General features: G+C 55.4%; 874 protein-coding genes, 16 tRNA genes, 7 rRNA genes, 3 other RNA genes, 8 pseudogenes, 1 CRISPR repeat array, 1 riboswitch and 1 other annotated feature (2 of these 911 running past the window's edge). Of the genes and pseudogenes, 388 read left to right on the top strand and 520 right to left on the bottom strand.

Annotated features, from left to right (window positions below; all coding sequences use genetic code 11):
* Positions 1-3,759 carry the 5' portion of an alpha-2-macroglobulin family protein gene (locus ABLV78_RS06385; RefSeq protein WP_047043425.1) on the bottom strand. Its footprint begins 1,185 nt before the window's first position, so 3,759 of the gene's 4,944 nt are visible here — the first part of the coding sequence; the start codon lies at positions 3,757-3,759; the stop codon falls past the left edge of the window.
* A gap of 204 nt (positions 3,760-3,963) precedes the next feature.
* Between ABLV78_RS06385 and sseA the strand changes: the two genes are divergently transcribed.
* From sseA to ABLV78_RS06370, 3 genes are all read left to right on the top strand, one after another.
* Positions 3,964-4,821 (top strand): 3-mercaptopyruvate sulfurtransferase, encoded by an 858-nt coding sequence (gene sseA / locus ABLV78_RS06380; RefSeq protein WP_045392728.1) that lies wholly within the window; start codon positions 3,964-3,966, stop codon positions 4,819-4,821.
* Positions 4,822-4,985: 164 nt separating this feature from the next.
* Complete coding sequence (locus ABLV78_RS06375; protein ID WP_047043423.1) at positions 4,986-5,636, top strand: DUF5066 family protein; 651 nt, start codon at positions 4,986-4,988, stop codon at positions 5,634-5,636.
* 99 nt (positions 5,637-5,735) lie between these two features.
* Positions 5,736-6,578, top strand: a complete 843-nt coding sequence (locus ABLV78_RS06370) for a hypothetical protein (protein WP_348865197.1) — start codon at positions 5,736-5,738, stop codon at positions 6,576-6,578.
* 72 nt (positions 6,579-6,650) lie between these two features.
* Here ABLV78_RS06370 and sseB read toward each other — a convergent pair whose 3' ends face one another.
* The 11 genes from sseB to trmJ all read right to left on the bottom strand — a co-directional run bounded on the left by sseB (position 6,651) and on the right by trmJ (position 15,498).
* Positions 6,651-7,427: an enhanced serine sensitivity protein SseB gene (gene sseB, locus ABLV78_RS06365; RefSeq protein WP_047043418.1), complete on the bottom strand. Its 777-nt coding sequence runs from the start codon at positions 7,425-7,427 to the stop codon at positions 6,651-6,653.
* A gap of 91 nt (positions 7,428-7,518) precedes the next feature.
* Positions 7,519-8,805 carry an aminopeptidase PepB gene (pepB, locus tag ABLV78_RS06360; RefSeq protein WP_045392740.1) on the bottom strand — a complete coding sequence of 429 codons (1,287 nt, stop codon included), beginning with the start codon at positions 8,803-8,805 and terminating at the stop codon, positions 7,519-7,521.
* 71 nt (positions 8,806-8,876) lie between these two features.
* Positions 8,877-9,077, bottom strand: coding sequence for a Fe-S cluster assembly protein IscX (iscX, locus tag ABLV78_RS06355; RefSeq protein ID WP_002913954.1), 201 nt, complete (start codon positions 9,075-9,077; stop codon positions 8,877-8,879).
* Between the two features lies 1 nt (position 9,078).
* The gene (gene fdx, locus ABLV78_RS06350; protein ID WP_012540871.1) at positions 9,079-9,414 is read right to left on the bottom strand and encodes an ISC system 2Fe-2S type ferredoxin; all 336 of its coding nucleotides are present in this window, start codon (positions 9,412-9,414) and stop codon (positions 9,079-9,081) included.
* 1 nt (position 9,415) lies between these two features.
* On the bottom strand, positions 9,416-11,266 hold the full coding sequence (gene hscA / locus ABLV78_RS06345; protein ID WP_047043413.1) for a Fe-S protein assembly chaperone HscA: 1,851 nt from the start codon (positions 11,264-11,266) through the stop codon (positions 9,416-9,418).
* Positions 11,267-11,281: 15 nt separating this feature from the next.
* A complete protein-coding gene (hscB, locus tag ABLV78_RS06340; protein ID WP_047043410.1) occupies positions 11,282-11,797 on the bottom strand; it encodes a co-chaperone HscB in 516 nt (171 codons plus the stop codon).
* A gap of 74 nt (positions 11,798-11,871) precedes the next feature.
* Positions 11,872-12,195, bottom strand: a complete 324-nt coding sequence (gene iscA, locus ABLV78_RS06335; protein ID WP_012540868.1) for an iron-sulfur cluster assembly protein IscA — start codon at positions 12,193-12,195, stop codon at positions 11,872-11,874.
* Between the two features lie 19 nt (positions 12,196-12,214).
* Positions 12,215-12,601, bottom strand: coding sequence for a Fe-S cluster assembly scaffold IscU (gene iscU, locus ABLV78_RS06330; RefSeq protein ID WP_004866383.1), 387 nt, complete (start codon positions 12,599-12,601; stop codon positions 12,215-12,217).
* Positions 12,602-12,627: 26 nt separating this feature from the next.
* Positions 12,628-13,842 (bottom strand): cysteine desulfurase, encoded by a 1,215-nt coding sequence (gene iscS, locus ABLV78_RS06325; protein WP_015703173.1) that lies wholly within the window; start codon positions 13,840-13,842, stop codon positions 12,628-12,630.
* Between the two features lie 177 nt (positions 13,843-14,019).
* Positions 14,020-14,511, bottom strand: a complete 492-nt coding sequence (iscR, locus tag ABLV78_RS06320) for a Fe-S cluster assembly transcriptional regulator IscR (RefSeq protein ID WP_015370314.1) — start codon at positions 14,509-14,511, stop codon at positions 14,020-14,022.
* Between the two features lie 252 nt (positions 14,512-14,763).
* Positions 14,764-15,498, bottom strand: a complete 735-nt coding sequence (gene trmJ / locus ABLV78_RS06315) for a tRNA (cytosine(32)/uridine(32)-2'-O)-methyltransferase TrmJ (RefSeq protein WP_015370313.1) — start codon at positions 15,496-15,498, stop codon at positions 14,764-14,766.
* A gap of 120 nt (positions 15,499-15,618) precedes the next feature.
* Between trmJ and suhB the strand changes: the two genes are divergently transcribed.
* Entirely contained in the window at positions 15,619-16,422 is an 804-nt protein-coding gene (gene suhB / locus ABLV78_RS06310; RefSeq protein WP_015370312.1) for an inositol-1-monophosphatase, read from the top strand.
* 48 nt (positions 16,423-16,470) lie between these two features.
* Here the strand turns inward: suhB and ABLV78_RS06305 are convergent, their stop codons facing one another.
* Together ABLV78_RS06305 and ABLV78_RS06300 are read right to left on the bottom strand one after the other, a co-directional pair.
* Entirely contained in the window at positions 16,471-17,451 is a 981-nt protein-coding gene (locus tag ABLV78_RS06305) for a nickel/cobalt transporter (protein WP_045367515.1), read from the bottom strand.
* Positions 17,442-18,080 carry a DUF1007 family protein gene (locus tag ABLV78_RS06300; RefSeq protein WP_047043405.1) on the bottom strand — a complete coding sequence of 213 codons (639 nt, stop codon included), beginning with the start codon at positions 18,078-18,080 and terminating at the stop codon, positions 17,442-17,444. Before ABLV78_RS06300 ends, ABLV78_RS06305 begins: the two co-directional genes overlap by 10 nt.
* A gap of 124 nt (positions 18,081-18,204) precedes the next feature.
* Between ABLV78_RS06300 and csiE the strand changes: the two genes are divergently transcribed.
* The gene (gene csiE, locus ABLV78_RS06295) at positions 18,205-19,482 is read left to right on the top strand and encodes a stationary phase inducible protein CsiE (protein ID WP_047043402.1); all 1,278 of its coding nucleotides are present in this window, start codon (positions 18,205-18,207) and stop codon (positions 19,480-19,482) included.
* Here the strand turns inward: csiE and ABLV78_RS06290 are convergent.
* Positions 19,479-20,615 (bottom strand): 3-phenylpropionate MFS transporter, encoded by a 1,137-nt coding sequence (locus ABLV78_RS06290; protein WP_047043398.1) that lies wholly within the window; start codon positions 20,613-20,615, stop codon positions 19,479-19,481. The two genes, csiE and ABLV78_RS06290, sit on opposite strands and share 4 nt — an antisense overlap.
* 299 nt (positions 20,616-20,914) lie before the next feature.
* Here ABLV78_RS06290 and ABLV78_RS06285 point away from each other — a divergent pair, with 299 nt between their 5' ends.
* Positions 20,915-21,337 (top strand): DoxX family protein, encoded by a 423-nt coding sequence (locus tag ABLV78_RS06285; protein ID WP_045392754.1) that lies wholly within the window; start codon positions 20,915-20,917, stop codon positions 21,335-21,337.
* Between the two features lie 56 nt (positions 21,338-21,393).
* Here the strand turns inward: ABLV78_RS06285 and glyA are convergent, their stop codons facing one another.
* Entirely contained in the window at positions 21,394-22,647 is a 1,254-nt protein-coding gene (glyA, locus tag ABLV78_RS06280; RefSeq protein ID WP_015370305.1) for a serine hydroxymethyltransferase, read from the bottom strand.
* Between the two features lie 325 nt (positions 22,648-22,972).
* On the opposite strand from glyA, the gene hmpA reads away from it, so the two are divergent.
* Positions 22,973-24,163: an NO-inducible flavohemoprotein gene (gene hmpA, locus ABLV78_RS06275; RefSeq protein ID WP_047043395.1), complete on the top strand. Its 1,191-nt coding sequence runs from the start codon at positions 22,973-22,975 to the stop codon at positions 24,161-24,163.
* A gap of 142 nt (positions 24,164-24,305) precedes the next feature.
* On the opposite strand, the gene glnB is transcribed toward hmpA, so the two are convergent.
* The 5 genes from glnB to purL all read right to left on the bottom strand — a co-directional run bounded on the left by glnB (position 24,306) and on the right by purL (position 32,637).
* Complete coding sequence (glnB, locus tag ABLV78_RS06270) at positions 24,306-24,644, bottom strand: nitrogen regulatory protein P-II (RefSeq protein WP_002914032.1); 339 nt, start codon at positions 24,642-24,644, stop codon at positions 24,306-24,308.
* Between the two features lie 65 nt (positions 24,645-24,709).
* Positions 24,710-26,047, bottom strand: a complete 1,338-nt coding sequence (glrR, locus tag ABLV78_RS06265) for a two-component system response regulator GlrR (RefSeq protein ID WP_045377589.1) — start codon at positions 26,045-26,047, stop codon at positions 24,710-24,712.
* Positions 26,034-26,726, bottom strand: coding sequence for a two-component system QseEF-associated lipoprotein QseG (qseG, locus tag ABLV78_RS06260; protein WP_047043539.1), 693 nt, complete (start codon positions 26,724-26,726; stop codon positions 26,034-26,036). Before qseG ends, glrR begins: the two co-directional genes overlap by 14 nt.
* A gap of 17 nt (positions 26,727-26,743) precedes the next feature.
* Positions 26,744-28,180: a sensor histidine kinase gene (locus tag ABLV78_RS06255; protein ID WP_072251588.1), complete on the bottom strand. Its 1,437-nt coding sequence runs from the start codon at positions 28,178-28,180 to the stop codon at positions 26,744-26,746.
* Between the two features lie 569 nt (positions 28,181-28,749).
* Complete coding sequence (gene purL, locus ABLV78_RS06250; RefSeq protein ID WP_047043389.1) at positions 28,750-32,637, bottom strand: phosphoribosylformylglycinamidine synthase; 3,888 nt, start codon at positions 32,635-32,637, stop codon at positions 28,750-28,752.
* Positions 32,638-32,810: 173 nt separating this feature from the next.
* Here purL and mltF point away from each other — a divergent pair, with 173 nt between their 5' ends.
* Positions 32,811-34,430, top strand: coding sequence for a membrane-bound lytic murein transglycosylase MltF (gene mltF / locus ABLV78_RS06245; RefSeq protein WP_047043386.1), 1,620 nt, complete (start codon positions 32,811-32,813; stop codon positions 34,428-34,430).
* On the opposite strand, the gene tadA is transcribed toward mltF, so the two are convergent.
* Positions 34,427-34,930 (bottom strand): tRNA adenosine(34) deaminase TadA, encoded by a 504-nt coding sequence (gene tadA / locus ABLV78_RS06240; protein WP_045392764.1) that lies wholly within the window; start codon positions 34,928-34,930, stop codon positions 34,427-34,429. The two genes, mltF and tadA, sit on opposite strands and share 4 nt — an antisense overlap.
* A gap of 79 nt (positions 34,931-35,009) precedes the next feature.
* Positions 35,010-35,621, bottom strand: coding sequence for a phosphatidylglycerophosphatase C (gene yfhb / locus ABLV78_RS06235; RefSeq protein WP_213293137.1), 612 nt, complete (start codon positions 35,619-35,621; stop codon positions 35,010-35,012).
* A 238-nt stretch (positions 35,622-35,859) separates the two neighbouring features.
* Between yfhb and ABLV78_RS06230 the strand changes: the two genes are divergently transcribed.
* The gene (locus ABLV78_RS06230) at positions 35,860-36,708 is read left to right on the top strand and encodes a MurR/RpiR family transcriptional regulator (RefSeq protein WP_047043382.1); all 849 of its coding nucleotides are present in this window, start codon (positions 35,860-35,862) and stop codon (positions 36,706-36,708) included.
* 34 nt (positions 36,709-36,742) lie between these two features.
* Here ABLV78_RS06230 and nadS read toward each other — a convergent pair whose 3' ends face one another.
* A complete protein-coding gene (gene nadS, locus ABLV78_RS06225; protein WP_045392770.1) occupies positions 36,743-37,039 on the bottom strand; it encodes a NadS family protein in 297 nt (98 codons plus the stop codon).
* Positions 37,040-37,105: 66 nt separating this feature from the next.
* Positions 37,106-37,423 (bottom strand): type II toxin-antitoxin system RelE/ParE family toxin, encoded by a 318-nt coding sequence (locus ABLV78_RS06220; RefSeq protein WP_045392772.1) that lies wholly within the window; start codon positions 37,421-37,423, stop codon positions 37,106-37,108.
* 203 nt (positions 37,424-37,626) lie between these two features.
* Between ABLV78_RS06220 and ABLV78_RS06215 the strand changes: the two genes are divergently transcribed.
* Positions 37,627-37,887 carry a YfhL family 4Fe-4S dicluster ferredoxin gene (locus tag ABLV78_RS06215; protein WP_047043379.1) on the top strand — a complete coding sequence of 87 codons (261 nt, stop codon included), beginning with the start codon at positions 37,627-37,629 and terminating at the stop codon, positions 37,885-37,887.
* An 8-nt stretch (positions 37,888-37,895) separates the two neighbouring features.
* Here ABLV78_RS06215 and acpS read toward each other — a convergent pair whose 3' ends face one another.
* The 12 genes from acpS to rseD all read right to left on the bottom strand — a co-directional run bounded on the left by acpS (position 37,896) and on the right by rseD (position 47,326).
* Entirely contained in the window at positions 37,896-38,276 is a 381-nt protein-coding gene (gene acpS, locus ABLV78_RS06210; RefSeq protein ID WP_045392774.1) for a holo-ACP synthase, read from the bottom strand.
* A complete protein-coding gene (gene pdxJ / locus ABLV78_RS06205; protein WP_032715172.1) occupies positions 38,276-39,007 on the bottom strand; it encodes a pyridoxine 5'-phosphate synthase in 732 nt (243 codons plus the stop codon). Before pdxJ ends, acpS begins: the two co-directional genes overlap by 1 nt.
* A gap of 11 nt (positions 39,008-39,018) precedes the next feature.
* A complete protein-coding gene (gene recO, locus ABLV78_RS06200) occupies positions 39,019-39,756 on the bottom strand; it encodes a DNA repair protein RecO (RefSeq protein ID WP_015370291.1) in 738 nt (245 codons plus the stop codon).
* Positions 39,757-39,767: 11 nt separating this feature from the next.
* The gene (gene era / locus ABLV78_RS06195; RefSeq protein WP_015370290.1) at positions 39,768-40,673 is read right to left on the bottom strand and encodes a GTPase Era; all 906 of its coding nucleotides are present in this window, start codon (positions 40,671-40,673) and stop codon (positions 39,768-39,770) included.
* On the bottom strand, positions 40,670-41,350 hold the full coding sequence (gene rnc / locus ABLV78_RS06190; RefSeq protein ID WP_020078171.1) for a ribonuclease III: 681 nt from the start codon (positions 41,348-41,350) through the stop codon (positions 40,670-40,672). Before rnc ends, era begins: the two co-directional genes overlap by 4 nt.
* A 253-nt stretch (positions 41,351-41,603) precedes the next feature.
* Positions 41,604-42,578 carry a signal peptidase I gene (gene lepB, locus ABLV78_RS06185; RefSeq protein WP_045392778.1) on the bottom strand — a complete coding sequence of 325 codons (975 nt, stop codon included), beginning with the start codon at positions 42,576-42,578 and terminating at the stop codon, positions 41,604-41,606.
* A 14-nt stretch (positions 42,579-42,592) separates the two neighbouring features.
* Positions 42,593-44,392, bottom strand: coding sequence for a translation elongation factor 4 (lepA, locus tag ABLV78_RS06180; protein WP_008803765.1), 1,800 nt, complete (start codon positions 44,390-44,392; stop codon positions 42,593-42,595).
* Between the two features lie 184 nt (positions 44,393-44,576).
* The gene (gene rseC / locus ABLV78_RS06175) at positions 44,577-45,056 is read right to left on the bottom strand and encodes a SoxR-reducing system protein RseC (protein WP_045392781.1); all 480 of its coding nucleotides are present in this window, start codon (positions 45,054-45,056) and stop codon (positions 44,577-44,579) included.
* Complete coding sequence (gene rseB, locus ABLV78_RS06170; protein WP_045392783.1) at positions 45,053-46,009, bottom strand: sigma-E factor regulatory protein RseB; 957 nt, start codon at positions 46,007-46,009, stop codon at positions 45,053-45,055. The genes rseC and rseB overlap by 4 nt, the downstream gene beginning before the upstream one ends.
* A complete protein-coding gene (gene rseA, locus ABLV78_RS06165; protein ID WP_015370285.1) occupies positions 46,009-46,659 on the bottom strand; it encodes an anti-sigma-E factor RseA in 651 nt (216 codons plus the stop codon). The genes rseB and rseA overlap by 1 nt, the downstream gene beginning before the upstream one ends.
* A gap of 32 nt (positions 46,660-46,691) precedes the next feature.
* Positions 46,692-47,267, bottom strand: coding sequence for an RNA polymerase sigma factor RpoE (gene rpoE / locus ABLV78_RS06160; protein ID WP_002914074.1), 576 nt, complete (start codon positions 47,265-47,267; stop codon positions 46,692-46,694).
* Positions 47,264-47,326 (bottom strand): rpoE leader peptide RseD, encoded by a 63-nt coding sequence (gene rseD / locus ABLV78_RS06155; protein WP_350425049.1) that lies wholly within the window; start codon positions 47,324-47,326, stop codon positions 47,264-47,266. The genes rpoE and rseD overlap by 4 nt, the downstream gene beginning before the upstream one ends.
* 363 nt (positions 47,327-47,689) lie before the next feature.
* On the opposite strand from rseD, the gene nadB reads away from it, so the two are divergent.
* Positions 47,690-49,309 carry an L-aspartate oxidase gene (nadB, locus tag ABLV78_RS06150; RefSeq protein ID WP_047043373.1) on the top strand — a complete coding sequence of 540 codons (1,620 nt, stop codon included), beginning with the start codon at positions 47,690-47,692 and terminating at the stop codon, positions 49,307-49,309.
* On the opposite strand, the gene trmN is transcribed toward nadB, so the two are convergent.
* Complete coding sequence (trmN, locus tag ABLV78_RS06145) at positions 49,294-50,031, bottom strand: tRNA(1)(Val) (adenine(37)-N(6))-methyltransferase TrmN (RefSeq protein ID WP_045392787.1); 738 nt, start codon at positions 50,029-50,031, stop codon at positions 49,294-49,296. The genes nadB and trmN overlap by 16 nt on opposite strands.
* A 131-nt stretch (positions 50,032-50,162) precedes the next feature.
* On the opposite strand from trmN, the gene srmB reads away from it, so the two are divergent.
* Positions 50,163-51,494, top strand: coding sequence for an ATP-dependent RNA helicase SrmB (srmB, locus tag ABLV78_RS06140; RefSeq protein ID WP_045392789.1), 1,332 nt, complete (start codon positions 50,163-50,165; stop codon positions 51,492-51,494).
* Positions 51,495-51,539: 45 nt separating this feature from the next.
* Here the strand turns inward: srmB and grcA are convergent, their stop codons facing one another.
* Entirely contained in the window at positions 51,540-51,923 is a 384-nt protein-coding gene (gene grcA / locus ABLV78_RS06135; RefSeq protein WP_002914084.1) for an autonomous glycyl radical cofactor GrcA, read from the bottom strand.
* A gap of 312 nt (positions 51,924-52,235) precedes the next feature.
* Here grcA and ung point away from each other — a divergent pair, with 312 nt between their 5' ends.
* Positions 52,236-52,925, top strand: coding sequence for a uracil-DNA glycosylase (ung, locus tag ABLV78_RS06130; RefSeq protein ID WP_047043370.1), 690 nt, complete (start codon positions 52,236-52,238; stop codon positions 52,923-52,925).
* Between the two features lie 55 nt (positions 52,926-52,980).
* Here ung and ABLV78_RS06125 read toward each other — a convergent pair whose 3' ends face one another.
* Positions 52,981-54,051 (bottom strand): tRNA/rRNA methyltransferase, encoded by a 1,071-nt coding sequence (locus ABLV78_RS06125; RefSeq protein ID WP_015703188.1) that lies wholly within the window; start codon positions 54,049-54,051, stop codon positions 52,981-52,983.
* Between the two features lie 204 nt (positions 54,052-54,255).
* Here ABLV78_RS06125 and trxC point away from each other — a divergent pair, with 204 nt between their 5' ends.
* The 5 genes from trxC (at position 54,256) to ABLV78_RS06100 (ending at position 59,976) form a co-directional block, all read left to right on the top strand.
* Positions 54,256-54,681 carry a thioredoxin TrxC gene (gene trxC, locus ABLV78_RS06120; RefSeq protein ID WP_015370277.1) on the top strand — a complete coding sequence of 142 codons (426 nt, stop codon included), beginning with the start codon at positions 54,256-54,258 and terminating at the stop codon, positions 54,679-54,681.
* Between the two features lie 69 nt (positions 54,682-54,750).
* Positions 54,751-55,449, top strand: coding sequence for a tRNA-uridine aminocarboxypropyltransferase (tapT, locus tag ABLV78_RS06115; RefSeq protein ID WP_047043367.1), 699 nt, complete (start codon positions 54,751-54,753; stop codon positions 55,447-55,449).
* Positions 55,450-55,484: 35 nt separating this feature from the next.
* Positions 55,485-58,160, top strand: a complete 2,676-nt coding sequence (locus ABLV78_RS06110) for a bifunctional acetate--CoA ligase family protein/GNAT family N-acetyltransferase (RefSeq protein ID WP_047043363.1) — start codon at positions 55,485-55,487, stop codon at positions 58,158-58,160.
* Positions 58,161-58,256: 96 nt separating this feature from the next.
* On the top strand, positions 58,257-59,612 hold the full coding sequence (gene pssA / locus ABLV78_RS06105) for a CDP-diacylglycerol--serine O-phosphatidyltransferase (protein WP_045392797.1): 1,356 nt from the start codon (positions 58,257-58,259) through the stop codon (positions 59,610-59,612).
* A gap of 40 nt (positions 59,613-59,652) precedes the next feature.
* On the top strand, positions 59,653-59,976 hold the full coding sequence (locus ABLV78_RS06100; RefSeq protein ID WP_045392800.1) for a YfiM family lipoprotein: 324 nt from the start codon (positions 59,653-59,655) through the stop codon (positions 59,974-59,976).
* Between the two features lie 2 nt (positions 59,977-59,978).
* Here the strand turns inward: ABLV78_RS06100 and ABLV78_RS06095 are convergent, their stop codons facing one another.
* From ABLV78_RS06095 to rluD, 8 genes are all read right to left on the bottom strand, one after another.
* On the bottom strand, positions 59,979-61,277 hold the full coding sequence (locus tag ABLV78_RS06095; protein WP_047043360.1) for an MFS transporter: 1,299 nt from the start codon (positions 61,275-61,277) through the stop codon (positions 59,979-59,981).
* Positions 61,278-61,983: 706 nt separating this feature from the next.
* A 5S ribosomal RNA gene (gene rrf / locus ABLV78_RS06090) occupies positions 61,984-62,099 on the bottom strand.
* A 97-nt stretch (positions 62,100-62,196) separates the two neighbouring features.
* Positions 62,197-65,101, bottom strand: a 23S ribosomal RNA gene (locus ABLV78_RS06085).
* A gap of 182 nt (positions 65,102-65,283) precedes the next feature.
* Positions 65,284-65,359 (bottom strand) — tRNA-Glu (locus tag ABLV78_RS06080).
* Between the two features lie 85 nt (positions 65,360-65,444).
* Positions 65,445-66,984, bottom strand: a 16S ribosomal RNA gene (locus tag ABLV78_RS06075).
* The 16S, 23S and 5S rRNA genes sit together here with 1 tRNA gene alongside, the layout of an rRNA operon.
* Before the next feature lie 468 nt (positions 66,985-67,452).
* Entirely contained in the window at positions 67,453-70,026 is a 2,574-nt protein-coding gene (gene clpB / locus ABLV78_RS06070; protein WP_015703191.1) for an ATP-dependent chaperone ClpB, read from the bottom strand.
* Between the two features lie 129 nt (positions 70,027-70,155).
* Positions 70,156-70,887 carry a purine nucleoside phosphorylase YfiH gene (yfiH, locus tag ABLV78_RS06065; RefSeq protein ID WP_047044442.1) on the bottom strand — a complete coding sequence of 244 codons (732 nt, stop codon included), beginning with the start codon at positions 70,885-70,887 and terminating at the stop codon, positions 70,156-70,158.
* Positions 70,884-71,864 (bottom strand): 23S rRNA pseudouridine(1911/1915/1917) synthase RluD, encoded by a 981-nt coding sequence (rluD, locus tag ABLV78_RS06060; RefSeq protein WP_047044438.1) that lies wholly within the window; start codon positions 71,862-71,864, stop codon positions 70,884-70,886. The genes yfiH and rluD overlap by 4 nt, the downstream gene beginning before the upstream one ends.
* Before the next feature lie 131 nt (positions 71,865-71,995).
* Between rluD and bamD the strand changes: the two genes are divergently transcribed.
* The 4 genes from bamD (at position 71,996) to pheA (ending at position 74,764) form a co-directional block, all read left to right on the top strand.
* The gene (bamD, locus tag ABLV78_RS06055) at positions 71,996-72,733 is read left to right on the top strand and encodes an outer membrane protein assembly factor BamD (RefSeq protein ID WP_015370268.1); all 738 of its coding nucleotides are present in this window, start codon (positions 71,996-71,998) and stop codon (positions 72,731-72,733) included.
* A 272-nt stretch (positions 72,734-73,005) separates the two neighbouring features.
* The gene (raiA, locus tag ABLV78_RS06050; RefSeq protein WP_002914111.1) at positions 73,006-73,341 is read left to right on the top strand and encodes a ribosome-associated translation inhibitor RaiA; all 336 of its coding nucleotides are present in this window, start codon (positions 73,006-73,008) and stop codon (positions 73,339-73,341) included.
* A 112-nt stretch (positions 73,342-73,453) separates the two neighbouring features.
* Positions 73,454-73,578: a sequence feature (Phe leader region), on the top strand.
* On the top strand, positions 73,455-73,502 hold the full coding sequence (gene pheL, locus ABLV78_RS06045) for a pheA operon leader peptide PheL (protein WP_100279143.1): 48 nt from the start codon (positions 73,455-73,457) through the stop codon (positions 73,500-73,502). (Overlaps the previous feature by 48 nt.)
* Before the next feature lie 25 nt (positions 73,579-73,603).
* Complete coding sequence (gene pheA, locus ABLV78_RS06040; protein ID WP_015370267.1) at positions 73,604-74,764, top strand: bifunctional chorismate mutase/prephenate dehydratase; 1,161 nt, start codon at positions 73,604-73,606, stop codon at positions 74,762-74,764.
* Here pheA and ABLV78_RS06035 read toward each other — a convergent pair.
* The 3 genes from ABLV78_RS06035 to aroF all read right to left on the bottom strand — a co-directional run bounded on the left by ABLV78_RS06035 (position 74,761) and on the right by aroF (position 77,903).
* The gene (locus ABLV78_RS06035; protein WP_020078163.1) at positions 74,761-75,633 is read right to left on the bottom strand and encodes an SMP-30/gluconolactonase/LRE family protein; all 873 of its coding nucleotides are present in this window, start codon (positions 75,631-75,633) and stop codon (positions 74,761-74,763) included. The genes pheA and ABLV78_RS06035 overlap by 4 nt on opposite strands.
* 68 nt (positions 75,634-75,701) lie before the next feature.
* The gene (tyrA, locus tag ABLV78_RS06030) at positions 75,702-76,823 is read right to left on the bottom strand and encodes a bifunctional chorismate mutase/prephenate dehydrogenase (RefSeq protein ID WP_015703194.1); all 1,122 of its coding nucleotides are present in this window, start codon (positions 76,821-76,823) and stop codon (positions 75,702-75,704) included.
* Between the two features lie 9 nt (positions 76,824-76,832).
* Positions 76,833-77,903, bottom strand: a complete 1,071-nt coding sequence (gene aroF, locus ABLV78_RS06025; RefSeq protein WP_015370264.1) for a 3-deoxy-7-phosphoheptulonate synthase AroF — start codon at positions 77,901-77,903, stop codon at positions 76,833-76,835.
* A 343-nt stretch (positions 77,904-78,246) separates the two neighbouring features.
* Between aroF and yfiR the strand changes: the two genes are divergently transcribed.
* The 3 genes from yfiR to ABLV78_RS06010 are packed head-to-tail and all read left to right on the top strand — an operon-like array spanning position 78,247 to position 80,464.
* Entirely contained in the window at positions 78,247-78,756 is a 510-nt protein-coding gene (yfiR, locus tag ABLV78_RS06020) for a regulatory sequestration protein YfiR (protein WP_026612240.1), read from the top strand.
* On the top strand, positions 78,749-79,972 hold the full coding sequence (gene dgcN, locus ABLV78_RS06015) for a diguanylate cyclase DgcN/YfiN (RefSeq protein WP_047044434.1): 1,224 nt from the start codon (positions 78,749-78,751) through the stop codon (positions 79,970-79,972). The genes yfiR and dgcN overlap by 8 nt, the downstream gene beginning before the upstream one ends.
* 12 nt (positions 79,973-79,984) lie before the next feature.
* Positions 79,985-80,464, top strand: coding sequence for an OmpA family protein (locus ABLV78_RS06010; RefSeq protein ID WP_045395099.1), 480 nt, complete (start codon positions 79,985-79,987; stop codon positions 80,462-80,464).
* Between the two features lie 5 nt (positions 80,465-80,469).
* Here ABLV78_RS06010 and ABLV78_RS06005 read toward each other — a convergent pair whose 3' ends face one another.
* Together ABLV78_RS06005 and ABLV78_RS06000 are read right to left on the bottom strand one after the other, a co-directional pair.
* Entirely contained in the window at positions 80,470-81,840 is a 1,371-nt protein-coding gene (locus tag ABLV78_RS06005) for a PepSY-associated TM helix domain-containing protein (RefSeq protein ID WP_047044432.1), read from the bottom strand.
* A 56-nt stretch (positions 81,841-81,896) separates the two neighbouring features.
* A complete protein-coding gene (locus ABLV78_RS06000; protein WP_047044429.1) occupies positions 81,897-82,346 on the bottom strand; it encodes a DUF2946 domain-containing protein in 450 nt (149 codons plus the stop codon).
* A 439-nt stretch (positions 82,347-82,785) separates the two neighbouring features.
* Between ABLV78_RS06000 and ABLV78_RS05995 the strand changes: the two genes are divergently transcribed.
* Both ABLV78_RS05995 and ABLV78_RS05990 read left to right on the top strand, forming a co-directional pair.
* Entirely contained in the window at positions 82,786-83,466 is a 681-nt protein-coding gene (locus ABLV78_RS05995; protein ID WP_226473493.1) for a hypothetical protein, read from the top strand.
* Between the two features lie 10 nt (positions 83,467-83,476).
* Positions 83,477-83,905, top strand: coding sequence for a WapI family immunity protein (locus ABLV78_RS05990; protein WP_223683760.1), 429 nt, complete (start codon positions 83,477-83,479; stop codon positions 83,903-83,905).
* On the opposite strand, the gene ABLV78_RS05985 is transcribed toward ABLV78_RS05990, so the two are convergent.
* The 7 genes and pseudogenes from ABLV78_RS05985 to ffh form a co-directional block, all read right to left on the bottom strand.
* On the bottom strand, positions 83,886-84,074 hold the full coding sequence (locus ABLV78_RS05985; RefSeq protein ID WP_047044424.1) for a hypothetical protein: 189 nt from the start codon (positions 84,072-84,074) through the stop codon (positions 83,886-83,888). The two genes, ABLV78_RS05990 and ABLV78_RS05985, sit on opposite strands and share 20 nt — an antisense overlap.
* A 62-nt stretch (positions 84,075-84,136) precedes the next feature.
* A pseudogene (locus ABLV78_RS05980) lies at positions 84,137-84,342 on the bottom strand (baseplate assembly protein); the annotation flags it as partial.
* Positions 84,343-84,521: 179 nt separating this feature from the next.
* Positions 84,522-84,869, bottom strand: a complete 348-nt coding sequence (gene rplS, locus ABLV78_RS05975) for a 50S ribosomal protein L19 (RefSeq protein WP_002914145.1) — start codon at positions 84,867-84,869, stop codon at positions 84,522-84,524.
* Between the two features lie 39 nt (positions 84,870-84,908).
* Positions 84,909-85,676 carry a tRNA (guanosine(37)-N1)-methyltransferase TrmD gene (trmD, locus tag ABLV78_RS05970; protein ID WP_008806092.1) on the bottom strand — a complete coding sequence of 256 codons (768 nt, stop codon included), beginning with the start codon at positions 85,674-85,676 and terminating at the stop codon, positions 84,909-84,911.
* Positions 85,677-85,707: 31 nt separating this feature from the next.
* Positions 85,708-86,256: a ribosome maturation factor RimM gene (gene rimM, locus ABLV78_RS05965; protein WP_015703198.1), complete on the bottom strand. Its 549-nt coding sequence runs from the start codon at positions 86,254-86,256 to the stop codon at positions 85,708-85,710.
* Positions 86,257-86,274: 18 nt separating this feature from the next.
* Positions 86,275-86,523, bottom strand: a complete 249-nt coding sequence (rpsP, locus tag ABLV78_RS05960) for a 30S ribosomal protein S16 (RefSeq protein WP_015370257.1) — start codon at positions 86,521-86,523, stop codon at positions 86,275-86,277.
* 238 nt (positions 86,524-86,761) lie between these two features.
* Positions 86,762-88,126 (bottom strand): signal recognition particle protein, encoded by a 1,365-nt coding sequence (gene ffh / locus ABLV78_RS05955; protein WP_020078159.1) that lies wholly within the window; start codon positions 88,124-88,126, stop codon positions 86,762-86,764.
* Between the two features lie 166 nt (positions 88,127-88,292).
* Between ffh and ABLV78_RS05950 the strand changes: the two genes are divergently transcribed.
* Positions 88,293-89,084 carry a cytochrome C assembly family protein gene (locus ABLV78_RS05950; RefSeq protein ID WP_015703199.1) on the top strand — a complete coding sequence of 264 codons (792 nt, stop codon included), beginning with the start codon at positions 88,293-88,295 and terminating at the stop codon, positions 89,082-89,084.
* A 17-nt stretch (positions 89,085-89,101) separates the two neighbouring features.
* The gene (locus ABLV78_RS05945; protein ID WP_026612238.1) at positions 89,102-90,388 is read left to right on the top strand and encodes an HlyC/CorC family transporter; all 1,287 of its coding nucleotides are present in this window, start codon (positions 89,102-89,104) and stop codon (positions 90,386-90,388) included.
* A gap of 103 nt (positions 90,389-90,491) precedes the next feature.
* Here ABLV78_RS05945 and grpE read toward each other — a convergent pair whose 3' ends face one another.
* A complete protein-coding gene (grpE, locus tag ABLV78_RS05940) occupies positions 90,492-91,082 on the bottom strand; it encodes a nucleotide exchange factor GrpE (protein ID WP_015370253.1) in 591 nt (196 codons plus the stop codon).
* 123 nt (positions 91,083-91,205) lie between these two features.
* Between grpE and nadK the strand changes: the two genes are divergently transcribed.
* The 3 genes from nadK (at position 91,206) to bamE (ending at position 94,318) form a co-directional block, all read left to right on the top strand.
* Positions 91,206-92,084, top strand: coding sequence for an NAD(+) kinase (nadK, locus tag ABLV78_RS05935; RefSeq protein WP_015370252.1), 879 nt, complete (start codon positions 91,206-91,208; stop codon positions 92,082-92,084).
* Positions 92,085-92,170: 86 nt separating this feature from the next.
* Positions 92,171-93,832, top strand: coding sequence for a DNA repair protein RecN (gene recN / locus ABLV78_RS05930; protein WP_047044422.1), 1,662 nt, complete (start codon positions 92,171-92,173; stop codon positions 93,830-93,832).
* A gap of 147 nt (positions 93,833-93,979) precedes the next feature.
* Positions 93,980-94,318, top strand: a complete 339-nt coding sequence (gene bamE, locus ABLV78_RS05925) for an outer membrane protein assembly factor BamE (protein WP_047044418.1) — start codon at positions 93,980-93,982, stop codon at positions 94,316-94,318.
* A gap of 62 nt (positions 94,319-94,380) precedes the next feature.
* Here the strand turns inward: bamE and ABLV78_RS05920 are convergent, their stop codons facing one another.
* Positions 94,381-94,671, bottom strand: a complete 291-nt coding sequence (locus ABLV78_RS05920) for an RnfH family protein (protein ID WP_015370249.1) — start codon at positions 94,669-94,671, stop codon at positions 94,381-94,383.
* Positions 94,661-95,098 carry a type II toxin-antitoxin system RatA family toxin gene (locus tag ABLV78_RS05915; protein ID WP_015370248.1) on the bottom strand — a complete coding sequence of 146 codons (438 nt, stop codon included), beginning with the start codon at positions 95,096-95,098 and terminating at the stop codon, positions 94,661-94,663. The genes ABLV78_RS05920 and ABLV78_RS05915 overlap by 11 nt, the downstream gene beginning before the upstream one ends.
* Before the next feature lie 153 nt (positions 95,099-95,251).
* Between ABLV78_RS05915 and smpB the strand changes: the two genes are divergently transcribed.
* From smpB to ABLV78_RS05890, 5 genes are all read left to right on the top strand, one after another.
* Positions 95,252-95,734, top strand: a complete 483-nt coding sequence (smpB, locus tag ABLV78_RS05910; protein ID WP_015370247.1) for an SsrA-binding protein SmpB — start codon at positions 95,252-95,254, stop codon at positions 95,732-95,734.
* Between the two features lie 143 nt (positions 95,735-95,877).
* Positions 95,878-96,240: a transfer-messenger RNA gene (gene ssrA, locus ABLV78_RS05905) on the top strand.
* 528 nt (positions 96,241-96,768) lie between these two features.
* The gene (locus ABLV78_RS05900) at positions 96,769-97,593 is read left to right on the top strand and encodes an RNase A-like domain-containing protein (protein WP_047044416.1); all 825 of its coding nucleotides are present in this window, start codon (positions 96,769-96,771) and stop codon (positions 97,591-97,593) included.
* A complete protein-coding gene (locus tag ABLV78_RS05895; RefSeq protein WP_047044412.1) occupies positions 97,562-97,885 on the top strand; it encodes a contact-dependent growth inhibition system immunity protein in 324 nt (107 codons plus the stop codon). Before ABLV78_RS05900 ends, ABLV78_RS05895 begins: the two co-directional genes overlap by 32 nt.
* A 211-nt stretch (positions 97,886-98,096) precedes the next feature.
* The gene (locus tag ABLV78_RS05890; RefSeq protein ID WP_047044410.1) at positions 98,097-98,483 is read left to right on the top strand and encodes a DUF7079 family protein; all 387 of its coding nucleotides are present in this window, start codon (positions 98,097-98,099) and stop codon (positions 98,481-98,483) included.
* Positions 98,484-98,661: 178 nt separating this feature from the next.
* On the opposite strand, the gene torA is transcribed toward ABLV78_RS05890, so the two are convergent.
* From torA to ABLV78_RS05815, 15 genes are all read right to left on the bottom strand, one after another.
* Positions 98,662-101,181 (bottom strand): trimethylamine-N-oxide reductase TorA, encoded by a 2,520-nt coding sequence (gene torA, locus ABLV78_RS05885; protein ID WP_020078142.1) that lies wholly within the window; start codon positions 101,179-101,181, stop codon positions 98,662-98,664.
* Positions 101,182-101,190: 9 nt separating this feature from the next.
* A complete protein-coding gene (locus ABLV78_RS05880) occupies positions 101,191-102,354 on the bottom strand; it encodes a NapC/NirT family cytochrome c (protein WP_006798114.1) in 1,164 nt (387 codons plus the stop codon).
* A gap of 225 nt (positions 102,355-102,579) precedes the next feature.
* Complete coding sequence (ccmI, locus tag ABLV78_RS05875; RefSeq protein ID WP_045395133.1) at positions 102,580-103,446, bottom strand: c-type cytochrome biogenesis protein CcmI; 867 nt, start codon at positions 103,444-103,446, stop codon at positions 102,580-102,582.
* Complete coding sequence (locus tag ABLV78_RS05870; protein ID WP_047044404.1) at positions 103,443-103,910, bottom strand: cytochrome c-type biogenesis protein; 468 nt, start codon at positions 103,908-103,910, stop codon at positions 103,443-103,445. Before ABLV78_RS05870 ends, ccmI begins: the two co-directional genes overlap by 4 nt.
* A complete protein-coding gene (locus tag ABLV78_RS05865; protein WP_015370115.1) occupies positions 103,907-104,464 on the bottom strand; it encodes a DsbE family thiol:disulfide interchange protein in 558 nt (185 codons plus the stop codon). Before ABLV78_RS05865 ends, ABLV78_RS05870 begins: the two co-directional genes overlap by 4 nt.
* Positions 104,461-106,416: a heme lyase CcmF/NrfE family subunit gene (locus tag ABLV78_RS05860; protein ID WP_047044403.1), complete on the bottom strand. Its 1,956-nt coding sequence runs from the start codon at positions 106,414-106,416 to the stop codon at positions 104,461-104,463. The genes ABLV78_RS05865 and ABLV78_RS05860 overlap by 4 nt, the downstream gene beginning before the upstream one ends.
* Complete coding sequence (ccmE, locus tag ABLV78_RS05855; RefSeq protein WP_015703212.1) at positions 106,413-106,889, bottom strand: cytochrome c maturation protein CcmE; 477 nt, start codon at positions 106,887-106,889, stop codon at positions 106,413-106,415. Before ccmE ends, ABLV78_RS05860 begins: the two co-directional genes overlap by 4 nt.
* A complete protein-coding gene (ccmD, locus tag ABLV78_RS05850) occupies positions 106,886-107,110 on the bottom strand; it encodes a heme exporter protein CcmD (protein ID WP_045395139.1) in 225 nt (74 codons plus the stop codon). The genes ccmE and ccmD overlap by 4 nt, the downstream gene beginning before the upstream one ends.
* A complete protein-coding gene (locus tag ABLV78_RS05845) occupies positions 107,107-107,853 on the bottom strand; it encodes a heme ABC transporter permease (RefSeq protein WP_045378274.1) in 747 nt (248 codons plus the stop codon). The genes ccmD and ABLV78_RS05845 overlap by 4 nt, the downstream gene beginning before the upstream one ends.
* A 33-nt stretch (positions 107,854-107,886) precedes the next feature.
* Positions 107,887-108,546 (bottom strand): heme exporter protein CcmB, encoded by a 660-nt coding sequence (gene ccmB, locus ABLV78_RS05840; protein WP_045378271.1) that lies wholly within the window; start codon positions 108,544-108,546, stop codon positions 107,887-107,889.
* Entirely contained in the window at positions 108,543-109,166 is a 624-nt protein-coding gene (ccmA, locus tag ABLV78_RS05835; RefSeq protein WP_045395142.1) for a cytochrome c biogenesis heme-transporting ATPase CcmA, read from the bottom strand. The genes ccmB and ccmA overlap by 4 nt, the downstream gene beginning before the upstream one ends.
* Positions 109,167-109,350: 184 nt before the next feature.
* Entirely contained in the window at positions 109,351-110,733 is a 1,383-nt protein-coding gene (locus ABLV78_RS05830; RefSeq protein WP_047044400.1) for an MFS transporter, read from the bottom strand.
* 27 nt (positions 110,734-110,760) lie between these two features.
* Positions 110,761-111,741 (bottom strand): aminoglycoside phosphotransferase family protein, encoded by a 981-nt coding sequence (locus ABLV78_RS05825; RefSeq protein WP_047044398.1) that lies wholly within the window; start codon positions 111,739-111,741, stop codon positions 110,761-110,763.
* On the bottom strand, positions 111,738-112,880 hold the full coding sequence (locus ABLV78_RS05820) for a hypothetical protein (RefSeq protein ID WP_045395149.1): 1,143 nt from the start codon (positions 112,878-112,880) through the stop codon (positions 111,738-111,740). The genes ABLV78_RS05825 and ABLV78_RS05820 overlap by 4 nt, the downstream gene beginning before the upstream one ends.
* A 49-nt stretch (positions 112,881-112,929) precedes the next feature.
* Complete coding sequence (locus ABLV78_RS05815; RefSeq protein ID WP_047044395.1) at positions 112,930-114,357, bottom strand: bifunctional 2-methylcitrate dehydratase/aconitate hydratase; 1,428 nt, start codon at positions 114,355-114,357, stop codon at positions 112,930-112,932.
* 411 nt (positions 114,358-114,768) lie between these two features.
* Between ABLV78_RS05815 and ABLV78_RS05810 the strand changes: the two genes are divergently transcribed.
* A complete protein-coding gene (locus tag ABLV78_RS05810) occupies positions 114,769-115,656 on the top strand; it encodes a LysR family transcriptional regulator (protein WP_047044392.1) in 888 nt (295 codons plus the stop codon).
* 218 nt (positions 115,657-115,874) lie between these two features.
* On the opposite strand, the gene ABLV78_RS05805 is transcribed toward ABLV78_RS05810, so the two are convergent.
* The 5 genes from ABLV78_RS05805 to ABLV78_RS05785 all read right to left on the bottom strand — a co-directional run bounded on the left by ABLV78_RS05805 (position 115,875) and on the right by ABLV78_RS05785 (position 119,859).
* Positions 115,875-117,089, bottom strand: a complete 1,215-nt coding sequence (locus tag ABLV78_RS05805) for an acyltransferase family protein (RefSeq protein WP_047044390.1) — start codon at positions 117,087-117,089, stop codon at positions 115,875-115,877.
* Between the two features lie 114 nt (positions 117,090-117,203).
* The gene (locus ABLV78_RS05800; RefSeq protein WP_047044388.1) at positions 117,204-118,040 is read right to left on the bottom strand and encodes an MBL fold metallo-hydrolase; all 837 of its coding nucleotides are present in this window, start codon (positions 118,038-118,040) and stop codon (positions 117,204-117,206) included.
* A 10-nt stretch (positions 118,041-118,050) separates the two neighbouring features.
* Complete coding sequence (locus ABLV78_RS05795; protein WP_045395158.1) at positions 118,051-118,377, bottom strand: hypothetical protein; 327 nt, start codon at positions 118,375-118,377, stop codon at positions 118,051-118,053.
* A gap of 41 nt (positions 118,378-118,418) precedes the next feature.
* Entirely contained in the window at positions 118,419-118,982 is a 564-nt protein-coding gene (locus ABLV78_RS05790; protein ID WP_047044385.1) for a peptidylprolyl isomerase, read from the bottom strand.
* Positions 118,983-119,076: 94 nt separating this feature from the next.
* Positions 119,077-119,859, bottom strand: a complete 783-nt coding sequence (locus ABLV78_RS05785; RefSeq protein ID WP_047044382.1) for an alpha/beta fold hydrolase — start codon at positions 119,857-119,859, stop codon at positions 119,077-119,079.
* A gap of 325 nt (positions 119,860-120,184) precedes the next feature.
* Between ABLV78_RS05785 and ABLV78_RS05780 the strand changes: the two genes are divergently transcribed.
* Together ABLV78_RS05780 and ABLV78_RS05775 are read left to right on the top strand one after the other, a co-directional pair.
* On the top strand, positions 120,185-120,979 hold the full coding sequence (locus ABLV78_RS05780) for an SDR family NAD(P)-dependent oxidoreductase (protein WP_045395163.1): 795 nt from the start codon (positions 120,185-120,187) through the stop codon (positions 120,977-120,979).
* Positions 120,980-121,308: 329 nt separating this feature from the next.
* The gene (locus tag ABLV78_RS05775) at positions 121,309-121,917 is read left to right on the top strand and encodes a hypothetical protein (RefSeq protein ID WP_047044380.1); all 609 of its coding nucleotides are present in this window, start codon (positions 121,309-121,311) and stop codon (positions 121,915-121,917) included.
* Between the two features lie 50 nt (positions 121,918-121,967).
* On the opposite strand, the gene ABLV78_RS05770 is transcribed toward ABLV78_RS05775, so the two are convergent.
* On the bottom strand, positions 121,968-122,729 hold the full coding sequence (locus ABLV78_RS05770; RefSeq protein ID WP_047044377.1) for a transporter substrate-binding domain-containing protein: 762 nt from the start codon (positions 122,727-122,729) through the stop codon (positions 121,968-121,970).
* A 321-nt stretch (positions 122,730-123,050) separates the two neighbouring features.
* Here ABLV78_RS05770 and ABLV78_RS05765 point away from each other — a divergent pair, with 321 nt between their 5' ends.
* The 7 genes from ABLV78_RS05765 to ABLV78_RS05735 are packed head-to-tail and all read left to right on the top strand — an operon-like array spanning position 123,051 to position 129,969.
* On the top strand, positions 123,051-123,917 hold the full coding sequence (locus tag ABLV78_RS05765; protein WP_045395168.1) for a MurR/RpiR family transcriptional regulator: 867 nt from the start codon (positions 123,051-123,053) through the stop codon (positions 123,915-123,917).
* An 11-nt stretch (positions 123,918-123,928) separates the two neighbouring features.
* Entirely contained in the window at positions 123,929-124,510 is a 582-nt protein-coding gene (gene ddpX, locus ABLV78_RS05760) for a D-alanyl-D-alanine dipeptidase (RefSeq protein WP_045378241.1), read from the top strand.
* Complete coding sequence (locus ABLV78_RS05755) at positions 124,507-126,069, top strand: ABC transporter substrate-binding protein (RefSeq protein WP_045395172.1); 1,563 nt, start codon at positions 124,507-124,509, stop codon at positions 126,067-126,069. The genes ddpX and ABLV78_RS05755 overlap by 4 nt, the downstream gene beginning before the upstream one ends.
* A 60-nt stretch (positions 126,070-126,129) precedes the next feature.
* Positions 126,130-127,149 carry an ABC transporter permease gene (locus tag ABLV78_RS05750; RefSeq protein ID WP_047044374.1) on the top strand — a complete coding sequence of 340 codons (1,020 nt, stop codon included), beginning with the start codon at positions 126,130-126,132 and terminating at the stop codon, positions 127,147-127,149.
* Positions 127,150-128,043, top strand: a complete 894-nt coding sequence (ddpC, locus tag ABLV78_RS05745) for a D,D-dipeptide ABC transporter permease (protein WP_047044371.1) — start codon at positions 127,150-127,152, stop codon at positions 128,041-128,043.
* Positions 128,043-129,032, top strand: coding sequence for an ABC transporter ATP-binding protein (locus ABLV78_RS05740; RefSeq protein WP_047044369.1), 990 nt, complete (start codon positions 128,043-128,045; stop codon positions 129,030-129,032). Before ddpC ends, ABLV78_RS05740 begins: the two co-directional genes overlap by 1 nt.
* Complete coding sequence (locus tag ABLV78_RS05735; protein WP_015370095.1) at positions 129,025-129,969, top strand: oligopeptide/dipeptide ABC transporter ATP-binding protein; 945 nt, start codon at positions 129,025-129,027, stop codon at positions 129,967-129,969. The genes ABLV78_RS05740 and ABLV78_RS05735 overlap by 8 nt, the downstream gene beginning before the upstream one ends.
* 537 nt (positions 129,970-130,506) lie before the next feature.
* Here the strand turns inward: ABLV78_RS05735 and exaC are convergent.
* A complete protein-coding gene (exaC, locus tag ABLV78_RS05730) occupies positions 130,507-132,027 on the bottom strand; it encodes an acetaldehyde dehydrogenase ExaC (protein ID WP_045395180.1) in 1,521 nt (506 codons plus the stop codon).
* Between the two features lie 265 nt (positions 132,028-132,292).
* Here exaC and ABLV78_RS05725 point away from each other — a divergent pair, with 265 nt between their 5' ends.
* Entirely contained in the window at positions 132,293-134,074 is a 1,782-nt protein-coding gene (locus ABLV78_RS05725) for a sigma-54-dependent Fis family transcriptional regulator (RefSeq protein ID WP_047044364.1), read from the top strand.
* On the opposite strand, the gene ABLV78_RS05720 is transcribed toward ABLV78_RS05725, so the two are convergent.
* The gene (locus ABLV78_RS05720; RefSeq protein WP_047044363.1) at positions 134,075-134,671 is read right to left on the bottom strand and encodes an undecaprenyl-diphosphatase; all 597 of its coding nucleotides are present in this window, start codon (positions 134,669-134,671) and stop codon (positions 134,075-134,077) included. It abuts the gene before it with no gap.
* A 59-nt stretch (positions 134,672-134,730) separates the two neighbouring features.
* The gene (locus ABLV78_RS05715) at positions 134,731-135,669 is read right to left on the bottom strand and encodes a LysR family transcriptional regulator (RefSeq protein ID WP_047044361.1); all 939 of its coding nucleotides are present in this window, start codon (positions 135,667-135,669) and stop codon (positions 134,731-134,733) included.
* 102 nt (positions 135,670-135,771) lie between these two features.
* Between ABLV78_RS05715 and ABLV78_RS05710 the strand changes: the two genes are divergently transcribed.
* The 3 genes from ABLV78_RS05710 to ABLV78_RS05700 all read left to right on the top strand — a co-directional run bounded on the left by ABLV78_RS05710 (position 135,772) and on the right by ABLV78_RS05700 (position 137,286).
* The gene (locus ABLV78_RS05710; protein WP_047044358.1) at positions 135,772-136,377 is read left to right on the top strand and encodes an FMN-dependent NADH-azoreductase; all 606 of its coding nucleotides are present in this window, start codon (positions 135,772-135,774) and stop codon (positions 136,375-136,377) included.
* Positions 136,378-136,455: 78 nt separating this feature from the next.
* Positions 136,456-136,755, top strand: a complete 300-nt coding sequence (locus tag ABLV78_RS05705) for an ArsR/SmtB family transcription factor (protein ID WP_047044355.1) — start codon at positions 136,456-136,458, stop codon at positions 136,753-136,755.
* Between the two features lie 9 nt (positions 136,756-136,764).
* Positions 136,765-137,286, top strand: coding sequence for a rhodanese family protein (locus ABLV78_RS05700; RefSeq protein ID WP_047044352.1), 522 nt, complete (start codon positions 136,765-136,767; stop codon positions 137,284-137,286).
* Here ABLV78_RS05700 and lpxO read toward each other — a convergent pair.
* Complete coding sequence (lpxO, locus tag ABLV78_RS05695; protein WP_047044349.1) at positions 137,283-138,185, bottom strand: lipid A hydroxylase LpxO; 903 nt, start codon at positions 138,183-138,185, stop codon at positions 137,283-137,285. The two genes, ABLV78_RS05700 and lpxO, sit on opposite strands and share 4 nt — an antisense overlap.
* 208 nt (positions 138,186-138,393) lie before the next feature.
* On the opposite strand from lpxO, the gene ABLV78_RS05690 reads away from it, so the two are divergent.
* The gene (locus ABLV78_RS05690) at positions 138,394-138,573 is read left to right on the top strand and encodes a GDFGVC terminal motif YodC-like protein (RefSeq protein WP_045395194.1); all 180 of its coding nucleotides are present in this window, start codon (positions 138,394-138,396) and stop codon (positions 138,571-138,573) included.
* A 40-nt stretch (positions 138,574-138,613) separates the two neighbouring features.
* Here the strand turns inward: ABLV78_RS05690 and stpA are convergent, their stop codons facing one another.
* Positions 138,614-139,015, bottom strand: a complete 402-nt coding sequence (stpA, locus tag ABLV78_RS05685; protein WP_045395232.1) for a DNA-binding protein StpA — start codon at positions 139,013-139,015, stop codon at positions 138,614-138,616.
* 717 nt (positions 139,016-139,732) lie between these two features.
* Between stpA and alaE the strand changes: the two genes are divergently transcribed.
* Complete coding sequence (gene alaE / locus ABLV78_RS05680; RefSeq protein WP_015370082.1) at positions 139,733-140,182, top strand: L-alanine exporter AlaE; 450 nt, start codon at positions 139,733-139,735, stop codon at positions 140,180-140,182.
* 64 nt (positions 140,183-140,246) lie between these two features.
* Here the strand turns inward: alaE and ABLV78_RS05675 are convergent, their stop codons facing one another.
* Positions 140,247-140,609: a DUF2002 family protein gene (locus ABLV78_RS05675; RefSeq protein WP_015370081.1), complete on the bottom strand. Its 363-nt coding sequence runs from the start codon at positions 140,607-140,609 to the stop codon at positions 140,247-140,249.
* Positions 140,610-140,758: 149 nt separating this feature from the next.
* Between ABLV78_RS05675 and ABLV78_RS05670 the strand changes: the two genes are divergently transcribed.
* Positions 140,759-141,106 (top strand): DUF883 family protein, encoded by a 348-nt coding sequence (locus ABLV78_RS05670; RefSeq protein ID WP_015370080.1) that lies wholly within the window; start codon positions 140,759-140,761, stop codon positions 141,104-141,106.
* A 76-nt stretch (positions 141,107-141,182) separates the two neighbouring features.
* Here the strand turns inward: ABLV78_RS05670 and pdxR are convergent, their stop codons facing one another.
* Positions 141,183-142,541, bottom strand: coding sequence for a MocR-like pyridoxine biosynthesis transcription factor PdxR (gene pdxR / locus ABLV78_RS05665; RefSeq protein ID WP_047044346.1), 1,359 nt, complete (start codon positions 142,539-142,541; stop codon positions 141,183-141,185).
* A 90-nt stretch (positions 142,542-142,631) separates the two neighbouring features.
* Between pdxR and ABLV78_RS05660 the strand changes: the two genes are divergently transcribed.
* The 13 genes and pseudogenes from ABLV78_RS05660 (at position 142,632) to leuA (ending at position 156,236) form a co-directional block, all read left to right on the top strand.
* Positions 142,632-143,063 carry a carboxymuconolactone decarboxylase family protein gene (locus ABLV78_RS05660; protein WP_047044343.1) on the top strand — a complete coding sequence of 144 codons (432 nt, stop codon included), beginning with the start codon at positions 142,632-142,634 and terminating at the stop codon, positions 143,061-143,063.
* Positions 143,064-143,246: 183 nt separating this feature from the next.
* Entirely contained in the window at positions 143,247-143,492 is a 246-nt protein-coding gene (nrdH, locus tag ABLV78_RS05655; RefSeq protein ID WP_047044340.1) for a glutaredoxin-like protein NrdH, read from the top strand.
* On the top strand, positions 143,489-143,899 hold the full coding sequence (nrdI, locus tag ABLV78_RS05650; RefSeq protein WP_045395202.1) for a class Ib ribonucleoside-diphosphate reductase assembly flavoprotein NrdI: 411 nt from the start codon (positions 143,489-143,491) through the stop codon (positions 143,897-143,899). The genes nrdH and nrdI overlap by 4 nt, the downstream gene beginning before the upstream one ends.
* Positions 143,872-146,016 (top strand): class 1b ribonucleoside-diphosphate reductase subunit alpha, encoded by a 2,145-nt coding sequence (nrdE, locus tag ABLV78_RS05645; protein ID WP_047044337.1) that lies wholly within the window; start codon positions 143,872-143,874, stop codon positions 146,014-146,016. The genes nrdI and nrdE overlap by 28 nt, the downstream gene beginning before the upstream one ends.
* A 10-nt stretch (positions 146,017-146,026) precedes the next feature.
* Positions 146,027-146,989 (top strand): class 1b ribonucleoside-diphosphate reductase subunit beta, encoded by a 963-nt coding sequence (gene nrdF / locus ABLV78_RS05640; RefSeq protein WP_015370074.1) that lies wholly within the window; start codon positions 146,027-146,029, stop codon positions 146,987-146,989.
* A gap of 345 nt (positions 146,990-147,334) precedes the next feature.
* Positions 147,335-148,537, top strand: coding sequence for a glycine betaine/L-proline ABC transporter ATP-binding protein ProV (gene proV, locus ABLV78_RS05635; protein ID WP_045395207.1), 1,203 nt, complete (start codon positions 147,335-147,337; stop codon positions 148,535-148,537).
* Positions 148,530-149,594 (top strand): glycine betaine/L-proline ABC transporter permease ProW, encoded by a 1,065-nt coding sequence (proW, locus tag ABLV78_RS05630; protein WP_045395210.1) that lies wholly within the window; start codon positions 148,530-148,532, stop codon positions 149,592-149,594. Before proV ends, proW begins: the two co-directional genes overlap by 8 nt.
* 14 nt (positions 149,595-149,608) lie before the next feature.
* Entirely contained in the window at positions 149,609-150,604 is a 996-nt protein-coding gene (gene proX, locus ABLV78_RS05625) for a glycine betaine/L-proline ABC transporter substrate-binding protein ProX (RefSeq protein WP_045395213.1), read from the top strand.
* A 228-nt stretch (positions 150,605-150,832) separates the two neighbouring features.
* Positions 150,833-150,988: pseudogene (locus tag ABLV78_RS05620) on the top strand (hypothetical protein); the annotation flags it as partial.
* Positions 150,989-151,051: 63 nt separating this feature from the next.
* On the top strand, positions 151,052-151,582 hold the full coding sequence (mprA, locus tag ABLV78_RS05615) for a transcriptional repressor MprA (protein ID WP_015370069.1): 531 nt from the start codon (positions 151,052-151,054) through the stop codon (positions 151,580-151,582).
* Between the two features lie 131 nt (positions 151,583-151,713).
* Complete coding sequence (gene emrA, locus ABLV78_RS05610) at positions 151,714-152,886, top strand: multidrug efflux MFS transporter periplasmic adaptor subunit EmrA (RefSeq protein ID WP_015370068.1); 1,173 nt, start codon at positions 151,714-151,716, stop codon at positions 152,884-152,886.
* Positions 152,887-152,901: 15 nt separating this feature from the next.
* On the top strand, positions 152,902-154,440 hold the full coding sequence (gene emrB / locus ABLV78_RS05605; protein ID WP_045395214.1) for a multidrug efflux MFS transporter permease subunit EmrB: 1,539 nt from the start codon (positions 152,902-152,904) through the stop codon (positions 154,438-154,440).
* 137 nt (positions 154,441-154,577) lie between these two features.
* Complete coding sequence (gene leuA / locus ABLV78_RS05600) at positions 154,578-156,236, top strand: 2-isopropylmalate synthase (protein ID WP_047044334.1); 1,659 nt, start codon at positions 154,578-154,580, stop codon at positions 156,234-156,236.
* On the opposite strand, the gene ABLV78_RS05595 is transcribed toward leuA, so the two are convergent.
* From ABLV78_RS05595 to mltB, 20 genes are all read right to left on the bottom strand, one after another.
* Positions 156,233-157,000, bottom strand: coding sequence for an AraC family transcriptional regulator (locus tag ABLV78_RS05595; protein WP_047044332.1), 768 nt, complete (start codon positions 156,998-157,000; stop codon positions 156,233-156,235). The two genes, leuA and ABLV78_RS05595, sit on opposite strands and share 4 nt — an antisense overlap.
* Positions 157,001-157,048: 48 nt before the next feature.
* Positions 157,049-157,564: an S-ribosylhomocysteine lyase gene (luxS, locus tag ABLV78_RS05590; protein WP_015370064.1), complete on the bottom strand. Its 516-nt coding sequence runs from the start codon at positions 157,562-157,564 to the stop codon at positions 157,049-157,051.
* Positions 157,565-157,728: 164 nt separating this feature from the next.
* Positions 157,729-159,285: a glutamate--cysteine ligase gene (gshA, locus tag ABLV78_RS05585; RefSeq protein WP_047044330.1), complete on the bottom strand. Its 1,557-nt coding sequence runs from the start codon at positions 159,283-159,285 to the stop codon at positions 157,729-157,731.
* Between the two features lie 66 nt (positions 159,286-159,351).
* Positions 159,352-159,780, bottom strand: coding sequence for a YqaA family protein (locus ABLV78_RS05580; RefSeq protein WP_047044328.1), 429 nt, complete (start codon positions 159,778-159,780; stop codon positions 159,352-159,354).
* On the bottom strand, positions 159,777-160,343 hold the full coding sequence (gene yqaB / locus ABLV78_RS05575; RefSeq protein WP_045395223.1) for a fructose-1-phosphate/6-phosphogluconate phosphatase: 567 nt from the start codon (positions 160,341-160,343) through the stop codon (positions 159,777-159,779). The genes ABLV78_RS05580 and yqaB overlap by 4 nt, the downstream gene beginning before the upstream one ends.
* 125 nt (positions 160,344-160,468) lie before the next feature.
* Complete coding sequence (locus ABLV78_RS05570; RefSeq protein WP_015370060.1) at positions 160,469-160,783, bottom strand: BON domain-containing protein; 315 nt, start codon at positions 160,781-160,783, stop codon at positions 160,469-160,471.
* 295 nt (positions 160,784-161,078) lie between these two features.
* Positions 161,079-161,155: transfer RNA gene (locus tag ABLV78_RS05565), tRNA-Arg, on the bottom strand.
* Positions 161,156-161,343: 188 nt separating this feature from the next.
* Positions 161,344-161,420: transfer RNA gene (locus ABLV78_RS05560), tRNA-Arg, on the bottom strand.
* A 189-nt stretch (positions 161,421-161,609) separates the two neighbouring features.
* Positions 161,610-161,686 (bottom strand) — tRNA-Arg (locus ABLV78_RS05555).
* A gap of 150 nt (positions 161,687-161,836) precedes the next feature.
* Positions 161,837-161,913, bottom strand: a tRNA-Arg gene (locus ABLV78_RS05550).
* Positions 161,914-161,917: 4 nt separating this feature from the next.
* A tRNA-Ser gene (locus tag ABLV78_RS05545) sits at positions 161,918-162,010 on the bottom strand.
* A 337-nt stretch (positions 162,011-162,347) separates the two neighbouring features.
* Positions 162,348-162,533 (bottom strand): carbon storage regulator CsrA, encoded by a 186-nt coding sequence (gene csrA / locus ABLV78_RS05540; RefSeq protein WP_000906486.1) that lies wholly within the window; start codon positions 162,531-162,533, stop codon positions 162,348-162,350.
* Between the two features lie 363 nt (positions 162,534-162,896).
* Positions 162,897-165,524 carry an alanine--tRNA ligase gene (gene alaS, locus ABLV78_RS05535; protein ID WP_045395419.1) on the bottom strand — a complete coding sequence of 876 codons (2,628 nt, stop codon included), beginning with the start codon at positions 165,522-165,524 and terminating at the stop codon, positions 162,897-162,899.
* A gap of 251 nt (positions 165,525-165,775) precedes the next feature.
* Positions 165,776-166,276: a recombination regulator RecX gene (recX, locus tag ABLV78_RS05530; protein ID WP_047044138.1), complete on the bottom strand. Its 501-nt coding sequence runs from the start codon at positions 166,274-166,276 to the stop codon at positions 165,776-165,778.
* Positions 166,277-166,346: 70 nt separating this feature from the next.
* Positions 166,347-167,405 carry a recombinase RecA gene (recA, locus tag ABLV78_RS05525; RefSeq protein WP_015370055.1) on the bottom strand — a complete coding sequence of 353 codons (1,059 nt, stop codon included), beginning with the start codon at positions 167,403-167,405 and terminating at the stop codon, positions 166,347-166,349.
* A gap of 89 nt (positions 167,406-167,494) precedes the next feature.
* Entirely contained in the window at positions 167,495-167,992 is a 498-nt protein-coding gene (pncC, locus tag ABLV78_RS05520; RefSeq protein ID WP_020078118.1) for a nicotinamide-nucleotide amidase, read from the bottom strand.
* 137 nt (positions 167,993-168,129) lie between these two features.
* Entirely contained in the window at positions 168,130-169,008 is an 879-nt protein-coding gene (locus ABLV78_RS05515) for a metal ABC transporter substrate-binding protein (protein WP_047044137.1), read from the bottom strand.
* Positions 169,009-169,015: 7 nt separating this feature from the next.
* On the bottom strand, positions 169,016-169,879 hold the full coding sequence (locus ABLV78_RS05510) for a metal ABC transporter permease (protein WP_015370052.1): 864 nt from the start codon (positions 169,877-169,879) through the stop codon (positions 169,016-169,018).
* Positions 169,876-170,586, bottom strand: a complete 711-nt coding sequence (locus tag ABLV78_RS05505; RefSeq protein WP_165430580.1) for a metal ABC transporter ATP-binding protein — start codon at positions 170,584-170,586, stop codon at positions 169,876-169,878. The genes ABLV78_RS05510 and ABLV78_RS05505 overlap by 4 nt, the downstream gene beginning before the upstream one ends.
* 337 nt (positions 170,587-170,923) lie before the next feature.
* On the bottom strand, positions 170,924-172,003 hold the full coding sequence (mltB, locus tag ABLV78_RS05500) for a lytic murein transglycosylase B (RefSeq protein WP_045395411.1): 1,080 nt from the start codon (positions 172,001-172,003) through the stop codon (positions 170,924-170,926).
* Positions 172,004-172,279: 276 nt separating this feature from the next.
* Between mltB and srlA the strand changes: the two genes are divergently transcribed.
* The 7 genes from srlA to gutQ all read left to right on the top strand — a co-directional run bounded on the left by srlA (position 172,280) and on the right by gutQ (position 177,756).
* Positions 172,280-172,843 (top strand): PTS glucitol/sorbitol transporter subunit IIC, encoded by a 564-nt coding sequence (gene srlA / locus ABLV78_RS05495; RefSeq protein ID WP_015370048.1) that lies wholly within the window; start codon positions 172,280-172,282, stop codon positions 172,841-172,843.
* Positions 172,840-173,811 carry a PTS glucitol/sorbitol transporter subunit IIB gene (srlE, locus tag ABLV78_RS05490; RefSeq protein WP_047044135.1) on the top strand — a complete coding sequence of 324 codons (972 nt, stop codon included), beginning with the start codon at positions 172,840-172,842 and terminating at the stop codon, positions 173,809-173,811. The genes srlA and srlE overlap by 4 nt, the downstream gene beginning before the upstream one ends.
* Positions 173,812-173,824: 13 nt before the next feature.
* Complete coding sequence (srlB, locus tag ABLV78_RS05485) at positions 173,825-174,187, top strand: PTS glucitol/sorbitol transporter subunit IIA (protein ID WP_015703247.1); 363 nt, start codon at positions 173,825-173,827, stop codon at positions 174,185-174,187.
* Positions 174,188-174,199: 12 nt separating this feature from the next.
* Positions 174,200-174,979, top strand: coding sequence for a sorbitol-6-phosphate dehydrogenase (gene srlD / locus ABLV78_RS05480; RefSeq protein WP_008806161.1), 780 nt, complete (start codon positions 174,200-174,202; stop codon positions 174,977-174,979).
* 618 nt (positions 174,980-175,597) lie between these two features.
* Positions 175,598-175,957, top strand: coding sequence for a transcriptional regulator GutM (gutM, locus tag ABLV78_RS05475; protein ID WP_047044134.1), 360 nt, complete (start codon positions 175,598-175,600; stop codon positions 175,955-175,957).
* A 67-nt stretch (positions 175,958-176,024) separates the two neighbouring features.
* Entirely contained in the window at positions 176,025-176,798 is a 774-nt protein-coding gene (srlR, locus tag ABLV78_RS05470) for a glucitol operon DNA-binding transcriptional repressor SrlR (protein WP_020078110.1), read from the top strand.
* Positions 176,791-177,756: an arabinose-5-phosphate isomerase GutQ gene (gene gutQ / locus ABLV78_RS05465; RefSeq protein WP_348865292.1), complete on the top strand. Its 966-nt coding sequence runs from the start codon at positions 176,791-176,793 to the stop codon at positions 177,754-177,756. The genes srlR and gutQ overlap by 8 nt, the downstream gene beginning before the upstream one ends.
* Here gutQ and norR read toward each other — a convergent pair.
* Complete coding sequence (gene norR, locus ABLV78_RS05460) at positions 177,719-179,269, bottom strand: nitric oxide reductase transcriptional regulator NorR (protein ID WP_047044132.1); 1,551 nt, start codon at positions 179,267-179,269, stop codon at positions 177,719-177,721. The genes gutQ and norR overlap by 38 nt on opposite strands.
* A gap of 187 nt (positions 179,270-179,456) precedes the next feature.
* Here norR and norV point away from each other — a divergent pair, with 187 nt between their 5' ends.
* A complete protein-coding gene (gene norV, locus ABLV78_RS05455; RefSeq protein ID WP_047044131.1) occupies positions 179,457-180,905 on the top strand; it encodes an anaerobic nitric oxide reductase flavorubredoxin in 1,449 nt (482 codons plus the stop codon).
* The gene (gene norW, locus ABLV78_RS05450) at positions 180,902-182,035 is read left to right on the top strand and encodes an NADH:flavorubredoxin reductase NorW (protein ID WP_047044130.1); all 1,134 of its coding nucleotides are present in this window, start codon (positions 180,902-180,904) and stop codon (positions 182,033-182,035) included. Before norV ends, norW begins: the two co-directional genes overlap by 4 nt.
* Positions 182,036-182,591: 556 nt before the next feature.
* Here norW and ABLV78_RS05445 read toward each other — a convergent pair.
* The 4 genes from ABLV78_RS05445 to ABLV78_RS05430 form a co-directional block, all read right to left on the bottom strand.
* The gene (locus ABLV78_RS05445) at positions 182,592-183,605 is read right to left on the bottom strand and encodes a HoxN/HupN/NixA family nickel/cobalt transporter (RefSeq protein WP_047044127.1); all 1,014 of its coding nucleotides are present in this window, start codon (positions 183,603-183,605) and stop codon (positions 182,592-182,594) included.
* Position 183,606: 1 nt separating this feature from the next.
* The gene (gene hypF / locus ABLV78_RS05440) at positions 183,607-185,835 is read right to left on the bottom strand and encodes a carbamoyltransferase HypF (RefSeq protein ID WP_047044124.1); all 2,229 of its coding nucleotides are present in this window, start codon (positions 185,833-185,835) and stop codon (positions 183,607-183,609) included.
* Between the two features lie 8 nt (positions 185,836-185,843).
* Positions 185,844-186,371 (bottom strand): electron transport protein HydN, encoded by a 528-nt coding sequence (gene hydN / locus ABLV78_RS05435; RefSeq protein WP_015370036.1) that lies wholly within the window; start codon positions 186,369-186,371, stop codon positions 185,844-185,846.
* Between the two features lie 134 nt (positions 186,372-186,505).
* A complete protein-coding gene (locus tag ABLV78_RS05430) occupies positions 186,506-187,519 on the bottom strand; it encodes a LacI family DNA-binding transcriptional regulator (RefSeq protein WP_047044122.1) in 1,014 nt (337 codons plus the stop codon).
* A 267-nt stretch (positions 187,520-187,786) separates the two neighbouring features.
* On the opposite strand from ABLV78_RS05430, the gene ascF reads away from it, so the two are divergent.
* Both ascF and ABLV78_RS05420 read left to right on the top strand, forming a co-directional pair.
* Entirely contained in the window at positions 187,787-189,223 is a 1,437-nt protein-coding gene (gene ascF / locus ABLV78_RS05425; RefSeq protein WP_047044120.1) for a PTS cellobiose/arbutin/salicin transporter subunit IIBC, read from the top strand.
* A gap of 26 nt (positions 189,224-189,249) precedes the next feature.
* Complete coding sequence (locus ABLV78_RS05420) at positions 189,250-190,674, top strand: 6-phospho-beta-glucosidase (protein ID WP_047044118.1); 1,425 nt, start codon at positions 189,250-189,252, stop codon at positions 190,672-190,674.
* Between the two features lie 104 nt (positions 190,675-190,778).
* On the opposite strand, the gene hycI is transcribed toward ABLV78_RS05420, so the two are convergent.
* The 9 genes from hycI to hycA all read right to left on the bottom strand — a co-directional run bounded on the left by hycI (position 190,779) and on the right by hycA (position 198,817).
* Positions 190,779-191,288, bottom strand: a complete 510-nt coding sequence (gene hycI, locus ABLV78_RS05415) for a hydrogenase maturation peptidase HycI (protein WP_047044116.1) — start codon at positions 191,286-191,288, stop codon at positions 190,779-190,781.
* Positions 191,281-191,691, bottom strand: coding sequence for a formate hydrogenlyase maturation HycH family protein (locus ABLV78_RS05410; protein ID WP_045395386.1), 411 nt, complete (start codon positions 191,689-191,691; stop codon positions 191,281-191,283). The genes hycI and ABLV78_RS05410 overlap by 8 nt, the downstream gene beginning before the upstream one ends.
* Positions 191,688-192,455 (bottom strand): NADH-quinone oxidoreductase subunit B family protein, encoded by a 768-nt coding sequence (locus tag ABLV78_RS05405; RefSeq protein ID WP_045395384.1) that lies wholly within the window; start codon positions 192,453-192,455, stop codon positions 191,688-191,690. Before ABLV78_RS05405 ends, ABLV78_RS05410 begins: the two co-directional genes overlap by 4 nt.
* Complete coding sequence (locus ABLV78_RS05400; RefSeq protein ID WP_047044114.1) at positions 192,455-192,997, bottom strand: formate hydrogenlyase complex iron-sulfur subunit; 543 nt, start codon at positions 192,995-192,997, stop codon at positions 192,455-192,457. The genes ABLV78_RS05405 and ABLV78_RS05400 overlap by 1 nt, the downstream gene beginning before the upstream one ends.
* 204 nt (positions 192,998-193,201) lie before the next feature.
* Positions 193,202-194,911, bottom strand: a complete 1,710-nt coding sequence (gene hycE / locus ABLV78_RS05395) for a formate hydrogenlyase subunit HycE (RefSeq protein ID WP_015370028.1) — start codon at positions 194,909-194,911, stop codon at positions 193,202-193,204.
* Between the two features lie 16 nt (positions 194,912-194,927).
* Positions 194,928-195,851 (bottom strand): respiratory chain complex I subunit 1 family protein, encoded by a 924-nt coding sequence (locus tag ABLV78_RS05390; protein WP_045395381.1) that lies wholly within the window; start codon positions 195,849-195,851, stop codon positions 194,928-194,930.
* A gap of 2 nt (positions 195,852-195,853) precedes the next feature.
* Positions 195,854-197,680, bottom strand: a complete 1,827-nt coding sequence (gene hycC / locus ABLV78_RS05385) for a formate hydrogenlyase subunit 3 (RefSeq protein ID WP_047044112.1) — start codon at positions 197,678-197,680, stop codon at positions 195,854-195,856.
* Positions 197,677-198,285 (bottom strand): 4Fe-4S dicluster domain-containing protein, encoded by a 609-nt coding sequence (locus tag ABLV78_RS05380; RefSeq protein ID WP_047044110.1) that lies wholly within the window; start codon positions 198,283-198,285, stop codon positions 197,677-197,679. The genes hycC and ABLV78_RS05380 overlap by 4 nt, the downstream gene beginning before the upstream one ends.
* Before the next feature lie 82 nt (positions 198,286-198,367).
* Complete coding sequence (gene hycA, locus ABLV78_RS05375; protein ID WP_015703262.1) at positions 198,368-198,817, bottom strand: formate hydrogenlyase regulator HycA; 450 nt, start codon at positions 198,815-198,817, stop codon at positions 198,368-198,370.
* 212 nt (positions 198,818-199,029) lie between these two features.
* Between hycA and hypA the strand changes: the two genes are divergently transcribed.
* From hypA to ABLV78_RS05325, 10 genes are all read left to right on the top strand, one after another.
* Positions 199,030-199,374 carry a hydrogenase maturation nickel metallochaperone HypA gene (gene hypA / locus ABLV78_RS05370; RefSeq protein ID WP_015370023.1) on the top strand — a complete coding sequence of 115 codons (345 nt, stop codon included), beginning with the start codon at positions 199,030-199,032 and terminating at the stop codon, positions 199,372-199,374.
* Positions 199,375-199,380: 6 nt separating this feature from the next.
* Entirely contained in the window at positions 199,381-200,253 is an 873-nt protein-coding gene (gene hypB / locus ABLV78_RS05365; RefSeq protein WP_047044108.1) for a hydrogenase nickel incorporation protein HypB, read from the top strand.
* A complete protein-coding gene (locus ABLV78_RS05360; protein ID WP_015370021.1) occupies positions 200,244-200,516 on the top strand; it encodes a HypC/HybG/HupF family hydrogenase formation chaperone in 273 nt (90 codons plus the stop codon). Before hypB ends, ABLV78_RS05360 begins: the two co-directional genes overlap by 10 nt.
* The gene (gene hypD / locus ABLV78_RS05355) at positions 200,516-201,637 is read left to right on the top strand and encodes a hydrogenase formation protein HypD (protein ID WP_047044106.1); all 1,122 of its coding nucleotides are present in this window, start codon (positions 200,516-200,518) and stop codon (positions 201,635-201,637) included. The genes ABLV78_RS05360 and hypD overlap by 1 nt, the downstream gene beginning before the upstream one ends.
* A complete protein-coding gene (hypE, locus tag ABLV78_RS05350; RefSeq protein WP_047044105.1) occupies positions 201,634-202,644 on the top strand; it encodes a hydrogenase expression/formation protein HypE in 1,011 nt (336 codons plus the stop codon). The genes hypD and hypE overlap by 4 nt, the downstream gene beginning before the upstream one ends.
* Positions 202,645-202,779: 135 nt before the next feature.
* Positions 202,780-204,852, top strand: a complete 2,073-nt coding sequence (flhA, locus tag ABLV78_RS05345; protein WP_045377386.1) for a formate hydrogenlyase transcriptional activator FlhA — start codon at positions 202,780-202,782, stop codon at positions 204,850-204,852.
* A gap of 410 nt (positions 204,853-205,262) precedes the next feature.
* A complete protein-coding gene (locus tag ABLV78_RS05340; RefSeq protein WP_045395373.1) occupies positions 205,263-206,180 on the top strand; it encodes a metal ABC transporter substrate-binding protein in 918 nt (305 codons plus the stop codon).
* The gene (locus tag ABLV78_RS05335; protein WP_047044102.1) at positions 206,177-206,998 is read left to right on the top strand and encodes a manganese/iron ABC transporter ATP-binding protein; all 822 of its coding nucleotides are present in this window, start codon (positions 206,177-206,179) and stop codon (positions 206,996-206,998) included. Before ABLV78_RS05340 ends, ABLV78_RS05335 begins: the two co-directional genes overlap by 4 nt.
* Positions 206,995-207,843: an iron/manganese ABC transporter permease subunit SitC gene (sitC, locus tag ABLV78_RS05330; protein WP_015370015.1), complete on the top strand. Its 849-nt coding sequence runs from the start codon at positions 206,995-206,997 to the stop codon at positions 207,841-207,843. Before ABLV78_RS05335 ends, sitC begins: the two co-directional genes overlap by 4 nt.
* A complete protein-coding gene (locus tag ABLV78_RS05325; RefSeq protein WP_045395370.1) occupies positions 207,837-208,691 on the top strand; it encodes a metal ABC transporter permease in 855 nt (284 codons plus the stop codon). The genes sitC and ABLV78_RS05325 overlap by 7 nt, the downstream gene beginning before the upstream one ends.
* A 341-nt stretch (positions 208,692-209,032) precedes the next feature.
* Here the strand turns inward: ABLV78_RS05325 and ABLV78_RS05320 are convergent, their stop codons facing one another.
* Positions 209,033-209,374, bottom strand: a complete 342-nt coding sequence (locus ABLV78_RS05320; protein ID WP_047044316.1) for a nitrous oxide-stimulated promoter family protein — start codon at positions 209,372-209,374, stop codon at positions 209,033-209,035.
* A gap of 60 nt (positions 209,375-209,434) precedes the next feature.
* Positions 209,435-210,322 (bottom strand): LysR family transcriptional regulator, encoded by an 888-nt coding sequence (locus tag ABLV78_RS05315; RefSeq protein WP_047044314.1) that lies wholly within the window; start codon positions 210,320-210,322, stop codon positions 209,435-209,437.
* 182 nt (positions 210,323-210,504) lie between these two features.
* Here ABLV78_RS05315 and ABLV78_RS05310 point away from each other — a divergent pair, with 182 nt between their 5' ends.
* Positions 210,505-211,446 (top strand): AEC family transporter, encoded by a 942-nt coding sequence (locus ABLV78_RS05310; RefSeq protein ID WP_045395364.1) that lies wholly within the window; start codon positions 210,505-210,507, stop codon positions 211,444-211,446.
* Between the two features lie 35 nt (positions 211,447-211,481).
* A complete protein-coding gene (locus ABLV78_RS05305; RefSeq protein ID WP_047044311.1) occupies positions 211,482-213,191 on the top strand; it encodes a thiamine pyrophosphate-requiring protein in 1,710 nt (569 codons plus the stop codon).
* Positions 213,192-213,206: 15 nt separating this feature from the next.
* Here ABLV78_RS05305 and ABLV78_RS05300 read toward each other — a convergent pair whose 3' ends face one another.
* On the bottom strand, positions 213,207-213,500 hold the full coding sequence (locus tag ABLV78_RS05300) for an Rdx family protein (RefSeq protein ID WP_047044309.1): 294 nt from the start codon (positions 213,498-213,500) through the stop codon (positions 213,207-213,209).
* Between the two features lie 199 nt (positions 213,501-213,699).
* Between ABLV78_RS05300 and ABLV78_RS05295 the strand changes: the two genes are divergently transcribed.
* From ABLV78_RS05295 to mutS, 10 genes and pseudogenes are all read left to right on the top strand, one after another.
* Positions 213,700-216,051, top strand: a complete 2,352-nt coding sequence (locus ABLV78_RS05295) for a TonB-dependent receptor domain-containing protein (RefSeq protein WP_348865291.1) — start codon at positions 213,700-213,702, stop codon at positions 216,049-216,051.
* A 73-nt stretch (positions 216,052-216,124) separates the two neighbouring features.
* A complete protein-coding gene (locus tag ABLV78_RS05290) occupies positions 216,125-217,156 on the top strand; it encodes a hemin-degrading factor (protein ID WP_047044304.1) in 1,032 nt (343 codons plus the stop codon).
* The gene (locus ABLV78_RS05285; RefSeq protein ID WP_047044303.1) at positions 217,153-217,971 is read left to right on the top strand and encodes a heme/hemin ABC transporter substrate-binding protein; all 819 of its coding nucleotides are present in this window, start codon (positions 217,153-217,155) and stop codon (positions 217,969-217,971) included. The genes ABLV78_RS05290 and ABLV78_RS05285 overlap by 4 nt, the downstream gene beginning before the upstream one ends.
* The gene (locus ABLV78_RS05280; protein WP_047044300.1) at positions 217,971-218,966 is read left to right on the top strand and encodes a FecCD family ABC transporter permease; all 996 of its coding nucleotides are present in this window, start codon (positions 217,971-217,973) and stop codon (positions 218,964-218,966) included. The genes ABLV78_RS05285 and ABLV78_RS05280 overlap by 1 nt, the downstream gene beginning before the upstream one ends.
* Complete coding sequence (locus tag ABLV78_RS05275) at positions 218,959-219,738, top strand: heme ABC transporter ATP-binding protein (protein WP_047044298.1); 780 nt, start codon at positions 218,959-218,961, stop codon at positions 219,736-219,738. Before ABLV78_RS05280 ends, ABLV78_RS05275 begins: the two co-directional genes overlap by 8 nt.
* 355 nt (positions 219,739-220,093) lie before the next feature.
* Entirely contained in the window at positions 220,094-220,576 is a 483-nt protein-coding gene (locus tag ABLV78_RS05270) for an Hcp family type VI secretion system effector (protein ID WP_047044296.1), read from the top strand.
* 11 nt (positions 220,577-220,587) lie between these two features.
* A complete protein-coding gene (locus tag ABLV78_RS05265; protein WP_072056492.1) occupies positions 220,588-221,037 on the top strand; it encodes an STM2901 family protein in 450 nt (149 codons plus the stop codon).
* Positions 221,022-221,369: a DUF1493 family protein gene (locus tag ABLV78_RS05260; RefSeq protein WP_088389772.1), complete on the top strand. Its 348-nt coding sequence runs from the start codon at positions 221,022-221,024 to the stop codon at positions 221,367-221,369. Before ABLV78_RS05265 ends, ABLV78_RS05260 begins: the two co-directional genes overlap by 16 nt.
* Before the next feature lie 105 nt (positions 221,370-221,474).
* A pseudogene (hmuV, locus tag ABLV78_RS05255) lies at positions 221,475-221,582 on the top strand (heme ABC transporter ATP-binding protein); the annotation flags it as partial.
* A 180-nt stretch (positions 221,583-221,762) separates the two neighbouring features.
* Positions 221,763-224,324, top strand: coding sequence for a DNA mismatch repair protein MutS (mutS, locus tag ABLV78_RS05250; protein ID WP_042895300.1), 2,562 nt, complete (start codon positions 221,763-221,765; stop codon positions 224,322-224,324).
* 81 nt (positions 224,325-224,405) lie between these two features.
* Here the strand turns inward: mutS and ABLV78_RS05245 are convergent, their stop codons facing one another.
* From ABLV78_RS05245 to ABLV78_RS05235, 3 genes are read right to left on the bottom strand one after another with little or no spacing between them, the layout of a single operon-like run.
* Positions 224,406-224,642, bottom strand: a complete 237-nt coding sequence (locus tag ABLV78_RS05245) for a non-oxidative hydroxyarylic acid decarboxylases subunit D (RefSeq protein WP_047039048.1) — start codon at positions 224,640-224,642, stop codon at positions 224,406-224,408.
* Positions 224,643-224,652: 10 nt separating this feature from the next.
* On the bottom strand, positions 224,653-226,080 hold the full coding sequence (locus ABLV78_RS05240) for a non-oxidative hydroxyarylic acid decarboxylases subunit C (protein ID WP_045361374.1): 1,428 nt from the start codon (positions 226,078-226,080) through the stop codon (positions 224,653-224,655).
* Positions 226,081-226,082: 2 nt separating this feature from the next.
* The gene (locus ABLV78_RS05235) at positions 226,083-226,673 is read right to left on the bottom strand and encodes a non-oxidative hydroxyarylic acid decarboxylases subunit B (protein WP_047041933.1); all 591 of its coding nucleotides are present in this window, start codon (positions 226,671-226,673) and stop codon (positions 226,083-226,085) included.
* A 173-nt stretch (positions 226,674-226,846) separates the two neighbouring features.
* On the opposite strand from ABLV78_RS05235, the gene ABLV78_RS05230 reads away from it, so the two are divergent.
* Positions 226,847-227,266 (top strand): MarR family winged helix-turn-helix transcriptional regulator, encoded by a 420-nt coding sequence (locus ABLV78_RS05230; RefSeq protein WP_047044293.1) that lies wholly within the window; start codon positions 226,847-226,849, stop codon positions 227,264-227,266.
* On the opposite strand, the gene ABLV78_RS05225 is transcribed toward ABLV78_RS05230, so the two are convergent.
* The gene (locus ABLV78_RS05225; RefSeq protein WP_047044291.1) at positions 227,263-228,150 is read right to left on the bottom strand and encodes a LysR family transcriptional regulator; all 888 of its coding nucleotides are present in this window, start codon (positions 228,148-228,150) and stop codon (positions 227,263-227,265) included. The two genes, ABLV78_RS05230 and ABLV78_RS05225, sit on opposite strands and share 4 nt — an antisense overlap.
* Before the next feature lie 123 nt (positions 228,151-228,273).
* Here ABLV78_RS05225 and ABLV78_RS05220 point away from each other — a divergent pair, with 123 nt between their 5' ends.
* Positions 228,274-228,651, top strand: a complete 378-nt coding sequence (locus tag ABLV78_RS05220; protein ID WP_047044290.1) for a DUF4440 domain-containing protein — start codon at positions 228,274-228,276, stop codon at positions 228,649-228,651.
* 52 nt (positions 228,652-228,703) lie between these two features.
* On the opposite strand, the gene rpoS is transcribed toward ABLV78_RS05220, so the two are convergent.
* From rpoS to cysG (ABLV78_RS05155), 13 genes are all read right to left on the bottom strand, one after another.
* The gene (rpoS, locus tag ABLV78_RS05215; RefSeq protein WP_015369990.1) at positions 228,704-229,696 is read right to left on the bottom strand and encodes an RNA polymerase sigma factor RpoS; all 993 of its coding nucleotides are present in this window, start codon (positions 229,694-229,696) and stop codon (positions 228,704-228,706) included.
* A gap of 157 nt (positions 229,697-229,853) precedes the next feature.
* Entirely contained in the window at positions 229,854-230,996 is a 1,143-nt protein-coding gene (gene nlpD / locus ABLV78_RS05210; RefSeq protein ID WP_047044288.1) for a murein hydrolase activator NlpD, read from the bottom strand.
* A gap of 124 nt (positions 230,997-231,120) precedes the next feature.
* Positions 231,121-231,747 (bottom strand): protein-L-isoaspartate(D-aspartate) O-methyltransferase, encoded by a 627-nt coding sequence (locus ABLV78_RS05205; protein ID WP_015369988.1) that lies wholly within the window; start codon positions 231,745-231,747, stop codon positions 231,121-231,123.
* The gene (gene surE / locus ABLV78_RS05200; protein ID WP_015369987.1) at positions 231,741-232,502 is read right to left on the bottom strand and encodes a 5'/3'-nucleotidase SurE; all 762 of its coding nucleotides are present in this window, start codon (positions 232,500-232,502) and stop codon (positions 231,741-231,743) included. The genes ABLV78_RS05205 and surE overlap by 7 nt, the downstream gene beginning before the upstream one ends.
* The gene (gene truD / locus ABLV78_RS05195) at positions 232,483-233,532 is read right to left on the bottom strand and encodes a tRNA pseudouridine(13) synthase TruD (protein ID WP_047044285.1); all 1,050 of its coding nucleotides are present in this window, start codon (positions 233,530-233,532) and stop codon (positions 232,483-232,485) included. Before truD ends, surE begins: the two co-directional genes overlap by 20 nt.
* A complete protein-coding gene (ispF, locus tag ABLV78_RS05190; protein ID WP_047044283.1) occupies positions 233,529-234,008 on the bottom strand; it encodes a 2-C-methyl-D-erythritol 2,4-cyclodiphosphate synthase in 480 nt (159 codons plus the stop codon). Before ispF ends, truD begins: the two co-directional genes overlap by 4 nt.
* Positions 234,008-234,718: a 2-C-methyl-D-erythritol 4-phosphate cytidylyltransferase gene (ispD, locus tag ABLV78_RS05185; protein ID WP_047039060.1), complete on the bottom strand. Its 711-nt coding sequence runs from the start codon at positions 234,716-234,718 to the stop codon at positions 234,008-234,010. The genes ispF and ispD overlap by 1 nt, the downstream gene beginning before the upstream one ends.
* Before the next feature lie 19 nt (positions 234,719-234,737).
* The gene (ftsB, locus tag ABLV78_RS05180; RefSeq protein ID WP_015369983.1) at positions 234,738-235,049 is read right to left on the bottom strand and encodes a cell division protein FtsB; all 312 of its coding nucleotides are present in this window, start codon (positions 235,047-235,049) and stop codon (positions 234,738-234,740) included.
* Positions 235,050-235,187: 138 nt separating this feature from the next.
* Positions 235,188-235,514, bottom strand: coding sequence for a DUF3561 family protein (locus ABLV78_RS05175; RefSeq protein WP_047044281.1), 327 nt, complete (start codon positions 235,512-235,514; stop codon positions 235,188-235,190).
* A gap of 50 nt (positions 235,515-235,564) precedes the next feature.
* Complete coding sequence (cysC, locus tag ABLV78_RS05170; RefSeq protein ID WP_047044279.1) at positions 235,565-236,170, bottom strand: adenylyl-sulfate kinase; 606 nt, start codon at positions 236,168-236,170, stop codon at positions 235,565-235,567.
* Positions 236,170-237,597 carry a sulfate adenylyltransferase subunit CysN gene (gene cysN, locus ABLV78_RS05165; RefSeq protein ID WP_047044277.1) on the bottom strand — a complete coding sequence of 476 codons (1,428 nt, stop codon included), beginning with the start codon at positions 237,595-237,597 and terminating at the stop codon, positions 236,170-236,172. The genes cysC and cysN overlap by 1 nt, the downstream gene beginning before the upstream one ends.
* A gap of 9 nt (positions 237,598-237,606) precedes the next feature.
* Positions 237,607-238,515, bottom strand: a complete 909-nt coding sequence (gene cysD / locus ABLV78_RS05160) for a sulfate adenylyltransferase subunit CysD (RefSeq protein WP_015369979.1) — start codon at positions 238,513-238,515, stop codon at positions 237,607-237,609.
* 9 nt (positions 238,516-238,524) lie between these two features.
* Positions 238,525-239,940: a siroheme synthase CysG gene (gene cysG, locus ABLV78_RS05155; protein WP_047044275.1), complete on the bottom strand. Its 1,416-nt coding sequence runs from the start codon at positions 239,938-239,940 to the stop codon at positions 238,525-238,527.
* Positions 239,941-240,177: 237 nt separating this feature from the next.
* On the opposite strand from cysG (ABLV78_RS05155), the gene ABLV78_RS05150 reads away from it, so the two are divergent.
* Together ABLV78_RS05150 and ABLV78_RS05145 are read left to right on the top strand one after the other, a co-directional pair.
* Entirely contained in the window at positions 240,178-241,233 is a 1,056-nt protein-coding gene (locus tag ABLV78_RS05150; RefSeq protein ID WP_047044273.1) for an aminopeptidase, read from the top strand.
* A 134-nt stretch (positions 241,234-241,367) separates the two neighbouring features.
* A complete protein-coding gene (locus tag ABLV78_RS05145) occupies positions 241,368-243,410 on the top strand; it encodes a hypothetical protein (protein ID WP_047044271.1) in 2,043 nt (680 codons plus the stop codon).
* A 56-nt stretch (positions 243,411-243,466) separates the two neighbouring features.
* A CRISPR array of direct repeats spans positions 243,467-245,390; the repeat unit is 29 nt; unit sequence CGGTTTATCCCCGCTGGCGCGGGGAACAC.
* 96 nt (positions 245,391-245,486) lie between these two features.
* Here the strand turns inward: ABLV78_RS05145 and cas2e are convergent.
* The 8 genes from cas2e to ABLV78_RS05105 are packed head-to-tail and all read right to left on the bottom strand — an operon-like array spanning position 245,487 to position 253,930.
* Entirely contained in the window at positions 245,487-245,780 is a 294-nt protein-coding gene (cas2e, locus tag ABLV78_RS05140) for a type I-E CRISPR-associated endoribonuclease Cas2e (RefSeq protein WP_047044269.1), read from the bottom strand.
* Complete coding sequence (gene cas1e / locus ABLV78_RS05135; protein WP_047044267.1) at positions 245,780-246,700, bottom strand: type I-E CRISPR-associated endonuclease Cas1e; 921 nt, start codon at positions 246,698-246,700, stop codon at positions 245,780-245,782. Before cas1e ends, cas2e begins: the two co-directional genes overlap by 1 nt.
* Positions 246,697-247,347 (bottom strand): type I-E CRISPR-associated protein Cas6/Cse3/CasE, encoded by a 651-nt coding sequence (cas6e, locus tag ABLV78_RS05130; protein ID WP_047044264.1) that lies wholly within the window; start codon positions 247,345-247,347, stop codon positions 246,697-246,699. Before cas6e ends, cas1e begins: the two co-directional genes overlap by 4 nt.
* On the bottom strand, positions 247,329-248,075 hold the full coding sequence (gene cas5e / locus ABLV78_RS05125) for a type I-E CRISPR-associated protein Cas5/CasD (protein ID WP_047044262.1): 747 nt from the start codon (positions 248,073-248,075) through the stop codon (positions 247,329-247,331). The genes cas6e and cas5e overlap by 19 nt, the downstream gene beginning before the upstream one ends.
* A gap of 10 nt (positions 248,076-248,085) precedes the next feature.
* On the bottom strand, positions 248,086-249,141 hold the full coding sequence (gene cas7e / locus ABLV78_RS05120; RefSeq protein ID WP_047044260.1) for a type I-E CRISPR-associated protein Cas7/Cse4/CasC: 1,056 nt from the start codon (positions 249,139-249,141) through the stop codon (positions 248,086-248,088).
* A gap of 18 nt (positions 249,142-249,159) precedes the next feature.
* Positions 249,160-249,702, bottom strand: a complete 543-nt coding sequence (gene casB, locus ABLV78_RS05115; protein WP_047044258.1) for a type I-E CRISPR-associated protein Cse2/CasB — start codon at positions 249,700-249,702, stop codon at positions 249,160-249,162.
* Complete coding sequence (casA, locus tag ABLV78_RS05110; RefSeq protein WP_047044256.1) at positions 249,699-251,255, bottom strand: type I-E CRISPR-associated protein Cse1/CasA; 1,557 nt, start codon at positions 251,253-251,255, stop codon at positions 249,699-249,701. The genes casB and casA overlap by 4 nt, the downstream gene beginning before the upstream one ends.
* 11 nt (positions 251,256-251,266) lie before the next feature.
* Positions 251,267-253,930 (bottom strand): CRISPR-associated helicase/endonuclease Cas3, encoded by a 2,664-nt coding sequence (locus tag ABLV78_RS05105; protein ID WP_047044254.1) that lies wholly within the window; start codon positions 253,928-253,930, stop codon positions 251,267-251,269.
* Positions 253,931-254,984: 1,054 nt separating this feature from the next.
* Between ABLV78_RS05105 and ecpA the strand changes: the two genes are divergently transcribed.
* The 5 genes from ecpA to ABLV78_RS05080 are packed head-to-tail and all read left to right on the top strand — an operon-like array spanning position 254,985 to position 261,275.
* Positions 254,985-255,575, top strand: coding sequence for a common pilus major fimbrillin subunit EcpA (gene ecpA / locus ABLV78_RS05100; protein WP_047044252.1), 591 nt, complete (start codon positions 254,985-254,987; stop codon positions 255,573-255,575).
* 56 nt (positions 255,576-255,631) lie between these two features.
* Positions 255,632-256,300 carry an EcpB family pilus assembly chaperone gene (locus ABLV78_RS05095; RefSeq protein WP_047044250.1) on the top strand — a complete coding sequence of 223 codons (669 nt, stop codon included), beginning with the start codon at positions 255,632-255,634 and terminating at the stop codon, positions 256,298-256,300.
* A 23-nt stretch (positions 256,301-256,323) separates the two neighbouring features.
* Positions 256,324-258,861 (top strand): fimbrial biogenesis outer membrane usher protein, encoded by a 2,538-nt coding sequence (locus tag ABLV78_RS05090; RefSeq protein ID WP_088389774.1) that lies wholly within the window; start codon positions 256,324-256,326, stop codon positions 258,859-258,861.
* The gene (locus tag ABLV78_RS05085) at positions 258,851-259,540 is read left to right on the top strand and encodes a fimbrial biogenesis chaperone (RefSeq protein ID WP_047044248.1); all 690 of its coding nucleotides are present in this window, start codon (positions 258,851-258,853) and stop codon (positions 259,538-259,540) included. The genes ABLV78_RS05090 and ABLV78_RS05085 overlap by 11 nt, the downstream gene beginning before the upstream one ends.
* Before the next feature lie 40 nt (positions 259,541-259,580).
* Positions 259,581-261,275 (top strand): fimbrial adhesin EcpD family protein, encoded by a 1,695-nt coding sequence (locus ABLV78_RS05080; RefSeq protein WP_047044246.1) that lies wholly within the window; start codon positions 259,581-259,583, stop codon positions 261,273-261,275.
* A gap of 51 nt (positions 261,276-261,326) precedes the next feature.
* Here the strand turns inward: ABLV78_RS05080 and cysH are convergent, their stop codons facing one another.
* From cysH to cysJ, 3 genes are all read right to left on the bottom strand, one after another.
* Complete coding sequence (gene cysH / locus ABLV78_RS05075) at positions 261,327-262,061, bottom strand: phosphoadenosine phosphosulfate reductase (RefSeq protein WP_015369976.1); 735 nt, start codon at positions 262,059-262,061, stop codon at positions 261,327-261,329.
* 101 nt (positions 262,062-262,162) lie between these two features.
* Entirely contained in the window at positions 262,163-263,875 is a 1,713-nt protein-coding gene (gene cysI, locus ABLV78_RS05070; RefSeq protein WP_015369975.1) for an assimilatory sulfite reductase (NADPH) hemoprotein subunit, read from the bottom strand.
* Positions 263,875-265,674 (bottom strand): NADPH-dependent assimilatory sulfite reductase flavoprotein subunit, encoded by a 1,800-nt coding sequence (cysJ, locus tag ABLV78_RS05065; RefSeq protein ID WP_047044245.1) that lies wholly within the window; start codon positions 265,672-265,674, stop codon positions 263,875-263,877. Before cysJ ends, cysI begins: the two co-directional genes overlap by 1 nt.
* Positions 265,675-265,991: 317 nt before the next feature.
* Between cysJ and queD the strand changes: the two genes are divergently transcribed.
* Positions 265,992-266,357 (top strand): 6-carboxytetrahydropterin synthase QueD, encoded by a 366-nt coding sequence (gene queD, locus ABLV78_RS05060; protein WP_015369973.1) that lies wholly within the window; start codon positions 265,992-265,994, stop codon positions 266,355-266,357.
* Positions 266,358-266,423: 66 nt separating this feature from the next.
* Here the strand turns inward: queD and ABLV78_RS05055 are convergent, their stop codons facing one another.
* The gene (locus ABLV78_RS05055) at positions 266,424-267,212 is read right to left on the bottom strand and encodes an SDR family oxidoreductase (protein WP_072251457.1); all 789 of its coding nucleotides are present in this window, start codon (positions 267,210-267,212) and stop codon (positions 266,424-266,426) included.
* Between the two features lie 190 nt (positions 267,213-267,402).
* Positions 267,403-268,074, bottom strand: a complete 672-nt coding sequence (gene queE, locus ABLV78_RS05050) for a 7-carboxy-7-deazaguanine synthase QueE (RefSeq protein ID WP_047044321.1) — start codon at positions 268,072-268,074, stop codon at positions 267,403-267,405.
* A gap of 512 nt (positions 268,075-268,586) precedes the next feature.
* On the opposite strand from queE, the gene ABLV78_RS05045 reads away from it, so the two are divergent.
* Positions 268,587-269,696 carry an SDR family oxidoreductase gene (locus ABLV78_RS05045; protein WP_045395337.1) on the top strand — a complete coding sequence of 370 codons (1,110 nt, stop codon included), beginning with the start codon at positions 268,587-268,589 and terminating at the stop codon, positions 269,694-269,696.
* Between the two features lie 66 nt (positions 269,697-269,762).
* Here the strand turns inward: ABLV78_RS05045 and eno are convergent, their stop codons facing one another.
* From eno to rlmD, 5 genes are all read right to left on the bottom strand, one after another.
* Entirely contained in the window at positions 269,763-271,061 is a 1,299-nt protein-coding gene (gene eno, locus ABLV78_RS05040) for a phosphopyruvate hydratase (protein WP_015369968.1), read from the bottom strand.
* Positions 271,062-271,141: 80 nt separating this feature from the next.
* On the bottom strand, positions 271,142-272,779 hold the full coding sequence (gene pyrG / locus ABLV78_RS05035; protein ID WP_015703305.1) for a glutamine hydrolyzing CTP synthase: 1,638 nt from the start codon (positions 272,777-272,779) through the stop codon (positions 271,142-271,144).
* A 279-nt stretch (positions 272,780-273,058) separates the two neighbouring features.
* Positions 273,059-273,850, bottom strand: coding sequence for a nucleoside triphosphate pyrophosphohydrolase (gene mazG, locus ABLV78_RS05030; RefSeq protein ID WP_015703306.1), 792 nt, complete (start codon positions 273,848-273,850; stop codon positions 273,059-273,061).
* A 507-nt stretch (positions 273,851-274,357) separates the two neighbouring features.
* Complete coding sequence (gene relA / locus ABLV78_RS05025; protein WP_045397579.1) at positions 274,358-276,595, bottom strand: GTP diphosphokinase; 2,238 nt, start codon at positions 276,593-276,595, stop codon at positions 274,358-274,360.
* A gap of 182 nt (positions 276,596-276,777) precedes the next feature.
* On the bottom strand, positions 276,778-278,082 hold the full coding sequence (gene rlmD / locus ABLV78_RS05020) for a 23S rRNA (uracil(1939)-C(5))-methyltransferase RlmD (protein ID WP_047044242.1): 1,305 nt from the start codon (positions 278,080-278,082) through the stop codon (positions 276,778-276,780).
* A 110-nt stretch (positions 278,083-278,192) separates the two neighbouring features.
* Here rlmD and barA point away from each other — a divergent pair, with 110 nt between their 5' ends.
* Entirely contained in the window at positions 278,193-280,943 is a 2,751-nt protein-coding gene (gene barA / locus ABLV78_RS05015; protein ID WP_047044241.1) for a two-component sensor histidine kinase BarA, read from the top strand.
* Between the two features lie 157 nt (positions 280,944-281,100).
* On the opposite strand, the gene ABLV78_RS05010 is transcribed toward barA, so the two are convergent.
* From ABLV78_RS05010 to syd, 8 genes are all read right to left on the bottom strand, one after another.
* Positions 281,101-282,240: a glycerate kinase gene (locus ABLV78_RS05010; RefSeq protein ID WP_045397589.1), complete on the bottom strand. Its 1,140-nt coding sequence runs from the start codon at positions 282,238-282,240 to the stop codon at positions 281,101-281,103.
* 66 nt (positions 282,241-282,306) lie between these two features.
* Positions 282,307-283,647, bottom strand: a complete 1,341-nt coding sequence (gene gudD / locus ABLV78_RS05005; RefSeq protein ID WP_047044238.1) for a glucarate dehydratase — start codon at positions 283,645-283,647, stop codon at positions 282,307-282,309.
* A 17-nt stretch (positions 283,648-283,664) separates the two neighbouring features.
* Positions 283,665-285,005: an enolase C-terminal domain-like protein gene (locus ABLV78_RS05000; RefSeq protein WP_047044236.1), complete on the bottom strand. Its 1,341-nt coding sequence runs from the start codon at positions 285,003-285,005 to the stop codon at positions 283,665-283,667.
* 2 nt (positions 285,006-285,007) lie between these two features.
* Positions 285,008-286,360, bottom strand: coding sequence for an MFS transporter (locus ABLV78_RS04995; RefSeq protein WP_045397599.1), 1,353 nt, complete (start codon positions 286,358-286,360; stop codon positions 285,008-285,010).
* A 473-nt stretch (positions 286,361-286,833) separates the two neighbouring features.
* Entirely contained in the window at positions 286,834-287,277 is a 444-nt protein-coding gene (locus tag ABLV78_RS04990) for a flavodoxin (RefSeq protein ID WP_015369957.1), read from the bottom strand.
* A 5-nt stretch (positions 287,278-287,282) separates the two neighbouring features.
* A complete protein-coding gene (gene truC, locus ABLV78_RS04985) occupies positions 287,283-288,077 on the bottom strand; it encodes a tRNA pseudouridine(65) synthase TruC (RefSeq protein WP_045397602.1) in 795 nt (264 codons plus the stop codon).
* Entirely contained in the window at positions 288,077-288,406 is a 330-nt protein-coding gene (locus tag ABLV78_RS04980; RefSeq protein WP_045397605.1) for a YqcC family protein, read from the bottom strand. The genes truC and ABLV78_RS04980 overlap by 1 nt, the downstream gene beginning before the upstream one ends.
* A 631-nt stretch (positions 288,407-289,037) precedes the next feature.
* Positions 289,038-289,583, bottom strand: a complete 546-nt coding sequence (gene syd / locus ABLV78_RS04975) for a SecY-interacting protein (RefSeq protein ID WP_047044234.1) — start codon at positions 289,581-289,583, stop codon at positions 289,038-289,040.
* 68 nt (positions 289,584-289,651) lie between these two features.
* Between syd and queF the strand changes: the two genes are divergently transcribed.
* The 5 genes from queF to xni all read left to right on the top strand — a co-directional run bounded on the left by queF (position 289,652) and on the right by xni (position 296,105).
* On the top strand, positions 289,652-290,497 hold the full coding sequence (gene queF / locus ABLV78_RS04970; protein ID WP_047044232.1) for an NADPH-dependent 7-cyano-7-deazaguanine reductase QueF: 846 nt from the start codon (positions 289,652-289,654) through the stop codon (positions 290,495-290,497).
* Between the two features lie 112 nt (positions 290,498-290,609).
* The gene (ppnN, locus tag ABLV78_RS04965; RefSeq protein ID WP_047044229.1) at positions 290,610-291,977 is read left to right on the top strand and encodes a nucleotide 5'-monophosphate nucleosidase PpnN; all 1,368 of its coding nucleotides are present in this window, start codon (positions 290,610-290,612) and stop codon (positions 291,975-291,977) included.
* Between the two features lie 493 nt (positions 291,978-292,470).
* Positions 292,471-293,760, top strand: a complete 1,290-nt coding sequence (locus ABLV78_RS04960) for an HAAAP family serine/threonine permease (protein WP_045377485.1) — start codon at positions 292,471-292,473, stop codon at positions 293,758-293,760.
* Between the two features lie 66 nt (positions 293,761-293,826).
* Complete coding sequence (locus ABLV78_RS04955) at positions 293,827-295,194, top strand: L-serine ammonia-lyase (protein WP_015369949.1); 1,368 nt, start codon at positions 293,827-293,829, stop codon at positions 295,192-295,194.
* A gap of 152 nt (positions 295,195-295,346) precedes the next feature.
* A complete protein-coding gene (gene xni, locus ABLV78_RS04950) occupies positions 295,347-296,105 on the top strand; it encodes a flap endonuclease Xni (RefSeq protein WP_047044226.1) in 759 nt (252 codons plus the stop codon).
* 43 nt (positions 296,106-296,148) lie between these two features.
* Here xni and rlmM read toward each other — a convergent pair whose 3' ends face one another.
* Genes rlmM through gcvA form a run of 3 tightly spaced genes read right to left on the bottom strand, consistent with a single transcriptional unit; the run spans position 296,149 to position 298,598 of the window.
* Positions 296,149-297,249: a 23S rRNA (cytidine(2498)-2'-O)-methyltransferase RlmM gene (gene rlmM / locus ABLV78_RS04945; protein ID WP_015369947.1), complete on the bottom strand. Its 1,101-nt coding sequence runs from the start codon at positions 297,247-297,249 to the stop codon at positions 296,149-296,151.
* Entirely contained in the window at positions 297,242-297,637 is a 396-nt protein-coding gene (locus tag ABLV78_RS04940; RefSeq protein ID WP_015369946.1) for a DUF423 domain-containing protein, read from the bottom strand. Before ABLV78_RS04940 ends, rlmM begins: the two co-directional genes overlap by 8 nt.
* 43 nt (positions 297,638-297,680) lie before the next feature.
* Positions 297,681-298,598, bottom strand: coding sequence for a glycine cleavage system transcriptional regulator GcvA (gene gcvA / locus ABLV78_RS04935; protein WP_213197754.1), 918 nt, complete (start codon positions 298,596-298,598; stop codon positions 297,681-297,683).
* A 432-nt stretch (positions 298,599-299,030) separates the two neighbouring features.
* Here gcvA and csdA point away from each other — a divergent pair, with 432 nt between their 5' ends.
* Together csdA and csdE are read left to right on the top strand one after the other, a co-directional pair.
* Positions 299,031-300,236, top strand: coding sequence for a cysteine desulfurase CsdA (gene csdA / locus ABLV78_RS04930; RefSeq protein ID WP_047044224.1), 1,206 nt, complete (start codon positions 299,031-299,033; stop codon positions 300,234-300,236).
* Complete coding sequence (gene csdE / locus ABLV78_RS04925) at positions 300,236-300,667, top strand: cysteine desulfurase sulfur acceptor subunit CsdE (protein ID WP_047044222.1); 432 nt, start codon at positions 300,236-300,238, stop codon at positions 300,665-300,667. Before csdA ends, csdE begins: the two co-directional genes overlap by 1 nt.
* A gap of 77 nt (positions 300,668-300,744) precedes the next feature.
* Here the strand turns inward: csdE and tcdA are convergent, their stop codons facing one another.
* Positions 300,745-301,554, bottom strand: a complete 810-nt coding sequence (tcdA, locus tag ABLV78_RS04920) for a tRNA cyclic N6-threonylcarbamoyladenosine(37) synthase TcdA (RefSeq protein WP_047044220.1) — start codon at positions 301,552-301,554, stop codon at positions 300,745-300,747.
* Positions 301,555-301,633: 79 nt separating this feature from the next.
* A complete protein-coding gene (mltA, locus tag ABLV78_RS04915) occupies positions 301,634-302,731 on the bottom strand; it encodes a murein transglycosylase A (protein WP_045377497.1) in 1,098 nt (365 codons plus the stop codon).
* A 212-nt stretch (positions 302,732-302,943) separates the two neighbouring features.
* On the opposite strand from mltA, the gene ABLV78_RS04910 reads away from it, so the two are divergent.
* The 3 genes from ABLV78_RS04910 (at position 302,944) to ABLV78_RS04900 (ending at position 303,264) form a co-directional block, all read left to right on the top strand.
* A tRNA-Met gene (locus ABLV78_RS04910) sits at positions 302,944-303,020 on the top strand.
* 45 nt (positions 303,021-303,065) lie between these two features.
* Positions 303,066-303,142 (top strand) — tRNA-Met (locus ABLV78_RS04905).
* Between the two features lie 45 nt (positions 303,143-303,187).
* Positions 303,188-303,264: transfer RNA gene (locus ABLV78_RS04900), tRNA-Met, on the top strand.
* Positions 303,265-303,350: 86 nt separating this feature from the next.
* On the opposite strand, the gene amiC is transcribed toward ABLV78_RS04900, so the two are convergent.
* Complete coding sequence (gene amiC, locus ABLV78_RS04895; protein WP_015703319.1) at positions 303,351-304,604, bottom strand: N-acetylmuramoyl-L-alanine amidase AmiC; 1,254 nt, start codon at positions 304,602-304,604, stop codon at positions 303,351-303,353.
* Positions 304,605-304,830: 226 nt separating this feature from the next.
* Here amiC and argA point away from each other — a divergent pair, with 226 nt between their 5' ends.
* The 3 genes from argA to ABLV78_RS04880 all read left to right on the top strand — a co-directional run bounded on the left by argA (position 304,831) and on the right by ABLV78_RS04880 (position 307,889).
* On the top strand, positions 304,831-306,162 hold the full coding sequence (gene argA / locus ABLV78_RS04890) for an amino-acid N-acetyltransferase (protein ID WP_015369939.1): 1,332 nt from the start codon (positions 304,831-304,833) through the stop codon (positions 306,160-306,162).
* Between the two features lie 829 nt (positions 306,163-306,991).
* Entirely contained in the window at positions 306,992-307,297 is a 306-nt protein-coding gene (locus tag ABLV78_RS04885; RefSeq protein WP_047044218.1) for a hypothetical protein, read from the top strand.
* Between the two features lie 283 nt (positions 307,298-307,580).
* The gene (locus tag ABLV78_RS04880) at positions 307,581-307,889 is read left to right on the top strand and encodes a hypothetical protein (protein WP_047044216.1); all 309 of its coding nucleotides are present in this window, start codon (positions 307,581-307,583) and stop codon (positions 307,887-307,889) included.
* A gap of 131 nt (positions 307,890-308,020) precedes the next feature.
* On the opposite strand, the gene recD is transcribed toward ABLV78_RS04880, so the two are convergent.
* From recD to rppH, 12 genes are all read right to left on the bottom strand, one after another.
* Positions 308,021-309,856, bottom strand: a complete 1,836-nt coding sequence (gene recD / locus ABLV78_RS04875) for an exodeoxyribonuclease V subunit alpha (protein WP_047044214.1) — start codon at positions 309,854-309,856, stop codon at positions 308,021-308,023.
* Entirely contained in the window at positions 309,853-313,398 is a 3,546-nt protein-coding gene (recB, locus tag ABLV78_RS04870) for an exodeoxyribonuclease V subunit beta (protein WP_047044212.1), read from the bottom strand. The genes recD and recB overlap by 4 nt, the downstream gene beginning before the upstream one ends.
* The gene (gene ptrA, locus ABLV78_RS04865; protein WP_047044210.1) at positions 313,395-316,280 is read right to left on the bottom strand and encodes a pitrilysin; all 2,886 of its coding nucleotides are present in this window, start codon (positions 316,278-316,280) and stop codon (positions 313,395-313,397) included. The genes recB and ptrA overlap by 4 nt, the downstream gene beginning before the upstream one ends.
* Positions 316,281-316,444: 164 nt before the next feature.
* Complete coding sequence (gene recC / locus ABLV78_RS04860) at positions 316,445-319,816, bottom strand: exodeoxyribonuclease V subunit gamma (protein WP_047044208.1); 3,372 nt, start codon at positions 319,814-319,816, stop codon at positions 316,445-316,447.
* 12 nt (positions 319,817-319,828) lie between these two features.
* On the bottom strand, positions 319,829-320,152 hold the full coding sequence (locus tag ABLV78_RS04855) for a prepilin-type N-terminal cleavage/methylation domain-containing protein (RefSeq protein WP_045398118.1): 324 nt from the start codon (positions 320,150-320,152) through the stop codon (positions 319,829-319,831).
* Entirely contained in the window at positions 320,137-320,544 is a 408-nt protein-coding gene (locus tag ABLV78_RS04850) for a DUF2509 family protein (RefSeq protein ID WP_047044205.1), read from the bottom strand. The genes ABLV78_RS04855 and ABLV78_RS04850 overlap by 16 nt, the downstream gene beginning before the upstream one ends.
* Positions 320,541-321,104: a prepilin peptidase-dependent protein gene (locus ABLV78_RS04845; RefSeq protein ID WP_045398125.1), complete on the bottom strand. Its 564-nt coding sequence runs from the start codon at positions 321,102-321,104 to the stop codon at positions 320,541-320,543. Before ABLV78_RS04845 ends, ABLV78_RS04850 begins: the two co-directional genes overlap by 4 nt.
* Positions 321,095-321,559 (bottom strand): prepilin peptidase-dependent protein, encoded by a 465-nt coding sequence (locus ABLV78_RS04840; RefSeq protein ID WP_047044203.1) that lies wholly within the window; start codon positions 321,557-321,559, stop codon positions 321,095-321,097. Before ABLV78_RS04840 ends, ABLV78_RS04845 begins: the two co-directional genes overlap by 10 nt.
* A 185-nt stretch (positions 321,560-321,744) precedes the next feature.
* Positions 321,745-322,539: a thymidylate synthase gene (gene thyA, locus ABLV78_RS04835; protein WP_045398131.1), complete on the bottom strand. Its 795-nt coding sequence runs from the start codon at positions 322,537-322,539 to the stop codon at positions 321,745-321,747.
* Positions 322,540-322,545: 6 nt separating this feature from the next.
* Entirely contained in the window at positions 322,546-323,421 is an 876-nt protein-coding gene (gene lgt, locus ABLV78_RS04830) for a prolipoprotein diacylglyceryl transferase (protein WP_015369928.1), read from the bottom strand.
* Positions 323,422-323,881: 460 nt separating this feature from the next.
* Positions 323,882-326,128 (bottom strand): phosphoenolpyruvate--protein phosphotransferase, encoded by a 2,247-nt coding sequence (gene ptsP, locus ABLV78_RS04825; RefSeq protein WP_015369927.1) that lies wholly within the window; start codon positions 326,126-326,128, stop codon positions 323,882-323,884.
* A 12-nt stretch (positions 326,129-326,140) separates the two neighbouring features.
* Positions 326,141-326,671, bottom strand: coding sequence for an RNA pyrophosphohydrolase (gene rppH / locus ABLV78_RS04820; protein WP_015703328.1), 531 nt, complete (start codon positions 326,669-326,671; stop codon positions 326,141-326,143).
* Positions 326,672-327,124: 453 nt separating this feature from the next.
* Here rppH and ABLV78_RS04815 point away from each other — a divergent pair, with 453 nt between their 5' ends.
* The 5 genes from ABLV78_RS04815 to ABLV78_RS04795 all read left to right on the top strand — a co-directional run bounded on the left by ABLV78_RS04815 (position 327,125) and on the right by ABLV78_RS04795 (position 330,462).
* Entirely contained in the window at positions 327,125-327,289 is a 165-nt protein-coding gene (locus ABLV78_RS04815) for a hypothetical protein (protein WP_223683768.1), read from the top strand.
* Between the two features lie 64 nt (positions 327,290-327,353).
* Entirely contained in the window at positions 327,354-328,049 is a 696-nt protein-coding gene (mutH, locus tag ABLV78_RS04810) for a DNA mismatch repair endonuclease MutH (RefSeq protein WP_047044200.1), read from the top strand.
* Positions 328,050-328,112: 63 nt separating this feature from the next.
* Positions 328,113-328,826 carry a TerC family protein gene (locus ABLV78_RS04805; RefSeq protein WP_045396707.1) on the top strand — a complete coding sequence of 238 codons (714 nt, stop codon included), beginning with the start codon at positions 328,113-328,115 and terminating at the stop codon, positions 328,824-328,826.
* A 123-nt stretch (positions 328,827-328,949) separates the two neighbouring features.
* A complete protein-coding gene (locus tag ABLV78_RS04800; protein WP_004867116.1) occupies positions 328,950-329,168 on the top strand; it encodes a YgdI/YgdR family lipoprotein in 219 nt (72 codons plus the stop codon).
* 253 nt (positions 329,169-329,421) lie between these two features.
* A complete protein-coding gene (locus ABLV78_RS04795) occupies positions 329,422-330,462 on the top strand; it encodes an NADP(H)-dependent aldo-keto reductase (protein ID WP_047044198.1) in 1,041 nt (346 codons plus the stop codon).
* A 195-nt stretch (positions 330,463-330,657) separates the two neighbouring features.
* Here ABLV78_RS04795 and lplT read toward each other — a convergent pair whose 3' ends face one another.
* Together lplT and aas are read right to left on the bottom strand one after the other, a co-directional pair.
* Entirely contained in the window at positions 330,658-331,851 is a 1,194-nt protein-coding gene (gene lplT, locus ABLV78_RS04790; protein ID WP_045359511.1) for a lysophospholipid transporter LplT, read from the bottom strand.
* On the bottom strand, positions 331,844-334,003 hold the full coding sequence (gene aas / locus ABLV78_RS04785) for a bifunctional acyl-ACP--phospholipid O-acyltransferase/long-chain-fatty-acid--ACP ligase (RefSeq protein ID WP_047044196.1): 2,160 nt from the start codon (positions 334,001-334,003) through the stop codon (positions 331,844-331,846). Before aas ends, lplT begins: the two co-directional genes overlap by 8 nt.
* A 621-nt stretch (positions 334,004-334,624) precedes the next feature.
* Between aas and galR the strand changes: the two genes are divergently transcribed.
* The gene (gene galR, locus ABLV78_RS04780; protein ID WP_045396693.1) at positions 334,625-335,641 is read left to right on the top strand and encodes an HTH-type transcriptional regulator GalR; all 1,017 of its coding nucleotides are present in this window, start codon (positions 334,625-334,627) and stop codon (positions 335,639-335,641) included.
* Here galR and ABLV78_RS04775 read toward each other — a convergent pair.
* Positions 335,602-336,081, bottom strand: coding sequence for a GNAT family N-acetyltransferase (locus tag ABLV78_RS04775; RefSeq protein ID WP_047044194.1), 480 nt, complete (start codon positions 336,079-336,081; stop codon positions 335,602-335,604). The two genes, galR and ABLV78_RS04775, sit on opposite strands and share 40 nt — an antisense overlap.
* 196 nt (positions 336,082-336,277) lie before the next feature.
* Here ABLV78_RS04775 and ABLV78_RS04770 point away from each other — a divergent pair, with 196 nt between their 5' ends.
* The gene (locus ABLV78_RS04770) at positions 336,278-337,279 is read left to right on the top strand and encodes a LacI family DNA-binding transcriptional regulator (protein ID WP_161801907.1); all 1,002 of its coding nucleotides are present in this window, start codon (positions 336,278-336,280) and stop codon (positions 337,277-337,279) included.
* Here ABLV78_RS04770 and lysA read toward each other — a convergent pair.
* Entirely contained in the window at positions 337,272-338,534 is a 1,263-nt protein-coding gene (gene lysA, locus ABLV78_RS04765) for a diaminopimelate decarboxylase (protein ID WP_047044190.1), read from the bottom strand. The two genes, ABLV78_RS04770 and lysA, sit on opposite strands and share 8 nt — an antisense overlap.
* 136 nt (positions 338,535-338,670) lie before the next feature.
* Between lysA and ABLV78_RS04760 the strand changes: the two genes are divergently transcribed.
* Positions 338,671-339,597, top strand: a complete 927-nt coding sequence (locus tag ABLV78_RS04760; protein WP_045396671.1) for a LysR family transcriptional regulator — start codon at positions 338,671-338,673, stop codon at positions 339,595-339,597.
* Here the strand turns inward: ABLV78_RS04760 and ABLV78_RS04755 are convergent.
* From ABLV78_RS04755 to ABLV78_RS04740, 4 genes are all read right to left on the bottom strand, one after another.
* Positions 339,584-340,276: an aspartate/glutamate racemase gene (locus tag ABLV78_RS04755; RefSeq protein ID WP_047044188.1), complete on the bottom strand. Its 693-nt coding sequence runs from the start codon at positions 340,274-340,276 to the stop codon at positions 339,584-339,586. The genes ABLV78_RS04760 and ABLV78_RS04755 overlap by 14 nt on opposite strands.
* A gap of 79 nt (positions 340,277-340,355) precedes the next feature.
* Positions 340,356-341,711 carry a carbohydrate porin gene (locus ABLV78_RS04750; protein WP_047044186.1) on the bottom strand — a complete coding sequence of 452 codons (1,356 nt, stop codon included), beginning with the start codon at positions 341,709-341,711 and terminating at the stop codon, positions 340,356-340,358.
* Between the two features lie 108 nt (positions 341,712-341,819).
* Entirely contained in the window at positions 341,820-343,250 is a 1,431-nt protein-coding gene (locus tag ABLV78_RS04745; RefSeq protein ID WP_047044319.1) for a glycoside hydrolase family 32 protein, read from the bottom strand.
* An 18-nt stretch (positions 343,251-343,268) separates the two neighbouring features.
* Complete coding sequence (locus ABLV78_RS04740; protein WP_045373827.1) at positions 343,269-344,510, bottom strand: MFS transporter; 1,242 nt, start codon at positions 344,508-344,510, stop codon at positions 343,269-343,271.
* A 223-nt stretch (positions 344,511-344,733) separates the two neighbouring features.
* Between ABLV78_RS04740 and ABLV78_RS04735 the strand changes: the two genes are divergently transcribed.
* Complete coding sequence (locus ABLV78_RS04735; RefSeq protein WP_047044184.1) at positions 344,734-345,729, top strand: LacI family DNA-binding transcriptional regulator; 996 nt, start codon at positions 344,734-344,736, stop codon at positions 345,727-345,729.
* Here ABLV78_RS04735 and araE read toward each other — a convergent pair whose 3' ends face one another.
* The 4 genes from araE to ABLV78_RS04715 all read right to left on the bottom strand — a co-directional run bounded on the left by araE (position 345,730) and on the right by ABLV78_RS04715 (position 350,737).
* Complete coding sequence (gene araE, locus ABLV78_RS04730) at positions 345,730-347,148, bottom strand: arabinose-proton symporter AraE (protein ID WP_015369908.1); 1,419 nt, start codon at positions 347,146-347,148, stop codon at positions 345,730-345,732. It lies immediately after the preceding gene.
* Positions 347,149-347,443: 295 nt separating this feature from the next.
* The gene (gene kduD / locus ABLV78_RS04725) at positions 347,444-348,205 is read right to left on the bottom strand and encodes a 2-dehydro-3-deoxy-D-gluconate 5-dehydrogenase KduD (protein WP_047044182.1); all 762 of its coding nucleotides are present in this window, start codon (positions 348,203-348,205) and stop codon (positions 347,444-347,446) included.
* Between the two features lie 366 nt (positions 348,206-348,571).
* Complete coding sequence (locus ABLV78_RS04720) at positions 348,572-349,750, bottom strand: acetyl-CoA C-acetyltransferase (RefSeq protein WP_045396653.1); 1,179 nt, start codon at positions 349,748-349,750, stop codon at positions 348,572-348,574.
* 111 nt (positions 349,751-349,861) lie between these two features.
* Positions 349,862-350,737: a LysR family transcriptional regulator gene (locus tag ABLV78_RS04715; RefSeq protein WP_045396649.1), complete on the bottom strand. Its 876-nt coding sequence runs from the start codon at positions 350,735-350,737 to the stop codon at positions 349,862-349,864.
* Between the two features lie 102 nt (positions 350,738-350,839).
* Here ABLV78_RS04715 and ABLV78_RS04710 point away from each other — a divergent pair, with 102 nt between their 5' ends.
* From ABLV78_RS04710 to ABLV78_RS04690, 5 genes are all read left to right on the top strand, one after another.
* Positions 350,840-351,301: a multidrug/biocide efflux PACE transporter gene (locus ABLV78_RS04710; protein WP_045396647.1), complete on the top strand. Its 462-nt coding sequence runs from the start codon at positions 350,840-350,842 to the stop codon at positions 351,299-351,301.
* A gap of 139 nt (positions 351,302-351,440) precedes the next feature.
* Positions 351,441-352,670 carry an amino acid permease gene (locus ABLV78_RS04705; RefSeq protein ID WP_047044181.1) on the top strand — a complete coding sequence of 410 codons (1,230 nt, stop codon included), beginning with the start codon at positions 351,441-351,443 and terminating at the stop codon, positions 352,668-352,670.
* Positions 352,671-352,785: 115 nt separating this feature from the next.
* Complete coding sequence (locus ABLV78_RS04700) at positions 352,786-353,652, top strand: aldo/keto reductase family oxidoreductase (RefSeq protein WP_165430583.1); 867 nt, start codon at positions 352,786-352,788, stop codon at positions 353,650-353,652.
* Between the two features lie 400 nt (positions 353,653-354,052).
* Positions 354,053-354,757 (top strand): flagellar brake protein, encoded by a 705-nt coding sequence (locus ABLV78_RS04695; protein WP_045396640.1) that lies wholly within the window; start codon positions 354,053-354,055, stop codon positions 354,755-354,757.
* A 5-nt stretch (positions 354,758-354,762) separates the two neighbouring features.
* On the top strand, positions 354,763-355,347 hold the full coding sequence (locus ABLV78_RS04690) for a helix-turn-helix transcriptional regulator (protein ID WP_045396712.1): 585 nt from the start codon (positions 354,763-354,765) through the stop codon (positions 355,345-355,347).
* A 21-nt stretch (positions 355,348-355,368) separates the two neighbouring features.
* On the opposite strand, the gene ABLV78_RS04685 is transcribed toward ABLV78_RS04690, so the two are convergent.
* On the bottom strand, positions 355,369-356,070 hold the full coding sequence (locus ABLV78_RS04685) for an ArsR/SmtB family transcription factor (RefSeq protein ID WP_047044179.1): 702 nt from the start codon (positions 356,068-356,070) through the stop codon (positions 355,369-355,371).
* A 21-nt stretch (positions 356,071-356,091) separates the two neighbouring features.
* The gene (locus tag ABLV78_RS04680) at positions 356,092-356,409 is read right to left on the bottom strand and encodes an antibiotic biosynthesis monooxygenase family protein (protein WP_032709056.1); all 318 of its coding nucleotides are present in this window, start codon (positions 356,407-356,409) and stop codon (positions 356,092-356,094) included.
* 369 nt (positions 356,410-356,778) lie between these two features.
* Between ABLV78_RS04680 and ABLV78_RS04675 the strand changes: the two genes are divergently transcribed.
* Positions 356,779-356,991, top strand: coding sequence for a YdgH/BhsA/McbA-like domain containing protein (locus ABLV78_RS04675; protein WP_015369896.1), 213 nt, complete (start codon positions 356,779-356,781; stop codon positions 356,989-356,991).
* Positions 356,992-357,103: 112 nt separating this feature from the next.
* Here the strand turns inward: ABLV78_RS04675 and ABLV78_RS04670 are convergent, their stop codons facing one another.
* Positions 357,104-357,970 (bottom strand): EamA family transporter, encoded by an 867-nt coding sequence (locus tag ABLV78_RS04670; protein ID WP_047044178.1) that lies wholly within the window; start codon positions 357,968-357,970, stop codon positions 357,104-357,106.
* 80 nt (positions 357,971-358,050) lie between these two features.
* On the opposite strand from ABLV78_RS04670, the gene ABLV78_RS04665 reads away from it, so the two are divergent.
* The 11 genes from ABLV78_RS04665 to ABLV78_RS04615 all read left to right on the top strand — a co-directional run bounded on the left by ABLV78_RS04665 (position 358,051) and on the right by ABLV78_RS04615 (position 367,883).
* On the top strand, positions 358,051-358,560 hold the full coding sequence (locus tag ABLV78_RS04665; RefSeq protein ID WP_047044177.1) for a MarR family winged helix-turn-helix transcriptional regulator: 510 nt from the start codon (positions 358,051-358,053) through the stop codon (positions 358,558-358,560).
* A gap of 152 nt (positions 358,561-358,712) precedes the next feature.
* Positions 358,713-359,189: a MarR family winged helix-turn-helix transcriptional regulator gene (locus ABLV78_RS04660; protein WP_045373865.1), complete on the top strand. Its 477-nt coding sequence runs from the start codon at positions 358,713-358,715 to the stop codon at positions 359,187-359,189.
* Between the two features lie 346 nt (positions 359,190-359,535).
* Positions 359,536-360,681: an amidase gene (locus tag ABLV78_RS04655; RefSeq protein ID WP_047044176.1), complete on the top strand. Its 1,146-nt coding sequence runs from the start codon at positions 359,536-359,538 to the stop codon at positions 360,679-360,681.
* Positions 360,682-360,720: 39 nt separating this feature from the next.
* Entirely contained in the window at positions 360,721-361,887 is a 1,167-nt protein-coding gene (locus ABLV78_RS04650) for an acyl-CoA dehydrogenase family protein (RefSeq protein ID WP_045396622.1), read from the top strand.
* 18 nt (positions 361,888-361,905) lie between these two features.
* Positions 361,906-362,418: a nuclear transport factor 2 family protein gene (locus ABLV78_RS04645; RefSeq protein ID WP_047044174.1), complete on the top strand. Its 513-nt coding sequence runs from the start codon at positions 361,906-361,908 to the stop codon at positions 362,416-362,418.
* 22 nt (positions 362,419-362,440) lie between these two features.
* Complete coding sequence (locus ABLV78_RS04640; protein ID WP_047044172.1) at positions 362,441-363,745, top strand: aromatic ring-hydroxylating oxygenase subunit alpha; 1,305 nt, start codon at positions 362,441-362,443, stop codon at positions 363,743-363,745.
* Entirely contained in the window at positions 363,745-364,224 is a 480-nt protein-coding gene (locus tag ABLV78_RS04635) for an aromatic-ring-hydroxylating dioxygenase subunit beta (protein ID WP_045396614.1), read from the top strand. The genes ABLV78_RS04640 and ABLV78_RS04635 overlap by 1 nt, the downstream gene beginning before the upstream one ends.
* Positions 364,225-364,231: 7 nt before the next feature.
* The gene (locus ABLV78_RS04630; RefSeq protein ID WP_047044170.1) at positions 364,232-364,972 is read left to right on the top strand and encodes an SDR family NAD(P)-dependent oxidoreductase; all 741 of its coding nucleotides are present in this window, start codon (positions 364,232-364,234) and stop codon (positions 364,970-364,972) included.
* Between the two features lie 24 nt (positions 364,973-364,996).
* The gene (locus ABLV78_RS04625; RefSeq protein ID WP_045396606.1) at positions 364,997-365,965 is read left to right on the top strand and encodes a PDR/VanB family oxidoreductase; all 969 of its coding nucleotides are present in this window, start codon (positions 364,997-364,999) and stop codon (positions 365,963-365,965) included.
* An 11-nt stretch (positions 365,966-365,976) separates the two neighbouring features.
* Positions 365,977-366,471: a flavin reductase gene (locus ABLV78_RS04620; RefSeq protein WP_015703350.1), complete on the top strand. Its 495-nt coding sequence runs from the start codon at positions 365,977-365,979 to the stop codon at positions 366,469-366,471.
* A 131-nt stretch (positions 366,472-366,602) separates the two neighbouring features.
* The gene (locus tag ABLV78_RS04615; RefSeq protein WP_047044168.1) at positions 366,603-367,883 is read left to right on the top strand and encodes an MFS transporter; all 1,281 of its coding nucleotides are present in this window, start codon (positions 366,603-366,605) and stop codon (positions 367,881-367,883) included.
* 43 nt (positions 367,884-367,926) lie between these two features.
* On the opposite strand, the gene ABLV78_RS04610 is transcribed toward ABLV78_RS04615, so the two are convergent.
* From ABLV78_RS04610 to ABLV78_RS04595, 4 genes are read right to left on the bottom strand one after another with little or no spacing between them, the layout of a single operon-like run.
* Positions 367,927-368,925, bottom strand: coding sequence for a fimbrial protein (locus tag ABLV78_RS04610; protein WP_348865252.1), 999 nt, complete (start codon positions 368,923-368,925; stop codon positions 367,927-367,929).
* Positions 368,926-368,938: 13 nt separating this feature from the next.
* Complete coding sequence (locus tag ABLV78_RS04605; RefSeq protein ID WP_047044163.1) at positions 368,939-371,422, bottom strand: fimbrial biogenesis outer membrane usher protein; 2,484 nt, start codon at positions 371,420-371,422, stop codon at positions 368,939-368,941.
* A gap of 18 nt (positions 371,423-371,440) precedes the next feature.
* Positions 371,441-372,124 (bottom strand): fimbria/pilus periplasmic chaperone, encoded by a 684-nt coding sequence (locus tag ABLV78_RS04600; protein ID WP_047044161.1) that lies wholly within the window; start codon positions 372,122-372,124, stop codon positions 371,441-371,443.
* Positions 372,125-372,175: 51 nt separating this feature from the next.
* A complete protein-coding gene (locus tag ABLV78_RS04595; protein WP_047044159.1) occupies positions 372,176-372,742 on the bottom strand; it encodes a fimbrial protein in 567 nt (188 codons plus the stop codon).
* Positions 372,743-373,092: 350 nt separating this feature from the next.
* Here ABLV78_RS04595 and ABLV78_RS04590 point away from each other — a divergent pair, with 350 nt between their 5' ends.
* Entirely contained in the window at positions 373,093-373,338 is a 246-nt protein-coding gene (locus tag ABLV78_RS04590) for a hypothetical protein (protein WP_045396584.1), read from the top strand.
* Positions 373,339-373,374: 36 nt separating this feature from the next.
* On the opposite strand, the gene ABLV78_RS04585 is transcribed toward ABLV78_RS04590, so the two are convergent.
* On the bottom strand, positions 373,375-373,848 hold the full coding sequence (locus ABLV78_RS04585; protein ID WP_032706451.1) for an Lrp/AsnC family transcriptional regulator: 474 nt from the start codon (positions 373,846-373,848) through the stop codon (positions 373,375-373,377).
* Positions 373,849-373,986: 138 nt separating this feature from the next.
* Between ABLV78_RS04585 and ABLV78_RS04580 the strand changes: the two genes are divergently transcribed.
* The 11 genes from ABLV78_RS04580 (at position 373,987) to ABLV78_RS04530 (ending at position 385,792) form a co-directional block, all read left to right on the top strand.
* Entirely contained in the window at positions 373,987-374,598 is a 612-nt protein-coding gene (locus tag ABLV78_RS04580; RefSeq protein WP_045396582.1) for a LysE family translocator, read from the top strand.
* Between the two features lie 833 nt (positions 374,599-375,431).
* The gene (locus ABLV78_RS04575) at positions 375,432-376,037 is read left to right on the top strand and encodes a tyrosine-type DNA invertase (protein WP_045396578.1); all 606 of its coding nucleotides are present in this window, start codon (positions 375,432-375,434) and stop codon (positions 376,035-376,037) included.
* Between the two features lie 583 nt (positions 376,038-376,620).
* The gene (fimE, locus tag ABLV78_RS04570) at positions 376,621-377,217 is read left to right on the top strand and encodes a type 1 fimbria switch DNA invertase FimE (RefSeq protein ID WP_045373908.1); all 597 of its coding nucleotides are present in this window, start codon (positions 376,621-376,623) and stop codon (positions 377,215-377,217) included.
* Positions 377,218-377,711: 494 nt separating this feature from the next.
* Positions 377,712-378,260: a type 1 fimbrial major subunit FimA gene (gene fimA / locus ABLV78_RS04565; protein WP_045373910.1), complete on the top strand. Its 549-nt coding sequence runs from the start codon at positions 377,712-377,714 to the stop codon at positions 378,258-378,260.
* Between the two features lie 72 nt (positions 378,261-378,332).
* Positions 378,333-378,872 (top strand): type 1 fimbrial minor subunit FimI, encoded by a 540-nt coding sequence (gene fimI, locus ABLV78_RS04560; protein WP_045396575.1) that lies wholly within the window; start codon positions 378,333-378,335, stop codon positions 378,870-378,872.
* Between the two features lie 73 nt (positions 378,873-378,945).
* Complete coding sequence (locus ABLV78_RS04555) at positions 378,946-379,632, top strand: fimbria/pilus periplasmic chaperone (protein ID WP_045396572.1); 687 nt, start codon at positions 378,946-378,948, stop codon at positions 379,630-379,632.
* Positions 379,633-379,713: 81 nt separating this feature from the next.
* On the top strand, positions 379,714-382,347 hold the full coding sequence (locus ABLV78_RS04550) for a fimbrial biogenesis usher protein (RefSeq protein WP_047044156.1): 2,634 nt from the start codon (positions 379,714-379,716) through the stop codon (positions 382,345-382,347).
* A gap of 10 nt (positions 382,348-382,357) precedes the next feature.
* Positions 382,358-382,888 (top strand): type 1 fimbrial adaptor subunit FimF, encoded by a 531-nt coding sequence (fimF, locus tag ABLV78_RS04545; protein WP_045396567.1) that lies wholly within the window; start codon positions 382,358-382,360, stop codon positions 382,886-382,888.
* A gap of 12 nt (positions 382,889-382,900) precedes the next feature.
* On the top strand, positions 382,901-383,404 hold the full coding sequence (gene fimG, locus ABLV78_RS04540) for a type 1 fimbrial minor subunit FimG (protein ID WP_045396563.1): 504 nt from the start codon (positions 382,901-382,903) through the stop codon (positions 383,402-383,404).
* Between the two features lie 17 nt (positions 383,405-383,421).
* Entirely contained in the window at positions 383,422-384,327 is a 906-nt protein-coding gene (locus ABLV78_RS04535) for a fimbrial protein (RefSeq protein WP_047044154.1), read from the top strand.
* Positions 384,314-385,792, top strand: a complete 1,479-nt coding sequence (locus tag ABLV78_RS04530) for an EAL domain-containing protein (RefSeq protein ID WP_047044153.1) — start codon at positions 384,314-384,316, stop codon at positions 385,790-385,792. The genes ABLV78_RS04535 and ABLV78_RS04530 overlap by 14 nt, the downstream gene beginning before the upstream one ends.
* Positions 385,793-385,829: 37 nt before the next feature.
* Here the strand turns inward: ABLV78_RS04530 and ABLV78_RS04525 are convergent, their stop codons facing one another.
* Positions 385,830-386,102 carry a GNAT family N-acetyltransferase gene (locus ABLV78_RS04525; RefSeq protein ID WP_015369862.1) on the bottom strand — a complete coding sequence of 91 codons (273 nt, stop codon included), beginning with the start codon at positions 386,100-386,102 and terminating at the stop codon, positions 385,830-385,832.
* An 11-nt stretch (positions 386,103-386,113) separates the two neighbouring features.
* Positions 386,114-386,344 carry a 4Fe-4S mono-cluster protein YjdI gene (gene yjdI, locus ABLV78_RS04520; RefSeq protein WP_015369861.1) on the bottom strand — a complete coding sequence of 77 codons (231 nt, stop codon included), beginning with the start codon at positions 386,342-386,344 and terminating at the stop codon, positions 386,114-386,116.
* Positions 386,345-386,619: 275 nt separating this feature from the next.
* Between yjdI and ABLV78_RS04515 the strand changes: the two genes are divergently transcribed.
* The 4 genes from ABLV78_RS04515 to ABLV78_RS04500 are packed head-to-tail and all read left to right on the top strand — an operon-like array spanning position 386,620 to position 391,337.
* Positions 386,620-386,892, top strand: coding sequence for a YtcA family lipoprotein (locus ABLV78_RS04515; RefSeq protein ID WP_015369860.1), 273 nt, complete (start codon positions 386,620-386,622; stop codon positions 386,890-386,892).
* A 6-nt stretch (positions 386,893-386,898) separates the two neighbouring features.
* A complete protein-coding gene (mdtN, locus tag ABLV78_RS04510) occupies positions 386,899-387,927 on the top strand; it encodes a multidrug transporter subunit MdtN (RefSeq protein ID WP_047044152.1) in 1,029 nt (342 codons plus the stop codon).
* Between the two features lie 9 nt (positions 387,928-387,936).
* Positions 387,937-389,868 carry an FUSC family protein gene (locus ABLV78_RS04505; RefSeq protein WP_047044150.1) on the top strand — a complete coding sequence of 644 codons (1,932 nt, stop codon included), beginning with the start codon at positions 387,937-387,939 and terminating at the stop codon, positions 389,866-389,868.
* Between the two features lie 5 nt (positions 389,869-389,873).
* The gene (locus tag ABLV78_RS04500) at positions 389,874-391,337 is read left to right on the top strand and encodes an MdtP family multidrug efflux transporter outer membrane subunit (protein ID WP_413466802.1); all 1,464 of its coding nucleotides are present in this window, start codon (positions 389,874-389,876) and stop codon (positions 391,335-391,337) included.
* Positions 391,338-391,986: 649 nt separating this feature from the next.
* Here ABLV78_RS04500 and ABLV78_RS04495 read toward each other — a convergent pair.
* Positions 391,987-393,537: a peptide MFS transporter gene (locus ABLV78_RS04495; protein WP_045391925.1), complete on the bottom strand. Its 1,551-nt coding sequence runs from the start codon at positions 393,535-393,537 to the stop codon at positions 391,987-391,989.
* Positions 393,538-394,085: 548 nt separating this feature from the next.
* Here ABLV78_RS04495 and speFL point away from each other — a divergent pair.
* From speFL to potE, 3 genes are all read left to right on the top strand, one after another.
* A complete protein-coding gene (gene speFL, locus ABLV78_RS04490) occupies positions 394,086-394,190 on the top strand; it encodes a leader peptide SpeFL (protein WP_006819052.1) in 105 nt (34 codons plus the stop codon).
* Positions 394,191-394,453: 263 nt separating this feature from the next.
* Positions 394,454-396,652, top strand: coding sequence for an ornithine decarboxylase SpeF (gene speF, locus ABLV78_RS04485; RefSeq protein ID WP_015369855.1), 2,199 nt, complete (start codon positions 394,454-394,456; stop codon positions 396,650-396,652).
* Complete coding sequence (gene potE, locus ABLV78_RS04480) at positions 396,649-397,965, top strand: putrescine-ornithine antiporter (protein ID WP_045391927.1); 1,317 nt, start codon at positions 396,649-396,651, stop codon at positions 397,963-397,965. Before speF ends, potE begins: the two co-directional genes overlap by 4 nt.
* 48 nt (positions 397,966-398,013) lie before the next feature.
* Here potE and rcnR read toward each other — a convergent pair whose 3' ends face one another.
* From rcnR to ABLV78_RS04460, 4 genes are all read right to left on the bottom strand, one after another.
* Positions 398,014-398,286: a Ni(II)/Co(II)-binding transcriptional repressor RcnR gene (gene rcnR / locus ABLV78_RS04475; RefSeq protein ID WP_015369853.1), complete on the bottom strand. Its 273-nt coding sequence runs from the start codon at positions 398,284-398,286 to the stop codon at positions 398,014-398,016.
* Positions 398,287-398,619: 333 nt separating this feature from the next.
* On the bottom strand, positions 398,620-400,086 hold the full coding sequence (locus ABLV78_RS04470) for a C69 family dipeptidase (RefSeq protein WP_047044144.1): 1,467 nt from the start codon (positions 400,084-400,086) through the stop codon (positions 398,620-398,622).
* 443 nt (positions 400,087-400,529) lie between these two features.
* Positions 400,530-401,096 (bottom strand): disulfide bond formation protein B, encoded by a 567-nt coding sequence (locus ABLV78_RS04465; RefSeq protein WP_047044142.1) that lies wholly within the window; start codon positions 401,094-401,096, stop codon positions 400,530-400,532.
* 17 nt (positions 401,097-401,113) lie between these two features.
* On the bottom strand, positions 401,114-401,233 hold the full coding sequence (locus tag ABLV78_RS04460) for a DUF5993 family protein (RefSeq protein WP_242436977.1): 120 nt from the start codon (positions 401,231-401,233) through the stop codon (positions 401,114-401,116).
* A gap of 359 nt (positions 401,234-401,592) precedes the next feature.
* On the opposite strand from ABLV78_RS04460, the gene ABLV78_RS04455 reads away from it, so the two are divergent.
* Positions 401,593-402,003 carry a protease inhibitor I42 family protein gene (locus ABLV78_RS04455; RefSeq protein ID WP_072058204.1) on the top strand — a complete coding sequence of 137 codons (411 nt, stop codon included), beginning with the start codon at positions 401,593-401,595 and terminating at the stop codon, positions 402,001-402,003.
* A 39-nt stretch (positions 402,004-402,042) separates the two neighbouring features.
* Entirely contained in the window at positions 402,043-402,555 is a 513-nt protein-coding gene (locus ABLV78_RS04450; RefSeq protein ID WP_196796337.1) for an NlpC/P60 family protein, read from the top strand.
* A gap of 296 nt (positions 402,556-402,851) precedes the next feature.
* Here the strand turns inward: ABLV78_RS04450 and ABLV78_RS04445 are convergent.
* The 5 genes and pseudogenes from ABLV78_RS04445 to ABLV78_RS04425 form a co-directional block, all read right to left on the bottom strand.
* Positions 402,852-403,109: pseudogene (locus ABLV78_RS04445) on the bottom strand (IS3 family transposase); the annotation flags it as partial.
* A 1-nt stretch (position 403,110) separates the two neighbouring features.
* Positions 403,111-404,376 (bottom strand): histidine phosphatase family protein, encoded by a 1,266-nt coding sequence (locus ABLV78_RS04440; protein WP_047044140.1) that lies wholly within the window; start codon positions 404,374-404,376, stop codon positions 403,111-403,113.
* Between the two features lie 25 nt (positions 404,377-404,401).
* Positions 404,402-405,760: an MFS transporter gene (locus tag ABLV78_RS04435; protein WP_049056553.1), complete on the bottom strand. Its 1,359-nt coding sequence runs from the start codon at positions 405,758-405,760 to the stop codon at positions 404,402-404,404.
* 110 nt (positions 405,761-405,870) lie between these two features.
* Positions 405,871-406,680: an inositol monophosphatase family protein gene (locus ABLV78_RS04430; RefSeq protein ID WP_047043988.1), complete on the bottom strand. Its 810-nt coding sequence runs from the start codon at positions 406,678-406,680 to the stop codon at positions 405,871-405,873.
* Positions 406,681-406,796: 116 nt separating this feature from the next.
* On the bottom strand, positions 406,797-407,753 hold the full coding sequence (locus ABLV78_RS04425) for a LacI family DNA-binding transcriptional regulator (RefSeq protein ID WP_161801926.1): 957 nt from the start codon (positions 407,751-407,753) through the stop codon (positions 406,797-406,799).
* A gap of 503 nt (positions 407,754-408,256) precedes the next feature.
* Between ABLV78_RS04425 and ABLV78_RS04420 the strand changes: the two genes are divergently transcribed.
* From ABLV78_RS04420 to ABLV78_RS04395, 6 genes are all read left to right on the top strand, one after another.
* Positions 408,257-409,330, top strand: a complete 1,074-nt coding sequence (locus ABLV78_RS04420; protein ID WP_047043992.1) for a catalase family peroxidase — start codon at positions 408,257-408,259, stop codon at positions 409,328-409,330.
* Positions 409,327-409,911 (top strand): cytochrome b, encoded by a 585-nt coding sequence (locus tag ABLV78_RS04415; RefSeq protein ID WP_047043995.1) that lies wholly within the window; start codon positions 409,327-409,329, stop codon positions 409,909-409,911. The genes ABLV78_RS04420 and ABLV78_RS04415 overlap by 4 nt, the downstream gene beginning before the upstream one ends.
* A gap of 331 nt (positions 409,912-410,242) precedes the next feature.
* Complete coding sequence (gene hdcC, locus ABLV78_RS04410; RefSeq protein ID WP_045373958.1) at positions 410,243-411,589, top strand: histidine-histamine antiporter; 1,347 nt, start codon at positions 410,243-410,245, stop codon at positions 411,587-411,589.
* A gap of 34 nt (positions 411,590-411,623) precedes the next feature.
* On the top strand, positions 411,624-412,760 hold the full coding sequence (locus ABLV78_RS04405; protein ID WP_015369839.1) for a histidine decarboxylase: 1,137 nt from the start codon (positions 411,624-411,626) through the stop codon (positions 412,758-412,760).
* A gap of 116 nt (positions 412,761-412,876) precedes the next feature.
* Positions 412,877-414,145, top strand: a complete 1,269-nt coding sequence (hisS, locus tag ABLV78_RS04400) for a histidine--tRNA ligase (protein WP_045373961.1) — start codon at positions 412,877-412,879, stop codon at positions 414,143-414,145.
* A gap of 112 nt (positions 414,146-414,257) precedes the next feature.
* Positions 414,258-416,081, top strand: a complete 1,824-nt coding sequence (locus ABLV78_RS04395) for an ATP phosphoribosyltransferase regulatory subunit (protein ID WP_047043997.1) — start codon at positions 414,258-414,260, stop codon at positions 416,079-416,081.
* A 32-nt stretch (positions 416,082-416,113) separates the two neighbouring features.
* Here the strand turns inward: ABLV78_RS04395 and ABLV78_RS04390 are convergent, their stop codons facing one another.
* From ABLV78_RS04390 to ABLV78_RS04355, 8 genes are all read right to left on the bottom strand, one after another.
* Positions 416,114-417,781 carry an O-antigen ligase family protein gene (locus ABLV78_RS04390; protein ID WP_047043998.1) on the bottom strand — a complete coding sequence of 556 codons (1,668 nt, stop codon included), beginning with the start codon at positions 417,779-417,781 and terminating at the stop codon, positions 416,114-416,116.
* 1 nt (position 417,782) lies between these two features.
* Positions 417,783-418,322, bottom strand: a complete 540-nt coding sequence (locus ABLV78_RS04385) for a fimbrial protein (protein ID WP_047044000.1) — start codon at positions 418,320-418,322, stop codon at positions 417,783-417,785.
* A gap of 9 nt (positions 418,323-418,331) precedes the next feature.
* Positions 418,332-419,396, bottom strand: coding sequence for a fimbrial protein (locus tag ABLV78_RS04380; protein WP_045391956.1), 1,065 nt, complete (start codon positions 419,394-419,396; stop codon positions 418,332-418,334).
* Complete coding sequence (locus tag ABLV78_RS04375; protein ID WP_045391958.1) at positions 419,393-419,998, bottom strand: fimbrial protein; 606 nt, start codon at positions 419,996-419,998, stop codon at positions 419,393-419,395. Before ABLV78_RS04375 ends, ABLV78_RS04380 begins: the two co-directional genes overlap by 4 nt.
* A gap of 11 nt (positions 419,999-420,009) precedes the next feature.
* A complete protein-coding gene (locus ABLV78_RS04370; RefSeq protein ID WP_047044003.1) occupies positions 420,010-420,786 on the bottom strand; it encodes a fimbrial biogenesis chaperone in 777 nt (258 codons plus the stop codon).
* 26 nt (positions 420,787-420,812) lie between these two features.
* Entirely contained in the window at positions 420,813-423,284 is a 2,472-nt protein-coding gene (locus tag ABLV78_RS04365; protein ID WP_047044005.1) for a fimbria/pilus outer membrane usher protein, read from the bottom strand.
* A gap of 40 nt (positions 423,285-423,324) precedes the next feature.
* A complete protein-coding gene (locus ABLV78_RS04360) occupies positions 423,325-423,873 on the bottom strand; it encodes a fimbrial protein (protein ID WP_047044007.1) in 549 nt (182 codons plus the stop codon).
* Between the two features lie 69 nt (positions 423,874-423,942).
* Positions 423,943-424,491 carry a fimbrial protein gene (locus ABLV78_RS04355; RefSeq protein ID WP_015369827.1) on the bottom strand — a complete coding sequence of 183 codons (549 nt, stop codon included), beginning with the start codon at positions 424,489-424,491 and terminating at the stop codon, positions 423,943-423,945.
* Between the two features lie 645 nt (positions 424,492-425,136).
* Between ABLV78_RS04355 and ABLV78_RS04350 the strand changes: the two genes are divergently transcribed.
* Complete coding sequence (locus ABLV78_RS04350; RefSeq protein ID WP_047044009.1) at positions 425,137-425,925, top strand: winged helix-turn-helix domain-containing protein; 789 nt, start codon at positions 425,137-425,139, stop codon at positions 425,923-425,925.
* A 1-nt stretch (position 425,926) separates the two neighbouring features.
* A complete protein-coding gene (locus ABLV78_RS04345) occupies positions 425,927-426,445 on the top strand; it encodes a FidL-like protein (RefSeq protein ID WP_045391971.1) in 519 nt (172 codons plus the stop codon).
* Here ABLV78_RS04345 and ABLV78_RS04340 read toward each other — a convergent pair.
* Positions 426,387-426,770 (bottom strand): hypothetical protein, encoded by a 384-nt coding sequence (locus ABLV78_RS04340; RefSeq protein WP_141097045.1) that lies wholly within the window; start codon positions 426,768-426,770, stop codon positions 426,387-426,389. The genes ABLV78_RS04345 and ABLV78_RS04340 overlap by 59 nt on opposite strands.
* Before the next feature lie 293 nt (positions 426,771-427,063).
* On the opposite strand from ABLV78_RS04340, the gene ABLV78_RS04335 reads away from it, so the two are divergent.
* A complete protein-coding gene (locus ABLV78_RS04335) occupies positions 427,064-427,870 on the top strand; it encodes a DUF4225 domain-containing protein (RefSeq protein ID WP_047044010.1) in 807 nt (268 codons plus the stop codon).
* On the opposite strand, the gene ABLV78_RS04330 is transcribed toward ABLV78_RS04335, so the two are convergent.
* The 4 genes from ABLV78_RS04330 to ABLV78_RS04315 all read right to left on the bottom strand — a co-directional run bounded on the left by ABLV78_RS04330 (position 427,867) and on the right by ABLV78_RS04315 (position 430,639).
* The gene (locus tag ABLV78_RS04330) at positions 427,867-428,181 is read right to left on the bottom strand and encodes a hypothetical protein (RefSeq protein ID WP_047039252.1); all 315 of its coding nucleotides are present in this window, start codon (positions 428,179-428,181) and stop codon (positions 427,867-427,869) included. The two genes, ABLV78_RS04335 and ABLV78_RS04330, sit on opposite strands and share 4 nt — an antisense overlap.
* A gap of 582 nt (positions 428,182-428,763) precedes the next feature.
* Positions 428,764-428,837, bottom strand: a tRNA-Gly gene (locus tag ABLV78_RS04325).
* Positions 428,838-428,917: 80 nt separating this feature from the next.
* Positions 428,918-429,637 (bottom strand): amidase activator ActS, encoded by a 720-nt coding sequence (gene actS, locus ABLV78_RS04320; protein ID WP_045391979.1) that lies wholly within the window; start codon positions 429,635-429,637, stop codon positions 428,918-428,920.
* Between the two features lie 81 nt (positions 429,638-429,718).
* The gene (locus tag ABLV78_RS04315; protein ID WP_047044013.1) at positions 429,719-430,639 is read right to left on the bottom strand and encodes a LysR family transcriptional regulator; all 921 of its coding nucleotides are present in this window, start codon (positions 430,637-430,639) and stop codon (positions 429,719-429,721) included.
* A 212-nt stretch (positions 430,640-430,851) separates the two neighbouring features.
* Between ABLV78_RS04315 and ABLV78_RS04310 the strand changes: the two genes are divergently transcribed.
* The 4 genes from ABLV78_RS04310 to idi are packed head-to-tail and all read left to right on the top strand — an operon-like array spanning position 430,852 to position 434,271.
* Positions 430,852-432,345, top strand: a complete 1,494-nt coding sequence (locus tag ABLV78_RS04310) for a UbiD family decarboxylase (protein ID WP_047044015.1) — start codon at positions 430,852-430,854, stop codon at positions 432,343-432,345.
* A gap of 11 nt (positions 432,346-432,356) precedes the next feature.
* The gene (locus tag ABLV78_RS04305) at positions 432,357-432,935 is read left to right on the top strand and encodes a UbiX family flavin prenyltransferase (protein WP_047044017.1); all 579 of its coding nucleotides are present in this window, start codon (positions 432,357-432,359) and stop codon (positions 432,933-432,935) included.
* A 12-nt stretch (positions 432,936-432,947) separates the two neighbouring features.
* Positions 432,948-433,664 carry a DUF554 domain-containing protein gene (locus ABLV78_RS04300; RefSeq protein WP_004144724.1) on the top strand — a complete coding sequence of 239 codons (717 nt, stop codon included), beginning with the start codon at positions 432,948-432,950 and terminating at the stop codon, positions 433,662-433,664.
* A 52-nt stretch (positions 433,665-433,716) separates the two neighbouring features.
* Entirely contained in the window at positions 433,717-434,271 is a 555-nt protein-coding gene (gene idi, locus ABLV78_RS04295; protein ID WP_047044019.1) for an isopentenyl-diphosphate Delta-isomerase, read from the top strand.
* 106 nt (positions 434,272-434,377) lie between these two features.
* Here the strand turns inward: idi and lysS are convergent, their stop codons facing one another.
* From lysS to xerD, 5 genes are all read right to left on the bottom strand, one after another.
* The gene (gene lysS, locus ABLV78_RS04290) at positions 434,378-435,895 is read right to left on the bottom strand and encodes a lysine--tRNA ligase (RefSeq protein ID WP_015369798.1); all 1,518 of its coding nucleotides are present in this window, start codon (positions 435,893-435,895) and stop codon (positions 434,378-434,380) included.
* 9 nt (positions 435,896-435,904) lie between these two features.
* Positions 435,905-437,003, bottom strand: a protein-coding gene (gene prfB / locus ABLV78_RS04285) for a peptide chain release factor 2 (RefSeq protein ID WP_108418699.1) whose coding sequence is annotated in 2 segments (ribosomal slippage) — positions 435,905-436,927 and positions 436,929-437,003 — 1,098 coding nt in all. Because the reading frame shifts where the segments join, the coding sequence is not laid out codon by codon here.
* 85 nt (positions 437,004-437,088) lie between these two features.
* On the bottom strand, positions 437,089-438,822 hold the full coding sequence (gene recJ / locus ABLV78_RS04280; RefSeq protein ID WP_047044021.1) for a single-stranded-DNA-specific exonuclease RecJ: 1,734 nt from the start codon (positions 438,820-438,822) through the stop codon (positions 437,089-437,091).
* A 5-nt stretch (positions 438,823-438,827) separates the two neighbouring features.
* On the bottom strand, positions 438,828-439,541 hold the full coding sequence (gene dsbC, locus ABLV78_RS04275; protein WP_045374003.1) for a bifunctional protein-disulfide isomerase/oxidoreductase DsbC: 714 nt from the start codon (positions 439,539-439,541) through the stop codon (positions 438,828-438,830).
* Between the two features lie 22 nt (positions 439,542-439,563).
* Positions 439,564-440,460 (bottom strand): site-specific tyrosine recombinase XerD, encoded by an 897-nt coding sequence (gene xerD / locus ABLV78_RS04270; protein ID WP_032715787.1) that lies wholly within the window; start codon positions 440,458-440,460, stop codon positions 439,564-439,566.
* A 100-nt stretch (positions 440,461-440,560) separates the two neighbouring features.
* On the opposite strand from xerD, the gene fldB reads away from it, so the two are divergent.
* Positions 440,561-441,082, top strand: a complete 522-nt coding sequence (gene fldB, locus ABLV78_RS04265; protein WP_015369793.1) for a flavodoxin FldB — start codon at positions 440,561-440,563, stop codon at positions 441,080-441,082.
* Between the two features lie 7 nt (positions 441,083-441,089).
* Here the strand turns inward: fldB and ABLV78_RS04260 are convergent, their stop codons facing one another.
* The gene (locus ABLV78_RS04260; protein ID WP_015369792.1) at positions 441,090-441,500 is read right to left on the bottom strand and encodes a protein YgfX; all 411 of its coding nucleotides are present in this window, start codon (positions 441,498-441,500) and stop codon (positions 441,090-441,092) included.
* Positions 441,481-441,747: an FAD assembly factor SdhE gene (sdhE, locus tag ABLV78_RS04255; RefSeq protein WP_015369791.1), complete on the bottom strand. Its 267-nt coding sequence runs from the start codon at positions 441,745-441,747 to the stop codon at positions 441,481-441,483. Before sdhE ends, ABLV78_RS04260 begins: the two co-directional genes overlap by 20 nt.
* A 223-nt stretch (positions 441,748-441,970) precedes the next feature.
* On the opposite strand from sdhE, the gene ygfZ reads away from it, so the two are divergent.
* Complete coding sequence (ygfZ, locus tag ABLV78_RS04250) at positions 441,971-442,954, top strand: tRNA-modifying protein YgfZ (RefSeq protein WP_047044023.1); 984 nt, start codon at positions 441,971-441,973, stop codon at positions 442,952-442,954.
* Here the strand turns inward: ygfZ and ABLV78_RS04245 are convergent.
* From ABLV78_RS04245 to yqfB, 3 genes are all read right to left on the bottom strand, one after another.
* Entirely contained in the window at positions 442,951-443,229 is a 279-nt protein-coding gene (locus tag ABLV78_RS04245; protein ID WP_141097046.1) for a hypothetical protein, read from the bottom strand. The two genes, ygfZ and ABLV78_RS04245, sit on opposite strands and share 4 nt — an antisense overlap.
* 30 nt (positions 443,230-443,259) lie before the next feature.
* Entirely contained in the window at positions 443,260-443,919 is a 660-nt protein-coding gene (gene trhA / locus ABLV78_RS04240) for a PAQR family membrane homeostasis protein TrhA (protein WP_008806429.1), read from the bottom strand.
* A 164-nt stretch (positions 443,920-444,083) separates the two neighbouring features.
* Positions 444,084-444,395, bottom strand: a complete 312-nt coding sequence (yqfB, locus tag ABLV78_RS04235; RefSeq protein WP_047044027.1) for a N(4)-acetylcytidine aminohydrolase — start codon at positions 444,393-444,395, stop codon at positions 444,084-444,086.
* A gap of 50 nt (positions 444,396-444,445) precedes the next feature.
* Here yqfB and ABLV78_RS04230 point away from each other — a divergent pair, with 50 nt between their 5' ends.
* The 6 genes from ABLV78_RS04230 (at position 444,446) to ABLV78_RS04205 (ending at position 450,376) form a co-directional block, all read left to right on the top strand.
* Entirely contained in the window at positions 444,446-445,174 is a 729-nt protein-coding gene (locus ABLV78_RS04230; protein WP_045391997.1) for a MurR/RpiR family transcriptional regulator, read from the top strand.
* Positions 445,175-445,293: 119 nt separating this feature from the next.
* Positions 445,294-446,727, top strand: a complete 1,434-nt coding sequence (gene bglA, locus ABLV78_RS04225) for a 6-phospho-beta-glucosidase BglA (protein WP_032712496.1) — start codon at positions 445,294-445,296, stop codon at positions 446,725-446,727.
* A 124-nt stretch (positions 446,728-446,851) separates the two neighbouring features.
* Positions 446,852-447,211 carry a copper resistance protein gene (locus ABLV78_RS04220; protein WP_015369786.1) on the top strand — a complete coding sequence of 120 codons (360 nt, stop codon included), beginning with the start codon at positions 446,852-446,854 and terminating at the stop codon, positions 447,209-447,211.
* 49 nt (positions 447,212-447,260) lie between these two features.
* The gene (locus tag ABLV78_RS04215; protein ID WP_047044029.1) at positions 447,261-449,270 is read left to right on the top strand and encodes a protein-disulfide reductase DsbD family protein; all 2,010 of its coding nucleotides are present in this window, start codon (positions 447,261-447,263) and stop codon (positions 449,268-449,270) included.
* Between the two features lies 1 nt (position 449,271).
* Positions 449,272-449,883 carry a DsbA family protein gene (locus ABLV78_RS04210; RefSeq protein WP_045392001.1) on the top strand — a complete coding sequence of 204 codons (612 nt, stop codon included), beginning with the start codon at positions 449,272-449,274 and terminating at the stop codon, positions 449,881-449,883.
* A complete protein-coding gene (locus ABLV78_RS04205) occupies positions 449,873-450,376 on the top strand; it encodes a protein disulfide oxidoreductase (protein ID WP_045392003.1) in 504 nt (167 codons plus the stop codon). The genes ABLV78_RS04210 and ABLV78_RS04205 overlap by 11 nt, the downstream gene beginning before the upstream one ends.
* Before the next feature lie 381 nt (positions 450,377-450,757).
* On the opposite strand, the gene ABLV78_RS04200 is transcribed toward ABLV78_RS04205, so the two are convergent.
* The 9 genes from ABLV78_RS04200 to ABLV78_RS04160 form a co-directional block, all read right to left on the bottom strand.
* Complete coding sequence (locus tag ABLV78_RS04200; RefSeq protein ID WP_141097047.1) at positions 450,758-451,060, bottom strand: hypothetical protein; 303 nt, start codon at positions 451,058-451,060, stop codon at positions 450,758-450,760.
* Positions 451,061-451,114: 54 nt separating this feature from the next.
* Complete coding sequence (locus ABLV78_RS04195) at positions 451,115-451,858, bottom strand: SDR family oxidoreductase (protein ID WP_045392005.1); 744 nt, start codon at positions 451,856-451,858, stop codon at positions 451,115-451,117.
* A gap of 60 nt (positions 451,859-451,918) precedes the next feature.
* Complete coding sequence (gene gcvP / locus ABLV78_RS04190) at positions 451,919-454,792, bottom strand: aminomethyl-transferring glycine dehydrogenase (protein ID WP_047044031.1); 2,874 nt, start codon at positions 454,790-454,792, stop codon at positions 451,919-451,921.
* Positions 454,793-454,917: 125 nt separating this feature from the next.
* Positions 454,918-455,307, bottom strand: a complete 390-nt coding sequence (gene gcvH / locus ABLV78_RS04185) for a glycine cleavage system protein GcvH (RefSeq protein ID WP_023290979.1) — start codon at positions 455,305-455,307, stop codon at positions 454,918-454,920.
* Positions 455,308-455,331: 24 nt separating this feature from the next.
* Complete coding sequence (gcvT, locus tag ABLV78_RS04180) at positions 455,332-456,426, bottom strand: glycine cleavage system aminomethyltransferase GcvT (RefSeq protein WP_002916480.1); 1,095 nt, start codon at positions 456,424-456,426, stop codon at positions 455,332-455,334.
* A 422-nt stretch (positions 456,427-456,848) separates the two neighbouring features.
* Entirely contained in the window at positions 456,849-458,051 is a 1,203-nt protein-coding gene (gene ubiI / locus ABLV78_RS04175) for an FAD-dependent 2-octaprenylphenol hydroxylase (protein WP_047044035.1), read from the bottom strand.
* 10 nt (positions 458,052-458,061) lie between these two features.
* Positions 458,062-459,240 (bottom strand): 2-octaprenyl-6-methoxyphenyl hydroxylase, encoded by a 1,179-nt coding sequence (gene ubiH, locus ABLV78_RS04170; protein WP_047044036.1) that lies wholly within the window; start codon positions 459,238-459,240, stop codon positions 458,062-458,064.
* Positions 459,237-460,553, bottom strand: a complete 1,317-nt coding sequence (gene pepP / locus ABLV78_RS04165; RefSeq protein WP_032709116.1) for a Xaa-Pro aminopeptidase — start codon at positions 460,551-460,553, stop codon at positions 459,237-459,239. Before pepP ends, ubiH begins: the two co-directional genes overlap by 4 nt.
* A 25-nt stretch (positions 460,554-460,578) precedes the next feature.
* Positions 460,579-461,157, bottom strand: a complete 579-nt coding sequence (locus tag ABLV78_RS04160) for a YecA/YgfB family protein (RefSeq protein WP_015703432.1) — start codon at positions 461,155-461,157, stop codon at positions 460,579-460,581.
* Positions 461,158-461,323: 166 nt separating this feature from the next.
* Here ABLV78_RS04160 and zapA point away from each other — a divergent pair, with 166 nt between their 5' ends.
* From zapA to ABLV78_RS04145, 3 genes are all read left to right on the top strand, one after another.
* Positions 461,324-461,653, top strand: a complete 330-nt coding sequence (gene zapA, locus ABLV78_RS04155) for a cell division protein ZapA (RefSeq protein ID WP_004205298.1) — start codon at positions 461,324-461,326, stop codon at positions 461,651-461,653.
* A gap of 41 nt (positions 461,654-461,694) precedes the next feature.
* Positions 461,695-461,878: non-coding RNA, 6S RNA (gene ssrS, locus ABLV78_RS04150), on the top strand.
* Between the two features lie 99 nt (positions 461,879-461,977).
* Positions 461,978-462,574 carry a 5-formyltetrahydrofolate cyclo-ligase gene (locus ABLV78_RS04145; protein WP_045392020.1) on the top strand — a complete coding sequence of 199 codons (597 nt, stop codon included), beginning with the start codon at positions 461,978-461,980 and terminating at the stop codon, positions 462,572-462,574.
* 86 nt (positions 462,575-462,660) lie between these two features.
* On the opposite strand, the gene serA is transcribed toward ABLV78_RS04145, so the two are convergent.
* Together serA and rpiA are read right to left on the bottom strand one after the other, a co-directional pair.
* Positions 462,661-463,893 (bottom strand): phosphoglycerate dehydrogenase, encoded by a 1,233-nt coding sequence (gene serA, locus ABLV78_RS04140; RefSeq protein WP_015369774.1) that lies wholly within the window; start codon positions 463,891-463,893, stop codon positions 462,661-462,663.
* A 268-nt stretch (positions 463,894-464,161) separates the two neighbouring features.
* Positions 464,162-464,824 (bottom strand): ribose-5-phosphate isomerase RpiA, encoded by a 663-nt coding sequence (gene rpiA, locus ABLV78_RS04135; RefSeq protein WP_045392023.1) that lies wholly within the window; start codon positions 464,822-464,824, stop codon positions 464,162-464,164.
* 167 nt (positions 464,825-464,991) lie between these two features.
* Between rpiA and argP the strand changes: the two genes are divergently transcribed.
* Complete coding sequence (gene argP / locus ABLV78_RS04130) at positions 464,992-465,885, top strand: DNA-binding transcriptional regulator ArgP (protein WP_008806448.1); 894 nt, start codon at positions 464,992-464,994, stop codon at positions 465,883-465,885.
* 54 nt (positions 465,886-465,939) lie between these two features.
* Here the strand turns inward: argP and ABLV78_RS04125 are convergent, their stop codons facing one another.
* The 8 genes from ABLV78_RS04125 to ABLV78_RS04090 all read right to left on the bottom strand — a co-directional run bounded on the left by ABLV78_RS04125 (position 465,940) and on the right by ABLV78_RS04090 (position 474,516).
* Complete coding sequence (locus tag ABLV78_RS04125) at positions 465,940-466,707, bottom strand: oxidative stress defense protein (RefSeq protein ID WP_015369771.1); 768 nt, start codon at positions 466,705-466,707, stop codon at positions 465,940-465,942.
* Between the two features lie 85 nt (positions 466,708-466,792).
* Positions 466,793-467,434 (bottom strand): arginine exporter ArgO, encoded by a 642-nt coding sequence (gene argO, locus ABLV78_RS04120; protein WP_015703435.1) that lies wholly within the window; start codon positions 467,432-467,434, stop codon positions 466,793-466,795.
* A 154-nt stretch (positions 467,435-467,588) separates the two neighbouring features.
* Positions 467,589-468,446 (bottom strand): small-conductance mechanosensitive channel MscS, encoded by an 858-nt coding sequence (locus tag ABLV78_RS04115; RefSeq protein WP_047044039.1) that lies wholly within the window; start codon positions 468,444-468,446, stop codon positions 467,589-467,591.
* Positions 468,447-468,575: 129 nt separating this feature from the next.
* Entirely contained in the window at positions 468,576-469,508 is a 933-nt protein-coding gene (gene allS / locus ABLV78_RS04110; protein ID WP_046883085.1) for an HTH-type transcriptional activator AllS, read from the bottom strand.
* Complete coding sequence (locus ABLV78_RS04105) at positions 469,408-470,298, bottom strand: oxamate carbamoyltransferase subunit AllH family protein (RefSeq protein WP_047044041.1); 891 nt, start codon at positions 470,296-470,298, stop codon at positions 469,408-469,410. The genes allS and ABLV78_RS04105 overlap by 101 nt, the downstream gene beginning before the upstream one ends.
* Positions 470,299-470,338: 40 nt before the next feature.
* Positions 470,339-471,601 (bottom strand): YlbE family protein, encoded by a 1,263-nt coding sequence (locus tag ABLV78_RS04100; RefSeq protein ID WP_047044043.1) that lies wholly within the window; start codon positions 471,599-471,601, stop codon positions 470,339-470,341.
* Between the two features lie 16 nt (positions 471,602-471,617).
* Positions 471,618-473,279: an acyl-CoA synthetase FdrA gene (locus ABLV78_RS04095; RefSeq protein WP_047044045.1), complete on the bottom strand. Its 1,662-nt coding sequence runs from the start codon at positions 473,277-473,279 to the stop codon at positions 471,618-471,620.
* A gap of 13 nt (positions 473,280-473,292) precedes the next feature.
* The gene (locus ABLV78_RS04090; protein WP_047044047.1) at positions 473,293-474,516 is read right to left on the bottom strand and encodes an MFS transporter; all 1,224 of its coding nucleotides are present in this window, start codon (positions 474,514-474,516) and stop codon (positions 473,293-473,295) included.
* Positions 474,517-474,843: 327 nt separating this feature from the next.
* Between ABLV78_RS04090 and ABLV78_RS04085 the strand changes: the two genes are divergently transcribed.
* Positions 474,844-475,746, top strand: a complete 903-nt coding sequence (locus ABLV78_RS04085; RefSeq protein WP_047044048.1) for a carbamate kinase — start codon at positions 474,844-474,846, stop codon at positions 475,744-475,746.
* Positions 475,747-475,832: 86 nt separating this feature from the next.
* Here the strand turns inward: ABLV78_RS04085 and fbaA are convergent, their stop codons facing one another.
* The 4 genes from fbaA to tkt form a co-directional block, all read right to left on the bottom strand.
* Positions 475,833-476,912 (bottom strand): class II fructose-bisphosphate aldolase, encoded by a 1,080-nt coding sequence (gene fbaA, locus ABLV78_RS04080; RefSeq protein WP_004144748.1) that lies wholly within the window; start codon positions 476,910-476,912, stop codon positions 475,833-475,835.
* Positions 476,913-477,022: 110 nt separating this feature from the next.
* Complete coding sequence (pgk, locus tag ABLV78_RS04075; protein ID WP_015369762.1) at positions 477,023-478,186, bottom strand: phosphoglycerate kinase; 1,164 nt, start codon at positions 478,184-478,186, stop codon at positions 477,023-477,025.
* Positions 478,187-478,237: 51 nt separating this feature from the next.
* Positions 478,238-479,257: an erythrose-4-phosphate dehydrogenase gene (gene epd, locus ABLV78_RS04070; RefSeq protein WP_015369761.1), complete on the bottom strand. Its 1,020-nt coding sequence runs from the start codon at positions 479,255-479,257 to the stop codon at positions 478,238-478,240.
* A gap of 385 nt (positions 479,258-479,642) precedes the next feature.
* The gene (gene tkt, locus ABLV78_RS04065) at positions 479,643-481,634 is read right to left on the bottom strand and encodes a transketolase (RefSeq protein ID WP_045392025.1); all 1,992 of its coding nucleotides are present in this window, start codon (positions 481,632-481,634) and stop codon (positions 479,643-479,645) included.
* A gap of 279 nt (positions 481,635-481,913) precedes the next feature.
* Here tkt and loiP point away from each other — a divergent pair, with 279 nt between their 5' ends.
* Both loiP and ABLV78_RS04055 read left to right on the top strand, forming a co-directional pair.
* Positions 481,914-482,672: a metalloprotease LoiP gene (gene loiP, locus ABLV78_RS04060; protein WP_015703437.1), complete on the top strand. Its 759-nt coding sequence runs from the start codon at positions 481,914-481,916 to the stop codon at positions 482,670-482,672.
* A 377-nt stretch (positions 482,673-483,049) separates the two neighbouring features.
* Positions 483,050-484,318, top strand: coding sequence for an OprD family outer membrane porin (locus ABLV78_RS04055; RefSeq protein ID WP_015958965.1), 1,269 nt, complete (start codon positions 483,050-483,052; stop codon positions 484,316-484,318).
* Positions 484,319-484,454: 136 nt separating this feature from the next.
* Here the strand turns inward: ABLV78_RS04055 and ABLV78_RS04050 are convergent, their stop codons facing one another.
* From ABLV78_RS04050 to ABLV78_RS03985, 14 genes are all read right to left on the bottom strand, one after another.
* On the bottom strand, positions 484,455-486,095 hold the full coding sequence (locus tag ABLV78_RS04050; protein ID WP_088389780.1) for a thiamine pyrophosphate-binding protein: 1,641 nt from the start codon (positions 486,093-486,095) through the stop codon (positions 484,455-484,457).
* A gap of 13 nt (positions 486,096-486,108) precedes the next feature.
* Positions 486,109-487,578: an aldehyde dehydrogenase gene (locus ABLV78_RS04045; RefSeq protein WP_047044054.1), complete on the bottom strand. Its 1,470-nt coding sequence runs from the start codon at positions 487,576-487,578 to the stop codon at positions 486,109-486,111.
* Positions 487,579-487,593: 15 nt separating this feature from the next.
* Positions 487,594-488,358 (bottom strand): aspartate dehydrogenase, encoded by a 765-nt coding sequence (locus ABLV78_RS04040; protein ID WP_047044059.1) that lies wholly within the window; start codon positions 488,356-488,358, stop codon positions 487,594-487,596.
* A gap of 9 nt (positions 488,359-488,367) precedes the next feature.
* A complete protein-coding gene (locus tag ABLV78_RS04035) occupies positions 488,368-489,162 on the bottom strand; it encodes an SDR family oxidoreductase (protein WP_047044061.1) in 795 nt (264 codons plus the stop codon).
* Positions 489,146-489,916, bottom strand: coding sequence for an alpha/beta fold hydrolase (locus tag ABLV78_RS04030; protein ID WP_047044063.1), 771 nt, complete (start codon positions 489,914-489,916; stop codon positions 489,146-489,148). The genes ABLV78_RS04035 and ABLV78_RS04030 overlap by 17 nt, the downstream gene beginning before the upstream one ends.
* Positions 489,917-489,925: 9 nt before the next feature.
* The gene (locus tag ABLV78_RS04025) at positions 489,926-490,456 is read right to left on the bottom strand and encodes a cupin domain-containing protein (protein WP_045392044.1); all 531 of its coding nucleotides are present in this window, start codon (positions 490,454-490,456) and stop codon (positions 489,926-489,928) included.
* Between the two features lie 10 nt (positions 490,457-490,466).
* The gene (locus ABLV78_RS04020) at positions 490,467-491,723 is read right to left on the bottom strand and encodes an MFS transporter (RefSeq protein WP_015703444.1); all 1,257 of its coding nucleotides are present in this window, start codon (positions 491,721-491,723) and stop codon (positions 490,467-490,469) included.
* A 26-nt stretch (positions 491,724-491,749) separates the two neighbouring features.
* On the bottom strand, positions 491,750-492,946 hold the full coding sequence (locus ABLV78_RS04015; protein WP_047044065.1) for an NAD(P)/FAD-dependent oxidoreductase: 1,197 nt from the start codon (positions 492,944-492,946) through the stop codon (positions 491,750-491,752).
* The gene (locus ABLV78_RS04010) at positions 492,943-493,869 is read right to left on the bottom strand and encodes a VOC family protein (protein WP_047044067.1); all 927 of its coding nucleotides are present in this window, start codon (positions 493,867-493,869) and stop codon (positions 492,943-492,945) included. Before ABLV78_RS04010 ends, ABLV78_RS04015 begins: the two co-directional genes overlap by 4 nt.
* An 88-nt stretch (positions 493,870-493,957) precedes the next feature.
* Entirely contained in the window at positions 493,958-494,746 is a 789-nt protein-coding gene (locus tag ABLV78_RS04005) for an IclR family transcriptional regulator (RefSeq protein WP_045392053.1), read from the bottom strand.
* Between the two features lie 13 nt (positions 494,747-494,759).
* Positions 494,760-495,509, bottom strand: a complete 750-nt coding sequence (locus tag ABLV78_RS04000; protein ID WP_047044069.1) for an SDR family oxidoreductase — start codon at positions 495,507-495,509, stop codon at positions 494,760-494,762.
* The gene (locus ABLV78_RS03995) at positions 495,509-496,531 is read right to left on the bottom strand and encodes a Rieske 2Fe-2S domain-containing protein (protein ID WP_047044073.1); all 1,023 of its coding nucleotides are present in this window, start codon (positions 496,529-496,531) and stop codon (positions 495,509-495,511) included. The genes ABLV78_RS04000 and ABLV78_RS03995 overlap by 1 nt, the downstream gene beginning before the upstream one ends.
* A 10-nt stretch (positions 496,532-496,541) precedes the next feature.
* A complete protein-coding gene (locus tag ABLV78_RS03990) occupies positions 496,542-496,850 on the bottom strand; it encodes a recombinase-like helix-turn-helix domain-containing protein (protein ID WP_004144765.1) in 309 nt (102 codons plus the stop codon).
* Entirely contained in the window at positions 496,847-497,170 is a 324-nt protein-coding gene (locus tag ABLV78_RS03985) for a Rieske (2Fe-2S) protein (RefSeq protein ID WP_004151769.1), read from the bottom strand. The genes ABLV78_RS03990 and ABLV78_RS03985 overlap by 4 nt, the downstream gene beginning before the upstream one ends.
* A 427-nt stretch (positions 497,171-497,597) precedes the next feature.
* Between ABLV78_RS03985 and ABLV78_RS03980 the strand changes: the two genes are divergently transcribed.
* Positions 497,598-498,818 (top strand): MFS transporter, encoded by a 1,221-nt coding sequence (locus ABLV78_RS03980; protein ID WP_047044075.1) that lies wholly within the window; start codon positions 497,598-497,600, stop codon positions 498,816-498,818.
* A gap of 3 nt (positions 498,819-498,821) precedes the next feature.
* Here ABLV78_RS03980 and speB read toward each other — a convergent pair whose 3' ends face one another.
* The 6 genes from speB to ABLV78_RS03950 all read right to left on the bottom strand — a co-directional run bounded on the left by speB (position 498,822) and on the right by ABLV78_RS03950 (position 503,374).
* Positions 498,822-499,742 carry an agmatinase gene (gene speB, locus ABLV78_RS03975; protein WP_015369744.1) on the bottom strand — a complete coding sequence of 307 codons (921 nt, stop codon included), beginning with the start codon at positions 499,740-499,742 and terminating at the stop codon, positions 498,822-498,824.
* A 153-nt stretch (positions 499,743-499,895) separates the two neighbouring features.
* Positions 499,896-500,570, bottom strand: coding sequence for a hypothetical protein (locus ABLV78_RS03970; RefSeq protein ID WP_047044077.1), 675 nt, complete (start codon positions 500,568-500,570; stop codon positions 499,896-499,898).
* Between the two features lie 150 nt (positions 500,571-500,720).
* Positions 500,721-502,697, bottom strand: a complete 1,977-nt coding sequence (gene speA / locus ABLV78_RS03965) for a biosynthetic arginine decarboxylase (RefSeq protein WP_020077953.1) — start codon at positions 502,695-502,697, stop codon at positions 500,721-500,723.
* Positions 502,698-502,705: 8 nt separating this feature from the next.
* A complete protein-coding gene (yqgB, locus tag ABLV78_RS03960; RefSeq protein WP_015369741.1) occupies positions 502,706-502,822 on the bottom strand; it encodes an acid stress response protein YqgB in 117 nt (38 codons plus the stop codon).
* Between the two features lie 84 nt (positions 502,823-502,906).
* Positions 502,907-503,056, bottom strand: coding sequence for a small protein YqgG (gene yqgG, locus ABLV78_RS03955; protein ID WP_418269008.1), 150 nt, complete (start codon positions 503,054-503,056; stop codon positions 502,907-502,909).
* Positions 503,057-503,065: 9 nt separating this feature from the next.
* Positions 503,066-503,374: a hypothetical protein gene (locus ABLV78_RS03950; protein WP_141097048.1), complete on the bottom strand. Its 309-nt coding sequence runs from the start codon at positions 503,372-503,374 to the stop codon at positions 503,066-503,068.
* Between the two features lie 136 nt (positions 503,375-503,510).
* Here ABLV78_RS03950 and metK point away from each other — a divergent pair, with 136 nt between their 5' ends.
* The 8 genes from metK to ruvX all read left to right on the top strand — a co-directional run bounded on the left by metK (position 503,511) and on the right by ruvX (position 510,761).
* Complete coding sequence (gene metK / locus ABLV78_RS03945; RefSeq protein WP_004149807.1) at positions 503,511-504,665, top strand: methionine adenosyltransferase; 1,155 nt, start codon at positions 503,511-503,513, stop codon at positions 504,663-504,665.
* Positions 504,666-505,056: 391 nt separating this feature from the next.
* On the top strand, positions 505,057-506,451 hold the full coding sequence (locus tag ABLV78_RS03940) for a sugar porter family MFS transporter (protein WP_045379571.1): 1,395 nt from the start codon (positions 505,057-505,059) through the stop codon (positions 506,449-506,451).
* A gap of 78 nt (positions 506,452-506,529) precedes the next feature.
* Entirely contained in the window at positions 506,530-507,030 is a 501-nt protein-coding gene (locus ABLV78_RS03935) for a SprT family zinc-dependent metalloprotease (RefSeq protein ID WP_047044079.1), read from the top strand.
* A gap of 94 nt (positions 507,031-507,124) precedes the next feature.
* Complete coding sequence (endA, locus tag ABLV78_RS03930) at positions 507,125-507,832, top strand: deoxyribonuclease I (RefSeq protein WP_045392065.1); 708 nt, start codon at positions 507,125-507,127, stop codon at positions 507,830-507,832.
* Between the two features lie 88 nt (positions 507,833-507,920).
* A complete protein-coding gene (gene rsmE / locus ABLV78_RS03925) occupies positions 507,921-508,652 on the top strand; it encodes a 16S rRNA (uracil(1498)-N(3))-methyltransferase (RefSeq protein ID WP_015369736.1) in 732 nt (243 codons plus the stop codon).
* A 48-nt stretch (positions 508,653-508,700) separates the two neighbouring features.
* Positions 508,701-509,651 (top strand): glutathione synthase, encoded by a 951-nt coding sequence (gshB, locus tag ABLV78_RS03920; protein WP_045392071.1) that lies wholly within the window; start codon positions 508,701-508,703, stop codon positions 509,649-509,651.
* 130 nt (positions 509,652-509,781) lie between these two features.
* Positions 509,782-510,345: a YqgE/AlgH family protein gene (locus ABLV78_RS03915; RefSeq protein ID WP_045392076.1), complete on the top strand. Its 564-nt coding sequence runs from the start codon at positions 509,782-509,784 to the stop codon at positions 510,343-510,345.
* Positions 510,345-510,761 carry a Holliday junction resolvase RuvX gene (ruvX, locus tag ABLV78_RS03910; protein ID WP_015369733.1) on the top strand — a complete coding sequence of 139 codons (417 nt, stop codon included), beginning with the start codon at positions 510,345-510,347 and terminating at the stop codon, positions 510,759-510,761. The genes ABLV78_RS03915 and ruvX overlap by 1 nt, the downstream gene beginning before the upstream one ends.
* Before the next feature lie 246 nt (positions 510,762-511,007).
* Here the strand turns inward: ruvX and ABLV78_RS03905 are convergent, their stop codons facing one another.
* Positions 511,008-511,661, bottom strand: a complete 654-nt coding sequence (locus ABLV78_RS03905) for a LuxR C-terminal-related transcriptional regulator (protein WP_047044084.1) — start codon at positions 511,659-511,661, stop codon at positions 511,008-511,010.
* Positions 511,662-512,002: 341 nt separating this feature from the next.
* A complete protein-coding gene (locus ABLV78_RS03900) occupies positions 512,003-512,992 on the bottom strand; it encodes a type IV pilus twitching motility protein PilT (protein ID WP_047044086.1) in 990 nt (329 codons plus the stop codon).
* Positions 512,993-513,008: 16 nt separating this feature from the next.
* Here ABLV78_RS03900 and ABLV78_RS03895 point away from each other — a divergent pair, with 16 nt between their 5' ends.
* The 8 genes from ABLV78_RS03895 to ABLV78_RS03860 all read left to right on the top strand — a co-directional run bounded on the left by ABLV78_RS03895 (position 513,009) and on the right by ABLV78_RS03860 (position 519,781).
* Positions 513,009-513,713 (top strand): YggS family pyridoxal phosphate-dependent enzyme, encoded by a 705-nt coding sequence (locus ABLV78_RS03895; RefSeq protein ID WP_047044088.1) that lies wholly within the window; start codon positions 513,009-513,011, stop codon positions 513,711-513,713.
* A gap of 17 nt (positions 513,714-513,730) precedes the next feature.
* Positions 513,731-514,297: a YggT family protein gene (locus ABLV78_RS03890; RefSeq protein WP_015369729.1), complete on the top strand. Its 567-nt coding sequence runs from the start codon at positions 513,731-513,733 to the stop codon at positions 514,295-514,297.
* A complete protein-coding gene (yggU, locus tag ABLV78_RS03885) occupies positions 514,294-514,584 on the top strand; it encodes a DUF167 family protein YggU (RefSeq protein WP_015369728.1) in 291 nt (96 codons plus the stop codon). Before ABLV78_RS03890 ends, yggU begins: the two co-directional genes overlap by 4 nt.
* Before the next feature lie 12 nt (positions 514,585-514,596).
* Positions 514,597-515,190: an XTP/dITP diphosphatase gene (locus ABLV78_RS03880; RefSeq protein ID WP_047044090.1), complete on the top strand. Its 594-nt coding sequence runs from the start codon at positions 514,597-514,599 to the stop codon at positions 515,188-515,190.
* On the top strand, positions 515,183-516,322 hold the full coding sequence (gene hemW / locus ABLV78_RS03875; protein ID WP_047044092.1) for a radical SAM family heme chaperone HemW: 1,140 nt from the start codon (positions 515,183-515,185) through the stop codon (positions 516,320-516,322). The genes ABLV78_RS03880 and hemW overlap by 8 nt, the downstream gene beginning before the upstream one ends.
* 291 nt (positions 516,323-516,613) lie before the next feature.
* The gene (locus ABLV78_RS03870) at positions 516,614-517,660 is read left to right on the top strand and encodes an ABC transporter substrate-binding protein (RefSeq protein WP_088389781.1); all 1,047 of its coding nucleotides are present in this window, start codon (positions 516,614-516,616) and stop codon (positions 517,658-517,660) included.
* A gap of 59 nt (positions 517,661-517,719) precedes the next feature.
* Positions 517,720-518,529: an ATP-binding cassette domain-containing protein gene (locus ABLV78_RS03865; protein WP_004181271.1), complete on the top strand. Its 810-nt coding sequence runs from the start codon at positions 517,720-517,722 to the stop codon at positions 518,527-518,529.
* Positions 518,530-518,533: 4 nt separating this feature from the next.
* Positions 518,534-519,781 (top strand): sugar ABC transporter permease, encoded by a 1,248-nt coding sequence (locus ABLV78_RS03860; protein WP_047044097.1) that lies wholly within the window; start codon positions 518,534-518,536, stop codon positions 519,779-519,781.
* Between the two features lie 46 nt (positions 519,782-519,827).
* Here ABLV78_RS03860 and ABLV78_RS03855 read toward each other — a convergent pair whose 3' ends face one another.
* From ABLV78_RS03855 to trmB, 3 genes are read right to left on the bottom strand one after another with little or no spacing between them, the layout of a single operon-like run.
* On the bottom strand, positions 519,828-520,544 hold the full coding sequence (locus tag ABLV78_RS03855; RefSeq protein ID WP_015369723.1) for a YggN family protein: 717 nt from the start codon (positions 520,542-520,544) through the stop codon (positions 519,828-519,830).
* 53 nt (positions 520,545-520,597) lie between these two features.
* The gene (locus tag ABLV78_RS03850; RefSeq protein WP_015369722.1) at positions 520,598-520,924 is read right to left on the bottom strand and encodes a YggL family protein; all 327 of its coding nucleotides are present in this window, start codon (positions 520,922-520,924) and stop codon (positions 520,598-520,600) included.
* Positions 520,924-521,643, bottom strand: a complete 720-nt coding sequence (gene trmB / locus ABLV78_RS03845) for a tRNA (guanosine(46)-N7)-methyltransferase TrmB (RefSeq protein ID WP_045392086.1) — start codon at positions 521,641-521,643, stop codon at positions 520,924-520,926. Before trmB ends, ABLV78_RS03850 begins: the two co-directional genes overlap by 1 nt.
* Positions 521,644-521,779: 136 nt before the next feature.
* On the opposite strand from trmB, the gene mutY reads away from it, so the two are divergent.
* The 4 genes from mutY to ABLV78_RS03825 all read left to right on the top strand — a co-directional run bounded on the left by mutY (position 521,780) and on the right by ABLV78_RS03825 (position 525,716).
* Positions 521,780-522,838, top strand: a complete 1,059-nt coding sequence (mutY, locus tag ABLV78_RS03840) for an A/G-specific adenine glycosylase (RefSeq protein WP_045392088.1) — start codon at positions 521,780-521,782, stop codon at positions 522,836-522,838.
* Positions 522,839-522,866: 28 nt separating this feature from the next.
* Positions 522,867-523,142, top strand: a complete 276-nt coding sequence (locus ABLV78_RS03835) for an oxidative damage protection protein (RefSeq protein ID WP_045392090.1) — start codon at positions 522,867-522,869, stop codon at positions 523,140-523,142.
* A 48-nt stretch (positions 523,143-523,190) separates the two neighbouring features.
* On the top strand, positions 523,191-524,273 hold the full coding sequence (gene mltC / locus ABLV78_RS03830) for a membrane-bound lytic murein transglycosylase MltC (protein ID WP_045392092.1): 1,083 nt from the start codon (positions 523,191-523,193) through the stop codon (positions 524,271-524,273).
* A 189-nt stretch (positions 524,274-524,462) separates the two neighbouring features.
* A complete protein-coding gene (locus ABLV78_RS03825) occupies positions 524,463-525,716 on the top strand; it encodes a nucleoside permease (protein ID WP_045387267.1) in 1,254 nt (417 codons plus the stop codon).
* 223 nt (positions 525,717-525,939) lie between these two features.
* On the opposite strand, the gene ABLV78_RS03820 is transcribed toward ABLV78_RS03825, so the two are convergent.
* On the bottom strand, positions 525,940-528,078 hold the full coding sequence (locus ABLV78_RS03820; RefSeq protein ID WP_047042940.1) for an ornithine decarboxylase: 2,139 nt from the start codon (positions 528,076-528,078) through the stop codon (positions 525,940-525,942).
* Between the two features lie 419 nt (positions 528,079-528,497).
* On the opposite strand from ABLV78_RS03820, the gene ABLV78_RS03815 reads away from it, so the two are divergent.
* Positions 528,498-529,211 (top strand): DUF554 domain-containing protein, encoded by a 714-nt coding sequence (locus ABLV78_RS03815; RefSeq protein WP_047042944.1) that lies wholly within the window; start codon positions 528,498-528,500, stop codon positions 529,209-529,211.
* Positions 529,212-529,316: 105 nt separating this feature from the next.
* A tRNA-Phe gene (locus ABLV78_RS03810) sits at positions 529,317-529,392 on the top strand.
* A 281-nt stretch (positions 529,393-529,673) separates the two neighbouring features.
* Here the strand turns inward: ABLV78_RS03810 and ABLV78_RS03805 are convergent.
* Entirely contained in the window at positions 529,674-530,237 is a 564-nt protein-coding gene (locus ABLV78_RS03805) for a hypothetical protein (RefSeq protein ID WP_047042948.1), read from the bottom strand.
* Positions 530,238-530,488: 251 nt separating this feature from the next.
* Between ABLV78_RS03805 and ABLV78_RS03800 the strand changes: the two genes are divergently transcribed.
* Both ABLV78_RS03800 and ABLV78_RS03795 read left to right on the top strand, forming a co-directional pair.
* The gene (locus ABLV78_RS03800; protein WP_165430586.1) at positions 530,489-531,298 is read left to right on the top strand and encodes a winged helix-turn-helix domain-containing protein; all 810 of its coding nucleotides are present in this window, start codon (positions 530,489-530,491) and stop codon (positions 531,296-531,298) included.
* 82 nt (positions 531,299-531,380) lie between these two features.
* On the top strand, positions 531,381-531,851 hold the full coding sequence (locus ABLV78_RS03795; RefSeq protein WP_080957272.1) for a YqeJ family protein: 471 nt from the start codon (positions 531,381-531,383) through the stop codon (positions 531,849-531,851).
* A 239-nt stretch (positions 531,852-532,090) separates the two neighbouring features.
* On the opposite strand, the gene ABLV78_RS03790 is transcribed toward ABLV78_RS03795, so the two are convergent.
* The 5 genes from ABLV78_RS03790 to ABLV78_RS03770 form a co-directional block, all read right to left on the bottom strand.
* Positions 532,091-533,371 carry a beta-barrel domain-containing protein gene (locus tag ABLV78_RS03790; protein WP_047042957.1) on the bottom strand — a complete coding sequence of 427 codons (1,281 nt, stop codon included), beginning with the start codon at positions 533,369-533,371 and terminating at the stop codon, positions 532,091-532,093.
* Positions 533,372-533,434: 63 nt separating this feature from the next.
* Positions 533,435-535,570: a type I secretion system permease/ATPase gene (locus tag ABLV78_RS03785; RefSeq protein WP_052766958.1), complete on the bottom strand. Its 2,136-nt coding sequence runs from the start codon at positions 535,568-535,570 to the stop codon at positions 533,435-533,437.
* A gap of 13 nt (positions 535,571-535,583) precedes the next feature.
* Complete coding sequence (locus tag ABLV78_RS03780) at positions 535,584-537,029, bottom strand: TolC family protein (RefSeq protein ID WP_165430587.1); 1,446 nt, start codon at positions 537,027-537,029, stop codon at positions 535,584-535,586.
* Between the two features lie 234 nt (positions 537,030-537,263).
* Positions 537,264-541,736 (bottom strand): BapA/Bap/LapF family prefix-like domain-containing protein, encoded by a 4,473-nt coding sequence (locus ABLV78_RS03775; RefSeq protein WP_512171714.1) that lies wholly within the window; start codon positions 541,734-541,736, stop codon positions 537,264-537,266.
* A gap of 137 nt (positions 541,737-541,873) precedes the next feature.
* Positions 541,874-542,332, bottom strand: coding sequence for a phage tail assembly chaperone (locus ABLV78_RS03770; RefSeq protein ID WP_047042966.1), 459 nt, complete (start codon positions 542,330-542,332; stop codon positions 541,874-541,876).
* Positions 542,333-543,626: 1,294 nt separating this feature from the next.
* Between ABLV78_RS03770 and ABLV78_RS03765 the strand changes: the two genes are divergently transcribed.
* Complete coding sequence (locus tag ABLV78_RS03765) at positions 543,627-544,559, top strand: alpha/beta hydrolase (protein WP_047042971.1); 933 nt, start codon at positions 543,627-543,629, stop codon at positions 544,557-544,559.
* A 56-nt stretch (positions 544,560-544,615) separates the two neighbouring features.
* Here the strand turns inward: ABLV78_RS03765 and ABLV78_RS03760 are convergent, their stop codons facing one another.
* From ABLV78_RS03760 to ABLV78_RS03745, 4 genes are read right to left on the bottom strand one after another with little or no spacing between them, the layout of a single operon-like run.
* Positions 544,616-545,176 (bottom strand): DJ-1/PfpI family protein, encoded by a 561-nt coding sequence (locus ABLV78_RS03760; protein WP_047042974.1) that lies wholly within the window; start codon positions 545,174-545,176, stop codon positions 544,616-544,618.
* A 22-nt stretch (positions 545,177-545,198) separates the two neighbouring features.
* A complete protein-coding gene (locus ABLV78_RS03755; RefSeq protein ID WP_047042977.1) occupies positions 545,199-546,389 on the bottom strand; it encodes a glycoside hydrolase family 88 protein in 1,191 nt (396 codons plus the stop codon).
* Between the two features lie 13 nt (positions 546,390-546,402).
* Positions 546,403-547,683 carry an oligosaccharide MFS transporter gene (locus ABLV78_RS03750; protein WP_015369698.1) on the bottom strand — a complete coding sequence of 427 codons (1,281 nt, stop codon included), beginning with the start codon at positions 547,681-547,683 and terminating at the stop codon, positions 546,403-546,405.
* Positions 547,680-549,518 carry a DUF2264 domain-containing protein gene (locus ABLV78_RS03745; protein WP_047042979.1) on the bottom strand — a complete coding sequence of 613 codons (1,839 nt, stop codon included), beginning with the start codon at positions 549,516-549,518 and terminating at the stop codon, positions 547,680-547,682. The genes ABLV78_RS03750 and ABLV78_RS03745 overlap by 4 nt, the downstream gene beginning before the upstream one ends.
* A gap of 229 nt (positions 549,519-549,747) precedes the next feature.
* Here ABLV78_RS03745 and ABLV78_RS03740 point away from each other — a divergent pair, with 229 nt between their 5' ends.
* A complete protein-coding gene (locus tag ABLV78_RS03740) occupies positions 549,748-550,602 on the top strand; it encodes an AraC family transcriptional regulator (RefSeq protein ID WP_015369696.1) in 855 nt (284 codons plus the stop codon).
* Position 550,603: 1 nt separating this feature from the next.
* On the opposite strand, the gene ABLV78_RS03735 is transcribed toward ABLV78_RS03740, so the two are convergent.
* The 4 genes from ABLV78_RS03735 to ABLV78_RS03720 form a co-directional block, all read right to left on the bottom strand.
* A complete protein-coding gene (locus tag ABLV78_RS03735; RefSeq protein ID WP_047042982.1) occupies positions 550,604-552,013 on the bottom strand; it encodes a purine-cytosine permease family protein in 1,410 nt (469 codons plus the stop codon).
* Between the two features lie 344 nt (positions 552,014-552,357).
* Entirely contained in the window at positions 552,358-552,753 is a 396-nt protein-coding gene (locus ABLV78_RS03730) for a YidB family protein (protein WP_047042985.1), read from the bottom strand.
* A gap of 44 nt (positions 552,754-552,797) precedes the next feature.
* Entirely contained in the window at positions 552,798-553,247 is a 450-nt protein-coding gene (gene lysM, locus ABLV78_RS03725; RefSeq protein ID WP_015369692.1) for a peptidoglycan-binding protein LysM, read from the bottom strand.
* A 54-nt stretch (positions 553,248-553,301) separates the two neighbouring features.
* Positions 553,302-554,198, bottom strand: a complete 897-nt coding sequence (locus tag ABLV78_RS03720; protein WP_032712524.1) for a LysR substrate-binding domain-containing protein — start codon at positions 554,196-554,198, stop codon at positions 553,302-553,304.
* Positions 554,199-554,296: 98 nt separating this feature from the next.
* Here ABLV78_RS03720 and ABLV78_RS03715 point away from each other — a divergent pair, with 98 nt between their 5' ends.
* Entirely contained in the window at positions 554,297-554,899 is a 603-nt protein-coding gene (locus ABLV78_RS03715; protein WP_047042988.1) for a short chain dehydrogenase, read from the top strand.
* Positions 554,900-555,448: 549 nt separating this feature from the next.
* Complete coding sequence (locus ABLV78_RS03710; protein WP_047042991.1) at positions 555,449-556,852, top strand: purine-cytosine permease family protein; 1,404 nt, start codon at positions 555,449-555,451, stop codon at positions 556,850-556,852.
* Between the two features lie 41 nt (positions 556,853-556,893).
* On the opposite strand, the gene argE is transcribed toward ABLV78_RS03710, so the two are convergent.
* From argE to ABLV78_RS03685, 5 genes are all read right to left on the bottom strand, one after another.
* Entirely contained in the window at positions 556,894-558,042 is a 1,149-nt protein-coding gene (gene argE / locus ABLV78_RS03705) for an acetylornithine deacetylase (protein WP_047042993.1), read from the bottom strand.
* Positions 558,035-558,709: a DUF1028 domain-containing protein gene (locus ABLV78_RS03700; protein ID WP_047042996.1), complete on the bottom strand. Its 675-nt coding sequence runs from the start codon at positions 558,707-558,709 to the stop codon at positions 558,035-558,037. The genes argE and ABLV78_RS03700 overlap by 8 nt, the downstream gene beginning before the upstream one ends.
* 9 nt (positions 558,710-558,718) lie before the next feature.
* A complete protein-coding gene (locus ABLV78_RS03695; RefSeq protein ID WP_047042999.1) occupies positions 558,719-559,141 on the bottom strand; it encodes a RidA family protein in 423 nt (140 codons plus the stop codon).
* Positions 559,142-559,169: 28 nt separating this feature from the next.
* A complete protein-coding gene (locus ABLV78_RS03690; protein WP_047043002.1) occupies positions 559,170-560,435 on the bottom strand; it encodes a flavin-containing monooxygenase in 1,266 nt (421 codons plus the stop codon).
* A gap of 310 nt (positions 560,436-560,745) precedes the next feature.
* A complete protein-coding gene (locus ABLV78_RS03685; RefSeq protein ID WP_015703484.1) occupies positions 560,746-561,675 on the bottom strand; it encodes a LysR substrate-binding domain-containing protein in 930 nt (309 codons plus the stop codon).
* Positions 561,676-562,306: 631 nt separating this feature from the next.
* Between ABLV78_RS03685 and ABLV78_RS03680 the strand changes: the two genes are divergently transcribed.
* The 3 genes from ABLV78_RS03680 (at position 562,307) to ABLV78_RS03670 (ending at position 565,615) form a co-directional block, all read left to right on the top strand.
* The gene (locus tag ABLV78_RS03680; protein ID WP_047043007.1) at positions 562,307-563,800 is read left to right on the top strand and encodes an aldehyde dehydrogenase; all 1,494 of its coding nucleotides are present in this window, start codon (positions 562,307-562,309) and stop codon (positions 563,798-563,800) included.
* Between the two features lie 48 nt (positions 563,801-563,848).
* Complete coding sequence (locus ABLV78_RS03675; protein WP_047043010.1) at positions 563,849-565,231, top strand: aspartate aminotransferase family protein; 1,383 nt, start codon at positions 563,849-563,851, stop codon at positions 565,229-565,231.
* A 195-nt stretch (positions 565,232-565,426) separates the two neighbouring features.
* Complete coding sequence (locus tag ABLV78_RS03670; RefSeq protein WP_015703495.1) at positions 565,427-565,615, top strand: hypothetical protein; 189 nt, start codon at positions 565,427-565,429, stop codon at positions 565,613-565,615.
* 166 nt (positions 565,616-565,781) lie between these two features.
* On the opposite strand, the gene ABLV78_RS03665 is transcribed toward ABLV78_RS03670, so the two are convergent.
* From ABLV78_RS03665 to ABLV78_RS03655, 3 genes are all read right to left on the bottom strand, one after another.
* Positions 565,782-566,963 carry an aminotransferase-like domain-containing protein gene (locus ABLV78_RS03665; RefSeq protein WP_047043013.1) on the bottom strand — a complete coding sequence of 394 codons (1,182 nt, stop codon included), beginning with the start codon at positions 566,961-566,963 and terminating at the stop codon, positions 565,782-565,784.
* 96 nt (positions 566,964-567,059) lie between these two features.
* A complete protein-coding gene (gss, locus tag ABLV78_RS03660; RefSeq protein ID WP_032712528.1) occupies positions 567,060-568,925 on the bottom strand; it encodes a bifunctional glutathionylspermidine amidase/synthase in 1,866 nt (621 codons plus the stop codon).
* A gap of 76 nt (positions 568,926-569,001) precedes the next feature.
* Positions 569,002-569,124 carry a hypothetical protein gene (locus ABLV78_RS03655; protein ID WP_306463112.1) on the bottom strand — a complete coding sequence of 41 codons (123 nt, stop codon included), beginning with the start codon at positions 569,122-569,124 and terminating at the stop codon, positions 569,002-569,004.
* A gap of 20 nt (positions 569,125-569,144) precedes the next feature.
* On the opposite strand from ABLV78_RS03655, the gene ABLV78_RS03650 reads away from it, so the two are divergent.
* Positions 569,145-569,705, top strand: coding sequence for a DsbA family protein (locus ABLV78_RS03650; protein WP_015703498.1), 561 nt, complete (start codon positions 569,145-569,147; stop codon positions 569,703-569,705).
* Between the two features lie 49 nt (positions 569,706-569,754).
* The gene (gene yghU, locus ABLV78_RS03645; protein WP_047043015.1) at positions 569,755-570,621 is read left to right on the top strand and encodes a glutathione-dependent disulfide-bond oxidoreductase; all 867 of its coding nucleotides are present in this window, start codon (positions 569,755-569,757) and stop codon (positions 570,619-570,621) included.
* A 43-nt stretch (positions 570,622-570,664) separates the two neighbouring features.
* Here the strand turns inward: yghU and ABLV78_RS03640 are convergent, their stop codons facing one another.
* The 3 genes from ABLV78_RS03640 to exbB all read right to left on the bottom strand — a co-directional run bounded on the left by ABLV78_RS03640 (position 570,665) and on the right by exbB (position 572,454).
* Positions 570,665-571,159 carry a TIGR00645 family protein gene (locus tag ABLV78_RS03640; RefSeq protein WP_032712529.1) on the bottom strand — a complete coding sequence of 165 codons (495 nt, stop codon included), beginning with the start codon at positions 571,157-571,159 and terminating at the stop codon, positions 570,665-570,667.
* A gap of 131 nt (positions 571,160-571,290) precedes the next feature.
* Complete coding sequence (gene exbD / locus ABLV78_RS03635) at positions 571,291-571,716, bottom strand: TonB system transport protein ExbD (protein ID WP_015369671.1); 426 nt, start codon at positions 571,714-571,716, stop codon at positions 571,291-571,293.
* 6 nt (positions 571,717-571,722) lie between these two features.
* On the bottom strand, positions 571,723-572,454 hold the full coding sequence (gene exbB / locus ABLV78_RS03630) for a tol-pal system-associated acyl-CoA thioesterase (protein WP_015369670.1): 732 nt from the start codon (positions 572,452-572,454) through the stop codon (positions 571,723-571,725).
* Between the two features lie 251 nt (positions 572,455-572,705).
* Here exbB and metC point away from each other — a divergent pair, with 251 nt between their 5' ends.
* Entirely contained in the window at positions 572,706-573,893 is a 1,188-nt protein-coding gene (metC, locus tag ABLV78_RS03625; RefSeq protein WP_047043019.1) for a cystathionine beta-lyase, read from the top strand.
* Positions 573,894-574,022: 129 nt separating this feature from the next.
* Complete coding sequence (gene yghB, locus ABLV78_RS03620; RefSeq protein ID WP_047043022.1) at positions 574,023-574,682, top strand: DedA family general envelope maintenance protein YghB; 660 nt, start codon at positions 574,023-574,025, stop codon at positions 574,680-574,682.
* 74 nt (positions 574,683-574,756) lie between these two features.
* On the opposite strand, the gene ABLV78_RS03615 is transcribed toward yghB, so the two are convergent.
* Positions 574,757-575,656 (bottom strand): AraC family transcriptional regulator, encoded by a 900-nt coding sequence (locus ABLV78_RS03615; protein ID WP_045392143.1) that lies wholly within the window; start codon positions 575,654-575,656, stop codon positions 574,757-574,759.
* A gap of 198 nt (positions 575,657-575,854) precedes the next feature.
* Here ABLV78_RS03615 and yqhD point away from each other — a divergent pair, with 198 nt between their 5' ends.
* Together yqhD and dkgA are read left to right on the top strand one after the other, a co-directional pair.
* Positions 575,855-577,018: an alcohol dehydrogenase gene (gene yqhD / locus ABLV78_RS03610; RefSeq protein ID WP_047043028.1), complete on the top strand. Its 1,164-nt coding sequence runs from the start codon at positions 575,855-575,857 to the stop codon at positions 577,016-577,018.
* Between the two features lie 144 nt (positions 577,019-577,162).
* Entirely contained in the window at positions 577,163-577,990 is an 828-nt protein-coding gene (gene dkgA, locus ABLV78_RS03605) for a 2,5-didehydrogluconate reductase DkgA (RefSeq protein WP_015369664.1), read from the top strand.
* A gap of 34 nt (positions 577,991-578,024) precedes the next feature.
* Here dkgA and ABLV78_RS03600 read toward each other — a convergent pair whose 3' ends face one another.
* From ABLV78_RS03600 to ABLV78_RS03570, 7 genes are all read right to left on the bottom strand, one after another.
* Positions 578,025-578,552 carry a GNAT family N-acetyltransferase gene (locus ABLV78_RS03600; RefSeq protein WP_047043031.1) on the bottom strand — a complete coding sequence of 176 codons (528 nt, stop codon included), beginning with the start codon at positions 578,550-578,552 and terminating at the stop codon, positions 578,025-578,027.
* A 63-nt stretch (positions 578,553-578,615) separates the two neighbouring features.
* Positions 578,616-580,799, bottom strand: coding sequence for a YgiQ family radical SAM protein (locus ABLV78_RS03595; protein WP_047043034.1), 2,184 nt, complete (start codon positions 580,797-580,799; stop codon positions 578,616-578,618).
* Between the two features lie 123 nt (positions 580,800-580,922).
* Positions 580,923-582,335 (bottom strand): cell division protein FtsP, encoded by a 1,413-nt coding sequence (gene ftsP, locus ABLV78_RS03590; RefSeq protein ID WP_045392156.1) that lies wholly within the window; start codon positions 582,333-582,335, stop codon positions 580,923-580,925.
* A gap of 83 nt (positions 582,336-582,418) precedes the next feature.
* A complete protein-coding gene (plsC, locus tag ABLV78_RS03585) occupies positions 582,419-583,156 on the bottom strand; it encodes a 1-acylglycerol-3-phosphate O-acyltransferase (RefSeq protein ID WP_045377717.1) in 738 nt (245 codons plus the stop codon).
* Positions 583,157-583,342: 186 nt separating this feature from the next.
* Entirely contained in the window at positions 583,343-585,601 is a 2,259-nt protein-coding gene (parC, locus tag ABLV78_RS03580) for a DNA topoisomerase IV subunit A (protein ID WP_045392162.1), read from the bottom strand.
* Positions 585,602-585,722: 121 nt separating this feature from the next.
* Entirely contained in the window at positions 585,723-586,592 is an 870-nt protein-coding gene (locus ABLV78_RS03575) for an AraC family transcriptional regulator (RefSeq protein WP_047043037.1), read from the bottom strand.
* 77 nt (positions 586,593-586,669) lie between these two features.
* The gene (locus ABLV78_RS03570; protein WP_015369658.1) at positions 586,670-587,065 is read right to left on the bottom strand and encodes a YgiW/YdeI family stress tolerance OB fold protein; all 396 of its coding nucleotides are present in this window, start codon (positions 587,063-587,065) and stop codon (positions 586,670-586,672) included.
* 150 nt (positions 587,066-587,215) lie between these two features.
* Between ABLV78_RS03570 and qseB the strand changes: the two genes are divergently transcribed.
* The 4 genes from qseB (at position 587,216) to ABLV78_RS03550 (ending at position 590,305) form a co-directional block, all read left to right on the top strand.
* Positions 587,216-587,875 (top strand): quorum sensing response regulator transcription factor QseB, encoded by a 660-nt coding sequence (gene qseB, locus ABLV78_RS03565; protein ID WP_032712534.1) that lies wholly within the window; start codon positions 587,216-587,218, stop codon positions 587,873-587,875.
* Positions 587,872-589,221, top strand: coding sequence for a quorum sensing histidine kinase QseC (qseC, locus tag ABLV78_RS03560; RefSeq protein WP_047043041.1), 1,350 nt, complete (start codon positions 587,872-587,874; stop codon positions 589,219-589,221). The genes qseB and qseC overlap by 4 nt, the downstream gene beginning before the upstream one ends.
* Positions 589,222-589,327: 106 nt before the next feature.
* Positions 589,328-589,909: an NAD(P)H-dependent oxidoreductase gene (locus tag ABLV78_RS03555; protein WP_020077910.1), complete on the top strand. Its 582-nt coding sequence runs from the start codon at positions 589,328-589,330 to the stop codon at positions 589,907-589,909.
* A gap of 81 nt (positions 589,910-589,990) precedes the next feature.
* Entirely contained in the window at positions 589,991-590,305 is a 315-nt protein-coding gene (locus tag ABLV78_RS03550) for a putative quinol monooxygenase (RefSeq protein WP_015369654.1), read from the top strand.
* Positions 590,306-590,369: 64 nt separating this feature from the next.
* On the opposite strand, the gene parE is transcribed toward ABLV78_RS03550, so the two are convergent.
* From parE to nudF, 5 genes are read right to left on the bottom strand one after another with little or no spacing between them, the layout of a single operon-like run.
* Entirely contained in the window at positions 590,370-592,265 is a 1,896-nt protein-coding gene (gene parE, locus ABLV78_RS03545) for a DNA topoisomerase IV subunit B (protein WP_015369653.1), read from the bottom strand.
* A gap of 30 nt (positions 592,266-592,295) precedes the next feature.
* Positions 592,296-592,871, bottom strand: a complete 576-nt coding sequence (gene yqiA, locus ABLV78_RS03540; protein ID WP_045392174.1) for an esterase YqiA — start codon at positions 592,869-592,871, stop codon at positions 592,296-592,298.
* Complete coding sequence (cpdA, locus tag ABLV78_RS03535; protein ID WP_045392177.1) at positions 592,871-593,698, bottom strand: 3',5'-cyclic-AMP phosphodiesterase; 828 nt, start codon at positions 593,696-593,698, stop codon at positions 592,871-592,873. The genes yqiA and cpdA overlap by 1 nt, the downstream gene beginning before the upstream one ends.
* Before the next feature lie 24 nt (positions 593,699-593,722).
* Entirely contained in the window at positions 593,723-594,145 is a 423-nt protein-coding gene (locus ABLV78_RS03530) for a DUF1249 family protein (protein ID WP_045392180.1), read from the bottom strand.
* Position 594,146: 1 nt separating this feature from the next.
* Complete coding sequence (gene nudF / locus ABLV78_RS03525; protein WP_015369649.1) at positions 594,147-594,776, bottom strand: ADP-ribose diphosphatase; 630 nt, start codon at positions 594,774-594,776, stop codon at positions 594,147-594,149.
* A 195-nt stretch (positions 594,777-594,971) separates the two neighbouring features.
* Between nudF and tolC the strand changes: the two genes are divergently transcribed.
* The 3 genes from tolC to ABLV78_RS03510 all read left to right on the top strand — a co-directional run bounded on the left by tolC (position 594,972) and on the right by ABLV78_RS03510 (position 598,429).
* Positions 594,972-596,426, top strand: a complete 1,455-nt coding sequence (gene tolC, locus ABLV78_RS03520) for an outer membrane channel protein TolC (RefSeq protein WP_047043046.1) — start codon at positions 594,972-594,974, stop codon at positions 596,424-596,426.
* Between the two features lie 165 nt (positions 596,427-596,591).
* A complete protein-coding gene (locus ABLV78_RS03515) occupies positions 596,592-597,263 on the top strand; it encodes a DUF1190 family protein (protein ID WP_047043048.1) in 672 nt (223 codons plus the stop codon).
* A gap of 5 nt (positions 597,264-597,268) precedes the next feature.
* Positions 597,269-598,429: a glutathionylspermidine synthase family protein gene (locus ABLV78_RS03510; RefSeq protein WP_045392189.1), complete on the top strand. Its 1,161-nt coding sequence runs from the start codon at positions 597,269-597,271 to the stop codon at positions 598,427-598,429.
* A gap of 56 nt (positions 598,430-598,485) precedes the next feature.
* Here the strand turns inward: ABLV78_RS03510 and ygiD are convergent, their stop codons facing one another.
* Together ygiD and ribB are read right to left on the bottom strand one after the other, a co-directional pair.
* On the bottom strand, positions 598,486-599,280 hold the full coding sequence (ygiD, locus tag ABLV78_RS03505) for a 4,5-DOPA-extradiol-dioxygenase (protein ID WP_045392192.1): 795 nt from the start codon (positions 599,278-599,280) through the stop codon (positions 598,486-598,488).
* 206 nt (positions 599,281-599,486) lie between these two features.
* The gene (gene ribB, locus ABLV78_RS03500; RefSeq protein ID WP_015703517.1) at positions 599,487-600,140 is read right to left on the bottom strand and encodes a 3,4-dihydroxy-2-butanone-4-phosphate synthase; all 654 of its coding nucleotides are present in this window, start codon (positions 600,138-600,140) and stop codon (positions 599,487-599,489) included.
* Positions 600,141-600,245: 105 nt separating this feature from the next.
* Positions 600,246-600,397, bottom strand: a riboswitch (FMN riboswitch).
* 127 nt (positions 600,398-600,524) lie between these two features.
* Between ribB and ubiK the strand changes: the two genes are divergently transcribed.
* A complete protein-coding gene (ubiK, locus tag ABLV78_RS03495; RefSeq protein WP_045392195.1) occupies positions 600,525-600,794 on the top strand; it encodes a ubiquinone biosynthesis accessory factor UbiK in 270 nt (89 codons plus the stop codon).
* 195 nt (positions 600,795-600,989) lie between these two features.
* Here the strand turns inward: ubiK and glgS are convergent, their stop codons facing one another.
* Positions 600,990-601,187: a cell surface composition regulator GlgS gene (gene glgS, locus ABLV78_RS03490; RefSeq protein ID WP_045392198.1), complete on the bottom strand. Its 198-nt coding sequence runs from the start codon at positions 601,185-601,187 to the stop codon at positions 600,990-600,992.
* Here glgS and ABLV78_RS03485 point away from each other — a divergent pair.
* Positions 601,179-601,328, top strand: coding sequence for a hypothetical protein (locus ABLV78_RS03485; protein WP_165430588.1), 150 nt, complete (start codon positions 601,179-601,181; stop codon positions 601,326-601,328). The genes glgS and ABLV78_RS03485 overlap by 9 nt on opposite strands.
* Before the next feature lie 77 nt (positions 601,329-601,405).
* Here the strand turns inward: ABLV78_RS03485 and hldE are convergent, their stop codons facing one another.
* Genes hldE through ABLV78_RS03470 form a run of 3 tightly spaced genes read right to left on the bottom strand, consistent with a single transcriptional unit; the run spans position 601,406 to position 607,052 of the window.
* Positions 601,406-602,839 (bottom strand): bifunctional D-glycero-beta-D-manno-heptose-7-phosphate kinase/D-glycero-beta-D-manno-heptose 1-phosphate adenylyltransferase HldE, encoded by a 1,434-nt coding sequence (gene hldE / locus ABLV78_RS03480; protein ID WP_047043052.1) that lies wholly within the window; start codon positions 602,837-602,839, stop codon positions 601,406-601,408.
* 58 nt (positions 602,840-602,897) lie between these two features.
* Positions 602,898-605,735 (bottom strand): bifunctional [glutamate--ammonia ligase]-adenylyl-L-tyrosine phosphorylase/[glutamate--ammonia-ligase] adenylyltransferase, encoded by a 2,838-nt coding sequence (gene glnE / locus ABLV78_RS03475; RefSeq protein ID WP_165430687.1) that lies wholly within the window; start codon positions 605,733-605,735, stop codon positions 602,898-602,900.
* Positions 605,736-605,756: 21 nt separating this feature from the next.
* The gene (locus ABLV78_RS03470; protein ID WP_047043056.1) at positions 605,757-607,052 is read right to left on the bottom strand and encodes a CYTH domain-containing protein; all 1,296 of its coding nucleotides are present in this window, start codon (positions 607,050-607,052) and stop codon (positions 605,757-605,759) included.
* 212 nt (positions 607,053-607,264) lie between these two features.
* Between ABLV78_RS03470 and ABLV78_RS03465 the strand changes: the two genes are divergently transcribed.
* Together ABLV78_RS03465 and ABLV78_RS03460 are read left to right on the top strand one after the other, a co-directional pair.
* Positions 607,265-607,885 carry a TIGR04211 family SH3 domain-containing protein gene (locus ABLV78_RS03465; protein ID WP_015369636.1) on the top strand — a complete coding sequence of 207 codons (621 nt, stop codon included), beginning with the start codon at positions 607,265-607,267 and terminating at the stop codon, positions 607,883-607,885.
* A gap of 61 nt (positions 607,886-607,946) precedes the next feature.
* Entirely contained in the window at positions 607,947-609,188 is a 1,242-nt protein-coding gene (locus tag ABLV78_RS03460; RefSeq protein WP_047043059.1) for a multifunctional CCA addition/repair protein, read from the top strand.
* Between the two features lie 11 nt (positions 609,189-609,199).
* Here the strand turns inward: ABLV78_RS03460 and bacA are convergent, their stop codons facing one another.
* Positions 609,200-610,021 carry an undecaprenyl-diphosphate phosphatase gene (gene bacA / locus ABLV78_RS03455; protein ID WP_045392213.1) on the bottom strand — a complete coding sequence of 274 codons (822 nt, stop codon included), beginning with the start codon at positions 610,019-610,021 and terminating at the stop codon, positions 609,200-609,202.
* Positions 610,022-610,090: 69 nt separating this feature from the next.
* Entirely contained in the window at positions 610,091-610,474 is a 384-nt protein-coding gene (folB, locus tag ABLV78_RS03450) for a bifunctional dihydroneopterin aldolase/7,8-dihydroneopterin epimerase (protein ID WP_047043062.1), read from the bottom strand.
* A gap of 233 nt (positions 610,475-610,707) precedes the next feature.
* Here folB and plsY point away from each other — a divergent pair, with 233 nt between their 5' ends.
* Both plsY and ABLV78_RS03440 read left to right on the top strand, forming a co-directional pair.
* Positions 610,708-611,328, top strand: a complete 621-nt coding sequence (plsY, locus tag ABLV78_RS03445; RefSeq protein WP_015703522.1) for a glycerol-3-phosphate 1-O-acyltransferase PlsY — start codon at positions 610,708-610,710, stop codon at positions 611,326-611,328.
* Between the two features lie 213 nt (positions 611,329-611,541).
* On the top strand, positions 611,542-613,011 hold the full coding sequence (locus ABLV78_RS03440; RefSeq protein WP_047043064.1) for an MFS transporter: 1,470 nt from the start codon (positions 611,542-611,544) through the stop codon (positions 613,009-613,011).
* 86 nt (positions 613,012-613,097) lie between these two features.
* Here ABLV78_RS03440 and tsaD read toward each other — a convergent pair whose 3' ends face one another.
* A complete protein-coding gene (tsaD, locus tag ABLV78_RS03435; protein ID WP_032712539.1) occupies positions 613,098-614,111 on the bottom strand; it encodes a tRNA (adenosine(37)-N6)-threonylcarbamoyltransferase complex transferase subunit TsaD in 1,014 nt (337 codons plus the stop codon).
* Between the two features lie 238 nt (positions 614,112-614,349).
* Here tsaD and rpsU point away from each other — a divergent pair, with 238 nt between their 5' ends.
* From rpsU to rpoD, 3 genes are all read left to right on the top strand, one after another.
* Positions 614,350-614,565 carry a 30S ribosomal protein S21 gene (rpsU, locus tag ABLV78_RS03430; protein WP_001144069.1) on the top strand — a complete coding sequence of 72 codons (216 nt, stop codon included), beginning with the start codon at positions 614,350-614,352 and terminating at the stop codon, positions 614,563-614,565.
* Positions 614,566-614,742: 177 nt separating this feature from the next.
* Complete coding sequence (gene dnaG / locus ABLV78_RS03425) at positions 614,743-616,488, top strand: DNA primase (RefSeq protein ID WP_045392225.1); 1,746 nt, start codon at positions 614,743-614,745, stop codon at positions 616,486-616,488.
* A gap of 150 nt (positions 616,489-616,638) precedes the next feature.
* Positions 616,639-618,483, top strand: a complete 1,845-nt coding sequence (gene rpoD / locus ABLV78_RS03420) for an RNA polymerase sigma factor RpoD (RefSeq protein ID WP_015369628.1) — start codon at positions 616,639-616,641, stop codon at positions 618,481-618,483.
* Between the two features lie 70 nt (positions 618,484-618,553).
* Here rpoD and mug read toward each other — a convergent pair whose 3' ends face one another.
* Positions 618,554-619,060, bottom strand: a complete 507-nt coding sequence (gene mug / locus ABLV78_RS03415; protein WP_047043068.1) for a G/U mismatch-specific DNA glycosylase — start codon at positions 619,058-619,060, stop codon at positions 618,554-618,556.
* A gap of 125 nt (positions 619,061-619,185) precedes the next feature.
* Between mug and ABLV78_RS03410 the strand changes: the two genes are divergently transcribed.
* The 3 genes and pseudogenes from ABLV78_RS03410 (at position 619,186) to ABLV78_RS03400 (ending at position 621,305) form a co-directional block, all read left to right on the top strand.
* Positions 619,186-619,261: transfer RNA gene (locus ABLV78_RS03410), tRNA-Ile, on the top strand.
* A gap of 128 nt (positions 619,262-619,389) precedes the next feature.
* A pseudogene (locus ABLV78_RS03405) lies at positions 619,390-620,295 on the top strand (phage terminase large subunit family protein); the annotation flags it as partial.
* Positions 620,295-621,305: a phage portal protein gene (locus ABLV78_RS03400; protein ID WP_047043070.1), complete on the top strand. Its 1,011-nt coding sequence runs from the start codon at positions 620,295-620,297 to the stop codon at positions 621,303-621,305. The pseudogene ABLV78_RS03405 and the gene ABLV78_RS03400, both read left to right, overlap by 1 nt.
* A 441-nt stretch (positions 621,306-621,746) precedes the next feature.
* Here the strand turns inward: ABLV78_RS03400 and ptuB are convergent, their stop codons facing one another.
* The 5 genes and pseudogenes from ptuB to ABLV78_RS03375 form a co-directional block, all read right to left on the bottom strand.
* Complete coding sequence (ptuB, locus tag ABLV78_RS03395) at positions 621,747-622,385, bottom strand: retron Ec78 anti-phage system effector HNH endonuclease PtuB (protein WP_047043073.1); 639 nt, start codon at positions 622,383-622,385, stop codon at positions 621,747-621,749.
* A 4-nt stretch (positions 622,386-622,389) separates the two neighbouring features.
* Entirely contained in the window at positions 622,390-624,111 is a 1,722-nt protein-coding gene (locus ABLV78_RS03390; RefSeq protein ID WP_052766957.1) for an AAA family ATPase, read from the bottom strand.
* On the bottom strand, positions 624,112-625,149 hold the full coding sequence (locus ABLV78_RS03385; protein ID WP_226473703.1) for a retron St85 family RNA-directed DNA polymerase: 1,038 nt from the start codon (positions 625,147-625,149) through the stop codon (positions 624,112-624,114).
* 191 nt (positions 625,150-625,340) lie between these two features.
* Positions 625,341-625,523 (bottom strand): annotated as a pseudogene (locus ABLV78_RS03380) (DinI family protein); the annotation flags it as partial.
* A 115-nt stretch (positions 625,524-625,638) separates the two neighbouring features.
* Positions 625,639-627,708 carry a replication endonuclease gene (locus tag ABLV78_RS03375; RefSeq protein WP_196796335.1) on the bottom strand — a complete coding sequence of 690 codons (2,070 nt, stop codon included), beginning with the start codon at positions 627,706-627,708 and terminating at the stop codon, positions 625,639-625,641.
* A 175-nt stretch (positions 627,709-627,883) separates the two neighbouring features.
* Here ABLV78_RS03375 and ABLV78_RS03370 point away from each other — a divergent pair, with 175 nt between their 5' ends.
* A complete protein-coding gene (locus ABLV78_RS03370) occupies positions 627,884-628,477 on the top strand; it encodes a hypothetical protein (RefSeq protein ID WP_155958864.1) in 594 nt (197 codons plus the stop codon).
* A gap of 66 nt (positions 628,478-628,543) precedes the next feature.
* Positions 628,544-630,286, top strand: a complete 1,743-nt coding sequence (locus tag ABLV78_RS03365; protein WP_047043082.1) for an ATP-dependent nuclease — start codon at positions 628,544-628,546, stop codon at positions 630,284-630,286.
* Positions 630,287-630,574: 288 nt separating this feature from the next.
* On the opposite strand, the gene ABLV78_RS03360 is transcribed toward ABLV78_RS03365, so the two are convergent.
* The 4 genes from ABLV78_RS03360 to ABLV78_RS03345 all read right to left on the bottom strand — a co-directional run bounded on the left by ABLV78_RS03360 (position 630,575) and on the right by ABLV78_RS03345 (position 634,922).
* Entirely contained in the window at positions 630,575-630,874 is a 300-nt protein-coding gene (locus ABLV78_RS03360) for a DUF1889 family protein (RefSeq protein ID WP_015369626.1), read from the bottom strand.
* Between the two features lie 361 nt (positions 630,875-631,235).
* Positions 631,236-632,525, bottom strand: a complete 1,290-nt coding sequence (locus tag ABLV78_RS03355) for an anaerobic C4-dicarboxylate transporter family protein (RefSeq protein WP_047043085.1) — start codon at positions 632,523-632,525, stop codon at positions 631,236-631,238.
* Positions 632,526-632,710: 185 nt separating this feature from the next.
* On the bottom strand, positions 632,711-633,640 hold the full coding sequence (locus ABLV78_RS03350) for a dihydrodipicolinate synthase family protein (RefSeq protein WP_032709182.1): 930 nt from the start codon (positions 633,638-633,640) through the stop codon (positions 632,711-632,713).
* A gap of 250 nt (positions 633,641-633,890) precedes the next feature.
* Positions 633,891-634,922, bottom strand: a complete 1,032-nt coding sequence (locus ABLV78_RS03345) for a LacI family DNA-binding transcriptional regulator (RefSeq protein WP_047043090.1) — start codon at positions 634,920-634,922, stop codon at positions 633,891-633,893.
* A gap of 437 nt (positions 634,923-635,359) precedes the next feature.
* Here ABLV78_RS03345 and ABLV78_RS03340 point away from each other — a divergent pair, with 437 nt between their 5' ends.
* From ABLV78_RS03340 to ABLV78_RS03315, 6 genes are all read left to right on the top strand, one after another.
* Entirely contained in the window at positions 635,360-636,757 is a 1,398-nt protein-coding gene (locus tag ABLV78_RS03340; protein ID WP_047043094.1) for an MFS transporter, read from the top strand.
* 122 nt (positions 636,758-636,879) lie between these two features.
* The gene (locus tag ABLV78_RS03335; protein ID WP_047043095.1) at positions 636,880-638,220 is read left to right on the top strand and encodes a carbohydrate porin; all 1,341 of its coding nucleotides are present in this window, start codon (positions 636,880-636,882) and stop codon (positions 638,218-638,220) included.
* A 51-nt stretch (positions 638,221-638,271) separates the two neighbouring features.
* Positions 638,272-638,580 (top strand): hypothetical protein, encoded by a 309-nt coding sequence (locus ABLV78_RS03330; protein WP_141097052.1) that lies wholly within the window; start codon positions 638,272-638,274, stop codon positions 638,578-638,580.
* Between the two features lie 9 nt (positions 638,581-638,589).
* Positions 638,590-639,672, top strand: coding sequence for a beta-galactosidase BglB (bglB, locus tag ABLV78_RS03325; protein ID WP_047043098.1), 1,083 nt, complete (start codon positions 638,590-638,592; stop codon positions 639,670-639,672).
* 32 nt (positions 639,673-639,704) lie between these two features.
* Positions 639,705-642,188 (top strand): PA14 domain-containing protein, encoded by a 2,484-nt coding sequence (locus tag ABLV78_RS03320; RefSeq protein ID WP_047043101.1) that lies wholly within the window; start codon positions 639,705-639,707, stop codon positions 642,186-642,188.
* Positions 642,189-642,224: 36 nt separating this feature from the next.
* Positions 642,225-643,571, top strand: coding sequence for an MFS transporter (locus ABLV78_RS03315; RefSeq protein ID WP_080941171.1), 1,347 nt, complete (start codon positions 642,225-642,227; stop codon positions 643,569-643,571).
* A 26-nt stretch (positions 643,572-643,597) separates the two neighbouring features.
* Here the strand turns inward: ABLV78_RS03315 and ABLV78_RS03310 are convergent, their stop codons facing one another.
* On the bottom strand, positions 643,598-644,638 hold the full coding sequence (locus tag ABLV78_RS03310) for a LacI family DNA-binding transcriptional regulator (RefSeq protein ID WP_045392243.1): 1,041 nt from the start codon (positions 644,636-644,638) through the stop codon (positions 643,598-643,600).
* Between the two features lie 680 nt (positions 644,639-645,318).
* On the opposite strand from ABLV78_RS03310, the gene ABLV78_RS03305 reads away from it, so the two are divergent.
* The gene (locus ABLV78_RS03305) at positions 645,319-645,591 is read left to right on the top strand and encodes a hypothetical protein (protein ID WP_072047975.1); all 273 of its coding nucleotides are present in this window, start codon (positions 645,319-645,321) and stop codon (positions 645,589-645,591) included.
* A gap of 154 nt (positions 645,592-645,745) precedes the next feature.
* Here the strand turns inward: ABLV78_RS03305 and ABLV78_RS03300 are convergent, their stop codons facing one another.
* Positions 645,746-646,042 carry a hypothetical protein gene (locus ABLV78_RS03300; RefSeq protein WP_045392246.1) on the bottom strand — a complete coding sequence of 99 codons (297 nt, stop codon included), beginning with the start codon at positions 646,040-646,042 and terminating at the stop codon, positions 645,746-645,748.
* 228 nt (positions 646,043-646,270) lie between these two features.
* Entirely contained in the window at positions 646,271-646,426 is a 156-nt protein-coding gene (locus ABLV78_RS03295) for a hypothetical protein (protein ID WP_223683739.1), read from the bottom strand.
* A gap of 51 nt (positions 646,427-646,477) precedes the next feature.
* On the opposite strand from ABLV78_RS03295, the gene ABLV78_RS03290 reads away from it, so the two are divergent.
* Positions 646,478-646,714 (top strand): hypothetical protein, encoded by a 237-nt coding sequence (locus tag ABLV78_RS03290; RefSeq protein WP_226473705.1) that lies wholly within the window; start codon positions 646,478-646,480, stop codon positions 646,712-646,714.
* A gap of 259 nt (positions 646,715-646,973) precedes the next feature.
* Here the strand turns inward: ABLV78_RS03290 and ABLV78_RS03285 are convergent, their stop codons facing one another.
* Positions 646,974-647,666 (bottom strand): helix-turn-helix domain-containing protein, encoded by a 693-nt coding sequence (locus tag ABLV78_RS03285; RefSeq protein ID WP_047043108.1) that lies wholly within the window; start codon positions 647,664-647,666, stop codon positions 646,974-646,976.
* 320 nt (positions 647,667-647,986) lie between these two features.
* On the opposite strand from ABLV78_RS03285, the gene ABLV78_RS03280 reads away from it, so the two are divergent.
* The 8 genes from ABLV78_RS03280 to ABLV78_RS03245 all read left to right on the top strand — a co-directional run bounded on the left by ABLV78_RS03280 (position 647,987) and on the right by ABLV78_RS03245 (position 656,762).
* Positions 647,987-649,561, top strand: coding sequence for an arylsulfatase (locus tag ABLV78_RS03280; protein WP_045377786.1), 1,575 nt, complete (start codon positions 647,987-647,989; stop codon positions 649,559-649,561).
* 82 nt (positions 649,562-649,643) lie between these two features.
* Positions 649,644-650,939: an anaerobic sulfatase maturase gene (locus ABLV78_RS03275; RefSeq protein ID WP_047043111.1), complete on the top strand. Its 1,296-nt coding sequence runs from the start codon at positions 649,644-649,646 to the stop codon at positions 650,937-650,939.
* Positions 650,936-651,934, top strand: coding sequence for an AAA family ATPase (locus tag ABLV78_RS03270; protein ID WP_047043114.1), 999 nt, complete (start codon positions 650,936-650,938; stop codon positions 651,932-651,934). The genes ABLV78_RS03275 and ABLV78_RS03270 overlap by 4 nt, the downstream gene beginning before the upstream one ends.
* Positions 651,934-652,836 carry a DUF58 domain-containing protein gene (locus tag ABLV78_RS03265; protein ID WP_047043117.1) on the top strand — a complete coding sequence of 301 codons (903 nt, stop codon included), beginning with the start codon at positions 651,934-651,936 and terminating at the stop codon, positions 652,834-652,836. Before ABLV78_RS03270 ends, ABLV78_RS03265 begins: the two co-directional genes overlap by 1 nt.
* Positions 652,837-653,277 (top strand): DUF4381 family protein, encoded by a 441-nt coding sequence (locus tag ABLV78_RS03260; protein ID WP_047043120.1) that lies wholly within the window; start codon positions 652,837-652,839, stop codon positions 653,275-653,277. It begins immediately after the preceding gene.
* Positions 653,270-654,247, top strand: coding sequence for a VWA domain-containing protein (locus ABLV78_RS03255; RefSeq protein ID WP_047043123.1), 978 nt, complete (start codon positions 653,270-653,272; stop codon positions 654,245-654,247). The genes ABLV78_RS03260 and ABLV78_RS03255 overlap by 8 nt, the downstream gene beginning before the upstream one ends.
* The gene (locus ABLV78_RS03250) at positions 654,244-655,767 is read left to right on the top strand and encodes a VWA domain-containing protein (protein ID WP_047043126.1); all 1,524 of its coding nucleotides are present in this window, start codon (positions 654,244-654,246) and stop codon (positions 655,765-655,767) included. The genes ABLV78_RS03255 and ABLV78_RS03250 overlap by 4 nt, the downstream gene beginning before the upstream one ends.
* Positions 655,764-656,762, top strand: coding sequence for a BatD family protein (locus ABLV78_RS03245; RefSeq protein WP_047043129.1), 999 nt, complete (start codon positions 655,764-655,766; stop codon positions 656,760-656,762). Before ABLV78_RS03250 ends, ABLV78_RS03245 begins: the two co-directional genes overlap by 4 nt.
* 271 nt (positions 656,763-657,033) lie before the next feature.
* Here ABLV78_RS03245 and ABLV78_RS03240 read toward each other — a convergent pair whose 3' ends face one another.
* From ABLV78_RS03240 to ABLV78_RS03230, 3 genes are all read right to left on the bottom strand, one after another.
* Entirely contained in the window at positions 657,034-658,029 is a 996-nt protein-coding gene (locus tag ABLV78_RS03240; RefSeq protein ID WP_047043132.1) for an HAD family hydrolase, read from the bottom strand.
* A 36-nt stretch (positions 658,030-658,065) separates the two neighbouring features.
* Entirely contained in the window at positions 658,066-659,328 is a 1,263-nt protein-coding gene (locus ABLV78_RS03235) for an anaerobic sulfatase maturase (RefSeq protein ID WP_047043135.1), read from the bottom strand.
* 72 nt (positions 659,329-659,400) lie between these two features.
* On the bottom strand, positions 659,401-661,089 hold the full coding sequence (locus tag ABLV78_RS03230; RefSeq protein ID WP_047043139.1) for an arylsulfatase: 1,689 nt from the start codon (positions 661,087-661,089) through the stop codon (positions 659,401-659,403).
* A 515-nt stretch (positions 661,090-661,604) separates the two neighbouring features.
* Between ABLV78_RS03230 and ABLV78_RS03225 the strand changes: the two genes are divergently transcribed.
* The gene (locus tag ABLV78_RS03225; RefSeq protein ID WP_047043142.1) at positions 661,605-662,300 is read left to right on the top strand and encodes a helix-turn-helix domain-containing protein; all 696 of its coding nucleotides are present in this window, start codon (positions 661,605-661,607) and stop codon (positions 662,298-662,300) included.
* 10 nt (positions 662,301-662,310) lie between these two features.
* Here the strand turns inward: ABLV78_RS03225 and dhaR are convergent, their stop codons facing one another.
* Together dhaR and ABLV78_RS03215 are read right to left on the bottom strand one after the other, a co-directional pair.
* Positions 662,311-664,242: a dihydroxyacetone kinase operon transcriptional regulator DhaR gene (gene dhaR, locus ABLV78_RS03220; RefSeq protein ID WP_047043144.1), complete on the bottom strand. Its 1,932-nt coding sequence runs from the start codon at positions 664,240-664,242 to the stop codon at positions 662,311-662,313.
* A gap of 116 nt (positions 664,243-664,358) precedes the next feature.
* A complete protein-coding gene (locus ABLV78_RS03215) occupies positions 664,359-665,456 on the bottom strand; it encodes a glycerol dehydrogenase (RefSeq protein ID WP_007372182.1) in 1,098 nt (365 codons plus the stop codon).
* A gap of 555 nt (positions 665,457-666,011) precedes the next feature.
* On the opposite strand from ABLV78_RS03215, the gene dhaK reads away from it, so the two are divergent.
* From dhaK to ABLV78_RS03195, 4 genes are all read left to right on the top strand, one after another.
* The gene (gene dhaK, locus ABLV78_RS03210; RefSeq protein ID WP_020077889.1) at positions 666,012-667,082 is read left to right on the top strand and encodes a dihydroxyacetone kinase subunit DhaK; all 1,071 of its coding nucleotides are present in this window, start codon (positions 666,012-666,014) and stop codon (positions 667,080-667,082) included.
* Between the two features lie 10 nt (positions 667,083-667,092).
* A complete protein-coding gene (gene dhaL / locus ABLV78_RS03205) occupies positions 667,093-667,725 on the top strand; it encodes a dihydroxyacetone kinase subunit DhaL (RefSeq protein ID WP_007372179.1) in 633 nt (210 codons plus the stop codon).
* Positions 667,726-667,735: 10 nt separating this feature from the next.
* A complete protein-coding gene (gene dhaM, locus ABLV78_RS03200) occupies positions 667,736-669,154 on the top strand; it encodes a dihydroxyacetone kinase phosphoryl donor subunit DhaM (RefSeq protein WP_047043150.1) in 1,419 nt (472 codons plus the stop codon).
* Between the two features lie 74 nt (positions 669,155-669,228).
* Positions 669,229-670,878 (top strand): glycerone kinase, encoded by a 1,650-nt coding sequence (locus tag ABLV78_RS03195; RefSeq protein ID WP_047043153.1) that lies wholly within the window; start codon positions 669,229-669,231, stop codon positions 670,876-670,878.
* A 103-nt stretch (positions 670,879-670,981) separates the two neighbouring features.
* Here ABLV78_RS03195 and ABLV78_RS03190 read toward each other — a convergent pair whose 3' ends face one another.
* Positions 670,982-671,755 (bottom strand): siderophore-interacting protein, encoded by a 774-nt coding sequence (locus ABLV78_RS03190; RefSeq protein ID WP_047043162.1) that lies wholly within the window; start codon positions 671,753-671,755, stop codon positions 670,982-670,984.
* 228 nt (positions 671,756-671,983) lie between these two features.
* Here ABLV78_RS03190 and ABLV78_RS03185 point away from each other — a divergent pair, with 228 nt between their 5' ends.
* Entirely contained in the window at positions 671,984-672,502 is a 519-nt protein-coding gene (locus ABLV78_RS03185) for a PadR family transcriptional regulator (RefSeq protein WP_047043172.1), read from the top strand.
* A 263-nt stretch (positions 672,503-672,765) separates the two neighbouring features.
* Positions 672,766-674,145 (top strand): putrescine aminotransferase, encoded by a 1,380-nt coding sequence (gene ygjG / locus ABLV78_RS03180; RefSeq protein ID WP_047043175.1) that lies wholly within the window; start codon positions 672,766-672,768, stop codon positions 674,143-674,145.
* 42 nt (positions 674,146-674,187) lie between these two features.
* Here ygjG and ABLV78_RS03175 read toward each other — a convergent pair whose 3' ends face one another.
* Positions 674,188-674,520 (bottom strand): tRNA-binding protein, encoded by a 333-nt coding sequence (locus ABLV78_RS03175; protein WP_047043178.1) that lies wholly within the window; start codon positions 674,518-674,520, stop codon positions 674,188-674,190.
* A gap of 207 nt (positions 674,521-674,727) precedes the next feature.
* Between ABLV78_RS03175 and ebgR the strand changes: the two genes are divergently transcribed.
* Positions 674,728-675,711, top strand: a complete 984-nt coding sequence (gene ebgR, locus ABLV78_RS03170; RefSeq protein ID WP_009485173.1) for a transcriptional regulator EbgR — start codon at positions 674,728-674,730, stop codon at positions 675,709-675,711.
* Here ebgR and ABLV78_RS03165 read toward each other — a convergent pair.
* Positions 675,662-676,456, bottom strand: a complete 795-nt coding sequence (locus ABLV78_RS03165) for a hypothetical protein (protein WP_512171670.1) — start codon at positions 676,454-676,456, stop codon at positions 675,662-675,664. The two genes, ebgR and ABLV78_RS03165, sit on opposite strands and share 50 nt — an antisense overlap.
* Positions 676,457-676,603: 147 nt before the next feature.
* On the opposite strand from ABLV78_RS03165, the gene ebgA reads away from it, so the two are divergent.
* The 6 genes from ebgA to ygjK all read left to right on the top strand — a co-directional run bounded on the left by ebgA (position 676,604) and on the right by ygjK (position 686,779).
* Complete coding sequence (ebgA, locus tag ABLV78_RS03160; protein WP_047043181.1) at positions 676,604-679,702, top strand: beta-galactosidase subunit alpha; 3,099 nt, start codon at positions 676,604-676,606, stop codon at positions 679,700-679,702.
* Positions 679,699-680,148 (top strand): beta-galactosidase subunit beta, encoded by a 450-nt coding sequence (locus ABLV78_RS03155; protein WP_004900777.1) that lies wholly within the window; start codon positions 679,699-679,701, stop codon positions 680,146-680,148. The genes ebgA and ABLV78_RS03155 overlap by 4 nt, the downstream gene beginning before the upstream one ends.
* A 94-nt stretch (positions 680,149-680,242) precedes the next feature.
* Positions 680,243-681,676 carry an amino acid permease gene (locus tag ABLV78_RS03150; protein WP_047043183.1) on the top strand — a complete coding sequence of 478 codons (1,434 nt, stop codon included), beginning with the start codon at positions 680,243-680,245 and terminating at the stop codon, positions 681,674-681,676.
* A 228-nt stretch (positions 681,677-681,904) separates the two neighbouring features.
* Positions 681,905-683,338, top strand: coding sequence for an amino acid permease (locus ABLV78_RS03145; protein WP_015369594.1), 1,434 nt, complete (start codon positions 681,905-681,907; stop codon positions 683,336-683,338).
* Positions 683,339-683,351: 13 nt separating this feature from the next.
* Positions 683,352-684,410, top strand: coding sequence for a protein YgjJ (gene ygjJ, locus ABLV78_RS03140; protein ID WP_045392273.1), 1,059 nt, complete (start codon positions 683,352-683,354; stop codon positions 684,408-684,410).
* A 17-nt stretch (positions 684,411-684,427) separates the two neighbouring features.
* Positions 684,428-686,779, top strand: a complete 2,352-nt coding sequence (ygjK, locus tag ABLV78_RS03135; RefSeq protein WP_047043187.1) for an alpha-glucosidase — start codon at positions 684,428-684,430, stop codon at positions 686,777-686,779.
* A 502-nt stretch (positions 686,780-687,281) separates the two neighbouring features.
* Here the strand turns inward: ygjK and lsrG are convergent.
* From lsrG to lsrA, 6 genes are read right to left on the bottom strand one after another with little or no spacing between them, the layout of a single operon-like run.
* Positions 687,282-687,578 (bottom strand): (4S)-4-hydroxy-5-phosphonooxypentane-2,3-dione isomerase, encoded by a 297-nt coding sequence (lsrG, locus tag ABLV78_RS03130; protein ID WP_045392277.1) that lies wholly within the window; start codon positions 687,576-687,578, stop codon positions 687,282-687,284.
* On the bottom strand, positions 687,575-688,462 hold the full coding sequence (gene lsrF, locus ABLV78_RS03125; RefSeq protein WP_032733837.1) for a 3-hydroxy-5-phosphonooxypentane-2,4-dione thiolase: 888 nt from the start codon (positions 688,460-688,462) through the stop codon (positions 687,575-687,577). The genes lsrG and lsrF overlap by 4 nt, the downstream gene beginning before the upstream one ends.
* An 11-nt stretch (positions 688,463-688,473) precedes the next feature.
* Positions 688,474-689,475, bottom strand: coding sequence for an autoinducer 2 ABC transporter substrate-binding protein LsrB (gene lsrB, locus ABLV78_RS03120; RefSeq protein ID WP_047044820.1), 1,002 nt, complete (start codon positions 689,473-689,475; stop codon positions 688,474-688,476).
* Between the two features lies 1 nt (position 689,476).
* Positions 689,477-690,475 (bottom strand): autoinducer 2 ABC transporter permease LsrD, encoded by a 999-nt coding sequence (gene lsrD / locus ABLV78_RS03115; RefSeq protein WP_042946686.1) that lies wholly within the window; start codon positions 690,473-690,475, stop codon positions 689,477-689,479.
* Positions 690,476-691,510 (bottom strand): autoinducer 2 ABC transporter permease LsrC, encoded by a 1,035-nt coding sequence (gene lsrC / locus ABLV78_RS03110; RefSeq protein WP_004174225.1) that lies wholly within the window; start codon positions 691,508-691,510, stop codon positions 690,476-690,478.
* The gene (gene lsrA, locus ABLV78_RS03105; protein ID WP_047044829.1) at positions 691,507-692,994 is read right to left on the bottom strand and encodes an autoinducer 2 ABC transporter ATP-binding protein LsrA; all 1,488 of its coding nucleotides are present in this window, start codon (positions 692,992-692,994) and stop codon (positions 691,507-691,509) included. The genes lsrC and lsrA overlap by 4 nt, the downstream gene beginning before the upstream one ends.
* Positions 692,995-693,212: 218 nt before the next feature.
* On the opposite strand from lsrA, the gene lsrR reads away from it, so the two are divergent.
* The 3 genes from lsrR to ABLV78_RS03090 all read left to right on the top strand — a co-directional run bounded on the left by lsrR (position 693,213) and on the right by ABLV78_RS03090 (position 698,523).
* The gene (lsrR, locus tag ABLV78_RS03100; RefSeq protein ID WP_045392282.1) at positions 693,213-694,184 is read left to right on the top strand and encodes a transcriptional regulator LsrR; all 972 of its coding nucleotides are present in this window, start codon (positions 693,213-693,215) and stop codon (positions 694,182-694,184) included.
* Between the two features lie 37 nt (positions 694,185-694,221).
* Positions 694,222-695,814: an autoinducer-2 kinase gene (gene lsrK / locus ABLV78_RS03095; protein ID WP_047044815.1), complete on the top strand. Its 1,593-nt coding sequence runs from the start codon at positions 694,222-694,224 to the stop codon at positions 695,812-695,814.
* A 687-nt stretch (positions 695,815-696,501) separates the two neighbouring features.
* Positions 696,502-698,523 (top strand): NADPH-dependent 2,4-dienoyl-CoA reductase, encoded by a 2,022-nt coding sequence (locus ABLV78_RS03090; protein WP_047044811.1) that lies wholly within the window; start codon positions 696,502-696,504, stop codon positions 698,521-698,523.
* Between the two features lie 146 nt (positions 698,524-698,669).
* Here ABLV78_RS03090 and rlmG read toward each other — a convergent pair whose 3' ends face one another.
* Positions 698,670-699,800 carry a 23S rRNA (guanine(1835)-N(2))-methyltransferase RlmG gene (rlmG, locus tag ABLV78_RS03085; protein WP_047044810.1) on the bottom strand — a complete coding sequence of 377 codons (1,131 nt, stop codon included), beginning with the start codon at positions 699,798-699,800 and terminating at the stop codon, positions 698,670-698,672.
* A gap of 70 nt (positions 699,801-699,870) precedes the next feature.
* Between rlmG and ABLV78_RS03080 the strand changes: the two genes are divergently transcribed.
* From ABLV78_RS03080 to sstT, 4 genes are all read left to right on the top strand, one after another.
* Positions 699,871-700,371: a M48 metallopeptidase family protein gene (locus ABLV78_RS03080; protein WP_047044807.1), complete on the top strand. Its 501-nt coding sequence runs from the start codon at positions 699,871-699,873 to the stop codon at positions 700,369-700,371.
* 73 nt (positions 700,372-700,444) lie between these two features.
* Entirely contained in the window at positions 700,445-701,434 is a 990-nt protein-coding gene (locus ABLV78_RS03075) for a Gfo/Idh/MocA family protein (RefSeq protein WP_047044803.1), read from the top strand.
* A 268-nt stretch (positions 701,435-701,702) separates the two neighbouring features.
* Positions 701,703-702,671 carry a TerC family protein gene (locus tag ABLV78_RS03070; protein ID WP_045394902.1) on the top strand — a complete coding sequence of 323 codons (969 nt, stop codon included), beginning with the start codon at positions 701,703-701,705 and terminating at the stop codon, positions 702,669-702,671.
* Positions 702,672-702,938: 267 nt separating this feature from the next.
* Positions 702,939-704,186, top strand: coding sequence for a serine/threonine transporter SstT (gene sstT / locus ABLV78_RS03065; protein ID WP_015369581.1), 1,248 nt, complete (start codon positions 702,939-702,941; stop codon positions 704,184-704,186).
* Positions 704,187-705,181: 995 nt separating this feature from the next.
* Here sstT and ABLV78_RS03060 read toward each other — a convergent pair.
* Both ABLV78_RS03060 and uxaC read right to left on the bottom strand, forming a co-directional pair.
* Entirely contained in the window at positions 705,182-706,669 is a 1,488-nt protein-coding gene (locus tag ABLV78_RS03060) for a UxaA family hydrolase (RefSeq protein ID WP_047044799.1), read from the bottom strand.
* Between the two features lie 18 nt (positions 706,670-706,687).
* Entirely contained in the window at positions 706,688-708,100 is a 1,413-nt protein-coding gene (gene uxaC / locus ABLV78_RS03055; RefSeq protein WP_045394905.1) for a glucuronate isomerase, read from the bottom strand.
* Between the two features lie 467 nt (positions 708,101-708,567).
* Here uxaC and ABLV78_RS03050 point away from each other — a divergent pair, with 467 nt between their 5' ends.
* The 8 genes from ABLV78_RS03050 (at position 708,568) to ABLV78_RS03015 (ending at position 713,715) form a co-directional block, all read left to right on the top strand.
* Entirely contained in the window at positions 708,568-709,869 is a 1,302-nt protein-coding gene (locus ABLV78_RS03050) for an MFS transporter (protein ID WP_045394906.1), read from the top strand.
* A gap of 128 nt (positions 709,870-709,997) precedes the next feature.
* Positions 709,998-710,774: a transcriptional regulator ExuR gene (exuR, locus tag ABLV78_RS03045; RefSeq protein WP_015369577.1), complete on the top strand. Its 777-nt coding sequence runs from the start codon at positions 709,998-710,000 to the stop codon at positions 710,772-710,774.
* A 350-nt stretch (positions 710,775-711,124) separates the two neighbouring features.
* Positions 711,125-711,787 (top strand): DedA family general envelope maintenance protein YqjA, encoded by a 663-nt coding sequence (gene yqjA, locus ABLV78_RS03040; protein ID WP_015369576.1) that lies wholly within the window; start codon positions 711,125-711,127, stop codon positions 711,785-711,787.
* Positions 711,788-711,795: 8 nt separating this feature from the next.
* Entirely contained in the window at positions 711,796-712,173 is a 378-nt protein-coding gene (mzrA, locus tag ABLV78_RS03035) for an EnvZ/OmpR regulon moderator MzrA (RefSeq protein ID WP_162184075.1), read from the top strand.
* A gap of 148 nt (positions 712,174-712,321) precedes the next feature.
* Complete coding sequence (locus ABLV78_RS03030) at positions 712,322-712,690, top strand: DUF1090 domain-containing protein (RefSeq protein ID WP_047044796.1); 369 nt, start codon at positions 712,322-712,324, stop codon at positions 712,688-712,690.
* 25 nt (positions 712,691-712,715) lie between these two features.
* Positions 712,716-713,021: an ElaB/YgaM/YqjD family protein gene (locus ABLV78_RS03025; protein ID WP_015369573.1), complete on the top strand. Its 306-nt coding sequence runs from the start codon at positions 712,716-712,718 to the stop codon at positions 713,019-713,021.
* Positions 713,022-713,023: 2 nt separating this feature from the next.
* Positions 713,024-713,422 (top strand): phage holin family protein, encoded by a 399-nt coding sequence (locus ABLV78_RS03020; protein ID WP_015369572.1) that lies wholly within the window; start codon positions 713,024-713,026, stop codon positions 713,420-713,422.
* Positions 713,419-713,715, top strand: coding sequence for a YqjK-like family protein (locus ABLV78_RS03015; RefSeq protein ID WP_015703570.1), 297 nt, complete (start codon positions 713,419-713,421; stop codon positions 713,713-713,715). Before ABLV78_RS03020 ends, ABLV78_RS03015 begins: the two co-directional genes overlap by 4 nt.
* On the opposite strand, the gene ABLV78_RS03010 is transcribed toward ABLV78_RS03015, so the two are convergent.
* Entirely contained in the window at positions 713,716-713,919 is a 204-nt protein-coding gene (locus ABLV78_RS03010; RefSeq protein ID WP_047044794.1) for an Rpn/YhgA-type helix-turn-helix domain-containing protein, read from the bottom strand.
* Between the two features lie 324 nt (positions 713,920-714,243).
* Here ABLV78_RS03010 and ABLV78_RS03005 point away from each other — a divergent pair, with 324 nt between their 5' ends.
* The 3 genes from ABLV78_RS03005 (at position 714,244) to ABLV78_RS02995 (ending at position 716,191) form a co-directional block, all read left to right on the top strand.
* Positions 714,244-714,636: a DoxX family protein gene (locus ABLV78_RS03005; protein ID WP_015703571.1), complete on the top strand. Its 393-nt coding sequence runs from the start codon at positions 714,244-714,246 to the stop codon at positions 714,634-714,636.
* A gap of 74 nt (positions 714,637-714,710) precedes the next feature.
* Positions 714,711-715,697, top strand: a complete 987-nt coding sequence (locus ABLV78_RS03000; protein ID WP_045394910.1) for a glutathione S-transferase family protein — start codon at positions 714,711-714,713, stop codon at positions 715,695-715,697.
* A 125-nt stretch (positions 715,698-715,822) separates the two neighbouring features.
* A complete protein-coding gene (locus ABLV78_RS02995; RefSeq protein ID WP_015369567.1) occupies positions 715,823-716,191 on the top strand; it encodes a DUF805 domain-containing protein in 369 nt (122 codons plus the stop codon).
* Between the two features lie 37 nt (positions 716,192-716,228).
* Here ABLV78_RS02995 and ABLV78_RS02990 read toward each other — a convergent pair whose 3' ends face one another.
* Positions 716,229-717,125: a LysR family transcriptional regulator gene (locus tag ABLV78_RS02990; RefSeq protein WP_045377888.1), complete on the bottom strand. Its 897-nt coding sequence runs from the start codon at positions 717,123-717,125 to the stop codon at positions 716,229-716,231.
* 104 nt (positions 717,126-717,229) lie between these two features.
* Between ABLV78_RS02990 and ABLV78_RS02985 the strand changes: the two genes are divergently transcribed.
* Positions 717,230-717,931: a pirin family protein gene (locus tag ABLV78_RS02985; protein ID WP_032715877.1), complete on the top strand. Its 702-nt coding sequence runs from the start codon at positions 717,230-717,232 to the stop codon at positions 717,929-717,931.
* Between the two features lie 22 nt (positions 717,932-717,953).
* A complete protein-coding gene (locus ABLV78_RS02980; RefSeq protein WP_072251530.1) occupies positions 717,954-718,115 on the top strand; it encodes a protein YhaL in 162 nt (53 codons plus the stop codon).
* 31 nt (positions 718,116-718,146) lie between these two features.
* On the opposite strand, the gene ABLV78_RS02975 is transcribed toward ABLV78_RS02980, so the two are convergent.
* The 5 genes and pseudogenes from ABLV78_RS02975 to garL form a co-directional block, all read right to left on the bottom strand.
* Positions 718,147-718,557, bottom strand: coding sequence for a Spy/CpxP family protein refolding chaperone (locus tag ABLV78_RS02975; protein WP_045394911.1), 411 nt, complete (start codon positions 718,555-718,557; stop codon positions 718,147-718,149).
* 152 nt (positions 718,558-718,709) lie between these two features.
* A complete protein-coding gene (locus ABLV78_RS02970; RefSeq protein ID WP_047044790.1) occupies positions 718,710-719,567 on the bottom strand; it encodes a mechanosensitive ion channel domain-containing protein in 858 nt (285 codons plus the stop codon).
* A gap of 389 nt (positions 719,568-719,956) precedes the next feature.
* Positions 719,957-720,337, bottom strand: an RNA gene (gene rnpB, locus ABLV78_RS02965) — RNase P RNA component class A.
* Positions 720,338-720,547: 210 nt separating this feature from the next.
* The gene (gene garR, locus ABLV78_RS02960) at positions 720,548-721,438 is read right to left on the bottom strand and encodes a 2-hydroxy-3-oxopropionate reductase (protein WP_045394913.1); all 891 of its coding nucleotides are present in this window, start codon (positions 721,436-721,438) and stop codon (positions 720,548-720,550) included.
* Positions 721,338-722,233: pseudogene (gene garL, locus ABLV78_RS02955) on the bottom strand (2-dehydro-3-deoxyglucarate aldolase). Before garL ends, garR begins: the two are co-directional and overlap by 101 nt.
* Positions 722,234-722,718: 485 nt before the next feature.
* On the opposite strand from garL, the gene garD reads away from it, so the two are divergent.
* Positions 722,719-724,290, top strand: a complete 1,572-nt coding sequence (gene garD, locus ABLV78_RS02950) for a galactarate dehydratase (RefSeq protein WP_047044783.1) — start codon at positions 722,719-722,721, stop codon at positions 724,288-724,290.
* Between the two features lie 201 nt (positions 724,291-724,491).
* Here garD and ABLV78_RS02945 read toward each other — a convergent pair whose 3' ends face one another.
* Positions 724,492-725,442, bottom strand: a complete 951-nt coding sequence (locus tag ABLV78_RS02945) for a sugar kinase (RefSeq protein WP_047044779.1) — start codon at positions 725,440-725,442, stop codon at positions 724,492-724,494.
* On the bottom strand, positions 725,442-726,245 hold the full coding sequence (locus ABLV78_RS02940; RefSeq protein ID WP_162750129.1) for a DeoR/GlpR family DNA-binding transcription regulator: 804 nt from the start codon (positions 726,243-726,245) through the stop codon (positions 725,442-725,444). The genes ABLV78_RS02945 and ABLV78_RS02940 overlap by 1 nt, the downstream gene beginning before the upstream one ends.
* Before the next feature lie 351 nt (positions 726,246-726,596).
* Between ABLV78_RS02940 and ABLV78_RS02935 the strand changes: the two genes are divergently transcribed.
* From ABLV78_RS02935 to ABLV78_RS02890, 10 genes are all read left to right on the top strand, one after another.
* Positions 726,597-727,451 carry a tagatose bisphosphate family class II aldolase gene (locus tag ABLV78_RS02935; protein ID WP_047044773.1) on the top strand — a complete coding sequence of 285 codons (855 nt, stop codon included), beginning with the start codon at positions 726,597-726,599 and terminating at the stop codon, positions 727,449-727,451.
* A 24-nt stretch (positions 727,452-727,475) separates the two neighbouring features.
* Entirely contained in the window at positions 727,476-728,390 is a 915-nt protein-coding gene (gene tagK / locus ABLV78_RS02930) for a D-tagatose-1-phosphate kinase (RefSeq protein WP_047044770.1), read from the top strand.
* 10 nt (positions 728,391-728,400) lie between these two features.
* Entirely contained in the window at positions 728,401-729,813 is a 1,413-nt protein-coding gene (locus ABLV78_RS02925; protein WP_047044766.1) for a PTS fructose transporter subunit IIC, read from the top strand.
* A 10-nt stretch (positions 729,814-729,823) separates the two neighbouring features.
* Positions 729,824-730,639: an HPr family phosphocarrier protein gene (locus tag ABLV78_RS02920; protein WP_047044763.1), complete on the top strand. Its 816-nt coding sequence runs from the start codon at positions 729,824-729,826 to the stop codon at positions 730,637-730,639.
* A gap of 176 nt (positions 730,640-730,815) precedes the next feature.
* The gene (gene gatZ / locus ABLV78_RS02915; RefSeq protein ID WP_047044761.1) at positions 730,816-732,087 is read left to right on the top strand and encodes a tagatose-bisphosphate aldolase subunit GatZ; all 1,272 of its coding nucleotides are present in this window, start codon (positions 730,816-730,818) and stop codon (positions 732,085-732,087) included.
* A gap of 13 nt (positions 732,088-732,100) precedes the next feature.
* Positions 732,101-732,568, top strand: a complete 468-nt coding sequence (gatA, locus tag ABLV78_RS02910) for a PTS galactitol transporter subunit IIA (RefSeq protein WP_047044757.1) — start codon at positions 732,101-732,103, stop codon at positions 732,566-732,568.
* Positions 732,569-732,594: 26 nt separating this feature from the next.
* Positions 732,595-732,879, top strand: coding sequence for a PTS galactitol transporter subunit IIB (gatB, locus tag ABLV78_RS02905; protein WP_020077852.1), 285 nt, complete (start codon positions 732,595-732,597; stop codon positions 732,877-732,879).
* Positions 732,880-732,884: 5 nt separating this feature from the next.
* Entirely contained in the window at positions 732,885-734,267 is a 1,383-nt protein-coding gene (locus tag ABLV78_RS02900) for a galactitol-specific PTS transporter subunit IIC (RefSeq protein WP_047044753.1), read from the top strand.
* Positions 734,268-734,311: 44 nt separating this feature from the next.
* The gene (gene gatD / locus ABLV78_RS02895) at positions 734,312-735,355 is read left to right on the top strand and encodes a galactitol-1-phosphate 5-dehydrogenase (RefSeq protein WP_047044751.1); all 1,044 of its coding nucleotides are present in this window, start codon (positions 734,312-734,314) and stop codon (positions 735,353-735,355) included.
* Positions 735,356-735,465: 110 nt separating this feature from the next.
* Positions 735,466-736,239 carry a DeoR/GlpR family DNA-binding transcription regulator gene (locus tag ABLV78_RS02890; protein WP_047044748.1) on the top strand — a complete coding sequence of 258 codons (774 nt, stop codon included), beginning with the start codon at positions 735,466-735,468 and terminating at the stop codon, positions 736,237-736,239.
* A gap of 44 nt (positions 736,240-736,283) precedes the next feature.
* Here the strand turns inward: ABLV78_RS02890 and ABLV78_RS02885 are convergent, their stop codons facing one another.
* Complete coding sequence (locus ABLV78_RS02885; RefSeq protein ID WP_165430689.1) at positions 736,284-737,174, bottom strand: Fic family protein; 891 nt, start codon at positions 737,172-737,174, stop codon at positions 736,284-736,286.
* 114 nt (positions 737,175-737,288) lie between these two features.
* Positions 737,289-738,152 carry a 16S rRNA (cytidine(1402)-2'-O)-methyltransferase gene (gene rsmI / locus ABLV78_RS02880; protein WP_047044743.1) on the bottom strand — a complete coding sequence of 288 codons (864 nt, stop codon included), beginning with the start codon at positions 738,150-738,152 and terminating at the stop codon, positions 737,289-737,291.
* A gap of 63 nt (positions 738,153-738,215) precedes the next feature.
* On the opposite strand from rsmI, the gene ABLV78_RS02875 reads away from it, so the two are divergent.
* Genes ABLV78_RS02875 through dolP form a run of 4 tightly spaced genes read left to right on the top strand, consistent with a single transcriptional unit; the run spans position 738,216 to position 741,866 of the window.
* The gene (locus tag ABLV78_RS02875) at positions 738,216-740,321 is read left to right on the top strand and encodes a penicillin-binding protein activator (protein WP_165430611.1); all 2,106 of its coding nucleotides are present in this window, start codon (positions 738,216-738,218) and stop codon (positions 740,319-740,321) included.
* Positions 740,279-740,665: a YraN family protein gene (locus ABLV78_RS02870; protein ID WP_045394928.1), complete on the top strand. Its 387-nt coding sequence runs from the start codon at positions 740,279-740,281 to the stop codon at positions 740,663-740,665. The genes ABLV78_RS02875 and ABLV78_RS02870 overlap by 43 nt, the downstream gene beginning before the upstream one ends.
* A 25-nt stretch (positions 740,666-740,690) precedes the next feature.
* Complete coding sequence (gene diaA / locus ABLV78_RS02865) at positions 740,691-741,281, top strand: DnaA initiator-associating protein DiaA (RefSeq protein WP_015369544.1); 591 nt, start codon at positions 740,691-740,693, stop codon at positions 741,279-741,281.
* Positions 741,282-741,290: 9 nt separating this feature from the next.
* Entirely contained in the window at positions 741,291-741,866 is a 576-nt protein-coding gene (gene dolP / locus ABLV78_RS02860; protein ID WP_045394929.1) for a division/outer membrane stress-associated lipid-binding lipoprotein, read from the top strand.
* 166 nt (positions 741,867-742,032) lie between these two features.
* Here the strand turns inward: dolP and ABLV78_RS02855 are convergent, their stop codons facing one another.
* Both ABLV78_RS02855 and ABLV78_RS02850 read right to left on the bottom strand, forming a co-directional pair.
* Positions 742,033-743,076, bottom strand: a complete 1,044-nt coding sequence (locus ABLV78_RS02855; RefSeq protein ID WP_047044737.1) for a permease — start codon at positions 743,074-743,076, stop codon at positions 742,033-742,035.
* 72 nt (positions 743,077-743,148) lie between these two features.
* The gene (locus ABLV78_RS02850; protein ID WP_045394931.1) at positions 743,149-743,796 is read right to left on the bottom strand and encodes an NAD(P)H-binding protein; all 648 of its coding nucleotides are present in this window, start codon (positions 743,794-743,796) and stop codon (positions 743,149-743,151) included.
* Between the two features lie 128 nt (positions 743,797-743,924).
* Here ABLV78_RS02850 and ABLV78_RS02845 point away from each other — a divergent pair, with 128 nt between their 5' ends.
* The gene (locus ABLV78_RS02845; RefSeq protein ID WP_015703592.1) at positions 743,925-744,443 is read left to right on the top strand and encodes a type 1 glutamine amidotransferase domain-containing protein; all 519 of its coding nucleotides are present in this window, start codon (positions 743,925-743,927) and stop codon (positions 744,441-744,443) included.
* Here ABLV78_RS02845 and ABLV78_RS02840 read toward each other — a convergent pair.
* Entirely contained in the window at positions 744,423-744,866 is a 444-nt protein-coding gene (locus tag ABLV78_RS02840; protein ID WP_047044733.1) for a YhbP family protein, read from the bottom strand. The two genes, ABLV78_RS02845 and ABLV78_RS02840, sit on opposite strands and share 21 nt — an antisense overlap.
* 49 nt (positions 744,867-744,915) lie before the next feature.
* Between ABLV78_RS02840 and ABLV78_RS02835 the strand changes: the two genes are divergently transcribed.
* A complete protein-coding gene (locus tag ABLV78_RS02835; RefSeq protein WP_026612209.1) occupies positions 744,916-745,206 on the top strand; it encodes a GIY-YIG nuclease family protein in 291 nt (96 codons plus the stop codon).
* On the opposite strand, the gene ABLV78_RS02830 is transcribed toward ABLV78_RS02835, so the two are convergent.
* Together ABLV78_RS02830 and ubiT are read right to left on the bottom strand one after the other, a co-directional pair.
* A complete protein-coding gene (locus tag ABLV78_RS02830; RefSeq protein WP_047044731.1) occupies positions 745,193-745,696 on the bottom strand; it encodes a GNAT family N-acetyltransferase in 504 nt (167 codons plus the stop codon). The genes ABLV78_RS02835 and ABLV78_RS02830 overlap by 14 nt on opposite strands.
* Complete coding sequence (gene ubiT, locus ABLV78_RS02825) at positions 745,690-746,214, bottom strand: ubiquinone anaerobic biosynthesis accessory factor UbiT (RefSeq protein ID WP_015369536.1); 525 nt, start codon at positions 746,212-746,214, stop codon at positions 745,690-745,692. Before ubiT ends, ABLV78_RS02830 begins: the two co-directional genes overlap by 7 nt.
* Positions 746,215-746,435: 221 nt before the next feature.
* Here ubiT and ubiU point away from each other — a divergent pair, with 221 nt between their 5' ends.
* The 3 genes from ubiU to ABLV78_RS02810 all read left to right on the top strand — a co-directional run bounded on the left by ubiU (position 746,436) and on the right by ABLV78_RS02810 (position 749,411).
* A complete protein-coding gene (gene ubiU / locus ABLV78_RS02820) occupies positions 746,436-747,431 on the top strand; it encodes a ubiquinone anaerobic biosynthesis protein UbiU (RefSeq protein ID WP_045377933.1) in 996 nt (331 codons plus the stop codon).
* 5 nt (positions 747,432-747,436) lie between these two features.
* A complete protein-coding gene (locus tag ABLV78_RS02815) occupies positions 747,437-748,315 on the top strand; it encodes a U32 family peptidase (RefSeq protein ID WP_047044826.1) in 879 nt (292 codons plus the stop codon).
* 88 nt (positions 748,316-748,403) lie between these two features.
* On the top strand, positions 748,404-749,411 hold the full coding sequence (locus tag ABLV78_RS02810) for a luciferase-like monooxygenase (RefSeq protein ID WP_047044728.1): 1,008 nt from the start codon (positions 748,404-748,406) through the stop codon (positions 749,409-749,411).
* Positions 749,412-749,455: 44 nt separating this feature from the next.
* Here ABLV78_RS02810 and mtr read toward each other — a convergent pair whose 3' ends face one another.
* The 12 genes from mtr to ABLV78_RS02750 form a co-directional block, all read right to left on the bottom strand.
* Positions 749,456-750,700: a tryptophan permease gene (gene mtr / locus ABLV78_RS02805; RefSeq protein ID WP_045394937.1), complete on the bottom strand. Its 1,245-nt coding sequence runs from the start codon at positions 750,698-750,700 to the stop codon at positions 749,456-749,458.
* Positions 750,701-750,844: 144 nt separating this feature from the next.
* Positions 750,845-752,779 carry a DEAD/DEAH family ATP-dependent RNA helicase gene (locus ABLV78_RS02800; protein ID WP_015369531.1) on the bottom strand — a complete coding sequence of 645 codons (1,935 nt, stop codon included), beginning with the start codon at positions 752,777-752,779 and terminating at the stop codon, positions 750,845-750,847.
* Positions 752,772-752,852 (bottom strand): protein YrbN, encoded by an 81-nt coding sequence (gene yrbN, locus ABLV78_RS02795; RefSeq protein WP_086538083.1) that lies wholly within the window; start codon positions 752,850-752,852, stop codon positions 752,772-752,774. The genes ABLV78_RS02800 and yrbN overlap by 8 nt, the downstream gene beginning before the upstream one ends.
* A gap of 103 nt (positions 752,853-752,955) precedes the next feature.
* Positions 752,956-753,840: a lipoprotein NlpI gene (nlpI, locus tag ABLV78_RS02790; protein WP_020077841.1), complete on the bottom strand. Its 885-nt coding sequence runs from the start codon at positions 753,838-753,840 to the stop codon at positions 752,956-752,958.
* A 107-nt stretch (positions 753,841-753,947) separates the two neighbouring features.
* Positions 753,948-756,083: a polyribonucleotide nucleotidyltransferase gene (gene pnp / locus ABLV78_RS02785; RefSeq protein ID WP_045394938.1), complete on the bottom strand. Its 2,136-nt coding sequence runs from the start codon at positions 756,081-756,083 to the stop codon at positions 753,948-753,950.
* Between the two features lie 241 nt (positions 756,084-756,324).
* Complete coding sequence (gene rpsO, locus ABLV78_RS02780; RefSeq protein WP_045394940.1) at positions 756,325-756,594, bottom strand: 30S ribosomal protein S15; 270 nt, start codon at positions 756,592-756,594, stop codon at positions 756,325-756,327.
* 148 nt (positions 756,595-756,742) lie between these two features.
* A complete protein-coding gene (gene truB, locus ABLV78_RS02775) occupies positions 756,743-757,687 on the bottom strand; it encodes a tRNA pseudouridine(55) synthase TruB (protein ID WP_045394942.1) in 945 nt (314 codons plus the stop codon).
* A complete protein-coding gene (gene rbfA, locus ABLV78_RS02770; RefSeq protein WP_002918248.1) occupies positions 757,687-758,088 on the bottom strand; it encodes a 30S ribosome-binding factor RbfA in 402 nt (133 codons plus the stop codon). Before rbfA ends, truB begins: the two co-directional genes overlap by 1 nt.
* Positions 758,089-758,193: 105 nt before the next feature.
* Complete coding sequence (infB, locus tag ABLV78_RS02765) at positions 758,194-760,884, bottom strand: translation initiation factor IF-2 (protein ID WP_015703597.1); 2,691 nt, start codon at positions 760,882-760,884, stop codon at positions 758,194-758,196.
* 24 nt (positions 760,885-760,908) lie between these two features.
* Complete coding sequence (nusA, locus tag ABLV78_RS02760; RefSeq protein WP_015369524.1) at positions 760,909-762,396, bottom strand: transcription termination factor NusA; 1,488 nt, start codon at positions 762,394-762,396, stop codon at positions 760,909-760,911.
* A gap of 27 nt (positions 762,397-762,423) precedes the next feature.
* Complete coding sequence (rimP, locus tag ABLV78_RS02755; protein ID WP_015703598.1) at positions 762,424-762,876, bottom strand: ribosome maturation factor RimP; 453 nt, start codon at positions 762,874-762,876, stop codon at positions 762,424-762,426.
* A 206-nt stretch (positions 762,877-763,082) separates the two neighbouring features.
* Positions 763,083-763,159 (bottom strand) — tRNA-Met (locus ABLV78_RS02750).
* 306 nt (positions 763,160-763,465) lie between these two features.
* Between ABLV78_RS02750 and argG the strand changes: the two genes are divergently transcribed.
* The 3 genes from argG to ABLV78_RS02735 all read left to right on the top strand — a co-directional run bounded on the left by argG (position 763,466) and on the right by ABLV78_RS02735 (position 766,332).
* On the top strand, positions 763,466-764,809 hold the full coding sequence (gene argG, locus ABLV78_RS02745; RefSeq protein ID WP_015369521.1) for an argininosuccinate synthase: 1,344 nt from the start codon (positions 763,466-763,468) through the stop codon (positions 764,807-764,809).
* Between the two features lie 170 nt (positions 764,810-764,979).
* Entirely contained in the window at positions 764,980-765,609 is a 630-nt protein-coding gene (locus ABLV78_RS02740; RefSeq protein ID WP_047044720.1) for a winged helix-turn-helix transcriptional regulator, read from the top strand.
* 171 nt (positions 765,610-765,780) lie between these two features.
* Complete coding sequence (locus tag ABLV78_RS02735; protein ID WP_045394946.1) at positions 765,781-766,332, top strand: YfaZ family outer membrane protein; 552 nt, start codon at positions 765,781-765,783, stop codon at positions 766,330-766,332.
* A 38-nt stretch (positions 766,333-766,370) separates the two neighbouring features.
* Here the strand turns inward: ABLV78_RS02735 and ABLV78_RS02730 are convergent, their stop codons facing one another.
* The 7 genes from ABLV78_RS02730 to rlmE all read right to left on the bottom strand — a co-directional run bounded on the left by ABLV78_RS02730 (position 766,371) and on the right by rlmE (position 772,753).
* A complete protein-coding gene (locus ABLV78_RS02730; protein ID WP_047044717.1) occupies positions 766,371-766,766 on the bottom strand; it encodes a KPN_03583 family lipoprotein in 396 nt (131 codons plus the stop codon).
* 150 nt (positions 766,767-766,916) lie between these two features.
* Positions 766,917-767,003 (bottom strand) — tRNA-Leu (locus ABLV78_RS02725).
* Between the two features lie 9 nt (positions 767,004-767,012).
* Positions 767,013-767,342 (bottom strand): preprotein translocase subunit SecG, encoded by a 330-nt coding sequence (secG, locus tag ABLV78_RS02720; protein ID WP_015369517.1) that lies wholly within the window; start codon positions 767,340-767,342, stop codon positions 767,013-767,015.
* Between the two features lie 227 nt (positions 767,343-767,569).
* Positions 767,570-768,907, bottom strand: coding sequence for a phosphoglucosamine mutase (gene glmM, locus ABLV78_RS02715; protein ID WP_015369516.1), 1,338 nt, complete (start codon positions 768,905-768,907; stop codon positions 767,570-767,572).
* Positions 768,900-769,748: a dihydropteroate synthase gene (gene folP / locus ABLV78_RS02710; RefSeq protein WP_047044714.1), complete on the bottom strand. Its 849-nt coding sequence runs from the start codon at positions 769,746-769,748 to the stop codon at positions 768,900-768,902. Before folP ends, glmM begins: the two co-directional genes overlap by 8 nt.
* Positions 769,749-770,089: 341 nt before the next feature.
* A complete protein-coding gene (gene ftsH / locus ABLV78_RS02705) occupies positions 770,090-772,024 on the bottom strand; it encodes an ATP-dependent zinc metalloprotease FtsH (RefSeq protein ID WP_015369514.1) in 1,935 nt (644 codons plus the stop codon).
* Between the two features lie 99 nt (positions 772,025-772,123).
* Positions 772,124-772,753, bottom strand: a complete 630-nt coding sequence (rlmE, locus tag ABLV78_RS02700; RefSeq protein ID WP_008806638.1) for a 23S rRNA (uridine(2552)-2'-O)-methyltransferase RlmE — start codon at positions 772,751-772,753, stop codon at positions 772,124-772,126.
* Positions 772,754-772,876: 123 nt separating this feature from the next.
* On the opposite strand from rlmE, the gene yhbY reads away from it, so the two are divergent.
* Positions 772,877-773,170: a ribosome assembly RNA-binding protein YhbY gene (gene yhbY, locus ABLV78_RS02695; RefSeq protein ID WP_002918374.1), complete on the top strand. Its 294-nt coding sequence runs from the start codon at positions 772,877-772,879 to the stop codon at positions 773,168-773,170.
* Between the two features lie 152 nt (positions 773,171-773,322).
* On the opposite strand, the gene greA is transcribed toward yhbY, so the two are convergent.
* A complete protein-coding gene (gene greA, locus ABLV78_RS02690; protein ID WP_045394952.1) occupies positions 773,323-773,799 on the bottom strand; it encodes a transcription elongation factor GreA in 477 nt (158 codons plus the stop codon).
* A gap of 235 nt (positions 773,800-774,034) precedes the next feature.
* Here greA and dacB point away from each other — a divergent pair, with 235 nt between their 5' ends.
* Entirely contained in the window at positions 774,035-775,468 is a 1,434-nt protein-coding gene (gene dacB, locus ABLV78_RS02685) for a serine-type D-Ala-D-Ala carboxypeptidase (RefSeq protein ID WP_047044712.1), read from the top strand.
* A gap of 44 nt (positions 775,469-775,512) precedes the next feature.
* On the opposite strand, the gene cgtA is transcribed toward dacB, so the two are convergent.
* From cgtA to rplU, 4 genes are all read right to left on the bottom strand, one after another.
* Entirely contained in the window at positions 775,513-776,688 is a 1,176-nt protein-coding gene (gene cgtA / locus ABLV78_RS02680) for an Obg family GTPase CgtA (protein WP_045377966.1), read from the bottom strand.
* A gap of 15 nt (positions 776,689-776,703) precedes the next feature.
* A complete protein-coding gene (locus ABLV78_RS02675) occupies positions 776,704-777,669 on the bottom strand; it encodes a DMT family transporter (protein WP_015369509.1) in 966 nt (321 codons plus the stop codon).
* Between the two features lie 98 nt (positions 777,670-777,767).
* Positions 777,768-778,025: a 50S ribosomal protein L27 gene (gene rpmA, locus ABLV78_RS02670; RefSeq protein WP_002434222.1), complete on the bottom strand. Its 258-nt coding sequence runs from the start codon at positions 778,023-778,025 to the stop codon at positions 777,768-777,770.
* Positions 778,026-778,046: 21 nt separating this feature from the next.
* The gene (gene rplU, locus ABLV78_RS02665) at positions 778,047-778,358 is read right to left on the bottom strand and encodes a 50S ribosomal protein L21 (protein WP_015703604.1); all 312 of its coding nucleotides are present in this window, start codon (positions 778,356-778,358) and stop codon (positions 778,047-778,049) included.
* Positions 778,359-778,618: 260 nt separating this feature from the next.
* Here rplU and ispB point away from each other — a divergent pair, with 260 nt between their 5' ends.
* Together ispB and sfsB are read left to right on the top strand one after the other, a co-directional pair.
* Positions 778,619-779,590 (top strand): octaprenyl diphosphate synthase, encoded by a 972-nt coding sequence (gene ispB, locus ABLV78_RS02660; protein ID WP_045394958.1) that lies wholly within the window; start codon positions 778,619-778,621, stop codon positions 779,588-779,590.
* Positions 779,591-779,785: 195 nt separating this feature from the next.
* Positions 779,786-780,058, top strand: a complete 273-nt coding sequence (gene sfsB / locus ABLV78_RS02655) for a DNA-binding transcriptional regulator SfsB (RefSeq protein WP_015369506.1) — start codon at positions 779,786-779,788, stop codon at positions 780,056-780,058.
* A 62-nt stretch (positions 780,059-780,120) separates the two neighbouring features.
* Here the strand turns inward: sfsB and murA are convergent, their stop codons facing one another.
* The 7 genes from murA to mlaF form a co-directional block, all read right to left on the bottom strand.
* Positions 780,121-781,380 carry a UDP-N-acetylglucosamine 1-carboxyvinyltransferase gene (gene murA / locus ABLV78_RS02650; RefSeq protein ID WP_045394960.1) on the bottom strand — a complete coding sequence of 420 codons (1,260 nt, stop codon included), beginning with the start codon at positions 781,378-781,380 and terminating at the stop codon, positions 780,121-780,123.
* Between the two features lie 54 nt (positions 781,381-781,434).
* Positions 781,435-781,689, bottom strand: coding sequence for a BolA family iron metabolism protein IbaG (gene ibaG / locus ABLV78_RS02645; protein ID WP_015369504.1), 255 nt, complete (start codon positions 781,687-781,689; stop codon positions 781,435-781,437).
* A 136-nt stretch (positions 781,690-781,825) separates the two neighbouring features.
* Positions 781,826-782,116: a lipid asymmetry maintenance protein MlaB gene (gene mlaB, locus ABLV78_RS02640; RefSeq protein WP_015369503.1), complete on the bottom strand. Its 291-nt coding sequence runs from the start codon at positions 782,114-782,116 to the stop codon at positions 781,826-781,828.
* Complete coding sequence (gene mlaC, locus ABLV78_RS02635) at positions 782,116-782,751, bottom strand: phospholipid-binding protein MlaC (RefSeq protein WP_045394964.1); 636 nt, start codon at positions 782,749-782,751, stop codon at positions 782,116-782,118. Before mlaC ends, mlaB begins: the two co-directional genes overlap by 1 nt.
* Positions 782,752-782,769: 18 nt before the next feature.
* The gene (gene mlaD / locus ABLV78_RS02630) at positions 782,770-783,321 is read right to left on the bottom strand and encodes an outer membrane lipid asymmetry maintenance protein MlaD (protein ID WP_045394997.1); all 552 of its coding nucleotides are present in this window, start codon (positions 783,319-783,321) and stop codon (positions 782,770-782,772) included.
* Positions 783,322-783,325: 4 nt separating this feature from the next.
* On the bottom strand, positions 783,326-784,108 hold the full coding sequence (gene mlaE / locus ABLV78_RS02625) for a lipid asymmetry maintenance ABC transporter permease subunit MlaE (RefSeq protein ID WP_015369500.1): 783 nt from the start codon (positions 784,106-784,108) through the stop codon (positions 783,326-783,328).
* A gap of 7 nt (positions 784,109-784,115) precedes the next feature.
* A complete protein-coding gene (gene mlaF, locus ABLV78_RS02620) occupies positions 784,116-784,928 on the bottom strand; it encodes a phospholipid ABC transporter ATP-binding protein MlaF (RefSeq protein WP_015369499.1) in 813 nt (270 codons plus the stop codon).
* A gap of 206 nt (positions 784,929-785,134) precedes the next feature.
* On the opposite strand from mlaF, the gene ABLV78_RS02615 reads away from it, so the two are divergent.
* The 11 genes from ABLV78_RS02615 to npr are packed head-to-tail and all read left to right on the top strand — an operon-like array spanning position 785,135 to position 793,019.
* On the top strand, positions 785,135-786,112 hold the full coding sequence (locus ABLV78_RS02615) for a calcium/sodium antiporter (RefSeq protein ID WP_047044703.1): 978 nt from the start codon (positions 785,135-785,137) through the stop codon (positions 786,110-786,112).
* A gap of 14 nt (positions 786,113-786,126) precedes the next feature.
* Positions 786,127-787,113 (top strand): arabinose-5-phosphate isomerase KdsD, encoded by a 987-nt coding sequence (gene kdsD, locus ABLV78_RS02610; RefSeq protein WP_015369497.1) that lies wholly within the window; start codon positions 786,127-786,129, stop codon positions 787,111-787,113.
* 14 nt (positions 787,114-787,127) lie between these two features.
* The gene (gene kdsC / locus ABLV78_RS02605; protein ID WP_015369496.1) at positions 787,128-787,694 is read left to right on the top strand and encodes a 3-deoxy-manno-octulosonate-8-phosphatase KdsC; all 567 of its coding nucleotides are present in this window, start codon (positions 787,128-787,130) and stop codon (positions 787,692-787,694) included.
* Positions 787,691-788,266 carry an LPS export ABC transporter periplasmic protein LptC gene (lptC, locus tag ABLV78_RS02600; protein ID WP_047044700.1) on the top strand — a complete coding sequence of 192 codons (576 nt, stop codon included), beginning with the start codon at positions 787,691-787,693 and terminating at the stop codon, positions 788,264-788,266. Before kdsC ends, lptC begins: the two co-directional genes overlap by 4 nt.
* Positions 788,235-788,780 (top strand): lipopolysaccharide ABC transporter substrate-binding protein LptA, encoded by a 546-nt coding sequence (lptA, locus tag ABLV78_RS02595; RefSeq protein ID WP_015369494.1) that lies wholly within the window; start codon positions 788,235-788,237, stop codon positions 788,778-788,780. The genes lptC and lptA overlap by 32 nt, the downstream gene beginning before the upstream one ends.
* A gap of 6 nt (positions 788,781-788,786) precedes the next feature.
* A complete protein-coding gene (gene lptB / locus ABLV78_RS02590) occupies positions 788,787-789,512 on the top strand; it encodes an LPS export ABC transporter ATP-binding protein (RefSeq protein WP_004206203.1) in 726 nt (241 codons plus the stop codon).
* 47 nt (positions 789,513-789,559) lie between these two features.
* On the top strand, positions 789,560-790,993 hold the full coding sequence (gene rpoN / locus ABLV78_RS02585) for an RNA polymerase factor sigma-54 (protein WP_047044697.1): 1,434 nt from the start codon (positions 789,560-789,562) through the stop codon (positions 790,991-790,993).
* 22 nt (positions 790,994-791,015) lie between these two features.
* The gene (gene hpf / locus ABLV78_RS02580) at positions 791,016-791,303 is read left to right on the top strand and encodes a ribosome hibernation promoting factor (protein ID WP_004125711.1); all 288 of its coding nucleotides are present in this window, start codon (positions 791,016-791,018) and stop codon (positions 791,301-791,303) included.
* A gap of 58 nt (positions 791,304-791,361) precedes the next feature.
* A complete protein-coding gene (ptsN, locus tag ABLV78_RS02575; protein ID WP_015369492.1) occupies positions 791,362-791,850 on the top strand; it encodes a PTS IIA-like nitrogen regulatory protein PtsN in 489 nt (162 codons plus the stop codon).
* Between the two features lie 45 nt (positions 791,851-791,895).
* Complete coding sequence (rapZ, locus tag ABLV78_RS02570; protein ID WP_015369491.1) at positions 791,896-792,750, top strand: RNase adapter RapZ; 855 nt, start codon at positions 791,896-791,898, stop codon at positions 792,748-792,750.
* Positions 792,747-793,019: a PTS phosphocarrier protein NPr gene (gene npr, locus ABLV78_RS02565; RefSeq protein WP_002918431.1), complete on the top strand. Its 273-nt coding sequence runs from the start codon at positions 792,747-792,749 to the stop codon at positions 793,017-793,019. The genes rapZ and npr overlap by 4 nt, the downstream gene beginning before the upstream one ends.
* 22 nt (positions 793,020-793,041) lie before the next feature.
* Here the strand turns inward: npr and mtgA are convergent, their stop codons facing one another.
* The 4 genes from mtgA to mnmL all read right to left on the bottom strand — a co-directional run bounded on the left by mtgA (position 793,042) and on the right by mnmL (position 798,022).
* Positions 793,042-793,767 (bottom strand): monofunctional biosynthetic peptidoglycan transglycosylase, encoded by a 726-nt coding sequence (mtgA, locus tag ABLV78_RS02560; RefSeq protein ID WP_045394973.1) that lies wholly within the window; start codon positions 793,765-793,767, stop codon positions 793,042-793,044.
* Positions 793,764-794,417, bottom strand: coding sequence for an isoprenoid biosynthesis glyoxalase ElbB (gene elbB, locus ABLV78_RS02555; RefSeq protein WP_045394975.1), 654 nt, complete (start codon positions 794,415-794,417; stop codon positions 793,764-793,766). Before elbB ends, mtgA begins: the two co-directional genes overlap by 4 nt.
* 234 nt (positions 794,418-794,651) lie before the next feature.
* Positions 794,652-796,988: an aerobic respiration two-component sensor histidine kinase ArcB gene (gene arcB, locus ABLV78_RS02550; protein WP_045394977.1), complete on the bottom strand. Its 2,337-nt coding sequence runs from the start codon at positions 796,986-796,988 to the stop codon at positions 794,652-794,654.
* Positions 796,989-797,095: 107 nt separating this feature from the next.
* Complete coding sequence (gene mnmL, locus ABLV78_RS02545; RefSeq protein WP_045394979.1) at positions 797,096-798,022, bottom strand: tRNA modification radical SAM protein MnmL/YtqA; 927 nt, start codon at positions 798,020-798,022, stop codon at positions 797,096-797,098.
* Between the two features lie 685 nt (positions 798,023-798,707).
* On the opposite strand from mnmL, the gene gltB reads away from it, so the two are divergent.
* Both gltB and gltD read left to right on the top strand, forming a co-directional pair.
* Positions 798,708-803,168, top strand: coding sequence for a glutamate synthase large subunit (gene gltB, locus ABLV78_RS02540; protein ID WP_072058234.1), 4,461 nt, complete (start codon positions 798,708-798,710; stop codon positions 803,166-803,168).
* A 9-nt stretch (positions 803,169-803,177) separates the two neighbouring features.
* Positions 803,178-804,596: a glutamate synthase subunit GltD gene (gene gltD, locus ABLV78_RS02535; RefSeq protein ID WP_047047534.1), complete on the top strand. Its 1,419-nt coding sequence runs from the start codon at positions 803,178-803,180 to the stop codon at positions 804,594-804,596.
* A gap of 55 nt (positions 804,597-804,651) precedes the next feature.
* Here the strand turns inward: gltD and ABLV78_RS02530 are convergent.
* The 6 genes and pseudogenes from ABLV78_RS02530 to zapE form a co-directional block, all read right to left on the bottom strand.
* Positions 804,652-805,354 (bottom strand): annotated as a pseudogene (locus ABLV78_RS02530) (N-acetylmannosamine-6-phosphate 2-epimerase).
* Between the two features lie 119 nt (positions 805,355-805,473).
* Positions 805,474-805,971 (bottom strand): ClpXP protease specificity-enhancing factor, encoded by a 498-nt coding sequence (sspB, locus tag ABLV78_RS02525; protein ID WP_045394985.1) that lies wholly within the window; start codon positions 805,969-805,971, stop codon positions 805,474-805,476.
* A 3-nt stretch (positions 805,972-805,974) separates the two neighbouring features.
* Complete coding sequence (gene sspA, locus ABLV78_RS02520) at positions 805,975-806,613, bottom strand: stringent starvation protein SspA (RefSeq protein ID WP_015369483.1); 639 nt, start codon at positions 806,611-806,613, stop codon at positions 805,975-805,977.
* Between the two features lie 309 nt (positions 806,614-806,922).
* The gene (gene rpsI / locus ABLV78_RS02515) at positions 806,923-807,315 is read right to left on the bottom strand and encodes a 30S ribosomal protein S9 (protein ID WP_000829818.1); all 393 of its coding nucleotides are present in this window, start codon (positions 807,313-807,315) and stop codon (positions 806,923-806,925) included.
* Between the two features lie 15 nt (positions 807,316-807,330).
* Positions 807,331-807,759, bottom strand: a complete 429-nt coding sequence (gene rplM / locus ABLV78_RS02510) for a 50S ribosomal protein L13 (protein WP_002918559.1) — start codon at positions 807,757-807,759, stop codon at positions 807,331-807,333.
* 247 nt (positions 807,760-808,006) lie between these two features.
* Positions 808,007-809,137 (bottom strand): cell division protein ZapE, encoded by a 1,131-nt coding sequence (zapE, locus tag ABLV78_RS02505; protein WP_047047540.1) that lies wholly within the window; start codon positions 809,135-809,137, stop codon positions 808,007-808,009.
* A 190-nt stretch (positions 809,138-809,327) separates the two neighbouring features.
* On the opposite strand from zapE, the gene zapG reads away from it, so the two are divergent.
* From zapG to degS, 3 genes are all read left to right on the top strand, one after another.
* Positions 809,328-809,726, top strand: a complete 399-nt coding sequence (zapG, locus tag ABLV78_RS02500) for a Z-ring associated protein ZapG (RefSeq protein WP_015369480.1) — start codon at positions 809,328-809,330, stop codon at positions 809,724-809,726.
* Between the two features lie 173 nt (positions 809,727-809,899).
* The gene (gene degQ / locus ABLV78_RS02495) at positions 809,900-811,267 is read left to right on the top strand and encodes a serine endoprotease DegQ (RefSeq protein WP_045394989.1); all 1,368 of its coding nucleotides are present in this window, start codon (positions 809,900-809,902) and stop codon (positions 811,265-811,267) included.
* Positions 811,268-811,354: 87 nt separating this feature from the next.
* Positions 811,355-812,413 carry an outer membrane-stress sensor serine endopeptidase DegS gene (gene degS, locus ABLV78_RS02490; protein WP_015703614.1) on the top strand — a complete coding sequence of 353 codons (1,059 nt, stop codon included), beginning with the start codon at positions 811,355-811,357 and terminating at the stop codon, positions 812,411-812,413.
* Positions 812,414-812,442: 29 nt separating this feature from the next.
* Here degS and ABLV78_RS02485 read toward each other — a convergent pair whose 3' ends face one another.
* The 10 genes from ABLV78_RS02485 to mdh all read right to left on the bottom strand — a co-directional run bounded on the left by ABLV78_RS02485 (position 812,443) and on the right by mdh (position 822,800).
* Complete coding sequence (locus tag ABLV78_RS02485; RefSeq protein ID WP_047047543.1) at positions 812,443-813,141, bottom strand: membrane protein associated with oxaloacetate decarboxylase; 699 nt, start codon at positions 813,139-813,141, stop codon at positions 812,443-812,445.
* A gap of 795 nt (positions 813,142-813,936) precedes the next feature.
* On the bottom strand, positions 813,937-815,238 hold the full coding sequence (locus tag ABLV78_RS02480) for an oxaloacetate decarboxylase subunit beta (protein ID WP_045398370.1): 1,302 nt from the start codon (positions 815,236-815,238) through the stop codon (positions 813,937-813,939).
* A gap of 15 nt (positions 815,239-815,253) precedes the next feature.
* Positions 815,254-817,026 carry a sodium-extruding oxaloacetate decarboxylase subunit alpha gene (gene oadA, locus ABLV78_RS02475; protein WP_165430612.1) on the bottom strand — a complete coding sequence of 591 codons (1,773 nt, stop codon included), beginning with the start codon at positions 817,024-817,026 and terminating at the stop codon, positions 815,254-815,256.
* 15 nt (positions 817,027-817,041) lie between these two features.
* Positions 817,042-817,290 carry an oxaloacetate decarboxylase subunit gamma gene (locus ABLV78_RS02470; RefSeq protein ID WP_045398376.1) on the bottom strand — a complete coding sequence of 83 codons (249 nt, stop codon included), beginning with the start codon at positions 817,288-817,290 and terminating at the stop codon, positions 817,042-817,044.
* 140 nt (positions 817,291-817,430) lie between these two features.
* Positions 817,431-818,048, bottom strand: coding sequence for a L(+)-tartrate dehydratase subunit beta (ttdB, locus tag ABLV78_RS02465; protein WP_015703618.1), 618 nt, complete (start codon positions 818,046-818,048; stop codon positions 817,431-817,433).
* Positions 818,048-818,947 carry a L(+)-tartrate dehydratase subunit alpha gene (gene ttdA / locus ABLV78_RS02460; RefSeq protein ID WP_045397212.1) on the bottom strand — a complete coding sequence of 300 codons (900 nt, stop codon included), beginning with the start codon at positions 818,945-818,947 and terminating at the stop codon, positions 818,048-818,050. The genes ttdB and ttdA overlap by 1 nt, the downstream gene beginning before the upstream one ends.
* Positions 818,948-818,979: 32 nt before the next feature.
* A complete protein-coding gene (locus ABLV78_RS02455) occupies positions 818,980-820,248 on the bottom strand; it encodes an SLC13 family permease (RefSeq protein WP_047047149.1) in 1,269 nt (422 codons plus the stop codon).
* A 200-nt stretch (positions 820,249-820,448) separates the two neighbouring features.
* Positions 820,449-821,114, bottom strand: coding sequence for a GntR family transcriptional regulator (locus ABLV78_RS02450; protein WP_045397216.1), 666 nt, complete (start codon positions 821,112-821,114; stop codon positions 820,449-820,451).
* On the bottom strand, positions 821,101-821,730 hold the full coding sequence (locus ABLV78_RS02445; RefSeq protein WP_047047146.1) for a GntR family transcriptional regulator: 630 nt from the start codon (positions 821,728-821,730) through the stop codon (positions 821,101-821,103). The genes ABLV78_RS02450 and ABLV78_RS02445 overlap by 14 nt, the downstream gene beginning before the upstream one ends.
* 131 nt (positions 821,731-821,861) lie before the next feature.
* Positions 821,862-822,800, bottom strand: coding sequence for a malate dehydrogenase (gene mdh / locus ABLV78_RS02440; protein ID WP_045397222.1), 939 nt, complete (start codon positions 822,798-822,800; stop codon positions 821,862-821,864).
* Positions 822,801-823,340: 540 nt separating this feature from the next.
* Between mdh and argR the strand changes: the two genes are divergently transcribed.
* From argR to yhcN-B, 3 genes are all read left to right on the top strand, one after another.
* Positions 823,341-823,811, top strand: a complete 471-nt coding sequence (gene argR / locus ABLV78_RS02435) for a transcriptional regulator ArgR (protein ID WP_015369474.1) — start codon at positions 823,341-823,343, stop codon at positions 823,809-823,811.
* Positions 823,812-824,191: 380 nt separating this feature from the next.
* Positions 824,192-824,455 carry a peroxide/acid stress response protein YhcN gene (gene yhcN, locus ABLV78_RS02430; RefSeq protein ID WP_015369473.1) on the top strand — a complete coding sequence of 88 codons (264 nt, stop codon included), beginning with the start codon at positions 824,192-824,194 and terminating at the stop codon, positions 824,453-824,455.
* A gap of 100 nt (positions 824,456-824,555) precedes the next feature.
* Positions 824,556-824,822, top strand: coding sequence for a DUF1471 family stress response protein YhcN-B (yhcN-B, locus tag ABLV78_RS02425; RefSeq protein WP_015369472.1), 267 nt, complete (start codon positions 824,556-824,558; stop codon positions 824,820-824,822).
* 50 nt (positions 824,823-824,872) lie between these two features.
* On the opposite strand, the gene ABLV78_RS02420 is transcribed toward yhcN-B, so the two are convergent.
* From ABLV78_RS02420 to aaeX, 4 genes are all read right to left on the bottom strand, one after another.
* Positions 824,873-825,148 (bottom strand): barstar family protein, encoded by a 276-nt coding sequence (locus tag ABLV78_RS02420; protein ID WP_045380213.1) that lies wholly within the window; start codon positions 825,146-825,148, stop codon positions 824,873-824,875.
* A gap of 84 nt (positions 825,149-825,232) precedes the next feature.
* Positions 825,233-827,200, bottom strand: coding sequence for a p-hydroxybenzoic acid efflux pump subunit AaeB (aaeB, locus tag ABLV78_RS02415; protein WP_047047143.1), 1,968 nt, complete (start codon positions 827,198-827,200; stop codon positions 825,233-825,235).
* Positions 827,201-827,205: 5 nt separating this feature from the next.
* The gene (gene aaeA / locus ABLV78_RS02410) at positions 827,206-828,138 is read right to left on the bottom strand and encodes a p-hydroxybenzoic acid efflux pump subunit AaeA (protein ID WP_045397228.1); all 933 of its coding nucleotides are present in this window, start codon (positions 828,136-828,138) and stop codon (positions 827,206-827,208) included.
* A gap of 7 nt (positions 828,139-828,145) precedes the next feature.
* Entirely contained in the window at positions 828,146-828,349 is a 204-nt protein-coding gene (gene aaeX, locus ABLV78_RS02405; protein WP_002918640.1) for a p-hydroxybenzoic acid efflux pump operon protein AaeX, read from the bottom strand.
* 130 nt (positions 828,350-828,479) lie between these two features.
* On the opposite strand from aaeX, the gene aaeR reads away from it, so the two are divergent.
* Entirely contained in the window at positions 828,480-829,409 is a 930-nt protein-coding gene (aaeR, locus tag ABLV78_RS02400) for an HTH-type transcriptional activator AaeR (RefSeq protein ID WP_015703623.1), read from the top strand.
* A gap of 44 nt (positions 829,410-829,453) precedes the next feature.
* Here aaeR and tldD read toward each other — a convergent pair whose 3' ends face one another.
* From tldD to csrD, 8 genes are all read right to left on the bottom strand, one after another.
* On the bottom strand, positions 829,454-830,899 hold the full coding sequence (tldD, locus tag ABLV78_RS02395; RefSeq protein ID WP_015369467.1) for a metalloprotease TldD: 1,446 nt from the start codon (positions 830,897-830,899) through the stop codon (positions 829,454-829,456).
* Positions 830,900-831,013: 114 nt separating this feature from the next.
* Complete coding sequence (gene yhdP / locus ABLV78_RS02390) at positions 831,014-834,811, bottom strand: AsmA2 domain-containing protein YhdP (RefSeq protein ID WP_047047140.1); 3,798 nt, start codon at positions 834,809-834,811, stop codon at positions 831,014-831,016.
* An 89-nt stretch (positions 834,812-834,900) separates the two neighbouring features.
* The gene (gene rng, locus ABLV78_RS02385; protein ID WP_015369465.1) at positions 834,901-836,370 is read right to left on the bottom strand and encodes a ribonuclease G; all 1,470 of its coding nucleotides are present in this window, start codon (positions 836,368-836,370) and stop codon (positions 834,901-834,903) included.
* A 2-nt stretch (positions 836,371-836,372) separates the two neighbouring features.
* Positions 836,373-836,954 (bottom strand): Maf family protein, encoded by a 582-nt coding sequence (locus ABLV78_RS02380; RefSeq protein ID WP_015369464.1) that lies wholly within the window; start codon positions 836,952-836,954, stop codon positions 836,373-836,375.
* 8 nt (positions 836,955-836,962) lie between these two features.
* A complete protein-coding gene (gene mreD, locus ABLV78_RS02375; RefSeq protein ID WP_015369463.1) occupies positions 836,963-837,451 on the bottom strand; it encodes a rod shape-determining protein MreD in 489 nt (162 codons plus the stop codon).
* Positions 837,451-838,449, bottom strand: coding sequence for a rod shape-determining protein MreC (mreC, locus tag ABLV78_RS02370; protein WP_015369462.1), 999 nt, complete (start codon positions 838,447-838,449; stop codon positions 837,451-837,453). The genes mreD and mreC overlap by 1 nt, the downstream gene beginning before the upstream one ends.
* Positions 838,450-838,519: 70 nt before the next feature.
* Positions 838,520-839,563: a rod shape-determining protein MreB gene (gene mreB, locus ABLV78_RS02365; protein ID WP_002918653.1), complete on the bottom strand. Its 1,044-nt coding sequence runs from the start codon at positions 839,561-839,563 to the stop codon at positions 838,520-838,522.
* A 300-nt stretch (positions 839,564-839,863) separates the two neighbouring features.
* Complete coding sequence (gene csrD / locus ABLV78_RS02360; RefSeq protein WP_015369461.1) at positions 839,864-841,804, bottom strand: RNase E specificity factor CsrD; 1,941 nt, start codon at positions 841,802-841,804, stop codon at positions 839,864-839,866.
* 214 nt (positions 841,805-842,018) lie between these two features.
* On the opposite strand from csrD, the gene acuI reads away from it, so the two are divergent.
* The 11 genes from acuI (at position 842,019) to fis (ending at position 851,533) form a co-directional block, all read left to right on the top strand.
* Positions 842,019-842,993 carry an acrylyl-CoA reductase (NADPH) gene (gene acuI / locus ABLV78_RS02355; protein ID WP_047047136.1) on the top strand — a complete coding sequence of 325 codons (975 nt, stop codon included), beginning with the start codon at positions 842,019-842,021 and terminating at the stop codon, positions 842,991-842,993.
* 77 nt (positions 842,994-843,070) lie between these two features.
* Positions 843,071-844,072 (top strand): protein-methionine-sulfoxide reductase catalytic subunit MsrP, encoded by a 1,002-nt coding sequence (gene msrP / locus ABLV78_RS02350; protein WP_045397237.1) that lies wholly within the window; start codon positions 843,071-843,073, stop codon positions 844,070-844,072.
* A complete protein-coding gene (msrQ, locus tag ABLV78_RS02345; RefSeq protein WP_047047133.1) occupies positions 844,072-844,671 on the top strand; it encodes a protein-methionine-sulfoxide reductase heme-binding subunit MsrQ in 600 nt (199 codons plus the stop codon). Before msrP ends, msrQ begins: the two co-directional genes overlap by 1 nt.
* A gap of 233 nt (positions 844,672-844,904) precedes the next feature.
* A complete protein-coding gene (gene aroQ / locus ABLV78_RS02340) occupies positions 844,905-845,357 on the top strand; it encodes a type II 3-dehydroquinate dehydratase (protein WP_015369457.1) in 453 nt (150 codons plus the stop codon).
* 22 nt (positions 845,358-845,379) lie between these two features.
* Positions 845,380-845,841, top strand: a complete 462-nt coding sequence (gene accB, locus ABLV78_RS02335) for an acetyl-CoA carboxylase biotin carboxyl carrier protein (protein WP_015369456.1) — start codon at positions 845,380-845,382, stop codon at positions 845,839-845,841.
* Positions 845,842-845,851: 10 nt separating this feature from the next.
* A complete protein-coding gene (gene accC, locus ABLV78_RS02330) occupies positions 845,852-847,201 on the top strand; it encodes an acetyl-CoA carboxylase biotin carboxylase subunit (RefSeq protein WP_015369455.1) in 1,350 nt (449 codons plus the stop codon).
* 110 nt (positions 847,202-847,311) lie between these two features.
* A complete protein-coding gene (locus tag ABLV78_RS02325; protein WP_047047129.1) occupies positions 847,312-847,554 on the top strand; it encodes a YhdT family protein in 243 nt (80 codons plus the stop codon).
* Complete coding sequence (panF, locus tag ABLV78_RS02320) at positions 847,544-848,995, top strand: sodium/pantothenate symporter (RefSeq protein ID WP_045397242.1); 1,452 nt, start codon at positions 847,544-847,546, stop codon at positions 848,993-848,995. Before ABLV78_RS02325 ends, panF begins: the two co-directional genes overlap by 11 nt.
* An 11-nt stretch (positions 848,996-849,006) precedes the next feature.
* The gene (gene prmA, locus ABLV78_RS02315; protein WP_015703628.1) at positions 849,007-849,888 is read left to right on the top strand and encodes a 50S ribosomal protein L11 methyltransferase; all 882 of its coding nucleotides are present in this window, start codon (positions 849,007-849,009) and stop codon (positions 849,886-849,888) included.
* Between the two features lie 358 nt (positions 849,889-850,246).
* Positions 850,247-851,212, top strand: a complete 966-nt coding sequence (gene dusB, locus ABLV78_RS02310; RefSeq protein WP_047047126.1) for a tRNA dihydrouridine synthase DusB — start codon at positions 850,247-850,249, stop codon at positions 851,210-851,212.
* A gap of 24 nt (positions 851,213-851,236) precedes the next feature.
* Positions 851,237-851,533, top strand: coding sequence for a DNA-binding transcriptional regulator Fis (fis, locus tag ABLV78_RS02305; RefSeq protein WP_000462905.1), 297 nt, complete (start codon positions 851,237-851,239; stop codon positions 851,531-851,533).
* Positions 851,534-851,618: 85 nt separating this feature from the next.
* Here fis and envR read toward each other — a convergent pair whose 3' ends face one another.
* A complete protein-coding gene (gene envR, locus ABLV78_RS02300) occupies positions 851,619-852,275 on the bottom strand; it encodes an acrEF/envCD operon transcriptional regulator (RefSeq protein WP_047047122.1) in 657 nt (218 codons plus the stop codon).
* Positions 852,276-852,630: 355 nt separating this feature from the next.
* On the opposite strand from envR, the gene ABLV78_RS02295 reads away from it, so the two are divergent.
* From ABLV78_RS02295 to ABLV78_RS02285, 3 genes are all read left to right on the top strand, one after another.
* Positions 852,631-853,770: an efflux RND transporter periplasmic adaptor subunit gene (locus ABLV78_RS02295; RefSeq protein ID WP_047047118.1), complete on the top strand. Its 1,140-nt coding sequence runs from the start codon at positions 852,631-852,633 to the stop codon at positions 853,768-853,770.
* Between the two features lie 13 nt (positions 853,771-853,783).
* Positions 853,784-856,894, top strand: a complete 3,111-nt coding sequence (locus ABLV78_RS02290) for an efflux RND transporter permease subunit (protein WP_047047116.1) — start codon at positions 853,784-853,786, stop codon at positions 856,892-856,894.
* Positions 856,895-857,171: 277 nt separating this feature from the next.
* The gene (locus tag ABLV78_RS02285) at positions 857,172-857,393 is read left to right on the top strand and encodes a hypothetical protein (protein WP_015369447.1); all 222 of its coding nucleotides are present in this window, start codon (positions 857,172-857,174) and stop codon (positions 857,391-857,393) included.
* A 758-nt stretch (positions 857,394-858,151) separates the two neighbouring features.
* Here the strand turns inward: ABLV78_RS02285 and rrf (ABLV78_RS02280) are convergent.
* The 6 genes from rrf (ABLV78_RS02280) to ABLV78_RS02255 form a co-directional block, all read right to left on the bottom strand.
* Positions 858,152-858,267: ribosomal RNA gene (gene rrf, locus ABLV78_RS02280) — 5S ribosomal RNA — on the bottom strand.
* Positions 858,268-858,304: 37 nt separating this feature from the next.
* A tRNA-Thr gene (locus tag ABLV78_RS02275) sits at positions 858,305-858,380 on the bottom strand.
* A gap of 14 nt (positions 858,381-858,394) precedes the next feature.
* Positions 858,395-858,510: ribosomal RNA gene (rrf, locus tag ABLV78_RS02270) — 5S ribosomal RNA — on the bottom strand.
* A 96-nt stretch (positions 858,511-858,606) separates the two neighbouring features.
* A 23S ribosomal RNA gene (locus ABLV78_RS02265) occupies positions 858,607-861,510 on the bottom strand.
* A 182-nt stretch (positions 861,511-861,692) separates the two neighbouring features.
* A tRNA-Glu gene (locus tag ABLV78_RS02260) sits at positions 861,693-861,768 on the bottom strand.
* Positions 861,769-861,853: 85 nt separating this feature from the next.
* Positions 861,854-863,393: ribosomal RNA gene (locus ABLV78_RS02255) — 16S ribosomal RNA — on the bottom strand.
* 471 nt (positions 863,394-863,864) lie between these two features.
* Here ABLV78_RS02255 and ABLV78_RS02250 point away from each other — a divergent pair.
* Complete coding sequence (locus tag ABLV78_RS02250) at positions 863,865-864,419, top strand: gamma carbonic anhydrase family protein (protein ID WP_047047084.1); 555 nt, start codon at positions 863,865-863,867, stop codon at positions 864,417-864,419.
* Here the strand turns inward: ABLV78_RS02250 and ABLV78_RS02245 are convergent.
* From ABLV78_RS02245 to dprA, 6 genes are read right to left on the bottom strand one after another with little or no spacing between them, the layout of a single operon-like run.
* A complete protein-coding gene (locus tag ABLV78_RS02245; RefSeq protein ID WP_045397955.1) occupies positions 864,395-864,652 on the bottom strand; it encodes a DUF1488 family protein in 258 nt (85 codons plus the stop codon). The genes ABLV78_RS02250 and ABLV78_RS02245 overlap by 25 nt on opposite strands.
* Positions 864,649-865,467, bottom strand: coding sequence for a shikimate dehydrogenase (gene aroE / locus ABLV78_RS02240; RefSeq protein WP_047047081.1), 819 nt, complete (start codon positions 865,465-865,467; stop codon positions 864,649-864,651). Before aroE ends, ABLV78_RS02245 begins: the two co-directional genes overlap by 4 nt.
* Positions 865,468-865,470: 3 nt before the next feature.
* Positions 865,471-866,043 (bottom strand): L-threonylcarbamoyladenylate synthase type 1 TsaC, encoded by a 573-nt coding sequence (gene tsaC, locus ABLV78_RS02235; RefSeq protein WP_015703634.1) that lies wholly within the window; start codon positions 866,041-866,043, stop codon positions 865,471-865,473.
* Positions 866,036-866,590 carry a DNA topoisomerase family protein gene (locus ABLV78_RS02230; protein ID WP_015369441.1) on the bottom strand — a complete coding sequence of 185 codons (555 nt, stop codon included), beginning with the start codon at positions 866,588-866,590 and terminating at the stop codon, positions 866,036-866,038. The genes tsaC and ABLV78_RS02230 overlap by 8 nt, the downstream gene beginning before the upstream one ends.
* A gap of 26 nt (positions 866,591-866,616) precedes the next feature.
* A complete protein-coding gene (gene smg, locus ABLV78_RS02225) occupies positions 866,617-867,090 on the bottom strand; it encodes a DUF494 family protein Smg (RefSeq protein WP_015369440.1) in 474 nt (157 codons plus the stop codon).
* Positions 867,062-868,186: a DNA-protecting protein DprA gene (gene dprA / locus ABLV78_RS02220; RefSeq protein ID WP_047047078.1), complete on the bottom strand. Its 1,125-nt coding sequence runs from the start codon at positions 868,184-868,186 to the stop codon at positions 867,062-867,064. The genes smg and dprA overlap by 29 nt, the downstream gene beginning before the upstream one ends.
* A gap of 128 nt (positions 868,187-868,314) precedes the next feature.
* On the opposite strand from dprA, the gene def reads away from it, so the two are divergent.
* The 5 genes from def (at position 868,315) to mscL (ending at position 873,077) form a co-directional block, all read left to right on the top strand.
* The gene (def, locus tag ABLV78_RS02215) at positions 868,315-868,824 is read left to right on the top strand and encodes a peptide deformylase (RefSeq protein WP_045397945.1); all 510 of its coding nucleotides are present in this window, start codon (positions 868,315-868,317) and stop codon (positions 868,822-868,824) included.
* Positions 868,825-868,838: 14 nt separating this feature from the next.
* Entirely contained in the window at positions 868,839-869,786 is a 948-nt protein-coding gene (fmt, locus tag ABLV78_RS02210; RefSeq protein WP_047047075.1) for a methionyl-tRNA formyltransferase, read from the top strand.
* A 52-nt stretch (positions 869,787-869,838) separates the two neighbouring features.
* Positions 869,839-871,134 (top strand): 16S rRNA (cytosine(967)-C(5))-methyltransferase RsmB, encoded by a 1,296-nt coding sequence (rsmB, locus tag ABLV78_RS02205; protein WP_047047073.1) that lies wholly within the window; start codon positions 869,839-869,841, stop codon positions 871,132-871,134.
* 13 nt (positions 871,135-871,147) lie between these two features.
* Positions 871,148-872,524 carry a Trk system potassium transporter TrkA gene (trkA, locus tag ABLV78_RS02200; protein ID WP_015369435.1) on the top strand — a complete coding sequence of 459 codons (1,377 nt, stop codon included), beginning with the start codon at positions 871,148-871,150 and terminating at the stop codon, positions 872,522-872,524.
* 142 nt (positions 872,525-872,666) lie between these two features.
* Positions 872,667-873,077 (top strand): large-conductance mechanosensitive channel protein MscL, encoded by a 411-nt coding sequence (gene mscL, locus ABLV78_RS02195; protein WP_015369434.1) that lies wholly within the window; start codon positions 872,667-872,669, stop codon positions 873,075-873,077.
* Here mscL and ABLV78_RS02190 read toward each other — a convergent pair whose 3' ends face one another.
* From ABLV78_RS02190 to rpsJ, 31 genes are all read right to left on the bottom strand, one after another.
* Entirely contained in the window at positions 873,078-873,293 is a 216-nt protein-coding gene (locus ABLV78_RS02190; RefSeq protein WP_045397936.1) for an alternative ribosome-rescue factor A, read from the bottom strand.
* Between the two features lie 57 nt (positions 873,294-873,350).
* A complete protein-coding gene (zntR, locus tag ABLV78_RS02185) occupies positions 873,351-873,776 on the bottom strand; it encodes a Zn(2+)-responsive transcriptional regulator (RefSeq protein WP_015369432.1) in 426 nt (141 codons plus the stop codon).
* Positions 873,777-873,778: 2 nt separating this feature from the next.
* Complete coding sequence (locus tag ABLV78_RS02180) at positions 873,779-874,147, bottom strand: DnaJ family domain-containing protein (protein ID WP_047047070.1); 369 nt, start codon at positions 874,145-874,147, stop codon at positions 873,779-873,781.
* A 108-nt stretch (positions 874,148-874,255) separates the two neighbouring features.
* The gene (gene rplQ, locus ABLV78_RS02175; protein ID WP_004868344.1) at positions 874,256-874,642 is read right to left on the bottom strand and encodes a 50S ribosomal protein L17; all 387 of its coding nucleotides are present in this window, start codon (positions 874,640-874,642) and stop codon (positions 874,256-874,258) included.
* Positions 874,643-874,682: 40 nt separating this feature from the next.
* Entirely contained in the window at positions 874,683-875,672 is a 990-nt protein-coding gene (locus tag ABLV78_RS02170) for a DNA-directed RNA polymerase subunit alpha (protein WP_002438685.1), read from the bottom strand.
* Positions 875,673-875,697: 25 nt separating this feature from the next.
* Complete coding sequence (rpsD, locus tag ABLV78_RS02165; RefSeq protein WP_002919224.1) at positions 875,698-876,318, bottom strand: 30S ribosomal protein S4; 621 nt, start codon at positions 876,316-876,318, stop codon at positions 875,698-875,700.
* A 32-nt stretch (positions 876,319-876,350) separates the two neighbouring features.
* Positions 876,351-876,740, bottom strand: coding sequence for a 30S ribosomal protein S11 (gene rpsK, locus ABLV78_RS02160; protein WP_004388621.1), 390 nt, complete (start codon positions 876,738-876,740; stop codon positions 876,351-876,353).
* Between the two features lie 16 nt (positions 876,741-876,756).
* Positions 876,757-877,113, bottom strand: a complete 357-nt coding sequence (rpsM, locus tag ABLV78_RS02155) for a 30S ribosomal protein S13 (RefSeq protein WP_015369429.1) — start codon at positions 877,111-877,113, stop codon at positions 876,757-876,759.
* Between the two features lie 146 nt (positions 877,114-877,259).
* On the bottom strand, positions 877,260-877,376 hold the full coding sequence (gene rpmJ / locus ABLV78_RS02150; RefSeq protein ID WP_000868187.1) for a 50S ribosomal protein L36: 117 nt from the start codon (positions 877,374-877,376) through the stop codon (positions 877,260-877,262).
* Between the two features lie 31 nt (positions 877,377-877,407).
* Entirely contained in the window at positions 877,408-878,739 is a 1,332-nt protein-coding gene (gene secY, locus ABLV78_RS02145) for a preprotein translocase subunit SecY (RefSeq protein WP_015703640.1), read from the bottom strand.
* 7 nt (positions 878,740-878,746) lie between these two features.
* Positions 878,747-879,181 carry a 50S ribosomal protein L15 gene (rplO, locus tag ABLV78_RS02140; RefSeq protein ID WP_015369426.1) on the bottom strand — a complete coding sequence of 145 codons (435 nt, stop codon included), beginning with the start codon at positions 879,179-879,181 and terminating at the stop codon, positions 878,747-878,749.
* 3 nt (positions 879,182-879,184) lie between these two features.
* Entirely contained in the window at positions 879,185-879,364 is a 180-nt protein-coding gene (gene rpmD / locus ABLV78_RS02135) for a 50S ribosomal protein L30 (protein ID WP_001140434.1), read from the bottom strand.
* 3 nt (positions 879,365-879,367) lie between these two features.
* Positions 879,368-879,871, bottom strand: coding sequence for a 30S ribosomal protein S5 (rpsE, locus tag ABLV78_RS02130; protein ID WP_015703641.1), 504 nt, complete (start codon positions 879,869-879,871; stop codon positions 879,368-879,370).
* Between the two features lie 14 nt (positions 879,872-879,885).
* The gene (rplR, locus tag ABLV78_RS02125; RefSeq protein WP_006817270.1) at positions 879,886-880,239 is read right to left on the bottom strand and encodes a 50S ribosomal protein L18; all 354 of its coding nucleotides are present in this window, start codon (positions 880,237-880,239) and stop codon (positions 879,886-879,888) included.
* 9 nt (positions 880,240-880,248) lie between these two features.
* Positions 880,249-880,782, bottom strand: coding sequence for a 50S ribosomal protein L6 (gene rplF, locus ABLV78_RS02120; protein ID WP_008807049.1), 534 nt, complete (start codon positions 880,780-880,782; stop codon positions 880,249-880,251).
* Between the two features lie 12 nt (positions 880,783-880,794).
* The gene (gene rpsH, locus ABLV78_RS02115; protein WP_008807048.1) at positions 880,795-881,187 is read right to left on the bottom strand and encodes a 30S ribosomal protein S8; all 393 of its coding nucleotides are present in this window, start codon (positions 881,185-881,187) and stop codon (positions 880,795-880,797) included.
* Positions 881,188-881,220: 33 nt separating this feature from the next.
* Positions 881,221-881,526, bottom strand: coding sequence for a 30S ribosomal protein S14 (gene rpsN / locus ABLV78_RS02110; protein WP_002919667.1), 306 nt, complete (start codon positions 881,524-881,526; stop codon positions 881,221-881,223).
* A 14-nt stretch (positions 881,527-881,540) separates the two neighbouring features.
* The gene (gene rplE, locus ABLV78_RS02105; protein ID WP_003031123.1) at positions 881,541-882,080 is read right to left on the bottom strand and encodes a 50S ribosomal protein L5; all 540 of its coding nucleotides are present in this window, start codon (positions 882,078-882,080) and stop codon (positions 881,541-881,543) included.
* A 14-nt stretch (positions 882,081-882,094) separates the two neighbouring features.
* Positions 882,095-882,409, bottom strand: coding sequence for a 50S ribosomal protein L24 (gene rplX / locus ABLV78_RS02100; RefSeq protein WP_015369424.1), 315 nt, complete (start codon positions 882,407-882,409; stop codon positions 882,095-882,097).
* Between the two features lie 10 nt (positions 882,410-882,419).
* Positions 882,420-882,791: a 50S ribosomal protein L14 gene (rplN, locus tag ABLV78_RS02095; protein ID WP_000613954.1), complete on the bottom strand. Its 372-nt coding sequence runs from the start codon at positions 882,789-882,791 to the stop codon at positions 882,420-882,422.
* Between the two features lie 164 nt (positions 882,792-882,955).
* Positions 882,956-883,210 (bottom strand): 30S ribosomal protein S17, encoded by a 255-nt coding sequence (gene rpsQ, locus ABLV78_RS02090; RefSeq protein ID WP_002438707.1) that lies wholly within the window; start codon positions 883,208-883,210, stop codon positions 882,956-882,958.
* On the bottom strand, positions 883,210-883,401 hold the full coding sequence (gene rpmC / locus ABLV78_RS02085) for a 50S ribosomal protein L29 (protein ID WP_002919754.1): 192 nt from the start codon (positions 883,399-883,401) through the stop codon (positions 883,210-883,212). Before rpmC ends, rpsQ begins: the two co-directional genes overlap by 1 nt.
* Entirely contained in the window at positions 883,401-883,811 is a 411-nt protein-coding gene (gene rplP / locus ABLV78_RS02080) for a 50S ribosomal protein L16 (RefSeq protein ID WP_002919759.1), read from the bottom strand. The genes rpmC and rplP overlap by 1 nt, the downstream gene beginning before the upstream one ends.
* A 12-nt stretch (positions 883,812-883,823) precedes the next feature.
* Complete coding sequence (gene rpsC / locus ABLV78_RS02075; protein WP_002919766.1) at positions 883,824-884,522, bottom strand: 30S ribosomal protein S3; 699 nt, start codon at positions 884,520-884,522, stop codon at positions 883,824-883,826.
* A gap of 17 nt (positions 884,523-884,539) precedes the next feature.
* Positions 884,540-884,872 (bottom strand): 50S ribosomal protein L22, encoded by a 333-nt coding sequence (gene rplV / locus ABLV78_RS02070; protein WP_002919773.1) that lies wholly within the window; start codon positions 884,870-884,872, stop codon positions 884,540-884,542.
* Between the two features lie 14 nt (positions 884,873-884,886).
* Complete coding sequence (gene rpsS / locus ABLV78_RS02065) at positions 884,887-885,165, bottom strand: 30S ribosomal protein S19 (protein WP_001138115.1); 279 nt, start codon at positions 885,163-885,165, stop codon at positions 884,887-884,889.
* Between the two features lie 16 nt (positions 885,166-885,181).
* On the bottom strand, positions 885,182-886,003 hold the full coding sequence (gene rplB / locus ABLV78_RS02060) for a 50S ribosomal protein L2 (RefSeq protein WP_015369423.1): 822 nt from the start codon (positions 886,001-886,003) through the stop codon (positions 885,182-885,184).
* A 17-nt stretch (positions 886,004-886,020) separates the two neighbouring features.
* Positions 886,021-886,323 carry a 50S ribosomal protein L23 gene (rplW, locus tag ABLV78_RS02055; RefSeq protein ID WP_000617546.1) on the bottom strand — a complete coding sequence of 101 codons (303 nt, stop codon included), beginning with the start codon at positions 886,321-886,323 and terminating at the stop codon, positions 886,021-886,023.
* On the bottom strand, positions 886,320-886,925 hold the full coding sequence (gene rplD, locus ABLV78_RS02050) for a 50S ribosomal protein L4 (RefSeq protein WP_000424395.1): 606 nt from the start codon (positions 886,923-886,925) through the stop codon (positions 886,320-886,322). The genes rplW and rplD overlap by 4 nt, the downstream gene beginning before the upstream one ends.
* 10 nt (positions 886,926-886,935) lie before the next feature.
* Positions 886,936-887,565, bottom strand: a complete 630-nt coding sequence (rplC, locus tag ABLV78_RS02045) for a 50S ribosomal protein L3 (RefSeq protein WP_015369422.1) — start codon at positions 887,563-887,565, stop codon at positions 886,936-886,938.
* Between the two features lie 32 nt (positions 887,566-887,597).
* A complete protein-coding gene (gene rpsJ, locus ABLV78_RS02040; RefSeq protein WP_001181005.1) occupies positions 887,598-887,909 on the bottom strand; it encodes a 30S ribosomal protein S10 in 312 nt (103 codons plus the stop codon).
* Between the two features lie 376 nt (positions 887,910-888,285).
* Between rpsJ and ABLV78_RS02035 the strand changes: the two genes are divergently transcribed.
* On the top strand, positions 888,286-888,768 hold the full coding sequence (locus ABLV78_RS02035) for a prepilin peptidase (RefSeq protein WP_047047067.1): 483 nt from the start codon (positions 888,286-888,288) through the stop codon (positions 888,766-888,768).
* On the opposite strand, the gene bfr is transcribed toward ABLV78_RS02035, so the two are convergent.
* From bfr to fkpA, 11 genes are all read right to left on the bottom strand, one after another.
* On the bottom strand, positions 888,752-889,228 hold the full coding sequence (gene bfr, locus ABLV78_RS02030) for a bacterioferritin (protein ID WP_015369420.1): 477 nt from the start codon (positions 889,226-889,228) through the stop codon (positions 888,752-888,754). The genes ABLV78_RS02035 and bfr overlap by 17 nt on opposite strands.
* A 74-nt stretch (positions 889,229-889,302) precedes the next feature.
* Entirely contained in the window at positions 889,303-889,497 is a 195-nt protein-coding gene (bfd, locus tag ABLV78_RS02025; protein ID WP_015369419.1) for a bacterioferritin-associated ferredoxin, read from the bottom strand.
* A 180-nt stretch (positions 889,498-889,677) separates the two neighbouring features.
* Positions 889,678-890,862, bottom strand: coding sequence for an elongation factor Tu (gene tuf, locus ABLV78_RS02020; protein ID WP_015369418.1), 1,185 nt, complete (start codon positions 890,860-890,862; stop codon positions 889,678-889,680).
* 69 nt (positions 890,863-890,931) lie between these two features.
* Positions 890,932-893,046: an elongation factor G gene (fusA, locus tag ABLV78_RS02015; protein WP_045375915.1), complete on the bottom strand. Its 2,115-nt coding sequence runs from the start codon at positions 893,044-893,046 to the stop codon at positions 890,932-890,934.
* 96 nt (positions 893,047-893,142) lie between these two features.
* Positions 893,143-893,613 carry a 30S ribosomal protein S7 gene (gene rpsG, locus ABLV78_RS02010; RefSeq protein ID WP_015369416.1) on the bottom strand — a complete coding sequence of 157 codons (471 nt, stop codon included), beginning with the start codon at positions 893,611-893,613 and terminating at the stop codon, positions 893,143-893,145.
* 95 nt (positions 893,614-893,708) lie between these two features.
* On the bottom strand, positions 893,709-894,083 hold the full coding sequence (rpsL, locus tag ABLV78_RS02005) for a 30S ribosomal protein S12 (protein WP_000246815.1): 375 nt from the start codon (positions 894,081-894,083) through the stop codon (positions 893,709-893,711).
* 124 nt (positions 894,084-894,207) lie between these two features.
* Positions 894,208-894,495, bottom strand: a complete 288-nt coding sequence (tusB, locus tag ABLV78_RS02000; protein WP_047047273.1) for a sulfurtransferase complex subunit TusB — start codon at positions 894,493-894,495, stop codon at positions 894,208-894,210.
* 7 nt (positions 894,496-894,502) lie between these two features.
* Entirely contained in the window at positions 894,503-894,862 is a 360-nt protein-coding gene (gene tusC / locus ABLV78_RS01995; protein WP_045394885.1) for a sulfurtransferase complex subunit TusC, read from the bottom strand.
* On the bottom strand, positions 894,862-895,248 hold the full coding sequence (tusD, locus tag ABLV78_RS01990; RefSeq protein ID WP_045394884.1) for a sulfurtransferase complex subunit TusD: 387 nt from the start codon (positions 895,246-895,248) through the stop codon (positions 894,862-894,864). Before tusD ends, tusC begins: the two co-directional genes overlap by 1 nt.
* On the bottom strand, positions 895,248-895,970 hold the full coding sequence (locus ABLV78_RS01985; RefSeq protein ID WP_004868391.1) for a helix-turn-helix transcriptional regulator: 723 nt from the start codon (positions 895,968-895,970) through the stop codon (positions 895,248-895,250). Before ABLV78_RS01985 ends, tusD begins: the two co-directional genes overlap by 1 nt.
* A 166-nt stretch (positions 895,971-896,136) precedes the next feature.
* A complete protein-coding gene (gene fkpA, locus ABLV78_RS01980) occupies positions 896,137-896,955 on the bottom strand; it encodes an FKBP-type peptidyl-prolyl cis-trans isomerase (RefSeq protein ID WP_015369412.1) in 819 nt (272 codons plus the stop codon).
* A 221-nt stretch (positions 896,956-897,176) separates the two neighbouring features.
* Here fkpA and ABLV78_RS01975 point away from each other — a divergent pair, with 221 nt between their 5' ends.
* On the top strand, positions 897,177-897,395 hold the full coding sequence (locus tag ABLV78_RS01975; RefSeq protein WP_015369411.1) for a protein SlyX: 219 nt from the start codon (positions 897,177-897,179) through the stop codon (positions 897,393-897,395).
* A gap of 58 nt (positions 897,396-897,453) precedes the next feature.
* Here ABLV78_RS01975 and slyD read toward each other — a convergent pair whose 3' ends face one another.
* The 4 genes from slyD to kefG all read right to left on the bottom strand — a co-directional run bounded on the left by slyD (position 897,454) and on the right by kefG (position 900,708).
* A complete protein-coding gene (gene slyD, locus ABLV78_RS01970; RefSeq protein ID WP_015369410.1) occupies positions 897,454-898,044 on the bottom strand; it encodes a peptidylprolyl isomerase in 591 nt (196 codons plus the stop codon).
* 94 nt (positions 898,045-898,138) lie between these two features.
* Positions 898,139-898,339 (bottom strand): YheV family putative zinc ribbon protein, encoded by a 201-nt coding sequence (locus ABLV78_RS01965; protein WP_004106389.1) that lies wholly within the window; start codon positions 898,337-898,339, stop codon positions 898,139-898,141.
* A gap of 13 nt (positions 898,340-898,352) precedes the next feature.
* Complete coding sequence (kefB, locus tag ABLV78_RS01960; RefSeq protein WP_047065852.1) at positions 898,353-900,158, bottom strand: glutathione-regulated potassium-efflux system protein KefB; 1,806 nt, start codon at positions 900,156-900,158, stop codon at positions 898,353-898,355.
* Entirely contained in the window at positions 900,145-900,708 is a 564-nt protein-coding gene (gene kefG / locus ABLV78_RS01955) for a glutathione-regulated potassium-efflux system ancillary protein KefG (RefSeq protein ID WP_047048039.1), read from the bottom strand. Before kefG ends, kefB begins: the two co-directional genes overlap by 14 nt.
* A 173-nt stretch (positions 900,709-900,881) precedes the next feature.
* On the opposite strand from kefG, the gene ABLV78_RS01950 reads away from it, so the two are divergent.
* The 4 genes from ABLV78_RS01950 to ABLV78_RS01935 all read left to right on the top strand — a co-directional run bounded on the left by ABLV78_RS01950 (position 900,882) and on the right by ABLV78_RS01935 (position 905,175).
* On the top strand, positions 900,882-902,786 hold the full coding sequence (locus ABLV78_RS01950) for an ABC transporter ATP-binding protein (protein ID WP_348865239.1): 1,905 nt from the start codon (positions 900,882-900,884) through the stop codon (positions 902,784-902,786).
* A 272-nt stretch (positions 902,787-903,058) separates the two neighbouring features.
* Positions 903,059-904,018, top strand: a complete 960-nt coding sequence (locus tag ABLV78_RS01945) for a hydrolase (RefSeq protein WP_241483450.1) — start codon at positions 903,059-903,061, stop codon at positions 904,016-904,018.
* Positions 904,015-904,233, top strand: a complete 219-nt coding sequence (locus ABLV78_RS01940) for a YheU family protein (protein WP_015369405.1) — start codon at positions 904,015-904,017, stop codon at positions 904,231-904,233. Before ABLV78_RS01945 ends, ABLV78_RS01940 begins: the two co-directional genes overlap by 4 nt.
* 72 nt (positions 904,234-904,305) lie before the next feature.
* Positions 904,306-905,175: a phosphoribulokinase gene (locus ABLV78_RS01935; RefSeq protein ID WP_015369404.1), complete on the top strand. Its 870-nt coding sequence runs from the start codon at positions 904,306-904,308 to the stop codon at positions 905,173-905,175.
* Positions 905,176-905,237: 62 nt separating this feature from the next.
* Here the strand turns inward: ABLV78_RS01935 and ABLV78_RS01930 are convergent, their stop codons facing one another.
* The gene (locus ABLV78_RS01930) at positions 905,238-905,642 is read right to left on the bottom strand and encodes an OsmC family protein (protein ID WP_015703648.1); all 405 of its coding nucleotides are present in this window, start codon (positions 905,640-905,642) and stop codon (positions 905,238-905,240) included.
* A gap of 304 nt (positions 905,643-905,946) precedes the next feature.
* On the opposite strand from ABLV78_RS01930, the gene crp reads away from it, so the two are divergent.
* A complete protein-coding gene (gene crp / locus ABLV78_RS01925) occupies positions 905,947-906,579 on the top strand; it encodes a cAMP-activated global transcriptional regulator CRP (RefSeq protein WP_000242758.1) in 633 nt (210 codons plus the stop codon).
* A gap of 50 nt (positions 906,580-906,629) precedes the next feature.
* Positions 906,630-908,708: a YccS/YhfK family putative transporter gene (locus tag ABLV78_RS01920; RefSeq protein ID WP_047048030.1), complete on the top strand. Its 2,079-nt coding sequence runs from the start codon at positions 906,630-906,632 to the stop codon at positions 908,706-908,708.
* On the opposite strand, the gene argD is transcribed toward ABLV78_RS01920, so the two are convergent.
* The 5 genes from argD to ppiA form a co-directional block, all read right to left on the bottom strand.
* A complete protein-coding gene (argD, locus tag ABLV78_RS01915; RefSeq protein WP_047048027.1) occupies positions 908,698-909,918 on the bottom strand; it encodes a bifunctional acetylornithine/succinyldiaminopimelate transaminase in 1,221 nt (406 codons plus the stop codon). The two genes, ABLV78_RS01920 and argD, sit on opposite strands and share 11 nt — an antisense overlap.
* 89 nt (positions 909,919-910,007) lie before the next feature.
* The gene (gene pabA, locus ABLV78_RS01910) at positions 910,008-910,571 is read right to left on the bottom strand and encodes an aminodeoxychorismate synthase component 2 (protein WP_047048025.1); all 564 of its coding nucleotides are present in this window, start codon (positions 910,569-910,571) and stop codon (positions 910,008-910,010) included.
* Positions 910,572-910,603: 32 nt separating this feature from the next.
* A complete protein-coding gene (locus ABLV78_RS01905) occupies positions 910,604-911,206 on the bottom strand; it encodes a putative adenosine monophosphate-protein transferase Fic (protein ID WP_047048022.1) in 603 nt (200 codons plus the stop codon).
* Positions 911,196-911,363 carry a FicA/YhfG family antitoxin gene (gene ficA / locus ABLV78_RS01900; protein ID WP_064571555.1) on the bottom strand — a complete coding sequence of 56 codons (168 nt, stop codon included), beginning with the start codon at positions 911,361-911,363 and terminating at the stop codon, positions 911,196-911,198. Before ficA ends, ABLV78_RS01905 begins: the two co-directional genes overlap by 11 nt.
* Before the next feature lie 106 nt (positions 911,364-911,469).
* The gene (ppiA, locus tag ABLV78_RS01895; protein WP_015369397.1) at positions 911,470-912,039 is read right to left on the bottom strand and encodes a peptidylprolyl isomerase A; all 570 of its coding nucleotides are present in this window, start codon (positions 912,037-912,039) and stop codon (positions 911,470-911,472) included.
* Between the two features lie 277 nt (positions 912,040-912,316).
* Between ppiA and tsgA the strand changes: the two genes are divergently transcribed.
* A complete protein-coding gene (tsgA, locus tag ABLV78_RS01890; RefSeq protein ID WP_015369396.1) occupies positions 912,317-913,495 on the top strand; it encodes an MFS transporter TsgA in 1,179 nt (392 codons plus the stop codon).
* On the opposite strand, the gene ABLV78_RS01885 is transcribed toward tsgA, so the two are convergent.
* Positions 913,492-914,814 (bottom strand): cytosine deaminase, encoded by a 1,323-nt coding sequence (locus ABLV78_RS01885; RefSeq protein ID WP_047048019.1) that lies wholly within the window; start codon positions 914,812-914,814, stop codon positions 913,492-913,494. The genes tsgA and ABLV78_RS01885 overlap by 4 nt on opposite strands.
* A gap of 215 nt (positions 914,815-915,029) precedes the next feature.
* Between ABLV78_RS01885 and nirB the strand changes: the two genes are divergently transcribed.
* The 3 genes from nirB to cysG (ABLV78_RS01870) all read left to right on the top strand — a co-directional run bounded on the left by nirB (position 915,030) and on the right by cysG (ABLV78_RS01870) (position 919,422).
* Positions 915,030-917,573, top strand: coding sequence for a nitrite reductase large subunit NirB (gene nirB, locus ABLV78_RS01880; RefSeq protein WP_015369394.1), 2,544 nt, complete (start codon positions 915,030-915,032; stop codon positions 917,571-917,573).
* Complete coding sequence (gene nirD, locus ABLV78_RS01875) at positions 917,570-917,896, top strand: nitrite reductase small subunit NirD (RefSeq protein ID WP_015369393.1); 327 nt, start codon at positions 917,570-917,572, stop codon at positions 917,894-917,896. Before nirB ends, nirD begins: the two co-directional genes overlap by 4 nt.
* Positions 917,897-918,048: 152 nt before the next feature.
* Positions 918,049-919,422 (top strand): siroheme synthase CysG, encoded by a 1,374-nt coding sequence (gene cysG / locus ABLV78_RS01870; RefSeq protein ID WP_047048016.1) that lies wholly within the window; start codon positions 918,049-918,051, stop codon positions 919,420-919,422.
* Positions 919,423-919,490: 68 nt separating this feature from the next.
* On the opposite strand, the gene trpS is transcribed toward cysG (ABLV78_RS01870), so the two are convergent.
* The 4 genes in view from trpS to dam are tightly spaced (at most 17 nt apart) and all read right to left on the bottom strand, a layout consistent with a single transcriptional unit that may run on beyond the window.
* Positions 919,491-920,495 (bottom strand): tryptophan--tRNA ligase, encoded by a 1,005-nt coding sequence (gene trpS / locus ABLV78_RS01865; RefSeq protein ID WP_015369391.1) that lies wholly within the window; start codon positions 920,493-920,495, stop codon positions 919,491-919,493.
* Positions 920,488-921,249 (bottom strand): phosphoglycolate phosphatase, encoded by a 762-nt coding sequence (gene gph, locus ABLV78_RS01860; RefSeq protein ID WP_047048014.1) that lies wholly within the window; start codon positions 921,247-921,249, stop codon positions 920,488-920,490. Before gph ends, trpS begins: the two co-directional genes overlap by 8 nt.
* Positions 921,242-921,919 carry a ribulose-phosphate 3-epimerase gene (gene rpe / locus ABLV78_RS01855; protein ID WP_015369389.1) on the bottom strand — a complete coding sequence of 226 codons (678 nt, stop codon included), beginning with the start codon at positions 921,917-921,919 and terminating at the stop codon, positions 921,242-921,244. Before rpe ends, gph begins: the two co-directional genes overlap by 8 nt.
* Before the next feature lie 17 nt (positions 921,920-921,936).
* On the bottom strand, positions 921,937-922,746 hold the 3' portion of the coding sequence (gene dam / locus ABLV78_RS01850) for an adenine-specific DNA-methyltransferase (RefSeq protein ID WP_045394863.1). 18 nt of this gene lie beyond the right edge of the window; 810 of the gene's 828 nt are visible here — the last part of the coding sequence; its start codon lies beyond the right edge, outside the window; the stop codon is at positions 921,937-921,939.

Below are 922,746 nucleotides of genomic sequence, written 5' to 3'. Positions count from 1 at the left end.
CATGGCGTAGGCGGTTAACCAGTACTCTTCCGGGCCCTCTTTATCCCATAGCGCAAAGCCGCCGTTTTCCAGCTGCATCTGCAGCAGGCGCGAGATACCAACATCGACCGCCGCGCGGCGTTTCTCATCGCTATCGCCGCTGATCCCCAGCGCTTTTAGCTGCGCCGCGCTGGTGTACAGAGAAGGGAACAGGCCGCTGGCGGTCTGCTCAAGGCAGCCGTAAGGATAGGCTTTCAGCTCGCGAATATAGCGGGCGAGATTCAACGGCGGTTTACCGCTGAGCAGCAGTTGGCCCTGCAGCGTTTGCGGGGCGAACCCCTGACTCTGCGCCGCCGGCGCCTGCCAGCTTTCACCAGGTTGTAGCACCGCGCCGCTATTGACGGTCTGGGCCGGGAATGCCGGACGCACGCCGATTTTCCACTGCTTTTGCAGCGGCGCGAAGGTTTCGCCCGGCAGATTCAGGCCGCTGATGGTGGCATTGACCTGACCATCGCCGAATCCCGCTAACGCGGTCACCGGTATAAACAGCGTGCTGCGGGCGCCCGGCGCCAGTTGTACTGGCGGCAGTTGGCCATCGGTCAACGTGACCAACCCGCTGGCGGTAAGATGCACCTGCAGGGTTTGCGGTTTGTCGGTCAGATTACTGAGATCCAGCGCCAGACGCGTGGCGTCGCCGCTGGCAAGGAAGCGCGGGGTATTCAGTTCCGCGATAACCGGGGCGGCAACCACCACTTTATCTTCGCTGCTGCCGAAGTCATCTGCCGTCCACGCCTGAGCCATCACCCGCAGCTCGCCGTTAAAATCACCGATGGGCAACGTCACCGTGCCTTCGCCCTGGTCATTCAACACCACCGGCTGCGCCTGCTGGGCGACGATCGTCACGTGATTAACCGGCGGTTTACCGCCGCGTTTCAACTCGTCGCCATCGCCGCCGAAGCGCAGGCTGGCTAAACGCCCCTGCCCTTCGATTACCTGACCATAGATGTCATAAATATCCGCGCCGTAGCGCTTCTGGCCGAAGAAGGCGTTCCACGGATCCGGCGTGGCGTAATCGGTAATATTCAGCACCCCGCTATCCACCGCCGAGAGCAGAACGTTAACCTGTTTCGGCACCTCGCCCTCCTTGACGCTGGCCTTCACTTTCACCGTCAGCGGCTGATTCGGGCGCATTTTGTCCGGTGCCTCCAGCGCCAGCGTCAGACGGCGGTTTTCATCGCCCAGCGGCAGATGCAGCAAGCCGACCGCGCGTTTCGGCGTCGCCGAGCGCGATTTATCGCCGGGGCGAACCACCAGCGTGCTGAGGTAGAGGTCGTGGCGATTCCAGGCTTTATCGACCGGAATCGACAGTTCCATGCCCTCCGCCGGGACGTCAATCTCCTGCCACCACAGCGGCCCTTCGCTGGATTCCACCATCGCGTAGCCTTTACCCGCCGCCGGAGCGGCAATATGCAGCTTGATGGTGTCGCCCGGTTTGTAGCCTGGTTTGTCGAGCTTCATCGTCACGCGGTCAGGACGCGCCGCGCCGGCGCCTTCGCTGTTATCCTGCCAGCTATAGCCTGCCCAGAAGCGCACGCTGCTGACGACGTCGTCCGGCCCCTTCACCTCAAGACGATACGAGCCCCACTCCACCGGGAAACTTACTTTGCCGGTCTGCCCGGCCTGCAGATCCAGCGACGTTTCGCCCTCCTGCAGATCTTTTTGATCAAACTGCGACTGCCAGCCCTCACTATCGGACCAGTTCCAGTAGTAGTCGCGCCGCTCGCGGATCAGCCGCACCTGCAGACCGGAGACCGCTTTTTTCTCGCCTTTCGCGTCGGCATAGACGATGTCAAAAGCGGCGTTACTGTTTTCATCCACCACCGGCTGTTTCACCGTGGTATCGGTGCGGTAGTCGTAAACGTCCTTCAGCGTAAATTGCGGGCGGATCCCCGGCAGCGCCTCGGCAGGCCAGATCGGCTGCTGTACGGTGCGGGTCACCGGACGGCCGCCTGATTCCAGCAGGCTGGCCTGCAACACCACCTGCAGCGGCGAGTGGCTATCCTGCCACTGGCTCGAAGTCGTCACTTCCCCATGGCCTTTTTCATCCAGCGTCAGCTGAACTTCGTCCAGGCTGCGGGAGAGGTTTTCTTCCGCGATATCGCCGAACTGGAAGCCCGGCAGCGCCGCGACGGCGTCGCGCAGCGGGCGCAGGAACAGTTTGCCCTGCAGTTGGTTGCCGCTGGCCGGCGCGCCGTAGAGATAGGCGCCGCTGACGCTAAAGGCGACGTCGGCATCCGGGGCTATAGGCGCGGACTGCGGTGTCAGATTCAGCGCCATGCGTTCGGGCATAAAGTCTTCGACGTGGAAATCCCACTCGCGGGGTTGATTATCGCCGGAGCTGGCGCGAATGTGCCACATACCGGTGGCCGCGCCGCTGTCGAGCGGATAAGTAAACTGATACAGGCCATTGACCGGTTTGCTCATCACAGAGCGAATCACCTGGCCATCCGGCTGCACCACTTCCAGCTTCACCGGCTGCTCCGCCAGCGGTTTACCATCGCCGTCGCGCAACAGCGCGTTAAGAATAACCGTTTCCCCCGGGCGATAGAGATCGCGCGGGCCAAACATAAAGAACTGTTTACTGAAGCCAGGAGCGCCAGCGATGGAGAATTCCGCCAGATCCAGCGCCGGCAGTTTAAGGTCAAGCAGCGTAGTCTGCCCGTCTTTACGCGCCAGCAGCAGCGCCGCTTCTTTGTCGGTTTGCAGAGTAACATGGCCCTGGCTATCGCTTTTCGCCTGCGCCAGCGTCTGCCCTTTGGCGTTTAGCAGTTGCACTTCAATTCCCGACTGCGCGGCGCCATTTTCGAGGCTCTGGGTGAAGACATCGAGCCGGTTGTGATAGCGATGCGCCGAGACGCCAATATCGCTGAGGGTGAACAGCGTTGCCGCGTTACTGTAGCTATAATGACCCGCCGGGTTCATCACCGCCACATAGACGCCCGGCTGCTGGAGCGGCTTGATGTCGGTAAGCGGCAGCAGCAGCTTTTCACGGGTATTCCGCGCCGGGTTGAGATCGAAGCGTCCGCTATAAACCAGATCGGCCATCTTCAACAGTTCGTCAGATTCCCAATTGCTTAACGAGTTACGGTATTCCCACTGACTGACGAAGGCTGAGAGTGATTCCGGCTTAATACGGAAGAAATTGACGTCGACGTTGTCGACGTTCAGCGCCATCACCGGCAGCCCGGCGACCACTTTCCCCGGCAGCAGCGAGCCGCGACTGGCGAAACCGACGCTCGGCGCGATATCGCGGGTGGCGATGTTTTTTTCAAAAGGGCTGCCGAGGGTGGCGTCATTGAGGGCAATGAGCGTTGGATCAACGGTAAGGATCAATTCACGCTTTGGCTCGAGATGGCGCAGACGCAGCTCTTTGAGATTCGGCGCCAGCTCCCATGCGCCGTCAACCTTGCCGCTTTTCTTATCGACCAGATGGACGCTGCGGGAAAAATCCTGATCCGGCTTGAGCGGAATGGAGAAGGTCAGCACCAACGTCGCCGCGCCATCGAGCTGCACTTCAGAAGCGTCGAGCACCGTCAGCGCCTTGCCCTGGCTTTTTTCTTTTAACGTCGCCAGCTGGGCGCTATCCGGTTTTTTCGCGCTATCGGCAGCGCCTTTGTCGGCCGCCGATACGGCCTGCGGTTCACCGCTGTTATCGCAGCCGCTTAATGGTAGTGCGGTAAGGAGCGCCAACGATAGCGCCGCTAAACGAAATGGTTTCATCCTTCTAACCCCTAGGCCCAGAGCCTGATGCAATCAATAACGTTCTATTATGCGTCATCGCGGCGATTCTCAACAGCTACCAGCATAGAAACCGCCTATGAATCGGGAAACTCCGTGACCGCCTCCCCACTCCCGCGTCCTTAACTTGTCAGCCCTTTATAAAACGCCGACAATTCATTGATCGATAATAAAACGGAGGCACTCATGTCCACCTCATTCTTTGTCGCCGCCGACTGGCTGGCGGAACATATTGATGACCCGCAGATTCAAATTCTGGATGCGCGGATGGCGCCGGCAGGTCAGGAAGCGCTGCGCGATATGGCGGCGGAATACCGCGACGGGCATATCCCCGGCGCGGTTTTTTTTGATATCGAAGCGCTGTCTGACCACACCAGCCCGCTGCCGCATATGATGCCGCGGGCGGAAACTTTCGCCGTAGCGATGCGCGAGCTTGGCGTCAGCAGCGATAAGCATCTGGTGGTGTATGACGAAGGCAATCTCTTCTCAGCGCCGCGCGCCTGGTGGATGTTACGCACCTTCGGAGTCGAAAAGGTATCGATTGTCGCCGGCGGCCTCGAAGGCTGGCGTCGCGACGAATTGCCGCTGGAAAAAGGCGAACCGGACCTGCCGGAAGGCGAATTTGAGGTGAACTTCGATCCTGAGGTGATCAAACGCTTAACCGATGTGCTGCTGGTCAGCCATGAAGGATCGGCGCAGATCGTAGACGCCCGCCCGGCGGCGCGTTTTAACGGCCTGGCGGATGAACCGCGTCCAGGCTTACGCCGCGGGCATATCCCCGGCGCGCTTAACGTCCCGTGGACCGAGCTGGTGATTAATGGCGAACTGAAAACCGTCGATGAGATGAACGATATTTTTGCGCGTCAGGGCGTTGATTTTGCGCGACCGATTATCGCCAGCTGCGGTTCCGGGGTTACGGCGGCAGTGGTGGTACTGGCGTTGACCACCCTCGGCGTCAACGGCGTGTGCCTGTACGATGGTTCATGGAGCGAATGGGGCGCGAGAACGGATTTGCCGATCGAGCCGACCCCTGCCGCTGAGTAAACGCGTCGTGACTGCGGGTCCCCCCTCCCGCAGTCCCTAAATAATTTCTGATTTTCCCCGCCCCTTTCTTCTGCTTCTCGATAAACCGGTTACTCTACCCTGCCGCAGGATTTGTACCTGCCGAATTTGCTCTACCGCCACCCAATTTATAAGGAAATTGAATAATGGCCTTTTCATTACAGAACCTCATGGATGTCGTAAAAAAGCACAATCGCAATCCCTCTCCTAAACCGATGCTGGAAGATGAGGTGGAGCGCCTGCGGGTCAGGAAATACCGCGATCCGCAAAATAGCGAAACCGTGGCGCTTCCGGACAGTTTGAAAGCGCTGTTGGCCTACGATTGTCAACTGAAAAGCCCCCACGGTCAGTTGGTGCTGGAATCGGTTGTGGACTCAATTGATGAACATGGCGTCCTGCTTTCCGACTCGCTGGATGAAGATGCTTATTACATGAATGGTCTTGATATGGCCGGGCTGGACTTTGAAGAGCTGACGCCAATCTGGAACGACGATCCGCGTCTTCCTGCCCTGATTCGCATCAGCCATTCCGGCGATCAGCAGGTATTTATCTATGTCACCGAGCGTGATGAACAGGGTGAATATCCTGTCGTCCGCTTCGAAGGTAAAGAGAATGACCTCTGGCTGGCGGAATCGTCACTGATTGAATATCTGCAAGGGGTCTTTACCGATGAGGAAGAGAGCCATGACGAATGGCAGCGCCAGCAAGCCCTCAACGAGGCACGCGATGGCACCTTGCTGGAGCTGGAATACATTCATGAGGATCTTTACGCCAGGCTTGAAGGCTGCCCTGACTAATTCACGGTCTCGCCTCGGATGGCGAGGTTAACGCGCGCCGCCGGGGCTGCTCCAGGAGAGCGCCTTTTCCGTAACCTGATGTCACCACAAGGAGTGAAAATGGCATTAGTCTCCACCCCACATTCTGCTGATTCATCTCGCCTGCCCTGGCTGGGAGGCATAACCGGCCTGCTGGCGGGCGGCATCATTCTTTATTTTTGGCCGGAATGGAACCGGGCATGGTTAAGCCTGGTTCCTGCGCCGGTTTCCGTTTATACCCGCTTTCTCGGAGTCACTCTGGAACAAGTTCCGTTGATAACCTATTTCCATCAGGCGCTGCTGGGTTTTCTGATGGTGCTGCTTGCTCCCGGATACGATAAATCGACCCTTGCCGCATGGATGCTGCATAGCCCATCGCCATACCGCCGCTGGCCGGGCGAGATATTACGCGCCTGGAGCATGAAATTTGGCCTGCTGGTCATTGTCTTTTGCAATCTTTTCTTTTTGTCCAGGGTCGGCTCCGGGACTCTGGCGTTATATATCTTTTTTCTCCAGCACGTTAGCGTTGCCGCTGCGGTGGCGTCAGGCGTACTGCTGCTACGTGATGCCCGACGCCTGACCCACACGTCTCATGCTCAGCTGGCGGACCTGCACCTTCTCATGATACTCACGCTGGGGTGCCAGACGATTTTGCCTGCACAGATCGCGCTAATGAGCGCCCGCGGCGTGAACACACCGTTAGGCTGGTACATTGTTATCGCGCAGATGGCAGGCGTGTTACTGGCGTTAATACTGGTCGGCGGGCTGGTGGCAGCGATACGTTCTCTGTTGGGCGAAAAGAGGTGTCGGGCCTGGCGCGGTGATATGGCGCTCTTCAACGGCATTGTTACGCTGTGCGTGACGGGATTCCTTATCTATAACATGGTGTCAGCCTATCCGCGGATCTTTGCCGCCCTGCATTGACCTTTGCAAACCCGATTTTCGGCCTCGCGCAGAAGACATAAAAAAACACAGCGGGGGCTAACGCCCCCGCTTTCAGATAATCCGGTTCTGCTTGAAATCGCGCAGGAAGCTGCCCCAGCGCTTTTCATAGAACGGCGTGATATGGGCAATCATAAAGTGGCTGATGCCCTTCTCACCTTCTACCACCTGACAAATATCGATAGGTTCATCGCCAGGCAGGGTATCGGTAGCCACGCTGCCGGTAGTCTGGATAACGGATTCAATATCCCCTTCCGCTTCAATACCGATCAACAAGTTGGCCGGCGCGTCGGCGCTCTCTTTAATCGAGCACAGAAACGCCCGCTTGACGGTCTTCAGCGTTTTGAACAGCGTGGTCAGCGAATCCACCATCTGCGCCGGTGGTTCGGCGACCTCAGACAGCAGCAGCGCTTCGCCGCCTTCCAGCACCGTCTGGGTACTGAGCGGGCTGCCCTCTTCGCCCAGCAAATGGCTGATTTCTCGCGGGGTGAACTCTTTGCCGCTCGGCAACTTCGGGTTGAGGAACAGCGATTCGCCCAGCGTCATCGCCATCAGCGTGCGCGCTGGCATCATCACGAAGGCCTGTTCCTCTTCTACCGCCTGCTGTAGCGCCTCCAGCGAGGTGAAGAACGGAATGACCGAGGTGCCGTCATCTTTTTCCCAATGCTGGAGATCGAGGGCGCTATCTTCGACAACCTGCTCACCGTCCGCCGCGCTACCCGGCACCCACACGGTTGCCTCAAGCAGTGCGGTGAAAAATGCCGGACGATGAGCAGGCTCGGTCGCCGCCTTCTCCAGCAATGTTTCTAATTCATTTTTAGTATCAGACATAGATTCGCTACTTCAAAATCGCCCGGCGGCGCTACGTCCGCGCGGGCCTACGGTTTTCCAGGCCGGGTAAGCGTAACGCCCGGCAAGGCCATCACTCAGCCGTCAGCAGATTAGCGATAGTACGCACGCCAAGACCCGTCGCGCCCGCCGACCACTGCTCTACCGCGGCTTTGCGGTACGTCGCGGAGCAGTCGATGTGCAGCCAGCCCTGGTGGTAGTTTTCCACGAAGTGGGACAGGAAGCCCGCCGCAGTGCTGGCGCCGGCCGGATACGCCGCGCTACCGGTGTTGTTCAGTTCCGCGAAGTTAGACGGCAGCTGGTTGCGGTGAAATTCGGCCAGCGGCAGACGCCAGAAGGCTTCATTTTCCGCCTGCGCGCTCGCCAGCAGGCGATTCGCCAACGCGTCGTCAAAACTGAACAGCGCGTGGTAGTCGTTACCCAACGCGGTTTTCGCCGCGCCGGTCAGGGTGGCGGCATCGATGATCAGCTGCGGCTTCTGCGCCGAGGCATCGATCAGGCCATCTGCCAGCACCAGGCGGCCTTCGGCGTCGGTATTCATGATTTCAACGGTTTTACCGTTGCGGTAATGAATGATATCGCCAAGCTTGAAGGCGTTGCCGCTAATCAGGTTATCCGCGCAGCACAGATACAGCTTCACACGTTTGTTCAGACCGCGGGTAATAGCGAAAGCCAGCGCGCCGGTCACGGTGGCCGCGCCGCCCATGTCGGATTTCATCGAGTCCATAAAGGCGCTTTGCTTGATGCTGTAGCCGCCGGAGTCGAAGGTGATGCCCTTGCCAACCAGACAGGCGTATACCGGCGCGTCTTTATCGCCGGTCGGGTTATAGTCCAGCGCCAGCAGGACCGGCGGGCGCTCGGAGCCGCGGCCAACGGTATGCAGGCCAAGATAGTTCTGCTCACGCAGATCTTCGCCTTTGGTGATGCGATAGCTGACCTTTTCGCCCGCCACGCCGCACAGCAGATCGACGGCGCGCTGGGCCAGCTGTTCTGGCCCCAGCTCTTCTGCCGGCGCGTTGATGGTGTCGCGAACCCAATCGATAATCGTCAGGCGGTTATCCAGCTCGCTGCGCTGCGCATCGTCAAGGGTTGGCCATTCGACCTGGCGCTGACCTTTCGGCCCTTTATAGCCGGCCCAAAAGGCCCAGGCGCGATCGGTATTCCAGCCTTCGCCGCTCAGGGCGACGTGCTTGATACCCATGCCGTCAATTTTGCGCGCCGCGCGCTGGATTAACCCCAGGTCGTCTTTACCATTGAGATGTAAGGCGATACCGTCGTTATTGATACTCCAGGTCGCTTTTTCTCCCCAGCGCGCATCGGCAGGCAGAGTAGAAAGCGTAATCTTCATGGCTTCGGTCATTATCTTTATCCTTATTAACAAACGGGCCACCCTATGGCAGCCCGTTAAAATTTTTCCGCTTGAGGCGAAAATTATTCTGCTTCGTCTAACCAGACTAGCAGAATCGCCTCCAGAATTTTTTCATTGGATGCGTTTGGGTCGTCATCGAACTCTTCCAGATCGCAAATCCACTGATGCATATCGGTAAAGCGAACGGTTTTCGGGTCGAGATCCGGGTAAGCGTCATACAAGGCTTCGCCGATTTCGCGACTGTCGGTCCATTTCAGTGCCATATTAGTGCTCGCGTGCGTGGTTGATGGTATAACGCGGGATCTCAACGACCAGATCTTCGTCGGTGACGCGCGCCTGGCAGCTCAGACGGCTGTCAGGTTCCAGCCCCCAGGCTTTGTCCAGCATGTCGTCTTCATCTTCGCTACTTTCCGCCAGCGAGTCAAAACCTTCACGCACGATGCAGTGGCAGGTGGTGCAGGCACAGGATTTTTCACAGGCGTGTTCAATCTCGATACCGCTACGCAGCGCCGCATCCAGAATGGTTTCACCGCTCTCAGCTTCCACAACTACGCCATCCGGACACAGGTCCTGGTGGGGCAGAAAAACAATTTTTGGCATTTTAAACCTCGTCCACGGATTGGCCTTTCAGCGCAGCGCGGACCGACTGGTCCATGCGGCGTGCGGCGAATTCCTGGGTTTGTGTGTCGATATTTTTAATGGCTTCTTTAATCGCGTCTGCATCTTCGCCTGCCGCGGCGGCGCGAACTTGCTCCGCGGCGGCATCGATAGCCTGACGCTCTGCGGCGCTTAACAGCGCGGCGTCGGCGGCCAGCGCGCTTTCCAGGCTCTCCAGTACGCGAGCGGCTTCGACTTTCTGTTCAGCCAGCATACGCGCCTGGATATCCTGTTCGGCGTAGCTCATCGAATCTTTAATCATGTTGGCGATTTCGCCGTCCGTCAGGCCATAAGACGGTTTCACCTGGATTGAGGCTTCCACGCCGGTCGATTTTTCCATCGCCGTGACGCTCAGCAGACCGTCGGCATCAACCTGGAAGGTCACGCGAATATGCGCCCCGCCCGCCGGCAGCGCCGGGATACCGCGCAGCGCAAAACGCGCCAGCGAGCGGCAATCCTGCACCAGCTCACGCTCACCCTGCATCACGTGAATAGACATCGCCGTTTGACCATCTTTGAAAGTGGTAAACTCCTGCGCGCGGGCCACCGGAATGGTGGTATTACGCGGGATCACTTTCTCTACCAGACCGCCCATGGTTTCCAGCCCAAGCGACAGCGGGATAACATCAAGCAGCAGCAGTTCGCTGTCCGGTTTGTTGCCGACCAGAATATCCGCCTGAATCGCCGCGCCAATGGCGACGACTTTGTCCGGGTCAATAGAGGTCAGCGGGGTACGGCCAAAAAATTCGCCAACGCGCTCACGCACCAGCGGCACGCGGGTGGAGCCGCCGACCATTACCACTTCCAGCACCTCTTGCGCTTCAACGCCGGCGTCTTTCAGCGCGCGACGGCAGGCCATCAGGGTACGTTTTACCAGTGGGGCAATCAGATCGTTAAACTGGCTACGGCTGATATCGCCCTGCCAGCCGCCTACCTCAACGTGCGCCACATCGGCATCGCTCAGGGCGATTTTCGCCGCAATGGCGGCATCCAGCAGCTCACGCTGCAGACGGTTATCGCTACGGTCGCTAAGGCCCGCCTGCTCACGCAGATAGTCGGCCAACAGATGGTCGAAATCATCGCCGCCGAGAGCGGAATCACCGCCGGTCGCCAGCACTTCAAACACCCCGCGGCTTAAGCGCAGAATGGAGATATCAAAGGTGCCGCCGCCGAGATCGTAGACCGCAATCACCCCTTCCTGACCGGAATCGAGGCCGTAGGCGATAGCCGCCGCGGTCGGCTCATTGAGCAAACGCAGCACGTGCAGGCCCGCCAGACGCGCCGCGTCTTTGGTTCCCTGACGCTGAGCGTCATCGAAATAGGCCGGAACGGTAATGACCACGCCGTCGAGATCGCCTGCCAGCGCTTCAGTGGCGCGGGCGGCAAGGGCTTTCAGGATATCGGCGGAGACCCGTACCGGGTTCAGCAGGCCGCCGGCGGTTTGAATCATCGGCAGTCCATTTTCACTGGCCTGCAGCTGGTACGGTAGATGCGGATAGCGGGTTTGAATATCGGCGAGGGAACGCCCCATCATCCGCTTCACCGAGCTGATGGTGTTCACCGGATCCTGAGCGGCATTGAGCCGGGCTTCATAGCCGACGGTCAGCCCCGAGGCGTGATAGTTCACGACCGACGGCAGCAGGTAGCGCCCTTGATGGTCGGGCAGAGTTTCGGCCTGGCCGCTACGCACGGTAGCAACCAGAGAATTGGTGGTGCCAAGGTCGATACCTGCCGCCAATCGACGCTGATGCGGCGCGGCGCTCAGACCAGGCTCACTAATTTGTAATAGGGCCATAATTGCTTCCGAAAATTAAAAGTCGAGCAGTTTTTCTTCGAGTTCTTCAGCACTGCTGCGCAGTTTATCGAGAAAACGGAGCTTGCGTACAGTATCAGCCGCCGCATCCCAGGTCTCGTTTTGCAATTGTTCAACCATCAGTTGATGGCGGGTATCAAACAGCGCTTTTACCCGTTTGATAAAGGTTTCCAGCCGCGCTTCGTCTTTCGCCTGGCCGATATCATCGAGCTCTTCGCGCAGTTCCAGCTGTTCCATCAGGAACGCGGTGTCGCGTACGGTGTGCTGCTCGCTGGCGAGGTCAAAGCCGTGTAGCGAGAGGAGATATTCCGCACGGGTCAGCGGATGGCGCAGAGTCTGCCATGCCTGGTTAATGGTGGCGGAGTGCTGAACCGCAGCCAGCTGTTCCGCAGCGGGCGCGCTGGCGAATTTATCCGGATGGTACTGGCGCTGCAGATCCTGATACCGGACAGCCAGTTGTTCGAGCGAGAGGGTATAGCTGGCTGGTAACCCGAAGAGGGTGAAATAGTCCATAGTAACCTCAGGGTCATGCATCTAAACTAAAACCCCACGCGCGGCGTGACCGCGGTGGGGTTGGGGATTACCGATTATACGTTAAAGCTTTCGCCGCAACCGCACTCATCTTTCACGTTCGGGTTGGTAAATTTGAACCCTTCGTTGAGACCTTCTTTGACGAAGTCCAGTTGAGTGCCGTCGAGGAATTGCAGGCTCTTGCCGTCGATCACGACTTTCACGCCTTTGTCTTCAAACACGGTGTCTTCTGCCGCCGGCTCGTCAACAAATTCCAGTACATAAGCCATGCCTGAACAGCCGGAGGTTCTTACCCCCAGACGCAGGCCAAAGCCTTTACCGCGGTTCGCCAGGAAGGAATTGACTCGCGCTGCTGCACTGTCGCTTAAGGTAATCGACATAACAAACCTCAACTCTTAATTATTTTGCTTCACGTTTGCTTTTGTAATCCGCAATCGCGGCTTTAATCGCGTCTTCCGCCAGGATAGAGCAGTGAATTTTCACCGGCGGCAGTTCCAGTTCATCGGCGATATCGGTGTTCTTGATAGCCTGCGCTTCGTCCAGCGATTTACCTTTCACCCACTCGGTGACCAGGGAGCTGGAAGCGATAGCGGAACCGCAGCCATAGGTCTTGAAGCGCGCGTCTTCAATGATACCTTCATTGTTGACTTTAATCTGCAACTTCATGACGTCGCCGCACGCCGGCGCGCCAACCATACCGCTACCGACGCTGTCGTCGCTGTTGTCGAAAGAGCCGACGTTGCGCGGGTTTTCGTAATGATCGATGACTTTTTCGCTGTATGCCATGATGAATTCTCCTTATCGGTGCCGAATTAGTGATGTGACCATTCAATGCTGTTCAGATCCACGCCCTGCTTGAACATTTCCCACAGCGGAGAAAGGTCGCGCAGACGGCCGATGGAGTTACGAACCAGCTTGATGGTGTAGTCAATCTCTTCTTCGGTAGTGAAACGACCTAAAGAGAAACGAATAGAACTGTGCGCCAGTTCATCAGTCATGCCTAATGCGCGCAGCACGTAGGATGGCTCAAGGCTCGCGGAAGTACAGGCTGAACCGGAGGAAACCGCCAGGTCTTTCAGCGCCATTATCAGCGACTCGCCTTCAACATAGTTGAAGCTGACGTTGAGAATGTTCGGCGCGCCCTGCTCGAGGTCGCCATTCAAATAGACTTCTTCCATATCTTTCACGCCGTTCCACAGACGGTCACGCAGGCCGCGCAGGCGCGCCATTTCGCTTTCCATCTCTTCTTTGGCGATACGGTAAGCTTCGCCCATACCGACGATCTGGTGGACAGGCAGGGTACCAGAACGCATGCCGCGCTCGTGACCGCCGCCGTGCATCTGCGCTTCGATGCGAATACGCGGCTTACGGCGTACATACAGCGCGCCGATACCTTTCGGGCCGTAAATTTTGTGACCGGAGAAGGACATCAGGTCAACTTTCAGCTGGCTCAGATCGATAGGCAGCTTGCCCACGCTCTGGGTGGCGTCAACGTGGTAAATGATACCGCGGGCGCGGCACATCTCGCCGATGGTAGCGATATCCTGCACCACGCCGATTTCGTTGTTTACGTGCATGATGGAAACCAGGATGGTGTCGTCACGCATCGCCGCTTCCAGTTCTTTCAGATCGATAATACCGTTGCTCTGCGGAGCAAGGTAGGTCACTTCAAAACCTTCGCGTTCGAGCTGACGGCAGGTATCCAGTACCGCTTTATGCTCGGTTTTGCTGGTGATGATGTGCTTGCCTTTTTTCTGATAAAAGTTGGCTGCACCTTTAATCGCCAGGTTATCGGATTCCGTTGCGCCGGAGGTAAAGACGATTTCGCGCGGATCGGCGCCGACCAGTTCGGCAATCTGATTACGGGCGATATCTACCGCCTCTTCAGCCTGCCAACCGAAACGGTGAGAACGTGAGGCCGGGTTACCAAAGGTCCCGTCCAGGGTCAGGAACTGCATCATTTTCTCGGCAACACGCGGGTCCACCGGCGTTGTTGCGGAGTAATCGAGGTAAATCGGTAATTTCATTGCTCTTAAACTCCGTACATCACTCAATGCAAGGAACCAGGCAACCGGCTTGATGTACGACCGAGTACACGAGATGTCTTAACATCCCGGCCTGATTCTGAAAATCTTTATTATTGCTATCTACCCTGCCGTTTCACCTTGCAGCCCGTAAGCCGCAAGCTGAAACTAAGCCTCGTGCTAGGCGCGCAGTTTTACGTCAATGGCGTCCTGAGAACGCGTAGTACGCTGAGATTCATGATTGTGCTGACGACCGGAAACATCGAGGATTTCCTGGTTATTCACCAGTTCGCCCAGGGTGATGTTGTTCAGGAAACCGGTCAAACGTTCGCTCAGATCGCGCCACAGCGCGTGAGTCAGACACTTATCGCCACCCTGGCAGCCGCCTTTACCCTGACAACGGGTGGCGTCAACGGATTCGTCTACGGCGCTGATCACTTCGCCTACGGCGATGCTGCCAGCTTCTTTACCTAACAGGTAACCGCCGCCTGGTCCACGAACGCTGGATACCAGACCATTTTTACGCAGGCGAGAGAACAGCTGTTCCAGATAGGAAAGCGAAATTCCCTGACGCTCTGAAATATCTGCCAACGGAACCGGACCCGTTTCAGAGTTGAGCGCAACGTCAAGCATTGCGGTCACGGCATAACGCCCTTTAGATGTCAGTCTCATGTCTTACTTAACCTCAAACTCGCCCCTGCCCGGGCTTTTTATTAATATGGGTATTGCATAGCAGGGCCAAGTCTGACATTCCCGAGTAAATTGGTCAACTATTTACTTGACTGTTTTAGTCAGGTATTTGGCTTTCCGTGCCGTTATTGATTTCGAGCCGCTCCCGGGGTCGGCCAAAGGCCTCGCCCGGGCTACAACAGAGATGTAGCTTCGTAGGCCGGATAAGCGAAGCGCCATCCGGCGGGAACGCGGTTACTTACCTTTATTCTGCTGCTCAATAGACGCCAGCATCCCGCGCAGAATGTTCAGCTCCTGGCTTTCCGGACGCGCGCGGGTGAACAGACGACGCAGCTTGTTCATCACCTGCCCCGGATGATTCGGACGGATAAAACCGGTCGCCAGCAGCGTCTGCTCAAGGTGGCCGTAAAAACGTTCTAAATCATCGACCAGCGGATACGGCGTCTCTTCATGTTCAACCGCCGGCTGCGCCTGCTCCTGCGTCGCCAGCCAGGCCATTCGCACTTCATAGGCGATAACCTGCACCGCCATTGCCAGGTTCAGCGAGCTGTACTCCGGGTTGGCGGCGATCGCCACGTGATAGTGGCACTTCTGCAGTTCGTCGTTGGTCAGGCCAACGCGCTCGCGGCCAAAGACCAGCGCGACCGGCGCATGCTGTCCTTCGGCGACGCTTTTCAGACCGCATTCGCGCGGATCCAGCATCGGCCACGGCAGCGTGCGGGAGCGCGCGCTGGTGCCAACCACCAGGCTACAGCCCGCCAGCGCTTCATCAAGGGTATCGACGATCTGCGCGTTGCCAATCACATCGCTGGCGCCAGCGGCCAGCGCGATGGCCTGGGAATCAGGTTTCACCAGCGGGTTGACCAGCCACAGGTTAGTTAAGCCCATGGTTTTCATCGCGCGGGCAACGGAGCCCATATTGCCGGTGTGTGAGGTTTCTACCAGTACGATTCGAATATTTTGCAGCATTATGGTTCTTCGGCTAAAGATTATTCGTGCATGCTAACATAAAACGAAGACATAAGCAGAATTCGCTGTTACTATATGCGCCGTTTTTTCCCGTTCTTTAACATCCAGTGAGAGATACCGATGCATCCGATGCTGAACATTGCCGTGCGCGCAGCGCGCAAGGCGGGTAATTTAATTGCCAAGCACTACGAAACGCCAGATTCCGTAGAAACCAGCCAGAAAGGCAGCAATGACTTTGTGACTAACGTCGATAAAGCCGCAGAAGCGATTATTATCGAAACCATTCGCAAGTCTTACCCACAGCACACCATCATCACCGAAGAAAGCGGCGAGCACGCTGGTGAAGATCAGGATATTCAATGGGTTATCGATCCACTGGATGGCACCACCAACTTCGTTAAACGTCTGCCACACTTCTCTGTTTCCATCGCCGTACGCATTAAAGGCCGTACTGAAGTCGCGGTGGTTTACGATCCGATGCGTAATGAACTGTTCACCGCCACCCGCGGTCAGGGCGCGCAGCTGAACGGCTACCGTCTGCGCGGCAGCAACGCTCGCGATCTCGACGGCACCATCATCGCCACCGGTTTCCCGTTCAAAGCGAAACAGCACGCTACCGCTTACATGAACATCCTCGGCAACATGTTCACCGAGTGCGCTGACTTCCGTCGCACCGGTTCCGCCGCGCTGGATCTGGCCTACGTTGCCGCTGGCCGCGTTGACGGTTACTTTGAAATCGCCCTCAAACCGTGGGATTTCGCCGCAGGCGAGCTGATCGCTCGTGAAGCAGGCGCCATCGTTTGCGACTTCACCGGTGGTCATAACTATATGCTGACCGGCAACATCGTAGCCGGTAACCCGCGCGTCGTGAAAGCGATGCTGGCGAACATGCGCGAGCAGCTGAGCGAAGCGCTGAAGCGTTAATTTCTCACTGAATGTAAAAAGGAAGCCGCGGCTTCCTTTTTTTATCCCCTAAAACGGCCGCAAGCCGCCGCCCGGCGGGATCGCGCTACTCCACATCACGACGGCCGCCGTCAACAGCGCCACGCCGCCGGCCAGCGCCAGCGTCGCCCAGCCAACCTGTTTCCACATCGCTGGTGCCTGATGGCGACTCAGGCGGATAGCCAACTGGCGGAATCCATGCACCAACAGCGCCAGCCCGCTTATGGTCAGCGACGTTCCCGCCGCCATCACCAGCGCGGCTGCCATGCCCCAGCCAAAGACGCCGATCACCTTACTGAACAGCAGCACCATAATCGCTCCCGAGCAGGGACGCATGCCCATCGACAGCACAATCGCCAGCCTGGCGCGCCAGTCGTCGCCACTCTGTAGTTGATCCGGCGCCGGAAGGTGCTGATGGCCGCAGCCGCAATGTTCATCATGGACGTGCTGCAGGGTAAAAGCGGTAAACGTTGGCCGCCGTAGCAAGACTCGCAGTTTTTTCAATGCCCGCCAGCACAGTAAAAGCCCCAATGCGCCGACCAGCAGATAACTGCCCTTCTCCAGCCAGAAGCTGCTGAGATGCAATTGACGCGCCGGGAGCTGCAGCAGCGTCAATACCACCACCACCAGCGCTATCGCCACCATTCCCTGCAACAGCGATGCTGCCAGCGTCAGCGTAATACTCGATTTCAGCTTTGAGGGATGGGTGGCAAGCCAGGTGGTAATCACGATTTTACCGTGGCCAGGGCCTAAGGCATGTAGCACACCGTAGACAAAGCTGAACCCGAGCAGCGATAGCCCCGCCGCTGAAGGGTTATCCGCCACCGCCTGCAGCAGTTGGCTGAGCTCAAGATTCAGTGAACGCTGCCAGACCGCGCTTTGCAACAGTACCTGCGGCCAGGCGAGCCACAACCAGATACCGCCCACGACGGTCAGCGTCAGAAACAGCGCCAGCGGCCAGAGTGATTTCCAGCGCGGCGCCCGCGCTCGCGGCGTAAAGACTACTGACATGTCAAGGTCACCTTCTGGGCGAAGTAGTTACCCAGTTCCATGTCTTCCGGCGGCGCGTCCTCTTTATCGAGCGACTGCGCATAAGACAGCATTTTGTCGTTGGGTTTCGGCGTCATTACCGTGGTCTTACAGGAGGCCCGCAGCGCGGTAGGCAGTGAAAAATCGCTATCCTGCTCATAAAACATATCGACATAGTAGGTCGGATCGAAGGTGGATAAAGTGAAGGTTTGTCCGGCAATGGGCTGCGGCGTCACCAGCGGCAAGGTGAAGGTAAGTACCGCCTGCATCCCGCTACGCGCAAGGCCGTAACCATCCGGGCGGTTAGCAAACTTCACCCGCTGGCCGTTATGCCACAGCTCGCTGAAGTAGTGCTGGCCGAGCACATTGGCCATCACCTCCGCTGCCAGTTTTTTCCATACTTCGCTGCCCGGCTTGGCATTTCCGGCATCATAGAGCAGATCCGCTGAGGTTATTTCGTCCATCGTCCAGCGCATATTGAAACCGGTCAACTGACCGTCTTTCACCACGGCCTCACTCTGCAAATTAATGAAGCTGTGCGGATGCGCAACGGCTGACAATGATAAAACCATGAAAAATGCCGCACTGACGCAGTGTTTCACTCTCTTCATCTGTTCCTCGCGTGAAAAATTCTGTGAACCTCGCCAGCAATCCTGATCTAAAGGCCGCGGCCCGTCCTGCTCAACCCGCATCCTTTGGCTATTCTTAGCTGAAACCCTAACTGGAACTTACCAGATGATGACAGTGATTGAACCACCATCTGCGCTTTCCAGTCCACAGCGCCGTAGCCAGGTGCTCCTGATGTTCTATCTTCCGGGACAATCCGTCACGCCGCAACAGCTGGTCAGGCTCAACCAGGTGGATGAGGCGACGGCCCAACAGGATATCGCGGAGACGGGGCGCGAAATTCAGCGTTATCATCGACTGACTCTCGCGTCGCAGATGGACGGCAGCTATCGGATTGAAGGCGCCGCGCTCGATCAACGCCTGTGCCTGCTGCACGCTCTCCGGCGCGGGCTGCGCCTGTGCCCGCATTTCGTTCACCACCATTTTACCCCGGCGTTAAAAACGCAGCTTAAACAGCAGGGTATCGCGCGAACCTTATATGATGATACCAATCTTCAGGCGCTGGTGAATCGCTGCGGGCGCGCGCTAAATCGGCAGTTTGACTGTCGGGACGGGCAGTTCCTGCGCCTGTATCTTCAGTACTGCCTGCTACAACATCATCTGGGCCAGTCGCCGGATTTCACCCACCAGCAGCGCAGCTGGGCCCAGGCGGCGGCGGAATTTGACCTCGCCGCCGAAATCGTTCGCCACTGGCAGCGTCGGGTCAGCGCCACGCCCCACGCCGGCGAACAACATTTCCTGACCCTGCTTTTTATGTTGCTGAAAACGCCGGATCCGATTCATGACGGCCATCAACAGGACAGACGCCTGCATCTGGCGATCTCCCGCTTGATCCATCGTTTCCAGGATCTGGCGGGACGGCCGTTTAGCGATGAACAGGGGTTAAGCGACCAGCTCTATATTCATCTTTCGCAGGCGTTGAACCGCAGCGTATTCGCTATCGGTATCGATAACGCCTTACCTGAGGAGATCGGACGCCTGTATCCGCGCCTGATGCGTACCACTCAGGACGCATTGCGCGATTTCGAAACGGCCTATCATATTCAATTTAATCAGGAAGAGGTCAGTTTAATTGCGGTGATTTTCGGCGCATGGTTAATGCAAAAAGCCGACCTGCATGAAAAGCAGGTGGTGTTGCTGACGCGGGAAAATAGCGAGCTGGAACAGGCGCTGGAAATGCAATTGCGGGAATTGACGCTGCTGCCGCTGAATATTAAATACTTAAGCGTGACGCAGTTTCAGCAACAAGGCGCGCCGAAAGATGTGACCTTAGTAGTCACGCCTTACACGACCGCGCTACCGCTGTTTTCGCCGCCGCTGTTTCATGCTGAAGAGAATTTCAGCGATCACCAGCGGCAGCAGATTTGCAAAATGCTTGAGAGCTAGGCGGTTACCACCTTCGGCCGCACGATCAGCGCCGGAAGCGCTACCAGCGCCATCACCCAGAAGACGCCCTGATGCAGGTGCTGATAGAGGAAGCCGGCAAATACCGTCATCACCGCAATGCTGCCGCCCATCGCCACCGCCGAGTAAACGGCCTGCAGGCGGATGACCTCACTTCCCTGCCGCGCGGCGATATAGCGCATGGCCGCCAGATGGCAGACGGTAAACGTTCCACAATGCAAGATCTGCGCGACCAGTAACCATGGCAACGCGGTCGTCCAGCCCATAATCGTCCAGCGCGCCACGCCGCACACCGCCGAAAGCAGCAGCAGGTCGCGGGCGCTAAAGCGGCGGAAGACCTTTTTACTCAGGGCGAAAATCACCACTTCGGCGACGACGCCAAGCGACCACAAATAGCCGACGGCGGAAGCTGAATAACCGGCCTGCTGCCAGTACAGCGCGCTGAAACCGTAGTAGGCGGCGTGCGCCCCCTGCAACAGACAGACGCAGGCAAGAAAACGCCAGCTTTGCCGCACCAGGCTAAGCCACGCCGATAGTCCGGCCGCCTCCTGATGTCGGCTCTCCCCCTGCGGCATCACTGAAGGTTTCAGTAACATGCCCAACAGCATCGAAGCGGTGCCCAGGCTTAACAACAGCAGGATCGCCCGGTAATCATACAAACTCACCAGTTTGCCGGTCAGCGCAGAACCGATGACGAAAGCAATCGATCCCCACAATCGCACCCGGCCGTAATCCATGGTGATCTGCTTTTGCCAGGTGTTGGCCAGCGCATCGGTTAGCGGCACCAGCGGGGAGAAAAAGAGGTTGAATCCGACGATGACTACCATCAGCCAGGCCACCTGCCCGCCGACCCAGAAGGCGAGAGCAAACAGCAGCGTCAGCAACGCGAGGATTCGCAAGGCGCTAATCAAACGAGAAGGATCGCTAACCCGCGGCGCAATCAGCAGACTGCCCAGAAAACGCGCCACCAGCCCGGCGCCGAGCAGCACGCCGATGGTTTCCGGCGTCAGGCCAACGCCTGCCAGCCAGACGCTCCAGAATGGTAGAAAAATACCGTAGCTAAAAAAATAGGTGAAGTAACTTAGCGCCAGCCAGCGCGTGGAGTGCAAGACCATGATTCCCTCCCGAATGGAAGCTCTAGTCTGGCGATAAAGCGCATACTGAGCAAACCCATGTCTCACTATCTGCATGGTCATTAACTACATTTCTCTTAAAATCGTGAGCATCGTCACGCAAAGGTTTTACGAAATGGCGGGCAGTATGAAAAAAAATCCGATAACCGGGCATCAAAGCGCTTTCTGCATATCGACTCAATCGCCGCTAAACGAAGCGCAACAATATTAGTTTCCCAGCGTGGCGGGGAGTAAAAATGTGTATTACGTTTAGATCACACGCCTGTGATAAAGGACTGATTATGAACACGCTACGCTATTTTGACTTTGGCTCTTCCCGCCCTGTTCTGCTGTTAATCGCACGTATTGCGATCGTGCTGCTGTTCATTATTTTTGGCTATCCGAAACTGATGGGATTTAGCGGAACGGTACAATATATGGCTTCTTCCGGCGCGCCGCTGCCGACGCTGGCGGCGATTATCGCGGTCATCATGGAGGTTCCCGCCGCTATTCTGATTATTTTAGGTTTCTTTACCCGCCCGCTGGCGGTGATCTTTATTTTTTACACCCTGGGTACCGCGGTTATCGGCCACCATTACTGGGATATGACCGGCGATGCGGTATTGCCGAATATGATTAACTTCTATAAGAACGTCAGTATCGCCGGGGCCTTCCTGCTGCTGGCAATAACCGGACCGGGTTCAATTTCGCTGGACCGCCGCTAATCATCAGACACAAAAAAGGCCGCAATCGCGGCCTTTTTTATCTTAACGCGGCAAGATTATGCGTAAACCGGGAAACGTGCGCAGATATCCAGCACTTTACCTTTGACGCGCTCAATAACAGCTTCGTCGTTGATATTGTCGAGAACGTCGCACATCCAGCCAGCCAGCTCCTTCACTTCCGCTTCTTTAAAGCCGCGGCGAGTCACAGCCGGAGAACCGATACGGATACCGGAAGTCACGAACGGGCTCTTCGGATCGTTCGGCACGCTGTTTTTGTTAACGGTGATGTTGGCGCGGCCCAGGGCGGCGTCAGCTTCTTTACCGGTCAGGTTTTTATCAACCAGATCCAGCAGGAACAGGTGGTTTTCAGTACCGCCAGAAACCACTTTGTAACCGCGGTTCAGGAACACTTCCACCATCGCTTTGGCGTTTTTAGCAACCTGCTGCTGGTAAACTTTGAACTCTGGCTCCATCGCTTCTTTCAGCGCCACCGCTTTCGCGGCGATAACGTGCATCAGCGGGCCGCCCTGCGCGCTTGGGAACACGGCGGAGTTCAGTTTCTTGTACAGCTCTTCGCTACCGCCTTTCGCCAGGATCAGGCCGCCGCGCGGACCCGCCAGGGTTTTGTGGGTGGTAGTAGTAACAACGTGGGCGTGCGGAACCGGGTTCGGATAAACGCCGGCGGCAATCAGGCCCGCTACGTGCGCCATATCGACGAACAGGTATGCGCCGATGCTGTCAGCGATTTCACGCATTTTCGCCCAGTCAACGATACCGGAGTAAGCGGAGAAGCCACCGATGATCATCTTCGGTTTGTGCTCCTGGGCCTGCTTCGCCATGTCTTCGTAGTCAATTTTACCGGACTCATCGATGCCGTAAGGAATGATGTTGTACAGTTTACCGGAGAAGTTAACCGGGGAGCCGTGGGTCAGGTGGCCGCCTTGCGCCAGGTTCATACCCAGCACGGTATCGCCTGGCTGCAGCAGCGCGGTGTAGACGGCAAAGTTAGCCTGCGAGCCGGAGTGCGGCTGCACGTTAGCGTAGTCGGCGCCGAACAGTTCTTTCGCGCGGTCGATAGCCAGTTGCTCAACGATATCCACGTACTCGCAGCCACCGTAGTAGCGCTTGCCCGGATAACCTTCGGCATATTTGTTAGTCAGCTGGGAACCCTGAGCCTGCATCACGCGCGGACTGGTGTAGTTCTCGGAGGCGATCAGTTCGATGTGCTCTTCCTGACGTACTTTTTCCTGCTCCATAGCCTGCCACAGTTCGGCATCATAATCGGCAATGTTCATTTCACGCTTTAACATCCGCATCTCCTGACTCAGCTAACGATAAAATTTTTGGCCTAAAAAGGCGGTCCTGATGGACAACGGCCCACAGTATAACCGAATCATTCTGTGATAACAGGTCTTGACAAAGGATTTTACGCAAACGATTGGCTCCACAGCACACAAGGCTTTGAGCAATAACACATCAAACATTATCAACGGATTTCTTTTCAGGTTTGTGATGCAAATTCTTCATGTTGTAACGGCTTTGCGGCAAAGTGATAAAGAACCATTTACATAGCAGGGTTATTTATATAAGATGCATTTGAAATGCATCAATAGGATAATATTTAAGGAAGCTGCTATGCTCGACGCTCAAACCATCGCCACGGTCAAAGCCACCATTCCCCTGCTTGTAGAGACCGGCCCAAAGTTAACCGCGCATTTTTATGATCGTATGTTTACTCATAATCCGGAGCTCAAAGAGATCTTCAATATGAGTAACCAGCGTAACGGCGATCAGCGCGAAGCGCTGTTCAACGCTATCGCCGCCTACGCCAGCAATATCGACAACCTGCCGGCCCTGCTGCCGGCGGTCGAAAAAATCGCCCAGAAACATACCAGCTTCCAGATTAAACCGGAGCAGTACAATATTGTCGGCAGCCATCTGCTGGCGACCCTCGACGAAATGTTTAGCCCGAGCCAGGAAGTACTCGACGCCTGGGGCAAAGCCTATGGCGTGCTGGCGAACGTCTTCATCAATCGCGAAGCGGAAATCTATCAGGATAACGCCAGTAAAAATGGCGGTTGGGAAGGTACCCGTGCGTTTCGCATTGTTAAGAAGACCCCGCGCAGCCAGCTTATTACCAGCTTTGAACTGGAGCCTGTCGACGGTCAGCCGGTCGCCGATTACCAGCCGGGACAGTATCTGGCTATCTGGCTGAAGCCGGAAGCCTTCGAATATCAGGAAATTCGTCAATACTCTCTGACCCGCAAAGCGGACGGTAAGGGCTATCGCATCGCGGTGAAACGCGAGAATGGCGGCCAGGTGTCTAACTGGCTGCATAACCACGCCAGCGAAGGCGACGTGGTCTATTTAGCCGCACCGGCAGGCGACTTCTTCCTTAACGTGGAAGCGCAGACGCCGGTGACCCTGCTCTCCGGCGGCGTCGGCCAAACGCCAATGCTGGCGATGCTGGATACGCTGGCGAAAAGCCATCATCAGGGCCAGGTGAACTGGTTCCACGCGGCGGAAAACGGTGACGTTCACGCTTTTGCGGACGAAGTGAAGGCGCTTGGCGCGACGCTACCGAAATTTACCTCACACGTCTGGTACCGCAGCCCGAGCGAAGCCGACCGTCAGGCAGGACGTTTTGATAGCGAAGGTTTGATGGATTTAGCGCCGCTGGCGGAAAATATTCGCGACCCGCAGATGCAATTCTATCTCTGCGGCCCGGTAGCGTTTATGCAATTTGCAGCGAAGCAGCTGGTAGAATTAGGGGTCAATAAAGACAACATTCATTACGAATGTTTCGGCCCGCATAAGGTTCTGTAAGCCCAACGACGCGGGGATTTGTAGAAGGCCACCAACACCGGCAGTTTCAGCAAGCGTGGTGAATAAATTAACGGCAGGCCGCACGGACCGTAGGCCGGGTAAGCGCAGCGCCACCCGGCAATACTGCAGCGAGCGGCGAGGATTAAATCGCCGCATCGTCTTCTTCACCGGTACGGATACGAATCACCCGCGCCACGTCGAAGACAAAGATTTTACCGTCACCGATTTTACCGGTCTGGGCGGTACGAATGATGGTATCGACGCAGGTATCAACGATATCGTCAGTCACCACGATTTCAATTTTCACCTTCGGCAGAAAATCCACCATATATTCCGCGCCGCGGTACAGCTCGGTATGCCCTTTCTGACGACCAAACCCTTTGACTTCCGTCACCGTCATGCCGGTGATACCGACTTCCGCCAGCGCTTCACGCACGTCATCCAATTTGAACGGTTTAATAATCGCATCAATCTTTTTCATGGTTTTCCTGTCTTTGTCGCGTAACCGGTTGCTTACCGTATCATAGCTTGCGCTATGCCGCGGGGCTACTCTTTAAAGTCGTTGGCGTCGAGCTCGTGGCGCGACAGCAGTTTGTAAAATTCGGTGCGGTTGCGCCCGGCCATCCGCGCGGCATGCGTCACGTTACCTTTGGTTATCTGTAAAAGCTTACGCAGGTAGTTGAGCTCAAACTGATTACGCGCCTCAACGAAGGTCGGCAACGCGGTATTCTCCCCCTCCAGCGCCTGCTCCACCAGCGCATCGCTGATCACCGGCGATGAGGTCAGCGCCACGCACTGTTCAATCACGTTAACCAGCTGGCGCACGTTGCCCGGCCATTTGGCGGCCATCAGCCGCTTCATCGCATCGGTGGAGAAGGCGCGCACGAAGGGTTTGTGACGGTCGGCGGACTGGCGCAATAGATGATTAGCCAGTAGCGGAATATCCTCCGCGCGCTCGGAAAGCGGTGGGATCTTCAGGTTAACCACATTGAGCCGATAGAACAGATCTTCACGAAACTCACCGCGCGCCATCGCCTTCGGCAGATCGCGGTGGGTCGCCGAGATAATGCGCACGTCGATGTCGATATCGCGGTTGCTGCCCAGCGGGCGCACCTTACGCTCCTGTAGGACGCGCAGTAGCTTTACCTGCAGCGCGACGGGCATATCGCCGATTTCATCAAGGAACAGCGTACCGCCCTCGGCGGCCTGAAAAAGCCCTTCGCGGTTGCTGACCGCGCCGGTAAAGGCGCCGCGCGCGTGGCCGAACAGTTCGGACTCCAGCAATTGCTCCGGCAACGCGCCGCAGTTAATCGCAATAAACGGTTTTTCGTGGCGCGGACTGGCGTTGTGGATCGCCTGGGCGACAATCTCTTTCCCGGTACCGCTCTGGCCGATAATCAGCACGCTAACGTCCGACTGCGCCACCATACCGGCCTGCTCCAGCAGCCGCAGCATCTGTGGGCTACGGGTGACGATCGCCTGTCGCCAGCGCTCGTCGGTGGCCGGCGAGCTCTGCTCGAGAGCATCATCAATCGCTTTATACAGCGCGTCTTTATCGACCGGTTTAGTCAGAAAACTAAAGACCCCTTGTTGGGTAGCGGCAACGGCGTCTGGAATGGAGCCGTGGGCAGTCAGGATGATGACCGGCATGCCGGGCTGCGCCTTCTGGATTTCAGCAAACAGCTGCAGGCCGTCCATTTCATCCATGCGTAAATCGCTCACCACCAGGTCCACCCGTTCGCGCGTCAGCACGCGCAGCGCCTCGGGCCCGCTTTCCGCCGTGACCACGCTGTACCCTTCGCTGACCAGACGCATCCCCAGCAGCTTTAACAGCCCCGGATCGTCGTCCACCAGCAGCAGGTGGGCGGGTTTACGGATCGTCATGGATCACCTCCGGTACCTTATCGCTACCGCTATTAAAATTGCCGCCGGGCTTACGGCTGGAGAGCTGGCGCTCAATATCGGTAAGGTTTTCCAGCTTGCGGGTGGTCAGCTCCAGTTGGCTACGCAGCTGCTGCTCCTGCTGGCGCAAGGTTTCCAGTTCAGCATCGCTTGATTGCTGGAGTTTGCCGTAGCGGGAGCGCTCCTCGAATAACTGCAGCTGCCGGGCTTGACCGTCGCGCCACAGCCGGTATAGCGGGCGAACCTGCGCGGCGATTTGCGGGCTAAAGCTGTCGATGCGGGCAACCATTTCGCGACGCTCGTCGGGGGTGATTTTGGCGTCGGCCAGCAGAATGCCGCGTTTGAAAGCATCCTGCCAGTTATCATCATTATGCAATTTGGCTTCGGCACGGGCCTGTACCGGCGCCAGGCGATCCGCGCAGTCAATTCCGCGCAGCCAGTACAGCGGGTTTTTATCACTGGCATCGTTTTCCAGCGACCAGATATTGGCGCAATCTACGGAGAGAAAATCCGCCACCTGATGTTCCGGCAGCTCGGGCGGCGCATTGCCGTCAGCGGCGCGCGGCGACATAGCGGCGGAACAGCCCGCCAGCGTCAGGCAGCATAGGCCCGACAGCAGCCATCCCCGTAAAGGACGGCGCAATGCGAAAAAGTGGGACATATTCACCCAATGTTGATTCATGTGTTGGTTTTTCCCGGCTCAGCGGCGGGGAGCGAGATGCGAAAACAGATGAACCCGGGATTGTCATCGACCAGGCTCAGCTCTCCCTGCATTTGCCGTACGCAGTCGCGGGCGATACTCAACCCCAGACCGCTGCCTTTTACTGCCCCTTTACGCAGGTGGCTTCCCTGATAAAAAGGCTCGAAAATCATGTTTCTTTCGGCGGCGGGGATCGGCTCGCCGCTATTGGCGACATCGATACGAACCTGCTCGCCGTGGCGGTAACTATGAATACGAATGTTACCGGATTCAGCGCCATAGTGCACCGCATTGGAGTACAGATTATCAAGCACGCTGGTCAGCAACGTCGGCTCCGCCAGGCAGAAGCGTTCATCCAGCGCTAGCTCGGTAGACATCATCTTGGCCCTTGCCGGTAAACTATGCGCGGAAACGACGGTCTGCGCCAGTTCGGCAATATCCACCTTCTGCCGCTCGACCGGGCCATCGGCCAGTTTACGGTTATAGTCGAGCAGTTGTTCGATTAGCTTTTGCAGATTACGGCTGCTGTTATCGAGGATCTCAACGATTTCTTGCTGCTCCGTCGTCAGCGGCCCCGCTACCCGGTCCGCCAGCAGTTCCGTTCCTTCACGCATGCTGGCGAGCGGTGTTTTCAGTTCATGTGACAGATGACGAAGAAACTGGTGGCGTTGGGACTCCAGCCACGCCAGACGTTCGCTCAACCAGATAATCCGTTTACCGACCGATCGCAGTTCGCGCGGGCCGGTGAACAGCGCCGCATCATCCAGCGACTTCCCCTCCCCCAGGCGGTTAATCATCTTCTCGATGCCCTTCACCGGGCCGATGATCATGCGGGTAAACAGCAAAACCAGCGTCAGGCTCAGCAGAAACAGAACCAGCGCCTGCCATCCGAAAAACTGCCCGCGCTCGGCAATCTCCTGCTGTAGCTGCTGGCCGCGGGAGAAGATTACCGTTCGGGTCGCCTGTACCATTTCATTGTTAGCATCGGCAAAGGCTTCGAGGCTCGCCGCAGCTTTGGCGTCCGGCGCGCTATTATGGCAACGTAGTTGGGCCAGATCGGCGAGGTTTTGCCGCAGGGTCTGCCAGATGTCAGCATCCGGCAACACGTCAGAGAGCGCCTCAAGCATTTCGCTATAACGCTTACGTTGATTTTGATAGACCCGCTCAAGGGTAGGATCGTCCAGCACGCAATACTGGAGATAGCTACGCTCCATTTCCAGCGAGGCGTTGACCATCGCTTCGCTACGCCGCGCATCCGTCAAGGTGGTGCGGTTAATATGCGCGGCCTGGGCGCTGAGCGCGTTCAGGCTTTGCCAGGCCTGCCATGCCAGGACAAGCAGCGGCAACATGATCAGCACAAAGGAAAGCGTCACCAGTTGGCGCAAGGAACGGGGGAAAAGAGAGAATCGCTTCAAAGATATAGCCTCAACCATTAGCTCCTGAAGATGCTAACTGAGGATGGCGGAAACATCCACGGCAGAAACAATAAAGGCAGGCTCTAAAGCCTGCCTTTATTAAGGAATGAGGCGGTGCCTTACTCGACGTTTCGCCCGATGACTGATAAAGCAGAGCTGTTATCAGGAGTTGGACGGCAGGCACCTGTTTGTGCGTCATTCGAAGTTTATGTAGCGCTTCCCGAAGGGGCTGACATAAGAAGGTGAATGAGCCACTGCCAATTATTATGCATGAAGTGTGCCACCTTTCAAAACAAATTATTAACAGCATGATATATAAAGAATTACATGTAATTCCGCTTCAAAAGCCTATCGCACAACATTCGGCCTTTGTGTCGCTAATTAGCAACACCAAATAAGCATATATATAGAATCTTTTAAAATCAGTGTGTTAAGTGTCGCCTTTTGGAGACACCCCAAAACCGCGTTTGTCGGTAATTCCCGACACCGTCACGCGGCCCCGATCACAAATAAAAAAGCCCCCTGATGACCAGGGGGCTCATTATCAACAACGCGTTACGTAAACGGTATTAACCCAGTTGCTTACGCGCGTTGCGGAAGATGCGCATCCATGGGCTGTCTTCACCCCAGTTTTCCGGGTGCCAGGAGTTGCTGACGGTACGGAATACGCGTTCTGGGTGCGGCATCATGATCGTCGCGCGACCGCTTTCGCTGGTCACTGCGGTAATGCCGTTCACCGAGCCGTTCGGGTTCGCCGGATAGGTTTGCGTCACTTTGCCGAAGTTATCGACGAAGCGCAGCGCCACCAGGCCTTTGCTTTCAAGCTGAGCCAGATGCGCGCTATCACGAACTTCCACCTGCCCTTCGCCGTGCGAAACGGCAATCGGCATCATCGAACCGGCCATCCCCTGCAACAGCAGCGATGGGCTTTGGGTAACTTCAACCAGGCTGAAACGCGCTTCAAAGCGGTCAGAGTGGTTGCGTACGAAGCGCGGCCACAGGTCGCTGCCAGGGATCAGTTCACGCAGATTGGACATCATCTGACAACCGTTACACACGCCCAGCGCCAGCGTCTGCGGGCGGTGGAAGAAAGTGGCGAACTCATCGCGTACGCGTTCGTTGAACAGAATCGATTTCGCCCAACCTTCGCCTGCCCCCAGTACGTCACCGTAGGAGAAGCCGCCGCAGGCCACCAGCGCATGGAAGTCGCCAAGACCGGTACGACCCGCCAGCAGATCGCTCATATGCACATCGATGGCGTCGAAGCCGGCGCGATGGAAAGCGGCGGCCATTTCAACATGGGAGTTAACCCCCTGCTCGCGCAGCACGGCCACTTTCGGGCGCGCGCCGGTCGCAATAAACGGTGCGGCAACATCTTCATTGATATCAAACGACAGCTTAACGTTAAGACCCGGGTCGCTATCGTTAGACTTCGCCTGGTGCTCCTGATCGGCGCACTCCGGATTATCGCGCAGACGCTGCATCTGCCAGGTGGTTTCCGCCCACCACATACGCAGCGTGGTGCGGCTTTCGCTGAACAGCGGCTGACCGTCGGCGGTGATAACAAAACGATCCCCCGCCGTCGCCTGGCCTAAGTAGTGCACGCAATCTGCCAGACCATTCATCGCCAGCAGCGCTTCTACCGCTTCGCAATCCGCGGCGCGAACCTGAATCACCGCGCCCAATTCTTCGTTGAACAACGCAGCCAGACGGTCGTCGCCCAGCGCGGCGATATCGGCAGTTACGCCGCAGTGACCGGCAAAAGCCATTTCCGCCAGCGTCACTAACAAGCCGCCATCGGAGCGGTCGTGGTAAGCCAGCAGCTTACGCTGCGCCACCAGCGCCTGCATCGCGTCCCAGAAGCCTTTCAGCTGCGCGACATCACGCACGTCGGCCGGCTGGTCGCCTAGCTGACGATAGACCTGCGCCAGCGCGGTGGCGCCCAGCGCGTTACGCCCTTTGCCGAGATCGATCAGCAGCAGGGCGTTGTCTTCCGTAGAGAGCTGCGGGGTCACGGTGCCGCGCACGTCTTCAACGCGGGCAAACGCGGAGATAACCAGCGACAGCGGCGAGGTCATTTCGCGCTGCTCGCTGCCTTCCTGCCAGCGGGTTTTCATCGACATTGAGTCTTTGCCCACCGGGATAGTCAGGCCCAGCGCCGGACAGAGTTCTTCACCGACCGCTTTTACTGCTTCATACAGACCGGCGTCTTCACCCGGGTGACCGGCTGCCGCCATCCAGTTTGCCGACAGTTTGACGCGGTTGAGTTCGCCAATCTGCGTAGCGGCGATGTTTGTCAACGCCTCGCCGACCGCCAGACGGGCTGAGGCGGCAAAGTCGAGCAGCGCAACCGGCGCGCGTTCGCCCATCGCCATCGCTTCGCCGTAGTAGCTATCGAGGCTGGCAGTGGTCACCGCGCAGTTAGCGACCGGGATCTGCCACGGTCCTACCATCTGATCGCGCGCTACCATACCGGTCACGGTGCGGTCGCCGATGGTCACGAGGAAGGTTTTCTCGGCCACCGTCGGCAGATGCAGCACGCGGTTAACCGCATCGGCAATCGTCATTGGTTGACGATCCAGCTCACTGCCCTGCGCTTTCAGCGTTTGCACGTCACGCGTCATTTTCGGCGTTTTGCCGAGCAGGACGTCCAGCGGCAGGTCGATCGGCCGATCGTTAAAGTGGCTGTCGCTCAGGCTAAGGTGTTGCTCCGCCGTGGCTTCGCCGATCACCGCGTAAGGCGCGCGCTCGCGGCGGCACAGCTCTTCAAACAGCGGCAGCTGTTCCGGCGCGACCGCCAGAACATAACGTTCCTGGGATTCGTTACACCAGATCTCCAGCGGACTCATTCCCGGCTCATCGCTGAGGATATCGCGCAGCTGGAAATTCCCGCCGCGGCCGCCATCGCTCACCAGCTCCGGCATGGCGTTAGAGAGACCGCCCGCGCCAACGTCGTGGATAAACAGAATCGGGTTCGCATCGCCCAGCTGCCAGCAGCGGTCGATCACTTCCTGACAGCGGCGCTCCATTTCCGGGTTGTCGCGCTGTACGGAGGCAAAATCCAGATCGGCATCAGACTGGCCGGAAGCCATGGATGACGCCGCGCCGCCGCCGAGACCGATGTTCATCGCCGGGCCACCCAGCACGATAAGCTTGGCGCCAACGGTGATTTCGCCCTTCTGGACGTGCTCGCCGCGGATGTTGCCAATACCGCCCGCCAGCATGATCGGTTTGTGATAGCCGCGCAGCTCTTCGCCATTGTGGCTGGTCACTTTCTCTTCATAGGTACGGAAATAGCCATTCAGCGCCGGACGACCAAATTCGTTGTTAAACGCCGCGCCGCCCAGCGGGCCTTCGGTCATGATATCCAGCGCGGTCACGATACGCTCAGGTTTACCGAAATCCTCTTCCCACGGCTGCTCAAAGCCCGGAATACGCAGGTTAGAAACCGAGAAGCCGACCAGGCCCGCTTTCGGCTTCGCGCCGCGTCCGGTTGCGCCTTCGTCGCGGATCTCGCCGCCGGAACCGGTCGCGGCCCCTGGCCACGGCGAAATTGCCGTCGGGTGGTTGTGGGTTTCAACTTTCATCAGAATGTGCGCCGGCTCCTGATGGAAGTCATAGCGCCCGGTCTGATAGTCGGCGAAATAGCGGCCGACTTCGGAACCTTCCATTACCGCGGCGTTGTCTTTATAGGCAGACAGCACATATTCCGGGTTTTTCTCGAAGGTGTTTTTGATCATTTTAAACAGCGACTTCGGCTGTTTTTGGCCGTCGATAATCCAGTCGGCGTTAAAAATTTTGTGGCGGCAATGTTCCGAGTTGGCCTGCGCGAACATATACAGCTCGATGTCGTTCGGATTGCGGCCAAGTTTAACGAATGCGTCCTGCAGGTAGTCGATTTCGTCATCGGCCAGCGCCAGCCCCAGACGGAGGTTGGCGTCAATCAGCGCCTGACGTCCCTGGCCCAGCAGGTCTACGCTGGTCACTGGCGTCGGCTGATGGTGAACAAACAGCTTCTCTCCCTCTTCCAGCTCAGTGAAAACGCTCTCCATCATGCGATCGTGCAGTTCCGCCGCAACGGCGTCCCACTGCGCATCGCTCAGACCCTGTGCTTCAACGTAGTACGCCACGCCGCGCTCCAGCCGCACGACCTGCGATAAACCGCAGTTATGGGCGATGTCGGTAGCTTTGGAGGACCAGGGAGAGATAGTGCCGGGGCGAGGGGTGACGAGCAGTAATTTACCGGTTGGCGTATGGCTGCTGAGGCTTGGGCCATATTTGAGCAGTCTGACCAGTCTTTCGCGCTCCTCATCGCTTAGCGGGGCGCTCAGGTCGGCAAAGTGAACATACTCCGCGTATAAGGTGCTAACCGGCAGGTTGGCCGCCTGAAAACGTGCCAGCAGTTTGTTGATACGGAATGCCGACAGTGCAGGTGAACCACGCAAAATATCCATCATAAGTCTCTCGTCTTCGAAGCTTTCAAGGTGAGCCAGGGGGAAACGGCGGCCATTATAGAGAATCCTGAGCCCCGACGAAACCGTTTGCGTAGAAATAAAATGATTCATCAGTTTTATCAATAAATGTGACATGAATCGCGAATAAGTTGCCAACTGGCGCATTCTTAAGCAAAATGCCGCTCAACTTACGGCAACCTTTTACTTTTTCCGGATATACCCAGCTGAGGAACTCCACGCTGCAGAAAATTAACTATTTGAAAAAATTAAAGATTAATTATCTGCTGATCGGCGTCGTCACCCTTTTGTTGGCGGCGGCGCTGTGGCCGTCTTTGCCGTGGATGGGAAAACCGGAGAACCGCGTGGCCGGGATCATTGCCCGCGGCGAACTGCGCGTGAGTACCATTAACTCGCCGCTGACCTATGCCGCCATCAACAACAAAGACTACGGTCTCGATTACGAGCTGGCGAAACGCTTCGCCGATTACCTTGGGGTGAAGCTGAAAGTCACCGTGCGGCAGAATATCAGCCAGTTGTTCGACGATCTCGATGCCGGTAAAACCGATATGCTGGCCGCCGGGCTGGTCTATAACACCGAGCGGGTGAAGAACTATCAGGCAGGCCCTACCTATTATTCCGTTTCGCAGCAGTTGGTCTATCGCGTTGGCGGTAATCGCCCGCGCACGCTGGCCGGGATTAACGCCGAACAGCTCGCCATCGCCCCAGGCCACGTCGCCCTTAACGACCTGCAGGCGCTGAAGGAGAGCAAATATCCGGACCTCAACTGGCGCGTCGATGAAAAACGCGGCACCACCGCCCTGATGCAGGCGGTCATCGACGGTACGCTGGAATATACCGTCGCCGATTCCGTCGCCGTCAGCCTGTTCCAGCGCGTGCATCCGGAGCTGGCTGTGGCGCTCGATATCAGCGATGAACAGCCGGTCACCTGGTTTAGCGAAAAAAGCGAAGACAATTCATTATCGGCAGCCATGCTCGATTTCTTTAATAGTATGAACGAAGACGGCACTCTCGCCCGCCTGGAAGAGAAGTATCTCGGCCACGGCAACGACTTCGACTATGTTGATACCCGCACCTTCCTGCGCGCGGTGCAAAATACGCTGCCGGATCTGAAGCCGCTGTTTGAGAAATACGCCCGGCAGATCGACTGGCGACTGCTGGCGGCGATTGCCTGGCAGGAGTCGCACTGGGACCCGCAGGCCACCTCGCCGACCGGGGTGCGCGGCATGATGATGCTAACCCGCAATACCGCCCAAAGTTTAGGTTTGACCGACCGTACCGATGCCGAACAGAGCCTAGACGGCGGTATGCGCTATCTGCAGGATATGATGGCCAAAGTGCCGGACTCGATCCCGAAAGAGGAGCGGATCTGGTTTGCGCTGGCGGCTTATAACATGGGCTACGCGCATATGCTTGACGCGATGGCGCTGACTAAAAAACAAAAAGGCAACCCGAACAGCTGGTCCGACGTTAAGCAGCGTCTGCCATTGCTGAGCCAGAAGCCCTACTACAGCCGCTTAAAATATGGCTACGCCCGCGGCCATGAGGCCTACGCCTACGTGGAAAATATTCGTAAGTACCATATCAGCCTGGTTGGATATTTGTCTGAACAGGAAAGGAAAGCGGCGCAGGAGATGGCGATTGCTGAAGATTATCCAGCCGTCACGCCGGAAGAACTCGATGGCGAGCATAAAGAGTATGCGATGCCCTTCTTTAGATTCCGCGGCGAAAAGCTTGTCGACAACGTTAAACTAAAGTTGCCGACAGCAGGACGTTAGCCCTCGTCCTGCCGCGCTCTTTTCAACGCTTTTTTCTCTTCCCGCCGCCAGCGGAAGAAATCGCTCAGCATCGTGGAGCAAGACTCAGCCAGAATTCCCTCGGTAATTTCAACGCGGTGGTTCATCCCCGGATGATGCAGCACATCGATTAACGACCCGGCCGCGCCGGTTTTAGCATCGCGGGCGCCGAACACCAGCCGCGAGATGCGACTATGCACCATCGCCCCGGCGCACATCACACAGGGCTCCAGCGTGACGTACAGCGTGGCATCAATTAAACGATAGTTCTGCAGAACCAGTCCACCCTGACGCAGCGCCATTATTTCGGCATGGGCTGTGGGGTCGTGACGGCCAATCGGCCGGTTCCATCCCTCGCCGATGACCTGATTGTTATGCACCAGCACAGCGCCCACCGGCACCTCGCCCTCTTCCCAGGCGCGTTTCGCCAACGTCAGCGCATGGCGCATCCAGTATTCATCGTTAAATTCGTGGTCAGACACAGCGGCACTCCTGCAGAAAAAGCGGGGCGCATTATACATGGGCGCTATATATCACCCAAATAATTCGCCAGCAGCGGAATTATTCGAGCTGCTGGAGATCGCCCTGCGGCGTGACCCGCCAGCGGTGCTGGCAAAAACAGAGTAGCGGGTTATCCTGCTCGCTATCGCTATAGCCGCTGTATAAACGTAGCGGCGCGCCGATCCGCTGTTCCAGCTGCGCTACTTTCTCATGGCCCAGGCAACGCAGCGTCAGCACCCAGCCGCCGCGACGACGGCTCATGCGGCTGGCGATAAGTTTTACGCGCGGCAGCCAAAGCGTATCGGCATAGACCTGTTCCACCAGCGACTGCGGTGAGCCGGTAATCAGCCAGACGTCGGCATCAGTACTGGTTAAATAGTCGTTTAGCCGGCCCTGCACCACCGGAAAGGCGGTCACGTGCTGGCGAAACCAGCTAACGAACGCCGCCTCCAGACGCTTAAGATGGCTTTCACGCCGCCCGCAGGTAGCAGCCCACAGCAGCAGGCTCATCGGCCAGCGCGCCGCGCGACCGTTAACCAACAGCCCCAGCAGTACTACTGGCGACAAGGCCGCCACTGCCAGCACGTTGAGCGGCTGACGACGTAAAAGATAACGAATAAAGCTGCCGAACATATCCTGCTGGTGCAATGTGCCATCAAGATCGAAAAACACGACTCGTCGCGCGTTACTGTTCAAACCGAACTCCTTTCTGGTACGGATTTTCCTGGCGATGTCGATAGCTTAACAGGCTTGCCGCGACGAGCGCGAAATTGTCTGCCGTGGTTGAGGTAAGATTCAGAATCTGACCCGTTCGCATAATTCTTCACAGCAGAATTTTTAATTCGTATTATTCCACTTATAATCGAATACAAAATTCTTTTCGCCGCTAACGCCCTCCTTCGGAGAAGCCATGAACTGTTTAATCCGCATCCGCCAACGTTACCCGTCGCTGGCGGCGAGCGACAAAAAACTTGCTGACTTTATTCTGGCTCAGCCGGATCAAACCCGCCATCTCAGCTCGCAGCAGCTGGCGGGCGAAGCGGGAGTCAGCCAGTCCAGCGTGGTGAAGTTCGCGCAGAAAATGGGATTCAAAGGCTTTCCGGCATTAAAACTGGCGCTCAGCGAAGCGCTGGCCAGCAGTCCGGACCCGCACTCGGTGCCGGTACACAACCAAATCCGCGGCGACGATCCGCTGCGTCTGGTGGGCGAAAAGTTGATCAAAGATAACATCGCGGCGATGCACGCCTCGCTGGACGTCAACAGCGAAGAGAAACTCCTGGAGGCGGTGACTCTGCTGCGCGATGCTCGCCGGGTAATCATTACCGGTATCGGCGCCTCCGGGCTGGTGGCGCGCAATTTTAGCTGGAAGTTAATGAAAATTGGCATCAACGCCGTCGCCGAGCAGGATATGCATGCGCTGCTGGCAACGGTGCAGGCGATGTCGGCGGACGATCTGCTGCTGGCTATCTCCTATTCCGGCGAACGCCGCGAGATCAATATGGCGGCTGCTGAAGCGCTACGCGTTGGCAGCAAGATCCTCGCGATCACCGGGTTTACTCCCAACGCCTTGCAGCAGCAGGCTTCGCAGTGTCTCTACACTATTGCTGAAGAGCAGGCGACGCGCAGCGCGGCGATCTCCTCCACCAGCGCGCAAATGATGCTCACCGATCTCCTCTTTATGGCGCTGGTGCAGCAAGATCTCGAACACGCGCCGGAACGGATACGCCATAGCGAAGCGCTGGTGAAAAAGCTGGTCTGAGTAGAAAATGGGCATCTGGCGATGCCCACAAACATTAGATTGTTTTGAGCTGATTGATAATAAAAGGATTGAGCTGTAATAAAAGCAGCAATTTTCGCGGCGCCCCGGTTGGCTGACGCCGTTTAGTTTCCCAGCTTTTAACTAAGTCATAGCTAACGCCTACGGCGAGAGCAAAATCCTGCTGTTTTAACCCCGTCGCTTCGCGAATAGCTTTCACATCGATCGGGCTAAAAGTGTGAACATGCTGCGGCTCAGGGGTTTGCTCACCTTTTTCAATTCTCACCATTTCTTCTGCACTGGCCAGCAGATCGGCAAATAATTCGTCTTTCATCTGTACCTCATCGCCCTCGTGGGCACCACTGACAACGTGGTCCCGTGGAGTGATAGAAACTCAGCGTTATTCCAGCATAGCGGATAACTGTTTCAGCATCTTCTTTTGTTCTTCCGTTAAATCATCCAGCTCATTTTTGGGATAGACCAATGCCAGGTAAATTCGCCCTTTACGCGTCACATTGTAATAAATAATTCTCACCCCGCCACGCTTGCCCATCCCCGGTCGGCTCCAGCGAATTTTTCGAAATCCCCCTGTCCCTGCGATGGTATCGCCAGCCTCAGGATCCTCAATCAACACCTCCTGAAAAACGCGAAACTCGTCATCCGGTAGAAGCGCCTGACGCCGTTTACTGAAACCCTGCAGCTCAATAAAAGTGTACATACCGCATCCTGCGTATCATGATTATAAAATCATCATAAGTGTACGGGGTACAACAAGCAAGTTAATAAATGTACCAGGTACATATTCAGGCTCAACGGGGTTATAAATATAGACGCTAGCGAAGCGCTGGTGAAAAAGCTGGTCTGAGTAGAAAATGGGCGTATAATGCCCGCCCTGTTTGTGTTGTTTCTGAGATTTTCCTGATGGCGCTGTTAATCACCAAAAAATGCATCAATTGCGATATGTGCGAGCCGGAGTGCCCGAATGAGGCCATTTCGATGGGCGATAGCATTTATGAGATTAACAGCGACCGCTGCACCGAGTGTGTGGGTCACTACGACACGCCAACCTGCCAGAAAGTGTGCCCGATCCCGAATACTATTCTCAAAGATCCGGCGCACGTCGAGAATGAAGAACAGTTGTGGGATAAATTCGTGCTCATGCATCACGCGGATAAGCTTTAACCGCGGGTTTAGCTTTCGACGATCACCGTGGCGCAGGCATAGTGGCGTTCATCGGCGAGAGTGACGTGAATAACGCTTACCCCCATCCGTTCAGCCAATAGCTTTGCTTCGCCCCATAGCCGCAGTTTCGGCTTGCCTAATTCATCGTTGAAAACTTCGAACTGATTAAACGCCAGGCCGTTGCGAATACCGGTTCCGAGCGCTTTCGCCGCCGCTTCTTTGACCGCAAAGCGTTTTGCCAGAAAACGCACCGGCTGCTGATGCTGCTCCCAAATGCTCCATTCGTGATCGCTCAGCACCCGGCGAGCCAGGCGATCGCCGCTACGGGCGATCACCGCTTCGATGCGGGCGATTTCGACGATGTCGGTACCCAGCCCGAGAATCGCCATTAGCCGCGCGCTTCCAGCATCAGGCGTTTCATTTCCGCGACAGCCTCTTTCAGACCGCTCATCACTGCGCGACCAATAATGGCATGGCCGATATTCAGTTCGTGCATTTCCGGCAAGGCGGCAATGGCTTTCACGTTGTGATAGGTCAGACCGTGACCGGCGTTCACCTTCAGTCCAAGGCTGGCGGCATAGGTCGCCGCTTTGGCGATACGCTCAAGCTCTTTAGCCTGTTCGGCATCGGTTTTGGCATCGGCGTAGCAGCCGGTGTGGATTTCAATATACGGCGCGCCCACGTCGGCAGCCGCTTTGATCTGCTCATCATCGGCGTCAATAAACAGGGAGACCAGAATACCGGCATCCGCCAGGCGCTTACAGGCGTCGCGCATCTTATCGCGCTGCCCGGCAACATCCAGTCCACCCTCGGTGGTCACTTCCTGACGCTTCTCCGGCACCAGACAGCAGAAGTGCGGTTTTGTCTCGCAGGCAATCGCCAGCATCTCTTCGGTAACCGCCATTTCGAGATTCATTCGGGTATGCAACGTCTGGCGCAGGATGCGCACGTCACGATCGGTGATATGGCGGCGGTCTTCGCGCAGGTGCACGGTAATACCATCGGCGCCGGCCTGTTCTGCAATAAAAGCCGCCTGCACCGGATCCGGATAAGCGGTACCGCGCGCGTTACGCAATGTCGCAATGTGGTCAATATTGACCCCTAACAGTAATTCAGCCATGACAATCCTCGTTAATCATTATTCGTATTATCGGCTCGCGCCTTTCGCGCGGGCATAAACTGGCGAAACAATTCCCGGCTCTTGAGCGGTTTCCCTCCAAGATACGGCTTCAGGGCGATGCGGGTAAAGCGCTTCGCGGCGCGCAGCGTATCTACATCCGGAAACTCGCGGCTAGCCAACGCTTTCAAATGGTGCCCGGTAAACGTGCTGTTATCAATCACCAGGCTGGCGATAAAGCCTTTTTCTTCGCGATAGCGGTAGGTCATGGTGTCATCCACCGGGTCGCCGCTGCCGGCACAGTGGAGGAAATCCACGCCATAGCCCAGGTGCCCGAGCAGCGCCAGCTCAAAGCGCCGCAGCGCGGGCTCCGGCGAACCGCTGGCCCCGGCAAGCGCCTGGATGCAGTGCAGGTAGTCGAAAAAGAGTTCGGAGAAGCGCGTTTCGTGCTCAAGCACGCGGGAGATGAGCTCGTTTACGTAAAGACCGCTGTAGAGCGTGATGCCGCTAAGCGGCAGCGCCAGCGAGACGGCTTCCGCGCTGCGAAGGGTTTTGACTTCGCCGCGGCCGCCGAAACGAACCAGTAAGGGGGTGAAGGGCTGTAAAGCGCCCTTGAGATTAGAGCGTTTGGAGCGTGCGCCTTTGGCAACCAGGCGCACGCGACCGGACTCTTCCGTGAAGACGTCCAGCATCAGACTGGTTTCGCTCCACGGTCGGCTATGCAGGACAAAGGCGCGCTGCCATCCATCCACGTTGCGTTAACTCAGAGGTCGTCAACGTAACCGAGACTGCGCAGCGCGCGCTCGTCATCGGCCCAGCCGGATTTCACTTTGACCCACAGTTCGAGGTGCACAGGCGCTTCAAACATCTCTTGCATGTCTTTACGCGCTTCGATGCCGATGGTTTTGATTTTGGCGCCTTTGTTGCCAATTACCATCTTCTTCTGCCCTTCACGCTCGACGAGGATCAGGCCGTTGATGTCGTAGCCGCCGCGTTCATTGCTCACGAAACGTTCAATTTCGACGGTCACGGAGTACGGCAGTTCAGCGCCCAGGAAACGCATCAGCTTTTCGCGGATGATCTCGGAAGCCATGAAACGCTGGGAACGGTCGGTAATGTAATCTTCCGGGAAGTGATGAATCGCTTCCGGCAGATGTTTACGTACGATCGACGCGATAGTATCAACGTTGGTGCCGGTTTCCGCAGAAATCGGCACGATGTCGAGGAAGTTCATCTGGCTGGCAAGGAACTGCAAATGCGGCAGCAGATCCGCTTTTTCCTGCACGTTATCAACTTTGTTGACGGCCAGAATCACCGGCGCGCGCGCATCGCGCAGCTTGTTCAGCACCATCTCGTCATCTTGCGTCCAGCGGGTACCTTCAACGACAAAGATAACCAGTTCCACGTCGCCAATCGAGCTGCTGGCCGCTTTGTTCATTAAGCGGTTAATCGCGCGCTTCTCTTCCATATGCAGGCCCGGGGTATCAACATAAATCGCCTGATACGGCCCTTCGGTATGGATACCGACGATGCGGTGACGGGTAGTCTGCGCTTTACGGGAAGTGATCGAAATCTTCTGCCCAAGCAGCTTGTTCAACAGCGTGGATTTGCCAACGTTTGGACGACCAACGATGGCGACAAATCCGCAATAACTTTTTTCTTCGCTCATTCCAGCTCCAGTTTTTTCAGCGCCTGTTCGGCGGCAGCCTGCTCCGCCTTACGACGGCTGGAACCTGTGCCAACCACCGGTTCACTCAGGCCACTGACCTGGCAGTGGATAGTAAATTCCTGATCGTGCGCTTCGCCGCGAACCTGGACGACCAGGTAGGACGGCAGCGGCAGATGACGCCCCTGCAGATACTCCTGCAGACGAGTCTTCGGATCCTTTTGCTTATCGCCCGGGCTGATTTCATCCAGACGAGTCTGGTACCAGGAGAGGATTAAGCGTTCAACATTTTGAATATCGCTGTCGAGGAAAACCCCGCCGATTAAGGCTTCTACGGTGTCAGCCAGAATCGATTCGCGACGAAAACCGCCGCTCTTCAGCTCGCCAGGCCCAAGGCGCAGGCACTCGCCCAGTTCAAATTCGCGGGCGATTTCCGCCAGCGTATTGCCTCGCACCAGCGTCGCGCGCATACGGCTCATATCCCCTTCGTCTACCCGCGGGAAACGATGATAGAGCGCATTGGCGATCACGAAACTTAAAATAGAGTCGCCTAAAAACTCGAGACGCTCGTTGTGTTTGCTGCTGGCACTGCGGTGAGTTAATGCCTGTTGCAACAGCTCCTGATGAACAAAAGTGTAGCCCAGCTTTCGTTGAAGCCGATTAATTACGATGGGGTTCATGCGTTACCAATAAATGAATGCGTCAAAGATGCAGCACACGAAACCGACCTGAGCATACATACCCTTGATATATAAGGGCAGAAACTAACCAACGCGGTTTCGTGTGCAGTGTCACTCTTTCGAGAGACAACCAAAAACTTCGGGGGGATATTCTATACGCAACGACAAGGGATGTCGTTAGTTTGGATGGATTTAAATACTAAATAATTCGCGCTGCCATTATTGCACCGGCAGCGCGAATTAAGACGAGGAATTAGTGGATGCCGCCGATGCGCGATAAACGTACGCCGGTTGGCCACTCACCTTCCTGTTTTTCGAAGCTCATCCAGATGGCGGTGGCTTTACCCACCAGGTTCGCTTCCGGCACGAAGCCCCAGTAACGGCTGTCGGCGCTGTTGTCGCGGTTGTCACCCATCATGAAGTATTCACCCGGCGGAACGACCCATGTCGCCAGCGGCTGACCGGACTGACGATAGTACATCCCCACCTGATCCTGAGCGATAGGTACCGTCAGAATACGGTGGGTCACTTCGCCCAGCGTCTCTTTGCGCTCGGTCAGACGAATACCGTCGGCTTTGGTTTCGCCTTTTGGCAGCTGCCAGAAACCGCTGGTGGCTTCACCGCCGTTGCGACGGGAGAAGGTCTGAACGAAATCGCTCGGCTCAACGTTTGAGTAGGTGATCGGCAAGGCGCTCCCGCATGCCTGGCCCGACGCGCAGCCAGGCTCAATCGTCACCTGCTTAGCCACCGGATCGTAAGTGACTTTATCCCCCGGCAGACCAACCGCACGCTTGATGTAGTCAAGGCGCGGATCTTCCGGATATTTAAACACCACGATGTCGCCACGCTTCGGATGGCCGGTTTCGATCAGCGTTTTCTGGTAGATCGGATCTTTAATGCCGTAGGCGAATTTCTCCACCAGGATAAAATCGCCAATCAGCAGAGTCGGCATCATCGAACCTGACGGGATCTGGAACGGCTCATAGATAAACGAACGCACAATCAGCACAATCGCCAGCACCGGGAAGATCGAGGCGCCGGTTTCCAGCCAGCCCGGTTTTGGGCCAACCTTCTTCAGCGTTTTCTTGTCCAGCTGATCGCCAGTCGCTGCCTGAGCAGCGGCCTGACGTTCACGACGTTTTGGTGCGAATATGAACTTATCCAGACACCACAACAGCCCTGTCACAAGGGTCGCAATGACCAGAATCAGGGCAAACATGTTCGCCATGCCAACTCCTTAGATTATTTGCCGTCTTTACCAACGTGCAGAATGGCGAGGAACGCTTCCTGCGGCAGTTCAACGTTACCAACCTGTTTCATACGCTTCTTACCTTCTTTCTGCTTCTGCAGCAGCTTTTTCTTACGGCTGACGTCGCCGCCGTAGCATTTCGCCAGGACGTTTTTACGCAGCTGTTTCACGGTAGAGCGCGCGATAATGTGGTTACCAATAGCCGCCTGAATCGCGATATCGAACTGCTGACGCGGGATCAGCTCTTTCATCTTCTCGACCAGCTCGCGGCCACGATACGGCGCGTTGTCGTTGTGCGTAATTAACGCCAGCGCATCGACGCGCTCACCGTTGATCAGCACGTCGACACGCACCATGTTGGAAGCCTGGAAGCGCTTGAAGTTGTAATCCAGCGACGCATAGCCGCGGGAGGTCGACTTCAGACGGTCGAAGAAATCGAGGACCACTTCCGCCATCGGGATTTCATAGGTCAGCGCAACCTGTTTGCCGTGGTAAACCATGTTGGTTTGCACGCCGCGTTTCTCGATACACAAGGTAATCACGTTGCCGAGGAACTCCTGCGGCAGCAGCATGTGACATTCAGCGATCGGCTCACGCAGTTCCTGAATATTATTCAGCGGCGGCAGCTTCGATGGACTATCGACGTAGATAACCTCTTTAGAGGTGGTTTCTACTTCATAGACTACCGTCGGCGCGGTGGTAATCAGATCCAGATCGTATTCACGCTCCAGACGCTCCTGAATGATTTCCATGTGCAGCAGACCGAGGAAGCCGCAGCGGAAGCCAAAGCCCAGCGCCGTTGAGCTTTCCGGCTCGTAGAACAAGGAAGCATCGTTCAGACTCAGTTTACCCAGCGCATCGCGGAAGTTCTCATAGTCATCAGAGCTCACCGGGAACAGACCGGCGTAGACCTGCGGCTTCACTTTTTTGAAGCCCGGCAGCGCTTTATCCGCTGGATTACGCGCCGCGGTCAGGGTATCGCCCACCGGCGCGCCGAGGATGTCTTTAATGGCGCAAACCAGCCAGCCTACCTCGCCGCATTTCAGTTCGGTACGGTCAACCTGTTTCGGGGTGAAGATGCCCAGACGGTCGGCGTTATAGACCTGACCGGTGCTCATCACCTTAATTTTGTCGCCTTTGCGCATGGTGCCGTTTTTAATACGCACCAGCGACACGACGCCTAAATAGTTATCGAACCAGGAGTCGATAATCAGCGCCTGCAGCGGCGCGTCCGGATCGCCTTCCGGCGGCGGAATATCGCGTACCAGACGTTCCAGCACATCCGGCACGCCAACACCAGTTTTCGCCGAGCAGCGAACCGCGTCGTGAGCGTCGATACCGACGATATCTTCAATCTCGTCCGCTACGCGCTCAGGGTCGGCTGCAGGCAGGTCGATCTTGTTAAGAACCGGGACGACTTCGAGGTCCATTTCCATCGCGGTATAGCAGTTCGCCAGAGTCTGGGCTTCTACGCCCTGCCCGGCGTCAACCACCAGCAGCGCGCCTTCGCACGCCGCCAGGGAGCGCGATACTTCATAGGAGAAGTCAACGTGGCCCGGGGTGTCGATAAAGTTGAGCTGATAGGTTTCGCCATCGCTGGCTTTGTAATCCAGGGTGACGCTCTGCGCCTTGATGGTAATGCCACGCTCACGTTCAAGGTCCATGGAGTCCAGAACCTGGGCCGCCATTTCGCGATCAGAAAGGCCACCGCAAATCTGGATGATACGGTCAGACAGCGTCGACTTACCGTGGTCGATGTGAGCGATGATCGAAAAGTTACGTATATTCTTCATATTTAGAGTTAATTATGCCTTACGAGTCTCATGAGGCCGCTGTTCTGTGCCTGACGTTTTTTAATCCGAAAACGCCGCATTCTACACTACATCCGCGAAACCAGGAAATGCTGTTAGATCCAGCATAACGGCAGAATTGTGGCGTTGTATCAGGAAGCGTAAATAAAGATGAGGGACAGTGAAATCACTGCCCCATTTCAGAGGAAGGCGTATCAACGCGCAGCAGATCCGGCGGTAAACCGACGCTTAAAATCACTGGCTGCCACGACTGGCGAGCAGCCAGCTTCGGCGACAGCCCGCGCGCCACCAGGAACCCGCCGACGCCGCCAAGCAACGCGCCGCACAGCGAAGCAATGTCGCTGGCAAACAGCACCTGGAAAATCGACGCCATCACGAACAGCCCGAACAGCGGCGCCATGTATACCAGCAGCGCCGAACCCAGCAGGCTGCTTTCAGCAATGCCCAGTTCCACTTTTTGCCCGGCCGTCAGCGGCTGGTCGCAGGGAACGCTTATGGTATGGCTGGTTTGCGGCCCCAGTTTATTGAGCACCCGGCTACCGCAGCCGGCGCGCGAGGCGCAGCTGCTGCAAGAGGCTTTAACATCGCAGTGAACCTGCGCCACGCCGTTGTGCCAGGAGACGACAGTCGCCCACTCTTTGATCATTGCGCGGCCCTGAACTTAATGCTGTCTGAGATACGTTTTGCCGTTTGCGGCGGTAATTCGCCAACCACCGAGATTTCGGCGTTATCGCGTACCGAAGTGCTGACGGTACGGCGACCGGTGCGCAGCAGCTGATCGCTGCTGTTAGCCGTCGCGCGATTAACGTTAACGGAGAAGCTAAACAGACCGTCGGAATAGAGACGAGACTCGACCGGACCGTCGAAGGTCGGTAAACGACGCTGGCTGCTGGAAACTTCCGTCACGCCCTGCGGCAGCCAGGTTGGCGCCCAGTTAAAGTTGGCTTTATTGCCGCTTTCCGGAACCGACAGCTGCGGCGGCAGGCTGGCTTTCGACAGCGCTTCCATACTCGAGCTTACGTTATCACCGATATTGAATGAGACCACCCGGAACTGCTCCAGGGTTTCACCGTCGCGGTCGAGCAAGTCGACGCGCAGCGGCAGCTTGGTCTCGGCATCCAGCCACGCAATGTAGCTGTAGCGCGTGCCGTCGCGGGCCACCACGCGCACTACATCGCACAGGCGATCGGCGATACGCGTCCGGCCAACGGAGATGAAATCATAATACGAGGCCAGCTTTTTGAAATCGGTGTACACCAGAGACGGCAAGGAATCGACGATATAGTCGCCGTTCAGGGTGAAGGGATCGAGACCGGGTTCAAAATAGCTGATTTCAGTACCGCGCAGCACCACTTCCCGACGCGGACCGTCGAGCTGCAGCAACTGAGCAAGGGGCTGATTGTTCAACCGCACGTGACGATAGCGCAGCGACTCAACGCCCTGTTTGTTGATACTGACAAAAGACAGCTCGTAATTTAGGGACTGGCTGGCCAGGTTCATCTGCTGCAACAACGCCCCGGACGATGTATCAGCCGAGGCGTTGGTGGAGAAGAACAGGCTGCCTGCCATGAGCGACATGGCACACCAAAGTTGCTTCATTACTGCGATTGCGTTCCTAAAGTTTGATAACCCGGCACCTGAACAGCGGCTTGCTGAGTCTGGGCCTGGCCAAACTGAAGCTGCTCAGCGTGCAGGCGACGCTGCAATTCATAGTCCTGCAGCATAGCATTAATACGACGACGTTGCTCCTGAACCTGCGCCTGCTGACCGCTACCGGCGGAGGCATCGGCCGGAACGCCCAGGCTAACCGGGCTGGCTTTGCCCATCATCGGCATGGTGTTGAAGACTGGCGCTTCCGGCTGCTGGGAGGCATCGGAGTGTCCGTTATACTGCTGGACACCGACGATCACAGCCAGAGACACGCACGCTGCCACGCCCATTTGGGTAAGCGAGCTGGCCCACGGGCGCACTTTCTGCCAGAAAGGCATCTGACGCCACTGGTGTGGAGCGGGTTGAGATTCAGGAATAAGCGGCGCAACCTGACGAGCAGGTTCGTTCTCGATGGCGGCCATTACGCGAGCTGAGATATCGAATTGGAGCATCTCGGCGGTATCGCCTCGCAGCGTGTCGCGGATGAGATGGTAGCTCTCCCAGGTTTTTTGCATTTCAGAAGAACGACTCAGCTCATTGAGCAGCTCGTTATCCAGCGTTTCACCATCCATTAAGGCCGAAAGTTTTTCTTTCTGCATGCCTGATACCCTTTTCCAGTATTCCGCTATCGTCAACGCCTGATTAGCGGTTGAACTTTATTATCAATAGCTTCACGTGCCCGGAAGATACGCGAACGTACCGTGCCAACCGGACAATCCATGATGGCGGCTATTTCTTCATAGCTCAGGCCATCCAGCTCCCGTAACGTAATTGCCATGCGTAAATCTTCCGGGAGCGATTCAATGGTACGAAAAACTATTTGTCTCAGCTCTTCTGACAACATTAAGTTCTCAGGGTTCGAAATTTCTTTCAATGCCCCGCCGCTTTCGAAGTTTTCCGCCTCGTTGGCGTCTACATCGCTTGATGGCGGACGGCGTCCCTGAGCAACCAGATAATTCTTTGCCGTGTTTACGGCGATACGATACAACCAGGTATAAAAAGCGCTATCCCCCCGGAAAGAATCCAGCGCACGCCACGCCTTCACGAACGATTCCTGAACAACGTCAGCGATATCGCCCGGCGGTACATAGCGGGAGACCAGGCTTGCCACCTTGTGCTGATAGCGTACTACCAGTAGGTTAAAGGCTTTCTGATCTCCTTTCTGGACCCGTTCAACGAGGACCTGATCCGTTAACTGCTCGCTCATCCGAGGTAATGTCTCCCCAAACCCAATTCCCATGCGTATTCAGAACACCACCCAAGCACTGCATTATGAGCAAGCAGTCGTTTGGAGTGTCTGAACACAATAAAGTTCCGTTACGCTTTTGATTTTTGTCTGACAACGGTGGACTGATTGTTATCTCTCATTATAAGTCCCGTTGTTCAACGCCAGGTAAGCTAATGAAGAAAAAGCGCAAGGCCCGCCTGAAGGGTAACGTAACCCAACTTATTTTTCACTATAAAATCTGAAGGTAACGGCCTGCTTCGCAAATATTTTCTTTCGTTTACATATTTTCTTTTCCGCCAGCTTTGTTTAGCCCGCACAACTATTCACGAAAATAATTGTACGATTTGGCCCCATCAGGTGCTATGGTGACGCCATTGTGTTTAGTAAATTAAACAGAAGCTATGAAGACGACTCCTGACTTTTCCTGTGATGTGTTGATTATCGGCAGCGGCGCTGCCGGATTGTCTCTGGCGCTGCGCCTGGCGGAACGCCACGCGGTCACCATACTAAGCAAAGGGCCGGTTAGCGAAGGCTCGACGTTCTACGCCCAGGGTGGGATTGCCGCCGTTTTCGATGAAACCGATAGCATTGAATCCCACGTCGAAGATACGCTCATCGCCGGGGCCGGTCTTTGTGACCGCCATGCCGTCTCCTTTGTCGCCAGCAACGCCAAACCCTGCGTACAGTGGCTTATCGATCAAGGGGTACTGTTTGATACCCAGGTTCAGGCCAACGGTGAAGAGAGCTACCATCTGACGCGTGAAGGCGGCCATAGCCATCGGCGGATCCTGCATGCCGCCGATGCCACCGGTAAAGAGGTAGAGACGACGCTGGTCGGCAAAGCGCTGGCGCATCCGAATATCACCATTCTGGAGCGTAGCAACGCGGTTGACCTGATTATCTCCGATAAGATTGGTCTGCCGGGTACCCGGCGGGTCGTCGGCGCATGGATCTGGAATCGTAATAAGGAAAAGGTAGAAACCTGCAGCGCAAAAGCCGTGGTGCTGGCGACCGGCGGCGCCGCGAAAGTCTATCAATACACCACCAACCCTGATGTCTCCTCCGGCGACGGCATCGCCATGGCCTGGCGCGCGGGGTGCCGTGTGGCCAATCTCGAATTTAACCAGTTCCACCCTACCGCGCTGTTTCATCCACAGGCGCGAAACTTCCTCTTAACGGAAGCCCTACGCGGTGAAGGCGCGCTGCTAAAACGGCCCGACGGTAGCCGCTTTATGCCGGACTTCGACGAGCGTGGCGAACTGGCTCCGCGCGATATCGTCGCCCGCGCCATCGACCATGAGATGAAACGCCTCGGCGTCGACTGCATGTATCTGGATATTAGCCATAAGCCCGAAGCGTTTATTCGCCAGCATTTCCCGATGATTTATGAAAAGCTACTCGGCCTTGGCATCGATTTAACCAAAGAGCCGGTACCGATCGTGCCTGCCGCCCACTACACCTGCGGCGGCGTGATGGTGGATGATAACGGACGTACCGACGTTGACGGCCTGTACGCCATCGGCGAGGTGAGCTACACCGGGCTGCACGGCGCCAACCGCATGGCCTCGAACTCATTACTGGAGTGTCTGGTGTACGGCTGGTCGGCCGCCGAGGATATTGCGAAACGCCTGCCGCTGGCGCAAGCGGCGGAACAGCTGCCGCCGTGGGATGAAAGCCAGGTTGAGATCCCGGATGAACTGGTGGTGATTCAACATAACTGGCACGAACTGCGCCTGCTGATGTGGGATTATGTCGGAATCGTGCGTACCACCCGCCGGCTGGAAAGGGCCCTGCGGCGCATTACTATGCTGCAGCAGGAGCTGGATGAGTATTACGCGCGTTTTCGCGTCTCCAATAATTTACTGGAGCTGCGCAATCTGGTGCAGGTGGCCGAGCTTATCGTGCGTTGCGCCATGCAGCGTAAAGAGAGCCGCGGCCTGCACTATACGCTCGACTACCCGGACACGCTGGCCGAGAGCGGCCCGTCAATCCTCTCGCCGCTCACTCACATAAAAAGATAGAAGTCGCGGGTCAGCGCGGTAAAGCCTTCAGAGTACTGCTGCTCTGGCCCACGAACCACCAGCCGATCGCTGAAACACTCGCCGGAGCTGGGAGAGAATGCCAGCAGGACGCGATGCGGCGGACGCATTTCTGTTTCCGCCACGTCGGTGCGTAAGCGCAAATGCCATCCCATCGCTTTTGCCCGTTCGACAAACGCATTACCAATATCCACCGGCAGCACTACGCAGAAAAAGCCCTCCTCGGTAATCAGATCCGCAGCGCAGGCGAGCAGCGTCGTATGATCGAGCGAGGTGGTGTAACGCGCCTGTTCGCGCTGCGACGTCGCGCAAGGGACGCCTTCGGCAAAAAACGGCGGATTGCTGACAATGAGCTCATAGCGCCGCGGCGGCTGCGGCTGCCACTGCTGAATCGGCGCCTGAAATACCGCGATACGTCCAGACCAGCTGCTGGCCGCCACGTTATCCCGCGCCTGCGCCGCGGCCTCTTCATCCAACTCCACCGCATCCAGTTGTACCGGCTCCGCGGTACGCTGGGCTAACATTAATGCCAGTAAACCGCTACCGGCGCCGATATCCAGCACGTGCTTCACCTGAGCAATCGGCGCCCAGGCGCCCAGCAGAATACCGTCGGTACCGACTTTCATGGCGCAGCGATCGTGGGCGACGAAAAATTGTTTAAAGGTAAAACCATTGCGCGGCAGCGCAAACTTCGACTGAGACATCCTCAAAAACCTTGCTGGCGAAAACGGCTGTGCTTAAGGCTATGCACAATACCGGAGAACAGATAGCCTTACAAACAGATGAACATTACGTCAGTAACGTCTATAATCGGCGGCCCACTCAGAGGTAGAACATGACTGTAACGACTTTTTCCGAACTTGAACTCGACGAAAACCTGCTGGAAGCGCTCCAGGATAAAGGTTTCACACGCCCGACAGCCATTCAGGCCGCCGCTATTCCGCCTGCGCTTGATGGCCGTGATATTCTCGGTTCTGCGCCGACAGGCACCGGTAAAACTGCGGCATATTTGCTGCCAGCGTTGCAGCATCTGCTTGATTTCCCGCGTAAGAAATCGGGGCCGCCGCGGATCCTTATCCTGACGCCGACCCGCGAGCTGGCGATGCAGGTTGCCGATCACGCCCGCGAACTGGCGAAGCATACCCATCTGGATATTGCCACCATTACCGGCGGCGTTGCGTACATGAACCACGCGGAAGTGTTCAGCGAAAACCAGGATATCGTGGTCGCCACCACCGGTCGCCTGCTGCAGTATATTAAAGAAGAGAACTTCGACTGCCGCGCGGTAGAAACGCTGATCCTAGATGAAGCGGACCGCATGCTGGACATGGGCTTTGCCCAGGATATCGAAACCATCGCCGGTGAAACCCGCTGGCGCAAGCAGACCATGCTGTTTTCCGCCACGCTGGAAGGCGATGCGATTAAAGACTTTGCCGAACGCCTGCTGGAAGAGCCGGTTGAGGTTTCCGCAAATCCGTCGACCCGCGAACGTAAAAAAATCCACCAGTGGTACTATCGCGCCGATGATATCGAGCATAAAACCGCGCTGCTGGTTAATCTGCTGAAGCAGCCGGAAGCAACCCGCTCTATCGTGTTCGTGCGTAAACGCGAGCGCGTTCATGAACTGGCGGCCAAGCTGCACGAAGCAGGCATCACCACCTGCTGGCTGGAAGGCGAAATGGTGCAGATCAAACGTAACGAAGCGATTAAACGCCTGACCGATGGTCGCGTGAACGTGCTGATTGCCACCGACGTCGCCGCGCGCGGTATTGATATTCCGGATGTCAGCCACGTGTTTAACTTCGATATGCCGCGTACCGCCGATATCTATCTGCACCGTATTGGCCGTACCGGCCGTGCTGGTAAGAAAGGCACCGCTATTTCGCTGGTTGAAGCGCACGATCATCTGCTGCTGGGCAAAATCGGCCGCTACGTTGAAGAACCGCTGAAAGCTCGCGTGATTGATGAATTGCGACCGAAAACCCGCGCGCCGAGCGAGAAGTTAACCGGTAAGCCATCGAAGAAAGTGCTGGCGAAACGCGCCGAGAAAAAAGAGAAAGAAAAAGAGAAGCCGCGGGTCAAGAAACGCCACCGCGATACCAAAAACATCGGTAAGCGCCGTAAGCCAAGCGCTGCCGGGACGCCGTCAACGTCCAACGAAGAGTAAAAAAAACGCCGGGATATCCCGGCGTTTTCACATCTGGCTTTAGCCTTACAGGCTTTCGGTAAAGGTACGAGCGATAACGTCGCGCTGCTGTTCCGGAGTCAGAGAGTTAAAACGTACCGCGTAGCCGGAAACACGAATGGTCAGCTGCGGGTATTTTTCCGGGTGCTCAACGGCATCCAGCAGGGTTTCGCGACGCAGCACGTTCACGTTCAGGTGCTGACCGCCTTCCACACGGACTTCCGGTTTCACGTCTACCGGGATTTCACGGTATTCGATTTCACCCAGTTTGCTCACCGCAACCACGTCATCTTCCGCAAAACCACCTTTGGCGCACAGGCAGCGCGCTTCGCCTTTTTCGCTATCCAGCAGCCAGAAAGAGTTCAGCAGGTCGTCGTTTGCCGCTTTAGTAATTTGGATACCAGTAATCATTTGATGCCTCCCAGGCAGTGTTTATTCGATTTTGGCCTCTTTGCGGCCAATTGGTAAAACCATTGTTGTATGAGTGTATATATATCAGCCACACACCCGGCATTCATTGATTTAAATCAACAAAAACCACTCACTCAAAGTGGGTATATGAGGATAGTATTGTTTTACATCAAGTTACGCCAGTAGGTGCCATAAAAAATTTTGTAAATTTTCAATTTTTTTTATGTACAACCAGTCAGGAATGACGTCGCGATTTTGTTATGCAGAAAGAAGCAGTTAAGCTATGGGCATGACACTTTGCAGGAGAGCGAGATGACCACCCCATTAACCTGGCACGACGTGCTGGCGGAAGAGAAGCAGCAGCCCTATTTTCTCAACACCCTCAAGACCGTCGCCGAAGAGCGTCAGTCCGGCATGACTATCTATCCGCCGCAGAAAGATGTCTTTAACGCCTTTCGCTATACCGAACTGAGCGAGGTCAAAGTGGTCATCTTAGGTCAGGATCCCTATCACGGCCCGGGACAGGCGCACGGTCTGGCCTTTTCTGTTTTACCGGGAGTACAGATACCGCCGTCGCTGCTGAACATGTATAAAGAGCTGGAAGGCACCATCCCCGGCTTTCAGCGCCCGGCGCATGGTTATCTGGAAAGCTGGGCGCGCCAGGGCGTGCTCCTGCTTAATACCGTGTTAACGGTGCGCGCCGGTCAGGCGCACTCACACGCCAGTCTCGGCTGGGAAACCTTTACCGATAAAGTGATAGCGCTGATTAACCAGCATTGTGAAGGAGTGGTATTTCTGCTGTGGGGCGCGCACGCGCAGAAGAAAGGCGCCATTATCGATCGCCAGCGCCATTGCGTCCTGAAGGCGCCGCACCCGTCACCGCTGTCGGCGCACCGCGGTTTCTTCGGCTGCAATCACTTTGTGCAAACCAACCAGTGGCTGGCAGAACGCGGCGAGGCGCCCATTGACTGGATGCCGGTGCTGCCCGCTGAAAGCGAGTGAGCGACGACAATAAAAAAGCCAGCATCAGCTGGCTTTTTGCATTCAGAGACCGATATCAGGCCTTATTCTGACGCCACCATTCCGCCAGCAGCACGCCGGTCGCCACGGAGACGTTAAGACTTTCGACATTGCCGGTGCCGTCGATGGCGACGTTGAGGTCAGAGCTGGAGATCGCCGCATCGGACAGACCGTCACGCTCCTGGCCTAATACCAGCACCATTTTTTTCGGCAGCTCGGCCTTAAACAGCGGCGTACCGTTATGGCTGGAGGTCGAGACGATGGCGTAGCCAGCCTGACGGAACTGCGTCAGGGTATCGATAAAGCTGTCGCCGGTGATCGGCTCAACATGTTCCGCGCCGCCTTCTGCAGTGCGGATCGCCGCGCCAGACTCCAGCACGCCGGCATCCTGTACTACCACGCCTTTCACGCCAAAGTGCGCGCAGCTACGCATAATCGCGCCGAGGTTGTGCGGGTTGCCAACATCTTCCAGCGCCAGTACGCAATCTTCGGCTTCTGCTTTCGCCACCCACTGGGCCACGGAAGTACCATGACGTTTTTTGATCAGGAAGCAGACGCCGCCGTGGTGTTCGGTACCAGACGCTTTCGCCAGCTCGGCTTCGTCCACTACGTGGTAGGCCTTACGGTTGGCTGCCATCCAGCGCAGCGCCTCTTTAAAGCGCGGGGTAACGCTCTGGATAAACCAGGCGCGTACGATGGCTTCCGGACGGCTCTGGAACAGCGCCTGACAGGCGTTCTCGCCGTAGACGCGGGTCTCTTCCGCGCGCTGACGACGCAGCACTTCCGGATCGATAAAGCTCTTACCGCTGATGCCGCCGTGATCTTCTTTTACCGGCGTCTCATCGCCCGGAGCGCGGGAAACGGTGCGCCACGGGGACGCATCATCGCGATTAAAATCATTACGCTTGCGATCGTCGCGTTTGCGATCGTCGCCGCGGCTGTTACGTTCATCGCGCGCAGGGCGGCTGCGGCCGTCAACACGTGATTTTCCTGGACGCCCTCCCCCTTTCCCGGTACGCGGGTTATGGGTACGTTTGTCAGAATCATCATCACTGCGGACATACATCACTTTGACCTTGCCGCTTTTATTTTTCAGTTCGTCGCTCATCTATTTTCTCCACCTGCGCTGCGCGAAGCGCGAAGATTACCCGATGTATCTTCACTTAGCCATTATTTCATTTAAAAGCCTTGGTCTATTGTAACCATCGAACAAAAGACATTGTCCTTTATTCGCGCCTAATCGATAATATGTAACATTACAGAAACAAATCGGCCACGTGCCGCGCTGCAACCCCATAACCAGAGGTTAGTTATGAATACCGTTTGTGCCAGTTGTCAGGCTCTTAACCGCATCCCCGAAGACCGTAGCGCCGATGGCGCCAAGTGCGGACGCTGCGGCCACGATCTCTTTGACGGCGATGTCATCAACGCGACCGGGGCAACGCTGGATAAACTATTAAAGGACGATCTGCCAGTCGTGATTGATTTCTGGGCCCCGTGGTGCGGTCCATGCCGTAGCTTCGCGCCGATCTTTGAAGATGTGGCTGAAGAGCGCAGCGGCGAAATGCGTTTTGTGAAAGTGAACACCGAAGCCGAACGCGAACTGAGCGCTCGCTTCCGCATCCGTAGCATTCCAACCATTATGATGTTCAAAAATGGTGAAATGGTCGACATGCTGAATGGCGCCGTCCCCAAAGCGCCGTTCGATAGCTGGTTGAACGAAGCCAACCAACAGTAAAGCCGCCGGGGCACCGCTTGTGCCCCGTTTTCTCCTCTGCGACAATAGCGTTTTTCATTAGCGACTCCCATGATTGATAACGCTGTCCTTCGCCTGCGCGCCGAACGCCTCGCGCGCGCAACCCGGCCTTTTCTTGCTCGCGGCAACCGCATCCGCCGCTGTCAGCGCTGCCTGCTCCCCCTAAAACAGTGTCTGTGCGCAACGCTGGCGCCAGTGCCCGCCGACAGCCGCTTTTGCCTGGTAATGTTCGACACCGAGCCGATGAAGCCCAGCAATACCGGACGTCTTATCGCCGATATTCTGCCCAATACCGAAGCGTTTCAGTGGTCGCGTACCGAGCCGCCGCAGGCGTTGCTCGATCTGGTCGCCAACCCTGATTATCAGCCCATGGTCGTCTTTCCGGCCTCTTATGCCGGAGCGGATCGTCAGGTACTGAGCGCCCCGCCGGAGGGTAAGCCGCCGCTGTTCATTATGCTCGACGGCACCTGGACGGAAGCACGGAAAATGTTTCGCAAAAGCCCGTATCTCGATGCGCTGCCGGTAATCTCAGTCGACCTGTCGCGCATCTCAGCCTATCACCTGCGCGAGGCCCACGCCGACGGTCAGTACTGTACGGCGGAAGTCGCCATTGCTCTGCTGGATTTAGCCGGCGACGCGCAGGCGGCTGCCGCGCTTGGCGATCACTTTAGTCTGTTCAGAAGCCGCTATCTGGCGGGAAAAACGCAGCATAAGGGCAGTATCACAGCACAACAGGCTGAAAGCGTTTAAAATCATTCGGTCACTGGGGATTAAAGGAGACCGGAATGAGCCAACGAGGCCTGGAAGCACTGCTGCGGCCAAAATCGATCGCCGTCATTGGCGCATCGATGAAACCGCAGCGCGCTGGCTATTTAATGATGCGCAACCTGTTGGCCGGCGGTTTTAATGGCCCGGTCCTGCCGGTGACGCCCGCCTGGAAAGCGGTGCTTGGCGTACTGGCGTGGCCGACTATCGACAGCCTGCCTTTTACTCCGGATCTGGCGGTGCTCTGTACTAATGCCCGGCGCAACCTCGAGTTGCTCGAGGCCTTAGGGCGGAAAGGGTGTAAAACCTGCATTATCCTCTCTTCACAGCCGGACCAGTACCCGGCGCTGCTCGAATGCGCCGCCCGTTATCAAATGCGTCTACTCGGCCCCAACAGCCTGGGGCTCCTGGCGCCGTGGCAGGGCCTCAACGCCAGCTTCTCGCCGGTGCCTATCCAGCGCGGCAAGCTGGCGTTTATCTCGCAATCCGCCGCCGTCTCCAACACCATTCTGGACTGGGCGCAGCAGCGTGAAATGGGCTTCTCGTACTTTATTGCGCTGGGCGATAGTCTTGATATCGACGTCGACGACCTGCTCGATTTTCTCGCCCGTGATAGCAAGACCAGCGCCATTCTGCTCTATCTGGAGCATCTCAGCGATGCGCGGCGTTTTGTCTCCGCCGCCCGTAGCGCCTCGCGTAATAAACCCATTCTGGTCATCAAAAGCGGCCGCAGCCCGGCGGCGCAGAAATTGCTGCATGTAAACTCAGGAATGGATCCCGCCTGGGACGCCGCTATTCAGCGGGCGGGGCTACTGCGCGTGCAGGACACCCACGAGCTCTTTTCCGCCGTTGAAACCCTGAGCCATATGCGCCCATTGCGCGGCGAAAAACTGATGATCATCAGTAATGGCGCGGCGCCGGCGGCGCTGGCGTTGGACGAACTGTGGCTGCGTAACGGTAAGCTCGCCACGCTTAGCGAGGCAACCAGCAACCAGCTCAAACAGACGTTACCGACAGGCGTCGAGGTTGCTAATCCTCTGGATCTGCGCGATGACGCCAGCAGCGAGCATTATCTCAAGGCGCTGAATGTGTTGCTGGATAGCCAGGATTATGATGCGCTGCTGGTGATCCACTCCCCCAGCGCCGCGGCGCCGGGTACCGAAAGCGCGCTGGCGTTGATTGATGCCCTTAAGCGTCATCCGCGCGGGAAATACGTTACGGTGCTGACGAACTGGTGCGGAGAGTTCTCCTCCCAGGAGGCGCGACGGCTATTTAGCGAAGCCGGCATTCCAACCTATCGCACGCCTGAGGGTACCATTACCGCCTTTATGCATATGGTGGAATACCGTCGCAACCAGAAACAGTTACGGGAAACGCCGGTATTGTCCGATACGTTGACCGCCAATACCGCCGAGGCCCACACGCTATTGCAGCGCGCGCTGAGCGAAGGCGCGACCTCACTGGACACCCATGAAGTCAGCCCGGTGCTGCGCGCCTACGGCATCCATACTCTGCCCACCTGGATTGCCGCCGACAGCGCCGAAGCGGTACATATCGCCGAGCAGATTGGCTACCCGGTGGCGTTGAAGTTACGTTCGCCGGATATTCCACATAAATCTGAAGTTCAGGGCGTTATGCTCTATTTACGAACCCCTGCTGAAGTCCAGCAGGCGGCGGACGCGATTATCGACAGGGTAAAAATGGCCTGGCCGCAGGCGCGTATTCATGGCCTGCTAGTCCAAAGCATGGCCAACCGCGCCGGGGCGCAGGAACTTCGGGTCGTCGTCGAGCATGACCCGCTTTTTGGCCCGTTGATTATGCTTGGCGAGGGCGGCGTCGAATGGCGAGCGGAAAATCAGGCCGCGGTCGCCCTGCCGCCGCTGAATATGAACCTGGCGCGTTATCTGGTGATCCAGGCCATCAAGAGCAAAAAGATCCGCGGACGCAGCGCGCTGCGCCCGTTGGATATTCCCGGCCTCAGCCAACTGCTGGTGCAGGTCTCTAATCTGATCGTCGATTGCCCCGAGATCCAGCGGTTGGATATTCACCCCTTGCTTGCTTCCGGCAACGAGTTTACCGCCCTCGACGTCACCCTCAGTCTGGCGCCATTTAGCGGCGACAGCGAAAGCCGGCTGGCAGTCAGACCCTATCCGCAACAGTTAGAAGAATGGGTGGTGATGAAAAACGGTGAACGCTGCCTGTTCCGGCCGATCCTGCCTGAGGATGAACCTCTGCTATTGGCTTTTATCGAACAGGTCACTAAAGAAGATCTCTATTACCGCTACTTCAGCGAGATCAACGAATTCACCCATGACGACTTAGCCAATATGACCCAGATCGACTACGATCGTGAAATGGCCTTTGTTGCGGTACGCGCTACGGAGCAAGGAAGCGAGATCCTTGGCGTGACCAGAGCGATTTCCGATCCTGATAACATTGATGCCGAGTTCGCCGTGCTGGTACGCTCGGATCTGAAAGGTTTAGGTCTGGGGCGACAGCTCCTTGAAAAGCTTATCGCCTATACGCAAGGACACGGATTACAGCGCTTAAATGGCATCACCATGCCAAATAACCGCGGCATGATAAGCCTTGCCAGAAAACTTGGCTTTGCCGTAGATATCCAGCTAGAAGACGGAATTGTGAGCCTGTCTCTTGCGCTGAATACGTTACATTCGGTGACAAGCGACAGCAATTAATGACCACATTCGCGGGTAGTGATGTTATTATTGCCCGCTTACGTCGTCTGCATGGTACAGAAGACCCTTCAATAAACAGAGAAGAAACGCACTGTGATGTTGTCAAAATTTAAGCGTAATAAACATCAACAACACCTTGCCCAACTCCCTAAGCTCTCTCAGTCAGTTGATGATATCGAGTTCTTTTACGCGCCGGCTGATTTCCGCCAGGCGCTACTGGCAAAGATAGCCCACGCCACCCAGCGTATTTGCATTATTGCGCTCTACCTTGAGCAAGATGATGGCGGAAAAGGAATACTGCAAGCCCTGTACGACGCCAAACGTCAACGTCCGGAACTGGACGTGCGCGTGCTGGTTGACTGGCATCGCGCCCAGCGCGGCCGCATCGGCGCTGCAGCCTCCAATACCAATGCCGACTGGTACTGTCGTATGGCCCAGGAAAATCCTGGGATTGATATCCCGGTCTATGGCGTCCCGGTCAATACCCGTGAAGCGCTCGGCGTGCTCCATTTTAAAGGCTTCATCATCGACGATAGCGTCATCTATAGCGGCGCCAGCCTGAACGATGTGTACCTGCATCAGCATGATAAATATCGCTACGATCGCTATCAGTGCATCCGCAACGGCAAGATGGCCGATGTCATGTTCGACTGGGTCGAGCACAACCTGGTAGAGGGTCGCGGCGTGAATCGTCTCGATCGCCCGGATCGGCCGAAAAGCCCGGAAATCAAAAATGATATTCGCCTGTATCGCCAGGATCTGCGCGAAAGCGGCTATCACTTCACCGGCAATGCCGATGAAGATCAACTGTCAGTCACACCGCTGGTCGGGCTCGGTAAATCGAGCTTACTCAACAAGACTATCTTCCACCTGATGCCGTGTGCGGAACATAAGCTGACAATCTGCACCCCGTATTTCAACCTGCCCGCCGTACTGGTCAGAAATATTATTTCTCTGCTACGCAGCGGCAAAAAAGTGGAAATCATCGTCGGCGATAAGACCGCGAACGACTTCTATATCCCGGAAGATCAGCCGTTTAAAATCATCGGCGCACTGCCTTATTTGTACGAAATTAACCTGCGACGCTTCCTGAGCCGCCTGCAGTATTATGTGAATACCGATCAGCTCATCGTGCGTTTATGGAAAGATGACGATAACAGCTACCATCTAAAGGGTATGTGGGTTGATAACGAATGGATGCTGTTAACCGGCAATAACCTCAATCCGCGCGCCTGGCGGCTGGACTTGGAAAATGCCGTGCTTATCCACGATCCTAAACATCAACTGCGCGAAATGCGGGAAAAGGAGCTTCAGCTCATCCGTACGCATACGACGGTGGTGAAGCATTATCGCGATCTGCAAAGCATCGCCGACTATCCGGTGAAGGTGAAAAAGCTCATTCGCCGTCTGCGACGTATCCGCATCGACCGTCTTATTAGCCGCATTCTTTAAATCAATGCCCCGTTTACGGGGCTTTTTTTCAGGAAGCACTATGCGTCATCTTGTTATTTTTGCCCCTTTACTGCTTGGCGGCTGTAGCCATATGGCCAATGATGCCTGGAGTGGTCAGGACAAAGCCCAACACTTTCTCGCGTCGGCAATGCTCTCCGCGGCCGGCAATGAATATGCGCAGCATCAGGGATACAGCCGCGATCGCAGCGCCGCCATCGGTCTGATGTTTTCCGTTAGTCTGGGGGCATCAAAAGAGTTATGGGACAGCCGCCCGGCAGGGAGCGGCTGGAGCTGGAAAGATTTCGCCTGGGATGTCGCCGGCGCCACTACCGGCTATGCGGTGTGGCAACTGGCACATCAATAAGGTTACAAACGCAGACCCTTCCCTTTACCGTGCAGCATCAGAGACACCAGGAAGGCAATCGCCGCCATCGCCGTCACGTACCAGTAGAAGGCATTCTCCATTCCCGCAGATTTAAGCGACAGCGCGACGTATTCCGCTGAACCGCCGAACAACGCGTTTGCTACCGCATAGGACAAGCCCACGCCCAGCGCGCGAACCTGTGCCGGAAACATTTCCGCCTTCAGGATCCCGCTGATGGAAGTGTAGAAGCTGACAATCAGCAACGCACAAATCACCAGGGCAAATGCGGCATATGGAGAGCTGACATTTTGCAGCGCGCTAAGGATAGGCACGGTAAACAGCGTCGCCAGCACGCCGAAACACAGCATTGAAGTGCGGCGACCCACCTTATCCGAGAATGCGCCAAACAGCGGCTGTACCAGCATATACACGAAAAGCGCCGCCGTCATAATCATGCTGGCGGTGCTGGCCGACATGCCGGCGGTATTCACCAGATATTTTTGCATGTAGGTGGTGAAGGTGTAAAAAGTCAGCGAGCCGGCGGCGGTAAAGCCCAGCACCATGACAAAAGCCCGGCGATTACGCCACAAACCCTTAAAGGAACCGGCCTCTTTCAGCGCTCGGGTTTCCTGTTTCGAGGTTTCATCCAACTGACGGCGCAGCCACAGCGCGACGATGGCCAGTACGGCGCCCAGAGCAAAAGGTATACGCCATCCCCAGGCATGCAAGTCTTCATCACTGAGGATTTGTTGTAGCGCGACAACGACCAGTACCGCCAGCAGTTGACCGCCAATTAACGTAACGTACTGGAAGGAGGCGTAGAATCCTTTCTTTCCTTCTACTGCCACTTCACTCATGTAGGTCGCGCTGGTGCCATATTCCCCGCCAACGGACAGGCCCTGGAACAGACGTGCCAGCAGGAGCAAAGCCGGTGCCCAGGTGCCGATAGTGGCGTATCCCGGTAGACAAGCAATTACCAGCGAGCCGAAGCACATCATGCATACCGAAATAAGCATTGAGGCTTTACGTCCGCGACGGTCAGCAATGCGGCCAAACAGCCAGCCGCCGATGGGGCGCATCAGGAAGCCAGCGGCAAAAACTCCGGCGGTTTGTAACAATTGAGTAGTGGTATTTCCTGAAGGGAAAAAGATGTGCGCAAAATAGAGTGAGCAAAATGAATAGACATAAAAATCAAACCATTCCACCAGGTTCCCTGAAGATGCGCCCACAATTGCCCATACACGGCGCCGGGTATCTCCCTGTTCCAGGGTCCCCTGCTCGTTAATACTGCTTTCTGTCATTGTAATTTTGCTCCAGCAAAGACCGTAATCTGTCTCATCGGGCGTGACACGTCACTTCGACAAATTAATTAGTGAACCAAATGTTATATAATTGTTATTTATTTATATGTGATTGTATTCACATTTTTTTTCGTAACACCGCTTTTCGCGATTAACGTCAGTACATGCGCAATGAAAAAGAGAATTATGGCGAAGTGGGTACAACGACGGGGTTTTATATGGCTTTGAATGAAGGTGAGCGTGTGGATTTGGCGCGATCTTCCCCGCAGGAGGTGCGGATCTGTAGCCCCGGTAAGCGCAGCGCCACCGGGGAAGATAGCGGCGCGTCTGGCCGCAAAACACCAAAACAAAAGGCCCAGTCTTCCGACGGAGCCTTTCGTTTACGTTGCTATGGCAGCGGCTTTTCCCGGAGGCGGTGCTGCGCACCTTTTCCGGGCTACGGGTTGGTAGCCCCGGTAAGCGCAGCGCCACCGGGGGAGCTATACGCCACACAGCAAAAAACCCCGCACCTTACGGTACGGGGTTCTTCTTGTTTGATGCCTGGCAGTTTATGGCGGGCGTCCTGCCCGCCACCCTCCGGGCCGTTGCTGCGCAACGTTCAAATCCGCTCCCGGCGGATTTGTCCTACTCCGGAGAGCGCTCACCGACAAACAACAGATAAAACAAAAGGCCCAGTCTTCCGACTGAGCCTTTCGTTCTATTTGATGCCTGGCAGTTCCCTACTCTCACATGGGGAGACCCCACACTACCATCGGCGCTACGGCGTTTCACTTCTGAGTTCGGCATGGGGTCAGGTGGGACCACCGCGCTATCGCCGCCAGGCAAATTCTGTTTTACCAGCCCGTCATTACGACGCACTGATTAATCTGTATCAGAGCTGAAAATCATCTCAAATCCGCCAAAACAGCTTCGGCGTTGTAAGGTTAAGCCTCACGGTTCATTAGTATCGGTTAGCTCAACGTATCGCTACGCTTACACACCCGACCTATCAACGTCATCGTCTTTAACGTTCCTTCAGGAGACTTAAAGTCTCAGGGAGAACTCATCTCGGGGCAAGTTTCGTGCTTAGATGCTTTCAGCACTTATCTCTTCCGCATTTAGCTACCGGGCAATGCCATTGGCATGACAACCCGAACACCAGTGATGCGTCCACTCCGGTCCTCTCGTACTAGGAGCAGCCCCCCTCAATTCTCCAGCGCCCACGGCAGATAGGGACCGAACTGTCTCACGACGTTCTAAACCCAGCTCGCGTACCACTTTAAATGGCGAACAGCCATACCCTTGGGACCTACTTCAGCCCCAGGATGTGATGAGCCGACATCGAGGTGCCAAACACCGCCGTCGATATGAACTCTTGGGCGGTATCAGCCTGTTATCCCCGGAGTACCTTTTATCCGTTGAGCGATGGCCCTTCCATTCAGAACCACCGGATCACTATGACCTGCTTTCGCACCTGCTCGCGCCGTCACGCTCGCAGTCAAGCTAGCTTATGCCATTGCACTAACCTCCTGATGTCCGACCAGGATTAGCTAACCTTCGTGCTCCTCCGTTACTCTTTGGGAGGAGACCGCCCCAGTCAAACTACCCACCAGACACTGTCCGCAACCCCGATTAGGGGCCAACGTTAGAACATCAAACATTAAAGGGTGGTATTTCAAGGTTGGCTCCACGCAGACTGGCGTCCACGCTTCAAAGCCTCCCACCTATCCTACACATCAAGGCTCAATGTTCAGTGTCAAGCTATAGTAAAGGTTCACGGGGTCTTTCCGTCTTGCCGCGGGTACACTGCATCTTCACAGCGAGTTCAATTTCACTGAGTCTCGGGTGGAGACAGCCTGGCCATCATTACGCCATTCGTGCAGGTCGGAACTTACCCGACAAGGAATTTCGCTACCTTAGGACCGTTATAGTTACGGCCGCCGTTTACCGGGGCTTCGATCAAGAGCTTCTCCTTACGGATAACCCCATCAATTAACCTTCCGGCACCGGGCAGGCGTCACACCGTATACGTCCACTTTCGTGTTTGCACAGTGCTGTGTTTTTAATAAACAGTTGCAGCCAGCTGGTATCTTCGACTGATTTCAGCTCCACCCGCAGGGGCTTCACCTACATATCAGCGTGCCTTCTCCCGAAGTTACGGCACCATTTTGCCTAGTTCCTTCACCCGAGTTCTCTCAAGCGCCTTGGTATTCTCTACCTGACCACCTGTGTCGGTTTGGGGTACGATTTGATGTTACCTGATGCTTAGAGGCTTTTCCTGGAAGCAGGGCATTTGTTACTTCAGCACCGTAGTGCCTCGTCATCACACCTCAGCGTTAATAAGGTACCGGATTTACCTGGAACCTCCGCCTACATGCTTAAACCGGGACAACCGTCGCCCGGCTAACATAGCCTTCTCCGTCCCCCCTTCGCAGTAACACCAAGTACAGGAATATTAACCTGTTTCCCATCGACTACGCCTTTCGGCCTCGCCTTAGGGGTCGACTCACCCTGCCCCGATTAACGTTGGACAGGAACCCTTGGTCTTCCGGCGTGCGGGCTTTTCACCCGCATTATCGTTACTTATGTCAGCATTCGCACTTCTGATACCTCCAGCAACCCTCACAGGCCACCTTCGCAGGCTTACAGAACGCTCCCCTACCCAACAACACATAGTGTCGCTGCCGCAGCTTCGGTGCACAGTTTAGCCCCGTTACATCTTCCGCGCAGGCCGACTCGACCAGTGAGCTATTACGCTTTCTTTAAATGATGGCTGCTTCTAAGCCAACATCCTGGCTGTCTGTGCCTTCCCACATCGTTTCCCACTTAACTGTGACTTTGGGACCTTAGCTGGCGGTCTGGGTTGTTTCCCTCTTCACGACGGACGTTAGCACCCGCCGTGTGTCTCCCGTGATAACATTCTTCGGTATTCGTAGTTTGCATCGGGTTGGTAAGTCGGGATGACCCCCTAGCCGAAACAGTGCTCTACCCCCGAAGATGAGTTCACGAGGCGCTACCTAAATAGCTTTCGGGGAGAACCAGCTATCTCCCGGTTTGATTGGCCTTTCACCCCCAGCCACAAGTCATCCGCTAATTTTTCAACATTAGTCGGTTCGGTCCTCCAGTTAGTGTTACCCAACCTTCAACCTGCCCATGGCTAGATCACCGGGTTTCGGGTCTATACCCTGCAACTTAACGCCCAGTTAAGACTCGGTTTCCCTGCGGCTCCCCTATACGGTTAACCTTGCTACAGAATATAAGTCGCTGACCCATTATACAAAAGGTACGCAGTCACACCCGAAGGTGCTCCCACTGCTTGTACGTACACGGTTTCAGGTTCTTTTTCACTCCCCTCGCCGGGGTTCTTTTCGCCTTTCCCTCACGGTACTGGTTCACTATCGGTCAGTCAGGAGTATTTAGCCTTGGAGGATGGTCCCCCCATATTCAGACAGGATACCACGTGTCCCGCCCTACTCTTCGAGTTCACAGCCTGTGCATTTTGGTGTACGGGACTATCACCCTGTACCGTCGGACTTTCCAGACCGTTCCACTAACACACAAGCTGATTCAGACTCTGGGCTGCTCCCCGTTCGCTCGCCGCTACTGGGGGAATCTCGGTTGATTTCTTTTCCTCGGGGTACTTAGATGTTTCAGTTCCCCCGGTTCGCCTCGTTAACCTATGTATTCAGTTAACGATAGTGTGACGAATCACACTGGGTTTCCCCATTCGGACATCGCCGGCTATAACGGTTCATATCACCTTACCGACGCTTTTCGCAGATTAGCACGTCCTTCATCGCCTCTGACTGCCAGGGCATCCACCGTGTACGCTTAGTCGCTTAACCTCACAACCCGAAGATGTTTCACTTCTGATTGCGAAAATTTGAGAGACTCGAACACACATTAACTGTGTGTCGTTTCAATTTTCAGCTTGATCCAGATTTTTAAAGAGCAAATATCTCAAACGTCACCCGAAGATGAGTTTTGAGATATGTCGGCGCGCGTCTTTCACTCACGAACCAGCAAGTGGCGTCCCCTAGGGGATTCGAACCCCTGTTACCGCCGTGAAAGGGCGGTGTCCTGGGCCTCTAGACGAAGGGGACACTGAAGTCTCAATCGCAAGACGCCTTGCTTCTCTACTTTCATCAGACAATCTGTGTGGACACTACAAAGGCAGGTTCTTTAAGGTAAGGAGGTGATCCAACCGCAGGTTCCCCTACGGTTACCTTGTTACGACTTCACCCCAGTCATGAATCACAAAGTGGTAAGCGCCCTCCCGAAGGTTAAGCTACCTACTTCTTTTGCAACCCACTCCCATGGTGTGACGGGCGGTGTGTACAAGGCCCGGGAACGTATTCACCGTAGCATTCTGATCTACGATTACTAGCGATTCCGACTTCATGGAGTCGAGTTGCAGACTCCAATCCGGACTACGACATACTTTATGAGGTCCGCTTGCTCTCGCGAGGTCGCTTCTCTTTGTATATGCCATTGTAGCACGTGTGTAGCCCTACTCGTAAGGGCCATGATGACTTGACGTCATCCCCACCTTCCTCCAGTTTATCACTGGCAGTCTCCTTTGAGTTCCCGGCCGAACCGCTGGCAACAAAGGATAAGGGTTGCGCTCGTTGCGGGACTTAACCCAACATTTCACAACACGAGCTGACGACAGCCATGCAGCACCTGTCTCAGAGTTCCCGAAGGCACCAAAGCATCTCTGCTAAGTTCTCTGGATGTCAAGAGTAGGTAAGGTTCTTCGCGTTGCATCGAATTAAACCACATGCTCCACCGCTTGTGCGGGCCCCCGTCAATTCATTTGAGTTTTAACCTTGCGGCCGTACTCCCCAGGCGGTCGACTTAACGCGTTAGCTCCGGAAGCCACGCCTCAAGGGCACAACCTCCAAGTCGACATCGTTTACGGCGTGGACTACCAGGGTATCTAATCCTGTTTGCTCCCCACGCTTTCGCACCTGAGCGTCAGTCTTTGTCCAGGGGGCCGCCTTCGCCACCGGTATTCCTCCAGATCTCTACGCATTTCACCGCTACACCTGGAATTCTACCCCCCTCTACAAGACTCTAGCCTGCCAGTTTCGAATGCAGTTCCCAGGTTGAGCCCGGGGATTTCACATCCGACTTGACAGACCGCCTGCGTGCGCTTTACGCCCAGTAATTCCGATTAACGCTTGCACCCTCCGTATTACCGCGGCTGCTGGCACGGAGTTAGCCGGTGCTTCTTCTGCGAGTAACGTCAATCACCAAGGTTATTAACCTTAATGCCTTCCTCCTCGCTGAAAGTACTTTACAACCCGAAGGCCTTCTTCATACACGCGGCATGGCTGCATCAGGCTTGCGCCCATTGTGCAATATTCCCCACTGCTGCCTCCCGTAGGAGTCTGGACCGTGTCTCAGTTCCAGTGTGGCTGGTCATCCTCTCAGACCAGCTAGGGATCGTCGCCTAGGTGAGCCATTACCCCACCTACTAGCTAATCCCATCTGGGCACATCTGATGGCATGAGGCCCGAAGGTCCCCCACTTTGGTCTTGCGACGTTATGCGGTATTAGCTACCGTTTCCAGTAGTTATCCCCCTCCATCAGGCAGTTTCCCAGACATTACTCACCCGTCCGCCGCTCGTCACCCGAGAGCAAGCTCTCTGTGCTACCGCTCGACTTGCATGTGTTAGGCCTGCCGCCAGCGTTCAATCTGAGCCATGATCAAACTCTTCAATTTAAGTTTGATGCTCGTGAATTAAACTTCGTAATGAATTACGCATGTTCACTCAGAGACTTGGTATTCATTTATTGTCCGAAGACATTAAGAATCCATGTCACTTTGAGTGCCCACACAGATTGTCTGATAAATTGTTAAAGAGCAGTTGCAACGCGGCTTTCAGCTCACCGTTGCGAGGTCCCGTATATTACGTTTTCCTCATTCAGAGTCAAGCGCTTATTTCGCTTTTCTCTGTCGGCTTTCAGCGTCGTATTTCACTGCTGAAACCCTGCTGACTCGGCGGCTTGTTTGCCGTTGTTCCGTGTCAGTGGAGGCGCATTATAGGGAGTAATTCTGAAGTGACAAGCATAAATTCAAAAAAACAATCCAAGCGCTCACTTTTCAACCAAATCATCGTTTGGACTTTAATTCTTGCCTGGTTTTTAAACAAAAACGAGCCCAGAGGGCCCGTTTTTGTCGTTTTGTGACTTACTGCACTGCCACGATACGGTCGTCTTTCACCACCAGCTCGACGGTTTTACCCGGAACCAGCTCGCCAGACAGGATTTGCTGGGCTAACGGGTTCTCTATCTGTTGCTGGATGGCACGTTTCAATGGACGCGCACCGTATACCGGGTCGTAGCCATTTTCGCTCAGCAGCTTCAGCGCCTCATCGGACATATGCACTTCATAGCCGCGCTCTTCCAGACGTTTATACAAACGCTGCAGTTGGATCTGCGCAATAGAAGCAATGTGTTTTTCACCCAACGGATGGAAGACCACCACTTCATCAATACGGTTGATAAACTCCGGACGGAAGCGCTGACTAACCACGCCAAGCACCAGATCCTTCATATGACCGTAGTCCAGCTCGCCGAAACGTTCCTGAATCAGATCGGAACCGAGGTTAGAGGTCATGATGACAACCGTATTACGGAAGTCGACCGTTCTCCCCTGCCCGTCGGTCAGGCGACCATCGTCAAGCACCTGCAGCAGAATGTTAAATACATCCGGATGCGCTTTTTCCACTTCATCCAGCAGGATGACGGAATAAGGACGACGACGAACCGCTTCGGTCAGATACCCGCCCTCTTCGTAACCCACATATCCCGGAGGCGCACCGACCAGACGCGAGACGGAGTGTTTCTCCATAAATTCGGACATATCGATACGCACCATCGCGTCGTCGCTGTCGAACATGAAGTTAGCCAACGTTTTGCAAAGCTCGGTTTTACCCACCCCGGTCGGGCCGAGGAACAGGAACGAACCAATAGGCCGGTTCGGGTCAGACAGCCCGGCGCGGCTACGGCGAATGGCGTTGGATACCGCTTCAACCGCTTCATCCTGGCCAATGACGCGGTGATGCAGATCCTGCTCCATACGCAGCAGTTTTTCGCGCTCGCTTTCCATCATGCGCGCCACCGGAATACCGGTCCAGCGCGCCAGCACTTCGGCGATCTCGGCATCTGTAACTTTGTTACGTAACAGGCGCATCGTTTTGCCTTCAGACTGGGTGGCTGCCGCCAGCTGTTTTTCCAGCTCCGGAATTTTACCGTATTGCAGCTCGGACATCCGCGCGAGGTCGCCAAGACGTCGTGCTTGTTCGATGGCAATTTTGGCTTGTTCCAGCTCGGCTTTAATAGTCTGCGTACCGGAGAGTGATGCTTTTTCCGCTTTCCACTCTTCTTCCAGCACCGAATACTGGCTTTCTTTGTCCGCCAGCTCTTCATTAAGCATATCGAGACGTTTCAGGCTCGCTTCATCGGCCTCTTTCTTCAGCGCCTGCTGTTCCAGCTTCAACTGGATGATACGGCGATCGAGACGGTCCAGCTCTTCCGGCTTCGAGTCGATCTGCATACGGATGCTGGATGCCGCTTCATCGATAAGGTCGATAGCTTTATCCGGCAACTGACGGTCGGCAATATAGCGATGCGACAGGGTCGCCGCCGCCACGATGGCCGGGTCAGTGATCTGCACGTGGTGGTGCAGTTCATAACGTTCTTTCAGACCGCGCAAAATCGCGATGGTATCTTCTACCGTCGGCTCGGCAACAAACACTTTCTGGAAACGACGTTCCAGCGCAGCGTCTTTTTCAATGTACTGGCGGTATTCATCAAGGGTGGTGGCGCCGACGCAGTGCAGTTCACCGCGTGCCAGGGCCGGTTTCAGCATGTTGCCGGCATCCATCGCGCCGTCGGCTTTACCCGCGCCGACCATGGTGTGCAGCTCATCGATAAACAGGATAACGTTGCCTTCCTGTTTCGCCAGATCGTTCAGCACGCCTTTCAGACGTTCTTCGAACTCGCCGCGATATTTCGCCCCGGCCACCAGCGCGCCCATATCCAGCGCTAATACCCGACGGCCTTTCAGCCCTTCTGGTACTTCGCCGTTGACGATACGCTGCGCCAGTCCTTCGACGATTGCCGTTTTACCCACCCCGGGCTCACCAATCAGTACCGGGTTGTTTTTAGTACGGCGCTGAAGTACCTGGATGGTACGACGGATCTCTTCATCACGGCCGATCACCGGGTCCAGCTTGCCTTGTTCGGCCCGTTCGGTCAGATCGACGGTAAATTTTTTCAATGCCTGACGTTGGTCTTCGGCACCCTGATCGTTCACGCTTTCACCTCCGCGCATTTGTTCAATCGCCTGAGTCACATTGGCGGTTGTTGCTCCGGCAGATTTCAGCAGGTCGGTCAGCGTACCGCGTGATTCAAGCGCCGCCAGAACGAACAGTTCTGACGAAATAAAGTTATCCTTTCTCTTTTGCGCCAGCTTGTCGCAAAGATTGAGAATACGCACCAGATCCTGAGACGGCTGCACGTCGCCGCCGGTACCTTCTACCTGCGGTAAACGGCTCAGCGCCTGTTCGATTTGGCTGCGTAACGCCACGGCGTTAACACCCGCCGAGGTTAATAAAGGATGTACCGATCCCCCTTCCTGATTCAGCAAGGCGCTCATTAGATGAAGTGGTTCGATGAATTGGTTGTCGTGCCCGAGTGCTAGCGACTGGGCATCGGCAAGAGCAAGCTGGAATTTATTAGTAAGACGATCCAGACGCATAACTCCTCCCATAAACAGGTCAAATTTGCTACTGGAGATTAAATGAGGTCATCCCTCAATTATTCAAGGTTAAAGACCTGAACTATGTGAAAAATAAGTTTGCCTTCTGGATCGTCTTGATTCTCTAGGTTATATCAGCCAAATGAAACTTGCCATACGACCTGTGGTCTTGTCGCGACGATAAGAGAAAAAATCATCCTTTTCACTTAGAGTGCAACGATCGCCGCCGAAAATCTGCTCCACGCCGACGTTTGCCAGGCGCTGACGAGCCAATTGATAGATATTAGCAAAATATTTTTCACCGGCAGGACGGAAGGCGCTCTCCGCCTGGGCATCTTTGGCGATGAAAGCCTCGCGCACTTCCGCACCGACTTCAAACGCCTCAGGGCCAATTGCCGGACCAAGCCAGGCCAGGATATTTTCCGGTTTATCATTAAAGCAGGCGACCGTTTCTTCCAGTACGCCTTCACATAAGCCGCGCCATCCGGCGTGCGCTGCCGCCACCTCGGTTCCGTCGCGGTTACAGAACAGCACCGGCAGGCAGTCCGCGGTCATCACCGCACAAACGGTACCCGGCGTATTACAGTATGACGCATCGGCGCGTTTTGACACGTACGGCCCGCCATCCAACTTTAGTACCGTGGTACCATGCACCTGCTCCAGCCACACCGGATAAGAGGGTAATCCGCCAGCGGCAAACATCCGCCGGCGGTTTTCTTCGACATGCGGGAGATCGTCGCCGCAATGGGCGCCAAGGTTCAACGAGTCATACGGAGGCAGGCTCACGCCGCCCACACGAGTAGAACTACAGGCCGCCACGCCTTTCGGCATTGGCCACTGCGGAACAATCAGCTTTGTCATAACCAGTCAATATCGTCCTTATGGGCTTCAAAATCGGCGCGCATGGCGTCGATCAGATCCACCATATCCTGCGGGATCGGCGCATGCCATTCCATCTCAATACCGGTAATTGGGTGATACAGACGCAGCATCGTCGCGTGCAATGCCTGGCGATCGAATTTGCGTAGCGCGCTGATGAACTCGTCCGATGCCCCTTTCGGCGGACGCGGGCGGCCGCCGTAAACCTGATCGCCCACCAGCGGATGGGTGATATGCGCCATATGGACGCGAATCTGGTGGGTACGGCCGGTTTCCAGACGCAGGCGCAAACGGGTGTGGATACGGAAATGTTCCATAATGCGGTAATGGGTCACCGCCGGTTTCCCCATCGGGTGAACCGCCATATGCGTGCGCTTGGTTGGGTGACGGCTGATCGGTTCTTCAACCGTACCGCCAGCGGTCATGTGGCCGATGGCCACCGCTTCATACTCGCGGGTAATTTCGCGCAGCTGCAGCGACTCGACCAGACGCGTTTGCGCCGGAATAGTCTTCGCCACGACCATCAGGCCGGTGGTGTCTTTATCCAGACGGTGGACAATTCCCGCGCGCGGTACATCGGCAATGGGCGGATAGTAATGCAGCAGCGCATTCAGCACAGTACCGTCAGGGTTGCCCGCACCGGGGTGCACAACCAAATCACGTGGTTTGTTGATGACCAGGATGTCGTCATCTTCATAGACGATATTGAGCGGAATATCCTGCGGTTCAAAACGCACGTCTTCCTCGATCTCAACATCGATAGAGACGGCCTCGCCGCCAAAAACTTTTTCTTTCGGCTTGTCGATGACGTTGCCGTTTACCAGCACGCGCTGGTCAAGGATCCATTCTTTTATCCGCGAACGTGAATAATCCGGGAACAATTCGGCCAAAGCCTGATCTAAGCGTTGACCGAGTTGATTTTCGGACACCGTTGCGGTGAGTTGTACTCGTTGTGCCATATACAGCTTCTTCGTTTAACGTTGGGTTTTACGGCTTTGCCGTTTAATATAGTGTGCTATTGTAGCTGGTCTTAATCGGGAGCAGGAACAGAGATTCTCCCGCATAAACATTTTGAGGAAGTCAAAACGTCATGACGCGCATGAAATACCTGGTGGCAGCAGCCACACTGAGCCTGGCTTTGGTGGGTTGCTCTGGCTCAAAGGAGGAGGTGCCTGATAATCCGCCGAATGAAATTTACGCGACCGCCCAGCAAAAGTTGCAGGACGGTAACTGGAAACAGGCAATAACGCAACTGGAAGCGTTGGATAATCGCTATCCATTTGGTCCTTACTCCCAACAGGTACAGCTGGACCTGATTTATGCGTATTACAAAAATGCCGATTTGCCGCTGGCTCAGGCCGCAATCGATCGTTTCGCTCGTCTGAATCCTACGCATCCAAACATTGACTACGTCATCTATATGCGCGGCCTGACTAACATGGCCCTCGATGACAGCGCTCTGCAGGGCTTCTTCGGCGTCGATCGTTCCGACCGCGACCCGCAGCACGCTCGCGACGCATTCAATGATTTCTCGAAGCTGGTTCGCGGTTATCCGAACAGCCAGTACGCCACTGACGCCTACAAGCGTCTGGTGTTCCTGAAAGATCGTCTGGCGAAGTATGAGCTATCGGTGGTGGATTATTACACCGACCGCGGCGCCTGGGTTGCCGTTGTGAACCGCGTTGACGGTATGCTGCGTAACTACCCGGATACACAGGCCACTCGCGATGCGCTGCCGAAGATGGAAAACGCCTATCGTCAGATGCAAATGAACGCGCAGGCTGACAAAGTCGCCAAAATCATCGCCGCCAACGGCAAAAACACCTGAGGGTGATAGCAGAAAGCAAAACGGCAGCCACGCGGCTGCCGTTTTTTTATTCAATGAACACCAGCGCTGAAGCGGTTTAGCGCCGAGTTAACTCATCAAATATGGCCCCCTTTCTTCATTTCGACAAGTAAAATCTCATCCGTTCCTGTCCTGTCTCACAAAATGAATTCGTTGACAAAAAGTGACATTTAAATGTGATTTAGATCACACATTTTGACATTGGGCGAGGTATGCTGGGTTCACCAAGACGGGAAAGACAAGAGGTAAAATTTATGACAATGAACATTACCAGTAAACAAATGGAAATTACTCCGGCAATCCGCCAGCATGTCGCAGACCGTCTCGCCAAACTGGATAAGTGGCAAACTCATTTAATCAACCCGCACATCATTCTCTCTAAGGAGCCGCAGGGTTTTATTGCTGACGCAACCATCAATACGCCGAACGGTCATCTGGTTGCCAGCGCGCGTCATGAAGACATGTACGCCGCCATTAACGAATTGATCAACAAGCTGGAACGGCAGCTGAATAAAGTGCAACACAAAGGGGAAGCCCGCCGCGCCGCCACATCGGTGAAAGAGGCAGGCTTTGTGGAAGAAGAAGAGTAATCCTTAACTTAAGTTGTGTCATGCCACGCGCCTTCGGGCGCGTTTTTCGTTTTTTATTGACAGGATGAAAACGGTACAGGTACTGTAATCCACACTAACCTAAGGAATTCATCGTGAAACGACTCCCGTTCTTCTTCGCATTCTTTTTTACCTTCCCCTGACTGGGAGGCGGTTCGTCGTATAAGAAAGAATGCGAAGACGAATAACAAGGCCTCCCACGCGGGAGGCCTTTTTTATTGATAACAAGAAAGGCAACACAATTATGACCGAGGAAAACCCATTACTGGCCCTGCGCGACAAAATAAGCGCCCTGGATGAAAAACTGCTCGCGCTGCTGGCCGAACGCCGCGGCCTGGCGGTAGAAGTCGGGAAAGCGAAGCTGGAATCGCACCGTCCAGTACGCGATATCGACCGCGAACGCGACCTGCTGGAGCGTTTAATGACGCTTGGCAAAAAGCATCATCTGGACGCCCACTACATTACCCGCCTGTTCCAGCTGATTATTGAAGACTCCGTTCTTACCCAGCAGGCGCTACTGCAGCAGCATCTTAATAAGATTAACCCCCGCTCCGCGCGTATCGCCTTCCTTGGGCCTAAAGGCTCGTATTCACATCTTGCCGCGCGCCAGTACGCCGCGCGTCATTTTGAGCAATTTATCGAAAGCGGCTGCGCGAAATTCGCCGATATCTTTGAGCAGGTCGAAACCGGTCAGGCCGATTACGCCGTCGTGCCGATTGAAAACACCAGCTCCGGCGGGATCAACGATGTGTACGATCTGCTGCAGCATACCAGTCTGTCGATCGTCGGCGAACTGACGCTACCAATCGATCACTGTGTGCTCGTTTCATCCTCAACGGACGCTGATAAGATCGAGACCGTTTATAGCCATCCGCAGCCGTTCCAGCAATGCAGCCAGTATTTAAGCCGCTATCCGCACTGGAAAATCGAGTACACCGAGAGCACCTCAGCGGCGATGGAAAAAGTCGCGCAGGCAAAATCTCCCACCGTTGCCGCGCTGGGTAGCGAAGCCGGCGGCGCGCTGTACGGGCTGCAGGTGCTGGAGCACTGCCAGGCTAACCAGACGCAAAACATCACTCGTTTCCTGGTACTGGCGCGTAAAGCGGTGAACGTATCCGATCAGGTGCCGGCGAAAACGACGTTGTTAATCGCCACCGGCCAACAGGCTGGCGCGCTGGTTGAAGCGCTACTGGTGCTGCGTAACCACAACCTGATCATGAGCAAGCTGGAATCGCGCCCCATCCACGGTAACCCGTGGGAAGAGATGTTCTATCTGGATATTCAGGCCAACCTGGAATCCCTTCCCTTACGTAAGGCTTTAAAAGAGCTGGCCGAAATTACCCGTTCGATGAAAGTACTGGGCTGTTACCCGAGCGAAAACGTCGTGCCGGTCGACCCGGCTTAACGTTCAATAAATTGCCGTTTCTTCATCCCTGCCACCGCAACCGGCAGGGTGAAGATGGCGCCGGAAAGCGGATATTGCGCCACTTCGTCGGCGTCCATATTTTCCCGGGTGGTAGTGATATAGAGCGTTTTCATGTCCGCGCCGCCGAAACACACCATCGTGGGACAACGCACCGGCACGCGATACTCTTCCAGTTGTTCTCCGTTCGGCGAAAAGCGGGCAATCCGCCAGCCGTCAAACATCGCGCTCCAGTAACAGCCTTCTTCATCAACCGCTGCACCGTCAGGGATCCCCTCTCCAGGATGGAAACGACGAAGTACTTCCCGTTTGCCCGGCTCGCCCTGCTCATCCAGCGGCGTGCGGTAAATCACCGCGTTCGGCGTATCGGAGGTATACATCCAGCGCTTATCGTCGCTAAACGCCAGACCATTAGCACCATGAATATCGCACTGCACCACCTTTGGCGTCAGGTCGTTATCAATCCGTACCAGCAGCGCGCCATTGTAATCCCCCGGCCCCCAGAAGGTCCCTGCGTAAAAACGGCCATCCCGGTCGGTGCCACCGTCGTTAAAACGCGCCAGATCCGGGTTACTTGGGTTATCACAGATTTTGCGTTGCAGCAGACCACGGGCATCACAAAGCCAGATACCGCTACGTAAGGCGACGATAAAACCGCCCTTCTCGCGCAGAGCAAAGCAGCCCACTTCTTCGGGAAATTGCAGGACCTGGTGTTCTTTATTGCGTGTATCGTAGCGGTGAATTTCGCACTCCAGAATATCCGCCCAGTACAGTGCCTGCTCGGCATCGCTCCAGGTTGGGCATTCCGGCAGGTGCCCGACGTAATCAAACAGCGGTTGCGGTTGAGCCATCTTTTCATCCCTATAAAAAAAGCCAGCGGGTTACCCCTCTGGCTTTATTGTATACACGTTTAGCGGACTTACTGTCGATTATCATTCGCCTGGCGCAGCAGCGTACGGCTTTCGCTCTGGAAGCGCTGGGCGTAATCGCCAAACCAGTGTTCGACTTTACGGAAGCTGTCGATAAACGCCTGCTTATCGCCCTGCTCCAGCAGACCAATCGCTTCGCCGAACCGCTGGTAGTAGCGCTTAATTAACGCCAGATTATTTTCTGACGACATAATGATGTCGGCATACAGCTGCGGATCCTGGGCAAACAGACGCCCCACCATCGCCAGCTCCAGTCGATAAATCGGCGAAGAGAGCGCCAATAGTTGCTCAAGACGAACGTTCTCTTCAGCCAGATGCAGGCCATAGGCGAAAGTGGCAAAGTGACGCAACGCCTGAATAAACGCCATGTTCTGATCGTGCTCAACGGCGCTGATGCGGTGCAGCCGCGCGCCCCAGACCTGAATCTGTTCAAGGAACCACTGGTACGCTTCCGGCTGACGCCCGTCGCAGTAAACCACCACCTGTTTCGCCAGGCTGCCGCTATCCGGACCAAACATCGGGTGCAATCCCAATACCGGGCCGTTATGCGCTGCCAGCATCGCCTGCAGCGGCTCGGCTTTGATGGAAGCCAGATCGACCAGAATGCAATCCGCTGGCAGCGGCGGCAGACGCGAAATCGTCTCTGCTGTGGTATGGATCGGAACGCTGACGATAACCATCCCGGCATCGGCGACAATCTCTGTCGCCCGCGGCCAGTCTTCTTTTTCCAGCACCCGCACCTGATAGCCTGACAGCGTCAGCATCTTCTCAAACAGACGCCCCATCTGCCCGCCGCCGCCAACAATAACCACCGGGCGCAGGTTCGGGTGCAGCGTTTTGAAGCCTTTGTCGTTTTCACTTGAATACGATTCGCGCATCACCCGACGCAGGACATCCTCGATAAGATCCGGCGGCACACCGAGCGCCGCCGCCTCTTCCCGGCGGGAAGCCAGCATCGCGGCTTCGCGTTCCGGTACATAAATCGGCAGGCCATATTTACTCTTAACCTCACCAACTTCCGCCACCAGCTCCAGGCGCTTTGCCAGCAAATCAAGCAGCGCCTTATCAACTTCATCAATTTGATCGCGCAATGCGGTCAGTTCAGCAACCATACAATCCTCTTAACCCAGACGTGCCGCCAGATGTCCGCGCAAATCGCTATCGAGCTCGCGCAGCAGTGCATCGGTAGTTTCCCAGCTGATGCAGGCATCGGTGACGGATACGCCGTACTTCATATCGCAACGGGGCTGCTCAGAAGACTGATTGCCTTCGTGGATATTGCTCTCAATCATCAGGCCAATGATGGAACGGTTGCCATCTTTGATCTGCGCGACGACGGATTCCGCAACCGCCGGCTGACGACGGTAGTCTTTATTGGAATTACCATGACTGCAATCTATCATCAGCGACGGTTTCAGTCCCGCCTGCGCCATCTCTTTTTCGCACTTCTCAACGTCTTCCGGGCCGTAGTTTGGCGCTTTACCGCCGCGCAGAATGACGTGACCATCCGGATTCCCCTGGGTCTGCAGCAGGCAAACCTGGCCGGCCTGGTTGATGCCAACGAAGCGGTGCGGCATCGCGGCGGCGCGCATGGCGTTGATCGCCGTCGCCAGGCTGCCATCGGTACCGTTTTTAAAACCAACCGGCATCGACAGACCGGATGCCATTTCACGGTGAGTCTGCGATTCAGTGGTACGCGCGCCGATGGCGGACCAGCTGAACAGATCGCCAAGGTACTGTGGGCTATTTGGATCGAGCGCTTCTGTCGCCAGCGGCAGGCCCATATTGACTAAATCAACCAGCAGGCGACGCGCTATCTTGAGACCGCCTTCCACATCAAACGAGCCATCCATGTGCGGATCGTTAATCAGCCCTTTCCAGCCAACAGTGGTACGTGGCTTTTCAAAATAGACGCGCATCACCAGGTAGAGGCTATCGCTGACCTCTGCGGCAAGGGCTTTAAATCGACGAGCATATTCGATAGCAGCTTCCGGATCGTGGATTGAGCAAGGACCACAGACCACCAACAGACGCGGATCGCGGCCGGCAATAATGTTGGAAATAGTCTGACGGGAGTGCGCGATCTGCGCTTCCTGCTCCACGGTTAACGGGAATTCGGCTTTCAGTTGATCCGGGGTAATCAGAACTTGTTCATCGGTAATATGTACGTTATTCAGCGCGTCTTTTTGCATGATGGCGATCCTGTATAGCTCGTTTGCGATAGTCGTTGCCTCAGCGGGCATGACGTAACCATACCATATAAAGTAAAGATATCAATCCATATTACGTAAACATTACTTTACAACAGCAAAATAATTGGCATCGAATTGCCAGAAAAGTGTTCATATAAATGTACACATGGCGAAGACTCTTTTTTGCCGCCGCGTTTTATTCATTCCTTTACTAAAATTCCTGGTAAGGATTATCTCAAAGCGGCCGGGGCAGCTAATGACGCTTTTTGCCAATAATGCTATTCTCCGCTCAGGCAACTGCGAACTGCGTTTCCCGTGCAATAACGATTTGACGGACCCGTTAATGAAAGAGTTTTACCGTCTATTTTTGCTTTTCTTTTTGCTCATCGCGGGAGTTCCCGCTTTTGCCGCTGAGACATCTGAGAACGTTCGCGCCATAGTTTCGGGGATTGTGACTTATACGCGCTGGCCAAATTTATCCGGCCCGCCGAAGTTATGCGTTTTTTCCACCTCCCGATATATCCGCAGTTTGGCTCAGGAAGCGCCGGAAAATTTACCTTATCAACCGGTGATAGTTCGAAATTCACAGGAAGCCCTAAAGGCCAGCTGCGACGGTTTGTATTTCGGCAGTGAAACCCCGGATCAGCAGTCTGCATTAACAAAAAAATATGGCTCCCGTCCCCTATTACTCATAGCGGAACAAAATACCGATTGCTCTTTTGGCAGCGCTTTTTGCTTGCTCATAAATGACGATAGGGTGAGGTTTTCCGTTAATCTGGATGTCCTGACGCATAGCGGTGTACGGGTCAATCCGGACGTACTGATGCTTGCCCGGAAGAAATCACATGAATAAGGATTTTTCTCAGGCCCCGCGCCCCACTTTCAAAAACGCGTTACGCCGAATCAGCATGATAAGCGTAGTGATTTCGATGACGCTGGTCTGGCTTTTGCTCAGCGCCGCCTCTGTCATCACGTTAAAACAGTACGCGCAAAAAAATCTTGAGCTCACCGCGGCAACCATGGGCCGCAGCCTCGAAGCGGCACTGGTTTTTGGCGATGCCACCGCCGCAGAAGATACGCTGGCGACGCTTGGAAGACAGGGGCAATTTTCCGAAGCCACGCTTCTGGACAGCCGTCAGCGTCATTTCGCCGACTGGCGTAATGACGCCTTAGTTAAAAACGAAAAATTCAGTGGTTATATTAGTAAATGGCTGTTTCCTGAACCGACTGTCCAGCCAATCTGGCATCAGGGAAAAATAATCGGTGAGCTTCGTCTGAAGGCGCTCGATCGGTTAATCAGTCATTTTCTCGGTGTTTCGCTGATCGTATTGACCGGTAGTATTCTGCTGGCGTCCGTTATCGCCCTGATGCTCACCCATTCTCTGCACCGCGGTATTGTCACCGCGCTGCAAAGTATTACCGAAGTGGTACATGATATCCGCGAAAACCGCCATTTCTCGCGCCGTGTACCGGAAGAACGTATTGAGGAATTCCATCTCTTCGCCCAGGACTTCAATAGCCTGCTCGGAGAAATGGAGGATTGGCAGCGTCAGCTGCAGGCAAAAAATGCGCAACTGCTGCGCAGCTCGTTACATGACCCACTAACGGGATTGGCGAATCGCGCGGCGTTTCGCAACGTCATCGGTAAACTGATGGACGATGACGCGGCACGCCATAGCTCGGCGCTGCTGTTTCTTGACGGCGATAATTTCAAACTCATTAACGATAACTGGGGACACGCCGCCGGCGATAAAGTCCTTATTGAGGTCGCCAGCCGCCTGATGGCATTCGTTGGCGACCAACACCAGGCATGGCGTCTGGGCGGCGATGAATTCGCCATTTTATTGCACGATGTGCATACAGAAACCGAAGTCCAGGCGCTTTGCGCAACGCTGTCCGAACAGTTTCTCCAGCCATTCAACCTTCACAATGGCCACACGGCAACGCTCTCTCTGAGTATTGGCTATGCTTTGACCTGGGAGCACACCTCGGTGGAGGAGCTGCAGGAACTGGCCGATCAGAATATGTATCGGATGAAAAACCAGCGTTTTCATCACACACAAAAATAAGAAGGAATTACTATGCTCAGGCAATTTATTGCACCCACTCTTCTGGCTGCATTTCTCCTCACCGGGTGCCAGGCGCCAGGTAAGTTCTCTAAAGAACAGGTCGCAGCAATGAAGTCTTACGGCTTTACCGAAGCCGCTGGTGATTGGTCTTTAGGTTTGTCTGACAGCATTCTGTTTGACAAAAACGACTATCGCCTGCGTCCCGAAAGCCAGCAGCAAATCCACAGTATGGCCGCACGGTTAGCTGAGACCGGTATTACCCATAGCCGTCTTGAAGGTCATACCGATAACTACGGCGAAGACAGCTACAACGAAGCGCTGTCATTAAAGCGCGCCAACAGCGTGGCGGATGCCTGGGCTGAAGGCGCGAAAATCCCGCGCAGTAATCTAACCACCCGCGGATTAGGTAAAAAGTACCCCATCGCCAGCAACGATACCGCTGCAGGCCGTGCTGAAAACCGCCGCGTTACCGTGGTGATCAGCACGCCTTAAGCAGGTTAGTCTACCGACTTAGCCAGCCTCATCGCTGAAGCCGCGCGCCAGCGCAGGTAATCAACCACGAGGCACGCCGCGAGGCTGACGCCCATCAGCGGCACCGCCAGCCCGAGCAGGAGCGCGATTAGCAGCGCAAGCGCCCGGGCGGCGACACTTAACCCCAACCACGCTTGCACCAACGTCTGTGCTGGATTAAACGCACTCTGCGTCGGACGGCGGATCCACCACAGGCGGTAGCCGACGATGATCATGATGCACAGAGCCACCCCGAACGCCACCAACAGCAACTGGTTCGCCAACCCGAACAGTAAACCCATATGAAAATCGACGCCCCATCGGGTCAGCTTAGCCATCAGCGGGAAATCGCTAAAGCGGGTACGATCCACGACTTGTAACGTCTCGCCATCAATGGCCACCGCATCGACCCGTGTCGGCCAGCTACGGTCAATTTCATTCACCGTCCACGCCATCCCCGCGCTTTTGGGCGGCCGGATCTCCAGCTTGCTGGCCGTCAGCCCTGCGGCCTGCGCCACCTGCAATACGCTATCGAACCGATCCGCAGTCACTTTCACCTGTGGCTCATCCATTGCCATATGCGCCATGTGGTGCCCGGCGTGCGGATCGGGCGGCATCGCCTCCCCGCCATGAAGTTGCGTATTGACCTGCGGCGTTAGCCAGCCAAACGCGGCGCGCATCTTATCGACGTTACCGCCCGCCCACTGCGACCAGGTTAAGCCGGTGGCGGAAAACAGCAACATGCCAACCAGCAACATCCAGCCCAGCGTCACGTGCAGACGGCGGGTATTTTGCAGCCGATTGTTTATACGCCGCTTCGGACGGGTCATCGCCCATAGCGCAATACCGCCCAATGCCGCAACCCACATCCAGGAGGCCGCCAGTTCGCTGTACAGCCTGCCACTGTCACCCAACAGCAAGGATTTATGCGCGTAATCAATCCACTGGCGCAGCGGTAAAATACCGCTGGTACCGTAAACCGTCAGATCGCCTTTGACCCGTAGCGTCACCGGGTCAACAAAAATAGCCCGGTTTTCTGATTCCCCCAGCCGCGGGTCGGCAAACATCACCCGCGTCGTTTCGCCGGCGGTAATACCCGGGCGCACGGCCTGCAGGCGGAGGTTGTTTTGCGTAGCCTCTTTGGCGACGGCAATTTGCGCGCTAAGCGACTGTCTTTCGCCGTTGAGCGAGCCCTGTAAGGCATCATGGTACAGCCAGTTTTCCAGCTGCGGCGTGGCGACATACAGCGTGCCGGTCAAGGCCGCGACAAAGATAAATGGTCCGATAAACAGACCAATATAGAAATGGAGGCGCCGCAGCAGGTTTAACCATGCCGCGCGCGAGGTGCAGGTTGTCATACTCTTCCTTTTTTAAAGCAAAAGAGGTCGTTGCGCAGTACGCAGATTCATTTTTATTAAAGGGAAAAAGCAGACAGCCGCGGCGGCGCGCGGGTTTCAGGGTAGAGCCAGGGGAAGTAGTGCCAGTGTTTTAATACCGGGCGAGAAACCGGCAGGCGAATGCGCCGCAGGATCATAGCGAAGAACAGCGCCAGCGCGAACAGCAGCCCCGGTACGTGCGCTAATAGCACGCAATAGCCGCAGGCTTCGGCGTGATCAACCGGCATGCTATGCGCCGGCTGTGACGCGCTGTCAGCGCCGTGCATCATGGTCATCTCATGCCCGGACATCCCATCATGAGACTTGCCCATCGGCATAACATGATGCATGCCCGGCATTGCGCTCATGGGATCTTTCTGCAGCGAAACGGAGATCAGCGGCGCCACCACGATCAGCAGGATCGCAAACAGCGCCAGCCAGGCGGCCCGCCGTTGAAATGCTGGTTGTGAGAAAATAGTGCCGTTCACCGCCCCTCCGAAATCCGGGCGATATTGTAATTGATTTACATCAAAATAGTTAAAATTTAGATAAAAAAAGGGCCAGCCATCTGGCCAGCCCTTTCTATCAGGATGTCGCGAAAGCGAATCTTAGTTAAGACATTCCTACTGACACTCAATACAAATCCAGTAATTACCATAAAAAACAATTAGTTAATTTTATTTTTAATGCAATGAATTGCAGTATTATGAAACCTCTGTCGCCACTTTATCGCCAATTGCTATGGGGGACGATTGCTGGTTGCATTAACAAACGCCGTCGGTGCTGCAACTCGCTTTCGGTGCTGGCGGGGTTGAACAACAAGCCCAGCGAGGCGTTAGCTGCTGAGGTGTTTAAAACAAGTCAGGAAAAGTAGATTGAAGCAAAAACGTCCATTATGATGATCTGAAGGTTAACCAAAAGAAAATCATGACGATGAGTGTTGGATTAATTACAGACGAGCCTGGACGTTTTTACAACTTCCAATCAACATTGCCAGCCGGTGAATACTTTGAATTTCGCCCCCGCAATCCACCACTGAACTCAAAACCCATCGTTGATGACGAAAGCGGGATGTGTATTGGTTACTCCGTCGCTCAGGCTCCCGGGTTATGGCAGATTTATGATGCCGACGGTATGTTTGTCAGGCTGGAGGAGGCGCCATTAGAAGCCCCCCTGATTGATCCAACAGACCTCGCTTTAATTGCTTTTGGTGTATTTCGTCTATTTCGTGCGGGTAAAGCATTACTGGAGAGTGGTGTTAAAACCGCCGTAACTGTGAGACTTAGTGAGGCTACAATCAGTCTCTTGCGTGGCCGGTTGAAAATGGGCCTATCAGCTCACACGCTCAGAATGAGTGAGTCATCGGCAAAACATATGCTAAACCCCGGCCGCTATGTGCCTTTACAGATCCAGGAAAAGGCCATTCGCTATGGCGCGAGAACGCCGGATCCACTGAAAAAACCAGGCCTTTTCCGGTATGAAGCGCGTATGTATAAACTTGTTGAGAACAAGCAAAATAAAGGCTCATATATTTATAAGCCATACCGTCTTGAGGTTTTAGTCAGGGAAGCTGACTGGACTATCATGCATTTTCAGTACATGCCGTGAAGGGGGAATAATGATAGATATCATCAGCGGTGACAGGCATCTGAAATTAACGCCTTATGAAAGAGTGACTGAACCCGAGATACCATCCTATAGCCGTATTATGGTATGGGTTGAGTTCTCAATTCCTGCCTTAAAAACCGAGTTTGCAGCAGAGTTTTTTGTCGGTCAGTTAGAGCAATTCAGGAATGATACACAAAATTTCCATCAGGCCTTAAAGAATGGGGGGGAATCTAAGGATATTAACTTAACCTCGGCATTCGAGCAGGTTGTACTTAAGTTTCACCAGGCGCATTTTGCCGGGGCTGTTGGCGTCAGCATGGAACTAAAGCCTGAAAACCATGCTGAAAGTATTACGCTTGAGGGTTCCCTCGATATTGATGAAAGTTATTTTCCCGACCTGATCTCAGGTCTCGATGACATCATTTCATGGCAAAACTGATACATGCATTCAGCCATAAGACCGACACTAAGAATGTCGGTTTTTTTATGCCATTGAGTCGCGATTTTCCCGTTGTTAACGGCACCGGCTCGCCGATGGTGAACTCCTCCATTTTTTGCGGGGCGCTGACGGTCATGGCGACTGCTTTACGTGGCTTGCGCTTGCTCATGCTTCCACCTCACCCGCTGCAACAGCAAAAGACCAGTCGCAGCCAAACAGCCTGCGATAATCGTCGGCGCTGCGGTCGTGATATTCATTTGCACCGACCGGCCCCGCTACGCTCAAGCCTTCAAATGCCTGTCGTGTACGCAGACGCAGGTCAGTGTCGGATTCCATAACGGCAGGCGTTGGCTGGAAGTGGTGTCATCTGCCGGTGTGATGGTGAGGCGCTCGGTAGTATTGTTTCCGGGCACGACGTCGAGGTCGTTACCGGTTGAAGTGGATCCCGCGCCGCCACATCTGACGCGAGTGCAACAACATCAGCCCTGGCTTTGACCTGCTTCGGCAGGTTTTTTATCTCTGTCGCCATTTTGCCGCCATCGGCAATAAAAAAGGGGTTAGCATTACGCTAACCCCTTGTTTTATAACACGCTTTGGATGTAGCGTGATGCGCTTATTAGTTAAGACGCTCTTTGATACGAGCAGACTTACCGGTACGCTCACGCAGGTAGTACAGTTTAGCTTTACGTACAGCACCACGACGTTTAACAGCAATGCTGTCAACTACCGGAGAGTGAGTCTGGAAGACACGCTCAACGCCTTCGCCGTTGGAAATTTTACGAACAGTGAATGCAGAGTGCAGACCGCGGTTACGAATAGCGATAACCACGCCCTCGAATGCCTGCAGACGTTTTTTGGAACCTTCAACAACCCATACTTTCACTTCCACGGTATCACCCGGACGGAAGGAAGGTACGTCCTGCTTCATCTGTTCTTGTTCAAGTTGCTTAATAATGTTGCTCATAATTTAATCTCTTATCCTGGGTAAACTGATATTGGGGGCTCACGCCTGCCCATCATGTTTATGCTGCTGTTGCGCGTGTTCGCTTTTGAACTGCGCCAGCAACTTTGCTTGCTCTTCAGTCAGAGCCAGGTTTTCCAGAAGTTCAGGTCTTCTAAGCCAGGTGCGGCCCAGCGACTGCTTCAGACGCCAGCGACGTATCTCAGCATGGTTTCCCGACAGCAATACTGGCGGTACTTCCATCTCTTCTAACACTTCAGGACGGGTATAGTGCGGGCAATCCAGCAACCCATCAGCAAAGGAATCTTCCGTTGCCGATGCTTCATGTCCCAGTACTCCCGGAATGAACCGGGAAACGGAGTCAATCAGCGTCATTGCCGGTAACTCACCACCGCTGAGAACGTAATCGCCGATTGACCATTCTTCGTCAATTTCGGTTTGGATTACGCGCTCGTCTATCCCTTCGTAGCGACCACACACCAGAATCAGTTTCTGATTCGTTGCCAGTTCGCTGACGCCCGCTTGATCAAGCTTGCGTCCCTGAGGTGACAGATAAATCACCTTTGCGCCTTCACCTGCCGCGGCTTTTGCTGCATGAATGGCATCCCGTAAGGGTTGAACCATCATTAGCATCCCCGGTCCGCCGCCGTAAGGACGATCGTCCACGGTACGGTGCCGGTCATGAGCGAAGTCGCGAGGACTCCAGCTTTCGATGCTCAGCAGGCCATTTTTTACTGCCCGGCCAGTTACCCCGTAATCGGTAATTGCGCGGAACATTTCAGGAAACAGGCTAATTATGCCAATCCACATAGCGCCGTCTTTTACCGTTTATCCGGAGAATTTAAAAACCAGGATCCCAATCTACTTCGATAGTACGAGTAGCGAGATCGACTTTCTTGATAACCTGCCCATCGAGGAACGGAACCAACCGCTCCTTGATGCCAAATGCATCTTTCAGGTTTGCCTTGATGACGAGAACGTCATTCGACCCGGTTTCCATCATATCAATGACTTTACCCAGGCTATAGCCTTCGGTGGTAACTACCTGGCAGCCCATCAGGTCTTTCCAGTAATAGTCGCCCTCTTCCAGCGCCGGCAGCTGCGATGAATCCACGATAATTTCGCAATTAGTCAGGAGATTCGCCGCATCACGATCGTCAATGCCTTTCAGCTTGATGATGATGTCCTGATTGTGGTGGCGCCAGCTTTCCAGCTCAACAACCTGCCACTGACCCGCCTTCTGGATTAACCAGGGCTGATAGTCAAAAATGCTTTCAGCGTCTTCGGTGGAGGAAAACACTCTGAGCCAACCACGGATACCGTAGGAAGAACCCATTTTCCCCAATACAATCGGATCAACAGGTGCTTGTGCGGTGTGTTGCTTGCTCATCATGACCACCGTGACAGATTAAGCTGCTTTGTTAGCGGCTTTGATCAGCGCGGCAACGCGATCGGAAACAGTAGCGCCCTGGCCAACCCAGTGAGCGATACGATCCAGATCCAGGCGGGTGCCTTCTTCTTTCTCGGTAGCGATCGGGTTGAAGAAGCCAACGCGCTCGATGAAGCGACCGTTGCGTGCATTACGGCTGTCGGTGACAACAACCTGGTAGAACGGACGCTTTTTAGCGCCGTGACGTGCTAAACGAATAGTTACCATAACATCCTCTTGTGTGAATAAAACAACCGGGCCCCATCGAGGAACGGAGCCCGGTGTCATATTAAAAGCCCGAAAATTTTACTGATTTCTGTGCAAAAATCAATTCAAAACTACATACGCTAAATAATTCGAGTTGCAGGAAGGCGGCAAGTGAGTAAATCCCCGGGAGCGTACACAAGTACGTGACCGGGGTGAACGAACGCAGCCAACGCATCTGCGGCTTGAATTATGACGCGTATTAGCGGCCAGGGAATCCTGGCGGCATCATCCCTTTCATCCCACGCATCATCTTCATCATGCCGCCTTTCGACTTCATCTTCTTCATCATGCGCTGCATGTCGTCGAACTGCTTCAGCAGTCGGTTCACGTCCTGCACCTGCATTCCGCAACCGGCGGCGATACGGCGTTTACGCGAACCTTTAATGATTTCCGGCTTGGCGCGCTCTTTCATCGTCATCGAGTTGATGATCGCTTCCATACGCACCAGCACTTTGTCGTCCATCTGCGCTTTCACGTTATCGGGAATTTGCCCCATGCCCGGCAGTTTGCCCATCAGGCTGGCCATGCCGCCCATGTTTTTCATCTGGCGCAGTTGCTCAAGGAAGTCGGTCAGGTCGAAACCGTCGCCTTTCTTCAGCTTGGATGCCAGCTTCTCGGCCTGCGCGCGGTCAACTTTGCTCTCGATATCTTCGATAAGCGACAGCACGTCGCCCATGCCGAGAATACGAGAAGCGATACGGTCCGGGTGGAACGGCTCCAGCGCTTCGGTTTTCTCGCCGACGCCGAGGAATTTAATCGGCTTGCCGGTGATATGACGAATCGACAGCGCCGCACCGCCGCGGGCGTCGCCGTCTACTTTGGTCAGCACCACGCCGGTCAAAGGCAGCGCTTCGTTAAAGGCCTTCGCGGTATTCGCCGCATCCTGACCGGTCATCGCATCAACGACGAACAGCGTCTCAACCGGATTAATCGCGGCGTGGACCTGTTTGATTTCGTCCATCATCGCTTCATCGACGTGCAGACGACCGGCGGTATCCACCAGCAGCACGTCGTAGAATTTAAGCTTCGCTTCTTTCAGCGCCGCGTTGACGATATCAACCGGCTTCTGGCCCACGTCGGACGGGAAGAAATCCACGCCGACCTGCTCTGCCAGCGTTTCCAGCTGTTTAATCGCCGCCGGGCGGTATACGTCCGCGGAAACGACCAGCACTTTTTTCTTGTGCTTCTCGCGCAGGAATTTACCCAGCTTACCGACGCTGGTCGTTTTACCCGCACCCTGCAAGCCCGCCATCAGGACGACGGCCGGCGGCTGCGCGGCTAAATCCAGCGTCTGGTTTTCTTCGCCCATCGCCGCAACCAGCTCGTTGCGGACAATCTTGACGAACTCCTGACCTGGCGTCAGGCTTTTATTGACTTCATGGCCTACCGCGCTCTCTTTGACGCGGCTGATGAAATCACGCACCACCGGAAGCGCGACGTCGGCCTCCAGCAGCGCCATGCGCACTTCGCGCAGGGTGTCTTTAATGTTGTCTTCGGTAAGGCGTCCGCGGCCGCTAATGTTGCGCAGCGTACGCGACAAACGATCGGTTAAATTATCAAACATTGTCTCTCGCCTGAGGTGGAAACGGTCGGTCGCCGCAGCGACACAAAAATACGAATTTGGCGCAGTATAACACGACATAAACCTGAATGTGCTGCAACGGTTGGAGCAGACGTCGCGTGACGCTATACTGCTTCTCTTTCTTATTTAGTCAACAGTCGACGCTCCTATGCCTGTGTTTGCTCTACTTGCCCTTGTCGCCTACTCCATCAGCCTTGCGCTGATCATCCCTGGCTTGCTGCAAAAAAACAGCAGCTGGCGGCGGATGGCGATTCTCTCCGCGACGATAGCGCTGATTTGCCACGCCTTCGCGCTGGAGTCACGTATTTTCCCCGGCGGCGAAGGTGGGCAAAATCTCAGCTTACTTAACGTCGGCTCGCTGGTCAGCCTGATGATCTGTACGGTGATGACCATCGTCGCCTCGCGTAATCGCGGCTGGTTATTGCTACCGATCGTATACGCCTTCGCGCTGATCAATCTCGCCTTCGCCACCTTCGTGCCTAACGAGTACATCACCCACCTCGAAACCACCCCGGGGATGTTGGTGCATATCGGCCTGTCGCTCTTTGCCTACGCCACGCTTATCATCGCCGCGCTGTACGCGCTGCAGCTGGCGTGGATTGACTACCAGCTTAAAAATAAAAAGCTGGCTTTCAGCAGCGAAATGCCGCCGCTGATGAGTATTGAGCGTAAAATGTTTCATATCACCCAGGTTGGCGTCGTGCTGCTGACCCTGACGCTATGCACCGGGTTGTTCTATATGCACAACCTGTTTAATACCGAAAATATTGATAAAGCGGTGCTGTCTATCGTGGCCTGGTTTGTCTATATCGTACTGCTGTGGGGGCACTACCACGAAGGCTGGCGCGGCCGCCGGGTGGTCTGGTTTAACGTCGCCGGAGCCGGGCTGCTGACCCTGGCTTATTTTGGCAGCCGCGTCCTGCAGCAGTTTGTTAGTTAAAGACTAAGGAGTCTCTCCTGGAACACATTTCTACCACCACGCTGATCGTCACGCTGATCATCATGGTGATTATCTCCGCCTATTTCTCCGGTTCCGAAACCGGCATGATGACGCTGAACCGCTATCGGCTGCGCCATATGGCGAAACAAGGCAACCGCCCGGCTAAGCGGGTGGAAAAGCTGCTGCGTAAACCGGATCGCCTCATTAGCCTGGTGCTCATCGGCAACAACCTCGTCAATATCCTGGCCTCGGCGCTGGGAACCATCGTCGGCATGCGTCTATACGGCGACGCCGGCGTGGCTATCGCCACCGGCGTGCTCACCTTTGTCGTGCTGGTGTTTGCCGAAGTCTTACCTAAAACCATTGCCGCCCTGTACCCGGAAAAGGTCGCCTACCCCAGCAGTTTCCTGTTGGCGCCGCTACAGGTACTGATGATGCCGCTGGTGTGGCTGTTGAACACCATTACCCGCGTACTGATGCGCATGATGGGCATTAAGACCGATCACGTTATTAGCGGCGCATTGAGTAAAGATGAACTGCGAACGATTGTGAATGAATCCCGTTCACAAATCTCACGGCGGAATCAGGACATGCTGCTGTCGGTCCTGGATCTGGAAAAGGTCAGCGTTAATGACATCATGGTGCCGCGCAATGAGATCGTCGGTATCGATATCAACGATGACTGGAAATCTATCGTCCGCCAGCTAACCCACTCGCCGCATGGCCGTATCGTGCTGTATCGTGATTCGCTGGACGATGCCATCAGCATGCTGCGCGTCCGTGAAGCCTATCGGCTGATGACGGAAAAGAAAGAGTTCACAAAAGAGATCATGTTACGAGCGGCAGATGAGATTTACTTTGTGCCGGAAGGTACGCCGCTTAGCACGCAATTGGTGAAATTCCAACGTAATAAAAAGAAAGTCGGTCTGGTGGTCGATGAATATGGTGATATTCAAGGACTGGTCACCGTTGAAGATATTCTTGAAGAGATCGTGGGAGACTTCACTACCTCAATGTCGCCAACCCTTGCCGAAGAAGTGACGCCGCTTAATGACGGCTCGGTAATTATTGACGGCGGCGCCAACGTGCGGGAAATCAACAAAGCGTTCAACTGGCATCTGCCGGAAGACGATGCGCGTACCGTTAACGGCATCATTCTGGAAGCGCTGGAAGAAATCCCGGTCCCTGGAACCCGCGTACGTATCGAACAGTATGATATCGATATTCTCGACGTACAGGACAATATGATTAAGCAGGTGAAGGTGATGCCGGTGAAATCATTACGCGAAAGCGTGGCGGAATAGCGCAGCCAGCAAAGAACAACGGCGAACTTCGGTTCGCCGTTTTTTTATTTAAAGCCAATAAAAACGGCCACCCGCAGGCAGCCGTTACTGGCGAACTAACGAATTACTTCGCTTTCGCGACGGTTACCATCGCGGCGCGAATAGTACGACCGTTCAGGGTATATCCCTTCTGCATAACACCCAGTACGTTACCGGCAGCCACATCGTCAGACTCGACCATCGCGATGGCCTGATGCACGTTAGGATCCAGCGGTACGTTGGTATCGGCAACCACTTCCACGCCAAACTTACGCACGACGTCCAGCATCGATTTCAGAGTCAGTTCGATCCCTTCAACCATCGGCGCCATATCCGGGTTAGCTTTATCAGCCACTTCCAGCGCGCGATCCAGGCTATCGATAACCGGCAGCAGTTCGTTGACGAACTTCTCCAGGGCGAATTTATGCGCTTTCTCGATATCCTGTTCGGTGCGACGACGCAGGTTGTCTTCTTCCGCTTTTGCGCGCAGCATCACATCACGTTCACGCTTTTGCGCTTCGGCCAGCTGTGCTTCCAGATTCGCAATTTTTTCATCGCGCGGATCCACCTGCTCAGCAGAAACCTCAGGCTCTACCGCCTCTACGTTGTCGTGCTGCTCCGTGATAATTTCTTCCGGGGCTTGCCCCTCAGGCGTTTTCTGTTCTTTACTACTCATGAATTTCTCCGCGTTTTTTTCGCATTCATCTCGCTAACTTCGCTTATTATGGGGATCAGTTTCCGGGATTCAAGGGAAGCAGACAGATTGTCATCATTCATTTAACCCAAGGACATCCAGATCATGAAGAACCATTTCAAGTGTATCGGCATTGTGGGACACCCTCGTCACCCAACCGCCCTGACCACACATGAAATGCTCTGGCGCTGGCTATGCGGCAAAGGCTATGAGGTGCTGGTCGAGCAGCAAATCGCCCATGAACTCCAGCTTAGCAATGTTAAAACCGGCACGCTGGCGGAAATCGGCCAGCAGGCGGATCTGGCGGTGGTGGTCGGCGGCGACGGCAATATGCTCGGCGCGGCGCGTACCCTGGCGCGCTATGACATCAACGTCATCGGCATTAACCGCGGCAATCTTGGTTTTCTTACCGACCTTGACCCGGATAACGCGCTCCAGCAGTTGGCCGACGTACTTGAAGGCCACTATATCGCCGAAAAACGTTTTCTGCTGGAAGCCCAGGTGTGCCAGCATGACTGCCAGAAGCGTATCAGCACGGCTATCAATGAAGTAGTGCTGCATCCGGGTAAAGTCGCGCACATGATTGAGTTCGAGGTCTATATCGATGAAGTGTTCGCCTTCTCCCAGCGCTCCGACGGCCTGATCATCTCCACGCCTACCGGTTCGACGGCCTATTCGCTCTCTGCCGGCGGCCCTATTCTCACCCCTTCTCTGGACGCCATCACTCTGGTGCCGATGTTCCCGCATACGCTATCAGCGCGACCACTGGTGATTAACGGCGATAGCACCATTCGCCTGCGCTTCTCGCAGCGCTGTAACGATCTGGAAATCAGCTGCGACAGCCAGATCGCGCTGCCCATCCAGGACGGCGAAGATGTGCTCATCCGCCGCTGTGATTATCACCTCAATCTGATTCACCCGAAAGACTATAGTTATTTCAATACATTAAGCACTAAGTTGGGCTGGTCGAAAAAATTGTTCTGATTTTACAAGCTGCCTCTTTACTGGATAAAAAACCAGTTTATACTGTACGAAAACACAGTAATGTTTTTTCATACAGGAAGGCAGCTATGTTGGCGCAACTCACCATCAGCAATTTCGCTATCGTTCGTGAACTGGAAATTGATTTTCACAGTGGCATGACCGCCATTACCGGGGAAACCGGCGCCGGGAAATCCATTGCCATCGACGCGCTGGGGCTGTGCCTCGGCGGCCGAGCCGAAGCTGACATGGTGCGCCGCGGCGCCAGCCGTGCCGACCTGTGCGCGCGCTTCGCGCTGAAAGATACCCCTGCCGCCCAGCGCTGGCTGGAAGAGAACCAACTGGAGAGCGGGCGTGAGTGTTTACTTCGCCGCGTGATCAGCGCTGACGGTCGCTCCCGCGGTTTTATCAACGGTACCGCCGTGCCTCTTTCTCAGCTTCGCGAGCTGGGCCAGTTGCTTATCCAGATCCATGGCCAGCATGCCCATCAGTTACTCACCAAAGCCGAACATCAGAAAACCCTGCTCGATGGTTATACCGGTGAGTATGCGCTTACTCAGCGCATGGCGGAACGCTACCGCCAGTGGCACCAGAGCTGCCGGGAGCTGGCTCAGCATCAGCAGCAGAGCCAGGAGCGCGCCGCCCGCGCAGACCTGCTGCAATACCAGCTCAAAGAACTGAACGAATTTAATCCTCTGCCGGGCGAGTTCGAACAGATAGACGAAGAGTACAAACGTTTGGCCAACAGCGGCCAGCTGCTCAGTACCTGTCAGCATGCGTTAACGGTACTGGCCGACGGCGAAGAGGCCAATTTGCAAAGCCAGCTTTATACCGCTAAACAGCTGGTTAGCGAGCTGGTCGGTATGGATAGCAAACTCTCCAGCGTGCTCGATATGCTGGAAGAAGCCTCTATTCAGCTCAGCGAGGCGACCGATGAGCTGCGCCACTACAATGACCGTCTCGATCTCGACCCTAACCGTCTGTTCGAGCTGGAACAGCGCATTTCCCGGCAGATTGCGCTGGCGCGTAAGCATCAGATTGCTCCGGAAGAGCTGCCGGCGTTCTATCAGGCCATGCTGGATGAGCAGCGCCTGCTGGACGACAGCGCCGGTTCGCTGGAGTCGCTGAGCCAACTGGTCATTGAGCATCACCGCCTGGCGCTGGAAACGGCGCAAGAACTGCACGCCCTGCGTCAGCGCAGCGCCGATGAACTCACCCAGTTGATAACCGAAAGTATGCACTCACTTTCTATGCCACACGGCGTGTTTGCCATTGATGTCGCCTTTGATGAACGCCATCTGACCGCCGAAGGCGCCGACCATATTGAGTTCCGCGTCACCACCAACCCGGGGCAACCGCTGCAGCCGATCGCTAAAGTGGCCTCCGGCGGCGAGCTGTCGCGTATCGCACTGGCTATTCAGGTTATTACCGCCCGTAAAATGGAAACTCCGGCGCTGATTTTCGATGAGGTCGATGTCGGCATCAGCGGCCCGACGGCGGCGGTGGTCGGCAAACTGCTCCGCCAGTTGGGAGAATCCACGCAGGTCATGTGCGTGACTCACCTGCCGCAGGTTGCTGGCTGTGGTCACCATCATTTCTTTGTCTGCAAAGAGACCGATGGCGAGATGACCGAGACGCACATGCATGCGCTGGATAAACGCGCCAGACTGCAGGAACTGGCCCGTCTGCTGGGCGGTAGCGAGGTGACCCGCAACACCCTGGCGAACGCGAAAGAGTTGCTTGCGGCGTAAACTTTTTGATTTTCACAGAGTCATAGTGAACAGCAAATTGCCAATAGACCTGCAGTCGAAGGTTCCCAACCGGGCAAAGGTCTATTATTATCGGCATATTACAGATGAGCCACGTATTGCTCGGGCCCAAAAAGGAATCAAATCACTATGCGCTGTAAAACGCTGACTGCTGCCGCAGCGGTTCTCCTTATGTTGACCGCAGGCTGTTCCACTCTGGAACGAGTGGTTTACCGTCCTGATATCAACCAGGGTAACTATCTGGCACCAACCGATGTCGCAAAAATTCGTGTCGGCATGACACAACAGCAGGTTGCTTATGCGCTGGGTACGCCGATGATGTCAGATCCATTTGGTAGCAACACCTGGTTCTACGTTTTCCGCCAGCAGCCGGGCCATGAGAAAGTGACCCAGCAGACCCTGACGCTGACCTTCGACAGCAGCGGTGTGTTAACCAACATTGATAACAAACCGGCGCTGACCAAGTAATCTCAGGCCAGTAGAAATGCAAAAAGCGCTCAATGAGCGCTTTTTTTATTGTGCATTCCCGCTTATTTCTCGGCGTGCTTTTCAGCCCGCTGTCGGCGCAGCTCTTTCGGGTCAGCAATCAGCGGGCGATAAATCTCTACGCGGTCGCCATCATGGACTTCGTCGTGCAGCTTGACCGGACGGCTGTAGATGCCGACTTTATTCTTCGCCAGATCGATATCTTCGCGCAGCGCCAGAATACCGCTAGAGATAATCGCCTGCTCGACCGTTGCCCCAGCCTGCAGCTTCACGCGTTGCAGGTACTGTTTTTCCGGCAACGCATAGGCAACTTCAACCACAATATTAGCCGACACGATACACCTCTTTGGCGCGCGTGGTGAACGCCTGCACCATATTGGCGGCCAGCTCTTTAAAGATGCGACCAAAAGCCATTTCAATCAGCTTGTTGGTGAACTCAAAATCGAGATGAAACTCAATTTTGCACGCATCCGGGCTGAGCGGAATAAACTTCCAGCCGCCAATCAGCTTTTTGAACGGCCCATCGACCAGGCTCATCAGGATACTCTGGTTATCGGTCAGTGTATTACGCGTCGTGAAAGTCTTGCTGATGCCGGCCTTGGACACATCAACCGCCGCCGTCATTTGCGTCGGCCCGGCCTCCAGCACTCGGCTACCGGTGCAGCCAGGCAGGAAATCGGGATAGGACTTCACATCATTTACGAGTTGATACATCTGTTCCACGCTGAAAGGCACCAGCGCAGTACGGCTAATCTGAGGCATAGCAGGTTCCACATTTAAACACGGGACAAATAATATCATTTATCTGCTGCTAAAAAAAACGCTGTACCGTAACTCGTGCTAAGATAGCCCATTACGCCTCGCAGGAAGGATTGAGGTAACAATGTTTAGAACTAGCGATGACTTCAGGAAATTATGACTAAGAAAAAAGCCCACAAACCTGGATCAGCCACCATTGCGCTGAATAAACGCGCCCGTCACGAATACTTTATCGAAGATGAATACGAGGCAGGCCTCGCGCTGCAGGGTTGGGAAGTGAAATCTCTGCGTGCCGGCAAAGCCAACATCGGCGATAGCTATGTCATTCTGAGAGATGGCGAAGCCTATCTTTTCGGCGCCAACTTTACGCCAATGGCGGTCGCCTCCACGCATTACGTTTGCGATCCGACCCGTACCCGCAAGCTGCTGCTCAATCAGCGCGAGCTCGATGCGCTATATGGCCGCATCAACCGCGAAGGTTATACCGTCGTCGCCCTGTCGTTGTACTGGAAGAACGCCTGGTGCAAGGTGAAAATCGGCGTGGCGAAAGGTAAGAAACAGCACGATAAGCGCACCGACGTGAAAGATCGTGAATGGGCGGTCGATAAGGCGCGCATCATGAAGAACGCCGGGCGGTAATTCCCTCCCTCTGCGGGCCAGCTCCCCCTGGCCCCACGCTATATTGCTGTTGTCGCTGCTTTTTCACTCGATATGCCGCCAGAATCCTCGTTTCGGGGGCTGGTAACCACCTTCACAAATCTGTTATACTTCAAGTACACATTGGGGCTGATTCTGGATTCGACGGGATTCGCGAAACCCAAGGTGCATGCCGAGGGGCGGTTGGCCTCGTAAAAAGCCGCAAAAAAATAGTCGCAAACGACGAAAACTACGCTTTAGCAGCTTAATAACCTGCTTAGAGCCCTCTCTCCCTAGCCTCCGCTCTTAGGACGGGGATCAAGAGAGGTCAAACCCAAAAGAGATCGCGCGGATGCCCTGCCTGGGGTTGAAGTGCTAAAACTAATCAGGCTAGTTCGTTAGTGGCGTGTCTGTCCGCAGCTGGCGTGCGAATGTAAAGACAAACTAAGCATGTAGTGCCGAGGATGTAGGAATTTCGGACGCGGGTTCAACTCCCGCCAGCTCCACCAAAATTCTCCATCGGTGATTACCAGAGTCATCCGATGAAGTCCTAAGAGCCCGCACGGCGCAAGCCCTGCGGGCTTTTTTGTGCCTTGAATTTGTCCCGCGAAGTCCGAAGAGAAATCATTAAATCCGAACCTTTTAGGCACCTCATAAAGCTTTATTGTTTTTGAGGTGCCTAAAACTATGGAAACCCGGCAAAAGGGACTGAACACACCCCGGTAGACGATCCTGCCAGTCTTATACTACGAATAAAACCCAGCACCATATATAAAACTCATAAAAATATTATCTAACAACTTAAAGTGAATCAATCGCTATATTTTTAAATATAGAAAGACACTATGTAAAAAATTTGCCGATACCTCTCTCGATCATATAAAACATAGTTTTATATAAGCCCAAATTATAGGTTACACCGACAAAACTCACCCGTAAAAAAACCAAAAGCCAAGAAACAAAAATTACTTGTAGAGATTCATTTGCGAATCACGATAATGTTTTTTACTATCGCCAGGTAGATATCAGGGGGCACTATGAATAATGGATTATATATTGTAATGTCGCCAGTTCAGTTGGCGGCAGTAATGTCTGATAAAACAGTGACAGAAGCGGAGACACTACAAAACAGATTGCTAGGTGGGCTCGATGTAGCAATGAGTACTGTTGAATTAGCCGGAGCTACGATTTTATGCGCGGCTCCTGACCCAACTATGTTGACCAAAGCGGCCTGTGTCGTCGTTGGCGCCCATGGACTCGATAGCCTTCATGCATCAATTGACCAAATCATCACAGGCCGCGATACCCGTACAGCGGCTTACCAGTTAGCTGTTGAAACTGCACGTCAGTTAGGCGCCGACGAAAAGACAGCAATGAGCATTGGCCTGACCGTAGATATTGCTGTCCCGGCTGCATTTGGCCTCGCTTTAGGCGCTGCTCGTGTTGCTTATGTCCGCGCAGGAAATTTTAGAATCATAGATCATGAAGCCGTACGCCCAGTAAAAATTGGCGGTCACACGCTATCCAAACACGTATCGATTTCAGAAAAAGAGTTACTGGAACGTCTGGCGCGAAGCCCTCAGATGAGGTCTGTATCATCATTTTATTCTGTACAACATGCGGAAAAGGCTATCAGTAACGCATTAAAAGCCAATAAACTCAAAGTAGTATATTGGGCAAATTCAGGCGCAGGTTCTCGTCCACTTGAATTGACCTATAAAACCGGTAGTGCAATTGGATACGGGTTCCGGCAGGGACTAAATGTCAAAGAAACCAGTTATACTGTCCGTGTAGTGTTACTGAAACAAGTTTATCAGGGGAAACCGTACTATGTTCTCACGTCTTACCCATATATGGGATAAAAAACCGGGTCGTAAGTACCCTGCCATACAGGATATGCTCACTATTTATTTTAGTAACGAGCACGATGATTTTGGCAATTCGATTAATGAGATTATCGACAGATATCGTGACTATAGTATTTCATCAATTGAAGATGCTAAATTAGAAATTTCCTCTTTATTAGAAATCGAAGATGAAGAAGCGCTTAGCTCCATTATGAAGAAAATTGCGAATGACAGGTTCCATCCCGAACCGTGGGGTGAAACATGGCGTAGCTTCCTGGAAAAAATCCTTTTTTTATTAAAACATTAGCATCAAAAAGATCTTATTCAGTAAGTTCTAATCTGCATTAAGAAGATCGCTTACTGTTAATATTATTTCAGAGTATCGAGTTATTTATATTCAGGCCAGATATTTTTGCCTTGTAAGTCCGGTGCTATTTCTGACTATCGTTTATCCAGATATCTGACATACACTGTAGCATCGGGCCATTGGGTATTGCCGGCCACAGGGGAGAAACTAATTGCAACTAACAGAAGCTCAACTGATGACCCGAGTTCCTGTCTGGCACGCATTATCGGAGCTGTTTACCGGGCGCGAACTCCAGGACTACGACTACCGATGGATGGCGCAGAAGTTAAAGGAGTCTGGTTTAAGTCGGGAAGAGATCTTTGTGATTCTGGATGAGGAGGTTGCCCCTGCCCTCCAGTCAAATCTTCTCTACAACCCAACGCCGGTGATGGACGGTTGGTCAGAGAAAGATATTAAACAGCTCGTGACAGAGTATGTATATAAGAAACCGACAATTATCGAGCGCGTCATTCCAGCCCGCGTACTGTTAAAACAGCGCCGTAAATACATTCAGAACGAACTCAATAAGCTTTCCCACGAACTGGATAAATGCTTCTGAAAGGGTTTTAAACGAGGCGATTGGCATACATTTAGGTATATATCCAAAAGCCAGGCTCATGCAGTACAGGGAATAAGACGTTATAAAATTAGCGATGCCGTGAATATATTCACTTTCATCAGATAAACGGACACCCCTTACGGAAGTGTCCGTTTTGTCTTTCAGATCCGGCTGCGGGTTACGCGCCTACCGGCACATCGTGCGCAGTGTTTTTCAGCGCCGGTCCGGTGTACTTCTCGATCTGCAGCTGCGACATCTGGCCACAGTTCCCCTGCGCCAGGCTGGAGGAGCCGACGTCAAAGGTCAGACAGTTGACGTTACCGTTTTTACACAGCGATCCCGGCTGTGACGGATCGGCCGGATCAAACCATGCCCCTTCGCTGATGCGCACCACGCCTTCGCGAACGTTATCGGTAATCACCGCTCCGACCAGGATCTGCCCGCGATCGTTAAAGGCGCGAACCAGATCGCCTTCACTGATGCCGCGCGCGCTCGCATCTTTCGGATGGATCCAGATGGCTTCGCGATCGGCTACCGCGTATTTCTTGCGCAGCGGCGTATTATCGAGCTGAGAATGCAGACGGTTAATCGGGTGACCGGTATTGAGCGACAGCGGATATTTCTCGGCTTCCGGCCCGCGATACCACTCGTGCGGCGGCATCCAGGTTGGAATCGCTTTGCAGTCCTCGTAGCCCATTTTGGCGATGGCGTCAGAGTAGATCTCGATTTTCCCTGACGGCGTCCCCAGCGGGTTGAGCAGCGGGTTCTCACGGAAATCGGCGAAACGCACCCATTGGGTGTTCTCTTGCGGGATCGGGAAGCGAATGTAGTTGTTGGAAGCCCAGAACATATCAAACGGCGGCAGCGCCACGCGGGCGTTGCGCGCCTGGGCTTTCATCTCGTCATACATGCCCTTCAACCACAGCATCTCATCTTTGCCTTCGGTAAAGGCCTCATGCACCCCAAGGATCTCGGAAATCCCCGCAAAGACATCAAAGTCGTTTTTCGCTTCGTTCTGCGGCGGTACGCACTGGCGCAGCGGGAAGACATAAAGCTGCGAATAGTCGCCGCCCATATCCATGTCGTTGCGCTCGTAGGTGGTGGTCACCGGCAGTACGATGTCCGCGTGTTTCGCCGTCGCCGTCCAGTACGGTTCGTTCACCACCACGGTTTCCGGATGCTGCCAGGCTTTCACCAGGTTGTTGGTATCCTGATGCTGGTGGAAGGTGTTACCGCCCGCCACGTACACCATTTTAATATCCGGATAGGTGACTTTCGTGCCGTTATAGTCGATGGTCTTGCCTGGGTTCGCCAGCGCATCGGCGATGCGCGCCACCGGGAACGGCGTAATATCTTTCGCCGCCGGCGACGTTGGGCTACCGGCGGAGATCCCCGCCAGAATACCGCCGCGCGCGGTTGGGCTACCGCCGGAAGAGTAGTGATAGCTAAAGCCGAAACCGCCGCCGGGCAGGCCAATCTGCCCCAGCATCGCCGCCAGCGTCACCATCATCCAGTGGGCCTGTTCGCCATGATGCTGACGCTGGATGCCCCAGCCGCCCATGATCATGGTGCGATGCTTCGCCATATCTCGCGCCAGCTGCTTGATGGTCTCAGCATCAACGCCGCTGATATCCGCAGCCCAGTTGGCATCCTTGACGACGCCATCTTCTTTACCGTTCAGGTAGGCTTCAAATTTATCGAACCCTACGGTGTAGGTTTTCAGGAAATCTGGGTTATGCAGATTTTCAGCCAGCAGCGTATGGGCCACCCCCGCCATCAGCGCGCAGTCGGTGTAGCTGCGCGGGGCGATCCACTCGGCGCCTAACTCACGCGCGCTGTCGCTGCGCACCGGGTCGATACAGATCATCCGGGTGCCCTTTTTCTTCAGCGCTTCAAAGCCCGTCTGGCCGACGTGATCCGGCAGGTTCCAGCTGTTTTTCAGCGTGATCATTGGGTTACAACCGATCATCACCACCAGCTCGCTGTTATCAATCACGTTTGGCCACGCGGTCTGCTGTTCGTAAACCTCAACGGAACCGACCACGTGCGGCATAATCACCTGCGCCGCGCCGGTGGAGTAGTCACCGGAATAGCCGACAAAGCCGCCCGCCAGGTTCATCATGCGCTGCAGCAGCGTTCTTGGGTTGTGGAACATCCCGACGCTTTTCCAGCCGTAAGAACCGGCATAAATAGATGATGGGCCATGCTCTTTTTGCAGACGGCTGATTTCACCCGCCACCAGATGCAGGGCTTTATCCCAGCTGACGCGGACCCACTCATCGCGGCCGCGCAGCTCTGGCTTACCGTTTTTCGCCCCGCCTTCTAACCAGCTTTTACGCACCATCGGATATTTAATCCGGTTTTCGGCGTGAACCTGATACGGCGCCATGGTAATCAGTTCGTTGGGATACGGATCGTCTTTGATCGGGCGTACGTCAACCATTTTGCCGTCGCGGACGATGGCTTCAAACGCGCCCCAGTGGGCGCCGGTGAGAATCCCGCTTTCCGCCTGGCGCAATGCAATAAACTGCGGCATCGCCTGGCTGATGGCCTCCGCCAGCGCCGAACGCGGCCATAACCCCGCCAGCAGCGGCGCCGCCATCAGGGCGCTGGCGCCAGCCAGAAAACGGCGACGCGTCAGATTCATACCGGGTTCCTGGCTCTGATCCGCCATGTCATAATCGTTATTCTTTTTCATCATGGCTCCTTATTGTTTGTCCTGATTGGCCGCTGCTGGCATGTCGCTCGCATGTTTTTGTACGTACTGGGTCAGGAGACGAACCTGTTCCTGAGTCAGTGAAGTACGGCCGGACATACCTTTAACCACCCCAATCCACTGGTTGGCGTTAAAGCGATTCAACTCAGTCAGGCCATGACAGCCGGTACAGTTGTTAGCCATTAATTCAGAAGCGTAACTCCAGATTTTTTGTTGATCGCCAATCAGATTTTTCGCCGGCAGCCAGACCTGCAGATCGACTTCATGCCAGACCTGTTTGGTCTCTTCATCGGTAACGGAACCAGAGACTTTTAACGCTTTGCGAGCCTCTTCGCCCAGCAGCGCGCTCATAATGCGTTTACCGCGCGCGGCGTAGAAGGCTTCGGTAACGCCATCCTGTTGCCAGCCATGAACATCCGCCAGCACCATGTCGCCTTCACGTTTCACCACTTTCACTTCAGTGGAGGCCATCAGGTTACCGTCGTTATGGTCACCCGCTTTCTCGCTCAGCCAGAACGGCTGGGTCTGAATGGTGTAAAGAGTGGTCGCGGTCGCCGGGGTTTTCGCCGCCGCGTTAGCGAGCTCGCTCGCCCCTGCCGCCGCCAGGCCGCTCATGTTCGGCAGAATATGCGCCACGCCTTTATGGCAGTCGATGCAGGTTTCGCCCTCTTTGATCGCGACCGGGTGCTGCTTACGGGCTTCAGGAGTCTGCGCCAGAATATCCATCGCTTTATAGTCGTGGCAGGAACGGCAGGTCGCCGAATCGCTCTTCTTCAACCCATCCCAGACGCTCTGGGCCATCGCCAGTTTATGCGCCTCGTATTTTTCCGGGGTGTCGATTTTGCCGGTCATTTCACCCCAGACATCTTTCAGGGCGCCAATTTTGGTTAGCATATAATCGATCGGCTGATGAGGAACGTGGCAATCGGCGCACTCGGCGCGAATACCTTTATCGTTCTGGAAATGCACGCTGCCCTGATATTCCGCCAGAGGCTGCTGCATGGTATGACACGACACACAAAATTCGGTATCGCTGGTTTTATGCATAATAGTCGCAGTGCCGGCCAGCAACACCACGCCAATAATGATCCCAACCAGCAAGGCGATAAATATAATTTTTCGCCTACCAGAGCGTTCCAGTGAAAGTTTACTCATCTTATTATTTAACCCTTTTCCTAAATGAAAGACGCAAAAGTCCCTGCCAGATGGCAATCGTTATATAAATAAATCTATAACGATTGCACTCACCTTCTAATCCAACTGTGTTTTTGGAGATTTTCGGAGCCAGGATAATCAGCCGGGGATGATTATCCTGTGATTTCAGAGCGATAACCCATTGCAAATCCAATATGCCTTCGAGCAATACTCACGTTATTTTAATTATTTCAGTGTAGCGGCTTGTTCTTTTTTCGCCCGGTCAATACTACGAATGATAATTTCACGTTGAGTATCATCCGCCGGTAACAGTTGCAGCATCAGCTGCCACGCCGCGATCGCTTTGTCATACTGCTGATGTTCAAAGGCGTTAAACGCCGCGAGGCTAAGCACCCGCACATCGTTATGATTATTCTTCAGCAACGTATCGAGCAGTTGCTGGGCTTCACGGCTATCGTTGGGATCCGTAGAGTGAAGTAACGCTTCGGTGTATCCCAGCTGCGCATCGGCGTTGCCTGGCGCCAGCTGTCGTGCCTTATCAAACGCCTGTAACGCGGCGCCTGGATTATTGAGCACCAGTTGCAGCCTGCCGAGCATCGTCCAGCTCAGCTGGTCGGCCGGGTATTGCTGCAGGCGGGTACGTAACCCCAGCGCCAGTCGAAACAGCTCTTCTTCCGACAACGGTTTGCCCTGCGGATCCATCACCCGCTGCATCAGCTGCGGCGTTTGCTGGACAACTTGCTGCCACTCAACCACGCGGGTCATGTAACTCGTTCGGATAAAAACCCCTACGCATAAAGAGGTTAGTATAATAACCCCAAGAATATACACCCAATAACTACTATTTTTGTGATTCGTTTCGGCAGATTCAGGCAAATCTTCCAATAAATTCAAGCGTAAATCGTCAACCAGCTGCTGTTGCTGCGCCGCGTTCACCGCTGAAAGATCCTCATCAAGCTCCTGCAGGCGCGCCCGATAAATCATATGGTTCATGGTATTGCGGTCAACGCGCTGCCTGCCGCTCCACGGAATAAACAGCAGCGCCGCGGTTCCCAGCAGTAACACCAACATGATGAGCAAAGCGACAATCATTTCAGGGTCCTTTTATTGTCATCAAGCAGCGCCTTTAAGCGTTCCTGTTCCTGCGCGCTCAGCTCGCTGATGCGTTCAGCCCGTGAGCGACGGCTTAAACGGAAAATCACCAGCGCGCCGCCCACAACGAAACAAGCCGGCAGCAGCCAGAGGATAATCGTCGCGGGGGTCACCGGCGGTTCGTAGGTCACGAAGTTGCCGTAGCGCGCCACCATGTAATCGGTGATTTGCTGATTGCTTTGTCCCTGCTCCATCAATTGCCAGACCTTTTTGCGCATGTCGGCGGCAATCATCGAGTTCGAATCGGCAATACTGTTGTTCTGGCATTTCGGGCAGCGTAGCTGTTCGGTCAACTGGCGGAACTGCTGCTCCTGGGCTTCATCTTTAAATGGATAGGTATCAATCGCCGCCAGCGCCTGAAACGAGAGCAGCGCCGTCAGTAAAGTGATGAGCAGATATCTCACGCGCCCCCCTGCTGGCTGTATTTATTCCACAGCGGCAGAATCTCCTGCTGCCAGACCCGCTCGTTCACATCGCCGGCATGGCGGTAGCGGATAATGCCTTTGCCGTCGATGAGGAAAGTTTCCGGCGCGCCATACACGCCAAGATCCAGCCCCAGCATGCCGTCGCCGTCAAACACCCCCAGCGCATACGGGTTGCCCAATTCGTGCAGCCAGTTCACCGCTTTCTGGCGATCGTCTTTATAGTTGATGCCAACGATGCGAATACCCTGCGCCGCCAGGGAGCGTAAATACTGATGCTCCGCCCGACAGGTGGGGCACCAGGTGGCCCAGACGTTAATCAGCACCGGCTTACCATTGATAATGTTAGAGGGATCCAGCATGACATCCGGTTTTTCCAGTGACGCCAGGCGGAAATCCGGCAGAGGCTTACCCACCAGCGCCGATTCAAGCACGGTAGGATCGTCGCCGTCGCTGTTGCGCATTAGTTGCCACATCAGCGCCGCCGCCAGAATCAGAAAGATAGCCAGCGGTAAATATAAGACTTTGCGGTTCATGACGCGTTCTCCGGCAGTGATTTACGTAAGCGGTAACGTGGGTCCAGAATGCACAGCACGCCGCCAAACGCCATTAACATCCCGCCGAACCAGATCCAGCGAACAAAAGGTTTATAGTACAAGCGCACCGCCCAGCTACCGTCGGCCAGCTCTTCACCCAGCGCAGCGTACAGGTCGCGTACCAGCCTGCCGTCGATGGCGGCTTCGGTCATTTCCATGCGGCTGCTGCTGTAAATGCGCTTCTCCGCCCGCAGCGTACTCACGTGACGGCCATTCTGCGAAACTTCGATCACCCCTTCACCGCCAAAGTAGTTCGGCCCGGTGATATCCCGCACGTCACGGAACACAAAGTGATACTGGTGGATATCGACGCTATCGCCCGGCTTCATCCGCACGTCGCGTTCGATGCTGTAATTCTGACTGAAGGCGATGCCAATGACGGTGACCACCAGCCCTACGTGGCCGGCGACCATTCCCCAGTGACTGCGTCCGAGGCGGGTCAGCCCGCGCCAGAAGGGGTGGCGGTCGGTGGCGCGCTCCACCACTTCCATCACGGTAAGCACGAATGCCCATAGCGACATCAGCAGGCCAACCACGGTCATGGCTTTAATACGATCCTGCATCAGCCACGGCAGTGCGATGGCCAGTACGATGGCAACCACCGCGGCAATCAGCAGCCGCTTACGCAGCTTGTGGAATTCATCGCGACGCCAGCGCACCAGCGGCCCGATGCCAAGCAGCAGCGAGAACGGGATCATCAGCGCAATAAAGAGGGAATTAAAGAACGGCTCGCCGATAGAAATGCTGCCTAATCCCAATAACTTATGTATCAGCGGCAGCAGCGTTCCCAGCAGTACCACCAGCATGGCGGCAATCAGCAGCACATTGTTGCCCAGCAGCAGCGACTCGCGCGACCACAGTTCGTGACGCACCCGGGAGCGTACCTTGCCGCCTTTGATGGCGAATAACAGCAGCGAACCGCCGATAGTGATCACCAGCAGCGCCAGAATAAACATGCCGCGCGTAGGATCAGAAGCGAAGGAGTGTACGGAAATCAGTACCCCGGAACGCACCAGGAAAGTGCCCAGCAGGCACAGCGAGAACGCCAGAATCGCCAGCAGCACGGTCCAGGATTTAAAGCTGCCGCGCTTTTCGGTGACCGATAGCGAGTGGATCAGCGCGGTTCCCGCCAGCCACGGCATCAGGGAGGCGTTTTCTACCGGATCCCAGAACCACCAGCCGCCCCAGCCGAGCTCATAATAGGCCCACGCAGACCCCAGCACGATACCGACCGTCAGAAAGCTCCACGCCGCCAGCGTCCACGGCCGTGACCAGCGCGCCCACGCGCTATCAAGACGCCCGGTCATCAGCGACGCAATGGCGAAAGCGAAAGCCACGGAGAAGCCCACGTAGCCCATGTACAGCATAGGCGGGTGGAAGATCAGCCCGATATCCTGCAACATCGGGTTCAGATCGCGCCCTTCGATGGGGAAATCAGGTAGCGTGCGCACGAACGGATTTGAGGTCAGCAGGATAAACGCCAGGAAGCAGAAGGAGATCATCCCCATCACCGCCAGCACGCGCGAAGAGGCTTCCAGCGGAATATTACGGCTCAGGGCCGCGACCGCGCAGGTCCAGCCGCTCATCAGCAATACCCACAGCAACAACGATCCCTCGTGCGCCCCCCAGGTCGCCGCGACGCGATACCACACCGGCAGCAGCGTATTCGAGTTACTGACGACATACAGAACGGTGAAGTCATTCACCACAAAGGCGTACACCAGAATGAGAAACGCCCCGAGGATGGCGGCAAACATCGCTACCGACAGCGGCTTCGCCAGCGCCATCATCCGCGCATCCTGCCGCATCGCGCCCCAACTGGGAAATAGCGCCAGCAGGCAGGAAATGCCCAATGCCAGGCACAGCAGGAAGAGGCCGATTTCAGGGATCATTGCGCGGCTCCCTGCGGCTTCTCAGCCGGATGATGATTCTCTTCCATCGCTTCTTTCACTTCCGGAGGGGTGTAATTTTCATCGTGTTTCGCCAGTACTTCTTTCGCGCGGATATGCGTCCCGTCCTGCAGCGTCCCCTGGGCTACGACCCCCTGCCCTTCGCGGAACAACGCCGGCAGGATCCCGGTATAGCTCACCTCGACGACGCCGCGGGCATCATAGAGTTTGAAGGTCACATCGAGGGTTTTATCGTCACGCTTCACGCTGCCGGGCATCACCATGCCACCGATACGTAGACGCTGCCCCGGCTCTGGCTTCTGGCCATTTTCCCGTTTGCCGTATATCACTTCGCCCGGTGTATAGAAGAGATCGATATTGGAGCTTAATGCATACATCACCAGACCAACGGTCAGCGCCAGCCCCCCAATCACTCCGCAGGCGAGCCAGAGACGTACTTTACGCCGAGGATTCACAACGCATCTCCCTTCATTGACCTTTGCTTACGCGCCGCCGATACCCGGCGCTCGCGCGCCATCTGCCGGCGTATATCCGCCAGTAGCGCCCGGCGCTGCCAGCGGGTGTGGATGAACAAAATCAGCAACGCGATGACCGTCACTGCAACCGCCAGCCAGACATAAAAGGCGTAGCCGCCCATCTGCCAGAAATCGCTCCAGGAGTGAAAAGCGCTGGTCATGAGTTCTCCTCACGCTTACTTGCGCCAGCCAGCGCCACGACCCACGGGCGGCGGCGCTCCTGCAACAGAATTAAATTACGCATACGCATTAATGTCAGAGTAATAAAGAGGAATAAGAAACCGAAAATGGTTAAACGCAACGGCATGCGCATCGACGGGTCGATGGTTTTCTGCATATTGGTCGAGCCCTGATGCAGGGTGTTCCACCACTCCACGGAATAATGAATAATCGGCAGGTTGACCACCCCGACCAGCACCAGTATCCCGGCGGCGCGCCCGGCCAGCCGGCGATCGTCAAAAGCGTGATACAGGCCAATCACCCCGACGTATAAAAACAGCAGGACCAGTTCGGATGTCAGACGCGCATCCCACACCCACCAGGTTCCCCACATCGGTTTTCCCCACGCGGAACCGGTCACCAGCGCTATAAAGGTATAAACCGCGCCTGGCAGCGCCATCGCCATCACCGCTTTATCCGCCATTTTCATCTGCCAGACCAGGCCGACAAAAGCGGTCACGGCCATTGAGCCGTAAATCCCCATCGACCACATCGCCGCCGGGACGTGCAGATACATGATGCGATAGCTTTCACCCTGTTGATAATCTGCCGGGGCGTAGACAAATCCCCAGACGCAGCCCACCACCAGAAACAGCGCGCTGAGGATAGCCATCAGCGGAATGCATCGTCCGCATACGCTATACAGGCGCTCTGGAATGGCGAGTTGATGTAACACTTTCCACATTTTTTTTGCCTCATTGCCCCGAGGGAACGGGAATTATTGCACGCTAATTCTGAGTGCCGCCGCGGTAGCAAACGGACTTAAAGTGGCGCTTCCTGCCAGAAAGGCGCCAAGGATGGCCATATAGCCGTCAACCGGTAACTGCATCTGCGCCGCGCCCACGGCGGCGGTGGCGAAAATCAGTAACGGAATCATCAGCGGCAGCACCAGCAGGCTCAGCAATACGCCGCCGCGCCGAAGGCCGACGGTCAGCCCCACGCCGATGGCGCCAATAAAGCTCAGCGTTGGCGTGCCCATCAATAGCGTCAGGGCCAGCACCTGCCACTCCGCCGTCGAAAGTCCAAATAACATGGCGATCAGCGGAGAGATTATCAGCAGCGGCAGCCCGGAGACCACCCAATGCGCCGCAATCTTTGCCAGCACCACCAGCGACAGCGGTACCGGCATCAGCATCATTTGCTGCAGCGAGCCATCCAGCCAGTCATCGCGAAACAGCCGGTCCATTGCCAGCAGCGAAGAGAGCAGCGCCGCCACCCACACAATGCCCGGTGCAATCTGCCGGAGCAGCTGCGGTTCAGGGCCGATACTGAGGGGGAACAGGGTGATAATAATCAGGAAAAACCACAGCGGGTTGATAATTTCGGCGTAATTGCGAAAGGCAAGGCGCAGGTCGCGCCAGAATATCTGCTTGATCATGCCGCAGCCGCCTCATCGTCATTCAGCATAATCGTGCGTAAGGGAACGCAGAGCGGGCGCAGGGGTTGATGGGTGGTCAGGATGACCGCACCGCCCTGGCCGACGTGCTGCTCCAGCCGGGTGGTCAGCGTTTGTACGCCAGCCGCATCGAGCGCGGTGAAGGGTTCATCTAAAATCCAGAACGTCGCCCGGCTGAGCCATAGTCTCGCCAGCGCGACGCGCCGCTGTTGCCCGGCGGAGAGTTGCGCTACCTGAACATCTTCAAAGCCCACCAGCTCAACCTGCGCCAGCGCCTGCCAGCGCGCCTCAATGGTCGCCTCGGGATGGTAAAAGCGCAGATTTTCGTCCGCCGTGAGCGCCCCTTTCACACCAACCTGATGACCGAGCCATAAGAGCTGCGCGTGCCAGCTATCGCGAGTACGCCGCAGCGGTTTGCCCTGCCAGAGAATTTCCCCTTCTTCTGGCGTCGATAACCCGGTTAAGAGATGTAATAACGAGGTTTTTCCCGCGCCGTTGGGGCCTGAAATTTGAATAATCTCGCCTGGCTGTACCGAAAACGATAAGTGGGTAAAAAGGGTTCGTTCATCCCGCAGGCAGGCGATATTTTGTATGTCCAGCATCAGAAAGCAGGTCCAGTCCGGGCGTCAGCGCATTCAAGTGCCTTATTATAACGAAAGAAAACAATCTGTTTTGCTGAATGTATTAAAAATTTTATACCGGAGCTAAGCGGGTAAAAATGCTAAAAACACATAATCGAACATGCCAGTAGCGGTTGCATTTTCACCACTACCGGCATTCCCTTCTTTAGCGATGCAAGCGTAAGGTGCTGGCAATAGAGGATATTGCCGCAATAGCGCAGGCGAAGCCAAACACATAAACGGCAAACTGTGCGCCGCCTGGGCCGGTTAAGCCGTTCAACAGCGCAATGACCATCGCCACCAGCGCCGCACCGATGGACTGCCCTGTCGTCCTGGCCGTTGATAGCACGCCGGAGGCCGTTACCGTGCGATTTGCTGGAACATTGGCAAACATCTCCTTGTTGTTTGGCGGCAGGAATAAGCCATACCCCACCCCGCAAACGGCAACGCGCCACAAGAAATCATTCACCGTCGCGGCGTGCGGCAATAGCGCCAACGACCCTAAGCCAAGACAAAAGATAACCACCCCGACGGTAGAAATTTGCGTCGGATTAAAACGGTTTGACAGTCTTCCCGCTACCGGGGCGCAGAAGGCGACAGCTACCGGCCACGGCGTAAAGATAAACGCCGATTCAAGCACTGAATAGTGATAGCTATGTTGCAACACAAACGGTAAGCCAACCAGCGCCATTCCCTGAGCCACGAACATAGAGACGGATGAAAGCACAGCAAAGCTATATTGCCGTGAACGAAATATATCAAGCGGCAATAAGGGGTGCTTTGCTCGTGTCTGGACGATAATAAAGAAAGCAAATAACGCCACTGACGCCGCCGCACAATAGATAAGCGTCAGGCTCTCCCAGCGGCCAATTTGATCGACTGCCACCACCATCAAGCCCAATGCTGCTGCCGAACTCAGAGCCCCAGCCCAATCAAAGCCCTTCTCCTTTTCGTTATCCGCCCCTAATGAAATCAGGGAGAAAATAATCGCAGCGCCGCCAAGCGGGATATTGATATAGAAAAGCCACGGCCAGGAAAGATACGAAATGATAAGTCCGCCCAACGCCGGACCGATTGCCGTGCCAACCGCAAAGGCCAGCGCATTCAGCCCGAATATCGTTCCTAGCGCGCGAGGTGGAAAAATAACCCGATATAATCCCAGCCCCACGCTTATCATGACCGCATAACTTACCCCTTGTAGTATCCGCATGGTAACCAGTACGCCAAAGGTCGGCGCAAGGCTACAGCCCAGCGAAGAGAGCGTAAATAACACCATTCCCGCCGTGTAAAAACGCTTCTCACCGATTCTGCTGCCCAGCGACGCGCAAATCAGCATCGTCGCCGCGCTGGCTACCTGATAGCCGTTGGTGATCCAGATACTGGACGCCGAATCGACCTGTAACGCACTGGCAATGGTGGGCAATGCGATATTGACAATAGAGCTATCCAGCGCCGCCATCAGCACGCCAATTAATATGGCCGCGGCGGCTAAATAGCGCCTCGGCGCCTCAAAACCTTGATCAAGTGTACTACTACTTACCAACGACATATCCGCAGGTCCTTTATTAGAATGAAATTACGCGCACAGACTTTCGCTCGCGACGCTCGCCCCTTCGAGATAGGTCAGCATCCCAAGCATAAGTACCTCCTCAGGCCGGGCGATAACCGGAGAGCGCGGCGTTTTCCACGGCTGCTTGCTGCCATTAATACGGATGCTCCTGAGGAAGCAGTAAGCGGTGAGGACATAAAAGCGATGACGCATATTCTCGCCCATTATCGGCAGCAGCCCGGAAATACCGCCAATTTCCGGAATTTCGCTGAGAATATTGCCGTAATCCTGTTTCGCCAGAACAAACATGAGTGCGTCAGACATCGGTACCATTTTCACTGCGTCTTCAACCTCGGCTGCCAGCTCATGCCAGAACGAAAAAGCAAAGCGCGAAAAGCCGAAAAGGGGATCGAGGCCACTGACGGAAAAATCAGGATCGATGAAATGAGTCAATGAACGTTCTTCGTCATAAAGCACGTTGCCAAAGTGAAAATTGAAATGAGCCTTTTCTACCGATCGAAATTCTTCACCACGCGCCATCTCGATCGCTTTTTCGATAACCTCTCTGGCGGTAATGCTAAAACGGACGCCATTCAGTAAAACCGGTTTATCAAACAGATCGTGCGCAAATCGCGTAGCTTCCCACTCCTCCTGCAACCTGGCAGGCATATCGCTGACCCGTGCAGGTTGGTTTTCTATCTCCAGTCCAATCGCGGTTTGGATGTTCTCCAGGGCATTCAGAACTATTTTGCGCCGCGCCGCGAGCGTCCTTTGTTCATCAAGCACGATAGCCGATAGCGGAAGTGAGGCTTTCTTTTCCAGAACATAAAACTGACGTCCGGCGGCAACTCCCTCGTGTAACACCGGCACCATCAGTTCCGGATAAAGAGCATGTAACGCGCGGATTTGCTCAACCTCAGCCTTTAGCTTGCTATTAAAATCAGGAGACATGGCGGTTTTCACCACAAAACCAGAATTTAAAAAATCAACGGTATGGGAACGCGTCATTTTTCAATCTCCTGAAAGGTTGCCACCGGTAGACCTTGGGCAATATTGCGCGCAACGGCGCGAACAACTGCGGTATACCCTACCGAATTGTTAACAAAGGACTGGATAATCACTTCGCTCAGATTCTGCTTCGCCAGATATGCGGGTCGAAGAATGAGTAAATGGTTAGCGTCAGAGAGAATTGTCGAACAGCGGCGCTCATAAGCATAAGCGCGTCCCCCAAGAGGCGACCGCGAGGCCATCACTACATGAGGATGCAGCTTGTTCACGCGCTCAATAGCGGCTTCAATTAAACCAGTCGTTAAAGCACCGTTATCTTCGACGATAAAGCGGTTAATCTGATAGCCAGGGGCATGAACTGGCGCGCGAAGCGACACCGTATTCACCAACGGCGCCCACGGCATAACTTTTTTCTGGCTCATGGCAATTTGCGAGAAGCTGGGACGCAGATTGTCGCGAGCATCCTGCATACGGCCTTCAAAGGAGCGAGTGCCAAGTACGCCATTCGGCGTATCTGGATGCACAATATCGGTTTCAACCGACACAATTTGCGAAGCGTTGCCATGGATAGCATTTAGTGCCTCAACCACAACACGTAATGAAGCATGCATCCCATTGGTCTGGCAGGAACCCAGACAGTACATACCAGAACTTACTACCTTACGCTGAATCGTACTGATATCGTCACTCGTCAGATCGCCAAGGCAGCCATAAATACTTTTTAGGCTATCAGCCTCAGCGACACCCAGCACTACATTGGCCAGCTCCTGCATGTTGCGAGCCACAGGACTGTGCTGATCCATATCCTGTTTGCTGGTGGCAATAAAACCGATATCAAAGCGCCCGTTAACGGGTGGGCACACTTTGGCTAAATCGCCAAAGAAGAAATGAATTTCACGACCGTCAATTTGCAACGTATCGTCATTGATTATCTCGACCCGGGATTGAATGCCAGGTTGCGCCATCGCCAGACGCGCCACAATGCCATCAATCGGACGTAACTCCGGATAGTGTTTATCAGTAGCAGGCGGATTCGTTACTACGGTCTGCACCACGAAACCATCATTCTGCGGATCGTTTTGAATCAACAGATTTGCGCCAATCTCTGCACCACAGCCAACCAGTATTGCCTTTTTCACTTCATTCACCTTTAGCGTTATAAATTTATGTCAATGATTCAGAAATGGATTAATGCCAGGAAAAAAGTTTCAGGAACTCATTAACAGACATAGTCTCAAGCGCCGGGCCAGTGGTCAGGATATCGGCCAGTCTGTCCGCCCGATCGCGGAGCGGGCTGTCTGAAAGATTCAGATGGAATTTGGTTAACAGTGCGTCAAAACACTCCTCACGACGGCGGACGTGACCAAGCGGATATTCAATAAGCTCGGCAATCTCCTCCGTCATTCCACGACATTTAATGTACAGCGCATTCGGGATCGCGCGTTTTTCTGGGTCGTAGTAGCTTTCGGTAAAAGAAGGACGTTCAGTGCAGGTAATTTTGTGGCGTAAGGCTTCCAGTTGCGGATCGCAGGCCAATGGCTCATGGAAATCCCTAATCGTCAGATTTCCAGTTTGTAGCCCTACCGCTACCATATATTGCAGGCAGTGGTCGCGATCGGCTGAGTTATTCAGCACACCTGATTTATCAATAATTTGAATCGCCGGACGCGTCGTTTCTACGCGAACATATTCGATTGATTCAGGTGAATAACCGGCGGCAAGTATTTTTCCACGCAGGTTAATTGCCGCCTCGACCGCGGTCTGAGCATGATATTCAGCAGGATTGGGAACTTTAAACAATATATTATTGATGACGAAGTCTGAGAGATCTCGCGTCAGGTTGAACGACTGACCGCGTAGCACCGCGTCATCAAATCCCCAGCGTTTAGCCGTTAACGCCGTCGGATACCCCATTTCATCTGCCTGGGCAAACAGCGCCAATTGCAGTCCGCGAGCTGTGGCATCGCCGGCGGCCCATGATTTACGGGTGCCTGCATTAGGTGCATGTCGGTAAGTTCTGAGCGCATGGCCATCAATAATCACGTTGGAAAGCGCACTCAGCGCCTGATCCTTCGATAATCCCATGATCTGTGCAGCTGCAATCGCCGAAGCCACCTTGACCAGCACGACATGATCAATACCTAGCGCATTAAAACAGTTCGACAGGCACAGTACGCCATGAATTTCATACGCCCTGATCATGGTGTTCAGAACCGCCGCCATACTTACCTCTGGCTGGGCGCTATCGGAGAGGCTCCGCCACGCGGCAGCGGCCAGGATTGCCCCAAGGTTATCGGACGGATGTCCCCACTCTTGCGCCAGCCAGGTATCGTTAAACTCAAGCCAGCGGATCATCGAACCAATTTGAAAAGCCGCTTCGATTGGCCCTAACCGCAATGGCGTCCCCATGACCGGGACCCCCTGAGGGTTGCGACTGAATTGCGCGCTGCGCATGAGTCTGGAACAGTCGGCATCTGTAGAGGCGGCTATCGCACAGCCTATTGAATCCAGCAGACAAAAACGCGCCATCCGGAGCGTCTCATTATTAAAGGCTGTTTGCTCGTAGGCATAATCAACCAGATCGATCATTATTTTATCAAACTCAGCGTGCGCCATGTTTTATCCCATAAACGAAATGAAGGTTTCATCAATACGAGTAATAAAGGCCAGAAAAGCGAGATGACTGAACACAAGAGGATGCGTAACCACTTGATTATAAAATGAATAATTGGCCTTACTGATTAAATCGTAATTGGCGCAGCAATAAAAAACCAGCGAATAAAATCGAGGTATTCATCGAAAAGATTGATACCTTAATGATATTCAACAGAGCATGGCTCATTGCAATGGAGATTCAGGGCATACGAATTGATATACGAATAAGCTTATTGATGTCGAACGCCTTCGCTGTGACGCTCTCTGGCCAGCACTACCAACACTGGCAATTAGAAACATGATGACAAAACAAACGTCACAAATTATAAATACAATTGCAACATTAAACTAACCTTTAGCATGAGGTCTCAAATGAAGCTAAGTGAACTTCTTGCGTTCGTGACGGTGGTGGAGACAGGGAATATAACCCAAGCCGCAGAGCGCCTGAATCGAGTGCAATCAAGCATTTCCCACCGAATACGAAGTCTCGAGGACAACCTGGATGTCACCCTGTTAGACAGGAAAACCGAAGGATGCACTCCCACAGCGCAAGGCCAGATACTTTATGAGTATGCACTCAAAATTCTGAACCTGGCGGACGATTGCAAAAACAACATTTCCTACTCTAAAAGCAGTCAGTTAACGATAAGAGTTGGAATAATTGAATGTTTACCCCCCTATATTATTAGTTCCTTGATTGATTTAGGCCAGGAGCTGGGCTGGAACATCGACATATCAATCGGCAACACAATTAGTTTGCTCAGCGCCTTTGATAAAAACGAATTTGATGCGGTAATTATTGGCGCCGGATTTTCCAATACACAACATGCACGTTCCATATTGCTCTCAAGCGAGCTGGTAATTATCACCGAGAAAAATCAACCTCCCATTACTGATATCTCCAGTCTGGATGGCGAAGTCTTTTTGCTCAGTAGTAAAAAATGTGCAACGTCTACGCGCAACTTCAATGTGCTGTTCAATGAAGGCAATATCACGCCAAAACGTGTCGTTGAATGCGGATCTTATCCAGTGCTGTTCTCAAGCATTGCCGCGGGTAAAGGGGTATCGTTGGTGTTGCGCTGTTCTATTAGTAGTGAAGTTAAGAGCAAGATTAAGATTCATCAGCTCTCCGGGCAGTTCAATGACTTCAAAATAGAGTTGGTGTACCGAACAGACTGTGCCTATCTGGATATCGCCAAATTCACCGGTATGATGACCTCTGTGTTCCAGGATCCTCGGCTGCGCGATATCGGTTATTAACTAACTCATATGAACTGCATAAATTATGCTCGCACCACATTATAAAATACACCTACCTATTGAAGACGATCGGTAAAGGTGATTAGCGGGGATATGTTGTCATTCAAGGAAAATCTTGTAGAAAGCTGCGGCTTTCATACTGATTAAGCAGTAAAGCGTGGGAGTGCATCTCATTGACGCATGCCTCCCACCAGAAATGCTGAATATTCAATCTGTCATCATGAGGGTTCGCGCAGGCTGACCAACCTTCTTTCCCGAAACTTTGCCAGAATCGTTTTCATCATTGGTACTTCGAAGTATTTGTATAAAAAAGCGGCGAAAGCAATTGACAGAACCAGAGCAACAGCGATAAGCCCAATCCCTTCAGCTAAATCAAACTTTCTCCCTGCCGTTAAATTCAAAAAATAAAACAGTACTAAGAAATGAACCATATAGAATGCATAAGAGATCTCTCCTAACCAAACCGAGGTTGGCGAATTCAATGCAGTTTTCCTGGTTTTCAAGTCATCGCCGGCAAAAGAGGTAATTAACAAGCAAACAGGAATGATAAATACGACACTCATACTAAATTGGTATGGAATATACATAGAAGCAATATACGTTGCCACCAGTAAAGCAAGTGATACCGTTTTCGACAACATAATTGCCCGGCCATTGATGAGTAGTCGTGCAGCAAACATACCGGCCAGAAACTCAAAAATACGTGCCGGAGGGAAAATATACGAAATCCAGAAATGATGTTGAGAAATAGGGAATGCTCCCATCATTTTATTCGGTTCAGCCCACAGATAGATCGCAACCTGGACTGCTAACGATGCCATTGTGACCAACAACAGAGCAAATAAATCATGCTTTGTCGGGATCGTCTTCATAATCCGGTAAAGGAATGGAAAAGAGAGATAAAACATAGCTTCGATGCATAAAGACCAACTCGGCCGGTTACCAACGAAAAAGTAATGTACATCGTTAAACCAGGTATTCACCAACAGCAGATTGGTCGACCATAATTTATATTGATAAATACTGACTGCACCAATTAAAAATGCAACCAACCATGTCAGGAAATGTGTTGGATAAATTTTAGCAAAACGCCGCAGATAAAAATCACCAACGGTATCCGTATCTTTCGCGGACCATACCATGATAAACCCGCTCAAAATAAAGAAGTATGACACTCCCAGCCAACCAGCTTTACCGACAATAACGGTATAGATATGTTGAATCGTCGGATTGGCGAATGGGGCGAGATCGCTGGGCAGTGATGCATGAAATAAAAAAACTAAAAAAGCAGCCCAAAACCTGCTTCCGGTGATGGAAGGAAGCTTAGGCCGCACTGAAAATGCTCCTGCCGCTATTGATTGCATCCCTGGCGTGATATGTGCTTCACCGTAAAGCTTATCACTACTCATTTCTTTTGTTATTAGAGAACTCATTACACTCCTCCACAGATGGTATTTTTATATCACCAAGTTATTCTGAAATAGAAAGATGATTACTGGTATAAAAATTAATAACGGCAAAGCAGTATCGACTCAGATTAATGTCTATTACTCATCGGTAATAATGCAATATCCTGTGTTAAGCTTTTTAATATAACCAAAACCCTGCTGACCAAAATGCATACCGCCAACAAGAACTTGATCGGAGCTGGCCATCTCAAGGATGCGCGCACGCGTCTCCGCTGCCAACTGTGGATCATAATCAAAGGCGATAGTGACATCCGGCTTTAATAGCTGAATATGTGGGAAATGCACAATATCCCCCCAAATCAATAGGCTGTTATGACTCCCGACAATGCTATAGCCGGTATGTCCAGGTGTATGGCCTTTCAAGGGAATAGCATGTATGCCGGCAAGCACTTCACCATCATCAATTAACTGAAGCCGATCTTGATACTGTTTAAAAACGCTGCGCGCCAACAGGAAATTACCTTTAACGCGATCGCTGACCGTCGCAAACTGGTTATCGTCTTGCAGATAATCATATTCATCACGACTGATGAATAGCTCCGCGCGAGGAAATATAGCTTCTCCCTGAGCATTAACCAGGCCACCAATATGATCGGGATGAGCATGAGTGAGTAGAACGGCATCAATATCATCTGGTTGCAAGCCCAGTTTAGCTAAATTCTTAACTAAACCGCCCCCCCAACCTTTAATGCCACCAGCACCGCTATCAATGAGGATATTCTTCCCCTGCTGTTGCACTAAAAAGGTATTGATATGAACTGAATTTGGTTCCTCAGGACAGGATTTTTGCTGAATGGCCCTGCACTCCGTTTCATCTACATTTGCCAGTAGCCCGAAGTCAACCTGCAAGTAGCCATCGCTAACCGCAGTCACTAAGACATCCCCAAGGTCCTTCATTGGCAATTTTTCATTCATATTTTATCCTTTAATTTTTAGCGAAAATATTATTGGCTTGATAAAGGAAACAGCGAATTCTCGCCACAACGCCGATCCTCTCTTTAATTAACAAATCTACCTGATGTAAAAATTCATTCATCACCGGCTCGCTACGAAATATTTCTTGTCTGAGTTTTGCCTCGACATAAACTGGCGTACCATAGCCGATTTCAGCAGTGAGATAAGTAATGTGGATATTATTGTCTTTAGCTTGCAGTATCTCTTTGGCTAAATTTGCCAGGGCAATCGAAAATTCAGCAAAGGCGGCGGAATCCAACCGATATCTTGCTGATGTAGATACAGTAATACTGGGCATTTAGAAACTACTCCTGCAACAGGTATTTTAGCAACGTGGAACTACACGGTATGGGTAGTCACCAGACGCATGCGTTTAATCACATCCGGATTAACCACCGTGCCCAACTCGGCATCACCACGGCGGAGTTTATCCACCCATTCCATTCCTTTGGTAACCTGACCAAAGACGGTATAGTTTTGATCTAAATATCGAGCGCGGGTTGAGGTGATAAAAAATTGATGGCAAGCACTGTGCGGATTTCGCGATCTGGCCATGCCAATAGTGCCGCGTTCAAACGGCAAATGATTAATCTCCGCAGCCAGTTTTGGCATTACGCTGGGATCAAACCGTGTATTTTGTAGCGGCTCACCAGTTTGCGCCATAAACCCATCAATAACCCTGGAAAAAGGCATACCATCATAAAATTTAGACTGTACGAGTGTCTTAATCCGCGCCACATGATTAGGGGCAATATCAGAAAATAACTTTATCGTGACGATGCCACTATCCAACTCCATCTCAATAGTATCATCTGCAGAACCTAGCCATTTTAACGCGGCAGGCAACGCGACGGCTCCCGCACATAATCCCAGGCAGCCGCCAATAAATAACCGACGATTCATATCATTTACTCCATTCTGGCGACAGAAATTACCGCCTGTCGCTGCATTTGCTCATTAGCCGCGCTGATTGGCCCCTTATCGCGGCATTGATCTATTAATGTGTTTGCGCTTTCTCAATAAATGTAATGATCTCATCGGTAAGCGCATCCGGTTTTTCTAAATTAGGTAAATGTGAAGCGCCGGGGATAACATGTAATTCGGCATTACGCTTTTTCGCCAGACGTTGCGCGTAGTCTTGCGGAGTCAGCTTATCTTCCGCTCCCCTGACTATAACCGCACTAACCCCATGGATATCCATATTAGTCAAATCAGTATCGGCAATAGCTAAAGAACACCCGGAGAAAGCTTCGACCGTTGTATTGCGCAGCATTTTCCTCAGACCGTCAGCCTCAGGCGAGTCGATAAATTGCGGCGTGACCCAATTACTGATAATTCCTCTCTCAAGGTGCTCAAGACCATGCTGGAAAACATCCTCCGCCCTTGCGCGCCATAGCGAGGGCGGAGCGGCATTCACCAGCGAAGTATCAATAATCACCATTCCCTGTACGCGTTGCGGTAATTTGAAGCCAATCCATTGTGCTATCGTGCCGCCAATTGAAACACCGACGACATAGAACTTATTGATGTTCAGATGATCGACGACAGCAATAACATCATCGGCAAGATCTTCCATTGAAAAAGGCAACGCGTCGACGGCACTGAGTCCATGTCCGCGAATATCCAGGCGGACTACTCGATAACGCTCGGTTAATCGCGGCATTTGCAGATCCCAAAGATGCATATCCGTTCCTAACGAGTGAAGAAGAATCACTGTCTTCGCATTTTCTGGGCCCTGTACATCGACGTGCTGAGTTAATTTCAGTGGTCGGATAAACATTTAAAATCTCCGTATGCTTATTTTTACTTTTATCATTGACTCCGGATGCCGGTACACAGGCTCAGACGCACGGTTATACCAAAGGAATGTTTATCTGTTTAAGCTATCCCGCAAGCGCACTCATCAGGAAAAACGTGAGGTTATTTCCCGCATTAACATCGGATAAATGTTCTTATCTTGTTAGTACTGCTAGTATTATTAGAGTAATTTAATCCTGTGCTCTAACGGATAATTTCGATATCGCTATCGAATTTGTTGATGCGGTAAAGCCCCCCAATTCCCACCTGCTACGCTTACTACTCCATTCCATAAAAAAGGCTCAACCATGAATATTGATTTATCGGGGAAAGTCGCGCTGGTGACGGCGTCCACGGCCGGTATTGGTTACGCCATTGCGAAGGGGCTGGCGGCCAGCGGTGCGGAAGTGATTATCAACGGCCGCAGCGAACATAGCGTTAATGCGGCGATGGCGCGGCTGCAACAGGAGGTGCCGGGATTCAGGCCCTATCCCGCAGTGGCCGATCTCAGTGACGCCGCCGGGGTGAGTCAACTGCTGCAGGCGGTGAATGAAGTCGATATCCTGGTGAATAACGCCGGTATTTACGGCCCGCAGGATTTTTACGCCACCGATGACGCCACCTGGGAAAACTACTGGCAAACCAACGTGATGTCTGGCGTTCGCCTGTCACGCGCGCTGTTGCCCGCCATGGTGCGTAAAGGCTGGGGACGGGTGGTCTTTATCTCTTCCGAATCGGCACGCAATATTCCCGCCGACATGATCCACTACGGCGTGACCAAAACCGCGCAGCTGTCGCTGGCCCGCGGGCTGGCGAAATACGTCGCCGGCAGCGGCGTCACCGTAAACAGCGTGCTACCCGGCCCGACCCTCTCAGACGGTTTTGCCGAAATGATGAAAGAGGAAGTCGCCCGCACCGGTAAGCCGCTGGAACAACTGGCGAAAGAGTTTGTTATGGCGCAGCGCCCCGCTTCCGTTATTCAGCGTGCGGCCTCGGTGGACGAGGTGGCCAATATGGTGGTCTACGTCTGTTCGCCGCAGGCTTCTGCCACCTCCGGCGCCGCGCTGCGGGTCGATGGCGGCGTGGTCGATGATATTGTCTGAATTACCCGCTAAGCAGGGGGAGAAAGCTCCCCTGAGATTGATGACAAACCTCATGCAACCGTTGGACTTACAGATTGCAAGAGACAAATAACAAGGAAAATCAATTTATTGGTTTTCGGCTGATAACCACAAAGAAGGAAAAACCACGCTTTATCCTTCTTTGTCAGCAGTCTGGGGGGAGCAAAGCTCCCCTTTCTCACCTGCAGTTGCGCTATTTAGCGCTAAATAGCTCAAAAGGTTTAAAACACGCCGCGATGTCGCACAAAGTGAACAGGAAGTAGCATTCATGATACTTATCATTGCTGTTTTGAACATAAATAGTGGTGTTAATGTCTGTCATCAGAAGCTTACTTTTCTTTCTCGGCGCGGCGGTGGCTTCCGCCATCGCGGTACTTTGTTTGTGGGTGGATATCCGGGTATTTGGCAACGATATCCCGGAGGTTTCGCTTACCGAAATAGTGCAGGAGGGCGTGCTGGCGATAATCGTGCTGATTCACTTCCTGCTGGCGAAAAAATATGAGCTCCTGCGCTACTGTAATATCCTCGTTGGCGGCTTCTTCCTGGCGATGCTGATCCGCGAACTGGACGCGCTTTTTGACCTTATTTCTCACGGTAGCTGGGTATGGTTCGCGCTGGCAACGACGATAGCCGCGCTAATCGTTCCACTGCGCCACTCTCGTCAAACGCTGTCGCAACTGGCGCAATACACCCGCACGCCATACTACGGCATGATGATAAGCGGCCTGCTGGCGATTCTGGTCTTCTCACGGCTGTTCGGAATGCATGGCTTATGGTACGCCGTACTTGATGAGAACTACGCGCGGGTGGTGAAAAACACCGTTGAAGAGGGTAGCGAGTCGTTCGGCTACATGCTTTGCCTGACCGCCTCGATTGGCTACTACTGCTACTTCCGCTATCAGGCGCGACAGAAAAGCTAATCCACTGCGCCGCCAGAATCTGATGCTCTGGCGGCAGCGCGAATCATGAATTACCCCTGAATTTTCCACTTCCGCTTGAGCACATTTTTGTCCTGGCTGTCCAGCCAGTGGTTCACTTTCTCAAGCAGCGCCGGATTATCCTTATTCATCATATAGACCTTATAGCTGGCGGTACCGGGAAACGGCGTCTCATTCGCTACGCAGAACACGCCGGGCTCCTTGCTCTGGTAATACTCCCCTTCAATCAGGTCGGTCACCATCATATCGGCCGTTTTTTGCCGTAGCGCCTGCAGATTATCGACATTGTTCTGCACGCGAATGATCTGCGCATGCTTGATGTGCTCATCAACGAAACTTTGGTTAGTGCCGCCGGGGTTCACAATCACCTTCACATTCGGCTGGTCGATTTTTTCAAGGCTGCCGAGCGCTGGCGCGGCGCTGCAGTTAGCGAGGGCGATTTTGCCATTGGCCACCACCGGATGGCTCAGGGAGAAATCTTTCGCCCGTGCCGCCGTCTCCGTTACGCCGCCCATGGCGATATCAAACTTATCGGCTTTTAAATCAGTCGATAGCGTTGGCCAACTGGTGATGATAAACGTCACCTTCACCCCCAGCGTTTTACCCAGATCGTGCGCCATATCGACGTCGTAGCCGATAAGTTCGCCAGCGCCGTTATGAAACGCCAACGGCGCGTAGTCCCCCGGTACGCCGACTTTTAACTCGCCGCTTTGTTGAATCGACTGCATATCGCGCGCATGGCCCGCCAGTGCGGCCAGGGATAGCGTCAGGGCAAGCACCGCCTTCACTTTCATTTTATGATCCTTTTTTAATCATCAGTTTTTTGGTTATCACTCTGTCTGTCGCTGACGGCAAGCAAAATTATCTCTCTACCGCTCCGGCCCACAACCACATTGTTAACGATATGTTTTATTTTTGTGATGCACAACCAGGATTCATTGCACCTGATTTGTGCAATGAATAACCAAACCCTACGCTCAGGATCCGCTCACCTCCCAATAGATTAGCGATATTGCTGGAAATACTATTTCCCGCAATAGCTGGCACACATCGTGCTTTGTTAATTGAGTATCAGAATTCTGTTAAATGAGAGCGAACTATCATTAAGGGCAGAGATGAACGATAGCAACGGCTTGTTTCACATTATTGAATCCACTTTCAGCCAGCTCACGCCGAGCGAAAAGCGTATTGGCAGTTGGCTGTTAAGCCATCGGGAGCATATCCCGTTTGAGACCGCCGACAGCATTGCGCAGGCCACCGGCACCAGCGGGATAACCGTAGGCCGCTATCTGCGCAAGCTGGGCTATCGCAATCTCGATGACGTGAAGCACAGCCTGAAAGAGCCCGCATCAACGCCCTATCGCCAGTGGGGAGTGATTGACCGGCTTGACTCCTGGTCACAGCAGCAGGCGCAGCCGGATCGCGCCAGCCTGTCGTTGCAGATGGAGCTGGATGCCATTCGCTATGTCTACCAACTGGCGCAGGAACCGACCTTCGCCCGCGTCAGTCAACGCATCGCCGAGGCCGACGCGGTTATCATCATTGGCATTCAGTCGACTCGCGGCATCGCCAACACGTTCTTCAGCCATCTGGAATACCTGCGCCCGCGCGTGACCTACGCCGACGGCAGCTCTGGTAGCTGGCTGGAATCATTGAATTCTGAATACCAGCACCCCTATGTGGTGCTGACCGATACCCGCGCTTACTCCGTCGCCGCGCGCCAGTTTTGCCGGGTCGCCTGCGAACGCGGAGTTGCCACCGCGCTGGTCACCGATATCTGGTGCCCGTGGGCGCGCGACTATCCGGTTGATTTACTACAGGTGAAAACCGATACCGGCCACTTCTGGGATTCGCTGGCGCCGATCGGTTGTCTTTTTAATCTGCTGCTCTCCGCGGTGGTGGAACGGCTGGGGCCGAGCCTCTCCAGCCGCCTTGCCGCGAACCGCGCGCTGCAGCAGGAATTTGGTCAGTTTGAACGTTAAGGAAATTTTCGATGAGCCATCTTTCCCTGGTGGATATCGCCGCGCGTTTTCCCACGCTGCCTGTCGACCTGAAATACGCCACCGCCGATAACATTACCGGCCAACCGATTTATCGCGAAGCCCGCTGCCTGCTGCACCCCGATGCGGCCGTCGCGCTGGAGAAATCCATCGCCATCGCTGCGCTTGCGGGCTATCGCCTGCTGGTGCTTGACGCCTATCGTCCACAGCGCGCCCAGCAGCTGCTGTGGAATGCCTGCCCGAACCAGGATTACGTCGTGCCGGCCGATATCGGTTCCAACCACAGCCGCGGCACCGCCATCGACGTAACGCTACTCGATGACCACAACAACCTACTCGACATGGGCACCGCCTTTGACGAAATGGACGATCGCTCGCATCCCTACCACCCGGCGGTGGCGCAGGAGGCGCAGCGTAATCGCCTGTTGCTGAACGCCATTATGTTCGGCGGCGGCTTTAAAGGCATTACCACGGAATGGTGGCACTTCGAACTACCGGGCGCGGCCGGTTATCCGCTACTCGACGATGTTTTCGCCTGTTTCTCCCCCGCTCAGATTGACGGAGTTTCACCATGAACATGACTCGCCCAGCATCCTTAGGTTTTCGCCCGTTACTGTTAGCCGCCGCGCTCTGCGCCGCCATCCCTTCCGCCTTTGCCGCGGTGCCGAAAGATATGCTGGTGATCGGCAAAGCCGCCGACCCGCAAACGCTCGACCCGGCCGTCACCATCGATAACAATGACTGGACGGTGACCTACCCGGCCTATCAGCGGCTGGTCAAATACAAAACCGATAATGGCAAAGGTTCCACCGATGTCGAAGGGGATCTCGCCGAAAACTGGCAGGCCTCCGACGACGGCAAAACCTGGACCTTCACCCTGCGCAAAGGCGCGCAGTTTGACGACGGCTCGCCGGTGACGGCAGAGGCGGTCAAACTCTCTTTTGAACGCCTGATGCGTATTAAACAGGGGCCATCGGAGGCGTTTCCCAGCGGGCTGAAGGTAGATGTCGTCGATCCGGCCACCGTTCGTTTCACGCTGCCGGAATCTTTCGCGCCATTCCTGCATACCCTCGCCAATGACGGCGCCTCCATCATTAACCCGGCGGTGCTGAAAGCCAACGCCGCCGATGACGCCCGCGCCTATCTGGCCGAGCACACCGCGGGCTCCGGCGCGTATAGCCTGCAGCGCTGGCAGAAAGGCCAACAGTTGGTGCTGGTGCCCAACCCGCACTTCAGCGGCAATAAGCCGGCCTTTAAGCGCGTCACGGTGAAAATCATCGGCGAAAGCGCCGCCCGTCGTCTGCAGTTGACCAAGGGCGACCTGGATATCGCCGACGCGCTGCCGGTCGATCAGTTTGCGGCGTTGAAGAAAGAGGACAAGGTGGCGGTCTACGACTACCCGGCACTGCGCGTCACCTATCTGTATCTCAACAACAGCAAAGCGCCGATGAACCAGGCGGATCTGCGCCGCGCGGTGTCGTGGGCAACGGACTATAAAGGCATGGTCGACGGCATTCTCGGCGGTAACGGTAAGCAGATGCGCGGGCCGATCCCCGATGGCATGTGGGGCTACGACGCCAGCGCTATGCAGTATTCATTAGATCTCGACAAAGCCAAAGCGGCGCTGGATAAGGTGGCGGATAAGCCGAAAACGCTGACGTTCCTCTACTCCGATAACGATCCGAACTGGGAGCCGATTGCGCTCTCCACCCAGGCCAATCTGCAGGCGCTGGGTATCCAGGTCAAGCTGGAGAAACTGGCCAACGCCACCATGCGCGAGCGCGTGGGGAAAGGTGATTACGACATCGCGATCGGTAACTGGAGCCCGGACTTCGCCGACCCCTATATGTTTATGAACTACTGGTTCGAGTCGGACAAAAAAGGGCTGCCGGGAAACCGTGCGTTCTACGACAACCCGCAGGTTGATGCGTTGTTGAAACAGGCGGTCGCCACCACCGATCAGGCGGCGCGAACCAAAGATTATCAGCAGGCGCAAAAGACCGTCATTGATGACGCCGCCTACGTCTATCTGTTCCAGAAAAACTATCAGGTCGCCATGAACAAAGAGGTGAAAGGCTTCGTTTTCAACCCGATGCTTGAGCAAATTTACAATATCGCCGACATGCACAAGTAGCGGGCCGTCTCTCCATCTTGTCTGGTCGGGCCGTCACAGGCCCGGCCGAGGAGCGTCATCATGAGTTTCTGGGGTTTAATACGACAGCGCTGTTGGGGGCTGATATTAGTCGTCGCCGGCGTCTGCGTGATTACGTTTATTATTTCGCACCTGATTCCCGGCGACCCGGCGCGGCTGCTGGCGGGCGATCGCGCCAGCGATGAAATCGTCCGCCATATTCGCCAGCAGCTGGGGCTGGATTTACCGCTCTGGCAGCAATTTGCCCGCTACGTTGACGCCCTGCTCCACGGCGATCTCGGCACCTCGATTCGCACCGGCCGCCCGGTACTGGAAGATTTAAAAACCTTCTTCCCGGCGACGCTGGAGCTGGCCTTTTGCGCGCTGCTGATTGCCCTGCTGGTCGGCATCCCGCTCGGCGTGCTGTCGGCGGTATACCGCAATCGCTGGACCGATCACCTGGTGCGCCTGATGGCGCTGACCGGCATCTCGACTCCGGCATTCTGGCTCGGTCTCGGAGTAATCGTCTTGTTTTACGGCAAGCTCGACTGGCTGCCCGGCAGCGGCAGGCTCGATGACTGGTTCGATCCGCCCACCCGCGTCAGCGGTTTTTATCTGCTGGATTCACTGCTGGAAGGCAATGTCGAGGTCTTCTTCAATGCCCTGCAGCACCTCATTTTACCGGCAGCCACCCTTGCCTTCGTTCATCTTGGCATCGTCGCCCGGCAGATCCGCTCGGCGATGCTCGAGCAGCTCAATGAGGACTACATTCGTACCGCGCTGGCCAGCGGCCTGCCGAAATTCACCATTGTGGTGCGCTATGCGCTACCCAACGCGCTGATCCCCTCTATCACCGTGCTCGGGCTGGCGCTGGGCGATCTGCTGTACGGCGCGGTGCTCACGGAGACGGTGTTCGCCTGGCCGGGGATGGGCGCCTACGTGGTGTCTTCGATTCAGGCGCTCGATTTCCCCGCCGTGATGGGCTTCGCCATCGTGGTCTCCTTTGCTTACGTACTGGTCAACCTGGTAGTCGACCTGCTCTATTTATGGATCGACCCGCGCATGGGTCGGGGAGAAAGCTAAGTGATGATGACTCAGGAACAACCGCTTCCACGGCCAAAGGCTGAAAAAAGCGGCCACTGGAAGCGTCGTTGGTGGTTGATCCGCCAGAGCCCGCTAACGCTGATTGGCGCGGCGATCATGCTGGTTATGCTGTTTTTAATGATCTTCTCGCCGTGGCTGACGCCGCACGATCCTAACGCCATTAATCTTGCCGCGCGTCTGCAGGCGCCGTCGTTCGCTCACTGGTTTGGTACCGACGAGGTTGGCCGCGATCTGTTCAGCCGCGTGCTGATCGGCAGCCAGCAGTCGGTGGCCGCCGGGCTGGCGGTGGTATTGATCGCCGGGATCAGCGGTTCGCTGCTGGGCTGCCTATCCGGGGTATTGGGCGGGCGCAGCGACGCGCTAATTATGCGCTTGATGGACATTATGCTGTCGATTCCGTCGCTGGTGCTGACCATGGCGCTGGCGGCGGCGTTAGGCCCGAGCCTGTTCAACGCGATGCTGGCGATCGCCATCGTGCGTATTCCATTTTACGTGCGACTGGCCCGCGGCCAGACGCTGGTCGTGCGTCAGCATACTTTCGTCGAGGCCTCGGTGACGTTTGGCGCCTCGCGCTGGCATCTGATCAGCTGGCATATTCTGCGTAACGCCCTGCCGCCGCTGGTGGTGCAGGCCTCGCTGGATATCGGCAGCGCGATCCTGATGGCCGCCACGCTCGGTTTTATTGGCCTCGGCGCCCAGCAGCCTACCGCGGAATGGGGCGCGATGGTCGCTAACGGTCGCAACTACGTGCTCGATCAGTGGTGGTACTGCGCCTTCCCCGGGGCGGCGATCCTGATCACCGCCGTCGGCTTTAACCTGTTTGGCGATGGCATCCAGGATCTGCTGGATCCCAAGGCCGGAGGGCGCAACTAATGGAAAATAGGGTCTTAACTATCGATAACGTTCGCCTGAGTTTCCCGGTCTATCAGGGCCAGGTCAACGTGCTGAATAATATCTCGCTGCACATCGATCGCGGCGAAATCGTCGGCGTGGTGGGCGAGTCGGGTTCCGGTAAATCGGTGACCGCGATGCTGGCGATGCGTCTGCTCTCCGCCGGCAGCTATCATATTCATAGCGGCGCTATCACCCTGATGGGCCACGATATGCTCACCCTGACGGAAAAAACGCTACGCGATATTCGCGGCAGCAAGGTCGCGATGATTTTTCAGGAGCCGATGACCGCGCTTAACCCCACCCGACGTATCGGTAAGCAGATGGTAGACGTCATCCGCCAGCACCGTCCCATGTCGCTGCGTGAGGCGCGCGCCCGTGCCGTCGAGCTGCTGGCGGATATGCAAATCGCCGACCCGCAAAGCGTGCTCAAGCGCTATCCTTTCGAACTCTCCGGCGGCATGCGCCAGCGGGTGATGATCGCTATCGCCTTTTCTTGCGAGCCCGACCTGCTGATTGCCGACGAACCGACCACCGCGCTGGACGTCACCGTGCAGCGTCAGGTGTTGCGCCTGCTGAAGCAAAAGGCCCAGGCGACCGGCACGGCGGTGCTGTTTATCAGCCACGATATGGCGGTGGTTTCTCAGGTGTGCGATCGGCTGTACGTCATGTACGCCGGCGCGGTCATTGAAAGCGGTAAAACCGCAGAGGTGCTGCAACATCCCCAGCATCCCTACTCTATCGGTCTGTTAAACAGCGCCCCCGATAATGGCGAACCGCGTGCGCCGCTACGTTCTATCCCCGGCACCGTGCCGAATCTGGCGCGTCTTCCCGCCGGCTGCGCCTTCCGCGAACGCTGCTTCGCCGCGGGTGAAGCCTGCGGTATTACCCCTACGCTGCAGGCTCATGATAACGCCGCCGACAGACAGGCTGCCTGCTGGTATCCGCAACGGGAGAATGCCCATGTCTGAGACGCTATTAACCCTCAATGATGTGCACCTGACGTTCGCCGCGCAGAAAAACTGGCGCGGGAAAGTCATCGAACGCGTCTATGCGCTAAATGGGCTGGATATGACGGCCAGACGCGGCGAAACCTTAGGGATCGTGGGCGAATCCGGCTGTGGGAAAAGCACCCTGGCGAAGCTGCTGATGGGCATGCTAAAGCCCTCTTCCGGCCACTTCACCCGCGCGCCGGCGCGCGGCGAAAACCAGAGTGGACGCATGCAGATGGTGTTTCAGGATCCGCTCTCGTCGCTGGATCCGCGGCTACCGGTCTGGCGCACCATCACCGAACCGGTGTGGATCCAGTCGCGCATGCCTGAAAAGGCGCGTCGCGATCTCGCCGAGCAGCTGGCGCTACAGGTGGGGATCCGTAGCGAATATCTCGATCGGCTGCCGCACGCTTTTTCCGGCGGCCAGCGCCAGCGTATCGCCATCGCCCGCGCGCTCTCGTCGCAGCCGGAGATTATCGTGCTCGATGAGCCGACTTCAGCGCTGGACATCTCGGTGCAGGCGCAGATCCTTAATCTGCTGGTCGAACTGCAGCAGCGGCAGAATCTCACCTACGTGCTGATTTCGCACAACGTCTCGGTGATACGTCATATGAGCGATCGGGTGGCGGTGATGTATCTCGGGCAAATCGTTGAAATGGGCGAGGCGCGGCAGGTGCTGGATAATCCTGCGCATCCTTATACCCGGCTATTGATGGAGTCGGTACCGCGCATCGGCTCACCGTTAGGCGAAGGCGTGCGCAATACCGAACTACCGGGCAACCGCCGGCTGCCGACGGGCTGCTACTTTCGGGAACGCTGTCCTTACGCCAGCCAGGGCTGCGAACGGCCTCAGCCGCTGGAGGCGCAAGCGAATGGCGCGCAGGTCCGCTGCTGGAAAGCGCAAACAATAAGATGAGACCGGGCGCCGCCCGGTGCTACTGTTATCGGTTTGCAACGGTTTTGTGTACGGAAAACATGCGCTTTGTGTTAATTCAGAGCACATTGCGCTCCCGATATTTCTTCTGCGTTATGGCTCTCATGGTGCAGGGAGCGCACAGAGGGCTCTGGCCGCCAAAATCGCCACTTCGTGGTACCTTCGACTTATCCCTGCAGGCTCCGGGTCGGGCCGAGGCTGCGTCCCTGCAAGTCACGGCCCTCAGCCCGCATCCATGCGGGCTGCCCCGGCCTTCCGGGAACGTCTCAGCGATTTTGAGGCCACCAACACCGGCAGTTTCAGCCAGCATGGTGAATAAATTAAAGGCAGGCCGCACAGACCGTAGGCCGGATAAGGCGAAGCCGCCATCCGGCGCAAAAGCGGCGCCTTATCCGCGGATATTGCCCGGCGGCGCTGCGCTTGCGCGGGCCTACAGATCCAGTGCAATGAGTGGCCCAGTGCCATAGGTAGCCCGGGGAAGGAGCTTACGCCGCCCCCGGGTCAGCCGTTATAAATGAATCAGAACAGCCCCAACGGCGCAGTGCCGTAGCTCACCAGCAGGTTTTTGGTCTGTTGATAGGCTTCCAGCGCCATCTTGTGGGTTTCTCGCCCGACGCCGGACTGCTTATAGCCGCCAAACGCGGCATGCGCCGGATAAACGTGATAGCAGTTGGTCCACACTCGACCGGCCTTGATGCCACGCCCCATGCGGTACGCCAGGTTGGTATCCCGCGTCCATACCCCGGCCCCTAAACCAAACTGCGTCTGGTTAGCAATCGCCAGCGCCTCAGCCTCGTCCTTAAAGGTGGTCACGCCGATGACCGGGCCAAAGATCTCCTCCTGGAAGCTGCGCATCTCGTTGTGCCCTTTAATCAGCGTCGGCTGAATATAGAAGCCGCTATCCAGCTCGGCGGTAATGCTCGCGCGATCGCCGCCGGTGAGGATCTGCCCGCCTTCATCACGAGCAATCTTGATATACGACAGGATCTTATCGAACTGCTGGCGTGATGCCTGAGCGCCGATCATCGTTTCGGTATCAAACGGATCGCCGCGACGGATCTGCATCACTTTCGCCATTACCCGCTCCATAAACGGCTCGTAGATCGATTCGTGGATCAACGCGCGCGATGGACAGGTACAAACTTCCCCCTGATTGAAGAAGCCCAGTACCAGCCCTTCCACCGCCTTCTCGATAAACTCCTCCTCACCATCCATTACGTCGGCGAAATAGATATTCGGCGATTTGCCGCCCAGCTCAACGGTACAGGGAATAATATTCTCCGCCGCGCAGGCCATAATATGACGGCCCACCGGCGTCGAACCGGTAAAGGCAATTTTGGCGATCCGCTTGCTGGTGGCTAGCGCTTCGCCGGCCTCTTTGCCAAAGCCCTGTACCACGTTCAAGACCCCAGCCGGGAACAGATCGCCGATGATTTCCATCAGCAAAGTAATACTTAGCGGCGTCTGCTCCGCCGGTTTTAAGACCACGCAGTTACCTGCCGCCAGCGCGGGCGCCAGTTTCCATGCCGCCATCAGCAGCGGGAAGTTCCACGGAATAATTTGCCCGACCACGCCCAACGGTTCGTGGAAATGATAAGCCACGGTGGTGTCATCAATTTCGGCGGTACTGCCTTCCTGCGCGCGTAGACAACCGGCGAAATAGCGGAAATGATCGACCGCCAGCGGCAGGTCGGCGTTCAGGGTTTCGCGGATCGGTTTGCCGTTATCCCAGCTCTCCGCAACCGCCAGATACTCCAGATTCTCCTGAATGCGGTCGGCAACCTGCAGCAGAAGATGGGAACGCTGCTGTACCGAGGTTCGCCCCCAGGCGTCCGCCGCCCGGTGTGCCGCATCAAGGGCAAAATCAATATCTTTGGCGTCGGAGCGGGGAAACTGCGCAATGTTGCTCCCATCGACGGGAGAAGTATTCATGAAATATTCGCCGCTTAACGGCTCGACGAATTTACCGTCTATGAAGTTGCCGTAGGCCGATTTGAATGAAACCAAAGCGCCCGGTTTGCCAGGATGAACATAACGCATAGCAATCTCCTTCTGTAGGGTTAAGGCGCAGCGGCGTGGTGGTTTTTGCTATTGTCCGCTGCACGCTTTCTCCTGTAGCAGGGGTTATGCCAATTTTATGCACTCCTAATAAACTTAATAAGTTTCATATAATTAAATATATCCCCTTGCCAATTCGCATCCTTTTTGTCGCACAGGATCCCGCTTCTGTGTTGCGAATCGCAACACAAACAAAACCAAATAGCTACAATATTGCAACACAACCCAGCCGACCACGAGGTGCGCCGTGCAAGGAAATCCGTTCACTATCACCCCCGAGGCGCAGTCCAGCGCGCTGCTGAGCGACTCCTGGCAACGCAGCCAGCGCTACGGCCTGCAGCCAACGAGCGACGAGTTTCCGCGCCTGCGCGGCGGCGAACTGGCCGACGTGCTGGAAAGCAACCGCAGCCTACAGCGGCTGGCGCAACCGGTGGCGACGCCGCTGGCGCAACGTGCCGCCGGGCTGCAATCGGTAGTGATTCTTTCCGATGCCAGCGGGCTGGTGCTCCAAACCTTCGGCAATAGCGCGGCAATGAAAAAAGCGCAAAGCTTCGCGCTGGAGCCTGGCAATATCTGGAGCGAAAGCGGTCGCGGCACCAACGCTATCGGTACCGCGCTGGCGATTGACGACAGCTGCGAAGTCGAAGGCCGTCAACACTATTTAACCCGTAATCAGGATTTGTACTGTGCGGCGGTTCCCCTACAAAGCCCCGATGGCCAGATTGCCGGGGCGCTGGATATTTCCGGCCCGGCGCATATCCCGCATCCCCACTCTCTGGCGTGGATTAAAGAGGCCGCCAAACAGATTGAATATCTGTGGGTGAAACAGAGCCTGCATCCGCAGCAGTGGTTAATGAGCCTGCACTCGCGGGTGCAGAAGCTCGATAGCGCCGAAGAGCTGCTGCTGGTCTTCTCCGATAACCTGCTGACCGCGGCCAATCGGCTGGCCATCCGCGAACTGGGCCTGCAGGCTGGACAGATAGGGCAAATGACCTTCCAGCAGTTGTTCCCCCGCCTGACGCAAACGGCGGTTAGCGTGCCGCTGCCGATGACCTTCCAGCAACGTGGCTACTACTACCGTCTGCGCGCGCCAACCCGCGCCAGCGTCGCCGTCCCCGCGCAACCAGCGCTCAACCTGCCGTTTTGCGCGTCCGGCGAAGGCGAGAAAATGGTCCGCTTACTCAACGCCGGTATCGCATTGTGTATCGAAGGGGAAACCGGCTGCGGTAAAGAGTTCCTCAGCCGTGAGCTGCATGCGCATAGCCGCTGGCGCAGCGGTAAATTCGTCGCCATCAACTGCGCGGCCATCCCCGAATCGCTGATTGAATCGGAGCTTTTCGGTTATCAGGCGGGGGCCTTTACCGGCGCGAATAAAAACGGCTATATCGGCAAAATTCGCGAAGCCGATGGCGGAGTGCTGTTCCTCGATGAAATCGGCGATATGCCGCTGGCTCTGCAAACCCGTCTGCTGCGGGTATTGCAGGAAAAAGAGGTCATGCCACTGGGCGGGAATCGCAGCGCGCCGGTGAACTTCGCCTTGATTTGCGCCACCCACCGTCATCTCGCGCAGCGCGTCGCCGAAGGCGCGTTTCGCGAGGACCTGCTCTACCGCCTGCGCGAATACGCTTTTACCATCCCGCCGCTACGCCAATGGTCTGAACTCAAGCAGTTTATTCCTGCGCTGTGGCGCTCGCTTGGCGCGGCAGAACGCCATATCACGCTCTCCGATGCGCTGATTCATCAACTGACATTATTCCGTTGGCCGGGTAACGTGCGTCAGTTGCAAAGCCTGCTCAAAGTCCTGTTGGCGCTGGCGGACGATGGCGAATGCCTGGGCGTCGCGGCGCTGCCCGAGGAGTATCAAAGCGCGCAGCAAACCAGCGCTCCAGGCGGGCTTCAACAACATGATGCAAAGCTGATTGCCGATACGCTGGCCCGCTTTAACGGCAATGTGAGTAAAGCGGCGCAGGCGTTAGGCGTCGCGCGCAGCACGCTGTATCGACGGGCCGCGCGCGTACAAAGGAAGTGACTACGGCGTAAAGCGCGCCGGCAGCCAGGAAAAGAGACGGCGACTCAGCGCTTCGCACAGCGCCACCAGCGTCTGCCCCAGCCGTTGCCAGATCACTTTTGCCAAGCAGAGGCCCAGTGCTGAAATCAGCGCCGCGCCCAGCATATCCAGCGGGAAATGGACGCCGAGAAAAATACGCGCCCACGCTACCGGTAGCGCCGCCGCCAGCACCAGCAGCCCCATGCCGCGCAGGCGTAATGACAGCAGCGCGAAGGCGGCGCTGAACATTACGGTGCCGTGATCGCTTGGGAAAGAGTTATCCGCCGGGTGGCTTATCCAGGTATGGCCCAACGGCATCATAAACGGCCGCGGATGGAACCACAGCGTTCCACAGGCAAACCCCAACCCTAACGCTATCAAAATCGTCATGGCGCAAAACAGCGCCTGTCGATGCCCCTGCCGACCGCCAAGGAACCATAATCCCAGCAATATCGCCGGGACTAAAAGGATAATCCAGCTGGCGGAGAATCGCGCCAGCAGCAATAGGCTGTCCGGCGTACCAGGCCCGGCATTCAGCGCGAGGAAGGCGCTCTGGTTAAACGTTTCTAACAGGTTCATGGCGAGTTCTCGTCACAGTCATCATGCTGTCATTATCGCCAGAATACCTTAAGCCCGGATTAACCTGACGCTGAAGAATCCTCCTGGTTTTTACCACCGGCTAACTGCTGCGGCAGCCGCGCCAGCAGTTCATCTACCACTACGCGAATTTTCTGCGGCACCCATGCCGCTTCCGGCCAGACGGCGCTGATCGCAAAGCTGCCGCTGACCGACGACGGCAATATTTGCTGGAGTTCTCCCCGCGCTAGTTCGTCGGCCACCAGCCAATCCGGCAGCCAGGCGATTCCCAGCCCGCTTTTTGCCGCCGCGGCGATGGCGGCGAAATCATCCATTGCCAGTCCGGGCTGAGGGCGAAACGCGAGCGCCGCTCCCTGCGCATCGCGCAAATGCCATTTCTGCATCTGCCCGGCGTAGAGATAGCCAATAGTAAGATGCTCGTGTAGTTCTTCCGGCGTCTGCGGCGCTGGCCGATGTCGTAGATATAACGGCGATGCGCAAAGAATCATGCCGTGCTGGCCTAAACGCCGGGCCTTAAGAAAGCTGGAGTCGCTCAAGGTGCCGATCCGTATCGCCATATCGAATCCTTCTTCAAACAGATTGACCTGGCGGTCGCTAAACGACAGCTCGAGCTTAAGCTCAGGATAACGTTGGCTAAGAGGAAACAATATCGGCGCCACGCAGCGCTGGCCAAACAGCACCGGCAGGCTGATTCGCAGCCGCCCTTGCACCTGGGTTTTCCCGCGCTGAATTTCATTTTCCGCATCCCGCAGGTTATCCAGCGCCCGGCGGGATTGCAGATAAAAGACCTCGCCTTCTTCGGTCAACGCCTGCCGACGCGTGGTGCGCTGAAACAGCGCGACGCCGAGCCGCTGCTCCAGCCGGGAAATGGTCTTGCCGACGGCGGAGCGCGTCACGCTCAGCTTCTCAGCGGCTTGCGCAAAGTTGCCGCACTCGACGACAGCGACAAATACCGGGATCGCATTTAAATCACTGCGCATTGATTGGTTCCTAAGTGGATACAATGATTAAAAATAATGTCACTACTGGAGAAAAAAAGACAGTGTTACCCTGCGGACCATCAACTTTATAAGGAGTCCGTCATGAGTAACGTATTGATTTTAAAATCCAGCATCAACGGTCCGGCGTCGCTAACCAACCAGCTAATAGATGAATATATGCAGACCCGGCGCGAGGCCGGTCATCAGGATTTGGTTGTCGAACACGATCTGACCACCCTCGCCTTGCCGAAACTCGACGGCGCGCTGTTTGCCGCGCTGCGCGGCGCGCAAGACTCGCGTTCGGCGATTCAGCAAGGGGTTGCCCTCTCTGATTCACTCATCGGCGAGTTAAAGGCCAGCGATCTGCTGGTGATCGGCGCGCCGATGTATAACCTCAACGTGCCAACCGATCTCAAAAACTGGTTCGATCTGGTGGCGCGAGCGCGGGAAACCTTCCGCTATACCGAGACCTGGCCGCAGGGGTTGGTTGAAGGCGTGCGTGCAGTAGTCATTAGTTCGCGCGGCGGCGTCCATGACGGGCAACCCAGCGATGCGGTCACCCCTTACCTGCGCGCGGTGCTGGGATTGATGGGGATTAGTGACGTTGAATTTATCTATGCCGAAGGGATGGATATTCGCCCGCACGGCCGTGATGCAGGTATCGCCCACGCCCGCCAGCATATTGCCAGGGCCGCTCAGCTGGCGTGAGATCCGCTGCTTCTGTGGGCTGGTAAAGGGTCAGCTTTTATTTTAGAATAATCTAAATTTAGAAAAGACTAAAATAAAATGACCACAGCACAACAACTGCAGGCCAGCGCCGGGGAAGCCGCTGTCCTGCTGAAAGCGATGAGTAATCCCCACCGGCTACTGATTCTGTGCATGCTTTGCGAAGCCCCGCGTACAACCGCGGGAGACCTGGCGCAAATCACCGGCCTGAGCCCTTCCGCCACCTCTCAGCATCTCGCGCGGATGCGCGATGAGGGGCTTATCGACAGCGAACGCGACGCCCAGCGCCTGCGCTATTTCATTACCCATCCCGCCGTTCAGCAGGTTATCGCCACGCTGAAAACCATTTACTGCCCGTAAGGAGTCCTTATGACTATCGCCACCGTTACAGCCAACGAAGCCCAGGCGCTTATCGCCCAGGGCGCACGGCTGATTGATATCCGCGCTGCCGACGAATACGCTCGTGAGCATATTCCAGCGGCGACGCTGCTGCCATTAGAGCAACTGACTCACGGCGCGGCGCTCAATGCGCAGCCGGGAGAAACAATCATTTTTCACTGCCAGGCCGGCTCGCGCACGCAAAATAACGCCAGCCTTCTGGCCGCCGCCGCCGCGCCCGCGCAGGTTAAGCTACTGGCTGGCGGTATTCAGGCATGGCGGGCGGCGGGATTGCCGATAGTCGAAGATAAATCCCAGCCGCTGCCGCTAATGCGCCAGGTGCAAATCGCCGCCGGCGCGCTGATTTTGCTGGGAGTAGTGCTGGGATACGCCGTCAACAGCGGCTTTTTCTTGCTGAGCGGTTTCGTTGGCGCGGGGCTCACTTTCGCTGGCCTCACCGGTTTCTGCGGCATGGCACACCTGCTGGCGGTCATGCCGTGGAACCGACGTTAAAACGCCTGCCAGATGAGTAGTGCAATGCCGCCGAAAAGTAGCCATTTGACGATGTAGTAAACCGTTTTATTCCATTTTTTCAAACGCTTGCCGACAATGCGGATTTGATAAATGTAGCGGAAGCTGCGGTTAATCCCGCCGGTACGGTCGCCGATATCGTTCGGCGCGGCGGCGGCGCTCATTAAATTTCGCCCCAGCCAGTGGTTCACCTTCTGCGCCCAGCGGTAACGCATGGGCCGTTCGATATCGCAAAACAGAATCAGCCGGTTCTCACCGCTGGTATTTTCCGCATAGTGAATATAGGTTTCGTCAAATAGCACGCCTTCGCCATCGCGCCAGCTATAGCGTTCGCCGTCCACTTCAATAAAACAGCGATCGTCATTCGGCGTCGCCAGCCCAAGATGAAAACGCAGCGACCCGGCATAAGGGTCACGGTGGCGAGGCAAACGGCTACCATCAGGTAACGTGGCGAACATTGCCGCTTTAACCGAAGGAATGCCGCGCAGCAGTTCAGTCGTTTTTGGACATAGCTGGCTTGCGGAGGGATGCGCGTCTTCATACCATTTCAGGTAAAACCGTTTCCAACCGGTTTTAAAAAATGAGTTAAATCCGGCATCATTATATTTTTCCGCCGCTTTTATTTGCTCCAGACGCTGCAGATTAATCCCCTCTTCACGAATAACCAGCCAGTTATTTTGTAATATCGCAAGTTCCGGAAACGTCTCCGGACGCAGAAACGGGGTATTCGGCACACGCGAAAAGAGGTACATAAACCCGTTAAGAGGAGCGGTAAAAGTTGAATGGTCGGAAAGCTGACGCCAGAAACGATAGCGAACTTTTCCGCGATAATGGACGTAGAGCACAGCAATTATAATAATAAGTAAAATGATATACTTCATATTCGCTTATCTGACCATGTTCTGTTTTGAATCATTCTGCGCCAGCAGTCTCAGTTTCACTCACCGCAGCGCCACAAAAACCATTAACAAAGATAATACATCTACCCATAAATTGTTTTAACAAAAAGCAGCACGATCGTTGAATCCGTCAGCATCGTTGAGCTATCGTTTAGGTTCTTAGTTGTTACCAATGCTCAGGAGAGACACCATGTTTACAACAGGCGATCTGGTACAACCGCGCGTCGGCGGGCCAAAATTGAAGGTAGTGGAAGTGAATGGCGATAGCCTGATCGTTGTTCAGGCGAGTAACGAGCAGGGTGAGAAATTTACTCTGAAAGCGGTTGATGTTACGCCTTATACCGAAGAAGGCGATTTCGGCGTTTGCTAAGCAAAACGGTGGGTTTCCCCACCGTTTAAACAATCTCTGTTTAGATCAGGAAGCTCTCAAGTGATTGCCCCTGCGCGACGGCCAAAGCGATCGGCTTGGGCATACGGCCCTGGCCAGTCCAGGTTTTTTCTGCGCCGGTATGATCGGTGTAACGATATTTAGCCGGGCGCGGCTGACGTTTTTTACTGCTTTTCGCCGGGGCCATTTCATGCAGCGCTAATTCATCAGGTGAAATACCGTCAGCAACCATTAATTCCAGCCAGGTATTAATTTTTTCCTGATATTCCGCCTGCTGCTGTTGCGTCTTCTGCTGCTCTTCACGTTTTTCTTCAGTGACGATCCTGAGTTTTTCCAGCATCTCTTCAAGCACGTCAGTGGAGAATTCACGCGCCATAGCACGCAGTGAGCGAATATTATTCAGTTTTTGTAACATAAAAGACATAAAGATCAAAAATCCCAAATCGAAAAAATAAAACAAGAATTACCTGGTCAGTTTAATAGATATGTATATTTATTTCCAGCCTTAGCTTATTCAAATAAATATGTACAGGATTACGCCTATGAACGCGCTGAAATTTATTGGTGGGCAATATCGAAATAGAACACAAACTCTGACTGGCGCGGATGAATAATGCATAGCGCGACATAATAATATTCATAATATTATATTTATAGCCACGTCAGTGAGTTATAAAATCATCGCCGGTAAAACAGGAACGCCAATGGCTTTACGATGATGAATGAAAATTCACATAATCCGAATAAAAACCATTTTTTACATACAGCAGTAAATGCTAATGAACCGGTATTTATACGGTAAATAACGCCAAAAGCGACAGCCATCACATAACGCATTCAGATACCCGCTTTATCCACCACACTTCTCCTGCCACGCCCGATCGCCATCTGACAAAGCGAAATCATATCTATTTGATATAAAACGAAATAATCAAACAAAGGAACAAAAGTAGCGCAAGTTAAACAAAACGCCAGCTCGCAGAGTGTTTTATCGACAAAAAGGCGATAAATAAAAATTTATAGCTAGTTGTCACTTACTATGCAGAGATATACTCTACACACATCAAAACAGGCAGCCCAAAACCGCTACACCATGCGCACTTTTCGGCGTTATTGACTTCATTTTTCGAGGAGCATACCGATGTTCTCTGCTCAATCCCGCTTGCGTCATGCGGTAGCAGACACCTTTGCAATGGTGGTCTACTGCACCGTTGTCAATATGATGATCGAAATTTTCCTCTCCGGAATGACTTTTGAGCAGTCGTTATCTTCACGACTGGTCGCGATCCCGGTCAACATTATTATTGCGGTGCCTTATGGCTTCTATCGCGACTTCGCTATGCGCCAGGCGCGCCGAATCAGCACCTCGGGATGGATGAAGAACATTGCTGATGTCGTCGCGTATGTGACTTTCCAGTCGCCGGTGTATGTATTAATTCTGCTGTCGGTAGGCGCAGACTGGCATCAAATTGCCGCCGCGGTCAGTTCAAACATTCTGGTATCAATGATGATGGGCGCAGTATACGGCTACTTTCTCGACTTCTGCCGCCGCCTGTTCCGCGTCAGCCCTTATCAGCAAGCTAAAGCCTGATCCTCATCTTTCGGCGACTGGCCGCTGCCAGTCGCCTGCTTCAAAGCAGCCCGCATTAGATTATTCAGCCGTGAGACATCTGCGGCTGCGCCTCGCCAAACAGACCGTTCAGAAAACGCTCAAGCGCCATCCGCGAACTAAAACCATGTGGAATACCGTAATGCTGCTGCGCATCACCCGCCAAATAGAGCGGGAACTGTTCATAATGGTCGCAAGTTTTAATCTCGCTGGCGGGTTCCGCCAGTGAATTACTGCGCTCTTTAAGCGCCGGATGAATAACTAAAGCGGTACGCCCCATGCGCGCTTCGCGGTTCACATAAACATAATTATCGCCACGGCGATATCCATACGCTTTTTGCGTCACAACATCCATGGTGAAGCCGGCTTTTTCAAGAACACGCGCCACCTCATCGGGTCTTAAATACATACTGATTCCTCGTTATCTTTTACCGCACATTTACCTTACCTTATTCACGAATAGCAGCGCTTTCAGAAAATTCCATAAACTCCCGCAAAAGCATAATGCAAAATCATGTCCTACACTTAATAACTCGAATGGAAAAGAGGGAGAAACCAATGGCTAACCGTGTGAACCGCAACGACATTGATGAAAGCGCCGAGGATATTCATAACGAAGTCAGCCAATTAGCGGATACGCTGGAAGAAGTGCTGAAATCATGGGGTAGCGATGCGAAAGATGAAGCAGAGAACGCGCGTAAAAAAGCGCAGTCGCTGCTGAAAGAGACGCGCGCCCGCCTGAACGGCAATACCCGCCTGCGCCAGGCGGCCTATGATACCGTTGAACGCGCCCGCGATGCCGCCGGCTGCGCCGACAGCTACGTGCGTGATAAACCCTGGCAGAGCGTTGGCGCCGCCGCCGCCGTTGGGGTGTTTATTGGCGTTTTGCTTAATTTGCGTCGATAATAGTATCGATAGACTACATGTGAAGATAACAAATACGCGTCTGACCCTGCGTCCCAATGGTGCGCAGGGTTTTTTATTATTCCACGCTGGCCAGCGCTTGCTTAAGTTCGCCTACCACTTCACGTGCCATCACCGCCGACGTGATATTGGTAAAACTCATCAATAGCCCGCCCTCACCACGGCTAAGCATGCGCCAGTCGCTCAACGCCTGCACCGCCAGCCCGGCACGTTGGCAGCGACGGGCCTGCTCGCGATCGTCCCCCTTCACCGCCATCACCAGTTGGATCCCGCCGGACTGCGGTACCACCTGAAAACCCTGCGCCTGCAGCGCCGACTCCAGCCACTGCCTGCGCAACGCGTAGCTGGCGCGCATTTTTTTTAGATGACGCCAGAAATGCCCGTCATTGATGAAGTCCGCTAACGTCTGCTGCCATAAGGTCGGCACATTACAGTGGCTCAATTCGGCCTGACAACGAAACCGCGCCGCCAACGGCTGCGGTACCACCAGCCACGCGACGCGCAGCGCGGGAAACATCGATTTACTAAATGACCCGGCGTACAGTACCCGCTGTGGCGCATCGAGGCTTTTCAGCGGCGGTAGCGGCTTCCCCTGATAGCGAAATTCACTGTCGTAGTCATCTTCAATAATCCAGCTATCGCGCTGCGCCGCCCACTGTAATATCTGTCGACGTCTCTCCAGCGACAGGGCCACGCCGAGCGGGCTTTGATGCGCTGGAGTTAACAGCGCAAAGCGCGCCTGAGGATAGTGTGTCTGCGCCCAGTCGATATTCATTCCCTGTTGGTCAACCGGTACCGGATCGATATTGACCCCCGCCGCGCTAACCACCGGGCGAATGAACGGATATCCCGGATCCTCCATCCACATATGCTGCCCCGGCTGCGCAAGGGTACGCAAAATCAACGCCATCGAGGCCGCATAGTTGCCGCTAATCACAACCTGCTCCGGCTGGCACTCGATGCTGCGCGACAGGCGCAAATAGTCGACAATCGCCTGACGGAGAACCGGTTCGCCGCAGGGATCGCCGGGCGCGAGGTCGAAGCGCGATTGCGTCCGTAGCCGCCGCCCCATCACCCGCGCCCACAGCCCGCGCGGGAAAAGATCCAGTGCCGGCAACCCCATTTGAAAAGGCAGCGGCGCGGAGGATCCCCGCCCCGTCGCCGGTCGCTGAGCCGTGACCTGCCGCGGGCTCAGCCGCTCGCTGACAAAGGTGCCCGCCTGGCCGCGGCGCTCCAGCCAGCCCTGGGCCACCAGCTCGCCCCAGGCATTTTCAATCGTCGCCCGCGATACGCCAAGCTCCTGCGCATAAACTCTGCTCGCGGGCAGACGGCTTCCCGGCGCCAGCTCGCCATTCTCAATCGCTGATTTCAGCTGGCGGGCGATACGCTGGTAGTGCGGCACTTTTTTGGCTTCCATTATGGTCTGCTTTTTTCATCACAATATGGCTATCTTATGCAGTCCATTATAGTGCTATTTTGCCCGGGTCTTAGAGAGGAGAACTGCAAGATGACCACATTACGTCAGCCGTATAGCGAACTGAGCCCGGAAATCTATAAGGGGTTGGTTCAGGCCAGCATAGCGCTGGAAAAAAGCGAATTGGGCAGCACGATGGTGGAGCTGGTCTATTTGCGGGTGTCGCAAATTAACGGCTGCGCTTTTTGCCTTGAGATGCACAGCAAAGCGCTACGCAAAGCCGGCGTTGACCAGAGCAAACTGGATGCGCTGGCAGGCTGGCGCGTAAGCGCCCACTTCAGCGCTGCGGAACGCGCGGCCCTCGCATGGGCGGAATCGGTAACCGATATCGCAGCCAGCCACGCCGAAGATGAGGTGTACCTGCCTTTAGAAGAGCATTTTACCCCACGCCAGATTAGCGATTTAACCTTCGCCATCAGCCTTATGAACGCCTTTAACCGTCTGGCGGTCGCGATGCGGATGTAATTTTCGCGTATCGACTTCCCTCCCCCGCCGGGCTAGTTGGTGGGGGATAACTTATCGAAAAACTCTATATATTGCGTGGTTGAAGTTTTAAATAACTACATCTAGTATTTCCTGAACGGTAAGCCCATAACGTTCGGCGCGATGTTTTACGCCGTCTTGTTATCTTAAATGGAAATACGAATCATGCGCATTATTATTTACACTAGAAATGACTGCGTGCAATGCCATGCCACCAAACGCGCGATGGAGAGCCGCGGTTTCGCCTTCGATATGGTCAACATCGACCAACACCCGGAAGCCATCGACATGCTGCGCGAGCAGGGATTCCAGCAATTACCGGTGGTGATAGCCGGGGAAACCCGCTGGTCGGGCTTCCGCCCCGATATGATTAATCGCCTGCGTCCCGCCGCGGCTACGGCCAGCCTATGAGCCTCATCGTCTACTTCTCCAGCAGCTCTGAAAATACGCATCGCTTTGTGCAGCGTCTGGCGCTGCCTGCCGTGCGCATCCCGCTCAACGAGCGCGAGCGAATTCAGGTAGACGAACCCTATATTCTCATCGTCCCCAGCTACGGCGGCGGCGGAACGGCAGGCGCCGTGCCGCGCCAGGCGATCCGCTTTTTAAACGACCCGCATAATCGCCGGCTGATTCGCGGCGTCATCGCCGCCGGTAACCGTAACTTCGGCGAGGCCTATGGCCGGGCGGGAGAGGTCATCGCGCAGAAATGCGGCGTGCCGTATCTGTATCGTTTTGAGCTGATGGGTACCCAGCAAGATGTCGACAACGTGCGTAAAGGAGTAAGCGAATTTTGGCAACGACAACCGCAGAACGCGTAACCGCCGGGGCGTCTGATTTCCACGCCCTCAATGCGATGCTGAACTTATACGACAGCAATGGCCGCATTCCCCTGGAAAAGGACCAACAGGCGGTCGAAGCATTTATCCATAGCCACGTGCGCCCCAACAGCGTACCGTTCGCCGGTCTGGAGGAGAAACTGCAATGGCTGAGCGACGAAGGTTATTACGATCCGGCAGTGCTGGCCCGCTATGAACGTCGTTTCGTGCTGGCCCTCTTCGCCCACGCGCATCAACACGGTTTTCGCTTCCGTACTTTCCTCGGCGCGTGGAAGTTCTACACCAGCTATGCCTTACGCACTTTCGACGGCAAACGCTACCTGGAGCATTTCGCCGACCGCGCCTGCATGGTGGCGCTAACCCTGGCCCAGGGTGATGAAATCCTGGCGCGACAGCTGGCCGATGAGATCCTCTCCGGGCGCTTTCAGCCAGCGACGCCGACCTTCCTCAACGCCGGTAAACAGCAGCGCGGCGAGCTGGTCTCCTGCTTCCTGCTGCGTATCGAAGATAATATGGAGTCTATCGGCCGGGCGGTGAACTCCGCCCTGCAGCTGTCGAAACGCGGCGGCGGCGTGGCATTTCTGCTCTCCAACTTGCGCGAAGCGGGCGCGCCGATTAAACGTATCGAAAACCAATCCTCCGGGGTGGTGCCGGTGATGAAAATGCTGGAAGACGCCTTCTCTTACGCCAATCAGTTGGGAGCGCGTCAGGGGGCCGGCGCGGTTTACCTTCATGCCCATCACCCCGATATTTTACGTTTCCTTGATACCAAGCGGGAAAACGCGGATGAGAAGATCCGCATCAAAACCCTGTCGCTGGGAGTAGTCATTCCGGATATCACCTTCCAGCTGGCGAAAGAAGACGCGCAGATGGCGCTGTTCTCGCCCTATGACGTTGAGCGGCTGTACGGCAAAGCCTTTGGCGATATCGCGGTCAGCGAGATGTATGCGCAACTGGTGGCCGATGACCGCGTTCGCAAACGCTGGATCCGCGCCCGCGATCTGTTCCAGCGGCTGGCGGAAATTCAGTTTGAATCCGGCTATCCGTACATCATGTTCGAGGATACGGTGAACCGCGCCAACCCGATCGCCGGGCGCATTAATATGAGCAACCTGTGCTCGGAGATCCTGCAGGTCAACAGCGCCTCCACCTTTGACGAAAATCTCGATTACGCCACCGTTGGCGAGGACATTTCCTGCAATCTCGGCTCGCTGAATATCGCCCACGCTATGGATTCGCCGGACTTCGCCCGCACCGTCGAAGTGGCGGTCCGCGGCCTGACAGCGGTCTCCGATATGAGCGATATCCGCTCGGTGCCATCGGTGGCGGCGGGTAATGCCGCATCGCACGCCATTGGCCTTGGGCAGATGAACCTGCACGGCTATCTGGCCCGCGAAGGGATCGCCTACGGCAGCCCGGAGGGGCTGGACTTCACTAATCTCTATTTCTACACCGTCACCTGGCACGCCCTGCGCACCTCTATGGCGATGGCGCGCGAGCGCGGAGTACGTTTTGCCGGGTTTGAGCAGTCGCGTTACGCCAGCGGCGACTATTTCCAGCAGTATTTGCAGGGTGAATGGCAGCCGAAAACTGCCAGGGTACGCGAACTGTTCGCCCGTGCGGGGATAACCCTGCCCGACCGTGAGATGTGGCGACAGCTACGCGACGACGTGATGCGCTACGGCATTTATAACCGCAATTTGCAGGCGATCCCGCCGACCGGTTCGATCTCTTATATCAATCATGCCACCTCCAGCATTCATCCGATTGTGGCGAAAATCGAGATCCGTAAAGAAGGTAAAACCGGCCGCGTGTACTATCCGGCGCCGTTTATGACTAACGACAATCTGGCGCTGTATCAGGATGCCTGGGAAATTGGCCCGCAAAAAATTATCGATACCTATGCCGAAGCCACGCGACATGTCGATCAGGGGCTGTCGCTGACGCTGTTCTTCCCGGATACCGCCACCACCCGCGATATCAACAAAGCGCAAATCTACGCGTGGAAGAAAGGTATCAAGACGCTGTATTACATTCGCCTGCGCCAGCTGGCGCTGGAAGGTACCGAAATCGAAGGCTGCGTGTCCTGCGCGCTGTAAGGAGAACAGGATGACCCACTTATCGCGCATCAGCGCCATCAACTGGAACAAAATCGAGGATGACAAAGACCTCGAGGTGTGGAACCGCCTGACCAGCAACTTCTGGTTGCCGGAGAAGGTGCCGCTGTCCAACGACATTCCACACTGGCAGACTCTGACGGCTCAGGAGCAGCAGTTGACCATCCGCGTCTTTACCGGACTGACGCTGCTCGACACCATCCAGAATACCGTCGGCGCCCCGGCGTTGATGACCGACGCCCTCACTCCACATGAAGAGGCGGTGCTGTCGAACATCAGCTTTATGGAAGCGGTGCATGCTCGCTCCTATAGTTCGATATTCTCCACCCTGTGTCAGAGCAAGGATGTCGATGCCGCCTACGCCTGGAGCGAGGAGAACGCTCCCCTACAGCGCAAAGCGCAGTTGATGCTCAATTACTACCAGGCCGATGAGCCGCTGAAGAAAAAAATCGCCAGCGTGTTCCTCGAATCGTTTCTTTTCTATTCAGGGTTCTGGCTGCCGATGCATTTTTCCAGCCGCGGCAAGCTGACCAATACCGCCGATTTAATCCGTCTGATTATTCGCGACGAAGCGGTGCATGGTTACTATATTGGCTATAAATATCAAAAAGGGTTGGAAATCGTCAGCGCCGCGAAGCGCGAAGAGTTGAAAAATTTCGCCTTTGATCTGCTGATGGATCTGTACGATAACGAACTGGCCTATACCCGCGAATTGTATGCCGACAGCCCATGGCTCGACGACGTCAACGCGTTCCTCTGTTACAACGCCAATAAAGCATTGATGAACCTTGGCTATGAGGCGTTATTCCCGGCGGAAATGGCCGCCGTAAACCCAGCCATCCTCGCGGCGCTGTCGCCAAACGCCGATGAAAATCACGACTTTTTCTCCGGCTCCGGTTCTTCTTATGTCATGGGTAAAACCGAAGCAACCGCCGACGACGATTGGGACTTTTAACCGCGCGATCGCTGGGGAATATATCGACATATTCTCCAGTGATCTATTTCACATTATTCTTTATTATCACACAAATAATCTACTGACCATTCCCTCGTCATATTTCCTTCATTTAAGCCAATTTTCCCATTCATTATTCATGCATAATCAAAAAATATCATCAGCCGTATATGATGGCTCAGCCCTTATATCATGGGCAATTCAGCCAGAGTTCTCCTTTCAGATTTTGGCTAGCTATTCACATCGAGGGTTGTCACAGAATCTCAGTATGTTAGGGTGTAAACAGGTAATAAACTTCACCAGGTACGATATCGATATAATTAAAGACAGGAAATCATTTATTGCATGGCAATTAAATTAGAAATTAAGAATCTCTATAAGATATTTGGCGAGCACCCGCAACGCGCGTTCAAATATATTGAAAAAGGACTTAGCAAAGAGCAAATACTGGAAAAAACGGGGCTATCGCTTGGCGTTAAAGACGCCAGTCTGGCCATTGAAGAAGGCGAGATATTCGTCATCATGGGACTTTCCGGCTCAGGAAAATCCACCATGGTTCGCCTTCTCAATCGCCTGATTGAACCCACCCGCGGACAGGTGCTGATTGACGGCGTGGATATCGCCAAAATCTCAGATGCCGAGCTTCGCGAGGTGCGCAGGAAAAAGATTGCGATGGTTTTCCAGTCATTCGCCCTGATGCCGCATATGAACGTGTTGGATAACACCGCCTTCGGTATGGAGCTGGCCGGCGTTTCCGCCGAAGAGCGCCAGCAGAAAGCGCTGGATGCGCTACGTCAGGTGGGGCTGGAAAATTACGCTCACGCCTATCCCGACGAGCTTTCCGGCGGGATGCGTCAGCGCGTCGGCTTAGCGCGCGCATTAGCGATCAACCCCGATATTCTGCTCATGGATGAGGCCTTCTCAGCGCTTGATCCGTTAATTCGTACTGAAATGCAGGATGAGCTCACCAAATTACAGGCGAAGCATCAACGTACCATCGTCTTTATTTCCCACGATCTTGATGAAGCTATGCGTATTGGCGATCGTATTGCCATTATGCAAAATGGCGAAGTGGTGCAAATTGGCACCCCTGACGAAATTCTGAATAACCCGGCGAATGATTACGTTCGTACTTTCTTCCGCGGCGTGGATATTAGCCAGGTATTTAGCGCTAAGGATATTGCCCGCCGTAGTCCGGTTGGCCTGATTCGTAAAACCCCCGGTTTCGGCCCGCGTTCGGCGCTGAAATTATTGCAGGATGAAGACCGCGAATATGGTTACGTCATTGAACGCGGTAATAAGTTTGTCGGCATTGTCTCCATCGACTCTCTGAAAAGCGCGCTGAGCGAAAATCAGGGGCTTGATGCGGCGTTAATTGACTCCCCGCAGCCGGTGGAAGCACAAACGCCGCTCAGCGACCTGCTCTCCCACGTCGGCCAGGCGCCCTGCGCCGTCCCGGTGGTGGATGAAGGGCACCAGTATCTCGGCATTATTTCAAAACGCATGCTGCTACAGGCTTTAGATCGCGAGGGGGCAAACAATGGCTGATCAATCGAATCCATGGGATACCGCTGCGCCAGCGGATAACGCGGCGCAGTCCGCCGACGCCTGGGGCAACCCAACACCCGCGCCCGCTGACGGCGGCGGCGCCGACTGGCTTAATAGCGCGCCTGCGCCGCAGCCAGAACATTTTAATATTATGGATCCGTTCCATAAAACGCTGATCCCGCTTGATAGTTGGGTCACCCACGCCATCGACTGGATCGTGCTGCACTTCCGTCCGCTGTTCCAGGGGATCCGCGTGCCGGTGGATTATATTCTCAGCGCTTTCCAGCAGCTGTTGCTGGGGATGCCGGCGCCGGTGGCGATTATTCTCTTCGCCCTGATCGCCTGGCAGATCTCCAGCGTCGGCATGGGTATCGCCACTCTGGTCTCGCTGGTAGCCATCGGCGCTATTGGCGCATGGTCGCAGGCGATGGTCACTCTGGCGCTGGTGCTTACCGCGCTGCTGTTCTGCATGATAATCGGCCTGCCGCTGGGGATCTGGCTGGCGCGTAGCCCGCGAGCGGCGAAAATCATCCGCCCGTTACTTGACGCGATGCAGACCACACCGGCGTTCGTCTACCTGGTACCGATCGTCATGCTGTTCGGTATCGGCAACGTTCCGGGCGTGGTGGTGACCATTATCTTCGCCCTGCCGCCAATTGTCCGCCTGACCATCCTCGGGATTAACCAGGTACCGGCAGACCTCATTGAAGCTTCACGCTCCTTCGGCGCCAGCCCGCGCCAGCTGCTGTTTAAAGTCCAGCTGCCGCTGGCGATGCCGACCATCATGGCCGGCGTCAACCAGACGCTGATGCTGGCCCTGTCGATGGTCGTTATTGCCTCGATGATCGCCGTCGGCGGCCTCGGTCAAATGGTGCTGCGCGGTATTGGCCGCCTGGATATGGGGCTGGCGAGCGTCGGCGGGGTCGGGATCGTTATCCTCGCGATTATCCTTGACCGCCTGACCCAAGCCGTCGGCCGTGATTCCCGCAGCCGCGGTAATCGCCGCTGGTACGCCACCGGACCTCTGGGGCTGATTACCCGCCCTTTCTGTAAATAAGAGAAGGAATAACGATGCGACATACTACACTCCTTGCCACAGCGTTTACCGCCCTCGTCACGACCAGCGCGTTTGCTGCCGAGCTGCCGGGTAAAGGCATCACCGTGAAACCGGCGCAGAGCACCATTTCGGAAGAAACCTTCCAGACGCTGCTGGTCAGCCGCGCGCTGGAAAAACTGGGCTATACCGTCGAAAAGCCGAGCGAAGTCGACTATAACGTCGCCTACACCTCCATCGCCTCTGGCGATGCCACCTTTATCGCCACCAACTGGCAACCGCTGCACGATGATATGTACGCGGCGGCGGGCGGCGATAAAAAATTCTACCGTGAAGGAACCTTCGTTACCGGCGCGGCACAGGGCTACCTGATCGATAAGAAAACCGCCGAGCAGTACCATATTAAGTCCATCGACCAGTTGAAAGATCCGAAGATCGCCAAACTGTTCGATACCAACGGCGATGGCAAAGCCGACCTCACCGGTTGTACCCCAGGCTGGGGCTGCGAGGCGGTCATCAACCATCAGATTGATGCCTACGGGCTGAACAATAAAGTGGTCCATAACCAGGGCAACTACGCGGCGATGATGGCCGATACCATCGCCCGTTATAAAGAAGGCAAACCGATTCTTTATTATACCTGGACGCCGTACTGGGTCAGCGACGTGCTGAAACCGGGTAAAGATGTGGTCTGGCTGCAGGTGCCGTTCTCCTCCCTGCCGGGAGAACAGAAAGATATCGACACCAAGCTGCCGAACGGCGTCAACTATGGCTTCCCGGTGAACACCATGCACATCGTCGCCAACAAAGCCTGGACCGAGAAGAACCCGGCGGCGGCGAAGCTGTTTAGCCTGATGAAGCTGCCAATTGCCGATATCAACGCCGAAAACGCGATGATGCATGCCGGTCATGCTTCAGAAGCCGACATCAACGGCCACGTTGATGGTTGGATTAAAGCCCACCAGCAGTTGTTCGACGGCTGGGTAAAAGAAGCGCTGGCGGCGCAGAAGTAATTTCTCCCCTCTCCCCACGGCGGTTTGCCGTCGTGGGGCTGCCCTTTCCCCCATAGCAGCATGAAACGAATATGCCTAAAAAAGCGGATATTCTGATTTCCCATTTTCGCGATTGTGAAGCCATCACGCCGTCTGCTAAGGTGAGCAAATCTTTCCAGGCGTAATTTTCACCAGCGTTATCAATAAGTCACCGATATGGAAACGCCTGCTCCCCGACGTCAGCGCCATTGGCTACCAACACGGGTAGGTTGCGCCGCGTTCAGGTTGAGCTTACAGGCGACGAACAGCATTATTATCCCTACGCAACTCAGCGCTTTAGCCTATGGTTTGGCATGGAAAATCGGCGTCTCGCCGGAGATTTTAAGTATTAATAGTGACCGATAATTCATTTGCTTTATTTGTCACAATAGTTATTATATCGGCTGTAATTAATGAGGTTATACCCAAATGGATAGTTCGTTTACTCCCATTGAGCAGATGCTCAAATTCCGCGCCAGCCGCCATGAAGATTTCCCTTTCCAGGAGATTCTCCTCACCCGTCTCTGTATGCACATGCAGGGTAAGCTGCTGGAAAACCGTAACAAAATGCTGAAAGCGCAAGGGATTAACGAGACATTATTTATGGCGCTGATAACGCTTGAGTCTCAGGAAAATCACAGCATTCAACCTTCCGAGCTGAGCTGCGCGCTGGGTTCGTCACGCACTAATGCCACCCGTATCGCCGACGAACTGGAAAAACGCGGCTGGATCGAGCGTCGTGAAAGCGACAACGATCGTCGCTGCCTGCATCTGCAGCTAACCGACAAAGGTCATCAATTCTTGCGCGAGGTATTACCTCCGCAGCACAACTGCCTGCACCAGCTGTGGTCTTCTTTGAGCACTGCGGAAAAAGACCAGCTGGAGCACATCACCCGCAAACTGCTTGGCCGCCTCGACCAAATGGAAGAAGACGGCGCGCTGGCGGGATCCCTGCGCTAAGCACGGAGCCGCACAACATTTTGAGTTGCAAGGAACACGGTCAGGCCAGCAGATTTTCTGCTGGCCTTTCTGGTAAACAGGTCGGCTCAGCCGATGTGAAATAATAAGAATGTAAAATTGTGGAGAATCAGATGAGCGAAAATGCGGCGAGCCAAACTCCGCAGCAATCAGGCAGCAAGAAAGGGAAACGCAAAGGCGCCCTTCTGCTCCTGACCTTGCTCTTTGTTATTGTGGCCGTAGCCTACGGCATTTATTGGTTTTTAGTCCTGCGTCATTATGAAGAGACCGATGACGCTTATGTGGCAGGGAACCAGGTACAGATCATGGCGCAGGTTTCCGGTAGCGTCACCAAGGTCTGGGCCGACAACACCGACTTTGTGCAACAAGGCGATCCGCTGGTCACCCTCGACCAGACCGACGCCCAGCAGGCGTTTGAAAAAGCCAAAACCCAGCTGGCGGCAAGCGTGCGCCAGACTCGCCAGCAGATGATCAACAGCAAGCAGCTGCAGGCGAATATTGACGTCAAAAAAACCGCCCTCGCCCAGGCGCAGGCAGACCTTAATCGCCGTATCCCGCTGGGCGCCGCGAACCTGATTGGCCGCGAAGAACTGCAGCACGCTCGTGACACCGTCGCCAGCGCCCAGGCCGAACTCGACGTCGCTATTCAACAGTACAACGCCAACCAGGCGATCGTACTGGGCACCAAACTGGAACAGCAGCCTGCGGTGCTGCAGGCGGCGACCGAAGTCCGCAACGCCTGGCTGGCGCTGCAGCGTACGCAAATCGTCAGCCCGATTAGCGGCTACGTTTCCCGCCGCTCGGTGCAGCCTGGCGCGCAGATTGGCACCACTACCCCGCTGATGGCGGTGGTTCCGGCTACCAACCTGTGGGTTGACGCCAACTTTAAAGAGACCCAGCTTGCCCATATGCGTATCGGCCAGCCGGCGACCATCGTCAGCGATATCTACGGCGATGACGTGAAGTACACCGGTAAAGTGGTCGGCCTGGATATGGGTACCGGCAGCGCCTTCTCCCTGCTGCCGGCGCAAAACGCCACCGGCAACTGGATCAAAGTCGTCCAGCGTCTGCCGGTTCGTATCGAAATAGATGCTAAACAGCTGGCGCAACATCCGCTGCGCATCGGCCTGTCGACGCTGGTTGAAGTAGACACCAGCAATCGCGAAGGCGAGATGCTGGCAAGCCAGGTACGTAGCTCGCCGGTCTATGAAAGTAATGCCCGTGAAATCGGCCTTGAGCCGGTAAATAAACTGATCGACGGTATCATCCAGGCCAACGCCGGATAATTCGGGGTGAGCGTAATGCAACAGCAAAAACCGCTCGAAGGCGCGCAACTGGTCATCATGACCATTGCGCTGTCGCTGGCGACTTTCATGCAGGTGCTGGACTCCACTATCGCCAACGTGGCTATTCCGACCATTGCCGGTAACCTTGGCTCGTCGCTAAGTCAGGGGACCTGGGTCATCACCTCGTTTGGGGTGGCGAACGCTATCTCCATCCCAATTACCGGCTGGCTGGCTAAGCGCGTCGGCGAAGTGAAACTCTTCGTCTGGTCGACGGTGGCATTCGCCATCGCCTCCTGGGCCTGCGGGGTGTCAAATAGCCTGACGATGCTGATTTTCTTCCGCGTGATTCAGGGGATCGTCGCCGGTCCGCTGATCCCGCTATCGCAGAGTCTGCTGCTCAGCAACTACCCGCCAGCGAAGCGCTCAATCGCGCTGGCGCTGTGGTCGATGACGGTCATCGTCGCGCCGATTTGCGGCCCGATTCTCGGCGGCTATATCAGCGATAACTACCACTGGGGCTGGATCTTCTTCATCAACGTGCCGATTGGCGTGGCGGTGGTTCTCATGACGCTGCAAACCCTGCGCGGCCGCGAAACCCGCACCGAACAGCGGCGTATCGACGGCGTCGGGCTGGCGCTGCTGATTATCGGGATCGGCAGCCTGCAGGTTATGCTCGACCGCGGTAAAGAGCTCGACTGGTTCGCCTCCAACGAGATTATCATCCTGACCATCGTGGCGGTGGTGGCGATAAGTTTCCTCATCGTCTGGGAGTTGACCGACGATAACCCGATAGTCGACCTGTCGCTGTTTAAGTCGCGTAACTTTACCATCGGCTGCTTGTGTATCAGTCTGGCCTATATGCTCTACTTCGGCGCCATTGTATTGCTGCCGCAGCTTCTACAGGAGGTATACGGCTACACCGCCACCTGGGCCGGTTTGGCTTCGGCGCCGGTCGGGGTGATCCCGGTCATTCTGTCGCCGATTATCGGCCGCTTTGCCCATAAGCTCGATATGCGGCGGCTGGTGACCTTCAGCTTTATTATGTATGCGGTGTGCTTCTACTGGCGCGCGTGGACCTTCGAACCGGGAATGGACTTTGGCGCATCGGCCTGGCCGCAGTTTATCCAGGGCTTTGCGGTGGCCTGTTTCTTCATGCCGCTGACCACCATCACTCTCTCTGGCCTCCCGCCGGAGCGGCTGGCGGCGGCATCGAGCTTGTCGAACTTTACCCGAACCCTTGCCGGCTCCATCGGTACCTCAATTACCACCACCATGTGGACCAACCGCGAGGCGCTGCACCATGCGCAGCTCACCGAGTCGGTGACGCCGTTCAACCCCAACGCCCAGCAGATGTACGATCAACTACAGGGTATGGGAATGACCCAGCAGCAGGCTTCCGGCTGGATTGCCCAGCAGATAACCAACCAGGGGTTGATTATCTCCGCCAACGAAATCTTCTGGGTCTCAGCGGGGATCTTTATCCTTCTGCTAAGCCTGGTGTGGTTCGCCAGGCCGCCGTTCAGCGCCGGCGGCGGTGGCGGAGGCGCGCACTAAGTATCAACAAAAGGGACCTACGGGTCCCTTTTTTATTGCCGCGACCTTGTCCATTTCACGCTAGCTTCTGTCCATTTCGCTAAAGCCGCCGATGCGTTATGTCATGCAGGATAAAGCTCCGACTACAGGAGAACATCATGCTGACCAATCCTTGCGAAAAATACAGCCCTTATCCGCCTATCGCCCTGCCCGATCGCCAGTGGCCCGAGCGGCAAATCACTACCGCGCCGCGCTGGCTTTCCACCGATTTGCGCGACGGCAACCAGGCGCTGGCCGAACCGATGGATGCCGCACGCAAGCTGCAGTTCTGGGATCTGTTGCTTGAGTGCGGTTTTAAAGAAATAGAGGTCGCCTTCCCCTCCGCCTCGCAAACCGACTTCAACTTTGTGCGCCAGCTGATTGACGAGCAGCGCATCCCTGAAGATGTCACCATTCAGGTACTGACTCAGGCGCGGGAAGAACTCATAGCGCGAACCTTTGAAGCGCTGCGCGGCGCCCGACAGGCAATTATCCATCTCTACAATGCCACCGCGCCGCTGTTTCGCGAGCTGGTTTTCGGCATGGAAAAGGCCGAAGTGATCGAGCTCGCCACTCGCGCCACCCGGCTTATTCGTCAGCATTGCGAACATCAGCCGGACACCCGTTGGCAATATGAATATTCACCGGAAACCTTCTGTTTTACCGAGCCGGAATTCGCCCTTGAAATCTGCGAAGCGGTGGCGGAAATCTGGCAGCCCTGCGGCGAACGGCCAATGATTATTAATCTTCCGGCAACGGTCGAAGTCAACACGCCGAACGTCTACGCCGATCGGATTGAATATTTTTGCCGCCACTTCTCGCGCCGCCAGGATGTGTGTATCAGCGTGCATCCGCATAACGATCGCGGTACCGGCGTCGCCAGCGCCGAACTGGCGGTGATGGCCGGCGCCGATCGCGTGGAAGGCTGTCTGTTCGGCAATGGCGAGCGCACCGGCAACGTCTGTCTGGTCACGCTGGCGATGAATCTCTATAGCCAGGGCGTGGATCCGCAGTTGCGCTTTACGCAGATGAATCGGGTAGTGGAGATCGTCGAGAACTGCAACCAGCTCCCGGTACATCCACGGCATCCCTGGGCAGGCAGTCTGGCCTACACCGCCTTTTCCGGTTCGCATCAGGATGCCATTAAAAAAGGGTTTGATGCCCGTAAGCCGGGAGATCGCTGGCAAATGCCGTATTTACCTATCGATCCACAGGATATCGGCTGCAGCTATGAAGCGGTGATCCGTGTTAACAGCCAGTCAGGTAAAAGCGGCAGCGCATGGCTGATTGAGCAGAACCACGGTCTTAAGCTGCCGCGGGCGTTGCAGCAGGACTTCAGCCAGTACGTTCAGCAAGAAACGGATAGCCATGGTAAAGAAATGACCCATAACGCGTTATGGCAGCTGTTTCGCAGCCGTTATGGCCTGCTGGCGCAGCCGACGCTGGCGTTACTCGACTATCAGAGCGACGGCCAGCAAGATGGCGAACTGACGTTGCAGGCTGCGCTGCGGATGAATGGCGAAACCCGCCGCTTAAACGGACGTGGTAATGGTTTGTTATCCGCCGCCGCCAACGGCCTGAGCGCGCTGTTAAAACGTCATTTCGTCATCAAGGACTACCACGAGCATACCCTCGGGGCGCGCAGCGACAGCCGCTCCGTTGCCTATATTCGCTGCGTCTTTGCCAATGGCGAAAGCCGATGGGGCGTGGGCATTGATAATGACGTTGCCCGCGCCTCGTTACAGGCGTTGTGTAATGCCGTTCATACCAGGGATTAATCCAACGGGCGAAAATAGTCGCTGGGCGCGGTCCCCATGACCCGGCGGAACATGGCGCTAAAAGCGCTGTGGCTGCTGTAACCCAGATCCAGCGCCACCCGTAGCACCGACTGCCCCTGCGCCAGGCGAACCAGCGCCTCCATCAGCTTCGCCCGGCGCACCCATTCGCTCCACGTCAGGCTGGTCTGCTGTTGAAAATGGCGGTTCAGCGTACGCTCGCTCATCCCGCCGGCTTGCGCTGCCTCACGACTGCTCCACGGCTCACCGGGCGCTTCGCGCACCCGCTGGCACAACCGACGCAGGCTATCGCTATGCGGTTCCGGCAAACCGAACGGTAATACCGACATCCCACGAATTTCATCCAGCATCAGTTCATAGATACGTTCGTCGCGGGTGCCGGGGAAATAGCGCTCTTCCAGCGCCAGCGACGCGACGATAAGCTCACGCAGCAGCGGTGAGATCTGCACGATCTGGCAGCTAGAGGGCAGATCGGCGCGGGCCAGCGGATCGATAAATAACGTCCGCGCGGCCACATTGCCGGTTATGCGCAACGCGTGCGGCGTATGTGCCGGTAGCCAAACGCCGCGCCCCGGCGGCACGACCCAGAATCCGACCGGCGTTTCCACCCGAACCACGCCGCTGAGAATATGCAATAACTGAGCGCAGTCGTGGCAATGCATCGGTTCGCTATCGCCGTGGGCGTAATCATGGGCAAATGGCACCAGCGCGCGGTGCTGAAAGGAAAAGGAGAGCGTTGTCGACATGATAAGCGGAGAGCGGCCCGACGCGATTGCCGGGCCGACGCAGGCGCACTAGATGTGCAGTTCTTGCAGTTTTTCTTTCGGCAGCGCCAGCTCATCGTTGCTGTTGATGCGAACATCACGCTCAATGATGTGGCGAGCGATATCCTGCGCTTCTTCCAGCGAGTGCATGGTGTAGGTTCCGCACTGGTAGACGTTCAGCTCAGGGATCTGATTCTGATCTTTGACTTTCAGCACGTCAGCCATCGCCGCTTTCCAGGCATCGGCCACGCGTTGCTCTTCCGGCGTACCAATCAGGCTCATGTAGAAACCGGTACGGCAGCCCATCGGAGAGATGTCGATAATTTCCACGCCATTACCGTTCAGGTGATCGCGCATGAAACCAGCAAACAGGTGCTCCAGTGTATGAATACCGCGCTCCGGCATCACTTCCTGGTTCGGTACGCAGAATCGCAGATCGAAAACGGTGATTTGATCGCCGTGCGGCGTGTTCATTTTCTTCGCGACGCGCACCGCAGGCGCTTCCATTCGGGTATGGTCGACTGTGAAACTATCTAACAACGGCATTCTTCACCTCCGATAGTGATTTTTTTTTAAAATAAAATGAACTCTTCGTTCAACAGCGAGTCTGAGTATATGAAAGACGCGCATTTATTATCATCATCATCCCTGAATCAGAGATGAAAGTTTGGCCACAGTGATGTGGCCTTTTTCTTTTGTAGCGCTTTTTACTACGCGTGTCGTGCTAAAAGTGCCTCGAACGGCTCGCTATCTTCCGCTTCCACTTTTTTCTGTCGCGCGACCGACGCATCACGTTCGGCGATAAAATCTTCTTCGCTTAAAATTTCCAGCGGTTCATCGCGCAGCATCGTACGATACTCATCAGCCAGCTTACGCCCGGTACCGCCAATCCCTTCTTCAATCATAGAACGCAGAATGCGCGCTGAGAACGTTAATTCCGGATCGTCGAAGCACGCCAGCAGCTCATCGCACACTTGTTGATAGGCCTCGCCGCCGTGGATGCTGTCCAGCGTTTGCGCCACGCGACGTAAATCACGGAACAGATCTTTACCCACCTGCGCCAGCGGGAACTGCGCGCTTTCGCAGCCAATTCCCAGCGTCAGGCCCGGTTTGCGGCCTTCAAGAATCACCCGGTTCCAGTTAGTACGAGTACACAGCAGTTCGCTGCTGCTCATCTCCGGCGCATCGGCCAGTACGCACCAGACCATAAACAGATCGAGGAAGCGCACCTGCTGCTCATCGACGCCGATTGGCGAGAATGGGTTGATATCCAGCGAACGCACTTCGATATACTCAATGCCGCCGCGCAGCAGCGCATCCGACGGCGTTTCACCGCTACGGGTCACCCGTTTCGGGCGAATCGGCGCGTACAGCTCGTTTTCAATCTGCAGAATATTGCTGTTGATCTGCAGATGCTTACCGTCTTTCTCAAGCCCGATTTTAGCGTACTCTTCCGATGGCGTTTTAATCGCCCGCTTCAATCCTGCCACATACTCATGCAGATCGTTAAACGTAATTCCGAGATTGCTTTGCGACTTATTGGTATAACCGAGGTCGCTAAGACGCAGAGAAGTGGCGTATGGCAGGTAGTACATGCCGTTTCCGGCCTTCTCAAACGGCAGAGTCGTCGGTTTGCCTTGCAGGAACGAGGAGCAAATCGCCGGCGACGCGCCGAACAGGTACGGAATTACCCAACCGAAACGGTAGTAGTTACGAATCGAGCGGAAATAACCGGCCGAGATCGCCTCTTTGCCGCTTTCCGCGTCTTCCACGCCGCACTTGGCCTGCCAGAACGCCATCGGCAGCGAGAAGTTATAGTGCACGCCAGAAATGGTTTGCATCAGCGCGCCGTAGCGGTTTTTCAGCCCTTCGCGATACAACGTCTTCAGACGGCCAACGTTAGAGGTACCGTACTGCGCCAGTTCAATTTCCTGACCCGGCGCGATATAGCACGGCATGCTCAGCGGCCACATCCGCTCGTCTCCGAGCTGGCGGGCGGTGAAGCGATGCACATCGCGCAGGAAAGTCAGCATATGATCGACATCGCCATCCACTGGGGTAATAAACTCCAGCAGGGCTTCGGCAAAATCAGTGGTAATCCATTTATGGGTCAGCGCCGAACCTAAAGCTAAAGGATGGCCGGTAGTGGCCAGCGTGCCGTCGGCGTTAACGCGCAGCGTTTCGCGCTCAAGCCCACGTTTAATGCCTTGCAGCGCCTGCGGATTTTTTTCCAGCCAGGCCAGCGCCTGTGATACATCCGGGATCAATTTGACCTCCCGCCTGTCGAAATCGTTTGAATTAGCATAATTGTAATGGTTGAACAATCAGTCCAATTAGTGCCACCACGTCATGCCCTGAAGGGTTGCCGCCGCAATGACGATATAACGCAACGCCTTACCAAGGCATAAAAAAAAGAGCACTGGTCCCCAGGAAATGCGCATCCATCCCGCCAGTAAACACAGCAAATCGCCTATAACAGGCGCCCAGCTCAATAATAATGTCACCGCGCCATAGCGTTTAAGCCAGCCGGTTGCCCTCTCCTGCCAGCGCGACTGCTTGCGCAGCGGAAACAGGCGCCCCAGAATAACGTTAGTTACCCCTCCAAGGCTATTGCCGATTGTTGCTATTAATACCAGCAGCCACGGTTGACTTGCCCCCGTAAGAAGCATAGCAACCAGCACCACTTCCGAGTTGCCGGGCAGTAAAGTGGCGCTTAAAAAGCTGCTGGCAAAAAGCGACAGGAGCGACAGCGCGTCGCTCACAACAGACGCACATCCACAGCATCCATACCCGCGCGCTTCGCCGCTTCCAGACCGAAGTCGGCATCTTCAAAGACCACGCAGGTTTCCGGCGCGACGCCCATGCGCTCCGCGCATAGCAGGAAGGTATCTGGCGCAGGTTTATGCTGCGTCACGTGATCGGCAGCCACCACCGCGGAGAAGTAGTGGCGCAGGCCGAGATGCGCCAGTAGCGCTTCGGCGACGGCGCTTTCGCTACCGGTGCCGACCGACATCGGGCGACGGCCATGCCACTCCTTTACCACGTCAATGAGCGGTAACGGGCGCACGCTATCCAGCAGCATCGCTTTAACGGCCACAGTTTTTTCCTGCGCCAGACGATGCGGATCTAAATCAGCCTGATTCAGCTCAATGATCGCCTGGGCAATACGCCAGGTTGGAGAACCGTTGAGCGCGACCACGGCCTGTTCATCGAAACGCATACCGTAACGGCCCAATACTTCACGCCATGCCTTACGATGCGTCGGCTCGGTATCGAGGATGGTGCCATCCATATCGAAAATCAGTCCTGCGTAACGTTGGTACATCGTGTTCTCACAAACAGGATAAGGAAACGTTACTGTATCGCAAAAGGCGGGTTTTGTCGCGGGGGGCCAGAGACCGCAAAGGCGCCCGCAGGCGCCTTAAGTAATTAGGGAGTGCAAAAATCGCTTTATTTGATTCGCAGGTCGTTCTCAACCACGCGCACGCCCTGTACGCGACGGGTGACCTCTACCGCACGTTTAGCGCTCTCAGCCGACGATACAAAACCGCTCAGCTGTACGCGGCCTTTAAAGGTCTGCACGCTAATTTCTGAGGATTTGATATCTTTTTCGTTAAACAGCGCGCTTTTAACCTTGGTGGTTACCACGGTATCGTCAATATAACCGCCGGTGCTTTCTTTGGTGGACGATCCGGCACAGCCTGCCAGAGATACGGCGACCAGAAGCGTTGCGCAAAAGGCAGGTATTGCTTTGAACCATTTCATTGATTTCTCTCCTTGCATTCATCACACCCGGTTCAGGTAGATCTACAGGGATAAATTATAGTGGAAAGAGCGACTTGCCAATAAGAAATGTGTTGATTATCGAGGAGATAAAATGCGTCGTACTGAGGAGATGAAAATTGGAGAGTTTTATTGAAGAGAAGATGGTGCATCCGGGAGGATGCACTCGGCTGCGTCTCGCCCTACGGGCCGTTGCTAACGCAACGTTATCCTCCCTGGTACTCGCGATAATTTCGCATACCATGCAACATTGAGATTGCTGTTACTAAGGAGAATATGGTGCATCCGGGAGGATTCGAACCTCCGACCGCTCGGTTCGTAGCCGAGTACTCTATCCAGCTGAGCTACGGATGCATCGGGAAAGCTATTTAACTGCGAGGTTATTCTGTTGCAAATCTCATGGCGAGAAGATGGTGCATCCGGGAGGATGACTCGTCTACGCCTCGCCCTACGGGCCGTTGCTTACGCAACGTTATCCTCCCTGTGCTTGCGATAATTCCGCAAACCATAAAACAACGTCGTCGCTGTTACTAAGGAGAATATGGTGCATCCGGGAGGATTCGAACCTCCGACCGCTCGGTTCGTAGCCGAGTACTCTATCCAGCTGAGCTACGGATGCATCGGAATAACTAGTTTACTACAGAATTCATCTGAATAATTCAGAATCAGGCAAGAATGGTGCATCCGGGAGGATGACTCGTCTACGCCTCGCCCTACGGGCCGTTGCTTACGCAACGTTATCCTCCCTGGTGCTGGCGAAAATTTCGCAGACCATGTAACAACGATATGGCTGTTACTAAGGAGAATATGGTGCATCCGGGAGGATTCGAACCTCCGACCGCTCGGTTCGTAGCCGAGTACTCTATCCAGCTGAGCTACGGATGCATCGGGAAACTTGCTTTACTACGCGTCAGTGTCACAACTAACACATGCCACACTGAGTATGATGGAGTAATCGGTAGAGTGACTCGATTACGCCTCGCACTGCGGGCCGCTGCTTTCACAGCGTTCTTCTTTCTGTTTACAGAGAGAAGATGGTGCATCCGGGAGGATTCGAACCTCCGACCGCTCGGTTCGTAGCCGAGTACTCTATCCAGCTGAGCTACGGATGCAAAATGGCGGTGAGGCGGGGATTCGAACCCCGGATGCAGCTTTTGACCGCATACTCCCTTAGCAGGGGAGCGCCTTCAGCCTCTCGGCCACCTCACCACACAACACGCCTCTTGCGAGTGCTTCGAAGAACTTGTTTCTGCTCTTCGTCGCTGCGATGGCGCACATATTACTTTCTGAGACTTATAAGTCAAACAATTTTTCGAGAGCTTTTTCCGTTTGCACACTTCACGCGCAATTAGCCTGCAAAAACGGCAAAAAGAGTATTTTATCAACAGGAAATAGCCCTTTACGGCCACTCAAAAGCGACAACGAAAAATGACGCACGGCGAATAAAAACAAAAGAGAGGATGTCGCGAGAGAAGAAAAAGGAGAAGAAAAGAGAAAAACGACCGCCGGAGGGATGCGCCTCACAATAAAGCGAGGCGCGGAAAGCTTAGTAACTGGACTGCTGGGATTTTTCAGCCTGGATACGCTGGTAGATTTCTTCACGATGTACAGAGACTTCTTTAGGGGCGTTGACACCAATACGTACCTGGTTACCCTTAACCCCTAAAACTGTCACAGTGACCTCATCTCCAATCATGAGGGTCTCACCAACTCGACGAGTCAGAATCAGCATTCTTTGCTCCTTGAAAGATTAAAAGAGTCGGGTCTCTCGCATCCCGGCATTATCCATCATATAACGCCAAAAAGTAAGCGATGACAAACACCTCGCGGTGTAAGCAGTCACGGCATCACATTCTGTTAAACCTAAGTTTAGCCGATCTACACAACTTCAACCCGACTTTATCGTTATCAGTACTTATGACGCAAGATGCCGCTCCCATCAGGTTACGGCACCTATACCCGTCATACTTCAAGTTGCATGTATGTTGGCTTTCCTCACTCACCCCAGTCACTTACTTGAGTAAGCTCCTGGGGATTCGCTGCGTCGCCGCCTTCCTGCAACTCGAATTATTTAGGGTAAATGCGTTTATAGTTATTACAGTTTTGCGCTGACCCAGCCTTTCACACTGGCTAACGCAGCAGGGAGAGCAGACGCATCGGTACCGCCGGCTTGCGCCATATCCGGACGACCGCCCCCTTTACCGCCCACCTGCTGGGCGACCATACCAACCAGCTCCCCTGCTTTCACGCGGTCTGTCACATCCTTAGACACACCTGCAATCAGAGAAACCTTACCATCCGCTACCGTAGCTAATACAACGACCGTCGAACCGAGCTGGTTTTTCAGATCATCAACCATGGTACGCAGCATTTTCGGCTCAACGCCGGCCAGCTCGCTGACCAGCAGCTTAACACCGTTAATTTCTTCCGCTTTACTGGAGAGATTAGCGCTCTCCTGCGCCGCAGCCTGCTCTTTCAGCTGCTGCAGCTCTTTTTCCAACTGACGGGTACGCTCAAGCGCCGCGCGAACTTTATCGCCGATGCTGTGGCTATCGCCCTTCAGCAGCTGGGCGATATCGCTGAGCTGATCGCTCTGCGCATGCAGGCTGGCAATCGCCCCTTCGCCGGTCACCGCTTCAATACGGCGCACGCCTGCGGCGGTACCGGATTCAGAGGTAATACGGAACAGGCCGATATCACCGGTACGCGCTGCGTGAGTACCGCCGCACAGCTCGGTGGAGAAATCGCCCATCCGCAGTACGCGAACGCGATCGTCGTATTTCTCGCCGAACAGCGCCATAGCGCCGGATTCACGCGCGGCATCGATATCCATGATATTGGTTTCGATAGCCAGGTTACGGCGGATCTGGGCGTTCACCAGATCTTCCACCGCTCTAATTTCTTCCGGCTTCATCGCTTCAAAATGCGAGAAGTCAAAACGCAGCGCTTTATCGTTAACCAGCGAGCCTTTCTGCGCCACGTGGGTACCGAGAACCTGGCGCAGCGCCGCGTGCATAAGGTGCGTCGCGGAATGGTTGAGACGAATACGCTGACGGCGAGCCTGATCGACATCGGCCTGCACCGCGTCACCCACTTTCAGGGAACCGCTGGCGACTTTACCGATATGACCAATAGCCTGGCCGTACTTCTGCGTATCGCTGACCGTGAAGGAGAAGCCAGCGCCTTTCAGTTCGCCTTTATCGCCTACCTGACCGCCGGATTCCGCATAGAATGGCGTCTGGTCGAGGACTACAACCGCATCCTGACCCGCGCTGACGCTATCAACCGCTTTGCCGTCGATGAACAGCGCAGTAACTTTGCCGTTCAGTTCCAGATGATCGTAGCCTTTAAATTCCGATGCGCCGTCAACGCGAATCATCGCGTTATAGTCAGCGCCGAAACCGCTGGACTCGCGCGCGCGGCGGCGCTGCTCTTCCATCGCGGCTTCAAAGCCTGCTTCGTCAACCTTGATGTTGCGCTCGCGGCAGACGTCCGCCGTCAGATCAACCGGGAAGCCATAGGTGTCATACAGACGGAAGGCGGTTTCGCCGTCCAGCGTGTCGCCTTTAAGCTTCGACAGTTCCTCGTCCAGCAGCGCCAGTCCGCGCTCCAGTGTGCGCGCAAACTGCTCTTCTTCGGTTTTCAGCACCTGCTCTACCAGAGCCTGCTGCTGTTTCAGCTCTTCACCGGCGGCGCCCATCACGTCGATAAGCGGAGCAACCAGTTTCCAGAAGAAGGTGTCCTTCGCGCCCAGCATGTTGCCGTGACGAATCGCGCGGCGAATGATACGACGCAGCACGTAGCCGCGGTTTTCATTCGACGGGATCACGCCATCAGCAATCAGGAATGCGCAGGAACGAATGTGGTCGGCGATAACGCGCAGCGACTTGTTAGTCAGATCGGTCGCGCCGGTGACTTTCGCCACGCTCGCAATCAGATTGCGGAACAGGTCGATGTCATAGTTGGAGTTAACGTGCTGCAGAACAGCGGCAATACGCTCCAGCCCCATACCGGTATCAACGGACGGCTTCGGCAGCGGCTCCATGGTACCGTCAGCCTGACGGTTGAACTGCATGAAGACGATGTTCCAGATCTCAATGTAACGGTCACCATCTTCTTCCGGGCTTCCCGGAGGGCCGCCCCAGATGTGGTCGCCATGGTCAAAGAAGATTTCGGTGCATGGGCCGCACGGACCGGTATCGCCCATCTGCCAGAAGTTATCAGAAGCAAACGGCGCGCCTTTGTTGTCGCCGATGCGGATAATACGCTCGCGCGGAACGCCCACTTCATTGGCCCAGATGTCGAAAGCTTCGTCATCGGTCTCGTAAACGGTAACCCACAGTTTTTCTTTCGGCAGGGCGAACCAGTTCTCACCGGTCAGCAGTTCCCATGCGTATTTGATGGCATCCTGCTTGAAGTAATCGCCGAAGCTGAAGTTGCCCAGCATTTCGAAGAAGGTGTGGTGGCGCGCAGTGTAACCGACGTTTTCCAGATCGTTGTGTTTACCGCCCGCACGCACGCAACGCTGCGCGGTGGTCGCGCGCGAATAATTACGTTTGTCGAGACCAAGGAAGACATCCTTGAACTGGTTCATCCCGGCGTTGGTAAACAGCAGGGTCGGATCGTTGTGCGGCACCAGGGAGCTGCTGGCAACTACCTGATGTCCCTTACTATGGAAAAAGTCGAGAAACGCCTGACGGATCTCAGCGGTGCTCTTGCTCATAATTATCCTGAAATCAAGCTACACTTCATCCTTCAAGTCGCCTCTGACCTGGCGGAACGTCCTCTCCCGGTAGTGAACTCACGTACGCCCCAGAAGCTGTTCTCTCTTGCCGCCGTGATGCAGCTTGAATGATTTTGTGTATAAGGAATAATCGCCCTGGACGCTGATTATGCAATCACAAGCAGCGGCCCGACGGAATAAAGTGGGAATAAGATAAGTTTTCTTTAGAGGGAAGTAAAATCCCCGATGGGTCAATCTGCAAAATTTCGCCAGATTTCCTGGATATCTTCCATCAGATAGCCGCGGTAGAGCAAAAAGCGCTGGATTTTAACTTTTTCAGTAAAGGCGGAAGGTAACGGTTCGCCGTATTTACGCTGCGCCTGCTCTTTGGCCAGCGCCGCCCAGTCGATTTCACACTCGCGCATCACGCTTTCGATGTCGCTGCGGCCAATGCCCTTTTGATTCAACTCCTGGCGGATACGCGCCGGGCCGTAGCCCTTGCGGCTCCGGCTGACGATAAACTGGCGTACAAAACGTTGGTCATCAAGATAGCGGTTTTCCAGGCACCAGCCGACCACCTGCTCGAGCTCTTCCGGCGTGATGTCCAGCTTTTCAGGGCCGTTTTTACTCATTACCGGCGCCGCCAGCTTACGCCGCAGTTCCTGTTCGCTATGATCGCGCATCGCCAGAATACGAATTGCGCGATCCAACAGACGCGCGTAGCCGGAGCGGCGTGGTGAAGTCTCAGTCACAGGCACCTCGATAATCTTAGAAAAGCAAAAGGGCCGCATCAGCAGCCCTTTGTCACTCTTTTAGACGATATCAGAAATCTTGTTCGGTTTCTTCTGCGTCGTTGCCGTCAACCGCGAAGTCCGGCGTGGAATCCTGGTTGTTGAGCAGCAGTTCGCGAACTTTCTTCTCAATTTCTTTCGCCGCCGCCGGGTTATCTTTCAGCCAGGAGATAGCGTTCGCTTTACCCTGGCCGATTTTGTCGCCGTTGTAGCTATACCAGGCGCCCGCTTTTTCAATCAGCTTCTCTTTCACGCCGAGGTCAACCAGCTCGCCGAAGAAGTTGATACCTTCACCGTAGAGGATCTGGAATTCAGCCTGTTTGAACGGCGCGGCGATTTTGTTTTTCACCACTTTCACGCGGGTTTCGCTGCCGACGACGTTGTCGCCCTCTTTCACCGCGCCGATGCGGCGAATGTCCAGACGCACGGAGGCATAGAACTTCAGCGCGTTACCGCCGGTGGTGGTTTCCGGGTTACCGAACATCACGCCGATTTTCATACGGATCTGGTTGATGAAGATCAGCAGCGTGTTGGACTGCTTCAGGTTACCAGCCAGTTTACGCATCGCCTGGCTCATCATACGCGCCGCGAGGCCCATGTGAGAGTCGCCGATTTCGCCTTCGATTTCCGCCTTCGGCGTCAGCGCCGCCACGGAGTCGACGACGATAACGTCTACCGCGCCGGAACGCGCCAGCGCGTCACAGATTTCCAGAGCCTGCTCGCCGGTATCCGGCTGGGAGCACAGCAGGTTGTCGATATCAACGCCCAGCTTGCGGGCATATACCGGATCCAGCGCGTGTTCGGCATCGATGAACGCACAGGTTTTGCCTTCACGCTGCGCTGCGGCGATAACCTGCAGCGTCAGGGTAGTTTTACCCGATGATTCCGGCCCGTAAATCTCAACGATACGGCCCATTGGCAGACCGCCTGCGCCGAGCGCGATATCCAGAGAAAGCGAACCGGTGGAGATGGTTTCCACGTCCATGGAACGGTCTTCACCCAGGCGCATGATGGAGCCTTTACCGAATTGCTTTTCGATCTGGCCCAGTGCTGCCGCCAACGCTTTCTGTTTGTTTTCGTCGATCGCCATTGTTACTCCTGTCATGCGAGGTGAAGCGCGTTCGCTTCGCCGTTAATATTTGTTCAGTTGAAGCAATTATACTGTATGGTCATACAGTATCAAGTGTTTTGTAGAAATTGTTGCCAGAGCAGATTTAACGCATAGGCCGTCGCCTGACGACGCACCGCTTCGCGGTCTCCGGCAAAGCATTCGCGGCGGGTCACGCCCTGCCCGTTCGCACAGGCGACGCCGAACCACACGGTGCCGACGGGCTTCTCCGCGCTGCCGCCGTCCGGGCCGGCGATACCGCTGACCGAGACCGCATAGGTGGCGCGAGCCGCGCGTAGCGCGCCAATCGCCATCTCGACAACCACCGGTTCGCTCACCGCGCCGTTATCCAGTAACGTCACTTCACTCACGCCAATCATCTGCGATTTGGCTTCGTTGCTATAGGTTACGAAACCGCGCTCAAACCACGCTGAGCTACCGGCAATATCGGTCAGCGCTTTGGCTATCCAGCCGCCGGTGCAGGACTCCGCGGTGGTCACCGTCGCGCCCTGCGCTTTCAGCGCCAGCCCAACCTGTTCGCTTAGCTGCATTAATTCTGAATCGGTCATTTTGCCCCGCTTAAGCCAGATAAAGAGGCCATCAAAGATAGCACTTTCGGCAGAGATATGGGGACGAGGTGGTGATTTTACGAGGGGGGATCCAAAAATGGGCCGTCCCGCTGCAACCGGGACGACCAGACAACCAGTTACTTCATACTGTTGGCGATGAGTTCGACGTTATGGCGCAGCATTTTAACGTAGCTATCGGCTACACCCCCCGGCTTAGACAGCGCTTCCGGATAGAGTTCGCCGCCCGGTTGCGCCCCCGTTGCGCCAGCGATTTGCTGCACCAGACGCGGGTCCAGCTGGTTTTCCATAAACCAGGTATGCACGCCATCGGCTTTGATTTGCTTAATCAACGCCGCCACCTGCGCCGCGCTGGCTTCGCTCTCGGATGAGAGCCCCTGCGGCGCGAGGAACGTCACGTGGTAAGCGCGGCCAAAATAGCCGAAAGCGTCATGGCTGGTCAGCACTTTACGCTTCGCCAGCGGAATAGCGCTAAACTGCGCCTTCGCCCAGCCGTCAATTGCCGTCAGCTGCTCGATATAACGCTTACCGCTGCTCTGGAGCGCCGCTTTATCCTGCGGGTCGGCTTTCACCAGGCCATCAAGGATATTCTGCGCGTACAGCGCGCCATTGGCGGCGCTATTCCAGGCGTGGGGATCGGTCACCGTTTTCCCGTCTTCATCGAGGGTATGCGTCTTAACCCCTTTTGACGCCACCACTAATTCGCCCTTAAAACCGGATGCTTTCACCAGCCGATCCAGCCACCCTTCCAGACCAAGCCCGTTGACCACCACCACGTCGGCTTTGCTGAGCAGCGCGCTATCCTTCGGTGAGGGTTCAAAGGTGTGCGGATCGCCATCCGGCCCTACCAGCGTATCGACATGAACATGCTCGCCGCCGATCTGCTGCGCCATATCGCCCAGCACCGAAAAGCTGCTTACCACGTTCAGCGTTTTTGCCATCGCCCCCTGCGCCATCAGCCCCACGGCTAACGCCATCACCACTGCACTTCGTTTCATCATTTCCTTACCCCATTAATTTGCGCCAGCCAACGACCAGCCGGCTGCGCGTGCCAAAAAACACTGAAATAAAAAACAGTACGCTGGCGGTCAGCACGATGGCGGGCCCGGCGGGTAAATTCACTGCCCACGAAAGGCTCAATCCCATCCAGGCGCAAAACGCGCCGATCGCCGCCGCCAGCAACAAAATGCCCGGCAGCGTCCGCGCCCAGCAGCGCGCCGCTACCGCGGGCAACATCATCAGCCCTACCGCCATTAGCGTGCCGAGCACCTGAAACCCCGCCACCAGGTTCAGTACCAAGAGCGCGAGAAACAGGCCGTGCAGCAGCGCCGGTAGCCGCCGAGCGTTGACCTGTAGCCAGGCGCTATCGAACGCCTCGCTGACCAGCCCGCGATAAAACAGCGCAATGCACAGCAGCGTCAGGCTCGCCACGCCGGTGACAAAGAACGCCGCGTCGCTATCCACCGCCAGAATCGAACCAAACAGCAGATGCAGCAGATCGACGCTGGAGCCGCGCAGCGAGACCAGCGTGACGCCAAGGGCCAGCGAGCCGAGGTAAAACCCGGCAAAACTGGCGTCCTCTTTGAGCGGCGTTCGCCGGCTGACCCAGCCTGCCACCAGCGCCACCGCGATCCCGGCGATAAATCCGCCGACGCTCATCGCCAGCAGCGACATACCGTTAAGGAGATAACCCGCCGCCACCCCCGGCAGAATGGCGTGCGACAGCGCATCGCCCATCAGGCTCATCCGCCGCAGCAGCAATAGCACGCCCAGCATGGTGGTGCTCAGCGACAGCGCGAAGCACACCACCAGCGCCCGGCGCATAAAGCCAAATTCAATAAAAGGTTGAAAAAAGGTATGCCAGATCATGCCTGCCTCGCGGTGTTGAAGGCGGGAAGCACGCTTGACGTCTCGCCCCAGCGCGCGTGCTGGGGTTCAAGTAGCAGCGTCTCTGGGAAGAAATCGGCCACGCACTGGTTGTCGTGCAGCACCGCCAGAATCGTTTGCCCCTGGCGATGCATATCGACGATAAGCGCCATCAGCTCGCGGCTGGTGGCCTCATCGATGCCGGTAAACGGCTCGTCCAACATCACCAGCGGCGCCTGTTGCACCATCACCCTGGCAAAGAGCATGCGCTGGAACTGGCCGCCCGAGAGTTCTTCAATCGGCGTATTGGCCATCGCGCTGAGCCCCACCCGCTCCAGCGCCGCCGCGATGCGCCGGCGCTCGCCGCCGCCCAGACCGCGCAGCAGCGAGACCCGCGGCCAGGCCCCCTGGCTGACGACATCGTGCACCAGCAGCGGAAACTGTGATTCCAGGGCATGGCGCTGCGCCAGCCAGCCGACCACGGGCCGCCCTTTGCACCAGTTCAGCCGGCCGCTAACCGGCGGAATAAATCCAGCCAGCGTTTTCAACAGCGTCGATTTACCGCAGCCATTAAGGCCGACTATCGCCGTCAGGCTTCCGGCCGCAATCACGCCGCTCATCGCCGGAGTGATTGCCATGCCTTCATACCCGGCAACCAGATGATCCAGCTCAATCATGGCAGCGCCACCGCCCACCATGTGGCCAGCCATAGCGCCGCCAGCAGTACGCAGGCAATTGCCACGCGCGCCGCGCCGGATGCCATAAAAACCGATGTGAACATATTCCTGCCCCATTAAAATGTTATAACATAACAATATGAGATTCAGAAAAGAATGTAAATCTGCGTCAGCGAGAGGAAATGTAACAAAGGTCAACAACAGGCATGCAGACGGGAAAAACCGGAGGATAAGCGCGGCGTCACGGGGAAGATGTCCCCGGTCGCGCTGCGCTTACCGGGGCTACCAAACGGATACCAGACCGTAGCCCGGATAAGGCGCTACGCGCCGCTATCCGGGGAACTCGAAATATGTCGGCTGGATGAAAGGATCAATACCCGCCGCGGGCCTGCGAAACCGCCAACCCCAGCTGCCAGACAGCCATCGCGTAGTGGGTGCTGTGGTTATATCGGGTGATAGTGTAGAAGTTCGGCAGGCCATACCAGTACTGGTACCCGGTACCGATATCCAGCCGCAGCAGGCTGGCCTGCTGATGGTTGCCCAGCGGCTGCGTTGGGGTTAACCCCGCCGCCGACAGCTGTGAAATGCTGTATTTGGTTTTAAAGCCGTTATCCAGACCCGGCGCCTGGCCCAGCGCCTGCACCGCAACGGTATCGCCGCTCACCCAGCCGTGCTGTTTAAAGTAGTTCGCCACGCTGCCGATGGCATCAACCGGATCCCACAGGTTGATATGTCCATCGCCGTTGAAGTCCACCGCGTATTGCTTATAGGACGACGGCATAAACTGGCCGTAGCCCATCGCGCCGGCAAAGGAGCCTTTCAGATCCAGCGGGTCATCGCTTTCGCTGCGCGCCATCAGCAGGAAGGTTTCCAGCTCAGAGGAGAAGTATTCCGCGCGGCGCGGGTAGTTGAACGACAGCGTCGCCAGCGCATCGAGGATGCGCGTTTTGCCCATCACCCGGCCCCAACGGGTTTCCACGCCGATAATGCCGACGATGATTTCCGGCGGTACGCCGTAGACCTGATACGCGCGGTTCAGCGCGTCCTGATACTGGTTCCAGAACACCACGCCGTTCTGCACGTTATCCGGCGTAATAAACTGTTTCTTATAGCGTAACCAGGCGCCGTTTGGCCCGGTCGGCGGCAGCCCGCTTGGCGCCTGGCGATCCATCAGTCGCAACACGTAGTCCAGGCGCTTGGCCTGCGACAGGATCTCCTGGAGCTGCTGTCTATCGAAGCCGTGCTTCGCCACCATCTTATCGATGAACTGCGCCGCCGCTGGGTTATTGGCGAAATCGCCGCCCATCTGCATCACGTTATGCTGCGGTTCCAGCAAAAAGCCGCCGGTTCCGCTCGCCATCTCCGCTTCCGCGGGGGTCTTAGGTTTGCTGCTGCAGGCAGCGAGAAGTGCACATAAAGGGAGTAAAGCCAGATAGCGACGCTTCAACATGGGAATTCCATTTAACAAAATCGGCAAAGGGTAATTATGGTAAAGCATGCGCCCGCCAACAAGGAAGCGGCAATACATTTGCAGACAAAATAGTTCTTTTTTTGCACGTTCTCCGCATTCGATCCGCACGTTAATTTTTTCACTCATCGCGCATAAACTTTCAAAATAAAATATTTATCTTTCATTTTGCGATCAATTTAACACTTTTAAACCTTTCAAAGTGATTAAAATCAGCCTCCAGTTAGCAAGAAAAATAACACGCTGAAGGAGAGAACAATGATTGAAATCGTTACCCACGGCGCTGAGTGGTTCATCGGCCTGTTTCAGAAAGGCGGCGAGGTGTTTACCGGTATGGTGACCGGGATCCTACCGCTGCTGATAAGCCTGCTGGTGATCATGAACGCGCTGATCAACTTTATCGGCCAGCAGCGGATCGAAAAGCTGGCGCAGCGCTGCGCCGGCAACCCGCTTACCCGTTACCTGCTGCTGCCCTGCATCGGCACCTTTGTCTTCTGCAATCCCATGACCTTAAGCCTTGGCCGCTTTATGCCGGAGAAATACAAACCGAGCTACTACGCGGCGGCCTCCTATAGCTGTCATTCGATGAACGGACTGTTTCCGCACATCAACCCCGGCGAGCTGTTTGTTTATCTCGGCATCGCCAACGGCCTCACCACGCTAGGCCTGCCGCTTGGCCCGCTGGCGGTGAGCTACCTGCTGGTTGGCCTGGTAACCAACTTCTTCCGCGGCTGGGTCACCGACCTGACCACCTCTATTTTCGAGAGAAAAATGGCGATTCAACTTGACCAGAAAGTGCGTCTGTCAGGAGCGACATCATGACCCGTATTCGTATTGAAAAAGGGACCGGCGGTTGGGGCGGCCCGCTTGAGCTCGACGTCGTTGAGGGCAAAAAGATTGTCTATATCACCGCAGGCACCCGCCCGGCGATCGTCGATACGCTCGCCAGCCTGACCGGCTGGCAGGCGGTTGATGGATTTAAAGAGGGTGAACCGGCGGAAAGCGAAATCGGCATCGCCATTATTGACTGCGGCGGTACCCTACGCTGCGGCCTCTATCCGAAGCGCCGTATTCCGACCATCAACATCCACGCCACCGGTAAATCCGGGCCGCTGGCGCAGTACATCGTCGAAGATATTTACGTCTCCGGAGTAAAAGAAGAGAACATCAAACTGCTGGAAGATAGCGGCGAGACGGCAGTGCAACCACTCCCCGCCGCGGGCCGCGATTACGATACCAGCAAGAAGATTACCGAACAGAGCGACGGCCTGCTGGCTAAGGTCGGGATGGGGATGGGTTCAGTGGTCGCGGTGCTGTTCCAGGCCGGGCGCGACACCATTGATACGGTGCTGAAAACCATTCTGCCGTTTATGGCCTTCGTCTCGGCGCTGATCGGCATCATCATGGCCTCCGGCATCGGCGATTGGATTGCCCACGGCCTGGCGCCGCTCGCCAGCCATCCGCTGGGGCTGGTGACGCTGGCGCTGATCTGCTCCTTCCCGCTGTTATCGCCGTTTCTCGGCCCCGGCGCGGTGATAGCCCAGGTGATCGGCGTGCTGATTGGCGTCCAGATTGGCCTTGGCAACATTCCACCGCACCTCGCCCTGCCCGCGCTGTTTGCCATTAATGCCCAGGCCGCCTGCGATTTTATCCCGGTAGGCCTGTCGCTGGCCGAAGCCCGTCAGGATACCGTACGCGTCGGCGTGCCGTCGGTGCTGGTCAGCCGCTTCCTCACCGGCGCGCCAACCGTGCTGATCGCGTGGTTCGTTTCCGGATTTATTTACCAATAAGAGGTTCCTGAAGATGACCGTCATTTACCACACCACTATTACCCGTATCGGCGCCAGCGCGGCGACGGCGCTGGAAGAACAGATGCTCATTACCTTCCGCGAGGGCGCCCCGGCGGATATCGAAGAGTATTGCTTTATTCACAACCACGGCGAGCTGTGCGGCGAGCTGCGCCCGGGCGCAGAGCTACAGCTCGGCGATCGGCATTATCCGGTGACCGCCGTCGGCGAGGTCGCCGAGCAAAACCTGCGCGAGCTGGGCCACATCACCCTGCGCTTTGACGGCCATCGTCAGGCGGAGTTTCCCGGAACCGTTCACGTCGCGGGCCCGGTACCGGACGCCATCGCGACCGGCTGTGTACTGAAATTTGTTGCTTAGAAGGAGAGAAAGATGAATCAGGTTGCTGTTGTCATAGGTGGCGGACAAACCTTAGGAGAGTTTCTGTGCCGCGGTCTGGCCGCCGAGGGCTACCGCGTGGCGGTGGTCGATATCCAAAGTGAAAAAGCCAGCCGCGTCGCCCAGGAGATCAACGCTGAATATGGCGAAGGTACGGCATACGGCTTCGGCGCCGACGCCACCAGCGAAGCCAGCGTCACGGCGCTGGCCCACGGCGTAGATGAGATTTTCACGCGCGTCGATCTCCTGGTCTACAGCGCCGGTATCGCTAAGGCCGCCTTTATTAGCGACTTCGCGCTGGGCGATTTTGACCGCTCGCTGCAGGTCAACCTGGTGGGCTATTTCCTCTGCGCCCGCGAGTTCTCACGGCTGATGATCCGCGATGGCATCAAAGGTCGCATCATTCAGATCAACTCGAAATCCGGCAAAGTCGGCAGTAAGCATAACTCAGGCTATAGCGCGGCGAAGTTCGGCGGCGTCGGGCTGACCCAGTCGCTGGCGCTGGATCTGGCGGAATACGGCATTACCGTGCATTCGCTGATGCTCGGCAATCTGTTGAAATCACCGATGTTCCAGTCGCTGCTGCCGCAGTACGCCACCAAGCTCGGCATTGATGAGAGCGAAGTCGAGCAGTACTACATCGATAAGGTGCCGTTGAAACGCGGCTGCGATTACCAGGATGTGCTGAATGTATTGATGTTTTACGCCAGCCCGCAGGCGTCGTACTGCACCGGGCAGTCGATTAACGTCACCGGCGGCCAGGTGATGTTTTAAAAGGTTCCCGGATGGCGCTGCGCTTATCCGGGCAAAAAAACCATAGATACTGTTATCGGTTTGCAACGGTTTTGATTGGGGAAAAACAGTTGTTTTTTATTATTTCAGAGCAGATTGCGCTCCCGATATTTCTTCTGCGTTATGGCTCTCATGGCGCAGGGAGCGCACAGAGGGCGGCCAGTCGCCGCCGCCCTCTGTACTCCCGGGCTCTGGCCGCCAAAATCGCCACTTCGTGGTGCCTTCGACTTATCCCGGCAGGCTCCGGGTCGGGCCGAGGCAGCGTCCCTGCAAATCACGGCCCTCAGCCCGCATCCATGCGGGCTGCCCCGGCCTTCCGGGAACGTCTCAGCGATTTTGAGGCCACCAACACCGCAGTTTCAGTAGCCATGGTTACAAGATAGAGATCTTAAGCTCACAATGGCACGGACCGTAGGCCGGATAAGGCGCAGCCGCCATCCGGCGCGAAAGTAGCTCTTTACCCGCGGTTATTGCCCAGCGGAGCTACGCTTGCGCGGGCCTACTGACCATATGCCGGCGTAGGTCGGGTCAGGCGTTAGCCGCCACCCGACAAAAAACGGTACCCGGGTTATCCCCGGCATCACACCTTCAGGAGACATTATGGTTACCGCATTAATCACCGTCGCCGCTATCGCCTGGCTGACTCAGCTGGCTTTCGGCGGCTGGCAAATTCGCCGCTTCAATCGCGCCTTTGATCGCCTTTGCCAGCAGGGCCGCGTTGGCGTTGGCCGTTCCTCCGGGCGCTTTAAACCGCGCGCGATTGTCGCTATCGCCGTCGATGAAAACGATCGTATTTGCGATACGCTGTTGATGAAGGGCCTCACCGTCTTCGCCAGCCCGCGAAAAATCCCCACGCTTACCGGTAAACATCTCGAGGAATTGCAGCCTGATGTGATCTTTCCCAATGATCCGCTCTGTCAGAATGCACTATCATTAGCGCTTAATCCGAAACATGCATAATTTCGTTGTGAAAGTTAATATCTTGCGAAATTATCACTTCGAAACTTAAACGCAGGATACAACGCCTATGAAACCACGTCAGCGCCAGGCAGCCATTCTCGAGCACCTGCAATCGCAGGGCAAATGCTCGGTCGAAGAGCTGGCGCAACACTTCGACACCACCGGCACCACTATCCGCAAGGATCTGGTGATTCTGGAGAATGCAGGGACCGTCATCCGCACCTACGGCGGCGTAGTGTTAAATAAAGACGAGGCCGACCCGCCTATCGACCACAAGACGCTGATCAACACTCATAAGAAAGCGCAGATTGCCGAGGCCGCCGTGCGATACATCCACGATGGCGATTCAATTATCCTCGACGCCGGCAGCACCGTGCTGCAGATGGTGCCGTTGCTGAGCCGCTTCAATAACATTACGGTGATGACCAACAGCCTGCATATCGTCAACGCGCTTTCCGAGCTCGATAACGAGCAGACCATCCTGATGCCGGGCGGCACCTTCCGTAAAAAATCGGCCTCTTTTCACGGCCAACTGGCGGAAAATGCCTTCGAACAATTCAGCTTCGACAAGCTGTTTATGGGCACCGACGGCATTGATCTGGTCGCGGGCGTCACCACCTTTAACGAGGTCTATACCGTAAGTAAGGCGATGTGTAACGCCGCCCGCGAAGTGATCCTGATGGCCGACTCATCAAAGTTTGGCCGTAAAAGTCCCAATATTGTCTGCGGCCTTGAGCGCGTGGATAAATTGATTACCGATGCCGATATTGACCCTGAATTCCAGCGGGCGCTGGAAGCAAAAGGTATTGAAGTCATTATTACTGGAGAACATCATGAGTAACTTTTTGTTAGAGGCCGGACGCCAGACCCTGATGCTTGAACTACAGGAGGCGAGCCGCCTGCCGGAGCGCCTGGGCGACGACTTCATCCGCGCGGCGGAAACCATCATCCACTGCGAGGGCAAACTGATTGTCTCCGGTATCGGTAAATCCGGCCACATCGGTAAAAAGCTGGCGGCAACCTTCGCCAGCACCGGCACCCCGGCCTTTTTCGTCCATCCGGCGGAAGCCCTGCACGGCGATCTCGGCATGCTCGATAGCCGCGACGTGATGCTGTTTATCTCCTACTCCGGCAGCGCGAAAGAGCTGGATCTCATCGTGCCGCGGCTGGAAGAGAAATCCATTCCGCTGCTGGCGATGACCGGCAAATCCACCTCGCCGCTGGCGCTGGCGGCGAAAGCGGTGCTGGATATCGCCGTGGAGCGTGAAGCCTGTCCGATGCATCTGGCCCCGACCTCCAGCACCGTCAACACGCTGATGCTGGGCGACGCGCTGGCGATGGCGGTGATGCAGGCGCGCGGTTTCAATGAAGAAGATTTCGCCCGTTCCCACCCGGCGGGCGCCCTCGGCGCGCGTCTGCTGAACAAAGTGCATCACCTGATGCGCCGCGACGAAGAAGTGCCGCGGGTCAATACCGAGGCTAACGTCATGGACGCCATGCTTGAACTAAGCCGAACCGGACTCGGCCTGGTGGCGGTCTGCGATGAAGCCAACCGCGTGCAGGGCGTTTTCACCGACGGCGACCTGCGCCGCTGGCTGGTTGCTGGCGGTACGCTCAACGATGACGTCACTCAGGCGATGACCCGCAACGGCGTGACGCTGCAGGCGGAAAGCCGCGCGGTGGAAGCCAAAGAGCGGTTGATGAAACACAAAATCAGCGCCGCGCCGGTAGTGGATGAAAACGGCCAACTGGTCGGCGCCATCAACCTGCAGAACTTTTACCAGGCAGGGATCCTTTAAGCCCCAGACGTTTCGCCAGCCGATGCAGGTTGGCGACGTCCAGTTCCAGCGCACGGGCGGTCGCCGCCCAGTTGCGCTGGTTCGCCTCCAGCGCGCGGCTAATCGCTTCTCGCTGAAAAGCTTCGGTCGCCTCGCGCAGATTGACGTTTCCCGTCGCTGGCGCCGCTGCCGCCGTCTCAGTCGGCAACATCGGCGCCGCCACCGCAAACTGGAAATGCTGCGGCTCCAGCACCACTTCATCGCCGGCCTGGGTGGCCCGCGCCAGCACCACCGCCCGGTGAATAGCATGCTCCAGTTCGCGCACGTTGCCCGGCCAGGACCACTGCTGCAGCCTGTTTCGCGCCGCCTCAGCCAAAATGACCCGCGCCAGCCCCATCCGCAGGCGACACTGCTCACAGAAATAGCCCGCCAGCAGCACCACATCGTTTTCTCGCTCGCGTAGCGCCGGAACCGATAGCGGGAAGACGCTCAGCCGATGGTACAGATCGGCGCGAAAGCGCCCTTCCACCACCTCCTGGCGCAGATCGCGGTTAGTCGCCGCCAGCACCCGCACATCGACCCGCAGGCTGCGGTCATCGCCGACGCGCTGAATATCGCCATACTGCAGCACGCGCAGCAGTTTCGCCTGCAGCGCCAGCGACAGTTCGCCGATTTCGTCAAGGAACAGGGTGCCGTTATCAGCCATCTCAAATTTACCGCTGCGGTTGCTGATAGCCCCGGTAAACGCCCCTTTCACATGGCCGAACAGCTCGCTCTCCGCCACGCTTTCCGGCAGCGCCGCGCAGTTGAGATAGACCAGCGGATTAGCTGCTCGCGGCGACCCCTGATGCACCGCCTTCGCCACCAGCTCTTTACCGGTGCCGGTTTCGCCGCTAATCAGTACGTTTAAATCCGAGGCGGCGACGATATCGATCTCTTTTTTCAGCTGCAGCATAGGCGCCGACAGGCCGATAATCTCCTGACGCTCAGGCTGCGCGTAATCCACCGGCTGCGCCGGCAACACGTTTTGCGCCTCAAGGCGGGCGATGAGCAGCGCGTTATTCAAGGCGCCAGCCACCAGCGCGGCAATCAACCGCAGCTCTTCATCGCTGAAGCTATCGAAACGGTCGGCATCCATGCCGTCAAGGGTCAGCGCGCCAATCAGCGTCTGCCCGGCGAACAGCGGCAGGCCAACGCAGGCGTGAACCTTCAGGCTCTCATGACCGGGGATCAGCCCGTCGTAGGGGTCGGGCAAGTCGCTATCCGCCGGGAAGCGCACCACATCCCCGGCACGCGCAATCGCCTCAAGCCGCGGGTGTCCTTCCAGGGCAAAGCGACGACCAAGCACATCCTGCGCCAGGCCATCAATCGCCAGCGGCACAAACTGATGCGCCTCGTAGCGCAGCAGCGCCGAGGCATCGCAGCCGAGAATCTGCCGCAGGGTAGTAATCAGGCGCGAAAAACGGTCGGCATGACCGATATCGCTTTGTAAATCAATGGCGATTCTCGCCAACTCGTCGACGGAAAAACTCATTGCCGCTCCATTGTCATTTTGACAATACACATTGTCATAACGACTATTTTAATCATTGTCATTTTGACAGCAACTAAAATCAGAAAAAATTAAAAATAGCTAATTATCAATGAATTAAAAAGTTGGCACGCAACTTGATATAAGCCAATCAACTGAGTTTAAACACACTGTATTGATTGAGGTTGCTATGTCTATTGCGGTTAAAAATAACATTCTTTGGGTTGGCCAACGCGATTGGGAAGTGCGTGATTTCCACGGTACCGAATATAAAACGCTGCGCGGCAGCAGCTATAACAGCTATCTCATCCGCGAAGAGAAAAACGTGCTGATCGATACCGTCGATCATAAATTCAGCCGCGAGTTCGTGCAGAACCTGCGCAGCGAAATCGATCTGGCTGACCTCGACTACATCGTCATTAACCACGCCGAAGAGGACCATGCCGGCGCGTTGACCGAACTGATGATGCAGATCCCGGATACGCCGATTTACTGCACCGCCAACGCCATCGACTCGATCAACGGCCATCATCATCATCCGGAGTGGAACTTCCACGTGGTGAAAACCGGCGATACTCTCGATATCGGTAATGGTAAACAGCTGATCTTCGTGGAAACGCCGATGCTGCACTGGCCTGACAGCATGATGACCTACCTGACCGGCGACGCGGTGCTGTTCAGCAACGACGCCTTCGGCCAGCACTACTGCGACGAACACCTGTTCAACGATGAAGTAGACCAGATTGAACTGTACGAACAGTGCCAGCGCTACTACGCCAACATCCTGACGCCGTTCAGCCGCCTGGTGACGCCGAAAATTACTGAAATCCTCGGCTTCAACCTGCCGGTGGATATGATTGCCACCTCCCACGGCGTGGTCTGGCGCGATAACCCGACGCAAATCGTCGAGAAATACCTCGAGTGGGCAGCGGATTATCAGGAAGATCGCATCACCCTCTTCTACGACACCATGTCCAATAACACCCGCATGATGGCGGACGCCATCGCGCAGGGGATCACCGAGGTTGATCCACGGGTGGCGGTGAAAATCTTCAACGTCGCCCGCAGCGACAAAAACGACATTCTGACCAACGTTTTCCGCTCGAAAGGCGTACTGGTGGGCACCTCCACCATGAACAACGTAATGATGCCGAAAATCGCCGGGCTGGTGGAAGAGATGACCGGGCTGCGTTTTCGCAATAAACGCGCCAGCGCCTTTGGATCGCACGGCTGGAGCGGCGGCGCGGTAGACCGCCTGTCCACCCGCCTGCAGGATGCCGGTTTTGAGATGTCGCTGAGCCTGAAAGCCAAATGGCGTCCGGATATCGACGCGCTGGAACTGTGCCGCCAACACGGACGCGACATCGCCCGCCAGTGGGCCCTCTCGCCGCTGCCGGTTGCTGAAGCAGCGACAACGCCGGAACAACGGGACTGCGCCTGTGCCGCCGCCGCGGCCGCCGATCTCGGTCCCATGATGCAGTGCAGCGTGTGCCAGTGGGTCTATGACCCGGCGAAAGGCGAACCTAACCAGGATGTACAGCCGGGCACGCCGTGGAGTGAAGTGCCGGACAATTTCCTCTGCCCTGAGTGTTCTCTTGGCAAAGATGTCTTTGACGTACTGGCGACGGAGGCAAAATGAGTGATGGCATCGTCATCATCGGCTCGGGCTTCGCGGCCCGCCAGCTGGTGAAAAATATTCGTAAGCAGGATACGCAAATTCCGCTGACGTTAATCGCCGCCGATAGCATGGATGAGTACAACAAACCGGATCTCAGCCATGTCATCAGCCGCGGGCTGAAGGCCGACGATCTGACCCTGCAAAGCGCCGGCGAGTTCGCCGAGCAGTATAATCTGCGTCTGTTTCCCCATACCTGGGTAAGCGATATCGACGCCGAAAACCGGTTAGTGAAGAGCCAGGATAACCAGTGGCGCTACGACAAACTGGTGCTGGCCACCGGTGCGACGCCGTTTATCCCGCCGGTGCCGGGGCGCGAGCTGATGCTGACGCTGAACAGCCAGCGCGAATATGGCGCGGCGCAGAGCCAGCTGCACGACGCGAAGCGCGTGCTGATCGTCGGCGGCGGCCTGATTGGCTGCGAACTGGCGATGGATTTCTGCCGCGCCGGTAAAGCGGTAACGGTAGTCGATAACTCAGCCAGCGTGCTGGCGGCGCTGATGCCGCCGGAGGCCAGCAGCCGCCTGCAGCATCGGCTTACCGAGATGGGCGTACATCTGATGCTCAAAACGCAGCTTGAGGGGCTGGAGCAAACCGCCGACGACATTCGCGTCAGCCTCGACCGCCAGCGCGCGATAACCGTCGATGCGGTGGTGGCCGCCGCCGGCCTGCGCCCGGAAACGTCGCTGGCGCGTCATGCCGGATTGCGGATTAACCGCGGCGTGGTAGTCAATAGCCAACTGCAAACCAGCGATCCGGCGATTTATGCGCTCGGCGACTGCGCGGAAATCAACGGTACGGTACTGCCGTTCCTGCAGCCGATTTTACTCAGCGCCATGTGCCTGAGTAAAAATTTGCTGGCGCAAGCGGGCGAGCTCACCTTGCCGCCAATGCTGGTGAAAGTGAAAACGCCGGATCTGCCGCTGCATCTGGCCGGCGACACCCGCCGCGACGATCTGACGTGGAATATCGTGGCCGCTAAAGAGGGGCTGGTGGCGAAAGGTCTGGATGCCGAAAACCAGCTGCGGGCCTTTGTGGTGAGCGAAGATAAAATGAAGGAAGCCTTTGCGCTGCTCAAGCAACTGGTGAGGTGATTACCGTCCAGGCGACCCTGTTTTGCCGGGTGGCGCTACGCTTACCCGGCCTACGGTCCATGCGGCCTGCCTTTAATTTATTCACCATGCTGGCTGAAACTGCCGCTGTTGGTGGCCACAAAATCGCTGAGACGTTACAGGCAGGCCGGGGCAGCCCGCATGGATGCGGGCTGAGGGCCGTGTTTTGCAAGGAGGCTGCCTCGGCCCGACCCGAAGCCTGCCGGGATAAGTCGAAGGCACCACGAAGTGGCGATTTTGGCGGCCAGAGCCCGGGGGTACAGGGGGCGGCGGCGACTGGCCGCCCCCTGTGCGCTCCCTGCGCCACGGAAAACATATTGCAGAAAAATTAACCGGGAGCGCAATATCCTCTGAAACGACACGCGATAAACGTTTTTCTAAAGCGAAAAAGTTGCAAACCGATAACAGTATCTACAGTTCTGGTGAGGTGATGGTTTTCCCGGCTCGCGGCGTAAACGCCTTAGCCGGGCTACAGTCGGGCTACAGTATTGTCCTGGTAGCCCGGCTAAGCGCAGCGCAAGCCGGGAAAATAACCAGCCTAGCGCGCCAGATTATCGTAGCCGCGCCAGCGATAATTTAGCACCGACAGCGCCCAACAAACGACGAACAGCCCCACCACCACAAACCCGGCATCGCCGAGGTTATCGTTTAACGCCCCTACCCAGCGCCACACCCCGCCGCTTAAGGCGAACTTATCCATTAACAGCCCCAGCGCCTCCAGGCCGCCGATAAACAACGCCACCACCACCGAGGTACCGGTGATGGTCATATTGTAATAGAGCTTGCGCTGCGGCTTACTGAACGCCCAGCCGTAGGCGCCGACCATCAGCACATTATCAAGCGTATCCACCAGCGCCATACCGCTGGCGAACAGCGCCGGGAAGACCATTATCGACCAAATCGAAATGCCGCTCGACGCGCCGGCGGCGGAAATACCCAGCACGCCGATTTCGGTGGCGGTATCAAAGCCGAGACCAAACAAAAAGCCCACCAGATACATCTGCCAGCTGCGGCTTATCAGCCGGAAGGTTTTGCCAAACAGCCAGCTCATCATGCCGCCGCCGCTAACTATCTCATCGCTGACCTTTTCACCGCGCTTCCACGCCTGGAAGCTGCGCCACACGCTGCGCAAAATCACCAGATTGACCAGCGCCATCGCCAGCAGGAACAGCGCCGATACCGCGGTGCCAATCACGCTGCCGGTATCGTGTAGCCAGCTCATCTGCTGGCTGAAGGCGGTGGCCGTCGCGGCAATCGCCGCCGACGCCAGCACTACGATCGACGAATGCCCTAGCGAAAACCACGCCCCGACGCCAAACGGCCGCCGCCCCTGCTGCATCATCTTGCGGGTGACGCTATCAATCGCCGCAATATGGTCGGCGTCGACCGCATGGCGCAGACCGTAACCCCAGGCCAGCAGACTGGCGGCCATCAATGCCCCGCTATCGCCAAACGCCTGAAACGCCCATAGCCAGGCCAGGGCGTTCGCGGCGATAAGTCCCAGAACCAGCGCCGCCGCACGCGGCTGTTGGCGTAAAATCATCGTTATCATCTTAAATCCTTTGAGACTGCCAGCGGGCGGCGGCCACCACCGCCTGACCGTAGGCGATCGCGCCATCGCCAGCGGGAAGCTGCTGCGGCAAAAGCAAAGTAAAATCAGAAAGGTAATCGCTGAGGCGGGCGGCGAGCAGCTGATTATGCAGTACGCCGCCGCTACAAACGATTGTCGCGATCCCGCGGGAAGCGGCGCAGTCACGCGCCATCGCCGCCAGCCCGCAGGCCAGCGCATCATGAAAGGCCCAGGCTTTCTGCGCGGGCGTCGCCTGCCAGCGCAACCACTGTCGCCAGAAGGTGGATAAGTCCAGCTCGCCGCCGCGCCAGGGCAGCGTGACCGGATGGCTGACGCCCGGACAGCTGGCGGCCAGCGCCTCCAGCCGACAGGCCGCCTCGCCTTCGTAGCTCAGGCTCTCCGGCGCGCAATCCAGCGCGCAGGCAACGGCATCAAACAGCCGTCCGCAGGAAGAGGCGCGCGGCGAATTAATGCCGCGTTCGATGGCCTGCGCCAACAGCGGCCAGTTTCGCTGCCCCAGCGCGGCGGTTGGCGGGTATGACTGCCAGTCGGGAATAAATGCCAGGCACTGGGCCAACAAATTTCGCCATGGCTGGCGTGCCGCCAGATCGCCGCCCGGCAGCGCAACGGCCGGGAGGCCGCCAAGATGTTCGCATTCGCGGTAGTTCATCCGCAGGCATTCGCCGCCCCACAGCGCGCCGTTTTCCCCCATCCCGATGCCATCAAGGGTCAGGGCGATCACATCGCCGCCGTCGAGCGGCCAGCGGTGTTCCGCCAGGCAAGCCGCCGCGTGGGCATGGTGATGCAGTACCGGCTCGACCGGTAACGACATTGACGCCGCCCACTGCGTCGAGCGATAGCCGGGATGGGCGTCAACCACCACCCGCTGCGGCGCAAACGCATAAATGCTCTGCATTAACCGCAGCGCACTGCGCCACTGTTGCTCGACGCCCTCCTCGCCGAGATCGCCAAAATGCTGGCTCAGCACCGCTGCGCCGCCGCGCGCCAGGCAGAAGGTATTTTTCATATCCGCCCCCAGCGCCAGCAGCGGCGGAATATTATCCAGGCCCGGCGGCAGCGGCAGCGCATCCGGCACATAGCCACGGGCGCGGCGCAGCATCTCACCGCTTGAGCGCACCAGCGAATCGTCCATACGTTGCACGATATCGCGATTATGTAGCAGAAAACCGTCGGCTATATCGGCTAAGTCGGTGAGCGCTTCTTGATTACTCAACGCCGGAGGGCGGCCGCTGAGGTTGCCGGAGGTCATCACTATCGGGCGCGCCAGCGCCTGCAGAAGTAAATGCTGCAGCGGATTAGACGGCAGCATCACCCCGACTTCCGCAAGCCCTGGCGCAATCTCGTCACACAGGCCGGGAACCTGCGCTTTAGCCAGCAATACAATCGGCGCGGCGGGCGAGCGCAGCAGCGCCGCCGCCGCCGCGGGTAACTCCGCTGCCGTCGGCAGCATTACCGCCAGCGGTTTTGCCGGGCGCCGTTTTCGCGCGCGCAGCGCTGCCACCGCCACGCTATTGCCGGCATCGCAGGCCAGATGAAAACCGCCAATCCCTTTTATCGCCACAATATCGCCCGCCGCCAGCCGCGCGATGGCCGCCTGCAGCGCCGCTTCAGCGAATAGCGTTAGCGTTCCCGCCCGCCACTCCAGCTGCGGGCCGCAATCGGCACAGGCCACCGGCTGGGCGTGAAAACGGCGATCGGCAGGCTCCCGATACTCGGCAGCGCAGCGCGGACACAGCGGGAACGGCGCCATCGCGGTAAAGGGGCGATCGTATGGCATGGCGCGAATAATGGTGAAGCGCGGCCCGCAGTGGGTACAGTTGATAAAGGGGTAGCGGTAGCGGCGTTCTTGCGGATCGTTCATCTCCGCCAGGCACGCCGGGCAGGTTGCGGCATCGGGAACAATCTGCGTGCGCATACTGCCGCCGCCGCTGTGGCGAATGGTGAAATCCTGAGGAAGCTTATGCCAGTGAAACGGGGTGCAGTCGGTGCTGTCAATACGCGCCAGCGGCGGACAGTGACGGGCCAACGCGGCGGTAAAACCACCGTCGTCGCCGATCAGCCTGACCAGCACGCCGTCGCCGTCGTTACAGACATCGCCGCCGCGCGCCATTTGTCGCGCCAGTTGCCAGACGAAGGGGCGGAAACCCACCCCCTGCACTTTGCCGCGAATGCGGATTTGCACCCCGTTCATGCGGCGTATTACCAGGCCAGCGCCGTACGGCGACGTTTTTCGAGGTTCATCTGCTCAAGCTTGTTGCGGTCGACGCAAACCAGCGCGTGCGTCGGGCAGGCTTCAATGCAGGCCGGGCCGCTATCGCGCTGGTGGCACAGGTCGCACTTGTTGGCTTCGGCTTTTTCCGCCATGACGTTCAACCCGGCGCCGCTGTGGCGAACGACCGGGCGCACCACCACTTCCATCGCCCCATACGGGCAGGCGACAACGCAGGTTTTACAGCCGATGCAGCGCTCCTGCATCACGTGGACAAAGCCTTTATCGCGACTGATGGCGCCGTTCGGGCAGACGTTGGCGCATGGCGCGTCTTCACATTGACGACAGGCCGTCGCCGTCGACACATTGACGCCTTTGATCACGTGAATACGCGGCAGGAACGACTGCGGCGTCAGCGCGGCGCAATCCTGATTTTCCTGATGAGAGACCACGCAGGCCACTTCACAGGTGCGGCAGCCGATGCATTTGCTCGCATCGGCGATAATGAAACGGTTCATCCATTTCTCCAGCGGAAAGAAGTTAACGCGCCGGATTATGCATAATACGTTCCAACTTTTATTTAATTGAAATTTAAGGGAATTAAATTAACAGCCGCTGTCATCGTCACAACTGACGATGACAGATGACGACATCAGGCATGCGGGCCGCGCGCCAACGACTCGCGTTCAATCAGCTCGCCGGGGAAAGTTTGCTGATATTTAAATTCGCCGCCGTCGAGCATAAAGATCAGCCTGTTGATGCTCTCTTTCATCATTTCGGTGACCGGAATTTTAACGCTGGAGAGCGAGGGGATCACATACGGCGCCAGCGCGATGTCATCGAAACCGATCACCGATACCTGCTGCGGCACCGCGATCCCCTGCTGGTGCAGTTGCTTAATCGCGCCGATCGCCATGTCGTCATTACTGGCGACCAGCGCGCTGAAACTGATGCCGCGTTGGCTGAGCGCTTCGACAGCGGCGGCACCGGTGTGCGGCGTCCAGCGCCCTTCGACGATCAGTTCTTGCCGTACGGGAAGCCCCTGGCCTGCCAGCGCGTCTTTATAACCAGAGAGACGCTCAACCCCGGTAGGCGAATCCAGCGAACCGGTGATAAATGCAATGTCGCGATGACCGCTGGTAATTAACTTTTCAACCGCCATCCGCGCCGAGGCTTTGTGATCGGACCATACGCAGTGGCTGGCGTGGCGGCGCAGGCGACGATTCAGCACCACGATCGGCTGCGGATGATTGTCGATGATCTCATCCATTTCATCGACGCTTAGAAAGCGCGGATAGATGATGATCGCGTCGCAGCGCAGGTCGAGCAGATACTGAATCGCCTCGCGCTCTTCTTGCGCGCTGTGTTTGCCGTCGGCAAGGATCAGCTGCCGCCCCTGATCTTCCGTCAGCCGCGCCACGTGAAACAGCAGTTCGCTGAAATAAACGCCGTGATAAAGGGTGTTGGTTACCACCAGCCCGATGGTCTGGCTTTTTTTGGTCGCCAGATTGCGCGCCAGCAGATTCGGCCGATAGCCGCTTTCGGCAATTGCCTGAAATACCCGGTCTTTGGTTTCCTGGCTGACATAGCCGTTGCCCGACAGCACCCGCGAAACGGTCGCCTTTGATACTCCCGCGCGCTTCGCAACCTCCAGCATCGTTGCCATGGGGTTCTTCCTGTAACTTAAGTTGCCTGCAGTGTACTGCACGTCTCGCCGTTTTTCAGCAGTCGGCATCGCCCTGATGTTGCTCTGCCCCTGCTTATAAAGCGATCAAAATCACAAATTTGCAAAGTGAGTTTTTTAGTTCTTGTATGACTCAATGAAACTCATCATGATTTTGTGGAACCGGTTTCCTATGCATATACCGCGCATAGCCGCCGTCAGGCGCTGGCGTGTAATCAGTACCCTATTGATAAAACAGGATAAAATCCGATGTCTAAAAATTATGCAGCCCTGGCGAACCAGATCCTGACGGCGATCGGCGGCGCAGATAACGTCGTTGCCGTGACCCACTGCATGACCCGCCTGCGCTTCGTGGTGAAAGATAATCAACGCGTGGACGCCCCGGCGCTAAAAGCGCTGCAAGGGGTACTTGGCGTCGTGCGTAGCGATAACCAGTGCCAGGTGATCATCGGCAATACCGTCTCGCAGGCGTATCGCGAAGTGCTGAATTTGCTGCCCGGCGAGTTGCGCCCGGCGGAGCCGCAGGGGAAACCGCCGCTGACCTTAAAACGCATCGGCGCCGGGATCCTTGATGCGCTGATCGGCACCATGTCGCCGCTGATCCCGGCGATTATCGGCGGATCGATGGTCAAACTGCTGGCGATGATCCTGGAGATGAGCGGCGCGTTGCCAAAAGGCTCGCCGACGCTGACCATTCTGACGCTTATCGGCGACGGCGCGTTCTTCTTCCTGCCGCTGATGGTTGCCGCTTCCGCGGCGGTAAAATTCAAAACCAATATGTCGCTGGCTATCGCCATCGCCGGGGTGCTGGTGCATCCGGGGTTCATCGAATTAATGGCTAAAGCCGCGCAGGGCGAGCACGTTGAATTCGCCTTCATTCCGGTTACCGCGGTGAAATACACCTACACGGTGATCCCGGCGCTGGTGATGACCTGGTGTCTCTCTTATATCGAACGTTGGGTCGATCGCATCACCCCGGCGGTGACGAAAAACTTCCTTAAACCGATGCTGATCGTGCTGATTGCCGCGCCGCTGGCGATCCTGCTGATTGGCCCGCTCGGCATCTGGATCGGCAGCGCGATCTCCGCGCTGGTGTACACGATCCATAGCTATCTCGGCTGGCTGTCGGTGGCGATCATGGGCGGACTCTGGCCGCTGCTGGTGATGACCGGCATGCACCGCGTCTTTACGCCAACCATCATTCAAACCATCGCCGAAACCGGCAAAGAGGGCATGGTGATGCCATCGGAAATCGGTGCCAACCTGTCGCTGGGCGGATCGTCGCTGGCGGTGGCGTGGAAAACCAAAAACCCGGAGCTGCGCCAGACCGCATTAGCGGCAGCGGCATCGGCGATTCTGGCCGGGATTTCCGAACCGGCGCTGTACGGCGTGGCGGTACGTCTGAAACGCCCGCTGGTCGCCAGCTTAATCAGTGGCTTTATTTGCGGCGCGGTGGCGGGGATTGCCGGGCTGGCCAGCCATTCGATGGCGGCGCCGGGGCTGTTCACCAGCGTCCAGTTTTTCGATCCGGCCAATCCGATGACTATCGTTTGGGTCTTTGGCGTGATGGCGCTGTCGGTGGTGCTCTCCTTTGTGCTGACGCTGCTGCTCGGTTTTGAAGATATCCCGGTAGAAAATGCCGCCGCCGACGCCAGACAGCGCCAGGGCGCGGCCACTCACGCCTGAACACTTTTTTGAACGCGAGGTAACGCATGTCGAGTTTTCCACACGGATTTTTATGGGGCAGCGCTCTGGCCGCTAACCAGTCTGAAGGCGCTTATCTTGAGGGCGGCAAAGGGCTGACGACCGTTGATACTATTCCGCACGGCGCCCATCGCCTGGCGGTAAAGCTGGGTCAGGAGAAGCGCTTTACGCTTCGCGAAGACGAATTTTATCCAAGCCACGTGGCGATCGATTTTTACCATCGCTATAAAGAGGATATCGCCCTGATGGCGGAGATGGGATTTAGCGTCTTTCGTACCTCTATCGCCTGGAGCCGCCTGTTCCCGCGCGGTGATGAACAACAGCCAAACCCGGAAGGTATCGCGTTCTACCGTGCGATGTTCGAAGAGTGCAGAAAGTACGGGATCGAACCGCTGGTCACCCTGTGCCACTTTGATGTACCGATGCATCTGGTGACGGAATATGGCTCCTGGCGTAACCGGAAGATGGTCGATTTCTTCAGCCACTATGCGCGCACCTGCTTTGAAGCGTTTGACGGACTGGTGAAATACTGGCTTACCTTCAATGAAATCAACATCATGCTGCATAGTCCCTACTCCGGCGCCGGTCTGGTGTTTGAGGAGGGAGAAAATCAGGAGCAGGTGAAATACCAGGCCGCGCATCACGAGCTGGTGGCTAGCGCGCTGGCGACAAAAATAGCCCATCAGGTCAACCCGCAAAACCAGGTCGGCTGCATGCTGGCGGGCGGTAACTTCTACCCGTATTCCTGTAAGCCGGAAGATGTCTGGATGGCGCTGGAAAAAGATCGTGAAAACCTGTTCTTTATCGATGTGCAGGCACGCGGCGCCTATCCGGTGTGGGCCGCGCGGGTATTCCGCGAGAAAGGCGTCACTATTGCCAAACAGCCGGGCGACGACGAAATCCTTAAAAACACCGTCGATTTCGTCTCCTTTAGCTATTACGCCTCGCGCTGCGCGTCAGCGGAGATGAACGCCAGCAACACCAACGCCGCCAATATCGTCAAGTCGCTGAAGAATCCGTATATTGCGGCCAGCGAATGGGGCTGGGGTATCGATCCGCTCGGTCTGCGCATCACCATGAACATGATGTATGACCGCTATCAGAAACCGCTATTCCTCGTGGAAAACGGACTCGGCGCGCGCGATGAGATCGACGCCAACGGCGAAATCAACGACGACTACCGCATTAGCTATCTGCGTGAACACATCAAGGCGATGCGCGACGCCATCGATGATGGCATTCCGGTCATCGGCTATACCAGCTGGGGCTGTATCGATTTGGTCTCCGCCTCCACCGGCGAGATGAGCAAGCGCTACGGTTTCGTGTATGTCGATCGCGACGATGCCGGAAACGGCACGCTTGCGCGCAAGCGCAAGAAATCGTTCTGGTGGTATAAGAAGGTCATCGCCAGCAACGGGGCGGATCTGGAGTAGTCGGTATTGCCGGGTGGCGGCTTACGCCTTACCCGGCCTACGGTCCGTACGGCCTGCCGTTATTTTATTCACCACGCTGGCTGAAACTGCCGGTGTTGGTGGCCTCAAAATCGCTGAGACGTTCCCGGCAGGCCGGGGAACGCCGCTTCCTCGGCCGCTTCCAGCGCGGCAAAACCGCCCTGCTCCTGCCAGCCATCAAGCCGCGCGTATACCGTCGCGACGGCATCCTTAACAGGCTGAGTCATCGGGTAATAGAAACCGACAATATCAGGCTGAATGCCCACAAAAATCACCTCGCCAACATCCTCTTTTAACTGATCGATAAGATAGTTAAGCGGCATGTTGTGGGTGGTCATCATAAACATGTCGGCGATATCGTCCGGGTCGACAATACGGATTTCGCCGGGATTAAGCCCCATATCGGTCGCGTCGACGATCAGTAGCCGGGTCGGGCGCAGCTCGCGGATGGCGACGATATCGTTTTCCGGCGCGCTGCCGCCGTCAATCACCACCCAGCCGCCGACCGGATTGGCCGCGCACATTTCAGCCAGCAGCGGGCCTGCGCCGTCATCGCCCATCATGCTGTTGCCGACACACAGTAAAACGTCAGTCACGTAGTCTCCTCACCATCAGATAGATGGCGCTTTCCTGGTGAATATCGTGCAGCATGCTGAGCAGGGTTTTACTCCACGCCTGCTGCTCCGGGGTCTGCGCGGACTGCGCTTTATCAAAGGCATTAGCCAGCATCGCCACGTGATTGCTGTCGATAACGATCTCGCCATACTTCGGTACGCCTTCCATTTTGCGCCGCGCGGCGCTGCCCGCCTCCAGCGTGCCAATCCACGCCAGATAGTCCTCCCACGGGCAGCTTAACGCCGCTTCCAGGCAGTCGATGACGCCGAGGTGGTGGCCAATCGCCAGGCTGTAATAGACCACCTGCTGCGCCTGATCCGGCGTCGCGTCGTTCTCATCAATAAATTTACGGCTCAGTTGACTGAACACCACCGTCTCGCTCATCGGATACGCGCCCCCTCGACCACCTGATTCAGGTGCGTGACGATCTCGGTCAGACGCGGATCTTTCTCCGCCTCCAGCCAGCGCAGTACCTGATTATCTCCCTGCCCCAGCAGACGCATATAGTCGTCGGCGATCTGGCGGCCATAGCGATAGCCGGCCAGACGGCGCGCTTCGCGATCGATACGTACCCGCAGCGGCTGAACCATGTTGGGATGCAACAGTTCGGTGGGCTGTTCGTCAAGCTCGCCCGGCTGGCGGGCGTGGATTTTTTGCTCCAGCAAACCGAGCGCCATCGCAAAACCGTACAGCGTGGCGGCAGGCGTCGGCGGACAGCCCGGAATATAGACATCGACCGGCACAATTTTGTCGGTGCCGCCCCATACGCAGTACAAATCGTGGAAGATACCGCCGCTGTTGCCGCAGGCGCCGTAAGAGATGCAGATTTTCGGATCCGGCGCCGATTGCCATGCGCGCAGCGCCGGCGAACGCATCGCGCGGGTCACCGCGCCGGTAAACAGCAGAATATCGGCATGGCGCGGCGACGGAACTACTTTAATCCCGAAGCGTTCGGCGTCAAAAAGCGGCGAAAGGGTGGCGAAAATCTCGATTTCACAGCCGTTACAGCCGCCGCAGTCGACGCGGTAAACATAGGCGGAACGTTTGATTTTTTTCAGCAGCGAGGCCTTCATGCTGGCGATGGATTCATCCACCGTCATCGGCAGCGGAATGCCGTTTTCATCGCGCGGGCCTAATAAATTGCTCATCAGCTGGCCTCCCTCATGTGGCGAGTCAGTTCAATACGATCGGACGGCACCAGGCATTTCTGGCGTTTGCATTCCGGGCAGGTCTCAAAACTTTCGCGGTGAAATTCGGCGCGGGTATCGCCGTTGTGCTTAAGCAGCGCAATGGCGTAGTCGATCTCTTTTTGTACCGCGAAAGGCCGCGCGCAGACCCGACAGTGGCAAATGGCAAAGCGCGATTGCTGGAGGAAATCCTCTTTTTTCCACACCGCCAGTTCATACTCCTGCGACAGCTTAATCGCCGCCGTCGGGCAGACCTCTTCACAGCGGCCGCAGAAAATACAGCGCCCGAGGTTGAACTGCCACGCCAGCTGGTTAGTCGCCAGATCGGTCTCTACCGTCAGGGCGTTAGACGGACAGGCATTCACGCAGGCCGCGCAGCCGATGCACTGCTGCGGATTGTGCTCCGGTTTGCCGCGGAAGTTTTTATCCACCGGCATCGGCTCCAGCGGATAGGAGTGGGTCGCGGTGCCGGTCTTGATGACTTTTTTAATAAAGGTAAACATTGTTGCTCCCAGGTTGTGTGCGGCCTTTTTCCCTCACCCTAGCCCTCTCCCTGAAAGGGAGAGGGGACAGTTGTGCACGGTCAGTGAATTCGCACTCGTTCTGCCCTTCCTTCTCTCCTTTGTGGGGAGAGGGGACAGCTCTGCCCTTCCCCCTCTCCCCTGTGGGGAGAGGGTCGGGGTGAGGGGCCCCACGCAATGGCTCAATTATTTCAGCGGCGAGTTTTTACGCTCGATGCTGTAGCGCTCCAGCTCTTTGTACGGCACCACTTTGCTTTTCTTCTTACGCACATCGACCACCGTCATGCGGTCGGTACAGGAGTAGCAGGGATCGAGGCTACCGATAATCAGCGGCGCGTCGGAGACGGTGTTGCCGCGCAGCATATAGCGCAGGGTCGGCCAGTTGGCGTAGGTGGCCGCACGGCAGCGCCAGCGGTACAGTTTTTGGTTGTCGCCGGTCATGCTCCAGTGGATATCGTCGCCGCGCGGCGCCTCCGAGAAGCCCAGCGCGAAGCGGTGTGGAATATAGGTGAAGCCATCCACCATCAGCGGGCCGCCGGGCAGATTGTCGAGACCGAAATCAATCATATTCAGCGCGGTATAAACTTCGTTGATACGCACCTTGAGGCGAGAAATCACGTCGCAGCCCTGCTCGCTGTGAACTTCCATCGGCAGCAGACCGTAACCGACGAACGGGTGATCGGCGCGGGTATCGCGGGCGTGGCCGCTGGCGCGGACCATCGGGCCGACGTTACTGAAGTCGCGGGCGATTTCTGGATCCAGACGGCCAATACCGACGGTGCGCTGTTCCATGTTCGGCGTGCTGAGCAGCATATCCACCAGTTCCTGCACATCGCGGCGCATCTGCTGCGCCAGCTGGCGGGTCTGGATCATGTCCTCTTTCAGCAGATCGCGGCGAATCCCGCCGATCAGGTTCATACCGTAGGTTTTACGCGCGCCGGTGAGGATCTCAGCCATCTTCATTGAGGTTTCGCGCACGCGGAAGAACTGCATAAAACCGGAGTCAAAGCCGGTGAAATGGCAGGCCAGGCCAAGGTTCAGCAGGTGCGAGTGCAGGCGTTCCACTTCCAGCAGAATGGCGCGGATCATCTGCGCGCGCTCCGGCACCACGATGCCCATCGCGTTTTCCACCGAGGTGGTATAGGCGGTGCTGTGGGCAAAGCCGCAGATGCCGCATACCCGGTCCGACAGGAACGTTACTTCGTTGTAGCCCATGCGGGTTTCCGCCAGCTTTTCCATGCCGCGATGGACATAGAACAGGCGGTAATCGGCGTCGATAATGTTCTCGCCGTCGACAAACAGACGGAAGTGTCCAGGCTCATCGGAGGTGACGTGCAGCGGGCCAATCGGCACCACGTTGTTTTTCTTACTGCCGAGCTCGTTAATGAACTCGTAGGTCTCCGCGTCGGTGGTCGGCGCCGGGCGCTGGCGGTAGTCCATGCTGTCTTTACGCAGCGGATAGAGTTCATCCGGCCAGTCGTCCGGCAGCACCAGGCGGCGCTCGTCCGGCAGGCCCACCGGCACCAGACCGTACATATCGCGTACTTCGCGCTCGCCCCATACCGCCGCCGGCACGCGCGGGGTCACCGACGGATATTCCGGTTTGTTGGCATCGACTTCCACGCGCACGGTGATCCAGCATTTAGTGCCCTGCTCCATCGACAGCACGTAGTAAACCGCATAGTGGCCGTTCAACTTACGTTCGTCGTTGCCGAACAGTACCGACAGCCAGCCGCCCTGCTTGTAGTACAGGAACTCGACCACTTCCGGCAGGTAGTTAACCTTCACGGTGACGGTAAGCTGATCTTTGGTCTGCCAGGCTTCGTCCAGCACCACGCCAGGGAAAGCCTGGTGCAGCGCCGCAAGATAGTGTTGACCGATTTTTTCTTCAGACATGCTCAAATTCTCTTAATCACGCCACCAGCAAGGAGACGAAAGCTAAAAAGGCGAAACCAAACCCGGCCCAGGTGACGCGGGAGGTGGCACAAAAACGCAGACGCGCCATGCTGTTTTCGAATAGCGCGATAATCAGCACTCCCGCCACCAGCTTGACGATGGCGACCACCAGCGCCAGCAGCAGGCCTGGCGCGCTAAAGCTGGTCATCTGTCCCCACGGGATAAATACGCCGACGAACATCTGCAGCACCACCAGCTGTTTCAGGCTGATGCCCCACTTCAGCACCGCAAAACCGCTGCCGCTGTACTCGGAAAGCGGCCCTTCCTGCAGCTCCTGTTCGGCCTCGGCTAAATCGAACGGCAGTTTGCCCATTTCGATAAAGGTGGCGAAAGCGCAGGCGCACAGCGCCAGGATCAGCGGGATGCTGCGCGCGGCGGGCCAGTGGTAAATGGTGTCGGTAATCGCGCTAATATGGGTGGAGCCGGCTACCTGCGCCGCGACCCACAGCCCAAGCAGCAAGATCGGTTCGACCAGCACGCCGAGCATCGCTTCACGGCTGCTGCCGATAGCGGTGAACGGACTACCGGTATCCAGGCCGGAAATGGCGAAGAAGAAACGGGCGATGGCGAACAGGTAGATAAGCGTAATCAGGTCGCCCAGCCCCGGCAGCGGTGAATCTACGGTCACTACCGGCAGCGCGGCGGCGATGGTCAGCATCACGCCGACCATCACAAACGGCGTCAGGCGGAATACCCAGCCGGAAGCGTCCGGGCCCACGCTCTGGCGACCCAGCAGTTTCAGGATATCCCGATACTCCTGCAGTACGCCCGGCCCGCGGCGGTTATGCAGGCGCGCGCGGGCAACGCGGGTCAGGCCGGACAGCAGCGGCGCGACGGCAAACAGTACCAGCGCCTGTATTAATGCAACGAATAGGTTCACTCTCAGGCTCCTCGCGAAATCACAATCACCACCAGTACCGCCAGCTCGATCAGCGCCACGCCGCGCAGCAACGCGGGCGCGGAGGCGTTCTGCCAGCCGGGCACCAGCCGTACCGGATTCAACCAGTGACGCAGCTTCAGCAGCGGCGCAAAGGCTTCTTTCACCGGCATGGCGAAGCCGTGGGCGGTGACCACCATCGCTTGTTCATGATCGTAGCCGCAGACCCACGCCGCGCCGCGCGAGCGCGCCGGCAGGCGGTCGCCTTTGAAGAAGATCATCAGCAGGAACGGCAGCAGCGGACAGGCAATCAGCAGAATGGCGATCAGCGGCTGCGATACGACGCTAGTGGTCTGCGCCGGAACCGGAATGACGTGGCCGACCAGCGGCAACAGCCACGGCGCCGCCACGCCGCCGATGACGCAGCACGCGGCGGCCAGCACCACGCTTAAGGTCATCAGCCAGGGCGCGCAGGTGGCGTTTTCCGCCTCTTTACTGCGCGGCGCGCCAAGGAAGGTGACGCCGTAGACTTTGGCCATACACATCACCGCCAGCGCCCCGGTAATCGCCAGGCCAACCGCCAGCAGCGGCCCCAGCAGACGGCCGATAAACACCTCGCCGGTGCTCAGCTTGAAGAAGGATTGATAGATAACCCATTCGCCGGCAAAGCCGTTCAGCGGCGGCAGCGCGGCCATCGCCATCAGCCCCACCAGCATGGCGAGTGAAATCAGCGGCATTTTTTTACCGATGCCGCCCAGCTTCTCGATATCGCGATGCCCGGTACGGAACCACACCGCCCCCGCGCCAAGGAACAGCGTGGTTTTGAACAGGCTGTGGTTGATCAGGTGGTACATGCCGCCGATAAAGCCCAGCACCATCAGCGCATTGTTGCCGGTGGCAATACCGGTGACGAAGGCGCCGAGGCCAAGCAGAATAATGCCGATGTTTTCCAGAGTGTGGTAAGCCAGCAGGCGCTGGATGTTATGTTCCATCAGCGCGTACAGCCCGCCAATAAAGGCGGTAATCATCCCCAACACCAGCAGCAGCACGCCCCACCACAGCGGCGGCACGCTACCTGCCAGCGACACGGTCAGGATGCCGTACAGACCGACCTTCATCACCACCGTTGAAAACAGCGCGGCGGCCGGGGCGCTGGCGCCCGCATGCGCCTGCGGCGCCCAGCCGTGCAGCGGGATCACCCCGGCGAGCAGGGCAAAACCGAGCAGACCCGGCAGCCACAGCGCCATGTTCTGCGGCGCGCCGGCGGCCAGCTGGCTAATCGCCGCCAGATCGAGAGTGCCGTAGAACGACCACACCAGCCAGCAGGTCCACGCCAGCAGCAGGGTACCGAGACGCCCCAGCGCAAACCACAGTTTGCCGGACTGCGCGCAACCGGTGAGAAACGCGGCGCACAGCGCCATGATTTCCGCCATCACCACCAGGCTGCCGAAGTTAGTCACCACCACCGCGCAGGTGGCGGCAGCCAGCAGCAGGTTAACCAGCAGGCCATTCGATTTGACCTGCGGATGACGATGCCAGGAAATGTTAAACAGCGAAATCGGCAGCGCCGACAGGCCGATGGCCAACAGCCACAGAGCGTTAATCCCGCCCACCCGCATCGCCAGATGCAGATACTGCAGCATGCCGCCGTTGATCCGCTCCGGCGCGATCAGCGCCGAGAAGCCGGCGACGATTAACATCGCGCTGGCGACCGCGCCGCCGATCCCGGCAATCGCGCCGCTCAGCGGTTTACACAGACTAAACAAAAACGCCAGCACCGCGCTGGCGGCATACCAGGCAACCGCCTGATTCACTAATGCAACCACGCTCATTTCACGCCCCCTTGTTGCGCCTGAAACAGCGACAAATCGCCGAGGTCGGTATTAAAGGTCAGTTCGCGCTTACGCTTGCTGGACTTAGCAATATCGCGAATATCCACCAGCAGTAAGGCTTTGGTCGGGCAGGTCCGCACGCAGGCCGGGCCCTGCTCATCAAAGTGGCAGAGGTCGCATTTCACGGCGATAGCGCGAACGCCAGGCACCCAGTCGAGCAGCGAGCTGACGCGGGCCGGAGCCGGCGGCGCGGCGGGTGCCATCGGCGTGTTAGCGTTGGCGGGAATATCCAACGGGCGGCTGCCGGAGAATTCAATCGCGCCGAACGGGCAGGCGATGCCGCACAGTTTGCAGCTCACGCACAGGCTTTCATTGAGCTGTACCGCGCCGTCAACGCGAGTAATGGCGTTGACCGGACACACCGCGGCGCAAGGCGCGTCTTCACAGTGGTGGCACATCTGCGGCGCAGACTCTTTTTCATTACGCATGACCTGCAGGCGCGGCATACTTTGCAGGCCATACTGGCGGTGCGTCTCGGAACAGGCGGCTTCGCAGGTGCGGCAGCCGATACAGACGCTGGAATCAGCAATTACAAAACGGTTCACCGGGTCATCCTCGGGTGAAAGTCACTTTTGACGAAATCAGGCCGCGCAGGTGTCGGTTTCGACACTTGTCGACACTTCATAATTAATGGACCTGCGCCAGATGGTTTAAATCCACCGGCTGGTCACGCTCCATGGCCTCATACAGGCGGTCATAGACGGTGGCGATGATCGCCAGGTAGTGTTCCAGCACCGCTTCGCGGGAACGGTTACTGATGCGACCGTCAATTACGCCTTCCGCATCCAGCGTCGCCTGGGCGATCAGCCGTTTGTCATCGCCATTTTTGCTTTCTACGTAGTATTCGATGGTGTGGCTGTTAAAGCCTTCCGCCAGCGCGACATATACCTGAAAGTGGCCGAACAGCACGAAGCACAGCTCTTTGTCCGGCGCGCAGCTCATCGCGTGATGCAGACGCGCTTTCGACAGGGTGATGCCCTGAACCAGCGAGTTGCAGTAGGTGTGCCACTGCTCCTGATGCTGGCGGTGACGATCGGCGATGTAGTCCGCCTTTTCACTTAATTCCCAAATTGTCATCCCGGATCCTCCCGTTACATGAGATGCACCGGTTAAGCATTTTCCATGCCAAAATTTATTTATTTGAATTTAAAGGAATTATTAAAAACTCGCGCGCCATCACGACATGTCGATGACAGCCGCACGTCGTCGTCATCGACAGTTCCCCCGCCGTTTATGGTCTCCTGGCATCGTTATTGCATATAGCCGCCATAGTATTAACGGAGGCCAACATGCACGAAATCACGCTAAGCCAGCGGGCGCTGGAAATTATTGAGCAACAGGCGCGGCAAAACGGCGCGCGCCGGGTCACTGGCGTGTGGCTGAAGGTCGGCGCGTTTTCCTGCGTGGAGGCCAGCGCCCTCACCTTCTGTTTTGAACTGGTGTGCCGCGGCACGCTGGCGGAAGGCTGCGCGCTGCACATTGCCGAACAACAGGCCGAATGCTGGTGTGAACGCTGTCAGCAGTATGTGCATCTTGTCTCTCAGCACGTCCGCCGCTGCCCGCACTGCGATAACGACCAGTTGCAGATCGTGGCGGATGATGGCTTACAGATTCAGCGTTTAGAATTGGAGTAAAAGATTATGTGTACGACATGCGGCTGCGGAGAAGGCAACCTTTATATCGAAGGCGATGAACATAACCCGCACTCGGCGTTTCGCAGCGCCCCCTTCGCCCCCGCCCCGCGCCAGACCATGACCATCACCGGCGTGAAAACCGATAACTTTGCCCCGACCCGCAGCGCGCAAGGCGATCTGCATTACGGCCACGGCGAAGCGGGTACCCACGCGCCGGGGCAAAGCCAGCGGCGGATGCTGGAAGTCGAAATCGACGTGCTGGATAAAAACAATCGCCTGGCGGCGCGCAACCGCGCGCGCTTCGCGGCGAACAATCAACTGGTGCTGAATCTGGTCTCCAGCCCCGGCTCCGGTAAAACCACCCTGCTCACCGAGACCCTGACGCGCCTGAAAGGCATCGTCGACTGCGCGGTCATTGAAGGCGATCAGCAAACGGTCAACGATGCCGCGCGTATCCGCGCCACCGGCACGCCGGCGATTCAGGTCAATACCGGCAAGGGCTGCCATCTCGATGCGCAAATGATTGCCGACGCCTCTGCGCGTCTGCCGGCTGGCGATAACGGCATTCTGTTTATCGAAAACGTCGGCAACCTGGTCTGCCCGGCCAGCTTCGACCTTGGCGAACGTCATAAAGTGGCGGTGCTGTCGGTCACCGAAGGGGAAGATAAACCGCTGAAGTATCCGCATATGTTTGCCGCCGCCAGCCTGATGCTGCTCAACAAAGTCGACCTGCTGCCGTACCTCAACTTTGACGTCGAGAAGTGCCTCGCCTGCGCGCGGGAAGTGAATCCGCATATCGAGATTATTTTGCTCTCCGCCACCAGCGGCGAAGGCATGGACCAGTGGCTCAACTGGCTGGAGACGCAGCGATGTGCATAGGCATTCCGGGGCAAATTCGCACGATTGACGGCGTGATGGCGAAGGTTGAAGTGTGTGGCATTCAGCGCGAAGTCGATCTGACGCTGGTCGGCGCCGTCGACGAGCAGGGCCAGCCGCGCATCGGCCAGTGGGTGCTGGTACACGTCGGGTTCGCCATGAGCGTGATTAACGAAGCCGAAGCGCGCGATACCCTCGACGCGCTGCAAAACATGTTCGAGGTTGAACCGGACGTCGGCGCGTTGCTATACGGCGAGGAGCGATAATGCGTTTTGTTGATGAGTACCGCGCGCCGGAGCAGGTGCTGCAGCTGGTCGAACATCTGCAGCAACGCGCCCGGCTGCTGGACTATAGTGAAGCCCGCCCGCTGCGGATGATGGAGGTCTGCGGCGGTCATACCCACGCCATCTTTAAATTCGGCCTCGACCAGCTATTACCGAAGAATATTGAATTTATTCACGGCCCCGGCTGCCCGGTGTGCGTCCTGCCGATGGGCCGCATTGACGCGTGTATCGAGATAGCCAGCCGCCCGGAGGTGATTTTCTGCACCTTTGGCGATGCGATGCGCGTGCCGGGAAAAAACGGGTCGCTGCTGCAGGCGAAGAGTCGCGGCGCCGATGTGCGAATCGTTTACTCGCCGATGGACGCCCTGCGGCTGGCGCAGCAGAATCCGCAGCGCGAGGTGGTTTTTTTTGGTCTCGGTTTCGAAACCACTATGCCCGCCACCGCGCTGACGCTGCGTCAGGCCCGCGAGCGCAACGTCGACAACTTCTACTTTTTCTGTCAGCACATCACCTTACTGCCGACGCTACGCAGCCTGCTGGACCAGCCGGACAACGGTATCGATGCGTTTCTCGCCCCCGGCCACGTCAGTATGGTGATTGGCACCGACGCCTACGGTTTCATCGCCAGCGACTATCATCGGCCATTAGTCGTTGCTGGATTTGAACCACTTGATCTACTGCAAGGCGTGATCATGCTGGTTGAGCAGAAAATAGCGCAGCGCAGTCAGGTAGAGAATCAGTACCGTCGCGTGGTGCCGGATGCCGGTAACGCGCTGGCGCAGGCGGCAATCGCCGAGGTCTTTTGCCTGAGCGGCGATAGCGAATGGCGCGGCCTGGGGACGATCAACGATTCCGGCGTTTGCCTGACGCCAGATTATCAACGCTTTGACGCCGAGGCCCATTTCCGCCCGGCGCCGCAGCGCGTTTGCGACGACCCGCGCGCCCGCTGCGGTGAAGTGCTGACCGGGCGTTGTAAACCACACCAGTGCCCGCTGTTTGGTCGCGTCTGCAACCCGCAGAGCGCCTTTGGCGCGCTGATGGTCTCCTCAGAGGGCGCCTGCGCCGCCTGGTATCAATATCGCAGTCAGGAAAATAAAGCATGAAAAGCATTCAGTTAGCTCACGGTAGCGGCGGTCAGGCGATGCAGCAACTCATTGGCGAGCTGTTTATGCAGGCCTTCGCCAACCCCTGGCTGGCCGAACAGGAAGATCAGGCGCGTTTAGATCTCGCCGGGCTTGCCGCCCAGGGCGATCGGCTGGCCTTCTCAACGGACAGCTACGTCATTGATCCGTTATTTTTCCCCGGCGGCGATATCGGCAAACTGGCAATTTGCGGCACCGCCAACGACGTCGCGGTCAGCGGCGCCCTGCCGCGCTATCTCTCCTGCGGGTTTATTCTCGAAGAGGGGCTGGAGATGGCGACGCTGGAAGCGGTGGTGCGCAGCATGGCAACTACCGCTCAGCAAGCTGGAATTGCCATTGTGACCGGCGATACCAAAGTGGTGCCGCGCGGCGCGGCAGATAAAATATTCATTAATACCGCCGGTATTGGCGCCATCCCCGGCGATATTCACTGGGGAGCGCAGCAGATTAGCGCCGGCGATGTGCTGCTGGTCAGCGGCACGCTCGGCGATCACGGCGCCACCATTCTTAACCTGCGCGAACAGCTGGGGCTGGACGGCGCATTATCCAGCGACTGCGCGGTGCTGACGCCGCTTATCCAGACCCTGCGCGAGATTCCGGGCATCAAAGCGCTGCGCGACGCCACCCGCGGCGGCGTCAACGCGGTGGCGCACGAGTTTGCCGCCGCCAGCGGCTGCGGTATCGAGCTGCATGAAGCGAAGCTGCCGGTCAACGATACGGTGCGCGGCGTTTGCGAACTGCTGGGGCTCGACGCCCTGAATTTCGCCAACGAAGGTAAACTGGTGATTGCCGTCGCCAGAGAAGCCGCGCCGCGCGTACTTGAGCATTTACGGTCTCACCCGCTCGGGCAGTATGCCGCGATAATTGGCGACGTTGTCGAGCGCGCCGGCGTGCGCTCCGTTGGGTTATATGGCGTTAAACGCACGCTCGATCTTCCCCACGCCGAGCCGCTGCCGAGAATTTGCTAACCACTGACCGGCCGGAGGGCGGCAGCCGCCTTATCCTGGCGACGTCAAAGCGGCAACAATTGTTTTATTAACAGACTATTATTTGATTCATCTCTTTATTCTGCGCCGCGCTGCGGCGCTTTTTGGACTTAAGCAATGTCGTATACACCAATGGGCGATCTCGGGCAGCAGGGTCTGTTTGATATCACCCGTATTTTATTACAGCAGCCCGATCTGGCCGCGCTGAGCGAAACGCTAACCCGTCTGGTGCAGCAATCCGCGCTTGCCGACCGGGCGGCGATTATCTTGTGGAACCACGGCAACCATCGCGCCGCCAGGTACGCCTGCGACGACGCCGGGCAGCCGGCAAGCTACGAAGATGAAACCGTACTGGCTCACGGCCCGGTACGCCGCCTGCTGTCGCGCCCCGACGCGCTACATTGCGACAACGCGACCTTCGCCGAAACCTGGCCGCAGCTGGCCGCCAGCGGCATTTACCCGGAATTTGGCTACTACTGCCTGCTGCCGCTGGCGGCAGAAGGCCGCATCTTCGGCGGTTGTGAGTTCATCCGCGACGACAACCGGCCATGGAGCGAAAAAGAGTACCAGCGCCTGCATACTTTCGCGCAGATTGTCGCCGTCGTCACCGAGCAGATCCAAAACCGGGTCAGCAACAACGTCGATTACGACCTGCTGTGCCACGAGCGCGATAACTTCCGCATCCTGGTGGCCATCACCAACGCCGTCCTGTCGCGCCTCGATATTGACGAGCTGGTCAGCGAGGTGGCGAAAGAGATCCACCGCTATTTCCGCATCGACGCGATCAGCGTGGTGCTGCGCAGCAACCGCAAAGGCAAGCTCAATATCTACTCCACCCACTATCTCGACGCCAGCCATCCGGTCCACGACCAAAGCGAAGTCGATGAAGCCGGCACGCTAACCGAGCGGGTGTTTAAGAGCAAAGAGATGCTGTTGCTCAATCTGCATGAGCACGACTCGCTGGCGCCGTATGAGAAAATGCTCTTCGAGATGTGGGATAACCAGATCCAGACCCTATGCCTGTTGCCGCTCATGTCCGGTAATACGCTGCTCGGGGTGCTGAAGCTGGCGCAGTGCGATGAGCAGGTGTTTACCACTACTAACCTTAAACTGCTGCGGCAAATCGCCGAGCGCGTATCGATAGCTATCGATAATGCCCTCGCCTATCGCGAAATCCAGCGGCTGAAAGAACGGCTGGTGGATGAAAACCTGGCGCTCACCGAACAGCTCAACAACGTCGAAAGCGAGTTTGGCGAAATCATCGGTCGCAGCGAAGCGATGCACAGCGTGCTCAAGCAGGTGGAGATGGTGGCGCAGAGCGACAGTACGGTGCTGATCCTCGGTGAAACCGGCACCGGTAAGGAACTGATTGCCCGCGCTATTCATAACCTGAGCGGGCGCAACGGCCGACGGATGGTGAAAATGAACTGCGCGGCGATGCCCGCGGGCCTGCTGGAAAGCGATCTGTTCGGCCACGAGCGCGGCGCTTTTACCGGCGCCAGCGCCCAGCGCATCGGCCGTTTCGAACTGGCGGACAAAAGCTCGCTGTTCCTCGATGAGGTCGGCGATATGCCGCTGGAGCTGCAGCCGAAGCTGCTGCGCGTTCTTCAGGAGCAGGAATTCGAACGCCTGGGCAGTAATAAACTGATTCAGACCGATGTACGGCTGATCGCCGCCACCAACCGCGATCTCAAACAGATGGTTATCGATCGTGAATTCCGCAGCGATCTTTACTATCGGCTCAATGTGTTCCCGATCCACCTGCCGCCGCTGCGCGAACGGCCGGACGATATTCCTCTGCTGGTGAAAGCGTTCACCTTCAAAATCGCCCGCCGTCTGGGGCGCAACATCGACAGTATTCCGGCGGAGACCCTGCGCACGCTTTCGCGCATGGAGTGGCCAGGCAACGTGCGCGAGCTGGAAAACGTCGTCGAGCGCGCGGTGTTGTTAACCCGCGGCAACGTACTGCAACTGTCGCTGCCGGAAATGCATATTGAACAGGAGACGCTGGCGCCGGAAGTGCTGCCGGAGGAAGGCGAAGATGAATATCAGCTGATCGTCCGGGTATTGAAAGAGAGTAACGGCGTGGTGGCCGGGCCAAAAGGCGCCGCCCAGCGCCTGGGGCTCAAGCGCACGACGCTGCTGTCGCGCATGAAGCGTTTAGGCATTAATAAGGATCGGTTAGTCTAGCCCGGCGATATGTCTCTCATGGCTTAGGGATTTTCCCGGAGGCGGCGCATTGCGCCTTCTCCGGGCTACCAAATCGCACAGGACCGTAGGTCGGATAAGCATCGCGCCATCCGACAAAATAACGGCACAACCGCTTGCGCTCTCCCCGGTGGCGCTTACGCTTACCGGGGCTACCAAATCGCGCATGGACCGTAGGTCGGATAAGCGTAGCGCCATCCGACAAAATAACGCAGCGACCCATCGAATACCGGACCGAACCCGGATTACCCCTCCCTGCCAAATCCTTCTCAACCTAATCATTACTCCAACATCTAAATAAGAATTATTTTCATTTATAAATAGCTTGTGCTATATAACATAGCAAAGGCTATAAACGATGATTAATTAATCGCAATACCGTGAGGGATCCTATGCCGCATCTGCCGCCGTTCAAGCACCTGTTGTTCTCCGCCGCATTAGCGCTGCTTGCTATCGCCCCCGCTCAGGCGCAAGAAAAATTCAAAGTCATTACCACCTTCACCGTGATCGCCGATATGGCGCAGAACGTCGCCGGCGACGCCGCTGACGTCAGCTCAATCACCAAACCGGGCGCGGAAATTCACGAATATCAGCCGACGCCGGGCGATATCAAACGCGCGCAGGGGGCGAAGCTTATTCTCGCCAACGGTCTCAACCTCGAACTGTGGTTCGCCCGTTTTTATCAGCACCTGAACGGCGTACCGGAAGTCGTGGTCAGCAACGGTATTCAGCCGATGGGCATCAGCGATGGCCCCTACAACGGCAAGCCCAACCCACACGCCTGGATGTCGGCGGATAATGCGCTGATCTACGTCGATAATATTCGCGATGCGCTGGTGAAATACGATCCCGTCAATGCCGACACCTATCGCCGTAACGCCGAGGCCTACAAAGATAAAATCCGCCAGACCATGGCGCCGCTGAAGGCCGAACTGGCGAAACTGCCGGCAGACAAACGCTGGCTGGTCACCAGCGAAGGCGCATTCTCCTATCTGGCGCGCGATAACGGCCTGCAGGAGCGTTATCTATGGCCGATTAACGCCGACCAGCAGGGCACGCCGCAGCAGGTGCGCAAAACCATCGACACCATGAAGAAGGAGCATATCCCGACCATCTTCAGTGAAAGCACCATCTCCGACAAACCGGCGCGACAGGTCGCCCGTGAAGCCGGCGCCCACTATGGCGGCGTACTGTATGTCGACTCACTGAGCGCCGCCGACGGCCCGGTGCCGACCTATCTTGACCTGCTGCGCGTCACCACCGAAACCATCGTCAAAGGGATCAACGATGGCCTGAGGAAACAGTCATGATTGCGCCACAAGCGGGACTTATCGTCGACCAGGTCACGGTGACCTATCGCAACGGCCACACCGCCCTTCGCGATGCAACGTTCAGCGTACCGCGCGGATCGATTGCCGCGCTGGTGGGGGTCAACGGTTCCGGTAAATCGACGTTGTTCAAAGCGCTGATGGGCTTCGTGCGCGTCGGCCACGGCGATATCGCCATTCTCGGCCAGCCGGTCAACCGCGCGCTCCGGCAAAACCTTGTCGCCTACGTACCGCAATCGGAAGAGGTGGACTGGTCCTTTCCGGTGCTGGTGGAAGATGTGGTGATGATGGGCCGCTATGGCCATATGGGCTGGCTGCGGCGGGCGAAGCCCCGCGACCGACAGATTGTCGATGCCGCGCTGGCCCGCGTAGGGATGAGCGAATACCGCAAAAGACAAATTGGCGAGCTCTCCGGCGGGCAGAAAAAGCGCGTGTTTCTCGCCCGCGCCATTGCTCAGGAAGGCAAAGTGATCCTGCTCGATGAGCCGTTTACCGGCGTCGATGTGCAGACTGAAGCGCGGATCATCACCCTGCTGCGAGAACTGCGCGACGAAGGCTGTACCATGCTGGTCTCTACCCATAACCTCGGTTCAGTCAGCGAATTTTGCGATTACACGGTGATGGTGAAAGGCACCGTACTGGCCAGCGGTCCGACGGAGACCACCTTCACCGCCGAGAACCTGGAGCTGGCCTTCAGCGGCGTGTTGCGTCACGTCACACTCACCGGTGCGGAAGAACGCATTATTACCGACGATGAGCGGCCGTTTATCAGCCATCGCGCGGCGGGGGGCCAACGATGAGCTGGCTGCTGGAGCCGTTTGGCTATCAATACATGCTCAACGCGATGTGGGTCTCGGCATTAGTCGGCGGCGTCTGCGCCTTTCTCTCCTGCTACCTGATGCTCAAAGGCTGGTCGCTGATTGGCGACGCCCTCTCCCACTCGATCGTTCCCGGCGTCGCCGGCGCTTATATGCTCGGCCTGCCCTTTGCGCTCGGCGCGTTTCTCTCCGGCGGCCTGGCGGCAGGCAGCATGCTGTTTCTTAACCAGCGTTCGCGGCTTAAAGAGGACGCCATCATCGGGCTGATTTTCTCATCGTTTTTCGGCATCGGCCTGTTTATGGTGTCGCTGAATCCGACCTCGGTGAACATTCAAACCATTATTCTCGGCAACATTCTCGCCATCGCTCCGGAGGATATTATCCAGCTGGCGGCGATTGGCTTTATTTCGATGGCGATCCTGTTGCTGAAGTGGAAAGACCTGATGGTCACCTTCTTCGATGAGAACCATGCCCGCTCAATTGGCCTTAATACCAGCGGCCTGAAGCTGCTGTTCTTCACTCTGTTGGCTGCCTGCACCGTGGCGGCGCTGCAAACCGTCGGCGCGTTTCTGGTCATCTGTCTGGTCGTGACGCCCGGCGCCACCGCCTGGCTGTTAACCGACCGCTTCCCGCGTCTGCTGGCCATTGCCGTCGCTATCGGCAGCCTGACCAGCTTCTTCGGCGCGTGGCTGAGCTACTATCTTGATGGTGCCACCGGCGGCATCATCGTGGTGGCGCAGACGCTGCTGTTCTTAGCCACCTTTGTCTTCGCGCCGAAGCACGGCCTGCTGGCCAACCGCCGCCGCGCCAGGGAGGCCTCATGCTAACGATGCTCCTTGAACCATTACAGTTTCCGTTTATGGTCAACGCGATGCTGGTGGCGACGATCGTCGCCGTCCCCTGCGCACTGCTGTCGGTATTTCTGGTGTTAAAAGGCTGGGCGCTGATGGGTGATGCCATGAGCCACGCGGTGTTCCCCGGCGTGGTGGTGGCCTACATTATCGGCATCCCCTTCGCCATCGGCGCGTTTATTGCCGGCTTATTTTGCGCCGTCGCCACCGGTTTTCTCGACGATAACAGCCGTATCAAGCGCGATACCATTATGGGGATCGTCTTCTCGGGGATGTTCGGCGCCGGGCTGGTGCTGTACGTGGCGATTCAATCCGAGGTCCATCTCGACCATATTCTGTTTGGCGATATGCTGGGAATATCCGCCAGCGATATCGGGCAAACGGCGGTGATTGCGCTGGCGATTGCGCTGATTATCGGGCTAAAGTGGCGCGATTTTTTACTGCACGCTTTTGATCCGAATCAGGCCAAAGCCAGCGGCCTGCGCTGCGGGCTGCTGCATTATGGCCTGCTGTGCATGATCGCCCTGACTATCGTCGCGACGTTAAAGTCGGTGGGGATTATTCTGTCGATTTCGCTGCTGATAGCGCCCGGCGCTATCGCTCTGCTGCTGACGCGGCGCTTTGTCAGCGCATTATTGCTGGCAACGGTAATCGCCGTGGGCTGTTCGCTGGCGGGCGTCTGGCTGTCGTTTTATCTCGATAGCGCGCCGGCGCCAACCATCGTGGTGCTGTTTACCGCGCTGTTCGTGCTGGCCTTTGTCGCCAGCACGATCCGTGACGGTCAGAAACAGAAGGCGTCAGCAACGCTCTCCGGTAGCGGCTAACGCCAGCATGAATGCCAGGAGCTGTAGCCCTGCTAAACGCAGCGCGAGCAGGGAGAATTGTCGGATGGCGCTACGCTTATCCGGCCTACAGTCCGTGCGGCCTGCCTTTAATTTATTCACCATGCTGGCTGAAACTGCCGGTGCTGGCGATCTCAAAACCCCCGGTGGCGCTGCCGCTTACCGGGGCTACAGCGCTGTGCGATTTGGTAGCCCGGAGAAGGCGCAACGCGCCGCGTCCGGGAAAACCCCTTAAAAAAGTTGCCAACCGATAACAGTATCTACGCTCCTTCAACCGCGATCCCCGGTAGCGGCGAAGCGCAGCGCAAGCCGGGGAAAGGCCGCTATTTTTTCGGCCGGTATTTTTCCGGCAGCTCCGGCACCGGCCGCCTGTCGTCAATCAGGTGACGAATGGTCAGAATCGGATGCCGCCAGAGCATTCGCGGCCCGGCCCAGCGCATGATCTGCTTCATCTCTTCCCGCTTCGCCGGTTGATAGCAGTGTACCGGACACTGTTTACAGGCCGGCTTCTCTTCGCCAAATACGCACTTATCCAGGCGCTTATCGGCGTAGGTATTGAGCGCCTGGTAATGTTCATCCTCGTCAAGGGCGTCCGGGCAGCGGCGTTGATACAGCCGAATCATACAGCTGATAGTCTTTTTTTCACGTTCGATGCGCTTACCCATGCCACAGCCTCAAGTTAATAAGATGCATTCATTATACACCTTTGTATCTATCAGGGCATCTCACTGCTTCAGATGCTGAATTAGCTGCAGCGCGGCTCCGGATAACACGCCAAAATGGCTCCAGGCATAGAAATCTCTGACAAACACGCTGCCTTCCGCTTCCAGCGGGCGCAACAATCCAAGCTTCTCTTCCAGTCGATAGACGGGGGCGGGCATTGACGTTAAAAGATCGCTCTCAGCGATAAAGGATTTTATCGCCGCGGATGAAGCGCACTCGATAATGGGAACCGGACAGGGCAGCTGATGCGAGCGAAAAATATCTTCGAGGATAAGCATCGGCGTGCTTAACGGCGGCGGCATGATCCACGGATAGTCGAGCATCGCCGCAAGCGACAGGCGCTTGTCTTTTTGCAGCGGATGGTCTGGCCTTGAAATGATACAAATACGGTCCTGCCAGTTAATTTTTCCGCGAACCACGATTTTATCGTCGTGGGGCAAGGGCCCGCAAAGGGCGATATCTATTTCATGCATCAGCAGCAGTTTAAATAACTCTGAGTCAATGCGGTCGAAGATTTTGATATGTATCCGGGGATGGCTTTTATGAAAGGCGGCTAATTTATCAATAAAGTGGCTGGTTAACAGGCTGGATACGCAGCCGATTCTCAAAATCCCCTTGCCCGCTCCGCGGATCAGCGCCATCTCCTCTCTGGCCTTGTTCTCCGTGTTCAACATTGTCATGGCATAGGGTAAAAACGCGCTGCCATACTCGCTTAACGCCATTCCATGCTTGTGCCGTTCAAATAAGGTGGCATTCAGATCCTCTTCCAGGGACAGCAACAATCGGCTGAGTCCGGATTGCGTAATCCCCATTTTCTCCGCTGCCAGGGTCATATTCCCTTCTCTGGCGACGGTCAGAAAGGCTTGTATCTGTTTAATTTTCATAGCCATGACAATTACTCATTGAACGGATTGTTTTTACATTTCCCCCTCGCTTCTTTTTGCGTCAAAAATGCAGTAATCAAGGAAAATCAATATTGCAACAGCGGCGAATTTCCAGGGGGCAATCATTCTCAATATTTATAGTTCAACACTCTGTCTCTAACAATAATTTATAATGAGAATACATCACTATGACACAGAACAACATTCTATTAATTCTTGGCGCTATATTACCCGTTATCATTACCGTTCTCATTGGCTATATCAGCGGTAAACGTAAAGACTTCAATTGGCAACAGGCTGGTGATATTAATAAAATTGTAATGCTGTATGCTTTACCACTGAGTATTTTCAGTAATATGGTCATGACGCCGCGGCATATCGTGATGAGCATGGGCCCTGTCGCCATCGCCATTATCCTTGCGCTAATTCTGAGTTTTGTTATTCCTTTAGTTATTGCCCGTTATATCTGCAAACGCTCCCTGGCGCTCAGTACTTTACAGGCTCTGGCCATCGGCTCGCCGGCCGTTCCCTTCATTGGCACCTCGGTACTGGCTTTTTTATTCGGCACCGTCAGCGCCTCATTAATTACTGTTTCCAGTATTACGCAAAATGTCTTCCAGCTTCCGCTGGTGATGATTCTGATGTCCGTTGCAACGGGGGATAAAAGCCAGAATATCTCTTTTACCACGCGGGTGATCAACGCCATCAAGCAGCCGGTGGTATGGTCGCCGGTTGTCGCGCTGATATTAGTATTAATGGATATTCATATTCCTGAAACCGTATCAATGTCGCTAGGGCTGCTGGGTAAGGCCTCCGGCGGACTGGCGCTGTTTGCCGCAGGCATCGTGCTTTATACTCGCAGCATTGTCATCACCTCAGCCACCATTATTACCGTCATCGCTCGTAATATTCTGGTGCCCGGCGCCTGCTACCTCATTTTGTTAAAAATGGGTTTCAGCATGGAGCAAATAAAACAAGTGGTATTAACGATGGCGATTCCTGTGGGTTCGATCGCCATTATTATCGCCATGCAATATAAGTCCGGCGAGCAAGAAATGGCCTCGACCATGGCGCTAAGTATTATTACTTCCATCATTACGATGGGCGCATTTATTTTCCTGACCTTTTAATCACGGCGATAACATCGCGTTAATCCGGAGAGAATATGACTTCTATCACTGTATCGGCCGCTGAATTATTACTGCACCGGCTTCAGGCCCTCGACGTGGCCTATATTTTTATTAATTCGGGTACCGATTATCCCCCGGTTATTGAAGCGTGGGCCAAAATGCGCGCCACGGGACAACAGGTACCGGAGCTGGTGATATGTCCCCACGAGAACGCCGCCATCGGCATGGCCCACGGCTATTATCTCGGGAGCGGGAAAGTGCAGGCCGTCATGGTTCACACCAACGTAGGCCTGGCCAATGCCGCCTGCGGCGTCATCAATCTGGCCAACAGCAATATTCCGGTGCTGATTTTTGGCGGACGCACGCCGATTAGCGAGCATTCACACTTTGGTTGTCGCAACACGCCGATTGGCTACGGCCAGGAGATGCGCGATCAGGCGGCGCTCATTCGTGAGTCGGTGAAATGGGACTTCGAATTACGCATTGCCGATCAGGTCGGCGAGCATGTTGACAGAGCATGGGCGATAGCCCGTTCATTGCCAAAGGGGCCGGTGTATTTGAGCCTGCCCCGCGAGCCGCTATGCGAAACGTTCACCATCGATGAACAAGCGCTTTATGCCTCCCCCACCCAGCAGCCGGTCCGCTATGCGCCAACGCGGGCGGATATTGCCAGCGCCGCCGATGCGATAGCCAATGCCAGACAGCCGGTCATCTTCGCCCAGCGCGGCGCGAGAACGTCTGGTGGCTTTGCGCGGCTCAATACCCTGGTTAAGGAGTGGGCTATTCCGGTGGTGGAATACTGGGGTACTGAAGTCACCCTTAGCAGCGACAATCCTATGCTGGCCGGCAGCGATCCCAAAGGCTGGCTTTCCGCCGCCGACGTCATCATCGTTATCGACTCACAGGCCCCGTGGCTCATCGAAGAAAGCCGCTGCAACGACAGCTGTAAGGTGATCCAGATCGGCCCCGACCCGCTTTTTTCCCGCTACCCCGTCCGCGGCTATCGCGCCGATATCAATCTGGCCGGAGAAACCGACGAGGTATTCGAACTTTTACAAGAGGCGCTCCAGCCGCTTGTGGCGGCGAAGCAACAGCAGGTGGCTGAACGTGAAAAGCATGTGCTTAGCCTGATACAACACGCGAAGGACCAACGTGAAGCCCTCCTCCACGCCGGCCAAAAAGGAGCGATTGGCAAACCCTGGCTGAGCTATTGCCTGGGTCAGCTTGCCAACCAACATCAGGGGAAGATCGTCTCCGAACTGACAACAATGCCGCAGTTTGCCGGCCTGATTCAGGCGGACAGTTATTACCAGGAAGCGCTGGCGGGCGGTCTGGGTGAAGCGTTGCCCATCGCCTTAGGGCTGCAGCTCGCCCGGCGGGGTGAGCTTATCATCGCCGCCGTGGGCGACGGCTCCTATCTCTTTGCCAATCCGGCGGTGTGCCACCACATCGCGGAAGTGATGAAGCTTCCCGTACTGGTGGTGGTTGGCAACAATGGCGGCTGGGGAGCGGTAGCGGGCGGCACCAAAGCGCTCTATCCCGACGGCTATGCCGCCAAAATGGAAGCTATTCCGGCCACCGCGTTCTCGTCGTCGCCAGATTTCGCCGCCCTCGCCGCCTCCAGCCGCGCGGCTGCGCTGACGGTTTCGTTGGCGGAAGATCTCCCCGGCGTACTGGAAGAGGCGGTATCCATTATCCGCACCCGCCGACAAAGCGTGCTGGTCAACGTTGAGCTAGGACGTTAATCACAGCCAGCCGTTTTAGACCTGCTTCCTGGCATTATCCACGTGCCCCAGCGCTTTTTCCGGGAAGCAGACGTCCCTCACCCGCCGTTTCAGCTCGGCAGCGTCCGGGAAACCGCCGTCCCGTTTGCGCTCCCAGATAAGCGCCTCATCGACGCTCACCGTAAAAATGCCGCCGGTACCGGGCACCAGCGTGACCGAAGCGATATCGGTACTAAAGGTATGCAGCAGCTCCTGGGCCATCCAGCTGGCGCGCAGCATCCAGTTGCATTGGGAACAGTAGTGAATGGTAATCATCGCTTTATGGCTCATGTTGGCTTGCTCCCCTCCGCACGAATGTAAACAAAATTCAGAATAGATGATTATTTCGTTGCAAACGATAATACCTATCATTACCATTCGCAATTACTAAATCAGGAATACCACTGTCCGCCAGGGAAAACACGGACCAACCTGCACTCTGGAAGTAACGCGTGAGCCGATACTAATAATCATCAAGGCGTGGCTACAAATGTACAAATCGACTCAATCAGCAGCATGGTGTAAGAAAAGCCTGCTGGCGACTTCTCTGCTCGCAGCAATCGCGCAGAATGCCGCTATCGCGGCCGTGACCCAGGATAACACGACGGATAGCGCGGAACAGATGGTGGTGACCGCCCCGGCCCCACAGCTGAAAGCCGGCAGCGAGCACTCGGTGAGCGCGCAGGAACTGCAGGACAAAGGCGCCAACGACTTCGGCTCAATCATGCGTTATGAACCCCTCATCAGCGCCACCGGCGCCAGCGGCGGTTCCGGCAACGGTAAAAGCGGTTTCGATCGCGGCGGCTATACCGGCTACAACATCCGCGGTCTTGAAAGCAACCGTGTCGGCATCGATGTTGACGGCATTGCCCAGCCGAACGCCACCGGCCGCGGCTACGTTGGCCGTTCCGGCCTCAACACCTTTGGCATTGGCCGCGATTATATCGACCCCTATATGTACGGCAGCGTGGATATTCAGTCGGGAGCCACCTCAACCGAGACCGCTAACAGCTCAATCGGCGGCAACGTCTCCTTCCGCCCGAAATCGGCGGATGACTATCTGCGCCCGGGCAAAACCAGCGCCTTTGGCTACCAGAGCGGCTACGACTCTTCCGACCGCAGCTGGCATAACGGCGTCACCGTCGCCGGCGGCGATGAAACGCTGCGCGGCATTTTCGTCTACAGCCGCCGCGATGGCCAGGAAACCGAGAACAACAGCGGCAGCGTCGACGCTTACCCGGCAAACTGGCACTCTGACGCGTTTATGGCCTCCGGCATCTGGCAGCCGAACGATGAACATAAGTTCACCAGCACCTTCGACTACTATCACAAGACCAACCACAGCCACTTCGATTCGTGGGACTCCAGCGGTAACAGCATGATCGGTACCGCCAACCAAACCAACCAGACGCGGCGCTGGGGGTTGAGCCTGAAAGACGACTGGACGCCGATGAACGATTACATCGACAGCGTCTCGACCAAGGTTTACTACCAGCATACCGAGGCTCACGACTGGACCTGGATGCCGGATAGCGTCACCCGCAAAATGCAGACGGTCAATTCCGACTACGATACCGATACCTGGGGTCTGCAGACCGCGCTCGCGAAAAGCATCGGCCGTCACGACCTGAGCGCCGGTTTTAACGCCAGCACGACCAAAACCCAGCGGCCGTTTAGCCAGTCGCCGATCCCCAGCGTCTACAGCGAAATTATGCAGCCGGAAGCAGACAGCCGCAGCTACACCCTCGGCGGCTACTTGCAGGATAAGATCAACTTCGATCTCGATAGCCACAATTTCGCGATTATTCCCGGCGTACGCGTGACGCATCAGTCGACTAAACCGGAAGATCTGTCCGATCTTAGCGCCAACAGCAGCGTGCTTACCGAATCGTCGGTGGCGAATCTGTATGGTAAAAACAGCGATACCCAGGTGCTGCCGTCACTGGCGTTCCAGTACGACATTACGCCGCGGCTGATGACCTATCTGCAGTACCAGCGCGGCGCGCAGTTCCCGAATGCCAGCCAGCTGTATGGTTCGTGGAACCTGGGCTCCAGCTATGCCGGCAGCCAGCAGTACGCGTTAATTGGCAACAACGATCTGAAAACCGAGACCAGCGACAATATTGAATGGGGTATCAAGGGCGAAGTCACCGAAGGCATCACCGTGCGTACCGCGCTGTTCTACAACAGCTATAAGAACTTTATCGCCTATACGCGTTATTCGCGCGCCAACAATCCGGGCAAATTCACTAACGTCCCGTCGAATATTTACACCATTTATCAAGCGGAAAACCGCGATAAAGCCTATATCTACGGCGGCGAGATCAGCACTAAATTTAACTTCGGCACCTGGTTTGAGCAGGTGGATGGCCTGAGCGCCACCCTCGCCTGGGGCTATAGCGAAGGGAAATCGAAATCCAGCTACTACGGCGATAAATACGTCGACCTCGACAGCGTCGCGCCGATGAAAGCGATCGTCGGCGTGGCGTGGGACGATCCGGCTAAGCGCTACGGTACGGCGCTGACCGCCACCTTTGTTAAGGGCAAACAGGCCACCGCCACCAGCCGCGAGAGCTACAACAACACCGGCTCCGCCATCGCCGACTCCAGCACCGAATATATGCGCGTGCCGGGCTACGGCATGCTGGACTGGACCGCTTACTGGCAGGTGGCGAAGAACATTCGTCTCAACGGCGGGGTGTACAACATTACCGACCGTAAATACTGGGACTACCTGAGCAGCCGCAACATCGAGACCAGTACTAATCAGGATGCCAACGATAAAGCGCTGGCTGTGATGCCCGGAAGGACCTGGCAACTGGGCGTGAATATCGATTTCTGATCGCCCGAATAATAACAAACCTGCACCCCGGCCCGCGGGCCGGGGATATTCATCGTAGAGAAGGATGTGGATTATGCAAAACGCACACGACGATCTGTGGCAGCGCTACCAGGCCACCAAAGCCCGCTCCACCGCCAAATATGCCCGCGACATCGCCTTAGAGATGGGAATTAGCGAAGCCGAATTAACCGCCGCACGCGTTGGTCACGATGCCGTGCGTCTGCACGACGACGTACGGGCGATTATCGCCGCCCTGGAGAGCGTCGGCGAAACCAAATGCATCTGCCGCAACGAATACGCGGTGCACGAGCAGGTCGGCGAATTTACCCATCAACACCTGAGCGGCCACGCCGGGCTGGTGCTCAATCCCCGCGCCCTCGACCTGCGCCTGTTCCTCAGCCAGTGGTCGAGCGTGTTCCACCTCAACGATAACGGCCGCCAGAGCATCCAGTTCTTCGACCCGCACGGCGACGCCCTGCTTAAGGTCTACGCCACCGGGCAAACCGATATGGCGGCATGGCAAACGCTGGTGGCCGAATTCAGCGAGACGGCGCCCGGCGCGCTGACGATTCGCCCGGCCGACCGCGTGAAGTACGCCGACTCCGCCGACGCCGCGGCGCTGGAAAACGAGTGGCGCGCGATGACCGATGTGCACCAGTTCTTCGGTTTGCTGCGTAAACACAATCTTTCCCGTCAGCAGGCCTTCCGCCTGGTGAGCGACGATCTGGCCTGCCGCATCGACAATAACGCCCTGCCGGGACTGCTGGAAACGGTGCGCCAGGACGGCAATGAAATCATGATCTTCGTCGGCAACCGCGGCTGCGTGCAGATCTTCACCGGCGCGCTGGAAAAGCTGGCGCCGATGCGCGGCTGGATCAACATCTTCAACAGCGCCTTTACCCTGCATCTGCGCGAAGACAGCGTGGATGAAATCTGGGTCACCCGTAAACCGACCTCCGATGGTCACGTCACCAGCGTCGAACTGTTTGCCAAAGACGGTACGCAAATCGCCCAGCTGTACGGCCAGCGCAGCGAAGGCCACCCGGAGCAAGAACAGTGGCGCGCGCAGGTGGCGCGTCTGTGCGCGGAAGGGCAGCCGGCATGAAACGTTGGGGAATACTGCTTGCCGCACTGCCGCTGTTCGCCAGCGCGGCCGCCGAACGGGTGATTTCCCTCGGCGGCGACGTTACCGAAATTGTCTACGCGCTGAACGCTGGGCAGCAGCTGGTGGCGAAGGACAGCACCAGCACCTGGCCTGCCGCCGCGCAAAAGCTACCGGACGTCGGCTATCTACGGCAATTAAGCGCCGAGGGGATCCTCTCCTTACGCCCGCAGCTGGTACTGGCCAGCGCGCAGGCGCAGCCGTCGCTGGTGCTGCAGAAAGTGCAGGACAATAAGGTGACGGTCGTCAACGTGCCGGGCGGCGATAACCTTGCCGCTATCGATAACAAAATCGCCGTTATCGCCGAAGCGTTAGGTAAAACTCCGGCTGGCGACGTGCTGCGCCAGCAGGTCCGGCAGCAGATAGCCGCCCTTCCCACACGCCCTATCGCCAAACGGGTACTGTTTATCCTCAGCCACGGCGGGATGAATACCATGGTGGCCGGGCAGCACACCGCCGCCGATGGCGCGATTCGCGCCGCCGGGCTGCAAAATGCGATGCAGGGTTTTGACCATTATCGCGCGATGTCGCAGGAAGGGGTGGCCGCAAGCCAGGCGGATCTGGTGGTGATTTCCGCCGATGGCCTCAAAGGGATGGGCGGCGAAAGCGGGCTATGGAAATTGCCCGGTCTGGCGCAAACGCCGGCAGGCCGCCATAAACAGCTACTGGCGATCGACGATATGGCCCTGCTCGGCTTCGGCCCGCGTACGCCGCAGGCGATCCTCGAACTGCGGCAAAAAGCGGAGCAGTCACCCTGATGCGCCCTGCCATCGTTCGCCATCTGCTGTTGATGACGCTGCTGCTGGTCGTATTGACGCTCTACGCGACCACCCTCGGCGCAATGCAATTGCCATTGATCAACCTGCTACCCTCCGGCGATGAAATCCTGCGCCATATCTGGCTGACGATCCGTCTGCCGCGAGTGCTGCTGGCGCTGCTGGTCGGCGCCGCGCTGGCCCTGTCCGGCTGCGTGATGCAGGGGCTGTTTCGCAACCCGCTCGCCGATCCAGGTCTGCTGGGTATCAGCAGCGGCGCGGCGCTGGCGGTGGCCTGCTGGCTGGTGCTGCCGCTCAGCGTGCCGGCGCTGTTAGCCCTGTATATGCCGATGCTGGCGGCGTTTATCGGCAGCCTGGCGGTGATGGTGGTGATTTTTATCCTCAGCCGCGCAGGCGACGGTTCGCTGTCGCGGCTGCTGCTGGTGGGGATCGCCATCAACGCCTTATGCGGGGCGCTGGTCGGCGTGCTGGCGTGGCTAAGCAACGATGCTCAGCTACGCCAGCTGTCGCTGTGGGGGATGGGTAGCCTGGGCCAGGCCGAATGGCCGACGCTGTTGGTGGCGGCCAGCTTGATTATTCCGGCGTCAATAGCGGTGTGGCGGATGGCAACACGACTTAATCTGCTGCAACTCGGCGATGAAGAGGCGCACTATCTCGGCGTTAACGTGCGGGCGCTGCAGCGGCTGCTGTTGCTATGCAGCGCGGTACTGGTCGCCGCGGCGGTAGCGATAAGCGGCGTCATCGGCTTTATCGGCCTGGTGGTGCCGCATCTGATGCGAATGTGGCTGGGGGCGGACCACCGGGGTCTCATCCCCGGCTCGCTGCTGGCGGGCGCGATTCTGCTGCTGATTGCCGATACCCTGGCACGCACCGTCGCCGCGCCGGCGGAGATGCCAGTGGGGCTGCTAACCAGCCTGTTGGGCGCGCCGTGGTTCCTGTGGCTGATATTTCGTCGGGAGAAACCAATCCATGGATAAAGACTATCGGGCGCAAGGTCTGTCGCTGCGGCTCGGCCAACGACAGGTGATTGACCAGGTTTCGCTGACGCTGCGCGGCGGCGAGATGACCGCGCTGATCGGCCCGAACGGCGCGGGCAAATCAACCCTGCTGCGGCTGCTAACCGGCTTCCTTACCCCGGACAGCGGCGAGCGCATAATGGACGGCAAAACGCTGGAGCGCTGGTCGCCGCAGGCGCTCTCGCGCCGCCGGGCGGTGATGTTGCAGCGCACTCCACTCCAGGCCGACTGGACGGTGGAAACGGTTATCGCCATGGGGCGCTCGCCGTGGGAAGAGACCGCCAGTCCGCAGACTCTGCGCGATATTATGGCGGAAACCGGCTGCGATCATTTGCGCGGCAGGCGCTATCCGTCGCTTTCCGGCGGCGAGCAGCAGCGGGTACAGCTGGCCCGCTGCCTCGCCCAACTGTGGCAAAACGGCGCGCCGCAGGGCTGGCTGTTTCTGGATGAACCCACCTCGGCGCTGGATCTCTATTACCAGCAACATCTGTTACGCCTGCTCAAGCGTCTGACAGCTTCCGGCCAGCTGCATGTCTGCGTGGTGCTGCACGATCTCAACCTCGCAGCCCTGTGGGCCGACCAGATTCTGCTGCTACACCAGGGACAGGTGGTCGCACAGGGCACGCCGCATCAGGTTATCCAGCAGGAAATCATTAGCCGCTGGTACGGCGCGGACGTGCGCCTCGGCCAGCACCCGGAAAAAGCGATTCCGCAGGTTTATCTGGCGCCCTGAACGTCACGCGCGGCCAGCTTAGCGATGGCCGCGCGTCTGAGAAGTGGAATCAGGATCGCTGCGTCCACTTCGTCACTTTCCCTCAAATGCCTATCTCCGTTATCATGTCTTCCTCATGCGATAACGACGACAATAACAAAATCGCACTCCATTAAAAATCAGGGACCTGGATAACACCCTATAAGCACAATCGACAATTTAGACGCCCATACCCCCATGATGCAGCAGTACCATTTTTCAGTGATTAAATTGTTGAAACTGAGGAACAAAAAAACCACACATTGGTTATTTACTCACCTTCACTCAATAGATAAACTATTTACAGGGATTTATAAAAACATAAGGAAATAAGGACATGGCTATTCCCGGTAATATGTGGCTCTATGACGATGGCGGAGCACTAATCAAAGGTGGCTGTGATGTTGCAGACAGGGAGTTCAGTATAGAGTTTAAAGGGTTTCACCATAATCTCTCCATTCCCACTGATAATTCCACTGGCAAACCTACTGGCACTCGTCAGCATTCTCCAATGATCATCGTTAAAGAATTCGACTATTCCAGCCCATACCTATACAAAGCAGTTGCTACTGGTCAAAACCTGAAATCTGCCGAAATTAAATGGTACAAAATCAACGATTCTGGTCAGGAAGTGGAATACTTCAATATGCTACTTGAAGGAGTTCGAATCGTATCAATCTCCCCTACGATGGCTTCCCCAGAGGACAAGAACAACAACCATCTTGAATCTGTGGAGCTAAGATACGAGAAAATCACCTGGAAACATTGTGATGGAAACATAATTTTCACAGATGCCTGGAATGAACGACAAACAGCCTAACAGGTGATTGAATGGATACGACAGAAGAACTAAACGGAACCTACTTCTACCACGGACAATCGAACCTGTCAGCAGGTGAACTATTTGATGTGATTTTCCTTGAGCAATTTTGTGATGAACTTGGAATTGGCATTGAATCAGGTGCTGCTATCCTCGCTGGGCAACCGTGGTTAAAAACCAGAACGAAACCGGGAGAAGCAATCAAAGGGACAAGTGTTATTTCCAGGTATGGGAGAATGCTTTTACGAAATGCACGAACTCCTTTTGGTATTAGAGTTCCAACACCAGTTGGTGTAAGAATGCGAAAAACAAATAATCTTGCCGCAGTCATAGCACGATATGTTCCGTGGTTAGGCTGGGTTGGTCTTGTGAATTCAATTTACCAAGTATCAAGGAAAACTCAGGCCAAATACAACCTCATAGCACGCCCTAAAGATCGTATACAATGGACATCCTTTTGATGGATACAATTCAACAAGAGGTATTAGCACTTTTCCGTGAAGAGATCCCCGGATATTTAGACAGCAATTGGAAAGAAATCCCTTTAGAACTTGATTCTGATTTATTTGAAGCTCCCGGTGATGACCTGCATGAAGCTTTGAATAAATTTGAAAAAAAATTTAATATAGATTTATCAGAAATTAAATGGTCGTATTATTTCCCTTGGGAAAATACTCCACTGCTAACACGGTGGTTTAAATTAAAACGGGAAGATGTAGAACGAAATCGCAAACCTTTAACAATCAGAATGTTTTCGGAATCAGCGAAAGCTGGAAAGTGGCTTTATGACTGATATAAATATAACATATTAATCAGAGGTGGATATGTAAGCATCCCAGCTTCAGTTCCATGCACTTTTTGAGTGTTCCGGTTTTTCAGCCATCAGCCGGTACTCTTCCCGCATCAGGTTATCCAGCAGGAAATCATTAGCCGCTGGTACGGCGCGGATGTGCGCCTCGGCCAGCACCCGGAAAAAGCGATTCCACAGGTTTATCTGGCGCCCTGAACGTCACGCGCGGCCAGCTTAGCGAGGGCCGCGCGTTCGAGAAGTGGAATCAGGATCGCTGCGTCCACTTCGTCACTTTCCCTCAAATGCCTATCTCCGTTATCATGTCTTCCTCATGCGATAACGACGACAATAATAAAATCGCACTCCATTAAAAATCAGGGACCTGGATAACACCCTATGAGCACAATCGACAATTTAGACGCCCATACCCCAATGATGCAGCAGTACCTGAAGCTGAAGGCTCAGCATCCGGAGATCCTGCTGTTTTACCGGATGGGCGACTTTTACGAGCTGTTTTATGACGACGCCAAACGCGCCTCGCAGCTGCTCGATATCTCGCTGACCAAACGCGGCGCTTCCGCGGGCGAACCGATTCCCATGGCCGGCATCCCCCACCACGCGGTGGAAAACTATCTCGCGAAACTGGTAAACCAGGGCGAGTCGGTTGCGATTTGCGAACAGATTGGCGATCCGGCCACCACCAAAGGGCCGGTAGAACGCAAAGTGGTACGCATCGTTACGCCGGGCACCATCAGCGATGAAGCGCTGCTGCAGGAGCGCCAGGATAACCTGCTGGCCGCCATCTGGCAGGACAGTAAAGGCTTCGGCTACGCGACGCTGGATATCAGCTCCGGTCGCTTTCGCCTGAGCGAACCGGCCGACCGCGAGACCATGGCGGCGGAACTACAACGTACCAATCCGGCGGAACTGCTGTATGCGGAAGATTTTGCCGAATCTTCCCTGATTGAAGGCCGCCGCGGCCTGCGCCGTCGCCCGCTATGGGAGTTCGAAATCGACACCGCACGCCAGCAACTCAACCTGCAGTTCGGCACCCGCGATCTGGTGGGCTTCGGCGTCGAAAACGCCCCGCGCGGGCTGTGCGCCGCCGGCTGCCTGTTACAGTACGTCAAAGATACCCAGCGCACCTCGCTGCCGCACATCCGCTCCATCACCATGGAACGCCAGCAGGACAGCATCATTATGGATGCCGCCACCCGTCGCAATCTGGAGATCACCCAGAATCTCGCCGGCGGCGTTGATAACACCCTTGCCTCGGTACTCGACTGCACGGTCACGCCGATGGGCAGCCGCATGCTCAAACGCTGGCTGCATATGCCGGTACGCGATACCGCGGTGCTGGTTGAACGCCAACAAACGATTGGCGCCTTACAGGAACGCTATACCGAGCTGCAGCCGGTACTGCGTCAGGTCGGCGACCTTGAGCGTATTCTGGCGCGTCTGGCGCTGCGTACCGCCCGCCCGCGCGATTTAGCCCGTATGCGCCATGCCTTCCAGCAGTTGCCGCTGCTGCGCGAGCTGCTGGCCGACGTTGACTGTCAGCCGGTGCAACAGCTGCGCGAGAAAATGGGCGAGTTCGCCGAGCTACGCGAATTGCTGGAACGCGCAATCATCGATGCGCCGCCGGTACTGGTGCGTGACGGCGGCGTTATCGCTCCGGGTTATAATGAAGAGCTGGATGAGTGGCGGGCGCTGGCCGATGGCGCGACCGATTATCTCGACAAACTGGAAATCCGCGAACGCGAGCGCCTGGGCCTTGATACCCTGAAGGTCGGCTACAATGCCGTTCACGGTTACTACATCCAGATCAGCCGCGGCCAGAGCCAGCATGCGCCGATCCACTACGTGCGCCGCCAGACGCTGAAAAACGCCGAGCGCTACATTATTCCGGAACTCAAGGAATACGAAGATAAGGTACTGACGTCTAAAGGCAAGGCGCTGGCGCTGGAAAAACAGCTCTATGACGACCTGTTCGAAAAACTGCTGCCGCATCTGGCCGACTTACAAACCAGCGCCAGCGCGCTGGCCGAGCTGGACGTACTGGTGAACCTCGCGGAACGCGCGGAAACCCTGAACTACTGCTGCCCGACCTTTATCGATAAACCCGGTATTCGCATTACCGAAGGCCGTCACCCGGTGGTGGAGCAGGTACTGAAAGAGCCATTTATCGCCAACCCGCTGCAGCTGGCGCCGCAGCGCCGCATGCTGATCATCACCGGGCCCAACATGGGCGGTAAAAGTACCTATATGCGCCAGACCGCGCTGATTGCGCTGCTGGCCTATATCGGCAGCTACGTACCGGCGCAGAAGGTAGAAATTGGCCCTATCGACCGCATCTTTACCCGCGTCGGCGCGGCGGATGACCTGGCGAGCGGCCGTTCCACCTTCATGGTGGAGATGACCGAAACCGCCAATATTCTGCACAACGCCACCGAACACAGCCTGGTGCTGATGGACGAGATTGGTCGCGGCACATCCACCTACGATGGTCTGTCGCTGGCGTGGGCCTGCGCGGAGAATCTGGCGAATAAGATCAAAGCGTTGACCCTGTTCGCCACCCACTACTTCGAGCTCACCCAGTTGCCGGAGAAAATGGAAGGCGTGGCTAACGTGCACCTCGATGCCCTGGAGCACGGCGATACCATCGCCTTTATGCACAGCGTGCAGGACGGCGCGGCCAGCAAGAGCTATGGCCTGGCGGTCGCCGCGCTGGCGGGAGTGCCGAAAGAGGTGATCAAACGCGCACGGCAGAAACTGCGCGAGCTGGAGAGCATTTCGCCAAATGCCGCCGCCACGCAGGTTGATGGTACGCAGATGTCGCTGCTCTCCGCGCCGGAAGAGACCTCACCGGCGCTGGAAGCGCTGGAGAATCTTGACCCGGATTCACTGAGCCCGCGTCAGGCGCTGGAGTGGATTTACCGCCTGAAAAGCCTGGTGTAGCTCCATTAATGTGAATTCTTTATTTAAGCTTCCATAATTGTGCTAAATATAAAAAAGGCCCGTCTTAGCGGGCCCGTTTTATTAACGCTTATCTTCCGGTAATAGCGGCGGTACGTGCGGTACCTGCGGCGCCTCATCAATATCTTTCTGCGTCATGCGGAACGCTTCCGGATAATGTTCGCGGCTGGTACGACGCAGCGGTTCGGTATTACGCCAGGTATAGAGGCAGTGCTGGCACTGATAAACAATCCATACCCCTTTTACCGGCGACGTCGCCATCACTTCAATCTGTTCATCAGCGCAACGTGGACAAATCATCTTTTACTCCTTATTTACGGTTGGCCAACATGGCGGTCAGTTTTTCAGCCCAGGCTTTGGTTTCCGGTAAATCCTGCACCGGCTGGCTGTAGTGACCGCGAAGGTCCGGCGCAACCGGAGTGGTGGCGTCGATAATCAATTTGTCGGTGATCCCCGCCGGGCTTGAACCAGGATCGAGCTCCAGTACCGACATGTTCGGCAACTGCACCAGGTCGCCCGCCGGGTTGACCTTCGAGGAGAGCGCCCACATCACCTGCGGCAGGTTGAACGGATCGACATCTTCATCGACCATAATGACCATTTTCACGTAGCCGAGTCCGTGCGGGGTAGTCATCGCGCGTAATCCCACCGCGCGGGCAAAACCGCCGTAGCGTTTTTTGGTGGAGATAATCGCCAGCAGGCCATGGGTGTACATGGCGTTGACCGCCTGCACCTCCGGGAACTCCGCCTTCAGCTGCTGGTACAGCGGCACGCAGGTCGCCGGGCCCATCAGATAGTCGATTTCGGTCCATGGCATACCGAGATACAACGATTCAAAAATCGGTTTTGTGCGATAAGAGACTTTATCGATACGCACCACCGTCATATTGCGGCCGCCTGAGTAGTGGCCGGTGAACTCGCCGAACGGCCCTTCGATTTCACGCTTGCGCCCTTCAATCACCCCTTCAAGGATCACTTCCGAGCCCCACGGTACGTCAAAGCCGGTCAACGGCGCAGTGGCGATCGGATACGGGCTTTCGCGCAGCGCGCCCGCCATCTCATATTCTGACTGGTCATACTTCAGCGGCGTCGCGCCCATCAGGGTGATAATCGGGTCGTTACCCAGGGTGATGGCAATAGGCAGATCCTCACCGCGCTCTTCCGCTTTATGCAGATGCAGCGCAATATCGTGCATCGGTACCGGCTGCAGGCCCAGCTTGCGCTTGCCTTTCACTTCCATCCGGTAAATACCGACGTTCTGTTTACCGAAGTTGTCCGGGTCAAGCGGATCGCGAGAAACCACACAGGCTTTGTCGAGATAGAAACCACCGTCGCCATCGTTCAGGCGGAACAGCGGCAGAATATCGAACAGGTTGATATCGTCGCCATCAACGGTGTTTTCCGCCCACGCTGGATTAGCGCGACGCTCCGGCGTTACCGGGAATTTATCCCAGCGGCGAATAAATTCATCAATCTGTTTTTTCACCGGCGTGTTTGGCGGCAGCCCCAGCGAAATCGCGTGGTTTTGCCAGGAACCGATGGTGTTCATGGCGACACGGGCATCGGTAAAGCCGCGAATGTTATCGAACCATAGCGCTGGCGCGCCGTCACCGATGCGCCCTGTGGCGTTAGCGGCAGCGGCGAGATCCGGCTCGGCATTCACCTCTTCGCTAATTTTTAGCAGTTGCCCCTGCTCATCAAGCGCCTGCAAAAAGCTGCGTAAATCATCAAAAGCCATGATTAATTCTCCTGTGATAAATTCTCGACCGCGCGCAGGCCGTTCCAGCGGCGCGCTTTGTGATATTCGAGACCAAACTGATCCAGCACCCGGGTCACGATATGGTTGGTGATATCCTCGACCGTTTCCGGATGGTTGTAGTAGGCAGGCATCGGCGGCACCATCGCCACGCCCATGCGCGACAGCGCCAGCATGTTCTCCAGATGAATGGTGCTCAGCGGCATTTCTCGCGGCACCAGAACCAGCTTGCGCCCCTCTTTCAGCACGACGTCCGCCGCGCGGCCGACTAACCCTTCCGCATAGCCAGCGCGGATACCCGCCAGCGTTTTCATGCTGCAGGGGATAACAATCATGCCGTCGGTACGAAACGATCCTGATGAGATGGTCGCGGCCTGATCCGCCGGGCTATGGCAGAAATCCGCCAGCGCGGCGACTTCACGAGCGCTATAGGGCGTTTCCAGCTCAATGGTGGTTTTTGCCCATTTCGACATCACCAGGTGCGTTTCCACATCCGGCATTTCGTTCAGCGCTTGCAACAGCGCGACGCCCAACGGCGCGCCGGTCGCCCCGGTCATCCCAATAATCAGTTTCATTCACTACCTCACACATTGTTCGTATACGAACCTTTGTATTAAAACTACGCTCATTTTTACGGGATCTCAATATCGTTCGCATACGATCCGCATCAATAATCAAAAAAATGAGATGTGAAAAGAAGCCGTAAATGCGGCTATCATAAAGGTGATATTTTTGTGACGGAGTGTTCATGGAGTTACGTAACGAAGCGTTCCACCTTCTGCGCCAGCTTTTTCAACAGCATACCGCGCGCTGGCAACATGAATTACCGGAACTGACCAAGCCGCAATATGCAGTGATGCGCTCGGTAGCCGAACATCCTGGAATCGAGCAGGTGACGCTTATCGAAGCGGCCGTCAGCACGAAAGCGACGCTGGCGGAGATGCTAAGCCGGATGGAAAAACGCGGGCTGGTGCGCCGCGAACACGATCCGACCGATAAACGTCGCCGTTTTGTCTATCTGACGGATGAGGGGCAGGCGCTGCTCGCAAATTCCATGCCGCAGGGCAACCGTGTCGATGAAGAGTTTTTGAGCCGCCTTAACGAAGAGGAGCGCGCGCAGTTTTCCAGGCTGGTCCTGAAAATGATGGAAAATAAAAACGCGGATTAAGCGGTTCGTTCACGCAGAAAATCGATAAATGCCCGGACCTTGGTTGGCACATGCTGCGCGTCCGGGTAGACGGCGAATACACCCTGGGAGGGAAAAATATACTCCGGCAATACCCGCACCAGCTCCTGCCGCGCGATGGCTTCGGCCACCAGCCACTCCGGGAGTAGCGCCACCCCGCTTCCCGCCAGCGCAAAGCCCATTAACGCTTGTGCGCTATCGGCTGAGATCCGCGGCGGTTGCGTAATTTCAAAAGCGATCGATTGCCCTTCGGCGGTCAGGAGCTGCCAGCGTAGCGGCGTCGCCAGGCGCTCGTTAACAATCCATGCCGCCTGCGCCAGGTCGGCAAGCGTGCGCAGCGGATGTTTATCCAGCCATCCCGGTGAGGCCACGGGCACGATGGCGAAACGCGAAATACGAGCCGCGTGATAGCGCGAATCGGCCAGGGTGCCGAGACGTATCGCGACATCAAACCGTTCCGAGATCAAATCCGCATGATACGACGATGAGACGTGGCGCACCCGCAGCGCCGGATGTCGACGAGCGAATTCCGCCAGCGCCGGGATGATCACCTGCGCGCCATATTCCGGGGTGGTGGTGATCCGCAGTTCGCCGCTTAACCCGGCGTGGCTGGCGCGCACCTCGTCCTGTAAATTCTCCGCGGCTTTCAGCAGCCCGACGCCGCGCTGGTAAAACACCGCCCCGGCTTCGGTGAGCGTTAACCGGCGCGTCGAACGTAGAAGCAACGTCACTCCCAGTTCACTCTCTAGCTGACGAACGTTAAAACTAACCACCGCTTTGGTTTGCCCAAGCGCCGCCGCCGCCGCGGTAAAGCTCCCGGCATCAACAACGGCGACAAACATGGTAACGCGCTGCAGGTTTAGCATTTGAATGACGCTTATTGTCAAAAAATTTTAGACAGTATATCCCTGAAAAGCGCATTTATCCGCCCCTGACGCGCGGTTTACAGTACTCATTTGCAATCGCCTGCAGCTTAACCCGGAGAAAACATGAACCCATGGATCCAAGAAGTTATCGACGCCCACGTAATCATTGAACAATGGCTGGGCCGGAAAGAAGGTAGCGCGCAAGCGCTGATGAGCCGCTTTGCGCAAGAATTTACAATGGTTCCTATCAGCGGCGCTAAGATGGATTACCCGACGGTAAGCGGTTTTTTCCATAGCGCGGGCGGCAGCCGCCCGGGATTAAGCATCGTGGTTGATAATGCGCAGGTATTGAGCGAATGGCAAGACGGCGGCGCGGTGCTGTACCGCGAAAGCCAGACCCTGCCGGAACAAGGCGAGATCGTGCGCTGGTCGACGGCGATATTTCAGCGCATTGAGGGGAAAATCTTCTGGCGTCACCTGCAGGAAACCCGCATCGGTTAATACAAAGGAAAAGGCCCAATCGCAGGATTGGGCCTTTTTGAGAGAAAACGATTTATTCGCGGAATAGCGCTTCGATGTTTAGCCCCTGTCCCTGCAGGATCTCCCGCAGGCGGCGCAGGCCTTCAACCTGAATCTGACGCACGCGTTCGCGGGTCAGGCCGATTTCACGACCCACATCTTCAAGCGTTGCGGATTCATAACCCAGCAGCCCAAAACGACGAGCCAGTACTTCGCGCTGTTTGGCGTTCAGTTCGAACAACCATTTGACGATGCTTTGTTTCATATCATCGTCCTGCGTGGTGTCTTCCGGGCCGTTGTCTTTTTCATCGGCCAGAATATCCAGCAGCGCTTTTTCTGAGTCACCGCCCAGCGGGGTATCCACTGAGGTAATGCGCTCGTTCAGACGCAGCATACGACTAACGTCATCAACCGGTTTATCCAGCTGTTCGGCTATCTCTTCAGCGCTTGGCTCGTGGTCCAGCTTATGCGACAACTCGCGCGCGGTACGCAGATAAACGTTCAGCTCTTTCACAATATGGATAGGCAAACGAATGGTACGGGTTTGGTTCATAATCGCCCGTTCAATCGTTTGACGGATCCACCAGGTAGCGTAGGTTGAAAAACGGAACCCACGTTCCGGGTCAAACTTCTCAACTGCGCGGATCAGGCCGAGGTTACCTTCTTCAATCAGATCCAGCAGCGCCAGACCACGATTGCTGTAACGACGAGCGATCTTCACCACCAGACGCAGGTTACTTTCAATCATGCGACGGCGTGAAGCAACATCTCCACGTAGTGCGCGACGGGCGAAATAGACTTCTTCTTCGGCCGTCAGCAGCGGGGAATAACCAATCTCACCAAGATACAACTGTGTCGCATCGAGAACGCGCTGGGTGGCGCCTTGCGACAGCAGCTCTTCCTCAGCCAGATCGCTATCACTGGGTTCCTCTTCTACTAAGGCTTTCTCGTCGAAAACCTCCATTCCGTTCTCATCAAATTCCGCGTCTTCATTTAAATCATGAACTTTCAGCGTATTCTGACTCATAAAGGTGGCTCCTACCCGTGATCCCTGAGCAAAGCACCTTCCGCGACCCATCACTAAACGACGCCGGAGTTATCCTCTTTATGCCTCCACTGAAGGAGGCATATCGCGACCGCCCTGGCGCCTTTCATGGTGTTACGCTTATCCGTACTTTGCCAAATTATCGCTGCGGTAAGTACTGCAGCGGGTTGACGGATTTCCCCTTGTAACGAATTTCAAAATGTAATCTTGTTGAGCTGGTTCCGGTGCTACCCATGGTAGCGATTTTCTGCCCCGCTTTGACTTCCTGTTGCTCCCGAACCAGCATGGTATCGTTATGAGCGTAGGCACTCAGGTAATCATCGTTGTGTTTGATGATAATAAGATTACCGTAACCGCGCAGTGCGTTACCGGCATAGACGACGCGCCCATCGGCGGTCGCGACAATAGCCTGTCCTTTACTGCCTGCAATGTCGATACCTTTATTGCCGCCTTCCGCGCCGCTAAAGTTCTCGATAACCTTGCCATCAGTCGGCCAGCGCCATGATGAGATCGGCGAACTGGTAGACGTACTGCTTGCAGTCGGTTGGGTTGTGCTAACGGTTGATGGCGCCGTAACCGGAGCGACCGTCGTCGTGGTCGTTGCTGGTTTATTATTCGGCAACATCTTAGTAGCACTCTGTTCACCTGAAGATTCAGAATACGTAATAGTCGGTTGTGACGCAACCACTGCGGTGGATTTTTGTGCAGAAGTTGTGGTGGCCGTCGCACCGCCGCTTGCCTGCGCGCTAGCCTGAGATACCGGATTTTCGCCGGTGATCGGCTGGCCTGCGGAGTTGCCGACCTGCAGCACCTGACCCACGTTCAGCGCGTACGGCGCCGGGACATTGTTGCGTTCCGCAAGGTCGCGGAAATCGTTGCCGGTGACCCACGCGATATAGAACAGGGTATCGCCGCGCTTAACGGTATAGGTACTACCGCCGGTATAGCTACCTTTCGGAATATCGCCATATTTACGGTTGTAAACAATCTTACCGTTCACCGTCTGCACCGGCTGCTGTGCCATCGGCTGAACCTGGGTCGGCTGAGTCTGAATTGGCTGGGTCTGCATCGGTTGAATCGGCTGAGCCGGAGGAACTTGCTGCCCGCCGGAGGATGGCGGTGTAATCAGCATCCCGGAATTGGTGCTGGAGGACGCAGCGCCGCTTGCCGAATTCACCGGCGCAGGCGGATTATTGGTATTTGTACACCCGGCCAGCCAGAGTGAAACCAGTGACAACGCCGCAATACGGCTTACGGTAAATTTTGGGCTTCCCGCGCTCATTTATCCCCCAGGAATATGTTAACTGCCAATATCTTGCTTACCGGGCAGCGCCCGGCCAGGACACTGAAAAATGTGTCCACCCTACGCCTAAACTTAGGCAAAAAAAACCTGGAATAATCCGGGTTCAGGCCAGCTCCCCTCTGACGAGCGGAACAAAGCGAACGGCTTCGACGGTATCGATGAAAAACTCGCCGCCGCGGCGACGGATCCGCTTCAGATACTGATGTTCTTCACCGACCGGCAAAACCAGCACGCCGCCTTCATCAAGCTGCGCCATCAGCGCGGCCGGAATTTCCGGCGGCGCGGCGGTGACGATAATCGCGTCAAAAGGCGCGCGAGCCTGCCAACCCTGCCATCCATCGCCATGACGGGTTGAAACATTATGTAAATCAAGTTGTTTAAGACGCCGACGCGCCTGCCACTGCAGGCTCTTAATCCGCTCGACCGAGCAGACGTGGTGCACGAGGTGTGCCAGGATCGCCGTCTGATAGCCGGAGCCGGTGCCGATTTCCAGCACCCTTGAGTCCGGCGTCAGTTCCAGAAGCTCCGTCATCCGCGCCACCATATAGGGCTGCGAGATGGTTTGCCCCTGGCCAATCGGCAGCGCGGTGTTTTCCCACGCCTTATGTTCAAAAGCTTCATCAACGAATTTTTCGCGCGGAACCTGCGCGATTGCCTCGAGGACTCGCTCATCGACGATGCCCTGAGTGCGTAGCTGATTCAACAAACTTTCAACACGTTTACTTACCATTGCGTATCAACCCCGACGCGTTCTAACCAATCGGTCACCACCTCATGTGCCTGATGAGCGGTTAAATCGACATGCAATGGCGTTACGGAAACATAGCCTTCATCCACCGCCGCAAAATCGGTCCCCGGCCCGGCATCGCGCTTATCACCCGGCGGGCCGATCCAGTACAGCGTATTACCGCGCGGATCTTTTTGCGGAATGACCTGGTCGGCCGGATGGCGGTTGCCGCAACGGGTCACGCGAATACCTTTGATTTGCTCGAGGGGAAGATCCGGCACGTTGATGTTGAGAATCCGCCCGGTACGCAGCGGCTCGCGGCTTAACGCGCGCAGAATGGTGCACGTCACTGCCGCCGCGGTGTCGTAATGTTGATAGCCGTTCAGCGAAACGGCAAGGGCGGGAAAACCAAGATGGCGGCCTTCCATCGCCGCCGCGACGGTGCCGGAATAAATGACATCATCGCCAAGATTGGGGCCCGCGTTGATTCCTGAGACCACGATATCCGGACGCGGACGCATCAGCGCGTTAACGCCGAGATACACGCAGTCGGTCGGCGTGCCCATCTGGACGGCGATATCGCCATTTTCAAAGGTGAACGTGCGTAGAGAAGATTCCAGCGTGAGCGAGTTTGAGGCGCCGCTGCGATTACGATCGGGTGCAACAACCTGGACCTCGGCAAATTCGCGTAAGGCCTTCGCCAGGGTTTGGATCCCCGGCGCGTGGATACCGTCATCGTTACTCAGCAATATTCGCATAGTCACCCGTTGTATTGATAAGTTCCCTTACCACGCTGGTGGCAAAACTTCCCGCTGGCAGCCAGAAGCGCAGTTCAACAGTGACATCATCCCACCAGTTCCAGCACAATTGCTGCGGATACAGCAGCATCGCCCGGCGCGCGGCTTCAACTTTTTCGCGCGCCAGCAGCGCCTGTAGCGACGTTTCTTCGGCTATCGCGGCTTGCTCGGCGGCCAGCGCGTCGCGTTGGCTGCCCCAGTCGCCGCTGCCCGGCAGCGCAGCGGTAATCATCAGCTCGCGGTTATCGACCCGCGCCTGTAATTCCGCCAACTCTTCGGTGGTTGCCACAAACCAGCTTCCGCGCCCCGCTAATTGTAGCGCATCGCCATCAACAACCTGATTAAATTCCGTTTTTTTTAATCTAATTGCAACTTGCTGATTAAACAACGCGCTGCGTGCCGCCGACAACCAAAAACTGCGTTTATTGCGATCGCGCACCGGCTCGCCGCTCTCGGCCCAGCGCAATGCGCCCTGCAGGTTGCTACCGCCGATACCAAAGCGCTGCGCGCCGAAGTAGTTCGGCACCCCGCCGGCGGCAATCGCCTGCAAACGCTTTTCGACATCGTCGCGATCGCTGATTTCCCGCAGGATCAGCGTGAACTGGTTGCCCTTCAGCGCGCCTAAACGCAGCTTACGCTTATGGCGGGCATACTCCAGCACCTGGCAGCCTTCGAGCTGAAATTTGCTCAGATCCGGCATCTCTTTACCCGGCACGCGGGCGCACAGCCACTGTTCGGTGACCGCGTGCTTATCCTTTTGCCCGGCAAAGCTCACTTCGCGCGCATGGATTTTAAGGAATTTCGCCAGCGCGTCGGCAACGAAACGGGTGTTGCAGCCATTTTTCAGAATCCGCACCAGCACATGTTCGCCTTCGCCATCGGGGGCGAAACCGAGGTCTTCGACCACCAGAAAGTCTTCCGGATTGGCCTTCAGCCGCCCCTGGCTGAGCGGCTTGCCGTGCAGGTATGTTAAGTCATCAAAGGCGATCATTGCGTAACCTTACGCAGCAGCGCCACCGCTTCACAGGCGATGCCTTCGCCACGGCCGGTGAAGCCAAGCTTCTCGGTGGTGGTCGCTTTCACATTGACGTCGTCCATATGGCAACCGAGATCTTCGGCGATAAATACGCGCATCTGCGGGATATGCGGCAGCATTTTTGGCGCCTGGGCAATGATGGTGACGTCAACGTTGCCAAGGGTATATCCCTTCGCCTGAATCCGCCGCCACGCTTCACGCAGCAGCTCGCGGCTATCCGCGCCTTTAAAGGCCGGATCGGTATCCGGGAACAGTTTGCCGATATCGCCCAGCGCCGCGGCGCCCAGCAGCGCGTCGGTCAGCGCATGCAGCGCGACGTCGCCATCGGAATGGGCGAGCAGCCCTTTCTCATAAGGAATACGTACCCCGCCAATAATAATTGGCCCTTCACCGCCAAAAGCGTGTACGTCAAAACCGTGTCCAATTCGCATTAAGCCTTCTCCTGGTGTCGGGAACGGGTAAGGTAAAATTCGGCCAGCGCCAGATCTTCCGGGCGCGTTACTTTAATATTATCAGCTCGTCCGGCGACCAATTCGGGATGGAAGCCACAGTACTCCAGCGCCGACGCTTCATCGGTGATGGTCGCGCCTTCATCCAGCGCGCGCGTCAGGCAGTCAAATAGCAGTTCTCGAGGGAAAAATTGCGGCGTCAGCGCATGCCATAAATCATTGCGTTCGACGGTATGGGCGATCGCGGTTTTGCCCGGTTCGGCACGCTTCATGGTATCGCGCACCGGCGCCGCCAGTATGCCGCCGACGCGGCTGGTCGCGCTTAGCGCCAGCAGCCGCGAGAGATCATCCTGATGCAGGCACGGACGCGCGGCATCATGAACCAGCACCCATTGCGCATCCGCTAAGGCTTTCAGCCCCGCCAGAACCGAATCGGCGCGCTCAGCGCCACCGTCAACGACGGTGACCTGCGGATGGTGGGCTAAGGGAAGTTGACTAAAGCGGATGTCGCCAGGGCTGACGGCGATCACCACCCGCTGAACGCGTTCGTTCGCCAGCAGCGCGGCGACCGAATGTTCGAGAATCGTTTTGTTACCGATTGAGAGATATTGTTTCGGGCACTCCGTTTGCATACGGCGGCCAAAACCGGCTGCCGGCACCACGGCGCAAACGCCCGGAAAAGTGGCTGCCATATTGTCATCCTGGGCTTGTTTATCGATTATTCTGCGCAGAACCCTGATTGCGTTTTGAGGCATCCGGCACCAGACGATAGAACGTTTCGCCCGGGCGGGTCATGCTGAGTTCATTGCGCGCGCGTTCTTCGATCGCTTCCTGACCGCCGTTGAGATCGTCAATTTCGGCGAAAAGCTGATCGTTGCGCGCTTTTAATTTGGCGTTAGTGGCCTGCTGAGCGGAGACATCGTCATTAACCCGGCTATAGTCGTGCAAACCATTTTTGCCAAACCACAGCGAGTACTGTAGCCAGACCAGCAAAGCTAATAATAGCAGCGTTAATTTACCCATCCTGCCCCCTGAAAAACGGCATCATCATCCCATAACTCGCCGGAGTACTCTACCCTGGCGCGCGGACGATGCCGCGTAACGCGGGGACTGTACCACATTTTTGCGATGGATACCCAGGCTTGATTCATCCCAAAAAGGCTATCCCAACAGCCAGAGGAACAGCAGACCAAACATTAGCCCGACGGTTAAAATCGTCGCGCAAACGCTGTAGATCAGTTTGCCGTCCAGTAATGAATGTAGCGCAATACCGACCACCACGGCGACCGGCATAATGGCAAGGAAGAAAGGCCAGGTATAGAGGAAGAAAAAGAGCGTATTACCGCCATACATGAGGAAGGGAATACCCAGCGCCAGCAGCCATGAAATAAAGCCCACGGCGGCGCCTGACAAAGACCAGGTGGTCTCGTCGCCGGCCGCCGGAGGCGGTTCTGAACGAATAATACTGAGGTTCTGGGTATTGCGCATATTGAATCCTGTTGACCGGGCGACCGGCACCCCTCGATGCCGTTGCCTTTTCAGGATCTGATAATATCGCTCTGTCGAAGCAGGTCTAATAGTTGGTGCACCAAATTTGTTACCAATTGTTCACCATCCAGATGAATTTCAGCATTCTCCGGGGATTCATAGACCGAATCGATACCGGTAAAATTACGCAACTCCCCTGCCCGCGCCTTCTTGTACAATCCTTTCGGATCCCGCGTCTCACAAGTGGCCAGCGGGGTATCGACAAACACTTCGATAAAGCGTCCTTCCCCCAAACGCTCGCGCACCATCTGCCGTTCCGCACGATGAGGAGATATAAACGCGGTCAATACAACCAGCCCGGCATCGACCATCAGCTTAGCTACTTCACCAACGCGGCGAATGTTCTCTTTGCGATCGTCGTCACTGAATCCCAGATCGCTACACAGCCCGTGACGCACATTATCGCCGTCAAGCAAGTAGGTGCTAACGCCAAGCTCGTGCAGCGCCTCCTCCAACGCCCCGGCGACGGTGGATTTACCCGACCCCGAGAGGCCGGTAAACCACAGTACCACGCCGCGATGGCCGTGATGCTGCTCGCGCTGCTCGCGGGTCACCGGATGCGCATGCCAGACGACGTTTTCGTCATGCCGGGCCATTACTTGCCTCCCAGCAGATCGCGTGCGTCCCAGTGCGGGAAGTGTTTACGAATCAGCTGATTCAGCTCCAGCTCAAACGCGCTGTACTGCGACGTCGGAGCCTGCGCCTGCAGGTGCGGTTCGTTGACCATTCCCGCGCCAACCGTCACATTGCTCAGGCGGTCGATAAAGATAAGCCCGCCGGTCACCGGGTTGTCCTGATACGGATCGAGCACCAGCGGCTCGTCAAAGGTCAGCTCCACCAGCCCGATGCCGTTCAGCGGCAGCGCTTCGACTTCACGCTGGGTCAGATTATTGATGTCGACCTGATAGCGGATAGCGTCAACGCGGGCGCGGGTTTTCTTGCCAGCCACTTTAATGTCATAGCTCTGACCCGGCGACAGCGCCTGTTCCGCCATCCACACGACGTCGATGCTGGCGCTTTGTACCGCGGGCAGCGAGGCTTCAGCGTCAACCAGCAAATCGCCGCGGCTGATGTCGATTTCATCTTTCAGGACGATAGTGATCGCTTCTCCCGCCCCGGCCTGCGGCAGGTCGCCGTCAAAGGTGACAATACGCGCCACGTTCGACTCCACGCCCGACGGCAGCACCTTCAGACGCTGGCCGACCGTGACCGTCCCGGAGGCGACGGTGCCGGAGAAGCCGCGGAAATCCAGGTTCGGACGGTTCACATACTGCACCGGGAAGCGCAGCGGCTGGCTTTCGACATCGCGCTGGATGTCAACGGTTTCCAGCACTTCCAGCAACGTCGGGCCGCTGTACCACGGCATTTTGTCGCTCTGTGTGGCGACGTTATCCCCTTCCAGCGCCGACAGCGGCACGAAACGGATATCAAGCTTGCCCGGCAGTTGTTCGGCGAAGGTCAGATAATCTTCACGAATTTCATTGAAGCGCGCTTCGCTGAACTCGACGAGATCCATTTTGTTCACCGCGACCACCAGGTGCTTAATCCCTAATAACGTGGAGATAAAGCTGTGGCGGCGAGTCTGGTCGAGCACGCCTTTGCGGGCGTCGATCAGCAGGATCGCCAGATCGCAGGTGGACGCGCCGGTCGCCATATTACGGGTGTACTGCTCGTGGCCCGGGGTGTCGGCAATGATAAATTTGCGTTTTTCGGTCGAGAAGTAGCGATAGGCGACATCAATGGTGATGCCCTGCTCGCGCTCGGCCTGCAGACCATCCACCAACAGCGCCAGATCCAGTTTCTCGCCCTGAGTACCGTGACGCTTGCTGTCATTGTGCAGAGAAGAGAGCTGATCTTCATAAATCTGGCGCGTATCGTGCAGCAGACGGCCGATCAAGGTGCTTTTGCCGTCATCGACGCTGCCGCAGGTCAGAAAACGCAGCAGGCTTTTGTGCTGTTGCGCGTGCAGGTAAGCTTCTACGCCGCCTTCATTAGCAATTTGTTGTGCAATCGTAGTGTTCATGGCGGCTCCTTAGAAATAACCCTGACGTTTTTTCAGCTCCATGGAGCCTGCCTGGTCGCGGTCAATGACGCGCCCCTGACGTTCGCTGGTGGTGGATACCAGCATCTCTTCAATAATTTCCGGCAGCGTTTGCGCGTTGGACTCTACCGCGCCGGTCAGCGGCCAGCAGCCGAGGGTACGGAAGCGTACCATCTGCTTTTTGATCATCTCGCCCGGCTGCAGATCGATACGGTCGTCATCGATCATCATCAGCATGCCGTCGCGCTCCAGTACCGGGCGTTCTGCCGCCAGGTACAGCGGGACGATTTCAATATTTTCCAGGTAGATGTACTGCCAGATATCCAACTCGGTCCAGTTAGAGAGCGGGAAGACGCGAATGCTTTCGCCTTTGTTAATCTGACCGTTGTAGTTGTGCCACAGCTCCGGACGCTGATTTTTCGGGTCCCAGCGGTGGAAACGATCGCGGAAGGAGTAAATTCGCTCTTTGGCGCGGGATTTCTCTTCATCGCGACGCGCGCCGCCGAATGCGGCATCAAAGCCATATTTGTTCAGCGCCTGCTTCAGGCCTTCGGTTTTCATGATATCGGTGTGCTTGGCGCTGCCGTGAACGAACGGGTTGATGCCCATCGCCACCCCTTCCGGGTTTTTATGCACGAGCAGTTCACAGCCGTAGGCTTTGGCGGTACGGTCACGGAACTCGTACATCTCACGGAATTTCCAGCCGGTATCGACGTGCAGCAGCGGGAACGGCAGGGTTCCCGGATAAAACGCTTTGCGCGCCAGATGCAGCATTACGCTGGAATCTTTACCGATGGAGTACATCATCACCGGGTTAGAGAATTCGGCGGCCACCTCACGAATGATATGGATGCTTTCCGCCTCCAGTTGCCGCAGGTGAGTGAGTCGTTTTTGGTCCATAACCGTTCCTTAAGCCAGATTTACCACCGAAGAGTTAAACCCCTCGCTAGATGTTGTGTGTTGAAACCAGGCGAGCTGCTGATGCAGCTGTACCACTTCGCCCACCACCAGTAGAGCGGGCATCGGGGCATCTTTCGCCAGATGTTCGAGCTGTTGTAACGTGCCGGTCAGCGTCTGCTGATCCTCGCGGGTGCCGCGGGAAATCACCGCCACCGGGGTATTCGCGTCGCGGCCATGGGCGATCAGCTGAGCGCTGATGTCCGCCGCTTTCATGGTGCCCATGTAAATCGCCAGCGTTTGTTGGCTCTTCGCCAGCAGCGCCCAGTCAAACGGCGCGCTGTCAGATTTATAGTGACCGGTGACAAAGACAGCGCTTTGCGCATAATCGCGATGGGTCAGCGGAATGCCGGCATAGGCCGTCGCGCCCGCCGCGGCGGTGACGCCTGGCACCACCTGGAAGGGGATCCCGGCGGCGGCGGCGGCCTGCAGTTCTTCCGCGCCGCGCCCGAAGATAAACGGGTCGCCGCCCTTCAGGCGCACCACCGTTTTCCCGGCTTTGGCGGCATCCACCAGCATTTGATTCGTTTCGTGCTGCGGTACGGAGTGCTCGCCCGCGCGCTTACCTACGCAGATCATTTCGGCATCACGGCGCACCAGCTCGCGCACGCTCTCGGTCACCAGGTGGTCATAAAACACCACGTCCGCCTGTTGAATCGCCTGCAGTCCGCGTAGCGTCAGCAGCCCGGCATCTCCCGGCCCGGCGCCAACCAGAATAATTTCACCCATGCTGCGTTCCGGTCTGTCGAGTTCATCCTGGAGCGCTCGTTCCGCCGCCGCGTGGTTACCGGCCACCATCAGGCTGGCAAAACGCCCGGTGAAAACGCGCTCCCAGAAGCGACGCCGCGCTTCGGTGGTGGTCAGACGGGTTTTGAGATGATGGCGCCAGTAGCTCGCCGTTTCGGCCAGCCGCCCCAGATTGGTGGGCAGTAGCGCTTCGATTTTTTCTCGCAGAATGCGCGACAGCACCGGCGCCTTGCCGCTGGAGGAGATCGCCACCAGCAATGGCGACCTGTCGACAATAGAAGGAAAGACGAATGAGCACAGCGGCTGGTCATCCACCACGTTCACCAGGCGGTAGCGGGCGTTAGCCGCGGCAAACACCCGCTGGTTGAGTTCACGATCGTCGGTTGCGGCAATCACCAGAAATACGTCGTCCACTTGTTGTTCATCAAAGGCGGTCGCCCGCCAGCTAATTTGCTGACGTTCCACCTGTTCAGCGAGCTCCGGCGACAGAACGGCGGCGACCACCTGTACCTTCGCCTGCGCCCGCAGCAAGAATTTAATCTTGCGGACGGCAATTTCACCGCCGCCGATAACCAGCACGGGTCTCTCTTTCAACTCGGCAAACAGGGGCAAGTAATCCACGGCGCAACAACTCTCTTACATTCAGCAATAGAGGGACTATAGGGGGCTGCTTTGAGCAAATGAAATTACGAAATGGAATGAGTTGTGACGCAAAAGAATAACGAGCTGGAAATCTAAATATCAAAAAGTGCTTAACGCGCGCATTTTCCGCTATTTAAGAGCAAATGAAATTGTTTAAGCGGCGTCACAGTTTCATACTAACGCCGTCGAAATGTTTTGCTCGTGTAAGGACCCACTATGTTTTCCGCGATGTGCCGCCGTCTGCTTCCGCTGGCGCTTGGCACAGGTTTTGTCTTCTCCGCCGCTCCGGCATTCAGCGCCCTGGGCGACACCGCAAATACGCAGGCCCGCCATATTGCTACCGTCTTTCCTGGAAGAATGACCGGTACGCCGGCCGAGATGCTGTCAGCCGATTATCTTCGTCAACAATTTGCCCAGATGGGTTATCAGAGCGACGTGCGCAGTTTCAATACCCGCTACATCTATACCGACAGCAACCAACGTAAGAACTGGCACAACGCCACCGGCAGTACGGTAATCGCCGCGCATGAGGGCCAGTCTCGCCAGCAAATCATCATTATGGCGCACCTCGATACCTATGCCCCGCAGAGCGATAAAGACGTAGAGAACAACCTCGGCGGCCTGACCCTGCAGGGGATCGACGACAATGCGATGGGGCTCGGCGTATTACTGGAGCTGGCGGAACATTTAAAGAACGTCCCCACCCGTTACGGCATTCGCTTTATCGCCACCAGCGGCGAGGAAGAAGGCCGCCTGGGCGCGCAAAATTTGCTGAAACGCATGAGCGAGGCGGAAAAGAAAAACACGCTGCTGGTGATAAATCTCGATAACCTGGTGGTCGGCGATAAGCTCTATTTCAACAGCGGGCGCAGCACGCCGGCATCGGTACGTAAGCTGACCCGCGATCGCGCGTTGGCGATTGCCCGGAGCCACGGCATTGCCGCGTTCACCAATCCAGGGCTGAATCCGGAGTTCCCGAAAGGTACTGGCTGCTGTAACGACGCCAGCGTTTTTGACAGCGCCGGGATCCCGGTACTCTCCGTGGAAGCGACTAACTGGTCATTGGGTAAAAAGGATGGATATCAGCAGCGCAGTAAAACCCGCAGCTTCCCGCAGGGTACCAGCTGGCATGACGTGCAACTGGATAACCAACAGTATATCGACAAAGCGCTGCCGGGAAGGATCGAGCATCGCGGGCGCGATGTCGTCAAAGTGATGCTGCCGCTGGTTAAAGAGCTGGCGAAGGCAGGAACGGCTCATTCAGGAAAGTAGTCTCTCTATTTTTCGGATTGCGAGAATAGCGTCGCCCATGAACAATAATGTCTCTACTTAAGACGTTATATCGTTTTAGCCAACATTAAGCGCCGGCCTGGCAGGATGCCAGGCATCTTCGCAAGGAATGCAATATGTCTTTACGCAAATTGTCCCTGGCTGTATTTCTGATTGCCGCGCCTGGAGCAGCCAGCGGCCACGCCTGCGAATCTCCATTGTCGGAATGCCCGGACTATTTTTTTCTGACTAACCGCGAGGCCCACCTGCTCGAATTGCCGCAGGGCAACTTTGCATTTGTCAGCAGCCACCTGTTACCGCCCGACCCGCTCCTGCCGCAATGGCGCGACACCGCCAAAGATAAGCTCGCCACTTCCGCTCAGGGCGCCCAGTTGAAAGCGATCCTCGAGAGCGGCTCAGTAGAGGCCGCCGAGAAGATGACTACTAGTCTTCCAACCGCCGAGCGCCTGTACGCGCTCGGCGCCGTTGCGTACGACAGCGATCGTGAACTAGCACGTGAATATTTCCGCCAGCTGCTTGCGCTACCGGCGGACCGGCAAGGCGAATGGGGATTAAAAGCGCTTTTTGCGCTGGGGCAGGATTTAATCCAGGAAAATCCACTAGCCAGCTTAAGCGATCTGGAAGCCTTGCCCGACACTAGAGATATTGAGGGTAGCCGTGATGAATCAGCAAAGGCCTTTGCTCTCTTTCAGCAAATTATCGATACCGTACGTAACGGCCAGGACGATCCGCAGTTACTTTCACTGGCAGGTTTAGTACAACAGGCGCGTATCGCCAGGCAAAACGAAACGGACGGCTTTGTTGCAGAAGCCCATTTTAATGCCCGGCTGGCGGCACAGGGCTCGCTGCCCAGCAGCGTACGGTTATATCAAGTGGCCGAGAATATAAATCATCCGGAAAATGATGTTTTCCTGCAAAAGCATATTGCTGACCCGCTTGTCCGGCGGTTGCTTATTGCCCATTTGAACGCTACCCCCGTTGATGCTTCAGCCAATGACGGCACCTTTCAGATTGGCGCTTACTACCCTAAAGTGGTGGCAGCGCTGTTAAAAACGGCCAATGATGATTTGCCTTCGGATGTTCATCTTATCGCCCTGGCCTACCGTTACGGACGATATTCTACGGTTACGCAGCTATTACAACATGCGGAAGAGAATATGCTGGCCTCATGGCTGAGGGCTAAAATGGCATTGCGGGAAGGTGATCTAAAAAAGGCGACCGTCTGGTACGAAAAAGCGGCCAGTTCTCTTCCCGTGGAAGGAGATAATTGGGTAAACCCATTCTTCAGTATGGCAATCGAGGAGTACTCATATGAGATTCCGAGTGAGCGAATTAGCGCCGAGCGGGCATTACTGGCGTTAAAAAATAATAATTATGCTCAAGCAATGGAGCTGATGTATCGCCCAACATACTACTGGCGAGGTCCGTTCTGGATTGGCGAGCGGCTACTCACCATGGAAGAGTTAACAGCATTTGTAGACCAACATTTTCCGCCATCAGACTCGCCACAAACGCAAAATCCACAGCGCGATAAGGAAGATACATACGGTATCGAATTTCGCACCCTCCTCGCCCATCGCCTGATGCGCGATGGCCAGTATCAAAAAGCCTTACCCTATTTTGATAATCAGCAGGACCGCCAGCTTGCACAGTCATTTGTTGATTCGCTTCCCGAAAGCGGCTCTAAAATAACCCAGGCCGAGGGCTGGTGGCAGGCTGCGGTCATTCTACGCGAGCATGGCAACAACCTGATGAGCTATTTTTTGGAGCCTGACCAAAAGTATTTAAGTGACGCAAATACGTACCTGTCCTGCGCAGACGCCACAAACAATATCTCTGGAGTACACTCCTGGGTTGGTAGCGAGGAGCAATATCGCATACAGCATTCACGACCCAAACCATTCAACAATGTTGAGCATTATCGCTGGAGGGCGGCAAAACTTGCTGAAAAAGCAGCCAGTTTGCTACCGCGAAAATCTCAGGCTTATGCCGCTATACTTTGCAATGCCAGCAATTGGGTCTCGAGCGACCAACAATCGGTTAAGCGGCTGTACCAGCTTTACGTGAAAAACGGGGCGCCATTCCCCTGGGCTGAGAAATTTGGCCGACAGTGCCCATCTCCGGATTTTTCTGAGCGAAAGGTTAGTGGGGAAAGCTAAAGAGTCGAGAATGAAATGGGAATGAGAAGTGGCAATCGTCACCTAAAACAAATCTACGGTTTGTCCCCGCTGACGCGGGGAACACTCCTTAACTTCTTTCTCAACCGAGGGGAAATACGGTTTATCCCCGCTGGCGCGGGGAACACTCGATAATTTATGAGGCATGTTTTTACCTACCCGGTTTATCCCCGCTGGCGCGGGGAACACCCGCCGACAAAATGACCGAGATACTGAATGAGCGGTTTATCCCCGCTGGCGCGGGGAACACTCAATCGCGATGTGCTGGACGTTGTAGCGCGTCGGTTTATCCCCGCTGGCGCGGGGAACACGTCCTATGTAGGAAGGCTGTAGATTTTCCTGCCGGTTTATCCCCGCTGGCGCGGGGAACACGACCCCCATGACGACCTGCGCTTTATCCACCGCAGGTTTATCCCCGCTGGCGCGGGGAACACTGCCGGTTTGAAATTTTTAATATCCTGCATATCGGTTTATCCCCGCTGGCGCGGGGAACACGCTGATCAGATAGTCGTTGCGCTCGTTGCCGAACGGTTTATCCCCGCTGGCGCGGGGAACACCATCAGCTGCGGCAGCCATTTATTGGCTGTCTCGGTTTATCCCCGCTGGCGCGGGGAACACGCAAGCAAAAGACACAATAGAATTCCTGAATAACGGTTTATCCCCGCTGGCGCGGGGAACACTCCAGACGCTTTGATAGTGCACGAGAATCACTCGGTTTATCCCCGCTGGCGCGGGGAACACTTTGGCGTAGCACGTCTCAATAATTACCACACCGGTTTATCCCCGCTGGCGCGGGGAACACGCCAGGTCAGCGCATTGGTTGCCGCGTCTGTATGGTTTATCCCCGCTGGCGCGGGGAACACAGTATATGACGTTATCTCTTTCCTCTTAAGCCCGGTTTATCCCCGCTGGCGCGGGGAACACATCAGGCTGATTGAGCAGCGCGCCTACGTAACCGGTTTATCCCCGCTGGCGCGGGGAACACCGAACAGACCCGTCGCGGTCACTCATATAGGCCGGTTTATCCCCGCTGGCGCGGGGAACACTCAGGCCGGACAACCGTTTCCAGCCACTCCGCCGGTTTATCCCCGCTGGCGCGGGGAACACGTTTGCGATATTCTGGTAATAATGCGCTATTGGCGGTTTATCCCCGCTGGCGCGGGGAACACAGTGACACCTGGTTTTGCGTAATTAACGTTGCCGGTTTATCCCCGCTGGCGCGGGGAACACGCGCCGCGTGTCGAGATTTTTAAACGGACCTGCGGTTTATCCCCGCTGGCGCGGGGAACACCATAACAATCTCACCGTGGCGCGGGCATACCCCGGTTTATCCCCGCTGGCGCGGGGAACACCAAGGTTATACCACTTTTGATGGCTATCGACACGGTTTATCCCCGCTGGCGCGGGGAACACTGTAACATATACAAAATAACCTGCAGCACAGCCGGTTTATCCCCGCTGGCGCGGGGAACACATTAGATAGTCATTGCTGACACGCTTAATGAACGGTTTATCCCCGCTGGCGCGGGGAACACCCACACTGGATTCAGGGCCGTATTTACCGTTACGGTTTATCCCCGCTGGCGCGGGGAACACCCGCCGTTCTTTCCGGGCAAATCAGCCCGGCGCGGTTTATCCCCGCTGGCGCGGGGAACACCGTATCGACCAGCACCAGTTCGCCAGTATTCACGGTTTATCCCCGCTGGCGCGGGGAACACCAATACCTGAATTTCACCCGGTGAGGCCTCAACGGTTTATCCCCGCTGGCGCGGGGAACACTGCCCAGCGCAATTGCAGTCAGCAGGTCATTACGGTTTATCCCCGCTGGCGCGGGGAACACTTCTGGTTATTCACCCCATCGCGGCCACGCGGCGGTTTATCCCCGCTGGCGCGGGGAACACGTAAGCTGACGGAGTCGATAAAGAGAAGTTGCCGGTTTATCCCCGCTGGCGCGGGGAACACTCTAAACATATATTACTGTTTTTTAATGCCTTTTTAAGGCACCAACAATCTACCAACTTTATTCCAACAATTTCATATTATTAAAGAACATTCAACTCATTGATTTTCAATGGGAAGAAATGACACCAGTCGTAAGCCATCCAAATCTACCGGCATGCGGCGGTTCTCTCCCCAGGTTTGAAACTCAAAACCAGATTCGCTGTTCGTTGCCCAGGCCATCACCACATTTCCGCAATCGCTAAGCTGTATCACCTGCTGCCAAATCATTTCCCGGATCCGCTTTGAGGTATCGCCAACGTAGACTCCCGCCCGAACCTCCAGCAGCCAGATGGCAAGCCGCCCCCGCAGACGAGGAGGGACATTTTCCGTCACCACCATAAGCATACTCATCAGCCATGCCCTCGATGCCCGCTATCCCCCATTGATTCAGGCTCAGGTATCGCTGGCGGCAGCATATCCGGCGGTGGTTGAGGCGGTTCGATTTCGCCTGCCGACAACACCTCTTCAATCAACGGAATCAATTTTCCTGTCAGTTTTGTGCTGCGGAAAATATCGCGACAGGCCAGCCTTACTTCTTTATCCGGTTCAGCAGTATGACGAGCGGCGATCTCAAATGCCTTGGGCACCACGGCATCGAATTTAATAATGTCAGCAATATCATAAACGAACGAAAGCGGCTTACCGCTGTGGATAAAACCGATGGCTGGCGCATAGCCAGCCGCCAGTATCGCCGCCTCTGAAATGCCATACAGACACGATGTCGCCGCGCTGATGCACTGATTGACGATATCCCCTTTTGCCCAATCTTTCGGATCATAATTACGCCCGTGCCATTTCACGCCGTAACGTTTCGCTAACAGCGCATAGGTTTGGCGAACGCGGGATCCTTCAATGCCGCGCAGCTGTTCAACGGAGCGGCGCGCGGGCGGCGCCTCGCGAAAACGCAGTTCATACATTTTACGCACCACCTTCAGCCGCAAATCGTCATCCAGCGCCAGCTTAGCCTGGTACAACAGTTTGTCGGCCCGCGCGCCGCCGGGTTGCCCGGAGGAGTATACCCGTACCCCCGCCTCTCCTACCCATACCAGCAGCGTCCCGACGGTCGAGGCCAGACGCACCGCCGCATGCGAAACCCGCGTTCCCGGCTCCAGCATAATGCAGGCTACCGACCCTACCGGGATATGGGTACGGATCCCGGTTTTGTCGATCAACACAAATGCGCCATCCAGCACATCGATCTGCCCATACTGGAGAAAGATCATCGACGTGCGATCTTTTAGCGGGATGGGATTTAGCGGCACAAAGATCACTCGTCATCTCCGGGTTTGATCATCATCATCCCACAGCCAAAAGCCCGGCTTTTACCGTATCCCGACGCCAGCCGCTGCAAAAATAACGCAGGATCGCTAATCACCAGCGTGCCGGTATAGTCCACGCTGCTGAACTGGATCGCCTGGCGTGATTTTTCGCGGCGTATCAGTTGCTGACGATAAGCATCCACGTCGGCCTCCGCTAAAGCGAATCCGCTTTGCTCGCCCTGCCGGGTTAACCAGTCCAGCGCGGCCTGCCGTTGATGCGCCCAGATATCCTTAGACTCAACGAGCCCTTTAACCTGCCGTTTGGCATCCATTAGCAAATCGTGGCGTTTGCCTGATTTGCAAATCGTTGGGTTTGCCCGCAGGCTAAACCGCAATTTCTGCCCGACACGGAGTTGCGGGTTGAACGCGCGGCTTTGGATCTCAAAAATTTCGCTCTCTGCAGGCAGCTGCGCTGACAGTACAAAGAAACGAAACGCCCCCTGTAGCTCTTCGCGCCGATATAAAAACTGCCGCTGTTGTTCTGCGGGAAAAAGCTGCCACAACCACTGATGCATGACATATTCACCGCGGTCCACCAGGTGCAAGAGACGTAATGGCGATAGCTGCGCGGTATGCAACGTTATTCTTGAGAGGTACACGTTTCCTCCTTGCTAAGCCAGGATCCCTGATTAACGGTACGCTCGCCAAACAGCCACTGCTGGCGGTTCAGCGGACAATCGCGACGCCGCAGTATTTTGTTCGCGACTAAACCGGCGTGCTCGCCCTCCCACCAGCATTGATCCTGTAACTGCCTCAGAGAAAGCCTCAATAGGCTAAATTTCTCCTGATACTGGCGATAAGCCTGGCGAAGTACATCCGCAGCGTGTCCCGCAAGCAACAGCGGCATTAACGGCAGCGCCAACGGATGGCTTTTGCGCCCCAGGTACAGCGGAAATACCGGATGGCGCAGCGCCTCATGTAACTGCTCCAGCGTGTAAGGCGCATCCGGCGTAACCGCAACGGCAACCATCCACCAGGCATCGGTATAATAATCGCGCCGGGAGATCAGCGCGCTGAGCAGTTCAGGATCCTGCAACTCTTCACGGCGACTGAAATAGCGCGCATTACGCACCTCTTTCGGCACCTGTACGGTGTGATAGTCTCGCGCCCAGCGCGGTTCGCTGCTGGCGCAGAGCAAAAAGGTATAGTGCTGGTTAAAGGCCCTTAACCGCTGCTCTTCTTCACGGCGGATCCCTAACGACGCCGCCAACAGCCCCAGCAGCGCAGACCGGGATGGCAGCTCATGGCTGTGACGGACTTCGCCGGGGGCGTCCACGCCCCACGACGCCATCGGCCCATGAAGCTGAAAAACCAGATATTGGCTCATAAGCCGCCCCTTACGCGCAGATGAAATCAAGCACGTCGTTCATGCTTCCCTGCTTATTCATTACATCGAAGCGCTGAAATGCCGTCTGCTGCCCGTAGACCGTATTCATATTTTCCTGCAGGGTCGTAATGCGCTGCACCGCGACATCCAGCTGATCGCCGCCATTAATGGGCTGATAAAATGCCGCCGCCAGTGAGCGCGGTTGATCGGTGCCTTTTTCCGCCAGCGCCCAGGACGCGTAGGCTCGGCTGGCGAAGCTGTTCTGTTTGCCGGTTGGAGAGACTTTTAGCGCCGCTTCGGTGAAAGCGCGTAGCGTTTTGTTCGCCAGTTCTTCATTACCATTGAGGTTTTTTACCAGCAAATCTTTATCAATGCAGATATAGGTATAAAACAGCGCCGATCCAAAACCCGTTTCGCCTAAGTGGCCTGCGCCAGCATCTTCAGAGGCCGCGCGTAAATCATCCACCGCGGTAAAGAAATCGTCCTCAACAATGGTTTCGCTAACGCCAAAAGCGTGCGCCACCTGGCAGGCAGCCTCAACGTTATAGGTTGGTTGATCCGCCAACATGCGGCCAAACATAGCAATATCCACCGCCATGCGGTCGTGGCGCAGCAGCGCCGCTTCCTCTTTGGTTGCTGCACGTTTTTCTTCCGCCAGGCGATGCGCCAGCGCTTTCACTGCGTCAAACTCTGCGGGGCTGATATGCGCCAGCTGTTCAGTTTCAGAACACTTCAGCGGATCGTTTTGATCCGCTTTAGTTTTCACTTTGCCAAAGCATTCAGCGATAGCTTTGACGTAATCCACCGCTTTCTTTGGCTCAATCCCGCTTTTTACCAGAATTTCCGCGGCTTCACGGGCAATGCGGCCGCTACGGATGCCAATATGACCGGCCAGCGCTTGCTCAAAAAGCTCGGAAGTACGCCATGCGCGTTTCAGGCTCTGCGATGAGATGCGTAAGCGGGTCGCGCCGCCAAGCACAACCGTTTTCGGCGCACCGGTGTCGTCGCGGTTCAAGTTAGCGGCAGGATAAGCGGTCAGTAAGTGAAGCTGAATAAAAGTCGTCATTTGAAGTTCCTTTTAAAATCATTCGGCATCGCCGGCCTGGTAATAGTCCAGCGCCCAGCGGATACGGATAAATTCGATTGGCCGCTGCTGACGGCGGCGGTGATTCAGTAAATCGTTTTGTTCCCGGCACCAGCGAAAGACATCATCTGCCAGCGACAACAAATTGACTGAGCCGTGCAGCAGACTTACCGCGCGGCGCAGTTGGCGAAGTAGTTCGTCCGGGGTTTTGACCGCCGACAGCCGAGCGAACCGCAGCCTCGACATCACCGGGTTATCACCCGTTTTCTGTCCCAGTTGAGCGGCGAACGTCTGGCGTTCATCAATTGTTTTCACCTGCGCCGCCAGCGCCGCCACCAGCGCCAACGCGGTAAAGCGCCACTCCTTCCCCTCGGTATTCCACAGAGAATGCGTTTGCATCATCAGGGAGCGGAATCCTTCCGACAGGCAAACATCGTTCAGCGTCGCGCTACGCCGCAGGCTGGCCCGCAGCCCACGCTTCTCCTGCAGCTCTTCATGCCATTGACGCAGCGTGGCCTTATGTTCATCACTTACAACATTCATTGCGCAGCCTCCTGCTTTTTAGGCCTGGCGGCTTTTGCACTCTTCTTTTCGTCCGAAGTAGCGAAATATTTTTTTCGCGCGGTCATGCAGCGCGCCAGATCGTTGTTTTCATAGGGATTGGTAAAGACGCGATCGTCAAAGCAGCGACGAACGAATAACCACAACTCGCTTTGCCATCTATCCAGCCGCTCCTGTACGGATTGGCCATCCTCCAGTTCGTTGATGAGATTCAAAAAGCGCGGCTGGGTCTGGTTCCAGAAATCGATATCGATAAAGCTGAAGTCGCCGCGCGCGCCTTTGGGGTCGTCAAACCACGCCTCTTTGAGCGCGCTGCGCAGCAGGCTTAGCAGGCGTATGGCGGTTTGCGTGGCTTTGCGTAAATGCGGGATCGTGCTTTCGTCCATCAACAGCGGGAAATGGTGTTCGTACCAGCAGCGAATCTTCATGTTGTCGAAGTCGGCGCCGAATCCCCACAGGCCGGCTTTTATATTGTTGAGGCCACGCGCGTTGAACGCCTTGACGACCAGGGCCGGGAATTCGCTGTTGTTTTCCGTTTGATTGTCCTGGCTTAGCCCCAGCCAGTCGCGCCAGATAAGCCCGCCGGGCTGTGGTTTGACGGAAAAGAATCCGCCGTCGCCTTTCAGCGCCAGGCGATACGGCGTGAGCGGGTGGCGCCAGCCATCATAGTTTACGCCGTAGTTTTTGACCGCCATCTGACTGAGTAGCGTATCGCTTTCGCTGGCACAGATATCACAGGTCCCTCGCCGGGTGGCGACGAAATCCAGACGGATACGGCGCGGCATTCCCCAGTACGCCTGCAACTTATTAACCTGCTCAGGGGTGGTGATGGCGCTGGCCTGCTCACTGGTGCGCGTCGGGGCAAGCCATGGGAAAATGGACTCATCCCAGGAGGCAGGTAACGGCATATCCGCGGCATCCTGCGGTAGCACGTTGAGCCACAACTTGCGCCACAGTGGGGTGAGACGCTCACCTTCATACTCCTGCAGTTCAATCAGCGTGGTCAGCGGCCCGCCGCCGCGCAGCCCGGTGCGGTAGCCTTTGCCGCCAGCGGGCGCATTAAGCTGCAGTGAGAATAACGCCAGCGCCGCGCAGTGCGGGCAAAAGGATGTGGTCACACCACGTTTGATAAAATGATCTTTATTGAATTTGGTGGTCTGCGCGCCAGGAACATCCGGCAACAGAGAGGCAATCGGTATCTCGCCCCCCACTAACGAATCGAAATCCTGCATAAACGCGGGCGCATCCGGGCCAAACTGGAAGGCAGCCTCCAGCGGCGCTAATGCCGCGGCGAGCGTCTCCGCGCATAACCCATCTTCCCAGATATCTTCCCAACCATTGCGGTTTTTGGGCGCCATCGCGCTCTGCAACAGCCCTAACAGAAATTGCCAGGCAGCGCCTTGTAAATCCGCTCGCGTGGCGGCGATATCCACCACGTTTTCATCCGCCAACCCGATCGGCGCCAGCTTACCCGTGGTGCCATCGCGATAACGGACCGGAAGCCAGGAAGTTGTTAAAAGAGAGAAATTATTCATGTGGTTAGCTGCTATACCTCCATTATTCCGATTAATCCTTCACTGGCCGAATAACCGCAGGCGGGAGAATCCGTTACCATAATCACGATGGCGAAATCCGGGTTCTGGTGCTGCTCTACGCACCACCGCTGTAGCGGTTCGCCGTCCAGAAGCGCGAATTCTGACTTATGTTTACGCCACCAGCTTTCGCGTACCCGCAACATGCTCATTTCCCACGGATGCGCGCCGCAGGCGTATGGCAGCAATTGTCCACCTTCGCTTTTCGCCAGCCACAGCGTGACTGATTCTTCCGCCAGGCGGGTCGAGAGTTTGTCAGCCAGGAAATCACTGCTATCGGGGCTATATCCCGGCTTAAAGTTCAGGAGCATTTGATGGGCAAACGCGCGATCGCAGTAATATTTCGCCTCTTGCGTTTGCTCTGCTTTCGCTAATCCGTCCGGAATGGCGATATCTTCCCCGTAAACGGATTCAATCAACAATCGGGCAGATTGCGGCATCCGAATGGCCCCCTGCTGTCGCAAAACGCGCTGCGTCAGCCACAGACGGCCATGATCGGGATAGATATAAGCGCTGTTGCGCATCGTGCTGGTCAGCCACTCTTCCTGCGGCGCATCATCCCATTCCGGGGCGAGGATCATTAACTGCGGCGCCGCACGTTCGTCCTCTCCGCCGTCTTTCAGTCGACCGTGACGATCGCGAATGTGGCGCTGTAGGCGGCCGGCGCGCTGAATCAGTAAATCGATAGGCGCGATATCAGAGATCATTTCGTCCATATCGATATCCAGGCTCTGCTCTATGACCTGGGTGGCAATCAGCACCCTACCCGCCCGCTGCGAGCAACCACGCTTACCAAATTGCGATAGCGTTTCCGTCTCAATTCGCTGGCGGTCATAAAAGGCGAATCGGCTATGAAATAAAGAGATTTTTTCGGCGGGAATCACGCCTCTCGCCAGCAGTTGACGATAGATACGCACGGCGTCGTCGATTGAATTGCGTATCCAGGCGATACAGCGCCCTTCGCTGGCGGATTGCTCGATACGGGCAAGGCAGACCTCTTCGTTATCCAGCCAGCCGATATCTACGCTGCGCTCGACCTCTTTGCGGGTCGCAACATGGCGGGAAATAATCTCCTGACCTGCGACTTGCGTCAGCCAGGGGTAGTCTTCATAACCCAATAACGGCGCGTCAGCGGTATAGCCGCTGCCGCGACTAAAGGCGGTCACAAGCTTATCGCGCTGCTGTTGCGATAGCGTAGCGGAAAGCAGAATGACGCAATTGCCGCTGCGCGCCTGTTGTTCAATCAGGCTTTCCAGAATTCGCGACATATAAGCATCGTAGGCGTGAATCTCGTCGGCCAGCAGCACTTTATTATCAAGCCCCAGCAACCGCAGATTATTATGTTTAAAAGGCATTACCGCCATCATGGCCTGGTCGAGCGTGCCGACGCCGACCTCCGCCAGCAGCGCTTTTTTATTGCTATCGGCAAACCATGCGGCGCAGCCCTGGCTAAAAGGTTGAGCATCATCAGGCTCTTCCGAACCGGAGAAATCGCCGGACCAGATGGTCTGATTAAAGCTATCCATCAAGCCGCGTGCGCTGTGCGCCAGCATCAGGCTTGGAAGCGCGCCGGGTTGATAGAGCGCCAACCACGATTGCGCTAAACGCTCAAACATGGCATTGGCCGTAGCCATGGTCGGCAGACCGAAAAACAACCCCTGCGCCTTTCCGGCAGACATCAGACGGTGGGTCAGAATTAACGCCGCCTCCGTTTTACCTGCGCCGGTAACATCCTCAAGGATAAACAACTGCGGCCCCGGCTGGCTGATGTCCAGTTCAAGTACCGCCTGTTGCAGCGGTGTGGGATGCTGAATAAAAGGAAATAACGCGTCTATTCCCGTAAATGGCGCAACCGCCGCTGCAGGCGGAAAAACGTTCATCGCCTGTTCCGCCTGCGAGTATGCCTTCCGCCAGTAAATCTCCAGCGGCATGGGTTGGGAAACTCGCGGAAAAAAGCGGGTCGATGAGCCCGTCCAGTCGGCCAGCACGACCGCAGCGGAAATAAACCACGACAGCTGGTTGAACTGTTCAATACCTTCATCGTCATCCCAGCACGGCGGAATATTAACTCGCGGAAACAGCGCCTTAATGGCCAACAGAAAGTCGTGCGCCGCTTCAATATCAGCGGGAAGAAAATTATCCAGATCGCGCATCCCCACCGGTGGACGCCCATGGTGCCCGGTGGTTAACGGCATCCACATAGCAATTACGCGTTTAAGCTTACGCGTAGGGAGCCGGGAGTTAGGGAATAGTTCAGGGCATTCGCTTAAACGGGTGTTCCATAACCAGTAACCCAGCGTTGAATGCGGTATTGTTTCATAGTCCCGACGGCTTTCGACAGCCGCGGCAAGATGGTCATTGGTATAGAGTTGCTGGAAGGAACGGGCAAACTTTCCACAGTCATGCCAGCATAATAACCAGGCAAAGAATTGAGCGGCAGCCTCAATATCGGTGAGGCCCAGACGGCGAAAATAATCCGCGAGGCCATAAATGTTATTCTTTACCATCCAGTAGCCCATCGCGGCTACATCCAGAGAATGCCAGCATAGCAGGTGATAATCGTCGCCTCCGCCTGCATCTCCCCGTCGGGTTTTCCCCCAGTACTTATAAATCGACACGGCATATCCAGTGGTATAATAAAAATCGAATATGCAATTTACTCTTTTAAACCATTAAAAAGATGACCTTCCTCAATATAATTACTTATTATTCACACACATAAACAGCCATATAACATTCATAAAACCAATCAAATGACCGTACCAACACAAATATTATGGCCAGGAAAATAGACACTCTCATGAAGAATGATATGAATCAGTCTAAATATCCAACAATGCAACGTCATTAATACAAAGATGAAATGATAGCCAAATTTTGTCTCCAAACTCACAAAACTCAACCATTCAAATTTCAGGATTATAAATTAACGCATAGCAATATCATTTACAAAAACATTCACTCAGATTATTACTGGCAATAGAAATCACCCACCATCCTTCGTCGTCAATATACTCCTGATAACTAATTTAATTTAAATACATTTCACGAAAAAATAAAAGCAAAGCAAGGAAAACAATTCAACGTACTAAAGTGAATTTAAGAAAAACGAACAACCCGTAAAACTAACGAACAAATAATCACATACATCCTTTTGAAATAAAAGACATTTAACAGCACGCGACAAAAATAAAATGGAAGTTAATAAATAAAAATTCATATACCTCTATCCCTAATCATAAACATGCGTGATTGCATCACAATATTGATGAAGGCATCACATTGACTTGTTCATGTTAAGCGAATACATTTTATCTCATCGAGACAAATGTTAATTTTCGTAACCAACCCCATGTTCAATTTGAGAAATATTTAAAGAATAAGTATAAAAACCAATCATAGAAAATAAAACCAATTATTTAAATGTATAAGATGAAATATAAAATTCATGTAAAACGATATTAGCAATACATAAAACTTAATTAACATTGCTCATTGAATTAAACATAACCATATATCTCAAGCTCTGGGATAAAGGGCTATACAACATTAGATAGCCCGGCCTTTTAGTACTCTCTAGATAGATAACTTAGCCATTTGTATTACCGCGCATTAATGACTAATGCGTAATCTAAGGCTCCGGCCCTTAATTTTAAATCAGGATGAATTGTTATGAATAAAAAGGTTCTTGCTATAGCTCTGGTCGCTGCATTTGCAGGTATGGGTGTGGCTCAGGCGGCAACAAGCGTCACCGCGCAGTCCGTTGCCACCTGGTCCGCAACCGCGAAAAAAGATACCACCAGCAAACTGGTTGTCACTCCGCTGGGAAGCCTGACTTTCCAGTATGCTGACGGCATCAAAGGTTTTAACACTCAGAAAGGTCTATATGACGTCACCGTTGAAGGCGACACCACTGCAACTGGCTTCAAACTAACTTCTCGTCTGCTGACCAACACCCTGACTCAGCTGGATACTTCCGGTTCCACCCTGAGCGTGGGTATCGATTACAACGGCACCGCCATTGATAAGGCTTCCGATACCGTGATGATCGATACCGCGAACAATATTCTGGGCGGTAACCTGAGCGCCCTGTCCAACGGTTATAACACCGCGGGCCGTACCAGCGCCCAGGACAGCTTCACCTTCTCCATCAATGGCGGTACCTCCGACGGTAAAACTGCTGTAACTGATTACAGCACTCTGCCGGAAGGTATCTGGAGCGGCGACGTTAGCGTGCAGTTCGACGCAACCTGGACCAGCTGATTTTTTGTATTGCATAAGCAGGGGTCGCTCCCCTGCTTTTTCATGGATGAATTCATATGAAATGTCGTCTTCTGGCAGTCTGTCTGTTTTTAAGCGGGATCGCCCCCGCCAGTGCGCTGGACGTGGGGGATATTTCCTCTTTTATGAACAGCGGCAGCAGTACATTAAGTAAAGAAGTTAAGAATACGACCGATAGCGGTCGCCTGATTACGATCCAGCTTGAACGCCTCTCTTCCCCGCTGGAAGATGGCCGCGTGATCCCTATGTCATCGCGAGATGAAGTACTACAAACTCCCGCCAGCCTGCTGATGCCGGCAAAGAGCAGCGAACAAATCCGCTTTTTCTATAAAGGCCCTGCCGATGACCAGGAGCGTTATTACCGCATCGTCTGGTTCGATCAGGCCCTGGGCGACGCGCAAAAAACCGGCGCCAGGCGCAATGCGGTAGCCACGGCTTCCGCCCGCATCGGTACCATTCTGGTCGTCGCGCCACGCAAGGTGAACTTCCGCTATCAGTATAACAACGGCTTAATGACCAATACCGGTAACGCCACGTTGCGCATCCTGGCCTATGGCCCCTGCCTGAAAGCCGCTGACGGTAAGGAATGCAAAGAGAGCTATTTTCTGATGCCGGGCAAAGAACGCCGCTTCACCCGCGTGAATGTCGCAGATAACAAAGGGCGAGTCGCGCTGTGGCAGGGTGAGCAGTTTGTACCGGTAAAATAGATTAATAACCACGGGATAGGGATATGTCCTCAATATGGAATCGTCATGGACGTCGTGTATTAATCACGTCTGGAATTGTCGTGTTTTCGTCTCCCTGTTTCGTTATGGCTGACGCTGAAAAAATTTCGCAAATTGGCGGCGTTATTATTCCCCAAACGTTTCGCGTAGCGTTGCAAGACGGCATGAGCTTGCCGCTGTTTATTCATCTCGAAAGCAATACTGGCACGCAGGACGACCAGCGCATCGGTAGCGCTTTTATCTGGCTGGATAACGGCAAGGTGCGCCTGCGACAAATTCGCCTGGAAGATAAAGAGCAAAACGCCACCGTCAGCGATCAGATTAGGCAAGCGCTGACGCAAATGGCGGATGAACCTTTTAACAAATCACTGAGCATCCCGCTGTCGGCCGACGCGAAAATTCAGTTCGACCTGCGCCGGCTGCTGCTGCAGTTGGTGGTGAAAAAAGAGGCGCTTGGCACCGTGCTGCGCTCGCGCAGCGAGGATATCGGCCAATCCAGCGTGGATAGCCTGAGCAGTAGCCTGACCTACAACCTCGGAGTCTACAATAACCAGATGAACGGCGGCGGCGACAGCACCTCCAGCTATCTATCGTTGAATAACGTTACCGCATTCCGCGAACACCATCTCGTGCTGGACGGTTCGATATACGGCGCCGGGACCAGCAATCAGAATCAGCAGTTGTATAAAGCAATGTACGAACGCGATTTCGCTGGCCATCGTTTTGCCGGCGGTATGCTCGACACCTGGAATTTACAGTCGCTCGGCCCAATGACCGCCATTTCCGCGGGTAAAATCTATGGCGTCTCCTGGGGGAACCAGGCCAGCTCTACGGTATTTGATAACAGCCAGTCGGTCACCCCAATAGTCGCCTTTTTATCCGCCGCCGGTGAAGTACACCTGAAGCGCGATGGACGACTGCTCAGCGTGCAGAACTTCGCGATGGGTAACCACGAAGTCGATACCCGCGGGCTGCCCTACGGGATCTACGATATTGAAGTTGAAGTCATTATTAACGGCCGCTCGGTCAGCAAACGCACGCAGCGAGTAAACAAGCTGTTCAGCCGCGGGCGCGGCGCGGGAGCGCCGCTGGCCTGGCAGGTGTGGGGCGGCAGCTTCCATATGGATCGCTGGTCGCAAAGCGGTAGAAAAACACAAGAGCCGAAAGACACCTGGCTGGCCGGCGTGTCCTCCTCGGGCGCCATCAGCACCTTAAGCTGGGCGGCAACAGGCTACGGTTACGACACCAGCGCGGTAGCTGAAGCGCGCTTTACCCTGCCGCTAACCAACTCCATTAATGTCAATTTGCAAAATATGGCGGCCAGCGACGGCTCATGGAGCGCCATCAGCAGCGTGAGCGCTACGCTGCCGGGCGGTTTCAGCTCCATATGGGTCAACCAGGAGAAAACCTCAATTGGCGACACGCTGCGCCGTAGCGATGCCGATAACCGGGCCATTGGCGGCTCGTTAAACCTTGGTTCGCTGTGGTCGAAACTGGGTACTTTCAGCATCAGCTACAACGACGACCGAGAAAACAACAGCCACTACTATACCGCCGATTACTATCAGACTATCTATAGCGGCTCGTTCGGCTCTCTGGGTCTGCGCGCCGGGATCCAGCGCTTTAATAACTCAGGAAGCAGCAGCAATAGCGGCAGCGATACCGGGAAATATATCGCCCTCGACCTATCGCTGCCGCTGGGCAACTGGCTAAGCGCCGGTATGTCGCACCAGAACGGCTATTCAACCGCGAACCTCTCGGCGCGTAAGCGCTTTAAAGAAGGCCCAATTCGTACCATCGGCGCCAATTTGTCACGGGCGATTTCCAGCAATACCGGCGATGACAAAACTCTCAGCGGCGGCGCCTATGCGCAGTTCGAGACCCGCTATGCCAACGGTACGCTGAACGTCAATAGCGGCGCCGACGGCTATGTCAACACCAACCTGAGCGCCAGCGGTAGCCTCGGCTGGCAGGGTAAACATATCGCCGCCAGCGGCCGCACCGACGGCAACGCCGGGGTGATTTTCCATACCGGGCTTGAGGACGATGGTCAGCTGAGCGCCAAAGTTAACGGCCGCATCGTGCAGCTCTCCGGCAATCGTAACTATCTGCCGCTGTCGCCGTACAACCGTTATGAAGTGGAACTGCAGAACAGCAAAAACTCGCTGGACAGCTACGACATCGTCAGCGGGCGTAAAAGCCGCCTGACGCTCTATCCAGGTAACGTGGCGGTGCTGGAGCCGGAAGTAAAGCAGATGGTGACGGTGTCCGGGCGCATCCGCGCCGAGGACGGCAGCCTGCTGACGAACGCCTACATCAGCAACCATATCGGACGTACCCGCACCGACGATAACGGCGAGTTTGTAATGGATATTGATAAGAAATTCCCGGTCATCGACTTTAACTACGGCAAAGGACAGAGCTGCGAAGTGGCGCTGGACCTGAACCAGGCGCGCGGCGCAGTATGGGTCGGCGACGTCGTGTGCAGCGGTTTGCAGAGCTATGCGGGCGTGCAGGGGGAGGAAGACCAGAATGAAAGTTAAGGGATTACTACGGCTCGCAGCGCTGGCGACGGCGCTTTGCCTGCTGCCGCTGGCCGCGCAGGCGATGTCGGTCGGTAATCTGACCTTCTCCCTCTCCCCGGAGGCGGCGTTTGTCGCCAAACGGGTGCTGAACAACAACAAAAGCTCGCGCCTGTATCAGGTAGCGGTGAGCGCCATCGATCGCCCCGGCGGCAAAGAGGTACGATCCCGCCCGGCGGACGGCGAACTGCTGTTCGCTCCGCGGCAGATGACCCTGCAGGCCGGGGAAGGCGAATATTTCAAATTTTACTACCACGGCCCGAAGGATAACCGCGAACGTTATTACCGCGTCATGTTTCGCGAAGTTCCCTCCTTTAACCACGTGGCGCGTAAGGCATCGGGAGCCGGCGTTAGCATGGAGCCGGTAGTGGTAATGGACACCATCCTGGTAGTGCGTCCGCGCGACGCGCACTTTAAATGGACCCTCGACCGGGCGAGCGGCGCCCTCAGCAATACCGGCAATACCTGGTTCAAACTGCTGATTAAACCGGGATGCAGCACCACGGAAGAAGAAGGCGACGCCTGGTACCTGCGCCCCGGCGATGTCGTCCGCCAGCCGGGGCTACGCCAGCCGGGCAACCACTATATCGTCTATAACGAAAAATTTATCAAAATAACCGACGACTGCCCGCTGAAGTGAAATACCCCAGCACAGCGGCGCGCAATGGCAGGAGGCCAGTATGAAACTTAAAGGACTAGTAGGGTTAATGGCGCTGAGCGCGGCGCTGTACGCGCCAATTGCCGGGGCGGCGACAAAAAATATTGGTTCCAATATGTCGACATCGTTTGTCTTCGTTGATGACCAAATTGATGGGAACTACTTCATCACTAGTTATATGTACGGTTTTCCAGAAATGGGAGGGAGTAACAATTGGGTACAAACGCTGGATACCGATAGCGGAGGGGGCGCTTTTTACCAGTATTCTCTGGGATATATTGCCACTGATACCCTGGGCGTTTACTCCGAGATGTTCGTAGATATGTGGCTGGAAAATTCGCCGATTTCATACCCTTTACTGGGTAAACCGTGCAGCCGCTCGCAATCTGGTTGCTCATCCTATGTCATTTCAGGCTCGGTAACCGATAGTCAAGGATACTACGGTGCTCCCGCTTCACAAGACGATCCTAATCCTGTGATTAATGGGATGTTATCAAACTCGTTTTATCAGTATTTGCTTCAAATGGGTATCGGCAGCACTCTATCCTTCATTATTAATGAATGCCGCACCAGAGCAAATTACGATCCAAGCTCAGGCGAACGCTGTAAAGACCAGAGTGATGATAGAACAAACTGGTATGCATCGGAGGCTACCTTTACCAAAAGCGCGCACTTGCGATTAATTAATACCAACGCCGTGGATGAAGTTTTTATCAACAGCGACGGAACTCCAACACCGGGGGAAGGTAATACCAACTGCCGGGTGCAGACCGTGGGCAATCGCTCTGGTTTGGCCTGCAAAATGGTCAGCTACTCACTGCAGGCTAATGGTGAAAATAATGACAGAATTCGCTTTACTCCCGTCTTAAACAATAGTTCTCTATCGTCGGCAATAACGGAGGGGGATATCCAGTTTAGTCTCGATGGAAATAACTGGAAAATAATAGGCGATACCAGTTCAACAAATGATGCTTTATACAATAATCATTACTACTATGATCTCAATGAAATGGGCTCCTCCAGTTCAATTTATTTATTTTTTGCAGATAACTTTTTTAAACGGATGGTCGCCTTGGGCATGAGCGATATTGACAGCCGAAACCTGCTATTTTTCCGCCTATACAATTTTTCCGGGAGCGGTATGCCTGGTTCAAAATCAGCTGGCGCCGTTTACGACTTCAACACCTCCAATTCGCTGGAAATCAAACCCCGCGAATTCAGCATCAATATCTCTTCTGAAGACTACAGCGACGCCCCGTCGCGCGAAGGCTACGTTGGCCGTGATGAACCCTCGCTGGACTTTAACTACATTGTCACCACCAGCGGCAAAACCGCCGCCGACGAAGTGCTGATTAAAGCCACCGGACCGACGCAGCAAATTAACGGCCGCGCCTACTGTATCTTCAGCGCCGACGACAGCAGCATAAAGGTCCCCTTCCCGGCCACGCTTTCCTTCACCAAACAGGATGGCAGCATCAACACCTACGATGTCGGCTGCGACGGCAGCTGGCGCGATATGACCGATGCGCTGTGGCTCACTTCCGCATGGACCGATATCTCCGGCGAACCCGGCGTTATGGATAAAGCCACGGTGAAATTTTCTATTCCCATGAATGATGATATTTCGCAGAAAACGCTGGATAACAACGAGTGGTATGGCGACGTAAGCGCCTCAGGAGAAATTCACGTCCAGGCCACGTGGCGCGATATTGATTAAATGTTTGGCGACCCTCGCCGCCAAACATTTATCATGCCTGAGCGCGGATAATTAGCCTTCGTGCAATCCGCACTCGCGCTTGAGGCCAAAGAAGCGGGTCTCTTCTTCCGCCATACCGGGTTCCCATTTACGGGTGGTGTGAGTGTCGCCGACGGACAAATACCCCTGCTCCCATAGCGGGTGGTATTTCAGGCCGTGCTTTTGCAGATACTGATAAACCGTCCGGTTATCCCAGTCGATAATCGGCAGCAGCTTAAAGACGCCGCGCTGGATAGCCAGCACCGGCAAATGCGCCCGGCTGCCGGACTGCTCGCGGCGCAGGCCAGCGAACCAGGTTCGGGTATTAAGCTCCTTCAGCGCTCGGTTCATCGGCTCAACTTTGTTGATTTCATTGTACTTCTCAATGCCTTCAACGCCCTGCTCCCACAGTTTGCCATAACGCGCTTCCTGCCAGGCGGCGCTTTCCGTCGCCCGGTAGACTTTGAGGTTCAGGTTGAGCTTCTCGGTTAATTCATCAATGAACTGATAGGTTTCCGGGAACAGATAGCCGGTATCGGTCAGGATCACCGGAATGTCCGGGCGCAGCTGATTCACCAGATGCAGGCTGACCGCTGCCTGAATACCAAAGCTTGAAGAGAGCGCATAGTCGCCGGGCAGGTTTTCCAGCGCCCATGCCACGCGTTCTTCGGCACTGAGTTTTTCCAGCTGAGTGTTAACTTCCGCCAGCGCCATTACGCGTTCTACTTTAGGCAGATCGTTCAGCGCGTTTAGATCGAGTTTGGACATAGATTCCTCACTGTGTGCCTTGCCTGATGGCGCTTCGCTTATCAGGCCTACGCGAATGGTAGGCCTGATAAGGCATTCATGCCGCTATCCGGCAATTCAGGTTATTCCCAGAAATCACGCGCTGGATCGAGCACCGGGCGAATGATGCCCGCACGCACCGTAAAGTCGCCGAAGCCTTCACCCGCTTCGCGCTCTTTCGCCCAGCGCCCTACCAGCTCGTCGAGCGAAGCAAGGATCTCCGGCTCGGTGATATTTTCACGATACATCCGTGGGATGCGCGTCCCGCTACGGTTGCCGCCGATATGCAGGTTATAGCGGCCAGGCGCTTTCCCTACCAGGCCAACTTCCGCCAGCATCGCGCGGCCGCAGCCGTTCGGGCAACCCGTGACGCGGGTTACGATATGCTCATCACCGACGCCGTGCTTGCTCATCACCTCTTCCACTTTGTCGATAAACGATGGCAGGAAACGCTCGGCTTCAGCCATCGCTAACGGACAGGTCGGGAACGACACGCAGGCCATCGAGTTCTCACGCTGCGCCGTGACGGCATTCATCAGGCCATGATCGCGCGCCAGTTTCTCGATCCGCGCTTTCTGATCTTCCGGTACGCTGGCGATGATCAGGTTCTGGTTGGCGGTGATGCGGAATTCACCTTTGTGAATCTTCGCGATCTCCAGCAGGCCAGTTTTCAGCGGGCGGCCCGGATAATCCAGAATACGGCCGTTCTCAATAAACAGCGTCAGGTGCCAGTTATTATCGATGCCTTTAACCCAGCCGATGCGATCGCCGCGGCCGGTAAACTCGTAAGGGCGAATCGGTTCAAATTTGATCCCGGCACGGCGCTCAACTTCCGCCTTGAAGGTCTCCACGCCGACGCGCTCGAGGGTATATTTGGTTTTCGCGTTTTTACGATCGGTACGATTACCCCAGTCACGCTGGGTGGTCACGACCGCTTCCGCCACCGCCAGAGTGTGCTCCAGCGGCAGATAGCCAAATTCGCTGGCGGTTCGCGCATAGGTTTTCTTATTCCCATGCTCGATAGACAAACCGCCGCCCACCAGCAGGTTAAAACCAACCAGCTTGCCGTTTTCCGCAATCGCCACGAAGTTCATATCATTGGCGTGCAGATCGATATCGTTCTGCGGCGGGATCACCACCGTCGTTTTGAATTTACGCGGCAGATAGGTCTGGCCGAGGATCGGTTCCTCATCGGTGGTGGCGACCTTTTCCTGATCCAGCCAGATCTCAGCATAGGCGCGAGTACGCGGTAACAGATGCTCGGAGATCTTCTTCGCCCACTCGTAGGCTTCGGCATGCAGCTGCGACTCAAACGGGTTCGAGGTGCACAGCACGTTACGGTTCATGTCGTTGGCGGTCGCCAGCGCGTCCAGGCCAACGGAGTGCAGCATCTGATGCACCGGCTTCACGTTCTTCTTCAGAATACCGTGAAACTGGAAAGTCTGACGGTTAGTCAGGCGAATACTGCCGTAGATGGTGTTATCCGCGGCGAACTTATCGATCGCCTGCCACTGTTTGGTGGTGATAACGCCGCCCGGCAGACGGCAGCGCAGCAGCATCGCGTGGCGCGGCTCCAGTTTCTGCGCCGCGCGTTCCGCGCGAATATCGCGGTCGTCCTGCTGGTACATGCCGTGGAAGCGGATGAGCAGGAAGTTGTCGCCTTTAAAACCGCCGGTCAGGCCGTCATTTAAATCTTCCGCAATGGTGCCGCGCAGGTAGTTACTCTCGATCTTCATACGCTCGGCGTCGGAGAGTTTACCTTCGACCACCAGCGGGCCAGGATGTTTTTCGCTCATTAGTAGACATCTCGCTGATAACGGCGCTCAACGCGCAGCTCACTTAAAAATTCGTCCGCCGCTTCGGCGTCCATCGCGCCGTATTCGGCAATCACTTCCAGTAACGCCTGCTCGACGTCTTTCGCCATACGATTGGCATCGCCGCAGACATAAATATGGGCGCCGTCGTTAATCCAACGCCACACTTCAGCCCCCTGCTCGCGCAGTTTGTCCTGTACATAGATTTTTTGTTGTTGATCGCGGGACCAGGCCAGGTCGATACGGCTCAGCACGCCCTCTTTGACGTAGCTCTGCCATTCCACCTGATAGAGGAAATCTTCCGTGAAGTGCGGATTGCCGAAGAACAACCAGTTCTTCCCTTCCGCCCCTTCCGCCGCGCGCTGCTGCATAAAGGCGCGGAACGGCGCGATCCCGGTTCCAGGGCCAATCATGATAACCGGGGTTTGCGGGTTAGCAGGCAGACGGAAATTGTCATTGTGTTCGATAAAGATACGCACTTCGCCATCTTCTTCCACGCGGTCGGCGAGGAAGCTGGACGCGCCGCCAGCGCGGGCGCGGCCTTCGATGTCATAACGCACGACGCCAACGGTAACGTGAACTTCGTTTTCCGCTTCTGCCTGTGAGGAAGCAATAGAGTAGAGGCGCGGCGTCAGCGGGCGCAGCAGGCCGATTAAGGCTTCTGCGTCCAGCTGTGCCGGCGAGAAGCGCACCATATCGACGATAGGCGTCGTGGCAGCGTAGTGCTGCAACTGCGCTTTATCGCCGACCAGCGGTAGCAGCGTTTCACTACGGGTCAGGGTGGCATAGTTCTCAACAATATTGGCGGTATTGACCGTCAGCTCAAAATGCCACTCCAGCGCTTGCGCCAGCGGCAGCGTTTTGCCTTCTACCGTGACCGGTTCATCACCTTTCAGCCACAGCAGCTCCACCAGCTCTTTGACCAGCGCCGGATCGTTCTGGTACCAGACGCCAAGAGCATCTCCCGGCTGATAACGCAGGCCGGAATCACCCAGATCGATCTCGATATGACGGACGTCTTTTTCCGAGTCGCGACCGGTTATTTTCTGATTCACTGCAAGCGTCGCCGTCAACGGCGCTTCTTTAGTATATGGGCTGGTGTGAATTTCATTGACCGCGCCGCTGGTAGCAAGCTGGGCCGGCGCAGCCGTCGGCGCGCGCGCCTTCAGCACATCCACTACGCGAGCGCGCCATTCCGCCGCCGCGGCTTGATATTCAACGTCGGCATCAACGCGATCGAGCAGGCGTTCGCCGCCCAGCTCGGCCAGTTTGCTGTCGAAATCTTTGCCGGACTGGCAGAAAAACTCATAGGAGGTATCGCCGAGACCAAACACCGCGAAGGCGGTGCCATCAAGCTTCGGCGCTTTCTTTGAAAACAGGAATTTATGCAATGCGACGGCTTCTTCCGGCGGCTCACCTTCGCCCTGGGTCGACGTCACCACGACCAGCAGTTTTTCACCGGCGATTTGTTTGAATTTATAGTCGCCAGCGTTCACCAGTTTCACATTCAGCTGCGCGGCCTGCAGATCGTCGCGCAGCGCTTCAGCAACCCGACGCGCGTTGCCGGTTTGCGAAGCGGAAATCAGGGTGATGGCCGGCGCTTCTACCGCCTGAGCGGGCGCGCTTACCGCGGCGCCGGGCTGCTGGTTCAGCATGCCCCAGAAGTAGCCGGATACCCAAGCCAGTTGGGTTGGCGTAAAGTCGGTCGTGGCCGCCTGTAGGCGCGCCAGTTGCTCCGGGTTAAGCGGCAGCAGATTGGAAGGTGGGGCCTGTGTCGTCATGCGTCGTTATGTTCCAGTAAGCAAAGCTGTTATTCACGCCCTGTCAGCGCGACAAAAACAGAAGAGATTGTAAGGTTAACGGCGGGCATACTAACAATTAAAGAAGGGATGGAAATAACAAATAACCAAATGGACTAACCTGTTTTAGTTATAGTTATTAACAACAAAACCGATTAGTTAATCCATTGAAAAGAAAGAAATTGAATCAACAAAAAAGCGCAAAAACGGTGATTTTGCGTTCAGGGCCGTTTTAGTTAATGCTAAAAAATGCACTTTCCGGTACCCTACGGCGGTTTTTTTCGTCCTGTTGAGAGTTAATGATGTCCACCACGCTGTTTAAAGATTTCACCTTCGAAGCCGCCCACCACCTGCCGCACGTACCGAAAGGCCACAAATGCGGTCGCCTGCATGGTCACTCTTTTATGGTGCGTCTGGAGATTACCGGTGAAGTCGATCCCCATACCGGGTGGATCATGGATTTCGCCGAGCTGAAAGCCGCGTTTAAACCGACTTACGATCGTTTAGACCACTATTACCTGAACGATATTCCAGGACTGGAGAATCCCACCAGCGAAGTGCTGGCCAAATGGATTTGGGATCAAATGAAACCGCTGGTTCCTCTGCTGAGCGCAGTAATGGTGAAAGAGACCTGCACCGCAGGCTGCGTCTATCGCGGCGAGTAACTCCCTGCCTATCCGCCATCGGGCTGCTGCCCTGGCGGTTTTCTATTTCATCCAACGCCATGTGAATCAGCGCACCAGATAGCCGCCATCCACCGCCAGAATATGACCGTTGACGTAGTCCGAGGCCCGGCTGGAGAGGAAAACAACGGCACCCATTAAATCCTCTGCTTCTCCCCAACGGCCCGCGGGTATATGCGCCAGCACGCGTCGGTTCTCTTTTGGGATGCTGCGGGTAATAGCGGTCATTTCGGTTTCGTAATAGCCGGGCGCGATGCCGTTGACCTGGATATTATATGGGCCCAGCTCATCGCAGTAGGCTTTGGTTAATCCAGCCAGCGCATGTTTGGTGGCGGCATAGGCCGGCGACCAGCTGCCGCCGAGATAAGAAAACACCGAGCAGATGTTAATAATCTTACCGCTTCGCCGCGGGACCATAATTTTAGCGGCTTCGTGGCTGAGCTCAAATGCCGCCGTCAGGTTAGTTTCGATCATCGGATCCCAGTCTGTGCGACCAAAGCGCAGCACCTTATTCAACTGACAAATACCAGCATTGTTCACCAGAATATCAACGGTACCAAAACGCTCGCAGCAGGTGGCGATAATCCGCTGCGGCATGCCGACATCGGTGATATCCGCCAGCATGAATTCCATCTCAACGCCCTGCCGTTCGATAAGTTCGCGGGTTAGAGTATGTTCTTCGCGCAGAGCGGGAATAAACAGATTCGCGCCGGCTGTCGCCAGGGCGACGGCAAAAGCCTGACCAAGGCCGCTATTGCCGCCGGTAACGATAGCGGTTTTCCCCTTGAGCGAGAAGAAGTCCATAGAGAAGGCAGTAGGTCGATCAATTGGCTGCATGGTTAACTCATTCCTTAAGTCAACGTATCAATAGCCCGCCTGAGCGGCTGAATTAACGCGCCAATGATAGCATTGCTGTCATGACGGCGTATCTCAACCCCAGCGCTGGAGCCAAATGCGAAGATGAATTCATATATGAAGAAGAGAGCTGCCGGGCGGTGAGCCACCTACCCGGCAAATAGAGTGGGGATCAGGCGATGTTAAGGTATTTATGCGTCTGCATGGATAACCGCCAGTTCCGGGCGATACAGGTCTCGATGCACAGACGCGTCGCGTCTTCTTTTTGGCTAATCGGCTGTAATGCAATAATCCGCGGCTTTTCATCTGCCAGCGTTTCCAGCAGTTCATCCAGCGCTTCGATATCACGCACGCGGCCAACCGGATGCTTGATTTCATCTGCACGTTGCAACGCCTGAGAGAGCACATCGTAGCCGCCGCGCATGTTCACCTTCGGCGAGACCGTAACCCAGGTATTGTGGCTGCAGCGCACTTCATGGGTGCCGCTGGTTTCAATCTGGCAGCTGAAACCGTTTTGCTCAAGCAGGTCGGTCAACGGCGTAAGATCGTGAATACAAGGTTCGCCGCCGGTAATCACTACGTGACGGGCGGTCCACCCCTGACGGCCAATGATTGCCAGCAGATCGTCGCTGGTCGCCGGGCCCCACTTATCGCTCTCTTTGGTTTTAGCGAGGATACTAAATAGAGACACTTCCCGATCGGCCAGCTTATCCCAGGTATGTTTGGTATCGCACCAGGCGCAACCAACCGGGCATCCCTGCAAACGAATAAAAATGGCAGGCACGCCGGTAAAGTAACCCTCGCCTTGCAAGGTCTGGAACATCTCGTTAATCGGGTACTGCATAGTCATCTCTGTTCAGGTGGTAAAAAGGTATTATCGCAGATTCAGGCGCTCAGGTCTTGTCCTCAGCTGCGCTTACCTGAGCCCATGGTCAGCGGGGCGTAAACCCTCTTTTTATATTAGTTAGCGAACTATGAAATAAGCACAAAATGTATTTACGATATATTAAGTATTATTTTAGCATGTGCCACACTCACTCATTAACCCGTTCATTGATTACTCTTTTCAGAAGTATCTGCGTGCGGATAAAGATGTAACAAATAATGTTTTTCATGATCGTAATAGCATTATTTATGATTGTCTAAATCGATAAAAAATCACAATTAATCAAAGATGTACAAACCGATACATGAAACAATGAATCTTTTATCTATGCATACTGTCCAATTCAATTCACTTAATTTCCATAGCTTAAAATAAGCTTAAGAAACCGACGGTTACAGCATTTTTTATTTAATCTCCGTTTAATTTTCCGCGCCTAGAATCCAGTCGACCAACCATGAGAGACTGCATTCATGAATACATTATTAATTACAGGCGTTACCGGATTTCTGGGTGGAGCGGTATTAGAAAATATCCTTAATAACGAAAATGGGATTAATCTATTGCTCCTGGTGCGAGCCAATAACGATGAAGCGGCTCTGGCCCGGGTGAAGGAAAACCTGCGTAAATTCAATATTGCAGAGGAGAAGCTGGCCGCATTAACTACCCGGCAGATCCTGCTCGGCGATTTGTCATCCCCGGAGGCGTTCCTGAGCGACCCGCGTCTGGAGCAGGTCACTCACGTTATCAACAGCGCCGCCGTCGCCTCATTTGGCAATAACCCGCTCATCTGGAAAGTGAACGTCGAAGGGACGTTCAAATTTGCCCAACGGATGTCCCGCGTAGCTGGACTACAACGTTTTCTCCACGTCGGGACCGCGATGTCCTGTACCCCGGAGCCCGATTCGCTGGTCGCTGAAAGCGCTGAATTCCGCGAGCACGCCGAGCATCTGGTGGAGTATACCCATTCCAAATCGACGATTGAGCGCCTGATGCAGGAGCAGTGCCCGACGTTACCGTTAGCCATCGCCCGCCCTTCTATCGTCGTTGGTCATACTCATCACGGTTGCCAACCCTCCAGCAGCATTTTTTGGGTGTTCAGTATGGGGCTGATGTTGCAAAAATTCCTCTGCTCCCTGGAAGACCGCGTTGATGTTATCCCGGTCGACTACTGCGCCGACGCGCTGCTGATGTTATTACAGCGCCCGCTGGCGCGCGGCGAAGTAGTGCATATCTCCGCCGGAGAAGAAAACAGCGTGAAATTTGCGGAAATCGATCGCGCGATGGCCTCAGCGCTGGAGCAGGCTCCGGTAGGCGATCGATACGCGCAGGTCAGCTATGAGACGCTGGTTAAAATGCGCCGTGAGTTGAAGGATATTTTTGGCCCGTGCAACGAGCGCCTGATGCTCAAAGCGATGCGCCTGTATGGCGCCTTCGCGACGCTGAACGTCCGCTTCAGCAATGATAAGCTGCTGAGCATGGGCATGCCCAAACCGCCGCGTTTCACCGATTATATCGACCGCTGCGTACAAACCACCCGCGGGCTTTCTATTCCGCAGCAAATGGCCGTCGATTTCAAGTAAGTGCAAATAGCGGATAAAAAAAATGCCAGTCCGCAGACTGGCATTTTATTTCACAAAAAGTCAGGATTACGCCTGGCCTTTGATCTCTTTACGACCGTTGTACGGCGCTTTTTCACCCAGCGCTTCTTCGATACGAATCAGCTGGTTGTATTTAGCAACGCGGTCAGAACGGCTCATAGAACCAGTTTTGATCTGGCCTGCAGCGGTACCAACAGCCAGGTCAGCGATGGTAGCGTCTTCAGTTTCGCCAGAACGGTGAGAGATGACAGCGGTGTAGCCAGCGTCTTTCGCCATCTTGATTGCAGCCAGAGTTTCGGTCAGAGAACCGATCTGGTTGAATTTGATCAGGATGGAGTTAGCGATGCCTTTCTCGATGCCTTCTTTCAGGATCTTGGTGTTGGTTACGAACAGATCGTCACCAACCAGCTGGATTTTGTCGCCCAGTACTTTGGTCTGGTATGCGAAACCGTCCCAGTCAGACTCGTCCAGGCCATCTTCGATGGACACGATCGGGTACTGTTTGGTCAGTTCTTCCAGGAAGTGGGTGAATTCTTCAGAGGTGAACGCTTTGTTGCCTTCGCCAGCCAGAACGTATTTACCGTCTTTGTAGAATTCAGAAGCTGCGCAGTCCATCGCCAGAGTGATGTCTTTGCCCAGTTCGTAGCCTGCTGCTTTAACCGCTTCAGCGATAACAGCCAGCGCTTCAGCGTTGGAACCCAGGTTCGGCGCGTAGCCGCCTTCGTCACCAACTGCAGTGTTCATGCCTTTGGATTTCAGAACTTTCGCCAGGTGATGGAACACTTCAGAACCCATACGTACGGCTTCTTTCAGAGTCGGCGCGCCAACCGGCTGAATCATGAATTCCTGGATGTCGACGTTGTTGTCAGCGTGCTCACCGCCGTTGATGATGTTCATCATCGGAACCGGCATAGAGTATTTGCCCGGAGTGCCGTTCAGTTCAGCAATGTGTTCGAACAGCGGCTGGCCTTTAGAAGCAGCTGCTGCTTTGGCGTTCGCCAGGGATACCGCCAGGATTGCGTTCGCACCGAAGTTGGATTTGTTTTCAGTACCGTCCAGGTCGATCATGATCTTATCGATGCCAGCTTGATCTTTAGCATCTTTACCCAGGACTGCCTGAGCGATCGGGCCGTTTACCGCAGCAACAGCTTTGGTTACGCCTTTACCCAGGAAACGGGATTTGTCGCCATCGCGCAGTTCCAGCGCTTCGCGGGAACCAGTAGAAGCACCTGACGGAGCAGCTGCCATACCGACGAAACCACCTTCCAGGTGTACTTCGGCTTCAACAGTCGGGTTACCACGGGAGTCGATGATTTCACGACCGATGACTTTAACGATTTTGGACATTAGGTTTTCCTCAGTACAAGTTAAACTAAAACTCCAGACAAACAATGCACCCAATTGGGTGCATTGCCGTTCTAACTCTTTTACTTCGCCTGACGTTTCTGGTACTCGCTCGCGGCTTTCACAAAGCCGGCAAACAGCGGGTGGCCGTCACGCGGCGTCGAAGTAAACTCCGGGTGGAACTGGCAGGCCACAAACCACGGATGGTTCGGCACTTCGATGATCTCGACCAACTGATCATCCCCGGAACGGCCCGCAACGCGCAGGCCGGCAGCTTCAATCGGTTTCAACAACATGTTGTTGACTTCGTAGCGGTGACGATGGCGCTCGGTGATTGTCGGCTCGCCGTATAGCTGACGAACCAGAGAATCATCACCCAGCTGGCACTGCTGCGCGCCAAGGCGCATGGTGCCGCCGAGGTCGCTCTTCTCGGAACGAACCTCAACGTTGCCTTCTTCGTCACGCCATTCGGTAATCAGCGCCACCACCGGGTACTTACAGTCTGGCACAAATTCCGTAGAGTTGGCGTTTTCCATGCCCGCTACGTTGCGCGCGAACTCAATCAGCGCAACCTGCATACCCAGGCAGATGCCCAGATATGGAATATTGTTCTCACGCGCATAGCGCGCGGTGGCGATCTTGCCTTCAACGCCGCGGTAGCCGAAGCCGCCCGGGATGAGGATCGCGTCCAAATCTTTGAGGATTTCGACGCCGCGCGTTTCAACATCCTGCGAATCGATAAGCTTGATGTTGACGGTCACGCGGTTTTTCAGACCACCGTGTTTCAGCGCTTCAATCACCGATTTGTAGGCATCCGGCAGTTCAATGTACTTACCGACCATACCAATGGTGACTTCGCCTGCCGGATTAGCTTCTTCATAGATTACCTGTTCCCATTCGGCCAGGTTTGCTTCCGGACAAGTTAAGCTGAATCGTTTACAAATATAATCGTCCAGCCCCTGAGATTTCAACAGGCCTGGAATTTTATAAATGGAATCGACGTCTTTCAGAGAAATCACAGCCTTTTCCGGGACGTTACAGAACAATGCAATTTTTGCACGCTCGTTGGCCGGAACCGCGCGATCGGAGCGGCAAATCAGAATATCAGGCTGGATACCGATGGAGAGCAGCTCTTTCACAGAGTGCTGAGTCGGTTTAGTTTTGACTTCACCCGCCGCCGCCATGTATGGCACCAGGGTCAAGTGCATGAACAGGGTATGCTCACGGCCGATTTCTACCGCCATCTGGCGAATAGCTTCGAGGAACGGCAGGGATTCGATATCGCCTACGGTACCGCCGATTTCAACCAGCACCACGTCATGGCCTTCGCCGCCAGCCAATACACGCTCTTTGATGGCGTTGGTGATGTGCGGGATAACCTGTACGGTTGCGCCCAGATAGTCGCCACGGCGCTCTTTACGCAGAACGTCGGAGTAGATACGACCAGTGGTGAAGTTGTTGCGGCGAGTCATCTTGGTGCGGATGAAACGCTCGTAGTGGCCCAGGTCCAGATCGGTTTCAGCGCCGTCTTCAGTAACGAACACTTCCCCGTGCTGGATTGGGCTCATGGTGCCCGGATCGACGTTGATGTACGGATCCAGTTTCATGATAGTTACATTGAGCCCACGGGCTTCAAGAATGGCTGCCAGGGAAGCTGCGGCAATGCCTTTACCCAGAGAGGATACGACCCCGCCGGTCACAAAAATATAGTTCGTTGTCATGCTGAACCTGAGAAGTTAGGGTAAAACGATGGAATAACCAGGACGGGAAAGTAGTATACCCGAACATGCGTGACGCCACAAACTTTCATTCTCCCCTCCTCTTCTTTCTACCAGCCGCACCTGCGTTGCGACTCGAACAACTCGAAGAGGCAGGCTACATGGTGTTTCAACAACATAACGGAATGAGAAAATAGCCGCTTTTGGCGAAATGTTTTTGACGTAAATCAAGCGCTTGTTATTTATAAAATCACACAAATAGCGCTTGATCACGAAAACTCGTTAGAGATCAGTTTCCTGGCGTTTTACTTCCTGCCACACTTCTTCCATGGTTTCGAGGTCAACGCCGGTCATTTCCAGACCTCTGGCGGCAACAATACGCTCAACTTCGCGGAAGCGGCGCTCAAATTTGAGGTTCGCTTTCTGCAACGCGACCTCGGCTTTGACTCCTAAATGGCGGGATAAATTCACCGTGGCGAACAGCAGATCGCCCACTTCCTCTTCCAGTTTAGCTTCATCAACCACCGCCTGCTGCGCTTCATGCATGACTTCATCTATCTCTTCATGCACCTTATCGAGCACCGGCCCAAGCGAGGTCCAGTCGAAGCCCACCGCCGAGCAGCGACGCTGAATTTTATGCGCGCGCATCAGCGCCGGCAGGCTATGCGGAATATCATCCAGCGCCGAGTGTTGCGCCTTTTCCGCTCGCTCCGCGCTCTTGATCTGCTCCCAGCGCGCCAGCACTTCCGCACTGTTCCCGGCTGAAGCATCGCCGAAAATATGCGGATGGCGACGTTCCAGTTTGTCGCTGATGGCGGCGCAGATATCGTTGAAATCAAAACGCCCCTCTTCTTGCGCCATCTGCGCATAGAACACCACCTGGAATAGCAGGTCGCCAAGCTCGCCGCGCAGATCGTCAAAATCTTCGCGCGCAATGGCGTCCAGCACTTCATAGGTCTCTTCAAGGGTGTAAGGGGCGATAGTGGCAAAGGTCTGTTCTTTATCCCACGGGCAGCCGTTTTCCGGGTCGCGCAGGCGGCGCATGATGCCGAGCAGGCGGTCAATTTGAGTCATGTGACAATCCTGGAAATTAAAAAAATAGTCGGCCGGATAAGGCATTGATACCTTATCCGACGTTACGAAATTGCCGGATGGCGGCTTCGCCTTATCCGGCCTACAGACGAATTAACCGCCGTGTAGCGATTGTCGCCCGGGCGCTTTTAAGACAAAGCCGCGGACCGTAGGCCGGATAAGGCATTTATGCCGCCATCCGGCGCGACGAAATTAACCGCCGTGAAGCGGTTGTCGCCCGGACGCTTTTAAGACAAAGCCGCGGACCGTAGGCCGGATAAGGCATTTATGCCGTCATCCGGCGCGGCGAAATTAACCGCCGTGCAGCGGTTGTCGCGCGGGCGCTTTTAAGACAAAGCCGCGGACCGTAGGCCGGATAAGGCATTTATGCCGCCATCCGGCGCGACGAAATTAACCGCCGTGCAGCGGTTGTCGCGCGGGCGCTTTCAAGACAAAGCCGCGGACCGTAGGCCGGATAAGGCATTTATACCGCCATCCGGCGCGACGAAATTAACCGCCGTGCAGACGACGCGCGTCGATCACATCCGGCACCTGGTTCAGCTTGCCGAGCACCCGGCCCAACACCTGCAGGTTGTAGATTTCAATGGTCATATCGATGGTCGCCAACTGCTGTTTGGTATCGCTGCGGCTGGCTACGCCCAACACGTTCACCTTCTCGTTGGCAAGAATAGTGGTAATGTCGCGCAGCAGGCCGCTGCGGTCGTTGGCAACCACGCGCACCACCAGCGAATATCCCGCAGAATAGCTCTCGCCCCATACCGCATCAACGATGCGTTCCGGCGCGTGAGACTGCAGCTCAGCCAGCTGATCGCAGTCGGCGCGGTGCACCGAGATCCCGCGCCCCTGGGTGATGAAGCCGACGATTTCGTCACCGGGAATCGGCTGGCAGCAGCGGGCGATGTGATGCATCAGGTTGCCGACGCCCTCAACCACCACCCGGCCATTGTCTTTACTGCGGTTCTGCGGGGTATAGGTTTTCTGCTGCAGCTGCTTCAGCGCGGCGGCATCCTGTTCCGCAGCGCTCGGTTTGTTGAACTGCGCCTGCAGGAAGTTGACCATCTGGTTAAGGCGAATATCGCCGCCGCCGATAGCCGCCAGCAGTTCATCCAGTTCATTAAAGTTGTAGCGCGGCAGCAGATGTTTCTCGGCATCCTTCAGGCTGATCCCCAGATGCTCAAGCTCATCGTCAAGGATCTGCCGCCCGGCGAGAATGTTCTTGTCGCGATCCTGTTTACGGAACCAGGCGTGAATTTTGGAGCGCCCGCGGCTGGTGGTCACGTAGCCGAGGTTCGGGTTCAGCCAGTCGCGGCTTGGGTTGGGCTGCTTCTGAGTAATTATCTCAATCTGATCGCCCATCTGCAGCTGATAGGTGAACGGCACAATGCGCCCGCCAATTTTCGCGCCGATGCAGCGGTGCCCGACATCGCTATGGATATGGTAGGCAAAATCGAGCGGAGTGGAGCCCGCCGGCAGGTCAACCACGTCGCCCTTCGGCGTAAACACGTAGACCCGGTCGTCAAAGACCTGGCTGCGCACTTCATCGAGCATTTCGCCGGAGTCGGCCATCTCTTCCTGCCAGGCGATCAGCTTACGCAGCCAGGCGATACGGTCTTCATGACCGCGGCCGCCGCTCGCCCCGGCGCTGGCGCCCTCTTTATACTTCCAGTGCGCCGCCACGCCGAGCTCGGCGTCTTCATGCATCTGTTTGGTGCGAATTTGGATTTCGACCGTTTTCCCGCCCGGCCCAAGCACTACGGTATGAATAGACTGGTAGCCGTTCGGTTTCGGGTTAGCGACGTAATCATCAAATTCGTCAGGCAGATGACGATAGTGGGTATGCACGATCCCCAGCGCCGCGTAGCAATCCTGTAAACGTTCGGCGACGATACGAACCGCGCGCACGTCAAACAGCTCATCAAAAGCGAGATGCTTCTTCTGCATTTTGCGCCAGATGCTATAGATATGCTTTGGACGCCCGTACACCTCAGCCTTCACGCCTTCGGTTTTCATTTCTGAGCGCAGATGGCCGACAAACTCATCGATGTAATGTTCGCGGTCGATACGGCGTTCATGCAGCAACTTTGCAATGCGCTTATATTCGGCTGGATGCAGGTAACGGAAGCAGTAGTCTTCCAGCTCCCACTTCAGTTGACCGATCCCTAAGCGGTTCGCCAGCGGCGCATAGATATTGGTACACTCTTTTGCGGCCAGTACGCGCTCATCTTCGGGTTCATCTTTTACCTCGCGCAGGTGAGCGATACGTTCCGCAAGCTTGATAACCACGCAGCGGAAATCATCGACCATCGCCAGCAGCATGCGGCGAATATTGTCGACCTGTTCTGAGGAGACGGTATCGGTGTGCGTGGCTTTGAGCTGGCGAATCGCCGCCATATCACGCACGCCGTGAATCAGGGTAACGACGGATTTGCCGACGCTCTCTTGCAGGACTTCTTCGCTGACGACGTTGCCGTCCGCCAGCGGAAACAGCAAAGCGGCCCGCAAGGTATCGATATCCATATTCAGCATGGAGAGAATTTCAACCATCTCCACGCCACGCCAAAGCAGGAGATCTGCCTGCGGGTGCCCCTGCGTTGTTGCGCGACAATAATCCCAGGTCTCGGCTAAGCGCTCACACGACTGCTGGCTGGAAATCCCCAGACTCGCGATCCATTTCTTCGGGTCAAACTCACCAGCTTTATTTAGATGTGCACTTCTTACCGCAACCATTGTCCTCTCCTTAAGGGACTCAGCCTACCGAAGTCAGCAAGCCATATTTATACCCGTCATTCTTCAAGTTGCATGTGCGTTAGCTTTCCTGCAACTCGAGTTATTGAGGGTATCTACTTCATCCTTCAGTCCACACCGCCACCAGGCATCTTCACTGTCGCCTCGATGCGGGCTGAACAATTTTATGTAAGCTCGCGCTCAAACAATACTATCGATTCCAGGTGCCCGGTGTGCGGGAACATGTCCAGCATCGCCAGACGTTGAATGCGATATCCCGCCTGAAGCAACGCCTCGCTATCGCGCGCCAGCGTCGCCGGGTTACATGAAACATAGACCACTCGCCGCGGAGCCAGCTTGATAATATGCGCCATCACGCCCGGCGCCCCGGCCCTTGCCGGATCGAGTAGAATTTTATCAAAGCCGTGCTTCGCCCAGGCTTGCCGGGTGACATCTTCCTCCAGGTTTTCATGAAAGAAAGTCACGTTTTGCAACCCATTGAGAGCGGCATTTTCCCGCCCCTTTGCCACCAGCGCGGGCACACCTTCGACGCCCACCACGCTCGCCGCCGCTTTGGCCAGCGGCAGGGTGAAATTACCCATACCGCAAAAAAGATCCAGAACGCGGTCCTGCGGCTGAATATCTAACCAGGCCAGCGCCGTACTTACCATCTTCTGGTTTACGCCATCGTTGACCTGGATAAAATCGCGCGGACTGAACACTAAGCGTAGTCCGTCTGACGTGTACCATGGCTCATCGCCGCGAATATGTTCAAGTATCTCGCTTTGCGGCGCGAGGTACAGGGATAGACCGTGAGTTTGCGAAAAACGTTCCAGTTTTTCTTTATCCGCCGCCGTCAGCGCGGCGGTATGGCGTAAAACCATCAGCGGGCCGTTGTCCGCCTGCACCAATTCAACGTGGCCAAGATGACGCTGTGACTGCAGGCTGGTTAAACACTCGCGCACCGCGGGCAACAACGCCTCAAGTTGGGGCACCAAAACAGGGCACTGCACCACATCGATGATTTCGCTGGAGTTGGCCTTACGAAAACCCATCTGCAGTTGTTGGGTCTTCGGCTGATAATTCAAGCTCAAACGCGCCCGACGACGATAGCCCCAGGGTTCAGCGGCTATAATGTCGTCAACGTCACGTTTCATCAGGCGGGAGAGCGCGGCGCGCTTGCTTTGCTGCTGTAGTTCAATGCTAGCATGCTGCTGCTGGCATCCGCCGCAGACGCCGAAATGCGCACAGCGCGGCGCAACGCGCTGTGGGCTGTCGTTGAGGCGGCGTTTAACCTGAGCGCGGGCATACTGTTTTTTATCCTCTACCAGCACGACTTCCGCCTGCTCTTGCGGCAACAGGCCGGGGACAAACAGCGCCTTACCCTGATGACGGGCTACGCCCTGGCCAAAGGGATCAAGGTCATTTACCGTCACGGTTATGATCTGGCGCGTCGTCACACGCCGTTTTGCAGAGTAGAATTGCGCCATTGTAGAGGATTATCTCAAAAATATACTGACTCTATACATGAAATCATTCGGGCTATCGATTCAGAAGCCGTCTGAAGGTTGATATGTATATTCTCCCATAATGGAACCGCATGACCAACTACAGCCTACGTGCTCGCATGATGATTCTTATTCTGGCGCCGACCGTTTTGATTGGTTTGCTGCTCAGTATTTTCTTCGTCGCCCACCGCTATAACGACCTGCAGAGGCAGTTGGAGGATGCCGGCGCCAGTATTATCGAACCGCTGGCGGTATCCAGTGAATACGGCATGAATTTGCAAAATCGCGAGGCGATCGGCCAACTTATCAGCGTGCTTCACCGCCGCCATTCCGATATCGTGCGGGCCATTTCAATCTATGATGCAAAAAACCGGCTTTTCGTTACCTCTAACTTTCAGCTCGATCCGCGAGAAATACAGCTCCCGCGCGGCGCCCCCTTCCCTCGCCGTCTAAGCGTCACCCGCCACGGCGATATCATGGTGCTGCGCACGCCTATTGTGTCAGAAAGCTATCTGCCCGATGAGTCGCCGGAAAGCGATGCTAAAATGCCGGGCAACATGCTTGGCTATGTGGCGCTGGAGCTCGACCTCAAATCCGTTCGCTTACAGCAGTACAAAGAGATATTTATCTCAAGCGTCATGATGCTGTTTTGTATCGGCATTGCGCTGATTTTCGGCTGGCGATTGATGCGCGACGTGACCGGGCCGATTCGCAATATGGTCAACACCGTTGACCGCATCCGTCGCGGCCAGTTGGATAGCCGCGTTGAAGGTTTTATGCTCGGCGAGCTGGATATGCTGAAAAACGGCATTAACTCGATGGCGATGTCGCTTGCGGCATACCACGAGGAGATGCAGCACAATGTCGATCAGGCCACCTCGGATCTGCGCGAAACGCTGGAGCAGATGGAGATTCAGAACGTCGAGCTGGATCTGGCGAAAAAGCGCGCCCAGGAGGCCGCGCGCATCAAATCCGAGTTCCTGGCCAATATGTCGCATGAGCTACGAACCCCGCTTAACGGCGTGATTGGCTTTACCCGACTGACGCTAAAAACCGATCTGAACGCCACTCAGCGCGACCACCTCACCACCATTGAGCGTTCTGCCAACAATCTGTTGGCCATCATTAATGACGTGCTGGATTTCTCCAAGCTGGAAGCGGGCAAGCTGATACTGGAAAGCATTCCTTTCCTGCTGCGCAATACCCTGGATGAAGTGGTGACCCTGCTGGCCCATTCGGCGCACGATAAAGGGCTCGAACTCACCCTCAACATTAAAAGCGATGTCCCGGATAATGTGATTGGCGATCCGCTACGTCTGCAGCAGGTCATCACCAACCTGGTGGGTAACGCCATAAAATTCACCGAGCACGGCAACATTGATGTGCTGGTGGAACAGCGGGCGATGAGCAATTCCCGCGTGCAAATTGAAGTACAGATCCACGATACCGGCATCGGTATTCCGGAGCGCGATCAGTCACGGCTGTTCCAGGCATTCCGCCAGGCCGACGCCAGTATCTCGCGCCGCCACGGCGGCACCGGCCTGGGTCTGGTCATCACCCAGCGCCTGGTCAAAGAGATGGGCGGTGATATCTCATTCCATAGTCAACCGAACCGTGGCTCCACCTTCTGGTTCCATATCAGCCTTGACCTGAACCCGAACGCCGTTACGGACGGTTTCGATACCCATTGCCTGGCGGGCAAGAAGCTGGCCTACATTGAAGCCAATGCCACCGCTGCGCAAAGCACGATGGAACTGCTGGCAACCACGCCATTGGAGGTGGTCTACAGCCCGACGCTGTCAGCGCTGCCGGATGCCCACTACGATATTTTACTGGCCGGTATTCCGGTGTCGATGCGCGATCTCAGCAATCAGCGGGAGAAGCTGGTCCGCGCCTGCTCGCTATCCGATACCCTGGTACTGGGGTTGCCTTGTCACGCGCAGGTCAGCGCCGAAGAGCTGAAAAGAAATGGCGTCGCCGCCTGCCTGCTCAAACCGTTGACCTCCACGCGGCTTTTCCCGGTGCTGATGGCCTCTTGCCGCGCGCAGCCGCCGGTGCCGCAGCCCTATATCGATAGCGATAAACTGGCGATGACGGTCATGGCGGTAGACGACAACCCGGCCAACCTCAAGCTTATCGGCGCATTGCTGGACGATCTGGTGCAGCATGTCATTCTGTGCGATAGCGGCCAGGATGCCGTAGAGCAGGCAAAACAATCGCAGTTGGATCTCATTCTGATGGATATTCAGATGCCGGATATGGACGGTATTCGCGCCTGTGAATTGATCCGCCAACTCCCTCATCAGCAGCAGACACCGGTGATCGCCGTGACCGCTCACGCCCTTGAGGGTCAGCGCGAGAAACTGCTGGCTGCCGGGATGAACGATTATCTGGCGAAGCCAATTGAAGAAGATAAACTCAGCACCCTGCTGTTGCGTTATCAGCCCGGTATGCACGTCGTCACGCCTCAAATCGCCGAACCGGTTGAGCCGGTTATCGACCATAACGTCACGCTCAACTGGCAGCTGGCGCTGCGTCAGGCAGCCATGAAGCCAGACCTCGCGCGGGAGATGCTGCAAATGTTGCTCGCCTTTATGCCGGAGGTGCGCAATAAAGTTGAAGAGCAGCTGGTCGGCGAGACGCCGGAAGGATTGCTGGATTTAATCCACAAGCTGCACGGTAGCTGCAGCTATAGCGGCGTACCGCGGCTGAAAAAACTGTGCCATACCCTTGAAAGTCAGTTGCGCGCCGGTACCGCGCCGGAAGAACTGGAGCCGGAACTGCTGGAACTGCTAGACGAGATGGATAACGTCGCCCGCGAAGCGTGCAAGATGGGAGTGTAAACCCCGGATAGCGGCGCTACGCGCCTTATCCGGGCTACGCCCTACGGTCCGGTACTCGGTTGGTAGCCCCGGTAAGCGTAAGCGCCACCGGGGACGGTTCCCGGATCGCGGTGTTACGCGCCTTATCCGGGCTACAAATCCCACTGCGCTGCCCGGGTTACCGCTTGCCGCCCATCTGCAATACCGCGGCCACGTTACGCGCCGTCATTCTCACGTTGGCGGCGGCGTTCGCCAGCGCTTCGTCCAGGGTACAGACGGTATACAGCACGCTAAAGACCGCATCCAAACCATGCTGATGCACGACGCCAACATCGGCGGTCAGGCTGCCGGCAATCCCAATCACCGGCACGTTGAAGCGTTTCGCGACCTTCGCCACCCCCACCGGTACCTTACCGTGAATGGTCTGGCTGTCGATGCGCCCTTCACCGGTAATCACCAAATCAGCATCAGCCACTAAATCCGCCAGCCGCAGCGCATCGGTCACTATCTCGATCCCCGGTCGCAATTTGGCGCCGCAAAACGCATACAACGCCGCCCCCATACCGCCCGCCGCGCCGCCCCCTTCCAGGCTCAGCACATCGATATCCAAATCGCGGTCGATAATCTGCGCAAAGTGTTGCAGGCCGCGATCAAGACGTTCAATCATCGCCGTCGTCGCCCCTTTTTGCGGGCCGAACACCGCGCTTGCCCCCTGCGGGCCGGTTAACGGGTTGGTGACGTCGCAGGCGACATCAATCCGGCAATCCGCCAATCTTGGATCCAGCTCGCTGAGATCGATTCGCGCCAGCGTCTCCAGCGCGCCGCCGCCCGGCGCAATTTGCTGTTGCTCCGCGGTCAACAATTTCGCCCCTAACGCCTGCGCCATGCCGGCGCCGCCGTCATTGGTCGCGCTGCCGCCGATCCCAATAATAATCTGCGAGACTCCCGCATCTAACGCGTAACGAATCAGCTCGCCGGTTCCCCAGGAGGTGGTCAGTAGCGGATTACGTCGCGTCGGCGGCACGCTTTCCAGTCCGCTGGCTGCCGCCATTTCAATATAGGCGCAGCGCATATCGCCGGACAGACCGTAAAAGGCTTCGACCGGTTCGCCTAACGGCCCGGTAACGCTGACCTGTACGATATGTCCCTGCGTCGCGGCCACCATCGCCTCAACGGTACCCTCTCCGCCGTCGGCAACCGGGACTTTAACGTACTCCGCATGGGGATAAATTTCGCGGAACCCCGTTTCTATCGCGGTAGCGACATCCAGCGCACTCAGGCTCTCTTTGTAAGAATCCGGCGCGATCACTATCTTCATAAGTGTCCTTAATATGAATAACCCCGGCGACCGGCAGTTGCCGACCCCAACAGGGTCGGCGTTATCTTAGCGAACCATGCAAGGACGTTTGTTATCAAAGGTCCAGTTCGGGATTAAATATTGCATCGCCATGGCGTCATCACGAGCGCCCAGGCCATGTTTCTTATATAGCTCATTAGCCTGCATCACGCGGTCCATATCCAGCTCAACCCCCAAACCTGGCGTCGTCGGCACCTGCACCATACCGCCTTTGATTTCAAACGGCTGTTTGGTCAAACGCTGGTTGCCCTCCTGCCAGATCCAGTGGGTATCGATAGCGGTAATTTTACCCGGCGCCGCCGCGGCCACATGGGTAAACATCGCCAACGACACATCGAAGTGGTTATTAGAGTGCGACCCCCAGGTCAGGCCAAATTCATGACACATTTGCGCCACGCGCACCGATCCCTGCATGGTCCAGAAGTGCGGGTCAGCCAGCGGAATATCCACCGATTGTAACGACAGCGTATGGCCCATCTGCCGCCAGTCGGTGGCAATCATGTTGGTTGCGGTCGGCAGCCCGGTCGCCCGACGGAATTCGGCCATCACTTCGCGGCCGGAGAAACCTTGCTCAGCGCCGCATGGGTCTTCCGCATAGGCCAGTACGCCTTTCAGTTGCTTGCCTATCTGGATGGCTTCATCCAGCAGCCAGGCGCCGTTCGGGTCGAGGGTCACGCGCGCGTCAGGGAAACGCTTCGCCAGCGCGCTAATGGCTTCGGCTTCTTCAAAACCGGCCAGTACCCCGCCCTTCAGTTTAAAATCATTGAAGCCATATTTTTCGTAAGCGGCTTCCGCCAGACGAACTACCGCCTCCGGCGTCATCGCCTCTTCATGACGAATACGGTACCAGTCGCACTGCTCATCCGGTTGGCTTTGATAAGCCAGCGGCGTCGCGTGGCGGTTGCCGACGAAGAACAGATAGCCCAGCATTTCGACTTCACTCCGCTGTTGGCCGTCGCCAAGCAGAGAAGCAACGTTCACGCCCAGATGCTGGCCCAGCAGATCCAGCAGCGCCGCTTCAATCCCGGTCACCACGTGAATAGTGGTGCGCAGATCGAAGGTTTGCAGGCCGCGGCCGCCGGCATCGCGGTCGGCAAACTGGTTACGCACGGCATTCAGCACATTTTTGTACTCGCCCAGCGTTTTCCCCACTACCAGCGGCGCGGCGTCTTCCAGCGTCTGGCGGATCTTTTCGCCGCCGGGAATTTCGCCGACGCCGGTATGCCCGGAGTTATCTTTGATGATAACGATATTACGGGTGAAGTACGGCGCGTGCGCGCCGCTCAGGTTCATCAGCATGCTGTCATGCCCGGCGACCGGGATAACCTGCATAGCGGTCACAATTGGCGTTGAAGATGATGTAGTCATGACGTAATCCTTTTTAATTAATGACGGCCGAAAACGGGGCGTTTACGGTCGAATGTCCAACCGGGAATCAGGTACTGCATCGGGCCCGCATCATTACGCGCGCCGCCAGGCAGCGCCTTATAGGCCTCATGAGCTTTATGCACCTGTTCCCAGTCCAGCTCCACGCCGAGTCCCGGCGCGTCTGGCACGGCGATTTTGCCGTTGATAATTTGCAGCGGATTTTGCGTCAGGTGCGAATCGCCCTCCTGCCAAATCCAATGGGTATCGATAGCGGTCGGCTTGCCCGGCGCCGCGGCGCCGACGTGGGTAAACATCGCCAGCGAGATATCAAAATGGTTGTTCGAGTGGCAGCCCCAGGTCAGCCCCCAGTCATCGCACAGCTGCGCCACCCGCACCGCGCCAGAGAGCGTCCAGAAGTGCGGATCAGCCAGCGGAATATCGACGGCGTTGAGCATCACCGCATGCCCCATCTCGCGCCAGTTAGTGGCTATCATGTTGGTCGCCACCGGTAACCCGGTTGCGCGACGGAACTCGGCCATCACTTCCCGGCCGGAAAAGCCCTGTTCCGCGCCGCACGGATCTTCGGCATAGGTCAGGACATCCTGCAGCCCTTTGCACAGCATAATAGCTTCATCCAACAGCCAGGCGCCGTTCGGATCGACGGTAATGCGCGCTTCAGGGAAGCGTTTTTTCAGCGCGCGAGCGGTGTCGATCTCCTGCTCGCCAGGTAATACGCCGCCTTTTAGCTTAAAGTCTTTAAAGCCGTAGCGATCCTGAGCCGCCTCCGCCAGTCGCACCACCGCGTCGCTATTCAACGCCTGCTGATGACGCAGGCGATACCATTCGTGGTTGCCTGGCGTCCGCTCAAGGTATCCGAGATCGGTTTTTTCGCGGTCGCCGATATAGAACAGGTAGCCCAGCACGGTCACCGCATCACGCTGTTTGCCGGGCCCAAGCAGTTCGCAGACCGGGACATTCAACACCTTGCCAAGCAGGTCGAGCAGCGCGGCCTCCAGCGCCGCCACCGCATTGACTTTCAATTCGAAGGTCCATGCGCCTTTGCCGAAGGTGTCGAAATCCGCCGCCTGGTTGCCTTTATGTACCTGCTGCACCACGCGGTTGAGGCGAGCGACCTCCTGCCCAACCACCTGCGGAATGGCATCGACCAACGTCTGGTAGATGACTTCGCCGCCGGGCGCTTCGCCGACGCCGGTATGGCCAGCGTTATCGGTTAACACCACGATGTTGCGGGTAAACCAGGCGTTATGCGCGCCGCCGATATTCATCAGCATGCTGTCGCGCCCGGCGACCGGAATCACCTTCATTTCGGTAACAATTGGGCTGGATTGGGTATTCATGATTAACGCCCCGCAACCGGTTTAAGTTCGATACGTTTGATATCGCCCACCAGCACCAGGTAGCTGAGAACCGCCACCAGCGCATGGATACCGACGTAAATCAGCGCGCCGTTGAAAGAGCCGGTGGTGCCGACGATATAGCCGATAGCGATAGGGGTTACGATGCCGGAAATATTGCCGAACATGTTGAACAGACCGCCGGACAGGCCGCTAATCTCTTTCGGCGCGGTGTCCGCCATTACCGCCCAGCCCAGCGCGCCGATGCCTTTACCAAAGAAGGCCATCGCCATAAAGCCGATGATCATCCATTCCACATTCACGTAATTACACATCAGCATGGTCATGGACAACAGCATGCCCAGCACGATCGGCGTTTTGCGCGCGATATTCAGCGAGCCGGTACGGCGCATCAACCAGTCGGAAATAATCCCGCCCAACACCCCGCCGACAAAGCCGCACACCGCCGGAATCGAGGCGACAAAGCCCGCTTTAAGGATCGACATGCCGCGCGCCTGCACCAGATAAACCGGGAACCAGGTGATAAAGAAGTAGGTTAAGGCGTTGATGCAGTACTGACCGATATAGATCCCGACCATCATTCGCGAGCCAATCAGCTGCTTGATTTGGCCCATTTTTACGCTAAAAGGCACCTTCTGCGCACTGCTCTTTTGATCCATGTTGATCAACGCGCCGCCTTCGGCGATGTAGTCCAGTTCTTTCTGGTTCACGCCTGGATGGTTATTCGGATCGTGGATCACTTTCAGCCACACGAAGCTGATGACAATACCCAGTCCGCCCATAAAGAAGAATACGTGCGACCAGCCCACTTCATGGGTCAACCACCCCATAATCGGCGCGAAAATAACGGTAGCAAAATACTGCGCGGAGTTAAAAATCGATACCGCCGTCCCTCTCTCCTGCGCCGGGAACCAGGCGGCCACAATACGGCTATTGCCCGGGAACGAGGGCGATTCGGCAAGGCCGACGAGGAAGCGCAGGGTAAACAGCGCGATGATAATGCCAAAACCGCTAAAGATATCCACGAAGCCCTGCAGCAGGGTAAACACGGACCAGATAAAGATGGACCAGAAATAGACGCGTTTAGAACCAAAGCGGTCAAGCAGCCAGCCACCGGGGATCTGTCCGATCACATAGGCCCATGAAAACGCGGAGAAAACGTAACCCATGCCAACAGGATCGAGGCCGATATCCCTGGCCATTTCAGAACCGGCGATCGACAGCGTCGCGCGGTCGCCATAGTTAAAGGATGTGACGATAAACAGCATCACCACTATCCAATAGCGAGCATTGGTGCGCTTTTCAGCGGCGCTCGCAGCCTGACTTAATGAACTCATTGTTGTACTCCTGAATCATAGCGTTTAGCTACGTTCATTCTGAACAGCACAACCTGTAGGGTAATCAGAATGACGTGTTAGTGTTTTTTTTCGTTATATCTGGCGTACTGCTTTTGTCACTGGCAGGAAAAGTATAAAAAGAGGCCTCGACGGGCTCACCGTGCATATACACAGCTTTAGCGGGCGGAACTGCGTTAGTTTGTGGCGCATGCCTAAGGTTGTGGGGAGTAGTTCACGGAAATGGAAAACCGTCGCCTGCTTAGAGGAAGATGGGCAATATAACCTTCAGAGTGTGAATCGCCTCTCTTGACGCCGGGGAAACGCAAAGAAAAAAGCCATAGCGATGGCGTGGTTATCAGGCACATGCCCGAAGCCGGGAGGAATGGAAAACGTTAAGATAAGCCTGACCGTTTATCCGGCCACTGGCAGCTTAAGCGCGCCCTCTACGTAGGGAGAGGGCGTTCTTAATAGGATTAGTCGAGCAGTTTCGCCCACGCTTCTACCCAAGGATTGGAAACGCTTTCCGGTTCCGGGTCTTCGCTGGCGTCGATGGTGAGCATCTCGCCGATACGTCGCGCGCCCTGTTCCTGCAGCAGCGCATCAAAGGTTTTACCGCCGCCGCAGAAATTAGCGTAGGTGCTATCGCCAAGCGCGATAATGCCGTAGCGCAGATGCGGCTGATACATATCTTTAATGCCTTCATACAGCGGAACGATACTGTCCGGCAAATCGCCCTGCCCGGTGGTCGACGTCACGACCAGCACGTACTTGCCGGTATAGGATTCCCAGTCTTTCACTTCCGGGTCCTCAAATACCGTCGCTTTATGCCCCAGCCCGCTCAGAATGGCTTCCGCCTCCTCGGCGACCAACAGCGAGTTTCCGTACATTGTGCCGACAAAAATTCCGACTTCTGCCATAGTGATTATCTCCCTGGATTATCCGCGATACTCTCATCCTGACCGCTGTCGTCGGCAAACTCAACCCTTTCATTTAGCGGGAGAAGCCCGCGCCAGCCAAACTGCGACAGCGCGCGCATCCAGACGTCATCCAGACCCGCGCGAATCGTTAGCGGCTCGCCGGTAAAGGGATGCGTTAATGACAGCTGGCTGGCGTGCAGCATCAGACGATTGCAGCCGAAATGTTCAGCGGCGCTGCGGTTTTGCCGTAGATCGCCATGTTTGCTGTCACCGAGGATCGGATGGCGCAGATGGGCCAAATGACGACGCAGCTGATGTTTACGCCCGGTTTTCGGCTCCAGCTCCACCAACCCGTAGCGAGTGGTCGGGTAACGGCCGGTGGCGACCGGCATTTCTACCGTCGCCAGGCCGCGATAGTGGGTCACCGCCGGCTGCGGGCCTTTATCCTCACGAGCGAACTTATCGGCGATTTTGTCCAGCTCTTCCACCAGCGGGTAATCCAGCACATCCTCTTCAGTCAGCCAGCCGCGAACGATCGCGTGATAACGTTTTTGCATCTGGTGTTGCTCAAACTGCTGCGCCAGCAGCCTGCCCGCCTCGCTCGATAATCCCATCAGCAGCACGCCGGAAGTCGGCCGGTCCAGACGATGAGCGGTGAAGACGTGCTGGCCGATTTGATCGCGCACGGTCTGCATCACCACCACTTTCTCATCGCGGTCCAGCCAGCTGCGGTGCACCAGCCAGCCGGAAGGCTTATTCACCGCCACCAGCCACTCGTCCTGATAAATGATCTCCAGCATCAGGCGTCGTCGTCCGCGAATAACGCATCCAGCAGCAGTAGCTCGGCTACGATAGCTTCGCGCGCCGGATGAGCTTTATCCAGCGCCATCTCGTAATAAGGCGCGACGGCAAAGTTCTGCGGCAGCGGCATACCGCTGGCGATCAGTTGATGCAGACGCGGGATCAGCACCCACTGCAGCCATTCCAGCGGTTCGAGCGTGTCCAGGCAAAACGGCTGTTCGCTGGCGAAAGCGCTGCTATCCGGCGCCTGTTCCTGCCAGTGGTTTGTTTCGCGCAGCAGCGCTTCAATGGCGTGCAGGCGATCGCGCACGCTAGCGTGAAGGGTCATGGGGAAACCTCGATGAATTGTAAACCGGGCGCAGGATAGCAAATCCGCGAGAGAAATAAAAAAAGGGAGCACTGTATAAACAGTGCTCCCGGTTCGTTTTGCAGCATTCCAGCTACATTGGTGCTCCCTGCTCGTCCTTGAAAACTTTTCCTGAGGTCTCCTGACCAAGTTCATCCTTAAACTAGCGCATCCTGCTTTCACACCACCCCGATGTGAAATAACTTATCCCTAAGTGTGTCCAGATCTTCCTGTTCCACCGTTCATCCTGAGCGGCTCTCGTTCTCCATCCTGGAGGTGTCCATTACGCAATCCTGCGTTATCCTTGCTTCATCCTGAAGCCTGTCCTTGCAACGCCATCCCGGCGGGTCCTGCAGAAGAGCCATCATCCTGATGTTCTCTTCATTTCGCGACTCCCTGTCGACGTACATAGGATCACTGATTCCGCCTCTTCTTACAAGACTTACTACGACAATCTCTTAAGATTAGTGGCCAGACTAAAAGACCATATAATTATCAAATCATTTTATAACAATAAGTTAGATGTAATCCTTACGTTTAAAATTGCTGAAAATGATGACGATCTCTTACAGGTCTTGTAAGAGATCTCTCACAAACAACCAGGGTAAATGGATTACAGAAGGGGCTCAAGCTGATTCAGGAAACTCGCAAGTGAGTGAGAAAGGGTCTCTCTTTTTCGGGTTCCGAGCGTCTCTTTAATGACTTCGCCGCTCAGATTGCAGACCGAAATAACCTCCAGTTCGCTATCCAGCGTGGCGATAAACAGCGTCGGCGATAGCTTGAGGCGTTTTTGCACCACCAGGTGACCAATAAGGTTTTCCTGCACTCGCTGGAAGTCATCCGGGCTCCAGGCCTGCAATAAAGTAAGGTCCTGCGCCGCAAAGCGGGCGTGCATATCGCCAGCGAACTGAGTGGTATAATAACTATGAATTGGCTGTTGTACCACAATCTCCAGCGCTCGTTCAACTCCATCGAGATGGCGTGCTAACGTAAACGGCTGCGGCTGCCAGAAAACGGCATCGTTTTCACTGGCGCTGATACAGGGAGATGGGATGCCATAAAGGTCTTCGCTACGCGGCAGGCTGGCATAACGCTGCTGCCACGCATCGCAGTAACGTTGGGTAAATGATTGCAGCGCTTCTATGGTCTGATGATCCACCGGTTTCTCTCTTCACGTTAGACAGGATACACTTGGCATATAGTGTACCCGCTTTACTATGGTGAAACATGTCTTCTTACGATAATCATCAGGCGCTGGCCGGCCTGACGCTCGGTAAATCAACGGATTACCGTGATACCTATGACGCTTCGTTGCTGCAGGGCGTGCCGCGCAGCCTGAACCGCGACCCGCTTGGCCTGCATGCCGATAATCTGCCGTTCCACGGCGCCGATATCTGGACGCTGTACGAGCTGTCGTGGCTGAATGGCAAAGGCCTGCCGCAGGTCGCCGTCGGCTACGTGGAGCTGAGCGATACCACCGTCAATCTGGTGGAATCGAAAAGCTTCAAACTGTACCTGAACAGCTTCAACCAGACCCGCTTCGCCGACTGGCAGGAAGTCCAGGCCACGCTGACCCGCGATCTCAGCGCCTGCGCCCAGGGCGAGGTCAAGGTTTCGCTGTACCGCCTGGATGAGCTGGAAGGGCAACCGATCGCTCATCTGCACGGCGCCTGCATCGACGATCAGGATATCGAGATTGATAACTATCAGTTCAACGCCGACTACCTGCAGGACGCTGCCAGCGGCAAAGTCGTCGAAGAGACGCTGGTCAGCCATCTGCTGAAATCAAATTGTCTGATCACCCACCAGCCGGACTGGGGCTCGGTACAGATTCAGTATCGCGGGCCGAAAATCGATCGCGAAAAACTGCTGCGCTATCTGGTGTCGTTCCGCCATCACAATGAGTTCCACGAACAGTGTGTCGAACGCATCTTTAATGATGTGCTGCGTTTCTGCCGGCCGGAATCGCTTTCTGTGTACGCTCGCTACACCCGCCGCGGCGGCCTGGATATCAATCCGTGGCGCAGCAACGGTGAATTCGTGCCGGCAACCGGCCGTCTGGCGCGGCAATAAGCGAAATTTTTCACACTTTGCGTGCGTTAACGCGTACGCAAGGTTGTGGAAAGACTACGGCCAGGGCTATTGTAATCACAGGAAGACGATAATCGTCCTGTAAGGAGTTCACTTGATTACACACGTTAGCCCGCTTGGTTCAATGGATATGCTGTCACAGCTGGAAGTGGATATGCTTAAACGCACCGCCAGTAGTGACCTGTATCAACTCTTTCGCAACTGCTCGCTTGCTGTGCTCAACTCGGGGAGCCTGACCGATAACAGCAAGGAGCTACTGTCTCGTTTTGAAAACTTCGATATTAACGTGCTGCGCCGCGAACGCGGCGTGAAGCTGGAACTGATCAACCCGCCGGAAGACGCTTTCGTCGATGGCCGTATTATCCGTTCCCTGCAGGCCAACCTGTTTGCCGTGCTGCGCGATATCCTGTTCGTCTACGGGCAGATCCACAACACCGTCCGCTTCCCGAACCTCGATCTCGAAAGCTCAATTCACATCACCAACCTGGTGTTCTCGATTCTGCGTAACGCCCGCGCGCTTCACGTCGGCGAAGCGCCGAATATGATTGTCTGCTGGGGCGGCCACTCTATTAATGAAAATGAGTACCTGTACGCGCGCCGCGTCGGAACCCAGCTTGGCCTGCGCGAACTGAATATCTGCACCGGCTGCGGGCCAGGCGCCATGGAAGCGCCAATGAAAGGCGCCGCCGTCGGCCACGCCCAGCAGCGCTATAAAGACAGCCGCTTTATCGGCATGACCGAACCTTCCATTATCGCCGCTGAGCCGCCAAACCCGCTGGTCAACGAACTGATCATCATGCCGGATATCGAAAAGCGTCTCGAAGCGTTCGTACGCATCGCCCACGGTATTATCATCTTCCCGGGCGGCGTGGGTACTGCGGAAGAGCTGCTTTATCTGCTGGGCATCCTGATGCATCCGGATAACAAGTCGCAGGTGCTGCCGCTTATCCTCACCGGGCCGAAAGAGAGCGCCGACTACTTCCGCGTGCTGGACGAGTTCATCGTTCATACCCTCGGCGAATCGGCTCGCCGCCACTACCGCATTATTATCGACGATGCCGCTGAAGTGGCGCGCCAGATGAAAAAAGCGATGCCATTGGTCAAAGAGAGCCGCCGCGAAACCGACGACGCCTATAGCTTCAACTGGTCGATTCGTATCTCGCCGGACCTGCAGATGCCGTTTGAGCCAACGCACGACAATATGGCCAATCTCAAACTTTATCCGGACCAACCGGTGGAAGTACTGGCCGCCGACCTGCGCCGCGCCTTCTCCGGTATTGTCGCCGGCAACGTGAAAGAAATCGGTATTCAGGCTATCGAGAAATATGGCCCTTACAAGCTGCATGGCGATCCGGAAATGATGCGCCGCATGGACGATCTGCTGCAGGGCTTCGTTGCCCAGCACCGCATGAAGCTTCCGGGCGGCAGCGCCTACATTCCGTGCTACGAAATCTGCTCCTGATAATGTAATACCTCTCCCGGGCGGCGGTCGATCCCCTGCCCGGGCACTCCCGCCCGTAATTTCCAGTTAATTAATTTTTCTAATTAATGATTCGTAGAGTTTCCACATAGCCAATCGTTTGCGTTTCCAAAAAGAGCAATAAAATTCACCATAAAAATAACATTATGGCGAAAAAACGTCGTTTATATCACTTTTTTGCAGCAAAAACCTCGTTATTTGGTAACAGAGCTTTTATCTCATGTGCTGCAAATGATAGCCTTCGCGCCACATTTATCTGGCTGATCACCATAAACAGACTGTTGGGCTAAAAACGTTCAGATTTAAAGTGGATTATTGCATTTGGGATCCCGATCACTGATGTATTTTCCATATAAATGTATCTTGCCGCCCAATTGTTACGGAGAAAATTTCTAAAAAACCGTAAAGCAGCGAATTTCATATTATTTAATCGTTTTTATTTACTAGATTTTGTTGATTCCTCCAGGAGATACAGATGGAAACCACACAAACCAGCACTATCGTTTCGGGTGAAACCCGCAGCGGATGGCGCAAAACGGATACCATGTGGATGCTGGGCCTGTACGGCACGGCGATCGGCGCGGGCGTTTTGTTCCTGCCAATCAACGCCGGCGTCGGCGGTATGATCCCACTGATTATCATGGCGATTCTGGCCTTCCCGATGACCTTCTTCGCACACCGCGGTATGACCCGCTTCGTGCTTTCCGGTAAAAACCCGGGCGAAGACATCACTGAAGTCGTTGAAGAACACTTTGGCGTGGGCGCAGGTAAACTGATTACTCTGCTCTACTTCTTCGCAATCTACCCGATCCTGCTGGTTTATAGCGTGGCGATCACCAACACCGTCGAAAGCTTCATGGCGCACCAGCTGCACATGACGCCGCCGCCGCGCGCCATTCTGTCGCTGATCCTGATTGTCGGCATGATGACCATCGTTCGTTTCGGCGAGCAGATGATCGTTAAGGCAATGAGCATCCTGGTATTCCCGTTCGTTATCGCGCTGATGATCCTGGCTCTGTACCTGATCCCGCAATGGAACGGCGCGGCGCTGGAAACCCTGTCGCTGAGCAGCGCGTCAACAACCGGTAACGGTCTGCTGATGACCCTGTGGCTGGCGATCCCGGTAATGGTCTTCTCCTTTAACCACTCGCCGATCATCTCCTCCTTCGCGGTAGCGAAGCGTGAAGAATACGGCGAAGGCGCAGAGAAGAAATGCTCCAGCATCCTGGCGCGCGCTCACATCATGATGGTGCTGACCGTTATGTTCTTCGTCTTCAGCTGCGTACTGAGCCTGTCTCCGGCAGACCTGGCGGCGGCGAAAGAGCAGAACATCTCGATTCTGTCTTACCTGGCGAACCACTTTAACGCACCGGTTATCGCCTGGATGGCGCCGATCATCGCGATGATCGCTATCACCAAATCCTTCCTCGGCCACTATCTGGGCGCTCGTGAAGGTTTCAACGGCATGGTGATTAAGTCTCTGCGCGGCAAAGGCAAAACCATCGAAATCAACAAACTGAACAAGCTGACCGCGCTGTTTATGCTGGTCACCACCTGGATTGTGGCCACGCTGAACCCGAGCATCCTCGGCATGATTGAGACCCTGGGCGGTCCGATTATCGCGATGATCCTGTTCCTGATGCCGATGTACGCAATCCAGAAAGTTCCGGCCATGCGCAAATACAGCGGCCACATCAGCAACGTCTTCGTTGTGATTATGGGCCTGATTGCCATCTCCGCGATTTTCTACTCTCTGTTCAGCTAATTCTTTTAAGACCTCCCCTCGCGCCGCTTAACGGCGGCGCGCTTTCCGACAGTACTGGAATACATCATGATCAGCGTATTCGATATTTTCAAAATCGGCATTGGCCCATCCAGCTCCCATACCGTTGGACCGATGAAAGCGGGCAAACAATTCACTGACGACCTGATTGCGCGCGGCCTGCTGGCTGACGTCAGCAAAGTCGTCGTTGACGTATACGGCTCTCTCTCCCTGACCGGTAAAGGCCACCATACCGATATCGCCATTATCATGGGGCTGGCCGGCAATCTGCCGGATACCGTCGACATCGACGCGATCCCGGGCTTTATCCAGGACGTTAATACCCACGGCCGCCTGCTGCTGGCGAACGGCCAGCACGAAGTCGAGTTCCCTGTCGACCAGTGCATGAATTTCCATGCCGACAACCTGTCTCTGCATGAGAACGGCATGCGCATTACCGCGCTGGGCGGCGACAAGGTGCTCTACAGCCAGACCTACTACTCCATCGGCGGCGGCTTTATCGTCGATGAAGAGCACTTCGGCCTGACCACCGAAGCGCCGGTTGCTGTACCTTATCCGTACAAAAATGCCGCCGATCTGCAGAAACACTGCAATGAAACCGGCCTGTCGCTCTCCGGGCTGATGATGCAGAACGAGCTGGCGCTGCACAGCAAAGAAGAGCTGGAACAGCACTTCGCCGCGGTGTGGGAAGTGATGAGCGCCGGTATTGAGCGCGGTATCACCACTGAAGGCGTGCTCCCGGGCAAACTGCGCGTTCCGCGCCGCGCCGCCGCCCTGCGCCGTATGCTGGTGAGCCAGGACAATACCAACAGCGACCCAATGGCGGTAGTGGACTGGATCAACATGTTCGCGCTGGCGGTAAACGAAGAGAACGCCGCCGGCGGGCGTGTCGTCACCGCGCCAACTAACGGCGCCTGCGGTATCGTTCCGGCGGTACTGGCCTACTACGACAAGTTTATCCGCAAGGTGAACGCTAACTCTCTGGCCCGCTATATGCTGGTCGCCAGCGCCATTGGTTCGCTGTATAAGATGAACGCCTCTATCTCCGGCGCCGAAGTTGGCTGCCAGGGCGAAGTCGGCGTGGCCTGCTCGATGGCGGCGGCCGGTCTGGCGGAGCTGCTGGGCGCTAGCCCGGCCCAGGTGTGCATCGCCGCGGAAATCGGTATGGAACATAACCTCGGCCTGACCTGCGACCCGGTTGCCGGCCAGGTGCAGGTACCGTGCATCGAGCGTAACGCTATCGCGGCGGTCAAAGCGGTTAACGCCGCGCGTATGGCCCTGCGCCGTACCAGCGAACCGCGCGTGTGCCTCGATAAGGTTATCGAGACCATGTATGAAACGGGCAAAGATATGAACGCCAAGTACCGCGAAACCTCTCGCGGCGGCCTGGCGATGAAAATCGTCGCCTGCGATTAACGCCTCTGGCCCGGCACGCTTCGGCATGTCGGGCCAACTCTCCTCCAGCCCTGGCTCATTCTGCGAGCCTGCTTCCCGAACTTCGCTCTACCAATAGCCTCGTATTGTCACCGATGTTACCCTTATAGCCTGAGAACAAAGGGAGATATCTTGTGGCTGTTCATCTGTTAATTGTCGACGCGCTCAACCTGATCCGCCGTATTCATGCGGTGCAGGGTTCCCCCTGCGCGGATACCTGCCTGCACGCCCTCGAACAGCTTATCGTCCACAGCCTGCCGACGCATGCCGTGGCGGTGTTCGACGATGAAGACCGCGCTCACGGCTGGCGCCACCAGCGGCTGCCGGAATATAAAGCCGGGCGCGCGCCGATGCCGGAAACGCTGGAAGCGGAAATGCCGGCGCTGCGGGCGGCTTTTGAACAGCGCGGAATACGCTGCTGGGCGCTGCCCGGCAGCGAAGCGGACGATCTGGCGGCCACGCTCGCCGTTAAAGTTGCCCAGGCCGGGCATCAGGCTACCATTGTCTCGACCGATAAAGGCTACTGTCAGCTGCTGTCGCCGACCATTCGCATCCGCGATTATTTCCAGAAACGCTGGCTGGATGCGCCGTTTATCGCCAATGAATTCGGCGTGACGCCGGAACAGCTCCCGGACTACTGGGGTCTGGCGGGGATTAGCAGTTCGAAAGTACCGGGCGTTGCCGGGATTGGGCCGAAAAGCGCGGCGCAGCTGTTAACGGATTATCAGAATTTAGAAGGCATCTACGCGCGGCTTGCGGATGTGCCGGAGAAGTGGCGTAAGAAGCTTGAAGAGCATAAAGAGATGGCGTTTACCTGCCGGGAAATCGCCCGCCTGCAAACGGACTTACAGCTCGATGGCAACCTGCAGCAGCTGCGGTTGCCATCCGCGTGATCCCCGGCCGTGCTGATGCGTGACCGGGGCTGCTGAGCGCTGATTAGCGCTCGTCGCGGCGGCCGCCGACCGCCGCCCACAGGCGACGCACATGAACGGTCACTTCTTCACGATCGTGATACAGCTGACGGGCCTGAATCTGCGCGTTAATACCGTGCTCATCAAGCTGCGCCTGGATATAGGCCAGGTTTTGCGACACCTCTTCATAGCGCTTTTTCATCGGCAGCTTGAGGTTAAAAATGGTCTCACGGCACCAGCCGTTCACCAGCCACTGGGCCATTAACGCCGCCACTTTCGCCGGTTTCTCAACCATGTCGCACACCATCCACGAGATGTTGTTGCGGTTCGGACGATAGCGGAAGCCATCTTCACGCAGCCAGGTCACCTGTCCGGTATCCATCAGGCTCTGCGCCATCGGGCCGTTATCGACCGAAGAGACCCACATGTTGCGCTTCACCAACTGATAGGTCCAGCCGCCCGGGCAGGCGCCGAGATCCACCGCGTACATGCCATTCGCCAGACGCTCGTCCCACTCATCCGCCGGAATGAAGACGTGAAATGCCTCTTCCAGCTTCAGTGTTGAACGGCTCGGCGCATCGGAAGGGAACTTCAGGCGCGGGATCCCCATATAAAACGGCGAGTTGTTATTGCTAAAGGAGTAGCCGGTATAGCAACAGCCAGGTGCGATAAAGAACACGTGCACCACCGGACGCTTAGGCGTTTCATAGTTGGTCAGCACGCCAGCTTCACGCAGCGCCGCGCGCAGCGGCACCGTGAACTTGCGGCAGAACTTCATCAGCTCTTTGCTTTCGTTGGTATCCGCGACCTCAACGCGCAGATCGCCGCCCTTTTCCACCACGCCCTGCAGCATGCCGACGATCGGCGTGATGCGGTCTTCCGGCGGCAGGTCGCGCAGCAGTTCGCCAACGACGAACATCTGGCGCGCGAAAATCAGCGAGCTAAATGGCAGATCGCGCACCAGCTTCTCGCCGTCGCCCTGTTGATAGCACTCAAAAATCACATAGCCGGAGTCGTCTTTGACCCGGGCAAAACCAAATACCTCAAGGCGGGCTGCCTTATCGGTAATTTCTGCTGCGCACTCTTTCTCAAACCCGGGGCGACAATAGAGGACAACCTTATTCATGAACAACGCCCTTACGTTTCAGACGAATTGCACCAATTAACATTAATACCCAACCGGCAAGGAAGCAGACGCCGCCTACCGGGGTAACGAACGCCCACAGGCGTAAATGCGACAGCGCCAGACAATATAAGCTGCCGCTGAACAACACGGTTCCCAGCGCCAAAAACACGCTGCTCCAGTAAAACCAGATGCTTATCCGCCGCTGCATGGCGACAGACAGGCCTAAAATCGCCAGCGTATGAAACGCCTGATACTCAAGGCCGGTGTGGATCCAGGCCATTTCGGCCGCACCCAGCGATTTACTTAATACGTGTGCGCCAAAGGCGCCCAGAGCCACAAAGATAAAGCCGCTGATGGCGGCAAAAATCAGCATAAAACGGCTGGTCATGTTGATACCCTACAAAGTCAGTTAACGCCTGGTCATCAGGCCGTTATTGTTCGTAACGAAAGCGGAATTTTTCTTGTTCGCTCGCCGCCTTCGCTAAAATCCACTGGCGGAAAGCGGCTATTTTACCCAGTTCAGCCTGACTGTCATGACAAACAAGGTAAAACGCGTTCTTACTGACCAGAACATCATTAAACGGGCAGACCAAACGGCCTGCTTCAATTTCGGACTGGGCCATAACGTTATTGGCCAGTGCGACGCCTTGTCCATGGATTGCCGCCTGCAGCACCATCGCGCTGTGGCTGAATATCGGTCCCTGTTGCACATTGATATGATTTAGACCCAGTTGCCGGATATAAGTTTGCCAGTCGCGGCGAGAGGCATCATGTAACAGCGTATGTTGCGCCAGATCGGCAGGCGTTTTCAACGCTTTGTCGCCGGTTAACAGCAATGGCGAACAAACCGGCAGTAAATATTCGGCGTACAGTTTTTCAACACGCAACCCCGGCCAATTGCCGCGGCCATAGAAAATCGCCACGTCGACGTCGTCGGCCAGTTTATCTTCCTGACGGTCCACCGCCTGGATCCGCACGTCGATCCCCGGATAAGCTGAGTTAAAGCTTGAGAGTCGCGGCACCAGCCACTGAATGGCGAAACTGGGCAATAAACTAACAGTTAGCGCCCCTTTCGCGCTGCGCGCCTGCAGTTTACGCGTCGCTTCGGTGAGCTGCGAAAAAATCTCTTTAATATCCTGAAAATAGCTTTGCCCCTCTTCCGTTAACAGCAGCGAGCGATTGCGTCGACGAAACAGCTTCAGGCCCAGAAAGTCCTCTAGTGACTTGATTTGGTGACTTACTGCGGCCTGCGTCACAAAAAGCTCATCGGCTGCGCGAGTGAAGCTCAGATGACGTGCGGCTGCATCAAAAACACGTAATGCATTCAGAGGTGGTAATCGCTTCGACATGGTTATTCTGACTGAGATGTTAACGAGTTTTAACAAATAGGAAACAACAGTTAACCTATTAGTTTTTTTTATCTGAGCCATTATAAATTGTCCGTTGAGGTTCTACCAGCAAATACCTATAGTGGCGGCACTTCCTGAGCCGGAACGAAAAGCTTTTTTTGGAATGCGTGTTCCAACAAGCTTTTGGCTTACGGTTGTGATGTTGTGTTGTTGTGTTTGCAATTGGTCTGGGTTTGCAGACCATGGTAGCAAGGCTACCTTTTCACTTCCTGTACATTTACCCTGTCTGTCCATAGTGATTTAATGTAGCACCGCAATGCGCGGTGCTTTTTTTTTCCGAAAAATCACCGTTCTCCCCGCCTCCTCGCTATCACCAGCCTTGCCCTAATGGGGAATTTGCGCGACGATCGTGATATCGATATGAGGAATTCCATGAACGCATTCAATCCCGCCCACTTCCGCGTCCAGTTTCCAGCCCTGGCGGATGCCGGCGTCTATCTGGACAGCGCGGCGACGGCGCTAAAACCGCTGGCCGTAATCGATGCCAGCGACCAGTTTTATCGCCTGAGCGCCGGCAACGTCCACCGCAGCCAGTTTGCCGCCGCCCAGCGTCTTACCGAGCGCTACGAGGCGGCGCGCGAACGCGTCGCAGGCTGGCTTAACGCCCCTTCCGGCAAAGATATCGTCTGGACCCGCGGCACCACCGAAGCTATCAATATGGTCGCGCAGAGCTACGTGCGCCCGCGCCTGCATCCTGGCGATGAAATAATCGTCAGCGAAGCCGAACACCACGCCAATCTGGTACCGTGGCTGATGGTTGCCGAACAAACCGGCGCGCGGGTGGTCAAGCTGCCGCTGGGCGCCGATCGTCTGCCGGATATCGCGCAACTCCCTTCGCTTATCTCTTCACGCAGCCGGGTACTGGCGATTGGCCAGATGTCTAACGTCACCGGCGGCTGCCCCGACCTGCAGCGTGCCATTGCTCTCGCCCATCAGGCGGGAATGATAGTGATGGTTGACGGCGCGCAGGGCGCGGTGCACTTCCCGGCCGACGTGCAGGCGCTGGATATCGATTTTTATGCCTTCTCCGCCCACAAGCTGTATGGCCCAACGGGTATTGGCGCGCTGTATGGCAAAAGCGACCTGCTGGCGGAAATGTCGCCATGGCTCGGCGGCGGCAAAATGATTACTGAAGTCTCATTCGATGGTTTTAAAACCCAGCCCGCCCCCTGGCGGCTTGAAGCCGGGACGCCCAACGTCGCCGGCGTTATCGGCCTCAGCGCCGCGCTGGAATGGCTGCAGGAAATCGATCTTGCACAGGCGGAAAACTGGAGCCGTAGCCTGGCGACACTTGCGGAAGACGAGCTGGCAAAGCGGCCCGGTTTTCGTTCGTTCCGCTGTCAGGATTCGAGCCTGCTGGCCTTTGATTTCAAGGGTGTACACCATAGCGATATGGTTACGCTGCTGGCGGAGTCCGGCATTGCGCTGCGCGCCGGGCAGCATTGCGCGCAACCACTGCTGGCGGCATTAGGCGTCAGCGGTACGCTGCGCGCCTCATTCGCGCCGTACAATACGCAAGATGATGTTTATGCGCTGGTGCACGCTATCGACCGCGCGCTGGAAATACTGGTGGATTAATGATGACCTCGCAACCTTTAAGCGCCGCGCTCAGCGAAGCGACGCTGCGCCAGACCTTCGCCCCGCTGACCCAGTGGGAAGATAAGTACCGCCAGTTGATTTTAGTGGGTAAGAAACTGCCGCCATTAACGGACGCCCAGCGGACGCAGGCGAAAGAGATCGCCGGCTGCGAAAACCGCGTCTGGCTCGGGTATCAGGTTGATGCCGAGGGCAAGATGCACTTCTTTGGCGATAGCGAAGGGCGTATTGTGCGCGGCCTGCTGGCGGTGCTGTTAGCCGCCTGCGAAGGAAAAAGCGCCGCTGAGATTTTAGCGAAAGATCCGTTGGCGCTATTCGATGAGCTGGGTTTGCGCGGGCAGCTTAGCGCCTCGCGCACCCAGGGGCTGCAGGCGCTAAGCGACGCGGTGCTCTCCGCCGCCCGCGAGGGCTAATTCAAACGCCGTCTTCCCGGCTTGCGCTACGCTGAGCCGGGCTACGTTTCTGCGCCGTCCGGAAAAAGTCCCTCAGGCTATCCCCCCTGACGCTGCGCTTTCGCCAACATCTTCTTCAACGCATGGGATACGGCGACAAAACCAAAAGTCGCCGTCACCATCGTCGCCGCGCCAAAACCGGAGGCGCAATCCATCCGCTTCGGCCCTTCCGCCGTGCTTTTCATTGCGCAGACGCTGCCATCCGCCTGCGGGTAGACCAACGCTTCGGTCGAGAAGACGCAATCGATGCCCAGCTTTCCTTTACTATTCTTCACTACGCCGAACTGGCTTTTCAGCCGCTCACGCAGTTTTGCCGCCAGCGGATCCTGAATAGTTTTCGCCAAATCGGCCACCTGGATCTGCGTCGGATCGATTTGACCGCCGGCTCCGCCGGTCGTCACCAACGGCACTTTATAACGACGGCACCAGGCGATCAGCGCCGCTTTTGGCCTGACGCTATCGATAGCGTCGATAACATAGCTAAAGCCCGCTCCCAGGTATTCCGTCACGTTCTCCGGCGTGATGAAATCATCGATCACCGTAACCCGGCACTCCGGGTTAATCAGACGTATACGCTCGGCCATCACTTCCGCTTTCGCCAGCCCAACGTTACCGCCAAGGGCGTGGATTTGGCGATTGGTATTGGTGACGCAAACATCATCCATATCAATCAGCGTAATCGCGCCAATCCCGGTTCGCGCCAGCGCTTCCGCCGCCCATGAACCGACGCCGCCGATGCCGACCACGCAGACATGCGCCTCGGCAAAACACTGCAGCGCCTTTTCGCCATATAAACGCGCCGTGCCGCCAAACCGCTGGCGCCAGGCATCGCTGATTACTACAGACATAAAACCTCAGAATAAAGTAGAGACCCCGGATCCGGCGCGTTACGCGGATCCGGGTTAGAAACATACGGACGTTTAAACGTTAACCGCTAAAGACGCTACCGGCGCCTGGCGCGTTTTTCAGCACCCACACGCGGCCATAGTGGTTATACCAGCCGGCGCGATGACCGGCATCCGGGCCAATGCCCTGGTAGATATCGAAGTGCTGGCCTTTAATCGCCCCGCCGACATCCAGCGCCACCATCAGGCGTAGCTCGTACTGACCGTTAAACTTACCGTTATTATCCAGCAGAGGCACCTCGGCCAGCAAGGTGGTTCCCGGCGGAATAATCGAACGGTCAGAGGCGACCGACGCGCGGCCAATCAACGGTACCGCGCTGGCCCCTTTCACCGGCGCGTAGGACTGCGGTTTAAAGAAGACGAAAGATGGGTTCTGTTCCAGCAGCTCGCGGACTTCCGCTTCGCTATGCTTTTCGCCCCATTCCCGGATCGCCTGCATCGACATATCTTCCCGCTTCACTTCGCCGCGGTCGATAAGCACTTTACCGATACTACGGTAAGGCCAGCCGTTTTTCCCGGCGTAGCTGAAGAAGTTAAGCGGCGAACCGTCGCCGAAATCGATATAGCCGCTGCCCTGCACGTCCATGATGAAGTTATCCATCAGCGAGTTGCTGTACGCCAGAACGTAGTTATCGCTGAGCGCTCCGGCATAGATGCTGGCGCGGGAAGGCAGCTTGCCGTTTTTCGGCGGCATACGGTAAATGGGATACTGGAACTCGCCCTGGCGAGTGTGGCGGGCCTGTACGACCGGGGTGTAGTAGCCGGTAAACTGCACGTTGCCGTAGTTATCGGCACCCTGCATCTGCCAGGCATCAATACCAAACTGGCGTAACGTGCGGGTATCGCCGCCGGAACGCAGCCACTCCTGAATCGCGTTATAAACGCTGCTCTGGCTGTTATAGAGACGCGGAGAGGCGCTACGAATCTGACCAACCTGCTGGGAGAAGTCGCCGGCGTTAATCGGCGCGCCTACCGCATCAGGTTGGTTTACCAATGAAAACGGCTGGGTAAACTTGCCATCACTATATTGCTGACCGCGATCGGTCGGTTTCGAGGAACAGGCGGCGAGCATCGCCAACATCGCCCCTGTCGCTACATATTTTGCCCAACGTCCTTTCATGGTATCTCTTCTTTATTGCTGCTAAGCCTTAGTGCGTGATGAAGATAACAAACCCATGCGGCTAATGAAATGCGCGAAAGCGAGCTGCAGCCCAAATTGTGTAAAAATCCGCCCATCACTGTCTACTTAGTCGCCATTTTTTACAAAATTGACGATTTCTACGAAAAAAGGTTGCATCAGAACGCTAGCGGAGTATAGTGCGCTTCCACGGACGCGGGGTGGAGCAGCCTGGTAGCTCGTCGGGCTCATAACCCGAAGGTCGTCGGTTCAAATCCGGCCCCCGCAACCAATTAAAATCTGAAGTAAATCTACTTGATGGAAGAGTAGACGCGGACGCGGGGTGGAGCAGCCTGGTAGCTCGTCGGGCTCATAACCCGAAGGTCGTCGGTTCAAATCCGGCCCCCGCAACCAATTACAATCAGAAGCAAATTTACTCGATGGAAGAGTAAACACGGACGCGGGGTGGAGCAGCCTGGTAGCTCGTCGGGCTCATAACCCGAAGGTCGTCGGTTCAAATCCGGCCCCCGCAACCAACACAATGAACACCCTCAAGGGTGTTTTTTTGTTTCTGTCGTCCGTAGATACCGCTACAAAAAAAGCGCCCGAAGGCGCTATTTTTTTATCCGCGTCTGGCCAACGTCGCCCCATCGGCAAAGTAGGCTTTGATCCCCGCCAGAATCGACTCCGCCACTTCCTGCTGGAATTTCGCGGTCTTCAGTTTACGCTCTTCTTCAACGTTACTGATAAAGGCCGTTTCGACCAGAATCGAAGGAATATCCGGCGCTTTCAGTACCGCAAAGCCCGCCTGCTCCACCTGATTTTTATGCAGCTTATTAATATTGCCCATTTTTTGCAGCACCGCTTTACCAAATTTCAGGCTGTCGGCGATGGTCAGGGACTGCACCATATCGAACATGGTGTGGTCAACGTAACGATCGCCGCTCTTGCTCACCCCGCCGATTAAGTCCGAGGCGTTCTGCGTTTGCGCGAGGTATTTTGCGGCGGTACTGGTAGCGCCCTTGGTCGAGAGCGCGAACACCGAAGAGCCGCTCGGCTGACGGCTGGTAAAGGCGTCGGCGTGAATCGAAACGAACAGGTCGGCACGCTGCTTCTGCGCCTTGGCGACGCGCACCTTCAAGGGAATAAACACGTCTTCGTTACGGGTCATAAATACCTTCATATTGCCTTCACGCTCAATGAGCGCGCGCAATCGACGGGCAATCTGCAGCACCACGTCTTTCTCACGAGTACGGTATTTACCAATCGCGCCGGAGTCTTCACCGCCATGGCCGGGATCGAGCATGATAACGATAGGACGATCGCGCCCGGCTTTCCCCGGCTGCGGCCCGCTCTCTGCCGGCGGTACCTGACGTTCCAGATCGCCTTTGTTGTAATCTTCCAGCAGCGCCAGCAGCGGATCCTGCACATCGGTGGCCGTAGAGGGATAAAGATCCATCACCAGACGCTCTTTAAAACCGGCGACCGGCGCCAGCGCAAACAGCTGCGGCTTAACGTTTTGTTTCAGTTCAAACACCATCCGCACGGTTTGCGGGTCGAACTGGCCCACGCGCGCGGATTTAATATACGGGTCGTCGTCGCGAATCTGCCCGCCCATCCCTTTCAGGACCGAGTTCAGGTTAACGCCTTCAATATCAACCACCACTCGCTCAGGATTGCTTAACGCAAACTGCCGATATTTCAGTACATGATTGGATTCCACCGTGACGCGGGTGTAGGTCGACGACGGCCAGATACGCACCGCGACAACCTGCGCGGCGGCGGCCAAACCGACCGGACTCACACTCATTAACCACATGGCGCCCGCCCCTTGTAAAAAACGACGGCGGCTTAATCCCGACTTGTATCCCGACATGCCACTCCCAAGCAAAAAAACGTGTTTGAAGCCAAAATGAACAGATTGACCGGAAACTTTAACCAAAGCCGCATAACCTGTCATCTATAAAAGGGTAAACAAACTTTGACACCCAAGGTTTTGTCACAATGTTTTCGCAAATTAGTGACAAATTAGGGGTTGCGCCACGAAGCAAAACAGAATAAAAATACACTTATTACGAATAATCATGCATTGAGGGCTTGTCATGGTGAAGGAGCGTCGCACTGAACTGGTCGAGGGATTCCGCCATTCTGTTCCCTATATAAACGCGCACCGGGGAAAAACGTTTGTCATCATGCTGGGCGGAGAAGCCATCGAGCATGATAACTTTTCCAGCATAGTCAATGACATTGGCTTATTGCATAGCCTCGGTATTCGCCTGGTAGTGGTTTATGGCGCGCGCCCGCAAATTGACGCTAATCTCGCGGAACACCACCACGAGCCGGTTTACCACAAGCAAACCCGCGTCACCGACGCCAAAACCCTTGAGCTGGTGAAGCAGGCCGCCGGTATGCTGCAGTTAGAAATTACCGCCCGCCTGTCGATGAGCCTCGGCAATACGCCCCTGCAGGGGGCGCATATCAACGTGGTGAGCGGCAATTTTATTATCGCTCAACCTCTTGGGGTCGATGATGGCGTGGATTACTGCCACAGTGGCCGTATTCGCCGCATCGACGAAGAAGCCATTCATCGCCAACTGGACAGCGGCGCAATCGTGCTCATGGGCCCGGTCGCGGTATCCGTCACCGGCGAGAGCTTCAACCTCACTTCTGAAGAGATAGCCACCCAGCTGGCGGTAAAGCTGAAAGCTGAAAAGATGATCGGCTTCTGCTCGTCGCAGGGGGTCTACGACCAGCATGGCGAGATCGTTTCCGAACTGTTCCCTAACGAGGCGCAGGCGCGGGTAGAGGAGCTGGAAGCGGAAGAAGACTATAATTCCGGTACCGTACGCTTCCTGCGCGGGGCGGTGAAAGCCTGCCGCAGCGGGGTGCGTCGCTGCCATTTAATTAGCTATCAGGAAGATGGCGCGCTGCTGCAGGAGCTGTTCTCACGTGACGGTATCGGTACGCAGATCGTCATGGAAAGCGCCGAGCAGATCCGCCGGGCAACCATTAACGATATCGGCGGCATCCTCGATCTTATCAGCCCGCTGGAGCAGCAAGGCATTCTGGTGCGCCGCTCGCGCGAACAGCTGGAAATGGAGATAGATAAATTCACCATCATCCAGCGCGATAACACCACCATCGCCTGCGCCGCGCTCTATCCATTCCCGGAAGAGAAAATTGGCGAAATGGCCTGCGTAGCGGTGCATCCGGATTACCGTAGTTCGTCACGCGGCGAGGTACTGCTGAGCCGGATCGCCGCCCAGGCGAAGCAGATGGGGCTCAGCAAGCTATTTGTATTGACCACCCGTAGTATTCACTGGTTCCAGGAACGCGGCTTCACCCCGGTGGATATTGATTTGCTGCCGGAGAGTAAAAAACAGATGTACAACTATCAGCGCCGTTCGAAGGTATTGATGGCAGACCTGGGCTGACGGATCCCCCGGATAGCGGCTTGCGCCTTATCCGGGCTACGGTTCGGTAGTCGGTTGGTAGCCCCGGTAAGCGTAAGCGCCACCGGGGGAGGATCCCCGGATAGCGGCTTGCACCTTATCCGGGCTACGGTTCGGTAGTCGGTTGGTAGCCCCGGTAAGCGTAAGCGCCACCGGGGGAGGATTCCCGGATAGCGGCTTACGCCTTATCCGGGCTACCCGATTGCAAATAGGCATATCCCACGCCTTCAGGATAGTCATTTTGTTCTATCACCGCCGCATCAGTGACAAATATTCAGCATCCGGGCTTTATTCCTGGTTTAATGCCGAGGTATATCTTTATCACTGCATCAACGCTATGCTCCTTCCTAAAGAATAAAAAAACAACACATTATTGATAAGCATGATGAATAATGCATAAATCTGATAGCTGGATTATTAATAGATCTCAGACGGTTGTTTCCATCATTGCTATATACCCATGGTTAATAATATTGATTACACATATTAAACACAGCCTCGTGCCCTACAATTTTACGGAAGATGGATTACATCTACTGGTTCCCATCACCGTATTATCTATTATTAACCTTGCGCTTTCGCTTATCACTATTGGATGCATGAGCGTTTTTACATTGCTAAAACCAAGAAAGCTAAAAATCTATTTCTGCGCAATGAATACCATGTCACCACTCTGGCTATACCTTTATATTTAACAGCAAATTACGACATATATTTATTTTGCATAGATTCAATAACACATTAAATAAACCCGGGTAGAACGCCATAGTCAATTCTATTAGAGAGCCGTCCCAAAAGATAAAGGTTAACAATGAAAAAGAAAACCAACGCAATTACTAAAAACATCAAGAAAATTACTGCCGTAATTTCGATTTACCCTTGGGTCTTACTGCTTTTAACCATGATGAGCAGTGGACCAGCCTATGCAGCCTTTTCCGCAGCCCTTATAACGGTCTTTTTATTTATTATTATATCCATCGTCAACCTTATTATTTCAGTAGTAATTATTGTTATTGCTGACAGATCAACATCACAGACACCCATAAGCTATGTAGCCTATTTTTTGGCCATGAACTCTGTTTCTCTGCTCTGGCTGCTACTTTTATTTGCTTATTAATCAGAGGTGAAGAGCGTATTCAGCCCAGCCCGAGTCCGGCGAAGATTTCCGCCAGACAGCTCTCAGGCGTAGCATATGGGACTCAATAAGCCGTTTGTGCTGACCACCCGCTGCATTCACTGGAGCCAGGAGTACGGCTTTACACCTGTAGGTATTGATTGGCGACCGAAGCGCACACTTTCCAGGATGGATACGATGCTCCCATTCGATATACTTAGATTCTTTCCCGTACGGTCAATTTAATGGGCAATTCAGCCTGACCACAAAAGGAAATAGACTATTTATGGATAATTCTGTCAACTGGTTTACCCGTAATATCAGCATCATTGTTATCACGCTCTCTATATATCCCTGGCTGCTGCTATTCATTCTGCACCTGAATGGTACGTACAAAGGAACCGTGTTTGTACCAGCTTTCGAGGTGGCTATTTTTGCTTTCATGCTCTCTGTGTTTAACCTTATCATTTCAATTATTTTCATAACCTTCACATATATATTTTCACCCTCAGTTGCACAAAACGCCGTGGGACGTTTCTTTGCCATCAATTCCGTTTCTGTCGTTTGGATAGGTTTACTTTTATATTTCATTTAATGAGGATAACCATCCCCTTTCCTTTGCGCGAATCAAAACATCTTTGCCACCTGTTCCATACTACCGCGGTGGATTATGCCTTTAATTACCGCCTATCAGCTGCCGGGTACTGAACCCGGCAGATTCAGGTTTCACTGAGCAGCGAAAATCTCCGCCAGGCCGCTGCGCCGCTCGGTCCGCGTCACGATGGCCTGCGCCAGTACCTGCTCGTCGGCATAAAGCGACAGGCGCCGTTTGGCGCGGGTTATCGCAGTATAAACCAGCTCGCGGGTTACTAGCGGTACGCTACGAGAAGGTAAGATCAGCGCCGCATGATCGAACTCCGACCCTTGCGACTTATGCACCGTCATTGCCCATGCGGTATCGTGTTCCGGCAGGCGGCTTGGCTGCACCGATTTAATGCTGCCGTCCGGCATCGGGAACCATACGCGTAGGTCGCCGTCCCGTTCCAGCGCAATGCCGATATCGCCGTTAAACAGCCCCAGCGCGCTATCGTTCCGGGAAATCATCACCGGACGGCCATCGTACCAGCGTGAATGGCGCGGTAGCGTTATCGCCCGCTTACGGTGGAGCATCTGCTCCAGCTGTTCATTCACGCCGCTTACCCCGTAAGGCCCTTCACGCAGCGCGCACAGCAGCTGAAACTCGCCGAAGGCGGCAATCATCTGTTCCGGCGCGGCCTGCTCGCGGCGCAGTTGCAGATAACGGCCGTAGCCCTCCTGTGCCGCCATCAGCATCGCTTCATACTCCTCGGTAGTGCTGAGCGGCCGCAGAACGATATCGTCAAACGGCTGGCGTAACGTCGCTTTCACGTCCGCACGCGCACCGGCGTTGACCGCCCGCGCCAGGCTGCCAATGCCGGAGTGACTGCCAAAGCGGTAGCTTTTTTGCAGCAGACATAGACTATCGCGCAGCGCTCCGGCCATCTGCCCCTCGCCCGCCGGCACCGTTGCGCCAGTCAGCCGCGACAGCTCTTGCGCTCGCGCCGCGGTATAGCCGGATGTCGCCCAGGCACAGATATCGCCAAGCACCGCACCGGCTTCCACGGAGGCAAGCTGATCGCGATCGCCAAGAAAGATCACTCGCCCGTGCTCCGGCAAAGCATCAATCAGGCGCGACATCATCGGTAGGTCGATCATGGACGCTTCATCGACCACCAGCACATCCAGATGCAGCGGATTACCAGCGTGGTAGCGCATGCGCTGACTACCGGGCTGCGCCCCCAGCAGGCGATGCAGGGTACTGGCATCGGCGGGAATCAGCGCTTTTTGCTCCTCGCTAAGCGGAAGTTTTCTTAACGCCGATCCCAGAGATTCTGTCAGGCGCGCTGCCGCTTTACCGGTCGGTGCCGCCAACCGAATTCGACAGCGCGGCGTGTCGTTAATCTGAATCAGCGCCGCCAGCAGCTTCGCGACGGTGGTGGTCTTGCCGGTGCCGGGGCCGCCGGAAATCACCGAAATGCGCCGGGTCAGCGCCACCGCCGCGGCAACTTTTTGCCAGTCGATATCGTCGGTTGCCGGAAAGAGTTCATTCAGGGTTGCCATTAGCCGCCCTTCATCGACCTCCAGCACCCGGTTCGTCTCATTAAAGAAGCGGGCGACGGTGAGTTCATTACGCCACATGCGGTTCAGGTACAACCTGTCGCCGCATAAAATCATCGGCGTCGGTTCGTCGCCGCGGCTCACCGCTGACGAAGAAAGCAACAATTGAGGCCAGTCCTGGGGCGCGCCGGCCATCGCCAGCAACTGGTCGCGGATCTCGCCGGCCTTGCCGCTTAGCGCTTCTTCAGCGTTGAGGCGCGACAGCGGCAGACAGACATGCCCCTCGCCGGCATCCCGGCTCAGCAGCGCGGCGGCCAGCTTCACTGCCGGAGGGGCATCCTGCGCCACCATCAGCGCAAACTGTACGTCCAGCGGCCGCAGCAGACGCTGCTCGGCGGCGGCCAGCAGCAGTTCATCCATGGTCATGAGCCCACCTCCTGAGTAACACCGGCAAATAACGCATCGAGGCCGTCAATCAGCGGCTGCGCCGGGCGGGTGGTGAAGATCCCCTGCCCGCCTTCCTGCCCGTCCATACCGCGTAAAAAGAGATAAATGACGCCGCCAAAGTGCCGTTCGTAGTGATAATCGGCAATACGGTGACGCAGATAGCGATGCAGCGCCAGGCTATACAGCTGGTACTGCAGGTCATAACGATGCAGGCGCATCGCCTGGGTCATCGCCTGTTGGGTGTAAGCTTCGCGGTCTTCTCCCAGCCAGTTAGATTTGTAATCCAGCAGGTAATAGCGGCCATCGTGACGAAATACCAGATCGATAAACCCTTTCAACATGCCGCGGACCTGGCGGAAATCGAGCGCCGGGGTATCAGCCGAGAGCGGATCATAGCGGCGGATCAGCGCGTCCAACTGCAGCGGATCCAGCGGTTGTTCAATCGGTAGATAGAAGGCCATTTCCACCTGTTTATCCCGGGCGCCCAGCTGATTCAGGGCGATTTCTGCCCCCGGCAGGCGTGTTCGCAGCACGCCGTCCAGCCATTCGCTCAACACCGGCGCCCACTCTTCGCCAAAACCGTGCAACTGTAGTTTTTGCGCCATCCAGTCAACCGGTACCGGCTGACTGAAATCGAGATCCTCAAATAGGCTATGCAGAAATGTCCCCGGCGACGCGCCGCGCGGGAACTGATGAGGCGTGAGCTGCGGCTCTTCCGCCACCTCGCCCACGCCCGCGGCGTCGATATCAAGACGCGGCAGCAGATCCTGACCTGCGCTGGAACCATGCTGCTGCAGGCCGGAATAGCTGGTCACCCGCCAGTCGTCCATAACCTGGCGTTCAAGGGTCCGCGCCGAAAGCGGCGGCAGCGCGTTTTCCGGCGCCTGCCACGGCGTCTGGTCCATGCTATCGGGAAGGCATAGCGCAATATCATCGCTGCACAATGCCTGTAGCCGCGCGGTTAATCCCGCCGCGTCCATCGGCTCGCCGTCCTGCAGCAGACGGCCGAGGGCGCTGTGATGAAAATCGCTGTTGCCAGGTTTATCGCTACGGCGGGTACTTAACGGCGCAACCCCGAGGCTGCAGTGCCACACCGCGCGGGTCAGGGCGACGTACAACAGGCGTAAATCCTCCGCCAGGCGCTCGGCTTCCGCCAGCTCAAGGCTATTCTCCCCTTCTCCAAGGTCGAGGACCGCGGCAAAGGAATCGCGGTCGTGATAAAACGCCTGATCCTGTTTACGAAAGCGCGCGATAAATGGCAGCCAGACCAGCGAATATTCCAGTCCTTTTGATTTGTGGATAGTGACGATTTGCACCAGATGCTTATCGCTCTCCAGACGCATCTGCTGGCTGGAAGCATTGCTGTCCGGTTCGGCGATATGTTGCGTCAGCCAGCGCACCAGCGCGTGCTCGCTTTCGAGCTGATTCGCTGCTTCTTGCAATAATTCGCTGATATGCAAAATATCGGTCAAACGGCGTTCGCCGCCGTGGGTCGCCAGCAGGTTTTCGGCTATATGACGCGCCCCCATCAGCGCGCGCAGCATCGGCATTACGCCGCGCTGGCGCCAGATCTGCCGGTATTCACTGAACTCCTCTACCAGCGCATCCCAGGCTCGTTCATCCTGATTGAGGTTTTCGATATCCTGCGCGTTAAGGCCAAACATCGACGTTGCCAGCGCGCTGCGTAGCGTGTTTTCACGCTCTGGCGCCAGTACCGCCTGTAGAACCCACAGTAATTCCTGCGCTTCCGGGGTTTCAAAAACGCTGTCGCGGTTTGAGAGATAGACCGACGGGATTGACAAGAGCTGCAGCGCATCGCGAATAAGCGCCGCTTCGAGACGGTTACGCACCAGCACGGTGATATCGGAGGCGCGCACCGGCTCAGCGTTTTCGCCACGCCACAGCAGCGCGCGTCCCTGCTGGCCGGCGCTGAGCCAGTCGCGGATCTGCGTCGCGCATAATTGCGCCATAAAGGACTGATAATCGCCAGAACCGACGGCTTCGCCAGGCATTAACCACATGTTCATCGCCGGGATCGGCTTCTCATCAATGGTAAAGCGCAACGTCTGATTTTTAGCGGCTGGCTTCACCGGCAAGAATGGGATCTCGCGGAACATGAATGGATTATCACTCAGGCCGAACAGACGATTAACGCTCTGTACCATGCCCGGCGCCGAACGCCAGTTGGTATCCAGCGTATAGTGGGCGGCAACGTCACCGCGCGCTTTCATATAGGTAAAAATATCGGCGCCGCGGAAGGCGTAAATCGCCTGTTTCGGGTCGCCAATTAACAGCAAAGCCGTATCCGGCTGGCGACGCCAGATGCGGCGGAAGATACGATACTGCTGCGGATCGGTATCCTGGAACTCATCGATCATCGCCACCGGGAAACGCTGGCGGATGGCGCTGGCCAACGCTTCGCCGCTGTCGCCGCGTAGCGCGTCGTCAAGACGGCTTAGCATGTCGTCAAAGCCCAGTTCGCCTCGACGCCGCTTTTCGCGGGCGACCGCTTCGCGGATCTCGACCATCGCCCTGGCGATAACCAGATCGTTTAAGGTCAGCGGTGAGGCAAGCAGCGCCTCTACCGAGCTGAATAGCGGATGCAGAGGCGGTTCGCCGCCGTCTTTGGTGCGCTCAATGAGGAACGGTTGCGAGAATTTTTCCAGCGCATCAGGCAGCTGATAACTTAGCGTTTCTTCCTGCGCCCAGGCGCTTACCTTTTCGATCCACTTGCCCTGGTTACCGCGGTTGAACTTGCGGCGATCGAGCCCTGAGCTTTCCAGCACGTTTTCAATTTCACCCACCTGCTCCCGCCACTGCTGCTTCAGCGCATTGATACGTTCCAGGATTTGCTGATGGCGGCTTGCCAGCGTCTCTTCCGCGGGCGGCGGCGATTTTAGCTGCGGCGCTTCGCCCTGCAGCCAGCGGTCTATAGCCTTGAGCAGATCGCGCGGCCCTTTCCATTGTTCATGGATCACGGCGGCGATATCGCGCGGCAGCGGATAGCAGTGGCGACGCCAGAAGTCGGCGCAGGCCTGATAACGCAGGCGGGATTCGTCTTCGATCAGTTGCTGTTCAAACAGCATGCCGGACTCGAAGGCGTTGAGGCTCAGCATTCGCTGACAGAAACCATGGATGGTAAAGACCGCGGCCTCGTCCATTTGCCGTTCCGCCAGCAACAACGTTTGCGCCGCCTGGTTTTTATCGGCAATTTCCGCAAGTAGAGATGCGTAGAGCGGATCGCTGGCGCTTTCGCGCAGGCAGGCAATCCGCAGCTCGTGGATATTACTACGGATTCGCCCGCGCAGCTCTTCCGTCGCCGCTTCGGTAAAGGTCACCACCAGCAGCTCTTCCACGCTGACCGGCCGGGGGAAAGCGGATTCGCCCCCCAGCCCCAGCAGCAGCCGGAGATATAGCGCGGCGATGGTAAAAGTTTTTCCGGTGCCCGCGGAGGCTTCTATCAGCCGCTCGCCCGTCAGGGGCAAGCGGAGTGGGTCAAGAGACTCAGCGGTTTCGGTCATTCATTCTCTCGCATCAGGGGTAAGGATTTCTGCAATGCGCTGACGCTTTCCCATACCTTGCCGCCTTCAGGGGCGGCGTATTCCGCCTTGCCGTTCTGGCTGCCGGAAACCTGGGATAACAGTGCCATGCCTTGCGGATCCACCACCGTCTGATGGAAGAAGTCGGCAAGTTTTTGCGGCGTCAGCAGTTTAATCTGAGCCACTACTTTATCACGTGAATCGAAACGCATATTACCGCGATCGAAATCTTTGCTCAGCTTTGACGCTTCTTCGCTCAACGTTTGCGGCGCCTGCAGCATCTGGCTAATCGCCGCCTGCTGGATCTGGGCAAACTCTTCCGGCTTCATCGCCCGCAGTTTGGCTTCCGCCGTCGGGAAGAAAGCCTGGAAGCGCTGCCAGAGGAAAGCAGGCTGTTTATCGCTACTCTGTAGCAGGAAGCCCATCCCCCACTGGCGGCCAACATTCATTGAGAAGGCAAATACCGCATAGCCGAGTTGTTCTTCAGTACGTAACTGGTTGTAGAACCAGGGCTGAATAATCTGCCCCAACAGTGAACTGGCGGCCATGCTGCTGTATTCATCGACGTTTGGCGGCGCGAAAACCGCCGCCAGCGCGGAGTCGGTGCTACTGCCTGCTTTTTCAAATATCGCCAGCTGTTTGCTGTCGATCAGCACGTCTTTGTTGCGACACCACTCGTTACCATCGGCGCCAAGCTGTTTTTGGATCTGGCGGGCCAGATCGGTTGACTGCCGGGCGCTCATGTTACCGATGACCAGCAGCTCCGGCCGCCCCCTGGCTTTCAGGTTATCGCGATAGTTAATCACCTCTTTCAGAGTGATTGACGGCAGCAGCGCGCGGCGCGTTTTGCGCTCAAAATAGGGTACCTGCGACAGCATCTGAATCGGCATAATCGCCTGATCATAGGCTTTGCCTTTGTCCGCCGAATCCATCATCTGGGCATACCAGGACTTCGCCTGCTCAAGCTGCTCTTCGGTCGGCGTATAGCTAAAGTAGCCGTCCAGCAGCGCGGTAAAGAGCTGCGGCAGGCGCTGGGTATAGCCGTTGGCGTTAACCATCAGACCGTTGTTGGCGCCGGTCGAGAAGCTGATTCCACCTACCGCGGCCTGGTTGCTGAGCTGGTCAAGCGCAATGCCGGCCAGATAATCATTCAGCGCGAACATCACCTGCCGGCGCGCGCTGTCCATCGCCTGCGGGTTACGCAGCACCAGAGAGACGTCGGCCTTCGGTTCGCTGGCAAAGTACTGGCTTGGGGCATACACCACGCGCAGCGTCGGCTCATCGACGATAAGCTCCGGATGCGGGTACGCCTTATCGCTCTTAATCAGCGTGAAATCATCCGGAATATACGGGTTCAGCGCCGGCAGCTGCAGCTTGATGGCCGCAGATTTTTGCTGCCAGTCGGCGAAGGTCTGGGGGCTAATTTTATCAACCTGGTAAGGCGCATTGACGAAATAAGCGGTTTTGTTGTGCGGCTCATTCGGGCTGATGTACCAGATACGCGCATTTTGCGGGGTCATCATCGCCAGACGGTCTTTAATCGCCTGGGCATCATAGCGGTCGGCGATATTAACCACGTCCAGTACGTGCTCTACCGGCACGCGAATCATGGTATCGGCCAGCCACTCCACATAATCCATATCGCGGTTAATCGACGGATAGCGGAAATCGAGCTCCAGCACGTGGGCTAACTCATCAAAGTAGCGCTTATCAATACCCTGAGTACGCAACAAATTCAGGTAGCTGAAGATTGCTGCGGTAACTTCATCGCGGTGCGCCAGACCTTTATCGGTGAGGGTAGCGGAGATGGCCAGCACGCCGCTATTGCCGTTGACGGCCGGATCGGAATCCGCGCGAATCCCTTCCGCTAGCCCCTGCTTCTGCAGCCAGTCGGATAAAGTGCCGGGGCTGCGGTTGCCGATCATATAGGTCACCAGCTCATCGGTCTTGCTGCGGAACTGAGCGCTGTTGTTATCAATGCGGAACTCAACGCGCAGAACTTTGCGCGGCATCGCCGGCACGTAGTGAATCACAATGCCCTTCTGCGCATCGGTCACAACCGGTACGGTAATTTCCGGCTTGCTGATGTCGTGGTTTGGCACCCGCCCGTAGGTCGCGGCGGCAATGCTTGCCAACTCAGGCAGTGGCTTATTACTGTAGATGACCGCCTTCATCAGGTTTGCCGAGTACCAGCGGTCGCGGAAAGCGTGCAGCGCATCAAGCACCGGGCTACCAGGCTTATCGCTTAGCGTATCGAGGTTACCGCCGGAAAATTGTGAAGCCGGGTGCGCAGGGTTGATGGTTTCAGCGCTCACCTGCGCCATGCGCATCCCGTCCCGGGTGCGCGCCATGGTCAATTCGGCGTTGACCGCGTTACGTTCGCGTTCGGCATATTTTTTATCCAGCAGCGGCGCGGCAATGGCATCAGCCAGCCGATCGACGGCGCCGTTGAGCGCGTCATTTTCCACTTCAAGATAGAACGCGGTGCGATACGGCGCGGTGCTGGCATTATGGCTGCCGCCGTGCATTTTGAGAAATTCAGCAAGGCTGTCAGGCTGCGGGTACTTCTGCGAGCCCATTAAGGTCATATGCTCGAGATAGTGCGCCAGCCCTTGATGATCGGCCGGATCCTGTAATGAACCCACCGGCACCACCAGCGCCGACAGCGATTTCACCGCCTGCGGATCGGATACCAGCAGCACGACCATGCCGTTTTGCAGGCGAATGGCCTGATATTGACGGGGATCTTTTTCGCTTTTACGAATGGTTTCCTGAATCGGTTGCCATCCGGTGTCTGCCTGACTTAACGGCGCCCAAAGGGCGACCACTACAACAAGAACTTTGAACCATAAACTGCGGGGCATTCACGGACCTCATCATTAACAAACTTCGCGCTGCATAGCATCAGCGTGGATACCCATCATCAGGCAAAACGCCATCTTCAAGGTATTTACAACATCAGTCCGTGATTCGATGCGCATAATAAATGAACAACCTTCTTCTGCGCAATTTTTATACTATTACAATTTTATTCGGACTGATGGAAACGAAATATCGGCAACAGATAACGCTGCGCCTGCGCGATAATCTCTTCATAGTACGCAGGCTCCAGAGTGCGCCACAGGCGCTGGTACCAGATATCGGCACCTTCGCCGCTCACCACCATATTACCTTCGTAGGCCTGAAGGAACTTACTGCGGGCTTTTTGTTGCGTTTCGTCATCCATTAACATGACATCCTTTTCCGCGTCGTAACAGGCTTTTAGCCACGCGCCGCCGCTTTCCGGCAACAGCAGTAGCGGTTTTGACATCCCCTGCAGGTAGCCTTCTACTAGCTCATTCAGGTACGCCTGCGCCTGCTCCGCCGCCAGCGGCGGGAAACGCCACTCGCCTTCTTTGCGCACGAACAACCGACTTTCGCCGAGACCGCCGCTAGCACAATAGACAAGATGTTCCAGCCAAAGTTGCACGCCCTGAGAGACGCTCAGCAGCGACGGACGCCAGCGCAATAGCCCATCCGGCTGTACCTGCTGTAGCCAGCCGGTGAGATTGATACCGTTGCACTGTAGGTCGATCTCCATACTTTGCGCGGGCTGACGACTGGCGATAACCCGCTCAGCCAGGTTCTGCATTTCCTGACGCTGCGCCTCCCATGCCAGTTCGCCAAACGCGCCAAAAGGCAGCTCACCCGCCGCACGAAAACGACGATACATCGCTGACGCATCCTGTTGTTCAATCAGCGTATTCAGCAACTGTTGGTTCAACTGGTAACGGCTTAGCCCTTCAAGCACGAAAGGCTCATCTTCGGGGATCTCGCTCTCTTCAGAGCGGAAATTCACCCGCAGACGCTGCTGGAAGAAAGCACGCACCGGATGCTGCCAAAAGCGTAACAGCTGTTCGAACGGCAGCGTGTCGATATCGAGCGGCGCAAGCGGCTGGATAAATTCACTATGCGCCTCTCCCTGCTGGCTGGCGGCGGCCAGCCACTCTTTTGCATAGCTCTGATCTTCATCCGGCAGATAATTGGCGGCATCGAATGGCATACGCGTATGCAGATGGGTAATGTGCTCCTTAACGCGGCGTTCGCTGGCATCGCAGTCCAGCGCTTCATCGCCTTCAAGGCAGTGGCTCTGACCGATATAGTCCGCCAGTTCCTGTACCAGCACCGAAGGATAGCGCTCGCTGTTATCCTGGATTGAGCGGCCGATGTAGCTGATGTATAGCTTCTGTTCGGCCGACATCAGCGCTTCCAGGAACAGATAACGGTCATCATCGCGACGGCTGCGGTCGCCGCGCTGCGGTTTTTGGCTCATTAAATCGAATCCCAGCGGCGCGAGTGTACGCGGGTAGACGCCATCGTTCATCCCCAACAGGCAGACGACCTTGAAAGGGATAGAGCGCATCGGCATCAGGGTGCAGATATTCACCGGCCCGGCCAGGAAACGCTGGCTGATCCGCTGCTGATCGAGGCGCTGCGCCAGCTCATCGCGCAGCAGCGATAGCGGCACGGCAGCCCCGTACTGCGCATCCAGACCGCCATCGATGATGGCTTGCCATTGCTGTTCAATCAGCGCCAGCGCCGCTTCGGTGTCGCTATCCGGCAGGAAGAAATCCGTGAGCAGATCGCGGCACACCGGCAGCCACTCTGCCAGCGGGCGATCCTGCGCCAGACCGCGGCGCCACAGATTAAGCTGCATCAGTAACGACGCGAGATTCCCTACCAATTCGGCAATCAGCCCGCTGGATTCATCATAGGGCAGCACCGACTGCCACTCGCCCTGACTGCTGTCCATCGCATATCCCAACAGCATACGCGTTAACCCAAAACGCCAGGTGTGCTGCCCGGTCGCCGGGAGATCCATTTCGCGCACGTTGTCGTCATCCATACCCCAACGTACGCCGGATTCATTGACCCACTGGCGCAGGTAGCGCAGCCCCTCTTCATTGATATTGAAGCGCGCCGCCAGCACCGGCACATCCAACAGCGCCAGCACATCTTCGCTGGCGAAGCGGCTGTCCGGCAGAGAAAGCAACGTGATAAACGCCTGTAGCGCCGGGTGCGATTCTCGCGCCCGACGGTCGGAAATCGCCCACGGCAGCCAGCGTTCGCCGCGCGCTGCGCCGAAGACCGCCTGAATATAGGGACTGTAGCTGTCGATATCGGCGACCATCACGATAATATCGCGCGGCGTCAGCGCCGGGTCTTCTTCCAGCATCGCCAGCAGTCGGTCGTGCAGCACTTCCACTTCACGTTGCGGGCTATGGCAGACGTGGATAGCCAGGCTGCGGTCTTCAATCGCCAGCGGGCGCTTGCTCTTACTGCTGGCGAACTCTTGCGCGGAACGCCCCGCCACCGCGGCGTTGCGCAGCTCAAGAATATCGGCCTGGAGGTTATGCAGCAGGTTATCGGGGGCGATATCGACAAAGGCGTCCAGCTCTTCGTAACGCTCCAGCCCGGCTAGCAGATAGATATAATCGCGCCCGAGCTTGCCCCACGAGGCCAGCAGCGGATTGCCGACATCCTGCTCGCCATCATCATTAAACAATCCCGGCGCCTGTTCGGTGTCACGGAACAGCGGCAGCTCGCGCGCCTCGCGGTGGTGGCGGCGCTGGCGCGACATCAGTTTGGCAAGAAACGCCGGATCTTTAATATCACCCCAGTAGTAGCGACAGGGGTTAGTGAAGAGTACATAGACATCGACATGCTTGCCCAGCGCCTGCAGGGCCTGCAAATACACCGGCGGCAGCGCCGAAATGCCGCAGATAAAGACCCGCGACGGCAGCCCGGCTGGCGGTTGGTCAGCGTTTTCCAGCGCGCTGATAAAGCGCTGGTACAGATTGGCGCGGTGCCACAGCGGTTGCCCCAGCTCCGCGGTGTATTCGACTAACGCTTTCCACAGCGGCGCCTGCCACTGCTGGGCGTCGCCCAGCCCGTCAACCCGTTCATCGGCCTCCCAGCGCATCAGCCACTCCGGGCGATAGACCAGATACTGGTCATACAGATCGGCTACCCGCACGGCCAGCTGGAACAGCTTACGTTTGTCGCTATCATCGCTCAGATAGTGGCGCAACAGCGCGAAGGCTTCATCGTCGAGATACTGCGGCAGCAGGGTCATCAGCTTCCAGCTCATGCTCTGTTTACTGAAGGCGCTCTCGCCGGGAATATCGTCAAGCACGCGAACGAACATGTCCCAGATAAAGCTGGCAGGCAGCGGAAACTCGATATTCGCCGCAATGCCGAAGCGCTTCGCCAGCGTCATCTGCAACCATTGCGCCATACCGGTACTTTGCACCAGCACCATTTCCGGCATGAAAGGGTCATCCAGCCGCTGGCGCTCGACGATAAACTCCATCAGCGCTTCAAGCACATCCAGACGGTTTGAGTGGTACACCCTTAACATATTCGCTCCTGACTACTGATTTACCGGGCAATGTAGCCGGGTCATCTGCACCCGCTTAGCGGCGGGCATGGTGATCGTTACCGTGATGCTGACACAACTTTGCCTCGATGTCTGCACGCGGCTTATTTGTCCTTTATAGGGCTGCGCCGAAGGAACAAGCAGGCTCAAGCGCCACGCGTCGCGCCACTGCTGGCGATAGGCGTTCAATTGAGCGGCGCCGCTGGCCAGCCCGCGATGATAGCCGCCAAGCGCCGTGATGGTCATGATTAACAGCGCCATCGCTAATAATGTCTCCGCCAGACTAAAACCGCGCTGACGCGCTACGGCATCAGGCATAACGCACTCTCCTTCAACGGGCAAAAGTCGCTCCAGCCATGCGCTAAATACCGCAGCCTGCCCTGTTCAATCGACGCTGACTGCCACAGCTGTATCGTGCCGCTGCCGGCGATAAGCAGCGCGCGGCCATCATTAAAAAGCCGCAGACACGCGCGCCAGCGTTGGCTGTTTTCCTGTTGACACGCAACTGCGCTCTGCAGCGGCCAGTTCACCCCTTTGCCCCATTGCAGCGCCGACTGCGCGGCGGCCGTATCGCGAATTGCCTGGGTTTCGGCGCTCACCTGCGCCAGCAGCGATCGCTGCTGCTGATTCATCCCCTGCAATAACAGGCTGCCCAGCGCCAGTAGCAGCAGCACCATCAGCAGTGATGATACTCCGCGCTGGCGTTTCACAGGTTGAACCCCGTTACCTGATATTGCGCCTCGGCGGAAATACGCGAGTCCGATTGCGCCTGCGCCCCCAGGGTAACGATAAGTTCAGGAGAAAACCCGCTTACCGCCTGCCGCTCAACCTGAAAGCGCGTGACCGTGATAGCGGCGGGATTAGTCATTTTCTCCCAATTTTTTCCGCCGCAGTCAGTAACGCCGCGCCGCGTTTCCAGCGCTCCGTCGCGCAGGCGAAAACCGGTAGAATCGGCATCGGCCTCCGGCGCCAAATCCCAAGTGCCGTTACTGTTACCATCCCAGCGAACGATGACGCACTGTCCGCCGTCGGCTATCGCCAGCGCCTGACCATTACAGTGACCCGCGCAATATCCGGCTCGCTGCAGGTGTTTGGCTAACGCATAGACCCGCTGCCATAGTTCGTTTTCCAGCGCCTGCTGCTGCGTTTGGCGAAGAATCTGGCGCTGTAGCGCCGGAAGGAAACGAGCGGCCCCCAGCAGTAACACAGAGCCTATCGCCATAGCGATTAGCGTTTCAATGAGCGAAAAGCCGCGCGCTGCTACTGGCATAATTCCTCTCCTTCCCGGCACAGGCGTATGCGCCCCCAGTTAGAGACAACGATCCGCCACGACCCGACCTCGCTTTGCAGCAGGATATGCCCGGCCCAGGCGCTGTTGCGCAGGCCGTAAAAACCGATGCCTGCCGTCAAATGTTGCAGCGTAATTCCCGGCCACAGCGGCTGCAGGGTAAAAGGCGTTTTCGCGTGACAGTCAGCTTCCACGCCGCTTACGCCCAGACACCAGCCTGCGGGCGAATGTCCGACGTTAATGACGCGATCGCGGTTGTGCCAATTAGCGTCATCGCGTAGCAGCACGAGATAATCGCGCACCTGGCAGGCGACCTGCCACAGGCGCTGTTGCTGTTGCCAGCGCTGCCAGCCGTACATACCGCTGGCGCTGAGGATGATCACCAGCATCATGGTGACCAGCATTTCAATTAGGGTGTAGCCAAGCTGTCTGTTCATGGCGCCGAGTATGCGTTGCTCTGATTATCAATTCGAATGGTAAATCTACGGTTCGCGTCGCGGCTCGGGAAAATATTTGGCGGTTGCAGGATGTTGAACGACGGCAGGAATCCGGCTCGCAAAATTTTGCGGAGGGCAAAAAAAACCGGCGCTGGTGGCGCCGGTTTGTCATCACTACAGAGAGGTTAAATCGCCACAGGCGCTTTAATTCCCGGATGCGGGTCATAGCCTTCGATTTCGAAGTCTTCAAAGCGGTAGTCGAAAATCGACGCCGGTTTGCGTTTTATGACCAGCTTCGGCAGCGGACGCGGTTCGCGGCTCAGCTGCAGGTTAGTCTGCTCCAGGTGATTGCTGTACAGGTGAGTGTCGCCGCCGGTCCAGACAAAGTCGCCCACTTGCAGATCGCACTGCTGCGCCACCATATGCACCAGCAGCGCATAGCTGGCGATGTTGAACGGCAGGCCGAGGAACACGTCGCAGGAGCGCTGATACAGCTGGCAGGAGAGCTTGCCGTCGGCGACGTAGAACTGGAAGAACGCATGGCACGGCGCCAGCGCCATTTTATCCAGCTCGCCGACGTTCCACGCCGACACGATGATGCGGCGGGAATCCGGGTCATTTTTCAGCTGTTCCATGACCGTGCCGATCTGGTCGATATGGCGGCCGTCCGGCGCAGGCCAGGAACGCCACTGTTTGCCGTAAACCGGCCCCAGATCGCCATTCTCATCCGCCCACTCGTCCCAGATGGTGACGTTATTTTCGTGCAGATAGGCAATGTTGGTGTCGCCCTGCAGGAACCACAGCAGTTCATGGATGATGGAGCGTAAATGACAGCGCTTGGTGGTCACCAGCGGGAAGCCTTCCTGCAGGTTAAAACGCATCTGATGGCCGAAGATAGAGATCGTGCCAGTACCGGTGCGGTCATTTTTTGGCGTGCCCTCGGCGAGCACTTTCTGCATCAAATCAAGATACTGTTTCATGGTTCCTCAAGAGTTTTGTTGCTGCGGACGGTGACGATAAGCCCAAACCATCATAATGATACCCGCAAGCACCATCGGGATCGAAAGAATCTGCCCCATGCTGATGTACTGCACCCAGCCGCCGGTAAACTGCGCGTCCGGCTGGCGGAAGAATTCCACGATAATGCGGAACAGGCCGTAGCCAATCAGGAACAGGCCGGAAACGGAACCGGTCGGGCGCGGTTTACGGATAAACAGGTTCAGGATCAGGAACAGCACCACGCCTTCCAGCGCCAGCTCATAAAGCTGCGAGGCGTGACGCGGCAGCGCGCCGTAGGTATCGAATAATGATTGCCATTCCGGATGCGACGGCAGCAGCGCCAGGTCCTCAGCGCGCGAGCCCGGGAAAATCATCGCGTAGTGGAAGTTCGGGTCAACGCGGCCCCACAGCTCGCCGTTGATAAAGTTGCCCAGACGCCCGGCGCCGAGGCCAAACGGGATCAGCGGCGCGATGAAATCGGAAACCTGGAAGAAGGTGCGCTTGGTGCGTTTGGCGAAGATAATCATCACCAGAATCACGCCGATCAGGCCGCCGTGGAACGACATGCCGCCATCCCAGACGCGGAACAGATATAGCGGGTCGCTAAGGAAGACCGGCAGGTTGTAGAACATCACATAGCCGATACGGCCGCCGAGGAATACGCCGAGGAAGCCCGCGTAGAGCAGGTTTTCCACTTCATTTTTCGTCCAGCCGCTGCCCGGACGATTAGCCCGACGGGTGGCCAGCCACATCGCAAAGACGAAACCAACCAGGTACATTAAGCCGTACCAGTGGAGAGAGACCGGTCCAATGGAAAATATTACCGGATCGAACTCCGGAAAATGCAGGTAGCCACTATTCATCTGTCACCATAAAGACTTGTTATTCCGCCGAAAGTGGACAGCGGTGATGATCCGTGCCCGCATAAAACGGGCACTCCGAAGGAGGCGAATGATAGCATAAGCATGTAGTGCGATCCGCGCCGAACGTGTAAAAGATATGTATACGGATGCTAACAGAGTGCGGTTTTTCCAGGGCTGCCGCTTACGCCTTACCCGGACTCGCTACTCGCGGTGCCGTTTTTTTTGTCGGGTGGCGGCTAACGCCTTACCCGACCTACGGTCCGTGCCATTGCGAGCTTAAGATCTCTACCTTGTCCCCATGGCTACTGAAACTGCCGGTGTTGGTGGCCTCAAAATCCCCCGGTGGCGCTGCCGCTTACCGGTGCTACAGCACGATGCGATTTGGTAGCCCGGAGAAGGCGCAACGCGCCGCGTCCGGGAAAAACACTTAAAAAGTTGCAAACCGATAACAGTATCTACGTTACCGTCCGCCGCGGATCAGGCCGCCGAGACCGCGGCGCTCCATAAACGCCGCCACCTGGTGGCGCACTTCGGTGGTCATCTGCGCTTCCAGACTGCGCCGCGACAGCTCCTGCGCTTCTTCGATATCGATACGGCGCAGCAGATATTTCACGCGCGCGACCGAACGGCCGTTCATCGACAAATGGCGATAGCCGAGGCCCACCAGAATGGTGACGCACATCGGGTCGCCGGCCATTTCGCCGCACAGGCGCAGATCGATACCAAAACGCTCGGCATCATGGGCGATCATCGCCAGCGCCCGCAATACCGCAGGATGCAGGCAGTCGTACATATTGGCGACGCGGGTATTGTTGCGGTCGACCGCGAGGATGTATTGCGTCAGGTCGTTAGTGCCGACCGAGATGAAGTCGATGCGGTTCGCCAACTGCGGCAGCATAAAGACCATAGACGGCACTTCCAGCATCACCCCAAGGCGCGGGCGGGGAATCGCATAGCCAATCATCTCTTCGACTTCACGGCTGGCGCGCTCAATCAGGCGGCGGGCTTCATCAACTTCTTCGAGGCTGGTGACCATCGGCAGCAGTATGCTGAGGTTGCCGGTGGCGGCATTGGCGCGCAGCATGGCGCGCACCTGGATCAAGAAGATCTCCGGCTGATCGAGCGTAATACGGATCCCGCGCCAGCCAAGGCACGGGTTCTCTTCGCTAATCGGCATATACGGCAGTTGCTTATCAGCGCCGATATCCAGCGTACGCAGGGTCACGGGCTTGCTGTTAAACATCTGCAGCATGCCCTGATACTGGGCGACCTGCTCCTCTTCGGAGGGGAAGCCGCTCTGTAACATAAACGGAATTTCGGTGCGGTAAAGCCCGATACCATCGATAAAGCTGCCGAGCTTCTCTTCATGCTCCGGGCTCAGACCGGCGTTGAGCATCACTTTTACCCGCTCGCCGCTTTTCAGCTCGGAAGCGCGTTCGAGATCGTCTTCCGCCAGCCGGCTCAGCTCGTTCTCTTCGCTGATTAACCGCTGATACTCCTGTAGCAGCACCGGTTCGGGATCGACCAATAGATCGCCGCGATAGCCATCAACGATCAGCATATGGCCATGCAGCAGCGACGGCTGAATATCGGCGCCCATCACCGTCGGAATGCCCAGCGCGCGAACCATGATCGCCGCGTGGGAGTTGGCCGCGCCGTCGCGCACCACCACCCCGACTAAGCGGTCCTGTGGCACTTCCGCAAGCGTGGTAGCCGACAGTTCGTCGGCCACCAGGATAATGCGCTCAGGCCAGGTATTCGGCCCCTGGGTGGTGTCGTCGAGATGAAACAACAGCCGCTGTCCGAGAGTACGTAAATCCCCCGCCCGCTCTTTCAGATAGCCATCGCTGAGCGCGGCAAACTGCTCGGCAAATTTTTCAATGACCTTTTTCACCGCCCATTCGGCGACGGAGCCTTTGTCGACTTCATCGAATAGCTCACGGCGCAGGCGCGCATCGGATAGCAGGTGCGAATAGAGGTCAAAAATAGCCGCCGTCTCTTTTTGCGCCCCGGCGGCGTAGCGTTTGCTGTAGCGACGAAACTCATTCGCCGCTTCTTCCAGCGCGCCGGTGAGACGTTCGCGCTCGGAAGCGGTATCCAGCGTCGAGGCCTCGTAGACCTGCTCCATCAATGGCAGGCTGGCATCCATCCAGCCTTCGGCAATCGCTACCCCGGATGATGCCGGCAGCGCGCGGATGCGGGTCTGTCGATACTGCCCAAACAGCGCATTCAGCTGCGATTGGGAGAGAATCGCCGCCATCTGGGTGGCGAGGGTGACAAGGAAGGACTCTTCGCTTTCATCGAACTGGCGCAGCTCACGCTGCTGGACTACCAGCACACCCAGCAGCTGACGCCGCTGGATGATCGGCACGCCAAGGAAGGCGCGGAAACGCTCCTCCTTCACCGCCGGGATGTATTTAAAGCTGGGATGCTTTTGCGCATCGGCCAGGTTGATCGGCTCGGCCAGTCGCCCCACCAGACCCACGAGACCTTCATCAAATGCGAGTGCGACCGTACGTCCGCGAGGTTTTTTCAGCCCGCGCGTGGCCATCAGGTAATAGCAGCGTCGATCGTTGTCAGCCAGATAAACCGAACAAACTTCCGTTTCCATCGCTTTACAGACATCCGTCACCAGGATATCCAGCGCCTCATTTAAACGCGGCGCGCTGGCGACCTTCTCGACTATTTCTCGCAACCGAGTGAGCATAATGTGCGTGGCTTAACCTCTTTTACGTCGATAAGCAGGCGCGCTTTGCGGCTTTGGTGTGGTTTCAGCAAGCGACATGGTGACGCCCGCGAACTCTTTCATCACCCGGCGGTAAACGTCGCGCTTAAACGACACCACCTGACGAACCGGGTACCAGTAACTTACCCATCGCCAGCCATCAAACTCAGGTGTACTGCTGGTTTGCATATTAATAGCCGTATCGCTGCCGACCAGTTGTAGAAGAAACCACTTCTGCTTCTGACCGATACAAACCGGCTTTGTGTCCCAACGCACCAAACGTTTAGGCAGCTTGTAACGCAGCCAGTTACGGGTTGAGGCCAGGATCCGCACATCTTTGCGGCTTAACCCAACCTCTTCGAACAATTCCCGATACATTGCCTGCTCGGCGGACTCGCCTGGATTAATGCCCCCTTGCGGGAACTGCCACGAGTGCTGACCATAGCGCCGGGCCCACATCACCTGGCCCTGGCGGTTACAGATTACAATGCCGACATTTGGGCGGTAGCCATCGTCATCAATCACCGGACTACCTCAAAATAAGCTTCAATGTGAATGATTGTTTCACACTCGTTGGAAACGGTAAACCACTCTCTGTGTGGCGTGATAACGAATAACATTTGAATAACTCACAGTAATCACCCGAGTTATAAACAGTGAACGCCATCCCCGGGCCATTTTATTCACTTTTTCTGTGGATAGAGTTGTGAAGAAGTACGGAATTAACCAGGGAAAACCCAGAGTAGTCCGAACGACGTAGAGATAGGGCTTTTTAATAATGACATATTATTCATTAAGTTATCATAGTTCACGCCAACAAATTACAGCATAACGTGATGATCATCACATATGCGATCCGGCAACTGATGAAAGATCGAACAATGCCGCTTTTATCCACAGATAAAGCACACTCGTCGGGCACATTTTGTCTAAAAATTCGATTTTCGTCGCACGTCAAGGCTGTAAATCGAACCAGTAGTGAGGCTTTTCCCCAGTTATCCCATTTTTCTGTGGATAACATGGTGTAAGATCCTGTTCATTGTCAGTGACCAGTTCTGGAAAACCCGTTTTCACTGTTTTCACAAGCGGAAAAATGGGACAAAAAACATATATAAATCATCACATTGGTATAGTTACCCATAAAAAGGTAAACTCTATCCACAACGCACAAAAATAGCGCTCACTTTTTAACCAGAGGTTTTCCATCATGTCAGCCATCGCTCCGCTTACCGCTCCGCCGCAAAGTCAGGAGCAACTTCTTGCTCAGGCCCAGCGGCTGGCGGGTTATTCACTGGGTGAACTGGCGGCGCTGGCGGGGATCCCCATTCCCCGCGATTTGAAACGCGACAAAGGCTGGATTGGCATCCTGCTGGAGATTTGGCTGGGCGCCAGCGCCGGAAGCAAACCCGAGCAGGATTTCGCCGCCTTAGGCGTGGAGCTGAAAACTATCCCCATCGACCGCCAGGGGCGTCCGCTGGAGACCACGTTTGTTTGCGTGGCGCCGCTAACCGGCAATAGCGGCGTGACCTGGGAAAGCAGCCACGTGCGGCATAAGCTACAGCGCGTGCTGTGGATCCCGGTAGAAGGCGAACGCGAGATCCCGCTCGCGGAACGCCGCGTCGGCGCGCCGCTATTGTGGACGCCAGACGAGGAAGAAGATCGCCAGCTACGCATGGATTGGGAAGAGTTGATGGATCTTATCGTGCTTGGCCAGGTTGAACGAATCACCGCCCGCCACGGCGAGGTGCTGCAACTACGCCCAAAGGCGGCCAACAGCAAGGCGCTAACGGAAGCGATCGGCGCCCACGGCGAGCCGATCCTCACCCTGCCGCGCGGCTTTTATCTGAAAAAGAACTTCACCGCCGCGCTGCTGGCGCGTCATTTTCTATTAGGTCATGAATAATTTTTTGTTCTGCCATAACGCCTGCATATAATTACCACTTTATTTTTTGCAGGACTTTGAACAATGTTATTTGCATGGATAACCGATCCTAACGCCTGGCTGGCGCTCGGCACGCTGACGCTGCTGGAGATCGTTCTCGGGATCGATAATATTATTTTTCTCTCTCTGGTTGTTGCTAAGCTTCCCACCGCCCAACGCGCCCATGCGCGGCGCATCGGGTTAATGGGAGCCATGCTGATGCGTCTCGGCCTGCTGGCGTCTATCGCCTGGGTCGTTAAGCTCACCAACCCGCTCTTCACCGTATTTGGTCAGGAGATCTCGTTTCGCGACCTGATCCTGCTGCTCGGCGGCCTGTTCCTGATCTGGAAAGCGAGTAAAGAGATCCACGAATCGATTGAAGGCGAGGAAGAAGGTCTTAAAACCAACGTCCACTCCTTCTTTGGCGCCATCGTGCAGATCATGCTGCTGGATATCATCTTCAGCCTTGATTCAGTCATTACCGCCGTCGGCCTCTCCGATCATCTGTTTATTATGATGGCCGCGGTGGTGATTGCGGTTGGGGTGATGATGTTTGCCGCACGTCCGATCGGCGACTTCGTTGACCGTCATCCGTCGGTCAAAATGTTGGCGTTGTCGTTTCTGATCCTGGTCGGCTTCACGCTGATGCTGGAGAGCTTCGATGTGCATGTACCAAAAGGCTACATCTACTTCGCGATGTTCTTCTCTATTGCGGTCGAAACCCTCAACCTGATGCGCAATAAGAAAAACCCGCTGTAAGCCACAAAATTGCAGTCCGGAAGCGGGCTGCAATCCTTTTTAAGACTTTACTGCTTTTTATGTCTCACAAATCAGGCTATTAATATACTGGTACGAGGTGCGGCCATAAGAGAGGTAATGACGATGAAAAAATGGGCAGTATTGATTTCCGCCGTAGGACTGGCGTTCTCGGTTTCCGGTTGCAGCAGCGATTATGTCATGGCGACAAAAGACGGACGTATGATTCTTACCGACGGTAAACCGGCGGTTGACGATGACACCGGTTTGATAAGCTACGAAGATCAGCAAGGCAATAAAATGCAGATCAACCGCGACGACGTGTCACAAATTATTAAGCGTTAAGCTTTTTCGTCGGTTAACAGCATAATTACCGACAACCACAGCCACAGAAAAGAGTCGGGATCCCCCTGCTATATCCCCAGGGCAGCCCCCTTCAGGATCTCCAGACCCGGCTTTTTTGATATTTTCCCTTTCTCTTTTTCTCTCCCTCTGCCATGTTGTTATTCCCATCAGCCTGCAAGCGCTTTGAAGTTTGTGGGGAGATAGTTTTGTCGGGAAACTCCTGACCTTGTTGATAAAAATAAGGAAGCCGGCTATGCAGTATCACCGTATCCCACACAGTTCTCTTGAAATCAGCACGCTGGGGCTGGGCACAATGACCTTTGGTGAGCAAAATAGCGAGGCCGACGCTCATGAACAGCTCGACTACGCCGTAAGTCAGGGAATCAACCTGATTGATGTCGCCGAAATGTATCCTGTCCCGCCGCGCCCGGAAACCCAGGGGCTGACCGAAACCTACGTCGGCAACTGGCTGGCGAAACGCGGCAACCGCGAAAAGCTGGTTATCGCCTCTAAAGTCAGCGGCCCGGCGCGCAATAACGACAGCAGCATTCGCCCGAACCACGCGCTGGATCGCAAAAATATTCGCGACGCGCTGCACGACAGCCTCAAGCGTCTGCAAACCGATTATCTCGACCTCTATCAGGTCCACTGGCCGCAGCGCCAGACCAACTGTTTCGGCAAGCTGGGCTATACCTGGAGCGACTCCGCGCCGGTGGTCACCCTTCTCGATACGCTGGAAGCGCTCACCGAATTCCAGCGCGCCGGTAAAATTCGCTATATCGGCGTCTCTAACGAAACCGCCTTTGGCGTCATGCGCTATCTGCATCTGGCCGATAAGCACGACCTGCCGCGCATCGTCACGATTCAAAACCCGTACAGCCTGCTTAACCGCAGCTACGAAGTGGGGCTGGCGGAAGTGAGCCAGTATGAGGGCGTTGAGCTGCTGGCGTATTCATGCCTGGCGTTCGGTACGCTCACCGGTAAGTACCTCAACGGCGCGCAGCCGGCCGGCGCACGCAATACGCTATTCAGCCGCTTTACCCGCTACAGCGGCGAGCAGGCGCAGAAAGCGGTGGCCGCTTATGTGGACATTGCCAAACGCCACAATCTCGATCCGGCGCAAATGGCGCTGGCCTTTGTGCGTCGTCAGCCGTTTGTCGCCAGCACCCTGCTCGGAGCCACGACCATGGAGCAGCTCAAGACCAACGTCGAGAGTTTGCATCTTGAGCTGAGCGAAGAGGTGTTAGCGGAGATTGAAGCGGCGCATAAGGTGTATACCTACCCGGCGCCGTAAGGGAGTAAAGCCCCGGATAGCGGCTGGCGCCTTATCCGGGCTACACAACCCGCGATATTCGGTAGTTCGGTAGCCCGGCTAAGCGTAGCGCAAGCCGGGGGGAGTCCCGGATAGCGGCTGGCGCCTTATCCGGGCTACACCACCAGCGACATTCGGTAGTTCGGTAGCCCGGCTAAGCGTAGCGCAAGCCGGGGATTATTTACGCCGTCCCCACCACCACAACGCGGCAATGGCTAGCGCAAAGACCGCGCCAAACCCTATCCCCACGCCAACCGGCGGGATCCCAACGCTGACCGCCAGCGAGTACAGCCCCAGCATTAGCAGCATCGCCACGTTTTCGCCGAGGTTCTGTACCGCAATGGCGTTGCCTGCGCCAACGGTATGTTTCCCGCGTTCCTGCAGCAGCGCGTTCAGCGGCACAATAAAGAAGCCGCCGCACACACCGAGCAGTAGCAGCAGGCCAAATGCAGGCAATAGCGACTGCTGCACCGCGAAGGCAATCACCGCGACGCCAATCAATATCCCGGCGGGCATACAGCGCGAGACGGTTTCCAGCGTTACCAGCTTCGCCGCCGCGCCAGCGCCAACCACAATCCCGACGGCGACCATCGCATTGAGGTAGGTCGGCATCGCATTGCTGGTGATCCCAAGCGCCACGGGCACCCAAATCACCAGCAGGAAGCGCAGCGTCACCCCCGCGCCCCAAAACAAGCTGGTGCCCATCAACGAGAAACGCGTTTCGCTATTACGCCACAGCGTTTTACAGGCGCTGAAGAAGCTATGGGTCATCGGCCTGAAACGCCACGACTGCCCAGGACGAGCCGCCGGTAGTTTCGGGATCCACAGGTTAGCGACCACCGCGCCGCCATAAACCAGCGCACAAACGATAAGCGCCGCCAGCACGTGCCAGTCCGCAAGAATGCCGCCCGCCATTGATCCCAGCAGGATAGCCGCGATGGTCGACGACTCCATCAGTCCGTTAGCCTTCACTAACTTATCGCCGGTGGTCAGTTCGCCCAGAATACCGTATTTCGCCGGCGAATAGGCCGCCGCGCCAACACCCACCAGCGTATAGCCGATAAACGGATTGACGCCAAAGCAAATACACCCGGCGCCGAGCAGCTTCAGGCCGTTAGCGGCCATCATCACCCGGCCTTTGGCGAAGCTATCGGCAAACTGACCGACAAACGGCGCAAAGAGAATGTAAGCGCCCACAAACAACATCTGCAACACCGGCTGGCTCCACTCCGGATAGTAGAGCTGTTTCATCAGCGCCAGGGTGGCGAACAGCAGCGCGTTATCGCCGAAGGCCGACAGGAACTGGGCGCAGATCACCGCCATCATCCCTTTCGAGTACAGTGAAGCGTTAGTGTGCACTGACTCACTCATTTGAATGCTCCGCCTCTTCTACCATGCCTTTCAGGGTGACAAAGTCCGGCTTGCCGCTGCCCAGTACCGGCAGCTGTTTCAGCCAACGAATATCGCGCGGCACCGCCAGTTCCGGTACGCCATGTTCACGTGCGTAGCGCAACAGCTTTTCGCGATTGAGTTCATTATCGGTGGTAAACAGCACCAGCGCCTCGCCTTTGCTGGCGTCCTGCTTAATGGCCGTGGCGTGCATTTTGTCTGGCGAGACCGCCAAAGCGACCTGCTCGACCATCTCCAGCGAGACCATTTCGCCGGCGATTTTGGCGAAGCGTTTGGCGCGGCCCTGGATACGCACGTATCCCTGCTCGTCAAAGACGACGATATCGCCGGTGTCGTACCAGCCGCTCTCCACTTCACCGTACTGGTTTTCCGCCGTCGGCGCTTCCAGCACGCCGGGGTTTTCTACCCGCAAATAGCCTTTCATGATGTTAGGCCCTTTTAACTGCAGTCGGCCTCCCTGTTCGATGCCGGGCATCGCCAGCAATCGGGCATCCATCCCCGGAAGAATGCGTCCGACGGTGCCGACTTTCGCCGCCATCGGAACGTTGATGGAGACCACCGGCGCGCATTCGGTCACGCCGTAGCCTTCAAGGATGCGCAGGCCGAATTTGTCCTGCCACAGCTGTTTGGTACTGTCCTGCAGTTTTTCCGCCCCTGCCACCACATAGCGCAGACGATAAAAATCATACGGGTTGGCAAAGCGGGCATAGTTGGCGAGGAAGGTTGAGGTGCCGAACAACACGGTACAGTTACGATCGTAGACCAGCTCCGGCACCACCCGATAGTGCAGCGGGCTTGGATAGAGAAACACTTCCGCGCCGGTAAACAGCGGCGTCAGCAGGCCGACCGTCAGGCCGAAGGAGTGGAACAGCGGCAGTGCCGACATAAAGCGATCGTTGGCGGTAAAGTCGGCGATGGTTTTAATCTGTTCCACGTTAGCCAGCAGGCTTTTATGGCTATGCACCACCCCTTTTGGATTCCCCTCCGAGCCGGAGGTAAAGAGGATCATCGCCGCATCTTCCGGCTGCTGCTTGACCTGCGCCAGACGCGGCGCCAGCAGATGGCTAAATATCCACAGCTTGTCGGCGGTAGTGACATCGCCTTTCAGATCTTCCAGAAACACCCAGCGCACCTGAGTCAGTTGCTCCGGCAGGTGCCAGAGCTTGCCCTTATCGAGGAAGGTACGGGAAGTAAAAATGGTTTTGATTTCCGCGGCGGTAATCGCGCTAGTGAGCCCTTTGACGCCGGCGGTATAGTTCATCATTGCCGGGATACGCCCACGGGCAATCGCGCCGAAAATCACCGCCGCGCTGATACCGGCGTTAGGCAGCATCAGGCCGATTGTCTCGCCCTGCGCGCAGTATTTTTCCAGAATACGCGCCACGAACAGCGTTTTGGTCAACAGTTTACGGTAGGTATCCGGCTGGAAATTAATATCTTCCACGCAGTTTTTGCGTGCGCCAAAGCGGTCCTGCGCCGCCAGTAGCGACTCATACAACGTTTCACGCGGACGCACGGCCATACGCGCTTCCATCATAATCTGGTGCAGCATTTCGCCGGCGATTTTTCGCCGATCGCGGGCGCGCGGCGCTTCCGGCATCGGCAGATGCGTCGGCGGCAGTAAATGGAGCTGAATACGCGGGAACAGGCGGCGTTTTACCAGCCCCTTCAGGCGGCTGAACGGCGTAAGTTCGGCGCCTTCAATTCGCAGCGGCACAATAGTCGCTTTCGACTTCGCCGCCACAAACGCCGCGCCGTCATAGATTTTCATCAGCGAACCGCTCACCGAAATACGCCCTTCCGGGAAGATAACGACCGGACGCCCCTGCTCAATCAGGCGCACCAGATGCTTAATTGACATCGGTTTGGTGGGGTCCAGCGGCACAAAGTCGATAAGCGGCGTCAGCGCCCGCATAAACCAGCGCTGGCTAATCGAGGTATAGACCGCAAACACCGGCCGAACGGGCAGAAAGAGCGCCAGTAAAATACCGTCGAGAAATGAGACATGATTTGGCGTAATTAATACTTTTTCCTGATAAAGCGCCTGAGTGTCTCCGGTCAATCGTACCCGGTACAATCCTTTGAACAGTAATCGAAAAAATCCCAACAGCATAACGACTCCGCGTGGCTGATTTAGTATTCCGAGCAGGTTACATGAGAAGGCGGGGAAAAGCAGTGTGGGGGAAGAAAATTCAGAATAAAAAAAACCTGCGCATCCGCGCAGGTCGGTGCAAGATAATCAGTACGAAGTGCGTACTTAAGAAACTCACCAATCAATACCTCTGGGACCCTGATTGTCGCGTTTTTATCCACGACCGCGCCAGCGCGAAAACGCAAGGGAATGAGCCTAAGTGCAACCAGGTATTGCGATTTTCGCTGTCTGTAACAGGCTGAATGACAGGCAAAAAAAAACCTGCGCATCTGCGCAGGTTGGTGTAATTAAGTGGTCAACCTGAAGTTGACTCCACCTATCAATACCTCTGGGATAGCCAGAGTATCAATGCATCACTCAACGAAACCAGCGAACATTCGCAACAGCTAATCGCAAAGTGTAAGCAAAGATGAGAATTCTCTTTTCACCGTTGCATCCCACGCATTGTGCTGTGTAACTTTGTCACCGCTAATCTCTGTCTGCGTCACATTTGTATCAACCAGAATAGCTGTAGCCTTGAATCTGCTGCGCTTTCCCGTAACATAACTATTATGTAAACGCTTACCCTAAAAAAGGTCCGGTATGGCGACAATTAAGGATGTAGCCCGACTCGCTGGAGTGTCCGTCGCTACCGTCTCACGCGTTATCAACAACTCGCCAAAAGCGAGTGAAGCCTCTCGTCAGTCGGTAACGGCGGCGATGGAAACGCTGAACTACCACCCCAACGCCAACGCCCGCGCGCTGGCGCAGCAGTCGACGGAAACCATCGGCCTGGTGGTGGGCGACGTTTCCGATCCCTTCTTCGGCGCGATGGTCAAAGCCGTCGAACAGGTGGCCTACGGCACCGGTAATTTTCTGCTTATCGGCAACGGCTACCACAACGTGCAAAAGGAACGTCAGGCGATTGAACAACTCATTCGCCACCGCTGCGCGGCGCTGGTGGTACACGCTAAAATGATCCCCGACGACGAGCTGGCAGGGCTGATGAAACAGATCCCCGGCATGGTGTTGATCAACCGCATCGTTCCCGGTTTCGAGCAGCGCAGCGTGGCGCTTGACGACCGCTACGGCGCCTGGCTGGCGACCCGCCATCTGATTCAGCAGGGCCACAGCCGCATTGGCTATATTTGCTCCAACCACGCGATTTCCGATGCCGAAGACCGGCTGCAAGGTTATTACGATGCCCTGAAAGAGAGCGGCCTGCCCGTCAATGACCGGCTGGTCACCTTCGCCGAGCCTGACGAAAGCGGCGGCGAGCTGGCGATGACCGAGCTATTAGGCCGCGGCAGAAACTTTACCGCCGTCGCCTGTTACAACGATTCAATGGCCGCCGGCGCAATGGGGGTGCTCAACGACAATGGTATCGAGGTGCCGCAGGAAATTTCGCTGATTGGCTTCGATGACGTACTGATCTCGCGCTACGTGCGCCCCCGCCTGACCACCGTGCGTTATCCGATCGTCACCATGGCGACCCAGGCGGCGGAGCTGGCCCTGGCATTGGCGGAACAGCGCCCGGCGCCGGAAATCACCCACCTCTTCAGCCCGACGCTGGTGCGCCGTCACTCGGTGATAACGCCCGCGGAAGGCGATAAATCGTAGCGGTACAGGCTCACGGCGGTGGCCGGGTAATCCAGCCCCTCGCCGATATAGCGCCAGCCAAAGCGTTCGTAAAAGTCGCGGCAGGCGGAATAGAGATAAAGCTGTGAATAACCGCACTGGCGGGCATAGTCGATAACGTGCTGCTGCAGCTTACCGGCCAACCCCTGCCCGCGCGCCGTTTCGGCGACAAACAGCGCCGCCATCCAGGGGAATAGATCCTGACGGCTTATCAAATCGCAACGCCACAGGCCTACAGTCCCCAATAGCGCCTCGCCTTCGGTGGCGATAAAGGTCAGCGGCAGCGCCCCTGGCGTTTGGCTATGTTCAACAATACTGCTAAAAAACGCCTGCGGTAAGGCATCGTCGGCAAAAGCCTGCCATAGCCACTCCGCCACCAGCGGCGCATGCTGCGGCGCGGCGTACAACGGTTGAATCTGCATTTTTACCCCCTGTGAATCAATGAATTCTAGCGCGCCGCGCCCGCCCGCGCATCAAGGGTCGGAAAATGCCTTCAACAGGATTTCCGCAAAAAGCGTGATCGCGATAGTCTTTGCCGTCGTCAGGCTCATATCCCTCTGAATGACTGTGGTAAACTGCGCCCTATCACGGGTTATCAGGAATCGACGAATGGCAACAATGCTGGATGTCTCAATACGCGCAGGCGTCTCGAAAGCGACGGTTTCCCGCGTGTTGAACGGCACAGGTCAGGTAAAAGAGAGTACCCGCCAACAGGTCTTCAAAGCGATGGAAGAGTTGGGCTACCGGCCCAATTTTCTTGCCCGCTCGCTGGCGAATCGCACCAGCAATAGCATTGGCCTGGTGGTATCGACATTCGACGGTTTCTATTTTGGCCGCTTGCTGCAACAGGCGTCGCGTCAAACGGAAGCCTGGGGCAAGCAGCTTATCGTCACCGATGGCCACGATGCGCCCGAGCGGGAAGAAGAAGCGGTGCAAATGTTGGCCGACCGCCAGTGCGACGCCATCGTGCTCTACACCCGCCATATGAGCGAACAAAAAATCATGTCGCTTATCGAGTCCATCGAAACGCCGCTGGTGGTGATTAACCGCGATGTCAGCCAGGCGCGGGAACGCTGCGTGTTCTTCGAACAGCAAGAAGCGGCGTTTCAGGCCGTCGACTATCTGATCTCCCAGGGGCACCGCGATATCGCCTGCCTGACCGTGCCGATGCACACCCCAACGGGTAAAGCGCGCCTGGCGGGCTACCGCAGCGCGCTGGAAAAGCACGGAATTGCGTGGGAACCGGCGCGGGTAAAGTACGGCGATTCGACGATGACCCGCGGTTATGAGCTATGTCGGGAATTATTAGAAGAGAAAACGCCGTTTAGCGCGCTGTTCTCCTGTAACGATGATATGGCGTTGGGGGCCTCGAAAGCGCTGCATCAGGCGGGGTTACGCATTCCGCAGGACGTGTCGCTCTTCGGCTTTGACGACGCACCCAGCGCAAAATGGCTGGAGCCGGGATTATCGACGGTCTACCTGCCGATCGACAATATGATCACCACCGCCATCGACCAGGCGATTAAGCTTGCCAACGAACAGCCGATCGAAACCATCCCGCCGTTCACCGGCACGCTGGTGCTGCGTGAATCGGTGACGACGGGGCCGTTCTTTAAATAAGCTCCAGCGCCAGCAGTTCTTCAATGGTCTGGCGGCGGCGAATCAGGCGCGCGCTGCCGTTATCAAACAGCACTTCCGGCAGCAACGGGCGGCTGTTGTAGTTTGAAGACATCGATGCGCCGTAGGCGCCGGTGTCGTGCAGCACCAGGTAATCCCCCGGCGCGACCGCCGGCAGCAGGCGAGTTTCCACTTTACCGCCCTCCTGCTGGGTAAAGACGTCGCCGGATTCGCACAGCGGCCCAGCGACCACGGTTTCCAGCTGTGGTTCGCCGCTCAGGTCGCGCCCGTCCGCCGCCAGCGCGGTAATATGATGATAGCTGCCGTACATGGCCGGGCGCATCAGATCGTTAAAGCCGGCATCGATCAGCACGAAGTGGCGGCTACCCATCTCTTTCACGCTACGCACCTGCGATACCAGCACGCCGGACTCCGCCACCAGGAAACGCCCCGGTTCGATCTCCAGCTTTACCGGATGCCCCAGATGTTTGGCGATCTGCTCGCGCGCGGCATTCCACAGGCCAAAGTAGTGATCGGTATCGATCGCCTCTTCGCCTTCGTGATAGGGGATCGATAAACCGCCGCCGGCGGAGATCGCCTGTAGATCCTGGCCAAACTCCACCACCTGGCGCACCATCGCGCCGCATACTTGCTCAAGATGGCCGTAATCAACGCCGGAGCCAATATGCATATGGATGCCGACCAGCTGCAGCGAATGGCGGCGAATCACCTCCAGCGCTTGCGGCAGTTGGCTGTACCAGATACCGTGTTTGCTGTTTTCGCCGCCGGTGTTGGTTTTTTGGCTGTGGCCATGACCAAATCCTGGGTTGACGCGCAGCCAGACGCGGTGGCCCGGCGAGACTTCGCCCAGCTGGCTAAGCATATCCACGGATCCGGCATTTACCGGGATCTGTAACGCTTTCACTCGTTCAAGGGACGCGCGATCGATCAGATCGGCGGTAAAGACGATATCGTCCGGATGCTGCACGGGATCGTAGCCTGCCGCTAGCGCGCGTTCGATCTCGCCAAGCGACACCGAATCCACCTTCACGCCCTGCTCGCGCATCAGACGCAGAATATGAATATTGGAGCAGGCCTTCTGCGCAAAACGCACCACGTCAAACTGGCTAAGTTGGGCAATCTGGCGGCGGATAATCTGCGCGTCATAGACCCATACCGGGCAGCCGAACTCAGCGGGCAGGCGCAGTAGATTGTCGGCGGTCAGATCGGTATCGGTGGCGTTCAGCGAGCGTGGCATAAGGACTCCGGTGCGTGCGTGTGTTTGTCGATGTTTTTTTCGATTACGCCACAGCGTGAAGAGAATAAAAAATATCGTTTTGTCGCGAGTCTATGCAAAAATGATATGGCTATCTGATGCTAACCGGGAGCCGCCCATGCCAGCCGTCAACTTACGCCATATCGAGATTTTCCACGCGGTGATGACCACCGGCAACCTGACCGAAGCGGCGCGGATGCTGCACACCTCGCAGCCGACGGTCAGCCGTGAACTGGCGCGTTTTGAGAAAGTACTCGGCTTAAAGCTGTTTGAGCGTGCCCGCGGCCGTCTGCAGCCGACGGTGCAAGGGCTGCGACTGTTTGAAGAAGTACAGCGTTCATGGTACGGGCTGGATCGCATCGTTAGCGCCGCGGAAAGCCTGCGCGAATTCCGCCAGGGGGAGCTGTCGGTAGCCTGTCTGCCGGTCTTTTCGCAGTCATTTCTGCCGCTGCTGCTGCAGCCGTTCCTCGCGCGCTATCCGGACGTCAGCCTGCAGATCGTGCCACAGGAGTCGCCGCTGCTGGAGGAGTGGCTATCCGCCCAGCGCCATGATTTGGGGTTAACGGAAACGCTGCATACGCCGGCCGGCACCGAGCGCACGCCGCTGCTGACCTTAAATGAGGTCTGCGTCCTGCCGCTGGATCACCCGCTGGCCGCAAAAACCGAACTCACCCCCGCCGACTTCCACGGCGAAAACTATATCAGCCTGTCGCGCACCGACAGCTACCGCCAGCTGCTTGACGCGCTGTTTATGGAGCACCAGGTGAAACGACGGATGGTGGTTGAAACCCACAGCGCGGCGTCGATCTGCGCGCTGGTGCGCGCCGGAGCGGGCATTTCGGTGGTCAACCCGCTCACCGCCCTCGACTACGCTGAGAGCGGCGTGGTGGTGCGGCGCTTCAGCGTCGATGTGCCCTTTACCGTCAGCCTAATCCGCCCGCTACATCGCCCCGGTTCCGCGCTGGTCGACGCCTTTGTCCAGCATCTGCAAACCAGCCTGCCGCGTATCGAACAGCCGCTGGCGGCGGTACTTAAGAGAGCATAAATTCCACCGCGTCGGCGGCATGGATCGCCGCGGTATCAAATACCGGCAGCGGGCTACTCGTTTCCGGTACCAACAGGCCGATTTCGGTGCAGCCGAAGATAACGCCTTCCGCCCCCTGCGCCGCCAGCGCCGCGATGACCTGCAGATAATAGTCGCGCGAGGCGTCGCTAAAGGTGCCGAGGCACAGCTCATCAAAAATAATTTGATTGATGCGCGCCCGATCGTCGGCCTGCGGGATCAGCGTCTCAATGGCAAACTGCTGCTGCAGACGGCCGCGATAAAAATCCTGCTCCATGGTGTAGCGGGTGCCCAATAACGCGACCCGACGCTGGCCTTTAGCGCTGATCGCCCGCCCGGTGGCGTCGGCGATATGCAGGAACGGCACTTCGCAGCGGGCTTCAATCGCCTCAGCCACTTTATGCATGGTGTTGGTGCACAGCACGATGCCCTCGGCGCCGGCCTGCTGTAGCCCCAGCGCCGCCGCGGCGAGGATCTCGCCGGCGCGCTCCCACTCACCTGCCGACTGGCAGGCCTCAATCTCATGAAAATCAACGCTATGTAGCAACAGGCTGGCGGAATGCAGGCCGCCGAGCCGCGCTTTAATGCCTTCATTAATTAACCGGTAATAGGGAATGGTGGATTCCCAGCTCATGCCGCCCAGCAGGCCGATGGTTTTCATTATCTGCTCCTTTATGGTTTGCTCCAGTGAAGCAAACCTGCCGATAACTTTCCACTGTTGCTGTTGGGCGGCGACCACATCAGAAGAAATATTTAAAGCGCACGCGCGCGCCGTAGCGTTCGTCGTCGTTCCCGCTCTGCTGGGCCGACGAATCCAGCCATGAGGCATAGGCGCCGAGATAAATATTAAAGTTCGGCATATCCATGATATTCGGCAGTTGCCAGGAGGCATGGATCGTGTGGATGTCATAGCGGCCCGGCGTCAGAATCGCGCAGTCGCCATCGCACTCGCCGCTGACGCCCGCCATATTAAACTGGTCGATTTTGTTGTGCGCGTAGATATATCCCAGCTCGACGCGATGCCACAGCGCGTTGATACCGGCGCTGAAATCCTCTTCATCCGCCGCATCCAGATAAGCGGTGCTGAGGTTCACCACCATGCCATCCTCGGCATCGGTTTTCAGCGTATTCCAGCTCATGGTCAGTCCGTAGCCGGTACGGTTGGACTGATCGACCCAGCGTTCATGCTGGTTTTGATAGCCATAGGCATTGTTCACCAGGTTGCTCTCAACCGCCGCCGCCACTGACCACGGGCCGGATTGCCAGGCCGCCACCGGCCGCACGTAGACCACGTTTTTATGATTTTCGAGCGCGTTGCCGTGATAGTTTTGATCGACGAATAACGAGCTGCCGTCTTCCACCAGCGTGTTGAGCTCAAAGTACCAGTTATCGAGATATTTGCTCAGCAGGAAATTACCGCCGCTGCTGCTACGCCCGCGCCCCTCTTTCATCATGTAGATATAACCGTAACCGTCGCTATAGAGATCGTTGGCGGTATTACCAGAATATTCAATAAACGTATCCTGATTTAGCGGGAACATATCGTAGGCTTCAAAGCGCCCCACTTTTATTTTCCAGTCATTTTCCTGACCAAAGAAAAATACGGCATCATCAAGATTCATTTTCCCGGTCATATCCGCCAGCGGCTGTACGCTAAAGCCGGAATATTTACCATTCGCGCCTTTACGTAAGCCATCAAATCCTAACAAAATACGCCCATTAATATCCCAGCGCTCTTTATCCCCCGGCGCCCAGTTCTTATTCGCGCTGGTTTTTACCGAGGTCAGGCTGCCGGTTCGGCTGGCGCCATCCATATTAAATTCAACATCACCGTAAAATTTTAAATCGACATCTTTATTCACCGCCAGCGCCGGCGCGGCAACCGTCGCGGGCGCTGGCGCGCTGCTTTTAGCCGTCGTGCGCTCCTGCTGCTTCAATTCGCGGATTTCCGCCTCGGCGTTTCGCGCCCGCTGCTCGGTGGCTTTTAAGCGCTGCTCCATCTGCGCCAGGCGCTCCTCAAGCGAAAGCGTTGGCTGCGCGCCGGCGGCGGGAATAAATAAAGACGAGATAAGACATCCAACCCAGATTTTATTCATCGTTAGACCCTGCTTATTATATATTAAAGGTATTGTTTTATTTTTTCGGTAAACATTGAAAACCCGCCGGCGATTGCTAACGGGTTATTCGGGTTAATTACTATTTAATTAGAGCTCCCATGCTCCGCCATCAATTAATGCCGCGCTACCGCTCCAGGAAAATAAAACTAATTCTCTGTGCTGCGCGTCAGGATAAATACGGCTGCTGAGGCAGGCTTCGCCGTCATTGACGAAAACCTCAACGGATGAGCTATCGAAAAATAACCGCAGCTTCAGCGCCGAACCGGTGGGTAACGGAACGCTGCGGGTGCCGCACAAACCATATTGCGGATAGCGGCGCTCCAGTACCAGTCGCTGCATCTGATTGTCGACATATACCTTCAGCCCTTCGCCAAAGCTCAAACCGTACTGCTCGGCGCAGCTATTGGCCGTATCCCAATGCAGGTTGACCTCCATGGTTTCGCAGTGCTCTACCATCGTCAGTTGCTGATTCTTCAACGAACTGACAGGCCACGGGAACCAGTCGCGGCGCAGGCCTTCCACCTCTTTTGCCGGACGCATCAGTAACCGATTATTCGCGCCGAGGCTTAACTCGCGCGGCAGCGAGAGCATACCGGCCCAACCGTCCTGCTGCTCCGGCAGCGGCGACTCCCACATGTCCAGCCAGCCGATAACAATCCGTCGGCCATCAGGGGTGAGGAAGCTTTGCGGCGCATAGAAATCGTGGCCGCTGTCGAGTTCGACAAACGCCTCTTCGCGGACGAAAGGTTGCCCCGGCAGCCAGTCCCCCAGCAGATAGCCGCTCTGGAATAAATTGCGCCGGGCAAAACCGTCCGCGGCCATCCCCTGCGGCGAGAACATCAGCACCCGCTTGCCATCGAGTTCAAAGAAATCCGGGCACTCCCACATGTAGCCCATCCCCGCTTCGGCCTGGGCAAGAATACCGGCATCCTGCCAGTGGCGCAGGTCGTCAGAACGGTACAACCGCACCTGACCGACGTCGTCTACCCGCGCGCCGACCACCATGTACCAGCTTTCACCTTCACGCCATACTTTCGGGTCGCGAAAATGGTGCATCCCCGGCGGGGTATCAATGACCATCCCCTGGCGCTCAAAATGGATGCCGTCGCGGCTGGTCGCCAGACACTGCACCTGGTACAGATTATTTTCATCAGCGGGATCGCCATGAAATTTATGGCCGGTGTAGATAAGCGCCAGCGTATCGCCATCAACCACCGCCGAGCCGGAGAAACAGCCGTCTTTATCTTCCGGCCCTTCCGGCGCCAGCGCCACCGGCAGGTGTTCCCAATGCACAAGGTCCTTGCTGCGCGCGTGGCCCCAGTGCATCGGCCCCCACTGGTTTGAATACGGGTGGTGCTGATAAAACGCGTGGTACCAGCCGTCGAACCATACCAGCCCGTTGGGGTCGTTGATCCAGCCGGCACGGGCAGCCAGGTGATAACGCGGATACCAGCGCGGGTTGAGATCCACGCTTTTCGCCTGCAGTTCCCGCTCCGCGTTACTAATGGAATACATCATATTCATTTCTCTTTTCAGTCAGATAGTGGATGGCTGCGACATGAGCGAATCCGAAGAGGCCTTATTGGATCGCAGCAGGAAGATGGAGATGAAGGTGGTGCAGAACACCAGCAGTCCCATGATCAGATAGGAGTCGGCGAAGCCGTATTTTTCATAGCTATAGCCCGCCAGCGGCGACAGGACGGTGGCGATAACCGAACTGGTGCAGGCGAAACCCACCAGATACAGGGTGGATGAAAGGCGTTTATCAAAGTTCAGGCTGTTGTATTTGAAGATAGAAACCAGCAGCACCGGCAATTCCACGGCGTGCAGCAGTTTCGTAATCGAGATCAGAACCGGACCTTCCACCAGCCCGGAGGCCACCATGCGCATCGCCATCACCATGCCGGCGAAGATCAGGCCGTTTTTCGCGCCGATGCGGTTGACCAGCCACGGGGCGCAGAACATCCCCGCCGCTTCGAGGAACACCTGGAAGGAGTTGAGATAGCCATACATGGCGTTCCCTTCATGCAGCGTGGCGAACTGCGAAGAGAAGTAGACCGGGAACTGCTGGTCGTAAACGCCGTAAATACAGGTGCCGACGACGAAAAATACCAGCGCCCAGAAACGCGGCAGCGTCAGCAGGCGCAGCGCGTCTTCCAGGGTGACTTTACCGCCACTGACCGCCTCCTGCATGGCATGCGGCGCTGAAGAGACCTTAAGCCGCGCCAGCAGCATGAAGAAAACCAGACCGGAACAGCTGGCGACGGCGAAGTTCAGCTGTGGGTTTATGTTAAACAGCAGCCCGGCGAAAAAGGTCGCCACCGCCCAGCCCAGCGATCCCCACATCCGCGCTTTGCCGAATTCAAACTGGCTTTGCCGCGCCACGCGCTCGGTATAGGACTCCAGCACGCCAATGCCGCCGTTAAAGGTCAGGCCGATGTAGATGCCGCCAAAAATACTGCCGAGTAGCACGTTGATTTTGAGCAGATAGCCAAACAGCAGATAGGCCGGCCCGGAAAGGATCAGTAAGACCGTGATATACCAGAGTAAATTTTTGCGCAGCCCCAGTTTATCCTGGATAAAACCGTAGCAAATCTGGGCGAATAGCGCCGAGACCGACAGCACCGCGTAGATAATGCCGGTATCCCCGGCTTTCAGCCCCACTTCCTGATGTAGCCAGATGGAAAGCAGCGAGCCGGAAGAAGACCAGGTAACAAAAAAGAAAAACAGTAAGGCACTGAGTAAGGGGTAGCTGTGAGAGTGATGCGTCTTCATCATGACATTCTCGTGTTGGAGTAATGCGCGAATGGTAACGTTAACAAAAAACAACTCTCATCTGGTTTTGTGACGATTCATGATGTTAATCACAAAAGTTAACGTTAACATAATGGAGATGCGATCGCGATCAACTATTCATCGCCATGCTTCACCATCGGGCTGGGATAGACTATCGTATGATCCTTTTACATCAGCGACTTAGTTGTATACCGGAGTAATCACCATGGCATCTCTGAAAGATGTAGCGAAGCTAGCCAATGTCTCACTGATGACGGTATCCCGCGCGCTGAACAGCCCGGAGCGCCTGAAGGCGGATACGCTCGCCCGCGTACAGGCGGCGATTGAACAGACCAATTACGTGCCCGATCTGTCGGCAAAGAAAATTCGCGGCGCCCGGGCAACCCCAAGCACCATCGGCGTGCTGGCGCTGGACACGGTGACCACCCCATTCTCGGTAGAGATAACGCTCTCTATCGAAGAGACGGCGCGGGCCCACGGCTGGAACAGCTTTGTGGTCAACATGTTCTCGGACGACAACCCTGATGCCATACTCGACCTGCTGCTTTCCCATCGCCCGGACGGCATTATCTACACCACCATGGGGCTGCGCCAGGTCCCGCTGCCGAGCAAATTGTTGACGCTGCCCTGCGTGCTGGCCAACTGCGAAAGCCTGAACGAGAACGTCGCCAGCTATATTCCGGATGATGAGCAGGGCCAGTACGACGCGGTGAAAGCGCTACTGGCCGCCGGCTATCGCCGCCCGCTCTGTTTGCATCTTCCGGCCAGGCATCTGGCGACGATACGCCGCCGACAGGGGCTGGAACGCGCCTGCCGTGAGGCGCAGGTTGATCCGGATACGCTCGATCACGGCTATATGACCTACGGTGACGAACACTATCGCGATATTCCCGGCCAGCTGCTGGCCCATATTGAGCAAGGTAAACCGCGGTTTGATTCCGTGGTGTGCGGCAACGATCGCATCGCTTTTATGGTCTACCAGACGCTGCTGGCGCAGGGCCTGCGAATTCCTGAAGATGTGGCGGTGGTGGGTTATGACAACATGGTGGGGATTGGCGATCTGTTCCTGCCGCCGCTGTCGACGGTGCAGTTACCGCATTATGAAATTGGCCGCCTGAGCGCCCTGCATATCATTAACGGCGACAGCCATCGGGATACCGTTAAGGTTCCCAGCCCGTGGCTGCCGCGCGAATCAATGTGATCAGTTGCCGATGTTACGCAGCTTTTCGCCGGACATCAGCTTGCGTTCGATATGCTCCAGCGTCACGTTTTTAGTTTCCGGGATCAGCCAGAAGGTCACGCCGATAAAGGCCACGTTCAGCGCGGTATAGAGCCAGAACGTGCCTGCCGCGCCAATCGCGTCCAGCAGCGTCAGGAAGGTCGCGCCAATAATCATGTTCGATACCCAGTTGGTGGTGGTCGAACAGGTGATACCGAAGTCGCGGCATTTCAGCGGCTGGATCTCAGAGCAGAGGATCCACACTACCGGCGCGGCGCTCATCGCGTATCCGGCAATACACATCATGGTCATCCCCACCGACAGCCAGGAGAGGCCGCTACCGGCGGTACCGTTATCAAACTGCATCAGACAATAGCCCAGCACCAGGGTGCCCAACGCCATCACGCTAAAGCCGATTTTCAACGCCGGTTTACGTCCGGCCTTATCGACGGTAAACACCGCGATAAAGGTCGCGAACATAAAGGTCAGGCCGACCACCAGAGTGGCGATCATCTGCTGCTCGGTGGTGGTAAAACCGGCCATTTTGAAGATCCGCGGCGCGTAATACATGATGATATTCATGCCGGTAAACTGCTGCATCGCCTGCAATAACATGCCGAGGAACACCGCCCGACGCACGTTGCGGTTCACTTTGAACAGCGCCCAACCGCCCTGCTTCAACTTCAGGCTTTCGCGGATTTCATTCAGCTCATCGCGCGCCTTTTCCGAGGTATCGCGCAGCATGCGCAGCACTTCTTCGGCCTCGATATGGCGGCCTTTTTCCGCCAGCCAGCGCGGGCTGTTAGGCAGGAACACCACCAGGATAATCAGCAATACCGCCGGCAGCGCCAGCACGCCAAGCATCGCTCGCCAGTTGCCGCTGTAGCTGAAAGCGGTATCGGATAAGAACGCCAGCACGATGCCAAGCGTGACCATCAACTGATACATGCTGATCATCTTGCCACGAACGTTTTCACTCGCCATTTCAGAAAGATAGAGCGGCGCGGTATAGGAGGCGATACCGACGGCGACGCCAAGGACAATGCGCGCCGCCAGCAGCATCTCGACGCTGGTGGCGAATGCCGAGCCGATAGAGCCCGCAACAAATAGCACTGCGCCGACCATCAGGCTGTATTTACGGCCAAGACGGAATGAGAGCCAGCCGTTGAACAGCGCGCCAATCGCCGCGCCCAGCATCATACTGCTGACTACCCACTCCTGCAGACGGCTGGATAACACGAAATGATCGGTAATGAAGGGGAGCGCCCCGGCAATCACGCCAATATCAAGGCCGAATAACAAACCCGCCACCGCGGCGGCAATGGAGACAAACTGGTTCATGCGCCGGGTGTTGCGCTGCGCATTGGGGAGTAAACCCGGATCGGTGGTCAATGAAGTCATTTTTTTCCTGCCTCAACAGAGTATGCGTGCAGTGAAAGTACGGGATCGCAGGGCTAAGGTGTCAGGCGGGAGATGGCGAAGATATGGATAAAACGGCTGGTAGCATTGTTTTTGTGATGGACATTAAACTTTATCTTATGCAAAAAATGCTGTCCGATCGTCAAAACAACCCTGATGTATGGCGAGTATTTTATTTTCCATTACTAACGAGTATGGATTATTTAAACCTCATGATATGGACGATTATTGTTCAGAAAACAACCCGCCGGTTGGCGGGTTGTTCGACTTATGTCTGTTAGCGCGCCAGCCAACCGCCATCTACCGCCACGGTGTAACCGTTAATGTAATCGGATGCGCGGGAGGCGAGAAACACCACCGGCCCCATTAAATCGCTCGGCAAGCCCCAGCGGCCGGCCGGGATACGGTCGAGAATTTCCGCGCTGCGCTGTTCATCGGCGCGCAGCTGCTGGGTATTGTTGGTTGCCATGTAGCCGGGGGCAATGGCGTTAACATTGATATTATGCTTCGCCCATTCGTTGGCCAGCAGGCGCGTCACGCCCATAACGCCGCTTTTCGAGGCGGTATAGGACGGCACGCGGATCCCGCCCTGGAACGACAGCATGGAGGCGATATTGATGATCTTGCCGCCGTTACCCTGGGCGATGAAGTGCTTCGCCGCGGCCTGGGACATGAAAAAGACGCTTTTGATGTTCAGATTCATGACGTCATCCCAGTCTTTCTCGCTGAATTCGATAGCATCCTGACGGCGGATAAGCCCCGCGTTATTGACCAGAATATCGATGTGGCCAAATTCCGCCACCGCACGCTCAAGCAACTGCGGAATACCATCAATCTGTCGCAGGTCGGCGGTGAGGCTCAAAAAACGACGCCCCAGCGCGCTAACGCGCTCAATGGTTTCCGTCGGTTCAACGATGTTAATACCGACGATATCGCAGCCCGCTTCCGCCAGCCCAACCGCCATGCCCTGGCCTAAACCGGTGTCGCAGCCAGTCACTACCGCGACTTTCCCCTGAAGAGAGAATGCATCAAGAATCATATCTGGTTCCTTTCTTTCACGGCCTGCTCACCACAGGCAAGGTTCTGAGGCTAAGAAGAACTCCTGGGGCGTCCCCATCATAAAAATAAAACAGAGTTCCGTTTTGCTAATGGTCACATAGTAGACCGCTGAAAAATCATTTTCAACGACAATTAAAACAACGTTTCATTTTTTGTGATTAAAAATGATAAAAACGCAAAACGGATCACATAGCCAGAAGCTGGTGACCTATACAAAAGCTATAAATACAGTGAGTTAGGTTATCTTTAAAAAATAACCGCGAAGAAAGAAAATCAGGTAAAAAAATGAAGAATGGAAGATCGACGGGGATGATGGGCCTCGCGCCGGGGACGGCGCGAAACCCTATTATGCGCGCTCCACCGCCAGCGCAACGCCCTGCCCGCCGCCGATACACAGCGTCGCGAGCCCTTTACGCGCATCGCGCTTAATCATTTCATGTACCAGCGACACCAGAATCCGGCAGCCGGACGCGCCAATTGGATGGCCAAGGGCGATAGCCCCGCCGTTAACGTTAACCCGGCGTTCATCCCATTCCAGCACTCTGCCAACGGAAATCGCCTGGGCGGCAAAAGCTTCATTGGCTTCGATTAAGTCAACCTCATCCAGCCGCCAGCCCGCGCGCTCAAGGCAGCGCCGGGTAGCATGTACCGGCGCGATACCCATTAGCGCCGGATCGACGCCGACGCTGGCGAAGGCGCGAATGCGCGCCAGAATCGGCAGCCCCAGCTCCTGGGCCTTTGACTCGCTCATCATCATCACCGCCGCCGCGCCATCGTTAATACTCGATGCATTACCCGCTGTCACCGACCCTAACTGGTCGAAGGTGGGCATCAGGCTGGCTAATCCCTCAGCGCTGGCGTCCATCCGCGGCTGCTCGTCGGTATCCACCAGCCGTTTACTGCCGTTATGCTCGGTGGCGACCGGCACGATCTCATCGCGGAACCGCCCGGAGTCTATCGCCCGCCGCGCTTTTTGCTGCGAGCTAAGCGCCCAGGCGTCCTGTAGTTCACGGCTGATCCCATACTCCCGCGCCAGATTTTCCGCCGTTACGCCCATATGGTAATCATTGAAAGCGTCCCACAGACCATCATGCACCAGGCTGTCGATAAGCTGGCTATTGCCCAGCTGCGCGCCGGTTCGGCTGTCGGTAAGCACATGCGGCGCACGGCTCATGTTTTCCTGGCCGCCGGCGATCACTACATCCGCTTCGCCGCACTGGATGGCCTGGGTCGCCAGGTGCAGCGCTTTCAGCCCGGAACCGCAAACGTCGTTGATGGTGATCGCCGAGACGGTATTCGGCAGCCCGCCGCGGATCGCCGACTGGCGCGCCGGATTCTGCCCGGTACCCGCGGTCAGCACCTGACCGAGGATCACTTCATCAATGCACTGCGGATCGATTCCGCTCCGCTCGACTAACGCCTTCACCACCACGCTGCCCAATTCCACCGCCGAGTGACGCGCCAGCGTTCCCTGAAAACAGCCGATGGGCGTACGCAACGCGCCGACGATCACGACATCTTTCATCCTTTACCTTCTGCGCAAAGAACCATCAATAGATGCCGTTATAGTAGAGAATTGTTATCAAAAAATTTCGCAATTGTTTAAAAAAAGTGAGGCGGTTCACAAAGTTCGCCGTCACGACTCGCGGCCTTGCCCTTCAAGATGTTGGCGCAGCCAGCTGCCCGCTTCCCCCAGCGGCGTACGCTTGTTCCATAACAGATCCACCGAGATCGACCGCGGCCAGCCGGCGATATTCAACGCTTTAAGCTTGCCGCTACCGGCGAACTCTTCCACCAGCGCGCAGGGCAAAATACACCAGCCAAAGCCCTGCACCGCCATACTCAGCAGCAGCAAATAGTTGGGCGCCGACCATACCTGGCCGCGCGAGGGATCCGGCGCGCTCTCAAGATAAGTGCTAAGCCGCAGTTCACGCCAGCCGTGCAGATCATCCCAGAAAACCCGCCCCTGACCGGCCAGCGGATGCCCCGGCGCAACATAAATCCCCATCGCCGTTTGCAACGGTAAGCGCATGCTGCCGATCTCCATCGGATAACTGTCCCTGGCTTCGATAAGCCCCACCTGCGCACGCTCCTTTTGCAGCAGATCCACCACATCTTCATCTTCGCCAATCAGGCATTCAAACTCGGTATGCGGAAAACGCCGATCGAACTGTTCCAGCAAATCCTCCAGTACATCCGGGTGCAGGGTATCCGACAAGACGAAGGTCAACCGCGGTTCGGTATTACCCGATAACGAACTGGCGAGCTCATCCAGCCGAGAACTGGCGGCCAGTATTGCTTTCACATAACCCAGCACCTGCTCGCCCTGCGCGGTTAGCGTCGGCTGGCGAGTGGAACGATCGAACAGAGTTAACCCCAGGTCGGTTTCAAGATTCGAAATCGCGGTACTGACGGTGGATTGACTTTTACGCATCCGCCGGGCGGCGGCGGAGAACGAACCGCTGGCGGCGGCTTCTACAAAGGCGGTGAGAGCTTCGGGAGAATAGTGCATAACCTATCTACTTTATCGATGGAATCTAACTTTTGTTTATCACATTTTTCCATAAAATGCCGGGTAAATCTGGATGACAGAACTAACAAGAGGTATCCCAAAATGAAAACCAATAACCTGCAACATAAGACGCTACTGGAACGCGTACTCCACGCGGTGAGCTTTGAAGGCCTCGCCACGTTAATTCTGGCCCCGACCGCGGCCTGGTTAATGCAGCGATCGGTGGTCGAAATGGGCGGCTTGGCCATTTTGCTCGCCACCATGGCGATGGTCTGGAACCTGATCTATAACGCCGCCTTCGACCGTCTGTGGCCGGTTTCACGCCTGGCGCGTACGTTGCGGGTGCGCGCGCTGCATGCCATCGGCTTTGAGTGCGGCTTTATCATCATCGGCGTCACCGTTGTCGCGCTGGTACTCGGCGTGTCGCTGGTGCAGGCATTTATGCTGGAAATCGGCTTTATGCTGTTCTTCCTGCCCTACACCATGTTCTTTAACTGGGCGTGGGATACGCTGCGCGTGCGCGTCCTGAAGTATCGCCAGCCGCAGAGTCTGCCGAATAATTAACGTTCTCGATCGCGCGGATCGTCTAACCCTTTGGCGATCCGCGGGTTTATTTATCACCGAAAACTATCACCGCAAACGATTCATAAATGTGGTAAATTGCACTCCTTTTTTTGGGTTATACGGTTGATAAATTCGCATAATGTCTAAAATTTGGTCTAAAGAAGAAACTCTATGGAGTTTTGCTCTATATGGCACTGCCGTAGGCGCCGGCACCCTATTCCTGCCGATTCAACTCGGTTCGGCCGGCGCCATCGTGCTGTTCCTCACCGCTCTGGTTGCCTGGCCGTTAACCTACTGGCCGCATAAAGCACTGTGTCAATTCATTCTGTCGGCCAAAGTGGCTGCCGGTGAAGGGATCACCGGCGCGGTCAAGCATTACTACGGCAAAAAAGTCGGCAATCTGATCACCAGCCTGTACTTCCTCGCCTTCTTCGTGGTGATCCTGATCTACGCCGTGGCGATCACTAATTCGCTGGCGGAACAACTGGCGAGACACGTAGCGATGACTCCTGGGGTACGCGCCCTGCTGAGCCTTGCCGTGGTGCTGGTACTGAATCTGATCTTCCTGATGGGGCGCCATATGACCATCAAAGTGATGGGATTCCTCGTCTTCCCGCTAATTGGCTGTTTCCTGTTCCTCTCCATCTACCTGATTGGCAGCTGGCAACCGGAACATCTCACCAGCCAGATGCAGCTGAACGCAAAGACCTGGCACCAAATCTGGATCTCAATTCCCGTGATGGTTTTCGCTTTTAGCCATACGCCGATTATTTCGACCTTCGCTATCGATCAGCAGGAGAAATATGGTGAGCTGGCCATGGGTAAATGCAAAAAAATCATGAAGGTGGCCTACACCATCATCTGCGCCAGCGTGCTGTTTTTTGTCTTCAGTTGCCTGCTGTCCATTCCGCTGCCGTACATCGAAGCCGCGCGTAATGAAGGGGTGACGATTCTCTCTGCGCTCTCCATGGCGCCGGGCGCGCCGGGCTGGCTGGCGGTGACCGGCATTATCGTCGCGGTGGTCGCGATGTCGAAATCGTTCCTCGGCACCTATTTTGGGGTGATCGAAGGCGCCAGCGAGATCGTTAAAACGTCTCTCGGCCAGCTCGGTATTCGCAAGAGCCGCGCCTTTAACCGCGCCATGTCGATTATGCTGGTCTCGGCGCTGACTTTCATCGTCTGCTTTATCAATCCGAACGCCATCTCGATGATTTACGCCATCAGCGGCCCGCTTATCGCCATGATTCTGTTCATCATGCCGACGCTGTCGACCTACATTATCCCGGCGCTCAAGCCCTATCGTTCACTGGGTAATCTCATTACCTTGATCGTCGGCCTGCTCTGCGTCTCGGTGATGTTCTTCAGTTAAATCTCCCCTGCGGCGACGCCCTCAGCGTCGCCGCACGTTCTGCCAACATTCTCGCCCATTACCTCTCCCTGACGGGATTACACTTACTCCTTGCCTATCATCGGAGGGAGTCATTATGTCCAACGTAACATTATCCGGGGTCGCGACCTTAGGCGACCGTCAGGTTTACCGGCTTGGATACGGCGCCATGCAGCTCGCCGGCCCCGGCGTATTTGGCCCGCCAAAAGATCCTGACGCCGCCATTCGCGTTCTGCAAGAAGCCGTCGCCGCCGGGGTGAATCATATCGATACCTCCGATTTCTACGGCCCGCACATCACCAATCAGCTGATTCGTCAGGCGCTGCATCCCTATGGCGATGATCTGTGTATCGTTACCAAAGTCAGCGCCCGCCGCGATGAGAAAGGCAACTGGCTACCTGCGATGTCGCCGGCGGAACTCACCCAGGCCGTCGAAGATAACCTGCGTAACTTCGGCCTGGAGAGGCTGGAGGTAGTGAATTTACGCAGTATGCTCGGCACCCACGGCCCGGTGGAAGGTTCGCTGGAAGAACCGCTAACGACCTTACTGGAACTCAAAGCCCGCGGTCTGATTCGCCACATCGGTCTGAGTAACGTCACCGCCAGACAGGTTGCCGATGCGCAGAAGCTGACCCCCATCGTCTGCGTGCAAAACCAATACAACATCGCTAACCGCGGTGACGACGCGTTAATCGACGCGCTGGTGCAGCAAAACATCGCCTACGTGCCGTTCTTCCCGCTGGGTGGTTTTACGCCGCTACAGGCGCGGGAACTTAACGAGGTTGCCGCCGGGCTCAACGCCACGCCGATGCAGGTGGCGCTGGCGTGGCTACTACAGCGCTCGCCGAATATTTTGCTGATTCCGGGCACCTCATCGGTGGCGCATTTACGGGAAAATCTCGCCGCCGCGACGCTTTCTCTGCCCGCCGAGGCGCTGGCGACGCTGGATAACATCACCGGCTGATGGCGTCAACTCCCCCCTTTACGGCGTTTGTCGTAAAGGGTTATCCCCTTAATATTAAGCTGGAATTAGGCCATCTCTGCTGGCACTATATATCCTACAAATCGGGTTTTGCTGATTCCTTATCCGGGCAATAACCTTATAAATTGCATTGAGTTACGTTATTTCTTAGGCCTCCTAATTGGGAGGCTGTTGTCGTTTGTATTGTTCTATGGTTTTTGTTAACACTCTTGATTACAGGAAAAAACAATATCGGCTTCGACGTTTATACAAATCAATTTGGCCACAAAGATAGTCAATATCATCGAACGTTCACAAAAACATCTGGTTAACATAATCAGTATGTCGCTATTGCTGTAAAAAAAATTAACTATGCACAGTAACGATTCAACAAGGATTACCCATGATAGAGGGAACGATAAAAACCAGTAAGTATGAAATCATTGCTATTTTCAGAGAGGAACAGAGAAAGCAAACAGAGATAGAAATTTTCTTTAATAACAAAAGCATCAGTACTCAGATTGCGCGTGTCGATTTTGCTGAATTCCATATCCGCAGCGAGAGCAAAATCCCGGCGGGGAATAAATTCAAATTTATTCTGCATAGCGATTCAGGAAAGATCGAGTTCACCTCCCAGCGGCAGAAGAATTCCGCTGGCGGCGCGGAGAATAGCAATAAGGTGGCATTTGCGTTACCAGAATGCATCCAGGTTGTACAAAGACGACGAGATCCCAGATTTCGTTTGCGCGATGAGAATGATTTCTTTTGTCATGGCCGCCATAAAAATGGCGAAAACTATGCTTTTGATATCAAAGATATTTCTGATGGCGGCTGCGCGCTGATTGCGCAAAGTCCAAACCTGAAATTCCTGGCCAACAACTCAACGTTGAAAAACGCCATTCTGTCTCTGGCGGAATATGGCGAAATCACCGTTGATCTGGTTATCAAGAACGTGGCGATGGTCACGCTGGATAGCGAAGAGAAGAATCAGGAAAACTACTATCAGATTTCCTGTCAGTTTAAGTTCCGCCGCAGCGACGACAGGAAGAAAATAGAAAAAACGCTGATCGATTTGATTCTGGAAGCCAAGCGGAAGAAGAGAGTTTAATGCCCTTGAACAATATCTTGCTGTACACCGACGACAATATCATTGGCCAATCTATTCACGATTATCTGAGCGATATTCACCAGGATATCACCCAGGCCAGTTATCAGGACATCGTACAAGGGGGCGTCGCGCCCCTGGCTGAGACGGTGATCCTCAATATGATCCACAAGGATATATCCGCTGCCGATACGGTCGTATTACTCAACAAACTGCGCTTTCATTTCTCGCGCTGTACATTGTTGGTATTGATGGTAAAAAGCGATATCGCCAATCTGTGCCGGGAATTAATAGATCTGGAAAACCTGTTAATCCTGACGGAAAAATCTTCCTTAGACGCATTTTCGGCAATTACCAGAACGCAGGATGAAAACCCGCAGTCCCGGTATTTGCGCACGCAGCGAAAGCTGACGGCCAGAGAGCTGCAGGTACTGGAACTTATTATCGCCTGCAATAACAATAAGCGAATTGCCTCGCTGCTCAATATCGACCATAAGACGGTGCACAGCCATCGCATTCACATCATGAAAAAGTTGGGAATGAATAGCTCGCAGGTGATGCATAAGCAAATCGTCAATATGAATCACTGCTGAACGGGCATACCGTCGCCGGGCCTACAACGCCAGAGCAAAATGTTGACGCAGCGCTCGCTTACCGGGTTCGCTAATTGTCACTTCGCGGTAGCCGGGCACCAGCGTGAACCAACCTTTTTGCACGCCCCACTGCAACAAGGCAGCGCCCGCGGCACCACCCAGATGAAAACGGCGCTCGCTCCAGTCGAGGCAGGCGCAGCAGGCTTTGCGGCGGGATCCGTTATCACACGCTATGCCTAAGCGGGCGAAATTCGCCTTCCCCGCCGCAGTAAGCGCTGCGCCATTTGCCGTAAGCCAGGCTTGCTGTTGCAGAAAATCATAGATGGCGACGGCTACCTCGCCCGCCAGATGATCGTAGCAGGTACGCGCCATACGCAGCGTTCCCGGCGTACGCGTAGTCAACGGCACAGCGCTTTTTCCGGCCATGGTCATCATATTTTCCAGCAATCCGGCGACATCGCCGCCCGCCAGGCGATAGTAGCGATGCCGCCCTTGCGCCAGGCAGATCAGTAAGCGACTGCTGACTAACCGGCTAAGATGCGCGCTGGCAGTCGACGGCGAAATATCCGCCGCGACGGAGAGCTCAGTCGCCGTCCATGCCCGGCCATCCATTAGCGCGCAGAGTATTTTCACTCGTGAAGGATCAGCCATCGCCGAGGCAACCGCCGCCATCGCGACGGCCAGCGCTTCGTCATCATCAATGACAACCGCAGGGTGCAACATAGTGCCTCCGCTTAATATTGGTTACGCAGAACGTGAACTCTGCATCTGGTATTCACGCAGTACCTGCGCCACGCGAATCTGATAATCAGCAAAGATAGACTCCCGCCCTTCCCGCTGCGCCGCCTGATGACAAATATTGCGCTTCCAGGCCGTCACCGCCTGTTCGTCCCGCCACCACGACAGCGACAATATCTTTCCCGGCGCACTGAGGCTTTGAAAACGCTCGATGGCGATAAAGCCGTCGATGGTCTCCAGCAGCGGTTTCAATTGCGCCGCCAGCGCGAGATATCGTTCCTGCTGCGCTGGCGTGACCTGTGCTTCAAAGAGTACCGCAATCATGGTTTTTTCCTCCAGTAACGAATAAAGCCGCACTGTAGCGCGTCGTTCGCAATCAATGCTTCGCCAGCGGGCGAAGTATCGCCGGCGTGACAGGCCAGAAAACGACCAAACCATTCACGCAATCAATATCAAACCCAAATTTGGCGAGGATAAAACGCGAAGCGAAGGAAACCATTAGTATCAGCAATGAATTATAACTAATTGTTTTTAATTATATTTTTAATAAAACGTCAATCATTGGTCATCCAGCCGTCATAAAAATGTGATCTAAATCGCACTTTTTGCAACGTACGTTATAGTTAGCAGACTTATTATAAACCCATCGAAAGCACAACGCTTTCCACCATAAAAGTTAAAAGGATAAACACCATGAAAAACGTAAAATTACTTGCTGCTGCTGGTATGCTGTCTCTGGTTTCTTTCGCAAGCTTCGCGGCTCACCCGGTGAGCGTGACCTCTGATACCCTGGACAACGCAGAAGCAAAAATCGCTGCTATCGCTAAAGATCAGGGCGCCTCTTACCACATTACCGAAGCCTATACCGGTAATCAGGTACACATGACGGCGGAACTGTCTAAATAACCGAATGGTCGCAGAGGGAGCTGCCGGACAGGTCGTCTCAGGACGGCTGGTCTGGCTCCCGCCACGTAACAAAACACGGCAATGTCGAGCCCCTTTATGGGGCTTTTTTACGTCAACGTTTCGCCAGCGCGCGCTGAATAGAGAGCACACTCGCCAGCACCACAATAAGGCCCGCCAGCGCCATCCCCTCAATTTTCTGCCCGAGAAATATCCACCCCAACAGCACCGCCGTCACCGGGCTAAGCAGGCTCATTGCCGATACCGCCACCGGCGACAATCTGCTGATACCGCGAAACCATAAACCATAGGCCAGCATCGCCCCGGCCACACACAGCCAGACATAACCTGCCGCCTGTAATAGAGTGATGTTGTACAACGGCGGATCCACCAGCAGCGCGATGGGCAGTAACACGATCCCGCCAATCAACAATTGCCAGCCGGTCATCGCCACGACCGGCAGCGATAACGCCCAGCGCCGCGACAGCCAGGTGCCCAGCGCCATACTGACGGCGCCAAGAAAAGCGGCGCCAATACCTAACGAATCCAGCACCGTGAGCGGAGAAAGCAGCAACATCGCCATACCGATGATCCCGGCGCAGGCGGATACCACCGCCAGCCACGGCGAACGCTGACGATCCACGCACCAGGCAAGCAGCATCACCAGCAGCGGCTGAATCGCGCCGATCACCGCCGCCAGCCCGCCGGGCAGCCGGTAAGCGGCGATAAACAGCAGCGCCTGAAAGGCGCCGATATTTAATATTCCGGTAATGACCAGCTTCCACCACTCACCGCGCTGCGGAAACTGACGGCTCCACAGTAACAACGCAATCCCGGCGGGCAACACCCGCAGCAGCGCGGCGATAAAAGGACGGTCCGGCGGTAGGAACTGCGAAGTAACGATATAGGTGGTCCCCCAGATAGCGGGAGCCAGTGCGGTCAGCAGCAAATCGACCGCCAGATGACGAGTAAAAAAGGCCATGATTTTATCTTCATATCAAGTTAAATTGTGTAGCAAGTATGTATCGATAAATATCTTGATATCAAGATAAGTGAGCACGCATGGACAAATTACCGCCAACGGATGCCGTTGACCGCATTCTCGCCCAATGGCAGCGCGAGCGCCCGGATCTGGATTGCAGCCCAATGGGGCCAATTGGCCGCCTCAAGCGCTGCGCCATGCTGCTGGAGCCGCAGGTGGAGGCGGCGTTTGTTAAACATGGGCTGGTACGTTGGGAGTTCGACATGCTGGCGACGCTGCGCCGCGCCGGCGAGCCATTCGTGCTGTCGCCGACCCAGCTCTTTTCGACGCTGATGATTACTTCCGGCACGATGACCCATCGCCTTAAGGCGCTGGAAAAACGGGGGTTGATCGCTCGTTTAGCGAATCCTCAGGATGCCCGCAGCATGCTGGTGGCGTTGACGCCAGCGGGACGAGCGCTGATCGATGAGGCGGTTGCCACCCACGTGGCGAATGAGCGACAACTGCTGGCAGGGCTTTCAGAGACCCAACTTCAGCAGTTAGACGAAGCGCTGCGGGTGTTTATGCGCCTGCTTGAGGATGAGCACTAGCCGACGATTAGGTCTTATTACGATGACTTACCTGCGACTCACTGAGAGTCGTCGCTACTGAATCGCAAGGCTATGTTGCTGGCGTATTGCGTTTTGCAATAACCGGCAAATACGCATACCATCTGCACATTCTATCGTCGTCAGGCAAGGAGATGCTTGTGGATAAGACTCACTCTTCGACCCCGCCAGAGAGCCACGAAAGCCGCTTTCATAAAGAAGAGTTCCCCTTTTTTTGGGTGGTTAACGTTTACGCCCGTTATACCCAATTAATGGAAATCGAGCTCAAAAAAATCGACATCGACCTTTCCCGTTTCCGCGTACTGATGCTGGTGCACCAATACCACCGCGCCAGTATTTCGCGGATCACCGAATATGCCGTTAGCAAGATGCCGACGGTGACCAAAATTGTTGGCCGCCTGCGCGATGACGGCCTGCTGACGACCCACGTTAGCGTCAGCGATGGCCGGGTCACCGAAGCGGAACTCACCGCCGCCGGTGAAGCCAAGGTAGCCGAAGCCCGGGCGTTAGCGGAAACCGTGTTTACTAAAGCCTTCAAGGGCATCACCCCGGCGCAAGAAAAAAAGATGAACCAGGTGCTGGCGCTCATTCTGCACAACCTCGATGACTAATCCCCTGCACCAATAACCATTTTCCATAAATGGTTATTGCTTTTGTTTTGCCCTCCCTGCGTTTTTCGCACACTTTTTTATCATTTTTTTAACTTATATTTTTCATTTATTTTTGTGACGCCCTTCAAGAGATTAAAATTTATACATCACATTTTAATGATTTAAATCAATCAGTTAAAAAACATCCCCTCCTTCATAGCATCATCTTATCCTCAATTACGATGTAAAAAACGGGCAACAATTTACTTGAAATTTCAAGTTTTACTGACAAGATTACCTCAAACGCCAGCGGGTCGTTTTTTAGTCATTTCGCGCGGTAATTATCACCCTCACGGAGATGTGAAACATGGTTACTGAACATCGTACAGAGACAGAAAACGCACAATCCGGGTTTATCTCGCGCTTTACCCTTGGCGACGGCGAGCTGACGTTCGCAGTTAAAGACAGTCTCGATATTGCCGGTTTTCCGACCCGCGCCGGCAGCCCGGTATTGCAGGATGCGCCGCCCGCCGTCCGCCATGCCGCCGTAGTCGAGGCGCTGCTGGATAACGGCTGTCAGCTGCGCGGAAAAACCACCCTGCACGAGCTGGCCTTTGGCGTCACCGGCATCAACCCGCATAGCGGTACGCCACGCAATCCGCATTATCCGCAGTTAATCCCCGGCGGTTCGTCCAGCGGCTCTGCCGCCGTGGTCGCGGCCGGTGAAGTCGACTTCGCCGTCGGCACCGATACCGGCGGCTCGGTGCGGATGCCCGCGGCCTGCTGCGGCGTGGCTGGCCTGAAGCCGAGCTTTGGCCGTCTGAGCCGCGCAGGCGTCATGCCGACGGAAAGTTCACTAGACTGCGTCGGCCTGTTCGCCCGCGATATCGCCACATTGCGTCAGGCGCTGGCAAAAGCGCTGAGGGAACCGGCTCCTCCTGCGCGCCGGGAAGCACCCGCGATAAGCTATCTGGCGGGCACGGCAACGCCGGAAATTGAGCAACTGATCGTCTCACGTCTGCAGCAAGCGGGCCTGGCATGGACTCGCGCTGAACTGCCGGGATTCAACGAAGCGCATCAGGCCGGGCTTACGGTGATAAGCCAGGAAAACTGGCTGGCGTTTCACAGCATCATCAGCGCGCCGAATCTGGCGCCGGACGTCGCCCAGCGGATCCGCGCCGGCGCGGAAATTGGCCCTCAGCAGCGGCAGGCTGCGGAAAGCGTGCGTCAACAATTTAGCGCCGCGGTGGACGCCCAGTTGGCGAAAACACCGCTGATTCTGCTGCCGACCCTGCCGGAATGTCCGCCAACGCTGGAAGAAGCGGCGGATCCGCTCAAGGTAGTCAACCTGACTCGTCTGGTGCGCCCATTTAATTTAAGCGGCCATCCGGCCCTGAGCCTGCCGCTTGGCGAAATTAATCATCGCCCGGTGGCGCTGCAATTAGTCGCCAATAAAAATAAAGAGTTCGATTTACTTAATTACGCTGAGTATTTGCTGGAAAAATTAAAATAATAAAACCGTACTTTCATTAACTGGAAGAGGCTAAATCGCATGTTAAACCCCTCTGCAACTTCGCGTGCGGAAAAGACCCTGCACGCCACGACAATAGAGTTTGCCGAATTACTCGCGGATATTAAAAAGCGCAGCGAGGAATTCGAGCAGCAGAAATATATCCCGGCGGATATTATTTCCCGCTTTAAAAAGATTGGTGTTTATCGCGCGCTGGTGCCAAAACGCTACGGCGGCGATGAAATCTCGCCGGCGGAATTTTGCCAGTTAATTGAAACGCTCTCAACGGCGGACGGATCCGCCGGCTGGGTGGCGAGTTTCGGCATGAATCCATTTTATCTTGGCGGCCTGCCGCCGAGCAGTCTCGATGAGCTTTACCGCCACGGACCGGATATCGTCTTTGCCGGTGGGATCTTCCCGCCGCAAAAGGCGACGACTCAGGATGGCGGCTACCGCGTCAGCGGACGCTGGAGCTTCGCCAGCGGCTGCAGCGGCGCCGAACTTATCGGCGTGGGCATTCTGACCGATGACGGCAGCGATCGTCCGCTGCCGCGCATCGCGGTGCTACCCGCCGGGGAGTTCACCATCGATCCGGTCTGGAATACGGTCGGCCTCTCCGGTACCGGCAGCCATGACGTAGTGCTGAATAATGCCTTCGTGCCGCAGGAGTGGACCTTTATTCGCGGCGGCGAACTTAACCTCGAAGGCCCTTTGTATCGCTACCCGGTACTGTCGCTGGCCACTCAGGTACTGTCGGTGGTGGCGCTGGGTATCGCCCGCGCGGCGTTATCGGAAATTTACGCCATTGCCGAACGCCAGAGCTCGGTCACCGGCGCGCCGTGCCTGGCGGATCGTCAATTCGCGCAGATGGAAATCGCCCACTGCGAAGCGGAACTGCGTTCGGCGCGCTGCTGGTTCTATGACGCCATCGACGACGTCTGGCAGGCGATTCTGCGCGGCGATGAACCGGGAGAAGAGCGGATTAACGCCATGCGCCTCTCTTCCACCCACATTACCCGAGTTTCTGCGTCGGTTACCACCCGCGCGCTGAAACTGGCCGGGATGCCGGGCATTTCAATGCGTAGCCCGCTGCAGCGCTATGCCCGCGACTCCATGGTCATCACCCAGCACGCCTTTATGGGCGAGCTGACCTACATCAACGCCGGCAATATGTTCTTCGGCCACTCGCCGCAGCCCGGCTATTTATAAGTCAACACGGAGCCGGCAATGAATGAAGAAATGCTGCAACGCCTGGAGAAGCTGGAAGCCGTAGTGCAGATCCGAAACGCCATCAGCCAGTATATGCATCTCTGTGATGACCTGACGCATCCGGATACCGCCCGGCAAATTGGCGCGCTATTTAGCGAAACGGCTATTTGGGAAGGTATCGGCGAATTATATCAACAAAAGCTCGGGCGCCATTGCGGCAGAGCGGCGATCGTCGGGATGATGAACGCTTATATTAGCGAACCGTCACACTTCGCCATTAACGTACATTATTTAACGGCCGAGCATATTTGCGTTGGCGAAAATAACCGCGCGGTTGGCCGCTGGAAAATGCTGCAGGCTTCGACGTTTCGCCGCGGCGGCTCGCATTTAAATAGCGCGGAGCTCGTCATTGAATTTATTAAACAAGATCAACAGTGGTTAATTCATCATTTTACCACCCGTAATTTATTTAGCCGCCCGGTAGCTGACTGGCATTCGCTCGCCGATTTACCGGTGCCTGATGGTCATTAAAAGAGATATGTGGAGAGTGACAATGTCTGAATGTATTCCGGTAAAAAATATCGATACCCGCCATACCGCCGAAACGCTGGCGGCACTGGTGCAAAGCGACCGGGTCCATACCTGTCTCTATACTTCCGAGGAAATTTTCGACCTCGAGATCGACAACATTTTTAACCGTACCTGGGTGTGGGTCGCCCACGAGAGCGAAATCCCTGACGCCGGCAGCTATAAATCCTCGATGGTGGGTACCCAGCCGGTAATCGTCGTACGCGATCGCAAAGGCAATATCAACGTGCTGCTCAACCGCTGCCGCCACCGCGCCGCCACCGTTTGCGAACATCGCAGCGGGAAAACGAACGGGTTTACCTGCCCGTATCACGGCTGGGGCTATGGCCTCGACGGCGCGCTGCGCGGGGTACCGCATCCAGAGAGCTACGGCGATACGCTGAACAAATCTGAGCTCGGCATGGTGCGCCTGCGCGTTGAAAGCTACGCCGGAATGATTTTCGCCAGCTTCAACCACGACATTGAACCGCTGACCGACTTCCTCGGCCCGGCGATGAAATGGATGGATTTGTTCATGAAACAGGGGGCTGGCTACGCGCTGCAGGCTACCACCGCGCACCGTTTTCGCTTTCCCGGCAACTGGAAAATCCAGCTGGAAAATACCACCGACGGCTATCACTTCCCTATCGTCCATAAGTCGTTTTTAAGCTCGGTCGATAAACAGACCGAAGAGATGCTCAACTTCGTCGACGGCAAAGGCTTCGTGGAAGATCTCGGCAACGGCCACAGCGTGATGGTGATGATCCCCGAGCTTATCGATCTGGAAGCCAATCTCGATGCGCCAATCCCGGAGCGCTTTAGCGAGCTGGCCCAGGCCCTGCGCGAGGAAGGCCACGACGAGCAGCAGGTGCGGCGCATCGTACGCGCGGTCGGCGGCAGCGGTTTTAACCTTAACCTGTTTCCCAATGTCGCCTGTTCAATGGCCTTCTTCCGCGTGCTGCAGCCGATATCGGTAAAAGAGACGGAAATTCATCACATGGTGCTGACCATGAAAGATGGCCCGGCGATCGCCAACCAGGCGCGCCTGCGGCTGCACGAACACTTCCAGGGGCCGATGGGCTTCGGCACCCCCGATGATTCAGAGGCCTGGGAGCGGGTGCAGCGCGGCGGCGGCGCGGGCGACGATCTGTGGATCATGCTCAATCGCGGCCTGCCCGGCGAAGTCCGCACCGCCGACGGCCTGCGCAGCGACGTCAGCGCCGAAACCGGCATGCGCGCCGCTTACCAACAATGGAAAAAGTACATGACCGCTGACAATCGGGGGCAATAATGAACACATCACCTATCCTCAACGCCGCCATTCAGTTTATTAACCTGGAAGCGGACCTGCTCGATCAAGGCGAATTTCGTGAATGGCTGGCGCTGTGGCGCACCGAGGGAATGTACATCATTCCCATCGACCAGCAGACCACCGATTTCGCCAACGTGCTCAACTACGCCTACGACAACCACGAGATGCGGGAAAAACGCGTGCAGCGTTTATACAGCGGCGAATCAATCTCCACCACCCCGCGCGCGCGCACTATCCGCATGAGCGGCCGTTATCGCCTGCTCAGCGCCAGCGATGAGGTCGTCGAAGTACGCTGCGCCCAATTCCTTTACGAGTACCGCAAGGGCAATGAACAGCACTACGCCGCTGACGTCACCTGGACGCTGGCGCCGGAGGGCGACAGTTTCCGTATTCTGCAAAAGGTCGTGCGCCTGATTAACGGCGACGATTACCTGCATAGCATTGGCTACATCCTGTGAGGACTTTATGACACGTAGCGTACTTATTACCGGCGCGGCCAACGGCCTCGGGCTGGTTATTAGCCGCCATCTCTGGCAACAGGGCTATCAGGTGGCGATGGCGGATCTCAACCTCGATGCGGTCACCCGTAGCGCTCAGGAGATCGATCCCAGCCAGCAGCGGCTGCTGCCGCTGGCGCTGGATATTCGCCAGCCGCAACAGTTCAGCGACGCGCTGGCGCAGATCCGCGCGCGCTTCGGCGAACTCGACGTGCTGGTCAACAACGCCGCCTTAACCCTGACCACACCGATCATGGAGATCGACGTGGAGGAGTTCGATCGCGTCACCAGCACCAATCTGCGCGGTACCTTTGTCGGCTGCCAGACCATCGGCCGCTATTTCAGCCAGCGCCAGCGGGGCAGCATTATTAACCTCGCGTCGCTGGCCGGGCAAAACGGCGGCACTGCCTCCGGCGCCCACTATGCAGCCTCCAAGGGCGGCATTATTACGCTGACCAAAGTCTTCGCCCGCGCCCTGAGCAACGACGGGGTGAGCGTCAACGCGATTGCGCCGGGGCCGCTGGATCTTCCTTCCGTTCGCGCCGCGGTGCCGGAAGAGAAAATGCCGGCGCTGCTGGAGATGATCCCGATGAAGCGGCTTGGCGATCCGCTGCTGGTCGCCCGCGCGGTAGAACTGCTGGCGGCGCCCTCCGCCACCTTTATCACCGGCGCGACCTGGGACATCAACGGCGGCATTTATATGCGTTAAGCCCTTCGCGGGTGGAGAAAAACTATGGCTGAAACATTGACGGTACGCGTCACAGAACGCGAAATTCAGGGAGCCGAGGTGGTAGTCCTGACGCTGGCCTCGCCGGACGGCGCTCCCCTGCCCTCGTTTAGCGCCGGGGCGCATATCGATCTGCATCTTGGCGATGGCATCGTGCGCCAGTATTCGCTGTGCGGCAGCGCCCATCACCCGCAGCGCTATCGGTTGGGGATCCTCAAAGATCGCGCCTCGCGCGGCGGTTCGCTGGCGGCGCACGCTTTACAGCCCGGCGACGAGGTGCAAATTAGCCCCCCGCGCAACCTGTTCGCGCTGGAGATGTCGGCGCCTCATACCATTCTGATCGGCGGCGGCATTGGCATCACGCCGATGCTGGCGATGGCCGATACGCTATTTCGCGCCGGGAAATCCTTCGAAGTGCATTACTGCGGCCACAGCCGTGAGGGAATGGCGTTTCTGGCCGAGCTGGCGGATTGCCACTTTAGCGCCCAGGTTCAGCTACATATCAGCGATGAAAACGGCAGGATCCGCCCTCAGGAACTCCTGACGCCTCACGCCGCCGCCGGCCACCTGTACGTTTGCGGTCCGGAGGGTTTTATGGCGTGGATTAATGAAACGGCTCAGGGGTGCGGTTTCAGCGCGGAGCGGCTGCATCAGGAGTATTTCAACCGCGAGGTAGAAACCAGCGGCGGCAGTTTTGAGGTTGAGGTTCCGGAACTCAACCTTAGCGTTACCGTCGGCGAAAACGAGACCATCGTCGCCGCGCTGCAAAAAGCCGGCATCAAAGTGAAAGTCTCCTGCCAACAGGGCGTCTGCGGCACCTGCCTCGCCAACGTTTGTAGCGGCGTACCTGACCACCGCGACGAGTATTTAACCGAAGAAGAACGCGAAGATAACGACCAGATCCTGCTGTGCTGTTCGCGGGCTAAAACCCCGCGGCTGGTTATTGAAGGCTTCGAATACGTCAAACTGAAATAACGGGTATTACTATGAACCTGACATCTGATTTTCGTAATGCCATGGCGCAGCTGGGCAGCGCGATCACCATCATTACCACCGATGGCCCGGCGGGCCGCTTCGGCTTTACCGCTTCGGCGGTGTGTAGCGTGACGGATTCGCCGCCGACGCTGCTGGTATGTATGAACCGCTCGTCCTTCGCGCACGGCAAATTCCAGCACAACGGCGTGCTGTGCGTTAACGTGCTCTCCGGTCAGCATCAACAATTGTCCGGGATTTTCGCCAATGGCCAAATCCGCTCTGAAGAACGCTTCCTGCACGACGAATGGCTGGCGCTGGAGACCGGTTCACCGGCGCTGGCTTCCGCCGTGGCGAACTGCGACTGCGTCATTGCCGACAGCCACGAAGTGGGCAGCCACAGCGTATTTTACTGCGAGGTCAAACAGATCCGCTTCGGCAACCCCAGCGACGGGCTGGTCTGGTTTAATCGCCAGTTCCACACCCTTAGCATGGCGTCGTGCCGTTAAGTTTCATCATAACCATAAAAACCCTGCCGACCCATCGCCCGGCGCCAGCAGGCGCCGCCTGATTCACCTGCACTGGAGTTAACCTTATGTCTGGAGCTGTGAGCGGTACAACGGTCCCCCCGGCGCAACCTATGCGCAAATTAATCATCGGTTCTTTTCTCGGCAACTCGCTGGAATGGTACGATTTTTTCCTGTATGGCACCGCGGCGGCGCTGGTCTTCGGGCCGCTGTTTTTCCCCGCCAGTAATGACCCGCTGCTCGGATCATTTTTAGCCTTTTCCGGTTTCGCCATCGGCTTTATCGCCCGTCCGCTCGGCGGCGTGATATTCGGCCATCTCGGCGATCGCTACAGCCGTAAAATGACGCTGATCATCACCCTGACGCTGATGGGCGCCAGTACGTTCTTAATTGGCCTGCTGCCAACCTACGCTCACATCGGCGTGCTGGCGCCAATCGCCTTGATTACGCTGCGCTTTGTACAGGGCGTGGCTTCCGGCGGTGAATGGGGTGGCGGCGTATTAATGCTGAGCGAAAACGCGCCGGAAAGCCAAAAAGGGTACTACACCGCCTGGAGCCAGGTGGGCGTCTGCGGCGGGTTTGTTCTTTCTTCGCTGGCATTCTATCTGGTGCAGCTGCTACCGCAGGAAGAGGTGATGTCCTGGGCGTGGCGTATTCCGTTTTTGCTCAGCCTGTTTATCTTTCTGGTGGGCGTCTATATCCGCCGTAATATCCAGGAGAACGCGGAATTCGTGGCGCGCAAAGCAGAAAACGACAGCAAAAATGAGGCCCATCATTTACCGGTGCTCAGCGCCTTTAAAAATCATCCACGAGCGATATTACAGGCTATCGGCCTGCGGCTGGCGGAAAACGGCGCGGTGTATATCTTCTTCACGTTTTCAGTGGTCTATTGCAAACATATTGGCATCGACACCCGCGACCTGATCGCGGCGGTCACCATCGCCATGACGGTGGAGATCGCCACGATTCTCGGCTGGGGATGGCTTTCCGATCGCATTGGCCGTAAGCGGCTTTACTATATCGGCGTGATAGGTATGGCGCTGGTCGCCTTCCCCTTCTTCTGGCTGCTGAATATGCACACCTTCCCGGCGATGCTGCTCGCCATGCTGTTGGCGTTGCCATTGTGCCATGGCGCGATGATTGCCGCGCAGCCGTGTCTGATGGTGGATCTGTTTCCGGTGGAGGTACGCTACACCGGGCTAGCGCTGGGACATGAGATTGGGGCGGTGATTTCCGGCGGTATTAGTCCGATGCTGGCGGTGGCTTTTCTCATGATGTGGGATAGCTATATCCCCATTGCGCTGATGCTGCTGGCCTTCGCGCTACTGGCGCTGGTGGCGCTAATGAGTATTCGCCAGCAGCAGTTGCGACCTGAACCGGTCGCGACCACGTAAACCGCGTACACCGCGCGCAAAGGAAGGCGCGCGGTACAGAGGGCTAGTTATTGTTCACCACGATAATGACCCGGCTTTTAATCGTACCGCCGCGGATATTCTCGCCATATTTCATCGGCTTGATTTGCAGATAGATCGGGTTGTTGCTGCCATGCCGGGCCTCCTCGTCGGAGTGATAAAGGAAACCGCTGCCGTACTGGAGTTCCCCGCCCTGGCTATCGCGCAGATGAAAACCGACTTCGCCGGCGCCGGTGGCGGCATCCTGATCGTCATTCTTCAATATTTTGCTGGTACCGGCAAAGCCGGAGGCGGCGACAAAGTAATAATCAATTTTGCCCGGCGTCAGTTCGAATACCGCCGACTCGTCCTGGCTACAGTCGATATCAACGCTTTCCATGCGATATTGCGCTTTGTCTTCTTTAATGTCGAAGTAGCTGTAATCGCCCATATTGATGAGACGGTTCGGGACATTAAAACCGCAGGTCATAATATTAATCTGCAGGGTGACGTTAAAGGTGTAATTGATGGTTATCACATGGCATTCTTTATCGCCTTTGCAGTATTCAAAACGCATCGAGTAAAGCAGCGGAAATGATTCTCCTGGCCTGACCTGCGTCCCGGTAGGGGTACCTTCTTTAATCGCATAGCGAATGCCGATCACGCTGTTGAAGATATCCGCTAAGTTATACCTCTGATTTTTGCGGATGTTGCCACTCGCAAGCGCGTTGAGTTTTGCAGGATCGAGAGAAAACTCCATCACATAGGTTTTACTGCCAACCACCACGTAGAAGTCTTTATTTTCAGGGGGCGTCGAGGTTACCGAGACGCTGACGTTTTGCGGACTTTGGCAGATAAAGTGAAATCCGTCGGCCTGAATATCACTGTTCTGGACATTCAATTCGCCGCTGGCCGCCAGCGGTTTAAATGTGTAATTACCGCTAGCATCCACCGTCAGCGATTTAACATCCGGGGTGACATCGCAGTTCCCCGCCCGCGCTAAAAAAGAGCATAAGCTTAATACCAGCAAAATTATCCATTTCATGAAAATCGTCCTTTTAGCGGCAGACATAGGTCTTACCTTCATCAATGGTATGTTTAAATGTAATGGTGCAGTAATGGCCCTGCTGCTTATCGACCGCGATGGTAATCGACGGCGGAACGTTATCAGTGCGGATATACAGCATGCTGCCCTGGCCGACGACGCCGACATTCTGTCCATCGTTATCTTCAATTTCATAGCCAAATTTCAGCGGCGTACCGTCCGGGCGTTCGGCGTGAATAAGCCAGGGTTGACGCTGATCGGTATCAAACCGCGCCAGCACCACCGCCCCGCGGTACGGAGCGACCGCTTTACGGTTGCCAATCAACTCGGTTTTGCTCTGCGTATTGGCGGTATTCAGCAGCAGCGAACTTTCACGGTAAGGCAATACGTGATCGAAAATGACCGTTCCCTGACCGTTGGTGGTGCGATATTTCTGACCATTGACGTAAGCATTTTCCAGGCCCGGCGCCTGAATAATGGCGAAGGTTTCCGATAGCTGGTTAGCGAAATTGACGCCGCCGGACCAGGCCACCACCCCGCCTGAAAGGCTGCCGCTGGCCTGGGTATATTTCGACGACTGACTGTAGCTGCCGCTCAGCGTCGCCAGCGGCGCGTTCCAGGTAAGGTTGCCGCCGGCGGTGGTTTCATGGTTTTGCTGCTGACGGCTAAAGTTCACGCCATAGTCAAACTGGTCGCGCTGGCCGCCTGTGCCGCTGATGCCGGTGTTATTGGAGGCAAAACCGTCATTATCGAAGGTCGTCGAATTCGACAGCGTCAAACGACGCGCCAGTACGCTGTCGCTCTCTCCCCAGATAAGCGGAATCGAAATGAAGAGGTTAAAGCGCTTATCTTCATGATGATCTTCATCATAGGTCTGGCTGGCCGAAATGGTCCAGGAAACCCGCTGCCAGTTATTAGAGTAGCTCAGCTGATAATCTTTATTGCTGCCGCTTTTTCCCCAGTAGTCACGCCATAAGGCACTCAGTGAAAAAGACCCCAACCCTTCCGGCAACGACTGGCTGATGTTGGCGGAGAAACTATTTTTACGTCCAAAATCATAGCGATAATAGTCATCAATGTTGTAAACATCATTATCATCATGGTGATAACTATTACGGTTCTTCGCCCAAACATGATCGTTAAAAGTACGATAGTCGCTGGTTGAATAGCGATAAGCCGCCATTCCGAAACGCGTTTTAGTCTGGGTGAGGTATTTGTTGTAGGCAATCTGATAGCTTTGTCCTTCAAAAGTACCGTTATCCTGATCGCTACGCGCCCAGGTGCCGTCAACGGATATCGCGCCGAGATGGGTATTCCATCCGGTTCCCATAGTGAAAGCCTGATAATCGGTGCCTAGCATGGTACCGCCATACAGGGTCAGCAGGTTGTTCAGGCCATATTGATAGCTGGCCTGCATAAAGTCTTCCTGATTGCTGGCGCCTTCGATATGGCTGCGCCCGGCGGCAATGTCATATTTAGATACCCCCTGCTGCAACATATTGGGTACCGAGGAATAAGGCACCAGGTAGGTGGTTACCGAGCCGTCGGCTTCACGGATAGTGACATCAAGATCCGCCCCGCCGCCGGCGAGTTGTAAATCAGCAATCGCGAAAGGCCCTGGCGGGACCTCTTTCTGATAGACGGTGAAGCCGTTCTGCTCAATGGTTACCAGCGCGTTGCTCTGGGCAATCCCCTGCACGATCGGCGTGAAGTTCTGTTTTGAGTTTGGCAACATTTGCATGTCGCGGAACAGACGAACCCCACGAAAGCGTACCGCATCGAACATATCCGCAGAGGTATACATGTCGCCTGCGCGTAAGGTCCCTAAAATCGACGCAAAGCCGCGTTCCAGATACAGGGTATTGCTTTTCCAGTCGCCGCTGCCGCTATCGGCTTTGCTGTAAGTGGCATCAGAGTGCAACTGCCAGCTCAACAGGTTCAGCCCGCTATTGAAGCGGGCGTAGGTGCTTTTGTTATTGCCGTTATTTTTATAGTCACTGTAATACTGGCTCAAATAATAAGAGGTATACAGCGCGTTAACGCCGCGGTCCCAACTTTCCGGCGCGACGTAGCCGCGCTCAAGATCCTCCACGTAGGCCTGCGGAATTTCTAAATCAAGCTGAAAAATATTGATATTAAAGGTATAACTACCGCTGCGCACCGCGGATTTTAGCGTCATGCACTGGTTATCCTTTGCCATCTGCGCGCTATCCGCTTTGATTCCCAACTGATTTAATAATGCTGATGACAGGCAGGTATCATCCGGATTACTGGCGACTACGATTGGATATTTACCACGCCATTGCTTATTGACGTAAATATCCAATTCATATTCACCGGGAAGTGGTTGATTATCCGCAAAGCGAAAGCTTGATGATTTCTCACCTTTCATTCCGCCGATCATGAAATTGGTATCAAAAGTCTCTTCAGCGGCCTGCAACTGACCGGATAATAAAACCAACAATATCATTGAGGAAAGCGGCGTCATCCTTAACATGGCCAACTCCATTATTTATTATTTTACATTGAGCCTGTCGCTAATAAAGTTTCCATTATCATCAATCATCGTTAGCGAATACTGGCGGGCGAGATTATTTTTTAAAATGACATCCTGACTGGATAACGGCGCAATCATCACGCTGCGCTCATTAACTTTAACATTACTGACTTTAACTTCAGTAATCGTCAGCCAATTTGCGGTACCATTGGCGATATGCAGAGCGTTTTTTCGGGAAGACAGCGAAATATTTTTAAACGTATCTTTATTTACCGCCGCAATGCCTTTAGGACGATAAAAAAGCTTAATACGGTTTTGCATGGCAAACCGCAGCGTATTCGCCCCCTCACTTCCTGGCGTATTCGGAGGAATATCGAGTACGTTGAGATAAAACAGCGACTCCTTGTTTGGCGGAAGTTTGTTGGCTAATTTTTTTATTCGCAGCTGCTGTCCGGAGTTACCCGCTATGCGCGCCACCGGCGGCGACAGCAGGAACGGCACGTTGATTTTTTCCGGCGGCAACGAGGTATTGCCATCGTCAATCCACGACTGCACCAGTGAAGAGCGGGCGCCATGATTCATCAACTGTACGACCACTTCTTGTTTCTCAGCCGGATAAACCACCCGGGTACCGAAAATCACCACTCCGGCATGCGCGGGCTGCATAGCGATAAATAAACCTGCTAATAAAATCCGTTTCATAGCACCACACCCTTAGCACAATAATTGCCGGCGAAGCGCCGGCACAGGTCCTTACTCCGCAGAGACGGCAATCGTTAACACCGAGCGGACTTCACCGGCGGTCACCGGAGTGGCGGCATTAATTCGGGCGTATTGCGCAGAGAAGTTCATTTGATAGACGCCATTGCCTATAGAAGTCACCGCCCCCGGCAAATTATTGACGTCATACATGGTATTTTCATTAATCTCCGATTCACCCAGTTTTAATTTAAAACCGACCCCGTTAGCAGAAGTTGTAGTCGCGATAGGATTAAGTACGCCGCCGGCAGTATAGGTCCCGCCGCTAATATCAATCGATTTCAATACTGTGCCTTCCGGGCAAACAATAGTTAATGGATCGCTACTGGTGGCGAAATTACCGGATAAGACTTCACCGGCCGACATGCCGGCAAAACGGGTGGCATCAACATCAGCCAATTGAATTGTACTGCTATAATCGGTTTCAAAACGACAAGAAGAATTAATAACATTACCAATAATAACTAACTCACCCTGCTCTTCATTTGGCGCCGCGGCAAAAGCATTAACACTCATCAGCACGGTTGAAAATACTGCAGCAGCAATAACTGAACGTTTCATATAATATTCCTTTTATTAACAATTCCATTTAACTTTGCGGGGACTGAGAAAAATCTCATGCCGCGAGCATCGCATGGCTAAATATCCGCCACAATAGGATGAATAAGGATCGTTGATAAAAATCAATGCAAATACTTAAAGCGAATGAGCCCTGATGCCATATTCGTAATCTCTTTAGCGTAATAAGCCAAAATACGTAGCAACGAGAATAATAAAATGAGAATTTACCAAGCTTGTTTAATAATAAACTAAAAAAAGGAGAGTTCAGCACATTTTGTGTCGATTTACATAAGATTACGAACCACAATTATAACCTTCCGTGATTTATTTTTATATTTAAGGTTCCGACAATGAAAAAAATGATCCTGCCTCTGCTTACCGCCGCCCTGCTGCTGCCGACGCTCACCGCGCACGCCACCTACCGCGCGGAAAAACGCCAGGATGCCCGTGATATCCGTCAGGATGCGCGCCAGAGTGGACGCGAAGAAAAACACGACTGTGTGAGAAACGATCAACAGAGCAACATGAGCTGTCGCGTAGATAAACGCGACAACCGCCGTGAGGGTCGCCAGAACGCGCGTGATGAGAAATGGTGATTCGCCATACGAGCGCTAATGCCCTGCCACAGGGCATTAGCGGGAAGCGTTTAACGTCTCCAGTGGGAAAGGACGATCCTGCACCACCGTCTTCATCACCAACGTTGAGCGTAAATGCTGCACGCCCGGCATCGCCGATAGTTTGTCATCATAGAGTTTCTGAAAGGCAGGAAGATCCCGGGTGACGACGTGCATCAGGTAGTCCGGATCGCCAAACAAGCGTTGCGCCAGCACAACCTGCGGGATCTCCGCCACCGCCTCCTCAAAAGCGCTGACCGCTTTCTTATCGCCCTCTTTTAACGTGGCGAACACGATAGCCAGAAAATTGAACCCCATTTTTCCCGGATCGAGATTGGCGCGATAGCCGGTGATTACCCCCTCTTGCTCCAGTGCGCGTAGACGTCGGTGGCAAGGAGAAAGGCTCAAATTCACCCGCTCCGCCAGTTCGGTTATCGACAGACGCCCATCCGCCTGCAGCTCAGCAAGAATTTTTCGGTCTATGCTATCCATTTGGAAGATTTTCTCTTTAATCGTCGGTTTTCAACATAACATTGAAAGCTCATTTCGCTTCTATGTCGATATTCTTTCTCACACGATAACCTAATTTTGCGAGTGTGTGATGTCTAATATCGTTGCGGAGCGTTGCTGATGGAAATGAGCCTGATCGCCAGCTTCTGGATAGTTTCGTTTCTATTGATTATTACCCCTGGCGCCGACTGGGCCTATGCCATTAGCGCTGGTATCAACGGTCGTCGCGTCGTTCCGGCGGTGATGGGACTGATGTCAGGCCATTTACTGGCGACCATTATCGTCGTCGCTGGCGTCGGGGTGTTAATCGCCGGTCATCCGCTAGCGCTATCGGCGATCACGCTGGCGGGCGCGGCCTATTTACTGTGGCTCGGGGTTACGATATTACGCCATCCGGCGGCGCCAGGCGCGGCGCAACAATCGGCTGGCAGCTGGAATGCGTGGGCGATGAAAGGATTATGTATTAGCGGCCTTAATCCAAAAGTCTTTCTGTTGTTCCTCGCCCTGCTACCGCAGTTTACCGATCCGCACGGCAGTTGGCCGCTGGCGCTGCAGATGTCGGCGCTGGGCGCGATGCACCTGATGACCTGTACGCTAATTTATCTGTTGGTCGGCTACGGTTCGCGCGCGGTACTGGCAGCCCGCCCGCAGGCGGCTAAGGGAGTAAGCATGGTTTCTGGGGTGATTATGATTGCCATCGCTATTATCCTGTTCTACCAGCAGTTAAGATAATTCGTAAGCAGCGGCGCTCATAGGGTAACTTCTTTAGCGCCGCATGGCCTTACCAACAAATATAATCGTGGGTCACAGGTAGCTATTAAGTTGCTAAACCACGGAAGCTGGCTCATCTATTTCCCTGAGCTCCTGAAGATGAATTATCTATGTATCATAAGTGGTTACGGCTGAATGGCCAACATCGATAACTTCCTAAAACTGCTGAAAAACTCCGATTTAGTCATCCATTAACTGATTACTCGAGCGGAAAATTCCGACTGCTCGATAATAAGTAAAATCTCTCTTTGAAACGTCTGCACATTTATTAACGCTATTCTCTCTACGATTTTTGCAGTATGGTTTAATCGCTGTTGTCGTGTTGCAGTGAATGCTAGCAAGTGCCTGACGCTGTTTGCCTACGGTAAAACATTTACGCAATACCAACCTGTTTATTGAGGCAATTATCCTCATGGATAACGGTCACAACGTTATCCAGCCAGGACTCAGTTTATCAGCTGGTAGTCAATGACCTTGCTGTAAGCGCGCATACTCAAGAGGAGAAAGGATGAACAGGACGTGTAAACCCCCAGGAAAAGCGATATACATCAAATGCCTGAGCGCATCGCATCAAAAATTCGCCAGTGCACTTCACCCCGGCGGCGGGGAGACTTCATTATACCCACTGGATTTCGCGCAGCGTTGCCGCGATACAGTCCTTGTAACTTGAGGGATATTAAAAACGATCCGCATCATGCTTACTCATAAAATGCGAAACCTATCTTCGGATCCTGTAATAGGCCAACCAGAGCCTATGGGATAGTAATGTACGCCTGCAATAGAAAGGGAACATAATGAAGAATAATAGCGAAATAAAAAAAAGGAACTTCCTGACTCAGAATGAAATCGAGTCACTACTTAACGCTGCCAATAGTGGACCACATGCTGCTCGTAATTATTGCCTGACATTGCTTTGTTTTATTCATGGATTTCGTGCCAGTGAAATTTGCCGACTGCGAATTTCAGATATTGATTTACGCTCAAAATGTATTTATATCCACCGTTTAAAAAAAGGGTTCTCAACCACTCATCCGTTGCTTAATAAAGAGATCCAGGCGCTAAAGCGCTGGCTGGATATTCGTGATGAATATCCGCAATCCACCAGCGAGTGGTTATTTTTATCACGCAAAGGTAATCCACTTTCACGCCAACAGTTTTACCAGATTATTTCCGCCTCCGGCGATCAGGCAGGATTACCGCTGGAAATTCATCCGCACATGTTGCGTCACTCCTGCGGCTTTGCGCTGGCCAATATGGGTATCGATACGCGTCTTATCCAGGATTACCTCGGTCACCGTAACATTCGCCATACCGTCTGGTACACGGCCAGCAACGCCGGACGCTTTTACGGGATTTGGGATAAATCCCGTGAGAAGCAGAGAACGTCGCTTTTCCAGTAAGGTAACCTTACGCCACGGATGGCGTTTCGTTATCGGTTCCCCCCTACTACTGCCAGCCCCTGCCCGCTATCCCCGGCAAGACTGTTGCAAATTTGCTCTGTTTAGGCTGCGATAAAAAGCAGCTTACCTCATATATAGATTTTTTCTTGCAAAACATTAATAAAAATTAACCATACGTTAAATATGTTTATTGTTCTTAAAAGTTCTTATTTAGAACATGAAAAAAAACGTTTCTATGCACCTGTAATTTATCAGGATATAAGTTCGTTATTTATTGTTAAATTAATCCTTTCAGCACATGTTTTCCGTTCAATAAATAGCTGGCATTAACTTTTTTCCTTGCTATTTTATGCACCTGCCAGCGACCTGGCGCGGCTCTATTGTGGTAAACAATAAAATAGATAAAAATAAGAATTATCGCGTGGCGATAATTTATGCATGTGTAAATGTAATGTGATACCTGTTTTGTCATTAGCCCCTTCAAATAATACGGCCTTTGCATTCAGATTATTTTTTATCCATCCAGGGATCTTTTTCTCAGGATATCCCTTATAAGTAAACGTAAATTCAGGAGCTCAAAATTGTGAACCGACGTCGTTTTCTCACCGCCAAAGAAGTACAGGCAATGATGCAGGCGGCCCAGCACGGCCCAACCGGTGAACGGGATTACTGTCTGATCCTGTTGGCGTTTCGCCACGGGATGCGTATCAGTGAACTACTCGATCTGCACTATCGCGATCTCGATCTCAACGAAGGGCGCATCAATGTACGGCGTTTAAAGAACGGTTTCTCTACCGTGCACCCGCTGCGTTTTGATGAGCGCGAAGCGATAGAGCGCTGGACGCAACAACGGGCCAGTTGGAAGGCCGCAGGCAAAAGCGACGCGCTATTTATCTCGCGCCGCGGTACGCCGCTTTCTCGGCAACAGGCCTATCGCATTATCCGCGCTGCCGGAGAAGAAGCCGGTACCGTCACCCATACGCATCCGCATATGCTGCGTCACGCCTGCGGCTATGAGCTAGCTGAAAGAGGGGCTGATACCCGTTTGATACAAGATTATCTCGGACATCGTAATATTCGCCACACTGTCCGTTACACCGCAAGTAATGCAGCACGTTTTGCCGGGATTTGGGAAAGAAACAACCTTTTGGAGGAAAATTTACAAGCGCGGAAGAAATAAGATAACCAATTGATAAAAAGGAAAATTTTTAATATTGAACAAGTCAATTGGGGCCAAACTGTCTATATCATAAAAATGTTTTGTAATCTTTTGCAACTGACAAGTGCATATTTCATCAAAAAAAATTTTATCTAATTGATTTTCATTAAATTCTCCAACGACCTTTCTTTACTTATCCTCGTCAGACTCTCTCCCATACGCCCGCTTCTCAACATTGAACTCAAACAAGCCGTTTTTCCATGCCCGGTAGATAAGCAGTTATTAAATCCACAAAATAAATAGTTATCAGTATATAAATCCAAAAATATATCAGCATTAACAAAATAAAAGCCATAAATCCCGATGAGTCAAAATGGCCCCAATTGACTCATCAGTGGGGCGAAAACTGTGCAGAACCGGCAGTCGCACCATTCGGCTGATTTATGGAATGCCTGGAAGGCAAAACGGCTGCCAATTTTGGTTCGTAATATCGATTTTGTTTAAAGGAAAACAGCATGAAAATCAAAACACTGGCAATCGTTGTTCTGTCAGCTCTGTCCCTGAGCTCCGCGGCGGCCTTGGCCGATACCACCACGGTAAATGGCGGTACAGTGCATTTTAAAGGAGAAATCGTCAACGCAGCCTGTGCAGTCGATGCCGGTTCTATCGATCAGACCGTTCAGTTAGGCCAGGTTCGTTCAGCAAAACTGGCTACCGCGGGCAGCACCAGCTCCGCTGTAGGCTTCAACATTCAGTTAGACGACTGTGATACCACTGTTGCCACTAAAGCCTCTGTGGCTTTCTCTGGTACCGCGGTTGATAGCACCAACACCAGCGTTCTGGCTCTGCAGAGCTCCGCTGCTGGTGGCGCGACCAACGTCGGCGTACAGATCCTCGACAAAACCGGCACTCCGCTGGGCCTGGATGGCGCAACCTTCAGCGCGGCCACCACGCTGAACGACGGCACCAACATCATTCCTTTCCAGGCGCGTTACTACGCCACTGGCGCGGCTACTGCCGGTACTGCTAACGCAGACGCCACCTTCAAAGTGCAATACGAGTAATTCAAACATCAGACAGGGAAGCATTCCGGGCCAGGATGGCCCGTTATCCACTACGGGATTGGGGTGATAACGATGCAAGGAGTGAAGACAGGTCTGCTGATGTTTCTGCTTTCGCCGCTGGCGCTGGCCGGCAACCACTGGAACGTCACGGTCGCCGGGGGAAACATGCGTTTTCAGGGCGTCATCATCGCCGAGTCCTGCCGCGTTGAAGCCGGCGACCAGCAGATGACCGTCAATATGGGGCAGATCAGCAGTAATCGCTTTCATTCAGCCGGGGAAGATGCCAACCCCGTGCCATTCGATATTCACCTTCAGGATTGCAGCACCGCGGTCAGCCAGCATGTCGGCGTGTCGTTTCGCGGCGTGGCTGATGGCAAAAATCCAGATGTGCTCTCGGTTGGCGAAGGACCGGGTATCGCCACCGGCGTAGGCATCGCGTTATTTGATAAAGAAGATCAATTGATTCCGCTGAATAGCCCGCCGGGCGCCTGGCGGCGGCTGTATACCGGCCCCACCACGCTACATTTCGTAGCCAAATATCGGGCGACCGGCAATCAGGTCACCGGGGGAGCGGCAAACGCGCAAGTTTGGTTCTCTCTGACCTATCAGTAATTAACCAGCAGACATCCGGAAACAGGAAACAACGGTGAGTACAAAAGGGGTAAACGTGAAAAAGAGACTGGGGATGACGCGCGGACTACTGGCGGGATTATTGATGATAGCCGCAAGCGGTTACTCCGCCTGGGCTCAGGCCGGCGTTGCGCTCGGCGCCACGCGGGTTATCTATCCGGCCGGGCAAAAACAGGTTCAGTTAGGGGTGACCAATAATGACGACAGCAGCACCTATCTGATTCAGTCGTGGGTGGAAAACGCTGACGGCGGCAAAGATAGCCGCTTTGTGATTACGCCGCCGCTGTTCGCTATGCAGGGTAAAAAAGAGAATACCCTACGAATCATTGACGCCACTAATAAACAACTGCCGCAGGATCGCGAAAGTCTGTTCTGGATTAACGTGAAAGCCATCCCGTCGATGGATAAATCCAAACTGAGCGAAAATACCCTGCAGCTGGCGATTATCAGCCGCATCAAGCTCTACTATCGCCCGGCGAAACTGGCGCTGCCGCCGGATCAGGCGGCGGAAAAGCTGAGCTTTAGCCGCAGCGGTTCGTCGTTAACACTGACTAACCCCACTCCTTATTACCTGACCGTCACCGAACTTAACGCCGGCACCCGGGTGCTGGAAAACGCGCTGGTGCCGCCAATGGGCAAAACCTCCGTCAAGCTGCCGCCGGATGCCGGTAGCAACATTACTTATCGCACGATTAATGATTACGGCGCGCTGACCCCAAAAATGAACGGCGTGCTGCGCTAATACAGGTTTGGCCCGCCGGGCGGGCCATGCCGCGCATAACAATAAGAACTGACAGCCGGGCGAATTCAGACCGGAGGGACTATGTCACATCTCAAATATGGACAGGACCGTTTTGGTTCCCGCAGCGCCTGGCTACGCCCGCGCGCTATTTTGACCATGGCGAAATTTCCCGTGGCGCTCTGTTTTGTCCTGCAGGCGGGTCACGCGCAGGCTGAACTCTATTTTAACCCGCGTTTTTTGGCTGACGATCCTGCGGCGGTGGCCGATCTTTCCGGTTTTGAAAACGGGCAAGAGGTGCCGCCCGGCACCTACCGCGTCGATATTTATCTTAATGACGGCTTTATGACCACTCGCGATGTCACATTTAACCGCGGCGAAAAAGGCCATGGGTTAAGCCCGTGCCTGACCCGCGGCCAGCTGGCGGGCATGGGGGTCAACACCGCGGCGGTGACCGGGATGAACGCCCTCGCCGCCGACGCCTGCGTGCCGCTGACCGAACTTATCACCGATGCCACGACGCGCTTCGATGTCGGCCAGCAGCGCCTGTACCTCACCGTGCCGCAGGCCTTTATGGGCAACCGCGCGCGCGGCTACATTCCGCCTGAAATGTGGGATGACGGCATCAACGCCGGGCTGCTGAACTATAACTTCACCGGCAACAACGTCCATAACGATACCGGCGGCAGCAGCAATTACGCCTATTTAAACCTACAAAGCGGCCTTAATCTCGGCGCCTGGCGACTACGTGATAACACCACGTGGAGCTACAGCAGCGGCGGCAGCAGTTCCAGCAATGAGAATAAATGGCAGCATGTTAATACCTGGCTTGAGCGCGACATCACGCCGCTGCGCTCGCGCCTGACCCTCGGCGACAGCTACACCAACGGCGATGTTTTCGACGGCATTAACTTCCGCGGCGCCCAGCTGGCGAGCGATGACAACATGCTGCCGGATAGCCAGAAGGGCTTTGCGCCGGTGATCCACGGTATCGCCCGCGGCACCGCGCAGGTGTCGATCAAACAAAACGGTTATGAGATTTACCAGAGCACGGTACCGCCTGGCCCGTTCACCATTAACGATCTGTATGCCGCAGGCAACGGCGGCGATCTGCAGGTGACGATTAAAGAAAACGACGGCACCAGCCAGGTCTTTAGCGTGCCGTGGTCAACGGTGCCGGTACTACAGCGCGAAGGGCATACCCGGTACGCGCTGACCGCCGGCGAATACCGCAGCGGCAACGATCAGCAGGAAGAGCCGAAGTTCTTTCAGAGCACCGTGTTACACGGCCTGCCTGCGGGCTGGACCCTATATGGCGGCACTCAGCTCGCCGACCGCTACCGCGCCTTTAATCTCGGCGTGGGGAAAAACATGGGCGATTTCGGCGCCGTCTCGCTGGATGTCACCCAGGCTAACGCCACCCTACCCGACGACAGCGATCACCAGGGGCAGTCGATTCGCTTCCTCTATAACAAGTCGCTGAGCGATGTCGGCACCAATATCCAGCTGGTGGGCTATCGCTACTCCACTAAAGGTTATTACAGCTTTGCCGATACTACCTACCGCCGGATGAGCGGTTACGACGTACAGACCCAGGATGGCGTGATCCAGGTGAAGCCGAAATTCACCGATTACTACAACCTCGCCTATAACAAGCGCGGCAAAGTGCAACTGAGCGTGACCCAACAGTTGGGGCGTACCGCCACGCTCTATCTGAGCGGCAGCCATCAGACCTACTGGTCGACCGGCAAGGCGGACCAGCAGCTGCAGGCCGGGCTCAACGCGGCGGTGGACGACATCAACTGGACGCTGAGCTACAGCCTGACCAAAAACGCCTGGCAGCAGGGCCGCGACCAGATGCTGGCGGTCAACGTCAATATTCCGTTCAGCCACTGGCTGCGTTCCGACAGCAAATCGGTATGGCGGCACGCCAGCGCCAGCTACAGCATGTCGCACGATCTTAATGGCCGGATGACCAATCTGGCGGGACTTTACGGCACCCTGCTGGAAGACAATAACCTGAGCTATAGCGTGCAGACCGGCTATGCCAGCGGCGGCGAAGGAGATAGCAGCGGTACCGGCTACGCGGCGCTGAACTACCGCGGCGGCTACGGCAACGCCAACGTCGGCTACAGCCGCAGCGACGGCTTTAAACAGCTGTACTACGGCGTCAGCGGCGGCGTATTGGCCCATGCCAACGGCGTGACCCTGAGCCAGCCGCTGAATGACACGGTGGTGCTGGTGAAAGCGCCGGGCGCCGACAACGTAAAAGTGGAAAACCAGACCGGGGTGCGTACCGACTGGCGCGGCTATGCGGTACTGCCTTACGCCACCGAATATCGCGAAAATCGTGTCGCGCTGGATACCAATACGCTTGCCGATAACGTCGATCTCGATGACGCGGTGGTGAGCGTCGTCCCTACTCACGGCGCTATCGTGCGGGCGGACTTCAAAGCCCACGTCGGGGTCAAGTTACTGATGACGCTGACCCATAACGGCAAACCGGTGCCGTTTGGCGCGATGGTCACCTCGGGCAGCAATCAGAGCGGCAGTATCGTGGCCGATAACGGCCAGGTCTACCTGAGCGGGATGCCGCTCGCCGGCAGCGTGCAGGTGAAATGGGGCGAAGGCGCGAACGCCAGCTGCGTGGCCAACTATCGCCTGCCGGAAGAGAGTCAGCGGCAGGCGCTGAGCCAGCTATCGGCAGAGTGCCGTTAAGGAACGCATGATGATGAAAAAACCACTTAACCTGTTCGGTGCCGTCCTGACGCTGGTCTGCGCCAACGCCTTTGCGGCCGATAGCACCATCACCATCAGCGGCTACGTGCGCGACAACGCCTGCGCGGTCGCCACCGAATCGAAAGAGTTTACCGTCGATCTGATGGATAACGCCGCGAAGCAGTTTAACGCCGTCGGCGCAACCACGCCGCTGGTGCCGTTTCGCATCGTGCTGTCGCCCTGCGGCAGTTCGGTGACGGCGGTAAAAGTCGGCTTTAACGGCACCCCGGATAGCGACAATAACGACCTGTTAAAAATCGACGGCGGCGCCTCCGCGGCGGCGGGCATGGCGGTGCAGATCCTCAACGGCCAGCAGACGATGCTGCCGGTCAACGCGCCCTCTTCGTCGCTCGCCTGGACCACCTTAACGCCGGGGCAGACCAACACCCTCGGTTTTTACGCCCGGCTGATGGCAACCCGCGTACCGGTGACCGCCGGCCACGTCTATGCCACTGCCACCTTTACCCTTGAATTCCAGTAACCGGAGGCTGAGATGAAAGCACACTACGCAGGATGGCTTCTGGCAGGCGCGCTGGCGTTAAACATTACCCCGCTACAGGCCGCCGACATCACCATCACGGTGAACGGCAAAGTGGTGGCCAAGCCGTGTACGGTCTCCACCACCAACGCCAATGTTGACCTCGGCGATCTATATACCTTCAGCCTGGTGTCGGCAGGTTCCGCTTCAGCGTGGCACAGCACCGCGCTGGATTTAAGCAATTGTCCGGTCGGGACATCGCGCGTCGTCGCCACCTTTAGCGGCACCGCGGACAGCACCGGTTATTACAAGAATCAGGGTACCGCGGGCAACATCCAGCTCGAACTACAGGACGACAGCGGCACCACGCTCAATAACGGGGCGCAAAAGTCGGTTCAGGTCGACGATAGCTCGCAGTCGGCGCGTTTTCCGCTGCAGGTCCGGGCCCTGTCGGTTAACGGCGGCGCCACCCAGGGAACCATTCAGGCGGTGATTAGCGTCACCTATACCTACGCCTGAGTCAGGAGAGTTTGTTCATGAAAAAAGTCATCGCTCTGTTTACCACCCTGCTGCTGATGGGCTGGTCGATTAACGCCTGGTCCTTCGCCTGTAAAACCGCCACCGGCGCAACTATCCCCATCGGCGGCGGCTCGGCCAACGTATACGTCAATCTGACCCCGGCCGTTAACGTAGGGCAAAACCTGGTGGTCGACCTGTCGACGCAGATTTTCTGCCATAACGACTATCCGCAAACCATTACCGACTATGTGACGCTACAGCGCGGATCCGCCTACGGCGGCGTGCTGTCGAGCTTTTCCGGTACCGTAAAATATAACGGTACCTCTTATCCGTTCCCGACCACCACGGAAACTTCGCGGGTGATCTACGATTCGACTACCGATAAACCCTGGCCGACCGTACTCTATCTGACTCCGGTCAGCACTGCGGGCGGGGTGGCGATTACCGCCGGATCGCTGATTGCCGTGTTGATCCTGCATCAAACCAACAACTACAACAGCGACTCCTTCCAGTTCGTGTGGAATATTTACGCCAATAACGACGTCGTTGTGCCGACCGGCGGTTGCGATGTCTCCGCCCGCGATGTGACCGTGACGTTACCCGATTATCCGGGCTCGATGGCGGTGCCGGTCACCGTCCACTGCGCGCAGAACCAGAATCTTGGCTATTACCTTTCCGGCACCACCGCCGATAGCGCCAACTCCATTTTCACCAATACCGCTTCCGCTTCGCCGGCGCAGGGTATTGGCGTCCAGATGACGCGCAACGGTAGCGTCGTTCCGGCCAACAGCAATGTTTCATTGGGAACGGTCGGCACTTCACCGGTTAATCTCGGTCTGACCGCTACCTATGCGCGCACCAGCGGTCAGGTGACGGCGGGTAACGTCCAGTCGATTATTGGGGTGACGTTTGTCTACCAGTAAAGCCGATACCCCGCAGGCGACAACGGATTACATCCTGTCGCCCTGCGCCATGGCGGCGGCGGGATTAGCCCGAATGGTCGACGACGGTTGCCGCCATCCGGTGTGGCTACAGCCGCGGGTGCAGAGCATGCTGTCGGTATCTGCGCCAGCCGACGTCCGGCAAATTGTGGTTTTTCTGCCCGACGATCCCTGGTGGCTACTGTTCGTCCTGCGCGAAGCCGCCTGGTTACTCACCCAGGCCAAACGACCTTTGCCCATGGTGATCTTAAGCCGCAGTCCGGCGCCGTGGCTGTGGCAAACCTTACTGCACCAGGTTGGCGACCGCCGCCTGCTGGCCGCCGTGCAGGCAATCTCCTCCGATCTACCGTGCCGCCGTCTGGCGGCATTGTTGAAAGGCGGCCTGGTCGGCTACCCCGGCCTGCAACAGCTTTCGGCCATCGAGGCGCTGGCGCGCGGCAAACCGCCGTCGGGCTTAAGCAAAATCGAACTTAACGCCACCCTCGCCCTGCTGTATGGCCACAGCATCACCAGTCAGGCGCAGATCCGCGGCGTCAGTCAGAAAACGCTCTACAACCAAAGAACCTCAGGACTAAACAAGATGGTGGAGTATCATCCGCATCTGGCGAGCCGGTTTCCGGGCAGCCGAAGCAAACGCGTAGCTGGTCAGGGCATGACCGCGCTGACCCCCTTCGAACGTGAGTTTATCCACGCCATTCACAGCCGGCAGATCTTTCCGGTCTTTCAGCCGATTGTCGACGACCGCTTACGCCTGCAGGGCATCGAGATATTATCGCGCTGGCGCAAAGATGGCGTGGTATTGCCGCCGGGCGAGTTTCTCCCGCATATCCGCTCCGAATACGCCTGGCTATTACTGACCGCCTTTGTCCTGCAGGAAGCGGTGCAGAATATCAATCGCTATCAGGGCGAGTTCTATTTTTCGGTCAATATCCCTCCCTGCATTGCCCATCACGATAATCTTGCCCGCATGATGGAAACCGCCTGGCAACAGCTACAGAACCCACTGTGGGCCGACCGACTGGTGCTGGAATTTGCTGAAACCGTTGATTTACAGCAGCAAGGAAAAGCGGTGGCGAATATGAGCAATATTCAGCAGCAGGGCTTTCGCATCTTTCTCGACGACTGCTTCTCGCACAGCAGCGTCATGTTCCCTGTGCGCACGGCGCGTTTTAGCGGCTATAAGCTGGATATGAGTATCGTCAATGATTTTCAGCGCGACCCGCACGCGCTGGTGCTGATTAAAAGCCTGGTCTACTACTGCCAGCTGACGCAGAGCCGCTGTATCGCCGAGGGAGTGGATAGTCTGGAGAAATTTAATCAGCTAAAAGCGCTGGGGGTCGATCGTTTCCAGGGGTATCTGTTCTCACCGCCGGTCACTCGCGAACATCTGGGAGAGATCATTCAGCGATTTTTACCGGATCATGCCACCTGCCGGTTAGCCGGGTAAATCGCGGAGCAGCGCCAGCCACAGCTGGCGCCGTATTTCAGGCGCGAATATCGTCGTACTCGCGGGTGTTATCGAATTCGTGTTTGGCAAACGGGCACAGCGGAATGATTTTGCGCTGTTCCTGGCGCATTTTCTCGACCACTTTCGCGACCAGCTGTTTACCGACGCCCTGGCCTTTCAGGCTGGGATCGACATCAGTATGCTCAATAATGCTCAGATGTTCACCGGTTGGAACAAAGACAATTTCCGCCACCTGGTTTCCCTCGGCGTCATTAACGTAGAACTTGTTGTGACCTTCCAGAATTTCCATCATTTCCTCGCTTATTTGTGGCGATACTTCAATGCGCCGCTGGGACAGGTATCGATCACTTTTACCACCGTCGCCACATCCACCTGATCGGGGATGATCCACGGTTTACGTTTCAGATTGAACAGCTTCGCGCTGCCGCGCACGCAGTTACCCGAGTGCTGACAGATATCGGTATTGAAATAGACATCTATCTTCTCGCCGGTATAGGCCCGGTAGCCCGCTTCCAGTAGTTCCTTATCCATGACATTGCCTCAGTATTTTTATTGTACTTACCTAAGAATAGCTCGCGGCATAGCCGCTGACTATGGAGAAATGAGAAACGCCCTATTTCAATTATTTCGCTAATGATAAAGCGACTTTTTAATACCTACGCGAAATTAAACTATTATCAGAGGATAACCATAACTCGGCTAAGCAAACCATCAGCGCTATAATTTAGGCGGTGTATTGAGGGTTTATTTGATTTGCAACGAATAAACTCAATTGTTCAATGGCATGAACATTCAGGTATCTTCCTTTGAAGCAAATTGTAAAACGGGCGCGCCCGGCATTGTTATTACTTCTTTTGGCGGTCTCCGGTTGCTCTTTATCCCCCGCCATACCGGTATTAGGCGCAGCATTTCCCGGCTGGTTCTTCTGCTTTTTAGGCGGCGCATTACTGCTGATCCCTTGCCATATCCTGATTGCCCGTAAAGGCTGGCAAGCGCGCTTTTCCCCGCTGGTATTAAGTTACCTGGCGTTAATGTTTCTATTTGCCACTATTCTGTGGTTTCTTCTTTTCGCACATTAAATACCTATGACTCAATCCAGCCCAAGCGTTTTACGGAAAAAATGGCCCTTGTTGGCTCTCGTCCTCGCCGCCATTGTGGCGCTGATCGTAGTTATCTGGCAGTTACAGACTTCGCCGGAAACCAACGACGCCTACGTCTACGCCGACACCATCGACGTAGTGCCGGAAGTCAGCGGGCGAATCGTTGAGATGCCGATCCGCGATAATCAGCGGGTGCAGAAAGGCGATCTGCTGTTCCGCATCGATCCGCGCCCCTATCAGGCGATGCTGGAGGATGCCCAATCACGGCTGGCGGCGCTTGATGCGCAGATTATGCTGACCCAGCGCACCATTAAAGCCCAGCAGTATAACGCTCAGTCGGTGAGCGCCGCGGTAGAGCGGGCGAAGGCGCTGGTGAAACAGACCACCTCGACCCGTATCCGCCTGGAACCGCTGGTGCCGCAGGGATTCGCCGCGCAGGAGGATCTCGATCAGGCGCGCACAGCGGAAAAAGCCGCCCGCGCCGAACTGGAAGCCACGCTGCTGCAGGCCAAACAGGCTGATGCCGCGGTCACCGGCGTCGATGCGATGGTCGCGCAGCGCGCCGGGATCGTCGCGCAAATCGCCCTGGCGGAACTGCACCTGGAGTTCACCGAAGTCCGTGCGCCGTTTAACGGCGTAGTCATCGCCCTGAAAACCACCGTCGGACAATATGCTTCCGCTCTGAAACCGGTCTTCACGCTGCTGGATAACGACCACTGGTATGTGATTGCGAACTTCCGCGAAACCGATCTGCAAAACGTTCGGCCGGGCGTGCCGGCAACCGTGACGGTGATGACTAACCACAGCCGCCCCTTTGACGGCGTCGTCGATTCCGTTGGTTCAGGCGTACTGCCGGAGGGCGGTAGCGTCATTGGCGGGCTGCCGGTAATTCAGAAGAGCATCAACTGGGTACATGTGTCGCAGCGCTTCCCGGTCAAAATCGCGGTGAAAAATCCCGACCCGGAACTGTTCCGGATGGGCGCCTCCGCCAGCGCCGTGCTGCAGGCGAAATAAGGGTCCGGCATGCATAATTTCTGGTTGTTTCTGCAACGGGAGCTCGCCGACGCGCCGGGGCGGGCCAACTATACCCTGCGCCTGACGCTGAGCTGCGCGGTGCTGATCACCCTGTTTATGACCCTGCAGATCCCGTTTCTCGCCGTGGCGCTGATCGTGGTGTTTTACGTCAGTCAGCCGAACATCCTGATGATTAAGCTGGGCAGCGTCCTGTTTTTTGTCACCATCAGCGTGGCGCTGGGGCTGGTGCTGCTGATCATCAAGTGGACCTATGATTTCCCGCTGATTCGCCTGGTCGCTTCGGTATGCCTGTTCTTTGGCGCGATGTATCTGATGCGCGTGCTGGGCAAACTCGGGCTGGCGTTTTTCGTGGTGGCGCTGGCGGTGATTTATGCCCAGACCTTCCCGTCGATGACCAGCCAAAGTGAAGTTCTGGTGCGCCTGCTGCTGTGGCTTTGGGTGGCGATCAATACCGCAACGCTGGTCACGCTCCTGGTCAACGCCTGCTTTCGCCAGGCCTTTCCCGGCTATCAATTCCGCGCTCAGCTGGTGGTGATGCAGCGGCAGGTCGCCGACGTACTGACGCAGAACGCCGCGCCGCCGACCTTCAAAGAGATCGCCGGGCGTTTTAATCAGTTGCAAGGATTGTTTAAGCAGGCGCGCTTTGCGGCGCCGGAAATTGCCGCCGATCCGCCGCGCTGGCAGGCGCTGATGGCGGCCACCCTGCGCTGCTATCACCTCGCGGCGCTGCTGCAACCGGGCGATGACCACGCCGCGGCGCGCCAGCAGATCGCCGCCGCGCTACAGGCGCTGGCGCCGTCGATGAACGAGGGTACGCCGTTTTCATTCTCCGCGCCGGTCATTGATGATCGCGGCGCCAATACGCTGATTTTACAAGAGATGGCCGATGTGCTGGCGAAGCTGGCGCGCGGTGAAAGCATCGACCTGCCGCAGGGCGAAGCCGAGAAGTCGCCGCTGCTGCTGCCGGATGCCTGGCGCAATCCCGCTTATTTGCATTTCGCCCTGAAAACCCTGCTGGCGACGCTGCTGTGCTACGTCTTCTATACCGCCGCCGACTGGCAGGGCATCCACACCATTATGCTGAGCTGCGTGATTGTCGCCCAGCCGGGGCTGGGAGCGACGATGCAAAAAACCTGGCTGCGTATCGGCGGCGCGCTGCTCGCTACGCTGCTGGCGCTATTGTTGATCGTCTTTGTACAACCGTGGACCGAGTCTATCGTCGGCCTGCTGGCGATGGTTCTGCCGGTAATGGCGCTCTCGGCGTGGATTGCCGCCGGGTCAGAGCGTATTGCCTACGCCGGGATCCAAATCGGCTTTACCTTCTCGCTGGCATTCCTCAGCTGGTTTGGTCCACTGACCAACCTGACCGAACTGCGCGACCGGGTCATCGGTATTTTGCTCGGCGTACTGGTCTCATCGATCGTCCATCTTTACCTGTGGCCGGATAGCGAAGCGCCGCAGCTGAAATCGCGGCTGGCGCAACTTTATCGCCAGATAGCCGATTTCCTGCGCGCGAAAGATGATAAGCCGCAGATGGTGCCGCTGTTCCAGGCGCTGACCACCAGCGAAACGCTGATGCATCGGGTCGCCGCCGAGCCGCTGGGCACTTTTGCGCATCCGTGGCCGCAGGCGAAATACTGGCCGAGCAAAGCCACCTGGCAGCAGGCGCAGGAGATAGTACGCCTGAGCGAGGGCTACCGGCTGTATGCCGCGCCGGGAGACCCCTTCTTAAGCCGCTGCGCCGAACAGTTACAGACGTATGCCGATGATATTGAACGTCAACAGCCGACGACACCCGTTGCGCCGCTGGTTGTCGATCCGGCTAATCCGTTCGGCGAACCGCTGGCGGCTTTACTGACCACCCTGCCGGACTGGTCAGACAAACCTTCTGAATTTACGCGACAGGCAGAACCGTCATGATAAAAATGGACGCCGCAGCACGTTTTCTGCGCTACTCACCGCTGGCCTTCGCCATCAGCCTGTTAACGGGATGCGCGCTGATTCAGGACGATCCTGGCGAAGTGCCGATCGTTAATCCGCAACAGGCGCAGCTGGCACAGGTGATCCACCTGGCGAATAGCGGCTGGCCGGCGGCCCGCTGGTGGGAGGGGTATCACGATCCCCAGCTCAACATGCTGGTAAACCGCGCGCTGCAAAATTCGCCGACCATGCAGGCGGCGCGGCTGCGCATCTCACAGTCACAATCCACCGTCGAGCTGGCGCAGTCGGCAATGGGCGTGCAGGCGACCGCCGTGGCGGCGCAGAACCGGATGCGTATAACCGATAAATCCTTTAGCTGGCCCTACTCCTATTCTCTGCCGGTGGATAAAAACGGCCCGTGGTACACGCTCAATACCGTGGGCGTCGGCGCGACGCTGAATATCGATTTATGGGGCGCCGACCGGGCCCGCGTCGCGGCAGCTATTGGCGAAAAGAACGCTCGCCAGGCGGAAACCGCCGGTATCGAACTGGATCTCGCCAGCAGCGTGGCGCAGCTGTACTTCGCCATGCAGGCCACCTTCCAGAAGATAGTTCTGCTGCAGCAGCTAGAAGAAATTGCCCGGTTGTCGGTGCAGGCGCATGAACACCGCACCCAGCGCGGCGTGGAGGATAGCGTCGATATCGCCAATGCGCAGGCGGAACTGCTGGGCGCGCAGCAGCAGGTGATTACCGCCCGCGGCACGCTAACCCAGTACCGCGAAACGTTGCGGGCGCTGATTGGCGCCGACGCGCAGAGTATGCCGGAGATCCACCCGGTCGCCCTGCCGGCGTTGCAGGAAACGCTGCCGGATTCACTCTCCTTCGAATTGCTGGCGCGTCGCCCGGATCTGCAGGCCCTGCGCGGTTATGTGACCGCCTCAATGAGCCAGGTAGATGCGGCGAAAGCGGCCTTTTATCCGCATTTTGATATTAAAGCCTTCTGGGGATATAACGCGCTGAGCGTCGGCGATCTGTTTAAGTCGTCCTTCCAGCAGATTAACCTGCTGCCGGGGCTGTATCTGCCGATATTCGATGGCGGACGCCTGAACGCCAATCTGAAGTCGGTACGTACGGCGAGCAATATCCTGATTAAGCAGTACAACCAGGCGGTGCTGGATGCGGTGCGGGATGTGGCGATAAGCTCCAGTCAGCTTAACGATCTCAACCAGCAGGTGGCGCTGCAGGAGCTGAAGGTGACGGCGGCGATGGTCACCACCCGCAGCGCCAGCGCCCATCACCAGCGCGGCCTGTTAAGCCGCTATGCCGCACAAGAAGCGCGGCGACCGGCCATCGCCCAGCAGCTGTTATTGCTGGATATCCAGGCCCAGCGTCTTAGCACCGATATCACGTTGATTAAAGCCCTCGGCGGCGATTACCGCGGCCCGGCGGTGGATTCCGTAGAACCGTAGCCCTGCTAAGCGCAGCGCGAGCAGGGAAATCCCCGGTGGCGCTACCGCTTACCGGGGCTACATGCGACAATAAATTTGCCAACGGACCCGGTCCATAGGCCCACGCAAGCGCAGCGCCGCCGGGCAATATCCACGGATTAGGTGCCGCTTTTGCGCCGGATGGCGGCTGCGCCTTATCCGGCCTACGGTCTGTGCGGTCTGCCTTTAATTTATTCACCACGCTGGCTGAAACTGCCGGTGTTGGTGGCCTCAAAATCGCTGAGACGTTCCCGGAAGGCCGGGGCAGCCCGCATGGATGCGGGCTGAGGGCCGTGATTTGCAGGGACGCTGCCTCGGCCCGACCCGAAGCCTGCCGGGATAAGTCGAAGGAACCACGAAGTGGCGATTTTGGCGGCCAAAGCCCGGGAGTACAGAGGGCGGCGGCGACTGGCCGCCCTTTGTGCGCTCCCTGCGCCACGGAAAACATATTACATAAAGAATCAACCGGGAGCGCAATGTCCTCTGAAGCGACACGCGATAAACATTTTTCTCAAGCGAAAAAGTTGTAAACCGATAACATTATCTACCGTTTTCATCCTCGGCTTACCTGGGGATTGGCCAATAAAAAAGCCGGCGCTCAGCGCCGGCTTTTCATTGACCGCTTGCGCAATCAGGCATTGGTCGCCGGTTTTTGCTCTGCGGATTTGCTGTTCTCCAGCATACGGCGCACCGGCACAATCAGCACGCACAATACCGCGGCGCAGATCAGCAGCGCCGTCGAGCAGCGGGCAAACAGATCCGGCAGCATATCCAGTTGGTCGGCCTTCACGTGGCCGCCAATCAGGCCCGCCGCCAGGTTACCCAGCGCGCTGGCACAGAACCACAGCCCCATCATCTGGCCGCGCATTCTTTCCGGCGCCAGCAGAGTCATGGTCGCCAGGCCGATTGGGCTCAGACACAGTTCGCCCAGCGTCAGCATCAGAATGCTGCCCACCAGCCACAGCGGCGATACGCCGGCGCCGCCGTTGCTCAGCACGTTCTGCGCCGCCAGCATCATCAGGCCGAAGCCCGCCGCCGCGCACAGAATCCCGATAACAAACTTGGTAATGCTGCTCGGACGCACGTTTTTACGCGCCATTGCCGGCCACGCCCAGCTAAATACCGGCGCCAGCAGGATGATAAACAGGGCGTTAATCGACTGGAACCACACCGCCGGGATTTCGAAATCGCCGATCATGCGGTTAGTGTAGTCGTTAGCAAACAGGTTAAACGAAGTCGGTTTCTGCTCGAAGGCTGACCAGAAGAAGGCGGCGGAAACCAGCAGAATAAAGCAGACCAGCAGACGCGCGCGCTCTTTACGGTTGAGACCCGCAAAAACAAACAGGTAGATGAAATAGAGCACCACCGACGCGGCAATCACGTACACCAGCATGCTAGCGACCGCCACCGGGTTAATGACTATCACCCCTTGAGCAATCAGCGTAATCACCACCGCCACGCCGACCGCCAGCGCCAGCAGCCAGGCGCCAACGCCGTTTTTCTTCGCGACAGGACTATTCCAGGTAGAGTCGAGACCCACTTCGCTGTCGTAGCGTTTCATCGCCGGGACCGCGAAAAGGCGGAAAATCACCAGCGCCACCAGCATACCGATACCACCGATGCCGAAGCCCCAGTGCCAGCCGTGGGATTTAATCAGCCAGCCGGAAATCAGCGGCGCGATAAACGATCCCATATTGATACCCATATAGAACAGCGAGAAACCGCCATCGCGACGGCTATCGCCTTTCTTATACAGCGTACCGACCATCACCGAGATGCAGGTTTTAAACAGGCCGGAACCGAGCACGATAAACATCAGCCCGATAAAGAACAGGTTGTTGCCCATAAACGCTGACAGCGCAATCGACAGATGGCCCAGCGCGATCAGAATCGAGCCGTACCACACCGCTTTCTGCTGGCCGAGCCAGTTGTCCGCCAACCAGCCGCCCGGCAGCGCCGCCAGGTACATGGCGCCCGCGAAGATGCCGACGATGGCCGACGCGTTCTCACGGGCTAAGCCCATACCGCCGTCATAGACGGTGGCCGCCATGAACAGGATCAGTAACGGACGAATGCCATAAAACGAGAATCGCTCCCACATTTCGGTGAAGAACAATGAACCCAGAGGGTAAGGGTGACCAAAGAAGGTCCGGCTTTCATTTTTGTTAACAGAGGAATGCATAACTTCTCCCAATAAGGCGATCTTAGCGCTTAGTCATGCCGAAAAGCGTATTGACCATTTTTTCTACCTGCCTATAGTTCACACAGGCGTTAATTTTATTTAACCATTTGATAACCAGATGGTGGTTTTGTCTAGCCCCTGGGCGATATCTTTTAGATGAAAACTCGACCAGGCTCTCTTTTCCCAGATTTTATGTTGGCAACAAAGGGATAATGATTGACAGCATTTTTTCGTACTACAGGAACCTCTTAATCCTTAATAAACATAATGTTAAGAGGGTAGAAGTCAGAAAGTCCCGAGTATACGACATAATTCCGTCATATGGCTGAAATAACGCAATGATTAACCGGTCATTATTCTTTTTAACCACATTGCAACACAATATATTTACACAAAGGCAACAAACCAGTGAATAATGTTGGATAAGATCAAAATACCAGCCATTGATATCATAATGAGAGGCTATTAGTGATCGGCGTCACAGATTAAGTCTAAGCCGGATATAGAATATGCCATACCTTCAGTCAATCATTTGAAAGGTGTATATCATGGAAAACAATAACAGGATGATGCCACACATAAGGCGGACAACGCATATTATGATGTTTGCTCACCGTAACAGCTTCGATTTTCATTTCTTTAATGCCCGGTAGTCTTCCGACTACGGGCGCTTCAGCATACAGGTCTTCCTGCATCTTTTGTTGTTAATACAGGCACTCGCCTGTAGCTAACCGCGCTCGCCCTAATAAATCCTGCTATTTACCAGCCACCGGACTGGTAGGGTTTATTGCATCTCAAAAGGTACTCTACTGATATTTATTATATCAGCGGCAGACTATTACCTTTTGTCCGGCGTAATCAATTTCTCATTTGAGAAATTGAGGGCCTGCTATTATCTGAAAATAAAGAGATAACAATGACTGATTTAAAAATTGCCGTTAGCCGTACATGTCCAAACTGTTTTTCTACCCAGCGTAATATTGTCAATACTAGCGAAACCAACTTTATTGATGTGGCCGCGGTAGTATTAACTCTGGAAGATATCGAATGCGGTAAACTCGATGAGTTAAAGGCCACTGGCTATAACATCCCGGTATTTATCGCTATTAATAAAGAAGAGGTTGTCCCGGCCGAATATATGGCTTCGGTGCAGGGGGTATTTGAACACGACGAAACCCGCAACGACTTCTACGGCCGCCAGCTGGAAGCCGCTGCGCATAAATATGAAACCGAGCTGCGTCCGCCATTTTTTAGCGCGCTGGTCGATTACGTCAAACAGGGCAACAGCGCTTTTGACTGCCCGGGGCATCAGGGCGGCGAATTCTTCCGTCGTCACCCGGCCGGTAATCAGTTCGTCGAGTATTTTGGCGAGACGCTGTTCCGCTCCGACCTGTGCAACGCCGACGTCGCCATGGGCGACCTGCTGATCCACGAAGGGGCGCCATGCATTGCCCAGCAGCATGCGGCAAAAGTCTTTAATGCCGATAAGACCTACTTCGTGCTCAACGGCACCTCCTCTTCTAACAAAGTGGTGCTCAACGCGCTGCTGACCCCGGGCGACCTGGTACTGTTCGACCGTAACAACCATAAATCCAACCACCACGGCGCGCTGCTGCAGGCCGGGGCGACACCGGTCTATCTGGAAACCGCGCGTAACCCGTACGGTTTTATCGGCGGTATCGACGCCCACTGTTTCGAAGAACGCTATCTGCGCGAGCTGGTTGGGGAAGTGGCGCCGAATCGGAAACAGGATGCCCGTCCGTTCCGCCTGGCGGTGATCCAGTTAGGTACCTACGACGGCACCATTTATAACGCTCGTCAGGTAGTCGATAAAATTGGTCATCTGTGCGATTACATCCTGTTTGACTCCGCGTGGGTCGGCTATGAACAGTTCATTCCGATGATGGCTGATTGTTCGCCGCTGCTGCTGGAGCTGAATGAAAACGATCCGGGCATTCTGGTGACCCAGTCGGTGCACAAACAGCAGGCCGGTTTCTCCCAGACCTCGCAAATCCATAAAAAAGACAGCCATATCAAAGGTCAACAGCGCTATGTTCCGCACAAGCGTCTGAATAACGCCTTTATGATGCACGCCTCCACCAGCCCGTTCTATCCGCTGTTTGCCGCGCTGGATATCAACGCCAAAATGCATGAAGGCGAGAGCGGCCGCAACATGTGGATGGACTGCGTCATGAACGGTATCAAGGCGCGTAAGCTGATCCTTGAAAGCTGCAAACACATCCGTCCGTTCGTACCCAAAATGGTCGATGGCAAACCGTGGCAGTCATATGAAACCGCGCAAATCGCCGTGGACCTGCGCTTCTTCGAGTTTGGTCCAGGCGAACGCTGGCATGCCTTTGACGGTTATGCCGAGCATCAGTACTTCGTCGATCCGTGCAAACTCCTGCTGACCACGCCGGGTATCAATACCGCCAGCGGCGAATATGACGCCTTCGGCGTACCGGCCACCATTCTCGCCAACTTCCTGCGTGAAAACGGCGTGGTACCGGAAAAATGCGACCTTAACTCCATTCTGTTCCTGCTGACCCCGGCGGAAGATATGGCCAAACTGCAGCAGCTGGTCGCCCTGCTGGCGCGCTTCGATAAGCTGCTCGACGCCGATGCGCCGCTACAGGAGGTTCTGCCGTCTATCTACAGCCAGCACAAAGAGCGTTATGCCGGTTATACCCTGCGCCAGCTGTGCCAGGAAATGCATGACCTGTATGCCCGCCACAACGTCAAACAGCTGCAAAAAGAGATGTTCCGTAAAGATCACTTCCCGCGCGTGGTGATGAACCCGCAAGAGGCTAACTACGCCTATCTGCGCGGCCAGGTCGATCTGGTGCCGTTGCCGCAAGCCGAAGGCCGCGTGGCCGCGGAAGGCGCCCTGCCTTACCCGCCGGGAGTGCTGTGCGTAGTCCCGGGAGAAGTCTGGGGCGGCGCGGTGCTGCAGTACTTCACCGCTCTGGAAGAAGGGATCAACCTGCTGCCGGGCTTCGCGCCGGAACTGCAGGGGGTTTATATCCAGGAGCACGATGGCCGTAAACAGGTCTGGTGCTATGTCATCGCGGAAAGCGAGAAACAAAGCGCGCTGCTGAAAGGGGAAACTGTATGAGCAAATCCAGTAACAAGATGGGAGTGGTACAGCTCACCATCTTAACCATGGTCAACATGATGGGCTCCGGTATCATCATGCTGCCCACCAAGCTGGCGGAGGTGGGGACTATCTCCATCATCTCCTGGCTGGTGACGGCGGTAGGATCGATGGCGCTGGCGTGGGCCTTCGCCAAATGCGGGATGTTTAGCCGTAAATCAGGCGGGATGGGCGGTTACGCCGAGTATGCGTTCGGCAAGTCTGGCAACTTTATGGCCAACTATACCTATGGCGTCTCGCTGCTGATCGCCAACGTCGCCATCGCTATCTCCGCGGTGGGTTACGGCACCGAGCTGTTCGGCGCCACCCTGTCGCCGGTGCAGATTGGCCTGGCGACTATCGGGGTGCTGTGGATCTGTACCGTAGCCAACTTCGGCGGCGCACGCATTACCGGCCAGATCAGTAGCATCACCGTATGGGGGGTCATCATTCCGGTTGTCGGCCTGTGCGTTATCGGCTGGTTCTGGTTTAGCCCGACGATGTACGTCGAGTCCTGGAACCCGCACCACGTGCCGTTCTTCGGCGCCGTTGGTTCGTCAATCGCCATGACGCTGTGGGCCTTCCTCGGTCTGGAGTCCGCTTGCGCCAACACCGATGTGGTCGAAAACCCGGAACGTAACGTGCCGATCGCCGTACTCGGCGGTACCCTCGGCGCGGCGGTTATCTATATCGTTTCGACCAACGTCATCGCCGGGATCGTGCCGAACATGGATCTGGCTAACTCCACGGCGCCGTTTGGCCTGGCGTTTGCTCAGATGTTCACGCCTGGCGTAGGGAAAGTGATTATGGGGCTGATGGTGATGTCCTGCTGCGGTTCGCTGCTTGGCTGGCAGTTCACCATCGCGCAGGTCTTTAAATCATCGTCTGACGAAGGCTACTTCCCGAAAATCTTCTCCCGCGTCTCGGCTTCCGGCGCGCCGATTCAGGGGATGTTAACCATCGTTATCCTGCAAACCGGCTTGTCGCTGATGACCATTAGCCCGTCGTTGAGCAATCAGTTCAACGTGCTGGTTAACCTGGCGGTGGTGACTAACATCATCCCGTACATTCTGTCGATGGCCGCGCTGGCGATTATCCAGAAAATGGCCAAGGTCGATCCCGGCAAAGCGCGTTCCACCAACGTGATAGCCTTTATCGGCGCGGTGTACAGCTTCTATGCCCTGTACTCCTCCGGCGAAGAGGCGATGCTCTACGGCGCGATCGTGACCTTTATGGGCTGGACGCTGTACGGCCTGGTATCACCGCGTTTTGAGATGAAAAACAAACACAGCTAATGCTGAAGCCGGCGGCGCGTCTGTCGCCGCCGGTACTCTTCGTGGCCGCTATTTGATATAGGAATCCAGCACCTTCAGCACCACGTCCAAATCTTCTTCACGTTTCACTTCATCGCCTTCATGAACGATATGTTCCGTCAGATGGCCCTTGATCACTTCACGCATTAGTCCGTTTACCGCTCCGCGAATAGCGGCAATTTGCTGCAGCACGGCGGCGCATTCGTGCGGCTCATCCAGCATCTTTTTCAGCGCGCTCACCTGCCCTTCAATCTTGCTGGCTCTGGCCTGCAGCTTCTTTTTATCCCGAATCGTATGCGACACGTTAACCTCACTAGCGAACTCAATTTGTCGCTACGCAGATAACTTAATGAACAAGAAAACTAAACGAACTGTCAGTCCTGAGTCCGGACAGGAATATGCGCAGATGGTTGTTGATAGCGCCCTTATAACTGCAAGCCCGTGAAACGATGAATGGGTACCTGTATATGGTGATATGGCAGGACGAGGTTGGGCGACAAATCAGTAGCTATACATAGAGCTATAACAATAGCGTCAGACCTCACCGTCATGATGGTGGGCTGACGCTGGAAGGATCAGACAACAGATACCGTTTTACAGTAAAACTGTGGTCAATATTATTTGTCCACTACAGATTCAAGCACCTTCAAAGTGGTATTTCATGTCTGTGTCATGTGTCAGCTTGCTGAAAACCTGGTTGGTCAGTGAATCCGTCAGCGCCAGCGCATCTTTCATAGTTTTATCCTCAAAACCCTGTAAAAGCGCTTGTGCCTGTTTAGGCTGGGTTTTATACAGTTTAAGATAGTCCTGCTCCATCTCATGTTGGCGCACGGCTGTCTGTTCTTCAAAAGCATGGTAGGCTCGCTGAACATCGGGCGCATACTCATTGTAGTTCTGCATCACCAACGTCTGCAGCTTACGATACTTCCAGTTAACAGAATCATCACTTGCATGGTCAGTGCCTTTGTCATACCCCGGAAGATAATGCGAAATTCCCTGATAATAAGGTACATAGACGCTCAAGGCGGACATACCATAAGCCACATATTCCACTTCACCTATTTCTTTAGGCATATCAGGGCGAACCTGTAAAATGTGGGACTCCTGAGTACGGAAGACTGAGACTGGGCGGTATGGCTCCTTCGGATTATTATTGGCATAAGGATCGTGCGAGGTTCCTTGATAATGGTTGCGTAAAGCTTCTTTCACCTGATCCAGCGTGATCTTTTCTGCAGGTTTGAGAAACTCAGGGAAATGTTTTCCATCATCAATCGTCGTTTTCAACTGTGGATTGAACAAATGTTGTAACGTCCAAACCCGTGGGTAGTTATACACAACATCATTAGCTAAATCCTGAGAATAAGCTTTGTGAAAATCAAAGGCGCCATCTTTCGGATTATACAGCCCATGCTGTTTTGCAAAATCTACCAGTGTCGGTGAAGCCATATAGTTGGCACTATCTTTCGCGTTGTAATTCTGGAGACGGCCCTGATTTGCGCTGACAAAATAGCTGTCATTCGGTAAACGAACGGCCATCCACTGGTGACCACTACCGGTTTCCAGGTACCAGATATCATGCTGATCGACAAAGGCAACACCAAAACCCTCACCGGCCCCTTTCTCCTCAATAATTTTCCCCAGCAACTCCGCCCCTTCGCGAGCGCTGTGAATACGCGGCAGTAAAACGGTCTGAATAGCATCCTCAGTGATGCCGGTCTTTTCCAAATAAGGGTCAACCTTTAATGCCTGCTGGCCGTTGTAAATGGTTTCTGTTGCCGTTATCCCCACACCTACAGAGTTAAAACCTGCTTCTCCGGTCGACTTATCATTGGTATCAAAGTCATGAATAGCGGTATAGCGCAAAGCGTCTTTTGGCAGCGGCCAAGTGAAATCGTTAGTATGCCCCTTGAACACCCCTGTCTGATTATGCACAGCAGGATGGATCAGCATATGCTTGGCATTTGTCGCTGAGTAATCCTCATTGCGGGCAATAATAAATGAGCCATCTTTACTCGCCTGATTCCCAACCAGAATAGTGGTACATGCGCTTGCTTGACCGATAAACAGCATTGCGAGAGACGATGCAATGAGTGTCTTTTTCATATTAAATTTCCAGACTTTGTTTTGTATGATAAATCCGGAGTTAACTGTATTGGTTTATTACGCTGAATACAAAAATCAAATCAGTAAATACTGTTATACTTTGTAAGTATTTTTTTAATCCTTTAGGATTACCCCATCACACCTAAAAAACGGATAATTTTACAGCACCTGTACCAAATACAAACAAGAGTTTGCCTTAGGTGAATTTTCGCCTCATTGGGCAGCATGTCGGGTATCCTGGGTATTCTCCGAAGTTAACAATTTCGCGGGTTGTTTAATGTGGCATCTTCATTATTCCACATCCCTGACCTACAAATTTACTCACCGAAAGGTGTTTTTTTCGGCATGCCCCCAGGACAAATACCTTCGCGGAAAGATACCCTCACCTGCCTCCATAAAAGGAAAACCCATACCTGCAATCGAATCAAGTCGCCATTATTAGATTACTTCCAGTGAAGGAGTTCATAGCTGACAGGATTATCAGCACACTGCCCAGTGCCGCACTCCAGCAATGTGGACAGCAAATTTCCGACAATCAGCAAAGCGAATACAATATAAAGAATTTGCTTATATTTATTTACAAATGCAAGAATTAAGGAGTTCCTTAAACACAACGCTCTGCCACCTACGGCGATCATGACAGATATAGCAATAACCATACCCACAGATGCTACCAGTGCCCAGGTATAAAAATGCAATCCAAACAGCGCCGAACCATAACCAGGTGTACCTGGCGTAATGTGTAATAAAACCTGTCTACCAGCAATAATGCCAGTAAGTACACACCCCAGAAGAGAAAAACAGTAGTGAAGTCCTTTAATACCGAATCGAAGATTAAACAAAAATCCAAAACCGATAATAATTATCCCTACGCGCTGAAGAAGACATAGAGGACAGGGAAGTTCATCTTTGGAAAATTGATAGTAAAATGCTGTTAGCAGCATAACTGAAACACCAGTAAGCCCAGCAAGATTCAGAATCCAGTCTGATTTTAAATTTTCATACTTCATACAGGCACTCCACAATATCAGAAGAGTAAATTAAGCGGGTCACTGACGTGATGCACAAACGAAAGAATTGCAACAACAAATAACAAAAAGTAACATATATAACTAAGCCGCGCTTTATTAAATATCACACCGACCATGACAATCAATGCCATCAAAAATGGTAAGAACATATACATAGTAGTATTCTCTCTTGCCTTGGGTTAAGGCATATGGGTATGTAACCTGAAAGCTCAATCCTTAATGAGGATAGCATAATCAAATCTGAACTCCTAAGTTATTTCAGTCCCGGCAGGCCATAATTTTCTCTGAGGTTTAAAACCTAGCTCTTAATTTATCTCACACATTGTTAGAACATACTCAAACTGACATAAACTTGCAAAATTAAGAAACACTAACGCTTTTTCTTTTTTATTCATAAATACCCACAAGAAATTCACGGGTAAATGTCATAGAGTGATGGTGAACTTGCTGCTTTAGTTTCGGAGATTATGATTAGATGCGAATCTATTTACTGCCATTAATTTTTTGTTTATCTTTTATCGCAAATGCCACGGAAAAGGTAAGTAACAGTTTTTACCGTGAAGTATCACCGGCAAAGGTAGTTAGTCTGGGTGAAATTTTCAGTATTCGCCTTCCGGTGTCGCTTTCAACCGGATATTCGTGGATCGTGCGTTCTCTTCCACCTCAGGTCGCATTAACAGGAATGGCTTACAGCCCACCAAAACCTGGATTATGCCTGCCTGGATGCTCAGGCTCCACAATATTGTATCTCAAAGCCATTTCCCCCGGCGAAGGGATACTAAAACTTCAGTATGCCAGGATATGGGAAAAGCTGCCAAAACAGGTTCATATCACTGCCATCAATGTTTTAACTAAACAGGACATGAATAGAAAGACTAAGCGATGATGTTTGATCGTCATCAACCTAATTACCACAGTTAAGCACATGATGAAGAAGTTACTTAATCTCATTTTCCTGTTGTTCGTTTATCTTATTTCCTTCTATGCATATGCTGGACACAATGTCCACCATCTTTGGTATCGAAGAAATCACCATAAAACAACTTATCGGCATATTACGGTTAATGTCATTAAGAAAGATATTATGCGAGAATATTACAAATGGAAGGGTGTAAAATATCGTTGGGGTGGTAATAGTAAAAATGGAATCGACTGTTCAGCATTAATGCAAAGATTCTTTCGGGAAACACATTTATTCACACTCCCCAGAACAACATTAGGTCAGATAAACTATGGCCACAGGATACAAAAACGTCGCCTGAAGCCCGGCGACCTTATCTTTTTCAATATCAAGAAAAATGTTCGGCATGTTGGGGTTTACATCGGCCATAACAAGTTTGTTAACTCAGCAAAAAGTAAAGGTGTGACTATCTCGGATCTACGAAATTGTTACTGGCGGGCACATTATTATACTGCAAGGCGTATCCTTAGCTACTAAGTGAGGTGACTCATACTCCATGCAAATTAAAATGTCTCAATTGATCATTACCGCAACCACTGACATTTGTTAGCTCACAACGTAAGCGGCAGCGTGGGTTTCTCATTATTCGGACATGTGACATTGTAAGCACACCCATTTTAGCTCCACACATTTTTTAGAGTCCAGTTTTTTCAGCCATCACCGATACTCTTCCGGCGTCGGATTGTTCAGGGATTCATGAGACTGCTCGTTGTTATATTCCATCAGCCTGCGCTCTGTAATTTCCCGCGCTTCATTCAGCGTTCTGCACAGATAAGTTTCAGCAGGCAGTAAACCCGGTGAACATGTTTATGGCTCCGGGTATTACCCTGCCTGCACAGCAGTTGCAACAGCTTCTTAAAACCGTAGCGCGGGTAGCGTTCTGTCAGTCCTGTCAGGGCATGGATCACCGATTCATTACGCCGGGTATCGGGCTGATAAAAATACACCGTCCTGCTCAGCGATAACGTCCTGCCGGCCCGACATAAACCCATGGCAAATTGCGCCTTCAGATAGCTAACGAGTTTGCGCTGATTAAAGAACCATATTCACCGGCGGTACCGCGCTTTTATCGATCTGTTTACCTAAGGCCTCCAGCGCGGACTGATACGGGCATAACGTGCCTACGCTGGTCTGCTGGCAATCAGGCTGACGCCACTCCTGTTGCAGCATCGGGTGCTGACGATCCGGCATCTGCAGGCGTCGCAGGTCGTCCAGGCTTTGCGCCTGGAAATAGACGCGCAGATAACGTTCGCCATTTTTGCTGTTGCGCCAGCGCTCTATCACCAGACTGCTGCCCGGCGGAATATTGCCCCGGCTGTAACCGGGCAGCTGCCAGCTAAAATTCATCAGCGTGCGCACCATCGCGATATTGGTGTCATGAGCCACCAGCAGCAGCCAGCGTACGTTCGGCGTGGCGTCCGCTTTTACGCCGTCCAGCATCGCGTTGAGCAGCACCGAGCCGCGCTTTTGCGCGGTGTACAGCACGTCATTACTGAGATCGTAGTTTTCCGTTAACAGCGGCAGAATGGCTGTGATCTGGCTGGCGCGGGTAATCTTCCCCCACGCCAACTGGCTTAAGGGCAGGTTTTCACTCCAGCCCAGACGCAGCGTTTCAACCATATTGGCCATCACGCTCAGCCCGCTAATGGTGGTTTTACCGCTTTGGTTTTGCTCCACCTGCCAGGGCTTATCAAAAATGGGGCACGGTTTATCCTGTTGGCAAACCGCGGCTTTTAATAACTGGATCGTCGGCGCCAGCGCCTGCCGACGCTTCGCCAGATCGCCGGCTTTCGCCTTCACTTCCGCCAGCTGGCGGGCGGGATCGGTTTGCGTAGCCGTAAATTTATCGGTCTGGAACAGTGGGTCGGCATCACCGCTGACATAATGAATCGCCACGCCGCAGCCGGGAAATGCTCCATCCACCAGCGCCTGAGCGGTTGCCCGGGTACGCTGTAGCGGGCTGGCGCGAACATAAATATCCTCCGCGCTCGGACACTGCCCCTGCAGCAGGCCAAGCTGGCGATAATGCTGCCCTTCCGCGCGCCCTTTATTGGCGACCGCCGCATAGCCATGTCCGGTCAGCTCCCCATCGTGGGTGGTCCATTCGGTCCATGGACGCTGGGTCGCGGCTTCAATAGCTTCACGATTGCCGGGCGTTGGCGGACGAATGCCGTGGCGGCTTAACTCCACCACTTTTTCCAGTTGCCAGTTCGCCGCGACGGCGGATTGCATCGCCAACAGCGGCAGCGCACAGGCGATAAACAGGCGTAAAAAGCCCTGATGTCTTGCAGGCATCATAAAATCTTCCTTATCGATTAATAGGTTATGAGGAGAATGAAGTCTGCCGTTCGACGGCATGGCGTCGGGCGACGATGGCGGCGGTGGTAAAACAGAGTAACGCGGAACCCAATCCGGTGCCTATCCAGAACAACGCCAGCGTGCTGAAATCATAAATCGTTTTCCCGTTTTCGAGGATCGCGGTTTTATCGATAATGATCCCGGTCAGAAATTCACCCAACCCCGCCCCGGCATAGCTGGCGATGCCAATGGTTCCCAGCGCCGCCCCCGCCGCTTTGCGTGAAGAGATATCGACGGCGATCAATCCTCCGAGGAAACAGGTTAACGCGCCGATGGTCGCGCCGAAGACGATCATCGCCAGGATGTCGGTGTAGTAATTATGCGGCGACCAGAGCATTAAGGCGAAACCCGCGGTGTTGAGCAGGCTGATAAATCCGGCCATGACGCTGCGATTGCGCGGGAAAAAGCGGTCAGAGAGCATGCCGGCGATGATGGTCCCGGCGATACCGGCGATCGCGTTAACGCCGATGATGCCTGAAGCCTCAAGGGTGGAATAAGCTTTATCCTGCTCCAGAAAGAAGATCCCCCAAGAGTTCACCGCATAACGGTCGATATACATAAATGCCGATGCCAGCGCCAGCGTCCACAGCGCCGGGTTACGCAACGCCAGCAGTTGGTTTTTGAACACCGATCCCCGCGCTTCAGTCTCTTCCTGCGGTTCATCACGAATCACGTTAATGGAGGGAAAGCCGCTGCTCTGTGGCGAATCGCGCATAAACAGCAGCAACAGCACCACGCCAGCGGCGCCGAGCGCAGCCGTGGAGAGGTAGCCCATTTGCCAGCCAAAACCCGCGATCACCGCGGCGATCACCATGTAGGTCATAGCCTCGCCGATGTTATGCGCCGTGGACCAGATGGCGTAAAACGTTCCCCGCTCTTTAAAGCCGTACCAGCGCGCCAGCGAAACCGCACAAGGGCCGACACCCATCGACTGCGCCCAGCCGTTGATCCCCCAAAAGATAGCCAGCAGCATGGCGTTGGTGGTCATGCCCATCAGCAGGTTCATCCCGGCGCTGAGCAATAGCCCAAGGCTCATGTAGCGCACCACGTTGGCATGATCGGCGATAAAACCATTGACCAGTTTGCCGATGGCGTAGCTAAAGAATAGCGTCGAGCCAATCATCCCCAACTCCGTTGGGGTAATGCCTAATTCCACCAGCGCGCTTTTCGCCACGGTGAACGATAAGCGGCAGACGTAGAACGTCACGTAGGCCAGGGTCATGGCAATAAACGTTTGCCAACGTACCCGGCGAAAACGTTTTTCATCAAACGCGGCGCCCGCTTGCGGCGGCGACGCCCGGAAAAAATGAATAATTCCAGACATATAGTTTCTCCGACGGTCGGAGGCTTGACTGATTGATGTGCTTCGTCCGTGAGGGTCGTTATCGTTACTGTGTAGGGTACATAATCAGAAACAGCCCGAACCTGTAAGGGTTAATGTAATGGTTGAAGGATCATCTTTTGTAGTTGGGGATACAGCGTTTGGCTGGCCAGCAGCAGAGGGTTGCCGTGACGAATCCCCTCTTGCGCCAGAAAGTCGTTGGCGACGCCCCCGGCTTCGCGCATCAAAACCAGACCGGGTAAGGCATCCCACGGATTCATGTGCGGTTCATAGTAGCCAATCAGTCGCCCGGCGGCCGCCCATGCGCTCATCAACGCGCCGGAGCCATTGCGGATGAACATGCCGCCATCGCTGAGCAGCGCGTCAAGAAAAGGCAGGAATTCCGCCGGCGTCACCCGATGAGACGTTCCGACGCCCATCACCCCTTCTTTGACCGTTGCTGCGGGATGTGGGCGGATTGGCGTCTCATTGAGCCAGGCGCCATGGCCCCGTAGCGCGTGGAACAGTTCACGATGGTTGGGATCGTAGACGACGCCAACCACCGGCTCGCCGTCAACGACGATCGCCAGCGACAAGCACCAGGTATGCAGCCCATTCAAAAAACAGCTGGTGCCATCAATGGGATCAACCACCCATAGCACCCTGGCGTCCGGCATCTGCGTACCGCTCTCTTCGCCGAGAAAACCATCCTCCGCAAACGCGTCAGTAATGCGCTGTTTAACAAAGGCTTCTACGCGTTTATCGGCCACGCTCACCACGTCCTGTAGATCATTGCCCTTATGCTCTACTGTCAGCGCCTCGCGCTGCTGATAGTATTCGAAAGCCAGCTCGGCACCCGCTTTCGCCAGCTCACAGGCCAGGCGATAGCGGGCCTGTAGCGCAGAGGAATCCAGTGATGTCATCATTTACTCCTTTTGCACACGTGTGCAATTTTATTTAAAAAAGCCCCGAAGAGCGCAGTGAGTGTGGATGGATTTTAGCGATAATTCTGTGATCGATTCATCATAAAATGAATTTTTCATTTAGCGCTATTACGAATTATTAATTTCACAGCAACTTCACGGTGACGTGAAGGTTGATTGAATTTGGCGATCCGGCTGACCAGCATCTCCACCGCGTGATAAGCCAACTGCGTGGTATCCTGCTGGATAGTGGTAAGTTGATAAGGCTGCCACTCCGCCTGGGGAATATCGTCGAAGCCAATAATTGCCGGCAGGACGGCTGCTGGATTATCCGCTCGTAGCCCATCCATCGCCCCAATCGCCAGCATATCCGTGGCGCAAAACAGCGCCTGCAATCCTGGCCTTTCCGCGGCGAGCCGGCGAGCGGCCGCAAAACCGGACTGATAACCGCCCGTTTCGCAGAAATGCGGCGTAACAGCCAGCCCGCTGGCATGGCGGATAAATCCCTCGTAGCGCTGCCGGGTGCTGAAATTGTCGCGATTTTCGCCAATAAAACCGACGTCCCGGCACTGGCCTGCGTGCAACAGCTCAGCGGCCAGTTTCCCGCCGAGCGCGTTATCGCTGCTGACGCGGTCGCAGCCGGGAAGTTCAGCGTGACGGTTGATAAGCGTAACGGGGATTTTTCGCGCAAGATACTCCTCAGCCAGCTCCAGCGGCGGCGCGCCGGAGGTGATAATGACGCCAGCGACGTGATAGCTGAGAAGATGTTTTAGCGAAGGAGCTAACTGCTGCGGATCATCGGCGTTCATCAACAATGGCATAAATCCATGCAGCGCCAGCTGGTGGATCAGCGGCGCCAGCAGCTTACTGCGAAAAGGGTTATCGAACCCTGAAGTGATGATGCCGATAAAGTTGCTGCTGCCGGTGTTCATCGTACGGGCGATGATATTGACCTGGTAGCCCAGAGCTTCCGCGGCGGCCTGCACTTTGGCGCGGGTTTTCGGCGACACCGAGGCCCCGGGCGTGAAAGCGCGGGAGACGGCTGAACGGGAAACGCCGGCAAGCTTCGCCACGTCTTCTGCTTTAATCCATTTTTTATCGTTCATCACTTTGATTTTTCAGTGAAATCCATCAGGCATAGATGTATCGCTCAACACATTACCCTCGTCACGCTGAAGGCTATGTGTCCCGAGAACACTTTGGCTTTCACTATACCCTGAATCGGGTCGGTGATGCCGGTCAACCGGCGCAGATAATGACATTTTTTATTATCACGTTAACTGAACAGAAGTATAAACTTTTCGTGATATTGTTTCTTTCGTTCGCGCACCAATTATAATAATTATCATGATTCTTCATAAAGAAATAAAAGCGCGGTTAAAGAAAAAACGTAACCAACTAAATTATAATAATTTTATTATGAAATTTATTTCATAAACATTATGTTATAAGAACTTAAATATAATAACGTTAACGGTTAGATATTAATAACAACCCTATATCTTCACGATATTAAACGTGTTCCGCGCGATATATTGCGCGTGACGTGAAATAAAACTTAACGATGGAAACGTCTATGTCAAAACTGGATTTCCGATCCAAAAATACCTGGCGCGCGCTGGCGTCCATCGCGGTCATCGTCGGGGCAACGGCGGCGGCATTCGCCTGGACCTCAGGCTGGCTGGGCTCGCGAACCACCAGCCAGTCATTAGTCCCCGATCCAGACAAGCCGTTTCCTGCCGGGTTCCGCCGGGCACACGGTAAAGGGATCTGTTTTACCGGGACGTTCGAGCCAGCCGGTCCAGCCGTTGCTTATTCCACCACGCGGCTCTTTTCACAGTCGGAGACCCCCGTTGTAGGGCGATTCTCCATTGGCGCAGGTAATCCGCACGCGGCTGATAATTCAACGAAAACCCTGAGCATGGCGCTGCTACTGAAAACGGACGATCAACAGCAATGGCGTATGGCAATGAACAACGAGCCCTACTTCGCCACGCGAAACCCGGAGGGCTTTCTTGCCATGAAAAAGGCCACCGCCGTCGACCCGACCACCGGTAAGCCCGATCCGCAGCGCCTCGCCGCATTTTTACAGGACTACCCGGAAGCCGGTAAATATTTGCAGTGGGCGGCGCAAAAGCCAGCGCCAGGCGGCTTTGCCGGGGCGACATTTTATAGTATTAACGCTTTCTATCTCGTGAACGCCGACCGCCAGCGCCAGCCCGTACGCTGGATGATGCGGCCGCACGATCCATTTGTCTCTATCCCTGATGAACAACGACAGAGAGCCGACCATAACTTCCTGTTCGAACAATTACAGCAGCGGCTTTCTCAGCATCCCATTTACTGGGATTTGGTATTGCAACTCGCCCAACCTGGCGACGCGGTGGATGACCCTTCTCAGCCATGGCCAAACGATCGTCAGCAGGTCGTCGCCGGTACGCTCAAAGTCACCCAACTCGTCGCCCAAGCCGAAGGGGCCTGCCGTGACGTTAACTTTGATCCCTCCATCGTGCCTGCTGGAGTAGAGGTCTCTAACGACCCCGTCTTAAATGCGCGCTCTGGCGCCTATTCGCATTCCTGGAGCCGTCGCGAACGGGAAATTGGCTACGGCAAAGCAACCGAAGCCGTGCAAAAACAGGAGGTTAAATGATTTCGAATAAACCTGACCAAGAGCGCGCGCCGCAGCATTTCAACCCTCTGGCGAGATATCTACATTGGCTGATGGCAATCATGATCCTGGCCATGCTGTTCATCGGCGCCGCCATGATGACTTCATTACACCACCGCATTTGGTTGGTGGATGTACATCGGCCATTGGGGATCGCTATTTTGCTGCTGGCGCTCATCCGCCTGGCCAACCGGTTTTATAGCCGGCAGCCACCTCTTCCTGCGGAGCTCTCACGCTGGCAGGTACTGGCGGCAAAAGCGTCACACTGGGCGCTGTACGCGCTGATGCTGGCAATGCCTTTGCTTGGCTGGGCGCAACTGTCGGCTGCGGGCGTTCCGATTGTTATGTTTGAAGGACTTAACCTTCCGGCCATTACCCCGACCAGCCCGGTGCTTTTTGCCTGGTTTCACGACGCCCATCGCCTGTTAGCTAAACTGCTCTTTGCGGTGGTGTTGCTACATCTCTCGGCGGCATTAGTGCACGCATGGATATTCCGCGACGGCGTGTTTGCCAGCATGGCAAAAAGCGCTAGCTGGTCCAGTGAACCACCTGTAAAGCGGTGAAATTTAATAACAAGGTTCGTTGAAGTAAAAATAAGGGGCTTCGGCCCCTTATTTTTTGCATTCGAAAACTCTGCAGCCACTCACTATAGCTCTCACCTATAAAAATTAGCCCGTCCGTTATTTATTGCGCAATCACCAATAGCGTTGATGATTAAATAAAAAAGGGGACGGAGTGAATTACCCAATCACTGTTTAAAAAACATACAGAAATTAATATATATTCGCGCATATCATTTTCAAAAAATGATGTAGATCATATTCCCGCACCTGCCCTGTGAAAAAATGCGCTTAATAACCAAGTAAGCATTTACTTAATACAGAGGGGATATATATGGGAAGCGTCAGCGCGGGTACTGCGCAAAAAATGGGGTTAACGGCACTAACCCTTGTGACCGCATCAAATATGATGGGTTCCGGTGTTTTTATGTTGCCGACCAATCTCGCCGGAGTGGGATATATTTCACTATGGGGATGGTTGTTTACTATTATTGGCGTAATTGCGCTGGCGTTGGTTTTCGCTAAAACCAGTCTTATTACCCCTCGCGCGGGAGGGATCGTGGCCTATGCCAGCGATGCGTTTGGCCCTTTCATCGGTTTTCAGACGACGGTTTGCTACTGGATCAGCGCCTGGATTGGCAACGTCGCGCTCCTCGTCGCCGGGGTAGGCTATCTGAGTTACTTCTTCCCGGCGCTACATAATCCGGTTTACGGTTGTATCACCGCTATCGCTATTCTGTGGGCATTTATTGCCTTAGGCAGCCTGGGGGCTAAAACGGCCGGGCGCGCGCAGTCCTTCACCGCCAGCTGCATGCTGGTTGTGGTGCTGGGTGTGGGCATTGTCGGCTGGTTCTGGTTTGACCCGAAAATGTTCTCTGAAGTCTACAACGGGACGGGCAACAGCGACAGCTCAGCCATCGTCTCCGCGGCCTCCATTGCGCTGTGGGGTTTCTTAGGGGTGGAATCCGCCGTGGTCTCCAGCGGACAGGTGGAAAACCCTGAACGCACGGTGCCTCGCGCGACCGTATATGGTCTGCTGATTGCCTCCGTATGTTACGTCGGTAGCTGTACCGTTATCATGGGCCTGGTTCCCCACGCTGAACTGGTCAAATCTGCCGCCCCATTCGCCGATGCGGCACGCTATATGTTTGGCGATATGGCCGGCAACATCGCCTCCGCGCTGAGTATTATCGCCTGTTTTGGCTCCATTTCCGGCTGGTTGATCCTGCAGTCAGAAGGCCCGCGCGCAGGGGCGAAACAGGGGTTATTTCCGCAGATTTTCGCCGAGACCAATAAAAATGATGTCCCGATGAAAGGTCTGATTATTTCTGGCGTGCTGATGAGCCTGGTGCTGTTACTGACGGCTTCCCCCGATCTCGCCAAACAGTTCCAGGTGGTGATTCTGATGTCGGTATTTGCCTCCCTGCTGCCTTATATGTATGCCATTATCGCGCTACCTATCATCATGGTTTCTAAAAAGCTCAACCGTGGACGTGGCTTTATGTTTTATTGCGTCCTGACTGTCATCGGTATGATTTACAGTATATTCGCCCTACTCGGTTCGGGTACTGATTCCATTTTCTGGGGCACAATTATGATGATGGTAACTATTCCTCTGTTTTCTTTTGTCGCGGCCGGACGTAATAAAAAAGGCCAGGATATTCTTTACCTTCAAAAATAATATTTTATTCACCAACATAAATATGGAGATTCATATGTCTTTATCTATTGCCGATCAAAATAAACTTGATGCATTTTGGTCATACTGTGTAAAAAATCGCTACTTTAATATTGGCTACCCTGAATCTGCTGATTTTGATTACACCATGCTGGAGCGTTTTCTGCGTTTCTCAATTAATAACTGTGGTGACTGGGGGGAGTACTGTAACTATTTACTCAACTCTTTCGACTTTGAAAAAGAAGTCATGGAGTATTTCTCCGGCATATTCAAAATTCCCTTTGCGGAAAGCTGGGGTTATGTCACCAACGGCGGCACAGAAAGTAATATGTTTGGTTGCTATCTGGGAAGAGAGCTGTTCCCGGAAGGCACGCTCTACTATTCAAAAGATACTCACTATTCCGTGGCCAAAATCGTCAAACTGCTGCGTATCAAATCGCAACTGGTGGAATCTCAACCAGACGGAGAAATGGATTATGATGATTTAATCAATAAAATCAGGACCTCAGGCGAACGCCATCCTATCATTTTCGCCAATATTGGCACAACGGTACGCGGGGCTGTTGATAATATCGCTGAGATACAGAAGCGTATCGCTGCGCTGGGGATCCCACGTGAAGATTATTATCTGCACGCTGATGCCGCGCTAAGCGGCATGATCTTGCCTTTCGTGGAGGACCCACAGCCGTTTACCTTCGCCGACGGTATCGATTCGATTGGCGTTTCCGGACACAAAATGATCGGCTCCCCGATTCCATGCGGCATTGTGGTAGCCAAGAAAGCCAACGTCGACCGTATCAGCGTAGAGATCGACTACATCTCCGCCCACGATAAAACGATTTCAGGGTCACGCAACGGTCATACCCCTTTGATGATGTGGGCCGCCGTTCGCAGCCATACCGATGCCGAATGGCATCGCCGCATTGGTCACAGCCTCAACATGGCGAAATATGCCGTGGATCGCTTTAAAGCAGCAGGTATTGACGCGCTGTGCCACAAAAATTCCATCACGGTGGTCTTTCCGAAGCCTTCTGAATGGGTATGGAAGAAACACTGCCTGGCAACGTCCGGCAACGTGGCCCATCTGATCACCACCGCTCACCACCTGGACAGTTCCCGGATTGATGCGCTGATCGATGACGTAATCGCCGACCTGGCGCAACGGGCGGCATAAGAGTGAGCAGCGGCAACCTGCCGCTGCCCGCTGGACAATCTGGTGGGTTGCAGCGCCAACCGGAACCCGCCAGACCTGCACAGTATATGGGAATTTCGCATCAGGAGTCATAAACGATGAGTGCAAAGTTAAAAGCCATACGTGGTATGCGCGACGTACTGCCCGCCGAAACGCCAATCTGGCAATGGCTTGAAAATAAATTCCGCCGTCTGACCTACCGTTATGGCTACCAGGAGATCCGCTTACCCCTGCTGGAACCGGTCGCCTTATTCGAACGTGCTGTTGGCGAAGCCACAGATATCGTTGCCAAAGAAATGTACAACTTTACGGATAAAAGCGGTGAACAGATTACGCTGCGTCCCGAGGGGACCAGCGGCTGTATGCGTGCGGTGCTGGAAAATAATCTGTGTTACAACAAAACCCAGCGCCTGTGGTATCAGGGCCCGATGTTTCGCTATGAACGCCCGCAGAAGGGACGGCTGCGTCAGTTCACGCAGTTTGGTGCTGAAGCCTTCGGCATGGCCGGGCCGGACGTCGATGCTGAAATGATTTTTATGGTCCGGGATTTGTTCCAGGAGCTGGGCCTGACCCCGCATGTCAGGCTGGAAATTAACTCCCTGGGCACGCCGGATGAGCGGCGGGCCCATAAGGCCGCCCTTGTTGACTGGTTTAATGCTCATCGTGAGCAACTGGATGAAGATAGCCTGAAACGGCTGGAAACCAATCCATTACGTATTCTCGACAGCAAAAACCCGACCATGCAGCCCATGCTGGAACAGGCGCCGCGATTGCTGGATTACCTGTTCGAAGACTCCCGTCACCATTTTTCGCTGCTCTGCGAACTGCTCGATAAGGCCGACATCCCCTATACCATCAATCCGCGTCTGGTGCGTGGGCTGGATTACTACACCCGCACCGTGTTTGAGTGGGTGACTGATGAACTGGGCTCGCAGGGCACCGTCTGCGGCGGCGGCCGCTACGACGGCCTGGCGGAGTTATTTAATCCGAAGGCGTTGCCAGCCTGCGGTTTTGCCATCGGTATCGAACGCCTGCTGTTACTCATTCAGACCGTCAGCCAGAAAGATAATCCGTTGTGGCATTTTCACCCTGACGTGGTCATTACCAGTGAATGTCAGGATGATGGCCTGCGGGCCCAGATGCTGGCGGAGCTTCTGCGCCAACGTATTGAAAAGTTAAGCGTGATGGTGGATTGCAGCGGCAACAAACTTAAACGCCAGCATCAGACCGCCCTGCAAAGTCAGTGTCGCGCGATTATCACGCTGAATACCGACAATGAGATACGGCTGTGGGACCTCGCCAGCTCCCGTCAAATGTCGCTCGAAGAGAAAGCGCTCATTGACTGGCTGCAACAGCACTGCCAGTAAACACGTCCAGATTGGGTACCGTGCGGCAGGACGGTACTCGTCGCGGCGCTTATCCCGCCTTCAGCATTTCACCCTGACAAACAAATAGAGCCTTAACCAGAGAATCGTGGACATGCCGAGAAAAAACAGATTATTTATTCCGGGGATGCCGCATCTGGCGCAGCTTCGCGGGCATAATGGCGAAGCGTTATTCCGCCACGAGGAGGATTACTCTGCCTTCGAACGGTGTATGCAAGACGCGGCGCAACGTTACGCCGTGTCTATTCATAGTTGGTCACTTGCCGTCCCACGTATCCTGCTGCTGGTCAGCGCGCCGGATAAACAGGCGCTAAGCCGTTTTATTCAGCATATCGGACGCAGCTATGTGCCTTATTACAATCGTCGTTACCAGCGGCATGGCGCATTGTGGGACAGCCGCTACTTATGCAGCCCCCTGGAACCAGAAACCTATTTCCTGGCCGTGAAACGCTTTATTGAATGTGACGAGGACGGGAGCCCGGGATGCCATAGTCACGGTAATTTGCCTTCAGGTTTGATAGTCCCCCATCCTGCCTGGCTCAAGCTCGGTGAGAATGAGCCACAGCGACAGGCCCACTTCCAGGAGTTCTGCCGGCAACCGGTAAATCGGGCGCTGGTGACCAGGATCCGTCATGCACTGACGCAAAATTGCCTGCTCGCCTCGCAAGCGTTGAGCCAGCAACTTGAAGCCCAGATGGAAAGGCCGCTACGGGCACGACATTGCGGCCGCCCGCGCAAATATGAATCCTCCCCGTCAGAACAGTGGACCTGGCTGGAACTTCAGGCTGAACAGTTTCTGCGCCAGCATGGCTATCAACAGATCAGATTACCCTTACTTGAACATACATCGCTATTCGCGCCAGGCGGCCCGGTGATGGCCGACAAGGGAAAATTACGTGGCGATGGGACAACCGGATGTCTACGCCTGATGGCAGACAATCCTCATACCACGGTAATGAGCCGGATTTGGTATTCAGGCGCCATGTTCCGTCAACGTTCCCTGGATGGAGATATCCGGCAAAATCATCAAATTGGCGTCGAAGCATTCGGCATGCCCGGCGTTGATATCGAACTTGAGCATCTGGTCATGCAGGCGGTTTTCTTCAGGCGTATTGGCCTCGGTGAAATGGCGGAACTGCATATTAATATGCTGGGTGACGAGGCCTCGCTGGCGGCTTTCCGCCGGGCATTGCGCGATTACTATCAGCCCATCGCGCGTTTGCTGAACCCGGAGCAGCAGCAGTGGCTGGAGAAACATCCGGAGTGGTTGATCCATCATGAGGATATCCTTCTTCAGCGTCTTGCTCCTGCGGCGCCCTGTCTGGCGGATTTTATTACCGTCGACTCCCGTCATCGGTTCCAGCGCCTTCAGCATGCCCTGACCCAAGCCGGTATTGCCTGGCAGTACGATCCTGCGCTGTTTCCCGCCAATGACTATTGTCAGCTGGTCTTTGAATGGCGCAGCATCGCCATGGAGCGCGAGTTAATCATCAGCCGCGGCGGCCGATACGACGCCTGCGCCAGCCGTATTGCTGAAAAACCGGTTTCCGCCTGCGGTTTTGCATTCATGATGGAGCCGATTGTCACTCTGCTCGGTTATCGTCCCCAACCCGCCAGAGCACATCCGCCGACCGACATTGTGATTATTGCAGGCCAGCCCCGTGTGGCAGCTAAGGCAATGCTGCTCGGACGTAGCCTGCGTCAGCAATTTCCCTATCTAAGCATCATCAACGACTGCTCCCCCCAACGAATCAGCACTCGCTATAAAAATTCCAGACGTCTGGGGGCAAGATTTATCCTTGAAATCGAAGGCGACGGAGAAACGATCATCCTCTCTGATTCACGGGACCATCGTTTTAAGATTTGCACGCTTGATAACATCACCGATCGGCTCGCGCAGGTCGTTCTGGCTCAGTGATGGACGCTGGTCGATAAGAGGATTTGCTTATCTCACTCCATTATTTGATTAAAAGGACGTCGCGCATCCTGCAGCCATGGAATACGCCTATCGTTCGGGTACAACAGACAAAAGCGCGTCGCCAGACGATGCGCCTCGGCCAGGTCCCGCTGCTGCAACGCCAGCAAGATCTGCGTGAAGGAGACATTCGGGTCCGGTTGAACACGCACATAGTCAGGCGCCCAGCGGCGAACGGCTGCCAGCCAACGCTCATCGCGGGTATGTTGATATCGTTGTAGATACCCCATCTGGACATCAAACCGGTAGCGGGTGGCAAGCAGCCAGCCTCCTACAGGAAGAGGTTCGGCCAGACGCCACTGCGTCGATTGTCGCTCCGCCAGCGTCAGTTGCTGTTGTGTCTGCAGCGTGAGAAACAACAATGGAGTGATGACAGCAACCGCGATCGATGCCACGGCACGCAACAGCGACGCCAGGGTGAACGGCAGCCGGGCCCCTTTTCGCCGGCAGTCTGCGCAACGAAGCAACAAAATCAGCAGTAACCAGTGTGGCGTTGACTGCCTGACGGGGTATTCCGTCAACATATGAATAACCACGGGTAGCGCCGCCACCAGGCAGGCGCGATGCCAGCGATTGCCGTATAGCCAGAGCCATAAACCACTTGCCATAAAACAAAGCGCTCCTACCAGCCCAATCAGCCCTCCCTCCACCAGCCACAGCGCCAGTTCGTTATGCGGATGCGAGATGCTGCTCAGCCCCAACGGCCCCGCGCGTTCAAGAAACACGGCGGCGAAACTGCCCACGCCCCATCCTGTCCACGGACGTTCGGCAAATAATGCCAGCGATGCTTTCAACACCGTCCAGCGCACCTGGGAGGTCGTCAGGTGATTAACCGTCACCACCGACAAGAAATGGCGGGCAAGCGCGCCCGCAATCATGCCTATCGCCAGCGGCAGCAGGAGTAACAGCAGCGTACGGCGCTGCGCAGGAAAAACCGCCAGCAGCAAGGCCTCGCCTACCGCCACAGACAGGTAACCGGTTTGCGACTGAGACTCATGCAGAACAAATCCCATTAGCACCAGAGCAATCACGATGATAATTCGATATCCGCCACGTAGCCGTAAATAGAGCAATGCTGACAGCAGCACGCCACACGCCGTGAAGCTGGCCATCAGATTAACCTGCTGAAAAATACCGTAGGGGCGTGTACCGCGCCGCCAGGCAAACTCCCAGTAATTCACTCCCGGCCAATGCCAGTATTGATAGGTAAACGCCAGACATTCGAGGACGCACGCGCCCCAGAGCAGAGCCAACAGTAGTGTCAGCGTGTTTGTCGTAAGCGGAATTTGCAACGTCGCCAAATAGACGAGCACGCCTCCTGACAACGCCCCCGCCACCAGCAGCGCCTCGGACCGCCAAATCTCAGGCGTCAATAGACAAAGCAGCGTCAGAATGAGCGCGCCCATCGTAAACCCCGCGGCGGGTATAGTTATCCGCCAGCGTTGAAGAGGTACCAGTATCGATGCGCTAGCTGCCAGCACCACGGCATAAATCCAGGCCGTAATATTTAGCGGCAACGACAAACCGCTGCCGCCGTTATTCGGCCAGTAGAGATGCATTGCCCCGCCCCAGAACAGCAGACTGACAACGAGCAATACTTTCTGCGCCGGCAGCGGCGCAATACGATGCAATGCGTTCATCATGCTACTGGTAGTTCAGCGTCCAGGTCCCACTGGCGCTGAAGGGGCCGTATTCGAGAGTCTGATTTTTTATCGCCGACGGTTCCGCCGCGACCCATGCCAAAAAGTTCAGCGTCATCGAGCCTTCAGTAATCTCTTTGACTGACGTGCTTTCATCAAGGCGGATTGCCGTACCATCCTCTTCGCTCATTCCAATGCCGATTCCGGAGGCGCCTTGTTCACTGCTATCCAGCGCCAGATGATCCGCCAGCTCCGCATCTTCACGCCCGCTAAAAGTGACCGAGATCCCGCGAAAAACCTCCGGGTTGCAGTCGCGTAACTCAATGCTGAATTTTTTTGGCTTACTGCGCCCCGAGAGATAGAGATCCTGCGTCGCGATTTGCCCGAAATCGACCTCGATTTTATCGCCTCCTGGCGCAAGACTGCAGGCCAGCGCTCGAATGGTGCCGTGAAAGTACATATCGCCGCCGACCAGTTTAGTATCGGCCTGCGCCATGCCGCCAAGCAGTAGCGCGCTGGTCGCGATTAACGCCGTAAATCTCATGGCATCCCCCTACTGAAACTGCGCGACAACGGTGGCAGAGGCTTCAAACTCACCTTCTTTCACGCTGCCCACACCCGGTTTTGCCACCGGCGCGGCGGTAAGATTCCAGTCGCCCTGGTTCTGGTAAAACCCCTTCACGTTGTAGAATTGATTGGGCACGACGGTGCCGCCGCTCGCGTCTTTAATCACAATGCCGAGGTCGTCGCGCTTTTGTCCGCCGCTCAGCGTGCCGAGGAGATGATCGTTAAACCCCGCCGTGCCTGACGCCGTGGTAGTTTGTACGCCAAGATTAATGTTCAACGCGCCCTGATCGAAGCTTCCCCCCTCGCAGACCACATGAATGGGGATCGACTTGCTGTAGTTGGTGCCGTTGAGCCGGGCGGCGGAGCCTGGCAAATCGCCAAATTCAATGCTGATTTTGTCCCCGCGATTGAAGGTGCATTTATCCGGCACGGTAATGAGCCCGGATTTAATGACCACACGGGAAATTGGCGTTGTCGGCGTAGGGCCAGCGCTACCCAGACGTCCAGCAACCTCCACCAGCGACTGAGAGGTGATATTGATGCCGTTAATAATGGGTTTAGTGACAATAAACGTCACTTTTCCTTTAGAGCCACTTTCAATGTTAGTGGCTCGCTCGTAGCCCTTGCGCTTTTTACAGCTGTGGTCGTTGTAGCGATTCGAAAAGTTGGTGAACGGCGCCTGAACATAGTTGTTATACCGCCCGGCGACCCATACCTGGACTTCCACATCCAGGTACTCATTCAGACGAAAACGGTTCGCTCCCTGATTAGAAGGCGGCATGGTGGTCGTGGTGGTGTAGTAAATCGGCTGTCGCGAGATGTCGGCCTGCTCACAATGAAAATCCACGACATACCAACTGCCCAAATTCCAGGTGAACGGATCCGTTCTGCCGCCCTCGTGGTTTTTGCTGACATCCAGCGAGCTCAGTTCAATATCGTACTGATGCGGCGAACCGCCCTGTGGTTCTCCCTCACCGAGGGTAAATGCCTGCCCGGCCAGCGGACAGCCCGCCAGGGCGACCCACAGCAGTGCTTTGTGCAATACGCTCATAGATACTCCAGCTTAAGTCTGACCAGACCGTTAAATTCGCCAGCGGTCACCTCCTGCCCAAAAGATTCCAGCGCGGCAAGAAAGTGAATCGCGTTATCGCCCGGTTTGAGGATCCACATGCGTTGCGGTTGATTCAGGTGGATCAACTGGTTGCGTTCGGTCAGTAGCCGAATGCCCGCGCCGCGCACATCGCCGCGAATCCGCCCAAGATCGCTGTTTTCCGGCGCGCCTTCGGCCATCAGCGTCATTGAAACGCCACGCTCCACCGTACTGTGCGACAGCTCAGGGAGCTCGCTGGTCTGCCCAGGGAAGTCCTTTAACGTGTGCCCGGAGCCTTTTAAGCAGCCATTCAGGTGCAGCGTCACCAATACCGGATCGCTGCGATCGCCGCTCTGGCGAAAGCGGCTGGCGGAAATATCGCCGAGATCAATGGTCTGATCGCGTGAAGCCATATCCAGCACGCACGGCGAAACGAAAACCCGGCCATGAAAGCGGACGTTGCCATACTCGCCGGAAACGTTGCTCATATCATGGCGGCCGCTTGTGGCCTGAACCGTGCAGGCCATGCCTGCCATCAGCAGAGCGCAAAGCATCTTTTTCATTTACGAGTCCTTTACCGGGGCTGTTGCTCCATCGGCAATGCTTTACACACATTGCCTGTGCAGCTGAATTTCAATTCAGGGTGACCGCCAAAATCGTTCACGTACATCATGCTGAACTGGCTGACGCTGGCGTCCGATACCTTGAAATCGAGAGAGGATTTCGGCGAGATCATAATCCCCGGGAAATCAGTCAGTCTGCCGCCGCCCTGGGCTTCAGGTTTGCGGCTTAAGCCGATTAAGGTGACGAAGTATGGCGTTGGGTTATCCACGGTCCAGCGCTGACCCTGCTTGTGAAAGATCAGTTGGTTTTGCCACACCGCTCCCGGCGTTTCCGGCACGATAGCTGTCGGCCGATAGAACAATTTGATTCGCGACTGCATCGCCAGCTGCAGCACGTTCGGCTTATCCGGTTTTGGCGGAATTTCACGCACGTTCAGATAGAAGAGACTCTCGCGATCCTGCGGCAACGCGTTAATTCCGCTGGTTTTCGTCACGCGGGCGATTCCCTTCTGCCCACCGTTAATCCGTTGCAGCGGCGGTAAGACCATTAATGGCGAGGTAATTTTTGTGCCGTGGGCATCTTCTACCCACGACTGAGCCAGAAAGGGAATGCTCGGGCTGGTGTTGGTTAAGTTCGCACTTACCGAGCGCGCATCGCCGGTGATGATCATGCGGGTACGGTCGAGCGCAATACCCGCCCATGAAGCATTGATCTGGGCAATAAAAAACAGGCCACAGGCCACGGGTTTAAGCCAACGCTGGGCGAAATTAAGAGCTTGATTATTCATGACAAAATTCATTCAGGTTATTGAAATTATTCACAAGGCAACAGTACGTTGCCTTCCGGGTTGATTTGTTGCGGCACCTGCAGATGACACTGCGCGCGGCCAGCCCAGGCAACGGAAAGACGCTCGGAAGGATTCACCCCAGCAATCCAGGCCATGCCGTTTTCCATCACCATGGCGACGCTGACGCCGTTGGCGTTAAACACTTCGGCGCCAAACGGCGGCATCGAGCCATCCTTCAGGCGCAGCAGCGCCATCATTTTTTGCCCCTGCGCGACGGCAAAGCGCTGGTAGCCAATGGCGCCTTCCGTCAGGGTGTTAGTCACGATCGCTTTGGTCGCGGAAATGTCCTCGTCCATGGCGTCCACATCGATACGCGTATCAAAGCTGTGATAGCTGACGACATCCGGTACGACGGCAATACCGAAGCGATTTGAGTGCGCCTGTTCGCCATTAAGCGGCACATTGGCAACGCCATCGGTATCAACCATCACTCTGGCGGTATTCATTGACGCCTGGCTGTTATGTAGCGCCGCGCCGTGACGCGTCGCCGTAAAACCGCCGCGTACCGTGCCGCCAACGGAGAAATAGCGTGATTGCTGCCAGCTGACGTTGGATTCCAGTTCCGCCATCATGCTGCGGTGCTGGTAATAGCCATCAAATGCCGTATGACCTTCCCCGGAAACCCCTGCGCGCAAGCGCCACGGATTGTTACGATCGCGGTTATCGGAATACGAAACCATTTGGCTGGTCTGGTTACCGCTGTTCTGTAATTCATAATCCATAGAGCGGCCATCGCCCCATGGCACTGAAATTGAAAGCGAGAGACTGTCGTCCCGTTTGCCCTGATACTCAGAGCGATAAGCCGCAAGGTTGGCGCTGATCCCCTGGATACCCGCGAAGGAAAAACTGTGTCCCATCGATAACCCGTAACGATCCTGGGAACCGCGATCCCAATAGTTCTGGTGGGTATAGGTGAGGTAGAGCGTGGTCGCTAAATGTGGATCGTCAGCAAAAAAGGTTTTGTTGCCGGTAACGGTGTACATCTCTTTTTCGTTGCCGGCGCTGTTGTTACTTTCATACTGCTCGTCGAGAAACTGCGAGAAGGTGCGGAAGTTACGCTGTGAAAAGCGGTACCCGGCAAAGGTAATCGCGCTGTTGTACTCATCAAAGGTTTTGGCATAGCTGAGCTTAAAGGACATGCCTTTTTGTTCAGCCTGATGCTTCACCCGACTCACGGATTGCGTCGCATCGGCCGACAGCGCTCCCAGCCAGCTTAAATCCCGTCCAATCCCCATCGACCAGGCGTTGTAGCGCTCGCCGGTGAGCAACGCGCCGCCGTACAGTGACCATGCATTGCTCACCCCCCAGGAAAAATCGCCGCTATAAAACGCAGGACCCTGAACGTCGTGGTTATAACGCGATGGCTTGCCGACCGCGGCGTTGTAGCGAACATAGCCCGGGCGCGTCAGGTAAGGAATATCAGCCGTATTGACCTGAAAAGTTTGTACGCTGCCATCCTGCTCCTCGACCCGCACATCCAACGTACCGCGTACCGAGCCGTGCAGATCCTGAATATTAAACGGCCCCGCAGGAACGGTGGTTTGATAGATAACACGGCCCTGCTGACTCACGGTGACCTTCGCATTACTGCGGGCGATGCCGTGCACTTCAGGCGCGTAGCCCTGCAAATTTGGCGGCAGCATACGCTCGTCGCTGGCAAGGTTGACCCCGGTGAAGCGCACCGAATCAAAAACCTGAGAATTCAGATAGATTTCGCCGACCGTCAGTTTTGCAGCCTGCATCGGTAACGGGCGATAAGCATAGATCTGATCCCAGTCGATACGCCCATGATTACCATCTGAAGCGTAATTGGCCTGATACTGGCCACGAAAACGCCATGCGCCGAGGTTAAAACCTGTCTGCCCATAGCCGGACAGCGAGCGATAATGATCGCCGCCCTGTTCGTAATGCGTGGCCTGCCCTGAGATGCTGTAGTCAAAAATCAGCCCGGCGACGCCGTTATCCCAGCGCTCCGGCGGCGTCCAGTCTGGGTCGGTATATTTCATCCATGCCTGAGGCACGGTAATGTCCAGTACGCCTGCGCTATTATACAGCGCCACACCCGGCAGGCGGGAAATGTCATAGCAGTTTGCGTTAAGCGGATGAATATGGGTCAGCGCCTCTTCTTTGAGCGCCAGTAATTCGAGTTGTTGCGGCGTCAGACACGCCATAGATTTATGTGAATTGGCCGGATCTGCGATATAACGGATTGACTGTTGAGGAATCTCCTGGCTGTTAATACGAACATCCAGCAGATATTCTCCGGGAGCCACAAAGTTGCCTTCGGAAAAACGCTGTAAATCGACATTGTGCCTGTCGCTGGCATCCAGTACGTCGGTATTAAATTCAATGGCCTCATCCGCTTCAGCCCATGAAGCGGCGCAGACCAGAGCAATAAAAAGCGCCAGACGTTTTTTATCTGTTTTCAGCGTGATCATTTTCGTTCGCAACCTTCAGATACCCGAATTGCAGTGCAGCTCAGAGATAATTCACAACAAAATGCGTGACCGCAGTAAATTCGCCAGATGTCATTCTTCCATCGCGGGAGATCAAATAAGCCGTAAATTTGAGCGTATTTTTTCCTGGGTTAAGTACATAGTCCGGTGATGGTTCGCCCAGGTGAATTTGCTGTCCGTTGCTGTCGTATATTTCTATCGCTAAATTTTCAGTTTCCGATTGCACGCTCAGATAATCTGGATTGTCGCTATCGGCTGCGCCGGAAAAGGTAATATTGGCGCGTTGAAACACATTACCGGGATGTTGAGAATCCCCTAGTGAGCATCCCAGCAAATGAATGCTGAAATCATGCGCAGATACTTTTTCAGGTTTTCCGGAAATATCTCTGGCTGAGAGGTCATCAAATTCAACCAGTAGCGACCGGTCGCGCGGATCGACATAACAAGCAGCTTCAATAATATTTCCCCGCATACGCATTTTTCCGGGCGTACTGACAAGACGGTTGGTGTCAGCCAAAACCCATGCAGGCGATATAAAGATAAAAAGCAGTAAAATACGCCATCCAGGCATAACCGCATTTCCTTTCAGTTATTCGCAGGAAGGGTTAAGCAGGCGCGTTAATGCGCCCGCTGCAGATCGTTACTGATAATCGATCTGGAAATTAACGGTAGATTCAAAATCACCCGGAGTTACCGCTGCAGATGCGTTGTTTGCCTGCAGGTAAGCGACGAAATCAATGTCGGTTTCGCCATCGGTAATGTTGACCTGAGAGGCAGCTTTACCCCACTCAACATCCTGGTTGCCGCTGTCAACCATACCGATGCCTGCGCCCTTGGCGGTACCAGAGGTGAAGGCGGCTAGCGCGTTGTTGTCGGCATCAATCGTTGCCGGGGTATAAGTCACAGTAGCGGTTTTTGCGACAGTCGTATCGCAACCCTGCAGAACAATTTTGGCATGTTTAACGCCAGCACGTTGGTTGTCTTTTAACTGAGAAGTTGGGATCTCGCCAAAATTCACCTGCACCGGACTGGATTCTGGCGCCAGACCACATGCGGAATTAACGAGAGAGCCGGTGAAGTGGATTTTACCGTTAGTCGGTTCAACATTTTTTGCAGCGAAAGCAGAAGATGCAGTAAAAGTCATTCCCGCCATCAGCGCACAGGCCACAGCCACGTTTTTCATTTTCATATTACTACTTAACCTTATATCTGTTTTTTGGTTATTCCGACGATCTATTTCCGTAGACAATTCCTGCCCGGGAAAACCCGATCTCGCGGTAGCGGCAGCGCATATCCTTGCAAACAATCCATCTTAAACCGCACCGTATTTTGAAGTTCATTGGTATTCCATCAGAAATACCGTCCACAGTCGTTTACGCTGTTTCGGGGCTTATATTAAGTCGACGAAAAATTGACACAATGCCAAAATACGGAATCAATCAAACTCAGGAAATCGTGTTGCTTTCCCGTCTGCAGATCGATCTTTTACCTAAAAATCAGCCAAAAAACACGCATCTAGCAGTTTTAATATCTATTATTTATAGTTTTTATAGAGTTTTTAACTATCAACTATTTTTTAATTTAGAACAGATAACTGGCAAAATATATTTATAAAATATTTTTAAAAATTGAAAGGGATACCAAAAGTGAGTGCTGACAATAAGATAGTGAAAGAAAGGAAGGAGAATGAATGATTACATAAAGAATATTAAAATATTGTTATGTAAATGATAATAAAGCGATCTATGGCACAACCTCTTTTTATAAATGAATTATGTTATGCTGTTGCTTCCCCCACTCGAATGCGAGATATCCTGCTTTAAAGGAGACATCAGTGATTTCTCATATACCAATAAACAAAATTAAATCCGTAATTATTGGTGATGGTTTAGTTTTCAGACCACTTAAAAATACCCTAAAAGACGTGGCATCTGGTGAAATAGCCACATTGAATAATGTGGCCACACAATTACTGCTCTATTTGTTGCAAAATGGTAAAGAGATATCTTCGCGCGATGAAATTCTGCTGAATGTTTTTCAGCAGAATGGCGCCAGAGCGACGGATGCGAATCTTAACCAGCACATTTCATTTTTGCGCAAAGCCATTACGTCAACAGGTCATCCTGCAGAACTCATCGTTACCATTCCTCGTATTGGATTTCGGATGGGCGACGTCAATATCAATATTCAGCAAATGGAAGAAGCGCAAACGGCCGCCAGAGTTGCCTATGCTGCATCGACGCCGAGGAGAAAGAAACCAAACCGGTGGCCTGTCGCTATCACAGCGTTAATTACCAGCATCGCCGTGCTGGCAACAGCGTGGTTAACATGGATACCCAATCATATAGCCATGACGGACGCGGCTATCTTGCGAACCATCGACTACGAGCAATGCCGTGTACATATATTAGGAAATGCCCTCACAGACACGATAACTGAAAAGAAAGCGCTGGATATTTTCAAGTCCGTGGGGATTAGCCCCAACTGCTCGCACCCTAAAGACCTGTATCTCAATACCTGGGCGAGCAACCATAACCTGGTTGATTGGTCGTTTGCCGCTGAATGCGGCCTCAACCTCGGCTATTACCATTGCATCAGCCAGTATCGCCATCATGAGGAATGATATGAAGCAGGAAAGCGATCACTCTTTTTTACTCTGGTCAGTCGTAATTGTCATTATTGGGCTGGCCGCTATCGCTTATTTGATTATCACTGGGAATGCTAAAAAACAAGAAATCAGTTTTTCCTGCTCCTCGGAATTCACGTCGATACTCGACATCCAGAATACCAAAAAGGAACTCCATGGAATCATGCTGATTACCAGCTACAACTCCGGGCACCTTTCATTATCAGTGCAAGGAAAGCTCAAAAGCGATGACGGCGAGTTTGCTGTAAACCGAAAATTGTTCTTTCGGTATGCTCGTCCGCTTGGACATACTGCCGGCGTTTTCATGCTCACTCCCGAGGGACGCGAAAAATCCCCCGATGATGAAGCAACGGACGCTGTCGATTATCTCTTCTTCGACGCTTACGAACGTGCCGACAAGCTGTATATGTTAAAGCGGCTAAATGAGGAAACGGTTCTTATTGGCGATAACTTTTCACCCCGCTTTGCCTGCGTAATGAATCACTTCGCGGATTAATCACCTTCTGGATATGCGTCGGGTTAAGGATGACCTGATGTATCTCTCTGAATCGCCACGGATGATCGGTCATAGAGCCAGCACCAAGCTTTAGCAGATTCTTCGTGTTGAAATTGTCATCAACAGACTTAGGCTCCCCGCACCACAACTGGCGAAATTCCGGGCTGTCACCCAGTCTGGCAAAGCCAGCATGGCGCATCGCTTCCAGTTGGCCCATGCCCCGGCAGATTCTTTTCAGGGTGGAATCATCACAAATCAGGAACTCGCGGCAGGTGTGGGTCTTACGGCCAATTCCGTTCGCCTCTTTCCCTTCACGGAACGACATAACAGAATCGTCAGCGTTAAAGTAAAACTCTTCGGTCTGCGTATTAAACGCAGCCTGTACTAGCTTCCGCTTGATGGGACATTGCTTATTAAGCTGGGACGCGCTCGCAGTCCTGCCCGTACTCCAGGACGTTTGAAACGTCAGACAATGAAAAATAGAGAATTACCATGTGGAGTCTCCGAGTTTGATTATGTGTTCGTTCCGCTAAAATCAGACGTTGGGAAAGCATTTCCTGTTGTCTTCGACCTTACTGCACGTAATATGACCAGACACATTTTGGGAAGGAGTCTTTAATGGATATTGCGCTGCTTAACAGGGGCTGGAACAGAACATGGTCAGATACCATGGTGAATCTTGAAGCCCGGAAACTCGTCGAAACAGCAAACCGGCTGTCAGCATTCTATTTGCAAGATGGTCTTACACGAATCAAGTTTGTCGAAGAGATAAAACAGGTTGTAGATAAAGAATTTGAAACAGCACGACGAGCTAAAACCGATGAAGAATGTATTGTATGCATCAAAAATCTTCGTGCTGAAACAGATAATTTGCAAGAACAAGAACGCCTGTTAAGAACCAGAGCCGCCCAACTTTATGCAAAGGTCGAGTTTGTCAGGGAAAACAATAAAATCGTCGGATACGTGATTTCGGCAATCCATATAGTGGTATCTGGAGCAGCATTATTTGGTGGGATGGTTATGATGTCCACTATGACCCCTATTGGAGTTCTTGCAGGAGCAGTTTTATTTGTTGATGGTATTAACGGTATAACAAAAGAAGCAAGCCATCTTCGCTATGGTGAACAATCAAAATCGGAAGGAATTTTTGCTGATGGCGCAATGGAGACCGCACAATTTATGGGGTTTAGCCCAAAAAGTGGATTAGCTCTTTATAATACGGTGACTCTAGGGGCGAGTGTCTATAGTATCTTCGGCTTAGCAAGGAAACCCGGAGCTTGGCGATTATTCCGTTGGCTGCCGCGTGATTACTACCGAAAAGTTGACACAATGAGCAAGCCTAAGCTAACGATGAAAATCGCTGGATATGGTGTCAAAGCGAAAGTCATTTTTGATCTTCTGGCTACTGATAACAGTACAAATTAAGATTTGTTCACTCTACAGAATCGCCAAGATTTATAAGCAAGTACAGGCGGTTGTATAAAAATTGCAACCGCTGCGCCACAAGAAAGGCCAATAGCACCAGAGAAAACACTCTGCTCAGATGCGAACATCACAAGAAAAATGAATACAGCAAGGCAACCGGATACAACCCACACGGCAAGAATAAATCGCCTGGCCAGGTCCCTGATTGCATTCCCCAACGTTCCACCATAGCTTTCAACGTTGTTCTTTATCTTCTTCAAATCCGATGGTGTAAAGCCAGAACTCAACAAAGCCTCATCAGTAACATCCATATTGTCCTCTCCGCATTTCTTAACTGGCAATGGCACACATAATCATAGTGATGAACTTTCCAGCAATCCACATGATGTTTATGCAATGTATCAGATTTCAGACAATAGAAGCCATAACGCCCCGTTAGTGGTACAAGCAACAAGCGTAGCGACTTCATCAGGCCAACCTGGTTGGTTTAGCTTAGCGAAAGTCATCAGTGACTAAATCAGATTGTCAGAAGGATCACACCTTATCAGGGTGCTCGTGTACCTTTCGGAGCGTGAGCGAAGCGCTGGCAGAACCTGCATATGGTGTGCAGGTACGTTTACCACTATTCACCTGTTTACGCAGCCACAAGGCCACACATCAGGCTTAAATGCGTGTGATCAATCTGTTCGGGAGTTATGCCTGATATGCGGCTTTTTGTTCGTTGTTGTACTGTCGCGGTATGAACGATGGAACGACTGCCAGTGTGAAGATATGCTCCCCTGTACCACAGACCAATCATGCGGGCGTAGTACAATGGGTAGTTTAAGTTGTACCTGTAAAGCAGGGCAACGTAACTGACTGAATAATCTAACTTATTGATTATTAAGAGGGTTTGGAGCGGGCGAAGGGAATCGAACCCTCGTATAGAGCTTGGGAAGCTCTCGTTCTACCATTGAACTACGCCCGCGAAGAGGTGCGAAAAGCATTATAGACCTTACGCACCCTGTGGCAAGCCCGGATTGGGCTAACTGCTGATAAAATAACCTTTTAGCACTTAGGCTTACTGCCTTGCGGCGGCAGATAACGCAGCGGGTCGATGGCCGTGGCGCGATAGCGAATCTGGAAATGCAGCCGTACGGAATCGGCGTCCGTACTACCCATGGTCGCAATCTGCTGGCCAATCTTCACGCTCTGGCCGTTGTTAACCATCATCTTATCGTTATGCGCATATGCGGTGATGTAATCCTCGTTATGCTTAATCATGATCAAGTTGCCGTAGCCGCGCAGCTGGTTGCCGACGTAAACCACCTTACCGGCGCCGGCGGCGTAAACCGGCTGGCCGCGCGTACCGGCAATATCGATACCTTTATTGCCGCCATCGCGGGTAGAGTACGGCATCACCACCTTACCGCTGGTCGGCCAGCGCCAGCAGCGCTGCCCCACCGGCGGCCATGAGGACTGCGGCACCGCCGATGATGGCGTTACGGCGGCTGTGCGGGTGCTGGAGGATTTTTTCCCGGCGGTGCTGCTTTTTGCTTTCGAACCGCCGTTAAGTTTCAGTTTCTGCCCGACTTCAATAGTGTATGGCGGAGAGATGTTATTCAGGCGCGCCAGATCGCGTACGCTGGTGCCGGTGCTACGGGAGATCGCATACAGCGTATCGCCGCGCTTCACGGTATAGGTGGAACCAGAATCCGATGTGCTGGAACAGCCGGCTAACACCAGGCTACCAAGCAGCATCATCGCGATATAAAAGCGTGTTTTCATCAGGCGTCCTGCACTCAACGGTTTCTCATCTCGGCGTCATGGACGAATATCATACCAGCCCGAGGGACAATCCCCAATGTCCTACGGTTTTTCTACAACCTCTACTCCCTTCGGCGCGCTAAATGGATAGCCTCCGGCAATAATATCCATCAGCGCCGGGAAATACGACATCGACGGTAATTTCACCAGCGCCGGATAAAATATCTGCGGCGAGGGGAAGACATCAACCACATAGCAATGAGGCAGTTTTTCAGCATTCACTTCCGAGGATGGCAACAATGTCGCCGCTTCCAACCCGCCCTCCAGCCAGTCGAGGATCACCCCTGGTTGGGTAATATGCATAATCACTTTCGCGCTGATTCCTGATTTACGAAACAGGTCCATCAGCATCTCATAGGTGCCGGAATCTTTCGCCCGGTGAAGCAACACCAACGGCATCGTCGCCAGCGCGTTATAATCGAAGGGGTTAGACGGCGACTGCGGCAAACATTTTTTATTAATGACGGCTACCAATTTTATCGGGTCGAAGGAGACATAATCGAACCCCTCACTACGGTAGGGACGCTGTATTAAGGCCAGGTCGATAGCGCCTTCATTTAATAACGTTTCCAGATGACTTGAATCGGTCACCGAGATATTTATTGCCGTCTCTGGATTTCGCCGATAGAGCTCCATTAATAAAGGCTGAAAATAGTTTTGATAAAGATGCGTTAAGCCAACGCGCACTTCCGCACGGGTCTTTTGCGCAATATCGGCCGTTTCCCTGGCGGTATCTTCCACATGGCGTAATATTTCACACCCCTTACGATAAAGAAAATAGCCTGCTTCCGTTGGTTCAATACGGTTGCCGCGGCGTTCAAAAAGCGACACCTGCAGCTCTTCTTCCAGCTCTTGTATCCGCTTACTGAGCGGCGGCTGCGCCATGTTGAGCGATTTCGCCGCCTGGCTAACCGAGCCATGTTCGACTACCCGGCAAAAATAGCGTAAGCGTTTCAGATCCATTATCTAACCCCTCTTTATCTGCAGGTCAGTATTGCACTAATGGTATCAAAGAAAAAGCCGCGGAAAATTCCTCGATTTTAATTAATCATTTCTTAACAGCTTTTTAAATTAAACCTTTTTGATCTACTGAGCATCCGGTAAACGGTATTTGTTTAATTAATCGAACAAAAATATTGTGCGGTTAGCGAAATTGCTTTCCCAAAGGAACACTCATGGCACACTCAGATAAAAAAGCGCCGTCATCGGTGCATGATTTACGCTCTGCCCTGGCGCTATTAAAAACGCTACCTGGCGAATATGTTGAAACCGATACCGAAGTCGATCCCCACGCCGAGCTCTCCGGCGTTTATCGCTACGTGGGCGCCGGCGGTACCTGCCAGCGTCCGACGCGTAAGAACGGCCCGGTGATGGTATTTAACAACATTAAGCGCTTCAACGACATCAGCGTAGCCATCGGTCTGAACGGTTCACGCCAGCGCGTCAGCCAGTTCCTGCAGTGTGAACCGGCGAAACTGGGTCATCTGTTGAAGGACTCCGTTGAAAATGCCATTGCCCCGACCATGGTGCAGGGCGCGGCGGTATGCCAGGAAGTGGTGCACCTCGCCAGCGATGATGATTTCGATCTGCGCAAGCTGCTGCCTGCGCCAACCAACACCGAAGAAGACGCTGGCCCATATATCACCATGGGCCTGTGCTATGCCTCCGACCCGCAAACCGGTGAATCCGATATCACCATTCATCGTCTGTGCGTACAGAGCCGCGATGAGCTCTCAATGTGGCTGACGCCGGGCCGCCATATCGATGCCTTCCGCATGAAGGCGGAAGCGGCAGGACAGCCGCTGCCGATCTCGATTAGTATCGGCGTGGACCCGGCTATCGAAATCGCCGCCTGCTTTGAACCGCCGACTACCCCGCTGGGCTTTGATGAGCTAAGTATCGCCGGCGCGCTGCGCGGCCATCCGGTGGAGATGGTGCAGTGTAAAACCATTAATGAAAAAGCCATCGCCCACGCCGAAATCGTTATCGAAGGCGAACTGCTGCCGAACGTACGCGTGCGTGAAGATCAAAACACCAATACCGGCCGCGCCATGCCGGAGTTCCCTGGCTATACCGGCGAAGCCAAAGAGGCGATTCCGGTCATTAAAGTTAAAGCGGTTACCCATCGTATCAACCCCATCTGGCGCACCACCGTCGGGCCAGGCGAAGAACATGTCAACATGGCCGGGATCCCGACCGAAGCCAGTATTCTCGATATGGTAGAACGCGCCATGCCGGGCAAATTGCTCAACGTCTTCGCCCACTCGGCAGGCGGCGGCAAGCTGCTCGCGGTGCTGCAATTCAAAAAATCGTCTCCAGCCGATGAAGGCCGCCAGCGCCAGGCTGCGCTACTGGCATTCTCCGCCTTCCCGGAACTCAAACACGTTATTCTGGTAGATGAAGATGTTGATATTTTCGATAGCGACGACGTGCTATGGGCGATGCAAACCCGTTACCAGGGCGATGTCGATACCGTGGTGATCCCTGGCGTACGCTGCCATCCGCTCGACCCGTCGCAGGTGCCGGAATACAGCCCCAGCATTCTGCAGCAGGGAATGTCGTGTAAAACCATTTTCGACTGCACCGTACCGTTCCATCTGAAGCACAACTTTGAGCGCTCTAAGTTCAAAGCGGTTGATGTAAAACGTTTCCTGCCGGATTTCGAATAAGGGCAAATACCATGACACCACGCATCATCATTGGCATTAGCGGCGCGTCCGGATTCCAGTACGGCGTCAAAGCGCTGGAGCTTCTGCAGCCGCTGGCGGTAGAAGTGCACCTTGTGGTCTCCAAAGGCGCGGAAAAGACCTGCGAGCTGGAAACGGACTACCGCTTAGACGAAGTGATGGCGCTGGCTGACGTGGTACACCCTATTAACCACCTGGGCGCATCTATCTCCAGCGGATCGTTTAAAACGCTGGGGATGTTAGTCGCCCCCTGCTCGATGCGGTCATTGGGCGCTATCGCTCACTGTCTCACCGATAATCTGCTCACCCGCGCGGCGGACGTGGTGCTGAAGGAACGCCGCCAGCTGGTGTTGTTAGCACGCGAGACCCCGCTCAATCTCGGCCATATACGCAATATGGCGGCGGTTACCGAGATGGGCGGCATTATCTTTCCACCGGTTCCGGCGCTCTATCAACGCCCGCAAAGCGCAGATGACATTATTACCCATAGCGTGAACCGCGCACTCGACCTCTTTGATCTTGAGGTCAATAACATCCCGCGCTGGGGTGAAGGCGCGCTGCATTACGCGTAACAGGAACTCGCAATGTTAATTGGTCCATATGTAAATGGTTCCGCCGTGATTATCGGTGGATTGATCGGCGCAATGGCCGGAGGCAAACTTCCGGAACGCGTCAAAACCGCGCTACCGATGACCTTTGGTCTCTGTTCCGTCGGCCTGGGCATCACCCTGGTGCTGAAGGTGAAATATATGCCGGCGGTAGTGCTGGCGATGGTACTCGGCGCTTTCCTCGGCGAACTGCTGCATCTGGAAAAACGTATCGGCAGCGCGGCGGGTTCAACACGCGGCTTGATTAATAAAGTTTTGCCGCCCGTTCAGGGGTTAGGTCATGAAGAGTTTACCGAAAAATTCGTCGCTATCCTGGTGCTGTTTTGCGCCAGCGGTACCGGTATTTTCGGCGCCATGACCGAAGGTATGAGCGGCGATCCGTCAATCCTGTACATTAAAACGATCCTCGATCTGTTCACTGCCGGGATATTCGCAACCCTGCTGGGCTACGCGGTGATGACCATCGCTATCCCGCAGATCGTTATTCAGGTGGCGCTGGCGATGCTGGCGGTATTTATTCTGCCGATGATCACCCCGTCAATGATGGCGGATTTCTCCTGCGCCGGTGGATTGCTGATGGTAGCGACCGGGTTGCGCATCTGTAACATCAAGCTTTTCCCGGTCGCCAACATGCTACCAGGGCTTGTTTTGGTAATGCCTTTCTCCCATTTATGGGCTACCCTAGTGGCCTGAGTACATGACCCGGCGGGTTTGTGCCGGGTCATTTATTTTTTCAGGAGTCGTCATGGCCGGGGAACACGTCATTTTGCTGGATGAGCAAGATAAACCCACAGGTATGCTGGAGAAGTATGCCGCCCACACGCTCGATACCCCTTTGCATCTCGCGTTTTCCTGCTGGTTGTTCAATGAGCAAGGCCAGTTCCTGGTCACGCGCCGTTCGCTTAGCAAAAAAGCCTGGCCCGGCGTGTGGACTAACTCGGTGTGCGGACATCCGCAACAGGGCGAGACCTTCGAGCAGGCCGTCACCCGGCGCTGCCGCTTCGAACTGGGCGTCGAGATCGCTGATATTGCCCCCGTCCACCCGGCCTTCCGCTACCGCGCCGTCGCCCCGAATGGCATCGTCGAAAACGAAGTGTGCCCGGTTTTTGCCGCACGCGTGGTCAGCGAACTGCAACCGAATGATGATGAAGTCATGGATTATCAGTGGGTTGAGCTGCCGGAAATGTTAAGCGCGCTGGCTGCTACCCCGTGGGCCTTTAGCCCGTGGATGGTGCTGGAAGCCAAAAACAAAAATGCGCGTCAGGCATTGATAGACTTTGTCGCGCGTGTACGTGCGTAACCGCGAGTAACGAGCATTAAAGAGCCGGGCTACGCCAGAGACGAAGCTTGACATCAGACATAAAAAAACCCGGCAAGCCGGGTTTTTTGCTTTTCGCGAAAAGCGATTATTTCTGCGGACGCATTGCCGGGAACAGAATAACGTCGCGGATGGTGTGGCTGTTAGTGAACAGCATCACCATACGGTCGATACCGATACCCAGACCGGCGGTCGGCGGCAGGCCGTGTTCCAGCGCGGTGACGTAGTCTTCGTCGTAGAACATCGCTTCGTCGTCGCCGGCGGCTTTCGCGTCAACCTGATCCTGGAAACGCTGCGCCTGGTCTTCGGCGTCGTTCAGCTCGCTAAAGCCGTTACCGATTTCGCGGCCGCCGATGAAGAATTCAAAGCGGTCGGTGATTTCCGGGTTCACGTCGTTACGACGGGCCAGCGGAGAAACTTCTGCCGGGTATTCGGTGATGAAGGTCGGCTGGATCAGATGCGCTTCCGCCACTTCTTCGAAGATCTCGGTCACGATACGGCCCAGACCCCAGCTCTTCTCAACTTTGATGCCGATAGACTCAGCGATCGCTTTCGCGGAATCGAAGTTATCCAGATCAGCCATCTCGGTTTCCGGACGGTATTTCTTAATCGCTTCACGCATGGTCAGTTTTTCGAACGGCTTGCCGAAATCGAAAGTCTGATCGCCATAAGGCACCGCGGTATTACCGAGGATGTCCTGCGCCAGGGTGCGGAACAGGGATTCGGTCAGCTCAATCAGGTCTTTATAATCCGCATACGCCATATAGAGTTCCATCATGGTGAACTCTGGGTTGTGGCGAACGGAGATCCCTTCGTTACGGAAGTTACGGTTGATTTCGAAGACGCGTTCGAAGCCGCCAACCACCAGACGCTTGAGGTACAGTTCCGGCGCGATACGCAGGTACATGTCCAGATCCAGCGCATTGTGATGGGTGATGAACGGACGCGCGGAAGCGCCGCCAGGGATCACCTGCATCATCGGGGTTTCCACTTCCATAAAGCCGCGGCCAACCATGAACTGACGGATGCCAGCCAGGATCTGCGAACGTACTTTGAAGGTGTTACGGGATTCGTCGTTGGAGATCAGATCGAGGTAACGCTGACGGTAACGCGCTTCCTGATCCTGCAGGCCGTGGAATTTGTCCGGCAGCGGGCGCAGGGCTTTGGTCAGCAGACGCAGCTCGGTGCAGTGGATGGACAGCTCGCCGGTTTTGGTTTTGAACAGCTTACCGCGGGCGGCGATGATGTCGCCGAGATCCCATTTTTTGAACTGATCGTTGTAGACGCCTTCCGCCAGGTCATCGCGCGCGACGTACAGCTGAATGCGGCCGCCGACATCCTGCAGGGTAACGAAAGACGCTTTACCCATGATACGACGGGTCATCATGCGGCCAGCAACGGCCACTTCGACATTCAGCGCTTCCAGCTCTTCGTTTTCTTTGGCATCGAAGTCAGCGTGCAGTTGGTCAGAGGTATGGTCACGACGGAAATCGTTCGGGAATGCGACGCCCTGCTCACGCAGCGCAGCCAGCTTCTCACGACGGGTTTTCAGTTCATTATTAAGGTCAATTGCCGCGTCAGCGCCCTGTGCTTGTTGTTCAGACATGTTGGTTCCTCATAACCCTGCTTTCAAACTTGCTTCGATAAATTGGTCCAGGCTGCCATCGAGCACCGCCTGAGTGTTGCGGGTTTCCACCCCGGTGCGCAGATCTTTAATACGCGAGTCGTCCAGCACGTAAGAGCGGATCTGGCTGCCCCAGCCGATGTCGGATTTGTTATCTTCCATCACCTGCTTCTCGGCATTTTTCTTCTGCATTTCCAGCTCATAAAGCTTCGCTTTCATCTGCTTCATGGCCTGGTCTTTGTTCTTGTGCTGCGAACGGTCGTTCTGACACTGCGTCACCAACCCGGTCGGAATGTGGGTAATACGCACCGCGGATTCCGTACGGTTAACGTGCTGACCACCGGCGCCGGAGGCGCGGTATACGTCGATACGCAGGTCGGCTGGGTTAATTTCGATATCGATATCGTCATCAACTTCCGGGTAAACGAACGCCGAGCTAAAGGAGGTATGACGGCGGCCACCGGAGTCGAACGGGCTCTTACGTACCAGACGGTGAACGCCGGTTTCAGTACGCAGCCAGCCGTAGGCGTAATCGCCCATGATTTTGATGGTCACGGATTTAATGCCCGCGACTTCACCTTCGGATTCTTCGATGATTTCGGTCTTAAAGCCGCGCGCTTCCGCCCAACGCAGGTACATGCGCATCAGCATGCTGGCCCAGTCCTGGGCTTCGGTGCCGCCGGAACCGGCCTGAATATCAAGATAGCAATCGGCGCTGTCATATTCGCCGGAGAACATGCGGCGGAACTCAAGCTGCGCCAGCTTCTCTTCCAGCCCGTCCAGCTCGGCAACCGCTTCGTTGAAGGTCTCTTCGTCTTCGGCTTCTACCGCCAGCTCCAGCAGTCCGGCGACATCTTCCAGACCCTGGGTCATCTGATCCAGCGTTTCGACGATAGCTTCCAAAGAAGAACGTTCTTTACCCAGCGCCTGTGCGCGCTCAGGTTCGTTCCAGACGTCCGGCTGTTCCAGCTCGGCGTTTACTTCTTCGAGACGCTCTTTCTTCGCATCGTAGTCAAAGATACCCCCTAAGAACGTCGGAGCGCTCCGTGAGGTCCTGAATGCGGTTTTTTACCGGATTTATTTCAAACATGGTCGGTTTCTTTTAATGGATTTGTCAAAATGCGGTGATAAGAGCGGAATTCTACCGGATTCGCGCCCTTATTAATACACTGTTGTCAATTTGGCCAGAGGTGATCGATGATCAGCTGCAGGCTACGGTTGCCGCGGAACTCGTTGATGTCGAGCTTGTAGGCTAACTGTACTTCACGCACGCCGTTATCCGGCCAAATGGAAGTATCGATGTTGAAGGCAATACCGTCCAGCAGCGGCCCGCCGTCAACCGGTTCGACCATCACCTTCAGGTGACGCTCGCCCACCAGCCGCTGCTGCAGCAGGCGGAAACGGCCATCAAACAGCGGTTCCGGGAACATCTGCCCCCATGGCCCGGCATCGCGCAGCATCTGCGCCACTTCCATGCTCATCTCCGCCGCCGCCAGCGGGCCGTCGGAAACCACCTCGCCCTGCAATAATGCGGGATCCAGCCACTCGGTCACCAGCTCGCCGAAGCGCTGTTGAAACTCCTCAAAACGCGCCTCTTCCAGCGATAAGCCCGCCGCCATCGCGTGGCCGCCGAACTTCAGGATTAGCCCAGGATAAAGCGTATCAAGGCGCTCCAGCGCATCGCGCATATGCAGCCCCTGAATAGAGCGGCCAGAACCTTTGAGCGTGCCGTCGCCGGTAGGCGCAAAAGCGATAACCGGGCGATGGAAGCGCTCTTTAATCCGGGATGCCAGAATGCCGACCACCCCCTGATGCCATTGCGGATGGTACATCGCCAGCCCGCCGGGCAGGGTTTCGCTACTGCGTTCCAGTTGCTGACACAGGGTCAGCGCTTCGGCCTGCATCCCCTGTTCGATCTCTTTGCGCGTCTGGTTAAGCGCATCGAGCTCACTGGCCAGCACCCGCGCTTCGCCGATGTTATCGCACAGCAGCAGCGCGACGCCGACGGACATATCATCCAGCCGCCCCGCAGCGTTCAGGCGCGGCCCGAGGGCGAAACCGAGGTCGCTGGCGGCAAGCTTTTGCGGATCGCGGTTAGAAATTTCCAGCAGCGCTTTAATGCCTGGCCGACATTTTCCGGCGCGAATGCGGCTTAACCCCTGCCAGGTCAGGATGCGGTTGTTGGCATCCAGCGGCACGACGTCCGCAACGGTGCCCAGCGCCACTAAATCCAGCAGCTCGGCAAGGTTTGGCGCGGCGATACCGCGGGCCTCGAACCAGCCGTTATCGCGCAGGAAAGTGCGCAGCGCCAGCATCAGATAAAACGCCACCCCAACCCCGGCCAGCGATTTTGACGGGAAGTCGCAATCGCGCAGGTTAGGGTTAACGATGGCCTCCGCCGCTGGCAACGTCTCGCCCGGAAGGTGGTGATCGGTCACCAGCACCGGGATACCCAGCGCATGGGCATGATCGACGCCGCTATGCGATGAAATACCGTTATCGACGGTCATGATCATCTGCGCGCCGCGCGCGTGCGCCTGCTCGACCACTTCCGGGCTTAAACCATAGCCGTCTTCAAAACGGTTCGGCACCAGATAAGAGACGTTGCCGTAGCCCAGCGCGCGCAGCGCCAGCACGCTAAGGGCGGTACTGGTGGCGCCATCGGCGTCAAAATCGCCGACCACCACAATATGTAACCCTTTCTGGAAAGCGTCATGCAGCATTTCAACGGCTTTTTCAACGCCGGTGAGTTGCGTCCATGGCAACATACCTTTGACGCCGCGCTCCAGCTCCTGCGCGCTGCGCACGCCGCGGCTGGCATACAGCCGCTGCAGCAGCGGCGGCAGGTCGGCGGGAAGGTCGACGCCATCAACCGCCTCGCGGCGGCGTAGTTGTATCTGTTGTTTCACGCGAATCAGTTACCGCTTGTCTGTTTTTGATGCTCGTCGAGGAAAGCTTTAAGCTCTTTCGGCCCCTGATAGCCTGGCAGCACCATACCATTGCTAAGGACCATCGCCGGGGTACCGTTGACGCCCATCTGTACGCCAAGCGTGTAATGTTTAGCGATATCCACATTGCAGCTCGCCGGCTGTACGCCCTTACCGTTCATGGCGTCATCCAGCGCTTTGTTGCGATCTTTCGCACACCAGATAGCTTTCATGTCCTGCTCGGCCTGGCTTTGCAGCCCCTGACGCGGGAAGGCCAGATAGCGCACGGTGATCCCCAGCGCGTTATAGTCGCTCATCTGCTCGTGCAGCTTGTGGCAGTAGCCGCAGGTGATGTCGGTAAAGACGGTAATGACATGCTGCTCCTTCGGCGCTTTATAGACAATCATCTCTTTGGATAAGGCGTTCAGCTTGCCGACCAGCAACTGGTTGGTGACGTTAACCGGCTGCGCGCCGCTGACGTCGTACATCGGTCCCTGAATAATGTGTTTACCATCGTCAGTGACGTACAGCACGCCGCTGTCGGTAAGCACCGTGCTCATCCCGGAAACCGGCGACGGTTGGATATCGGTGCTCTGCACACCCAGTTTCGCCAGCGACTGTTTGATCGCCGCGCTATCGGCATGCGCCGCGCCGGAGAGCGAGGCCGCCAGCAGGGTGAACATCAATAAACCTTTTTTCATACTCAGTCCTTTTATTCAGCACTCACGCCCGCGGGTGATGCTGTTGATGAAGTTGTCGTAAACGTTCGGTCGCCACGTGGGTGTAGATCTGCGTGGTGGAAAGATCGCTGTGTCCTAACAGCATCTGTACCACGCGTAAATCGGCGCCGTGATTGAGCAAATGCGTGGCGAACGCATGACGCAACACGTGCGGGGAGAGCTTCGCGCTGTCGATCCCCGCCAGTACGGCATAGTGTTTAATGCGGTGCCAGAAGGTCTGTCGCGTCATCTGCTGCGCGCGCTGGCTGGGGAAAAGCACGTCCGAAGCCACGCCGTTCAGCAGCCACGGGCGGCCGTATTCAAGGTAATTTTCAACCCATGACACCGCCTCTTCGCCCAGCGGCACCAGCCGCTCTTTGTTGCCTTTACCAATAACCCGCAGTACGCCCTGTCGCAGGCTGATATCGCTCATCGTCAGGCCAACCAGTTCGGATACGCGTAGGCCGGTGGCATACAGCACTTCCAGCATCGCCTTATCGCGCAACTCCAGCGGCTGTTCCACCAGCGGCGCCTGCAGCAGACGCTCAACCTGCGCCTCGCTGAGATCTTTCGGCAGCCGCTGCGGCAGCTTCGGCGAAGCCAGCAGCGCGCTGGGATCGTCCGGGCGGACTTTCTCCCGGTACAAATGCTGGAAGAAGCGGCGCACGGCGCTAAGCAGCCGTGCGGTACTGGTCGCTTTGTAGCCGCCGGTTTGCCGCTCGGCCAGCAGCGCCTGTAAATCGTCGCTGCCGACGCTTGCCAGAGTCAGCCCGCGATGATGCAGCCACTCCACTAGCATCGTCAAATCGCGACGATAGGCGCTGAGCGTGTTCTCCGCCAGATTACGCTCCAGCCAAAGGGCATCGAGAAACTGTTCAATTTGTGCCAGATCCTGTTTCACATCGGCCTCTTTGTTCGTTATACGCCCTCATTATGCCTTAAGAGGCCGCCTTTCTGGTACACTGGGCGCAATTCACGGCAAGAATTGAGACGTTTACGCGATGAATATAGGTCTTTTTTACGGCTCCAGTACCTGCTACACCGAAATGGCCGCGGAAAAAATCCGCGATATCATCGGCCCCGAGCTGGTGACGCTGCATAATCTGAAAGATGACTCCCCCGCGCTGATGAGCCAGTACGACGTGCTGATCCTCGGCATCCCGACCTGGGATTTCGGCGAAATTCAGGAAGACTGGGAAGCGGTCTGGGAACAGCTCGACGCCTTAGATCTGAATGGCAAAATCGTCGCGCTGTACGGCATGGGCGATCAGCTTGGTTACGGCGAATGGTTCCTTGACGCGCTGGGGATGCTGCACGATAAGCTGGCGACCAAAGGCGTGAAGTTTGTCGGCTACTGGCCAACCGAGGGCTATGAGTTCACCAGCCCGAAACCGGTTATCGCCGATGGCCAATTGTTCGTCGGCCTGGCGCTGGATGAAACCAATCAATACGACCTGAGCGATGAGCGCATCCAGAACTGGTGCGAGCAGATCCTCGGCGAAATGGCGGAGCACTTCGCCTGATCCTGAGTTAGTCGTGCGCCGGCTTTTGCAGCACCAGCCGGCGCAAATCCCGCCATTCCCCCGCATCCATGCTATCCGCCGCCACCCATAAATGCTGGCTACGGCCGGTTTCCGCATGCTTCAGGCGCAGCAGCATCCCGCTGCTGATAACCCATGGCGTCCCGACGATATCCCATTCCGTTTTTTGCCACCGTAAACGGGAGTCGATTAACAGCTTAATTTCTCCCTGGCAGGCGTGGATCCGCCGCTGGCTGCGCACGCAGTCAAACACCACCAGCGATAGCAACAGGAGCCAAATCGGGGTGTAGCTTAACGGCCAGGGCATGAGCAGCACTATCGCCGCCACCACCCCGTGCAGCAGCAGCGAGAACCACTGCGAACGCCAGGAAATACGTAAATCAGATTGCCACAGGACCACGTTCCCGATTCCGAGTCTGGATTAAATTAATCATCCGTTGAAGTTGCGCATCTGCCGGCTTGCCGTGATTCATCAGCCAGTTAAACAGATCCGGATCATCGTTCTCCAGCAAACGGATGAACAGGCGCTTGTCGTCATCGCTGAGCGTGTCGTACTCATACTCGAAAAACGGCATGATGGAGATATCGAGTTCGCGCATACCGCGGCGGCATGCCCAGTGGATGCGAGCTTTGTTGTTAATGTCCATGTTGTCCTTCCAGCATCAAGATATAGCTTAGTTTAACCCTTTTTAGGCACTTACTTTACAGTAATATCGCCTTGTGCGAGCAGCATTCCATAAAAGCCCAAAATCCGGTTGGCTATTCACCGCATCCTGAGGGCACAAATGGCTTGCCGAAAGCGCTTGCATTGCACCATAGCTCTTTTACCATTAGTCATTCACTCTGCGTTAAGCTATTCAGGATATGACTATGGCTTTTACACCTTTTCCTCCGCGTCAGCCCTCTTCTTCCGCTCGTCTGCCGTTAACGCTGATGACGCTGGATGATTGGGCGCTGGCGACGATTACCGGTCCGGATGGCGAGAAGTATCTGCAGGGGCAGATCACCGCCGATGTCAGCCATTTAACCGCCGATCAGCATCTGCTTGCCGCGCACTGTGATGCCAAAGGCAAAATGTGGAGCAACCTGCGCGTCTTCCACCGCGACGGCGGTTTCGCGTGGATTGAGCGCCGCAGCCTGCGCGAAGCGCAGCTGACCGAACTGAAAAAATATGCCGTCTTCTCCAAAGTCACCATCGCCGCAAATGACGATCTGGTCCTGCTGGGCGTGGCCGGTTTCCAGGCGCGCGCTGCGCTGGCGCGGCTATTCGCCGCGCTACCGGACGCCGGTAAACCGGTGGTCACCGAAGGCGTGACCAGCCTGCTGTGGTTTGAACACCCTGCCGAGCGCTTCCTGCTGGTGACCGATGCCGATACCGCCAACCGGGTGACGGAAGCGCTGCGCGGCGAAGCGCAGCTTAACAACAGCCAGCAGTGGCTGGCGCTGAACATCGAGGCCGGTCTGCCGGTTATCGACAGCGTAAACAGCGCGCAGTTCATTCCGCAGGCGACCAACCTGCAGGCGCTGGGCGGAATCAGCTTTAAGAAAGGCTGCTACACCGGCCAGGAAATGGTCGCCCGGGCGAAATTCCGCGGCGCCAATAAACGCGCGCTGTGGACGCTGGCGGGTACCGCCAGCAGGGTGCCGGAAGCCGGGGAAGATCTGGAGCTGAAAATGGGCGACAACTGGCGCCGCACCGGTACGGTGCTGGCAGCCGTACAGTTGGATGACGGAAGCCTGATGGTCCAGGCGGTGATGAATAACGATATGGAACCGGACAGCGTGTTCCGCGTACGTGACGATGCCGGCAGCCTGAGCATCAAACCATTGCCGTATTCGCTGGAAGAAGATTAAGAACAGTTCCCGGCTTGCGGCGCTTGCGCCTTAGCCGGGCTACCAGCCTGCAGAATATCGTAGCCACGGTAAGCGCAGCGCCACCGTGGAATTTCCAGGCCGTAGAATATCGTGACCGCGGCAAGCGCAGCGCCACCGTGGAATTTCCAGGCCGCAGAATACCGTAGCCACGGTAAGCGCAGCGCCACCGTGGAATTTCCAGACCGCAGAATATCGTAGCCACGGTAAGCGCAGCGCCACCGTGGAATTTCCAGACCGTAGAGTATCGTAGCCACGGCAAGCGCAGCGCCACCGTGGAAGTTAAATCAGGACTGGCCGACGTAAAGATAAATCGCCAGGAAGTGACACACGCTGCCGCCGAGCACGAAGCCGTGCCAGATAGCATGGTTATAAGGAATACGTTTGCAGACGTAGAAGATGACCCCCAGCGAGTACACCACCCCGCCAACCGCCAGCAGCGTTACCCCGCCCACCGCTAGCTTCACCGCCAGTTGATAGACCACGATAAGCGACAGCCAGCCCATCGTCAGATAGGTCACCAGCGACAAAATTTTAAAACGGTGCGCGATTGTCAGTTTAAACAGGATCCCCAGTAACGCCAGGCTCCAGATGACAATCATCAGCCCCTTTGCCAGCGGCGAATTCAATCCCACCAGCAAAAATGGCGTGTAGGTTCCGGCAATCAGCAAGTAGATGGCGCAGTGGTCGAATTTCTTCAGCCACTGTTTCGCCCGCTGATGCGGGATAGCGTGATAGAGCGTGGAAGCGAGGAACAGCATAATCATGCTGCCGCCGTACAGGCTGTAGCTGGTGATCGCCGTCGCGCTGGCGTTCGTGTCTACCGCCTGCACCAGCAGCAACACGAGGCCGACAATACCGAACACCAGCCCGATCCCGTGACTGATGCTGTTGGCAACTTCCTCTGCCAGAGAATATCCCTGAGTGATTAATGGTTTGCGAACCATATTTTGACTCCGTGAAAACAAGAACGCTTTCATTGCCCACTTAGGTTAACTGAGAATGATTCCAGTGAACACCTGTTAGCTAAAATAAAACGATGTATATTTGTAAACACATTAAAATCATAATGTTACAAGAATATTTCAACTAACAGCTGTGCTGGTTTTATTTAAAGGCGTTTGAATTCAATAACATAAAACCGATCTTCCGCAGGATAGATTTCCCTGATGACCTGCCGCAGCTGTTCGAGGGTCATATTCTCTTGTTGAGCATGCTGTTCAGTTAGCGTGTCGAGCGTCACCGTCGAGGTCGCGGTAACGGCGATAGTGCAAAAGTAGCCGTCATCTTCATAACGTCCGACGCGCAGCACATCACCGGGCTTAAAGTGCGACTCCGCCACATCGCGAATGGTGATCGTTTTGCGCCCGGCGAGGATGTCGTCCTGAAAACGCTGAAAAAAGGTAATGTCATTAGCCTGCATGGTATAATTCCGTCCTGGTCTTTATGAATTGTGAGTTCGCCACTGTGAGTATGTTCTCCCACGCCGCTGTCGCCAGTCTCAATAATCTTGAGATGATGGTCTACCACTACGTCATTAAGAATCGTGACAAAGTGATGTACATGACTATTCGCGAACTGGCCGAGGCCGCCGGGGTCTCCACCACTACCGTGTTGCGCTTCTGCCGCAAACTGCAGTGCGAGGGCTACTCTGAATTTCGCGTACGCTTTAAATTATATCTTGAGCAGAATGAGCCTCAACAGGCAAATATCGGCGCCAGCGAAATAATGAGCTTTTTTAAAAGCGTCAATAATGACGAATTTGATGAATTGCTCGAACAGGCCGTCGATATTATTCTCTCCTCCGAACGTATTATTTTCGTCGGCGCCGGTACTTCCGGCGCGCTAGCGAAATATGGCGCACGTTTCTTTTCCAACGTCGGCAAATTCAGCAACCATATTGACGATCCTTATTTCCCGGTCACCAATGATATGGCCCGCAACGCGCTGGCGATTGTGCTTTCCGTCTCCGGCGAAACCGAAGAAATTCTTCGCTTTGCCAGCCAGTTCAGCCTGCATCACTGCAAGGTGATGTCGATTACCAGCCATGAGCATTCGCGGCTGGCGAAACTGGCTGATTTCAATCTCTCCTGGCACGTGCCGCAAACGCGCATCGGCGGCGTTTACGATATTACAACGCAGATACCGGTGATATATATACTCGAATCACTGGGGCGTAAATTAGCGCGCAAAATCGGCTAAAAGTAACAGCCTGTTTTTTTGATGTAACATATTACCTTTAGCGGGATTTGTTATATCGTGACATTCAATTTCGCTTTGCTAGACTCAATCGCAATAGTGATTCATAGAGATTAGCAAAGATGAAAAAATTGACTCTTCCCAAAGACTTTTTGTGGGGCGGCGCGGTCGCCGCGCATCAGGTTGAAGGCGGCTGGAATAAAGGCGGCAAAGGCCCCAGCATCTGCGATGTGTTGACCGGCGGGGCGCACGGCGTGCCGCGCGAAATCACCCAACAGGTCGAGGCGGGTAAATATTACCCTAACCATGAAGCGGTTGATTTTTACGGCCACTACAAAGAAGACATCAAGCTGTTCGCCGAGATGGGTTTCAAATGCTTCCGCACCTCTATTGCCTGGACCCGCATCTTCCCGCAGGGCGACGAAACTCAGCCAAATGAAGAAGGGCTGAAATTCTACGATGACATGTTTGATGAACTGCTGAAGTACAACATCGAGCCGGTAATCACCCTTTCCCACTTTGAAATGCCGCTGCATCTGGTCCAGCAGTACGGCGGTTGGACCAACCGCAAAGTGGTCGATTTCTTTGTGCGCTTCGCCGAAGTGGTCTTTGAGCGCTATAAGCACAAAGTGAAATACTGGATGACCTTTAACGAGATCAATAACCAGCGTAACTGGCGCGCGCCGCTGTTCGGCTACTGTTGCTCCGGCGTGGTCTATACCGAGCATGAAAACCCGGAAGAGACCATGTACCAGGTGCTGCATCACCAGTTCGTCGCCAGCGCGCTGGCGGTGAAAGCGGCGCGTCGTATCAACCCGGAAATGCAGGTCGGCTGCATGCTGGCGATGGTCGCCCTCTACCCTTACTCCTGCAAACCGGAAGATGTCATGTTCGCCCAGGAATCGATGCGCGAACGCTATGTTTTTACCGATGTCCAGCTACGCGGTTACTACCCGAGCTATGTGTTGAATGAATGGGAGCGCCGCGGCTTCAACATCAAGATGGAAGACGGCGACGCGCAGATCCTGCGTGAAGGCACCTGCGCCTATCTCGGCTTCAGCTACTACATGACCAACGCGGTGAAAGCCGAAGGCGGCACCGGCGATGCCATTTCCGGCTTCGAAGGCAGCGTGCCGAACCCGCACGTGAAAGCCTCCGACTGGGGCTGGCAGATTGACCCGGTTGGCCTGCGTTACGCCCTGTGCGAACTGTATGAGCGCTACCAGAAGCCGCTGTTTATCGTGGAAAACGGCTTTGGCGCCTACGATAAAGTAGAAGCCGACGGCAGCATCAACGATGACTACCGCATCGATTATCTCCGCGCCCACGTCGAAGAGATGATTAAAGCGGTGACTTATGACGGCGTCGATCTGATGGGCTATACCCCCTGGGGCTGCATCGACTGCGTCTCCTTCACTACCGGCCAGTACAGCAAACGCTACGGCTTCATCTACGTCAATAAACACGATGACGGCACCGGCGATATGTCCCGCTCGCGCAAGAAAAGCTTTAACTGGTACAAAGAAGTCATCGCCAGCAACGGCGAGAATCTGTAATTGACCGCCCTCTCCCGGCCGGGAGGGGGCAAATCACTTATCCGCCAGACACTTCTTTACAGCTTTACCATTGCTAAAACGCGTTCGCCCGATAAGATAGGCCTCGTGAATATTTGAGGCGACCATGATTAAGCGACAACGCAAAGCCATTCTTCTTGTACTCCTTGCCTGCCTGGTGGTGCTGATCTGCACCGCCCAGAGAATGGCGGGGATGCATGCGTTGGTGATGAACGTCACGGCCGCCAGCCAATCCGCCCAACCTGGCCCGGATAATGCCGAGGCGCCGGTCTCCCCCTGCGAACTCAGCGCCAAGTCGCTGATGGCCGTTCCGCCGATGCTGTTTGAAGGGGCGCTACTCGCTATCGCCCTGCTGCTGGCGGTGCTGGCGGCCATCCCGCCGCGTATCGAGCGTATCTGGCCTCCCCGCGTCATTTCTCCCCCCCGATTGCGGGTGCATCTACGATTATGCGTCTTCCGTGAGTGATTAATTCTCCTGACAGCTCAGGTTAATTTATTACTTACGGAGAAAATTTATGTTTATGGTATTCAGGCGACTGCTGGTCTGCCTGCTTTGGCTATGGCTGCCCGTCAGCCAGGCCGCCGATAGCGGCTGGCTCCGCGTCGCCGACAATCAACACGCCAGCGTGCGCCTGCGGGCGCAAAGCGAAAGCAATGGCGACACCCGCCTGCTTTTAGACGTAGCGCTGGAAAAGGGCTGGAAAACCTACTGGCGTTCGCCGGGCGAAGGCGGCATCGCGCCGGCTATCGCCTGGCACACGCCGCTGGAGGTTAACTGGCGTTGGCCGACGCCACAACGCTTCGACGTCGCGGGTATTTCCACTCAGGGGTATCACGGCGACGTAAGCTTCCCGATGACCCTGCGCGGCAAAATACCGCCGACGCTTAGCGGCGTACTGACGCTCTCTACCTGCAGCAATGTCTGCATTCTCACTGACTACCCCTTTTCGCTGGATATGACGGCTCCGGCGGGGGAGCGTTTTAATTACGATTTCACCCGCGCGATGGGCACGCTACCCCTGCGCGACGGTCTCACCTCGGCGCTTAGCGCCAGCTACGTCAGCGGTAAGCTGACGGTAACCGCCCGACGCGATGCCGGCTGGCAGCAGCCAGCGCTGTTTATCGACAGCATGGAGGATGTCGATTTCGGTAAGCCGAGTTTTACCAGCCGCGGCGATACGTTGACCGCCACCGTACCGGTCACCGATAGCTGGGGCGAAACGGCGCCGGACCTGAGCGGCAAAACGCTGTCGCTGGTGCTGGCCGATAGCGGCCAGGCGCAGGAAAGCCATATCGCCATCGCCGCCGGCAGCGCCGCGCCGGGGCTGGCGTTAGGCTGGGTGCTGCTGATGGCGCTGGCCGGCGGGCTAATCCTCAACGTCATGCCGTGCGTGCTGCCGGTGCTGGCCATGAAACTCGGCTCGCTGGTGCAAACCGAACGTCGTGAACGCGGCGCGGTGCGGCGGCAGTTCCTCGCCTCGGTATGCGGGATCGTCGTCTCCTTCCTGGCGCTGGCGCTGATGATGACCGCGCTACGCTTAGGTAATCAGGCGCTCGGCTGGGGGATCCAGTTCCAGAACCCGTGGTTTATCGGCGCGATGGCGCTGGTGATGCTGCTGTTCAGCGCCAGTTTATTAGGGCTGTTCGAAATCCGTCTCTCCTCCAGCGCCAGTACCTTCCTCGCCACCCGGGGCGGCAACGGCTTAATGGGCCATTTCTGGCAGGGCGCCTTCGCCACTCTGCTGGCGACGCCCTGTACCGCGCCGTTCCTCGGTACCGCCGTTTCAGTGGCGCTGGTGGCGCCGCTGCCGCTGCTGTGGGGTATTTTCTTCGCCATGGGGATCGGCATGAGCCTGCCGTGGCTGCTTATCGTCGCCTGGCCGGGTCTGGCGCAACGTCTACCGCGCCCGGGCCGCTGGATGAATCATCTGCGGGTGGTGCTGGGGTTGATGATGCTTGGCTCAGCGCTATGGCTGGTCAGCCTGTTGACGATCCACATCGGCCGTACGCCGGTGCTTACCCTGCTGGTGATTCTGGCCATCGTCCTGCTCCTGGCCACCGCCTGGCGCTACCGCTGGCGTACGGCGCTGCGCGCGGGCGCCCTGGCCATCGTAGCGGCGGGCGCCGTCGTCTTTGTCGCCCAACAGGACGGCCAGGGCCCGCGCCGCGACCGGGTTAACTGGCAGCCGCTCAGCGAGCAGGCTATCGCCAGCGCCCTTGCAAAGCATAAGCGGGTGTTTATTGATGTCACCGCCGACTGGTGCGTGACCTGTAAAGCCAATAAATACAACGTGCTGCTGCGCGATGACGTCCAGCAGGCGCTATCAGCGCCAGATGTGGTCGCCTTACGCGGCGACTGGAGCCGCCCCTCCGCCGACATTAGTCAGTTTTTAACCGCTCGCGGCAGCGCCGCGGTGCCGTTTAACCAGATTTACGGACCGGGATTGCCGCAGGGACAAATTCTGCCTGCGCTGTTAGACCGCGAACAACTTCTCGCTACCCTGTCCGCCGCTAAAGGAAAATAACATGAGAGCTATCACCGCCTTATTGCTGCTGTGCGTATCGGCCTTCAGCTTCGCCGCCCCGGAGCAAGAACCGCAATCGAACGGTAATGACCAGTTAGCCCAACTGCTGTTTAACGATCCGAACAGCCCGCGCACCGGCGCGAAAGCGCCGAAGCTCACGATCGTCTCGTTTACCGATTACAACTGCCCTTACTGCAAACAGTTTGATCCGATGCTGGAAAAAATCGTCCACGATAATCCGGACATCCAGCTCATCGTTAAGCTGCTGCCGTTTAAAGGGCAGAGTTCGGTGAATGCCGCTAAAGCCGCGCTCTCCACCTGGCGTCAACAGCCCGATAAGTTCTGGGCGCTGCATCAGCGGCTGATGGCGAAAAAAGGCTATCACGATGACGCCAGCATCGCCGCCGCGCAGAAGAAAACCGCCACCGATAGCGTGAATATTGATGACAAGACCATGGATTCGCTGAAAATGAACCTGATTTTGTCGCAGGTGCTGAATATTCAGGGCACCCCGGCGACCATCATCGGCGATCAGATGGTGGCCGGCGCAATCCCTGCTGATGAGCTGGAGGGGCTGGTGAAAGAACAGCTGGCGAAAGCCCGTGGCCAGTAAAATCAGGCGCTGGCTGCGCGAGCTGGCGGTGTGGCTGCTGATTGGCGCGGCGGTGAGCCTGGCGGTGGATTATTTTCGCCAGCCCGCGCTACCGCAAAACTTCAGCGCCACATCGCTGCAGACACTCGACGGCAGGACGCTGGATCTGAACGCTATGAGCCAGCAAAAGCCGCTGCTGCTGTACGTCTGGGCGACCTGGTGCGGAGTTTGTCGCTATACCACGCCGTCGGTGGCCTCGCTTGCCGCCGACGGCGGCAATGTGCTGACGGTAGCCCTGCGTTCCGGCGATAACGCCACGCTGGAGAAGTGGCTGACCAGGAAGAAAATGGCGCTGCCGACGGTGAATGATCCGAGCGGCCAGCTGGCGCGGCAGTGGGACGTGCAGGTGACGCCAACGCTGGTGTTCATTTCTCAAGGCGAGGTGAAGTCGGTCACCACCGGCTGGACCAGCAGTTGGGGAATGCGCCTGCGGCTGTGGCTGGCCTCCTGGTAGACCGTCGGGTTCCCGGCTCGCGCTGCGCTCAATCGGGCTACGGGTACGCATCGTTGGGTAGCCCGGATAAGGCGTAGCCGCCATCCGGGAAAGTTTCCCAGGCAAGCGCAGCGCTCAGCCGGGCTACGGGTACGCATCGTTGGGTAGCCCGGATAAGGCGTAGCCGCCATCCGGGAAGGTTTCCCCGGCTCGCGCTGCGCTCAGCCGGGCTACGGGTACGCATCGTTGGGTAGCCCGGATAAGGCGTAGCCGCCATCCGGGAAGGTTTCCCAGGCAAGCGCAGCGCTCAGCCGGGCTACGGATGCGCATCGTTGGGTAACCCGGATAAGGCGTAGCCGCCATCCGGGAAGGTTTCCCCGGCTCGCGCTGCGCTCAGCCGGGCTACGGGTACGCATCGTTGGGTAGCCCGGATAAGGCGTAGCCGCCATCCGGGAAGGTTTCCCAGGCAAGCGCAGCGCTCAGCCGGGCTACAGGTACGCATCGTTGGGTAACCCGGATAAGGCGTAGCCGCCATCCGGGAAGGTTTCCCCGGCAAGCGCTGCGCTCAGCCGGGCTACGGGTACGCATCGTTGGGTAGCCCGGATAAGGCGTAGCCGCCATCCGGGAAGGTTTCCCCAGCTCGCGCTGCGCCGCCGGGCTACGGGTACGCATCGTTGGGTAACCCGGATAAGGCGTAGCCGCCATCCGGGAAGGTTTCCCCGACAAGCGAAGCGCCGCCGGGCAATAGACATCTACGGGTTATTTACCGCCCGCCAGTTCGAGGAAACTGCCCGTCACATACGACGCTTTGTCGCTCAGCAGCCAGGCAATGGCCTGAGCGACCTCTTCCGGCTGGCCGCCGCGCTGCATCGGTAGCGAACTTTTCACCCGGTCCACGCGTCCCGGTTCGCCGCCGGAGGCGTGCATCTCGGTATAAATCAGCCCCGGACGCACGCCGTTTACCCGAATCCCCTGCGCCGCCACCTCCAGCGCCAGCCCGGTGGTCAGGGTATCTACCGCCCCTTTCGACGCGGCATAGTCAACGTACTCGCCCGGCGCGCCAAGGCGCGACGCCGCCGACGAAACGTTAACTATCGCCCCGCCCTTGCCGCCATGCCGATGCGACATGCGCTTTACCGCCTCGCGACAGCAAAGAAAGTATCCGGTGACGTTGGTGGCCAGCACGCGGTTAATACGCTCGGCGCTCAGGCTCTCTACCGTACATTGGGTAAACAGGATCCCGGCATTGTTGACCAACGCCGCCAGCGGTTCGCCCATGCGGTCAACCGCCTCAAACATCGCCATCACCTGCGCTTCATCGCTGATATCGGCCCGCAGCGCCGTGGCTTTGCCGCCAGATTCAACAATGGTATTGACCACTTCGGTGGCGGCTTTAATGTTGTGATGATAATTAACCGCGACGGTATACCCTTCCTGCGCCAGCAGCAGCGCCGTCGCCCGGCCTATGCCGCGGCTCGCGCCGCTAATCAGAGCTATCGCCATACCTTCCCTCCAAAAAATAAAGGCGCCGCAGCGCCTTTAAAAGTTTAGCTAATTCACCACTTACTGGTATTCGCTCATCGGCACGCAGGAGCAGAACAGGTTACGGTCGCCGTACACGTCATCCAGGCGTTTCACCGTTGGCCAGTACTTGTTGTGCAACCCAGCCGGGAATACCGCCAGCTCGCGGCTGTACGGATGGTTCCACTCGCTTACCAGCTCGCCCTGGGTGTGCGGCGCGTTCACCAGCGGGTTATCTTCCAGCGGCCATTCACCGGCTTTAACGCGATCGATTTCCCCGCGAATCGCCAGCATTGCGTCAATAAAGCGGTCCAGCTCTACCTTGCTTTCCGATTCCGTCGGCTCAACCATCAGCGTCCCGGCGACCGGGAAGGACATGGTCGGCGCATGGAAACCAAAGTCGATCAGACGCTTAGCAATATCCAGCTCGCTAATGCCGGTCTCTTCTTTCAGCGGACGAATATCGAGAATACATTCGTGCGCCACGCGACCGTCGCGGCCGGTATACAGCACCGGATAAGCATCTTTCAGACGAGTAGCGATATAGTTGGCGTTGAGAATCGCGTTCTGGCTCGCCTGCTTCAGCCCTTCCGCGCCCATCATGCGGATATACATCCAGCTGATCGGTAGGATAGAGGCGCTGCCGAACGGCGCGGCGGAAACCGCGCCCTGACGGGTCAGCATGCCTTCAATCTGTACCACGCTGTGGCCCGGTACAAACGGCGCCAGGTGCGCTTTCACGCCGATAGGGCCCATACCCGGACCGCCGCCGCCGTGCGGAATGCAGAAGGTTTTATGCAGGTTGAGGTGCGAAACGTCAGCGCCGATAAAGCCCGGAGAAGTGATCCCGACCTGGGCGTTCATGTTGGCGCCGTCGAGGTAAACCTGGCCGCCGAACTGATGCACTATCTCGCACACTTCACGGATGGTCTCTTCATACACGCCGTGGGTCGACGGATAGGTGACCATGATGCAGGAGAGATTCGCCCCTGCCTGCTCTGCTTTTTCACGCAGATCGGCAAGATCGATGTTGCCGTTTTTATCGCAGGCAACCACCACTACCTGCATACCCGCCATCTGCGCGGAAGCCGGGTTGGTGCCGTGCGCGGAGCTTGGGATCAGGCAGATATCGCGATGGCCTTCGTTGCGGCTCTCGTGATAGTGGCGAATCGCCAGCAGGCCAGCATACTCGCCCTGCGCGCCGGAATTCGGCTGCATACAGACGGCGTCATAGCCGGTCAGTTTAACCAGCCAGTCAGAAAGCTGGGCGATCATCTGATGATAACCTTCCGCCTGCTCGACCGGGCAGAACGGGTGCAGCTCGGCAAATTCCGGCCAGGTGATCGGGATCATTTCCGCCGCGGCGTTCAGTTTCATGGTGCAGGATCCCAGAGGGATCATTGCCTGGTTCAGCGCCAGATCTTTACGCTCCAGCGCGTGCATGTAGCGCATCATCTCGGTTTCGCTATGGTAGCGGTTAAACACCGGATGGGTGAGGATCGCATCATCGCGTAGCATCGCCGCCGGGATCGAACGACTATCCAGCGCCACGTCTTTATCCAGGGTATCGATATCCAGACCGTGATCGTCGCCAACGATGGCGCGGAACAGATTCAGCACATCTTCGCGGGTGGTCGCTTCATCGAGCGTAATGCCAACCGCGCCGTGAATATCGCTACGCAGGTTAATCTGCAGCGCTTCGGCACGCGCCAGCACCGCGGCTTTATCCGCCACTTCGACGCAAAGGGTGTCGAAGTAGTGCGCATGGAGCAGCTTCAGCCCTTTCTTCTGCAGGCCGTCGGCCAGAATGTCGGTCAGGCGATGAATGCGGCCAGCGATACGTTTCAGGCCCGCCGGGCCGTGGAAAACCGCGTACAGGCTGGCGATGTTGGCCAGCAGGACCTGCGAGGTACAAATGTTGGAGTTCGCTTTCTCGCGGCGGATGTGCTGCTCGCGAGTCTGCATCGCCATGCGCAGCGCGGTATTACCCGCCGCATCTTTCGATACGCCGATAATACGGCCCGGCATGGAGCGTTTGAATTCATCTTTCGCCGCGAAGAAGGCCGCGTGCGGGCCGCCATAGCCCATCGGCACGCCGAAACGTTGGGCGGAACCGAAGACAATATCGGCGCCCTGCTTGCCCGGCGCCGTCAGCAGCACCAGCGCCATAAAGTCAGCGGCGACGCTGACAATCACTTTGCGCGCTTTCAGCTCGGCGATAAGTTTACTGTAATCGTGGATTTCACCGGTGGTGCCGACCTGCTGCAGCAGCACGCCAAAGACATCCTGGTGATCGAGCACTTTGTCGGCGTCATCGACAATCACGTCGAAGCCGAAAGTTTCCGCGCGGGTGCGAACCACGTCCAGGGTTTGCGGATGGACGTCGGCGGCAACGAAGAAGCGGTTGGCGTTCTTCAGTTTGCTCACGCGTTTGGCCATCGCCATTGCTTCGGCGGCGGCGGTGGCTTCATCAAGCAGCGAAGCGGAAGCGATATCCAACCCGGTCAGATCCAGAGTGACCTGCTGGAAGTTGAGCAGCGATTCCAGACGGCCCTGGGATACTTCCGGCTGGTAAGGGGTGTAGGCGGTATACCAACCCGGGTTTTCCAGCATGTTGCGCTGAATGACCGGCGGCAGCTGCACGGCGGTGTAGCCCATGCCGATGTAAGACTTAAAGCGCTTGTTGCGACCGGCGATCGCCTTCAGCTCCGCCAGCGCGGCGAATTCGGTAGTCGCGTCGCCCACCTGCGGTGGGGTCGCCAGCTGGATATCCTGCGGCACAATCTGGCCAATCAGGGCGTTAAGCGAATCCGCGCCGACGGTCTTCAGCATCTCTTGCTGCTGCTGAGCGTCCGAGCCAATGTGACGTTCAATAAAGGCGTCGCGGTTTTCAAGCTGACTTAAAGTCTGAGTCATGAGCGATGGTTCCTGAAACGTGCGGTGAATGTGTTTTCTCCCTCTCCTTTTGGGAGAGGGCTGGGGTGAGGGTATTATCGGTTCCCCTCACCCTTCCCTCTCCCCACAGGGGAGAGGGTAAAGGCTTATTCGTCTTCTAACAGAGCTTCATAGGCGGTCGCATCCAGCAGCGCGGCAACCTGCGCTTCGTCGCTGGCTTTGATTTTGAAGATCCAGCCGTCGGTATACGGGTCGCTGTTGACCAGTTCCGGAGAGTCGTTCAGCTCTTCGTTGACGGCAACGATTTCACCGCTAATCGGCGCGTAGATATCGGAAGCCGCTTTCACGGATTCGGCAACGGCGCAATCGGCGCCCGCTTCAACGGTGGCGCCCACTTCCGGCAGGTCAACGAAAACCATGTCGCCAAGCAGCTCCTGCGCGTGCTCGGTGATCCCAACGGTATAGGTGCCGTCCGCTTCTTTACGCAGCCACTCGTGTTCTTTGCTGTATTTCAGTTCTGCTGGTACGTTGCTCATCAATTCATCTCCAAAAAAGGGAAATCACACAATGGCTTTGCCATTGCGTACAAAACCAGGTTTAGTCACTTTTACCGGCATTTCACGGTTACGAATTTGCACCACCGCGGTGTCGCCAATCCCGGCCGGCACGCGAGCCAGCGCGATGCTGTAGCCCAGCGTCGGCGAGAAGGTGCCGCTGGTGATAATGCCTTCTTTTTGATTACCGTCGCTATCGGTAAAACGTACCGGCAGGCCGCCGCGCAGGACGCCTTTCTCGGTCATCACCAGGCCGACCAGCTGCTCGGTGCCTTTTTCGCGCTGCATTTCCAGCGCTTCGCGGCCGATGAAGTTACGATCGGCGGGCTCCCAGGCGATAGTCCAGCCCATGTTCGCCGCCAGCGGCGAGACGCCTTCATCCATCTCCTGGCCATACAGGTTCATCCCGGCTTCCAGGCGCAGGGTGTCGCGCGCGCCAAGACCACACGGCTTAACGCCGGCGTCCAGCAGACCGCGCCAGAAATCCGCCGCCTGCTCGTTCGGCATAGCGATTTCATAACCCGCTTCGCCGGTATAACCGGTGGTGGCGATAAACAGGTCGCCGGCCTGTACGCCGAAGAACGGCTTCATGCCTTCCACGGCCTGGCGCTGAGCGTCGGTGAACAGCGTCGCCGCCTTCGCTTTCGCCTGCGGACCCTGCACCGCGATCAGCGATAGATCGTCGCGAACGGTGATTTCAAGACCGTAAGGTTCGGCTTGTTCGGAAATCCAGGCGAGGTCTTTTTCACGAGTGGCGGAGTTAACAACGAGGCGGAAATAATCTTCAGAAAGGAAATAAACAATCAGGTCATCGATGACGCCAGCGGAAGCGGTTAGCATGCCGGTGTAGAGCGCTTTGCCTGGGGTGGTAAGCTTTGCCACATCGTTTGCCAGCAAATAGCGCAAGAACTCTCTGATCCGGCTGCCGTGGAAATCGACGATGGTCATATGCGACACATCGAACATCCCTGCATCGCCGCGCACCGCGTGGTGCTCATCAATCTGGGACCCGTAATGCAGCGGCATCATCCAGCCATGGAAATCCACCATGCGAGCGCCGCACAGCGTGTGTTGTTCATACAACGGAGTCTGTTGAGCCATCTTTTCCTCATCGAATAAAACGGAACCAGCCACGATATTGTCGGCGATTTTGCGCCACGAAATCCGGCGACGGCACCGCTTACGGACGCCGACGCAAACGTTCTCTTTTGCCTGAACTTACCACCGAACCCGGTGCTAAACCATAAGGTAAATCAGGACATCACATTAGCTTATGACCAAAGCGCGCCGAAAAGCCTACAGAGTTATTGACTGGAAAAAAGCGATTTATGCCACATAAAATTAACATAATGAGCAAACCAGTCAGGTGATGATGGTGTTTTATGCGATTTTATGGGCCTAATTTCTTTAACAAAAAAAAGAGCGCATTAATAAAACTAATGCGAAAAAAGAGGTGAAATTAGAATATTTCAAATGAGGGAGAAAACCCGGCGCGCAGGCCGGGTAAAAGAAGTGTGACGGGGTTAACGTAACCAGGCGGGGAGATCGTTGAGGCCCATCGCCTGACGAATCAGCTGCGGTTTTACGCCAGGCAGCGAATCGGCCAGTTTGAGCCCCATGTCGCGGAGGAATTTCTTCGCCGGATGGCTGCCGGAGAACATTTCGCGGAATCCCTGCATACCCGCCAGCATCAGCGCGGCGCTATGCTTGCGGCTGCGCTCATAGCGGCGCAGGTACAAATGCTGACCGATATCTTTACCCTGCGCGTGCAGGCGCTTCAGCTCGTCGATAAGCTCGGCGGCGTCCATAAAGCCAAGGTTCACCCCCTGCCCGGCCAGCGGATGAATAGTGTGGGCGGCATCGCCAACCAGCGCCAGACGATGGGCGGCGAACTGACGCGCGTAGCGTCCGGTCAGCGGGAAAACCTGCCGTTCGCTTTCAAGCTGGCAAAGGCCAAGGCGATTATCAAAAGCGATGTTCAGCGCCTGATTAAACGCGGCTGCATCGGCCTGCTGCATCCGCTGCGCCTCTTCCGGCGACAGCGACCAGACGATCGAGCACAGATGCGGATCGCTAAGCGGCAGGAAGGCCAGAATGCCTTCACCGTGGAACGCCTGACGCGCCACCGCCTGATGCGGCTCGGAGGTACGTATCGTCGCCACCAGCGCATGATGGCGATAGTCCCAGAAGGTCAGCGGAATATCGGCTTTATTGCGCAGCCACGAATTGGCGCCATCGGCGCCGACCACCAGCCGCGCGGTCAACATGCTGCCGTCCTGCAGGCTCAGGAAGGCTTCGTTTTCGCCCCACGCCACCTGCTGCAGCTGCGCAGGCGCCAGCAGGGTGACGTCAGCGCAGCGCTGCGCTTTTTGCCACAGCGCGTGATGCACCACGGCATTTTCAATAATATGGCCCAGATGGCTAAAGCCCATGCTCTGGTCATCGAAGCTAATGCGGCCAAAGCTATCTTTGTCCCACACTTCCATGCCGTGATAGCAACTGGCGCGCTGGGAGATGATCTCACTCCAGACATCCAGTTTAGTCAGCAGCTTTTCGCTGGCGGCATTGATTGCCGAAACGCGCAGCGCCGGCGGCGCATCGGCGTCAAGAGGCTGCGGCGCCGCTTGTTCCAGCACCGCGACGCGTAGGCCGCTGCCCTGTAAACCACAGGCCACCGCCAGTCCCACCATTCCGCCGCCAACAATGGCAACATCAACACTTTGCACGTTCTACTCCTTAACGGGGAACCCAACCGAGGGTACGCTGCGCCAGCGCATCGCGCGCCGGGGTAAATAATTCCATCGCCATCAGCCCGACGTTGCGCCCCGCCACCAGCGGCGCCCAACGGTTGGCAAAGAGATGCACCAGCCCATCGGTCACGCCGATGGTGGCGGCTTTATCATCCGCTCGCCGCGCCTGGTAGCGACACAGCAGAGAATAATTGCCCACATCCTCGCCGACCGCGTGGGCGTCGGCAAGCAGTTCAGCCAGGCTCATCACGTCGCGCAGGCCGAGATTAAAGCCCTGCCCGGCGATCGGGTGCAATGTCTGCGCCGCATTGCCGACCTGCGCCAGACGGTGCGACACCGAACGGATAGCGGTAGTTAACGCCAGCGGATAGACGCTACGCTTACCGGCATGGGTAATGCGCCCCAGCCGCCAGCCGAACGCCTGCTGTAATTGCTGGCAAAAACGTTCGTCAGACCAGCTCAGCACCTCGTCGCGCCGCGACTGCGGATGGCACCACACCAGCGAACAGCGCCCTTGCGACATCGGCAGCATCGCCAGCGGACCATGCTCGGTAAAGCGCTCGAAGGCGCGGCCTTCGTGCGGCAACGCGGTGCTAACGTTGGCGATAATCGCCAGTTGCTCATAGGGCTGCTGCTGCCAGCTAATGCCGCAGCGCGCGCCCAGCGACGAACGCGAACCATCTGCCGCCACCAGCAGCTTACCGTTGATGGTTTCGCCGCTATCAAGGGTGAGGCTGACGCTGTCCTGGCTGCGGTTGACCGCTTCCACTTTCGCCGGACAGTGCAGGGTGACGCCCGGCGCCTCGCGCAGCAGGCTAAACAGCCGCTGGCCGACATCGTGGAGTTCAACCACCTGCCCCAGCGCCGACAGGCCGTAATCGGCCGCCGCCAGGTTTACAAAACCGGCATGGCCGCGGTCGCTGACGTGTACCCGCTGGATAGGCGTCGCTCGTTTAGCAAGGTTCTGCCAGATACCGATGCGCGCCAGCTGCTGGCAGGTGCCAGCAGCCAGGGCAATCGCCCGATCGTCAAAACCTGGGTGGCGTGAAGACGCCGGATCCTGCGCTTCAATCAGATGAACCGGCAGCGCACCGCCGGTCAAACGGGAGATGGCCAGCGCGAGCGTCGCACCGGTCATCCCGCCGCCGACAATCAGCACGCTCATGACTGGCGCGCCGCCGCCATCAGCGCCTCGATCTCATCGGCCTTCTTCACCACGCTGGCGGTGAGATTTTCGTTGCCATCTTCGGTAATCACGATGTCATCTTCAATACGAATGCCGATGCCGCGATACTGCGCCGGTACGTCGGCGTCGGTGGCGATATACAGCCCCGGCTCGACGGTCAGCACCATTCCCGGTTCCAGCACGCGCGAACGGTCGGTGTCGTAATTACCGACATCGTGCACATCCAGACCCAACCAGTGGCTCAGGCCATGCATAAAGTAAGGGCGATGGGCGTTGTTGGCGATAAGCTCGTCAATCTCGCCTTTCAGGATCCCCAGCCGCACCAGGCCGGTAATCATAATGCGCACCACTTCCTGATTAACCTCATAAATGGAGGTACCCGGACGATACAGCTCCAGCGCGGTTTCCAGCGATTCCAGCACAATGTCGTAGATTTCACGCTGCGGTTTGCTGAATTTACCGTTAACCGGGAAGGTACGGGTGATATCGCCCGCATAGCCGCGGTATTCACAGCCGGCGTCAATCAGCACTAAATCGCCATCACGCAGTTCGGATTCGTTTTCGGTGTAGTGCAGGATGCAGGCGTTTTCGCCGCCGCCAACGATGGTGTTATAAGACGGGAAACGCGCGCCGTGGCGGTTGAATTCGTGGAGAATTTCGCCTTCCAGCTGATATTCGAACATCCCCGGGCGGCATTTTTCCATCGCCCGGGTATGGGCAAGGGCGGAAATTTCGCCGGCCCGGCGCATTACTTCCAGCTCTTCCGCGGATTTAAACAGGCGCATTTCATGCACCACAGGCCGCCAGTCGATGACGGAGTTCGGTGCCTGCAGGTTCTGACGTGAACCTTTACGCAGTTTTTCGAGGGCGTTAAACACAATTTCATCGGCATAGGCATATTCGCCCTGGGCAAAATAGATAGCGTCCAGGCCGTTGAGCAGTTGATACAGCTGCTGGTTGATTTCGCTAAACGCCAGCGCGCGATCGACGCCGAGTTTGCCCGGCGCGGCATCCTGCCCCAGACGGCGGCCAAACCAGATTTCCGCCGTCAGATCGCGAACGCGGTTAAACAGCACGCTATGGTTGTGCGTTTCATCGCTTTTGATCAGCACCAGCAGCGCTTCCGGTTCATTGAAGCCGGTGAAGTACCAAAAATCGCTGTTCTGCCGGTAGGGATATTCCGAATCTGCGCTGCGTACCGCTTCCGGCGCGGCAAAAATCAGCGCCGCGCTGCCCGGCTGCATCTGCGCCAATAATGCCTGGCGACGAGAAAGAAACTCCTGCTGTGTCATGACGCCCCCTGAATGTCGTTTTTATTTAGTGTAACGTTGGCTTGCGTACTTCCGGTGCGGTTGGCTGCTGGCGCGCGAAGGTATCGTGGCACAGTAACGCGGCGACGCGTACGTACTCAATAATCTCTTCGAGAGACATCTCCAGCTCTTCCTGGTCTTCATCTTCGTCGTAGCCGAGTTGCGCAATGTTACGCAGATCATCGATGGCTTCGCCGGTCTCATCCTTCACTTTATCCAGCTTCGGCTGGGTCACGCCAAGGCCGAGCAGGAAATGGTTAACCCAGCCCGCCAGCGCGTCGGCGCGGTCGAAAACGCTGACGTTGTCGCCTTCCGGCATATACAGCTGGAACAGAAAACCGTCATCTTCCAGCGAGTCGCTGGTGGCGGAATGCATGCTACGCAGCGCCTGGGCCAGTTCATGACCAAAGGCAAGGCCTTCGTTGGTCAGGTCATGCACCAGCGGCTGCCAGCTGCTGTCGGTGTTGCCGCCGCAGAGGATGCCGCTTATCAAACCGTGCATTTCGGCCGGGGTTAATCCCACCCCTTGTTGGTTCAGTAACTGGTCTACATCGTTGTAACCAGGCATTTCGTTCTGTATAGACATGCGCATTCGTCATCGTTGGGAGGAATATTCATGATATGCTACCACTTTGGACCCTGGTGAACCAGAAAAGGGCTTGTGTCCCCGCACCAGGGTAGCTATAGTGTCGCCCCTTCGCAGAACCGGGCTCGGATGTGAAGGCAGCGCAGTCAATCAGCAGGAAGGTGGCATGTCTGCACAACCCGTAGATCTCCAAATTTTTGGCCGTTCACTGCGAGTGAATTGCCCGCCTGAACAAAGGGATGCCCTGAATCAGGCAGCTGAAGACCTTAATCAGCGGTTGCAAGATTTAAAAGAACGCACTAGAGTCACAAATACTGAGCAGCTGGTCTTCATCGCCGCGTTGAACATCAGCTATGAGTTGACTCAGGAAAAAGCGAAGACCCGCGACTACGCCTCCAGTATGGAACAGCGCATTCGCATGCTTCAGCAGACCATCGAACAGGCATTGCTTGAGCAAGGTCGCATAAGCGAAAGACCGGGGTCGAAGTTTGAATAACACTTTGTCGTTAACTGTGTTAGAGTAATCGCAAGAACAAAATTTCTCTGAGATGTTTGCAAGCGGGCCAGTCCCCTGAGCCGATATTTCATACCACAAGAATGTGGCGCTCCACGGTTGGTGAGCATGCTCGGTTCGCCCGAGAAGCCTTAAAACTGTGACGACGCATTCACCTTGAACCAAGGGTTCAAGGGTTACAGCCTGCGGCGGCATCTCGGAGATTCCCTTCTTAAGTTCGCATTATCCCCTCAACGTTGTTTTCGGCCTGTGCCACCCTGTATTACACTTTCCCGTATCGTTTCGCCTGCTCGTAATGAGACCAGCATGACTATACAGCCCGATATCCCGCTCTCCAGACAGCAAATTCGCCAACAGATCCGCGAGCGTAGACGCGCGCTTAGCGCTGAACAGCAGCAGCGCTTCGCCCTGCAGGCCGCTGAGCGAATGATGGCGTATCCGCCCGTCGTACTCGCTCATACCGTGGCGCTGTTCCTCTCCTTCGACGGCGAGCTGGATACCCAACCGCTGATCGAGCAATTGTGGCGGGCGGGCAAGCGGGTTTATCTGCCGGTACTGCATCCGTTTAGCCCCGGTAATCTGCTGTTTTTGCATTATCATCCGCAAAGCCAGCTGATTTTCAATCGCCTGAAGATTTATGAACCAAAGCTCGACGTGCGCGACGTCCTGCCGCTTGCCGAGCTCGATGTGCTGATTACCCCGCTGGTCGCCTTCGATGCCAGCGGTCAACGTCTGGGGATGGGCGGCGGCTTCTACGATCGTACCTTACAGAACTGGCGGCAGTATCGCCTGCAGCCGGTAGGCTACGCCCACGACTGCCAGCAGGTGGATACCCTGCCGAGCGAACAGTGGGATGTCCCGCTGCCGGCGGTGATTACGCCAGGCAAAACCTGGCGCTGGTAGAGTGTTGTGCGGGTTCGAGAATTACGCCAGGAAGGCGTTAAAAAAATACGGGCAGGTATGCGACCTGCCCGTGAGGCAACAACAAATTAGTACAGCAGACGGGCGCGGATGGTGCCCGGGATCGCTTTCATCGCCAGCAGCGCCTGCTGCGCGACGTCGCCGTCGGCTTCGATATCAATCACCACGTAACCCATCTGCGGGGTGGTCTGCAGATACTGGGCGGCGATGTTGATGTTCTGCGCGGCGAAAATCTGGTTAAGCGCCGTCAGGATGCCAGGGCGGTTTTCATGAATATGCAGCAGACGGCGTCCGCCGTGCAGCGGCAGAGAAACCTCCGGGAAGTTCACCGCCGACAGCGTAGAACCGTTGTCGGAATACTTCGCCAGCTTGCCAGCCACTTCCAGACCAATGTTTTCCTGCGCTTCCTGAGTTGAGCCGCCGATATGCGGCGTCAGGATCACGTTATCGAATTCGCATAGCGGAGAGTTAAACGGATCGCTGTTGGTCGCCGGCTCCGTCGGGAAGACGTCAATGGCCGCGCCGGCCAGGTGCTTACGCGACAGCGCATCGCACAGCGCCGGGATATCCACCACCGTGCCGCGAGAGGCGTTGATCAGCAGCGCGCCCGGCTTCATCAGCGCCAGCTCTTCCGGCCCCATCATGTTTTTGGTGGAGGCGTTTTCCGGCACGTGCAGGCTAACGACATCGCTCATGTTCAGCAGGTCGGAGAGGTGCTGAACCTGCGTGGCGTTGCCCAGCGGCAGTTTGTTTTCGATATCATAAAAATAGACGTGCATCCCCAGCGATTCCGCCAGAATGCCGAGCTGGGTGCCGATATGGCCGTAACCGATAATCCCCAGTTTTTTGCCGCGCGCTTCAAAGCTGCCTACCGCCTGCTTATTCCACACGCCGCGATGCGCCTTGGCGTTAGCTTCCGGCACGCCGCGCAGCATCAGCAGTAGCTCGCCGATGACCAGCTCAGCCACCGAACGGGTGTTCGAGAACGGGGCGTTAAATACCGGGATACCGCGCTTCGCCGCCGCATCCAGATCGACCTGGTTGGTGCCGATACAGAAGCAGCCCACCGCCACCAGTTTTTCCGCCGCGGCGAAGATCTCTTCAGTCAGATGAGTACGGGAACGCAGGCCGATAAAATGGGCATCACGGATCGACGCTTTCAGCTCTTCAGTATCCAGCGCGCCTTTGTGAAATTCGATGTTGGTGTAACCTGCCGCACGAAGGTTATCGATTGCTTTCTGATGCACGCCTTCAACTAGCAGAAATTTAATCTTGTCTTTTTCCAGTGATACCTTAGCCATTTCCCCGTCCTGTTTTTATTGGTACTGATGTCGTGCTGAACAAAAACTCTTCCAGCAACATATCAAAAAAAACTATCGCGGCAATATGAACGTTTGCCTCGCCGACCTGAAGAAATATCACGTTGAAGCAAAAGACAGGACAAAACACCAGAAAGAGAATAGATGGCAGATTGTTACTCAGAAAGGTTACGTAAATGTGACACAAGTCACCAAATTAAGGCCATAGAAAAAAATTTAGGGGGAAGCGCGAAACTTCCCCCCGATCGTCTTATTTACTGACGATGGTCTTCACGCCGTCGGCGGTACCGATCAGCGCCACGTCGGCGCCGCGGTTGGCGAACAAGCCGACGGTCACCACGCCCGGGATACCGTTAATGGCGTTTTCCAGCGCGATAGCGTCCAGGATTTCGAGGCCGTGTACATCGAGGATCACGTTGCCGTTATCCGTCACCACGCCCTGACGATATTCCGGGCGGCCGCCCAGCTTCACCAGCTGACGCGCGACGGCGCTGCGCGCCATCGGGATCACTTCCACCGGCAGCGGGAAGTTGCCGAGGATATCAACCTGCTTGGAGGCGTCGGCGATGCAGATAAACTTATCGGCAACCGAGGCGATGATCTTTTCGCGGGTCAGCGCCGCACCGCCGCCTTTGATCATCTGCATGTGGCCGTTAATTTCATCCGCGCCGTCAACGTAGATGCCCAGGCGGTCGACGGAGTTAAGGTCGAATACCGGGATACCGAGGCTTTTCAGCTTTTCGGTAGAGGCGTCGGAGCTGGATACCGCGCCTTCAATCTGCCCTTTCATGGTCCCCAGCGCATCAATAAAATGCGCCGCCGTGGAGCCGGTGCCAACACCGACAATGGTGCCCGGTTGTACATATTGCAGCGCTGCCCAGCCGACTGCTTTTTTCAGTTCATCCTGCGTCATGATTATCGTCCGAGATGTGAATACTTACCGCGCATTATAGAACATCGACGGATGAAATGTCCCTGCGATGGCGATCACACATCTGAGCAGACCATTTTCGTCTTTATCAAAAACAAATTTATGTCATAGTGCGGGTTAACGAAAAGTTATGGGGGTACGCCAGAATAATGAAACGACCGGACTACAGAACATTACAAGCGCTGGATGCGGTGATTAGGGAACGTGGGTTTGAGCGCGCCGCGCAGAAGCTATGCATTACACAGTCCGCCGTCTCACAGCGTATCAAACAGCTGGAAAACATGTTTGGCCAACCACTGCTGGTGCGTACCGTACCGCCGCGCCCGACCGAGCAGGGGCAAAAACTGTTGGCTCTGCTGCGCCAGGTTGAGCTGCTGGAAGAAGAGTGGCTTGGCGATGAGCAGACCGGCTCCACGCCGCTGCTGCTGTCGTTGGCGGTCAACGCCGACAGTCTGGCGACCTGGCTGCTGCCGGCGCTGGCCAACGTGCTATCCGACTCCCCTATTCGCCTCAATCTGCAGGTTGAAGATGAAACCCGCACCCAGGAGCGCCTGCGCCGTGGGGAAGTGGTCGGCGCGGTGAGTATTCAGCCGCAGGCGCTACCAAGCTGCCTGGTCGATCAACTCGGCGCGCTCGATTACCTGTTCGTCGCCTCGAAGGAGTTTGCGCAACGCTACTTCCCTAACGGGGTAACGCGTTCTGCGCTGCTGAAAGCGCCGGTGGTCGCCTTCGATCATCTCGACGATATGCACCAGGCGTTCCTGCAGCAAAACTTCGACCTGCCGCCGGGCAGCGTGCCCTGCCATATCGTCAACTCGTCGGAGGCCTTCGTGCAGCTGGCGCGTCAGGGCACCACCTGCTGTATGATCCCGCATCTGCAGATCGAGAAAGAGCTGAAGAGCGGCGAGCTTATCGACCTGACGCCAGGGCTGTTCCAGCGCCGGATGCTCTACTGGCACCGCTTTGCACCGGAAAGCCGCATGATGCGCCGGGTGACCGATGCGCTTATTGATTACGGCCACAAGGTGCTGCGCCAGGATTAAACGGCGGGCATAAAAAAAGCCACTTCACTGAAGTGGCTTTTTTGTCGCTGTGGCTTACTGAGCCGGTTTCGGCGCTTCCGCTGGTTTCGCCGGCGCGGCAGGCGCAGCGGCCTGTGCTGGCTGCAGTTCGAAGACCACGTCAACCTGATCATCAAACTGGATGGTCGCCTGCTCGTAGGTTTCCTGCGCGGAGACCGGCGCGGCGTCAGCCGCCTTCATCATGCGAACCATCGGGCTCGGCTGATAGTTGGAAACATGGTAACGCACGCTATAGACCGGACCCAGCTTGCTGTGGAAGCCAGCAGCCAGCTCCTGCGCCTGATGCACCGCATCATCGATAGCCGCTTTACGCGCTTTATCTTTGTAGGCATCCGGTTGCGCAACGCCCAGCGATACGGAACGAATTTCGTTCAGCCCCGCTTTCAGCGCGCCGTCCAGCAGGCCATTCAGCTTATCGAGCTGACGCAGGGTAACTTCGACGGTACGCACCGCGCGATAGCCTTTAAGGATGCTTTTCCCGTTCTGATAGTCGTAATCAGGTTGGGTACGCAGGTTCGCCGAGCTGATATCCTTTTTGGCAATGCCGCTCTTTTCAAGGAAAGAGAGATATTGCGCAACGCGATCGTCAGCCTGTTTTTTTGCCGATGCCGCATCTTTTGCCGCGACGTTAACTTCAATCGCCAGAGTGGCGATATCCGGAACCGCTGCAACGCTTGCTGTGCCTGAAGTCACAATATGCGGGCCATCCGGCAATTCACTTGCCTGCGCCGCCATCGTGCTGAATCCGAGTGCTGCCGCCAGGGCTAAGACTTTTAACTTCACTGTCGTTTCTCCATCTTGCTTAGGTCGCCCATTTTAAGGACGCATGCCAGCTAGCTTAGCGCTTACGCGCGGAAAGTCCATCGGACTAAGCCTGGTTGATGAGCATCTGTATATGTTGCAGGCCATCTTTTGCTAACTGCAGGGCGATAAACCACATCACCAGCCCGACAAGCACGTTGATGATTCGCTGCGCCCGCGCGGTGCGTAAACGCGGCGCCAGCCACGCGGCCAGCAGCGCCAGGCCGAAGAACCATAAGAATGACGCGCTAATTGTCCCCAGCGCGAACCAGCGTTTGGGCTCGACCGCCAGCTGTCCGCCGAGGCTTCCGAGCACCACAAAGGTATCGAGATACACATGAGGGTTAAGCCAGGTCACCGCCAGCATGGTAACAATGATTTTCCAGCGCCCCTGCTTCATGACCTCGGCGCTGGCCAGCTCGAGATTATTGCTCATCGCCGTCTTCAGCGCGCCGAAGCCGTACCATAACAGGAAAGCGACGCCGCCCCAGGTGACCAGCGCCAGCAGCCACGGCGACTGCATCAGTAGCGCGCTACCGCCGAAAATTCCGGCGCAGATTAACGCCAGATCGCTAAGCGCGCACAACAGCGCAATCATTAAATGATACTGGCGGCGGATACCCTGATTCATCACGAAAGCGTTTTGCGGCCCGAGCGGCAGGATCATCGCCGCGCCCAGCGCAAGCCCTTGAAAGTAATAAGATAGCATCGTTTAATTTTCCGGTTTCATCGTTAATGCCGGAGAATATAGCGCGCCGTCAACATTAGCGGAAATTGATAATTTTAATCATTAATAAGTGAAGCTAATAGCTACAGGCAAAAAAAGACCGGCGATGCCGGTCTTGTGTCATTGCTGGAAAAAATTACTGCGCTTTTTCCTGCTGATTCACCATATGTACGTCCATCTGCGGATACGGGAAGCTGATGCCATTGGCGTCGAAATCGCGCTTAATGCGCTCCAGCACGTCCCAGTAGACGTTTTGCAGGTCGCTGCTTTTGCTCCATACGCGAACCACGAAGTTTACCGAAGAGGCGCCCAGTTCGTTAAGACGAACGGTCCTTTCGCGATCGCGCAGAATGCGGTCGTCGGATTCGATAATCGCGGTCAGCAGTTGTTTCACCTTATCGATATCGGCATCGTAGGAGACGCCGATAATAAACTCATTGCGACGCGCCGGCTCACGGGAGAAGTTAATGATATTGCCAGCGATGATTTTGCCGTTCGGCACCACCACGATTTTGCCATCGACGGTACGCAGAGTAGTGGAGAAAATCTGCACGTTCTGCACCGTGCCCGCGATGCCGCCGAGATCGACATATTCACCGGCGCGGAACGGGCGGAACATCACCAGCAGCACGCCTGCGGCAAGGTTCGACAACGACCCCTGCAGCGCCAGACCCACGGCCAAACCGGCGGCGCCCAGCACGGCAATCACTGAGGCGGTCTGTACGCCAACGCGGCCCAGGGCGGCAATCAGCGTAAAGGCGATAATCGCATAGCGCACCAGCGCGGAGAGAAAATCGGCGACAGTCGCGTCGATCTTACGCGCCAGCATCAGGCGGTTGACGGTGTTAGAAACGATGCGCGCCACGATCATCCCGATGATCAGGATAACGATAGCGGCAACGATGTTGACGGCATAGCTCAGCAGCAACTCCTGGTTGCGCGCCAGCCAGGTCCCGGCATGGTTGATGCTATCGACAACGTTCAAATCTTCCATTTAGTAATCCTTGGGTCATATCAAAAAAAAGCAAATGAGATCATTCTCACGAAAATGACCTTTTAAAGGTAAACAAAAACCACCGAAGATGCCATTTCTCAATCTGATCCAGATGAAACTAACGCCGCATTACGCTTGCGCAGGACGATCCACCATCCGCAAAAAACCGCTGACTAATGCCTCTTTGCGCTCGAACGCCCTGGCGATTTCACTGACGACTTTACCGCTGCCGGCATTCTTCCAGGCAACGGAGAGCGGCGAAGGCTGGCGGGGGTTGGCGACCGCACGGGCCACCAGCGCGCCGGATTCCAGGTAAGCGCGACACATTCGTTCCGGCAAAAAGCCGACCCCCAGACCGCTAAGATGGCAGGCCAGCTTGGTGCTGAGATCCGGCACCTTGATTTCTTTTTGCCCGTTGAGCAGCCAGGCGACACGACGCGTCAGAGTCCGCGACGTATCCTCAATGTTAATTGCCGGATAGCGGCGTAGCGCGTCGTCGGAGAGTACCGCCGCGGGGTGACTGGCAAGGGGATGATTCTGCGCCACCACAAACTGCCAGCGAATATCGCCGAGCGGCAATAAAGAGATATTGTTGGACAGGGATTCCGAGCCGGTTACGCCAATCGCCAGCTGGAAATCGTCGTATAGCAAAGAGTCCCAGACCCCCATATAGACCTGGCGGGAAAGCTGAAAACGGGTAAAAGGAAACTGCTGATGTAGCCAGGTCAGGAGATCCGCGGCGCTTTGCGGCTGATACAGAAGATTATTGATAACGATATTAACCTGTCTTTCGACGCCGGCATTAATCTGCTGGAGTTCATCGGGCATCACGTCAAGCCAGTTCAGCCACTGCCGACAGTGCTCAAGCAGATGTTGCCCGGCCAGCGTCAGGCTTACCGAGCGAGTCGTGCGTAAAAAGAGCTGCGTTGCCACCTGCTCTTCCAGCGTTTTGATACGATAGCTAATCGCCGCCGGCGTTTTGTGCAGCAGGCTGGCCGCGCGGGAGAAACTCCCGGTCTCGGCGACCTGTATAAACGTACGGATGGTTTCCTGATCGAGCATGCGTTCTCCTTGAATCCACTCTCTGTAACCAATGCTGCGCGAATGCCATCCCCAGCAGCGTATCAGCCCCAGAAGTATGACCTACCGCCAGCAAACGCTGAATTGCTCGCCTGGGATCGCCTGTCGACCGCAGCCCGCGCATTACCTTAACCACCGGCAGCGAAAACTCGCCGCGCCTGGCGCTATTCAGATAGCTACAGCTTACCGAAGTTGTCAGCGATGTAAGTTGATCCGCCGGGGGGATAAACGAGTGCAGGCGGTCAGAAAAACCGGCGCCGTACAGCATCGCCAACATCCCGGCGAGCATATCATCGCCGCTGGGGGTTAATCCGGGTCCCTTGCCAATCAGCCATCCCCAGTCCGGGAACTCGCCGCGTCGCCAGCGCTCCAGTTCGCCCATAATAGATGAATAAAACGACATATCCGCCAACGGCTGATTGAGCGCGGCGCATAGTCCGCTCTGGCATGAATAAGACGTAAGATCGAGAAGAAGCGAGCGGCCGACGGGAATGCGAAGTTTGAGCATCCGACGCGGGCGAATCACAACTCCCGCCCCCCACAATATGCGCCCCTGCTTAACCAGCCGCGGAAGATTAGCCAACTGCGCAAACTGGGTGCTGCTAAGCAGAATACCCGTCGGGCCAATACCTTTGCCGTAGCGAAATAGCGTCAGTAAAGTCCCATCGGCGTGGACGAAATTAACCGCCTGTGAAAATTGACTATGGTGCTGCCACACGCCGTCGGCTAACTGTTCAAGGCCGGTACAGGCCAGCGCATTGAGGGTTTTCATCGGCGTCTCTCCGGGGCGGCAGCGCCGCCCCTCTCTCGACTCAGGCAGTGATGTGGTGCAGTTCCGCCAACGCTTCCAGCGCCTTCTCAAAGCACAGCAGCGGCGCGCGAACGGTTCCCGCTCCCACCTGACCTATCCCCGCCTCGCGATGGGCAATACCGGTATTGATAAGCGGCGTGATACCGGTTTCCACGACCCGCCGAACATCCAGCCCCAGGCAGGCGCCTTTGAAGTCCCATGATGGGATCTGGAACAGCGGGTTGTTGGCAAGATAGATTTCAGACATCTCTTCCGATGTTTCCAGCGCCGCGCCCATTCCGCCAGCGCCGACGAAGCGCGTCACGCCCGGTGCGGCAATCATCGCCGCGCCGCCGATGCCCAGCGTTTCGGTAATCGCGCTATCGCCGATGTCCGGGTTGGCATCCGCCTGACTGTAGCCGGTGAAGAACAGCCCCTGCGGCGTATTCACCGGCGCGGTAAACCAGCGATCGCCGGTACCGCTAACGCGAATGCCGAACTCGCGGCCGTTGCGGGTCATGGCGGTCACCACCGAACCGGCTTTAATTTCCGCCGCCGCATCCATCACCGCTTTGCTGTAAGCCATCGCCAGGTTGAGGAAGAACTGATCGGTGACGCTGAGGAACTGCAGCACGGCGACAATTTCCGCCTTTGGCCGATCCAGGTCAGCAATGACCGGCGACAGCGTGCGCAGCAGCAGCGACGAGGCGGCGATATTACGCTGGTGGAACTCATCGCCCATGGTAATCGCCTGCGCCATCATCGCCGTCAGGTCAACGCCGTTTTCCATTCGCGACAGCGCTTCTTGCAGCACCGGCGCGAGCGTGTCGCGCATCCAGCGCAGACGCGTTTGCACATCCTCGCCGTAGGCGCCGAAGCGCATCACTTTGCCGATCCCTTCATTCAGGTTACAGCAGGATTGGTTACCATGAACCACATCGCGCACCACCAGCACCGGCATGTTCGCCGAGGTGATCCCGCCCATCGGCCCTACCGCGCCCACGTGGTGGCAAGGGATGAATTCCACCTCTCCCTGCTCCAGCATCCGCACGGCTTCTTCTTCGCTCGTCGCCCAGCCTTCAAACAACGATGCGCCGATACAGGCTCCGCGCATCGGCCCGGTCATCTCTTGCCAGGCGATTGGCGGCCCGGCGTGCAGTAATTTACGTCCAGAAGATAATTCAGCCACCGCCTCTTTCGCAGGACGGACGGCAACCCAATGCGGGCGCGCGGCTTTAATTCGTTCGATAATGGCTTCGTTAGCCTGTGCAATTGATGAGTACATATCCATACCTCTGAACTTAATGTAACTGCTTGAGTAAACTGGCGAGACGAGCGTTACCGCCGGCAACAGGCGCCCACTGATAATGCACCACTGGCGTACCGCTGCTTTGTAGATCCAGCGCGAAGCTGCGCAACCCGGCATTAATGACCTGCACGCCGTCGAGCAGCGGGTTATGCGCTGCCGATTCGCTCTGCGGCTGATGCTGCGTCAGGCTAACCGCCAGTAGCGTCGCCTCTTCGAGGGTTTCAACCACCGCAACCCCGGCATCGCCCAGGATGGCTATCTGCTCGCTACGGCCCTGCGGGTCGGCATCGGTACCGGTCATGGTGGCGATAACCACCAACGGCGCGACACGTTTACGCCGGACCTGCTCGATGGCCTCAACCACCGCCCCGGCCGGATCGGCGCAGGCGCCATAGCCCAGCACCACATCCAGCAACAGCACGCCAACTTCCGGCATGGTCGCCAGCTTCTCAATTTCAATGCTGCGGGTGGTGGGGTCGATCATCGGGTGCGGTCTACCGAGGGTGTAACTATCGTCGCCAAGGTCGACAATGCGATGCCCGCCGGCTTCCAGCATCACGCCGTCGGCGTGGCTGTCGCTGACCGGTATTCCCAGATGAGCGGAAAGCAGCATCGCGGCCTCGGCGGCAAGGGTACCGCCAGCGTACAGGCCATAAATTCCCTTGCCTGCAACCTGCGGCTGGCTCTGCCGCTGTTGCGCGACACGCATCAGCAGTACCGCCAGCTGCGCGGCGTCCGCCAGCGAGTTCGCCAGCCAGACGTTGCCCTCGCGGCGCTGCTCGGCACGACTACCAAGGAACAGCGCCACCACCGGTTTATTCTGCTTTTGCATGGCGGCAATGATGCGGGCACGCACCTGTGGCGAAGGCGGTTTGGAGACAAAAGCGATAACCTGCGTCGCGCTATCGGCCGCCAGCATCTCCAGCGCGGTCAGGGCACTGATACCGCCGACTTCGGCGCTGAGATCGCGCCCGCCAAGGCCGATGGCGTGGCTAATTCCCTGTTGATGCAGCGCCACCTGGGAGGTGATTTCCTGGATCCCGGTCCCCGATGCGCCGATGACGCCAATTCCGCCCTGCGGTAAAACGTTGGCAAAGGCCAGCGGACTACCGGCAATCATTGCCGTTCCGCAATCCGGCCCCATCACAATGAGCCCCTTCTCGCGAGCCAGCGTTTTCAGTTCAACTTCTTGCTCCAGCGGGACGTTATCGGAAAACAGCATCACGCTCTTATTGGCTAACAATCCCTCTTTCGCCACCCCGGCGGCGTACTCCCCTGCCACCGAAACCAGCAACAGATTCGCGTCCGGTAATTTCTGGCAGGCGCTCTCCCAGCGCCGCGCCTTGACCAGCTGCGTTGAGCTGCCCGATGCATTAGCGATAGCGCTTAGCTCTTTCTCTAATTGTTCACGGATTAAATCGAGAATTTCCGGCTGCGCTTCGTGCGTGCGGACTGCGACACAAATATCGTTGGGCGTCGCCTCGGCGAAATCCGGATGCCAGAATCCGGTCGACTCCAGCATCGATTTATTCGCCGGGGTACCCATCATGACCGAAACCTGATCCACTTCCGGGCGTTCACTTAATTTGCGGGAAATAATCATCAGGCTTACGGAATCCTGGAAGCTTCCCTTTTTAATAAAAGCGTAAATCATTACCGCTACCTCTTTATGTGCGTTTTTCTTTTAAAAACAGCATGGCGACCAGACCAATGACCAGCAGCGCAGCGGAAACATAAAAGCTCGAAGCCAGACTGCCGGTAATATCACGCGCCGCCCCTGCAATAATCGGCGCCAGAATCGATGAGCTCATGCCGATAAAATTAAATAAACCAAACGCGGTACTGTAATTGGTTTCATCGACGCTATCGGCGACCAGTGCCACCAGTACCGGATCCAGCGCCAGTTTGCCAACCAGGCCGTACACGCACAGCGCCACGATGACGCCGGTCATACTCGGCATCCAAATAATGGAAAGCATGCTGGCAATCGCCACCGGCACGAGGAATAAAATTAACGGCTTGCGGCGGCCTAATTTATCCGACAGCCCCGAGAACAACAGCGCGCCGGGAATAGAGATCCACGCGACCAGCGACGAAATAAACCCAGTTTCGCTACCGGCAATACCGCGCTCGTTTTGCAGATAATAAGGAAGCCAGGTCAGAATAACGAAGAAACCAAACAGGCTGCAGAACACCATAATATAGGTCAGAATTAAATTACGATTCTTCAACAGATCGCTAAATTTACCTTTTTGTACCGGTTTGCCCTCAGCGTCGGCGGTGCGTTTTTTCTCTTTCACGAATAGCCAGATAGCAATCCCTACCAGCACCGAAGGTATCGCCATGGCATAAAACGGCATCCGCCACGAGTAACCCTGGTCATAGACCAGCCAGCTGGAGGTCATCAGACCCAGCGCAATGCCAAAGGCCATTCCGCTATTGATAATCGCGCTGCCCAGCGAGCGGAATTTTTTCGGGATCTGCTCGGAAGACAAGCCATACTGCGGGCCATAATATGTCCCCTCGCCTGCGCCGGTGACCACGCGGGCAAATAGCAGCATATACCAGCTTTTTACCCAGCCGGTGACCGCGGTAAAAACGCCAAACAGAATAAACCCAGGCACTAGCACTTTTTTCTTACCGATTTTGTCCCCGAGGATCCCCGCCGGCACCTGTAGCAATGCATAAGAAAAATAAAATACGGAGTTGAGCACTCCTAATTGCGTTCCGCTTAAACCAAACTCTTTTTCCAGCTCACCCATCACCGGATTTAATACCGTGCGATCGGCATACATAAATACCCAACCTAACCAGAAAAGAAATACCGTGACCCACCAGGCGGGTATTCCTTTTCTTTTGGTCACCTCGGTTACCTCATACGTTCCTGACATAAGCTATCTCCCGGCAATATTCACCTCAGGCCATCCCAGAGGATGCGTGAAGGATTGATGTTTTAACTCCGCTAACCATATCGGGGTAACCATGTATTTCATTTGAACAAAGTCACACAAAATCCATTGTTTTAAATTCCTAAAGACTGCTGACGAAATTATTAAAAAAAATCTAATAATCATCTTTAAAAACATTTAAATAAAACCAGCGAATATAATATTTATTAGCGAGATATTTTTTACTCTCGATAAAGTGGCGACCTCATCACATTACCTGGCCGCTAAAACGATATTTTTAGCGCACTTCTATAATTCAATGAGGTCATCATGAAAAAGAAAATCGTTATTGCGCTGGGTGGTAATGCACTGCTGCAGCGCGGAGAAGTGCTCAGCGCGGAAAATCAGCAGCGCAGCATTCAACTTTTTGCCCGGATGGCGGCGGAATTAGCCCGTGATTATCAGCTGGTGATCGTGCACGGTAATGGCCCGCAGGTCGGATTGCTGGCGCTGCAAAACGCCGCCTATCAGGAATCTCCCGCCTGGCCGCTGGATATTCTGGTCGCGGAAAGTCAGGGGATGATAGGCTTCGCTATCGCTCAGGAACTGATGCAATACGCCGGTGCGCCGGTCAGTACCCTGATGACGCGCGTAGAGGTGGCGGCAAATGATGACGCTTTCGCGGCGCCGGGGAAATATATTGGCCCGGTCTATCCGCCGCAGCAGCAGGCGGAGCTGGAAAAACGCTATGGTTGGCAGATGAAAGCGGATGGCGACTATATCCGTCGGGTGGTCCCTTCCCCCAAGCCGCTAAATATTGTTGATAGCGCGGCCATTCAGACGCTGATGGATGCCGGTCATCTGGTGATTTGCTGCGGCGGCGGCGGGATCCCGGTGGTTGCCGATACGCACGGTTACCGGGGAGTCGAAGCGGTTATCGATAAAGATTTGACGGCGGCAGCGCTTGCCGGCGCCATTCATGCCGACCACCTGCTGATACTGACGGATGCCGATGCGGTCTATGTTGACTGGGGGACGCCGCAGGCTCGCCCGTTGCGTCAGGCCACCATTGCTACGCTCGCGCCGTTTGCCGCGCCGGACGGCGCAATGGGGCCGAAAGCGGAAGCGGTCATTCAGTTTGTCAAACAGACCGGAAATAACGCCTTTATCGGCGCGTTAAAGGATGCGCCACAGATATTAGCCGGGGAAAAAGGCACCTGCGTAAGCCGCTAAAAAAAAGGCTTCCCGCAGGAAGCCTTTTTTATGCCGGTAATGAAAGGAAACGCCGTTTCCCTTCGTTACGCTCGCAGCAAGCGAAATTACAGAACGTCGATCGCGTTCAGCTCTTTGAATGCCTGCTCCAGACGAGTCACCATAGAGGTCTGAGCGGCACGCAGCCATACGCGCGGATCGTAGTATTTCTTGTTCGGCTGGTCTTCGCCTTTCGGGTTGCCCAGCTGGCCCTGCAGGTAAGCTTCGTTCGCTTTGTAGTACTGCAGGATACCGTCCCAGGTCGCCCATTGGGTGTCGGTATCGATGTTCATTTTGACAACGCCGTAGCTGACGGAGTCTTTGATTTCCTGAGCGGAAGAACCGGAACCGCCGTGGAAGACGAAGTTCAGGCTGTTGTGCGGCAGGTTGTGTTTCTTAGAAACATATTCCTGAGAGTCGCGCAGGATAGTCGGAGTCAGAACCACGTTACCCGGCTTGTAAACGCCGTGTACGTTACCGAAGGAAGCGGCGATGGTGAAGCGCGGGCTGATTTTGCTCAGCTCGGTGTACGCGTAATCAACGTCTTCCGGCTGAGTGTACAGTGCGGAAGCGTCCATGTGGCTGTTGTCCACGCCGTCTTCTTCACCGCCGGTGCAGCCCAGTTCGATTTCCAGAGTCATGCCCATTTTGGCCATGCGAGCCAGGTACTTAGAGCAGATCTCGATGTTTTCGTGCAGGGACTCTTCAGACAGGTCGATCATGTGGGAAGAGAACAGCGGTTTGCCGGTGGCAGCGAAGTGTTTTTCACCCGCGTCCAGCAGGCCGTCGATCCACGGCAGCAGTTTCTTCGCGCAGTGGTCAGTGTGCAGGATAACCGGCACGCCGTAGTGTTCAGCCATCTGGTGCACGTGATGCGCGCCAGAGATAGCGCCGAGGATAGCAGCGCCCTGCGGAACGTCAGTTTTCACGCCTTTGCCCGCGATGAACGCAGCGCCGCCGTTAGAGAACTGAACGATAACCGGAGAACGAACTTTCGCAGCAGCTTCCAGAACGGCGTTGATGGAGTCAGTACCCACGCAGTTTACCGCTGGCAGAGCAAAGTTGTTTTCTTTAGCTACCTGGAACACTTTCTGAACGTCGTCGCCAGTGATGACGCCCGGTTTTACGAAATCAAAAATTTTAGACATGTTACTTAGTCCTGTATCTGTATCTTCGACCGTTGAAGAAGGTTCGCGAGCTGTACAAAATTGTACGTTAGCGCGCTGAAAAACAGGCGGGTTTCCCCGCCTGAACTAAATTACTGCTTAGCGCGCTCTTCGAGCATTGCTACTGCCGGCAGAACTTTGCCTTCCACGAATTCGAGGAATGCGCCGCCGCCAGTGGAGATGTAGGAGATTTTGTCAGCGATGCCGAACAGGTCAATCGCCGCCAGGGTGTCACCGCCGCCTGCGATAGAGAAACCTTCGCTGTCTGCGATAGCATTAGCGACGATTTCAGTACCTTTACGGAAGTTCGGGAATTCGAATACGCCAACCGGGCCATTCCACAGGATGGTTTTGGCGTTTTTCAGGATTTCAGCCAGTTTCTGTGCGGAAACGTCGCCGAGGTCCAGAATCTGCTCGTCATCTTTGATGTCGTTAACGGATTTCAGGGTCGCGGTGGCGGTTTCAGAGAACTCGGTAGCGACGCGAACGTCAGTCGGAACCGGGATATCGCAGGTGCTCAGCAGGCGCTTAGCTTCGTCAACCAGGTCCGCTTCGTACAAGGATTTACCGACGTTGTGGCCTTGAGCGGCAACGAAGGTGTTAGCGATACCGCCGCCGACGATCAGCTGGTCAGCGATTTTGGACAGGGAGTCGAGAACGGTCAGTTTGGTGGAAACTTTAGAACCGCCAACGATAGCAACCATCGGACGAGCCGGCTCTTTCAGCGCTTTACCCAGCGCGTCGAGTTCAGCGGCCAGCAGCGGGCCTGCACAAGCGACATCGGCGAATTTACCGATACCGTGGGTGGAAGCCTGCGCGCGGTGCGCGGTACCGAAAGCGTCCATGACGAATACGTCGCACAGCGCAGCGTATTTCTTAGACAGCTCTTCGTCGTCTTTTTTCTCGCCTTTGTTGAAGCGAACGTTTTCCAGAACCACCAGTTCACCGGCAGCAACGTCAACGCCATCCAGGTAATCTTTAACCAGACGAACCGGGTTAGACAGTTTGTCTTTCAGGTAATTAACAACCGGCAACAGAGAGAATTCTTCGTTGTACTCGCCTTCGGTCGGACGACCCAGGTGAGAAGTAACCATTACTTTAGCACCCTGTTTCAGCGCCAGTTCGATGGTCGGCAGGGAGGCGCGGATACGCGCGTCGCTGGTCACTTTGCCATCTTTAACCGGTACGTTCAGATCAGCACGGATGAAAACGCGTTTACCAGCCAGATCCAAATCGGTCATCTTAATTACAGACATGGTGAATCCTCTCGTTGATTCTTGATAAAGTTTTGCAAGCGCCGCAGCGCCTTACCTGAAACCTTGCGCGGCCATCGCTAACGTCGTGTCGAGCATTCGGTTAGCAAAGCCCCATTCGTTATCGCACCAGACCAACGTTTTGATCAGATGCGCGCCACTGACCCGGGTTTGCGTGCCATCGACGATGGCGCTGTGCGGGTCGTGGTTAAAATCTGTCGAGACCAACGGTAATTCCGTATAGTCAACTATACCATGAAATGCTCCCTGTGCTGCTTTTTGCAGCAACTGGTTGACTTCACAGGCCTTTACCGGTTTTTTCACCGTCACGCTCAGGTCTATTGCGGTGACGTTAATCGTCGGTACGCGTACCGCGATCGCCTCAAAACGGTCGTTAAACTGCGGGAAAATACGGGTGATCCCCGCCGCAAGTTTAGTATCAACCGGAATAATTGACTGGCTGGCCGCACGGGTGCGCCGCAGATCCGGATGATAGGCATCGATCACCTGCTGGTCGTGCATCGCGGAGTGGATTGTCGTGACCGTTCCTGACTCAATGCCGTAGGCATCATCTAGCAGTTTAATGACCGGAATAATGCAGTTGGTAGTGCAGGAGGCGTTGGAGACAATGCGGTGCTCCGCGCGCAGTTCATCATGGTTGACGCCGAAGACTACCGTTGCGTCGAGATCGTTGCCGCCAGGATGTGAAAAGAGCACTTTCTTCGCGCCAGCCTGAAGATGGGCTTCGCCATGTTCACGGCTACCGTATACGCCGGTACAGTCCAGCACCACATCCACCGCCAGCTCCTGCCAGGGCAGCGCGGCGATAGAAGGCTCATGCAGTAGACGAATAACGTCATCGCCGACATACAGCTGTTCCCGCTCCTGGCGAACATCCCAGGAAAAACGGCCATGGCTGGTGTCGTACTTCAATAAATGCGCGATGCCAGCGGCATCCGCCAGTTCATTGATCGCCACCACGGTGATTTCCGCACGACGCCCGGATTCATACAAAGCGCGAACCACGTTGCGTCCTATGCGACCGAAGCCATTAATCGCGATGCGTATGGTCATAGGTCTCCTGCAAGGTTATCCCTGATTTGAGGTGGCTGACAGAGTAATCCAGCAACGCCTTTAGGGGAACCTTACCTGTCGCAAACTGCGACTGATTGATTAATTGTCGAACATTTATACGACTGAAACGCTTCAGCTAGAATAAGCCAAAGTCGGAATAAAAGGAATGTTTGTCCAGAGCAATAAACCAGCTATATGACTTGCGTCACATTTTCTTTGGAATAATTTACAGGGTAGTTACATGTTCGAGGAATAGTGCCTACAAAAAAACCGGGTGGCGAGATAAAAGCAAAACGGTAACCCAGGGGTTACCGTTTTTGGTGTTCGCACCCTCTCCTGTGGGAGAGGGTTGGGGTGAAGGCATCAGCCCGCACCGTACCAGCGATTACAGCAGCGCTTTCGCTTTAGCGACAACGTTGTCAACGGTGAAGCCGAACTCTTCGAACAGCTGCTCAGCCGGCGCAGACTCACCGAAGGTAGTCATGCCAACGATGGCGCCGTTCAGGCCCACGTATTTGAACCAGTAGTCCGCGATACCGGCTTCTACCGCCACGCGGGCAGAAACGGCTTTCGGCAGTACGGATTCACGATAGGCCGCATCCTGCTTGTCGAATGCGTCGGTGGACGGCATGGAGACCACGCGCGCCTTCACGCCTTCGGCGGTCAGTTTGTCCCACGCGGCAACCGCCAGTTCCACTTCTGAACCGGTAGCGATGAAGATCAGTTCCGGCTGGCCGGCGCAATCTTTCAGCACATAACCGCCGCGGGCCACGTTTGCCAGCTGCTCTGCGGTACGCTCCTGCTGCGCCAGGTTCTGACGGGAGAGGATCAGCGCGGTCGGGCCGTCCTGACGCTCTACGCCATATTTCCACGCAATTGCGGATTCAACCTGGTCACACGGACGCCAGGTGGACATGTTCGGCGTGACGCGCAGGGAAGCGACCTGCTCTACCGGCTGGTGAGTCGGGCCATCTTCGCCCAGACCGATGGAGTCGTGGGTGTAGACCATCACCTGACGCTGTTTCATCAGCGCCGCCATACGTACCGCGTTACGCGCATACTCGACGAACATCAGGAAGGTAGAGGTGTACGGCAGGAAACCGCCGTGCAGCGCGATACCGTTGGCAATCGCGGTCATACCGAATTCACGTACGCCGTAATGGATGTAGTTACCGGCGGTGTCTTCGTTGATCGGCTTAGAACCGGACCACAGGGTCAGGTTGGACGGCGCCAGGTCAGCAGAACCGCCGAGGAATTCCGGCAGCAGCGGGCCAAACGCTTCGATGGCGTTCTGCGATGCTTTACGGCTGGCGATCTTCGCCGGATTCGCCTGCAGCTTAGCGATGAACTCGTTAGCTTTGGCGTCGAAGTCAGACGGCATTTCGCCTTTCATACGGCGGGTGAATTCGGCAGCTTCCTGCGGGAAGGCTTTGGCGTAGGCGGCAAACTTCTCGTTCCACGCGGCTTCTTTCGCCTGGCCGGCTTCTTTCGCATCCCACTGCGCATAGATGTCAGACGGGATTTCAAACGGAGCGTATTTCCAGCCCAGCGCTTCGCGGGTCAGCGCGATTTCAGCGTCGCCCAGCGGCGCGCCGTGGGAATCATGGGTGCCTGCTTTGTTCGGCGAACCGAAGCCGATGATGGTTTTGCACATCAGCAGGGACGGTTTGTCGGTGACCGCGCGCGCTTCTTCTACCGCGCGTTTGATGGCGTCAGCGTCGTGACCGTCAACGCCGCGCACCACGTGCCAGCCGTAGGCTTCAAAGCGTTTCGCGGTATCGTCGGTGAACCAGCCTTCAACGTGACCATCAATGGAGATGCCGTTGTCATCATAGAACGCCACCAGTTTACCCAGTTTCAGGGTACCGGCCAGGGAGCACACTTCGTGAGAAATGCCTTCCATCATGCAGCCGTCGCCCATGAAGGCGTAGGTGAAGTGATCGACGATGTCGTGCCCTGGACGGTTAAACTGCGCCGCCAGCGTTTTTTCCGCGATAGCCATACCGACTGCGTTAGCGATACCCTGACCCAGCGGGCCGGTGGTGGTTTCCACGCCTGCGGTGTAGCCGACTTCCGGGTGGCCCGGAGTCTTAGAGTGCAGCTGACGGAAGTTTTTCAGTTCTTCGATCGGCAGATCATAACCGGTGAGGTGCAGCAGGCTGTAAATCAGCATGGAACCGTGACCGTTGGACAGCACGAAGCGGTCGCGATCGGCCCAGGACGGGTTCTGCGGGTTATGGTTCAGGAAATCACGCCACAGGACTTCGGCAATGTCAGCCATGCCCATCGGGGCGCCAGGGTGGCCGGATTTGGCTTTCTGTACAGCGTCCATGCTCAGCGCACGAATAGCGTTGGCAAGCTCTTTACGTGAGGACATTTTGACTCCAGTTCGGATGTTATAAGGCCATGCCCTTAACGACTTGACGAGAGCGCGTTTTGGGCTACGCCGGAAAAAAGTGTGAACAATGTAACCCAAGCGACAAAGCATGTACATGGAGCATCCTTTTGCCCATTAAGAAATCTCTGGAACACGTTGTGCTGCCGCGGAATCCACTCGCCCGGATCATGAGATACTATTTATACTTTGCACAGGACGAGGCGGGTCCGTCGTCGCCCATTATTCAGATAAAAAACCATAAGATTGTGGAAGATAAAAATGAAAATTCGCTCAACCCTTCTTGCCTTCGGGATCGCAGCAACATTAACCGGATGTCAGAACATGGATTCCAACGCCCTGCTGAGCTCCGGCGCGGAAGCATTCCAGGCCTACTCTCTTAGCGACGAACAGGTAAAAACCTTAAGCGACCAGGCGTGTAAAGAGATGGACGCCAAAGCCACTATTTCCCCGGCCAGCAGCGAGTACAGCAAACGCCTGAGCAAGATTGCCGCCGCGCTGGGCGATAACATCAACGGCCAGCCGGTCAACTACAAGGTCTATGAAACGAAAGACGTCAACGCCTTCGCGATGGCCAACGGCTGCATCCGCGTTTACAGCGGCCTGATGGACCTGATGAACGATAACGAAGTAGAAGCGGTTATCGGCCACGAAATGGGCCACGTTGCGTTGGGTCACGTGAAGAAAGGCATGCAGGTCGCGCTGGGCACTAACGCCGTACGCGCGGCGGCGGCCTCCGCTGGCGGCATCGTCGGCAGCCTGTCGCAGTCGCAGCTGGGCGATCTCGGCGAAAAACTGGTGAACTCGCAGTTCTCCCAGCGCCAGGAGTCGGAAGCGGACGACTACTCTTACGACCTGCTGCGTAAACGCGGCATCAATCCATCGGGGCTGGCCACCAGCTTCGAAAAACTGGCCAAGCTGGAAGCCGGCCGTCAGAGCTCCATGTTTGACGATCACCCGGCGTCGGAAGCCCGCGCGCAGCATATTCGCGATCGCATGAAGGCCGACGGCATTAAATAAACGACAGCGGGAGGCATTATCGCCTCCCTTTTTTATATACCCGTAAAAATATTTAGCCGCATCAATTGATAATTTAAGCGCACAAACCGTTAATTATTATCACAGCGCATCACAGCCAATTATTTTATACCCGGCGATTCAGAAATATATTATTTGGTAAATTAAAAAGGTCGCACATTATCTGGCTTTCAGAATCGTCTTTACCCGAATAATAAATAGTCCACCCCTTACTACCTGGCGCACGGCTCACGCGCCATACAGCCTGTTTCCGGCTGCAATAACTGCTCACACAATGATTGCTTTCGACATTATTTCAGGAGAATATCTGACTGGCAGTGATTCCCATGAATATATCGACAGACAGAGAAGTGCCCTCAGTGAAAAAAGAATTACCATTAATCGCACTTGGCATTATTGCCGCCGCGCCGGCTTTCGCCAGCCAACAATCTACCAGTCAGGGCTTTATTGAAGACAGCCACCTGGATCTCTTTTTACGTAACGCTTATATCAAACGCGATTATCGCGATGGATTGCCGGATAAAGCCGAATGGGGTCAGGGTATTATCGCTACCTTCGAATCCGGCTTCACCCAGGGACCGGTCGGCTTCGGCGTTGACGGCATTGCGCAGTACGCCGTGCGCCTCGACGGCGGTCGCGGCCGCAGCGGCGCGGGCGGTATCGACTTTTTCGCCCAGGATGATGATGGCCGCGCGAAGTCCGATTTAGCCAAATTCGGCGCTACCGCCAAAATGCGCTTCTCGAATACCGTACTCAGCTACGGCAGCCAGCGCCCGATGCTGCCTATCGTCTACGCCGATGACTCGCGGCTGCTGTACGAGAGCTATACCGGTACCATGCTGACCTCAAGAGAAATCGACGGTCTGGAAATTAACGCCGGTTATCTCACCGATCAGCAGCGCAAAAGCGACGACAGCCACAACAGCGGCCTGAAGAGCCTGACCTTTGGCGGCGCCAGCTATCAATTCAACGACCAGCTCAGCGGCGCGCTATACGCTTCACACGTCGAGGACGTGCTGAATAAGCAGTATCTCGGCCTGAACTACAAGCAGCCGTTCGCCGCCGACCAGCAGCTGATTGTTGACTTCAACGGCTATAACTCGCGCTTAGATCAAGAATATGCCGACGCCAATGACACCGGGCGCAGCAACAGCATCTGGAGCCTGGCCGCCAGCTATATCTGGGATATTCATACCTTTAAAGTCGCTTACCAGCAAAGCAGCGGCAGCACTGGCTACCACTACGGCGGGTATCAGAATCAGGGCGGCGTCGGCGATGGCGGCAACACCATCTGGCTGGCTAACTCCTACTGGTCAGATTTTAACGGCGAGGATGAGCGTTCCTGGCAGGCCTCCTATGGCCTGGATTTTGCCGGACTGGGCGTACCGGGCCTGAGCTGGACTACCGCCTACGTTCGCGGCGATAACATTAAAACCGCCGAGACCAGCAACGGTAAAGAACACGAATGGTTCAACCAGGTGCAGTACCAGGTGCAAAACGGTATGGCGAAAGATTTGAAATTGAGACTCCGCTATTCGGTGCTGCGCGTTTCCAGCAACGCCAGCGACTATAACGTCAGCGGTAATGAAGTGCGGTTCTACGTCGAATATCCGTTTAACGTATTTTAACCGTGTAATGAACCCTCTCCTGCGGGCCGGCCCTCTCCCGACGCGCAGGAGCAACCGTCCGGCGCCTTGATTAACCCCCTGTGCCGTGCGGTACCCTCTCCCCGGAAGGGAGAGGGTTGGGGTCACTGGGTTATCATTAATACAGCGTTTTCTGCGGCGGGCCGGCAAAGCGCAGCGCGCCAATCTGGCCCATTTTCACTTCCACCACCGATGGCCCCGGCATCGCCAGCGCCTCGGTCATCACCGCCTGGAAATCCTCAGCGCGCTCCACGCTCCACGCCTGCAGACCAATCGCCTGCGCCAACAGGGTAAAGTCCGGCGTGTGCAGCTCGTTGTAATACTGGCGGCCGCCAAAGTACTTATCCTGAATACCGCGCATCACGCCGTAGCCGCCATCGTTCATAATCAACAGCGTCACGTTGGCCTTCTCCTGCGCCAGGGTCGCCAGCTCGCCAAGGTTGAGGCTCAGGCCGCCGTCGCCGACCAGGCCGACCACTTTCCGTTGCGGATTGGCAATCGCGGTGCCCACTGCCATCGGTAGCCCCATACCGATGGCTCCGGCCAGAGAATGGATATTCATCAGCGGACCGTGAGCGCGGAACAGACGGCTGCCCCACAGGCTGCCGGAAACGGTAATATCGCGCACCAGAATGCCGTCATCGGGCAGCGCCTGCGCAATCGCGTCATTCAATTTAGCGTAAGCGCCGCACTGGTCGCGCAGCCCCTGCTCCGCCGCCTCTACCGCCGCTTTAAGCTGGCTATCCCAACGCGCATCGCCCCACATCCGGCCCTGTACCCGCTTCGCCAGCGCGTCTAATAAAGCACGGCAGTCCGCCACCAGCGTATTGTCCATCAGGTAGTTACGGCTGGCCGCCGCCGGGTCGATATCAATCTGCACCCGCGGCGCGGGCAGCTCCAGCGTCCAGGAACGCGTTTCGTTGCTGCGCAGCCGGGAACCGGCCACAAGTGTGAAATCACATTGTGAAATCAGCGCTTCAACCGAGGGAGAATTATGAAACGCGCGCAGGCTGGCGCGATGGCTGTCCGCCAAAATGCCGCGGCCGTGGGTACTGGAAATCACCGTCACCCCGGCATCCGCCAGCGTCTTCACCGCCTCAACGCTCTCTAACGCGCCGCCGCCAAGCCACAGCAGCGGCTGCTTCGCCTGCTTAAGCTGCGCCCACAGCGCATCGACCATCGTCGCTTCCGGCTCAATCGCCGGAGCGCGTTTCAACGGCGCGGTCAGCAGCGAAAGCGGAATTTTGGCGCTCTGAATGTCGATTGGGATCTCCACCGAGACCGGGCCGCACGGCGGCGTCTGCGCCACCTGAATCGCCTTATGCAGTATTGCCACCGCCTGGTTGGCGTTGCTAATGCGGTAAGCGCGCTTCGAACTGGCTTTCAGGAAGGTCAACTGATCGCGGGTTTCATGAATAAAACCGGTATCGGCGTCCAGCCAGGCTTTTTCGACCTGTCCGGTCAGGTGCAGCAGCGGCGTACCGGCGTTCATCGCCTCAACCAGCGCGCCGACCGCATTACCCGCGCCCGCGCCGGTGCTGGTCAGCGCCACGCCGAGCCCGGAAAAACGGCCATGGGCGTCGGCCATGGTCACCGAGCCCGCTTCGCCGCGCGCCGGAACAAAGCGGATTTTTTCCCGCTGGCCAACGGCGTCGGCGATCGGCAGGTTATGGATAGAAATGACGCCATAAATGGCTTCAACGTGATACTGCTCCAGCGTTCTGGCGATGGCATCGCCGACGGTTATCATTTCGCTCATTGCTCACCCTTTCTCAGTCGCACCAGTGGTTGACGCTATTACCCGTCGCCAGATAAATGCTCTTTTGTTGCATCCAGGCTTTCAGCCCCTGGATCCCTTTTTCGCGGCCCAGACCGCTCTCTTTAAAGCCCCCGAACGGGGTCGAAATGGAGAAAACTTTGTAGGTGTTGATCCACACCGTACCGGCTTCCAGTTGCTCGCTCAGACGCAGCGCGCGGCCGGTATCGCGCGTCCAGATCCCCGCCGCCAGTCCGAAGACCGAATCATTGGCCTCGCGGATCAGCGCCGCTTCATCGCGAAAACGCATCGCCACCAGCACCGGCCCGAAGATCTCTTCCTGGCAAACGCGGGCCTGATTGTTCAGCCCTTCAATAATGGTCGGCAGGAAGTAGCTCCCCGCCGCCAGCGCCGGATCCGCCGGGATCTCGCCGCCGCATAGCACGCTGCCGCCTTCGCGTTTCGCCAGCTCGACGTACTCCAGCACGCTCTGGCGGTGTTTATCGTTGATCAGCGGCCCGACGTGGGTGCCAGCGCTGAACGGATGACCAACCCGCAGTCCTTGGGTTAACTCCAGCAGGCGGGCCATTAATTGCGGATACACTTTTTCATGGACAAACAGCCGCGAGCCGGCAATACAGGCCTGGCCGCCGGAGCTGAAAATGCCGTAGCAGATGCCCCGCGCCGCCTGTTCGATATCGGCATCTTCCAGCACGATGGTCGGTGATTTGCCGCCCAGCTCCAGCGACGCCGGGATCAGCTTTTCCGCCGCTACGTGCGCCAGATGACGCCCGGTAGTGGTGCCGCCGGTAAAGGAAATTTTGCGTACCTTAGGATGGCGGGCCAGCGCATCGCCGATAATCGATCCTTTACCCGGCAGCACGCTCAGCAGTCCGGCGGGTAAACCGGCCTGCTCGAAGATCTTCGCCAGCTCCAGCGCCATGAGCGGCGTGGCCTCCGCCGGTTTGAGGATCACCGCGTTCCCGGCGGCGATCGCCGGGGCCACCTTCTGCATTTCACTGGCGATCGGCGAGTTCCACGGCGTGATCGCCGCCACCACGCCCAACGGCTCATAGCGGCTCAGGGTCAATAGATCCGCCTGCCGCGGCGTCGGCAGCTCGCCCTCCAGCAACTCGCAGGCGGCGGCAAAATAGCGTGCGGTACCGGCGGCGCTCATCACCAGCCCTCGCGCTTCCGCCAGCGGTTTACCGTTATCGCGGCTCTGTTTTTGGGTGAGCTCATCAACCTGTGCTTCAATCAGATCGGCAACCTTATGCAGGATCTTCGCCCGCTGATGCGGCAGCATCGCCCGCCACGTTGGCTCCCGCCAGGCGCGGTCGGCGCAGTCGATCGCCTCCTGCAAATCATCGAGGCTTGCCGCATGCAGCGCCGCGTTAATAGCGCCATCCGCCGGAAACAGGCTGTGCATTAAATTGCCGCCGCCGCGACGCCACTGGCCGCCGATAAAAATGTCTAATTCGTCCATCTCAGCCTCTCTGCGTTATGCCAGTTCACGGCAGGCGCGTACCGCGCTCAGTGCCGCGAGGGTCGATGTTTTCGGATTGCTGGCGAGCGGCAGGCCGCTCAGCTCCAGGTGAAACTCGCCGAACAGTCCTTCGGCGTGTAGCGTATGGGTGTTGCGTTGCGTCGCCGGATCGACCATCAATTGCACCCGAGTCGCGTCAAGGCCGATACCGCCCAGCGCGATGGTTGCCGCCACGTTGGCATTTGCCGGGAATAGCCGCGCCGCCTCGCGAGCGCTGCCTTCAAAGAAAATTTGCGCTTCATTGATCGCACTGAGGTCGATAAGCTGTTCGGCATAGCTGCCGCGCCAGCTGGCCGGGCTTTTACGCGACTGATAGGTCACTCGTTCAAGACCGCCCTCTTTCGCCGCCGCCAGGCCGTCAATCCCGGCGACTGCGCCAGCCAACAGCGTCAGCCTGCCGCCCGCCTGGCGTAAACGCTGTTCCAGTTCGCTGTCCGCCAGCGCGCCGGTAGAGATCACCGCCAGATGCCAGCCGCGCCCCAGCACCGCTTCGCCGTACTGCGCGACCGCCTGCTGGCTGGCGCATTCCAGCACCAGATCCGGCGTCTCTTCGCACTGCAGCGGATCGATAAGCGGCGTCACCGCGTGGCCGAACTGCTGGCGGATTGCCGCATGATGCGATTCGCGCGCCACAATCCAGCCCAACGTCACCTGCGGCGGCAGGCGTTCAATCACCGCCTGGGCCATCGCGCCATAGCCGATTAACATGACCTTTTTCATCATCTTTCCTTACAGATGGCGGCAGAAACCGCCGGAAACGTCCAGCGCCGCGCCGGTGGTAAAGGAGGCCAGCGGCGAAGCGAGGAATAGCAGCGCCTGTGCCGGTTCCTGCGGTTTGCCGAGGCGCGCCATCGGGATCCCACGCTTGCGGGCGATTTCGGCGGTCCACTGCGGCCAGCTCTGGCTCTTATCGCTGCGGTTTTCGAAACGGCACTGCCACTGCCCGGATTCGACCATTCCCAGCAGGATGGAATTCACGCGGATGCCTTTCTCCACCAGCTCTTTCGACAGGGTCAGCGTCATATTGAGCAGCGCGGCACGGGCAGCAGAGGTGGCAATCATGTGCTCTTCCGGCTGCAGAGCCAGCAGCGAGTTCACACAGGTAATCGAGGCGATATCCGACTGTTCAAGCTGCGGCTGGAAGGCCTTTACCGGATTAATCACGCCGAACAGTTTCAGCTCGGCTTCGTGCAGCCAGGCCTCGCGCGGGGTATCGGCGAAGTGGGCGACATAACCCTGCCCGGCGTTATTAATCAGCATGTCGGCGCCGCCGAAGCGCGCGGCGACCGCGGCGGCGAACGCTTCCACTTCCGCTTCGTTCAGTACGTCGCAGCGCCAGGAGAACACCTCGCCTTCTGGATATTCGTTTTGCAACGCCGCATGAGCGCTGGCCAGCCGATCCGGGTTGCGGCCGCAAAAGGCGACCTTCGCCCCTTCGCCCAGCAGCAGGCGCAGCGTTTCAAAGCCGATCCCTGACGAGCCGCCGGTGACTACCGCGACGCGTCCTTCAATTTGTGCATTCATCGCGCACCTCTTCCCCTATGCGTAAAAGCTGTTGATTAAAAAAGGTTTCGTTATCGAGATAGCTGGCATGTCCAGCCTGCGGGATGGCGATGTAAGGGGCGCCGTAACGCAGCGCCACTCCCTGCACCAGCTCCGGTTGGGTAATGGCATCCTGCTCGCCACACCACACCGTGAGACGGCCGCGATAGTCGGCGAGCCAGCGGTGGATGTCGTCATGCGCCAGCATCCAGGCAGCGGCGAGGTAGCCTTCGCTACGCAGCCTGCGCATGCCTGCCGCCACCGTCGCCACATCGGCTTCGCGCGCGCCGGAGCGCAGCAGTTTTGCCGCCCGCCCCTGCGCCATCGCCTCGCCGCCCAGCGCCATCTGCTGTTGACGCCCCTGCCAGACTTTTTCCCGCTGCGCCGCCTCCGCCTGACCGTAGCCCTGCGCGACGTCGGCGAGTACCAGATAAAGCACCCGCTGCGGGTATTTCGCGGCGAAGGCGGCCGCCACCAGCGCACCCAGCGAATGGCCGACCAGTATGGTTTGCTCTACTCCAGCACGGTCCAGCATTCGCGCCAGCGCGTCGGCGTAATCACCGGCATCCGCCGGCGCCGCCGACAGCATCGGGCTTTCGCCATAACCGGGCATATCCCAGGCCAGCACGCGGTAGCCGGGCAACGCCATCTGTTTATGCCAGGAGGCCGCGCCGGAACTGATGCCGTGCAGCAGCGTCAGCGGAATGCCGCTTCCTTGTTCACGAAAACCCGTCATCATCGCCCCTTAGTTACGTTTTACTTTTGCCAGCGGATGATCTTCCGGGTAGGTCGGAATATGTGGCTTATGGGTGCCGAGCATCACGCACATCAGCGCCTCTTCTTCGCCGTGGTTGAACAAACCGCGGTAGATGCCGGGCGGTACCGAGATCAGATCGCGTTCGCGCAGTACGGTTTCGGTATAGTTGTCGCCGTCCTGAATCATCAGGGTGATCTGCCCTTTAAGCATGAAGAACACTTCTTCTACGTCATCATGCAGGTGCAGCGGGCCTTCACATTTGGACGGCAACACCATGGTGGAGAAGGTGAAGTGCTCTGCCGGAACGGTGTTGGTATCGCTGGCGACGCCGGTGGCGCCGGTGCCGATATAGCGCATCTGCGCGCGGCGATATTTCGGGTCGAAATCGGCCTGGAATTTCAGCGCATTCCAGTCGTATTTACGGCCTTCGAAGCGCGCGATACGCGACTCCACCCACTCTTCCATCGTCAAATGTTCAGGTTTCAGACTCTGTTTTGCAGTTACGGTTGAATCAGTCATCGTTTTATCCTCAGTAACGTCTCAGCAGCGGCAGTAACAGGGCGCAGCCCACCGCCGCCATCACCGCCAGAAAAATCAGCCCGGAATCCATGCTATGGGTGAAGGCGATAAGCGCGCCCATCACCGCCGGCGATAAGGCCCCGGCAAAGTTTCCCAGCCCGTTGAAAATCCCGCCCGCCGTGGCGCTGACCCGTGGATGGGTCGCTTTAGCCAGCAGCGCGAAAATGTTTGGCGCGCCGGTGCCCCACATAAAGGTGCTAAAGCTCATCGCCGCAATCACCGGTAATGGCGCGCTAAAATGCATCACCGCCGCCAAACCGATTCCGGCGCCCGCCAGGGAAATAAAGCAGGCGGCGGCGCGCTTATCGACGCGGTCGGACAGCCAGGCGCCGATAATTTCGCCCAGCAGCATGGCGATAAACGGCATCGACGACAGCCAGCCGGCGTGTTCCAGATGAATGCCTTTGCCTTTAATCAGGTAGCCCGGCAGCCAGCCGTTGATCCCCCACAGATAGGCGAGAAAGGCGATATTGAAGATGCAGATCATCCAGAAATGCGGGCTAACGAAGAGCTCGCGCCGCGCGCTGCGGCGCGCTTCCTGCGACGTTTTATCGCTGCCGACTTTCGCCTCCAGCTGCACGCCGCGCAGCCCGATGCGCACAAAAATCAGCACCGGCACCGTCAGCATCGCCATCACGAAAAAGGTGCTCTGCCAGCCGAAGGTATTGAGTAGCCAAATTGACAGCGGGAAACCCAGCGCCGCGCCAACCGGCGTGCCGAGCAGCCACAGCATGGTGGCGCGGGCCTGCAGCCGCTGCGGGAAGGTGTGGCGCACCACGGCGAACGCCAGCGGGAACAGCGGCCCTTCGGCGATGCCCAACAGGATGCGCAGCGTCACCATCAGCGCGTAGTTGTGGGTGAAGCCCATGATCACCATCAGGATGCACCACACCACCATCATTCCAGTTAGCAAGCGCAGCGGCGCAATCCGGTCGCCAAGGCCGCTTAATAGCACTGACGAGAAGCCGTAGCTCAGCAGAAAGGCGCTCATCAAAATACCCAGCCGGGTGGTATCGAAATCGATCCCCATCGCCTGCTGGAAGTGGCTATCGGAAAACAGCGCGGCGATACTGATTTTGTCGAAAAACGCCAGCAGTACGCAGGCCAGCAGCGACAGCGGAATGGCCCAACGCACCGCTTTTTCAGGCGTGCGGACGCCCTCGCCGCTCGCCTCAGCAGGCGCGGCGTTAGTCTCTAATGTGGTCATTTCTCCCCCTTAAGGGTTCGCGTTAATTATCGCAATGACATCAGCGAGAAAGTCGGGTCAGCGAGCGGGACGTCAGAGAGATCCCTCCCCGCCGCCATCCAGCGCTTCGCCAGCTTCACGGTACGTGCATTATTGAAGGCCACCAGCTGCGTTAAACGTCCATCGGCATTGAGCGAGAAATAGAGCGCGCCCTGCGGCTCGTCACGCACGATGGTGCGGCTGCCCGCCTGCGGGATCCCCAGGATCTGGATATTGCGATCGTATTGATCCGACCACAGCCACGGCGCCTCGTCGTAGCCGCTGGCCTGCGGATCGAGCATCGCTTTCGCCGTCGCGATGGCCTGATTTTGCGCAAAGGCCCACGACTGAATGCACAGGCCATACTGATGATGCTGAGCGACATCGCCGGCGGCGAAAATCGCCGGATCGCTGCTGCGTCCCTGGGCATCGACGACAATCCCGCGCTCGACAGCGAGCCCGGCATCGCGCGCCAGTTCCAGATTGAGATCGACGCCGATCCCCACCACCACCGCATCGAAGGTTTCCCGCTGGCCGTCGCAGTGCAGCGTCGGCAGGCCGTTATCATCTTCCAGCTCCAGCGCGCCGCAGCCGCGGCGAATATCAACGCCCTGCCGGCGATGCAACTCATCCAGCGCCTGCGAGACCTCCATACTGACCGAGCGCATGCACAGCGCTGGCTGCTGTTCATAAAGGGTTACGGCTACGCCGCTTTTGCGCGCCGAGGCGGCGATTTCGAGGCCAATCCAGCCGCCGCCGACGATCGCCAGCCGCGTTGCCGATGCCAGCCGCTGCTTCAGACGCTGCGCGTCCTGCCAGTGGCGCAGGGTATAGACCTGCGGATGCTGCGCCCAGGCCTCGGACGGCAGGCGCGCGCGGCCGCCGGTGGCGATCAGCAGTTGATCGTACGCCAGCGTTTCGCCGTTGCTCAGCGCCAGGGTTTTATTTTGCCGGTCAATCGATTCCGCGCGCAGCGGTCGGTACCAGCGCAGATCCAGCGCCTGTTGCGCCTCGGCGCTGAATAATCGCGGCAGCGCCGGTTCGGCCTCCAGCAATGCCGCTTTCGACAGCGGCGGGCGCTCGTAAAAATCCCATTGCTCTTCGGCAACCACGGAAATCTCGCCGCTAAACCCTTCATCACGCAGCGTTTTCGCCGCCCAGCCGCCAGCCTGGCCGCCGCCGATAATGACTATCCGCGCCGTCATACCGCCTCCGGTTTTTTCTGCTGGCGACGGGTATCGTGATCGATACCGCCTTCCACCGCCCATTCGGTAAAGGACACGAGTGAATGCTCCAGCTCGCGCGGCTGCCAGTTTTCCGTCAGATAGTCATCGTTGGTGTAGTACTCAAAAGCGCCGCCGGTCGGGCTGTTGACATACCAGAAGTAGGCCGAGGAGACCGGATGGCGGCCGGGGCCGATAAACGTGCTCCAGGCGTTTTTATTCATCGCAATGCCGCCGCCGATCACTTCGTGAATATCACGTACGGTAAACGCGACGTGGTTAAGTCCACGTTTGCGGTTGGGCAACTGCAATAAGAAGAGGTTGTGGTGGCCGCCGCGTACGCCGCAGCGCAGGAACACCGCGCGATTGATATAGCGGTCTGACACCTGGAAGCCGAGCACTTCGCGATAGAAACTTTCCACCGCCGCCAGTTCTTCCACGAAGAACACCACGTGGCCGACGTTAATCGGCTGGGCGCGGTCGTACACCGGGCTAGGGGTGTCGATGCGACGTACATCGCCCCACTGGTTGATCGGCTCGACGTTCAGTTCCACCGCCGTTTGCTGGCTTACCTGCACCCGCAGCGTCATACCGTTAGGGTCGCGGCACTCCAGCGTGCCGTCGATTTCACGGAAACCGGGCTGACGTTCCAGCTTCGGGCGCAGCGCATCCAGCGCCGCACGATCCGCCACGCCCCAGGTCATGCGACGCAGGGTGTTGCCCGCCTCAAAGGCTGGCGGCAGGTCGGCGCTATCGGTCGGGTTAAGTTCGACCCGCGCGCCGCTGAGGGTGGTAAACGCGCGGCCGCTGGCGTCGCCGGTCAGGCCAAAATCGCGCATGAATTTCGCGCTGTGGTTCAGGTCGTCTACGCCAAATTCCAGCTTTTCAATTCCGGTAATACTCATTCTTCGTCGCCTCTTTACCGTTCAGTCGCCCGAATTTGGGCGTAAAACATGCCCGACGCAATCAAGCGCCTGCCGTTAAGTTGTTGATTTAACTTGCCTGTGACAAATATCCGAGGAAACCGGAAATTTTGTCCGCCGCCATACTGACCTCGTTCTGTAAGCGCTCGCGATCGCTTTGCGGGATCTCGTCCGACGGCACCAGAATGCTAACGACCGCCGCCACCCGGCCGCTGCGGTCAAAGACCGGATAGACAATCGATGAGATACCGTGGCGATAGAACGATTCGCCAATCACATAGCCGCGGGCTTTATCCTGCTGCACCATCTGCCACAGCGCTTCGCGGTCGTACAGCTGGCCCGGCGTATTGCCCGGCAGACGTTCATCCGGGAACAATTGCTCAAACTCGCTGCGGGAAACATCGGTCAGCAGCATGCGGCCAAGCGAGGTGCAGTGCACCGGTAGCCGCGTTCCGACGCTGACCTGGTTGATACGCGAACCGGCGGCGCTGACGCGGGCGATGTAAATGATGTCGCGGCCATCGCGGATCGCCAGATGGCTGCTGCACTGGCTGATATCGCGCAGTTGCTCGATGACCGGCTGACCCACCTGGGCGACATCCAGTGAAGCGATATATTCAAAGCCCAGACGCAGTACGTTCATGCCCAGCGAAAAGGTATTGGTGCGGGCGTTACGCTCGAGAAAGCCCATATATTCCAGCGTCTGCACCACGCGATAGGCGGTCGCTTTCGGCATATCCACCAGCCGATGCAGCTCGGCAAAGGTCAGATCGCGATGCTGCTCGCCAAATGCCAGCAGCAGTTGTAAACCGCGCTCCAGACCCGGTACCAGGTACTTCACTTCCTGATCGTTCGCCATACCGCCTCACTTGTTAGTTAAAGACAAAACCGCCGTTGACCGGGATCAGCTGGCCGGTGATAAAGCGCGAAAGATCGCTCAGCAGCCAGACCACGCTGCCGGTGACATCTTCCGGCTGCTGCGCGCCGCTGAGCGCGCGGCCGTTCTCATACAGCTGATGACGCTCTGCGGGAACATATTCCGTGGCCTCGACGCGAGTCAGCCCCGGCGCAATGGCGTTGATACGGATCCGCTTTTCACCCAGCTCGCGGGCCATGGAGCGGGTCATCGCAATTACCGCGCCCTTGCTGGCGACATAGGCCATCAGCCGCGGCGCGCCCCACAGCGCGGTATCCGAAGCGACGTTGACGATCGCCGCGCCTTCCCGCAGCAGCGGTACCGCCTCGCGGGTCACCAGCCAGGTGCCTTTAACGTTGACCGTCATCACCCGATCCCACAGATCCGGATCGTAATCGATCATATTTTTACCGCCGACGCCGGTCGCCATCGCTGCGTTATTGACTAAGCCATCAATCGGCCCCTGCGCGCCGATGGCGCTAAAGACCTGCTCGATCGACGTTTGACTGGCAAGATCGATGGCGTGGGACTCGACCTGATAGCCCTTCTGCTGCAGGCGATGAGCGCTTTCCGCCAGCTCCCCCTGCAGGATGTCGCACATCACTACCGTCGCGCCCTGCGCGGCGCAGGCTTCGGCAAAGTGATAACCCAGGCCGCGCGCCGCGCCGGTGACGACAATGCGTTTACCGTTCAGCAGGCCGTTCATCAGGCGGCACCCTGCTGCGCTTCGCGGAGCACTAGCTGCTCTTTCGCCGCTTTCTGCATCATGCGGCGCAGTCGGGACAGACCGACATCATGTTGATAGAGATATTCATGATCGCGGGCGTTCGGCGCCAGGCTCTCCAGCACCACGCGATCCTGTTCCAGTACTTCCCAGTGCAGTTTTTCCAGACGGTTGCGGTACATAAAGCGCCACAGATCGCGCTGCCAGCCCTGTACGCCGCGGATGCGCCAGAAGAAGACGCGGCAGTTGTCGTTATCTTCCGGAACCACCATGCCGACGATCCAGAAGTGGCCGCCCGGCCCGAAACGCTTTTTGTACGGAATAGACAGGCGCATCCAGTAGGCGCCGCTGTTGCCCAGTTCAACCCAGTCAAAGTTGACGCCGCTCTGCCCTTTTTTCTCGAAGATAAAGCCGGTTTTCGTCGGCTGCAGCACCATATCGGCTTTGCGATCGCCTTCCGCCATCGAGTGCGATGACGAGTGCAGATAGGTACCGTGCATCGGGTCCATCACGTTTTCCAGCGCGTACTGGTAGTTGCATTTCCACGCCGCGGTGCACAGGAAGTTACTGTATTTTTCGTGGTCGGCCAGTTCCTCCGGGAAGCTCAGTTCATCAGGCTGCTGGTCGGCGGTGACGCCGAACCACAGGAAGATTGCCCCATGCGCTTCCTGCACGCTGTAGCTGCGCACGCACTGCTGGCCGACCAGCGGGCAGCGGTCAACCGCCGGGACGTCTTTGACTTCGCCGTTACCGGCGACTTCCACCCCGTGATACCAGCAGGCGATACGATCGCCTAAGTTCCAGCCCATTGACAGACGCGCGCCGCGATGCGGGCAGCGGTCTTCCAGCGCCTGCACCTGACCGTCTTTATTCCGCCAGACCACGATCTGCTCGCCGAGACGGGTAATGCCCACCGGCGCAGACTGCACCTCCCAGCTCGCCAGCACCGGATACCACAGACCGCGCAACCCTTTATCAAGATAGTTTTGTACCGTTGTCGTCATTACTGTGTCCTCAGTAGCCGTTGACCTGTAAAAATGCCTGGAAGCTGCTTTCACTCCACGGTTCGCCCTGCTGGTCATGCATCCTGACGCCATTGAGACCGTTCACCAGCTCACCGAGACTTTCCGCGCCCTGTTCGAACAGCGTTTCCAGGGTCGCGATAAGCTGAAGCTCCCAGTTTTCCGGCACCCGGCTGCGGGTTTGCCAAATCAGATTGTGATAGTCGCCAGGCTTATGGATATTGCCGTTTCCGCCTTCCGCCGGTGGCGTAAACTGGCGGCTTTCCGGTAGCGCCGGGTTGAAGTCCAGGGATTCGCTCATGCCACGTTCTCCTCGATAAAAGTAATCTGGATCTGATTGTCGTATACCCGCACCGGGTAACGATTAAGGTTGCGGCCGCCGGGGCCATGCAGGCACTGGCCGGTTTTGACGTCGAATACCGCCTCATGCAGCGGGCATTCCACCTTGCCATCTTCGACAAAGCCCTGGCTCAGGAGCGCATAGGCATGAGGGCAAACGTCTTCCAGCGCGTAATATTCGCCATCAATCAGATAAATACCGATTTCCTTACCATCGATATTGCCGCTATAGGGAAAATCTTCCTGTACTTGCTCCGCGTCACATACGCCTATCCAGCTCATCGCAATCCTCCAGGCTTTTGTTTCATATATGAAACTCTGTTTCTTATTTAATACGGTCAATATAAAAGCGGTGAATGTTTCGTCAAGCGTTAATGTGACGAAGTTGTTAATGAAAGGCTTTTAAATTAGCTAAGTGTGCAATTGATCACGAAAAACTGCATTCAGATGAAATGATGATATTTAAAGAGGTGATCCATTATAAATAAAAATGCCGATTTAAATTTCACATGCGGCTATTGACTTCTTTTCCAGACGATCATTAAAAATGTGCAATAGCGGAAAACATGATGTTTCACCCATGAAACAATACTTTATTTAATCGTTAAAAAACAATGAGTTTCACAGGTGAATCATTTTACTTATGTGACTATTTCTGGCGTTAAAAAATAATAACCGGCAATCATTAAATTAAGCGTGGAGATAACGAATGGCGGCAAGATGGCAAGGGGTAATAGCACTACTTTTGTTAATAATTATTTCCTACGTCGATCGGGTAAATATCTCGGTGATGATCCTTAACCCGGAATTCGCTGCCCATTTCCAGTTAAATGAAAACAGAATGTTACAAGGAATGCTAATGACATGCTTTCTTCTGGGTTATGGGTTTTCGGCATTATTATTAACACCAGTTATAGAAAGTAGATGGCATTATCGTCAGGGACTGTTAAGCAGCATTGCGATATGGGCGCTGGTGTGCGCCATTTCCCCGTTACTCGGTTCACTAATGGGAATGTTAATCGCGCGCATTGTTCTTGGCTTGGCGGAGGGGCCGCTGTTCTCACTGAAAACGCGCTTTATCAACGACAACTTCGCCGCCGATGAAATAGGTAAACCGAATGCGGTGACCGCTCTCGGCGTATCGTTGGGGCTGGCGGTGGGCTTCCCGCTGGTCACCTGGCTGATGGCGCACGTTGGCTGGATCGGCGCCTTCTACGCGCTGGCGCTGCTGAATTTGCTGCTCGGCGGTGGATTAATCTGGCGCTTTCTCCCCGCGCCGCAAGTGGCCGCACAGCGCGCGAAGCCTGGCCTCAGCCAAACTTTTGCCCTCGCCTGGCGTACGCCGCTGCTTGGCTGGATCTTGCTGGTGGAAATCGCCACGCTCAGCTATCTATGGGGGAGCAGCGCCTGGTTGCCCGCCTGGCTGCGCGATGAGCACCACTTCTCACTACAGGCCACCGGGCTGCTGGCGGCAGTCCCCTTTCTGTTAAGCCTGGGCTCAAAGTTTGTTGGCGGCGTGCTCCTCGACAAAATGCGCCCGGAGCAGGCGCCGCTGCTGTTTATTATCGGCGGCCTACTCACCGCCGGTTCCGTGTTGGCGCTGATGCTCAGCCAGCAGCCGGCGATGCTGGCGTTGTTTATGCTGGCGGCGAACGTTTTCTGGGGATTACAGGGGGCGGCGATCCCGGCGGTGGTGCAGCATCATGCCCCGCGCGAAGCGGTGGGCAGCGCCTATGGGATCATTAACGGCATTGGCAACATCTGCGCGGCGTTTATTCCGCTGCTAATGGGAGTGGTGATGAAATCGGTGGGATCGGTCAGTTCTGGTTTTTCCGTTCTGGTGGCCTCCCAGCTGATCACGCTGTGCGCCGGCGGCGTACTGCTGCTGCGCATGCGTCGCGCAGCAGCAGCAGCAGTAGTAAACGCTTAAAAATTAGTCGCCTTTTTTCGCCGCCTGAATATAAAGCATCTCCAGCGCTAGAGTCGCCGCCGCCAGGGCGGTGATTTCGGACTGGTCATAGGCCGGGGCAACTTCAACCACGTCCATCCCGACGATGTTCAGATCCTTCAGGCCACGTACCAGTTTGATCGCGCGGTCAGAAGTGAGTCCACCGATCACCGGCGTACCGGTACCTGGCGCAAATGCCGGATCCAGGCAGTCGATATCGAAGGTCAGGTACACCGGCATATCGCCGACGATCTGCTTCACCTGAGCGATGATGTCATCGACGCTGCGGTCGTTAACCTGGCCCGCATCCAGCACGGTGAAACCGTTATCTTTATCGAATTCGGTACGAATACCGATCTGCACGGAGTGGTTCGGATCGATAAGCCCTTCGTTCGGCGCGGTGTAGAACATGGTACCGTGGTCGAATTCACAGCCGTTGGCGTAGGTATCGGTGTGGGCATCGAAGTGTACCAGCGCCATTTTACCGAAATGCTTGGCGTGGGCGCGCAGCAGCGGCAGGGTGACGAAATGGTCGCCGCCGAAGGAGAGCATGCGTTTACCGGCCGCCAGCAGTTTCTCCGCGTGCGCCTGCAGTTTCTCGCTCATTTCGCGGGCGTCGCCGAAGGCGTAGACCAGATCGCCGCAGTCCACGACGTTCAGGCGTTCGCGCATGTCGAAGTTCCATGGGAAACGGTTGTGCTCCCAGGCGAGGTTGGTTGACACCTGACGGATCGCCGCCGGGCCATGGCGGCCACCCGCGCGCCCGGAGGTCGCCATATCAAACGGCACGCCGGTGATGACCCAATCCGCATCGCTTTCATACGGCATAAAGTTCATCGGCAGACGCAGGAAACCAAAAGCGTTGGATACCAGGGAGTTATCGTATTGATGACCTAAAGTGCTCATGGATATGACCTCTTTTCACAGTCGTGGAACGTAAAAAATAAGTATAAAAAAACCCCTCCGCGTCGTTAGGCCCGACGAGGAAGGGTTTGAATTGGGTTACTGCTTATAAGGACAAATTATCGCCTGAAAACCGCCCGGCGGCAAGCGGGACGTTTATTTTTGACAAGGCGCCGGCGCTTTTCCGCGTAAGGCAAAAGCGGCAAAACCGATTGCCCCGACGTTGCGACCAATCTCCTGGGCAGATTGGACAGCGTAAGACGCTGAGACGTTTGAAAACTCAAATGCCGTTTCAACGCGGCTGTTTTTACGAAAACCTTTGATCGCCAGCGAGCCGCCAGCCGGCACAATATAGCCGCTATTATTGAGCGAAGCGGCCTTACCGCTCAGCACATCAAGACCATCTACCGTGGCGACAATTTCATAATCCATGCTGCGGCTATAATTGCGGACGTATAATTGATACTGCGTACCATTATGCGCCTCAATGGCATATTGCCATTCGCCCGTATCATGATTATAACTACGAGTGATAGGAAGAAAATTATAATTAGCATCACGTACCGTATATTCCAGGTCACCTGGATGAATATTATACTGTTGATCAAAACCAGTTTGATACGGGCCGGAATAATCAATCGATACCATTTCGTCAGGGTAACGACCCATGCGTTCCGCGGACCTGTGTTTAATCGTTGAGCGCAGGTCGTTCTCTTCATGAGGGCCGGCCACAGAGGGGCGCGCCGCGCAACTATTGTTTGCTATTGGGCGCGAACAGCCGCTTAATAGTAATACACCGATAATAAAACCGTAATACGGCATGCTTTTCATATACCATCCCTGTCCCACTGCTGTAATTTCCTTGCGGCAGTGTACGGGCCTTTACGGTTTTAAAAAGCATGCAATATGATGTTTCAGATTTCATTTATAAAAAAGGCCGGTTTATGAATCTAAACCGGCCTTTCCGCAGAGGGCTCTTAATTACTCATCTTCAAGATAAGTATATCCGTATAGCCCCGCTTCGAACTCTTCAAGGAACTGCTGCTGCAGCTCGGCGTCGAGACCAGTATTTTTCACTTGATCGCGGAACTGGGTCAGCAACGTATTCGGATCCAGCTGGACGTACTGCAGCATATCAGCCACCGTATCGCCCTCATCGGAGAGCTCAACCTCAACGCTACCATCAGGGAAGACGAAAACGTCTACCGCTTCGGTATCACCAAACAGGTTGTGCATGTTGCCGAGGATCTCCTGATAGGCGCCAACCATGAAGAAGCCCAGCATCGGCGGGTTCTCCGGGTCGTATTCCGGCATCGGCATGGTGGTGGCGATCCCGTCGCCGTCAACGTAATGATCGATGGCGCCATCGGAGTCACAGGTAATATCCAGCAGCACCGCGCGGCGTTCCGGAGACTTGTTCAGCCCTTCCAGCGGCATTACCGGGAACAGCTGATCGATACCCCAGGCATCCGGCATCGACTGGAACAGCGAGAAGTTGACGTAGATTTTATCCGCCATACGTTCCTGCAGCTCATCGATGATCGGGCGATGGGCGCGGTTGCTCGGATCAAGCTGTTTTTGCACCTCATGGCACATGTTCAGATACAGCTGTTCCGCCCACGCGCGCTCCTGCAGATTGAAGGTGCCGGAGGAGTAGCCGATATGGATATCGTGCAGATCCATTTGGCTGTCATGCAGCCATTCACGCAGCGAGCGGCGGTTGCCGGTTTCGTGCATCTCCAGCCAGGTTTCCCACATGCTCTGCAGCGGACGCGCGGCGTCTTCCGCCGGCGGGGTCGCCTCGGTGTATTCGTTGCGTTCAACGCCGATGATATTGGAAACCAATACGGTGTGGTGCGCGGTCACCGCGCGGCCGGACTCCGTAATCACCGTCGGGTGCGGCAGGCCGTTCTCTTCACAGGCATCGCCGATAGCCCAGATGATATTGTTGGCGTACTCATTCAGGCCGTAGTTCACCGAGCAGTCGGACTGCGAGCGGGTCCCTTCGTAATCGACACCCAGACCGCCGCCGACGTCGAAGCACTGAATATTGACGCCCAGCTTATGCAGCTCGACGTAGAAACGCGCCGATTCGCGCACGCCGGTGGCGATATCGCGAATGTTGGCCATCTGCGAGCCGAGGTGGAAGTGCAGCAGTTGCAGGCTCTCAAGATGGCCTGCCTCGCGCAGAATCTCGACCAGTTGCAGCACCTGCGTCGCCGCGAGGCCAAATTTAGATTTCTCGCCGCCGGAGGACTGCCATTTACCGGATCCCTGCGAAGCCAGACGCGCACGCACGCCAAGGCGCGGCACCACGTTCAGACGGGCGGCCTCTTCCAGCACGATGGCGATTTCCGACATCTTCTCGATGACCAGATAGACCTTATGGCCCATCTTCTCGCCCACCAGCGCCAGACGGATGTATTCGCGATCTTTATAACCGTTGCAGACGATCACGCTACGGGTCATGCCCGCGTGCGCCAGCACCGCCATCAGTTCAGCCTTCGAACCGGCCTCCAGCCCCAGCGGTTCGCCGGAGTGGATCAAGGATTCAATCACGCGACGGTGCTGGTTGACCTTGATCGGGTAGACAAGGAAATAGTCGCCGTTGTAACCGTAGGATTCACGCGCGCGCTTGAAGGCGGCGTTAATCGAGCGCAGACGGTGTTGCAGGATCTGCGGGAAGCAGAACAGCGCCGGCAGGCGTTGTCCCTGGGCTTCGCGCGCTTTGACCAGCTCGGCCAGATCGACGCGCGCTTCCGGGACGTCAGGATCCGGGCAAACGCTGATATGGCCCAGTTCGTTAACGTCGTAATAGTTATTACCCCACCAGGCAATATTGTAGGTACGTAGCATTTTGCTGGCTTCCTGGGAGCTCATCGCAACCTCCTGCATGGAACGTAGTACACCGTGTTCGCCTGCTGACGAAAGCGAACCCAAAGACATGTCGTCAGACATAGCGAACCTCAACTTGTAATATTAACTACTATCGCAGTCGACAGACGCGATAACAACCCATGAACAGCCTTTAATCCCAGCAGATAGTGCTGGCACTGCAGCTGCGCGACCGGTTTCTTATTCATATATAGTAAAACACGTACCCGAAGCTGGTATGACAGCCCGGAGAAACCACGAGAAAACCCTTGCTCACGCAAGAGCGCCCTTGTTCAGTTTTCAAAAAGCCTGGAGGCCCTGGAATCCTGAGAAGCGCCGAGATGGGTAGAACATCGGCAGGTTTGCACGAAAGAGATGCAGATTGCGGGATAGAATTGCGCGACAGAACGACGCGACGAATCAGGCGAAAAACGTTGGTTCATTATCTGGTATCACCTCCACACTGCCCCGAAAAAGGCCAGCGACAAGCCAAAGCTATACATATCGAACAGCTGGCGAAACCGCCGCTGTGTAACAGAGTGCTTAACCCGGCTGGAAGTGGCGTCACGAGATGGAGCTTCGTGCGCTTTTTTAATGAGCCGCGCGCGGCGTTTTATACCGAGAAGCGGGGTAAAATGCAAAATAAAAATACGCGCCTTGCCGGGGTTGTCAGGAAAAATTTCCACCACGCTTTTTCCATTAATGCGGGCGATGTCAAAAAAATGTGGAAATGCGATGAAGTTCTGACCTAAAATAGCCATCCAGAAGTTAATCCATCTATACTGATTAACACTCAGACTGCTCGTGTCACTACCTGCAAGCCTTGGTAGGGTCATCTATCAAAGCCTCTCTACACAACAGTATGAGCTACACGAATACTCACAGGTAAAATAAAACATGGCAAAACACCTCTTTACGTCCGAGTCTGTATCAGAAGGGCATCCAGACAAAATTGCTGACCAAATCTCCGATGCCGTGCTGGACGCGATCCTCGAGCAGGATCCGAAAGCGCGCGTAGCGTGCGAAACCTATGTCAAAACCGGCATGGTTCTGGTTGGCGGTGAAATCACCACCAGCGCATGGGTTGATATCGAAGAGATCACCCGTAACACGGTGCGTGAAATTGGCTACGTGCATTCCGATATGGGCTTTGACGCCAACTCTTGCGCCGTCCTGAGCGCTATTGGTAAACAGTCCCCGGATATCAACCAGGGCGTTGACCGTGCCGACCCGCTGGAACAGGGCGCGGGCGACCAGGGCCTGATGTTTGGCTATGCCACTAACGAAACTGACGTGCTGATGCCGGCGCCGGTGACTTACGCGCACCGTCTGGTACAGCGCCAGGCTGAAGTTCGCAAAAACGGTACCCTGCCGTGGCTGCGCCCGGATGCGAAAAGCCAGGTCACTTTCCAGTATGACGACGGCAAAATCGTCGGCATCGATGCGGTTGTGCTTTCCACTCAGCACGCTGAAGATATCGATCAGAAATCCCTGCAGGAAGCAGTGATGGAAGAGATCATCAAGCCGATTCTGCCGACCGAATGGCTGAACGCTTCCACCAAGTTCTTCATCAACCCGACCGGACGTTTCGTCATCGGCGGCCCGATGGGCGACTGCGGTCTGACCGGTCGTAAGATCATCGTTGATACCTACGGCGGCATGGCTCGCCACGGCGGCGGCGCGTTCTCCGGTAAAGATCCATCTAAAGTTGACCGTTCCGCAGCCTACGCGGCGCGCTATGTGGCGAAAAACATCGTTGCCGCAGGCCTTGCTGACCGTTGTGAGATTCAGGTTTCCTACGCTATCGGCGTCGCTGAACCGACTTCAATCATGGTCGAAACCTTCGGCACCGAAAAAGTGCCTTCTGAACAGCTGACCCTGCTGGTACGCGAGTTCTTCGACCTGCGTCCGTACGGCCTGATTCAGATGCTGGATCTGCTGCATCCGATCTACAAAGAGACCGCGGCTTACGGTCACTTTGGTCGCGAACATTTCCCATGGGAAAAAACCGACAAAGCAGCCCTGCTGCGCGAAGCAGCTGGCCTGAAATAAGCCACCCCGCTTGACTGCTTAAGGCCAGCCCCGCGCTGGCCTTTTTGTTGCCCTGAATCTCTCTTCCCGACGTTTGACCATCGTTGATCCATTTCCCTCCCCCACGTGATGAAAGCGATTACATATATGCCGCAAGGGCGGGATTGTTTTAGCTGCCAGTAGGCACGAACTCTTTTCACAATGTTACATAACATGTCGAATATTGCCGTTTCAGCGCAATCTTATTGGCGATATTTGTCTTTTATATCTATGATTTGAATATATTTTTACTGATTACATATCTTTACCTTAGTGTAACCGATTACACAGTCGTGATTGTAATCACGTTTTTTTGTCCGGCACTGCCCTACTCTTAGCAGCGACAGAATCAATCACTCAACTGGAGGGCGTTATGCCTGACAACAAAAAACAAGGGCGTTCAAACAAGACGATGACGTTCTTTGTCTGTTTCCTCGCCGCGCTGGCCGGCTTATTGTTCGGCCTTGATATCGGCGTTATTGCCGGCGCCTTACCGTTCATTGCTAATGAATTCCAGATCAGCGCACACACCCAGGAGTGGGTGGTCAGCTCCATGATGTTCGGCGCCGCCGTCGGCGCAGTGGGCAGCGGCTGGCTCTCTTTCAAACTTGGGCGTAAAAAAAGCCTGATGATCGGCGCGATCCTGTTTGTGGCCGGTTCACTCTTTTCCGCCGCCGCGCCGAACGTCGAAATTCTGCTGATTTCCCGCGTATTGCTGGGGCTGGCGGTTGGCGTCGCCTCTTACACCGCGCCGCTGTACTTGTCGGAAATCGCACCGGAGAAAATCCGCGGCAGTATGATTTCGATGTACCAGTTGATGATCACCATCGGCATCCTCGGCGCCTACCTCTCTGACACCGCCTTCAGCTACAGCGGCGCGTGGCGCTGGATGCTCGGCGTGATTATCATCCCGGCAATCCTGCTGCTGATCGGCGTAATCTTCCTGCCGGATAGCCCGCGCTGGTTTGCCGCTAAACGCCGTTTCGTCGATGCCGAGCGCGTCCTGCTGCGCCTGCGCGATACCAGCGCGGAAGCCAAACGAGAGCTCGATGAAATCCGCGAAAGCCTGAAAGTCAAACAGTCCGGCTGGGCGCTGTTCAAAGAGAACAGCAACTTCCGCCGCGCGGTGTTCCTCGGCGTACTGCTGCAGATCATGCAACAGTTCACCGGGATGAACGTCATCATGTACTATGCGCCGAAGATTTTTGAACTGGCGGGCTATGCCAATACCACTGAGCAAATGTGGGGCACGGTGATCGTCGGCCTGACCAACGTACTGGCCACCTTTATCGCCATCGGCCTGGTCGATCGCTGGGGCCGTAAACCGACGCTGATCCTCGGCTTTATCGTGATGGCCGCCGGTATGGGCGTGCTGGGCAGCATGATGCATATCGGTATTCATTCTGCTACCGCGCAGTACTTCGCGGTACTGATGCTGCTGATGTTTATCGTCGGCTTCGCGATGAGCGCCGGCCCGCTGATTTGGGTACTGTGTTCTGAAATCCAGCCGTTGAAAGGCCGTGATTTCGGCATCACCTGCTCCACCGCGACCAACTGGATTGCCAATATGATCGTCGGCGCCACCTTCCTGACCATGCTGAACTCTCTCGGCAGCGCCAATACCTTCTGGGTCTACGGCGGTCTGAACGTGCTGTTTATCCTGCTGACTATCTGGCTGATTCCGGAAACCAAAAACGTCTCGTTGGAACATATCGAACGCAACCTGATGCAGGGACGTCCGCTGCGCGAAATCGGCGCCCGCGATTAATCCCCTCTGTGCTTCCTCCCCATCCGGGAGGAAGCTTCTTCTTGCTCTCCCCCGCGCGGCGCACTATCCTCTGGCGCTATGAAAACACCCCGAATTCCCATCGCTATCCAGCAGGCCGTCATGCGTAGCCTACGGGAGCATCTCGCCACCGCCAATCTCAAGCTGGAACGCCGCTATGCGGAACCGACGCTGGTTTATCAGCAGCGCGGCACCTCCGCCGGCACCGCGTGGCTGGAGAAAAACGAGATCCGCCTCAATCCAGTGCTATTGCTGGAAAATCAGCAGGCGTTTATCGATGAAGTGGTGCCGCACGAACTGGCGCATCTACTGGTGTGGAAGCACTTTGGCCGCGTCGCGCCGCACGGCAAAGAGTGGAAATGGATGATGGAGGCCGTGCTGGGCGTCCCCGCCCGCCGCACCCATCGCTTTGAGCTCGATTCAGTCCGCCAGAACACCTTCTCCTATCGCTGCCAGTGCCAGCAGCATCAGCTCACCGTCCGTCGCCATAACCGCGTGGTGCGCGGTGAAGCCACTTACCGCTGCGTTCGCTGCGGCGATCTGCTGGTGGCCGAAAAGTAACCACTGGAATTAATTAGAAACTTTCTGATCTGACTGATTGCATCTGACACCCTCATTCGCTACGTTGCGGGCTCGTTTTGACACGGAGTTTACGATGTCCCGTATGTATGTTTTCGCCGTCGCGTTATTCAGCGTGGCAGCCAGCGGCCAGCTTGCGGCCGCTGGTATTAATAGTTTTTCCCAAGCGAAAGCCGCTGGCGTAAAAGTGAATGCCGACGTCCCCGGCGACTTTTATTGCGGCTGTAAAATCGACTGGCAGGGTAAAAAAGGCGTTATCGATCTGGAATCTTGCGGCTACAAAGTGCGTAAAAATGAGAACCGCGCCAGCCGGGTCGAATGGGAACATGTGGTCCCGGCATGGCAGTTCGGCCACCAGCGCCAGTGCTGGCAGGATGGCGGGCGTAAAAACTGCGCCAAAGATCCGGAATACCGCAAAATGGAAAGCGATATGCATAACCTGCAGCCTGCGGTCGGCGAGGTCAATGGCGATCGCGGCAACTTTATGTACAGCCAGTGGAACGGCGGCGATGGACAGTATGGTCAATGCGCCATGAAGGTCGATTTCAAAGATAAAGTCGCCGAACCGCCGGTACGCGCCCGCGGCTCGATCGCCCGCACCTACTTCTATATGCGCGACCGCTATCAGCTAAATCTTTCCCGCCAGCAAACCCAGCTATTTACCGCCTGGGATAAGCAGTATCCGGTGACCTCCTGGGAATGCGAGCGCGATGAGCGAATCGCCAAAGTTCAGGGCAACCATAATCCTTACGTCCAGCAGGCTTGCCAGGCGCAAAAGAGCTAACCTACACTAGCGGCAATTGTTAATTTGCAGCCGCCGCCTTCCCCGCCGAGGGGAAGGCGCAATCTGCGCGAAGAACGGAATATCAAGCATGCGCATCCCCCGCATCCACCACCCGGAACGCATTACCCCCGGCAGCCACATCGCCCTCAGCGAAGACGCAGCCAACCACGTTGGCCGCGTCCTGCGCATGAGCAAAGGCCAGGAAATACAGCTATTTGATGGCAGCAATCAGGTTTTCGACGCGGTCATCACCGAAGCGGGCAAGAAAAACGTCATGGTCGAGGTTATCCGCGGCCAGATCGACGATCGTGAATCTCCGCTGCATATCCATCTCGGCCAGGTGATGTCACGTGGCGAAAAAATGGAATTCACCATCCAGAAATCGATCGAACTTGGCGTAAGCCTCATAACGCCACTGTTTTCCGAGCGCTGCGGCGTTAAACTGGATGCCGAACGCTTGCAGAAGAAGATTCAGCAATGGCAGAAAATCGCTATTGCCGCCTGCGAACAGAGCGGCCGTAACATCGTGCCGGAAATACGCCCGGCGATGCAGCTGGAAGCCTGGTGCGCCGAGGAAGAAAACGGCCTCAAGCTCAACCTGCACCCGCGCGCCAGCGCCAGTATCAATACGCTGCCGCTGCCGGTTGAACGTGTTCGCCTGCTGATTGGCCCGGAAGGCGGCCTGTCGGCGGAAGAGATAGCGATGACCGCTCGCTACCAGTTTACTGATATCCTGTTGGGACCGCGCGTTCTGCGTACTGAGACTACCGCGCTCACCGCCATCACCGCGCTGCAGGTGCGTTTTGGCGATCTGGGCTAAAATCTGGCGCAACGTTCCGCAAACACGACAGCGCTAATGGAGAGAACAATGATCAAGCTCGGCATCGTGATGGACCCTATCGCATCCATCAACATTAAAAAAGACACCAGCTTCGCGATGTTGCTGGAAGCGCAGCGTCGCGGCTATGAACTCCATTATATGGAGATGAACGACCTGTACCTCATCAACGGCGAATCCCGCGCCCGTACGCGCACGCTGAGCGTCGAGCAGAATTACGACAAATGGTACGCGTTCACCGGCGAACAGGATCTGCCGCTGGCGGATCTCGACGTTATCCTGATGCGTAAAGACCCGCCGTTCGATACCGAGTTTATCTACGCCACCTACATTCTCGAGCGCGCCGAAGAAAAAGGTACGCTTATCGTCAACAAGCCGCAGAGCCTGCGCGACTGTAACGAAAAGCTGTTTACCGCCTGGTTCTCCGAACTCACCCCGGAAACGCTGGTGACCCGTAATAAAGCCCAGTTGAAAGCATTCTGGGAGAAACACGGCGATATCATTCTCAAACCGCTGGACGGTATGGGCGGCGCCTCAATCTTCCGCGTGAAAGCGGGCGATCCGAATCTCGGCGTCATTTCCGAAACCCTGACCGAACTGGGTAGCCGCTACTGCATGGCGCAGAATTATCTGCCAGCCATCAAAGACGGCGACAAACGTGTGCTGGTTGTGGACGGCGAACCGGTGCCATACTGCCTGGCGCGTATCCCGCAGGGCGGTGAAACGCGCGGCAACCTGGCCGCCGGCGGCCGTGGCGAAGCGCGTCCGCTGACCGAAAGCGACTGGGAAATTGCCCGCCGCGTCGGCCCGACGCTAAAAGCCAAAGGCCTTATCTTCGTCGGCCTGGATATCATCGGCGATCGCCTGACCGAGATTAACGTCACCAGCCCGACCTGCGTGCGCGAAATCGAAGCCGCTTTCCCGGACGTGTCGATTACCGGCATGCTAATGGACGCTATCGAAAAACGTATCAATAAATAAGTACTGGGGCGGGCAAATGCCCGCCCGCCAGGCGTCTTCCGGCACCGGTAAAATAAAGTGCATCGACACGTTTCTACTTTACCCGCATACTGGGTGTTGTTTTTTTAAACCAGGAACAGAACCTCTGACAATGAATTTACAGCATCACTTTCTGATTGCCATGCCTGCGCTACAGGACCCTCTTTTCCGTCGCTCCGTCGTCTATATCTGCGAGTACAACGACGATGGCGCCATGGGCATTATCATCAATAAGCCGCTGGAAAATTTGCAGGTGGAAGGGATCCTGGAAAAACTGAAAATCGCGCCGGTGGCGCGCAACCCGGAAATTCGCCTGGATAAACCGGTGATGGTCGGCGGCCCGCTGGCGGAGGATCGCGGTTTTATCCTGCATACGCCGCCGTCTGATTTTTCCTCCAGCATCCGTATCTCCGACAACACGGTGATTACCACCTCACGCGACGTGCTGGAAACTCTCGGTACCGATAAACAACCGAGCAACGTGCTGGTCGCGTTGGGCTACGCGTCGTGGGAAAAAGGGCAACTGGAGCAGGAAATTCTCGATAACGCCTGGCTTACCGCGCCGGCCGATCAGAATATTTTGTTTAAAACGCCGATTGCCGATCGCTGGCGCGAAGCGGCCAAACTTATCGGTATCGATATCGTGACGATGCCTGCCGACGCGGGGCATGCATAATGAGCGGTACCTTTCTGAGTTTTGATTTTGGCACCAAAAGCATCGGCGTCGCCGTTGGGCAGCGCATTACCGGCACGGCGCGTCCGCTCCCGGCGCTGAAGGCGCAGGACGGCAAGCCGGACTGGAACATCATCGAAAAGCTGCTGAAAGAGTGGCAGCCGGAAGCGGTGATTGTCGGCCTGCCGCTGAACATGGACGGCACTGAACAACCGCTAACCGCGCGCGCACGTAACTTCGCCAATAAAATTCATGGCCGCTTCGGCGTAAAAATCACTCTCCACGACGAGCGTTTAAGCACCGTCGAAGCCCGCGCCGGGCTGTTCGAACACGGAGGTTTTCGCGCACTCAATAAAGGCAGCGTTGATTCCGCCTCTGCCGTGGTTATCCTCGAAAGCTATTTCGAACAAGGATACTGATCGGTAGCTCTGGGATGAAAGCGAAGCATAGATTCGCTTTTGCGCCGGGTGGCGGCTTCGCCTTACCCGGCCTACAAAACTTCCGCTGGCATCACCCATAGGCCCGCGCAAGCGTAGCCCCGCCGGGCAATCATGGCAGCGGACGCGGAGCCGCTTTCGCGCCGGGTGGCGGCTTCGCCTTACCCGGCCTACAACCCCTCGCTGGCATCACCCGTAGACCCGCGCAAGCGTAGCGCCGCCGGGCAATCAGTGACGCAGATGTTCATTCGCCCAGCTCACTGCCTGGGTACGGTTCTTCACGCTCAGCTTACGGAACACATTGTACAGATGAGTACGTACGGTGTTTTCGCTGATAAACAGCGCGCGAGCGATATCCATATTTGTTGCGCCACAGCGCAGCTCGTTGAGGATCTCACATTCACGCTCGGTCAACGGTGAGTTCTCCGTCGGCGCCGTGACCTGATCCGCAGAATACAGCGCCGGGTGCATCACGCTCAATTCAGCCGTCTGTTCACCATTCAATACGGCTTTGACGCCCTCAATTAAGCGCGATTGGTCATCGTCATGACGGAATACGCCATATAACGCAGGCCATTGCGCCATTTCGTACAACTCATACTTTTGCGCGCTATTGATAATCAATAAACGCGGATTATCTGCCTGTACGCGAATAATATCTCGCCACACGCTATTCAATTTCTTATTGGAAACAGCAATATCAAACAATATTACGGAATCTTTTGCCAGGCGTTGAGTTAGCGGTTTGTTGATATTATGCAGAGTTACGTTTACGGATAGCTTCTCAGTCAACCACGTCGCAAATGCATTACTCTGAATGGACGGATGAGTAATGAAAGTCACCTGACGCGAATGCAGTAAATTCTCCGATAAATTAATCACTTGAAACTCTCCTTAGCAGTACCCCGCCATCTTAGCGGTTAAATTAACTGAAAATTAAACGTTCAATAATGTATTTATATTTTCAAATACATTTTGGTTATTGAAACATCATTTCATGAGAATCTTCCTATTCCCGTAAACAGCATAAATCGAACCCCGCAAAAGTGTCAAAAGGTAATCCCACTTTTTTCCTGGTTAAGCGGGGTAAATGTAAGCCCGCTGTCATAACATTCATTATTTAGGCTTAGGTCGTACCACTTATTTGTATTATAAAAACATTTATCAAAACATTAATTGAACACTGAATTAACAATTTAATGAATACCATCTTAGTTTCATCACTACGAGGGGGATAACTCACCTGCCGCTGCACGTTGTTGAAAACTCTGCGCAAAGGTTTGCATCCCAGCCTGCTGGCTGGTTTGCATCACGCCGGGTAGTTGATGCGTTTTCCCTTCGCGGATCAAATTTGCCACCGCCGGCGTGTTCACTAAAAGTTCGTATAGCGCAACCCGGCCGCCAGAAGCATTTGGCAACAATTTTTGCGCCGCCACGGCGCATAAACTCCCTGCCAGCTGGCTACGAACCGGCTCTTTTTCTTCCGCTGGAAACACATCCACCAGCCGCTCGATGGCCTGCGCCGCGCTGCGGGTATGCAGCGTCGCCATCACCAGGTGCCCGGTTTCGGCTGCGGTCAGCGCCAGGCGGATGGTTTCGCTATCGCGCAGCTCGCCTAATAAGATGACGTCCGGGTCCTGACGCAGCGCCACGCGTAGCGCCGCCGCGAAAGAGGAGCAATGGCGGCCGATTTCGCGCTGCTGGATCAGGCAGTTTCTGCTGGCGTGAATAAACTCCACGGGATCCTCAAGGGTTAAAATATGACCATGGCGATGTTGATTGAGGTAGTCCACCATCGCCGCCAGGGTGGTCGATTTGCCGCTACCGGTAGCGCCGGTAACCAGGATCAAACCACTCTCTTCATTTAGCAGTTCGCTAAGCGCGGCGGGCGCGCCCAAATCAACCAACTGCGGGCATTGCTGCGGCAACAGACGCAAAGCAAGCGACAGGCCGCGCGCGTGGGCAAAAGCGCTGGCGCGCAGCCGAGGCCCGTTCGGGAGGGCCAAAGCGAAGTCAACCTGACCATCGGCACGCCACTGCGCCAGCTGTGGGTCGTTAAGCCAGCGAGTGAGGATTTTCTCAACATCCGGCGAAGTAAAGGGCGCAGGCTCAAGCTTTCCCAAACGACGCCAGCGCGGCGGATACGCGCTGCACAGGTGTAGATCGGAGACGTTATGCTTTACACTAAGGGCCACGATTTCTTCCAGCTCCATAACTGATCCTCGGAATATGAACGATATTGCGCATAACCTGGCACAGGTCCGGGATAAAATCTCAGGCGCTGCCGCCCGCTGCGGCCGCGCTCCAGAAGAAGTTACGTTGCTTGCAGTGAGTAAAACCAAACCTGCGAGCGCTATCGAAGAAGCAATGGCCGCAGGACAGCGGGCATTCGGCGAAAACTACGTCCAGGAAGGGGTGGATAAAATCCGCTATTTCCAGCAGGCGGGCGTCAGCGGTCTGCAATGGCACTTCATCGGCCCGTTGCAGTCCAACAAAAGCCGGCTGGTGGCCGAACATTTTGACTGGTGCCACACCGTCGACCGGTTGAAAATCGCCACCCGCCTGAGCGAACAACGTCCGGCGGATCTAGCGCCGCTGAACGTGCTGATTCAAATCAACATCAGCGATGAACAGAGTAAATCCGGTATCCCGCTGGCGGAGCTTGACGCTTTAGCCGCCGGTGTCGCCGCCTTACCGAACCTCCAGCTTCGCGGGTTAATGGCCATTCCGGCGCCAGAGTCAGAGTATGAAAGGCAGTTTGCCGTCGCCCAACAAATGGCGGTAGCATTCGCGCAACTGAAAACGCTCTACCCTTCGGTTGATACGCTCTCTCTGGGCATGTCGGATGACATGGAAGCCGCTATCGCGGCGGGAAGCACTATGGTGCGCATCGGGACCGCAATCTTCGGCGCGCGCGACTACAGCAAAAAATAAGGAATCTGAGGAACGCCATGAAGACGTTGACCTTCCTGCTCTCAACGGTCATTGAACTCTACACAATGGTCATGTTGTTACGCGTCTGGATGCAGTGGGCGCGCTGCGACTTTTACAATCCGTTTTCGCAGTTCGTGGTGAAAGCCACCCAGCCTATCGTCGGGCCGCTGCGCCGGATTATCCCGGCAATGGGGCCGCTGGATAGCGCCTCCCTGCTGGTCGCCTTCGTGCTCTGCGTTATCAAGGCGATCGTGCTGTTTATGGTGGTCACCTTCCAGCCGATTATCTGGATTGCCGCGGTGCTGATCCTGCTGAAAACCATCGGTTCGCTGATTTTCTGGGTGCTGCTGCTGATGGCTATTATGAGCTGGGTAAGCCAGGGCCGCAGCCCGGTGGAATACGTGCTGATGCAGTTGGCTGACCCGCTGCTGCGTCCGATTCGCAACCTGCTGCCATCCATGGGCGGCATCGACTTTTCGCCGATGGTGCTGGTGCTGCTGCTGTACGTGATTAATATGGGGATCGCCGAGCTGCTGCAAGCTACCGGCAATGTCCTGCTTCCGGGGCTGTGGATGGCGCTATGAGTGCCGTTGAAGTCTGTGCTGACGGGCTGGTGCTCAGGCTGTATATTCAGCCAAAGGCCAGCCGCGATAGCCTTGTTGGTCTGCATGGCGACGAGCTCAAAGTCGCCATCACCGCCCCCCCCGTCGACGGCCAGGCAAATGCCCATCTGGTAAAATATCTCGCTAAACAGTTCCGCGTCGCGAAAAGCCAGGTGCTTATCGAAAAAGGCGAACTAGGCCGTCATAAACAGGTAAAAATCATTCACCCGCAGCAGATCCCGCCCGCCGTCGCGGCGCTGACTGACTAAACAGGATTGAATATGCAAAAAGTTGTACTCGCTACCGGCAACGCCGGTAAAGTTCGCGAGCTGGCCTCGCTGCTGGAAGATTTTGGTCTCGACGTCGTCGCCCAGACCGAGCTTGGCGTCGATTCCGCCGAAGAAACCGGCCTGACCTTTATCGAAAACGCGATCCTCAAAGCGCGTCACGCCGCGCAGGTCACCGGCCTGCCGGCCATCGCCGACGATTCGGGTCTGGCGGTGGATGCGCTGGGCGGCGCGCCGGGAATTTACTCCGCTCGCTACTCGGGTGAAAACGCCAGCGACCAGCAGAATCTGGAAAAGCTGCTGGATGCTCTGCAGGATGTGCCCGATGAGCAACGTCAGGCCCAGTTCCACTGCGTGCTGGTGTATCTGCGTCATGCCGAAGACCCGACGCCGCTGGTATGCCACGGCAGCTGGCCGGGCGTGATTACTCGCCAGGCGGCAGGTAACGGCGGCTTTGGCTATGACCCAATTTTCTTTGTACCGTCCGAGGGTAAAACCGCGGCGGAGCTGAGCCGTGAAGAGAAAAGCGCCATTTCCCACCGCGGGCAGGCGCTGAAACTGTTACTGGAAGCATTACGTAATGGCTAATTTGCCGCCTCTGAGTCTTTATATTCATATCCCGTGGTGCGTGCAGAAGTGCCCGTACTGCGATTTCAATTCGCATGCGTTAAAGGGCGAAGTGCCGCACGACGACTACGTCCAGCACCTGCTTGCCGATCTGCGCCACGATGCGCCATACGCACAGGGACGTGAAATTAAGACTATTTTTATCGGCGGCGGTACGCCGAGCCTGCTTTCCGGCCCGGCGATGAAAACCCTGCTTGATGGCGTGCGCGCCTGCCTGCCGCTGGCGGCGGATGCGGAGATCACCATGGAAGCCAATCCGGGGACCGTGGAGGCCGATCGCTTCGTTGACTATCAGCGTGCCGGCGTCAACCGTATCTCCATCGGCGTGCAGAGCTTTAGCGAGCCCAAATTGCAGCGTCTGGGACGTATTCACGGCCCGGAAGAGGCAAAACGCGCGGCGCGGCTGGCGAGCGGCCTCGGGCTGCGTAGCTTTAACCTCGATTTAATGCATGGCCTGCCGGACCAGTCGCTGGAAGAAGCGCTGGATGACTTACGCCAGGCGATCGCGCTGAATCCGCCGCATCTGTCGTGGTATCAGTTGACTATTGAACCGAACACGCTGTTTGGTTCGCGTCCGCCGGTGTTACCGGATGACGATGCTCTGTGGGATATTTTCGAACAGGGACATCAATTGCTGAGCGCCGCAGGTTATCAGCAGTACGAGACCTCCGCTTACGCCAAACCAGGCTATCAGTGCCAGCACAATCTCAACTACTGGCGCTTTGGCGACTACCTCGGTATCGGCTGCGGCGCACACGGCAAAGTGACCTTCGCTGATGGCCGCATTCTGCGTACGGCAAAAACCCGTCACCCGCGCGGCTACATGGAAGGCCGTTACCTGGAGCGTCAGCACGACGTGGAGGCGGCGGATAAACCGTTCGAGTTCTTTATGAACCGCTTCCGCCTGCTGGAGGCCGCGCCGCGCGCGGAGTTCAGCTTGTATACCGGACTTGATGAGCTGGTTATCCGTCCGCAAATCGATGCCGCCATCGCCGAAGGCTATCTGCTGGAAGATGCGCAAAACTGGCAGATTACCGAGCACGGTAAGCTGTTTTTAAATTCGCTGCTGGAGCTGTTCCTCAGCGAAGAGTAATCCCTGCGGGCGGCGCATCGTCGCCCGTATCTTCCCCCTACATCCTCTCCCGCTACGGTCAAATCGACTGGCGTTTTTTTGTTCGCTTATTTGCTGCGAATCACAAAATCCGATCGACTTTTTTCCTTTTCTTGACTCATTTTTTGCGCAGTGGTAATCCTGCTTCATCGGTTGAGCAAATGTAAAACCGACGTATCCTACATGTGAATTATTGGTAACTCTGATTAAAAAAGTCTCTGTAACGTCGGCGCAACCCGGCGGGCTTAAGCCTATAAAAAAGAGGGTAACACAATGAATTACCGTAATATTTTTATCACACTCGCCGCACTAACCGGCACCGTCACGGCTTCAGCCTGGTCTGCAGAGTCCGCCACCGTGGCCTTTTTAATGCCCGATCAGGCCTCTACCCGCTATGAGCAGCACGACTTCCCCGGTTTTAAGGCGGAAATGAGCAAGCTTTGCGCGGAATGTAAGGTCATCTATCAGAATGCCAACGCCAACGCGTCGCTCCAGCAGCAGCAGTTCAACTCGGTAATCGCCCAGGGGGCGAAAGTGATCGTCCTGGATCCGGTTGACTCTTCCGCCGCCGCCGCGCTGGTCGAAAACGCCCAGGCGCAGGGGGTTAAGGTCATTGCCTATGACCGCCCGGTGCCAAACAAACCGGCCGATTTCTACGTCTCATTTGATAACGAGGGCATTGGCTACGCCATCGCGAAATCTCTCACCGACCATTTGAAAGCGAGTGGCGTGCCGCAGGACGCCGGGGTGCTGCAAATTAACGGTTCGCCAACCGATGCCGCCGCAGGGCTGATCCGCGACGGTATCCATCGCGGATTGAAAGAGTCCGGTTACAAAACGCTGGCCGAATTCGACACCCCGGAGTGGGCGCCGCCGAAAGCCCAGGAGTGGACCGCCGGGCAGGTTACCCGCTTTGGCTACAAAATTAAGGGCGTGGTCGCGGCGAACGACGGTACCGGCGGCGGGGCGATTGCCGCCTTTAAAGCTGCCGGCGTCCAGCCGCTGCCGCCGGTCACCGGCAATGACGCCACTATCGCCGCGCTGCAGCTGATCATCGCCGGCGACCAGTACAACACCATCTCCAAGCCATCGGAGATCGTTGCCGCAGCGGCGGCCAAAGTGGCGGTTGATTTTATTCAGGGCAAAAAACCGCAGGCCAGCACCACCCTGTACAACACCCCTTCCCAGCTATTTACCCCGGAAGTGGTGACCGCCAAAAACATCAAAGCGGAAATCTTCGATAAAAAAATCCAGACCTGGGATCAGGTGTGTAGCGGCGAATACGCCGCCGCCTGCCAGAAGTTAGGCATCAGCAAGTAACCTGTGACCCTGCGCCCGCCGCGGCGGGCGTGATTTCGCCATTATTGAGGTCGTTTTGTATGCCGCAACAACAACACAACTCCGCCGCCGGGCGGCCAATACTGCAACTGCGCAACGTCTCTAAACATTTTGGCGCGGTGTCGGCGCTGACGGATATCGAATTAGAAGTCCACGCCGGCGAGGTGGTCGCGCTGGTCGGCGACAACGGCGCGGGCAAATCCACGCTGGTGAAGATCCTCGCCGGCGTCCACCAGCCGACCTCCGGCACCATTGAGTTTGACGGCAACCCTGTCACCCTCGATAGCCCCGGCAAAGCGCTGGAATACGGTATTGCCACGGTGTTTCAGGATCTGGCGCTGTGCGAAAACCTTGATGTGGTGGCAAACCTGTTTCTGGGCCATGAAATTTCGCCGTTCCAGCTTGATGAAGTAGCGATGGAAGTGAAAGCCTGGACGCTACTGCAGGAGCTGGCGGCACGAATTCCATCAGTACGCGAACCGGTGGCATCGCTTTCCGGCGGCCAGCGGCAGACCGTCGCCATCGCCCGTTCGCTGCTGCTGAATCCTAAAATCATCATGCTCGATGAGCCTACCGCGGCGCTGGGCGTCGCGCAGACCGCGGAAGTGCTCAACCTGATTGAGCGCGTTCGCGAGCGCGGGCTTGGTGTCATCATCATCAGTCACAACATGGAAGACGTTCGCGCCGTCGCCGACCGTATCGTGGTGCTGCGTCTCGGGCGCAACAAAGGGATCTTCACGCCCGATGCTTCTAATCAGGATCTGGTCGCCGCGATCACCGGCGCGACGGAAAACGCCGTCTCGCGCCGGGTTGAACGTAAATCACAGCCCACGACTTCCGGAGCGATGTAATTTTATGAACAGTAAGACCGCATCCCACACCGCGCTGGACCGCAGCGATGAGCGCGTTCGTCACGACGAGGGCCTGTTCGGCGCCCTGCGCGCGCAGATAACCCGCATCAAAACCGGCGATCTCGGCACCGCGCCGGTGATCGCCGGGCTGATTGTGATTTCCCTGGTCTTCACCTTCCTCAATCCGGTCTATATCGCGCCGAATAACCTGGTGAACCTGCTGTTTGATTGCGCGACGGTCGGGTTTATCTCGCTCGGCATCGTCTGCGTTTTGATGCTTGGCGAGATAGACCTGTCGGTCGGCTCGATGAGCGGCCTGGCATCGGCTATCGTCGGCGTGCTGTGGGTGAACGCAGGATGGCCGCTGGCGGGAGCCATCGCCGTGGCGCTGGCCTGCGGCGTGGCCGTCGGGCTGGTCTACGCGCTGCTGTATAACCGCGTCGGGATGCCGAGTTTCGTCGCCACCCTCGCCGGCCTGCTGGCGCTGCTGGGCATGCAGCTGTATATCCTCGGGCCGAGCGGCAGCATTAACCTGCCCTACACGTCGCCGCTGGTACGCTTTGGCCAACTGCTGGTGATGCCCGGCTGGTTCTCACACCTGATGGCGCTGCTGCCGGGGCTGGCGATTATTGTCTTTGGCCTGAAAAAACGCTCGCGGCGCCTGGCGGCCAATCTTTCCGCCGAGGGGGTCAGCTCGCTACTGGCGCGCGCGATCGCGCTGACGATTATCTTCGAGGCCGCGGTGCTTTACCTCAATCAGGGGCGCGGTATTCCGTGGATTTTCGGTCTCTTCGTCGCCTGCGTGATGATCCTCAACTACGCGCTGAAACGGACAAAATGGGGCCGCTCAATGTTCGCGGTCGGCGGCAACCGTGAAGCGGCGCGCCGTTCGGGGATTAACGTACGGGCGATTTATGTGAGCGCTTTCGTCCTGTGTACCACGCTTGCGACCTTCGGCGGCATTCTCGCGGCGTCACGACTGGCCTCCGCCAGCCAGCAGGCCGGCACCGGCGACGTCAACCTCAACGCCATCGCCGCGGCGGTGATCGGCGGCACCAGCCTGTTCGGCGGACGCGGCAGCGCCTGGTCCGCGCTATTGGGGATCATCGTGATTCAGTCGATTTCAAATGGGCTGACGCTGTTGAACCTGCCGTCATCGCTGCGCTATATCATTACCGGCGCGGTACTGGCGATTGCGGTTATCATTGATTCTCTGGCTCGCCGTTCACGCGTGTCGCACGGCCGGGCCTGAGTGGAGAAGAGCGCGGCCCAAAGCTATGCGGGCCGCGAAATCTTGATTATTTTAACGAGCCAACCAGCGCTTTGCGGCTCTCTTCCAGCGAGACCACCCGGCTGCAGACATCTTTGCCAAACTGCTGGAAATCCGCTTCCTGGTTTTTCCACTCATCCTGGATTGCGGTTTGCAGGCCGCCAAGACTGCCGAGAATGCCCTGCAGCGGGTTGCCGCCGCCTTTGAGCACCGCTTTGGCGCCCATCTCGTTAATGCTGTCCTGCAGAATGCCGCCCATCGCCTGATTCACCAGCTGTTGGCCATCGGCGCGAACCTGGTCGATAGCTTTATAGTGGAAAGTCAGGCCATCGCTGCGACGTTCGATAATGCGGTTCATCTGTTCTTTCAGCTGCGCGTCCAGCTTGGTCAGGCGGCTATGCATACTGCTGCTGGCGCCGACCTGCTCGGTGATGATTTTATCCAGCGCCTTGCGGCCCTTCTCGACGCGCGAGCGCGCGCCGTCGTCAATCCACGGCAGGCTGCTGCGCAGACCGGCCTGATAATCTTGCGCCTGTTCGCGCTGGGCGGCGCTAAGGGCATAGGCTTTACCGTTAAAAGTCAGATTGCCGTCCGGCTTAATCACCAGATCGCCGTTTTCCCCCTTCACCTGCACCTGCTGCGGGCTGAGGATCACATCGTCACGCGGCGTGACGCTACACTGGTAGTCCGCGTGGGCAGACAAAGCGGTGACGGAAAGCGCCACCGCCAGCAGCGTTTTGCGCATCTTTTTACTCCCTTAAGACAAATCGGGCCGGCAATTGCCGACCCTTGTCAAACTTAGTCCCACCAGACGTCAAAAAGTTCGCTGGTGCGCACATCCGCTAATTTACGATCTTCCAGCCACTTACGAACGATGGCCTGATGCTCTTCGGTGCATTTACCGATTTCCTGCATGCAGATGAGCCCTTCCCACGAGAGATAGCCGCTGCCGTCAAAGGCCAGTTTGTTCGGCTCAATGACCTCTTCGATCAGATCGTTGACCGTCTGGTCGATCTGCTCTTCGCTGGTCCCTTCCGGGAAACGCCAGGCTACGGAGAAACCTAACTCCTGAAACTCGTCGATATGCATTTTTTTACGCAGACGACGGCTACGATTCTTGGCCATTATTTCACCCTCTCGAACATTAAGTCCCATACGCCGTGGCCAAGACGATGGCCACGTTGTTCAAATTTGGTTACCGGGCGCGATTCCGGGCGCGGTACGTAATCGTTACTTTCCGACAGGTTACGATAGCCTTCCAGCGAAGACATCACTTCCAGCATATGCTCGGCATAGGCTTCCCAGTCGGTCGCCATATGGAAGACGCCGCCCAGCTTCAGCTTGCTTTTTACCAGCTCGGCGAAAGGCGGCTGCACGATACGACGTTTATTATGACGCGCTTTATGCCACGGGTCAGGGAAAAACAGCTGCACCATATTCAGCGAGTTATCCGGGATCATCGTGTGTAGCACTTCGACCGCATCGTGACACATTACGCGCAGATTTTGTACGCCTTCTTCTTCCGCGGACGCCAGGCATGCGCCGACGCCCGGCGAGTGCACTTCAATACCGAGGAAATTTTGCTCCGGTTTAGCTTTCGCCATCGCCACCAGCGAGGCGCCCATACCGAAACCAATTTCTAAGGTGACCGGCGCTTCGCGGCCAAACAGGGCGGCGAAATCGAGCGGCGCATCGTTGAATTCAACGCCCATCACCGGCCAAATGTTATCCAGCGCATGCTGCTGCCCTTTCGTCAGGCGGCCCTGGCGACGGACGAAGCTACGAATACGGCGCAGCGGGCGACCGTTTTCATCGAATTCCGGAGAAATGACGTCGTTTTTCATAAAAGTTAAGTCTGCTTGTGAATGTGTTCGGAAAACGGGCATTATCCAAAGTTACCCGGCGGATGCAAGGGTTTACAGCCACTCGCCCTTGTGCTGCAATCTGCCACCCTGTAATCGCGATTCCGGAGCCGTAGCTTTGACTTTTCTCGCCGCGCAATTTTCAGCCCAGGTCCTGGACTGGTACGACAAATACGGCCGTAAAACCCTGCCCTGGCAAATCGCCAAGACGCCTTACAAAGTATGGCTCTCCGAAGTGATGTTGCAACAAACCCAGGTCACCACGGTTATTCCCTATTTTGAACGCTTTATGGCGCGTTTCCCAACGGTTGTTGATTTAGCCAACGCGCCGCTGGATGAAGTGCTGCATCTGTGGACCGGCCTTGGCTACTACGCGCGGGCGCGCAATTTACATAAAGCCGCGCAGCAGGTCGCCACGCTGCACGGCGGCGAGTTCCCGCAAACCTTTGAAGAGGTGGCCGCGCTGCCCGGCGTCGGGCGCTCGACGGCGGGGGCGATTTTATCCCTTTCGCTCGGTCAGCATTATCCGATTCTCGACGGCAACGTGAAGCGGGTACTCGCCCGCTGCTATGCTGTGAGCGGCTGGCCGGGGAAAAAAGAGGTGGAAAAACGGCTGTGGGAAATAAGCGAAGAGGTGACGCCGGCGCAGGGCGTAGAGCGCTTCAACCAGGCGATGATGGATCTCGGCGCGATGGTTTGCACCCGCTCGAAGCCGAAATGCGAACTGTGCCCGCTGAGTAACGGCTGCGTGGCCTACGCTAACCATTCATGGGCGGAATATCCGGGGAAAAAACCGAAGCAGACCATCCCGGAGCGCACCGGCTACTTCCTGCTGATGCAGCACGGCGACGAGGTGTATCTCTCCCAACGTCCGCCGGTAGGTTTATGGGGCGGATTGTTCTGTTTTCCGCAGTTTGAGGATGAAGCCGGGCTACGCGAGTGGCTAGCGCAGCGTCAGATAAAGGCCGATAATCTGACGCAATTAACCGCCTTCCGCCACACTTTCAGCCATTTCCACCTGGATATTGTGCCGATGTGGCTTACAGTGCACTCATCTGGCGCATGCATGGATGAAGGTAACGCACTCTGGTATAACTTAGCGCAGCCGCCATCGGTCGGACTGGCGGCCCCCGTGGAGCGCTTGTTGCAACAGTTGAAAGCCGGAACGCCGGTCTAGTTTTTTCGGCTATAAAAGAGGATTGATTATGAGCAGAACGATTTTTTGTACTTTCCTGCAGCGTGAAGCGGACGGCCAGGATTTCCAGCTGTATCCGGGCGAGCTCGGTAAGCGCATTTACAACGAAATTTCCAAAGAGGCCTGGGCGCAGTGGCAGCATAAGCAGACCATGCTGATCAACGAGAAAAAACTCAGCATGATGAACCCGGAGCACCGCAAGCTGCTGGAACAGGAGATGGTGCAGTTCCTGTTTGAAGGGAAAGACGTTCACATCGAAGGCTACACGCCGCCGGAACAACAGTAAGGGCCTCACGGCCTTTACCAAACAAACACAACACGCACTCCCGGAATGATGAAAAAATACTTAGCGCTCGCGCTGATTGCGCCACTGCTCGTGTCCTGTTCCAGTTCCAATAAAAAAGGCGCCGAATATAACGAGGCCTGGGTCAAGGACACTAACGGATTCGATATCCTGATGGGCCAGTTTGCCCATAACATCGAGAACATTTGGGGGTATAACGAAGTTCTGCTCGCCGGGCCGAAGGACTACGTAAAATATACCGATCAATATCAAACCCGTAGCCACATCAACTTTGATGCCGGTACGATTACCGTCGAGACCATCGCCGGAACCGATCCGCAAGGAAGGTTACGCCAGGCGATTATCAAAACCCTGTTGATGGGCGATGACCCCAACTCTATCGACCTCTATTCCGACGTCGATGATATTCAGATTTCCAAAGAACCGTTCCTCTACGGCCAGGTCGTCGATAACACCGGTGAATCCATCCGCTGGGAGTGGCGCGCCGCGCGCTATGCCGATTATCTGCTGCAAACCCGCCTGAAGAGCCGTAACAACGGCCTGCGCATGATTTATAGCATCACCATTAATCTGGTGCCTAACCACCTCGATAAACGTGCGCATAAATATCTCGGTATGGTGCGCCAGGCCTCGCGTAAATACGGCGTAGATGAGTCGCTGATCCTTGCGATAATGCAGACAGAGTCGTCGTTTAACCCCTATGCGGTGAGCCACGCGGATGCCATGGGGCTGATGCAGGTCGTTCAGCACAGCGCGGGGAAAGACGTCTTCCGTTCGCAGGGCAAATCCGGCCTGCCGAGCCGCAGCTATCTGTTTGACCCGGCGAATAACATCGATACCGGTACCGCCTATCTGGCGATGCTGAACAACGTTTATCTCGCCGGCATCGATAACCCCACCTCGCGTCGCTACGCGGTGATCACCGCCTATAACGGCGGCGCCGGCAGCGTACTGCGCGTCTTCTCCAGCGATAAAGTCCAGGCGGCGAACATCATTAACAGTATGGCGCCAGGCGACGTCTACCAGACGCTCACCACCCGCCATCCATCTGCCGAATCGCGCCGTTATCTGTATAAAGTTAACACCGCGCAAAAAAGTTATCGCCGTAAGTAACGCTTCTCCCCCACAGGCCCGGGCATCGCACCGGGCCTCTCTTTTTTTATGACATACTTGGTAATATCTTTCGATTTTCTGCGGCAGTTAACAGAAGCTTGCAATCGCTAAATGATAGAATTACATCAAAATAACGTTGGTTATGTTATTTAAAACACATAACAAGCCCACATTCGTGAGGATAAATACATGAATCTTAAGCTGCAGTTAAAAATACTGTCGTTCCTGCAGTTCTGCCTTTGGGGGAGTTGGCTAACCACGCTCGGCTCGTACATGTTCGTCACCCTGAAGTTTGACGGCGCGGCCATCGGCGCGGTGTATAGCTCGCTCGGTATCGCCGCCGTTCTGATGCCAACGCTGCTCGGGATCGTCGCCGATAAATGGATCAGCGCCAAATGGGTGTATGCCATCTGCCACCTGGTCGGCGCGTTAACGCTGTACCTCGCGGCGCAGGTCACCACGCCAGGCGAGATGTTCCTCGTGATCTTGCTTAACTCGCTGGCCTATATGCCGACGCTTGGCTTGATCAACACCATCTCCTACTACCGCCTGCAGTCGGCGGGGCTGGATATCGTGACCGATTTCCCGCCAATTCGTATCTGGGGCACCATCGGCTTTATCCTCGCCATGTGGGGCGTCAGCTTCTCTGGCTTCGAACTTAGCCATATGCAGCTTTATATCGGCGCGACGCTGTCGGTCTTGCTGGCGCTGTTCACCCTGACGCTGCCGCATATTCCGGTCGCCAACGCCCAGCGCAACCAGAGCTGGACCGAGATGCTCGGCCTGAACGCCTTTGCGCTGTTTAAAAACAAGCGTATGGCAATCTTCTTTATCTTCTCCATGATGCTCGGCGCCGAACTGCAGATCACCAATATGTTTGGCAACACCTTCCTGCACAGCTTCGATAAAGACCCGCTGTTCTCCGGTAGCTTTATCGTCGAGCACGCATCGGTATTGATGTCGATTTCGCAGATCTCCGAAACGCTGTTTATTCTGACTATCCCGTTCTTCCTTAGCCGCTACGGCATTAAGAACGTGATGCTGATTAGTATCGTGGCGTGGATGCTGCGCTTCGGCCTGTTCGCCTTCGGCGACCCGACGCCGTTCGGTACCGTCCTGCTGGTGCTGTCGATGATCGTCTACGGCTGCGCCTTCGACTTCTTCAACATCTCCGGTTCAGTGTTCGTTGAGAAAGAGGTTCGTCCGGAAATCCGCGCCAGCGCCCAGGGTATGTTCCTGATGATGACCAACGGCTTCGGCTGCATCCTTGGTGGGATGGTGAGCGGCAAAGTTGTCGAGCACTTTACCGTTGAGGGGATCACTAACTGGCAAAGCGTGTGGCTGATTTTCGCCGCCTACTCGCTGGTGCTGGCCTTCGCTTTCGTGGCTCTGTTTAAGTATCAACACGTCAGACAGCCTGCCGCCGCGCGCCAGAACGCCTGATTGTCATTGCCCGGAGGCGGCGCGTTGCGCCCTCTCCGGGCTACCAAATCGCACAGCGCTGTAGCCCCGGTAAGCGGCAGCGCCACCGGGGGTTTTGAGGCCATTGGTACCGGCCGTTTCAGCCAGCACGATGATTAAATTAAAGGCAGGCCGCACGGACCGTAGGCCGGATAAGGCGCCAGCCGTCATCCGGCAAAATACGCGCACAATGCCTGGTCCCGGTTTACGCTTTCAACACATACCCATACAACCGCTTAATACCATCGGCATCCGTTTCGCTATAAACCCCCTGCAGCTCCGGCGAAAAGCCCGGCAGCATATTGACTCCCTCTTCCAGCGCAAGGAAGTAGCGCAGCACCGCGCCGCCCCAGATCTCGCCCGGCACCACGCACAGCACGCCCGGCGGATACGGTAGCGCCCCTTCCGCCGCGATGCGCCCTTCGGCCTCGCTCAGGCGCACCAGCTCAACGTTACCGCGGATAAATTCGCGGTTGGCGTCCTGCGGGTTCATTACCACCGGCGGGAAACTCTGCTTGCGGAACATCGCCTTTTGCAGGTCTTTAACATCAAAACTGACGTACAGATCGTGCATTTCCTGACACAGCTGGCGAATGGTGTAATCGCGGTAGCGAACCGGGTATTTGTTGTAAATCGTCGGCAATACCTCAGCAAGCGGCGAATCCGCTTCGATATGCTGTTCGAACTGGGCCAGCATCGCCACCAGTCGCGCCAGTTTCTCCGCACTTTCCGCCGGCGTCAGCAGGAACAAAATCGAATTGAGATCGCACTTCTCCGGCACGATGCCGTTTTCGCGCAGGTAGTGCGCCAGGATGGTCGCCGGGATGCCAAACTCGGTATAGTCTCCGCTATCGGCATCGATACCCGGCGTGGTCAGCAGCAGCTTACACGGATCGACAAAGTATTGATTGTCAGCATAACCGCTAAAGCCGTGCCAGCTCGCGCCCGGTTCGAAGCTAAAGAAGCGCCGTTCGCTGGCGATAGTCGCCGTCGAATGCTCCTGCCACGGTTTCCCGCCGACCTGCGGCGGCACAAACGGCCGCAATAATTTACACTGCGCCAGTATCGCTTTACGCGCTTCGATACCCAGCTCAACGCACTCCGCCCACAGCCGCCGACCGCTCTCTCCTTCGTGGATTTTGGCATTCACATCGAGCGAGGCGAACAGCGGATAAAACGGACTGGTGGAAGCATGCAACATAAAGGCGTTATTCAGCCGCTTATGCGGGCAGAAACGCGCCTGGCCGCGCAGATGGTTATCTTTCTTGTGAATTTGCGAGGTCTGCGAAAAACCGGCCTGCTGCTTATGCACCGATTGCGTCACAAAAATGCCCGGATCGTTTTCATTGAGATCCAACAGCAGCGGCGAGCAGTCAGCCATCATCGGGATAAACTGCTCGTAACCGACCCACGCCGAGTCAAACAGGATGTAATCGCAGAGATGGCCGATTTTATCCACCACCTGGCGCGCGTTATACACCGTGCCGTCATAGGTGCCCAGTTGGATCACCGCCAGGCGGAACGGGCGCCGCGCGTCGGCTTTTTCCGGCGCCGCCTCGCGGATCAGCTCGCGCAGGTAGGTTTCATCAAAGCAGTGGTCGTCGATGCCGCCGATAAAGCCGAACGGGTTGCGCGCGGCTTCCAGATAGACTGGCGTTGCCCCGGCCTGGATCAGCGCGCCATGGTGGTTTGATTTATGGTTGTTGCGATCGAACAGTACCAGATCGCCGCGGGTCAGCAGCGCATTGGTCACGACCTTGTTCGCCGCGGAAGTGCCGTTAAGCACGAAGTAGGTTTTATCGGCATTGAAGACTTTTGCCGCAAATTTCTGCGCGTGCTTCGCCGAACCTTCATGGATCAGCAGATCGCCGAGCTTGACGTCGGCGTTGCACATGTCAGCGCGAAAAACGTTCTCGCCGAAAAACTCGTAGAACTGGCGGCCCGCGGGATGCTTTTTAAAGAACGCGCCATGCTGATGACCGGGACAGGCGAAAGTGCTGTTTTCCATCTCAACGTACTGGCTAAGCGTATTGAAAAATGGCGGCAGCAGTTTCTCTTCATAGCCGCAGGCGGCCGCTTCCAGCTCCAGCCACTCCTGCTCTTTGCCGCTAATCACCGCGACGACTCCTCCCGGCTTATCCGTTTGCGTTTCGCTAAACAGATAGACCGGCAGATTGAATCCGCTGCGCTTGAGCAGGGCCAGGATACCGCTGCGGCTATCCGCCGCGGTGATGACGACCGCTGCCGCATCGGTAAAATCAGTGCTGTCCAGCGCCACAACCTGGCGATGGGTAGACAGACGGGAGACCAGCTCGCAGCTGGCGGCAATGTGCATAGATTTCATAAGCGCAAATGCCCGTATCGGGAGTGTAAAAATCTCAGGCAAAGGTGGAGACTTGCCCAACGATGTGTCCGGGTCTGACGGAATTCAGCTCCGACCGCCGGACATCAGTAAAAGCAGACGCGTCCGATCTTACTGTTGTCCTACAGTGAGCATACGTGGCCTTCACCGCATGGTGAACAGGGAGAGTGAGGAACGAGGCAAACCACGCAGCAGTACGCAGCGGCAACGGCGATGTAATGGCGATGTCGTCATCCCGGCGGCCTCAGGGTAAGGAGGTGAAAATCCGCGCAATCATGGCACCTTTCCGAAAGTGGCGCAAGATGAAATCCATATGCATTCTCCCCACGGATCCGCAAGCCTTCGCGGCAAAACATGGTCATAATAATGCGGACATCAGGAATAATTAACAGGAGTTTACTTTGGTTATAGGGCCATTTATTAACGCCAGCGCGGTGCTTGCCGGCGGCGTATTGGGCGCGCTACTGAGCCAACGATTGCCGGAACGGATCCGCACCTCGATGACCTCGATTTTCGGGCTGGCATCACTGGGGATTGGTATTTTACTGGTCATCAAGTGCGCCAACCTGCCGGTGATGGTGCTGGCGACGCTGGTCGGCGCGCTACTCGGCGAAGTGTGTAATATGGAGAAAGGCATCAATACTCTGGTGAGCAAACTCCAGCAACTATTGTCGCCAAAGGGCAGGAAAAAGGCCTCGGCCCACGAGTCTTATATTCAGAGCTACGTGGCGATCATCGTGTTGTTTTGCGCCAGCGGTACCGGCGTTTTTGGCGCCATGCGCGAAGGAATGACCGGCGACGCCAGCATCCTTATCGCCAAAGCGTTTCTCGACTTTTTCACCGCCACGATTTTCGCCTGTACCCTGGGGCTGGCGGTGTCGGCAATCTGTGTGCCGATGCTGCTGATTCAGCTCAGTCTGGCGGCCTGCGCCTCGCTTATCATGCCGCTGACCACGCCGATGATGATGGCAGACTTCAGCGCCGTCGGCGGTATGCTGCTGGTGGCGACCGGCCTGCGTATCTGCGGGATTAAGATGTTCGCAGTGGTCAATATGCTCCCCGCCCTGCTGCTGGCAATGCCGATTTCGGTCGCGTGGACGGCCTTTTTTGCCTGACGACGCGTGCTTTTACGGCAAAGTGGTGATAGATTGTGCAGTCTGCTGCGAAATTTATAAATTTCGTTGACGAGGCGCGGTGAATCAGGTTTAATGCGCCCCGTTGCCCGGATAGCTCAGTCGGTAGAGCAGGGGATTGAAAATCCCCGTGTCCTTGGTTCGATTCCGAGTCCGGGCACCACTATTTAAAGAACCCGCCCAAAAGGCGGGTTTTTGCTTTTCTACGGCCGGACTCTTCATCGAACTGCGTTCGATTATTCGCCGCAACGCGGCTCACCCCTTCGGGGCCAGCGCGACAAGCGCGCTGTTCAACGCCTGCGGCGTTAGTCCGAGTCCGGGCACCACTTATTCAGAGAACCCGCCCAAAAGGCGGGTTTTTGCTTTTCTACGGCCGGACTCTCCATCGAACTGCGTTCGATTATTCGCCGCAACGCGGCTCACCCCTTCGGGGCCAGCGCGCGGTTATAACCAGTTGAGATAGTTATAAAATAACATCGGGTCATTCAAACCAAGTTTCTCTTTGAGTTTTGAGTGATAATATGAAACTTGTTTCCGGTTAAGATTCAAAGTATTGCATATAGAGCCAATGGTTTTAATTCCCCGGGTCATCAGTAAAACAGCATGCGCCTGTTGGGTTAACCCTTCCCCGTTGCAAATTGAATAATAATACGAAATTAATACTTTAATTTGTTTTGAATTATCAACCAGTAATATTTTACGCCACTCATCTATTGATGAACGTTTTGATACAAAGAACAAAGACGCATCTCCCTGAACGATTCTATCGCTCAGTATGATGATTGAGGCATCCCTGCGTTCATAAATCAAATGAATCATATATAATAAAGTATAGACACTAAGGAAACCAAGCTCCTCAAGTATATATATTTTACTTTTTTCACCCAGTCCAAGCTCATCATACATCGTATCAAGACCCAATTTTACATATTGATTCTTGACATAAAAATGATATTCCATCGTCAAAGCACAATGTATAACAGATAAGTCATCATCAATTTTAATCATTCTGAAATTCATTGTTGTTGTTGATTCTTTTTTTATTACAAAGCAAACTAATAAAGCGCTTCGCTTTCTATTGTGAAGAATAGATAGTTTTCTGATTGGTTTACACTGAAAAGTCATTTCTTATTCTTATTCACTTTAGTTATGCCTTAATTTAGAGATTTTATTTCATATTAAGTTATCCTACTCGTCTTAGCGCGAAAGAAATAAACCATTAATATAAAAGGATTTTTTAATGATCGAAGAAAAAGAAAGTGGCTCAAAAAAATAATCATTACTTTATAATTAATGGTCGTGTTAAATTTATTCCATTTCGCAGAACAATAGAGGACATGAATACTGGAACAAAACTTAAACTTCATGTTCCAGCAAGCCTTTGTCTGGATAGATTATTAAAAAACCAAGGACGTCTTGTATCTCAGGATGAGCTAATCCTGTACGCCTGGGGCTTGAAGCGAGAGTCCACGGTGAGTTCTAATACTTTTTATCAGTGCATACTACATCTACGTAGAAAACTGGCACAGCTGGAATTATGTGATGTTATTGAAACCGTCCCACGTCATGGTATTATTTTTAACAATAGTGTCAGTGTATTAATTACGCAGGATACCCCCCCGGCGTTTCAACTCAATGAGAGTAATCAAACACCAGAAGGCACAGCGGAAAAGGATATAGAACCAGTGCCGTCCGTTGAAATCGGCAAAAAACACTTCACCGAGGAGATACCTGTATCGCTTCCTCCCGAATTTGGTTCTGATATGGTCCTCACGTCAACGATTCAGGTTGCGAAAAAGAATAGATTACAAATAAAAACCCGCTACGTTTTATTCACCGGAGCTATATTATTAATACTGATAACCGTATTGGGATTCATATACATAAGCTTCACTAATGATAATATATTCAAATCTTATAACCAACTCTCATCCACGAACTGCTTCATCTACACTATAGATGATCAATATTCTGAAAATGAAATTAAAAACATAATGAAAAGTGTCGGGTTACCCTGCTTTAATAAAGAGAACGTTTTTTTACCGTATCTCCGATGCAATCAAAAATAAACATAATCAACTGCGCTACATATAATAAAAAACAACAAGACTGTCGCTCCGTTACCATAGCGAGAGAATTAGAGGAAACACCATGAGATATAAATCCATTTTATGCTCACTTGCATGTTTAGGCGCTTTTGCAGGGGTATATTTTTATTTACCTTCTCCATTTAATACCGACAGTGCTATTTCATGCCATAGCCGCCATACTCTCATTAACAATGATTTTAAATTAGATGCAAGTTATGGCTTTATTTTTGGCGGTAATAAAGGCGAGTTAACAATGTATGGTTATGCGGTAGACAATGGTGTTCGGATAAATATCAGGAGAGTGATTAGTTTTACCTATACAAGAATGGATGATATTTATACTTTTCACAGTAAAAGAGTAGAGAAGTTTTACGGAGATAACAGTGAAAAAGGAAATGTAAATATTCATCTCCCCGAATTTTTTTATCAGACAGGAAAAGATCTTACCATACAACTCAAGCGGGATGGCTTCAATATCCCGATAATTTTCGTGCATCGCATGCCTGTTTTTTATTGTAATCAATCAGGTTAATGTATTATCAACACGATATATTTTACTGGTCACCAGTCAGCAATTGTGGGAGTCGATTCCGCGACGTCGTCGTGAGATCGTTGAGACGCCACGCGGATATTAATGATAATAAACCGGACGCCTTCTATTACCTCCGGTTGCTTTTCCTCTCCCGGTCCAGGGGGACGCATCTGGTATGACGCCCCCCTGGTGACTTTAGTTTTGACATACGGTGATTCGCCAGCATAAGCCCCATCTGGCTATCTTTCCCTAAGCGCTTCACCAACCTTGTTAAATGGTTTAATCAGGTACTGAAGGATTGTCTTTTTGCCGGTCTTGATATCTACACTCGCCACCATCCCAGGAGAAATAAAGTGCTGTTTATTATCTTTAGTTTGCAAATGGTCCTTCGTGGTTCTGATATAAACACGATAAAAAACAACTTCCGGTTTTTGAGGATCGGAAATCGTGTCAGGTGAAATTGTTACCACCTCACCATCCAGTCCCCCATAGATTGAGTAGTCATAGGCGGTGATTTTGACGATCGCACGCTGTCCTGGATGAATAAAAGCGATATCACGTGGCAATATTTTAGCCTCGATAAGTAATCGGTCATCAAGGGGAACGATGTTCATGATAGTTCCATTTGGGGGAATGACGCCACCAATAGTGTTAACTTCAATATTTTTCACAATGCCCCTGACTGGAGAAGTGATGGTCGATTTTTTCAGTAGATCGCGCTGACCGATGATCTTCTGATATAACGAATCAACTTCTCCGGAAATTCTCGATAGTTCCTCTCCAGATTTTACCTGATAGTTGTAGTTTAGCTCTGATTCTTTCATATTCAGATCGACGAGCTGCTTCCTGAGTCTGATAACATCAACTTTACTTGACGCCCCCTGGGCCATAAGTCGAGTGTTAATCGCGAGTTCGTTATTCAATAATACTCTTGACGCCTGAATATCTTTCATCGACGCGATATAATTATTTTTCCGCGAAGTATAAAGCACCATTTCTCTATCGGTGATTTCTGCAAAATCATGTAATTCATCAGGAAAAACTAAAGGACGATTGCTAATCTCCGCCAAAAGTCTAACTTTGCTGGCCAATAGCGCCCGATATTTGGATTCAGATTCCATCACTGCAGCCTGGGTTCTTATCGTATCCAGATTAGCAATAATATCCCCCACCTGAACTATCTGTCCTTCAGTAACGTTGATTCTATCGAGAATCCCACCATCAAGAGATTGAATGATCTTCTCTTTCGAGCTGGGGATAACCCTCCCATCGCCTTTCGAGACTTCATCAATACTAAACATAGAAGCCCACAGCAAAAATACGCTGAGAAAAAATATAACGCTGAGCAATATATACAATGCCCGGCTAGTCTTAACGCCGCCATGCGTGTCGGCAAGCGTAAACTCGTCAGTCTCTCGTACCCTATGAGTCGCATCCTTATCCGTTGTAAAAAAAACATTCTTACAAAAGTCCTTTGTAAGTATAAAATTCTTTTTTACTTTTCCTGGTATATTTTTCATTAAAAACCATCATTTAAAATAGCTGGGCAAAATATAATGATATAATTAGTGGCAATATATTAATTACATATCATCAATAATTTCATCTTTGCGTTTATCTAACACCACCCTACCGCCAGACACCACGATAGTTCGATTAACAAGATCCAATATTTTCTTACGATGGGTAGCAATAATAACTGTTTTACCGGAAATCCAGTTGCTCATTTTTTTGACGAACTCATCTTCTGTCACATCATCCAGTGAGGAAGTGGGTTCATCCATAATAACAATATTAGGATTACGCAATACCAGTCGAGCCAACAGAATAGTCTGCTGCTGTCCGCCAGAAAGACCGTGCCCACCCTCCTGGATAATATAATCTAAACCCGATGGTAGCTGGTTGATGAAATTAATGGCACCGGTTATCTTAATGGCTTCAATAATATCTTCATCCTGGGCCAAGGGGGATCCCAGTGTAATATTTTCACGAAGCGAACCGAAAAATAGTCGAGAGTTTTGACTCAGGTATCCAACATCACGACGCAGATCGGCGGGATCGATATCATTAATATTGATACCATCCAGAATTACTTCGCCGGACTTCTGATGCATCATCCCTGAAAGCGCGTTTAACAGCGATGACTTACCCGAACCATTGCGCCCAAGAATGGCAATACGCTCACCCGCTTTGATCTCCAGCGAATCAATACTCACCGCGATTTTCTGACCGTCTACCTGATGCGTAAAAGCCGCGTTGGTAATCGAATACTGGCCTTCGATAAATTTCTTGTGAATCAACCGCTGATGTTCCGGTTGATCGATGGGTAATTGCATTATCGAGTCGAGACCAGTCATCGCGACTTTGGTTTGTTGCCAACGAGTTATGATGCTCGCTATTTGCGCAATAGGCGCCATCATTCTTGAGCTCAGAATGGATGAGGCCACTAATGCCCCGGTTGACAGATCGCCGGACATAACAAAGGGAGTTCCTACCAGTACCAGGCATACAAACACCGAACTCTGGACGAAATATGACCAGGTTGTTAAGGTATGCGTCAGATGCTTTAATTCCAGACTGTTTTCTGCCGTCGTCTTAATGTAGTGCAGCCATTGCTGTTGAAAGCGATGCTCGGCTTGCAAAAATTTGATGTCGTCCAGCCCTTGAACCGTTTCGACCAGCATGGCGTTACGCAGACTGGATTCTCGCGTAGCCGTGTTGGCTAACCTGAACAGTTTCTTTTGACTTAATAGACCAGGAAGCACCATAAGAATGGCCCCAGCTAAAGGTACGAGGAAGACAATTCCCCCCAAAAAATAGATAATTACCAGGAACATAAAGAAGAACGGTAAATCCGTGATGGCAACGACGGTTGACGAAGTCATCATTTCACGAACCTGTTCCAGTTCCTTTAGCTGAGCAATAAACGACCCTGTTGATTTCGGGCGATAAGGGTTTTTAATCCTCAAGGCACGACCAAAGACCCTGTCTGAAATAATCAAGTCTGCACGCTTGCCGAGGATATCAGTTACGCTATAGCGAATTAAGCGCAAGGTGAAATCAAAAATAAGCGCCAGGATCACACCAATGAAAAGCACCCACATTGTAGGATGTGACTGTGCTGGAATGACACGGTCGTAGGTCTGCATAGAGTAAGTAATACCGGCCAGACCAAGCACATTGACAAACAGAGACCCCAGTATGACCAGATAGTATGGTTTCATGTCGGCAAAAATAATTTTCCAGACCCAGTACTTTTCAGCCGGCTTGATGTAATCATCAATGCGAGGGTCGGAGACATTTTTGGCCGGGCGCAGCGTGATAATTCTACGACCTTCAGCGCGGACCTCATCTTCTTGTAATAGTGAGATCAGCTCATTATCTTCAATAAACGAGACAACAAAATTTTTATCTTCATCAATACTCTTGATAATGGCCAGACGGCCATCTTTCATTTCCAGCACTTGAGGAAACAACCACGAATTAAAGCGATAACCCGCAACAGCGTCTTCCTTAAAAGAAAGCCCTGCCCGGCGACTCATAATCTCTACAACTTTACTGCTTGAATCTTTATCATGCCATAAAGATGTTATCAGGATATTCTGTTCTGAAACATTGAGACGATAATGGTGCGCGATAGTCACTAACGCGCTTTTCCACTGCTCCAGATAGTACTCTTTGGCGCCACTGTCATTTTCCATAGAGGAAAAGAAATCCATATCTTGCACTATATCATCCTTTATTTTTCATTAAATTAATTAATTTGCCAGCATAGTACAGACTTTCCATGGCAAGGTTCGACACGGTATAATGACTATTAATGATGTCGGCTTTGGTCTGATGGATCTCGGCTTCAGCGCTGGTTAAATCGGAAACCGAACGAGCCCCCAACTCCAGATACTGTGACATATAAAGATTACGCGTTCTTATAGCGCTCTGCTCCCTTTCGCGTTTGTTTTCCAGGCTAATTTTGGTGTTTCGCATTTGGCTCGAATATTCCATTATCCTCTGATCGGCATTATTCTTTTCAGCATCTAAGTTAAATTGCGCAGTATTGAGCGCTTCTTGTGCTTGCTGTACCTTAGAAGATACAGATCCGCCCTGATAAAGCGGGACTTTTACATTAATAAATGCGCCATAACGGTCGCGGTTTTTGGTGGTGCCATTGTTAGTCGATTGTTCAGTCAAATCATGTTCATAGTAAGGCGCCAACGTTATTGTCGGATAATATTCATTCTTTTGGACATCGATTTGTTTTTTGGCGATATCAATTTTAGCTCTGGCAATCCTGATTGCCGGTGAGTCAGTATTAACTGGATTATCACGTAAGATATTATTATAGAGTTCTTCGATTTCATTAGGGAACTCCATGATAATACTGGCTGATATTTTTTTATTTAATAGATGATCCAGAGTTGCCAGCCATTTTTTATATTGTGATATATAATCATTATAGTTTGAGAGTGCTTCGGCTACTCTGAGGTTTGCCTGAGAGTAATCAGATTCAGCGCTGGCCCCCAGCGCAACGCGTTTTTTCGTTAAATCTTTGATCTTAGAAAAACCGTCAATACGTTCCTTTGCCGCAGCGCTGAGTTGATGATAGCGGACTATTTGCAAATAGGCGCCAATCGTCTGATAAAGAATATCATTAATCTCTTTTTCTATTTCGTAGCTGGCGCTGGCGACATTCAGTTGAGAGAGCTCAACCCGGTCACTGGTGCTACCAAAATCATAAATCATCTGCTCAACTGATAAGTTGAGTTGATTGGTTTTATTATTATCATCACTATAATCATCTTTGGCGATACCGGAATTAAGGCCCATTTGCACATTAGGATAATATGCAGATTTAACCTCATCTATCATCGATTTTAGTCTTTCCGATTCAGCTATTGCCCGTTTAATTTCCGGGTGCCAGCTAACGGCCATCAGCATTGCGCTGTGCAGATTATATTTTTCTTTTGAAGAAATAATATTTTTTATAACCGTATCTGCAGGTGCAGCAGGTGGCAGTTGTTTTGCAAGTTGAGTTTTTTCAACCGGTTTAGCATATACAACTGGGGCATCATTGGACAGTGGCTTATTTGGTTGTGGAGTTTCTGGTGACGTTGATGATTTATCCTCATTAACAAATGAAACGGGAAAAGTGATAAGCTCACAGGAAGCACTAGCAATCATTAACAGATTTCCTATGGCAACGGATAAATAGAGTCGTGCTTTATGAGTAAGTCCCACTGGATAGCTCCCTGAATTATAAATACAACGCGTTATCATTCCATGATGATGTATATCTGGTATCGTGCATGAAGGTACATCTCATGACACCGTTGAGAACCACATACTGTAAAGCTATGTGGCTGACCAATCCCGGCGGCTAACCGATGTAGCAGCCGGGAAAGGTATTACTTAGAATTAAGCAGCAGCATACTGATAACTTTCTTCATTTAGCTGTAGCTGATTGACGATTTGATTCAGTGCGTTATATTCTCCAGAATCTTCAGCACCTTGTTGCTGTTCAGTAACTTTGTTTTCTGCCACGACGGAATTGTTTTCTTCACCTACCAGAGAATCCAAATTGATATCGTTGGCATTATTTTCCTCCGTCAGCGAAGCGAGCTGTTCATCAGTCAACTCTTCGTTTACTGCTTCCTTAGAAGCCTGTGAAGCCTGAGAAGTCTGCGAATCAACCATTTCGTTAAGCGAAGTTACGTTGCTATCAGAGTAAGTGGCTAACTCATTAAGCGTATTGGTCATGGTGGCCAAATCATCAGTAGACAAACTTTTCTCGCTGCCTTCACCCACAGATTTTTCCAGAAGATTATCAACCGTTTTTTCTGCGCTAACGAGCAGTTTATCAAGGGTTTCAGCCGCTGGTTTCGCCGCCTCGGCAGCAGTTTCAACGGAATCAGCTAAAGTATTGAGCGCATTGGCGGCCACATTGTCATTGGAGGAGCCGCCAAAAATTTTCGCGACAATATCGTTAATGATATTAGAGATCGTTTCCAGCGGATGAGTGATGCCATAAATAACTTCGGAGATAAAATCAATGATTCCCTTAAATGGACTCAAGATGGCATCAATGACCGAGTTAATAATATCTGTAACCGTTCCGACTGGGTCGCTAATAAATTTGACCATCAATGTAAGAGGATCGCCGAGCAGTTTTAATATCGAATCAATCGGATTAGTAATAAAGTTAAAGATGGAGCTAGCCGTATCAATAAAGAACTTACACGGCGCAAGAATAATATCTATGATATCCTGGAATATGTTACCAATAGCGCCAAACGGATCGCTGAGGAAGTTACCAATGCATTCTATGAGATTACCAATAACTTTGCCGATAGCCTCAAACGGCGCGGCAATAAAATCAATAATAGAACCTACTGTATCAATAATAAACTTGCATGGCGCAAGAATAACATCAATAGCACTCTGGATCATATTCCCAATAAAGCCTAGTGGATCTTTAAAGAAATCCTGAATGCTATTGGAAATAGAAGAAAAAATATTCTTGAGGCCTTCGATCGGCGAAGAAATAAAGTCAATAATGGAGTCAATGAAATTATTGATCGGCGTATCTGGAGTATCGGAATCAGAGTTTAAACCCAGCATCCCTTTTATAAAGGCTTCGATTATGGTTACCGCCGATGTCCCAGCACTCATGGCGATCGGGAGACCCATGATCAGCGCCATGCCCAGTTTCGTGACCAGGTTGACAACATTACTTAAGCCATAATGAATAGCAATAAGAACGCCGTCAATAGCCAGCGTGAAATCTGAAACCACACTGGCAATAGGTATTAATCCCGGTATAAACTGCAGGAATCCTGTAATAATTCCCAGAATCCATTCGGCAATGACGCTTATAACTTCAACGCCTAGCTTAGGAATAGCCATAACTGCGACGAACAAATCGCCCAGTACTAATGGAATCAGTGGGTTTTGCAATAGCGATTGCGAGAAATCAGCGACGAAATCCTCCATCGCGGAGGAATCACCGTTTAGTAAGGCGGTAAATCCTTTAACCAGGGTTATCACCCAGCCGATGGCGCCGGTAACGATCGCAGGCAGGCTAATAAGACCAACACCGATACTCTCTACAATAATTTTTAAGCCGTTACCCAGGCCATCTACGAGAATCAGTATACCATTAAAGATATGTGGAATGGTTCCTAATGGTCCCCATATCCCTCCCAGAATACCGGTGATAAATCCTGTAACCCACTGAACCATATTGGAAATAAAGCTTAATGGCACGTGAATAACTTCAACGAGTGCTTCCCAGGCGACCAGGGCGACGCCGGTCAGTGCCGCAGGCGCGGATTCGAGCAAAAAGTGGTAATCACTTAACATCGGAATAACCGATTTAAGTGCTTCTAACAATCCTTTCGGAATGGCAATAATCGCATTCCAGATGCCGCTGAGAATATCTTCCAGGAATGACGGTTCGTTTTCAGCATTGAGGGTGGCGGCGTCGGATTGAGCTTTCTCCACTCCCGCAATATCAGTGGCGTCGTTTACCGCCTGATGGGCTGCGTCCTTTTCATCCTTGCTCAGGTTATCCATAGCGTCGATCGCCTTGTTGGCGCTATCTTTCGCGCCATCAAGGTTATTGCTGGTGGCATCGGCCAGCGCTTGCTCCAGGCCCGCCACGCCTGTCGCGTCGTTCACCGCCTGGTGAGCCGCTTCTTTCTGCTCGTCGCTCAGATAGGTCATGTCGTCGATCGCCTTGTTGGCGTCGGCTTTGCCTTCCTCAAGGTTTTTCTCGGCAGCGGCGGCTTCGGCTTTCTCCAGGCCCGCAATGTCGGTGGCGTCGTTCACCGCCTGGTGAGCCGCTTCTTTCTGCTCGTCGCTCAGGTAGGTCATGTCGTCGATCGGCTTATTTGCGTCGGCTTTACCTACCGCAACGTTTTTAGCGGCAGCGGCGGCTTCGGCTTTCTCCAGGCCCGCAATGTCGGTGGCGTCGTTCACCGCCTGGTGAGCCGCTTCTTTCTGCTCGTCGCTGAGATAGGTCATGTCGTCGATCGCCTTATTGGCGTCGGCTTTACCTTCCTCAAGGTTTTTCGCGGCAGCGGCGGCTTCGGCTTTCTCCAGGCCCGCAATGTCGGTGGCGTCGTTCACCGCCTGATGAGCCGCTTCTTTCTGCTCGTCGCTGAGATAGGTCATGTCGTCGATCGCCTTATTGGCGTCGGCTTTACCTTCCTCAAGGTTTTTCGCGGCAGCGGCGGCTTCGGCTTTCTCCAGGCCCGCAATGTCGGTGGCATCGTTCACTGCCTGGTGAGCCGCTTCTTTCTGCTCGTCGCTGAGATAGGTCATGTCGTCGATCGCCTTATTGGCGTCGGCTTTGCCTTCCTCAAGGTTTGTCGCCGCGGCAGCAGTCTCTGCTTTCTCCACGCCCGCAATATCGGTGGCGTCGTTCACTGCCTGGTGAGCCGCTTCTTTCTGCTCGTCGCTCAGGTAGGTCATGTCGTCGATCGCCTTATTGGCGTCGGCTTTGCCTTCCTCAAGGTTTGTCGCCACGGCATCAGTCAGCGCTTTCTCTACGCCCGCCGGGTCCATCGCGTCTTTCACCGCCTGGCGGGCCGCTTCTTTCTGCTCATCGCTCAGATAGGCCATATCGTCGATCGCCTGATAGGCGTCGGCTTTACCTTCCTCAAGGTTTTTCGCCGCGGTATCGGCCACCGCTTTTTCCACGCCCGCAATGTCGGTCGCGTCGTTCACCGCTTGCTGCGCCTCGGCTTTCTGCTCGTTGCTCAGGTACGCCATATCGTCGATCGCCTTGTTGGCGTCGGCTTTGCCTGCCTCAAGGTTTGTCGCCGCGGCATCGGCCTCGGTTTTTTCCACCTGCGCAATGTCAGTCGCGCCATTGATCGCCTGGTGTGCCTCGGCCTTCTGCTCGTTGCTCAGGTACGCCATATTGTCGATCGCTTCATTAGCGTCGGCTTTACCTTCCTCAAGGTTTTTCGCCACGGCATCGGCCAGCGCTTTCTGCACCTCGTCGACGCTGGTCGCATTATCAACGGCTTTCTGAGCTTCAGCCTTCTGTTCGTCGCTCAGGTACGCCATGGCGTTGATTGCCTCACTGGCGTCGGCTTTGCCTTCCTCAAGGTTTTTCGCCACCGCGTCAGCAAGCGCTTCCTCTACGCCCACAACGCCGGTCGCAACGTTCACCGCCTGTTGAGCCGCCCCTCTCTGCTCATCGCTCAGATGCGTCATGCCGTCGATCGCCTGATTGGCATCGGCTTTGGCTTCTTCAAGATTTTTCGCCGTGGCGTCGGACAGCGCTTTCTGCACCTCATCTACGGTGGTCGCATTTTCAACGGCCTGGTGAGCGGCTTCTTTCTGTTCGCTGCTCAGGTACGCCATAGTGTCGATCGCCTGATTGGCGCCGTCTTTCGCTTCCTTGAGTTTGGCTTTGGCCTTATCCTGGCTAGTATCACCGCCGTCATCGTTATCATTAACGGCGGCAATGGCGAGACCACCGATCGCAACCGCGGCGATTAATGGCACGACCCATACATAAACATCGCTATCGTTCGCGGCTGGTTCAGCCGCGGTAAACACCTCTTCAAAGCTCTGTAATGGTTTAAATTGCAGACCGTTGAATTGTTCTTTGTCGAGATAATCAGCCTCAAAAATCTCCTTACCATCGTCAAAAACCAGCTTCTTTTTTGTGTCGCCAAAAAAGTCTTCGATGACGATTTTTTGATTATCTTTCATTAAGATATTAAGGGCGTTCTTATCCTTTTGTACGCCCGTGACATCCCTCGCAGATACAGGTAAACGGATCGCTCCGCTTTCGACCGGGGCAGCCCCTGTCATTTCTGCCGTGCTTGCGAGTTTTTCGCCTGTTGGCGAGAAAAAATCTATTGTTCCATTCATATAAATTCAGTCCATATTTATTAATAAAAAAGAAAACACACGGTGATAAGCTCAAAACCACCCAGGAACATCCCTATTCCATTTCTGATTCAATGTATTTTCTTATAGTTTGAAGAGCTATTCTCCTGAGCTCCTCTTTAGCTTATTTGCGGTGTATCAGCCTTTTTCCCTCCCATACCCTTAATAATGTCGAGAATGCCATCGAGATTAAATACAATGGCTTCTTTCATCAGTATGATAATATCTTGCGGAGCCGAGAATAGTTTTGTAAGCTCGTGGAAAGATAGTTTTACTTTTTGTTCATCCTCTTTGATAGAAACAATCATTCCCTCAGAGAGTACTCTTTTTACCCATTTCTCTAAATTACGACTATCGATTACACCAGACAGTGATTTTAATAACTTCATTACATCTGGCTTAGCGCCCTGCTCGGATACAGCTGAAAAAACACCTTCCAGAGATTTTTCGCCCAGGTTATCCAGCAGCGGCGTAAGAATATCTTTCTGTAAATCCGCAACAAACATCAGGCGATTCCACGCTTGTAATTTTACCAACATGAATTTTTTGTCGTTCAGAACAAACTCTTTAGTTTCCATAATGTTTTCTCTGGCGGGATGAATAGTGTTTCAGGAGAAGACCGCCCTCTCTCCCCCCGAAAAATCAATGTGCTTCCCCCGATTACCGGGGATGGTTACGGCCAACTCAAACGCGCTATCACAGCGCCGATGAATAAACCACCAGCGTCTACAACCTCTTTCCTGCTGAGGGTAAAGAAAGTAATAGATTGAATTAAATGCCAAGATAGTAAGCTTTGCGCTTAATTTAAAATGAAGTTAGCTTCATTATTCTTATCAACATCTACCCAACCCCTAAAGTTATCTTTACTTACCTTAGCAAAACACAATAACTCATTGATAAAAAAACAAATTACCACGTACTTAAGATATAAAAAAAACGGCGTTTTTTTGACGATGCTCTGCCCATCAACAGGCTCGCTGGCCGGAGAGAGCCGCAAGAAAAACGATAACCAGAAGTGGCTCCGGTTATAGCTGTAGTATGAAAGGGTTACGGCGATTCTCTAATGCGACTGGACGCCGCTGAGGGGGTTCCTTCGGACGAACGACGTCCGGCGCCTGGAATGTTGATAGTGTCATTATGGCGAGGGTATAATTCCATGATTGCAAAAAAGAAAAACAATTGAAATCAATGGAAAGCGTAAGCACTTCTTATCATCTATCCAGAAAAATGCGGGACGTTCCGTGGCCACATTATCCTATGGCATTCCCTCACTTTCCGGTGGAGGGAGAGAATATTTCCCTCCTTATAATATTCTCTCCCGCTTGCAAGGCCCCTGCCGCGTTAATACACTTTATAAAAATGCTCCATATAACTATATTTACCAAGAACAATATACCGGGAAATTATGGTGAAATAAGAAATCCGCCATTTGGATAAAATAGAAATCCATCTTTATAAAAAACCATCATAATAAACATTCCTACCACCACAGTATTAACCACGAACGTTTACATCTCTCTATTTACATACCAACCTTTAATAATAATAAACATCAAAACACGTCGCATGGCGTGACTGATTGCAGACATCAGTCCATATCTATCACCTACCGTGTCCCCGCTCATTCCTTTTTATCCTTACTTTCCGAGCGCTTACTGCTCCGATCTGATATTCCCTCCATTCCCTACAACTGAGATTTGCCCTATACGCCTTTCCGCTTTCATTCGATTCCTATTAATCATTGCAATCCTTAAATGAAATTGGTAATTATTCTTATTATTGTTTTTGTTAACACCCTGTCTGGCACGGTACCCCCAACGGTATGTGCAGGCTAAAATTAAAATTCACCGGCGGAAAAGGAAAAATCATCAGATGTATGCCCGCGAGTCTCGCTCCACGCCCCCGCGCAGGACGCTTTTTGCCATTTTCTCTTGCCTTACGCTCAGTTACAGCGCTCCTGTCTTAGCAAAACCCGATATGCAGCCGCTGGGGCCCAATATCGCCGAAAAGGGTTCGGCCTTTTACCACTTCAGCGTCCATCAGTTCGATTCCGCCGACGGCGCACGCCACTATCGGGTGTGGACGGCAGTGCCGAACAAAGCCGCGCCGCCCACCGGCTACCCGGTGTTATACATGCTTGACGGTAATGCGGTAATGGACCGACTTTCTGACGAGCTGCTCAAACAGCTCACGGCGCAATCGCCGCCGGTGATCGTCGCGGTCGGCTATCAGACCAACCTACCTTTCGATCTGAAGGGCCGGTCCTTTGACTATACGCCTGTTGACAACAGCAAGGGCGCAACGCCGACTGGCCGTAAAAACGGGGGGAGTCATGACTTCCGTCAGTTGCTGGAAACACGTATCGCCGCCAAAGCGGAGCAAGGTCTGCATATCAATCCGCAGCGCCGCGGCCTGTGGGGCCACTCCTACGGCGGCCTGTTCGTACTCGACTCCTGGCTGTCGTCCTCGTACTTCCACGCTTATTATAGCGCCAGTCCATCGCTTAGCCGGGATAACTTTGCGCTACTTAGCCGCATCACGGCGGCCGAACCTGCGTCGTACTGCGGCAAAAGTCTGGTCATTTTGGAAGGGTCAGCGACGCCGGGCGATAAGCGGGATTCGAAGGCTGATCAAGTGCTAACAAAAGTGAATACCGCGATGACTACGCTGAAAGAGAAAGGGGTAGATGCCGCTGTTTGGGATTTTCCGGGCCTGGGCCATGGACCGATGTTTAATGCCTCTTTCCGCAGCGCGCTGCTAGATATCAGCCGTGAAAAAGCTGAACGCGTACCAGACTGCCACTAATCCAGCCACTGCCCGCATGACACGGGCAGTGAAACCTTCCACAGCATGCCGTGCGGCTAGGGCCACGGATAATAAATATGTTCCGCCTGTTCGCGCGCCGGCGCTTCATCGCCCTGCAGCCGAGCCGCCAGGGTGAAAGCGAAATCAAATACCTTGCCCAGCCCCCGGCCGCTGAGCAGATTGCCGTCTTCCACGACGTCGGCATCCACGTACACGCCATCGCTCACCTGCTGCCAAAGATCGCCGGAACAGACATAGCGACGCCCCTTCAGCAGCCCATTGCCGCCCAGCACGCGGGCGGCGGCGGAGCAAATCGGGCAGATATATTTACCCGCTGCATCGTGGCGGCGAACAAAGGCAATAACCTCCGCGCTTTTCGCCAGATTAACACTGCCTTCCGGGCCGCCCGGCAACACCACGGCATCAAAGGTTTGATCGAAGCTGGCCTTCAGGGTGCTATCCGCGATCGTTGGGATAGCGTGGTAGCTCACCACTTCGCGACTCTCGCCGCAGGCAATCGTCTGCACCGCAATATTCAGACGGCGCAGGATATCGATAGTGACTATCGCTTCCCCCTCTTCAAACCCGGGGGCTAATAACACGGCTACGTTTTTCATCTCGTTCTCCATTCCTTGAGGATTACCAGTACGGGTACCAAATCTGTCGCAGCCGCGCCAGCAGCTCAAGATAGAAATAGTCACCCCAGCTACAGCACTGATCGACGCCCTTTCCGCTGCCCATATGATAAACCGAGTGCTGCAGCAGCCCTTCGGTAGGGTCATCGTCGTGGGCCAGGTAGTTATCGGTCAGCGATAGCGCAATGCGTAGCGCCATCTCTTCGTAATACGCGCGGTTGCCGTCGAGCGTAGGCAGCGCTTTGACCAGCTCCAGCAGGCCGCAGGCGGCAATCGCCGCCGCCGAACTGTCGCGCACGGCATCGGTGCCGAGCAGCGCCAGATCCCAATGGCAAACATCATCTTCCGGCAGGCGGTTGAGGAAGTAGTGCGCCAGGCTGCACGACAGCTCAACCATCTGCTTATCGCCGGTGTGCTGATAGCTCAGCAGGAAACCGTAAATGCCCCACGCCTGGCCGCGCGACCAGCATGAGGTATCGCTGTAGCCCTGATGGGTGTTGCCAAAGCGCGGTTCGCCGGTCTGCACATCCATATAGTAGGTGTGATAAGTCGAAGCGTCTTCACGCACGATATAGTTCGCCGCCTGCCCGGCGTGCGCCGTTGCCGCCTGCGCGTAGCGCGGGTCGCCGGTCTGCTCGCTGGCCCAGTACAGCAGCGGCAGATTCATATTGCAGTCGATGATCATTCGCCCCTGCTGTTCCGGATCGTTTAAGTCGCCCCACGCCTGGATAATTTTGGCCGTCGGGTTAAAACGCTCCATCAGGCGCTCGGCAGCCAGCAGCGCCGACTGGCGAGCGGCTTCATTGCCGGTAAGCCGCCAGGCGCTGATGCAGGAGAGCGAATAAAGAAAGCCGAGGTCGTGGGTCGCGGTGTCGATACGCTGCTCAATACGCCGGGCAAACGACGGTAAATAGCGCTCGGCGGCTTCGCGGTAGTGCGCTTTGCCGGTCATCTCCCACGCCAGCCACAGCTGGCCCGGCCAAAAACTGGTGGTCCACTCTACGTTATCGGTACGCGGCCAGATGCCGTTTTCACAGGCTTCGCCGGGGAACTTATCGCCGAAGGCAACGATATTTTTGTCGAGCTTGCGCGTCACGCGGGCCAGCGCGTCTTCCAGCTTCTGGCTCAACGCCAGGCGGTCGACCTGATGCAGTTCTATCGGCCGCAGCGCTTCGGTGATAACAGATTTGGTCATAACAACTCCTGAATTAATGTTTGGCCGGTTCAACCGAGGCGGTATCTAAAGCCGGAGTAAAGGGTCGTGAGGCATCGCGCTTCGACTGGCAGCGCGATAGCGTAAAAGCGGAAATCAGCGTAAACGTCAGGGCGCAGCAGCCCATCAACAGATAGGTATGCTCAAAGCCGATTTTGTCGTACAGGTAACCCGCCGGTGGCGCGACCACAATCGATCCGACATAAATCATCGCCTGGTAACCCAGCAGGTACATCGTGGCGTTAACCCGACGATGGAAGTGTTCGGCGATGTATTTGAAGACCGAAATCAGCAGCAGCGCGATCTCAACGCCGTAAAACGGTTTGATGATGGAGATGACAATCGGGTCATTGGTCAGGCCGGAGGCAATCAGCCTCGCCCCCACTACGCAGCCGCAGAACAGCAGGCCGCGCTTGGCGCCATAATGGTTCACCAGCCATGGGATAAACATCATCATTACGAACTCCATCCCCGACTGGACGGTACTCAGATAGCCGTACCAGGCGTTGCCCTGCTCTTTGGTGGCAAAGAACGAGACGAAATAGCGCGGGAACTGCTGCTCGGCGATGAACATCATCCACGCCACTCCGGCGACGTAGAGGCTGAACATCCAGAATTTGCGATTTTTCAGCAGCATCAGCACATCGGCAAAGACTATCTTATTCGCGGAAATGACGTTGTTATTGCGCAGCTGCTCATCACCGATTTTGAGACTAATCAGCACCAGCAGCATCAGTACCGAGGTGCCGCTGCTAAGCAAAAAATTAGCCAGCGGAGTGAAGTTAAACAGCAGTCCGGAGACCGAAGCCGCCATCGCCCAGCCCAGCGAACCCCACATTCTGATGCGGCCAAACTCCAGCCCGTACAGGCGGCTAAAGCGGTCGGCGTAAGATTCGGAAGCCGCCACCCCGGCGTACCAGCCGAGGCTCAAATACAGCGCGCCGATGATAATCCCCAGCGTCGCGTGGCTTTGCAGCAGCGGCTGGTACACCAGCGCGAAGAACGGCGCCATCAGCGCGGAAATGGCGCAGACAAAATAGAGCAGCCACTTGCTCATGCCGATTTTGTCCATGATGTAGCCGTACACCGGTTTCAGGACCACCGCGAAAACGCCATTAATGGCGAACACGCTGCCGATGGTAATGCTATCGAGGCCTACCTTCTGGCTCAGCCACAGCGCGTACAGGCCAAAACTGGATGACCAGGTGAAGAAGTAGAGAAAAATAAAGGTACTCATTTTGTACTGCGCGGCGCGTACGGATGATGATGTGCTCATAGCGATGCCTCCAGGGCCAGAACGAGCGTCGTTTCTTGTCGTGCCGTCACGAAGCGTACCGCGTCATCGCTAATGAAGGCCTGTGGGCAGTGTTGCGGTTCGAAGTCGGCGGCATTCCCCGCCCATACCGCGCTTACCAGGCAATGCGTCCCCGCATCGAGCTCGCCGCGCAGCACCGGCACCGCCGCGCGTTCGGCGAACAACAGATTGCTGTTCGGTGGCGTCAGCACCGTCTCGCCGCGGCGGGCGTGCGGATGTAAACAGAAAATCGCCGAGATATCGCGGGCGCTGCGTAAGCAGCAGGCGCCGTCACTCTCTTGCGCCTGCGGCAGCGGACGATTCGCCAGGCTAAAGCCGCCTTCCGCGCAATCCAGCGCGCGCTGGGTAGCTATGCGGTGGACGCGCAGTTGCCAGTCGCCCAGCGCCAGTAGCCAGCTATCAATCACCACGTCGCGCCACGGCAGCCAGCGGCTGTAAATAGTGCCATCAGCGGTAACCACCTGCTGGCATTCGCGGCGACCGCGCCAGTAGTTATCCTTTTCGGCCAGCAGCAGCATCGAATCGGGAGCGGCATGGTTCAACCCGTAGCGCCCCCGTTCAATGGTGAAACCAAAGCGGGTGGAGTAGGCAAATTTGCAGTATTTCGCCTCGGTATTAACGAAGTTGTTCAGCTCCAACTGGCCGGAAGTCAGCATCCACAGGTGATCGGCCTGATGTACCAGCACCTGATCCGCATGGGCTATTGTGTGCTGCGCGGGCAGCGGCGGCAGCGGCAACTCAGCCGCCTGCCAGAAGGCGTCGCCCTCGCCTAACGCCAGCACCAGCATGGTTTTCAGCCCCCAGTACGGTGAACCCGGCGCGTTGTAATCTTCCGCCATCGCCAGGTTCGGGTAGCTGTAGCCGACGCTCAGTACGCCGTCGCGATCGAACATCGGCTGTTTCAGCCACCAGCGCAGGTGGCGCAATACGATGCCTTTAATCACCCCCGGCGAAAATACCTCCAGCCCGGCGAAGGCCGCCGCGCTCCAGAACGCCGCTTCGGCAAAGCGATAGGTCAGACTACGGCCGAACGGGATCGCCGCGCCGTCATCGGCAAAGAAATGGATGAAGTCAGAGGAGAAACGCGCGGCCCGCTGACGCAGTTCCGCACAGCGCTGCGGATCGACATCGGCCATCAGCTTCGCGTAAATCAGGCCATAGAAATGGAAGCCCATCGAGATGTAATAGTCGCGCGGGCGGCCCGGACCATCCGAGTACCAGCCATCGCCGAGGTAATAACGTTCCATGGCGGCAAAATGATCTTCCCGCGCCTGCGGATTGGTCGGCATTCCGCAATAATGAAAGCCAACCTGCACCAGAATCGGAAAGAAGTGCCAGTTATTATCCGGGATATCCTGGGTCTCGCACTGCTTTAGCCAGCGCCATAAGTTCTCTTTTTCCACAGCGTTGAAGTGCGCCAGTACGGTTTCGCCCGCCAGCGCCAGCAATAGTCCGTAAGCAGCCATCTCGACAATGCGTTGATCGTAAGGTGCGACTTCGCCCCAGTAATCGGCATGCTGCGGATTGGTGCCGTTTTTTATCGCCTGTAAATAGAAAGAGAAATGCTGCGGCTCGCTGCCGCCAGCCAATAGCGGCGTCACGCCCCACAGCAGCCGGGAAAAGGTTTCCATGCTCGCGACCTGCTGGCCGTAGTGAGCGGTGAAGTTCGCTAAATCAATGCGGCTGGCGTCGTTTTTAAAATAAGGCGCTACCGCATTCAGCATTTCATTGACCAGCCGTAGCACCTCTTCCCGGCTTGTCAGTGGGTTATCCAGATGAATATTTTCAGGTTGCACAGGGTCCTCCCGTATAACACGAGGGTAGAGGTAAGTTATTGTTATTAGGCTTTTATCAAGCCACGTGTGCGACGTCTGGATGAAGAGTAACCGCTTTTATTCCCGGCGCTGAGTGAGCGGACTCACAAAATTAAACCGCCATTTCATTTTTGCTGGATTTTGTCGACCGCGCGGAGGATAAATTGCAAATGATGGCGTAAAAATTTAAATCTGTTGTCCTGGAGGCAAAATGGGCGAAGCGCAACTGCTGGAACGTATTACGCTCGATCGGCAGGCCATTTCGTTTAACCGCATGTACACCACCAGCGTGCTTTACTACCACTGGCATCAATGCGTTGAATTGCTTTATATTTCCAGCGGCTATGGCATCGTGGTGGTGGATAACCAGCACTACACCGCCCGTCCGGGGCGATTATTTATCTTCCCGCCCTTCCGTTTGCACAAAGTGCAGGTCGATCATAGCGATAAAAATCCTTATCACCGCACCACCATGCACATTGAGCAGTCGGTCGTCGAGAGCGCGCTCAGCGCTTTCCCGCGCCATCAGGCCCAGTTCGCGGCGCTGGCCGCCAGCAATCTGCCGGCGCAAATTTACGACCTCAGCGAGCACGCGGCATTTATCGAAAGGATCCTTGAACAGTTTCAGCGTCTGGAGGATAACGAGCAGACCACCGCCTGCGAGGTGGCGTTTTTGATGATGCAGCTAATGACGTTTCTACCCGAGCAGCCGCAACGCTACCCGCCGCGCCAGCAGACCGTCGCCTCGCGGATTATGAACTGGATCGAAGCCCACTATGCCAGCAAGTTTTCCCTTGACCAGTTGGCTTGCGACCTCGGACTTTCGCGCAGCTACACCTCGCGGGTTTTTCGTCAGCAGACCGGCGGTAATATCCATGAATATTTGCTCACCCGGCGAATAAAACGCAGTTGCGATCTGCTACGTAATAGCGATGAGAGCATTGATGCCATCGCATTAGCGGTGGGATTTGGCGAGGTGACCTACTTCATTACCTGTTTTAAAAAGATGATGCGCCAGACGCCGCTGCAGTACCGTAAGGCCAGCCAGCGGCGCTCCGCTTTATAACTTAATCCATCGCCTGCTTGAGGCCAACCTGACGGCGACGCCAGGCGCTATCGCGGCTCGCCAGCCAGTAGTACAACGGCGAGGTCACCAGCAGGCCGACCAGCCAGGAGAGATCGGCGCCGTTAAACCACGCCGAGACCGGGCCAACGTACAGCGGGGTATTCATAAACGGGATCTGCACCAGGATGCCGATGGCGTAGGCCAGCAGCGCGTGCGGGTTGTAACGGCCATAGATGCCACCATCCACCTGAAATATCGAGTTAATATCGTAGTTGCCCTTGTGAATGGCGTAGAAGTCGATCAGGTTAATCGCGGTCCACGGCACCAGCACCACCAGCAGGGCCAGAACCAGATCGATAAAGTGGCTGATAAAGTCCGCCGAGGCGAAGATCGCCGCCGCCACGCAGCAAATAAGCACGATGACCGACAGCAGCGCGCGGCTACGACTGCCGGGGATCCAGCGCCACAGGAAGGTCTGCACCAGGGTTATCACCGACATCACCGCGCCATACAGATTAAGCGCGTTATGGCTGATGACGCTCAGCAGGAACAGCACCAGCATCAACGGGCCTATCGCGCCGGTCGCCAGCTTTACCGCATCCATGGTTTCCAGCCCCACCGGCGTTGCCAGCACCGCTACCGCGCCAAAAATAAACGACAGACTGGAACCGAGCGTCGAGCCAAGGTAGGTGGTCCAGAACGTCGCGGCGACGGGAACATCCGCCGGCAGGTAGCGCGAATAATCAGAAACATACGGGGCGAAGGCAATCTGCCACAGCGCCGCCAGCGACACGGTGGCCAGCCAGCCCGAGAAGGAAAAACCGCCGCGAGTTAAGAAATCGGCGGTATGCAGATGAGTGAAGATGTAGCCAAAGCCGACCATAATGCCGATGCCCAGCACCCAGGTGCCGATCCGGTTGAGAATATGAATACATCGGTAGCCGATGATGCCAATCACGCAGGATCCCACCGCGCCGATCGCAATCCCCACCGGTAGCGGAACCGCGGGAGCGATGCCGTGCAGCGACTGCCCGGCCAGCACGATGTTCGAGGCAAAGAAACCGACGTACATCACCCCGGCGATCGCCACCACCAGCAGCGAACCAAAAGATCCAAACTGCGCGCGGCTCTGGATCATCTGCGGGATCCCCATCTGCGGCCCTTGCGCCGAGTGCAGCGCCATCAGCGCCCCGCCGACCAGATGGCCGACTAAAATCGCAGCGATCCCCCACAGCAGATTCAGGTGAAAGATCTGTACCCCCAGGGCGCCTGTAACGATCGGCAGCGGCGCGATGTTGCCGCCAAACCACAGGGTAAAGAGATCGCGGGTTTTACCGTGGCGATCTTCTGGCGGAATATAGCCAATGGTGTGCTTCTCAATAAGCGGCGGCGATGATTCTTTGGTCGGCATAGCATTCTCCAAAGTCAGGAACCATTAATAATGGTTGTGATGTGCAGGTGTTTTTATGTTTTGGAGATAATGCGCATTATTTAGCGAAAGGGTAAATTACTTTGTTTATGGCTACAGAAAATAAAAAAACTAATTAGCCCGGCAGAACGCCGATAAATATCATAAAAATTTATCATAACCGTTCCGGTAAGATAAAATAATGATATTTTCAACGCAGCGGTAAATTGTCAATTAGTAATACAGAATAAATAATCGTGATGAGATGAATTTATGGCTGATAATAAAATACGGGCCGTTATTCAGGCCCGTATTATGTGATAAGTTAAAACTCAAACGGCTAGCGCTTAACTAAAAAACTTACCTTTCAGTAGATTAAGTCCTGCGGAGACCAGGTCGCCCTGGGCCGGCGCTTCGCCCTGCGGCGACAGGCCATCGACGATTTTTGGCAGGTATTCCGCAATCAGCGATGAGGCGGTTTGCGAATCAACGCCCAGTTTGGCGCCGAGTTCCTGCAGGGCAGGCGAGCCGAATACCGAGGTAATCTGATCGCTGTTCACCGACATATTACTCTGCTGACTAAGCCACGACTCGACGATTTCACCTAAGCCGCCGCTGCGGAATTTTTCCAGGATTCCATGGATACCGCCCTGCTGTTCAATCCAGGTCATGATCGCCTGAAGTTGTTCAGCTTTGCCAGCCTGCCCGCCAAGCACGCCGCCGATTTGATCTAATAATCCCATTACAATCTCCATCAAAACGTTGCTATTAATCCCTGATTCACGGCTTACTTCGCCGGGATAATCAGCACCTGCCCCGGATAGATCTTATCGGGATGCTTCAGCATCGGTTTATTGGCTTCAAAAATACGCTGATAGTCATTGGCGGAGCCATACATCGCTTTCGAGATGGCGCTGAGGGTATCACCGGATTTAACCGTATAGTAACGGCTTTCCGCCCCGCTCTGCGTCACAGTAACGCTATCGTTGACCTGGCCAATCCCGGTTACGTTACCTACCGCCACCAGAATTTTTTCCTTATCTTCCTGTGAACCGACATCGCCCGTTACCGTCGCGGTACCATCGTCCGCTACGGCAATATTGACCTTTTCGGCACCAGGCAGGTTAAGACTATCAATATGTTTTTTCAGCTTGTCGGCCTGATCTTCCTTGCTGGAGCCGGACACGGCATCCCAGATCTTCTCGCCCGCTTCTTTCACAAAACTTAATAATCCCATCTATCCATACCTCCATTACTGTTTCACGATGAATGCTTTCATCAGACACGATAATCATAGCTTATAAATACCGTTCACTTCCTTTAACAAATGCTCGACGAAACGGGTAAGTTTCGGTAAGGGGCGCAGATCCTGGCGCCACAGCAGGTGTATCGGCCTCGGTTCCGGCGTGTAATTTTGCAAAATACGCACCAGTCGGCCATTGGCTAAATCTTCCGCCAGCAGCACTTCCGGCTGCAATAACAGCCCGGCGCCGGCCACCGCCGCCATACGCAGCGCGTAGCCATCGTTGCAGCGCAGCACCGCGTCGCGCTTCCAGCGTACCTCTTCCGCAGCGCCCGGCAGCCGCCACTCGTTGCGCGCGGTCCACACCGTATGCGAAAGACACTGATGCCCGGCTAAATCAGCGGGCGTCTGCGGCGTGCCGTGGCGCGCCAGATAATCCGGCGCCGCGCAGATCGCCATGCGATAGGGGGCGAGATACTTCGCCACCAGATCGGTACGCTGGATGTCGCCGATACGAATCGCCAGATCGATTCCCTCATCCACCAGGTCCACCATGCGGTTTGTCAAATCAAGCTCGACGCGTACCTCCGGCCAGGCCTGCAGAAAGGAGGCGGTCAGCGGCGCGATAATGCTGGCGCCGAAAGAAACCGGCGCACTCACCCGTAGCGTACCGGCAGGGGCCAGCCGTAACCGTTCAACCGAACGCTCGGCATTCGCCACCTGCTCCAGTACCCGCCGCGCCTCATCAAAATAGACTCGCCCGGCATCGGTCAGGCTTTGCCGACGGGTATTTCGCTCCAGCAGGCGGGTGCCGAGCTGGCCTTCAATTAAGGCGATATATTTGCCGACCATCACCGCCGACATCTCAAGGCGCGTCGCCGCGCCGGTAAAACTACCGCACTCTACCACCGCGACAAACGTTTCCATTCCACGCAGCTTGTCCATATTGCAAACCTCTGGTTAGTAATCATCTAACTTTTAGCCAGTTTATCCGACAATCGATTGATTAAAGAATAGAGGCTCACTTCACTGAGGAGTTTGCGATGAAAATTATCGTTATTGGCGCCAGCGGTACCGTTGGCCGCACGGTTGCGGAAGAACTGAGCCGCCAGCATGAAGTTATCCGCGTTGGCCGCACCCACGGCGACGAGCAGGTTGATATCACCTCGCAGCACAGCGTGCAGGCGCTGTTCGAGAAAGTTGGCCCGGTCGATGCCATTGTCTCAGCAGCCGGCAGCTTATACTTTGGCCCGCTAAGCACGATGACCGACCGCGATTTTGACCAGGGACTGCAGGATAAACTGTTGGGGCAAATTCGCCTCGCCCTCACCGGCCAGCATTATCTCAACGATGGCGGCTCCATCACCCTTATCAGCGGCATCGTCGCCGATGAACCGATCGCTCAAGGGGTGAATGCCACCACCGTCAACGCCGGGCTGGCGGGTTTCGTTCGCGCCGCCGCCTGCGAATTACCGCGCGGGATCCGCATTAACCTGATAAGCCCCACCGTGCTCAGTGAGTCTGTCGAGACCTATGATGGTTTCTTCCCCGGTTTCGCCAGCGTACCGGCCGCAGCGGTGGCGCAGGCCTATCGCCGCAGCGTCGAAGGGATCCAAAGCGGGCGGGTTTATAAAGTCGGTTATTAATTATTTTCGGGCAGGATGTCGTATTCCTGCCCTTATATTAAATATCTGTTGGTTATTGTGAAGCGCCTCGCATAACGCACTTCACCCTGTTATTTGTGCGCCTTTAGGATACACCACACGATAATACTAATGTCATGATGTATCAGCTAATTATTTTATTTCCCCATTATTTTATCGGGCCAAGCTCCTATCTCATTAGACCATAATAAAAACAGGGAATTGTTATTTCTCTCTACGGTTCATCATTCTAATCTCCTCGCAATATGGCAGAGTTTTATCTGCCCGATAAAAAACCATCAGCGGGTTTGCCAGTAAAAAATTAAGCACAAAGCATAAAACTCTAAAAATAGCGCAACGCACAGATGCAGCGTTTTTCCAGCGCCGGGTAAAGCATTTTTTTTATATCCAGCACCGATATTTTTTGTCATTTCGCAAATGATACAGAGTTGTAAAAATGGTGAATGAAATGTTGTGATGAGTAGATTAGCTGTACTCCTCATTGAAATATCACTCTTACGCTGATGAAGACCAAAATAATGAGAGAGCACCATGACAAAACATCAATCTGTTAATGTCGAGAATCTTGAAAGTAATACCATCAGACCTATCCCCTTAAATATGCGCCACGGCAAACCAGGCGATCTTTTTACCATTTGGTTTGGCTCCAACATTATGCTGTTAACGGTCATCACCGGCGCGATGTCGGTGACGATTTTCCACCTTTCCTTTTTATGGTCAGTGATTGCGCTATTTATCGGTAGCCTGGTCGGCGGGCTCTTTATGGCGCTGCATTCGGCGCAGGGGCCAAAACTCGGGGTACCGCAAATGGTCCAGACCAAGGGGCAATTTGGCTCCTATGGTTCGGTACTGGTGGTCTCCATCGTCGTACTGATGTATATCGGCTTTACCGCCTCCAGTCTGGTGCTCGGCGGGCAGTCGATGCACGCGATTTATCAGCCGATGAACTCGGACATCGGGATTATCGTGGTCGGCGCGCTAAGCCTGTTCGCCACCATCTTTGGCTATAAGATCATCCACTCCTACGCGCGGATCATGTCGTGGATTTCCGGCATTGTACTGGCGGCAACCTTCGTGTGGATTGTCTTCATCCATGGCCTGCCGGGCGACTTTGTCGACCGCGGCGGCTTCAACATCGTCGGCTTTCTCGGCACCGTCTCTATCGCCGCGCTCTGGCAGCTGGCCTATGCGCCGTATGTCTCTGACTATTCCCGCTATATGCCCTACAGCACCAACGATAAAAGCGTCTTTTACGCCAGCTATTTTGGCTGCATTCTCGGCTCCTATCTGCCGATGGTGCTCGGGGTGCTGGTGGCGATTTGTATCGGTAATGACGATATCATTCAAGGGATTATGGATCTGACCGGCAGCATGGGGGCGATAGTGATTATCGTACTGGCGCTGGGGATCGCCGCCACCAACTCGATGATGCTGTACTGCGGCGTACTCTGTACCCTGACCCTCGGCCAGACTTTTATCGACGGCTGGTCGCCGATGGCGCGGGCACGCATTATCACCGCTATTTTGACCATGCTGCTGGAGATATTCCTCGCTATCTATGGCCAGGAAAATTTCCTGCTAATCTACACCAATTTTATTACCGTGCTGCTGTATGTGCTGGTGCCGTGGACGGCGATTAATCTGGTCGATTATTATTTAGTGGCCCACGGCGAATATCACGTTGAATCGTTCTTTAAACGCGATGGCGGTATTTACGGTTACTTTAATGCAACGGCGATATCCTGCTATATCCTCGGTATTCTGGTCGAAGTACCGTTTATGTCGACCTCAATTTATACCGGGCCAATCGCCCTCTCCTTCGGCGGCGCGGATCTCTCCTGGATTGTGGGTTTATTGGTGGTCTCGCCGGTCTATTATTATTTCTCGAAAGCGAAGAGTGTTAAAAGCATGGCTTTTGCAAAAGAGAAGGTTTAAGGCCTACAAGAAAGCGCGCCGCCTTCGCGGCGCGCCGGCGTTTAAGCTGACATCCAGCGGCAGAGATTTTTCAACATCTGCTCGCACTTTTCCAACTGCGCCTCGCTAACAAACTCATCCGCCTTATGCCCCTGCTCCATGCTCCCCGGGCCACAAACAAGCGTGGCCACGCCGGCCTCATCAAACAATCCGCCTTCGGTGCCAAAAGCGACCGTTGAAAAATCCTCGCATTCGGCCCACTGCGCCAGCCAGCCGGCGAACGCCGACTGCGGGTCGCTCAGCAGGCCGGGATACTGGCTAAGCGGTTGAAAGGTAATAGCCGATTCCGCCGCCGTCGCGCGCATTTTTGGCAACAGCTCGCCTTCGGCATACGCCTGCAGCGAGGCCAGCGCATCATCGACCGACACATCCGGTAAATGGCGAATTTCAAAATCGAACTGACAGTGCTGCGGTACAATATTCAACGCCGCGCCGCCCTTAATTACCCCCACCTGCAGGGTGCTGAAAGGCGGATCGAAACGCGTATCCTGGCGAAGCGCAAGCTGCTCGCCCAGCTCCTCCAGGCGGCCAATCAGCTTTGCTGCCCAGGCAATCGCATTCACGCCATCGGGCGCGTAAGCGGAGTGGCAAGCGTGGCCGTGAACATCGCAGCGCATCGCCAGCTTCCCCTTGTGACCATATACCGGGCGCATCTCCGTCGGCTCGCCGATAATGCACATCGCCGGTTTCTCTGCCGACGCCTGCAGATGGGCGACCAGGCTGCGTACGCCAAGACATCCCACCTCTTCATCGTAGGAAAAAGCCAGGTGCAGCGGCATGCGTAGCGGTTGCGCGAGAAATTCAGGAATGGCGGCCAGTACGCAGGCGAGAAAGCCTTTCATATCGGCACTACCGCGGCCGTAGCAGCGGCCATCGCGTTGCGTGAGGGCAAAAGGGGGAACCGTCCATGGCTGGCCGTCAACCGGCACCACATCGGTATGGCCGGAGAGCATAACGCCGCCGGGCCCCGCAGGGCCCAGTCGTGCATAAAGATTAGCTTTTCTCCCTTGCGCATCATAAAAGCGCTGCGTTTCGATTGCGAAGCCGTGGAGATAATCGGCAATATCGTCGATCATCGCCAGGTTCGATTCGCGGCTGGTGGTGTCAAACGCCAGCAGCCGCGCCAGAATATCCTGTAATCGACTATTCATCACCGGGTACTCCGTAACTGGGAGCCTCCCGCGGGTCGAGGGCGCGCGTGACATAGGCCTGCATTTGCGGTTCATAGGCCTGCCACAGCGCCGCCAGCTCGCCAATCGGGTCCGTTTCACTCCAGTCAACGCGCAGATCCACCAGCGGCCAGGAGTAATCATCCACCACTTTCACCGCCGCCGAATGGACCGGACCGGCCTCGCCGCCCTGAGCGACGCCAGCCTGCAGCGCGGCAACCAGCCGCGTCGCCAGCTCGCCTTCGGTTTGCGAAAACGTTGCCGCCATCGCGGCAATCACCGCATCCGACGCCAGCATATTACCGCCGGCGATACAGTTATCGCCCTGCACAACATGCCAGGTCCCCAGCGTTTTATCGCCGCTGAACCACGCGGTCTGGCCGCTGGCGTCGATGGCGATAATCTGCCGATAGCGGCTAAAGTCGTCTTCCGCCAGCGCCCGACGCATCGCTTTCTCCGCCGTCAGCCCCTGCTCCATCTGCGCCAGAGTGAGTTGCCCCAGCGCCGGTAAGGTAATGTTCTGGCTCGATACCGCCCCTACCCCCGCCTGTAGCCACGGGCAGCGGGCGCCGACGGCAATGCTTGAAGAGCTGATCGCGATACCAAACTGCCCGCTTTCCGGGCAGCGTGCGGCAATCGAAAATGTCATCCTGCCTCCTTATTTCGCCGCGTCATCAGGGATGACGGCAATAACATCGATCTCCATTAGCCACTGCGGCTGCGCCAGCGCGGAAATGACCAGTCCGGTGGAGATCGGGAACACGCCTTTTAACCACTTGCCTACCTCTTGATAGACCGGTTCGCGATAGCGCGGGTCGATAATATAGGTGGTCGTTTTCACGATATGCGACAGGTCGCTCCCCGCCTCTTCCAGCAGCTGTTTGACGTTTTTCATCGCCTGTTCCGCCTGCGCCCGAGGGTCGCCAAGGCCCACCAGATTGCCTTCAAAATCCGTCCCTACCTGGCCGCGAACGTAGACGGTATTACCGGCGCGTACCGCCTGACATAAGTCATTGTCCAGCGTCTGATTAGGGTATGTCTCTTTGGTATTGAACATCCGAATACGAGTATGGGTAGGCATAAGGGTTATCCTGTTCAGTAAGTCATGATTAACGCTGGCTGGCGTCTTTGTACTGGGTGTATTTACGGCGGGTGGCGATATGGTCGGCGATATGCTTCGCGTCGTGCCAGACGCCCCAGATAAAGGTTGATCCCCGGCGCGATAACCACGGCAGGCCGAGGAAGTAGACGCCCGGCTCGCTGGAGACGCCGCGCTGATGCTGAGGACGGCCCTGTTCGTTGAAAGCGTTGACGTTGAGCCAGCTGTAGTCCACCGCATAGCCGGTAGCCCAGATAATGGTGTTAATCCCCGCCTGCGCCAGATCGAGCGAGAGGATCGGCGACGTCATGCAGTCCGGGTCCGTTAAGAATTGCCGCGCGGCGGGCTCTTCCGGTAAATCCAGGCCATTGGCGGCAATGTAAGCATCGGCGGCATCCAGCAGCGCCAGATAGTTTTCATCGCCGAGGCGAATGTTTTCGACGAGATTATTTTTAAAGGAGACGGTTCCCCCGGCGAAGGATTCGGTGAGACCAACCAGCGTGATACCACGATGCGCCAGCTCGCGGAAATCAACCGTGTGGCCGCCGTGCGCGCCGCTAACCGCGATGGTGACGTGCTCTTTACCGGGTTCGCTGGCCGGGGCATCCCACAGGCCTAATACCCCCAGCCACCAGCAGAAATCCCGGTTACGATAGGCGCGCGGCGGGCGGTCATGGGCGCCGACCGACAGATAAACCTTGCGGCCCGCGCGCTGCAGTTCGTCGGCGATTTGCACGCCGGACGAGCCCGCGCCCACCACCAGCACCGCGCCTTCCGGCAGTTGCTGCGGGTTGTAATATTTCGCCGAATGAATTTGATGGATGGCGCTGTCGCGCGGGGCGATCGGCGGGATAACCGGCTTCTGGAACGGCCCGGTCGCCGCGACAATATTCAGCGCTTCAATCACGCCGTCGGTGGTTTCAATGGTAAACCCCGGACGCCCGTGATTACGCACCGCACTTTTGACTTCCACGCCGGTACGGACCGGAAGATTAAACTCGCGCACATAATCGACAAAGTATTGCGCAACATCATCCTTGGCAATAAAGGCATCGGGGTCGCCGCCTTTAAACTCCATGCCCGGAAAACGGTCATGCCACGCCGGGCCGTTCGCCACCAGCGAATCCCAGCGGCCGGTACGCCAGGCTTCGGCAATGCGATTCTTTTCCACGACCAGATGCGAAATACCCTGTTTGCTCAGGTGCTCGCTCATGGCGATACCGGCCTGCCCCCCGCCAACAACCAGCGTCTCGATTTGTATTTTTTCTACGGTCATAAATATGTCCTTCGGTGATGTTCTGCTCATGACCGAGGTTAATAAACCGTTATGCACAGGTAAATTATTATAAATTTAGCACCTGAGAATAAAATAATGATGCAGCGGATTCGCCCCGCCGCCAGGCCATTTCCGCCACGCTAATACGCAGTATTTATTTTTCAGGCATGAGATTTTGAAAGGAAAAACAACCATGACTTTCGAGGCTCATAAAAATATCGTCAGAGCTTCGTTTTTTTATAGGCAATAAAACGCAGAAAATATTACATGAATATATTTACCCGCGCTAATGGCGGGTAAATTTGCTCATTCAGGCGACTTTCACTTCTTGCTGCGGCGGGCTTAATACCGCATTGCGGCAATACTCCATAAATAGTTTGGTCGGCTTGGTCGGTTCGCTACTGCGCAGATGGGCCATCACCAGCGCGGAATTCGCCATTTCATCCTGAATCTCCACACAACGTACCTGCTGGCCGTCATAGGTCATGTCGTTCACCGGGCGCGTCACCAGCACCGAGAAGCCCAGCCCCTGTCCGACCATGCAGCGCACCATCTCAATCGACGGCGAACTGTAGGCCACCTGCGGGTTGTAGCCCTTATCTTTGAAAATGCTGATGAAGTAGTTTTTGCTCGGCACCACATCCAACAGGATCATTGGCAGATTGCTCAGCTCGGACAGCCGCACGGCGTGCCGCTGGGCCAGGGGATGATCCGCCGGTAACAGCGCATAGGGCTTCTGCGGCGCGTTGAGGCTCTCGGTATAAATCGAGGTATCCAGTTCGAGATCATAGAGAAAAGCCAGGTCAAAACGCCCGCGGTGCAGACCGTGAGCAATCTCGTGCTGCTCGCCGTCGTAAATTTTAATGGTGATTTCCGGATAAATTTTCTTAAACCCGGCCATCAACGACGGCATATACAGCGGCGCGGCGGTCTCGAAACAGCCGATGGAAATAATCCCGGAGACCAGCTCATTATCGGCCTTCGAGTTTTGTTCAAATTGATAAGAGAGCCGCAGCAGTTCTTTGGCTTTTTCATAAAAACGCTGTCCGCTCGGGGTCATTGATACCCCCTGGGCGTGGTGGCGAATAAAAAACTGCTGTTCAAACATATCTTCCAGCGTCTTCACGGCGATGGAAATCGACGGCTGCGCGATATGCAGCTGGCGTGAGGCTTCAGCAATACTTTCCGCCTCGACGACGGCAACAAAGTATTTGAGCTGTTTCAGGGTGAAATGGGGCATGTGATACCTTATTTTTTTATCATCAAGGAGGCAGGCTGGTTAGCTTTAAACGATGAACACCCTGGCCTGCAACCCTCTGCCGTGAAAAAGATCAACAATCCGACAGCGATCAGATTTTTACAGAAAATTAACAGATACCTGGCGAGAAAATTGCGAGCGCCGGAGGATGATACTTCGGCCAGTATAAGCAGGATGAGAAAAAACAAGGCATATAACTACCTTATATTACAAGACATTAATCTCGCTTTAATTCACAGAAACGCGCTAACGGGCTTGCCCGTCTCACCGTGATTCATTTTGTCATGAGTATTGTTTTTATTATCAATAATTAAATCTAAGAATATTAAATGTTGCTAACGACATGTTCAGCTCGCCGACGCCGAAAATTAGCGGAAAACAAAAACTCTTTGAATTACAGCTTATTGAAAAATCGCACGTCCCCGTTATTTGAGCGCCATCACAGCGTACGACCTCCCGCCCTGGATCACAGAAAATCGCCAATCCTGGCTAACAACGATTTTTATAGAGGTTGCCTAGATTTTTAGTCCTTTCTCGCCGCATTGCCCTCCTGCATCATGAACTCAAAGAAACAAATAAATAACAATTACGCAACATGCGAAGGAGAAGGTTCATGTCTGATAGAAACTTTTGGCAGCGCAGGCTGCAGGAGCAGCGCTTTATCAGCCACGCCATTATCGATGGTCGACCGTACGTCGCGAAAAGCCGTAAAACCTGTCCCGCCATTAACCCAGCCAGCAATACGCTGCTGGCGGAAGTCACCTCGCTGCAGACGGAAGATATCGATATCGCCGTCGCCTCCGCGCGTCGCGCTTTTACCTCCGGCGTTTGGTCAGGTCTGGCGCCACAGGAACGTAAACGCGCGTTGCTGCGCCTGTCGGCGCTGATCCTTCAGCATCGCGAAGAGCTGGCGCTGCTGGAGAGCGTCAGCATGGGGAAACCGGTCAACGATGCGCTGAATATTGATGTCCCCGGCGCCGCGCACATCCTCAGCTGGTATGCCGAAAGCGTAGATAAACTCTACGATGAAGTGGCTCCCGCCAGGCCCGGTGCGCTGGCGACCATCACCCGACATCCCGTCGGCGTGGTCGCCGCCATTGTACCGTGGAATTTCCCGCTGGACCTCGCCTCCTGGAAGTTGGGTCCGGCGCTGGCCGCCGGCAATAGCGTGATCCTCAAGCCCTCGGAAAACTCGCCGTTTAGCGCCCTGCGTCTGGGCGAGCTGGCGCTGGAGGCCGGTATTCCGCCAGGCGTGCTTAACGTGGTGACCGGGCTGGGCACCGAAACCGGGAGCGCGCTGGGACTGCATCACGATATCGATGTCATCGCCTTCACCGGCTCAACCGCCGTCGGCAAAGCCTTTATGGCCTATTCGGCCCAGTCCAATCTGAAACAGGTATGGCTGGAGTGCGGCGGCAAGAGCGCCAATATCATTTTCGCCGACAGCCAGGATCTCGATCTGGCCGCTGAAAAAGCAGCCTTCGGCATCTGTTTTAACCAGGGCGAAGTCTGCTCGGCAAACTCCCGCCTGCTGGTTGAGCGCCCGATTTACGCGGCATTCATCGCCAAACTGCAAGAAAAAATGCAGGCCTGGGCCCCGGCGCATCCGTTCGATGCGGATGCCCGCATGGGGGCCATGGTCAGCGCCGCCCATGCCGAAAAAGTGATGGCGGCTATCCGCCGTGCACAAGACGAGGGCGCAACGCTGCTTACCGGCGGCCGTACGGTGGAAATAGACGGCGTCGCCAACTACGTTCAGCCGACGCTTCTGGCCGACGTAAACGAAGAGATGGCGCTGTGGAAAGAGGAGATTTTTGGTCCGGTGCTGGCGGTTTGCGCCTTCGATAGCGAGAAGGAGGCGGTTCATCTGGCGAATAACCATATCTATGCGCTGGCCGCCTCGCTGTGGACCGACAATCTGCACCGCGCCCATCGCGTCGCCGCGCAGCTGACCGCCGGAACAATCTCGGTAAATACCGTCGACGCGCTGGACGTCACCGTTCCCTTTGGCGGAAACAAGCAGTCGGGCTTTGGCCGCGATCTGTCTCTACATGCCTTTGATAAATTCACCAGCCTCAAAACCACCTGGTTTCAATTTCGCGAGTAGGCCGCAGCCTGCATCACTTTTTCAGTTTCAGCAGACAGGAGAGACGAAATGACTAATCCAAGCAATCAGAACCGTTCGACGTCCGATTACCAACATTCAGATGCGGCTCACCATATTCACGCCTTCCTGGATCAAAAAGCGCTGAACGCCGAAGGGGCGCGCGTGATGGTACGCGGCGAAGGGTTATACCTGTGGGACAATGACGGGAATAAATACCTCGATGGGATGTCCGGCCTGTGGTGTACCCAGTTGGGCTACAGTCGCCAGGATCTGGCGGACGCCGCCGCGGCGCAGTTTGCCAAACTGCCCTATTACAACATGTTCTTCCACACGACCCACCCGGCGGTTATCGAGCTTTCCGAGCTGCTGTTTAGCCTGCTTCCGCCGCACTACAGCCACGCTATCTACACCAACTCCGGTTCGGAATCGAATGAAGTGCTGATTCGCACCGTTCGCCGCTACTGGCAGATCCTCGGCAAGCCGGAGAAAAAGGTGATGATTGGCCGCTGGAACGGCTATCACGGCTCCACGCTGGCGGCAAGCGGGCTCGGCGGCATGAAGTTCATGCATGAAATGGGCGGCGTGATCCCGGACGTGGCTCATATCGATGAACCCTACTGGTTTATGCACGGCGGCGACCTGACGCCGCAGGAGTTCGGCCTGCGCTGCGCCCGCCAACTGGAAGAGAAGATCCTGGAACTGGGGGCGGAAAACGTCGCCGGCTTTATCGCCGAACCGTTCCAGGGGGCGGGCGGGATGATCTTCCCGCCGGAAAGCTACTGGCCGGAGATCCAGCGTATCTGCCGGCAATATGACGTGCTGCTGTGCGCCGATGAGGTGATTGGCGGCTTTGGCCGTACCGGCGAGTGGTTTGCGCATCAGTACTTCGGCTTTGAACCGGATACGCTGTCGATTGCCAAGGGGCTAACCTCCGGTTACGTACCGATGGGCGGTCTGGTGCTGAGCAAACGCATGGCCGAAGTGCTGGTAGAAAAAGGCGGCGTTTTCCCACACGGCCTGACCTATTCCGGCCACCCGGTGGCGGCCGCGGTGGCGATTGCCAACCTGAAAGCCTTACGCGATGAGAATCATGTCACCCGGGTTCGCACCGATAGCGGCCCCTATCTGCAAAAAACGCTGCGCGAGGTGTTTGAAAACCATCCACTCATTGGCGAGGTACAGGGCGCCGGACTGGTGGCCGCCCTGCAGTTTGCCGAAGATAAAGCGACCCGCAAACGCTTTGCCAACGAGAACGAACTGGCCTGGCGCTGTCGCACCATCGGCTTTGAAGAAGGCGTGATCATCCGCTCAACGCTGGGGCGCATGATCATGGCGCCGGCGCTGATTGCCGGACATAGCGAACTCGATGAACTGGTTGAAAAAACCAAGCGTGCCGTTGACCGTACCGCTAAAGAGATTGGCCTGCTATAAGTCAATTACTTACTGCTTTTGATTATCTTTTAGCGGAGGCCTTCGGCCTCCGTTTTTACCTGCATTCCACTTAGCAGGGTTCCGGGTATCAGCAGACCGTCATGAGATGCGCTTTTAGAGCGTCGGCAAAAAAATGTTGATCTGATACGAACAAGCTTTTATTTTGCTGCTAGTTTTCAAACTGAGATGAAACTGATGCCTACTATTATCGCCAGTAGTATGAAAGAAGCTAAAGAATTAATTAACGCCAGAAAGTATCGGGAAATAGTACTGAACTTCGATGTTGACGCTGATGATTTCTTCACCCTTGCAACGGCTCAGCATGACACCAAAATCACCTTTGCAAACAAAAATAGCCACTCACCGGTTACATTAGAAAAATAATAAAACCCCTGAGGAAATCTTTATGTTGTTGTTTATTGGCACTATTGCTGTCGCTTTTCTCTCTTCCCTGATGCTCATCTGGCTTGACGATCGCATCGCCGAGCAAGAGTAAACGCTCCCCCGATTTAAAGCTCTCCGCACCGGTCATCGGTGCGGAGACAAAAGATTACAGCGATTTAGCCAGACGTTCGACGGCGGTCAGCAGACCGGCTTCAGAAACCGTCGAGTAGGAAAGACGCAGCGTGCGGGTATCCGGATTATCGTTGTAGAACGCTTCACCAGGTACGTAAACCACGCCGTTTTCCAACGTCTTCTCAAGCCACGCCATGGTATCGAACGGATAGCGGAAACGGGCCCACAGGAACATTCCCCCTTCCGGGCGGCTAAACTCAAGATGCTCGCCAAGACGACTTTCCAGCGCATCAGCCAGCGCCACGCACTTCTTGCGGTAGTCTTCGCGGATCAGAGCGATCTGATCGTTCAGGCGATTCATTTCCAGATACTCAGCAGTGATAACCTGAGAGAGCATATTAGTATGCAGATCCGCCGCCTGCTTAACGATCACCGCCTGGTGCGCCAGCCATTCCGGCATCACGATCCAGCCGATACGCATTCCCGGCGCAAGGATCTTGGAGAACGTGGAGGTGTACACCACCCGTTCTTCACAGCCTTGTTCGATCGCATGTTGATACAGCGGACGACGCACTTTATCGGTGAAGCTGATTTCGCCGTAGGGATCGTCTTCGATGATCACAAAATCATGTTGCTTCGCTAGCGCCACCAGCCGCTGGCGTCGATCGTCGCTGAGGGTTTTACCGCCAGGGTTGCCAAATGTCGGCACCAGATAGACCGCTTTAACCTTAGTGGTTTCCAGCAGATCGGCCAGTTGTTCAACCAGCATGCCGTTATCGTCGGTATCGACGCTCAGGATATTCGCCTGCGCCAGCTGGAACACCTGCAGCGCGGCAAGGTAGGTCGGACGTTCAACGACGACCGCATCGCCCGGATCGAGCAGCGTGCGGGCGACGATATCCAGCGATTGCTGCGAACCGGAGGTGATATACACCTGGCTTGCCGAGCAGACCACGCCGCGCGACTGGCAGATTTCGCTCACCGCCTGGCGCAGCGGCGGATATCCTTCGGTAAGGCCGTACTGGAACGCATCATTAAAACGTTCACTCATCACCTTTTGCACCGCGAGGTTGAGACCTTCGGTATCAAACAGTTCCGGAGCCGGAATACCGCCGCCAAGCGAAATGACGCCAGGCAGTTTACTGTGTTTGAGAAGTTCGCGGACGGCGGAGGGCTTAAGTTCACCCGCGCGGGCGGCGAGGCGCCGATCGTGCATATGCTTTTCCTTTTCTGTCTTGTTGTTGTGTTAGTTGTTCGTTGTAGCTTTGCAGGTGCCGGGCAGCGATGCTAGCCGCTGCCCGGTTTGCGGCCGTTACTCGTCGTCTTTCAGCACGACTAATGGCTCAATATCGCTCTCTTTTTTCACCACCAGCGAATCATCGCCGCGCAGGCAGGTACCGCCATAGTTACCGCCCACCGTGAAGGTGCACACCTGAATGTACTTGCCGTCAACCTTCGGCAGACACCACAGCTGCTGGTAAATATTTTTGCGATCGACAAATTGCCCGCTGGTCTGATCCAATACCTCATCGTGCGGGCTTATCAGATCGATGTTATTACCGCAGCGCCCGGAGATCGGTTTGACCGCATAACCGGTTTTCGCCAGCTCGTCATTGACCACAAAATCGGTATCCAGCAGATAGCGATGATGTGGGAACAGCGACCACAGCACCGGCAGAATCGCCTTGTTGCCGGGGATAACCGTCCACAACGGTTCGAATACCAATACTTCAGGGCGCAGCAGGACGTCAATCAGGCGCACCTCATTTTGCGGATGACCGGTACGAATCGGCACTGCCGCATACTCATCGGCGCTGACTTCACGCACCTGCTCGATGGCGGTTTCCCATGCCCAGGTCTTCCACACGCAGTTAACCAAGCGGCCATCGCCGTCGATAAGCTGCCCGGCAGCATCCCAGCGTAGCTCATCAAGACCAAAGAGAATTTTGCTCTCAAAGCCCGCCTCGGTTAGCGAACGCTGAATAAACTGGGCATGGTAGTTCTCTTCAAGATCCTTATCCTGCATGATGTGCACGAACGGCCGCGCGCGGCTGTGCTTCCACGCCCCCGCCAGCTCCTCAAGCAGATTTTCCGCCGGATTATGGCCGGTACCGCGATAGCCCTGTTTCAGCCACTGTTCGAGGATCAATCCGCCTTCCGTATGGCAAGAGGCAGAGTCGGCGTTGTATTCGTACACCTTCAGCCCGCGCTCATCCATGCAGAAATCCATGCGCCCGGTAATCATATGATGACGGCGGCGCTGCCACGAGAGGCGCAGACGAGGCCAGAGAATTTTCGGAATATCGAACAGCGCCAGCAGGTTGTCATCCTTCATCACCTTATCAGTGGCGTGCAGATACATCAGATGCAGTTCATTGGTCGCTTTAATCAGTTCCTGTTCGGCGCTCTCGCTGATGGTGAAGTACTGGTAGGGATCCTGATTGATGAAATGACCGTTGGCTTCAACATAGGCCTTTTGCAGCGCGTCTTTCTCATTGAGCCAGTTACCGCGGAACTGGCCTTTATTCGGCAGCCGCGCGCCGCTGATTTTCATCTCCTCGCCCGGCAGCACCGGCTGCGGCAGGCTATGCTCGGTATCGGCGGTCTGGATCATCCAGCCTAAAATTTCGGTATCGGCAAAGGTATCTTTGATGGTGTAGACGCCGTCTTTCACTTCCAGCGTCAGCTCGCGGGTCCACTGCTGCCCCTGCGGCAGCGGCGCGTGGATGACGTTCTGCTCGGCGATACGGACCTTATTCCCTACCAGTTGCGTAATCACCGCCACGTGTCCGGTATGTTTAAACTCGCCGCCTTTCTGCCAGATTAGCAGCGAACCGGCGATCGGCGGACGGCGCGAGCCGTTGGCGAAGGCCTGCAGGGGAAGAATGTTGTCATTGACCACTTCGCGCAGAAAGCGCAGCGAGAAGATTTCATAAGCCATACCGACGTCGGTAAAGACAAAGCCGTAGGTGAGGAATAAAAAGCGCCGCGCGAACTCCACGCACTGCCATTTATGCCCCATATACTCGTTGCCGATATAGCTGCGGAAAGCGGCGTCATCCGGATAATCTTGTGGATTTAAACTACTGTAATTCGAAGAATAAATTGCCACGCCGCCCGGCGCGTAGCCCAAAAGCGTGCCGAAAGGGGCGTCAATACTGGTCGATCCTTTACTCATTTAGCCTGACCTCAAATTAATGCAGCCCGGGCAGTTGGCGGAACAAAACTCCCTCTTCTTATCCTGCCGCAGGCACTTACCAGACAGAGGTGAAATGATGATACCACTCATTCGATTCGCTAAACGTGCCCTTATAGAAAATAACCCGGCGTCCATTGGCAAAAGTGATATTGTTAGCCAACACATAACAAAAAAACATCACTACATCAGGAGTCGACAATGAGCGCACCTTCGCATCTCAATGCCCAGCCGCTGGTCTGGGGACATGGCCCACGGACTTTTGAAGTATTCCTCGAACCAACCTGTCCGTTTTCCGTTCGCGCCTTCAACAAACTCGATGAATTGCTGGATGAAGTCGGCGCCGAGAACGTCACGATTAAGATTCGCCTGCAGTCCCAGCCGTGGCATCTGTTTTCCGGGGTAATCGTGCGCTGCGTGCTGGCCGCCTCCACCCTGCCGCACGGCAGAGAGCAGGCGCACAAAGTCCTGCAGGCGGTCGCCGATCATCGTGAAGAGTTTGAATTCACCGACCACTGCAGCGGGCCGAATATGAATACCACTCCGCAGCAAATTATCGAGCGCCTTGAGCGCTATAGCCACGTGTCGCTGGCGGCGGCATTTGCCCGCCCTGAGCTGCAAAACGAAATCAAATGGCACAGTAAATACGCCCGCCAGAACGGCATCCATGTGTCGCCGACGTTTATGGTCAACGGCCTGGTGCAGCCCGATCTCGGCAGCGGCGATGACGTCAGCGTGTGGGCCGCGCGGATTATGGCCTGAGATTAGCTGCTAGACTTTTTTGTACACCTTACTAAAGAGGCAGGTCAGTATGTCCGACAATCAATACCAACCACCGAAAGTATGGGAATGGAAACAGAATAACGGCGGCGCGTTCGCCAATATCAACCGTCCGGTTTCCGGCGCGACGCATGAAAAAGTGCTGCCCGTTGGCAATCACCCGCTACAGCTCTATTCGCTGGGCACGCCGAACGGGCAGAAAGTGACTATCATGCTGGAAGAGCTGCTGGCGCTGGGCGTGGCTGGCGCTGAGTATGATGCCTGGCTGATTCGTATCGGCGAAGGCGATCAATTTTCCAGCGGCTTTGTCGAAGTGAACCCAAACTCGAAGATCCCGGCGCTGAGCGACCACTCCACCACTCCGCCGACCCGGGTATTTGAATCCGGCAGCATCCTGCTCTATCTGGCGGAAAAATTTGGTTTCTTCCTGCCGAAAGACCCGGCCGGGCGCACCGAAACGCTGAACTGGCTGTTCTGGCTACAGGGCGCAGCGCCGTTCCTCGGCGGCGGCTTTGGCCACTTCTATAACTATGCGCCGGTGAAAATCGAGTACGCCATCGACCGCTTTACCATGGAAGCGAAACGTCAGCTCGACGTGCTGGATAAGCAGCTGGCGCGCGGCCGCTTTGTGGCGGGGGAAGAGTACACCATCGCCGATATGGCGATCTGGCCGTGGTATGGCAACGTGGTGCTGGGCAACGTCTATAACGCCGCGGAATTCCTCGATGCCGGCAGTTACGTTAACGTGCTGCGCTGGGCGCAGGATGTGGGCAATCGCCCGGCGGTGAAGCGCGGGCGGATAGTTAACCGCACCAATGGCCCGCTCGACGAGCAGTTGCACGAGCGCCATGACGCCCGCGATTTCGACACGCAGACCGAAGACAAACGCCAGGCGTGATGCCCTTACCCGGCGGCGCGAAGCTGCCGGGTAAGTTGTCACATCAGTGTTTTACCTTGGTCAGGCGATCGAGATAGCCCATCACAAAGGCTGACAGCACAAATGTGAGATGGATAATGACGTACCACATCAGCTTGTTATCCGGCACGTTCTTCGCATCCATAAACACCCGCAGCAGATGAATGGAAGAGATAGCCACAATCGACGCCGCCACCTTGTTTTTCAGCGATGTCGCATCCATTTTGCCAAGCCAGTTGAGCTTCTCTTTACCTTCGTTAATATCCAGCGTCGAGACGAAGTTTTCATAACCAGAAAACATCACCATCACCAGCAGCCCGCCCACCAGCGTCATATCGACCAGCGAAAGCAGCGTCAGAATGAGATCCGACTCGCCGACGCTGAAGATATGCGGCAGGATGTGGAATATCTCCTGAAAAAATTTTATCGATAGCGCGATAAGCCCCAGCGAGAGGCCGAAATAAACCGGCGCCAGCAGCCAGCGCGAAGCATAAATAGCGTTTTCCAGAAAGCGTTCCATAAGATCCTGTCAGTTTGTAAAAATGGCGGCCATTATATCGCAGCTGGTCCATATCAAAACGGTGTGCAGGCGGCGGGGAAATAAAAAAGGCCAACGCAGTGTTGGCCTTTCGGGAGATATCCTGGGGGAAATTACTTCGCTTTGACGGTCTCTTCGCCCACCAGACCAATTTTCAGGTAACCGGCCTGATGCAGCGTATCCATCACTTTCATCATCGTCTCGTAGTCGACGGTTTTGTCGGCGCGGAAGAACACGGTGGTGTCTTTCTTACCCTGAGTCAGCGCGTCCAGCGAGGCAATCACGCTCTCTTCGGTCACCGGATCGTTGCCGAGGAACATCGATTTGTCGGCTTTCACCGACAGGTAAATCGGTTTTTCCGGACGCGGCTGCGGCTGACTGGATGAGGCAGGCAGATTGACTTTGACGTCCACGGTGGCCAGCGGCGCCGCCACCATGAAGATAATCAACAGCACCAACATGACGTCGATAAACGGCGTCACGTTAATGTCGTGCATTTCGCCGTTATCATCGAGGTTTTCGTTAAAATGCATCGCCATAGCGGATCAACCTACCCGTAATTTCTGCGCCGGACGCAGCGGCTGAGAACCACTGGCGTTCAGGTCAAGGTCACGGCTTTGCAGCAGCATAATCTGCGCGGCCACATCGCCGAGAGAGGCTTTGTAGCTGGCAATCATGCGGGCGAAAACGTTGTAGATAACCACCGCCGGGATCGCGGCAAACAGACCAATCGCCGTTGCCAGCAGCGCTTCAGCGATACCCGGCGCGACAACCGCGAGGTTAGTGGTCTGCGTTTGCGCGATACCGATAAAGCTATTCATGATGCCCCAGACGGTACCGAACAGGCCGACGAACGGAGAGATGGCGCCGATAGTCGCCAGATAACCGTTGCCGCGGCCCATATAGCGGCCAACCTGCGCCACGCGGCGCTCAAGGCGGAAACCGGTACGTTCTTTAATGCCTTCGTTGTCATCCACGCCTGCCGACAGTTCCAGCTCATTATTGGCTTCGTTAATCAGCTGAGTGGTCAGGCTTTTAGCATGGAATCCATTCGCGATAGTGTTAGCCTGATCGAGAGAACGCGCTTCGCTGAGCTGCTGCTGCTCACGCTTGAGGCGACGCTTGCTGGACAACATTTCGGCGCCCTTGCCGAAGAAGATAGCCCAGGTGACTACCGAAGCCAGAATCAAGCCAATCATCACAACCTTAACGACAATATCGGCGTGATGATACATACCCCAAACGGAGAGATCCGCCTGCATCAAATTATTACCCACACTGTTTCTCCAGGACGTCAATCACAAAAACTGAGCATAATAATATCAAAACGACATCGAATTGATAGTGGTTCTCATTAGTATTTACACTGTGCAGCAAATCACGTTTATTTTCTTTGCGCTTACGCAGTAAAAAAGCGGCTGACGCCGGTTTCGGGAAAATTTTTGCCTGTATCGTTTCCGGCCCGGTACACAAACCGGTATTCATGGTAGTTTAGACGTCCAGACGTATAAAAACAGGTTTCTATAACATGGCTGATAAACATCTTGATACCGCGCTGGTCAACGCCGGGCGCCGTAAAAAATATACTCAGGGTTCGGTGAATAGCGTTATCCAACGCGCCTCATCGCTGGTGTTTGATACCGTCGAGGCTAAAAAACACGCCACCCGTAACCGCGCCAAAGGCGAGCTGTTTTATGGCCGCCGCGGCACGTTGACCCACTTTTCGCTGCAGGAAGCCATGTGCGAACTGGAAGGCGGCGCCGGCTGCGCCCTCTTCCCCTGCGGCGCGGCCGCGGTCGCCAACACGATTCTGGCCTTCGTCGAACAGGGCGACCATGTGTTAATGACCAACACCGCCTATGAACCCAGCCAGGACTTTTGCACTAAGATCCTTGCGAAGCTCGGGGTGACGACCGGCTGGTTCGATCCGCTAATCGGCGCGGATATCGCCAACCTGATTCAACCCAATACTAAAGTCGTGTTTCTTGAATCCCCCGGTTCGATCACCATGGAAGTGCATGATGTGCCGGCCATCGTCGCCGCCGTGCGCCGCGTCGCGCCGGAAGCCATTATCATGATCGATAACACCTGGGCGGCAGGGGTACTGTTTAAAGCGCTCGATTTTGGTATCGATATCTCTATTCAGGCGGCAACGAAATATTTAATTGGCCACTCCGACGGGATGATCGGCACCGCGGTGGCCAACGCCCGCTGCTGGGAGCAATTATGTGAAAATGCCTATCTGATGGGCCAGATGGTCGATGCCGACACCGCCTACATGACCAGCCGCGGCTTGCGTACGCTTGGCGTCCGCCTGCGTCAGCATCATGAAAGCAGTCTACGCGTCGCCGAATGGCTGGCGCAGCACCCGCAGGTGGCGCGAGTCAATCATCCGGCGCTGCCGGGCAGCAAGGGCCACGAGTTCTGGAAGCGCGACTTCAGTGGCAGCAGCGGTCTGTTCTCTTTCGTCCTTAATAAACGTCTGACCGACGCCGAACTGTCAGCCTATCTGGACAACTTCAGCCTGTTCAGCATGGCCTACTCGTGGGGCGGGTTCGAATCACTGATCCTCGCCAACCAGCCGGAACATATCGCGGCCATCCGCCCCGGGGCGGAAGTGGATTTCAGCGGCACTCTTATTCGACTGCACATAGGTTTAGAAAATGTTGACGATCTGCTGGCGGATTTAGCGGCAGGTTTCGCGCGTATCGTGTAAAGTGACAGGAAGTGGCAACAAAAGCGGACGCTTTCAGAAAAGCGGCCGCTTTTGTTGCGCCCGGGATCAAGGTGCTCGGGCCGCTTCAGGAGTACACTAGTCGAAAAACGGTACCACTTAGGAAAGTCCATGGTTGTCATTCAAGAGATTGTCGCCGCGCTGTGGCAACATGATTTTGCCGCATTGGCAAACCCTCACGTTGTGGGTTTTGTATATCTGGTCATGTTCGCGACCCTGTTTCTGGAAAACGGGCTGCTGCCGGCTTCATTTTTACCGGGCGATAGCCTGTTGCTGCTCGCTGGCGCGTTAATCGCCAAAGGCGTCATGGATTTTGTCCCCACTCTCGCCATTCTGACCGCCGCCGCCAGCCTCGGCTGCTGGCTGAGCTATTTACAGGGGCGCTGGCTGGGTAATACCACTGTGGTTAAAGGCTGGCTGTCGCATTTGCCGCACAAATATCATCAGCGCGCCACCAACATGTTTGATAAACACGGCCTGCTGGCGCTGCTGGCCGGACGCTTTCTGGCGTTTGTCCGCACCCTGCTGCCAACCATGGCGGGTATTTCCGGCCTGCCGAATCGTCGTTTCCAGTTCTTTAACTGGCTCAGCGGTCTGCTGTGGGTTGGCGTCGTCACCGGTCTCGGCTATGCGCTGAGCATGATCCCGTTCGTGAAAAACCACGAAGACCAGGTCATGACCTGCCTGATGATTTTACCGATCGCCCTGCTGGTAACCGGCCTCGTTGGTACGGTTATCGTCGTTATCAAGAAGAAATACTGCAGCGCCTGATTCACTCGCGCCGGATGGTCTCAAAATCCCCGGTAGCGCTGGCGCTTACCGGGGCTACAGGCGCCGCATCCTTATCAAATCCCCTGCATCGTGCGAATACGCGCGGCATCTTCACCCGGTGTAATACCAAAATAGCGTTTAAACTCACGGCTAAACTGCGAGGCGCTTTCATAGCCGACGCGCATCGCCGCCGCGCTGGCTTTCATGCCGTCATGAATCATCAGCATTCTGGCCTTATGCAGGCGATAGGTCTTCAAATACTGCAGCGGCGAGGTGCTGGTAACCGATTTAAAGTTATGGTGAAACGCCGAGACGCTCATATTCGCTTCCGCCGCCAGCTGGTCGACGCTGAGGTTTTCGGTGTACTGGCTTTCAATGCGCTTCAGGACGCGGCTAATCAGGCTAAAGTGCGTCTGCCGGCTCACCAGCGCCAGCAGCGCCCCGCCGCAGGGGCCAATCAGGACGTGATAAAGGATCTCGCGGATAATCTGTTTGCCGAGAATGCGCGCGTCCAGCGGTCGCTCCATCACGTCTAACAGGCGTTCCGCCGCACAGAGGATCTCTTCTGATAGCACCGCCGAGTTGATCCCGCTGGAAGCGACCGACGGCTGAAAAAGCTCATCTTCGCCGATATCCATCAGCAGCTCCTGCAACTGCAAAATATCGACATTCAACCGCATTCCCGCCAGCGGCACTTCCGGAGTCGCGAAGGTTTCGCATTCGAACGGTAGCGGGACGGTTAACAGTAAGTATTCGTTGGTGTCATAACGGAAGGTTCGTTCATTGATATAGCCAATTTTATGGCCGGAAAAGAGAAAAACGATCCCCGGCTGGTACATCACCGGCGTACGGGTGCCCGGCTGTGTCCCGTACAGCAGACGGATATCCGGCAGCAGATCACTTAGCATTTCTTGCTTATCTTTCAGTTTGTTAACCTTGTCTGTTAATAGCTGGCATATCTCGGCACGGTTCATTTTCGCTGCTTCTCCGACGATTTTTCTACGTCCTTATTGTGCGTAGTTTCCTTCCTTTTCTCCAGCCAAATGGAGAAATGGGCAAGACAATGGCAGGAATGTGCATTGAGAGGAAACGGGCGCAGGAACACAATAGCCGCCATCGGGCAGAGAGTCGTCCTTTCTGCCGGGAGTTTCATCTTTATGAGGGCACCAGCCATGAATAACTTCAATTTACATACCCCAACCCGCATTCTGTTCGGCAAAGGCGCCATCGCCGACCTGCGCGAACAAATCCCAGCCGGCGCTCGCGTGCTGGTGACTTACGGCGGCGGTAGCGTGAAGAAAACCGGCGTACTGGATCAGGTACTGAGCGCGCTGGCTGGCTTTGACGTGCTGGAATTCGGCGGGATTGAGCCAAACCCGTCTTACGAAACGCTGATGAACGCGGTAAAACTCGCCCGCGAAGAGAAAGTGACCTTCCTGCTGGCGGTTGGCGGCGGTTCGGTGCTTGATGGCACCAAGTTTATCGCCGCGGCCGCGCACTATGACGCGAATATCGATCCGTGGGAAATTCTGGAAACCTACGGCAGCAAGATTACTCGCGCCATTCCGATGGGCTCGGTATTGACCCTGCCGGCGACCGGTTCCGAATCAAACAAAGGCGCGGTTATCTCGCGTAAAACCACCGGCGATAAACGCGCGTTTATGTCCGAACACGTTCAGCCGGTCTTCGCAATCCTCGATCCGGTTTACACCTACACCCTGCCGCCGCGCCAGGTCGCTAACGGCGTCGTTGACGCTTTCGTCCATACCGTTGAGCAGTACGTGACCTATCCGGTAAACGGCAAAATTCAGGACCGTTTCGCCGAAGGCATTCTGCTGACGCTGGTGGAAGATGGCCCGAAAGCGCTGCAGGAGCCGGAGAACTACGACGTGCGCGCCAACATTATGTGGGCGGCGACGCAGGCATTGAACGGTCTCATCGGCGCAGGCGTCCCTCAGGACTGGGCGACCCACATGCTCGGCCACGAACTGACGGCGATGCACGGCCTGGATCACGCTCAGACGCTGGCTATCGTGCTGCCGGCGCTGTGGAATGAGAAACGCGATACCAAGCGCGCTAAGCTGCTGCAGTACGCCGAGCGCGTGTGGAATATTACCGAAGGTTCCGAAGAACAACGTATCGATGCCGCTATCGCCGCAACCCGTCGTTTCTTCGAGCAGATGGGCGTGCCGACTCGCCTTTCCGATTACGGTCTTGACGGTAGCTCCATCCCGGCGCTGCTGGCGAAACTGGAAGAACACGGCATGACTAAGCTTGGCGAAAATCAGGATATCACTCTGGACGTCAGCCGCCGTATTTACGAGGCTGCCCGCTAAGTTATCCCCGCCTGATTCACCTCTCCTTACGTTAAACAAACGTCCGGGAGAGGTGTTTTTACTACCGTTTTTAGCTATTTCGTCCAGACTTAATGCTACCCCTCGGCGGATTTTTAACGCTGAGTTCATTAACAGGAGGAAGGCATGACACATCCAACCGTTATTAAACTACACGACGGCAACCTGATGCCGCAGCTGGGTCTCGGCGTGTGGAAAGCAGGCAACGAGGAAGTCGTCTCCGCCATTCATAAGGCGCTGGAAGTCGGTTATCGTTCTTTTGACACCGCCGCCGCGTACCAAAATGAGGCTGGCGTCGGCAACGCGTTAAGCAGCGCGGGCGTCAATCGCGATGAGCTCTTCATCACCACCAAACTGTGGAATGACGATCAAAAACGGCCGCATGAAGCGCTAAAAGAGAGCCTCAGCAAGCTGAAACTGGACTATGTGGATCTCTATTTAATCCACTGGCCGGTGCCAGCGATAGGCCATTACGTCGAAGCCTGGCAGGCGCTGATCGAACTGCAGCAGCAGGGGCTGGCAAAAAGCATCGGGGTGTGTAATTTCCAGGTGCCGCATCTGCAAAAGCTGATCGATGAAACCGGCGTCGCTCCGGTGATCAACCAGATTGAGCTGCACCCGTTAATGCAGCAGCGCCAGCTGCACGCCTGGAACGCCACCCACAAAATCCAGACCGAATCCTGGAGCCCATTAGCGCAGGGCGGCAAGGGAGTTTTCGATCAGAAGATTATTCACCATCTGGCGGATAAATATGGCAAAACGCCGGCGCAAATCGTCATTCGCTGGCATCTCGACAGCGGACTGGTGGTGATCCCGAAATCCGTCACGCCATCGCGTATTGCGGAAAACTTTGACGTCTGGGACTTCCGTCTCGACAAAGACGAACTCAGTGAAATCGCTAAGCTGGACCAGGGCAAACGTCTCGGCCCCGACCCGGATCAGTTCGGCGGGTAATCCCCTTCACTTTTGCCTTTAGCGCCGCGCGGCGCTAAAGGCTTTCGCAAATTAAATGGATATCCTCAGGCTCCAGCGCAAATAGCTCCGGGTCGGGCTCATCAATTAAACGACAGCCCTGGGAAAGATAAAAATCAACGGTACTTTTGTTAGGGATGGACGAAATATACAGGCCGGACGCGTCAAGGGCAGGAAGCTGTTGCAGCGCATAATCAAACAGACGTCGCCCCCATCCCTGACCGCGCTGCGCCGCGCCCACATAAAAGAATAGCAGTTGGCGTAGATCGCCATTTTTACCCCGTGGCAAGGTATCAATCGCCGCCGCGGCAATGATTTTATCCTGCTCGAAAAAGGCGAAAAAAATACCGCCGCGATCGTAGCAGGCCTCGTGAATAGGCGTATAAATCTGGCGATCGTGAGGATCCCAACCTCGCACATCATAATATTGCGGGTACGCCTGAAGCCGGCCATTATCGAGCTTATAAAGGGTGTCGATAATTTCACTGCGATCTATCTCCCACAACATTTCCAATTGTTGTCGCGACAGGATTACCGGCGTCATTATCGTTCTCTCTCCTTATATGACAGGTTTTCCCCCGGCGATCGCAACCGCCGGGGAAGCGTCTTAGCGGGACGCTGTCTTCGGCTTAATACGCTTTTTCGCCCCCGGAGCGGCCGGCGTCTGGCGCTGATGCGCAACCGGCGTATGCTTGGTCAGCGCCGGGCGGGTATGACGGTTCTGGCGACGCGCTTCACGCATCTCGTCCAGCGTCGGCGCCGGTACCAGGCAGTCACGGCGTGAACCAATCAGATGCTTTTTACCCATCGCCTCCAGCGCCTGACGGATCAGCGGCCAGTTTGCCGGATCGTGATAGCGCAGCAGCGCTTTATGCAGACGGCGCTGTTTATCGCCCTTCGGCACCACCACGTCCTCGCTCTTATAGCCGATTTTACCCAGCGGGTTCTTGCCGGTGTAATACATGGTGGTTGAGTTCGCCAGCGGCGACGGATAGAAGTTCTGTACCTGGTCGAGACGGAAGCGATGACGCTTCAGCCACAGCGCCAGGTTCACCATATCTTCATCGCGCGTCCCGGGGTGGGCGGAAATAAAGTACGGGATAAGGTACTGTTCTTTACCCGCCTGCTTCGAATAGGTATCAAACAGCTCTTTAAAGCGGTCGTAGCTGCCCATGCCCGGCTTCATCATCTTCGACAGCGGCCCCTCTTCGGTATGCTCCGGAGCGATCTTCAGGTAGCCGCCGACGTGGTGGGTCGCCAGTTCTTTGATATAGCGCGGATCCTCTACGGCGATGTCGTAACGCACACCCGATGCGATAAGGATTTTCTTGATGCCTTTCAGGTCGCGGGCGCGACGGTACAGATTGATCGTCGGCTCATGGTTGGTGTCCATGTGCGGGCAGATATCCGGATAGACGCACGACAGACGACGGCAGGTCTGCTCGGCGCGCGGCGATTTACAGCGCAGCATATACATATTGGCGGTTGGGCCGCCAAGATCGGAAATAATGCCGGTAAAGCCGGGAACCGTGTCGCGAATCGCTTCGATTTCATTAATGATCGAATCCTCGGAGCGGCTCTGGATGATGCGCCCTTCGTGTTCGGTGATCGAGCAGAAAGAACAGCCGCCGAAACAACCGCGCATGATGTTAATGGAGAAGCGAATCATCTCGTAGGCCGGGATACGCGCATCGCCATAAGAAGGATGCGGCACACGCTTGTACGGCAGCGCAAAGACGCTGTCCATCTCTTCAGTCGACAGCGGGATCGCCGGCGGGTTAACCCAGATATAACGCTCGCCGTGCTTTTGCATCAGCGCGCGGGCGCAGCCTGGGTTGGTTTCATGGTGCAGAATGCGCGACGCGTGAGCGTACAGCACTTTGTCGCCTTTGACCTTCTCAAAGGAAGGCAGCAACACGTAGGTTTTTTCCCACGGTTTTGGCCGCGGCGGCTGCACGACAACGGCTTTGGCCTCGGCTTTTTTCGGCGCCACCGGTTTGTTGTCTGCGCACGGCAGGTCTTCACCGTACGGATGCGGAATCGGGTCGATTTTGCCCGGCGTATCCAGGCGCGTGGAGTCAACGCCGCTCCAGCCCGGCAGCGCCTCTTTTACCATGATCGCGGTATTACGCACATCGCGAATATCGCCGATGTCCTCGCCCATCGCCAGACGATGCGCCACTTCAACCAGCGGGCGCTCGCCGTTGCCGAACATCAGCATATCGGCTTTCGAATCCACCAGCACCGAGCGGCGCACGGTATCGGACCAATAATCGTAGTGCGCGGTACGGCGCAGGCTGGCCTCAATACCGCCGAGGATCACCGGCACGTCTTTCCATGCCTCTTTACAGCGCTGGGTATAAACCAGCGTCGCGCGGTCCGGGCGCTTACCCGCGACGTTGCCGGCGGTATAGGCGTCGTCATGGCGCAACTTACGGTCGGCGGTATAGCGGTTGATCATTGAGTCCATATTGCCCGCGGTCACGCCGAAGAACAGATTCGGCTTACCCAGGCGCATGAAGTCTTCTTTGCTGTTCCAGTCCGGCTGGGAGATGATCCCTACGCGGAAGCCCTGCGCTTCCAGCATACGGCCGCAGATAGCCATGCCGAAGCTTGGATGGTCGACGTAGGCGTCGCCGGTCACCAGAATAATGTCGCAGCTATCCCAGCCAAGTTGATCCATCTCTTCACGCGACATTGGTAAAAATGGCGCAGGGCCAAAACAGGCAGCCCAGTATTGCGGCCAGGAAAATAGGTCACGATCCGGCTGGATCAGGGATATTGCGCTCATATTGCTTCCGGGGAAAATGATAAAAAAATAACCAAAAGGGCGTGGATTATAAGCCGGAATGATAGTGGAAATGAAGGAGGATTTTCTCAAACCCTGACCGTGTTGCGGCCAGGGTTGCGGATATTACGGCGCCGGATTCACCAGAATCTGGCCAATCGAGCCGCGGTCGGCGAGTTCCAGCGTCTGGCTCAGGTACTGGAACGGGAAGTGCGGCCAGGAAGGCTGATTGTAATACACCAGCAGTTCTACCTGCCCGTCGATCCATACGGTATCTTTCCAGCCTCGGTCTTCCGGGAACGGCATCGTTCCATTAACGTTACGGATCTGGAACATCACGCCTTCAATATGGAACGACTGCGGGCGGTCGGCGCGAACGGTCCAGCGCTCCCACGTTCCCTGCTGGGCGGTGATATCAATACGCTGCGGATCCCACAGTTGGCCATTGATGCCGGGGTCGTCGCCGAGCGTAATATCGCGGCTGCGCAGCGGCGTGCCGGAGAGCAGCTCGGTCGGCAGCAGCCGCACCGGCAGGCTATCGGTAACCAGCGGCAGCAGGCCGGTCGGACGCAGCGTCAGCACCAGCGTGGAGATCAAAATGCTCGACGGCTCGAAGAAACCGCGGATACGGTCGACGATGCTCGCCGCTTCGCCGCAGGTAATCGACACTTCATCGCCGTTGGTCATATCCACCAGAATTTCTCGCCGCTCGCCGGGGGCCAGCGACAATTGCTTAAGTGAGACCGGCGCCGGCAGGAAGCCCTGATCGCCTGAGATAACGTGCAGCAGACGACCATCGCTCATCTGCAACTGATAGCGGCGCGAGTTAGACGCATTCAGCAAACGCAGTCGTACCCAGCCGCGAGAGACTTCGACATACGGCCCCTGCGCGCCGTTGACCAACAGGGTATCGCCAACGAAGCCGCCGCTGCCCGGTTCGCTATATTCCGGGGTGCCGAAGTTATCCAGCCGCTTATCCTGAATAATCACCGGGAAGTCATCAACGCCGTAGTGGTTTGGGATCGGCAGGTTTTTGCTGACCTCGTCTTCCACCAGCCACATTCCCGCCAGACCGTTGTAAACCTGTTTCGCCATCCGGTTCGGGGTATTCGCCTGATACCACAGCGTGGCCGCGCCCTGGCGGATCGGCAGCACCGGCGCCCAATCCGCATTCGGCGACATCATGCGCGCCGCGCCGCCAATCAGCGGCCCCGGCACCTGCAGGCCGCGAATCGTCATGGCGACGTTTTCGGTCAGGCGGTTACTGTAGATAAGTTTGACGTCATCGCCATTCCAGACGCGAATGGTCGGCCCGAGGTAGCGGCCATTGATGCCCCATACCGGCGCGCGCGTGCCCTGGGTGAATGACCAGTGGGAACGTTGCAGGGTCAGAAACAGCGGCTGACCGCGACGGGATTCCAGCAGAGGCGGTATGGGGAGCGCCGGCTGCTGGCCGGCGGCATGAGCCTTCAGCGGCGCGGCGCCCGCGCACAGCGCTACACCTGAAGCCTTAATAAACTGACGCCGACTGAGTGACATATTAACTCCATGAAATACTGACAATGCAAAAAGGGAATTCGTTTCCCGCCAGCAATACGCTCGCGTTCGCGGCGTTTCCTGTATTATTTCTTTCCAGCCGCTTCGCGCTCGGCCACTTCTTTATCCAGCTCGGCGATTTTAGCGGACATCAGCTCGCGGCAGTGTGTCGCCAGCGCGCGCACGTTATCTTTACCAAACTGGCTGGTATCGACCGGCGGCAGCATCTCGACAATCACCAGACCGTTGTTCCAGCGATTGAGTTTAATTTTGTTCGATGTATTCGACACGCATACTGGAATAATCGGCACGCCAGCGGCGATGGCCGCGTGGAACGCGCCGGTTTTAAAGGGCAGCAGACCGCGGCCGCGGCTGCGGGTTCCTTCCGGGAACATCCAGAACGAAATTTTACGCTTTTTAAACGCATTCACCACTTCAGCAATAGTGCCGTGCGCTTTGGTTCGGTTATTGCGATCAATCAGCAGGTTGCCCGTCAGCCAGTAAAGCTGGCCAAAGAACGGGATCCACAACAGGCTTTTTTTACCCACGGTAACCGTCGGCGGCTGCACGATGTTCGACGCTGTCACCATATCATAGTTGTTCTGGTGGTTAGCGATGTAGATCGCATTGCCGTAGCTTTCCGCGTCCGCAGGCTTACGCAGCTCGACTTTCAGGCCGAATACCGGGGACAGACGGCCAAACAGATGACCAAACGTCGCGACGTGCTTAGGGTTGCGCGGGCTGAACAAGCAGTAAAGACTGCCAAATATGCACACCACGATGCAATAAATGACAACAAAAATTAGTCGAAAAATAAATAACATAGCTTCCTCTGAAACCCAAACCGCTTAGCGTTATCCCTGTAGAATAACAGGTTCAGGACACCGCAGCCCTCTCAACGCGGGGCGGAAAATCTCCGCCCCTGGAGGACATGTTAATCGCAATGCCTGAATAAACAACGATTTTGCGGCAAATTTTCGCATCCTCCAGCCAGGTGAAGGATGCGGGTCTTACTCTTCGCTGTCGCCAGCCGAGGCGCGGCGCGGGGAGTCGATCTCCACGCGGTCGATTTTTTGCAGGCCGCGCATCAGCGAACCGCGACGACCGCGCTCGCCGGTGACTTTTTGCAGCTCTTCCGGACGCAGTTTGATCTTACGCTTGCCGACGTGGATAGTCAGCGTGCTCTGCGGCGGCAGGACAAACAGATGCGCCAGACCATCCTGGCCGGAGGCAGCTTCCGCAGATGGAATGTTGATAATCTTGTTGCCTTTGCCTTTCGACAGCTGCGGCAGGTCGCTCACCGGGAACATCAGCATGCGCCCGGCGTTGGTGATCGCCAACAGCATATCGGCATCGTCTTCAATGACCAGCGGCGGCATGACATGCGCGTTCTCCGGCAGCGTAATCAGCGCTTTACCGGCGCGGTTGCGCGCCACCAGGTCGTTGAAGGTACAGACGAAACCGTAGCCGGCATCGGAAGCCATCAGCAGCTTCTGATCGTCTGCCTCCATCAGCATATGTTCTACGCTCGCGCCCGGCGGCAGCGTCACTTTACCGGTGACCGGTTCGCCCTGGCCGCGGGCGGAAGGCAGCGTAATCGGGTCAATGGCATAGCTGCGCCCGGTGGTATCAATGAATACCACCGGCTGGTTGCTCTTGCCTTTCACCGACGCTTTCCAGCCATCGCCGGCTTTGTAGCTCAGCCCCTGCGCATCGATATCGTGACCTTTGGCGCTACGCACCCAGCCCATCTGCGACAGAACGATAGTGACCGGCTCGGACGGCAGCATATCGTGCTCGCTCATCGCCTTCGCTTCTTCGCGCTCGCGCAGCGGCGAACGGCGATCGTCGCCGAAGGTATCGGCATCGGCCTGCAGCTCTTTCTTCAGCAGGTTATTCATCTTGCGCTCAGACGCCAGAATCGCCTGCAGCTGATCGCGCTCTTTTTCCAGCTCGCTCTGCTCGCCGCGGATCTTCATCTCTTCCAGCCTGGCGAGATGACGCAGTTTTAATTCCAGAATCGCTTCCGCCTGGGTTTCGCTGATGCCGAAGCGGGCAATCAGCGCCGGCTTCGGTTCATCTTCGTGGCGGATTATCTCAATCACTTCATCAATGTTGAGGAACGCGACCAGCAAACCTTCGAGGATGTGCAGGCGCTTGAGGACTTTTTCCAGACGGTAGTTCAGGCGGTTACGCACGGTATCACGACGGAAGGTCAACCACTCCGTCAGGATTTCAAGCAGGTTTTTCACCGCCGGACGGTTGTCCAGGCCGATCATGTTGAGGTTGATGCGGTAGCTCTTTTCCAGATCGGTGGTGGCGAACAGGTGGTTCATCACCTGCTCCATATCCACTCGGTTGGAACGCGGCACGATCACCAGACGGGTCGGGTTTTCATGATCCGACTCATCACGCAGGTCATCAACCATCGGCAGCTTTTTGTTACGCATCTGCGCGGCGATCTGCTCCAGCACGCGCGCGCCGGACACCTGATGCGGCAGCGCGCTAATCACCACCGCGCCGTCTTCTTTCGCCCACACGGCGCGCATGCGCACCGAACCACGGCCGTTCTGATAGATTTTGCGAATTTCCGCGCGCGGGGTAATGATTTCCGCTTCGGTCGGGTAGTCCGGCCCCTGCACGATATCCAGCAGCTCATCGAGGGTGGTTTTCGGTTTTTCCAGCAGCGTAATCGCCGCCTGCGCCACTTCACGCAGGTTGTGCGGCGGGATATCGGTCGCCATACCAACGGCGATGCCGGTGGTGCCGTTCAGCAGAATGTTCGGCAGACGCGCAGGCAGCATTTTCGGCTCCTGCAGCGTACCGTCAAAGTTCGGTACCCAATCGACGGTGCCCTGGCCGAGCTCGCTGAGCAGCAGCTCGGCGTATTTCGACAGACGGGATTCGGTGTAACGCATCGCCGCGAAGGATTTCGGATCGTCCGGCGCCCCCCAGTTCCCCTGCCCGTCCACCAGCGGATAGCGGTAAGAGAAAGGTTGCGCCATCAGCACCATCGCTTCATAGCAGGCGCTGTCGCCGTGCGGGTGGTATTTACCCAGTACGTCGCCGACGGTGCGGGCGGATTTTTTGAACTTGGCGCTGGCGTTCAGGCCCAGCTCGGACATTGCATAGACAATGCGGCGCTGAACCGGCTTTAAGCCATCGCCAATAAACGGCAATGCCCTGTCCATGATGACGTACATGGAGTAGTTCAGGTAGGCATTTTCCGTGAATTCATGTAGCGCGAGGCGCTCTGCCATATCGCTCATTAATCGTGGATCCTCAATCTGGGACGCGGCCATTGCGGCGGCAAAACTACCCGCGATAATACCCGATCTCACGCCCTGAGTCACAGGAAGTGAGATCGGTTAAAGAGGATGAGAATATCAATCAGGCTAGCGGCAAATAAATATCGGTGCGGAGTTCATGCTCGCCAACTTCATGCACAAAATTGAGGTAGCGGAAGAACACCGGAAAATCCCTTAGCGTCTCCCCGGAGGCGGGCAGCCAGTCGCGATAGAGAAACCAGACGCTTTGCGCCAGCGTGTCCAGCGAACCGTGATGGCGGGCCACTGCGCAACGGCCTGCCGGGATCTCGCCGTTAATCACGCCAAACGCGTTTTCGCTAATCGGTTGCTCAACGGTGCCGCAGATATCAAAACGAAACGCGTCGCCTGGCGTTGTTTGCGGATCGTCCCAGGCAATGCCCCAGGTTTCGCTGGTGGCGACTGGCGACAGCCCGCTCGTTTTGCGCCATGCGATAAAACGCGCGGCGGTGGCGTTGACCAGGTCCGGGCTCCCGCGATGTTGCAATACAGCGATCCTTGTGGCTGGAAATTGAATAATGTTGACGTCCATCGAAGTTTGCTCCTGTAGCGTATGTTTCGGTACGCGCCGATGCCACTCGCCCCAATCCGGTCGCTGACGGAACTGAGTCGGGCTTTGATCAAACGCGGTACGGAAGGCGCGACTGAACGACTCCGAATTTTGAAATCCGGCATCAAAGGCAATATCGATGATTTTATCCTGCGGGTTGAAGGCCAGGCGCCAACAGGCGCGCCGCAGGCGTAACCACTGAATATACCGGTACAGCGGAACGCCGGTATACGCGCTAAATTGCCGGTGAAAATGGTAAGGCGAGCTATACGCAATCGCGCTCAGCGCCTCCAGCGTTAGCGGCTCATCAAGATGGTTCTCAATGTACAAACAGACTCGCTGAAAACGCCCGACGTACGCCGGGCTGGCCTTAATATCGTTCATCGTCTCCTCCACGCGACACACTCTGCCAGAGCGAGGATAGCGATTCCTGACCGATCTTGCGCATTCTGGCGCGGGCGTTATGGCGTGATTTTACGGATCTGCTTCACGTCGATCTCGACCGAGTTCCAGTCTTTATCGACTTCACCCTGAATTTCTACCGTATCCTGCGGGCCGACGGTCACGCCGTTCCAGCGCTTGTGGTCGATATCGACGTTCACCACGCCGGAGGCGTCCTGGAATTTATACAGGTCATCAGAGATGCGCTCGACGATTTTACCGCGCAGGGTCACCCAGGTGTCATCACGCAGCGACTTGGCGTTCGCCACGGTGGTCACCGCGCCGCTCGGCCCGGTGAAGCCGCCGGCCTGCGAGGTGGTGGTAGTCGACGGCCCGGTGAAGCCACCCTGCCCGGCGGCCAGTACCGGCATGGAAACCAAAGCAATAATCGCGGTCATCGCAGCAATTTTTTTCATCTTATATTCTCCCTTTTGTGTTGGTATGGCTCCTATTACGCCTGACAAAACTTAACGACTTCTTAAGCGGAAAAAAGAAATTTTAATGCTGTACATCCCCTGCTTCAACGCGGTTTACTGCGCAAAGAAACGGGATCGGCGGAGGGAAACATGCGCATATTATTGGTAGAAGATGACAAACTGATCGGCGACGGCATCAAAGCCGGGCTGAGCAAAATGGGCTTCAGCATCGACTGGTTCACCGCAGGCCAGGAGGGTAAAAATGCCTTATATAGCGCCCCTTACGACGCCGCGATACTTGACCTTACCCTCCCCGGCATTGACGGCCTCGATATTCTGCGCGAATGGCGCGATAAAGGCCGTAATGAACCCGTGCTGATCCTCACCGCCCGCGACGCGCTGAGCCAGCGGGTTGAAGGGCTACAGCTCGGCGCCGATGACTATCTGTGTAAACCCTTCGCCCTGATTGAGGTGGCGGCGCGTCTCGAAGCGCTGATCCGCCGCGCTCACGGCCAGAGCAGCAGCGAGCTACGCCACGGCAAGGTGAGCCTCGATCCAAACCGCTTAACCGCCAGCCTCGATGGCGAAAGCCTTGCGCTGAAGCCGAAGGAGTTCGCCCTGCTGGAACTGCTTATGCGCAACGCCGGGCGCGTGTTGCCGCGTAAGCTTATCGAGGAAAAGCTCTATAACTGGGACGACGAGGTCTCCAGCAACGCCGTGGAAGTGCACGTTCACCATCTGCGCCGCAAACTCGGCAGCGGTTTTATCCGCACCGTGCACGGCATCGGCTATACCCTGGGTGACGCATGAAACGACTCGCCCGTTTAAGCCTGCGCCTGCGACTAACGCTGCTGTTTGTCCTGCTGACCAGCGCTGCCTGGGGGATCGCCTGCGTGATCGCCTGGCAGCAGACCAGCGAAAAACTGGATAAGCTGTTTGATACCCAACAACTGCTCTTCGCCCGCCGCCTGAGCGCGATGAATGTCGAGGAGCTACAGGCGCGACCGACGCAAATCCGCGAAAAGAAAAAAGTTAAACACGGCCATCTTGATGATGACGCGCTGGCCTTCGCTATCTTCACCCGCGACGGGAAAATGGTGCTCAACGATGGTGAAAACGGCGAAGATATTCAATGGGGATCGCAACGCGAAGGCTTCAGTGACGGCTATCTGCGCGGCGATGACGACGAATGGCGCTTCTTGTGGTTGACCACCGCCGATGGCCGACATCGTATCGCCGTCGGTCAGGAGTGGGATTATCGCCGGGAGATGGCGGTGGATATCGTCACCTCGCAGCTCACGCCGTGGCTGGTCGCGCTGCCGCTGATGTTCCTGTTACTCATTGTGCTATTAAGCCGCGAGCTGGCGCCGTTGAAGAAACTGGCTCGAACCCTGCGCCAGCGCGCGCCGGACTCGGCGGAACGTCTGTCGGACGACAAAATCCCTTCGGAAGTTCGCCCGCTGGTCGATGCCCTGAATCAGCTATTCAGCCGTACCCACGAAACCATGCTGCGCGAGCGCCGTTTTACCTCTGATGCCGCCCACGAGTTGCGCAGCCCGCTGGCCGCGCTGAAGGTGCAAACCGAAGTCGCCCAGCTTTCGATGGACGATCCCGAAGGCCGGGATAAAGCGTTGGCGCAATTACATCAGGGCATCGACCGCGCCACTCGGCTGGTCGATCAATTACTTACGCTGTCGCGTCTGGATTCCCTTGCCCAACTGGATGACGTGCAGCCGGTCGCCATCGACGACCTGCTGCAGTCGGCGGTGATGGAGATGTATCACCACGCCCAGCAGTCCGCCATTGAGCTACGCCTGCATCTGAATGCCAGCAATATCGTCCGTACCGGCCAGCCGCTGCTGCTCAGCCTGCTGGTACGCAATCTGCTGGATAATGCCGTGCGCTATAGCCCGCGCGGTAGCCGGGTGGATATCACGCTTTCCGCCCGCGAGTTCCGGGTTCGCGACAATGGTCCAGGCATTAGTCCGCAAGCCCTGGCGCGCATTGGCGAGCGTTTTTATCGCCCGCCGGGCCAGGACGCCCCCGGCAGCGGATTAGGCTTATCGATCGTTCGCCGCATCGCCTCGCTGCACGGTATGCGGGTTGATTTTGCTAACGCGCCGGACGGCGGCTTCGAGGCACGCGTTTACTGGTAGCCTCATTATTGCCAAAAATGCAAAAGACTTTGCACATTTTGCTCATTTTACTGCCCCGCTTCGCGGGGTAAAATTGCCGACAAATTTAATAGATTGAGGGCAAAAAATGAGCAACATCCTGATTATCAACGGGGCGAAAAAATTCGCTCACTCTAATGGCCAATTAAACGACACCCTGACCGAGGTCGCGGATGGTTATCTGCGCGACGTCGGGCATGATGTTAAAATCGTCCGCGCGGAAAGCGAGTACGATGTAAAAGAAGAAGTGCAGAATTTCCTGTGGGCCGATGTGGTTATCTGGCAGATGCCGGGCTGGTGGATGGGCGCGCCGTGGACCGTGAAAAAGTACATGGATGACGTCTTCACCGAAGGCCATGGTTCTCTGTACGCCAGCGATGGCCGTACCCGCTCCGATGACAGCAAAAAATATGGCTCCGGCGGGTTGATTCAGGGCAAACAGTATATGCTGTCGTTGACCTGGAACGCGCCGATGGAAGCTTTCACCGATAAAGATCAGTTCTTCCACGGCGTCGGCGTTGATGGCGTTTACCTGCCGTTCCACAAAGCCAATCAGTTCCTTGGCATGAGCGCGATGCCGACCTTTATCGCCAACGACGTGATTAAAATGCCTGACGTTCCACACGTCATCGCAGAATATCGCAAGCATCTGGCCGAGATTTTTGGTTAACTAGATGTCTACACTCGCTGTTATTCAAGTCACTAACCTTGAAGTATGGCGAGTTTACACACAGAAGGAGTTGAGTTAACCATGTTAACAGTGATTGCCGAAATTCGTACCCGTCCGGGCCAGCACCACCGTCAGGCGGTACTGGATCAGTTCGCTAAAATTGTCCCTGTGGTACTGCAGGAAGAGGGTTGCCACGGCTACGCGCCGCTGGTTGACCACGCCGCCGGCGTGAGTTTCCAGACCTCCGCCCCGGATTCGATCGTCATGGTCGAGCAGTGGGAAAGCGTCGCGCATCTCGAAGCGCATCTGCAAACGCCGCACATGAAGGCTTACGCCGAAGCGGTAAAAGGCGACGTGCTGGAAACCAGCATCCGCATTTTGCAGGCTGGCGTATAAGCCCGGCAAAAGCAAAAAAGGGAGCCTGGGGCTCCCTTTTTCGTATCTGGCGGCTGACGTCGGCTCAGGCTTCGAGATCCGCCATATCGCCTTTTTCCTGCAGCCAGTTGCGGCGGTCTTCCGAACGCTTCTTGGCCAACAGCATATCCATCACCGCGGTCGTTTGTTGCTCGTCTTCATCGGTGATGATGAGCTGCACCAGGCGGCGGGTATTCGGGTCGAGCGTGGTTTCACGTAGCTGCATCGGGTTCATCTCGCCCAGCCCTTTAAAGCGCTGTACGTTCGGCTTGCCTTTCTTACGCTTCAACTGCTCCAGCACGCCGGCTTTTTCTTCTTCCGTCAGCGCGTAGTAAACCTCTTTACCCAGGTCGATACGATACAGCGGCGGCAGCGCGACGTACACGTGCCCCTCTTTCACCAGGGTACGGAAATGCTTCACGAACAGCGCGCACAGCAGGGTAGCAATGTGCAGACCATCCGAGTCGGCATCGGCGAGAATACAGATTTTACCGTAACGCAGCTGGCTTAAATCATCGCTATCCGGGTCGATACCAATCGCCACCGAAATGTCGTGCACCTCTTGCGAAGCAAGAACTTCATCGGAAGAAACTTCCCAGGTATTCAGGATTTTGCCTTTAAGCGGCATGATCGCCTGATATTCACGGTCGCGCGCCTGTTTCGCCGAACCGCCCGCCGAGTCCCCTTCGACGAGGAACAGTTCGGTGCGGTTCAGGTCCTGCGCGGTGCAGTCCGCCAGCTTACCCGGCAGCGCCGGGCCGCTGGTGAGCTTTTTGCGCACTACTTTCTTGGCGGCGCGCAGGCGGCGCTGGGCGCTGGAAATGGCCATTTCCGCCAGCAGCTCCGCCGCCTGTACGTTCTGATTCAGCCACAGGCTGAAGGCGTCTTTAACCACCCCGGAGACGAATGCCGCGCACTGACGCGACGACAGACGTTCTTTCGTCTGCCCGGCGAACTGCGGATCCTGCATCTTCACCGACAGTACGTACGCGCAGCGATCCCAGATATCTTCCGCCGACAGCTTCACGCCGCGCGGCAGGATATTGCGGTATTCGCAGAACTCGCGCATCGCGTCGAGCAGACCCTGACGCAGACCGTTAACGTGGGTACCGCCCTGCATGGTCGGGATCAGGTTGACGTAGCTTTCGGTCAGCAGTTCGCCGCCTTCCGGCAGCCACAGCAGCGCCCAATCCACCGCTTCCGTTTCGCCGGAGAAGTTACCGACAAACGGTTTTTCCGGCAGCAGCGGCAGGCCGTTGACCGCCTCGCACAAATAATCATTAAGGCCGTCCGCATAGCACCAGCGCTGTTCGCTGTTGTTCACCTGGTCGCGGAAAACAATTTCCACGCCCGGGCACAGCACCGCTTTCGCTTTTAGCAGGTGAGTTAGCCGCGAGACGGAGAAACGCGGGCTATCGAAGAAGCTTTCATCCGGCCAGAAATGGACGCTGGTCCCGGTGTTGCGTTTACCGCAGGTGCCGGTGACGCGCAGGTCTTCAACTTTTTCCCCGTTCTCAAAGGCGATGCTGTAGACCTGGCCGTCGCGGCGCACGTTGACTTCCACGCGTTTAGACAAGGCGTTGACGACCGAGATCCCTACCCCATGGAGGCCGCCGGAGAACTGGTAGTTTTTGTTGGAAAACTTACCGCCCGCGTGCAGCCGACAAAGGATCAGCTCAACCGCCGGAACCCCTTCTTCCGGGTGGATATCAACCGGCATCCCGCGTCCGTCGTCAATGACTTCCAACGATTGATCGGCATGAAGGATGACCTCCACGCGTTTGGCGTGACCGGCCAGTGCTTCATCCACACTGTTATCAATAACTTCCTGACCAAGATGGTTAGGACGGGTTGTGTCGGTGTACATTCCCGGGCGGCGGCGAACCGGCTCAAGCCCGGTGAGTACCTCAATGGCATCAGCGTTATATGAAGATTGCGTCATGGTGTGTATTCGTAGGTCGTTCTGAACCGCTTAGCGCAGGCCCAGAAAATCGATAATCTGGGTGAAATGATCTTCAAAGCCAACAAATGCGTGATTACCGCCCTCCTCGACCGTTTGACGGCAGGAGGCGAAGTAGTCAACAGCCTGGCGGTAATCAAGCACTTCATCGCCCGTTTGCTGCAATAACCAGATGAGGTCAGGCGCTTCCAGCGGGTCGATATGCATGACTTTAAGATCGTAAATATGGCGAGACTCTAGCACATATTGCTGCCCGGTGTACGGATTCTCATTGGGGCCAAGAAAATTGTTCAGCAGTTCAAATGGCCGCACCGCCGGGTTAACCACCACCGCCGGCAGCATAAAACATTGCGACAGCCAGGTGGCGTAGTAGCCACCCAGCGACGACCCCACCACGCCTAACGGCTCGCCGCCGTGCTCCAGCACGATAGCTTCCAGCATCTCTGCCGCCTGCGCCGGGAAAGCAGGCAGTTCCGGCACCACCATGTTAATTTCCGGGTGGTGCTGCGCCAGCCACGTTTTCAGCGCCGTCGCTTTTGCCGAGCGCGGCGAGCTGTTAAATCCGTGCAGATAAAGAAGAGTAGACATCAGTATCCTTCTGAAGCGATATCCGGGTGAAACTCGGCGCCGCTGAGACGACAGACTTCAGTCGTCAACGCGCCATCGGGATGCAGCTCCAGCCAGCGCCAGCCTGGAGAGACGGTATCGAGGGTGAAATTAGCGCAGTGCGGCTTAAACTGCACGCAGGTCGATGGCGTCGCCATCATCCGCCGCCCGTTCCAGTCGAGATCCAGCTCCTGGTGAATATGGCCGCATAGCAGGTGCTTAACCCGCGGATAGTTGCTCAGGATTTGGTCTAACGCCCCGGCATTGCGCAGGCTATGCTGATCGAGCCAGCTGCAACCCGCCGGCAGCGGATGATGATGGAGTAACAGCAGCGTGTAGCGCTCAGGTTCAGCATTCAATTGATGCTCAAGCCACTCCAGTTGGAAATCGCTCAGCTCGCCGTGGGGCACCCCGAAGACCTGGCTGTCGAGCAGCAGGATTTGCCAATGGTCGCCCAACAGGACGCGTTTGGCGGGGGAGATGCCGGCATCGTGCAGCGTGCTGTACATCGCCGGTTGGAAATCATGGTTTCCCGGCAGCCAGACGCAGGGTGCGGCAAAGCTCGCGATGCCTTCAGCGAAATGCTGATAGGCCGCGGCGGAGTGGTCTTGCGCCAGATCGCCTGTTGCTACAATCAGGTCGCATTCACGCTGTGAGGCATGTATCGCATCCAATACAGCCTGATAACTTTCCCAGGTATTGATACCCAACAGCGTTTCATGTTTTTCAGCAAACAGGTGAGTATCAGTAATTTGTAATATCCTGACTCTGGCCTCACCAGCCAGAGGTAGGTTTAACAGGCTTTCCAAATGGTGTCCTTAGGTTTCACGACGCTAACAAACCGGAATCGCCATCGCTCCATGTGCTAAACAGTAACGCAGCCAGTCGGCCAGAAACTGATTAATTTGATGCTTTTCGTCGCGTTGATGCAACTTTTTATTAGGATAATCATATCTCGCTTTGAAGCGAAAAATCTGCTGACTTGAACACACTTCAGCCACCATCGCGTCGTGGTACAGGCGCACCGTCATTGACGGCAGGCTCCAGTAACTCACCGCAGGCTGGGTCTGTTCTATTGTCACCAATGTAGTGTAGCGGGTCGATTCGACCACCGTTAATCGGTATTGCGCCGCACCCACCTGATAGTTCGCCATATCGCCGACCGCCTCAGTGCGAGGCAACAGGCGGCGCAGCTGGGCGAAATTGGTTTCGCACAGGCGCATCATTTCCGGGAAGTCAGGTGTATAACGCTTCATATTATTTCCACTCGTTTCGTAAGCTATGATAATGCAGCTGCAGCCATTGCAGGGCGATGACAGAAGCCGCGTTGTCGATTTTCCCCTCTTCTACCCACTGGTAAGCCTGTTCCCGGCTCACCACATGCACCCGAATATCCTCGTTTTCTTCGGCCAGGCCGTGAATGCCTTTTGCCGTCGATGCATCAACTTCGCCCACCAGGATCGATAATCGTTCGCTGGTGCCGCCTGGGCTTGCCAGATAGCTTAATATTGGTTTGGTACGCCCAACTTCAAGCCCGGCCTCTTCCAGCGCTTCGCGGCGGGCGACATCCTCTACCGTTTCGCCTTCTTCTATCATCCCGGCGACCATTTCCAGCAGCCACGGGCTCTCGCTGGTATCATAGGCGGCAATGCGGATCTGCTCGACCAGCACAACTTCATCACGTACCGGGTCAAAGGGTAGCAAGACCGCGGCGTGCCCGCGCTCAAAAATTTCGCGGGTCACCTCGCCGCTCATCCCGCCGTTAAACAGGCGATGGCGAAAACGATACAAATCGAGTGAAAAAAAACCGCGATAAAGCGTTTCGCGTGCAATAATTTCTACATCGTTTTTAGAGAAGGTAATTCCCTGCTGATTGGGTTTGCTCATTGTCTGTGTCCTGCTCATCCGAAAGTAGGGATTTATAGGCCGTTTGGCTACCGTTTTACAGCCTGTATGTTAGATTGGTGCAAATTACCGCCCTATGGCACGTAACGCCAACTTTTTACGGCGACAGAGTCGATACAATCAGCGATTATTTTTAGAATTTGAGTAGCGCTAAATGCTTCACAACAAGGAATGCAAATGAAGAAACTTTTTCCCATCCTTATCGGCCTGGGCCTGACTGGCTTCAGCGCCATGAGCCAGGCAGAGAACCTGTTGCAGGTTTATCAGCAGGCGCGTATTAGCAACCCTGATCTGCGTAAATCGGCAGCCGATCGCGATGCTGCATTCGAAAAAATCAACGAAGCGCGTAGCCCATTACTGCCGCAACTCGGTCTGGGCGCGGATTATACCTATACCAGCGGGTTCCGTGATTACAAAAACCAGAACTCCAACGTCACCAGCGGTTCACTGCAGTTAACGCAAACCCTGTTCGATATGTCGAAATGGCGCGCGCTGACCCTGCAGGAAAAAGCGGCGGGCATTCAGGATGTCACCTATCAAACCGACCAGCAAACGCTGATCCTGAATACCGCGACGGCTTACTTTAAAGTTCTGGCCGCAATCGATACGCTCTCCTATACCGAAGCGCAGAAACAGGCCATCTACCGCCAGTTGGACCAAACCACCCAGCGCTTTAACGTGGGCCTGGTTGCCATCACCGACGTGCAGAACGCCCGTTCACAATACGACGCCGTGCTGGCAAATGAAGTGACCGCGCGTAACGACCTCGACAACGCCGTGGAAGAGCTGCGTCAGGTCACCGGCAACTACTATCCGGAGCTGGCGTCGCTGAACGTTAACGGTTTCAAAACCAACAAGCCGCAGGCGGTGAACGCGCTGCTGAAGGAAGCGGAAAACCGTAACCTGTCGCTGCTGCAGGCGCGTCTGAACCAGGATCTGGCTCGTGAGCAGATTCGCCAGGCGCAGGATGGTCATTTGCCTACCCTTGATTTGAATGCTTCTACCGGTGTCTCTAATAACCGTTACAGCGGTTCCAAAAACATTACCCAGGACGCCGATGTCGGGCAAAACAAAGTCGGCCTGAGCTTCTCCCTGCCGCTGTATCAGGGCGGGATGGTTAACTCGCAGGTGAAACAGGCGCAGTACAACTTCGTCGGCGCCAGCGAGCAGCTGGAAAGCGCGCACCGCAGCGTGGTGCAGACCGTGCGTTCGTCGTTTAACAACGTGAATGCCTCCATCAGCAGCATCAACGCTTACAAACAGGCGGTGGTCTCTGCGCAGAGCTCCCTGGATGCGATGGAAGCGGGTTATTCGGTGGGTACACGTACCATCGTTGACGTGTTGGATGCGACCACCACGCTGTACAACGCCAAGCAGCAGCTCTCCAACGCCCGTTATAACTACCTGATCAACGAGCTGAACATCAAGTCCGCTCTCGGCACGCTAAACGAGCAGGATCTGATTGCGCTGAACAACACGCTGGGTAAAGCGATCCCGACTTCACCAGACAGCGTCGCGCCGGAAAACCCGCAGCAGGACGCAGCCGCTGACGGTTATGCGAACACCGCCTCCGCACAGCCGGCTGCCGCCCGTACGACGAAGACCAGCGGTTCCAATCCGTTTAGTCACTAATCGTTGAATGCGATTACGCCTCGTCTGGCCTTCGGGTCAGGCGGGCGTAAAACGTAAGACAACGTAAAGACCCCCGCTTTTCCCCTCTTTCGCTTCAATTTCCACCACTCATACTCTATCCTGAGCGTTGACAAACGCACTACCACTGGGTCCTGGAAGACAAATATGAAACGGACAAAAAATATTAATCATGCGTCGTTCCGCAAAAGCTGGAGCGCTCGCCACCTGACGCCGGTCGCCTTTGCCGTCACCGCCGTCTTTATGCTCGCCGGTTGCGAAAAAACTGACGAGACGGTTTCTCTGTATCAGAACGCCGATGACTGCTCCGCGGCTAACCCAAGCAAAGCCGCAGAGTGCACCACCGCCTACAACAACGCGGTGAAAGAAGCCGCGCGCACCGCGCCGAAATACGCCACCCGCGAAGACTGCGTCGCCGAGTTCGGCGAAGGCCAATGCCAGCAGGCGCCGGCTCAGGCGGGCGTCGCCCCGGAAAACCAGGCGCAGGCGCAAAGCAGCGGCAGCTTCTGGATGCCGCTGATGGCCGGTTACATGATGGGCCGCCTGATGGGCGGCGGCATGGCCGCGCAGCAGCCGCTGTTTAGCTCGAAAAACCCGGCCAGCCCGGCCTACGGCCAGTACACCGATGCCAGCGGTAAGAGCTATGGCGCGGCGCAACCGGGCCGTACCATGAACGTACCGAAAACCGCGATGGCGCCGAAACCGGCAACCACCACAACCGTCACCCGCGGCGGTTTTGGCGAATCTGTTGCTAAGCAATCGACGATGCAGCGTAGCGCCGCGGGCTCCAGCTCCTCTTCACGCTCGATGGGCGGTTAAGCGGCATGGAAAGAATCAGCATTACCGAGCGCCCGGACTGGCGCGAGAAAGCGACCGAGTATGGCTTCAATTTTCACACCATGTACGGCGAGCCGTACTGGAGTGAAGAGGCCTACTACAAGCTGACGCTGGCGCAGGTTGAAAAGCTCGAAGCGGTCACCGCCGAGCTGCATCAAATGTGCCTGCAGGTCGTTGAGAAAGTGATCGCCAGCGACGAGCTGATGACCAAATTCCGCATCCCTAAACACACCTGGGGCTTTGTGCGTCAGTCGTGGAAAACCAACCAGCCGTCGCTTTACTCGCGTCTGGATCTGGCCTGGGATGGCGTGGGCGAGCCGAAGCTGCTGGAGAACAACGCGGATACGCCAACCTCACTATATGAAGCAGCGTTCTTTCAGTGGATCTGGCTGGAAGATCAGCTTAACGCCGGTAATCTGCCTGCCGACAGCGATCAGTTCAACAGCCTGCAGGAAAAACTGATTGAACGCTTCGGCGAGCTGCGTGAACAGTTTGGCTTCCAGCTGCTGCATATGGCCTGCTGCCGCGATACCGTTGAAGACCGCGGCACCGTGCAGTACCTGCAGGACTGCGCGGCAGAAGCGGGCGTCGCCACCGAGTTCCTGTATATCGAAGATATCGGTCTTGGCGAGAAAGGCCAGTTCACCGATTTGCAGGATCAGGTCATCGGCAATCTGTTCAAGCTTTATCCGTGGGAATTTATGCTGCGCGAGATGTTCTCCACCAAGCTGGAAGACGCCGGCGTACGCTGGCTGGAGCCAGCGTGGAAGAGCATTATCTCCAACAAGGCGCTGCTGCCGATGCTGTGGGAAATGTTCCCCAACCACCCTAACCTGTTGGCGGCTTACTTTAGCGAAGATAACCATCCGCAGCTTGAGAAGTACGTCATTAAGCCGATTTTCTCCCGCGAAGGCGCTAACGTGTCAATCGTTGAAAATGGCAAAGTGGTGGAAGCAGTGGAAGGCCCATATGGGGAAGAAGGCACCATCGTGCAGGAGTTTTATTCGCTGCCGAAATTTGGCGATAGCTATACGCTGATTGGCAGCTGGCTTATTAACGACCAGCCTGCCGGGATCGGCATTCGTGAAGATCGGGCGCTGATCACCCAGGATCTTTCGCGTTTCTATCCGCACATTTTCGTCGAATAACGGCAAAACCCCGGCAACCTGCGTGGCCGGGGTTTTTTCATGTGCGATAGCTGCCGTTACGCGGCGCCCACTACCACCGATAGCATACTCAGCGATCCCATCTCCATCCCTTCGACCGGGATTGTTATCGGCTCTTCGCCATCCCACGCCCCCAGAATATAGAGCAGCGGCAGGAAGTGCTCAGCCGTCGGGTTAGAGAGCGATCCGCCTTCATGGCTCAGGTAGTTCACCAGCGGATGCTCGTCGACCGGCCCTTTCCAGGTTAAATTCGCTTTCACATAGTCGTTGAACGACTCGGCCCACGGATACGGCGTACTTTCGCCATGCCAGCGCGCGGTACGCAGGTTATGCACCACGTTGCCGCTCGCCACCAGCATAATACCTTCATCACGCAGCGACGCCAGCTTACGCCCCATCTCCAGATGCCACGCCGCGGGCTTTGTGCTATCGATACTTAACTGAACCATGGGAATATCGGCATCAGGATACATTTTGATCAGCACCCCCCACGAACCGTGGTCAAACCCCCACGCCTCTTTATCGAGGGCGACGGGCACCGGCGCCAGTAGCTCAACCAGATGCTGCGCCAGCTCCGGCGATCCCGGCGCCGGGTAGTGCGTATCGTACAAAGCTTGCGGAAAACCGCCGAAGTCATGAATGGTTTTCGGCGCTTCCATCGCCGTCACGCCCGTGCCGCGGGTAAACCAGTGCGCGGAGATAACCACGATAGCTTTCGGGCGCGGCAGTGTTTCACCGAGATGGCGCCAGGCGCGGGTATAGATATTATCTTCCAGCACGTTCATCGGGCTACCATGGCCTAAAAACAACGCTGGCATACGGGTACGGGACATGATGGTATCCTTCAGTAGGGAGTATTTGATTCCTTCACATTACGCGTTTTTAACCGCAGATAAACTCAGATAAGCGTGATGATCATCATCAGAAAATTTGAATGTGAAAACTCTCTCCCTTTTTACCTGCGGAGAAAACCTATTGGCTCGGCCCAGAAACAACAAAGCCCACCGTAAAGTGGGCTTGTCATCAGAACAGCGGCATCTTAGCTGGCTTTGCGATCGTGCTCGCGGCGGTAAGCCACCAGATCTTCAATGGTAACCACGGCCATGTTGTGCTGCTGAGCGAACTTGATGCACTCCGGCGCGCGCGCCATAGTGCCATCGTCGTTAGTCAGTTCACAGAGCACGCCTGCCGGTTTGAAGCCCGCAAGGGTCACCAGGTCAATGGTCGCTTCTGTGTGACCGCCGCGGGTCATTACGCCGCCAGGCTGCGCGCGCAGCGGGAAGACGTGGCCCGGACGATTGAGATCGGAGGGTTTCGCGCCATCGGCAATGGCGGCGCGCACGGTCGTGATGCGGTCAGCGGCGGATACGCCGGTGGTCACGCCTTCTGCCGCTTCAATGGTGACGGTAAAGCCGGTGCCGTAGGCGCTGGTGTTGTTCTCAACCATCATTGGCAGGTCAAGCTGCTTGCGGCGATCTTCGGTCAGGCACAGGCAGACAATACCGCTGCCGTGACGAATGGTCAGCGCCATTTGCTCAACGGTCATGGTTTCGGCGGCGAAAATCATATCGCCTTCGTTTTCACGGTCTTCATCATCAAGCACCATCACACCGCGGCCTTCGCGCAGTGCGTCTAAAGCGTGTTCCACACGTTCAAAAGCGGTACCAAAAGAAGAAAGGAGCGTCTGATTCATGGTAAAAAAACCTCATTAAAATTATGGTTACCAGAATCAGGGCAGTCTTAGGAGTGCCGGTTTAGCGGCAAAAGTCAACGCAAGCGGATCGTAATCCGACTGAGCCGTTACTCTCTCCCATCCGGACTTTAACCGTCGGCCCCGGAATTACACCGGATCTGCTGACCTTCCCGTTTTCACAGGAAGCGCTCGCGGGCTTTCAACGCGTAGGTTGATTTACCGCCGGTGGGGAATTTCGCCCCGCCCTGAGAATAAGCGAGATAACTATAACGCCATTAACTATCTTCATCAATGGCTACTCGCTATACATCTTACATTTGTGGTTTATAGGCGCTCCCGTTCGCACTACAATGAACGGTAACTAGATCAGTGCAGGAATCCACCATGATTGACCCGAAAAAAATTGAACAAATCGCCCGCCAGGTCCATGAATCGATGCCGAAAGGCCTTCGCGATCTTGGAGATGACGTAGAAAAGAAAATCCGCCAGGTGCTGCAATCGCAGTTAACTCGCCTGGATCTGGTTAGCCGCGAAGAGTTCGACGTGCAAACTCAGGTTTTACTGCGCACCCGCGAAAAGCTGGCTTTACTGGAGCAGCGTATTAGCGATCTGGAAAGCCGCTCAGCCACGCCGAAGAGCGAAGAACAGCAATAAAAAAACGGGCCTGATGGCCCGTTTGAGATTGATGGCAAAGCTCATACAACCTTTGCGCTTACAGATTGCACCAGGTAAAAAATATGGAAAATCAATTTATTGATTTTCGGCTGATAACCGCAAGGAAGGAAAAACCACGCTTTTTCCTTCCTTGTCAGCAGTCTGACGGGCCTGATGGCCCGTTTTCATTTTGCTTTAGTGCTCTAACTCGACCGCGCTATTCACCTGGCGACAATAAAGCTCATAGCGTTGGCAAAACCATTCACGATGTTCCTCATCCATATTGCCGACAATAGCCTGAAGATCGACTGAATGGCCTTGCGCGTGCATCCTGGCGAAACTACGTGCCAGAAAATCGAAGTTCTTCATAGAATACATATCGTTATGGTTCATCCGCATACTCCTTCAGCCGTTGGTGTTCTGATTGGTCATATGCCTTTTACTAACTTCAGTATTTACGCTTACCTTAACGCACTTTGTACGAAAAATGCGCTTAACCGGGTTATTTATTGCGCTAAATCATTTTCCGCATGATTAAATAAAAACGGCCCGCGAAGGTATCCCCGCAGGCCGTTGTAGACCACCCCGTTCAGAGCGGTAAAGCGTATTGATTACTTATCGCTATATTTCTGTATTTTCTTGATAATATTGGTAGTCGAGCAGCCATCTTCAAAGTTGAGCACCAGCACTTCGCCGCCGTTGGCCCATACCTCTTCGCTGCCGGCGATCTGCTCCGGCTTATAATCGCCGCCTTTCACCAGCAGATCCGGCAGGATCCCGGCAATCAGCCGCTGCGGAGTATCTTCTTCAAACGACACCACCCAGTCGACAGCTTCCAGCGCGCCCAGCACGATCATCCGCTGTTCCAGCGGGTTCACCGGGCGGGTTTCGCCTTTCAGACGTTTGGTTGAGGCATCGCTGTTGACGGCGACGATCAGACGATCGCCCAGCTTGCGCGCATTAGCCAGATACGAGACGTGACCCGCGTGCAGAATATCGAAGACGCCGTTGGTCATCACCACTTTTTCGCCGCGCTTACGCGCCGCGGCAACCGCCTGTTTCAGCTCTTCTTCGTTCATCACGCCAAAACCGGTATCGGCACGCCCGCGCACCGCGTTTTCCAGCTCGATTGGCGAAACGGTGGACGTCCCCAGCTTGCCAACCACGACACCGGCCGCGGCGTTAGCGAAATAGCAGGCCTCTTCCAGCGTGTTGCCCGCCGCCAGCGTCGCCGCCAGCACGCCAATAACCGTATCGCCTGCGCCGGTGACGTCATACACTTCCTGCGCCTGGGTCGGCATATGCAGCGGCGGACGACCCGGCTGCAGCAGCGTCATTCCCTGCTCGGAGCGCGTCACCAGCAGTGCGGAAAGCTCGAAGTCAGCGATGATTTTCATCCCGCGTTCGACGATTTCCGCTTCATCCTTACACTTTCCGGCGACGGCTTCGAATTCAGACAGGTTCGGCGTCAGCAGCGTCGCCCCGCGGTAGCGTTCAAAATCGGTGCCTTTCGGGTCAATCAGCACCGGCACGCCGGCATCCCGCGCCAGCTTGATCATGGTCTGCACGCTGGCCAGCGCGCCTTTCGCGTAGTCAGACAGCACCAGCGCGCCGATCGAACCCAGCGCCTGCTGAATACGTTCATGCATCGGCTGCGGATCGACCCCGGAGAAGCCCTCTTCAAAATCGAGGCGGATCAGCTGCTGGTTGCGCGACAGTACGCGCAGCTTGGTGATGGTCGGATGCGTCGGTACCGACACGAAATCACATTTCACTTTTACGTCAGCCAACGCTTTGCTCAGCGCGCGTGCGGCATCGTCGATACCGGTCAGGCCGACCAGACGAGAAGTCGCGCCGAGCGAAGCAATGTTCATCGCCACGTTAGCCGCGCCGCCAGGACGTTCTTCGATATTTTCCACCTTCACCACCGGCACCGGGGCTTCCGGGGAAATACGGCTGGTAGGGCCATACCAGTAGCGGTCCAGCATCACATCGCCTACCACCAACACTCCTGCACGTTCAAACTCTGGCAGCGTTACTTTCATTACTCTCTCCTGCGAGATGCAAACTTTGCGCGCGATAATAGCACACCCGCTTTGTTAGTTAAGCCATCAACCACTTCTGCCAGCTGGCGCTCACCTGCTGGCGTTCGCCGTCGAAAGCATCCAGCGCAACGTTGCCCGGCTGCTCCTGCAGCGCCAGGTGGTGCAACGCATCGCGTAGCGTGGTGTAAGCATGGGTAAGCGCCCGCGCCTCTTCTTCATCCATGATGTCGTTCTGCGCCAGCAGTTCCAGAATACGCACATTATCGGACCAGCGCGTCAGCTTTGGCTTTTCATGCGCATAGCGCAGCACCAGATATTGGGTAATAAATTCAATATCGGTGATACCGCCGGCATCGGCTTTGATATCAAAGCGATCGCGCTGCTTATTGCCGAGATGGGCGCGCATCTTTTCCCGCATCTCACGTACTTCGGTTTGCAGCGTCGCGCCTTCACGCGGAGTGGTCAGGATATCGCGGCGGATCGCATCGAAGCGCGCCTGCAGCGCCGGGTCGCCATACACCACCCGGGCGCGAACCAGCGCCTGATGCTCCCAGGTCCAGGCTTCATTGCGCTGATAATCGGCGAAGGCGTCGGCGGTAGTCACCAGCATGCCCGCCGCGCCGGATGGACGTAAGCGAGCGTCCACTTCATACAAGATGCCCGACGAGGTGCGGGTGCTGAAAAGATGCATGATCCGCTGTGCAAGGCGCAGATAAAACTGGCGACCATCGATTTCCCGCTCGCCGTCGGTCATCACCTCCATCGGACAGTCGTGGAGGAAGACCAGATCGAGATCGGAACTATAACCCAGCTCCCAACCGCCAAGTTTACCGTAACCCACTACCGCAAAACCGCGTCCCTGACGGTCGCGCAGATGAGTCGGCTGGCCGTAGCGGGCGACCATCTGTAGCCACGCCTGCTGTACCACCGCGTCGATCATCGCCTCCGCCAGCCAGGTTAAGTGATCGCTCACTTTCATCACCGGTAGCGTACCGGCAATATCGGCGGCGGCGATGTGCAGCAATTGCGCCTGTTTAAACTGGCGTAGCGCTTCCAGCTGCTGTTCTTCGTCTTCTTCCGGCACGCGCAGCAAATACTGGCGCAGCTCGTCGCGGTACGCATCGGTCGCCGTCGGTTGATAAAGCGTGTTCGGATCCAGCAGTTCGTCCAGCAGCAGCGGGTGGCGCGCCAGCTGGCTGGCGACCATCGGCGAAGCGGCGCACAGGCTAATCAGGTGTTTTAGCGCGCCGGGGAATTCGCTGAGCAGCTCCAGATAGGTGGTACGGGTGACGATACCGGTCAGCAGCGGGGTGATCCGCGCCAGCGGTAGCGGCGCATCCGCCCGTGAGCAGACCTCGCTAAGCAAATGCGGCATCAGCTGGTCGAGCACCTGCCGCCCGCGCGGGCCGATGGTGCGCCGGTCGAGCTCTTTGCGAAAATCGGCGATCAGCGCCAGCACGCTGCGCCGGTCGTTGTCGTCGAGGTGCGCCAGCGCCGGCGTTGTGTCGTCTTCTTCCAGCGCGTCCTGCCACAGTTCGCGCCAGTACTCTTCCAGCTGTTCATCCGGCGATTGCGCTTCATCATCGCCAATCAGTTCGTTAAAGACGCGACGCACGCGGCGCATCTGCTCTTCCAGCTGTGCGCTGAGCGTCTGCCAGTCGGCGACGCGCATCCCCCACGCCAGACGCGCGCGGTTGAGTTCATCCTGCGGCAGGGTTTGGGTTTGCTCGTCGTTAATGCTCTGCAGCAGGTTTTCGAGACGACGCAGGAACAGGTAGGCTTCACGCAGCTGGGCGGCATCGCCTTCCGGCAACAAATGCAGCTCGTCAATCGCCGCCAGCGTCGGCAACAGCGCACGCTGCTGCAAGGCCGGTTCGCGACCGCCACGGATCAGCTGGAAAACCTGAACGATAAACTCTATTTCGCGAATGCCGCCCGCGCCAAGCTTGATATTGTCTGTCAGGCCGCGGCGGCGCACTTCACGGGCGATCATCCCTTTCATGTTACGCAGGGACTGAATGACGCTGAAATCGATGTAGCGGCGGAAGACGAACGGGCGCAGCATGGCGCGCAGTTCGTTGGCGTACACGCCGTCGTTATCGCCCATGATCCTCGCTTTCACCATCGCGTAGCGCTCCCAGTCGCGCCCCTGCTCCTGGTAATAGTCTTCCAGCGCCGCAAAGCTCAACACCAGCGGGCCGCTGTCGCCAAACGGACGCAGACGCATATCCACGCGATAGACGAAACCATCCTGCGTCGGCTGATCGAGTACTTTGATTAACCGCTGGCCCAGACGGGTAAAGAACTGACCGTTATCCAGCTCGCGGCGTCCGCCCTGGGTGGCGCCGTGTTCCGGCCAGGCGAAAATGAGATCGATATCGGAAGAGAAGTTAAGCTCGCCGCCGCCCAGTTTCCCCATGCCCAGAATCAATAGCGGCTGCGCTTCGCCCTGCGCATTGCACGGCGTCCCCCACTCCCGGCAGCAGGCGGCGTACAGCCAGTCGCGGGCGGCGACGATTAAAGTCTCCGCCAGGGCGCTGAGCTGCTGCAAACTGCTCTCTTCGCTCACCAGCAGCAGCGCCTGCGCCCAGGCGATACGCACCATTATCCGGCGGCGGAACTGGCGTAGCTCGCGCATCAGCGCGGCCTCGTCAGTCACCTCTTGTAACTGTTCCGCCAGCCAGTCGTCGTAATGGCGCCATTCGTCGGCCTGCGGCGGCGCGCTTTCCAGTTCAGCCAGCCACTGCGGCTGAGCGACCAGACTCTGTTCAACGAACTCGCTGAATGTCATCACCGACTGCGCCTGCGAACTTAACGTTTGCAGGGGAAAATCTGCCGGAAGCCGGTTTACAACCGTCTGCCAGTGCTGCTGTAACTGCGAAGAAAGCGCCATTATAGGGGTCTCCCTGGCCTGAAATTATCGTTTTCCACTATGCAGCCAGAATGGTTCCGCGGCCAGCGCCTGACGACGGAAATATTCGATGACGCTGCGGTCATTGTTCTCGATAGCGCGGCGCACCTCTTGCCAGTTTTCCAGCCAGCTCTCGGCGACCTCGGCATAGGCGCTGGATAGCAATTGAACGGTGTCGATCTCGCGCGCCAGACGCGTGAGCCGATCGCTATAGTCGTCCTGCGTCTGCTGGAAGTTGCTTTTCAGCTCCGCCGCCGCTCGCGACAGCTGGATATCGGCAAAGCGTTTGAACGAACCGGCGATTTTCTTTTGCCCCGCGTCGTTGAGGAACGAACGCCAACCGCGGGTAACCAGCCACTCGGTCAGCAGCAGTTTGGCGCCAACCGTGGCGCGGTTGAACAACGCCGCTTCGGCTTTTTCCGCTCCGTCCAGCGCCGCTTCGGCCTCAGTGAGCAATTCACGTAACTGCACGGTGGCTTTTCGCGGCACAATGCCGCCAAACAGCACCAGCGCATGGCGCACGCGGGCCATCGCCCGCTGGATTTCACCTTTAGCGGCCGCGTTGCCCCGGTTCCAGACTTCATCATGATAGAGCCAGTGCGCCAGCGCGCTTTCCAGCGCCGCTTCCAGCCCCTGCTCGACGCTGGCTTTCGCCGCCACGCGCACGACCGTTAACGGTTTAACCGGGCGCGCTTCGTTGCCCTGCGCCAGCTGATAGCCGCGCGCCGCTTTGCTCAGGCTGCCCTGGCGCAGCACGCCGGTTGCCAGTAAACGATGCGCCAGCGCCAGAATGTCCGCGGTATCGCCGCTCAACAGCTCAAGCTCCAGTTCGCAAATGGCTTCCTGATGCTCACCGGCTTTGACGTCGCCAAGGTCGAGGGCTATCTCAATCTGACTGTCGCCCTCTTTCACCACCCATTTTTCACGGAGGAAATCAGTGCTGAACAGCGGCTGCACATTTTGCGCCAGTTCTGCCGGCAACTGCCCCTGCGGCCAGATTTCAGCCGGCAGTTTATCCAGCGCCAGCTCTGCTTTTTCCAGCGGGATATTGTATTCCGGACGCTGATGCAGGCCGCCCACCACCCGACCGGCAATTTTCAGCGTCATTTCATAGCGCTCCCGATCGCCGCGGATCCGCAGCCCCATGTCGTGCCGGCGCAGCCAGTTATCGGCGGTTTCGTAGTAAATATTCAGCAGTTGGCCTGCCGGCGTGTACTGCGCATCCAGCGAATTGAGATGCTGGCGCAGCGCCTCAACGCCGTCGTGGGCAACGATAAACTTCAGTTCGATTTCTTGAGCCATGGCTGAATTCTTCCACCTGATAAGCGTCGCCGGGAAAATGCGGCGAACTAATGACGATATTTTTTGTCAGTAAATAGTATTTTGCGGCGAATCGCCATGCAATGCGCATTTGCCAGCTGCATTTGGATGATTCCGATTGTGGCGGAAAACTTTGCGTCGCTCTGGCGATGCCACTACTATCGTTCAACTTTTTATGACCAAACGATGACCTGATGCCAAAATTACGCCTTATTACCTTTACATTGCTAGCGCTTAGCGCCGCTACGGCGGTTCACGCAGAAGAAAAGCGCTACGTTTCCGATGAGCTGAGCACGTGGGTTCGCAGCGGTCCTGGCGATAACTATCGTCTGGTCGGCACCATTAACGCCGGCGAGGCCGTCGACGTTCTGCAAACCAACGACAGCACGAATTACGCACAGGTACGCGATAGCAACGGCCGTACCGCCTGGATCCCGCTGAAAGAGCTGAGCAACGAGCCCAGCCTGCGCATTCGCGTGCCGGATCTGGAAAATCAGGTCAAAACCCTGACCGACAAGCTGAACAACATTGACGCCACCTGGAATCAGCGTACCGCCGACATGCAGAAAAAAGTCGCCGGCAGCGATGGCGCGATCAACGCCCTGAAAGAAGAGAACCAAAAGCTGAAAAACGAGCTGGTTGTCGCTCAGAAGAAGGTGAACGCGGCGAATCTGCAGCTTGATGATAAACAGCGCACCATTATCATGCAGTGGTTTATGTACGGCGGCGGCGTGCTTGGCGTCGGTCTGATCCTTGGTCTGGTGCTGCCGCATCTGGTACCGAGCCGCAAACGTAAAGACCGGTGGATGAACTAATTCGTCTTCTCTGCCAGACTTACGTATCATCTTGCGAAAAGTCGATGCGGGAGAAAGAGGCGTGAAGATTTATTTGGTCGGTGGTGCAGTACGAGATGCGTTATTAGGACTACCGGTCAAAGACAGAGACTGGGTGGTGGTTGGCGCCACGCCCCAGCAGTTGCTCGACGCGGGCTACCAGCAGGTAGGCCGCGATTTTCCCGTGTTCCTTCACCCGCAAAGCCGTGAAGAGTATGCGCTCGCGCGTACCGAACGTAAATCCGGCTCCGGCTATACCGGTTTCACCTGTTATGCCGCCGCTGACGTCACCCTTGAGCAAGATCTACTGCGCCGCGATCTCACCATCAACGCGCTGGCTCAGGACTCTGACGGTCAGATTTACGACCCCTACGGCGGCCTGGCCGATTTGCGTCAGCGCCTGCTGCGCCACGTCTCCCCGGCTTTTAGCGAAGATCCGCTACGCGTACTGCGCGTCGCGCGTTTTGCCGCGCGCTATGCCCATCTCGGTTTTCGCATTGCCGATGAAACCATGGCGCTGATGCGTACGATGGCCGACGCCGGCGAACTGGCGCATCTGACGGCGGAGCGGGTATGGAAAGAGACGGAAAACGCGCTTGGCACGCGTAATCCACAGGTCTTTTTCCAGACCCTGCGCGACTGCCACGCGCTGAAGGTGCTGTTCCCGGAAATCGACGCCCTGTATGGCGTCCCCGCGCCCGCCAAATGGCATCCGGAAATCGATACCGGTGTTCACACCCTGATGACGCTCACCATGGCGGCGATGCTATCGCCGGCCATCGACGTCCGCTTCGCCACCCTGTGCCACGATCTTGGCAAAGGCTTAACGCCCAAAGAGTTCTGGCCGCGCCACCACGGCCACGGCCCGGCGGGGGTGAAGCTGGTGGAACAGATTTGCCAGCGCCTGCGGGTACCGAACGATATCCGCGATCTGGCCAGACTGGTCGCCGAATTCCACGATCTGATCCACACCCTGCCGATCCTGCAGCCAAAAACTATCGTGAAGCTGTTTGATAGCATCGATGCCTGGCGCAAGCCGCAGCGCGTGCAGCAAATCGCCCTCACCAGCGAGGCAGACGTGCGCGGACGCACCGGTTTTGAATCCTGCGATTATCCGCAGGGGCGCCTGCTGCTTGAAGCCTGGGAAGTGGCGCAGTCGGTTTCCACTAAAGAAGTGGTAGCGGAAGGTTTCAAAGGACCGGAGATTCGCGAAGAGCTGACGCGGCGCAGAATTATTGCCGTGACGCGGTGGAAAGAACAACGGTGCCCCCAGCCGCAAGGCTGAGGGCCAGGGCCTTAGAAGAAGACCACGTAGACGGCTGCCGCGACGATAAAGCGGTAGATTGCAAATGGGATAAACGAAATACGTTTAATCAGCTGCAGGAAGGTTTTAATCGCGATCAGCGCCACGATGAACGCCATGATAAAACCGACGGCAAACATCGGGATATCGCTGGAGTTGAGAAAGCCGATGCTCTTGTAAACGTCCAGCACGGTGGCGCCCATCATCATCGGTACCGCCAGCAGGAATGAGAACTCGGATGCCGCATAGCGGCTAACGCCCATCAGCATGCCGCCGGAAATAGTCGCCCCGGAGCGTGAGAAGCCAGGCCACAGCGCCAGACACTGGAAGCAACCGATGGCAAACGCCTGACCATAGGTCATGTCGTCAAGACCCAACGCGCGCGGCTCTTTCGGTTTGAATAGCTCCGCCGCGATCAGCAGGAAGCCGCCGACAATCAGCGCGTACATCACGTTAACCGGGTTAAACAGCGATTTAATCAGGTCATGAAACACCAGCCCCAGCGCCACCGCCGGGATCATGCCTAACAGGATATGAATCAGCGACAAGCGCCCCTGGCTTACGCCCTCATGCTGCAGAGGACGGCCAAAATGAATGCCGATCAGGCCAAACAGTCGACGCCAGAACACCACGACGACGGCGAGTATAGAACCCAGTTGAATCACGACTTCAAAAGTATTGGCGGTATCCCCTTCAAAACCAAGGAGATGGCCAACGATAATCATATGTCCCGTACTGGAAACCGGTAAAAACTCCGTCAACCCTTCAACCACACCCAAAATTGCCGCTATCAGCAGCGAGTGTAAATCGCCCATTCAATAAACCCTTAAAATAAAAAGTAAAATTAAAATCCAGGCACTAAGACCGGTATAAAACAAATTTGTTTAAACATTATGACGAGAAACGTTTTGTTTCAGATTACTGCCACGTTCAATGATTACGCCGACGTTGGCCGCACGGGCCACCGCGCCAGGCTTGCTGACTTTAATCCGCACCCACGGAGAATTGAATTTTTGCAGCAGCAGCTCGGCTATCTCTTCGGCCACCCTTTCGACCAGCGCAAAACGCCCGCCCTCGACGTGTTTAATAACCAGTTCGCTGATATCAGCATAGCTCAGACAATCGCTGACATCGTCGCTGGCTGCCGCTTTGCGGTTATCCCACGCCATTTCGATATCGAACACTAACTTCTGTTCGATGGTCTGTTCCCAGTCGTAAACACCGATAGTGGTGATTACCGAAAGTTGCTCTATAAATACAATATCCATCACGACCTGCCTGCTTTTTGGCTAAACCGGATACCACTTCCGGCGAATTATGCGTATTATCCACAGATGCAAAGACATCCCCTAAAGAATTCACGTGCCCTGACAGCGGCGACGCAGCAAGATTTCGGGAACATAGCAGCATCACTATGTAACCTATCGCGCAAAGAAAGCCAACAAGCTGTTAACACGAAAATGGGTGGGGTCCTAACGACGTTTTCAAAATGGAACAGCTGATGAGTGCAATCGCGCCTGGACTGGTTATCCTCGCCTACCTCTGCGGCTCAATTTCCAGCGCCATTCTGGTATGCCGTCTTGCTGGTTTGCCCGACCCTCGCGATAGCGGTTCCGGCAACCCAGGGGCGACGAACGTACTCCGAATTGGCGGCAAGGGAGCAGCCGTAACGGTATTAATTTTTGATGTCCTGAAAGGGATGCTGCCGGTATGGGGCGCCTGGGCTCTCGGTCTGACGCCGTTCTGGCTCGGGCTGGTGGCGATCGCCGCCTGCGTAGGCCATATCTGGCCGGTGTTCTTTAATTTCCGCGGCGGCAAAGGCGTGGCAACCGCATTTGGCGCTATCGCTCCCATCGGCTGGGATCTCACCGGCGTGATGGCCGGCACCTGGCTGCTAACTATTCTGCTCAGCGGGTATTCATCGCTGGGCGCTATCGTCAGCGCGCTGGTAGCCCCTTTCTACGTCTGGTGGTTCAAGCCGCAGTACACCTTTCCGGTCTCGATGCTCTCCTGCCTGATCCTGCTGCGCCATCACGACAACATCCAGCGCCTGTGGCGCCGTCAGGAAACGAAAATCTGGTCACGATTCAAAAAGAAGAAAAAAACGCCAGAGCAGAAATAATCTCCGCGCCCGGCCGCCTGTGCCGGGCTTCTTTGCCCCCACAAACACATTCTATTTCCCACTTTTTTAGCCAATCATAGCGGCAAAAGAGAAAACCAAAGATAATCCTTTCACTACAATGACTTAGTTATGAGTTATAACCAAAAGTGATTTTTTCGTCCCCGCGTCGCTGTTTACTCTGAAGCTCTTTATAAGAGAAAAAAGCACAACACCATGACTGATGTAATTAACGCGACGCCCGCGGCAAGCTCTGCGTCGCCCGGCGGGGAAGTAAAATGGATCGGCAGCGCGGCGGACGTCTCGCGCCTCATTAATGAAGGCAGCAGCGGGCGCAATAACGCGCGTATCGTCATGGGTATCGCCCTCGGCGGTATTTTTCTTGATGCCTACGATCTCGGCTCACTGGCCTTCGGGCTGAAAGATATCACCCGGGAATTCAACCTGACGCCTGCCGGTACCGGGATGGTCGCCTCAGCCATCACCTTCGGCGCTATCGTTGGCGCGTTGCTCGGCGGTTACTTGACGGACAAAATTGGCCGCTATCGCGTGTTTATGGCGGATATGCTGTTCTTCGTGGTAGCGGCAATCGCCTGCGCGCTGGCGCCGAATGAATACGTTCTTACCGGCGCGCGCTTCGTGATGGGTCTCGGCGTCGGGATCGACCTGCCGGTGGCGATGGCGTTCCTCAGCGAATTCGCGAGGCTCAAAGGCCCCGGCAACAAAGCGGCCAGCGTGGCGATGTGGTGCCCGACGTGGTACGCGGCAATTAGCATTTCCTATCTGCTGGTACTCTTTTTTTATGCCGTTTTGCCAGAAAGCCACAGCGACTGGCTATGGAGAATCATCCTTGGCTTCGGCGCGATCCCGGCGCTGGTGATTATCGCTATCCGCAGCCGCTACATGAGCGAATCGCCGGTGTGGGCCGCCAACCAGGGTAACCTGCGTGAAGCGGCCTCCATCCTACGCCAGGCTTACAACATCAATGCACACGTTGCCCAGGACGCGCTGGAAAAACCGGCGCCCAAAGTCCGTAGCGCCCAATGGAGTAACTATCTGCGCCTGTTCCGCGGCGTCTACCTGCGCCGCACGACGCTCGCCACTCTGCTGTCGGTGGTTTCCTCGTTTGCCTATAACGCCGTCGCGTTTGGTCTGCCGGTGATCATCTCCAGCTTCTTCGTACAGTCGATGCTGACGACGATTTTGATTTCGCTGGCGCTGAATTTGCTGTTCGCTTTCGTGGGAGGAATGCTGGCGGTACGGCTGGTACCGCGCTTCGGGGCCTGGCGGATGTCGCTGGCGGGTTATGGCAGCCAGTTGACGGCGCTGCTCGGCCTGGCGCTGATTGGCCGCCCTGATGGCGCAGGCGAAGGCGTCGCTGCCGTGGCGATGCTGGCGCTGTTCCTTTTCGGCCAGGGATTCGGCCCCGGCGCGCACACTATGACCTTCGCCTCGTTAAGCTATCCGACATCGCTGCGCGGCGTTGGCGTCGGACTCAACCAGACGCTTATGCGCGGCAGCTCGACGCTTTCTTTATTCCTCTTCCCGCTGCTGGTCGCCGCGCTGGATACCCGCGTTTTCTGGATCATCGCCGCGGCGCCGCTGATTGGGCTGTTGTCGCTGCTGGCGATACGCTGGGAGCCGTCGGGCTACGACATCGACGCCGAGGATTATCAGCAGCCTTAATCCACGCGTAAAAAAGCCGCCTCGATGGGCGGCTTCAGACTGCTGACAAAGAAGGAAAAAGCGTGGTTTTTCCTTCTTTGTGGTTATCAGGCGGCCGGCAGTTCCGCCAACGGCCAGCGCGGCCGCACGGTAACGCCGAGTCCGGCATTGGCGCCGCCCTGCAGGCGGACCATCCCGGCGTAAGCGATCATCGCGCCGTTATCGGTACAGAACTCAGGACGGGCATAAAACACTTCGCCGCCGCGTTTGCTCATCATTTCCGCCAGCTTCGCGCGCAGCGTACGGTTAGCGCTTACGCCCCCCGCCATCACCAGACGCTTAAAGCCGGTTTGCTCCAGCGCGCGGCGGCATTTAATCATCAGCGTATCGACAACCGCGTCTTCAAATGCGCGGGCGATATCGGCACGGGTTTGCTCATCGTCGCCGTTGTTACGAATGGTATTGGCGGCGAAGGTTTTCAGGCCGGAGAAGCTGAAATCGAGCCCCGGACGATCGGTCATCGGCCGCGGGAAGACGAAGCGGCCTTCGGTGCCCTGAGACGCCATTTTCGATAGCATCGGCCCGCCGGGATAATCCAGCCCCAACAGTTTCGCTGTCTTATCAAAGGCTTCGCCAGCGGCATCGTCGATTGACTCGCCCAGCAGTTCATACTGACCAATGCCGGTGACGCTAATCAGCTGGGTGTGACCGCCGGAAACCAGCAGAGCGACGAACGGGAACGCCGGCGGATTATCTTCCAGCATCGGCGCCAGCAGGTGCCCTTCCATATGGTGTACCGGGATCGCCGGCACGTTCCAGGCGAACGCCAGCGAGCGGCCAACGGTCGCGCCGACCAGCAGCGCGCCCACCAGGCCAGGGCCTGCCGTATAAGCAACGGCATCAATATCTTTCGCCGTCAGGCCCGCTTCTTTGAGCGCCGCCTGGATCAGCGGAACGGTTTTACGCACGTGGTCGCGCGACGCCAGTTCAGGCACCACGCCGCCGTAGTCAGCATGTAATTTCACCTGACTATACAGCTGGTTGGCTAACAGACCTTGTTTATCGTCGTAAATAGCGATGCCGGTTTCATCGCAGGATGTTTCAATTCCCAGTACACGCATGAGTTGTTTTACCTCGTTTCAATACCGCGCAGTGTAGGACCAATGACCGGCGATGTAAAACTTTGCTCACCCCTGGTGTTCTCTTCGTGTATACTCCTCACCCTTATAAAAGTCCCCTTTCAAAAAAGGCGCCGGTGCTTTACAAAGCAGCAGTAGTTGCAGTAAAATTCCGCACCATTTTGAAATAAGCTGGCATTGCGGCCAGCGGCAAACCGAATTAATCAAAGGTGAGAGGCACATGCCGGTAATTAAAGTACGTGAAAACGAGCCGTTCGACGTAGCTCTGCGTCGCTTCAAGCGTTCCTGCGAAAAAGCAGGTGTTCTGGCGGAAGTTCGTCGTCGTGAGTTCTATGAAAAACCGACTACCGAACGTAAGCGCGCTAAAGCTTCTGCAGTGAAACGTCACGCGAAGAAACTGGCTCGCGAAAACGCACGCCGCACTCGTCTGTACTAATCTGTTGAGAGCGAAGCTCTCAATTCAGACCGAGTTGTAGTTGTAAGGCCGTGCTTCCGAAAGGAATGCGCGGCTTATTTTCGTTTATGCATTAGCAGATACACGAGATCGTTCAAACTGTCTTCAGGCGACATATCGAGGCCGTTTGCAGGATGCAGTGTATAGATTACGGGGCATATGGCTGGACGAATCCCACGCGTATTTATCAATGACCTGCTGGCGCGCACCGACATCATCGATCTGATCGATGCTCGGGTGAAGCTGAAAAAGCAGGGCAAGAATTATCACGCGTGTTGTCCATTCCATAACGAAAAAACCCCCTCCTTCACCGTCAACGGTGAAAAGCAGTTTTACCATTGCTTCGGCTGCGGTGCGCACGGCAACGCCATCGACTTCCTGATGAACTACGACAAGCTCGAGTTCGTCGAAACCGTCGAAGAGCTGGCCGCCATGCACAACCTTGAAGTGCCCTATGAAGCAGGTAATGGACCGAGCCAGATAGAACGGCATCAGCGGCAGAATCTTTATCAACTGCTGGACGGTCTGAACACGTTTTACCAACAGTCTCTGAACCAACCCGCCGCCGAACCCGCGCGCCAGTATCTGGCAAAACGCGGCTTAAGCAGCGAGGTGATTACCCGCTTCGCAATAGGCTTCGCTCCCCCTGGCTGGGATAACGTTTTAAAACGTTTTGGCGGCAATCAGGAAAACCGCCAGTCGCTTATTGATGCGGGCATGCTGGTCACCAACGATCAGGGGCGCAGTTACGACCGCTTCCGCGAACGGGTGATGTTCCCGATTCGCGATAAGCGAGGCCGGGTGATTGGTTTTGGCGGGCGCGTGCTGGGCGATGCGCTGCCAAAATACCTGAACTCCCCGGAGACCGATATTTTCCATAAAGGCCGCCAGCTGTACGGCCTGTATGAAGCCCAGCAGGATAACGCCGAACCTCAGCGTCTGCTGGTGGTCGAAGGCTATATGGACGTCGTTGCGCTGGCGCAGTACGGCATTAATTATGCCGTGGCCTCGCTGGGCACCTCGACGACCGCCGACCACATTCAGCTGTTGTTCCGGGCGACCAATCAGGTCATCTGCTGTTACGACGGCGACCGGGCTGGCCGCGACGCGGCATGGCGAGCGCTGGAAACGGCGCTGCCGTATATGACCGATGGCCGCCAGCTGCGTTTTATGTTTTTACCTGACGGCGAAGACCCGGATACGCTGGTGCGTAAAGAGGGCAAAGAGGCGTTTGAAGCGCGGATGGAGCAGGCACAGCCGCTCTCCACGTTTTTATTCAATAGTCTGATGCCGCAGGTCGACCTGAGCACCCCGGATGGGCGCGCGCAGCTGAGCACGCTGGCGCTGCCGCTGATTACCCAGGTGCCGGGCGAAACGCTGCGCATCTATTTGCGTCAGGAGCTGGGCAACAAACTGGGCATTCTGGATGACGCCCAGCTTGAACGTTTAATGCCGAAACAGGCGGAAAATAGCGCTCCGCGCCCGGCGCCGCAGCTAAAACGCACGACCATGCGTATACTTATAGGGTTACTGGTGCAGAACCCCGATCTGGCGCCGCTGGTTCCGCCCTTAGCCGGTCTGGATCAGCAGAAGATGCCAGGGCTTGGTTTATTCAGCGAACTGGTCAATACGTGTCTGGCGCAGCCAGGTCTGACCACCGGGCAACTTTTAGAGCAGTATCGCGGGACAAATGAAGCGGCAACCCTTGAAAAACTGTCGATGTGGGACGATATAGCAGATAAGGATATCGCTGAACAAACCTTCACCGACTCGCTCAACCATATGTTTGACTCACTGCTGGAACTGCGACAAGAAGAGTTGATAGCTCGCGATCGCACACATGGTTTAAGCAGTGAGGAGCGCCGGGAACTCTGGACTATCAGCCAGGAACTGGCCAAAAAATGAATTTAACGGCTTAAGTGCCGAATATCGATCGGGAAGCCCCCGACAGCCGCGCTGAGGCGCAGCGGCAATAATATAAGTACGCCCTCGCTTTAAATGTTGGCAGTTCGTCTGCCTGCACCAATCAAACGAATTAAGTGTGGATACCGTCTTATGGAGCAAAACCCGCAGTCACAGCTGAAGCTTCTTGTCCAACGTGGTAAGGAGCAAGGCTATCTGACCTATGCCGAGGTCAATGACCATCTGCCGGAAGATATCGTCGACTCCGATCAGATCGAAGACATCATCCAAATGATCAACGACATGGGTATTCAGGTGATGGAAGAAGCACCGGATGCCGATGATCTGCTGCTTGCTGAAACCTCCAATAATACCGATGAAGACGCAGAAGAAGCGGCAGCCCAGGTGCTGTCGAGCGTTGAATCTGAAATTGGCCGTACGACCGACCCGGTGCGCATGTACATGCGCGAAATGGGTACCGTTGAACTGCTGACCCGCGAAGGCGAAATCGACATCGCTAAACGCATCGAAGACGGGATCAACCAGGTCCAGTGCTCCGTTGCGGAATATCCGGAAGCCATCACCTATCTGCTGGAGCAGTACGACCGCGTTGAAGCTGAAGAAGCTCGCCTGTCTGACCTGATCACCGGCTTCGTCGATCCGAACGCTGAAGAAGATATGGCGCCGACCGCCACTCACGTCGGTTCAGAGCTGTCTCAGGAAGAGATGGACGACGACGAAGATGAAGAAGAAGATGACGACGACGACAACAGCGATGACGATAACAGCATCGATCCGGAGCTGGCCCGCGAGAAATTCGCCGAGCTGCGCACCCAGTACGAGCTGACTCGCGACACCATCAAAGCGAAAGGCCGCAGCCACGCCGCCGCGCAGGAAGAGATCCTCAAGCTGTCCGAGGTTTTCAAACAGTTCCGCCTGGTGCCGAAACAGTTCGATTACCTGGTCAACAGCATGCGCAGCATGATGGATCGCGTTCGTACTCAAGAACGTATCATCATGAAGCTGTGCGTTGAACAGTGCAAAATGCCGAAGAAAAACTTCATCACCCTGTTCACCGGCAACGAAACCAGCGAAACCTGGTTCAACGCCGCCGTGGCGATGAACAAGCCGTGGTCCGAGAAGCTGCATGACGTTAAAGAAGACGTTCAGCGCGGCCTGCAGAAACTGCAGCAGATTGAAGAAGAAACCGGCCTGACCATCGAGCAGGTTAAAGATATCAACCGTCGCATGTCCATCGGCGAAGCGAAAGCCCGTCGTGCGAAGAAAGAGATGGTTGAAGCGAACTTACGTCTGGTTATTTCTATCGCCAAGAAATACACCAACCGCGGTCTGCAGTTCCTCGACCTGATTCAGGAAGGCAACATCGGCCTGATGAAAGCGGTAGATAAGTTTGAATACCGTCGTGGTTACAAGTTCTCCACCTACGCCACCTGGTGGATCCGTCAGGCGATCACCCGTTCCATCGCGGATCAGGCGCGCACCATCCGTATTCCGGTGCATATGATTGAGACTATCAACAAGCTCAACCGTATCTCCCGCCAGATGCTGCAGGAAATGGGTCGCGAGCCGACGCCGGAAGAACTGGCTGAGCGCATGCTGATGCCGGAAGACAAAATCCGTAAGGTGCTGAAAATCGCCAAAGAACCAATCTCCATGGAAACGCCGATCGGCGACGATGAAGATTCGCATCTGGGTGACTTCATCGAGGATACCACCCTCGAGCTGCCGCTGGATTCTGCGACCACCGAGAGCCTGCGTGCGGCAACGCATGACGTGCTGGCGGGCCTCACCGCTCGTGAAGCGAAAGTGCTGCGTATGCGTTTCGGTATCGACATGAACACCGACCACACGCTGGAAGAAGTGGGTAAACAGTTCGACGTTACCCGCGAACGTATTCGTCAGATCGAAGCGAAGGCGCTGCGTAAACTGCGCCACCCAAGCCGCTCTGAAGTGCTGCGTAGCTTCCTCGACGATTAATCGTCGCGCTGCAAAGAGAGTAAAAAGCTCCCCGCGGGGAGCTTTTTTTATGCCTGCGATTCGGGCGCCATCACCGCCCTCGCCCCGCCAGCGCCTCATCCAGTTCGCGATAGGCTTCAACCAGCTTGTCCAGCGACGCCCGGTTTAAACCGCTGGGATTGGGCAGCACCCAGATTTCGGTTTCACCGATGGTCGCTTCCTGGCGTCCCCACTTCGCGCCACGCACCCTGAACGCCTGCTCAAAGGCCTGCTTGCCGAGCACCGCCAGCGCCTGCGGCTGATAGTCCTGAATTTTGCTTATTAGCTCCTGCGCGCCATTACGCAGCTCCAGCAGAGCGACTTCGCTGGCCTGTACCGTCGGCCGCTCAACCAGCATGGTGATACCGCAGCCGGTATCCAACAGATGCTGCTCCTCTTCCGGCTTCAGCTGCCGCTCGGTGAACCCCGCCTGGTGAATAACCTTCCAGAATCGATTGCCGGGATGGGCAAAATGAAACCCCGTATGCGCGGAGGACTTCCCCGGATTGATGCCGCAAAAAACCACCCGCAGCCCCGGCGCCAGGATATCGCTAATCATAATTTCTCCGGCTGAATGACTAAAAAGCTGATTATAAAGGATTGAAAATGCATTGTTTATAAAAACAGCAGGCGCGCGCTTTACGCTGGATTGCCGCGTGCAGTTACATTATAATCCCTCGCCACGGCCCCTTAGCTCAGTGGTTAGAGCAGGCGACTCATAATCGCTTGGTCGTTGGTTCAAACCCAACAGGGGCCACCAAATTTTAGCTTTAAAATCATATAATTAAGCCACTCGAAAGAGTGGCTTTTTTGTTTTCTGTTTTTTAAGTGGCGATGAAATGGCGGTAGATTTTTCCCCGCCATTTTCCTGAGCACATAAAAAAACCCGCACGCGGCGGGTACCCGTTCTGGTCGGGTGAGCTGTTTAACAAGGGACGCTCAGACAAGAGCGAGCGCGTCGATATCGATATCAGTCACGCCGCGCTCGCGAAAGGCGTCGCCTGTCCTGACGGCCAGTGGTGACAAATTGTCACCATCGAGGACGCACTCGCCAAAGGGTGCACCCTGTTTAACATCGATACGCTGAAGCGCGAGAACAGTGTCGATGAGTTCCGCAACCTGTTTATGTGCGAGTTCGTCGACGATAAAGCGTCGGTATTTCCGTTCGAAGAGCTGCAACGCTGCATGGTCGACAGCCTCGAGAAATGGGAGGACTACGCGCCATTTGCCGACCGGCCATTCGGTCACCGCCCGGTGTGGATTGGCTACGACCCGTCATTACGTGGTGACAGCGCCGGGTGCGTCGTTATCGCGCCGCCGGTCGTTGCCGGTGGCAAATTCCGCATCCTCGAGCGCCACCAGTGGAAAGGGATGGACTTCGCCCAACAGGCCGAATCCATTCGCGAGCTCACACAAAAATACACCGTGGAATATATCGGCATCGATGCGACCGGGCTCGGTCAGGGCGTCTTCCAGCTCGTGCGGTCTTTCTACCCGGCAGCACGTGAAATCCGCTACACGCCGGAAATGAAAACTGCAATGGTGCTCAAAGCAAAAGACACCATTCGCCGGGGCTGCCTCGAGTACGACGTCAGCGCAACCGATATCACGCAGTCGTTTATGTCTATCCGCAAAACCATGACCAGCAGTGGTCGCAACTCGACCTATGAGGCCAGCCGCACCGAGGAAGCCAGTCACGCCGATCTCGCCAGGGCAACCATGCACGTATTAATTAATGAGCCGCTGACCGCCGCGACCGGTGAGCAGTCATCCAGCATCATGGAGTGGAACTAATGAGCAAGAAACGCAACGAGCGCCAGCAGCCGCCGCGCCCCCAAAACCACACCGCCGCACCGGCACAGAGCATGGAAGCATTCACCTTTGGTGAGCCAACGCCGGTACTCGACCGCCGCGACATCCTCGATTATGTCGAGTGTATCGACAACGGCCAGTGGTACGAGCCGCCAGTGAGCTTTTCGGGTCTGGCGAAGAGTATGCGCGCCGCCGTGCATCACAGCTCCCCAATTTACGTAAAGCGTAATATTCTGGTGTCGACCTACATCCCGCACCCGCTGTTATCCCGTCAGGACTTCACAAGGTTTGCGCTCGACTATCTGGTGTTTGGCAATGCGTTTATTGAAGAGCGTCGCGGCCTGACCGGCAAACCGTTAAAACTGGAAACCTCACCGGCGAAATACACCCGCCGTGGCATCGAGGATGATGTGTACTGGTACATTCAAAGCTACACACAGCCGCACCAGTTCGCGCCCGGCTCCGTCTTCCACCTGCTCGAGCCCGATATTAATCAGGAGCTTTACGGGATGCCGGAATACCTGAGCGCACTCAATTCAGCCTGGCTGAATGAATCGGCGACCCTGTTCCGTCGCAAGTATTACCAGAACGGCGCGCATGCGGGTTACATCATGTATGTGACCGACGCCGCGCAAAGCAGCACCGACGTCGAGGCACTGCGAAAGGCGATGCGCGACTCGAAAGGGCTCGGCAATTTTAAGAACCTGTTTTTTTACGCGCCGAATGGTAAAGCTGACGGGATTAAAATTGTGCCACTGAGCGAAGTCGCCACGAAGGATGATTTTTTTAATATCAAAAAAGTCAGCGCCGGCGACCTGCTCGACGCGCACCGCATCCCATTCCAGCTTATGGGCGGTAAGCCCGAGAACGTCGGCTCAGTGGGCGATGTTGAGAAGGTGGCAAAGGTCTTTGTACGTAACGAACTGACCCCGCTACAGGCGCGGTTTATGGAGTTGAACGAGTGGGCGGGTGAAGAGATTATCCGCTTCTAAAAATATAACCTCGGCGACGACGAGTAACCCCACCTACAGCCGCCCGTCGTGGCGGCTTCCCCCCCACCAAACACAACGCCCTCAGCGCCACGACACGCCGTCGCCGCTCCGCTTCGTCTCGTTACTCACCCACGACCACAACAACGCCACAGGGACGCGCTCAGGCGCTGGAAAAATAAAATAAATACCCGCCTCAGCGTGCAATGCTTTCCCCGCCACGCCTGCCCGCTTTATGGGTCGATTTTAATGCAGTAGCACGAGCACAACCAGACCACGCCAGTACTGGCGGGAGAGTACGTGAGAAAGACAAAACCGCGCATGCAAATTCATGCAGATTAGAATGCACCTTAATATTATTTAAACAATTTAATAAAGCTACGAAAAATGTTTACTGTCAAAATCAAATTTAATGATTAAGGCCTTGTGCAGACCTTACGGTTGTCAATAAAATCCATGACGAATAGCCGTTTGAAATGGAACTCCTTCTATTGCAGCTAAATTCTCATCAAGAAGCTCTTCAAAATTCTCATCAGCACCATATTTATCATAGTACTCACTCAGCTCATCAATAAGATTACAATAGAGTTTCCTTGCTGTAGCTCTCTGCTGCCTCAGCGCCCCATGCTCAGCATCAAGATTAAAAACCCTCAACGTTTCACGCGCTCGATGCGCATTTTGGGGCGTCAAGTTTGGTTTGATGACAATACTGCCATCATCAAGAAAGTCGAAATAATCATCAGGATCATCTTCATCAACCTTCAAAATATCACCTTGCAGATAAGGTTGATTGTCTTTATAAAAGCCACAACCATCACTTCTACGACATGAACCAAAGAGATTGCCCCACTCAAATGTGTACTGAGGAAACCTACCTTTTTGAACAAAATGCTCAACATGTCCTTTATAATAAGTCAAAAGTTCACATTCGCAATAAGCACATCTATGTCCTTGCATCAAAAACAATCCATCCCACACATCATTTTTATTGTTTACATCTTGAATATAATCATCCCATTTATGAACTTTGTAATCATAATCTGACAACGTAACTGGGGAAGCACACCTTGAAAGTTTATGCATGATATCACTCCTTTCCCTTTTTGATATCTTCATTTTTATTTTTTTTCATCTCCCTGATCTTACCTCTCATACCTTTTAACCTAACAGCATTTTTGCAGGATATTACCACTGGATGATTCTCACCAAAATGCTCAACAATATCTGCCCACAAGTCAGCGTAATACCCCTCAGTATTTTTATCATATTCAATTGCTGCAAGATATTCTTGGACCCATTTCGCTTCCTTAACTAAAGGAACTGGATCAATACCCATGATTTTAGATAAAATATCAGTACTCATAACTCCTCTAGTTTGAAACTCAGGAGTTTCAGACGCTATTATTTTATTATTAACATCAAGACTTGGAATTGTATTTAGAACATCATTCACTTCATGAAGTGATCGGATAGACCTAGAGTAGACGGTACTGAGCACTTGTGGACTATGTGTTGTTACAATCAGTTGCAGATTAGGGAATGTATTTTGAAGATTAAGTATAACAGTTTGCTGCCAAGAAGGATGTAAGTGCAAATCTATCTCATCAATAAGAACTATTCCTTCTCCTTCAAGAGGATTGTCAAGACTTGGGTTTAGAAGCACTAACCTACGAGTCAAATCACCAATCAAAGACAAAAGCGATTTTTCACCCTGAGATAGTTGCTGAGCACTAATTTCCTTATTGTTTTTATATAAAACTAATTTAACGCCTTCTTGTTCATATACCAATCTGACATCATTTATATCAGGAATGAAAATTGTTATAGCCTGTTTAATGTGTTTGAACACCTTAGAGGCCAACACCTCATCCCGATTGAAATTCTCATTGTATATATTGGATATTTCTTTATTCTTCTTTTTTATTATCTCTTCCAAAGGAAGAATAAAGGACTGGTCATTACCCTTATCCTTAAACATTTTAAGTAAATTAATTGTACTATTTATTTCAGACTGTAACTTACTGATTTCTTCGTTTATCCCGCCACCTTGACGAGCTATGCTGTCTATTCTCCCTAACCAAACAATAAACTCGTTGAAATCATGTCTGTCTTTAAGTACGTCTTCGTAGGCATCAAATTTACCCCACTTGTCCTTGATACCAATCTGAGACCCCACCTTAGCAAAATCATCTTTTGTGCCTTCATTAGATCTCGCAACAGAATAATGAGCAACCAAGGGAAGATTAGAATCAGCAAACTGAGAATTAACATGTCTATAAAGACCACCTAAAGCTTTAATCTCTTGCAAAGCACTACGCCTACTCAAAGACCTCCCCGGCTTTGATTTAGTTGAAAGGAAATTAAAGTTCTCTTCTTCTAAACAAAGTCGACATGTTACACTTCCATAAGAAACATCCCTCGAATTATTTATATCCAATTCTCTTAAATAAGTTCCCACCCCCTCTTCTTTAAGAATACTTGCTTTTAGCCATGATAATGTCAAACTTAAACTATCGAGTATAGTTGATTTACCCGACCCGTTATTACCGATTATAACCGTAAGGTCATCCTCAATGCTCAGCGTGATATCTTCAATTCCGCGAACACCGTAGACACCAACTTGACTTACTCTTAACCTTTTACTATAAATCTTTTCTTTAACCAAAGTTACAATTTCATCAGCAATGCCATCTCCTTTAGTCTCAACCTTTCCTTCAGTGATATCCTTAATAAGCTGAAAGTTTGATTTCAAACTGCTTTTCATTGCAGACTCAATAATTTTTGAATCAAAAACATGACGAACAATCATTTAATCACCATTTAATAAAGATGAAATTAATTCCTCAGTATATTTTTCTGATAGACGCTTAATAAATCCCGGCTGAATATGTTCATAAAAAAATATTTTCCCTCGAAGTTTAGGTAACAAATCTGGGTCAAGTTTTCCAAGAGAGAATGAATGGACAAAATGAAAGATACGTCTCTTTTCACTTCTACCCAGTGAAATTCTCCCATCATCAGTTAGTGTTATTCCTGTAACGTGGCGATTATGTTTCTTCGAAGAAAACTTCGTTTTCGCTTCATTAACAGTAATCCCATCAAAATACTTAGCCAAAAACGCCTTAACAACTCTAGGGACAGAAAATAAGATACCAGCTTTGAAAGTTGAGAATGTCAAATCATCAGCATAGCGGCTATAAACAATCCCTTGAGAAATACACCACTCAGACAAAAAGCAATCAAACTCGTATGCCACAAAATTACTTATTAGTGGAGAAGTAGGTGCACCTATGCTTAGCTTTAGCTTGTCAGAATCATGCCTGTTCGGTTGCCAAAAAATTACTTTTGTTAACCTGCCCCTTTCTTTTTTATTTATACCGATCTTAAAGCTGTCTACTTTAGACCAAAACATGTTTGGTGTAATTGAGTTAAAAAAATTACTAAAATCCATTTTTAGCAAATATGATTGGGAAACATGAAGCATAGCATTTTTTTTAATGCTACAGCCTTTCTTGTAAGCATAAGCACAATGATGAACTGGTAACATATCTTGCAAAAGAGCATCACAGACGCGCTGAATTTCCTTCAATTTTTTAGAAGGATGGGCGATTGTGCGATAGCCGACTGTGCGCTTTGGAATAGAGTAGACCCGATATTTCCTAGGTGCATTTTTGAGGAAAGAATTGAGTTGACGCTTTGAATATCCTAACTCATCGCAAAGTCTATCTGAAAAAAACATCATTGCCTCTAATTGAAGCGCCCAAGGCAAGCCTTGGGCGTATGACTCTTTACTAAAGGAAGCGAAAGGTGCAGCTCCCGGACAAGGTACGAAGGCCGGGCTCTGCACCTTTCGCAACCTTATGTCGTTCAATAAATTAGAGCCTGGCTAAACACCCGGCTAGACCGTTGATTTGGTCCTAAGCTAAAGAGCTTGATTATTCTAGCTAAACATCGCTCACTGAGCAAACTCTCTATCGAGACCGAAACCGACAATGCGAATCTACATTTATTCTCAGTCTTCGCTCAATGCCCCACCTACATAGGATCTAGCGAAAGGATTACTGAATATGAATGGCCATCTGGCAGATTTCTCCCAGCGATATCGGCAATCAGGCTCAACGCAATTTCACGATCTCTTTCATGGCAAGCCCCCTCGGTCGTAAGACGCGCAATCATTTCGACACGCTCAATCATGATGTGTTCTCTTAACTCTTTATCCACACAACCTCCACAACGAGGCACTGTATACACATACAGCATCACGTATCGATAAAAGGGGGAAAGAAAAATAAACCAGTAATACATTGTATGTACATGATAATGATGAACATTAACGTCATCCCCCTACAGTAACTCTCGCTAACACCGCTACACGATTAAGGATTTTCATGGCTTTTTCTTGATGTGATGGGGAAGCAGAGAATATTTCGCCTTTGGATGTTCCCCGCAACCACATACCGTTAAAGCAGCTTTTGCCACCGGCCATCATATGTAAAGCTTCACCACGGCTGATGCTAATGCCTGTGGTCAGGTGTATCTCGTCGATAATTTTCTCTATCACGGCAACTTGCTCATTAGTTCCGTGAATAAATTGTCGCCGTGATACTGATTTTTTCTTTCTAAGCCTGTTCGTCAGAGATCGCCTTTCATGATGACTCAGCGGTTTTGATAAATCGAGCTCCGGAGGATCGCCTTCGCTCCCCGTACAGTTATTGACAGAACTCCGAGAGGGCGCAGGAGCGCCCTTAACGTCAACGGCCAAATCAATGGCACGCTTCGGCACAATTATCCACTGCGTTAGCCGGGTTAAAATCGGGGTGTCAGCGCCGACGGCGGAATCGTATACGCCACGAATACAGAGAGTTTCCTCGCCATACTGGTTAAACTCGGCGCGCGGTTCATACAGCGTGCGTACCTGCAAATCATCGCGACGGACAAACGGGCCACCCTGCGCATTAACGTAACCAGCCCAGTCACCGGCGTCGGCGGCATCATGGACGGCGGCAAACTCAACGCTCAGACCGTGCGCGGTCTCGGTGTCAGCGAGACGGCGCAACTCACGGTAGACCGTCACTGGCGCACCGCCGATAAACTGAAACTGACGGATGTGCCAGCGTGCCGCCCATGCCGAAACGGCGGGGGCTGTCTCTTTCAGCAGTTCACCGCTTTCGTCATCGGTTTCACCATCAAGAGCATAGCCGTCGATGTTTTTGGAAATGTATTTAGCGACATAGCCCGTAGAGCTGCCCTTTTCCGGATCAATGGCCTCGGCATGAAAACGCGCCTTTTTGGCTTTGTCGCTTCTCAGTTCGTGACGCTCTTCCTCCCACTCATAATCGCGAATGATGAGACGCACACGCTCGACGTCTTCCGGCAGCATAAACATAAGCATGTGCCAGTGAGGTGTTCCGTCGTGATGAGGTTCGGCAACACGTATGCCAAAAATGCGGATTTCTTCCCGTTGTAACTTGGCGCGAATGCGCGCCCAAAGGCCGGTGAGATAACTTTGCGTATCCGACGGGCTGGCTCCGTTCCATTTGCTGTTACGGTCGCCTGCTTTAGTCGTGGCGTGATATTTAGACGGTGCAGTCAGGGTGTAAAACTCCCCGACGTATCCGAGTTCATTGCAGATATTTTCAAACCCACGGATGCGGGTCATCAACTCGCAGCGACGTATCGCAGGGTTAGCGACCGAACCGTCGTATTTTTCAATCAGGCTGATGCGGTTGCCGTCTTCGTCTTCGAGATCCAGCCCTTTGAGAAATTCACGTGTGCGGCGCTTCTGCTCGCGCCAGTCGGTCACGCAATTTTTACTCGCGTAGGCGTGCCGTTTTTTGCTGACCTTGCCGACTGCAATTTGCAGATGTTCGCGCCATGCAGCAGCAATGCGTCTTAAGCGGCCACGCCACCAGACCTCATTAAACATTCTGGTGATAGCTGGGGCAATGTCATCCTCACCGACATATTTCTTTGTCACCCGCTCCCAATGCGGCGGGGTAATGTTGAATTGCAGGGAAATAATACCGGCGCGCATGTACCAGGTGTATAGAGTTTTAAGCTCGCTAAATCCGGTGTCATCAATGTCAGCCAGTTCAGCGCGAATAAAATTAGCGATATCAGCGGCCAGCAGGTCGATATCGGCACGCGACATATCCGGGAGGCGGTTAAATCTGGCGACCATATTGACCATACATGACGCCAGATATTGCATACGCTGAGTATCAAAATGACCATCGAACACAGCGGCTGATACATTGCTGTTGATGCCCGAGCACTCGTATTTTTTTGCGACAAGTTCAAGACGTGGCAATGCCTTTTTGCAGAAGCTGATTAAAAAGGCATTGGCTCGTTGACTGCCCTGAGTTTGCTCCAGCACTGCAGAGGTGCGATAAACGTCAAAACGCACGCACTCAGGCAGGAGAGAAAGCACTTTTCTTGCATGCAGCAAAGCCGCGAACATGCGGTCGCGGCGATGCTGTTGGTCATAGGTGAGATATGGGCTGGCTATTGCCTGTTTTGGAAAATTCCATACAAAGGCATAATCAATCTCACCCGTAGCTTTTGCTGAGACAGGAGTGTCTATGACTTTATTCACTGAAGAAGATCCCACCCAACGCCGCTATGTTGATTTGATTAATGAGGTGACGCCTTTCGAAGCTACGAAAGAACCAATGAAGATCATTTCCGCATCCGACATGCTGGGCATTTGCGATGCTTTTCTTGCTGACACTCAATGCCACATAGCAGACCGGCTACCTCTTTCAATAGCTGGTCGGCGTGAGCTAGGTCGGAAAATTGAGTGGAATTGTCCACATAGCTGGAAACCACGCGAAGAATGGTCAACACATGTTCGGCACGCCTTACAAATTTTAAATCGACGTTATTTGGACACCCCAGTATCTCCACAGGATGACTGGCAGACCTGGGAAGAACTATCGACAGATATTCATGTGTCGGCTCGCTGTGTTCGGCTAACTGTTGAGTTTTATCGCTCTGGAAATCCCCAGCATTTACCGATGTCGACTGAGCTTTTTGCTGTTCCCGAAGTTTTTTCAAAATTTGTAGCTTCGATTGTTTCAGGTGACATTCATCCTGTTTGGATGTGGCATGCTGACGCAGCCAAAACGCCGAAATGCTTTGATGGGCTTTATCCCAAATACACGCCGCTTTCTTAAGCTGGCGTCGTGGTCGGGTAGAGGATGCAGTCAAATTAAACCCTTTAGCTATAAAAGGAGAATAGGATGTCTGAAAAACCTAGCGCTCACCTTGAAAGTATCACTTTTTCAAGCGGGCAAACACTTGTGCTTAATGAAAATGATAAAATATTGATTGTTGGCCCAAACAATAGCGGAAAATCACAAACATTACGTGACATTATTTCTTTAATAACAAAAGACTTGCCTCAAAACATGGTTATAAAAAATCTCTCGTTAAAAAGAAAAGGTAGTAGAGAAGATTTCAGTAATTACATAAAAGAAAATGGAGAACTTCATGGGAATTATTACTACTTGGGGCAGGCCAGTATTTATCATGGGTACATTGACTCATGGCAACCAGGTAATAGGCTGAACGATTTATCACCTCTATTTATTAAAAACATCACAGCAAAAGAACGTTTGAGTATATGCGAGCAACAAGACAGCATATCTAGAGAACAACAAAAATCTAAACCCCAGCATATTCTCTATGATGACAGTGAGCTAATGGATAAAGTCAGTAGCATATTCAAAAAGGCATTCAATAAAGATCTTATATTTGATTACAGAGGGGGAAACAAGCTCCCAATTCATATTGCTGATCGTGATGAATTCAAAGGGATTGATGATAGGGTCAGTAACGCATATATCGAGAAATTAAGAACATTCCCTCTTTTAGACCAACAAGGGGATGGAATAAAAAGCTATGCAGGAATTCTCTTCGAAACTATTGCTTTTAATCTTAATATTTCTTTAATCGATGAGCCAGAAGCATTTTTACATCCACCGCAGATGCGGAAACTTGGGCAGACATTAGCCGAAGAGGTTAACGGTCAGCTTATTGTTGCAACCCATAGCAGCGATATTATGAGGGGATTCCTTGAGGGTACTCGAGGAAACATTAGGATAATTAGAATTCAAAGAGATGATAATGTAAATATGATACATGAAGTTGATCAACCTGCCATAAAAAAATTGTGGTCTCAACCGAATCTAAAATATTCGAATGCTCTTGATAGCATATTCCATGAGCAAGTAATAATTTGTGAAGATGATAGCGATTGTAGATTAATCAACTTTGTTGCTGACTATATATCTGAAAATGAAGAAACGATATTCCCTGATACATCATTCATTCCCTCTGGGGGGAAACATGCAATATCAGGAATAGCTGAAATCTTAAGGCTTGCAGGTGTCCCCGTTAAAGCCATTTATGACTTCGACTTAATATCGGAAAGAAATACATTTGTGACAGCATTGAAGGCGTTTGGATGTAGCGAAGATAAGAAAACAGAGATTGTTAAGCAATGGGAAATGATAAACTCGGAGGTGCTTCAAAAAATAAAATCAAAATCAGCTTCAGAAATCAAGCAAGCATTGCTAGATACAATCACTAGTACGACTCCAGATAAAATATCTAAGAGCCAAATTGAAGAAATTTTCAAGCAGAAAAAACCTTGGAGCGAAGTAAAAAGGCACGGCATTGGTGGATTACCACCTGGTTCAATACGAAAAACCTTCAAAACTTTTAATCAAAAATTGAAAGAACTTGGTATTTTCTTAGTGCCTGTCGGTGAGATTGAAAATTTCAGCCCTGAAACTGGTTCACACGGTCCGAAATTTGTCTCTAAATTTTTAGAGGAGCGTGAATTATCGGATCCAGAACTATCCCCATTAAGAGATTTTGTGATTGATGTGTTCCATAGTAAAATTATCGTAGAGGATGTCCCAACCCAAAAGGACGAGGAACAGCGTACAACTGAAAGTGGCGATAAAATGGCGGTTTGAATGAAGAATCCAAGCAATCAATGATAATTCATGACAATACAACCAACTGATTTTAAAGGCAAGTTATTGATTTTCGGTTGTTTCGGTAGGAACTCATAATCGCTTGGTCGTTGGTTCAAACCCAACAGGGGCCACCAAATATCAAGGGCTTACGATTACTCGTAAGCCCTTAGTCTTTTCCAGGATACCTACAGAATACGGCAGGCAAGTACTGCGGAGTACAAACGCGCTGGGTTAGAAGCTTGCAATATAGCGAACCAATCCGCTCACGGTTGAGCTGAGTTCAGCTTATACCAGAGCCCGCAGCTCCTCGCGCATGTATGAAGAAAAGTACTCAGGATTCTTAATAACTATACGCTCGCCGGACTCAATTCGTTCCGCCCATCCAGCTAACGTTTTAGTAAATTCGGGATCCCAGCCCTCTTGAGTGCCCCGGGCATACACATCAGCCGCGCTGGCCGGAGCGCCTAACTCATTAAGATACTTGAAAATGCCTTTAGCCGTACTTTCATCCATGGTGTGCGGTGCTGAAGATGACGTGTTCATGCCATTAATAAAATCCAGTGCTTTATCAATTACTGCTGACATATTCTTATCCTTAAAATATCCACGTTCGGTACAAGGCTTTAATATGGACTATATTTTGCTTAAATATCAAAAGGTTTATCCATTTAATTGTTCAAATGTGAGCTATGTACAAATGGCTATATTTTTCTGCCGGGCAATCAGCACGGTAGTTAACATTATGCAAAGCGTGATTCTGGATATACATTGCTGGCGATGCCCTTCTGAGGCTACTACGTAGGCCAGCGCCATAAACCCGACAAAGCCAGCCATTTTCATGTCCCCAAAAGGTGATGATGGGGTGACAATTAAAAAAGGAGTTAAATCATCTAACTCCTTTTTGCTCAGTCGTCTGCCTGTATCACTTTGCCACTGCTCATACCATTCACTGAATCAAAAAAGCCAGCCCGGCTGCGAAAAGAATAGAAAGCAGCACCGATGCCAGGCCAGGCAGCAGAAAAGGATGATCGATAATATGCCGCCCCAGTTTAGTCGAGCCGGTTACATCCAGTTCCACCGCCGCCAGTAACGTCGGATAGTTTGGTAAAATAAAAAGCGAAGCGGTAGCCGGGAAGCAGGCCACCAGAATACCGGGGGCAACGCCCATACTCAGCGCGGCGGGAAATAAAATTTTTGTTGAAGCCGCCTGAGAATACAGGAAACATGACGCCGCCATAATAATAATGGCCAGCATAATGGGTGACTCCAGGAAGTGTGACGAGAGCGTACTTTGCAACCACTGCTGATTGCTGTCCATAAAGGTTGACCCCAGCCAGGCGACGCCGAGTATACAGATACAGGAGGTCATCCCGGTTTTAAATACCGAGCCGGACGGGACCATTTGTACGTTAACCCGGCAACTCACCAGAATCAGCAGCGCAACGCCCAACATCACCCCTACCCGCGCCTGCCCGCTGCTCATGACCGGATCGGTAATCAGCCCTAATTTGGGGCTGGTGACAATCGCATAGCACAGCACCACCACCAGCCCGACGATAAAGATCAGCACCGAACGAGCGGCATAAGGCGGGATCTCCCGCTCAGTCCGAGCCTTCACCTGCACCGGATTGTCATAGAGCCTATCCTGCCGGCGAATTCTGTCCCAGCACAGGTAAAACACGGAGGTGACCAGTAACGCAAGAAAGGTGGAAGGGATGGATACCGCAATAAGCTCAATATAGCCCCAGCCAGAATGGCTCTTTTCCAGAATCCCCGAGAAGAAAATCACCGCCGCGGAAATGGGCGATGCCACAATGCCAAGCAAAGAGGCGCTGACGGAGAGAGCGAGCGCCCGGGTAGGTTTTATATTGTTCTCTTTCGCCACGCCGACAATCACCGGCATACAGGCAAAAGAGACCTGTCCGGTGCTGGCCATCATGGTTAATAGCCAGGTGGAAAGCGGAGCGGTGATGACTAATAATCGCGGATAGCGGCGCAGCAGGCGCTCGGTGAGGTCAACCAGATATTCGATACCGCCGGCCTCCTGCATGGCCGCAATCGCCACAATCACCACCATGATAAACACGATAACCAGCATCGGCATATCCCCCGGCGTGGCGCCGAGCGCGCTGAGGACAATCACGCCAGCGCCGCCGGCAAAACCTACGCCGATACCGCCAACCCGCATGCCGATATAAAGAAACAACAGCACGACCAGAAACTGAACTAATACCATAATTTGCCTCCACGGCTCCCTGTCCGGCATTAACCCTTTACATACTGAAATGACCTGCTAGTTCTGGTAGCCGGGTGTGTCGATCAGGATGACATCTCCCGGAGAGCTCGCGCTGAACGCGCCGATATCCGCAATACAGCAAGACATCTTTCTGCATTGCGGATTAACAACAGACTCAGCATAAATTAACGAACGAGGCCCAGCTCAGCAGCGCGCATGGCGTCGTGGATCTCTTTTTCAGCCCCTTTTTCGAGCGGCAAAAGCGGAGAGCGGACGGTGGCATGCTCAAGGATCCCACGCGCGACTAACGCATGTTTCAGCGCCACGGTACCTTCCATATGAGAACCGCGGTGGTATACGCTTTTGGTCACCGGCAGCAGTCGATCGTGCAGCTCACGCGCTTTCACATAATCACCCGCTTTACCCGCCTTAATCATTTCAATTAATGGTTCAGGCGCGATATTACCGTAGCCAACCAGGAAGCCATCGACATCAAACGCGGTGTGCAGCAGATATTCATCGTGGCAGCTTAAAATTTGCAGATCCGGACGCTCGCGGCGAATAACCGGAATTTCAGTATCCCAGCGGCGCATATTACGCACGCCATTCTTCATGGCGAATACGCCAGGCTGTGCGGAAATATCCAATAACGTTTGCAGATTGTAAGTGGCTTTAGTGACATCCGGATACTGGAAAAGAATCAGCGGCAGGCCGCTTTCTTCATAAACCACGCGGTAACGATCCTGAGGCGCGCCGTCCTGATAGCCAAAACGCAACCAGCCGTGAGAAGGATACAGCAAACCAGCGGATGCGCCGGCGGCAACAGCACGCTTGGCCTCCAGCGCAGCGACTTCCGTCCCTTCTCCGGTGATACCGGCAATAATTGGAAGCTTGCCATCTACCGACTTCACAAATGCGCGGATCACATTCGCCTGCTCTTCCTGAGTTAGAAAAGTCCCTTCCCCTGCGTGTCCCAGAACCACCAGACCTTTTACGCCGTCAATGCTGCCCAGCCAGCTACCGAGGCGCTGGATGGCATCATAATCTACGCGCCCCTCGCGAGTGAAGGGTGTAACCGGAGCCGGAGTCAAACCTCTGAGATCGATGTTAATCATAAGTATCCCCTTGATGAGTAAGCGTATATTTTCAGGTTAGCAATCGTTTGAAACGGATATGAAATCGTTTCTGCAATCGTTTTCACGCAGTTGACATTGAACCGCAAAAATAAAACCGTCAACGCCGAATTGGTTAAAAATGCAACGCAGATCACAAACTAAACAGCATTCCGCATCCGGGATGAGATCCGTTATACAAAATTCATTCCTCCCCGCTTTCACCAGGAAAGCCAGGAGGATCGCCGACGGATTAGTGACGTGGGGACGAGGTAGACTTACGAGGAATAAGGGAAGGCGTGGTAATCCGCATATTATTATTTACTTCTGGATTCAATAGCATATCAACCGCATTACTGGCGATATGCTCCAGTGGCGTTCTAACCGAAGTCAGGGCTACGGGCAGCCTGCTCACCAGAGGAATATCATTGTATCCCACCAGAGACAGATCCTCGCCAATCACCAGCCCTTGCTGATGCGCGGCCGCGAGCACGCCAATCGCCAACTCGTCATTGACGGCAAACAGCGCGCTCGGGCGATGAGGCTGGCTGAGAATTTTCATTCCCTGCTGCTCTCCAGAGGCGATATTAAAATCAGAATGGCAGCACCATTCCGCTTCGATCCTGAGCCCGGCCTCCTGCATTGCCCGCTCAAAGCCCTTACGCCGGTTAAGCGCATTGGAGGCAAAATCGGGACCGCCGATCAGACCAATATCACGGTGGCCTAAATCTATCAGGTGTCGGGTTGCCAGATAGCCGCCAAGCTCATCGTCCCCGACCGATGAAGGACTAAACCCATCGGTACGCAGCGCCAGAACATGGGGCACATCTCGTTCACGCAGGGCTTGCGGCAAAGGATCGTCCAGCCGGCAGGTTGACATAATCAACCCATCCACACGACGATCCAGCAGCGATTCAACGGCGTTCTTCTCCTGCTCCTTGCTATCTCCGCAGGTCGCCACGATCGCGAAATACCCTCTCCTCGCCGCAGCCCTGGCTATCTCTTCGAAAAGCATCGCCGTGACGGCATCGGTCAGCCTCGGAACCAGGACGCCAAGCGTTCCGGTATCGCCACGGCGCAGGCTGGAAGCAACATAGTCCCGACGGTAGCCCAGCTCTCGGGCCACCTGGCGAATTTTATCTGCCGAGGCGCTGCGCGAGGTGGGTAATCTTTCATCGAGTACGCGCGAAACGGTCGAGACGCTCACGCCCGCAGCGCGAGCAACGTCCCGCATTGTCACCAGCTTTTTTTCCGGAAAATCGTTCAGTTCACTTTCTTGATCCATCTGCTGCTCCAACTCATCAATGCGGGTAAAAATCCGTGTTGCCCGTGCAAGGGATACCATCGTGCAAACCGTGGGGTGAAAGGATCTTACGTCAAACCTCGCCCGGACAAAAGGAATGGTACTTAACTTTGCCGGGTTCATTCGACGGGCCGTTAATTCACATTTCTTATTCGTTTTAACCTGTATTCGTCACTTCGCTTTTTTGCGCGTTAGTTTATTTAGATTGTGAACTGTTCGACATTTATACAACGAGCGTAATTGACTTAGCGCCAAATCCAGCAAAGGATTAGCCGAGTGTGAAATCGATTGCAGTAACGTTACCAAATACTAATCAAGACAGCATTATATGCAGCACGTCTATGAATAAGGGTTCGTTGCCCTGTGGTTATTCAGAACCTTACGTGTATGCCCCAGACAACGTTTAACAGGGTAATACTATGTCAACTCAGGCCATTGCTTCAGATTACGCCGTTGCCAGCGGAACGACGTCAACACCAGACGTGCTGCTGGCAAGGCTGGAACGCCTCCCTATCACCCGACGGCTGAAGGCTATCCGCGTTATCGTCGGCTTATCGACCTTTTTCGATGCCTATACCATTATCGCTATCGCTTTTGCGCTCCCGCAGCTTACCCAGGAGTGGGGTTTAACGCCGACGTTTGTCGGTCTTATTATTGCGGCCAGTTATGTGGGCCAACTATGCGGCGCGCTATTTTTTGGCTCGCTGGCGGAAAAAATAGGTCGTATCGGCGTATTACGTATCACCATCATTCTGTTTGTACTGATGGATGCGGCCTGTCTTTTTGCGTGGAACGGTTGGTCAATTCTGATTATTCGCTTTTTACAGGGAGTGGGAATCGGCGCGGAGGTTCCCGTTGCCAGCGCCTATATCAATGAATTTGTCGGGGCAAAAAAGCGGGGGAGGTTCTTTTTGTTGTATGAGGTGATTTTCCCCATCGGCATGATGTTTGCCGGGTTAGTGGGGTATTTTCTGGTGCCCATCTATGGATGGAAAGTCATGTTTTTAATTGGCTTAGTCCCTTCCGCATTGACCGTCCCTCTGCGCTGGTTAATGCCGGAATCACCCCGCTGGTTGGCCGCAAAAGGTAGACTAAAGGAAGCGGATAATATCGTATCTACGCTGGAATCAGAGGTCATCAGGCGCGGTATGACATTACCCGAGCCGGAAATGAAAGCCCCTACGGTGCAAAAAGCGGCTCCGGAAGGCGTAAAAGCCCTATTTGGCGGGATCTATAAATCCCGAACCTTTATGCTGTGGGGACTGTGGCTGACGGTTTATAGCGTCAACAACGGCATGATCACCTGGTTTCCAACCCTTTATAAAACCTGGTTTAACCTCTCTCTCGATACCAGTCTGGCCTACGGTTGGATCACCTCTTCCTGCGGCGTCGTGGCTTCAGTGATTTGCGCCCTGCTGATCGACCGTGTCGGGCGTAAGCGCTGGTACACATGGGCTTTTTTACTGGCCATCGTTCCGCTGATTACGCTTTCGATTCTCGGCGCCAAATCCGCCGTGGAAATTCTGATTCTGGGAAGCCTGACCTACGCCATTCTGCAAACCATCGCTTTCTCGCTTTATCTATACGCGGCAGAGCTATATCCCACCCGACTACGCGCCATTGGCACCGCGTATTCCAGCGCATGGCTGCGCGCAGGGTCATCCATTGGCCCACTGATGGTGGGTTTTATCGTCGGAGGCTTCGGGATCCGTTTTGTGTTCATCACTTTCGCGGTCATTGCGCTGATTGGCGGCTTAATTACCTGGCTCTTTGCCATTGAAACCAAAGGGAAATCGTTAGAAGAGCTGTCTCCATAAACGCTCCGTGGCTCCGGGAGATGCGGGGCCGCCTCTGGCAATAAAACGACGCACCAGGCTGATTCAACTGCGTCTTATCGGGAAAACTCATAGACCTGGATCATCAACAGGCGGTGAAGAATATGAACAAACTGATTCAAAGCGGCACGATGCTGCTGGCTTTACTACACCCTTTCCTGGCGTTGGCCAACGATACGTTTTTTTCTCCCACAGCAAAAAACATGACCGGAGAGTGGGGCGGCGTGCGCACGGATCTGCGCCATCGTGGTTATGACTTTACGCTGGAATATAGTTCGATGACCGCCACGAATATTTCCGGCGGTTACGATCGCGATAAAACCCTGCGCTACAGCGATCAGTATATTCTCGGCATCGATATGGATCTGGAGAAGATTTTCGGCATTCACGACGGAGAATTTAAAGCGTCGCTAAACGATCGTAACGGGAGAGATTTGACTCAGGATCGTCTCCAGGATCCACGTGCTCCGGTAATCGGCTCGGGTGTTCAGAGTAACTACGGTCGGGGACAAACATGGCACGCGACGCAGTTCTGGTTCAAAAAAACCTGGCAGGATAAAAAGTGGGATCTCAAGGTCGGTCTCATGCCGCCAGGAGAGGACTTTGATAATAGCGGCTGTTTTTTTCAAAACCTGTCGTTGTGCGGTTCGTTAGCCGGGCACGGTAGCGGCGTCTGGTATAACACTCCCATAGGCCAGTGGGGTGGCCGCATTAAATACGTTCTTAGTTCGGCGCTTTATATCCAGGCTGGCGGATTTCAATATAACCCTAACTACGCTACCCGCCACGGCAGTTTCGAGCTCGATGGCACCGGGCATTTGGGGTACATGTACATTGTTGAACTAGGGCATAGGCCCACTCCAGGCGCCACATTCCTGCCGGACACCTGGAAAATCGGCGGCTGGTACAACACAGCGGACGCCAATGATGTACTGGATGACGACAATGGCGATCCCTATGTCCTCACGCAGCAGGCTGCCCGGCGACACGGCGGCCGTTACGGAGGTTATCTCTATGTCAGCCAGCAGCTGACCCACTCGGGCAGCCAACGACAAAATGGCCTCAACATTTTCGGGCATCTGGCCATAAATGATAAAAATACGGCGACAATGGACTATCAGATCCAGGCCGGCATCATTTATAAGGGCCCTTTCGCCAGCCGCCCGCAGGACTTTATCAGCTTCGGCGTAAGTAAAATGCATGCCAACGCCAAAGTCGCTCGTCGAGCGCAGCTCCAGAACCAGATGCGAGGGATCGATGATTATGATGATCCCTTGTATGTCCCGGTCCGCAGAAGCGAGTATGCCGCAGAGCTGCATTATAGCTTTCACGTTACGCCATGGCTGACCTTGCGGCCTAATCTCCAGCTACTCGCCCATCCGGGAGGAATAGAGGAGATTAAAGATGCATGGGTTATCGGAAATCAGGTGACCATCAAGCTTTAATAAAACAGGCCTCGCCGTGTGGACTAATAAGAAAATATAAGTAACAAAATCATGCAATTAAGCCACTCCACAGAGTGGCTTTTTTCTGGAATCAGTGATGATGGTTCGATAGTCTCCGGCCATTTTGCTGTTTACGCAAAAAATTTTAGCGCTTCCAAAATCAAAAATGAAACAGCGTTCCAACAACCTCTTGTTTTATCAACACTTCCTGTCCATTTTTCGCAAAAAACGACGCCCGCGCAGGGCAATAAAATATCGGCAAGGCTCACAAAATATAAACGCAAAATTTTTTCGTATTGCGCATATGAAATGCGTAGTGATTTAATTCTTATAGCCAAATCATCCTTAGAGCGAGAATGAGAATAAAAAATGGAAAAGCGTTCACTGAATAAAAATATTGATTTACTGCTGCGCGGATTTACTGAATTAAAAGATAACGGACGGTTTAATGAACCCAATCTTGACGGTAGCACCGGGGATTATATTTCATTTTCCAGTTGGGAATGGCCGCAGGGCGTAGGGCTATTTGGTTTGGTACGTTTATGGGAAAACACGAAGTCTGATGAGCTATATCAAATTATTGACCAGTGGTTTCAGGGAAATATCGAAAAAGGTCTCCCAGGCCTCAACGTCAATACCACCGCGCCGATGCTTCCCCTCTCGCTTTTCTGGTCCCATAACCGGCAGCCGCACTACCAGCAGGTGCTGGATAACTGGGCAAATCGCGTGATGACGGAACTGCCGCGTACGCCGGAACAAGGCTTCCAGCATGTGGTTTCCGACGGCATTAACGACATGGAGATCTGGGACGATACGCTGTTCATGGTGGTACTGTTCCTCGCGCACTACGGTACGGTTTCCGGGCGCCAGGAGCTGGTAGATGAAGCCGTTCGGCAGTTCCTGCTGCATGCGCGCTATCTCAACGATCCGCAAACCGGGCTGTGGTACCACGGCTGGAGCTTTGTCGAGAACAGCAACTTCGCTAAAGCCCGCTGGGCGCGCGGTAATGCGTGGATTACCGTCGGTATACTCGAATTACTGGAACTAGCCGACGTAGGCGCGGGCGTTCGGGAGTACCTGATAGAGTGCCTGAAAAAGCAGGTTAATACCTTAATCGACCTGCAGGCCGCTAATGGCGCCTGGCACACCCTGCTCGACCATCCTGACTCTTACATCGAAATTTCCGCCACCGCCGGTTTTGGCTATGGCTTATTAAAAGGCGCGCGTATTGGCATTGGCGATGAACGATGGCTACAGGCGGGTATGAAAGCGCTGGAGATTGTTCAGGATAATATTGATGCCGCAGGAACGGTACACAATGTTTCTTATGGCACCCGAATGGGGCGCACCCTGCAATTTTATAAAGATATTCCATTACAACCTACCGGCTATGGACAGGCATTAGCAATATTATGCCTGAGCGAAGGTTTGCGCCTCGCTGATAAAAAATAAAATACCGCCCTTCTCTTTTGGAGAAAATAATAATGGCTATCGAATATAGTAATTTTAATTTAACGGCGGGTAATGCCGTGCGCTACTGGCAGCTATCCGATATTACCAGTTTACGCTATGACACGGCGGACACGCCGATGGCTGGCGAAATGGATCCGTTTTTCTTTTTAAGTAAACATAAAAACTTCATTCCTCATACCTACCCGTGCCGCGACGATTTTCGCCAGCACTTTGCTGAAAAAAAACCGCAGCCTTTCGCCAGCGCAAACTACTCTCGCTGGTGGTTCCCTTTTGCTTCCGACAGGGTCGATCTCTCCGGCTTTTGGTTTCGCCCAACCCGCGTCGGCACCTGGGCCAGAACGCTGCTCGATTGCCCACAGGCGGGCGAGTATCGTTTTCGCCTCGCCACCTGCGGCGGCGCGCTGCTGAAGCTTAACGGCGAAGAAGTACTCTGGATGGCTGATTATCAGCGTAACCTCGAAAACCAGCGTGAATTCAGCCTGTCGCTACAGGCGGGGAAAAACGAGCTGGAGCTGTGGTTTGATGACTTAGCCGAACGCGATATTCGCTTCTTTTTCCAACTCGACTACCTTGACGGCGAGCCGCTGCGTATTGCGCTGGCAACGCCGCTGACCGACGCGCAGGTCAAAGAGATGGAGCAGTTACTGGACGGCGTTTCCTTCGAGCATCCGGTATATAACCGCGGCACCATTCGGCTCGTATTTCCTCAACCCGCGTCGACGGACTACTGCCTGCACGTCAACGTGCTGGGGGATTTTATCTCGCTGGATGAACCGGTCACGCTCGATAGCCGACTCTCCGCCGGCGAGTCGCTGGTCGCCATTGCCGAAAGCGAAGCTATCCCGGCAGACTTCCGCAATTTCCACATTACGCTGCAGCGTGAAGGGTTCAAGATAAGCCGCACGCTGGGCGTCGAAATCTGCCACGCCGACCGCCAGACGGCAATCCCGACAACGCTGGAAGCGCGGATCGCGGAAGCGCTGGAGGTGGTCGCTCATGAAGGTGAATACAGCAGCGTCAAAGCGCTGGCGCGCCTGGCCTGCGGCCTGAACGATGAGCAAACCCAGCAGATGCTGGATGGGGTCCTGGCGTCGGTGCTCGACTGTCACGATTGCGCCGACTTTACCCTTGTGCCGTTGCTGTGGTGCCGGACGGTATGGGGCGACAAGATCGATCCTGCGGTTCGCGGGCGCATCGATGACGCCATATTGCGTTTTCGCTACTGGATGGACGAACCCGGTAACGATGTACAGTGGTATTTCTCTGAGAACCACGCCCTGTTATTCCACACCGCGGCGCTGCTGGCGGGCAATCTCTTCCCGGACGCGACTTTCACCCGTTCCGGGCGCAGCGGAAGCGAGCAGGCGGCGGCGGGTAAAGCGCGGGTCATCAGTTGGCTGGACCATTTCGAGCAGTGTGAAATGGCCGAATGGAACTCAGCGCCCTACTTCCCCATTGATTTAAAAGGTCTCACCGCACTGGCGGCGCTGTCCGGCGACGCGCAAATAAGCCAGCGCGCCATCGCGGCAATCACGCGCTTGCTGGCGCAGATTGCCCGCTCCGCCCACCAGGGTTTTCTGACCGCCTCGCAGGGACGTTCTTACGAACACACCCTACGCGCCGGACGCTCTCTGGAACTGGCGGCGATTTCGCGTCTGCTGTGGGGCAAAGGTAACTATGGCTGTCGTTTCCATGCGCTGCCGCAATTAGCCCTGCTGCTGCGTGATGGCCTGCTCACCCTTCCGGCGGAACTAGCAGAAGTTGCTGCCTGGCAAAAAGAGAGCGCCATCGAGTGGTGTTTTGCCCAGGGCGCTAACCGGATCGCCAAACTCTATCACTACAAAAACCGCCAGGCGGCGATGGGGTCCATCGCCGGCTATCGCTGGGGAGAGTGGGGCTATCAGGAGACGCCGTTCCATTTACGTCTTGGCAACCAACCCGAAGCGCAGATCTGGATCAACCATCCAGGCGAGACCCTGCACGGCGGGTTCGGTCGCCCCTCTTACTGGGGCGGCTGCGGCACGCTGCCGCGCGTGCAGCAATATCGCGGGCTGGCGGTGCTGACTTTCAATCTGCACGCCGATCAGCCTGACTTTACTCACGCTTGGCTGCCGCAAAGCCAGTTTGATGAGGTCGTTATTAGCGGCCAGCGCGCGGCGGTACGCAGCGGTGACGGTATGGCGCTGCTGGTGGGTAATCAGCCGTTTGAAACGGTGAATACGGGGCCAACCCGCGGCTGTGAAATACGCCTTAACGGGCAACAAACCCGCTGGCTGGTTCGCATCAACGATCGAGTCGATAGCTCCCTCGAGACCTTCAGCGCATGTTTCAGCGACCTGACCATGATGCAGCACGACGACGGCAGTATTGAAGTGAACGATCCGCAGTACGGAACGGTGCGCTTCCTGGCCGATGGACGAGTGAGCGCCGAGAACCGCACGCTGGACCCACAGCAGTGGAGCGTCGTGGGCAGCAGCCGTGAACTTCCTCTGTAACCAACGCCCGGCAGAGACCGGGCAAGGAAAATAATAATGGATACGCAAATCGACAAACAGGCGGTGCCTTCCGGGCAGGCCTCTGATGATGTTAATCCGAATACGCTGCACAATCCCGCTCGAGAAATGGCTAAACCGAAAAGCAACTATCGCTGGGTCATCTGCTCCATGCTGGTGTTTGCCACAACGGTTAACTATATGGATCGCCAGATCCTCGGCTTGCTGGCACCGATGCTGCAAAAAGATATCGGCTGGACGCAAATGGAATATAGCTGGCTGGTTAATGCGTTTACCGTCGCGTATGGCGTCGGCACGCTGGTATGCGGGCGAATTATCGACAAACTGGGAACCAAAATCAGCTATGCGGCGGCGATGGTCGTCTGGAGCGTCGCAGCGATGGCGCATGCGGTCGTCGGTTCGGTGGCGGGGTTTGCGCTGGTTCGCGTCCTGCTTGGGCTAGGCGAGTCCGCTAACTTCCCGGCGGCGATGAAGGTGATTGCCGAGTGGCATCCTAAAAAGGAACGCACGCTGGCGACCGGCATTCTTGGCGTCGCGGTCAATATCGGCGTAGTTATCTCGCCTGCGCTGATCCCCCTTATCGCAGTGCATTACGGCTGGCACGGCGCGTTTTTAATTCTCGGCGCCATTGGCTTACTGTGGCTGATTCCCTGGTTCATTGCCTTTGGTCCGGTGAAAGCGAAGGCCAGCGCCGAAGAGCAGGCGTGGATTGCTCAGGATAAAGAAGAAGCCGTCAGCGTTTCGGCCATTAAATGGACGCATCTGCTGGGCTATCGCCAACTGTGGGCCGTGGCATTAGGCAAAATGTTGACCGACCCAATCTGGTGGTTCTTCCTCTTCTGGCTGCCAAAATGGCTCAACGAATCCCGCGGTATCAACATGGAAGGTCTGGGACTGCCGCTGATCGTTATTTATCTCTTCGCCATCGTCGGCAGCCTCGGCGCAGGCTGGTTACCCGGCAAATTGATGAGTAAAGGATTTAGCACCGCCAGCGCACGTAAACTCACGATGCTGATCTGCGCCTGCCTGGTCCTGCCGATTTTCGCCGCCACCCAGGTCGAAAATCTGTGGGCCGCCGTCGCGCTGGTCGGGTTAGCTGCGGCGGCGCACCAGGGGTGGTCTGCCAACATTCTGACCTCGGTATCCGATCTGTTCCCGAGCGCAGCCGTCGGTTCTGTCGTGGGGATTGGCAGTACCTTCGGGATGATCGGCAGCGTGATCTTCTCTACGGTGATTGGCGCTGTGCTTGAAGCCTCTGGTAACTATTGGGCGCTGTTCGCCATCAGCTCTGTGGCTTATCTGCTGGCATGGGCGATTATGTATCTGCTGTTAGTGCCGAAGATGGAGCGGGCTAAATTCGACTAACCCGCTCTCTTTACCGGTGGCGCGTATCAGGCGATACGGGCCACCGATTGACGTTCGACGATGGCGCACGCCAGCTCAACCCGTCTTGGAATTTCGACACTACCCGCAATCATATCCTGCAGTAGCTCCAGCGCCAGCGTGCCGATTTCGTGTACCGGAAGGTGAACGGTAGTCAACGGCGGTGTGGCAAACTCCGCCTGCGGCAGGTTATTCATACCGACTACCGAGATATCTTCCGGCACGCGCAGTCCTAAGGCCCGCACGCCGTTGATCGCGCCGATCGCCAGCGAATCATTGGCGCACAGTATCGCCGTACACTCGCGCGGAGTATCACGGAAACGCGCAATCACCGCCTGCTCCGCCAGCTCCGGCAGCCAGTCGGTTACCGTCAGGATCCGCGAATCGTCGCACAACAGCTGGCGAGCGCGCATCGCTTCCCGCCAACCATCCTCACGCTGTTCAATGGTTCGCCTGCCTGGGTGGGTTAAAAAAAGAATGTCGCGGTGGCCGCGCTCGAGCAAATATTCACAGGCCATGCGCGTGGCCGAACGGTTACAGGGCAGCACGCTGGACAAGCGCATTAACGGATCGTCAGTATTCACCAACACCGCCGGTTTTTTCAGGTTCGCCACCGTATTCAGAAAACCGCTGTCGTCCACCGTCAGCGCCAGCACGCCGCCTACGTCCGCTTCTTCCAGCAGCGCCTGTAGAGCGCCATTGTCATTATCGCTGAGCTGATGAGTAATGAGATCAACGCCCAGCACCTTCGCTCGCTCTTTTAACCCTTGCAGGACGTACCAGCTAAACTGATAGCGGTTATAATCCAGCATCGCCACTTGTGAAATAGCCAGCACAATTCGCGCGCCGCCCAGCTCCTGAGCCGGCGTATATCGCATGGCCCGCGCCACTTCCTGAATACGCGTGCGCAGTTCGTGGCTGACCCCTTTTTCGCCCGATAGCGCCCGTGACACGGTACTGAGCGAGGTTCGACAACGGGTAGCGATATCCTCCAGCCGCACGCGGCGATATCCTGCATCGCGCTCTGTCTGATTATCTGATTTACTCATCTCTCATCCTTTATGACACCGCGCGCCACTCGGCGTAAAAATGAAAACCGCCGCGACTGGCGAATAATAGCCAGCAGTCAGTGTAGCCATTGATGCTACCCGAACGGCTTCGCGCACCACGGCACGATAAGCCATTTTTTACCCGGCATCGATTAAGAATCGCGGATTTGTGATCGTCAGTCGCACTATCCGGTCACCGGCATCGCTGTCTCACTAAATTCGGCGAGCCCGAATAAATGGCGAATGCGTAAAGGGAGATTGCTATTTAAATGTATTAATAACTATCTTACCTTACGCCATAAATATAACAGACATAAATGATTATTTTGATGAAAAAATGGAAGGAGTTAATTTTTAAAAACAAAAGTATTCACAAACTCAATGGTTTAATTAAATAAAGCCCTTCAATCAAACATCTACAACATCACCAAAATGAATACTAACCTCAAATTTCTTTTTCCAAATTATCATTAACCCATTGGCATTAACACAACTCTCATTGCACATATAAAATGATGTCCAAAATCAAAGAAATGTATCAACCTGTAATCTATATATACATTTCGCATAATTATATAATGGATAACAAAATGGAAATTTTTAAATTAACGACATGCATACTTCCCGCCATTTTATTAATCGGATGCGTATCAAAACCACCGATCGCGACAGAAAACGAAATGCGAGATGCCGCAGCGTTTACATTAAATGTCAATGCTTCTGACGTGACAATTTCAGATGTTCAGCAAAATGGCGTTAAAACCAATTTTGTGGCGACAATAGGTAAGAAAGCACACCGTTGTTATGTCACTAAAGCTGCAGAACCAAAACTTTATGGACTGATATCAATAGGGGGAAGCAGTACGGTTTCTGATGCTATTTGCGCTGGCGGTGTAGCAAGTTCTACTAGTAAAACATGTGATGCATTATCAAAAGCCGCAGGACGCTGTTAATTAATAATACTCGCCTTAGGTGTTCGCTCAGGGACACCTTAGGCGGCATAAAACATCCATTTGCCATGCCCCGATACTGATTCCATACTCTTTATTTTTACGACAACATTATTGTTAAAAAATAGCCAGTAGAACAGCATCCTATCTTCCCCACTCACAGCGCTTCCCACATATAAAACCAGTGGGTGGCGTCCCGACAAACGGCGCGGAACATGGCAGCGGAGACCAGCTGATAGCGGCGGTCCTGAGATTGTGCTGGCGTATATGCGCACACGTAGCGCCCGCTATTGGCGTCGGGCAGCCCCTCTTTAACGGACATCCACGGGAGAATCAGCTGCTCCGGCGGGACGCCCGCTGAGATGGTATCGATCACTTCATGCGCCAGCGCGCGGGCGTCGCGGCTATAGGGGCCAGCAGCAACCTGTTCACAGTGTCTGAGTAAGTTTTCCATTAATTATCGTTTCCTTTTTTGCGTCTCTATTTTCCCTTAATTATTGCAAAGATATCATTGGAAATAACTATTATTTAATAGAGTTTAATGGCACTTATTTACTTAAAAATAAATTTTTAATACGAAACTATAATGACTCGTATTTATATCCCATTGATATAAAAAAGCCATCTTCAGCTATCTCCATATCGACATAGCTGAATAATGGCTAATTCAGGCAATAACGCACTATGCGCAATTGGCCGTAAACTCTACCGGCAAGTCGCCATAAAACCAGCCATCGTCCTGTTTGGTGAGATCAACGCGGATAGTCTTCTTCTCGCCAAACAGAAACTGTTTCACCAGCACCTTACGGGTAAAGACGCCGCCGACGTTAATACGCACGCCGTGGTGCTCCACCTTCTTAACCCGGATGGTTCTTGTGGAATAATCTATTTGAATATCAACATGTTCTCCGTGACGAGCAATGAAAGTCGCGATCCTGACATGCCCCCCGTTTTTGGAGAAAGAGATAAACGGTTGGCTCTTTCTACCGCGCCTTCCCTTTTCTATATTAATGAAATTGTTTACGTCAGAGCGCGCTGCACCATTGAACACAAAGAAGCCTCCCTTCTCAGCAAAATCGTATCCTTTAAAACGAAAAAACAATGGTTTATTTCACTAGCAGGATGAATTTATAACAGAATAATTGACTGCATTTTAGTGCCATGCACAGACAAAATCAAACCCATAAACTGCCAGTGCAGGGCAACTATCACCGCATTCTCATCGCGGTAGAAGAAACACGACGGGCAAGATCCCGCACGATAACTGGCTTCGGCGAAACATATCGCCCCCCTGCGGGCAAGCGTGTAATGAAGAGTAAAGTAATCCCTGGTTCTGTTAGCTGACCTCCGCGCGTCTGAAATGACCTTAGCGCAACAACAGCAGTTTAAAATTTCTCCGGCAGCTCGTGCACAATATCGACCAGTTCACCGTTCTCCATTTTGATATATCCCCCCTCTTTTAGCTCAGCAAGAATTTTAAAAAGATAGCTACGCGACATTTTGGTTCTGCTCAGAATAAAGCTAGCCAGGCTTCTATCATGCAGTACTCCTGCATCCTGCTGTTTTTTGTAACGATAAATCATCGACTTAATCGTATCGTAGCGTGAAGGTAAATTCTTTTCGTGGTGCGCGTCAATAATCAGCGATAGCTGAAAGGCCATGACTTCCATCAGATAAACAAAGCGCTCACGCTGAATAAAATAGTGTTCAAACGCTTCTTTACTGCAGGTCACAATTTTGACATTTTTCTTCGCCGTATATTTTAGCGATAGCGCCGGACCATAGCTTTCAATAAGCCCGAAAATCATACCGCGGATTCCTTTACCGATCTGTAGCATGTCCAGCGTTTTACTCCGCGCGCCGCGTTTACTCGCGGAACCAAAACCCGCATTGTATTCCACTTCTATCGCAATTATGCCTTCAACAACAATAACCACTTCGCCGGGTTCTATTTTAAACACACCGTTATCTTTGATGATTCGTGGCTGATTTGCCGAGATCAACGGTTGAATCAACTCAAGATCGCTGGCGACAACATGGTTATATTGATCAATAACATCGGAATAAGTCGTTTTCATGTTGCCCCATTAATACCTATTTATTTAAATATGCATAAAAATAATCTGGCAAAGTTAACCCTGTCAATTAAAGATAGCATTTTTAGTTCATCCTGCCATTTATTTCAGTCCGTTTAGAGACTCCACTCTCGTATCGACCGATACGTCTAAATAAAATGCCAACACCGACGAGAACCGTAACACGGTTTCGCCCATTGAAGCGTCTAATTTATTTTTAACCGAAAACATCCTTGCTAATTTAAAAATAAATTAGACGCTTCGTTAACAACCTATTTTTCCAGATCATTTAAAAATCCGGAAAAATAAAAGGATAGCGAGCTATGTTTAAAAACATTCCCTTTAAGAGAACAATGTTAGCCAGTATGCTGACATTAGCTTCCGGCGCAGTGACCGTTGCTCACGCAGCCGACGCGGCAGCGCCGAAGCAGGATGCTAAAAAGCCTAACATCGTAGTTATCTTTGGCGATGATATCGGCTACCTGAACCTGAGCACCTACAATCAGGGTTTGATGGGCTACCAGACGCCAAACATTGACAGCATCGCCGCGCAGGGCGCGAAGTTTACCTCCTACTACGCCGAGCAGAGCTCCACCGCAGGTCGTTCCGCCTTCATTACCGGCCAGATGCCATTCCGTACCGGGATGAGTAAAGTCGGTATGCCGGGAGCGCCGCAGGGTCTGCAGAAAGAAGATCCGACCATCGCCAACGTCCTCAAGCAGTTGGGTTACGCGACTGGGCAGTTCGGTAAAAACCACCTGGGCGACCGTGATGAATTCCTGCCGACCGCGCACGGTTTCGATGAATTCCTCGGCAACCTCTATCATCTGAATGCCGAAGAAGAGCCGGAAAACCCGGATTACCCGAAAGATCCGAACTTCCGTAAACAGTTTGGCCCGCGCGGCGTGATCAAGAGCACCGCTGACGGCAAGATCGAAGATACCGGTCCGCTGACCGTGAAGCGTATGGGCACCGTAGATGAAGAGACGCTGGCCGCCAACAACGACTTTATGGCGCGTCAGGTGAAAGCAGGTAAACCATTCTTTACCTGGTTCAACACCACCCGTATGCACAACAAAACCCACCTCAAAGACGATAGCGTCGGCGTCACCGGGTTAGGAACCTATGCCGACGGCATGGTTGAGCACGATAAAATCGTCGGCCAGGTGCTGCAGAAAATTAAAGATCTTGGTATCGAAGATAACACCATCGTTATCTACACCACCGACAACGGTCCGATGACCGCCACCTGGCCAGACGCAGGCGAAACCCCGTTCCGCGGGGAGAAAAACACCGGCTGGGAAGGCGGCTTCCGCGTTCCGGCGATGATCAAATGGCCGGGCCACATCAAACCAGGCACCGTGGTGAACGATATGTTCGCCAGTTACGACTGGTTCCCGACGCTGGTTGCCGCTGCCGGCGACAGCAACATTAAACAGGAAATGCTGAAAGGTTATAAAACGCCGTCAATTACCTACAAGGTTCACCTTGATGGCTATAACCAGCTCGACTTCCTGCAGGGCAAAGGGAAAGACCAGCGTAACGAATTCTTCTACTGGAGCGATGACGGCGATCTGCTGGCGATGCGTCAGGGCCGCTGGAAGATCCACTTTATGATCCAGGAGCACACCGGCCTCGATCTGTGGCGCTATCCGTTCACCAAACTGCGCACTCCGCTGATCTTCGATCTGAAAGTCGATCCGCTGGAGAAAGGTTCCGACGGCATGGGCTACGACACCTGGTTCTACGATCGTCTGTTCCTGCTGGGCGGCGCGCAGAAGTCGGCAAAAGATATGCTGGCGACGTTTAAAGAATTCCCGCCGCGTCAGAAGCCGGGTTCCTTTACCGTCTCCGATGTCAGCGCAATGCTTGACCAGAGCGCGAAAACCGGCAAGTAACGGTAATCCATCTCCCAGGGCGGTTCGCCGCCCTGTTTTTCTCCTCGCCTTACCCTCGACCTGACTAATCCGGGAGTTATTTATGAAACACAGCACCACCGTGCCTGTTAACGCATTACCTTCGGCAGAAAAGTACGCGGGTAACGGCCCCGCCTACCAACGTCGCTTTCATGTGATGGCGAAACCCAGCGGCTCCGCCTGTAATCTCGATTGTAGCTACTGCTTTTACCTGCACAAAGAACACTTACTCCAGCAGGAAAAGCGCAGCTACATGAGCGATGAAACGCTGGAAAACTTTATCCGCCAGTACATCGATGGACAGGATGGCGAACAGGTGGTCTTCTCCTGGCAGGGCGGCGAACCGACCCTGATGGGACTGGAGTTTTTCCACAAAGTGGTGAAATTCCAACAGCAGTATAAAAAGCCCGGCCAGCGGATCGAAAACGATCTGCAAACCAACGGTATCCTGATTAACGATGCCTGGGCTGAATTCCTCAAAGCAAATCATTTCCTTGTTGGCCTGTCGATTGACGGCCCGCGAGAGTTGCACGACCGCTATCGCATCACCCGTAGCGGCAAACCGACATTTGATAAAGTGATGGCCGGCGTCGACGCCCTGAAACGCCACGGCGTACCATTCAATGCGCTGGTCACCGTCAACCGTACCAACGCCCGTTTCCCATTAGAGGTTTACCGCTTTGTTACCCGCGAACTGGGGGCGACCTACGTGCAATTTAACCCCTGCGTCGAACCGGTGGACTTTACCCAGACCGCGCCTCATTTCTGGCGTGATGACAGCATCCCCACCGTCGGCAGCCGCCGCGCGCGCCCCGGCGATTTAGACGCTATCGTCACCGACTGGTCGGTCGACCCGGACGAGTGGGGACGCTTCCTGATCGCGACTTTCGAAGAGTGGGTGAACAACGATCTTGGCCGCGTACAGGTCAATCTGTTCGAAACCGCCGTGGCCCAAATGATGGGCATGCCGGCGCAAATTTGCACCACCGCGGAATTTTGCGGCAAAGGCCTCGCGGTCGAGAAAAACGGCGATGTTTTCTCCTGCGATCACTACGTCTATCCCGAATATCAAATCGGCAATATTGCCGATAACAGCCTGGCGCGGATGGCTTTCTCCGAACGTCAGCAGGCTTTCGGTATGGGTAAATGCGACACGCTACCGCAGCAGTGCAAGCAGTGCCCTTACCTGAAGCTCTGCCACGGCGAATGCCCGAAAAACCGTCTGGTGCTCACCGCCGACGGCGAAGCCGGCTTGAACTATCTCTGTCCGGGCATTAAGGCCTTTTTCAACTATGCCGAGCCGATTCTGGCGGGCATTGTCACCCTGGTGAAACGCGATTTTAAAGGAGTCAATCGATGAGCCTTCGCGAGAAAATGCTACAGCTGGAGCAGCGCATGAACACGCAGGTGCTCGGTCAGGAAAACGTCGTTCGAATGCTGCTCATCGCCCTGCTCTGCGATGGGCATATCCTGTTGGAAGGGCTGCCGGGGCTGGCGAAGACCCGCGCCGTCCGCGAGCTGGCGCGGCATATTGCCGGTGAATTCCGCCGTATCCAATTCACCCCGGATCTACTGCCCTCGGATATCACCGGCAGCGAAATTTATCAGCAAAACGCCGGCCGCGAAGAAGAACAATTTCGTTTTCGCCCGGGGCCGGTATTCGGTAACGTGATTCTGGCGGACGAAATCAACCGCGCTTCGGCCCGCGTACAATCAGCGCTGCTGGAAGCGATGGAAGAGCGCCACGTCACCGTAGCGGGCAAAAGCTGGCCGCTGCCGGGTGTCTTTATGGTGCTGGCGACGCAGAACCCCGTCGACCAGGAAGGAACCTGGCCGCTGCCGGAAGCCCAGCTTGACCGTTTTCTGATGAAAGTGCAGGTCGACTATCCGTCGAAAGAGCATGAGCAGCAGGTGATGCAACTGGTTCGCGCCGAGCAGCAGGCGAAATACAGCGCGGCGACAAAAACCGCCCCTGCGCCGGAAGTGGAATCTCTGCAATTCAGCCAACAGGAGATCGCCTCCTGCTGGCAGGAAATAAGCGCAATCCACGTCGCGCCGATTATCGAAACCTGGATAGTCGAACTGGTCAACGCCACCCGCCAGCCGCAGCGCATCAGCGAGCAGTTAGCCAGCTATCTGGCCTACGGCCTGAGCCCGCGTGGTACCTTAGCGCTGGAGCGCTGCGCCCGCGCGCAGGCCTGGCTCGCGGGACGTGACGCGGTTCGTCCGGAAGACGTGCGTTTTATCGCGCCAGCGGTGATGCGCCACCGGTTGATGCTGAGCTATCAGGCCAGCGCCGATGGTTGCAGCGCCGACGATGTGATTACCATGCTGCTGAACGCCGTGGTGATCTAATGAGCGATCTCTGCGTTAATCGCCAGATTCTGCTCGACCTCGCGCCACAGTCGCGGTTGATTGCAAACCCGCCCGGGCAGATCCCGCCAGGCGCGCTGTCCGGCGAACGCGCCTCCCGCCAGCAGGGCCGTGGGCTCAACTTCGATAGCCTGCGTCGTTATCAACCCGGCGACGATGTTCGAATGATCGACTGGCAGACAACCGCCCGTCTACGTACGCCGTGGGTGCGCCAGTACAATGAAGAGCGAGAACGCCCGGTCTTTTTGCTGGTCGACCAACGATTAGATATGTACTTCGCCACCCGCGGACAAACGAAATCAGCGGCGGCGGCAAAAACCGCCGCGCTGCTGGCCTGGCGCAGCCATCATGATGGCGATCGCCTCGGCAGCCTGGTGTTTAACGATACCACGCTGGCGCTGCAACCATGTAGCGCCCCACGGCGCGCGCTACCCGAGCTGCTGGATAATCTGACGCATTATAATCAGCTGTTGGCCCAACAATATCCTCATGAGCCTCAGCGCGCGCAGACGCTGGCGCAGGCGTTGCAGCGCGCCGTCAGCGCGATTCCACGCGGCGCCTGGGTCGCGATCCTGAGCGATTTTCATGACCTCGACGCCCCAGCGCAGGCCATGCTGGCGCATCTGCGCCGACGCTGCGAAGTCAGTGCATTTGTGCTGTTCGACGACCTTCATCTTCGCCTGCCGCGCTCCGGTACGCTGGCCGCCTGCTACGGCGGGCGCAGCGCCAGCGTCACTCTCACCTCTGCGCTCAGCGCCGATATTCGCCAACACATCATCGGTCGGCTGGCGCGTCAGCAGCAGCAACTCAACCAGTTAGGTATTCGGGTTAATCATCTGACGGTAACTCAGGACCTGCTGCGTCAGTTACAAAAAGGGCTTTAAATGTTTGAGAAAGGCTATGCGGTGCCGGATCTACTAACGCCCGCGCTCCCCCCCGCCCCCAGTTGGTTTCCGCTACCAATCGGCTGGCTGATTCTGCTTGCGATTGCCGTAAGCCTGGCAGCGCTGCTCCTGCTTATCCGCTACGCCCGCTGGCGTCGCAATCGCTGGCGGCGGGAAGCGCTGCTGGCGCTCAATCATCAGCATACCGCCGATAGCTGGATGCAGTTGATTAAACGCGTACAACTGGTCCACCAGCCACGTCGCACGGTTAGCCAAACGCTGGCGCCGGAAGCCGTGCTGGCGTCTTTGACGCTGGATACCGACCTGCGCGACCAGCTCATCTCCCGTTACTGCCGGGCAGACAACGCCCTGAACGACCAGCAGACGGCGCGGCTTCGCGCTCAGTTAGCGCAGTGGCTAAAGGAGCTTCCACATGTCTGAATGGCTCGCCCACATTGATTTCGCCTGGCCCTGGGCCGCGCTACTGCTGGCGCTGCCGCTGCTCACTCGTTTTCTCCCGCTCCTGGCAACTTCCACCGACGAGCGCGTGCGGGTACCGTTTTTACCCTCGCTAATTGACGCGTTACAGCTCGATACCCGGCCGAAACGCGGTGGCGGGGCCAGCGCCGTGCTGTTCTGGCTTATCTGGTCGCTGCTGGTCTGCGCGCTGGCGCGGCCGGAATACCTGACGCCGCCGCAGTACATCAGCAGGCCGATGCGCGACATCGTGCTGATCCTCGATGTCTCCGGTTCAATGGCCAAAAATGACATCCAGGGCGGTAATACGCGCCTGCAGGCGGTACAGCAATCGGTGCGCAAGTTTGTCGCCGCCCGGCAATCCGACCGCATCGGCATGGTAATCTTCGCCAGCAAAGCCTGGCCATTCGCGCCGATAAGCGAAGATAAACAGGCGCTGCAAACGCGCATTAATCAACTGGCGCCGGGCATGATTGGCCAGCAAACCGCTATCGGCGACGCGCTGGGCGTGGCGGTTAAGGTACTGGATAATGGCCCTGATAAGCAGGCCGATAAGCTGGCGATTTTACTCACCGACGGCAACGATACCGCTTCGCAGCTGTCGCCTGAACTGGCGGCAAAGCTTGCCGCCGACCACCATGTCCAGGTTCATACCATCGCCTTCGGCGACCTCAGCGATACCAGCAAAGACAAAGTCGATTTGCCGCTACTGCAGCGCATCGCGAAAACCACCGGCGGCCAGAGCTGGACCGCCGCGCATTCCGGCAGCGCGCTGGATAGCGTCTGGCAACAAATCGACGCCCTCACCCCGGCGCAGGTTAAAAGCCTCGGTTGGTCATGGCATCAGGCGCTCTATCCATGGCCGCTCGCCTCTGCGCTGTTACTGTTACTGCTGGCCGCCTGCGGCCGTGTCCTCAGGGAGAAAATGGCATGAGCGATTTTCACTTCCTCTATCCGTGGCGCTTAACCGCGCTGCTGTTGTGTGTGCTGGTGGCCTGGCTTCCAGGCTACGGCGCTTGCGCCTGGTCAACGCTAATGGATAAACCTTTTCGCGCGTTGATTATTCAGCGCCGTCGCAGGCTAACCCGTCTGCTGCCATGGCTACTCACACTCGGCGTTGTGGCATTGGCGGGCCCGAGCTGGCAGCGTGAACTACCGGCGGCGCTCACCCCGCAGAGCAACGTAATGGTGATTCTGCAGCAGGATCTGGCGATGTATGCCCGCGATCTACCGCCCTCGCGCCATCAGCGCATGCAGCATAAAATCGCCGCGCTAATGCAGCAGCAGCCCGGGGCGCATTTCGGTCTGGTGGTCTACAGCAGCCAGGCTTTTCTCACGACGCCACTGACGCAGGATCCGCAGTTTTATCAGCTATTTCTCAACGCCCAGTCGCCCTCTTTGCTGCCGGAAGGTAGCGGTTCCGCCCTGCCGCAGGCGGTCGCGTTGGCGTTAAAAAATCTGCCTACTGCCAAAGACAGCCCGCATAGCCTGATCCTCGTTGCCGATACCCTGTCGCCTGCCGAGGTCGACTGGCTGATAGGACAACATCTACCGCTGCAAATTTGGGTTCCCGGCACCGCCGCGGGTGGAGCGCTGCCGGATAAGTATGCCAGCCTCGGCGTCGATACCCGGCTGAACGTCGATCGTTTCCGCCAGCTGCGCGACGCCGGGATCCCGGTGACATTGGTCAGCGATGATGGTGACGATCTGCGCGTCATCGCCAGCCACATTCAACAATCGGTGACTCAACAAAATAACGCCCGCCAGGATCTGCGCTGGAAAAACAGCGGCTATCTGCTGATCGTGCCGATGCTGTGCCTGCTGCTGTTCTGGCGACGCCAGCTACTGATGGCGGCGCTGCTGCTTCCCGCGGTGCTGTGGTCGCCGCATAGCGATGCCGCCTGGCTCGATGCCTGGGTTCGCCCGGATATCCAGGGGCAGCACGCCTTCAACCGCGGCGACTACGCCGCTGCCGCCGGGCATTATCGCGACCCCTTATGGCAAGGTATCGCCTGGTATCGGGCGGGCAACTATTCTGCCGCCGCCAGCGCGTTTCGCGCCGCGCCGCCAACCGCGGAAACCTTGCTGTGGCTAGGTAACAGCTATGCTCAGCAAAAGCAGTGGCAGCAGGCGCTCGACAGCTACGATCGCGCCATCTATCTACATCCTGACTGGTCCATGGCGCTGCAAAATCGCGACAAAATCTCGCAGATCGTGATGCGCATTCGGCAGCAAGAGCGTGAACGCCAGCAGGCGCAGGGCGATGCGATGGATGACGGCCCGGATAAGCTGGTCCACGACCTGCAGAAAAACCAGGGCATCGATCAGCAGCAAATCGGCGCCATCGCCGGGGAGAGTCCGCAGGTTAATCAATGGTTTGATGCACTGGATGTTTCGCCAACGGGGCTACTGAAAAGCCTGTATCGCAACGGCTCGGGAGATACCACGCCATGAACAAAGCGCTACTTTTTCTGCTGGCCGCCACCCTGCCGGCGCATGCGGCGATGGACATCACCCGTGAACTGGAAGCGCCGACGCAGATCGTCCCCGGCCAGCCGGTTCGGGTGGCCGTCACCTGGTGGACGGATAGCTGGTTTAACCCGCCGCCGCAGTGGCCCGAGTTTGCGGTCAAAAACGGCGAACTCCTGCCTACCGCGTTGCCTTCACAGCTGGTGACGCGCAAAAAGAACGGGATCGTCTGGAGCGGCATTCGCCTTGAACGTCAGGTCAGCGCCTGGCAGCAGGGCGTGCTGCGCCTGCCGGCGATCGATATCACCGCGTCATCCGCCAATCAGGCGCCGGTCACGGTGCATCTTCCGGCACTGGAACGCCCGGTTAATTGGCCTGCCAATACCACTCAGGCAGACCATTTTTTACCGGCCAGCCAGTTGACGCTCAACCAGCAAATTCAACAGTATCACGCAGGAAAAGACGCCACGCTGCGGGTCGGTGATGTCGTTGACCGTATCGTGACCGTCGAGGCGCGGGATGCGCTACCGGGGCAAATTCCACCGCTGCTGTACGCCATTAGCGGTAGCGAGAGCCAGCGTCTGGCGCCGGTCAGTGAGGCATTAAAAAGCGAGCGCGGCGATGTCATCGGCGCCCACCGGGTGGAACGACTGCGCTATTTACCCAGTCATAGCGGTACGCTGGTACTACCGCCGATTAGCCTGCGCTGGTGGGATACCGTTAATCATCAATGGCGAACGGCGAAGCTGGCGGGAGAAACGTTGAACGTCGCCGCGGCGCGACAGGGCGGCGCGGAGCAAGCGCTGCGCGGAACAACGGGAATGGTCTCCTGGCAAAGTCTGATGTGGGTATTCATTGCCGCCGCGGCGGTCGGAGGCGGATGGTTTGGCCGCCGCTGGAGTTATCGAACGCTTCTCGGCATCAACCGGCGCTGGCGGCGATTTTGGCAGCCGCAGCCGTTGCCGCCGCTGGCCCCTTAGACAATTATCCGTGGCGCAGGGAGCGCACAGAGGGCGGCCCGTCGCCACCAGGGATTTTCCCGGAGGCGGCGCGTTGCGCCTTATCCGGGCTACCAGACCGCACAGTACTGTAGCCCCGGTAAGCGGTAGCGCCACCGGGGATTTTGAGGCGATCAACACCGACAGTTTCAGCCAGGCACACGGACCGTAGGCCGAATAAGGCGCAGCCGCCATCCGGCAAAAATACGGATCCGAACTCACCGCCATTGCCCGGACCAACATGGGGCGTTTTTTATTTCGCCTTACACTGCGCCGGGTCGTATACCGTCTTCCAGTCCTGCTGCATATCGACGACTGTCCAACCCTTTTGTTTCGCCTCGGTCAATCCTTTCACCAGCTTGCCGCTGGCGGAAGGATGGCTGTCGTAGGCATACTCTCGCGCCGCATCGGTATGGTGGACCAGCAGCTCAAAGGTTTTATAGTTCGGGTTGGCTGCGGTGTATTGCAGCATCGCCAAATCGCCGTCGCTGTTACCAAAAGCCGCAACCGGGCGCTGGCCCATAAACAGGTGGATCGCCACCGGTTTGGCCGCGGCGTCATCATTGAATGCGCCTTTCATCGTTTTGCGCAGCTCGGTACCATTATCCGTCAGGCTAAACTCGCTGAGCGCGAACGAACCGATAACCTGCTCCGGCGGAATACCGTACATTTTCTCCGACACCACGCGCATGAAGTCAATTCCGCCGCCGGAAACGATCCACGTTTTAAAGCCATTGGCGCGCAGATAGTCCAGCAGTTGGCGCATCGGCTGATATCCCAACTGGTCATAGCGACAACCGGTACGTTTATCCTGATGGCTGTCAAACCATGCGCTGACTCGCTGACTAAACTCTTCGGTGGTCATGCCGCTATGGGTTAACGCCAGCAACTTGAGTAGCCCTTTTTCACCGCCCGCCGCTACCGTTTTCAAATCGTTGTTCAGTACCGCCGCCACCAGCGGATCTTTTTGCCATTGCGGATGTTCCGGCGCCAGTCTTTTCACTTCATCCACTGCGAACTGCAGTTGGAAAGTCAGCGGCGCTTCCGGCCACAGGGTGCCGTCATTATCAAAAACCACGTAGCGCTTATCTAACGGAATAAAGTCCGCTCCGCCTTCACGCGTCGCCCCCTGCACCCATTGCTCAATCGCCTGTTTAGCAGGGGTATCTTTCCATGCCGGCAGCATATCGGTGGCTGCCGCGCTGGTGAAGCTCAATAGCAGCATGCTGAGCAGTACTGTTTTTTTCATTGTTTTTCCTTCTTATTCCACCGCCAAAAACCAGACCTACTTCAGCATGGCGGCAATTTTCTCAAGCGTCGGTTTAACCGTCGCGTAAAAATGGCGAAAGCCGGGACACAAATAATTGAGCCCTTCTTCGCCGTCCGGGGCGCGCACGATGCGGTTTTTCGGGCATTCGCCCCAGCATAAATTCAGATGCGGACAGCTTTTGCAGTAGGCCGGCAGCGTCTCTTTCTTGCCCATCCCAAACACTTTCTGCCGCTCGGAAAAGACCATATGCGCCAGCTTGTGCGCCTTAATATTGCCAAGCTTATATTCCGGATAGACGTAGTGATCGCAGGAGTAGACGTCGCCGTTTTTCTCAATCGCCAGCGCCTTACCGCAAAACGGCGCGGTAATGCATAACTGGGATGGGAGTCCCATGGTTTGCACCACGGCGGTTTCAAACAAATTGACCTGCACGCGGCCCAGATCACAGGTCACCCATTCATCAAAAGCTTCGGTCAGAAAATGTCCCCAATCGTCGGGATCCACCGACCAGTCGGTGACGATCGAATCCAGATCCCCCGGTTTCGCCCGGCGGCTGCCGGTGATGGGGATCGTCTCTTCGCGCCAGAATTGCGGCGCGGTAGTTTTAAACTCGGCGGCCTCTACGCAGGGCGTGAACTGGATATAGGTAGCGCCCAGTTCGCGGGTAAGAAAACGATATACCTCGCGCGGGAAACGGGCATTGACCCGGTTAACGACTGCCAGCGCGTTGAACGGCACGCCGTGACGCTTCAGCGCTGCGATCCCTTCCATGACCTTGTCGAAGGTCGGTTTGCCGCTGCGCGTCACGCGGAAGCGATCGTGGATCTCACGCGGGCCATCGATAGACACGCCGACCAGAAAATTGTGCTGCTTAAGAAAGGCGGCCCACTTATCGTTAATCAGCACGCCATTGGTCTGCAGATCGTTCTCAATCCGCTGGTGCTTCGGCTGATATTTCTTTTGCAGCGCAACGACCTTTTCGAAAAACTCCAGCCCCATCAGGGTTGGCTCGCCGCCCTGCCAGGAGAAAATAATCTCTTCGCCATCCTGGCTTTGAATGTACTGACGAATGAAATTCTCCAGTACCTCATCGCTCATTCCTTTGTCGTGTGGCTGATGCAGAAGCTGCTCTTTATGCAGATAAAAACAGTATTGACAGTCCAGGTTGCAGGTGGAGCCGCTGGGCTTCGCCATCATGTGATAGCGACGTTTATAGGCGGGCAGATAGCGCCCCTGGTTCTGCAAAGGCGTTAATGGAATGGTGGTGCTTTTTTTCATCGACCAGAACCCATTTCGGAGAATGCTCACAACAGCAAAAGGCCCGGACATTTCGCCCGGGCCAACGTCATTTTAGTTGCCGGTCGGCATCGCCAACTGGAACCCTTCTTGTTTTAACTGTTCACGAATATTGCTAAAGCGTTGGTACTGCGACAGGGTAATCGGCCCACTGTAGGCTTCGCTCTGCGGCTTACGCGGCGGATACTCGACGTAGGTTTTCATCAACTTAGTGATGGCTTCGTTGAAGGTCACCAGCGTCCAGGTATGCTCGGTATAGTTGTTCATAAAGATATCGTAGCGTTCCTGCGGATCCTGCCAGAGATCGAAAATCTGCGGCACCGTTGCGACATAGGACTCCGGCCCTTTCCAGCCGAGGTTGGAATCCACCGCCAGGCCGCCGGTTTTCGCGCCGTTATCGCCGCGCAGGTTAAATACCGCCTTATAGTGGCCGACGCGCGCCGCCCCCGGGGTCAACTCGTTTTCGGTGAAGTAGAACCAGGAAGTACGCGGATCTTTGCCCGTGCCGAACAGTACCGGCGAAATATCGTAGCTATCGAAGATTATCGGCTGCCCGGCGCGGTCCTTGGTCGGTAACTTAATCCCGGCCACTGAAGCAAAAGTCGCCATCAGATCGAGGCCGCCAACGATATCGTGGTTACGACTGTGCTCTTTAATCTTGCCTGGCCACCAGGCAATAGCCGGAACGCGGCTGCCGCCCTCGCGGTCAGTACCTTTGGTACCGCGGAATGGCGTATAGCCGGCATCCGGATAAACGTCCTGCCAGGCGCCGTTATCGGTGGTCCATACCACAAGGGTGTTTTTATCGATCCCCAACTCACGCAGCTTATCCATGATATGGCCTACGCGGGCATCCATTTCCACCATCGAGTCGGCGTATTTGCTCTTCGACATCGACTTGCCGACGTAATCCGGATCCGGCATGTTCGGCTGGTGGTTCTTCATAAAATTGATGCTCATGAAGAAGGGTTCGGAAGATTTTGCGTTTGCTTCAAGATAGTCCAGCGAAGCCTTCTCGACGTAGCGGTCGAAGAATGGGATGCCGACCACGCCCTCTTTGCCATCAACGACCGGGGTATTCACATACTGGCCGTTGATTTTGAACTCTTCCTTCGGCGCTTCGCCTGCCTTGCCGGAGAGCGCGCCGCGGGTGACGCGAGCAAACATTTCACGCAGTTGCGGATCCATATCCGGGAACCAGGTCGGATCGGCATAGGTATAGGCGTTCAGGTGGTAGAGGCCGACGTATTTCATTTCGTCGTAGCCCTGCGCGTTAGGTAACGCGTAATCGGCTTCACCGAGGTGCCATTTACCGGTGAAGAAGGTTTTATAGCCGCCGGTTTTCAGCACCGAGGCCAGCGTCCACTCTTCTTTCGGTAAACCGCCGCCCTGCCCCTGGAAGGCCACGGTGGTCATACCGCTACGGTTGGGAATGCGCCCGGTCTGCATCGCCGCGCGGCCCGGCGTACTGCTTGGCTGGCCATAGAAGTCGAAAAAGGTCATCCCCTCATCGGCCATTTTGTCGAGGTTTGGCGTCGGCATACCGCGGCCTTCGCCGCCGCCGTAGACGCCGAGGTCGCCATAGCCGGTATCGTCAGAGACGATCAGGATAATATTGGGCTTCTTTGCCGCCCCATCGCTGGGAGCGACCGCATTTTGATCGGCGGCATTGACCGTCGCGCCGGGTAAGAGCGAGCCGGCGGCAAATGCCAGCACGCCGATACCCTTATATTTTTTATTCATCTTCAAACCTCATTGCTCAGAATGCGCCTGATTTCACTTACGATTTGGCTAATGTCAGGCAGGCGTTGTCAGATTAGATAAGTCTCAACATGAGATGAGCGACATCAGCGAAAACCTTGTCGCTACTGAGGCGATTCCGCTTAAGTGAAGTAGAGAAAGCAATAAAAATCCACACGTACAATTTTATTTTTTCATTTATGCAAAGCCAATCACCATCACCGTTTCACTAAATAAAACCGCGGCAAAAGCAATATTATCATTCAATATTTAAGTGGATTCTTAGTTACTAAAAAAAGAAGCCCAACTACCCCACTAAAACAGTCTAAGTGAGTGTTTTAAAAAGAGCGATAGATCAGTCCGTTAACGGACTGCAAAAGTGATGCTTGCTATCTGGCGCTAGCTTTTAAATTTAGATATTTTGTATCAGGCGTAATTCCGCGCCGTTAAAATATAAAGTATCGCCACTGCAAAATAGCAAAGAGTAATAAAGCGGTAGAGTTAAGCCCGGAGAGAAAATGAGTCGTATTCAAACGCCCTATTCCCACATCATCGATGAATATAATAAGATGATTTCAAAGAATATAAAGGCGATAGACTCGTTAACTCACAGCAATAATATACGCCAAATTGCTGATGATACGCCTTTCACCCTGAGTACAGGCGAGATTATTATTGTTCTTGAAGGCGTCATTGCCGTTGAGATGCAGGAGCACAACTTTATTCTCACCTCTGGAAAAGCGAAAACCCAACCGAAAAAGTTGTTTCAGATCGGCAAAGGCATCAAAGGGATGTTTTTTGGTATTGTCGAGAATTATGGTCCGGGCATTCAGTTGCACTATACCGCCAAAAAAAATGTCAAAGTGTTCAGCTGTAATCTCGAATACTTTGAGAAACATTTTACTCAGCCCGATAAATTCACCTTCCTGATGAACATGATGGCCATCACGCTGGCGTTTTTGCTCGATGCGCATGACGAAAGAGCTATTGGCACCCGCTATTTTGTCATTCGCTCCATGATTTATCGCTATCTCAAGCAGAAAAATGAGGGCGTATTACACGACCCGAGCCTGGCAAACTTTATCCTGCGACGCACGAAAATGTCGCGTAGCTATCTGTTTCAGGTACTTTCCGATCTGAAAAATGGCGGCTATATCACGATGAAAAACGGCGAGCTCGTCGATATTGTCAACGAGCTGCCGGAAAAATATTAACGCCGCTGGCTTAACCCTTATCCTGCCCCCGGCGCTTAAACTGCCCGGCGTCGATATCGTACTGCTTCATCTTGCGCCACAGCGTGGTACGGCCAATATTCAGCAACTGCGACATCTCCTGTACCCGGCCGTTGGTCACTCGCGCCGCCTGGATAATCGCCTCTTTCTCGATGGCGCTGAAGGACAGGCTCGACGGCAGTAGCGATGAGGCCGTTTCGCTACCCGGCCTGGTAGAGAAGAGATGTTCGGGGAGATTGCTTAAGCGGATATGCCCGTTATCGCTGCTCATCGCGATATTCTCAATAATGCTATTAAGCTCAAAATCATTTCCCGGCCACGGGTAGGCGGTCAGTTGGGCCAGCGCGTCGTCATCGACCTTCAGCCGCGATGAAAAGCGTTTCTCCAGCCGACGCAGACGGCTATGCACCAGCGAAGGAATGCTGCCGCGTCGCGCCCGCAGCGGCGGAATGACTATCTCAAACGAATGTAGCGCATAGTACAGCTGGCGGCTAAAGCGGTTCTGCTCCACCAGGTTGGCGAGGTCGACGGTGGTGGTGGCGATCACTTTCACATCTACCGGAATCAGCCGTCGGGCATCAAGACGCGTCAGCACGCCCTGTTTTATCACCTGCAGCAGCGCCGACTGCAGTTCGGGGGCCAGATACTCTATTTTTTCCAGGAACAGCGTGCCGCCGTTAGCCAGTTCGAGTCGGCTGAGGCGGCCATTTTCATCGTCGGTTGGCGCGCTGCCCATAAAATCCTGTCCCAGTACGCTGTCGGCGTACAGCTGGCAGTTAACCGAAATATACGGGCCCGGCGCCCGCTCGCTTTCGTTATGGATAGCCTGGCTCAGTAATTCTTTACCCACCCCTTCCTCGCCGCACAGCAGCACCGGGAAAGCGCCGCGCGCCGCCTGGCGGCCAAAGTGGATCAGCCTGCGGGTTTCCGGGTCATCCGCCGACATCTGTTCGAAGGTATGACTCACTTTGCCTAATTGGCTGGTCATTAATTGACGCATCTGCTCCACCGGGTGGAGCAGTAAAATGAAGCTATTGCCCTGCTCCTCCACGATAGGCTTCAGGGTGATCACCGCGTCGATAAACTGATGCTGGCTCTCGAAGGTCACTTCCACATGATTAAGGCCGCGGGCCTGTTTAATCGCGCGGCGCAGCAACGCCGGCAGGGTCAGCAGTTCGTTGATATTTCGCCCCTGGCTGGCCTGGGTATCGAGATGCAGCAGCGTGGCCGCCTGCACGTTGAGAAACTGCAGCACTCCCTGCTCGTTCCACGCCATCACCCCGTCGTCCATACTTTCCAGCAGGCCATACATTTGATTAAGGTGACGGTTAGATTCCGCCAGCAGGCTGTCGGTAAGCAGCGAGTTACCCACTTCGCGGGCGATGGCCAAGGTCAGCGACAGATCCGCCGGGGCCCATTCTTCGCGCAGGCAGCATAGCGAAATCGATCCAAACAGGCGGCCATGGTTATCGAACACCGGCGTCGAACTGAACGACCAGCGCCGCAGAGCCTGCTTAAAGTGCTCGTCGCCCGCGGTGTTGACCGGCTGTCCGAGCATCGAAGCCAGCGACAGCGCGCAGGTGCCGATAATGCTCTCCGCGCAGTAGCTGCCGTCGCGAAATCCCAGTTCCGCCAGCTGTTCCAGTGTCTGCGGGTTACCACAGCGGCTCAGAATGCAGGCCGACTCATCAAGGATGAACAGCGCGCAGGGGCGGTTGGCCATAAACTCCCACGCATCTTCCAGCGCCGCCTGACCGATGGTCAGCAGCGCGGTTTTGCGACGGCAGATCGATTCAAAGGTCAGCCCCTGCGCCTGATGCGGCGCCTGCCAGGTTTCCCGCTGCATAAATTTGCTGCAGCGATGCCACGACTGGCTGATAACGGCTGAAACCTCTTTTTCCGCGCCCTGAGTCTGAGCTGTCATATCCCTTTTCCGCTGTAGTTAACACAGTTAAAACGACAAAACCCTCCGGCAGCGGCTGCCGGAGGGGAAAGTTCATGCCGCATTATGCTGCGGCGTCTCGGTCAGGCGAAAACGAATTAACGCGCCAGCCACTGCTGCCCAAGCAGGTCCGCGGTAAGGATGGCGGCGTAGACGCTATCCGCGGTGACCGGGAACGGCATATTGTGGATGGTTTCGCCTTCCGCGCAGGTGGCTTTCGCGACCGCGTGGATTTTGCTTTCAATACCCTCTTTCACGCCCATCTGCGCAAGGGTGATCGGCAGGCCGACTTTTTCACAGAAGCCCATCACGGTTTCGATCTCTTCCAGCGGGCTGTTTTGCAGCACCAGCTGCGCCAGGGTGCCGAAAGCGACTTTTTCGCCGTGATACAGATGGTGGCACTCTTCAAGAATGGTGAAACCGTTGTGAATCGCGTGCGCGCCGGCCAGGCCGCTGCTCTCAAAGCCAATACCGCTCAGATAGGTGTTGGCTTCGACAATGCGCTCCAGCGCATCGGTCACCACTCCAGCCTGAGCCGCCAGGCGTGCTTTTTCGCCTTCCGCCAGCAGCGTATCATAGCACAGGCGCGCCAGGCTCAAGGCCGCCGCCGTGGACTGCCCGCCCGCCATGCTGGTGGCTCGCGCATCGAAGCAGGCCTTGGCTTCAAACCAGGTGGAGAGCGCATCGCCCATCCCGGCCACCAGCAAGCGTACCGGCGCTTTGGCGATAATCGCCGTGTCCATCACCACCATATCCGGGTTTTTCGGGTAGATCAGATACTCTTCAAATTCGCCCGCCTCGGTGTAGATAACCGACAGCGCGCTGGTCGGCGCATCGGTTGAGGCAATTGTCGGAATCACCACCACCGGCAGCTTCTGGTAATAGCCGATAGCCTTCGCGGTATCGAGGGTTTTCCCGCCGCCAATACCCACCACGCCGCGGCAGCCGTGCTGCTTAAGAATAGCGATCAGGCGGTTGATTTCCGCATGGCTGCACTCGCCGTTAAACCGTTCCGCATGGCAGCTAATATTGTGGCTATGCAGGCCGTTCAATACTTTGTCGCCCGCCAGCTTCATCACGAAGTCATCGGCGATAACAAAAAAGCTGTCGGCCAGGTTTTTAGCGTATTCGCCGAACAGCATGGCGGCATCAGGTCCCTGGAGATATTTGGCTGGAGATTGAATAACTTTTAGCATTCCTTTCACCCTCAAATAAGTGCATATATTGACACGTGAGCCCTGGCCGTCATGCCGCGGCGCCTGGTATCAATGGCGCCTACAGCCACGCTGCCGGAGCGATGCATCCACTGTAGGGCGAGCAAAAGCGAAAAAAATTTTTCCCTTTTTTGTTCTGTTCTGAAACAGATAAAAAAATAATACGTTCCATATTGAAACAACATGACTGAGAAAGCGATGGGATTGCGATCGCGATCGGCTCATTTTGGCTCAAAAGCCATTATCGTCCCCCCTCTTTAACGCATAAAATCGCCTCAATGCGGCACAATGGCGAAAAAAATCATCATAGCCTCATCTCTGATAGCAGAAAAAAACGGCCACATTATTAGCGCTGGCTCGCAATTTTTCTGTTTATCGGCGAATAACGTTCCATAAAGGAACAAAAATCATTTTCTACGTTCCGTTATGGAACTCATTTTGACAGCGTTTTATTTTGCGCCCGCTCAGCCAGAATCATTACATCGCCGGGCTACCCTTATAGACAGGCGACCTCCCCTACCCTACGGAGCATAAACAATGAAAAAACTGATTAACCGTGTGGAAGATGTACTGAGTGAACAGCTTATCGGCCTGGCGAAGGCGCATCCTGAACTGACGCTGCACCAGGACCCGGTCTATGTCACCCGCGCCGATGCGCCGGTCGCCGGCAAAGTGGCGCTGCTCTCCGGCGGCGGCAGCGGACACGAACCGATGCACTGCGGCTACATCGGCCAGGGCATGCTCTCCGGCGCCTGCCCGGGGGAAATTTTCACCTCGCCGACGCCGGACAAAATGTTCGAATGCGCGATGCAGATTGACGGCGGCGAAGGCGTCCTGCTGATTATCAAAAACTATACCGGCGACATCCTGAATTTTGAGACCGCCACCGAGCTGCTGCACGAAAGCGGCGTTAAGGTCACCACCGTCGTGGTGGATGACGACGTGGCGGTAAAAGATAGCCTCTACACCGCCGGACGTCGCGGCGTCGCCAATACCGTGCTGATTGAAAAACTGGTCGGCGCCGCCGCCGAACGCGGCGACTCGCTGGAAGCCTGCGCCGAACTGGGCCGCCGTTTAAATAACCTTGGTCACTCGATTGGTATCGCGCTGGGCGCCTGCACCGTACCGGCCGCCGGACAACCCTCCTTTACTCTGAAAGATGACGAGATGGAGTTCGGCGTCGGCATCCATGGCGAGCCGGGTATCGACCGCCGCCGCTTCAGCTCACTCGACCAAACCGTCGATGAGATGTTCGATACCCTGCTGGAAAACGGCGCATACAGCCGCACGCTGCGCCAGTGGGATAACGTCAAGGGAGCGTGGCAGGAAGTGAAACAGAGCAAAACCGCGCTGCAAAACGGCGATCGGGTTATCGCGCTGGTCAATAACCTCGGCGCCACGCCGCTTTCCGAACTGTATGGCGTTTACAACCGCCTCGCCCAGCGCTGCGAAGCGTCCGGCATTGTGATTGAACGCAACCTCATCGGCAGCTACTGCACCTCGCTGGATATGGCGGGTTTCTCCATCACCCTGCTGAAAGCGGATGATGACACGCTGGCGTTATGGGACGCCCCGGTCCATACCCCGGCGCTGAACTGGGGAAAATAAGGAGCACGACATGTCACTGAACAGAACGCAAATCGTCGACTGGCTGTACCGCTGCGGCGACATTTTCACCAAACAGAGCGATTTTCTCACCGGCCTTGATAAAGAGATCGGCGACGCCGACCACGGCCTCAATATGCATCGCGGCTTCAGCAAAGTCGTCGAAAAGCTGCCGTCGATCGCCGATAAAGACATCGGTTTTATTCTCAAGAATACCGGGATGACGCTGCTTTCCAACGTCGGCGGCGCCAGCGGCCCGCTGTTCGGCACCTTCTTTATCCGCGCCGCCCAGGTCACCCAGGCGCATCAGAGCCTGACCCTCGACGAGCTTTATCAGATGATCCGCGAAGGCGCGGACGGCGTCGTCAACCGCGGTAAAGCGGAGCCGGGCGATAAGACGATGTGCGACGTCTGGCTGCCGGTAGTGGAATCCCTGCGTCATTCCAGCGAGCAGCATTTGTCTATCCCCGCCGCGCTGGATGCCGCCTGCGAAGTAGCCGAGCGCGCCGCCCACGCCACCATCACCATGCAGGCGCGTAAAGGCCGCGCCAGCTATCTCGGCGAGCGCAGTATCGGGCATCAGGATCCCGGCGCGACCTCGGTGCTGTTTATGGTTCAGATGCTGGCTGCCGCCGCCAAAGAGTAAGGAAATCGCGATGGTAAACCTGGTTATTGTTTCTCATAGCGCCCGGCTGGGCGAAGGTGTCGGAGAACTGGCCCGGCAGATGTTAATGAACGATGGCTGTAAGCTGGCGATCGCCGCCGGGATCGACGATCCCGACAGCCCGATCGGCACCGATCCGATTAAAGTCATGGAGGCGATCGAATCCGTCGCCGACACCGACCATGTACTGGTGATGATGGATATCGGCAGCGCCCTGCTCAGCGCCGAAACCGCCCTCGATCTGCTCGATCCGGCGATTGCGACAAAGGTGCGGCTGTGCGCCGCGCCGCTGGTCGAAGGGACGCTGGCGGCCACCGTCAGCGCCGCCTCCGGCGCCGGGATCGACAAGGTTATCGCCGATGCCATGAACGCCCTGGAAGCCAAGCGGGTTCAGCTGGGTTTACCTTCGCACACGCCTGACGCCGCCGCCCCAACGCTTGCTGACGACGGCGACGCTAAATCGGTTTCAGTCATTATTAACAATCACAACGGCCTGCACGTGCGTCCGGCATCGAAGCTGGTCGCCGCGCTGGCGGGTTTTAACGCCGACCTGGTGCTGGAGAAAAACGGCAAATGCGTCACCCCGGACAGTCTGAATCAAATCGCTCTGCTGCAGGTGCGCCGCCACGATAAGCTGCGCCTGCTGGCCCGCGGTCCGGACGCCGATGCGGCGCTGGCGGCGTTTCAGGCGCTAGCCGCCGATAACTTCGGCGAGTCGCCGGAGGTGCAGCCGACTGCGGAACCCGCCATACCTGCGCGTGTTGAAGGCGCGGCGCTGCTTTATCCGCTGGCGCCGATCCAACCGGCGCTCCCCGCCGCCGCCGACGTTGCTCGCGAGCAGCAACGCCTGCGCCAGGCGATCGACCAGACGCTGGCCGATCTCAATGCGCTCACCGAGCTGGCGGAAAACAAATTTAACGCCGATATCGCGGCGATCTTCGCCGGTCATCACACTTTACTCGACGATGAAGATCTGTTTGATGCCGCCAACGATCGTCTGCTCACCGAACAGTGCTCGGCGGAATGGGCGTGGCATCAGGTGCTGATGGAGCTCAGCCAACAGTATCGCCAGTTGGATGACGCCTACCTGCAGGCGCGCTATATCGATATCGAAGATATTCTGCAGCGCACGCTACGCCATCTGCAGGATATTAAGGAGACGCTGCCATTCGCCAGTGAGCCGACGATTATTATCGCCGACAATATTTATCCCTCGACCGTACTCCAACTGGATGCCAGCAAGGTCACCGGCCTGTGCCTGCGCGACGGCAGCGAACAGGCCCACGGCGCGATTATCGCCCGCGCGGCGGGGATCGCCTGGTTATGCCAGCAGGGCAACGCGCTGAATGATATTCAGCCTGGCGAAGCCATCACGCTCGATATGCATCAGCAACGTCTTATTCGTCGCTAAATCTACTTTGACCGTTACCACTCCGGAGGCCCGCCTCCGGAGGGTGAGTTTTCGCTTACTCTTCAGGAACCACTATGTCTCAATTCTTTTTTAACCAGCGCGCCAGCCTCGTTAACGACGTGATCGAGGGAACCATTATTGCCAGCCCGTGGAACAACCTCGCCAGGCTGGAGAGCGACCCGGCGATCCGCGTAGTGGTGCGCCGCGATCTGAATAAAAACAACGTGGCGGTGATTTCCGGCGGCGGCTCCGGCCATGAACCAGCGCACGTCGGCTTTATTGGTAAAGGCATGCTGACCGCCGCGGTCTGCGGCGATCTGTTCGCCTCGCCGAGCGTCGATGCGGTACTCACCGCGATTCAGGCGGTGACCGGCGAGGCGGGCTGTCTGCTGATCGTCAAAAACTACACCGGCGATCGGCTTAACTTCGGCCTCGCGGCGGAGAAAGCACGCCGTCTTGGCTACAACGTGGAGATGCTGATCGTCGGCGACGATATTTCGCTGCCGGATAACAAACAGCCGCGCGGTATCGCCGGGACCATTCTGGTGCATAAAGTGGCGGGCTATTTTGCCGAGCGCGGCTTCAACCTCGCCACCGTCCTGCGCGAAGCGCAATACGCCGCCAACCATACCGCCAGCATCGGGGTGGCGCTGGCCAGCTGTCACCTGCCGCAGGAAGCGGAAAGCGCGCCGCGCCATCAGCCTGGCCACGCCGAGCTGGGGATGGGCATCCACGGCGAGCCGGGAGCTTCGACGATCGCGACCCATAACAGCGCGGAAATCATGCAGATTATGGTAGAGAAGCTGACCGCCGCCCTACCTGAAACCGGCCGCCTGGCGGTGATGCTCAATAATCTCGGCGGCGTGTCGGTGGCCGAGATGGCGATTCTGACCCGCGAGCTGGCCAACACCCCACTCCATGCGCGCGTTGACTGGTTGATTGGCCCCGCTTCGCTGGTAACGGCGCTGGATATGAAAGGCTTCTCGCTGACCACTATCGTACTGGAAGAGAGCATTGAAAAGGCGCTGCTGTCGGATGTCGAAACCGCCAGTTGGCAGAAGCCGGTGCAGCCGCGGGCCGTTAATATCATGCCGTCCGCGCTCGCCAGCGCACGCGTCGCCTTTACGCCATCGGCCAACCCGCAGGTGGGCGATTACGTGGCGCAGGTGACCAGCACCCTCTCCGGCCTCGAAGCCCATCTCAACGCGCTGGACGCCAAAGTGGGCGACGGCGATACCGGCTCCACTTTCGCCGCCGGCGCGCGCGAGATTGCCGCTCTGCTGCAACGCCAGCAACTGCCGTTAAATGATTTACCCACGCTGTTCGCGCTAATCGGCGAACGCCTGACGGTGGTAATGGGCGGCTCCAGCGGCGTCTTGATGTCGATTTTCTTCACCGCCGCCGGACAGAAGCTGGAACAAGGAGCCAGCATGGCGGAAGCGCTGAATGCCGGTCTGGGGCAGATGAAATTTTACGGCGGCGCCGATGAGGGAGACCGGACGATGATTGATGCCCTGCAGCCGGCGCTGGCGGCGCTGCTGGCCAAGCCGGATAATCTGCAGGCCGCTTTCGTCGCGGCGCAGGCCGGCGCGGATCGCACCTGCCAGTCGAGCAAAGCCGGCGCCGGGCGCGCCTCCTATCTCAACAGCGAGAGCCTGCTCGGCAACATGGACCCCGGTGCTCACGCGGTGGCGATGGTGTTTAAGGCGCTGGCTGAACGCTAAGCCTCACCCGGTGGCGCTGCGCTTACCGGGGCGATATAACACCATTGAAAGGTAGCCCGGATAAGGCGCAACGCGCCGCCATCCGGGTTTACCACTCTGCCGATTATTTACTGTGCCAGTACGCCTGCGAACGCACCAGCTGCTGATCGATACTCGGATCCTCAAAGCGCGCCAGCAGCGATTTCACCACCGCGCCTTCACCGGTCAGCCAGATGAAATAATCTTCTGACGGCATCTTAACCTGTGCCAGGCGCTCGGCGACGAACGCCGGGTGGTGGCCTACCACCCATTCGATATTAAAGCCGTCGAGATCCGCCAGATAGTCTTTATACGAAGCATCCGCAATAGAGACGATGGCCGTCACCTGCGGCGTCACCGGCAGCTGGCGCAATCCCAGCAGGCGGCGGCGCAGCGCCGGCATTCCCGACTCGTCACAGACATAAAGCTGCCAGGCGTAATCTTCCGGCACCACCAGCGAACCGCGCGGCCCGCCGATCACCAGCTTATCGCCGACGTTGGCTTCCAGCGCCCAGCGGCTGGCAATACCGCCATCGTGGATATAAAAATCGTAAGCCAGCTCGTGGCGTTCGGCATCGTACAGCGGCGTGTAGTCGCGGGTCGCCGGGCGCACGCCCTCGCCCCAGTTAATACCTTCGTCGGTCACTTCCGGCGGCGTAAATACGCTGCCCGCCTGCGGGAAAAACAGTTTAGTGTGGTCGTCAAAACCCTGGGAAACAAAGCCATCCAGCGCCTCGCCCCCCAGCACAATCCGCTGGAACGCCTGGCCGATACGCTCAACGCGCAGCACGGTTAATTCGCGAAAACGTAGTTCGTTACGCACGCGCTGCGGATATTTTGCTTGTTTAATTGTGGTCATCCGTCGTCGCCTTATTGAAGGGTAAATAGATATATCTAAACTCAGTGCAAATGATAATGATTGCCATTAGTGAAAATGGCAAGTTTTTTTTGATATAAAGCGAGAGAAAGACACAATAAAGCCAAAATCAAAAATAAATTCTTTATTATCAATAAATTAAAAATAAACCGTTGTCATTTATTATTTTTTAGATATAAATTAGATATATCAAAAATACAGGAGACATCGATGCGACATCATCACGAAGAGGGCCACGGCGAACAGGGCCGTCGCGGCGGCGGACGCCGCCAGCGTTTCTTTGGCCACGGCGAATTGCGCCTGGTGATCCTCGATATCCTTTCGCGCAACGCCAGCCACGGCTATGAGCTGATTAAAGAGATTGAGGCGCTGACGCAAGGTAATTACAGCCCCAGCCCCGGCGTTATCTATCCGACGCTCGACCTGCTGCAGGATCAGGGATTGATTAGCGTAGAAGAGGAAAATGGGCGTAAAAAAATCGCTATCACTGAAGAGGGACTCCGCCTGCGCGCCGAAAGCGGCGAGCTGTTAAGCCAAATTCAGACGCGCCTGCAGGAACGCATGGTCGGCTGCGAATTGCGCAAAAATCCGCAGATGAAACGCGCGCTGGAGAACTTTAAAGCGGTGCTGGACCTGAAGGTCAACCAGCAGAGCATCAGCGACGCTCAATTGAAACAGATCATCGGCGTGATTGACCGCGCGGCGATGGAAATCTCCCAGCTCGATTAACCTCTCGCACCACAATAGTTCCCAGGCTGCTCCATCACGCGGCAGCCTGCACCACCCCAATTCATACCGCTTCACACCCCAACGGCAGTTTATCTTGCAGCCTCAGGAATAAAACGTGCCAATAATTAAGTTATGAGATTAAATTTTGCACATTTGCGCCTTAACTTTGCGTTTATCCCGATTTTCATCGTCGCTGCCAGGCTGGCGTAATCCCTGCAATACTTAATTCAGTATCATGTGATACGCCCCCCCAGGAGCACATTTTGAACAGGTTACCTTCCAGCGCATCGGCTCTGGCCTGCAGCGCGCACGCACTGAATCTCATCGAGAAGCAATCGCTCTCCCATGACGAAATGAAAGCACTGAACCAGGAGGTGAGAGAATACTTTAAAGAACATGTGAACCCGGGGTTTCTGGAGTATAGAAAATCGGTCACAGCCGGCGGGGATTACGGAGCCGTAGAGTGGCAAGCGGGAGGGTTAAATACGCTTGTCGACACCCAGGGACAGGAGTTTATCGACTGCCTTGGTGGGTTTGGCATCTTCAATGTAGGGCACCGTAATCCAGTTGTGGTATCCGCCGTCGAAAATCAACTCGCGAAACAACCGCTTCACAGCCAGGAGCTGCTGGACCCGCTGCGGGCGATGCTGGCGAAAACGCTGGCGGCCTTAACGCCCGGCAAGCTCAAATACAGTTTCTTCTGCAATAGCGGCACGGAATCGGTGGAAGCGGCGCTGAAGCTGGCAAAAGCCTATCAGTCTCCGCGCGGCAAGTTTACCTTCGTCGCCACCAGCGGCGCGTTCCACGGTAAATCGCTGGGTGCGCTGTCGGCCACCGCGAAATCGACCTTCCGTAAACCGTTTATGCCGCTGCTGCCGGGCTTCCGCCACGTGCCGTTCGGCGATATCAACGCCATGCGTTCCATACTGAGCGAGTGCAAGAAAACCGGTGATGACGTCGCGGCGGTGATCCTTGAGCCTATCCAGGGCGAAGGCGGCGTGATCCTGCCGCCGGCGGGTTACTTACCGGCGGTCCGTAAACTGTGCGACGAGTTTGGCGCGTTGCTGATCCTCGACGAAGTACAGACCGGCATGGGCCGCACCGGCAAGATGTTCGCCTGCGAGCATGAAAACGTGCAGCCGGATATTCTATGTCTGGCTAAAGCGCTCGGCGGCGGCGTAATGCCGATCGGCGCGACGGTGGCGACGGAAGAGGTCTTCTCGGTGCTGTTCGATAACCCATTCCTGCACACCACCACCTTCGGCGGCAACCCGCTGGCCTGCGCGGCGGCGCTGGCGACGATCAACGTCTTGCTCTCGCAGAACCTGCCGGCGCAGGCGGAGCAAAAAGGCGATCTGTTGCTGGACGGCTTCCGTCAACTGGCGCGCGAATATCCGGATCTGGTGAATGAAGTCCGTGGGAAAGGCATGCTGATGGCCATTGAGTTTGTCGATAACGAGATTGGCTATAACTTTGCCAGCGAGATGTTCAGACAGCGGGTGCTGGTCGCCGGGACGTTAAACAACGCCAAGACGATCCGCGTTGAACCGCCGCTGACGCTCACCCTCGAACAGTGCGAACAGGTGCTGAAGGCGGCGCGCAAGGCGCTGGCGGCACTGCGCGTTTCGGTCGAAGAGACATAATTCACACCCGACCCTCTCCCGCCGGGAGAGGGTATTTTCGCGTTATACCACCCGCACGCCTGCCGGCATGGCGCGCTCCGGCGTCAACAGCACGCTTTCGCTTTCATCCTCGGTTTCCGCGCATAACAGCATGCACTCAGAAGTTTCACCACGCATTTTGGCTTTCGCCAGATTACACAGCACCACCACCGTTTTCCCCAGCAGCTCCTCTTCGCTGTAGTAGGGCACCAGGCTGGTGACCGTCTGCAGCGTGCGGTCGCCGACATCAATCCGCGCAATGTACAGTTTGTCGGCATTGTCATGGCGCTTCACCTCGACAATCTTGCCGACGCGCATCTCCAGTTTGGCAAAATCAGCGTAAGCTACGGTATCCATCTCTCACCTCCAGTAAATTTTTACTAAAAGATAGCAAGTTTTTGCCGTTCGTCTGCATAATGCTGAGAATAATGCTACTTCTGTCACGCTATCGCCGGGGAAAACAGCCCTCGCGCGCAGGCGTTTTTTACTGAAATAAGGTGCAGGACGCGACGCTTGCTTTACAATGGATGAGCAAACATGGGCAACGTCCGATAAAGGAAAAAGATGGCAACGCTAAAAGACATTGCGACCGAAGCGGGTGTTTCGCTGGCGACGGTTTCCCGGGTGTTAAACGACGATCCCACCCTGAACGTGAAAGAAGAGACCAAGCATCGCATTCTCGAGATTGCGGAGAAGCTGGAGTATAAAAGCAGCAGCGCGCGTAAAACGCAGGTCCTACCCGTCGGCCACCATCATATCCTGGCGCTGTACAGCTACCAGCAAGAGCTGGAAATTAACGACCCTTACTATCTCGCCATTCGCCACGGTATTGAAACCCAGTGCGAAAAGCTGGCCATCGAGCTCACCAACTGCTATCTCAATAACACCCTGCCCGAGCTGAAAAAGGTCACCGGCGTATTGATTATCGGCCAGCCGACGCGCGAGCTGCGCGAAACCGCCAGCGCGCTGACCGACAATATCTGCTTTATTGATTTCCACGAAGCCGGCAGCCCGTACGATGCGGTGGATATCGACCTGGTACGTATCGCTAAAGAGGTGGTCGACTTCTTTATCCAGCAGGGCGCGTCGCGTATTGGATTTATCGGCGGCCAGGACCAGCCCGGCAAGGCCGATATTCGCGAAGTGGCGTTTGTGGAGTACGGCCAGTTGAAGGGCGTGGTTTCAGCCGATGATATCTGGCGCGGCGGTTTTTCCAGCTCGTCCGGTTATGAGCTGGCGAAGCAGATGCTGGCGCAAGCGGAATTTCCGCGGGCGCTGTTTGTCGCCTCGGACTCCATCGCCATTGGCGTGCTGCGCGCCATTCACGAACGCGGGCTGGCGATCCCGGAAGATATTTCGCTGATTAGCGTCAATGATATCCCCACCGCGCGCTTTACCTTCCCGCCGCTGTCGACGGTGCGGATCCACTCCGAAATGATGGGTAGTCAGGGGGTGAACCTGCTGATCGAGAAGGCCCGCGATGGCCGCGCCCTGCCGCTTAACGTTTTTGTTCCCAGCGTGTTGAAGCTGCGCGGCACCACCCGTTAATCCAACCCCATCCCGGCGGCGCTTCGCTTAGCCGGGCTACCGGTCCTGGCCGGAACGCCATTCTGTAGGCCGGGTAAGGCGAAGCCGCCACCCGGCATAAAGCGGCTTCATCCCCCATCCAGTTCCCCGGCGGCGCTTCGCTTAGCCGGGCTACCGGTCCTGGCCGGAACGCCATTCTGTAGGCCGGATAAGGCGCAGCCGCCACCCGGCATAAAGCGGCTTCATCCCCCATCCAGTTCCCCGGCGGCGCTTCGCCTGGCCGGGCTACCGGCCCTGGCCGGAACGCCATTCTGTAGGCCGGATAAGGCGCAGCCGCCACCCGGCACAAAACGGCCTCATCCCCCATCCAGTTCCCCGGCGGCGCTTCGCTTAGCCGGGCTACCGGTCCTGGCCGGAACGCCATTCTGTAGGTCGGGTAAGGCGAAGCCGCCACCCGGCATAAAGCGGCTTCATCCCCCATCCAGTTCCCCGGCGGCACTTCGCCTGGCCGGGCTACCGGTCCTGGCCGGAACGCCATTCTGTAGGCCGGGTAAGGCGCAGCCGCCACCCGGCACAAAGCGGCTTCATCCCCCATCCAGTTCCCCGGCGGCGCTTCGCTTAGCCGGGCTACCGGTCCTGGCCGGAACGCCATTCTGTAGGCCGGGTAAGGCGCAGCCGCCACCCGGCACAAAACGGCCTCATCCCCCATCCAGTTCCCCGGCGGCGCTTCGCTTAGCCGGGCTACCGGTCCTGGCCAGAACGCCATTCTGTAGGCCGGATAAGGCGCAGCCGCCACCCGGCATAAAGTGGCTCATTTTGTGATCAAGTTAAAGTAAATCATCCCTGGCGATTTTATTTAGTAAAAGTTTTACTAAAATGAGTTTTATCTTATTAAGCCGTTCAGGGAGGCGATATGAATCGCTGGGAAAACCTTCAACTCACTCATGAAAACAGGCTGCCGCCGCGGGCGTATTTCTTCTCTTACGACTCACTGGCCCAGGCGCGGACCTTCGCCCGCGAAACCAGCAGCCGCTTCCTGTCCCTCAGCGGGCAGTGGAACTTTCGCTTTTTCACCAACCCGCTGCTGGTACCGGAGAGCTTTACCTCATGCTATCAGAACGAGTGGGGGCCAATTACCGTACCGGGTATGTGGCAGATGGAAGGCCACGGCCAGCTGCAGTACACCGACGAAGGTTTTCCCTTCCCCATCGACGTGCCCTATGTCCCGACCGATAACCCGACCGGCGCCTACCAGCGCCTGTTCACCCTCGGCGACGGCTGGCAGGGCAAACAAACCATCATCAAATTCGATGGCGTCGAAACCTATTTCGAAGTCTACGTTAACGGCCAGTACATCGGCTTTAGCAAAGGCAGCCGCCTGACCGCCGAGTTCGATATCAGCGCGGCGGTGAAAACCGGCGACAACCTGCTGTGCGTGCGCGTGATGCAGTGGGCGGACTCCACCTATATTGAAGATCAGGACATGTGGTGGTCGGCGGGCATTTTCCGCGACGTCTATCTGGTGGGGAAAAATCCGCTGCACGTGCAGGATTTCACCGTGCGCACCGATTTTAACGATGACTACATCGACGCGACCCTCTCCTGCCAGCTGACGCTGGAAAACCTGGCTCCGCAGACGGCGGCGGCGGCGGCGACGCTGGAATATACCCTGTTCGACGGCGAAAAGGCGCTTTATTCGGGCAACGTCGGTCAACTGCAGGTCAGTCAGCAGCTGAACACCGGCTTCACGATTGATGTGAGCGCGCCGCAGCAGTGGTCGGCGGAAAGCCCGTATCTTTATCATCTGGTGCTGACGTTAAAGAACGCCGCTGGCGAGGTGCTGGAAATCATCCCGCAGCGCGTCGGTTTCCGCGATATCAAAGTGCGTGACGGCCTGTTCTATATCAATAACCGCTACGTAATGCTGCACGGCGTAAACCGCCACGATAACGATCATCTGAAAGGCCGCGCGGTCGGCATGGATCGCGTGGAAAAAGATCTGCTGCTGATGAAGCAGCACAACATCAACTCGGTGCGCACCGCCCACTACCCGAACGACCCACGTTTCTATGAAATGTGCGATATCTACGGACTGTTCGTGATGGCGGAAACCGACGTGGAGTCCCACGGTTTCGCCAACGTCGGCAACCTCAGCGCCATCACCGACGACCCGGCCTGGGAACACATCTACGTTGAGCGCATCGTGCGCCACGTGCACGCGCAGAAAAACCATCCGTCGATCGTCATCTGGTCGCTGGGTAACGAATCCGGCTATGGCTGCAACATCCGCGCCATGTACCACGCCACCAAAGCGCTGGATGATACCCGGCTGGTGCACTACGAAGAGGATCGCGACGCCGAGGTGGTGGATATCATCTCCACCATGTACACCCGCGTGCCGCTGATGAACGAATTTGGCGAGCATCCGCATGAAAAACCACGCATTATCTGTGAGTACGCCCATGCGATGGGCAACGGTCCCGGCGGATTAACTGAATATCAGAATGTTTTTTACCAGCACGACTGTATCCAGGGCCACTACGTGTGGGAATGGTGCGACCACGGGATCCAGGCCACCGACGATAACGGTACGGTGTGGTACAAATTTGGCGGCGATTACGGCGACTACCCGAACAACTACAACTTCTGCCTCGATGGTCTGATTTTCTCCGACCAGACGCCGGGGCCGGGCCTGCGCGAATACAAACAGGTCATCGCCCCGGTGAAAGTACAGGCACGGGATATCTGCCGCGGCGAACTGCGGGTGGAAAACAAACTGTGGTTCTCCACTCTCGATGACTACACCCTGCGCGTTGAAGTGCGCGCCGAAGGCGAAACGCTCTCCAGTCAGTTGCTGAAAGTGCAAGACCTGGCGCCGAACAGCGGCCGCGACCTGCAAATCGCCCTGCCGCAGCTCGACGAGCGTGAGGCTTTCGTCAACATCATGGTGACCAAAGATTCGCGCACCCCGTATAGCGAAGCCAATCACGATATCGCCGTCTATCAGTTCCCGCTTAAAGCGCGAACCGCCGCGCGAACGCCGCTGTTAAACGCCAGCGCCACGCCGCTGCAGATTGTCGATGAACGCCTCAGCTACACCATCTGCGGCCATAACTTCCGCGTGGTGTTCAGCAAGGTCAGCGGCAAACTGAGCGAATGGCAGGTCAACGGCGTCGACCAGGTAACCCGCGAGCCGAAGATTAACTTCTTCAAGCCCATGATTGATAACCATAAACAGGAATACGAAGGACTGTGGCAGCCGGCCCACCTGCAGATAATGCAGGAGCATCTGCGCGAATTCAGCGCTGAAATAGAGGGCGAAACGGTGGTGATCACCACCCGCAGCGTGATTGCGCCGCCGGTGTTCGACTTCGGTATGCGTTGTACCTATCGCTGGCAGATTACCCCACAGGGCCACATCAACGTTGAGCTGGCCGGCGAGCGCTACGGCGACTATCCACACATCGTCCCGTGCATCGGCTTTATGCTGGGCATTAACGGTGAGTTCGACCAGGTGAACTACTATGGCCGCGGGCCGGGCGAGAACTACGCCGACAGCCAGCAAAGCAACATCATTGATATCTGGCATACCACCGTCGACGATATGTTCGTCAATTATCCGTTCCCGCAGAACAACGCTAATCGTCAGCACGTGCGCTGGGCATCGTTCAGCGACCGCCACGGCAGCGGTCTGCTGGTCGTTCCGCGCAATCCGCTCAACGTCAGCGCCTGGCATTATACGGCAGAAAATCTGCACGCCGCCCAGCACTGCAACGAACTGCAGCGCAGCGATGACATCACCCTGAATATCGATGCGCAACTGCTCGGCCTCGGCTCCAACTCCTGGGGCAGCGAAGTGCTGGATAGCTGGCGCGTCTGGCTCAACACCTTCAACTATGGCTTTACGCTGCTGCCGCTGGAGGGCGGATGCGGCACCTCGCAGGTACTGGCGAACCATAGCTTCGGCGCCGGTTTCTTTTCCCCCGTTGCACACAGCGAGGCTGAACAATGAGAATTCTCGATAATTTAGAACAGTTTAAGCAGGTTTATCATAGCGGCCGCAAATGGCAGCGCTGCGTGGAAGCCATCAATAACATCGACAACATCCGCCCGGGTGTGGCGCATTCCATTGGTGATTCGCTCTCCTATCGGGTGGAAACCGATAGTACGACCGATGCGCTATTTGTCGGCAACCGCCGCTACTTTGAGGTGCACTATTACCTGCAGGGGCAGCAGAAAATCGAGTTTGCCGCCAAAGAAAATCTGCAAACCGTCGCCTGCTACCGCGACGAAACCGATCGCGAATACCTGAAAGGGATCGGTGAAACGGTGAAGGTTCACGAAGGGCAGATGGTGATTTGCGATATCGACGAAGCCTACCGCTTTATCTGCGATGCGCCGGTAAAAAAAGTGGTGCTGCGAGTCACGGTTGAAGACGGATACTTCCTCAATAAGTAAACCCGCGTTAAGCGACAAGGGAGGTCAACGGGTACGCCCGTTGGCCTTTCGGTTCCAGCCCGCTGCGGCGGGTAGATGAATGATTGGAGGACGTATGTCCGAATCTGTACGTGCCAAAATCGGCAAGTTCGCGCTGCTATCGATGGCCTTTACCGCCGTCTTTAACGTGCGAAATATCGTCAATAATAACATTGAGTTAGGCCTCAGTTCCGCGCCTATCTTCTTATTCGCCACTATCGTTTACTTTATCCCGTTCGTGTTTATCATCGCCGAATTCGTCTCGGCCAACAAACACTCCGAATCCGGGATGTACGCGTGGCTGAAGCAGCCGCTGGGCACCCGCGCCGCCTATCTTGGTTCCTTCCTCTACTGGTTTGTGAACCTGTTCTTTTTCCTCTCGCTGTTGCCGAACGTGGTGGCCTACGCCTCGTATGCGATCACCGGTTACGCGATCCCCTTCTCGCCGATGGTGACCTCGCTTATCTCCATCGTGCTGTTCGCCATGGCTACCCATATATCCACCAAAGGGGCGACCTGGCTGGGTAAAATTTCCGAATGCGTAGCCTACGGCGTGTTCGCTTTGTTCGCGATTTACGTCGTCGGCGCGCTGACCGCGCTGGGTTCCGGTCACGTCCCGGCGCAGCCGATTACCCTGGCGGCGATGGAGCCGACCATCAACTGGGCGACGCTCGGTATCATGTGCTGGATTTTCCAGGCCGCGGGCGGCGCGGAAACCGTTGCCGCCTACCTCAACGACACCAAGGGCGGGCAGAAATCCTTTATTAAAGTCATCATCACCGCCGGGGTGCTGATTGGCGGTATGTACGCCTTAGGTTCGCTGCTGGTTAACGTCTTTGTCGCCCGTGAAAACCTGACCTACGCCGGCGGAATGGTGGAAATCTTTACCGGTCTCGGTGCCTACTTCCACATTTCTGAAGCGCTGATGGGCCGCTTCGTCGGCATCATCCTGTTTATCGCTATCTTCGGCAGCATGATGATGTGGACCGCCGCGCCGGTCAAAATCCACTTCTCGGAAATCCCGAAGGGTATCTACGGCCAAAAAACCACCGAGCTGAACGCCCACGGCGTGCCGGTACGCGCCGCCTGGTGGCAGTTCCTGTTCGTTTTCCTGATGTTGATTGTTAACGGCTTCGGCTCCGCCAGCGTGCAGCAGATGATGAACACCGCCATTAATCTCACCGCCGGCACCGCCATGCTGCCGCCGCTGTTCATCATGGCCGCCTACTTCGTCTTCCGCTGGAAACACGATGACACGCCGCGCGATTTCCGTATGGGCTCAAGAAAAGTGGGCATGAGCGTGGTCACCATGTTGATGGTTATTTTCGTCATCAGCATGACTGCTTCGGCTTTCCCGCCGGGCGTCGATCTGGTTAACGCTTTCTTTATCAACGTCTTTATGACCGCAGTCTTCTCCGGCCTGGCGTGGTGGTGGATCACCCGCTTTGAAAAAAAGCAGCAACGTCTGCGCGCCGCGGCGCCGGTTAACGCTGCCGCCGCCGGTAAATAACGTTCCTGTCGTCCCGTCAGCCCCTCGTCGGCTGGCGGGATTTTTTTAACCCCGCCTGATTACGTATTACTCAACCTTTTTCGTGATCGAGTTAAAGCTATTCGTTTTCTTTACTTCTATTTACTAAAACTTTTACTAAAATCGACATTAATTCTTAACTACCTCTACCCTACAAACAACACAACCCCCTTCAGCGACCCTCTGAAGGACAATGTGTGGAGATGTGTTATGTCTGATACTAAACGTAATACCATCGGCAAGTTCGGCCTGCTATCGCTGACCTTTGCCGCCGTTTACAGTTTCAATAACGTCATCAACAACAATATCGAACTGGGGCTGGCGTCGGCGCCGATGTTCTTCCTCGCCACCCTGTTCTACTTCATTCCGTTTTGCCTGATTATCGCCGAGTTCGTGTCGCTGAATAAAAACTCCGAGGCCGGGGTTTACGCCTGGGTGAAGAGTTCGCTCGGCGGCCGTTGGGCGTTTATCACCGCCTATACCTACTGGTTCGTAAACCTGTTTTTCTTCACCTCGCTGCTGCCGCGCGTGATCGCCTATGCCTCTTACGCCTTCCTCGGCTACGAATACATTCTGACGCCGTTCGCCACCACCGTGTTGAGCATGGCGCTGTTCGCTTTCTCCACCTGGATCTCCACCAACGGCGCGAAAATGCTGGGGCCTATCACCTCCGTCACCTCATCGCTGATGCTGCTGCTGACGCTCTCCTATATTTTGCTGGCCGGTACCGCGCTGGTGGGCGGCGTGCAGCCAGCGGATCCGATCACCGTCGAGGCGATGATCCCTAACTTCAACTGGGCGTTCCTCGGTATTACCACGTGGATCTTTATGGCGGCGGGCGGCGCGGAATCGGTGGCGGTGTACGTCAACGATGTGAAAGGCGGCTCGAAATCCTTCGTTAAAGTGATCATCCTCGCCGGGATCTTCATCGGCGTGCTGTACTCGATCTCCTCCGTGCTGATCAACGTCTTCGTCAGCAGCAAAGAGCTGAAGTTTACCGGCGGATCGGTGCAGGTGTTCCACGGCCTGGCGGCTTACTTTGGTCTGCCGGAAATTCTGATGAACCGCTTCGTCGGCCTCGTTTCGTTTACCGCGATGTTTGGCTCGCTGCTGATGTGGACCGCCACCCCGGTTAAAATTTTCTTCTCGGAAATTCCCTCCGGCATCTTTGGTAAAAAAACCGTCGAGCTCAATGAGAACGGCGTCCCGGCGCGCGCGGCCTGGATCCAGTATCTGATCGTCATTCCGCTGATGATCATCCCGACGTTGGGATCAAACACCGTGCAGGATCTGATGAACACCATCATCAACATGACCGCCGCCGCTTCAATGCTGCCGCCGCTGTTCATCATGCTGGCCTACCTCAACCTGCGCCGCAAACTCGACCATCTGCCGCGCGATTTCCGCATGGGCTCGCGTACCACCGGCATCGTGGTGGTATCCATGCTGATTGTGATTTTCGCCATCGGCTTCGTCGCCTCAACCTTCCCAACCGGCGGCAACATCCTGACCATTATTTTCTACAACGTTGGCGGGATCGTGATTTTCCTTGGCTTCGCGTGGTGGAAATACAGCAGATACGTCAAAGGATTAACCCAGGAACAACAACAAATAGAAGCGGCTCCGGCTTCCCATACCTCTTAAATACCCTAAAAAAATGAAAACTAACCCTTACTTATACGGGGCACTCGTTGCCCTGGCTTTTTGCGCCCCTGCGGCGGCCGCTGAGACCGTCCATCCGGCCGAGCACGACGATACCAAAACGCCGGAATTAACCACCACCTCCTACCGCTTTTACGGCGAGTTGGGGGTTGGCGGATACATGGATTTAGAAGGCGAGGACAAACATAAATATAGCGATGGCACCTATATCGAGGGCGGGCTGGAGGTCAAAAACGGCCACTGGTTCGGGCTGATTTACGGCGAAGCCTGGACGGTACAGGCCGATAGCCAGGGCAATGCCTGGACGCCCGGCCACAGCTGGGGCGGCGTGGAAGGCGGCCTTAACCGCCTCTATGGCGGCTATAAAACCGATAACAACACCGAGATCATGCTCAGCCTGCGCCAGGACTCGTCGCTGGACGACCTGCAGTGGTGGGGCGACTTTACCCCCGATCTGGGTTATGTAATCCCCAATACCCGCGACATCATGTACGCGCTGAAGGTACAAAACCGCAGCGGCGATTTCCGCTATAGCGTCACCGCCACGCCGGCCGGGCATCACGATGAAAGCAAGGCCTGGCTGCACTTCGGCAAATATGATCGCTATGACGATAAGTACACCTACCCGGCAATGGTCAACGGCTACGTGCAGTACGACATCGTCAAAGATGTCACCTGGATGAACGGCCTTGAAGTGACCGACGGCACCGGACAGCTATTCCTGACCGGCGTTCTGTCGCCCAATCTGGCCTTCCGCGCCTGGCACCATACCGGCCGCGCCAAAGGGCTGGATGTTCCCGGCAGTGAAACCGGCTTTATGGCCAGCGCCATGTATGAAGCCTTAAGCGGGCTCTACTTCTCCACCGCATACAGCTACGCCAAACACCGCCCGGACCACGCCGCTGATGAAACCACCGCGTTTATGCAATTTGGCATCTGGTACGAATACGGCGGCGGGCGTTTCGCCACCGCCGCTGACAGCCGTTTCTATACCAGCAACGCCAGCGGCGACCCGAGCGACAAAATTTTCCTGATGCAATACTTCTACTGGTAACAAGGAGCCGAGATACCATGAACCTCACCACTACGCTGACGCCGCTGGCCTGCGCGCTGATGCTGAGTTTTTCCGCCCACGCCGTCACCGCGCAGGCGTTTAAAAACGTCATCGATCGTAGCGGCGCGCCGCAGTATATGCAGGATTTCGACGCCGATGACCACCAGCGGTTCAACCCCTTTTTCGACCTCGGGGCGTGGCACGGCCACCTGCTGCCCGACGGCCCGGCGACCATGGGCGGTTTCCCCGGACCGGCGCTGCTGACCGAAGAGTACATCAACTTTATGGCCACTAACTTCGATCACCTGACGGTGTATCAGAACGGCAAAAAGGTCGATTTCACCCTGCAGGCCTGGAGCCTGCCCGGCGCGCTGAAACAAACGCTGACCGCCCCCGGCGTGAAGGTGGAGATGACGCTGCGCTTCGCCAGCGCCCATACCTCGCTAGTGGAGACCAAAATCACCAGCAACACTCCACTGAAGCTGGTGTGGGATGGCGAACTGCTGGAAAAACTGGCCGCCAAAGAGGGTAAAGCGCTGTCGGGCAAAACCATTGATGAAGCCTTCCCGGACTATCAGCGCCGTCTGAACGCCACGCCCGACGGCCTGACGGTCAGCTTTGGCAAAGTTCGCGCCGCCTCTGACTTGATGACTTCCGGCGAATCGCAGTATCAGATCCACCGTTCGCTGGCAACCGAGACCCGTATCGACGGTCACCGCTTCACCAGCAGCGCGGAGATCCGCGGCTCCACCACCCTCTACACCACTTATTCGCACCTGCTCACCGCGGAGCAAGCGCGGCGGGAAAAAGCGCAGATCCGCGATATTCTGGCGCGCCCGGCTTACTATCTCACCGCCTCCGAACAGCGCTGGGACGGCTATCTGCAAAAAGGGCTCAGCAATCCAGACGCTACCGCTGAACAGACCCGCGTGGCGGTGAAAGCCATTGAGACGCTCAACGGCAACTGGCGCGCGCCGGGCGGCGCGGTGCATTACCACACCGTCACCCCATCCGTGACCGGCCGCTGGTTCTCCGGCAACCAGACCTGGCCGTGGGATACCTGGAAACAGGCCTACGCCATGGCCCACTTCAACCCGGATATCGCCAAAGAGAATATCCGCGCCGTCTTCTCCTGGCAGATTAAAGCCAATGATAAGGTGCGCCCGCAGGATGCCGGATTTGTGCCCGATCTGATTGCCTGGAACCTGAGCCCCGAGCGCGGCGGCGACGGCGGCAACTGGAACGAACGCAACACCAAGCCAAGCCTCGCGGCCTGGTCGGTAATGGAGGTGTATAACGTCACCAAAGATAAAGCGTGGCTGGAAGAGATGTATCCGAAGCTGGTGGCCTATCACGACTGGTGGCTACGCAACCGCGACCATAACGGTAACGGCGTGCCGGAATATGGCGCAACCCGCGATAAGGCGCACAACACCGCCGACGGCGCCATGCTGTTCACGGTGAAAAAAGGGCAAACCGAGCAGACGCTTTCCGGCCTTAGCGCCTACGAGCAGGTGACGGCCAAAGGCGATTACGACAACCTCGAAATCCCGGCGCAGGTAGCGGCATCGTGGGAATCCGGGCGCGACGATGCGGCAGTATTTGGTTTTATCGATAAAGAACAGCTGGATAAATACGTCGCCAACGGCGGCAAACGCAGCGACTGGACGGTGAAATTCGCCGAAAACCGCGACCGCAACGGCAACCTGCTGGGGTATTCGCTGCTTCAGGAGTCGGTCGATCAGGCCAGCTATATGTACAGCGATAACCACTACCTGGCGCAGATGGCGACGATTCTTGGCAAAGCGGAAGAGGCAAAGCGCTATCAGGCGCTGGCGGCGAAGCTGGCGGATTATATCAATACCTGCATGTTCGACCCGCAGACCCGCTTCTATTACGACATTCGTATCGAGGAACAACCGCTGGCCAACGGCTGCGCCGGTAAACCGATCGTCGAGCGCGGCAAAGGGCCGGAAGGCTGGTCGCCGCTGTTTAACGGCGCGGCGACGCAGCAACATGCTGACGATGTGGTTTCGGTGATGCTCGACCCGAAAGAGTTCAACACCTTTGTGCCGCTGGGTACCGCCGCGCTGACCAACCCGGCCTTTGGCGCCGATATTTACTGGCGCGGACGAGTGTGGGTGGATCAGTTCTGGTTCGGCCTGAAGGGAATGGAGCGCTACGGTCATCGCGATGAGGCGCTGAAGCTGGCGGACGCCTTCTTCCAGCACGCCAAAGGCTTAACCGCCGATGGCCCGATTCAGGAGAACTACAATCCGCTGACCGGCGCCCAGCAGGGGGCGCCCAACTTCTCGTGGAGCGCGGCGCATTTATATATGTTGTATAACGAGTTTTTCCGTAAGCCGTAATTCCCCTCACCCTAACCCTCTCCCCACAGGGGAGAGGGAACCGTCCGATACCGTTTTTCTCCCTCCCCCCACAGGGGAGAGGGAACCGTCCGATGCCGTTTTTATTCACTGCCCCGGCCCGCTTTTCTCCCTCTCCCACAGGGGAGAGGGAACCGTCCGATGCCGTTTTTATTCACTGCTCCGGCCCGCTTTTCTCACTCTCCCACGGGAGAGAGGGAACCGTTCGATGCCGTTTTTATTCATTGCTCCGGCCCGCTTTTCTCCCTCTCCCACTGGAGAGAGGGAACCGTTCGATGTCGTTTTTATTCACTGCTCCGGTCCGCTTCTCTCCCTCTCCCACTGGAGAGAGGGAACCGTTCGATGCCATTTTTATTCACTGCTCCGGCCCGCTTCTCTCCCTCTCCCACTGGAGAGAGGGAACCGTTCGATGCCGTTTTTATTCACTGCTCCGGCCCGCTTTTCTCCCTCTCCCCTCGGGAGAGGGTCGGGGTGAGGGCTCGTCTCACACCGCCGGCAATAGGCCGATAAAGCTGCGCTTCTGCCGCGGCTGCGACATCATCTCCTCCAGCTTTTCGACGCAGGCTAAATAGTGCGGCGTCTTCTTATGCGCCAGCACCGCCTCATCGTCTTTATAGGCTTCGTAGATAAAAAAGCGGGTTTTCACCTCTGGATCCTGCAGGACATCAAAGCGCAGGTTACCTGGTTCCCGCAGCGCGCCTTCGTGGTTGGCGCGAAACACCTCGAGAAACTCATCCACCCGCTCGGGTTTAATATTGATCTCCACCAGCGTTACGTTCATTTCAGCTCTCCCTGTTTTTCTTCCTGCCAGAACTGATACGCTTCGCGCGCGTTCAGATTCTCATGCACCACCTTTTTCACCGCCTTCAGCATCGCGCGCGGGGCGCTGGACTGGAAGATATTGCGCCCCATATCCACCCCGGACGCCCCCTGGTCGATCGCCCGCCAGCACATCTCCAGCGCCTCATGCTCCGGCAGTTTTTTACCGCCGGCGATGACGATCGGCACCGGACAGCTAGCGGTTACTTTTTCAAAACCTTCCTCAACGAAATAGGTCTTCACAAACTGCGCCCCCATTTCGGCGGCAATCCTGCTGGCCAGCGAGAAATAGCGCGCATCGCGGGCCATCTCTTTCCCGACGCCGGTAACCGCCAGTACCGGCATACCGTAGCGATTGCCGGCATCCACCAGTTTGATGATGTTATTGATCGACTGATGTTCGTATTCGCTGCCGATATAGACCTGCGCCGCCACCGCGCAAACGTTGAGACGCAGCGCGTCTTCCATCGCCACCGCCACGCATTCGTTAGAGAGTTCGCTCAAAATCGAATTACCGCCGGAGGCGCGCAGCACCACCGGCTTATTGGTGGCCGCCGGTACCTGGCTGCGCAGTACGCCGCGGGTGCACATCAGCACATCGGTGTCGGCAAACAGCGGCGCAATCGACAGGTCGATACGCTCAAGCCCGGTCGTTGGCCCCTGGAAGTAGCCGTGATCGAATGCCAGCATCACCGTGCGGTTGCTGTGCGGATTAAAGATGCGCGCCAGCCGCGACTGCATGCCCCAATCCAGCGAGCCGCAGCCTTTCAGGGTATACAGCGTGTTCTGCTGCGGGCGGTCGATACCGAAGTCCTTACCCTCTTTGATGTCGTCTAAATCAGCCATCTCATCCTCCGTCAGAAGTCGTAGTTGTTGATATTCTCTTTGCTGAACACCACGCGCTCCGGCAGCAGCACGATACCGTTGCCCTTCGCTTCATACTGGTAGCCCTGCACGCTATTCGGTTCGACCTTCAGCGAGCCGATATCTTTCACCTCAACGCTATCACCTACGTTAAGATCGCCCTTTTTCAGCAATCTATCGGCGACGTTAACCGCAATTTTGCCCTGCTGAACCACATCCCACAGGCCGAACGCTTTCACCGTGCCGCGCTCAACGTACGGGCGCATCACGTTCGGAGTACTAAAGCCGACAATCGCCACGCCCTGACGCTTGAGGTTCTCCGCCGCCTGCGCCGCCGCCGGCAGCGCATTGGCATCCGGCGCGATAATGGCGTCGAGATCCGGATAGGCTTTTAAGATCCCCTCGGCGGTTTGCAGCGATTTGGTGGCATCGTTATAGCCAAACTGGGTGGTGACGATTTGCCACTGCGGATGCTCTTTTTCGATTTTGGCTTTGGCTTCCTTCACCCACTGGTTCTGGTCGGTCACCGTCGGGCTGGAGTAGAAAAACGCCACTTTGGCGGCTGGTTTGCTGAGCTGCTTTTCCGCCATCTCCACCAGCAGGCCGCCGAGCTGCTGCGGCGTGCCCTGGTTGATATAGATGCTGCGGCACTCCGGTTTGGTATCGGAATCCCAGGTCAGGACTTTCACCCCACGCTGCATCGCCCGCTTCAGCGCCGGGCACAGGCCGTCCGGCGAGACGGCGGAGACGATAATCGCGTTGTAGCCCTGGTTGACGAAGTTGTTGATAAGCTGCACCTGGCCGGAGACGCTGGGCTCGGTCGGGCCGTCATAGGTGACATCAACGCCCAGCGCTTTCCCCGCCTCTTTCGCGCCGTTGCCGCCGCTGGTAAAGAAGCCGACGCCAACCAGCTTCGGAATAAAGGCGATGCGGTCCGCCGCCTGCGCGGTAACCACGCTCATCGTCAGCGCCAGCACGATCAGTTTTAATTTCATTTTATGCTCCGATTGTTTTATGCGAGAAAAGACGCCGCCAGGTTGCGCGCACCCATTCACGGTGCAGGCTCAGCGAACGCCCCATCACCACCACAACCAACAGCGCCCCTGACAGCGCGCTCGACACCTGGTTGGGGATGCCGACCATCTGTAAACCCTGTTGCAGATACCCCACCAGCAACGCCGCCAGCGCGGTACCCAGTATCGATCCCGAGCCGCCGTAAATATTGGCCCCGCCGAGCACCGCCGCGGTCAGCGCCGGCATCAGCAGGTCGCGGCCTAAATCCGAACGCGCCGAGCCGAAATAGGAGACCATCACCAGCGCTGCGACCGCCGAGGCGACGCCAACCAGGCCATACAGCACGTACGGGATGCCGTTCACCGACAGCGCGGCATAGCGCGCGGCGCGCGGGTTTTGCCCGAGTAAAAAGAGGTGGCGGCCAAAGCGCCCGCGATGGGCCAGCAACCAGAAGAGAAAGGTGATAATCGCGAACAGCACCAACGGTAGCGGCAGCCCTGCGAGGGTTAAATTGGCGAAGGCGGTGAAGCTATCGGGAAAGCCGCCAATCCCCTCGTAACCGGTCGCGCCGGCCATGCCGGAAAGCAGCAGCGCGCCGCCACCGTACAGATACAGCGTCCCGAGGGTGATCACCAGCGGGCTGATGCCGGTGTAGTGAATCAGCGCGGCGTTAAATAACCCGCACAGCAGCCCCAATAGCAACGTCAGCGATACCGCCAGCCACAGCGGCCAGCCCGCCTGGGTCATTACGCCGAGGGCGATAGCGCACAGGCCGATGGTCGAGCCCAGCGAAATATCGATCCCGCCGCTGATGATCACCAGCGTCAGCGGCAGCGCGACGATGCCGATGCAGATAAAGTCGCTGGTGCTAAAGAGCAGCATATTGAGATCCAGCATGCGCGGATTCAACGCGCCGAATAGCAGGATTTCCGCGATCAGCAACGCCAGCAGCGCGCTTTCCCAGTTAAGCTTCAGCTTCATTTAAGCCACCTCTTTGCTTTTGCGTTCGGGAAAGCGGGCAACCTGTTTGCCCCCTTTATTACCGGGCTGGAAACGGCTGTACTTTAGCGCCCGCTGATGGCGGGCCAGCGCCTGGCGCAGGCGGCCATCGAGCACCAGCACGCCGAGCAGCACCAGGCCGGCGATAAAGTCATTCCACCAGGCGGGAAGGCGGAACAGCACCAGCACGGTGTCGATTTGGGTGAGGAAAAAGGCGCCGAGAAACGCGCCGAGCAGCGTACCGGTACCGCCGAGCAACGAGATCCCGCCCAGTACGCAGGCGGCGATGGCTTTCATCTCCAGCCCGCTGCCGGTCTGATTAGGCACAAAACCAATTTGCGCGGCGAAGACGATCCCGGCGCAGGCCGCCAGCATGCCGTTGAGGGTAAAGGCCAGCATCCGCGTGCGGTTGACCGCCACGCCCAGCTGACGCGCGGCGGCGAGATTATCGCCAACGGCGTAAAAATCACGACCAAAGGCGGTGCGCGATAGCAGCCAGCCGCCCGCCAGCAGCAGCGCCAGCACCAGCCAGCCCAGCGGCGACACGCCAATAAACGCGGGCTCCGAGAGCGATTTCAGGCTGTCGGGCAAGCCCTCGATCCATTTCCCGCCAGTCCACAGCAGCATCACTCCGCGATACAACCCCAGCGTACCGAGCGTCGCGACAATCGCCGGAATGCGCAGTCCCACGACCAGCAGGCCGTTAAAAGCCCCGGCCAGCGCGCCAATCGCCAGCGCGAAGGCGATAGCCGTCGCCAGCCCGTAACCGTTGTTCAGCGCCACGCCGACGGCGATGGCGCACAGCCCAACGGTCGAGCCTACCGACACATCAATATTGCGGGTCAGCATCACCAGCGTCGCGCCTAATGCCAGCAGGCAGAGGATCTGCGAGCTGGCGAAAATCATCGCCAGGGTCTGCAGGCTGAAATAGGCTGGATTGAGCGCCACCAGCACAACAAAGAGCGCCACGATGGCAAAGAAGGCGCTCAGTTCGCGATTCTTCAGTAACGTTTTCATGCCTGCCCTCCGAAGGCCAGGGTCATCATGCGATCGACGGTCACCGCCTGCCGCGCCAATTCGCCACTGTAGCGGCCCTGATGCATCACCAGCACCCGGTCGGCCAGGCCAACGAACTCATCCAGATCGCTGGAGATCATCAACACCGCCACGTTTTGCGCGGCAACGCTTTTTAGCAGTTGATAGATATCGGCGCGGGCGGAGACATCCACGCCGCGCGTCGGCTCATCGACAATCAGCAGTAACGGATTGGCTTCCAGACAGCGCGCCAGCAGTACCTTCTGCTGGTTACCGCCAGAGAGAGTGCGCACCGGCTGATCGCCATCGGCCAGCTTGATCCCCAGCGCACGGTGATAGCGCTCAACCACCGCCGCCTCCCGTTTCCCCTGCTGCCACCACGACGGCTGATTGAACATCACCGTGTTCCAGCGCACCGGCGCATCGAGAAACAGCCCCGAGACCTGGCGGTCTTCCGGCAGATAGACCAGCCCGCTGGCTAGCCTGGCGCGGATACTATCGCGGCCGATCTCGCGATTCTCCAGCCAGATCCGCCCGGCGCGCGGTGGACGCAGGCCGTATAGGGTTTCAGCAAATTCGGTGCGCCCGGATCCCACCAGCCCGGCCAGACCGACGATCTCTCCGGCGCGGATCTCCAGATTGAGATCGATAAAACCTTCTCCGGTGAGATCCTCCACCCGTAGCACGGGAAAGTCCTGCGGTTGAGTACGCCGGTTGCCCGGTAGCGCCAGCCACAGCTTTTGCGTGTCGCTCAGCGCATGGTCGCGGCTGGCCGGCGTCATAGCGTTAATCAGTTGCTCATCGCGATAAGCCGCGGTCTCGCCGCTCAGCACTACCGCGCCATCGCGCATCACCGAAATATGGCTGGCAAGCTGGCGGATTTCGGGCAATTTGTGTGAGATAAAGACGATCCCAACGTCCAGCGCCTGTAACGCGCGGATCTGGCTAAACAGTCTCTCGGTTTCACCCGGCGTTAAAGAGGCGGTGGGTTCATCCAGGATCAGGATCCTGGCCTCGCGCATCAGCCCGCGCAGGATCTCGACCATCTGTTGATCGGCTACCTCGAGCGTGCTGGCGCTGGCGTCGAGATTGATCTGGCAGTTCAACTGCTGCAGTTTGTCCTGCAACCGCGCGGCGGTGTCCGCCCGCTTCGGCAGGCGGAAGAGAATGTTCTCGCGCACGCTGAGGTTGGGAAACAGCATCGGCTCCTGCGGCACCAGATAGATGCCTAACTGATGCGCTAGCGCCGGATTGAGACGCGCAAACGCGCGGTCGCCGAGCGTCAGTTCACCGCTGTCCGGCGTTTCAACGCCAGCGATGATCTTCATCAGCGTTGATTTACCCGCACCGTTGCCGCCCATCAGCGCATGCACCTGGCCCGCGCATAGCGTGAAATCGATGCCCTTCAGCACCGCAACGCCGGAGAACTGTTTGCAAATCTGACGAGCTTCAAACAGTGGCTTCATCATCACGCCCCAATTGAACAAATGATTTTTAAATTTAATAATGTTCAAAAGCGTAGACGGTGAACTATATTTACAACCGTGCGAAGATCACACTTTGGTGCTTTAGATCGTCAGGAATAAATGCGCCAGCGATGAAAGATCCGTTTTGCCAGTCGGCTCACACTTTCCGACCGCGCAATAGCGAACATATGATCTAAATTTTTATAAGAGTTCAATTTATGAGCGAAAAACGCATTACGGAAGAGAACCGCTACGCCGGGCTGGCGTTAGCCGAGGAAGAGCTGGTGGCGCGGGTGGCGTGGTGTTACTACCACGACGGCCTGACGCAAAATGACATCGGCGAGCGTTTGGGGCTGCCACGGCTGAAAATTTCCCGCCTGCTGGAGAAAGGCCGCCAGTCCGGAGTGATCCGCGTGCAGATCAACTCGCGCTATGAGGGCTGCCTGGCGCTGGAAAGCGAACTCCAGCAGCGTTTTGGCCTCAAGCTTGCCCGCGTGCTGCCGGCGCTCAATACCCCGCCGATGAATACCCGGCTGGGGATCGGCGCGGCGCAGTCGCTGATGGGCATTCTGCAACCGGGTCAACTACTGGCGGTCGGGTTCGGCGAAGCCACCATGAGCTGCCTGCAGCATCTCAGCGGATTTATTGGCTCGCAGCAGGTGCGGCTGGTGACCCTCTCCGGCGGCGTCGGCCCTTATATGACCGGCATCGGCCAGCTTGATGCCGCCTGCAGCGTCAGCATTATTCCGGCGCCGCTGCGGGTCTCTTCGGCGGAGGTCGCCGAGATCCTGCGCCGCGAGTCGAGCGTGCGCGACGTGATGCTGGCGGCGATGGCGGCGGACGCGGCGGTGGTTGGCATTGGCGCCATCGATCAGCGGCGCGACGCCACCATTTTACGCTCCGGCTATATCAGCGAGGGCGAACAGCTGATGTACGCGCGCAAAGGCGCGGTCGGCGACATTTTAGGTTATTTCCTGCAGGCCGACGGCCGGCCGGTAGAAGGACTGGAGATCCATCGGGAACTCCTCGGCGTAACCCTTGATGAGCTGGCGCAGCTGCCCACCATCGTCGGCGTCGCCGGGGGAGAACAAAAAGCGCAGGCGATTCATGCCGCTCTGATTGGCAAGCGCATTAATGGCCTGGTAACGGAAGAGACAACAGCACGCGCGGTGCTCGCACTGGCCTCCTGACGGCCTGGCGCCGCGCGACAACAGCGAGGCGCATGTCATGAGTTACCTGTTAGCGTTAGATGCCGGGACCGGCAGCATTCGGGCGGTCATTTTCGATCTTAATGGCCGCCAGCTGGCGGTAGGCCAGGCCGAATGGAAACACCTGAGCGTTGATAACGTCCCCGGCTCGATGGAGTTCGACCTTACCACCAACTGGCAGCTGGCCTGCCAGTGCATTCGCCAGGCGCTCGACGCCGCCCGGCTCTCTGCCGCCGATATTCAGTCCGTCGCCTGCTGTTCGATGCGCGAAGGGATCGTCCTCTATGACCGCGACGGCGAGGCCATCTGGGCCTGCGCCAACGTTGATGCCCGCGCCAGCCGCGAAGTGGCGGAGCTTAAGGAGATCCACGACTATCGTTTTGAATCCGAGGTGTACGAGGTCTCGGGACAAACCCTGGCGCTAAGCGCCATGCCGCGCCTGCTGTGGCTGGCGCACCACCGCCCCGATATCTACCGCAAAGCGGCAACCATCACCATGATTAGCGACTGGCTGGCGGCGAAGCTTTCCGGCGAGCTGGCGGTTGACCCGTCAAACGCCGGCACCACCGGCATGCTCGATCTGTTTAGCCGCGACTGGCGTCCGGCGCTGCTGGATATGGCCGGACTGCGCGCCGATATGCTGTCGCCGGTCAAAGAGACCGGTACCCTGCTGGGCGCCATCACCGAAGCGGCGGCGCAGCAGAGCGGCCTGCGCGCCGGGACACCGGTGGTGATGGGCGGCGGCGACGTCCAGCTCGGCTGCCTGGGCCTTGGGGTGGTGCGTGCCGGGCAAACCGCAGTACTCGGCGGCACCTTCTGGCAGCAGGTGGTCAACCTGCCGCAGGTGCGTACCGATCCGCAGATGAATATTCGCGTTAATCCTCATGTCATTCCCGGCATGGCGCAGGCGGAATCGATCAGCTTCTTTACCGGGCTGACCATGCGCTGGTTCCGCGACGCCTTCTGCGCTGAAGAAAAACTGATTGCCGAGCGGCTCGGCGTTGATGCCTATTCGCTGCTGGAGGAGATGGCCAGCCGCGTACCCGCCGGTTCCCACGGCGTGATGCCTATTTTTTCCGACGCTATGCACTTTAAGCAGTGGTACCACGCCGCGCCGTCGTTTATTAACCTCTCCATCGATCCGGAGAAGTGCAACAAAGCGACCCTGTTCCGCGCGCTGGAGGAGAACGCGGCGATTGTCTCCGCCTGTAACCTGGCGCAGATTTCGCAGTTCTCCGGCGTGACATTCGAGAGCCTGGTGTTTGCCGGCGGCGGCTCTAAAGGCGCGCTGTGGAGCCAAATCCTCAGCGACGTCACCGGCCTGCCGGTGCGGGTGCCGGTGGTCCGCGAAGCCACCGCTCTGGGCTGCGCCATCGCCGCCGGAACCGGCGCCGGACTGTATGGCGATATGGCCAGTACCGGAGAGCGGTTAGTGAGCTGGCATCGCGAGTTCACCCCTAATCCGCAGCATCGCGAGCTGTATCAGGAGATGATGAGCAAGTGGCAAACGGTGTACGCCGATCAGTTGGGTCTGGTGGATAGCGGGCTGACAACGTCGATGTGGCAAGCGCCGGGTCTGGAGCGCCGCCAGCGCGTAGTCCCCTCACCCTAACCCTCTCCCGGTGGGAGAGGGAACCGTTCGGCACTGGCCTTGAATACCAGTGCCGATCCGCCTTTCCCCTTGCCCTTTGAGCGGGAACCGTTTGGCACTAGCCTTGAATACCGCTGCCGGTCCGCCTTTCCCCTTGCCCTTTGAGCGGGAACTGTTCGGCGCAGGCCTTGAATACCGGTGCCGGTCCGCCTTTCCCCCTCGCCCTTTGGGAGAGGGAACCGTTCGGCACTAGCGTTGAATATCGGTGCCGGTCCGCCTTTCCCCCTCTCCCTTTGGGAGAGGGAACCGTTCGGCGCAGGCCTTGAATACCGGTGCCGGTCCGCCTTTCCCCCTCTCCCTTTGGGAGAGGGAACCGTTCGGCACTAGCGTTGAATATCGGTGCCGGTCCGCCTTTCCCCCTCTCCCTTTGGGAGAGGGGACCGTTCGGCACTAGCCTTGAATACCGATGCCGATCCGCCTTTCCCCCTCGCCCTTTGGGTGAGGGAACCGTTCGGCACTAGCGTTGAATATCGGTGCCGGTCCGCCTTTCTCCCTCTCCCTTTGGGAGAGGGTCGGGGTGAGGGACAACGTGTTCCGTTCTTTGAATTCCATCACAATCACCGCACTCCCCTTTTCCCTTTTTCTCCGCGACGGCTAAATTAGTAACTCATCCGACCACATAACAATAATTTTACATTGGAAGCCACTATGAGCCGCTATCCGTCGCTTTTCGCCCCGCTTGAGCTGGGCTTCACAACGCTCAAAAACCGCGTGTTGATGGGCTCAATGCACACCGGGCTGGAAGAGCTGCCGGACGGCGCGCAGCGGCTGGCGGCCTTTTACGCCGAGCGCGCCCGCCACGGCGTGGCGCTGATCGTCACCGGCGGCATCGCCCCGGCGCCCTCTGGCGTCACCATGGCCGGCGGCGCGGTACTCAATGATGCCAGCCATCTGGCGCACCATCGCCATATTACCGACGCGGTACACCAGGAAGGCGGCAAAATCGCCCTGCAGATCCTGCACACCGGGCGCTACAGCTATCAGCCCGCGCTGGTTGCCCCCTCGGCGCTACAGGCGCCGATCAACCGTTTTACGCCCCATGAACTGAGCCACGATGAGATCCTTACGCTTATCGATGATTTTGCCCACTGCGCCCAGCTGGCGCGCGAAGCGGGCTATGACGGCGTCGAAGTGATGGGCTCTGAGGGCTATCTGATTAACGAATTTCTCGCCGCGCGCACCAACCAGCGCGACGACCAGTGGGGCGGCGATTATGCCAGGCGCATGCGTTTCGCCATTGAAGTGGTTAAGGCGGTGCGCCAGCGCGCCGGTCACGATTTCATTATCATCTACCGTCTGTCGATGCTCGATCTGGTCAACGACGGCAGCACGCTGGCGGAGGTCACCGAACTGGCCCAAGCCATCGAAGCGGCAGGGGCGACAATCATTAATACCGGCATCGGCTGGCACGAAGCGCGCATTCCGACCATCGCCACGCCGGTACCGCGAGGGGCTTTCAGCTGGGTCACCCGCAAGCTGAAAGGCGCGGTGTCGATCCCGCTGATTACCACCAACCGCATCAACGATCCGCAGGTCGCGGAGGATATTCTCGCCCGCGGCGATGCCGATATGGTATCGATGGCCCGCCCGTTCCTCGCCGACGCCGAATTTATGTCAAAAGCGCAGAACGATCGTGCCCATCAGATCAACACCTGCATCGGCTGCAACCAGGCGTGTCTCGATCGGATCTTCGTCGGCAAAGTCACCTCCTGTCTGGTCAACCCGCGCGCCTGTCATGAAACCCTGATGCCGGTCCTGCCTGCCAACGCGCCTAAACGGCTGGCGGTGGTCGGCGCCGGGCCTGCCGGTCTGGCTTTCGCCGTTAACGCCGCCGCCCGCGGCCATCAGGTCACGCTGTTCGATGCGCTCCCGGAGATCGGCGGCCAGTTTAATATCGCCAAACAGATCCCCGGCAAAGAGGAGTTCCACGAGACGCTGCGTTACTACCGCACCATGCTCGATCTTCATGGTGTCGATCTACGCCTGAACACCCGCGTCACGGCAGACGATCTGCTGACGTTCGATGAGACGATCCTCGCCACCGGTATCGCCCCGCGCCTGCCGGCGATCGCCGGGATCGATCATCCCAAGGTGCTGAGCTACCTGGATGTCTTGCGCGATAAAGCGCCGGTTGGCACGAAGGTGGCGATTATCGGCTGCGGCGGCATCGGCTTCGACACCGCGATGTATTTAAGCCAGTCGGGCGTGGCCACCAGCCAGGATATCGGCGAGTTCTGCCGCGAATGGGGTATCGATACCAGCCTGCAATCGGCGGGAGGGCTGAGTCCTGAAGGCCCGCAGTTGAGTAAAAGCCCGCGACAGATTGTGATGCTGCAGCGCAAAGCCAGCAAACCGGGCGAAGGGCTCGGCAAAACCACCGGTTGGATCCACCGCGCGACGCTGCTGGCGCGCGGCGTGAAAATGATCCCGGCGGTCAGTTATGAAAAGATCGATGATGAAGGATTACACGTCACTATCGGCGGCGAGCGCCAGCTGTTGGCAGTCGATCAGGTAGTTATCTGCGCCGGTCAGGAACCGCGCCGCGAGCTGGCGGAACCGCTGCGCGCGGCGGGGAAAACGGTGCATCTCATCGGCGGTTGCGACGTAGCGGCGGAGCTGGATGCGCGCCGGGCGATTGCCCAGGGCACAAAACTGGCGCTGGCGATTTAGCCGTGTCACGGGGGCGGCGCGATGCGCCTTCCCCGGGCTACCACGATAATCCCGAAAGGTAGCCCGGCTAAGGCGACAGTCGGTAGCCCGGCTAAGGCGAAAGCCGCAAGCCGCAAGCCGCAAGCCGGGGGAAGCAGCGACAACAATCAGCGCTGTTTACGCACCTTCGTTGCTTTCAAAATGACAAACTTATTGTTCGTCGCAATCGTCGTGCAATTACCAAAAGCGCGCTTCAGTTTACGGAAATAATCGAGGTGGCGGTTGCCGACGACGTACAGCTCGCCGCCGTATTTCAGGCTGCGGCGGGCATCGTTAAACATCTGCCAGGCGATATGGTCGGTAATGGCATGCTGCTGATGGAACGGCGGATTACACAGAATCGCCGTAAAGCGGTCGGGCTCTATGCCGGAAAGCGAATTGTTGACCATGAATTCACAGCGTTCGATATCGTCCGGCAGGTTGCGCTCGACGTTCAAACGGCTGGAAGCCACCGCCATGTGCGACTCATCGGTGAACATCACGCTGGCGTTTGGGTTTTGCGCCAGCGCCTGCAGGCCAATCACCCCATTGCCGCAGCCAAGATCGGCGATCTCGCCTTCTAAATCAGACGGTAAATGCTGCAGGAAGAAACGCGCGCCGATATCCAGTCCGCTGCGGGCAAAAACGTTGGCGTGGTTATGGATGGTCCACGGCGTGCCGTCCAGCTTCCAGCTGTAGGTTTGCGGCGCATCGGCAAGCTTAGGGGCGGTGAAAACGCAGTGGATCAGACGCGCTTTTTTCCACGCCAGCGAGGTGGTGGTGGTACCGAGGATTTTTTCAAACAGCGCCAGCGTCGAGTTGTGTACGTCACGGGCTTTCGCCGCGGCGATAATGCGAGTTTCCGGCGTCACCACTTCGCGCAGCGCGCGCAGCTGCTGTTCCAGCAGCGCCAGCTGTTTTGGCACCTTAATCAGCACCAGCGCCGGCGAGGCCGGCAGCGGGCTCAGGCTATCCTGAAAGCGCACGCTCTCTTCATCGATACCGTTCATCCGCAGGTTGTGGCGGGTCGCCAGCTCGGAAATAAAGGAGTCGTTGATGCTGACCGGGTTGCGCTCCGCCAGCGCGCAGGAGAGCGCGCCGAAGCCGTCGTTGAAGATGAGCGTCAGGCCGTCGACGTCATTCACCTGTTGCAGCAGATATTCATCCGCCGCTTCCCATGCCTGAAGCGCTTCTTCTTCAGCGTTAGGTGGGAACCGCTCTAATGTGAATAACTCACCGTTTAACTCTACCTGGCTCATCGCCCCTCCGAAATGCTAAAATTCGCGCGTGTTATCGCTCAATTCTCCGGAGAAGTAAACTTTTTTCACCATGAACACGCTACCTTACCTTCAGGGCTACCCCGAATCGCTGCTGTCGCAGGTGACGACCTTAATCGAGCAAGGTCGCCTCGGCGAGGTGCTGCAAAAGCGCTATCCGCAGGGGCATGATGTCAACAGCGATAAGGCATTATATCAATTCACCCAGGATCTGAAGGCCCGCTATCTGCGCGGGGCGGCGCCGATCAATAAGGTGATGTACGACAGTAAGATCCACGTTCTGAAGAATGCGCTTGGCCTGCATACCGCCATTTCCCGCGTTCAGGGCGGCAAACTGAAAGCTAAAGCGGAAATTCGCGTAGCGACGGTGTTTCGCGACGCGCCGGAAGCGTTTCTGCGTATGATCGTGGTTCATGAACTGGCGCATTTAAAAGAGAAAGATCACAACAAAGCCTTCTATCAGCTGTGCTGTCATATGGAGCCGCAGTATCACCAGTTAGAGTTTGATACCCGCCTGTGGCTGACGCACCTTTCGTTAAACCGTTCTGCGTGATAGCGCACTCGTTTTGTCATCATGGCGTGCTAGAGTGACGAAAGGTCCCCTTTAACGGAGTTCGTCAACGTTTATGATACGTTTCGCAGTTGTTGGCACAAACTGGATTACTAAGCAGTTTGTCGATGCCGCCCATGAAACCGGTAAATTTAAACTCACCGCGATTTATTCCCGCAGCCTTGAACAGGCGCAAGCTTTCGCTAATGACTACCCGGTCGAGCATCTGTTTACTTCGCTCGATGAACTGGCGCAGAGCCCTGACGTTGACGCGGTCTATATTGCCAGTCCGAACTCGCTACACTTCCCGCAAACCCGTCTGTTCCTGAGCCATAAAAAACACGTGATTTGCGAAAAGCCGCTGGCATCGAACCTGCAGGAAGTCGAAGCGGCGATTGCCGTGGCTAAAGAAAACAACGTGGTGCTGTTTGAAGCCTTCAAAACCGCCAGCCTGCCAAACTTCCTGCTGCTGCGCGAAGCGCTCGATAAAGTGGGCAAACTGCGCAAAGCCTTCATCAACTACTGTCAGTACTCATCGCGCTACCAGCGCTATCTCGACGGCGAAAACCCGAATACTTTCAACCCGGCCTTTTCCAATGGCTCGATTATGGATATCGGTTTTTACTGCCTCGCCTCGGCGGTCGCGCTGTGGGGCGAACCGCAAGCGGTCCATGCCAGCGCCAGCCTGCTGGCGAGCGGCGTTGATGGCCAGGGCACGGTGGTGCTGAGCTACGGCGATTTCGATGTCACCCTGCACCACTCGAAGGTCAGCGACTCCACTATCCCCAGCGAAATCCAGGGCGAAGAAGGCGCGCTGGTGATTGAGAAAATCTCCGAATGCCAGAAGGTGGCCTTTATTCCACGCGGCGGCAAAGCGCAGGATCTCACCCAGCCTCAGCACATCAATACTATGCTGTATGAAGCGGAAGCGTTCGCGCGGCTGGTGGAAACCAACGACGTCGCTCATCCAGGGCTTGAAGTCAGCCGCATTACGGCAAAACTGCTTAGCGAAATCCGTCGCCAAACCGGCGTGATCTTCCCGGCGGATACTCAGCCTGTGGAGTAAAGGAGTGTAAATGGGCCCTCGACCTCCATTGACGCCCTTTATAACTTGTAATACTTTGTTACGTGCAAAGGGGAGTAACTTCCTGGCCGGTCGATCGTCATTACGATGCGTGCAAAACCGCATCCGGTCGCCGGGCAACAAGATCAAGGATCCATGTCCGCTCTTGTTGTAAGTGAGACCTTGCCGGAAGGCGAGGTCTATGCATAAAAGCGCAGCGGCTGCCGTCTTCCGACGACAGCCGTTTTGTTTTTATGTAAGGAATAACGCAATGAATAGTGTCGGCACGCCGTTATTATGGGGCGGATTCGCTGTAGTCGTGGTCATCATGCTGGCGATCGATTTACTGCTTCAGGGAAGGCGCGGTGCGCATACCATGACCATGAAGCAGGCCGCCGGTTGGTCCATTCTGTGGGTCACCCTCTCCCTGCTGTTTAACGCCGCTTTCTGGTGGTATTTGGTGCAAACGCAGGGCCGCGCCGTCGCCGATCCGCAGGCTTTAGCCTTCCTCACCGGTTATCTGATCGAAAAATCACTGGCGGTCGATAACGTCTTCGTCTGGTTAATGCTCTTTAGCTACTTTGCCGTGCCGCCTGCGCTACAGCGCCGGGTACTGGTGTATGGCGTCCTCGGCGCGATTGTCCTGCGTACCATTATGATCTTCACCGGCAGCTGGCTGATTTCGCAGTTCGAATGGCTACTGTACGTGTTCGGCGCCTTCCTGCTGTTTACCGGGGTGAAAATGGCGCTGGCGAAAGAAGATGATTCCGGGATCGGCGATAAGCCGCTGGTGCGTTGGATCCGCAGCCATCTGCGCATGACGGATAAAATCGAGAGCGAGCGCTTCTTCACCCGTAAAAATGGCGTGCTGTTCGCCACGCCGCTGCTGCTGGTGCTGATCCTGGTTGAGCTGAGCGACGTGATTTTCGCCGTTGATAGCATCCCGGCGATTTTCGCGGTGACCACCGACCCGTTCATCGTGCTGACCTCTAACCTGTTTGCGATTCTCGGCCTGCGTGCGATGTACTTCCTGCTGGCAGGCGTGGCGGAACGCTTCTCGATGCTGAAATATGGTCTGTCGGTGATCCTGGTGTTTATCGGTATCAAGATGCTGATCGTCGATTTCTACCACATTCCGATCGCCGTTTCCCTCGGCGTGGTGGGCGGTATTCTGGCGGCAACGCTGCTGATTAACGCCTGGGTGAACAGACAGAACGATAAGAAGAAACAGCTGCAATAACCCCCTACCCCCGGCCAGATATCGCGTATCTGGCCGGGATACGCCGCACGGCTTTAGGTTTCCCGCGCATAATCTCTATGCATGTCACAAAAACGTTAATATATAGTTAAAAAACAAGATCGGCGTGCAAGAAACAGTAGAATACGCTTCCTCCCTCGCGTTCTTTCCGTATACTCGACCATGCAAACATTCATTTACATCCGGACATAAACGTAACAAATAATACGTCGCCGGGATGGACTGCTACATCACTGGAAGGAATGATTTATGACAACACAAACCCGCCCGTCGGGGCTGCTGCAGCGCCTGGCGCAGGGCAGTCTGGTGAAACAAATCCTGTTGGGACTGGTACTTGGCGTGGTACTGGCGCTGGTCTCGAAACCGGCCGCTATCGCGGTCGGGCTGCTGGGAACGCTGTTCGTCGGCGCGCTGAAAGCCGTCGCGCCGGTGCTGGTATTAATGCTGGTGATGGCGTCTATCGCGAACCATCAGCACGGACAAAAAACCAGTATCCGCCCGATTCTGTTTCTTTATCTGCTGGGCACCTTCAGCGCGGCGCTCACCGCGGTGCTGTTTAGTTTTGTTTTCCCTTCTACGCTGCATCTGACCAGCGCGGCGGACAGCATCACCCCGCCGTCGGGAATTGTAGAGGTGCTGCGCGGACTGCTGATGAGCATGGTGGCGAACCCTATCGACGCGCTACTGAACGCCAACTATATCGGGATTCTGGTGTGGGCGGTGGGACTGGGCTTCGCGCTGCGCCACGGTAACGACAGCACCAAAAACCTGATTAACGACGTCTCGCACGCGGTGACCTTTATCGTCAAGCTGGTGATCCGCTTTGCGCCGCTGGGTATTTTTGGCCTGGTCTCCTCGACGCTGGCGACGACCGGTTTCGATACCCTGTGGGGCTACGCCCAGCTGCTGCTGGTGCTGGTCGGCTGCATGCTGCTGGTGGCGCTGGTGATTAACCCGCTGCTGGTATTCTGGAAAATCCGCCGTAACCCGTATCCGCTGGTGCTGACCTGCCTGCGTGAAAGCGGCGTCTACGCCTTCTTTACCCGCAGCTCCGCCGCCAACATTCCGGTGAATATGGCGCTGTGCGAGAAGCTGAATCTGGATCGCGATACCTACTCGGTATCTATTCCGCTGGGGGCGACCATCAATATGGCGGGCGCGGCGATTACTATCACCGTGCTGACGCTGGCGGCGGTGCATACGTTGAATATTCCAGTGGATCTGCCGACGGCGCTGCTGCTGAGCGTAGTCGCCTCGCTGTGCGCCTGCGGCGCTTCCGGAGTGGCGGGTGGTTCGCTGCTGCTGATCCCGCTGGCCTGTAATATGTTCGGTATTCCGAACGATGTTGCCATGCAGGTTGTCGCCGTCGGCTTTATTATCGGCGTGCTGCAGGATTCCTGCGAAACGGCGCTCAACTCGTCCACCGATGCGCTGTTCACCGCCGCGGCCTGTATGGCTGAAGACGAACAGCTGGCGAAGAACGCCCTGCGTAGTTAAATATTGCCTGATGGCGCTACGCTTATCAGGCCTACGGACCTATTCAGTTGGTAGCCCCGGTAAGCGTAAGCGCGACCGGGGAGCGTTCAATGGCCGCGCCGTTATTTTGTCGGATGGCGCTACGCTTATCCGACCTACGGTCCGGGATTCAGTTGGTAGCCCCGGTAAGCGTAAGCGCAACCGGGGAGCGTTCAATGACGGCGCCGTTATTTTGTCGGATGGCGCTACGCTTATCCGACCTACGGTCCGGTATGCGGGTAGTAGCCCCGGTAAGCGTAAGCGCGACCGGGGAGAGTTCAACGACGGCGCCGTTATTTTGTCGGATGGCGCTACGCTTATCCGACCTACGGTCCGGTATTCGTTGGTAGCCCCGGTAAGCGCAAGCGCAACCGGGGAGCGTTCAATGACGGCGCCGTTATTTTGTCGGATGGCGCTGCGCTTATCCGACCTACGGTCCGGTATTCGTTGGTAGCCCCGGTAAGCGTAAGCGCGACCGGGGAGCGTTCAATGGCGGCGCCATTATTTTGTCGGATGGCGCTACGCTTATCCGACCTACGGTCCGGTATTCGTTGGTAGCCCCGGTAAGCGTAAGCGCGACCGGGGAGCGTTCAATAGCGGCGCCGTTATTTTGTCGGATGGCGCTGCGCTTATCCGACCTACGGACCTATTCAGTTGGTAGCCCCGGTAAGCGTAAGCGCGACCGGGGAGCGTTCAATAGCGGCGCCGTTATTTTGTCGGATGGCGCTACGCTTATCCGACCTACGGTCCGGTATTCGTTGGTAGCCCCGGTAAGCGCAAGCGCAACCGGGGAGCGTTCAATGGCGGCGCCATTATTTTGTCGGATGGCGCTACGCTTATCCGACCTACGGTCCGGTATTCGTTGGTAGCCCCGGTAAGCGTAAGCGCAACCGGGGAGCGTTCAACGGCGGCGCCATTATTTTGTCGGATGGCGCTGCGCTCATCCGACCTTTCAAACACAGCGGTAGTCACTGTCGTTACAGCGTGACGCCGCTTTTAAAGATTGCCAGTTCGCGGAAATCATTGCGTTCGTTGCAGGTCTGCTTGCCGTTGGCGATATCGACGATCAGATCGACAAACTCCTCCAGCACCTGCGGCATCGCTTTCCCGTGAATCAACTGCCCGGCATCGAAATCAATCCAGTGCTTTTTCTTCGCCGCCAGCTCGCTGTTGGTAGCGATTTTTACCGTCGGTACGAAACCGCCATAAGGGGTGCCGCGACCGGTACTGAACAGCACCATATGGCAGCCGGCGCCCGCCAGCGCGCTGGTCGCCACCGCGTCGTTACCCGGCGCGCTCAACAAATTCAACCCGTGGACTTTCAACCGTTCGCCGTAGAGCAGAACGTCCACCACCTGGCTGGAACCGGCTTTCTGCGTGCAGCCAAGCGACTTATCTTCCAGCGTCGTGATACCGCCCGCTTTGTTACCCGGCGACGGGTTCTCGTAAATAGGCTGGTCGTGGGCGATAAAATACTGTTTAAAATCATTGACCATGGTGACCAGTTTGCCGAAGGTCTCTTCGTCGCGACAGTGGCTCATCAGCAGCTGCTCGGCGCCGAACATTTCCGGCACTTCGGTCAACACCGTGGTGCCGCCGTTCGCAATCAGGTAGTCAGAAAAACGCCCCAGCATTGGGTTAGCGGTAATGCCGGACAGGCCGTCCGAGCCGCCGCACTCAAGGCCAAACTTCAGTTCGCTCAGTTTACCCGCTTCGCGTTTATCATGGCGCATCACTTCATAGAGCTGGTGAAGATGCTCAATTCCTGCTTCCACTTCATCTTCCTGATGCTGGCAAATCATGAAGTGTACGCGTTCCGGGTCAAAATCCCCCAGCGTTTCACGGAAGGCATCCACCTGGTTGTTCTCGCAGCCGAGGCCAATCACCAGCACCGCCCCGGCATTCGGGTGACGGACCATGTTTTGCAGCATGGTACGGGTGTTGATGTGGTCATCTCCTAACTGCGAGCAGCCGTAGGTGTGGCTGAAAAGGAAGACGCCGTCGGTGCCCTCCGCGTCGTTGGTCTCTTTCAGGAAACGGTTCTGGATCTGCCGGGCGATACCGTTGACGCAGCCCACGGTCGGCAGGATCCACAACTCGTTACGCACGCCGACTTCACCGCTGGCGCGACGATAAATCTCAACGTCGCGATCCGCAGGCTGCGCCGGTTGTTCAACCAGGTCAGGTTGATAGCGATACGCGTCGAGATCGCTCAGATTGGTACGCGTATTATGCGCATGAACATGCTCGCCCGGCGCGATATCCGCCAGCGCATGACCAATCGGCAACCCGTACTTAATGACGTTTTCACCTTTCGCAATGGCCCGCAGCGCGAACTTATGACCGCGGACAACATCCTGGCTGAGGGTGACGGTATCGTTATCTATCGTCACCACGCTGCCTGACGCCATATCCGCCAGCGCCACCGCGACGTTATCCTGCGAATGGATTTTAATGTATTGCATATCAACCGACCTCAGGCCTTAGTTCAATTCAATGGCGAAGTAATCACGCGCATTGTTAAAGCAGATGTTTTTCACCATCTCGCCCAGCAGAGCGATATCCGCAGGCGCTTCGCCAGCAGCCACCCAGCGGCCGATCATCTGGCAGAGAATACGGCGGAAGTACTCGTGGCGAGTGTAGGAGAGGAAGCTGCGGCTGTCGGTCAGCATGCCGACAAAACGGCTCAGCAGGCCAAGCTGCGCCAGCTGGGTCATCTGACGTTCCATGCCGTCTTTCTGATCGTTGAACCACCAGCCGGAACCGAACTGCATCTTGCCCGGCATGCCTTCGCCCTGGAAGTTACCGATCATGGTGCCCAGCACTTCGTTATCGCGTGGGTTCAGGCAGTACAGAATAGTTTTCGGCAGCAGGTTTTCTTCGTTCTGTTTGCTCAGCAGCTTTGACAGTTCTTCGGCCATCGGACGGTCGTTGATGGAATCGAACCCCACATCCGGCCCTAACAGTTTGAACTGACGCAGGTTGTTATTACGCAGCGCGCCGATGTGGTACTGCTGTACCCAGCCGCGGCGCGCGTATTCCGCGCCGAGGAATACCAGCACCGCCGTTTTGAACTGCGCGACTTCATGCTCGCTGAGCGTTTCGCCCGCCAGACGGCGCGCGAGAATGCTATCCAGTTCGTTATCGCTAGCTTCAGCGAACAGCACCACGTCCAGCGCGTGGTCGGAAACTTTACAGCCGTGAGCGGCAAAGTGATCCAGACGCTTAGTCAGCGCGCTTTGCAGGTCGGCGAAGCGGCGAATCTCGGTATCGGAGACTTCGCCAAGCTTGTTCATATAATCGTTAAAAGTGGCCTGCTCGATGTTGAACGCTTTATCCGGACGCCAGCTCGGCAACACTTTGATATCAAAGGTACTGTCTTTGGCGACCGTCGCATGATGCTCCAGTGAATCTATCGGATCGTCGGTCGTCCCCACCATCTTCACATTCATCTGCTTCATGATTCCACGGGCGGAGAAGGATTCCTGAGCCAGCAACTCATTACACTGGTCCCAGATTTCATCCGCCGTGGCTGGCGACAACAACTTACCTGTAATACCAAAAGGTCGGCGCAGCTCTAAATGCGTCCAGTGATATAGCGGGTTACCGATGGTATGAGGTACGGTCGCCGCCCAGGCGTCAAATTTCTCGCGATCGGAAGCATCGCCGGTACACAAGCGCTCCGCCACGCCGTTGGTGCGCATCGCGCGCCATTTGTAATGGTCGCCTTTCAGCCAGATGTCATACAGATTTTTAAAACGGTAATTTTCGGCAACCTGCTGCGGCGGAAGGTGGCAGTGGTAGTCGAAAATCGGCTGATCTTTGGCGTAATCGTGGTACAGACGGCGGGCAAACTCGGTATCAAGCAGAAAATCTTCGGTCATAAACGGTGTCATTGTCGTGTCCTCTTCGCCCCATCAAGGAGCCCATCAGATGATTGACTCTAATGCTGACAAAGTTATCACACCAATTTCTACAGGCCGAAGTATTTTTCGTGAGTTAGATCAATAAACGTCGACAAAAAAAGCACCACCAAAGGAGTAAACATCGCTGCAAGCCGCGCCAGCCCTGGCTTTAATTGACGCGATTAATGTCCCTACAAACTTTCCCACTTTTGTGACAGTACTCAACTTTTAAAGTTGTATGACAAGTTATCTTTCTGCCGTCGCAACATATAAACCGACGGAATGCATTACCGATGTGAATGACATCGGATTAAACGGTAGGGATGCCGGTTTCACTTTAACCACTGATGGCAAGGTTCAGTTCACGTCCTGAACCCTCCGTTTCCCCATCCTCCTCCCCTGGCGGGATGAAAGATGGCCGCAGACGCTGCGGAGAGACAACAACGATGAGGTTTTACATGCGTAAAATTAAAGGGTTACGTTGGTATATGATCGCACTGGTGACGCTGGGCACCGTGCTGGGTTACCTGACTCGTAACACCGTAGCGGCGGCTGCGCCGACGCTGATGGAAGAGTTGCACATTTCAACCCAACAATATTCTTATATCATCGCCGCCTACTCCGCTGCATATACCGTTATGCAGCCGGTTGCCGGCTATGTGCTTGATGTGCTCGGCACCAAAATTGGCTACGCCTTCTTTGCTATCGCCTGGGCGGTGTTCTGCGGTTCAACGGCGCTGGCAGGTAGCTGGGGCGGCCTGGCGCTGGCCCGCGGCGCGGTCGGCGCAGCGGAAGCGGCGATGATCCCTGCCGGTCTGAAAGCCAGCTCCGAATGGTTCCCGGCGAAAGAGCGTTCCATCGCTGTCGGCTACTTCAACGTCGGCTCTTCTATCGGCGCGATGATTGCTCCGCCGCTGGTGGTATGGGCGATTGTCATGCATAGCTGGCAGATGGCATTTATTATTTCCGGGGTTCTGAGCTTCGCCTGGGCGATGGCCTGGCTGATTTTCTACAAACACCCGCGCGATCAGAAAAAACTCACCGATGAAGAACGTGACTACATCATCGGCGGCCAGGAATCTCAGCATCAGACCAATAACGCGAAGAAAATGTCGCCGTGGCAGATCCTGCGTAACCGTCAGTTCTGGGGTATTGCGCTGCCGCGCTTCCTCGCAGAACCAGCCTGGGGTACCTTCAACGCCTGGATCCCGCTGTTCATGTTTAAAGTTTACGGCTTTAACCTGAAAGAGATCGCTATGTTCGCCTGGATGCCGATGCTGTTCGCCGACCTCGGCTGCATCGTCGGCGGCTACCTGCCGCCGCTGTTCCAGCGCTGGTTTGGCGTGAATCTTATCGTCTCACGTAAAATGGTCGTGACGATGGGCGCCCTGCTGATGATTGGTCCTGGCATGATTGGCCTGTTCACCAGCCCGTACGTGGCGATTGCGCTGCTGTGCGTCGGCGGTTTTGCTCACCAGGCCTTGTCCGGCGCGCTGATCACCCTCTCTTCCGACGTCTTTGGTCGTAACGAAGTGGCCACCGCCAACGGCCTGACCGGGATGGCGGCGTGGCTGGCCAGCACCATGTTCGCGCTGGTCGTCGGCGCGCTGGCGGATACCATCGGCTTCAGCCCACTGTTCGCGGTGCTGGCGGTCTTCGACTTACTCGGCGCGCTGGTTATCTGGACGGTACTGAAAAACAAATCGGCCGACGATGACTCGACGCCGCTCAATACCACGAAACCGGTGACGCAAAGCTAGACTGCCAGATGATTTTGCACCGACTAAGCCGCCTTTTTGAGGCGGCTTTTTTTATGCCTTCCAGTGGTGGAAAGCGCGTAAAAGTGGTATAACAAATCGAATATTGTCGCCATCTTCCGGGAGCGAATATGGAAATCAGTGAACCGCGCCGTCTCTATCAGCAGCTTGCCGCTGAGCTAAAGACGCGTATCGAACAAGGCGTCTACCTTGTAGGGGATAAGCTGCCCGCAGAGCGCTTTATCGCCGATGAAAAAAGCGTCAGCCGCACCGTGGTTCGCGAAGCCATCATCATGCTGGAAGTCGAAGGCTATGTTGAAGTCCGCAAAGGCTCCGGCATCCACGTTATTTCCAACCACCCGAAATACCAACAGGTGGTGGATGAATCGCTGGAGTTCGCCAACTATGGTCCGTTTGAATTACTCCAGGCCCGTCAGTTAATTGAGAGCAATATCGCTGAATTCGCCGCGACTCAGGTGACCAAACAGGACATCATGAAGCTAATGGAAATTCAGGAGAAAGCCCGCAACGAGAAGTGCTTCCGCGATTCCGAATGGGACCTGCAGTTCCATGTCCAGGTCGCGCTGGCCACCCAGAACACCGCGCTTGCCGCCATCGTAGAGAAGATGTGGACCCAGCGTGTACATAACCCGTACTGGAAAAAACTACACGATCATATCGACCTGCGCACCGTCGACAACTGGTGCGACGATCATGACCAAATCCTCAAAGCGCTCATTCGTAAAGACCCTCACGCGGCGAAGCTGGCAATGTGGCAGCATCTGGAAAATACCAAGCTGATGCTGTTTAACGAAACCAGCGATGACTTTGAATTCAATGCCGATCGCTATCTGTTTGCCGAAAATCCGGTGGTTCATCTCGATACCGCGGCGAACGGGGCAAAATAACGTATTATCCCTTTCACGGGCAGAACCTCTTTTTCTGCCCGCAGACCCGACAGGGTAAGCAAAGCATATATAGTGTCAGCCTGTGTAAATCCTCTCGCTACTCGCCCCTGCAACCCGCAAAATCAATCAGCAACAAACTGCAATTTCTATGACGTGAAGTCAGCTAGTTTGTTACAATTAGATGCATTTTACCGTTCTGCAGGTAAGTGTTTACTTACTGTTTAATCAAGGACTCGATCAGAACGTATTAACAGCGGCCATACTCTCATAATAATTTAGTCGCTATACCCGATGGCTAATGAATACACCGCGTTCAGACGTACCGTTAACCGATGTACCAGGAATCGTGAATGGAACTACTAACCCAATTACTGAATGCCTTATGGGCCCAGGATTACGAAACGCTGGCTAATCCCTCCATGATTGGCATGCTCTATTTTGTCTTATTTATGATTTTGTTCCTTGAGAATGGTTTGCTGCCAGCGGCGTTTTTACCAGGCGACAGCCTGCTGGTGCTGGTTGGGGTGTTGATCGCCAAAGGGGCGATGGGCTTCCCGGAAACCTTACTGCTGCTGACGGCGGCGGCGAGCCTTGGTTGCTGGGTAAGCTATATCCAGGGCCGATGGCTGGGCAATACGCGGATCGTGCAAAACTGGCTCTCGCATTTACCCTCGCATTATCACCAGCGAGCTCATCACCTGTTCCACAAGCACGGGTTGTCAGCGCTGCTGATTGGCCGCTTTATCGCCTTCGTGCGTACGCTGCTGCCAACAATTGCCGGTATCTCCGGTCTGAATAACGCGCGTTTCCAGTTCTTTAACTGGATGAGCGGCCTGCTGTGGGTGCTGATTCTTACCTCTCTCGGCTATCTGCTGGGTAAAACACCGGTGTTCCTGAAGTATGAAGATCAGCTGATGTCATGTCTGATGCTGCTACCGGTTGCGCTGCTGGTCTTTGGTCTGATCGGCTCCCTGGTTGTACTGTGGAAGAAAAAACACAGTAGTCGGAGCTAAGCATGGTCATCAAACGTCCTTCCTGGCGCCAGATGCGGTGGATGCTGGGCGGCTCACTGCTGCTCTGCGCCGTCGTCTGGCTGTGGCTGACCGTCAGTCAGCATGAATCCACTCTGGCCATCCGTCCCGTCAGCCAGGGCGTCGCCATGCCGGACGGTTTTTCCGTCTGGCATCATCTTGACGCCAACGGCATCCGTTTTAAGAGCATCACGCCGCAAAAAGACGGCCTGCTGATCAAATTCGACTCCAACGCTCAGGGCGCCGCGGCAAAAGAAGTATTGGGCCGAGCTCTGCCTCACGGTTATATTATTGCTCTGGTGGATGAAGAAAATTCGGCCACCGCCTGGTTATCCCGCCTGCGCGATGCTCCGCGCCGTTTTGGATAACGCGTCAAAAATTCCGAATCTTTTCGCACGGTTTGGTGAAGTCCCGCTTTCGTGTCTATTATTAAAACTGCGGGAACCGCCTGGCTCGTATTGTTGACTGGATTGGGTGTATCGTCGATATACCCTCACACAATGGAAGGTAGAATCCATGAATTACCGCATCGCACTATTACTGGCTCTGACCTCACTTAGCGCCAGCGCCTTCGCAGCCTCTCCTTGTCAGGAAAAAGAACAAAGTATCCAACGGGAGATCAGCTATGCCGAAAAACACCATAATCAGCATCGCATTGACGGCCTGAACAAAGCGCTGCAGGAAGTTCGCGCTAACTGCAGCGACAGCAAGGTCAGGGCTGAACATCAGCAGAAAATCGCCAAACAGAAGGCCGAAGTTGCCGAACGTCAGCGCGATCTGAGCGAGGCGAAGCAGAAAGGCGATGCGGACAAAATTAGCAAACGGGAACGTAAACTGGATGAAGCGCAGCAGGAACTGAAAGCGCTTGAGTCACGCGATTATTAATTGGTAAACGCTACAGGAGAACAAGATGGCTAAAGATAACGTTGCAGAAGATCTACGCGCTGAGCTGAAAAATCTGGCTGACACGCTGGAAGAAGTTCTGAACTCCTCCACCGACAAATCGAAAGAAGAGCTCGGCAAACTGCGTAGCAAAGCGGAAAGCGTACTGAAAGACAGCCGTGTGCGTCTCAGCGACACCAGCGATGCCATCGTCAAGCAGACGCGTGAAACCGCCGCTCGCGCCGATGAGTACGTTCGCGAAAATCCATGGACCGGAGTGGGCATTGGCGCAGCCGTCGGGCTGGTTGTCGGCGTACTGCTGTCGCGCCGTTAATTATGGCAAACTCTCAACACACGCAGGGCCCGGGACAGAGCGTATTCGGCATCGGCCAGCGGATTATCACGCTGCTGGTCGAAATGGTGGAAACGCGCTTGCGCCTGGTCGTCGTGGAGCTGGAAGAGGAGAAAGCGAACCTCTTCCAGCTGTTGCTGATGCTCGGGCTAACGCTGTTATTCGCCGCTTTTGGGCTGATGAGCCTGCTGGTGCTGATCATCTGGGCCGTCGATCCACAGTACCGCCTGCATGTGATGATCGCGACCACCAGCGTCCTGCTGCTCGCCTCGCTGATAGGGGGAATCTGGACCCTCAGGAAAGCTCGCCGTTCAACGTTTTTACGCCATACGCGCGACGAGCTGGCGAACGATCGCGCGCTGCTTGAGGACGATCGTCGATGAGCGGCCAACAGGAACGCGACCAGCGAAAAGCGCTGCTGCTGCGCCAAATCCAGCAACAGCGGCTGGATTTGGCCGCCAGCCATCGTCACTGGCTGGAAGCCACCTCACCTATCGATCGCGGCTGGCAAACGCTGAAACACCTGCGTTCATGGGCGATGGTCGGCAGCGGGGTAATGGCTATCTGGTCGGTGCGCCATCCGCGCTTTTTAATCCGCTGGGGCAAACGCGGCCTCGGCATCTGGAGCACCTGGCGGATGGTCAAAGGGATCCTGCGCCAGTCAGCATCGCGTTAATTACGCGCTCAGTGCGCCAGCGCGCTGAGCTCTTGCTCGCTTACCGGTGGTTTTACTGACCAGCGCGCTATCAACGCCGTTATGAAGCATCGCGAGGGCTATTTTACGCGTCGCCTGACGTTCGCCTTCTTCTCTACCTTCTTCACGCCCCTGTTTTCTTCCCTTTGTGCGCCCCCGCTCTTCAAACCATTCTGCTAATGTCATCAGTTGCTCCTTATGTTCAGGCATTCCCTGCGCCAGTTGACGAAAAAATCTGCCAGGGCTGGTCAAATGGCCGGAACGGGCAAGGATAAGATGCCTCTGGTGATAAAACAATCAATAGCCACGCACGCTGCGAGGCGCCTCGGAAAATATTTTCGCCGATCGCACCAATTGCTCAGAAAGTTTGAAAAAGAACTACAGTTTTCCTTGCTAACAATCCCCTCTCAAGCTCGCTAATATCCTCTCCATCGACAGCAAGCCCGCGTAACCACGCAGGATTGCACTAAAAAACGAAATCGCCGCCCTTTGGGTTTTCTGGAGTAAGAAATGAAAAAATTAGAAGATGTTGGTGTTCTGGTAGCGCGTATTCTGATGCCGATTCTGTTCATTACCGCTGGTTGGGGAAAAATCACCGGGTATGCAGGTACGCAGCAGTATATGGAAGCGATGGGTGTTCCGGGAGCGCTGCTGCCGCTGACTATTCTGCTTGAGTTTGGCGGCGGTCTGGCGATTCTGTTCGGTTTCCTGACTCGCACTACCGCGCTGTTCACCGCAGGCTTCACCCTGCTGACCGCGTTCCTGTTCCACAGCAACTTTGCTGAAGGCGTGAACTCGCTGATGTTCATGAAAAACCTGACCATCGCTGGTGGTTATCTGCTGCTGGCCGTGACGGGTCCGGGCGCATTCAGCATCGACCGCGTGCTGAATAAAAAGTGGTAAGCGCACTATACTGAGTAAAAATCTAAAAAAGCGAGGGGCTATCTCCTCGCTTTTGCTATCTGAAGGAGGAAGTAATGGGACAATTAGTCGACGGCGTCTGGCAAGATACCTGGTATGACACCAAATCCACCGGAGGACGGTTCAAGCGTTCCGTTTCAGCCTTCCGCAACTGGCTCACCGCCGATGGCGCGCCGGGTCCCGCGGGCGAAGGCGGCTTCGCCGCAGAGAAAGACCGCTATCACCTGTACGTTTCACTGGCCTGCCCGTGGGCGCATCGCACCCTGATTTTGCGCAAGCTGAAAGGATTAGAGCCCTTTATATCCGTCTCGGTTGTTCATCCGCTGATGCTGGAAAACGGCTGGACCTTCGCCGCCGATTTCCCGGATGCGACCGGCGACCAGCTCTATCATCATCAGTTCCTCTATCAGCTTTATCTGCAGGCCGATCCGCATTACACCGGCCGGGTGACCGTTCCGGTGCTGTGGGATAAAAAACAACAGACCATCGTCAGCAATGAGTCGGCTGAAATTATCCGCATGTTCAATACCGCGTTTGATGGCCTGGGCGCGCGAGCGGGCGACTATTATCCGCCGGCGTTGCGGGACAAAATCGACGATCTGAATAGCTGGATCTACGACAACGTTAACAACGGGGTGTATAAAGCCGGTTTCGCCACCAGCCAGCAGGCCTATGATGAAGCCGTCGACGCGCTGTTTACCTCGCTCGAACGCCTTGAGCAGATCCTCGGTCAGCACCGCTATCTGACCGGAAACCAGTTAACGGAAGCGGATATCCGCCTGTGGACAACGCTGGTTCGTTTCGACCCGGTGTATGTCACCCACTTTAAATGCGATAAGCGCCGTATCAGCGACTATCTCAACCTGTACGGTTTCCTGCGCGATATCTACCAGATGCCGGGGATTGCGGAAACGGTGAATTTCCCGCATATCCGCAATCACTATTATCGCAGCCACAAAACCATCAACCCGACGGGGATCATCTCCGTTGGTCCGCAGCAGGATCTCAACGAGCCGCACGGGCGGGATCGCTTTTCCCGCTGATCGATAAGGCGCCTACGGGCGCCTTTTATTCAGATTACGGATATTTACCAGTTTGATATTCATGCCTATGATTATTTTGATCGCTTTGAAAACAAGTGATTAATGATTAACTAAGGCGTGAGAAAATGGACTGGTATCTAAAAGTATTACGAAACTATATTGGCTTTGGCGGTCGCGCCCGGCGCAAAGAGTACTGGATGTTTATTCTGGTCAACATCATTCTCACCGCAGTGCTCAGCATCATCGATAAGATGCTCGGCTGGCAACGTGCAGGGGGTGAAGGCATCCTGACGACCATTTACGGCGTGCTGGTTTTTTTACCCTGGTGGGCGGTGCAGTTTCGTCGCCTGCATGACACCGATCGCTCGGCGTGGTGGCTACTGCTGCTGCTGATCCCGGTCATCGGCTGGCTGGTGATTTTGATTTTCAATTGCCAGAACGGCACGCCCGGCAATAATCGCTTTGGGCCAAATCCAAAACCCTACTCCTACTGATTTACGCGCTCCTCGGGCCGAGGAGCGCATCTTCCCGTTATCTGCCGGCAAACAGTTTCGGGATCTCCCGAAGACACCAGGATTTGGCTTCGCCCATGCTGTCGCGGCGCCAGGCCATAATAATATCAATTTCGTTGGTGTATTCAGGACTCACAACCCGCAGGCGCCCTTCAGCAATATCTTTCTCAACCAACGGATACGGCATGGTCGCCACGCCAAGTCCCGCCAGCAGCGCCTGGCGTTTATCTTCAATAGTGCTGACGGTTAGGCGCGGCTGCTTATCCAGCAGTTGCACCGTCAGTACCGGACGCTCTCGTGCGGTATCCGCCACCGCGACGCCGCGATATTTCACTCGAGTCACCTCGGAAAGCGGTTCTGGCTCCTGATGAATCGGGTGATCCGGCGCGGCAACGTAAACGCTTAACACCGAATAGAGCTTACGCGAGTTAATTTCTGACGATGAACGAAAATGCATATCCGGCGCGACGACAATATCAGCACGCCCCTGCTCCAGCCTTTCCCAGGCGCCGGCCAGCACTTCGGTAATAATCGACAGCTGGGTATTAGATTTGGTCGCCAGCTTCTCAATCAGCGGAAACAGATCGGTGGTCGGAACCAAGGCTTCGGTAACAATGGTCAGGTGAGTTTCCCAGCCGCGCGACAGCGCTTCGGCGTCGGTGGTCAGCTTGTCCGCCGCTTCCAGCAGCACGCGCCCGCGTTCCAGCAGCATGCGGCCAACGTTCGTAAATTTTGTGCGATGGCCGGAACGGTCAAACAGCACCACATCCAGTTCTTCTTCCAGTTTTTGCATGGTGTAGCTTAGGGCCGAAGGCACGCGACCCAGCTCGTCAGCCGCAGCGGCAAAGCTCCCGCGTCGGTCTATCGCATCCATTACGCGTAACGCTTCCAGCGTTAATGCTCTCTCTTTCGCCATTTCGCTCTCATTCAGGAATTTTGAACATACCGGGCAGAATATCTGGCTAACAATACAGCGTCCATACCTTTACCATTGATTTAGTGTAAAGAGAGGTCAAGAAAATGATTACAACCCGAACAGCCAAACAATGCGGTCAAGCAGACTTCGGCTGGCTGCAGGCCCGCTACACCTTTTCCTTTGGCCACTACTTCGACCCTAAATTGCTGGGTTACGCCTCGCTGCGCGTACTCAATCAAGAAGTGCTGGCGCCAGGCGCGTCATTTCAGCCGCGTACCTACCCAAAGGTCGATATCCTGAATCTGATTCTGGAAGGTGAAGCGGAATACCGCGATAGCGACGGCAACCACGTACAGGCAAAGGCTGGCGAAGCTCTGCTGCTCTCCACTCAACCGGGGGTCAGCTACAGCGAGCATAATCTCAGTAAAGAGCAGTCATTGACGCGCATGCAGCTGTGGCTGGATGCCTGCCCTGAGCGCGAAAACCCGCTGGTACAGAAAATGACGGTTGGCGATTCGCCGATTCAGCTATTAGCCTCTCCGGACGGCAGCGGCGACAGCTTACAGCTGCGCCAGCAGGTGTGGATCCATCATCTGCAGCTGGCAAAGGGCGAAGAGATCAACGTTCAACTGCACGGGCCGCGCGCCTATCTGCAGTCGATTCACGGTACGGTACATGCCGTGGCAAAAAAGGAAGAGAAACAGGCATTAACCTGCGGTGATGGCGCTTTTATTCGTGACGAAGCTAACATTACCCTCGTCGCCGATACGCCGCTGCGCGCTTTGCTGATAGATTTACCGGTGTAACAAGGAAGCCGGGAGTTTGTGAGTGAGCAAGAAGAAGAGCAAAAAAGCGAAACCGTTAGACCTGCCAGTTACTCCGGAAGCCATGAGCCCAATCGGCTTTGGCTATGAAGAGATGCTGAGTGAACTGGAAGCCATCGTGGAAGATGCGCAAACGCGGTTGCAGGACGAAGATAACGCCGCCTGAAGAAATCGGCCCCATAACGGGGCCGACTTTATTACTCGCTCAGCGCCTGAGAGAGATCTTTTTTCACCTGAGTACGCTGTTCCGGCGTCAGTACCTGATTAACACCGAAATAGTACTTCACACGATAATAGCGCACCTGCTGCTCAACCTTGCTGAAAGCCGCAAGCTGATCTTTCACCGCTTTTTCATTCCATTTCCCGGAATCGATCACGTCAAATAACACGCCATCTTTAATATCTTTCTGCGAAACCTGTTGGACGTTCTTTTCCATTTCCTGATGCAGGCTCTTAATTTTAGCGACCTGATCCTGGCTCAATTTTAAATGCTGAACGATAGGATCCTGAGCCGGCGCCGGCGCGGCGGCAACCTCAGCGGCCTGTGCCGCCATGGAGAATCCTGCGGCTGCAGCCGTCATTAATACCATCCGAGAAAGTTTGTTCATTTTGTTATCCTGAATAAGTACGTAGTGATAAGACGCCCTATTATTCCCTGAACAATAATGACGATGTGTAAAAAAGCATGTTCACCAGTGTAAATATCCAGGCAATATATTCACCAAACCAATCGCATAAAACATAAAATTCATTATATCTATTAAATTCGCACTAAATCCGGTGATGTTAAATTAATATCCATGCGCGGCGCGGCCAGCATAATGTTATTTTCATCGAGCGCATTTTTGATATTTTCCAGAAAATCAAAATAGGTATCCCAATACTCCGCATTTTTCACCCATACGCGAATGGTAAAATTAAGCGAGCCGGGAGCCAACTCGATCAGGCGAACCGTGGTACCGCGAGAGTGATCGATGCGCTTTTCATCATCGATGAGCGTCTGGATCACCTGTTTAACGTGCGATATCTGGCTATGACATGCTACCCCAAGCGTGAGATCGATGCGGCGATAGGGATGGCGGGAATAGTTAACGATGCTATCGGCTATAATTTTACCGTTCGGGATAATGACTTCTTTATTATCTACAGTCAGCAACGTCGTAGAAAAAACATGTACCGATTGTACCAGCCCGGCTACCGCCCCCACCTGCACAAAGTTACCCGCGCGGAAGGGACGTAACGTCACCAGCAATACGCCTGCGGCAAAATTTGACAGCGAGCCCTGCAGCGCCAGGCCAATGGCCAGACCTGCCGCGCCAAGGACGGCGATAATGGATGAGGTTTCAATCCCTACCCGGCCTAACGCGGCGATAATCGCAAAAGCCATGGTGATATAGCGCACCAACGCGGCGAAGAAGTGGACGATTGTCGCATCTACGTTGCGTCGCAGCAGAATTTTCTCGAGAGTTTTGCCGAGTAGTTTCGAAATCAGCTTACCAACAAACAAAATGATCAGCGCTGCCGCGATATTCCACGCAAACTGCATAATTGTATCGCCATGGCCGACAAGCCAGGCGAGCGCCGCTTTAATTTGGGGGAATAAAACTACATTTTTCACGACAACCGCTCCTGTCAGGATAACACGTAAAACCTGCTATCCATTAAGCTGAATGAAGACCGCTGCAAATGAGGGATTGAGATTAATGGATAGAAGATACAATTTCGAAGCGTGACAGTATCAATGCGCGCGGCCTGCAATGCAGCCAGAAAGCTGTTTAAAAATGGATATCCGGCAATACAGGTTTGTGATGGGCTGAAATCAAAAAAACGAAATGGGATTGAGTTCCAGATAGCAAAAACCCCGCCGGAGCGGGGTTTTTACATTAAAGAGGTGAAACTGACCGATAAGCCGCTTTCTTTCTGGTATAGCGTCGTGGACAGTCATTCATCTTTGTTCCAACCTCCGGATAGCAAAAACCCCGCCGGAGCGGGGTTTTTACATTGAAGAGGTGAAACTGACCGATAAGCCGGGTTCTGTCGTGGACAGTCATTCATCTAGGCCAGCAATCGCTCACTGGCTCAAGCAGCCTACCCGGGTTCAGTACGGGCCGTACCTTATGAACCCCTATTTGGCCTTGCTCCGGGTGGAGTTTACCGTGCCGCGGACTGTTACCAGCCGCGCGGTGCGCTCTTACCGCACCCTTTCACCCTTACCTGATCCCGCTTGCGCGGGCCATCGGCGGTTTGCTCTCTGTTGCACTGGTCGTGGGCTGTGACACCCCCCAGGCGTTACCTGGCACCTTGCCCTATGGAGCCCGGACTTTCCTCCCCTCCGCCCGTCTCCCCCTTAGAGGACGACGACGAAGCGGCGACTGTCTGGTCAGCTTCGGCGCGAAGTATAGAGGGTTCGCGCGCCTTTGTCACCCCGCACAGCGCATTCCGCTCGCAAGCGTCGCGGCAATCATGGCTTTCACCCTCCCCTCGCCGGCAGAAAGGCTTTGTTTATCAGAGCCAGGGACGAAAAAATGTTCATGGTGATGTAGCCTGACGGCGCTGCGAAAAGTAAACATAACAGGGCGCAGGCACACGCCCATCTTGTTAGCGAGTCACTTCCACTTTCGCCAGTTTTTCGTAGTAACACGCCAGAGCGCTATGGTCCGCGGTACCCAGACCATCCGCGCGCAGCGCCTGCATCATCTCCATTACCGCCGCCGTCAGCGGTAGCTGGGCGCCGACGCCGTGAGATGTATCCAGCGCATTGGCCAGATCTTTGATATGCAGATCGATGCGGAAACCCGGCTTGAAGTTGCGATCCATCACCATCGGCGCTTTAGCATCAAGCACGGTGCTGCCCGCCAGGCCGCCGCGAATCGCCTGATACACCAGGTCCGGGTTAACGCCGGCTTTGGTGGCCAGAGTTAACGCTTCCGACATGGCCGCGATGTTCAGCGCCACAATCACCTGGTTGGCCAATTTGGTGACGTTACCTGCGCCAATATCGCCGGTATGAACCACGGATCCCGCCATCGCTTTCATCAGGTCGTAGTATTTATCGAAAATCGCCTTGTCACCGCCAACCATCACCGACAGGGTACCATCGATCGCTTTAGGTTCGCCGCCGCTTACCGGCGCATCCAGCATATCGATGCCTTTGGCCTTCAACGCTTCGCTAATTTCACGGCTCGCCAGCGGCGCGATAGAGCTCATATCGATTACCACGGTGCCCGGTTTCGCACCTTCGATAATGCCGTTTTCCCCCAACGCAACGTCTTTTACGTGCGGAGAGTTTGGCAGCATGGTGATAATTACATCGCACTGCTCAGCAATGGCTTTCGCTGTGCTCGCGGTTTCTGCACCCGCGGCAATCACATCAGCAATGGCTTCAGGGTTACGGTCGGATACCACCAGCGAATAACCCGCCTTCAGCAAATTTTTGCTCATCGGCTTGCCCATGATGCCAAGACCAATAAAACCCACTTTGATAGTCATAATCTTCTCTCTTAATCCTGGTGATTATTTTTTAAAAGAATCAGCAAGTTTCTGGGTTGCTGAACGGAAGACGCCTAAATCGCTACCGACGGCGACGAAGGTCGCGCCCCACTCCAGATAGCGACGCGCATCGGCTTCTACCGGTGCAAGAATGCCGCTCGGCTTACCGTGTTTCTTCGCGCTGGAGAAAATATGCTGGATAGCACGCTGAACCTCTGGATGGGCGGCATTGCCCAGATGGCCCAACGCCGCGGCAAGATCGCTCGGACCGACGAACAGGCCATCAACGCCATCGGTCGCAGCGATCGCGTCGACGTTGTCCACTCCGGTTTGACTCTCAATCTGCACCAGAATGGCGATGTTGTTATTAGACTGAGTGAAGTAGTCCGCTACGGTGCCGAACATATTGCCGCGATGAGAAACGGAGACCCCGCGGATCCCTTGCGGCGGATAGCGGGTTGATGCCACCGCCTGAGTCGCCTGTTCAGCGGTTTCGACAAACGGCACCAGGAAGTTGTAGAAACCGATGTCCAGCATACGCTTGATGATAATCGGTTCGTTGGTCGGCACGCGCACGACCGGCGCGCTGTGGCTGCCCTTCAGCGCCATTAATTGCGGGATAAGCGTGGTCACATCATTGGGCGCATGCTCCGCGTCGAGCACCAGCCAATCGAAACCAGCAAGCCCTAATACCTCGGTGCTAATCGGATTCGCCAGGGCGCACCAGCAGCCGATTTGTACCTGGTGGGCCGCCAACGCGGCTTTGAATTTGTTCGGGAAAATTGCGTTATCCATGATTTTTACCTTGGGTTAATCGTTGCTTACTGCTGTCATTCAATCCGTTTAATATCGTCAATCACAAATATAAACAGCAGAATTAAAAAGCGAACCGCTACCTATTTTCTCTTATCCAGGATCATTTAGATATTTTTCTGACACCGAATGTCCTTTATTATTTTTTAAGCGAGCTATTTATTCGCATATCGAACACCGCAAAACATGGCTCAGTATAATCATCCCACCGTTGCCAGACACTATGCACAATCACAATATAAACGCCTCAATAATCATTTTCGTTATGCAAATGCCAGAGAACGTGGGCGCTAATCCACACTTCTCAGGATTACCCATCTATGTGCAACGGTCGTCGAGGCAAGGAGTGACGTAGATCACAACCTAACGCTATAACTCCTGACATTCTTTATTTCATCATTTTGTTAAGCAGTAATTTAATTAACGAATTATTTTATTATTAGCACCGGTTTGGAGATCACTGGACAATGGCTGACATTGAAATTCGACAACAGTCACCGACGGCTTTTTATATAAAAGTACACCCTACAGATAATGTGGCGATTATTGTTAACGATCGCGGTTTAACCGCCGGAACGCGTTTTCCGGATGGCCTGACCCTCGTTGAACATATCCCGCAAGGCCATAAAGTCGCCCTTGTCGATATCCCTGCCCATGGTGAAATCATCCGCTACGGCGAAGTGATTGGCTTCGCCGTTCGCGATATACCAAAGGGAAGCTGGATTGATGAGTCGCTGGTCGAACTGCCAACCGCGCCGCCTCTCAATACCTTACCGCTGGCGACTAAAGTCCCCACGCCGCTGCCGCCGCTGGAAGGATACACCTTTGAAGGCTATCGCAATGCCGATGGCAGCGTGGGCACCAAAAATTTGCTGGGGATCAGCACCAGCGTGCACTGCGTCGCCGGCGTGGTGGATTATGTGGTCAAGATCATTGAACGCGACCTGCTGCCAAAATATCCCAACGTCGACGGCGTAGTGGGATTAAACCACCTCTACGGCTGCGGCGTGGCGATTAACGCCCCGGCGGCCATCGTGCCGATTCGCACCATCCACAATATCGCGCTGAACCCTAACTTTGGCGGCGAGGTAATGGTGATTGGCCTTGGCTGTGAAAAGCTGCAGCCGGAACGTCTGCTGCAGGGAACCGAAGACGTGCAGCCGATCGCCGTCGATAGCGCAAGCGTGGTGCGTTTGCAGGATGAACAGCATGTCGGTTTTAAATCGATGGTCGATGATATCCTGCAGGTTGCCGAGCGCCACCTGGCGAAGCTGAACGCCCGTCAGCGTGAGACCTGCCCGGCTTCGGAATTAGTGGTCGGTATGCAGTGCGGCGGCAGTGACGCCTTCTCCGGCGTGACCGCCAACCCGGCGGTGGGCTATGCGTCCGACCTGCTGGTGCGCTGCGGCGCGACGGTAATGTTCTCGGAAGTGACCGAGGTACGCGATGCTATCCATCTGTTAACCCCGCGCGCCATCAACGAAGAAGTTGGCAAACGACTGCTGGAAGAGATGGCCTGGTACGATAACTATCTGGAGCTGGGAAAAACCGACCGCAGCGCCAATCCGTCGCCGGGTAATAAGAAAGGCGGTCTGGCGAACGTGGTGGAAAAAGCGCTGGGTTCGATTGCCAAATCTGGCAAAAGCGCCATCGTCGAAGTTCTCTCGCCGGGTCAGCGCCCGACGAAACGCGGGCTTATCTATGCCGCGACGCCGGCCAGCGATTTTGTCTGCGGCACTCAACAGGTGGCTTCCGGCATTACCGTTCAGGTATTCACCACCGGGCGCGGCACCCCTTACGGCCTGATGGCGGTGCCGGTGATTAAAATGGCGACCCGTACCGAGCTTGCCAACCGCTGGTACGACTTAATGGATATCAATGCCGGTACCATCGCGACCGGCGAAGAGACGATTGAGGAAGTCGGGCAGAAGCTGTTTGAGTTCATTCTGGACGTCGCCAGCGGGCGTAAGAAAACCTTCTCCGATCAATGGGGTCTGCATAACCAGCTGGCGGTATTTAACCCGGCGCCGGTGACCTGATAAGATCCTATCTCATTAGGGCTATTTTGCTTGCCATTTTGAACCTGGGCAGTACTCGAAATCCTCACGTACTACGTGTACGCTCCGGTTTCTGCGCGCTGTCCGTGTTCAAACTGGCTGCGCCAATTACGCCTACTGGGATAGGCTCTAAGTCCCCCTGGCCAACCATAATAATCAGCCCGGAATTATCCGGGCTGATTATTATTGGTGTTGCGCTGCCAAAAAGTTTTTGATTTGCGCCTGCGTCGAAGTGCCTTCCATAGGACCGCGTTGGCTAATCGCCAGGGAACCGCTGGCGTTTGCCCATTTCAGCGCTTCCTGAGGCGTGGCGCCGCTGAGGAACAGGCTGACGAAAGTCGCGCCGAAACAGTCTCCTGCGCCAGTCGGATCGACAACCGGCACGTTAAAGCCGGCGACGTGGTGCGTTTCAGAGCCGCTAAAGTAGCTCGCGCCACGCGGGCCGCGTTTAATCACCACGTGTTTAACACCGCGTTTCAGAAGCTTATCAACCAGTACCTGCTCATTTCGCCCCGGATTCAGGCCAAAGTAGTCCAGTTCGCCGTCGCTCGGTAGAAAGATATCGGTGTAATCGAGAATATATTCAAAGGCTTGCGACATCTCAGGGATATTCAGCATCTCTTTGCGAATATTAGGATCGAACGACACCGTGCCGTTGCGCGCTTTAATGTTTTCAATCGCTTTACGCATCGCATCAATAATGCGAAACGAGAACAGCGACGACCCCATAATGTGGAAATGCTGGCACTGGTTAAGCAGCGTCTCGTCGATATGATCCGCGGTCAGAAGGCCACAGGCGCTGTTGGGCATATTAAAAATAAAGTCGCGCTGCGCCTGGCTGCTATAGCTGACGAACGCGCTGCCTGTAGTCGCTTTCTGCAGCATGGCAATGCCGTTAACGTTAACGCCATCTTTCTCCAACCGTGCAATATTCATTTCCCCAAATGCGTCGCTGCCGACGCAGCTAAACAGCACGGAACCAAAACCCAGCTTCGCCACCTGATCGGCAAAAATCGCCGGCGCGCCGCTGGGATAGGGGCCCCAAAATTCACCGGGGCGGGAAAATCCCTGGTTTTCTTCCTTAGCGAGAAATTCCACCAGCAGCTCGCCGATGGTGCAAATGGTTACGTTCATCACCGCTCCTGGTTTGTCTTCTGCAAAGCCGTGTTGAGCCATGTCAGGCACTCATTGTTGGTGTAGCTGTTGGTTAAACCCGCGGCGAGGAAACGGGCATGATATTCCGCGGCGACAACCTGTGGCGTCACCACGCTACTCATTTGCTGAAGTTCGCCGATGGCATAACGTTTTTCGCCATAAACCGGACGGGAAGCAACAACCGCAATGACCCGCTCACTCTGCGCGACGGCTTCGCTCAACAGACGAGCGCTAGTTTCGTTGCGTACGCTCAGGGTGCCGTCTTCAGCAACGTGGTCAACCGCAATCAGCGCACGCGATGGCCGGTAATGACCTAACGCTTTCAGCGCCAAATCGCCTTCGACAATCCGTCCGTTGCCGCCAAGCACGCCGCCAAGCAGCACCGTTTCCCCATTCAGGAACTCCTGCGCCAGCGCGACATGGGCCAGATCGTTGAGCAGCAGGCAAAGTTCCTCACTGTTAGCCAGAAACGGGATGACTTTGCGCAGAATAGAACCCTGGCCTAAAAATAGCGTTTCGCTATCTTCAATTTGCACCGCTACCTGACGCGCCATTTCCGTTTCCAGCGCTTTGTCCGTCACCTGTGGAGCGTCGCGAACCGTAGCGACCGGCGTGCCGGCCTGAGCCGTGTAAATCGCCCCGCCGAATGAACGCTTCAGATACCCCTGCTGCTCGAGGTAGTTTAGATCGTTACGGATTGTCACTCCGGAAACAGCCAGCATTTCAGCCAGATCGTCGACTTTAATCTCTCCGTTCTTACGAACGATCTCCGCGATGTCCAAGCGCCTTTTCAGCAGACTGGTTGACGGTTTTGCCACGGGTTATGCCTTTTTATTTTCTCCTGGAATAACTTTCATTTTTAAATTTCCCCATCTTAATGTCAAACCACGCCAGTTAGCCCCGTGAAGAAAAATCAATAAAGATAATAAAATTCAAATAGATAACAACATGATATCGCTTCATTAGAATTTTAAAAAAGAAACATAAAAAAGATTATTAACTTTCATTTTAAAAATCAATTCTCCATTGTGTGCGATGGATCACACCTAAACGCGGAAACGATCGTTACATTACTTTCAAATTGAAGGTTAAATTAAAAATATAACTTACAAGTTGAAAATAGAGGATATAGAATGTACATCATTTCCAGTAAAAACATGCTGTTAAAGGCCCAGCGTCATGGTTACGCGGTCCCCGCTTTCAATATCCATAATCTTGAAACCATGCAGGTAGTGGTGGAAACGGCAGCAGAGCTGCGCTCGCCGCTGATCCTTGCCGGCACGCCGGGCACCTATCGCTATGCCGGCACCGGCAATGTGGTAGCGATCGCCCGAGATCTGGCGAAAATATGGGATCTCCCGCTCGCTCTGCACCTCGATCATCACGAGGAGCTGGCCGACATCACGCACAAAGTCCAGGCGGGCATTCGCTCGGTCATGATCGACGGATCTCATTCGCCGTTCGAAGAAAACGTGGCGCTGGTGAAAAGCGTGGTGGAGTTAAGTCATCGTTACGATGCCAGCGTGGAAGCCGAGCTGGGGCGACTGGGCGGCGTGGAAGACGATCTGGTGGTCGACGCCAAAGATGCGCTCTATACCAACCCGGAACAGGCCCGCGAATTCGTCGCCCGTACCGGAATTGACTCACTGGCCGTCGCCATCGGCACCGCTCACGGGCTCTATACCGCCGAACCGAAACTTGATTTTGACCGCCTGGCCGCCATCCGTGACTGCGTTGACGTTCCGCTGGTACTGCACGGCGCGTCTGGCCTGCCGGATAGCGATATTCGTCGCGCCATTTCTCTGGGCGTCTGCAAAGTCAACGTCGCCACCGAACTGAAAATCGCCTTCTCGGATGCGTTGAAAACCTACTTCCTGGAAAATCCGGGCGCCAACGATCCACGTCACTATATGACGCCGGCAAAAGCGGCAATGAAAGAGGTTGTCCGCAAAGTGATTCACGTTTGCGGCTGCGAAGGGCAACTGTAATCCGCGGATCGAAGGAGCAATGTCGTGATCCATACGCTGACACTGAATACCGCGATCGATATGAATATCTTTTGCGACCCGCTTCGGCCTGCGGCAGTCAACCGCACCCGGCAAACGGAATATTGCCCGAATGGCAAAGGGGTGAACGTTTCGCTGGTATTAGATCATTATCGGCAGCCCACCCACGTCATGGGCATATTTGGCGGCTTTACCGGCCGCTATATAGTCGAAGAGCTGCGCAGACAGCATATTAAAGTGACTCCGGCATGGGTCGCCGACCCTACCCGTATTAATATTTTTATTAATGACGGACACGAAGAATATAAGTTAGTGAATCCCGGCGCGCGTATTAACGATGAAGGCAAAGAGCAAATTATTCATCATTTACAGTGCGTCGAACCCGGTGATTATTTGGTTATCAGCGGCAGTTTGCCGCCGGGAATTGAAAGCCGATTCTATAGCGAAATAATGGTCTTGTGTCAGCAAAAAGGCTGTGAAGTCATTTTAGATATCAGCCACCCGGCACTGCACCAGCTGCTGGAGCTGCGCCCACTATTGATTAAACCCAATGACGACGAACTAAAAGAGATTTTCGATCTCGACGTCGGCAGCCCGCAGCAGGTACGGGAAGCAATGCGCACGCTCCACCAGCTCGGGGCCCGAAACGTGCTGCTCACCCTGGGCGCTCAGGGGCTTTACTTTTCAAACGGCGAGCAGCTGTGGTTCTGCTCGGCGCCGAAAATCGAGCTGGTTAGTTCGGCCTGCGCCGGCGATGCCGCGCTGGGTGCGTTCCTGAGTAAATGGATTAACGAAGATGATGTCGTTCACGCTCTGGCGCTGGCCAGCGCCACCGGCGCCGATGTTGCCGCCTCCGCCGGGCTTGGCAAATTAAACCGTACACAAGAATTATTACAACAACTTCAGATCGTCCAATTATAAAGGTCCGATTATGAAAAAGATTATTGCCGTTACCGGCTGCCCTACAGGTATTGCCCATACCTTTATGGCTGAAGAAGCCTTAAAGACCGCAGCAAAAAAATTAAACGTTGAGATCAAAGTTGAAACCAACGGCGCTTCCGGGGTAGAAAATGTCATTACACCGGAAGACCTGAAAGATATTTATGGCGTGATTATCGCTGCCGATAAAGATGTTAATGCCGAACGTTTTAATGGTTTGCCGGTTATTGAAGTGCCGGTTAAAGAGGCTATTCATCACCCGGCAGAATTAATTAATAAAGTCGTCAGCGGTCAGGCGCAACGCCGACAGGGGAGCTCGGCCACAGCGGATCCTGCGGAGAAATATGCGCAGGAATCATTCGGCCGACAGATTTATAAACATCTGATGAGCGGCGTTTCCAATATGCTGCCTTTCGTGGTGGCCGGCGGGATCTTAATTGCCATTTCTTTCCTGTGGGGTATTTACTCCGCCGACCCGAATTCAGCGCAATATAACGTGATTGCCGCCACGCTGATGAAGGTCGGCCAGCAGGCGTTCTCGATCATGGTACCGGTGTTCACCGCCTACATTGCCTGGTCTATTTCCGGCCGTCCGGGGATGGTCGCCGGGTTTGTCGGGGGCCTGCTGGCAAACGCCACCGGCGCCGGGTTCCTCGGCGGGATCATCGCCGGTTTCGCCGCGGGTTACTTTATGCTGCTAATCCGCCGCCTGCTCGACGGCCTGCCGCGTCAGTACGAAGGGCTGAAGTCGATCTTTATTATGCCGCTGATCGGCGTACTGGTAATTGGCGTGCTGATGGTACTGCTTGGACAACCGGTGGCGGCGATCAACAACGGCATGATGAACTGGCTTAGCTCTCTGCAAGAAGCCAACCCCATTCTGCTGGGGATTGTGGTCGGCGCAATGTGTTCATTCGACTTCGGCGGCCCGGTCAATAAAGCGGCCTACGTCACCGGTACGCTACTGCTGGGCCAGGGCAACTATTTCTTTATGGCCGGCGTCTCCGCTGCCTGCATTACCCCGCCGCTGGTGATCGCGCTGGCAACCACATTTTTCCCGAAAGGCTTTAGCGAAGAAGAGCGCGCCGCCGGGATGGTGAACTATATCCTCGGCTGCACGCACATTACCGAAGGTGCGATTCCCTTTGCCGCCAAGGATCCGCTGCGGGTGATCCCGATGATGATGATCGCCTCTTCAATCTCGGCCGTTCTCAGCTACAGCCTGCATATTCAGGTTCCGGCGCCGCACGGCGGCTTCTTAATCCTACCGCTGGTCAGCAAACCACTGGCATGGGTGTTGTGCATTCTTGCCGGTTCCGCCTGCGGCGCGCTTATGTTGGGATGCTGGCGATTGTGGCAGAAACGCACTCAGGAAGCGACGGCGCTTGCCGGCGCCATCAAATAAGGAGCGAACAATGCAGCTGACTTCCGCAGATATTCATTTCGACCATGAGGTCAAAACGAAAGATGAAGCGCTACAGCGCGTCGTCGGTTCCCTGACCGCAGCCGGGCATACACAGATGGCCTATCTGGAGGGAATGCGCGAACGCGAGGGACAAATCAGTACCTATCTGGGCAACGGCATCGCCATTCCTCACGGCACGCCGCAAACCCGCGATGCGGTGCTAAGAACCGGCGTGAAGGTGCTAGCCTGTCCGCAGGGGGTGGACTGGGGCGAAGGGCAAACCGCCTATTTGATTGTCGGTATCGCCGCTCAGGACAACGAACATCTCGATATCTTACGCCAGCTCACCCATGCGCTAGGCGACGATCGGGTGCCCGTCGCGCTGTCGCGGGCCGATACTCCGCAGGCGGTGCTGGAGATACTTGCTGGCGATATCGCGCCGGCGCAAGGCGAAGAACCGGAACCGCCGCCGTGCTTTGATGAAGAGGCGACCTTTACGCTGCGCAATCCGCACGGCCTGCATGCCCGACCCAGCGCTGTACTGGTGAAAGCCGTCAAGCAATGGCAGTCGCAAATCCAGGTCGAAAACCTGGATACACGCTCATCGATTGTCGATGCAAAAAATCTGATGCGCGTCGTATCGCTGGGCGCCAAACAGGGTCATCGCCTGCACTTCATGGCCAGCGGCAGCGATGCGCATCAGGCGCTGAAAGCTATTGGCGACGCCTTTAACGCCGGGCTCGGCGAGATCGCCGCCCAACCGCAGCAGGTTTCTCAGGCGGCAGAAAAAGGCAAACGCAGTTGGCTGTCCCGGTTATTCAGTTAATTTTCAAATAATTAAAAACGCTCTGCCGTGTTGGTCAGGGCGTTTTTTTTGCCAGTAAGACACCCTGTTCAGCGCTTGCACAGCAATTTATCGATACAGATCACAATTCAAAACAAAGACATTTGCGACTAAAACAAAACATAACGAATATATTCGAAAGAAAACGGAGGTTGTAAATGAAAGATATTATCTCTCGCCATAAGTCCGGCGAACACATCGGCATCTGTTCAGTTTGTTCCGCCCACCCGCTGGTTATCGAAGCGGCGTTACGTTTCGATCTACCAACCAACAATAAAGTGCTGATTGAAGCAACATCAAACCAGGTCAACCAGTTTGGCGGCTATACCGGCATGCAGCCGGCCGATTTCCGCGACTTTGTCTACAACATCGCCCGCACCGTCGGTTTCCCGGCCGAACGCATTATTCTTGGCGGCGACCATCTGGGCCCAAACTGCTGGCAAGACGAACCGGCTGCCGACGCGATGAAAAAATCCATCGACCTTATCAAAGCCTATGTCGCCGCAGGCTTTAGTAAGATCCATCTGGATGCGTCGATGTCCTGTGCCGACGACCCGGTGCCGTTGAACCCAAGCGTGGTGGCAGAGCGCGCCGCCCGCCTGTGTCAGGCCGCTGAAGAAACCGCCAGCGATGAGCAAAAGCGTCAGCTGACCTACGTTATCGGAACAGAAGTACCGGTTCCCGGCGGCGAAGCCAGCACCATCGGCAGCGTCCATGTCACCCGAGCGCAGGATGCCGCCGCCACCCTCGAAACCCATGAAGCGGCGTTCCGCAAGCTGGGCCTCGACGCCGCGCTGAAGCGCGTCATCGCCATCGTCGTGCAGCCGGGCGTGGAGTTCGACCACACGCAAATCATCCATTACCAACCGCAGGAAGCGAAAGCGCTGTCCGCGTGGATCGAAAATACCCCGATGGTGTACGAAGCCCACTCCACCGACTACCAATCCCGCCAGGCCTACCGCGCGCTGGTCCGCGACCACTTCGCCATTCTGAAAGTCGGCCCGGCGCTCACCTTTGCCCTGCGCGAAGCCATTTTCGCCCTCGCACAGATGGAAAATGAGCTGATCGCGCCGGAGTCCCGCAGCCGGGTGATGGAAGTTATCGACGAGGTGATGCTCAACGAACCGGGCTACTGGAAAAAATACTATCGCCCGACCTGGAGTCAGGCGATGGTCGATATCCACTTTAGCCTTTCCGACCGTATCCGTTACTACTGGCCGCACCCGCGTATTCGTCAGAGCGTTGAGAAACTTATCGCGAATCTGACCGACGCTAAGCTGCCGCTGGGGCTTATCAGTCAATATATGCCGGTGCAGTTTGAACGACTGTCGCTGAATGAACTGAACGCCGTGCCGCACGAGCTCATCCTCGACAAAATCCAGGATGTTCTGCGTGCCTACCGTTACGGTTGTTCTCCTGAAACCGCGTGAAAAAAGAGGATTTATGAGTCAATTGTTTGTTCGTACCGGCATTCATTTCAGCTCCAGCCAGCAGGCGCTGGAGCATATTGGCGCGGAAATGCTGGCGCGAGGTGTTGTGCATGATAGCTATCCGGCAGCCCTGCTCGAACGCGAAGCGACTTTTCCGACCGGCATCGCGCTGGAGCAGCACGCCGTGGCCATTCCCCACTGCGAAGCCATGCACGCGAAGTCACCGGCGATTTATCTGATTCGTCCGGACGCGCCGGTCCCTTTTCAGCGTGCTGATGACGATGGCGATATCGACGTTTCGCTTATCATCGCGCTGATTGTTGAAAACCCGGCGGCACAGCTGAAGCTGCTGCGCCGGCTATTTAGTGAGCTACAAAATCCAAACACGCTGGAGGCTCTGCTCGCCGCTACCGACGAGCGGCTGCCGGTGCTGTTCCAGCAATTTATCCTTGAGCCCGAGCTTAGCGTTCAGGCTTCATAACATACTGATAATAAAAGGGGTACCCTATGAAACGTAAAGTTATCGTTGCCTGCGGCGGCGCCGTCGCCACCTCCACGATGGCCGCAGAAGAGATTAAAGAGCTGTGTGCAGACCACAATATTGAGCTGGATCTGGTGCAGTGCCGGGTCAATGAAATCGAAACCTACATGGACGGCGCGGACCTTATCTGCACCACCGCCCGCGTGGACCGCGCCTTCGGCGATATTCCGGTGGTTCACGGCATGCCGTTCGTCTCCGGCGTCGGCATTGAAGCCTTACAGCAGAAAATCCTCGGCATTCTCGCGGAGTAAACGCCATGTTCAGCGAAATCATGCGTTATATCCTCGATCTTGGTCCAACGGTGATGCTGCCGATCGTGATCATTATCTTCTCCAAACTGCTGGGGATGAAGCTCGGGGACTGTTTCAAATCCGGTCTGCATATCGGGATTGGTTTTGTCGGCATTGGCCTGGTTATTGGCCTAATGCTCGACTCCATCGGCCCGGCGGCAAAGGCGATGGCGGAGCATTTCCAGATTAACCTTCACGTGATTGATATCGGCTGGCCGGGGTCATCGCCGATGACCTGGGCGTCGCAAATCGCACTGGTAGCCATTCCAGTCGCCATCGTGGTCAATATCGTCATGCTGGTCACCCGCATGACCCGCGTTGTGAACGTCGATATCTGGAACATCTGGCATATGACCTTTACCGGCGCGATGCTGCATATCGCGACCGGTTCATACTGGATAGGTATTCTCGGCGTCGTGGTCCATGCCGCCTTCGTTTACAAGCTGGGTGACTGGTTTGCCAGGGATACCCGCGATTTCTTCGGCCTTGATGGCATCGCGATACCGCACGGCAGTTCGGCGTACTTAGGGCCGATTGCGGTGCTCGTCGATACCATCATCGAAAAAGTCCCCGGCCTTAACCGGATACACTTTAGCGCCGATGATATCCAGAAACGCTTCGGCCCCTTCGGTGAACCGGTCACCGTCGGCTTCGTGATGGGGCTGGTGATTGGCGCGCTGGCGGGTTATGACCTGAAAGGTATTCTGCAGTTGGCGGTGAAAACCGCGGCGGTGATGCTGCTGATGCCACGGGTGATCAAACCCATTATGGATGGCCTCAACCCGATAGCCAAACAGGCGCGTAAACGCCTGCAGGCCAAATTCGGCGGACAGGAGTTCCTGATTGGTCTCGATCCGGCACTGCTGCTTGGTCATACCTCGGTGGTGTCCGCCAGCCTGATTTTCATCCCGCTGAGCATTCTGATCGCCGTCGTGGTTCCAGGCAACCAGGTCCTGCCGTTCGGCGACCTGGCGACCATCGGCTTCTTCGTGGCGATGGCGGTGGCGGTGCATCAGGGCAATCTGTTCCGCACCCTGATTTCCGGGGTCATCATTATGGGTATCACCCTGTGGATCGCGACCCAGACCATCGGCCTGCACACTCAACTGGCGGCAAACGCCGGGGCATTGAAAGCAGGCGGTATGGTGGCGTCAATGGACCAGGGCGGTTCGCCGATTACCTGGCTGCTGATCCAGCTCTTTACCTGGCAGAACGTGCTCGGCTTCGCGATTATCGGCATCATCTATCTGTCTGGCGTCCTGCTAACCTGGCGTCGCGCCCGCCACTTCATGGCGGTAGAGAAAGCAGAGAAAAGCGCCGCCGCGCAACAACATTCAACCGCATCTTAAGCATTAGGGGAGCGCCGCTCCCCTAAACATTTCTGGAGAATGGTATGAAATCAGTGGTAATCCATGCTGAGGGGAGCGTCTGCGTTGAAGAACGCCCCATCCCCACGCTGCAAACGGAAAACGATGTCCTGGTCAAAGTGGTCAGCTCCGGGCTGTGCGGCTCCGATATCCCGCGCATTTTCGCCAAAGGCGCGCATTACTACCCTATTACGCTTGGGCATGAATTCAGCGGCTATGTGGAGTCCTACGGCGCGGCGGTGACCGACCTGCAGCCCGGCGACGCCGTCGCCTGCGTGCCGCTGCTGCCCTGCTTCCAGTGCCCGCAGTGCCAGCGCGAATATTTCTCTTTATGTAAGCAGTATCAGTTCGTCGGTTCCCGCAGCGAGGGCGGCAACGCTGAATACGTGGTGGTGAAGCGCGCCAACCTGTTCCGCCTGCCCGATCAAATGCCTATAGATGACGGCGCGTTCATTGAGCCGATAACCGTTGGCCTGCACGCTTTTCATCTGGCGCAGGGCTGCGAAGGTAAAAACGTCATTATTATCGGCGCTGGCACCATCGGCCTGCTGGCGCTGCAGTGCGCCCGCGAGCTGGGAGCCAGAAGCGTCACAGCCATCGACATTAATCCACAGAAGCTGGAGCTGGCCAAAACCCTTGGCGCGACCCGCGTGTTCAATAGCCGCGAGATGAGCGGCCAGGCGATTCAGCAGGCGCTGGAGGAAATCCAGTTCGACCAGCTCGTCCTCGAGACCGCCGGCACGCCGCAGACCGTCGCGCTGGCGATTGAGGCCGCCGGGCCGCGGGCGCAGCTGGCGCTGGTCGGCACTCTGCATCACGACCTAACGCTGCCCGCCGCCACCTTCGGGCAGATCCTGCGTAAAGAGCTGAATATCGTCGGCAGCTGGATGAACTACTCTGGCCCGTGGCCGGGAGAAGAGTGGCAAACAGCGACCCGCCTGCTGACGGAAAAACGCCTGCAGCTGGCGCCGCTGATTGCCCATCGCGGCGACGCCGAGAGTTTTGCGCGCGAAGTTCAGGCGCTAAACGGCGCGCCGATGCAGGGAAAAATCCTCCTGAAACTCTCCTGACCGCCTGAGCCAGCAATCTGCGCTGGCTCACATAACCTTTCGAAAATTATCGTTCAACTTTCGTTACCCTTCGATTACACTAAGATGAGTTAATTATCAGGCAAATCAAGATGAACTCATTTGAACGAAGGAACAAAATCGTCGATCTGGTGAATACGCAGGGCAGCGTATTGGTATTAGACCTTTCGAATCTCTTTGGCATCTCTGAGGTCACCATTCGCGCCGATCTCCGCTTGCTGGAAGAGAAAGGGTTGCTGACCCGTTTTCACGGCGGCGCCGCCCGTCCGGGTAGCGATCTGACCGAAGGCGATAACCTGGAAGTGGTGCTGGAAGATCGTTACCAGCTCGCCAGCGATCCGAAAAAGCGTATTGCCCAGGCCGCCGCGGCCATGATCCGCGAAGGCATGACGGTGATCCTCGATAGCGGCAGCACTACGCTGCTGATCGCCGAAGCGCTGGTGCGAATGACCAATATCACCGTCATCACCAACAGCCTGCCCGCCGCATTCACGCTGTCGGAAAATAAAGATATTACGCTGGTGGTATGCGGCGGAACGGTGCGGCATAAAACGCATTCAATGCACGGAACTATCGCCGAACGTTCGCTGCAGGGGATTTGCGCCGACCTGATGTTTGTGGGCGCCGACGGTATCGATGCGACCAACGGCATCACCACTTTTAATGAAGGCTATTCCATCAGCAGCGTGATGGCCGCCGCCGCGCATCAGGTGATCGCCGTACTCGACGCCAGCAAATTCAATCGCCGGGGCTTTAACCAGGTACTGCCGATGGACAAAATTAACTGCGTGATTACCGACGACGGCATCAGTGATAGCGACCGCGCGGCAATAAGCCGCAAGAAGGTGGAATTGAAGATTGTTTAGTCACGCACTGAGCAGAGCGTGTATTCAGACTATGGCGGCTGGTTCTACTTTACCAGCCACCTTCCGCCTTTTTTGGCGCCCGTGCGAATCAATTTCCCTTTCGCCTGTAACCCCTGCAGATAGCGCTCAACCGTTCGCGCTGATATCCCCATGATTTCAGCCAGCGCTCTCGCCGTCAAATCCGGGGTTACGGTAAGCAAATGTAGAATTTTGGTTTCCGGTTCCGTTAATTTCGCGTCGATTTCTTCCGACATTTCTTCCGACATTTCTTCCGACACGAAGAATGATGTCTCCAGACCTTCTTTCAGCGCCGCCACGACATTTTGTAACATCCAGGTCACGAATAGCGTGCAATCACTGGTTTTGTCGCACAACCCCAAAATTTCGTAATAGCGCTCTTGCTGATGGTGGATAAGCGTTTCAACCGGCAGCCAGGCTAATTCCTGACGCCACTGGCTTAGAATCAACGTCTGCCATAAACGCCCCATCCTACCGTTGCCATCAGCGAAAGGATGAATAAACTCAAACTCATAGTGGAAAACCGAACTGGCAATTAAGGGATGAAGATCGGTCTGTTCCAGCCAACAGAGTAAATCCGCGATAAGCCTTGGGACCAGTGCAGCAGGCGGAGCCATATGTACCACCTGCGTACCACGGTAAATACCCACGTTACCGCCACGTAAAACGCCAGGACTATCCACCAACCCTATCATCAGCGTTTTGTGCGCCGCCAGAAGGTCGCTTATATTTGCCGCATGCCATCCGGGCATTAATTCATAAGCACGAATGGCATTTCTCACTTCCTGAATATCCTTTGCCGGCGCCAGAACCCTTTTGCCTTCCAGCAGTGCCGTTACCTGTTCCATGCTCAGGCTATTATGTTCAATCGCGAGTGACGCCTGAATGGTACGAATGCGGTTTTCTTTACGCAGCAACGGCGATGTTTGTCCACGTTTCGCCGACCAATGCCCAAGCAATTCACCAATCTCAACGACAAGGTTGAGAACCGTGGGTGTGATGCTAAACGGCGGTTGGTAACGGCTCATCGCTTACTCCCCCTGCTGCTCCAGCGCGTATTTATACAGCGCGTTCTTCTTCACGCCGTGGATTTCCGCGGCCAGCGCGGCGGCTTTCTTCAACGGCAGTTCCGCCTGTAGCAGCGCCAGAGTCCGCAGCGCGGCTGCCGGCAGCGCCTCTTCCTGGGCCTTAAAACCTTCGACGATCAGCACCATCTCGCCTTTGCGGCGATTTTCGTCTTCCTTCACCCACGCCACCAGCTCGCCAATCGGCGCGCCGTGGATAGACTCCCAGGTTTTGGTCAGCTCGCGTGCCAACACTACGTAACGGGATTCGCCCAGAACCGCGCAGATATCCTCCAGGCTCTCCACCAGGCGGTGCGTTGACTCATAGAAGATAATGGTGCGCGGCTCTTCTTCCAGCGCCTTCAGGGTATCGCGGCGGCCTTTCGATTTCGCCGGCAGGAAACCTTCATAGCAGAAACGATCGGACGGCAAACCGGCGGCGCTCAGAGCGGCAATCGCTGCACAAGGGCCCGGTAGCGGCACGACGCGAATATTGGCTTCACGGCAGGTACGCACCAGATGGTAGCCGGGATCGTTAATCAGCGGCGTGCCGGCATCGGACACCAGCGCGATGTTTTGCCCCTCTTTTAATTTCGCTAAAAGTGTTTCGGCCTTTTGCTGCTCGTTATGGTCGTGAAGGGCAAATAAACGGGCGTTAATCGCAAAATGCTGCAGCAGCAAACCGGTATGGCGGGTATCCTCCGCAGCAATTAAATCAACAGCTTGCAACACTTCCAGTGCGCGCTGCGTGATATCAGACAGATTCCCTATCGGAGTGGGCACAATGTACAGTTGCCCCTGAGAATTATCCGCTGATTCGTGTTGTTTCATTGTCTCGTCCGTATTGCCGATTTAATATTGAGCATTGAGCCAAAAAAATATCACTGGATACATATGGTACCGTCAACATTTCTTCGTTCTAAGCCCGCGCGCTGTCTGCCCGTATTGCTGGCTACTCTTCTTTTTGCTGGCTGCGGCACCCACACGCAGGATCAAAGCACGGCGTTTATGCAGGGTACGTCGCAGGCCAACTCCAGTTTCTACCTACAGCAGATGCAGCAAAGCACGAATGATAGCAAGACCAACTGGCAATTACTCGCCATTCGTGCACTGCTGCAGGAAGGTAAGAAGCAGCAGGCTATCGACCTGTACAACCAACTGCCGTCGAACCTGAACAGCACGCAGGCCCGCGAACAGTCGCTGCTGGCGGTGGAAGTCAAACTGGCGCAAGGCGATTACCAGGGCGCGAAGGCATTGCTGAGCAAACTCGATCCTCTCAGTTTTGAGAAAAATCAGCAGCCGCGCTACTGGCAGGCGCAAATTGACGCCAGCCAGGGACAGCCGTCTCTGGCATTGCTGCGTGCGCTGATTGCCCAGCAGCCCCTGCTAAACCAGACGAAGCAAAAACAACAAAACATCGACGCCACATGGAAAGCGCTAACGGCGATGACCCCACAGCAGGCCAACGCGCTGGTAATCAATGCCGACGAAAACGTGCTGCAGGGCTGGCTCGATCTGCAGCGGATGTGGTTCGACAACCGCAACGATCCGGCAATGCTGAAAGCGGGCGTCAAAGACTGGCAAATCCGTTATCCGCAGAACCCGGGGGCGCAGATGCTGCCCACTGCGCTGGTGAATATGCAAAACTATAAACCGGCCTCGACCAATAAAATCGCCCTGCTGCTGCCTCTGAACGGCCAGGCGGCGATTTTCGGCCGCACTATCCAGCAGGGTTTTGAAGCGGCGAAGAATGGCGCCCCAGCGGTCCAGGGTAGCGCAGTGCCGGCGCAGGTCGCCCAGGCGGCGAATGTTGCCGGCAATAACGATGTGGTGAGCCCTTCGCAGGCGGAAGTCGGCGATCTCACCGCCATCGGCAGCCAGGCCGCGCCGGTGCAGGCGCCAGCGGAGACGCAGGCCGCGCCTGCCGCGAAACCAGCAGCCGCTCCGCTATCCGCCCCGGTTACCGCAACGCCGGCAGCACAACCGGTAGCACAACCGGTGAGCGCGCCAGCCGCGCAGCCGCAGCCCGCGGTGGCGACCACCGCCAATCCTGCCGCTGAACTGAAAATTTACGATACCACCAGCCAGCCGATGAGCCAGCTGCTGGCGCAGGTACAGCAGGACGGCGCCACCCTCGTGGTCGGCCCGCTGCTGAAAGAAAACGTCGAAGAGGTGATGAAAAGCAACACCTCGCTGAACGTGCTCGCCCTTAATCAGCCGGGCAAAGTCGAGAACCGTCCGAATCTGTGCTACTTCGCGCTCTCCCCGGAAGATGAAGCCCGCGACGCGGCGCGTCATATTCACGATCAGGGCAAGCAAACGCCGTTACTACTGGTGCCGCGCGGCGCGCTTGGCGACCGCGTGGTCAGCGCGTTCGCCGACGAGTGGCTGAAACTGGGCGGCGGTACGGTGCTGCAGCAACGTCTGGGATCGACGGCGGAGCTGAAATCCGGCGTCAACGGCGGCGGCATCTCGCTGACCGGCAGCCCGGTATCGACGCTGCCGTCATCTGTGGATAGCTCGCTCGGCAGCCCTGGCGACGTTCCGGTCAGCAGCGGCGGCAGCATCGATGCCGCCTATATCGTCGCTACCCCGGAACAAATTGGCTATATCAAGCCGCTGATCGCCATGCGCAACGGCAGCCAGAGCAACGTCACCCTGTACGCCAGCTCCCGCAGCGCCCAGGGCACCTCCGGCCCGGATTTCCGTCTGGAGATGGAAGGCCTGCAATATAGCGAAATCCCGATGCTGGCTGGCAGTAACCCGGCGCTGATGCAGCAGGCGCTCTCCGCCGTGCGTAACGACTACTCGCTGGCGCGTCTGTATGCGATGGGCGCCGACGCCTGGTCGCTGGCGAATCATTTCGCGCAAATGCGCCAGAGCCCAGGTTACGAGCTGAACGGCAATACGGGCGATCTGACGGCCGCGCCGGACTGCGTGATCAACAGGAAGTTATCATGGCTCAAGTACCAACAGGGACAAATCGTCGCAGCCAACTAAGCAAACAGACCGGCGACGCCTGGGAAAGCCAGGCGCGTCGGTGGTTAGAACGGCATGGACTGCGTTTTATCGCCGCCAACGCCCGCGAGCGCGGCGGCGAGATCGATCTTATTATGCGCGACGGCGCGGTTATCGTGTTCGTCGAAGTGCGCTACCGGCGCAGCGCCAGCTACGGCGATGCCGCCGCCAGCGTCACGCCGCAAAAGCAACAACGTCTTCTCAAGGCTGCTCGTCTGTGGCTCTCCCGGCAGAATGGGAGTTTTGATACTGTGGATTGCCGTTTCGATGTGGTAGCCTTCACCGGCAACGACATCCAATGGCTGAAAAACGCCTTTGGCGAATAGCGTATTATCAGATTTAAGGGATCCCGTGCTCGACAGAATTAAAGCCTGCTTTACCGAAAGCATTCAAACCCAAATCGCCGCCGCGGAAGCGCTCCCGGACGCCATCTCGCGCGCGGCTATGACGCTCGTTCAGTCGCTGCTTAACGGCAACAAAATCCTCTGTTGTGGTAATGGCACCTCCGCCGCCAACGCACAGCATTTTGCTGCCAGCATGATCAATCGTTTCGAAACAGAGCGCCCTGGTTTACCCGCCATTGCACTAAATACCGATAATGTGGTCTTAACCGCAATCGCCAACGATCGCCTGCATGATGAAATCTACGCTAAACAGGTGCGCGCGCTGGGTCACGCCGGCGACGTACTGTTGGCGATTTCTACGCGCGGCAATAGCCGGGATATCGTGAAAGCCGTGGAAGCGGCGGTCACCCGCGATATGACTATCGTGGCGTTAACCGGTTACGACGGCGGCGAGCTGGCTGGCCTGTTAGGTCAGCAGGACGTTGAAATCCGCATTCCTTCGCACCGCAGCGCGCGGATCCAGGAAATGCACATGCTTACCGTCAATTGTCTGTGCGATTTGATTGATAACACGCTTTTTCCACACCAGGACGAATAAGGAGAACACATGAAGGCTCTCTCGCCCCTCGCCATCCTGCTTTCTGCGCTACTGCTACAGGGCTGCGTCGCCGCAGCGGTAGTCGGTACGGCAGCCGTCGGCACCAAAGCGGCAACGGACCCGCGTACGGTGGGTACGCAGGTTGATGACAGCACCCTGGAGCTACGCGTTAACAGCGCCTTAGGGAAAGATGAACAGATTAAGAAAGAAGCGCGTATTAACGTCACCGCTTATCAGGGTAAGGTCCTGCTGACCGGCCAGTCGCCGACCGCCGATCTCTCCTCTCGCGCCAAACAAATCGCGATGGGAGTTGAAGGGACTACCGAAGTCTTCAATGAAGTGCGTCAAGGCCAGCCGATTGGCTTAGGCACCGCGTCGTCGGATACCTGGATCACCACCAAAGTTCGTTCCCAACTGCTGGGCAGCGATCAGGTGAAGTCTTCCAACGTGAAAGTGACGACCGAAAACAGCGAAGTGTTCCTGATGGGCCTGGTCACCGACCGTGAAGGCCGCGCGGCGGCGGATATCGCCAGCCGGGTAAGCGGCGTGAGCCGCGTCACCACCGCGTTTACCTATCTTAAATAAACGTTATCTAACCCGGCTGGCGCTTCGCTAAGCCGGGCTACCAAATAGCGCTGCGCTGTAGCCCCGGTAAGCGGCAGTATAAATTAAAGGCAGGCCGCACGGACCGTAGGCCGGGTAAGGCGCAGCCGCCACCCGGCACAAAATCCGGCGCCCCGCTCCGGATAAATTACACCAGCGCCAGCGCGCCGACGATCGCCCCGCACAACGCCACCAGCCCGCCGGTTAGCCACAGCGCTTTAGCCGGGAACGCCTTACGCAACATAACCAGCGACGGTACGCTCACCGCGGGCAAGGTAATCAGCAGCGCCAACGCCGGCGCGGTGCCCATTCCAGCCAGCATCATCGTCTGCACAATCGGAATTTCCGCCGCCGTCGGGATAACGAACAGGCAACCGGCTATCGCCATTGCGATCACCCAGAACAGCGTGTTATCGACCGCGCCCTCGGCGTGCGGGAACAACCAGACCCGCGCCGCGCCCAGTACCAGCACCGCGAGGATGTAAACCGGGATCGTACTCCAGAACAGCGACCACAGCGCGCGCAGCCAGCGGTTGATAAAAGTGCCCTCATCATTCTTCAGTTGGCTAACGTCTTCTGCCGCTACCGGCTGCGTCGCCGCCTCTTTTACCCATTTTTGCACCAGCGTCGCCACCACCAGCACCGTCGCCAGCCCGGCCACCAGCCGGATCAGAGCAAACTGCCAGCCAAGCACGAAACCCATAAAAACCAGCGTCGCCGGGTTCAGCAGCGGGTTGCCCATCCAGAACGCCAGCGCCCCGCCCATCGACACCTGCTGTTTACGCATTCCGGCGGCAACCGGCGCGGCGCAGCAGGTACACATCATCCCCGGTAGCGAAAAAATCGCTCCCAGCAGCGTGCCCTGAAATCGAGATTGCCCAAGCGTGCGCAGCAGCCAGTCGCGGGGGATCAGCACCTGAATAAGCGAACCGAGCAGCACGCCGAGCGCCGCCGCTTTCCAGACCGCGAGGAAGTAAACCATCGCGTAATCCCATGCCGCCTGAAGCGGGTTTACATCAGCCTGGGCGAGAATAGATTTACCGATACTGTGGGTTTCCGCGGCCGTAAAGGCTTTACCGTAATACGGCTGCCATTTGACGTACCACAGGCCAACGATAACGACGAGAAAGAACAGCGCGGGTTTCCACCATTGAAATGGTGATGCCGCCTGAGATGAAGACTGACCAGCCATAGCATTCCCCAGGGAGAAGAGATAATAAATAAGGAGGTGAATACTACGCCTGCCATCCAAATTTGAAAATGATTAATCCGCCTGCCGGGCGGCGCGTTCCCGTAGCTGAGACGAGGTCAGGATCTGGACGCCTTCATGGCTCGGCGCCAGCGCCTCGGCCAGCAGAGCCGTCGCTACATCGCGAGCCTGAATAGCTTTCCAGTCTCCAGGCAGAAAACGAAATAGCGGTGCAAAGAGCGTTTCATTGGCGCGTTTATGCTCCCGATCGCCCAGTAACATCGAAGGACGGGCAATGGTCAGTCGCGGCCACTCCTGCGCAATCAGCGCCTCTTCCATTTCTCCTTTCACGCGGTTATAGAAGAAGGGCGAATGCGAATTGGCGCCCATCGCGCTGACCACCAGCATATGTTGCGCCCCGAGGCGCTTCCCGACCAGCGCCGTATCCACCACCAGCGTATAGTCAGCATGCACAAACGCTTCTTTACTCCCCGCTTCCCGTCGCGTGGTGCCCAGGCAGCAGAATACGATATCGACAGGATCAACCACCTGCGCCAGTGCATCGGTCAACTGCGGATCGTGTGGATTGAATATCCCCTCCGCCGGAGCAAGCGGACGGCGCGTTGGCGCAGCAATCGCGCTAATACGCGGCTCACTCTGTAGCAGCCGAAGTAAGTGCCCACCAACTAAGCCAGTCGCGCCGGTTAATAATACCTGACTCATCAAATCTCCTTTGCAGAATTGTCTGCCTTGCACTTTGCCCCACATGTTCCAGGCTTAATAGCTTACGAGGTAAGTATCCACCATCATCATGGAAATGCCTCATTCACTGCCAAAAGATCGGAGGAAGAATGAGTAAAAAGATTGCCGTACTAATCACCGACGACTTCGAAGATTCTGAATTCACCTCACCTGCCGAGGCTTTTAAACTTGCCGGGCATCAGGTCGTGACAATTGAGAAACAGGCAGGAAAAACGGTAAAAGGGAAGCAAGGCGAGGCTGAAGTGGCGATCGACAAAGCGATTGATGACGTGACGCCGGCGCAGTTTGACGCCCTGTTGCTGCCTGGCGGCTATTCACCGGACCAGTTGCGGGGTGATGAGCGCTTCGTCACTTTTACTCGCGACTTCGTGAATAGCGGTAAACCGGTCTTTGCCATTTGTCACGGCCCGCAGTTACTCATCAGCGCAGACGTCATTCGCGGGCGTAAGCTCACGGCGGTTAAACCCATCGTGGTCGACGTGAAAAACGCCGGCGGTGAGTTTTACGATCAGGAAGTGGTGCTTGATAACGATCAGTTAGTCACCAGCAGAACCCCGGACGATCTTCCGGCGTTCAATCGCGAGGCGCTACGCCTGCTCGGAGCTTGAGTCGCGCAGCCAATATAGCTTTTTGCCAAAACCCAGCGTGTTGTCGGTAAATTTAAGCTCGTCGGGACGGATCTCCCACACCGGCGCCGACAACATGCGGGCGACCGGAAAGCGTTTAACGTAGCGTTTTCGCATCTCAGCCTCTTCGTCACCGTGAAGGCGGCGGATCTCCCCCTTAAACTGCACGCCGCGGATTAAGGCAACGGTCTTTGGCTGGCCGTTGACCGTCCCGGCGACCTTCGCGCGTTCGCCGGTCATCTGGCCGTGACGGGTTTTTTCGTCGCTCAGCAGATAAAAAACGACGTTATCCGGATCGTAAACGTAAAACGCATTGGCGCACCACAGCTCGTCATCACGTGCGACGCACCAGGTGATGACGTGTTGTTTACCCAGCCAGCGGCTAATCGCGGCAAGCGTATCCATCTTTATTCTCCATTATGCTATGGTGCACACACCCTAACAGACTGACGTTATTACCGTGTGCTGGTTTCTCTATCTTATTCGAACCGCTGATAACCGCCTGTATACCGGCATTACCACCGATGTTCCGCGCCGCTTTCTTCAGCATCAGGAAGGCAAAGGAGCGAAAGCGCTGCGCGGCAAAGGCGAACTGGCGCTGGCGTTTAGTCAGAAAGTTGGTGACCACTCACTCGCTCTGCGGCTGGAGTATCGCATCAAGCAGCTAACGAAGCGCCAGAAAGAGCGCCTCGTTGCCGGGGATGGTTCGTTCGAGACCCTGCTGGAGGGGCTCAGAAGCGATTGAAATGATCGCTGTACTCGACCAGACCGTGTACGCCCTGCAGCGCGTCATCCGCCAGACGGTGCACCTGGAAGGCTTCCGCGGTGTCCGGCCAGCGGCAGCGTAAATCGAACGAGGCGGCGGGTTCAAAGCCTAAACGGCCATACAGCGCCGGTTCGCCCAGCGTAACCACCGCGGCGTAGCCAAATTCATTTAATGAATCCAGCCCTTCGTAGACCAGCTGTCGGCCAATACCCTGGCCGCGATAGCTTTCATCTACCGCCAACGGCGCCAGACCTACCCACTGCAGCTCTTCGCCTTCGACGGTGACCGGGCTAAAGGCAACGTAGCCCACCACCTGGCCTTCATCGTCAGTGGCGACTAAGCCCAGCGTGATCAAACCATCTTCACGCAGATCGTGCACCAGCTTCGCTTCCGCGTCGCTGCCGAACGTACGGCGCAGCAGCGCGTCGATACCCGGCGCATCAATCCCAATTTCCACTCGAATCAGCATGCCTCACCTACCGATGTCTGTTCAGGTTTCTGCGGGCTCTTCAGGCCTGCTTCGACAAAATCCGCCATCTGCAGCAGCATGACGCGCAGTGCTTTCGGCATCTGCTCCAGCTCGATGGCATCCATCAGGTTCTTCACGTATAGACCCAGCTCAGTATCACCTTCAATCACCAGACGACGCTGGAAGAATAGCGTATCCGGATCCTGTTTACGCGCGGCAATCATCAGCAGATCGCTGGCATCGGCGCTAAAGCTGACGTCGGCGTCAGCCTGCTGGCTGACCACCAGGCGACCGTCGACTACCGAGGTATACCACAGCAGGCCAATATCGCGCACATTAATACTTAACCAGCGACCTTCGAGAAACTCCAGTTCTCCATCCGCCAGCGCCTGGCGAAATTGCCAGCTCAATACTTGTTCCAGCACCTGGCGCTTGAGGGCAAAAGGCGCCAGCTTAACCGGCACGCTCATTAAAGACGGGCCAAAACGGACCAGCCGGGAACGCAGTTCATCCAACACAAGCTTCACTCCATGCATGCAATAGTTTCGCTATTGTGCCATATCAAATAAACGACATAGCGGCGTAAATCAACAAAATCGCGATGATGGTCGCCAGCTATTGAGCCCACCAATACGCTTTTAACTGCCTCAAATCAAAAATTGTCACCAGAAGGTTAACTAAAATCCCAGCTCGTTAACCATTTTGCGTCCCTGACCGGCCGCGTTTTTCAGGAAAAATTATGGAGCTGCTCTGCCCCGCCGGTAACCTCCCGGCACTTAAGGCGGCCATCGAAAACGGCGCCGATGCCGTGTATATCGGGCTGAAAGATGACACCAATGCCCGCCACTTTGCCGGCCTTAATTTCACCGAAAAGAAATTGCAGGAAGCCGTCAGCTTTGTGCACCAGCATCGCCGTAAGCTACATATCGCGATTAACACCTTCGCCCATCCCGACGGTTATGCCCGCTGGCAGCGTGCTGTGGATATGGCCGCGCAATTGGGCGCCGACGCGCTTATCCTCGCCGATATCGCCATGCTGGAGTACGCCGCGGAACGCTATCCGCACATTGAACGTCACGTTTCAGTGCAGGCGTCCGCCACTAACGAAGAGGCGGTGCGTTTTTATCACCGCAACTTTGACGTTGCCCGCGTCGTACTGCCGCGGGTGTTATCCATTCACCAGGTGAAACAGTTAGCCCGCGCCACGCCGGTGCCGCTGGAAGTCTTCGCCTTCGGTAGCTTATGCATCATGGCGGAAGGCCGCTGCTATCTCTCGTCGTATCTCACCGGCGAATCGCCAAATACCGTCGGCGCCTGTTCGCCCGCGCGCTTCGTCCGCTGGCAGCAAACGCCGCAGGGGCTGGAGTCACGCCTTAACGAAGTGCTGATCGATCGCTATCAGGATGGCGAGAATGCCGGTTATCCGACGCTGTGCAAAGGCCGCTACCTGGTCGACGGCGAGCGCTACCACGCGCTGGAAGAACCCACCAGCCTCAATACCCTGGAGCTGTTGCCAGAACTGATGGCCGCCAATATCGCCTCGGTAAAAATCGAAGGCCGTCAGCGCAGCCCGGCATACGTCACCCAGGTAGCGAAAGTCTGGCGTCAGGCGATCGACCGCTGTAAAGCCGATCCGCAGAATTTCGTGCCGCAATCCGCATGGATGGAAACCCTTGGTTCGATGTCCGAAGGAACGCAAACCACCCTTGGCGCCTATCACCGTAAATGGCAGTGAGAAACATGAAATATTCATTAGGGCCGGTGCTGTACTACTGGCCAAAAGAGACGCTGGAAGATTTTTACCAGCAGGCGGCAAACAGTAGCGCTGACACCATTTATCTGGGCGAGGCGGTGTGCAGCAAGCGCCGCGCCACTAAAGTCGGCGATTGGATCGAAATGGCGAAAGCGCTGGCCGGTAGCGGCAAGCAGGTGGTGCTCTCCACCCTCGCGCTGGTGCAGGCCTCCTCCGAACTGGGCGAGCTGAAGCGCTATGTCGAGAACGGCGAATTCCTGATTGAAGCCAGTGACCTCGGCGTGGTCAACCTCTGCGCCGAACGCAAGCTGCCCTTCGTCGCCGGTCATGCGCTGAACTGCTACAACGCCGTCACTTTGCGCCTCCTGCTGAAGCAGGGCATGACGCGCTGGTGCATGCCAGTGGAGCTTTCCCGCGACTGGCTGGCTAATTTGCTGACCCAGTGCGAAGAACTGGGCATTCGCAACCAGTTTGAAGTCGAAGTGCTGAGCTACGGCCATCTGCCGCTGGCTTATTCCGCGCGCTGCTTTACCGCCCGCTCGGAAGACCGGCCAAAAGACGAATGCGAAACCTGCTGCATCAAGTACCCAACCGGGCGCAGCATGCTGTCGCAGGAGAACCAGCAGGTGTTTGTGCTTAACGGCATTCAGACGATGAGCGGCTACGTCTATAACCTTGGCAACGAGTTAACCTCGATGCACGGTCTGGTGGATATGGTGCGCCTGTCGCCGATGGGCAGCGAGACCTTCGCCATGCTCGACGCCTTCCGCGCCAACGAAAATGGCGCTGCGCCGCTGGATCTCACCGCCAACAGCGATTGCAACGGCTACTGGAAACGGCTGGCCGGGCTGGAGCTGCAGGCGTAAGGTGAAGTGTAAAAGCTCACTTTGTTAACAACGGTTATTAATTTTTAATGCACTATTAAAAGATTCACCGTCGACAAAGTGAGCTGTTATGACTGATAAAACCATTCCGTTCTCGGTGCTCGATCTGGCGCCGATCCCGCAGGGATCTTCGGCTAAAGAAGCCTTTTCCCACTCTCTCGCTCTCGCCCGGCTGGCGGAATCCCGCGGCTACCACCGTTACTGGCTGGCTGAGCACCATAATATGGTGGGCATTGCCAGCGCGGCGACTTCGGTGTTGATTGGCTATCTTGCCGCCAATACCACCACCCTGCATCTGGGCTCCGGAGGCGTGATGTTGCCAAACCATTCGCCGCTGGTGATCGCCGAACAGTTCGGCACCCTGAATACGCTGTATCCCGGACGTATCGATCTCGGCCTTGGCCGCGCGCCGGGCAGCGATCAGCCGACCATGCGCGCGCTGCGTCGCCATATGAGCGGCGATGTCGATAATTTCCCGCGCGATGTGGCGGAGCTGGTGGACTGGTTTGACGCCCGCGATGCTCATCCGCAGGTGCGCCCGGTTCCCGGCTATGGCGAACGAATTCCGGTGTGGCTACTGGGCTCAAGCCTGTACAGCGCGCAGCTGGCGGCGCAGCTTGGTCTGCCGTTTGCTTTCGCCTCTCACTTCGCGCCGGACATGTTATTCCAGGCGCTGCATCTGTATCGCAGCAATTTCAAACCTTCGGCGCGGCTCGAAAAACCGTACGCGATGGTATGCATCAATATTATCGCCGCCGATAGCAATCGCGACGCGGAGTTCCTCTTTACTTCGATGCAGCAGGCCTTCGTTAAGCTGCGCCGCGGCGAAACCGGGCAGTTGCCGCCGCCGGTGGAAAATATGCATCAGCTGTGGTCAGCGTCCGAGCAGTATGGTGTGCAGCAGGCATTAAGCATGTCGCTGGTTGGCGATAAAACCAAAGTTCGCCACGGGTTAGCGTCGATTCTTCGCGAAACGGAAGCGGACGAAATCATGGTTAACGGCCAGATCTTCGACCACCAGGCGCGCCTGCATTCCTTTGATTTAGCGATGCAGGTGAAAGAGGACTTGTTAGGTTAGTGACGCGGTAAGCCCGGTGCGCGTCACGCCACCGGGCGATGCGGTTATTGATAAACCGGCAGCAGATTAAAGCTCGACAGGAAATGCACCACCGCGTTGCCGAGCCCGAACAGCAGGATCAGCGTAATCATCGGTTTTCCGCCCCAAACGCGGAACTGTGGGCTACCGAAGCGTTTACGCGAAGCGCGGGCCAGCAGCGCCGGCACAATCGCCGCCCATACCGTCGCCGCCAGACCGGCATAGCCGATGGCGTAAAGGAAGCCATCTGGTTTCACCAGCCCGCCGATCATCGGCGGGATAAAGGTCAACAGCGCGGTTTTAAAGCGTCCCATCGCGCTATCGTCAAAGCCAAACAGATCCGCGAGATAATCGAACAGCCCCAGCGTCACGCCGAGGAAGGAACTGGCGACGGCAAAGTTGGAGAACACCACCAGCAGCAGATCCAGACCGCGGCTATTCAGCACGCCGCTCAGCGCCTGCACCAGCACATCAATGTTGCCGCCCTTCTGGGCGATACCGATAAACTGCGGACGAGGGATATTACCCATCGTCACCAGCAGCCAGACCACATACAGACCCAGCGCCAGCAGCGTACCGTAAATCAGACAGCGGGTAATGGTACGCGGATCCTTACCATAATATTTCATCAGGCTCGGCACGTTACCGTGATAGCCAAACGAGGCCAGACAGAACGGCAGCGTCATCAGCAGATATGGCGCATAGGAGGCATTCTTCTCCACGACGTTAAACAGCGTCGTCGGCTCGACGTGCCCCAGCAGGCTGCCGAAGGTCAGAAAGAAGGTAATCACCTTAGCGCCCAGTACGATAGCCGTCATGCGGCTTACCGCTTTCGTGCTCATCCAAACGATAAAGGCCACCAGCAGCGCGAAGCCGAAGCCCGCAGCGCGCGCGGGTACGTTCAGCGACATTTCACTGAAGGTGTGGTGCAGGATCGAACCGCTCGCCGAAATATAGGCGTAGGTCAGGATATACAGCACAAAGGCGATCGACACGCCGTTTACCAGGTTCCAGCCTTTGCCGAGCAGGTCTTTGGTAATGGTGTCGAAGCTGGAGCCAATCCGGTAGTTAAGGTTGGCTTCCAGAATCATCAAACCGGAGTGCAGCATGCAGAACCAGGTAAAAACCAGCGCCGCCAGCGACCAGAAGAACCACGCGCCGGACATAACCACCGGCAGCGAGAACATGCCCGCGCCAATAATTGTGCCGCCGATAATCACCACGCCGCCAAATAAAGACGGTCGGGTGGCCGTAGTGGTTAGTGTCGCCATTTGCCGAAATCTCCAGTCGAAAATACTTCGCTCACGTTGAGCATGACGCACTGTACCAGTACACGAGTACAAAAGAAATAAAAAAAGCCCCAATCATGACGATCGGGGCTGTATTATTTACTTTACGCTAGCGGATTGCGCTTATTACGCATCGCCACCGAAACGACGACGACCCGCGGAATCATCACGGCGCGGCGCGGAAGCATCGTCACGACGCGGCGCGCGGCCGCCTTCACGACGTTCGCCGCTGAAACGACGACCTTCACCACGACCGCCTTCACGACGTTCGCCACCGAAGCTACGACCGCCTTCACGACGCTCGCCGCCGAAGCCACGACCGCCTTCACGACGCTCGCCGCCGCCACGACGTTCGGTGCGCGGCTGCGCATCGCCCAGCAGCTGCATGTTCATCGGCTTGTTCAGGATGCGGGTACGAGTAAAGTGCTGCAGCACTTCGCCCGGCATACCTTTCGGCAGTTCGATGGTGGAGTGAGAACCGAACAGCTTGATGTTACCGATGTAACGGCTGCTGATGTCGCCTTCGTTAGCGATCGCGCCAACGATATGACGAACTTCAACGCCGTCATCACGGCCCACTTCAATGCGGTACAGTTCCATCTCACCCACGTCACGGCGCTCACGCTTCGGACGATCTTCACGATCGCCACGCGGACCGCGGTCATTACGGTCGCCACGGCGTTCGAAACGGTCATCACGATCGCGGAATTCACGACGCGGACGCATCGGCGCATCCGGCGGAACGATCAGAGAACGTTCGCCCTGGGCCATTTTCAGCAGCGCAGCGGCCAGCGTTTCTACGTCCAGCTCTTCGCCTTCCGCGGTCGGCTGGATTTTCGCCAGCAGCGCACGGTACTGGTCCAGATCGCTGCTTTCCAGCTGCTGCTGAACTTTAGCGGCGAATTTCTCCAGGCGACGTTTGCCCAGCAGTTCTGCGTTCGGCAGTTCTACTTCAGGGATCGTCAGCTTCATCGTACGTTCGATGTTACGCAGCAGGCGACGCTCACGGTTCTCAACGAACAGCAGCGCGCGACCCGCACGACCCGCACGACCGGTACGACCGATACGGTGAACGTAAGATTCGGAATCCATCGGGATGTCATAGTTAACAACCAGGCTGATGCGCTCAACGTCCAGGCCGCGGGCCGCAACGTCGGTGGCGATCAGGATGTCCAGACGACCGTCTTTCAGGCGCTCCAGGGTCTGCTCACGCAGCGCCTGGTTCATATCGCCGTTCAGCGCGGCGCTGTTATAACCGCTACGCTCCAGCGCTTCTGCCACTTCCAGGGTCGCGTTTTTGGTACGCACGAAGATAATCGCCGCATCAAAGTCTTCCGCTTCCAGGAAACGCACCAGCGCTTCGTTTTTACGCATGCCGTAAGCAGTCCAGTAGCTCTGGCTGATGTCCGGGCGCGTGGTGACGCTGGACTGAATGCGAACTTCCTGCGGCTCTTTCATGAAGCGGCGGGTAATGCGACGAATCGCTTCCGGCATAGTGGCGGAGAACAGAGCGGTCTGATGACCTTCCGGGATCTGCGCCATAATGGTTTCTACGTCTTCGATAAAGCCCATGCGCAGCATTTCATCTGCTTCGTCCAGTACCAGACCGCTCAGTTTAGAGAGATCCAGCGTACCGCGCTTCAGGTGGTCCAGCAGACGACCCGGGGTACCGACGACGATCTGCGGCCCCTGACGCAGGGCGCGCAGCTGCACGTCATAACGCTGGCCGCCGTACAGGGCAACCACGTTTACGCCGCGCATATGTTTAGAGAATTCCGTCATTGCTTCAGCAACCTGTACCGCCAGTTCGCGGGTCGGCGCCAGCACCAGAATCTGTGGTGCTCTCAGCTCAGGATCGATGTTGTTCAGCAGCGGTAAAGAGAACGCTGCGGTCTTACCGCTACCGGTCTGGGCCATACCCAGAACGTCGCGGCCGTCCAGCAGATGCGGAATGCACTCAGCCTGGATCGGAGATGGTTTTTCGTAACCCAGATCGTTAAGCGCTTCAAGGATAGGAGCCTTCAGGCCCAGATCTGCAAAAGTGGTTTCGAATTCAGCCATGTAGTACGTGTGCCTCAAAATTAATGGCGGCCAGTCTACATAACTCATCGTGAAAATTTAGAGTAATTTTCATTGAAAAGTGTGAACCGGCTCAAAGTAGGTGTATTAACGAACAACAACGCCCTCACCCGCGAAGGTGATGGCAATCAAAAAATGGGCTGATGTGTGTTCGTCAGCTATTGCTGGTCCGATTCTGCCAGGTCATCTTGCTCCTGGCCCAAGAGCGATAATTCCAACAATGCGTATCGGTGCTCAACGTAGTTATGAACGTTGTTAGCGACCGCCAGTTTGAACAGTGCCGTAGCGCTGTCCTTGTCCCCCAGACTTAGGTAGTACTTACCTAAATAGAAGTTGGTTTCACTGAGATGCTCAGCGAGCGAGGTGTTATCCGTTGCGTCTGCCTTCAGACGGGTCATCAGCTCTTTTTCGCTAATGTCGCCAAGGTAGAACTCGACAATGTTCCATCCCCATTGCTCTTTATCCGACTTGTTGAAGCGCTGTTTCAGTGCTTCAAGCGCCTGCTTCTCATCAAGCTTACGCTCGGCGAGGTATAACCACAGACTGCGGAAAGGATCATTGGGATCGTCTTGATAAAACGCCAGCAGATCATCTTGCGCTAACTTAGCACGGCCACCGTAATACAGAGCGATGCCGCGGTTTAAGTGCGCGTAGTTGTAAGTTGGATCAAGCTCAAGTACAGAATCAAACGCTTCATAGGCAGCATCAAAATTGCCTGCCTGCGTTAAATAAATGCCTAAGTAATTGAATACTTCAGGCATATCGGGTCGGATTGCCAGCGCTTGTGAAAAATCATTTCGCGCTAATGCCCTCAGACCGAGACTATCATACAACACTCCGCGCTCATATAAAAGCTGTGCGCGTTCGTCATCGGTTAAAGCCCGACTGGCAAGAATTTGTTCCATGCGCGCCAGAATCACTTCTTGCTGCAAAGTCGGTTGCAATGGTACCGCGAGGACGGCGTCCTTACGCCAGGCAGAGTTGCTGCATCCTGCCAGCGTGAGAGCTGTCGCCACGAAACACCAGCGCAGAAAAGGCTTCATTTCCCACTCCCGAAGACAACGATTGGATGAACGTCCAGTTCCCCGGCTGCAAAAAGGCATCCTGCCCGGAATAGACCCTCCGCCGAAGCGGAGGGCAATCGGCAACCTTACTCGCCCTGCTCTGCGGCCGGAGCTTCCGGCGCGGTAGCTGGCTGAGTCTGCTCAGTTGCTTCTTTAATGCTCAGACGTACGCGGCCCTGACGGTCAACTTCCAGAACCTTAACCGGTACTTCCTGACCCATCTGCAGGTAATCAGTCACTTTCTCAACGCGCTTGTCAGCGATCTGAGAGATGTGAACCAGACCTTCTTTACCGCCGCCGATGGCAACGAATGCGCCAAAGTCAACGATGCGGGTCACTTTACCATTGTAGATACGGCCAACTTCGATCTCAGCGGTGATCTCTTCGATACGGCGGATAGCATGCTGCGCTTTGTCGCCGTCGGTCGCTGCGATCTTCACGGTACCGTCATCTTCGATTTCGATGGTGGTGCCGGTTTCTTCGGTCAGAGCACGGATAACAGAACCGCCTTTACCGATAACGTCTTTGATCTTGTCCGGGTTGATCTTGATGGTGTGGATACGCGGTGCGAATTCGGAGATGTCGCCGCGCGGCGCGTTAATCGCCTGTTCCATCACGCCCAGGATGTGCAGACGCGCACCTTTAGCCTGGTTCAGAGCAACCTGCATGATTTCTTTGGTGATACCTTCAATTTTGATATCCATCTGCAGCGCAGAGATACCGTCGCGAGAACCCGCAACTTTGAAGTCCATATCGCCAAGGTGGTCTTCGTCACCCAGAATGTCGGACAGTACGACGAAGTTGTCGCCTTCTTTCACCAGACCCATTGCGATACCCGCAACGGCAGCTTTCACCGGCACGCCAGCGTCCATCAGCGCCAGAGATGCGCCACAGACGGAAGCCATGGAAGAAGAACCGTTGGATTCGGTGATCTCAGATACCACGCGAACGGTGTACGGGAATTCGTCGATTGTCGGCATTACGGCCAGAACGCCGCGCTTAGCCAGACGACCGTGACCGATTTCACGACGCTTCGGAGAACCCACCATGCCAGTTTCGCCTACGGAGTACGGAGGGAAGTTGTAGTGGAACAGGAAGGAGTCCGTGCGCTCGCCCATCAGTTCGTCGATGTTCTGCGCGTCGCGTGCGGTACCCAGAGTCGCGGTAACCAGCGCCTGAGTTTCGCCGCGGGTAAACAGTGCGGAACCGTGAGTACGCGGCAGTACGCCGGTACGAACGTCCAGACCACGGATCATGTCTTTTTCGCGGCCATCGATACGCGGCTCGCCTGCCAGTACGCGGCTACGAACAACGTTTTTCTCGATGGCGTGCAGGATTTCACCCAGTTCGTTGGCGTCCAGGGTTTCATCTTCAGCAACCAGCGTAGCGATGGTTTCAGATTTGATCACGTCAACCTGAGCGTAACGCTCTTGTTTGTCGGTGATACGGTAAGCATCGCTCAGGCGGGATTCAGCCAGCGCAGCAACGCGCGCGTTCAGCGCTTCGTTGACGGCTTCCGGCTGCCAGTCCCAACGCGGTTTACCGGCTTCTTTCACCAGGTCGTTGATGTTCTGAATTACAACCTGCTGCTGCTCGTGGCCAAAGACCACCGCGCCCAGCATCTGGTCTTCGCTCAGCAGTTCAGCTTCGGATTCAACCATCAGTACGGCCGCTTCGGTACCGGCAACCACCAGATCCAGTTTGCTGGATTTCAGCTCTTCCTGGGTTGGGTTCAGTACGTACTGGTCGTTGATGTAACCCACGCGAGCGGCGCCGATTGGGCCATTGAACGGAATACCGGACAGAGACAGCGCTGCGGATGCGCCGATCATCGCGACAATATCCGGGTTAACCTGCGGGTTAACGGAAACAACGGTCGCGATAACCTGAACTTCGTTAACGAAGCCTTCCGGGAACAGCGGACGAACCGGGCGGTCAATCAGACGCGCGATCAGGGTTTCGCCTTCGCTTGGACGGCCTTCACGACGGAAGAAGCCACCCGGGATTTTACCGGCAGCGTAAGTACGCTCCTGGTAGTTAACAGTCAGCGGGAAGAAGTCCTGGCCCGGTTTCGCTTTTTTCTGACCCACAACGGTAACGAATACCGCGGTGTCATCCATGCTAACCATCACAGCGGCCGTTGCCTGGCGCGCCATCATGCCGGTTTCCAGGGTTACGGTGTGCTGGCCGTACTGGAATTTACGAACGATCGGATTAAGCAAAATTCTATCCTTTTATCTAAAAATGACGCCATATCCACGATATCGCGCCTGATGACCCGATCCTCTGCATCCTCGCGACTAATGACAACCTTTACCCGCCCCTGCGGATGAAGCCTCTCATTAGCCGCGCGAACCTCTGCATGAAGATCATTAATAGCAACAATACATGAGTTTTTAATGAATTGCTGCCGCCCGGTCGAAAAAAGGGGCCGTGAGGCCCCTTTTTCTGAAACTCGCAGAATTAGCGACGCAGACCCAGACGCTCGATCAGCGCGGAGTAACGTGCAACATCTTTACGTTTCAGGTAGTCGAGCAGTTTACGACGCTGAGAAACCATGCGCAGCAGACCACGACGGCTGTGGTGATCTTTTTTGTGCTCTGCAAAGTGACCCTGCAGGTGGTTGATCTGTGCAGTCAGCAGTGCAACCTGAACTTCAGTAGAACCGCTGTCGTTTGCGCCACGACCGAACTCAGAAACGATTTGTGCTTTAGCTTCAACGCTTAGAGACATTTTCAAACTCCAAAATTATAAGTAAAGAAAGGGTGCCGATCTCTAATTCAGCAACCCCTGATGCAACGCCCGAAAATGTTAAAACACTTTAGCGGACGTTAAGCGGCGATATTCTACTCGTAGCAGGCTTTTATCGCAACAAAAGCGCTCACTGCGGGTATTCCACCACCAGACGACGGGGCGCGACGCGGCCTTCATCGTCGATTTCGCCCATGCCGAGGAACTTGCCGGACTCGCTTTCCATCACCCGCACCAGCCCGTTAAGCGGCGCGCCTGACTGACGAACCGGATTACCGTTCTTAAAGTAGACTGCGGAAGTTTCTGGAATATGAACCAGCGGGTAATCCGAAGCCGGGCTGTCCATCGGCATCAGCAGCGGATCAAGCAGTTGCGCGGCAGGAATATCCTGCGCCGCCGCCTGTTCGACCAGCGCCTGCAGCTGCTCCAGGGTCACCATCCGCTCGACCGGGTATTTGCTCACCGCCAGGCGACGCAGGAAAATCACGTGCGCGCCGCAGCCAAGTTTCTCACCCAAATCATCGATAATCGTACGGATGTAGGTGCCTTTCGAGCAGTGGATCTCAAGCTCCAGTTCATCGCCTTCATGGCGAATAAACAGCAGCTCATAGACCGTAATCGGCCGGGCTTCACGCGGAACCTCAATGCCCTGACGAGCGTATTCGTACAGTTTTTTACCCTGATACTTCAGCGCCGAGTACATCGACGGCACCTGCTGAGTCTCGCCGCGGAAGCTATCCAGCGCCGCCGCCAGTTGTTCTTCGCTAAAGGTTAACGGGCGTTCTTCCACCACCTGACCATCGGCGTCGGAGGTATCCGTACGCTGGCCAAGTTTGGCGATCACGCGATAACGCTTATCGGAGTCCAGCAGATACTGGGAAAACTTAGTCGCTTCGCCAAGGCAAACCGGCAGCATACCGGTCGCCAGCGGATCCAGCGCGCCGGTATGCCCAGCGCGGTTGGCGTTATAAATACGTTTTACTTTCTGCAGCACATCGTTGCTGGAGGCGCCCTGAGGCTTATCCAGCAGCAATACGCCGTGCACGTCGCGGCCGCGACGACGAGGACGACTCATTAGTCCTCCTTGCTGTCGTCCGGGTTAACACGACGCTCATCGTCGTGTTTCACCACGCTGGTAACCAGGTTGGACATGCGCATCCCTTCGACCAGCGAGTTGTCGTAGAAGAAAGTCAGTTCCGGCACGATGCGCAAGCGCATCGCTTTGCCCAGCAGAGAGCGGATAAAGCCAGAGGCTTCCTGCAGCGCTTTGATGCCCGCTTTCACCGCGGCTTCATCTTTGTCGTTGAGGAAGGTGACATACACTTTGGCATAGGCCAGGTCACGGGACATTTCCACGCCGGAAACGGTGGTCATCATGCCCAGACGCGGGTCTTTGATTTCACGCTGCAGGATGATGGCAATTTCTTTTTGCATCTCCTGGGCCACGCGCTGCGGGCGACCAAATTCTTTCGCCATAATAAATTCTCCAGAATAAAGACAAAAAAGGGGCCAAAAGCCCCTTTTTAAAATTATTGCCGGGTGGCGCTTCGCTTACCCGGCCTTCGCATAGCTATCTGACGATTAGTCGATGCTACGCTGGATTTCGATGATTTCGAACACTTCGATCATATCGCCAACGCGAACGTCGTTGTAGTTCTTCACGCCGATACCACATTCCATGCCGTTACGGACTTCGTTAACGTCATCTTTGAAGCGGCGCAGGGATTCCAGCTCGCCTTCATAGATAACCACGTTGTCGCGCAGGACGCGGATTGGGTTGTGACGTTTAATCGTACCTTCGGTAACCATACAGCCCGCGATGGCGCCGAATTTCGGCGATTTGAAGACATCACGCACTTCAGCCAGACCGATGATCTGCTGTTTCAGTTCCGGAGACAGCATGCCGCTCATCGCTGCTTTCACTTCGTCGATCAGGTTATAGATGACGGAGTAGTAACGCAGATCCAGGCTTTCTGACTCGATAACTTTACGTGCGGAAGCATCGGCACGAACGTTGAAGCCAACCAGAATCGCGTTGGAAGCGGCAGCCAGGGTCGCGTCGGTTTCGGTGATACCACCTACGCCGGAACCGATGATCTTCACTTTAACTTCGTCGGTAGACAGTTTCAGTAAGGAATCGGAAATCGCTTCGACAGAGCCCTGCACGTCCGCTTTCAGCACGATGTTCACTTCGTGAACTTCGCCTTCGGTCATGTTAGCGAACATGTTTTCCAGTTTAGATTTCTGCTGGCGAGCCAGTTTAACTTCACGGAATTTACCCTGACGATACAGCGCAACTTCACGCGCTTTTTTCTCGTCACGAACAACGGTAACTTCATCACCCGCCGCCGGAACGCCGGACAGACCGAGGATTTCCACCGGAATGGACGGACCCGCTTCCAGCACTTCGCGACCCAGTTCGTCACGCATCGCACGTACGCGGCCATATTCAAAGCCACACAGTACGATATCGCCCTTATGCAGAGTACCTTCGCGAACCAGAACGGTAGCTACCGGACCGCGACCTTTATCCAGGAAGGATTCGATGACCGCGCCGCTCGCCATACCGTTACGTACCGCTTTCAGTTCGAGAACTTCAGCCTGCAGCAGGATTGCGTTCAGCAGGTCGTCGATACCGGTACCGACTTTCGCTGATACTGGGATGAACTGCGCTTCACCGCCCCACTCTTCCGGCATCACGCCGTACTGGGAGAGTTCGTTCTTCACGCGATCCATATCCGCTTCCGGCTTATCGATCTTGTTCACTGCAACCACTACCGGCACCTGCGCCGCTTTGGCGTGCTGGATAGCTTCCACAGTCTGCGGCATCACGCCGTCGTCTGCCGCCACCACCAGAACCACGATATCCGTCGCCTGCGCGCCACGAGCACGCATAGAGGTAAACGCGGCGTGGCCCGGGGTATCCAGGAAGGTGATCATGCCGTTGTCGGTTTCTACGTGGTACGCGCCGATGTGCTGGGTAATACCACCCGCTTCGCCGGAGGCAACCTTAGTAGAACGAATGTAGTCCAGCAGAGAGGTTTTACCGTGGTCAACGTGACCCATGATGGTCACTACCGGTGCGCGCGGTTCAGCCGCAGCGCCGGTGTCACGGTCGCTCATTACTGCTTCTTCCAGCTCGTTTTCACGACGCAGGATAACTTTGTGGCCCATCTCTTCGGCAACCAGCTGTGCGGTTTCCTGGTCGATGACCTGGTTGATGGTCGCCATCGCGCCCAGTTTCATCATCGCTTTGATGACCTGAGAGCCTTTGACCGCCATCTTGTTGGCCAGCTCGCCAACGGTGATGGTTTCGCCGATCACAACATCACGGTTAACGGCCTGAGCCGGCTTCTGGAAGCCCTGCTGCAGAGAAGAACCTTTACGATGTTTGCCGCCTTTACCGCCGCGAACGGCCGCACGGGCTTCTTCACGGTCAGCTTTGGATTCAGCGTGTTTGTTGCCTTTCTTCGCCGGACGCGCAGCTTTGCTGTTACGGCCACGGCCGCGACCGCCTTCAACTTCACGATCGTTATCATCTTCAGCCTGACGCGCATGCTGAGAGGTGGTTACGTGGTAGTCGGTCGTTTCTTCTGGGGTTTCCGGAGTTTCACTCCAGTTTTTTTCATTTTCTTCAGCCATACGGCGTGCTTCTTCCGCTACACGGCGCGCTTCTTCTTCAAGTTTGCGGCGTGCTTCTTCTTCCGATTTGCGCTTCAGCTCCGCTGCTTCGTTCTCACGGCGGATCTTTTCAGCCTGGGCGGTCTTGGTCATTTCGTCGGTATGTTGATTGCTCACTTTGTCTTTTTCCGCGGCTTCACGTTTCGCTTTATCAGCGACTTCACGTTTAGCTTGTTCTGCGGCCTCACGTTCAGCTTTTAATTGCGCCTCGCGTTTAGCTGCTTCTTCAGCTTCACGACGGGCCTGCTCTTCCGCTTCACGCTGCGCCTGCTCTTCCGCGGCCAGGCGTTCAGCCTCTTGCGGATCGCGTTTCACAAAGGTGCGTTTCTTGCGGACTTCGATTTGTACCGATTTACTCTTTCCACCGGTACCTGGAATATTTAACGTGCTGCGCGTTTTACGCTGCAACGTCAGCTTGTCAGGCGCCGAGCCGTGTTCACGGTTCAGGTGCGTTAACAAGGTTTGCTTCTCTTGCGCGGTCACAGAATCATCAGCCGATTTGCGAATGCCTGCATCAGCAAATTGCTGTATCAGGCGATCCACAGAGGTCTGAATTTCTGAGGCCAGCGCTTTAATAGTCACATCTGTCATGCTGTTCCTTCCTGCTACAGTTTATTACGCTTCGTCGCCGAACCAACAAATGTTGCGAGCAGCCATGATGAGTTCACCAGCTTTCTCGTCGGTCATACCTTCGATATCAGCCAGGTCATCAACGCCCTGTTCGGCGAGATCTTCCAGCGTACAAACACCACGGGCAGCCAGCTTAAACGCCAGAGCACGGTCCAAACCTTCCAGATTCAGTAAATCGTCGGCAGGTTTGTTGTCTCCCAGGCTTTCTTCCTGAGCCAGCGCCAGTGTAGTCAGTGCGTTTTTCGCACGCTCACGAAGTGCTTCAACGGTCGCTTCGTCAAGGCCGTCGATTTCCAGCAGTTCTTTCATCGGCACATAGGCCAGTTCTTCCAGAGAGGAGAAGCCCTCTTCAACCAGTACGGTTGCGAAATCTTCATCAATATCGAGATATTTGGTGAAGGTATCGATAGCGGCATGGGCTTCAGCCTGGTGCTTAGCCTGCAGGTCATCAACGGTCATGACGTTGAGTTCCCAGCCGCTGAGCTGCGATGCCAGGCGGACGTTCTGACCGTTACGGCCGATCGCCTGCGCCAGGTTGCCTGCTTCTACCGCGATGTCCATGGTGTGTTTATCTTCATCCACCACGATGGACGCGACGTCAGCTGGCGCCATAGCGTTAATCACGAACTGCGCCGGGTTATCATCCCACAGGACGATATCGATGCGCTCGCCGCCAAGCTCGGTAGAAACCGCCTGAACGCGCGCGCCGCGCATACCGACACAAGCGCCAACCGGGTCGATACGCTTGTCATTGGTTTTCACGGCGATTTTCGCACGAGAACCCGGATCTCGGGCTGCGGCTTTGATTTCCAGCACTTCTTCGCCAATTTCCGGCACTTCAATGCGGAACAGTTCGACCAGCATCTCCGGTTTGGAGCGAGTCACGAACAGCTGCGCGCCGCGTGCTTCCGGACGAACGGCGTACAGTACGCCGCGAATACGGTCGCCCGGACGGAAGTTTTCACGCGGCAGCATATCTTCACGCAGGATCACGGCTTCAGCATTGCTGCCCAGATCCAGAGTGATGTTGTCGCGGTTCACTTTTTTCACCACGCCGGTGATGATCTCACCTTCGTGCTCGCGGAACTGATCGACAACCATCGCGCGCTCAGCTTCACGTACTTTCTGTACGATAACCTGTTTAGCGGTCTGCGTAGTGATACGGTCGAAGGTGACAGATTCAATCTGATCTTCAACGTAGTCGCCGACGTTCATGCTTTCATCTTCGTAACGCGCAGCTTCCAGCGTGATCTCGCGGGTCGGTTGAGTCACCTCTTCAACCACCAGCCAGCGACGGAAGGTGTCGAAATCACCGCTTTTACGGTCGATTTCTACGCGAACGTCGATCTCTTGTTCGTATTTTTTCTTGGTCGCCGTTGCCAGAGCGCTTTCCAACGCTTCGAAAATCTTCTCGCGCGGCAGCGCTTTTTCGTTGGAAACGGCTTCAACAACAGCCAAAATTTCTTTGTTCATCGGGGCCTTTCACCTCAATCCAGACTGTTAAAAGTGGGGAACCAGGTTCGCCTTCTGGATGTTACTCAGCGCGAACACTTCATCTTTGCCTTCGACGGTTACCGTGATCATCTCACCGTCTACCGCTTTGATAATGCCCTGCCATTTACGACGGTTCTGTACCGCCATGCGCAGCACCAGCGAAACTTCTTCACCGGTGAAACGTTGATAGTGTTCAGCAGTAAACATCGGACGGTCGAGACCAGGCGAAGAGACTTCCAGGTTGTAAGCGACGGTGATCGGATCTTCGACATCCATGACAGCACTGACCTGGTGGCTCACATCAGCACAATCATCAACATTGATGCCATCTTCACTATCAATATAGATGCGCAGTGTGGATGTGCGACCGCGAATAAATTCGATGCCGACCAGCTCAAAGCCAAGCGCTTCAACTGGCGCAGTGAGCATCTCTGTTAATTTTTGCTCTAATGTGGACAAACCCACCCCCAAGACATAAAAAAAGGGCGTATAGCCCAGTTATTCTGAAGTCAGATAACAAAAAACCCCGATAAATCGGGGCTTTAGATAACTGAACCCTGAGACCGCAATTGCGATCTGGAACACCTTCCAGAAGAATTCTTTCAAATCCGGCTACGAAGGACCTAGTCCTCACAGTATATTTGAAAAAGTACTTAATGGGAAAGTGGTTGCGGGGGCCGGATTTGAACCGACGACCTTCGGGTTATGAGCCCGACGAGCTACCAGGCTGCTCCACCCCGCGCCTGAAACGTGGCATATTTTACTCTTTCTGAGCAAAAGACGCAAATACTGCTGGGATTTGGTACCGAGGACGGGACATAAAATCGTGGTGAATTGTATCGATAAATCATATATTTTGTCAACATCCATTTTACACCACCCGCTTGCCGTTTATGCTGGCATTTCAGGCTTTTTTAGCAAAATCACCATCAGGCTCTTCCTGTCGCCAGCAAAAGATGATTAAATGAAAACTCACAATTAGTGCATAAAAATGCAAATTTGTTGTTGAGTCGAACTCACCACAGTCTATCTAGCAGGGTTTTATTTTATGACGACGATTCTTAAGCATCTCCCGGTTGGTCAACGTATTGGTATTGCTTTCTCTGGTGGACTGGATACCAGCGCCGCCCTGCTGTGGATGCGTAAAAAAGGCGCGGTTCCTTATGCATATACCGCGAATCTGGGCCAGCCTGACGAAGACGACTACGAAGCCATTCCGCGTCGTGCGAAAGAGTATGGCGCTGAAGGCGCTCGTCTGATTGATTGCCGCAAACAACTGGTGGCGGAAGGTATAGCGGCGATTCAGTGCGGCGCATTCCATAACACCACCGGCGGCTTAACTTATTTCAATACCACGCCGCTGGGCCGCGCCGTGACCGGCACCATGCTGGTTGCCGCGATGAAAGAAGATGGCGTCAACATCTGGGGCGACGGTAGCACCTATAAAGGCAACGATATCGAGCGCTTTTATCGCTACGGTCTGCTGACCAATGCGGAACTGCAGATTTACAAACCGTGGCTGGATAGCGACTTCATTGATGAACTGGGCGGTCGTCATGAAATGTCCGAGTTTATGATAGCCTGCGGCTTCGACTACAAAATGTCTGTCGAAAAAGCCTATTCCACCGACTCCAACATGCTGGGTGCGACGCACGAAGCGAAAGATCTCGAATTCCTCAATTCCAGCGTGAAAATCGTCAACCCGATCATGGGTGTGAAGTTCTGGGATGAAAGCGTAAAAATCGCCGCTGAAGAAGTGACCGTGCGTTTTGAACAGGGCCACCCGGTTGCGCTGAATGGTAAAACGTTCAGCGATGACGTCGAACTGATGCTGGAAGCTAACCGCATCGGTGGTCGCCACGGTCTGGGCATGAGCGATCAGATTGAAAACCGCATCATTGAAGCGAAAAGCCGCGGCATCTATGAAGCCCCGGGGATGGCGCTATTGCATATCGCCTACGAGCGCCTGCTGACCGGTATCCATAACGAAGATACTATCGAGCAATATCATGCTCATGGCCGCCAGTTGGGTCGTCTGCTGTATCAGGGACGCTGGTTCGATTCCCAGGCGCTGATGCTGCGCGATTCGCTGCAGCGTTGGGTAGCCAGCCAGATCACTGGCGAAGTCACCCTTGAACTGCGTCGCGGCAACGACTACTCGATCCTGAATACCGTGTCAGACAACCTGACCTATAAAGCAGAGCGTCTGACCATGGAAAAAGGCGATTCCATGTTTACCGCTGAAGATCGTATCGGCCAGCTGACCATGCGTAACCTGGACATTACCGATACTCGTGAGAAGCTATTCGGCTATGCCCAATCCGGGCTACTCAGCGCGTCTTCCGCCACCGGTCTGCCACAGGTTGAAAACCTGGAAAATCGCGATAAATAAACCGCGAAGCCAAACTCTCCAGCCGGCGCTAACCCGCCGGCTTTTTTATTTCCGCAATAAATCCTAAATGACAACCCTACTTTATCGTTATAGTTTATGGCATCACTATTTTTAATAATCACCATCTATAATTTATCGAATACCTGTACTCTTATACCGAGAGGATCGCAATGAATATTAAACCTCCCGTTCGGCCGCAAGACGCGATCAACCGTCTGATGGCAATGCTGGAACCGCATGCCACGCCAATAAATATGGTCGCAAGGAAAAGGCTTAGCTGGGAATATAAAGGCAAAATCCAGCTCTATCTGTTTAAGAAAGGTGAGTTATCCATTTTTCGCTCATCGGACAGATTACTCATGGTCACCGTCTATGAACCACACCTGTTTGGCGTAGCCGAAATGCTGCAGCCCAGCCGTAGCCACGGCCTTCGCGCGGAAGTCGATACGGAGATCCTGCGGATTGACAGCGACAAAGCCATGCAACTTTTCAGTGAGCATGACATGTGGGAAGAGGTCACCCGGCTACTGGCTTACCACACCTCTTATTTGGTGTATCGCGACGATTTAGTATTACAACAGCGGACTTATTCGGTCATTCGCAATCACTTAATGGAAATGTTGTTGCTTCCTGAAGAGACCCGTTCGCGGGTATCCATGCTGGAATATATTCAGGACCGCACGCATTTGTCGCGCAGCAGCATTCTGAATGTGCTTTCCGCATTGAAAAAAGGTGGCTATATCGAGTTTGCCCGCGGTGGTTATTTACAGAGTATCACCTCCCTGCCTGAGAAGTTTTAACACACTGCAGTCCCACTTATCGCCTCACGACCATTATTTAAAAATAAACATATAAACGGTAACGGTGGGCGATAAATGCTTTTATTCTGCACATAACTATTAAACCAGAAACCCGTTAATTTTGCCCGAGCGCTCGTATCGGGCATTTTTTTACCCGAAGGAATACGAATAATGAGCATGTTCAGATTGAAATCCATCCTGCTTATCGCCGCCCTGAGCGCCAGCAGCGCCGCCTTCGCTTCCGTTAGTCTTCACGGTGAGGCCGGTTCAGAATTCACCAACTTATCAGCCAGCTTTAATCCACAGGCTCCCGGAATGACCTTTAATGGGAACTGGGCGCATAGCGATAACGATGGCGATACGGTGGGATTGGGCATGGGCTATAACTTTGACCTCGGTCCGTTCCTGCTGACGGCCGGTGGTAAAGCGGTATACCTGAATCCGAACGATGGCGATGAAGGCTATGCGATTGCCCTCGGCGGCGGCGCTCAACTACCGCTTGGCGATTTCTTTACCTTGTTCGGTGAGGCTTATTATTCCCCGGATTCAATGTCCAGCGGCGTTGATGAATACCTTGAAGCCAATGCCGGCTTACGCGTGAATATCATCAAATCCATGAGCATCGAAGCGGGCTATCGCTATATCGATATGGCGGGTAAACATGACCACCGCGATAACGTCCTGGCGGATGGCGCCTATGCGGGTTTCAATTTCCGTTTCTAAGCGCGGCAAAAGGGATTGCCTGTCGGCAATCCCTTTTTTTATGCGACAGATGGTATGGTTTTCAGCAGCTTATTAATTTCCTGCAAGCCCGCAATATTGTTCTCTTTACGGTAGACGTCGTTCATCGAAGCCATTTGCTCAAGTTTGGTTAACGCACCGTAGACCTGAAACGCCTCGCTATGCTTATCAAAGACATCCCGTTTATCCACATCCTGTAAATAGTTGCTTTTAAGCGACTGGCTTAACTTGCTGATGAGCAGGTTGTTATCCTGAAAACAGTTAACGACCGTTGATGATTCCGGCGCAGGCACGGAATTATTTATAACCGGTACCTGCAGGGTATTCAACGTGTCTACTGTTTCTGGCGAAGAATTGCTGCTGCATCCGGCCAGGCCCAACATACCGGCAATGATAACTACTTTTAAAGTACGCATGGCGTCACTGAACCTCGTCAAAATTGATGAAGGCGACTTTAGCGATTTCACGGGGATCAAAACCAGCGGAGTGTTGTTTATAAATAAACAACGAATAGAGAGGGACAAAAACAAAAAAAGACGCTTTTCAGCGTCTTTTCTCTGGAATATTGGTACCGAGGATGGGACTCGAACCCACAAGCCCGTTAGGGCACTACCACCTCAAGGTAGCGTGTCTACCAATTCCACCACCTCGGTACAGAATACTTAGTGCGGGATATCGCTGGCCGGCTGAGCCGGTGCGGTTGGCTGAGTCTGCTCAGATTTCGGCGCACTCAGATTATCCCACTCACTTCCTTTATTGGTCTTGTTGCTGTTGATATTACCCAGCGCCAGACTGATGATGAAGAACAGCGCGGCCAGGATGCCGGTCATACGGGTCATGAAGTTACCAGAACCGCTAGAACCAAACAACGTGCCAGAAGCGCCTGCTCCGAAGGAGGCTCCCATGTCAGCGCCTTTACCTTGCTGCAGCATGATCAGGCCAACAAGGGCAATCGCTACAATAAGGAAAATTACTAAAAGAGCTTCGTACATAATCAACCTGTTCCTTGCGGATTCGCCGCATACCAAGTGCTTCACCAATAAAGCGGGACGTTTTAATATTTCCCACTGAAGCGGGTGTGAATACTAACCAAAGCGAATAACCTTCGCAAGGGCAATTTTGGCGTATTGTATCAACTGCGGAAAAAAACAGCAAAAAGCGTTTTTATATGCTTAAAAAGGCAGCAACAGCCGCCTTTTTAATCACTTAGACGCGATAGTTATACGCTTTTGACCGCATCGGCGATACGGTGGGCAAATTCCTTCACCTGCGCTTCATGCTCGCCTTCAACCATCACGCGAATCAGCGGCTCTGTGCCGGATTTACGCAGCAGCACGCGTCCACGGTTCCCCAGCGCAGCCTCTACTTCGGCAGTGACCGCTTTTACGCTGTCATGTTCCAGCGGGTTGCCGCTGCCTTCGGTAAAGCGTACGTTGACCAGAATCTGCGGGAACATTTTCATACCGCTGCACAGATCGTGCAGGCTCATATGATTACGCACCATCGCCGCCACCACCTGCAGGCTGGCGACAATGCCATCGCCGGTGGTGGTTTTGTCCAGCAGAATCACGTGGCCGGAGTTTTCCGCGCCGATACGCCAGCCTTTTTCCTGCAGTTTTTCCAGCACGTAGCGGTCACCCACTTTCGCACGGGTAAACGGAATGCCAAGTTGCTTCAGCGCCAGCTCAAGACCCATGTTGCTCATCAGCGTGCCGACTGCGCCACCGCGCAGCTGGCCCTGACGCAGACCCTCACGGGCGATAATATAGAGGATCTGATCGCCATCGACTTTATTACCTTCATGATCAACCATGATGACGCGATCGCCATCGCCGTCGTAGGCAATACCCAGATCGGCTTTTTCCGCCAGCACGCGTGCCTGCAGCGCGCGGACGTCGGTTGCGCCGACCTCTTCGTTAATATTTAGCCCATCAGGCTCACAGCCCATCGCGATAACCTGTGCGCCCAGTTCACGGAATACATTCGGCGCAATGTGGTAAGTCGCGCCGTGGGCGCAATCCACCACTACCTTAAGCGAACCGAGGCTCAGCTCATTCGGGAAAGTGCCTTTGCAGAACTCAATATAGCGGCCGGCGGCATCGACAATACGGCTGGCTTTCCCAAGCTCAGCGGAATCAACGCAGGTCAGCTCTTTTTCCATCTCTGCTTCAATCGCTTCTTCGACGTCATCCGGAAGCTTAGTGCCTTCGATGGAGAAGAATTTAATACCGTTGTCGTAGAAAGGGTTATGAGAGGCAGAGATGACGATTCCCGCTTCAGCGCGGAAGGCGCGGGTCAGATAAGCGATTGCCGGCGTCGGCATAGGGCCGGTAAACGAGGCGGACAAGCCCGCAGCCGCCAGGCCAGCTTCCAGCGCGGATTCCAGCATGTAGCCAGAAATTCGCGTGTCTTTGCCGATAATGATTTTACGTGAACCATGGCGCGCGAGCACTTTGCCGGCCGCCCAACCCAGTTTCAGCACGAACTCAGGCGTAATAGGTGCGTCGCCAACGCGGCCACGAATACCATCGGTGCCAAAATATTTGCGGTTACTCATAACGTTTATTTTCCTTAGCGGCCAGGGTGGCTTCCACCACGCGCAGCGCTTCTACCGTTTCTTTGACATCATGGACGCGAATTATCTGCGCGCCCTGCATTGCAGCAATGACTGCGCAGGACAAGCTGCCGCTCAGCCGTTCCGACGGCCCTACGTTCAACAGCTGACCCACCATCGACTTACGCGACATCCCAACCAGCAGCGGGAGGCCAAAATGATGGAACTCCCCTAGTCGGGCAAGCAGTTCATAGTTATGGGAAAGATTTTTACCGAATCCGAATCCCGGGTCGAGCAACAATTTTTCTTTTGCGATCCCCGCCTGTTCGCAGCGCACAATGTGTTCAGCAAAAAAACGGTCAACATCGGCAAAAACATCTTCGTACTTCGGCGCTTCCTGCATCGTTTTCGGCTGCCCCTGCATATGCATCAGGCACACCGGTAGCCCGGTTTGCGCGGCGGCCTGCAGGGCGCCAGGCTCGGTTAATGAACGGATATCGTTAATGATATGCGCGCCAGCGTGTGCGGATTCGCGAATGACCTCGGCTTTCGAGGTATCAACCGAGATCCAGACTTCAAAACGTTGTGCAATTGCCTCAACCACCGGGATCACCCGCGCCAGCTCTTCCTCGACGCTGACATCCGCCGCGCCAGGCCGGGTTGATTCACCGCCGATATCAATAATAGTCGCCCCGGCGTTGATCATCAGGTTGGCATGCTTAACCGCTTCAATCAGTGAATTGTGGCTGCCGCCATCGGAGAAGGAATCCGGCGTAACGTTAAGGATCCCCATCACATGCGGATGGGAGAGATCGAGCGTTGACCCCTGGGCGTGTAATTGCATGTTTTCTTTCCGCTATGGTTTGTACAGTTGTCGTTCGGACAGGGTTCAGCCCGTACCATCTTAGAGATTCTGACGGTGACATCATTCAATTCCTCAAAAGGAATAATGAAGCGCCGGCGTTTAAATATTCAAAAAATGAATATTATCAGACAGACGATGCATCCGCGCGTGTTGCAGCCGCCTCCATCCCGAAAACATTTTACGCGATGGACGATAGCATGCCATCGCTATAGTTATGTTCCGAAAGAGGAACGCTGAAGACCGGCACATAAAACAAAAGGGCCGCAGCGGATTAGGCTGCGGCCCTTATTAGTCAGAGCGCTTTGGCAAAGCGTGGAGACTTATTTGTCGCCCAGCTGTTCCGACATGGTATTACCCGGATTCGGCGTACGCGGTTCATCAACCGGACGCGGCGCCGTCGGGGTGCCATTGTTGCCAGAGTTATTAGAAGAACCCGGTTCTTCCCAACCCGCCGGCGGACGAACATCGCGACGAGCCATCAGGTCGTCAATCTGCGGCGCATCGATGGTCTCATATTTCATGAGCGCATCTTTCATCGCGTGCAGAATATCCATGTTGTCGTTCAGCAGCTGGCGAGCACGACCATAGTTACGCTCAATCAGCGATTTCACTTCCTGGTCGATGATACGCGCGGTTTCATCAGACATATGCTTCGCTTTCGCGACGCTACGGCCGAGGAACACTTCGCCCTCTTCTTCGGCATACAGCAGCGGGCCGAGTTTGTCAGAGAAGCCCCACTGGGTAACCATGTTACGCGCCAGGTTAGTCGCAACTTTAATATCGTTGGACGCGCCGGTAGAAACATGTTCCGCACCGTAGATAATCTCTTCCGCCAGACGACCGCCGTACAGGGTGGAAATCTGACTTTCCAGTTTCTGACGGCTGGCGCTGATAGCATCGCCTTCCGGCAGGAAGAAGGTCACACCCAGCGCACGGCCGCGCGGGATAATCGTCACTTTGTGTACCGGATCGTGCTCAGGTACCAGACGGCCGATAATCGCGTGGCCCGCTTCGTGGTAAGCGGTCGATTCTTTCTGCGCTTCCGTCATCACCATGGAGCGACGTTCCGCACCCATCATGATTTTGTCTTTCGCTTTTTCGAACTCAACCATCGAGACGACGCGTTTGTTGCCACGGGCAGCAAACAGGGCAGCTTCGTTCACCAGGTTCGCGAGGTCAGCACCGGAGAAGCCAGGAGTACCACGAGCAATAATTGCCGCGTCGATATCCGGCGCCAGCGGTACGCGACGCATGTGAACTTTAAGGATCTGCTCACGACCACGAACATCCGGCAGACCAACGACAACCTGACGGTCGAAACGGCCAGGACGCAGCAGTGCCGGGTCCAGAACGTCCGGACGGTTAGTCGCGGCGATAACGATGATACCTTCGTTACCTTCGAAGCCGTCCATCTCAACCAGCATCTGGTTCAGGGTCTGCTCACGCTCATCGTGACCACCGCCAAGACCGGCGCCACGCTGGCGACCGACGGCGTCGATTTCATCGATGAAGATGATGCAAGGCGCTGCTTTCTTAGCTTGTTCGAACATGTCGCGTACGCGAGACGCGCCGACACCCACAAACATTTCTACGAAGTCAGAACCGGAAATAGTAAAGAACGGCACTTTGGCTTCGCCGGCGATAGCTTTCGCCAGCAGCGTTTTACCGGTACCCGGAGGGCCGACCATCAGGACGCCTTTCGGGATTTTACCGCCCAGCTTCTGGAAACGGCTCGGTTCGCGCAGATATTCAACCAGCTCGCCTACTTCCTCTTTCGCTTCGTCGCAACCGGCAACGTCAGCAAAGGTGGTTTTGATCTGGTCTTCAGTCAGCATTCGGGCCTTGCTCTTGCCGAAGGACATCGCGCCCTTTCCGCCGCCGCCCTGCATCTGACGCATAAAGAATATCCAGACGCCGATCAGCAGCAGCATCGGGAACCAGGAAATGAAGATGGAAGCCAGCAGGCTTGGTTCTTCCGGCGGTTCGCCAACTACTTTGACGTTTTTAGTCAACAGGTTGTCGAGCAGCTTCGGATCGTTAACCGGAATGTAAGTCGTGTAACGGTTACTATCTTTCTTGGTAACGTTGATCTCACGTCCGTTGATACGCGCTTCGCGAACCTGGTCCTGATTGACCTCTTGCAGGAAGGTAGAATAATCCACCTTGCGGCCATTCGACTCGCTGGGCCCAAAGCTCTGGAATACTGACATCAGCACAACGGCAATGACCAGCCAGAGTATTAGGTTTTTCGCCATGTCACTCAAGGGATTAACCTCTTATTACAACTGTGTTAAAAACAGCGTCAGGATACTCTATATCCAGCGTCTTTCAAACTTTCGTTTGAAATCTACCGGTTATGGTTTACGCCCGGTCGCTACAATATACACTTCACGCGAACGAGCGCGGGAAGAGTCCGGCTTACGAACTTTGACCTTCGTAAACAGGGAGCGAATTTCTCTAAGATACTCATCGAAGCCTTCGCCCTGGAACACCTTCACAACAAAACTACCACCTGGCGCTAATACATCACGAGACATTTCAAGCGCCAGTTCTACCAGATACATAGCCCGGGGAATATCCACCGCCGGTGTTCCGCACATATTCGGCGCCATATCGGACATGACAACTTGTACTTTACTGTCGCCTACTCGCTCAAGTAACGCTTTCAGGACTAATTCATCACGAAAGTCGCCCTGAAGGAAGTCCACACCGACGATTGGATCCATTGGTAAAAGATCGCAAGCGATGATGCGGCCGCTGTTTCCGATCTGCGTAACCGCGTATTGCGACCAGCCACCGGGTGCAGCGCCAAGGTCGACTATCGTCATCCCCGGCTTAAAAATCTTGTCACTTTGCTGTATTTCATCAAGTTTAAACCAGGCACGGGAACGTAACCCCTTTTTCTGTGCCTGTTGAACATATTTATCGCTAAAGTGTTCCTGAAGCCAGCGGCTTGAGCTGGCAGAACGCTTTTTACCTGTCATTTAACATTCCCATTCGGGTTCATCGTACTTTACTGCGTAAAAATCGACGCGGTAGTTTGGCGATATATGGGAGATGGCGGTAGAATGACCCGTTTTCAATCCCAACGTAAGCAAAAAAATACGATGAATCTGAGTACTAAACAAAAACAGCACCTGAAAGGTCTGGCACATCCGCTCAAGCCGGTAGTTATGCTTGGCAATAATGGTTTGACCGAAGGGGTACTGGCCGAGATCGAACAAGCGTTAGGGCACCATGAGCTCATCAAGGTGAAGATCGCCTCAGAAGATCGCGAAACTAAAGCCTTGATCGTGGAAGCCATCGTGCGTGAAACCGGCGCCTGTAACGTACAGGTCATCGGTAAAACGCTGGTTCTGTACCGCCCAACGCCAGAGCGTAAAATCTCGCTGCCACGCTAAGAATATCCTGAATCCCGACACAACATTGTGTAAAACGAGGGATTTCTGTGGCCAGGCGAGCAAAATGCCATGCTCCTGACGTTGATAAAAGGCCGCTATGCGGCCTTTTTCCTTTCTTTACAATCTATAAACATCGTAGCGGGAAATACGCCTTACAGGTATTCAACCTTGGTAATTTCGTATTCCACTTCACCACCCGGCGTACGAATAGTGACGACGTCATCCTGCTCTTTGCCGATCAGACCACGGGCGATCGGTGAATTCACAGAGATGAGATTCTGTTTAAAATCCGCTTCGTCATCGCCCACGATACGGTAAGTCTGCTCTTCGTCGTTATCCAGGTTCAGCACGCTGACCGTGGAGCCGAAAATCACCCGGCCATTATTCGGCATCTTAGTGATATCGATAACCTGCGCATTCGACAGTTTTGCTTCGATATCCTTGATACGACCTTCGCAGAAGCCCTGCTGTTCGCGGGCAGCGTGGTATTCCGCGTTCTCTTTCAGATCGCCGTGCTCACGCGCCTCGGCGATAGCAGCAATAATTTCTGGACGACGTACGGACTTCAGGAAATCCAGTTCTTCGCGCAGTTTCTCTGCGCCACGTAAGGTCATCGGAATAGCTTGCATTTGTTATACCTCTTTATCATTCCTTCATGGAACGGACGGAGTCGTTCCGCCATCGGTCACGTCTTAGCCATGGCCGAAGCAAAAAGAAAACCGACCCGGGAAACACTCCCCAGGTCAGCAGCAATTTTCAATTTGATACGCATTTTACCCTGAAGTTCACTATGGGTCATCGTTTACTTTACAGGGTGATGCACCGTAGTATGACGGCTTGGTTTCAGGTTGTTAGCGCGAGATTATGCGATTTCCCAGATTTATCATCGGATTGACTGCCGGTATAGCGCTTAGCGCTCAGGCCGCGAATATTGACGAGTACATCAGCCAGCTTCCTGCTGGCGCGAACCTTGCCTTCATGGCACAGAAGGTTGGCTCCCCGACGCCGGAGATAGACTTCCACAGCCAACAGATGGCGCTGCCTGCCAGTACCCAGAAGGTGATCACCGCGCTGGCGGCGTTGCTGCAGCTGGGGCCGGACTTCCGCTTCACCACGACGCTGGAAACCAAAGGCTCGCTTGACGGCGGTGTGCTGAAAGGCGACCTGATTGCCCGCTTCGGCGGCGATCCGACGCTAAAGCGTCAGGATATCCGCAACATGGTGGCGTCGCTGAAAAAAGCCGGCGTACAGCGCATTGAAGGCAATGTGCTTATCGATACCTCGGTTTTCGCTAGCCACGATAAGGCCCCCGGCTGGCCATGGAATGACATGACGCAGTGCTTCAGCGCCCCGCCAGCGGCAGCGATTGTTGACCGTAACTGTTTCTCCGTCTCGCTCTATAGCGCACAGAAACCCGGCGATTTGGCCTTTATCCGCGTGGCCTCTTACTATCCGGTCACCATGTTCAGCCAGGTGCGGACGCTCGCCCGCGGCTCCGCAGAGGCGCAGTATTGCGAGCTGGACGTCGTACCAGGCGATCTTAACCGCTACACCCTCACCGGCTGCCTGCCGCAGCGCAGCGAGCCGCTGCCGCTGGCGTTCGCCATTCAGGACGGTGCAGGTTACGCAGGCGCGATCCTGAAAGCTGAGCTCACCGATGCGGGTATCACCTACAGCGGCACTCTCTTGCGCCAGACCCTGGCTAACGATCCGGGCACCGTGCTGGCGACGACCCAATCGGCGCCGTTGCACGATCTTCTGCGCATCATGTTGAAGAAATCCGACAACATGATTGCTGATACGGTGTTCCGTACTATCGGCCACGCGCGGATGGGCGTGCCGGGAACCTGGCGCGCCGGTTCCGACGCGGTGCGGCAAATTCTGCGCCAGCAGGCGGGTATTGACCTCGGTAACACGATTATCGCCGATGGCTCAGGCCTGTCCCGGCACAATCTTATCGCGCCGGCGACCATGATGCAGGTATTGCAGTACATCGCTCAGCACGATAACGAGCTCAACTTTATCTCGATGTTGCCGCTTGCCGGACACGATGGTTCGCTGCAGTATCGCGCCGGTCTTCATCAGGCGGGCGTTGACGGTAAGGTTTCGGCGAAGACCGGTTCGCTGCAGGGGGTATATAACCTGGCAGGTTTCATTACCACCGCCAGCGGGCAAAAGATGGCCTTCGTGCAGTATCTCTCCGGCTATGCGGTGCCGCCGGGCGACCAGCGCAACCGCCGCATACCATTGGTGCGCTTCGAAAGTCGACTGTATAAAGATTTGTACCAGAACAACTAAAACTAAAGGGCCGCATCAGATGATGCGGCCCTTTTTACTCAGAATTAACGCTTGTAGATGAATTCGACGCCTTCTTCGTCGTCTTCGTCCCAGTCATCATCCCAGTCTTCGTCATCTTCTTCCAGTTCGGCTTCTTCAAGCTGCTGACGGTGATAGTCGTCCCACATGAACTCGACTTTCTCCGGCTTCTGCTCTTCTTCCGCCTGCACGATTGGATTTTCGATGATAAAGGTCATCACGTCCCAGCACAGGTCTTTAACGCCCTGCTGGCTGGCCGCGGAGATCAGATAGAACTTATCTTCCCAACCCAGCGCTTCGGCGATGGCCTTCGCTTTGGCTTCAGCCTCCGCTTTGTCCATCAGGTCAATCTTGTTGAAGACCAGCCAGCGCGGTTTAGAGGCCAGCTTCTCGCTGTATTTCTCCAGTTCGCCGATGATAATGCGCGCGTTTTCTACCGGATCGGAACCGTCGATAGGCTCGATGTCGATAAGGTGCAGCAGCACGCGGCAGCGCTCGAGGTGCTTAAGGAAGCGAATACCAAGGCCAGCGCCTTCCGCTGCGCCCTCAATCAGCCCCGGAATATCGGCGACCACAAAGCTCTTCTCGTTGTCCATACGCACCACGCCCAGGCTCGGTACCAGGGTGGTAAATGGATAGTCGGCCACTTTCGGCTTCGCCGCGGAGACCGCGCGAATGAAGGTGGATTTACCGGCATTCGGCATCCCCAGCATCCCCACGTCGGCCAGCAGCATCAGCTCGAGCTGCAGATCGCGCTTATCGCCCGGCGTACCCATGGTTTTCTGACGCGGGGTACGGTTAACGGATGATTTGAAGCGCGTGTTGCCCAGACCATGCCAGCCGCCTTTCGCAACCATTAAACGCTGACCGTGCTTGGTCATATCGCCCATGGTCTCGCCGGTTCCCTGGTCGATGACGCGGGTCCCTACAGGCACTTTCACCGTGACATCTTTACCGCGTTTACCGGTACAGTCGCGGCTCTGACCGTTCTGTCCGCGTTCTGCGCGGAAAGATTTTTCGAATCGATAGTCGATCAGGGTGTTGAGGTTCTCGTCCGCTTCCAGCCAAACGTCGCCGCCGTCACCGCCATCGCCGCCGTCCGGGCCGCCTCGCGGAATATATTTTTCGCGGCGGAAGCTAACGCAACCATTGCCGCCGTCACCTGCTACGACCAGGATCGTTGCTTCATCTACAAACTTCATTTTACTCTCCGTAAATCATTCGCCTGAGCGGGGCAGCGGTACAACCGCTTCTCGCTTGCGCCAGCGTCCCCAAAGACGATGGCCAATGGCGGAATACATCGCGCCCGCAACCACGACAAACGCACCGAGATAACCAATCAGGTTTAACATCGGTCTGGCGAAAACATCGGGCCAGGCCATTGATAATAAATCAGAAAACAGTAGCGTAAACAGTGGCGTTAAGGTAATTAACGCGCTGACCTGCGCCGCCTGCCAGCGCGCCATGGCTTCCGCCAGCGCCCCGTAGCCGACCAGGGTATTCAGCCCGCAAAAAATCAGGCAAGCCAGTTGCCAGTCGCTCAGTTGGGAGATAACCCCCGGTTTAGCGAGTGGCAGTAAAGCAATCGTACATAAAGTGTACAGCAAAAATAGTATCTGCTGTGATGCCAGGCGCCGCAATAACACCTTTTGCGCGACCCCGTAGCTTACCCACACCGTTGCCGCTGCGACACCAAAAATTACCCCCCACGTGTAGTCCGTGAGACGGGTAAAGATTTCAATCAGGCTGGTGTTGAAGAACATCACCAGCCCGCTGAGCAACATCAGCGCCCCTACAACCTGGGTACCACGCATGCGCTCTTTCAGAATCACAACGCTTGCCACCATCATACCGACCGGTGATAACTGGCCGATGACCTGGGAGGCCGTTGGACTGAGATATTGCAAGGAAGAGCTGAACAGAATGAAGTTACCGAACAGACCGCCGGTAGCAATCGCTAATAAAACCAACCAGCGCGGCTTGCGAAAAATACGCAGCGGCGGCAGCTTGCCTTTGATGGCGAGGATCGCGCCAAGACCAATACTGGCCATCAAAAAGCGATAAAAGACCACCGTTGGCGGCTCCATCACTTCGAGAACCTGCTTCATTGCAATTGGCAGAGCTCCCCAACACATCGCGGTGGTTAGCGCCAAAAGAATGCCTATGCCGGCCTGCTGCTTCATGATGCCCGTTTTCCCTGCAGAAATTTTTCCGGGATTCTAATGTAAAAAGCCCCGCAACGTGTTGCGGGGCTTTCATCCGTCACCAGGACGCGAAAAACTTATTCAGCAACGATGCTGATGAATTTACGGTTTTTCGGGCCTTTAACTTCGAACTTGACTTTACCGTCAGTCAAAGCGAACAGAGTGTGGTCACGGCCGCAACCAACGTTGGTGCCAGCGTGGAATTTGGTACCACGTTGACGAACGATGATGCTACCTGCCAGAACTGCTTCACCGCCGAAACGTTTTACGCCCAGACGTTTAGCTTCTGAATCGCGACCGTTACGAGTCGAGCCGCCAGCCTTTTTATGTGCCATTTAAATCTACTCCCTCAAGTCTTAGGCGCTGATGCCAGTGATTTTCACATCAGTGAACCACTGACGGTGGCCTGCTTGCTTACGATAGTGTTTACGACGACGAAACTTAACGATTTTAACTTTCTCGCCACGACCGTGAGCAACAACTTCAGCTTTGATTACGCCGCCCTCAACGAAAGGAACGCCGATCTTGATTTCTTCACCGTTTGCGATCATCAGAACTTCAGCGAACTCAACAGCTTCGCCAGTTGCGATGTCCAGCTTTTCCAGGCGAACGGTCTGACCTTCGCTTACTCGGTGTTGTTTACCACCACTTTGGAAAACCGCGTACATATAAAACTCCGCTTCCGCGCACCTCTTCGTGTGATTCAGAGTGCGCTATAAATATTCACAATAGGGCGCGAATATTACGCAAAACGCGACCCTTTGACAAGAGCGATCATCGATCAACGCAGAAAAAAAACACAACTTTCACGCTAACGTTTATCTGCGCTGATTTTTCAGTACAATCATATCTTCTTTTAATTCTATCTTAATCCTTCTGTGATCCCACCTGGATTCGCGGTAACAGGACATTTGGCCCGGCTTTTGCGATGAATTTAGAAAAAATCAATGAGTTAACCGCGCAGGATATGGCGGGTGTCAATGCGGCAATCCTCGAGCAGCTCAACTCAGATGTACAGCTTATCAATCAGTTAGGCTACTACATCGTCAGCGGAGGCGGTAAACGTATTCGTCCGATGATCGCCGTGCTTGCAGCGCGTGCGGTCGGCTATCAGGGGAATGCGCACGTCAACATTGCCGCACTGATCGAATTTATTCATACCGCGACCCTGCTGCATGACGACGTCGTCGACGAGTCCGATATGCGCCGCGGCAAGGCGACGGCCAATGCCGCGTTCGGTAACGCCGCCAGCGTACTGGTGGGCGACTTTATCTACACTCGCGCCTTCCAGATGATGACTCGCCTCGGTTCGCTGAAGGTGCTGGAGGTGATGTCGGAAGCCGTAAACGTTATCGCCGAAGGTGAAGTCCTGCAGTTGATGAACGTCAACGACCCGGATATCACAGAAGAGAACTATATGCGGGTCATCTACAGTAAGACCGCCCGTCTGTTTGAAGCCGCTTCGCAGTGTTCCGGCATCCTGGCTGGCTGCAGCGCGGAAGAAGAACAGGCGCTGCAGGATTATGGTCGTTACCTCGGCACCGCGTTCCAGCTGATTGACGATCTGCTGGATTACAGTTCCGATGGCGAACGCCTTGGCAAAAACGTCGGTGATGACCTGAACGAAGGCAAACCAACGCTGCCGCTACTGCACGCGATGCATCACGGTACCCCGGATCAGGCGGCGATGATTCGCGGCGCTATCGAGCAGGGTAACGGGCGCCATCTGCTTGACGCCGTACTTGAAACCATGGCGGCCTGCGGTTCGCTGGAGTGGACGCAGAAACGTGCGGAAGAAGAAGCCGATAAAGCTATCGCCGCGCTGCAGGTTCTGCCGGATACGCCGTGGCGCGAGGCGCTCATCGGCCTTGCCCATATCGCCGTTCAGCGCGACCACTAATCCCCCCCTTTCTCCCGCGCGCATTGCGCGGGAGAGTTCCAATAAAATCCAATATCCTTCAAATAACGCCAGAAACCTTAATATATTCTGAATATACAGGAACGATAATGGAACTTGTTAAAACCATATAAGAACCAGGGTATAGTATTTCAGCCGTCCGTATTGACGCGCAGACAGTTATCACCGGGAGAATTTATGGATAAGTTCATCGACTGGCATTCAGCGGATATCATTGCCGGCCTTCGCAAAAAGGGGACATCGCTCGCAGCTGAGTCGCGACGTCACGGTTTAAGCTCTTCTACGCTTGCCAACGCACTAACCCGTCCGTGGCCAAAGGGCGAATTGATTATTGCTAACGCGCTGGGAACCGATCCGTGGGTTATTTGGCCATCGCGTTATCACGATCCCATTACCCATCAGTTCATCGACAGAACGCAGATGATGCGTCAGAAGAGAAATAAGACCTAAGGTGAGGGAGAGCTCGATAACAGCCCCCGGACGGACGTCAGAGGGCTGCTACCGAAGCGGGACTACTCGCCCTTGACGCGTTCGATATTCGCGCCCAGAGCCTGCAGTTTATCTTCGATGCGCTCATAGCCGCGATCGATGTGATAGATACGGTCGACGATGGTCGTCCCTTCCGCAATACAACCCGCCAGTACCAGGCTTGCGGATGCACGCAGGTCGGTCGCCATGACCTGTGCGCCGGACAGCTTCGCGACACCATGGCAAATCGCGGTATTGCTCTCGATTTCCGCGTGCGCGCCCATACGGATCAGTTCCGGAATGTGCATGAAGCGGTTTTCGAAGATGGTTTCGGTGATAACGCCAGTCCCTTCAGCCACCAGGTTCAGCAAGGTGAACTGCGCCTGCATGTCGGTTGGGAAACCCGGGTGCGGCGCGGTACGCACGTTGACCGCTTTCGGACGGTTGCCGTGCATATCGAGGCTAATCCAGTCTTCACCGACTTCAATATCCGCGCCAGCTTCGCGCAGCTTCGCCAGCACCGCATCCAGGGTATCCGGCTGCGCATGGCGGCACATAATTTTACCGCCGGAGATCGCCGCCGCGACCAGGAAGGTACCGGTTTCGATACGGTCCGGCAGCACGCGATAAACGCCGCCGCCGAGACGCGCGACGCCTTCGATGGTGATACGGTCGCTGCCCTGGCCTTTGATTTTCGCGCCCAGCGCGTTGAGGAAGTTGGCGGTATCGACGATTTCCGGCTCGCGCGCGGCGTTTTCGATAACCGTGGTGCCTTCAGCCAGCGTCGCCGCGCTCATGATAGTCACGGTCGCCCCTACGCTCACCTTATCCATCACGATATGCGCGCCTTTCAGACGCCCATTGACTGATGCCTTCACATAGCCTTCTTCCAGTTTGATTTCCGCGCCCAGCTGTTCCAGGCCGGTAATATGCAGGTCGACCGGACGCGCGCCGATAGCGCAGCCGCCCGGCAGAGAAACCTGACCCTGACCGAAACGCGCCACCAGCGGCCCCAGCGCCCAGATGGAAGCGCGCATGGTTTTCACTAAATCGTACGGAGCACAGAAAACATTTACCGGACCGGCATCGATCCATACGGAACCATTGCGCTCGACCTTCGCGCCCAGCTGGCTCAGCAGCTTCATGGTGGTATCGATATCTTTCAGCTTCGGTACATTCTGGATTTCAATCGGCTCTTCGGCTAACAGCGCGGCAAAGAGGATTGGCAGGGCAGCGTTTTTAGCGCCGGAAATGGTGACCTCGCCCTGCAGGCGAGTCGGCCCCTGAACACGGAATTTATCCATTGATTCTGTTCTCGGTTAAAAATTCATCAACGCTGTAGGGAACATCCCTACAGCTTAAAAGCCATTAAGTTTGCGATCGCGCGCCCATTCTTGCGGGGTAAACGCTTTGATCGACAGCGCATGAATGCGATTGTCGGCAATATATTCCATCAGCGGCGCGTAGATAGCCTGCTGTTTTTTTACCCGGCTCATGCCGTCAAACATCTCACCCACAGCGATAACCTGAAAGTGGCTGCCATCGCCAGAGACGTGGACTTCCTGAAGGGAGAGTGCGTTCATCAGCACGGTCTGAATTTCATGATTTTCCATGGGATCACATTTTTCTGAGTGTGAAAACAGCCCAACATCTTAGAGGAAAGTGGCGCTGTCTTAAACAAGCAAAAAGCCCCATCGAACAGATTGATGGGGCTTTCAGAATAGCTTCAGCATTAACCTACTGAAAAATTTACGGGATCATGTCTGCCGGAAGGTTGTAAAGACTCACCAGCGTTTGCAGGTTTTCGCTTTTTCCTACCACTTGCGCCGTTTTGCCCTGCCGGCGTACCAGCGCGACAAAATGAACCAGCAACGCCACTCCGGCGCTATCGACCCGCGAAACGTCGCTGAGGTCGATAGTGGATACGCCGTCGGTGGCCTGCGCGCGGGCATTCCACAGCGGCAGTATAAATTCCTGATCCAGTTCGCCGCGCAACGCCAGGCGTTCACCGTCGCGGTTCCAGCTCAGTTGCTCGCTCATTATTTTTTCTGTTCCAGAGTGATAGGCTGGGCAGAAATAGCTTTCAGCTGCGCGGTCAGACCGTCAACGCCTTTCGTACGCAGCAGATCGCTCCACTCGTTTTGTTTGGTAGTGATCATGCTGACGCCTTCGGCGATCATGTCATAAGCCTGCCAGTTGCCGGTCTGGGTATTTTTACGCCATTGGAAGTCCAGGCGTACCGGAGGACGGCCATTCGGGTCGAGGATGGTGACGCGAATCGGTACGATGGTTGCGCTGCCCAGCGGCTGCTCAGGCGCAATTTGATAAGTCTGCCCGTGATACATGGCCAGCGCCTGACCGTAAGCCTGTTTCAGATATTCGCGGAAGGCGGCAAAGTAGGCTTCACGCTGTGCAGGCGTCGCCTCTTTGTAGTAACGGCCCAGCACCAGCGCGCCGGCGTATTTCACCTGCACGTAAGGCAGCAGTTCCTGATCGACGATATCACGCAGATAGTTTGGGTTCGCTTTGATCTTCGGCTGTTCGTTCTTCAGACGATCGAAGGTCTTCTGCGCCGCCTCGTCCATCAGCTTATACGGGTTAGTTTGATCCGCGGCATGCGCGGCGGTCAGTGGAGCAATCACCAGCATGGCGACCATGAGTAAGCGTTTAAACATATCTTGTCTCTCCTGAAATTAATGCGTCATGCCGGCCTGCGGCGTAGCGTCAGTATGACTCTCAGCCGCCGCCTTATCATTGTCAGAATTCTGATTATCGCCGCCCTTGCTGTTATAGAGGAACTGGCCTATCAGATCTTCCAGTACCATCGCGGACTTGGTGTCCTGAATCGTACCGCCGTCTTTAAGAATAGCGGTGCCCAGTTCCGGATCTTCGAAACCGACGTTCAGCGCCAGGTACTGCTCCCCGAGCAGGCCGGAAGTACGAATCGCCAGCGAACTGGTATCCGGAATGTGGTTGTAGCTTTCGTCGATATCGATGGCAACACGCGGCAGATAGGTTTTCGGATCGAGGGTAATATCGGCAACGCGACCGACCACCACACCGCCGATACGCACCGGTGAACGCGCTTTCAGACCGCCGATGTTATCGAAGGTCGCATAAAGACGGTAAGTCGGTTCGGTACGCAACGAGGTCACGTTCGCCGCCTTCAGACAGACAAACAGCGCCGCTAGCAGCGCCGCCAGTAAGAACACACCTACCCAGATCTCATTTTTTTTCGTTTGCATGAACTTAATTCCCAAACATCAGCGCAGTCAGCACAAAATCCAGCCCCAGAACCGCCAGCGACGAATGCACCACGGTGCGCGTCGTTGCCCGGCTAATTCCAGCGGAAGTGGGGATAGCGTCATAACCATTGAATAACGCAATCCAGGTTACCGTAACGGCAAAAACCAGACTTTTAATCAGGCAGTTAACCAGATCCATTCGCCAGTCGACGGCATTTTGCATCGCGGTCCAGAAGAACCCTGCGTCGATGCCTTTCCAGCTTACGCCAACCAGCGAACCGCCCCAGACCCCCACGGCGACGAAAATGATCGTCAACAGCGGTAGCGAGATGACCCCGGCCCAGAAGCGCGGCGAAATCACCCGGCGCAGCGGATCCACCGCCATCATCTCCATGCTGGAGAGCTGCTCGGTCGCCCGCATCAGGCCAATCTCGGCGGTTAACGCCGAACCGGCTCGCCCGGCGAACAGCAGCGCGGCCACCACCGGCCCCAGTTCGCGCAGCAGCGACAGCGCCACCAGCATGCCCAGACTGGTCTCAGCGCTATAGGTCGTTAATACCAGATAACCCTGCAGCCCCAGTACCATTCCGATGAACAGCCCCGAGACGATAATAATCAGCATCGATAGCACGCCGACGTTATACAGCTGGCGTACCAGCAGCGGCGCATGCTTGCGAAATTCCGGCTTGCCCACCACGGCATTAAACAGCATTAATCCGGCGCGCCCGAAGGTCGCGGTGGTTTTGATGCCGCGGTGTCCGAGCGCTGCCAGCGCATTAAATAGCATGAGTCGTTTAGCTCCCTTTGCCTAATAAATCATGGTGGTAATCGCCCGCAGGATAGCGGAACGGCACCGGGCCGTCAGCGATGCCATCAATGAACTGGCGCACGCGCGGATCGCTATTTTCACGCAGCGATTGCGCGCTGCCGTGGGCAACGATTTTCTTATCCGCCACGATGTAGGCGTAATCCGCAATGCTCAGCACTTCCGGTACGTCGTGCGATACCACAATGCAGGTCACTCCCAGGGTGCTATTCAGCTCTGAGATAAGTTTAACCAATACGCCCATGGTGATGGGATCTTGTCCGACGAAGGGTTCGTCAAACATGATCAGATCCGGCTCAAGGGCAATCGCCCGCGCCAGCGCCGCGCGCCGCGCCATCCCGCCGGAGAGTTCAGAAGGCATCAGTTTCGCCGCGCCGCGTAGCCCAACCGCCTCCAGCTTCATCATGACGGTGGTATGCAGCAGCGCATCCGGCAACTGAGTATGTTCGCGCAGCGGGTAAGCTACGTTATCAAACACGTTCATATCGGTGAATAGCGCGCCGGACTGAAACAGCATGCTCATGCGTTTACGCACGGTATACAGCCGCGAGCGCGTCATTTGCGGCACGTTTTCGCCGTCAAACAGGATCTCGCCGCTGTCCGGCGGGATCTGGCCGCCGATCAAACGCAGCAGGGTCGTCTTGCCGATCCCCGATGGCCCCATAATGGCGGTAATCTTGCCGCGAGGCACCGATAGCGAGATATCATCGAAGATGACGCGGTCGCCCCGAGAGAAACGAATACCGCGAACCTCGACTAAATTCGCCAGAGTTTGGCTCATAAAATCATCCTTACTAAACCTTCGGGCTAAGCATGGCGCTTTCTTTCACCACAAACCCAACATTTTTACAGAATCTTACCTGCCCGGGTTAGCGAAAGCTGGCATTTGTTTTACTTTTGCCACACATAAAGTCAAAATTAAGAATTCGTTACGCTGCGTACGGACGGCCAGCAAGGCGACGATTATACCTGAAGAAAGGACTTTAGATGCTCTTAGCAACGGCTCTGTTAATAATTGGTTTACTGCTGGTCGTTTACAGCGCCGATCGTCTGGTATACGCCGCTTCAATACTGTGCCGCATGATGGGGATCCCGCCGCTCATCATCGGCATGACTGTCGTGAGCATCGGTACCAGCCTGCCGGAGATCATCGTTTCCGTCGCCGCTTCCCTGCACGGACAAACCGATTTGGCGATCGGCACGGCGTTGGGATCCAATATTACTAATATTCTATTAATTCTCGGTCTTGCCGCCCTGCTCCATCCATTTACCGTGCATTCTGATATCCTGCGCCGCGAATTGCCGTTAATGTTGCTGGTCAGTTTACTGGCGGGATTTGTACTTTACGATGGTCAACTGTCGCGTCTGGACGGGCTGTTTTTACTGGCGCTAGCCATACTGTGGCTGGTGTTTACCCTAAAGATAGCGCGCCTGGCGGAACGCCAGGGCAGCGATAGCCTGACCCGGGAACAGCTGGCGGAGCTGCCGCGCGGCGGTTCTCTGCCCGTCGCCCTGCTGTGGCTCGGGGTGGCGATGATCGTCATGCCGATGGCCACCCGCATGGTGGTGGATAACGCCACGGTGCTGGCGAACTATTTCGCCATTAGCGAGCTGACGGTCGGCTTAACGGTTATTGCTATCGGCACCAGCCTGCCGGAACTGGCCACCGCTATCGCCGGCGCACGAAAAGGGGAAGACGATATCGCCATCGGGAATATTATTGGCGCGAATATCCTTAATCTTGTGTTGGTACTCGGGCTGCCAGCGTTAATAGCCCCTGGCGCCTTCCCTGCCGAAGCTTTTACGCGCGACTACAGCGTAATGCTGCTGGTCAGCGCTATCTTCGCGCTGCTGTGCTGGCGGCGCAAACGGCAGCCGGGACGCGTAGCGGGCGCCTTGCTGGTCGGCGGCTTTATGGTTTGGTTGGCGCTACTGTTCTGTTCTGCGCCGTTCTTCATTGAATGAATTGGGATAACATCATGTCGCAAATAGATTTGCCAACGGATTTTGACTTTCAACAGGCAGGACGTCAGGTTCTGGAAATTGAACGTGAAGGTCTGGCCCAGCTCGATCAGTATATTAATGAAGATTTCACCCGCGCCTGTGAAACGATTTTCCGCTGCGGCGGTAAAGTCGTGGTGATGGGCATGGGTAAATCCGGTCATATCGGGCGCAAAATGGCGGCGACTTTCGCCAGTACCGGTACTTCGGCTTTTTTTGTCCATCCCGGTGAAGCGGCTCACGGCGATCTGGGGATGGTCACGCCGCAGGATGTGGTCATCGCGCTATCCAATTCCGGTGAATCTAATGAAATTCTGGCGTTGATTCCGGTGCTTAAACGCCAGCAGGTGCCGCTTATCTGCGTCACCAGCCGTCCGGACAGCAGCATGGCGCGCGCCGCCGATATTCATCTATGTGTGAAAGTGCCGAAAGAGGCCTGTCCGCTAGGACTGGCGCCGACCTCCAGCACCACCGCCGCGCTGGTGATGGGTGACGCCCTTGCCGTAGCGCTGCTCGAAGCCCGCGGCTTTACCGCCGAAGATTTCGCCTTGTCGCACCCCGGCGGCGCACTTGGTCGTAAGCTGCTGCTGCGGGTCAATGATATTATGCATACCGGCGATGAGATCCCTCACGTCGGCCTGCAGGCCACCCTGCGCGATGCGCTGCTGGAAATCACCCGTAAGAATTTAGGCATGACGGCCATCTGCGATGACGAGATGAATATCATCGGCATCTTCACCGATGGCGACCTGCGCCGCGTCTTCGATACCGGCGTCGATATGCGCAACGCCAGCATCGCTGAAGTCATGACCCCAGGCGGGATCCGCATTCGTCCGGGCATGCTGGCGGTAGATGCGCTCAACCTGATGCAGTCCCGCCATATCACCTGCGTGCTGGTTGCCGATGGCGACCGACTGCTAGGTGTGGTACATATGCACGATCTGCTGCGCGCTGGCGTAGTGTAAGTAAGGATAAAATAATGAATAATGCTGATGCCCAGGTCGACACCTGCTACGGGCCGGTAAGCCAGGAATTTATCGACCGGGCGGCGAAGATCCGTTTACTGATCCTCGACGTCGACGGCGTGCTTTCCGACGGCCTTATCTATATGGGCAACAACGGCGAAGAACTGAAAGCGTTTAACGTCCGCGATGGCTACGGGATCCGCTGCGCGCTGACTTCCGGTATTGAAGTCGCGATTATTACCGGGCGAAAAGCTAAACTGGTAGAAGACCGCTGCCAGACGCTGGGCATTACGCATCTGTATCAAGGTCAGTCCGATAAGCTATTGGCGTTTCGCGAATTATTAAGCAAACTGGCGGTTCGCCCCGATGAAGTCGCGTACATTGGCGACGATCTGATCGACTGGCCGGTAATGGCGGAGGTCGGTTTAAGCGTCGCCGTCGCCGATGCGCATCCGCTGCTGCTCCCGCGGGCGAACTATGTCACGCGAATTAACGGCGGACGCGGCGCGGTACGCGAAGTCTGCGATTTGTTACTATTGGCGCAGGGCAAGCTTGATGAGGCCAAAGGGCAATCAATATGAGTAAAACCAGACGTTGGGTTATCATCTTACTATCGCTGGTCGCGTTGATCCTGATCGGCCTGAACCTGGCGAGTACGGACGACACCGCGACCGTCGCGGTCAATCCTAACGATCCGACGTATAAAAGCGAGCATACCGATACCGTGGTGTACAGCCCGGAAGGCGCGCTGAGCTATCGTCTGATAGCCGAGCATGTCGAATACTTTTCCGAACAAGAAGTATCGTGGTTCACCAACCCGGTAATGACTACCTTTGATACCAACAAGGTTCCGGCCTGGTCAATCAGAGCGGATAAAGCCAAGTTAACCAACGACCGTATGCTGTATCTTTACGGCCACGTTGAGGTCGACGCGTTGAGCCCCGACTCTCAACTGCGCAAAATTACCACCGATAACGCGCAGGTGAACCTGGTGACCCAGGATGTAACCTCTGACGATATGGTGACGTTATACGGAACAACATTTAATTCCAGCGGCCTGAAAATGCGCGGGAACCTACGCAGCAAAAATGCCGAGCTGATTGAAAAGGTTAGAACCTCTTATGAAATTCAGAACAAACAAACTCAGCCTTAACATTGCGCTCGCAAGCGCGCTTCTGGCCGCCAGCCTGCCGGCTCTGGCAAAAACCGGCGATACCGATCAGCCGATTCACATCGAATCCGATCAGCAGTCGCTGGATATGCAGGGTAACGTCGTGACCTTCACCGGTAACGTGGTCGTTACCCAGGGGACCATTAAGATCAATGCCGACAAAGTCGTGGTTACCCGCCCTGGCGGTGAAAAAGGCAAAGAGGTGATCGACGGTTTCGGCAATCCGGCCACCTTCTATCAGATGCAGGACAATGGCAAACCGGTGAAAGGCCGCGCGTCGAAAATGCATTATGAACTGCAGAACGATTTCGTGGTGCTGACCGGTAACGCGCATCTGGAACAGCTGGATAGCAATATTCAGGGCGATAAAATCACCTATCTGGTGAAGGAGCAGAAAATGCAGGCCTTCAGCAACAAAGGCGGTCGCGTGACTACGGTACTGGTGCCTTCGCAGTTGCAGGACAAAAGCGGCGATCAGCAAAAGAAAGGTAAGTAATCCGTTATGGCAACATTAACTGCAAAAAACCTCGCCAAAGCCTACAAAGGCCGCCGCGTGGTGGAAGACGTCAGCCTGACCGTCAACTCCGGTGAAATCGTCGGTCTGCTGGGCCCGAACGGCGCCGGTAAGACCACCACCTTTTATATGGTGGTGGGCATCGTGCCGCGCGATGCCGGCAACATTATCATTGACGATGAAGATATCAGTCTGCTGCCGCTGCACGCGCGCGCGCGCCGCGGCATTGGTTATCTGCCGCAGGAAGCCTCTATCTTCCGCCGCCTGAGCGTCTACGATAACCTGATGGCGGTGCTGCAGATTCGCGACGATCTCAGCAGCGAGCAGCGTGAAGATCGCGCTAAAGAGCTGATGGAAGAATTCCACATCGAACACCTGCGCGATAGCCTGGGCCAGGCGCTCTCCGGCGGTGAACGCCGCCGCGTCGAAATCGCCCGCGCGCTGGCGGCGAACCCCAAATTCATCCTGCTGGATGAACCGTTCGCCGGGGTCGACCCCATCTCCGTTATCGATATTAAACGCATCATCGAACACCTGCGCGACAGCGGGCTTGGCGTACTCATTACTGACCATAACGTCAGGGAGACGCTGGCGGTCTGTGAACGAGCTTATATCGTAAGCCAGGGCCATCTCATCGCCCACGGCACCCCGCAGCAAATCCTTGAAGACGAGCAGGTTAAACGCGTGTACCTTGGGGAAGACTTCAGACTCTGATAGGGTAGAGGTTATAGACGTTTTAGCCGGAGATATTGACCCTGAACATGAAGCAAGGTTTGCAATTAAGGCTAAGCCAACAGCTTGCCATGACGCCCCAACTGCAGCAGGCCATCCGCTTGTTGCAGCTGTCTACGTTAGAACTCCAGCAAGAACTCCAGCAGGCGCTGGAGAGTAACCCATTGCTTGAGCAAACCGATCTTCACGAAGAGGTTGAAACCACAGAAGCCGAGGACCGCGAGTCCCTGGATACCGTCGACGCGCTCGAACAAAAAGAGATGCCGGATGAGCTGCCGCTGGACGCCAGCTGGGATGAAATCTACACCGCCGGCACGCCGTCGGGTAATGGCGTCGACTACCAGGACGATGAACTGCCGATCTATCAGGGTGAAACCACCCAGAGCCTGCAGGATTATCTGATGTGGCAGGTTGAGCTCACGCCTTTCACCGATACCGACCGCGCGATTGCCACCTCCATCGTCGATGCCGTTGACGATACCGGCTACCTTACTATTCCCATTCAGGACATTGTCGATAGTATCGAAGATGATGAAATTGGCATTGAGGAAGTGGAAGCGGTACTCAAACGCGTGCAGCGTTTCGATCCGGTCGGCGTCGCCGCCAGGGATCTCCGTGACTGCCTGCTGATCCAGCTTTCACAATTTGCCAAAGAGACGCCGTGGCTGGAAGAGGCACGGTTGATCATCAGCGAGCATCTTGATCTCCTGGCCAACCACGATTTCCGCAGCCTGATGCGCGTCACCCGCTTGAAAGAAGACGTTCTGAAAGAGGCGGTTTGCCTGATCCAGTCGCTGGATCCGCGGCCGGGGCAGTCCATACAAACCAGCGAGCCTGAGTACGTGATCCCGGATGTGCTGGTGCGCAAGGTTAGCGGCCGCTGGGTTGTCGAGCTCAATTCCGATAGCATTCCGCGGCTGAAGATTAATCAGCAATACGCGGCGATGGGCAATAATGCGCGCAACGACGCCGACAGCCAATTTATCCGCAGCAACCTGCAGGAAGCCCGCTGGCTGATTAAGAGCCTTGAGAGCCGTAACGATACCCTGCTGCGCGTCAGCCGCTGCATCGTCGAACAGCAGCAGGCCTTCTTTGAGCAGGGCGAAGAATTTATGAAACCGATGGTGCTGGCGGATATCGCCCAGGCCGTCGAGATGCATGAATCAACAATTTCACGCGTTACCACGCAAAAATATCTGCACAGTCCACGCGGTATTTTTGAGTTGAAGTATTTCTTCTCCAGCCATGTGAATACCGAAGGCGGCGGCGAAGCCTCGTCTACCGCCATTCGCGCGCTGGTGAAGAAGTTAATCGCCGCGGAAAACCCCGCGAAGCCGTTGAGCGACAGCAAGCTCACCACCATGCTCTCCGATCAGGGTATTATGGTGGCACGGCGCACTGTTGCTAAGTACCGAGAGTCTTTATCCATTCCGCCGTCAAACCAGCGCAAACAACTGGTCTGACACAACCGATAAGGAAGACACTATGCAGCTCAACATTACAGGACACAACGTCGAGATCACTCCTGCTATGCGCGACTTCGTCACCACGAAGTTCAGCAAACTGGAGCAGTTTTTCGATAGGATCAACCAGGTCTATATTGTGTTAAAAGTAGAGAAGGTGACGCAAATCGCGGACGCCAATTTGCATGTCAACGGTGGCGAAATCCATGCCAGTGCGGAAGGGCAGGATATGTATGCCGCTATCGATGGTCTTATCGATAAGCTGGCAAGACAGTTAACAAAACATAAAGATAAACTGAAACAACACTAATTGTCCGGGCGATCGCCCTTATCCGCAGCCCGCGGATAAGGGCAGCTCAGGTGAAATTATGATGAACAACGATTCCGCTCTACAACTGAGCAATGTCCTTAACCAGGATTGTACCCGTAGCCAGGTTCACTGCCAGAGCAAGAAACGCGCGCTGGAAATCATCAGCGAACTGGCGGCGAAGCAGCTAGGTTTGCCGCCGCAGGTGGTCTTTGAAGCGATCCTGACCCGTGAAAAAATGGGCAGTACCGGGATCGGCAACGGCATTGCGATCCCTCACGGCAAGCTTGAAGAGGATACCCTGCGCGCCGTTGGCGTATTTGTGCAGCTGGAAACGCCGATCGCCTTCGATGCGATCGACAATCAGCCGGTTGATCTGCTGTTTGCGCTACTGGTGCCGGCCGATCAAACCAAAACCCACCTGCATACGCTCTCGCTGGTCGCCAAACGTCTGGCGGACAAAACCATCTGCCGTCGCCTGCGCGCTGCGGTGAGCGATGAAGAGTTGTATGAGATCATCACCGAAGCAGGAAGCAGCGATGACGCTTAACGTGAGTCGCGCCTTAACCTTTATCGTACTGAGGAGAAACGGTACATGGTACTGATGATCGTCAGCGGCCGCTCTGGCTCGGGGAAATCCGTCGCCCTGCGAGCGCTGGAAGATATGGGCTTCTACTGTGTGGATAACCTGCCGGTAGTGCTGTTACCTGAGCTGGCGCGAACGCTGGCCGACCGCGATATCTCCGCGGCCGTCAGCATCGACGTGCGTAATATGCCGGAATCACCGGAAATCTTTGAACAAGCGATGCAGAACCTGCCGGAATCCTTCTCCCCGCAGCTGCTGTTCCTTGATGCCGACCGCAATACCCTGATCCGCCGCTACAGCGATACCCGCCGCTTGCATCCGCTCTCCAGCAAGAATTTGTCGCTCGAAAGCGCGATCGACGAAGAGAGCGATCTGCTCGAGCCGCTGCGCTCGCGCGCGGACCTGATCGTCGATACTTCCGAAATGTCGGTGCATGAACTGGCCGAGATGCTGCGTACCCGCCTGCTAGGTAAACGCGAACGTGAATTGACGATGGTCTTTGAATCATTCGGCTTCAAACACGGTATCCCGATCGATGCCGATTACGTTTTTGACGTCCGTTTCCTGCCGAACCCGCACTGGGATCCGAAGCTACGCCCCATGACCGGCCTCGATAAACCGGTTGCCGCCTTCCTCGATCGCCATACGGAAGTGCATAACTTTATTTATCAGACCCGAAGCTATCTGGAGCTTTGGTTGCCAATGCTGGAAACCAATAACCGCAGCTATCTGACGGTGGCCATTGGTTGTACCGGCGGTAAGCATCGCTCGGTCTATATTGCCGAACAGCTGGCTGACTACTTCCGCTCGCGCGGTAAGAACGTGCAGTCTCGTCACCGGACGCTGGAAAAACGTAAATCATGACCGTCAAGCAAACCGTTGAAATCACCAACAAGCTGGGCATGCATGCGCGCCCGGCGATGAAGCTTTTCGAGCTAATGCAGAATTTCGATGCGGAAGTGTTGCTACGCAACGACGAAGGCACGGAGGCGGAAGCCAATAGCGTTATCGCCCTACTGATGCTCGATTCCGCCAAAGGTCGTCAAATTGAGGTGGAGGCCAGCGGCCCGCAGGAAGTCGAAGCGCTGGCGGCGGTGATCGCGCTATTCAACGCCGGGTTTGATGAAGACTAAGCATCTCCCGGCGGGATTGCGGTTAATGCAGCTTATTGGCCTGCATAAAGCCTTCGCCGCCTAACTGACGCATCTGGCGCAGGATCCATGCCTGTCGGCTGCGAACATAACCTGATGGCGCATCGGCGCGAAACCGAATCGGATTCGGTAATACCGCCGCCAGCAGCGCGGCCTCTGCAGGGGTTAAACGGCTGGCCGGCTTATGAAAATAGCGCTGAGCCGCCGCTTCAACACCGAAAATACCGTCGCCAAACTCGGCGATATTCAGATACACGGTGAGAATGCGTTTCTTGCTCCAGACCGTTTCGATACCGACGGTCAGGCCCACTTCCAGCCCCTTGCGTAGCCAGCTACGGCCATCCCATAAAAACAGGTTTTTCGCCGTCTGCTGAGAGAGCGTTGACGCGCCGCGAATTCGATTTTCATTCCGTTCGTTGTGCGCCAGCGCTTTTTCGATTGCCGGCACGTCAAAACCCCAGTGGTCGGGGAATTTCTGATCTTCAGCAGCAATCACCGCCAGCCCCATCCAGGGGGAAATCTCGTCCATACCAACCCAATCAGAATGGGCGACATAATGAAAATCACCGGAGAACCAGGCGCTAACCTGGCGCTCGAGCATCACCGCTGAGAACGGCACCGGCAGAACGCTGAATACGGCGATACCGCCGCCCCAGAAAACCACGCAGATAAGCGCCAGGCGTAACAGCAGGCGCTTGATCATCGCCAGCGGCGCAACACGCTTACTCATTCAGCGAGAACCAGTACGCGATCGACCAGTTTCTCAATACCGCTGGCGGCCTCGGCAATATTCTGCGCCAGCATATAAGCAGGCGTGGTCACCACTTTGTTGTCTTCATCGACCACGATGTCGTCAACCGGGCACGGCACATGCTCCGCGCCCATCTCTTCCAGCACCTCGGCAGTATCCGGATCGGTACCGATGGTTATCCGCAGCGGTGTCGGGAAAATCTTCGGCAACAGCGCCGGCGCGATACACATAAAGCCCAGCGGCTTACCCGCCTCGTGCATCGCCAGCGTTAACGCCTGCAGATCGCGGTCAACGACGCAGTCACTCCCCTGGGCGGCGAAATTACTCAGGTTTTTCGCCGCGCCAAAGCCGCCTGGCACAATCAGCGCATCCAGATCGTCCACACGGGCGCTGGCCAAAGGCTGAATAGCGCCGCGCGCAAGACGCGCCGCTTCAATCAGCACGTTGCGGCTTTCCGCCATCGTTTCGCCGGTCAGATGATTGATCACGTCGGTTTGCGCCTTATCCGGCGCAAAGCAGACGGCCTGCGCGCCGCGACGCGCAATGGCCAACAGGGTAATGACCGCTTCATGGATTTCTGCGCCGTCGTAAACGCCACAGCCGCTTAGTACCACGCCAATCTTCTTCATCTTGCTAACCCCTTAGCGCAACTCTATGAAACAAGTAAATAATTTTGATTTACTCGCTATGCTTCACATATTTTACCGATTCACGTAACAAATTATTTATGGTTTGCTATCTTAATGAACGAGCAAGCCAAATCCTCAGGTTGCGCCGTGTAAAAAAATCACTCGAACAATCCTGGCTCAACAACCAGTTCCCTGGTGTTGGCGCAGTATTCGCGCACCCCGGTTTATCCGGGGTCATTTTTTATCCGCCGCCGCAATCCAGGCCTTCAGTATCGCAACATCGTTTTGCCACTCGGATTTCATCTCTTCCACCCACTCGCCGACGTTGTCTTCCCACGCGGGTAAATCAGGCGTTTGGATCTGCTGTCCCAACTGCTGGATATGGCGCAGGCCTATCGAACCCGCCGCGCCCTTAATTTTATGGCCCTCATCGACGATACCTTTCTGGTCGCGCGCGGTGAGATTCGATTCCAGCACGGACATGTAGCCTGGCATCATCTTCTCAAACACCGCCAGCCCGTCGGTAATCAGCTTCGGTCCCACCAGCTCGATATATTGCTCCAGCATATCGGTGTCCAGTACCGATGCCGATTTCGCGACATCCACCGCAGGCGGTTCATGGCCGTCGTCTTCCGGCGCATCCCAGAATTTCTTGATGATCGCGGTTAACGCCGGTACCGACAGCGGCTTACTTAATACATCATCCATGCCGGCATCAAGGTATTCTTTTTTGTCCTTCAGCACGTTAGCGGTCAGCGCCACCAGCGGCGGCAGCTCATCGGCGGCATAGCGCTGTTTTAGCTGCCGCGAGATATCGAGGCCGGTCATGTCCGGTAGCTGAATATCCAGCAACACCAGGTCGTATTCGCCGGGTTCGAACATCTCCAGCGCGGCTTTACCGGTCATCGCCACGTCCACGCTGTTGCCCAGTTTTTCCAGCACCGAACGGGCGACAATCACGTTCAGTTCGATATCTTCCACCAGCAGCACGTTCAGCGCCGGCAGCGGCATATCGTCTTCGGCCAGCGTATCTTCGACTTCATCAGCCACCGCCTGCGCGTGTACGGTCAGGGTAAACGTCGCCCCCTGCCCCGGCTGGCTGGTCACGCTGATATCGCCGCCCATATTGCGCGCCAGACGGCGCGACACCGCCAGACCAATGCCGGTACCGGTTGCCGGTTTACCGCCATGGCTATCTTTCACCTGATAATACATGGCGAAAATTTTGTCCTGCTCCGCCTGCGGGATACCGATACCGGAGTCCTCGACTTCGAAGTGCAGCATATCGCCTTCATCATAGCGGACGCGCACGGTGACATTGCCCTGCTGGGTAAACTTCACCGCATTGCTGATCAGGTTCCACAGGATCTGCCGCAGGCGCGTACCATCGGTTACCACCTTATGCGGCAGCGGCTGGGTTGGCTCCATCACAAAGCGCAACCCTTTCTGCTGCGCCTGCAGGCCCGAGAGGTTCTCCAGATCGGCAAGGAAGCTGGTGAAGTCCACCTCCTGATTATCGAGCTGCACTTTGCGCCGCTCCATTTTATCCATGTCGATAATATCGTTGAAGATATTCCCCAGCGTCACCGCTGAAACATGGATAGTTTTCAGATATTTTTCCTGCTCGTTGGTCAATTCAGTATCCAGCAGGATGCGGCTGAGCCCAACGATGCCGTTGAGCGGCGTACGCAGCTCGTGGCTGATGGTTGAGATAAAGGTGGTCTTGTCCCGGCTGGCGCGCTCCAGCGCGTCCTGATAGCGCTTACGCTCGGTAATATCGCGGCCAAAGCCCATCAGGCCACGGCGCTTGCCCACGCGGTCATAGTAGGGGACCTTGCGGATCTCAAAGCAGGCTTTACGCCCATCGGGATAATCGAGCCATTGTTCGTAGGTCAGCGAGACATTATGGCGGAAGACTTTCTCATCGGTCTCCAGCACTTTCACCGCGGCTTCTTCGCTATAGACATCCTGCGGCTTGAGGTGAATCAGCTGCTTTTCGCTTTTTCCGGTCAACAGTTCCATCGCCCGGTTACAGCCGGAGAACTCTTTATCTTCGTTACGATAGAAAACCAGATCCGGTGAGGCATCAAGGAAAGAGCGCAGGAAGGAGGACTGTTGTTCCAGCTGAATTTGCGTCTCTTCACGCTCTTTCATCTCTATTTTCAACTGTTCCAGCGTAGTCTCGCGTTCCGCTTCCGCTTTCTCACGCTCGCCAATTTCCTGGTTCAACTGGGCGATATTGTCCTTGAGCTGCACGTTAAGCTTAAGGTCGCGCTCGCGCATCTCTTCCAGCTTTTCCACCAGCCGCGAGAGCCGCTGCCGCGACTCTTCCAGCTGTTCGACTACCACCGACAGAAAATAGACCGCCCAGGGGGTAATCAGCAGCCCGAAGAAGATAGAACGGATGACATCAATACTCTCCACCTGCCCATGCAGCACCATTGTGACGGCCATCTGTACCACAATAGCCAGCACCACCAGCGCCAGAGCTAACAGCATTGAAAAGCGCACCAGACCTAACTTCATCATCAGATCGACATAGTACTGCGCCAGCATACGAATTTGCTTCATGAGGGATTCCTTATCGCCAACTCCGCACAATAATACCCAATTCTGAACATTACGCTGTAAGTTGTGCAAAAAATGCGGCGGTAATCAGCCGTTAAGGAAGTGGAGCATCAGGCGGGCAGGATCCACGGTGTCCCCAATGCCGACCCCTGAACGCCATGGGCATTAAGGTATTTGTCCAGCTCGACCATGCCGGTCCAGCGGTTTTCGCACCACAGCGGCGCCAGCAGCGTTGGGCGACGGGCGCTGGCCGAAATACGGTGATAAATCACCTCCGGCGGCGTATGGCGAATCATCTCACCGGCGGTGACCGTATAGTCATCCAGAGCAATACCGTTCAGGCGACCCGCCTGCCAGGCTTTCGCCATGATGCTGCCGGTCACGATGTGCAGCGGGTGCAGCTTAATGCCATCGACGCCGGTGTCGACCACCCGTTGCAGGGTTTGCAGGCACTGTTGCTGCGTTTCGCCCGGTAGGCCGACGATAAGATGCGCACAGACCTTTAATCCGCGCTCGCGCGCCAGTCGGGTGGTGCGCTGGTAGCAGGCAAAGTCATGGCCGCGATTGATACGATGCAGCGTTTTATCATGCGCGGTCTGCAGCCCCAGCTCCAGCCAGATTTCATAGCCCTGTTCCCGATATTCGCTGAGCAGATCCAGCACCGCATCGGGTACGCAGTCGGGGCGGGTGCCGACGCACAATCCAACGATATTCGCCTGGCTCACCGCCTGCTGATACATCGAACGCAGGAGCTGAACTTCGGCAAAGGTGCTGGTGTAGGCCTGGAAATAAGCAAGATAGCGTTTCGCGCGGTTGACCAGCTGCGCCTGGTGCGCCAGCTGATCGGCAATTGAGCGGTACTGCTGGGCCTCGTCGGCGAAGGAGGCGACATTACAAAATGTGCAGCCGCCGCGGCCAATTGTGCCATCACGATTCGGGCAGCTAAATCCACCATGCAGCGTCAGTTTATGTACCTTTTCACCGTAGCGGCGCGTAAGATCCCCACCAAACATGTTGACTAATTTTTGTAACTGCATAATCTGATAGACCGGCCTCAAGAAAGGGGCCAAGCCTGCCATTTTTAGCCTCCGACGGCGATGACCTGGATCAATCGTCAGCGCGGCCGCTTAGCTCATTGCATATTCAATCAAAATAAACGCTATTTCATTCACAGCTGCGGTAATAACATTTCCTTATACTTCAATGCTGAGTTTCAATTATCTTTGTCACAGCAAAAAATAGTTTTATTTCCTGTCATTAAGAACAGCAGCAGTCAAATACTCTGCTATAAAAATACAATTCAGTACAGAAAGGTAATCTTAGGCTGCGGATATAGTGAGACAGATCACACTAGATTACGCATCCCTGAGAGTTTATATGCCTTTAAAAAAACAATAATACTCTTTAAAATCATAAAATTAACCACCTCTTAGCACACTTTTGTATAAATAAGATTGCCATTTGACGTAAGTGTGGATTCTCGATAAGTTGGGAATCCGCTGGAAGCTTTCTGGATGAGCGCTCTGCTCATCATATTTATGCAGTAATTGAGATTCCCTCTTAATAGCAAGTCCTCAAACTTGTGTACCGATGCGAAAAGGATTTAAAGAGGGCGAATGCGAGGTAGGCAAAGATGCCCTTACCCCGTCGCCATGCTCTTGCTGTGCCTTGCGCGCAATCGATTAAGAGGGCATCCCGTAGAGCCTGGGGAGGTTCACTGATATGTTGTACGACAAATCCCTTGAGCGGGATAACTGTGGTTTCGGCCTGATCGCCCACATAGAAGGCGAACCTAGCCACAAGGTAGTGCGCACCGCTATACACGCACTGGCCCGAATGCAGCACCGCGGCGCGATCCTTGCCGATGGTAAAACCGGCGACGGTTGCGGCCTGCTGTTACAAAAACCCGATCGTTTCTTCCGGATTGTGGCGGAAGAACGCGGCTGGCGCTTAGCCAAAAACTACGCCGTCGGGATGCTGTTCCTGAATAAAGACCCCGAGCTGGCAAGCGCTGCGCGCCGTATCGTTGAAGAAGAGCTGCAACGCGAAACATTGTCTATCGTTGGCTGGCGCGATGTGCCGACTAACGAAGGCGTGCTCGGTGAAATCGCCCTCTCCTCGCTGCCTCGTATTGAACAAATTTTTGTTAACGCTCCGGCAGGCTGGCGCCCGCGCGATATGGAACGCCGTCTGTTCATCGCGCGCCGTCGCATTGAAAAGCGCCTGCAGGAAGACAAAGATTTCTACGTTTGTAGCCTGTCGAACCTGGTCAATATCTATAAAGGTCTGTGTATGCCGGCGGATTTGCCGCGCTTCTACCTGGACCTCGCGGACCTGCGCCTGGAATCCGCTATCTGTCTGTTCCACCAGCGCTTCTCCACTAATACCGTGCCGCGCTGGCCGCTGGCGCAGCCGTTCCGCTATCTGGCGCACAACGGTGAAATCAATACCATCACCGGTAACCGCCAGTGGGCCCGCGCCCGTACCTATAAATTCCAGACCCCGCTGATCCCCGATCTGCATGACGCCGCGCCGTTCGTCAATGAAACCGGCTCTGACTCAAGCTCGATGGATAATATGCTGGAACTGCTGCTGGCAGGCGGGATGGATATCGTCCGCGCGATGCGCCTGCTGGTACCGCCGGCCTGGCAGAATAACCCGGATATGGATCCGGAGCTGCGCGCGTTCTTCGACTTTAACTCCATGCATATGGAGCCGTGGGACGGCCCGGCGGGCATCGTCATGTCCGACGGTCGCTACGCCGCCTGTAACCTCGACCGTAACGGTCTGCGTCCGGCGCGCTACGTCATTACCAAAGATAAACTCATCACCTGCGCGTCTGAAGTCGGCATCTGGGACTATCAGCCGGATGAGGTGATGGAAAAAGGCCGCGTTGGGCCTGGCGAGCTGATGGTCATCGATACCCGCAGCGGGCGCATTCTGCACTCGGCGGAAACCGATAACGATCTGAAAAGCCGCCATCCGTACAAAGAGTGGATGGAGAAAAACGTCCGCCGTCTGGTGCCGTTCGAAGACCTGCCGGAAGAAGAAGTCGGCAGCCGTCAGTTGGATGACGACACGCTCGCCAGCTACCAGAAACAGTTTAACTACAGCGCCGAAGAGCTGGACTCCGTTCTGCGCGTCCTTGGGGAAAACGGCCAGGAAGCGGTCGGTTCGATGGGCGATGATACCCCATTCGCCGTGCTCTCCAGCCAGCCGCGTATCATTTACGATTATTTCCGCCAGCAGTTCGCCCAGGTGACAAACCCGCCTATCGATCCGCTGCGTGAAGCGCACGTGATGTCGCTGGCTACCAGTATTGGTCGCGAAATGAACGTCTTCTGCGAAGCGGAAGGCCAGGCGCACCGCCTGAGCTTTAAATCGCCGATCCTGCTGTACTCCGACTTTAAACAGCTGACCACCATGGAGGAGGAGCACTATCGCGCCGACACCCTGGACATTACCTTTGATGCCAACGAAACCACGCTGGCCGAGACGGTAAAAGCGCTGTGCGATAAAGCGGAACAGATGGTGCGTAACGGTACCGTATTGCTGGTACTGTCTGACCGCAACATCGCGAAAGATCGTCTGCCAGTGCCGGCGCCGATGGCCGTTGGCGCTATCCAGACGCGCCTCGTCGAAAAGAGCCTGCGCTGCGACGCTAACATCATCGTCGAAACCGCCAGCGCCCGCGATCCGCACCACTTCGCGGTGCTGCTGGGCTTTGGCGCGACGGCTATCTATCCTTATCTGGCTTACGAAACCCTGGCGAAGCTGGTGGATAGCAAAGCTATCGATAAAGAATACCGTGCGGTGATGCTGAACTACCGTAACGGCATCAACAAAGGCCTGTACAAAATCATGTCGAAGATGGGGATCTCGACCATCGCCTCCTACCGCTGCTCGAAGCTGTTCGAAGCGGTCGGCCTGCATCGCGACGTGGCCGACCTCTGCTTCCTGGGCGTAGTGAGCCGCATCGGCGGTGCCGGTTTCGACGACTTCCAGCAGGACCTGCTGAATCTGTCGAAGCGCGCATGGCTGGCGCGTAAACCGCTGGCTCAGGGCGGCTTGCTGAAATACGTCCACGGCGGCGAATATCACGCCTACAACCCGGACGTCGTTCGCACCCTGCAGCAGGCGGTTCAGAGCGGCGAATACCGTGATTATCAGGAATACGCGAAGCTGGTTAATGAACGCCCGGCGGCCACGCTGCGCGATCTGCTGGCGCTCAACCCAGGCGATGAAGCCGTAAGCATCAATGAGGTGGAATCAGCGAAAGAGCTGTTTAAACGCTTCGATACCGCGGCCATGTCGATCGGCGCACTGAGCCCGGAAGCGCACGAATCACTGGCGGAAGCGATGAACAGCATCGGCGGCTTCTCCAACTCCGGTGAAGGCGGTGAAGACCCGGCGCGCTACGGCACCAACAAAGTCTCGCGCATTAAGCAGGTGGCTTCCGGTCGTTTCGGCGTTACTCCAGCCTACCTGGTGAATGCCGACGTGATCCAGATTAAAGTCGCCCAGGGCGCGAAACCCGGTGAAGGCGGACAGTTGCCGGGTGACAAAGTGACGCCTTATATCGCCAAACTGCGTTATTCGGTACCGGGCGTGACGCTGATCTCCCCGCCGCCGCACCACGATATTTACTCTATCGAGGATCTGGCGCAGCTGATTTTCGACCTCAAGCAGGTCAATCCGAAGGCGATGATTTCCGTCAAACTGGTTTCCGAACCGGGTGTCGGCACCATCGCCACCGGCGTGGCGAAAGCCTACGCAGACCTTATCACTATCGCCGGTTACGATGGCGGTACCGGGGCGAGCCCGCTCTCATCGGTGAAATATGCCGGCTGTCCGTGGGAACTTGGCCTGGTGGAAACCCAGCAGGCGCTAGTCGCCAACGGCCTGCGTCATAAAATTCGCCTGCAGGTAGACGGCGGCCTGAAAACCGGCCTCGATATCATCAAAGCGGCGATCCTTGGCGCGGAAAGCTTCGGCTTCGGCACCGGCCCGATGGTCGCGCTGGGCTGTAAATACCTGCGTATCTGTCATCTGAACAACTGCGCCACCGGCGTAGCGACCCAGGACGACAAACTGCGTAAGAACCACTACCACGGCCTGCCGTTCAAAGTGACCAACTACTTTGAATTCATCGCCCGCGAAACCCGCGAGCTGATGGCGCAGCTGGGCGTGAAGCGCCTGGTGGACCTGATCGGCCGTACCGACCTGCTGAAAGAACTGGAAGGCTTTACGGCGAAACAGCAGAAACTGGAGCTCGGCAAACTGCTGGAAACCGCTGAGCCGCTGCCGGGCAAGGCGCTGTACTGCACCGAGAGCAACCCGCCGTTCGATAACGGCGTGCTCAACGCGCAGCTGCTGCAGCAGGCGAAGCCGTATGTGGATAACAAACAGAGCAAAACGTTCTGGTTCGATATTCGCAACACCGACCGTTCCGTTGGGGCGTCGTTGTCCGGTTATATCGCCCAGACTCATGGCGACCAGGGGCTGGCCGCCGACCCGATTACCGCCCACTTTAGCGGTACCGCGGGCCAGAGCTTCGGCGTCTGGAACGCCGGCGGCGTTGAGCTGCACCTGACCGGCGACGCCAACGACTACGTGGGTAAAGGCATGGCGGGCGGTCTGCTGTCGATTCGTCCTCCGGTCGGCTCCGCCTTCCGCAGCCATGAAGCAAGCATCATTGGCAACACCTGTCTGTATGGCGCGACCGGCGGTCGTCTGTACGCGGCAGGACGCGCGGGCGAACGCTTTGCGGTACGTAACTCCGGCGCCATCACCGTGGTGGAAGGCATCGGCGACAACGGCTGTGAATACATGACCGGCGGTATCGTCTGTATCCTGGGTAAAACCGGCGTGAACTTCGGCGCAGGTATGACCGGCGGCTTTGCTTACGTCCTGGATGAAGATGGCGACTTCCGTAAACGCGTTAACCCTGAACTGGTGGAAGTTCTGGACGTGGACACGCTGGCTATCCATGAGGAACACCTGCGCGGCTTAATTACCGAACACGTCCAGCTTACCGGTTCGCAGCGCGGCGAAGAGATCCTCGCCAACTGGCCGGCCTTCGCGGCGAAGTTTGCGCTGGTTAAACCGAAGTCCAGCGATGTTAAAGCACTGTTGGGTCACCGTAGTCGTTCCGCAGCTGAGCTGCGGGTGCAGGCGCAGTAAGGGGTTAAGATGAGTCAGAACGTATACCAATTTATCGACCTGCAGCGTGTTGATCCGCCAAAGAAACCGCTGAAGATCCGTAAAATTGAGTTTGTAGAAATTTACGAGCCGTTTTCAGAAGGCCAGGCCAAGGCGCAGGCGGACCGCTGCCTCTCCTGCGGCAACCCGTACTGCGAATGGAAATGTCCGGTGCACAACTACATCCCGAACTGGCTGAAGCTGGCCAACGAGGGGCGTATTTTTGAAGCGGCGGAGCTGTCGCATCAGACCAACACCCTGCCGGAAGTCTGCGGACGTGTCTGCCCGCAGGACCGCCTGTGCGAAGGTTCCTGCACCCTGAACGATGAGTTCGGCGCGGTGACCATCGGCAACATTGAACGCTATATCAACGATAAAGCGTTTGAGATGGGCTGGCGCCCGGACTTGTCCGGCGTGAAGCAAACCGGTAAAACCGTCGCCATCATCGGCGCCGGTCCGGCAGGGCTGGCCTGCGCCGATGTGCTGACCCGCAACGGCGTGAAGGCGATCGTCTTCGATCGTCATCCGGAAATCGGCGGCCTGCTGACCTTCGGCATCCCGGCGTTCAAGCTGGAAAAAGAGGTGATGACCCGCCGCCGTGAGATCTTCACCGGCATGGGGATTGAGTTCCGGCTCAATACCGAAGTGGGCCGTGACATCCAGCTCGACGATCTGCTGAAAGAGTACGATGCGGTATTTCTGGGCGTGGGCACCTACCAGTCCATGCGCGGCGGGCTGGAAAACGAAGATGCCAACGGCGTGTATGACGCTCTGCCGTTCCTTATCGCCAACACCAAACAGATCATGGGCTTTGGCGAAACGGCACACGAACCTTTCGTCAGTATGGAAGGCAAACGCGTGGTGGTTCTCGGCGGCGGCGACACCGCGATGGACTGCGTGCGAACCTCGGTTCGTCAGGGGGCGGCGCACGTTATTTGCGCCTATCGCCGTGACGAAGAAAACATGCCGGGCTCCAAACGCGAAGTGAAAAACGCGCGTGAAGAGGGTGTCGAATTCCAGTTCAACGTCCAGCCGCTGGGCGTGGAAGTGAATGCCAACGGCAAAGTGTGCGGCGTGAAAATGGCGCGCACCGAAATGGGCCAGCCGGATGCGAAAGGCCGCCGTCGCGCGGAAATCGTCGCCGGTTCCGAGCACGTGGTGCCGGCAGACGCGGTGGTGATGGCGTTTGGTTTCCGTCCGCACAGCATGGAATGGCTGGCGAAGCATAGCGTCGAGCTGGACTCTCAGGGCCGCATCATCGCCCCGGAAGGCAGCGACAACGCGTTCCAGACCAGCAACCCGAAAATCTTTGCCGGCGGCGATATCGTTCGCGGTTCGGACCTGGTGGTAACGGCGATTGCCGAAGGCCGCAAAGCGGCAGACGGTATCCTCAACTATCTTGAAGTCTGATTAGATTCTGAGTCGCAACGCATAAAAGCCCGATGGTTAACGCCACCGGGCTTTTTTATTGCTCATTGAGTGGAAACGGCTTTTTTCAACGCCGTATTATACCAGCCACAGATATGCTCTAAGCGGGTTATCGCTGACCCGACGGTGACGGCCCACGCGCCGTGGCGCATCGCCTCAGCCGCCTGCGCTGGCGTATTATACCGTCCCTCGGCGATTACCCTGCAGCCCGCGGCGCTGAGGCTTTTCACCAGCGCCAGGTCGGGCTCATCCGGCGTCTCTTCTGCGGTATAGCCTGAAAGAGTGGTGCCGACGATTTCTGCGCCCAGCTGCCAGCACTGCAGGGCATCGGCCTGAGACGAACAATCCGCCATCGCCACTTTTCCCTGATGATGAATTTCCGCCAATAGCGCCGATACCGGTACCGGACGCTGACGCTGCGTACCGTCAATGGCAATAATATCCGCCCCGCCCTGCGCCAGCGCGACGATATCCTCCACCCACGGGGTGATACGCACCGGGCTTTCATGCAGATCGCGCTTTATCAGGCCGATAATGGGCACCGTCACTAACGGACGAACGGCCTGCAGGTTGTTCAGACCTTCAATACGCAGCGCCACGGCCCCCGCCTGCTCTGCCGCCAGCGCCATCGCGGCGACAATCTGCGGGTTATCAAGCGGGCTGCCGGGTACCGGCTGGCAGGAGACAATTAATCCGCCATGATGGCGTATGCGCGAATTTAGTTGGGCAAATAAAGACATTCCTGCTCCCCGAACGGATACGTGTAGCGTAAACAGTACCAGTGGTGAGACGCGTGATGTGTGGCGGGGTTAACAAAGCAAGCAGGCAAAAAAACAGGCCCCGGAGGGCCTGTCAGGCATTACTTCACAACGCGCAGCGCCGGACGACCACCGCGCGGCGGCGGTGGCGTGTCGTCAGGATCGTCATCGTGATTATCCGGCTTATCGCCATCAATCACCGACATCACCGTTTCGTTTTCGCTCTCAGGCGCGACGTCATCATCGTTGAGGCTGCTGACATCTTCGTCATAGGCCGCTTCAGGTTCAAACATCGTTCCTGCGCCGTTCTCACGGGCATAGATTGCGAGTACCGCAGCCAGCGGCACGGAAACGTTGCGCGGTACGCCGCCGAAGCGGGCGTTAAAGCGCACTTCGTCATTCGCCAGTTCCAGATTGCCCACCGCACGCGGCGCAATGTTCAGAACGATTTGGCCGTCGCGAGCGTACTCCATCGGCACGAGAACGCCTGGCAGCGTCACATCGACGACCAGGTGCGGAGTCAGCTGGTTATCCAGCAGCCACTCATAGAACGCCCGCAGCAGGTACGGGCGACGCGGCGTCAGCTGTGATACATCCATTATTTAGCCCCGGCCGAGGCGCATTTCACGCTCGGCTTCAGTTAAAGAAGCGAGGAAAGAATCACGTTCGAAGACGCGAGTCATATAGCCCTTAAGCTCTTTCGCGCCAGCACCCACCAGTTCTACGCCGAGAACCGGCAAACGCCACAGCAGCGGAGCCAGGTAGCAATCGACCAGGCTGAACTCGTCGCTCAGGAAGTAAGGCTTCTGAGTAAAGACCGGCGCAATCGCCTGCAGTTCTTCACGCAGCTGCTTACGAGCGGCATCGGCCTGGGCCGCGGTACCGGTCTGGATGGTATTCATCAGCGAATACCAGTCTTTCTCGATACGTTGCATGTACAGACGGCTTTCACCACGCGCCACCGGGTAAACCGGCATTAGCGGCGGATGCGGGAAACGCTCATCCAGGTATTCCATAATGATGCGGGATTCCCACAGAGTGAGCTCACGATCCACCAGCGTCGGGACGCTTTGATTCGGGTTGAGGTCAATCAGATCCTGAGGCGGGTTATCCTTCTCCACGTGCTCTATCTCAAAACTGACACCTTTTTCGGCCAGCACGATGCGGACCTGATGGCTATAGATGTCAGTAGGACCAGAAAACAGCGTCATTACCGAACGTTTGTTGGCAGCGACAGCCATGAAAACCTCCAGGTATATTCAGAATTTTTACTGCTGCCGACCACGCATGGCCAGCCAGATGTATAAACCCCATTCGCACGGCGACGATATGTTCATTGATTAACTAAAAAATGAACAACCACCAGCATTTGGGCAGAAAATTGGATGATAGTTTACCAGATTTTGCGGACGTTGTGGTGAGGGTATTCTGGAAATGCTGAAAAAGTGGTAAGAACAGGCCATTTCTTTGTGGATAACAGCCGTTTTATCCATAAAAAAACCCGCCGGAGCGGGTTTTTTCGCAAATTGTTCTGCGTGAGCAGAAAACAATTAACGTTTGGAGAACTGCGGACGACGACGTGCTTTACGCAGACCGACTTTCTTACGTTCAACCTGACGAGCGTCACGAGTAACGAAGCCAGCTTTACGCAGTTCAGAACGCAGGGACTCGTCGTACTCCATCAGAGCGCGGGTGATACCGTGACGGATCGCACCAGCCTGACCAGAGATACCACCACCTTTAACAGTGATGTACAGATCCAGTTTCTCAACCATGTCGACCAGTTCCAGCGGCTGACGAACTACCATGCGGGCAGTTTCACGACCGAAGTACTGTTCCAGCGAACGCTGGTTGATTACGATTTTGCCGTTGCCCGGTTTGATGAAAACGCGAGCTGCGGAACTTTTGCGGCGACCAGTGCCGTAGTATTGATTTTCAGCCATTGCCTATAATCCCGATTAGATGTCAAGAACTTGCGGTTGCTGTGCCGCGTGGTTGTGCTCGTTACCAGCGTAAACTTTCAGTTTACGGTACATAGCACGACCCAGCGGGCCTTTTGGCAGCATGCCTTTAACCGCGATTTCAATCACACGCTCAGGACGGCGGGCAATCATCTCTTCAAAGGTCGCTTCTTTGATACCACCGATGTGGCCGGTGTGGTGGTAGTACATTTTGTCTTCGCGCTTGTTGCCGGTTACAGCAACTTTTTCTGCGTTCAGAACGATGATGTAATCACCAGTATCAACGTGCGGAGTGTATTCCGCTTTGTGCTTACCGCGCAGGCGACGAGCCAGTTCAGTAGCCAGACGGCCCAGAGTTTTACCGGTCGCGTCAACAACATACCAGTCGCGTTTTACGGTTTCTGGTTTAGCTGTAAAAGTTTTCATTAAAAGCTTACCCAAATAAATAAGTTACACGTTGGTGAACACCCAAACGTTTAGTCAGTTGAGGTTCACACGACAAAGTCCGGCAAACCTACCCCTTCGAATAGCCTATGCCAGCACATAGAAGATTTCGGGAAAAAAAACCTTCTCGTAACGTGGGGTCGCAAGATTATAGAGAAGTAGGGGCCAAAGATCGACCCCTTTATGTGATTTGCAGCAGGTTTTTCTCAACCTGAGAAGAAGGCTGGATTCAGGGCATGTGCGGCTGCTTCAGATACTCTTCGCTTTGCATTTCCTGCAGGCGCGATAAACAGCGCTGGAACTCAAACTTCAGGCGTTCGCCCTGATAGATCTCATACAGCGGTACCGCCGCGCTGACCACCAGCTTCACATGGCGTTCGTAGAATTCATCCACCAGCGCGATAAAGCGCCGCGCTTCGCTCTCGAGCTGCGTCGTCATCACCGGCACATCGTACAACATCACGGTATGGAACAGGCGTGACAGCGCGATGTAATCGTGCTGGCTGCGCGCATCTACGCACAGCGTGTCGAACGACGCTGCCAGGGTCTGGTTTTCCACGCCCAACGTCGGCAGCGGCCGGTGGTTAATTTCCAGCGTCGGCATCTGCTCGCGTTTGCCCCCCGCCAGCGCCAGCCAGAGTTTATCCATTTGCTGGCTGGTCTCGGCATTGAGCGGCGACAGCCACAGATGCGCCTGGGTTAAAGTGCGCAGGCGGTAATCAATCCCCGCATCGACGTTCATAATGTCGCAATGCTGTTTGATGGCGTCTATCGCCGGCAGGAAACGCGCGCGTTGCAGACCATTGCGGTAGAGTTCGTCCGGCGGGATGTTCGAGGTAGCGACCAGCGTAATCCCCCGCGAGAACAGCGCTTTCATTAAGCCGCCGAGCAGCATGGCATCGGTGATGTCGGAGACAAAAAACTCGTCGAAGCACAACACATCGGTTTGCGCTTTAAAGCGGTCGGCAACGATTTCCAGCGGGTCGCTATGCCCCTGCAGGGTGGTTAACTCTTCGTGCACGCGCAGCATAAAGCGATGGAAATGCAGGCGCTGTTTACGCTCGCCCGGCAGGCTTTGATAGAACATATCCATCAGCCAGGTTTTGCCGCGCCCCACGCCGCCCCACATATACAGGCCGCGTACGGCGGTCGTTTCCGCCGCCGGCTCGCGCTTGCCGAGTAGTTTGCTGAATTTTGCCCGCAGACCGCCGCCCGCGGGCGCTGCGGCTACAGGTTTATCCTGCAGTTCACGATAGATGGTATCGAGGCGGCTGACCGCTTCTTGTTGGACATCGTCTGGTTGATGGCTGCCCTCTTTGAGAGCTAAAAGGTAACGCGATGTTGGGGACAGGCTTTGCATGATCTTATTGTTATTCCTTGAAAACCGTGGCGCCGTGACGCACGATTGACGAAAAAAAGGCGGTTCTACAGTACGCGATGATACGCCAGGATTCCACTTCTGTGGAATTAGCGGTTATAGTGGCACTATCGGGCGCAGGCGGAGAGCCTAACAGCCACCCTACGGAACCACAAAACAACGGGAGATGTTCATGACCTGGGAATACGCGCTAATTGGATTAGTCGTCGGTATCATCATCGGTGCCGTCGCCATGCGTTTTGGTAACCGCAAATTGCGTCAGCAACAAGCGCTGCAGTTCGAACTGGAAAAGAATAAAGCAGAGCTTGAAGAGTATCGCGAAGAGCTGGTCAGCCATTTTGCGCGCAGCGCAGAACTGCTGGACAACATGGCGGATGACTACCGTCAGCTGTATCAGCACATGGCAAAAAGCTCCAGCAGCCTGCTGCCGGACGCCATGGCGGACGCCAATCCGTTCCGCAATCGCCTGGCGGAGTCCGAAGCCAGCAACGATCAGGCGCCGGTCCAGATGCCGCGCGACTACTCTGAAGGCGCCTCCGGCCTGCTGCGCGGTGGCGCGAAACGCGACTGATCCCGCTGTCTGCGTAAAAATATTTACCGGGCGCGCCTTCCGCGCCCGTCTTCCCCCTGCATCCCAGCTACAATTTAAGCACGGACCGCATTGTTAGCCGGTCGAAAATTCAATAACATCAAATCATTCGGACGTTTTTTCCATACACCTCAGGTTACGAGAGCCAGCATCTAATGAAGAAACAGACTTTGCTGTTGAGTGCGTTAGCGTTAAGCATTGGATTATCGTTGTCGGTCCTGCCTCCGGCGGCGGCATCACTGCCGACCCAGGTTCCAGGCCAGGGCGCGCTGCCGAGCCTCGCGCCGATGCTGGAAAAAGTATTGCCTGCGGTGGTGAGCGTGCAGGTAGAAGGCACCGCCTCGCCGGTGCAGAATATGCCGGAAGAGCTGAAAAAATACTTCGGCGACAACGCGCCGCAAGAGCAGGCGCAGCCGTTTGAAGGCCTCGGTTCAGGGGTGATTATCGACGCCGCCAAAGGCTACGTGCTGACCAACAACCACGTAATAAGCCAGGCGCAGAAAATCAGCATTCAGTTGAACGATGGCCGCGAGTTCGATGCCAAACTGGTAGGCAGCGACGAACAGAGCGATATCGCTCTGCTGCAGGTTTTAAAACCCAGCAATTTAACGCAAATCGCCATCGCGGATTCCGACAAACTGCGCGTCGGCGATTTCGCCGTTGCCGTCGGCAACCCCTTCGGCCTCGGCCAAACCGCCACTTCCGGCATTATCTCCGCGCTGGGCCGTAGCGGCCTTAATCTCGAAGGGCTGGAAAACTTTATTCAAACCGATGCCTCAATTAACCGCGGCAACTCCGGCGGCGCGCTGCTGAATCTCAACGGCGAGCTTATCGGCATTAATACCGCCATTCTGGCGCCGGGCGGCGGCAGCATCGGCATCGGATTCGCCATCCCGAGCAACATGGCGAAGACCCTCGCCGATCAGCTTATTCAATACGGCGAAATCAAACGCGGCCTGCTGGGTATTAAAGGCATGGAAATGAGCGCGGATATCGCTAAGGCGATGAATATCAACGCTCAGCGCGGCGCCTTCGTAAGCGAAGTCCTGGCCAATTCAGGCTCCGCAAAAGCAGGGATTAAATCCGGTGACGTTATCGTCAGCATGAACGGCAAACCGCTAAGCAGCTTCGCCGAGCTGCGTTCGCGTATCGCCACTACCGCCCCTGGCACTAAAGTAAAACTGGGGCTACTGCGCGACGGCAAACCGTTGGACGTCGAAGTCACGCTGGATAAGAGCACTTCTTCCACCGCCAGCGCCGATCTGATTATCCCGGCCCTGCAGGGAGCGGCGCTAAGCGATGGCCAGCTGAAAGACGGCACTAAGGGCGTGACTATCGATAACGTCGATAAAGGCAGCGCGGCGGCGCAGGTTGGCTTGCATAAAGACGATCTGATTATCGGCCTCAACCGCCAGCGCGTGCGTTCCATCGCCGAGCTACGTAAAGTGCTGGAAACCAAACCGGCCGTCATCGCGCTGAATGTGCTGCGCGGTAACGAAAGCATTTATCTGCTGCTACGCTGACGGCTGCTTCCGGACATCGCGCGTCGTGCGATGTCCGGATAAGTCATGCTATGCTGCGCCTGCCCATTAATTAACGATATTCGCATCATGCCAGGAAAGCTTTTACGTTCAGTCCTTATCGGTTTAATCGTCGGCGGCATCCTGCTGGCGGCGATGCCTTCGCTGCGCCAGTGGCAGCTCTCATCGGCGACGCCGAGCGATACCGCTGACGAATCGCCCGCCAGCTATAATGCTGCGGTAAGACGCGCCGCGCCGGCGGTGGTCAACGTCTATAACCGCGCGCTGAACAGCACCAGCCATAACCAACTGACGCTTGGCTCCGGCGTTATCATGGACCAACGCGGATATATCCTCACCAACAAGCACGTCATCAACGATGCTGACCAGATAATCATTGCGCTGCAGGATGGACGGGTATTCGAAGCCCTGTTAGTCGGTTCCGATACCCTGACCGACCTGGCGGTGCTCAAAATAAACGCCAGCGGCGGCCTGCCGGTCATCCCGATTAACCCGAAACGCGTTCCGCATATCGGCGATGTAGTACTGGCGATAGGCAACCCATATAACCTCGGACAAACCATCACCCAGGGCATCATCAGCGCGACCGGTCGTATCGGCCTGAACCCTACCGGGCGGCAGAATTTCCTGCAAACCGATGCCTCTATCAACCACGGCAACTCCGGCGGCGCGCTGGTCAACTCGCTGGGTGAATTGATGGGTATTAACACCCTGTCGTTTGATAAGAGCAATGACGGCGAAACGCCGGAAGGGATCGGCTTTGCCATCCCGTTCCAGCTGGCGACCAAGATCATGGATAAACTGATCCGCGACGGTCGGGTGATCCGCGGTTACATCGGGATCAGCGGCCGCGAGATCGCGCCAATGCATGCGCAGAGCGGCGGCATGGATCAGATCCAGGGGATCGTCGTGAATGACGTCGCCCCGGATGGCCCGGCGGCGCAGGCTGGGATCCGCGCCAATGACGTGATCATCTCGGTGAACGATAAACCAGCAGTTTCGGCGCTGGAAACCATGGACCAGGTTGCGGAAATTCGCCCGGGTTCAGAAATCCCGGTGGTCATCATGCGCGATGATAAGAAAATCACCCTGCACGTGGCGGTACAGGAATACCCGGCGACAAATTAACGCTTAGCGCTCCTTTACCGGGAGCGCGATTAATCAGCAAACAGCGGTCCGGCCGGGAATCTGGCCAGAAACCCGGTCACCGCCAGTAACGACCACAACGATGGCCAGCGGATCTGCCGCTCCCGCAGTTCATCATCCAGCGTCAGTAACGCGAACTCCCCTCTCTCGCCGAGAACCCCGCCCTGCCACAGCAGCCGTTGCGCCTGCTGCCGCGCCCACGGCGATTCACTCCTCCAGGCCAGCAAATGCAGCAGCGACTGCTGTAAACAAACGCTGTGCGCATGGTTGTCCCGCAGCAATCGTCGATACACCGGCAGCGAGATACTGCGTACGCTGTAGAAACCGCTGCGCGATTCACTATCAGCCTGCGCTACGCTGGCGCACATCTTTCCGGCCAGATCGCATAAACGATTATGCGTCAGCGGCTGACGCAGCGCATCCAGATGCCCGGCGGCGGCGCAAAGCAGGCCGCTCCTTTGCCGCTCCTGCGTCAGCGAATCAAGCAACGCCGCTACCGTTTCAGCCTCCCCGCTCTGCGCATGCTGTATACCGGCGTCATAACAACAGACAAAGAAATCATGGCTGCCACGGCCGACTGGCGGGTGCGCCAGCAGATTCAGCGCCGGATGCAGTTGTTCAAGCTCCTCCAGCGACGCCAGGGCGTCATCAACGACCCCCTCTTTTGCCGACGACCGGCTGGCAGGATGTAATACTAGCGTTTCATTCATCAAAGCCTCCTCAGGAAAAATTCCCGGCTCGCGCGGCGCCCGGCCGGCCTACGGGGTCACCGGTCGCCCGGATTAGGCGCAAGCCGCTATCCGGGAACCTCTCCCCGGTGGCGCTGCGCTTACCGGGGTTACAAACCGGAGCGGACCGGTAGCCCGGATAAGGCGCCAGCCGCTATCCGGGAACCTCTCCCCGGTGGCGCTGCGCTTACCGGGATTACAAACCGGAGCGGACCGGTCGCCCGGCTAAGGCGCCAGCCGCCATCCGGGAACCTCTCCCCGGTGGCGCTGCGCTTACCGGGGCTACAAACCGGAGCGGACCGGTCGCCCGGATAAGGCGCCAGCCGCTATCCGGGAACCTCTCCCCGTTGGCGCTGGCTTACCGGGGCTACAAACCGGAGCGGACCGGTAACCCGGCTACGGCGCCAGCCGCTATCCGGGAACCTCTCCCCGGTGCCGCTGCGCTTACCGGGGCTACAAACCGGAGCGGACCGGTCGCCCGGATAAGGCGCCAGCCGCTATCCGGGAACCTCTCCCCGGGTGGCGCTGCGCTTACCGGGGCTACAAACCGGAGCGGACGGGTAACCCGGATAAGGCGCCAGCCGCTATCCGGGAACCTCTCCCCGGTGGCGCTGCGCTTACCGGAGCTACAAACCGGAGCGGACCGGTCGCCCGGATAAGGCGCCAGCCGCCATCCGGGAACCTCTCCCCGGTGGCGCTACGCTTACCGGGGCTACAAACCGGAGCGGACGGGTAGCCCGGATAAGGCGCCAGCCGCTATCCGGGATGGATGCCGGCCTACATCGCCAGCACGTACTTGAGCATCACCCCGGCGGCGATCGCCGAGCCGATCACCCCGGCCACGTTCGGGCCCATCGCGTGCATCAGCAGGAAGTTCTGCCCGTCCGCTTCCAGACCCACCTTGTTGGACACCCTCGCCGCCATCGGCACCGCCGATACCCCGGCGGAACCAATCAGCGGGTTGATCTTGTGCTTACTGAATACGTTCATCAGCTTCGCCATGATCACCCCGGCGGCGGTGCCCACGCAGAAGGCGATCACCCCCAGCAGCAGGATCCCCAGCGTCTGCGGCTGCAGGAACTTGTCCGCCACCAGCTTGGCTCCCACCGACAGCCCGAGGAAGATGGTGACGATATTGATCAGCGCGTTCTGCACCGTATCGCTCAGACGATCCACCACCCCGCTTTCGCGCATCAGGTTGCCGAAGCAGAACATCCCCAGCAGCGGCGCGGCGTCCGGCAGCAGCAGCGCCACCAGCAGCAACAGCACCGCCGGGAAGAGGATCTTCTCGCGTTTGCTCACCGTACGCAGCTGCACCATGCGGATCTTCCGCTCTTTGTCGCTGGTCAGCGCCTTCATGATCGGCGGCTGGATCAGCGGCACCAGCGCCATGTAGGAGTAGGCGGCCACCGCGATGGCCCCCAGCAGCTCCGGCGCCAGCTTGCTCGACAGGTAGATGGCCGTCGGGCCGTCGGCGCCGCCGATGATGCCGATGGCCGCCGCCTGCGGCAGGGTGAAGGAGATGAAGCCGAAGTAGTTCAGCGTCAGCGCCCCGAGCACGGTGGCGAAGATCCCGAACTGCGCCGCCGCCCCCAGCAGCAGGGTGCGCGGGTTGGCCAGCAGCGGGCCGAAATCGGTCATCGCCCCGACGCCCATAAAGATCACCAGCGGCGCGATACCCGAGCCAATCGCCACCTTATAGAAGATGGCCAGCACCCCGGAGGAGTAGCCCATGTCCACCGCCAGCGTCTCCATCTGCCCCTGCACCGACGGCAGGGCCAGCGCCAGCGCCTCCTTGATGGCGTGGACGTCCGGCGCGCAGTTGAGCTTCGCGGCAATCACCGCCAGCTGGACCGGGTCGTGGTGGGCCAGCAGGTTTTCCAGCGCGCTCAGCGCCAGCCCGGCCTCCGGGATATTGGAGAGCAGGCCGCCGAAGCCAATCGGCAGCAGCAGTAACGGCTCGAACTTTTTCGCAATCGCCAGCCACAGCAGCAGCAGGCTGACCAGCAGCATTACCGCCTGGCCGGCCCCCAGGTGCATCAGCCCCATGCCCTGAATCAGGGCGTTCAGACTTTCCATTTGCGCTCCTCGTCCTTACGCCAGCTGCAGCAGGGTGTCGCCGACCGCCACCGCATCGCCGGATTTCACCGCGATACCGCGTACGGTACCGGCCTGCGCGGCGCGGATTTCGGTTTCCATCTTCATGGCTTCCAGAATCAGCAGCACCTCGCCTTCCGCCACCGCCTGGCCTTCGCTGGCCAGCACCTTCCAGATGGTGCCCGCCAGCGGCGCGGTCACCGGGGTGCCGGTGCCTGCCGGGGCCGGGGCGGCTGCCTGAACCGGTGCGGAAGACGGAGTGGCCGCCGTCAGCTGGCTGACGTCGCCGCCGTCGCTGACTTTGACCACGAAGGCTTTGCCTTCCACTTCCACGGTGTAGACGCCGGAGGCGGCGGCTTTTGCCGGCGCGGCAGATTTTGCTTCTTCCACCTGCGGCACGGGCTCAAAGGCCGCCGGGTTGTGGCGGTTTTCGAGGAACTTCAGGCCGATTTGCGGGAACAGCGCCACGGTGAGCACGTCGTCGATGGCGTTTTCGGCAAGCGTGATGCCCTTCTCCTGCGCCTGGCGTTTCACGTCGGCTTCAAGCTCCGCCAGCTCCGGCTTCAGCAGGTCCGCCGGGCGGCAGGTGACGGCGTCGGCGCCGTCGAGCACCCGCGCCTGCAGGGCGGCGTTAACCGGCGCCGGGGTGTGGCCGTATTCGCCTTTCAGGATACCGGCGGTCTCTTTCGCGATGGTTTTGTAGCGCTCGCCGCCCAGCACGTTAAGCACCGCCTGGGTGCCGACAATCTGCGAGGTCGGGGTCACCAGCGGGATGAAGCCGAGGTCCTCGCGCACACGGGGGATTTCCGCCAGCACCTCATCCAGACGGTGGGCGGCGCTCTGCTGTTTAAGCTGGCCCTCAAGGTTGGTGAGCATCCCGCCCGGCACCTGGGCGACCAGGATACGGCTGTCGGTGCCTTTCAGCTGGCCTTCGAAGGCGTGGTATTTTTTGCGCACCTCGCGGAAGTACGCGGCGATGCTCTCCAGTTTGTGGATATCGAGGCCGGTGTCGTAGCGGGTCCCGGCGAGGGTGGCCACCAGCGCTTCGGTGGCCGGGTGGCCGTAGGTGGCGCTCATCGAGGAGATGGCGGTATCGACGCCGTCGACGCCGGCTTCAATAGCCTTCAGCAGCGCCATCTCCGCCATGCCGGTGGTGGCGTGGCAGTGCAGGTGCAGGGTGACGGCAAAGCGTTTTTTGATTTCGCTGACCAGCTCAAAGGCGGCATGCGGGGTGAGGATACCGGACATGTCCTTGATGGCGATGGAGTCGACGCCGGTCTCCAGCAGCTGTTCGGTGAGGTCGAGCCAGGTCTGCAGGGTGTGTGCCGGGCTGGTGGTGTAGCTGAGTGTGCCCTGGGCGTGGGCGCCGTGGCTGCGCACCGCCTGCAGGGCGGCTTTCATGTTGCGCGGGTCGTTCATGGCATCGAAAACGCGGAACACGTCCATGCCGTTTTTGACGGCGCGCTCGACAAAGCGCTCCACCACGTCGTCGGCGTAGTGGCGGTAGCCGAGCAGGTTCTGGCCGCGGAGCAGCATCTGCAGCGGGGTTTTCGGCATCGCCTTTTTCAGTTCGCGCAGGCGGACCCACGGGTCCTCGCCGAGGAAGCGGATGCAGGCGTCAAAGGTGGCGCCGCCCCAGCATTCCAGCGAGCGGTAGCCGACGTCATCCAGCTGAGCGGCGACGGGGAGCATATCGTCAAGGCGCAGACGGGTGGCGAACAGGGACTGGTGGGCGTCGCGCAGGACGACATCGGTAATGGCAACGGTCATGAATTCCTCCGTGAATTAAGGATTAAGGCGGCGATGGTGGTGAATAGCGGCGACAATCGCCGGTTTTAAGCGGGCGAAGTCGTCGGCGGGCGCGACGGCGGCCGGCGCCGCTTTGGACGCGGCAGGCGGCTCAGGGAACAGACGGGTAACGGCGAGAGACATCCCCCGGATGGCGAAAATGAGCAGCAGCAGGAACGCCAGCACGAAGCCCATGCCAAGAAACATCAGGGTGAAGCCCTCGCCTAACAGCGCAGCATCAGTCATAAAATAGCCTTTGGAGGGGCGCAATAATGGCGTAATGAACCCGCGATAGCAGAGTGGATTTCCCCAGACCACATGGTCAGAAGCCTCTTTATCGCGGAATTTAATTCTCGCCACTACTGCGCAATATATTTAGCCAGGAGTTATTTAATAAAACTTACGTGCTGACAGATCTCATCAGCGACAATCTCTTTGCGCTGATTAAATATCACTTTATTCTGCTCAAACAGGTTATTTCCATGGGTATCGATCGACACAATAAGTGGGCCGAATTCTTTTACCCGGCAAACCCATAAGGTTTCCGGCATACCTAAATCACGCCACTGGGCGTCTTCAATTTCTTCCACACAGACCGCGGCAACCACCGCGCAGCCGGCCGGGAATACGCAGTGCAGCGCTTTATGTTCGGCGCAGCCTTCTTCGGTACCTTTGCCCATGCCGCCTTTACCGACAATGAGTTTCACACCGGTCTTAGCAATAAATTCTTTTTCAAATTTCTCCATACGCATACTGGTGGTTGGTCCAACAGAGACCATTTCAAATTTATCTTCTGTACCTTTAATCGGCCGCACAATTGGCCCGGCATGTAATATCGCGCCGCCGGCAACGTTGACCGGCAATTCGCGACCGCCTTCAATTAAACGACGATGAGCAACATCACGACAGGTAACAATATGACCATTAAGATAAATAATATCGCCCGCTTTAATATCAGCTAAATCTTCATCTTTAATTGGCGTAGTAAGTATTTTTTTAGTCATCAGAAAGCCACTCCTGTGTGAGACGTAATGGTGTAATTCAAATCTTTATCGAAAACGATATGTCCTTTGCGGTGCGACCAGCAGCCGACGTTGACCGCCACGCCAATGGTGGAAGGATGGCGTGCGGTATTTTCGATATTGACGCCCATCACGGAGGTATTGCCGGACATCCCCTGCGGGCCAAGGCCAATTTTATTAATGCCGTCTTCGAGCATTTTCTCCAACGATGCGGCGCGTTCATTCTCATTGCGCGATCCCACCGGACGCATCAGCGCTTTCTTCGACAACAGCGCCGCCGTTTCAACGGAAGTCGCGACGCCAACGCCAACCAACAACGGCGGACAGGCGTTCAGGCCATAGCTGGTCATGACATCCAGCACGAAACGGGTTACGCCTTCGTAACCAGCGCCCGGCATCAGCACCATCGCTTTACCCGGCAGCGAGCAGCCGCCGCCGGCCATATAGGTGTAAATACTGCACTGGTCAGAATCAGGGACAATCTCCCAGAATACCGTCGGCGTACCTTTACCCACGTTTTTACCGGTGTTGTATTCGTCAAAGGTCTCAACGCTGTTGTGACGCAGCGGAGAATCCACGGTGGCTTTAATCACCGATTCGCGCAGCAGCGCTTCCAGCTCGCCAATCAGCGGGAAATTAGCGCCGCACTCAACCAAAAACTGAATGACGCCGGTGTCCTGGCAGGAGGGACGATCCAGCTCCTTCGCCAGACGCTGGTTTTCAATCATGGTGGTGAAGATGACGTCAGCCAGCTGGCTGGTCTCTTTCTTATGCAATTCTTTCAGTTTTGCAGTGACGTCATCAGGCAATACTTTGCCGGTATATCCCACGAATTTGGCCATAATATCGGTCATTCGGGATATCTGTTCGCTTTTGCTCATAAAGGCTCCTTAGTCAGAACAGCGTCCGTAAATTACGGGTGAAAAGGGAAAAGAATTGGCAGCAGTACGAGGCTGACAATGGTAGAAACGATAATCAGAGGAAGGCCCGATTTGGCGTAATCGACAAACTTATAGCCGCCTGCCGATAGCACCATCATGTTGGCGGGCATACCGATCGGCGTCGCGTAGGCGCAGGAACTGCCGATTACGGTCGCCATCAGAACCGCTTTCGGATCGGCGCCCATTCCGGCCGCGATCGACAAACTCACCGGTACCAGTAGCGCGACGGTGGCGGTATTGGACATAAAATTGGTCATGATGACGGACAGCGCAAAGACCACCACCATCAACATGAACGGGGAAGAGTTCTGGCCCAGCATGCCGATGACATGATCGGCAACCAGCTTGCCAGCACCGGTCATTTCCAGCGCTTTTGCCAGCGCCAGCGTGCCGCCAAAAATGAAAATAGTCTGTGAATCAATCGCCTTATAGGCCTGCTTTTCCGTCAGCACGCCGGTAAACACCAGTACCAACGCACCGATACAGCCTGCCACCGTCAGGCTAATGCCGGTCTGTTTCTCAAAAATCATGCCGAGGATCGTGGCGATCAGCACCACCAGCGACAGGATCTGTTTCCTGCGCGGAACGTGGCTGTAATCACGCTGTTCGCCGACGCTACCGACTTCACCGCTATTAGCGGTAGCAGGCAGAAATTTATAGCCGATAGTCAGGAAATAGAGGATGCCGCATAGCAGCATCGGTAAACCCACTTTCGCATACTCAAAGAAGCCAAAGCCGCTACCGATATTCTGCAACGCCGATTGCGCGATCAGGTTGCCGGGCGCGCCAATCAGCGACAGGTTGCCGCCGAGCGCGGCGGCAAATACCAGCGGCATCAGCAGACGCGAGCGGGCAAAACCCGATTTCGCCGCGACGCCAATTACTACCGGGATCAATACCGCCGCCGTACCGGTGTTGGAAAGAAAACCCGACATCACGCCGACGACCACCATGATGGTGAAGATCAGCTGTTTTTCGGTTTTGGCGAAGTGAGTGATCACCCCACCGACTTTATTGGCCATCCCGGTTTCAAATAACGCCCCGCCGACGATAAACATGGCGACAAAAAGAATGACGTTGGAGTCGATAAAACCGGCAAAAGCTTGTTTTAGATCCAACACGCCGGTGAGCACTAACGCCACGCAGACCACCATGGAAGTCACTGCCAAAGGCACCTTCTCCCAGACAAACATGACGATAGCGAACACCAGCAAACATAAGGTGATGGTAATCGGTTCCATATTTATAATTATCCCTATCAATGATATATGATATTGTATCCAATATTGACGAGGGAGAAATTATGCCCATGCAAAAAGTAAGTCAATGCGTTTTTAAACAAAGATCGCGCAGTGCGATCTGCATCAAGATCCTCTGCAGATCGTCACAAGAGATGATTAATAGCGTTGATGAATACGACTAAAACCAACAGGCTTTAGCGCTATACAGAGGTTTCGGGAAGGTATCGCGTGAGCATATTTTCCATTGAGCGAATAATATGCTCGCGCATGCGCTGACGCGCCAGTTCTTCATTATGCTGTTCAAGTGCCTGTAAAATCTCCTTATGTTCGCGAATGGAGATAGCGGCGTATTCTGCTTCGGTGACCTTGTGCCCCATCGACAGTCCGTTCCACATATTACAGAGCAGCATCTTCATTTTTTCGTTGCCCGCGGCGTTCCAGATCTCCATATGGAAGGCCTGGTTCAGGTCGGAATATTCAGTGAAGTTATTATCGGCCAGCGCTTTTTCCGCCGCATCGTGTACCCGGGCAATGGACGAAATATCCGTGCCGGGACGGGAGGCTTTCGCCACCGCCTCACTTTCCAGCAGCGCGCGAATTTCATAATGCTCGCGAATCGTCTGTTCGTTGATCCCCAACACCACCGCGCCTTTATTAGGGCGGACTTTAATCAGGCCATCGGCGGCTAAAATCTGAAACGCTTCGCGCACCGGCATGCTGGAAACGCCGACCATCCGGGCAATGCCTTCGAGAGTTATCTCCTGCCCTTCCACTAAATCCCGCGAAAGAATCGCTTTGCGTAATACCGCAGCGACCTGCTCTTTCGCCGAAAGAAGCTTAATTTTCCCTAATTTAGGCTTCTGCACTTTCCCAATCCTTCATATGTTGACGCATAATTTCCGCAAGCATGAGGAAATAACGCTGTGTTGCCTGAGCAATATTGCCCACATCGCCGCGGCTAATGGCTCCAGCCAGTTCATGTAGTATCAGTGCCGATTCCTGGCTATCGTCTTTCAGATACAGGATGACATAAGAAATATATCCATCCAAAAATTGCTGATACGCCTTCGCCAGATAGCGGTTATCGAGATAAGAAATCAGCAACTGATGAAATTCCAGTTCGCGAGTTTTGTCGCCAGGCTGCGCCAGCGCTTGCGCGCGCCCGAGCAGCAATTCCCCCTGGTTTGCCGGCACGAGAGTGAACAATTCGGCAGCCATCACCGCGATCACGCGAAAAATATGGCTAACATCATCGGGCACCAGCTTTGATACCTGCATATGACGGTTAGGCAAGCGCACCAGAAACCCCTCTTGTTCAAGAGACTGCAACGCTTCTCTAACCGGCATACGTGAAAGCCCTAGCTGCTCAGCAATACTCTCCTGCGCCAGCTCATCTCCCGGTTTTATCGCTCCGGAAAGAATTTGATAGCGAATGATTTGCGTAATGTGGTCCCTGGTCTGCTTTCTTTCGATCTTTTTCACAACGTCCTCATTGCGTGGGGCTTAAGACGCGGGGATTTTAGCAGATTTAGCCGCCAGGCGGCGCATTCGGCAGGGAGATGAGGCGATAAAAAAGCCGGAACGACGGTTCCGGCTTTTCTGCTAAGGAGATGTTACTTGTTGACGAAATCCTCGCCGAGGGCGATATCTTTCTTCAGCGTATCCAGCATGCCTTCCAGCGCCTGCTGTTCAAAAGCGCTGAGTTTACCGATAGACTGACGCTCTTCCACGCCATTTTTGCCCAGCAGCAGCGGCTGCGAGAAGAAACGGGCATACTGGCCGTCACCTTCGACGTAGGCACATTCAACCACGCCTTTTTCACCCTGCATGGCACGCACCAGTGAGAGCCCGAAACGCGCAGCCGCCTGGCCCATCGACAGCGTCGCCGACCCGCCGCCCGCTTTCGCTTCCACGACTTCCGTCCCGGCGTTTTGAATACGTTTGGTGAGATCCGCGACTTCCTGCTCGCTAAAGCTGACGCCAGAAATCTGCGACAGTAAAGGCAGGATAGTGACGCCAGAGTGGCCGCCAATGACCGGAACTTCAACCTCGGTTGCCGACTTGCCTTTCAGCTCGGCGACAAAAGTATTAGAGCGAATAATGTCGAGCGTGGTGACGCCAAACAGTTTGTTTTTATCGTACACGCCGGCTTTTTTCAGCACTTCGGCGGCGATAGCGACGGTGGTATTTACCGGGTTGGTGATAATACCGATGCAGGCCTGCGGACAGGTTTTTGCGATCTGCTGCACCAGATTTTTAACGATACCGGCGTTAACATTAAATAAGTCGGAACGATCCATGCCGGGCTTGCGCGCGACGCCGGCGGAAATCAGCACCACATCAGCGCCTTCCAGCGCCGGGGTTGCATCTTCACCGGAGAAACCTTTGATTTTTACATCTGTGGGAATATGACTTAGATCTACCGCCACGCCCGGCGTAACCGGAGCGATGTCGTACAACGAGAGCTCTGAACCTGAAGGCAGTTGGGTCTTAAGTAGTAGGGCAAGCGCCTGGCCGATGCCACCAGCGGCGCCGAGGACTGCAACTTTCATCCTAAACTCCTTATTATGGTTAATTTACACCCTGAATAATTCGAGTTGCAGGAAGGCGGCAAGAGCGTGAATCCCCAGGAGCTTACTGAAGTAAGTGACTGGGGTGAACGATTGCAGCCAACGCACATGCAGCTCGAAGTATGACGGGTATAGTCTTTCGTTATTCCGTCGCCTGGACCTTAATTCACAAGATGAACAATTACAATAATTATGGCTGAAGAATGCGGGGTACGCGCAATGATGCAGCAAATTCGCATTTTTCTTCCTGAGACTGGCCATCCAGCAAAGCCGTAGTACCGGATCGACTATTGGTTACAATACACCCAGCTCGCTCGGCAAAACAATATCAATTTCATAACATTTATTTCACTTTTACAGCAATTTACCCGCTGTGATGCAGGCATGTTCCTCATCAGGGTTATTTGCTAAAATATGCGCCTTTCATAACATTATTTACGCTATTCCCTTGCGGATTATTTGCATAAAAATGCACTTGTATGCATAATGATGTTGTTTTTACCACCATAATCTGGGTGACTTATGCGTAGTTCGGCAAAACAAGAAGAACTGGTTAAAGCGTTTAAATCGCTGCTTAAAGAAGAAAAATTCAGCTCGCAAGGCGAAATCGTTCAGGCGCTGCAGGAAGAAGGTTTCGAGAACATCAACCAATCGAAAGTTTCCCGCATGCTGACAAAGTTTGGCGCCGTTCGCACGCGTAACGCCAAAATGGAAATGGTCTACTGTTTGCCTGCCGAACTCGGCGTGCCGACGACCTCCAGCCCGCTGAAAAACCTGGTGCTGGACATCGATTATAACGATGCGGTGGTAGTGATTCACACCAGCCCCGGCGCGGCGCAGCTGATCGCACGCCTGCTGGATTCCTTAGGTAAAGCCGAAGGTATTCTGGGTAGTATCGCGGGGGATGACACTATCTTTACCACCCCTGCCCGCGGTTTTTCCGTTAAAGATCTCTACGACGCGATCCTGGTCCTGTTCGAACAGGAACTCTAAGCGCTCCCCCTCTGGTTCCCGCCAGAGGGCTCTTCCCCGCAAAACGCTCCCCCTCAAACCTTCAAATAAAGCAGCATTTTTTTAACATTTAGTGTGGTTTTCCACCTCTATACATTCCTTTACCGAATGATAACGGCTAAAGCGCACAAAAGATCAAAGCGCAATATCTATTTGATTTAAATATAAATAATCATGACATTCACCCCATGAATGACATTTCTAATTCTTATACGTTATAAAAACGACATTTCTTGGAAATTATTTACACTGAAAACAATTAGCATGGTATTAATATTTTTGGTGATTAGTGTATACTTGATTTTGTGATGAGGGTCACGAAACAAAGCCCCCTAATAATAAAATTCGACGAGGTGAACATCATGAAAATCAAAACCACTGTAGCCGCACTCAGCATGCTATCCGTACTGTCCTTTGGCGCTTTCGCCGCTGATTCAATCAACAGCACTCAAGCGGAAAGCCGCCAGTCACTGGGCACCGTATCTATCGGCGCGGTAGGTTCTTCCCCGATGGATATGCACGAAATGCTGAACAAAAAAGCACAAGAAGAAGGTGCTTCTTCTTATCGCATTATCGAAGCTCGCACCGGCGACCACTGGCACGCCACTGCTGAACTTTATAAATAAGCTTTAACGATTGTCGGTCATTAACTGAAACAGTATCTCTTCAGCGGCCTGGGTTCATACGAAATCTCCCGCCGCTGCACAAATGGTTGGAGTAAAGATTATGAAAAGCGCAATTATCATCGCATCCCTGGGTCTGGCATCTGTTCTCTCTTTCGGCGCAAGCGCAGCCGTACAGCAAGTGAACGCCGATCAAGCACAAAATCTGCAACCAATGGGCACTATCTCTGTATCTCAAGTAGGTAGCGCGCCAATGGATATGCGCCAGGAACTGGCGGCTAAAGCCGAGAAAGAAGGCGCCAGCAGCTACCGCATTATTGAAGCTCGTACCGGCGACAGCTGGCACGCGACTGCTGAGTTGTACAAATAAACCCTCGTCGTCTTATCCGACGACTTGCCCCCGCCCTGCCGGGGGCTTTTTTATGCCCAACGGGCATTGAAACGTAGTAGTCCTTCCAGCTCCTCTTCCGCTTCATCGAACAGCAAAATTAACGCACCAAAGCGACGACGCTGTTTTTCATCCAGATGAACAAATTCAATCTCCAGCGGGAACGGTAAGCGCCCTCCCGTCACCGCGCTCCACAGCGCGTCGAGGTTATCCACCTGCTTATCCGGTAGCGCGAAGGCGCGGGAAAACTCGCGATAGAAATCCTGTTGCTCAGCTATTTCATCAAAATCAAAGGTATAAATAGTCATTGCCCGGCGCCCCTTAAGCTCTGTCCCTCTACACCAAATAAGTATAGCGATAAAAAAACCGACGCCGGGGCGTCGGTTCGCAGCTTAGCTGTTGGTGAGCACGTGCTGATATTTCTTCAGCATATCGACCAGCCGTCGCACCGGCTCAGTGACCTGGGGCGACGCCTGCCAGTGAAGGAGTTTTTCCTGATAAACATCAAGCTCTTCCAGCAGACGGGTAAAGTAACGGCGGCGCTTATCATCGCTGCCGGCGGAGATAACGTGATCGGCGGTTCGCCGCAGCTGGCGGTGGAAGGCCGACAGATCCTCGTTTACCGGCACCGGGGCATCGCGTAGACGCTGGTGCGCAATAATCAGCGTCAGCGCCAGCCGGAAGCGGGCGATATCGCCGGGAAACTTGTTCAGCAGTAAAAATAGCTGTTGATACAGCGCCGGCAAATGGTTCTCTTTACGCCGGGCGCTATTCGTGGTCAGCGAAGAGACCGCCGCCGAGACGAACTGGTTCAATAGCACCCGTCCGGTGCGGGCCTGCGAGTTATCACGCACTAACAGAATCACCATCAGCGCGAGGAAACAGCCGACAATCTGCCCCAGGGCGCTATCGAGGAACTGGCTAAACTGGAACTGCATCGGGTTATCCAGCACCAGAATATTGATGGTGCTCGCCAGGGCCCCAAGCGATCCCAACCGCCGCTTTTGTACCTCAATGCCGATAAAGAACGCCATCGCGGCAAGGCTGATACACAGCAGCAGCATGCTCTGCTGCGTCGCAGGCATGACGACAAGGAAGAACAGCGCGCCGAGCGGTAGAGCGGCAAGGGTGCCATAGAGGAAGTCTAAGGCCACCATCCGCGGGTTAGGCAGGCGCATCGCCAGCGCGGTCACCACGGCAATCATAACCATCGCCCCGCTACCGGATGTCCAGCCGGTCCACAACCAGAACAAGGTGCCGAGAATACACGAAATAGAAGTTCGCCAGAAATTGACCATCGCGTGGTGACGCTCGGCGGACTCAACCTTCACCACCGTTTCGCCGCGTAAGACTTCATCTTCGATACGGCTGATTTTGGTATTGCCGACCACGCCGCGCTTCAGCAGCAGGTAACGCGTCGCCGCGCCGACCCAGCTATAAATCGTAACTGGCGTATTGTGTTCACCTTTCCAGGTCAGGAAGCGGCGCATACGCTTAAGCTGTTGATGCACATCCTGTACGGTTTCTACGGGCTCGGCAAACAGCTCGCGGTAGTCGTCAGTCACCATCTCCGGGCGAGAGTTCTGGATCAGATAGGTTTCGCAGGCCTGAGTAATCAGCGTCAGCGATAGCGTGTTGATCGCCTTTAGCCGCTGGTTTACCTTCGCCCAGCGCGAAGATTCCATGATCAGGTTGCCGCGCATCCCCTCCAGCGCGGCAGTACGACGCACCAGCGCTCCCCAGGCTTTATCCACCACCTCGCTATCGCCATGGGCGACACAAAGCTGCATCAGGCGATACTGATCCAGCAGCAGGTTATCCAGTTCGAGGTCGATCTCTTTTTTGATAGAACGCGGAGAAAATAGCAGGTCAGCGACGATGGCGCTGACGATCCCGATGACGATTTCGCTGCAGCGCTCGACGGCAAACTGCGGCGCCAGCATCGGGTCGGTATGAATGGTGATGATGATAATCAGCGCCGTATAACCCGCCAGCCCCCAGGCGTAGGAGTTTTCGACCTTCACCAGCGAGGAGATCCAGGTGCAGAAACCGGCCCAGAGACAGCAGACCAGCATCATCAATAGCGGCGCGCGGATCATGAGGATGATGATCGCCAGCGCGGCAATACAGCCGATAAACGTCCCGGCAATACGCAACATCCCGCGGTAGCGAATCGCCCCGGAATAGGGCTCACCGCCAGCGGCAAATGCCGGACCGGCGGTCACAATAGCCGCGGTCAATACGGCCCAGCGCGGCGTCTCAAGCTGAAAATGAAAGCCGACGAACAGCGCCAGCACCACCGCGCATGCAAGCTTAATGGCAAAGCGGAGATGCCGGGGAGCAATGGTATAGGTCCCCATGGCGATTAACCAAACTCACGCAAGCGCATGGCGACTTTCTGGAAGAAGTTGGCCTGGCTGGCGTCGCGATCTTCTTTGCCGGTGATGACAACGGTCGCAGTGGTGCCCGACGGCCAGAGGTTGCCCTGCTGCTGGTCAAGACGGATACGTACCGGCACGCGCTGCGCCAGACGTACCCACTCAAGGTTGGAGTCAACGGAAGCCATGCCTTTCGCATCGCTGCTGCTGCTGGCGTTGGTTACGCCCGCGGCAACGCTGTCGACGGTACCTTTTATCACCTTACTACTGCCGAGCGGGGTGATTTCGGCGCGGTAGCCTGGACGCACTCCTTCCAGCTTGGTCTCTTCCAGATAGGCCATCACGTAGAAGGTATTTTGTTTCACCAAAGCGACCGCGGTCGAACCGCGGGTGATGAATTCGCCGGAGTAGACGTTCAGGTTGGTCACCCAGCCATCAGCAGGCGCACGGATAACCGTACGTTCAAGATCCAGCTTGGCTAAGTCGCGGCTGGCCACCGCTTTCGCCAGCTGATGCTCAACGGTTTGCAGTACGTTGTTGGCCTGGTCAATCTCTTCGCGCGACATGGCCTGCACGCCGAGCCTGTTACGGCGCCCGGCTTCAACGCGTTTTTCCTGAGCCAGCGTCTGGTAATAAGAGACGTCGGCTTCCGCCTCCGCCAGCGCTTTTTGGTAACGAGGTTGGTCAATAACGAACAATACCTGGTCTTTCTTAACCAGTTGGTTATCCTTGACATTCACTTGCGAAATGAGCCCCGACACGTCCGGCGCGATGGCGACGATATCGGCGCTAAAGCGCGCATCGCGCGTCCACGGCGACGCGGTGTAGTACACCCATGCGCGAAAAATAGCGATAAACGCCAGAATAACCAGTATCACAGTGATGGCAGTACGCAGGATATTTCTTGTTAGTGTTTTCACATCGACCTCAAACGAACAAGCGCGATATCAGATAAAACAGACAGCAATACAGCGCAGTATTAAACAGTGCAGGGTGCCAGACAAAATCATAAATACCGGTCGGAACCAGCAAACGGTGCACCAGCCAGAAGATGGCTAGCGACAATAGCAGCTCAAAGAAGATCGGCGGAAACGATAGGCCGAAAATCACTATGACAGGAAACAGACTCATGATGACCTTGATAAGAAGCGTACAGGTGGTAGCGTGATGCGTTTATTATGTAGCTAACTATATATTAACGTAACAATTGCAGCCTTATCTATAATATGTGATCTAAATCACTTTTAAGCCAGAGTGAATAATGGAACGACTAAAACGCATGTCGGTGTTCGCCAAAGTGGTTGAGCTGGGCTCTTTCACCGCCGCCGCACGCCAGCTCCAGATGAGCGTTTCATCTATCAGCCAGACCGTTGCTAAACTGGAAGACGAGCTTCAGGTAAAGCTGCTCAACCGCAGCACCCGCAGCCTGGGCTTAACAGAAGCGGGTAAAATTTATTACCAGGGCTGCCGAAGAATGCTCTTTGAAGCGCAGGACGTCCATGAACAGCTGTATGCCTTCAACAATACCCCTATCGGCACGCTGCGCATCGGTAGCTCTTCAACTATGGCACAGAATGTGCTGGCGCGCATAACCGCCGAAATGCTCAAAGAATATCCGGGTTTATCGATTAATCTGGTGACCGGCATCCCCGCGCCGGACCTGATTGCCGACGGCCTCGACGTGGTGATACGCGTCGGCGCATTGCAGGATTCCAGCCTCTTCTCGCGGCGGTTAGGCTCAATGCCAATGGTGCTCTGCGCGGCGAAAAGCTATCTTCAGCACGCGGGATGTCCGGAAAAACCAGCGGATCTTGCCAGCCACTCGTGGCTGGAATACAGCGTACGGCCAGATAATGAGTTCGAAATTATCGCTCCGGAGGGGATCTCAACGCGCCTGATCCCACAAGGACGCTTCGTCACCAACGACCCGATGACGCTGATCCGCTGGCTGACTGCCGGCGTTGGCGTGGCCTACGTTCCGCTGATGTGGGCGATCGACGAGATCAACCGCGGTGAACTGGAGATCCTGCTGCCGAGCTATCAATCGGATCCGCGACCGGTCTATGCGCTATATACCGAAAAAGATAAGCTACCGCTGAAGGTGCAGGTATGTATTAACTATCTGACGGATTATTTTGTCGAGGTGGCGAAGATCTATCAGGGAATGCACGGGCGCGGGATGACCCGTTAACTGACATCCCGGCAGCGGCACCGCGCCGCCGGGACCAGCCGTTATCAGGCGGTGCCGCCAACGGTAAGGTTGTCGACTTTCAGCGTCGGCTGGCCGACGCCGACCGGCACGCTCTGCCCTTCTTTACCGCACACGCCAACGCCGCTATCCAGCTTCAGGTCGTTACCAACCATAGAAATCTGCTGCATCGCTTCGATACCGGAACCGATTAGCGTCGCGCCTTTGACTGCCTTGGTCACTTTACCTTTTTCAATCAGATAGGCTTCCGAGGTCGAGAAGACAAATTTACCGGAGGTAATGTCCACCTGACCGCCGCCAAAGTTCGGCGCATAGATACCGTAATCGACCGATTCGATAATCTCCTGCGGCGTCGACTTCCCTGCCAGCATATAGGTGTTGGTCATCCGCGGCATCGGCAGATGCGCATAAGATTCGCGGCGACCATTACCGGTCGGCGCGACGCCCATCAGACGCGCGTTGAGCTTATCCTGCATATAACCTTTCAGGACGCCGTTTTCGATAAGCACGTTGTATTGACCCGGCGTACCTTCGTCATCAATCGCGACCGAACCACGGCGATCGGCCATGGTGCCGTCATCCACGACGGTGCACAGTTCAGAGGCGACTAATTCGCCCATGTGACCGCTGAAGACCGAGGTGCCGCGACGGTTAAAGTCACCTTCCAGGCCGTGGCCGACGGCTTCATGCAGCAGCACGCCAGGCCAGCCCGCGCCAAGCACCACCGGCAGCATACCGGCTGGCGCCGCAACCGCGGACAGATTGACTAATGCCATACGTACCGCTTCACGCGCCCAGACATCCGCCCGTACGTCGCCATCCAGCGGCGCGAGGAAATAATCATAGCCAAACCGTCCTCCGCCGCCACTGGCGCCGCGCTCGCGTTTGCCGTCTTCCTCCACCAGCACGCTCACGGAGAGACGAACCAGCGGACGGACATCAGCGGCCAGCGTCCCGTCCGTTGCCGCTACCAGGATAAGCTCGTAGACGCCGCTCAGACTGGCGGAAACTTCCTGCACGCGCTTATCGGCGGCACGCGCCACCTTATCGACGCGGCGCAGAATATCCAGTTTCTCTTCGCGGCTCATGCTCTGCAGCGGATCGACGCTGGTATAGAGAGAGCTGTACTCCACCGCGCCGAGCGTCTGCACTTTGCCGTCGCCATGGTCGCGGACGATAGTACGCGCCGCCTGCGCGCTCTGCTCAAGCGCCAGTTTGCTGATTTGGTCCGCATAGGCAAAACCAGTTTTCTCGCCGCTTACCGCCCGGACGCCTACGCCCTGGTCAATATTGTACGACCCATCTTTAATGATGCTGTCTTCCAGAACCCAGGATTCGTGATAGCTCGACTGAAAATAAAGATCGCCGTAATCGAGACGGCGCTCAGCCAGTTGGCCAAGAATGGCAAACAGGTCCTGATGATTCAGGCCATTTGCCGACAGTAATTGTTCACTTACCAGGTTCAAACTCATCGTTACGCTACTCGTTTGTTGCCGCCTGACACAGGGGAATGCCATGCGGCGAAAAAGATGACGGGGAGAAAATGCCCTCTATTGAGAGTGCGATAATTCCCCGTACTCGTCAAATCATTGCTTTTTGTTGCTGCGCGCCTGGCGCAGCACTTCGTTGATTTCCGGCTGATCGATTGGACCCGTAATGCGATAGCGCAGAATCGACACTTTGTTCCACAGCGGCCCAAGCACCTTGCTGGCGGCAAAAACCGCCGCGCCGACGATCGGGTTGACAGCGAATGCCGCCGCTACGCCGACGGTCGCCGATATTTCCGGCGCCACCACCGCTTGTAAATCTAAACGACGACGCACCAGATCGACCGAACCTTTCATCGCGATGTCGGCTTCAAGGCCATCCACCAGCGTATCATCCGTATTCAATACGCCGTCTTTAATCCATGCCGTACTGCGAATCGAATCAAACCAGAAGCCTTCCTGGAAGGTGTCGCTGAAATCGAAGCGTAGCTTACGCAGCAGCGCGTCAACGCTCAATAGCCGTAACAGCTGACCGGCATGACCGGTGCTCAGGTCAGTAAACTCGCCTTTGCCGAGGCGGCTTTTGAGGATCCCGTTCAGCGAAGCGACATCAGGCTGCCATGGCGGCGCGCGCCAGTGCAGATCGTAATCGACATCAAACGACGAGCCTTTTACCGGCGTCGAAACGCCAAAGAAGTTCACGAAGTCATCCGTTTTATTACCGTGCAGCTTGCCTTTCAGCGAGGTACGCACGCCGCCGGGCGCATTCACCCAGACGCCATCGGTAGTGAGCCGGCCAAAGCCGGTATCCACCAGGCCATTACTGAGGGTGAGCGTATCGCCCTTGATATCGAAGTCACCGTCGATTCGCCCATATTTTTGCCCCCACAGCCAGCACTCTTTACAGCGCAGCTGTAAATCAGGCCAGCCGCGGAAATCCAGACGGGTATCAGCCAGCGGGCCGCTCTCTTTTTTCGCCGTGCCGTTGTTATCGCTGGAAGGGTTGTAATAGAGATAGCGAATAGCCGCCAGCCAGGGCGCGTTCTTATGCATCGTCAACGTAGCGTTGATTTCGCGCCCCTGCGCCTCCACCTTCGAGCCGCTACCGTCAGGCTGGGAGACCAGACTGACGTTATTCCAGTTTTGCCCGGCGAACGCCAGCGACGGTGTACGAAGCGTCACGCGCTCAGGGAAAGCCATATTACTGCTCACTTCGTTGACGGCCCCCCGCTGGAACAACGCCAGCCATTGCGCGCCATCCATCGCCGGCATGTTCAGCTCGACGCCTGATGCTTCAGGCAGCGAAGGAATCGCTTTGCTGTCGGAGGTCAGAATCGCCCGGTCGAGCGTCAGCTTATTATTCAGTAACCAGCGGCTATTGACGTGGTTCTTGCTGCCGATGTTGCCGGTCAGATCGAAGCTGTTTAAGCCACCGGTCACGTTGATTTTCACCGGCAACGGTTCGCCCGCCGATTTATTCACCGGCGCAGGTAAGTGACTACTCACATTTTTCAGATCGCCGTTGATATCGACTTTGTAGCTCGCGCTACCGTGATACGGTAACTCAATGGCCACTTTGCCATCCCAGGGGACGCTGCCGCTGAGTTCATCATTGACCGCTTTCGGCAGCAGGCCGGTACGCGTCGGCTGCCAGTTAGCGTTCATGCCGACGTCAACGAGGAAGGCTTTCGCCCCTTCAGTAGTGGTGAAATTGAGGTTCAGCGGTTGATTAAACCAGGTCGCGCTTAGCGGCCCGCTTTTTAAATCTCCGTTCTCAAAGCTGAACTGACCATTGAGGTTCTTCAGCGTCGCGTCAATCGGCTTGATAAACAGATCGTTATTTTTCAGCCGCACATCGCCTTTGGCGGTGGTCATCTCGCCATCGAGCGGGATAGCAAGATGTAAGCGAGCGCTCACATTACCATCCAGCTGCAGTTCATCCAGCGCCGAGCCGAGCGAATCCTTCAGCGGGGTCTGTTTGAAATAAGGGCCGACCTCTTTGCCCGGTCCGTTAACATCGGCATCAATAAACAGTTTTTCATGGGAATAGTCGGGGATCACCGCGTCAAGGTTGCTGGCGGTGACGTTGCCCAGCATCGCTTTATCCGCCTTCATCCATAGGCCGTTATTAACGAAGTTAAGATTGATATCCAGGCCGGTCAGCGCTGGCCAGTCCGGCTGGAAGGCGAAGGTTGCATTCTTCAGCGGTACCGAGACCTGGAATTGGCCTTCGTTATGCTCATAAGGGAACAGATGCGGGTTGCCGCCGTAAACCAGGGTGGCATTGCTGGCCTGGCCACCCTTAATTGCGCCGCTCAGGTAATCCACCAGCGCTTTGCCCATCAGGTTTTCCGGGAAATAACGCCACGCCTGGCCGCCATCGTTGGTACTGATACCCGCCAGGATGCCTAACCACGGCTCATCGCCTTCCGGCTGCAGATAGCGGAAGCCGCCGCGCGCGCGAACGCCGGTAGCCTGTACATCGATATCGCGGCCATCCAACATAAAGCCCTTGCTGTTCTTCTCCCAGCTCAGAGTCGCATCGCCCTGGGCTATCTCCAGCGGCGCGCGAAAGACCGTTTCATAGGGCATTTTCGCCTGGGTCATATGCGCGCGCAGTTCGCCGTTTTCAACGCTGCCGCTCAGGCTGCCGGAAAAGTGCTCGGCCCCCGGCAGCAGCTTCCACTGCTTCCACGCCAGATCGCTCCAGTCGGCCTGGAAACGGGTCTTTTCCGTTGCCTGCAGCGGGATATCCAATGCCAACAGGTTGATTTTGCCGCTCGGCTGGGTAGTTCGCCACACTTCGCCAAAGCTCGGCGCCAGCTTATCGGCCATCGGCTGCAGACCGGTCAAGCCGCCAAGCTCGAGATTGCTGGCGCGGATGCGCAGCTCATCGCTACGCTGATTGTTATTACCACCCACTTCCTGCGCCGGGATCCACGCCATCGCCAGCGCGCCGCGCGGCCAGGCTTTACCGTCTATCGAGATCCGCGTGTCGGGGATATGAAATGCCCAACTTTGATTTTCGCGTGTGATATGCGCCGTCAGGTTATCCACCGACAGCTGATGCAGATGCTTGTCACCCTGCCAGCTGGCGCCGCCTTTTTTCAGCCACACATCGCCGCTGGCGACATCGCCTTTATCGATGGTCATCCAGCCTTCGAGACTAAAGCGCGCGCTCTGCAGGGCGATGTTGTCCTGCATCCAGCGCCCGAGCCAGGGTTTAACGTCGATGTCGTCGGCCTGTAACCAGAGGCGCCCCTTATTGAGCAGGCCGTTCTCGTCACGTAAATCCATCCGCACCTGCATGACGCCGTGCTGGCCGGTGAGGCTCGAAAGGCTCAGTTGCCCCTCGGCGCGGTGGCGGTTTTTACCGTTAAGCCAGGTAAGCTGCGGGATCGCCAGCTCCGCGCGCTGACCGGAAATCGTCAGGAAGCTCAAATGGCTATCGCGGAGAATAAAGTGGTCAAACTGACGCAGGAACAGATCGCTGATGCGGTCGGTCTTCAGGCTGGCGCCGTCGTCGTTGGTCTGGATGGGGGTATTGGTGTGGATTTGCAGCTGCCAGAAGGTCAGGTCGCGGAACTGCCAGCGCATATGTAGCAGGCTTTGCCAGACGTCGAGCGCAAGGGTAACCCGTTTGATCGTCATTTCGCCACCGTCTTTCAAGGTGGCTTTAATATCGCGAACGTCCAGCGTCGGGCCGAAGTTTTCCCAGTTGGCGTTGATCTGCGAGGCATCGACCGCCACCCCGGATACCGCGGTAATTTTCTCCAGCAGTTGGGGACGCCAGTTATTTAGCTGCGGCAATGCCAGACGCAGGCCGCTCACCAGCAGCGCAACAATCACCACCACGGTTGCCACGGTGAGCAGTAATATCCCGGGCCATCGCCTCAACGCATCTCTCCTTGTCAGCCTGTTACGCCTCATCCTTCAGCCCGCCTGTTTACCGCCCCCGACGCCATCGGGAACGACGGGCTGAATGATTACATCATTACCACATCGAACTGCTCTTGATTATAGAGCGGCTCAATTTGCACTTTGACCTGCTTGCCGACAAAGATTTCGACTTCCGCCAGCGCGTGGGACTCTTCCCCTTTCAGAGCTTCCGCGACGGCAGGTGAAGCATAGACCAGGAAGCGGTCTGAGTCATACGCATGATGCACACGGACTATCTCGCGCATGATCTCATAACAGACCGTTTCGACCGACTTTACCGTGCCGCGCCCATGACAGGTAGGACACTCGTTACACAGCACATGTTCCACGCTTTCGCGGGTGCGCTTGCGGGTCATCTCGACCAGCCCCAGCTGCGAGAAGCCGTTAATGCTGGTTTTCACCCGATCTTTACTCAGCGCCTGCTCCAGCGAGTGCAGTACCCGACGACGATGATCTTCATTATTCATATCGATAAAATCAATGATGATAATGCCGCCCAGGTTACGCAGACGCAGCTGACGCGCGATGGCCTGCGTGGCTTCAATATTAGTATTGAAGATAGTATCGTCGAGATTGCGGTGGCCAACGAACGCCCCGGTGTTGATATCGATGGTGGTCATCGCTTCGGTCTGATCGATGATCAGATAGCCACCTGATTTCAGCTCGACTTTACGCTCCAGCGCGCGCTGGATTTCGTTCTCAACGTCAAAGAGATCGAAAATCGGCTGGCGGCCGCTGTAATGTTCCAGCTTGCTGGTCATTTCCGGGATGTATTCCGCGGTGAACTCCAGCAGCGCCTCGTAGGTCAGGCGCGAATCCACGCGAATGCGGTCAAGCTGAGCATCGGCGAAATCGCGCAGCACGCGCTGGGCCAGCGCCAGCTCGCCGTACATCTGATAGCGGGTCTGGTTACGCTTTTTGCGTTCCATCACTTTGGTCCAGACGCGCTTAAGGTAGGCCGCGTCCGCCGCCATCTCTTGCTCATGCACGCCTTCCGCCGCGGTGCGGATAATAAACCCGCCCTGCTCGTCGCAATATTCGGTGACCACGCTTTTCAGGCGTTCGCGCTCGGCCTCGCTTTCAATACGCTGCGATACGCCGACGTGCGAAGCGCCGGGCATAAAGACTAAATAGCGGGAAGGTATCGTAATGTCGGTGGTCAGACGCGCGCCTTTGGTGCCCAACGGGTCTTTCACCACCTGCACCATCAGGTCCTGGCCCTGACGCACCAGTTCGGAAATATCGCGAACGGTAAACTGCTTCTGCTCTTCACCCGCCACGCACTCGGTGTGCGGCATGATATCGGAAGCATGCAGGAAGGCGGCCTTATCCAGGCCAATATCTACAAAAGCCGCCTGCATTCCAGGCAACACACGACTGACACGACCTTTGTAGATATTGCCTACGATTCCGCGCCGCGCTTCTCTCTCAATATGAATTTCCTGCAGGATCCCGCCATCGATATACGCGACGCGCGTCTCGGATGGCGTTACGTTAACTAATAATTCAGCCGTCATCTTTATCCCTTTTCTTCACGCAGTGAGTTAAAGTTACTCAGCAACTCATACGTTTCCACCAGCGGTAAGCCGACTACGGCGTGATAGCTGCCATTTATCTTCCTGACAAAACAACCACCCAACCCTTGAATACCGTATGCGCCTGCTTTATCTAAAGGTTCGCCGCTGGCTACGTAGGTAGCGATATCCTGCTCGGAGAGCAGACGGAAGGTCACTTCCGTCACCACCAGACAATCCAGCGTTTGCTGCTTATCTGCCAACGCCACCGCGGTCATCACCTGGTGGGTTTTTCCGGAAAGCATGCGAAGCATTTCTGCGGCGTGCCCGGCATCGCGCGGTTTTTCCAGCACTTCGCCGTTAAGAATGACAATCGTATCCGCTCCCAACACCGGCAGATCGCGCGGCGCCATAGCCACGCCAGCCAGCGCTTTTTCACGCGCCAGACGCGCAACATAATGCGCAGCACTCTCCTGCGGGCCGCGCCGTTCCTCAATACCCGGAACCAGGCGTTCGAAAGAGAGGCCAAGCTGAGTTAACAGTTCCTGCCGACGCGGGGAACCAGAAGCCAGATACAGAGTTGTCATATCAACCTTTATTGAACCGCAAATTGCTGACGCACTTTACGCATTAGCAGGAATAGCCACGGCCAGAGCACACCGTTTACTACACTACTCCAGAACACTTCCGGACGGAAAGAGACATTGATCACTAAAAACTCTGCCCAGAAAACAATGATATCAACGGCAAGAGACAACAGCATGACCACCAGCGCCTGTTGCCAGAGCGCCAGATTACGGAACAGCTGATATTTTAAAGCGACCAGATAGGCAACGATACTTAACGACAGCGCGCGTACGCCAAGGGTCGAACCGCTGATGAGGTCGAGAATCGCCCCCATCACAAAGCCGGTACCGACGTTAACCCGATGCGGCAGCGCCAGGATCCAGTACAGCAGAATCAACAACACCCAGTTTGGCCGGAAGACGGTGATGTCCTGCGGCCAGGGCATAATCTGCAGCAATAGCGCAATAAGAAACGAGAGCCAGATAACCCAGCGTCCCTGGCTACGATAACTTGCCACTATTGCCCCCCTGCTGGCAGAGGTTGCGCGGACGGCGGCGGCGTCAGGCCCGTCGCCGGCGCCGGCATCTGCGGCCCCATCGCATCAGGCGCAGGCAGCACCTGCGGCATCATTTGCATCAGGCGTTCATTGGCAACGCGGTGAACCTCTTCCGGGGTCATTGGGTTGGCGCCGTTACGATCGGCGCCCCACAGCAGCAGCAGATAGCGTAAACGCTGCAGCCCGGCAGTCGGACGAGCCTGGATTACCGTGTAAGCACGCTGAGTATCCAGACGTACCGAGGAGACCACCCCAACCGGATACCCTTCCGGGAAGCGTCCGCCGAGCCCGGAAGTCACCAGCACATCGCCGACGCGAATATCGGTATTCGCCGGCAGATGTTCAAGCTGTAAATCATCAGTGCAGCCGTTGCCGGCGGCAATCACGCGGATATCGTTACGCAGTACCTGAATCGGCAAGGCATGGGTCGCATCGCAAATCAGCAGCACGCGGCTGGTCATTTTCGCTACCGCCACCACCTGACCGACAACGCCCTTGTCGCTGATAACCGGCTGGCCTTCATAAACGCCGTTAACGCTGCCCTTGTCGATAACGACCTGATCGCTGTAGGGGTCGTTAACCGTCGAGATAACCTGAGTTACCATCTTCTGCTCGTCCTGACGCAGCGGCGAGCCTAGCAGTTCACGCAGGCGGGCATTTTCTTGTTTGTATTGGCCAAGCATCAGCAGATCGCTGTTTTTCAGCAATAACTCCTGACGCAGCGCGCGGTTTTCCAGTTCGAGCTGATCGCGGGTCGCCAGCGATTGCGATACGCTGTCGAGCAGTTCCCGGGGACCATTTGAGATAAAGTAGAAAGGACTGACGGCAGTATCCATGTACGTTCGAATCTGGCTGAACGTACCCAGGCGGCTGTCGGCGATAATGACGCCAAGCGCCACCAAAACCGCCAGAATAAGGCGAATCTGTAGCGACGGGCCACGGCTAAAAATTGGCTTCATAGGCTATGCGTATTCTCGTGTCAGTAAAGACCAGAGGCAGCCCTTAAGCTGCCCCAGACCTTCAGGCTGACTACTCTTCGCTGAACAAGTCGCCGCCGTGCATATCGATCATTTCCAGCGCCTTACCGCCGCCACGAGCGACGCAGGTCAGTGGATCTTCTGCAACTACGACAGGGATCCCTGTCTCTTCCATTAACAGACGGTCAAGGTTGCGCAGCAGCGCACCGCCGCCGGTCAGGACCATACCGCGCTCGGAGATATCGGATGCCAGCTCCGGCGGGCACTGCTCCAGCGCGACCATAACGGCGCTGACGATGCCGGTCAGCGGCTCCTGCAACGCTTCGAGGATTTCGTTGGAATTCAGGGTGAAGCCGCGTGGAACGCCTTCAGCCAGGTTACGGCCGCGCACTTCGATTTCGCGTACTTCATCACCCGGGTAAGCGGAACCGATTTCGTGTTTGATACGCTCAGCGGTCGCTTCGCCGATCAGGGAACCGTAGTTACGACGCACGTAATTGATCACGGCTTCATCGAAACGGTCGCCGCCGATACGTACGGAAGAAGAGTAGACCACGCCGTTCAGGGAGATAACCGCGACTTCGGTAGTACCGCCGCCGATATCAACAACCATAGAACCGGTCGCTTCAGAAACCGGTAAGCCTGCGCCGATCGCGGCCGCCATCGGCTCTTCGATCAGGAAAACTTCACGGGCGCCAGCACCCTGCGCGGATTCGCGGATAGCACGACGCTCAACCTGGGTCGCGCCAACCGGCACGCACACCAGCACACGCGGGCTCGGGCGCATAAAGCTGTTGCTATGCACCTGTTTAATAAAGTGTTGCAGCATCTTTTCAGTCACGAAGAAGTCGGCGATAACGCCGTCTTTCATCGGGCGAATCGCCGCGATGTTGCCCGGCGTACGGCCCAGCATCTGCTTCGCTTCATGACCTACAGCGGCAACGCTTTTCGGCGAACCGGCACGATCCTGACGAATGGCCACAACGGAAGGCTCATTCAATACGATGCCTTGTCCTTTTACATAAATAAGGGTATTCGCGGTACCCAGGTCAATGGACAGGTCATTGGAAAACATGCCACGAAATTTTTTTAACATACTAAGGGATAATCCTGAAAGCTGGGGCGGAAAACAAAATCCGCTTACTTTACCAACCACACGCAGCAGCGACAAGGCGCAAAAATCATCTGCTACGGTGAAAATTAGTGCAGTTCATTTCCTTTGTTACAAACATTTACGAAGTCCCTTCGGCGCTGAATAAATCAGCTGCGCTCCGTGCTCTGTTTGTACCTGTCAAAGGTCAGTCTTGCGTAAGTTGCGACATTCCGGCGGGTAGACAAGCACACCCCCTTTACTATGGCGCGCGTTATTCTACGTGAAATCACGCCAAACGGCAGATCAAACAGAGTATCTTTGCGAATATTTTTTCACATTTGTGTCAAGTGGCTGTGAGGCGGCAAAAAATTCCCCCTGCCCGCCGGTCACGCCGCATTGCGACAGCACCTGCCACTCGCTGCGACTGCGTACTCCCGTCGCAAAAACCTGTACCGGCATCCCTTTACAGGCCTCCACCAGACTTTGAACCAGTAACTGGTTCTCGCTGCGTTTTTCAATATTGCGCGATAGCCCTTGATGCAGCTTGATCACTTCCACGTCCAGCTGCTTGATCCAACTGGTGCCAACCAACGTCAACCCGGCCTGAACCACGGCGACGCGAATGCCCAGCGCGTTTATCAACCGCATAACCGGGTGTAAACGGCCGATATATTGACAAACATCCGCCTCTGCAAGTTCAAAAATAATCCGCCGACGTTGTGATTTTTCGCACTGCATCATGGTATCGCGCAGCCAACGCTGGAAACGCGGGCGAATCAGCGACTCCACGGTCACCTGCAGGGCCAGCGTTTGATCAGGCCAATAACTTAATAACGGCAGCAAACGCGTAATCTGTAGGCGATCGTACTCTTCCGCTAAGCCAAACTGCTGCACCATTGGCATATACTCGGCGGCAATCACCTCTTCTTTACCGTCATAGATGCGACACATTAGCTCGCGATGATGTACCCGCCCATCGCGCATGACCGCCGGTTTCTGATACAAGCGCGGGCCGCCGCGGCTAAGCATCTGCTCGATAAGCGTCCGCCAGCGCACGTTGCCGCGCCCTTTCTCCGGCAGTGAATCATCGTAAACCGCCCAGCTATTACTCCCCTGTAGCACGGCGTTGCGGGTAGCCGCTTCGGCGTGTTCCATCACCTGAGAAGTGGACTGGCCGCTGCGGAACGCGCAGATGCCGATATGCATCGTGTCGTCTTTATCCAGCACCCGTGTTGACGGCAGCGCATCCATCGCCTTGAGTAACTGCCCGGCGATACTATCAGCCTCTTTTAAAGTGCGATGCGGCAATAAGACGGCGAAATCGCTACGGTGATAGCGCGCCAGTAGCGAGCCGGGATAGCGCATAATAAAAGTAGACAGCAAATTAATTAGCGTGAAGTAATGCTCTTCCGCCGCCGCCCGTCCCCAGTTGTCGCGCAGCAGATCAAACTCCGGCAGGCGAATCATCATCACGATACCGTGCGCCCCCACCTTTTCCTGATCGTCCAGCAGCGTCGCCAGCTGGTTATCAAAGAACAGGCGGTTATTGAGGCCGGTTTTGGAATCCTGGGCGGCGTAGGATCGAATCAGGGTATCCATGCGGCTGCGCTGATCGCTGGCGAACTGCAGTTCCGAGAGCAGCATATCCAGCGCGCTGCTGGTACTGGCCGGCCATTCATGAACCGAACCGCGCACCTGCGGCCCGCGCTCGCCGCTGAGAATGCGCCGCGCGCGCAGCTCCAGTAGTTCTTGCCCCGCCAGCTGGCGGCGGATCCAGCGAATCGAAAAGAAGATAATCAGCACCATGAAGCCGATGGCGAAGGAGAGCGGCGCGGTGACGTGAAGCGAGCGGAAATAATTGACCATCGGGTCCATGTAGACCAGACGAATCGAAATTCCGGGATGTTTGAGCGAGGGTACCGTCATTTCACGATACTGGTTGTTACTACCCAGCGGACGATAACTGTCGCCGCGGGTATGGCTGTAAAGCGATTTGCCGTTGAGCAGAAAATCAATATGTTCGACTTCTACCGGCGTCAGCAGCTCGTCCATTTGCGGTTCGAGCTTTTCAAAAGAGGTGGTTACCAGGCGGCTGTCCAGCATCGTCGCCACCGCCTGCACGCGATTCTCAACTTTAATCTGAATGCCGTTGTAAAAGCTCAGCGACGCGCCGATGAGCGTGACAAAAATCGTCAGGCTGGTGAGCAGCGTAACAAATGCTGAGAATTTCGTCGTTAATCGCATCCCTGTGTTAACTCCGCGTGTGAATAACTACCCGAAGGGCATTCGGGCCCCTTTTAAGACTTTTGCTTAAGTAAGTACTAACTTTCTGAAGCGACGCATACTACCAAAGCTGGCGTATCTGGCAATTTATTGCGTTACATCCACGTAATAATGCCGTTAGCGAGTATAGTCTGCAGAATAATTTTTCCAATCTTCAAACCGCGAGGAACCACATATGCAGGCTTTAATCTTAGAACAGCAGGATGGCAAAACCCTTTCCTCGGTGCAAAACATCGATGCCAACCTGCTGCCGCCAGGCGATGTGACGGTCGATATTCACTGGTCGAGCCTCAATTATAAAGATGCCCTGGCCATTACCGGCAAAGGAAAAATTATCCGCAACTTTCCGATGATTCCTGGTATCGATTTTGCCGGTACCGTCCATGCCAGCGAAGATCCGCGTTTTCACGTTGGCCAGCAGGTGTTGCTCACCGGTTGGGGCGTGGGAGAAAACCATTGGGGCGGCCTGGCCGAGCGCGCCCGCGTCAAAGGTGAATGGCTGGTGGCCATGCCTGAAGGTCTCGACGGACGCAAAGCGATGACCATCGGTACCGCAGGCTTTACCGCCATGCTATGCGTGATGGCGCTGGAAGACGCCGGCGTGCGACCGCAGGATGGCGAGATCGTCGTAACAGGCGCCAGCGGCGGCGTTGGCAGCACGGCGGTCGCTCTGCTGCATCATCTGGGCTATCAGGTGGCGGCGGTTTCCGGTCGCGAAAGCACCCATGACTTTCTGAAAAGCCTCGGCGCGCAGCGTATTCTGGGCCGCGATGAGTTTACCGAGACCCGGCCGCTGGAAAAACAAATCTGGGCGGGCGCTATCGATACCGTCGGCGATAAAGTACTGGCGAAGGTACTGGCGCAGATGAACTATGGCGGCTGCGTCGCGGCCTGCGGCCTGGCGGGCGGTTTCGCGCTGCCGACCACCGTGATGCCGTTCATCCTACGCAACGTACGCCTGCAGGGCGTCGATTCGGTAATGACCCCGCCTGCGCGCCGCGCCGAAGCCTGGCGCCGGTTGACGCGCGATCTGCCGGAATCTTTTTACGCGCAAAGCGCGACTGAAATCTCCCTTGCCGATGCCCCGGCCTTCGCCGATAAAATCATGAACAACCAGATCCAGGGTCGTACGCTGGTCAAAATCGGCTAATCTGCAATTTTTCGTGACATATTCGCGATCGCGCTCCGCCTCCGTCATGCTTAGGAAAAAGTATGACGGAGGACGCCATGAAAACCAGAAAACTGACGGAAGCCGACGTAACGGCGGAATCGGTATTTAACCTGCAGCGCCGCCAGGTGCTGAAAATGCTCGGTATCGGCGCGACGGCGATGTCGCTCTCAACAAAGGCCCATGCCGACCTGCTCGATTGGTTCAAAGGCCATGACCGCCCGCCGGCGCCCGCCGGAAAGGCCCTCACCTTTGATAAACCCGCAGCATGGCAAAGTAAGCTCGCCCTCACCCCGGAAGATAAAGTCGCCGGCTACAACAACTTCTACGAATTCGGCCTCGATAAAGCCGATCCGGCCGCTAACGCAGGCAGCCTGCGCACTGACCCCTGGACGCTTACCATCGGCGGCGAAGTCGCCAAACCCCTGACGCTCGATCACGACGACCTGACCCGTCGCTTCCCGCTGGAAGAACGAATTTATCGTATGCGCTGCGTGGAGGCCTGGTCGATGGTCGTACCGTGGGTCGGCTTCCCCCTGCATAAACTGCTCTCGCTGGTGGAGCCCACCAGCAACGCCCGCTACGTCGCTTTCAAAACGCTGTATGCGCCGGAACAGATGCCGGGACAAAAAGATCGCTTCATCGGCGGCGGCCTGGCCTATCCCTATGTCGAAGGATTGCGCCTTGATGAAGCGATGCACCCGCTCACGCTGATGACCGTTGGCGTCTACGGGAAAGCGTTGCCGCCGCAAAACGGCGCGCCCATCCGCCTGACCGTGCCGTGGAAGTACGGCTTTAAAGGGATTAAATCGATCGTGAGTATTGAGTTAACCCGCGAGCGGCCGCCGACCACCTGGAATCTGGCGGCGCCGGATGAATACGGTTTCTATGCCAATGTGAACCCGCACGTCGATCATCCGCGCTGGTCGCAGGCCAGCGAGCGGTTCATCGGCGCCGGCGGCGTACTCGACGTAAAACGCCAGCCAACGCTGCTGTTTAATGGCTATGCCGAGGAAGTCGCCTCGCTGTATCGCGGGCTTAACTTACGGGAGAATTTCTAGTGCGTCTGAGCGTTAAACAGATAGGCTGGCTGAAAGTTGTGCTGCATTTAGCCGGTTTTTTACCGCTGGTCTGGCTGTTCTGGGCCGGGCATCAGGGCTACTTCAGCGCCGATCCGGCGAAGGATATCCAGCATTTTACCGGACGGATGGCACTGAAGTTTTTGCTCGCCACCTTGCTTATTACGCCGCTGGCGCGTTACGCTAAACAGCCATTATTGATACGCACCCGTCGTTTATTAGGGTTATGGTGCTTTGCCTGGGCAACGTTGCATCTCACCAGCTATACGCTGCTGGAGCTAGGCATTAACAATCTGGCGTTACTCGGTTCCGAGATAATCAACCGTCCGTATCTCACGCTTGGTTTAATCAGTTGGCTGGTTTTACTGGCGCTGGCGGCGACGTCAACCCAGTACATGCAACGAAAATTAGGCCGTCGTTGGCAAACATTGCACAACTTCGTCTATCTGGTCGCGATCCTCGCCCCTATACATTATCTATGGTCGGTGAAAATTTTATCGCCGCAGCCGCTGATTTATGCCGGGCTGGCAATGGTACTTTTAGCCAGCCGCTATAAGAAGTTTCGCCAGTGGTGGCGCTAATCTCCGGATATGTGCAGTTCCCCGCAGAACGTTTATCAACCGCGACTCTTTTTACGATAGCGGTTGATAATCTTCCCTGATAAGACCAGTATTTAGCTGCCAATTGCTACGAAATCGTTATAATGTGCGACTTTGGTTTTCCTGAAGGGATTTTCGAACCCTGAAAAGGTGACAAGCGCGCATCGAAGGTATATTTTGTTTTTTGCCCGAGATTAGCAGGAGATAGCTGCACAATGGCTGATAAGTTTCGCATTTTGCTTTTGAACGGACCAAACCTTAATATGCTCGGCAGCCGTGAACCCGAGAAGTATGGTTCGCTAACGCTGGCAGAAATTGTTAACCGTTTAACCGCAGAAGCGGAAGCGCTAAACGTGACGCTCGACCACCTGCAATCCAATGCGGAGTTCGCGCTCATCGACCGAATTCATCAGGCTAAAGACTCTGTGGACTATATCCTGATCAATCCGGCCGCGTTTACGCATACCAGCGTGGCCATCCGCGACGCGCTGCTTGCCGTGAGTATCCCGTTTATCGAGATCCACCTGAGCAACGTGCATGCGCGCGAGCCGTTCCGTCACCACTCGTATCTGTCTGATGTCGCCTCGGGCGTTATCTGCGGATTAGGTGCGGACGGCTATTCATACGCTTTACAGACGGCGGTAAAACGCCTGTCACAAACACACTAAACAAAGAGTACGGAACCCACTCATGGATATTCGTAAGATTAAAAAACTGATCGAGCTGGTTGAAGAATCAGGCATCTCCGAACTGGAAATTTCTGAAGGCGAAGAGTCTGTACGCATCAGCCGTGCAGCGCCGGCCGCCAGCTATCCGGTAATGCAGCAAGCTTATGCTGCGCCAATCGCCCAGCCTCAGGCGCCAGCCGCCGCAGCGCCGGCAGCAGCACCTGCCGCTGAAGCGAAAGCGGAAATCAGTGGTCACATCGTACGTTCCCCGATGGTCGGTACTTTCTACCGCACCCCGAGCCCGGACGCGAAAGCCTTTGTGGAAGTCGGTCAGAAAGTTAACGTGGGCGACACCCTGTGCATCGTAGAAGCGATGAAAATGATGAACCAGATCGAAGCCGACAAAGCCGGCGTGGTTAAAGCCATTCTGATCGAAAGCGGCCAACCTGTAGAATTCGACGAGCCGCTGGTTGTCATCGAGTAACGAGGCGAACATGCTGGATAAAATTGTCATCGCTAACCGTGGCGAGATCGCACTGCGCATCCTGCGTGCCTGTAAAGAACTGGGCATCAAGACCGTTGCTGTGCACTCCACCGCGGATCGCGATTTAAAACACGTATTATTAGCGGATGAGACGGTCTGTATCGGCCCGGCTCCGTCCGTAAAAAGCTATCTGAACATCCCGGCTATCATCAGCGCGGCGGAAATCACCGGCGCGGTAGCGATTCACCCGGGTTACGGCTTCCTATCCGAAAACGCTAACTTTGCCGAGCAGGTTGAGCGTTCCGGTTTCATCTTCATCGGCCCGAAAGCCGACACTATCCGCCTGATGGGCGACAAAGTGTCTGCCATCACCGCAATGAAGAAAGCTGGCGTTCCGACCGTTCCAGGTTCTGATGGCCCGCTGGGCGACGACATGGACGCAAACCGCGCGCATGCCAAACGCATCGGCTATCCGGTTATCATCAAAGCCTCCGGCGGCGGCGGCGGTCGCGGTATGCGCGTCGTGCGCAGCGACGCTGAACTGGCGCAATCCATCTCCATGACCAAAGCGGAAGCGAAAGCGGCTTTCAACAACGACATGGTCTACATGGAGAAATACCTGGAAAATCCTCGTCACATCGAGATCCAGGTGCTGGCGGACGGCCAGGGCAACGCTATCTATCTGGCAGAACGCGACTGCTCCATGCAGCGTCGTCACCAGAAAGTCGTCGAAGAAGCGCCGGCGCCGGGCATTACCCCGGAACTGCGTCGCTACATCGGCGAACGTTGCGCGAAAGCCTGTGTGGATATCGGCTATCGCGGAGCGGGTACCTTTGAATTCCTGTTCGAAAACGGCGAGTTCTACTTCATTGAGATGAACACCCGTATTCAGGTAGAACACCCGGTTACCGAAATGATCACCGGCGTCGACCTGATCAAAGAACAGCTGCGCATCGCGGCGGGTCAGCCGCTGTCTATCAAGCAAGAAGAAGTCCAGGTTCGCGGCCATGCGGTAGAATGCCGTATCAACGCCGAAGACCCGAACACCTTCCTGCCGAGCCCGGGTAAAATTACCCGCTTCCACGCGCCGGGCGGTTTTGGCGTGCGCTGGGAGTCTCATATCTACGCCGGTTACACCGTACCGCCGTACTATGACTCAATGATCGGCAAACTGATCTGCTACGGCGAAAGCCGTGATGTGGCGATTGCCCGCATGAAGAACGCGCTGCAGGAACTGATCATCGATGGCATCAAAACCAACGTTGAGCTGCAGATGCGCATTATGAGCGACGAGAACTTCCAGCATGGTGGCACCAATATCCACTATCTGGAGAAAAAACTTGGACTGCAGGAAAAATAATCCTGTACTCGCTGCAAAAGGCCGGATAATCCGGCCTTTTTTCTTTTTCTCTCCCCTCGACTTTTCCATGCGGTACAATCCCCGCTTTCTTCATCCTCAAGGGACAAAAAATGGACAAAAGATTTGTTCAGGCCCATAAAGAAGCGCGCTGGGCGCTGTGGCTGACCCTTCTCTATCTTGCCGCCTGGCTGGCTACGGCCTATCTACCGGGCGTCGGTATTGGCTTTACCGGGCTGCCACACTGGTTCGAACTGGCCTGCCTGCTGGTGCCGCTGCTGTTCGTTCTGCTGTGCTGGGCGATGGTGCGCTTCATCTTCCGCGATATCTCTCTGGAGGATAACGATGCAGCTTGAGATTATCGTGGTGCTGATCGCTTATCTGTTTGTGGTCTTCGGGCTGTCTCTTTACGCGATGCGTAAACGCAGTACCGGGAACTTCCTTAGCGAGTATTTTCTTGGCAGCCGATCGATGGGCGGTTTTGTATTAGCGATGACCCTCACCGCCACCTATATTAGCGCCAGCTCGTTTATCGGCGGTCCCGGCGCCGCCTACAAATATGGACTGGGCTGGGTACTGCTGGCGATGATCCAGGTACCGACGATCTGGCTCTCTCTCGGGATCCTCGGCAAGAAGTTCGCGATCCTGGCGCGCCGCTACAACGCCATTACCCTTAACGATATGCTGCAGGCGCGCTACCAAAGCCGCGCGGTGGTATGGATTGCCAGCGTCAGCCTGTTGGTGGCCTTTGTCGGGGCCATCGCGGTGCAGTTTATTGGCGGCGCGCGCCTGCTGGAAACCGCCGCCGGTATCAAATACGAAACCGGACTACTGATATTTGGCATCACGATCGCGCTCTATACCGCGTTCGGCGGCTTCCGCGCCAGCGTACTCAACGATACCATGCAGGGAATGGTGATGTTGATCGGGACGATCGTCCTGCTGGTTGGCGTAGTGCATGCCGCTGGCGGTCTGCATCAGGCGGTAGATACGCTCCAGCGGATCGACCCGCAGCTGGTGTCGCCTCACGGCGCCGATGATATCCTCACGCCAACCTTTATGACCTCGTTCTGGGTACTGGTCTGTTTCGGCGTCATCGGCTTGCCGCATACCGCCGTGCGCTGTATCTCCTATAAAGACAGCAAGGCCGTGCACCGCGGGATCGTTATTGGCACCATCGTGGTGGCGATTCTGATGTTCGGTATGCATCTCGCCGGCGCGCTTGGCCGCGCCGTCCTGCCGGGCCTCACCGTCCCCGATCAGGTGATCCCGACGTTGATGGTCCAGGTGCTGCCGCCGTGGGCCGCGGGGCTATTTTTAGCGGCGCCGATGGCCGCGATTATGTCTAACGTTAACGCCCATTTACTGCAGGCATCGGCTACGATCATTAAAGATCTGTGGCTCAGCGCTCAGCCTACGAAAAAGCGTAATGAGCAGAAGCTGAAGCGGATCTCAACGATCGCCACCTTAGTGCTCGGCATACTTATGATGCTGGCCGCCTGGCGGCCGCCGGAAATGATTATCTGGCTTAATCTGCTGGCCTTTGGCGGCCTGGAAGCGGTGTTCTTATGGCCGCTGGTGCTGGGTCTCTACTGGGAGCGGGCAAATGCTGCTGGCGCGCTCAGCGCGATGTTAGTGGGCGGCGTACTGTATGCCGTGCTCGCGACGTTTAATATTCAGTACCTGGGCTTCCACCCTATCGTGCCCTCGCTGCTGCTAAGTTTGTTGGCTTTTGTCGTCGGGAACCGTTTCGGTCAGCCCGTACCGCCAGCCCCTATTATGACTACTGATAAATAAAGAGTTTTGCCATGCCTTGGATCCAACTAAAACTGAATACGACCGGCGCTCACGCGGAAGAACTGAGCGACGCGCTGATGGAGGCCGGCGCGGTCTCGATTACCTTCCAGGACACCCACGACACGCCGGTGTTTGAGCCGCTGCCGGGTGAAACCCGTTTGTGGGGCGATACCGACGTTATTGGCCTGTTCGACGCGGAAAGCGACATGAACGAAGCGGTTGCTATCCTTGAGCAGCATCCGCTGCTCGGCGCAGGCTTCGCGCATAAAATTGAACAGCTGGAAGATAAAGACTGGGAACGCGAGTGGATGGATAACTTCCACCCGATGCGTTTCGGCGAACGCCTGTGGATTTGCCCGAGCTGGCGCGATGTTCCTGATGAGAATGCAGTCAACGTGATGCTTGATCCAGGACTCGCCTTTGGTACCGGTACTCACCCAACGACCGCGATGTGTCTGCAGTGGCTCGATGGCCTTGACCTTCAGGGCAAAACGGTTATCGATTTTGGCTGCGGTTCCGGCATCCTGGCGATCGCCGCGCTGAAGCTGGGCGCCGCCAAAGCTATCGGTATTGATATCGATCCGCAGGCCATTCAGGCCAGCCGTGATAACGCCCAGCGTAACGGCGTCTCCGAACGCCTTGAACTCTATTTGCCGCAGGATCAGCCAGAAGCCATGAAAGCCGATGTGGTGGTCGCAAACATCCTGGCAGGCCCGTTGCGTGAGCTGGCCCCTTTAATCAGCGTCCTGCCGGTTACAGGCGGCCTGCTGGGCCTTTCCGGAATCCTGGCAAGCCAGGCGGAAAGCGTCTGCGAAGCCTACGCCCCGCTCTTCACCCTCGACCCGGTGGTGGAGAAAGAGGAGTGGTGCCGAATTACCGGACAGAAAAACTAAGTAAGACTGCGGCCTACGGGCCGCATTTTTGTTTCCAGTAACCGCCGAATATTGCCAGGAAATGAGAGCCGGATCGCATTACGATGCCCTTTTTTGGCTACAAAAACAGCGTTTTATCCCGTCTCGTATCGCCTTCGTCTCAGAAAAATCGAGAAGTTTTGCGATTTTATAATTGGACACAAATTATCCCATTGCTAATAACGCAATGATTAATATGATAATTTATTCATGACTATTACGTTACTCCTGGATTCATTGATCTGTAACAGAGGATTGGTCAAAGTTTGGCCTTTCATCTCGCGCAAAAAATGCGTAATATACGCCGCCTTGCAGTCACAGTATGGTCATTTCTTAACTCATGCGCATCGGACACCACCAGCTCAGAAATCGCCTGATCGCAGCACCTATGGCTGGCATCACTGACAGACCATTCAGGACGCTGTGTTACGAGATGGGAGCAGGTTTAACCGTCTCCGAGATGATGTCCTCCAACCCGCAGGTATGGGAGAGCGACAAGTCCCGGTTACGGATGGTGCACATTGATGAGCCCGGTATTCGTACCGTGCAAATCGCCGGTAGCGTACCGGAAGAGATGGCCGCGGCCGCCCGTATTAACGTGGAAAGCGGCGCCCAGATTATTGATATCAATATGGGGTGCCCGGCTAAAAAGGTGAATCGTAAGCTCGCTGGTTCAGCCCTCTTGCAGTATCCCGATCAGGTGAAGTCAATCCTGACCGCGGTCGTCAAGGCAGTGGACGTTCCGGTGACTCTCAAGATTCGCACCGGTTGGGAACCGGAACACCGTAACTGTGTAGAGATTGCCCAACTGGCTGAAGAATGTGGCATTCAGGCTCTGACTATTCACGGACGCACTCGCGCCTGCTTGTTTAACGGAGAAGCTGAATACGACAGTATTCGGGCAGTTAAGCAGAAAGTTTCCATTCCGATTATCGCGAATGGCGACATTACTGACCCGCTTAAAGCCAGAGCCGTGATCGACTACACGGGGGCTGACGCCCTCATGATAGGCCGTGCGGCTCAGGGAAGACCCTGGATCTTTCGGGAAATCCAGCATTATCTGGACACTGGGGAGTTGCTGCCCCCCCTGCCGTTGGCAGAGGTTAAGCGCTTGCTTTGCGCGCACGTTCGGGAACTGCATGACTTTTACGGTCAGGCAAAAGGGTACCGAATCGCACGTAAACACGTCTCCTGGTATCTCCAGGAGCATGCTCCAAATGACCAGTTTCGGCGCACATTCAACGCCATTGAGGATGCCAGCGAACAGCTGGAGGCGTTGGAGGCATACTTCGAAAATTTTGCGTAATAGAAATAAAGAGCTGACAGAACTATGTTCGAACAACGCGTAAATTCTGACGTACTGACCGTTTCTACCGTTAACTCTCAGGATCAGGTAACTCAAAAGCCCCTGCGTGACTCGGTTAAACAGGCACTGAAGAACTATTTTGCTCAACTGAATGGTCAGGATGTTAATGATCTGTATGAGCTGGTATTGGCTGAAGTTGAACAGCCACTGTTGGACATGGTGATGCAATACACCCGTGGTAACCAGACCCGCGCTGCCCTGATGATGGGTATCAACCGCGGTACTCTGCGTAAGAAACTGAAAAAATACGGCATGAACTGATATTAATCAGTAAATTGCTGAATTAAAAAGGCGCTCTTCGGCATGGGGAAGCGCCTTTTTTTATGGCCTGATTTTTGATACTGGACTACTGCCCCACGGCAGCCATCGGCCACCCGCTATGGCCAGGTTGCTGCAGCGATAACGCCGACATAATATTGTCTACCAGCACGGGCGCCTGCTCATAGAGATTGAATTTTTCAGGGTCCATTAACCAGTTCTTAATAATTCCTGTAAAAGCGCCATGTAATATAATTAACGTGATTTCGATATTTGTTTCCGCCGGTAATAACCTGTTTCTGACACAACGTTGTAGTACGTCACGGACTATCGCGTAATTAAAGCCAATTCGCTTGCGGATTTCCGTTTCCGGCAGCATATCGCTGGCGAATTCGCATTTGTGATAAAGAATCTGTAACAGCGCCTGCTGTCGGGGTGTTTCGGCAATATATTGCAACCCGGTAATAAATTTTTTACGTAACCCCATTAACGGATTTTGGTTATCCAGTTCCCACTGCTGATGGGGCAATAACTCCCTAAGCGGCGGCTGCTGCTGCCACATTTCATTAAACAACTCCGCCTTGCTGGAAAAATGCCAGTATACCGCTCCACGCGTGACGCCAGCGGCGTCGGCGATATCAGTCAGCGTGGTATTGGTAACGCCGCGCTGTGCGAACTGCTGGATCGCGGACTCAATCAGGAGCTGACGCGTTCTTAATGCGTCCTCTTTGGTTTTTCTGGCCATAACCTTTCCCACTAGCTGCCGAACGGTGAATACAAATCTTACTGACATACCTACCAACTTAACATTCCTTAAATATTATTATTTAGCAAAAATGCAGATACAAACATTTAATAACAGAGATATCTTATACATGAGACAAATATAAACAAAGAACATATTCACAAAAGAAATATTAAAGGAAGAGGAGCTAAATCAATCGCCTGTTTTTTGTTTTTGCGTGCCTTGTTCATTGTCCAAAAATAACTATTTCTTACATCCATCGGTGATTATTTGTAGGATAACGAACCGCTTTAATATTCATTATTTCTTCGCAGATTCGCCGCCCTATCCGGCCCGTAATCTATAAGGAACAGCAATGACGAGTCATGCCAGAGTTTCTCTTTTAGCCAGCCTAATTATCTCCACCTTGTTGCTTACCGGTTGTGATAATTCAGGCGATCAACAGGCGCAGCCGCAAGCGCCTCAGGTTAGCGTACATGTGGTGCGCAGCGAACCGCTCTCCGTTACTACCGAATTACCGGGGCGGACTTCGGCTTTTCGCGTCGCTGAAGTTCGCCCCCAGGTCAGCGGCATTATCCTGAAACGCAATTTTGTCGAGGGCAGCGATATCAAGGCCGGTGAATCGCTCTATCAAATCGACCCCGCCACTTATCAGGCCGCGTGGAACAGCGCCAAAGGCGACGAGGCGAAAGCCGAAGCCGCAGCGGCTATCGCCCATCTGACTGTAAAACGCTATGTTCCTCTGCTTGGAACGAAATACATCAGCCAGCAAGAATACGATCAGGCCGTCGCCACCGCACATCAGGCCGATGCCGACGTCGTGGCGGCTAAAGCCGCGGTCGAAAGCGCCCGTATCAACCTGGCGTACACCAAAGTGACCTCGCCGATTGACGGTCGCATTGGTAAATCCAGCGTAACTGAAGGCGCACTGGTGACCAACGGCCAGGCTGACGCCATGGCGACGGTGCAGCAACTCGATCCGATTTATGTCGACGTGACCGAATCCAGCAACGATTTTATGCGTCTGAAGCAGGAAAGCCTGCAGCGTGGCGATGACAGCAAAAGCGTGCAGTTGATTATGGAAAATGGCCAGCCCTACTCCTTGAAAGGATCGCTGCAATTCTCCGATGTCACCGTCGATGAGAGTACCGGGTCCATCACGCTTCGCGCGGTATTCCCTAACCCGCAACACACTCTCCTGCCGGGCATGTTTGTTCGCGCCCGTATCGATGAAGGCATCAATCCGCAAGCGATTCTGGTACCACAGCAGGGGGTTACCCGCACGCCGCGCGGCGATGCCACGGTGATGATCGTCAATGCGCAGAACCAGGTGGAAAACCGTGAGGTCACCGCCGCGCAGGCGATAGGCGATAAATGGTTGATCACCAGCGGTCTGCAAAACGGCGACAAAGTCATCGTTAGTGGATTACAAAAGGTTCGCCCTGGCGTCACCGTGAAGGCGACGGAAGATACCGCTGCCCCAGCTGCACAATAAGGTATGAATCGCTATGTCTAAGTTCTTCATCCATCGACCGGTGTTTGCATGGGTGCTGGCAATCATCATGATGATTGCCGGTGGCCTGGCCATCATGCAGCTCCCTATTGCGCAATATCCCACGATCGCGCCGCCTGCGGTGGCGATTTCTGCTACCTATCCTGGCGCGGATGCGCAAACCGTGCAGGACACCGTCACCCAGGTTATCGAACAGAACATGAATGGTATCGATAATCTGATGTACATGTCCTCTACCAGCGACTCATCCGGTAGTGTGACCATAACGCTCACTTTCAAATCCGGCACCGATCCGGATATCGCTCAGGTTCAGGTACAGAACAAACTGCAGCTGGCGACGCCGCTGCTGCCACAGGAAGTACAGCAGCAAGGTATTAGCGTTGAGAAATCCAGCAGCAGCTTCCTGCTGGTTGCCGGTTTTATCTCTGATAATCCAAACACTACCCAGGATGATATTTCCGACTACGTTGCCTCTAACATTAAAGACCCTATTAGCCGCCTTAACGGCGTTGGCGATGTGCAATTGTTCGGCGCGCAATATGCCATGCGTATCTGGCTTGACGGCAACCTGCTGAATAAATATAACCTCACGCCGGTCGATGTTATCAACCAACTGAAGGTGCAAAACGATCAGATTGCCGCCGGGCAACTTGGCGGAACACCATCTGTTAAAGGTCAGCAGCTTAACGCCTCGATCATTGCTCAAACTCGCCTGAAAGATCCGGAGGAATTCGGTAAAGTCACGCTGCGGGTTAACGCCGATGGTTCCGTCGTTCGCCTGAAGGATGTCGCGCGCATTGAATTAGGCGGCGAGAACTATAACGTTGTCGCCCGCATTAACGGTAAACCCGCCTCTGGATTGGGGATTAAACTGGCGACCGGCGCCAATGCGCTGGATACCGCTACGGCGATTAAGGCGAAACTTGCCGAGCTGCAGCCCTTCTTCCCGCAAGGGATGAAAGTTGTTTATCCCTACGACACCACGCCATTCGTTAAAATCTCGATTCACGAAGTGGTCAAGACGCTGTTTGAAGCTATTATCCTTGTCTTCCTCGTGATGTATCTGTTCCTGCAGAATATCCGTGCCACGCTTATCCCTACAATTGCCGTGCCGGTGGTTTTGCTGGGAACTTTCGCGGTGCTGGCGATGTTCGGCTACTCCATCAACACGCTAACGATGTTCGGCATGGTGCTGGCGATTGGGCTACTGGTCGATGATGCCATCGTGGTGGTAGAGAACGTCGAGCGCGTCATGGTCGAGGACAAGCTTTCCCCCGTTGAAGCCACAGAGAAATCAATGGAGCAGATTCAGGGGGCGCTGGTTGGTATCGCCATGGTGCTCTCGGCGGTATTCGTCCCGATGGCCTTCTTTGGCGGCTCTACCGGGGCGATTTACCGCCAGTTCTCAATTACTATCGTTTCCGCAATGGCGCTCTCTGTGCTGGTCGCGTTGGTGTTGACTCCGGCGCTGTGCGCGACCATGTTAAAACCGTCATCCGCCGACCATCATGGCAAGAAGGGGTTCTTCGGCTGGTTTAACGCCAGGTTTGACCAAAGCGTTAACCATTACACCAATAGCGTAAGCGGGATCTTACGAGGTACCGGGCGCTACCTGGTCATCTACCTGCTGATCGTTATCGGCATGGCAGTACTGTTTGTCCGCCTGCCTACATCCTTCCTGCCTGATGAAGACCAGGGTGTGTTCCTGACCATGGTTCAGTTACCTGCTGGCGCTACGCAAGAGCGTACGCAAAAGGTGCTCGACTCCGTCAGCGACTACTATCTACAGAAAGAGAAAGCTAATGTTGAGAGCGTGTTCACCGTTAACGGCTTTAGCTTCAGCGGACAAGGACAAAACTCCGGTATGGCGTTTGTCAGTCTGAAACCATGGGAAGAGCGCAGCGGTTCGGAAAACGGCGTTGAAGCCATTATCAAGCGTGCCACCGCCGCATTTAGCCAGATTAAAGATGCAATGGTCTTCCCGTTCAACATGCCGGCCATCATCGAGTTAGGTACCGCGACCGGTTTCGACTTCGAGCTGATTGACCAGGGGGGCTTAGGGCATTCACAGTTGACCCAGGCTCGAAACCAGCTTTTAGGTATGGTAAGACAGCATCCGGATCAACTTGTGCGCGTACGCCCTAACGGTCTGGAGGATACGCCGCAGTTTAAACTTGACGTCGATGAAGAGAAAGCGCAGGCGCTGGGGGTCTCACTATCCGACATTAACGAAACCATCTCGGCAGCCCTCGGCGGCTACTACGTAAATGACTTTATAGACCGCGGCCGCGTGAAGAAAGTCTATGTTCAGGCCGAAGCGGAATTCCGAATGTTACCAAGCGATATCAATAACATGTACGTTCGCAGCGCCAACGGCGAGATGGTGCCCTTCTCAGCGTTTGTCACCTCGCATTGGGTATATGGCTCCCCACGACTGGAACGTTACAACGGCCTGCCTTCAATGGAGATCCTCGGCGAAGCGGCTCCGGGCAAGAGTACAGGGGAAGCGATGGCGCTGATGGAACAACTCGCCAGTAAACTACCTACGGGTATTGGCTATGACTGGACCGGCATGTCCTATCAGGAGCGTCTATCAGGTAACCAGGCGCCAGCGTTATATGCTATTTCGCTGATAGTCGTCTTTCTCTGCCTGGCAGCGCTCTATGAAAGCTGGTCTATTCCATTCTCAGTTATGCTGGTTGTGCCATTAGGGGTTATCGGCGCATTATTAGCAGCTTCGCTTAGAGGGTTGAATAATGACGTTTATTTCCAGGTTGGCCTGCTAACGACTATTGGTTTATCTGCGAAGAACGCTATTCTTATTGTCGAGTTCGCTAAAGATCTTATGGATAAAGAAGGGAAAGGTATTATTGAGGCAACCCTGGAGGCATCCCGTATGCGTCTACGCCCTATATTAATGACTTCATTAGCCTTTATTCTTGGGGTCATGCCGTTAGTGATTAGCCATGGCGCTGGTAGCGGCGCGCAAAACGCTGTCGGTACGGGTGTGATGGGCGGTATGCTTACTGCAACGCTATTGGCCATCTTCTTCGTGCCGGTGTTCTTTGTGGTCGTAAGGCGTCGCTTTACCCGTCACGCAGAATAATCGACTATAATTATCAAGGCGCCACGCGGCGCCTTTTTTTATATTTATCAGAACAACAAGTTAGTAGAAATATTAATTTTTCATCCTCGACTAACGCATTTTTATATCCCTTCCTGCATATTCTCTTCATTATTTCTCATTTCTCTTCACGATATTTACACTGCTCATAATTTGAGATTATTTCCCCTTCCAGGCCTGGGTCATTGCGGTGGTAAAATAAGCTATTCCGTTATGTGTTAACAACGTTGACAGCAAACGGTTATTTAGAGGTAATACCATGAAAAAATTAATATTAGTGACATTGTTAGCAACGTTGCTTGCTGGCTGTGCCCATGATTCCCCGTGCGTGCCTGTCTATGACTCGCAGGGCCGACTGGTGCATACCAATACCTGTGTAAAAGGCACAACACAGGATAACTGGGAAACGGCTGGCGCGATCGCCGGTGGGGCCGCAGCGGTTGCCGGTCTCACGTTAGGTATCGTGGCGCTGACTCGTTAGCAATTCCTCTCCATGAATGCTCAGCCTGGAGGCGTTCCCTTTGGCTCAGTCGCCAGAAAAACAAAAGGCCCAGTCGTGTGACTGGGCCTTTTGTTTACGTTGATATGGCAGCGGCTTTTCCCGGAGGCGGTGCTGCGCACCTTTTCCGGGCTACGGGTTGCGTAGCCCCGGTAAGCGTAGCGACACCGGGGGAGATGGCGGCGTGTCTGGCCGCAAAAGACAAAAGCAGAAAGCCCGGTCTTCCGACTGAGCCTTTCGTTTACGTTGCTATGGCAGCGGCTTTCCCCGGAGGCGGTGCTGCGCACCTTTTCCGGGCTACGGGTTGCGTAGCCCCGGTAAGCGCAGCGCCACCGGGAGAGATGGCGGTGTGTCTGGGCGTAAAACACAAAAAAAGCCCGGTCTTCCGACTGAGCCTTTCGTTTACGTTGATATGGCAGCGGCTTTTCCCGGAGGCGGCGCGATGCGCCTTTTCCGGGCTACGGGTTGCGTAGCCCCGGTAAGCGTAGCGCCACCGGGGAACTGGTGCCGCGTCTGGCCGCAAAACATAAAAACAAAAGGCCCAGTCTTTCGACTGAGCCTTTCGTTTACGTTGCTATGGCAGCGGCTTTCCCCGGAGGCGGCGCGATGCGCCTTTTCCGGGCTACGGGTTGCGTAGCCCCGGTAAGCATAGCGCCACCGGGGAACTGGTGCCGCATCTGGCCGCAAAACATAAAAACAAAAGGCCCAGTCTTTCGACTGAGCCTTTTGTTTTATTTGATGCCTGGCAATTCCCTACTCTCACATGGGGAGACCCCACACTACCATCGGCGCTACGGCGTTTCACTTCTGAGTTCGGCATGGGGTCAGGTGGGACCACCGCGCTCTCGTCGCCAGGCAAATTCTTTACAAGTGCCGAACTTTAACCTAAAAAGTGGTGCTGATACCCAGAGTCGAACTGGGGACCTCACCCTTACCAAGGGTGCGCTCTACCAACTGAGCCATATCAGCACGCTAAATTTGATGCCTGGCAGTTCCCTACTCTCACATGGGGAGACCCCACACTACCATCGGCGCTACGGCGTTTCACTTCTGAGTTCGGCATGGGGTCAGGTGGGACCACCGCGCTATCGCCGCCAGGCAAATTCTGTTTTATCAGCCCGTCATTACGACGCACTGATTAATCTGTATCAGGCTGAAAATCATCTCAAATCCGCCAAAACAGCTTCGGCGTTGTAAGGTTAAGCCTCACGGTTCATTAGTATCGGTTAGCTCAACGTATCGCTACGCTTACACACCCGACCTATCAACGTCATCGTCTTTAACGTTCCTTCAGGAGACTTAAAGTCTCAGGGAGAACTCATCTCGGGGCAAGTTTCGTGCTTAGATGCTTTCAGCACTTATCTCTTCCGCATTTAGCTACCGGGCAATGCCATTGGCATGACAACCCGAACACCAGTGATGCGTCCACTCCGGTCCTCTCGTACTAGGAGCAGCCCCCCTCAATTCTCCAGCGCCCACGGCAGATAGGGACCGAACTGTCTCACGACGTTCTAAACCCAGCTCGCGTACCACTTTAAATGGCGAACAGCCATACCCTTGGGACCTACTTCAGCCCCAGGATGTGATGAGCCGACATCGAGGTGCCAAACACCGCCGTCGATATGAACTCTTGGGCGGTATCAGCCTGTTATCCCCGGAGTACCTTTTATCCGTTGAGCGATGGCCCTTCCATTCAGAACCACCGGATCACTATGACCTGCTTTCGCACCTGCTCGCGCCGTCACGCTCGCAGTCAAGCTAGCTTATGCCATTGCACTAACCTCCTGATGTCCGACCAGGATTAGCTAACCTTCGTGCTCCTCCGTTACTCTTTGGGAGGAGACCGCCCCAGTCAAACTACCCACCAGACACTGTCCGCAACCCCGATTAGGGGCCAACGTTAGAACATCAAACATTAAAGGGTGGTATTTCAAGGTTGGCTCCACGCAGACTGGCGTCCACGCTTCAAAGCCTCCCACCTATCCTACACATCAAGGCTCAATGTTCAGTGTCAAGCTATAGTAAAGGTTCACGGGGTCTTTCCGTCTTGCCGCGGGTACACTGCATCTTCACAGCGAGTTCAATTTCACTGAGTCTCGGGTGGAGACAGCCTGGCCATCATTACGCCATTCGTGCAGGTCGGAACTTACCCGACAAGGAATTTCGCTACCTTAGGACCGTTATAGTTACGGCCGCCGTTTACCGGGGCTTCGATCAAGAGCTTCTCCTTACGGATAACCCCATCAATTAACCTTCCGGCACCGGGCAGGCGTCACACCGTATACGTCCACTTTCGTGTTTGCACAGTGCTGTGTTTTTAATAAACAGTTGCAGCCAGCTGGTATCTTCGACTGATTTCAGCTCCACCCGCAGGGGCTTCACCTACATATCAGCGTGCCTTCTCCCGAAGTTACGGCACCATTTTGCCTAGTTCCTTCACCCGAGTTCTCTCAAGCGCCTTGGTATTCTCTACCTGACCACCTGTGTCGGTTTGGGGTACGATTTGATGTTACCTGATGCTTAGAGGCTTTTCCTGGAAGCAGGGCATTTGTTACTTCAGCACCGTAGTGCCTCGTCATCACACCTCAGCGTTAAAAGGTACCGGATTTACCTGGAACCTCCGCCTACATGCTTAAACCGGGACAACCGTCGCCCGGCTAACATAGCCTTCTCCGTCCCCCCTTCGCAGTAACACCAAGTACAGGAATATTAACCTGTTTCCCATCGACTACGCCTTTCGGCCTCGCCTTAGGGGTCGACTCACCCTGCCCCGATTAACGTTGGACAGGAACCCTTGGTCTTCCGGCGTGCGGGCTTTTCACCCGCATTATCGTTACTTATGTCAGCATTCGCACTTCTGATACCTCCAGCAACCCTCACAGGCCACCTTCGCAGGCTTACAGAACGCTCCCCTACCCAACAACACATAGTGTCGCTGCCGCAGCTTCGGTGCACAGTTTAGCCCCGTTACATCTTCCGCGCAGGCCGACTCGACCAGTGAGCTATTACGCTTTCTTTAAATGATGGCTGCTTCTAAGCCAACATCCTGGCTGTCTGTGCCTTCCCACATCGTTTCCCACTTAACTGTGACTTTGGGACCTTAGCTGGCGGTCTGGGTTGTTTCCCTCTTCACGACGGACGTTAGCACCCGCCGTGTGTCTCCCGTGATAACATTCTTCGGTATTCGTAGTTTGCATCGGGTTGGTAAGTCGGGATGACCCCCTAGCCGAAACAGTGCTCTACCCCCGAAGATGAGTTCACGAGGCGCTACCTAAATAGCTTTCGGGGAGAACCAGCTATCTCCCGGTTTGATTGGCCTTTCACCCCCAGCCACAAGTCATCCGCTAATTTTTCAACATTAGTCGGTTCGGTCCTCCAGTTAGTGTTACCCAACCTTCAACCTGCCCATGGCTAGATCACCGGGTTTCGGGTCTATACCCTGCAACTTAACGCCCAGTTAAGACTCGGTTTCCCTGCGGCTCCCCTATACGGTTAACCTTGCTACAGAATATAAGTCGCTGACCCATTATACAAAAGGTACGCAGTCACACCCGAAGGTGCTCCCACTGCTTGTACGTACACGGTTTCAGGTTCTTTTTCACTCCCCTCGCCGGGGTTCTTTTCGCCTTTCCCTCACGGTACTGGTTCACTATCGGTCAGTCAGGAGTATTTAGCCTTGGAGGATGGTCCCCCCATATTCAGACAGGATACCACGTGTCCCGCCCTACTCTTCGAGTTCACAGCCTGTGCATTTTGGTGTACGGGACTATCACCCTGTACCGTCGGACTTTCCAGACCGTTCCACTAACACACAAGCTGATTCAGACTCTGGGCTGCTCCCCGTTCGCTCGCCGCTACTGGGGGAATCTCGGTTGATTTCTTTTCCTCGGGGTACTTAGATGTTTCAGTTCCCCCGGTTCGCCTCGTTAACCTATGTATTCAGTTAACGATAGTGTGACGAATCACACTGGGTTTCCCCATTCGGACATCGCCGGCTATAACGGTTCATATCACCTTACCGACGCTTTTCGCAGATTAGCACGTCCTTCATCGCCTCTGACTGCCAGGGCATCCACCGTGTACGCTTAGTCGCTTAACCTCACAACCCGAAGATGTTTCACTTCTGATTGCGAAAATTTGAGAGACTCGAACACACATTAACTGTGTGTCGTTTCAATTTTCAGCTTGATCCAGATTTTTAAAGAGCAAATATCTCAAACGTCACCCGAAGATGAGTTTTGAGATATGTCGGCGCGCGTCTTTCACTCACGAACCAGCAAGTGGCGTCCCCTAGGGGATTCGAACCCCTGTTACCGCCGTGAAAGGGCGGTGTCCTGGGCCTCTAGACGAAGGGGACACTGAAGTCTCAATCGCAAGACGCCTTGCTTCTTTACTTTCATCAGACAATCTGTGTGAGCACTACAAAGGCAGGTTCTTTAAGGTAAGGAGGTGATCCAACCGCAGGTTCCCCTACGGTTACCTTGTTACGACTTCACCCCAGTCATGAATCACAAAGTGGTAAGCGCCCTCCCGAAGGTTAAGCTACCTACTTCTTTTGCAACCCACTCCCATGGTGTGACGGGCGGTGTGTACAAGGCCCGGGAACGTATTCACCGTAGCATTCTGATCTACGATTACTAGCGATTCCGACTTCATGGAGTCGAGTTGCAGACTCCAATCCGGACTACGACATACTTTATGAGGTCCGCTTGCTCTCGCGAGGTCGCTTCTCTTTGTATATGCCATTGTAGCACGTGTGTAGCCCTACTCGTAAGGGCCATGATGACTTGACGTCATCCCCACCTTCCTCCAGTTTATCACTGGCAGTCTCCTTTGAGTTCCCGGCCGAACCGCTGGCAACAAAGGATAAGGGTTGCGCTCGTTGCGGGACTTAACCCAACATTTCACAACACGAGCTGACGACAGCCATGCAGCACCTGTCTCAGAGTTCCCGAAGGCACCAAAGCATCTCTGCTAAGTTCTCTGGATGTCAAGAGTAGGTAAGGTTCTTCGCGTTGCATCGAATTAAACCACATGCTCCACCGCTTGTGCGGGCCCCCGTCAATTCATTTGAGTTTTAACCTTGCGGCCGTACTCCCCAGGCGGTCGACTTAACGCGTTAGCTCCGGAAGCCACGCCTCAAGGGCACAACCTCCAAGTCGACATCGTTTACGGCGTGGACTACCAGGGTATCTAATCCTGTTTGCTCCCCACGCTTTCGCACCTGAGCGTCAGTCTTTGTCCAGGGGGCCGCCTTCGCCACCGGTATTCCTCCAGATCTCTACGCATTTCACCGCTACACCTGGAATTCTACCCCCCTCTACAAGACTCTAGCCTGCCAGTTTCGAATGCAGTTCCCAGGTTGAGCCCGGGGATTTCACATCCGACTTGACAGACCGCCTGCGTGCGCTTTACGCCCAGTAATTCCGATTAACGCTTGCACCCTCCGTATTACCGCGGCTGCTGGCACGGAGTTAGCCGGTGCTTCTTCTGCGAGTAACGTCAATCGCTAAGGTTATTAACCTTAACGCCTTCCTCCTCGCTGAAAGTACTTTACAACCCGAAGGCCTTCTTCATACACGCGGCATGGCTGCATCAGGCTTGCGCCCATTGTGCAATATTCCCCACTGCTGCCTCCCGTAGGAGTCTGGACCGTGTCTCAGTTCCAGTGTGGCTGGTCATCCTCTCAGACCAGCTAGGGATCGTCGCCTAGGTGAGCCATTACCCCACCTACTAGCTAATCCCATCTGGGCACATCTGATGGCATGAGGCCCGAAGGTCCCCCACTTTGGTCTTGCGACGTTATGCGGTATTAGCTACCGTTTCCAGTAGTTATCCCCCTCCATCAGGCAGTTTCCCAGACATTACTCACCCGTCCGCCGCTCGTCACCCGAGAGCAAGCTCTCTGTGCTACCGCTCGACTTGCATGTGTTAGGCCTGCCGCCAGCGTTCAATCTGAGCCATGATCAAACTCTTCAATTTAAGTTTGATGCTCGTGAATTAAACTTCGTAATGAATTACGCATGTTCACTCAGAGACTTGGTATTCATTTATTGTCCGAAGACATTAAGAATCCATGTCACTTTGAGTGCCCACACAGATTGTCTGATAAATTGTTAAAGAGCAGTTGCGACGCGCTTTAGCGCTCTGTCGCGAGGTGGCGTATATTACGCTTTCCTCTTTCAGAGTCAACCCTGAATTTCAGAATTTTTCTCTTCAACCGAACCGGCTGTTTGTGTGAAGTGATTCACATCTGCCGTGTCAGTGGGTGCGCATTATAGGGATCCCATTTTTTTGCACAAGCCTTTTTTCGATCTTTTTTTCTGAATGATGGTTTTTCGCGCTTTTCGTGCTGTTATTGCTCAAATAGCTCAATTTTTATCAGAAAAAGGGGTTGCGGGAGCGCCTGAAAGCTACCAAAGTCTGGTTATCTACCCTGATGTTGAGGCAGTCATGTCCAGTAATATACGTCCTTATAAAGAATTATTTCCCCAAATCGGTCTGCGGGTGATGCTGGATCCCAGCAGCGTTGTGATAGGCGACGTCAGAATTGCCGATGATGTAAGCATTTGGCCACTGGTCGCCATCCGCGGCGACGTGAACTATGTGTCAATCGGCGCACGTTCGAATATTCAGGACGGCAGCGTCCTGCATGTCACCCACAAGTCTTCTTATAACCCTGAAGGTAATCCGCTGCTCATCGGTGAGGATGTTACCGTCGGGCATAAGGTCATGCTGCACGGTTGCACTATCGGCAATCGCATTCTTGTCGGAATGGGGTCAATTCTGCTGGATGGCGTGGTAGTAGAGGATGACGTGATGATCGGCGCCGGCAGCCTGGTTTCGCAAAACAAGCGTCTGGAAAGCGGATACCTCTACTTTGGCAATCCGGTAAAACAAATCCGCCCCCTGACGGAGGCGGAATATGCAGGGCTGAAGTATTCAGCCAACAACTATGTGAAGTGGAAAGACGACTACCTGGATCAGGAAAACCAGACCCAACCCTGAGGGTCTTCTTGCCGATCGCGAATTAGCGCTTCCGCTTCATCTTCCAGATCCCAGCGATGTTCACTAAATAGAGCCAGCCACTGCGCTGGCTCATCGCCACCGAATCGTTGCTGCAGTGTCTTACCCCGAATAGCGCAGGTTAACTGCATACCATTGACCAGCGCCGGGAATAGGATGCATTGCCGTTCAGCGTCCCACTCTTCTCTATCGGGAAATTGGATCGCCTGGTTCACGCATTCAGTTCCTGATGTAAAACGGCAATTACCGGAGCAATTTCCGGTAGCGTACCGTGCCACAGCAGAACGGCATGTGCGGCCTGAGCCACCAGCATACCTAATCCATCCGCCAGTTTTTTAGCGCCATACTGCTGGCACCAATGCAGAAATGGCGTATTTCCTTTCTGATAGAACATGTCATAGCAGTAAACGTCGGCATGAATTAACGAGGAAGGTATTGCCGGGATATCGCCACTTATACCGCTGGACGTCGCGTTAATAATGAGGTCAAACTGGTGGCCTTCCAGTTTATCCAGCGGTAACGCGCTAACGCTGCCGGTATGAGCAAAAAGCGTTGCCAGCTCATGAGCGCGGGAAAAAGTACGGTTAACAATAGTGACCGCACAATCTAAAGAGAGCAGCGGTAACAATACACCACGCGATGCGCCGCCTGCGCCAATCAATAAAATCCTCATACCAGGTTTGATAAACCCCAGGCGCTCTAAATCGCTTAATAACCCTATGCCATCCGTATTGTCGCCAAGCAGACGGCCATCTTCCAGGCGCTTCAACGTATTGACTGCACCAGCCAGCGCGGCGCGTTCAGTGAGTTCATCGGCACGGGCAAAAGCTTCCTCTTTAAAGGGAACGGTCACGTTAGCGCCCTTACCGCCCGTGTTGAAAAAAGCGTCCAGGGTATTCACAAAATCATCTAATGGCGCCAGTACCCGACCGTAGGGGTGCGCAATATGTAACTGTTCGGCAAACAACTGATGAATGGAAGGCGACTTGCTATGCGCTATAGGGTTACCAAAAACGGCATAAGTTTCCATAAATTACCCCTGGCGGAACTGTTCACCCGTCAGGGCATCACGGATTTCAGATGGGTTTTGCCGCCCGCCCGTTGCGCCATCCACCACCGGGAAACTATCGCCAAACTGGGCACGTACTTCAGCAGTAGTCCGGCACGGCGGCTGACCGGTTAAGTTGGCGCTCGTTGAGACCAGCGGCTTTCCGTAGGCTTCACATAATTCAATTACCAGTGGATGATCGGTAACGCGCACGGCCAGCGAATCAAAGCGCCCCGTCAACCAGCGTGGAGTATCCGGACGCGCCGGGAACACGAACGTCACCGGGCCGGGCCAACAGGAAAAGATAGCTTCACGCTGGGCGTCGCTTAATCGGGAATCATCAATATACGGTTTCAACTGTTCAAAGCTGGCGGCGATAAGAATCAGTCCCTTTTCAACAGGGCGCTGTTTTAACGCCAGAAGACGCATCACGGCCGTTTCGCTATCCGGATCGCAACCAACGCCAAATACCGCTTCGGTTGGATAGGCGATAACATGTTCATTATTCAGTACCGCCACAGCCTGTGCGACGGTTTCTGAGGGCAGGTTTTTATTCACTTATTTGTTCCGCCGGGATCGGCTTTCCACATTGTTTACTGGCGCAAAAGCGTTTAACGCCCTGCGCCGTTTTCTTTTCTATTAATAGCGGGTAATGGCATTCAGGGCATTCGCCCGCCACCGGTTTAAAATTAATAACGAACTGGCAATCAGGGTAGCGATCGCAGGAGTGAAAGGTTTTACCGAAACGGGAGCGACGCTGCACCAGATGACCCTGTCCGCATTGCGGACACGCGATAGCGGTCTCATCAGGTTTATCAATCAGCTCGGTATGTTCGCATTCGGGATAACGACTGCAGCCGATGAACATACCAAAGCGCCCCTGGCGTAACACCATAACAGCGCCGCAAGATGGGCACTCTTGCCCCTCCAGTACCTTGACGATATGTCCATCCGCCTGACTTTTCAGGGGACGGACATAGTCACAGTCCGGATAGTGAGAACAGCCGAGAAACGGGCCATGTTTCCCGGAACGAATCACCAGTTCGGCCCCGCACTGCGGGCAGGGCTCGTTTTTACGCACCGAAAACAGTGCTGATTTGGTCATAACAACTCGATGTTGCTGCAATAAGATTAATGCAGCATACCTTCATTTACTTCGAAGAGTAATTCTTCCATTTGCTGATAGGCGTTTTCACAGCCCGGAATATTAAACAGAACCATCAGGATCACCCATTTCAGGTCTTCCAGTTCAAACTCTGCCGTATCCAGCGCCAGTACGCGCTCTATCACCATTTCTCGCGTTTCGAGGTTCAACACCTGGATCTGCTCGAGGAAGAGTAAAAATCCTCGACAGCTGGCATCCAGACGCTGGCACTCTTCATCGGTATATACCCGAAGAGAGAGCGGGTCGGAGGCGAGCTGCATGGGTTCAACGAGACCTTCCTGATAATCAGCCAGTTTCTCGAGCCACATTAACGCGTTATAGATGTCTTCCCGCTCAAAACCCGCATCGGTCAGATCCCGCGTCAGTTTGTCCTGATCCACGCGCATTTCTGCTTCGTTATGGATATAAGTCTCAAACAAATACATGAGTACGTCGAACATGGCTTGCCCTCCTTAATCGGACATAGCCGCCGGGTACAGCTGCGATCCAGCCTGCTAACTCCAGTTCAAGTAGCTGGGCTACGGTTACTGGCACAGATTGGCCGGCACGTTCAGCGACAACGTCAACAGGTGTTACCTCATCTCCTACGTTAGCCAGGAGCTCTGGAAATGGCAATGCTACAGGAGGCTGATCTGCGTAATTATTTAGCAAATCAGCGGTCTCTTCCCGCACTGACAGCTCATATTGCCAATACTCAAGGATCTCTTCCGGCGCGGTAACGGGAACCGCTCCCTGCTTTATTAGCCAGTGCGGCCCTTCAGAGCCAGGATTGCCAATTGGCCCAGGCAGGGCAAATACATCTCTACCCTGTTCCAGCGCGCAGCGGACAGTTACCAGGGAACCGCTTTTCAAGGCGGCCTCTATCACCAAAACCCCAGCGCTTAACCCGCTGATAATCCGGTTGCGGCGTGGGAAATTCCCCGGTAACGGTCGCGCAGAGAGAGGAAATTCGGAAAGTAGCGCGCCGCCGCTTTCCTCGATCTGCTTTGCTAAAGCCCGATGCCGGTGCGGATAGATATCAGATAAACCATTGCCTAATACGGCGATGGTTTTTCCCTTTACCGCCAACGCCCCGCGATGGGCAATACCGTCAATCCCCAACGCCAGACCGCTAGTAATGGTCAAGCCATACCGCGCTAGCGCTTCACTGAATGCCTTTCCCCACCGCGCGCCGTACCACGAGTGCGCGCGGCTCCCAATGATCGCCAACTGTCGGCTACACAAGAGATCAACATTACCGCTCACCAGCAGCGCGCCGGGATAATCGTCGATAGCGCGTAGCTGCGGCGGGTAACGTGTATGATCCGCTGAAAGCAAATGATGTTCTGGTTGCTCTAACCATTGCAGTGAGGCGTCAATCTCCTGTTGCTTAAAGGCAAGAAACTGTATTGCCTGCGCTTTAGTTAAACCGGCCTCATGCAACGTTTCATTATCCGCATGACCTGCGCCAGCCAGCCGTCGCGCAACTAATACCATTTTATCTCCGTACAGGTTATTCACCCGCATCAGACGCAACCAAATCTCCGTGGGCGTCATCCGTTCCCCCTGCCATTAGCGGCTCAGCCAATCCTTGTGATTGGTTAGCGAGACTGTCAATTAGAGGGGGTTTTGTCTAGAATAGAGGTAATAATCTTATCAACTACTGAATACGACTCTGGATCTTTATGGCAGTTTTGCAAGTGTTACATATTCCGGACGAGCGCCTTCGCAAAGTCGCCGAGCCGGTCAAAGAAGTGAATGCAGAAATTCAGCGTATCGTCGATGATATGTTCGACACGATGTACGCTGAAGAAGGTATTGGTCTGGCCGCCACGCAGGTGGATATCCATCAGCGTATTATCGTTATTGATGTCTCGGAAAACCGTGAAGAGCGCCTGGTGCTCATCAACCCAGAGCTACTCGAAAAGGACGGCGAAACCGGCATTGAAGAAGGTTGCCTGTCGATTCCGGAACAACGTGCGCTGGTTCCACGTGCCGAAACCGTAAAAATCCGCGCGTTGGACCGTGAAGGCAACGCTTTCGAGCTGGAAGCTGATGGCTTGTTGGCTATCTGTATCCAGCATGAAATGGATCACCTGGTCGGTAAGCTGTTCATTGACTATCTGTCGCCGCTCAAACAGCAGCGCATTCGCCAGAAAGTTGAGAAACTGGATCGTTTACGCGCCCGTGCCTGATAACAAGGATTAACGTGTCACAAACACTACGTATCATTTTCGCCGGAACCCCCGACTTTGCAGCGCGTCACCTTGACGCGCTGTTGTCGTCTGAACATCAGGTGGTTGGCGTATTTACTCAGCCCGACCGCCCTGCTGGTCGCGGCAAAAAATTGATGCCGAGCCCGGTAAAAGTGCTGGCTGAAGCCAACAATCTACCGGTCTTCCAGCCATCCTCCCTACGTCCGCAGGAAAATCAGCAACTGATTGCCGATCTTAACGCCGATGTTATGGTCGTCGTGGCTTATGGACTGATCCTGCCGAAAGCGGTTCTTGAAATGCCGCGTTTGGGCTGCATTAACGTTCACGGCTCCCTGCTTCCTCGCTGGCGCGGCGCAGCGCCGATTCAGCGTTCGCTATGGGCTGGCGATGCCGAAACCGGTGTCACCATCATGCAGATGGACGTCGGTCTTGATACCGGCGACATGCTGTATAAGCTCTCCTGCCCGATTACCGCGGAAGATACCAGCGGTAGCCTGTACGATAAGCTGGCCGACCTTGGCCCAGAGGGTCTACTGGCGACCTTAGCGCAGCTGGCCGATGGTAGCGCAGAGCCTGAAGTTCAGGACGAATCGCTAGTCAGTTACGCCGAGAAGCTGAGTAAGGAAGAGGCCCGTATTGATTGGTCGCTTTCCGCAGAACAGCTCGAACGCTGTATCCGCGCATTTAATCCCTGGCCAATGAGCTGGCTGGAAATCGATGAGCAACCGGTGAAGGTGTGGCATGCATCCGTTATTGCAGAATCCGCCAACGCAGAGCCAGGCACTATCGTTGCAGCAACCAAGCAAGGGATCCAGGTTGCCACCGGCAACGGTATTCTGAATCTGGAATCACTGCAGCCGGCAGGGAAAAAAGCGATGAGTGCCCAGGATTTACTGAACTCTCGCCGGGAATGGTTTATCCCCGGAAACCGCCTTGCCTGACGCACTTCTCTTCTAAAGCCCGGGTTCGCCGGGCATTTTTATTTTTGCGCTTATGAAAAAGAATAGTAATTTACGCAGCCTGGCAGCCCAGGCTATTGAGCAGGTCGTAGAGAAAGGCCAGTCTTTAAGCAATGTTCTGCCGCCGCTTCAGCAAAAAGTGAGCGAAAAAGACAAAGCGCTGCTGCAGGAGCTGTGCTTCGGCGTCTTGCGTACCTTAAGCCAACTCGAGTGGCTGATTGGTAAACTAATGGCGCGTCCGATGACCGGCAAACAGCGTACCGTACATTTCCTGATCATGGTCGGCCTGTATCAGCTACTTTATACGCGAATTCCCCCGCACGCCGCGCTGGCGGAAACGGTGGAAGGCGCGGTGGCAATTAAGCGTCCGCAGCTTAAAGGGCTTATCAATGGCGTATTACGCCAGTTTCAGCGCCAACAGGAAGAGCTGCTGGCCGAATTCGCCCAGCATGAGAACCGTTATCTCCATCCTAAATGGCTGCTTAAACGTCTGCAGCAGGCCTGGCCGGAACAATGGCAGGATATTGTGTCAGCTAATAATTTACGCCCGCCAATGTGGCTGCGTGTGAATCGCAGTCATCATTCGCGAGATGAATGGCTCTCTCTGCTGGAAGACGCGGGTTTACAGGGTTTCGCTCATCCGGACTATCCGGATGCCGTCCGTCTTGCCTCCCCGGCCCCGGTCCATGCGTTACCGGGATTTGAAGAAGGCTGGGTCACCGTTCAGGACGCCTCAGCTCAGGGCTGCATGCGCTACTTGCAACCGGAAAACGGCGAGCGCATTCTCGATCTCTGTGCGGCGCCGGGCGGCAAGACGACGCATATTCTGGAAGTCGCGCCGCAGGCAAATCTAATGGCGGTCGACATCGACCAGCAGCGTCTGTCTCGTGTCTATGACAACCTGAAACGTCTGGGTATGAAAGCGGAAGTGAAACAGGGCGATGGCCGCTATCCTGAACAGTGGTGCGGCGATGAGCAGTTCGACCGTATTTTGCTTGATGCGCCATGTTCGGCCACCGGCGTTATCCGTCGCCATCCGGATATTAAATGGCTGCGCCGGGATCGCGATATCGCCGAGCTGGCGCAATTACAGGCAGAAATTCTCGATGCCACCTGGGCTCATCTGAAACCGGGCGGTACGCTGGTCTATGCGACATGCTCTATTTTGCCGGAAGAGAATAGCCAACAGATCGCCGCCTTCCTGGCCCGTACCAGAGATGCCGAACTCCATGAGACAGGGACGCCGGAAAACCCGGGTCAGCAAAATCTGCCAGGGGCGGAAGAAGGCGATGGCTTCTTTTACGCTAAGCTAATCAAAAAGCGGAATTAATGGGTCACTGCTGATGAAGATTATTATTCTTGGCGCCGGACAGGTAGGCGGCACGCTGGCGGAAAATCTCGTCGGCGAAAACAACGATATTACCCTGGTCGATACCAATGGCGACCGTTTGCGCGGTCTGCAGGATAAGTTCGATCTCCGCGTCGTTCAGGGCCACGGTTCTCATCCGCGCGTGCTGCGTGAAGCTGGCGCCGATGATGCCGATATGCTGGTCGCCGTGACCAGCTCAGATGAGACCAACATGGTAGCCTGTCAGGTCGCCTATTCGCTGTTTAATACGCCGAATCGTATCGCCCGAATTCGTTCACCGGATTACGTTCGCGATGCCGATAAACTTTTTCATTCAGAAGCGGTACCAATTGACCATCTGATTGCTCCGGAGCAATTAGTCATCGATAACATCTACCGTCTGATTGAATATCCGGGCGCGCTTCAGGTAGTGAACTTCGCTGAAGGGAAAGTGAGCCTGGCCGTTGTGAAGGCTTATTACGGTGGACCACTGGTCGGTAATGCACTATCAACGATGCGTGAACATATGCCGCACATCGACACGCGCGTTGCGGCAATTTTCCGCCACGACCGACCAATTCGCCCACAGGGATCAACCATCGTTGAAGCTGGCGACGAAGTTTTCTTTATCGCCGCATCGCAACATATTCGCGCGGTAATGAGCGAACTCCAACGTCTGGAGAAACCCTACAAGCGCATTATGCTGGTCGGCGGCGGCAACATCGGCGCGGGTCTCGCGCACCGCCTGGAGAAAGACTACAGCGTGAAGTTGATCGAGCGCGATCAACAGCGTGCCGCTGAGCTTGCCGAAAAGCTGCAGAATACGATCGTCTTTTATGGCGATGCGTCGGATCAAGAGTTACTGGCGGAAGAGCATATCGATCAAGTCGATCTCTTTATTGCCGTCACCAATGATGACGAAGCCAATATCATGTCGGCAATGCTGGCCAAGCGGATGGGCGCGAAGAAGGTCATGGTGCTGATCCAGCGTCGCGCTTATGTCGATCTGGTTCAGGGAAGCGTGATTGATATTGCTATATCGCCGCAGCAAGCCACTATTTCTGCACTGCTGAGCCACGTACGTAAAGCTGATATTGTCGGTGTTTCGTCGCTACGCCGCGGCGTTGCCGAAGCGATTGAGGCCGTCGCGCATGGCGATGAAAGCACCTCTCGGGTAGTTGGCCGTTCAATTGATGAAATTAAACTGCCGCCGGGAACGATTATTGGCGCGGTAGTGCGCGGTAATGACGTAATGATCGCCAATAATAATTTACGTATTGAGCAAGGCGACCACGTAATTATGTTCCTGACCGACAAGAAATTTATCTCCGACGTTGAGAGACTATTCCAGCCGAGCCCGTTCTTCCTGTAATTACAATGGGCGTCGCTCAGACGCCTTTTTATTATCCCTTATTTATCAATGGATAATATTTTCCGGCAATTATTCAACAGCAATGGAAAATGGAAATACATTTGATAAACTTATCAATGTCAGCTGGCTCAAGGAGAGTAAAATGGGTATGTTAAAAGAATTCCGCGAATTCGCAATGCGCGGGAATGTTGTCGATTTGGCAGTGGGTGTCATCATTGGTGCAGCATTCGGTAAAATTGTATCGTCTTTAGTGGCCGATATTATTATGCCTCCGCTGGGTTTGCTCATTGGCGGGATCGACTTTAAACAGTTCGCCGTTACGCTACGCGATGCGCAGGGAGATGTCCCGGCCGTTGTCATGCATTATGGCGTGTTTATTCAGAACGTCTTCGATTTCATCATCGTCGCCTTCGCGATTTTCATGGCGATCAAACTGATGAATAAACTGAACCGTAAGAAAGAAGAAGCGCCTGCCGCTCCGGCGCCGAGCAAAGAAGAAGTACTTCTGAGTGAAATCCGCGATCTGTTAAAAGAACAAAATAACCGTTCTTAATCAGCACACAGAAAGCAGAAGGCCAGTGGTAAAAAAGCGATTCGCTTGCTTGCCACTGGCCTCCCGGTCATTACGTCCTGCATGTTTTTCTTTACGTTGATAGCTTCCTTTCCCTTTCTTATTTTTCTCAACGCGCTGTCTGAATAATGGGTCATGCAGTAATGCCTCAATCGCATTATCTTTAATTTGCCCTTTGGTATGCTGATAGCGACTCATAGTAACTCCAGTGAATGTATGAATTCGGCGCGAGTGTAGATCCGCGCGCGGAAAAAATCAACGCCCGGCATGGCTACCGCTGGCGCCTTGCTCTAAAGCTTCGAGAATTGAGCAGTAAACGCTACTGTGCGCCGTGCCGCAGCAGGCATCATTCAGCCGCTGTAAAGAACGCCGCATCGTTTCCAGTTCTTTAATACGCGCTTCGACTTCACTTAGCCTGGCCTGGACGATCCCTTTAGACTCCTGGCAAGTATGATGTTCGGGATCGATACGGATCGATAACAGTTCGCGGATCGACTCTAGTGTGAAGCCTAATTGCCGGGCATAACGGATAAAACGCAGTCGCTGCAGATCGTTATCCGAATAGAGGCGAAAACCGCCTTCAGTGCGGATGTCGTGATCCATCATTTGCTGCTTTTCATAATAGCGGATGGTATCCGGGGTGACATCAGCCAGTTTGGCCAGCTCGCCAATACGATACATAGCTACTCCTCGTTCATTTTGTGCCACAGTCTATCGGCATAATCACCGCGTAGAAAATCGGTATTCATCCCTGCCTGACGTAATTTCAGCTCAAACAGAGTCAAGCGACGGTTTAACTCGGCATACCGCGGGTCGTCATACTCAACGGTCTTGAGTAGGTCGCTCAACGCCATGGCATCTCTACGTAACTCGAGTTCAGGTGGTAAACAGCCGGCATTTTTTAATAAGCGGTAACCGGCGCGTAGTTCCGGCGGCACATGTGAATCATCATCCAGCGCCAGCGGTTCGCCGCTGCCCGTCAGATTATCAAACTCGCCTTTAGATTGTGCGTCGAGGATGTGGCGTTCTGCCCACTGGTCCAGTAACCACATTATACGGCTCCCAGGGATGAACAAAAAGAGTACAGATAGTGTAATGAAGTGGGGTGGCGGTAGATATAAAAAAACCCGCCGGGGCGGGTTTTTTTACGTTACTACAGATTACTCTGCAGCAGCTTCTGCTTTCAGCTCAGCACGATCAACCAGCTCGATGTATGCCATCGGCGCGTTGTCGCCTGCACGGAAGCCACACTTCAGAATGCGAGTGTAACCACCGGCGCGGCTCGCGAAACGCGGGCCCAGCTCGTTAAACAGTTTTGCCACGATCTCGTTATCACGAGTGCGGGCGAATGCCAGACGACGATTAGCAACGCTATCAGTCTTGGCAAGAGTAATCAGCGGCTCAACTACGCGACGCAGTTCTTTCGCTTTCGGCAGGGTCGTCTTGATGATCTCATGACGAACCAGCGAACCTGCCATGTTACGGAACATAGCCTGGCGATGGCTGCTGTTGCGGTTCAGTTGACGACCACTCTTACGATGGCGCATGACCTTATCCTTCTCAGTAAAACCTTAACCTGTGATCCGGTTACTCGTCAGCAATGCTTGCCGGCGGCCAGTTTTCCAGGCGCATGCCCAGAGACAGACCACGTGAAGCCAGCACGTCTTTAATCTCGGTAAGAGATTTTTTACCCAGGTTCGGCGTTTTCAGCAACTCAACCTCGGTACGCTGTACCAGATCACCGATATAGTGGATAGCTTCTGCCTTGAGGCAGTTAGCAGAGCGGACAGTCAATTCCAGATCGTCAACAGGGCGCAGCAGGATCGGATCGAACTCTGGTTTCTCTTCTTTCACTTCCGGCTGACGTACATCACGTAAGTCAACGAAAGCTTCCAGTTGTTCAGCCAGAATGGTTGCCGCACGACGAATCGCCTCTTCAGGATCGATTGTGCCGTTGGTTTCCATCTCGATGACCAGCTTGTCCAGGTCGGTACGCTGCTCAACACGCGCGGCTTCAACATTGTAGGCAATACGCTCTACAGGGCTGTAGCAGGCGTCGACCAGCAGACGGCCGATTGGGCGCTCATCTTCTTCCGAATGAATTCGGGCAGAAGCCGGCACATAACCGCGACCGCGCTGAACTTTGATGCGCATGCTAATAGATGCGTTCTCATCGGTCAGGTGGCAGATCACGTGCTGCGGCTTGACGATTTCGACATCACCGTCGTGGGTAATGTCGGCTGCAGTCACAGGGCCAATGCCAGATTTATTCAAAGTAAGGATGACTTCATCTTTACCCTGAACTCTCACCGCCAGCCCTTTCAGGTTGAGCAGGATTTCAAGGATGTCTTCCTGAACGCCTTCTTTGGTGCTGTACTCGTGCAGTACACCATCAATCTCAACCTCGGTCACCGCGCAACCCGGCATCGATGAGAGCAGAATACGGCGCAGTGCGTTACCCAGAGTATGGCCGAAGCCACGCTCTAAAGGCTCAAGGGTCACCTTGGCGTGCGTCGAACTCACTTGCTCGATATCGACCAGGCGCGGTTTTAGAAACTCTGTCACAGAACCCTGCATTGTGTCCTCTCTTTGGTACTAAGCTTTACTTGGAGTAAAGCTCGACGATCAGGTGTTCGTTAATGTCCGCAGACAGATCAGAACGCTCCGGCTGACGCTTGAACGTACCTTCCATCTTGCCAGCATCAACTTCCAGCCAGGTTGGCTTTTCACGCTGCTCAGCCAGCTCCAGAGCGGCTTTCACGCGAGATTGCTTTTTCGCTTTCTCACGGATGCTAACAACGTCATTCGCTTTTACCTGATAAGAAGCGATGTTAACAACACGACCGTTTACCATGATAGCCTTGTGGCTAACCAGCTGGCGTGCTTCAGCACGAGTGGCGCCGAAGCCCATACGGTATACAACGTTGTCCAGACGACCTTCCAGCAGAGCCAACAGGTTTTCACCGGTGTTGCCTTTCAGACGTGCTGCTTCTTTATAGTAGTTACGGAACTGACGCTCCAGCACACCGTACATACGGCGAACTTTTTGCTTTTCACGCAACTGCACACCATAGTCAGACAGACGCGGCTTACGCGCACCGTGCTGGCCAGGAGCTTGTTCAATTTTACACTTGGTATCGATCGCGCGAACGCCAGACTTAAGGAATAAGTCAGTGCCCTCACGACGGCTCAGCTTGAGCTTAGGACCCAAATATCTTGCCATTTTCTTTCTCCAACAATCCTAGAAACGAGGCGTTATACGCGACGTTTTTTCGGCGGACGACAACCGTTATGAGGGATCGGAGTCACATCAGTAATATTAGTGATGCGGAAACCAGCGGCGTTCAGTGCACGAATAGTAGATTCGCGACCTGGACCCGGACCTTTAACCATAACTTCCAGATTCTTGATGCCGTATTCTTTTACGGCTTCTGCGCAACGCTCTGCTGCAACCTGAGCTGCAAACGGAGTGGATTTGCGAGAACCACGGAAACCGGAACCACCGGCTGTTGCCCAACCCAGCGCGTTACCCTGACGATCAGTGATGGTAACGATGGTGTTGTTAAAAGAAGCATGGATATGAGCCACGCCATCAGAGACTTGTTTTCTTACACGCTTACGTGCACGAACTGGTGCCTTTGCCATTATTCAATCACCCCGATTATTTCTTGATCGGTTTACGCGGACCCTTACGGGTACGTGCGTTGGTCTTAGTACGCTGACCGCGAACCGGAAGACCACGACGATGGCGTAAACCACGGTAGCAACCAAGGTCCATCAGACGCTTGATGCTAAGGGTGATTTCACGGCGCAGATCACCTTCAACGACAAATTTACCTACTGCTTCACGCAGAGAATCAATCTGTTCTTCAGACAGCTCACTGATCTTAACATTTTCAGCGATACCCGTTTCAGCGCAGATGGCTTTAGAGCGGGTCTTGCCGATACCAAAAATTGCGGTTAAAGCAATTACGGTATGTTTCTGATCAGGAATGTTAATGCCTGCTATACGGGCCACTATGCACTCCTACTATTTAATATGTACGTACCATGCTGAAAAGCCCGTTTTCAGGATACTCAAATGGAAACGTACAGACATACAAAAGATTGGCTGGCTAATCTAGCCAGCTCAACCCAACTTTGCAAGAAAAATATGCGAATAAATCAGCCTTGGCGCTGTTTATGCTTTGGCTCGGCACTGCAAATCACACGGATGACACCATCACGCTTAACGATTTTGCAGTTACGGCATAATTTCTTGACGGAAGCACGAACTTTCATTTTTACTCTCCGTAACTTCTCGGGCGACCAGTTAGCGGCCGTAGCCTTTCAGGTTCGCCTTCTTCAATGCAGACTCATACTGACTAGACATCATCAGAGTTTGCACTTGAGCCATAAAGTCCATAATCACGACGACAACAATAAGCAGCGAGGTTCCACCGAAGTAGAACGGCACTTTCATTGCATCACGCATGAACTCCGGGATCAGGCAGATAAAAGTGATATACAACGCACCGACCAGAGTCAGGCGGGTCATTACTTTATCGATATACTTCGCCGTTTGTTCTCCCGGACGAATTCCTGGTACAAATGCACCGGACTTCTTCAGGTTATCTGCTGTTTCACGCGGGTTGAAAACCAACGCCGTGTAGAAGAAACAGAAGAAGATGATTGCAGACGCATAGAGTAACACATAAAGCGGTTGCCCAGGCTGCAAATACAGCGAAATTGTTGTCAGCCAGTTCCAACCAGTACCGCCCCCGAACCATGACGTGATGGTCGCCGGGAACAGAATAATACTGGAAGCGAAGATTGCCGGGATTACCCCCGCCATATTCACTTTCAGCGGTAAATGTGTGCTCTGTGCAGCATAGACACGACGACCCTGTTGACGCTTAGCGTAGTTTACCACAATGCGGCGTTGACCACGTTCAACGAATACAACGAAGAAGGTCACTGCAAATACTAATACTGCAACCAACAGCAACAGGAGGAAGTGCAGGTCGCCTTGACGCGCTTGCTCGATAGTATGGGCGATGGCCGGCGGGAGTCCCGCAACGATCCCGGCGAAGATCAGGATCGAGATACCGTTTCCGATACCGCGTTCGGTGATCTGTTCGCCGAGCCACATCAGGAACATAGTCCCTGTGACCAGACTAACAACAGCGGTGAAATAGAATGCAAAGCCCGGATTAATCACCAGGCCCTGCATACCAGGCATATTCGGCAGACCGGTAGCAATACCGATCGACTGGAATATAGCCAGCACCAGAGTACCGTAGCGGGTGTACTGGCTGATCTTACGACGACCAGACTCCCCTTCTTTCTTCAGTTCTGCCAGCGGTTGATAAACAACGGTCAGCAGCTGGACAATGATCGACGCCGAAATATACGGCATGATCCCCAGAGCAAAGATAGAAGCACGGCTGAGAGCACCACCAGAGAACATGTTAAACATTTCAATGATGGTGCCTCGCTGTTGCTCAAGCAATTTGGCAAGTACAGTGGCATCAATACCAGGGATCGGAATAAAAGAGCCAATACGGAACACAATCAGCGCACCGATAACAAACAGAAGTCTGCGTTTCAGTTCGCCAATTCCACCTTTGGCACTTTGAAAATCTAATCCCGGTTGTTTAGCCATCTGCTACTTATTCCTCAATTTTACCGCCAGCAGCTTCGATAGCAGCACGAGCGCCTTTAGTCACGCGCAGGCCACGAACAGTTACCGGACGAGTTACCTCACCAGACAGGATCACTTTCGCGAACTCGATCTGGATACCGATAATGTTAGCCGCTTTCAGCGTGTTCAGGTCTACCACATCGCCTTCTACGTGAGCCAGATCAGACAGACGAACTTCTGCGGTGATCATTGCTTTACGAGAAGTGAAGCCGAATTTCGGCAGACGACGGTACAGTGGCATCTGACCACCCTCGAAACCGCGACGTACGCCACCGCCAGAACGAGAGTTCTGACCTTTGTGACCACGACCACCGGTTTTACCGAGGCCAGAACCGATACCACGACCCAGGCGTTTACCCGCCTTTTTGGAGCCTTCGGCCGGAGACAGAGTATTTAAACGCATCTCTTACTCCTCAACTTTAACCATGAAGGAAACCGCGTTGACCATACCACGAACAGCAGGAGTATCCTCGCGCTCTACGGTGTGACCAATACGACGCAGACCCAGGCCAAGCAGCGTTGCCTTGTGTTTCGGCAAACGACCGATTGCACTGCGGGTTTGAGTAATTTTAATAGTCTTTGCCATGGTTTATTTCCCCAGAATTTCTTCAACGGATTTACCACGCTTGGCAGCGACCATATCTGGAGACTTCATATTTTCCAGGCCATCAATAGTTGCACGAACCACGTTGATCGGGTTGGTGGAACCATATGCTTTAGCCAGAACGTTACGAACCCCAGCGACTTCCAGAACGGCGCGCATTGCACCACCGGCGATGATACCGGTACCTTCGGAAGCCGGCTGCATGAATACACGAGAACCCGTGTGAGTACCCTTAACCGGGTGCTGCAGGGTGCCAGTATTCAGCGCGACGTTAATCATATTGCGACGGGCTTTTTCCATCGCTTTCTGGATCGCTGCTGGAACTTCACGCGCTTTACCGTAACCAAAACCTACGCGACCGTTACCGTCACCAACTACAGTCAGAGCTGTGAAGGAGAAAATACGACCACCTTTAACGGTTTTAGATACGCGGTTTACCGCGATCAGCTTTTCCTGCAGTTCGCCAGCTTGTTTTTCGATGTGAGCCATCTTACACCTCTACCTTAGAACTGAAGGCCAGCTTCACGGGCAGCATCTGCCAGTGCCTGGACACGACCATGATATTGGAACCCGGAACGGTCAAAGGAAACATCTTTGATGCCTTTTTCCAGAGCGCGTTCAGCAACAGCTTTACCCACAGCTGCGGCCGCGTCTTTGTTACCGGTGTACTTCAGTTGTTCAGAGATAGCTTTTTCTACAGTAGAAGCAGCTACCAGAACTTCAGAACCATTCGGAGCAATTACCTGTGCGTAAATATGACGCGGGGTACGATGTACCACCAGGCGAGTTGCACCCAGCTCCTGGAGCTTGCGGCGTGCGCGGGTCGCACGACGGATACGAGCAGATTTCTTATCCATAGTGTTACCTTACTTCTTCTTAGCCTCTTTGGTACGCACGACTTCGTCGGCGTAACGAACACCCTTGCCTTTGTAAGGCTCAGGACGACGGTAGGCGCGCAGATCTGCTGCAACCTGGCCGATCACCTGCTTATCAGCGCCTTTCAGCACGATTTCAGTTTGAGTCGGACATTCTGCAGTGATACCGGCCGGCAGCTTATGTTCAACAGGATGAGAGAAACCTAAAGCCAGGTTTACTACATCCCCTTTGACCGCTGCACGATAGCCTACACCAACCAGCTGAAGCTTTTTAGTGAAGCCTTCGGTAACACCGATAACCATTGAGTTCAGCAGGGCACGCGCGGTACCAGCCTGAGCCCATCCGTCTACGTAACCATCACGCGGACCGAAGGTCAGAGCATTATCTGCATGTTTAACTTCAACAGCATCGTTGAGAGTACGAGTCAGCTCGCCATTCTTACCTTTGATCGTAATAACCTGACCGTTGACTTTAACGTCAACGCCGGCAGGAACAACGACCGGTGCTTTAGCAACACGAGACATTTTTTCCTCCGATTAGGCTACGTAGCAGATAATTTCGCCACCAAGACCAGCTTGGCGCGCTGCACGATCAGTCATAACACCTTTAGAGGTAGAAACAACTGCGATACCCAGACCCGCCATAACTTTCGGCAGCTCATCTTTACGTTTGTAGATGCGCAGACCTGGGCGGCTGACACGCTGAATGCTTTCTACAACAGCTTTACCCTGGAAATACTTAAGAGTCAGTTCCAGTTCCGGCTTGATGTCGCCTTCAACTTTAAAATCTTCAATAAAGCCTTCTTCCTTCAGCACGTTGGCAATTGCCACTTTCAGCTTGGAGGAAGGCATGGTGACCGCAGCTTTATTCGCGGCCTGACCGTTACGGATACGGGTCAGCATATCCGCGATCGGATCTTGCATGCTCATCTGTCTTTACTCCCGTGATTCAATTGGTGACAATTACCAGCTAGCCTTTTTCAGACCCGGGATTTCACCGCGCATAGCGGCTTCACGGACCTTAATACGGCTCAACCCGAACTTCCGCAGGAAACCATGCGGACGACCTGTTTGACGGCAGCGATTACGCTGACGAGACGGGCTGGAATCACGCGGCAGAGTCTGCAGCTTGAGAACAGCGTTCCAACGATCTTCGTCGGTTGCGTTCACATCAGAGATGATAGCTTTCAGTTCAGCGCGTTTAGCGAAGAATTTATCAGCTAAAGCCACGCGCTTTACTTCGCGTGCTTTCATTGATTGCTTAGCCATTAAGTAACCCTACCTTACTTGCGGAACGGGAAGTCAAAGGCAGCCAGCAGAGCGCGGCCTTCTTCATCAGATTTCGCAGTAGTGGTAATGGTAATATCCAAACCACGAACGCGGTCGACTTTATCGTAGTCGATTTCTGGGAAGATGATCTGCTCACGGACACCCATGCTGTAGTTACCACGACCGTCGAAAGACTTAGCGGACAAGCCACGGAAGTCACGGATACGCGGTACAGCAATAGTGATCAGGCGCTCAAAGAACTCCCACATGCGCTCGCCGCGCAGAGTTACTTTACAGCCGATCGGATAGCCCTGACGGATTTTGAAGCCTGCAACTGATTTGCGTGCTTTGGTGATCAGCGGTTTTTGACCGGAGATTGCTGTCAGGTCAGCTGCTGCGTTATCCAGCAGTTTCTTGTCAGCGATCGCTTCACCAACACCCATGTTCAGGGTGATCTTCTCGACCCGAGGGACTTGCATGACAGAATTGTAGTTAAACTCAGTCATGAGTTTAGCGACTACTTCGTCTTTGTAGTAATCATGCAGTTTCGCCATCGTACTACTCCAAATTACTTGATAGTTTCGCTATTAGATTTGAAGAAACGGACTTTTTTGCCGTCTTCGAATCTAAAGCCTACACGGTCAGCCTTGCCGGTTGCCGCGTTGAAGATAGCAAGGTTAGAGACTTGAATAGCTGCTTCTTTCTCTACGATGCCGCCTGGTTGGTTCAGGGCCGGAACCGGCTTCTGATGTTTCTTAACCAGGTTGATACCTTCAACAATGACCTTGCCGGAAGACAGGACATTTTTAACTTTACCGCGTTTACCTTTATCTTTACCGGTTAACACGATAACTTCGTCATCACGACGGATTTTCGCTGCCATGATTCGCTCCTTAGAGTACTTCTGGTGCCAGAGAGATAATTTTCATGAACTTCTCGTTACGAAGTTCACGAGTTACCGGCCCAAAAATACGCGTACCGATAGGTTGCTCGCTGTTATTGTTTAAAATAACGCATGCATTACCATCGAAGCGAATGACAGAACCGTCCGGGCGACGAACACCCTTCTTGGTGCGCACCACTACCGCCTTCAGCACATCACCTTTCTTGACCTTACCACGCGGAATTGCTTCTTTGATGGTGATCTTGATGATGTCGCCTACGCCTGCGTAGCGACGGTGCGAGCCACCCAGAACCTTGATACACATTACGCGACGTGCACCGGAGTTGTCGGCGACGTTCAGCATAGTCTGTTCTTGGATCATTTTAGTGCTCCGCTAATGTCAACTACTACTGGGACCCAAAAGCTGGGTCGTTAAAAAGCCCCATATCGAGGGCGCGGCATTATAACACCGCTTCTGCAATATGGGTAGAAAAAATAAACGGCCCATCGCTGAGCCGTTTATTCGTATTGAGAATGCGTACTCTATTACAGAACCGCTTTCTCTACAACGCGAACCAGCGTCCAGGACTTAGTCTTGGACAGTGGACGGCATTCACGGATTTCAACCTTGTCGCCGATACCACATTCGTTGTTCTCGTCATGTACGTGCAGTTTGGTCGTACGTTTGATGAATTTACCGTAGATCGGGTGTTTCACAAAACGTTCGATAGCAACAACAATGGATTTCTCCATTTTGTCGCTAACTACGCGACCTTGCAGAGTACGGATTTTATCGGTCATTACGCACCCGCCTTCTGAGTCAGTAAAGTCTTAACGCGTGCAACATCACGACGCACTTGCTTCAGCAGATGAGTCTGTTGCAGCTGGCCACTTGCAGCCTGCATACGCAGGTTGAACTGCTCACGCAGCAGGTTCAGCAGCTCAGCGTTCAGCTCTTCAACGCTTTTTTCACGCAGCTCTTTTGCTTTCATTACATCACCGTCTTAGTTACAAAGGTGGTTTTGATCGGCAGTTTCGCTGCTGCCAGGCCGAATGCTTCACGGGCCAGCTCTTCCGGTACGCCGTCCATTTCATAAAGGACTTTACCCGGCTGAATCAAGGCAACCCAGTACTCCACGTTACCTTTACCTTTACCCATACGAACTTCCAGCGGCTTCTCGGTGATCGGTTTGTCCGGGAATACACGGATCCAGATCTTACCTTGACGCTTAACTGCACGGGTCATAGCACGACGTGCTGCTTCGATCTGACGTGCAGTCAGACGACCACGGCCAACAGCTTTCAGACCGAAAGTGCCGAAGCTAACATCCGTACCCTGCGCCAGACCACGGTTGCGGCCTTTGTGCACTTTACGGAATTTTGTACGCTTTGGTTGTAACATCAGCGACGCTCCTTATTTACGGCCTTTACGCTGCTGCTTTTTAGGTTGAGCAGCCGGTTCCGGTTGTTCAACAGCAGCCATACCACCCAGGATCTCACCTTTGAAGATCCATACCTTAACGCCGATTACACCGTAAGTGGTGTGCGCTTCAGAGGTGTTGTAGTCGATGTCAGCACGCAGAGTGTGCAGCGGTACGCGACCTTCACGGTACCATTCGGTACGTGCGATTTCCGCGCCGCCCAGACGGCCGCTAACTTCAACTTTGATACCTTTAGCGCCCAGACGCATTGCGTTCTGTACAGCACGCTTCATAGCACGACGGAACATAACGCGACGTTCCAGCTGAGAAGTGATGCTGTCAGCAACCAATTTAGCGTCCAGTTCAGGCTTACGAACTTCGGCAATATTGATCTGTGCAGGAACGCCAGCGATATCCGCTACGACCTTGCGCAGTTTTTCTACGTCTTCGCCTTTCTTACCGATAACGATACCCGGGCGAGCAGTGTGAATGGTCACACGAATGCTCTTAGCCGGACGCTCGATAACGATGCGAGATACAGACGCTTTAGCCAGCTCTTTAGTTAAGAACTGACGTACTTTAAAATCGCTGTCCAGGTTGTCAGCGAATTCTTTGGTGTTCGCGAACCAGGTAGAGTTCCATGGTTTGACAATACCCAGGCGAATACCATTAGGATGTACTTTCTGACCCATTGCTAGTCTCCAGAGTCTCAGCGATCGGACACAACCACAGTGATGTGGCTGGTGCGCTTCAGGATGCGATCTGCACGACCTTTAGCACGCGGCATAATGCGCTTCATGCTCGGGCCTTCGTCTACGAAAATTTTCGCAACTTTCAGATCATCAATGTCAGCGCCATCGTTGTGTTCAGCGTTAGCAATGGCAGATTCCAGTACCTTCTTGACCAGTACAGCAGCTTTTTTGTTGGTGTAGGTCAGAATATCCAGGGCCTGCGACACTTTCTTACCGCGAATCAGGTCAGCTACAAGGCGAACCTTCTGAGCAGAAGAACGAGCATGGCGATGTTGAGCTAAAGTTTCCATCTCTTCCTCCTACCTTATTTCTTCTTCGCTTTTTTATCAGCAGCGTGGCCGCGATAAGTACGAGTCGGTGCGAATTCACCCAGTTTGTGACCAACCATTTCGTCGGAAACAAAGACTGGAACGTGCTGACGACCATTATGGACAGCGATGGTCAAACCGATCATGTTAGGAAAGATCGTTGAACGACGGGACCAAGTGCGCAGGGGCTTCTTGTCTCCGCTTTCCACCGCTTTCTCTACCTTCTTCAGCAAGTGCAGGTCAATAAAAGGACCTTTCTTGAGAGAACGTGGCATGGCTTATCCTCTAAAATTATTTGCTACGGCGACGTACGATGAATTTATCAGTACGCTTGTTGCTGCGGGTCTTCTTACCTTTGGTCTGCAGGCCCCACGGGGATACCGGGTGCTTACCAAAGTTACGACCTTCACCACCACCATGTGGGTGATCGACTGGGTTCATCGCAGTACCGCGAACGGTAGGACGAACACCACGCCAGCGTGCAGCACCTGCTTTACCCAGAACGCGCAGCATATGCTCAGCATTGCCAACTTCGCCCAGAGTAGCGCGGCAGTCTGCTTCGACTTTACGCATTTCACCAGAACGCAGACGCAGGGTGACATAAGCACCGTCACGAGCAACGATCTGAACGTAAGTACCAGCGGAACGAGCCAGCTGACCGCCTTTACCTGGTTTCATTTCTACGTTATGAACGGTAGAACCAACCGGGATATTGCGCATCGGCAGGGTGTTGCCTGCTTTGATTGCAGCATCAACGCCAGACTGAATCTGGTCGCCAGCTTTCAGGCCTTTCGGGGCCAGAATGTAACGGCGCTCACCGTCTTTGTACAGAACCAGCGCGATGTTCGCGGAACGGTTCGGATCGTACTCAAGACGTTCAACAACTGCCGGGATACCATCTTTGTTGCGTTTGAAGTCAACAATACGGTAAGCCTGCTTGTGACCACCACCGATATGACGAGTGGTGATACGGCCATTGTTGTTACGACCGCCGGATTTGCTGTTTTTTTCAACCAGCGGAGCAAAAGGTTTGCCCTTGTGCAGCTCTGGGTTGACCACTTTAACAACGTGGCGACGACCCGGAGATGTCGGTTTACATTTAACAACTGCCATTGTATTACTCCTCCGACTTACTCAGCGCCGCCGACGAAGTCCAGATTCTGGCCTTCCTTCAGGGTGACGTAAGCTTTTTTCCAGTCGCTACGACGACCGATACGCTGTCCGTGACGTTTAACTTTCCCTTTAACTACCAGGGTGTTAACGACTTCGACTTCGACTTCAAACAGTTTCTGCACAGCAGCTTTGATTTCTGCTTTGGTCGCGTCTTTAGCAACTTTGAGAACGATGGTGTTGGTTTTTTCCATCGCAGTAGACGCTTTTTCAGAAACGTGCGGTGCGCGCAGCACCTTCAGCAGACGTTCTTCACGAATCATGCCAGCATCTCCTCAACTTGCTTAACAGCATCAGCAGTCATTACGACTTTGTCGAAGGCGATCAGGCTAACCGGGTCGATACCAGTCGCATCGCGTACGTCAACCTTGTGCAGGTTACGTGCGGCCAGGAACAGGTTCTCGTCCAGCTCACCGGTGATGATCAGCACATCTTCCAGAGCCATGTCTTTCAGTTTCTGAGCCAGCAGCTTAGTTTTAGGCGCTTCTACAGAGAACTTCTCGACAACGATCAGACGATCCTGACGTACCAGTTCGGACAGAATGCTTTTCAGCGCGCCGCGGTACATCTTCTTGTTAACTTTTTGACTGTGGTCCTGCGGACGAGCAGCGAAGGTTACGCCACCGGAACGCCAGATCGGGCTCTTGATAGAACCTGAACGCGCACGGCCGGTACCTTTCTGGCGCCATGGCTTTTTGCCTGAACCAGTTACTTCAGCACGAGTCTTCTGAGCACGAGTACCCTGACGCGCACCAGCTGCATAAGCAACAACAACCTGGTGAACCAGCGCTTCGTTGAAATCACGACCGAAGGTAGTTTCGGAAACAGTCAGCGCGCTCTGCGCGTCTTTCAATACTAATTCCATTGCTATCCCCTTACGCCTTCACAGCTGGTTTAACGATCAGGTCGCAGCCGGTTGCACCCGGAACACCACCTTTAACCAGCAGCAGGTTGCGCTCAGCGTCAACACGTACTACGTCCAGGCTCTGAACAGTAACGCGTTCGTTGCCCAGCTGACCTGCCATTTTCTTGCCTTTGAACACTTTGCCCGGAGTCTGGTTCTGACCGATAGAACCCGGAACGCGGTGAGACAAGGAGTTACCGTGGGTAGCGTCCTGGGTACGGAAGTTCCAGCGCTTAACGGTACCAGCGAAACCTTTACCTTTAGAGGTACCGGTTACGTCAACTTTTTTAACGTCAGCAAACAGTTCAACGCTAATGTTCTGACCAACGGTGTATTCTTCACCATCTGCCAGACGGAACTCCCACAGGCCGCGGCCAGCTTCTACGCCAGCTTTAGCAAAGTGACCAGCTTCCGGCTTAGTTACACGGTTAGCTTTTTTAGCACCAGTGGTAACCTGAATAGCGCGATAGCCATCGTTAGCCAGATCTTTGACCTGAGTAACGCGGTTTGCTTCAACTTCGATAACGGTTACTGGGATAGAGACGCCATCTTCAGTGAAGATGCGGGTCATACCCACTTTTTTACCGACTAAACCAATCATTGTATCAACCTCTCAATCGCTCGATGACCTGATTAACCCAGGCTGATCTGCACGTCTACACCGGCAGCCAGGTCCAGACGCATCAGAGCATCAACGGTTTTTTCAGTTGGCTCAACGATGTCAACCAGACGCTTGTGAGTACGAATCTCGTACTGATCACGCGCATCTTTGTTGACGTGCGGAGAGATCAGAACGGTGAAACGCTCTTTGCGGGTCGGCAGCGGGATCGGACCACGGACTTGCGCACCAGTGCGCTTAGCAGTCTCGACGATTTCCGCGGTTGATTGATCGATCAGACGATGATCAAACGCTTTAAGGCGGATACGGATTCTTTGGTTCTGCATGAGACCAGAGCTCCAATTATTTTATAGACGAAATGATTACTCCTCATACCCATTACGATTGATGGGAGAGTGTAACCGTTCTTACAGAGTTCCCCGATTGGGAACATTGTTAGGTAGCAAACTGCGCTACCAGGGCTCATATCGAACCGGCCGTCAATTTTGACAGGCCCGCGCATTATACGCAAATTCAGGCGCGACGCAAGTGCTGATTAGAAAATCATCACCACAATTTGCGCGTCTTCTCGCGCAGGCGCTCAGCAATGCAATAACACGATAAATAAGTCAGGAATAAGCCTTCCATCTTGCACAAATGCGCTTTGCGCAAACGCGCGACGATAGGCAAAGTGAGCGCATTATCCCCTAACAGGAGTGTTCCATGCTTACCGTCCTCCCCTTCTTAGTTTGCTACTGTGCATTAACCCTGGCGTTGTGCCGGCAGGACCTGCTTCACGGTCTTCTTCCCGACAGTCTCACCTGCCCGCTGCTGTGGAGTGGTTTAGTTTTTTACCTGTGTCTTGCGCCGCAGCGGCTAGAAGATGCCGTCTGGGGGGCTATTGCCGGCTATCTTTTTTTTGCCCTGCTCTATTGGCTATATCGCATGTTTCGCAGCTATGAGGGATTAGGATACGGCGACGTTAAATATCTTGCCGCCCTCGGCGCCTGGCACGGCTGGCAAAGGTTGCCACAGCTGGTATTGGTCGCCTCGCTGTTTGCCGGGATGACATGGATGACATTGGCGTTGGTCAGGAGGAGGAAGCAACAACGATGGGATTTGAACAACCCGCTGCCGTTTGGGCCATTTCTGACTGCAGCGGGTTTTTGGTGCGGTTGGCAGACGTTCGCTAGTCTGACACTTTGATCTGCGATTGAAGGTAATTTTGCAGACCGATTTTGCCGATCAGATCTAACTCGGTTTCCAGCCAGTCAATATGGCCTTCCTCATCGGCAAGGATTTCAATCATCATATCGCGACTGACATAATCATGAACGCTGTCGGCATAGGCGATTGCCTCACGCAGGTTTTGCGCGCCTTCGAGCTCCAGCCGTAAGTCAGACTGCAGCATCTCTTCGACATCCTCACCGATGCCAAGTTTGCCAAGATCCTGCAGGTTAGGCAGCCCTTCAAGAAACAAAATACGCTCGATGTACTTATCGGCGTGTTTCATCTCATCGATAGATTCATGATATTCAATATCGTTGAGGCGCATCAGGCCCCAGTTCTTGAACATTCTTGCATGAAGAAAATACTGGTTAATAGCAACCAGTTCGTTTCCCAATAATTTATTGAGATAACTTATGATTTTGACATCACCTTTCATTATAAAGACCCTCCGCTTCCACTTATTGAAGCGTAGTCCGGGCTATAAGGATGTCAAAAAGAGAAGGGTCGCGATCAGGCGATTTCTTTGAATTCCGGCATGCTGGTTAATTCATCTTCCATCACTTCGCGTGCCGCGCGGACGCACTTACCGCATTGATTTCCAACGGGAATAAACTTGCGTAATTGTTGAAAAGATTGCGGTTGAAATTGACGCACAACCTGGCGGATTTTTTTATCGCTAACGCCATTGCACAAACAAACGTACATATAAACTCCCGTTCAATTTATGCACAAAGTTTAAATGAGAATAGTTATGATTACAATAGACTGTTTATTAATTATCCGTAGCGGCGCACTTTATGAATATTTAAACCAACCTGGCTTATCACCAAATCACAGACAGCAAAAAGGGCGCCGAAGCGCCCTTTTTAATTCAAAGCTAACGAATTAGCCCAGAACTTTAGCTACAACGCCCGCGCCAACGGTACGGCCGCCTTCACGGATTGCGAAACGCAGACCGTCGTCCATCGCGATCGGGTGGATCAGGGTAACAACCATTTTGATGTTGTCGCCCGGCATTACCATCTCTACGCCTTCCGGCAGTTCGATGGTACCAGTCACGTCAGTAGTACGGAAGTAGAACTGCGGACGGTAGCCTTTGAAGAACGGAGTATGACGGCCGCCTTCGTCTTTGGACAGGATGTACACTTCAGATTCGAACTTGGTGTGCGGCTTGATGCTGCCCGGCTTAGCCAGTACCTGACCACGTTCGATTTCTTCACGTTTGATACCACGCAGCAGAACACCAACGTTCTCACCAGCACGGCCTTCGTCCAGCAGTTTGCGGAACATTTCAACGCCAGTACAGGTGGTTTTCGCGGTTTCTTTGATACCAACGATTTCAACTTCTTCACCAACTTTGATGATACCGCGCTCTACACGACCGGTAACAACGGTACCACGACCGGAGATGGAGAATACGTCTTCGATCGGCAGCAGGAACGGCTTGTCAATCGCACGCTCTGGTTCCGGGATGTAAGAATCCAGGAAGCCAGCCAGTTCGATGATTTTCGCTTCCCACTCTGCGTCGCCTTCCAGCGCTTTCAGAGCAGAACCACGAACGATCGGAGTGTCGTCGCCCGGGAAATCGTACTGAGACAGCAGTTCACGAACTTCCATCTCAACCAGTTCCAGCAGCTCTTCGTCATCAACCATGTCGCATTTGTTCAGGAACACGATGATGTACGGAACGCCTACCTGACGACCCAGCAGGATGTGCTCACGAGTCTGCGGCATCGGGCCGTCAGTCGCAGCAACAACCAGGATCGCGCCATCCATCTGAGCAGCACCGGTGATCATGTTTTTAACATAGTCGGCGTGGCCCGGGCAGTCTACGTGTGCGTAGTGGCGAGTCGGGGTGTCATATTCAACGTGAGAAGTGTTGATGGTGATACCACGAGCTTTTTCTTCCGGCGCGTTATCGATCTGGTCGAATGCGCGAGCAGCACCGCCGTAGGTTTTAGCCAGTACGGTGGTGATTGCAGCGGTCAGAGTAGTTTTACCATGGTCGACGTGGCCGATAGTACCAACGTTGACGTGCGGTTTTGTACGTTCAAATTTTTCTTTAGACACGGCTATATTCCTTACTATAGTGCTCTCCCCTCAGGAGAGAGCACGGGACTTAGGTTTTAATCCTGTGGATTATTTACCACGGGCTTCAATAACGGCCTGAGCAACGTTGTTCGGCGCATCATCATACTTCAGGAATTCCATGGTGTATGATGCACGACCTTTGGTCAGAGAACGCAGCTGAGTTGCATATCCGAACATTTCAGACAGCGGAACTTCAGCGTGGATCTTAACGCCAGTTACTTCAGATTCTTGACCGCGCAGCATGCCGCGACGACGGCTCAAGTCACCGATTACGTCACCGGTGTTCTCTTCCGGAGTTTCTACTTCAACCTTCATGATCGGCTCAAGCAGAACTGGTTTCGCTTTCTTAAAGCCTTCTTTAAAGGCGATAGAAGCGGCCAGTTTAAACGCCAGCTCAGAGGAGTCAACGTCGTGGTAAGAACCGAAGTGCAGACGGATACCCATATCAACTACCGGGTAACCAGCCAGCGGACCAGCTTTCAGCTGTTCCTGGATGCCTTTATCAACGGCCGGGATGTATTCGCCAGGGATTACACCACCTTTAATGTCGTTGATGAACTCGTAACCTTTCGGGTTAGAGCCCGGCTCCAGCGGGTACATGTCGATCACAACGTGACCGTACTGACCACGACCACCAGACTGCTTGGCGTGTTTACCTTCAACATCGGTAACTTTCTGGCGAATCGCTTCGCGGTAAGCAACCTGAGGTTTACCGACGTTCGCTTCAACGTTGAATTCACGCTTCATACGGTCAACGATGATGTCGAGGTGCAGCTCACCCATACCGGCGATGATGGTCTGGTTAGACTCTTCGTCAGTCCATACGCGGAATGACGGGTCTTCTTTAGCCAGACGACCCAGAGCCAGACCCATTTTTTCCTGGTCAGCTTTGGTTTTCGGCTCAACGGCGATGGAGATTACCGGCTCAGGGAATTCCATACGCTCCAGAATGATCGGCGCATCCGGGTCACACAGGGTGTCACCAGTGGTTACGTCTTTCAGACCGATAGCGGCAGCGATATCGCCCGCGCGAACTTCTTTGATCTCTTCACGTTTGTTAGCGTGCATCTGAACGATACGACCGAAACGCTCACGTGCAGCTTTCACGGAGTTCAGTACGGTATCACCAGAGTTAACCACACCGGAGTACACACGGAAGAAGGTCAGGTTACCAACAAACGGGTCGGTAGCGATTTTGAACGCCAGTGCAGAGAACGGCTCGTCGTCGCTTGCGTGACGCTCAGCCGGGGTATCTTTACCGTCGTCCAGGATGCCGTTGATTGCCGGAACATCAACCGGGGATGGCAGGTAATCAATTACCGCATCCAGCATCGCCTGAACACCTTTGTTCTTGAACGCAGAACCACAGGTTACCAGGATGATTTCGTTGTTCAGAACGCGCTGACGCAGAGCTTTTTTGATCTCTTCTTCAGTCAGTTCTTCACCACCCAGGTATTTTTCCATCAGCTCTTCGGAAGCTTCCGCAGCGGACTCGATCAGGTTCTGGTGCCATTCGTCAGCCAGGTCCTGCATGTCAGCCGGGATATCTTCGTATTCGAAGGTAACGCCCTGGTCTGCATCGTTCCAGTTGATGGCTTTCATTTTCACCAGGTCAACAACACCGGTGAAACCTTCTTCAGCACCAATTGCCAGCTGCAGCGGAACCGGGTTCGCGCCCAGACGGGTTTTGATCTGACCAACAACTTTCAGGAAGTTCGCACCCATGCGGTCCATTTTGTTAACGAACGCAATGCGCGGAACTTTATATTTGTTTGCCTGACGCCATACGGTTTCAGACTGCGGCTGAACACCACCAACTGCGCAGTAAACCATTACCGCACCATCAAGAACACGCATGGAACGTTCTACTTCGATAGTGAAGTCAACGTGCCCCGGGGTGTCGATGATGTTTACACGGTGCGGTTCATACTGTTTAGCCATACCAGACCAGAATGCAGTAGTCGCAGCGGAAGTGATGGTGATACCACGTTCCTGCTCCTGCTCCATCCAGTCCATGGTAGCGGCGCCGTCATGAACTTCACCGATTTTGTGGTTTACACCGGTGTAGAACAGAATACGTTCGGTAGTAGTGGTTTTACCGGCGTCGATGTGCGCACTGATACCGATGTTACGGTAGCGTGCGATGGGTGTTGTACGAGCCATTTGATTCCTCGTTTATTTCTTTAGGCGTTCAGTTAAGTTATCCAGAGCGGGCGACTCATCTGAAACGCCCGCCTGGTGACTATGACTCCGAAGGGATTACCAACGGTAGTGTGCGAACGCCTTGTTGGCTTCGGCCATACGGTGAACGTCTTCACGTTTCTTAACTGCAGTACCTTTGTTGTCTGCAGCGTCAGTGAGTTCGTTCGCCAGGCGCAGAGCCATGGATTTATCACCGCGTTTACGAGCAGCTTCAACGATCCAACGCATTGCCAGGGCATTACGACGAACCGGACGTACTTCAACTGGAACCTGATAAGTAGAACCACCTACGCGGCGGGACTTAACTTCGACAGTCGGGCGCACGTTTTCGAGTGCAACTTCGAAGGCTTCCAGTTCAGTTTTACCAGAGCGCTGAGCCAGGGTCTCCAGCGCGCTGTATACGATAGTTTCTGCAGTAGATTTTTTACCATCTACCATCAGGATATTTACAAATTTAGCCAGCAGTTCTGATCCGAACTTCGGATCCGGCAGAATTTTACGCTGACCAATGACGCGACGACGTGGCATGGAAATACTCCGTTGTTAATTCAGGATTGTCCAAAACTCAAAGAGTTTAGTTTGACATTAATATAAAACGTTTGGCCTTACTTAACGGAGAACCATTAAGCCTTAGGACGCTTCACGCCGTACTTGGAGCGAGCCTGCTTACGGTCTTTAACGCCGGAGCAGTCAAGCGCACCACGAACGGTGTGGTAACGAACACCCGGAAGGTCTTTAACACGACCGCCACGGATCAGGATCACGGAGTGCTCCTGCAGGTTATGACCTTCACCACCGATGTAGGAGGTGACTTCGAAACCGTTAGTCAGACGCACACGGCAAACTTTACGCAGTGCGGAGTTCGGTTTCTTAGGAGTGGTGGTATATACGCGAGTACATACGCCACGTTTCTGCGGGCAGGCTTCCAGCGCCGGCACGTTGCTCTTTGCAACTTTGCGCGCGCGTGGTTTGCGTACCAGCTGGTTAACTGTTGCCATTAAATAGCTCCTGGTTTTAGCTTTTGCTTCGTAAACACGTAATAAATCGCCTCATATAATATGAGGACGCAGAATTTTAGGGCGGTGCCGAAAAGGTGTCAAGAAATATACAACGATCCCGCCATTACCAGGCCAACTGACCTTCATGTTTGACCGTTAGACTGACGAAATCAGTATAGTCAACCCTGACGACACTGTCCGCAATTTGACCAGCCAGCCCGCGGGCTTCGATATCGTCTTGCAGAGCATGTAGGGTTATGGGGGCGGATTGCAGGATTTCAAGGAAACGGCCGCCGTCAATCGCCGCGACCACGCCATCGGAGAGCAGCAGCAGATCGTCATCTGGCTTCACCAGACGCAGCATCGCATCGATATCGGCGTGCCAGGGAGAGACACTTAGAGTATGAAGCATGTGGGCCTCAGAATCGTAGAATCACGTTGAACTCGTCAAGCCGGGCGCGCAGCGCTTCTGGCTCGAGGCTTTCTGCATCCACCACCCACGGCGTATCGGCGGCCAGACCGCGTTCGCGGGCAGACGCCGCGCATAGCCAACACTGTTCGATGTCATACAGCGATAACAGCTTGAAGGTGGCGATATAATCACGGGCGAGGATTTTTCCCGGCTGCTGGCCAGGGATAATCTGAAACACGCCGTCGCCGACAAAGAACACGCCGAGATCATCGGTAAGCGCCGAGGTCGCCAGTAAGGCGTCCAGCCCTTCCCTGCCGGCTGCGCTGCCGTGCGGCGCGGAAGAAAATACGAAAGCCACGCGTTTCATCAGAACTGCACCATTCTATCGCAGGTTAACGACGCTTCAGCCAGCGCGCCTAGTCCGCTTAAGGTGAATCCCGGCTGCAGATTCTGCGCCGGCAAACCAAGCTGCTGCGCTTCGCGTTCATCGGTCACGCCGCGGCGTAGCGCGGCTGCCACGCATATGTGCAGCGCAACGGCATGTTCATCATGCAGGCGCTGCCAGTGACGCACCAGGTCTACCTCATCGCTGGCAGGGGCCGTCAGCTGATTGGCGTTGTAGACTCCTTCACGATAGAAAAACACGCAGGCCAGTTCATGCCCTGCGTTAATAACCGCCTGCGCAAACTGCCACGCGCTACTGGCCTGCTGAGTACCGTAGGCAGGCCCGGTTACCGTGATGGCAAAACGCATTACTTATCGAGTCCCTGGAAATCACCGCTTTTAAACTGGCGGATGTAGAGGTACACCGTGTGTTTAGAGATATTCAGGCGATCGGCTACCTGGTTAATCGCATCTTTGATATCGAAGATGCCTTTCTCGTAAAGATTCAACACGATTTGGCGGTTTTTCGCGTTATTCGACACGTTGCGATCGGCATTCACCTCTTCAATGGTGAACTCCAGCGTTTGTGCGACCAGGTCATCTACCGACGAGGCGAAGTTGACCTGCGAGTTGACTTCCGGCGTTTCCGGCGGAATGAAAGTGCTCATAATCTGCGAGAACGGGACATCGAGGTTCATGTTGATACAAAGCAGACCAATCACCCGATGTTCGCGGTTACGTATGGCGATAGTCACCGATTTCATCAGCACGCCGCTTTTCGCGCGGGTAAAATAGCACTTCGATACGCTGCTATCCGCTCCCGTCATATCGTGCAGCATACGTAACGCCAGATCGGTAATCGGCGAGCCAATTTGGCGGCCGGTGTGTTCACCGTTAGCGATACGAATAGCGGAGCATTTTAAATCCTGCAGTGAGTGCAGCACGATTTCACAGTGGGAGCCAATGAGCATCGCTAACCCGTCCACCACCGCTTCATAGGATTTTAGGATATCGAAGTCGGTCTGGTCGAAAGGACGTTGATCCAGCAGGTCAAGCTCGCTGGTTTCGTTGGTTAAAAGCGACCTGGACATGTAAAAAAGCACTCCTTTTCAGGAGCCTGTCGTTATCGTCAGGGCAGGCTCATCATCATTATTAAGCTATCTAAAGTAATACAGCGCCTGAGGAATTTTCCAGTTTTAATTATATCTGCTGCCAATAAAAAAGCCGCCGCCCCTGAAGGCGGCGGCTTATGGCAGATTACTTCTTAGCGTCTGCAGCCGGTGCTTCGGCAGCGGCTTCTGGCTTAGCATCAGCCTTCGGAGCCGGTTTGATGTCCAGCAGTTCTACATCGAATACCAGCGTAGAGTTAGCCGGGATACCCGGAACGCCAGTTTTGCCGTAAGCCAGATCCGGTGGGATGACCAGCTTGATTTTGCCGCCTTTTTTGATGTTTTTCAGGCCTTCGGTCCAGCCCGGGATAACGCCATCAAGACGGAAAGAGAGCGGCTCGCCGCGGGTGTAAGAGTTGTCGAACTCTTTACCATCGATCAGCGTACCTTTGTAGTTCACCACGACGGTATCGCTGTCTTTCGGCGCATCGCCGGTACCGGCTTTCTCGACTTTATACATCAGGCCGGATTTAGAAGTTTTCACGCCCTTCTCTTTAGCGAAGGCGTCACGGAACGCTTTGCCTTTGGCATCGTTCTCAGTCGCATCTTTTTCCATCTTCTGCTGAGCGGCGGTTTTCACGCGGGTCTCAAAGGACTGCAGAGTGGTTTCAATTTCTTTGTCGGACAGTTTGCTCTTATCGGCAAACGCATCCTGCACGCCGGCGATCAGCTGGTCTTTATCCAGTTTGATACCCAGCTTCTCTTGTTCTTTCAGGGAGTTTTCCATGTAACGGCCGAGGGATGCACCCAGCGCATAAGCGGATTTTTGATCGTCATTTTTAAATGCCGATTTGCTGTCCGCCGCCGGTGCGGCTTTTGCTGCGGTATCGGCAGCAAAGGTCAGCGGTGCATTCAGGGCAACGGCCATCGTGGTCGCCAGCAGCGTTACTTTAAACAGTGATTTCATCCATTTCTCCAGGGCCGGGGCATCTCACCCCAGGGTTATCATAAAAAGCAAAAAACGTACTATAGAACGTTGCAGAACAAATCTACATACGGACCTACCTGAATATCGCCTCATTTCAGACTATTTTTGTATGAATTAGTTTCCTCTCTGACGTTACGATGCTGCGTTAACGCGGAAACTTGAGTAGAATCCGCCCGCAAACAAGACAGAAGAGGCGACCTATGAACGATAGCACAATGGAGACGCGTCTGGCGGAACTGGAAAGCCGACTGGCGTTTCAGGAGATCACCATCGAGGACCTCAACAAAACCGTCACGGCGCATGAAATAGAAATGGCCAAAATGCGCGAACATATGCGCTTGATGATCGAAAAACTGAAAGCGACGCAGCCGTCGCACATCGCGTCACAGTCTGAAGAGACGCCGCCTCCGCATTATTGAGACGTAAAAAAAGCGGGTCTCCCCGCTTTTTTTGGCTATTCGCGCGAACGCGACGCCATTAGTGGCAACCGCAACCGCCGTTACCGCAACCACCTTTGCCGTGTTCATGGTCGTGACCATGATCGTGGCCGTGGCCGCCGCAGCAACCGTCATGACCGTGGTCATGATCGTGATCGTGGCCATGAGCGCCGTGTACGTGACCGTGTTCCAGCTCTTCTGCAGTGGCTTCGCGCAGGGCGACAACTTCTACGTTGAACTTCAGATTCTGGCCAGCCAGCATGTGGTTGCCGTCAACCACCACGAAATCGTCGCCGACTTCGGTGATTTCTACCGGTACCGGACCCTGGTCGGTTTCAGCCAGGAAGCGCATGCCAACCTGCAGTTCGTCAACGCCCATGAAGACGTCTTTAGGAACGCGCTGAACCAGGTTTTCGTCATACTGGCCGTACGCGTCATTCGCGCCGACTTCGACATCAAATTTGTCGCCCACTTCGTGGCCGTTTAATGCGTTTTCCAGGCCGGAAATCAGGGAACCGTGACCATGCAGGTAGTCCAGCGGCGCACTCACCGGAGACTCATCAACCAACACACCGTCTTCTGTACGTACCTGATAGGCCAGGCTGACCACCAGGTCTTTTGCTACTTTCATGATATCTCCTGAGCATGGGAAGAATAGTGGCGCAGATTGTAGCGGAATTCTGCAGCCGTGTACCCTCTAGCTTAAAAAAAGGCGACAGATAACGCTAGTCCGGATGAAAAATGCCGATCACTTGCTCTTCTTTGCGAACGTGTTCGCGGACCTCTTTATCGGCCTCGCGCATCTGATGTCCGCACTTAACACACTCAACAATATCGACATTATTCTCGCGCCACATCGCCAGTGAATCCTGTGCCTGGCACGCCGGACATTTTGCGCCGGCAATAAAACGTTTACGTACCGCCATTTTGCTCTACCTTCTATTCAAACTCGTCCCAGCCGTCCAGCTGCCGGCTTTCTTTCTGCATCTCACGCTCAAAAATCTCTTCCAGCTCGCGCCGGGCTTCCCGCACGCGGGATATCTGTACGGTATCAGTATGCACCGGCATTAACTCGCGAAGCATTCGCATATCGAGGCGTCGAAAGTGTAACTGCGCGCGCTGCGCCTGATGCGGATGCATTCCCAGGGTCACCAGCGCCTTGCGCCCCAATTCCAGGGCGCTGGAGAAGGTTTCTCGCGAGAACTGCGTCACGCCGGCCTGTAATAGCTCATGCGCCTCTACGCGCCCCCGCGCACGCGCCAGAATATGGAGGTGGGGAAAATGCTGTTGGCACATCTCCACCAGCTTCATGGTATCTTCCGGCTCGTTGCAGGTAATCACAATAGACTGCGCCTCTTCCGCCCCCGCCGAACGCAGCAGCTCAAGCTGCGTCGCATCGCCGAAATAGACTTTGTAGCCATATTTGCGCATCAGGTTGACCGCGCTGATATCGCGTTCAAGCACGGTAATACGCATTTTATTAGCCATCAGCAGACGCCCAATCACCTGACCAAAACGCCCGAAGCCGACGATAATCACCTGTGGCTTATCATCCTCGACCCACGGCGCCTCATCGGTATCTTCCGCCGGGTTAAGCCGTCGCGACAGCACTTTATCAATGATCTTCATCAGGAGCGGCGTGGTCATCATCGATAAGGTTACGGTAACCAGCAGCAGCGCCATCTGATCGTTATGGAACAGTTTCTGCGAAGCCGGCATGGAAAAGAGAACAAAGGCGAACTCGCCGCCCTGGCTCAATACGCCGGCGAACTGCGTGCGCTCGGAGCTGCGCAAACCATATACCCGAGCCAATACATAGAGCACCAACGCTTTCACCGCCACCAGCGCGGCAACGCTTACCACCACCCACAGCAGATGGGTGTAGAGCACGCCAAGATTCAGCGCCATGCCGACGGAGATAAAAAACAGCCCCAGCAGCAGGCCTTTAAACGGCTCAATAGCGATTTCCAGCTCGTGGCGATATTCGCTTTCCGCCAGCAGCACGCCGGCGATAAACGTCCCCAGCGCCATCGACAGCCCCAGGGCGTCCATAAACAGCGCGGAACCCAGCACCAGCAGCAGCGTGGCGGCGGTGAAGACCTCACGCACGCCGGAACCAGCGATAAAGCGGAATACCGGGCGCAGCAGAAAACGGCCGCCAATCAGCATGCCGGCGAATGCCAGCACCTTCATCCCTACCGACATCCAGTTGAAGTTATCGTCGCCGTGTCCGGCGAGCAGCGGGACCAGCGCCAGCGCCGGGATCACCGCTAAATCCTGAAATAACAGAACTGAAAAACCCAGCTGGCCGGATTCGTTACGGCTCATTCCTTTCTCGCGCATCAGCTGCAGCGCCATCGCGGTAGAGGACATCGCCAGACCAATACCGCCCACTACGGCCGCCTGCCACGAAAACCCGGTGACCACCAGCAATCCGCCGAGGATCGCCGCGCTAAACAACACCTGCGCCGCGCCGACCCCGAATATTGAGTTGCGCAGTTGCCACAGTTTGGCGGGGTTGAGCTCAAGGCCGATGATAAACATGAGGAACACGACGCCCAGCTCGGAAAAGTGAAGAATTTCATCCACATCGCTAATAAACCCGAGCCCCCACGGGCCAATCGCAATCCCGGCCAGCAGGTAACCGAGTACGGCGCCAATACCCAGCCGGGCCGCCAGCGGAACCGCCACCACGGCGGCAAACAAAAACAGTACCCCTGCTAATAGCAAATCAGCTCCCGCCATTGGCGCCTCCTGTTGCAACAGGATTCGCGAGCCAATCGCGGTACGCGCGGGCGTGGCTTTGCAAATCTTCCGGCCGCTGTCGGCGCGCCCAGTAGACAATAATCGGACTCAGCCAGTGCATGCGGCACATGCCGGCCGTTAACTCAAAAGGGCGCAGAATATCGTTCATCGGATAGCGGTTAGCATCGCGGCGGTAAGCGCTCTCCGGCTCGCCGGTGGTGATCACGCTACGCCAGTACTTTCCCGCCAGTTGATTTCCTCCCGCGCCGCTGGCGAAGCCGCGGCTCAGCACCCGGTCCAGCCACTCTTTCAACAATGCCGGGCAGCTCCACGTATACAGCGGATGTTGGAACACAATCACCTGATGCTGACGCAGGAGATCCTGCTCAAGGGCGATATCAATAAAAAAATCTGGATAGTGCGCATAAAGATCGTGCACGGTGACATTCGGCAACTGTAAAGCCGGTTCAAGCAACACCCGGTTGGCCACGGAATCCTGAGATTCTGGGTGGGCATACAGCAGCAACACTTTCGCTGTCTGAGACATCATTCCCCTCCCGAACGTCATCTGGCGGCTTGCGAAGCGGCTGCGTCTCGACGCAACCAGAATGACTTTGTCTATCGTCTTCATTTTGGGCTACCATTGCGGCCCAATGGAGCGTTTCGCTTCCACACTACATTATCATAAAGACAAATTAACATAGTCTGAACATACGGCGCCTTATGATTGTTTTCTCCTCGTTACAAATTCGTCGCGGCGTACGCGTCCTGCTGGACAACGCCACCGCCACCATCAATCCTGGCCAGAAGGTCGGTCTGGTGGGTAAAAACGGCTGCGGTAAATCTACGTTGCTTTCGCTTTTGAAAAACGAGATAAGCGCCGACGGCGGCTCCATGACCTTCCCGAGCAACTGGCAGCTGGCGTGGGTTAATCAGGAAACGCCGGCCCTGCCGCAGCCGGCTATTGATTATGTTATTGATGGCGATCGCGAGTTCCGCAAGCTGGAAGCCGATTTACAACAGGCCAATGAGCGCGACGACGGCCATGCCATCGCCACCGTCCACGGTAAGCTGGATGCGATTGACGCCTGGACGATTCGTTCCCGCGCCGCCAGCCTGCTGCACGGCCTTGGTTTCAGCAACGAGCAGCTCGAGCGGCCGGTCAGTGATTTCTCCGGCGGCTGGCGTATGCGCTTAAACCTCGCGCAGGCGCTGATCTGCCGTTCCGATCTGCTGCTGCTCGACGAACCGACCAACCACCTCGATCTTGATGCGGTGATCTGGCTGGAAAAGTGGCTAAAGGGCTATACCGGTACGCTGATCCTGATTTCCCACGATCGTGATTTCCTCGATCCGATCGTCGATAAAATTATTCATATCGAACAGCAAACGATGTTCGAATACACCGGTAACTACAGCTCGTTTGAAATCCAGCGCGCGACCCGTCTGTCGCAGCAGCAGGCCATGTATGAAAGCCAGCAGCAGCGCGTAGCCCACTTGCAGAGCTATATCGACCGCTTCCGCGCCAAAGCCACCAAAGCGAAGCAGGCGCAGAGCCGTATCAAAATGCTTGAGCGTATGGAGCTTATCGCCCCGGCGCACGTCGATAACCCGTTCCACTTCAGCTTCCGCGCGCCGGAAAGTCTACCGAACCCGTTACTCAAGATGGAGAAAGTCAGCGCCGGCTACGGCGAACGAATTATTCTCGACTCCATCAAGCTGAATCTGGTACCCGGTTCGCGTATCGGTCTGCTGGGGCGCAACGGCGCCGGTAAATCAACGCTGATTAAGCTGCTGGCCGGCGAACTACAGCCGCTGTCCGGTGAAATTGGCCTGGCTAAGGGCATTAAGCTCGGTTACTTCGCCCAGCATCAGCTCGAATTCCTGCGCGCCGATGAGTCGCCGATACAGCATCTGGCCCGCCTGGCGCCGCAGGAGCTGGAACAAAAATTGCGCGACTACCTCGGCGGCTTTGGATTCCAGGGGGATAAAGTCAGCGAAGAGACCCGCCGTTTCTCCGGCGGCGAAAAAGCGCGTCTGGTGCTGGCGTTAATCGTCTGGCAGCGCCCTAACCTGCTGCTGCTCGATGAACCGACCAACCACCTTGATCTTGATATGCGCCAGGCCTTGACCGAAGCGCTGATCGACTTCGAAGGGGCGCTGGTCGTGGTCTCGCACGATCGCCACCTGATCCGCTCCACCACTGACGATCTGTACCTCGTACACGACGGCAAAGTCGAACCCTTTGATGGCGATCTGGAAGATTATCAGCAGTGGCTGAGCGATTCGCAGAAGCTGGAAAACCAGACCTCTGAAGCGCCAAAGGATAACTGCAATAGCGCGCAGGCGCGTAAGGATCAAAAACGCCGCGAAGCCGAACTGCGTACGCAAACGCAACCGCTGCGTAAAGAGATCGCCCGTCTGGAAAAAGAGATGGATAAATTCAACGCGCAGCTGGCGCAGGCGGAAGAGAAACTGGGCGACAGCGAGTTGTATGACGCCTCGCGCAAAGCGGAATTAACCGCATGCCTGCAGCAGCAGGCGAGCGCCAAATCAGGGCTCGAAGAGTGTGAGATGGCGTGGCTCGAGGCGCAGGAACAGCTCGAGCGGATGCTGCAGGAAAGTTAATGAATAACCGCCCGGCGGTGAGAGAAAATTCATCGTCGGGACTTTCTGCTTAGGCATCCCGGGAGAGTTTCCGAAATTCATCGCTCAGCCATTCTCTTGAGCCATTTTCATGTAATCTATACCGATTACCCGCAAGACCACATATTGGCTAACCGCCCACTTTTATGCGCGGTATAGTGTTCTAAAAGTTTCTTAATAATCCTGGTACTATGGTTGAAATAACCCCGACAGCAGCGACGCCCCCCGATAACGACTCGCGTGAATTCCATCCGATGCGCGGCGTGGGCAATCGTCATCTGCAAACCATGCTGCCGCGGATCATCCGCCGCAAGCTCCGATTTACGCCGCACTGGCAACGCCTTGAGCTGCCGGATGGCGATTTCGTCGATCTGGCCTGGAGCGAAGACCCCGCCGGCGCGCGCCACAAACCGCGACTGGTGGTCTTTCACGGTCTGGAAGGCAGCCTGCACAGCCCTTACGCCCACGGTTTGATTCACGCCGCCATGCAGCGCGGCTGGCTCGGGGTGGTGATGCATTTTCGCGGCTGCAGCGGCGAGCCGAATCGCAACAGTCGTATTTATCACTCTGGCGAAACGGAAGACGGTACCTGGTTCCTGCACTGGCTGCAGCGCGAGTTCGGCACAGCGCCGACGGCGGCGGTAGGCTATTCGCTTGGCGGCAACATGCTGGGCTGTCTGCTGGCGAAAGAAGGCGACAATATTCCGCTCGATGCAGCCGTCATTGTCTCGGCGCCCTTTATGCTGGAAGCCTGCAGCTACCATATGGACAAAGGATTTTCGCGCGTCTATCAGCGTTACCTGCTCAACCTGCTGAAAGCCAACGCCGCGCGCAAGCTAAAAGCCTATCCAGGCTCGCTGCCGGTCGATCTTCGCCAGCTTAAAAGCATGCGCCGCATCCGCGAATTCGACGACATGATCACCGCCAAAATCCACGGTTTCGCCGATGCGCTAGACTATTACCGACAGTGCAGCGCGATGCCGCGCTTAAGCGATATCACCAAGCCGACGCTGATCATTCACGCGAAAGACGATCCGTTTATGGACCATCATTCAATTCCGCCGCAGGAACAACTGCCGGCTAACGTCGAATATCAGCTCACGGAACAGGGCGGTCACGTTGGCTTTGTCGGCGGTACGCTGCGAAAACCGCAAATGTGGCTGGAGCAACGTATTCCGGATTGGTTAACCCGCTGGCTGGGAGGACAAGCATGATTATTCCCTGGCAGGATCTCGATCCCGAAACGCTGGATAATCTGATTGAAAGCTTTGTGTTGCGCGAAGGCACCGATTATGGTGAACATGAACGTTCGCTTGCCGATAAAGTCGCCGATGTAAAACAGCAGCTTAAAACTGGGGAGGCCGTGCTGGTGTGGTCAGAACTGCACGAGACGGTCAACATCATGCCCCGCAAGATGTTTAACGGCTAAGCGCCATGCCCCTCTAACCGCGAGTGCCTGGCGCGATACGGCGACACACCATCACTTAATCAGGGAGTTGTTATGTCTGCCAAACATCCAGTGATCGCAGTCACGGGCTCCAGCGGCGCGGGCACCACCACCACCAGCCTCGCGTTTCGCAAAATTTTCTCGCAACTGAACCTGCATGCCGCGGAGGTCGAAGGGGATAGCTTCCATCGCTATACTCGCCCGGAAATGGACATGGCGATCCGCAAGGCGCGCGATCAGGGCAAACACATCAGCTACTTTGGCCCGGAAGCCAACGACTTCAGCCTGCTTGAACGCACCTTTTTAGAGTACGGCGAATTCGGCAAGGGCCAGTCGCGCAAATACCTCCATACCTACGATGAAGCGGTTCCCTGGAATCAGGTTCCCGGCACCTTTACCCCGTGGCAGCCGTTGCCTGAACCGACCGACGTGCTGTTTTATGAAGGGCTGCACGGCGGCGTAGTGACGCCGCAGCACGACGTGGCGAAACATGTCGACCTGCTGGTCGGCGTGGTGCCGATCGTCAACCTTGAATGGATCCAGAAGCTCATTCGCGATACCAGCGAACGCGGCCATTCGCGCGAAGCGGTGATGGACTCGGTGGTGCGTTCGATGGAAGACTATATCAATTTCATCACCCCGCAGTTCTCACGCACCCATATCAACTTCCAGCGCGTGCCGACGGTCGATACCTCGAATCCATTTGCCGCCAAAGGCATTCCATCTCTCGACGAAAGCTTCGTGGTGATTCACTTTCGCAATTTGCAGGGGATTGATTACCCCTGGCTGTTGGCGATGCTACAGGGGTCGTTTATCTCGCATATGAACACCCTGGTGGTGCCAGGCGGTAAGATGGGGCTGGCGATGGAGCTCATTATGGCGCCGCTGGTCGAGCGCTTGATGGAAGGCAAAACCATTAGTTAAGGGCAAAATAAAACCCCGGCCGCCGTGCTGCCGGGGTTAGCGTCCCGCTACATCAATTCGTCTCAGGCTTCGATCACTTCGTAAGAGTGGGTGATGTTGACGGCCTTTTCCAGCATCAGGGCCACCGAGCAGTACTTCTCCGCGGATAAATCCACCGCACGGGACACCGCCGCATCCTTCAGCTCTTTGCCGGTGACGATAAAGTGCAGATTGATATGGGTGAACAGGCGCGGCGCCTCTTCACGGCGTTCAGAAGTCAGCTTCACTTCGCAGTTGGTGACGTTTTGACGCCCTTTTTGCAGGATAGACACCACGTCAATTGCGCTACAGCCGCCCGCCGCCATCAGCACCATTTCCATCGGGCTGGGCGCTTTGTCCCCGGAGTTGCCATCCATTAAAATCTGGTGGCCGGAGGCCGACTCACCGATGAAGGTTAGACCTTCCACCCATTTCACACGCGCTTGCATAAAATTTAACTCCGCTGTTGCAATTTTCCTGACAGATTACGCGCACATAACAAATCTCGCAACGGAAGGCGACCTGGGTCATGCTGAAGCGAGACACCAGGAGACATGCGGTGAAAGCTATGCTAAAACAGTCTGGATGCTACAGTAATACATTGATGTACCGCATGTATGCTGAGGAGTTCACATTACAGGCTGCATAAATTGAGCAGCCAGCTTCCCAGGCATAGGGAAAAATACGATTGCATGCCCGGATGCCGTGTAGTGTCGGCGTCCGGAGATAGCTTATAACAGAGGATAACCGCGCATGGTGCTTGGCAAACCGCAAACAGACCCTACCCTTGAATGGTTCTTGTCTCATTGCCACATTCATAAGTACCCATCAAAGAGCACGCTGATTCACCAGGGTGAGAAAGCGGAAACGCTTTACTACATCGTAAAAGGCTCCGTGGCTGTACTCATCAAGGATGAAGAAGGTAAAGAGATGATCCTCTCTTACCTCAACCAGGGCGATTTCATCGGTGAATTAGGCCTGTTTGAAGAAGGTCAGGAACGTAGTGCCTGGGTACGTGCGAAAACCGCATGTGAAGTGGCCGAGATCTCTTACAAAAAATTCCGTCAGTTAATCCAGGTGAACCCGGACATCCTGATGCGCCTCTCTTCTCAGATGGCGCGTCGTCTGCAGGTCACTTCCGAGAAAGTCGGTAACCTTGCTTTCCTCGACGTGACGGGCCGTATCGCTCAGACCTTACTGAATCTGGCGAAACAGCCTGATGCCATGACCCACCCGGACGGGATGCAGATCAAAATCACCCGCCAGGAAATTGGCCAGATCGTCGGCTGTTCTCGTGAGACGGTTGGCCGTATTCTGAAGATGCTGGAAGATCAAAATCTGATCTCCGCACACGGTAAAACTATCGTCGTCTACGGTACCCGTTAAGTCGCTAAACGGCGTATTGCTCCGCGCAGTACGCCGTTTTTGTTTCTCCCATGTGGCGCAGGCTGATTTACCACCCGGAAGTCAACTACGCACTGCGGCAAACGCTGGTGCTGTGTCTACCTGTGGCCATCGGGCTTCTGCTCGGCCATCTGCAGCAGGGATTGCTGTTCTCGTTAGTTCCCGCCTGTTGCAATATCGCCGGTCTCGACACCCCGCATAAACGCTTTTTCAAACGCCTGATCGTTGGCGGCTGCCTGTTTGCCGGCAGCAGCCTGATTGTGCAATTGCTTCTGGCGCGGGAAATCCCTCTGCCGCTTATCCTCAGCGCGCTGGCGCTGATTCTCGGCGTGACGGCGGAAATCAGTTCGCTGCACGCTCGCCTGTTGCCGGCATCGCTTATCGCCGCCATTTTTACCTTAAGCCTGGCCGGCAATATGCCCATCTGGGAGCCGCTGCTTATCTATGCGCTGGGAACCTTGTGGTACGGACTCTTTAACTGGTTCTGGTTTTGGCTCTGGCGGGAGCAGCCGCTGCGCGAGTCGTTAAGCCTGCTTTACCGCGAACTGGCTAATTATTGCGAGGCCAAATATAGCCTCCTGACGCAGCACACTGATCCGACGACCTCCCTGCCGCCGCTGCTTACCCGCCAGCAGAAGGTGGTCGATTTAATTACCCAATGCTACCAGCAAATGCATATGTTAGCCGCCAACCAGCGTAGCGATCATAAGCGCCTGCTGCGCGCGTTCCAGGTTGGGCTGGATCTGCAGGAACATATTTCGGTGAGCCTGCACCAGCCGGAAGAGGTACAAAAACTGGTGGAGCGCAGCCATGCGGAAGCGGTTATCCGCTGGAACGCGCAGACCGTCGCCGCGCGTCTGCGGGTGCTGGCGGATGATATTCTCTACCACCGCTACCCGCGTCGCTTCCAGATGGATAAGCAAATCGGCGCGCTGGAAAAAATCGCTTATCAGCATCCCGATAACCCGGTAGGCCAGTTCTGCGCCTGGCACTTCAGTCGTATCGCCCGCGTGCTGCGCACCCAGCGCCCGCTGTACGCACGGAATCTGATGGCGGATAAAGAACGGCGCCTACCGCTACTACCGGCGCTGAAGAACTACCTGTCATTGAAATCCCCGGCGCTGCGCAACGCCGCGCGCATCAGCGTCATGTTGAGCATCGCCAGCCTGATGGGCAGCGCCCTACATCTGCCGAAGCCGTACTGGATCCTGATGACCGTGCTGTTCGTGACGCAAAACGGTTACGGCGCCACCCGCGTGCGGATTGTCCACCGGGCGGCAGGCACCCTGGCGGGCCTGGTGATCGCCTGGTTGACCCTACATTTCCACGTACCGGAGAGCTACACGTTAAGCGGTATGTTGTTCATCACGCTGCTGAGCTATCTCATCATCCGTAAACACTACGGCTGGGCGATGGTGGGCTTTACCGTCACCGCGGTATATACCCTGCAGTTGCTAACGCTTAACGGCGAGCAGTTCATCGTCGCCCGCTTTATCGATACCATTATTGGTTGTCTGATCGCCTTTGGCGGGATGGTCTGGCTATGGCCGCAATGGCAGAGCGGCCTGCTGCGTAAAAACGCCCACGATGCCCTGGAGGCCGATCAGGAGGCTATTCGGCTGATCCTTAGCGCCGATCCGCAGGCCCCGGCGTTGGCCTACCAACGTATGCGCGTCAACCAGGCGCACAACGCCCTGTATAACTCGCTTAACCAGGCGATGCAGGAACCGGGCTTTAACTCGCACTATCTGGAAGATATGAAGCTGTGGGTAACCCATAGCCAGTTTATCGTTGAGCATATCAACGCCATGACCACGCTGGCGCGCGAGCATACGATGCTAACGCCTGACCTGGCGCAGCGGTATCTGGAATCTTGTGAAATTGCCCTGCAGCGCTGTCAGCAGCGTCTGGATTCAGACGGGCCGGGCAGCGCGGGCGATGTGAATATTATGGAATCCCAGGACGGGGAAGTGTTGCGTGGGCCGCTCAGCACCCTTGAGCAGCATCTGCAGCGGATCCTCGGCCATCTGAACACCATGCACACCATTTCGTCGGTGGCATGGCGTCAGCGTCCGCATCACGGCATCTGGCTACGCACGACTAAGCGCTAAGTACGTTTTTAACCGCCTGCGCGAAGCGCGCCATCCCTTCGGCGATATCGCTATCATCAATCACCAGCGACGGCACAAAGCGCATTACGTCCGGCCCGGCGTTTAACACCATCACCCCGGCCTCCGCCGCGGCATAGAGGAAATCGCGCGCGCGTCCGTGATGCTGCGGCTTAAGCGCGGCGCCGATTAACAGTCCCATGCCGCGGATGTCGCTGAACAGATCAAACTGCGCATCGATCTGCTGCAGGTGTTCGACAAACAGCGCCCGTTTGGCATTGACGCCCGCCAGCACCTGCGGCGTGTTAATCAGGTTGAAAGCCGCGGTCGCCACCGCACAGGCCAGCGGATTGCCGCCGTAGGTGGAGCCATGGGAACCGGCATGGAAGGCGCTGGCGATTTCATTGGTGGTTAACATCGCGCTAATCGGGAAACCGCCCCCGAGCGCTTTCGCGCTGGTCAGGATGTCCGGCGTCACGCCGTAATGCATATAGGCGAACAATGAACCGGTACGGCCCATACCGCACTGCACTTCATCAAATACCAGCAGCGCCTGATGCTGGTCGCACAGATCGCGCAGCCCCTGCAGGAACGCTGGCGTCGCCGCCATCACCCCGCCCTCGCCCTGAATCGGCTCAACCACCACCGCACAGGTATGGTCATCGATCACCGCTTTCACCGCCTCGAGATCGTTAAATGGAACATGCACGATATCTGCCGGTTTCGGCCCGAAACCGTCAGAGTATTTCGGCTGACCGCCGACCGAGACGGTGAACAGCGACCGTCCGTGGAAAGCATTATGGAAAGCGATGATTTTGGTTTTGTACGGGCTATGGCGAGTGATCGCGTAATGACGCGCCAGCTTGAACGCCGTTTCGTTGGCTTCCGTTCCGGAGTTCATAAACACCACGCGCTCGGCAAAAGTGGCATCTACCAGCTGGCGCCCCAGGCGCAGCGCCGGCTCGTTGGTAAAAACGTTGCTGGTGTGCCACAGGGTCTCGCCCTGCTCGTGCAGCGCCGCCACCAGCGCCGGGTGGCAGTGGCCCAGCGCGGTCACCGCAATCCCGCCGGCAAAATCAACGTACTCTTTGCCCTGCTGATCCCAAACGCGGCTGCCTTTCCCCTTCACCGGAATAAACTCCGCCGGTGCATAAATCGGCAGAATGACTTCATCGAATGTGGCGCGGGTGATTGCCGCTTGCTCTGTTGCCATGTGATGCCCATCCTTCTGTGTAATGTGCAATGATTGCGATGTTTTAATCACAAAATATGCATAATAAATCACTTCATGGCAACTACAAATCAGCGTTTAAGGAAGTTTTCCAGCAACTGGTGTCCCTGTTCGCTAAGAATGCTCTCCGGGTGGAACTGCACGCCTTCGAGATCCCACTGGCGATGGCGGATACCCATGATTTCACCGCTGGCGCTGCGGGCGGTAACGATAAAATCCGCGGGAAGGGTCGGCGGGTCGATAACTAATGAATGGTAGCGCGTAACGGTAAGCGGGTTGTTTAGTCCCTGAAAAACGCCCTCGCCGTTGTGCTCAATCAGCGACGTTTTACCATGCATGACCTGCGCGGCGCGTACGATGGCGGCGCCAAAGACCTGGGCGATGGCCTGATGACCCAGACACACGCCGAGCAGCGGTGTTTTACCGGCATAGCGGCGGATAACGTCCAGCGAAATACCGGACTCATCCGGCGTGCAGGGGCCCGGCGAAATGACGATTTTCTCCGGCGCCAGCGACGCTATCTCTTCCAGCGTTAACTCATCGTTACGCTTAACCAGCACCTCCGCCCCCAGTTCGCAAAAGTACTGGTACAGATTCCAGGTGAAAGAGTCATAGTTATCGATTAGCAGGATCATAGCGGCTCCGGAAAAAACAAAACCGGGCTATTCTACTCAGATTCCCGCGCTTCGCTCACCACTTTACGAAAGATCCGCTCCAGCGGCTCCGGGTCGCCCATCGCGCCCAGCTGGTTAGCCTGGCTCCACGCATCCGGATCGATGCCCCGCCAGTCGAGCAGGTAGCCGGCGTGAATGGCCAACTGTTCGAAGAAGATCCTTTGCGTCAGGCCGTTGCCAAGGCGGAACGGGTGCAGGACATTGATTTCGCCGTAGTACCAGCTCAGGCGCTCGACGAAGGTCTCCCGGGGGAGTTCACACAGATAGTCCTCTTCTTCCAGCTTGCGCATCAGCGCGTTACCCTCTTTCTCTATCCACGCGAAGTGGCAAAATGGCGTATCGCCCTGGTAGATATCGATTTCCCGCAGTTTGCCCGCCCAGTCAAAGAGATCCTGATAAAGTTGCCGGTGAATGGCGCAGAGATGCGGTAAACCGCGGCCGCGCGGGCCCAACGGGATCGTCGCCGCACGCAGCGAAGTGAATTCCCATACAGTTTGTTCCAGCCGTTGCGCCTGATGGATACCCAGCCGGTTACGCAGCACATCCAGCGCCGGATAGAGATAGGGGTCGCGACCGTCGCCATATTTATCGCTCATGACGCCTCCTCAGCTCGGCAAGACGCGCCAGCGCTTCCTCAGCCGTCAGGCTAACCAGCGGTACCGTCGCGCCTTCAAGGCGTCTGCTGGCCTGAAAATTGGCGTTGCGGGTCTGTTCCCAGAGCCGGGATTTTTGCTTATCGGTGAGTAAACGCATGGTCGCCTCCCTTATCGTCCCCTGTGTGCCACAAGTATAAGCAGCAATTTCGGGTTACGCAGAGAGGCAAGCCAGGCGCAGGCGGACCGCCCGCGCCAGAAGAGGGTTACGGCAGCACTTTCGCCGAAAGAATAACGACCGGTTTGGACGGAACATTTTGGTACGGGCCAACGTTGTGGGTCGGAACCTGAGAGATTTTGTCGGCGACGTCCATACCCTTCACCACTTTACCAAATACCGCGTAGCCAAAATCACGCTGGCCGTGGTCGAGGAAGGCGTTATCCGCCACGTTGATGAAGAACTGGCTGGTCGCGCTGTCCTGATCGGCGGTACGCGCCATGGCGATCGTCCCGCGGGTATTACGCAGGCCATTGTCGGCTTCGTTTTTAATCGGCGGGTTAGGCTGCTTTTGCTGCATCTGCTCGTTAAAGCCGCCGCCCTGCACCATAAAGCCTGGGATCACCCGGTGGAAGGTCGTGTTGTTATAGAAACCGCTGTTCACGTACTTCAGGAAGTTATCGACAGAAATCGGCGCCTTCTGGCTATTCAGCTCCAACTCGATGTTGCCAGCAGAAGTGGTCAGCAGTACGTGCGGGTCGCCCTTGGCCGCCATGGCGGGGGAGAATGCTGAAATGGCGAATACGGCAGCCATCGCCGCCAGAGTGGATTTGAGCATGGAAATTCCTTAACGGAGCAGAGTAAAAAGCAAGTGCCTTGATTCTAAAGAGCCTTTGCATAGCGGGCTAGCCTTTTACCTAATTTTACTTAGCTGAAACACTTGTTACGAACTGACTCAATCCTCTCACCGATCACTAATGTGACTGAGATCACATAAATCCATGCAATAAATTCTACATTTCAATATAAACGTTTGCCTTCATCACTTGAATGAATAAAATCTGTGCGCCCGGCGCAGCGTCAACGCGCTTTACCTATCTATTCACAGGCCTGTCATGACTAACAGCAATCGTATCAAGCTCACATGGATCAGCTTTTTCTCCTACGCCCTGACCGGCGCGTTGGTGATCGTCACCGGGATGGTGATGGGGAACATCGCAGATTATTTCCATCTGCCGGTGTCCAGTATGAGTAACACCTTTACCTTCCTCAATGCCGGTATTCTGATTTCTATCTTTCTCAATGCCTGGCTGATGGAGATCGTGCCGCTGAAAACCCAGCTGCGCTTCGGCTTTATCCTGATGCTGTTAGCCATCGCCGGGCTGATGTTCGGCCACAGCCTGACGCTGTTCTCCGCGTCGATGTTCGTGCTCGGTCTGGTCAGCGGGATCACCATGTCGATCGGGACTTTCCTGATTACCCACATGTATGAAGGCCGCCAGCGCGGTGCGCGTCTGCTGTTCACGGACTCCTTCTTCAGCATGGCAGGGATGATCTTCCCGATGGTCGCCGCCGTGCTGCTGGCGCGCAGCATCGAGTGGTACTGGGTTTACGCCTGTATCGGCCTGGTCTACGTCGCTATTTTCGTGCTGACTTTCGGCTGTGAGTTCCCGGTGCTTGGCAATAAAGCGCTGGCGGAAAACAGCCAGCCGGTAGTGAAAGAGAAATGGGGCATCGGCGTGCTGTTCCTTTCCATCGCCGCGCTATGCTACATCCTCGGCCAGTTGGGCTTTATCTCCTGGGTACCAGAGTATGCCAAAGGCCTCGGCATGAGCCTCGGCGATGCCGGTAAGCTGGTCAGCGATTTCTGGATGTCCTATATGATCGGCATGTGGTCGTTCAGCTTCATCCTGCGCTTCTTCGACCTGCAGCGCATCCTGACCGTGCTGGCGGGTCTGGCGACAGTCCTGATGTATCTGTTCATTAACGGTTCGCCGGAGCATATGCCGTGGTTCATCCTGACCCTTGGCTTCTTCTCCAGCGCCATCTATACCTCGATCATTACCCTGGGCTCGCAGCAGACCAAAGTCGCTTCACCGAAGCTGGTGAACTTCATTCTGACCTGCGGCACCATCGGCACCATGCTGACCTTCGTGGTGACCGGGCCGATCGTCGCGGCTAGCGGCCCGCTGGCCGCGCTGCACACCGCGAACGGCCTCTATGCCGTGGTATTCGTGATGTGTCTGCTCCTTGGCTTCGTTTCCCGCCACCGTCAGAACGCGTCGGCGCACTAAGCCTTAGGCCCCTTTGCTTCGGCAAAGGGGCTATTTTTGGTAAAAAACAACTCCTCGCCGCCTTTATCGGTCTGTATCCACGTCTGCGCCAGCTGCGTAGTCGCAATGACCCTTCCCTGACGAATTGACCAACGTACCGGCACCTGGCAGCGTACGGCTTCAAAACCGTTTTCCGCCGGCAAGATCACCAGATTAGCCGGGTTGCCGGTAGCGATGCCGTAATCATTGAGCCCAAAGGTTCTGGCGCTGTTGTGGGTAATCAGCTGTAGACTGTCGTTAATCTGCTGATAGCCCATCAGTTGGCAAACGTGCAGCCCCATATGCAGCACCTGTAGCATGTTGCCGGTTCCCAACGGATACCATGGGTCGAACACATCATCGTGGCCAAAACAGACATTAATGCCGGCCGCCATCAGCTCCTTGACCCGCGTCACGCCGCGCCGCTTCGGGTAGTCATCAAAGCGCCCCTGCAGATGAATATTGACCAGCGGGTTGGCGACGAAGTTAATGCCCGAGAGTTTTAACAGGCGGAACAGCCGCGAGGTATAAGCGCCATTGTAGGAGTGCATCGCGGTCGTATGACTCGCGGTCACCCGGGGGCCGATTCCCTCTTTTAACGCCAGCGCGGCGACCGTTTCGACAAAGCGCGACTGTTCATCGTCTATTTCATCGCAGTGGATATCCAGCGGACGCTGGTATTTCTGCGCCAGACGGAAGGCGATATGCAGCGATACCACTCCGTATTCACGAGTAAATTCGAAATGCGGGATCGCCCCGACCACATCGGCGCCCAGTCGTAATGCCTCCTCCAGCAAACTCTCACCATTGGGGTAGGATAAAATCCCTTCCTGGGGGAAGGCGACTATCTGCAAATCGACCCACGGCGCTACCTCTTGTTTGACTTCCAGCATCGCTTTCAGCGCGGTCAACGATGGGTCAGAAACATCGACATGGGTGCGAACAAACTGGATGCCGTTGGCGATTTGCCAGCGCAGCGTTTTCCACGCACGGGCTTTCACATCCTCATGGCTTAGCAGCGCTTTACGCTCGGCCCAACGCTCAATCCCTTCGAACAGCGTCCCGGACTGGTTCCAGTTTGGCTCTCCCGCCGTCTGCGTGGTATCGAGATGAATGTGCGGTTCGATAAACGGCGGGATGGCCAATCCGCCGCGGGCGTTAAGCACTTCGTAGCTCTCGCTGCGTGCCTCTCCCATCGGCGTAATGTCGCCGAACCGCCCTTTATCAATCGCAATCTGCCACAGCCCTTCTCGCTTTGGCAGATGGACGTTCTGAATTAACCACAGCGGCGTTGTCGACATAGTTTGCTCCCCTGAATATTGCTCATTTCTTCCGCTGCCTTTGTACATAAAAAGAACAGAACGGAAAAGCCTGATTTTTCCATCACTTAGAAAAATCATTATAAATCATGAATATACTCATTAAGTGGTAGGTAAGTTCTAAATTGATTTGTATCAATGAGTGTAGTAGCTGAATCGTTAAGGTAGGCGGTAATAGAAAAGAAATCGAGGCAAAAATGAGCAAAGTCAGAATCGCTATTATCGGTAACGGCATGGTCGGCCATCGCTTTATCGAAGAGCTTCTTGATAAGGCGCCTGCCGGACAATTCGACATTACCGTGTTCTGTGAAGAGCCGCGTATCGCCTATGACCGTGTCCACCTGTCGTCTTACTTCTCCCATCACACTGCGGAAGAGCTGTCGCTGGTACGCGAAGGTTTCTATGAGAAACACGGCGTCAAGGTGCTGGTCGGCGAACGCGCGATTACCATCAACCGCCAGGAAAAGGTTATCCACTCCAGCGCTGGCCGTACCGTTTTCTACGACAAGCTGATTATGGCGACTGGCTCATACCCGTGGATCCCGCCGATTAAAGGCGCGGAAACCCAGGATTGCTTCGTCTATCGTACTATTGAAGATCTTAACGCCATCGAATCCTGCGCCCGTCGCAGCAAACGCGGCGCGGTGGTCGGCGGCGGTCTGCTCGGTCTGGAAGCAGCCGGCGCGCTGAAAAATCTCGGGGTGGAAACCCACGTGATCGAGTTTGCGCCGATGCTGATGGCCGAGCAGCTCGATCAGATGGGCGGCGAGCAGCTGAAGCGTAAGATCGAAAGCATGGGTGTGAAGGTTCACACCAGCAAAAACACCAAAGAGATCGTTCAGCAGGGCACCGAGGCGCGCAAAACGATGCGCTTCGCCGACGGTAGCGAACTGCAGGTCGATTTCATCGTCTTCTCTACCGGTATCCGTCCGCGCGACAAGTTGGCTACCCAGTGCGGGCTGGCGGTCGCCCAACGCGGCGGCATCATGGTCAACGATAGCTGCCAGACCTCCGACCCGGATATCTACGCTATCGGCGAATGCGCCAGCTGGAATAACCGCGTGTATGGTCTTGTCGCCCCGGGCTACAAAATGGCGCAGGTGACGGTTGACCATATCCTCGGCAACGATAATCTGTTCACCGGCGCCGACCTCAGCGCCAAGCTGAAACTGCTCGGCGTTGACGTTGGCGGTATCGGCGACGCCCACGGGCGTACGCCGGGCGCGCGTAGCTACGTCTATCTCGACGAAAGCAAAGAAGTCTACAAACGGCTTATCGTCAGCGAAGATAACAAAACCCTGCTTGGCGCGGTACTGGTCGGCGACACCAGCGATTACGGCAACCTGCTGCAGCTGGTGCTGAACGCCATCGAATTACCGGAAAACCCGGATTCGCTGATCCTCCCGGCCCACGCCGGCAGCGGCAAGCCGTCTATCGGCGTGGATAAACTGCCGGACAGCGCGCAGATTTGTTCCTGCTTCGACGTCAGCAAAGGCGACCTGATCGCCGCTATCAATAAAGGCTGTCACACCGTGGCGGCGCTGAAAGCGGAAACCAAAGCCGGAACCGGCTGCGGCGGTTGTATTCCGCTGGTAACGCAGGTGCTCAACGCCGAGCTGGCGAAACAGGGTATCGAAGTGAACAACAATCTGTGCGAGCACTTCGCCTACTCTCGCCAGGAACTGTTCCACCTGATCCGCGTGGAAGGCATCAAAACCTTCGACGAGCTGCTGGAAAAACACGGTCAGGGCTACGGCTGTGAAGTCTGTAAGCCGACCGTCGGTTCCCTGCTGGCCTCCTGCTGGAATGAGTACATCCTCAAACCACAGCACACGCCGCTGCAGGACACCAACGATAACTTCCTCGCCAACATCCAGAAAGATGGCACCTACTCGGTTATCCCGCGCTCCGCAGGCGGCGAAATTACGCCAGAAGGCCTGGTTGCCGTCGGTCGCATCGCGCGCGAATTTAATCTGTATACCAAAATCACCGGCTCCCAGCGTATCGGTCTGTTCGGCGCGCAAAAAGATGACCTGCCGGAGATCTGGCGTCAGCTGATTGAAGCCGGCTTCGAAACCGGCCATGCGTACGCCAAAGCGCTACGTATGGCGAAAACCTGCGTCGGCAGTACCTGGTGCCGCTACGGCGTCGGCGATAGCGTCGGCTTCGGCGTAGAACTGGAAAACCGCTATAAAGGCATCCGTACCCCGCACAAAATGAAGTTCGGCGTCTCCGGCTGTACCCGTGAATGCGCGGAAGCCCAGGGTAAAGACGTTGGGATCATCGCCACCGAGAAAGGCTGGAACCTGTATGTGTGCGGTAACGGCGGGATGAAACCACGCCACGCCGATCTGCTGGCCGCGGACCTCGATCGCGATACGCTCATCAAATATCTCGACCGCTTTATGATGTTCTACATCCGCACCGCCGATAAGCTGACCCGTACCGCGCCGTGGCTGGACAACATGGAAGGCGGCATCGACTATCTGCGCAGCGTCATCATCGACGATAAGCTGGGCCTGAACGATCACCTTGAAGAAGAGCTGGCTCGCCTGCGCGCCGCTTTCGCCTGCGAATGGACCGAGACCGTCAATAACCCGGCGGCGCAGACGCGCTTCAAACACTTTATCAACAGCGACCAGCGCGACCCGAACGTTCAGGTGGTGCCGGAACGTGACCAGCATCGCCCGGCCACGCCCTATGAGCGCATCCCGGTCACGCTGGTGGAGGAAAACGTATGAGCCAGTGGGTAAACATCTGCAAAATTGACGACATCCTGCCGGCGACCGGCGTCTGCGCGCTGCTGGGGCAACAGCAGGTGGCTATCTTCCGTCCGTACCATGACGACAGAGTGTTCGCCATCAGCAATATCGATCCGTTCTTCAATGCCAGCGTGCTGTCCCGCGGGATCATCGCTGAGCATGACGGCGCGCTGTGGGTTGCCAGCCCGCTGAAAAAGCAGCGCTTCCGCCTCAGCGACGGGTTGTGCATGGAAGATGAGAGCCACTCCATCGCCCATTACGAAGCCCGTGTTAAAGATGGCAAAGTGCAGCTGAAAGCCTGATGCCGCAAGGTTCCCTCCGCGCCGCGGGGGGAACCATATCATCGGCTTATAACCACTACTAAGTAGAGGCGGCAAAATTCATATCTCCGTGATTCCCTCTGCTGCTATGCTACGACCGCACTCCCTTTCCCCCCTTGCCGTGAGGATCTGCCGTGGACCACTTACCTATTTTTTGCCAACTACGCGATCGCGACTGCTTGCTGGTCGGCGGCGGCGATGTCGCTGAACGCAAGGCGCGTCTGTTGCTCGACGCCGGCGCCCGGTTAACGGTGAACTCACGCCAGTTTACTCCGCAGTTTCAGGTGTGGGCCGAGGCGCAGATGCTGACGCTGGCGCAAGGCGATTTCAATCCTGCGCTGCTCGATAACTGCTGGCTGGCGATCGCCGCCACCGACGATGATGTCGTTAATCAGCAGGTCAGCGAGGCCGCTGAATCACGGCGTATTTTCTGTAACGTGGTGGATGCGCCCCGTCAGGCCAGCTTTATTATGCCTTCAATTATCGACCGCTCGCCTCTGATGGTCGCCGTGTCTTCCGGTGGTACCTCGCCGGTGTTGGCGCGCCTGCTGCGTGAAAAGCTCGAATCGCTGCTGCCGCTGCATCTCGGACAAATCGCCCGCTATGCCGGGCAGCTGCGCTCAAGGGTGAAAAAGCAGTTCGCTACCGTCGGCGAGCGCCGCCGCTTCTGGGAAAAGCTGTTTGTTAACGATCGTCTCGCCCAATCGCTGGCGAACGATGATCGTCAGGCCGTCGCCGATACCACGGAACGGTTACTGAATGAACCACTGGAACATCGCGGCGAAGTGGTGCTGGTTGGCGCCGGTCCGGGCGATGCCGGTCTGCTCACCCTCAAAGGGCTGCAGCAGATCCAGCAGGCCGATGTGGTGGTCTACGACCGGCTGGTCTCCGACGATATTATGAATCTGGTGCGCCGCGACGCCGATCGGGTATTTGTCGGCAAACGCGCAGGCTATCACTGCGTGCCGCAGGAGGAAATTAACCAAATCCTGCTGCGCGAAGCGCAAAGCGGCAAACGTGTCGTGCGCCTGAAAGGCGGCGATCCGTTTATTTTTGGCCGCGGCGGCGAAGAGCTGGAGACCCTCTGCGCGGCAGGTATTCCGTTCTCGGTGGTGCCGGGGATCACCGCCGCATCCGGCTGCTCAGCCTACTCAGGTATTCCGCTTACCCACCGCGATTTCGCCCAGGGCGTACGTCTGATCACCGGCCATCTGAAAACCGGTAGCGATCTCGACTGGCAAAATCTGGCGGCGGAAAAACAGACGCTGGTGTTCTATATGGGGCTAAACCAGGCGCCGGCGATCCGTGAAAAGCTGATCGCCCACGGCATGGCGGCGGATATGCCGGCCGCCATCGTCGAGAACGGCACCGCGGTCAACCAGAAGGTTGTCGCCGGCACTCTGGATCGGTTGGATATTCTGGCGCAGCAGATGGCCAGCCCGGCGTTGATTATCGTGGGCCGCGTGGTGGCGCTACGCGACAAGCTGAACTGGTTTTCTCACCATTAAGCTAATGCGCTCTAACAGACACAAAAAAACCGGGATTATCCCGGTTTTTTTACCTTCAGCGAGCCTTGTTACGGCTTAGCGACAAAGCCAATCGCTTCATACACCGCTTTCAGGGTCTTAGAAGCGTGCGCGCTGGCTTTTTCCGCCCCCTCTTTCATCACCTGATTAAGGAACGCTTCGTCGTTGCGGAAACGGTGATAGCGCTCCTGCAGCTCGGTCAGCATACCGGAAACCGCTTCGGCGACTTCGCCTTTCAGGTGGCCGTACATTTTACCTTCAAAGTGCTGTTCCAGTTCCGGAATGCTCTGGCCGGTCACGGCGGAGAGGATATCCAGCAGGTTGGAAACGCCCGCTTTGTTTTGCACATCGTAACGGACAACCGGCGGCTCGTCGGAGTCGGTCACCGCGCGTTTAATCTTCTTAACTACCGATTTCGGGTCTTCCAGCAGACCAATGACGTTGTTGCGGTTGTCATCGGACTTGGACATCTTCTTGGTCGGCTCCAGCAGGGACATCACGCGCGCGCCGGACTTAGGAATAAACGGCTCCGGCACTTTAAAGATATCGCCATAGATAGCGTTAAAGCGCTGCGCGACGTCGCGGCTCAGCTCAAGATGCTGTTTCTGATCTTCGCCTACCGGTACCTGGTTGGTCTGGTACAGCAGAATATCAGCGGCCATCAGTACCGGGTAGTCAAACAGACCGGCGTTGATGTTCTCGGCGTAGCGCGCGGACTTGTCTTTAAACTGGGTCATGCGGCTCAGCTCGCCGAAATAGGTGTAGCAGTTCAGCGCCCAGCCCAGCTGGGCGTGTTCCGGCACGTGAGACTGGACGAAAATGGTGCTCTTTTGCGGATCGATACCACAGGCCAGGTACAGCGCCAGCGTATCCAGCGTCGCTTTACGCAGGTTCTGCGGATCCTGACGCACGGTGATTGCGTGCTGGTCAACGATGCAGTAAATACAGTGATAGTCATCCTGCATGTTTACCCATTGACGCAGCGCACCCATATAGTTGCCAATGGTCAATTCACCTGAGGGCTGTGCGCCACTAAAAACGATGGGCTTAGTCATTTTTTAATTCCTGAGTTTCACTGTACGGTAGCCCAAGAGCGGGCAAGAGTTCATTAAATTGGTCAAAGATAAAATCCGGCTCGCTCAACGCAATCGGCTCGCCGTAGTTGTAGCCGTAAGTCAGACCGATAGAGCAACAGCCCGCCGCTTTCGCCGCCTGAATATCGTTGCGCGAATCCCCGACGAACAGGAGTTCGGCTGGCGTCAGAGAGAGCTTTTCCGCCACCAGCAGCAGCGGATCCGGATGCGGCTTTTTATTCTTCACATCGTCGCCGCCGATCACCACGCTAAAGTATTTCGCGATATCCAGCGCCTCGAGCAAGGGCGCCACGAACGGTGTCGGTTTGTTGGTAACCAGCGCCAGCGGCAGGCCTTTGGCATGCAGCGCGCCGAGCGTATCGGCCACCGCCGGGAACAAGAAACTGCCTTCTTCCGCCGCTTCGGCGTAATAGCGGTCGAACAGTTTACGCAAAACGCGTAGCTGTTCGTCTTGCGGTATATCATGATCGTCGACGGAAGGTTTGCCCATCGCCGCACGTAACGTGGCGCGCTCCTGGCGAGCCCAGTTCAGCGCCCGCTCCATCAGGACGTCTGCGCCGTTGCCAATCCAGGTCACGACGCGCTCTTCACCTGCCACCGGCAGTTCCAGCGCGTAAAGCGCGCTATCAACGGCGGCGGTTAAACCCGGCGCGCTATCGACCAGCGTACCATCCAGGTCAAATGCCACGCCGCGGATGGCCTGTAATTTATCCATGACTAACCTTCGCTAATTCACTGCGCATTTGATCAATAACTTTTTTGTAATCCGGCTGGCCGAAGATCGCCGAACCGGCGACAAACATATCCGCACCGGCGGCGGCAATTTCACCAATATTGCTGGCTTTCACGCCGCCATCGACTTCAAGGCGAATGTCGTAGCCGGATTGATCGATAAGCTGACGCACCTGACGCAGTTTTTCAAGAGTGTGCGGAATAAAGGACTGGCCGCCAAAGCCTGGGTTAACCGACATCAGCAGAATCACATCCAGCTTATCCATAACGTAATCGAGATAGCTCAGCGGCGTTGCCGGGTTGAATACCAGCCCCGCTTTACAGCCGTGCTCTTTGATAAGCTGCAGGCTGCGGTCGACGTGTTCAGAGGCTTCCGGGTGGAAAGTGATAATGCTGGCGCCGGCTTCGGCAAAATCAGGAATGATGCGGTCGACCGGCTTTACCATCAGGTGCACATCGATCGGCGCGGTAATGCCGTAGTTGCGCAGCGACTTCAGCACCATCGGGCCAATCGTCAGATTCGGCACGTAGTGGTTGTCCATGACGTCGAAGTGTACGACATCCGCGCCCGCCGCCAGTGCCTTAGCGGTATCCTCGCCCAAACGGGCAAAATCAGCCGACAGAATCGAAGGGGCAATCAAATACTGCTTCATCCGCATCTCCTTGAAATTTATTTGGTCTTCGGCGGACGGTACAGCGCTAAGAGCTCGTCCACCTTTTTACGCGTACCACCGTTGCTGCTGATGCTGCGCCGAACCTTCACAATATGCGTTTCCGCCGCGTTTTTATACCACTCCTGCGTCAGCGGCGTGCGGTGGTTTGAGATAAGCACCGGGATCCGCTTTTTCATCAACGATTCCGCTTTTTTCGCCAGCATTACCTGCTGATCAAGGTTGAAACTGTTGGTGTGGTAGGCGGTAAAATTCGCCGTCGCCGTCAGCGGCGCGTACGGCGGGTCGCAATAGACCACCGCCCGGCTATCGGCTCGCTTCATGCACTCTTCATAAGATTCGCAGTAAAACTCGGCGTTCTGCGCCTTGGCGGCGAAGTGATAGAGCTCAGCCTCGGGGAAATAGGGCTTTTTGTAGCGGCCAAACGGCACGTTGAACTCGCCGCGCAGGTTGTAGCGGCACAATCCGTTGTAGCCATGGCGATTCAGATACAGGAACAGCACCGCGCGACGCAGGGGATCCTGACTCTGGTTGAATTCATCACGGTACTGGTAGTAGCGCTCCGCGGCGTTGTTTTCCGGCGTAAACATCTCGCGTGCGGCGCTGACGTATTCGTCAGTGCGCAATTTGACGATGTTATACAGACCGATCAGATCGCTATTGATATCCGCGAGGATATAACGAGAAAAGTCGGTATTCAGGAATACCGACCCGGCGCCCACGAAGGGCTCAATTAAGCATTCACCTTCCGGCAAATGCTTTTTAATATCGTCAAGCAGGGGGTATTTCCCCCCTGCCCACTTCAGAAA

This window comes from Klebsiella sp. CN_Kp075 (assembly GCF_040065055.2).
In the GTDB taxonomy this organism is placed as follows: domain Bacteria; phylum Pseudomonadota; class Gammaproteobacteria; order Enterobacterales; family Enterobacteriaceae; genus Klebsiella; species Klebsiella aerogenes.
Note: the sequence above shows the minus strand (reverse complement) of the source record. Positions and strands in the feature narration are given on the sequence as shown.

Coding starts and splice junctions, on each gene's coding strand:
- sseA (WP_045392728.1), top strand. CDS start 3,964: ATGTCCACCTCATTCTTTGTCGCCGCCGACTGGCTGGCGGAACATATT.
- ABLV78_RS06375 (WP_047043423.1), top strand. CDS start 4,986: ATGGCCTTTTCATTACAGAACCTCATGGATGTCGTAAAAAAGCACAAT.
- ABLV78_RS06370 (WP_348865197.1), top strand. CDS start 5,736: ATGGCATTAGTCTCCACCCCACATTCTGCTGATTCATCTCGCCTGCCC.
- sseB (WP_047043418.1), bottom strand. CDS start 7,427: ATGTCTGATACTAAAAATGAATTAGAAACATTGCTGGAGAAGGCGGCG.
- pepB (WP_045392740.1), bottom strand. CDS start 8,805: ATGACCGAAGCCATGAAGATTACGCTTTCTACTCTGCCTGCCGATGCG.
- iscX (WP_002913954.1), bottom strand. CDS start 9,077: ATGGCACTGAAATGGACCGACAGTCGCGAAATCGGCGAAGCCTTGTAT.
- fdx (WP_012540871.1), bottom strand. CDS start 9,414: ATGCCAAAAATTGTTTTTCTGCCCCACCAGGACCTGTGTCCGGATGGC.
- hscA (WP_047043413.1), bottom strand. CDS start 11,266: ATGGCCCTATTACAAATTAGTGAGCCTGGTCTGAGCGCCGCGCCGCAT.
- hscB (WP_047043410.1), bottom strand. CDS start 11,797: ATGGACTATTTCACCCTCTTCGGGTTACCAGCCAGCTATACCCTCTCG.
- iscA (WP_012540868.1), bottom strand. CDS start 12,195: ATGTCGATTACCTTAAGCGACAGTGCAGCAGCGCGAGTCAATTCCTTC.
- iscU (WP_004866383.1), bottom strand. CDS start 12,601: ATGGCATACAGCGAAAAAGTCATCGATCATTACGAAAACCCGCGCAAC.
- iscS (WP_015703173.1), bottom strand. CDS start 13,842: ATGAAATTACCGATTTACCTCGATTACTCCGCAACAACGCCGGTGGAC.
- iscR (WP_015370314.1), bottom strand. CDS start 14,511: ATGAGACTGACATCTAAAGGGCGTTATGCCGTGACCGCAATGCTTGAC.
- trmJ (WP_015370313.1), bottom strand. CDS start 15,498: ATGCTGCAAAATATTCGAATCGTACTGGTAGAAACCTCACACACCGGC.
- suhB (WP_015370312.1), top strand. CDS start 15,619: ATGCATCCGATGCTGAACATTGCCGTGCGCGCAGCGCGCAAGGCGGGT.
- ABLV78_RS06305 (WP_045367515.1), bottom strand. CDS start 17,451: ATGTCAGTAGTCTTTACGCCGCGAGCGCGGGCGCCGCGCTGGAAATCA.
- ABLV78_RS06300 (WP_047043405.1), bottom strand. CDS start 18,080: ATGAAGAGAGTGAAACACTGCGTCAGTGCGGCATTTTTCATGGTTTTA.
- csiE (WP_047043402.1), top strand. CDS start 18,205: ATGATGACAGTGATTGAACCACCATCTGCGCTTTCCAGTCCACAGCGC.
- ABLV78_RS06290 (WP_047043398.1), bottom strand. CDS start 20,615: ATGGTCTTGCACTCCACGCGCTGGCTGGCGCTAAGTTACTTCACCTAT.
- ABLV78_RS06285 (WP_045392754.1), top strand. CDS start 20,915: ATGAACACGCTACGCTATTTTGACTTTGGCTCTTCCCGCCCTGTTCTG.
- glyA (WP_015370305.1), bottom strand. CDS start 22,647: ATGTTAAAGCGTGAAATGAACATTGCCGATTATGATGCCGAACTGTGG.
- hmpA (WP_047043395.1), top strand. CDS start 22,973: ATGCTCGACGCTCAAACCATCGCCACGGTCAAAGCCACCATTCCCCTG.
- glnB (WP_002914032.1), bottom strand. CDS start 24,644: ATGAAAAAGATTGATGCGATTATTAAACCGTTCAAATTGGATGACGTG.
- glrR (WP_045377589.1), bottom strand. CDS start 26,047: ATGACGATCCGTAAACCCGCCCACCTGCTGCTGGTGGACGACGATCCG.
- qseG (WP_047043539.1), bottom strand. CDS start 26,726: ATGTCCCACTTTTTCGCATTGCGCCGTCCTTTACGGGGATGGCTGCTG.
- purL (WP_047043389.1), bottom strand. CDS start 32,637: ATGATGGATATTTTGCGTGGTTCACCTGCACTGTCGGCATTCCGTATC.
- mltF (WP_047043386.1), top strand. CDS start 32,811: ATGCCGCTCAACTTACGGCAACCTTTTACTTTTTCCGGATATACCCAG.
- ABLV78_RS06230 (WP_047043382.1), top strand. CDS start 35,860: ATGAACTGTTTAATCCGCATCCGCCAACGTTACCCGTCGCTGGCGGCG.
- nadS (WP_045392770.1), bottom strand. CDS start 37,039: ATGAAAGACGAATTATTTGCCGATCTGCTGGCCAGTGCAGAAGAAATG.
- ABLV78_RS06220 (WP_045392772.1), bottom strand. CDS start 37,423: ATGTACACTTTTATTGAGCTGCAGGGTTTCAGTAAACGGCGTCAGGCG.
- ABLV78_RS06215 (WP_047043379.1), top strand. CDS start 37,627: ATGGCGCTGTTAATCACCAAAAAATGCATCAATTGCGATATGTGCGAG.
- acpS (WP_045392774.1), bottom strand. CDS start 38,276: ATGGCGATTCTCGGGCTGGGTACCGACATCGTCGAAATCGCCCGCATC.
- pdxJ (WP_032715172.1), bottom strand. CDS start 39,007: ATGGCTGAATTACTGTTAGGGGTCAATATTGACCACATTGCGACATTG.
- era (WP_015370290.1), bottom strand. CDS start 40,673: ATGAGCGAAGAAAAAAGTTATTGCGGATTTGTCGCCATCGTTGGTCGT.
- rnc (WP_020078171.1), bottom strand. CDS start 41,350: ATGAACCCCATCGTAATTAATCGGCTTCAACGAAAGCTGGGCTACACT.
- lepB (WP_045392778.1), bottom strand. CDS start 42,578: ATGGCGAACATGTTTGCCCTGATTCTGGTCATTGCGACCCTTGTGACA.
- lepA (WP_008803765.1), bottom strand. CDS start 44,392: ATGAAGAATATACGTAACTTTTCGATCATCGCTCACATCGACCACGGT.
- rseC (WP_045392781.1), bottom strand. CDS start 45,056: ATGATCAAAGAGTGGGCGACTGTCGTCTCCTGGCACAACGGCGTGGCG.
- rseB (WP_045392783.1), bottom strand. CDS start 46,009: ATGAAGCAACTTTGGTGTGCCATGTCGCTCATGGCAGGCAGCCTGTTC.
- rseA (WP_015370285.1), bottom strand. CDS start 46,659: ATGCAGAAAGAAAAACTTTCGGCCTTAATGGATGGTGAAACGCTGGAT.
- rpoE (WP_002914074.1), bottom strand. CDS start 47,267: ATGAGCGAGCAGTTAACGGATCAGGTCCTCGTTGAACGGGTCCAGAAA.
- nadB (WP_047043373.1), top strand. CDS start 47,690: ATGAAGACGACTCCTGACTTTTCCTGTGATGTGTTGATTATCGGCAGC.
- trmN (WP_045392787.1), bottom strand. CDS start 50,031: ATGTCTCAGTCGAAGTTTGCGCTGCCGCGCAATGGTTTTACCTTTAAA.
- srmB (WP_045392789.1), top strand. CDS start 50,163: ATGACTGTAACGACTTTTTCCGAACTTGAACTCGACGAAAACCTGCTG.
- grcA (WP_002914084.1), bottom strand. CDS start 51,923: ATGATTACTGGTATCCAAATTACTAAAGCGGCAAACGACGACCTGCTG.
- ung (WP_047043370.1), top strand. CDS start 52,236: ATGACCACCCCATTAACCTGGCACGACGTGCTGGCGGAAGAGAAGCAG.
- ABLV78_RS06125 (WP_015703188.1), bottom strand. CDS start 54,051: ATGAGCGACGAACTGAAAAATAAAAGCGGCAAGGTCAAAGTGATGTAT.
- trxC (WP_015370277.1), top strand. CDS start 54,256: ATGAATACCGTTTGTGCCAGTTGTCAGGCTCTTAACCGCATCCCCGAA.
- tapT (WP_047043367.1), top strand. CDS start 54,751: ATGATTGATAACGCTGTCCTTCGCCTGCGCGCCGAACGCCTCGCGCGC.
- ABLV78_RS06110 (WP_047043363.1), top strand. CDS start 55,485: ATGAGCCAACGAGGCCTGGAAGCACTGCTGCGGCCAAAATCGATCGCC.
- pssA (WP_045392797.1), top strand. CDS start 58,257: ATGTTGTCAAAATTTAAGCGTAATAAACATCAACAACACCTTGCCCAA.
- ABLV78_RS06100 (WP_045392800.1), top strand. CDS start 59,653: ATGCGTCATCTTGTTATTTTTGCCCCTTTACTGCTTGGCGGCTGTAGC.
- ABLV78_RS06095 (WP_047043360.1), bottom strand. CDS start 61,277: ATGACAGAAAGCAGTATTAACGAGCAGGGGACCCTGGAACAGGGAGAT.
- clpB (WP_015703191.1), bottom strand. CDS start 70,026: ATGCGTCTGGATCGTCTTACTAATAAATTCCAGCTTGCTCTTGCCGAT.
- yfiH (WP_047044442.1), bottom strand. CDS start 70,887: ATGACAAAGCTGATTGTTCCGCAGTGGCCAATGCCGAAAGGCGTGGCG.
- rluD (WP_047044438.1), bottom strand. CDS start 71,864: ATGGCACAACGAGTACAACTCACCGCAACGGTGTCCGAAAATCAACTC.
- bamD (WP_015370268.1), top strand. CDS start 71,996: ATGACGCGCATGAAATACCTGGTGGCAGCAGCCACACTGAGCCTGGCT.
- raiA (WP_002914111.1), top strand. CDS start 73,006: ATGACAATGAACATTACCAGTAAACAAATGGAAATTACTCCGGCAATC.
- pheA (WP_015370267.1), top strand. CDS start 73,604: ATGACCGAGGAAAACCCATTACTGGCCCTGCGCGACAAAATAAGCGCC.
- ABLV78_RS06035 (WP_020078163.1), bottom strand. CDS start 75,633: ATGGCTCAACCGCAACCGCTGTTTGATTACGTCGGGCACCTGCCGGAA.
- tyrA (WP_015703194.1), bottom strand. CDS start 76,823: ATGGTTGCTGAACTGACCGCATTGCGCGATCAAATTGATGAAGTTGAT.
- aroF (WP_015370264.1), bottom strand. CDS start 77,903: ATGCAAAAAGACGCGCTGAATAACGTACATATTACCGATGAACAAGTT.
- yfiR (WP_026612240.1), top strand. CDS start 78,247: ATGAAAGAGTTTTACCGTCTATTTTTGCTTTTCTTTTTGCTCATCGCG.
- dgcN (WP_047044434.1), top strand. CDS start 78,749: ATGAATAAGGATTTTTCTCAGGCCCCGCGCCCCACTTTCAAAAACGCG.
- ABLV78_RS06010 (WP_045395099.1), top strand. CDS start 79,985: ATGCTCAGGCAATTTATTGCACCCACTCTTCTGGCTGCATTTCTCCTC.
- ABLV78_RS06005 (WP_047044432.1), bottom strand. CDS start 81,840: ATGACAACCTGCACCTCGCGCGCGGCATGGTTAAACCTGCTGCGGCGC.
- ABLV78_RS05995 (WP_226473493.1), top strand. CDS start 82,786: ATGACGATGAGTGTTGGATTAATTACAGACGAGCCTGGACGTTTTTAC.
- ABLV78_RS05990 (WP_223683760.1), top strand. CDS start 83,477: ATGATAGATATCATCAGCGGTGACAGGCATCTGAAATTAACGCCTTAT.
- ABLV78_RS05985 (WP_047044424.1), bottom strand. CDS start 84,074: ATGAGCAAGCGCAAGCCACGTAAAGCAGTCGCCATGACCGTCAGCGCC.
- rplS (WP_002914145.1), bottom strand. CDS start 84,869: ATGAGCAACATTATTAAGCAACTTGAACAAGAACAGATGAAGCAGGAC.
- trmD (WP_008806092.1), bottom strand. CDS start 85,676: ATGTGGATTGGCATAATTAGCCTGTTTCCTGAAATGTTCCGCGCAATT.
- rimM (WP_015703198.1), bottom strand. CDS start 86,256: ATGAGCAAGCAACACACCGCACAAGCACCTGTTGATCCGATTGTATTG.
- rpsP (WP_015370257.1), bottom strand. CDS start 86,523: ATGGTAACTATTCGTTTAGCACGTCACGGCGCTAAAAAGCGTCCGTTC.
- ffh (WP_020078159.1), bottom strand. CDS start 88,126: ATGTTTGATAATTTAACCGATCGTTTGTCGCGTACGCTGCGCAACATT.
- ABLV78_RS05950 (WP_015703199.1), top strand. CDS start 88,293: ATGCCTGTGTTTGCTCTACTTGCCCTTGTCGCCTACTCCATCAGCCTT.
- grpE (WP_015370253.1), bottom strand. CDS start 91,082: ATGAGTAGTAAAGAACAGAAAACGCCTGAGGGGCAAGCCCCGGAAGAA.
- nadK (WP_015370252.1), top strand. CDS start 91,206: ATGAAGAACCATTTCAAGTGTATCGGCATTGTGGGACACCCTCGTCAC.
- recN (WP_047044422.1), top strand. CDS start 92,171: ATGTTGGCGCAACTCACCATCAGCAATTTCGCTATCGTTCGTGAACTG.
- bamE (WP_047044418.1), top strand. CDS start 93,980: ATGCGCTGTAAAACGCTGACTGCTGCCGCAGCGGTTCTCCTTATGTTG.
- ABLV78_RS05915 (WP_015370248.1), bottom strand. CDS start 95,098: ATGCCTCAGATTAGCCGTACTGCGCTGGTGCCTTTCAGCGTGGAACAG.
- smpB (WP_015370247.1), top strand. CDS start 95,252: ATGACTAAGAAAAAAGCCCACAAACCTGGATCAGCCACCATTGCGCTG.
- ABLV78_RS05900 (WP_047044416.1), top strand. CDS start 96,769: ATGAATAATGGATTATATATTGTAATGTCGCCAGTTCAGTTGGCGGCA.
- ABLV78_RS05895 (WP_047044412.1), top strand. CDS start 97,562: ATGTTCTCACGTCTTACCCATATATGGGATAAAAAACCGGGTCGTAAG.
- torA (WP_020078142.1), bottom strand. CDS start 101,181: ATGAAAAAGAATAACGATTATGACATGGCGGATCAGAGCCAGGAACCC.
- ABLV78_RS05880 (WP_006798114.1), bottom strand. CDS start 102,354: ATGAGTAAACTTTCACTGGAACGCTCTGGTAGGCGAAAAATTATATTT.
- ccmI (WP_045395133.1), bottom strand. CDS start 103,446: ATGATTGTCGCTTTGCTCATCATGTTGGTGTTACTGCTGGGAACCGCG.
- ABLV78_RS05865 (WP_015370115.1), bottom strand. CDS start 104,464: ATGAACCGCAAAGTCTTATATTTACCGCTGGCTATCTTTCTGATTCTG.
- ABLV78_RS05860 (WP_047044403.1), bottom strand. CDS start 106,416: ATGATCCCTGAAATCGGCCTCTTCCTGCTGTGCCTGGCATTGGGCATT.
- ccmD (WP_045395139.1), bottom strand. CDS start 107,110: ATGACCAGCGCTTTTCACTCCTGGAGCGATTTCTGGCAGATGGGCGGC.
- ABLV78_RS05845 (WP_045378274.1), bottom strand. CDS start 107,853: ATGTGGAAAGTGTTACATCAACTCGCCATTCCAGAGCGCCTGTATAGC.
- ccmB (WP_045378271.1), bottom strand. CDS start 108,546: ATGATCAAGCAGATATTCTGGCGCGACCTGCGCCTTGCCTTTCGCAAT.
- ccmA (WP_045395142.1), bottom strand. CDS start 109,166: ATGCTGGACATACAAAATATCGCCTGCCTGCGGGATGAACGAACCCTT.
- ABLV78_RS05830 (WP_047044400.1), bottom strand. CDS start 110,733: ATGTCGTTGGTAAGTAGTAGTACACTTGATCAAGGTTTTGAGGCGCCG.
- ABLV78_RS05825 (WP_047044398.1), bottom strand. CDS start 111,741: ATGACGCGTTCCCATACCGTTGATTTTTTAAATTCTGGTTTTGTGGTG.
- ABLV78_RS05815 (WP_047044395.1), bottom strand. CDS start 114,357: ATGGCGCACGCTGAGTTTGATAAAATAATGATCGATCTGGTTGATTAT.
- ABLV78_RS05810 (WP_047044392.1), top strand. CDS start 114,769: ATGAAGCTAAGTGAACTTCTTGCGTTCGTGACGGTGGTGGAGACAGGG.
- ABLV78_RS05805 (WP_047044390.1), bottom strand. CDS start 117,089: ATGAGTTCTCTAATAACAAAAGAAATGAGTAGTGATAAGCTTTACGGT.
- ABLV78_RS05800 (WP_047044388.1), bottom strand. CDS start 118,040: ATGAATGAAAAATTGCCAATGAAGGACCTTGGGGATGTCTTAGTGACT.
- ABLV78_RS05795 (WP_045395158.1), bottom strand. CDS start 118,377: ATGCCCAGTATTACTGTATCTACATCAGCAAGATATCGGTTGGATTCC.
- ABLV78_RS05790 (WP_047044385.1), bottom strand. CDS start 118,982: ATGAATCGTCGGTTATTTATTGGCGGCTGCCTGGGATTATGTGCGGGA.
- ABLV78_RS05785 (WP_047044382.1), bottom strand. CDS start 119,859: ATGTTTATCCGACCACTGAAATTAACTCAGCACGTCGATGTACAGGGC.
- ABLV78_RS05780 (WP_045395163.1), top strand. CDS start 120,185: ATGAATATTGATTTATCGGGGAAAGTCGCGCTGGTGACGGCGTCCACG.
- ABLV78_RS05775 (WP_047044380.1), top strand. CDS start 121,309: ATGTCTGTCATCAGAAGCTTACTTTTCTTTCTCGGCGCGGCGGTGGCT.
- ABLV78_RS05770 (WP_047044377.1), bottom strand. CDS start 122,729: ATGAAAGTGAAGGCGGTGCTTGCCCTGACGCTATCCCTGGCCGCACTG.
- ABLV78_RS05765 (WP_045395168.1), top strand. CDS start 123,051: ATGAACGATAGCAACGGCTTGTTTCACATTATTGAATCCACTTTCAGC.
- ddpX (WP_045378241.1), top strand. CDS start 123,929: ATGAGCCATCTTTCCCTGGTGGATATCGCCGCGCGTTTTCCCACGCTG.
- ABLV78_RS05755 (WP_045395172.1), top strand. CDS start 124,507: ATGAACATGACTCGCCCAGCATCCTTAGGTTTTCGCCCGTTACTGTTA.
- ABLV78_RS05750 (WP_047044374.1), top strand. CDS start 126,130: ATGAGTTTCTGGGGTTTAATACGACAGCGCTGTTGGGGGCTGATATTA.
- ABLV78_RS05740 (WP_047044369.1), top strand. CDS start 128,043: ATGGAAAATAGGGTCTTAACTATCGATAACGTTCGCCTGAGTTTCCCG.
- ABLV78_RS05735 (WP_015370095.1), top strand. CDS start 129,025: ATGTCTGAGACGCTATTAACCCTCAATGATGTGCACCTGACGTTCGCC.
- exaC (WP_045395180.1), bottom strand. CDS start 132,027: ATGCGTTATGTTCATCCTGGCAAACCGGGCGCTTTGGTTTCATTCAAA.
- ABLV78_RS05720 (WP_047044363.1), bottom strand. CDS start 134,671: ATGAACCTGTTAGAAACGTTTAACCAGAGCGCCTTCCTCGCGCTGAAT.
- ABLV78_RS05715 (WP_047044361.1), bottom strand. CDS start 135,669: ATGCGCAGTGATTTAAATGCGATCCCGGTATTTGTCGCTGTCGTCGAG.
- ABLV78_RS05710 (WP_047044358.1), top strand. CDS start 135,772: ATGAGTAACGTATTGATTTTAAAATCCAGCATCAACGGTCCGGCGTCG.
- ABLV78_RS05705 (WP_047044355.1), top strand. CDS start 136,456: ATGACCACAGCACAACAACTGCAGGCCAGCGCCGGGGAAGCCGCTGTC.
- ABLV78_RS05700 (WP_047044352.1), top strand. CDS start 136,765: ATGACTATCGCCACCGTTACAGCCAACGAAGCCCAGGCGCTTATCGCC.
- lpxO (WP_047044349.1), bottom strand. CDS start 138,185: ATGAAGTATATCATTTTACTTATTATTATAATTGCTGTGCTCTACGTC.
- ABLV78_RS05690 (WP_045395194.1), top strand. CDS start 138,394: ATGTTTACAACAGGCGATCTGGTACAACCGCGCGTCGGCGGGCCAAAA.
- stpA (WP_045395232.1), bottom strand. CDS start 139,015: ATGTCTTTTATGTTACAAAAACTGAATAATATTCGCTCACTGCGTGCT.
- alaE (WP_015370082.1), top strand. CDS start 139,733: ATGTTCTCTGCTCAATCCCGCTTGCGTCATGCGGTAGCAGACACCTTT.
- ABLV78_RS05675 (WP_015370081.1), bottom strand. CDS start 140,609: ATGTATTTAAGACCCGATGAGGTGGCGCGTGTTCTTGAAAAAGCCGGC.
- ABLV78_RS05670 (WP_015370080.1), top strand. CDS start 140,759: ATGGCTAACCGTGTGAACCGCAACGACATTGATGAAAGCGCCGAGGAT.
- pdxR (WP_047044346.1), bottom strand. CDS start 142,541: ATGGAAGCCAAAAAAGTGCCGCACTACCAGCGTATCGCCCGCCAGCTG.
- ABLV78_RS05660 (WP_047044343.1), top strand. CDS start 142,632: ATGACCACATTACGTCAGCCGTATAGCGAACTGAGCCCGGAAATCTAT.
- nrdH (WP_047044340.1), top strand. CDS start 143,247: ATGCGCATTATTATTTACACTAGAAATGACTGCGTGCAATGCCATGCC.
- nrdI (WP_045395202.1), top strand. CDS start 143,489: ATGAGCCTCATCGTCTACTTCTCCAGCAGCTCTGAAAATACGCATCGC.
- nrdF (WP_015370074.1), top strand. CDS start 146,027: ATGACCCACTTATCGCGCATCAGCGCCATCAACTGGAACAAAATCGAG.
- proV (WP_045395207.1), top strand. CDS start 147,335: ATGGCAATTAAATTAGAAATTAAGAATCTCTATAAGATATTTGGCGAG.
- proW (WP_045395210.1), top strand. CDS start 148,530: ATGGCTGATCAATCGAATCCATGGGATACCGCTGCGCCAGCGGATAAC.
- proX (WP_045395213.1), top strand. CDS start 149,609: ATGCGACATACTACACTCCTTGCCACAGCGTTTACCGCCCTCGTCACG.
- mprA (WP_015370069.1), top strand. CDS start 151,052: ATGGATAGTTCGTTTACTCCCATTGAGCAGATGCTCAAATTCCGCGCC.
- emrA (WP_015370068.1), top strand. CDS start 151,714: ATGAGCGAAAATGCGGCGAGCCAAACTCCGCAGCAATCAGGCAGCAAG.
- emrB (WP_045395214.1), top strand. CDS start 152,902: ATGCAACAGCAAAAACCGCTCGAAGGCGCGCAACTGGTCATCATGACC.
- leuA (WP_047044334.1), top strand. CDS start 154,578: ATGCTGACCAATCCTTGCGAAAAATACAGCCCTTATCCGCCTATCGCC.
- ABLV78_RS05595 (WP_047044332.1), bottom strand. CDS start 157,000: ATGTCGACAACGCTCTCCTTTTCCTTTCAGCACCGCGCGCTGGTGCCA.
- luxS (WP_015370064.1), bottom strand. CDS start 157,564: ATGCCGTTGTTAGATAGTTTCACAGTCGACCATACCCGAATGGAAGCG.
- yqaB (WP_045395223.1), bottom strand. CDS start 160,343: ATGTACCAACGTTACGCAGGACTGATTTTCGATATGGATGGCACCATC.
- ABLV78_RS05570 (WP_015370060.1), bottom strand. CDS start 160,783: ATGAAATGGTTCAAAGCAATACCTGCCTTTTGCGCAACGCTTCTGGTC.
- csrA (WP_000906486.1), bottom strand. CDS start 162,533: ATGCTGATTCTGACTCGTCGAGTTGGTGAGACCCTCATGATTGGAGAT.
- alaS (WP_045395419.1), bottom strand. CDS start 165,524: ATGAGCAAGAGCACCGCTGAGATCCGTCAGGCGTTTCTCGACTTTTTC.
- recA (WP_015370055.1), bottom strand. CDS start 167,405: ATGGCGATCGACGAAAACAAACAGAAAGCGTTGGCGGCAGCACTGGGC.
- pncC (WP_020078118.1), bottom strand. CDS start 167,992: ATGACCGATTCAGAATTAATGCAGCTAAGCGAACAGGTTGGGCTGGCG.
- ABLV78_RS05515 (WP_047044137.1), bottom strand. CDS start 169,008: ATGAAACGAAGTGCAGTGGTGATGGCGTTAGCCGTGGGGCTGATGGCG.
- ABLV78_RS05510 (WP_015370052.1), bottom strand. CDS start 169,879: ATGATCTGGCATACCTTTTTTCAACCTTTTATTGAATTTGGCTTTATG.
- ABLV78_RS05505 (WP_165430580.1), bottom strand. CDS start 170,586: ATGGCTGGCCACATGGTGGGCGGTGGCGCTGCCATGATTGAGCTGGAT.
- mltB (WP_045395411.1), bottom strand. CDS start 172,003: ATGTTGAAGCGTCGCTATCTGGCTTTACTCCCTTTATGTGCACTTCTC.
- srlA (WP_015370048.1), top strand. CDS start 172,280: ATGATTGAAATCGTTACCCACGGCGCTGAGTGGTTCATCGGCCTGTTT.
- srlE (WP_047044135.1), top strand. CDS start 172,840: ATGACCCGTATTCGTATTGAAAAAGGGACCGGCGGTTGGGGCGGCCCG.
- srlB (WP_015703247.1), top strand. CDS start 173,825: ATGACCGTCATTTACCACACCACTATTACCCGTATCGGCGCCAGCGCG.
- srlD (WP_008806161.1), top strand. CDS start 174,200: ATGAATCAGGTTGCTGTTGTCATAGGTGGCGGACAAACCTTAGGAGAG.
- gutM (WP_047044134.1), top strand. CDS start 175,598: ATGGTTACCGCATTAATCACCGTCGCCGCTATCGCCTGGCTGACTCAG.
- srlR (WP_020078110.1), top strand. CDS start 176,025: ATGAAACCACGTCAGCGCCAGGCAGCCATTCTCGAGCACCTGCAATCG.
- gutQ (WP_348865292.1), top strand. CDS start 176,791: ATGAGTAACTTTTTGTTAGAGGCCGGACGCCAGACCCTGATGCTTGAA.
- norR (WP_047044132.1), bottom strand. CDS start 179,269: ATGAGTTTTTCCGTCGACGAGTTGGCGAGAATCGCCATTGATTTACAA.
- norV (WP_047044131.1), top strand. CDS start 179,457: ATGTCTATTGCGGTTAAAAATAACATTCTTTGGGTTGGCCAACGCGAT.
- norW (WP_047044130.1), top strand. CDS start 180,902: ATGAGTGATGGCATCGTCATCATCGGCTCGGGCTTCGCGGCCCGCCAG.
- ABLV78_RS05445 (WP_047044127.1), bottom strand. CDS start 183,605: ATGATAACGATGATTTTACGCCAACAGCCGCGTGCGGCGGCGCTGGTT.
- hypF (WP_047044124.1), bottom strand. CDS start 185,835: ATGAACGGGGTGCAAATCCGCATTCGCGGCAAAGTGCAGGGGGTGGGT.
- hydN (WP_015370036.1), bottom strand. CDS start 186,371: ATGAACCGTTTCATTATCGCCGATGCGAGCAAATGCATCGGCTGCCGC.
- ABLV78_RS05430 (WP_047044122.1), bottom strand. CDS start 187,519: ATGGCAACGATGCTGGAGGTTGCGAAGCGCGCGGGAGTATCAAAGGCG.
- ascF (WP_047044120.1), top strand. CDS start 187,787: ATGTCTAAAAATTATGCAGCCCTGGCGAACCAGATCCTGACGGCGATC.
- ABLV78_RS05420 (WP_047044118.1), top strand. CDS start 189,250: ATGTCGAGTTTTCCACACGGATTTTTATGGGGCAGCGCTCTGGCCGCT.
- ABLV78_RS05410 (WP_045395386.1), bottom strand. CDS start 191,691: ATGAGCGAGACGGTGGTGTTCAGTCAACTGAGCCGTAAATTTATTGAT.
- ABLV78_RS05405 (WP_045395384.1), bottom strand. CDS start 192,455: ATGAGCAATTTATTAGGCCCGCGCGATGAAAACGGCATTCCGCTGCCG.
- ABLV78_RS05400 (WP_047044114.1), bottom strand. CDS start 192,997: ATGTTTACCTTTATTAAAAAAGTCATCAAGACCGGCACCGCGACCCAC.
- hycE (WP_015370028.1), bottom strand. CDS start 194,911: ATGTCTGAAGAAAAAATCGGTCAACACTATCTTGCGGCGCTGCACCAG.
- hycC (WP_047044112.1), bottom strand. CDS start 197,680: ATGAGCGTGGTTGCATTAGTGAATCAGGCGGTTGCCTGGTATGCCGCC.
- hycA (WP_015703262.1), bottom strand. CDS start 198,817: ATGACAATTTGGGAATTAAGTGAAAAGGCGGACTACATCGCCGATCGT.
- hypA (WP_015370023.1), top strand. CDS start 199,030: ATGCACGAAATCACGCTAAGCCAGCGGGCGCTGGAAATTATTGAGCAA.
- hypB (WP_047044108.1), top strand. CDS start 199,381: ATGTGTACGACATGCGGCTGCGGAGAAGGCAACCTTTATATCGAAGGC.
- ABLV78_RS05360 (WP_015370021.1), top strand. CDS start 200,244: ATGTGCATAGGCATTCCGGGGCAAATTCGCACGATTGACGGCGTGATG.
- hypD (WP_047044106.1), top strand. CDS start 200,516: ATGCGTTTTGTTGATGAGTACCGCGCGCCGGAGCAGGTGCTGCAGCTG.
- hypE (WP_047044105.1), top strand. CDS start 201,634: ATGAAAAGCATTCAGTTAGCTCACGGTAGCGGCGGTCAGGCGATGCAG.
- flhA (WP_045377386.1), top strand. CDS start 202,780: ATGTCGTATACACCAATGGGCGATCTCGGGCAGCAGGGTCTGTTTGAT.
- ABLV78_RS05340 (WP_045395373.1), top strand. CDS start 205,263: ATGCCGCATCTGCCGCCGTTCAAGCACCTGTTGTTCTCCGCCGCATTA.
- ABLV78_RS05335 (WP_047044102.1), top strand. CDS start 206,177: ATGATTGCGCCACAAGCGGGACTTATCGTCGACCAGGTCACGGTGACC.
- sitC (WP_015370015.1), top strand. CDS start 206,995: ATGAGCTGGCTGCTGGAGCCGTTTGGCTATCAATACATGCTCAACGCG.
- ABLV78_RS05325 (WP_045395370.1), top strand. CDS start 207,837: ATGCTAACGATGCTCCTTGAACCATTACAGTTTCCGTTTATGGTCAAC.
- ABLV78_RS05320 (WP_047044316.1), bottom strand. CDS start 209,374: ATGGGTAAGCGCATCGAACGTGAAAAAAAGACTATCAGCTGTATGATT.
- ABLV78_RS05315 (WP_047044314.1), bottom strand. CDS start 210,322: ATGGCTATGAAAATTAAACAGATACAAGCCTTTCTGACCGTCGCCAGA.
- ABLV78_RS05310 (WP_045395364.1), top strand. CDS start 210,505: ATGACACAGAACAACATTCTATTAATTCTTGGCGCTATATTACCCGTT.
- ABLV78_RS05305 (WP_047044311.1), top strand. CDS start 211,482: ATGACTTCTATCACTGTATCGGCCGCTGAATTATTACTGCACCGGCTT.
- ABLV78_RS05300 (WP_047044309.1), bottom strand. CDS start 213,500: ATGAGCCATAAAGCGATGATTACCATTCACTACTGTTCCCAATGCAAC.
- ABLV78_RS05295 (WP_348865291.1), top strand. CDS start 213,700: ATGTACAAATCGACTCAATCAGCAGCATGGTGTAAGAAAAGCCTGCTG.
- ABLV78_RS05290 (WP_047044304.1), top strand. CDS start 216,125: ATGCAAAACGCACACGACGATCTGTGGCAGCGCTACCAGGCCACCAAA.
- ABLV78_RS05285 (WP_047044303.1), top strand. CDS start 217,153: ATGAAACGTTGGGGAATACTGCTTGCCGCACTGCCGCTGTTCGCCAGC.
- ABLV78_RS05280 (WP_047044300.1), top strand. CDS start 217,971: ATGCGCCCTGCCATCGTTCGCCATCTGCTGTTGATGACGCTGCTGCTG.
- ABLV78_RS05275 (WP_047044298.1), top strand. CDS start 218,959: ATGGATAAAGACTATCGGGCGCAAGGTCTGTCGCTGCGGCTCGGCCAA.
- ABLV78_RS05270 (WP_047044296.1), top strand. CDS start 220,094: ATGGCTATTCCCGGTAATATGTGGCTCTATGACGATGGCGGAGCACTA.
- ABLV78_RS05265 (WP_072056492.1), top strand. CDS start 220,588: ATGGATACGACAGAAGAACTAAACGGAACCTACTTCTACCACGGACAA.
- ABLV78_RS05260 (WP_088389772.1), top strand. CDS start 221,022: ATGGACATCCTTTTGATGGATACAATTCAACAAGAGGTATTAGCACTT.
- mutS (WP_042895300.1), top strand. CDS start 221,763: ATGAGCACAATCGACAATTTAGACGCCCATACCCCAATGATGCAGCAG.
- ABLV78_RS05245 (WP_047039048.1), bottom strand. CDS start 224,642: ATGATTTGTCCACGTTGCGCTGATGAACAGATTGAAGTGATGGCGACG.
- ABLV78_RS05240 (WP_045361374.1), bottom strand. CDS start 226,080: ATGGCTTTTGATGATTTACGCAGCTTTTTGCAGGCGCTTGATGAGCAG.
- ABLV78_RS05235 (WP_047041933.1), bottom strand. CDS start 226,673: ATGAAACTGATTATTGGGATGACCGGGGCGACCGGCGCGCCGTTGGGC.
- ABLV78_RS05230 (WP_047044293.1), top strand. CDS start 226,847: ATGGAGTTACGTAACGAAGCGTTCCACCTTCTGCGCCAGCTTTTTCAA.
- ABLV78_RS05225 (WP_047044291.1), bottom strand. CDS start 228,150: ATGCTAAACCTGCAGCGCGTTACCATGTTTGTCGCCGTTGTTGATGCC.
- ABLV78_RS05220 (WP_047044290.1), top strand. CDS start 228,274: ATGAACCCATGGATCCAAGAAGTTATCGACGCCCACGTAATCATTGAA.
- rpoS (WP_015369990.1), bottom strand. CDS start 229,696: ATGAGTCAGAATACGCTGAAAGTTCATGATTTAAATGAAGACGCGGAA.
- nlpD (WP_047044288.1), bottom strand. CDS start 230,996: ATGAGCGCGGGAAGCCCAAAATTTACCGTAAGCCGTATTGCGGCGTTG.
- ABLV78_RS05205 (WP_015369988.1), bottom strand. CDS start 231,747: ATGGTAAGTAAACGTGTTGAAAGTTTGTTGAATCAGCTACGCACTCAG.
- surE (WP_015369987.1), bottom strand. CDS start 232,502: ATGCGAATATTGCTGAGTAACGATGACGGTATCCACGCGCCGGGGATC.
- truD (WP_047044285.1), bottom strand. CDS start 233,532: ATGATCGCCTTTGATGACTTAACATACCTGCACGGCAAGCCGCTCAGC.
- ispF (WP_047044283.1), bottom strand. CDS start 234,008: ATGCGAATTGGACACGGTTTTGACGTACACGCTTTTGGCGGTGAAGGG.
- ispD (WP_047039060.1), bottom strand. CDS start 234,718: ATGGCAGCCACTTTTCCGGGCGTTTGCGCCGTGGTGCCGGCAGCCGGT.
- ftsB (WP_015369983.1), bottom strand. CDS start 235,049: ATGGGTAAATTAACGCTGCTATTATTAGCTTTGCTGGTCTGGCTACAG.
- ABLV78_RS05175 (WP_047044281.1), bottom strand. CDS start 235,514: ATGCGCAATACCCAGAACCTCAGTATTATTCGTTCAGAACCGCCTCCG.
- cysC (WP_047044279.1), bottom strand. CDS start 236,170: ATGGCCCGGCATGACGAAAACGTCGTCTGGCATGCGCATCCGGTGACC.
- cysN (WP_047044277.1), bottom strand. CDS start 237,597: ATGAACACTACGATTGCACAACAAATTGCTAATGAAGGCGGCGTAGAA.
- cysD (WP_015369979.1), bottom strand. CDS start 238,515: ATGGACCAAAAACGACTCACTCACCTGCGGCAACTGGAGGCGGAAAGC.
- ABLV78_RS05150 (WP_047044273.1), top strand. CDS start 240,178: ATGTTTTCCGCGATGTGCCGCCGTCTGCTTCCGCTGGCGCTTGGCACA.
- ABLV78_RS05145 (WP_047044271.1), top strand. CDS start 241,368: ATGTCTTTACGCAAATTGTCCCTGGCTGTATTTCTGATTGCCGCGCCT.
- cas2e (WP_047044269.1), bottom strand. CDS start 245,780: ATGAGTATGCTTATGGTGGTGACGGAAAATGTCCCTCCTCGTCTGCGG.
- cas5e (WP_047044262.1), bottom strand. CDS start 248,075: ATGAGCCAATATCTGGTTTTTCAGCTTCATGGGCCGATGGCGTCGTGG.
- cas7e (WP_047044260.1), bottom strand. CDS start 249,141: ATGACGACTTTTATTCAGCTTCACTTACTGACCGCTTATCCTGCCGCT.
- casB (WP_047044258.1), bottom strand. CDS start 249,702: ATGAATGTTGTAAGTGATGAACATAAGGCCACGCTGCGTCAATGGCAT.
- casA (WP_047044256.1), bottom strand. CDS start 251,255: ATGAATAATTTCTCTCTTTTAACAACTTCCTGGCTTCCGGTCCGTTAT.
- ecpA (WP_047044252.1), top strand. CDS start 254,985: ATGAATAAAAAGGTTCTTGCTATAGCTCTGGTCGCTGCATTTGCAGGT.
- ABLV78_RS05095 (WP_047044250.1), top strand. CDS start 255,632: ATGAAATGTCGTCTTCTGGCAGTCTGTCTGTTTTTAAGCGGGATCGCC.
- ABLV78_RS05090 (WP_088389774.1), top strand. CDS start 256,324: ATGTCCTCAATATGGAATCGTCATGGACGTCGTGTATTAATCACGTCT.
- ABLV78_RS05085 (WP_047044248.1), top strand. CDS start 258,851: ATGAAAGTTAAGGGATTACTACGGCTCGCAGCGCTGGCGACGGCGCTT.
- ABLV78_RS05080 (WP_047044246.1), top strand. CDS start 259,581: ATGAAACTTAAAGGACTAGTAGGGTTAATGGCGCTGAGCGCGGCGCTG.
- cysH (WP_015369976.1), bottom strand. CDS start 262,061: ATGTCCAAACTCGATCTAAACGCGCTGAACGATCTGCCTAAAGTAGAA.
- cysI (WP_015369975.1), bottom strand. CDS start 263,875: ATGAGCGAAAAACATCCTGGCCCGCTGGTGGTCGAAGGTAAACTCTCC.
- cysJ (WP_047044245.1), bottom strand. CDS start 265,674: ATGACGACACAGGCCCCACCTTCCAATCTGCTGCCGCTTAACCCGGAG.
- queD (WP_015369973.1), top strand. CDS start 265,992: ATGATGTCCACCACGCTGTTTAAAGATTTCACCTTCGAAGCCGCCCAC.
- ABLV78_RS05055 (WP_072251457.1), bottom strand. CDS start 267,212: ATGCAGCCAATTGATCGACCTACTGCCTTCTCTATGGACTTCTTCTCG.
- queE (WP_047044321.1), bottom strand. CDS start 268,074: ATGCAGTACCCGATTAACGAGATGTTCCAGACCTTGCAAGGCGAGGGT.
- ABLV78_RS05045 (WP_045395337.1), top strand. CDS start 268,587: ATGAATACATTATTAATTACAGGCGTTACCGGATTTCTGGGTGGAGCG.
- eno (WP_015369968.1), bottom strand. CDS start 271,061: ATGTCCAAAATCGTTAAAGTCATCGGTCGTGAAATCATCGACTCCCGT.
- pyrG (WP_015703305.1), bottom strand. CDS start 272,779: ATGACAACGAACTATATTTTTGTGACCGGCGGGGTCGTATCCTCTCTG.
- mazG (WP_015703306.1), bottom strand. CDS start 273,850: ATGACTCAAATTGACCGCCTGCTCGGCATCATGCGCCGCCTGCGCGAC.
- relA (WP_045397579.1), bottom strand. CDS start 276,595: ATGGTTGCGGTAAGAAGTGCACATCTAAATAAAGCTGGTGAGTTTGAC.
- rlmD (WP_047044242.1), bottom strand. CDS start 278,082: ATGGCGCAATTCTACTCTGCAAAACGGCGTGTGACGACGCGCCAGATC.
- barA (WP_047044241.1), top strand. CDS start 278,193: ATGACCAACTACAGCCTACGTGCTCGCATGATGATTCTTATTCTGGCG.
- ABLV78_RS05010 (WP_045397589.1), bottom strand. CDS start 282,240: ATGAAGATAGTGATCGCGCCGGATTCTTACAAAGAGAGCCTGAGTGCG.
- gudD (WP_047044238.1), bottom strand. CDS start 283,647: ATGACTACATCATCTTCAACGCCAATTGTGACCGCTATGCAGGTTATC.
- ABLV78_RS05000 (WP_047044236.1), bottom strand. CDS start 285,005: ATGAATACCCAATCCAGCCCAATTGTTACCGAAATGAAGGTGATTCCG.
- ABLV78_RS04995 (WP_045397599.1), bottom strand. CDS start 286,360: ATGAGTTCATTAAGTCAGGCTGCGAGCGCCGCTGAAAAGCGCACCAAT.
- ABLV78_RS04990 (WP_015369957.1), bottom strand. CDS start 287,277: ATGGCAGAAGTCGGAATTTTTGTCGGCACAATGTACGGAAACTCGCTG.
- truC (WP_045397602.1), bottom strand. CDS start 288,077: ATGCTGGAGATCATTTATCAGGACGAGTGGCTGGTGGCGGTGAATAAG.
- ABLV78_RS04980 (WP_045397605.1), bottom strand. CDS start 288,406: ATGACCCTTCACGCTAGCGTGCGCGATCGCCTGCACGCCATTGAAGCG.
- queF (WP_047044232.1), top strand. CDS start 289,652: ATGTCTTCTTACGATAATCATCAGGCGCTGGCCGGCCTGACGCTCGGT.
- ABLV78_RS04960 (WP_045377485.1), top strand. CDS start 292,471: ATGGAAACCACACAAACCAGCACTATCGTTTCGGGTGAAACCCGCAGC.
- ABLV78_RS04955 (WP_015369949.1), top strand. CDS start 293,827: ATGATCAGCGTATTCGATATTTTCAAAATCGGCATTGGCCCATCCAGC.
- rlmM (WP_015369947.1), bottom strand. CDS start 297,249: ATGAATAAGGTTGTCCTCTATTGTCGCCCCGGGTTTGAGAAAGAGTGC.
- ABLV78_RS04940 (WP_015369946.1), bottom strand. CDS start 297,637: ATGACCAGCCGTTTTATGCTGATTTTTGCCGCCATCAGCGGCTTTATC.
- gcvA (WP_213197754.1), bottom strand. CDS start 298,598: ATGTCGAAGCGATTACCACCTCTGAATGCATTACGTGTTTTTGATGCA.
- csdA (WP_047044224.1), top strand. CDS start 299,031: ATGAACGCATTCAATCCCGCCCACTTCCGCGTCCAGTTTCCAGCCCTG.
- csdE (WP_047044222.1), top strand. CDS start 300,236: ATGATGACCTCGCAACCTTTAAGCGCCGCGCTCAGCGAAGCGACGCTG.
- tcdA (WP_047044220.1), bottom strand. CDS start 301,554: ATGTCTGTAGTAATCAGCGATGCCTGGCGCCAGCGGTTTGGCGGCACG.
- mltA (WP_045377497.1), bottom strand. CDS start 302,731: ATGAAAGGACGTTGGGCAAAATATGTAGCGACAGGGGCGATGTTGGCG.
- amiC (WP_015703319.1), bottom strand. CDS start 304,604: ATGTCGGGATACAAGTCGGGATTAAGCCGCCGTCGTTTTTTACAAGGG.
- argA (WP_015369939.1), top strand. CDS start 304,831: ATGGTGAAGGAGCGTCGCACTGAACTGGTCGAGGGATTCCGCCATTCT.
- ABLV78_RS04885 (WP_047044218.1), top strand. CDS start 306,992: ATGAAAAAGAAAACCAACGCAATTACTAAAAACATCAAGAAAATTACT.
- ABLV78_RS04880 (WP_047044216.1), top strand. CDS start 307,581: ATGGATAATTCTGTCAACTGGTTTACCCGTAATATCAGCATCATTGTT.
- recD (WP_047044214.1), bottom strand. CDS start 309,856: ATGACCATGGATGAACTGCTGCTGGCCGCCGCCGAGCAGCGTCTGCTG.
- recB (WP_047044212.1), bottom strand. CDS start 313,398: ATGACCGAAACCGCTGAGTCTCTTGACCCACTCCGCTTGCCCCTGACG.
- ptrA (WP_047044210.1), bottom strand. CDS start 316,280: ATGCCCCGCAGTTTATGGTTCAAAGTTCTTGTTGTAGTGGTCGCCCTT.
- recC (WP_047044208.1), bottom strand. CDS start 319,816: ATGTTAAGGGTGTACCACTCAAACCGTCTGGATGTGCTTGAAGCGCTG.
- ABLV78_RS04855 (WP_045398118.1), bottom strand. CDS start 320,152: ATGCCTGATGCCGTAGCGCGTCAGCGCGGTTTTAGTCTGGCGGAGACA.
- ABLV78_RS04845 (WP_045398125.1), bottom strand. CDS start 321,104: ATGCCAGTAGCAGCGCGCGGCTTTTCGCTCATTGAAACGCTAATCGCT.
- ABLV78_RS04840 (WP_047044203.1), bottom strand. CDS start 321,559: ATGAACAGACAGCTTGGCTACACCCTAATTGAAATGCTGGTCACCATG.
- thyA (WP_045398131.1), bottom strand. CDS start 322,539: ATGAAACAGTATCTTGATTTGATGCAGAAAGTGCTCGCCGAGGGCACG.
- lgt (WP_015369928.1), bottom strand. CDS start 323,421: ATGAATAGTGGCTACCTGCATTTTCCGGAGTTCGATCCGGTAATATTT.
- ptsP (WP_015369927.1), bottom strand. CDS start 326,128: ATGCTCACTCGGTTGCGAGAAATAGTCGAGAAGGTCGCCAGCGCGCCG.
- mutH (WP_047044200.1), top strand. CDS start 327,354: ATGTCAGCCATCGCTCCGCTTACCGCTCCGCCGCAAAGTCAGGAGCAA.
- ABLV78_RS04805 (WP_045396707.1), top strand. CDS start 328,113: ATGTTATTTGCATGGATAACCGATCCTAACGCCTGGCTGGCGCTCGGC.
- ABLV78_RS04800 (WP_004867116.1), top strand. CDS start 328,950: ATGAAAAAATGGGCAGTATTGATTTCCGCCGTAGGACTGGCGTTCTCG.
- ABLV78_RS04795 (WP_047044198.1), top strand. CDS start 329,422: ATGCAGTATCACCGTATCCCACACAGTTCTCTTGAAATCAGCACGCTG.
- lplT (WP_045359511.1), bottom strand. CDS start 331,851: ATGAGTGAGTCAGTGCACACTAACGCTTCACTGTACTCGAAAGGGATG.
- aas (WP_047044196.1), bottom strand. CDS start 334,003: ATGCTGTTGGGATTTTTTCGATTACTGTTCAAAGGATTGTACCGGGTA.
- galR (WP_045396693.1), top strand. CDS start 334,625: ATGGCGACAATTAAGGATGTAGCCCGACTCGCTGGAGTGTCCGTCGCT.
- ABLV78_RS04775 (WP_047044194.1), bottom strand. CDS start 336,081: ATGCAGATTCAACCGTTGTACGCCGCGCCGCAGCATGCGCCGCTGGTG.
- ABLV78_RS04770 (WP_161801907.1), top strand. CDS start 336,278: ATGCTGGATGTCTCAATACGCGCAGGCGTCTCGAAAGCGACGGTTTCC.
- lysA (WP_047044190.1), bottom strand. CDS start 338,534: ATGCCACGCTCGCTGAACGCCACCGATACCGATCTGACCGCCGACAAT.
- ABLV78_RS04760 (WP_045396671.1), top strand. CDS start 338,671: ATGCCAGCCGTCAACTTACGCCATATCGAGATTTTCCACGCGGTGATG.
- ABLV78_RS04755 (WP_047044188.1), bottom strand. CDS start 340,276: ATGAAAACCATCGGCCTGCTGGGCGGCATGAGCTGGGAATCCACCATT.
- ABLV78_RS04750 (WP_047044186.1), bottom strand. CDS start 341,711: ATGAATAAAATCTGGGTTGGATGTCTTATCTCGTCTTTATTTATTCCC.
- ABLV78_RS04745 (WP_047044319.1), bottom strand. CDS start 343,250: ATGATGTATTCCATTAGTAACGCGGAGCGGGAACTGCAGGCGAAAAGC.
- ABLV78_RS04740 (WP_045373827.1), bottom strand. CDS start 344,510: ATGATGAAGACGCATCACTCTCACAGCTACCCCTTACTCAGTGCCTTA.
- ABLV78_RS04735 (WP_047044184.1), top strand. CDS start 344,734: ATGGCATCTCTGAAAGATGTAGCGAAGCTAGCCAATGTCTCACTGATG.
- araE (WP_015369908.1), bottom strand. CDS start 347,148: ATGACTTCATTGACCACCGATCCGGGTTTACTCCCCAATGCGCAGCGC.
- kduD (WP_047044182.1), bottom strand. CDS start 348,205: ATGATTCTTGATGCATTCTCTCTTCAGGGGAAAGTCGCGGTAGTGACT.
- ABLV78_RS04720 (WP_045396653.1), bottom strand. CDS start 349,750: ATGAAAGATGTCGTGATCGTCGGCGCGTTGCGTACGCCCATCGGCTGT.
- ABLV78_RS04715 (WP_045396649.1), bottom strand. CDS start 350,737: ATGCACTATTCTCCCGAAGCTCTCACCGCCTTTGTAGAAGCCGCCGCC.
- ABLV78_RS04710 (WP_045396647.1), top strand. CDS start 350,840: ATGAAAACCAATAACCTGCAACATAAGACGCTACTGGAACGCGTACTC.
- ABLV78_RS04705 (WP_047044181.1), top strand. CDS start 351,441: ATGTCTAAAATTTGGTCTAAAGAAGAAACTCTATGGAGTTTTGCTCTA.
- ABLV78_RS04700 (WP_165430583.1), top strand. CDS start 352,786: ATGTCCAACGTAACATTATCCGGGGTCGCGACCTTAGGCGACCGTCAG.
- ABLV78_RS04695 (WP_045396640.1), top strand. CDS start 354,053: ATGATAGAGGGAACGATAAAAACCAGTAAGTATGAAATCATTGCTATT.
- ABLV78_RS04685 (WP_047044179.1), bottom strand. CDS start 356,070: ATGTTGCACCCTGCGGTTGTCATTGATGATGACGAAGCGCTGGCCGTC.
- ABLV78_RS04680 (WP_032709056.1), bottom strand. CDS start 356,409: ATGATTGCGGTACTCTTTGAAGCACAGGTCACGCCAGCGCAGCAGGAA.
- ABLV78_RS04675 (WP_015369896.1), top strand. CDS start 356,779: ATGAAAAACGTAAAATTACTTGCTGCTGCTGGTATGCTGTCTCTGGTT.
- ABLV78_RS04670 (WP_047044178.1), bottom strand. CDS start 357,970: ATGGCCTTTTTTACTCGTCATCTGGCGGTCGATTTGCTGCTGACCGCA.
- ABLV78_RS04665 (WP_047044177.1), top strand. CDS start 358,051: ATGGACAAATTACCGCCAACGGATGCCGTTGACCGCATTCTCGCCCAA.
- ABLV78_RS04660 (WP_045373865.1), top strand. CDS start 358,713: ATGCTTGTGGATAAGACTCACTCTTCGACCCCGCCAGAGAGCCACGAA.
- ABLV78_RS04655 (WP_047044176.1), top strand. CDS start 359,536: ATGGTTACTGAACATCGTACAGAGACAGAAAACGCACAATCCGGGTTT.
- ABLV78_RS04650 (WP_045396622.1), top strand. CDS start 360,721: ATGTTAAACCCCTCTGCAACTTCGCGTGCGGAAAAGACCCTGCACGCC.
- ABLV78_RS04645 (WP_047044174.1), top strand. CDS start 361,906: ATGAATGAAGAAATGCTGCAACGCCTGGAGAAGCTGGAAGCCGTAGTG.
- ABLV78_RS04640 (WP_047044172.1), top strand. CDS start 362,441: ATGTCTGAATGTATTCCGGTAAAAAATATCGATACCCGCCATACCGCC.
- ABLV78_RS04635 (WP_045396614.1), top strand. CDS start 363,745: ATGAACACATCACCTATCCTCAACGCCGCCATTCAGTTTATTAACCTG.
- ABLV78_RS04630 (WP_047044170.1), top strand. CDS start 364,232: ATGACACGTAGCGTACTTATTACCGGCGCGGCCAACGGCCTCGGGCTG.
- ABLV78_RS04625 (WP_045396606.1), top strand. CDS start 364,997: ATGGCTGAAACATTGACGGTACGCGTCACAGAACGCGAAATTCAGGGA.
- ABLV78_RS04620 (WP_015703350.1), top strand. CDS start 365,977: ATGAACCTGACATCTGATTTTCGTAATGCCATGGCGCAGCTGGGCAGC.
- ABLV78_RS04615 (WP_047044168.1), top strand. CDS start 366,603: ATGCGCAAATTAATCATCGGTTCTTTTCTCGGCAACTCGCTGGAATGG.
- ABLV78_RS04610 (WP_348865252.1), bottom strand. CDS start 368,925: ATGAAATGGATAATTTTGCTGGTATTAAGCTTATGCTCTTTTTTAGCG.
- ABLV78_RS04605 (WP_047044163.1), bottom strand. CDS start 371,422: ATGTTAAGGATGACGCCGCTTTCCTCAATGATATTGTTGGTTTTATTA.
- ABLV78_RS04600 (WP_047044161.1), bottom strand. CDS start 372,124: ATGAAACGGATTTTATTAGCAGGTTTATTTATCGCTATGCAGCCCGCG.
- ABLV78_RS04595 (WP_047044159.1), bottom strand. CDS start 372,742: ATGAAACGTTCAGTTATTGCTGCTGCAGTATTTTCAACCGTGCTGATG.
- ABLV78_RS04590 (WP_045396584.1), top strand. CDS start 373,093: ATGAAAAAAATGATCCTGCCTCTGCTTACCGCCGCCCTGCTGCTGCCG.
- ABLV78_RS04585 (WP_032706451.1), bottom strand. CDS start 373,848: ATGGATAGCATAGACCGAAAAATTCTTGCTGAGCTGCAGGCGGATGGG.
- ABLV78_RS04580 (WP_045396582.1), top strand. CDS start 373,987: ATGGAAATGAGCCTGATCGCCAGCTTCTGGATAGTTTCGTTTCTATTG.
- ABLV78_RS04575 (WP_045396578.1), top strand. CDS start 375,432: ATGAAGAATAATAGCGAAATAAAAAAAAGGAACTTCCTGACTCAGAAT.
- fimA (WP_045373910.1), top strand. CDS start 377,712: ATGAAAATCAAAACACTGGCAATCGTTGTTCTGTCAGCTCTGTCCCTG.
- fimI (WP_045396575.1), top strand. CDS start 378,333: ATGCAAGGAGTGAAGACAGGTCTGCTGATGTTTCTGCTTTCGCCGCTG.
- ABLV78_RS04555 (WP_045396572.1), top strand. CDS start 378,946: ATGACGCGCGGACTACTGGCGGGATTATTGATGATAGCCGCAAGCGGT.
- ABLV78_RS04550 (WP_047044156.1), top strand. CDS start 379,714: ATGTCACATCTCAAATATGGACAGGACCGTTTTGGTTCCCGCAGCGCC.
- fimF (WP_045396567.1), top strand. CDS start 382,358: ATGATGAAAAAACCACTTAACCTGTTCGGTGCCGTCCTGACGCTGGTC.
- fimG (WP_045396563.1), top strand. CDS start 382,901: ATGAAAGCACACTACGCAGGATGGCTTCTGGCAGGCGCGCTGGCGTTA.
- ABLV78_RS04535 (WP_047044154.1), top strand. CDS start 383,422: ATGAAAAAAGTCATCGCTCTGTTTACCACCCTGCTGCTGATGGGCTGG.
- ABLV78_RS04525 (WP_015369862.1), bottom strand. CDS start 386,102: ATGGAAATTCTGGAAGGTCACAACAAGTTCTACGTTAATGACGCCGAG.
- yjdI (WP_015369861.1), bottom strand. CDS start 386,344: ATGGATAAGGAACTACTGGAAGCGGGCTACCGGGCCTATACCGGCGAG.
- mdtN (WP_047044152.1), top strand. CDS start 386,899: ATGACTCAATCCAGCCCAAGCGTTTTACGGAAAAAATGGCCCTTGTTG.
- ABLV78_RS04505 (WP_047044150.1), top strand. CDS start 387,937: ATGCATAATTTCTGGTTGTTTCTGCAACGGGAGCTCGCCGACGCGCCG.
- ABLV78_RS04500 (WP_413466802.1), top strand. CDS start 389,874: ATGGACGCCGCAGCACGTTTTCTGCGCTACTCACCGCTGGCCTTCGCC.
- ABLV78_RS04495 (WP_045391925.1), bottom strand. CDS start 393,537: ATGCATTCCTCTGTTAACAAAAATGAAAGCCGGACCTTCTTTGGTCAC.
- speFL (WP_006819052.1), top strand. CDS start 394,086: ATGGAAAACAATAACAGGATGATGCCACACATAAGGCGGACAACGCAT.
- speF (WP_015369855.1), top strand. CDS start 394,454: ATGACTGATTTAAAAATTGCCGTTAGCCGTACATGTCCAAACTGTTTT.
- potE (WP_045391927.1), top strand. CDS start 396,649: ATGAGCAAATCCAGTAACAAGATGGGAGTGGTACAGCTCACCATCTTA.
- ABLV78_RS04470 (WP_047044144.1), bottom strand. CDS start 400,086: ATGAAAAAGACACTCATTGCATCGTCTCTCGCAATGCTGTTTATCGGT.
- ABLV78_RS04465 (WP_047044142.1), bottom strand. CDS start 401,096: ATGAAGTATGAAAATTTAAAATCAGACTGGATTCTGAATCTTGCTGGG.
- ABLV78_RS04460 (WP_242436977.1), bottom strand. CDS start 401,233: ATGGTCGGTGTGATATTTAATAAAGCGCGGCTTAGTTATATATGTTAC.
- ABLV78_RS04455 (WP_072058204.1), top strand. CDS start 401,593: ATGCGAATCTATTTACTGCCATTAATTTTTTGTTTATCTTTTATCGCA.
- ABLV78_RS04450 (WP_196796337.1), top strand. CDS start 402,043: ATGATGAAGAAGTTACTTAATCTCATTTTCCTGTTGTTCGTTTATCTT.
- ABLV78_RS04440 (WP_047044140.1), bottom strand. CDS start 404,376: ATGATGCCTGCAAGACATCAGGGCTTTTTACGCCTGTTTATCGCCTGT.
- ABLV78_RS04435 (WP_049056553.1), bottom strand. CDS start 405,760: ATGTCTGGAATTATTCATTTTTTCCGGGCGTCGCCGCCGCAAGCGGGC.
- ABLV78_RS04430 (WP_047043988.1), bottom strand. CDS start 406,680: ATGACATCACTGGATTCCTCTGCGCTACAGGCCCGCTATCGCCTGGCC.
- ABLV78_RS04420 (WP_047043992.1), top strand. CDS start 408,257: ATGTCAAAACTGGATTTCCGATCCAAAAATACCTGGCGCGCGCTGGCG.
- ABLV78_RS04415 (WP_047043995.1), top strand. CDS start 409,327: ATGATTTCGAATAAACCTGACCAAGAGCGCGCGCCGCAGCATTTCAAC.
- hdcC (WP_045373958.1), top strand. CDS start 410,243: ATGGGAAGCGTCAGCGCGGGTACTGCGCAAAAAATGGGGTTAACGGCA.
- ABLV78_RS04405 (WP_015369839.1), top strand. CDS start 411,624: ATGTCTTTATCTATTGCCGATCAAAATAAACTTGATGCATTTTGGTCA.
- hisS (WP_045373961.1), top strand. CDS start 412,877: ATGAGTGCAAAGTTAAAAGCCATACGTGGTATGCGCGACGTACTGCCC.
- ABLV78_RS04395 (WP_047043997.1), top strand. CDS start 414,258: ATGCCGAGAAAAAACAGATTATTTATTCCGGGGATGCCGCATCTGGCG.
- ABLV78_RS04390 (WP_047043998.1), bottom strand. CDS start 417,781: ATGATGAACGCATTGCATCGTATTGCGCCGCTGCCGGCGCAGAAAGTA.
- ABLV78_RS04385 (WP_047044000.1), bottom strand. CDS start 418,322: ATGAGATTTACGGCGTTAATCGCGACCAGCGCGCTACTGCTTGGCGGC.
- ABLV78_RS04380 (WP_045391956.1), bottom strand. CDS start 419,396: ATGAGCGTATTGCACAAAGCACTGCTGTGGGTCGCCCTGGCGGGCTGT.
- ABLV78_RS04375 (WP_045391958.1), bottom strand. CDS start 419,998: ATGAAAAAGATGCTTTGCGCTCTGCTGATGGCAGGCATGGCCTGCACG.
- ABLV78_RS04370 (WP_047044003.1), bottom strand. CDS start 420,786: ATGAATAATCAAGCTCTTAATTTCGCCCAGCGTTGGCTTAAACCCGTG.
- ABLV78_RS04365 (WP_047044005.1), bottom strand. CDS start 423,284: ATGATCACGCTGAAAACAGATAAAAAACGTCTGGCGCTTTTTATTGCT.
- ABLV78_RS04360 (WP_047044007.1), bottom strand. CDS start 423,873: ATGCCTGGATGGCGTATTTTACTGCTTTTTATCTTTATATCGCCTGCA.
- ABLV78_RS04355 (WP_015369827.1), bottom strand. CDS start 424,491: ATGAAAATGAAAAACGTGGCTGTGGCCTGTGCGCTGATGGCGGGAATG.
- ABLV78_RS04345 (WP_045391971.1), top strand. CDS start 425,927: ATGAAGCAGGAAAGCGATCACTCTTTTTTACTCTGGTCAGTCGTAATT.
- ABLV78_RS04340 (WP_141097045.1), bottom strand. CDS start 426,770: ATGTCGTTCCGTGAAGGGAAAGAGGCGAACGGAATTGGCCGTAAGACC.
- ABLV78_RS04335 (WP_047044010.1), top strand. CDS start 427,064: ATGGATATTGCGCTGCTTAACAGGGGCTGGAACAGAACATGGTCAGAT.
- ABLV78_RS04330 (WP_047039252.1), bottom strand. CDS start 428,181: ATGGATGTTACTGATGAGGCTTTGTTGAGTTCTGGCTTTACACCATCG.
- actS (WP_045391979.1), bottom strand. CDS start 429,637: ATGAAAACACGCTTTTATATCGCGATGATGCTGCTTGGTAGCCTGGTG.
- ABLV78_RS04315 (WP_047044013.1), bottom strand. CDS start 430,639: ATGGATCTGAAACGCTTACGCTATTTTTGCCGGGTAGTCGAACATGGC.
- ABLV78_RS04310 (WP_047044015.1), top strand. CDS start 430,852: ATGGCACACTCAGATAAAAAAGCGCCGTCATCGGTGCATGATTTACGC.
- ABLV78_RS04305 (WP_047044017.1), top strand. CDS start 432,357: ATGACACCACGCATCATCATTGGCATTAGCGGCGCGTCCGGATTCCAG.
- ABLV78_RS04300 (WP_004144724.1), top strand. CDS start 432,948: ATGTTAATTGGTCCATATGTAAATGGTTCCGCCGTGATTATCGGTGGA.
- idi (WP_047044019.1), top strand. CDS start 433,717: ATGGCCGGGGAACACGTCATTTTGCTGGATGAGCAAGATAAACCCACA.
- lysS (WP_015369798.1), bottom strand. CDS start 435,895: ATGTCTGAACAACAAGCACAGGGCGCTGACGCGGCAATTGACCTTAAT.
- dsbC (WP_045374003.1), bottom strand. CDS start 439,541: ATGAAAAAAGGTTTATTGATGTTCACCCTGCTGGCGGCCTCGCTCTCC.
- fldB (WP_015369793.1), top strand. CDS start 440,561: ATGAATATAGGTCTTTTTTACGGCTCCAGTACCTGCTACACCGAAATG.
- sdhE (WP_015369791.1), bottom strand. CDS start 441,747: ATGGACATTAACAACAAAGCTCGCATCCACTGGGCATGCCGCCGCGGT.
- ygfZ (WP_047044023.1), top strand. CDS start 441,971: ATGGCTTTTACACCTTTTCCTCCGCGTCAGCCCTCTTCTTCCGCTCGT.
- trhA (WP_008806429.1), bottom strand. CDS start 443,919: ATGGTTCGCAAACCATTAATCACTCAGGGATATTCTCTGGCAGAGGAA.
- yqfB (WP_047044027.1), bottom strand. CDS start 444,395: ATGCAGGCTAATGACATTACCTTTTTTCAGCGTTTTCAGGACGACATC.
- ABLV78_RS04230 (WP_045391997.1), top strand. CDS start 444,446: ATGTTCTCCCACGCCGCTGTCGCCAGTCTCAATAATCTTGAGATGATG.
- bglA (WP_032712496.1), top strand. CDS start 445,294: ATGAAAAAATTGACTCTTCCCAAAGACTTTTTGTGGGGCGGCGCGGTC.
- ABLV78_RS04220 (WP_015369786.1), top strand. CDS start 446,852: ATGATTAAGCGACAACGCAAAGCCATTCTTCTTGTACTCCTTGCCTGC.
- ABLV78_RS04215 (WP_047044029.1), top strand. CDS start 447,261: ATGTTTATGGTATTCAGGCGACTGCTGGTCTGCCTGCTTTGGCTATGG.
- ABLV78_RS04210 (WP_045392001.1), top strand. CDS start 449,272: ATGAGAGCTATCACCGCCTTATTGCTGCTGTGCGTATCGGCCTTCAGC.
- ABLV78_RS04200 (WP_141097047.1), bottom strand. CDS start 451,060: ATGGCGGCTACGCCTTATCCGGGTTACCCAACGATGCGTACCCGTAGC.
- ABLV78_RS04195 (WP_045392005.1), bottom strand. CDS start 451,858: ATGGCGATAGCTCTGATTAGCGGCGCGAGCCGCGGCATAGGCCGGGCG.
- gcvP (WP_047044031.1), bottom strand. CDS start 454,792: ATGACTCAGACTTTAAGTCAGCTTGAAAACCGCGACGCCTTTATTGAA.
- gcvH (WP_023290979.1), bottom strand. CDS start 455,307: ATGAGCAACGTACCAGCAGAACTGAAATACAGCAAAGAACACGAGTGG.
- gcvT (WP_002916480.1), bottom strand. CDS start 456,426: ATGGCTCAACAGACTCCGTTGTATGAACAACACACGCTGTGCGGCGCT.
- ubiH (WP_047044036.1), bottom strand. CDS start 459,240: ATGAGCGTGCTGATTGTCGGCGGCGGGATGACCGGTGCGACGCTCGCG.
- pepP (WP_032709116.1), bottom strand. CDS start 460,553: ATGACACAGCAGGAGTTTCTTTCTCGTCGCCAGGCATTATTGGCGCAG.
- ABLV78_RS04160 (WP_015703432.1), bottom strand. CDS start 461,157: ATGTCTATACAGAACGAAATGCCTGGTTACAACGATGTAGACCAGTTA.
- zapA (WP_004205298.1), top strand. CDS start 461,324: ATGTCTGCACAACCCGTAGATCTCCAAATTTTTGGCCGTTCACTGCGA.
- ABLV78_RS04145 (WP_045392020.1), top strand. CDS start 461,978: ATGACTATACAGCCCGATATCCCGCTCTCCAGACAGCAAATTCGCCAA.
- serA (WP_015369774.1), bottom strand. CDS start 463,893: ATGGCTAAGGTATCACTGGAAAAAGACAAGATTAAATTTCTGCTAGTT.
- rpiA (WP_045392023.1), bottom strand. CDS start 464,824: ATGACGCAGGATGAACTGAAAAAAGCAGTCGGCTGGGCAGCGCTGCAA.
- argP (WP_008806448.1), top strand. CDS start 464,992: ATGAAACGACCGGACTACAGAACATTACAAGCGCTGGATGCGGTGATT.
- argO (WP_015703435.1), bottom strand. CDS start 467,434: ATGCTATCTTATTACTTTCAAGGGCTTGCGCTGGGCGCGGCGATGATC.
- ABLV78_RS04115 (WP_047044039.1), bottom strand. CDS start 468,446: ATGGAAGATTTGAACGTTGTCGATAGCATCAACCATGCCGGGACCTGG.
- allS (WP_046883085.1), bottom strand. CDS start 469,508: ATGCTCGATCAGGAAACCATCCGTACGTTTATACAGGTCGCCGAGACC.
- ABLV78_RS04105 (WP_047044041.1), bottom strand. CDS start 470,298: ATGAAAACCCTCAATGCGCTGGCCTGTACCGGCCTTGAACAGTTAGCC.
- ABLV78_RS04100 (WP_047044043.1), bottom strand. CDS start 471,601: ATGTACTCATCAATTGCACAGGCTAACGAAGCCATTATCGAACGAATT.
- ABLV78_RS04095 (WP_047044045.1), bottom strand. CDS start 473,279: ATGATTTACGCTTTTATTAAAAAGGGAAGCTTCCAGGATTCCGTAAGC.
- ABLV78_RS04090 (WP_047044047.1), bottom strand. CDS start 474,516: ATGTCAGGAACGTATGAGGTAACCGAGGTGACCAAAAGAAAAGGAATA.
- ABLV78_RS04085 (WP_047044048.1), top strand. CDS start 474,844: ATGAAAAAGAAAATCGTTATTGCGCTGGGTGGTAATGCACTGCTGCAG.
- fbaA (WP_004144748.1), bottom strand. CDS start 476,912: ATGTCTAAAATTTTTGATTTCGTAAAACCGGGCGTCATCACTGGCGAC.
- pgk (WP_015369762.1), bottom strand. CDS start 478,186: ATGTCTGTAATTAAGATGACCGATTTGGATCTGGCTGGTAAACGCGTT.
- epd (WP_015369761.1), bottom strand. CDS start 479,257: ATGACCATACGCATCGCGATTAATGGCTTCGGTCGCATAGGACGCAAC.
- tkt (WP_045392025.1), bottom strand. CDS start 481,634: ATGTCCTCACGTAAAGAGCTTGCCAACGCTATTCGTGCGCTGAGCATG.
- loiP (WP_015703437.1), top strand. CDS start 481,914: ATGAAAATTCGCTCAACCCTTCTTGCCTTCGGGATCGCAGCAACATTA.
- ABLV78_RS04050 (WP_088389780.1), bottom strand. CDS start 486,095: ATGAGCGAAATGATAACCGTCGGCGATGCCATCGCCAGAACGCTGGAG.
- ABLV78_RS04045 (WP_047044054.1), bottom strand. CDS start 487,578: ATGGACGAATTAGACATTTTTATCGGCGGCCAGTGGCGTCGCGGCGGC.
- ABLV78_RS04040 (WP_047044059.1), bottom strand. CDS start 488,358: ATGAAAAAGGTCATGTTAATCGGCTATGGCGCGATGGCCCAGGCGGTG.
- ABLV78_RS04035 (WP_047044061.1), bottom strand. CDS start 489,162: ATGAATGCACAAATTGAAGGACGCGTCGCGGTAGTCACCGGCGGCTCG.
- ABLV78_RS04030 (WP_047044063.1), bottom strand. CDS start 489,916: ATGACGGGTTTTCGTGAACAAGGAAGCGGCATTCCGCTGACGCTGCTG.
- ABLV78_RS04025 (WP_045392044.1), bottom strand. CDS start 490,456: ATGACTGATTCAACCGTAACTGCAAAACAGAGTCTGAAACCTGAACAT.
- ABLV78_RS04020 (WP_015703444.1), bottom strand. CDS start 491,723: ATGACCACATTAGAGACTAACGCCGCGCCTGCTGAGGCGAGCGGCGAG.
- ABLV78_RS04015 (WP_047044065.1), bottom strand. CDS start 492,946: ATGACGGCGCGGATAGTCATTATCGGCGGCGGCCAGGCTGGCGGCTGG.
- ABLV78_RS04010 (WP_047044067.1), bottom strand. CDS start 493,869: ATGAGTATTACCGGAATTGAAAAGCTGGAATTTGGCGTAGACGACCTG.
- ABLV78_RS04005 (WP_045392053.1), bottom strand. CDS start 494,746: ATGGCGAACGATCAGGAAGTGAAGTACCTGGTACCGGGTCTGGAGCGC.
- ABLV78_RS04000 (WP_047044069.1), bottom strand. CDS start 495,509: ATGAACGGCCTGCTGAACGGTAAACGCATTGTCGTCACCGGCGCGGCG.
- ABLV78_RS03995 (WP_047044073.1), bottom strand. CDS start 496,531: ATGACGACAACGGTACAAAACTATCTTGATAAAGGGTTGCGCGGTCTG.
- ABLV78_RS03990 (WP_004144765.1), bottom strand. CDS start 496,850: ATGAGCGAATCCCTGGACTTCAACCCGGCGCTACCGGAAAGCCGCCAG.
- ABLV78_RS03985 (WP_004151769.1), bottom strand. CDS start 497,170: ATGAGCTGGATAGGCGTATGTGACGCGGAGCAAGTACAGGAAGATTTT.
- ABLV78_RS03980 (WP_047044075.1), top strand. CDS start 497,598: ATGGCGGCAAGATGGCAAGGGGTAATAGCACTACTTTTGTTAATAATT.
- speB (WP_015369744.1), bottom strand. CDS start 499,742: ATGAGCACTTTAGGTCATCAATACGATAACTCCCTGGTATCCAACGCT.
- ABLV78_RS03970 (WP_047044077.1), bottom strand. CDS start 500,570: ATGAAAAGCATGCCGTATTACGGTTTTATTATCGGTGTATTACTATTA.
- speA (WP_020077953.1), bottom strand. CDS start 502,697: ATGTCTGACGACATGTCTTTGGGTTCGCTTTCGTCAGCAGGCGAACAC.
- yqgB (WP_015369741.1), bottom strand. CDS start 502,822: ATGAATAAGAAACCGGTCGCGCAGCTGCAGTGCCAGCACTATCTGCTG.
- yqgG (WP_418269008.1), bottom strand. CDS start 503,056: ATGAACCAACGTTTTTCGCCTGATTCGTCGCGTCGTTCTGTCGCGCAA.
- ABLV78_RS03950 (WP_141097048.1), bottom strand. CDS start 503,374: ATGGCTATTTTAGGTCAGAACTTCATCGCATTTCCACATTTTTTTGAC.
- metK (WP_004149807.1), top strand. CDS start 503,511: ATGGCAAAACACCTCTTTACGTCCGAGTCTGTATCAGAAGGGCATCCA.
- ABLV78_RS03940 (WP_045379571.1), top strand. CDS start 505,057: ATGCCTGACAACAAAAAACAAGGGCGTTCAAACAAGACGATGACGTTC.
- ABLV78_RS03935 (WP_047044079.1), top strand. CDS start 506,530: ATGAAAACACCCCGAATTCCCATCGCTATCCAGCAGGCCGTCATGCGT.
- endA (WP_045392065.1), top strand. CDS start 507,125: ATGTCCCGTATGTATGTTTTCGCCGTCGCGTTATTCAGCGTGGCAGCC.
- rsmE (WP_015369736.1), top strand. CDS start 507,921: ATGCGCATCCCCCGCATCCACCACCCGGAACGCATTACCCCCGGCAGC.
- gshB (WP_045392071.1), top strand. CDS start 508,701: ATGATCAAGCTCGGCATCGTGATGGACCCTATCGCATCCATCAACATT.
- ABLV78_RS03915 (WP_045392076.1), top strand. CDS start 509,782: ATGAATTTACAGCATCACTTTCTGATTGCCATGCCTGCGCTACAGGAC.
- ruvX (WP_015369733.1), top strand. CDS start 510,345: ATGAGCGGTACCTTTCTGAGTTTTGATTTTGGCACCAAAAGCATCGGC.
- ABLV78_RS03900 (WP_047044086.1), bottom strand. CDS start 512,992: ATGGAGCTGGAAGAAATCGTGGCCCTTAGTGTAAAGCATAACGTCTCC.
- ABLV78_RS03895 (WP_047044088.1), top strand. CDS start 513,009: ATGAACGATATTGCGCATAACCTGGCACAGGTCCGGGATAAAATCTCA.
- ABLV78_RS03890 (WP_015369729.1), top strand. CDS start 513,731: ATGAAGACGTTGACCTTCCTGCTCTCAACGGTCATTGAACTCTACACA.
- yggU (WP_015369728.1), top strand. CDS start 514,294: ATGAGTGCCGTTGAAGTCTGTGCTGACGGGCTGGTGCTCAGGCTGTAT.
- ABLV78_RS03880 (WP_047044090.1), top strand. CDS start 514,597: ATGCAAAAAGTTGTACTCGCTACCGGCAACGCCGGTAAAGTTCGCGAG.
- hemW (WP_047044092.1), top strand. CDS start 515,183: ATGGCTAATTTGCCGCCTCTGAGTCTTTATATTCATATCCCGTGGTGC.
- ABLV78_RS03870 (WP_088389781.1), top strand. CDS start 516,614: ATGAATTACCGTAATATTTTTATCACACTCGCCGCACTAACCGGCACC.
- ABLV78_RS03865 (WP_004181271.1), top strand. CDS start 517,720: ATGCCGCAACAACAACACAACTCCGCCGCCGGGCGGCCAATACTGCAA.
- ABLV78_RS03860 (WP_047044097.1), top strand. CDS start 518,534: ATGAACAGTAAGACCGCATCCCACACCGCGCTGGACCGCAGCGATGAG.
- ABLV78_RS03855 (WP_015369723.1), bottom strand. CDS start 520,544: ATGCGCAAAACGCTGCTGGCGGTGGCGCTTTCCGTCACCGCTTTGTCT.
- ABLV78_RS03850 (WP_015369722.1), bottom strand. CDS start 520,924: ATGGCCAAGAATCGTAGCCGTCGTCTGCGTAAAAAAATGCATATCGAC.
- trmB (WP_045392086.1), bottom strand. CDS start 521,643: ATGAAAAACGACGTCATTTCTCCGGAATTCGATGAAAACGGTCGCCCG.
- ABLV78_RS03835 (WP_045392090.1), top strand. CDS start 522,867: ATGAGCAGAACGATTTTTTGTACTTTCCTGCAGCGTGAAGCGGACGGC.
- mltC (WP_045392092.1), top strand. CDS start 523,191: ATGAAAAAATACTTAGCGCTCGCGCTGATTGCGCCACTGCTCGTGTCC.
- ABLV78_RS03825 (WP_045387267.1), top strand. CDS start 524,463: ATGAATCTTAAGCTGCAGTTAAAAATACTGTCGTTCCTGCAGTTCTGC.
- ABLV78_RS03820 (WP_047042940.1), bottom strand. CDS start 528,078: ATGAAATCTATGCACATTGCCGCCAGCTGCGAGCTGGTCTCCCGTCTG.
- ABLV78_RS03805 (WP_047042948.1), bottom strand. CDS start 530,237: ATGATTAAAATTGATGATGACTTATCTGTTATACATTGTGCTTTGACG.
- ABLV78_RS03795 (WP_080957272.1), top strand. CDS start 531,381: ATGAGATATAAATCCATTTTATGCTCACTTGCATGTTTAGGCGCTTTT.
- ABLV78_RS03790 (WP_047042957.1), bottom strand. CDS start 533,371: ATGAAAAATATACCAGGAAAAGTAAAAAAGAATTTTATACTTACAAAG.
- ABLV78_RS03785 (WP_052766958.1), bottom strand. CDS start 535,570: ATGGATTTCTTTTCCTCTATGGAAAATGACAGTGGCGCCAAAGAGTAC.
- ABLV78_RS03780 (WP_165430587.1), bottom strand. CDS start 537,029: ATGATTGCTAGTGCTTCCTGTGAGCTTATCACTTTTCCCGTTTCATTT.
- ABLV78_RS03775 (WP_512171714.1), bottom strand. CDS start 541,736: ATGAATGGAACAATAGATTTTTTCTCGCCAACAGGCGAAAAACTCGCA.
- ABLV78_RS03770 (WP_047042966.1), bottom strand. CDS start 542,332: ATGGAAACTAAAGAGTTTGTTCTGAACGACAAAAAATTCATGTTGGTA.
- ABLV78_RS03765 (WP_047042971.1), top strand. CDS start 543,627: ATGTATGCCCGCGAGTCTCGCTCCACGCCCCCGCGCAGGACGCTTTTT.
- ABLV78_RS03760 (WP_047042974.1), bottom strand. CDS start 545,176: ATGAAAAACGTAGCCGTGTTATTAGCCCCCGGGTTTGAAGAGGGGGAA.
- ABLV78_RS03755 (WP_047042977.1), bottom strand. CDS start 546,389: ATGACCAAATCTGTTATCACCGAAGCGCTGCGGCCGATAGAACTGCAT.
- ABLV78_RS03750 (WP_015369698.1), bottom strand. CDS start 547,683: ATGAGCACATCATCATCCGTACGCGCCGCGCAGTACAAAATGAGTACC.
- ABLV78_RS03740 (WP_015369696.1), top strand. CDS start 549,748: ATGGGCGAAGCGCAACTGCTGGAACGTATTACGCTCGATCGGCAGGCC.
- ABLV78_RS03735 (WP_047042982.1), bottom strand. CDS start 552,013: ATGCCGACCAAAGAATCATCGCCGCCGCTTATTGAGAAGCACACCATT.
- ABLV78_RS03730 (WP_047042985.1), bottom strand. CDS start 552,753: ATGGGATTATTAGATCAAATCGGCGGCGTGCTTGGCGGGCAGGCTGGC.
- lysM (WP_015369692.1), bottom strand. CDS start 553,247: ATGGGATTATTAAGTTTTGTGAAAGAAGCGGGCGAGAAGATCTGGGAT.
- ABLV78_RS03720 (WP_032712524.1), bottom strand. CDS start 554,198: ATGGACAAGCTGCGTGGAATGGAAACGTTTGTCGCGGTGGTAGAGTGC.
- ABLV78_RS03715 (WP_047042988.1), top strand. CDS start 554,297: ATGAAAATTATCGTTATTGGCGCCAGCGGTACCGTTGGCCGCACGGTT.
- ABLV78_RS03710 (WP_047042991.1), top strand. CDS start 555,449: ATGACAAAACATCAATCTGTTAATGTCGAGAATCTTGAAAGTAATACC.
- argE (WP_047042993.1), bottom strand. CDS start 558,042: ATGAATAGTCGATTACAGGATATTCTGGCGCGGCTGCTGGCGTTTGAC.
- ABLV78_RS03700 (WP_047042996.1), bottom strand. CDS start 558,709: ATGACATTTTCGATTGCCGCACGCTGCCCGGAAAGCGGGCAGTTTGGT.
- ABLV78_RS03695 (WP_047042999.1), bottom strand. CDS start 559,141: ATGCCTACCCATACTCGTATTCGGATGTTCAATACCAAAGAGACATAC.
- ABLV78_RS03690 (WP_047043002.1), bottom strand. CDS start 560,435: ATGACCGTAGAAAAAATACAAATCGAGACGCTGGTTGTTGGCGGGGGG.
- ABLV78_RS03685 (WP_015703484.1), bottom strand. CDS start 561,675: ATGCCCCATTTCACCCTGAAACAGCTCAAATACTTTGTTGCCGTCGTC.
- ABLV78_RS03680 (WP_047043007.1), top strand. CDS start 562,307: ATGTCTGATAGAAACTTTTGGCAGCGCAGGCTGCAGGAGCAGCGCTTT.
- ABLV78_RS03675 (WP_047043010.1), top strand. CDS start 563,849: ATGACTAATCCAAGCAATCAGAACCGTTCGACGTCCGATTACCAACAT.
- ABLV78_RS03670 (WP_015703495.1), top strand. CDS start 565,427: ATGCCTACTATTATCGCCAGTAGTATGAAAGAAGCTAAAGAATTAATT.
- ABLV78_RS03665 (WP_047043013.1), bottom strand. CDS start 566,963: ATGCACGATCGGCGCCTCGCCGCCCGCGCGGGTGAACTTAAGCCCTCC.
- gss (WP_032712528.1), bottom strand. CDS start 568,925: ATGAGTAAAGGATCGACCAGTATTGACGCCCCTTTCGGCACGCTTTTG.
- ABLV78_RS03655 (WP_306463112.1), bottom strand. CDS start 569,124: ATGTTTTTTTGTTATGTGTTGGCTAACAATATCACTTTTGCCAATGGA.
- ABLV78_RS03650 (WP_015703498.1), top strand. CDS start 569,145: ATGAGCGCACCTTCGCATCTCAATGCCCAGCCGCTGGTCTGGGGACAT.
- yghU (WP_047043015.1), top strand. CDS start 569,755: ATGTCCGACAATCAATACCAACCACCGAAAGTATGGGAATGGAAACAG.
- ABLV78_RS03640 (WP_032712529.1), bottom strand. CDS start 571,159: ATGGAACGCTTTCTGGAAAACGCTATTTATGCTTCGCGCTGGCTGCTG.
- exbD (WP_015369671.1), bottom strand. CDS start 571,716: ATGGCGATGCATTTTAACGAAAACCTCGATGATAACGGCGAAATGCAC.
- metC (WP_047043019.1), top strand. CDS start 572,706: ATGGCTGATAAACATCTTGATACCGCGCTGGTCAACGCCGGGCGCCGT.
- yghB (WP_047043022.1), top strand. CDS start 574,023: ATGGTTGTCATTCAAGAGATTGTCGCCGCGCTGTGGCAACATGATTTT.
- ABLV78_RS03615 (WP_045392143.1), bottom strand. CDS start 575,656: ATGAACCGTGCCGAGATATGCCAGCTATTAACAGACAAGGTTAACAAA.
- yqhD (WP_047043028.1), top strand. CDS start 575,855: ATGAATAACTTCAATTTACATACCCCAACCCGCATTCTGTTCGGCAAA.
- dkgA (WP_015369664.1), top strand. CDS start 577,163: ATGACACATCCAACCGTTATTAAACTACACGACGGCAACCTGATGCCG.
- ABLV78_RS03600 (WP_047043031.1), bottom strand. CDS start 578,552: ATGACGCCGGTAATCCTGTCGCGACAACAATTGGAAATGTTGTGGGAG.
- ABLV78_RS03595 (WP_047043034.1), bottom strand. CDS start 580,799: ATGAGCGCAATATCCCTGATCCAGCCGGATCGTGACCTATTTTCCTGG.
- ftsP (WP_045392156.1), bottom strand. CDS start 582,335: ATGTCACTCAGTCGGCGTCAGTTTATTAAGGCTTCAGGTGTAGCGCTG.
- plsC (WP_045377717.1), bottom strand. CDS start 583,156: ATGTTATTTATTTTTCGACTAATTTTTGTTGTCATTTATTGCATCGTG.
- parC (WP_045392162.1), bottom strand. CDS start 585,601: ATGAGCGATATGGCAGAGCGCCTCGCGCTACATGAATTCACGGAAAAT.
- ABLV78_RS03575 (WP_047043037.1), bottom strand. CDS start 586,592: ATGAACGATATTAAGGCCAGCCCGGCGTACGTCGGGCGTTTTCAGCGA.
- ABLV78_RS03570 (WP_015369658.1), bottom strand. CDS start 587,065: ATGAAAAAAATTGCTGCGATGACCGCGATTATTGCTTTGGTTTCCATG.
- qseB (WP_032712534.1), top strand. CDS start 587,216: ATGCGCATATTATTGGTAGAAGATGACAAACTGATCGGCGACGGCATC.
- qseC (WP_047043041.1), top strand. CDS start 587,872: ATGAAACGACTCGCCCGTTTAAGCCTGCGCCTGCGACTAACGCTGCTG.
- ABLV78_RS03555 (WP_020077910.1), top strand. CDS start 589,328: ATGAGCAACATCCTGATTATCAACGGGGCGAAAAAATTCGCTCACTCT.
- ABLV78_RS03550 (WP_015369654.1), top strand. CDS start 589,991: ATGTTAACAGTGATTGCCGAAATTCGTACCCGTCCGGGCCAGCACCAC.
- parE (WP_015369653.1), bottom strand. CDS start 592,265: ATGACGCAATCTTCATATAACGCTGATGCCATTGAGGTACTCACCGGG.
- yqiA (WP_045392174.1), bottom strand. CDS start 592,871: ATGTCTACTCTTCTTTATCTGCACGGATTTAACAGCTCGCCGCGCTCG.
- ABLV78_RS03530 (WP_045392180.1), bottom strand. CDS start 594,145: ATGAAGCGTTATACACCTGACTTCCCGGAAATGATGCGCCTGTGCGAA.
- nudF (WP_015369649.1), bottom strand. CDS start 594,776: ATGAGCAAACCCAATCAGCAGGGAATTACCTTCTCTAAAAACGATGTA.
- tolC (WP_047043046.1), top strand. CDS start 594,972: ATGAAGAAACTTTTTCCCATCCTTATCGGCCTGGGCCTGACTGGCTTC.
- ABLV78_RS03515 (WP_047043048.1), top strand. CDS start 596,592: ATGAAACGGACAAAAAATATTAATCATGCGTCGTTCCGCAAAAGCTGG.
- ABLV78_RS03510 (WP_045392189.1), top strand. CDS start 597,269: ATGGAAAGAATCAGCATTACCGAGCGCCCGGACTGGCGCGAGAAAGCG.
- ygiD (WP_045392192.1), bottom strand. CDS start 599,280: ATGTCCCGTACCCGTATGCCAGCGTTGTTTTTAGGCCATGGTAGCCCG.
- ribB (WP_015703517.1), bottom strand. CDS start 600,140: ATGAATCAGACGCTCCTTTCTTCTTTTGGTACCGCTTTTGAACGTGTG.
- ubiK (WP_045392195.1), top strand. CDS start 600,525: ATGATTGACCCGAAAAAAATTGAACAAATCGCCCGCCAGGTCCATGAA.
- ABLV78_RS03485 (WP_165430588.1), top strand. CDS start 601,179: ATGGTTCATCCGCATACTCCTTCAGCCGTTGGTGTTCTGATTGGTCAT.
- glgS (WP_045392198.1), bottom strand. CDS start 601,187: ATGAACCATAACGATATGTATTCTATGAAGAACTTCGATTTTCTGGCA.
- hldE (WP_047043052.1), bottom strand. CDS start 602,839: ATGAAAGTAACGCTGCCAGAGTTTGAACGTGCAGGAGTGTTGGTGGTA.
- ABLV78_RS03470 (WP_047043056.1), bottom strand. CDS start 607,052: ATGGCTCAAGAAATCGAACTGAAGTTTATCGTTGCCCACGACGGCGTT.
- ABLV78_RS03465 (WP_015369636.1), top strand. CDS start 607,265: ATGCCAAAATTACGCCTTATTACCTTTACATTGCTAGCGCTTAGCGCC.
- bacA (WP_045392213.1), bottom strand. CDS start 610,021: ATGGGCGATTTACACTCGCTGCTGATAGCGGCAATTTTGGGTGTGGTT.
- folB (WP_047043062.1), bottom strand. CDS start 610,474: ATGGATATTGTATTTATAGAGCAACTTTCGGTAATCACCACTATCGGT.
- plsY (WP_015703522.1), top strand. CDS start 610,708: ATGAGTGCAATCGCGCCTGGACTGGTTATCCTCGCCTACCTCTGCGGC.
- ABLV78_RS03440 (WP_047043064.1), top strand. CDS start 611,542: ATGACTGATGTAATTAACGCGACGCCCGCGGCAAGCTCTGCGTCGCCC.
- tsaD (WP_032712539.1), bottom strand. CDS start 614,111: ATGCGTGTACTGGGAATTGAAACATCCTGCGATGAAACCGGCATCGCT.
- rpsU (WP_001144069.1), top strand. CDS start 614,350: ATGCCGGTAATTAAAGTACGTGAAAACGAGCCGTTCGACGTAGCTCTG.
- dnaG (WP_045392225.1), top strand. CDS start 614,743: ATGGCTGGACGAATCCCACGCGTATTTATCAATGACCTGCTGGCGCGC.
- rpoD (WP_015369628.1), top strand. CDS start 616,639: ATGGAGCAAAACCCGCAGTCACAGCTGAAGCTTCTTGTCCAACGTGGT.
- mug (WP_047043068.1), bottom strand. CDS start 619,060: ATGATTAGCGATATCCTGGCGCCGGGGCTGCGGGTGGTTTTTTGCGGC.
- ABLV78_RS03400 (WP_047043070.1), top strand. CDS start 620,295: ATGAGCAAGAAACGCAACGAGCGCCAGCAGCCGCCGCGCCCCCAAAAC.
- ptuB (WP_047043073.1), bottom strand. CDS start 622,385: ATGCATAAACTTTCAAGGTGTGCTTCCCCAGTTACGTTGTCAGATTAT.
- ABLV78_RS03390 (WP_052766957.1), bottom strand. CDS start 624,111: ATGATTGTTCGTCATGTTTTTGATTCAAAAATTATTGAGTCTGCAATG.
- ABLV78_RS03370 (WP_155958864.1), top strand. CDS start 627,884: ATGACTTTATTCACTGAAGAAGATCCCACCCAACGCCGCTATGTTGAT.
- ABLV78_RS03365 (WP_047043082.1), top strand. CDS start 628,544: ATGTCTGAAAAACCTAGCGCTCACCTTGAAAGTATCACTTTTTCAAGC.
- ABLV78_RS03360 (WP_015369626.1), bottom strand. CDS start 630,874: ATGTCAGCAGTAATTGATAAAGCACTGGATTTTATTAATGGCATGAAC.
- ABLV78_RS03355 (WP_047043085.1), bottom strand. CDS start 632,525: ATGGTATTAGTTCAGTTTCTGGTCGTGCTGTTGTTTCTTTATATCGGC.
- ABLV78_RS03350 (WP_032709182.1), bottom strand. CDS start 633,640: ATGATTAACATCGATCTCAGAGGTTTGACTCCGGCTCCGGTTACACCC.
- ABLV78_RS03345 (WP_047043090.1), bottom strand. CDS start 634,922: ATGGATCAAGAAAGTGAACTGAACGATTTTCCGGAAAAAAAGCTGGTG.
- ABLV78_RS03340 (WP_047043094.1), top strand. CDS start 635,360: ATGTCAACTCAGGCCATTGCTTCAGATTACGCCGTTGCCAGCGGAACG.
- ABLV78_RS03335 (WP_047043095.1), top strand. CDS start 636,880: ATGAACAAACTGATTCAAAGCGGCACGATGCTGCTGGCTTTACTACAC.
- ABLV78_RS03330 (WP_141097052.1), top strand. CDS start 638,272: ATGCAATTAAGCCACTCCACAGAGTGGCTTTTTTCTGGAATCAGTGAT.
- bglB (WP_047043098.1), top strand. CDS start 638,590: ATGGAAAAGCGTTCACTGAATAAAAATATTGATTTACTGCTGCGCGGA.
- ABLV78_RS03320 (WP_047043101.1), top strand. CDS start 639,705: ATGGCTATCGAATATAGTAATTTTAATTTAACGGCGGGTAATGCCGTG.
- ABLV78_RS03315 (WP_080941171.1), top strand. CDS start 642,225: ATGGATACGCAAATCGACAAACAGGCGGTGCCTTCCGGGCAGGCCTCT.
- ABLV78_RS03310 (WP_045392243.1), bottom strand. CDS start 644,638: ATGAGTAAATCAGATAATCAGACAGAGCGCGATGCAGGATATCGCCGC.
- ABLV78_RS03305 (WP_072047975.1), top strand. CDS start 645,319: ATGCGAGATGCCGCAGCGTTTACATTAAATGTCAATGCTTCTGACGTG.
- ABLV78_RS03300 (WP_045392246.1), bottom strand. CDS start 646,042: ATGGAAAACTTACTCAGACACTGTGAACAGGTTGCTGCTGGCCCCTAT.
- ABLV78_RS03285 (WP_047043108.1), bottom strand. CDS start 647,666: ATGAAAACGACTTATTCCGATGTTATTGATCAATATAACCATGTTGTC.
- ABLV78_RS03280 (WP_045377786.1), top strand. CDS start 647,987: ATGTTTAAAAACATTCCCTTTAAGAGAACAATGTTAGCCAGTATGCTG.
- ABLV78_RS03275 (WP_047043111.1), top strand. CDS start 649,644: ATGAAACACAGCACCACCGTGCCTGTTAACGCATTACCTTCGGCAGAA.
- ABLV78_RS03270 (WP_047043114.1), top strand. CDS start 650,936: ATGAGCCTTCGCGAGAAAATGCTACAGCTGGAGCAGCGCATGAACACG.
- ABLV78_RS03265 (WP_047043117.1), top strand. CDS start 651,934: ATGAGCGATCTCTGCGTTAATCGCCAGATTCTGCTCGACCTCGCGCCA.
- ABLV78_RS03260 (WP_047043120.1), top strand. CDS start 652,837: ATGTTTGAGAAAGGCTATGCGGTGCCGGATCTACTAACGCCCGCGCTC.
- ABLV78_RS03255 (WP_047043123.1), top strand. CDS start 653,270: ATGTCTGAATGGCTCGCCCACATTGATTTCGCCTGGCCCTGGGCCGCG.
- ABLV78_RS03250 (WP_047043126.1), top strand. CDS start 654,244: ATGAGCGATTTTCACTTCCTCTATCCGTGGCGCTTAACCGCGCTGCTG.
- ABLV78_RS03245 (WP_047043129.1), top strand. CDS start 655,764: ATGAACAAAGCGCTACTTTTTCTGCTGGCCGCCACCCTGCCGGCGCAT.
- ABLV78_RS03240 (WP_047043132.1), bottom strand. CDS start 658,029: ATGAAAAAAACAGTACTGCTCAGCATGCTGCTATTGAGCTTCACCAGC.
- ABLV78_RS03235 (WP_047043135.1), bottom strand. CDS start 659,328: ATGAAAAAAAGCACCACCATTCCATTAACGCCTTTGCAGAACCAGGGG.
- ABLV78_RS03230 (WP_047043139.1), bottom strand. CDS start 661,089: ATGAATAAAAAATATAAGGGTATCGGCGTGCTGGCATTTGCCGCCGGC.
- ABLV78_RS03225 (WP_047043142.1), top strand. CDS start 661,605: ATGAGTCGTATTCAAACGCCCTATTCCCACATCATCGATGAATATAAT.
- dhaR (WP_047043144.1), bottom strand. CDS start 664,242: ATGACAGCTCAGACTCAGGGCGCGGAAAAAGAGGTTTCAGCCGTTATC.
- ABLV78_RS03215 (WP_007372182.1), bottom strand. CDS start 665,456: ATGCTAAAAGTTATTCAATCTCCAGCCAAATATCTCCAGGGACCTGAT.
- dhaK (WP_020077889.1), top strand. CDS start 666,012: ATGAAAAAACTGATTAACCGTGTGGAAGATGTACTGAGTGAACAGCTT.
- dhaL (WP_007372179.1), top strand. CDS start 667,093: ATGTCACTGAACAGAACGCAAATCGTCGACTGGCTGTACCGCTGCGGC.
- dhaM (WP_047043150.1), top strand. CDS start 667,736: ATGGTAAACCTGGTTATTGTTTCTCATAGCGCCCGGCTGGGCGAAGGT.
- ABLV78_RS03195 (WP_047043153.1), top strand. CDS start 669,229: ATGTCTCAATTCTTTTTTAACCAGCGCGCCAGCCTCGTTAACGACGTG.
- ABLV78_RS03190 (WP_047043162.1), bottom strand. CDS start 671,755: ATGACCACAATTAAACAAGCAAAATATCCGCAGCGCGTGCGTAACGAA.
- ABLV78_RS03185 (WP_047043172.1), top strand. CDS start 671,984: ATGCGACATCATCACGAAGAGGGCCACGGCGAACAGGGCCGTCGCGGC.
- ABLV78_RS03175 (WP_047043178.1), bottom strand. CDS start 674,520: ATGGATACCGTAGCTTACGCTGATTTTGCCAAACTGGAGATGCGCGTC.
- ebgR (WP_009485173.1), top strand. CDS start 674,728: ATGGCAACGCTAAAAGACATTGCGACCGAAGCGGGTGTTTCGCTGGCG.
- ABLV78_RS03165 (WP_512171670.1), bottom strand. CDS start 676,456: ATGGCGTTCTGGCCAGGACCGGTAGCCCGGCTAAGCGAAGCGCCGCCG.
- ebgA (WP_047043181.1), top strand. CDS start 676,604: ATGAATCGCTGGGAAAACCTTCAACTCACTCATGAAAACAGGCTGCCG.
- ABLV78_RS03155 (WP_004900777.1), top strand. CDS start 679,699: ATGAGAATTCTCGATAATTTAGAACAGTTTAAGCAGGTTTATCATAGC.
- ABLV78_RS03150 (WP_047043183.1), top strand. CDS start 680,243: ATGTCCGAATCTGTACGTGCCAAAATCGGCAAGTTCGCGCTGCTATCG.
- ABLV78_RS03145 (WP_015369594.1), top strand. CDS start 681,905: ATGTCTGATACTAAACGTAATACCATCGGCAAGTTCGGCCTGCTATCG.
- ygjJ (WP_045392273.1), top strand. CDS start 683,352: ATGAAAACTAACCCTTACTTATACGGGGCACTCGTTGCCCTGGCTTTT.
- ygjK (WP_047043187.1), top strand. CDS start 684,428: ATGAACCTCACCACTACGCTGACGCCGCTGGCCTGCGCGCTGATGCTG.
- lsrG (WP_045392277.1), bottom strand. CDS start 687,578: ATGAACGTAACGCTGGTGGAGATCAATATTAAACCCGAGCGGGTGGAT.
- lsrF (WP_032733837.1), bottom strand. CDS start 688,462: ATGGCTGATTTAGACGACATCAAAGAGGGTAAGGACTTCGGTATCGAC.
- lsrB (WP_047044820.1), bottom strand. CDS start 689,475: ATGAAATTAAAACTGATCGTGCTGGCGCTGACGATGAGCGTGGTTACC.
- lsrD (WP_042946686.1), bottom strand. CDS start 690,475: ATGAAGCTGAAGCTTAACTGGGAAAGCGCGCTGCTGGCGTTGCTGATC.
- lsrC (WP_004174225.1), bottom strand. CDS start 691,510: ATGAAAACGTTACTGAAGAATCGCGAACTGAGCGCCTTCTTTGCCATC.
- lsrA (WP_047044829.1), bottom strand. CDS start 692,994: ATGAAGCCACTGTTTGAAGCTCGTCAGATTTGCAAACAGTTCTCCGGC.
- lsrR (WP_045392282.1), top strand. CDS start 693,213: ATGAGCGAAAAACGCATTACGGAAGAGAACCGCTACGCCGGGCTGGCG.
- lsrK (WP_047044815.1), top strand. CDS start 694,222: ATGAGTTACCTGTTAGCGTTAGATGCCGGGACCGGCAGCATTCGGGCG.
- ABLV78_RS03090 (WP_047044811.1), top strand. CDS start 696,502: ATGAGCCGCTATCCGTCGCTTTTCGCCCCGCTTGAGCTGGGCTTCACA.
- rlmG (WP_047044810.1), bottom strand. CDS start 699,800: ATGAGCCAGGTAGAGTTAAACGGTGAGTTATTCACATTAGAGCGGTTC.
- ABLV78_RS03080 (WP_047044807.1), top strand. CDS start 699,871: ATGAACACGCTACCTTACCTTCAGGGCTACCCCGAATCGCTGCTGTCG.
- ABLV78_RS03075 (WP_047044803.1), top strand. CDS start 700,445: ATGATACGTTTCGCAGTTGTTGGCACAAACTGGATTACTAAGCAGTTT.
- ABLV78_RS03070 (WP_045394902.1), top strand. CDS start 701,703: ATGAATAGTGTCGGCACGCCGTTATTATGGGGCGGATTCGCTGTAGTC.
- sstT (WP_015369581.1), top strand. CDS start 702,939: ATGACAACACAAACCCGCCCGTCGGGGCTGCTGCAGCGCCTGGCGCAG.
- ABLV78_RS03060 (WP_047044799.1), bottom strand. CDS start 706,669: ATGCAATACATTAAAATCCATTCGCAGGATAACGTCGCGGTGGCGCTG.
- uxaC (WP_045394905.1), bottom strand. CDS start 708,100: ATGACACCGTTTATGACCGAAGATTTTCTGCTTGATACCGAGTTTGCC.
- ABLV78_RS03050 (WP_045394906.1), top strand. CDS start 708,568: ATGCGTAAAATTAAAGGGTTACGTTGGTATATGATCGCACTGGTGACG.
- exuR (WP_015369577.1), top strand. CDS start 709,998: ATGGAAATCAGTGAACCGCGCCGTCTCTATCAGCAGCTTGCCGCTGAG.
- yqjA (WP_015369576.1), top strand. CDS start 711,125: ATGGAACTACTAACCCAATTACTGAATGCCTTATGGGCCCAGGATTAC.
- ABLV78_RS03030 (WP_047044796.1), top strand. CDS start 712,322: ATGAATTACCGCATCGCACTATTACTGGCTCTGACCTCACTTAGCGCC.
- ABLV78_RS03025 (WP_015369573.1), top strand. CDS start 712,716: ATGGCTAAAGATAACGTTGCAGAAGATCTACGCGCTGAGCTGAAAAAT.
- ABLV78_RS03020 (WP_015369572.1), top strand. CDS start 713,024: ATGGCAAACTCTCAACACACGCAGGGCCCGGGACAGAGCGTATTCGGC.
- ABLV78_RS03015 (WP_015703570.1), top strand. CDS start 713,419: ATGAGCGGCCAACAGGAACGCGACCAGCGAAAAGCGCTGCTGCTGCGC.
- ABLV78_RS03010 (WP_047044794.1), bottom strand. CDS start 713,919: ATGACATTAGCAGAATGGTTTGAAGAGCGGGGGCGCACAAAGGGAAGA.
- ABLV78_RS03005 (WP_015703571.1), top strand. CDS start 714,244: ATGAAAAAATTAGAAGATGTTGGTGTTCTGGTAGCGCGTATTCTGATG.
- ABLV78_RS03000 (WP_045394910.1), top strand. CDS start 714,711: ATGGGACAATTAGTCGACGGCGTCTGGCAAGATACCTGGTATGACACC.
- ABLV78_RS02995 (WP_015369567.1), top strand. CDS start 715,823: ATGGACTGGTATCTAAAAGTATTACGAAACTATATTGGCTTTGGCGGT.
- ABLV78_RS02990 (WP_045377888.1), bottom strand. CDS start 717,125: ATGGCGAAAGAGAGAGCATTAACGCTGGAAGCGTTACGCGTAATGGAT.
- ABLV78_RS02985 (WP_032715877.1), top strand. CDS start 717,230: ATGATTACAACCCGAACAGCCAAACAATGCGGTCAAGCAGACTTCGGC.
- ABLV78_RS02975 (WP_045394911.1), bottom strand. CDS start 718,557: ATGAACAAACTTTCTCGGATGGTATTAATGACGGCTGCAGCCGCAGGA.
- garR (WP_045394913.1), bottom strand. CDS start 721,438: ATGACTATCAAAGTGGGTTTTATTGGTCTTGGCATCATGGGCAAGCCG.
- garD (WP_047044783.1), top strand. CDS start 722,719: ATGGCTGACATTGAAATTCGACAACAGTCACCGACGGCTTTTTATATA.
- ABLV78_RS02945 (WP_047044779.1), bottom strand. CDS start 725,442: ATGAACGTAACCATTTGCACCATCGGCGAGCTGCTGGTGGAATTTCTC.
- ABLV78_RS02935 (WP_047044773.1), top strand. CDS start 726,597: ATGTACATCATTTCCAGTAAAAACATGCTGTTAAAGGCCCAGCGTCAT.
- ABLV78_RS02925 (WP_047044766.1), top strand. CDS start 728,401: ATGAAAAAGATTATTGCCGTTACCGGCTGCCCTACAGGTATTGCCCAT.
- ABLV78_RS02920 (WP_047044763.1), top strand. CDS start 729,824: ATGCAGCTGACTTCCGCAGATATTCATTTCGACCATGAGGTCAAAACG.
- gatZ (WP_047044761.1), top strand. CDS start 730,816: ATGAAAGATATTATCTCTCGCCATAAGTCCGGCGAACACATCGGCATC.
- gatA (WP_047044757.1), top strand. CDS start 732,101: ATGAGTCAATTGTTTGTTCGTACCGGCATTCATTTCAGCTCCAGCCAG.
- gatB (WP_020077852.1), top strand. CDS start 732,595: ATGAAACGTAAAGTTATCGTTGCCTGCGGCGGCGCCGTCGCCACCTCC.
- ABLV78_RS02900 (WP_047044753.1), top strand. CDS start 732,885: ATGTTCAGCGAAATCATGCGTTATATCCTCGATCTTGGTCCAACGGTG.
- gatD (WP_047044751.1), top strand. CDS start 734,312: ATGAAATCAGTGGTAATCCATGCTGAGGGGAGCGTCTGCGTTGAAGAA.
- ABLV78_RS02890 (WP_047044748.1), top strand. CDS start 735,466: ATGAACTCATTTGAACGAAGGAACAAAATCGTCGATCTGGTGAATACG.
- rsmI (WP_047044743.1), bottom strand. CDS start 738,152: ATGAAACAACACGAATCAGCGGATAATTCTCAGGGGCAACTGTACATT.
- ABLV78_RS02875 (WP_165430611.1), top strand. CDS start 738,216: ATGGTACCGTCAACATTTCTTCGTTCTAAGCCCGCGCGCTGTCTGCCC.
- ABLV78_RS02870 (WP_045394928.1), top strand. CDS start 740,279: ATGGCTCAAGTACCAACAGGGACAAATCGTCGCAGCCAACTAAGCAAA.
- dolP (WP_045394929.1), top strand. CDS start 741,291: ATGAAGGCTCTCTCGCCCCTCGCCATCCTGCTTTCTGCGCTACTGCTA.
- ABLV78_RS02855 (WP_047044737.1), bottom strand. CDS start 743,076: ATGGCTGGTCAGTCTTCATCTCAGGCGGCATCACCATTTCAATGGTGG.
- ABLV78_RS02850 (WP_045394931.1), bottom strand. CDS start 743,796: ATGAGTCAGGTATTATTAACCGGCGCGACTGGCTTAGTTGGTGGGCAC.
- ABLV78_RS02845 (WP_015703592.1), top strand. CDS start 743,925: ATGAGTAAAAAGATTGCCGTACTAATCACCGACGACTTCGAAGATTCT.
- ABLV78_RS02840 (WP_047044733.1), bottom strand. CDS start 744,866: ATGGATACGCTTGCCGCGATTAGCCGCTGGCTGGGTAAACAACACGTC.
- ABLV78_RS02830 (WP_047044731.1), bottom strand. CDS start 745,696: ATGCTGATTCGAGTGGAAATTGGGATTGATGCGCCGGGTATCGACGCG.
- ubiU (WP_045377933.1), top strand. CDS start 746,436: ATGGAGCTGCTCTGCCCCGCCGGTAACCTCCCGGCACTTAAGGCGGCC.
- ABLV78_RS02815 (WP_047044826.1), top strand. CDS start 747,437: ATGAAATATTCATTAGGGCCGGTGCTGTACTACTGGCCAAAAGAGACG.
- ABLV78_RS02810 (WP_047044728.1), top strand. CDS start 748,404: ATGACTGATAAAACCATTCCGTTCTCGGTGCTCGATCTGGCGCCGATC.
- mtr (WP_045394937.1), bottom strand. CDS start 750,700: ATGGCGACACTAACCACTACGGCCACCCGACCGTCTTTATTTGGCGGC.
- ABLV78_RS02800 (WP_015369531.1), bottom strand. CDS start 752,779: ATGGCTGAATTCGAAACCACTTTTGCAGATCTGGGCCTGAAGGCTCCT.
- yrbN (WP_086538083.1), bottom strand. CDS start 752,852: ATGAAAATTACTCTAAATTTTCACGATGAGTTATGTAGACTGGCCGCC.
- nlpI (WP_020077841.1), bottom strand. CDS start 753,840: ATGAAGCCTTTTCTGCGCTGGTGTTTCGTGGCGACAGCTCTCACGCTG.
- rpsO (WP_045394940.1), bottom strand. CDS start 756,594: ATGTCTCTAAGCGTTGAAGCTAAAGCACAAATCGTTTCTGAGTTCGGT.
- truB (WP_045394942.1), bottom strand. CDS start 757,687: ATGAGTCGTCCTCGTCGTCGCGGCCGCGACGTGCACGGCGTATTGCTG.
- rbfA (WP_002918248.1), bottom strand. CDS start 758,088: ATGGCGAAAGAATTTGGTCGCCCGCAGCGCGTGGCCCAGGAGATGCAA.
- infB (WP_015703597.1), bottom strand. CDS start 760,884: ATGACAGATGTGACTATTAAAGCGCTGGCCTCAGAAATTCAGACCTCT.
- nusA (WP_015369524.1), bottom strand. CDS start 762,396: ATGAACAAAGAAATTTTGGCTGTTGTTGAAGCCGTTTCCAACGAAAAA.
- argG (WP_015369521.1), top strand. CDS start 763,466: ATGACGACGATTCTTAAGCATCTCCCGGTTGGTCAACGTATTGGTATT.
- ABLV78_RS02740 (WP_047044720.1), top strand. CDS start 764,980: ATGAATATTAAACCTCCCGTTCGGCCGCAAGACGCGATCAACCGTCTG.
- ABLV78_RS02735 (WP_045394946.1), top strand. CDS start 765,781: ATGAGCATGTTCAGATTGAAATCCATCCTGCTTATCGCCGCCCTGAGC.
- ABLV78_RS02730 (WP_047044717.1), bottom strand. CDS start 766,766: ATGCGTACTTTAAAAGTAGTTATCATTGCCGGTATGTTGGGCCTGGCC.
- secG (WP_015369517.1), bottom strand. CDS start 767,342: ATGTACGAAGCTCTTTTAGTAATTTTCCTTATTGTAGCGATTGCCCTT.
- glmM (WP_015369516.1), bottom strand. CDS start 768,907: ATGAGTAACCGCAAATATTTTGGCACCGATGGTATTCGTGGCCGCGTT.
- folP (WP_047044714.1), bottom strand. CDS start 769,748: ATGCAATTACACGCCCAGGGGTCAACGCTCGATCTCTCCCATCCGCAT.
- ftsH (WP_015369514.1), bottom strand. CDS start 772,024: ATGGCGAAAAACCTAATACTCTGGCTGGTCATTGCCGTTGTGCTGATG.
- rlmE (WP_008806638.1), bottom strand. CDS start 772,753: ATGACAGGTAAAAAGCGTTCTGCCAGCTCAAGCCGCTGGCTTCAGGAA.
- yhbY (WP_002918374.1), top strand. CDS start 772,877: ATGAATCTGAGTACTAAACAAAAACAGCACCTGAAAGGTCTGGCACAT.
- greA (WP_045394952.1), bottom strand. CDS start 773,799: ATGCAAGCTATTCCGATGACCTTACGTGGCGCAGAGAAACTGCGCGAA.
- dacB (WP_047044712.1), top strand. CDS start 774,035: ATGCGATTTCCCAGATTTATCATCGGATTGACTGCCGGTATAGCGCTT.
- cgtA (WP_045377966.1), bottom strand. CDS start 776,688: ATGAAGTTTGTAGATGAAGCAACGATCCTGGTCGTAGCAGGTGACGGC.
- ABLV78_RS02675 (WP_015369509.1), bottom strand. CDS start 777,669: ATGAAGCAGCAGGCCGGCATAGGCATTCTTTTGGCGCTAACCACCGCG.
- rpmA (WP_002434222.1), bottom strand. CDS start 778,025: ATGGCACATAAAAAGGCTGGCGGCTCGACTCGTAACGGTCGCGATTCA.
- rplU (WP_015703604.1), bottom strand. CDS start 778,358: ATGTACGCGGTTTTCCAAAGTGGTGGTAAACAACACCGAGTAAGCGAA.
- ispB (WP_045394958.1), top strand. CDS start 778,619: ATGAATTTAGAAAAAATCAATGAGTTAACCGCGCAGGATATGGCGGGT.
- sfsB (WP_015369506.1), top strand. CDS start 779,786: ATGGATAAGTTCATCGACTGGCATTCAGCGGATATCATTGCCGGCCTT.
- murA (WP_045394960.1), bottom strand. CDS start 781,380: ATGGATAAATTCCGTGTTCAGGGGCCGACTCGCCTGCAGGGCGAGGTC.
- ibaG (WP_015369504.1), bottom strand. CDS start 781,689: ATGGAAAATCATGAAATTCAGACCGTGCTGATGAACGCACTCTCCCTT.
- mlaB (WP_015369503.1), bottom strand. CDS start 782,116: ATGAGCGAGCAACTGAGCTGGAACCGCGACGGTGAACGCCTGGCGTTG.
- mlaC (WP_045394964.1), bottom strand. CDS start 782,751: ATGTTTAAACGCTTACTCATGGTCGCCATGCTGGTGATTGCTCCACTG.
- mlaD (WP_045394997.1), bottom strand. CDS start 783,321: ATGCAAACGAAAAAAAATGAGATCTGGGTAGGTGTGTTCTTACTGGCG.
- mlaE (WP_015369500.1), bottom strand. CDS start 784,108: ATGCTATTTAATGCGCTGGCAGCGCTCGGACACCGCGGCATCAAAACC.
- mlaF (WP_015369499.1), bottom strand. CDS start 784,928: ATGAGCCAAACTCTGGCGAATTTAGTCGAGGTTCGCGGTATTCGTTTC.
- ABLV78_RS02615 (WP_047044703.1), top strand. CDS start 785,135: ATGCTCTTAGCAACGGCTCTGTTAATAATTGGTTTACTGCTGGTCGTT.
- kdsD (WP_015369497.1), top strand. CDS start 786,127: ATGTCGCAAATAGATTTGCCAACGGATTTTGACTTTCAACAGGCAGGA.
- kdsC (WP_015369496.1), top strand. CDS start 787,128: ATGAATAATGCTGATGCCCAGGTCGACACCTGCTACGGGCCGGTAAGC.
- lptC (WP_047044700.1), top strand. CDS start 787,691: ATGAGTAAAACCAGACGTTGGGTTATCATCTTACTATCGCTGGTCGCG.
- lptA (WP_015369494.1), top strand. CDS start 788,235: ATGAAATTCAGAACAAACAAACTCAGCCTTAACATTGCGCTCGCAAGC.
- lptB (WP_004206203.1), top strand. CDS start 788,787: ATGGCAACATTAACTGCAAAAAACCTCGCCAAAGCCTACAAAGGCCGC.
- rpoN (WP_047044697.1), top strand. CDS start 789,560: ATGAAGCAAGGTTTGCAATTAAGGCTAAGCCAACAGCTTGCCATGACG.
- hpf (WP_004125711.1), top strand. CDS start 791,016: ATGCAGCTCAACATTACAGGACACAACGTCGAGATCACTCCTGCTATG.
- ptsN (WP_015369492.1), top strand. CDS start 791,362: ATGATGAACAACGATTCCGCTCTACAACTGAGCAATGTCCTTAACCAG.
- rapZ (WP_015369491.1), top strand. CDS start 791,896: ATGGTACTGATGATCGTCAGCGGCCGCTCTGGCTCGGGGAAATCCGTC.
- npr (WP_002918431.1), top strand. CDS start 792,747: ATGACCGTCAAGCAAACCGTTGAAATCACCAACAAGCTGGGCATGCAT.
- mtgA (WP_045394973.1), bottom strand. CDS start 793,767: ATGAGTAAGCGTGTTGCGCCGCTGGCGATGATCAAGCGCCTGCTGTTA.
- elbB (WP_045394975.1), bottom strand. CDS start 794,417: ATGAAGAAGATTGGCGTGGTACTAAGCGGCTGTGGCGTTTACGACGGC.
- arcB (WP_045394977.1), bottom strand. CDS start 796,988: ATGAAGCAAATTCGTATGCTGGCGCAGTACTATGTCGATCTGATGATG.
- mnmL (WP_045394979.1), bottom strand. CDS start 798,022: ATGCAGTTACAAAAATTAGTCAACATGTTTGGTGGGGATCTTACGCGC.
- gltB (WP_072058234.1), top strand. CDS start 798,708: ATGTTGTACGACAAATCCCTTGAGCGGGATAACTGTGGTTTCGGCCTG.
- gltD (WP_047047534.1), top strand. CDS start 803,178: ATGAGTCAGAACGTATACCAATTTATCGACCTGCAGCGTGTTGATCCG.
- sspB (WP_045394985.1), bottom strand. CDS start 805,971: ATGGATGTATCACAGCTGACGCCGCGTCGCCCGTACCTGCTGCGGGCG.
- sspA (WP_015369483.1), bottom strand. CDS start 806,613: ATGGCTGTCGCTGCCAACAAACGTTCGGTAATGACGCTGTTTTCTGGT.
- rpsI (WP_000829818.1), bottom strand. CDS start 807,315: ATGGCTGAAAATCAATACTACGGCACTGGTCGCCGCAAAAGTTCCGCA.
- rplM (WP_002918559.1), bottom strand. CDS start 807,759: ATGAAAACTTTTACAGCTAAACCAGAAACCGTAAAACGCGACTGGTAT.
- zapE (WP_047047540.1), bottom strand. CDS start 809,137: ATGCAAAGCCTGTCCCCAACATCGCGTTACCTTTTAGCTCTCAAAGAG.
- zapG (WP_015369480.1), top strand. CDS start 809,328: ATGACCTGGGAATACGCGCTAATTGGATTAGTCGTCGGTATCATCATC.
- degQ (WP_045394989.1), top strand. CDS start 809,900: ATGAAGAAACAGACTTTGCTGTTGAGTGCGTTAGCGTTAAGCATTGGA.
- degS (WP_015703614.1), top strand. CDS start 811,355: ATGCCAGGAAAGCTTTTACGTTCAGTCCTTATCGGTTTAATCGTCGGC.
- ABLV78_RS02485 (WP_047047543.1), bottom strand. CDS start 813,141: ATGAATGAAACGCTAGTATTACATCCTGCCAGCCGGTCGTCGGCAAAA.
- ABLV78_RS02480 (WP_045398370.1), bottom strand. CDS start 815,238: ATGGAAAGTCTGAACGCCCTGATTCAGGGCATGGGGCTGATGCACCTG.
- oadA (WP_165430612.1), bottom strand. CDS start 817,026: ATGACCGTTGCCATTACCGATGTCGTCCTGCGCGACGCCCACCAGTCC.
- ABLV78_RS02470 (WP_045398376.1), bottom strand. CDS start 817,290: ATGACTGATGCTGCGCTGTTAGGCGAGGGCTTCACCCTGATGTTTCTT.
- ttdB (WP_015703618.1), bottom strand. CDS start 818,048: ATGACTAAAAAAATACTTACTACGCCAATTAAAGATGAAGATTTAGCT.
- ttdA (WP_045397212.1), bottom strand. CDS start 818,947: ATGAGCAAAAGCGAACAGATATCCCGAATGACCGATATTATGGCCAAA.
- ABLV78_RS02455 (WP_047047149.1), bottom strand. CDS start 820,248: ATGGAACCGATTACCATCACCTTATGTTTGCTGGTGTTCGCTATCGTC.
- mdh (WP_045397222.1), bottom strand. CDS start 822,800: ATGAAAGTTGCAGTCCTCGGCGCCGCTGGTGGCATCGGCCAGGCGCTT.
- argR (WP_015369474.1), top strand. CDS start 823,341: ATGCGTAGTTCGGCAAAACAAGAAGAACTGGTTAAAGCGTTTAAATCG.
- yhcN (WP_015369473.1), top strand. CDS start 824,192: ATGAAAATCAAAACCACTGTAGCCGCACTCAGCATGCTATCCGTACTG.
- yhcN-B (WP_015369472.1), top strand. CDS start 824,556: ATGAAAAGCGCAATTATCATCGCATCCCTGGGTCTGGCATCTGTTCTC.
- ABLV78_RS02420 (WP_045380213.1), bottom strand. CDS start 825,148: ATGACTATTTATACCTTTGATTTTGATGAAATAGCTGAGCAACAGGAT.
- aaeB (WP_047047143.1), bottom strand. CDS start 827,200: ATGGGGACCTATACCATTGCTCCCCGGCATCTCCGCTTTGCCATTAAG.
- aaeX (WP_002918640.1), bottom strand. CDS start 828,349: ATGAGTCTGTTTCCTGTCATAGTGATTTTCGGCCTATCGTTTCCGCCG.
- aaeR (WP_015703623.1), top strand. CDS start 828,480: ATGGAACGACTAAAACGCATGTCGGTGTTCGCCAAAGTGGTTGAGCTG.
- tldD (WP_015369467.1), bottom strand. CDS start 830,899: ATGAGTTTGAACCTGGTAAGTGAACAATTACTGTCGGCAAATGGCCTG.
- rng (WP_015369465.1), bottom strand. CDS start 836,370: ATGACGGCTGAATTATTAGTTAACGTAACGCCATCCGAGACGCGCGTC.
- ABLV78_RS02380 (WP_015369464.1), bottom strand. CDS start 836,954: ATGACAACTCTGTATCTGGCTTCTGGTTCCCCGCGTCGGCAGGAACTG.
- mreC (WP_015369462.1), bottom strand. CDS start 838,449: ATGAAGCCAATTTTTAGCCGTGGCCCGTCGCTACAGATTCGCCTTATT.
- mreB (WP_002918653.1), bottom strand. CDS start 839,563: ATGTTAAAAAAATTTCGTGGCATGTTTTCCAATGACCTGTCCATTGAC.
- csrD (WP_015369461.1), bottom strand. CDS start 841,804: ATGCGATTAACGACGAAATTCTCAGCATTTGTTACGCTGCTCACCAGC.
- acuI (WP_047047136.1), top strand. CDS start 842,019: ATGCAGGCTTTAATCTTAGAACAGCAGGATGGCAAAACCCTTTCCTCG.
- msrP (WP_045397237.1), top strand. CDS start 843,071: ATGAAAACCAGAAAACTGACGGAAGCCGACGTAACGGCGGAATCGGTA.
- aroQ (WP_015369457.1), top strand. CDS start 844,905: ATGGCTGATAAGTTTCGCATTTTGCTTTTGAACGGACCAAACCTTAAT.
- accB (WP_015369456.1), top strand. CDS start 845,380: ATGGATATTCGTAAGATTAAAAAACTGATCGAGCTGGTTGAAGAATCA.
- accC (WP_015369455.1), top strand. CDS start 845,852: ATGCTGGATAAAATTGTCATCGCTAACCGTGGCGAGATCGCACTGCGC.
- ABLV78_RS02325 (WP_047047129.1), top strand. CDS start 847,312: ATGGACAAAAGATTTGTTCAGGCCCATAAAGAAGCGCGCTGGGCGCTG.
- panF (WP_045397242.1), top strand. CDS start 847,544: ATGCAGCTTGAGATTATCGTGGTGCTGATCGCTTATCTGTTTGTGGTC.
- prmA (WP_015703628.1), top strand. CDS start 849,007: ATGCCTTGGATCCAACTAAAACTGAATACGACCGGCGCTCACGCGGAA.
- dusB (WP_047047126.1), top strand. CDS start 850,247: ATGCGCATCGGACACCACCAGCTCAGAAATCGCCTGATCGCAGCACCT.
- fis (WP_000462905.1), top strand. CDS start 851,237: ATGTTCGAACAACGCGTAAATTCTGACGTACTGACCGTTTCTACCGTT.
- envR (WP_047047122.1), bottom strand. CDS start 852,275: ATGGCCAGAAAAACCAAAGAGGACGCATTAAGAACGCGTCAGCTCCTG.
- ABLV78_RS02295 (WP_047047118.1), top strand. CDS start 852,631: ATGACGAGTCATGCCAGAGTTTCTCTTTTAGCCAGCCTAATTATCTCC.
- ABLV78_RS02290 (WP_047047116.1), top strand. CDS start 853,784: ATGTCTAAGTTCTTCATCCATCGACCGGTGTTTGCATGGGTGCTGGCA.
- ABLV78_RS02285 (WP_015369447.1), top strand. CDS start 857,172: ATGAAAAAATTAATATTAGTGACATTGTTAGCAACGTTGCTTGCTGGC.
- ABLV78_RS02250 (WP_047047084.1), top strand. CDS start 863,865: ATGTCCAGTAATATACGTCCTTATAAAGAATTATTTCCCCAAATCGGT.
- aroE (WP_047047081.1), bottom strand. CDS start 865,467: ATGGAAACTTATGCCGTTTTTGGTAACCCTATAGCGCATAGCAAGTCG.
- ABLV78_RS02230 (WP_015369441.1), bottom strand. CDS start 866,590: ATGACCAAATCAGCACTGTTTTCGGTGCGTAAAAACGAGCCCTGCCCG.
- smg (WP_015369440.1), bottom strand. CDS start 867,090: ATGTTCGACGTACTCATGTATTTGTTTGAGACTTATATCCATAACGAA.
- dprA (WP_047047078.1), bottom strand. CDS start 868,186: ATGACGCCCACGGAGATTTGGTTGCGTCTGATGCGGGTGAATAACCTG.
- def (WP_045397945.1), top strand. CDS start 868,315: ATGGCAGTTTTGCAAGTGTTACATATTCCGGACGAGCGCCTTCGCAAA.
- rsmB (WP_047047073.1), top strand. CDS start 869,839: ATGAAAAAGAATAGTAATTTACGCAGCCTGGCAGCCCAGGCTATTGAG.
- trkA (WP_015369435.1), top strand. CDS start 871,148: ATGAAGATTATTATTCTTGGCGCCGGACAGGTAGGCGGCACGCTGGCG.
- mscL (WP_015369434.1), top strand. CDS start 872,667: ATGGGTATGTTAAAAGAATTCCGCGAATTCGCAATGCGCGGGAATGTT.
- ABLV78_RS02190 (WP_045397936.1), bottom strand. CDS start 873,293: ATGAGTCGCTATCAGCATACCAAAGGGCAAATTAAAGATAATGCGATT.
- zntR (WP_015369432.1), bottom strand. CDS start 873,776: ATGTATCGTATTGGCGAGCTGGCCAAACTGGCTGATGTCACCCCGGAT.
- ABLV78_RS02180 (WP_047047070.1), bottom strand. CDS start 874,147: ATGTGGTTACTGGACCAGTGGGCAGAACGCCACATCCTCGACGCACAA.
- rplQ (WP_004868344.1), bottom strand. CDS start 874,642: ATGCGCCATCGTAAGAGTGGTCGTCAACTGAACCGCAACAGCAGCCAT.
- ABLV78_RS02170 (WP_002438685.1), bottom strand. CDS start 875,672: ATGCAGGGTTCTGTGACAGAGTTTCTAAAACCGCGCCTGGTCGATATC.
- rpsD (WP_002919224.1), bottom strand. CDS start 876,318: ATGGCAAGATATTTGGGTCCTAAGCTCAAGCTGAGCCGTCGTGAGGGC.
- rpsK (WP_004388621.1), bottom strand. CDS start 876,740: ATGGCAAAGGCACCAGTTCGTGCACGTAAGCGTGTAAGAAAACAAGTC.
- rpmJ (WP_000868187.1), bottom strand. CDS start 877,376: ATGAAAGTTCGTGCTTCCGTCAAGAAATTATGCCGTAACTGCAAAATC.
- secY (WP_015703640.1), bottom strand. CDS start 878,739: ATGGCTAAACAACCGGGATTAGATTTTCAAAGTGCCAAAGGTGGAATT.
- rplO (WP_015369426.1), bottom strand. CDS start 879,181: ATGCGTTTAAATACTCTGTCTCCGGCCGAAGGCTCCAAAAAGGCGGGT.
- rpmD (WP_001140434.1), bottom strand. CDS start 879,364: ATGGCAAAGACTATTAAAATTACTCAAACCCGCAGTGCAATCGGTCGT.
- rpsE (WP_015703641.1), bottom strand. CDS start 879,871: ATGGCTCACATCGAAAAACAAGCTGGCGAACTGCAGGAAAAGCTGATC.
- rplR (WP_006817270.1), bottom strand. CDS start 880,239: ATGGATAAGAAATCTGCTCGTATCCGTCGTGCGACCCGCGCACGCCGC.
- rplF (WP_008807049.1), bottom strand. CDS start 880,782: ATGTCTCGTGTTGCTAAAGCACCGGTCGTTGTTCCTGCCGGCGTTGAC.
- rpsH (WP_008807048.1), bottom strand. CDS start 881,187: ATGAGCATGCAAGATCCGATCGCGGATATGCTGACCCGTATCCGTAAC.
- rpsN (WP_002919667.1), bottom strand. CDS start 881,526: ATGGCTAAGCAATCAATGAAAGCACGCGAAGTAAAGCGCGTGGCTTTA.
- rplE (WP_003031123.1), bottom strand. CDS start 882,080: ATGGCGAAACTGCATGATTACTACAAAGACGAAGTAGTCGCTAAACTC.
- rplX (WP_015369424.1), bottom strand. CDS start 882,409: ATGGCAGCGAAAATCCGTCGTGATGACGAAGTTATCGTGTTAACCGGT.
- rplN (WP_000613954.1), bottom strand. CDS start 882,791: ATGATCCAAGAACAGACTATGCTGAACGTCGCCGACAACTCCGGTGCA.
- rpsQ (WP_002438707.1), bottom strand. CDS start 883,210: ATGACCGATAAAATCCGTACTCTGCAAGGTCGCGTAGTTAGCGACAAA.
- rpmC (WP_002919754.1), bottom strand. CDS start 883,401: ATGAAAGCAAAAGAGCTGCGTGAAAAAAGCGTTGAAGAGCTGAACGCT.
- rplP (WP_002919759.1), bottom strand. CDS start 883,811: ATGTTACAACCAAAGCGTACAAAATTCCGTAAAGTGCACAAAGGCCGC.
- rpsC (WP_002919766.1), bottom strand. CDS start 884,522: ATGGGTCAGAAAGTACATCCTAATGGTATTCGCCTGGGTATTGTCAAA.
- rplV (WP_002919773.1), bottom strand. CDS start 884,872: ATGGAAACTTTAGCTCAACATCGCCATGCTCGTTCTTCTGCTCAGAAG.
- rpsS (WP_001138115.1), bottom strand. CDS start 885,165: ATGCCACGTTCTCTCAAGAAAGGTCCTTTTATTGACCTGCACTTGCTG.
- rplB (WP_015369423.1), bottom strand. CDS start 886,003: ATGGCAGTTGTTAAATGTAAACCGACATCTCCGGGTCGTCGCCACGTT.
- rplW (WP_000617546.1), bottom strand. CDS start 886,323: ATGATTCGTGAAGAACGTCTGCTGAAGGTGCTGCGCGCACCGCACGTT.
- rplD (WP_000424395.1), bottom strand. CDS start 886,925: ATGGAATTAGTATTGAAAGACGCGCAGAGCGCGCTGACTGTTTCCGAA.
- rplC (WP_015369422.1), bottom strand. CDS start 887,565: ATGATTGGTTTAGTCGGTAAAAAAGTGGGTATGACCCGCATCTTCACT.
- rpsJ (WP_001181005.1), bottom strand. CDS start 887,909: ATGCAGAACCAAAGAATCCGTATCCGCCTTAAAGCGTTTGATCATCGT.
- ABLV78_RS02035 (WP_047047067.1), top strand. CDS start 888,286: ATGCTTACCGTCCTCCCCTTCTTAGTTTGCTACTGTGCATTAACCCTG.
- bfr (WP_015369420.1), bottom strand. CDS start 889,228: ATGAAAGGTGATGTCAAAATCATAAGTTATCTCAATAAATTATTGGGA.
- bfd (WP_015369419.1), bottom strand. CDS start 889,497: ATGTACGTTTGTTTGTGCAATGGCGTTAGCGATAAAAAAATCCGCCAG.
- fusA (WP_045375915.1), bottom strand. CDS start 893,046: ATGGCTCGTACAACACCCATCGCACGCTACCGTAACATCGGTATCAGT.
- rpsG (WP_015369416.1), bottom strand. CDS start 893,613: ATGCCACGTCGTCGCGTCATTGGTCAGCGTAAAATTCTGCCGGATCCG.
- rpsL (WP_000246815.1), bottom strand. CDS start 894,083: ATGGCAACAGTTAACCAGCTGGTACGCAAACCACGCGCGCGCAAAGTT.
- tusB (WP_047047273.1), bottom strand. CDS start 894,495: ATGCTTCATACTCTAAGTGTCTCTCCCTGGCACGCCGATATCGATGCG.
- tusC (WP_045394885.1), bottom strand. CDS start 894,862: ATGAAACGCGTGGCTTTCGTATTTTCTTCCGCGCCGCACGGCAGCGCA.
- tusD (WP_045394884.1), bottom strand. CDS start 895,248: ATGCGTTTTGCCATCACGGTAACCGGGCCTGCCTACGGTACTCAGCAG.
- ABLV78_RS01985 (WP_004868391.1), bottom strand. CDS start 895,970: ATGTCCAGGTCGCTTTTAACCAACGAAACCAGCGAGCTTGACCTGCTG.
- fkpA (WP_015369412.1), bottom strand. CDS start 896,955: ATGAAATCACTGTTTAAAGTAACGCTGCTGGCGACCACGATGGCCGTT.
- ABLV78_RS01975 (WP_015369411.1), top strand. CDS start 897,177: ATGAACGATAGCACAATGGAGACGCGTCTGGCGGAACTGGAAAGCCGA.
- slyD (WP_015369410.1), bottom strand. CDS start 898,044: ATGAAAGTAGCAAAAGACCTGGTGGTCAGCCTGGCCTATCAGGTACGT.
- ABLV78_RS01965 (WP_004106389.1), bottom strand. CDS start 898,339: ATGGCGGTACGTAAACGTTTTATTGCCGGCGCAAAATGTCCGGCGTGC.
- kefB (WP_047065852.1), bottom strand. CDS start 900,158: ATGGCGGGAGCTGATTTGCTATTAGCAGGGGTACTGTTTTTGTTTGCC.
- kefG (WP_047048039.1), bottom strand. CDS start 900,708: ATGATGTCTCAGACAGCGAAAGTGTTGCTGCTGTATGCCCACCCAGAA.
- ABLV78_RS01950 (WP_348865239.1), top strand. CDS start 900,882: ATGATTGTTTTCTCCTCGTTACAAATTCGTCGCGGCGTACGCGTCCTG.
- ABLV78_RS01945 (WP_241483450.1), top strand. CDS start 903,059: ATGCGCGGCGTGGGCAATCGTCATCTGCAAACCATGCTGCCGCGGATC.
- ABLV78_RS01940 (WP_015369405.1), top strand. CDS start 904,015: ATGATTATTCCCTGGCAGGATCTCGATCCCGAAACGCTGGATAATCTG.
- ABLV78_RS01935 (WP_015369404.1), top strand. CDS start 904,306: ATGTCTGCCAAACATCCAGTGATCGCAGTCACGGGCTCCAGCGGCGCG.
- ABLV78_RS01930 (WP_015703648.1), bottom strand. CDS start 905,642: ATGCAAGCGCGTGTGAAATGGGTGGAAGGTCTAACCTTCATCGGTGAG.
- crp (WP_000242758.1), top strand. CDS start 905,947: ATGGTGCTTGGCAAACCGCAAACAGACCCTACCCTTGAATGGTTCTTG.
- ABLV78_RS01920 (WP_047048030.1), top strand. CDS start 906,630: ATGTGGCGCAGGCTGATTTACCACCCGGAAGTCAACTACGCACTGCGG.
- argD (WP_047048027.1), bottom strand. CDS start 909,918: ATGGCAACAGAGCAAGCGGCAATCACCCGCGCCACATTCGATGAAGTC.
- pabA (WP_047048025.1), bottom strand. CDS start 910,571: ATGATCCTGCTAATCGATAACTATGACTCTTTCACCTGGAATCTGTAC.
- ABLV78_RS01905 (WP_047048022.1), bottom strand. CDS start 911,206: ATGAGCGATAAATATGGCGACGGTCGCGACCCCTATCTCTATCCGGCG.
- ficA (WP_064571555.1), bottom strand. CDS start 911,363: ATGCGTTTACTCACCGATAAGCAAAAATCCCGGCTCTGGGAACAGACC.
- ppiA (WP_015369397.1), bottom strand. CDS start 912,039: ATGCTCAAATCCACTCTGGCGGCGATGGCTGCCGTATTCGCCATTTCA.
- tsgA (WP_015369396.1), top strand. CDS start 912,317: ATGACTAACAGCAATCGTATCAAGCTCACATGGATCAGCTTTTTCTCC.
- ABLV78_RS01885 (WP_047048019.1), bottom strand. CDS start 914,814: ATGTCGACAACGCCGCTGTGGTTAATTCAGAACGTCCATCTGCCAAAG.
- nirB (WP_015369394.1), top strand. CDS start 915,030: ATGAGCAAAGTCAGAATCGCTATTATCGGTAACGGCATGGTCGGCCAT.
- nirD (WP_015369393.1), top strand. CDS start 917,570: ATGAGCCAGTGGGTAAACATCTGCAAAATTGACGACATCCTGCCGGCG.
- trpS (WP_015369391.1), bottom strand. CDS start 920,495: ATGACTAAGCCCATCGTTTTTAGTGGCGCACAGCCCTCAGGTGAATTG.
- gph (WP_047048014.1), bottom strand. CDS start 921,249: ATGGATAAATTACAGGCCATCCGCGGCGTGGCATTTGACCTGGATGGT.
- rpe (WP_015369389.1), bottom strand. CDS start 921,919: ATGAAGCAGTATTTGATTGCCCCTTCGATTCTGTCGGCTGATTTTGCC.